Origin of the sequence: Bosea sp. OAE506 (assembly GCF_040546595.1) — a bacterium.
GTDB lineage: Bacteria > Pseudomonadota > Alphaproteobacteria > Rhizobiales > Beijerinckiaceae > Allobosea.
Genome location: NZ_JBEPOB010000001.1, coordinates 2,123,056 through 3,011,949, shown reverse-complemented (window position 1 = coordinate 3,011,949; position 888,894 = coordinate 2,123,056). Strand labels below are relative to the sequence as shown.

General features: G+C 68.1%; 849 protein-coding genes, 8 tRNA genes, 2 other RNA genes and 21 pseudogenes (2 of these 880 cut by a window edge). 386 read left to right on the top strand and 494 right to left on the bottom strand.

The features are described from left to right. The 3 genes from ABIE41_RS14715 to crcB form a co-directional block, all read right to left on the bottom strand. Positions 1 to 491, bottom strand: the 5' portion of a protein-coding gene (locus tag ABIE41_RS14715) for a hypothetical protein (protein WP_192641108.1). 4 nt of this gene lie to the left of the window's left edge; 491 of the gene's 495 nt are visible here — the first part of the coding sequence; the start codon lies at positions 489 to 491; its stop codon lies off the left edge, out of view. A gap of 153 nt (positions 492 to 644) precedes the next feature. Continuing rightward, a complete protein-coding gene (locus ABIE41_RS14710) occupies positions 645 to 2,039 on the bottom strand; it encodes an RluA family pseudouridine synthase (protein WP_192641107.1) in 1,395 nt (464 codons plus the stop codon). Beyond that, positions 2,036 to 2,419 carry a fluoride efflux transporter CrcB gene (gene crcB / locus ABIE41_RS14705; protein WP_192641106.1) on the bottom strand — a complete coding sequence of 128 codons (384 nt, stop codon included), beginning with the start codon at positions 2,417 to 2,419 and terminating at the stop codon, positions 2,036 to 2,038. Before crcB ends, ABIE41_RS14710 begins: the two co-directional genes overlap by 4 nt. A gap of 113 nt (positions 2,420 to 2,532) precedes the next feature. On the opposite strand from crcB, the gene ABIE41_RS14700 reads away from it, so the two are divergent. Next, positions 2,533 to 3,849 carry a hypothetical protein gene (locus tag ABIE41_RS14700; RefSeq protein ID WP_192641105.1) on the top strand — a complete coding sequence of 439 codons (1,317 nt, stop codon included), beginning with the start codon at positions 2,533 to 2,535 and terminating at the stop codon, positions 3,847 to 3,849. A gap of 210 nt (positions 3,850 to 4,059) precedes the next feature. On the opposite strand, the gene ABIE41_RS14695 is transcribed toward ABIE41_RS14700, so the two are convergent. From ABIE41_RS14695 to ABIE41_RS14515, 37 genes and pseudogenes are all read right to left on the bottom strand, one after another. Next, positions 4,060 to 4,242 (bottom strand): hypothetical protein, encoded by a 183-nt coding sequence (locus tag ABIE41_RS14695; protein ID WP_210320815.1) that lies wholly within the window; start codon positions 4,240 to 4,242, stop codon positions 4,060 to 4,062. Positions 4,243 to 4,342: 100 nt separating this feature from the next. Beyond that, the gene (locus ABIE41_RS14690) at positions 4,343 to 5,653 is read right to left on the bottom strand and encodes a replication-associated recombination protein A (RefSeq protein ID WP_192641104.1); all 1,311 of its coding nucleotides are present in this window, start codon (positions 5,651 to 5,653) and stop codon (positions 4,343 to 4,345) included. Next, complete coding sequence (locus tag ABIE41_RS14685; RefSeq protein ID WP_192641103.1) at positions 5,650 to 7,080, bottom strand: Do family serine endopeptidase; 1,431 nt, start codon at positions 7,078 to 7,080, stop codon at positions 5,650 to 5,652. Before ABIE41_RS14685 ends, ABIE41_RS14690 begins: the two co-directional genes overlap by 4 nt. Positions 7,081 to 7,176: 96 nt before the next feature. Next, the gene (locus ABIE41_RS14680) at positions 7,177 to 8,142 is read right to left on the bottom strand and encodes a tripartite tricarboxylate transporter substrate-binding protein (RefSeq protein ID WP_192641102.1); all 966 of its coding nucleotides are present in this window, start codon (positions 8,140 to 8,142) and stop codon (positions 7,177 to 7,179) included. A gap of 173 nt (positions 8,143 to 8,315) precedes the next feature. Continuing rightward, entirely contained in the window at positions 8,316 to 8,732 is a 417-nt protein-coding gene (rplQ, locus tag ABIE41_RS14675; RefSeq protein ID WP_069055524.1) for a 50S ribosomal protein L17, read from the bottom strand. Positions 8,733 to 8,846: 114 nt separating this feature from the next. Further along, positions 8,847 to 9,863 carry a DNA-directed RNA polymerase subunit alpha gene (locus ABIE41_RS14670; RefSeq protein ID WP_192641101.1) on the bottom strand — a complete coding sequence of 339 codons (1,017 nt, stop codon included), beginning with the start codon at positions 9,861 to 9,863 and terminating at the stop codon, positions 8,847 to 8,849. A gap of 88 nt (positions 9,864 to 9,951) precedes the next feature. Further along, positions 9,952 to 10,341, bottom strand: coding sequence for a 30S ribosomal protein S11 (rpsK, locus tag ABIE41_RS14665; protein ID WP_043237079.1), 390 nt, complete (start codon positions 10,339 to 10,341; stop codon positions 9,952 to 9,954). A 113-nt stretch (positions 10,342 to 10,454) separates the two neighbouring features. Further along, positions 10,455 to 10,823, bottom strand: a complete 369-nt coding sequence (rpsM, locus tag ABIE41_RS14660) for a 30S ribosomal protein S13 (protein WP_066722374.1) — start codon at positions 10,821 to 10,823, stop codon at positions 10,455 to 10,457. A gap of 245 nt (positions 10,824 to 11,068) precedes the next feature. After that, a complete protein-coding gene (locus tag ABIE41_RS14655) occupies positions 11,069 to 11,653 on the bottom strand; it encodes an adenylate kinase (protein ID WP_192641100.1) in 585 nt (194 codons plus the stop codon). Beyond that, positions 11,653 to 12,990: a preprotein translocase subunit SecY gene (gene secY, locus ABIE41_RS14650; protein ID WP_192641099.1), complete on the bottom strand. Its 1,338-nt coding sequence runs from the start codon at positions 12,988 to 12,990 to the stop codon at positions 11,653 to 11,655. The genes ABIE41_RS14655 and secY overlap by 1 nt, the downstream gene beginning before the upstream one ends. 121 nt (positions 12,991 to 13,111) lie before the next feature. Further along, entirely contained in the window at positions 13,112 to 13,588 is a 477-nt protein-coding gene (gene rplO, locus ABIE41_RS14645; RefSeq protein ID WP_192641098.1) for a 50S ribosomal protein L15, read from the bottom strand. Positions 13,589 to 13,601: 13 nt separating this feature from the next. Then, on the bottom strand, positions 13,602 to 13,799 hold the full coding sequence (gene rpmD / locus ABIE41_RS14640; protein ID WP_192641097.1) for a 50S ribosomal protein L30: 198 nt from the start codon (positions 13,797 to 13,799) through the stop codon (positions 13,602 to 13,604). Positions 13,800 to 13,809: 10 nt separating this feature from the next. Beyond that, positions 13,810 to 14,371 (bottom strand): annotated as a pseudogene (rpsE, locus tag ABIE41_RS14635) (30S ribosomal protein S5). 148 nt (positions 14,372 to 14,519) lie between these two features. Beyond that, on the bottom strand, positions 14,520 to 14,882 hold the full coding sequence (gene rplR, locus ABIE41_RS14630) for a 50S ribosomal protein L18 (protein WP_192641096.1): 363 nt from the start codon (positions 14,880 to 14,882) through the stop codon (positions 14,520 to 14,522). 5 nt (positions 14,883 to 14,887) lie between these two features. Then, the gene (gene rplF, locus ABIE41_RS14625) at positions 14,888 to 15,421 is read right to left on the bottom strand and encodes a 50S ribosomal protein L6 (RefSeq protein WP_192641095.1); all 534 of its coding nucleotides are present in this window, start codon (positions 15,419 to 15,421) and stop codon (positions 14,888 to 14,890) included. A gap of 33 nt (positions 15,422 to 15,454) precedes the next feature. After that, positions 15,455 to 15,853, bottom strand: coding sequence for a 30S ribosomal protein S8 (gene rpsH / locus ABIE41_RS14620; RefSeq protein ID WP_056714496.1), 399 nt, complete (start codon positions 15,851 to 15,853; stop codon positions 15,455 to 15,457). 12 nt (positions 15,854 to 15,865) lie between these two features. Next, positions 15,866 to 16,171, bottom strand: coding sequence for a 30S ribosomal protein S14 (gene rpsN / locus ABIE41_RS14615; RefSeq protein ID WP_192641094.1), 306 nt, complete (start codon positions 16,169 to 16,171; stop codon positions 15,866 to 15,868). Positions 16,172 to 16,207: 36 nt separating this feature from the next. Then, positions 16,208 to 16,774 (bottom strand): 50S ribosomal protein L5, encoded by a 567-nt coding sequence (rplE, locus tag ABIE41_RS14610; protein WP_056799015.1) that lies wholly within the window; start codon positions 16,772 to 16,774, stop codon positions 16,208 to 16,210. Further along, on the bottom strand, positions 16,767 to 17,084 hold the full coding sequence (gene rplX / locus ABIE41_RS14605) for a 50S ribosomal protein L24 (protein ID WP_043237098.1): 318 nt from the start codon (positions 17,082 to 17,084) through the stop codon (positions 16,767 to 16,769). The genes rplE and rplX overlap by 8 nt, the downstream gene beginning before the upstream one ends. Then, on the bottom strand, positions 17,084 to 17,452 hold the full coding sequence (gene rplN, locus ABIE41_RS14600) for a 50S ribosomal protein L14 (RefSeq protein ID WP_066480057.1): 369 nt from the start codon (positions 17,450 to 17,452) through the stop codon (positions 17,084 to 17,086). Before rplN ends, rplX begins: the two co-directional genes overlap by 1 nt. A gap of 208 nt (positions 17,453 to 17,660) precedes the next feature. Continuing rightward, positions 17,661 to 17,903, bottom strand: coding sequence for a 30S ribosomal protein S17 (gene rpsQ, locus ABIE41_RS14595; protein ID WP_066722393.1), 243 nt, complete (start codon positions 17,901 to 17,903; stop codon positions 17,661 to 17,663). Between the two features lie 11 nt (positions 17,904 to 17,914). Next, complete coding sequence (gene rpmC, locus ABIE41_RS14590) at positions 17,915 to 18,127, bottom strand: 50S ribosomal protein L29 (protein WP_066722395.1); 213 nt, start codon at positions 18,125 to 18,127, stop codon at positions 17,915 to 17,917. A 14-nt stretch (positions 18,128 to 18,141) separates the two neighbouring features. Beyond that, positions 18,142 to 18,555, bottom strand: a complete 414-nt coding sequence (gene rplP / locus ABIE41_RS14585) for a 50S ribosomal protein L16 (RefSeq protein ID WP_069055533.1) — start codon at positions 18,553 to 18,555, stop codon at positions 18,142 to 18,144. A gap of 18 nt (positions 18,556 to 18,573) precedes the next feature. Continuing rightward, positions 18,574 to 19,281, bottom strand: coding sequence for a 30S ribosomal protein S3 (rpsC, locus tag ABIE41_RS14580; RefSeq protein WP_067987309.1), 708 nt, complete (start codon positions 19,279 to 19,281; stop codon positions 18,574 to 18,576). 10 nt (positions 19,282 to 19,291) lie between these two features. After that, entirely contained in the window at positions 19,292 to 19,675 is a 384-nt protein-coding gene (gene rplV, locus ABIE41_RS14575; RefSeq protein ID WP_056798997.1) for a 50S ribosomal protein L22, read from the bottom strand. A 3-nt stretch (positions 19,676 to 19,678) separates the two neighbouring features. Further along, a complete protein-coding gene (rpsS, locus tag ABIE41_RS14570; RefSeq protein WP_054144265.1) occupies positions 19,679 to 19,957 on the bottom strand; it encodes a 30S ribosomal protein S19 in 279 nt (92 codons plus the stop codon). An 8-nt stretch (positions 19,958 to 19,965) separates the two neighbouring features. Then, entirely contained in the window at positions 19,966 to 20,808 is an 843-nt protein-coding gene (gene rplB, locus ABIE41_RS14565) for a 50S ribosomal protein L2 (RefSeq protein WP_192641093.1), read from the bottom strand. A 16-nt stretch (positions 20,809 to 20,824) separates the two neighbouring features. Continuing rightward, on the bottom strand, positions 20,825 to 21,136 hold the full coding sequence (locus tag ABIE41_RS14560) for a 50S ribosomal protein L23 (protein WP_066722409.1): 312 nt from the start codon (positions 21,134 to 21,136) through the stop codon (positions 20,825 to 20,827). Further along, positions 21,133 to 21,753 carry a 50S ribosomal protein L4 gene (gene rplD / locus ABIE41_RS14555; RefSeq protein WP_069055536.1) on the bottom strand — a complete coding sequence of 207 codons (621 nt, stop codon included), beginning with the start codon at positions 21,751 to 21,753 and terminating at the stop codon, positions 21,133 to 21,135. Before rplD ends, ABIE41_RS14560 begins: the two co-directional genes overlap by 4 nt. Further along, on the bottom strand, positions 21,753 to 22,478 hold the full coding sequence (gene rplC / locus ABIE41_RS14550) for a 50S ribosomal protein L3 (protein ID WP_069055537.1): 726 nt from the start codon (positions 22,476 to 22,478) through the stop codon (positions 21,753 to 21,755). The genes rplD and rplC overlap by 1 nt, the downstream gene beginning before the upstream one ends. Before the next feature lie 74 nt (positions 22,479 to 22,552). Then, positions 22,553 to 22,861 carry a 30S ribosomal protein S10 gene (gene rpsJ / locus ABIE41_RS14545; RefSeq protein WP_043237115.1) on the bottom strand — a complete coding sequence of 103 codons (309 nt, stop codon included), beginning with the start codon at positions 22,859 to 22,861 and terminating at the stop codon, positions 22,553 to 22,555. A gap of 67 nt (positions 22,862 to 22,928) precedes the next feature. Then, positions 22,929 to 24,120, bottom strand: a pseudogene (gene tuf / locus ABIE41_RS14540) (elongation factor Tu). A 53-nt stretch (positions 24,121 to 24,173) separates the two neighbouring features. Beyond that, the gene (gene fusA, locus ABIE41_RS14535) at positions 24,174 to 26,249 is read right to left on the bottom strand and encodes an elongation factor G (protein WP_192641092.1); all 2,076 of its coding nucleotides are present in this window, start codon (positions 26,247 to 26,249) and stop codon (positions 24,174 to 24,176) included. A 36-nt stretch (positions 26,250 to 26,285) separates the two neighbouring features. Next, on the bottom strand, positions 26,286 to 26,756 hold the full coding sequence (rpsG, locus tag ABIE41_RS14530) for a 30S ribosomal protein S7 (RefSeq protein WP_192641091.1): 471 nt from the start codon (positions 26,754 to 26,756) through the stop codon (positions 26,286 to 26,288). Positions 26,757 to 26,830: 74 nt separating this feature from the next. Continuing rightward, positions 26,831 to 27,202 carry a 30S ribosomal protein S12 gene (gene rpsL / locus ABIE41_RS14525; RefSeq protein WP_038358286.1) on the bottom strand — a complete coding sequence of 124 codons (372 nt, stop codon included), beginning with the start codon at positions 27,200 to 27,202 and terminating at the stop codon, positions 26,831 to 26,833. Between the two features lie 297 nt (positions 27,203 to 27,499). Continuing rightward, on the bottom strand, positions 27,500 to 28,396 hold the full coding sequence (locus ABIE41_RS14520) for an alpha/beta hydrolase (protein ID WP_192641090.1): 897 nt from the start codon (positions 28,394 to 28,396) through the stop codon (positions 27,500 to 27,502). A gap of 3 nt (positions 28,397 to 28,399) precedes the next feature. Then, positions 28,400 to 29,380 carry a Bug family tripartite tricarboxylate transporter substrate binding protein gene (locus tag ABIE41_RS14515; RefSeq protein WP_192641089.1) on the bottom strand — a complete coding sequence of 327 codons (981 nt, stop codon included), beginning with the start codon at positions 29,378 to 29,380 and terminating at the stop codon, positions 28,400 to 28,402. Positions 29,381 to 29,477: 97 nt separating this feature from the next. Here ABIE41_RS14515 and ABIE41_RS14510 point away from each other — a divergent pair, with 97 nt between their 5' ends. After that, the gene (locus ABIE41_RS14510) at positions 29,478 to 30,416 is read left to right on the top strand and encodes a LysR family transcriptional regulator (protein ID WP_192641088.1); all 939 of its coding nucleotides are present in this window, start codon (positions 29,478 to 29,480) and stop codon (positions 30,414 to 30,416) included. Between the two features lie 83 nt (positions 30,417 to 30,499). Here ABIE41_RS14510 and rpoC read toward each other — a convergent pair whose 3' ends face one another. From rpoC to pncB, 18 genes are all read right to left on the bottom strand, one after another. Continuing rightward, entirely contained in the window at positions 30,500 to 34,696 is a 4,197-nt protein-coding gene (gene rpoC / locus ABIE41_RS14505; RefSeq protein ID WP_192641087.1) for a DNA-directed RNA polymerase subunit beta', read from the bottom strand. A gap of 128 nt (positions 34,697 to 34,824) precedes the next feature. Then, complete coding sequence (gene rpoB / locus ABIE41_RS14500; protein ID WP_192641086.1) at positions 34,825 to 38,976, bottom strand: DNA-directed RNA polymerase subunit beta; 4,152 nt, start codon at positions 38,974 to 38,976, stop codon at positions 34,825 to 34,827. Between the two features lie 259 nt (positions 38,977 to 39,235). Then, positions 39,236 to 39,613, bottom strand: a complete 378-nt coding sequence (gene rplL / locus ABIE41_RS14495; RefSeq protein WP_192641085.1) for a 50S ribosomal protein L7/L12 — start codon at positions 39,611 to 39,613, stop codon at positions 39,236 to 39,238. 56 nt (positions 39,614 to 39,669) lie between these two features. Further along, positions 39,670 to 40,185 carry a 50S ribosomal protein L10 gene (gene rplJ / locus ABIE41_RS14490; protein ID WP_192642778.1) on the bottom strand — a complete coding sequence of 172 codons (516 nt, stop codon included), beginning with the start codon at positions 40,183 to 40,185 and terminating at the stop codon, positions 39,670 to 39,672. A 541-nt stretch (positions 40,186 to 40,726) separates the two neighbouring features. After that, on the bottom strand, positions 40,727 to 41,425 hold the full coding sequence (gene rplA, locus ABIE41_RS14485; RefSeq protein WP_192641084.1) for a 50S ribosomal protein L1: 699 nt from the start codon (positions 41,423 to 41,425) through the stop codon (positions 40,727 to 40,729). Positions 41,426 to 41,435: 10 nt separating this feature from the next. Further along, complete coding sequence (gene rplK, locus ABIE41_RS14480; RefSeq protein WP_192641083.1) at positions 41,436 to 41,867, bottom strand: 50S ribosomal protein L11; 432 nt, start codon at positions 41,865 to 41,867, stop codon at positions 41,436 to 41,438. Positions 41,868 to 42,021: 154 nt separating this feature from the next. Beyond that, on the bottom strand, positions 42,022 to 42,633 hold the full coding sequence (locus ABIE41_RS14475) for a cytochrome b (RefSeq protein ID WP_192641082.1): 612 nt from the start codon (positions 42,631 to 42,633) through the stop codon (positions 42,022 to 42,024). Next, positions 42,630 to 44,258, bottom strand: coding sequence for a methyl-accepting chemotaxis protein (locus ABIE41_RS14470; protein WP_192641081.1), 1,629 nt, complete (start codon positions 44,256 to 44,258; stop codon positions 42,630 to 42,632). Before ABIE41_RS14470 ends, ABIE41_RS14475 begins: the two co-directional genes overlap by 4 nt. Before the next feature lie 88 nt (positions 44,259 to 44,346). Continuing rightward, positions 44,347 to 44,880, bottom strand: a complete 534-nt coding sequence (gene nusG, locus ABIE41_RS14465) for a transcription termination/antitermination protein NusG (protein ID WP_192641080.1) — start codon at positions 44,878 to 44,880, stop codon at positions 44,347 to 44,349. Positions 44,881 to 44,894: 14 nt separating this feature from the next. Further along, complete coding sequence (gene secE / locus ABIE41_RS14460) at positions 44,895 to 45,089, bottom strand: preprotein translocase subunit SecE (protein ID WP_192641079.1); 195 nt, start codon at positions 45,087 to 45,089, stop codon at positions 44,895 to 44,897. 304 nt (positions 45,090 to 45,393) lie between these two features. Beyond that, positions 45,394 to 45,469, bottom strand: a tRNA-Trp gene (locus ABIE41_RS14455). 202 nt (positions 45,470 to 45,671) lie between these two features. Beyond that, a complete protein-coding gene (gene tuf / locus ABIE41_RS14450) occupies positions 45,672 to 46,862 on the bottom strand; it encodes an elongation factor Tu (RefSeq protein WP_069055549.1) in 1,191 nt (396 codons plus the stop codon). A 124-nt stretch (positions 46,863 to 46,986) separates the two neighbouring features. Then, positions 46,987 to 48,735, bottom strand: coding sequence for a TRAP transporter large permease (locus ABIE41_RS14445; RefSeq protein ID WP_192641078.1), 1,749 nt, complete (start codon positions 48,733 to 48,735; stop codon positions 46,987 to 46,989). Beyond that, on the bottom strand, positions 48,732 to 49,400 hold the full coding sequence (locus ABIE41_RS14440; RefSeq protein ID WP_192641077.1) for a TRAP transporter small permease subunit: 669 nt from the start codon (positions 49,398 to 49,400) through the stop codon (positions 48,732 to 48,734). Before ABIE41_RS14440 ends, ABIE41_RS14445 begins: the two co-directional genes overlap by 4 nt. A 67-nt stretch (positions 49,401 to 49,467) precedes the next feature. Beyond that, positions 49,468 to 50,604 (bottom strand): TRAP transporter substrate-binding protein, encoded by a 1,137-nt coding sequence (locus tag ABIE41_RS14435; RefSeq protein WP_192641076.1) that lies wholly within the window; start codon positions 50,602 to 50,604, stop codon positions 49,468 to 49,470. A gap of 332 nt (positions 50,605 to 50,936) precedes the next feature. Then, positions 50,937 to 51,167, bottom strand: coding sequence for a hypothetical protein (locus ABIE41_RS14430; RefSeq protein WP_192641075.1), 231 nt, complete (start codon positions 51,165 to 51,167; stop codon positions 50,937 to 50,939). Between the two features lie 648 nt (positions 51,168 to 51,815). Beyond that, positions 51,816 to 52,721, bottom strand: a complete 906-nt coding sequence (locus ABIE41_RS14425; protein ID WP_192641074.1) for a DUF1444 domain-containing protein — start codon at positions 52,719 to 52,721, stop codon at positions 51,816 to 51,818. Positions 52,722 to 52,801: 80 nt separating this feature from the next. Continuing rightward, positions 52,802 to 54,076, bottom strand: coding sequence for a nicotinate phosphoribosyltransferase (gene pncB / locus ABIE41_RS14420; protein WP_192641073.1), 1,275 nt, complete (start codon positions 54,074 to 54,076; stop codon positions 52,802 to 52,804). 222 nt (positions 54,077 to 54,298) lie between these two features. Here pncB and ABIE41_RS14415 point away from each other — a divergent pair, with 222 nt between their 5' ends. Further along, positions 54,299 to 55,636, top strand: coding sequence for a nucleotide sugar dehydrogenase (locus ABIE41_RS14415; protein ID WP_210320867.1), 1,338 nt, complete (start codon positions 54,299 to 54,301; stop codon positions 55,634 to 55,636). Positions 55,637 to 55,643: 7 nt separating this feature from the next. After that, positions 55,644 to 57,155 (top strand): glycerol-3-phosphate dehydrogenase, encoded by a 1,512-nt coding sequence (gene glpD / locus ABIE41_RS14410; protein ID WP_192641071.1) that lies wholly within the window; start codon positions 55,644 to 55,646, stop codon positions 57,153 to 57,155. Positions 57,156 to 57,252: 97 nt separating this feature from the next. Here the strand turns inward: glpD and ABIE41_RS14405 are convergent, their stop codons facing one another. From ABIE41_RS14405 to ABIE41_RS14350, 12 genes and pseudogenes are all read right to left on the bottom strand, one after another. Then, positions 57,253 to 57,459, bottom strand: coding sequence for a M23 family metallopeptidase (locus ABIE41_RS14405; RefSeq protein WP_354193461.1), 207 nt, complete (start codon positions 57,457 to 57,459; stop codon positions 57,253 to 57,255). 28 nt (positions 57,460 to 57,487) lie between these two features. Further along, a pseudogene (locus tag ABIE41_RS14400) lies at positions 57,488 to 57,589 on the bottom strand (hypothetical protein); the annotation flags it as partial. Between the two features lie 1,084 nt (positions 57,590 to 58,673). Next, complete coding sequence (gene tssH, locus ABIE41_RS14395) at positions 58,674 to 61,412, bottom strand: type VI secretion system ATPase TssH (protein WP_192641069.1); 2,739 nt, start codon at positions 61,410 to 61,412, stop codon at positions 58,674 to 58,676. 17 nt (positions 61,413 to 61,429) lie between these two features. Further along, positions 61,430 to 62,500: a type VI secretion system baseplate subunit TssG gene (gene tssG / locus ABIE41_RS14390; RefSeq protein WP_192641068.1), complete on the bottom strand. Its 1,071-nt coding sequence runs from the start codon at positions 62,498 to 62,500 to the stop codon at positions 61,430 to 61,432. Then, the gene (tssF, locus tag ABIE41_RS14385; protein WP_192641067.1) at positions 62,497 to 64,458 is read right to left on the bottom strand and encodes a type VI secretion system baseplate subunit TssF; all 1,962 of its coding nucleotides are present in this window, start codon (positions 64,456 to 64,458) and stop codon (positions 62,497 to 62,499) included. The genes tssG and tssF overlap by 4 nt, the downstream gene beginning before the upstream one ends. A 3-nt stretch (positions 64,459 to 64,461) precedes the next feature. Then, entirely contained in the window at positions 64,462 to 64,998 is a 537-nt protein-coding gene (locus tag ABIE41_RS14380; RefSeq protein WP_354192316.1) for a type VI secretion system baseplate subunit TssE, read from the bottom strand. Between the two features lie 148 nt (positions 64,999 to 65,146). Further along, the gene (locus ABIE41_RS14375) at positions 65,147 to 65,512 is read right to left on the bottom strand and encodes an Hcp family type VI secretion system effector (RefSeq protein WP_354192314.1); all 366 of its coding nucleotides are present in this window, start codon (positions 65,510 to 65,512) and stop codon (positions 65,147 to 65,149) included. Positions 65,513 to 65,534: 22 nt separating this feature from the next. Continuing rightward, a pseudogene (locus ABIE41_RS14370) lies at positions 65,535 to 65,630 on the bottom strand (type VI secretion system tube protein Hcp); the annotation flags it as partial. 159 nt (positions 65,631 to 65,789) lie between these two features. Further along, positions 65,790 to 67,292 carry a type VI secretion system contractile sheath large subunit gene (gene tssC / locus ABIE41_RS14365; RefSeq protein WP_192641065.1) on the bottom strand — a complete coding sequence of 501 codons (1,503 nt, stop codon included), beginning with the start codon at positions 67,290 to 67,292 and terminating at the stop codon, positions 65,790 to 65,792. Between the two features lie 11 nt (positions 67,293 to 67,303). Further along, the gene (gene tssB / locus ABIE41_RS14360) at positions 67,304 to 67,837 is read right to left on the bottom strand and encodes a type VI secretion system contractile sheath small subunit (protein WP_192641064.1); all 534 of its coding nucleotides are present in this window, start codon (positions 67,835 to 67,837) and stop codon (positions 67,304 to 67,306) included. A gap of 122 nt (positions 67,838 to 67,959) precedes the next feature. Beyond that, complete coding sequence (locus ABIE41_RS14355; RefSeq protein WP_192641063.1) at positions 67,960 to 69,396, bottom strand: type VI secretion system protein TssA; 1,437 nt, start codon at positions 69,394 to 69,396, stop codon at positions 67,960 to 67,962. 70 nt (positions 69,397 to 69,466) lie between these two features. Then, on the bottom strand, positions 69,467 to 70,024 hold the full coding sequence (locus ABIE41_RS14350) for an OmpA family protein (RefSeq protein ID WP_192641062.1): 558 nt from the start codon (positions 70,022 to 70,024) through the stop codon (positions 69,467 to 69,469). Positions 70,025 to 70,140: 116 nt separating this feature from the next. On the opposite strand from ABIE41_RS14350, the pseudogene ABIE41_RS14345 reads away from it, so the two are divergent. The 5 genes and pseudogenes from ABIE41_RS14345 to ABIE41_RS14325 form a co-directional block, all read left to right on the top strand. Next, a pseudogene (locus ABIE41_RS14345) lies at positions 70,141 to 71,397 on the top strand (type VI secretion system Vgr family protein); the annotation flags it as partial. 79 nt (positions 71,398 to 71,476) lie between these two features. After that, the gene (locus ABIE41_RS14340) at positions 71,477 to 71,995 is read left to right on the top strand and encodes a bacteriophage T4 gp5 trimerisation domain-containing protein (RefSeq protein ID WP_354193547.1); all 519 of its coding nucleotides are present in this window, start codon (positions 71,477 to 71,479) and stop codon (positions 71,993 to 71,995) included. Between the two features lie 6 nt (positions 71,996 to 72,001). Beyond that, positions 72,002 to 72,553, top strand: coding sequence for a DUF6931 family protein (locus ABIE41_RS14335; RefSeq protein WP_192641060.1), 552 nt, complete (start codon positions 72,002 to 72,004; stop codon positions 72,551 to 72,553). Positions 72,554 to 72,599: 46 nt separating this feature from the next. Beyond that, positions 72,600 to 73,973, top strand: a complete 1,374-nt coding sequence (gene tagH, locus ABIE41_RS14330; RefSeq protein ID WP_192641059.1) for a type VI secretion system-associated FHA domain protein TagH — start codon at positions 72,600 to 72,602, stop codon at positions 73,971 to 73,973. A gap of 101 nt (positions 73,974 to 74,074) precedes the next feature. Then, a complete protein-coding gene (locus ABIE41_RS14325) occupies positions 74,075 to 74,446 on the top strand; it encodes a hypothetical protein (RefSeq protein ID WP_192641058.1) in 372 nt (123 codons plus the stop codon). A 7-nt stretch (positions 74,447 to 74,453) separates the two neighbouring features. Here the strand turns inward: ABIE41_RS14325 and ABIE41_RS14320 are convergent, their stop codons facing one another. Both ABIE41_RS14320 and ABIE41_RS14315 read right to left on the bottom strand, forming a co-directional pair. Continuing rightward, a complete protein-coding gene (locus tag ABIE41_RS14320) occupies positions 74,454 to 74,813 on the bottom strand; it encodes a RidA family protein (protein WP_192641057.1) in 360 nt (119 codons plus the stop codon). Between the two features lie 73 nt (positions 74,814 to 74,886). Then, positions 74,887 to 75,387 carry a PAAR domain-containing protein gene (locus tag ABIE41_RS14315; RefSeq protein WP_192641056.1) on the bottom strand — a complete coding sequence of 167 codons (501 nt, stop codon included), beginning with the start codon at positions 75,385 to 75,387 and terminating at the stop codon, positions 74,887 to 74,889. 192 nt (positions 75,388 to 75,579) lie between these two features. On the opposite strand from ABIE41_RS14315, the gene tssK reads away from it, so the two are divergent. Genes tssK through ABIE41_RS14285 form a run of 6 tightly spaced genes read left to right on the top strand, consistent with a single transcriptional unit; the run spans position 75,580 to position 85,530 of the window. Continuing rightward, positions 75,580 to 76,917, top strand: coding sequence for a type VI secretion system baseplate subunit TssK (gene tssK, locus ABIE41_RS14310; protein WP_192641055.1), 1,338 nt, complete (start codon positions 75,580 to 75,582; stop codon positions 76,915 to 76,917). After that, the gene (tssL, locus tag ABIE41_RS14305) at positions 76,914 to 78,347 is read left to right on the top strand and encodes a type VI secretion system protein TssL, long form (RefSeq protein WP_192641054.1); all 1,434 of its coding nucleotides are present in this window, start codon (positions 76,914 to 76,916) and stop codon (positions 78,345 to 78,347) included. The genes tssK and tssL overlap by 4 nt, the downstream gene beginning before the upstream one ends. A gap of 14 nt (positions 78,348 to 78,361) precedes the next feature. After that, positions 78,362 to 81,976 carry a type VI secretion system membrane subunit TssM gene (tssM, locus tag ABIE41_RS14300; RefSeq protein WP_192641053.1) on the top strand — a complete coding sequence of 1,205 codons (3,615 nt, stop codon included), beginning with the start codon at positions 78,362 to 78,364 and terminating at the stop codon, positions 81,974 to 81,976. 4 nt (positions 81,977 to 81,980) lie between these two features. Next, positions 81,981 to 82,688: a type VI secretion system-associated protein TagF gene (gene tagF, locus ABIE41_RS14295; protein WP_192641052.1), complete on the top strand. Its 708-nt coding sequence runs from the start codon at positions 81,981 to 81,983 to the stop codon at positions 82,686 to 82,688. Next, positions 82,685 to 83,497 carry a PP2C family protein-serine/threonine phosphatase gene (locus tag ABIE41_RS14290; protein ID WP_192641051.1) on the top strand — a complete coding sequence of 271 codons (813 nt, stop codon included), beginning with the start codon at positions 82,685 to 82,687 and terminating at the stop codon, positions 83,495 to 83,497. Before tagF ends, ABIE41_RS14290 begins: the two co-directional genes overlap by 4 nt. After that, positions 83,494 to 85,530, top strand: a complete 2,037-nt coding sequence (locus ABIE41_RS14285) for a serine/threonine-protein kinase (protein WP_192641050.1) — start codon at positions 83,494 to 83,496, stop codon at positions 85,528 to 85,530. Before ABIE41_RS14290 ends, ABIE41_RS14285 begins: the two co-directional genes overlap by 4 nt. 30 nt (positions 85,531 to 85,560) lie before the next feature. Here the strand turns inward: ABIE41_RS14285 and ABIE41_RS14280 are convergent, their stop codons facing one another. The 6 genes and pseudogenes from ABIE41_RS14280 to ABIE41_RS14255 form a co-directional block, all read right to left on the bottom strand. Continuing rightward, positions 85,561 to 85,842 carry a hypothetical protein gene (locus ABIE41_RS14280; RefSeq protein WP_192641049.1) on the bottom strand — a complete coding sequence of 94 codons (282 nt, stop codon included), beginning with the start codon at positions 85,840 to 85,842 and terminating at the stop codon, positions 85,561 to 85,563. Positions 85,843 to 85,890: 48 nt separating this feature from the next. Then, entirely contained in the window at positions 85,891 to 87,510 is a 1,620-nt protein-coding gene (locus tag ABIE41_RS14275; RefSeq protein WP_354192304.1) for a transglycosylase SLT domain-containing protein, read from the bottom strand. Between the two features lie 122 nt (positions 87,511 to 87,632). Continuing rightward, positions 87,633 to 89,189 carry a methyltransferase domain-containing protein gene (locus tag ABIE41_RS14270; RefSeq protein WP_192641048.1) on the bottom strand — a complete coding sequence of 519 codons (1,557 nt, stop codon included), beginning with the start codon at positions 89,187 to 89,189 and terminating at the stop codon, positions 87,633 to 87,635. Between the two features lie 106 nt (positions 89,190 to 89,295). Then, positions 89,296 to 90,486, bottom strand: coding sequence for an OmpA family protein (locus tag ABIE41_RS14265; RefSeq protein WP_354192301.1), 1,191 nt, complete (start codon positions 90,484 to 90,486; stop codon positions 89,296 to 89,298). Between the two features lie 35 nt (positions 90,487 to 90,521). Further along, positions 90,522 to 91,463, bottom strand: a complete 942-nt coding sequence (locus ABIE41_RS14260; protein WP_354192299.1) for a caspase family protein — start codon at positions 91,461 to 91,463, stop codon at positions 90,522 to 90,524. Positions 91,464 to 91,518: 55 nt separating this feature from the next. After that, positions 91,519 to 92,016 (bottom strand): annotated as a pseudogene (locus ABIE41_RS14255) (caspase family protein); the annotation flags it as partial. A gap of 206 nt (positions 92,017 to 92,222) precedes the next feature. Here ABIE41_RS14255 and ABIE41_RS14250 point away from each other — a divergent pair. From ABIE41_RS14250 to ABIE41_RS14240, 3 genes are read left to right on the top strand one after another with little or no spacing between them, the layout of a single operon-like run. Beyond that, positions 92,223 to 93,491 (top strand): DUF4399 domain-containing protein, encoded by a 1,269-nt coding sequence (locus tag ABIE41_RS14250; protein ID WP_354192297.1) that lies wholly within the window; start codon positions 92,223 to 92,225, stop codon positions 93,489 to 93,491. Beyond that, on the top strand, positions 93,488 to 93,937 hold the full coding sequence (locus ABIE41_RS14245; RefSeq protein WP_192641046.1) for a DUF4399 domain-containing protein: 450 nt from the start codon (positions 93,488 to 93,490) through the stop codon (positions 93,935 to 93,937). The genes ABIE41_RS14250 and ABIE41_RS14245 overlap by 4 nt, the downstream gene beginning before the upstream one ends. Positions 93,938 to 93,985: 48 nt before the next feature. Then, positions 93,986 to 95,773 carry an SUMF1/EgtB/PvdO family nonheme iron enzyme gene (locus ABIE41_RS14240; RefSeq protein WP_192641045.1) on the top strand — a complete coding sequence of 596 codons (1,788 nt, stop codon included), beginning with the start codon at positions 93,986 to 93,988 and terminating at the stop codon, positions 95,771 to 95,773. Here ABIE41_RS14240 and ABIE41_RS14235 read toward each other — a convergent pair. From ABIE41_RS14235 to ABIE41_RS14215, 5 genes are all read right to left on the bottom strand, one after another. Next, on the bottom strand, positions 95,760 to 96,167 hold the full coding sequence (locus ABIE41_RS14235) for a hypothetical protein (RefSeq protein WP_192641044.1): 408 nt from the start codon (positions 96,165 to 96,167) through the stop codon (positions 95,760 to 95,762). The genes ABIE41_RS14240 and ABIE41_RS14235 overlap by 14 nt on opposite strands. Before the next feature lie 94 nt (positions 96,168 to 96,261). Continuing rightward, positions 96,262 to 96,335, bottom strand: a tRNA-Gly gene (locus tag ABIE41_RS14230). Between the two features lie 34 nt (positions 96,336 to 96,369). Beyond that, on the bottom strand, positions 96,370 to 98,763 hold the full coding sequence (locus ABIE41_RS14225; RefSeq protein WP_192641043.1) for a heavy metal translocating P-type ATPase: 2,394 nt from the start codon (positions 98,761 to 98,763) through the stop codon (positions 96,370 to 96,372). Positions 98,764 to 98,817: 54 nt separating this feature from the next. Further along, positions 98,818 to 101,361: a heavy metal translocating P-type ATPase gene (locus ABIE41_RS14220; protein ID WP_354192293.1), complete on the bottom strand. Its 2,544-nt coding sequence runs from the start codon at positions 101,359 to 101,361 to the stop codon at positions 98,818 to 98,820. 85 nt (positions 101,362 to 101,446) lie between these two features. After that, positions 101,447 to 102,274 carry a phosphogluconate dehydrogenase C-terminal domain-containing protein gene (locus tag ABIE41_RS14215; RefSeq protein ID WP_192641042.1) on the bottom strand — a complete coding sequence of 276 codons (828 nt, stop codon included), beginning with the start codon at positions 102,272 to 102,274 and terminating at the stop codon, positions 101,447 to 101,449. Positions 102,275 to 102,355: 81 nt separating this feature from the next. On the opposite strand from ABIE41_RS14215, the gene nanR reads away from it, so the two are divergent. Next, complete coding sequence (gene nanR / locus ABIE41_RS14210) at positions 102,356 to 103,108, top strand: transcriptional regulator NanR (RefSeq protein WP_192641041.1); 753 nt, start codon at positions 102,356 to 102,358, stop codon at positions 103,106 to 103,108. A 42-nt stretch (positions 103,109 to 103,150) separates the two neighbouring features. Here nanR and ABIE41_RS14205 read toward each other — a convergent pair whose 3' ends face one another. The 4 genes from ABIE41_RS14205 to ABIE41_RS14190 form a co-directional block, all read right to left on the bottom strand. Beyond that, a complete protein-coding gene (locus ABIE41_RS14205) occupies positions 103,151 to 104,188 on the bottom strand; it encodes an amino acid ABC transporter substrate-binding protein (protein ID WP_192641040.1) in 1,038 nt (345 codons plus the stop codon). Between the two features lie 39 nt (positions 104,189 to 104,227). Then, entirely contained in the window at positions 104,228 to 104,863 is a 636-nt protein-coding gene (locus tag ABIE41_RS14200) for a L,D-transpeptidase (protein ID WP_192641039.1), read from the bottom strand. Positions 104,864 to 104,879: 16 nt separating this feature from the next. Further along, a complete protein-coding gene (locus ABIE41_RS14195; protein WP_192641038.1) occupies positions 104,880 to 105,386 on the bottom strand; it encodes a hypothetical protein in 507 nt (168 codons plus the stop codon). Between the two features lie 236 nt (positions 105,387 to 105,622). Next, positions 105,623 to 105,707, bottom strand: a tRNA-Tyr gene (locus tag ABIE41_RS14190). A gap of 214 nt (positions 105,708 to 105,921) precedes the next feature. Between ABIE41_RS14190 and rlmB the strand changes: the two genes are divergently transcribed. Further along, positions 105,922 to 106,767, top strand: a complete 846-nt coding sequence (rlmB, locus tag ABIE41_RS14185; RefSeq protein ID WP_192641037.1) for a 23S rRNA (guanosine(2251)-2'-O)-methyltransferase RlmB — start codon at positions 105,922 to 105,924, stop codon at positions 106,765 to 106,767. Between the two features lie 12 nt (positions 106,768 to 106,779). Here rlmB and ABIE41_RS14180 read toward each other — a convergent pair whose 3' ends face one another. Continuing rightward, entirely contained in the window at positions 106,780 to 107,304 is a 525-nt protein-coding gene (locus ABIE41_RS14180; protein WP_192641036.1) for a hypothetical protein, read from the bottom strand. 346 nt (positions 107,305 to 107,650) lie between these two features. On the opposite strand from ABIE41_RS14180, the gene ABIE41_RS14175 reads away from it, so the two are divergent. The 6 genes from ABIE41_RS14175 (at position 107,651) to ABIE41_RS14150 (ending at position 112,631) form a co-directional block, all read left to right on the top strand. Next, positions 107,651 to 109,276 carry an MFS transporter gene (locus ABIE41_RS14175; protein ID WP_192641035.1) on the top strand — a complete coding sequence of 542 codons (1,626 nt, stop codon included), beginning with the start codon at positions 107,651 to 107,653 and terminating at the stop codon, positions 109,274 to 109,276. A 178-nt stretch (positions 109,277 to 109,454) separates the two neighbouring features. Beyond that, a tRNA-Thr gene (locus ABIE41_RS14170) sits at positions 109,455 to 109,529 on the top strand. 114 nt (positions 109,530 to 109,643) lie between these two features. Continuing rightward, entirely contained in the window at positions 109,644 to 110,093 is a 450-nt protein-coding gene (locus tag ABIE41_RS14165; protein WP_192641034.1) for a hypothetical protein, read from the top strand. Positions 110,094 to 110,223: 130 nt separating this feature from the next. Further along, the gene (locus tag ABIE41_RS14160) at positions 110,224 to 111,207 is read left to right on the top strand and encodes an MBL fold metallo-hydrolase (RefSeq protein ID WP_192641033.1); all 984 of its coding nucleotides are present in this window, start codon (positions 110,224 to 110,226) and stop codon (positions 111,205 to 111,207) included. A gap of 150 nt (positions 111,208 to 111,357) precedes the next feature. Beyond that, positions 111,358 to 112,131: an NAD kinase gene (locus tag ABIE41_RS14155; protein ID WP_192641032.1), complete on the top strand. Its 774-nt coding sequence runs from the start codon at positions 111,358 to 111,360 to the stop codon at positions 112,129 to 112,131. 83 nt (positions 112,132 to 112,214) lie between these two features. Continuing rightward, positions 112,215 to 112,631 carry a carboxymuconolactone decarboxylase family protein gene (locus tag ABIE41_RS14150; protein WP_192641031.1) on the top strand — a complete coding sequence of 139 codons (417 nt, stop codon included), beginning with the start codon at positions 112,215 to 112,217 and terminating at the stop codon, positions 112,629 to 112,631. A 7-nt stretch (positions 112,632 to 112,638) separates the two neighbouring features. Here ABIE41_RS14150 and ABIE41_RS14145 read toward each other — a convergent pair whose 3' ends face one another. Both ABIE41_RS14145 and ABIE41_RS14140 read right to left on the bottom strand, forming a co-directional pair. After that, the gene (locus ABIE41_RS14145; RefSeq protein WP_192641030.1) at positions 112,639 to 113,853 is read right to left on the bottom strand and encodes a DUF2336 domain-containing protein; all 1,215 of its coding nucleotides are present in this window, start codon (positions 113,851 to 113,853) and stop codon (positions 112,639 to 112,641) included. Further along, on the bottom strand, positions 113,850 to 114,929 hold the full coding sequence (locus tag ABIE41_RS14140) for a lytic transglycosylase domain-containing protein (RefSeq protein ID WP_192641029.1): 1,080 nt from the start codon (positions 114,927 to 114,929) through the stop codon (positions 113,850 to 113,852). The genes ABIE41_RS14145 and ABIE41_RS14140 overlap by 4 nt, the downstream gene beginning before the upstream one ends. Positions 114,930 to 115,123: 194 nt before the next feature. Between ABIE41_RS14140 and ABIE41_RS14135 the strand changes: the two genes are divergently transcribed. Genes ABIE41_RS14135 through ABIE41_RS14125 form a run of 3 tightly spaced genes read left to right on the top strand, consistent with a single transcriptional unit; the run spans position 115,124 to position 116,725 of the window. After that, positions 115,124 to 115,621, top strand: coding sequence for a MaoC family dehydratase (locus tag ABIE41_RS14135; protein WP_192641028.1), 498 nt, complete (start codon positions 115,124 to 115,126; stop codon positions 115,619 to 115,621). Next, positions 115,621 to 116,499 (top strand): HpcH/HpaI aldolase/citrate lyase family protein, encoded by an 879-nt coding sequence (locus ABIE41_RS14130; protein WP_192641027.1) that lies wholly within the window; start codon positions 115,621 to 115,623, stop codon positions 116,497 to 116,499. Before ABIE41_RS14135 ends, ABIE41_RS14130 begins: the two co-directional genes overlap by 1 nt. A gap of 19 nt (positions 116,500 to 116,518) precedes the next feature. Then, entirely contained in the window at positions 116,519 to 116,725 is a 207-nt protein-coding gene (locus ABIE41_RS14125; protein WP_192641026.1) for a heavy-metal-associated domain-containing protein, read from the top strand. Between the two features lie 43 nt (positions 116,726 to 116,768). On the opposite strand, the gene ABIE41_RS14120 is transcribed toward ABIE41_RS14125, so the two are convergent. Next, positions 116,769 to 117,374 (bottom strand): flavin reductase family protein, encoded by a 606-nt coding sequence (locus ABIE41_RS14120; RefSeq protein WP_192641025.1) that lies wholly within the window; start codon positions 117,372 to 117,374, stop codon positions 116,769 to 116,771. Positions 117,375 to 117,378: 4 nt separating this feature from the next. Further along, complete coding sequence (locus ABIE41_RS14115; RefSeq protein WP_192641024.1) at positions 117,379 to 117,948, bottom strand: nitroreductase family protein; 570 nt, start codon at positions 117,946 to 117,948, stop codon at positions 117,379 to 117,381. Positions 117,949 to 118,052: 104 nt separating this feature from the next. Between ABIE41_RS14115 and ABIE41_RS14110 the strand changes: the two genes are divergently transcribed. Then, entirely contained in the window at positions 118,053 to 119,027 is a 975-nt protein-coding gene (locus tag ABIE41_RS14110; RefSeq protein ID WP_192641023.1) for a hypothetical protein, read from the top strand. A 25-nt stretch (positions 119,028 to 119,052) separates the two neighbouring features. On the opposite strand, the gene ABIE41_RS14105 is transcribed toward ABIE41_RS14110, so the two are convergent. The 5 genes from ABIE41_RS14105 to thrS all read right to left on the bottom strand — a co-directional run bounded on the left by ABIE41_RS14105 (position 119,053) and on the right by thrS (position 125,294). Further along, positions 119,053 to 119,877 (bottom strand): SGNH/GDSL hydrolase family protein, encoded by an 825-nt coding sequence (locus ABIE41_RS14105; RefSeq protein ID WP_192641022.1) that lies wholly within the window; start codon positions 119,875 to 119,877, stop codon positions 119,053 to 119,055. Beyond that, entirely contained in the window at positions 119,802 to 121,007 is a 1,206-nt protein-coding gene (locus ABIE41_RS14100) for an OpgC family protein (RefSeq protein WP_192641021.1), read from the bottom strand. The genes ABIE41_RS14105 and ABIE41_RS14100 overlap by 76 nt, the downstream gene beginning before the upstream one ends. 191 nt (positions 121,008 to 121,198) lie before the next feature. Beyond that, positions 121,199 to 121,831, bottom strand: coding sequence for a GDYXXLXY domain-containing protein (locus tag ABIE41_RS14095; RefSeq protein WP_192641020.1), 633 nt, complete (start codon positions 121,829 to 121,831; stop codon positions 121,199 to 121,201). Further along, complete coding sequence (locus tag ABIE41_RS14090) at positions 121,828 to 123,117, bottom strand: DUF2157 domain-containing protein (protein ID WP_192641019.1); 1,290 nt, start codon at positions 123,115 to 123,117, stop codon at positions 121,828 to 121,830. The genes ABIE41_RS14095 and ABIE41_RS14090 overlap by 4 nt, the downstream gene beginning before the upstream one ends. A gap of 167 nt (positions 123,118 to 123,284) precedes the next feature. Beyond that, positions 123,285 to 125,294 (bottom strand): threonine--tRNA ligase, encoded by a 2,010-nt coding sequence (thrS, locus tag ABIE41_RS14085; RefSeq protein WP_192641018.1) that lies wholly within the window; start codon positions 125,292 to 125,294, stop codon positions 123,285 to 123,287. A gap of 313 nt (positions 125,295 to 125,607) precedes the next feature. Here thrS and ABIE41_RS14080 point away from each other — a divergent pair, with 313 nt between their 5' ends. Further along, complete coding sequence (locus ABIE41_RS14080; RefSeq protein ID WP_192641017.1) at positions 125,608 to 125,850, top strand: cysteine rich repeat-containing protein; 243 nt, start codon at positions 125,608 to 125,610, stop codon at positions 125,848 to 125,850. On the opposite strand, the gene yidD is transcribed toward ABIE41_RS14080, so the two are convergent. Next, positions 125,780 to 126,214, bottom strand: a complete 435-nt coding sequence (gene yidD, locus ABIE41_RS14075) for a membrane protein insertion efficiency factor YidD (protein ID WP_192642772.1) — start codon at positions 126,212 to 126,214, stop codon at positions 125,780 to 125,782. The two genes, ABIE41_RS14080 and yidD, sit on opposite strands and share 71 nt — an antisense overlap. Positions 126,215 to 126,248: 34 nt before the next feature. Here yidD and ABIE41_RS14070 point away from each other — a divergent pair, with 34 nt between their 5' ends. Next, complete coding sequence (locus ABIE41_RS14070) at positions 126,249 to 126,995, top strand: phosphatase PAP2 family protein (RefSeq protein WP_192641016.1); 747 nt, start codon at positions 126,249 to 126,251, stop codon at positions 126,993 to 126,995. Between the two features lie 16 nt (positions 126,996 to 127,011). On the opposite strand, the gene ABIE41_RS14065 is transcribed toward ABIE41_RS14070, so the two are convergent. After that, positions 127,012 to 127,461, bottom strand: a complete 450-nt coding sequence (locus ABIE41_RS14065; protein ID WP_192641015.1) for an iron-sulfur cluster assembly scaffold protein — start codon at positions 127,459 to 127,461, stop codon at positions 127,012 to 127,014. Between the two features lie 183 nt (positions 127,462 to 127,644). On the opposite strand from ABIE41_RS14065, the gene folE reads away from it, so the two are divergent. Further along, complete coding sequence (gene folE, locus ABIE41_RS14060; RefSeq protein ID WP_192641014.1) at positions 127,645 to 128,286, top strand: GTP cyclohydrolase I FolE; 642 nt, start codon at positions 127,645 to 127,647, stop codon at positions 128,284 to 128,286. Between the two features lie 42 nt (positions 128,287 to 128,328). Here the strand turns inward: folE and ABIE41_RS14055 are convergent, their stop codons facing one another. Then, positions 128,329 to 129,096 carry an SDR family NAD(P)-dependent oxidoreductase gene (locus tag ABIE41_RS14055; RefSeq protein WP_192641013.1) on the bottom strand — a complete coding sequence of 256 codons (768 nt, stop codon included), beginning with the start codon at positions 129,094 to 129,096 and terminating at the stop codon, positions 128,329 to 128,331. 107 nt (positions 129,097 to 129,203) lie between these two features. Here ABIE41_RS14055 and ABIE41_RS14050 point away from each other — a divergent pair, with 107 nt between their 5' ends. The 3 genes from ABIE41_RS14050 (at position 129,204) to ABIE41_RS14040 (ending at position 131,313) form a co-directional block, all read left to right on the top strand. Next, positions 129,204 to 129,728, top strand: a complete 525-nt coding sequence (locus tag ABIE41_RS14050; RefSeq protein WP_192641012.1) for a TetR/AcrR family transcriptional regulator — start codon at positions 129,204 to 129,206, stop codon at positions 129,726 to 129,728. Between the two features lie 65 nt (positions 129,729 to 129,793). Further along, the gene (gene hisI, locus ABIE41_RS14045; RefSeq protein ID WP_192641011.1) at positions 129,794 to 130,195 is read left to right on the top strand and encodes a phosphoribosyl-AMP cyclohydrolase; all 402 of its coding nucleotides are present in this window, start codon (positions 129,794 to 129,796) and stop codon (positions 130,193 to 130,195) included. Positions 130,196 to 130,335: 140 nt separating this feature from the next. Further along, complete coding sequence (locus ABIE41_RS14040; protein ID WP_354192278.1) at positions 130,336 to 131,313, top strand: patatin-like phospholipase family protein; 978 nt, start codon at positions 130,336 to 130,338, stop codon at positions 131,311 to 131,313. A gap of 15 nt (positions 131,314 to 131,328) precedes the next feature. On the opposite strand, the gene ABIE41_RS14035 is transcribed toward ABIE41_RS14040, so the two are convergent. Next, entirely contained in the window at positions 131,329 to 131,760 is a 432-nt protein-coding gene (locus ABIE41_RS14035; protein WP_192641009.1) for a CBS domain-containing protein, read from the bottom strand. 162 nt (positions 131,761 to 131,922) lie between these two features. Beyond that, positions 131,923 to 132,744 carry a rhomboid family intramembrane serine protease gene (locus ABIE41_RS14030; RefSeq protein WP_192641008.1) on the bottom strand — a complete coding sequence of 274 codons (822 nt, stop codon included), beginning with the start codon at positions 132,742 to 132,744 and terminating at the stop codon, positions 131,923 to 131,925. 407 nt (positions 132,745 to 133,151) lie between these two features. On the opposite strand from ABIE41_RS14030, the gene ABIE41_RS14025 reads away from it, so the two are divergent. The 4 genes from ABIE41_RS14025 (at position 133,152) to ABIE41_RS14010 (ending at position 135,995) form a co-directional block, all read left to right on the top strand. Continuing rightward, a complete protein-coding gene (locus ABIE41_RS14025; protein WP_192641007.1) occupies positions 133,152 to 133,724 on the top strand; it encodes a PAS domain-containing protein in 573 nt (190 codons plus the stop codon). Positions 133,725 to 133,785: 61 nt separating this feature from the next. Further along, positions 133,786 to 134,400 carry a PilZ domain-containing protein gene (locus tag ABIE41_RS14020; protein ID WP_192641006.1) on the top strand — a complete coding sequence of 205 codons (615 nt, stop codon included), beginning with the start codon at positions 133,786 to 133,788 and terminating at the stop codon, positions 134,398 to 134,400. A gap of 96 nt (positions 134,401 to 134,496) precedes the next feature. Beyond that, entirely contained in the window at positions 134,497 to 135,192 is a 696-nt protein-coding gene (locus ABIE41_RS14015) for an HAD hydrolase-like protein (RefSeq protein WP_192641005.1), read from the top strand. Between the two features lie 176 nt (positions 135,193 to 135,368). After that, positions 135,369 to 135,995 carry a transglutaminase-like cysteine peptidase gene (locus ABIE41_RS14010; protein ID WP_354192274.1) on the top strand — a complete coding sequence of 209 codons (627 nt, stop codon included), beginning with the start codon at positions 135,369 to 135,371 and terminating at the stop codon, positions 135,993 to 135,995. A 166-nt stretch (positions 135,996 to 136,161) separates the two neighbouring features. Here the strand turns inward: ABIE41_RS14010 and ABIE41_RS14005 are convergent, their stop codons facing one another. Together ABIE41_RS14005 and ABIE41_RS14000 are read right to left on the bottom strand one after the other, a co-directional pair. After that, a complete protein-coding gene (locus tag ABIE41_RS14005) occupies positions 136,162 to 136,692 on the bottom strand; it encodes a gamma carbonic anhydrase family protein (protein ID WP_192641003.1) in 531 nt (176 codons plus the stop codon). Between the two features lie 59 nt (positions 136,693 to 136,751). Further along, positions 136,752 to 137,078, bottom strand: a complete 327-nt coding sequence (locus ABIE41_RS14000) for a DUF6949 family protein (RefSeq protein ID WP_192641002.1) — start codon at positions 137,076 to 137,078, stop codon at positions 136,752 to 136,754. Between the two features lie 169 nt (positions 137,079 to 137,247). Here ABIE41_RS14000 and ABIE41_RS13995 point away from each other — a divergent pair, with 169 nt between their 5' ends. Beyond that, positions 137,248 to 138,003 (top strand): hypothetical protein, encoded by a 756-nt coding sequence (locus ABIE41_RS13995; RefSeq protein ID WP_192641001.1) that lies wholly within the window; start codon positions 137,248 to 137,250, stop codon positions 138,001 to 138,003. Between the two features lie 74 nt (positions 138,004 to 138,077). Here the strand turns inward: ABIE41_RS13995 and ABIE41_RS13990 are convergent, their stop codons facing one another. Next, positions 138,078 to 138,290: a DUF3126 family protein gene (locus tag ABIE41_RS13990; protein ID WP_054141925.1), complete on the bottom strand. Its 213-nt coding sequence runs from the start codon at positions 138,288 to 138,290 to the stop codon at positions 138,078 to 138,080. A 310-nt stretch (positions 138,291 to 138,600) separates the two neighbouring features. Between ABIE41_RS13990 and bchE the strand changes: the two genes are divergently transcribed. Both bchE and bchJ read left to right on the top strand, forming a co-directional pair. Then, positions 138,601 to 140,256: a magnesium-protoporphyrin IX monomethyl ester anaerobic oxidative cyclase gene (gene bchE, locus ABIE41_RS13985; RefSeq protein WP_192641000.1), complete on the top strand. Its 1,656-nt coding sequence runs from the start codon at positions 138,601 to 138,603 to the stop codon at positions 140,254 to 140,256. Then, a complete protein-coding gene (gene bchJ, locus ABIE41_RS13980; RefSeq protein WP_192640999.1) occupies positions 140,250 to 140,936 on the top strand; it encodes a bacteriochlorophyll 4-vinyl reductase in 687 nt (228 codons plus the stop codon). Before bchE ends, bchJ begins: the two co-directional genes overlap by 7 nt. Positions 140,937 to 141,173: 237 nt before the next feature. On the opposite strand, the gene ABIE41_RS13975 is transcribed toward bchJ, so the two are convergent. After that, positions 141,174 to 142,034, bottom strand: coding sequence for an AraC family transcriptional regulator (locus ABIE41_RS13975; RefSeq protein ID WP_192640998.1), 861 nt, complete (start codon positions 142,032 to 142,034; stop codon positions 141,174 to 141,176). A gap of 434 nt (positions 142,035 to 142,468) precedes the next feature. On the opposite strand from ABIE41_RS13975, the gene ABIE41_RS13970 reads away from it, so the two are divergent. The 3 genes from ABIE41_RS13970 (at position 142,469) to ABIE41_RS13960 (ending at position 147,306) form a co-directional block, all read left to right on the top strand. Further along, complete coding sequence (locus ABIE41_RS13970) at positions 142,469 to 144,313, top strand: methyl-accepting chemotaxis protein (RefSeq protein WP_192640997.1); 1,845 nt, start codon at positions 142,469 to 142,471, stop codon at positions 144,311 to 144,313. Positions 144,314 to 144,459: 146 nt separating this feature from the next. Further along, positions 144,460 to 144,747, top strand: coding sequence for a hypothetical protein (locus ABIE41_RS13965; protein ID WP_354192269.1), 288 nt, complete (start codon positions 144,460 to 144,462; stop codon positions 144,745 to 144,747). Positions 144,748 to 145,524: 777 nt separating this feature from the next. Continuing rightward, positions 145,525 to 147,306: a methyl-accepting chemotaxis protein gene (locus tag ABIE41_RS13960; protein ID WP_192640995.1), complete on the top strand. Its 1,782-nt coding sequence runs from the start codon at positions 145,525 to 145,527 to the stop codon at positions 147,304 to 147,306. Positions 147,307 to 147,482: 176 nt separating this feature from the next. Here the strand turns inward: ABIE41_RS13960 and ABIE41_RS13955 are convergent, their stop codons facing one another. Further along, positions 147,483 to 148,805, bottom strand: a complete 1,323-nt coding sequence (locus ABIE41_RS13955; protein WP_192640994.1) for a serine hydroxymethyltransferase — start codon at positions 148,803 to 148,805, stop codon at positions 147,483 to 147,485. Positions 148,806 to 148,934: 129 nt separating this feature from the next. Between ABIE41_RS13955 and ABIE41_RS13950 the strand changes: the two genes are divergently transcribed. After that, complete coding sequence (locus ABIE41_RS13950; RefSeq protein WP_192640993.1) at positions 148,935 to 149,825, top strand: LysR substrate-binding domain-containing protein; 891 nt, start codon at positions 148,935 to 148,937, stop codon at positions 149,823 to 149,825. A gap of 15 nt (positions 149,826 to 149,840) precedes the next feature. Here ABIE41_RS13950 and cysE read toward each other — a convergent pair whose 3' ends face one another. Together cysE and ABIE41_RS13940 are read right to left on the bottom strand one after the other, a co-directional pair. Then, positions 149,841 to 150,686, bottom strand: a complete 846-nt coding sequence (cysE, locus tag ABIE41_RS13945) for a serine O-acetyltransferase (protein WP_465247118.1) — start codon at positions 150,684 to 150,686, stop codon at positions 149,841 to 149,843. Between the two features lie 180 nt (positions 150,687 to 150,866). Then, positions 150,867 to 151,634, bottom strand: a complete 768-nt coding sequence (locus ABIE41_RS13940) for an alpha/beta fold hydrolase (RefSeq protein WP_192640991.1) — start codon at positions 151,632 to 151,634, stop codon at positions 150,867 to 150,869. Positions 151,635 to 151,730: 96 nt separating this feature from the next. Between ABIE41_RS13940 and ABIE41_RS13935 the strand changes: the two genes are divergently transcribed. The 4 genes from ABIE41_RS13935 to ABIE41_RS13920 all read left to right on the top strand — a co-directional run bounded on the left by ABIE41_RS13935 (position 151,731) and on the right by ABIE41_RS13920 (position 154,701). After that, positions 151,731 to 152,714 carry an acetyltransferase domain-containing protein gene (locus tag ABIE41_RS13935; protein WP_192640990.1) on the top strand — a complete coding sequence of 328 codons (984 nt, stop codon included), beginning with the start codon at positions 151,731 to 151,733 and terminating at the stop codon, positions 152,712 to 152,714. Between the two features lie 72 nt (positions 152,715 to 152,786). Next, entirely contained in the window at positions 152,787 to 153,041 is a 255-nt protein-coding gene (locus ABIE41_RS13930) for a zinc-finger domain-containing protein (protein ID WP_192640989.1), read from the top strand. 90 nt (positions 153,042 to 153,131) lie between these two features. Continuing rightward, positions 153,132 to 154,307: an FAD-dependent monooxygenase gene (locus ABIE41_RS13925; protein WP_354192264.1), complete on the top strand. Its 1,176-nt coding sequence runs from the start codon at positions 153,132 to 153,134 to the stop codon at positions 154,305 to 154,307. A 76-nt stretch (positions 154,308 to 154,383) separates the two neighbouring features. Next, a complete protein-coding gene (locus tag ABIE41_RS13920; RefSeq protein WP_192640988.1) occupies positions 154,384 to 154,701 on the top strand; it encodes a hypothetical protein in 318 nt (105 codons plus the stop codon). 4 nt (positions 154,702 to 154,705) lie between these two features. On the opposite strand, the gene chrA is transcribed toward ABIE41_RS13920, so the two are convergent. From chrA to ABIE41_RS13905, 3 genes are all read right to left on the bottom strand, one after another. Beyond that, positions 154,706 to 156,106, bottom strand: a complete 1,401-nt coding sequence (gene chrA, locus ABIE41_RS13915; RefSeq protein ID WP_192640987.1) for a chromate efflux transporter — start codon at positions 156,104 to 156,106, stop codon at positions 154,706 to 154,708. Beyond that, the gene (locus ABIE41_RS13910; RefSeq protein WP_192640986.1) at positions 156,103 to 156,936 is read right to left on the bottom strand and encodes a chromate resistance protein ChrB domain-containing protein; all 834 of its coding nucleotides are present in this window, start codon (positions 156,934 to 156,936) and stop codon (positions 156,103 to 156,105) included. The genes chrA and ABIE41_RS13910 overlap by 4 nt, the downstream gene beginning before the upstream one ends. Positions 156,937 to 157,068: 132 nt before the next feature. Beyond that, positions 157,069 to 158,331 carry a hemolysin family protein gene (locus tag ABIE41_RS13905; RefSeq protein ID WP_192642770.1) on the bottom strand — a complete coding sequence of 421 codons (1,263 nt, stop codon included), beginning with the start codon at positions 158,329 to 158,331 and terminating at the stop codon, positions 157,069 to 157,071. 131 nt (positions 158,332 to 158,462) lie between these two features. Here ABIE41_RS13905 and ABIE41_RS13900 point away from each other — a divergent pair, with 131 nt between their 5' ends. Then, on the top strand, positions 158,463 to 159,128 hold the full coding sequence (locus ABIE41_RS13900; RefSeq protein WP_192640985.1) for a DUF938 domain-containing protein: 666 nt from the start codon (positions 158,463 to 158,465) through the stop codon (positions 159,126 to 159,128). 9 nt (positions 159,129 to 159,137) lie between these two features. On the opposite strand, the gene ABIE41_RS13895 is transcribed toward ABIE41_RS13900, so the two are convergent. The 5 genes from ABIE41_RS13895 to ABIE41_RS13875 form a co-directional block, all read right to left on the bottom strand. After that, positions 159,138 to 160,358, bottom strand: coding sequence for an aminotransferase-like domain-containing protein (locus tag ABIE41_RS13895; RefSeq protein ID WP_192640984.1), 1,221 nt, complete (start codon positions 160,356 to 160,358; stop codon positions 159,138 to 159,140). Between the two features lie 75 nt (positions 160,359 to 160,433). Further along, positions 160,434 to 160,520 (bottom strand) — tRNA-Leu (locus tag ABIE41_RS13890). A gap of 65 nt (positions 160,521 to 160,585) precedes the next feature. Next, positions 160,586 to 161,248 carry a DUF1190 domain-containing protein gene (locus ABIE41_RS13885; RefSeq protein WP_192640983.1) on the bottom strand — a complete coding sequence of 221 codons (663 nt, stop codon included), beginning with the start codon at positions 161,246 to 161,248 and terminating at the stop codon, positions 160,586 to 160,588. A 28-nt stretch (positions 161,249 to 161,276) separates the two neighbouring features. Further along, positions 161,277 to 162,857: an AMP-binding protein gene (locus ABIE41_RS13880; protein ID WP_354192259.1), complete on the bottom strand. Its 1,581-nt coding sequence runs from the start codon at positions 162,855 to 162,857 to the stop codon at positions 161,277 to 161,279. A 99-nt stretch (positions 162,858 to 162,956) separates the two neighbouring features. Beyond that, the gene (locus tag ABIE41_RS13875) at positions 162,957 to 165,782 is read right to left on the bottom strand and encodes a phosphoenolpyruvate carboxylase (RefSeq protein WP_192640982.1); all 2,826 of its coding nucleotides are present in this window, start codon (positions 165,780 to 165,782) and stop codon (positions 162,957 to 162,959) included. A gap of 183 nt (positions 165,783 to 165,965) precedes the next feature. Here ABIE41_RS13875 and rutB point away from each other — a divergent pair, with 183 nt between their 5' ends. Then, positions 165,966 to 166,703, top strand: a complete 738-nt coding sequence (rutB, locus tag ABIE41_RS13870) for a pyrimidine utilization protein B (RefSeq protein WP_192640981.1) — start codon at positions 165,966 to 165,968, stop codon at positions 166,701 to 166,703. Positions 166,704 to 166,747: 44 nt separating this feature from the next. Beyond that, on the top strand, positions 166,748 to 167,950 hold the full coding sequence (locus tag ABIE41_RS13865; RefSeq protein WP_192640980.1) for a Zn-dependent hydrolase: 1,203 nt from the start codon (positions 166,748 to 166,750) through the stop codon (positions 167,948 to 167,950). A 66-nt stretch (positions 167,951 to 168,016) separates the two neighbouring features. Here the strand turns inward: ABIE41_RS13865 and ABIE41_RS13860 are convergent, their stop codons facing one another. After that, entirely contained in the window at positions 168,017 to 169,405 is a 1,389-nt protein-coding gene (locus ABIE41_RS13860) for an amidohydrolase (RefSeq protein ID WP_354192256.1), read from the bottom strand. 495 nt (positions 169,406 to 169,900) lie between these two features. On the opposite strand from ABIE41_RS13860, the gene ABIE41_RS13855 reads away from it, so the two are divergent. After that, positions 169,901 to 170,815: a DMT family transporter gene (locus ABIE41_RS13855; RefSeq protein WP_192640978.1), complete on the top strand. Its 915-nt coding sequence runs from the start codon at positions 169,901 to 169,903 to the stop codon at positions 170,813 to 170,815. A 10-nt stretch (positions 170,816 to 170,825) separates the two neighbouring features. On the opposite strand, the gene ABIE41_RS13850 is transcribed toward ABIE41_RS13855, so the two are convergent. The 3 genes from ABIE41_RS13850 to ABIE41_RS13840 all read right to left on the bottom strand — a co-directional run bounded on the left by ABIE41_RS13850 (position 170,826) and on the right by ABIE41_RS13840 (position 173,853). Continuing rightward, a complete protein-coding gene (locus tag ABIE41_RS13850; protein WP_192640977.1) occupies positions 170,826 to 171,320 on the bottom strand; it encodes a methyltransferase family protein in 495 nt (164 codons plus the stop codon). Between the two features lie 52 nt (positions 171,321 to 171,372). Next, positions 171,373 to 171,882, bottom strand: coding sequence for a xanthine phosphoribosyltransferase (gene gpt, locus ABIE41_RS13845; RefSeq protein WP_192640976.1), 510 nt, complete (start codon positions 171,880 to 171,882; stop codon positions 171,373 to 171,375). 117 nt (positions 171,883 to 171,999) lie between these two features. Beyond that, a complete protein-coding gene (locus ABIE41_RS13840; RefSeq protein ID WP_192640975.1) occupies positions 172,000 to 173,853 on the bottom strand; it encodes a methyl-accepting chemotaxis protein in 1,854 nt (617 codons plus the stop codon). A gap of 666 nt (positions 173,854 to 174,519) precedes the next feature. On the opposite strand from ABIE41_RS13840, the gene ABIE41_RS13835 reads away from it, so the two are divergent. Beyond that, positions 174,520 to 174,789, top strand: coding sequence for a hypothetical protein (locus tag ABIE41_RS13835; protein ID WP_192640974.1), 270 nt, complete (start codon positions 174,520 to 174,522; stop codon positions 174,787 to 174,789). A 23-nt stretch (positions 174,790 to 174,812) separates the two neighbouring features. Here the strand turns inward: ABIE41_RS13835 and ABIE41_RS13830 are convergent, their stop codons facing one another. Both ABIE41_RS13830 and ABIE41_RS13825 read right to left on the bottom strand, forming a co-directional pair. After that, a complete protein-coding gene (locus ABIE41_RS13830; protein WP_192640973.1) occupies positions 174,813 to 175,586 on the bottom strand; it encodes a competence/damage-inducible protein A in 774 nt (257 codons plus the stop codon). Between the two features lie 100 nt (positions 175,587 to 175,686). Further along, a complete protein-coding gene (locus ABIE41_RS13825; RefSeq protein ID WP_192640972.1) occupies positions 175,687 to 176,553 on the bottom strand; it encodes an FkbM family methyltransferase in 867 nt (288 codons plus the stop codon). Between the two features lie 163 nt (positions 176,554 to 176,716). Here ABIE41_RS13825 and map point away from each other — a divergent pair, with 163 nt between their 5' ends. Together map and radC are read left to right on the top strand one after the other, a co-directional pair. Then, complete coding sequence (gene map / locus ABIE41_RS13820) at positions 176,717 to 177,541, top strand: type I methionyl aminopeptidase (protein ID WP_192640971.1); 825 nt, start codon at positions 176,717 to 176,719, stop codon at positions 177,539 to 177,541. Then, complete coding sequence (gene radC, locus ABIE41_RS13815) at positions 177,538 to 178,278, top strand: RadC family protein (protein ID WP_192640970.1); 741 nt, start codon at positions 177,538 to 177,540, stop codon at positions 178,276 to 178,278. The genes map and radC overlap by 4 nt, the downstream gene beginning before the upstream one ends. 36 nt (positions 178,279 to 178,314) lie before the next feature. Here radC and ABIE41_RS13810 read toward each other — a convergent pair whose 3' ends face one another. Beyond that, on the bottom strand, positions 178,315 to 178,941 hold the full coding sequence (locus tag ABIE41_RS13810; RefSeq protein ID WP_192640969.1) for a hypothetical protein: 627 nt from the start codon (positions 178,939 to 178,941) through the stop codon (positions 178,315 to 178,317). A 74-nt stretch (positions 178,942 to 179,015) separates the two neighbouring features. Here ABIE41_RS13810 and ABIE41_RS13805 point away from each other — a divergent pair, with 74 nt between their 5' ends. The 5 genes from ABIE41_RS13805 (at position 179,016) to ABIE41_RS13785 (ending at position 185,522) form a co-directional block, all read left to right on the top strand. After that, entirely contained in the window at positions 179,016 to 180,431 is a 1,416-nt protein-coding gene (locus ABIE41_RS13805; protein WP_354192250.1) for a circularly permuted type 2 ATP-grasp protein, read from the top strand. A gap of 73 nt (positions 180,432 to 180,504) precedes the next feature. Next, positions 180,505 to 181,446, top strand: a complete 942-nt coding sequence (locus ABIE41_RS13800) for an alpha-E domain-containing protein (RefSeq protein WP_066721871.1) — start codon at positions 180,505 to 180,507, stop codon at positions 181,444 to 181,446. A gap of 86 nt (positions 181,447 to 181,532) precedes the next feature. After that, on the top strand, positions 181,533 to 182,360 hold the full coding sequence (locus ABIE41_RS13795) for a transglutaminase family protein (protein WP_192640968.1): 828 nt from the start codon (positions 181,533 to 181,535) through the stop codon (positions 182,358 to 182,360). 90 nt (positions 182,361 to 182,450) lie between these two features. Beyond that, positions 182,451 to 183,200: a proteasome-type protease gene (locus ABIE41_RS13790; protein ID WP_192640967.1), complete on the top strand. Its 750-nt coding sequence runs from the start codon at positions 182,451 to 182,453 to the stop codon at positions 183,198 to 183,200. A 102-nt stretch (positions 183,201 to 183,302) separates the two neighbouring features. Further along, complete coding sequence (locus tag ABIE41_RS13785; protein WP_192640966.1) at positions 183,303 to 185,522, top strand: putative bifunctional diguanylate cyclase/phosphodiesterase; 2,220 nt, start codon at positions 183,303 to 183,305, stop codon at positions 185,520 to 185,522. Positions 185,523 to 185,547: 25 nt separating this feature from the next. Here ABIE41_RS13785 and ABIE41_RS13780 read toward each other — a convergent pair whose 3' ends face one another. Both ABIE41_RS13780 and ABIE41_RS13775 read right to left on the bottom strand, forming a co-directional pair. Beyond that, complete coding sequence (locus ABIE41_RS13780) at positions 185,548 to 186,147, bottom strand: exopolysaccharide biosynthesis protein (protein ID WP_192640965.1); 600 nt, start codon at positions 186,145 to 186,147, stop codon at positions 185,548 to 185,550. A 79-nt stretch (positions 186,148 to 186,226) separates the two neighbouring features. Beyond that, a complete protein-coding gene (locus ABIE41_RS13775) occupies positions 186,227 to 186,496 on the bottom strand; it encodes an usg protein (RefSeq protein ID WP_192640964.1) in 270 nt (89 codons plus the stop codon). A 154-nt stretch (positions 186,497 to 186,650) separates the two neighbouring features. On the opposite strand from ABIE41_RS13775, the gene bcsS reads away from it, so the two are divergent. After that, complete coding sequence (gene bcsS, locus ABIE41_RS13770; RefSeq protein WP_192640963.1) at positions 186,651 to 187,409, top strand: cellulose biosynthesis protein BcsS; 759 nt, start codon at positions 186,651 to 186,653, stop codon at positions 187,407 to 187,409. Between the two features lie 12 nt (positions 187,410 to 187,421). Here the strand turns inward: bcsS and ABIE41_RS13765 are convergent, their stop codons facing one another. After that, on the bottom strand, positions 187,422 to 188,156 hold the full coding sequence (locus ABIE41_RS13765) for an SDR family NAD(P)-dependent oxidoreductase (RefSeq protein WP_192640962.1): 735 nt from the start codon (positions 188,154 to 188,156) through the stop codon (positions 187,422 to 187,424). 79 nt (positions 188,157 to 188,235) lie between these two features. Between ABIE41_RS13765 and ABIE41_RS13760 the strand changes: the two genes are divergently transcribed. Beyond that, positions 188,236 to 188,421: a DUF2256 domain-containing protein gene (locus ABIE41_RS13760; protein ID WP_192640961.1), complete on the top strand. Its 186-nt coding sequence runs from the start codon at positions 188,236 to 188,238 to the stop codon at positions 188,419 to 188,421. Between the two features lie 96 nt (positions 188,422 to 188,517). Here the strand turns inward: ABIE41_RS13760 and ABIE41_RS13755 are convergent, their stop codons facing one another. Genes ABIE41_RS13755 through ABIE41_RS13740 form a run of 4 tightly spaced genes read right to left on the bottom strand, consistent with a single transcriptional unit; the run spans position 188,518 to position 191,786 of the window. Beyond that, positions 188,518 to 190,125, bottom strand: coding sequence for an NTP transferase domain-containing protein (locus ABIE41_RS13755; RefSeq protein ID WP_192640960.1), 1,608 nt, complete (start codon positions 190,123 to 190,125; stop codon positions 188,518 to 188,520). Next, on the bottom strand, positions 190,122 to 190,814 hold the full coding sequence (locus tag ABIE41_RS13750; RefSeq protein ID WP_192640959.1) for an XdhC family protein: 693 nt from the start codon (positions 190,812 to 190,814) through the stop codon (positions 190,122 to 190,124). Before ABIE41_RS13750 ends, ABIE41_RS13755 begins: the two co-directional genes overlap by 4 nt. Positions 190,815 to 190,818: 4 nt before the next feature. Beyond that, positions 190,819 to 191,448, bottom strand: a complete 630-nt coding sequence (locus tag ABIE41_RS13745) for a LysE family translocator (RefSeq protein WP_192640958.1) — start codon at positions 191,446 to 191,448, stop codon at positions 190,819 to 190,821. After that, the gene (locus tag ABIE41_RS13740) at positions 191,448 to 191,786 is read right to left on the bottom strand and encodes an XdhC family protein (protein WP_192640957.1); all 339 of its coding nucleotides are present in this window, start codon (positions 191,784 to 191,786) and stop codon (positions 191,448 to 191,450) included. Before ABIE41_RS13740 ends, ABIE41_RS13745 begins: the two co-directional genes overlap by 1 nt. Positions 191,787 to 191,988: 202 nt before the next feature. On the opposite strand from ABIE41_RS13740, the gene ABIE41_RS13735 reads away from it, so the two are divergent. Continuing rightward, complete coding sequence (locus tag ABIE41_RS13735; protein ID WP_192640956.1) at positions 191,989 to 192,645, top strand: alpha/beta fold hydrolase; 657 nt, start codon at positions 191,989 to 191,991, stop codon at positions 192,643 to 192,645. Here ABIE41_RS13735 and ABIE41_RS13730 read toward each other — a convergent pair. From ABIE41_RS13730 to ABIE41_RS13720, 3 genes are all read right to left on the bottom strand, one after another. After that, complete coding sequence (locus ABIE41_RS13730; RefSeq protein ID WP_192640955.1) at positions 192,642 to 193,841, bottom strand: vWA domain-containing protein; 1,200 nt, start codon at positions 193,839 to 193,841, stop codon at positions 192,642 to 192,644. The genes ABIE41_RS13735 and ABIE41_RS13730 overlap by 4 nt on opposite strands. Positions 193,842 to 193,964: 123 nt before the next feature. Further along, the gene (locus ABIE41_RS13725) at positions 193,965 to 194,342 is read right to left on the bottom strand and encodes a nuclear transport factor 2 family protein (RefSeq protein WP_192640954.1); all 378 of its coding nucleotides are present in this window, start codon (positions 194,340 to 194,342) and stop codon (positions 193,965 to 193,967) included. 90 nt (positions 194,343 to 194,432) lie between these two features. Then, entirely contained in the window at positions 194,433 to 195,374 is a 942-nt protein-coding gene (locus ABIE41_RS13720; protein ID WP_192640953.1) for an AAA family ATPase, read from the bottom strand. A 95-nt stretch (positions 195,375 to 195,469) separates the two neighbouring features. On the opposite strand from ABIE41_RS13720, the gene ABIE41_RS13715 reads away from it, so the two are divergent. Further along, positions 195,470 to 195,823 (top strand): SnoaL-like domain-containing protein, encoded by a 354-nt coding sequence (locus ABIE41_RS13715; RefSeq protein WP_192640952.1) that lies wholly within the window; start codon positions 195,470 to 195,472, stop codon positions 195,821 to 195,823. 7 nt (positions 195,824 to 195,830) lie between these two features. Here the strand turns inward: ABIE41_RS13715 and ABIE41_RS13710 are convergent, their stop codons facing one another. From ABIE41_RS13710 to ABIE41_RS13700, 3 genes are all read right to left on the bottom strand, one after another. After that, positions 195,831 to 196,634: an FAD binding domain-containing protein gene (locus ABIE41_RS13710; RefSeq protein WP_192640951.1), complete on the bottom strand. Its 804-nt coding sequence runs from the start codon at positions 196,632 to 196,634 to the stop codon at positions 195,831 to 195,833. Positions 196,635 to 196,762: 128 nt separating this feature from the next. Continuing rightward, the gene (locus ABIE41_RS13705) at positions 196,763 to 199,126 is read right to left on the bottom strand and encodes a xanthine dehydrogenase family protein molybdopterin-binding subunit (RefSeq protein WP_192640950.1); all 2,364 of its coding nucleotides are present in this window, start codon (positions 199,124 to 199,126) and stop codon (positions 196,763 to 196,765) included. Positions 199,127 to 199,226: 100 nt separating this feature from the next. Next, positions 199,227 to 199,739 carry a (2Fe-2S)-binding protein gene (locus tag ABIE41_RS13700; protein WP_192640949.1) on the bottom strand — a complete coding sequence of 171 codons (513 nt, stop codon included), beginning with the start codon at positions 199,737 to 199,739 and terminating at the stop codon, positions 199,227 to 199,229. Between the two features lie 308 nt (positions 199,740 to 200,047). Between ABIE41_RS13700 and ABIE41_RS13695 the strand changes: the two genes are divergently transcribed. Further along, the gene (locus tag ABIE41_RS13695) at positions 200,048 to 201,406 is read left to right on the top strand and encodes a methyl-accepting chemotaxis protein (RefSeq protein WP_354192239.1); all 1,359 of its coding nucleotides are present in this window, start codon (positions 200,048 to 200,050) and stop codon (positions 201,404 to 201,406) included. A gap of 56 nt (positions 201,407 to 201,462) precedes the next feature. On the opposite strand, the pseudogene ABIE41_RS13690 reads toward ABIE41_RS13695, so the two are convergent. Further along, positions 201,463 to 201,888: pseudogene (locus tag ABIE41_RS13690) on the bottom strand (CoxG family protein); the annotation flags it as partial. A gap of 200 nt (positions 201,889 to 202,088) precedes the next feature. Here ABIE41_RS13690 and pcaB point away from each other — a divergent pair. The 5 genes from pcaB (at position 202,089) to pcaC (ending at position 206,509) form a co-directional block, all read left to right on the top strand. Next, positions 202,089 to 203,495: a 3-carboxy-cis,cis-muconate cycloisomerase gene (pcaB, locus tag ABIE41_RS13685; RefSeq protein WP_192640947.1), complete on the top strand. Its 1,407-nt coding sequence runs from the start codon at positions 202,089 to 202,091 to the stop codon at positions 203,493 to 203,495. Further along, positions 203,488 to 204,741 (top strand): aconitase X, encoded by a 1,254-nt coding sequence (locus ABIE41_RS13680; protein WP_192640946.1) that lies wholly within the window; start codon positions 203,488 to 203,490, stop codon positions 204,739 to 204,741. Before pcaB ends, ABIE41_RS13680 begins: the two co-directional genes overlap by 8 nt. Further along, positions 204,732 to 205,142: an aconitase X swivel domain-containing protein gene (locus tag ABIE41_RS13675; RefSeq protein ID WP_192640945.1), complete on the top strand. Its 411-nt coding sequence runs from the start codon at positions 204,732 to 204,734 to the stop codon at positions 205,140 to 205,142. The genes ABIE41_RS13680 and ABIE41_RS13675 overlap by 10 nt, the downstream gene beginning before the upstream one ends. 32 nt (positions 205,143 to 205,174) lie before the next feature. Beyond that, positions 205,175 to 205,954, top strand: a complete 780-nt coding sequence (gene pcaD, locus ABIE41_RS13670; protein ID WP_192640944.1) for a 3-oxoadipate enol-lactonase — start codon at positions 205,175 to 205,177, stop codon at positions 205,952 to 205,954. Between the two features lie 153 nt (positions 205,955 to 206,107). Beyond that, a complete protein-coding gene (gene pcaC, locus ABIE41_RS13665; protein ID WP_192640943.1) occupies positions 206,108 to 206,509 on the top strand; it encodes a 4-carboxymuconolactone decarboxylase in 402 nt (133 codons plus the stop codon). A gap of 23 nt (positions 206,510 to 206,532) precedes the next feature. Here pcaC and ABIE41_RS13660 read toward each other — a convergent pair whose 3' ends face one another. Together ABIE41_RS13660 and ABIE41_RS13655 are read right to left on the bottom strand one after the other, a co-directional pair. Then, positions 206,533 to 207,051 carry a flavin reductase family protein gene (locus ABIE41_RS13660; RefSeq protein WP_192640942.1) on the bottom strand — a complete coding sequence of 173 codons (519 nt, stop codon included), beginning with the start codon at positions 207,049 to 207,051 and terminating at the stop codon, positions 206,533 to 206,535. A gap of 149 nt (positions 207,052 to 207,200) precedes the next feature. Beyond that, positions 207,201 to 207,902, bottom strand: a complete 702-nt coding sequence (locus tag ABIE41_RS13655) for a GntR family transcriptional regulator (protein WP_192640941.1) — start codon at positions 207,900 to 207,902, stop codon at positions 207,201 to 207,203. Positions 207,903 to 208,141: 239 nt separating this feature from the next. On the opposite strand from ABIE41_RS13655, the gene ABIE41_RS13650 reads away from it, so the two are divergent. The 9 genes and pseudogenes from ABIE41_RS13650 to ABIE41_RS13610 all read left to right on the top strand — a co-directional run bounded on the left by ABIE41_RS13650 (position 208,142) and on the right by ABIE41_RS13610 (position 216,602). Further along, entirely contained in the window at positions 208,142 to 208,468 is a 327-nt protein-coding gene (locus ABIE41_RS13650; RefSeq protein ID WP_192640940.1) for a cupin domain-containing protein, read from the top strand. A 10-nt stretch (positions 208,469 to 208,478) separates the two neighbouring features. After that, positions 208,479 to 209,711 carry an NAD(P)/FAD-dependent oxidoreductase gene (locus ABIE41_RS13645; RefSeq protein ID WP_192640939.1) on the top strand — a complete coding sequence of 411 codons (1,233 nt, stop codon included), beginning with the start codon at positions 208,479 to 208,481 and terminating at the stop codon, positions 209,709 to 209,711. Between the two features lie 30 nt (positions 209,712 to 209,741). Then, positions 209,742 to 210,752, top strand: coding sequence for a 4-hydroxyproline epimerase (locus tag ABIE41_RS13640; protein ID WP_192640938.1), 1,011 nt, complete (start codon positions 209,742 to 209,744; stop codon positions 210,750 to 210,752). Between the two features lie 283 nt (positions 210,753 to 211,035). Further along, a complete protein-coding gene (locus ABIE41_RS13635; RefSeq protein WP_192640937.1) occupies positions 211,036 to 211,953 on the top strand; it encodes a branched-chain amino acid ABC transporter permease in 918 nt (305 codons plus the stop codon). 4 nt (positions 211,954 to 211,957) lie between these two features. Next, a pseudogene (livM, locus tag ABIE41_RS13630) lies at positions 211,958 to 213,350 on the top strand (high-affinity branched-chain amino acid ABC transporter permease LivM). After that, a pseudogene (locus tag ABIE41_RS13625) lies at positions 213,350 to 214,275 on the top strand (ABC transporter ATP-binding protein); the annotation flags it as partial. The pseudogenes livM and ABIE41_RS13625, both read left to right, overlap by 1 nt. Then, positions 214,267 to 214,980 carry an ABC transporter ATP-binding protein gene (locus tag ABIE41_RS13620; RefSeq protein WP_210320862.1) on the top strand — a complete coding sequence of 238 codons (714 nt, stop codon included), beginning with the start codon at positions 214,267 to 214,269 and terminating at the stop codon, positions 214,978 to 214,980. The pseudogene ABIE41_RS13625 and the gene ABIE41_RS13620, both read left to right, overlap by 9 nt. A 1-nt stretch (position 214,981) precedes the next feature. Next, positions 214,982 to 215,356 (top strand): DUF6867 family protein, encoded by a 375-nt coding sequence (locus tag ABIE41_RS13615; RefSeq protein WP_192640933.1) that lies wholly within the window; start codon positions 214,982 to 214,984, stop codon positions 215,354 to 215,356. A 130-nt stretch (positions 215,357 to 215,486) separates the two neighbouring features. Beyond that, positions 215,487 to 216,602, top strand: coding sequence for a branched-chain amino acid ABC transporter substrate-binding protein (locus ABIE41_RS13610; protein ID WP_192640932.1), 1,116 nt, complete (start codon positions 215,487 to 215,489; stop codon positions 216,600 to 216,602). Positions 216,603 to 216,805: 203 nt separating this feature from the next. Here ABIE41_RS13610 and ABIE41_RS13605 read toward each other — a convergent pair whose 3' ends face one another. From ABIE41_RS13605 to ABIE41_RS13580, 6 genes and pseudogenes are all read right to left on the bottom strand, one after another. Beyond that, a complete protein-coding gene (locus tag ABIE41_RS13605; protein WP_192640931.1) occupies positions 216,806 to 217,384 on the bottom strand; it encodes an RBBP9/YdeN family alpha/beta hydrolase in 579 nt (192 codons plus the stop codon). A gap of 7 nt (positions 217,385 to 217,391) precedes the next feature. Further along, the gene (locus ABIE41_RS13600; RefSeq protein ID WP_192640930.1) at positions 217,392 to 218,138 is read right to left on the bottom strand and encodes a metallophosphoesterase family protein; all 747 of its coding nucleotides are present in this window, start codon (positions 218,136 to 218,138) and stop codon (positions 217,392 to 217,394) included. A 6-nt stretch (positions 218,139 to 218,144) separates the two neighbouring features. Then, positions 218,145 to 219,452: an adenylosuccinate lyase gene (purB, locus tag ABIE41_RS13595; protein WP_192640929.1), complete on the bottom strand. Its 1,308-nt coding sequence runs from the start codon at positions 219,450 to 219,452 to the stop codon at positions 218,145 to 218,147. Between the two features lie 146 nt (positions 219,453 to 219,598). Further along, positions 219,599 to 220,283: pseudogene (rpe, locus tag ABIE41_RS13590) on the bottom strand (ribulose-phosphate 3-epimerase). Between the two features lie 75 nt (positions 220,284 to 220,358). Further along, positions 220,359 to 221,036: a glutathione S-transferase family protein gene (locus ABIE41_RS13585; protein WP_210320810.1), complete on the bottom strand. Its 678-nt coding sequence runs from the start codon at positions 221,034 to 221,036 to the stop codon at positions 220,359 to 220,361. Positions 221,037 to 221,080: 44 nt separating this feature from the next. Further along, on the bottom strand, positions 221,081 to 222,061 hold the full coding sequence (locus ABIE41_RS13580) for a hypothetical protein (protein WP_192640927.1): 981 nt from the start codon (positions 222,059 to 222,061) through the stop codon (positions 221,081 to 221,083). Between the two features lie 263 nt (positions 222,062 to 222,324). On the opposite strand from ABIE41_RS13580, the gene ABIE41_RS13575 reads away from it, so the two are divergent. Continuing rightward, complete coding sequence (locus ABIE41_RS13575) at positions 222,325 to 223,575, top strand: NAD(P)/FAD-dependent oxidoreductase (protein ID WP_192640926.1); 1,251 nt, start codon at positions 222,325 to 222,327, stop codon at positions 223,573 to 223,575. A 9-nt stretch (positions 223,576 to 223,584) separates the two neighbouring features. Here ABIE41_RS13575 and murI read toward each other — a convergent pair whose 3' ends face one another. Next, positions 223,585 to 224,454 (bottom strand): glutamate racemase, encoded by an 870-nt coding sequence (murI, locus tag ABIE41_RS13570; RefSeq protein WP_192640925.1) that lies wholly within the window; start codon positions 224,452 to 224,454, stop codon positions 223,585 to 223,587. A 145-nt stretch (positions 224,455 to 224,599) separates the two neighbouring features. Here murI and ABIE41_RS13565 point away from each other — a divergent pair, with 145 nt between their 5' ends. Continuing rightward, complete coding sequence (locus ABIE41_RS13565; protein ID WP_192640924.1) at positions 224,600 to 225,526, top strand: bifunctional helix-turn-helix transcriptional regulator/GNAT family N-acetyltransferase; 927 nt, start codon at positions 224,600 to 224,602, stop codon at positions 225,524 to 225,526. 7 nt (positions 225,527 to 225,533) lie between these two features. Here the strand turns inward: ABIE41_RS13565 and ABIE41_RS13560 are convergent, their stop codons facing one another. Then, positions 225,534 to 226,811 (bottom strand): flavin monoamine oxidase family protein, encoded by a 1,278-nt coding sequence (locus tag ABIE41_RS13560; protein ID WP_354192228.1) that lies wholly within the window; start codon positions 226,809 to 226,811, stop codon positions 225,534 to 225,536. 403 nt (positions 226,812 to 227,214) lie between these two features. Here ABIE41_RS13560 and ABIE41_RS13555 point away from each other — a divergent pair, with 403 nt between their 5' ends. Continuing rightward, the gene (locus ABIE41_RS13555) at positions 227,215 to 229,506 is read left to right on the top strand and encodes a TonB-dependent hemoglobin/transferrin/lactoferrin family receptor (RefSeq protein ID WP_192640922.1); all 2,292 of its coding nucleotides are present in this window, start codon (positions 227,215 to 227,217) and stop codon (positions 229,504 to 229,506) included. Between the two features lie 70 nt (positions 229,507 to 229,576). On the opposite strand, the gene ABIE41_RS13550 is transcribed toward ABIE41_RS13555, so the two are convergent. From ABIE41_RS13550 to ABIE41_RS13535, 4 genes are all read right to left on the bottom strand, one after another. Next, complete coding sequence (locus tag ABIE41_RS13550) at positions 229,577 to 232,333, bottom strand: S8 family serine peptidase (protein WP_192640921.1); 2,757 nt, start codon at positions 232,331 to 232,333, stop codon at positions 229,577 to 229,579. Between the two features lie 196 nt (positions 232,334 to 232,529). Next, the gene (locus tag ABIE41_RS13545; RefSeq protein ID WP_192640920.1) at positions 232,530 to 232,952 is read right to left on the bottom strand and encodes a DUF2267 domain-containing protein; all 423 of its coding nucleotides are present in this window, start codon (positions 232,950 to 232,952) and stop codon (positions 232,530 to 232,532) included. 27 nt (positions 232,953 to 232,979) lie between these two features. Next, on the bottom strand, positions 232,980 to 233,795 hold the full coding sequence (locus ABIE41_RS13540; protein ID WP_192640919.1) for an RNA methyltransferase: 816 nt from the start codon (positions 233,793 to 233,795) through the stop codon (positions 232,980 to 232,982). 85 nt (positions 233,796 to 233,880) lie between these two features. Then, positions 233,881 to 235,020: a dipeptidase gene (locus ABIE41_RS13535; RefSeq protein ID WP_192640918.1), complete on the bottom strand. Its 1,140-nt coding sequence runs from the start codon at positions 235,018 to 235,020 to the stop codon at positions 233,881 to 233,883. 293 nt (positions 235,021 to 235,313) lie between these two features. Between ABIE41_RS13535 and rpsD the strand changes: the two genes are divergently transcribed. Together rpsD and ABIE41_RS13525 are read left to right on the top strand one after the other, a co-directional pair. Further along, positions 235,314 to 235,931: a 30S ribosomal protein S4 gene (rpsD, locus tag ABIE41_RS13530; RefSeq protein ID WP_069055690.1), complete on the top strand. Its 618-nt coding sequence runs from the start codon at positions 235,314 to 235,316 to the stop codon at positions 235,929 to 235,931. Positions 235,932 to 236,683: 752 nt separating this feature from the next. Beyond that, on the top strand, positions 236,684 to 237,274 hold the full coding sequence (locus ABIE41_RS13525; protein ID WP_192640917.1) for an NnrU family protein: 591 nt from the start codon (positions 236,684 to 236,686) through the stop codon (positions 237,272 to 237,274). 28 nt (positions 237,275 to 237,302) lie between these two features. Here the strand turns inward: ABIE41_RS13525 and ABIE41_RS13520 are convergent, their stop codons facing one another. Continuing rightward, positions 237,303 to 237,902 carry a hypothetical protein gene (locus ABIE41_RS13520; RefSeq protein WP_192640916.1) on the bottom strand — a complete coding sequence of 200 codons (600 nt, stop codon included), beginning with the start codon at positions 237,900 to 237,902 and terminating at the stop codon, positions 237,303 to 237,305. Positions 237,903 to 237,976: 74 nt separating this feature from the next. Next, a complete protein-coding gene (locus tag ABIE41_RS13515) occupies positions 237,977 to 238,102 on the bottom strand; it encodes a hypothetical protein (RefSeq protein ID WP_354192222.1) in 126 nt (41 codons plus the stop codon). 236 nt (positions 238,103 to 238,338) lie between these two features. On the opposite strand from ABIE41_RS13515, the gene ABIE41_RS13510 reads away from it, so the two are divergent. Continuing rightward, positions 238,339 to 238,581 (top strand): hypothetical protein, encoded by a 243-nt coding sequence (locus tag ABIE41_RS13510; RefSeq protein WP_192640914.1) that lies wholly within the window; start codon positions 238,339 to 238,341, stop codon positions 238,579 to 238,581. A 69-nt stretch (positions 238,582 to 238,650) separates the two neighbouring features. Here the strand turns inward: ABIE41_RS13510 and ABIE41_RS13505 are convergent, their stop codons facing one another. Next, on the bottom strand, positions 238,651 to 239,328 hold the full coding sequence (locus ABIE41_RS13505; protein WP_192640913.1) for a Spy/CpxP family protein refolding chaperone: 678 nt from the start codon (positions 239,326 to 239,328) through the stop codon (positions 238,651 to 238,653). A 180-nt stretch (positions 239,329 to 239,508) separates the two neighbouring features. Here ABIE41_RS13505 and ABIE41_RS13500 point away from each other — a divergent pair, with 180 nt between their 5' ends. Then, positions 239,509 to 240,507, top strand: coding sequence for a P1 family peptidase (locus ABIE41_RS13500; protein WP_192640912.1), 999 nt, complete (start codon positions 239,509 to 239,511; stop codon positions 240,505 to 240,507). Positions 240,508 to 240,539: 32 nt separating this feature from the next. Continuing rightward, the gene (locus ABIE41_RS13495; protein WP_192640911.1) at positions 240,540 to 241,328 is read left to right on the top strand and encodes an ATP12 family chaperone protein; all 789 of its coding nucleotides are present in this window, start codon (positions 240,540 to 240,542) and stop codon (positions 241,326 to 241,328) included. Positions 241,329 to 241,355: 27 nt separating this feature from the next. On the opposite strand, the gene ABIE41_RS13490 is transcribed toward ABIE41_RS13495, so the two are convergent. Both ABIE41_RS13490 and ABIE41_RS13485 read right to left on the bottom strand, forming a co-directional pair. Then, complete coding sequence (locus tag ABIE41_RS13490; RefSeq protein ID WP_354192218.1) at positions 241,356 to 241,550, bottom strand: type II toxin-antitoxin system RelE/ParE family toxin; 195 nt, start codon at positions 241,548 to 241,550, stop codon at positions 241,356 to 241,358. A gap of 106 nt (positions 241,551 to 241,656) precedes the next feature. Further along, positions 241,657 to 241,914 (bottom strand): ribbon-helix-helix domain-containing protein, encoded by a 258-nt coding sequence (locus ABIE41_RS13485; protein WP_192640910.1) that lies wholly within the window; start codon positions 241,912 to 241,914, stop codon positions 241,657 to 241,659. A gap of 160 nt (positions 241,915 to 242,074) precedes the next feature. On the opposite strand from ABIE41_RS13485, the gene ABIE41_RS13480 reads away from it, so the two are divergent. The 6 genes from ABIE41_RS13480 (at position 242,075) to ABIE41_RS13455 (ending at position 248,331) form a co-directional block, all read left to right on the top strand. Continuing rightward, entirely contained in the window at positions 242,075 to 243,604 is a 1,530-nt protein-coding gene (locus tag ABIE41_RS13480; protein WP_192640909.1) for an acyl-CoA carboxylase subunit beta, read from the top strand. A gap of 27 nt (positions 243,605 to 243,631) precedes the next feature. After that, entirely contained in the window at positions 243,632 to 243,853 is a 222-nt protein-coding gene (locus tag ABIE41_RS13475; protein WP_192640908.1) for an HTH-like domain-containing protein, read from the top strand. A gap of 61 nt (positions 243,854 to 243,914) precedes the next feature. Next, entirely contained in the window at positions 243,915 to 245,288 is a 1,374-nt protein-coding gene (locus ABIE41_RS13470) for an MBOAT family O-acyltransferase (protein WP_192640907.1), read from the top strand. After that, positions 245,263 to 246,300, top strand: a complete 1,038-nt coding sequence (locus ABIE41_RS13465; RefSeq protein WP_192640906.1) for a hypothetical protein — start codon at positions 245,263 to 245,265, stop codon at positions 246,298 to 246,300. Before ABIE41_RS13470 ends, ABIE41_RS13465 begins: the two co-directional genes overlap by 26 nt. 196 nt (positions 246,301 to 246,496) lie before the next feature. After that, positions 246,497 to 246,919: an RNA polymerase-binding protein DksA gene (gene dksA, locus ABIE41_RS13460; protein ID WP_192640905.1), complete on the top strand. Its 423-nt coding sequence runs from the start codon at positions 246,497 to 246,499 to the stop codon at positions 246,917 to 246,919. A 176-nt stretch (positions 246,920 to 247,095) separates the two neighbouring features. Further along, positions 247,096 to 248,331, top strand: a complete 1,236-nt coding sequence (locus tag ABIE41_RS13455) for an alpha/beta hydrolase (RefSeq protein WP_354192213.1) — start codon at positions 247,096 to 247,098, stop codon at positions 248,329 to 248,331. A gap of 3 nt (positions 248,332 to 248,334) precedes the next feature. On the opposite strand, the gene ABIE41_RS13450 is transcribed toward ABIE41_RS13455, so the two are convergent. From ABIE41_RS13450 to flgF, 8 genes are all read right to left on the bottom strand, one after another. Then, on the bottom strand, positions 248,335 to 249,432 hold the full coding sequence (locus ABIE41_RS13450) for a catalase family protein (protein WP_192640903.1): 1,098 nt from the start codon (positions 249,430 to 249,432) through the stop codon (positions 248,335 to 248,337). A gap of 72 nt (positions 249,433 to 249,504) precedes the next feature. Then, positions 249,505 to 250,176, bottom strand: coding sequence for a L,D-transpeptidase (locus ABIE41_RS13445; protein ID WP_192640902.1), 672 nt, complete (start codon positions 250,174 to 250,176; stop codon positions 249,505 to 249,507). A 244-nt stretch (positions 250,177 to 250,420) separates the two neighbouring features. Continuing rightward, a complete protein-coding gene (locus ABIE41_RS13440; protein WP_192640901.1) occupies positions 250,421 to 250,744 on the bottom strand; it encodes a hypothetical protein in 324 nt (107 codons plus the stop codon). A gap of 159 nt (positions 250,745 to 250,903) precedes the next feature. Then, positions 250,904 to 251,611, bottom strand: a complete 708-nt coding sequence (locus ABIE41_RS13435; protein ID WP_192640900.1) for an alpha/beta hydrolase — start codon at positions 251,609 to 251,611, stop codon at positions 250,904 to 250,906. A 670-nt stretch (positions 251,612 to 252,281) separates the two neighbouring features. Beyond that, positions 252,282 to 253,052 (bottom strand): flagellar basal body L-ring protein FlgH, encoded by a 771-nt coding sequence (flgH, locus tag ABIE41_RS13430; RefSeq protein ID WP_192640899.1) that lies wholly within the window; start codon positions 253,050 to 253,052, stop codon positions 252,282 to 252,284. A gap of 26 nt (positions 253,053 to 253,078) precedes the next feature. Then, entirely contained in the window at positions 253,079 to 254,149 is a 1,071-nt protein-coding gene (flgA, locus tag ABIE41_RS13425; protein WP_192640898.1) for a flagellar basal body P-ring formation chaperone FlgA, read from the bottom strand. Between the two features lie 16 nt (positions 254,150 to 254,165). Beyond that, the gene (gene flgG, locus ABIE41_RS13420) at positions 254,166 to 254,957 is read right to left on the bottom strand and encodes a flagellar basal-body rod protein FlgG (protein ID WP_192640897.1); all 792 of its coding nucleotides are present in this window, start codon (positions 254,955 to 254,957) and stop codon (positions 254,166 to 254,168) included. 20 nt (positions 254,958 to 254,977) lie between these two features. Next, complete coding sequence (gene flgF, locus ABIE41_RS13415) at positions 254,978 to 255,721, bottom strand: flagellar basal-body rod protein FlgF (protein WP_192640896.1); 744 nt, start codon at positions 255,719 to 255,721, stop codon at positions 254,978 to 254,980. 287 nt (positions 255,722 to 256,008) lie between these two features. On the opposite strand from flgF, the gene fliL reads away from it, so the two are divergent. The 5 genes from fliL to ABIE41_RS13390 all read left to right on the top strand — a co-directional run bounded on the left by fliL (position 256,009) and on the right by ABIE41_RS13390 (position 262,588). After that, on the top strand, positions 256,009 to 256,530 hold the full coding sequence (fliL, locus tag ABIE41_RS13410) for a flagellar basal body-associated protein FliL (protein ID WP_192640895.1): 522 nt from the start codon (positions 256,009 to 256,011) through the stop codon (positions 256,528 to 256,530). Between the two features lie 60 nt (positions 256,531 to 256,590). Further along, on the top strand, positions 256,591 to 257,721 hold the full coding sequence (gene fliM, locus ABIE41_RS13405) for a flagellar motor switch protein FliM (RefSeq protein WP_192640894.1): 1,131 nt from the start codon (positions 256,591 to 256,593) through the stop codon (positions 257,719 to 257,721). A 14-nt stretch (positions 257,722 to 257,735) separates the two neighbouring features. Further along, complete coding sequence (locus ABIE41_RS13400; protein ID WP_192640893.1) at positions 257,736 to 258,197, top strand: DUF6468 domain-containing protein; 462 nt, start codon at positions 257,736 to 257,738, stop codon at positions 258,195 to 258,197. 390 nt (positions 258,198 to 258,587) lie between these two features. Beyond that, on the top strand, positions 258,588 to 259,010 hold the full coding sequence (locus ABIE41_RS13395; protein WP_354192206.1) for a MotE family protein: 423 nt from the start codon (positions 258,588 to 258,590) through the stop codon (positions 259,008 to 259,010). A gap of 110 nt (positions 259,011 to 259,120) precedes the next feature. After that, the gene (locus ABIE41_RS13390) at positions 259,121 to 262,588 is read left to right on the top strand and encodes a hypothetical protein (protein ID WP_192640892.1); all 3,468 of its coding nucleotides are present in this window, start codon (positions 259,121 to 259,123) and stop codon (positions 262,586 to 262,588) included. Positions 262,589 to 262,603: 15 nt separating this feature from the next. Here ABIE41_RS13390 and fliP read toward each other — a convergent pair whose 3' ends face one another. Together fliP and ABIE41_RS13380 are read right to left on the bottom strand one after the other, a co-directional pair. Continuing rightward, positions 262,604 to 263,383 (bottom strand): flagellar type III secretion system pore protein FliP, encoded by a 780-nt coding sequence (gene fliP, locus ABIE41_RS13385; RefSeq protein ID WP_192640891.1) that lies wholly within the window; start codon positions 263,381 to 263,383, stop codon positions 262,604 to 262,606. Positions 263,384 to 263,528: 145 nt separating this feature from the next. After that, positions 263,529 to 265,121, bottom strand: coding sequence for a flagellar biosynthetic protein FliO (locus ABIE41_RS13380; RefSeq protein WP_192640890.1), 1,593 nt, complete (start codon positions 265,119 to 265,121; stop codon positions 263,529 to 263,531). Between the two features lie 224 nt (positions 265,122 to 265,345). On the opposite strand from ABIE41_RS13380, the gene flgB reads away from it, so the two are divergent. The 7 genes from flgB (at position 265,346) to cckA (ending at position 271,331) form a co-directional block, all read left to right on the top strand. Next, the gene (gene flgB, locus ABIE41_RS13375) at positions 265,346 to 265,756 is read left to right on the top strand and encodes a flagellar basal body rod protein FlgB (RefSeq protein WP_192640889.1); all 411 of its coding nucleotides are present in this window, start codon (positions 265,346 to 265,348) and stop codon (positions 265,754 to 265,756) included. Between the two features lie 57 nt (positions 265,757 to 265,813). Continuing rightward, positions 265,814 to 266,224, top strand: a complete 411-nt coding sequence (flgC, locus tag ABIE41_RS13370; RefSeq protein WP_192640888.1) for a flagellar basal body rod protein FlgC — start codon at positions 265,814 to 265,816, stop codon at positions 266,222 to 266,224. Between the two features lie 14 nt (positions 266,225 to 266,238). Further along, positions 266,239 to 266,562 (top strand): flagellar hook-basal body complex protein FliE, encoded by a 324-nt coding sequence (gene fliE / locus ABIE41_RS13365; protein ID WP_192640887.1) that lies wholly within the window; start codon positions 266,239 to 266,241, stop codon positions 266,560 to 266,562. Between the two features lie 24 nt (positions 266,563 to 266,586). Next, complete coding sequence (fliQ, locus tag ABIE41_RS13360) at positions 266,587 to 266,853, top strand: flagellar biosynthesis protein FliQ (protein ID WP_192640886.1); 267 nt, start codon at positions 266,587 to 266,589, stop codon at positions 266,851 to 266,853. Positions 266,854 to 266,933: 80 nt separating this feature from the next. Beyond that, complete coding sequence (gene fliR, locus ABIE41_RS13355) at positions 266,934 to 267,692, top strand: flagellar biosynthetic protein FliR (RefSeq protein WP_192642764.1); 759 nt, start codon at positions 266,934 to 266,936, stop codon at positions 267,690 to 267,692. Positions 267,693 to 267,698: 6 nt separating this feature from the next. Continuing rightward, the gene (gene flhB, locus ABIE41_RS13350) at positions 267,699 to 268,766 is read left to right on the top strand and encodes a flagellar biosynthesis protein FlhB (protein WP_192640885.1); all 1,068 of its coding nucleotides are present in this window, start codon (positions 267,699 to 267,701) and stop codon (positions 268,764 to 268,766) included. A gap of 66 nt (positions 268,767 to 268,832) precedes the next feature. Then, entirely contained in the window at positions 268,833 to 271,331 is a 2,499-nt protein-coding gene (gene cckA, locus ABIE41_RS13345) for a cell cycle histidine kinase CckA (protein WP_192640884.1), read from the top strand. A gap of 3 nt (positions 271,332 to 271,334) precedes the next feature. Here the strand turns inward: cckA and ABIE41_RS13340 are convergent, their stop codons facing one another. Beyond that, a complete protein-coding gene (locus ABIE41_RS13340) occupies positions 271,335 to 272,363 on the bottom strand; it encodes a DmpA family aminopeptidase (protein ID WP_192640883.1) in 1,029 nt (342 codons plus the stop codon). Positions 272,364 to 272,560: 197 nt separating this feature from the next. Here ABIE41_RS13340 and recA point away from each other — a divergent pair, with 197 nt between their 5' ends. The 4 genes from recA (at position 272,561) to ABIE41_RS13320 (ending at position 278,373) form a co-directional block, all read left to right on the top strand. Further along, on the top strand, positions 272,561 to 273,646 hold the full coding sequence (recA, locus tag ABIE41_RS13335; RefSeq protein ID WP_326906457.1) for a recombinase RecA: 1,086 nt from the start codon (positions 272,561 to 272,563) through the stop codon (positions 273,644 to 273,646). 250 nt (positions 273,647 to 273,896) lie between these two features. Beyond that, a complete protein-coding gene (alaS, locus tag ABIE41_RS13330) occupies positions 273,897 to 276,539 on the top strand; it encodes an alanine--tRNA ligase (RefSeq protein ID WP_192640882.1) in 2,643 nt (880 codons plus the stop codon). Between the two features lie 8 nt (positions 276,540 to 276,547). Then, positions 276,548 to 277,714 (top strand): cyclic nucleotide-gated ion channel, encoded by a 1,167-nt coding sequence (locus tag ABIE41_RS13325; protein WP_354192198.1) that lies wholly within the window; start codon positions 276,548 to 276,550, stop codon positions 277,712 to 277,714. After that, entirely contained in the window at positions 277,711 to 278,373 is a 663-nt protein-coding gene (locus tag ABIE41_RS13320) for a hypothetical protein (protein ID WP_192640881.1), read from the top strand. The genes ABIE41_RS13325 and ABIE41_RS13320 overlap by 4 nt, the downstream gene beginning before the upstream one ends. Positions 278,374 to 279,037: 664 nt before the next feature. On the opposite strand, the gene ABIE41_RS13315 is transcribed toward ABIE41_RS13320, so the two are convergent. Next, the gene (locus ABIE41_RS13315) at positions 279,038 to 280,252 is read right to left on the bottom strand and encodes an NADP-dependent isocitrate dehydrogenase (RefSeq protein ID WP_192640880.1); all 1,215 of its coding nucleotides are present in this window, start codon (positions 280,250 to 280,252) and stop codon (positions 279,038 to 279,040) included. A gap of 342 nt (positions 280,253 to 280,594) precedes the next feature. Here ABIE41_RS13315 and ABIE41_RS13310 point away from each other — a divergent pair, with 342 nt between their 5' ends. The 3 genes from ABIE41_RS13310 (at position 280,595) to ABIE41_RS13300 (ending at position 282,795) form a co-directional block, all read left to right on the top strand. Next, positions 280,595 to 281,365 carry a hypothetical protein gene (locus ABIE41_RS13310; protein ID WP_192640879.1) on the top strand — a complete coding sequence of 257 codons (771 nt, stop codon included), beginning with the start codon at positions 280,595 to 280,597 and terminating at the stop codon, positions 281,363 to 281,365. Positions 281,366 to 281,419: 54 nt separating this feature from the next. After that, positions 281,420 to 282,151, top strand: a complete 732-nt coding sequence (locus tag ABIE41_RS13305; RefSeq protein WP_192640878.1) for an SDR family NAD(P)-dependent oxidoreductase — start codon at positions 281,420 to 281,422, stop codon at positions 282,149 to 282,151. 98 nt (positions 282,152 to 282,249) lie between these two features. Continuing rightward, a complete protein-coding gene (locus ABIE41_RS13300; RefSeq protein ID WP_192640877.1) occupies positions 282,250 to 282,795 on the top strand; it encodes a 2,4'-dihydroxyacetophenone dioxygenase family protein in 546 nt (181 codons plus the stop codon). Between the two features lie 111 nt (positions 282,796 to 282,906). Here the strand turns inward: ABIE41_RS13300 and ABIE41_RS13295 are convergent, their stop codons facing one another. Further along, on the bottom strand, positions 282,907 to 283,314 hold the full coding sequence (locus ABIE41_RS13295) for a flagellar assembly protein FliX (protein ID WP_192640876.1): 408 nt from the start codon (positions 283,312 to 283,314) through the stop codon (positions 282,907 to 282,909). Positions 283,315 to 283,540: 226 nt separating this feature from the next. Here ABIE41_RS13295 and ABIE41_RS13290 point away from each other — a divergent pair, with 226 nt between their 5' ends. The 8 genes from ABIE41_RS13290 to flaF all read left to right on the top strand — a co-directional run bounded on the left by ABIE41_RS13290 (position 283,541) and on the right by flaF (position 290,106). Beyond that, complete coding sequence (locus tag ABIE41_RS13290) at positions 283,541 to 284,674, top strand: flagellar basal body P-ring protein FlgI (RefSeq protein ID WP_192640875.1); 1,134 nt, start codon at positions 283,541 to 283,543, stop codon at positions 284,672 to 284,674. Continuing rightward, entirely contained in the window at positions 284,674 to 285,027 is a 354-nt protein-coding gene (locus ABIE41_RS13285; RefSeq protein WP_192640874.1) for a rod-binding protein, read from the top strand. The genes ABIE41_RS13290 and ABIE41_RS13285 overlap by 1 nt, the downstream gene beginning before the upstream one ends. 1 nt (position 285,028) lies before the next feature. Beyond that, positions 285,029 to 285,517, top strand: a complete 489-nt coding sequence (locus ABIE41_RS13280; protein WP_192640873.1) for a hypothetical protein — start codon at positions 285,029 to 285,031, stop codon at positions 285,515 to 285,517. A gap of 155 nt (positions 285,518 to 285,672) precedes the next feature. Beyond that, positions 285,673 to 286,161, top strand: coding sequence for a hypothetical protein (locus ABIE41_RS13275; protein ID WP_192640872.1), 489 nt, complete (start codon positions 285,673 to 285,675; stop codon positions 286,159 to 286,161). A gap of 270 nt (positions 286,162 to 286,431) precedes the next feature. After that, on the top strand, positions 286,432 to 287,769 hold the full coding sequence (locus ABIE41_RS13270) for a flagellin N-terminal helical domain-containing protein (RefSeq protein ID WP_192640871.1): 1,338 nt from the start codon (positions 286,432 to 286,434) through the stop codon (positions 287,767 to 287,769). A 189-nt stretch (positions 287,770 to 287,958) separates the two neighbouring features. Then, positions 287,959 to 289,305: a flagellin N-terminal helical domain-containing protein gene (locus ABIE41_RS13265; protein WP_192640870.1), complete on the top strand. Its 1,347-nt coding sequence runs from the start codon at positions 287,959 to 287,961 to the stop codon at positions 289,303 to 289,305. 53 nt (positions 289,306 to 289,358) lie between these two features. Continuing rightward, complete coding sequence (gene flbT / locus ABIE41_RS13260) at positions 289,359 to 289,751, top strand: flagellar biosynthesis repressor FlbT (protein WP_192640869.1); 393 nt, start codon at positions 289,359 to 289,361, stop codon at positions 289,749 to 289,751. Beyond that, positions 289,735 to 290,106 carry a flagellar biosynthesis regulator FlaF gene (gene flaF / locus ABIE41_RS13255; protein ID WP_192640868.1) on the top strand — a complete coding sequence of 124 codons (372 nt, stop codon included), beginning with the start codon at positions 289,735 to 289,737 and terminating at the stop codon, positions 290,104 to 290,106. Before flbT ends, flaF begins: the two co-directional genes overlap by 17 nt. An 87-nt stretch (positions 290,107 to 290,193) precedes the next feature. On the opposite strand, the gene ABIE41_RS13250 is transcribed toward flaF, so the two are convergent. The 7 genes and pseudogenes from ABIE41_RS13250 to ABIE41_RS13220 all read right to left on the bottom strand — a co-directional run bounded on the left by ABIE41_RS13250 (position 290,194) and on the right by ABIE41_RS13220 (position 298,953). Beyond that, entirely contained in the window at positions 290,194 to 291,711 is a 1,518-nt protein-coding gene (locus ABIE41_RS13250; RefSeq protein ID WP_192640867.1) for a flagellin, read from the bottom strand. A 7-nt stretch (positions 291,712 to 291,718) separates the two neighbouring features. Further along, entirely contained in the window at positions 291,719 to 293,587 is a 1,869-nt protein-coding gene (flgK, locus tag ABIE41_RS13245; RefSeq protein ID WP_192640866.1) for a flagellar hook-associated protein FlgK, read from the bottom strand. A 61-nt stretch (positions 293,588 to 293,648) separates the two neighbouring features. Beyond that, positions 293,649 to 295,052 (bottom strand): flagellar hook protein FlgE, encoded by a 1,404-nt coding sequence (locus tag ABIE41_RS13240; RefSeq protein ID WP_192640865.1) that lies wholly within the window; start codon positions 295,050 to 295,052, stop codon positions 293,649 to 293,651. 201 nt (positions 295,053 to 295,253) lie between these two features. Continuing rightward, on the bottom strand, positions 295,254 to 296,264 hold the full coding sequence (locus ABIE41_RS13235; protein ID WP_192640864.1) for a YcjF family protein: 1,011 nt from the start codon (positions 296,262 to 296,264) through the stop codon (positions 295,254 to 295,256). Beyond that, positions 296,261 to 297,665 (bottom strand): annotated as a pseudogene (locus ABIE41_RS13230) (YcjX family GTP-binding protein). Before ABIE41_RS13230 ends, ABIE41_RS13235 begins: the two are co-directional and overlap by 4 nt. Positions 297,666 to 297,720: 55 nt before the next feature. Continuing rightward, positions 297,721 to 298,236, bottom strand: coding sequence for a SixA phosphatase family protein (locus ABIE41_RS13225; RefSeq protein WP_354192190.1), 516 nt, complete (start codon positions 298,234 to 298,236; stop codon positions 297,721 to 297,723). Positions 298,237 to 298,257: 21 nt separating this feature from the next. Then, on the bottom strand, positions 298,258 to 298,953 hold the full coding sequence (locus tag ABIE41_RS13220) for a TetR/AcrR family transcriptional regulator (protein ID WP_192640863.1): 696 nt from the start codon (positions 298,951 to 298,953) through the stop codon (positions 298,258 to 298,260). A 100-nt stretch (positions 298,954 to 299,053) separates the two neighbouring features. Here ABIE41_RS13220 and ABIE41_RS13215 point away from each other — a divergent pair, with 100 nt between their 5' ends. Beyond that, entirely contained in the window at positions 299,054 to 300,319 is a 1,266-nt protein-coding gene (locus tag ABIE41_RS13215) for an ABA4-like family protein (RefSeq protein ID WP_192640862.1), read from the top strand. Between the two features lie 39 nt (positions 300,320 to 300,358). Here the strand turns inward: ABIE41_RS13215 and ABIE41_RS13210 are convergent, their stop codons facing one another. Beyond that, a complete protein-coding gene (locus ABIE41_RS13210) occupies positions 300,359 to 301,264 on the bottom strand; it encodes a cell wall hydrolase (protein ID WP_192640861.1) in 906 nt (301 codons plus the stop codon). Positions 301,265 to 301,413: 149 nt separating this feature from the next. Then, entirely contained in the window at positions 301,414 to 302,259 is an 846-nt protein-coding gene (locus ABIE41_RS13205; RefSeq protein WP_192640860.1) for an AAA family ATPase, read from the bottom strand. Positions 302,260 to 302,471: 212 nt separating this feature from the next. Between ABIE41_RS13205 and ABIE41_RS13200 the strand changes: the two genes are divergently transcribed. Then, positions 302,472 to 304,262 carry a cation:proton antiporter domain-containing protein gene (locus ABIE41_RS13200; protein WP_192640859.1) on the top strand — a complete coding sequence of 597 codons (1,791 nt, stop codon included), beginning with the start codon at positions 302,472 to 302,474 and terminating at the stop codon, positions 304,260 to 304,262. On the opposite strand, the gene ABIE41_RS13195 is transcribed toward ABIE41_RS13200, so the two are convergent. Both ABIE41_RS13195 and ABIE41_RS13190 read right to left on the bottom strand, forming a co-directional pair. Next, positions 304,201 to 305,280 carry a glycosyltransferase family 4 protein gene (locus ABIE41_RS13195; RefSeq protein WP_354192186.1) on the bottom strand — a complete coding sequence of 360 codons (1,080 nt, stop codon included), beginning with the start codon at positions 305,278 to 305,280 and terminating at the stop codon, positions 304,201 to 304,203. The two genes, ABIE41_RS13200 and ABIE41_RS13195, sit on opposite strands and share 62 nt — an antisense overlap. After that, positions 305,280 to 306,110: a UDP-2,3-diacylglucosamine diphosphatase gene (locus ABIE41_RS13190; protein ID WP_192640858.1), complete on the bottom strand. Its 831-nt coding sequence runs from the start codon at positions 306,108 to 306,110 to the stop codon at positions 305,280 to 305,282. The genes ABIE41_RS13195 and ABIE41_RS13190 overlap by 1 nt, the downstream gene beginning before the upstream one ends. Positions 306,111 to 306,234: 124 nt before the next feature. Between ABIE41_RS13190 and ABIE41_RS13185 the strand changes: the two genes are divergently transcribed. The 3 genes from ABIE41_RS13185 (at position 306,235) to ABIE41_RS13175 (ending at position 308,900) form a co-directional block, all read left to right on the top strand. Beyond that, positions 306,235 to 307,014, top strand: coding sequence for an SDR family oxidoreductase (locus ABIE41_RS13185; protein WP_192640857.1), 780 nt, complete (start codon positions 306,235 to 306,237; stop codon positions 307,012 to 307,014). A gap of 207 nt (positions 307,015 to 307,221) precedes the next feature. After that, the gene (locus ABIE41_RS13180) at positions 307,222 to 308,151 is read left to right on the top strand and encodes a DMT family transporter (RefSeq protein ID WP_192640856.1); all 930 of its coding nucleotides are present in this window, start codon (positions 307,222 to 307,224) and stop codon (positions 308,149 to 308,151) included. Between the two features lie 128 nt (positions 308,152 to 308,279). After that, positions 308,280 to 308,900: a helix-turn-helix domain-containing protein gene (locus ABIE41_RS13175; RefSeq protein ID WP_192640855.1), complete on the top strand. Its 621-nt coding sequence runs from the start codon at positions 308,280 to 308,282 to the stop codon at positions 308,898 to 308,900. A gap of 42 nt (positions 308,901 to 308,942) precedes the next feature. Here ABIE41_RS13175 and ABIE41_RS13170 read toward each other — a convergent pair whose 3' ends face one another. From ABIE41_RS13170 to lysM, 9 genes are all read right to left on the bottom strand, one after another. Then, complete coding sequence (locus ABIE41_RS13170; RefSeq protein WP_192640854.1) at positions 308,943 to 309,884, bottom strand: c-type cytochrome; 942 nt, start codon at positions 309,882 to 309,884, stop codon at positions 308,943 to 308,945. Positions 309,885 to 309,999: 115 nt separating this feature from the next. Next, positions 310,000 to 310,431: a c-type cytochrome gene (locus ABIE41_RS13165; protein WP_192640853.1), complete on the bottom strand. Its 432-nt coding sequence runs from the start codon at positions 310,429 to 310,431 to the stop codon at positions 310,000 to 310,002. 130 nt (positions 310,432 to 310,561) lie between these two features. Continuing rightward, positions 310,562 to 312,871, bottom strand: a complete 2,310-nt coding sequence (locus tag ABIE41_RS13160; RefSeq protein WP_192640852.1) for a xanthine dehydrogenase family protein molybdopterin-binding subunit — start codon at positions 312,869 to 312,871, stop codon at positions 310,562 to 310,564. 102 nt (positions 312,872 to 312,973) lie between these two features. Continuing rightward, positions 312,974 to 313,927, bottom strand: a complete 954-nt coding sequence (locus ABIE41_RS13155; protein ID WP_192640851.1) for a YiiG family protein — start codon at positions 313,925 to 313,927, stop codon at positions 312,974 to 312,976. 46 nt (positions 313,928 to 313,973) lie between these two features. Further along, positions 313,974 to 314,291 (bottom strand): rhodanese-like domain-containing protein, encoded by a 318-nt coding sequence (locus ABIE41_RS13150; protein WP_192640850.1) that lies wholly within the window; start codon positions 314,289 to 314,291, stop codon positions 313,974 to 313,976. An 18-nt stretch (positions 314,292 to 314,309) separates the two neighbouring features. Continuing rightward, a complete protein-coding gene (locus ABIE41_RS13145; protein WP_192640849.1) occupies positions 314,310 to 315,629 on the bottom strand; it encodes a TRAP transporter large permease in 1,320 nt (439 codons plus the stop codon). Next, positions 315,626 to 316,141: a TRAP transporter small permease gene (locus ABIE41_RS13140; protein WP_192640848.1), complete on the bottom strand. Its 516-nt coding sequence runs from the start codon at positions 316,139 to 316,141 to the stop codon at positions 315,626 to 315,628. The genes ABIE41_RS13145 and ABIE41_RS13140 overlap by 4 nt, the downstream gene beginning before the upstream one ends. Continuing rightward, positions 316,138 to 317,190 carry a TRAP transporter substrate-binding protein gene (locus ABIE41_RS13135; protein WP_192640847.1) on the bottom strand — a complete coding sequence of 351 codons (1,053 nt, stop codon included), beginning with the start codon at positions 317,188 to 317,190 and terminating at the stop codon, positions 316,138 to 316,140. The genes ABIE41_RS13140 and ABIE41_RS13135 overlap by 4 nt, the downstream gene beginning before the upstream one ends. Before the next feature lie 245 nt (positions 317,191 to 317,435). After that, on the bottom strand, positions 317,436 to 317,873 hold the full coding sequence (gene lysM, locus ABIE41_RS13130; RefSeq protein ID WP_192640846.1) for a peptidoglycan-binding protein LysM: 438 nt from the start codon (positions 317,871 to 317,873) through the stop codon (positions 317,436 to 317,438). 199 nt (positions 317,874 to 318,072) lie between these two features. Between lysM and ABIE41_RS13125 the strand changes: the two genes are divergently transcribed. Further along, the gene (locus tag ABIE41_RS13125; protein WP_192640845.1) at positions 318,073 to 318,501 is read left to right on the top strand and encodes a GlcG/HbpS family heme-binding protein; all 429 of its coding nucleotides are present in this window, start codon (positions 318,073 to 318,075) and stop codon (positions 318,499 to 318,501) included. 22 nt (positions 318,502 to 318,523) lie between these two features. Here ABIE41_RS13125 and ABIE41_RS13120 read toward each other — a convergent pair whose 3' ends face one another. Beyond that, the gene (locus tag ABIE41_RS13120) at positions 318,524 to 320,977 is read right to left on the bottom strand and encodes a YfhO family protein (protein WP_354192178.1); all 2,454 of its coding nucleotides are present in this window, start codon (positions 320,975 to 320,977) and stop codon (positions 318,524 to 318,526) included. A gap of 236 nt (positions 320,978 to 321,213) precedes the next feature. After that, complete coding sequence (locus ABIE41_RS13115) at positions 321,214 to 322,449, bottom strand: urate hydroxylase PuuD (RefSeq protein WP_192640844.1); 1,236 nt, start codon at positions 322,447 to 322,449, stop codon at positions 321,214 to 321,216. A 129-nt stretch (positions 322,450 to 322,578) separates the two neighbouring features. Between ABIE41_RS13115 and uraH the strand changes: the two genes are divergently transcribed. Both uraH and puuE read left to right on the top strand, forming a co-directional pair. Beyond that, positions 322,579 to 322,932, top strand: coding sequence for a hydroxyisourate hydrolase (uraH, locus tag ABIE41_RS13110; RefSeq protein WP_192640843.1), 354 nt, complete (start codon positions 322,579 to 322,581; stop codon positions 322,930 to 322,932). Positions 322,933 to 323,085: 153 nt separating this feature from the next. After that, positions 323,086 to 324,504 carry an allantoinase PuuE gene (puuE, locus tag ABIE41_RS13105; protein ID WP_192640842.1) on the top strand — a complete coding sequence of 473 codons (1,419 nt, stop codon included), beginning with the start codon at positions 323,086 to 323,088 and terminating at the stop codon, positions 324,502 to 324,504. 104 nt (positions 324,505 to 324,608) lie between these two features. On the opposite strand, the gene ABIE41_RS13100 is transcribed toward puuE, so the two are convergent. The 3 genes from ABIE41_RS13100 to ABIE41_RS13090 all read right to left on the bottom strand — a co-directional run bounded on the left by ABIE41_RS13100 (position 324,609) and on the right by ABIE41_RS13090 (position 328,248). Next, a complete protein-coding gene (locus tag ABIE41_RS13100) occupies positions 324,609 to 325,370 on the bottom strand; it encodes an SDR family NAD(P)-dependent oxidoreductase (protein WP_192640841.1) in 762 nt (253 codons plus the stop codon). 185 nt (positions 325,371 to 325,555) lie between these two features. Further along, entirely contained in the window at positions 325,556 to 327,025 is a 1,470-nt protein-coding gene (locus tag ABIE41_RS13095) for a UdgX family uracil-DNA binding protein (protein WP_192640840.1), read from the bottom strand. An 8-nt stretch (positions 327,026 to 327,033) separates the two neighbouring features. Further along, complete coding sequence (locus ABIE41_RS13090; RefSeq protein WP_192642757.1) at positions 327,034 to 328,248, bottom strand: putative DNA modification/repair radical SAM protein; 1,215 nt, start codon at positions 328,246 to 328,248, stop codon at positions 327,034 to 327,036. Between the two features lie 158 nt (positions 328,249 to 328,406). Here ABIE41_RS13090 and ABIE41_RS13085 point away from each other — a divergent pair, with 158 nt between their 5' ends. The 3 genes and pseudogenes from ABIE41_RS13085 (at position 328,407) to glgX (ABIE41_RS13075) (ending at position 333,172) form a co-directional block, all read left to right on the top strand. Continuing rightward, on the top strand, positions 328,407 to 328,586 hold the full coding sequence (locus tag ABIE41_RS13085; protein ID WP_192640839.1) for a hypothetical protein: 180 nt from the start codon (positions 328,407 to 328,409) through the stop codon (positions 328,584 to 328,586). 110 nt (positions 328,587 to 328,696) lie between these two features. After that, the gene (locus ABIE41_RS13080; protein WP_192640838.1) at positions 328,697 to 331,174 is read left to right on the top strand and encodes a glycogen/starch/alpha-glucan phosphorylase; all 2,478 of its coding nucleotides are present in this window, start codon (positions 328,697 to 328,699) and stop codon (positions 331,172 to 331,174) included. Between the two features lie 35 nt (positions 331,175 to 331,209). After that, positions 331,210 to 333,172: pseudogene (gene glgX, locus ABIE41_RS13075) on the top strand (glycogen debranching protein GlgX). 133 nt (positions 333,173 to 333,305) lie between these two features. On the opposite strand, the gene glgX (ABIE41_RS13065) reads toward glgX (ABIE41_RS13075), so the two are convergent. After that, complete coding sequence (gene glgX / locus ABIE41_RS13065) at positions 333,306 to 335,393, bottom strand: glycogen debranching protein GlgX (RefSeq protein WP_192640837.1); 2,088 nt, start codon at positions 335,391 to 335,393, stop codon at positions 333,306 to 333,308. A 220-nt stretch (positions 335,394 to 335,613) separates the two neighbouring features. Here glgX (ABIE41_RS13065) and glgA point away from each other — a divergent pair, with 220 nt between their 5' ends. Then, positions 335,614 to 337,137, top strand: a complete 1,524-nt coding sequence (glgA, locus tag ABIE41_RS13060) for a glycogen synthase GlgA (RefSeq protein WP_192640836.1) — start codon at positions 335,614 to 335,616, stop codon at positions 337,135 to 337,137. A 211-nt stretch (positions 337,138 to 337,348) separates the two neighbouring features. Here the strand turns inward: glgA and ABIE41_RS13055 are convergent, their stop codons facing one another. Then, entirely contained in the window at positions 337,349 to 337,648 is a 300-nt protein-coding gene (locus tag ABIE41_RS13055) for a DUF2934 domain-containing protein (RefSeq protein WP_192640835.1), read from the bottom strand. Between the two features lie 211 nt (positions 337,649 to 337,859). On the opposite strand from ABIE41_RS13055, the gene glgB reads away from it, so the two are divergent. Both glgB and malQ read left to right on the top strand, forming a co-directional pair. After that, positions 337,860 to 340,088: a 1,4-alpha-glucan branching protein GlgB gene (gene glgB / locus ABIE41_RS13050; protein ID WP_192640834.1), complete on the top strand. Its 2,229-nt coding sequence runs from the start codon at positions 337,860 to 337,862 to the stop codon at positions 340,086 to 340,088. Between the two features lie 56 nt (positions 340,089 to 340,144). Next, positions 340,145 to 342,208, top strand: coding sequence for a 4-alpha-glucanotransferase (malQ, locus tag ABIE41_RS13045; RefSeq protein WP_192640833.1), 2,064 nt, complete (start codon positions 340,145 to 340,147; stop codon positions 342,206 to 342,208). 12 nt (positions 342,209 to 342,220) lie between these two features. On the opposite strand, the gene ABIE41_RS13040 is transcribed toward malQ, so the two are convergent. Continuing rightward, positions 342,221 to 343,615 (bottom strand): SNF2-related protein, encoded by a 1,395-nt coding sequence (locus ABIE41_RS13040; RefSeq protein WP_354192167.1) that lies wholly within the window; start codon positions 343,613 to 343,615, stop codon positions 342,221 to 342,223. 146 nt (positions 343,616 to 343,761) lie between these two features. Here ABIE41_RS13040 and ABIE41_RS13035 point away from each other — a divergent pair, with 146 nt between their 5' ends. Next, positions 343,762 to 345,150, top strand: a complete 1,389-nt coding sequence (locus ABIE41_RS13035; protein ID WP_192640831.1) for a M20 family metallopeptidase — start codon at positions 343,762 to 343,764, stop codon at positions 345,148 to 345,150. A 4-nt stretch (positions 345,151 to 345,154) separates the two neighbouring features. On the opposite strand, the gene ABIE41_RS13030 is transcribed toward ABIE41_RS13035, so the two are convergent. From ABIE41_RS13030 to ABIE41_RS13000, 7 genes are all read right to left on the bottom strand, one after another. Further along, entirely contained in the window at positions 345,155 to 345,409 is a 255-nt protein-coding gene (locus tag ABIE41_RS13030; protein ID WP_192640830.1) for a hypothetical protein, read from the bottom strand. Between the two features lie 129 nt (positions 345,410 to 345,538). Further along, a complete protein-coding gene (locus ABIE41_RS13025) occupies positions 345,539 to 347,197 on the bottom strand; it encodes a TRAP transporter large permease (protein ID WP_192642755.1) in 1,659 nt (552 codons plus the stop codon). Positions 347,198 to 347,349: 152 nt separating this feature from the next. Then, positions 347,350 to 347,949: a TRAP transporter small permease subunit gene (locus ABIE41_RS13020; protein WP_192640829.1), complete on the bottom strand. Its 600-nt coding sequence runs from the start codon at positions 347,947 to 347,949 to the stop codon at positions 347,350 to 347,352. Positions 347,950 to 348,203: 254 nt separating this feature from the next. Beyond that, positions 348,204 to 348,279, bottom strand: a tRNA-Lys gene (locus tag ABIE41_RS13015). A 145-nt stretch (positions 348,280 to 348,424) separates the two neighbouring features. Then, complete coding sequence (locus ABIE41_RS13010) at positions 348,425 to 349,708, bottom strand: solute carrier family 23 protein (protein WP_192640828.1); 1,284 nt, start codon at positions 349,706 to 349,708, stop codon at positions 348,425 to 348,427. A 115-nt stretch (positions 349,709 to 349,823) separates the two neighbouring features. Continuing rightward, positions 349,824 to 351,224 (bottom strand): methyl-accepting chemotaxis protein, encoded by a 1,401-nt coding sequence (locus ABIE41_RS13005; RefSeq protein ID WP_354192163.1) that lies wholly within the window; start codon positions 351,222 to 351,224, stop codon positions 349,824 to 349,826. A gap of 55 nt (positions 351,225 to 351,279) precedes the next feature. Further along, positions 351,280 to 352,863 (bottom strand): 2-isopropylmalate synthase, encoded by a 1,584-nt coding sequence (locus ABIE41_RS13000; RefSeq protein WP_192640826.1) that lies wholly within the window; start codon positions 352,861 to 352,863, stop codon positions 351,280 to 351,282. Between the two features lie 390 nt (positions 352,864 to 353,253). Here ABIE41_RS13000 and ABIE41_RS12995 point away from each other — a divergent pair, with 390 nt between their 5' ends. Then, positions 353,254 to 353,895 (top strand): YoaK family protein, encoded by a 642-nt coding sequence (locus ABIE41_RS12995; protein ID WP_192640825.1) that lies wholly within the window; start codon positions 353,254 to 353,256, stop codon positions 353,893 to 353,895. A 229-nt stretch (positions 353,896 to 354,124) separates the two neighbouring features. Continuing rightward, positions 354,125 to 354,466, top strand: a complete 342-nt coding sequence (locus ABIE41_RS12990; RefSeq protein ID WP_192640824.1) for a hypothetical protein — start codon at positions 354,125 to 354,127, stop codon at positions 354,464 to 354,466. A 45-nt stretch (positions 354,467 to 354,511) separates the two neighbouring features. On the opposite strand, the gene ABIE41_RS12985 is transcribed toward ABIE41_RS12990, so the two are convergent. The 10 genes from ABIE41_RS12985 to ABIE41_RS12940 form a co-directional block, all read right to left on the bottom strand. After that, positions 354,512 to 356,614 carry a M3 family metallopeptidase gene (locus tag ABIE41_RS12985; RefSeq protein ID WP_192640823.1) on the bottom strand — a complete coding sequence of 701 codons (2,103 nt, stop codon included), beginning with the start codon at positions 356,612 to 356,614 and terminating at the stop codon, positions 354,512 to 354,514. 44 nt (positions 356,615 to 356,658) lie between these two features. After that, on the bottom strand, positions 356,659 to 357,411 hold the full coding sequence (locus tag ABIE41_RS12980; RefSeq protein WP_192640822.1) for an NUDIX hydrolase: 753 nt from the start codon (positions 357,409 to 357,411) through the stop codon (positions 356,659 to 356,661). Beyond that, positions 357,408 to 358,310 carry a PhzF family phenazine biosynthesis protein gene (locus ABIE41_RS12975; RefSeq protein ID WP_192640821.1) on the bottom strand — a complete coding sequence of 301 codons (903 nt, stop codon included), beginning with the start codon at positions 358,308 to 358,310 and terminating at the stop codon, positions 357,408 to 357,410. Before ABIE41_RS12975 ends, ABIE41_RS12980 begins: the two co-directional genes overlap by 4 nt. A gap of 5 nt (positions 358,311 to 358,315) precedes the next feature. Beyond that, positions 358,316 to 359,431, bottom strand: a complete 1,116-nt coding sequence (locus ABIE41_RS12970; RefSeq protein WP_192640820.1) for an endonuclease/exonuclease/phosphatase family protein — start codon at positions 359,429 to 359,431, stop codon at positions 358,316 to 358,318. Positions 359,432 to 359,591: 160 nt separating this feature from the next. After that, on the bottom strand, positions 359,592 to 360,440 hold the full coding sequence (gene pdxY / locus ABIE41_RS12965) for a pyridoxal kinase PdxY (RefSeq protein WP_192640819.1): 849 nt from the start codon (positions 360,438 to 360,440) through the stop codon (positions 359,592 to 359,594). Positions 360,441 to 360,532: 92 nt separating this feature from the next. Further along, entirely contained in the window at positions 360,533 to 360,940 is a 408-nt protein-coding gene (locus ABIE41_RS12960) for a nuclear transport factor 2 family protein (RefSeq protein ID WP_192640818.1), read from the bottom strand. A gap of 84 nt (positions 360,941 to 361,024) precedes the next feature. After that, positions 361,025 to 362,113 (bottom strand): sensor histidine kinase, encoded by a 1,089-nt coding sequence (locus ABIE41_RS12955; protein ID WP_354192158.1) that lies wholly within the window; start codon positions 362,111 to 362,113, stop codon positions 361,025 to 361,027. 154 nt (positions 362,114 to 362,267) lie between these two features. Then, positions 362,268 to 363,299: an ABC transporter substrate-binding protein gene (locus ABIE41_RS12950; protein WP_192640817.1), complete on the bottom strand. Its 1,032-nt coding sequence runs from the start codon at positions 363,297 to 363,299 to the stop codon at positions 362,268 to 362,270. Positions 363,300 to 363,477: 178 nt separating this feature from the next. Beyond that, positions 363,478 to 364,266: an ABC transporter permease gene (locus tag ABIE41_RS12945; protein WP_192640816.1), complete on the bottom strand. Its 789-nt coding sequence runs from the start codon at positions 364,264 to 364,266 to the stop codon at positions 363,478 to 363,480. Continuing rightward, positions 364,263 to 365,150 (bottom strand): ABC transporter ATP-binding protein, encoded by an 888-nt coding sequence (locus ABIE41_RS12940; protein ID WP_192640815.1) that lies wholly within the window; start codon positions 365,148 to 365,150, stop codon positions 364,263 to 364,265. The genes ABIE41_RS12945 and ABIE41_RS12940 overlap by 4 nt, the downstream gene beginning before the upstream one ends. A gap of 205 nt (positions 365,151 to 365,355) precedes the next feature. Between ABIE41_RS12940 and ABIE41_RS12935 the strand changes: the two genes are divergently transcribed. Then, entirely contained in the window at positions 365,356 to 365,898 is a 543-nt protein-coding gene (locus tag ABIE41_RS12935) for a DedA family protein (protein ID WP_210320805.1), read from the top strand. 174 nt (positions 365,899 to 366,072) lie between these two features. On the opposite strand, the gene ABIE41_RS12930 is transcribed toward ABIE41_RS12935, so the two are convergent. The 9 genes and pseudogenes from ABIE41_RS12930 to ABIE41_RS12890 all read right to left on the bottom strand — a co-directional run bounded on the left by ABIE41_RS12930 (position 366,073) and on the right by ABIE41_RS12890 (position 372,623). Further along, entirely contained in the window at positions 366,073 to 366,306 is a 234-nt protein-coding gene (locus ABIE41_RS12930; RefSeq protein ID WP_192642945.1) for a hypothetical protein, read from the bottom strand. Between the two features lie 24 nt (positions 366,307 to 366,330). Further along, positions 366,331 to 366,507, bottom strand: coding sequence for a hypothetical protein (locus ABIE41_RS12925; protein WP_192640814.1), 177 nt, complete (start codon positions 366,505 to 366,507; stop codon positions 366,331 to 366,333). A gap of 192 nt (positions 366,508 to 366,699) precedes the next feature. After that, positions 366,700 to 367,720: pseudogene (gene ilvC / locus ABIE41_RS12920) on the bottom strand (ketol-acid reductoisomerase). Between the two features lie 27 nt (positions 367,721 to 367,747). Beyond that, on the bottom strand, positions 367,748 to 368,416 hold the full coding sequence (locus ABIE41_RS12915) for a TetR/AcrR family transcriptional regulator C-terminal domain-containing protein (protein ID WP_192640812.1): 669 nt from the start codon (positions 368,414 to 368,416) through the stop codon (positions 367,748 to 367,750). A gap of 112 nt (positions 368,417 to 368,528) precedes the next feature. Beyond that, positions 368,529 to 368,744, bottom strand: coding sequence for a hypothetical protein (locus tag ABIE41_RS12910; RefSeq protein ID WP_192640811.1), 216 nt, complete (start codon positions 368,742 to 368,744; stop codon positions 368,529 to 368,531). A 39-nt stretch (positions 368,745 to 368,783) separates the two neighbouring features. Beyond that, a complete protein-coding gene (gene ilvN / locus ABIE41_RS12905; protein WP_192640810.1) occupies positions 368,784 to 369,323 on the bottom strand; it encodes an acetolactate synthase small subunit in 540 nt (179 codons plus the stop codon). Beyond that, positions 369,320 to 370,033 (bottom strand): glutathione S-transferase family protein, encoded by a 714-nt coding sequence (locus tag ABIE41_RS12900; RefSeq protein ID WP_192640809.1) that lies wholly within the window; start codon positions 370,031 to 370,033, stop codon positions 369,320 to 369,322. Before ABIE41_RS12900 ends, ilvN begins: the two co-directional genes overlap by 4 nt. Next, a complete protein-coding gene (locus ABIE41_RS12895; protein ID WP_192640808.1) occupies positions 370,030 to 370,737 on the bottom strand; it encodes an aspartate/glutamate racemase family protein in 708 nt (235 codons plus the stop codon). Before ABIE41_RS12895 ends, ABIE41_RS12900 begins: the two co-directional genes overlap by 4 nt. Positions 370,738 to 370,859: 122 nt before the next feature. Further along, the gene (locus ABIE41_RS12890) at positions 370,860 to 372,623 is read right to left on the bottom strand and encodes an acetolactate synthase 3 large subunit (protein WP_192640807.1); all 1,764 of its coding nucleotides are present in this window, start codon (positions 372,621 to 372,623) and stop codon (positions 370,860 to 370,862) included. A 304-nt stretch (positions 372,624 to 372,927) separates the two neighbouring features. Between ABIE41_RS12890 and ABIE41_RS12885 the strand changes: the two genes are divergently transcribed. Further along, positions 372,928 to 374,388 (top strand): GGDEF domain-containing protein, encoded by a 1,461-nt coding sequence (locus tag ABIE41_RS12885; protein ID WP_192640806.1) that lies wholly within the window; start codon positions 372,928 to 372,930, stop codon positions 374,386 to 374,388. On the opposite strand, the gene miaA is transcribed toward ABIE41_RS12885, so the two are convergent. Further along, positions 374,385 to 375,239: a tRNA (adenosine(37)-N6)-dimethylallyltransferase MiaA gene (gene miaA / locus ABIE41_RS12880; RefSeq protein WP_354193453.1), complete on the bottom strand. Its 855-nt coding sequence runs from the start codon at positions 375,237 to 375,239 to the stop codon at positions 374,385 to 374,387. The two genes, ABIE41_RS12885 and miaA, sit on opposite strands and share 4 nt — an antisense overlap. Before the next feature lie 92 nt (positions 375,240 to 375,331). On the opposite strand from miaA, the gene serB reads away from it, so the two are divergent. Continuing rightward, positions 375,332 to 376,216: a phosphoserine phosphatase SerB gene (gene serB / locus ABIE41_RS12875; protein WP_192640804.1), complete on the top strand. Its 885-nt coding sequence runs from the start codon at positions 375,332 to 375,334 to the stop codon at positions 376,214 to 376,216. Here serB and ABIE41_RS12870 read toward each other — a convergent pair. From ABIE41_RS12870 to ABIE41_RS12835, 8 genes are all read right to left on the bottom strand, one after another. Next, complete coding sequence (locus ABIE41_RS12870) at positions 376,213 to 376,554, bottom strand: DHCW motif cupin fold protein (RefSeq protein WP_192640803.1); 342 nt, start codon at positions 376,552 to 376,554, stop codon at positions 376,213 to 376,215. The genes serB and ABIE41_RS12870 overlap by 4 nt on opposite strands. A gap of 152 nt (positions 376,555 to 376,706) precedes the next feature. Further along, complete coding sequence (locus ABIE41_RS12865; protein WP_192640802.1) at positions 376,707 to 378,251, bottom strand: DegQ family serine endoprotease; 1,545 nt, start codon at positions 378,249 to 378,251, stop codon at positions 376,707 to 376,709. A gap of 133 nt (positions 378,252 to 378,384) precedes the next feature. After that, on the bottom strand, positions 378,385 to 378,570 hold the full coding sequence (locus tag ABIE41_RS12860; RefSeq protein ID WP_067989721.1) for a DUF2065 domain-containing protein: 186 nt from the start codon (positions 378,568 to 378,570) through the stop codon (positions 378,385 to 378,387). A gap of 17 nt (positions 378,571 to 378,587) precedes the next feature. After that, positions 378,588 to 379,505, bottom strand: a complete 918-nt coding sequence (gene hflC / locus ABIE41_RS12855) for a protease modulator HflC (RefSeq protein ID WP_192640801.1) — start codon at positions 379,503 to 379,505, stop codon at positions 378,588 to 378,590. Next, positions 379,502 to 380,674, bottom strand: a complete 1,173-nt coding sequence (gene hflK / locus ABIE41_RS12850) for an FtsH protease activity modulator HflK (protein WP_192640800.1) — start codon at positions 380,672 to 380,674, stop codon at positions 379,502 to 379,504. Before hflK ends, hflC begins: the two co-directional genes overlap by 4 nt. Positions 380,675 to 380,829: 155 nt before the next feature. Next, a complete protein-coding gene (locus ABIE41_RS12845) occupies positions 380,830 to 381,345 on the bottom strand; it encodes a dihydrofolate reductase (protein ID WP_192640799.1) in 516 nt (171 codons plus the stop codon). Positions 381,346 to 381,349: 4 nt separating this feature from the next. Continuing rightward, positions 381,350 to 381,832, bottom strand: coding sequence for a GNAT family N-acetyltransferase (locus ABIE41_RS12840; protein WP_192640798.1), 483 nt, complete (start codon positions 381,830 to 381,832; stop codon positions 381,350 to 381,352). Continuing rightward, the gene (locus ABIE41_RS12835; protein WP_192640797.1) at positions 381,829 to 382,623 is read right to left on the bottom strand and encodes a thymidylate synthase; all 795 of its coding nucleotides are present in this window, start codon (positions 382,621 to 382,623) and stop codon (positions 381,829 to 381,831) included. The genes ABIE41_RS12840 and ABIE41_RS12835 overlap by 4 nt, the downstream gene beginning before the upstream one ends. A 198-nt stretch (positions 382,624 to 382,821) precedes the next feature. Here ABIE41_RS12835 and ABIE41_RS12830 point away from each other — a divergent pair, with 198 nt between their 5' ends. The 7 genes and pseudogenes from ABIE41_RS12830 to ABIE41_RS12795 all read left to right on the top strand — a co-directional run bounded on the left by ABIE41_RS12830 (position 382,822) and on the right by ABIE41_RS12795 (position 386,621). Continuing rightward, positions 382,822 to 383,136: a PepSY domain-containing protein gene (locus ABIE41_RS12830; protein WP_192640796.1), complete on the top strand. Its 315-nt coding sequence runs from the start codon at positions 382,822 to 382,824 to the stop codon at positions 383,134 to 383,136. A 104-nt stretch (positions 383,137 to 383,240) separates the two neighbouring features. Then, complete coding sequence (locus tag ABIE41_RS12825) at positions 383,241 to 383,570, top strand: hypothetical protein (protein ID WP_192640795.1); 330 nt, start codon at positions 383,241 to 383,243, stop codon at positions 383,568 to 383,570. Between the two features lie 19 nt (positions 383,571 to 383,589). Further along, positions 383,590 to 384,001, top strand: a transfer-messenger RNA (tmRNA) gene (gene ssrA / locus ABIE41_RS12820). Positions 384,002 to 384,059: 58 nt separating this feature from the next. Next, a pseudogene (locus tag ABIE41_RS24265) lies at positions 384,060 to 384,703 on the top strand (ClpXP protease specificity-enhancing factor SspB). 84 nt (positions 384,704 to 384,787) lie between these two features. Beyond that, positions 384,788 to 386,182, top strand: coding sequence for a class II fumarate hydratase (gene fumC, locus ABIE41_RS12805; RefSeq protein WP_192640793.1), 1,395 nt, complete (start codon positions 384,788 to 384,790; stop codon positions 386,180 to 386,182). A 14-nt stretch (positions 386,183 to 386,196) separates the two neighbouring features. Beyond that, entirely contained in the window at positions 386,197 to 386,394 is a 198-nt protein-coding gene (locus tag ABIE41_RS12800) for a DUF4169 family protein (RefSeq protein ID WP_192640792.1), read from the top strand. After that, entirely contained in the window at positions 386,391 to 386,621 is a 231-nt protein-coding gene (locus ABIE41_RS12795) for a ribbon-helix-helix domain-containing protein (RefSeq protein ID WP_192640791.1), read from the top strand. The genes ABIE41_RS12800 and ABIE41_RS12795 overlap by 4 nt, the downstream gene beginning before the upstream one ends. 110 nt (positions 386,622 to 386,731) lie before the next feature. On the opposite strand, the gene ABIE41_RS12790 is transcribed toward ABIE41_RS12795, so the two are convergent. Further along, complete coding sequence (locus ABIE41_RS12790) at positions 386,732 to 390,328, bottom strand: AsmA family protein (RefSeq protein ID WP_192640790.1); 3,597 nt, start codon at positions 390,326 to 390,328, stop codon at positions 386,732 to 386,734. Between the two features lie 97 nt (positions 390,329 to 390,425). Beyond that, positions 390,426 to 391,865 carry an FAD-binding oxidoreductase gene (locus tag ABIE41_RS12785; protein ID WP_192640789.1) on the bottom strand — a complete coding sequence of 480 codons (1,440 nt, stop codon included), beginning with the start codon at positions 391,863 to 391,865 and terminating at the stop codon, positions 390,426 to 390,428. Between the two features lie 235 nt (positions 391,866 to 392,100). On the opposite strand from ABIE41_RS12785, the gene ABIE41_RS12780 reads away from it, so the two are divergent. After that, positions 392,101 to 392,664, top strand: a complete 564-nt coding sequence (locus ABIE41_RS12780; RefSeq protein ID WP_192640788.1) for a thioesterase family protein — start codon at positions 392,101 to 392,103, stop codon at positions 392,662 to 392,664. A 13-nt stretch (positions 392,665 to 392,677) separates the two neighbouring features. Here ABIE41_RS12780 and ABIE41_RS12775 read toward each other — a convergent pair whose 3' ends face one another. Beyond that, the gene (locus ABIE41_RS12775; RefSeq protein WP_192640787.1) at positions 392,678 to 393,472 is read right to left on the bottom strand and encodes an ion channel; all 795 of its coding nucleotides are present in this window, start codon (positions 393,470 to 393,472) and stop codon (positions 392,678 to 392,680) included. A gap of 113 nt (positions 393,473 to 393,585) precedes the next feature. On the opposite strand from ABIE41_RS12775, the gene ABIE41_RS12770 reads away from it, so the two are divergent. Next, entirely contained in the window at positions 393,586 to 393,867 is a 282-nt protein-coding gene (locus ABIE41_RS12770) for a DUF427 domain-containing protein (RefSeq protein ID WP_192640786.1), read from the top strand. A 5-nt stretch (positions 393,868 to 393,872) separates the two neighbouring features. Here the strand turns inward: ABIE41_RS12770 and ABIE41_RS12765 are convergent, their stop codons facing one another. The 4 genes from ABIE41_RS12765 to ABIE41_RS12750 form a co-directional block, all read right to left on the bottom strand. Beyond that, positions 393,873 to 394,499 carry a class I SAM-dependent methyltransferase gene (locus ABIE41_RS12765; RefSeq protein ID WP_192642752.1) on the bottom strand — a complete coding sequence of 209 codons (627 nt, stop codon included), beginning with the start codon at positions 394,497 to 394,499 and terminating at the stop codon, positions 393,873 to 393,875. A 35-nt stretch (positions 394,500 to 394,534) separates the two neighbouring features. Then, positions 394,535 to 395,818, bottom strand: coding sequence for a DUF3419 family protein (locus ABIE41_RS12760; RefSeq protein ID WP_192640785.1), 1,284 nt, complete (start codon positions 395,816 to 395,818; stop codon positions 394,535 to 394,537). A 64-nt stretch (positions 395,819 to 395,882) separates the two neighbouring features. Next, complete coding sequence (locus ABIE41_RS12755; protein ID WP_192640784.1) at positions 395,883 to 396,851, bottom strand: tripartite tricarboxylate transporter substrate-binding protein; 969 nt, start codon at positions 396,849 to 396,851, stop codon at positions 395,883 to 395,885. 64 nt (positions 396,852 to 396,915) lie between these two features. Then, positions 396,916 to 397,620: a GntR family transcriptional regulator gene (locus ABIE41_RS12750; RefSeq protein ID WP_192640783.1), complete on the bottom strand. Its 705-nt coding sequence runs from the start codon at positions 397,618 to 397,620 to the stop codon at positions 396,916 to 396,918. Positions 397,621 to 397,736: 116 nt separating this feature from the next. On the opposite strand from ABIE41_RS12750, the gene ABIE41_RS12745 reads away from it, so the two are divergent. Both ABIE41_RS12745 and msrB read left to right on the top strand, forming a co-directional pair. After that, positions 397,737 to 398,813 (top strand): tartrate dehydrogenase, encoded by a 1,077-nt coding sequence (locus ABIE41_RS12745; RefSeq protein ID WP_192640782.1) that lies wholly within the window; start codon positions 397,737 to 397,739, stop codon positions 398,811 to 398,813. 120 nt (positions 398,814 to 398,933) lie between these two features. After that, entirely contained in the window at positions 398,934 to 399,362 is a 429-nt protein-coding gene (gene msrB, locus ABIE41_RS12740) for a peptide-methionine (R)-S-oxide reductase MsrB (RefSeq protein WP_354193450.1), read from the top strand. 31 nt (positions 399,363 to 399,393) lie between these two features. On the opposite strand, the gene ABIE41_RS12735 is transcribed toward msrB, so the two are convergent. Continuing rightward, positions 399,394 to 399,750 (bottom strand): hypothetical protein, encoded by a 357-nt coding sequence (locus tag ABIE41_RS12735; protein ID WP_192640781.1) that lies wholly within the window; start codon positions 399,748 to 399,750, stop codon positions 399,394 to 399,396. 153 nt (positions 399,751 to 399,903) lie between these two features. Between ABIE41_RS12735 and ABIE41_RS12730 the strand changes: the two genes are divergently transcribed. From ABIE41_RS12730 to ABIE41_RS12715, 4 genes are all read left to right on the top strand, one after another. After that, on the top strand, positions 399,904 to 402,270 hold the full coding sequence (locus ABIE41_RS12730; RefSeq protein ID WP_210320804.1) for an ATP-dependent helicase: 2,367 nt from the start codon (positions 399,904 to 399,906) through the stop codon (positions 402,268 to 402,270). A 169-nt stretch (positions 402,271 to 402,439) separates the two neighbouring features. After that, positions 402,440 to 402,634: a type II toxin-antitoxin system HicA family toxin gene (locus ABIE41_RS12725; RefSeq protein WP_192640780.1), complete on the top strand. Its 195-nt coding sequence runs from the start codon at positions 402,440 to 402,442 to the stop codon at positions 402,632 to 402,634. A gap of 1 nt (position 402,635) precedes the next feature. Further along, the gene (locus ABIE41_RS12720) at positions 402,636 to 402,932 is read left to right on the top strand and encodes a type II toxin-antitoxin system HicB family antitoxin (RefSeq protein ID WP_192640779.1); all 297 of its coding nucleotides are present in this window, start codon (positions 402,636 to 402,638) and stop codon (positions 402,930 to 402,932) included. A 31-nt stretch (positions 402,933 to 402,963) separates the two neighbouring features. Next, positions 402,964 to 403,911: a 50S ribosomal protein L11 methyltransferase gene (locus tag ABIE41_RS12715; protein ID WP_192640778.1), complete on the top strand. Its 948-nt coding sequence runs from the start codon at positions 402,964 to 402,966 to the stop codon at positions 403,909 to 403,911. 167 nt (positions 403,912 to 404,078) lie between these two features. Here the strand turns inward: ABIE41_RS12715 and ABIE41_RS12710 are convergent, their stop codons facing one another. Together ABIE41_RS12710 and ABIE41_RS12705 are read right to left on the bottom strand one after the other, a co-directional pair. Further along, positions 404,079 to 404,207: a hypothetical protein gene (locus ABIE41_RS12710; protein WP_354192136.1), complete on the bottom strand. Its 129-nt coding sequence runs from the start codon at positions 404,205 to 404,207 to the stop codon at positions 404,079 to 404,081. Between the two features lie 82 nt (positions 404,208 to 404,289). Next, positions 404,290 to 404,532: a hypothetical protein gene (locus ABIE41_RS12705; protein ID WP_192640777.1), complete on the bottom strand. Its 243-nt coding sequence runs from the start codon at positions 404,530 to 404,532 to the stop codon at positions 404,290 to 404,292. Between the two features lie 302 nt (positions 404,533 to 404,834). Here ABIE41_RS12705 and ABIE41_RS12700 point away from each other — a divergent pair, with 302 nt between their 5' ends. Beyond that, positions 404,835 to 406,676, top strand: coding sequence for an aminopeptidase P family protein (locus tag ABIE41_RS12700; RefSeq protein WP_192640776.1), 1,842 nt, complete (start codon positions 404,835 to 404,837; stop codon positions 406,674 to 406,676). A 439-nt stretch (positions 406,677 to 407,115) separates the two neighbouring features. Further along, positions 407,116 to 407,421, top strand: coding sequence for a hypothetical protein (locus ABIE41_RS12695; RefSeq protein ID WP_192640775.1), 306 nt, complete (start codon positions 407,116 to 407,118; stop codon positions 407,419 to 407,421). 1 nt (position 407,422) lies between these two features. Here ABIE41_RS12695 and ABIE41_RS12690 read toward each other — a convergent pair whose 3' ends face one another. Genes ABIE41_RS12690 through ABIE41_RS12680 form a run of 3 tightly spaced genes read right to left on the bottom strand, consistent with a single transcriptional unit; the run spans position 407,423 to position 409,311 of the window. After that, positions 407,423 to 407,722: an AzlD family protein gene (locus ABIE41_RS12690; RefSeq protein WP_192640774.1), complete on the bottom strand. Its 300-nt coding sequence runs from the start codon at positions 407,720 to 407,722 to the stop codon at positions 407,423 to 407,425. Beyond that, a complete protein-coding gene (locus ABIE41_RS12685) occupies positions 407,719 to 408,435 on the bottom strand; it encodes an AzlC family ABC transporter permease (protein WP_192640773.1) in 717 nt (238 codons plus the stop codon). The genes ABIE41_RS12690 and ABIE41_RS12685 overlap by 4 nt, the downstream gene beginning before the upstream one ends. A 12-nt stretch (positions 408,436 to 408,447) precedes the next feature. Next, on the bottom strand, positions 408,448 to 409,311 hold the full coding sequence (locus tag ABIE41_RS12680; protein WP_192640772.1) for an AraC family transcriptional regulator: 864 nt from the start codon (positions 409,309 to 409,311) through the stop codon (positions 408,448 to 408,450). A gap of 144 nt (positions 409,312 to 409,455) precedes the next feature. On the opposite strand from ABIE41_RS12680, the gene ABIE41_RS12675 reads away from it, so the two are divergent. Further along, complete coding sequence (locus ABIE41_RS12675) at positions 409,456 to 409,731, top strand: hypothetical protein (RefSeq protein WP_192640771.1); 276 nt, start codon at positions 409,456 to 409,458, stop codon at positions 409,729 to 409,731. A 47-nt stretch (positions 409,732 to 409,778) separates the two neighbouring features. Here ABIE41_RS12675 and ligA read toward each other — a convergent pair whose 3' ends face one another. Beyond that, positions 409,779 to 411,932: an NAD-dependent DNA ligase LigA gene (gene ligA, locus ABIE41_RS12670; protein ID WP_192640770.1), complete on the bottom strand. Its 2,154-nt coding sequence runs from the start codon at positions 411,930 to 411,932 to the stop codon at positions 409,779 to 409,781. Between the two features lie 215 nt (positions 411,933 to 412,147). On the opposite strand from ligA, the gene ABIE41_RS12665 reads away from it, so the two are divergent. After that, positions 412,148 to 412,951 carry a DUF2189 domain-containing protein gene (locus ABIE41_RS12665; RefSeq protein ID WP_192640769.1) on the top strand — a complete coding sequence of 268 codons (804 nt, stop codon included), beginning with the start codon at positions 412,148 to 412,150 and terminating at the stop codon, positions 412,949 to 412,951. 228 nt (positions 412,952 to 413,179) lie between these two features. On the opposite strand, the gene ABIE41_RS12660 is transcribed toward ABIE41_RS12665, so the two are convergent. Then, positions 413,180 to 415,381 (bottom strand): DEAD/DEAH box helicase, encoded by a 2,202-nt coding sequence (locus tag ABIE41_RS12660; RefSeq protein ID WP_192640768.1) that lies wholly within the window; start codon positions 415,379 to 415,381, stop codon positions 413,180 to 413,182. Positions 415,382 to 415,742: 361 nt separating this feature from the next. Between ABIE41_RS12660 and ABIE41_RS12655 the strand changes: the two genes are divergently transcribed. Then, a complete protein-coding gene (locus tag ABIE41_RS12655) occupies positions 415,743 to 416,114 on the top strand; it encodes a hypothetical protein (protein WP_192640767.1) in 372 nt (123 codons plus the stop codon). Positions 416,115 to 416,202: 88 nt separating this feature from the next. Then, entirely contained in the window at positions 416,203 to 417,030 is an 828-nt protein-coding gene (gene aidB, locus ABIE41_RS12650; protein ID WP_192640766.1) for an AidB family quorum-quenching N-acyl homoserine lactonase, read from the top strand. A 9-nt stretch (positions 417,031 to 417,039) separates the two neighbouring features. Here aidB and recN read toward each other — a convergent pair whose 3' ends face one another. From recN to ABIE41_RS12550, 20 genes are all read right to left on the bottom strand, one after another. After that, positions 417,040 to 418,725, bottom strand: coding sequence for a DNA repair protein RecN (recN, locus tag ABIE41_RS12645; RefSeq protein ID WP_192640765.1), 1,686 nt, complete (start codon positions 418,723 to 418,725; stop codon positions 417,040 to 417,042). Positions 418,726 to 418,783: 58 nt separating this feature from the next. Beyond that, positions 418,784 to 419,701 carry an outer membrane protein assembly factor BamD gene (locus tag ABIE41_RS12640; protein WP_192642749.1) on the bottom strand — a complete coding sequence of 306 codons (918 nt, stop codon included), beginning with the start codon at positions 419,699 to 419,701 and terminating at the stop codon, positions 418,784 to 418,786. A 165-nt stretch (positions 419,702 to 419,866) separates the two neighbouring features. Next, on the bottom strand, positions 419,867 to 420,814 hold the full coding sequence (gene lpxC, locus ABIE41_RS12635) for a UDP-3-O-acyl-N-acetylglucosamine deacetylase (protein WP_192640764.1): 948 nt from the start codon (positions 420,812 to 420,814) through the stop codon (positions 419,867 to 419,869). Between the two features lie 310 nt (positions 420,815 to 421,124). Continuing rightward, complete coding sequence (ftsZ, locus tag ABIE41_RS12630) at positions 421,125 to 422,816, bottom strand: cell division protein FtsZ (protein WP_192640763.1); 1,692 nt, start codon at positions 422,814 to 422,816, stop codon at positions 421,125 to 421,127. A 97-nt stretch (positions 422,817 to 422,913) separates the two neighbouring features. Next, positions 422,914 to 424,284: a cell division protein FtsA gene (gene ftsA, locus ABIE41_RS12625; protein ID WP_354192124.1), complete on the bottom strand. Its 1,371-nt coding sequence runs from the start codon at positions 424,282 to 424,284 to the stop codon at positions 422,914 to 422,916. Further along, entirely contained in the window at positions 424,281 to 425,246 is a 966-nt protein-coding gene (locus ABIE41_RS12620; RefSeq protein WP_192640761.1) for a cell division protein FtsQ/DivIB, read from the bottom strand. Before ABIE41_RS12620 ends, ftsA begins: the two co-directional genes overlap by 4 nt. Positions 425,247 to 425,547: 301 nt before the next feature. After that, positions 425,548 to 426,471, bottom strand: coding sequence for a UDP-N-acetylmuramate dehydrogenase (gene murB, locus ABIE41_RS12615; RefSeq protein ID WP_192640760.1), 924 nt, complete (start codon positions 426,469 to 426,471; stop codon positions 425,548 to 425,550). Further along, positions 426,468 to 427,889: a UDP-N-acetylmuramate--L-alanine ligase gene (gene murC / locus ABIE41_RS12610; RefSeq protein WP_192640759.1), complete on the bottom strand. Its 1,422-nt coding sequence runs from the start codon at positions 427,887 to 427,889 to the stop codon at positions 426,468 to 426,470. Before murC ends, murB begins: the two co-directional genes overlap by 4 nt. A 24-nt stretch (positions 427,890 to 427,913) precedes the next feature. After that, complete coding sequence (gene murG, locus ABIE41_RS12605) at positions 427,914 to 429,008, bottom strand: undecaprenyldiphospho-muramoylpentapeptide beta-N-acetylglucosaminyltransferase (RefSeq protein ID WP_192640758.1); 1,095 nt, start codon at positions 429,006 to 429,008, stop codon at positions 427,914 to 427,916. Between the two features lie 10 nt (positions 429,009 to 429,018). Beyond that, on the bottom strand, positions 429,019 to 430,152 hold the full coding sequence (locus ABIE41_RS12600; protein ID WP_192640757.1) for an FtsW/RodA/SpoVE family cell cycle protein: 1,134 nt from the start codon (positions 430,150 to 430,152) through the stop codon (positions 429,019 to 429,021). Between the two features lie 108 nt (positions 430,153 to 430,260). Beyond that, positions 430,261 to 431,445, bottom strand: a complete 1,185-nt coding sequence (locus ABIE41_RS12595; protein WP_192640756.1) for a MalY/PatB family protein — start codon at positions 431,443 to 431,445, stop codon at positions 430,261 to 430,263. 131 nt (positions 431,446 to 431,576) lie between these two features. Then, positions 431,577 to 433,007, bottom strand: a complete 1,431-nt coding sequence (murD, locus tag ABIE41_RS12590) for a UDP-N-acetylmuramoyl-L-alanine--D-glutamate ligase (protein WP_192640755.1) — start codon at positions 433,005 to 433,007, stop codon at positions 431,577 to 431,579. Between the two features lies 1 nt (position 433,008). Then, the gene (gene mraY / locus ABIE41_RS12585; protein ID WP_192640754.1) at positions 433,009 to 434,091 is read right to left on the bottom strand and encodes a phospho-N-acetylmuramoyl-pentapeptide-transferase; all 1,083 of its coding nucleotides are present in this window, start codon (positions 434,089 to 434,091) and stop codon (positions 433,009 to 433,011) included. Positions 434,092 to 434,111: 20 nt separating this feature from the next. Beyond that, complete coding sequence (locus ABIE41_RS12580; RefSeq protein WP_192640753.1) at positions 434,112 to 435,536, bottom strand: UDP-N-acetylmuramoylalanyl-D-glutamyl-2,6-diaminopimelate--D-alanyl-D-alanine ligase; 1,425 nt, start codon at positions 435,534 to 435,536, stop codon at positions 434,112 to 434,114. Then, positions 435,533 to 436,987 (bottom strand): UDP-N-acetylmuramoyl-L-alanyl-D-glutamate--2,6-diaminopimelate ligase, encoded by a 1,455-nt coding sequence (locus tag ABIE41_RS12575; RefSeq protein WP_192640752.1) that lies wholly within the window; start codon positions 436,985 to 436,987, stop codon positions 435,533 to 435,535. The genes ABIE41_RS12580 and ABIE41_RS12575 overlap by 4 nt, the downstream gene beginning before the upstream one ends. Positions 436,988 to 437,025: 38 nt before the next feature. Further along, on the bottom strand, positions 437,026 to 438,786 hold the full coding sequence (locus tag ABIE41_RS12570) for a peptidoglycan D,D-transpeptidase FtsI family protein (protein WP_192640751.1): 1,761 nt from the start codon (positions 438,784 to 438,786) through the stop codon (positions 437,026 to 437,028). Further along, entirely contained in the window at positions 438,783 to 439,169 is a 387-nt protein-coding gene (gene ftsL / locus ABIE41_RS12565; RefSeq protein ID WP_192640750.1) for a cell division protein FtsL, read from the bottom strand. Before ftsL ends, ABIE41_RS12570 begins: the two co-directional genes overlap by 4 nt. Beyond that, positions 439,166 to 440,224, bottom strand: a complete 1,059-nt coding sequence (rsmH, locus tag ABIE41_RS12560) for a 16S rRNA (cytosine(1402)-N(4))-methyltransferase RsmH (protein ID WP_192640749.1) — start codon at positions 440,222 to 440,224, stop codon at positions 439,166 to 439,168. The genes ftsL and rsmH overlap by 4 nt, the downstream gene beginning before the upstream one ends. Continuing rightward, positions 440,224 to 440,697 carry a division/cell wall cluster transcriptional repressor MraZ gene (locus tag ABIE41_RS12555; protein WP_354192114.1) on the bottom strand — a complete coding sequence of 158 codons (474 nt, stop codon included), beginning with the start codon at positions 440,695 to 440,697 and terminating at the stop codon, positions 440,224 to 440,226. The genes rsmH and ABIE41_RS12555 overlap by 1 nt, the downstream gene beginning before the upstream one ends. Before the next feature lie 340 nt (positions 440,698 to 441,037). Next, positions 441,038 to 441,499, bottom strand: a complete 462-nt coding sequence (locus ABIE41_RS12550) for a MarR family winged helix-turn-helix transcriptional regulator (protein WP_192640747.1) — start codon at positions 441,497 to 441,499, stop codon at positions 441,038 to 441,040. Positions 441,500 to 441,703: 204 nt separating this feature from the next. Between ABIE41_RS12550 and ABIE41_RS12545 the strand changes: the two genes are divergently transcribed. Then, positions 441,704 to 442,126, top strand: coding sequence for an organic hydroperoxide resistance protein (locus ABIE41_RS12545; RefSeq protein ID WP_192640746.1), 423 nt, complete (start codon positions 441,704 to 441,706; stop codon positions 442,124 to 442,126). A 177-nt stretch (positions 442,127 to 442,303) separates the two neighbouring features. On the opposite strand, the gene rnpB is transcribed toward ABIE41_RS12545, so the two are convergent. Both rnpB and ABIE41_RS12535 read right to left on the bottom strand, forming a co-directional pair. After that, an RNA gene (gene rnpB / locus ABIE41_RS12540) (RNase P RNA component class A) lies at positions 442,304 to 442,694 on the bottom strand. 66 nt (positions 442,695 to 442,760) lie between these two features. Then, positions 442,761 to 443,381 (bottom strand): transglycosylase SLT domain-containing protein, encoded by a 621-nt coding sequence (locus ABIE41_RS12535; RefSeq protein WP_192640745.1) that lies wholly within the window; start codon positions 443,379 to 443,381, stop codon positions 442,761 to 442,763. A 352-nt stretch (positions 443,382 to 443,733) separates the two neighbouring features. On the opposite strand from ABIE41_RS12535, the pseudogene ABIE41_RS12530 reads away from it, so the two are divergent. From ABIE41_RS12530 to ABIE41_RS12505, 6 genes and pseudogenes are all read left to right on the top strand, one after another. Continuing rightward, positions 443,734 to 444,453: pseudogene (locus tag ABIE41_RS12530) on the top strand (TerB family tellurite resistance protein); the annotation flags it as partial. A 27-nt stretch (positions 444,454 to 444,480) separates the two neighbouring features. Next, positions 444,481 to 445,293: an N-acetylmuramoyl-L-alanine amidase gene (locus ABIE41_RS12525; protein WP_192640743.1), complete on the top strand. Its 813-nt coding sequence runs from the start codon at positions 444,481 to 444,483 to the stop codon at positions 445,291 to 445,293. 171 nt (positions 445,294 to 445,464) lie between these two features. Next, on the top strand, positions 445,465 to 447,117 hold the full coding sequence (locus ABIE41_RS12520; RefSeq protein ID WP_192640742.1) for an efflux RND transporter periplasmic adaptor subunit: 1,653 nt from the start codon (positions 445,465 to 445,467) through the stop codon (positions 447,115 to 447,117). 31 nt (positions 447,118 to 447,148) lie between these two features. Beyond that, the gene (locus ABIE41_RS12515) at positions 447,149 to 447,910 is read left to right on the top strand and encodes an ABC transporter ATP-binding protein (RefSeq protein WP_192640741.1); all 762 of its coding nucleotides are present in this window, start codon (positions 447,149 to 447,151) and stop codon (positions 447,908 to 447,910) included. Further along, positions 447,907 to 449,139 carry an ABC transporter permease gene (locus ABIE41_RS12510; RefSeq protein WP_192640740.1) on the top strand — a complete coding sequence of 411 codons (1,233 nt, stop codon included), beginning with the start codon at positions 447,907 to 447,909 and terminating at the stop codon, positions 449,137 to 449,139. Before ABIE41_RS12515 ends, ABIE41_RS12510 begins: the two co-directional genes overlap by 4 nt. Positions 449,140 to 449,236: 97 nt before the next feature. Next, positions 449,237 to 450,184, top strand: coding sequence for a GGDEF domain-containing protein (locus tag ABIE41_RS12505; protein ID WP_192640739.1), 948 nt, complete (start codon positions 449,237 to 449,239; stop codon positions 450,182 to 450,184). A gap of 16 nt (positions 450,185 to 450,200) precedes the next feature. Here the strand turns inward: ABIE41_RS12505 and ABIE41_RS12500 are convergent. From ABIE41_RS12500 to ABIE41_RS12465, 8 genes and pseudogenes are all read right to left on the bottom strand, one after another. Then, positions 450,201 to 450,987, bottom strand: a pseudogene (locus ABIE41_RS12500) (fumarylacetoacetate hydrolase family protein). Between the two features lie 181 nt (positions 450,988 to 451,168). Further along, positions 451,169 to 451,738, bottom strand: coding sequence for a flavodoxin family protein (locus ABIE41_RS12495; protein ID WP_192640737.1), 570 nt, complete (start codon positions 451,736 to 451,738; stop codon positions 451,169 to 451,171). A gap of 126 nt (positions 451,739 to 451,864) precedes the next feature. Next, the gene (locus tag ABIE41_RS12490; RefSeq protein ID WP_192640736.1) at positions 451,865 to 452,299 is read right to left on the bottom strand and encodes a GNAT family N-acetyltransferase; all 435 of its coding nucleotides are present in this window, start codon (positions 452,297 to 452,299) and stop codon (positions 451,865 to 451,867) included. Then, complete coding sequence (locus tag ABIE41_RS12485) at positions 452,299 to 452,598, bottom strand: alkylphosphonate utilization protein (RefSeq protein ID WP_192640735.1); 300 nt, start codon at positions 452,596 to 452,598, stop codon at positions 452,299 to 452,301. Before ABIE41_RS12485 ends, ABIE41_RS12490 begins: the two co-directional genes overlap by 1 nt. Positions 452,599 to 452,710: 112 nt before the next feature. Next, positions 452,711 to 456,467 (bottom strand): annotated as a pseudogene (gene metH, locus ABIE41_RS12480) (methionine synthase). A gap of 127 nt (positions 456,468 to 456,594) precedes the next feature. Continuing rightward, positions 456,595 to 457,506: a methylenetetrahydrofolate reductase [NAD(P)H] gene (gene metF, locus ABIE41_RS12475; protein ID WP_192640733.1), complete on the bottom strand. Its 912-nt coding sequence runs from the start codon at positions 457,504 to 457,506 to the stop codon at positions 456,595 to 456,597. Then, positions 457,506 to 458,546: a metalloregulator ArsR/SmtB family transcription factor gene (locus tag ABIE41_RS12470; protein WP_192640732.1), complete on the bottom strand. Its 1,041-nt coding sequence runs from the start codon at positions 458,544 to 458,546 to the stop codon at positions 457,506 to 457,508. Before ABIE41_RS12470 ends, metF begins: the two co-directional genes overlap by 1 nt. Positions 458,547 to 458,625: 79 nt before the next feature. Continuing rightward, positions 458,626 to 460,029 (bottom strand): aminotransferase-like domain-containing protein, encoded by a 1,404-nt coding sequence (locus tag ABIE41_RS12465; protein ID WP_210320802.1) that lies wholly within the window; start codon positions 460,027 to 460,029, stop codon positions 458,626 to 458,628. A gap of 115 nt (positions 460,030 to 460,144) precedes the next feature. Between ABIE41_RS12465 and ABIE41_RS12460 the strand changes: the two genes are divergently transcribed. Then, the gene (locus ABIE41_RS12460) at positions 460,145 to 461,008 is read left to right on the top strand and encodes a DMT family transporter (protein WP_192642748.1); all 864 of its coding nucleotides are present in this window, start codon (positions 460,145 to 460,147) and stop codon (positions 461,006 to 461,008) included. Here the strand turns inward: ABIE41_RS12460 and ABIE41_RS12455 are convergent. The 3 genes from ABIE41_RS12455 to ABIE41_RS12445 form a co-directional block, all read right to left on the bottom strand. Further along, entirely contained in the window at positions 461,005 to 461,607 is a 603-nt protein-coding gene (locus ABIE41_RS12455; RefSeq protein ID WP_192640731.1) for an MOSC domain-containing protein, read from the bottom strand. The genes ABIE41_RS12460 and ABIE41_RS12455 overlap by 4 nt on opposite strands. Before the next feature lie 48 nt (positions 461,608 to 461,655). Then, on the bottom strand, positions 461,656 to 461,859 hold the full coding sequence (locus ABIE41_RS12450) for a cold-shock protein (RefSeq protein WP_114827192.1): 204 nt from the start codon (positions 461,857 to 461,859) through the stop codon (positions 461,656 to 461,658). Between the two features lie 129 nt (positions 461,860 to 461,988). After that, positions 461,989 to 464,223 (bottom strand): glycoside hydrolase family 3 N-terminal domain-containing protein, encoded by a 2,235-nt coding sequence (locus ABIE41_RS12445; protein ID WP_192640730.1) that lies wholly within the window; start codon positions 464,221 to 464,223, stop codon positions 461,989 to 461,991. 178 nt (positions 464,224 to 464,401) lie between these two features. Here ABIE41_RS12445 and ABIE41_RS12440 point away from each other — a divergent pair, with 178 nt between their 5' ends. Both ABIE41_RS12440 and ABIE41_RS12435 read left to right on the top strand, forming a co-directional pair. Then, on the top strand, positions 464,402 to 465,031 hold the full coding sequence (locus ABIE41_RS12440) for a DUF6198 family protein (RefSeq protein WP_192640729.1): 630 nt from the start codon (positions 464,402 to 464,404) through the stop codon (positions 465,029 to 465,031). Positions 465,032 to 465,116: 85 nt separating this feature from the next. After that, complete coding sequence (locus tag ABIE41_RS12435) at positions 465,117 to 466,295, top strand: alpha-hydroxy acid oxidase (RefSeq protein ID WP_192640728.1); 1,179 nt, start codon at positions 465,117 to 465,119, stop codon at positions 466,293 to 466,295. Positions 466,296 to 466,311: 16 nt separating this feature from the next. Here the strand turns inward: ABIE41_RS12435 and ABIE41_RS12430 are convergent, their stop codons facing one another. From ABIE41_RS12430 to ABIE41_RS12420, 3 genes are read right to left on the bottom strand one after another with little or no spacing between them, the layout of a single operon-like run. Then, the gene (locus ABIE41_RS12430) at positions 466,312 to 467,268 is read right to left on the bottom strand and encodes a Bug family tripartite tricarboxylate transporter substrate binding protein (RefSeq protein WP_192640727.1); all 957 of its coding nucleotides are present in this window, start codon (positions 467,266 to 467,268) and stop codon (positions 466,312 to 466,314) included. A gap of 53 nt (positions 467,269 to 467,321) precedes the next feature. After that, entirely contained in the window at positions 467,322 to 467,633 is a 312-nt protein-coding gene (locus ABIE41_RS12425) for an AtuA-related protein (protein ID WP_192640726.1), read from the bottom strand. 1 nt (position 467,634) lies between these two features. Continuing rightward, entirely contained in the window at positions 467,635 to 468,975 is a 1,341-nt protein-coding gene (locus ABIE41_RS12420; protein ID WP_192640725.1) for an acyclic terpene utilization AtuA family protein, read from the bottom strand. Between the two features lie 108 nt (positions 468,976 to 469,083). Here ABIE41_RS12420 and ABIE41_RS12415 point away from each other — a divergent pair, with 108 nt between their 5' ends. Further along, positions 469,084 to 469,965, top strand: a complete 882-nt coding sequence (locus ABIE41_RS12415) for a LysR family transcriptional regulator (protein ID WP_354192100.1) — start codon at positions 469,084 to 469,086, stop codon at positions 469,963 to 469,965. Positions 469,966 to 470,087: 122 nt separating this feature from the next. On the opposite strand, the gene ABIE41_RS12410 is transcribed toward ABIE41_RS12415, so the two are convergent. Then, the gene (locus ABIE41_RS12410) at positions 470,088 to 471,095 is read right to left on the bottom strand and encodes an alpha/beta fold hydrolase (protein WP_465247117.1); all 1,008 of its coding nucleotides are present in this window, start codon (positions 471,093 to 471,095) and stop codon (positions 470,088 to 470,090) included. A gap of 158 nt (positions 471,096 to 471,253) precedes the next feature. Here ABIE41_RS12410 and ABIE41_RS12405 point away from each other — a divergent pair, with 158 nt between their 5' ends. Then, on the top strand, positions 471,254 to 471,703 hold the full coding sequence (locus ABIE41_RS12405; RefSeq protein ID WP_192640722.1) for a MarR family transcriptional regulator: 450 nt from the start codon (positions 471,254 to 471,256) through the stop codon (positions 471,701 to 471,703). 91 nt (positions 471,704 to 471,794) lie between these two features. Here ABIE41_RS12405 and ettA read toward each other — a convergent pair whose 3' ends face one another. Beyond that, complete coding sequence (gene ettA / locus ABIE41_RS12400; protein ID WP_069055888.1) at positions 471,795 to 473,447, bottom strand: energy-dependent translational throttle protein EttA; 1,653 nt, start codon at positions 473,445 to 473,447, stop codon at positions 471,795 to 471,797. A gap of 203 nt (positions 473,448 to 473,650) precedes the next feature. Here ettA and ABIE41_RS12395 point away from each other — a divergent pair, with 203 nt between their 5' ends. The 6 genes from ABIE41_RS12395 (at position 473,651) to ABIE41_RS12370 (ending at position 480,866) form a co-directional block, all read left to right on the top strand. Continuing rightward, complete coding sequence (locus ABIE41_RS12395; RefSeq protein ID WP_192640721.1) at positions 473,651 to 475,408, top strand: P-loop NTPase fold protein; 1,758 nt, start codon at positions 473,651 to 473,653, stop codon at positions 475,406 to 475,408. A gap of 77 nt (positions 475,409 to 475,485) precedes the next feature. Next, a protein-coding gene (locus ABIE41_RS12390; protein ID WP_354191872.1) for an IS3 family transposase occupies positions 475,486 to 476,585 on the top strand; the annotation gives its coding sequence in 2 pieces (ribosomal slippage) (positions 475,486 to 475,738 and positions 475,738 to 476,585; 1,101 coding nt in all). Beyond that, positions 476,582 to 478,144 (top strand): P-loop NTPase fold protein, encoded by a 1,563-nt coding sequence (locus tag ABIE41_RS12385; RefSeq protein WP_354192095.1) that lies wholly within the window; start codon positions 476,582 to 476,584, stop codon positions 478,142 to 478,144. The genes ABIE41_RS12390 and ABIE41_RS12385 overlap by 4 nt, the downstream gene beginning before the upstream one ends. A 383-nt stretch (positions 478,145 to 478,527) precedes the next feature. After that, positions 478,528 to 478,806: a hypothetical protein gene (locus tag ABIE41_RS12380; protein WP_354192093.1), complete on the top strand. Its 279-nt coding sequence runs from the start codon at positions 478,528 to 478,530 to the stop codon at positions 478,804 to 478,806. A 145-nt stretch (positions 478,807 to 478,951) separates the two neighbouring features. Then, a complete protein-coding gene (locus ABIE41_RS12375) occupies positions 478,952 to 479,917 on the top strand; it encodes a Bug family tripartite tricarboxylate transporter substrate binding protein (RefSeq protein WP_192644739.1) in 966 nt (321 codons plus the stop codon). 115 nt (positions 479,918 to 480,032) lie between these two features. After that, positions 480,033 to 480,866 (top strand): MBL fold metallo-hydrolase, encoded by an 834-nt coding sequence (locus tag ABIE41_RS12370; protein ID WP_192644738.1) that lies wholly within the window; start codon positions 480,033 to 480,035, stop codon positions 480,864 to 480,866. Between the two features lie 42 nt (positions 480,867 to 480,908). Here the strand turns inward: ABIE41_RS12370 and ABIE41_RS12365 are convergent, their stop codons facing one another. After that, on the bottom strand, positions 480,909 to 482,717 hold the full coding sequence (locus tag ABIE41_RS12365) for a monovalent cation:proton antiporter-2 (CPA2) family protein (protein WP_192644737.1): 1,809 nt from the start codon (positions 482,715 to 482,717) through the stop codon (positions 480,909 to 480,911). 92 nt (positions 482,718 to 482,809) lie between these two features. Further along, positions 482,810 to 483,823: an aldo/keto reductase gene (locus ABIE41_RS12360; RefSeq protein ID WP_192644736.1), complete on the bottom strand. Its 1,014-nt coding sequence runs from the start codon at positions 483,821 to 483,823 to the stop codon at positions 482,810 to 482,812. Positions 483,824 to 484,038: 215 nt separating this feature from the next. Here ABIE41_RS12360 and fliK point away from each other — a divergent pair, with 215 nt between their 5' ends. From fliK to ABIE41_RS12335, 5 genes are all read left to right on the top strand, one after another. After that, positions 484,039 to 485,628, top strand: coding sequence for a flagellar hook-length control protein FliK (gene fliK, locus ABIE41_RS12355; RefSeq protein WP_192644735.1), 1,590 nt, complete (start codon positions 484,039 to 484,041; stop codon positions 485,626 to 485,628). Beyond that, positions 485,625 to 485,918 (top strand): EscU/YscU/HrcU family type III secretion system export apparatus switch protein, encoded by a 294-nt coding sequence (locus ABIE41_RS12350; protein ID WP_192644734.1) that lies wholly within the window; start codon positions 485,625 to 485,627, stop codon positions 485,916 to 485,918. The genes fliK and ABIE41_RS12350 overlap by 4 nt, the downstream gene beginning before the upstream one ends. Next, positions 485,915 to 487,066 carry a GNAT family N-acetyltransferase gene (locus tag ABIE41_RS12345; RefSeq protein WP_192644733.1) on the top strand — a complete coding sequence of 384 codons (1,152 nt, stop codon included), beginning with the start codon at positions 485,915 to 485,917 and terminating at the stop codon, positions 487,064 to 487,066. Before ABIE41_RS12350 ends, ABIE41_RS12345 begins: the two co-directional genes overlap by 4 nt. A gap of 49 nt (positions 487,067 to 487,115) precedes the next feature. Then, a complete protein-coding gene (gene mog / locus ABIE41_RS12340) occupies positions 487,116 to 487,661 on the top strand; it encodes a molybdopterin adenylyltransferase (protein WP_192644732.1) in 546 nt (181 codons plus the stop codon). 155 nt (positions 487,662 to 487,816) lie between these two features. Next, a complete protein-coding gene (locus tag ABIE41_RS12335; protein WP_192644731.1) occupies positions 487,817 to 488,800 on the top strand; it encodes a Bug family tripartite tricarboxylate transporter substrate binding protein in 984 nt (327 codons plus the stop codon). Between the two features lie 6 nt (positions 488,801 to 488,806). Here ABIE41_RS12335 and ABIE41_RS12330 read toward each other — a convergent pair whose 3' ends face one another. The 14 genes from ABIE41_RS12330 to ABIE41_RS12265 all read right to left on the bottom strand — a co-directional run bounded on the left by ABIE41_RS12330 (position 488,807) and on the right by ABIE41_RS12265 (position 501,805). Continuing rightward, positions 488,807 to 489,448 carry a flavin reductase family protein gene (locus ABIE41_RS12330; RefSeq protein WP_192644730.1) on the bottom strand — a complete coding sequence of 214 codons (642 nt, stop codon included), beginning with the start codon at positions 489,446 to 489,448 and terminating at the stop codon, positions 488,807 to 488,809. 4 nt (positions 489,449 to 489,452) lie between these two features. Beyond that, positions 489,453 to 490,382, bottom strand: a complete 930-nt coding sequence (locus tag ABIE41_RS12325; RefSeq protein ID WP_192644729.1) for an N-carbamoyl-D-amino-acid hydrolase — start codon at positions 490,380 to 490,382, stop codon at positions 489,453 to 489,455. Between the two features lie 103 nt (positions 490,383 to 490,485). After that, a complete protein-coding gene (locus ABIE41_RS12320) occupies positions 490,486 to 491,055 on the bottom strand; it encodes a glutathione peroxidase (RefSeq protein ID WP_192644728.1) in 570 nt (189 codons plus the stop codon). 170 nt (positions 491,056 to 491,225) lie between these two features. Then, positions 491,226 to 491,615, bottom strand: a complete 390-nt coding sequence (locus ABIE41_RS12315) for a response regulator (protein ID WP_069055903.1) — start codon at positions 491,613 to 491,615, stop codon at positions 491,226 to 491,228. Between the two features lie 10 nt (positions 491,616 to 491,625). Further along, entirely contained in the window at positions 491,626 to 492,717 is a 1,092-nt protein-coding gene (gene cheB / locus ABIE41_RS12310; protein WP_192644727.1) for a chemotaxis-specific protein-glutamate methyltransferase CheB, read from the bottom strand. Continuing rightward, complete coding sequence (locus ABIE41_RS12305; protein ID WP_192644726.1) at positions 492,717 to 493,310, bottom strand: chemoreceptor glutamine deamidase CheD; 594 nt, start codon at positions 493,308 to 493,310, stop codon at positions 492,717 to 492,719. The genes cheB (ABIE41_RS12310) and ABIE41_RS12305 overlap by 1 nt, the downstream gene beginning before the upstream one ends. Continuing rightward, positions 493,307 to 494,134 carry a CheR family methyltransferase gene (locus ABIE41_RS12300; RefSeq protein ID WP_192644725.1) on the bottom strand — a complete coding sequence of 276 codons (828 nt, stop codon included), beginning with the start codon at positions 494,132 to 494,134 and terminating at the stop codon, positions 493,307 to 493,309. The genes ABIE41_RS12305 and ABIE41_RS12300 overlap by 4 nt, the downstream gene beginning before the upstream one ends. A gap of 40 nt (positions 494,135 to 494,174) precedes the next feature. Continuing rightward, on the bottom strand, positions 494,175 to 496,097 hold the full coding sequence (locus ABIE41_RS12295) for a methyl-accepting chemotaxis protein (protein ID WP_192644724.1): 1,923 nt from the start codon (positions 496,095 to 496,097) through the stop codon (positions 494,175 to 494,177). A gap of 71 nt (positions 496,098 to 496,168) precedes the next feature. Beyond that, on the bottom strand, positions 496,169 to 496,687 hold the full coding sequence (locus ABIE41_RS12290; protein WP_066722089.1) for a chemotaxis protein CheW: 519 nt from the start codon (positions 496,685 to 496,687) through the stop codon (positions 496,169 to 496,171). Continuing rightward, positions 496,684 to 498,993: a chemotaxis protein CheA gene (locus ABIE41_RS12285; protein ID WP_192644723.1), complete on the bottom strand. Its 2,310-nt coding sequence runs from the start codon at positions 498,991 to 498,993 to the stop codon at positions 496,684 to 496,686. The genes ABIE41_RS12290 and ABIE41_RS12285 overlap by 4 nt, the downstream gene beginning before the upstream one ends. A 9-nt stretch (positions 498,994 to 499,002) precedes the next feature. Beyond that, entirely contained in the window at positions 499,003 to 499,362 is a 360-nt protein-coding gene (locus tag ABIE41_RS12280) for a response regulator (protein ID WP_192644722.1), read from the bottom strand. Positions 499,363 to 499,367: 5 nt separating this feature from the next. Beyond that, positions 499,368 to 499,649, bottom strand: coding sequence for an STAS domain-containing protein (locus ABIE41_RS12275; protein ID WP_192644721.1), 282 nt, complete (start codon positions 499,647 to 499,649; stop codon positions 499,368 to 499,370). A gap of 164 nt (positions 499,650 to 499,813) precedes the next feature. Further along, positions 499,814 to 500,281 carry a response regulator gene (locus ABIE41_RS12270; RefSeq protein WP_192644720.1) on the bottom strand — a complete coding sequence of 156 codons (468 nt, stop codon included), beginning with the start codon at positions 500,279 to 500,281 and terminating at the stop codon, positions 499,814 to 499,816. 69 nt (positions 500,282 to 500,350) lie between these two features. Next, positions 500,351 to 501,805, bottom strand: coding sequence for a methyl-accepting chemotaxis protein (locus tag ABIE41_RS12265; protein WP_192644719.1), 1,455 nt, complete (start codon positions 501,803 to 501,805; stop codon positions 500,351 to 500,353). A gap of 250 nt (positions 501,806 to 502,055) precedes the next feature. Between ABIE41_RS12265 and ABIE41_RS12260 the strand changes: the two genes are divergently transcribed. Next, positions 502,056 to 502,802: a superoxide dismutase gene (locus ABIE41_RS12260; protein WP_192644718.1), complete on the top strand. Its 747-nt coding sequence runs from the start codon at positions 502,056 to 502,058 to the stop codon at positions 502,800 to 502,802. Positions 502,803 to 502,941: 139 nt separating this feature from the next. Continuing rightward, positions 502,942 to 503,934, top strand: a complete 993-nt coding sequence (gene mbfA / locus ABIE41_RS12255; RefSeq protein WP_192644717.1) for an iron exporter MbfA — start codon at positions 502,942 to 502,944, stop codon at positions 503,932 to 503,934. Between the two features lie 105 nt (positions 503,935 to 504,039). Here mbfA and ABIE41_RS12250 read toward each other — a convergent pair whose 3' ends face one another. The 4 genes from ABIE41_RS12250 to ABIE41_RS12235 are packed head-to-tail and all read right to left on the bottom strand — an operon-like array spanning position 504,040 to position 507,939. Further along, positions 504,040 to 505,434, bottom strand: coding sequence for an AtzE family amidohydrolase (locus ABIE41_RS12250; protein WP_192644716.1), 1,395 nt, complete (start codon positions 505,432 to 505,434; stop codon positions 504,040 to 504,042). Next, a complete protein-coding gene (locus tag ABIE41_RS12245) occupies positions 505,431 to 505,655 on the bottom strand; it encodes a DUF4089 domain-containing protein (RefSeq protein ID WP_192644715.1) in 225 nt (74 codons plus the stop codon). Before ABIE41_RS12245 ends, ABIE41_RS12250 begins: the two co-directional genes overlap by 4 nt. Then, positions 505,652 to 507,268 (bottom strand): regulator, encoded by a 1,617-nt coding sequence (locus ABIE41_RS12240; protein ID WP_192644714.1) that lies wholly within the window; start codon positions 507,266 to 507,268, stop codon positions 505,652 to 505,654. The genes ABIE41_RS12245 and ABIE41_RS12240 overlap by 4 nt, the downstream gene beginning before the upstream one ends. Before the next feature lie 32 nt (positions 507,269 to 507,300). Next, positions 507,301 to 507,939 carry a cysteine hydrolase family protein gene (locus ABIE41_RS12235; RefSeq protein WP_192644778.1) on the bottom strand — a complete coding sequence of 213 codons (639 nt, stop codon included), beginning with the start codon at positions 507,937 to 507,939 and terminating at the stop codon, positions 507,301 to 507,303. A 318-nt stretch (positions 507,940 to 508,257) separates the two neighbouring features. Here ABIE41_RS12235 and atzF point away from each other — a divergent pair, with 318 nt between their 5' ends. The 3 genes from atzF to ABIE41_RS12220 all read left to right on the top strand — a co-directional run bounded on the left by atzF (position 508,258) and on the right by ABIE41_RS12220 (position 510,801). After that, a complete protein-coding gene (gene atzF, locus ABIE41_RS12230) occupies positions 508,258 to 510,054 on the top strand; it encodes an allophanate hydrolase (RefSeq protein WP_192644713.1) in 1,797 nt (598 codons plus the stop codon). 70 nt (positions 510,055 to 510,124) lie between these two features. Further along, a complete protein-coding gene (locus ABIE41_RS12225) occupies positions 510,125 to 510,367 on the top strand; it encodes a type II toxin-antitoxin system Phd/YefM family antitoxin (RefSeq protein ID WP_192644712.1) in 243 nt (80 codons plus the stop codon). Then, positions 510,367 to 510,801: a PIN domain-containing protein gene (locus ABIE41_RS12220; protein ID WP_192644711.1), complete on the top strand. Its 435-nt coding sequence runs from the start codon at positions 510,367 to 510,369 to the stop codon at positions 510,799 to 510,801. Before ABIE41_RS12225 ends, ABIE41_RS12220 begins: the two co-directional genes overlap by 1 nt. A 9-nt stretch (positions 510,802 to 510,810) precedes the next feature. Here ABIE41_RS12220 and ABIE41_RS12215 read toward each other — a convergent pair whose 3' ends face one another. The 6 genes from ABIE41_RS12215 to ABIE41_RS12190 all read right to left on the bottom strand — a co-directional run bounded on the left by ABIE41_RS12215 (position 510,811) and on the right by ABIE41_RS12190 (position 517,594). Continuing rightward, entirely contained in the window at positions 510,811 to 511,497 is a 687-nt protein-coding gene (locus tag ABIE41_RS12215) for a GntR family transcriptional regulator (protein WP_192644710.1), read from the bottom strand. Positions 511,498 to 511,568: 71 nt separating this feature from the next. Continuing rightward, a complete protein-coding gene (gene hpxZ, locus ABIE41_RS12210; RefSeq protein WP_066722059.1) occupies positions 511,569 to 511,949 on the bottom strand; it encodes an oxalurate catabolism protein HpxZ in 381 nt (126 codons plus the stop codon). Between the two features lie 155 nt (positions 511,950 to 512,104). Beyond that, positions 512,105 to 513,808: a dipeptide ABC transporter ATP-binding protein gene (locus ABIE41_RS12205; protein ID WP_192644709.1), complete on the bottom strand. Its 1,704-nt coding sequence runs from the start codon at positions 513,806 to 513,808 to the stop codon at positions 512,105 to 512,107. A gap of 157 nt (positions 513,809 to 513,965) precedes the next feature. Next, on the bottom strand, positions 513,966 to 514,874 hold the full coding sequence (locus ABIE41_RS12200) for an ABC transporter permease (protein WP_465247089.1): 909 nt from the start codon (positions 514,872 to 514,874) through the stop codon (positions 513,966 to 513,968). A gap of 4 nt (positions 514,875 to 514,878) precedes the next feature. Beyond that, positions 514,879 to 515,892, bottom strand: coding sequence for an ABC transporter permease (locus ABIE41_RS12195; RefSeq protein ID WP_192644708.1), 1,014 nt, complete (start codon positions 515,890 to 515,892; stop codon positions 514,879 to 514,881). Positions 515,893 to 516,004: 112 nt separating this feature from the next. Continuing rightward, positions 516,005 to 517,594, bottom strand: coding sequence for an ABC transporter substrate-binding protein (locus ABIE41_RS12190; protein ID WP_192644707.1), 1,590 nt, complete (start codon positions 517,592 to 517,594; stop codon positions 516,005 to 516,007). Between the two features lie 324 nt (positions 517,595 to 517,918). On the opposite strand from ABIE41_RS12190, the gene ABIE41_RS12185 reads away from it, so the two are divergent. The 3 genes from ABIE41_RS12185 to ABIE41_RS12175 all read left to right on the top strand — a co-directional run bounded on the left by ABIE41_RS12185 (position 517,919) and on the right by ABIE41_RS12175 (position 522,955). Then, entirely contained in the window at positions 517,919 to 518,842 is a 924-nt protein-coding gene (locus ABIE41_RS12185) for a LysR family transcriptional regulator (protein WP_192644706.1), read from the top strand. Positions 518,843 to 518,918: 76 nt separating this feature from the next. Next, positions 518,919 to 520,970 carry a hydantoinase/oxoprolinase family protein gene (locus ABIE41_RS12180; RefSeq protein WP_192644705.1) on the top strand — a complete coding sequence of 684 codons (2,052 nt, stop codon included), beginning with the start codon at positions 518,919 to 518,921 and terminating at the stop codon, positions 520,968 to 520,970. A gap of 2 nt (positions 520,971 to 520,972) precedes the next feature. Next, positions 520,973 to 522,955, top strand: a complete 1,983-nt coding sequence (locus ABIE41_RS12175; RefSeq protein WP_192644704.1) for a hydantoinase B/oxoprolinase family protein — start codon at positions 520,973 to 520,975, stop codon at positions 522,953 to 522,955. A gap of 137 nt (positions 522,956 to 523,092) precedes the next feature. Here the strand turns inward: ABIE41_RS12175 and ABIE41_RS12170 are convergent, their stop codons facing one another. The 4 genes from ABIE41_RS12170 to ABIE41_RS12155 form a co-directional block, all read right to left on the bottom strand. Next, the gene (locus ABIE41_RS12170) at positions 523,093 to 523,806 is read right to left on the bottom strand and encodes an MOSC domain-containing protein (RefSeq protein ID WP_192644703.1); all 714 of its coding nucleotides are present in this window, start codon (positions 523,804 to 523,806) and stop codon (positions 523,093 to 523,095) included. Positions 523,807 to 523,817: 11 nt separating this feature from the next. After that, positions 523,818 to 524,642: an ABC transporter permease gene (locus tag ABIE41_RS12165; RefSeq protein WP_354193446.1), complete on the bottom strand. Its 825-nt coding sequence runs from the start codon at positions 524,640 to 524,642 to the stop codon at positions 523,818 to 523,820. 62 nt (positions 524,643 to 524,704) lie between these two features. Next, positions 524,705 to 525,661 (bottom strand): ABC transporter permease, encoded by a 957-nt coding sequence (locus tag ABIE41_RS12160; RefSeq protein ID WP_192644701.1) that lies wholly within the window; start codon positions 525,659 to 525,661, stop codon positions 524,705 to 524,707. Positions 525,662 to 525,712: 51 nt separating this feature from the next. Continuing rightward, positions 525,713 to 527,395, bottom strand: coding sequence for a peptide ABC transporter substrate-binding protein (locus ABIE41_RS12155; RefSeq protein WP_354192072.1), 1,683 nt, complete (start codon positions 527,393 to 527,395; stop codon positions 525,713 to 525,715). A 230-nt stretch (positions 527,396 to 527,625) separates the two neighbouring features. Here ABIE41_RS12155 and ABIE41_RS12150 point away from each other — a divergent pair, with 230 nt between their 5' ends. The 5 genes from ABIE41_RS12150 (at position 527,626) to ABIE41_RS12130 (ending at position 534,088) form a co-directional block, all read left to right on the top strand. Next, entirely contained in the window at positions 527,626 to 528,960 is a 1,335-nt protein-coding gene (locus tag ABIE41_RS12150; protein WP_192644700.1) for an NAD(P)/FAD-dependent oxidoreductase, read from the top strand. An 88-nt stretch (positions 528,961 to 529,048) separates the two neighbouring features. Next, entirely contained in the window at positions 529,049 to 530,392 is a 1,344-nt protein-coding gene (locus tag ABIE41_RS12145) for an amidase (RefSeq protein ID WP_192644699.1), read from the top strand. A 71-nt stretch (positions 530,393 to 530,463) separates the two neighbouring features. Next, positions 530,464 to 531,786: an NAD(P)/FAD-dependent oxidoreductase gene (locus ABIE41_RS12140; RefSeq protein ID WP_192644698.1), complete on the top strand. Its 1,323-nt coding sequence runs from the start codon at positions 530,464 to 530,466 to the stop codon at positions 531,784 to 531,786. A gap of 159 nt (positions 531,787 to 531,945) precedes the next feature. After that, positions 531,946 to 532,614 (top strand): haloacid dehalogenase type II, encoded by a 669-nt coding sequence (locus ABIE41_RS12135; protein ID WP_192644697.1) that lies wholly within the window; start codon positions 531,946 to 531,948, stop codon positions 532,612 to 532,614. A gap of 4 nt (positions 532,615 to 532,618) precedes the next feature. Then, positions 532,619 to 534,088: an aldehyde dehydrogenase family protein gene (locus ABIE41_RS12130; protein WP_192644696.1), complete on the top strand. Its 1,470-nt coding sequence runs from the start codon at positions 532,619 to 532,621 to the stop codon at positions 534,086 to 534,088. 156 nt (positions 534,089 to 534,244) lie between these two features. Here ABIE41_RS12130 and ABIE41_RS12125 read toward each other — a convergent pair whose 3' ends face one another. Continuing rightward, positions 534,245 to 535,522: an NAD(P)/FAD-dependent oxidoreductase gene (locus ABIE41_RS12125; RefSeq protein ID WP_192644695.1), complete on the bottom strand. Its 1,278-nt coding sequence runs from the start codon at positions 535,520 to 535,522 to the stop codon at positions 534,245 to 534,247. Between the two features lie 181 nt (positions 535,523 to 535,703). Here ABIE41_RS12125 and ABIE41_RS12120 point away from each other — a divergent pair, with 181 nt between their 5' ends. Beyond that, positions 535,704 to 536,579 (top strand): GNAT family N-acetyltransferase, encoded by an 876-nt coding sequence (locus tag ABIE41_RS12120; RefSeq protein WP_210321077.1) that lies wholly within the window; start codon positions 535,704 to 535,706, stop codon positions 536,577 to 536,579. A 22-nt stretch (positions 536,580 to 536,601) separates the two neighbouring features. On the opposite strand, the gene ABIE41_RS12115 is transcribed toward ABIE41_RS12120, so the two are convergent. The 17 genes from ABIE41_RS12115 to ABIE41_RS12035 form a co-directional block, all read right to left on the bottom strand. After that, positions 536,602 to 537,078, bottom strand: a complete 477-nt coding sequence (locus ABIE41_RS12115) for an Lrp/AsnC family transcriptional regulator (protein WP_210184465.1) — start codon at positions 537,076 to 537,078, stop codon at positions 536,602 to 536,604. Between the two features lie 118 nt (positions 537,079 to 537,196). Further along, positions 537,197 to 538,591, bottom strand: a complete 1,395-nt coding sequence (locus ABIE41_RS12110) for an aminotransferase class III-fold pyridoxal phosphate-dependent enzyme (protein ID WP_192644694.1) — start codon at positions 538,589 to 538,591, stop codon at positions 537,197 to 537,199. Positions 538,592 to 538,633: 42 nt separating this feature from the next. Then, positions 538,634 to 539,068 carry a helix-turn-helix transcriptional regulator gene (locus ABIE41_RS12105; protein ID WP_210321076.1) on the bottom strand — a complete coding sequence of 145 codons (435 nt, stop codon included), beginning with the start codon at positions 539,066 to 539,068 and terminating at the stop codon, positions 538,634 to 538,636. A gap of 164 nt (positions 539,069 to 539,232) precedes the next feature. After that, the gene (locus ABIE41_RS12100) at positions 539,233 to 540,159 is read right to left on the bottom strand and encodes a 2-hydroxyacid dehydrogenase (RefSeq protein ID WP_192644693.1); all 927 of its coding nucleotides are present in this window, start codon (positions 540,157 to 540,159) and stop codon (positions 539,233 to 539,235) included. Between the two features lie 10 nt (positions 540,160 to 540,169). Next, positions 540,170 to 541,030 (bottom strand): GNAT family N-acetyltransferase, encoded by an 861-nt coding sequence (locus ABIE41_RS12095; RefSeq protein WP_192644692.1) that lies wholly within the window; start codon positions 541,028 to 541,030, stop codon positions 540,170 to 540,172. Then, entirely contained in the window at positions 541,030 to 541,749 is a 720-nt protein-coding gene (locus ABIE41_RS12090; RefSeq protein ID WP_192644691.1) for a cupin domain-containing protein, read from the bottom strand. The genes ABIE41_RS12095 and ABIE41_RS12090 overlap by 1 nt, the downstream gene beginning before the upstream one ends. A 90-nt stretch (positions 541,750 to 541,839) precedes the next feature. Then, the gene (gene hemN, locus ABIE41_RS12085) at positions 541,840 to 543,189 is read right to left on the bottom strand and encodes an oxygen-independent coproporphyrinogen III oxidase (RefSeq protein WP_192644690.1); all 1,350 of its coding nucleotides are present in this window, start codon (positions 543,187 to 543,189) and stop codon (positions 541,840 to 541,842) included. Between the two features lie 104 nt (positions 543,190 to 543,293). After that, on the bottom strand, positions 543,294 to 544,049 hold the full coding sequence (locus tag ABIE41_RS12080; RefSeq protein ID WP_192644689.1) for an SDR family NAD(P)-dependent oxidoreductase: 756 nt from the start codon (positions 544,047 to 544,049) through the stop codon (positions 543,294 to 543,296). 58 nt (positions 544,050 to 544,107) lie between these two features. Further along, positions 544,108 to 544,183, bottom strand: a tRNA-Ile gene (locus tag ABIE41_RS12075). 126 nt (positions 544,184 to 544,309) lie between these two features. Beyond that, complete coding sequence (locus ABIE41_RS12070; protein ID WP_192644688.1) at positions 544,310 to 546,715, bottom strand: methyl-accepting chemotaxis protein; 2,406 nt, start codon at positions 546,713 to 546,715, stop codon at positions 544,310 to 544,312. Between the two features lie 430 nt (positions 546,716 to 547,145). Then, the gene (locus ABIE41_RS12065) at positions 547,146 to 549,551 is read right to left on the bottom strand and encodes a methyl-accepting chemotaxis protein (RefSeq protein WP_192644687.1); all 2,406 of its coding nucleotides are present in this window, start codon (positions 549,549 to 549,551) and stop codon (positions 547,146 to 547,148) included. Positions 549,552 to 549,585: 34 nt separating this feature from the next. After that, positions 549,586 to 550,752: an ABC transporter substrate-binding protein gene (locus ABIE41_RS12060; RefSeq protein ID WP_192644686.1), complete on the bottom strand. Its 1,167-nt coding sequence runs from the start codon at positions 550,750 to 550,752 to the stop codon at positions 549,586 to 549,588. Between the two features lie 321 nt (positions 550,753 to 551,073). Next, on the bottom strand, positions 551,074 to 551,490 hold the full coding sequence (locus ABIE41_RS12055; protein ID WP_066715847.1) for an acyl-CoA thioesterase: 417 nt from the start codon (positions 551,488 to 551,490) through the stop codon (positions 551,074 to 551,076). A 90-nt stretch (positions 551,491 to 551,580) separates the two neighbouring features. Continuing rightward, positions 551,581 to 552,606 (bottom strand): methionine synthase, encoded by a 1,026-nt coding sequence (locus tag ABIE41_RS12050; RefSeq protein ID WP_192644685.1) that lies wholly within the window; start codon positions 552,604 to 552,606, stop codon positions 551,581 to 551,583. 85 nt (positions 552,607 to 552,691) lie between these two features. Continuing rightward, positions 552,692 to 553,933, bottom strand: a complete 1,242-nt coding sequence (locus ABIE41_RS12045) for an MFS transporter (RefSeq protein WP_192644684.1) — start codon at positions 553,931 to 553,933, stop codon at positions 552,692 to 552,694. A gap of 194 nt (positions 553,934 to 554,127) precedes the next feature. Next, complete coding sequence (locus ABIE41_RS12040; RefSeq protein ID WP_192644683.1) at positions 554,128 to 554,688, bottom strand: type 1 glutamine amidotransferase domain-containing protein; 561 nt, start codon at positions 554,686 to 554,688, stop codon at positions 554,128 to 554,130. A gap of 97 nt (positions 554,689 to 554,785) precedes the next feature. Further along, positions 554,786 to 555,073, bottom strand: coding sequence for an HlyU family transcriptional regulator (locus ABIE41_RS12035; RefSeq protein ID WP_192644682.1), 288 nt, complete (start codon positions 555,071 to 555,073; stop codon positions 554,786 to 554,788). Between the two features lie 115 nt (positions 555,074 to 555,188). Between ABIE41_RS12035 and ABIE41_RS12030 the strand changes: the two genes are divergently transcribed. Then, a complete protein-coding gene (locus tag ABIE41_RS12030; protein WP_192644681.1) occupies positions 555,189 to 555,440 on the top strand; it encodes a DUF3072 domain-containing protein in 252 nt (83 codons plus the stop codon). Between the two features lie 7 nt (positions 555,441 to 555,447). Here the strand turns inward: ABIE41_RS12030 and ABIE41_RS12025 are convergent, their stop codons facing one another. After that, a complete protein-coding gene (locus ABIE41_RS12025; protein WP_192644680.1) occupies positions 555,448 to 555,870 on the bottom strand; it encodes a secondary thiamine-phosphate synthase enzyme YjbQ in 423 nt (140 codons plus the stop codon). Between the two features lie 5 nt (positions 555,871 to 555,875). Beyond that, the gene (locus tag ABIE41_RS12020) at positions 555,876 to 556,487 is read right to left on the bottom strand and encodes a LysE family translocator (RefSeq protein WP_192644679.1); all 612 of its coding nucleotides are present in this window, start codon (positions 556,485 to 556,487) and stop codon (positions 555,876 to 555,878) included. A 134-nt stretch (positions 556,488 to 556,621) separates the two neighbouring features. On the opposite strand from ABIE41_RS12020, the gene ABIE41_RS12015 reads away from it, so the two are divergent. Beyond that, complete coding sequence (locus ABIE41_RS12015; protein ID WP_192644678.1) at positions 556,622 to 556,966, top strand: ArsR/SmtB family transcription factor; 345 nt, start codon at positions 556,622 to 556,624, stop codon at positions 556,964 to 556,966. Then, positions 556,963 to 557,445 carry an SRPBCC family protein gene (locus tag ABIE41_RS12010; RefSeq protein ID WP_192644677.1) on the top strand — a complete coding sequence of 161 codons (483 nt, stop codon included), beginning with the start codon at positions 556,963 to 556,965 and terminating at the stop codon, positions 557,443 to 557,445. The genes ABIE41_RS12015 and ABIE41_RS12010 overlap by 4 nt, the downstream gene beginning before the upstream one ends. A 111-nt stretch (positions 557,446 to 557,556) precedes the next feature. On the opposite strand, the gene ABIE41_RS12005 is transcribed toward ABIE41_RS12010, so the two are convergent. From ABIE41_RS12005 to ABIE41_RS11980, 6 genes are all read right to left on the bottom strand, one after another. Further along, positions 557,557 to 557,832, bottom strand: a complete 276-nt coding sequence (locus ABIE41_RS12005; RefSeq protein WP_210321075.1) for a DUF2442 domain-containing protein — start codon at positions 557,830 to 557,832, stop codon at positions 557,557 to 557,559. Beyond that, on the bottom strand, positions 557,829 to 558,095 hold the full coding sequence (locus ABIE41_RS12000; RefSeq protein WP_192644676.1) for a DUF4160 domain-containing protein: 267 nt from the start codon (positions 558,093 to 558,095) through the stop codon (positions 557,829 to 557,831). The genes ABIE41_RS12005 and ABIE41_RS12000 overlap by 4 nt, the downstream gene beginning before the upstream one ends. A 47-nt stretch (positions 558,096 to 558,142) precedes the next feature. Continuing rightward, positions 558,143 to 560,170, bottom strand: coding sequence for an RNA polymerase sigma factor RpoD (rpoD, locus tag ABIE41_RS11995; protein ID WP_192644675.1), 2,028 nt, complete (start codon positions 560,168 to 560,170; stop codon positions 558,143 to 558,145). Between the two features lie 196 nt (positions 560,171 to 560,366). Next, the gene (gene dnaG / locus ABIE41_RS11990) at positions 560,367 to 562,271 is read right to left on the bottom strand and encodes a DNA primase (RefSeq protein WP_192644674.1); all 1,905 of its coding nucleotides are present in this window, start codon (positions 562,269 to 562,271) and stop codon (positions 560,367 to 560,369) included. Positions 562,272 to 562,357: 86 nt separating this feature from the next. Continuing rightward, complete coding sequence (locus ABIE41_RS11985; RefSeq protein WP_192644673.1) at positions 562,358 to 562,855, bottom strand: hypothetical protein; 498 nt, start codon at positions 562,853 to 562,855, stop codon at positions 562,358 to 562,360. Positions 562,856 to 562,916: 61 nt separating this feature from the next. Continuing rightward, positions 562,917 to 563,378, bottom strand: a complete 462-nt coding sequence (locus ABIE41_RS11980) for a GatB/YqeY domain-containing protein (RefSeq protein ID WP_192644672.1) — start codon at positions 563,376 to 563,378, stop codon at positions 562,917 to 562,919. A gap of 152 nt (positions 563,379 to 563,530) precedes the next feature. On the opposite strand from ABIE41_RS11980, the gene carA reads away from it, so the two are divergent. From carA to ABIE41_RS11960, 4 genes are all read left to right on the top strand, one after another. Continuing rightward, positions 563,531 to 564,739 carry a glutamine-hydrolyzing carbamoyl-phosphate synthase small subunit gene (gene carA, locus ABIE41_RS11975; RefSeq protein ID WP_192644671.1) on the top strand — a complete coding sequence of 403 codons (1,209 nt, stop codon included), beginning with the start codon at positions 563,531 to 563,533 and terminating at the stop codon, positions 564,737 to 564,739. Positions 564,740 to 564,982: 243 nt separating this feature from the next. Beyond that, the gene (locus ABIE41_RS11970) at positions 564,983 to 565,852 is read left to right on the top strand and encodes a prephenate dehydrogenase/arogenate dehydrogenase family protein (RefSeq protein WP_192644670.1); all 870 of its coding nucleotides are present in this window, start codon (positions 564,983 to 564,985) and stop codon (positions 565,850 to 565,852) included. After that, positions 565,849 to 567,471 carry an ABC-F family ATP-binding cassette domain-containing protein gene (locus tag ABIE41_RS11965; protein ID WP_192644669.1) on the top strand — a complete coding sequence of 541 codons (1,623 nt, stop codon included), beginning with the start codon at positions 565,849 to 565,851 and terminating at the stop codon, positions 567,469 to 567,471. Before ABIE41_RS11970 ends, ABIE41_RS11965 begins: the two co-directional genes overlap by 4 nt. A 79-nt stretch (positions 567,472 to 567,550) precedes the next feature. Beyond that, positions 567,551 to 567,979, top strand: coding sequence for a group III truncated hemoglobin (locus ABIE41_RS11960; RefSeq protein WP_069055960.1), 429 nt, complete (start codon positions 567,551 to 567,553; stop codon positions 567,977 to 567,979). A gap of 3 nt (positions 567,980 to 567,982) precedes the next feature. Here ABIE41_RS11960 and ABIE41_RS11955 read toward each other — a convergent pair whose 3' ends face one another. Further along, positions 567,983 to 568,918, bottom strand: coding sequence for a LysR substrate-binding domain-containing protein (locus tag ABIE41_RS11955; protein ID WP_192644668.1), 936 nt, complete (start codon positions 568,916 to 568,918; stop codon positions 567,983 to 567,985). A gap of 87 nt (positions 568,919 to 569,005) precedes the next feature. On the opposite strand from ABIE41_RS11955, the gene ABIE41_RS11950 reads away from it, so the two are divergent. Both ABIE41_RS11950 and ABIE41_RS11945 read left to right on the top strand, forming a co-directional pair. Beyond that, complete coding sequence (locus ABIE41_RS11950) at positions 569,006 to 569,905, top strand: DMT family transporter (protein ID WP_192644667.1); 900 nt, start codon at positions 569,006 to 569,008, stop codon at positions 569,903 to 569,905. A gap of 68 nt (positions 569,906 to 569,973) precedes the next feature. Then, positions 569,974 to 570,495 carry a GNAT family N-acetyltransferase gene (locus ABIE41_RS11945; RefSeq protein WP_192644666.1) on the top strand — a complete coding sequence of 174 codons (522 nt, stop codon included), beginning with the start codon at positions 569,974 to 569,976 and terminating at the stop codon, positions 570,493 to 570,495. A 177-nt stretch (positions 570,496 to 570,672) separates the two neighbouring features. On the opposite strand, the gene ABIE41_RS11940 is transcribed toward ABIE41_RS11945, so the two are convergent. After that, positions 570,673 to 571,926: a class I SAM-dependent methyltransferase gene (locus ABIE41_RS11940; RefSeq protein ID WP_192644665.1), complete on the bottom strand. Its 1,254-nt coding sequence runs from the start codon at positions 571,924 to 571,926 to the stop codon at positions 570,673 to 570,675. Between the two features lie 140 nt (positions 571,927 to 572,066). Here ABIE41_RS11940 and ABIE41_RS11935 point away from each other — a divergent pair, with 140 nt between their 5' ends. The 4 genes from ABIE41_RS11935 to ABIE41_RS11920 all read left to right on the top strand — a co-directional run bounded on the left by ABIE41_RS11935 (position 572,067) and on the right by ABIE41_RS11920 (position 574,188). Then, positions 572,067 to 572,330, top strand: a complete 264-nt coding sequence (locus ABIE41_RS11935; protein WP_192644664.1) for a PilZ domain-containing protein — start codon at positions 572,067 to 572,069, stop codon at positions 572,328 to 572,330. A 115-nt stretch (positions 572,331 to 572,445) separates the two neighbouring features. Next, complete coding sequence (locus ABIE41_RS11930) at positions 572,446 to 572,670, top strand: hypothetical protein (protein ID WP_192644663.1); 225 nt, start codon at positions 572,446 to 572,448, stop codon at positions 572,668 to 572,670. Between the two features lie 90 nt (positions 572,671 to 572,760). Then, on the top strand, positions 572,761 to 573,453 hold the full coding sequence (locus ABIE41_RS11925; protein ID WP_192644662.1) for a class I SAM-dependent methyltransferase: 693 nt from the start codon (positions 572,761 to 572,763) through the stop codon (positions 573,451 to 573,453). A 51-nt stretch (positions 573,454 to 573,504) separates the two neighbouring features. After that, positions 573,505 to 574,188: an aspartate/glutamate racemase family protein gene (locus ABIE41_RS11920; protein WP_210321074.1), complete on the top strand. Its 684-nt coding sequence runs from the start codon at positions 573,505 to 573,507 to the stop codon at positions 574,186 to 574,188. 12 nt (positions 574,189 to 574,200) lie between these two features. On the opposite strand, the gene ABIE41_RS11915 is transcribed toward ABIE41_RS11920, so the two are convergent. Then, the gene (locus ABIE41_RS11915; RefSeq protein ID WP_192644660.1) at positions 574,201 to 574,605 is read right to left on the bottom strand and encodes a GtrA family protein; all 405 of its coding nucleotides are present in this window, start codon (positions 574,603 to 574,605) and stop codon (positions 574,201 to 574,203) included. Between the two features lie 219 nt (positions 574,606 to 574,824). On the opposite strand from ABIE41_RS11915, the gene carB reads away from it, so the two are divergent. Then, on the top strand, positions 574,825 to 578,187 hold the full coding sequence (gene carB / locus ABIE41_RS11910; protein WP_192644659.1) for a carbamoyl-phosphate synthase large subunit: 3,363 nt from the start codon (positions 574,825 to 574,827) through the stop codon (positions 578,185 to 578,187). Positions 578,188 to 578,287: 100 nt separating this feature from the next. Continuing rightward, positions 578,288 to 578,764 (top strand): transcription elongation factor GreA, encoded by a 477-nt coding sequence (gene greA, locus ABIE41_RS11905; protein WP_192644658.1) that lies wholly within the window; start codon positions 578,288 to 578,290, stop codon positions 578,762 to 578,764. A gap of 97 nt (positions 578,765 to 578,861) precedes the next feature. Here greA and ABIE41_RS11900 read toward each other — a convergent pair whose 3' ends face one another. Further along, entirely contained in the window at positions 578,862 to 579,383 is a 522-nt protein-coding gene (locus ABIE41_RS11900; protein ID WP_354192048.1) for a GNAT family N-acetyltransferase, read from the bottom strand. Further along, on the bottom strand, positions 579,322 to 579,786 hold the full coding sequence (locus ABIE41_RS11895; protein ID WP_192644656.1) for an Lrp/AsnC family transcriptional regulator: 465 nt from the start codon (positions 579,784 to 579,786) through the stop codon (positions 579,322 to 579,324). Before ABIE41_RS11895 ends, ABIE41_RS11900 begins: the two co-directional genes overlap by 62 nt. Before the next feature lie 99 nt (positions 579,787 to 579,885). Here ABIE41_RS11895 and ABIE41_RS11890 point away from each other — a divergent pair, with 99 nt between their 5' ends. From ABIE41_RS11890 to ABIE41_RS11880, 3 genes are all read left to right on the top strand, one after another. Further along, positions 579,886 to 580,869 (top strand): mitochondrial fission ELM1 family protein, encoded by a 984-nt coding sequence (locus ABIE41_RS11890; RefSeq protein WP_192644655.1) that lies wholly within the window; start codon positions 579,886 to 579,888, stop codon positions 580,867 to 580,869. A 71-nt stretch (positions 580,870 to 580,940) separates the two neighbouring features. Beyond that, positions 580,941 to 581,906, top strand: a complete 966-nt coding sequence (gene trxB / locus ABIE41_RS11885; RefSeq protein ID WP_192644654.1) for a thioredoxin-disulfide reductase — start codon at positions 580,941 to 580,943, stop codon at positions 581,904 to 581,906. Between the two features lie 144 nt (positions 581,907 to 582,050). Continuing rightward, positions 582,051 to 582,941 (top strand): LysR family transcriptional regulator, encoded by an 891-nt coding sequence (locus ABIE41_RS11880; RefSeq protein WP_066715912.1) that lies wholly within the window; start codon positions 582,051 to 582,053, stop codon positions 582,939 to 582,941. Between the two features lie 459 nt (positions 582,942 to 583,400). Here ABIE41_RS11880 and ABIE41_RS11875 read toward each other — a convergent pair whose 3' ends face one another. The 7 genes from ABIE41_RS11875 to ABIE41_RS11845 form a co-directional block, all read right to left on the bottom strand. Then, positions 583,401 to 583,955: an NADPH-dependent FMN reductase gene (locus ABIE41_RS11875; RefSeq protein WP_192644653.1), complete on the bottom strand. Its 555-nt coding sequence runs from the start codon at positions 583,953 to 583,955 to the stop codon at positions 583,401 to 583,403. A gap of 67 nt (positions 583,956 to 584,022) precedes the next feature. Continuing rightward, on the bottom strand, positions 584,023 to 584,598 hold the full coding sequence (locus tag ABIE41_RS11870) for a methylated-DNA--[protein]-cysteine S-methyltransferase (RefSeq protein WP_192644652.1): 576 nt from the start codon (positions 584,596 to 584,598) through the stop codon (positions 584,023 to 584,025). Between the two features lie 88 nt (positions 584,599 to 584,686). Then, positions 584,687 to 585,643 carry a protein-methionine-sulfoxide reductase catalytic subunit MsrP gene (msrP, locus tag ABIE41_RS11865; protein ID WP_192644651.1) on the bottom strand — a complete coding sequence of 319 codons (957 nt, stop codon included), beginning with the start codon at positions 585,641 to 585,643 and terminating at the stop codon, positions 584,687 to 584,689. A 137-nt stretch (positions 585,644 to 585,780) separates the two neighbouring features. Continuing rightward, on the bottom strand, positions 585,781 to 586,890 hold the full coding sequence (gene leuB / locus ABIE41_RS11860) for a 3-isopropylmalate dehydrogenase (RefSeq protein ID WP_192644650.1): 1,110 nt from the start codon (positions 586,888 to 586,890) through the stop codon (positions 585,781 to 585,783). Positions 586,891 to 587,035: 145 nt separating this feature from the next. Further along, the gene (locus tag ABIE41_RS11855) at positions 587,036 to 588,625 is read right to left on the bottom strand and encodes an ABC transporter substrate-binding protein (protein ID WP_192644649.1); all 1,590 of its coding nucleotides are present in this window, start codon (positions 588,623 to 588,625) and stop codon (positions 587,036 to 587,038) included. 96 nt (positions 588,626 to 588,721) lie between these two features. Beyond that, entirely contained in the window at positions 588,722 to 589,117 is a 396-nt protein-coding gene (locus ABIE41_RS11850) for a RidA family protein (RefSeq protein ID WP_192644648.1), read from the bottom strand. A gap of 91 nt (positions 589,118 to 589,208) precedes the next feature. Continuing rightward, the gene (locus tag ABIE41_RS11845) at positions 589,209 to 590,393 is read right to left on the bottom strand and encodes a lytic murein transglycosylase (protein WP_192644647.1); all 1,185 of its coding nucleotides are present in this window, start codon (positions 590,391 to 590,393) and stop codon (positions 589,209 to 589,211) included. A gap of 127 nt (positions 590,394 to 590,520) precedes the next feature. Between ABIE41_RS11845 and ABIE41_RS11840 the strand changes: the two genes are divergently transcribed. From ABIE41_RS11840 to ABIE41_RS11830, 3 genes are all read left to right on the top strand, one after another. Beyond that, positions 590,521 to 590,781, top strand: coding sequence for a SemiSWEET family sugar transporter (locus tag ABIE41_RS11840; protein ID WP_192644646.1), 261 nt, complete (start codon positions 590,521 to 590,523; stop codon positions 590,779 to 590,781). A gap of 66 nt (positions 590,782 to 590,847) precedes the next feature. Next, positions 590,848 to 591,204: a DMT family protein gene (locus ABIE41_RS11835; RefSeq protein ID WP_192644645.1), complete on the top strand. Its 357-nt coding sequence runs from the start codon at positions 590,848 to 590,850 to the stop codon at positions 591,202 to 591,204. Between the two features lie 60 nt (positions 591,205 to 591,264). Then, positions 591,265 to 592,107, top strand: coding sequence for a class I SAM-dependent methyltransferase (locus ABIE41_RS11830; protein ID WP_354192041.1), 843 nt, complete (start codon positions 591,265 to 591,267; stop codon positions 592,105 to 592,107). On the opposite strand, the gene ABIE41_RS11825 is transcribed toward ABIE41_RS11830, so the two are convergent. From ABIE41_RS11825 to ABIE41_RS11800, 6 genes are all read right to left on the bottom strand, one after another. After that, complete coding sequence (locus tag ABIE41_RS11825; RefSeq protein ID WP_192644643.1) at positions 592,056 to 593,045, bottom strand: Gfo/Idh/MocA family protein; 990 nt, start codon at positions 593,043 to 593,045, stop codon at positions 592,056 to 592,058. The genes ABIE41_RS11830 and ABIE41_RS11825 overlap by 52 nt on opposite strands. Positions 593,046 to 593,169: 124 nt before the next feature. Beyond that, a complete protein-coding gene (locus ABIE41_RS11820; protein ID WP_192644642.1) occupies positions 593,170 to 594,294 on the bottom strand; it encodes a PQQ-dependent sugar dehydrogenase in 1,125 nt (374 codons plus the stop codon). Positions 594,295 to 594,373: 79 nt separating this feature from the next. Then, positions 594,374 to 595,357 (bottom strand): phosphatase PAP2 family protein, encoded by a 984-nt coding sequence (locus ABIE41_RS11815; RefSeq protein ID WP_354192039.1) that lies wholly within the window; start codon positions 595,355 to 595,357, stop codon positions 594,374 to 594,376. A gap of 100 nt (positions 595,358 to 595,457) precedes the next feature. Then, positions 595,458 to 596,057, bottom strand: a complete 600-nt coding sequence (locus ABIE41_RS11810; protein ID WP_192644640.1) for a histidine phosphatase family protein — start codon at positions 596,055 to 596,057, stop codon at positions 595,458 to 595,460. Positions 596,058 to 596,077: 20 nt separating this feature from the next. Beyond that, positions 596,078 to 597,052, bottom strand: coding sequence for a Bug family tripartite tricarboxylate transporter substrate binding protein (locus ABIE41_RS11805; protein ID WP_192644639.1), 975 nt, complete (start codon positions 597,050 to 597,052; stop codon positions 596,078 to 596,080). Between the two features lie 122 nt (positions 597,053 to 597,174). Next, entirely contained in the window at positions 597,175 to 597,669 is a 495-nt protein-coding gene (locus ABIE41_RS11800) for a YaiI/YqxD family protein (RefSeq protein ID WP_192644638.1), read from the bottom strand. 134 nt (positions 597,670 to 597,803) lie between these two features. Here ABIE41_RS11800 and ABIE41_RS11795 point away from each other — a divergent pair, with 134 nt between their 5' ends. Further along, on the top strand, positions 597,804 to 598,013 hold the full coding sequence (locus ABIE41_RS11795) for a hypothetical protein (RefSeq protein WP_192644637.1): 210 nt from the start codon (positions 597,804 to 597,806) through the stop codon (positions 598,011 to 598,013). Between the two features lie 8 nt (positions 598,014 to 598,021). Beyond that, positions 598,022 to 598,258 (top strand): hypothetical protein, encoded by a 237-nt coding sequence (locus ABIE41_RS11790; RefSeq protein WP_354192035.1) that lies wholly within the window; start codon positions 598,022 to 598,024, stop codon positions 598,256 to 598,258. A gap of 200 nt (positions 598,259 to 598,458) precedes the next feature. On the opposite strand, the gene ABIE41_RS11785 is transcribed toward ABIE41_RS11790, so the two are convergent. Further along, the gene (locus ABIE41_RS11785) at positions 598,459 to 598,638 is read right to left on the bottom strand and encodes a hypothetical protein (RefSeq protein ID WP_192644635.1); all 180 of its coding nucleotides are present in this window, start codon (positions 598,636 to 598,638) and stop codon (positions 598,459 to 598,461) included. Positions 598,639 to 598,720: 82 nt separating this feature from the next. Here ABIE41_RS11785 and ABIE41_RS11780 point away from each other — a divergent pair, with 82 nt between their 5' ends. Continuing rightward, entirely contained in the window at positions 598,721 to 598,852 is a 132-nt protein-coding gene (locus tag ABIE41_RS11780) for a hypothetical protein (RefSeq protein ID WP_257785730.1), read from the top strand. Further along, positions 598,849 to 599,076: a hypothetical protein gene (locus ABIE41_RS11775; RefSeq protein WP_192644634.1), complete on the top strand. Its 228-nt coding sequence runs from the start codon at positions 598,849 to 598,851 to the stop codon at positions 599,074 to 599,076. The genes ABIE41_RS11780 and ABIE41_RS11775 overlap by 4 nt, the downstream gene beginning before the upstream one ends. Positions 599,077 to 599,127: 51 nt before the next feature. Here the strand turns inward: ABIE41_RS11775 and ABIE41_RS11770 are convergent, their stop codons facing one another. Further along, entirely contained in the window at positions 599,128 to 599,940 is an 813-nt protein-coding gene (locus tag ABIE41_RS11770; protein WP_192644633.1) for a transglutaminase-like domain-containing protein, read from the bottom strand. A gap of 227 nt (positions 599,941 to 600,167) precedes the next feature. Here ABIE41_RS11770 and ABIE41_RS11765 point away from each other — a divergent pair, with 227 nt between their 5' ends. Together ABIE41_RS11765 and ABIE41_RS11760 are read left to right on the top strand one after the other, a co-directional pair. Beyond that, on the top strand, positions 600,168 to 601,370 hold the full coding sequence (locus ABIE41_RS11765) for a pyridoxal phosphate-dependent aminotransferase (protein ID WP_192644632.1): 1,203 nt from the start codon (positions 600,168 to 600,170) through the stop codon (positions 601,368 to 601,370). Between the two features lie 7 nt (positions 601,371 to 601,377). Beyond that, a complete protein-coding gene (locus tag ABIE41_RS11760) occupies positions 601,378 to 601,800 on the top strand; it encodes a rhodanese-like domain-containing protein (RefSeq protein WP_192644631.1) in 423 nt (140 codons plus the stop codon). A 44-nt stretch (positions 601,801 to 601,844) separates the two neighbouring features. Here the strand turns inward: ABIE41_RS11760 and trmD are convergent, their stop codons facing one another. The 6 genes from trmD to ffh form a co-directional block, all read right to left on the bottom strand. Next, positions 601,845 to 602,540, bottom strand: a complete 696-nt coding sequence (trmD, locus tag ABIE41_RS11755) for a tRNA (guanosine(37)-N1)-methyltransferase TrmD (protein WP_192644630.1) — start codon at positions 602,538 to 602,540, stop codon at positions 601,845 to 601,847. A gap of 165 nt (positions 602,541 to 602,705) precedes the next feature. After that, entirely contained in the window at positions 602,706 to 603,407 is a 702-nt protein-coding gene (locus ABIE41_RS11750) for an HAD family hydrolase (protein WP_192644629.1), read from the bottom strand. Further along, positions 603,397 to 603,924 (bottom strand): ribosome maturation factor RimM, encoded by a 528-nt coding sequence (gene rimM, locus ABIE41_RS11745; protein ID WP_192644628.1) that lies wholly within the window; start codon positions 603,922 to 603,924, stop codon positions 603,397 to 603,399. The genes ABIE41_RS11750 and rimM overlap by 11 nt, the downstream gene beginning before the upstream one ends. Positions 603,925 to 604,023: 99 nt before the next feature. Further along, positions 604,024 to 604,383, bottom strand: a complete 360-nt coding sequence (gene rpsP, locus ABIE41_RS11740) for a 30S ribosomal protein S16 (protein ID WP_069056000.1) — start codon at positions 604,381 to 604,383, stop codon at positions 604,024 to 604,026. Positions 604,384 to 604,429: 46 nt separating this feature from the next. After that, complete coding sequence (locus ABIE41_RS11735; RefSeq protein ID WP_192644627.1) at positions 604,430 to 604,693, bottom strand: hypothetical protein; 264 nt, start codon at positions 604,691 to 604,693, stop codon at positions 604,430 to 604,432. Continuing rightward, positions 604,690 to 606,276 (bottom strand): signal recognition particle protein, encoded by a 1,587-nt coding sequence (gene ffh / locus ABIE41_RS11730; RefSeq protein ID WP_192644626.1) that lies wholly within the window; start codon positions 606,274 to 606,276, stop codon positions 604,690 to 604,692. Before ffh ends, ABIE41_RS11735 begins: the two co-directional genes overlap by 4 nt. A gap of 288 nt (positions 606,277 to 606,564) precedes the next feature. Here ffh and ABIE41_RS11725 point away from each other — a divergent pair, with 288 nt between their 5' ends. The 4 genes from ABIE41_RS11725 (at position 606,565) to ABIE41_RS11710 (ending at position 609,534) form a co-directional block, all read left to right on the top strand. Continuing rightward, a complete protein-coding gene (locus ABIE41_RS11725; protein ID WP_192644625.1) occupies positions 606,565 to 607,128 on the top strand; it encodes a CAP domain-containing protein in 564 nt (187 codons plus the stop codon). A 61-nt stretch (positions 607,129 to 607,189) separates the two neighbouring features. Then, positions 607,190 to 607,816 (top strand): LysE family translocator, encoded by a 627-nt coding sequence (locus ABIE41_RS11720; protein ID WP_192644624.1) that lies wholly within the window; start codon positions 607,190 to 607,192, stop codon positions 607,814 to 607,816. Between the two features lie 13 nt (positions 607,817 to 607,829). After that, positions 607,830 to 608,429 carry a class I SAM-dependent methyltransferase gene (locus tag ABIE41_RS11715; protein ID WP_192644623.1) on the top strand — a complete coding sequence of 200 codons (600 nt, stop codon included), beginning with the start codon at positions 607,830 to 607,832 and terminating at the stop codon, positions 608,427 to 608,429. 46 nt (positions 608,430 to 608,475) lie between these two features. Beyond that, positions 608,476 to 609,534: an MBL fold metallo-hydrolase gene (locus tag ABIE41_RS11710; protein ID WP_192644622.1), complete on the top strand. Its 1,059-nt coding sequence runs from the start codon at positions 608,476 to 608,478 to the stop codon at positions 609,532 to 609,534. 28 nt (positions 609,535 to 609,562) lie between these two features. On the opposite strand, the gene ABIE41_RS11705 is transcribed toward ABIE41_RS11710, so the two are convergent. Continuing rightward, the gene (locus tag ABIE41_RS11705; RefSeq protein WP_192644621.1) at positions 609,563 to 610,474 is read right to left on the bottom strand and encodes a GyrI-like domain-containing protein; all 912 of its coding nucleotides are present in this window, start codon (positions 610,472 to 610,474) and stop codon (positions 609,563 to 609,565) included. 154 nt (positions 610,475 to 610,628) lie between these two features. On the opposite strand from ABIE41_RS11705, the gene dapF reads away from it, so the two are divergent. Together dapF and mtaB are read left to right on the top strand one after the other, a co-directional pair. Further along, positions 610,629 to 611,513: a diaminopimelate epimerase gene (gene dapF, locus ABIE41_RS11700; RefSeq protein WP_192644620.1), complete on the top strand. Its 885-nt coding sequence runs from the start codon at positions 610,629 to 610,631 to the stop codon at positions 611,511 to 611,513. Beyond that, on the top strand, positions 611,513 to 612,784 hold the full coding sequence (gene mtaB / locus ABIE41_RS11695; RefSeq protein WP_192644619.1) for a tRNA (N(6)-L-threonylcarbamoyladenosine(37)-C(2))-methylthiotransferase MtaB: 1,272 nt from the start codon (positions 611,513 to 611,515) through the stop codon (positions 612,782 to 612,784). The genes dapF and mtaB overlap by 1 nt, the downstream gene beginning before the upstream one ends. Positions 612,785 to 612,788: 4 nt before the next feature. On the opposite strand, the gene ABIE41_RS11690 is transcribed toward mtaB, so the two are convergent. The 4 genes from ABIE41_RS11690 to ABIE41_RS11675 form a co-directional block, all read right to left on the bottom strand. Continuing rightward, positions 612,789 to 613,901, bottom strand: a complete 1,113-nt coding sequence (locus ABIE41_RS11690; protein ID WP_192644618.1) for a sulfite oxidase — start codon at positions 613,899 to 613,901, stop codon at positions 612,789 to 612,791. Between the two features lie 121 nt (positions 613,902 to 614,022). Then, a complete protein-coding gene (locus tag ABIE41_RS11685) occupies positions 614,023 to 615,732 on the bottom strand; it encodes an AMP-binding protein (protein ID WP_192644617.1) in 1,710 nt (569 codons plus the stop codon). A 781-nt stretch (positions 615,733 to 616,513) separates the two neighbouring features. Continuing rightward, a complete protein-coding gene (locus ABIE41_RS11680) occupies positions 616,514 to 617,227 on the bottom strand; it encodes a formylglycine-generating enzyme family protein (RefSeq protein ID WP_192644616.1) in 714 nt (237 codons plus the stop codon). A 102-nt stretch (positions 617,228 to 617,329) separates the two neighbouring features. Then, positions 617,330 to 618,118, bottom strand: coding sequence for an SDR family NAD(P)-dependent oxidoreductase (locus ABIE41_RS11675; RefSeq protein WP_192644615.1), 789 nt, complete (start codon positions 618,116 to 618,118; stop codon positions 617,330 to 617,332). Positions 618,119 to 618,324: 206 nt separating this feature from the next. Here ABIE41_RS11675 and rplS point away from each other — a divergent pair, with 206 nt between their 5' ends. From rplS to leuD, 7 genes are all read left to right on the top strand, one after another. After that, positions 618,325 to 618,720, top strand: a complete 396-nt coding sequence (gene rplS / locus ABIE41_RS11670; RefSeq protein WP_192644614.1) for a 50S ribosomal protein L19 — start codon at positions 618,325 to 618,327, stop codon at positions 618,718 to 618,720. Positions 618,721 to 618,918: 198 nt separating this feature from the next. Further along, positions 618,919 to 619,095 (top strand): hypothetical protein, encoded by a 177-nt coding sequence (locus tag ABIE41_RS11665; protein ID WP_192644613.1) that lies wholly within the window; start codon positions 618,919 to 618,921, stop codon positions 619,093 to 619,095. Positions 619,096 to 619,202: 107 nt separating this feature from the next. After that, a complete protein-coding gene (gene leuC / locus ABIE41_RS11660) occupies positions 619,203 to 620,621 on the top strand; it encodes a 3-isopropylmalate dehydratase large subunit (protein WP_192644612.1) in 1,419 nt (472 codons plus the stop codon). A 25-nt stretch (positions 620,622 to 620,646) separates the two neighbouring features. After that, positions 620,647 to 620,892 (top strand): hypothetical protein, encoded by a 246-nt coding sequence (locus ABIE41_RS11655; RefSeq protein ID WP_192644611.1) that lies wholly within the window; start codon positions 620,647 to 620,649, stop codon positions 620,890 to 620,892. Then, entirely contained in the window at positions 620,892 to 621,347 is a 456-nt protein-coding gene (locus ABIE41_RS11650) for a metallopeptidase family protein (protein ID WP_192644610.1), read from the top strand. Before ABIE41_RS11655 ends, ABIE41_RS11650 begins: the two co-directional genes overlap by 1 nt. Positions 621,348 to 621,351: 4 nt before the next feature. Further along, positions 621,352 to 621,984: a LysE family translocator gene (locus ABIE41_RS11645; protein WP_192644609.1), complete on the top strand. Its 633-nt coding sequence runs from the start codon at positions 621,352 to 621,354 to the stop codon at positions 621,982 to 621,984. Positions 621,985 to 622,043: 59 nt separating this feature from the next. Continuing rightward, positions 622,044 to 622,646 carry a 3-isopropylmalate dehydratase small subunit gene (gene leuD / locus ABIE41_RS11640; RefSeq protein WP_192644608.1) on the top strand — a complete coding sequence of 201 codons (603 nt, stop codon included), beginning with the start codon at positions 622,044 to 622,046 and terminating at the stop codon, positions 622,644 to 622,646. A gap of 89 nt (positions 622,647 to 622,735) precedes the next feature. Here the strand turns inward: leuD and ABIE41_RS11635 are convergent, their stop codons facing one another. From ABIE41_RS11635 to ABIE41_RS11625, 3 genes are all read right to left on the bottom strand, one after another. Then, the gene (locus ABIE41_RS11635; RefSeq protein ID WP_354192020.1) at positions 622,736 to 623,983 is read right to left on the bottom strand and encodes a DUF1501 domain-containing protein; all 1,248 of its coding nucleotides are present in this window, start codon (positions 623,981 to 623,983) and stop codon (positions 622,736 to 622,738) included. Positions 623,984 to 623,988: 5 nt separating this feature from the next. Then, a complete protein-coding gene (locus ABIE41_RS11630) occupies positions 623,989 to 625,440 on the bottom strand; it encodes a DUF1800 domain-containing protein (protein ID WP_192644607.1) in 1,452 nt (483 codons plus the stop codon). A gap of 195 nt (positions 625,441 to 625,635) precedes the next feature. Then, complete coding sequence (locus ABIE41_RS11625; protein WP_192644606.1) at positions 625,636 to 626,430, bottom strand: DUF4394 domain-containing protein; 795 nt, start codon at positions 626,428 to 626,430, stop codon at positions 625,636 to 625,638. Between the two features lie 210 nt (positions 626,431 to 626,640). On the opposite strand from ABIE41_RS11625, the gene ABIE41_RS11620 reads away from it, so the two are divergent. Together ABIE41_RS11620 and ABIE41_RS11615 are read left to right on the top strand one after the other, a co-directional pair. Next, positions 626,641 to 627,186: a sigma-70 family RNA polymerase sigma factor gene (locus tag ABIE41_RS11620; RefSeq protein ID WP_354192017.1), complete on the top strand. Its 546-nt coding sequence runs from the start codon at positions 626,641 to 626,643 to the stop codon at positions 627,184 to 627,186. Beyond that, positions 627,183 to 627,920, top strand: coding sequence for an anti-sigma factor (locus tag ABIE41_RS11615; protein ID WP_192644604.1), 738 nt, complete (start codon positions 627,183 to 627,185; stop codon positions 627,918 to 627,920). The genes ABIE41_RS11620 and ABIE41_RS11615 overlap by 4 nt, the downstream gene beginning before the upstream one ends. A 148-nt stretch (positions 627,921 to 628,068) precedes the next feature. Here the strand turns inward: ABIE41_RS11615 and ABIE41_RS11610 are convergent, their stop codons facing one another. Further along, complete coding sequence (locus ABIE41_RS11610) at positions 628,069 to 629,160, bottom strand: ATP-dependent DNA helicase (RefSeq protein ID WP_192644603.1); 1,092 nt, start codon at positions 629,158 to 629,160, stop codon at positions 628,069 to 628,071. Between the two features lie 78 nt (positions 629,161 to 629,238). After that, entirely contained in the window at positions 629,239 to 630,915 is a 1,677-nt protein-coding gene (locus ABIE41_RS11605) for a methyl-accepting chemotaxis protein (protein WP_192644602.1), read from the bottom strand. Between the two features lie 202 nt (positions 630,916 to 631,117). Here ABIE41_RS11605 and ABIE41_RS11600 point away from each other — a divergent pair, with 202 nt between their 5' ends. Further along, positions 631,118 to 631,972: an alpha/beta fold hydrolase gene (locus ABIE41_RS11600; RefSeq protein ID WP_192644601.1), complete on the top strand. Its 855-nt coding sequence runs from the start codon at positions 631,118 to 631,120 to the stop codon at positions 631,970 to 631,972. 12 nt (positions 631,973 to 631,984) lie between these two features. Here ABIE41_RS11600 and ABIE41_RS11595 read toward each other — a convergent pair whose 3' ends face one another. Together ABIE41_RS11595 and ABIE41_RS11590 are read right to left on the bottom strand one after the other, a co-directional pair. Beyond that, on the bottom strand, positions 631,985 to 632,680 hold the full coding sequence (locus ABIE41_RS11595; RefSeq protein ID WP_192644600.1) for an SDR family oxidoreductase: 696 nt from the start codon (positions 632,678 to 632,680) through the stop codon (positions 631,985 to 631,987). 182 nt (positions 632,681 to 632,862) lie between these two features. Continuing rightward, positions 632,863 to 636,459: a hydantoinase B/oxoprolinase family protein gene (locus ABIE41_RS11590; protein WP_192644599.1), complete on the bottom strand. Its 3,597-nt coding sequence runs from the start codon at positions 636,457 to 636,459 to the stop codon at positions 632,863 to 632,865. Positions 636,460 to 636,673: 214 nt separating this feature from the next. Between ABIE41_RS11590 and ABIE41_RS11585 the strand changes: the two genes are divergently transcribed. The 4 genes and pseudogenes from ABIE41_RS11585 (at position 636,674) to ABIE41_RS11570 (ending at position 640,191) form a co-directional block, all read left to right on the top strand. Beyond that, positions 636,674 to 637,222 carry a TRAP transporter small permease gene (locus tag ABIE41_RS11585; RefSeq protein WP_354192012.1) on the top strand — a complete coding sequence of 183 codons (549 nt, stop codon included), beginning with the start codon at positions 636,674 to 636,676 and terminating at the stop codon, positions 637,220 to 637,222. Next, positions 637,222 to 638,526 (top strand): TRAP transporter large permease, encoded by a 1,305-nt coding sequence (locus tag ABIE41_RS11580; protein ID WP_192644598.1) that lies wholly within the window; start codon positions 637,222 to 637,224, stop codon positions 638,524 to 638,526. The genes ABIE41_RS11585 and ABIE41_RS11580 overlap by 1 nt, the downstream gene beginning before the upstream one ends. Before the next feature lie 46 nt (positions 638,527 to 638,572). Then, positions 638,573 to 639,563 (top strand): annotated as a pseudogene (locus ABIE41_RS11575) (TRAP transporter substrate-binding protein). A 97-nt stretch (positions 639,564 to 639,660) separates the two neighbouring features. Beyond that, on the top strand, positions 639,661 to 640,191 hold the full coding sequence (locus ABIE41_RS11570; protein ID WP_354192009.1) for a winged helix DNA-binding protein: 531 nt from the start codon (positions 639,661 to 639,663) through the stop codon (positions 640,189 to 640,191). Positions 640,192 to 640,207: 16 nt separating this feature from the next. On the opposite strand, the gene ABIE41_RS11565 is transcribed toward ABIE41_RS11570, so the two are convergent. The 3 genes from ABIE41_RS11565 to ABIE41_RS11555 are packed head-to-tail and all read right to left on the bottom strand — an operon-like array spanning position 640,208 to position 643,211. Further along, positions 640,208 to 641,257 carry a sensor histidine kinase gene (locus ABIE41_RS11565; RefSeq protein ID WP_192644595.1) on the bottom strand — a complete coding sequence of 350 codons (1,050 nt, stop codon included), beginning with the start codon at positions 641,255 to 641,257 and terminating at the stop codon, positions 640,208 to 640,210. 20 nt (positions 641,258 to 641,277) lie between these two features. Further along, the gene (locus ABIE41_RS11560; protein WP_354192007.1) at positions 641,278 to 641,721 is read right to left on the bottom strand and encodes a response regulator; all 444 of its coding nucleotides are present in this window, start codon (positions 641,719 to 641,721) and stop codon (positions 641,278 to 641,280) included. Next, entirely contained in the window at positions 641,718 to 643,211 is a 1,494-nt protein-coding gene (locus tag ABIE41_RS11555) for a sensor histidine kinase (protein ID WP_192644594.1), read from the bottom strand. Before ABIE41_RS11555 ends, ABIE41_RS11560 begins: the two co-directional genes overlap by 4 nt. A 258-nt stretch (positions 643,212 to 643,469) precedes the next feature. Here ABIE41_RS11555 and ABIE41_RS11550 point away from each other — a divergent pair, with 258 nt between their 5' ends. Genes ABIE41_RS11550 through ABIE41_RS11540 form a run of 3 tightly spaced genes read left to right on the top strand, consistent with a single transcriptional unit; the run spans position 643,470 to position 647,332 of the window. Then, positions 643,470 to 644,531 (top strand): HD domain-containing phosphohydrolase, encoded by a 1,062-nt coding sequence (locus ABIE41_RS11550; protein ID WP_192644593.1) that lies wholly within the window; start codon positions 643,470 to 643,472, stop codon positions 644,529 to 644,531. A gap of 28 nt (positions 644,532 to 644,559) precedes the next feature. After that, positions 644,560 to 645,063: a putative pterin-binding protein gene (locus tag ABIE41_RS11545; protein ID WP_192644592.1), complete on the top strand. Its 504-nt coding sequence runs from the start codon at positions 644,560 to 644,562 to the stop codon at positions 645,061 to 645,063. Positions 645,064 to 645,091: 28 nt separating this feature from the next. After that, entirely contained in the window at positions 645,092 to 647,332 is a 2,241-nt protein-coding gene (locus ABIE41_RS11540; protein WP_192644591.1) for an ATP-binding protein, read from the top strand. A 29-nt stretch (positions 647,333 to 647,361) separates the two neighbouring features. Here ABIE41_RS11540 and ABIE41_RS11535 read toward each other — a convergent pair whose 3' ends face one another. Together ABIE41_RS11535 and ABIE41_RS11530 are read right to left on the bottom strand one after the other, a co-directional pair. Then, a complete protein-coding gene (locus tag ABIE41_RS11535; RefSeq protein WP_192644590.1) occupies positions 647,362 to 647,931 on the bottom strand; it encodes an SRPBCC family protein in 570 nt (189 codons plus the stop codon). After that, positions 647,931 to 648,248 carry an ArsR/SmtB family transcription factor gene (locus ABIE41_RS11530; RefSeq protein WP_192644589.1) on the bottom strand — a complete coding sequence of 106 codons (318 nt, stop codon included), beginning with the start codon at positions 648,246 to 648,248 and terminating at the stop codon, positions 647,931 to 647,933. The genes ABIE41_RS11535 and ABIE41_RS11530 overlap by 1 nt, the downstream gene beginning before the upstream one ends. A 159-nt stretch (positions 648,249 to 648,407) precedes the next feature. Here ABIE41_RS11530 and ABIE41_RS11525 point away from each other — a divergent pair, with 159 nt between their 5' ends. Continuing rightward, the gene (locus tag ABIE41_RS11525) at positions 648,408 to 649,313 is read left to right on the top strand and encodes a DMT family transporter (RefSeq protein ID WP_192644588.1); all 906 of its coding nucleotides are present in this window, start codon (positions 648,408 to 648,410) and stop codon (positions 649,311 to 649,313) included. On the opposite strand, the gene ABIE41_RS11520 is transcribed toward ABIE41_RS11525, so the two are convergent. Then, complete coding sequence (locus tag ABIE41_RS11520; RefSeq protein WP_192644587.1) at positions 649,314 to 650,015, bottom strand: FadR/GntR family transcriptional regulator; 702 nt, start codon at positions 650,013 to 650,015, stop codon at positions 649,314 to 649,316. A 140-nt stretch (positions 650,016 to 650,155) separates the two neighbouring features. Between ABIE41_RS11520 and ABIE41_RS11515 the strand changes: the two genes are divergently transcribed. Both ABIE41_RS11515 and ABIE41_RS11510 read left to right on the top strand, forming a co-directional pair. Then, complete coding sequence (locus ABIE41_RS11515) at positions 650,156 to 651,289, top strand: iron-containing alcohol dehydrogenase (RefSeq protein WP_192644586.1); 1,134 nt, start codon at positions 650,156 to 650,158, stop codon at positions 651,287 to 651,289. Positions 651,290 to 651,387: 98 nt separating this feature from the next. Next, entirely contained in the window at positions 651,388 to 652,485 is a 1,098-nt protein-coding gene (locus ABIE41_RS11510; protein WP_354192001.1) for a TRAP transporter substrate-binding protein, read from the top strand. A gap of 57 nt (positions 652,486 to 652,542) precedes the next feature. Here ABIE41_RS11510 and ABIE41_RS11505 read toward each other — a convergent pair whose 3' ends face one another. After that, positions 652,543 to 653,178 (bottom strand): pyridoxamine 5'-phosphate oxidase family protein, encoded by a 636-nt coding sequence (locus ABIE41_RS11505; protein ID WP_192644585.1) that lies wholly within the window; start codon positions 653,176 to 653,178, stop codon positions 652,543 to 652,545. A gap of 207 nt (positions 653,179 to 653,385) precedes the next feature. Between ABIE41_RS11505 and ABIE41_RS11500 the strand changes: the two genes are divergently transcribed. From ABIE41_RS11500 to ABIE41_RS11485, 4 genes are read left to right on the top strand one after another with little or no spacing between them, the layout of a single operon-like run. Beyond that, complete coding sequence (locus ABIE41_RS11500) at positions 653,386 to 653,847, top strand: hypothetical protein (protein WP_192644584.1); 462 nt, start codon at positions 653,386 to 653,388, stop codon at positions 653,845 to 653,847. Between the two features lie 16 nt (positions 653,848 to 653,863). Further along, positions 653,864 to 654,532 carry a ribonuclease T2 family protein gene (locus ABIE41_RS11495; protein ID WP_192644583.1) on the top strand — a complete coding sequence of 223 codons (669 nt, stop codon included), beginning with the start codon at positions 653,864 to 653,866 and terminating at the stop codon, positions 654,530 to 654,532. A 31-nt stretch (positions 654,533 to 654,563) separates the two neighbouring features. Continuing rightward, a complete protein-coding gene (locus ABIE41_RS11490; RefSeq protein ID WP_192644582.1) occupies positions 654,564 to 655,415 on the top strand; it encodes a 23S rRNA (adenine(2030)-N(6))-methyltransferase RlmJ in 852 nt (283 codons plus the stop codon). A gap of 27 nt (positions 655,416 to 655,442) precedes the next feature. Continuing rightward, positions 655,443 to 656,048, top strand: coding sequence for a glutathione S-transferase family protein (locus ABIE41_RS11485; RefSeq protein WP_192644581.1), 606 nt, complete (start codon positions 655,443 to 655,445; stop codon positions 656,046 to 656,048). A gap of 147 nt (positions 656,049 to 656,195) precedes the next feature. Here the strand turns inward: ABIE41_RS11485 and ABIE41_RS11480 are convergent, their stop codons facing one another. Next, a complete protein-coding gene (locus ABIE41_RS11480) occupies positions 656,196 to 656,855 on the bottom strand; it encodes an outer membrane protein (RefSeq protein ID WP_192644580.1) in 660 nt (219 codons plus the stop codon). Positions 656,856 to 657,178: 323 nt separating this feature from the next. Between ABIE41_RS11480 and ABIE41_RS11475 the strand changes: the two genes are divergently transcribed. Together ABIE41_RS11475 and ABIE41_RS11470 are read left to right on the top strand one after the other, a co-directional pair. Next, entirely contained in the window at positions 657,179 to 658,039 is an 861-nt protein-coding gene (locus ABIE41_RS11475; protein WP_192644579.1) for a glycosyltransferase family 2 protein, read from the top strand. Continuing rightward, the gene (locus tag ABIE41_RS11470) at positions 658,032 to 658,778 is read left to right on the top strand and encodes an SDR family oxidoreductase (RefSeq protein WP_192644578.1); all 747 of its coding nucleotides are present in this window, start codon (positions 658,032 to 658,034) and stop codon (positions 658,776 to 658,778) included. Before ABIE41_RS11475 ends, ABIE41_RS11470 begins: the two co-directional genes overlap by 8 nt. Positions 658,779 to 658,787: 9 nt before the next feature. On the opposite strand, the gene ABIE41_RS11465 is transcribed toward ABIE41_RS11470, so the two are convergent. After that, complete coding sequence (locus ABIE41_RS11465) at positions 658,788 to 659,417, bottom strand: 2-hydroxychromene-2-carboxylate isomerase (protein ID WP_192644577.1); 630 nt, start codon at positions 659,415 to 659,417, stop codon at positions 658,788 to 658,790. A 127-nt stretch (positions 659,418 to 659,544) separates the two neighbouring features. On the opposite strand from ABIE41_RS11465, the pseudogene ABIE41_RS11460 reads away from it, so the two are divergent. Continuing rightward, positions 659,545 to 659,766, top strand: a pseudogene (locus tag ABIE41_RS11460) (type II toxin-antitoxin system ParD family antitoxin); the annotation flags it as partial. Between the two features lie 73 nt (positions 659,767 to 659,839). Further along, entirely contained in the window at positions 659,840 to 660,085 is a 246-nt protein-coding gene (locus ABIE41_RS11455) for a type II toxin-antitoxin system RelE/ParE family toxin (protein WP_192644768.1), read from the top strand. A 6-nt stretch (positions 660,086 to 660,091) separates the two neighbouring features. Here ABIE41_RS11455 and pgeF read toward each other — a convergent pair whose 3' ends face one another. From pgeF to ABIE41_RS11435, 4 genes are all read right to left on the bottom strand, one after another. Next, positions 660,092 to 660,856: a peptidoglycan editing factor PgeF gene (pgeF, locus tag ABIE41_RS11450; protein WP_192644767.1), complete on the bottom strand. Its 765-nt coding sequence runs from the start codon at positions 660,854 to 660,856 to the stop codon at positions 660,092 to 660,094. Between the two features lie 34 nt (positions 660,857 to 660,890). Beyond that, a complete protein-coding gene (locus ABIE41_RS11445; RefSeq protein WP_192644576.1) occupies positions 660,891 to 661,988 on the bottom strand; it encodes a class I SAM-dependent methyltransferase in 1,098 nt (365 codons plus the stop codon). After that, positions 661,985 to 662,824 carry a prolipoprotein diacylglyceryl transferase gene (gene lgt, locus ABIE41_RS11440; RefSeq protein ID WP_465247088.1) on the bottom strand — a complete coding sequence of 280 codons (840 nt, stop codon included), beginning with the start codon at positions 662,822 to 662,824 and terminating at the stop codon, positions 661,985 to 661,987. The genes ABIE41_RS11445 and lgt overlap by 4 nt, the downstream gene beginning before the upstream one ends. Before the next feature lie 87 nt (positions 662,825 to 662,911). After that, positions 662,912 to 663,928, bottom strand: coding sequence for an NADP-dependent oxidoreductase (locus ABIE41_RS11435; RefSeq protein ID WP_192644574.1), 1,017 nt, complete (start codon positions 663,926 to 663,928; stop codon positions 662,912 to 662,914). A 145-nt stretch (positions 663,929 to 664,073) separates the two neighbouring features. Here ABIE41_RS11435 and uvrC point away from each other — a divergent pair. The 5 genes and pseudogenes from uvrC to ABIE41_RS11410 all read left to right on the top strand — a co-directional run bounded on the left by uvrC (position 664,074) and on the right by ABIE41_RS11410 (position 668,717). Then, a pseudogene (gene uvrC / locus ABIE41_RS11430) lies at positions 664,074 to 666,216 on the top strand (excinuclease ABC subunit UvrC). Positions 666,217 to 666,283: 67 nt separating this feature from the next. Beyond that, on the top strand, positions 666,284 to 666,895 hold the full coding sequence (pgsA, locus tag ABIE41_RS11425; protein WP_192644572.1) for a CDP-diacylglycerol--glycerol-3-phosphate 3-phosphatidyltransferase: 612 nt from the start codon (positions 666,284 to 666,286) through the stop codon (positions 666,893 to 666,895). Beyond that, complete coding sequence (gene moaD / locus ABIE41_RS11420) at positions 666,892 to 667,191, top strand: molybdopterin converting factor subunit 1 (RefSeq protein ID WP_192644571.1); 300 nt, start codon at positions 666,892 to 666,894, stop codon at positions 667,189 to 667,191. Before pgsA ends, moaD begins: the two co-directional genes overlap by 4 nt. 7 nt (positions 667,192 to 667,198) lie before the next feature. Continuing rightward, a complete protein-coding gene (locus ABIE41_RS11415) occupies positions 667,199 to 667,654 on the top strand; it encodes a molybdenum cofactor biosynthesis protein MoaE (RefSeq protein ID WP_192644570.1) in 456 nt (151 codons plus the stop codon). Next, complete coding sequence (locus ABIE41_RS11410) at positions 667,626 to 668,717, top strand: DUF1176 domain-containing protein (protein ID WP_192644569.1); 1,092 nt, start codon at positions 667,626 to 667,628, stop codon at positions 668,715 to 668,717. The genes ABIE41_RS11415 and ABIE41_RS11410 overlap by 29 nt, the downstream gene beginning before the upstream one ends. Before the next feature lie 43 nt (positions 668,718 to 668,760). On the opposite strand, the gene ABIE41_RS11405 is transcribed toward ABIE41_RS11410, so the two are convergent. Next, positions 668,761 to 669,648, bottom strand: coding sequence for a branched-chain amino acid aminotransferase (locus ABIE41_RS11405; RefSeq protein WP_192644568.1), 888 nt, complete (start codon positions 669,646 to 669,648; stop codon positions 668,761 to 668,763). Between the two features lie 202 nt (positions 669,649 to 669,850). Here ABIE41_RS11405 and ABIE41_RS11400 point away from each other — a divergent pair, with 202 nt between their 5' ends. The 3 genes from ABIE41_RS11400 (at position 669,851) to ABIE41_RS11390 (ending at position 672,617) form a co-directional block, all read left to right on the top strand. Further along, positions 669,851 to 670,357 carry a MarR family winged helix-turn-helix transcriptional regulator gene (locus ABIE41_RS11400; RefSeq protein ID WP_192644567.1) on the top strand — a complete coding sequence of 169 codons (507 nt, stop codon included), beginning with the start codon at positions 669,851 to 669,853 and terminating at the stop codon, positions 670,355 to 670,357. A 77-nt stretch (positions 670,358 to 670,434) separates the two neighbouring features. Then, positions 670,435 to 671,163 (top strand): response regulator, encoded by a 729-nt coding sequence (locus ABIE41_RS11395; RefSeq protein ID WP_192644566.1) that lies wholly within the window; start codon positions 670,435 to 670,437, stop codon positions 671,161 to 671,163. Between the two features lie 32 nt (positions 671,164 to 671,195). Then, entirely contained in the window at positions 671,196 to 672,617 is a 1,422-nt protein-coding gene (locus ABIE41_RS11390) for an ATP-binding protein (RefSeq protein WP_192644766.1), read from the top strand. Here the strand turns inward: ABIE41_RS11390 and ABIE41_RS11385 are convergent. The 7 genes from ABIE41_RS11385 to ABIE41_RS11355 all read right to left on the bottom strand — a co-directional run bounded on the left by ABIE41_RS11385 (position 672,606) and on the right by ABIE41_RS11355 (position 679,219). Then, positions 672,606 to 673,820 (bottom strand): sensor histidine kinase, encoded by a 1,215-nt coding sequence (locus ABIE41_RS11385; protein WP_354191991.1) that lies wholly within the window; start codon positions 673,818 to 673,820, stop codon positions 672,606 to 672,608. The two genes, ABIE41_RS11390 and ABIE41_RS11385, sit on opposite strands and share 12 nt — an antisense overlap. A 78-nt stretch (positions 673,821 to 673,898) precedes the next feature. Next, complete coding sequence (locus ABIE41_RS11380) at positions 673,899 to 674,267, bottom strand: tRNA-binding protein (protein WP_192644565.1); 369 nt, start codon at positions 674,265 to 674,267, stop codon at positions 673,899 to 673,901. Next, positions 674,264 to 676,261: a methyl-accepting chemotaxis protein gene (locus ABIE41_RS11375; RefSeq protein WP_210321070.1), complete on the bottom strand. Its 1,998-nt coding sequence runs from the start codon at positions 676,259 to 676,261 to the stop codon at positions 674,264 to 674,266. Before ABIE41_RS11375 ends, ABIE41_RS11380 begins: the two co-directional genes overlap by 4 nt. A gap of 98 nt (positions 676,262 to 676,359) precedes the next feature. Further along, positions 676,360 to 677,109 carry a TetR/AcrR family transcriptional regulator gene (locus tag ABIE41_RS11370; RefSeq protein WP_192644564.1) on the bottom strand — a complete coding sequence of 250 codons (750 nt, stop codon included), beginning with the start codon at positions 677,107 to 677,109 and terminating at the stop codon, positions 676,360 to 676,362. 65 nt (positions 677,110 to 677,174) lie between these two features. Next, the gene (gene proC / locus ABIE41_RS11365; RefSeq protein ID WP_192644563.1) at positions 677,175 to 677,990 is read right to left on the bottom strand and encodes a pyrroline-5-carboxylate reductase; all 816 of its coding nucleotides are present in this window, start codon (positions 677,988 to 677,990) and stop codon (positions 677,175 to 677,177) included. Between the two features lie 157 nt (positions 677,991 to 678,147). Continuing rightward, on the bottom strand, positions 678,148 to 678,654 hold the full coding sequence (locus ABIE41_RS11360) for a type III secretion system chaperone family protein (protein ID WP_066724655.1): 507 nt from the start codon (positions 678,652 to 678,654) through the stop codon (positions 678,148 to 678,150). A gap of 307 nt (positions 678,655 to 678,961) precedes the next feature. Beyond that, complete coding sequence (locus ABIE41_RS11355) at positions 678,962 to 679,219, bottom strand: accessory factor UbiK family protein (RefSeq protein WP_192644562.1); 258 nt, start codon at positions 679,217 to 679,219, stop codon at positions 678,962 to 678,964. Between the two features lie 203 nt (positions 679,220 to 679,422). On the opposite strand from ABIE41_RS11355, the gene ABIE41_RS11350 reads away from it, so the two are divergent. The 7 genes from ABIE41_RS11350 (at position 679,423) to pth (ending at position 685,903) form a co-directional block, all read left to right on the top strand. Continuing rightward, a complete protein-coding gene (locus ABIE41_RS11350; RefSeq protein WP_192644561.1) occupies positions 679,423 to 680,001 on the top strand; it encodes a hypothetical protein in 579 nt (192 codons plus the stop codon). 173 nt (positions 680,002 to 680,174) lie between these two features. Next, on the top strand, positions 680,175 to 681,119 hold the full coding sequence (locus tag ABIE41_RS11345; RefSeq protein ID WP_066724645.1) for a ribose-phosphate pyrophosphokinase: 945 nt from the start codon (positions 680,175 to 680,177) through the stop codon (positions 681,117 to 681,119). Between the two features lie 19 nt (positions 681,120 to 681,138). Continuing rightward, positions 681,139 to 681,864 carry a 7-cyano-7-deazaguanine synthase QueC gene (gene queC, locus ABIE41_RS11340; protein WP_192644560.1) on the top strand — a complete coding sequence of 242 codons (726 nt, stop codon included), beginning with the start codon at positions 681,139 to 681,141 and terminating at the stop codon, positions 681,862 to 681,864. Next, a complete protein-coding gene (locus ABIE41_RS11335) occupies positions 681,854 to 682,417 on the top strand; it encodes a VUT family protein (protein ID WP_192644559.1) in 564 nt (187 codons plus the stop codon). The genes queC and ABIE41_RS11335 overlap by 11 nt, the downstream gene beginning before the upstream one ends. Positions 682,418 to 682,555: 138 nt before the next feature. Continuing rightward, positions 682,556 to 684,421 (top strand): putative bifunctional diguanylate cyclase/phosphodiesterase, encoded by a 1,866-nt coding sequence (locus tag ABIE41_RS11330; RefSeq protein ID WP_192644558.1) that lies wholly within the window; start codon positions 682,556 to 682,558, stop codon positions 684,419 to 684,421. A gap of 143 nt (positions 684,422 to 684,564) precedes the next feature. Continuing rightward, positions 684,565 to 685,188: a 50S ribosomal protein L25/general stress protein Ctc gene (locus ABIE41_RS11325; protein WP_192644557.1), complete on the top strand. Its 624-nt coding sequence runs from the start codon at positions 684,565 to 684,567 to the stop codon at positions 685,186 to 685,188. A 103-nt stretch (positions 685,189 to 685,291) separates the two neighbouring features. Further along, the gene (pth, locus tag ABIE41_RS11320; protein WP_192644556.1) at positions 685,292 to 685,903 is read left to right on the top strand and encodes an aminoacyl-tRNA hydrolase; all 612 of its coding nucleotides are present in this window, start codon (positions 685,292 to 685,294) and stop codon (positions 685,901 to 685,903) included. Here pth and ABIE41_RS11315 read toward each other — a convergent pair. Next, a complete protein-coding gene (locus ABIE41_RS11315; protein WP_192644555.1) occupies positions 685,900 to 686,334 on the bottom strand; it encodes a pyridoxamine 5'-phosphate oxidase family protein in 435 nt (144 codons plus the stop codon). The two genes, pth and ABIE41_RS11315, sit on opposite strands and share 4 nt — an antisense overlap. Positions 686,335 to 686,496: 162 nt before the next feature. Continuing rightward, a complete protein-coding gene (locus ABIE41_RS11310) occupies positions 686,497 to 687,093 on the bottom strand; it encodes a single stranded DNA-binding domain-containing protein (RefSeq protein ID WP_192644554.1) in 597 nt (198 codons plus the stop codon). 144 nt (positions 687,094 to 687,237) lie between these two features. On the opposite strand from ABIE41_RS11310, the gene ABIE41_RS11305 reads away from it, so the two are divergent. From ABIE41_RS11305 to ABIE41_RS11275, 7 genes are all read left to right on the top strand, one after another. After that, positions 687,238 to 687,468: a type II toxin-antitoxin system HicB family antitoxin gene (locus tag ABIE41_RS11305; protein ID WP_192644553.1), complete on the top strand. Its 231-nt coding sequence runs from the start codon at positions 687,238 to 687,240 to the stop codon at positions 687,466 to 687,468. Then, on the top strand, positions 687,458 to 687,904 hold the full coding sequence (locus ABIE41_RS11300; protein ID WP_192644552.1) for a PIN domain-containing protein: 447 nt from the start codon (positions 687,458 to 687,460) through the stop codon (positions 687,902 to 687,904). The genes ABIE41_RS11305 and ABIE41_RS11300 overlap by 11 nt, the downstream gene beginning before the upstream one ends. 9 nt (positions 687,905 to 687,913) lie before the next feature. Beyond that, on the top strand, positions 687,914 to 689,011 hold the full coding sequence (gene ychF / locus ABIE41_RS11295; protein ID WP_192644551.1) for a redox-regulated ATPase YchF: 1,098 nt from the start codon (positions 687,914 to 687,916) through the stop codon (positions 689,009 to 689,011). 16 nt (positions 689,012 to 689,027) lie between these two features. Next, positions 689,028 to 690,041 (top strand): MaoC family dehydratase, encoded by a 1,014-nt coding sequence (locus tag ABIE41_RS11290; RefSeq protein WP_192644550.1) that lies wholly within the window; start codon positions 689,028 to 689,030, stop codon positions 690,039 to 690,041. 132 nt (positions 690,042 to 690,173) lie between these two features. After that, positions 690,174 to 691,337 (top strand): alpha-hydroxy acid oxidase, encoded by a 1,164-nt coding sequence (locus ABIE41_RS11285; protein WP_192644549.1) that lies wholly within the window; start codon positions 690,174 to 690,176, stop codon positions 691,335 to 691,337. Continuing rightward, entirely contained in the window at positions 691,334 to 692,230 is an 897-nt protein-coding gene (locus ABIE41_RS11280) for a ketopantoate reductase family protein (RefSeq protein WP_192644548.1), read from the top strand. The genes ABIE41_RS11285 and ABIE41_RS11280 overlap by 4 nt, the downstream gene beginning before the upstream one ends. 126 nt (positions 692,231 to 692,356) lie before the next feature. Continuing rightward, positions 692,357 to 693,454, top strand: a complete 1,098-nt coding sequence (locus ABIE41_RS11275; protein ID WP_192644547.1) for a TRAP transporter substrate-binding protein — start codon at positions 692,357 to 692,359, stop codon at positions 693,452 to 693,454. Positions 693,455 to 693,506: 52 nt separating this feature from the next. On the opposite strand, the gene ggt (ABIE41_RS11270) is transcribed toward ABIE41_RS11275, so the two are convergent. Together ggt (ABIE41_RS11270) and ABIE41_RS11265 are read right to left on the bottom strand one after the other, a co-directional pair. Further along, the gene (gene ggt / locus ABIE41_RS11270; RefSeq protein WP_192644546.1) at positions 693,507 to 695,114 is read right to left on the bottom strand and encodes a gamma-glutamyltransferase; all 1,608 of its coding nucleotides are present in this window, start codon (positions 695,112 to 695,114) and stop codon (positions 693,507 to 693,509) included. Between the two features lie 177 nt (positions 695,115 to 695,291). After that, positions 695,292 to 696,521, bottom strand: coding sequence for a metal-dependent hydrolase family protein (locus ABIE41_RS11265; protein ID WP_192644545.1), 1,230 nt, complete (start codon positions 696,519 to 696,521; stop codon positions 695,292 to 695,294). Between the two features lie 209 nt (positions 696,522 to 696,730). On the opposite strand from ABIE41_RS11265, the gene ABIE41_RS11260 reads away from it, so the two are divergent. From ABIE41_RS11260 to ABIE41_RS11230, 7 genes are read left to right on the top strand one after another with little or no spacing between them, the layout of a single operon-like run. Further along, the gene (locus ABIE41_RS11260) at positions 696,731 to 697,567 is read left to right on the top strand and encodes an ABC transporter permease (RefSeq protein WP_192644544.1); all 837 of its coding nucleotides are present in this window, start codon (positions 696,731 to 696,733) and stop codon (positions 697,565 to 697,567) included. Positions 697,568 to 697,600: 33 nt separating this feature from the next. Continuing rightward, positions 697,601 to 698,698: an ABC transporter ATP-binding protein gene (locus tag ABIE41_RS11255; RefSeq protein ID WP_192644543.1), complete on the top strand. Its 1,098-nt coding sequence runs from the start codon at positions 697,601 to 697,603 to the stop codon at positions 698,696 to 698,698. 44 nt (positions 698,699 to 698,742) lie between these two features. Next, the gene (locus tag ABIE41_RS11250) at positions 698,743 to 699,786 is read left to right on the top strand and encodes an extracellular solute-binding protein (protein ID WP_192644542.1); all 1,044 of its coding nucleotides are present in this window, start codon (positions 698,743 to 698,745) and stop codon (positions 699,784 to 699,786) included. Position 699,787: 1 nt separating this feature from the next. Further along, on the top strand, positions 699,788 to 700,642 hold the full coding sequence (locus ABIE41_RS11245; RefSeq protein ID WP_192644541.1) for an ABC transporter permease: 855 nt from the start codon (positions 699,788 to 699,790) through the stop codon (positions 700,640 to 700,642). A 14-nt stretch (positions 700,643 to 700,656) separates the two neighbouring features. Further along, positions 700,657 to 701,370, top strand: coding sequence for a GntR family transcriptional regulator (locus ABIE41_RS11240; RefSeq protein ID WP_192644540.1), 714 nt, complete (start codon positions 700,657 to 700,659; stop codon positions 701,368 to 701,370). Between the two features lie 47 nt (positions 701,371 to 701,417). Then, positions 701,418 to 702,629 carry a M24 family metallopeptidase gene (locus tag ABIE41_RS11235; RefSeq protein WP_192644539.1) on the top strand — a complete coding sequence of 404 codons (1,212 nt, stop codon included), beginning with the start codon at positions 701,418 to 701,420 and terminating at the stop codon, positions 702,627 to 702,629. 51 nt (positions 702,630 to 702,680) lie between these two features. Beyond that, the gene (locus ABIE41_RS11230) at positions 702,681 to 703,616 is read left to right on the top strand and encodes a dihydrodipicolinate synthase family protein (protein ID WP_192644538.1); all 936 of its coding nucleotides are present in this window, start codon (positions 702,681 to 702,683) and stop codon (positions 703,614 to 703,616) included. 48 nt (positions 703,617 to 703,664) lie between these two features. Here ABIE41_RS11230 and ABIE41_RS11225 read toward each other — a convergent pair whose 3' ends face one another. From ABIE41_RS11225 to ABIE41_RS11185, 9 genes are all read right to left on the bottom strand, one after another. Further along, positions 703,665 to 704,966 (bottom strand): diguanylate cyclase, encoded by a 1,302-nt coding sequence (locus ABIE41_RS11225; protein ID WP_192644537.1) that lies wholly within the window; start codon positions 704,964 to 704,966, stop codon positions 703,665 to 703,667. Between the two features lie 59 nt (positions 704,967 to 705,025). Then, complete coding sequence (locus ABIE41_RS11220) at positions 705,026 to 705,670, bottom strand: class II aldolase/adducin family protein (RefSeq protein WP_192644536.1); 645 nt, start codon at positions 705,668 to 705,670, stop codon at positions 705,026 to 705,028. 13 nt (positions 705,671 to 705,683) lie between these two features. Further along, positions 705,684 to 706,793 carry an S-methyl-5-thioribose-1-phosphate isomerase gene (mtnA, locus tag ABIE41_RS11215; protein WP_192644535.1) on the bottom strand — a complete coding sequence of 370 codons (1,110 nt, stop codon included), beginning with the start codon at positions 706,791 to 706,793 and terminating at the stop codon, positions 705,684 to 705,686. Between the two features lie 7 nt (positions 706,794 to 706,800). Then, complete coding sequence (locus tag ABIE41_RS11210; protein WP_192644534.1) at positions 706,801 to 707,328, bottom strand: adenine phosphoribosyltransferase; 528 nt, start codon at positions 707,326 to 707,328, stop codon at positions 706,801 to 706,803. Between the two features lie 5 nt (positions 707,329 to 707,333). Beyond that, on the bottom strand, positions 707,334 to 708,212 hold the full coding sequence (locus tag ABIE41_RS11205; RefSeq protein ID WP_192644533.1) for an S-methyl-5'-thioadenosine phosphorylase: 879 nt from the start codon (positions 708,210 to 708,212) through the stop codon (positions 707,334 to 707,336). Between the two features lie 119 nt (positions 708,213 to 708,331). Next, the gene (locus ABIE41_RS11200) at positions 708,332 to 709,201 is read right to left on the bottom strand and encodes a cytochrome c1 (protein ID WP_354191971.1); all 870 of its coding nucleotides are present in this window, start codon (positions 709,199 to 709,201) and stop codon (positions 708,332 to 708,334) included. A gap of 8 nt (positions 709,202 to 709,209) precedes the next feature. Then, complete coding sequence (locus tag ABIE41_RS11195) at positions 709,210 to 710,493, bottom strand: cytochrome b (RefSeq protein ID WP_192644532.1); 1,284 nt, start codon at positions 710,491 to 710,493, stop codon at positions 709,210 to 709,212. Positions 710,494 to 710,546: 53 nt separating this feature from the next. Then, entirely contained in the window at positions 710,547 to 711,098 is a 552-nt protein-coding gene (petA, locus tag ABIE41_RS11190) for a ubiquinol-cytochrome c reductase iron-sulfur subunit (protein ID WP_354191968.1), read from the bottom strand. Between the two features lie 193 nt (positions 711,099 to 711,291). Beyond that, complete coding sequence (locus ABIE41_RS11185; RefSeq protein WP_354191966.1) at positions 711,292 to 713,157, bottom strand: ABC transporter ATP-binding protein; 1,866 nt, start codon at positions 713,155 to 713,157, stop codon at positions 711,292 to 711,294. 180 nt (positions 713,158 to 713,337) lie between these two features. On the opposite strand from ABIE41_RS11185, the gene ABIE41_RS11180 reads away from it, so the two are divergent. The 3 genes from ABIE41_RS11180 to ABIE41_RS11170 all read left to right on the top strand — a co-directional run bounded on the left by ABIE41_RS11180 (position 713,338) and on the right by ABIE41_RS11170 (position 715,884). After that, positions 713,338 to 713,880, top strand: a complete 543-nt coding sequence (locus ABIE41_RS11180) for a tRNA (cytidine(34)-2'-O)-methyltransferase (protein ID WP_192644531.1) — start codon at positions 713,338 to 713,340, stop codon at positions 713,878 to 713,880. 10 nt (positions 713,881 to 713,890) lie between these two features. Then, positions 713,891 to 714,826 carry an oxygen-dependent coproporphyrinogen oxidase gene (hemF, locus tag ABIE41_RS11175; protein ID WP_192644530.1) on the top strand — a complete coding sequence of 312 codons (936 nt, stop codon included), beginning with the start codon at positions 713,891 to 713,893 and terminating at the stop codon, positions 714,824 to 714,826. 101 nt (positions 714,827 to 714,927) lie between these two features. After that, positions 714,928 to 715,884 (top strand): hypothetical protein, encoded by a 957-nt coding sequence (locus tag ABIE41_RS11170; RefSeq protein ID WP_192644529.1) that lies wholly within the window; start codon positions 714,928 to 714,930, stop codon positions 715,882 to 715,884. Here the strand turns inward: ABIE41_RS11170 and ABIE41_RS11165 are convergent. Genes ABIE41_RS11165 through ABIE41_RS11150 form a run of 4 tightly spaced genes read right to left on the bottom strand, consistent with a single transcriptional unit; the run spans position 715,839 to position 718,606 of the window. Next, the gene (locus ABIE41_RS11165; protein WP_192644528.1) at positions 715,839 to 717,101 is read right to left on the bottom strand and encodes a CCA tRNA nucleotidyltransferase; all 1,263 of its coding nucleotides are present in this window, start codon (positions 717,099 to 717,101) and stop codon (positions 715,839 to 715,841) included. The two genes, ABIE41_RS11170 and ABIE41_RS11165, sit on opposite strands and share 46 nt — an antisense overlap. Beyond that, positions 717,098 to 717,355 carry a DUF6111 family protein gene (locus tag ABIE41_RS11160; protein WP_192644527.1) on the bottom strand — a complete coding sequence of 86 codons (258 nt, stop codon included), beginning with the start codon at positions 717,353 to 717,355 and terminating at the stop codon, positions 717,098 to 717,100. The genes ABIE41_RS11165 and ABIE41_RS11160 overlap by 4 nt, the downstream gene beginning before the upstream one ends. Before the next feature lie 22 nt (positions 717,356 to 717,377). Further along, the gene (locus ABIE41_RS11155) at positions 717,378 to 718,022 is read right to left on the bottom strand and encodes a CoA pyrophosphatase (RefSeq protein ID WP_192644526.1); all 645 of its coding nucleotides are present in this window, start codon (positions 718,020 to 718,022) and stop codon (positions 717,378 to 717,380) included. Next, complete coding sequence (locus tag ABIE41_RS11150; RefSeq protein ID WP_192644525.1) at positions 718,022 to 718,606, bottom strand: DUF1285 domain-containing protein; 585 nt, start codon at positions 718,604 to 718,606, stop codon at positions 718,022 to 718,024. The genes ABIE41_RS11155 and ABIE41_RS11150 overlap by 1 nt, the downstream gene beginning before the upstream one ends. A gap of 205 nt (positions 718,607 to 718,811) precedes the next feature. Here ABIE41_RS11150 and ABIE41_RS11145 point away from each other — a divergent pair, with 205 nt between their 5' ends. The 4 genes from ABIE41_RS11145 to ABIE41_RS11130 are packed head-to-tail and all read left to right on the top strand — an operon-like array spanning position 718,812 to position 725,758. After that, the gene (locus ABIE41_RS11145; RefSeq protein WP_192644760.1) at positions 718,812 to 719,837 is read left to right on the top strand and encodes an AAA family ATPase; all 1,026 of its coding nucleotides are present in this window, start codon (positions 718,812 to 718,814) and stop codon (positions 719,835 to 719,837) included. A gap of 13 nt (positions 719,838 to 719,850) precedes the next feature. Further along, complete coding sequence (locus tag ABIE41_RS11140) at positions 719,851 to 720,765, top strand: DUF58 domain-containing protein (protein WP_192644524.1); 915 nt, start codon at positions 719,851 to 719,853, stop codon at positions 720,763 to 720,765. A gap of 6 nt (positions 720,766 to 720,771) precedes the next feature. Further along, on the top strand, positions 720,772 to 723,603 hold the full coding sequence (locus tag ABIE41_RS11135; RefSeq protein ID WP_192644759.1) for a DUF4159 domain-containing protein: 2,832 nt from the start codon (positions 720,772 to 720,774) through the stop codon (positions 723,601 to 723,603). 55 nt (positions 723,604 to 723,658) lie between these two features. Then, entirely contained in the window at positions 723,659 to 725,758 is a 2,100-nt protein-coding gene (locus tag ABIE41_RS11130; protein WP_192644523.1) for a hypothetical protein, read from the top strand. Positions 725,759 to 725,863: 105 nt separating this feature from the next. On the opposite strand, the gene ABIE41_RS11125 is transcribed toward ABIE41_RS11130, so the two are convergent. Further along, positions 725,864 to 726,373: a GNAT family N-acetyltransferase gene (locus ABIE41_RS11125; protein ID WP_192644522.1), complete on the bottom strand. Its 510-nt coding sequence runs from the start codon at positions 726,371 to 726,373 to the stop codon at positions 725,864 to 725,866. A 174-nt stretch (positions 726,374 to 726,547) separates the two neighbouring features. Beyond that, positions 726,548 to 727,060 carry an NUDIX domain-containing protein gene (locus ABIE41_RS11120; RefSeq protein ID WP_465247087.1) on the bottom strand — a complete coding sequence of 171 codons (513 nt, stop codon included), beginning with the start codon at positions 727,058 to 727,060 and terminating at the stop codon, positions 726,548 to 726,550. A 330-nt stretch (positions 727,061 to 727,390) separates the two neighbouring features. Between ABIE41_RS11120 and ABIE41_RS11115 the strand changes: the two genes are divergently transcribed. Further along, positions 727,391 to 728,284 (top strand): metallophosphoesterase family protein, encoded by an 894-nt coding sequence (locus tag ABIE41_RS11115; protein ID WP_192644521.1) that lies wholly within the window; start codon positions 727,391 to 727,393, stop codon positions 728,282 to 728,284. Positions 728,285 to 728,433: 149 nt separating this feature from the next. Here the strand turns inward: ABIE41_RS11115 and ABIE41_RS11110 are convergent, their stop codons facing one another. Together ABIE41_RS11110 and ABIE41_RS11105 are read right to left on the bottom strand one after the other, a co-directional pair. Beyond that, entirely contained in the window at positions 728,434 to 729,180 is a 747-nt protein-coding gene (locus ABIE41_RS11110) for an SDR family oxidoreductase (RefSeq protein WP_192644520.1), read from the bottom strand. A 37-nt stretch (positions 729,181 to 729,217) separates the two neighbouring features. Continuing rightward, on the bottom strand, positions 729,218 to 731,035 hold the full coding sequence (locus tag ABIE41_RS11105) for an ABC-F family ATP-binding cassette domain-containing protein (RefSeq protein WP_192644519.1): 1,818 nt from the start codon (positions 731,033 to 731,035) through the stop codon (positions 729,218 to 729,220). Between the two features lie 136 nt (positions 731,036 to 731,171). Between ABIE41_RS11105 and ABIE41_RS11100 the strand changes: the two genes are divergently transcribed. Next, complete coding sequence (locus ABIE41_RS11100; RefSeq protein ID WP_192644518.1) at positions 731,172 to 731,510, top strand: hypothetical protein; 339 nt, start codon at positions 731,172 to 731,174, stop codon at positions 731,508 to 731,510. Positions 731,511 to 731,520: 10 nt separating this feature from the next. On the opposite strand, the gene ABIE41_RS11095 is transcribed toward ABIE41_RS11100, so the two are convergent. The 6 genes from ABIE41_RS11095 to mdoH form a co-directional block, all read right to left on the bottom strand. Continuing rightward, positions 731,521 to 732,570, bottom strand: coding sequence for an acyltransferase family protein (locus tag ABIE41_RS11095; protein ID WP_354191958.1), 1,050 nt, complete (start codon positions 732,568 to 732,570; stop codon positions 731,521 to 731,523). 46 nt (positions 732,571 to 732,616) lie between these two features. Further along, the gene (locus ABIE41_RS11090; RefSeq protein ID WP_192644517.1) at positions 732,617 to 733,615 is read right to left on the bottom strand and encodes a glucokinase; all 999 of its coding nucleotides are present in this window, start codon (positions 733,613 to 733,615) and stop codon (positions 732,617 to 732,619) included. Continuing rightward, on the bottom strand, positions 733,615 to 734,421 hold the full coding sequence (gene otnI / locus ABIE41_RS11085) for a 2-oxo-tetronate isomerase (protein ID WP_192644516.1): 807 nt from the start codon (positions 734,419 to 734,421) through the stop codon (positions 733,615 to 733,617). Before otnI ends, ABIE41_RS11090 begins: the two co-directional genes overlap by 1 nt. A 110-nt stretch (positions 734,422 to 734,531) precedes the next feature. Continuing rightward, positions 734,532 to 735,509: a hypothetical protein gene (locus ABIE41_RS11080; protein ID WP_192644515.1), complete on the bottom strand. Its 978-nt coding sequence runs from the start codon at positions 735,507 to 735,509 to the stop codon at positions 734,532 to 734,534. 12 nt (positions 735,510 to 735,521) lie between these two features. Then, positions 735,522 to 736,280, bottom strand: a complete 759-nt coding sequence (locus ABIE41_RS11075; RefSeq protein ID WP_192644514.1) for an FkbM family methyltransferase — start codon at positions 736,278 to 736,280, stop codon at positions 735,522 to 735,524. Continuing rightward, the gene (gene mdoH / locus ABIE41_RS11070) at positions 736,277 to 738,127 is read right to left on the bottom strand and encodes a glucans biosynthesis glucosyltransferase MdoH (protein ID WP_354191954.1); all 1,851 of its coding nucleotides are present in this window, start codon (positions 738,125 to 738,127) and stop codon (positions 736,277 to 736,279) included. Before mdoH ends, ABIE41_RS11075 begins: the two co-directional genes overlap by 4 nt. A gap of 51 nt (positions 738,128 to 738,178) precedes the next feature. On the opposite strand from mdoH, the gene ABIE41_RS11065 reads away from it, so the two are divergent. Genes ABIE41_RS11065 through ABIE41_RS11045 form a run of 5 tightly spaced genes read left to right on the top strand, consistent with a single transcriptional unit; the run spans position 738,179 to position 741,994 of the window. Further along, positions 738,179 to 739,213, top strand: coding sequence for a zinc-dependent alcohol dehydrogenase (locus ABIE41_RS11065; RefSeq protein ID WP_192644512.1), 1,035 nt, complete (start codon positions 738,179 to 738,181; stop codon positions 739,211 to 739,213). After that, positions 739,210 to 739,662: a bleomycin resistance protein gene (locus ABIE41_RS11060; protein WP_192644511.1), complete on the top strand. Its 453-nt coding sequence runs from the start codon at positions 739,210 to 739,212 to the stop codon at positions 739,660 to 739,662. Before ABIE41_RS11065 ends, ABIE41_RS11060 begins: the two co-directional genes overlap by 4 nt. A gap of 30 nt (positions 739,663 to 739,692) precedes the next feature. After that, positions 739,693 to 740,094, top strand: a complete 402-nt coding sequence (locus ABIE41_RS11055) for a 6-pyruvoyl trahydropterin synthase family protein (RefSeq protein ID WP_192644510.1) — start codon at positions 739,693 to 739,695, stop codon at positions 740,092 to 740,094. Beyond that, entirely contained in the window at positions 740,091 to 741,155 is a 1,065-nt protein-coding gene (locus tag ABIE41_RS11050; RefSeq protein ID WP_192644509.1) for a glycosyltransferase family 4 protein, read from the top strand. The genes ABIE41_RS11055 and ABIE41_RS11050 overlap by 4 nt, the downstream gene beginning before the upstream one ends. Continuing rightward, entirely contained in the window at positions 741,155 to 741,994 is an 840-nt protein-coding gene (locus ABIE41_RS11045) for a class I SAM-dependent methyltransferase (RefSeq protein ID WP_192644508.1), read from the top strand. Before ABIE41_RS11050 ends, ABIE41_RS11045 begins: the two co-directional genes overlap by 1 nt. 10 nt (positions 741,995 to 742,004) lie before the next feature. Here ABIE41_RS11045 and ABIE41_RS11040 read toward each other — a convergent pair whose 3' ends face one another. Continuing rightward, positions 742,005 to 742,577, bottom strand: a complete 573-nt coding sequence (locus tag ABIE41_RS11040; RefSeq protein WP_192644507.1) for a cytochrome b — start codon at positions 742,575 to 742,577, stop codon at positions 742,005 to 742,007. A 263-nt stretch (positions 742,578 to 742,840) separates the two neighbouring features. On the opposite strand from ABIE41_RS11040, the gene ribA reads away from it, so the two are divergent. After that, positions 742,841 to 743,968 (top strand): GTP cyclohydrolase II RibA, encoded by a 1,128-nt coding sequence (ribA, locus tag ABIE41_RS11035; protein ID WP_192644506.1) that lies wholly within the window; start codon positions 742,841 to 742,843, stop codon positions 743,966 to 743,968. 2,518 nt (positions 743,969 to 746,486) lie between these two features. Here the strand turns inward: ribA and ABIE41_RS11030 are convergent. The 4 genes from ABIE41_RS11030 to ABIE41_RS11015 all read right to left on the bottom strand — a co-directional run bounded on the left by ABIE41_RS11030 (position 746,487) and on the right by ABIE41_RS11015 (position 750,352). After that, positions 746,487 to 747,347: a TIGR01459 family HAD-type hydrolase gene (locus ABIE41_RS11030; protein WP_192644504.1), complete on the bottom strand. Its 861-nt coding sequence runs from the start codon at positions 747,345 to 747,347 to the stop codon at positions 746,487 to 746,489. Further along, positions 747,347 to 748,291 carry a sugar kinase gene (locus ABIE41_RS11025; protein WP_192644503.1) on the bottom strand — a complete coding sequence of 315 codons (945 nt, stop codon included), beginning with the start codon at positions 748,289 to 748,291 and terminating at the stop codon, positions 747,347 to 747,349. The genes ABIE41_RS11030 and ABIE41_RS11025 overlap by 1 nt, the downstream gene beginning before the upstream one ends. Before the next feature lie 101 nt (positions 748,292 to 748,392). Then, positions 748,393 to 749,646: a coiled-coil domain-containing protein gene (locus ABIE41_RS11020; RefSeq protein ID WP_192644502.1), complete on the bottom strand. Its 1,254-nt coding sequence runs from the start codon at positions 749,644 to 749,646 to the stop codon at positions 748,393 to 748,395. Between the two features lie 97 nt (positions 749,647 to 749,743). Next, positions 749,744 to 750,352, bottom strand: a complete 609-nt coding sequence (locus ABIE41_RS11015; RefSeq protein ID WP_192644501.1) for a DUF1134 domain-containing protein — start codon at positions 750,350 to 750,352, stop codon at positions 749,744 to 749,746. Positions 750,353 to 750,617: 265 nt separating this feature from the next. Between ABIE41_RS11015 and ABIE41_RS11010 the strand changes: the two genes are divergently transcribed. After that, positions 750,618 to 751,181 carry a YHS domain-containing (seleno)protein gene (locus tag ABIE41_RS11010; RefSeq protein ID WP_192644500.1) on the top strand — a complete coding sequence of 188 codons (564 nt, stop codon included), beginning with the start codon at positions 750,618 to 750,620 and terminating at the stop codon, positions 751,179 to 751,181. A gap of 16 nt (positions 751,182 to 751,197) precedes the next feature. Here ABIE41_RS11010 and ABIE41_RS11005 read toward each other — a convergent pair whose 3' ends face one another. After that, positions 751,198 to 752,031 (bottom strand): 3'(2'),5'-bisphosphate nucleotidase CysQ family protein, encoded by an 834-nt coding sequence (locus tag ABIE41_RS11005; RefSeq protein WP_354191947.1) that lies wholly within the window; start codon positions 752,029 to 752,031, stop codon positions 751,198 to 751,200. A 134-nt stretch (positions 752,032 to 752,165) separates the two neighbouring features. Here ABIE41_RS11005 and chpT point away from each other — a divergent pair, with 134 nt between their 5' ends. From chpT to ABIE41_RS10975, 6 genes are all read left to right on the top strand, one after another. Then, entirely contained in the window at positions 752,166 to 752,807 is a 642-nt protein-coding gene (chpT, locus tag ABIE41_RS11000; RefSeq protein WP_192644498.1) for a histidine phosphotransferase ChpT, read from the top strand. Positions 752,808 to 752,978: 171 nt separating this feature from the next. Beyond that, entirely contained in the window at positions 752,979 to 755,537 is a 2,559-nt protein-coding gene (locus ABIE41_RS10995) for a hybrid sensor histidine kinase/response regulator (RefSeq protein ID WP_354191944.1), read from the top strand. Between the two features lie 20 nt (positions 755,538 to 755,557). Beyond that, positions 755,558 to 756,061: a chemotaxis protein CheW gene (locus ABIE41_RS10990; RefSeq protein ID WP_192644756.1), complete on the top strand. Its 504-nt coding sequence runs from the start codon at positions 755,558 to 755,560 to the stop codon at positions 756,059 to 756,061. 30 nt (positions 756,062 to 756,091) lie between these two features. Beyond that, the gene (locus ABIE41_RS10985; protein WP_066613758.1) at positions 756,092 to 756,457 is read left to right on the top strand and encodes a response regulator; all 366 of its coding nucleotides are present in this window, start codon (positions 756,092 to 756,094) and stop codon (positions 756,455 to 756,457) included. 73 nt (positions 756,458 to 756,530) lie between these two features. Beyond that, complete coding sequence (gene cheB, locus ABIE41_RS10980; protein WP_192644496.1) at positions 756,531 to 757,646, top strand: chemotaxis-specific protein-glutamate methyltransferase CheB; 1,116 nt, start codon at positions 756,531 to 756,533, stop codon at positions 757,644 to 757,646. After that, positions 757,643 to 758,527, top strand: coding sequence for a CheR family methyltransferase (locus tag ABIE41_RS10975; protein ID WP_192644495.1), 885 nt, complete (start codon positions 757,643 to 757,645; stop codon positions 758,525 to 758,527). The genes cheB (ABIE41_RS10980) and ABIE41_RS10975 overlap by 4 nt, the downstream gene beginning before the upstream one ends. Before the next feature lie 169 nt (positions 758,528 to 758,696). On the opposite strand, the gene ctrA is transcribed toward ABIE41_RS10975, so the two are convergent. Together ctrA and ABIE41_RS10965 are read right to left on the bottom strand one after the other, a co-directional pair. Beyond that, positions 758,697 to 759,398, bottom strand: coding sequence for a response regulator transcription factor CtrA (gene ctrA, locus ABIE41_RS10970; protein WP_192644494.1), 702 nt, complete (start codon positions 759,396 to 759,398; stop codon positions 758,697 to 758,699). A 409-nt stretch (positions 759,399 to 759,807) separates the two neighbouring features. Next, a complete protein-coding gene (locus ABIE41_RS10965; RefSeq protein ID WP_192644493.1) occupies positions 759,808 to 760,029 on the bottom strand; it encodes a hypothetical protein in 222 nt (73 codons plus the stop codon). Between the two features lie 186 nt (positions 760,030 to 760,215). Between ABIE41_RS10965 and fliI the strand changes: the two genes are divergently transcribed. After that, positions 760,216 to 761,556: a flagellar protein export ATPase FliI gene (fliI, locus tag ABIE41_RS10960; protein WP_192644492.1), complete on the top strand. Its 1,341-nt coding sequence runs from the start codon at positions 760,216 to 760,218 to the stop codon at positions 761,554 to 761,556. On the opposite strand, the gene ABIE41_RS10955 is transcribed toward fliI, so the two are convergent. Next, positions 761,543 to 762,769 carry an MFS transporter gene (locus ABIE41_RS10955; protein ID WP_192644491.1) on the bottom strand — a complete coding sequence of 409 codons (1,227 nt, stop codon included), beginning with the start codon at positions 762,767 to 762,769 and terminating at the stop codon, positions 761,543 to 761,545. The two genes, fliI and ABIE41_RS10955, sit on opposite strands and share 14 nt — an antisense overlap. 244 nt (positions 762,770 to 763,013) lie before the next feature. Between ABIE41_RS10955 and fliJ the strand changes: the two genes are divergently transcribed. Next, positions 763,014 to 763,418, top strand: a complete 405-nt coding sequence (gene fliJ, locus ABIE41_RS10950; RefSeq protein ID WP_066720298.1) for a flagellar export protein FliJ — start codon at positions 763,014 to 763,016, stop codon at positions 763,416 to 763,418. 628 nt (positions 763,419 to 764,046) lie between these two features. On the opposite strand, the gene ABIE41_RS10945 is transcribed toward fliJ, so the two are convergent. Both ABIE41_RS10945 and ABIE41_RS10940 read right to left on the bottom strand, forming a co-directional pair. After that, complete coding sequence (locus tag ABIE41_RS10945; RefSeq protein WP_192644490.1) at positions 764,047 to 764,364, bottom strand: hypothetical protein; 318 nt, start codon at positions 764,362 to 764,364, stop codon at positions 764,047 to 764,049. 133 nt (positions 764,365 to 764,497) lie between these two features. Further along, the gene (locus tag ABIE41_RS10940) at positions 764,498 to 765,112 is read right to left on the bottom strand and encodes a GNAT family N-acetyltransferase (protein ID WP_192644489.1); all 615 of its coding nucleotides are present in this window, start codon (positions 765,110 to 765,112) and stop codon (positions 764,498 to 764,500) included. 95 nt (positions 765,113 to 765,207) lie between these two features. Here ABIE41_RS10940 and ABIE41_RS10935 point away from each other — a divergent pair, with 95 nt between their 5' ends. The 3 genes from ABIE41_RS10935 (at position 765,208) to ABIE41_RS10925 (ending at position 767,257) form a co-directional block, all read left to right on the top strand. Continuing rightward, the gene (locus tag ABIE41_RS10935) at positions 765,208 to 765,609 is read left to right on the top strand and encodes a hypothetical protein (RefSeq protein ID WP_192644488.1); all 402 of its coding nucleotides are present in this window, start codon (positions 765,208 to 765,210) and stop codon (positions 765,607 to 765,609) included. Positions 765,610 to 765,694: 85 nt separating this feature from the next. Further along, positions 765,695 to 766,087: a CopM family metallochaperone gene (gene copM, locus ABIE41_RS10930; protein ID WP_192644487.1), complete on the top strand. Its 393-nt coding sequence runs from the start codon at positions 765,695 to 765,697 to the stop codon at positions 766,085 to 766,087. A 132-nt stretch (positions 766,088 to 766,219) separates the two neighbouring features. Further along, positions 766,220 to 767,257 carry a lysylphosphatidylglycerol synthase transmembrane domain-containing protein gene (locus ABIE41_RS10925; protein ID WP_192644486.1) on the top strand — a complete coding sequence of 346 codons (1,038 nt, stop codon included), beginning with the start codon at positions 766,220 to 766,222 and terminating at the stop codon, positions 767,255 to 767,257. A 58-nt stretch (positions 767,258 to 767,315) separates the two neighbouring features. Here ABIE41_RS10925 and ABIE41_RS10920 read toward each other — a convergent pair whose 3' ends face one another. Further along, the gene (locus ABIE41_RS10920) at positions 767,316 to 768,197 is read right to left on the bottom strand and encodes a DMT family transporter (protein WP_192644485.1); all 882 of its coding nucleotides are present in this window, start codon (positions 768,195 to 768,197) and stop codon (positions 767,316 to 767,318) included. 88 nt (positions 768,198 to 768,285) lie between these two features. Then, entirely contained in the window at positions 768,286 to 770,409 is a 2,124-nt protein-coding gene (flhA, locus tag ABIE41_RS10915; protein WP_192644484.1) for a flagellar biosynthesis protein FlhA, read from the bottom strand. Positions 770,410 to 770,628: 219 nt separating this feature from the next. Between flhA and ABIE41_RS10910 the strand changes: the two genes are divergently transcribed. The 3 genes from ABIE41_RS10910 to ABIE41_RS10900 all read left to right on the top strand — a co-directional run bounded on the left by ABIE41_RS10910 (position 770,629) and on the right by ABIE41_RS10900 (position 772,968). Continuing rightward, positions 770,629 to 770,943, top strand: a complete 315-nt coding sequence (locus ABIE41_RS10910) for a hypothetical protein (protein ID WP_192644483.1) — start codon at positions 770,629 to 770,631, stop codon at positions 770,941 to 770,943. 94 nt (positions 770,944 to 771,037) lie between these two features. Then, the gene (locus ABIE41_RS10905; RefSeq protein ID WP_192644482.1) at positions 771,038 to 772,489 is read left to right on the top strand and encodes an MFS transporter; all 1,452 of its coding nucleotides are present in this window, start codon (positions 771,038 to 771,040) and stop codon (positions 772,487 to 772,489) included. A 149-nt stretch (positions 772,490 to 772,638) separates the two neighbouring features. Then, entirely contained in the window at positions 772,639 to 772,968 is a 330-nt protein-coding gene (locus ABIE41_RS10900) for a hypothetical protein (protein ID WP_192644481.1), read from the top strand. Positions 772,969 to 772,983: 15 nt separating this feature from the next. Here ABIE41_RS10900 and flbD read toward each other — a convergent pair whose 3' ends face one another. From flbD to ABIE41_RS10860, 8 genes are all read right to left on the bottom strand, one after another. After that, positions 772,984 to 774,348 (bottom strand): sigma-54-dependent transcriptional regulator FlbD, encoded by a 1,365-nt coding sequence (gene flbD / locus ABIE41_RS10895; RefSeq protein ID WP_192644480.1) that lies wholly within the window; start codon positions 774,346 to 774,348, stop codon positions 772,984 to 772,986. Between the two features lie 44 nt (positions 774,349 to 774,392). Further along, positions 774,393 to 774,743 (bottom strand): flagellar motor switch protein FliN, encoded by a 351-nt coding sequence (fliN, locus tag ABIE41_RS10890; protein ID WP_192644479.1) that lies wholly within the window; start codon positions 774,741 to 774,743, stop codon positions 774,393 to 774,395. A 9-nt stretch (positions 774,744 to 774,752) separates the two neighbouring features. Continuing rightward, positions 774,753 to 775,346 carry a FliH/SctL family protein gene (locus ABIE41_RS10885; protein WP_192644755.1) on the bottom strand — a complete coding sequence of 198 codons (594 nt, stop codon included), beginning with the start codon at positions 775,344 to 775,346 and terminating at the stop codon, positions 774,753 to 774,755. A 2-nt stretch (positions 775,347 to 775,348) separates the two neighbouring features. Next, a complete protein-coding gene (gene fliG / locus ABIE41_RS10880) occupies positions 775,349 to 776,338 on the bottom strand; it encodes a flagellar motor switch protein FliG (RefSeq protein WP_354193431.1) in 990 nt (329 codons plus the stop codon). A 110-nt stretch (positions 776,339 to 776,448) separates the two neighbouring features. Continuing rightward, entirely contained in the window at positions 776,449 to 778,119 is a 1,671-nt protein-coding gene (fliF, locus tag ABIE41_RS10875) for a flagellar basal-body MS-ring/collar protein FliF (protein ID WP_192644477.1), read from the bottom strand. Between the two features lie 239 nt (positions 778,120 to 778,358). Further along, complete coding sequence (gene sciP, locus ABIE41_RS10870) at positions 778,359 to 778,634, bottom strand: CtrA inhibitor SciP (RefSeq protein WP_038359348.1); 276 nt, start codon at positions 778,632 to 778,634, stop codon at positions 778,359 to 778,361. A gap of 105 nt (positions 778,635 to 778,739) precedes the next feature. Then, positions 778,740 to 779,417 carry a flagellar hook assembly protein FlgD gene (locus ABIE41_RS10865; protein WP_192644476.1) on the bottom strand — a complete coding sequence of 226 codons (678 nt, stop codon included), beginning with the start codon at positions 779,415 to 779,417 and terminating at the stop codon, positions 778,740 to 778,742. 16 nt (positions 779,418 to 779,433) lie between these two features. Next, complete coding sequence (locus tag ABIE41_RS10860) at positions 779,434 to 781,059, bottom strand: flagellar hook-length control protein FliK (protein WP_192644475.1); 1,626 nt, start codon at positions 781,057 to 781,059, stop codon at positions 779,434 to 779,436. Positions 781,060 to 781,296: 237 nt separating this feature from the next. On the opposite strand from ABIE41_RS10860, the gene mnmA reads away from it, so the two are divergent. The 3 genes from mnmA (at position 781,297) to ABIE41_RS10845 (ending at position 783,344) form a co-directional block, all read left to right on the top strand. Continuing rightward, on the top strand, positions 781,297 to 782,487 hold the full coding sequence (gene mnmA, locus ABIE41_RS10855) for a tRNA 2-thiouridine(34) synthase MnmA (RefSeq protein WP_192644474.1): 1,191 nt from the start codon (positions 781,297 to 781,299) through the stop codon (positions 782,485 to 782,487). A 47-nt stretch (positions 782,488 to 782,534) separates the two neighbouring features. Next, a complete protein-coding gene (locus ABIE41_RS10850) occupies positions 782,535 to 783,182 on the top strand; it encodes a class I SAM-dependent methyltransferase (protein WP_192644473.1) in 648 nt (215 codons plus the stop codon). Between the two features lie 85 nt (positions 783,183 to 783,267). After that, positions 783,268 to 783,344 (top strand) — tRNA-Met (locus tag ABIE41_RS10845). On the opposite strand, the gene ABIE41_RS10840 is transcribed toward ABIE41_RS10845, so the two are convergent. After that, positions 783,301 to 784,944, bottom strand: coding sequence for a recombinase family protein (locus ABIE41_RS10840; RefSeq protein WP_192644754.1), 1,644 nt, complete (start codon positions 784,942 to 784,944; stop codon positions 783,301 to 783,303). The genes ABIE41_RS10845 and ABIE41_RS10840 overlap by 44 nt on opposite strands. A 379-nt stretch (positions 784,945 to 785,323) precedes the next feature. Between ABIE41_RS10840 and ABIE41_RS10835 the strand changes: the two genes are divergently transcribed. The 7 genes from ABIE41_RS10835 to ABIE41_RS10805 all read left to right on the top strand — a co-directional run bounded on the left by ABIE41_RS10835 (position 785,324) and on the right by ABIE41_RS10805 (position 787,705). Further along, positions 785,324 to 785,557 carry a helix-turn-helix domain-containing protein gene (locus tag ABIE41_RS10835; protein ID WP_192644472.1) on the top strand — a complete coding sequence of 78 codons (234 nt, stop codon included), beginning with the start codon at positions 785,324 to 785,326 and terminating at the stop codon, positions 785,555 to 785,557. Further along, positions 785,554 to 785,775 (top strand): hypothetical protein, encoded by a 222-nt coding sequence (locus tag ABIE41_RS10830; protein ID WP_192644471.1) that lies wholly within the window; start codon positions 785,554 to 785,556, stop codon positions 785,773 to 785,775. Before ABIE41_RS10835 ends, ABIE41_RS10830 begins: the two co-directional genes overlap by 4 nt. Then, positions 785,772 to 786,068, top strand: coding sequence for a DUF6074 family protein (locus ABIE41_RS10825; RefSeq protein ID WP_354191929.1), 297 nt, complete (start codon positions 785,772 to 785,774; stop codon positions 786,066 to 786,068). The genes ABIE41_RS10830 and ABIE41_RS10825 overlap by 4 nt, the downstream gene beginning before the upstream one ends. After that, on the top strand, positions 786,065 to 786,568 hold the full coding sequence (locus ABIE41_RS10820; protein ID WP_354191927.1) for a helix-turn-helix domain-containing protein: 504 nt from the start codon (positions 786,065 to 786,067) through the stop codon (positions 786,566 to 786,568). Before ABIE41_RS10825 ends, ABIE41_RS10820 begins: the two co-directional genes overlap by 4 nt. A gap of 2 nt (positions 786,569 to 786,570) precedes the next feature. Then, complete coding sequence (locus tag ABIE41_RS10815) at positions 786,571 to 786,843, top strand: hypothetical protein (RefSeq protein ID WP_192644468.1); 273 nt, start codon at positions 786,571 to 786,573, stop codon at positions 786,841 to 786,843. A 141-nt stretch (positions 786,844 to 786,984) separates the two neighbouring features. Beyond that, entirely contained in the window at positions 786,985 to 787,176 is a 192-nt protein-coding gene (locus ABIE41_RS10810) for a hypothetical protein (protein ID WP_192644467.1), read from the top strand. Then, complete coding sequence (locus ABIE41_RS10805; RefSeq protein ID WP_192644466.1) at positions 787,169 to 787,705, top strand: GNAT family N-acetyltransferase; 537 nt, start codon at positions 787,169 to 787,171, stop codon at positions 787,703 to 787,705. Before ABIE41_RS10810 ends, ABIE41_RS10805 begins: the two co-directional genes overlap by 8 nt. A 403-nt stretch (positions 787,706 to 788,108) precedes the next feature. On the opposite strand, the gene ABIE41_RS10800 is transcribed toward ABIE41_RS10805, so the two are convergent. After that, positions 788,109 to 788,402 (bottom strand): hypothetical protein, encoded by a 294-nt coding sequence (locus ABIE41_RS10800; RefSeq protein WP_192644465.1) that lies wholly within the window; start codon positions 788,400 to 788,402, stop codon positions 788,109 to 788,111. Between the two features lie 726 nt (positions 788,403 to 789,128). Between ABIE41_RS10800 and ABIE41_RS10795 the strand changes: the two genes are divergently transcribed. Then, positions 789,129 to 789,980 carry a hypothetical protein gene (locus ABIE41_RS10795; protein WP_192644464.1) on the top strand — a complete coding sequence of 284 codons (852 nt, stop codon included), beginning with the start codon at positions 789,129 to 789,131 and terminating at the stop codon, positions 789,978 to 789,980. Positions 789,981 to 790,438: 458 nt separating this feature from the next. Here ABIE41_RS10795 and ABIE41_RS10790 read toward each other — a convergent pair whose 3' ends face one another. After that, the gene (locus ABIE41_RS10790; protein WP_192644463.1) at positions 790,439 to 790,852 is read right to left on the bottom strand and encodes a hypothetical protein; all 414 of its coding nucleotides are present in this window, start codon (positions 790,850 to 790,852) and stop codon (positions 790,439 to 790,441) included. Between ABIE41_RS10790 and ABIE41_RS10785 the strand changes: the two genes are divergently transcribed. Further along, positions 790,851 to 791,840, top strand: coding sequence for a hypothetical protein (locus ABIE41_RS10785; RefSeq protein ID WP_192644462.1), 990 nt, complete (start codon positions 790,851 to 790,853; stop codon positions 791,838 to 791,840). The two genes, ABIE41_RS10790 and ABIE41_RS10785, sit on opposite strands and share 2 nt — an antisense overlap. Further along, positions 791,837 to 792,124 (top strand): hypothetical protein, encoded by a 288-nt coding sequence (locus ABIE41_RS10780; RefSeq protein WP_192644461.1) that lies wholly within the window; start codon positions 791,837 to 791,839, stop codon positions 792,122 to 792,124. Before ABIE41_RS10785 ends, ABIE41_RS10780 begins: the two co-directional genes overlap by 4 nt. Positions 792,125 to 792,423: 299 nt before the next feature. Here ABIE41_RS10780 and ABIE41_RS10775 read toward each other — a convergent pair whose 3' ends face one another. From ABIE41_RS10775 to ABIE41_RS10765, 3 genes and pseudogenes are all read right to left on the bottom strand, one after another. Then, complete coding sequence (locus tag ABIE41_RS10775; protein WP_192644460.1) at positions 792,424 to 792,678, bottom strand: PilZ domain-containing protein; 255 nt, start codon at positions 792,676 to 792,678, stop codon at positions 792,424 to 792,426. Positions 792,679 to 792,802: 124 nt separating this feature from the next. Continuing rightward, a pseudogene (locus ABIE41_RS10770) lies at positions 792,803 to 792,913 on the bottom strand (SOS response-associated peptidase); the annotation flags it as partial. Between the two features lie 186 nt (positions 792,914 to 793,099). Further along, positions 793,100 to 793,438 carry a hypothetical protein gene (locus tag ABIE41_RS10765; RefSeq protein WP_210321068.1) on the bottom strand — a complete coding sequence of 113 codons (339 nt, stop codon included), beginning with the start codon at positions 793,436 to 793,438 and terminating at the stop codon, positions 793,100 to 793,102. 191 nt (positions 793,439 to 793,629) lie between these two features. Between ABIE41_RS10765 and ABIE41_RS10760 the strand changes: the two genes are divergently transcribed. Both ABIE41_RS10760 and ABIE41_RS10755 read left to right on the top strand, forming a co-directional pair. Continuing rightward, positions 793,630 to 794,367: a hypothetical protein gene (locus ABIE41_RS10760; RefSeq protein ID WP_192644459.1), complete on the top strand. Its 738-nt coding sequence runs from the start codon at positions 793,630 to 793,632 to the stop codon at positions 794,365 to 794,367. Positions 794,368 to 794,606: 239 nt separating this feature from the next. Then, positions 794,607 to 795,302 (top strand): hypothetical protein, encoded by a 696-nt coding sequence (locus ABIE41_RS10755; RefSeq protein WP_192644458.1) that lies wholly within the window; start codon positions 794,607 to 794,609, stop codon positions 795,300 to 795,302. Between the two features lie 46 nt (positions 795,303 to 795,348). Here the strand turns inward: ABIE41_RS10755 and ABIE41_RS10750 are convergent, their stop codons facing one another. The 4 genes from ABIE41_RS10750 to ABIE41_RS10735 form a co-directional block, all read right to left on the bottom strand. Then, entirely contained in the window at positions 795,349 to 796,080 is a 732-nt protein-coding gene (locus tag ABIE41_RS10750) for an SOS response-associated peptidase (RefSeq protein WP_192644457.1), read from the bottom strand. Positions 796,081 to 796,205: 125 nt separating this feature from the next. Continuing rightward, on the bottom strand, positions 796,206 to 796,580 hold the full coding sequence (locus tag ABIE41_RS10745) for a hypothetical protein (RefSeq protein WP_192644456.1): 375 nt from the start codon (positions 796,578 to 796,580) through the stop codon (positions 796,206 to 796,208). Beyond that, positions 796,577 to 796,804: a hypothetical protein gene (locus ABIE41_RS10740; RefSeq protein ID WP_192644455.1), complete on the bottom strand. Its 228-nt coding sequence runs from the start codon at positions 796,802 to 796,804 to the stop codon at positions 796,577 to 796,579. The genes ABIE41_RS10745 and ABIE41_RS10740 overlap by 4 nt, the downstream gene beginning before the upstream one ends. Further along, entirely contained in the window at positions 796,801 to 797,061 is a 261-nt protein-coding gene (locus ABIE41_RS10735; protein WP_192644454.1) for a hypothetical protein, read from the bottom strand. The genes ABIE41_RS10740 and ABIE41_RS10735 overlap by 4 nt, the downstream gene beginning before the upstream one ends. Positions 797,062 to 797,208: 147 nt before the next feature. Here ABIE41_RS10735 and ABIE41_RS10730 point away from each other — a divergent pair, with 147 nt between their 5' ends. The 8 genes from ABIE41_RS10730 to ABIE41_RS10695 all read left to right on the top strand — a co-directional run bounded on the left by ABIE41_RS10730 (position 797,209) and on the right by ABIE41_RS10695 (position 804,946). Then, positions 797,209 to 797,787 carry a hypothetical protein gene (locus ABIE41_RS10730; RefSeq protein WP_192644453.1) on the top strand — a complete coding sequence of 193 codons (579 nt, stop codon included), beginning with the start codon at positions 797,209 to 797,211 and terminating at the stop codon, positions 797,785 to 797,787. Beyond that, a complete protein-coding gene (locus tag ABIE41_RS10725; protein WP_192644452.1) occupies positions 797,784 to 799,097 on the top strand; it encodes an AlbA family DNA-binding domain-containing protein in 1,314 nt (437 codons plus the stop codon). The genes ABIE41_RS10730 and ABIE41_RS10725 overlap by 4 nt, the downstream gene beginning before the upstream one ends. Before the next feature lie 837 nt (positions 799,098 to 799,934). After that, positions 799,935 to 800,789, top strand: a complete 855-nt coding sequence (locus tag ABIE41_RS10720) for a hypothetical protein (protein WP_192644451.1) — start codon at positions 799,935 to 799,937, stop codon at positions 800,787 to 800,789. Then, entirely contained in the window at positions 800,770 to 801,105 is a 336-nt protein-coding gene (locus ABIE41_RS10715) for an STAS-like domain-containing protein (protein WP_192644450.1), read from the top strand. Before ABIE41_RS10720 ends, ABIE41_RS10715 begins: the two co-directional genes overlap by 20 nt. Positions 801,106 to 801,184: 79 nt before the next feature. Beyond that, complete coding sequence (locus ABIE41_RS10710) at positions 801,185 to 801,652, top strand: hypothetical protein (RefSeq protein ID WP_192644449.1); 468 nt, start codon at positions 801,185 to 801,187, stop codon at positions 801,650 to 801,652. A 267-nt stretch (positions 801,653 to 801,919) separates the two neighbouring features. Then, entirely contained in the window at positions 801,920 to 802,567 is a 648-nt protein-coding gene (locus ABIE41_RS10705) for an SOS response-associated peptidase (protein WP_192644448.1), read from the top strand. Between the two features lie 245 nt (positions 802,568 to 802,812). Further along, positions 802,813 to 803,757, top strand: a complete 945-nt coding sequence (locus ABIE41_RS10700; protein ID WP_192644447.1) for an omptin family outer membrane protease — start codon at positions 802,813 to 802,815, stop codon at positions 803,755 to 803,757. Positions 803,758 to 803,962: 205 nt separating this feature from the next. Further along, positions 803,963 to 804,946, top strand: coding sequence for a succinylglutamate desuccinylase/aspartoacylase family protein (locus tag ABIE41_RS10695; RefSeq protein WP_192644446.1), 984 nt, complete (start codon positions 803,963 to 803,965; stop codon positions 804,944 to 804,946). Positions 804,947 to 804,952: 6 nt separating this feature from the next. Here ABIE41_RS10695 and ABIE41_RS10690 read toward each other — a convergent pair whose 3' ends face one another. Beyond that, entirely contained in the window at positions 804,953 to 805,543 is a 591-nt protein-coding gene (locus tag ABIE41_RS10690; RefSeq protein WP_192644445.1) for a helix-turn-helix domain-containing protein, read from the bottom strand. A gap of 132 nt (positions 805,544 to 805,675) precedes the next feature. Here ABIE41_RS10690 and ABIE41_RS10685 point away from each other — a divergent pair, with 132 nt between their 5' ends. The 4 genes from ABIE41_RS10685 to ABIE41_RS10670 all read left to right on the top strand — a co-directional run bounded on the left by ABIE41_RS10685 (position 805,676) and on the right by ABIE41_RS10670 (position 809,349). Beyond that, positions 805,676 to 806,431, top strand: a complete 756-nt coding sequence (locus tag ABIE41_RS10685; protein ID WP_192644444.1) for an ABC transporter substrate-binding protein — start codon at positions 805,676 to 805,678, stop codon at positions 806,429 to 806,431. A gap of 183 nt (positions 806,432 to 806,614) precedes the next feature. Beyond that, complete coding sequence (locus tag ABIE41_RS10680) at positions 806,615 to 807,277, top strand: amino acid ABC transporter permease (protein WP_192644443.1); 663 nt, start codon at positions 806,615 to 806,617, stop codon at positions 807,275 to 807,277. Between the two features lie 26 nt (positions 807,278 to 807,303). Continuing rightward, positions 807,304 to 808,035: an amino acid ABC transporter ATP-binding protein gene (locus ABIE41_RS10675; protein WP_069057327.1), complete on the top strand. Its 732-nt coding sequence runs from the start codon at positions 807,304 to 807,306 to the stop codon at positions 808,033 to 808,035. Positions 808,036 to 808,047: 12 nt separating this feature from the next. Further along, positions 808,048 to 809,349, top strand: coding sequence for an NAD(P)/FAD-dependent oxidoreductase (locus tag ABIE41_RS10670; RefSeq protein WP_192644442.1), 1,302 nt, complete (start codon positions 808,048 to 808,050; stop codon positions 809,347 to 809,349). A gap of 39 nt (positions 809,350 to 809,388) precedes the next feature. Here ABIE41_RS10670 and ABIE41_RS10665 read toward each other — a convergent pair whose 3' ends face one another. After that, a complete protein-coding gene (locus ABIE41_RS10665; RefSeq protein WP_192644441.1) occupies positions 809,389 to 810,135 on the bottom strand; it encodes a glucose 1-dehydrogenase in 747 nt (248 codons plus the stop codon). 238 nt (positions 810,136 to 810,373) lie between these two features. On the opposite strand from ABIE41_RS10665, the gene ABIE41_RS10660 reads away from it, so the two are divergent. Continuing rightward, positions 810,374 to 811,498: a zinc-dependent alcohol dehydrogenase family protein gene (locus tag ABIE41_RS10660; RefSeq protein ID WP_192644440.1), complete on the top strand. Its 1,125-nt coding sequence runs from the start codon at positions 810,374 to 810,376 to the stop codon at positions 811,496 to 811,498. Positions 811,499 to 811,594: 96 nt separating this feature from the next. Here the strand turns inward: ABIE41_RS10660 and ABIE41_RS10655 are convergent, their stop codons facing one another. The 6 genes from ABIE41_RS10655 to ABIE41_RS10630 form a co-directional block, all read right to left on the bottom strand. Next, on the bottom strand, positions 811,595 to 813,028 hold the full coding sequence (locus tag ABIE41_RS10655; RefSeq protein WP_192644439.1) for an aldehyde dehydrogenase family protein: 1,434 nt from the start codon (positions 813,026 to 813,028) through the stop codon (positions 811,595 to 811,597). 172 nt (positions 813,029 to 813,200) lie between these two features. Continuing rightward, a complete protein-coding gene (locus ABIE41_RS10650; RefSeq protein ID WP_192644438.1) occupies positions 813,201 to 813,902 on the bottom strand; it encodes an ABC transporter ATP-binding protein in 702 nt (233 codons plus the stop codon). 2 nt (positions 813,903 to 813,904) lie between these two features. Further along, positions 813,905 to 814,654 (bottom strand): ABC transporter ATP-binding protein, encoded by a 750-nt coding sequence (locus ABIE41_RS10645; RefSeq protein ID WP_069056171.1) that lies wholly within the window; start codon positions 814,652 to 814,654, stop codon positions 813,905 to 813,907. Further along, positions 814,651 to 815,613 carry a branched-chain amino acid ABC transporter permease gene (locus ABIE41_RS10640; RefSeq protein WP_192644437.1) on the bottom strand — a complete coding sequence of 321 codons (963 nt, stop codon included), beginning with the start codon at positions 815,611 to 815,613 and terminating at the stop codon, positions 814,651 to 814,653. The genes ABIE41_RS10645 and ABIE41_RS10640 overlap by 4 nt, the downstream gene beginning before the upstream one ends. After that, a complete protein-coding gene (locus tag ABIE41_RS10635) occupies positions 815,613 to 816,518 on the bottom strand; it encodes a branched-chain amino acid ABC transporter permease (protein ID WP_069056173.1) in 906 nt (301 codons plus the stop codon). The genes ABIE41_RS10640 and ABIE41_RS10635 overlap by 1 nt, the downstream gene beginning before the upstream one ends. A 188-nt stretch (positions 816,519 to 816,706) precedes the next feature. Next, positions 816,707 to 818,011, bottom strand: a complete 1,305-nt coding sequence (locus ABIE41_RS10630) for an ABC transporter substrate-binding protein (protein WP_192644436.1) — start codon at positions 818,009 to 818,011, stop codon at positions 816,707 to 816,709. Positions 818,012 to 818,234: 223 nt separating this feature from the next. Between ABIE41_RS10630 and ABIE41_RS10625 the strand changes: the two genes are divergently transcribed. Genes ABIE41_RS10625 through ABIE41_RS10615 form a run of 3 tightly spaced genes read left to right on the top strand, consistent with a single transcriptional unit; the run spans position 818,235 to position 821,418 of the window. Continuing rightward, entirely contained in the window at positions 818,235 to 819,395 is a 1,161-nt protein-coding gene (locus ABIE41_RS10625; RefSeq protein WP_354191910.1) for a CaiB/BaiF CoA transferase family protein, read from the top strand. A gap of 11 nt (positions 819,396 to 819,406) precedes the next feature. Next, positions 819,407 to 820,564: an acyl-CoA dehydrogenase family protein gene (locus tag ABIE41_RS10620; RefSeq protein ID WP_192644435.1), complete on the top strand. Its 1,158-nt coding sequence runs from the start codon at positions 819,407 to 819,409 to the stop codon at positions 820,562 to 820,564. Positions 820,565 to 820,578: 14 nt separating this feature from the next. Then, complete coding sequence (locus ABIE41_RS10615) at positions 820,579 to 821,418, top strand: HTD2 family dehydratase (protein ID WP_192644434.1); 840 nt, start codon at positions 820,579 to 820,581, stop codon at positions 821,416 to 821,418. Between the two features lie 17 nt (positions 821,419 to 821,435). On the opposite strand, the gene ABIE41_RS10610 is transcribed toward ABIE41_RS10615, so the two are convergent. Beyond that, entirely contained in the window at positions 821,436 to 822,398 is a 963-nt protein-coding gene (locus ABIE41_RS10610; RefSeq protein WP_192644433.1) for a LysR family transcriptional regulator, read from the bottom strand. A 253-nt stretch (positions 822,399 to 822,651) separates the two neighbouring features. Between ABIE41_RS10610 and ABIE41_RS10605 the strand changes: the two genes are divergently transcribed. Further along, on the top strand, positions 822,652 to 823,653 hold the full coding sequence (locus ABIE41_RS10605) for an MBL fold metallo-hydrolase (protein WP_192644432.1): 1,002 nt from the start codon (positions 822,652 to 822,654) through the stop codon (positions 823,651 to 823,653). Positions 823,654 to 823,659: 6 nt separating this feature from the next. On the opposite strand, the gene ABIE41_RS10600 is transcribed toward ABIE41_RS10605, so the two are convergent. After that, positions 823,660 to 824,352: a GntR family transcriptional regulator gene (locus ABIE41_RS10600; protein WP_192644751.1), complete on the bottom strand. Its 693-nt coding sequence runs from the start codon at positions 824,350 to 824,352 to the stop codon at positions 823,660 to 823,662. A gap of 220 nt (positions 824,353 to 824,572) precedes the next feature. On the opposite strand from ABIE41_RS10600, the gene ABIE41_RS10595 reads away from it, so the two are divergent. The 15 genes from ABIE41_RS10595 to ABIE41_RS10525 all read left to right on the top strand — a co-directional run bounded on the left by ABIE41_RS10595 (position 824,573) and on the right by ABIE41_RS10525 (position 840,687). Beyond that, on the top strand, positions 824,573 to 826,105 hold the full coding sequence (locus tag ABIE41_RS10595) for an ABC transporter substrate-binding protein (protein WP_192644431.1): 1,533 nt from the start codon (positions 824,573 to 824,575) through the stop codon (positions 826,103 to 826,105). Further along, positions 826,102 to 827,058 carry an ABC transporter permease gene (locus ABIE41_RS10590; RefSeq protein ID WP_192644430.1) on the top strand — a complete coding sequence of 319 codons (957 nt, stop codon included), beginning with the start codon at positions 826,102 to 826,104 and terminating at the stop codon, positions 827,056 to 827,058. Before ABIE41_RS10595 ends, ABIE41_RS10590 begins: the two co-directional genes overlap by 4 nt. Beyond that, positions 827,055 to 827,876, top strand: coding sequence for an ABC transporter permease (locus tag ABIE41_RS10585; RefSeq protein WP_192644429.1), 822 nt, complete (start codon positions 827,055 to 827,057; stop codon positions 827,874 to 827,876). The genes ABIE41_RS10590 and ABIE41_RS10585 overlap by 4 nt, the downstream gene beginning before the upstream one ends. A 32-nt stretch (positions 827,877 to 827,908) precedes the next feature. Next, positions 827,909 to 828,736 carry a creatininase family protein gene (locus ABIE41_RS10580; RefSeq protein WP_305679408.1) on the top strand — a complete coding sequence of 276 codons (828 nt, stop codon included), beginning with the start codon at positions 827,909 to 827,911 and terminating at the stop codon, positions 828,734 to 828,736. 98 nt (positions 828,737 to 828,834) lie between these two features. Continuing rightward, positions 828,835 to 830,511: a gamma-glutamyltransferase gene (ggt, locus tag ABIE41_RS10575; RefSeq protein ID WP_192644428.1), complete on the top strand. Its 1,677-nt coding sequence runs from the start codon at positions 828,835 to 828,837 to the stop codon at positions 830,509 to 830,511. Between the two features lie 15 nt (positions 830,512 to 830,526). Then, positions 830,527 to 831,492 carry a 2-hydroxyacid dehydrogenase gene (locus ABIE41_RS10570; RefSeq protein WP_192644427.1) on the top strand — a complete coding sequence of 322 codons (966 nt, stop codon included), beginning with the start codon at positions 830,527 to 830,529 and terminating at the stop codon, positions 831,490 to 831,492. A 142-nt stretch (positions 831,493 to 831,634) separates the two neighbouring features. Beyond that, positions 831,635 to 833,302, top strand: a complete 1,668-nt coding sequence (gene ccoN / locus ABIE41_RS10565; RefSeq protein ID WP_192644426.1) for a cytochrome-c oxidase, cbb3-type subunit I — start codon at positions 831,635 to 831,637, stop codon at positions 833,300 to 833,302. Positions 833,303 to 833,313: 11 nt separating this feature from the next. Further along, positions 833,314 to 834,078 (top strand): cytochrome-c oxidase, cbb3-type subunit II, encoded by a 765-nt coding sequence (gene ccoO, locus ABIE41_RS10560; RefSeq protein WP_192644425.1) that lies wholly within the window; start codon positions 833,314 to 833,316, stop codon positions 834,076 to 834,078. Between the two features lie 11 nt (positions 834,079 to 834,089). Continuing rightward, positions 834,090 to 834,245, top strand: a complete 156-nt coding sequence (locus ABIE41_RS10555) for a cbb3-type cytochrome c oxidase subunit 3 (RefSeq protein WP_192644424.1) — start codon at positions 834,090 to 834,092, stop codon at positions 834,243 to 834,245. A gap of 3 nt (positions 834,246 to 834,248) precedes the next feature. Further along, complete coding sequence (ccoP, locus tag ABIE41_RS10550; protein ID WP_192644423.1) at positions 834,249 to 835,133, top strand: cytochrome-c oxidase, cbb3-type subunit III; 885 nt, start codon at positions 834,249 to 834,251, stop codon at positions 835,131 to 835,133. 2 nt (positions 835,134 to 835,135) lie between these two features. After that, positions 835,136 to 836,578 (top strand): cytochrome c oxidase accessory protein CcoG, encoded by a 1,443-nt coding sequence (gene ccoG / locus ABIE41_RS10545; protein WP_192644422.1) that lies wholly within the window; start codon positions 835,136 to 835,138, stop codon positions 836,576 to 836,578. A gap of 35 nt (positions 836,579 to 836,613) precedes the next feature. Beyond that, entirely contained in the window at positions 836,614 to 837,138 is a 525-nt protein-coding gene (locus tag ABIE41_RS10540) for a FixH family protein (RefSeq protein WP_192644421.1), read from the top strand. 4 nt (positions 837,139 to 837,142) lie between these two features. Beyond that, a complete protein-coding gene (locus ABIE41_RS10535) occupies positions 837,143 to 839,350 on the top strand; it encodes a heavy metal translocating P-type ATPase (RefSeq protein WP_192644420.1) in 2,208 nt (735 codons plus the stop codon). Next, on the top strand, positions 839,347 to 839,562 hold the full coding sequence (ccoS, locus tag ABIE41_RS10530) for a cbb3-type cytochrome oxidase assembly protein CcoS (protein ID WP_192644419.1): 216 nt from the start codon (positions 839,347 to 839,349) through the stop codon (positions 839,560 to 839,562). Before ABIE41_RS10535 ends, ccoS begins: the two co-directional genes overlap by 4 nt. Positions 839,563 to 839,658: 96 nt before the next feature. Next, a complete protein-coding gene (locus ABIE41_RS10525; protein WP_192644749.1) occupies positions 839,659 to 840,687 on the top strand; it encodes an NAD-dependent epimerase in 1,029 nt (342 codons plus the stop codon). Here the strand turns inward: ABIE41_RS10525 and ABIE41_RS10520 are convergent, their stop codons facing one another. From ABIE41_RS10520 to ABIE41_RS10505, 4 genes are all read right to left on the bottom strand, one after another. Continuing rightward, positions 840,688 to 842,241, bottom strand: a complete 1,554-nt coding sequence (locus ABIE41_RS10520; protein WP_192644418.1) for a methyl-accepting chemotaxis protein — start codon at positions 842,239 to 842,241, stop codon at positions 840,688 to 840,690. Positions 842,242 to 842,379: 138 nt separating this feature from the next. Further along, positions 842,380 to 843,471 (bottom strand): SMP-30/gluconolactonase/LRE family protein, encoded by a 1,092-nt coding sequence (locus ABIE41_RS10515; RefSeq protein ID WP_192644417.1) that lies wholly within the window; start codon positions 843,469 to 843,471, stop codon positions 842,380 to 842,382. 119 nt (positions 843,472 to 843,590) lie between these two features. Further along, positions 843,591 to 844,304, bottom strand: coding sequence for a ribonuclease activity regulator RraA (locus ABIE41_RS10510; RefSeq protein WP_192644416.1), 714 nt, complete (start codon positions 844,302 to 844,304; stop codon positions 843,591 to 843,593). Positions 844,305 to 844,465: 161 nt separating this feature from the next. Then, entirely contained in the window at positions 844,466 to 845,437 is a 972-nt protein-coding gene (locus tag ABIE41_RS10505) for a Bug family tripartite tricarboxylate transporter substrate binding protein (protein WP_192644415.1), read from the bottom strand. 222 nt (positions 845,438 to 845,659) lie between these two features. Between ABIE41_RS10505 and ABIE41_RS10500 the strand changes: the two genes are divergently transcribed. The 7 genes from ABIE41_RS10500 to ABIE41_RS10470 all read left to right on the top strand — a co-directional run bounded on the left by ABIE41_RS10500 (position 845,660) and on the right by ABIE41_RS10470 (position 852,462). Continuing rightward, positions 845,660 to 846,364, top strand: a complete 705-nt coding sequence (locus ABIE41_RS10500) for a GntR family transcriptional regulator (protein ID WP_210321064.1) — start codon at positions 845,660 to 845,662, stop codon at positions 846,362 to 846,364. Next, positions 846,354 to 847,271, top strand: a complete 918-nt coding sequence (locus tag ABIE41_RS10495; protein ID WP_192644414.1) for a dihydrodipicolinate synthase family protein — start codon at positions 846,354 to 846,356, stop codon at positions 847,269 to 847,271. Before ABIE41_RS10500 ends, ABIE41_RS10495 begins: the two co-directional genes overlap by 11 nt. Before the next feature lie 137 nt (positions 847,272 to 847,408). Next, positions 847,409 to 849,157, top strand: a complete 1,749-nt coding sequence (gene araD, locus ABIE41_RS10490; protein ID WP_192644413.1) for an L-arabinonate dehydratase — start codon at positions 847,409 to 847,411, stop codon at positions 849,155 to 849,157. Positions 849,158 to 849,219: 62 nt separating this feature from the next. Then, positions 849,220 to 849,543: a hypothetical protein gene (locus tag ABIE41_RS10485; RefSeq protein WP_354191895.1), complete on the top strand. Its 324-nt coding sequence runs from the start codon at positions 849,220 to 849,222 to the stop codon at positions 849,541 to 849,543. Continuing rightward, entirely contained in the window at positions 849,461 to 850,771 is a 1,311-nt protein-coding gene (locus ABIE41_RS10480) for an ABC transporter substrate-binding protein (protein WP_354191893.1), read from the top strand. Before ABIE41_RS10485 ends, ABIE41_RS10480 begins: the two co-directional genes overlap by 83 nt. 7 nt (positions 850,772 to 850,778) lie before the next feature. Next, complete coding sequence (locus tag ABIE41_RS10475; RefSeq protein ID WP_192644411.1) at positions 850,779 to 851,663, top strand: metallophosphoesterase family protein; 885 nt, start codon at positions 850,779 to 850,781, stop codon at positions 851,661 to 851,663. A 49-nt stretch (positions 851,664 to 851,712) separates the two neighbouring features. Then, positions 851,713 to 852,462, top strand: a complete 750-nt coding sequence (locus ABIE41_RS10470; RefSeq protein ID WP_192644410.1) for an FkbM family methyltransferase — start codon at positions 851,713 to 851,715, stop codon at positions 852,460 to 852,462. Positions 852,463 to 852,473: 11 nt separating this feature from the next. Here ABIE41_RS10470 and ABIE41_RS10465 read toward each other — a convergent pair whose 3' ends face one another. Beyond that, positions 852,474 to 853,868: a DUF2793 domain-containing protein gene (locus tag ABIE41_RS10465; protein ID WP_192644409.1), complete on the bottom strand. Its 1,395-nt coding sequence runs from the start codon at positions 853,866 to 853,868 to the stop codon at positions 852,474 to 852,476. Positions 853,869 to 853,982: 114 nt separating this feature from the next. Then, entirely contained in the window at positions 853,983 to 854,729 is a 747-nt protein-coding gene (locus ABIE41_RS10460) for an aspartate/glutamate racemase family protein (RefSeq protein WP_192644408.1), read from the bottom strand. Between the two features lie 293 nt (positions 854,730 to 855,022). Between ABIE41_RS10460 and ABIE41_RS10455 the strand changes: the two genes are divergently transcribed. Together ABIE41_RS10455 and ABIE41_RS10450 are read left to right on the top strand one after the other, a co-directional pair. Continuing rightward, positions 855,023 to 856,477, top strand: coding sequence for an undecaprenyl-phosphate glucose phosphotransferase (locus ABIE41_RS10455; RefSeq protein ID WP_192644407.1), 1,455 nt, complete (start codon positions 855,023 to 855,025; stop codon positions 856,475 to 856,477). 142 nt (positions 856,478 to 856,619) lie between these two features. Further along, positions 856,620 to 856,889, top strand: coding sequence for a type II toxin-antitoxin system Phd/YefM family antitoxin (locus ABIE41_RS10450; protein ID WP_192644406.1), 270 nt, complete (start codon positions 856,620 to 856,622; stop codon positions 856,887 to 856,889). Between the two features lie 140 nt (positions 856,890 to 857,029). Here ABIE41_RS10450 and ABIE41_RS10445 read toward each other — a convergent pair whose 3' ends face one another. From ABIE41_RS10445 to ABIE41_RS10360, 18 genes are all read right to left on the bottom strand, one after another. Beyond that, complete coding sequence (locus ABIE41_RS10445; protein WP_192644405.1) at positions 857,030 to 858,136, bottom strand: hypothetical protein; 1,107 nt, start codon at positions 858,134 to 858,136, stop codon at positions 857,030 to 857,032. 2 nt (positions 858,137 to 858,138) lie between these two features. Then, positions 858,139 to 858,474: a hypothetical protein gene (locus tag ABIE41_RS10440; RefSeq protein WP_192644404.1), complete on the bottom strand. Its 336-nt coding sequence runs from the start codon at positions 858,472 to 858,474 to the stop codon at positions 858,139 to 858,141. A gap of 83 nt (positions 858,475 to 858,557) precedes the next feature. After that, positions 858,558 to 859,904, bottom strand: a complete 1,347-nt coding sequence (locus tag ABIE41_RS10435) for a UDP-glucose dehydrogenase family protein (RefSeq protein ID WP_192644403.1) — start codon at positions 859,902 to 859,904, stop codon at positions 858,558 to 858,560. A gap of 207 nt (positions 859,905 to 860,111) precedes the next feature. After that, positions 860,112 to 860,390 carry a hypothetical protein gene (locus ABIE41_RS10430; RefSeq protein ID WP_192644402.1) on the bottom strand — a complete coding sequence of 93 codons (279 nt, stop codon included), beginning with the start codon at positions 860,388 to 860,390 and terminating at the stop codon, positions 860,112 to 860,114. A 93-nt stretch (positions 860,391 to 860,483) separates the two neighbouring features. After that, positions 860,484 to 861,383, bottom strand: coding sequence for a glucose-1-phosphate thymidylyltransferase RfbA (gene rfbA, locus ABIE41_RS10425; RefSeq protein ID WP_192644401.1), 900 nt, complete (start codon positions 861,381 to 861,383; stop codon positions 860,484 to 860,486). After that, complete coding sequence (rfbD, locus tag ABIE41_RS10420) at positions 861,380 to 862,285, bottom strand: dTDP-4-dehydrorhamnose reductase (RefSeq protein ID WP_192644400.1); 906 nt, start codon at positions 862,283 to 862,285, stop codon at positions 861,380 to 861,382. The genes rfbA and rfbD overlap by 4 nt, the downstream gene beginning before the upstream one ends. After that, positions 862,282 to 862,839: a dTDP-4-dehydrorhamnose 3,5-epimerase gene (gene rfbC / locus ABIE41_RS10415; protein WP_192644399.1), complete on the bottom strand. Its 558-nt coding sequence runs from the start codon at positions 862,837 to 862,839 to the stop codon at positions 862,282 to 862,284. The genes rfbD and rfbC overlap by 4 nt, the downstream gene beginning before the upstream one ends. 2 nt (positions 862,840 to 862,841) lie before the next feature. Continuing rightward, positions 862,842 to 863,939 (bottom strand): dTDP-glucose 4,6-dehydratase, encoded by a 1,098-nt coding sequence (rfbB, locus tag ABIE41_RS10410; protein ID WP_192644398.1) that lies wholly within the window; start codon positions 863,937 to 863,939, stop codon positions 862,842 to 862,844. A 69-nt stretch (positions 863,940 to 864,008) separates the two neighbouring features. Then, positions 864,009 to 864,791: an enoyl-CoA hydratase/isomerase family protein gene (locus ABIE41_RS10405; protein ID WP_192644397.1), complete on the bottom strand. Its 783-nt coding sequence runs from the start codon at positions 864,789 to 864,791 to the stop codon at positions 864,009 to 864,011. Positions 864,792 to 864,833: 42 nt separating this feature from the next. Then, positions 864,834 to 866,474 (bottom strand): ABC transporter ATP-binding protein, encoded by a 1,641-nt coding sequence (locus ABIE41_RS10400; protein ID WP_192644396.1) that lies wholly within the window; start codon positions 866,472 to 866,474, stop codon positions 864,834 to 864,836. Continuing rightward, positions 866,471 to 867,397, bottom strand: a complete 927-nt coding sequence (locus ABIE41_RS10395) for an ABC transporter permease (protein WP_192644395.1) — start codon at positions 867,395 to 867,397, stop codon at positions 866,471 to 866,473. The genes ABIE41_RS10400 and ABIE41_RS10395 overlap by 4 nt, the downstream gene beginning before the upstream one ends. Continuing rightward, entirely contained in the window at positions 867,394 to 868,335 is a 942-nt protein-coding gene (locus ABIE41_RS10390) for an ABC transporter permease (RefSeq protein ID WP_192644394.1), read from the bottom strand. Before ABIE41_RS10390 ends, ABIE41_RS10395 begins: the two co-directional genes overlap by 4 nt. A gap of 33 nt (positions 868,336 to 868,368) precedes the next feature. Continuing rightward, the gene (locus tag ABIE41_RS10385) at positions 868,369 to 869,934 is read right to left on the bottom strand and encodes an ABC transporter substrate-binding protein (protein WP_192644393.1); all 1,566 of its coding nucleotides are present in this window, start codon (positions 869,932 to 869,934) and stop codon (positions 868,369 to 868,371) included. A gap of 90 nt (positions 869,935 to 870,024) precedes the next feature. Then, the gene (locus ABIE41_RS10380; protein WP_192644392.1) at positions 870,025 to 871,161 is read right to left on the bottom strand and encodes a M20/M25/M40 family metallo-hydrolase; all 1,137 of its coding nucleotides are present in this window, start codon (positions 871,159 to 871,161) and stop codon (positions 870,025 to 870,027) included. 11 nt (positions 871,162 to 871,172) lie between these two features. Next, on the bottom strand, positions 871,173 to 872,333 hold the full coding sequence (locus ABIE41_RS10375; RefSeq protein WP_192644391.1) for a M20 aminoacylase family protein: 1,161 nt from the start codon (positions 872,331 to 872,333) through the stop codon (positions 871,173 to 871,175). Between the two features lie 30 nt (positions 872,334 to 872,363). After that, positions 872,364 to 873,863: a M81 family metallopeptidase gene (locus ABIE41_RS10370; protein ID WP_192644390.1), complete on the bottom strand. Its 1,500-nt coding sequence runs from the start codon at positions 873,861 to 873,863 to the stop codon at positions 872,364 to 872,366. A gap of 114 nt (positions 873,864 to 873,977) precedes the next feature. Further along, entirely contained in the window at positions 873,978 to 874,751 is a 774-nt protein-coding gene (locus tag ABIE41_RS10365; RefSeq protein WP_192644389.1) for a ferredoxin--NADP reductase, read from the bottom strand. A gap of 149 nt (positions 874,752 to 874,900) precedes the next feature. Next, positions 874,901 to 876,229 (bottom strand): NAD(P)/FAD-dependent oxidoreductase, encoded by a 1,329-nt coding sequence (locus ABIE41_RS10360; protein ID WP_192644388.1) that lies wholly within the window; start codon positions 876,227 to 876,229, stop codon positions 874,901 to 874,903. 317 nt (positions 876,230 to 876,546) lie between these two features. On the opposite strand from ABIE41_RS10360, the gene ABIE41_RS10355 reads away from it, so the two are divergent. The 6 genes from ABIE41_RS10355 (at position 876,547) to pepT (ending at position 883,816) form a co-directional block, all read left to right on the top strand. Then, positions 876,547 to 877,398, top strand: a complete 852-nt coding sequence (locus tag ABIE41_RS10355) for a VOC family protein (RefSeq protein WP_192644387.1) — start codon at positions 876,547 to 876,549, stop codon at positions 877,396 to 877,398. A 93-nt stretch (positions 877,399 to 877,491) separates the two neighbouring features. After that, complete coding sequence (locus ABIE41_RS10350; protein WP_192644386.1) at positions 877,492 to 879,099, top strand: ABC transporter substrate-binding protein; 1,608 nt, start codon at positions 877,492 to 877,494, stop codon at positions 879,097 to 879,099. Positions 879,100 to 879,128: 29 nt separating this feature from the next. Then, positions 879,129 to 880,106, top strand: a complete 978-nt coding sequence (locus ABIE41_RS10345) for an ABC transporter permease (protein WP_192644385.1) — start codon at positions 879,129 to 879,131, stop codon at positions 880,104 to 880,106. 4 nt (positions 880,107 to 880,110) lie between these two features. Then, the gene (locus ABIE41_RS10340; RefSeq protein ID WP_192644384.1) at positions 880,111 to 880,941 is read left to right on the top strand and encodes an ABC transporter permease; all 831 of its coding nucleotides are present in this window, start codon (positions 880,111 to 880,113) and stop codon (positions 880,939 to 880,941) included. After that, on the top strand, positions 880,938 to 882,560 hold the full coding sequence (locus ABIE41_RS10335) for an ABC transporter ATP-binding protein (RefSeq protein ID WP_192644383.1): 1,623 nt from the start codon (positions 880,938 to 880,940) through the stop codon (positions 882,558 to 882,560). The genes ABIE41_RS10340 and ABIE41_RS10335 overlap by 4 nt, the downstream gene beginning before the upstream one ends. 35 nt (positions 882,561 to 882,595) lie before the next feature. After that, positions 882,596 to 883,816, top strand: a complete 1,221-nt coding sequence (pepT, locus tag ABIE41_RS10330) for a peptidase T (protein WP_192644382.1) — start codon at positions 882,596 to 882,598, stop codon at positions 883,814 to 883,816. A 9-nt stretch (positions 883,817 to 883,825) separates the two neighbouring features. On the opposite strand, the gene ABIE41_RS10325 is transcribed toward pepT, so the two are convergent. Then, complete coding sequence (locus ABIE41_RS10325; protein ID WP_192644381.1) at positions 883,826 to 884,086, bottom strand: hypothetical protein; 261 nt, start codon at positions 884,084 to 884,086, stop codon at positions 883,826 to 883,828. A 183-nt stretch (positions 884,087 to 884,269) separates the two neighbouring features. Here ABIE41_RS10325 and ABIE41_RS10320 point away from each other — a divergent pair, with 183 nt between their 5' ends. The 3 genes from ABIE41_RS10320 to ABIE41_RS10310 form a co-directional block, all read left to right on the top strand. Continuing rightward, the gene (locus ABIE41_RS10320; protein ID WP_192644380.1) at positions 884,270 to 886,603 is read left to right on the top strand and encodes a putative bifunctional diguanylate cyclase/phosphodiesterase; all 2,334 of its coding nucleotides are present in this window, start codon (positions 884,270 to 884,272) and stop codon (positions 886,601 to 886,603) included. Positions 886,604 to 886,793: 190 nt separating this feature from the next. Further along, positions 886,794 to 887,489 carry an N-acyl amino acid synthase FeeM domain-containing protein gene (locus tag ABIE41_RS10315; RefSeq protein ID WP_192644379.1) on the top strand — a complete coding sequence of 232 codons (696 nt, stop codon included), beginning with the start codon at positions 886,794 to 886,796 and terminating at the stop codon, positions 887,487 to 887,489. Positions 887,490 to 887,690: 201 nt separating this feature from the next. Then, positions 887,691 to 888,894 carry the start of a hybrid sensor histidine kinase/response regulator gene (locus tag ABIE41_RS10310; protein ID WP_192644378.1) on the top strand. It continues 2,345 nt past the right edge of the window, so the window shows 1,204 of its 3,549 coding nt (coding positions 1–1,204); the start codon lies at positions 887,691 to 887,693; its stop codon lies beyond the right edge, outside the window.

Genomic DNA, 888,894 nt, shown 5'->3' with positions numbered 1-888,894 from the left:
GAGCGCGCCTCGCGCGCGCAGGCATCCACCGCCTTGCGCAGGTCGTCGCCGTCGAGCCCCTTGCCGCGCGCATCCTTGCGGCATTCGGCGCGCTGGGCGAGGTCCGGGCGCTTCTCGTTGAAGCAGGCGACGAGCGCGGCGGTGCGTGTCGAGCCGGTCAGCCCGCGCGTATCGACATCCGCCTTGCAGGCGGCCCGCGCCGCCACGGCCGTCGGCTTGCCGTCGCGGGTGACGCCGTCGCGGGCGTAAAGCTGCACGCCGGGAAACTTCGCCTGCAGGCAGTCGCGCATCGCCGCGCGCAGATCGTCGCCCGACAGCGCGACATGCTCCGCGAGACAGTCCTGCCGCGCCTTGGCGCGCTCGGCGCGCGGCACCGGCTCATCGGCGGGGGCGGCGGCGGCGCGCGCCGGCGCGGGGCCCGGGCTCTGCGCCAGGGCGGGAACGGAAGCAGTGAGAACGAGGCCAGCCAGCAGGAAAGCGCAACGGATCATCGGAGCACCAGCATCGGAGGGATGGGAACAAAAAGAAAACACAATTCCTTTTGTTCCGCAATCGTTCTCTTCCGTCATTCTCGGGCGAAGCGAAGCGCAGACCCGAAAATCTCCCGCAGGAGATGCTCGGGTCGAGCCCGAGCATGACGAAGCTCACTCGTCCGGCGCGTCCACGATCGGGTCGTAAGGCGCGTCGTCGAAGCCGAGCAGGTTCCAGGACTGGCGCATATGCGGCGGCAGCGGCGCGCTGACGTCGATCGTGCCCTTGCCGCGCGGATGCGGCACGACGATGCGCCGCGCCAGCAGATGCAGCTTGTTCTGGATGCCGCCGGGCAGCTCCCAGTTCTGGATGTTGAAGTATTTCGGATCGCCCACGATCGGGTGGCCGATATGGGCGGCGTGCGCGCGCAACTGGTGGGTGCGCCCCGTCACCGGCTTGAGCGAGAGCCAGCCGAGCTTCTGCGCGGCGGTCTCGACCACGGCGTAATAGGTCACGGCATGCATCGCGCCGTCCTCGCCATGCTTGGCCACCGCCATGCGCTGGTCGCCGTCATAGGCCTCCTCGCGGGCGAGATAGGTCGAGATCCGGCCCTGGCGTACGCGCGGTACGCCCGCCACAAGCGCCCAGTAGACCTTGCGGGCCGAGCGCGAACGGAAGGTCTTGGCCAGCGTCGCCGCCGCGAAGCGCGATTTGGCGATGACGAGGCAGCCCGCCGTGTCCTTGTCGAGCCGGTGGACCAGGCGCGGCTTCTGCCCGCTCTTGTCCGTCAGCACGTCGAGCATCTGGTCGACATGGCGCGTCGTGCCGGAGCCGCCCTGCACGGCCAGCCCCGCCGGCTTGTTGAGGACCATCACGTCCTCGTCCTCGTAGAGCGTGATCGAGCGCAGGAACTCGAGCGTGTCGCCATCGGCCTTGGCCGAGCGCGGCCGGCTCTCCTGCGGCTCGAGCTTGAGCGGCGGGATACGGACCGTCTGCCCCTCCTCCAGCCGGTCCTTGCTGTCGGCGCGCTTACCGTTCACCCGCAACTCGCCCTTCCGGACGATGCGCTGGATATGGCTGAAGGAGAGCTGCGGGAAGCGGCTCTCGAGAAAGCGATCGATCCGCATCTCGTTCTCGTCGGCGGTGACCACGAGCTGTTGCACGCCGGTGGCGAGCACCTGCGCCGTCTCCGCCTTCACCTCGGCGCGGGTCGGCGTGTCGCTCACCGGCGCGCGGCGGGTGGCGGCGGGCTTGCCCGCGGGCCGCGGGGCCGTCTGGGCAGCAGGCTGCCGCGGCCCGGCCGCGCGCGGCGCCGGATGATGCGGCTTGGGGTTGCGCGTCGGCGTGGTGTTGACCTCCGCCTCCTCGCGCTCGGGCCTGGCGCGGGCCGAGGCCTGTGCCGAGCGGCGGGCGTCATGGCTCGGGCGCTTGGCCTTAGCCCCCGGCCCGCGGGGCGCACCCGCGGCCGGCGGCCGGCCAACCCGCGCAGGTCCCGTGCCGGCGCCACGTCCGCCAAAGCCCTTGCCGCCCGTTCCCTTGCCGCCCGTTCCTTTGCCACCGGTTCTCATGACAGGCTCCGGACGAGTGCGAGGCCAGCGACCAGCGCCACCAGCGAGAGGATGACCGAGCCGAGCACATAGGCCGCCGCGAGGCCGGCCTCGCCACGCTCCCAGAGCAGCACGGCGTCGAGCGAGAAGGCCGAGAAGGTGGTGAAGCCGCCGAGGATGCCGGTCGTCAGAAACAGCCGCGCATGCTGCGACCAGCCGGCCTCCGTCTTGAAGGCGAGCCAGCCGGCGATCGCGCCCATCAGGGCCGAGCCGAGGATGTTGATCAGCATCGTCCCGCCGGGAAAGCCGGTGCCGAACCAGCGCGGCGAGACGAGATTGACGCCGTGCCGCAGCACGCCGCCCAGCCCGGCGCCGAGAAAAACCAGAAGAGTGGAGGTCATGGCTCTGCAATAGCCAGCGCATCGCGGCGGCACAAACGAAATCGGGGCCTTGCCCGGGCGCGGTCTGTCTGAGAGGTGTAGAGGCGAGACGACCGGCCGGGGGGCGAAGACGGGTGACGCGGAGACCAACCGCAGGGGCGATGGCGGCAGGCGGCGTGCTCTGCGCGCTGCTGCTGGCGCTCGTGCTTGTCCTCCTCGCCGAGGCCGCGGCCGCCGCGCCGTCCCGCCTCCCCGCCGGCAAGCCGCCAGCTTTTGCCCGCGCCTGCATCATCCGGCCGCCCGACATCGCCCCGCTCTTTCCGGCGCCGGCCGAGGCCGCCGCGGCACCATCCGACGCTGCCGATGATGGTGACGATGGTGACGATGACGACGATGACGAGGAGGAAACGGATGACGAGGACGACGTCCCCGGCCTGATCCTACCCGGCTCCGCCACCTGCCTCGCCATCACCGGCTCGGTGACGGCCGGGCTGCAATATGACAGCTATCGCATCCCACGTGCCGGCGCCTCGCAGCCGCGGCCCAGCTATTCCTGGCCGACCACATCCTCGCTGCGCTTCGAGACGGCGCTGGACCTGCCCTCGGGCCTGCGCGTCGGCTCCGCCTTCGAAATGTCGATGCGGCCCGGCGGCGGCGACCCCGACACCATCCTGGTGGAGGAGGCCGTCGTCACCGTGGGCACGATGACCTTCGGCCTGTCATCCTCGCGCTTCAGCTTCTGGACCGGCGAGGAATTCGCCTTCAGCGCCCGGCTGCCCGGCCGCAATGTCGGTGTCATCGCCTGGGAGCGCGACCTGACCGAGCGCTGGAACCTGGCACTGTCGCTGGAGGACCCGACGCTCGCGACGACCTCCTCGATCCCCGTCACGAACGGCCGCGTGCCCGACGGTGTCGCACGGCTGACCTACACGCAGGGCAGCCTGACGCTGCACATGGGCGGGGCGCTGCGCGACGTGGCAGGGTCGCCGCATCGGCTGGGGCGCGCCGGCATCCTCGGCGCCACCTACGAGCTGCCGATCCTCGGAAGCCCCGGCGAGATCACCGCCCAGATCGCGGGCGCGACCGACGCCGCCGCCTATATCGGCTCCTCGCTCGACGCCACGGTCGTCCGGCAGGTCATCACGCCCGGCGACTCCAGCCGCGGCTTTTCGAGCGTCCTCGCGGCACGGCGCGAATGGACGGACGAGCTCGCCAGCAACCTCTTCGTCAGCCGCTACCAGATCACCGTGCCGCTCACCAATGCCGGCAAGGGCAAGCTGCGCATCGACCGCGCCAGCGCCAATCTGGTCTGGACGCCGGTGGACGGCTTCAAGGCGGGGCTGGAAGGCTCGGTCGCCTGGACGAACGTCGCCTTCTCCAGCCGTGCCCTGCCGACAAGTCTCGGCGGCCGCCAGCTCTCGGCGCAGCTCTTCATCGAGCGCTCGTTCTGAGGGGAAAAATCCGGGCCTTGCAGTGTCCGGGCCTTGCCGTGCCAAGGAGGACGCGAGAGCGGTCTGAGTTCTCATCGGAACCAACACCGTCATCCCGAGCCTGCCCCGGGATCCATCGGAGGGCTCCGGAGCTCTACGATGGATCCAGGAGCAGCGCCGCTGCGCGGCTTGTCCGGGATGACGTCGCGTTTGGGCAGATGTCGATACGCTCTACCCCTTCGGCCCGCGCCGGATCAGCGGATGCACATACAGCTCGAAGGCAATGGTCAGCAGGATGAAGACGAGCCCGATCGCAAACGCCACGACCCAATAGGCGACATTGTCCTCCGACACGAACCAGCCCGCGATGAGCGAGGGGACGATCAGGAGCAGGCGGGCGATGAGCGAGATCATGAGCGAGGCACCGGCACGGCCCGGGGGTGGCCGCTGAAGGTCACTCTAGGGAGCACGGACCACGTCGCCCTTGCGGTCGATCAAAGCGCCGCGCCACCCCTCAGCCCTCCCCGCGCTCCAGCCGCAGCTTCGCCCAATACTCCAGCCTTTTCCGGATTTCGCGCTCGAAGCCGCGTTCGGGCGGGTCGTAGAAGAGCTGGCGGCCGAGCGCGTCGGGCCAGTAGTCCTGACCCGAGAAGGCGTCGGGCGCATCGTGGTCATAAGAATAGTCGGCGCCATAGCCTTCCTGCTTCATCAGCTTGGTCGGCGCGTTCAGGATCGTCTTGGGCGGCATCAGCGAGCCGCGCTCGGACGCAACCCGGCGGGCCGCCTTGTAGGCCTTGTAGGAGGCGTTCGATTTCGGCGCGGTGGCGAGGTAGATCACCGTGTTGGCGAGCGCCAGCTCCCCCTCCGGCGAGCCGAGCTGCTCATAAGTCTCGGTCGCAGCCCGCGCATGAACCAGCGCCTGCGGGTCGGCCAGACCGATATCCTCGACCGCCATGCGCACCAGCCGCCGCGCCAGGAAGCGCGGATCCTCGCCGGCATCGAGCATGCGGGCGAAATAGTAGAGCGCGGCGTCGGGGTCCGAGCCGCGGATCGTCTTGTGCAGGGCCGAGATCAGATTGTAGTGGCCGTCCTGCGCCTTGTCGTAGATCGGTGCGCGGCGCTGGATCACCTCGCTCAAACCCGCCTCGTCGAAGATCTCGCCCGGCTTGGCAGCGCGCCACAGCTCCTCGGCCAGTGTCAGGACCGCACGCCCGTCGCCATCGGCGAAACGCGCGAGCGCAAGCCTCGCCTCCGGCGTCAGCGGCAGCTCGCGGTTCTCCAGCAGTTCAGCCCGGCCGAGCAGGAAGAGTAGCGCGCCCTCGTCCAGCGACTTGAAGGTCAGCACCCGCGCCCGCGAGAGCAACGCGGCATTGAGCGCGAAGGACGGGTTCTCGGTGGTGGCGCCGACCAGCGTGATCGTGCCGTCCTCCATCACGGGGAGGAAGGCGTCGAGCTGGGCGCGGTTGAAACGATGGATCTCGTCGACGAAGAGCAGCGTGCCCTTGCCGCCGAGACGGTGCCCGCGGGCCGATTCGAAGACCTTCTTGAGATCGGCGATACCGGAGAAGATCGCACTGATCTGCTCGAAGCCGAGATCGACCTGCCCTGCCAGCAGCCGCGCCACCGTCGTCTTGCCGGTGCCGGGCGGGCCCCAGAAGATCAGACTGCCGAGCGAGCCGGATTGCACCAGCCGCGTCAGCGCGCCGTCCGGCCCGGTCAAATGGTCCTGGCCCGCGACCTCGCCCAGCGTCGTCGGCCGCATCCGGTCTGCGAGCGGGCGCGGGCCGGACTTGTCGAGGCCCGAGGCGGCGAAAAGGTCGCTCACCCCGGGAAGACCGAGGTCACGCTCTGGCCACCGCGCGAGATCGTCACCTCCCAGGCACGGCGCCGTTCCTTCAGCGCCGCCTCGACCTCGCGGGAACCCGTCATCGCTTCGCCGTTCAGGGCTTGGATGATGTCCCCCTTCTGGAAGCCGATGCGGGCGGCCGTGCTGCCCTCCTCGACCTCGCCGACCACGACGCCCTCGGTGCCCGCGTCGATCGCCAGTTCCTCGGCCAGCGCGGGCGACAGGTTCATCACGGTCAGCCCCGCCAGCGGCGAGCGGCCCGACAGCGTCACCGGCTCGCGCGGGCGCAGTTCGGGAGCAGGAACCAGCTTGACCGGCAGGACGACCCGCTTGCCGCTGCGCAGCACGGTCAGCGAAGCGACCCCGCCAAGCGGGCGCGTCGCGAAGCGGTAGCCGAAGGATTCGGGATCATCGACCGCGATGCCGTCGACCGCCAGGATGACGTCGGAGCGGCGCAGCCCCCCCTCCGCCGCCGGGCCCTTCTCGACCACGCCCGCAACAACCGAGCCGGCCGGCCGGTCGAGCCCGAGCCCGTCGGCGACATCCGGAGTCAGAGCCTGCAGCCGCGCCCCGAACCAGGGTCGCCGGACCGTCTTGGCGCCGGTCTTGGCGCTCTCGACGACGACACGCACCATCGCGGCCGGAATCGCGAAGCCGATGCCATGGCTGCCGCCAGAGCGGGAGAAGATCGCCGTGTTGATGCCGATCACCCGGCCCTGCATGTCGACCAGCGCGCCACCGGAATTGCCGGGGTTGATGGCGGCGTCGGTCTGGATGAAGGACTGCGCGTCGCCGACGCCGATCTGCGTGCGCGCGAGCGCCGAGACGATGCCCTGCGTCACGGTTTGCCCGACGCCGAAGGGGTTGCCGATCGCCAGCACGATGTCGCCGATCTCGACCTTGTCGGAATCGGCGAGCTCGATCGGCACCAGGTCCTTGGCGTTCTTGAGCTTGAGCACGGCGAGATCGGTGCGCGGATCGCGCAGCAGGATCGTCGCCTCGACCTCGCGCTTGTCGGCGAAGGCCACCTTGACCTCGCTCATGCCCTCGATGACGTGGTTGTTGGTGACCACGAGCCCGCTCGCATCGACCACCACGCCCGAGCCGAGCGAGCGCTGCACGCGCTCCTGCGGCACGCCGAAGCCCCGGTCGCCGAAGAAGCGCCGGAAGAAGGGGTCGTCCATGAAGGGGTTGCGCGGCTGCTTCTCGACCCGCGCGCCGTAGACGTTGACGACGGCACCGGCGCTCTTCTTCACCACCCCCGCAAAGGACAGCGAGATCTCCTGGCGCGACTCCGGCACCTGCCGCAGCGGCGTCTGCGCGACCGCGGGCAAAACCGCCACGGGCAGCGCCGTCAGCGCGGCCGCGAGCAGAATCCCGCGGGTGAAGGTGGCCTTGCGCTGCATCTGGCGTCTCCTCTGCGACGGCGCGACTCGCCGCGAGAGATAGGCCTGCGGCGGGGCGATTTCCAGCACGCCACGCCGGGGACCGCGCTGCTGGACCTATTTGTCCTGCAGCAGCACGCGATACTTCTCGATCTCGGCCGGCACGAGCTGCGCCACGAAGGCCGGGGTGATCTCCTCCTGGGAGGGCACGACCGAGGAGAGATCCCTGAAGCGCCCCTGGAGGTTCTGGCTCGCCAGAGCGGTTTTCAGCGCCGCGTTGAGCTTGGCCACGATCGCATCGGGCGTCTTCTTCGGCACGAAGATCGCGTTCCAGCCCTGCGCCTGGAAGGCGGGCAGACCGGCCTCGGCCGAGGTCGGGACGGCGGGCAGGCTCGCCAGCCGGTCCGGCGTCGCCACGACGAGCGCCTTCACCTTCTCGCCCTGGACTGCACCGGAGAGCGAGGTCGCGGCATCGCAGACACCGTCGATCTGGCCGCCCATCAGGTCGTTGAGCGCAGGCCCCGCGCCGCGATAGCTGACCAGGGCGACATCGACCCCGGCAGCCTTGATGAAGGTCCGGCAGATCAGATAGTTCGACGAGCCGACGCCGGCATGGCCGAGGCTGACCTTGCCGGGATTGGCCTTCGCATAGGCGACGAACTCGGTCAGCGTCTTCGCCGGGAAATCGAGCTTCAAGGCGATCATCGGCGAGGTCTTCGCCACGAGGCCGACAGGCGCGAAATCGGCGTTGGTGTATTTCAGGTCCGGATAGATCGAATAGGAGGCGGCATTGGTGCCGCTATTGCCGATGACGATGGTGTAGCCGTCGGGCTCGGCCTTGGCGGCCCGCGAGAGCGCCGTGGCCCCGCCTGCGCCACCCATGTTCTCCATGATGATGCGCTGGCCGAGGACACGCCCCATCTCGTCGCCGACGAGCCGTGCGATCACATCCGACGAGCCACCCGCCGCGAAGGGCACGATCATGGTGATCGCCTTGGCGGGGTAGTCCTGCGCCGTGGCCGATTGGGAGCCGAGAGCGAGCAGCGCCCCCACGAGCAAACCGGCGGTCGTCTTGGTCTTCATGATCACGTCCCCTCCCAACGGCGCGTCACGGCCGTTTCGATTGATTGGCCGCGAGCGTAATCCGCGGCGCACCAGTCGCCAAGGGAGCGCACGGGCGTGGTCCCCTCCGCCGCCTACGAAAAAGGGCGACCCGAAGGCCGCCCTTTTGAAATCGACTGGACCGAGGATAGGCCTCAGGCCGCCTCGTCGTCCGCCGTGAAGACCGGGCCGGAATCCTTGCCCTTGGCCTCGACATCGCGGTCGACGAACTCGATCACGGCGAGCGGGGCGTTGTCGCCGAAGCGGAAGCCCGCCTTCATGATGCGCAGATAGCCGCCGTTGCGCTCCTTGTAGCGCGGGCCGAGGACCGCGAAGAGCTTGCCGACCAGGGCGACGTCCTTGATCTGCGCGATCGCCTGGCGGCGGGCGTGCAGGTCGCCGCGCTTGGCGAGCGTTATCAGCTTCTCGACGACCGGACGCAGGTCCTTGGCCTTCGGCAGCGTGGTGGTGATCTGCTCGTGCTTGATCAGGGCCTGGGACATGTTGGCGAACATCGCCTTGCGGTGCTCGACCGAGCGGTTGAAACGACGACCGCGGAAACCGTGACGCATGGGTGGCTCCTTCGTGATTTACGGCCGCCGTGCCACGGTACGGCCGTTCTTTATGCTCCGGCGCTCATGCACCGGGCGGGGAAACGGCGCGGGAACGAGCCCGCGCCGGTGGGATCAGTAATGCTCCTCGAAGCGCTTCGCGAGCTCTTCGATGTTCTCCGGCGGCCAGCCGGTGACGTCCATGCCGAGGTGGAGGCCCATGGTGGCGAGCACTTCCTTGATCTCGTTCAGCGACTTGCGGCCGAAGTTCGGGGTGCGCAGCATCTCGCCCTCCGACTTCTGGATGAGGTCGCCGATATAGACGATGTTGTCGTTCTTCAGGCAGTTCGCCGAACGCACCGAAAGCTCGAGCTCGTCGACCTTCTTGAGCAGCGCCGGGTTGAAGGGCAGCTGCGGCGCGGTCGAGACGGCCTCTTCCTTGCGCGGCTCCTCAAAGGTGATGAAGACGGCGAGCTGGTCCTGCAGGATGCGGGCGGCGAGCGCCAGCGCGTCCTCGGGCGTCACCGAGCCGTTGGTCTCGATGTTCAGGGTCAGCATGTCGCGGTCGAGGTTCTGTCCCTCGCGGGTGTTCTCGACGCGGTAGGAGACCTTCTTCACCGGCGAGTACAGGCTGTCGACCGGGATCAGGCCGATCGGCGCATCCTCGGGACGGTTCTGCTCGGAGGGGACGTAGCCCTTGCCGGTGTTGACCGTGAACTCCATGCGGATCTCGGAGCCCTCGTCCAGCGTGCACAGCACGAGGTCGGGGTTCAGGATCGACACGTCGCCGACGGTGTTGATGTCGCCAGCCGTGACGGTGCCCGGGCCGGTCTTGCGCAGCGTCATGCGCTTGGGGCCTTCGCCCTGCATCTTGACCGCGATCGCCTTGATGTTGAGGACGATGTCGGTGACGTCCTCACGCACGCCGGGGATCGAGGAGAATTCGTGCAGCACGCCGTCGATCTGGACGGCGGTGACGGCCGCGCCCTGCAGCGAGGAGAGCAGCACGCGACGCAGCGCGTTGCCGAGCGTCATGCCGAAACCGCGCTCCAGCGGACGCGCGATGACGGTGGCCTGACGCTTCGGATCGTCGCCGACCTTGATTTCGAGCTTGTTGGGCTTTGACAGATCCTGCCAGTTCTTGCTGATCACGACCGCACTCCTGGTGCTTGAATTCAATGGCGGCGGCGGGCCGCCCCGGACAGGCGCCCGCCGGTGCGGGCGCCTCGAAGCACGAACGTCAGACGCGACGACGCTTGCGCGGACGGCAGCCGTTATGCGGGATCGGCGTCACGTCGCGGATCGAGGTCACGGTGAAGCCGGCAGCCTGCAGCGCGCGAAGGGCGGACTCACGACCCGAACCCGGACCGGTGACCTCGACCTCAAGAGTGCGCATGCCATGCTCGGCAGCCTTGCGGGCGGCGTCTTCGGCGGCGACCTGCGCGGCGTAGGGGGTCGACTTGCGCGAACCCTTGAAGCCCATCGTGCCGGCCGACGACCACGAGATCGTGTTGCCCTGCGCGTCGGTGATGGTGATCATGGTGTTGTTGAACGAGGCGTTCACATGGGCGACGCCGGAGACGATGTTCTTGCGTTCGCGGCGGCGAACGCGCTGGGCTTCCTTGGCCATAGTCTTTTCTCTTGTCCTTCAGGCGCGCCCGTGATGCCAGGCGCTGGGGATGCCGCCCGCCCCGAGGGGTCAGGCGGCGCAAAGCAGCGGGCCGGTTACCCGGCCCGCCGAAATCACTTCTTCTTGCCGGCGATCGGCTTCGCCTTGCCCTTGCGGGTGCGGGCGTTGGTGTGGGTGCGCTGGCCGCGGACCGGCAGCGAGCGGCGATGGCGCAGGCCGCGATAGCAGCCGAGATCCATCAGGCGCTTGATGTTCATCGAGACCTCGCGACGCAGGTCGCCCTCGACGAGGTAGTCGCGGTCGATGGTCTCGCGGATCTGGAGAACCTCGGCGTCGGTCAGCTGGTTGACGCGACGCTCGGCGACGATACCGACCTTGTCGCAGATCTCCTGGGCCTTGGCCGCGCCAATGCCGTGGATGTACTGCAGGCCGATGACGACGCGCTTGTTGGTCGGAATGTTGACGCCCGCGATACGAGCCATGATCATCTCTCCATGTCGGCCGGATCACGCCCGATGGCGGGCCGGCGGTTTAAAGATGCCCCGCGCCGGTGGAGGCCGGCCCCTGCGGAGCGTTGAACCCATTCCATGCGGGAATGCGACGTCGCCCCTTCTCGCGAAGGTAACGGCATCGCTGTCATGAAACCGGAAGTCGGGTCGTTAGTCGTTCGACCGCGCCGAGTCAACCCGGCGCAGCCAAGATTCATGCCAGTTAGGAGGCGCCGGGGTCAGTGACCGACCAAAGCCTTCTCGATTGCCGCCGTGACGTCGTCGACCGGCTGCATGCCGTCGATCTCGATCACCTGGCCGCGCTTCGCGTAATAGGGCGAGACGACGGCGGTATCGCGGTTATAGGCCTCGAGACGGGTCTTGAAGACCTCCGGGTCATCGTCCTTGCGGACCGGCTGACCGGCGGCCTTCGCCTCCTCGGCGCGCTTCACGATGCGATCGACGAGCTTGCTCTGGTCGACCTTGAGCTCCAGCACGGTGTCGAGTTCCAGATGCTTGGAGGCAAGCATGGCGTCGAGCGCCTCGGCCTGCGCCAGCGTGCGCGGGAAACCGTCGAGGATGAAGCCCTTCTTGCAGTCGGCCTCGTCGATCCGGTCAGCAACGATGCCGATGACGATCTCGTCCGACACCAGCCCGCCGGAATCCATGACCGCCTTGGCCTTGACGCCGACCGGGGTCTGCGCCGCAACCGCGGCGCGCAGCATGTCGCCGGTCGAAAGCTGCGGAATACCATGCTTCGCGACGATGCGCGCAGCCTGAGTGCCCTTCCCCGCCCCCGGCGGCCCCAGGAAGATCAGTCGCATCAGCGTTTCGCTCCTCGCAGCTTCGCCTTCTTGACCAGCCCCTCATACTGATGGGCCAGCAGGTGCCCGTGGACTTGCGCCACGGTATCCATGGTCGTCGTCACCACGATGAGCAGCGACGTGCCGCCCAGAAGGATGATCGGGATCTGGGCATAGGTGATCATGAACTCGGGGATAAGGCAGACGATAGTCAAATAGCCGGCACCGAGCACGGTGATGCGGGTCAGCACGCGGTCGATATGCTCGGCCGTGCGCTCGCCCGGGCGGATGCCGGGCATGAAGCCGCCATGCTTCTTCAGGTTGTCGGCCGTCTCCGTCGGATTGAAGACGATCGCCGTGTAGAAGAAGCAGAAGAAGATGATCAGGGCCGCGTAGAGGATCATGAACAGCGGCCGGCCATGGGCGAGATAGGTCGCGACCGTCGCCAGCGGACCGGTGCCGCCAGAGGCCTGAGAGAAGCTCGCGATCGTCGTCGGCAGCAGCAGCAGCGAGGACGCGAAGATCGGCGGAATCACGCCGGCCGTGTTGAGCTTCAGCGGCAGGAACGAGGTCTGGCCCTCATACATGCGGTTGCCGACCTGGCGCTTGGGATAGTTGATCAGCAGGCGGCGCTGGGCGCGCTCCATGAACACGCAGAAGGCGATGACGCATATCGCCATCACCAGGATCAGCAGCAGCAGCCCGGTCGAGATCGCGCCCTGGCGGCCAAGCTCGAGCGTCTGGGCGAGCTGGGAGGGGAACTCCGCGATGATCCCCGCGAAGATGATCATCGAGGTGCCGTTGCCGATGCCGCGGCTGGTGATCTGCTCACCGAGCCAGAGCAGGAACATCGTGCCGCCGACCAGCGTGATCGTCGTCGAGAGCAGGAAGAACGGACCCGGCTCCAGCACGAGGTTGCCCGAGCCCTGCAGACCGACACCGATGCCATAGGCCTGGAACACGGCCAGCACGAGCGTGAGATAGCGCGTGTACTGGTTGAGGATCTTGCGGCCCTGCTCGCCTTCCTTCTTCAGCGCCTCGAAGGTCGGGATCACGCTGGAGAGCAGCTGGATGATGATCGAGGCCGAGATGTACGGCATGATCGCCAGCGCGAAGATCGCGAGCCGGCCAACGGCGCCGCCGGAGAACATGTTGAACAGGCCGAGCACGCCGGTCTGCGTCTGCTTGAACAGGTCCGCGACCGCATCGGGGTTCATCCCCGGCAGCGGGATATAGGTGCCGATCCGGTAGATGATCAGCGCACCGAGCGTGAACCAGATCCGCTTCTTCAGCTCGTCCGCCTTGGCGAACGCCCCGAAGTTGAGGTTTGAAGCAAGCTGTTCAGCCGCCGATGCCATGCGTCCGGTCCTTGGTCTTCAGATCCATGGGCGCGCTGGGCTGCGCCCGGTCAAACAGTCGAACGGCGGCCAGGGCTTCTGGCCCGGCCGCCGTTCGCGAGTCGTCATGTAAGCGTTCGGCTCACGCCTGTGAAGCGGCAGCCAGGATCTTGACGCTGCCACCCGCCTTCTCGATCGCGGCGACGGCCGACTTCGACGCGCCGGCCACCTCGAAGGCAAGCTTCGTCTTCAGCTCGCCGACGCCGAGGATCTTCACGCCGTCCTTGGCCTGGTGCGTGATCACGCCCGCGGCGACCAGCGCCTCGATGGTGACCGCGCCCTTGGCGTCCAGCTTGCCGGCTTCCACCGCCTGCTGGATCCGGCCGAGATTGACCTCGTTCAGCTCCTTGGCGAACAGGTTGGTGAAGCCGCGCTTGGGCAGGCGACGATAAAGCGGCATCTGGCCGCCTTCGAAGCCCTTCACGGCGACGCCGGCGCGGGCCTTCTGACCCTTGACGCCACGGCCACCGGTCTTTCCCTTGCCCGAGCCGATGCCCCGGCCGACGCGGATGCGCGACTTGTGCGCGCCTTCGTTGTCACGGATCTCGTTGAGTTTCATCGAACGATCTCCCTCACTTCGCATCGACGACGCGCACGAGGTGCCTGACCTTGTCGATCATGCCCCGCACGGCCGGCGTGTCGACCAGGGTCGACTGACGGCGGATCTTGTTGAGGCCGAGACCGATCAGGGTCTGGCGCTGCGACGCCTCGCGGCGGATCGGGCTACCGATCTGCTCGATGACGACGGTCTTGCTGTCGGACTTTGCCATGGTCGCCCCCTCACGCTTCAGCGGCGGCGTCGGCACCCGCATCGCGGCGACGCGTCTGCAGGGCGGAAACCTTGAGGTTGCGGCGCGCGGCGACGCCACGCGGGCTGTCCTCGTTCTTCAGCGCATCGAAGGTCGCGCGGACGAGGTTGTACGGGTTTAGAGGAGCCGAGCGACTTCGACACCACGTCCTGCATGCCGACCGCCTCGAAGACGGCGCGCATCGGGCCGCCGGCGATGATGCCGGTACCGGCCGGGGCAGCGCGCAGCACGACCTTGCCGGCGCCGTGACGGCCCTGGACGTCGTGATGAAGCGTGCGACCCTCGCGCAGCGGGATGCGGACCAGGCCGCGCTTGGCGGCTTCCGTCGCCTTGCGGATGGCTTCCGGCACTTCGCGGGCCTTGCCGTGGCCGAAGCCGACGCGGCCCTTCTGGTCGCCGACGACGACGAGCGCGGCGAAGCCGAAGCGACGCCCGCCCTTCACCACCTTGGCGACGCGGTTGATGTGGACCAGACGGTCCACGAATTCCGAATCGCGCTCTTCGCGATCGCGGTCACGAGGCTCTCTCGCCATTGTCTTTCCTCTTACTTGCGCGGCGACGGCCACGGCCGTTCCGCTCGCTCGAGCGTCCCTTGTGGGACGACGTCTCTATGAAAGCCCGATCCCGGCCCCCTGCCCGCCGCCGAGAGGCGCCGCGGCAGGATGGCCGGGAGCGACGATATCAGAAGTTCAGGCCGGCCTCGCGGGCGGCATCGGCCAGCGCCTTGACGCGGCCGTGATACATGTAGGAGCCGCGGTCGAAGACCACGTCCTTCACGCCAGCCTTGACCGCACGCTCGGCGATGAGCTTGCCGATCGTGGCCGCAGCCTCGACATTCGCGCCCGACTTCAGGTCGGTGCGGATGTCCTTGTCCAGGCTCGAGGCCGAAGCGAGGGTGACCCCCTTCGTGTCGTCGATGACCTGGGCGTAGATCTGCTTGCCGGTGCGATGCACCGACAGGCGAGCGCGGCCATTGGCGACAGCCTTGATCGCGCGGCGGACGCGGGCCTTGCGGCGCGCAGTGTTCTCTGTCTGCTTGCTCATGGCCCTTACTTCTTCTTCCCTTCCTTGCGGAAGATGAATTCGCCGGCGTACTTCACGCCCTTGCCCTTATAGGGCTCGGGGCCGCGATAGTCGCGGATCTCGGCCGCAGTCTGGCCGACGACCTGCTTGTCGATGCCGGTGATGACGATTTCGGTCGGCTTCGGCGTGACGATCGCAACCCCTTCCGGGATCGGATAGTCGATGTCGTGGCTGTAGCCGAGCGACAGCTTGAGCACCTTGCCGGTGACGGCGGCCTTGTAGCCGACGCCGTTGATCTCGAGCTTCTTCTCAAAGCCGGAGGTCGTGCCGACCACGAGGTTGGCGATGCGGGCACGCGAGGTGCCCCAGAGCGAGCGCGCACGCTTGCTCTGCGAACGCGGCTGAACCGCGATCGCGCCATCCTCCATAGCGACCGAGACGTCGTCGGGCACGGTGAAGGAGAGTTCCCCCTTCGCGCCCTTGATCTTGACGAGCTGGCCGGCGACGTTGGCGGTGACGCCAGCGGGAACCGGAACAGGCTTCTTACCGATACGAGACATTGGATTTCTCCTGAAAACGAGCGGCGCGAAAGGTCAGAAGACCTTGCAAAGCACTTCGCCGCCCACGTTCTGCTCGCGGGCAAGATGATCGGGCATCACACCCTTCGGGGTCGAGATGATGGTCACGCCCAGGCCGTCGGCCACGCGCGGCATCGTCTCCACCGAAGAATAGACGCGGCGGCCGGGCTTCGACACACGCGAGATCGACCGGATGACCGGCTGTCCCTCGTGGTACTTCAGCTCGATATCGAACTCGGTCCGGCCATTGCCGAACTCGGTCTGGGTGTAGCCGCGGATGTAGCCCTCGGACTGAAGCACGTCGAGCACGCGGGCCCGCAGCTTCGAACCGGGCGTCGAAACGCGCGACTTGCGCCGCATCTGCGCATTGCGGATGCGGGTCAGCATATCTCCAAGCGGATCAATGATCGCCATGATGCGTCCTCCTCACCAGCTCGACTTGACGAGGCCGGGAACCAGCCCCTTGTTGCCGAGCTCGCGCAGCGCAACGCGCGACATCTTCAGCTTGCGGTAGAAGGCGCGCGGGCGACCCGTCACCTCGCAGCGGTTGCGAACCCGGTTCGGAGCCGAGTTGCGCGGCAGTTCGGCCAGCTTCAGGCGAGCGAGGAAACGCTCGTCCATGGACTGGCTGTCGTCATTGGCGATCTCAAGCAACCTGGCGCGGCGGCCGGCGAACTTCTTCACCAGCTCCTTGCGGCGGTTGTTGTTCTCGACGGAGCTCTTCTTAGCCATCGATCTCTCCTGGTTTCCGCGTATGAACGCTGGCGTTCACTGCCGGAACGGGAAGTTGAAGTGCTTGAGCAGGGCGCGAGCCTCGTCGTCCGACTTCGCAGTCGTGCAGACGATCACGTCCATACCCCAGACCTGGTCGACCTTGTCGTAGTTGATCTCGGGGAACACGATGTGCTCCTTGATCCCGAGCGCGAAATTGCCGCGCCCGTCGAAGGACTTCGGGTTGAGACCCCGGAAGTCGCGCACGCGCGGCAGGGCGATGGTGACGAGCCGGTCGACGAACTCGAACATCTTGGTCTTGCGCAGCGTGACCTTGCAGCCGACCGCCATGTTCTCGCGCAGCTTGAAGCCGGCGATGGCGAGACGGGACTTGGTGATGACCGGCTTCTGGCCGGCGATCAGGGCGAGGTCGCCGGCGGCGTTGTCGACCTTCTTGCGGTCGGCAGTCGCTTCGCCCACGCCCATGTTGATGACGACCTTCTCGATGGTCGGCACTTCCATGGCGTTCTTGTAGCCGAACTCGGCGATCATCGCCGGACGAACGACGTCCTCGTAATGCTTCTTCATACGCGGCGTGAGAGCCGCCTGCTGGTTCTCAGCCATCGATCAGATCCCCCGAGCGCTTGGCGAAACGGACCTTGCGGCCATCGTCCAGGACCTTGAAGCCGACGCGGGTCGGCTTGCCATCCTTGGGATCGGCCACGGCGAGGTTCGACAGGTCGATGGTGGCTTCCTTGGAGATGATGCCGCCCTCGGACTGAGCCGATGCCTTGGTGTGCTTCTTGACGAGGTTGACGCCACGCACGACGGCGCGGGCATCCTTCGGAAGCACCTGGAGGACTTCGCCGGCCTTGCCCTTGTCACGGCCAGCCAGCACGACGACCTTGTCGCCCTTCTTGATCTTCGCAGCCATCACAGCACCTCAGGCGCAAGCGAGATGATCTTCATGTGGTTCTTGGCGCGCAGCTCGCGCGGAACCGGTCCGAAGATGCGGGTGCCGACAGGCTCCTTCTGATTGTTGATCAGAACGGCCGCGTTGCGGTCGAAGCGGATCACCGAACCGTCGGGACGCTTGACGTCCTTGGCGGTGCGAACGACGACCGCCTTCATGACGTCGCCCTTCTTCACACGACCGCGCGGAATCGCTTCCTTGATCGAGACGACGATGATGTCGCCGATGCGGGCATAGCGCCGCTTCGACCCGCCGAGAACCTTGATGCACATCACGCGACGGGCGCCGGAATTATCCGCGACCTCGAGATTGGTCTGCACCTGGATCATGGCCTTGATCCTTCCAGTGTGTATCAGCGCGGTTTCCCGGGCGCACCAGCGCCCCCGGGACTACGACTGACGGGGGTCGATCGCCCCCTGGCCTCAAAACAAAGCATGATCCGCAAAAGTGGAGCCCACCTTTGCGGCGAAACATGCCCGACTACCTACTCCGCCGCCCCCGCTCCCCGGCGAACCGGGCAGCGACAGCCGCGTTGACCTACGCCTTGGGGGCGTTGTCGAGCACAACCCAGCTTTTCAGCTTGGAAATCGGCTTGGACTCCTCGATCCAGACCTGATCACCGACCTTGGCCACCTCCGCCTCATCATGGGCGTGATAGTTCTTGGTACGGCGAACCGTCTTCTTGAGGAGAGGGTGCGTATAGCGCCGCTCGACCTTGACCACAACAGTTTTGTTCTGCTTGTCGCTGACGACGACGCCCTGCAGCACGCGCTTCGGCATTGTCTGACTCCTCAGGCGCTCGCGGCCGCGGTCTTCGACCGCTGCAGCGTCTTGATGCGGGCGATGTCCTTGCGGACCTCGGTCACCCGGGCGGTGTTCTCGAGCTGGCCGGTGGCCTTCTGGAAGCGCAGGTTGAACTGCTCCTTCTTGAGCTTCAGGAGCTCGTCCTGGAGCAGGTCCACGCTCATGGCCTTCAGGTCGGACAGGCGTTGCGAAGCTTTCATCTCGTCCTCCCTTCTTACTCGGCGATGCGCTGGATGAAGCGCGTCTTGATCGGCAGCTTGGCGGCGCCGAGGCGCATGGCCTCGCGGGCCGTCTCTTCCGGCACGCCGTCGATCTCGAACATGATCCGGCCCGGCTTGACCTTGGCTGCCCAGAATTCAGGCGCGCCCTTGCCCTTGCCCATGCGGACTTCGGTCGGCTTCTTCGACACCGGAACGTCCGGGAAGATGCGGATCCAGACACGGCCGGCGCGCTTCATGGCGCGGGTGATCGCGCGGCGGGCCGCCTCGATCTGCCGAGCGGTCACCCGCTCCGGCTCCTGCGCCTTGAGGCCGAACTGGCCGAAGTTCAAATCCGTGCCGCCCTTGGCGACGCCGGAAATGCGCCCCTTGAACTGCTTGCGGAACTTGGTCTTCTTAGGTTGCAACATGGCTCTTCTCGATCAGCCTTATGCATGCTCGCGACGATGGCCACCGCCGGAACGGCCGCCCTCGTCTGCCATGCGCTTGTCCTGGGCCATCGGGTCGTGTTCGAGGATCTCGCCCTTGAAGATCCAGACCTTGATGCCGCACGTGCCGTAGGTGGTGAAGGCGGTGCCGACACCGTAATCCACATCGGCGCGCAGCGTGTGCAGCGGCACCCGCCCCTCGCGATACCACTCGAGGCGCGCGATCTCAGCGCCGCCGAGGCGGCCCGAGCAGTTGATGCGGATGCCCTCGGCGCCCAGGCGCATGGCCGACTGCACGGCGCGCTTCATGGCGCGACGGAAGGCGACGCGGCGCTCGAGCTGCTGCGCGATCGAATCGGCGACCAGCGTGGCGTCGATCTCGGGCTTGCGCACCTCGACGATGTTGATCGTCACATCGGCCTTGGTGAGCTTCATCACCGACTTGCGCAGCTTCTCGATGTCGGCGCCCTTCTTGCCGATCACCACGCCCGGACGAGCCGAGTGGATGGTGACGCGGCACTTCTTGTGCGGGCGCTCGATGATGATCTTGGAGACCGCGGCCTGCTTCAGCAGCTTCATGAGGGCGGCGCGGATGGCCATGTCCTCGTGCAGCAGCTTGCCGTACTCGCCCTTCTGCGCGAACCAGCGGGAATCCCAGGTCCGGTTGATGCCGAGGCGAAGCCCGATCGGATTGATTTTCTGACCCATCGTTCTCTCCTCAGGCCTTCGCAGCCTGGACTTCGCGCACCACGATCGTGATGTTGGCGAACGGCTTCAGGATGCGGGCGCCACGACCGCGGGCGCGGGCATGGAAGCGCTTCATCACGAGCGCCTTGCCGACGAAGGCCTGGGCCACGACGAGGTCGTCGACGTCGAGATCATGATTGTTCTCGGCGTTGGCGATCGCGCTCTGCAGGCACTTGCGCACGTCCAGCGAGATCCGCTTGCGCGAGAACTCGAGGTCGGCGAGCGCCGTCGAGACCTTCTTGCCCCGGATCAGCTGGGCGACGAGGTTGAGCTTCTGCGGCGAGACGCGAAGGTTGCGGGCGACCGCGACGGCTTCGTTCTCGGGCAGCGCACGGGGGGCGGATGCTTTACCCATGGCTTACTTCCTCTTCGCCTTCTTGTCGGCGGCATGGCCGTGGAAGGTGCGCGTCGGCGAGAACTCGCCGAACTTGTGGCCCACCATTTCCTCGGACACGTTCACCGGCACATGCTTGTGGCCGTTGTAGACGCCGAACGTCAGACCGACGAACTGCGGAAGGATCGTGGAGCGACGGCTCCAGATCTTGATGACCTCGGACCGGGCCGCCGAACGGGCGACCTCGGCCTTTTTCAGAAGGTATCCGTCGACAAACGGACCTTTCCAAAGCGAACGCGCCATGACGGACCTCAGTTCTTCTTCTTGCGGGCGTGACGGCTCGACACGATGAACGTATCGGTCCGCTTATTCGAGCGGGTCTTCTTGCCCTTGGTCGGCAGACCCCAGGGCGTGACCGGATGACGGCCACCCGAGGTGCGGCCTTCGCCGCCGCCATGGGGATGGTCGACCGGGTTCATCGAGACACCGCGGTTATGCGGGCGACGGCCGAGCCAGCGCGAGCGACCCGCCTTGCCGTCGTTCCGGTTCATGTGGTCGGGGTTCGAGACCGCGCCCACGGTGGCATAGCACAGGCCGCTGATCAGGCGCTGCTCGCCCGAGTTCAGGCGGACGATGACGTAGCCCTGGTCGCGACCGACGATCTGGGCGTAGTTGCCGGCCGAACGGGCCAGCTGACCACCCTTGCCGATCTTCAGCTCGACATTGTGGACGATCGTGCCGATCGGCAGCGAACCCATCGGGGCCGCATTGCCGGGCTTCACGTCCACCGACGGGCCGGAGACGACGCTGTCGCCGACGGCCAGGCGCTGCGGGGCCAGGATATAGGCCTGCTCGCCATCGCTGTACTTGATCAGCGCGATGAAGGCGCTGCGGTTGGGATCATACTCCAGGCGCTCGACGACGGCAGGAATGCCGTCCTTGCCGCGACGCTTGAAGTCGATCAAGCGGAGCGTCCGCTTGTGTCCACCGCCGCGGAAGCGGACGGTGATGCGGCCGAGATTGTTGCGGCCGCCGGAGGACGACTTGCCCTCCGTCAGCACCTTCAGCGGCTTGCCCTTGTAGAGCTCGCTGCGGTCGACGATCACGAGCTGGCGAAGGCTCGGCGTGACCGGCTTGAAATTCTTCAAAGCCATGGTGTGCGATCCTTCCTTACAGGCCCGTGGTCACGTCGATGGAGTGACCTTCCTCGAGGGTCACGACCGCCTTCTTGACGTCCGCGCGCTGGCCGAGCCGGCCGCGGAAGACCTTCATCTTGCCCTCGGTGACGAGCGTGTTGACGCTCTTCACCTTGACGTCGAACAGCTTCTCGATCGCCGCCTTGATCTGCGGCTTCGTGGCGGTCTTGGCGACCTTGAACACGACCTTGTTGTGCTCGGAGAGCATGGTCGCCTTCTCGGTGATCACCGGCCCACGGATCACGTCGTAGTGGCGCGGGTCCAGGTTCTTGGCGGACTGGCTCATGAGAAGCGCGCCTCCAGCGCATCGACAGCCGCGCGCGTCAGGACCAGCTTGTCGCGACGCAGGATGTCATAAACGTTGATGCCCTGGATCGGCAGGACGTCGACATTCGGGATCGAACGCGCGGCCAGGCCGAAATTCGTATCGATCTCGGCGCCGCCGATCACCAGCGCGCTGGAGAGCTCGAGCTTGCCGAAATGGCCCAGCAGCACCTTGGTCTTCGGCTCGGCCAGCTTGGCGTCGTCGAGGATGATGATGCCGCCGTCCTTGGCCTTCGCCGAGAGCGCATGACGCAGGGCGAGCGCACGGACCTTCTTGGGCAAATCATGGGCATGGTCGCGCACGATCGGACCGAAGGCCTTGCCGCCGCCGCGGAACTGCGGAGCCGAAGCCGCACCGTGACGGGCGCCACCGGTGCCCTTCTGCTTGTAGATCTTCTTGCGGGTGCGGTCGACTTCCGACCGGCCCTTCGACTTGTGCGTGCCGGCGCGGCGCTTGGCGAGCTGGTAGCGCACCATGCGCGCCAGGATGTCGGCGCGCGGCTCGAGGCCGAAGATCGCATCCGAGAGCTCGACCGAACCGGCCGAGCCACCTTCGAGGGTGGTGATATCGAGCTTCATCACGCGTTCTCCTCAACCGTCTCGGCTGCGGGAGCCGGCGCATCGCCGCCATTCAGCTTGAACTTGCCCGGGAGCGGAGCATCCTTGGGCAGAGCGCGCTTGATCGCGTCCCGCACATGAATCCAGCCGCCGGCATGGCCGGGAACGGCGCCCTCGACCAGGATCAGGCCACGCTCGACGTCCGTCTGGACGACGCGCAGGTTCTGCGTGGTCACGCGCTCAGCGCCGAGATGGCCGGGCATCTTCTTGTTCTTGAAGGTCTTGCCGGGGTCCTGACGACCGCCGGTCGAACCGATCGAGCGGTGCGAGACCGAGACGCCGTGGGTGGCGCGCAGACCACCGAAGTTCCAGCGCTTCATGCCGCCGGCAAAACCCTTGCCGAGCGTCGTGCCGCTGACATCGACGAACTGGCCGACGACGAAGTGGTCAGCCGTCAGCTCGGCGCCGACCGGGATGAGCGCATCGTCGCTGACGCGGAATTCGACGACCTTGCGCTTGGGCTCGACCTTGGCGACGGCGAAATGGCCGCGCTCCGCCTTCGAGACATTCTTGACCTTGGCCGTGCCCGTGCCGAGCTGGACGGCGACGTAGCCGTTCTTCTCGATCGTGCGGTGAGCGACGACCTGGCAGTTATCGAGCTTCAGCACGGTGACCGGGATATGTTCGCCGGCATCGGTGAAGATGCGGGTCATCCCGACTTTCTGTGCAATCACACCGGAACGCATCGGTGCATACCTTCCATTGGGGTCATACTCATCCAACCAAGATGTTGGAGGCAGAGGACCCGGCTAAAATCGGATCAGAGCTTGATTTCGACGTCGACGCCGGCGGCGAGATCGAGCTTCATGAGGGCGTCGACCGTCTGCGGGGTCGGGTCGACGATGTCGAGAACCCGCTTGTGGGTCCGCATTTCAAACTGCTCGCGCGACTTCTTGTCGATGTGCGGCGAGCGGTTGACCGTGAACTTCTCGATGAGCGTGGGCAGCGGGATGGGCCCGCGGACCTGGGCGCCCGTCCTCTTCGCGGTCGACACGATCTCGCGCGTCGAAGCGTCGAGAATGCGGTGATCGAACGCCTTGAGGCGGATCCGGATATTCTGACCGTTCATGGTCTTATCTTCCTCGTGACGTGAAAGGGCGAAGGCCCGGCAGGGCCCGCGCCCTCACGAAAACGCGTTACGCGATGATGCTGGCGACGACGCCGGCGCCGACGGTGCGGCCGCCTTCACGGATGGCGAAGCGCAGCTTCTCCTCCATCGCGATCGGCACGATCAGGTGGACTTCCATGGCGATGTTGTCGCCCGGCATCACCATCTCCGTGCCCTCGGGCAGGTGCACCACGCCGGTCACGTCCGTCGTGCGGAAGTAGAACTGCGGGCGGTAGTTGGTGAAGAACGGGGTGTGGCGGCCGCCCTCCTCCTTCGTCAGGATGTAGGCCTCGGCCTTGAACTTCGTATGCGGCTTCACCGAGCCCGGCTTGCACAGGATCTGGCCGCGCTCGACGTCCTCGCGCTTCGTGCCGCGCAGCAGCGCGCCGATGTTGTCGCCGGCCTGGCCCTGGTCGAGCAGCTTGCGGAACATCTCGACGCCGGTGACCGTCGTCTTGACCGTGTCCTTCAGGCCGACGATCTCGATTTCCTCGCCGACCTTGACGATGCCGCGCTCGACGCGACCCGTCACAACCGTGCCGCGACCCGAGATCGAGAACACGTCCTCGACCGGCATCAGGAACGGCAGGTCCAGCGGACGCGCCGGCTGCGGGATGTAGTCGTCGACCGTCTTCATCAGCGCGATGATCGCGTCATGGCCGATCGCCTTGTCGCCATTGTCCAGCGCAACCTTCGCCGAACCCTTGGTGATCGGGATGTCGTCGCCGGGGAAGTCGTACTTCGACAGAAGCTCGCGGATCTCCATCTCGACCAGCTCGAGCAGCTCGGCGTCGTCGACGAGATCGACCTTGTTCATGAACACGACCAGCGCGGGAACGCCGACCTGGCGCGCCAGCAGGATGTGCTCGCGGGTCTGCGGCATCGGGCCGTCGGCCGCCGACACGACCAGGATCGCGCCGTCCATCTGCGCGGCGCCCGTGATCATGTTCTTCACATAGTCGGCGTGGCCGGGGCAGTCGACGTGGGCGTAGTGACGCGCAGCCGTCTCGTACTCGACGTGAGCGGTCGAGATCGTGATGCCGCGGGCCTTCTCCTCCGGGAGCCTTGTCGATCTGGTCATAGGCCGTGAACGACGCGCCGCCCGACTCCGCAAGCACCTTCGTGATCGCAGCCGTCAGTGACGTCTTGCCATGGTCAACGTGACCAATCGTTCCAATGTTGCAGTGCGGCTTCGTGCGAGCGAATTTCTCTTTGGCCATCGTAGCCTCCGTCAGTCAAATCGTTGTTGCGTGAAAGCAGGTCGGGCTGGTGATCAGGCGTACTTGGCCTGGACCTCGGCGGCCACCGCCGACGGAACCTGCTCGTAGTGATCGAATTGCATCGTGTAGTTGGCACGGCCCTGGCTGAAGGACCGCAGCTGGTTGACGTAGCCGAACATGTTGGCCAGCGGCACCATCGCGTTGATGACGACCGCGTTGCCGCGCATGTCCTGGCCCTGGATCTGGCCACGACGCGAGTTCAGGTCGCCGATGACCGAACCGGTGTAGTCCTCCGGGGTCACGACCTCGACCTTCATGATCGGCTCGAGCAGCACGGAGCCGCCCTTCTGCAGACCTTCGCGAAGGCCGGCCCGCGAGGCGATTTCGAAGGCCAGAGCCGACGAGTCGACCTCGTGGAAGGCGCCGTCCACCAGCGAGACCTTGACGTCCACGACCGGGAAGCCGGCGAGCACGCCCGACGAGATGACCGAGTTCAGGCCCTTCTCGACGCCGGGGATGTATTCCTTCGGCACTGCACCGCCGATGATCTTCGACTCGAACTCGAAGCCCTTGCCGGTCTCGTTCGGCTCGACGACCAGCTTGACGCGGGCGAATTGGCCCGTACCGCCGGTCTGCTTCTTGTGGGTGTAGTCGATCTCGACGCGCTTCGTCAGCGTCTCGCGATAGGCCACCTGCGGCGCGCCGATATTGGCGTCCACCTTGTAGGTCCGGCGCAGGATGTCGACCTTGATGTCGAGATGCAGCTCGCCCATGCCCTTCAGGATGGTCTGGCCGCTCTCCTGATCGGTCGAGACGCGGAACGAGGGATCCTCGTTGGCGAGCTTCGACAGGGCGAGGCCCAGCTTCTCCTGGTCGGCCTTGGACTTCGGCTCGATCGCGATCGTGATGACCGGCTCGGGGAACTCCATGCGCTCGAGGATCACGGCCTGGGCCGGATCGCACAGCGTGTCGCCGGTGCGGACGTCCTTGAGGCCGGCCAGGGCGACAATGTCACCGGCAAAAGCCTCCTTGATGTCTTCGCGGTTGTTCGCGTGCATCAGAAGCATGCGACCGACACGCTCCTTCTTGTCGCGCGTCGAGTTGATCACGCCCTGGCCGGCGTCGACCTTGCCCGAATAGACGCGGCAGAAGGTGATGGTGCCGACGAAGGGGTCGTCCATGATCTTGAACGCGAGCATCGAAAACGGAGCTTCGTCCGTCGGCTCGCGGGTGACCGGCTCTTCGGTCTTGAAGTCGAGACCTTCGACCGCGCCACGATCGACCGGCGACGGCAGGAAGTCGACGACGGCGTCGAGCAGGGGCTGCACGCCCTTGTTCTTGAAGGCCGAGCCGCAGAGGACGGGGTGGAAGGCGCGGCGCTGGACGGCCGTGCGGACAAGCCGGCGCAGCGTCTCGGCGTCGGGCTCAGTGCCTTCGAGATAGGCTTCCATCGCGACGTCGTCCATCTCGACGGCGGCCTCGATGAGCTTCGAGCGGTACTCGGTCGCCTTGTCGAGGAGGTTGGCAGGGATCTCCTGCTCCTCGAAGGACGCGCCCAGCGCTTCGCCGTTCCAGACGATCGCCTTCATCTTGATCAGGTCGATGACGCCGGCGAAATCCGACTCCGAGCCGATCGGGATCTGCAGGCAAACGGGCTTGCCGGCGACGCGGTCGATGATGTCTTGAACGCAGCGATAGAAATCGGCGCCGATCTTGTCCATCTTGTTGACGAACACGATGCGCGGCACGTCGTACTTGTCGGCCTGGCGCCAGACGGTCTCGGTCTGGGGCTCGACGCCCTGGTTGCCGTCGAGCACGCAGACGGCGCCGTCGAGCACGCGCAGCGAACGCTCGACCTCGATGGTGAAGTCGACGTGGCCGGGGGTGTCGATGATGTTCAGGCGCATGTCGCGCCAGAAGCAGGTCGTCGCAGCGGAGGTGATCGTGATGCCACGCTCCTGCTCCTGCGTCATCCAGTCCATGGTCGCAGCGCCGTCATGGACTTCGCCGATCTTATGCGACTTGCCCGTGTAGAACAGGATGCGCTCGGTCGTCGTCGTCTTGCCCGCATCGATGTGGGCCATGATGCCGAAGTTGCGATAACGGTCGATGGGATGAGAGCGGGCCATGGAAATGCTTTCGTCTTACCGAGGGGTCGCCGACGCTTACCAGCGATAGTGCGAGAAGGCGCGGTTGGCTTCCGCCATCCGGTGCGTGTCTTCGCGCTTCTTGACCGCGTTGCCACGGTTGCTGGCCGCATCCATCAGCTCCGAAGAGAGACGCTCGACCATCGTCTTGTCGTTGCGGCCGCGGGCGGCCGTGATCAGCCAGCGGATCGCCAGCGCCTGACGGCGCTCGGTGCGAACCTCGACCGGAACCTGATAGGTGGCGCCGCCGACGCGACGCGAGCGAACCTCGATCGCCGGAGCGACGTTCTCGAGAGCGCTCTTGAAGACGGCGAGCGGATCGCTCTTCATCTTGCTCTCGATGATGTCGAAGGCACCGTAGACGATCCGCTCGGCGGTCGACTTCTTGCCCTCGTACATGACCGAGTTCATGAACTTGGTCACGATCACGTCGTGGAACTTCGGATCGGGAATGATCTCGCGCTTTTCGGCGCTATGGCGGCGGGACATCGTCTAGTCTCCGGTCAAATCTTCAACGCTGCGAACCGGCCTGGGCACCCTCGCCCCTGCCGGTCAGGCAGAAATTACTTCGGACGCTTGGCGCCGTACTTCGAACGACGCTGCTTGCGGTTCTTGACGCCCTGGGTGTCGAGAACGCCGCGCAGGATGTGGTAGCGCACGCCGGGAAGGTCCTTGACGCGGCCGCCACGGATCATGACCACGGAGTGCTCCTGGAGGTTGTGCCCCTCACCCGGAATGTAGCCGATCACTTCGAAGCCGTTGGTCAGGCGCACCTTGGCGACCTTGCGGAGCGCCGAGTTCGGCTTCTTCGGGGTCGTCGTATAGACGCGGGTGCACACGCCACGCTTCTGCGGGCAGGACTCCAGCGCCGGAGCGGTGTTGCGCGCCTTGACCGGCGAACGCGGCTTGCGAATGAGCTGGCTGATTGTCGGCATTCTGGCCTCTCGCTCCCACTGAGCGTTTGGAAATCGCTAAATCCGTGGCCCAGTCCGACTGTTGCCATGACACAAACGAAGCCGCGCCATCGGCTCCCGGCAAGGAGGCCTCAGGCGCGTTCGCCAGCAGAGGAACACGGATCTCTCCGCATTCATGCATCTTGCCATGTCGTCAATCGACGCTGGAATTCCGGTGGAGTTTCGGCCGCGAAATTCGCCAGCAACAAAGGCTAAGGCGACATACGTGTCCGACAACCACCGACAGTGGCGCGCTTATGACTCGGGGACAGATTCGCGTCAAGCCCGTTTCTCGCGAAACGCGCCATGAACCAGCCCTTCGAGCGCAGTTGACGCAGGGGTTCGGGCGTCGGCGAGTTCGAGCGCGACCTCGAAATGATTTAGCCCGGCGCATTCGAGCCTGGCAAGCCGGCCCCCGCTGTGTTCCACCGCCGCCGCAAACGCAACGCCCTGGCGCCGGAACTCGGGGCTTTCCCCCTCGCCCAGTCCGACGATCACGGGACACCGCAGGCGCGCGACATGCAGGAGCGGCGAGAGCTGCTCCTCCTCCTGCGCGTCGATGTCGATATAGAGGCGCCGCGAGCTGAGCATCACCGGCCCGAGATCGTAGCTGCCGCTCAGGCAGAAGCCGCCCTTCAGGACATCGGCCGGCAGGCCGAAGAGCTCCCAATCCGTGGTCAGGAGCACGGCAGCCAGATGGGCGCCCGACGAATGGCCGGAGATCGTGATGCGATCACGGTCGCCGCCATGGTCCGCCACATGGTTCCACACCCAGGCGACCGCCTCGCGCAGCTGCGCCACCATGTCGGGCAGCCGGACCTCGGGCAGGTTTGAGAATCCGGGGATCACGACGAGCGCTCCGCTTGCCACCAGTGGCGGGGCGACGAAGGAGACGTCCTCCTTGTCCAGCGCGCGCCAGGCGCCGCCATGAAGATGCAGGTGAACCGGCGCCCCGGAGCCGTCTGGCGGGAACAGATCCAGCCGCTGGGCGGGATGGGCCCCATAGGGAACATCGGCGTGATGCCGCAGGGCGGCGCGCGCCCGGGCGCTCTCCTCGCCGTAGCGGGCAATCACGGCCGCCGCATTGGGAGCCCAGACGCGCTGGTCGTAGCAGCGATCGAGCTCCTCCTGCGTGTAGTGGAGATAGACGGGCTTCGACACCGACTGCGCAGGCATGGATCAATCGATCTTGACGCCGAGGTCACCGATCAGCTTGGCCCAATGGGCTCGCTCGCTGTTCATCTTCTCGACGAAGGCGTCCCCGAACACGGGCTGGACTGCGACACCCAGCTCGCGCAGTCGCTGCACAAATCCGGGCTTGCCAAGGATCTGTGCGAGTTCGCGTTCGAGCCGGGCGCGGATCGGGGCTTCGAGCCCGGCCGGCGCGAAGAGTCCGATCCAGGCCGAGGCCACCACACCCTGGGCGCCCGCCTCCGCCATCGTCGGCACGGCCGGCAGGATCTCGGAGCGTGCCGGTGCCGCGATCGCCAGCGCCTTCACCGCGCCGGACTGGAGATGCACGAGAATGTCCGGCACCAGCGGGAACATCACCTGCAACTGCCCCGAGAGCAGGTCGGTGACGGCAGGCGCCTGGCCGCGATAAGGAACGTGGGTCATCGGCGCGCCCGTCTGGGCCTTGAACAGCTCCGCCGCGAGATGGGTCGGCGAGCCGATGCCGGACGATCCGAAGCTCAGCGCATCGGGACGGGCCTTCGCATAGGCCACCAGTTCGGCGACGGAGCCGACCGGGAGGTCCTTGTTGACGACGACGAGGTTGGGTGACTCCCAGACCAGCCCGATCGGCGTGAAGTCCTTGACCGGGTCGAAGCCGGACCGGCGATAGAGGCTGCCATTGATCGTCTGCGTGCCGTTCGTGCCGACGAACAGCGTGTACCCGTCCGGCGCGGAGCGCGCCGCGTCCGTGGCGGCCAGATTGCCACCGGCACCGAGCTTATTCTCGACCACGGTGCCCTGCCCCAGCGCATCGCGCAGCGCGTCGCCGATCAGGCGCGCCGAGACGTCTGCGCTGCCGCCAGCGGGAAACGGAACGACGATGCGGATGGGTCGGGCGGGCCAGGCTTGGGCCCAGGCGGCACGTCCCAGCACCGGCGCGAGGCCGGCGCTTGCGAGAAGGGCGAGGCACTCACGGCGGTTGGGCATCGGTTCGACCTCGCTCGAGGGACAGCAGAGCCGAGACTAGGGGCCGGCTCGGGCGCAGCGCTATTGCAAAACCGGTTCATACCCATAACCATTCGACATGACCCTCGAGCACCGCACGATGGCAGCCTTTCTCGCGGTTGCCCGCTTTCGCAGCATCGGCAAGGCGGCCGCTGCCGTCGGCATGTCGCAGCCTGCGCTCAGCCGAAAGATCGCGGCCCTCGAGAAGCGGCTGGGCGTTCCGCTCTTCATGCGTCACGCGGGCGGCGTGGAGCCGACGCTCTACGGACAGACCCTCCTGCCCCATGCCGAGGCGATCGCCGCGGAAGCGGGACGCGCCGTCGCGGAGATCGACGAGTTGCGCGGCGCCGGGCGGGGCCTCGCCAGCATCGGCGTCGTTCCCAGCGCGACCACGACGGTGGTCCCCTTCGCCGTCAACCGGGTGATCCGCCAGTCGCCGGGAGCCTTGATCCGCATTCGCGAGGGCACGGGCGAACAGCTGCGTGCTGCGCTCGGCCGCGGCGAGGTCGACATCGTCGTCTCCGGGCGGCTGGACGAGCCTGTCGAGGCCGGCCTGCTCGTCACCCCCTTCTACGAGGACCGGGTCGGCGTCGTCCTGTCCGCGACGCATCCGCTCCTCTCGGAGGGCCGCCCTCCGCCGATGGCCGCGGACCTGCTCGGCTATCCCTGGGCCATGGCGCCCAAAGGCAATGTGATCGCCTTCGGCTTTCGGGAGATGTTCCTGCGCCAGGGCCTCGAACCGCCACGGCCCAATGCCGAGACCAGCTCGGTCCACGTCCTCACCCGCCTCGTCGCCTCGACTGACTTCCTGACGGTCCTGCCCCATGACGTCGTCCAGCAGGAGATCCGCGCCGGGATACTCAGCTGCCTCGACGGCGAGGCCTTCGCCTGGCGTCGGAGCCTCGTGATCATCCGTCGCAGCAGCGGCGCCCTGCCCCCCGTCACGGCGCTGTTCCTCACGGAGCTGCGCAAGGCGTCGTCTCTGCGCAGCTTGCCGCCGCTCACGCCCGCACCATGAAAAAGGGCCGCCCCGAAGGGCGGCCCTGATGCTCATTTTGGCTCTTGCGGCGTTCCGCGGGAGCGATCCTGCGGCACCGTGGATCACTCCGCCGCAGGCAGAGCCGCTTCGACCGCCTTGGCGGCGGAAGCCGCGGCCTTGGCCGCCGCATCCGCCTTCTGGCCGACGATGAGATCGTCGCGACGCGTGGCCACCTGCTTGATGCGGGCAACCTGGGCGCCGGTGCCGGCCGGGATCAGCGAGCCGACGATGACGTTCTCCTTGAGGCCTTCCAGCGTGTCGTACTTGCCATTGACCGCCGCCTCGGTGAGGACGCGGGTGGTCTCCTGGAAGGACGCCGCCGAGATGAAGGAGCGGGTCTGCAGGCTCGCCTTGGTGATGCCGAGCAGCACGGGGACGCCGGATGCGGGCTTCTTGCCCTCCTCCGCCATCTTCGCGTTGATCTCCTGCAGCTCGATCCGGTCGACCTGGTCGCCGGTCAGGATGTCGGTGTCGCCGCCATCCGTGATCTCGACCTTCTGCAGCATCTGCCGGACGATGACCTCGATGTGCTTGTCGTTGATGCCCACGCCTTGGAGGCGATAGACCTCCTGGATCTCGTTCACCAGATAAGCCGCCAGCTCCTCGACGCCCTTGATCGCCAGGATGTCGTGCGGGGCCGGGTTGCCGTCGAGGATGTAGTCGCCCGTCTCCACGACGTCGCCGTCCTGAAGATGGATGTGCTTGCCCTTCGGGATCAGGTACTCGAGCACCTCGGTGCCGTCATGCGGGGTGAGCGTGACGCGCCGCTTGTTCTTGTAGTCCTTCCCGAAGCCGATCACGCCCGACTTCTCGGCGATGATCGCGGCATCCTTCGGACGCCGGGCCTCGAACAGCTCCGCCACCCGCGGCAGACCGCCGGTGATGTCGCGGGTCTTGGCCGAGTCGGTCGAGACACGCGCCAGCACGTCGCCGGCCTTGATCGAGGCGCCGGGCTCCATCGAGATGATGCCCTCCACCGGCAGGATGTAGCGGGCTTCGCCACCGCGGGCGAGCTTCGCCACCTTGCCGTCCGGCCCGTGCACGGTCAGCGCCGGGCGCAGATCCGAGGTCCGCGCCGAACCACGCCAGTCGATGACGACGCGCTTGGAGATGCCGGTCGCCTCGTCGGTCGTCTCGGTGATCGACATGCCGTCGACCAGATCCTCGTAACCGACGGTGCCGTCGACCTCGGCCAGGATCGGGCGGGAATAGGGATCCCACTCGATCAGGCGCTGGCCGCGCTTGACCTTGTCGCCCTCGTCGACCCGCAGCTTCGAGCCGAACTGGACGCGATGGACCGCCCGCTCCGCGCCGTCCGGCCCGACGATGACAATGGCGATGTTGCGCGCCATCGCGATCAGGTCGCCATCCGAGTTCCGCGCAACGTTGCGGTTGCGCATCTTGACCGTGCCTTCGAAGTTCGACTCGGTGAAGGACTGGTCGGCGATGGTGGCCGCGCCGCCGATGTGGAACGTGCGCATGGTGAGCTGGGTGCCCGGCTCGCCGATCGACTGCGCCGCGATGACACCGACGGCTTCGCCCATGTTGACCGGCGTACCGCGAGCGAGGTCGCGGCCATAGCAGGTCGCGCAGACGCCGTTCTTGGTCTCGCAGGTCAGCACCGAGCGGATCTTCACCTCCTGAATGCCGGCGGCGTTGATCTTCTCGATATGAGCCTCGTCGATCATCGTGCCCTTCGCGACAAGGACGTTGCCGTCGATATCCGTCACGTCCTCGGCCGCGGAGCGACCCAGGATACGGATGCCGAGCGAAGCGACGACCTGGCCCGCATCGATGATGGCGCGCATCTTGATGCCGTTATCCGAGCCGCAATCCGTCTCGGAGATGATGGCATCCTGCGCCACGTCGACCAGACGGCGGGTGAGGTAACCCGAATTCGCCGTCTTGAGCGCGGTGTCGGCCAGGCCCTTGCGGGCTCCGTGCGTCGAGTTGAAGTACTCGAGCACGTCCAGACCTTCCTTGAAGTTCGAGATGATCGGGCTCTCGATGATCTCGCCCGACGGCTTGGCCATCAGGCCGCGCATCGCCGCGAGCTGCTTCATCTGCGCCGGCGAACCGCGCGCTCCCGAGTGGCTCATCATGTAGATCGAGTTGATCGGCTTGTCGCGACCGTGCTCGTCCTTCTTCACGGTCGAGATGCGGGCCATCATCTCCTGGGCGAGCTTGTCGGAGCACTTCGCCCAGGCGTCGACGACCTTGTTGTACTTCTCGCCCTGCGTGATCAGGCCGTCCTGGTACTGCTGCTCGTAATCCTTGGCGAGCGCGCGGGTCGTGTCGACGATCTCCCACTTGTTCTCCGGCACGACCATGTCGTCCTTGCCGAAGGAGATGCCCGCCTTGAAGGCGTGGGTGAAGCCCAGCGACATGATGCGGTCGCAGAAGATCACCGACTCCTTCTGACCGCAGCCGCGGTAGACGGCGTCGATCATCCCCTGGATCTCCTTCTTGGTCATCAGCTTGTTGATGACGTCGAAGGTCATGGCCGCGTGCTTCGGCAGCGCGGTCGAGAGGATCACGCGGCCCGGCGTGGTGTCGTAGATCTTGGTGTAGGACTTGCCGTCGGCGCCGACGCCGGTCCAGCGGTATTTGATCTTCGAATGCAGCGTCACGACCTTCTCGTGCAGCGCATACTCGAGTTCGCCGAAGTCACCGAAGATCTTGCCCTGACCCGGCTCGCCGTCCGAGACGATCGAGAGGTAGTAGAGCCCGAGCACGATGTCCTGCGACGGCACGATGATCGGCAGGCCGTTCGCCGGGTGCAGGATGTTGTTGGTCGACATCATCAGGACGCGCGCTTCCAGCTGCGCTTCCAGCGACAGCGGGACGTGCACGGCCATCTGGTCGCCGTCGAAGTCGGCGTTGAACGCGGCGCAGACCAGCGGGTGCAGCTGGATCGCCTTGCCCTCGATCAGCGTCGGCTCGAAGGCCTGGATGCCGAGGCGGTGCAGCGTCGGCGCGCGGTTCAGCATCACCGGATGCTCGCGGATGACCTCGTCCAGGATATCCCAGACCTCCGGCTTCTCCTTCTCGACGAGCTTCTTGGCCTGCTTGACCGTGGTCGAGTAGCCCTTCGCGTCGAGGCGCGCATAGATGAACGGCTTGAACAGCTCGAGCGCCATCTTCTTCGGCAGGCCGCACTGGTGCAGCTTCAGCTCCGGACCGACGACGATGACCGAGCGGCCCGAATAGTCGACGCGCTTGCCGAGCAGGTTCTGGCGGAAGCGGCCCTGCTTGCCCTTCAGCATGTCGGCGAGCGACTTCAGCGGGCGCTTGTTGGCACCCGTGATGACGCGGCCGCGACGGCCGTTGTCGAACAGCGCATCGACCGACTCCTGCAGCATCCGCTTCTCGTTGCGGATGATGATGTCGGGCGCGCGCAGCTCGATCAGCCGCTTCAGGCGGTTGTTGCGGTTGATGACGCGGCGATAGAGGTCGTTCAGGTCCGAGGTCGCGAAGCGGCCGCCATCGAGCGGAACGAGCGGGCGCAGATCGGGCGGGATCACCGGGATGATGGTCATGACCATCCATTCCGGCTTGTTGCCCGACTGCTGGAACGCCTCGATGATCTTGAGGCGCTTCATCAGCTTCTTGGGCTTCAGCTCCGACGTCGTCGTCGCGATCTCATGCTTGAGATCGGCGTTGATCTGGTCGAGGTCGAGCGCGCGCAGCATCTCGCGGATGGCTTCCGCGCCGATCATGGCGGTGAAGGTGTCGGCGCCATACTCTTCCTGGCAGCGGACATACTCTTCTTCCGAGAGCAGCTGGCGGTCCTTGAGCGGGGTCAGGCCCGGCTCGATGACCACATACGACTCGAAATACAGGATGCGCTCGAGGTCCTTGAGCGGCATGTCCATGAGCAGGCCGATGCGCGAGGGCAGCGACTTCAGGAACCAGATATGCGCGACCGGGGCGGCCAGCTCGATATGGCCCATGCGCTCGCGCCGGACGCGCGCCAGCGTCACCTCGACGCCGCACTTCTCACAGATGACGCCCTTGAACTTCATGCGCTTGTACTTGCCGCACAGGCACTCGTAGTCCTTGATCGGCCCGAAGATGCGGGCGCAGAACAGGCCGTCACGCTCCGGCTTGAACGTCCGGTAGTTGATGGTCTCCGGCTTTTTGATCTCGCCATACGACCAGGACAGGATCTTCTCGGGCGACGCGATCGAAATCTTGATCGCGTCGAACGCCTGCTGCACCGGCTGCTGGCCGAAAAGGTTCATGACCTCTTGCTTCATCGCCCATCTCCTGCCGCCGGCGGGGGTGAAAACCGCCCTGCCCGGCCTTGATCATCATCCGCCTGCGGCGTGAGTGCCGCAGGCCTTGTTTCGTCTGGTCGGCGCGGCCCGGGGCCGCGCCCAGCGGCTCACTCGGCCGCTTCGGCCGGCGGCAACTCGCCCGGCTTCACCTTGTTGCTGACCAGCTCGACGTTGAGGCCGAGCGAGCGCATTTCCTTGACGAGAACGTTGAAGCTCTCGGGGATGCCCGCCTCGAAGTTGTCCTCGCCGCGCACGATCGACTCGTAGACCTTGGTGCGGCCCGCGACGTCGTCCGACTTCACGGTCAGCATCTCCTGCAGCGTGTAGGCGGCGCCATAGGCTTCGAGCGCCCAGACCTCCATCTCGCCGAAGCGCTGGCCACCGAACTGCGCCTTGCCGCCCAGCGGCTGCTGGGTAACGAGCGAGTACGGGCCGATCGAACGCGCGTGGATCTTGTCGTCGACCAGGTGGTGCAGCTTCAGCATGTAGATGTAGCCGACGGTGACCTTGCGGTCGAAGGGCTCGCCGGTGCGCCCGTCATAGAGCGTCGACTGACCCGAGGAATGCAGCCCCGCCTGCTCCAGAAGCCGCTCGATATCGGCCTCCTTGGCGCCGTTGAACACCGGTGTCGCGATCGGAACGCCGCGGCGCAGGTTCTGGCCCATCTCGACCAGCTCGTTCTCGTCCATCGAGGCGATGATCTCGTTGTCCTCGTAGACGGCGTCGAACGAAGCCCGCAGAGCCTTGATGTCGTGGCCCTTGCGGTAGGCGTCGAGCGCGGCGCCGATCTGCTTGCCGAGGCCCGCAGCCGCCCAGCCCAGATGGGTCTCCAGGATCTGCCCGACATTCATGCGCGAAGGCACGCCGAGCGGGTTGAGCACGATGTCGGCATGGGTGCCGTCCTCGAGGAACGGCATGTCCTCCACCGGCACGATGCGCGAGACCACGCCCTTGTTGCCGTGGCGGCCGGCCATCTTGTCGCCCGGCTGGATCTTGCGCTTCACCGCGACGAAGACCTTGACCATCTTCATCACGCCGGGCGGCAGCTCGTCGCCGCGCTGCAGCTTCTCGACCTTGTCGAGGAAGCGCTGCTCGAGGCGCTTCTTCGACTCGTCGTACTGCTTCCGCATCGCCTCGATTTCGGTCATCAGGGCGTCGTCGCCGGTGGCGAACAGCCACCACTGCGAACGCGGGAACTCGGACATGCCCTCGCGGGTGATGACCGTGTCCTTCTTGAAGCCCTTCGGGCCCGCGAGACCCGTCTTGCCGGTCAGGATGTCGGCCAGACGCGCAAAGGTGTTGCGGTCCAGGATCGCCTGCTCGTCGTCACGGTCCTTGGCGAGACGCTCGATCTCCTCGCGCTCGATCGCCTGGGCGCGCTCGTCCTTGTCGACGCCGTGGCGGTTGAACACGCGCACCTCGACGATCGTGCCCTGCACGCCCGGCGGCACCCGCAGCGAGGTGTCGCGAACGTCGGAGGCCTTCTCGCCGAAGATGGCGCGCAGCAGCTTCTCTTCCGGCGTCATCGGGCTTTCGCCCTTCGGCGTGATCTTGCCGACGAGGATGTCGCCCGCCGCCACTTCCGCGCCGATATAGACGATGCCGGCTTCGTCGAGATTCTTCAGCGCCTCTTCCGAGACGTTGGGAATGTCGCGCGTGATCTCCTCCGGCCCCAGCTTGGTGTCGCGGGCCATGACCTCGAACTCCTCGATATGGATCGAGGTGAAGACGTCGTCCGAGACGATCTTCTCCGAGAGCAGGATCGAGTCCTCGAAGTTGTAGCCGTTCCACGGCATGAACGCGACGAGCACGTTGCGGCCGAGCGCGAGCTCGCCGAACTCGGTCGACGGGCCGTCCGCGACGATGTCACCCTTCTTGATGACGTCGCCAACGCGCACCAGCGGCCGCTGCGTGATGCAGGTCGACTGGTTCGAGCGCTGGAACTTCTGCAGGCGGTAGATGTCGACGCCCGGCTTCGTCGGATCCATCTCATCCGAAGCGCGGATGACGATACGCGTCGCGTCGACCTGGTCGACGATGCCGGCGCGGCGGGCCGCGATCGCGGCACCCGAGTCACGGGCGACGACGGCTTCCATGCCGGTGCCGACGAAGGGCGCGTCGGCGCGAACCAGCGGCACCGCCTGGCGCTGCATGTTCGAGCCCATCAGCGCGCGGTTGGCGTCGTCGTTCTCGAGGAACGGGATCAGCGCCGCGGCGACCGAGACGAGCTGCTTGGGCGACACGTCCTGGAAGTCGACCTTGTCGACCGGCGTGACGATCACTTCACCGGCGCGGCGGCAGACGATCAGGTCGTCGGTCAGACGGCCTTCCTTGTCGACGGCGGCGTTGGCCTGGGCGACGTTGTACTTCGCCTCCTCCATGGCCGAGAGATAGATGATCTCGTCGGTCTGCTTGCCGTCGCGGATGCGGCGATAGGGGCTCTCGATGAAGCCGTACTTGTTCACCCGCGCGAAGGTGGCGAGCGAGTTGATCAGGCCGATATTCGGCCCTTCCGGCGTCTCGATCGGGCAGATGCGGCCGTAATGGGTCGGGTGCACGTCGCGCACCTCGAAGCCGGCGCGCTCGCGGGTCAGACCGCCCGGGCCAAGCGCCGAAAGACGACGCTTATGCGTGACTTCCGAGAGCGGGTTCGTCTGGTCCATGAACTGCGACAGCTGCGACGAGCCGAAGAACTCGCGCACGGCGGCGGCCGCAGGCTTCGCGTTGATCAGGTCCTGCGGCATCACCGTGTCGATGTCGACCGAGGACATACGCTCCTTGATGGCGCGCTCCATGCGCAGCAGACCCAGGCGGTACTGGTTCTCCATGAGCTCGCCGACCGAGCGCACACGGCGGTTGCCGAGATGGTCGATGTCGTCGATCTCGCCCTTGCCGTCGCGCAGGTCGACCAGCGCCTTGACGACCGCGAAGATGTCCTCCTTGCGGAGAATCCGGACGGTGTCCTCGGCGTCGAGGTCGAGGCGCATGTTCATCTTGACGCGGCCGACGGCCGAGAGGTCGTAGCGCTCCGAGTCGAAGAACAGCGACTGGAACATGTTCTCGGCGGTCTCGAGCGTCGGCGGCTCGCCGGGACGCATGACGCGGTAGATGTCGAACAGCGCCTCTTCGCGGCGCGAGTTCTTGTCCACGGCGAGCGTGTTGCGGATGTAGGGACCGACCGTGATGTGGTCGATGTCGAGAACGGTGATCTCGTCATAGCCCTTGGCGATCAGGTCGACGAGGTTGCCCTTCATCTCGCCGGTCTTGGCCTCGGCGGCCATGGTCAGCTCTTCGCCGGCCTCGGCATGCACTTCGCCGGTCTCGGGATCGACGATGTCCTCGGCGATGTACTGGCCGACGAGGTCCTCGTCGGTCGCGCGCAGGAACTTCAGGCCCTTCTCGGCGAGCTGGCGCGCGGTACGGGCGACGAGCTTCTTGCCGGCCTCGACCACGACCTCGCCAGTGTCGGCGTCGATCAGGTCGACGGTCGCCTTGAAGCCCTTCATGCGCTCGGCGTCGTAGGGAACGCGCCAGCCCTTGGCGTCACGGACATAGGTGATGTGGTTATAGAAGCGGCTGAGGATCTCCTCGCCGTCCATGCCGAGCGCAAACAGCAGCGACGTGACGGGGATCTTACGCTTCCGGTCGATGCGCGCGTAAACGATGTCCTTGGCGTCGAACTCGATGTCGAGCCAGGACCCACGGTAGGGGATGATGCGCGCGGCGAAGAGCAGCTTGCCCGAGGAGTGGGTCTTGCCCTTGTCGTGGTCGAAGAACACGCCCGGCGAACGATGCATCTGCGAGACGATGACGCGCTCGGTGCCGTTGACGATGAAGGTGCCGTTGTCGGTCATGAGCGGCATGTCGCCCATGTAGACATCCTGCTCCTTGATGTCCTTGACCGACTTTGCCTGGGTGTCGGGATCGATATCGAACACGATCAGGCGCAGCGTCACCTTCAGCGGCGCCGAGAAGGTCATGCCGCGCTGGCGGCACTCGTCGACGTCATACTTCGGCGGCTCGAAGGTGTACTTGACGAATTCGAGCAGCGAAGCGCCCGAGAAATCGCCGATCGGGAAGACCGACTTGAAGACGGACTGCAGGCCCTCGTCGCCACGGCCGCCCTTGGGCTCGTCGATCATCAGGAACTGGTCGTAGGACGCCTTCTGAACCTCGATGAGGTTCGGCATCTGCGCCACTTCCTTGAGTTTCCCGAAGAACTTGCGGACGCGCCTGCGGCCCTGGAGCGAATTGACCATCTTGTTCCTCGCAATCTCTACGGACGGCTCACCCGGCGGTCCGGGCAAAGGGCGGACGGGCCGCCGGGTGAGCCGTTCGGCGCATCATCGCGCCGCCAATTTCGTCATCGCGCAGCTTGCAACTTGGCGTTGAGGCCGGCGCTTCATTGATCGTTTCCGCATCGATCCGCGGAAACGACGCGACAGCCCCGGAGGCGGATGCCCGCCCCGGGACTGTCTGGTCTCGTCTAGGGTCGGACCGGCAAGATGCCGGCCCTGCTCACTTGAGCTCGACCTTGGCGCCGACGGCCTCGAGCTGCTTCTTGAGCTTCTCGGCCTCGTCCTTGCCGACCGACTCCTTGACAGGCTTCGGAGCGGCCTCGACCAGATCCTTGGCCTCCTTCAGGCCCAGGCCGGTGATGGCGCGGACTTCCTTGATGACCTCGATCTTCTTGTCGCCGGCCGAGGCCAGGACAACGGTGAACTCGGTCTGCTCTTCGGCGGCGGCGGCCGGAGCGGCACCGGCGGGGCCAGCGGCCACGGCGACGGCGGCGGCGGCGGAGACGCCCCACTTCTCTTCGAGCATCTTGGCGAGGTCGGCCGCCTCGAGGACGGTCAGCGAGGAGAGCTCGTCGACGAGCTTGGTCAGATCAGCCATTGTAGGCTCCTATATAGGTAAGAGGTTCGAACGATATCAGGGGTAACTGGCCTGGATCAGGCCGCATCCTTGTCGGCATATGCCTGGAACACGCGCGCCAGCTTGGCAGCCGGGGCGGTCGAGAGCTGGGCGATCTTCGTTGCCGGGGCCTGGATGAGGCCGAGCAGCTTGGCGCGCAGTTCGTCGAGCGAGGGCATCGTGGCCAGAGCCTTGACGCCATCGGGGTTCAGGGCGGTCTTGCCCATCGCGCCGCCGAGGATGACGAGCTTGTCATTGTCCTTGGCGAAAGCGGTGGCGACCTTCGGCGCCGCGACCGGATCGTTGGAATAAGCGATCAGGGTGGGACCCGTCAGCAGCTTGCTGATGGACGCGACGTCGGTGCCTTCAAGAGCGATCTTGGCCAGCCGGTTCTTTGCGACCTTCACGGTGGCGCCATTGGCCTTCATCTCGCGACGAAGCTTCTGGAACTGGGCCACCGTCAAACCCGCATAGTGGGCCACGACGACGACCGAAGTGTTCGCAAACACCTCGTTCAGCGTCGCGACGGCATCTGTCTTTGCCGCTTTATCCACTGGGCTCTCTCCGGTAGGCGGCAGGCCTGTAAGGGCTCGCCGCCGGTTGCACTGCCGCTCCTTCGAAGCCCCGGTTGACACCGGCGCTTTGGCGGAGCGACGCTCAGTGCCCTGTCCCCTCTCCGGCGCGAGGCCGTGATCGGGCGAGATGGTTCGAACCGTCTTCGGGGTCTTGCGACCCCCTTCGAGCTCTTGCACCGTCTATGCAGGCCTCTTGGCGAAATTATGCCCTCGGGCCGAGGCCCTCGATGCACCTGCAGTCTCAGACAGGACTGGACGATTCGGGTCCCGCGATTGCTCGCTGCACCCCAAACACCCATCTTTCGGCGGCGAACCGCCAAAAAACGCGAAACGGACCCCTGCGCGACGAGCACGCCGGAGCCCACATCACTTATGGAAACAGGCCGGCGTCATAGCGCCTTCGCCCGTCTCTGCCAAGTGGCATCCTGCGGATCTCCATGCGGAGCCTCCGCGGCCGGCCCCGTTCAGGGGGCCGGAACGCCGGGCCGGCACGAGGCCGGCCACGGCGCGAAATACGGCATCAGCCGCCCAGAACGGTGTTCGGCTCGATCTTGACGCCCGGACCCATCGTCGAGGAGATCGCGACGCGCTGGATATAGGTGCCCTTGGCGCCGGCCGGCTTGGCCTTGGCGACGGAGTCGGCGAAGGCCTTGATGTTCTCGGCCAGCTTCTCGGCCGTGAACGAGACCTTGCCGACGGCGGCATGCACGATGCCGGCCTTCTCGACGCGGAACTCGACCGAACCGCCCTTGGAGGCCGCGACCGCATTGGTCAGGTCCATGGTGACGGTACCGACCTTCGGGTTCGGCATCAGGCCGCGCGGGCCCAGCACCTTACCGAGACGGCCGACGAGCGGCATCATGTCCGGGGTCGCGATGCAGCGATCGAAGTCGATCGTGCCCTTCTGGACGATCTCGACCAGGTCCTCCGCGCCGACGATGTCGGCACCGGCCTTCTTGGCCTCCTCGGCCTTGGCGCCGCGGGCGAACACGGCGACGCGCAGAACGCGGCCCGAGCCGTTGGGCAGATTGCAGACGCCGCGGACCATCTGGTCGGCGTGACGCGGATCGACGCCGAGATTCATCGAGACCTCGACGGTCTCGTCGAACTTGGCGGTCGCCCGCTCCTTCACCAGGCCGACGGCCTCGGTGAGGGGATACAGCTTGGTGCGGTCGATGCCATCACGGCCCTTGACCACGCGCTTTCCGATATGTGCCATTTTCGCCCCCTCAGCCCACGACTTCCAGGCCCATCGACCGGGCGGAGCCCTTGATCATGGACGAGGCGGATTCGACCGAATCGCAGTTGAGATCGGCCATCTTCTTTTCGGCGATCTCGTTGATCTGGGCGATGGTGACCTTGCCAACATTGCCGCCGCGGCCCGGGGTCTTGGAACCCGAGGTCAGGCCGGCAGCCTTCTTCAGCCAGTACGAGACCGGCGGCTGCTTCATCTCGAAGGTGAAGGAGCGGTCCTGATACGCGGTGATGATCACCGGGATCGGCATGCCCTTCTCCATCTGCGCGGTCTTCGCATTGAAGGCCTTGCAGAATTCCATGATGTTGAGGCCGCGCTGACCCAGCGCCGGACCGATCGGCGGCGACGGATTGGCCGCGCCCGCCGGAACCTGAAGCTTCACGTAACCCGTGATCTTCTTTGCCATGATGGCTGCTCCTGCCGCCTGCCCCGATGCCGATCGGAACGACGACGTCCCGCCCGCGGATCAGATCCGCCCGGGGTCGGGATGTTGCAGAGCGTGGTGCGGCATGAACCTCCGGCTGGCGACCGGCATGCCTTCCACGCAAGTGAGGTGGGGCCTATGGCACAGAAGGCGGCGAAGGGGAAGCCCCGTTCATGCCTTCAGGCGCACCGCGCCTGGTTCGCGCGCCGGTACCACCGCGCTCGATATAGGCACCGAGCGCGATCCCGAGATGGATGGCGACGCAGCCCAGCAGCAGGAAGGCCAGGATGGCGTGGCTCCGAAACAGCCATGCCGCATGACCGGCCCCCTCCGGCCAGATCGCCGGCAGCGACCAGCCGGCATAGATCCCCAGCGCCCCGAAATCCGAAATGCCTGCCCAGCCCAGCAGCGGCACGCCCAGCAGGCCGAGATAAAGCAGACCATGGACCCAGTGGCTGCCGGCACTGCGGCTCCAGCGCCCCTGCCACTGGGCGATGGCGCGATAGCCGAGCCTGATCAGCACCAGCGCCAGCGCGCAGACGCCCGCCGTCTTGTGGAAGGTGTAGAGCGCGTCGGCAATCGCTCCCTCGCCGAACTGCTTCATCAGGACCCCGGTGATGAACATCATCAGGACCAGGATGGCCATCAGCCAGTGCAGCGCCCGTGAGATGGGCGGCAGGGGGCGCCGCGACGAGGCGGGAGGGGCAAGGCGCTGGTCCTGCCCGTCGATACCAGCGGTCATGGTCATGCGATGGCCTGTCGGGTTTGAGCGATGTAGCCGGCGACCGCTTCGCGCAGGGCTGCTGCCTGATGATCCAGATCGGCGGAGGCGAGCGTCACCGTCTCGCCCGTCTGCCGCCAGTTCTCGACCATCGCCGCCACCTGGCGCACCTGGTCGGCGGCGGAGCGGACATCCTCGGCCGTCTGCGCCGTGCTGGCGCGGATCTCCTGTGAACTGTGCTGCTGACGCATCGCAAGCCCCGCGATCGCCGCGGCGGCACGGTCGACCTCGGCCACCGACGCGACCAGAGACCCGACGCGCGTCGCCATTCCGTCGGCAGCCGAGCGGACCGCGGCAAGCCCCTGGCGGACTTCGTCCGTGGCGCTCGCCGTGCGGCAGGCCAGCTGCTTCACCTCGGTGGCCACGACGGCGAAGCCGCGGCCCGATTCGCCGGCATGGGCGGCCTCGATCGCCGCATTGAGCGCCAGCAGGTTCGTCTGGCCCGCGACGAGGCTGATGATGTCCATGACGCGGTCGATGCCCTGGACGGCCTCGGCGAGCGCGACGCTGTCGTCGGACGCGGCGGCCACGCTCGCTTTGGCAACCTCCACCACGCGCGACGTGGACTGCGCCTCCGAGGCCGTATGGGCCAGCAGCGACGATACCTCCGAGATCGAATGGGCGACGACATCGACATGGGACGAGGCGCGGGCGGACGACTGAGCCGCGGCGCCGGCATGCTCGTCGACGAAACGCGAGAGCCCGGCCAGATCGCCGGACGCATGCGACATCCGCGCGGCATGGGTCTCCAGGGCGACGGCGATCTCGGCGATGCGCGCCTGGAACGTCGCGGCCTGGGCCTGCAATTGCTCCTGACGCTGGACCTCGGCCGACAGCGAGGACAGCTTGACCTGCGATTCCTCCTGCTGGCTGCGCTCATGGCGCAGATGGGCCAGCAGCGCCCGGCCCAGCATTCCGACCTCGTCGCGGCGCAGCGCCACGCGCTGCAGCCAGATCCGTCCGTCCTCCCCTGGCGTCAGCACCCGGGCCATGCCCACGATCGGGCGCACCAGCCAGCGGTACTCGAACGAGACCGCCAGGATGCCCACGAACAGACCGAGGAGCGAGAGCAGGATCGCGTTCTGCCGGGCGTTGCCGAGATGATAGGCGAGGCGTCCGCTCGTGGCGGCAAGGCTGTCGGCGATGGCTTGGCTCAGCGCTTCCCGGGCGGCAGCGACCCGATCGATGGCCGGTTGCAGATGGCCATCGCCACCCGCCTGAAGACGCAGGAAGACCGCAACCGCCTCGGCGGCCTCTTCCGCCTTGCGCCCCGCCTCACCATTGACCGACGAGGCGATCTGCCGGGAGACGGCCAGCAATTCCTGGGTTGCGGCTGGGTCAGCGCCGCGACCGGCCGCGCCTGTCAGCAGGAAGCGCCGATAGGCCCCTTCGCTGCGCGCGATCTGGCCGGCGGCATCGGCATGCTGCGCGATCCCGCGCGAGAATCCGTCGAGACGCAGCGAGCCGATGACTTCGGAGGCGGCAAAAAGGCTGGCCAGAAGTCCAAGCAGGAGGCCCCACAAGGCGAGGCGCTGATCGACGGTGGCCTTGAAGCTCTTGGGAAACATGCGTCCATGCCAGATGATGGGCATGGACGCTGCGTCAATCAGATTTCAGGACAGTTAACGCGTCGTCACTTGAACGACGAGACTGGATTGTCGCAGCCCCAGCAGGGCGGCCTCAGAGCTTCTCGACCTGCCCGTATTCGAGCTCGACCGGCGTGGCGCGGCCGAAGATCGAGACGGCGACCTTGAGTCGGGCGCGACCATGGTCGACGTCCTCGACGACGCCGTTGAAGGAGGCGAAGGGGCCGTCGGCGACCTTCACCTGCTCGCCGATCTCGAAGACGATCGTGGGCTTCGGCCGCTCGACACCTTCCGCGACCTGGCCCTTGATCCGCATCGCCTCCGATTCCGGGATCGGCATCGGCTTGGCCTTGTCGGCCCCGAGGAAGCCGGTGACCTTCGGCGTGTTCTTGATGAGGTGGTAGACCTCGTCGGTCATCTCGCACTTCACCAGCACATAGCCGGGGAAGAACTTGCGCTCGGCCTCGACCTTGCGGCCGCGGCGAACCTCGACGACCTTCTCGGTCGGGACGAGCACCTCTTCGAACTTGTCGACCAGGTTGCGCTGCGCAGCCTGATCACGGATCGACTGCGCGACCTTGTTCTCGAAGTTCGAATAAGCGTGGACGATGTACCAGCGGGTGCTCACGTTCTTGATTCCGTTCAACGGGCGCCGAGGATGAAGCCGAGCGACCAGCGGATGATGGTGTCGGTGAAGAGGAAGAATAGCGACGACGCCACGACCATCAGCAGCACGAGGCCCGTGGTGATGAGCGTCTCGCGACGCGACGGCCAGGTCACCTTGGACGCTTCGTTGCGCACGTCCTGCAGGAAGCTGAAGGGGCTGCTCTTGGCCATGGGTCACCTCGGGTTCCGGACCGCCCGGCGGCCACTGCCGCAAGGCCGATTCGGCCGTCCTGAAACATTCGCGGCGCGGGGCTCAGGGAGCCGCGCGCCGTCGTGAGAAGGCTTCTACAACGCCCCGAGGCGTTCGCCAAGAGGTTTTGCCGGCTGGCTCGAGCCACGAGGCGCCGGACCAGCCGCGGCTGCGGCAGACGCGATTAAAGGCCTCAACCACAAGGGTCTTGGGGCGCATCGGAGAGGGTGAGGAAGACAGGAAAGCGCCTAGGCGCAGGGGCCATTTCCTCACGATGGGAGGGAATGGCAGGGGCGGTAGGGCTCGAACCTACGACAACCGGTTTTGGAGACCGGTACTCTACCAACTGAGCTACACCCCTGTAGTCGCGGTTCCTTTGCCCCAACCGGCTCGACTTTTCAAGTCGAAAATCAGCGCGCGCGGTCGGACTACAATAAAAAAGGGCGGCGTTTCCGCCGCCCCTTCAAAGCTTTGCAGCGATCGCTTGAATCAGGCGATGATGCTGGCGACGACGCCGGCGCCGCAGAAGTCTGCGGTTTCCGCGGACGTCGCCGTTGCTTCGATCACGCTATGATCGAAGCAACCACGCCTGCTCCAACCGTGCGGCCGCCTTCACGGATGGCGAAGCGCAGCTTCTCCTCCATCGCGATCGGCACGATCAGGTGGACTTCCATGGCGATGTTGTCGCCCGGCATCACCATCTCCGTGCCCTCGGGCAGGTGCACCACGCCGGTCACGTCCGTCGTGCGGAAGTAGAACTGCGGGCGGTAGTTGGTGAAGAACGGGGTGTGGCGGCCGCCCTCCTCCTTCGTCAGGATGTAGGCCTCGGCCTTGAACTTCGTATGCGGCTTCACCGAGCCCGGCTTGCACAGGATCTGGCCGCGCTCGACGTCCTCGCGCTTCGTGCCGCGCAGCAGCGCGCCGATGTTGTCGCCGGCCTGGCCCTGGTCGAGCAGCTTGCGGAACATCTCGACGCCGGTGACCGTCGTCTTGACCGTGTCCTTCAGGCCGACGATCTCGATTTCCTCGCCGACCTTGACGATGCCGCGCTCGACGCGACCCGTCACAACCGTGCCGCGACCCGAGATCGAGAACACGTCCTCGACCGGCATCAGGAACGGCAGGTCCAGCGGACGCGCCGGCTGCGGGATGTAGTCGTCGACCGTCTTCATCAGCGCGATGATCGCGTCATGGCCGATCGCCTTGTCGCCATTGTCCAGCGCAACCTTCGCCGAACCCTTGGTGATCGGGATGTCGTCGCCGGGGAAGTCGTACTTCGACAGAAGCTCGCGGATCTCCATCTCGACCAGCTCGAGCAGCTCGGCGTCGTCGACGAGATCGACCTTGTTCATGAACACGACCAGCGCGGGAACGCCGACCTGGCGCGCCAGCAGGATGTGCTCGCGGGTCTGCGGCATCGGGCCGTCGGCCGCCGACACGACCAGGATCGCGCCGTCCATCTGCGCGGCGCCCGTGATCATGTTCTTCACATAGTCGGCGTGGCCGGGGCAGTCGACGTGGGCGTAGTGACGCGCAGCCGTCTCGTACTCGACGTGAGCGGTCGAGATCGTGATGCCGCGGGCCTTCTCCTCGGGAGCCTTGTCGATCTGGTCATAGGCCGTGAACGACGCGCCGCCCGACTCCGCAAGCACCTTCGTGATCGCAGCCGTCAGTGACGTCTTGCCATGGTCAACGTGACCAATCGTTCCAATGTTGCAGTGCGGCTTCGTGCGAGCGAATTTCTCTTTGGCCATGACACCCTGTTTCCTGACACCGGCCCTGCGAGGCCTTCCGAAAGCGCGGTCGCATTAGGGGGTTTTGGCTGCGATTGCAAGGCGCCGGCGCCCCTGCCCGCCCCTTCCGGACGCGCCCGCCGGCTCAGCCGCCATAGAGATACTCGGGCAGCCACAGCGTCAGCCCCGGCCAGAGATACATCAGCACCATGCAGAGGATCACGATCAGCATGTAGGGCATCATGCCCGCGAAGATCTGGTTGATCGTGACATGCGACGGAGCGACGCCCTTAAGATAGAAGGCCGACATGGCGACCGGCGGCGAGAGGAACGCCGCCTGCAGGTTCACGAAGACCAGCACGCCCCAGAGGATCGGGTCGATGCCGAAATGCTTCAGCATCGGCAGGAAGATCGGCACGAAGATCACGATGATCTCCGTCCATTCCAGCGGCCAGCCGAGCACGAAGATGATCGCCTGGGACAGGATCATGAACTGCAGCGGCGACAGGTCGAGCGACAGGACCCAGCTCTCGAGCAGGGCCTGCCCGCCGAGCAGCGCGAACACCGCCGAGAAGATCGCCGAACCGACGAACAGCCAGCACACCATCGAGGTCGTCTTGGCGGTGAGGAACACCGCCTCCTTGATGCGCTTCCAGTTCAGGCTCCGGGCGTGGAACGCGAGCAGGAAGGCCCCGGCCGCCCCGACGGCGGCGGATTCGGTCGCCGTAGTGATGCCGAACAGGATCACCGCCAGCACCACTGCCGTCAGCAGGCCCAGCGGCAGCACGGCGTCGGTGAGCATGCGGATGACCTCGAGCCGCTCCGCCGTCATCCGCGCATAGTAGCGCGCCATCAGCACGGCAAAGCCGAAGGCGATGCCACCGAACCAGAGATAGAAGGCCGTCGGCGGTCCCTTGCTCCCCTCGCCCGCGTCATCGGGCACGAGATCGGGCGTGCCCAGTTGCTCGACCGCCGTCACCGCCTCGGCCGCACCGGCCTGCTGGTGGATGACGACGTACCACCAGACGACCGCGAGCGTCAGCGTGATCAGCGTGAGCGGCACCAGCGCATAGCCCCAGGCCTGCAGCAGCGCGCCGCGGGTGACGGGCTGTCCGTCGCGCAGGATCCCGCGCGCCCGCCTCGGCGACAGCAGGGCGCGGCTCAGCGCCGGGAACACCCGGCCGCGATGCGGCTCGGCGAGCGCCCGGGTCCAATCGGGGACCGGAACCTGCGTCTGCTCGGGCGGCAGCTTCGGCGCCACGCGCGGATTCAGCAGCGCCCAGCCGACGATGTAGATCAGGTAGAGGAAGGCGAGGAAGAAGCCCGGGAACATCGCAGCCGCATAGAGCTTCACGACCGACTGCCCGGCCACCGCAGCATAGACGATGATCATCACCGACGGCGGGATCAGGATGCCGAGCGTGCCGCCGGCTGTGATCACGCCGGAGGCGAGCCTGACGTCGTAGCCGGCCTTGAGCATCGGGTTGAAGGCGATGACGCCCATCAGCACCACGACCGCCCCGACCAGGCCGCTGGCGATGCCCCAAAAGGTGCAGACCAGCAGCGTCGCCACCGCCAGCGCCGCCGGCACGTTCCGGAAGGCGAGCTGGACGGCGTAGAACATCTTGTCGACCAGCGCGCCCCGCTCCATCACATAGCCCATCAGGACGAAGAGCGGGATCGAGATCAGGACGTCGTTGGTCATCGCGCCATAGGTGCGCTGGACCATCAGGTCGAAGATGCGGTTCGCGTACCACGCCTGCGTCGGGTCGTAGAAGGCGGCGTAGCCGAAGATCATCCCCAGCCCCATCAGGGTGAAGGCGGTCGGGAAGCCGAGGATGATGACGACGACGATGAGCCCGAGCATGCTCAGGCCGAGGGCGGGGTCGCTCATGGATGCCGGTCTCCGCCCAGCCCGCGCTGCCGGGCCGTCTCGTCGATGCTGTGTGTGCGTTCGATCGCGGCCTTCCGCGTCGCCTCGTCGATATGCTCGCTGGCGGCGAGTTGCTCCTCGACCACGTCGATCTCGGCGACGTCCTTGAGCCGCGCCGGCCAGACGCCAGTCTTCAGGCAGACGATGCAGCGGACGATCTCGGCCACGCCCTGGAGCAGGACGAGGGCGCCTGCGACCGGGATCACCGTCTTGAAGTGATAGACCGGCGGCCCGTCGGCGGTGACGTTGGAATGCTCGCCGATGCGCCAGGAATCGCCGGCATAGTCGTAGCCCGCATAGACCAGCGCGCAGATGCCCGGCAGGAAGAACAGGATGTAGAGCGCCAGATCGAGCCCCGCCTGGGTACGCGGCCTCATCGAGCTGTAGAGGAAATCGCCCCTGACATGGCCGTTCTGGGCGAGCGTATAGGCGCCGCAGAGCATGAACAGCGAGCCGTAGAGCATGTTGCTGGCGTCGAAGATCCAGGCCGTCGGCGCGTTCAGGATGTAACGCTTGAACACCTCGGCGCAGACCAGAAGCATCAGGCCGATGATCAGCCAGGCCGCCAGCTTGCCGAAGAAGGTGCTGACGCGGTCGCAGGCCAGAAGGACTTTCTCGACGCTCATTCAGGCCTCGCAGGCGTGCGCCATGGCTGGCACCGGAGGTGCTGGCCATGGCCGATGTCGGGGAGGCTCAGAGCTTGGCGGCGACGCCGTTGGGACCCCAGTAGTGGTCGAAGGCCATCTTGCGGCTGACCACCGTGTCCTGCTCCCAGCGCGTGGCGCGCTTGGCGAAGGCGAGCTGCGACTGCAGGATCTCGGCGAAGAGCGGGTTCTCGGCCGCCTTCTTCTTCGCGACCTCGTCATAGAGCTCGAGCTGGCGCTTCAGGATCGCGTCGGGCGTCTTGTAGAAGCGCACCTTGTCCTTGGACTGCAGCTCGACATAGTCCTGCGAGTAGCGGTCGATCGCCTTCCAGGACATCTCGGCCGAGCCGGCCTCGACGGCGTTGGTGATGATCGCCTTCATCTTGTCCGGCAGCGCGTCGAACTTGGTCTTGTTGAACATGATCTCGAACTGCTCGGCGTTCTGGTGATAGCTCTGCAGCATGCAGACCTTCGAGACGTCGGCGAATCCGAGGACACGGTCGGAACTGGCGTTGTTGAACTCGGCCGCGTCGAGCAGGCCGCGATCCATCGCCGAGACGATCTCGCCGCCGGGCAGCGCGTTCACCGCCAGGCCCATCGCCGTGAAGATGTCGATCGAGATACCGACGGTGCGGTATTTCAGCCCCTTCATGTCCTCGAGCTTGGTGACCGGCTTCTTGAACCAGCCGAGCGGCTGCGTCGGCATCGGTCCATAGGGGAAGGACTGCACATTGGCGCCGATCGAGGCGTAGAGCTTGGCCAGCAGTTCCTTGCCGCCACCGTATTTGTGCCAGGCGAGCAGCATGTTGGCGTCCATGGCATAGGCCGGGCCGGAGCCCCACAGGGCCAGCGCCGTCTGCTTGCCATAGTGGTAGACGAGCACGCCATGGCCGCCGTCGAGCGTGCCCTTCGACACCGCCTCCAGCAGGCCGAAGGCCGGCACGACCGCGCCGGCGGGCAGCACCTCGATCTTCAGCTCGCCGCCGGTCATGTCGTTGACCTTCTTGGCGAAATCGAGCGCGTATTCGTGGAAGATATCCTTCGACGGCCAGGTGCTCTGCCAGCGCATGGCGATCGGCCCGGCCTGCTGCGCGATCGCCGGCGCAGCGACCGTCGCGGCCGTGGCGACCAGCGACGTCTTCAGGAACTTACGACGCGATTCTCCCTTGGTCTTCGCAGACGTCATGTCTCTCTCCCCTGTTCAAGCGCCTCTTATTGCTTGAGGCGTCTTGATCGCAGCAGAGCAGGAACACTTGTGTGACGCAAGGGCCGTGACGTCGCTTGCGCTAGTCATCAGACGAACGAACTATAACGCTTTCGCGAGCGAATTGTTCTAGGCTAGCCCGATCGCAGGCCGCAGCCGATGGGCGTGGTCACACTCGGGGGTTTTGCAAGCAGATGCAAGGTTCCCCGCCCCATGGGCCGGACCGGGGCCGCCTCGGCCAAGCCGCAGGCCAGCGGCAATGGGCCGAACGGCCGCGCCGCCGACCGCCGTCACAGCCGGCACTGTCCGCCCGGTCACTCGCGAAGAAGCCACCCGGAGAAGCGCAACGAAGCGTCGTCGATCGCGTCTTGGGCCGGATCGACACGAAGCAGGTCTATAACGGCCAAAGCTGCGAGACCGACGACCAGGCCGATCGGAGTTGCCGGCACAACCGCCTGCGACGCAGCCAGAATTCCGACGAACTCCGGATTTTCGCTCAAAGGTCGGCTGGTGACGGCCTCGAGGACAACATTGCCATCGGCCAAGCAATTTGCCTGCCCTCCGCGAGCGTGAAGCGCTTACACCATGACTTTGAGCTTCACCGCCCGGCGTCCGGCCGGCTGGTCGACGAAGCGCTTCTTGAAGCTGTTGCGCACCACCTTCCGCCAGCGTGCCGCGCAGATGAGCCGCCACTGCCGGGCTCTGCATCAAGGCGGTGAACGTGGCGTCCCATTCCGCTTGCTCGGGAGTGATCGGCACGGAGGCCCCTGCCGGATCGCGACCACTTTGGCTGGGCCGCGTAACCACCGGCATCTTCAGTTGAGCGTAGCCAGGAGCCGCCTTCGGCCAGACGATCTTGTCCGGCTCGCCCAGCCGTTATGCCGGAAATTTGACCAGCACATCGGCAATCCTTGACTCCCGGACATCGGAGATCGATCGGCGCCGCTCCGGCACCACGCAGCCCGACAGGACGACTGCGATCGCAACCGCCAGACAGAAACGAAGCATATTGGAGCCCCCGGCATGCCCAAAGTCGGGGTTTGCGCGCTGGTTGCAGACAGGCCATCACGATTGGGGCCTGCAACTTGATGGGGCCCGGAGCCATTGGCGACGACCTCGCGCCCCGCCGATGTCCTGCTTCCGCGCCTCGACGCCTTGCCACCGCGGACCTCGGAAACCCCGCGCCTTAAGGCTCAAGGCATCACAGCGAAGCCCTTTGGGCCCAGCTTGTAGAGCTGCTTGCTGACGGGGAAGCCTCCGTCCGGCGCTTTCGTCAGTGCCCGCAGCGCGGCGATCACCTCGGCGTCATCGGCGTCTCCAAAGGCGAGGACGTCGCGTGAAGGCACGGCGATGGCGACATTGCGCGGCAAATCCGGAACGTCTTTCCAGGGGTTCTCCAGGAGCAGGATCGAGGCGTTGTAGTCTCCCTCACCGAAATGGAAGGAACGCAGCTTTCCGTAGTCATGGATCTCGAGCCGGTCGACGCGTCGGACCCAGTTGTCTATGGCCGCGCGCAGCACATCCTTATCGCTCATCCCGTAGAGTCCCCCCTCTCCGATTGAAACGAAGCGTGTGATTTTAGGAAGGTCCAGCGCCGCTGCGACGATGATGTCGCCCTCGAGAGGAACATGCAGCAATCGCGCGTTGGGCTCGCCCTTCTTGCGAACCATGGCGGTGAACTGGTCGACATAGGATCGATTCTTCAAGACAGGGATCAGCGCCTTGATGAACCGTGCACGCTCTGCCTCGGTCTTGACCGGCAGTTGCCCGGCGACCGCCTCGGTGACGCGTTGCGTGAGCTTGTCGAAAGCAGCCTGCCGAGTTTTGGCGTCCGGCAAGGCATTCAACTGCGCGCTCAGCGGAGCCAGCCCCATCCTGATATCGCGGCCGGCTGCGCTGAAAACCACGTCGCCCGCCTCCACGCGCGCGGCGCTGACACCCTGGCGCCCTCTCAGCATCCCCATGAGCAGCTCCGCCATCTCGGCTTCGCTCAGAGGCCGAGCCTGGTTCAGCCGGTCACGCCCGATCGATTCAGCGAATGAAACCGCCGCTCCAGCAAGGACGGTGGCAGCCGCCAGCAATACAATCAGTGAGCGCATCGTACCGAGCCCTCCCAACCCACGAGTAGCATCGCGCATTGAGAACATAACGGCAACAGAATTCATGGACATTAAGTCAATTAAATTCCGAACACGCGCCGATAGCGCGCCACCGCCTCCCCATCGCCCGAGACCTTCTCGGGATTGTCGGAGAGCTTCACCGCCGGGCGCCCGTTCGCCTTGGTGACCTTGCAGACCAGCGACATCGGGTCGAGCGCCCGCGAGCCGTCGGGCAGACAGCCGACGAGATCGTTGGTGAGGTCGGTGCCCCAGCCGAAGGCCATGCGCACCTTGCCATCGAAATGCCGGTAGACCCGCTCGATCGCGTCGACGTCGAGCCCGTCGGAGAAGACCAAGAGCTTCTCCTTCGGGTCGCGCCCCCTCGCCTGCCACCAGGCCATGATCGCTTCGCCCGCCTCGATCGGCGGCGCCGAATCCGGGCGAAAGCCGGTCCAGTCCGCGACCCAGTCGGGCGCGTGGCGCAGGAAGCCGGTGGTCCCGAAGGCGTCCGGCAGGGCGATCAGCAGGTTGCCGCCATAGACCTGGCGCCACTCGTCGAGCACGCGGTAGGGCGCGCGCAGCAGCTCCGCGTCGCTCTCGGCGAGCGCCGCCAGCACCATCGGCAGCTCATGCGCGTTGGTGCCGATCGCCTCGAGATCGCCGTCCATCGCCAGCAGGACGTTCGAGGTACCGCTGAACTTCGGCCCCAGCCCCTCCTTCAGCGCCTCGACGCACCAGCGCTGCCAGAGATGGCCATGGCGGCGCCGCGTGCCGAAATCGGAGAGCCGGAGGTTCGGCAGCGCCTGCAGCCGCTCGACCTTGTCCCACATCTTCGCCTTGGCGCGGGCATAGAGCACATCGAGCGCAAACCGCTTCTGCCCGACCATGACGCGCCGCGCCCGCAACTCGTTGATGATCGCCAGCGCCGGCACCTCCCACATCGTCGTGTGGGTCCACGGCCCCTCGAAATGCAGCTCGTACTGCCCGTCGACCTGGCGCAGCTCGTAGTCCGGCAGCTGGAAATCCGCGAGCCAGGCCAGGAACTCCGGCGAGAACATCTGCCTCTTGCCGTAGAACGAGTTGCCGGCGAGCCAGATCAGTTCCTTCTTGGTGAAGCGCACGGAGCGGGCATGGTCCAGCTGCGCGCGCAGCTCCGCCTCGTCGACGATGTCCGCGAGGCGGATGTGCTTCGAGCGGTTGATCAGCGAGAAGGTGACCTCCACCTGCGGATGGAAGGCACGGATCATCTGCAGCATCAGCAGCTTGTAGAAATCCGTGTCGAGCAGGCTGCGGATGATCGGATCGAGCCGCCAGCCATGGTTGTAGGTCCGCGTCGCGATATCGGTGACGGTCATGGCGGTTCGGGATCCGGTGGGTCGCCGCGACGGCGTGTGGGCGTCGGGCGCTTCGCGCGCATCTGAGCGCTGCGGCGGCTGCGGCGCAAGCCGGGCGTAACCGTCGCCGGGCGCTGGGTCGCGTTGACAGACAGGGTGATCTCGGCAAGGACCGCGGGCTGGCCGGCGCGCCGTTTCGAGCAGGCGCCGGCTCCGCACGAACCGGAGGCGAGAGTGCAGGATTTGGCTGATGTCGCGCAGGATTTCGTCGGGAAGGTCCGCGACCGCTCGGTGGCGATCGGCGTCATCGGGCTCGGCTATGTCGGCATCCCGCTGGCGCTGGCCGCCTTGCGCCAGGGCATCCGCGTCATCGGCTTCGACATCGACCAGGCCCGCGTCGACCAGATCAATGCCGGTCGCGAGACCATCAAGCACATCCCGATGGAGCTGATCGTCACCGGTCTCGCGGAAGGCCGCTTCGAGGCGACGACCGATTTCGACCGGCTCTCCGAGCCCGATGCGCTGCTGATCTGCGTACCCACGCCGCTCTCGCGCCAGCGCGAGCCCGATCTCTCCTATGTCGAGCAGACCACGCGGGCGATCGGCCGGCGCCTGCGTCCCGGCCAGCTCATCGTGCTGGAATCGACGACCTATCCGGGCACAACCGACGAACTGATGCGGCCGATCCTGGAAGAGGCCTCGGGCCTGAGCAGCGGCAAGGATTTCTTCCTCGCCTATTCGCCCGAGCGCGAGGACCCTGGCAACGCCCAGTTCGGCACCTCCGATATTCCGAAAGTCGTCGGCGGCGACGGCGCCTCGGCGCTCGCCATGGCCGATGCACTCTATGCCGCCCTCGTCGTCAGGACCGTGCCCGTCTCCTCGACCGGCACCGCCGAGGCGGTGAAGCTGACCGAAAACATCTTCCGCGCCGTCAACATCGCCCTCGTGAACGAGCTCAAGCAGGTCTATGCCGCCATGGGCATCGACATCTGGGAGGTGATCGACGCCGCCAAGACCAAGCCCTTCGGCTTCATGCCGTTCTATCCGGGCCCCGGCCTCGGCGGGCACTGCATCCCGATCGACCCCTTCTATTTGACCTGGAAGGCGCGCGAATTCGACATCGCCACGCGCTTCATCGAGCTCGCCGGCCAGATCAACACCGAGATGCCCTATCGCGTCGTCGATCGTCTGGCGGAACTGGTCGACCGCCAGCTCGGCCGCAGCTTCAGCGGCGCGCGCATCCTCGTGCTCGGCCTCGCCTACAAGAAGAATGTCGAGGACATGCGCGAGAGCCCGGCCCTCAAGCTGATCGAGCTGATCGAAGCCCGCGGCGCTCAGGCCGCCTATCACGACCCCCATATCCCGGCGATCCGCAAGAGCCGCAGGCACGGTGCGCTGGCCGCCCGCCCGAGCACGCCGCTGACGGCGCAGACGATCGCCGGCTTCGACGCGGTGCTGATCGCCACCGACCATGACGACGTCGACTACGCGCTGGTCGCCGCCCATGCAAAACTTGTCGTCGACACGCGCAACGCCTGCGCCCGCCACGGGTTGACGGGTGAGACCATCTTCAAGGCCTGAGACCGGAATGACGCAGACTGAAACCACCTACGACCTCGCTGTCATCGGCGGCGGCATCAATGGCTGCGGCATCGCCCGCGACGCAGCGGGGCGCGGCGCCTCCGTCGTCCTCTTCGAGAAGGACGATCTTGCCAGCGCGACCTCCTCGGCCTCGACCAAGCTGATCCATGGCGGTCTGCGCTATCTCGAGCATTACGAGTTCCGGCTCGTGCGCGAGGCGCTGATGGAGCGCGAGCGGCTCTGGGCCATCGCCCCGCACATCATCTGGCCGCTGCGCTTCGTGTTGCCGCACCACCAGGGGCTGCGCCCGGCCTGGCTGCTGCGGCTGGGCCTGTTCCTCTACGACCACATCGGCGGCCGCAAGAAACTGCCGGCGACGCGCACCCTCGACCTCTCGCGGGACACCGCCGGCCGGCCGCTCAAGGACAATGGCGCCACCGCCTTCGAATACTCCGATTGCTGGGTCGAGGATTCGCGCCTCGTCGTGCTCAACGCGATGGACGCCGCCGCGAAGGGCGCCGCGATCCACACCCGCAGCCGCGTCGTCTCGGCCGATCGCGAGGGCGGTGTCTGGCGCATCACCGCGGAGACCAACGGCACCCGCCACAGCGTGCTGGCGAAGGCGCTGGTCAATGCGGCCGGCCCCTGGGTCGGCGATGTGCTCGGCGGGGTCGTCCGCTCCAACACCAAGGCCGCCGTGCGCATGGTCCAGGGCAGCCATATCGTCGTGCCCCGGCTCTACGAGCACGACCGCTGCTACATCTTCCAGAATGCCGACGGCCGCATCATCTTCGCGATCCCCTATGAGCGTGACTTCACCCTGATCGGCACGACCGATCGCGATTATCGCGGCAATCCGTCGGATGCGAAGGCGACGCCCGAGGAGATCGACTATCTCTGCGCCGCGGCGAGCGAGTATTTCCGCGAGCCGGTGACCCCGGCCTCCGTGGTCTGGACCTATTCCGGCGTGCGCCCGCTCTATGACGACGGTGCCAGCAAGGCGCAGGAGGCGACGCGCGACTATGTCCTGACGCTCGACGCGCCGCAGGGCCAGGCGCCGCTGCTCTCGGTCTTCGGCGGCAAGATCACGACATATCGCCGCCTCGCCGAATCCGCGCTGGAGAAGCTCGGCCCCCATGCCGCCTGGGCGGCGCGCCCGACCTGGACGGTCACCGGCACGCTGCCGGGCGGCGATTTCCCGGTCGAGGGCTACGAGGCCCAGGTCGACGCGCTGGCCGCCGCCCATCCCTGGCTCGCCCGCGCGATCATCGCGCGGCTGGTGCGGGCCTATGGCACCAGGGCACGCGAGATCCTGCTAGGCGCGGCCCATGAGGCCGATCTCGGTCGCCATTTCGGTGCCGATCTCTACGAATGCGAGGTCCGCTACCTCATGCGCGCGGAATGGGCCAAGCAGGCCGCAGACGTGCTCTGGCGCCGCAGCAAGCTCGGCCTGCGCCTCTCGGCGGCCGAGCAGGAGGCGCTGGAGGCCTTCATGGCCGAGGCGGCGGCAAACGGCTGACGCCTCCCGTCATTGCGAGCGTAGCGAAGCAATCCAGGGGACGTCGAGTGCGCCCTTCTGGATTGCTTCGCTACGCTCGCAATGACGGACGCTCCAGCTACCGCACCCCCGGCGGCAGCGAAGGCTGCGACAGGCGGCTGCCGATTTCGATGAACTTCAGCGGGTTCGTCGCCTCGCCCACCAATCGCGTCTCGTAATGCAGATGCGGCCCTGTCGAGCGCCCGGTGGAGCCGAGCCGGCCGATGATCGCGCCCGGCGGCACGATCTGGTCCGGCTTCACGTCGAAGGCGCTGAGATGCGCCATAGCGGGTCGTGAGCCCGTTGCCGTGGTCGAGTTCGACCAGATTGCCGTAGCCGCCTGCGAGCTCGGCCCGCAGCACCTTGCCGGCGCCGGTGGCGCGGATCGGCGTGCCGGTCTCGCCGCGGAAATCCATGCCCGAATGCATCGCCGCCGCGCCGGTGAAGGGGTCGGTGCGCATGCCGAAATTGCTGGTCGTGCTGTCGTCGCCCTCGAGCGGGCGGCGCAGCGGCACGATCTGCGCCAGCTCGCGCCAGCGCCCGAAACTCGCCTGCGCCTCGCCGAGCTGCAGCACGCGATGCTCGAAGCTGCCGGCGCGCATGGTCACGGAGAGCGGGATCAGCGGCCCGCCCATCGCCTGCCGCACTGGCGGCAGCCGGACCTTGCCGACATCGAGCCCGAGATCGGCCAGCGCCGCCCTAACCTCCTGCACACGCCCCGCGAGGCGCAGACCCAGCGCCGAGACCTGCTGCCCCTGCGCCTGGTCGATCCGGTCGAGCGACTGCTGCAGCAGCGCCACGCGCTCGGGGAGCGGCATCGCTTCCTCGGCCCGCATCGCCGCGGCCGCCAGCCTTTTCTGCGGGGCGACGACCGCCGGGTTGATGCGCTCGAGGATATTGCCCTGGAACGGATCGGCAGCCGCGAGCCCACCGGGCCCGCCCGGCGCCTGGGCGCCGCTGTTGGGCAGCACGGGCGCGACCGCCTGGCCCGTCAACGTGCCCAGCAGGTTCTGCCTTGCCTCGAGCTCGATCTGCCGCGCGATCAGGTCGGCAAGCTGGTCGTCCGCTCCGCCCTCCCGCGGGGCCGCCCCCGGCGCCCGCTGCGTCGCGATCGAACTCACGAGCCGGCGCGTCAGCGCCCGCATCCGTTCGTCATAGCTCGCCTGGAGGACCTGCTGCTCCTGCTGCAACGCGGCCACGACCGCCTTCTCGCGATAGAGCAGCCAGGTCGCGACGCCGGCCCAGACGGTGCCGCAGAGCGCGAGCAGCAGAACCAGGATGCGACCGAGCCGCCCCACGCGCGAGGGTCTGCGGCGCCGGGGCGCCGAGCCATCCGACGCTTCGTGCAGCCGCTCGCCCCTGCCTTCGGAGCCCGGCCGGCTCTTCAGCCGCGCTGGTTGCAACATCCGCCGCCCTCTCCCTGCCGATGCTCTGCCACCAGGGACGATAGCGCACTTTCACGATCGCTCGCGACCGGGCCAGAGCCGGCGCGGAACCCGCTCACGACACGGCGTAGGCGAAGGCGCCGTTCTCGACCGAAACCTTCGCCTCCGTCAGCGGCTTCTTCTCGAGTTGGAGGCCGAGGATCGCGCGCGAGAGCGCCGGCAGCATCGAGTTGGTGACGATGTTGTCGATCATGCGCCCGCCGGAATCGGGGTCGTTGCACTGCGCCACGATGTGCGCGACCACCGCGTCGTCAAAGACGAAGGCGGCGCTGTGGTTCTCGGCGATGCGCTTGCCGATGCGGCCGAGCTGGAGCCGCACGATGCCGCCCAGCATATCCGGCGAGAGCGGGTAGTAGGGGATCGTCACCAGGCGCCCGATCAGGGCCGGCGGGAACACCTTGAGCAGTGCCGGCCGCAGCGCCACGGCGATCAACTCCGGGTCGGCGCGCTGCCCCGGGTCGGAGGCCATCGCCATGATCTCGTCGGTGCCGACATTCGAGGTCAGGATGATCAGCGTGTTCTTGAAGTCGATGCGCCGGCCGGTCCCGTCCTCCATCACGCCCTTGTCGAAGACCTGGAAGAACAGCTCGTGGACGTCCGGATGCGCCTTCTCGATCTCGTCGAGCAGGACGACCGAATAGGGTTTGCGCCGCACGGCCTCGGTCAGCCGCCCGCCCTCGCCATAGCCGACATAGCCGGGAGGCGCGCCCTTCAGCGTCGAGACGGTGTGCGCCTCCTGGAACTCGCTCATGTTGATGGTGATGACGTTCTGCTCGCCGCCATAGAGCTGCTCGGCCAGCGCCAGCGCCGTCTCGGTCTTGCCGACGCCCGACGGGCCGCAGAGCATGAACACGCCGATCGGCTTGTTGGGGTTGTCGAGCTTGGCGCGGTTGGTCTCGATGCGCCGCGCGATCATCGCCAGCCCGTGATCCTGACCGACGACACGCTTGTTCAGCGTCTCCGCCAGCTTCAGCACGGTCTCGATCTCGTCGGCGACCATCCGGCCGACGGGAATCCCGGTCCAGTCGGAGACGACCGAGGCGACCGACTGCTCGTCGACATGGGCGTAGATCATGCGCTGCGCCGGATCGATCTCCGCCAGCGCCGCGAATTTCGCCGCCAGCGCCTCGCGCGCCACGGCCGGGTCCGGCGTCTCGGCCGGGTCCGGCACGGTGGCGAGCGGTGCCTCGGCGCCGGCCTCCTCGGCCGCGACCTGCTGGGCGACGTCGGCCTTGGGATCGGCGGCGGCGGCAGCCGTCTCGGCGAGCTTCGCCCGCAGCGCCTTGATCTCCTCGACGATGGCGAGCTCGCTCGCCCAGGCGGCCTCCAGCGTGGCGAGCTTGCTCTGGCCTTCGGCGGTCTCAACCTCGATCTCGGCCAGGCGCTTGGCGGTGTCGCCGCCGAGATCCTGGTCGGCCGTCAGCGCCGCCTTCTCCTGCGCCAGCGCAGCGATGCCGACGCGCGCATCCTCGATCGCCGCGGGCGTCGCGGTCTGGCTGATCGCGACGCGGGCGCAGGCCGTGTCGAGCAGGCTCACCGCCTTGTCGGGCAATTGCCGCGCCGGGATGTAGCGATGCGACAGCGTCACCGCGGCGACGATCGCCGCATCCGAAATGCGCACCTTGTGGTGCTTCTCCATCGGGCCGATCAGCCCCCGCAGCATGGTGCAGCAGCGCGCCACGTCCGGCTCGTCGACATTGACCGGCTGGAAACGCCGGGTCAGCGCCGGGTCCTTCTCAAAATACTGCCGGTATTCCGACCATGTCGTCGCGGCGATGGTCCGCAGCGTGCCGCGCGCCAGCGCGGGCTTGAGCAGATTGGCGGCATCGCCCGTGCCGGCCGCCCCGCCGGCGCCGATCAGCGTATGCGCCTCGTCGATGAACAGGATCACTGGCGTCGGAGAGGACTGCACCTCGTCGATGACGGAGCGCAGCCTCTGCTCGAACTCGCCCTTCATCGAGGCGCCCGCCTGCATGAGGCCGATGTCGAGCGCGCAGACGCGCACGCCCTTAAGGGGCGGAGGTACATCGCCGGACGCGACGCGCTGGGCGAAACCCTCGGCGATCGCGGTTTTGCCGACGCCGGCCTCGCCGGTGAGGATCGGGTTGTTCTGGCGCCTGCGCATCAGCACGTCGATGACCTGGCGGATCTCGTCGTCGCGGCCGAGGATCGGGTCCATCGTCCCCGTGCGGGCCTTGGCCGTGAGGTCCTGCGAGAAGCGGTCGAGCGCGGTCGTCCCCTTTGCACCCTCGGCCTGTTCGGCGCCGGGCGTGCCCGCCGCGCGCAGGCCCGAGCCGTCCATCGGCCGCAGGTTCTCCTCCTCCGAGGCCTCCCAGATCTTGGCGTGGCCGGCGGCAAGCTCGTCGACCGGGATCTTGCCGAACTCCTTCGAGATGCCGGTCAGGGCGCGGCGCAGATCGTTCGACTTCAGGATCGCGACCAGCACATGGCCGGTGCGGATCTGCGTCTCGCCGAAGAACAGCGTCGCGTAGTGCCAGCCGCGGTCGAGCCCGTCGACGATGCTGTTCGCGACGCCGGGCATCTCCGTCTCGTTCTTGCGGAAGCCCTCGATGACGCCGCCGATATCGGCGGCGAGCTTGCCCATGTCGAGGCGATAATGCTGTGCCGTCAGGCCGATATCGGTGGCAGGCCGCAGCAGGATCTGCGCCAGCCAGTGCGCCAGCTCGACATTGCGGTTGCCCGCGCCCTTCGCCTGCCGCAGCGCCTGGATGAAGGCCTCGTAGCCGACCCGGTTGAGCTTGCCTGTGACGGCTTCGAGACTGATGTCGGCCATGATGGTCTCCTCGGGCGTCAGGATGTACGGGTATCGGGGTTTGAACGCGCCCGGCTGCGTTGCTCGCGCAGGCGCTCGGCCGGGTGGAAACGGGCGTCGCGGCGCAGCGTGCCGGGCGGGGCATCCCAGTTGGGCGCCATCCAGCTCGTCCAGCCGAGCTGGCCGAACCGGCCGAGCCGAGCGGGCTTGACCTCGCCGACAGGCAGGGCGAGCTCGACATCCCATTCGAGACCCTCACCGAGATGGAAGAAGACCGCGTCCGCCAGCTTCTCGCAGCGGTCGCCGCTCGGCAGGAAGCGCGAGAATTCATCCAGGCTGCGCGCGACGATGCAGACGCGGAACTTGTCCTCGACGCTGTAGACGCTGGCGCCGAGCAGCGCGTCGCCGCCCAGCGTGCAGTGCCGACTGCCGAGCCGCGTCCGGTCGGCCGGATCGAAGACGAGGCGCATGCCGACGAACTGCTCGATCTCGACCTCGGCCTTGAACAGCCCGGCCAAGAGCCCGCGCAGCCGCGAGGCCGACTTCGCCTGCGCCCCGATCAGCCCGGCATGAGCGAGCTTCTCGGCATCGGGCACGCTGTCGCGCTTGAAATAGGGCGCCGATCCCAGCCCGATTTGGCTGCCGACATAGGCCGCGAAACGGTCCCGTTCCGGCCGGTCGTGCTGCGCCACGGGCCGGGAATCCGCCCAGGCCCGGAAGAACAGCTGCAGGAAGCGGTGGTTGAAGATGTCGAGGAAGCGGGGAAAGGCGTCGTCGCGCGCGAGCTGCCAGTGGTAGCTCTCTTCCGTCGTCGCCAGCGGCAGCGCGCCCTGCGGCCCGAGCAGGCCGAGAAACTTGACGAAGAGGCGCAAGCGCCCCTGCCCGTCGCGATCGGCTTCTGCAATGGTCGAGGCCGCGAAATCGAGGAAGGCCTGTTCGCCCAGGGCGACATATTCGTCCCGCCGCGCCGGCACGTCGCCGATGCGCGGCCGCTCCGGGAAGCTGCGTTCCAGCCGTCTCAACACGGCGAAGAAGTCGAAGCGCCAGGGCTCCTCCTGGAGCCGCTCCGCATAGCTCGGCTCGCGCTGGAGGGGGAGGTCCTCGCTCACAGGATGCGCCTCGATCCGGCGCGGGGCGGCCAGCGCATCACCTCGCCGCGCTCGACCGTGCGGATCACCGTCTGGGTAAAGTGGTTCATCGCCGCATATTCGGCGAAGAACCGGTCGAGCACAGCGCCGAGCAGGAAGACGCCCGAACCCTCGAAAGCCTTCTCGTCGAGGACCACCGTGATCTCGAGCCCCCTCGCCGCCCCCGTCCCCGCGCGCTGCGGAAAGCGCCGCACGACGGGGCGGCTGTCGACGCTCTTGATGCCGCGAATGCGCCGCTCGGTGGCACTGTCGGCGAGGTCGGCGAAGAGCGAGAGCAATTCCCGCAGCGCCTCGCCGTTCTGGCCGGCGCCGCGCTGGACGAGGCCGAGATGGTTCAGGCTGAGCATATTGATCAGCCGCCAGGTGACCACGCCGGTGCTGGCCGTCTCCGAGCGCAGTCGCAATTGCGAGACGACCGGTTCGCGCGGCGGGGTCGGCCCCGAGAGGCAGGCAACGTCGAGCGCGACATTGTCGATCAGCCGGAAATCGGCCCCGCCCTCGCCGGTCGGCAGGTGCTCCGGGAGGTGCCGGTTCGAGCAGAGCGCGCGCAGGCTCAGCTCCGCCACCGAGACGCTGTCGGTGACGCCCGCCGGCTCGACCAGCGAGATGAACATGTCCGTGCCGGTGTAGTCCGAGGCCCGGCCGAGCCGGCGCTCGGCGACGGAGCGCCGCCGCGGCAGCCGGCGCTGGGTGTAGAGCAGGCCATGGGTCGGCGACGCCCCTTCCGGCGAGGAATAGAGCGGATGGACCGGCTGCTTCTCGCGCCCCCCGGCGTAATGCGCGTGAACCGAGAGAAGGCTGTGGGGCTCGTAGTCGAGCGGGCGGCTGCGATCGGGCACGACATGGAACTCGTGCTGGTTGGTCCGCACCGGCACGCGGTCCAGCGTCTTCTCGAAGAGGTTGATCGCGGGCGCCGCATACAGCGCGAACATCGGCTTCTGAACGGCCGCCGCCAGCCGCGTATTGACCTCGTCAAAGACGAAGATGACGTCGACCGTCTTCGCCGTTAGCTTCGGCATGATCCGCGCCAGCCCGGCGAGCCGGAAGCCGAGGAATTTGCGCGGGAACCAGAACATCTCGCGCAGCAGGTCGAAGCCGCGGAAAACGCGGGTATCGGCCGGCAAAAGCGCCTCGTCCTCGGCGAAGCCGAGCTGCTCCAGCGCGACCCCGTCGGCAGGCGTGATGACGGGATCGCCGAACGCGTCGAGATGGCGGAAGTAGATGCCGACGCAGTCGCCGAAGAGCTGCTCGTAGAGCGCCACCGCATCCGCCTCCGCTCCGAGCAGGTGGACGGTCAGCTCCTTGCAGCGGCAGCCGGCGAACCAGCTCGTCGGCGTCTTGAGCGCCTGCGCCGCCGTGGGCTCCTGCTCGGGATCGGCGCTCGTCCGGTGCGTCAGCGTCAGCCGCAGGCCCGACAGGACGCGGTGGTCGGTCGAAAGCCCGAGCGCCTGCAGCGGGCCCGGCGCGGGGATGTATTCGGCAGCCGCGACGTCGAAGGGCCAGAGCGCCACCTCCGTCCCCAGCCGGTAGCGACAGGCCACGCGGCGCTCGCGCTCGAGATAGGTGGCGTCGATATAGGAGCCGCGCGGGATCGTCAGCCCGTCGCGCAGGCCGGGGTCGGAAAAGGGCGGCCGGATGCCGGCGAGCACAGCCGACGGCGTCGGCGCCAGATAGTTCGGGACGAGCTGCTCGAGCAGGTTGTTGGTGAATTCCGGGAACTCGTGCTTGAGCTTGAGCTGCACCCGCGCCGCGAGGAAGGCTGCCCCCTCCAGCAGCCCCGCCACCATCGGGTCCATCCGGTCCCCGACGAGCCCACCCAGACGTTCGGCAATTCCCGGATACTCTTCCGCGAATTCCTTCGTGTGCTCCATGAAGAGGCGGAGCTCTTGGTTATAGGCGTCGAGGAACTCCTGATGCATCGCCTAGCGGCTCCTGATCGCCATCTTGCCGGTGTCGAGCTCGAGATCGGCCACGAATTCGACCGGCACGTTCAGCGGCTCGCAGTTGAGATCCGCCCGCACCAGGAACCGCACCTTCAGTTCCGCACGGTCGAGCGAATGGTCGCGCTCGACCTGGATCGAACCGCGGATCAGCCGGGGCTCGTAGCCGACCAGCGCCGCCGCCATGTCCTTGGCGATGAGATCGACCCGGTGCTCGTCGATGGAGCGGCTGGCCAGGTCCGGAAGGCCGTGATTGAGGATCGAGCGCCGGACATGCTCGTGCTGCGACAGGTCGACCGAGGAGGCGAGGTTGACCGTGTTCACCAGCGCGTCGAGATCGATGGCGATCTCGCGCCGCAGCTTGGGCTCGGTGATGGCGGCGCGCGGCGCCGCACGCCGGTTGGCGATGACGCGCTCGCCGCCGGCGTCGCGCAGGTCGAGCGCGACCATTGCGTCCTTCTCCTGATGCGCCTCGCGAAAGGCGAACATCAGGGGCGGGCGCAGCCGCTTCTTCGTCAATGTGCCGTTCGCCGGACCCCGCACTCGTCGTCGCTCCCGCTTCCCCGTCCCGATCGGCCCGGCAAGCACGATGGCCGTCGCGGCGCTCCCCCGCAACGGCCATCGTCCGGCCCGGAGCCGACGCCGCCGGAGCGGCGCCGGCGAAGGCTCACTTCTTGTTCTGCTTCAGGTCCCAGGTCATCGTGACCGGAGCGTCGAGCGAGCCGTCCTTCTTCTGCGGCTTGTACTCGTACTTGATCTTGGCGAAGTTCAGCGAGAACTGGTCGGTCGGGATCGTGGTGCCGCCCGCGGCGTCGCCGGACTGGTAGCTCGACACCAGCAGGTCCTCGAGGGTCAGGACGTAGTAGTCCTGCTGGTTCTCGCCCTGCTTGCGGACGTAGAGCACCGCCTTGGTGATGTGCTTGCCGGTGGCGCAGGACAGCGCCAGGTTCGCCGAGGCCTTGCCGACGGACGCGGTGAGAGTGGATGTCCTGGAAATTGGCCTTGCCGGCGCCGCCGCCCTGGCCGCTCGCATGGGTGCCGGCATTGCTGACGCCCCAGGAGAAGGAATCGACCTCGATCGTGTCCTTGTGCTTGGAGTCCTGGCTTTCGCCCTTGATGCCGTCGATCTCGAGAAGGAAGTCGCTAGCCATGATGATGATCTCCTCTGGTGTGAAGGGACTGAAAATTCGGTCGCAAAACCCGGATACTGGACGCAGTTCTCCTGTGCGCCCGGTCGCGAAGGACACGGGCGCCTGGAAGCTTCTGGACTGAGGTCACCTGCTGGTCAGGCGACGGTCACGTCTGGGCGGTCACGTCTTGGGAGCTGGCAGTCGTGAGACCAGGCTCAGGCCGATATCCATGCCCTCGAGCTGGAAATGCGGCCGGAGATAGAACTTGGCCGAGTAGTAGCCGGGGTTCTCCTCGTCCTCGAAGACGTCGATGCGCGCATCGGAGAGCGGGCGCCGCGCCTTCGTCTCTTCGCTGGAATTGACCGGATCGCCGTCGACATAGTCGGTGATCCACTCCTGCAGCCAGCGCCGCAGCGGTTCCTTTTCCTTGTAGGAACCGATCTTGTCGCGAACCATGCACTTCAGGTAGTGCGCGAAGCGCGAGACCGCGAACATGTAGGGCAGCCGCGCCGACAGATTGTCGGAAGCCGTCGCCGCGACGCCGTCGGGACCCGAGAAGCTCTTGGGCTTGTACAGCGACTGGGCGCCGATGAAGGCCGCCTTGTCGGTGTTCTTCCGATGGATCAGCGGGATCAGGCCGGACTTGGCCAGCTCCGCCTCGCGCCGGTCGCTGATCGCGATCTCGGTCGGGCACTTCAGGTCGACGCCGCCATCATCGGTCGGGAAGGTGTGGGTCGGCAGGTTCAGCACCTCGCCGCCCGACTGCACCCCGCGGATGCGCGTGCACCAGCCATATTCCTTGTAGGCGCGGTTGATGTTCACGGCCATCGCATAGGCCGCGTTCATCCAGGCGTATTTCTCGCCCTTGTGCCCGTCGGTGTCCTCCTCGAAGGCGAACTCCTCGACCGGCTCCGACTTGGCGCCGTAGGGAACCCGCGACAGCACCCGCGGCAGACACAGGCCGACATAGCGGGAGTCGGCCGCGTCGCGCAGACCCTTCCAGGCCGCGTAATCGGGCGTGTCGAAGACCTTGCCGAGATCGCGCGGGTTGGACAGTTCGGTCCAGGTGTCCATCCCCATCAGGGTCGGATCCGCACCGGCGAAGAAGGGCGCATGGGCCGCCGCCGCCACCTTGGAGAGATCGCGCAGCAGCTGCACGTCCGTCGGCACATGGCTGAAGTGGTAGTCGCCGACCAGGCAGCCGAAGGGCTGGCCGCCGAGCTGTCCGAACTCCTGCTCATAGACCTGCTTGAACAGCGGGCTCTGGTCCCAACGCGCGCCGGGATAGGTCTTCAGGTTCCGATACAGCTCGTTCTTCGAGACGTTCATCACCTTGATCTTGAGCTGCGCGTCGGTCTCCGAATTGAAGACCAGGTAGTTCAGCCCGCGCCAGGCGCTCTCGATCTTCTGGAACTCCGGCGCATGCAGCACCTCGTTCATCTGCTCGGTCAGCTTGGCGTCGAGCCGCGCGATCATCTCCTCGATCGTGTCGAGCACGTCGTTCTTGATCAGCGTCGAGTCCGCGAGCGCCTGGTTGACCAAGGTGGCGATGCCGGCCTCGACCTCGGTCGCGGCGCGCTCGGTCTTGGGCTTGAAGCTCTGCTTCAGGACCGAGGCGAATTCCTCGACGTCGCGGGTCTCGGTGACCGCGCCGGGCTGCTGGGATTGTGCTTCCGCTGCCATTGCCGCCTCGCTCACTTCGTCTCTTCGGCCGGGGTACCGTCGGAAGGCTTGTCACCAAGCCTGTCCTTCAGCGCCGCCATCAGCTGGGGGTCGGCCAGCAGCGCCTTGATCTGGTCGCTGGCGGCCATCTTGCCGTCCATGAAGCGCACCAGATTGGCGAGCTGCTCGCGCGCCTCCAGCAGCTTGGCCATCGCCGGGATCTGCCGGGCGACGGCGGCCGGGTTGAAATCGTCGAACTTCGAGAACTTCAGCGCGACCGAGAGCTTGTCGCCGCCATCGCCCAGCTTGTTGGGGACAGCGAAGGCAACACCCGGCTGGATGGCGCCCATGCGCTGGTCGAAATTGTCCATGTCGAAGTCGAGGAACTTGCGCTGCGAGATCTCCGGCTTCTCGACACCGGCGGCATTGCCCGAGAGATCGGCCATCACCCCCATGACGAAGGGAAGCTCGATCTTCTGCTCGGCGTTGTAGGGATCCTCATAGGTGATGTGGACCCGCGGCGGCCTGTTGCGGCGAATGAACTTCTGACCTGAATCTCCGGCCATGGTAGCAGCCCCTCTGCGAATGCGTCACGCCGACGTAACGTGACACCGTAACCGTTCTTGCCTTCTACCGATATAGTCGCGCCTGACCCGAAGTCGGTTCAAGTCCAATACCGGAAAATCTCCTAACCGTCGGCGTCGGGCATCAGCGTGACGTCGGGCAGGATGTCGCCCAGCAGCGCCAGGAAGTCCCGCTGCGCCAGCGCGCAGGCCTTGTCCATCAGCAGCGGCGTCGGGTGCGAGGGCTCGACCTGGCGATAGAAGGCGGCGACCGCCCTCATCCCCGCCACGGCCTCGGCCCGCGTCGAGACCTGGAGCGCCGGCGCGGCCTGAGGCGTCTCTCCCGCCTCTGGCGCATCGGGGTCGGACCCGCCAAATTCGCTGCCCTCCTCCGCCTCGCCGGCCTCCTCCGAAGCATCGTCATAGGTTTCATCCTCGGAGGCCGCGTAGGAGTCGTCGCCGTAGCCCTCCTCCGACGCCTGGTCCTCCGGCGCGCTCAGCCGCTCCAGCGGCAGGCGGAAGCGCGGCCGGTCGCCGATCTCCAGAACGGCCTGCCCGAAATGCTCGGGGAACATGATCTGAATGACCTCGATCAACGACTTGCCGATCAGTTGCTGCGCCTGGCCGATCAGGAGAACCGCCGGGCTGGAAGGCTCCATGCGGCGAAAGTAGCCGAGGCAGGCAGCCAGCGTATCCTTCACTTGAAGGATGTTGCCGCAACTGCCCGGCGCGACACTGGAACTGCCTGCCGGAGCGGCCTCGCCCGGCGCCGCCTGAAGCACCGGCATCGCCTGGTGGCCGGGCACGCGCCGCGCCACCGCGCCATCGAGGAAGGCGACGATCTGATCGACGAGCGCCGAGAGGCGCGGAAAGCTGAGCGAATGATCGGCCCCCACCCTCTCCAGCCAGATCGCGCGGATGCCGGCAAGAGCGTCCGCGATCGCGCGGATGCGCGCGAGCGTCGCGGTCAGCTCATCGATATCGGTGTCGCCGAGTGCCGCCTGGATCGCGCCGGCGTCGGGATGCTGCTCGCCCTCGACGAGCCTGGTCTCGCCGGTGGCGACGAGCTGGCTGCGGAAGGCGAAGGGCCCGATGCGCCGGCTCACGAAGAGCGGCGCGTGCTGGAGAGGCAGCACCACGGTCGGCAGCTCGTCCAGGCTCTGCAGCGCCACCTCGCGCATGATCTGGTCGCCGTCCTGCGCCCGCGGATGCACCGTCTCCCACTGCTCGGAGAGGAGCGTGGCGATGGTCGTTAGGCATGCGGCGAAACCCGGCACGTCCCGGTTGAGAATGGCGAGCTTGCCGGCCAGCACGAACAGCCTCAGGTCGCGCGAGCGCTCCAGCAGCTTGCCGAGATCGGAGAAGGCGGCCGGGAACTCGATACCGCTGCGGTCGAACGCGACCTGCCGGCCCTCGTCGTCGCGCCGGAAATACTGCGCCGGCAGCGCGACCTCGAGCCGCGCCGTGACGTTCATGAACTCGGGATCGTCCTCGAGATCCGGCCCGCAGGGATCGGCGTCGGAGATGGCGCTCGCATACGCCGCAAAATTCAAAGACGCCATCGCCCCCACCGGTTACGCATGCACAGGCCTCGCCGCCGGCAGCCTCCGCGGAGACGGCCGGCCGGCCTCGTCAATCGCTCTTCAGGCGGGTCTCGACCCGGCGGTTCTCGCCGGCGAAGCGGTCCGCCACCACCGGCTTGGTCTCGCCATAGCCGCGCGCCTCAAGCTTGGCGGTGTCGACGCCGCGCTCCTGCAGATAGCGCACCACCGCCTGGGCGCGGCGGGCGGAGAGATCGAGATTGTAGGAGGGCGAGCCGACCGCATCGGTATGGCCCTCGACGAGGAAGCGGCTGGTGCCGAGCTGCGGCGTCTTCAGGGCCTTGGCGAACTCGTCCAGATTGGCCCGGGCGTCCGGCTCCAGCACATCGGAATTGTACTTGAAGCGCACCACCAGGTCGAAGGCCGCGATCGCGGCCGGCTTCACCGCGTGCCCCGCCCGGCTGCAATCGGCTTCCGTGCCGATGCACAGCCCGCGGGTCGCGCTGACCGGCGGCGCTGCCATCGCCGGGCCGAAATGCTTGACGATGTCGTCCGCCTTGTAGGTCTGCGCCTGCGTCGCCGGCGTCGGTGCCATATAAAAACCGGCGGAAAGGATGGCGATGGCTGTAATCGCGGGCTGCTTGCGCATGGTCCCCCTCCCGTTTAGCTTCGCGCGGGCGGTAAAGGATTGAAGGCGCACACCATGACTCGCGCCATCCGCTACGTCAATAACAAAATAGCATCTAGAACCGCGAGGTTTCGTTGATGACCGCCGATCTGCGACAGTTGCAAAGAACTGCTTCGTTTACGACACCTTTGGGTCAAGACGTTTTTGCCTTGATGCAGTTCGAAGCCTCTGAAGGCTTGAGCGAACTCTTTACTTTTCAGATCGACGCCAGCAGTACGACTGAAAACGCCGACCTGCAGAGCATCATGAGTCAGAAGTGCTCCGTGACGATGACGCTCAAGAACGGCAGCCCGCGCGTCTTCAACGGCACGCTGGTCGACGCCCAGTGGACCGGTAAGGAAGAGGACCTGCACCACTACCGCTTCACCCTGCGGCCGTGGCTCTGGCTGCTGTCGCAGCGCTCCGACTGCCGCATCTTCAAGGAGCAGACGGCGGTCGACATCATCAAGGCGATCTTCGCCAAGGAGGAGAGCGCAAGCTTCGAGGACCGCACCAGCGACCGGCTCGAGCCGATCCCCTACTGCGTGCAGTATCGCGAGAGCGACCTGGACTTCGTGCTGCGGCTGATGGAGCAGTACGGCATCTATTTTTACTTCAAGCACAGCGACGGCGACCACAAGCTGGTGCTGTCCGATTCCCGCTCCTCGCACGACCCCGTCCAGGCCGCGGCCGAGCCGACGTTTAACGGGGCCGGCACCGCCTATCCGCTGATGCCGCCGACGAGCCGGATGCCGCGCCATATCGAGAACCTGACGCATTGGTCGACGATGCGCCGGCTGCGCACCGGCAAGGTCGTGCTCAGGGATTACGATTTCGAGCAGTCGGCTTCGGACCTGACGGCCCAGGCCGAGGCCGGCTTCGACAAGGCGAAGGCCTTCGAGGCCTATGACTACCCGCGCAGCTACATCAAGCGCGACGAGGGCGAGCATTTCGCCCGGGTCCGCGCCCAGGCGGAGCAGGCGCAGGACGACCGGCGCCACGCGGCGGGCGATGCGCCGAGCCTCCATCCGGGCGCGCTGATGACGCTCGCGGCCCATGAGACCACGTCGGAGAACATCGAATATCTGGTGGTCGGCTGCCGCCACAGCTTCGTCGGGCAGGCCTATCGCTCCGGCGCCGAGGCCGACTCGCCCTATAGCGGCGCCTACGAGTTCCAGAAGAGCGACCGCCGCTTCCGCGCGCCCCTGGTCACCCGGCGCCCGACCGTGTTCGGCCCGCACACCGCCAAGGTCGTGGGCGAGCGCAACCGCGGCGAGGAGGGCGACATCGACGTCGACGAGTTCGGCCGCATCCTGCTGCGCTTCCACTGGGACCGCGAGGAACGCTCGACCTCCTGCCGCACCCGCGTCGCGCAGATGTGGTCGGGCAAGAGCTGGGGCGGGCAAATCATCCCCCCGCATCGGCCAGGAGGTTGTGGTCGAGTTCCTCGAGGGCAATCCCGACCTGCCGCTCGTGACCGGCACTGTCGTCAACGACCAGCACAAGCCGCCCTACGGCCTGCCGGACAACAAGACCCAGTCCGGCCTGAAGTCGGAGTCGACGGACGGCGCCGGCTTCTCCGATTGCTACAACGAGATCAAGTTCGAGGACCGCAAGGGGGAGGAGATCTTCAGCATCCAGGCGGAAAAGGACTTCCAGGCCCTGATCAAGAACAAGGAGACCCGCGAGATCGGGCCCGATTACCGCGACGGAGGCTATTCCCGCGAGACCACCGTCAAGAGCGGCGACGACAAGCTCCATATCCAGCAGGGCAAGCTCGACATCGAGGCCATGACCGAGATCAATCTCAAGGTCGGCCAGAGCACGATCAAGATGCTGCCGGCCAGCATCGAGATCTCCTCGCCGACGATCACGATCAAGAGCGTCGCGAAGACCGAGGTGCTGAGCGACGCCATGGTGATCGTCAACGGCGCCCTCGTGAAGATCAACTGAGGGCCGATGTCGCGCCTGCGCTTCAGCACCGCCCGGGAGGTCTTCGAAACCTTCCCCTCAGTCGGCAAGGCCATCGCCACCAGGCCGGTGGCCGAGCATCCGCTCGCCTTTCTGCGGCGGCTGGCGCAGGGCCCAGCCCCGAGCGAGGCCATCGGCTTTGCGGCCTATCTCCTGCCGCGCCGCGAGGCCGTCTGGTGGGCGGCCCAGTCGCTGCGAGGGGTGCAGCCGGCCTCCGCCGCGGCGGATGAGGGGCTCGTCGCGGCTGAGGCGTGGGTCCGCGATCCGCGCGACGAGACCCGCCGCGCCGCGCTCGCCGTCGCCGATGCCGGCGATCCCGCCCACCCGGGCACCTGGGCCGCCTTCGCCGCCGGCTATTCGGGCGGCAGCATGGTGGAGGGCCATACGGTGCCCTGCCCGCCCGATCTCACCGCCAAGATGGCGCGGATCGCCGTGCTGATCGCGATCGGCCGCCTGAGCGGGCGCGAGCACCAGGCCGCATTGCGCAACTGCGTCGAAGCATGCATTCGATTGGCCGATGACGACGGCAAGACCTCTTGACGGCCAGACCCCTGCCTGAGCGCAGGCCGCGCCCGGATTCCCCGCCATGCCTCTGACGCTGACCATCGAGAACGAGACCGCCCTGCCCGATGGCGGGCCCCTCACCGTCTCCCTGAGCGGCGGCCGGGGCCTCGACATCGGCCGCGACCAGCATCTCGACTGGTGCCTGCCGGACCCGACCCGCGCGATCTCCGGCCGCCATTGCGAGGTCCGCTTCCGCGACGGCGCCTATTGGCTGCGCGACATCTCGACCAACGGCACCTATGTCAACGGCGGCACGCAGCGCGTCCAGTCGCCCTACCGCCTGCAGCATGGCGACCGGCTGGAGATCGGCCATTACGTCATCGCCGTCGCGATCGATGAGCCCGCCCAGGCCGAGCCGGCGCAGCACCAGCCGCAGGAAGCAGCACCTGAGTCCGGCTCGCTCTGGTCGGCGCAGGGCGAGGCGGCGCCGCCGATTCCGCGCCGCGATCTGCTGCCGCCCAACCGCCACCGTCCGGTCCATGACGGCTTCATCGACTGGGCCGCCGACATTCCCGCGCCGGCGCCCCCCCAGCCCGCGGTCGCGCCGCCCTCACCGCCCCCCGCCCCCGCAGGCGACGATTTCGCCTGGGCGCCCTACCAGCCGCCCGCCAGCGCGCCCGAGCCGCCGCCGGTGGCGATCCCGACGCCGCGCCGCCCCCTGACGGCCGATCTCCCGCCGGGCGATCCCTGGAGCGACGCACCCGTTCAGCCCACGCCGCCGATCGCCCCTTTGCCGCCGCTCGAGCCGCTCGCGGCGGCAGGCCAGCCCTTCGTGCCGCCGGCAGCCACGGCCATGCCCGCCGGCATGCCCCAGATCAGCGCGGCGGAGTTCGTCCAGCGCTTCGCCAAGGGCGCGGGCCTGTCGACGAACGACCTCGCCTGGCAGGACCCCGGCGCCTTTGCCGAGCAGCTCGGCGGGCTGATGCGGCTCGTCGCGGTCGAGCTCAAGCAGTTGCTGGCCGCCCGCGCCGAAAGCAAGCGCATCGCCCGCAGCGCCAACCAGACGATGATCCAGGCGCAGGACAACAACCCGCTGAAATTCTCGCCGACCGTGGACGACGCGCTGCAGCTGATCTTCGGCCGGCCCAAGAGCGGCTATCTCAGCGCGCAGAAGGCCTTCGACGAGAGCTTCCGCGACCTCAAGGCCCATCAGATCAAGACCTATTCCGCCATGCAGCACGCGCTGCGCATGCTCGTCGAGGATCTCGAACCGCAGGCCATCGCCGAGAGCACGGCGCAGGATCGCGGCCTCGATTCGCTGCTCGGCTCGCGCAAGGCCAAGATGTGGGATGCCTATGTCGCCCGCTGGGACGCCAAGACCGCGCCTTATGAGGACGGTCTGGTCGACGCCTTCATGCTTTATTTCGCCGAGTGCTACGACCGCGGCGGGAAATAACGCGCTTATCCCAAACCAATCTCTTGCCGGCGAACTTTGTCCGGTTGACGCCCGACTTCACCTCCCCGAGATCTCGATGCTGTATCCAAGGGGAGATCGTGATGCGCATTGCTGCTGCTGTTTGCGTTGGACTGTTCAGTGCATCTTGCGCGTCGAGTTCTTCGGATATCAGGGCGTCTTATGTTTCGCCGCTGCAGTATCAGTCCTACACTTGCAAGCAGTTGGGTGAGGAGGCTGAGCGCATTTCGACCCGCGCCATCGAAGCGGCGGGCACCCAGGATTCACGCCGCACCCAAGATGCCGTTGTTACGACAGTCGGCGTCGTCGTCTTCTGGCCCCTGCTCTTCGCCGTGAAGGGCGATGGCCAGAACGCAGCAGAACTCGGCCGCCTGAAGGGCGAGATGGAGACCATCGAAAAGGTCTCCATCCAGAAGAACTGCGGAATCGTCTTCAAGCGCGAGCCTGCAGCCTGAAGGGCGCTTAAGCTACCTTCTTAGCCGCCACCGCAGTGATCTCGATGTCGTGGCCAGGCGAGGCGAGCTTCGCCTCCACGGTGGCGCGGGCCGGCGCTGTGCCCTTCGGCACCCAGGCGTCCCAGACCGCGTTCATCTCGGCAATCTTCGAGATGTCGGTCAGGAAGATCTGGACGCTGAGGATGCGGCTCTTGTCGCTGCCGGCGGCCTCCAGAGTCTCCTCCAGCAGCGCCAGCACCTCGGTGGTCTGCTCGCCGAGCGGGCGGCCTTCGGTCTTTTCGGCGACATGGCCGGCAAGGAAGACGATGCCGTTGAAGATGGCGGCATCGCACCAGCGCTGCGTCACTCCGATGCGGTCGATGGTCATGGTCGGTATCCTGCGCTGAGATGGGGCGCGACGAGCCGCGCGCCGCCCCTCCTAGCCGAGGCGCGGCAGCCCGTCAGCCGCCGATGATCACCGTCGTCAGCCCCATCGTGATCTTGTTGGGCGGGCCCACCGCCTCGATGATCGTGTCGCCCACCCGGCAGGCCGAGAGATTGTTGATCAGCACGGTCTGCGAGCCGTCGACGACGACACCGGGCCCGTGCGGCGGCGCCGGCAGCAGGGTCAGGCAGTTGTGGATGTCGGCCCCGCCGGCGGCGCCGGTGATCATCGAGCCCATCGTGGTGGCGGCGGTCGCCTTCGCGGTCTCCTCGGCCAGCTTCGCGGCGGGCGCGCCGGGGGTCCCTGCGGCGGCGAGCGTCGCCGCCTCGGCGGTGGCGATGGCCGCATCCGAGACCTGGCGCGCCGCCTGGATCGCGGCGGCGGCCACGGCCGAGACGCCGCGCCAGGCCGGCAGGCCGCCGATCAGCACATTGGGGCTGCCCGGCCCGGGCTGGAGGACGCCCGGGAGGGGATGCAGCACGAGATCGAGGATACGGGCGGCGGGGCCGGTCGGCATCGGGGCTCCTCCTCGCCGGTCGATCGCGACCGGCTCTTGAGACGACTCTGCTGGACTGCCGGACATCGCGCAACCGCGCATCATTCAAGTCAATGACGGCAGCCCGTTGCTGACGCTCTAGCATTCGCTTGGTGACGCTTGTTGGCGACCCGTATAAGGTCCCCGACATGCCTTTGAGTGAGCGAGAGCCGGATGTCGTGGTACAGCAAGGTCGTCTGGTCGGAAGGGCTGTTTCTACGGCCTCATCACTTCCAGCAGAACGACCGGTATCTTGAGAACCTGCTGGAAAACCGCGTTCGGCACGTCACCCCTTACCCATGGGGCTTCTCGGTGCTGGAGATCGACCGCGACCTCGCCCAGCAGAGCCGGATCGGCCTGCGCCGCGCCGTCGGCGTAATGCCGGACGGCACGCCCTTCGCCCTGCCCGACAACAGCCCCCTGCCCGCCGCCATCGAGGTGCCGGAGAACGCCGCCGGCCAGATCGTCTGGCTGTCCCTGCCTCTGGCCTCGCCCAACACCCGCGAAGTCGAGGACGCGCAGACCGGCAGCGCCAGCCGCTACCTCCCCGCGACCGAGATGCTGATCGATTCAACCGCCTCGCTACGGATCGAGGAGGAGATCGACGTCGCCCATCCGCGCCTGACGCTGGAGCTGCGCAAGACGGCCAAGGCCGGCTATGTCGGGCTGGCGCTGGGCCGCATCCTCGAGGTGCGTGACCGCGCCATCCTCTTCGACGAAAAATTCGCCCCGCCCGTCCTCGTCTGCTGCGCTTATCCGGTGATCGAGGGCTGGCTCGACCGCGTCATCGGCTGGATCGACAACAAGCTCGAGGAACTCGCCCGCTACGCCGCCGATCCCACGGCCGGCGGCGGCCTCCAGAGCGCCGACTATTTCATGTTGCAGCTCCTGAACCGGCAGATCCCGCAGCTGCGGCACCTGCGCCAGTCGCGCTATGTCCACCCCGAGCGGCTGTTCGAGACCTTCCTGGGGCTGGCCGGCGAGCTCGCCACCTTCACCACCGCCGAGCGCCGCGCCCGCGATTATCCGGCCTATGACCATGACGATCTGGAGGCCTGCTTTACGCCGCTGGTCCGCGACATCCAGGATTTCCTCTCCGCCAATCTCGGCCGCCGCGCGATCCGGCTGGAGATCACCGAGCGCGCGCCCAACGCCTTCATGTCGACGATCCGCGACCGCAGCCTGGTGCGCAACGCGACGCTGGTTCTGGAGGTCGCGGCACGCCGCCCGCTGACCGAGATCCAGGCGCAGTTCCCGCAGCTCTTTAAGGTCGGCCCCAACACCAAGATGAACGAGATCGTCCATGCCCATCTGCCGGGCATCAGCCTCGTCCATCTGCCGACGCCGCCGCCGCAGATCCGGGCGCTGACCGACCACGTCTATTTCTATCTCGACCGGACCTCGCCGCTCTGGCCGGAGTTCTCGACCGCAAGCTCGATCGGGATGCATTTCTCCGGTGACTGGCCCGATCTGGAGCTCGAACTCTGGGCCGTGCTCGAGGGGCGGCGATGAGCGATCCCGGTTCGCCGTCCGATCCGTTCGGCCGCTCCGACCGGACCATCATCAGGCCCAACCCGGCCGGACGCCGCGCCCCCCTGCCCTCGCGCCCTGCTCAGCCAACACCGGCGGCGCCGACACCCTATGCCCCGCCCGCCGCCGCCTCGCCCGGTGTTCCCGGCGGCAGCGACGACTGGATCTCGGCCGTACAGCCCGCCCCACCGCGCCAGCCACCGCCGCCCGGTACTGCCGCCGGGCCGCTGCCGGGCCGCGACCAGCTCCTGACGCCCAACGCCAACCCGCTGCTGCGCGCCGCCGGCCCGCTGCTCCTGCTGCTCGGCCGGCTGCGCTCGCAGCTCAGCAGCGCTCCGCTCGCGCAGCTGCTCGGACAGGTCACAGAAACGATCGAGGCCTTCGAGCACGAGGTCCGCGCCGCTGGCGCCTCGGCCGAGCAGACGCGGACGGCCAAATACGTCCTCTGCGCGGCGGCCGACGACATCGTCCAGAACATCCCCGGCGAAGACCGGCATGTCTGGACGCAGTACAGCATGCTCTCGAAGTTCTTCGGCGAGCGTGTCGGCGGCGTGCGCTTCTTCGAGGAGCTCGACCGCGCCAAGGCCGACCCTTCCGTCAATTACGACCTGCTCGAACTGATGCATGCCTGCCTGGCGCTGGGCTTCCAGGGCATCCACCGCACCTCCGCCGGTGGCGCCGCCAATCTCCAGATGATCCAGCGCAACCTGTTCGAAACGCTGCGCCGGGTGAAGCAGCCCGACCCCGAACTCTCGCCGCGCTGGCGCGGCCAGGCCGTCGCCTCGCAGCTGGCGCGCTTCAAGGTCCCGGTCTGGTCGGTGGCGGCGCTCGCCGGCGTCGCCGTGCTCGGGCTCTATCTCGTCTTCCGCTTCCTGCTTGCGGGCAATGCGGAGGCGGCGGCCACCGCCATGCTCTCGGTTCATCCCAAGGGCGAGCTCGGCCTCGTCCGCAAGGTCTTCTCGGCGCCCCCGCCGCCGCTGCCGCCGCCCCCCGTGCCGCCCAAGGTCTGCGGCGCGGTGCAGCCGCCCATCGTCTGCCAGGTCACGCCTAACGTCATCATCGTCAGGCTCGTCGACATCACCCTGTTCGAACCCGGCCAGGCGGCGGTGCGCGATGAGTTCCGCCCCCTGATCGAGCGGATCGCGAGCGTGCTGGAAACCGAGGGCGGCGCGGTCAAGGTGCTCGGGCACACCGACAACGTGCCGATCCGCACCGCGCGCTTTGCCTCCAACCTGCAGCTGTCCCAGGCCCGCGCCAAGGCCGTCGGCGACTTGCTCCAGACAAAGCTGAGCAAGCCCGACCGCATCAGCGTCGAGGGCAAGGGGGCCGATGCCCCGATTGCCGACAATGCCAGCCGCGAGGGGCGCGCCAAGAACCGGCGGGTCGAGATCGTGATCCAGCGGCAGGGCTGAGGGAGGGCGAACCCATGAACCTCGCCACCTGGCTCAGGATCGCAGCCATCATCGTCGGGGCGCTGGCGCTCGGACTGCTCATCTGGTTCGGCACACCCTTCGTCGCCATCGGCGAGGCCAGGCCCTTCGATTCCATCTGGGTCCGGCTGCCGATCGTCGCGCTGATCGCGTTCGGCGCGCTCGCCTGGATCGCAATGATCGTCATCCGTCGGCGCCGCGCCACCGCCGCGCTGACCGAGGCGCTGGAACAGCAGCAGGAGGCGACCGGCGACGGCGCCGCGCTGTCGGCGTCGATGCGCGACGCGCTCGCGACGCTCCGCCGCGCGCGGGGCAAGGATGGTGGCGACTATCTCTACGACCTGCCCTGGTACGTGATCATCGGCCCACCCGGCGCCGGCAAGACCACCGCGCTGGTCAATTCGGGGCTGAAATTCCCCCTCGCCCGCGGCGGCGCGGCGCCGGCCGCGATCGCCGGCGTCGGCGGCACGCGCTACTGCGACTGGTGGTTTTCCGAGGAGGCCGTGCTGATCGACACGGCCGGCCGCTACACCACCCAGGACACCGACGCGAAGGCAGAGAAGGCGAGCTGGCTCTCCTTCCTCGATTTGCTCAAGACCCACCGCCCGCGCCAGCCGATCAACGGCGTGCTCGTCGCAATCAGCGTCGAGGATCTGCTGACGTCCTCGCCTGAGGAGATCGCCGCCCATGCCGACGCGATCCGCAACCGCCTGCTCGAGCTGAACGAGCGGCTGAAGGTCGATTTCCCGGTCTATGCGATCTTCACCAAATCCGACCTGATCGCGGGCTTCAACGAGTTCTTCGGCGCGCTCTCGGAGCCGCAGCGCCGCATGGTCTGGGGCCACACCTTCCAGACCGCCGACAAGACCCGCAACATGATCGGCGATGTCGCGCCCGAATACGACGCGCTGATCGCGCGGCTGAACGAGCGGCTGCCGGATCGCCTTCAGGACGAGGCCAACCCGACCGCGCGCGCCCAGATCTTCGGCTTCCCGAGCCAGATGGCGACGCTGAAGCGCTCGATCAACGACTTCCTCGGCCGCGTCTTCGAGCCGACGCGCTACCACGCCAACGCCACGCTGCGCGGCTTCTACTTCACCTCCGGGACGCAGGAGGGCACGCCGATCGACCAGCTGATCGGCGCGCTCTCGCGCAATTTCGGCAGCAGCCACGCCAGCGCAGGCGCCTATTCCGGCCGCGGCAAGAGCTATTTCCTCACCGACCTGCTCCAGAAGGTCGTCATCGGCGAGGCTGGCTGGGTCTCGACCGATCTCGGCGCCGCACGGCGCGCCACCCTGCTGCGGGCGGCCGGATTTGCCGCCGTGGCGCTGGTTTCGCTCGCCGCACTCGGCCTGTGGTGGACGAGCTTCTCGCGCAACAGCGACCTGATCACCGCGACCAATTACGGCCTCTCGGATTACCGCGCCAGCGCTGCCCCCGTGCTCCAGGAGACGACGATCTCCGAGCGCAATTTCAGCCGCGTGCTGCCCCTGCTGCACAAGCTGCGGCATCTGCCGGCGGGCTATGCCACCCGCGAGGAACCCACGCCGGTGGCCGCCACCTTCGGCCTGAGCCAGCGCGACCGGCTCCAGAACGCGGCCGAACTGACCTATCAGCAGGCGCTGGAGCGGATGCTGCGCTCGCGCATCATCTTCCGGCTGGAGGAGCAGCTCGAGGCCAACCAGACCAATCCCGGCTTCGTCTACGAGGCGCTCAAGGTCTACATGATGGTCGGCGGCCAGGCGAAGCTCGACCGCGACCTCGTCATCGCCTGGATGCGGCTGGACTGGGCCGAAAACCTCTTCCCCGGCGCCGCCAACGCCAAGGGCCGCGAGGCGCTGGAAGAGCATCTGGTCGCGATGCTCGATCTCGACGATGGCGAGGCCGAGCCGCTGGTCAAGCTCAACCAGTCCCTGATCGAGAACAGCCAGCGCACGCTGCGCCGCCTCAGCATCGCGGAACGCGCCTATGAGCTCTTGCGCACCCAGGCCCGCTCCCAGAGCCAGAAGGACTGGGTCGCCGCGCGTCGCGGCGGCTCCGACGTGCGCCTGGCTTTCGAAGGAGTGGGCGGCGAGGACCTCGACGCGGTCCGCGTGCCCTATTTCTACACCTATGACGGCTTCCAGAACGCCTTCGTCGACCGCCTCGGCGATATCGGCGACCGGATCGAGAAGGAGCGCTGGGTGCTCGGCGAGAATGTCGACCAGCAGGCGATCGTCTCGCAATACGCCACGCTCTTCCAGGACCTGCTGAAGCTCTACAGCCGCGATTTCGTCGCCTCCTGGCAGCGCACGCTCGCCCGGCTCAAGCTGCGTCCGCTCAACGCCGACAAGCCGCAATATGTGGCGCTCAGCGCGATGGCGGCGCCGACCTCGCCCTTCAAGCAGATCCTCGAATCCGTCCGCGACGAGACGCAGCTCACCAAGGAGCGCGCCTCGGTGAAGAAGGCGGCGGCGCAGGCGGCGACCGACGTGCTCGAAAAGCGCGCCAGCGAGGCGCTGAACCGGCTCGGCACCAACCTCCCGCTCAGTGCGCCCGGCGTCGAGCGCGTGCTCGGGGGCGGCGGCAACGAGGCGCTCGGCGCCGATATCGAGAGCCAGTTCAAGCCCTTCCATGTCCTGGTCGAGGGCGATCTCGGCCGCCGCCCGGTCGACCAGCTTTTGCAGGTCCTGTCCGAGATCAACCAGAACCTCGCCATGGCGGCGACCAACCCGGCCCAGTCGGCCGCGGCCAATGCCGCGCTGGTGCCGCTGATCGCGACGCTGCGCGCCAATTCCTCGCGCTATCCAGCTCCCTTCGGCGCCATGGTCGTTGCAGCCGTCAACGATTTCGAGGGCGATGCCACGGGCGCCACTGTCGCCCTGCTGCGCCAGGCGCTGGGCGACCAGGTCAGCCGCGTCTGCACGGAGATCCTGACCAACCGCTACCCCTTCGTGAAGGGCAGCACGCGCGATGTGCCGCTGGCCGATTTCGCCCGCCTGTTCGCGCCCGGCGGCATCATGGACAAGTTCTACAAGGAGCGGCTCGAACCCTATGTCGACAGCTCCAAGGCGCAGTGGAACTGGCGCGTCGACAGCCGCGTCGCCCGCTCGCTCTCGGCAACGACGCTGCGCGAATTCCAACGCGCGAGCGAGATCCGCGAGGCCTTCTTCCCGACCGGCGGCAACCTGCCCTCCTTCCAGATGATCGTGGTACCGACCGCCCTCTCCGCCGACGCTGCCAATGCCAAGCTCGAGATCAACGGCTTCACCGTGACGAGCCAGCAGGGCGTCAACACGCCCGCCCCGGTGATGTGGCCGGGCGCCGGCGTCGGCCGCACCGCGATCACGCTGACATTGGGCGGGGCAAGCGGCGGCGGCGTCTTCGGCGGCGGCTTCTTCTCCTCGGGGCCGAGCGCGCCGTCCGGCGAGGTCAAGCTCTTCGAGCGCGACGGCGTCTGGTCCTTCTTCCGCCTGCTCGACACCGGCTCGGTGCTGCGCCAGGGCGACAATATCGGGCTGACGCTGGCGGCGGGCGGGCGCCAGGTCGGCTACCAGTTCGGCGTCGGCTCGCTCAAGAATCCGCTGATCCTGCCCGCTTTGCGGGAGATCCGCTGCCCGTCGGGGATCTGAGGCGATGAGCTGCGGCCTGTTCGGGAAGCTGCCGGCCAAGCGCGACTTCATCGCGGTCAACGCCCCGGCTGGCTTCCTCAAGGTCTACGAGACCTGGCTTCAGGGCGGGCTGACCGCGAGCCGCCTCGCACTGGCTGGCGGCTGGCAGGAGGCCTTCCTCAACGCGCCGATCTGGCGTTTCTGGCTCGGCCAGGGCCTGTGCGGGCAGGCCGTCGCCGGGGCCTTCATGCCCTCCGTCGACGGCGTCGGCCGGTATTTCCCGCTCACCGTCTTCGCGCTGGCGCAGCCCGGCGGTGCGATCCCCCATCCCGAGCTCGACCCGCAGGACGCCTGGTATGCCGGGGTCGAGGACTTTCTGCTGCAGGCGCTCGATCCGGGAGCGAGCTTCGAGGCCGTCTCGGAACGTCTGGCGCAGCTGGCCGTCCCCAATGACGCGCTGCTGGCGCTGCCGCCTGAGGAGATGGTGCGCCTCCCGGACGGCACCATCGTCACGGCGCTGGATGCGGCCGGCTTCCCCGCCCGGCTCGCCGCGCTGCGTGTCGAGGACCATGCCCGCGCCTATGCCCATGCGACCTGCTTCTGGACCGTGGGCGGCGAGAATTTCGAGCCGCTCGCGCTCGTGGGGCACGGCCTGCCGGACCCTCACCTCTTCGCCGGGCTGCTGACCGGCCGTTTCGACACGTTCCTCGAACCGGGGCGGGCCGCATCATGAGCGATCTCGGGCAGAACGATCTCGGCCGGGCGGCGCTGCCCTTCGAGACCGGCGCCGTCAGCCATGTCGGGCGCGTGCGCAGCGCCAATGAGGACAATCTGGTCGTCCGGCCGGAGTTCGGGATCTGGGCGGTGGCCGACGGCATGGGCGGCCACGAGAACGGTGCGCTCGCCAGCGCCACCGTCGCGCACGCGATCGAAAGCATCGGCCCGACGCAGTCGGCGCCCGATCTGCTGGCGCGGCTGGAGGCCGGCGTGCTGCAGGCCAATGCCGATCTGCGCCGCCACATCGCCGAGGGCAATGGCGCCCCGATGGGCTCGACGCTGGCGGTACTGCTCGTCCATGAGCGCCATTTCGCCTGCGTCTGGTGCGGCGACAGCCGGATCTATCTCGTCCGTGCCGGTCAGATCCTACAATTGTCGCGCGATCACACCGAGGTCCAGGATCTCGTCGAGCGCGGCGTTCTCACCCCCGCCGAGGCGAAGCTCTCGCCGCGACGCCACGTCATCACGCGGGCAATCGGCGTCCACGACCAGCCGGAGCTCGACCTCGACAGCGGCGAGATCGAGGATGGTGACGTCTTCGTGCTCTGCTCGGACGGGCTGACCGAGCATGTCGCGGAGGACGAGATCCTGGCGACGGTCGAGGAGGCCGGCGCCCAGCAGGCCTGCAACGGCCTGCTGCAGCTCACGCTCCAGCGCGGCGCGCGCGACAATGTCACGGTGATCGTCATGCGCTATACCCGCAGGGAGAACCGGACGACGCGGTGGATGCCGAATATGCGCATGCAGGAAACCGACACGCCATGAGCGACTCCGAGCGCACCGTCTTCGCTCCCCGGGCCGGCGCCGTCTCCGTCGGGACGACGCTGAACGGCATCTACGAGGTCGAGCGGCTGATCGCGGTCGGCGGCATGGGTGAGGTCTACAAGGGCCGCGCCATCCAGACGGGCGATGCGGTGGCGATCAAGATGATCCGCCCGGAGCTCGCGCGCGACGAGGCCGCACTGGCCCTGTTCCGGCGCGAGGCCGCCGCCCTGCACAACCTCTATAACGAGGCCATCGTCCGCTATTACGTCTTCACCATCGATCCCGGCACGCAATCGCCCTATCTGGCGATGGAGTTCGTCGACGGGCAGCCGCTCTCGGAGCGGATCAAGGAAGCGCCGCTGAGCGTCGACGAGGTCGACCTCCTGCGCCGACGCATCGCGCCCGGGCTCCATGCCGCCCATCTGCTGGGCATCGTCCACCGCGACGTCTCGCCCGACAATATCATCCTGCCCGGCGGCAGCATCGCCCGCGCCAAGATCATCGATTTCGGCATCGCCCGCTCCAGCATCCTGGGCGAGGGCACGGTGATCGGCTCCGGCTTCGCCGGCAAATACAACTACGTCTCGCCCGAGCAGCTCGGGCTCTTTGGCGGCGATGTCACCGGCCGCTCCGACATGTACAGCTTCGCGCTCGTGCTGGCCGAGGCGCTGGCCGGCAAGCCGCTCGACATGGGCGGCAGCCAGGTCCAGATCCTCGACAAGCGCCGCCGCCTCCCCGACCTGTCAGCGATCGATGCGCGCATCCGCCCGCTGCTCGCGCGCATGCTGGCGCCCGATCCGGCCGACCGCTTCGCCGACATGTCCGAGGTCGCCTCCTGGCAGCCGCCGAGCACCCCCGCCAAGGCGGCAGGGGGCGGCGGCTCCTCCACGCGGCTCGTCGCCGGCATCGCTGCGCTCGCACTCCTCGCGGGCGGCGGCTTCTATGGCTGGACGCTGCTGAACGACAGGCCGAAGCCTGGCGGCGCCGCGCCGCCGGCCCTCACCGAGAACCGCAGCGACACGGCGGCCCAGCCCCCTTCCCCGACGCCGGGCCAGCCAAGGGTGCCGGATCTGGTCGAACCGCCCGCCGTGCCCACACCCACCGTGCCGGTGCCCGCCACGGTCACGACGCCGCTCGCGCCCGCACCCTCGCCAACGGCGCCGGCCGCGCCCGCAAACCCGCCGCCGGCCCTGAGTGAGCCAGCTGGCGGCGCCGCGACACAGCGGCCTCCCCAAGTGCCCCCGCAGCCCCCGGCGCCGCAGCCCAATCCCCAGGTCGCGATCGCGACGCCCACACCGCCCCCGGTCAGCCCGCCCGACCCGCGCCTGCCGCAGCCGACACCGGAACCCTCCCGTCCTCCGGCGGTGCAGGCTCCGCTGCCTGCCAGCCGTCCCGACCCGGCCCAGCCGCCGCGCTCGCCGCTGGACCGCATCCAGAACTACATCGCGACCTATAATGGCGGACCTTGCGTCTTCCTCTGGCCCACCGAACTCACGGCGACACGCGCGGTGCTCGAGGGCTTCGGCAACGCGACCGAGCCCTTCGTCGCCTTCGACAGCGCCTTCAAGGCGGCACAGGGCTTCGAGGCGCAGATCCATCTGCGGCCGATCACGGCGGCGCAATGCCCGATGGCGGATTTCCTGCGTGCGCTGGGCGACAACATCGATCGCACGCCGCGGCTGCAGATCAACGCCTTCAACATGAAGAGCGGCGATGTGCTGAGCGGCACCATCGACAATGACGGCGGCCGCAACGTCGCCGTCGTGCTGATCGGGGACGATGGCCTAGTCTACAATCTCGGCAGTTATCTGCGCCGCGACGGACGACGCGCAACCTTCAATCTCAAGCTGGAATCGGCCGGCGGCGGCCCGCGGCCCCAGACCGTCCTGACCTTCGTCAGCGCCGCGCCGCTGCCGGCCCTGTCGGGCCCCAACCCGACGCCCTCGACAGATTTCTTCGCCAGCCTGAAGCAGGATGTGGCACGCCAGGGCGCCCCGCTCGGGCTCGGCGTGCGCTACTTCCGGATCGACTGACCAGAGGAGCGGGCAGCGTCGGTCTGCTCGTTACTCCGCCTCGCGATAGAGCACGCCCCACTCCTCCTGCCAGAGGCCCTGCGGATCCTCGACCACGATCGGCGCCCGGATCTCGTTGGCGAGCCGGACCGCGGCGCGGAAGGCCTCAACCGGCGGCAGAGGATCGCTGAGGAAGTCATTGACAAGATGGCCGCCCGCCAGATCCGCCGGGCAAGCGATCCGCCCGCGGGTTTCCCCATCGCCCGCGCTGAGGCTGAGCGTGATCGCGTCCGGCTGCGGCTCGTCGACCTGCTCGAAACGGTTCGTCGCCATGTCCTGCTCTCCCTCTCCGGTTGTTGGCGGGACGGGCGTCCCGCCCCTCTACTTCTTTGCCCGCTCCACCGCCGCAGGAGCGCCCGGTCGCACGGCCTTGTAGCGGTCGAGCCTGAGCTTGATCATCTCGTTGAACTTGCGGTGAACCTCCGAGACCGACAGCGTCTTGGTCTCGCCGCCGGCATCCGCATAGAAGATCGGCCGGTTTGCCTGGGCGGGCCGCGGCAGCAACTCGGCCGCCTTGGCGTCCGGCGTTTCCTCCATTGTCTCGATGAAGGTCTGGGCGGCGTCCGGCCCGAGGAAATGGATCAGGTAAATCTCGCCGCCGGTGAGATGGCGCCCCATCGCTTTTTCCAGCCGCAGCGTGTCCCGCTTCAGCATTTCGCCCGCCAGCAGCGCCGAGAGATAGGGCTCGCGCCTGAGATCGAGGATGCGCTGGCGCTCGGCCGCATCCGCCACGAAGAACTGCCGGCCGTTGCGGCCGATCAGCTTCGCCTCCGCCGCCAGCCCGTGCCTGGCCCCGAACTCGCTGACGACGCCGAGCCAGGTTTGCTCGATGAACTGGTAGAGCCCAGTCGCGGAGGAGGTCTTGGCCTGCACCGAGGTCGAGAAGGACGATTCCTTGTCCGCCACCGCCATCAGCAGCGTCGGATCGGCACCCACGACCTTGCCGGCGCGCACGATGGTCTCGACCAGATGCCGCCGGATCCGGATCGGCCCGAAGGTCAGCAACTGCTCGGGGTCGCCGCCGCTCGTGATCGGCGCTTGCGGAATGCGCGACGGTGCCGCGCCCGCAGGCAACCCCGGCAGCTTGGGCGGCACCAGCAGGATGTTGGCCGGCGGCAGCGCGAGCGGCACGACCGGGATTTCCGGCGGCGCCGCCTGCTCGCGAATCTGCGCCAGGCTGGGATCGGCCTTGAGCGCGAACTCTGTTGCCTCGCGCGCCGCTTCCAGGTCGCTCTCGACCGAGGAGATGACGAGCGAGGGCAGCGCCGCCGTCTGCAGCGGGGGCGCGCTCAGGACCGCCACCATCTCCGGATCGGGCGGCGCCTCCTCCTGGCGCAGTTTCGCCAGGGCGACGGCGAGCACGGCCGCCACGAGGCAGGCAATGCCGGCCGCCAGCGCGATCAGCGGCATTGGCCCGGGTCGCCGGCGCGTCGGGGATGGCACAGAGGCGGGTGCGGGTGTCGCGGAGGTCGAACCTCCCGACGGCGCCTGCGTCCCGGCAGCACCGCCCGGTACCGCCGCAGGCTGTGCAACCTCCCCGGCCACGCGGCGGCGCAGCGGCTCGAACCAGTCCGGCGCCTTCCCGGTCAGGGCCGAAAGGTCCCCGATCAGCCGCTTGGCCGTCAGGGCGGGCACGCCGGCCTCGCGCTCGAGAACGCCGACGGCGCCCTTGGCGCCCTCCTCCGCCATCAACCGCAGCGCGAAGAACCAGAGCTGCAGCGGTGTGCGGCGGTTGTCGAGCACCGTGCCGGCACCGGGCTGGAGCATGTAGTTGCAATGCTCGCAGGCGAAGGCGCGCAGCTTCGGGCGCGGTGCAAAGCGGCTGGGCCGGCCACAGGCCGGGCAGGTCAGGACGCTGGCGCCATGGCGCGCGCGCATCAGCGCCTCGAGGCAGGCCTCTTCGGGATAGGCCGCCTGGAACTGCCTGAAGCGCTCACCCATCGGCCCTCATCCGGCCGGCCCCCCGGATCGTCCCGTGCAGCCCCCGGCCCCATCGGCCGCACCGCTGCCGCAGCGGCAGATTAGAGCCCGCCCGCCCTCACGACAATGGCGGGCCGCGCCGGTCACGCCTGCAGCAGGCCCAGCCGGGCGACATCCTTGAGATGGACCGCAATCTCCTCCTCCGTCGCCCGCCGCAGCAGGTTTCCGACATCGGCGCCGGAGCCGTGCGCCTCGTCGAGGAAGGCGTTGAGATCCGCCAGCAGACGGGCCTCGTCGCGGGTGCCGTCGAGGAGGCAGACGAATTTGCGCACGATGACGCCGTCGAGCGCGACCATGCGGTGGCGCAGATCGGTGACCTCGCGCGCCGTCGTCGCCTGCCAGCGCGCCAGCGGGCTGGCCAGCGGCCGCTCGGAGACCGTCGTCGTTAGCGGTGGCGCCTCCAACCGGACATCGAGCAGACCTGCCCGGAAGATCGCGAGCAGCGCGTCCTCCAGCCGTCCGATCTCCCCGGCCGGGTCAGACCCCGTTTCGGCCCCGACATCCGCGACCGCCAGCGCGACGAGCCGCTCGAAGGCGATGCTGGCCGGCCAGGCCTGCCCAAGGCGGCGCAGCACCGCCTTGCAGAGCGGCAGGTCGACCGAGAGCCGGATGCCCTCGTCGAACTCGAAGCGATCGACACCCGGCCGGGCATCCTCGCCTTCGCCCGGCTCGACCAGACGGGTGCTGGCGGCGAGGTGATAAGGCTGGAGCGAGCTGCGCCCGATCCCGCGCCTCAGCACGATATCCTGCCGGCAGAGCAGCGTTTCGCGGAAGGCGCGGCCGATCAGCAGGTCGAGCGTCTGCTCGCGATGCACGGCGTCCTCGACCGGAATGCCGGCCAGCATGGCCTGGGCAGGCCCCTTCGCCGCGCCGAACTGGTTGGGGAAGGAGGCCTCCGCCAGGAACTGCAGCCCGTGCCGCGCCGCTGCATCGAGCACCTCATGCAGTGCGAAGGCGCGCGCGCCGGGATTGAGATCGTCGTGATAGAGCACATTGTCGGGCGTGTCGGCGAGCTGGCGCAGCCGCTGCCGCAGGGACGCGCCATGAAACGTCTCGCCATCGCTGGCCTCCGCGAAGGCCGCAAGCGCAGCCCGCGCGACGCGCACGCGCTCCTCGGGCTCGTGCACGTCGCGCGTGGCATAGAGCATGACGTCGCGCGCGAGATCGCGCAGCCGGCAGCCCGGCAAGGCGTTGTAGCTGACATAGGCGATTCCCCGCGCCGTCAGCAGCCGGCCGAACACCGCCAGGATCGCCTCGCGCACGATGTCCGGCACCCAGGAATAGACACCGTGGACGAGGATGTAGTCGAAGGAGCCGAGCTCCTCGCCGACCTCCAGGATGTCGCGGTGGTGAAAGGCGATGTTGCCGAGCCCCAGCTCCGCCTGGGCGGTGCGCGCCCGGGCGATGGCGCTGCCGCTCAGATCCAGCCCGACGAAATCGCTCTGCGGATACTGCGCCGCCATCGGCAGCAGGTTGCCGCCACGCCCGCAGCCGAGTTCGAGCACCCGCATCCGGTGCGGTGACGCCGCTTCCAGCCCATGGAGATGCGCGATGGTCGCCAGCCGCGCCGGATGGGTCTGCGCAAAGGCGTGGCCGGGATAGGCGACGGCATCATAGGGATTGATGGCTGTCTCGGTCATTCTCGCCATCGGCCTCCCGCCTGCTCGTCCGCCGCATGGGAGCAGGGCCGGGCCAGCGGCGCCTCATCCATTCGAAGGAGGGGCGCCATGCCTGCGGACCGGCCGCTCAGCAGCCGATGACCTTGAACTCGACGCGTCGGTCGAGCGCGTCGCTGGCGTCGTCCTTGCCGGTGCCGACGAGATTGTCGCGGTAGCCCCGCCCGGTCGCGATCATCCGGCTGCGGCCGTCGGGCATGCCGGTCAGCAGCAGGTCCATGATGAACTGCGCGCGGGCGACCGAGAGCCGCTCGTTGAGATGCGGCGTGCCGGTGCGCGAGGTATGCCCAACGATCTCGAGACAGGCGTTCTTCTGCTTCACCCGGGTCGCGATCTGGCTCAGCCACATCGGATAGGGCTCGGTCGTCTGCGGATTGTCGATGAACTGGGTCGAGCCCGGCCGGAACAGCAGCCGAACGGAAAGCTGCTCGGTGCCGAGCCCGTAATCGACGAGATCGCCGAAGGCCTCGACCGCATCGTCGCGCCGGCCGAGCTTGGCATTGGCGAGATAGGTTCCGACGCGCACGCGATGCTGGTCGCCCCCCGGCAGCTTTCGCGCGGTCCGGTAGAAGGCCAGCGCCTCGCGGAAGCGCTGCGCCTCATACTCGGTGATGCCGTCCTGGATCAGCGCATTGGCGCCGAGACGGTCGATATAGGCCGGCTCGAGCCGCCCGCCGACCTGCGTGCCCTGGCAGGTCTTCACATAGGCTTCGGTCGCTTGGTCCTTGGCCCAGACCGGCGTGTCCCGGAAATAGGGCGTCGGCGTCACGTCGACGGCTTCGGGGGTCACCCGCGCAACGCCCTTGGACACCACGGTGCGGGACTTCAGATCGGCGAGGCTCAGGCAGATGCGGAAGACGTCCGGCGGAGCCTCGTTACCGGCCTGGCTGATCGCGGTGAAGGTGCCGACGAGCACCACCGGGTCGCGCGCCAGCACCTCCGGCGTGAAGGGTTGGACGACGAAGCGCGGATGAGAGGCCTGGACGATCTCGATCAGCCGCTGCTGCATCGCCCGGGTGGCGACCGATTGCGCGCCGGAAGCGGCGTCGATGAGCGGATCGATCACCAGCTCGATGCGGTCGCCCTGGATCGCCGCCTTGGAGAAGAGATCCGCCGCGGCGCGCTGCAGCGCCTCGGGGAACGGAACCGGCGTCGGCGGCGCAGGCTGGGCCGAGGCGGCGCCCGCGGCGCCGGCGAGGCAAATCGCCGCCAGGAGCGAGCGCAGCCACCGGGCTGCCGCTGCGCGCCGATCATTCGTCATGATATCACCTGCGGCGATGGGCCGGGATCGCGGGATCAGCGGCACAGCTGCAACTGCTCCTTGGCCTGCGGGGTCAGTTCGCCGAGCTGGGCCCGCAGCAGGATCTCACTGCAGGTCGCCGCGCTGGGCCGCCCCGCCGGTGCCCGAGCGGGCTGGGTCCGTGCGGTGTTGCCGGGTGCCACGACGGCACGCTCGGCCGCTGCACGCTCGCCAAGGGAGCGCTCGGCCGGCGCGGCCGACGGCAGGAGCGAGGGCGAGACCGGCTCGGCGGGCGCCGACATCGTCAGCGTGCCCATCCGCGCCGCCATGGCCTGCTCCAGCACCACCCGCTCGTCGGCCAGCCGGCGCTTCTCGGTTTCCAGCGAGGCGAGCTCGCGCTCGCGACGGGCTACCTCGTCGGAGAGGCGCTGCCGCTCGGCCTGCTCCTGGGGCGCGGGAATCGGAACCGGCCGGATCGTGCCCGCAACCGGCGTCGCGGGACGCGTACCGGGCGCCGAGGCGAGATCGGGGCCGCTCTCGCTCTGGCGGCGGGCCAGATCCGTCGCCGCCTGCTGGCGGACGCGCTCGGCCCGCTCGACGCGCTCGAGCAGGGCTCGCTCGCGCTCGGCGAATTCCCGGGCCAGCAGCTCGCGCTCCTTGGCCTCTCCCGCACGACGCTCGATCAGGTCGAGCCGCGTGCGCGCATCGATGGTGAAGAAGCTGGTCGGATAGCGGCCGATGAAGTCGTGATAGACGGCCGGGTCCTCGCTGGTGCGGATCCGGCTCCAGACGTCGCTATCGGTCTCCGAGCGGTTTAGGTAGAAATCGCCAAGCAGCGAGAGCGACAGTTCCGGTGTCTGGCGGCCGTTGGTGGCGTCGTAGACGCTCTTCTGCACACGCCGGAACAGCGTCGCGACCTCCAGCCCCGGCTGCTCGATCTCGCGCACCAGCGCCGCCGTGAACGGGCTGTTGCGGCCCGTGCCGTCGGCGGCGGACATCGTTCGCCTGGGTGGCATAAGCGATCACCATGCCCTGCGCGCGGGCGACGGGCGCCAGACCGGTGCCGACGGCGAAGCTGCGGGTGCCCTGGCGCCGGGCGAGCTGGGTGACGAAGGGATTGTTGCGGCAGGCGTCGAGCACCATGATCTTGACGCCCTTGGAGAAGTTCAGGGCCGTCAGGACGTCGTTGAGCCGGGTCGTCTCGTATTGCACGCCGATCTCATCCTCCACCCGCGCCTCGACCGGCACGAGGAAGTTCTCGCCGTTGAACTGCAGGCCGTGGCCGGCATAGTAGAACATCGCGGCGTCGGCATCCTGCGCCAGCCGCGCGAAGCGCGTCACCGCCTGGTCCATGCCGCGCTTGTCGAGATTGACGCCGTCGACGACCTCGAAACCGATCCGGCGCAGGGCTACCGCCATGTCTTGCGCATCGTTGACCGTGTTCGACAGGACAGGCGCATTGGCATAGCCGGAATTGCCGATGACCAGCGCGACGCGACGCTCCGCCGTGGCCGCCGCCGGATGCACCAGCAGCAGCCAAGCAAGGCCCATCAGCAGGGAGACTCTGGCGATCAGGTTCATGCGGCCCTTTCCCGGCGTCAATCTAGCCGAGATGCCGCCGGAAATCCAGACGCCCCGGCCGCGACGAGCCCTCTGGAACCCGGCCCAAACCGTTGAGGAAAAGGCTATTTGGCTTGCCGCAACCCCCCTGCGCTGTTAGCCTCCGCAGGCTTCGGGGGCGCAGGAGATCAGGGCTGGTGCACAGGGTTCGGCTCGGCATCCTGTCGGTGCTGCTGATGCTGGCGGCCGTCGCTGCCGCGTACGCCCCGTCCGCTCTCGCCCAGGAGGCGGCCCGGCCGCGGAGCAAGGCTCCGGCCGATGCGAGGCTCGGCTTCATCGGCATTGCGGAGGGCGCCCGCCTGCCGGGCAAGTTTCTCGTCCGTTTCGCGCTGTCGGGCATGGAGGTCGCCCCCGCCGGGCAGAAGCAGGCCAATGCCGGCCATCACCACATCCTGATCGACACCGAGCTGCCGCCGCTCGACCAGCCGATTCCGAGCGACTTCAACCATCTCCATCTCGGCAGCGGCCAGACCGAGATCGAGGTCGTGCTGCCGCCGGGGCGCCATACGCTGCAGCTGCTCTTCGCCGATCACGATCATGTGCCCCACGACCCACCGGTGATGTCGCCGCGCATCACCGTCGAGATCATTGAGGAGGCGGAGGAGAAGCCGCGCGTCGCAGCGCCCCAGGGAGCACGCGTGTTCTTCGTCGATCTGGTCGACGGCGCCACCATTCCCTCGCGCTCGATCATCCGCTTCGGCGCGGAGGGGGTCGTGCTGTCCCCGGCCGGCACCAAGCATCCCAATGGTGGCCATCACCACCTGCTGATCGACACCGAGCTGCCGCCACTGGACCACGAGATTCCGAGCGACTTCAACCATGTCCATTTCGGGCGCGGCCAGACCGAGGCGGAGATCACACTGCCGCCGGGCGAGCACACGCTGCAGCTGCTGATGGGCGACCACGATCACGTTCCGCATGATCCGCCGCTGATGTCCCCGCGCATCCGGGTGCGGGTCGTCGAGGGGGAGCAGGTGGCGACGGTGGCACGACCCGCGACGCGGGCCGACGGCAAGCCCGTCCTGACCCCTGCCCCGCCCGACGCCGCCGTCTATTTCATCTATCCGCGCGATGGCGACGTGATCTTCCCGAACACCACCGTCCGCTTCGGGCTGCGCAACATGGGCGTCGCTCCGGCCGGCGTCGCCAAACCAAATACGGGCCATCACCATCTCATCGTCAACGCGCCGACGCCGCCGCTCGACGAGGCGATCCCCGCCGATCTCAACCACATCCATCTCGGCGGCGGGCAGACCGAGCGACGCATCACCCTGCCCCGCGGCGAGCATACGCTGCAGCTGGTCTTCACCGACGAGAACCATGTGCCGCATGATCCGCCGATCGTATCCGAACGCATCCGGGTGACGGTTGCGCCCGGCGGCAGGCGCCCGGAGAAGCGGCGATGAACCCGTCACGCCTGATCCGGAGCCTCGCTGCCCTCCTCGCCGCTTCGGCCCTGCTCGCGGCGTCCCCGGCGCTCGCGCAGTCGGGCTCGGGCCGTCAGCCCGCGCCGAAGGGGGCGGAGGTCTATTTCCATTATCCGCTGGATGGGCTGCGCGTCCCCGAGCGCTTTACCGTCCGGATGGGGCTGAAGGAGATGGGCCTCGCGCCCGCCGGCACCGAATGGGCGAATACCGGCCATCACCATCTCTTGATCAACACCGAGCCCGGTCCGCCCGACCAGCCCATTCCGTCCGACTACAACAACATCCATCTCGGCAACGGCCAGAGCGAGGTGGTGGTGACCCTGCCCAAGGGGCGGCACACCTTGCAGCTGCTGCTGGGAGACCATAACCACGTGCCGCATGACCCGCCGGTGATGTCGCGCAAGATCACGATCCATGTCCGCTGAGTCGTGCCGGTGCGGTTGAAGGGCCTCGGGAGGGAAATGAGGAACAGCATGTCCTGGTGGCGCGGCCTGGCCCTGGCGATCGGCGCCCTGCTGCTGTCGGGCACCGCCGGCCTCGCCCAGTCCGGGGATGCGGGCGCCCGGCGCGTCGGCCTCGTCATCGGCAATGGGGGCTATGCGACGGCGCCTGTGGCCGGTGTGGCGGCCGATGCCCGCGCCGTGGCCGAGGCGCTCCGAGAGGGCGGCTTCGATGTTGTCACCGCCGAGGACGCCACCGGCGCCGCCTTGCAGGATGCCATCGCGGCTTTCTCCGCCAGGCTCGGGCGCGGCGCGCAGGCGGTCGTGTTCTATGCCGGCCATGCGGTCCAGCAGCGCGGCCGCAACTTCCTCGTCCCCGTCGATCCGCGCCTGCGTTCGGCCGCCGACATCGCCCGCGCGGCGGTCGATCTCGACCTGCTGCTCGATGCGCTGATCGTGGCCCGGCCCTCCAGCGCCTTGGTCGTCCTCGACGCCAGCCGCGAAAACCCCTGGCAGGCGGAGATCGCCGGCCCCGCCAAGGGCCTGCTCGCCATCGAGCGGATGGATGCGATCAGCGTGATGTTCACCACGGCGCCGGGCCGCACCGTCGCCGACCGCGGCAATCCGGCCGTGGACGAGTGGGTCAAGGCGATCCGCACGCCCGGCCTCGACATGCAGGCCGCCTTGGCCCGCACCCGAGACGCCGTGGCAAGACAGACCCGCCGCGCCCAGCAGATCTGGACCTCCTCCGAGCCGCCGGCCGGCCTCATCGTCACGCCGGTGGCTCGTCCGGCGCAGATCGCGCAGACCAACCGCGCCGTCATCCCGCTGCCGCCGCCGGAATCGCCCGCCGCGAGGCAGGACGCCTATGAGCTCGCCTTCTGGGAGTCGATCCGCTCCAGCGAGAACCCGGCCGAGTACCGCGCCTATCTCAACGCCTATCCGGATGGGCGCTTCGCTTCGCTCGCCCGCACCCGCGAACAGCAATTCGCGGCGCGCCAGAACGCCGCCGCCACGCCTCCCGCACCGACGCCCCAGCCGGCGCCACCGGTCGCCTCCCTGCGCGAGCCGCCGCGCGCGCCTGCCCCGCCGGCGGCCACACCCGCGGCCCGCACCGTGCGCGACTGCGACGACTGCCCGGAGCTCGTCGCGATCCGCCCCGGCAGCTTCGAGATGGGCGCCAACGAGCTCTACGAATTCGAGAAGCCGGTCCACACGGTGACGATCCGCGACGGCTTCCACATCGGCGTGCGCGAGGTCACCTTCGACGAATGGGATGCCTGCGTCGACCAGGGCGGCTGCAGCCACCGCCCGAACGACCGCGGGCTCGGCCGCGGCAAGCGCCCTGTGACGGACATCCACTGGAACGACGCCAACGCCTATCTCGCCTGGCTCTCGACCCGCACCGGCAAGCGCTACCGCCTGCCGAGCGAGGCGGAGTGGGAGTATGCCGCGCGCGGCGGCACGAGCACGACCTATCCCTGGGGGGCGACGCTGGTGAAGGAGCGCGCCAACTGCGTCGGCTGCAACGAGCCGACGCGTCGGCAGGCGGTCGAGACCGGCCAGTTCCCGCCCAACGGCTTCGGGCTCTTCGACATGGCCGGCAACGCCGCCGAATGGGTCGCCGATTGCTGGAGCGACAGCTACCGCACGACGCCACGCGACGGCAGCGCCTTCACAGCGCCGGGTTGCCGCGAGCGCGTGCTGCGCGGCGGCTCCTTCAACAACGATCCGCGCTATCTGCGCTCGGCCGCCCGCTTCAAATACGAGGCCGATGTGCGCTTCTTCACCAACGGCTTCCGGGTCGTCAGGGAGCCCTAGAGCCGGCCTCCCGGAACCACAGGCGCAGCGGAATGGCCTGCTCGCCGCCGCAGGCGACGAAGCTGTGGCGCTCCTGCGAGAGCGTGCCGGAGAAACGGCAGGAGGCGCCCGCCAGCGTCATCTCGGCGCTGTAGCGCTCGCCGCGCAGGGTCAGGCGGATCTGGCCGCTCTTCTCCGGCGTTTCGCCGGGCCCGCAGACCGCATTGTGCTTCATCAGCAGCGGGCCCGACAGGGAGGCGGCGCCCGAACGCCCCGCCCCCTCCTCGGAGAGCGTCGCGGTGACGTCCCATTCGCCGAGATAGCCGAACCGGCCGACGAGGTCGCGCGCCGGCGCCTCGACCCCGAAACCGATCAGGCACAGCACGGCCAGACAACCCCGGATCAAGCGCGTCACGCTCCTCTGCTCCGGATCGAAGCTAGCATGGCGACGCGATGCGGCAAGGCTTGCGCGAGCCAGCGGCGGGACTGGGCGGAGAATAGGAGAAACATGGAGCGGGTACCGGGAATCGAACCCGGGTATTCAGCTTGGAAGGCTGCTGCTCTACCATTGAGCTACACCCGCGCTGCCCTCGAAATTCCCCAGCGGCGGCCGGAAGTCAACCCGTTCCGAGCACGGGCCGCACCGTTTCCGGCGTCGCAGTGCGCGCCATCGCGGGCTCGCTGCGGAAATAGCCGAGCAGCCGCAGCGCGTTGAGCGTGACCAGCACGGTCCCGCCGGTATCGGCGAGGATCGCGACCCACAGCCCCGTCGCACCGATGACGGTGGTGACGAGGAACAGCGCCTTCAGGCCGAGCGCCAGCGCGATGTTCTGGCGGATATTGGCCATCGTCGCCCGCGCCAGCCCGATCAGCGCCGGCACGTCGCCGACGCGGTCATGCAGCAGCGCCGCATCGGCCGCCTCGATCGCGACACGCGTGCCCGAGCCCATGGCGATGCCGACCTGCGCGCTGGCGAGCGCCGGCGCATCGTTGATGCCGTCGCCGACCATGGCGACGCGGCCGCTACGGGCGAGCTCGGCCACGGCCTTCGCCTTGTCGGCGGGCAGCATCCCGGCCGTGACCGCGACGCCGAGCGCCGCGCCGACCGCTGCCGCCGCGCGCGGGTTGTCACCGGTCAGCATCAGCGGGCGGATGCCCATGGCATTGAGCCGGCCGATCGCCGCCGCCGCATCCGGCCGCGGCTCGTCGCGCAACGCGAGCAACCCGACCGCCCGCGCCGCGCTGACCACGACGACGACAGTCTTGCCCTCGCCTTCGAGCCGGTCGATCGCCGCAAGGGCCGCCTCCGGCAGGGTCGCCCAGGCGGCGGCATGGCGCGGCGCGCCGACGAAGACGGCCACCTCCCCGATCGTGCCCGCCATGCCCTTGCCCGGCACCGCCGCGACATCCTCCGCCGCGACGATAGCCACCGCCTCGGCTTCAGCCCGCGCGACGATGGCCGCCGCGAGCGGATGGCTGGAGCGCCGCTCGACCGCCGCCGCCAGCGCAAGAACCTGCGGCGCACCGCCCTCCAGCGCCACGACATCGGTGACGACGGGGCGGCCGATCGTCAGCGTGCCCGTCTTGTCGAAGGCGACGGTGTCGACGCCCGCCAGCGCCTCGATCACCGCGCCGCCCTTGATCAGGAGCCCGCGCCGCGCCGCCGTGGCCAGGCTGGAGGCGATCGCGGCGGGAACCGAGATCACCAGCGCGCAGGGGCAGCCGATCAGCAGCAAAGCGAGCCCGCGATAGATCCACTCGCCCCAGGCGCCGCCCGCGAGCAGCGGCGGCAGCACCGCCACCAGCAGCGACAGCCCGACGATGAAGGGCATGTAGATCCGCGAGAAGCGGTCGATGAAGCGCTCCGTCGGCGCCTTGGCGTCCTGCGCCTCGGCGACGAGCGCGACGATGCGCGCGATCATCGTGTCCTGCGCCGCCCGGCCGACACGGATCGTCAGCGCGGCCTCGTGATTGACGGTGCCGGCGAAGACCTCCGACCCGGGCTCCTTGGCCTTCGGCATCGATTCACCGGTGATGGGCGCCTCGTCGACGCTGGAGGTGCCCGTCAGCACGGAGCCGTCGGCCGGGATGCGGTCGCCCGGGCGCACCAGTACGCTCTGGCCGATGCGCAGGCTCTCGGCCGGGACCTCGCGGACGGTGCCGCCCTCCTCGAGCCAGGCGGTCTGCGGCACCAGCGCGGCGAGCGAGCGGATGCCGGAACGGGCCTTCTCGGCGGCCACGCCCTCCAGAACCTCGCCGACACAGAAGAGGAAGACGACGATGGCCGCCTCCTCCGCCGCACCGATGACGAGCGCGCCGGCCACCGCGATCGTCATCAGCATCTCGATGGTGAAGGGCGCACCGGCCCGCGCCGAGACAATGGCCCGGCGCGCCACCGGAGCCGCCGCAAGCAGGCCCGCGGCGATGAACAGCGGGTCGTGCCAGCCCGGCGCGAACACGCCGACCAGATAGGCCAGCGCGACCAGCGCGCCCGAGGCGATGGCGAGCCGGCCCTTGGCCTGGCGCCACCAGGTGGAAGGCGCCTCGCGCCGCAGCGACACAGCCTGCGTCGCCACGAGCCGGCTCGGCCTGTAGCCCAGCGTCGCGATGCGGCTCTCGATCGCGTCGGGCTGGGTCAGCCCCTCGTCGAGGCGCAGCGCCAGAGTCTCCTTGGTCACGGAGATTCGGATGTCCGAGACGCCCGGCAGGCGCTCCAGCGCCGTACGAATGGTCTGGGCGCAGTTGCCGCAATCCATGCCATGCACCTGCCAGAGCAGCGCGCCCGGCTCATCCGCCGGCAGTGCGTCGGCCGCTTGCGCCGCATGCGGATGACCATGGGCATGGTCGTGATCGTGATCATGGCCGCAGCCCGGGCCGTGGCTGTGCGGAGCGGTAGCGGCAGCAGGCGGGGCGTGATCATGTCCGCAGCAGCAGGCGGACCCGCAGGTCGCAGGCGCCGGAGAGACGGCTTCAGGAGCCTTCGTAGCGAGATCGGAAACGGGTCTGGACATGGGGCACCGGGCGTCGTGAATCGCGAACCGGCCAGACCCTACTTCCTGTAGCCACTAGAGGTTCAAGCGCTTTCTCGGCCCCGCTCCGGCTGCGGCCGCAGCCCGGCCATGCGCCGCAAGCGGCGGCCGGAAACCGCGCAGCCGCAGCGCATTGGCGACGACACTGACGCTGGAGAGCGCCATGGCGAGCCCCGCCACCATCGGCGACATCAGGATGCCGAAGGCCGGGTAGAGCACGCCAGCCGCAACCGGGATCAGCACCGCATTGTAGCCGAAAGCCCAGAACAGGTTCTCGGCGATGTTGCGCAGCGTCGCGCGCGACAGCGCCACCGCGTTCGCCACATTGCGCAGATCGCCCGACATCAGCACGACATCGGCGCTCTCGATCGCGATGTCCGTGCCGGTGCCGATGGCGAGCCCGACATCGGCCTTCGCCAGCGCCGGAGCGTCGTTGATGCCGTCGCCGACGAAGGCGACGCGGGCACCCCCTGCCTGCAGCCGCTCGATCACCGCGACCTTGCCGGCCGGCAGCACCTCCGCGACGACCTCGTCGACCGGCAGGCCGCGCGCGATCGCCTCGGCGGTGCGCCGGTTGTCGCCGGTGATCATCACGATCCGCAGGCCCTGCGCCCGCAGCGCCTCGAGCGCTTCGCGGCTGGTCTCCTTGACGGGGTCCGAGACGGCGAGGATGGCGGCAAGCCGCCCGTCGACTGCGGCATAGAGCGGCGACTTGCCTTCGCCTCCGAGCCGCGCCGCCGTCGCGGCAAAAGGCGAAAGGTCGATGCCCTCCCGCGCCAGCAGCCGGTCGGCCCCGACCAACAGCGCCCGTCCCTCGACGGTGGCCGTGACGCCATAACCGGGCTCGGCGGCGAAGGCGGCGGGCTCGGGCAGGATTTGGCCGCCCTGCCGGGCCGCCGCGACGATGGCCTGCGCGATCGGGTGCTCCGAGCGCGTCTCGACCGCCGTCACCAGCCGCAGAACCTCGTCGCGCGAGAAGCCCGCGGTGACCTCCACATCCGTCAGTTCGGGCTTGCCCCGCGTGATCGTGCCGGTCTTGTCGAGCGCGACGACCGTGACGTCGCGCAGGGCCTGCAGCGCCTCGCCGCGCCGGAACAGCACGCCCATCTGCGCCGCCTTGCCGGTGCCGACCATGATCGAGGTCGGCGTCGCCAGCCCCATCGCGCAGGGACAGGCGATGATCAGCACCGCGACCGCATTGACGATCGCCAGCGACAGCGCCGGGCTCGGCCCGAAGATCAGCCAGACCCCAAAGGTCAGCAGCGCGGCGGCCATGACGGCGGGCACGAACCACATCGTCACCTTGTCGACCAGCGCCTGGATCGGCAGCTTCGAGGCTTGGGCTGCCTCCATCGTCCGCACGATTCCCGCCAGAAGCGTGTCCGCGCCGATGCGCGTCGCGCGGAAGCGGAAGGCTCCGGTCCCGTTGACCGTGCCGCCGATCACCGTGGAACCGACCGCCTTCTCGACGGGGATCGGCTCGCCGGTCAGCATGGACTCGTCGACGAAGGAGGCCCCCTCCACCACCTCGCCATCGACCGGCAGCCGTTCGCCAGGCCGCACCAGCACGATGTCGCCGGGCCGCACCTGCGCGACGGCTAACTCCTGCTCGCGGCCCTCGCGCAGCACCAGAGCGGTCTTGGCCTGCAGCTTCAAAAGCCGGCGGATCGCATCGCCGGTCTGGCCCTTGGCCCGGGCCTCGGCATAGCGGCCGAACAGGATCAGCGTGACGATGACCGCGCCGGCCTCGAAATAGGTGTGGTCGAGCCCGGCCGGCAGCAGCGCGGGCGCGAAGGTCGAGACCACCGAATAGAGATAGGCCGTCGTCGTGCCCAACATGACGAGCGAGTTCATGTCGGGCGCGCCGCGCAGCAGTGCCGGCCCACCCTTGCGGTAGAATTGCAGCCCCGGCCCGAACTGCACCAGGCTCGCCAGGATGAAGGACAGGATGCGCAGATTGGCCGCACCGAAGCTCTCGGCCAGCGCGTGATGCAGCGTGTCGGAGAGATGCGAACCCATCTCGATCACGACGATCGGCAGCGTCGCCAGTGCGGCCAGGGTCAGGTCGCGGCGCAGGCCTGACAGCTCGGCGTCGCGCCGCGCGCTGTCGCGATCGGCCTGGGAAGCCGCCTCCCGCACGGGCTCGGCCGGATAGCCGGCCTTAGCCAGAGCCGCCGCGATGGCCGCCACCGTGCCCTCCCCGCCTATGTGGTGCGCATGGGCGCGGCCCGTGGCGAGGTTGACGCTGCCCTCCAGCACGCCCGGCACGGAAAGCAGCGCGCGCTCGACCCGCCCGACGCAGGAGGCGCAGCTCATCCCCTCGACAGAAAAATCGGTCTCGTCCTCCTGCGGCGTGTAGCCGGCCGCCCGGATCGCGGCCAGGACGGGCGCCACGCCGGCATCGGCGTCGAGCCCGACGCTCACCCGCTGCGTCGCCAGATTGACCGAAGCCCCGCGGACGCCCGGCACGGCCAGGATCGCCTTTTCGACCCGGCCGACGCAGGACGCGCAGCTCATCCCCTCGACGGGGATCGCGAGCGTCGTCGCGCCGTCCGGCTTGGGAAGATCGGTCAGGGTCATCGGCTCAGGCTCCGGCTGTCGCGTCAGAGCCGGAGATGGGGCTTCCCATCATGGGAAGGTCAAGGGGCAGACCGCGGATAATCCGTCAGGTGATGCGGCGCACGCTGGCGGCGATCTCCTCCGGCTCGAACAGCCGCTTCCAGTCCGGCTTCAGGATCGTGTCCTTGCCGAAGACGATCGCCTTGTTGCAGGCGTCCGAGAACACGCCCTGCACCTGCTCGAAGGTGACGGCGGCGAGGATGTTCATGTGTCCGAGCAGGAAGTCGCGCGCCGCCTCGCGCGGGACGCCGCGGGCGATCGCCTCCTCCATCGCCTCGCGCATCGCGTCGAGCAGGGTGGCGCAGACGGTTTCCGACAGGCCAGGCTCCAGGATCGCCATCTGCTCGACCGTGACGCGGTGCGAACGCATCACGGGCGCCCATATCGCCCGCGCGACCTCCTCGCCGAGCGCATAATGCTCTTCAGGCCCCTGCATCAGCGCGTTGACGATGTGCTGCTTGGCCGCGATGCCGCCGAAATGATCGGCCTTGGCGGCCGGGTCGGTCTCGTCGTTGAAGATCGGCGGGTGGCAGGGATGGGTGACGAAATAGGTGATGTCGGCTCGTTCCGGCAGATGGCCGGCATGGGGCGCGGCGGCGTCGAGGATCACCACGATCGTGCCCGAAGCCAGCTTCGGCAACAGCGTCGTCGCCACCGCGCCGACATGGGTGTCCGGAACGGCCAGCACGACCACCTCCGCCCCTGCGATCGCCTCCTCGGCCTCGAGGCAATCGAGCCCGAAGGCGGCGCGCACCCGCTCCTGCCCGGCCGGGCTGACCTCGACCGGCCGCATGGTGAAGCGCGAGGCGGCGAGATTGCGGCCCAGCCGCATGCCCATCTTGCCGCCCGCTCCGAACAGAGCCACCACCGTCATCGTCGATCTCCTCAACTGGTATGATGAGTTCGTCCCACAACAGTGCTTGGTGGTCAATCTGGTATGATGACATAATGAATCATGTCTCCCGCCTTTGACGAGCACCCCGTGACGACCGAGCCGATCCCCCGCCGCAAGCTGCATCAGGAGGTCCTCGACCGGCTGATGGCCCGCATCCGCTCGGGAGAGTTCGCACCGGGCGCGCAATTGCCCTCCGAGCGCGAGTTGATGGACGCCTATGGCGTCGGCCGCCCCTCGATCCGCGAGGCGCTGCAGCAGCTGGAGCGCGCCGGCATCATCGGGATCAGCCATGGCGAGCGCGCCCGCGTGCTGCTGCCGACCGCGCAGGGCATCGTCGGGCAGATGGCCGAGTCGGCGCACTATCTGCTGAGCGTCGATCCCGACGCGCTGAACCATCTCAAGGAGGCGCGCATCCTGCTGGAATCCGGCATCGCCCGGCTCGCGGCCCAACGCGCCGATGCCGCCGGCCTCGCTTTGCTGCGCCAGCGCCTCGACGAGCATCGCACAGCCGGACTCGACGACTTCCTCAGCCGCGACATCGCCTTTCATCGCCAGATCGCGGTGATGAGCGGCAACCCGGTCTTTCCCGCCGCGGTCGAGGCGATGCTGGGCTGGCTCGGTGCATCCTATGTCACGCTGGTGCGGGCACCGGGCGCCGAACGCCTGACGCTGGCGGAGCACCAGCGCATCCATGACGCGATCGCGGCGGGCGATGGCGACGCCGCGGCCCAGGCGATGACGGACCATCTGAGCCGGGCCAATGCGCTCTACCGCAGCCTCGCCCCGCCCGCCGCGGCGGACGATCGCCGCTGAGACGCAGCCCGGGCGAAGCCTCCGCCCTTCCAGCGCCCGGCGTCAGCGCAGCGGCGGCGCATAGAGCACGCCGCCCATGCTCCAGAGCTGGTTGAGCCCGCGCGGGATGGCGAGCTTGGAGCCGGTCCCGAGATTGCGCTCATAGATCTCGGCATAGTTGCCGCCCGCCCGCACGGCCTTGACCGCCCAGTCCGGATCGAGCCCCAGCGCCTTGCCGAACCCGCCCTCGGCACCGGTGAAGCGGCGCACATCGGGCTTCTGCGACGCCAGCGCGGCCGTCAGGGTGGTCGAGGAGATGCCCAGCTCCTCGGCGTTGATCAGGGCGAAATTCACCCATTTGACCACGGTGAACCAGGCGAAATCGTCGCTGCGCACGACCGGGCCAAGCGGCTCCTTGGAGATGACGTCCGGCAGCACGATCGCATCGCCCGGCTTGGCAAGCCTCAGCCGCTCGCCATAGAGCGCCGACTGGTCGCGGGTCAGGACGTCGCACTGCCCGGATTCGAAGGCCGCAAAGGCCTCGGCGGCGCCGGGGAAAAGCTTTTCCTCATAGGTCAGGGAATTCGCCCGGAAGAAATCGGCGAGGTTGGCCTGCGAGGTCGTGCCCGTCTCGACGCAGATCTTCGCCTTGTCGAGCGCCAGCGCCCCGTCCACGCGCAGCGCCCGCTTCGCCAGGAAGCCCTGCCCGTCATGATAGGTGATGCCGGCGAAGGCGAGGCCGAGTTCCGCCTCGCGTCCGAGCGTCCAGGTCGAGTTGCGCGAGAGCAGGTCGACCTTCGCCGCCTTGAGGGCGTCGAAGCGCTCGCTCGCCGAGAGCGGCGTGAAGCTGACCTTCTGCGGATCGCCCAGCACGGCGGCCGCCAGCGCCCGGCAGAAATCGACGTCGAAACCCGACCATGCCCCCTGCGCGTCCTTGGCGGAAAAGCCGTTCAGCCCCTCGCTGACGCCGCAATGGAGGACCCCGCGCTGCTTGACCGTCACCAGGGTTGCTGCAGCAGCCGGGAGGGAGAGCACGGCGGTCGATCCGACGGCGGCGAGGACGCCGAGAACCAGACGGCGAAGCGATGAGACCTGCGACATGACGTTCCCCCTGGCCTGTGGTCTCGGCGCGCCCGCGCGCTACAGCGTCGCTTGGTGACGGATGATCACCTTCGTCCCGAGCGGCACCCGCTCGTAGAGATCCGCAATGTCGCCATTGGCGAGGCGGAAGCAGCCGGAGGAAATCGCCTCGCCGATCGTCTCGGGCTGGTTGGTGCCGTGGATGCGGAACACCGTCGAGCCGAGATAGAGCGCGCGTGCGCCCATCGGGTTGCCGGGCCCGCCCGCCATGAAGCGCGGCAGATAGGGCTGGCGCTGCAGCATCTCCGGCGGCGGGCGCCAATCCGGCCATTCCGCCTTGCGGCTGACCTGCACCAGGCCCGACCACTGGAAGCCCTCGCGGCCAACGCCGATGCCGTAGCGCAGTGCCCGGCCATTGCCCTGCACGACATAGAGGAAGCGCTCGGCCGAATGGATGACGACGGTGCCGGGCGCCTCGTTCGAGCGGAACAGCACCATCTGGCGCGCGAAGGGCCCCTCCGTGATGCTGACCTCCTCGGTCGAGACCCGGCCCGGCTCGTCACCGATATCCATCGTCTGCTGGACGGCGGCAGGCGGGCGCGGCTGGGCGTGGCCCGGCTGCGACAGCGCGAACAAGGCCGCCAGTACCGCGGTGCTGTGCAGCAGGCGGAGCGAAAACGTGGTCGATAACGTCATGAGCCTCCTCCTCCCGTCAGCGGCAGCGCACATAGATGAAGGTGCCGTAGCGGCGATGGGCATCGGGATCGACGAAGCGCATCACCAGCATCGAGTCGGTCGCGGACAGGATCTCGCGGTCCTGGAGATCGCCGGGCGGCGCCTCGAAGCCGAGGAAGTTGCGCCCGCCGGGGCCGGCCTTGAGCCGCAGCTCGTAGAGCTTGGCGTCATCGGCGACATGCATCATGACGCCGTCGCCAGGCCCCTTGCTGATGACATAGGGCTGGTTGCAGGCCGCGTGAGCCTGCCCTTCGGTACGCTTGCGATCCTTCTCGTTGTGGAAGGACGCGATGCCCCATCTTCCGATCACGGTGTTCACGCTGATCGTGCTCGGCGCCGCGACCGAGGCGACGACCTGCGTCTGCGGCGCCCGTGGCTCGTCTACGCCCGACAGGCAGCCGCCGAGCACCGCGGAAAGCGCCAGGACGGCGCCGTTGGACGGGAGCGAAAGCCGCAGCCCGTTCTTGACGTTGCTGGTCACCATCCCCCGCTCCGCTCTGATCCCGGCTGTGTGCCGGCCCGGCCGTTAGGGAAATAGGACATGGTTTGCGCGCGAGGGCAATCGCCGCGGCCCCACCGCAGGAACGAGCCGTGCAAGGCGCAGCGCGCGCACCTTGCGGCGCCCACAAAGCTGGGGAAGCCGGGGCGTGCTCAATGATGGGAGTGGACTGAGGCCCAAGGCCCGGCAGCGAAGCCTAACGAGGGCGGCTTGAAGAAAGGTGGTGGGGGAAGCAGGACTCGAACCTGCGAAGGCATAGCCAGCGGATTTACAGTCCGCCCCCTTTGCCGCTCGGGACATTCCCCCGCCTGCGCCGCCAGCGGCTGGGCCGCAGGCGTCTCTCTCGTGTCACTTGCGTGACGGCGACAGGCGCGGCCGGACTTATGGTGACCGGGCCGCCCCCTGTCAACGCCAAAAAGCCACCTGCCGCACCGGCATGGTGAAGCGCCGGGCCATTTCCATGCTGGTCAAGCCGGGGATGTCATGTCAGGGCATGCGCCAGCACTGCAGGAGAACCCCCATGCCAGCACCGTTCCGCCCGAAATCGGATCGTGATCGGCCGGATCGCGACCGGCCGCGCCGCGAGGGCGGGCGCGGGGACGGCCCGCGCCAGACCAGCCCGCGCCGCGCCGACGGCACCCTGCACCACCGCCCGGGCGATATCGACGAGGCGGTTCTCTACGGGGTGCACCCGGTAATCGAGGCCCTGCGCAATCCCAAGCGTCGCCACCGCCGCCTGCTCGCCACCGAAAACGGTGTGAAGCGGCTGCAGGAGGAGATCGGCGACCTGCCGCTCGAACCCGAAATCGTGCGCCCCTCCGAGATCGACCGGCTGCTCACCCCCGATTCGGTGCATCAAGGGCTCTATCTGGTCTGCGACCCCCTGCCCTCGCTCGATCTCGACAGCCTGCCCCACGACGCGATCGTGCTGGCGCTCGACCAGATCACCGACCCGCACAATGTCGGCGCCATCTTGCGCTCGGCCGCAGCCTTCGGGGCCGCGGCGGTGATCGTCACCATCCGCCACTCGCCGGCCGCGACGGGCGTGCTCGCCAAGTCGGCCTCCGGCGCGCTGGAGCATGTGCCGCTCATCGCCGTGCGCAATCTCGGCGACGCGCTCGCCGAGCTCGGCAAGCGCGGCTTCCAGCGCATCGGCTTCGATTCGGATGGCGAGGTCGCCTTCGAGGATGTCGCCCTGACCCGACCGCTGGTCATGGTGATGGGCGCCGAGGGCAAGGGCCTGCGCCAGCGCTCGCGCGAACTCTGCGACCAGGTCGCGCGGCTGGAAGTGCCGGGCGCGATCACCAGCCTCAACGTCTCCAACGCCACCGCGATCGCGCTCTACGCCGCCAGCCGGCGGCGCTGAGCCGGACGGGCCTCAGCGACCTGGAACGACCAGGAGCAGCGCGCCGGTCTCGGCATGGGCGAAGCGGGCGCGCCGGCCCTGCCGCGGCTCGGGATCGCTGATCCTTATGACGCGCGTCGCCGGACGGTCGCGCCGGCCCTCGAGCCGGTAGAGCGTCGGCTCAGGCGTCGGCGAGCGCGCGATGCCCATCCGCACAGGCATATGCTCGAAGGAATTCCGATCGACCGGACGCGGGGCCTCGGTCGCATGGGAGGACGTTCCCCCGCTCGCGACGCTCCAGGGGCCGTAGCCGACCGGCGTCCAGACGCCCTGGCCGAATCCCCGGCTGCGATGCTCGCCGCGCCAGCGCCCGGCATCGGACCTGACCCAGCGGTCATGGCTCATGCGCTGGTGGATGGCGGCGCCGCGGTGATGGTGATGAGCGGCGCCCGCCCGCGCAGCATTGTGGGGCCCGACGCTCTGCGCCGCGGCCGGAACGGCCGGCAGCGACAGGCCGACCAGCATCAGGCCGAGACAGATGATCGTGGTGCGCGGCATGGCGCTCCTCCTTCTCCGCATCTCCAAAGCCTCCGCTACCGACTATAGGCGCTCACGGCGGGCTGGAAAGCGGATTCGCGCGCGCGACCCGCCTGAGACCATCGTCGTACGACCAATTATGCAAGACCAAGTGCTTGATTGCGCAGCCGGTTTCCCGCGCGCATTCCTGTGGCCGACGGTAGCGCGGAACCTCGGGTTTCGCCTCCGCCTTCGCCGCAATCACGTCGAACAAGGACGGTGGGCAAACGGGCAGCGCGGATCGTCCCGCTGCCGGGGTCATCGCAGGGGAGTACTCGCCATGAGCATGGCAGCAAACGCATCGGGGGCGAAGAGCGCGCCACGCCCCATGACGAGTGAAGAGAAGCGCGTCATTCTCGCATCCTCGCTCGGCACCGTCTTCGAATGGTACGACTTCTACCTTTACGGCTCGCTCGCCGTGATGATCGGCGCCCATTTCTTCTCGGCGTTCGATCCCAACACCCGCGCCATCTTCGCGCTGCTCGCCTTCGCCGCCGGCTTCCTGGTCCGCCCCTTCGGCGCGCTGTTCTTCGGTCGCCTGGGTGACCTGATCGGCCGCAAATACACCTTCCTCGTCACCATCGTGATCATGGGCGCCTCGACCTTCCTGGTCGGCCTGCTGCCCAGCTACAACACGATCGGCTGGATCGCCCCCGTCATCCTGATCGCGCTGCGCATGCTCCAGGGCCTGGCGCTCGGCGGCGAATACGGTGGCGCTGCGGTCTATGTCGCCGAGCACGCGCCGGTCGGCCGTCGTGGCTTCTACACCTCCTGGATCCAGACCACCGCAACGCTCGGCCTGCTGCTGTCGCTGCTCGTCATCCTGGTGATCCGCGTCAACATGGGCGAGGCCGAATTCGCTGCCTGGGGCTGGCGCATTCCGTTCCTGCTCTCGATCTTCCTGCTCGCCATCTCGGTCTGGATCCGCCTGCAGATGCAGGAATCCCCGGCCTTCAAGAAGATGAAGGAAGAGGGCACCGGCTCGAAGGCGCCGCTCACCGAGGCCTTCGGCCAGTGGAAGAACGCCCGCATCGCGCTGATCGCCCTGTTCGGTCTGACCATGGGCCAGGCGGTCGTCTGGTACACCGGCCAGTTCTACGCCCTGTTCTTCATCCAGAGCATCCTGAAGGTCGATCTCTACTCGGCGAACGTGCTGATCGCCTGGGCCCTGATCGTCGGCACCGGCGGCTTCATCTTCTTCGGCTCGCTGTCGGACCGGATCGGCCGCAAGCCCGTCATCCTGGCCGGCTGCCTGATCGCGGCGCTGACCTACTTCCCGCTGTTCGGCGCCCTGACCAAGGCCGCCAATCCGGGCCTCGCCGCAGCGCATGAGAACGTGAAGGTCCAGGTCGTCGCCGATCCGGCCACCTGCGGCTCGGTCTTCGACCCGGTCGGCATCCGCACCTTCACCGCGCCTTGCGACATCGCCCGCCGCACGCTGGCCACCCAGGCCATCGTCTACACCCAGGCTCCGGCTCCCGCCGGAACCCCGGCCAAGGTCACCGTCAACGGCAAGGATCTCGCCATCGACGCCACCTTCGCCGCCACGGTCGCCAAGGAAGCGGTCGCTGCCGGTTACCCGGCCCCGGGCGATGCCCGCATCGTCAAGACCGGCTTCTTCAGCGCCCTGTTCAGCGCGCAGTCGCTGACGGTCATCGGCATCCTGACCATCCTCATCATCTATGTGACGATGGTGTACGGCCCGGTCGCCGCGGCGCTGGTCGAGCTCTTCCCGACCCGCATCCGCTACACCGGCATGTCGCTGCCCTACCATATCGGCAACGGCTGGTTCGGCGGCCTGCTCCCGGCGACCTCCTTCGCCATGGTGGCCGGCACCGGCGACATCTACTACGGCCTCTGGTACCCGATCGTCTTTGCCCTCGCGACCTTCGTGATCGGCATGCTGCTGGTGCCCGAGACCAAGGATCGCGACATCACCACCCACGAGAACTGAGCGACGCTCGCCTCTCAACGACATCGGGCCCCGCCTCACCAGGCGGGGCCTTTTCTGTTGGGCTCTCGTTTGTCGGGGTCTGGTTTGTCGCGGTCTTGGCCGAAGGGCCCGCTTGCCCTCGCAAGGCCCGGCTGCTAACCGCTGGAACGTCGAGCCCGCCCGTCAGCGGGACGGCCGCGCCGGCGTAGCACAGCGGTAGTGCAGCGGTTTTGTAAACCGAAGGTCGGGAGTTCGATCCTCTCCGCCGGCACCATTCAACGGCTCCTGCCGCCCGACGACCTGCCGCCGTGGGCGCGTCCGGGGCCACCATGCGAGCGAGGGCCGGTTCGAGCCGGCCCGACGGGGTGAACGAGCGAACCGGACGGACATGCCTGCGACCACCGATTCCAGCCCGCATCGACCGGAAGACCTGCTCGCCCTCGCCGATCGCTGCGAGGCCGCGCGCAAGCCGGACCGGGGGCTCGACGCCGACATCTACGAGGCGCTCGGCTTCAACGTCCGCCGCAAGCCGAGCCATCTCGTCGGCCGGCGCACGCCGCCGGGCGGCATCTATCAGGAAGGCTCGCTCTGGAAGACGCTGGGCTCCGCCAGCGCCAATATCGACGTCGCCGTCGGCCTGCTGCGGCAGAAGGCGCCAGACTGGCGCTGGAGCCTGCAATCCCTCGCCGGCGAGGACAGCGCCACCTTCCAGGCCCTCGTCGCCGAGTGCCAGGCGAGCGGCACGATCGGAGCCCTGGCGATCTGCGCGGCGCTGCTGCGCGCCCTCGCCCGCGCTCGCAGCGCGACGCCTGCGACGACCGACCGCGACGCGGGCTGAGCGCGGCGCCTCCGCCTCACGAAAACTTGACCCCCGCCATGCCCCTGCGACAGCGCTCCGGCGTTGAACGCTGGGCGCCGCCCGCTAGGGTCCGACACCGGCTCCGCCCGAGCCGAGGGAGACAAGAACGATGACCGATCTCAATCTGTCGCGCCGCACCGTCATCGCCGGCGCTGGCGCCCTCGCCGCAGCCGCCTCATTCGACCTGCCTGGGCTTAGCCCGGCCCATGCCCAAGGAGTTCCCGTGAACCAGGCCCCCGGCTTCTACCGCTACAAGGTCGGCGACATCACGCTGACCGCCATCAATGACGGCTTCGCCCGCCGGCCTCTGGAAGGCTTCGTCCGCAATGCCGAGCTGGCCGACGTCAAGAAGGCGATGGAGCAGGCCTTCCTGCCGGCCGACGCGCTGAACATCTCCTTCACGACGCTCGCGATCCAGCAGGGCGGCAAGCTGACCCTGATCGACACCGGCAACGGCGATTCCGGCGCGCCGACCTCGGGCGCCTGGGCCGCCAACTTCAAGGCCGCCGGCTTCGACCCGAAGGATGTCTCGGCCGTCGTGTTCAGCCATTTCCACGGCGACCACATCAACGGATTCCGCCTCAAGGACGGCACCGCGATGTTCCCGAACGCCGAGGTGATGGTCCCGGCCGCCGAATGGGCGTTCTGGATGGACGATGCCAAGATGAACGCCGCCCCCGAGGCGATGAAGGGGGCCTTCGCCGGCGTCCGCCGCGTCTTCGGCCCCGTCGCCAAGGACGTGAAGCAGTTCGAGCCGGGCAAGGAAGTCGTCTCGGGCGTGACCGCCGTCGCCGCGCCGGGCCATACGCCGGGCCACACCACCTTCGCGGTCGCCTCGGGCGGCAAGTCGCTGATGGTGATGTCCGACACCACCAACCACCCTGCCCTGTTCGTGCGCAACCCCGACTGGTCGGCCGTGTTCGACATGGACGGCCCTCAGGCCGCCGCCACCCGGCGCAAGCTGCTCGACATGGTCGCGGCCGACAAGATGCAGGTCGCTTTCTACCATGCGCCCTTCCCCGCGACCGGTCACATCGCCAAGGCCGGCAACGGCTTCGAGATGGTGCCGGTGCAGTGGAGCACCGCGATCTGAGATCGCGCCCCGGCGTGAAACGCGAAAGGCCGGGGGAAACCCCGGCCTTTTTCGTGGCCGCGATTTCGGACCACCTCCGCTCGCGATCCAGACACCGCCTGTGCTAAGGCACCCCTGCGCCGCCACGGCGCACTGCCTTCAGGACCCGTGATGACCGAGCGCTTCCAGGCCATCTCCTTCGTCGCCAGCGACACGCCGGAGGCGCAGGCCGCGCTGACCAAGCTGACCGAGCGCTACGGCAATGCCGACCCGGCAACCGCGGACGTCATCGTCGCGCTGGGCGGCGACGGGCTGATGCTGCAGACGCTCCACCGCTTCATCGGCACGGGTACGCCGATCTACGGCATGAACCGCGGCTCCGTCGGCTTCCTGATGAACGAGTTTCGCGAGCGCGGCCTGCGCAAGCGCCTGACCGAAGCGCAGCGCAGCGTCGTCCACCCGCTCTCCATGAGCGCCGTCGACAAGGACGGCACCGAGGTCCGTGCCGAGGCGATCAACGAGGTCTCGCTGCTGCGCCGCTCCTACCAGGCGGCCAAGCTCAGGATCTCGATCGACGGCCAGGTGAGGCTCGACGAGCTCGTCGCCGACGGCGTCCTGCTGGCAACGCCCGCCGGCTCGACTGCCTATAACCTCTCGGCCAACGGTCCGATCCTGCCGCTCGATGCGCCCCTGCTGGCGCTGACGCCGATCTCGGCCTTCCGGCCCCGCCGTTGGCGCGGCGCGCTGCTGCCGGACCATGCCAAGGTCACGATCGAGGTGCTCGAAGCCGAGAAGCGGCCCGTCAGCGCCGTCGCCGACCATGTCCAGATCGACAATGTCCTGCGCGTCGCCATCGAGATCGACCGCACGGTCGATCTCGTCATGCTCCACGACCCCGGCCACAGCCTCGACGAGCGGATTTTGCGGGAGCAGTTCGGCTACTGAGGGTCGCCATCGCGCCAAGGCGATGGCCGCATCGCCGGAGCCCGGCTAGCCTGCGCGATCCGGCCCGAGCGAGGATCTGCCCCATGCACCGCGACGACATCACCGAAGCCGCCTCCGAAATCGGCAAGGGCAGCTTCATGGCGACCTTTGGCCGCGTGCCGGAGAATTTCACCCTACTGGCCGAGCACGCGCCGGCCGCCTTCGCGGGCTACGGGCTGATCCGCGCCGCAATCATGCGCGACCGAGACGAGGGCGGCGCGCTCGATCTCAAGACCAAAGAGCTGGTCTTCGCCCTGCTCGACACGCTGATCGGCCAGAAGAACAGCGCGAAGAACCATGCGACGGCCGCGATGAAGCTCGGCCTGACGCTGCCCGAACTGGCCGAGGGACTGGTCCAGGTCGTCATGGCCGGCGGCATCACCACCTGGAACGAAACCGGCGCCGACGTGATGCGCCACTGCGTCCAGCTCGAAGCGGAGCGGACGGCGAAAACGGGTTGAAGACGGCTCACGCCGCCTGCCGGATATCCCCGATCTCGAGCTCGACCAGCAGCGCCGGATCGGCCTCGACGAGATAGGCGAAGGCCGCATCGTCGGCGAGCGAATCCGCCATGGCCTTGGCCTCCTCGCGCGCTGCCTCCGCATCGAGGCGACGCAGCAGGCCCATCAGCGCATGGGCTTCGCTGCCCTCGAGCCGCTCGCAGGCGATCAGCACGTCGCGCAGCAGGCTCCGGTCGATCCCGCGTCCGGAGCCACCCTTGTCGAAACCGCGCGCATTGAGCGCGGCGATGGCGGCGGCGAAGGCCGGTTGCAGGGCGTCGGGCAGCCCGGCCTTGCGGCACAGCGCCTTCAGCCCGGCACCGCGACGATCGCGCAGCAGCGCGGCGACCCGGTTCGCGGGCAGATCCGAGAGGAGCACGAAGGCCGCTTCCGCCAGCGCCGGCTCGCCGGAAAGCAGCGAGCGAAGCATCAGCCCCGGCGTCAGCCGGCCATGGCTGCGCAGGACCTCGACGATGGCGGGCGCATCGCTGTCCTCGCCACCGGCGGCAAGCGCCACCGCGACGCGCTCGGTCGATTCGCGCGCGAGCCGGGCGCTGCGCTCCGGCGTCAGCCAGCCGCAGCCGGCCACGAAATCGGCCAGCGCGTCCGAGACCCTGGCGGCGATCGTCTGGCGCAGCCCGGCCGGCAGATCGGCCCGCGCAAGCAAGGCCTCGCGCAGCGCACCGCAATCGCCGGCACGCTCGACCATGCGCTCCAGAGAGAAGTCGGGAATGTCGGCGGTGCGGTTGCCGGCCAGCGTCACCAGCGCCTCCTCGCAGCCGACCTCGGCCAGCGCGGCGCAGACGCCGGCCGGCAGGTGGGGCCGCAACGCGATCGCCTTCTGGGCCAGTGCATCGCCGATCGCGGCCGCATCGACCAGATCGGCCTCGGTCAGCACCGGCGAATGCGCCAGCACGAGGGCTGCCACGTCGCTCTGGTCGGCGGTTAGGCCGAGAATGAGATTGCGCGGCGCCCGCGGCGAGGACGCCATCTCCTCGGCGATCGCCCGGCGCACGCGCGGCGACGGATCGTCGATCAGCGCAATCAGCGCGATCTCGGCCTCGGAGCGGTCCTCATCGGCCATGCCGGAGCGCAGATAGGCGCCCGCCAGCGCAGCCGCGCCGTTGGCGCGCTCCTCGGCATTGGCGGTGCGGGCCCAGAGCAGGAAGCGACGAACGATCATCGGCCGTTCCGCTGGATCATGAAGGCGGAGAGATCGAGCGGCGCCCGGCGGCTGCGTCCGGCGCTGCGCTCCTGCACCGCGCCCGTCGGCTGAGTCAGCTCCACAGGGCGTGAGGGCGGCAGCGGGGCCTGCACCGCCCGGGTCGAGGCGGCGGCGTTGGCGGCGGCGGCATCGGACGCGGTCGGCGCGACCGCCGTGGCGTCCGACTTGGTCTGCCGCGGGAAGAAGCGGTCGGCCGGGTCGAGCGAGGCTGTCCGCCCGGCATCCCCGCGCGGCGTCGACCAGAGATTGGCGACGGCCTGGGAGACCGGGGCACGCGAGCCTTCCGTCGAGAACAGGCCGATCAGACCCTTGGCCCGTCCGGGCGCCAGAGCGGCGGCGATCTCGGCCGGCTTGTCGCCGCCCTGCCCTGCGACGTTCTGCGTGACGGTCGCCGAGGCGGCGAGCTGCGTGTTGGCATGGCTGGCGGCCAGCACGCCATAGACCTCCTGGGCGCTGCGCGCGCGGCCGGTCTTGTCGAAGAAGATGCTGCGATTGGCGGCAGCCGCCTCGGGGAAATCCTTGGCGGCGGCGCGCGTCGGGTCGCTCGCCGCGGTCTTGATCAGGTCGGAAGCACCGCGCGCGCCGAGAACATGCGCCATATAGAGCTCGCCCGCCTGCGGCTGGCGGCCGAGCGCCCCCGCCAGCTGGTCGCGGTTCTTCTGGGTCAGCGCGCCCGCCATCACGGCGGCCACCTGCGGGTCCTTGCGCAGCTCGAGGATCTTCTCGCGAGCCGCCGGATCGGCGACGGTCAGCCGCCCGCCGGACTCGGTGATGGCGTCGGCATAGCTGGAAAGCCCCTGCTTCGGCCCCTCCTGCTTCACCATCGACAGCCAGGTCTGCTCGATGAACTGGAACAGGCCGGTCGCGCTCGAGGTCTTTGCCTTGGCGTCGGGCTCGAGCGAGGATTCGCGCTGGGCCGTCTTGAGCAGGTAATCGAACCCCGCCCCGGTCTTGGCCGCGCCGTCGCGAATGGCGCTCACCACCGGGTTTGCCGGCTGGGTCTCGCGCGACTGCGGGGTGGAGAACAGGAACATAGGGACTCTCGGGCGCACCCACCGGCGGCGGCCGCCGCAGGACTCTGCGGCGCGGTCTGGAGAGTGGCCCGGTTATGGTAAGCGAAGCGTTAATCGCGACGCATCGTCAGCTGGCAGCAGCGGGAGACGGGGGGCGCCTTTCGCCGGCGCGATGCGCTAGAGTGCGGAATCGCCTTGGGCATGGAGAGACAGGGATGCCAGAGCTGAAACGCCACAAGCGCGGCGGGATCTATTTCGAGGATTTCGAGGTCGGCGCCGTGATCGAGCACGGGCTGACGCGCACCGTCACGCAGATGGACAACATGCTGTTCTCCAACATGACGCTGAACCCGCAACCCCTTCACATCGATGCCCATTTCTGCGCGACCGAGACGGAATGGGGCCAGCCCCTGATGAACTCGCTGTTCACGCTCGGCCTGATGATCGGCATCTCCGTGAACGACACCACGGTGGGCACCACCATTGGCAATCTCGGCATGACCGACGTCACCTTCCCGGCCCCGCTCTTCGAGGGCGACACCATCAACGTCACAACCGAGATCGTGGCCAAGCGCGAATCGCGCTCGCGGCCGGATGCGGGCATCGTCGAGTTCCACCACCGCGCCTACAAGCAGGACGGCACGCTGGTGGCCCAGTGCCGTCGCCAGGCCTTCATGCGTCGCCATCCCGCCCCCATCGCCTTGGACGTCTGATGCGCTCGCTCCTCTTCGTTCCGGGCGACAGCCCGCGCAAGCAGCAGAAGGGCCTCACCAGCGGTGCGGATGCGCTGATTCTCGATCTCGAGGATTCCGTCGCGCTCGACGCCAAGCCGCAGGCCCGCGAGATCACCCGCGCCTTCCTTGCCGAGGCGCGCGCATTGCCGCGCTGTCCGCGGCTGATCGTCAGGGTCAACGCGCTGACCACCGGGCTGACCGAGGCCGATCTCGACGCCGTCATGCCGGGCGCGCCGGATGCAATCATGCTGCCGAAATCGGAAAGCGGCAGCGATGCCGGGCATCTCGCCGCGAAGATCGCGGTGCGCGAGGCAGAATGCGACCTGCCCGACGGCGGCACCCGGATCATCCCGATCGCGACCGAGACGGGAAAAGGCATCTTCGGCCTCGGCAGCTATGCCGGCGCCACTCACCGGCTCGAAGCCCTGACCTGGGGTGCCGAGGACCTGTCAGCCGATCTCGGCGCCGAGACCAACCGCCTGCCGGACGGCCACTACACCGATCCCTACCGGCTCGCCCGCTCGCTGACCCTGTTCGCGGCGGCCTCCGCCCAGGTCGATGCGATCGACACCGTCTTCACCGCCTTCCGCGACGCCGAGGGCTTCCGGGCCGAGTGCCTGGCGGCGCGGCGCGACGGGTTCACGGGCAAGATGGCGATCCACCCCGACCAGGTCGCGCCAATCAACGAGGTCTTCTCGCCCTCGCCGGAGGCTCTGGCCCGGGCCCAGGCGATCATCGCGCTGTTCGAGGCCAATCCGGGTCTCGGCGTGATCGGGCTGGATGGCGAAATGCTCGATCGTCCCCATCTGGTGAGGGCGCAGCGCCTCGTGGCGCGTGCTCGCAGATGGGATGAATGAACCGCTGGAGGCGATTCCAATGACTCGGGTTTTCGAGGTTTCGGGCATGCATTGCGGCGGCTGCCTGTCGCGCGTCCAGACGGCGGCGGAAAAGCTCGCCCCGGGCACGACCGTGACGCTTGAGCCGCCGCGGCTGACCCTGCCGCAGACTGCAACCCTCGACGCCGCCGCCATCAACGCGGCGCTGGCCCCGCTCGGCGACTACCGGGTGAAGCCGGCGGGCTGAGGAGGTTGCCGCCGAAGCGGCCAAGGCGACCGCTTCGCCGCCTTCAGCCGCCCGGCGGGCGCTGGATCGAGAACAGGTGGTCGACCTCGGCATAGTCGGCATAGCCGCAGCGCGCCACGGGGTGTGCGGCGGCCGTGTCGAAGCGCCCGTCGCAGATGAAGGCATCGTCCATGAAGATGCCGACGACCTGCCCCAGCACCATCCAGCGCTCGACGCTGCGGCCTTCGAGATCGACGAGTTGCTGCACCGAGAGCAGCTTGCATTCCAGCGCGGCCGGGCTGCCGGCCACGCGCGGCGGCTTGACGAAGTGCGAGGGCGCCATCTCCAGCCCGGCATGCCCGTATTCGCTGGTGCCGCGCGGCAGCGGCGCCGAGGTCAGGTTCATCGCGCCAACCAGCGACTTCGTCACCATCGAGCAGGTGAATTCAGCCGTCTCCTCGATGAAGGCGATCGCGTCCTTCTTGCCCTCCGAGGAGAACATCACGATGTGCGGCCGCGTCGAGACGGCGTTGAAATAGCTGTAGGGCGAGAGATTGACCTCGCCCTTCGCGCTCAACGCCGTGATCCAGCCGATCGGGCGTGGCGTCACGATCGCCTTGAACGGGTCGTGCGGCAGGCCGTGATCCTGCGCGGCGGGCGAATAGATCATGAGGTCAGGCTCCGTAATGGCTGACGATATCGGCCAGGACGGGCCGCTCGCGGTCGGCCGGCACGGAGCCGGCCGTGCCGAGATGGATGAAGCCGGCGATGCGCTCCTCGGCTGCGAGGCCGAAGGCGGTGAGCACGCTGCGGTCGAAGGAGAACCAGTTGGTCAGCCAGCAGCCGGCGAAACCCATCGCCTGAGCTGCGACCAGCATCGTCATGCAGACCGCGCCCGCCGTCAGCTCCTGCTCCCATTGCGGGATCTTCACATGCGGTGCGGCGCGGGACACCACCGCCACGATGACGGGCGCGTGCAGCAGGCGCTTGCGCTCGAAGGCGACCTGATCCTCGGCAGCCTCGGGATTGCGGTTGCGGAAGGCCTGCGCCACCACATCGGCCGCCGTCTCCCGGGCGGCGCCGGAGAAGACGATGAAGCGCCAGGGCACCAGTTTGCCGTGGTCCGGCACGCGCGAGGCGATGGTCAGCAATTCGTCGAGCTGGGCGCCGTCGGGGCCGGGCGCGGTCAGGAGCTGCGGCGGCACCGACCGCCGCAGCTTGAGCAGGGAGAGCGTATCGGTCATGAAGCATCCGGATGCGAGGAACCCGAACAGACCTAGTGTCTCGCCATGATCAGGACAAGCGAGCCTGCTGAGACATGAGCGCAAGGGGGCCGGGGGCTGTGATCATGTTTGAATGCGAACGGTTCGAGACAGCAAAGCGCCGGACGGGCCTCTGCGCCGCAGCGCTCCTGCTCGGCCTTCATGCCGGCCCGGCCTGGGCGCAGGTTCCCGCGCCCGTTCCCCCCACCCTGCCGCTGCCGGTTCCCGCCCCCGCCCCGGTCCAGCCGCCGACCATCGGCGGAGCCGTGGGTGCGACACCGGTCCAGCCCGGCCCGCCGCCTGCCACCCAGCAGGCGCCGCTGCGGCTCTCGGCCCAGTTCGCCGCCGGCGACCGCAAGCCGATCCGCTCCGGCCTGGTCTGGCGCATCCTGTCCGAGACCGCGGACGGCTCGCCGCCGCGCATCGTCGGCCGCTCGGCCGATGCCGAGCCGCTGTTCTCGCTGGAGCCCGGCACCTATCTGCTGCACGCCGCCTATGGCTTCGCCAGCGGCACCAAGCGCGTCACCCTGGGTCCGCAGGGGCTGCGCGAGCAGGTCGCCATCAGCGCCGGCGGCCTTTCGCTCGGCGGCTCGATCGGCGATGCACCGATCGCCCCCGCCCAGCTCGGCTTCCAGATCTTCGTGCCGCTGCAGGGCAATTCGGAAGGCCGCCTCGTCACTAATGCCCGCGGCGGCGAGCTCGTCCGGCTGCCCGAGGGCACCTATCACATCGTCTCGACCTATGGCGATTCCAACGCGATCCAGCGCGCCGATGTGAAGGTCGAATCCGGCAGGGTCACCGATGCCACGCTGCATCACCGTGCCGCCCGGGTGACGCTGAAGCTCGTCGCGGCGGCCGGTGGCGAGGCCTTCGCCGGCACCGCCTTCAGCGTGCTGACGCCAGGCGGCGACGTCATCCGCGAGGCGATCGGCGCCTTTCCGCAGGTCATCCTGGCTGAGGGCGATTACGTTCTGATCGCGCGTCAGGAAGGCCAGGTCTTCTCGCGGGACTTTAAGGTGGAATCCGGCCTCGACCGCGACATCGAGGTGCTGGCGCGCTGAGCCCTGGGGCCTTGGTGGGTCGGCGTCAGTTCGTCGCCTTGGGGACTGCGCCTGCCACAGCGGCCGCGACACCATCGGCGATGCGGATGGCGAGGCAGCGATAGCCGGCCTCGACCAGCTCCGTGCCGTTCATGCCGATCAGCTCCTGCTGGGTGAAGCGACGCGAGCTCGCCCACTCCCGCATCACGCCGTAGCGCGGGAAGACGGCGACGCCGAACTCCTCGGAGGTGCGCTTCAGCACGGCGCGGTAGTCGTCGTAATGGGGATAGCGCCCCTCGCGCGGCATCCAGGGCAGATCCATCATGACGAGGTCGATGCCCGCCGACTGGACCTTTCGGATGCCCTTCTTCAGGATTTTGGCGAGCTTCTCCTCGCCGATATGGTTCACCACGTCGTTGGCGACGGTCTGCCAGATGACGAGGCCCGGCGCCTGCTCGATGACGTCGGCCTCCATCCGCATCAGCATCTCATAGGCGGATTGCCCGCCGACGCCGCGATTGACCACACGAATCTCCGCCTGCGGCAGGCGGCGGCGCAGCTCTTCCTCCAGCACGGTCGGGTAGCTCTTGTCGGCACTGCTTGCCCCCGCCCCGGCAGTGGTGGAGGAGCCGATCGCGACGATGGTCAGCTTGCCGGTTTCGCGCAGTGCCTGGATGGCCTTGGGCAGGGCCGGACGGAACGCGTTTGCGGCGCCACCGTCACGGCAGCGCTGGTCCGCCGGGGGTGGTGGCGCGACTGGGCCGGCAGAAGCGGGCGCGAACGCCGCAGCGGCGTTCAGTGCGACTGCGGCGAAGCCCGTCGCGACGGCGCGGCGGAACGGCCGGCAGCAAGCGTGAGCGACTGATACCACGTCAGGAACATCCCCAACCCCACCAGGATCGTAACCCCGATGAGGCAAACGAGCAATTGCGGGCCCAGAGCGAAGCCGGTCTCGGCCATCACGATTTGACCGGCGATCGACAACACCGTCCCGGCGCAGAAGACATCGAGCGAATGCCGCCCGACGATCGCCAGCACGCGACCCGCCGCGAAGCGAAGCAGCCCGGCGCCGGCGGGCAGGAAGCGCATCGCCAGCCAGGCCAGCGCCAGCACGTGGAGCACGCGGCTAACGGCGAGATTGGTCTTGTCGGAGCCGAGCTGGACCGAGTCGAACCAGTCGTTCAGGGCCGCGATCCCGGTCGGATTGCCGGCCGCCGTCTTGGCGAAAAGCGCAAACAGCACATAGGCGAGCGCCAGCGCGTCAAGCCAGCGCAGCCGCGGCAGCTCGAGCCCGCCTTGCATGGCGCGGCCGATGACGATGCCGAGCGTGAACACGACCTGCCAGGCGAAGGGGTTGAAGAACCAGCCGGCGGCATGGACGTTCGGGAAGTTCAGCTCGAACCACAGCGCGCCCTGCCAGATGCAAAGCGAGACCAGAACCGCCCCGGCCGGGCTCAGCCGAACCGCGAGGTAAAGCAGCGGGAACAGGCCGAGCAGCACGATGTAGAGCGGCAGGATGTCGAGATAGGAAGGCTGGTAGCGCAGCGTCAGCACGTCGATCAGCGCCGCCAGCGTGTCGCTGAAGAAGGGCTGGATGTTGATCGCCTCGATATAGAGCGGGTTCTGCGTCCGCGTCACTGCCGCCGCCACCACGCCGCAGACGACGATGAAGGTCGCGAGATGCGCGATGTAGAGCGTCCACAGCCGCCCGCCGATCTTGAGCGCGCCGACTGTCAGCCCCTGCCGCTCGATCAGGCTGCCATAGGCCAGCGTGGCCGAGACGCCCGCCAGCAGCACGAAAGCATCCGCCCCGTCGGAGAAGCCGAAATTATGCGGCATCCACGCGGCGACCGCGTTTCCCGGCATGTGGTTGATGAAGATAATCAGCAGGGCGAGGCCGCGGATCACGTCGATCCGGGCGTCGCGGCCCTCGCCCGCGCCGACTCCGCCCGGGCCTTGGCCCAAGAGCAGGAATCGCGACATGGCGGACAGCTGCTGCACCACGATGATCCGGCGGATGGAACGGGGCGAACGCGAGGCCGGCGCATCGGGTTCCCCCGACATGAACAAGCGCACGGACTTCGTTCATGTGGCGTTCATAAAACGGACAGGGTTAAGGGTCACTAAACATCGCTTCACAAGCGCGTGTCGGGGCGTGACCGGCAGGTGTACGAGCAGCGGCCGAAAACGGCTCAGTAGGGCGGCTCGGCATAGACCAGCTTGCCGTCGATCAGCAGGCGCTTGATCGCGGCCGTCCCATCCGGCGCCACCGCGGCGACGACCTCGATCCGGGCCCGCGATGTGGTCTCGATGCGGCGACCCTGGCCCTGCGGCACGAAATAGCTCTCGAGCCCATAGGCGACGCGCAGGCGTCCCGCGCCAGTGGCACAGTCGGCCTGCCCGGCTTCGTTGGGCGCGCAGGCGCCGGTGGAGAGGACCCGCCCGGCGATCACCACCTCGCCCTCGCCGGCGGCTGGACGCGTCGCGGCAATCGCCTTCGCCTGGGCAAAGCCCTCGGCGTCGCGCACCAGCGTCACATAAACCGGATCGCCGCGCCGCAGCCCCTTCGCCTCGCCGGGGCCGGCCGCGACGGTGCTCATCGGATAGGCGAGCACGACATAATCGCCGCGGAACAGGTCGCGCGGATCGACCGGGACCGTCCGCAGCCGAACCTCCTGGCCACCACGCAGGATCGAGGCGCGGCTCTCGACGAGGGCCAGCAGCCCGCCGCAGAGAAGCAGCATCGCCGCCAGCATCCGACCGATCAGCGGGATCCGCGCCAGCAGCGCATCGGCGCTCGCCAGCTTCGCGACGGTCGGGGTCATGGCGCAGCCTCCCCCGCCGGTCGTGAAAACCGCGCGAAGAGCCGCCGCGCCCCGCTGGCGAGGCCGAGCAGCACTGCGCCCGCCACGAGGAAGAACAGCGACTGGTCGAGCAGCGTGCCGATCGTCTGCCAGAGCAGGATCAGGATCGCGAGACCGAGCAGGCCCGAGCCCGCCAGCGTCAGGCGCCGCACCCCGCCGGACACGCCCGCGATGACGAGCGCGACCGCCGACGCCAGCACGAGGCTCGCCACCACGACCTTGCCGGGCAGGCCGACGGCCAGCCCGCTCCAGAACACCAGCGGCACGACGAGGCCGAAGATCAGCGCCAGCGCCAGCGGCCAGGCGAAGCGCCGGTCGCGCGCAAGCCCGGCACAGGCAGCGATCGCAGCGAGCGCCGCGGCATAAGCCGCATAGTTCGCCCAGGAGGCACGCCCGGCGCGCGAACCATGCAGGTCGAGGATGCGGATCAGTTCGAAATCGAGCATCACCACGAAGCCGAGCAGCCCCCAGGGCAGGCAGCAGCCCAGCAGGGCGAGTCCGCCGCGGTCGAGCGCCATGGCACCGAGCGCGACGAAGGCGGCCGAGATCGCCAGACCATAGGCGAGCAGCCCGTAATCGAAGGCGCGGCCGAACCAGTCGCCCGGCACCATCACCAGCCAGAACGCCAGCGCGAGCACGGCGAGGTGATGGACGAGGCGGTTCTGCCGCCCCCAGGCGAGCAACAACGCCGGCAGATAAACGAGAAAGAAGGTGCCTTGCAGCGTGGCCTGGCTCTCCTGCCAGCGCCCACCGCTCCAGGCGCAGAGCGCGACAAAAGTCACCACCAGCGCGCCGTTTGAGCCCATCAGTAAGGCGACGGCGAGCCCGCCCAGCGCCACCATCAGCGCGCCGGCCGGCCAATCCGCCGGCAGATGGTACATCTGGCCGATCAGCGCGATGCCGGCGCCGAAGATCAGCACAGCGCAGGTCGCAGCCGCATCGCTCCCCGCGGCGGAGCCCCGACGCTCCAGCCCCGCGGCGATCCCGAGCGCCCCGAGGACGCCGGCCAGGATCATCGCGAGCTTCAGAAGACGCGGCATCGCCTCCCAGTTGGCGGCGACGAAGGCTGCGATGCTGGCTGCGATCAACAACCCGCCGAACAGGCCGAGCAGGGCCGGCAGGCGAAACCCGCCCTCGGCGGCGACGGACTGGCGGATGGCACCGGCAGAGTCTGCCGTCAGCAGCCCCTCACCAACCCAGCGTGTCAGGTCGGCCTCGAGCCGCTTGCGATAGGACCCCGTCAGCATGGCCGACAATCTGGCATGGGCGAGAGGCCGTTGGCGAGGGGGCGGATCCTATCCGCGTCATGCTCGGGCTCGCCCCGAGCATCTCGTGCAGGAGAGTCTCGTACCAGACCTTCTCCTGCAAGAGCTTCTCGGGTCGGCGCTACGCGCCGCCCGAGAATGACGAGAGGTCAGCCCGCCGCCTTCGCCGCGCGCGCCGCCTTGACTCGCTTCAGGTCCGGCGGCGTCGCTTCGTCGAGCATCGCCTCCAGCATGGCGTCGAGGCTCATCACCGTCTGCGCCTGGCTGCCGAGACGGCGCACGGTCACCGTCCGCTCCTCCGCCTCGCGCTTGCCGACGGCCAGGATCACCGGGACCTTGGCCAGCGAGTGCTCGCGCACCTTGTAGGAGATCTTCTCGTTGCGAAGGTCGGCGCGGGCCCGCAGGCCAGCCGAGAGGCAGGCCATCGTCACGTCCTCGGCATAGGCATCCGCCTCGGAGGTGATCGGGCAGACCAGGATCTGCTCGGGCGCGAGCCAGAGCGGGAAATGCCCGGCGAAGTTCTCGATCAGGATGCCGGTGAAGCGCTCCAGCGAGCCGCAGATCGCGCGGTGGACCATCACCGGCTGCTTCTTCTCGCCATCGGCGCCGATATAGAAGGCGCCAAAACGCTCGGGCAGGTTGAAATCGACCTGCGTCGTGCCGCACTGCCAGTCGCGGCCGATGGCGTCGCGCAGGACATATTCGAACTTAGGCCCGTAGAAGGCGCCCTCGCCCGGATTGATCTCGGTCTTGATCCGCCCGCCCGACTGCGCCGCGATCTCGATCAGGACGCGGTTCATCACATCCTCGGCATGGTCCCAGAGCGCGTCCGAGCCGACGCGCTTCTCGGGCCGCGTCGAGAGCTTGATGACGAGGTCGTCGGTGAAGCCGAAATCCTCGTAGACCGACAGGATCAGGTCGTTGATCTTCAGGCACTCGGCCGCGAGCTGGTCCTCGGTGCAGAAGATGTGCGCGTCGTCCTGGGTGAAGCCGCGCACGCGCATCAGCCCGTGCAGCGCGCCCGAGGGCTCGTAGCGATGCACGGCGCCGAATTCCGCCAGCCGGATCGGCAGATCGCGGTAGCTCTTCAGACCGTGCTTGAAGATCTGCACATGGCCGGGGCAGTTCATCGGCTTCAGCGCGAAGACCTTCTGGTCCTTCGTCGCATCGTTGGGGTTCTCGAAGGCCGAGGCCGACTTCACCGCGAACATGTTGTCCTGGTACCAGCCCCAGTGGCCCGACGTCTCCCAGAGCGACTTGTCGAGGATCTGCGGCGCGTTGACCTCCTCGTAGTCGGCGGCGAGCCGGCGACGCATATAGGTCAGGATCTCCTGGAACAGCCGCCAGCCCTTGGAGTGCCAGAAGACGACGCCCGGCCCCTCCTCCTGGAAGTGGAACAGATTCATCTCGCGGCCGAGCTTGCGGTGGTCGCGCTTCTCCGCCTCCTCGATCTGGTGCAGATGGGCGTCGAGTTGTTCCTGCTTGGCGAAGGCCGTGCCGTAGATGCGGGTCAGCATGGCGTTGTTGCTGTCGCCGCGCCAATAGGCGCCGGCCACCTTCATCAGCTTGAAGGCGGTGCCGACCTTGCCGACCGAGGTCATGTGCGGGCCGCGGCAGAGGTCGATCCACTCGCCCTGCGCATACATCTTCAGCGTCTGGTCTTCGGGGATCGCATCGACGAGCTCGACCTTGTAGGCCTCGCCCTTCGCCGCGAAGAACGCCTTGGCCTTGTCGCGGCTCCACTCGTCCTTGGTGAAGGGCGCGTCCCTGGCGATGATCTCGCGCATCTTCTTCTCGATGACCGGCAGGTCGTCGGGCGTGAAGGGCTCGTTGCGGGCGAAGTCGTAGAAGAAGCCGCCCTCGATCACCGGGCCGATCGTCACCTGCGTGCCGGGCCAGAGCGCCTGCACGGCTTCGGCGAGCACATGGGCGCAGTCGTGCCGGATCAGTTCGAGCGCACGTGGGTCCTCGCGCGTCAGGAACTCGATCTTCGAGTCCTTGCCGATCGGATCGGCGAGATCGACGACGACGCCGTCGATGGCCATGGCCACGGTGCGCTTGAGGAGAGAGGGAGAGATGCCGCCGGCAATCTCCTTTCCGGTGATGCCGGAGGGAAATTCGCGCTTCGCGCCATCGGGAAAGGTCAGGGAGATCGTCATCGATCGTCGCTCCTGCTCACTCGGGGATACGAACCCCGTAAGACAAGGCCGGATACGGGGGAGAGCTGGACCAGGGCTGGACCGGCGCGGCGCTATCCGTATCCGGGGAAGGACAGCACCGGGAATGCCCCGCCTATACGAGCGCGCCGCGGCAGGCAATCGGGAGGGCAGCTGAAAGCGCTGCCTCGGCAAGGCCTGTGGGCCGCAAGGCCGTACCTGTCCGTTTCGTCATGATCCGCTCACCGGCCGGCAAAGCGCGATCCGCACAATCGCCAAGGTTGCGCCACCGCTTCGCCACAGGAGAAATTCCGCCATGCCGCTCATCCGCACCGCCGTCTTCGCCGCCCTCGCCGGCCTCGTCCTCACCACCGCGGCAGCGCCGGTTCAGGCGCAGAACCGCGGCGCGATGCGCCAGGCCTGCGGGCCAGACGTCGCCCGCCTCTGCCCCGGCGTGAAGCCGGGCGGCGGGCGCATCGTCGCCTGCTTCAAGGAGAAGGCGGCCGAATTGTCGCCGGGCTGCCGGACGGCCCTGCAGCAGGCCCAGGCCCAGCGCTGACCGCGCCCTCGTCGTCCTCGGCCGGCGGCGCGTTCACCCCGCGCCACCGGCCATAGGACCAGGGCCGGTACCAGGCGGCATCGGATGGCAGCTCCTCGCAGACCAGGTCGATGCCGCTCGTCCCAAGCGGGGTGCAGCGGCAGATTCGGGCCACGCCGACCCAGCCCCCTCGCCAGAGCCCGAACCGCAGGATCGCCTCGTCCGTATAGGTGGAGCAGCTCGGCCAATGACGGCAATGCCGCCCGATCAGCATCGACAGGCTGAGCTGGTAGCCGCGGATCGCCCAGTGGGCGGCCTGCCGCGGCGCCCGCTTGACAGAGGCGGCCTGAGCGAAAAGACGTGACAATCCCTGCTGCGATGCCATTTCATCCCGCCCGTCGTTCCAGCCGAGATTCGCCATGCACCGCCCCGCTTCGCGCCCTGCCCTGTCCGGCCTGCGAGCCTCCGCGCTCGGCTTCGCCGCGGCCCTGTGCCTGGCGGCGGCGCCCGCCGACGCGCAGCAGCGCGCCAACCTGCTCTGGCTCGAACCCGGCAAGGTCGACCTCGCGACGCTGATCGGCCTGCCGCCGGCGATGAACTCGCCCGAGCAGAAGCGGGAGTTCGACGAGGTGCTGCAGATCGCGCTCGCCCGCACACCCGAGCGCGAAAAGGCAGCGATTGCCGACCAGTACCAGACGCTCGCCCGCTTCCTCGAGGGCGCCGGCATTCCCTTCGCCGGCAACGAGCACCGCGAGGTGCGCCTGCTCTATCGCGAGGCGCAGATCGAGCTCGGCATCGTGCTGCTCGGTGTCCGCCGCCTGACCAACCGCCAGCGCCCCTTCACGGTCTGGAACAAGGTCCGCGTCAAGCCGTGTCCGGGAGGCCGCCCCGAAGGCACCTCCTTCCCGGCCGGCCATGCGGCGACCGCCGCGCTCTATGCCGAGCTGCTGGGCACGGCGGCGCCGGAACTCGCCGGCAAGCTCGAAGAGCGGGTCAAGGATTATGGCGAGAGCCGCCTCGTCTGCGGCTTCCATTACCGCAGCGATCTCGCGGCGGGCGACAAGGCCGGCCGGGCCGTCGCCAAGGCGCTGCTCGCCGACCGCGCCTTCAGGGCCCGCTTCGACGAGACGCGCGCCGAGACGCGGCTGGCGCTCGGCGTGAAATAGGCGGAACTCCCCGCGCTCACGCGACGGCGGCGGCCTGCCGCCGCTGCTCGATCTGGCCGATCGCGTCGACGACGGCATCGAAGGTCAGCAGGGTCGAGGCGTGGCGCGCCTTGTAGTCGCGCACCGGCACCAGCACGGAGAGATCCGCCCATTTGCCCTCGGGCGGCTCGGCCTCTTCCTTGAGGATGGCACGGGCCTGCTCGCGCACGCGGCGAAGCTCGTCGGCGGTCGAGCCGACGACATGCCGCGCCATGATCGAGGACGAGGCCTGGCCCAGGGCGCAGGCCTTCACGTCATGCCCGAAGCCGGTGACCACATCGCCGTCCATGGTCACATCGACCGTCACGGTCGAGCCGCAGAGCCGCGAATGCGCCTTCGCGGTTGCATCGGGCGCGGGCAGCCGCTCAAGAAGCGGGATGTTCGCCGCCAGTTCGAGGATGCGCTTGTTGTAGACGTCGCTCAGCATGTCGTGATCTCCGCCGGGCTGGAGTGACCGGCGCCAAGCCTCAATATAGGGTGCAGTGGCGATCGGCGGGAGAGCACAGATGATCGCAGCGACCCGCGAAAAATTTCCTGACGCATCGCTCTTGCCACATGGTCCAGACGGACGCCGGCCACGTAAGAGCATCACCGTAACGGGAGGCGCCACATGAACCCGGTGGTTAAGTCCTTGTCAGTCGAACGGGCCCTGGGCCCCTCAGCCGACAAGTTTCTGATCAAGCAGCCGACGCAGGAGCAGGCGGAGGAGGCAGTGCGGACCCTTCTCCTCTGGGCGGGGGACGATCCCTCGCGCGAAGGGCTGCAGGACACGCCCCGGCGCGTCGCCAAGGCCTACAAGGAATTCTACAAGGGCTATGACGAGGATGCGGCCGAGATTCTCGACCGTGTCTTCGAGGAGGTCGAGGGCTATCGCGACATGGTCCTTGTCCGCGACATTCCCTTCTACTCCCATTGCGAGCACCACATGGTGCCCTTCGTGGGCAAGGCCCATATCGGCTATTATCCGGCCAAGGGCGTCGTGGGCCTCTCCAAGCTCGCCCGCGTCGTCGATGTCTATGCGCGCCGCTTGCAGACGCAGGAGACGATGACGGCGCAGATCGCCGACGTGATCGATCGCGTGCTGAAACCCCGGGGCGTCGCCGTCCTGATCGAGGCCGAGCATATGTGCATGTCGATGCGCGGCGTGCAGAAGCAGGGCTCCTCGACCATGACGACGCGCTACACCGGCCTGTTCAACGAGCCGGCCGAGCAGGTGCGCTTCTTCACCATGGTGAAGTCGCCGGGCCTCTGACGAGCGGGCGCGCGGCACCACCGCGCGCCTGCCGTTCCGCCCCTAGATGCGGCCAGCCATCACGCCGCCATCGACGTCGTGGATCGCCCCCGTCGTCCAGCCGGCCCGCTCCGACAGCAGAAACGCGATATGGGCCGCGACGTCGGTCGGTCGACCGACACGGCCAATCGGATGGAACGCGTCGAAGCCGCCGGTCAGCGTCGCCTCGATGGCGTCTGGCTCGATGAAGGCGCCGTAGATGGGCGTGACGACGACCGCCGGCGAGACGGCGTTCACACGGATGTTCAGGCCCGCGAGTTCCATCGCGAGATGCTGCGTCAGGGCATGGAGGCCCGCTTTCGCCATCGAATAGGCGGAGGACGGCGTCGCCTTGACGGCCTGTCGCGCCCACATCGAGCCGATGGTGACGATCGCCCCGCCTCCGTGCGTCGCCATATTCCGGGCGACCGCCTGCGTCACGAAATAGATCGCCCGGTTGAGCGCGTGGTAGCGGTCGAAATCCGCGGCGGTGTGCTCCAGAAACGGCTTCGGAAAGAAATAGCCGGCCGCGTTCACCAGCTGATCGATATGGCGTCCGTCGCCATCGATCCGGCGGATCAGCCCATCCACGGCAGCGGCCTCGTAAAGATCCACTGCGATCGTCTCGACGGCGCCACCACTGTCCTTCTCGATTTGCCGTTTCGCGATGGCCAGCTTGGCGGGATCTCGCCCGACGAGGGCGATGCTTCTGCCTTCGGAGGCGAGCAGCGCTGCCGTAGCGAAGCCCATTCCGGATGACCCACCGACAACCAGGCTCAACGAACGTCCCATGATAAACTCTCCTGATGAATCTATCTATCGATAGATAGACAATCAGAACCTAGGAAGTTGAGATCGCCAGCGTCAAGCCTTATCTATCAATCGATAGAGAGGCGGACATGGTTGAAGCACCAGCGCGCGAACAGATTCTGGACGCGGCCGAACAGCGGGCGCGGATGACCGGCTATCACGGCTTCAGCTTTCGCGACGTCGCGGAGGACGTCGGCATCAAGAGCTCGAGCGTCCATTACCATTTTCCCACCAAGGGCGACCTCTGCGAGGCCCTGGCACAACGCTATACCGTGCGGGCGGCCGACCGGCTGGGAGATCCCCGGAGCCTGCCGCCTGGCGAAGGGCTGGAGCGGGTCACGGCCCTGTTTCGTGATGCCTTGCTGGTCGAGGACCGGATGTGTCTCTGCGGGTTATTCGGTGCGCAGCGGGACGCGTTGCCCGCCCAGGTCGCCACGGCGGTGTCCGCATTTTTCCAGATGATCCTGGATTATCTCGATGCCTCGCCGAGGGCGTCACGAGGCAGCCATAACCCGGCGGCCTTGGTGGCCCGTCTCGAGGGAGCCCTCATTCTGGCGCGGACGCTGAACAGCCCGAGCGTGTTCGAGGACGCGCTCCGGGATACGTCCGCCTGAGCCATGTCGCCCCCTGCCAACCATCGCCTCCCGACAAACAGAAACTCCTGCCGAATGAGACACCGATGATTGATTTCCCGGTCCTCGAGACCAAATCGGCCCTCGAGGAGGGCACCACCTTCGCCCCGCGCTTCGATGCCAACGGGCTCGTCACCTGCGTCACCACGGATGCGGAGACGGGCGAATTGTTGATGGTCGCGCATATGAACGCCGACGCGCTGGCGCGCACCATCGAGACCGGCGAGGCCTGGTACTGGTCGCGCTCGCGCGGCGAACTCTGGCACAAGGGCGCGACCTCCGGCCAGATCCAGACCGTCGTCGAGATGCGGGTCGACTGCGACCAGGACGCACTCTGGCTCAAGGTCAAGGTTGCCGGCGATGGCGGCTGCTGCCACACCGGCCGCCGCTCCTGCTTCTACCGGGAGCAGCCGCTGCGCGACGCCGACGCACCCCTGCGCTTCGTCTGACGCCGCGCATCGCCCTTCGGGCGGGTGACGGTTTCCTCACGTCTGCCTGTCAGCTTCCACGGGCCGTCACGCGGCGGACACGAAGCGCTGGCAGGCCCTTTGCCTGCAGTGCGGGGATAGGGATGGCAGGGATCGGCTCGATGAACGACGCCAGCATGGCCAGCACGGCCGCGAACGGGCGGCCGAAGATCGGCCTCGCCCTCGGCGGCGGCGCCGCACGGGGCTGGGCTCATATCGGCGTCCTCGAAGTCCTGAGCGAAGCCGGCCTGAAGCCGGACGTCATCGCCGGGACCTCCATCGGTGCCGTCGTCGGCGGCTGCTTCGCGGCCGGCAAGCTCGCGGAGTTGGCGGACTTCGCCACCAGCCTGACCAAGCGGCGCGTCGTCGGCCTGATGGATTTTCACATCGGCGGCGCCGGGCTGATCGGCGGCGGGCGGCTGAAGCGGCTGCTGGAGCGCGATCTCGCCGGCCAGCGCATCGAGGGGCTGCCGACACGCTTCGTCGCGATCGCTACCGAACTCGGCACCGGCCACGAGATCTGGCTGACGCAGGGCCCGCTCGTCGATGCGCTGGGTGCGTCCTATGCGCTGCCGGGCGTGTTCGACCCCGTGAAGCTCGGCGGTCGCTGGCTGATGGACGGGGCGCTGGTCAATCCCGTCCCGGTGACGGCTGCGCGGGCGCTCGGCGCCGACATTGTGATCTGCGTCAACCTGAACAGCGATCTTGCCGGCCGCGGCACCATCATCCAGCAGCATGCGGCCGATCCCGATCCCGATCCCGAGCTCGTGCCGGAACTCGACGTCCGCCCGACCTCGCGCTGGCTGGGCGGCATCACCGGCGCGGCGCGGCGCGTGCGCGGCCTCGTCGGCCGGCAGGGCGAGGCGAGGCCCGGCCTCGCAGGCGTCATGATCGACGCCTTCAACATCACGCAGGACCGGATTTCGCGCTCGCGGCTGGCGGGCGATCCGCCCGATGTGATGATCGGGCCCAAGCTCGGCCGCACCGGCCTGTTCGACTTCCACCGCGCCCAGGAGACGATCGAGCTCGGCCGCCAGGCGACGCGCCGCTGTCTCGACGAGATCGAGACGGCGATCGCCGGCAGCCGGCTCTCGGCCTGAGCCCGCGGCGAGGCCCTACGCCATTGCGATGTAATCGCGCATCGCGCGGCTCTCGGCCTCGATCGCCGCGACACGGTGCTTGACCACGTCGCCGATCGAGACGAGGCCGACCACCCGGCTGTTCTCGACCACCGGAACATGCCGGAAGCGGCCCGAGGTCATGATCTCCATCAGCTCGTCGACGCTGGTCTGGGCGCGGCAGGTCACGACCTTGGCCGTCATCGCCCGCGACACCGGGCTGTCGAGCGCCGCCGCGCCGCTCTCGCCGAGCGCGCGGATGATGTCCCGCTCCGAGAGAATGCCGACTAGCGCCCCGTCGGCGCCCATCACCACCACCGCGCCGATGCGCTTCTCGCTCAGTGTCTTCACAGCCTCGCCCAGCGTGCGATGCGGCTGGACGGAGATGACCTCGCGTCCCTTGTCCCCCAGAAGCTGCTCGACATTCATGGCGTCGTCCTCCTTGCGGTGGCGCCGTTGTCCGGCGCGCGGATTCGTCCTGTTCCCGCCAGCCGGGCCGGACTCGACCGTCCGGCGAGACCGCGGGAACGCTGCGAAGACGACGAGTGTGGGCGAAGACCGGGGCGCAGGCAAGGCAGCCGCGCCCTGCCCTCAGCGGCGGACTGCGCCGCGGTCGAACAGGGGAAACAGCAGCAGGCCGACAAGGAATCCGCCGATATGCGCCTCCCAGGCGATGCTGGTCTCCTCGCCGAGGATCGGCACGAGCCCGGCGCCGAACAGGATGTTCGTGGCAAACCAGAAGACGATGAACAGCATCGCGCGCGAGTTGCGCCAGAGCTGGCCGATCGGCTCGGCAGGAATCGCCCGCACCACCGCATCGTCGGCGAGCGAACCGAAGCGCAAGCCCGGCGCGAAGACGAAGCGGATCGCCGCGGCCGTCGCGCCCGAGACCGCCGCCGAGGCGCCGACCAGCGGCAGCACGTCGAGCTCGCGGGCGAACCAGTGCAGCAGAGCGCCGCCGATGGTCGAAAGGCCCATCAGGCTGAGGAAGCGGCCGCTCCCGAGCCGGCGCGCCACGGGGCTGCCGAAGGCGGCGAGCCAGACGACATTGGTGAGCAGATGCACCCAGGAGCCGTGCAGCAGGCCATAGCTCAGCAGCGTCCACAGCCGCGGCCCGCCATCGGCCAGCAGCAGCCGCACAAGCTGCAGCCGGCTGGCGACATCCTGGCCGGTCGCTGAGCCTGCCACCGCCGAGACCATGTCCTCGAGCCGCTCCGGCGACAGCCACAATGTAAGACGCGCCGGCACGAAGGCGAGCCACGACAGGAGCAGATAGTCCTCATAATCCGGCAGCAGCGCGCGCAGGCCCTGGACGGCGGCCAACAGCACGGCAAGCCAGATGATGACGGCGGGGAGGTTGAGGATCGGCTCGCGCTGGGTCGGTGCGGGATGGCCGGGAACGGGATGGGACATGCGCTGCAACCCTTGCCGAAGCGGCCGTCTCTGGCAAGCGAGCGCGCGACCGGCGGACGGAAAAAAGGGGAGCGGCCTTTCGGCGCTCCCCTTCCCCCCGGCTGTGCGGGCGCGGGGCTTTCGCCCCCGCCACGGTCACGTCCCCCCGGCCCCTCCGGACGCCGCCCAAGCAGGCGACGAAACCTAAAATTTGATAATCATTTTAAGCGGTTATCCACAATCGAAAGGTCTTGTTAACCCTAATGCACCGTTCACCCGAACAGCGAGCGGCGGGCATGGCAAGACGGCATGACGCCTGCGTCCTTCGCCGACAGAAGGGCCGATTCGTCCCGCCACCTGACGGTTCTGCGCCATCGCGGGACGAAGGGACCGGGCATGGGGAAGAGGCCGCAGCACTGGGTACCGGAATGAAGAACACAAGCACCCGCCTCGTCTTCGAGTATTGGGACGCTCTCCGCGGAGAGCGCTCTGCACCCGAGCGTGGCGAAATCGAGCCCGGCGCCCTGCGCCACGCTCTCGCCGATACCTTCGTTCTGGAGAATGAACCCATCGGACCTGTCTTCAGGCTTGCGGGCACGCGGCTCTGCGCGCTCTTCGGGCACGAATTGAGGGGCCGCGCCTTCAGCGCCCTGTGGCCGGATGTCGGATCGCAGACCGAAATGCGCCGCCTCACCCAGACCGTGATGGACGAAAGCGCCGGTGCCGTCGCCGGCATGGCGGCCGAGACCGCGACCGGCGCACCGGTCTATCTCGAGCTGCTGCTGCTGCCGCTGCGCTATCGCGGCCGCACCCATGCCCGCATGCTGGGCGCCCTCTCCGCCTCGGCGACGCCGGAATGGCTCGGCCTCGACACCATCGAGTCGATGCGGATGATCTCGCTGCGCATGCTATGGCCGGGGATTTCGCTGAGACAGCCGCCCCAGGCGCCGGCGCGCGGACGGCCGCCGAAATTCATGGTTCTTCCCGGCGGACGCGCCTGAGATACAACCATGCGTTAACCAGCGCACCCGTAGGATCGGCCCGAAAGCAGGCTGACCTTTGATGTTGAGCGCCCTACAACCGCCCCGGACGGCTGCACGCACTGCCGAGCGCAGGCGCCATCATCGTATGAAAGTCGTGCTGTTGGGCCGCTACATGCTGCCCAACCGCATGGAATATCCCTGCCAATCGATCGACATCTCCCCCGGCGGCGTCCATCTCGCCGCACCGGCCCGGGCCAATCCGGGCGATCGCGTCATCGTCTATCTCGAACATCTCGGCCGCATCGAGGGCACCTGCGTGCGCACCACGATGGAAGGCTTCGCGATGACGATCACCGCGACCAGCCGCAAGCGCGAAAAATTCACCGCCCAGCTGACCTGGCTCGCCAATCGCGAGGAGCTCGGCCTGCCGGAGGATCGCCGCCACGAGCGCATCGTCCCGCGCAACCCGCGCGCTGTCCTGACCATGGAGGACGGGGCCGAACATGTCGTGCGGCTGATCGACATCTCGCTCTCGGGGACGGCCTTCACCACCGATCTCGACCTGCCGCTGAATACGCCGCTGCGCGTCGGCTCGACGCCCGCCAAGATCGTTCGCCGCTTCGACGGCGGCTATGCGGCGGAATTCCGCTTCCCGCTCTCCGCCGACCTGCTCGACGAGAATCTCGAGCTCTGACGGCCGTACGCCGCGCGCCCCGGCGCGCGGCTGCTTGCGCCGGCTAACCGCAGCCGCCATAGCCTTGCAGGGTCTGAAACGCTGCAGATCGCGGGCATGGCGTACAAGCTGATCATCTTCGACTTCGACGGCACGCTCGCCGACACCTTCCCGTGGTTCACCGCCGTGCTGAACGACGTGGCCCAGCGCTACCGCTTCCGGCGCATCGAAGCGCATGAGGTCGACAGCCTGCGCGGCTACAGCGCCCGCCAGCTGCTCGACCATCTCGGCATCAAGCCCTGGAAGCTGCCCTTCATCGCGCGGCATATGCGCCGCCTTGCCACCGATGACGGCGAGCCCGCCCCCATCTTCCCCCGCATCGAGCCGATGCTGCGGCAGCTCGGCGCGGCCGGCTTCGTCCTCGCCATCGTCAGCTCCAACACGGAGCGCAACATCCGCCGCGCGCTCGGCCCGGAGCTGGCGGGCCTCTTCAGCCATTTCGCCTGCGGCGCCGGCCTCTTCGGCAAGGCGGCGAAATTCCGCCAGATCGCCCGGCGCGCGGCGGTCGAGCACGACCGGTGCCTGTGCATCGGCGACGAGATCCGCGACGGCGAGGCTGCCCGCGAGGCCGGCATGGCCTTCGGCGCCGTCGGCTGGGGCTTCACCAGCTCCGCGGCTCTCGAGGCGCTGGCGCCGGAGTTCCTGTTCTCGGACATGGACGAGATCGTCCCCCGCCTGCGCGCCGGCACCCTCCCGGCCACGGAGGCAGCGGGACGGTTAACGCATTGTATCCAGGCGAGCCGCGATAATTAACGCGCCCTGAATCCTGCCGTCGAATTTGAACGAAGCTGTTTTTCCACTGATTGATACTGACTTGCGTCGGCGGATGTCTTCGCCCGATTAGCTACAATTGTTCGCTTTCATTTCAAGCCAAATCCATGAGCCGGCGGCATCGTCCACCCCAGGGACAGAAAGGGGACGACATGCCTATGACTAACCGCTACCTTCTGGGAACGGCCTTCGCGATCATCCTGGCGGCCGCCGCCACTTCGCCGGTCGAGGCGCAGCCGGCCGGCGCCATTCCGGTCGCCACGGCCCCGGCCGACGCATCGGGCGACGCCCGGGCGCCCTATGCCTGGAGCGATCTCTGCCGGCGCAGCCCCGCCGAATGCCGGGTCGACCAGCGCGAGCCGGAGCGCGTCGAGATGACGCCGAAGCTCTGGAAGACGATCCTGGCCGTCAACGGCAAGGTCAATCGCGAGATCGAGGCCGTCACCGATGAAGAGCATTGGGGCGTGGTCGATCGCTGGGACCTGCCCGAGGACGGCAAGGGCGACTGCGAGGATTTCGCGCTGCTGAAGCGCAAGCGCCTGGCCGAGGCCGGCGTGCCGCGCCGCGCCATGCCGATGACCGTCGTGATCGACGAGGAGAATGCCGGCCACGCCGTGCTGATGATCCGCACCGACCGGGGCGACTTCATCCTCGACAACAAGCGCAACGCCGTCCTGCCCTGGAGCCAGACCGGCTACGTCTACGTCAAGCGCGAGTCGCAGCTCCGCACGGGCTGGACCTCGCTCGGCGGCGCGCAGACCTCCACCGTCGCCTCGGTGCGCTGAGACCGTCGCGCCAGGACGGGCGCGATCTCTGAACACGGACCGGTTCGCCGGTCCAACTGGACGGCGAGACTTGGTCACGTCCCCACCCACCCGTCCCCAAGGCCGGGTTTCGCCAAGGGCCGGCTCCCTCCCCCGGGGGCCGGCCCGCCCTTTTTTGGTGCCGATCTCAGTCGAGCCGGACCAGCCCGGTGGCGAACTGTTTCCAGCGCGCGACATAGCCGCGGGCTGAGGCCGTGATGCCGGCGGCCGCCGCCTCGTCGAGCGTGCGGATCGCACGCGCCGGCGAACCGACGATCAGCGAATTATCCGGAAATTCCTTGCCCTCGGTCACCAGCGCATTGGCGCCGACCAGGCTGTTGCGGCCGATCTTGGCGCCGTTCAGCACCGTCGCCCCCATGCCGACCAGGCTGTTCTCGCCGATGATGCAACCATGCAGGATGGCGCGATGGCCGATCGTGCAGTGGGCGCCGACGACCAGCGGCGAGCCCATGTCGGTGTGCAGCACGCAGCCTTCCTGGATGTTGCTGCCGGCCCCGATCTCGATCCATTCATTGTCGCCGCGCAGCACGGCGCCGAACCAGATGCCGACATCGGCGGCAAGCCGGACGCGGCCGATCACATGGGCGTCGGGCGCCAGCCACCATTGGCCGTCGCCGGGGGTTTCGGGCGCTTGTCCGTCGAGGGCATAAAGAGGCATGGCCGGTTGTCCTTCCGCGCGTGGGCGGTCTCAGGAGTGGCCGCCAGCCACGGGCGCCGTCAAGTCGCGAGCGCGTTGAGCAGGTCGAGCACGAGCCGGCCGGAGAAGACGCTCCAGATCGCGGCGATCATCGCCGCCAGCATCATGAAGGGAACGGGCCTCCCCTCGATCCGCCGCCCGCGCACCGTGTTGCGCAGGATCAGGAAGGGCGCGCTGAAGACTACGACCGGCACGCTGGCGACCGCAACCAGCCCGCCGGCCTGCAGCAGGCGGAAATCGGCCCGCCGCGTCGTGAACAATTCGAAGGCAGAGGCGAGGAGCCCGGCGAAGGCGAAGCCGATGAACAGCGCCTTCAGGACTTCCAAAGCGGCGGGATCGATCGTCAAGGGGCCAGCTCCGGCAGTCGCGACCACCGGAACCTGCAACATGGTTGACGAAGTGTGAAGGAAAGCCTGAACGATTGGTTAACGCCCGCCACACCTCGCGCGGTACGCATGGTTTACGCGCCGTTAACGCCGCGATGCTTCACTGCGCGCAGATCCGCAAGGCGCAGCCGTGACCGCATACCATCCCCAGGACCCGGTTCATCATCCCGCCTCGGCCGCTGGCCTGACGGAAGCCCTGCGTGCCCGCCTGAAGCGCCCGCAGCCCCCGCCGCCGCGGGCCGACGCGGCTATCGTCAAGGCGGGGTTCGGCATCATGCTGGCGGCCGCACTGGCGACCGGCCTCGCCTTTCATCTGAGCCATGACCGCGACCCGGCCGAGCCCACGCTCCAGCCCGCCCGCATCGGCAGCGTCTCGCTGCTGGTGCCGCAGAACCTGACCGGCGCGGAACCCGACGACACCAGCCGTCTCGTCGGCATGGTCCGCCTCCGTCTGGACTGGCCGAGCCTCGGCCCGGCGCAGACGGGCCCGGGCACCGGTCAGAACCGCCAGCGGCTGCTGGTGACGCTGAGCCCGCCCGATAAGGTCAACGAGCCGCAGACGCAGCTCTCGGTCTATGCCCGCTTCCTGACTCCCACCGTCTGGTCGAATCCGGGCGGGCTGGTCGTGCGCGGCTTCCGCAAGGGCTCGCCCTATGAGGGCGACGAGCTCTATGTCTCGGTGCCGGACGGGCGTGGCTTCGCCGCCCGCTGCCCGGTCGACGGCGCCCGTTCCGGCGTCGCCGGGCCCGATCTCGACGAGCCCTGCCGCGTCACCTTCCGCCACCGCGGGATGGACGTGAACATCCGCTTCCCACGCGCCATCATCGCCGATTGGGAGCTGATGCTCGGCGGTGTCCGCCGCACCATCGACGGCCTGATCCGCTGAGCCACAAGCGGCAATAGGCCGCCGCTGCCGGAATCGCAGGCGGTCGCGTCAGACGGGCGCCTGCGCGAAACCCGTCAATCCTCGAGATCGACGTCGAGGATCGCCATCGTGAAGTTGAACGAACGGTCGCCGTCCTCGTCGTCGACATGGATGATGCCGATGAACTCGTCGGCGAGATAGACCTCGGCCGAATCGTTCTTCTTCATCCGCGCGCGCACGCTGATGCCGTGATTGTTGAAGGTGCGCCGCAGATAGCCCTCGAGCTTGGCGAGTTCGGTCTTGTCCATGGGACGGGTCCTTTCGAATTGGCCGGACGGATGCCATGGCCTGCCGGTGAGGGCAAGCCGCCAAGCTGCTCCGTCCCCGGTGGCGGAGCGGAACGGGTGGGCGCGAGGCGCCCTCTGCCGCAAGAAGAGGCAACGGAACCACCGCCCTCTCCCATCGCGACACGGTCGAACACAAGCCTCGGCTGCCCCTAGCGGCTGGTCATCGGGACGCTCGGCCCGGCAGAGAGCGACCTCAACGCGCTTTTGATATGCGTCAACTTTCTCCGACACCGAACGTGTCAGGCTGCCAGCGCATTCGTTGGAGGGGCAGATGCGCATCGTGCTGGTTCATCCGAACTATCATTCCGGCGGAGCTGAGATCGCCGGCAACTGGCCACCTGCCTGGGTGGCCTACCTGTCCGGGCATCTCCGGGACGCCGGCTTCGACGACATCACCTTCATCGATGCGATGACGAACGATCTCACCGATGACCAGTTGCGAGCCCGGCTGGCCGAGCTCCAGCCCGATGTGGTCGGCACGACCGCGATCACCCCGTCGATCTACAAGGCGGAGGAGGTGCTGAAGATCGCATCGGAGGTGGCCCCGCACGCCGTCCGCGTGCTCGGCGGCATCCACGCGACCTTCATGTACAAGCAGGTGCTCTCCGAGGCCCCCTGGGTCGACGTGATCGTACGCGGCGAGGGCGAGGAGATCTTCCGCGAGCTGATCCGGACGATCGCAGCGGGCCAGTGGCCGGCTGACCGCGCGCGCATCAAGGGCCTCGCATTCATGGATGGCGACCAGATCGTCGCGACACCGGCAGCACCGACGGTCAAGGATCTCGACGGGATCAATCCCGACTGGTCGCTGCTGGAATGGTCGAAATACATCTACGTGCCGCTCGGCGTACGCGTCGCCATCCCCAACATGGCCCGCGGCTGTCCGTTCACCTGCTCGTTCTGCTCGCAGTGGAAATTCTGGCGCGACTACCGTGTGCGCAATCCGGTCAAGATCGTCGATGAAATCGAGAAGCTGGTCAACGAACACCAAGTCGGCTTTTTCATCCTTGCCGACGAGGAACCGACGATCAACCGCAAGAAATTCATCCAGTTCTGCGAGGAACTCATCGCGCGCGGCCTGCCCGACAAGGTCAAATGGGGCATCAACACCCGCGTCACCGACATCTACCGCGACCGTGATCTCCTGTCCTTCTACCGCAAGGCAGGGCTCGTCCATGTCAGCCTCGGCACGGAAGCGGCTGCGCAGCTGAAGCTCGACCAGTTCAACAAGGAGACCAAGGTCGAGGAGAACAAGGAAGCGATACGCCTCTTGCGCGAAGCCGACATCTTCACGGAGGCGCAGTTCATCGTCGGCCTGGACAACGAGACGCCGCAGACGCTGGAAGAGACGTTCCAGATGGCTTGGGACTGGCAGCCCGACCTGGCCAACTGGGCCATGTACACGCCCTGGCCCTTCACGCCGCTGTTCCAGGAGCTCAAGGACAAGGTCGAGATCTTCGATTTCTCGAAATACAACTTCGTCACCCCGATCATGGCGCCCGAAGCGATGACGCGGGGCGAACTGCTGAACGGCGTGATGAAGAACTACCGCCGGTTCTATTCCCGCAAGGCCCTGTTCCACTATCCCTGGCGCGGGACGGGCTTCCGGCGGCGCTATCTGCTCGGCTGCCTGAAGGCGTTCCTGAAAGCCGGTTTCCAGCGCAAGTTCTATGATCTCGGCAAGGCCGGTTACTGGGGGCCGCAATCGAAGGAGAAGGTCAACTTCAACTTCGATCGCACACGCAAGATCGCCCCGGCCCAGATGGACGACTGGGAGGCGGCCGCCGACCGCGCTTCGCAGGCGCGCGCGCGGCGCGAAGCGCGACAGCCCCTGGTCGCCTGCGGCGGCAGCACCGCGCAGCTTGAGGAGCTGCCTATGCCTGACGCCACCGCCCGGCCGGCCGGCGCGGCCCAACACCCATGCTGAGCGCAGGCCTGACCTTCGCGTCGGCGGTCGATGCGCGGGCGGAAGCGGGGCTTGTCGGCCCCAACGCCGTCATCCAGCTGGCCGAGGCGTTGCGCGCCGCTCCCGATTCCGTCGGCGCGGCCGAGCATGTGTTCAGCGAGGCCGGGTTTCCCCGGTTCCTGCGATCGCCGCCCTCCGACATGATCGACGAGGCGATCCCCGCCCGCCTCTTCGCGGCGCTGTGGCGTGAACTGCCGCCGGCAAGGGCCGCTGCCATCGCCCATGATGCCGGCCGCCGGACCGGCACCTATGTGCTGGCTAACCGCATCCCATCAGCGGCGCGGTTGATCCTGCGGGCGCTGCCGCCACGCCTTTCCGCGCCGCTGCTGCTGAAGGCCATCCGCAAGCACGCCTGGACCTTCGCGGGTTCGGGCACCTGCCGCGTCGCCGCTGGCCGGCCCTGCGTCATCACCATCGAGCGCAACCCGCTCGCGATGCCGGGTGGCGCCTGGCATGTCGGTGTCTTCGAATGCCTGTTTCGAGCGCTGGTCAGCAGAAGGGCAGTGGTCCGCTACGCCGACGACACGATCGCCGGCTTGCCCATCTGCCGCTTCGAGATCGACATCCCGACGCTGAGCGCCTCGAACGATCGCGCGCGGGTCCCACCGCGCGACACGGCGCAGCCTCTGCCGAGGCCTTGATCACAGCCGAAATCCCTACCCTCGCTCGCAGGCAGGCATCATCAACGAGGGGCAGCGGAGCGCCGTGACCCACGTTGGATAACGGTCCGCATCCGGAGAGTCCGGATGCGGCGCGGCGGGCTTGAGCAACCTGTCGCACGCCCCCTGGCGCTCCACTGTCGGCGGATTGACGACTACAAGCCGCGCAGGGCCAGAAGACAAGCCATCCGCGAGCCCTTAGACGCCCGTTTTTGGGTATCAACCGCGGACGTCGCGGGGCAGGATCCCAAGGGTGGCCCGCAGCGCGCGCGACATCTGGGCGGCCGTCTCAAATCCGGCGGCCGCAGCAGCCTCGCCGGCTGAGTTGCCGGATTTCAGCGACTCGACGGCGATCTCGCACCGCAGGTCCAGCAGGGAGCGATACGGGGTCCGGCCCGTGGTCGAGCGAAAACAGCGGATGAAGTGGAATTTGCTCATGCCCAGCACCCCGGCCATCTCCTCCAGACGGATGTCCCGGACGATGTTCTCCCGAAGGTAATCGTCGAGCCGCCTGATCTCTGTCGGCTCCAGCTTGCGATCCGCGCGGGAAGGCGCTTCGCTGGTGGACTGGTGGCTGGCAAAGGTGGCGACCGCGACCTGCCCGAGGGATTCGACGAGAAGTTCCTTGAACGGCAAGGAGCCCTGCAGAACCTCCCTGAGCTGCGTGAACACGCGCAGCAACTCCGGCGACTGGAAATAGATCGCCGGCCGGCTCCAGCACGCCTCCGTCAGCAGCGGCGCCGGAACGGCCTCGGGCTCGATATAGAGGGCGGTAAATGCTTGGGGACGGCCCGTCGGCTTGCACCAGCCATCGACCGCGATTCCTGCGGGAAAAAAGGTCAGCGTCTGCCGGAGATCACGACCGCGCCTCGGCTTTTCGCCCTCGACGCGCATCAGGCCGTCGTGGAAGACCAGATCGTGGAACGCCACATAATGCCGGTCACTCTTGATCGAAAATTCGTAGTCGACCGGATTCCGCGTCTCGACATGCTCGACCATGCAATCGCTGGTTTCGGCATGTGACCGCAGGACCCTGGTGCGGCGCTTCAGCGTCAGATCGATGATTTTGGGTTGTGCCACGAGCCAGTATTGCCCAGTGCGCCCTGCGAATGAGAGGCCAATTGTGAGATCAGATTTTGGCCGCGACACCGCCGGTGTCAAGCGAAGATGACACATTTGGGCCCCAACTGGGTGGCCTGAAACAGCGATATATCAAGACGCGCTCGCCAAATAGCCGCGAAACCACGGTCGAGCCGCCGCCTGAGTCAGCCCGCGCAGCACGAATACTTTGGGACGGCGCGTTTAATTTCAAATACATTCATGTAATGCAGCTCTCAAATCGGCAACATGGGCGATATGACGCAAGCGCATTATGGTAGAAACACTCGCATTTACAGAAATTTAAATCTGAGATTCTAACGTTTCGAAAGGATCACAAAACTGCCCCCCCTCACTTCAGGCCTCATAACAAAAATTGCGGCGTCTTGGACTGACGCCCGCTGGGAGACAATGCGATGTCGATTCGCGATCTGATGAATATGGGCGCGCTTGCCGCAGAGGCAGCCGCCATCAGGCGCACCCAGGCGGTGATCGAATTCGATCCCACGGGGAAGATCGTGGGGGCGAACGACCTCTTCCTGCAGACGATCGGCTATGGACTGGCCGAGATCGAGGGTCAGCATCACGCGATGTTCGTCGAAGCCGGCGAGCGGGCCAGCCCGGAGTACCAGGCGTTTTGGCCACGGCTGGCGGCGGGCGAGGCGATCCAGGCGCAGTTCCTCCGCATCGGCAAGGGCGGCAGGCGCATCTGGCTGCAGGCTGTCTACACGCCGGTCATGGATCCGGGCGGCAAGGTGAAGAAGGTCGTGAAATTCGCCACCGACATCACGGCCCACAAGACCGACATCGCCGACATGGAGGGCCAGCTCGCCGCCCTGGACAAGGTCCAGGCCGTCATCGAGTTCGATCTCACCGGCAAGATCCTGCACGCCAACGCCAACTTCCTCGCCGTGACCGGATACACCCTCGGCGAGATCGTCGGGCAGCACCACCGCATCTTCGTGGCCGAGCAGGATCGCAGCGCCGCTGCCTACGGGCAGTTCTGGGAGAAGCTGCGCCGCGGCGAATACGACGAGGGTCGCTATCGCCGCATCGGCAAGGGCGGCAAGGTCGTCTGGATCCAGGCGAGCTACAACCCGATCCTCGACGCGATGGGTGCGCCCGTGAAGGTAGTGAAATTCGCCACCGACATCACGGCCAGCAAGGAAAACGAGGAGCAGATGGAGTTCGCCATCGCCGAGGTCGGCACGGTCGTCCAGGCGGCGAAGGACCGTGACCTGACGCGGCGGATCCCGCTCCTGAAGCTGAATGCCAAGAATGTCGAGCTCTGCGAGGGCGTGAACGAGCTCGTGGACACGCTGGCGAGCCTCGTCGGCCAGGTCGCCGTCGCGGCCCAGGGCATCGACACCGCCGCCAAGGAAATCTCGACGGGCGCCGACGATCTCTCGAAGCGGACCGAGGAACAGGCCTCCAGCCTCGAGGAGACGGCGGCGACCACCGAGGAACTGGCGGCCAGCGTCAAGGCCTCCGCCAACAACGCCCGCGCCGCGGCCAATCTCGCCTCCGAGGCGACCGCAGCCGCCCAGTCCGGCGGCGACATCGCCGGAGAAGCCGTGAGAGCGATGGCCCGCATCGAGGACGCCTCGCAGAAGATCCAGGCGATCACCCGCGTCATCGACGATATCGCCTTCCAGACCAACCTTCTGGCGCTGAACGCCGCTGTCGAGGCCGCGCGCGCCGGCGACGCCGGAAAGGGCTTCGCGGTCGTCGCGAGCGAGGTCCGCACCCTCGCCCAGCGATCCGGCGAGGCCGCCAAGGACATCTCGGCCCTGATCTCCTCCTCGAATACGGAGGTTGGCGAGGGGGTCAAGCTCGTGCGCAAGGCCGGCGAATCCCTGACCGTCATCCTCGACGCCTCGCGGAAGGTCGCCTCGACGATCGCGGATATCTCCTCGGCCGGCGGCGAACAGGCCAATGGCATCGACGAGATGAGCCAGACCGTGGCGCATCTTGACGAGATGACCCAGTCCAACGCGGCCCTGGCGGAAGAAAGCGCGGCCTCGGCCAATGCCCTGTCCGATCGCATCGCGCAGCTGAACGGCCTCGTCGCGGGCTACCGCACCGAGGCGGGCGGCTCCGTCGCGGCCGCGAGCGCGACCGGTCTGCAACGCCAGGTTCACGCCGCCTTCGCGAGGCCCCATGCGGCCCGGCCGGCAACGCCCCCCGCTGCGCGCCCGGCGCAAGCCCCGATGAAGAAGGCCGTCAACGCCCACGCCTCCTCCGGCTGGGACGAGTTCTGAGCGATGATCCCGGCTGCCCTCACCGCCTCACCGGCCCCTCCAGCGACGATGCTGCGAAGCCCGCTCCTGCCTGCCATCAGCGAAGGCCTGGCGGCGATGCCGCCGGCCGACCGCCTGGCCATGATGGTGCGTCTCATCTCGGCGCGATGATCGCGGGCCTGGCCCTGTGCGCCGCCAGGCATCCCCCTGGCCACCCCGTAAGCCTCTGTTCGCAGGACATCGTCCGGACCATCCCCGAATTGGGGACCCGGCCGGTTGATGGTTGCATCGAGCACCTCGTGCAAATGGCGGAAGAGATCGGAGCCAGCATCTGGCGGCTGATCGCCTTCCTGTCGGATCCGTCCCTGCGGTCCGATCTGTCGGAGCTGGTGTCTCCGCTTTGCAGTCCGGTGGGGCTGGTCCAGATCAACCCTGACCCGTTCGCCCGCGCCTGAGATCGCTCCAAAAGGCCCGTCACCGCCGCTGGAACCAGACGACGCCGCCGGCTCCTGGCGGCCTCCGGCCGCGTGAGACCGCCACCAGCGTCGGTCGCGGGGCTCGCGCGCCACCGGCTTGCCTTCCGGATGGCTGCCCCTCGGGGATGAGGTGGAGCGATTATGACGGCGAGGCAGTGGGCGGGGATTAGTTTGTGAGGGAGTGATGGGCGAATAGCAGTCGCTGGAATGCCTCCTGATATCGGACCTTCATCGCCCTCACGATCTCGGCGCCGAGAGAGCCCGCTACCTCGCGCAATCGCCATTCATCATCAGAATTTTACTGCCTCGGCCCTGACATTTGGGGCAGGTCGCCAAGATGCAGGCGCAACGAAGGTATCGCCCCTGTGTCGTGCGCCCTCGGGGGCATTCACTCGGCCCATTTGTTAACCCGACAGGGATAATCCCCAGTACTGCAACCTGGGGAAGCCGCTATGGGCGCTCGCGAATGGTTGCCTAGCCTATCGCTTCTGGCCATCTCAACAGCCGTGTTACCGCTGCTATCGCCGGATTTGCGCGACCAGCGCTCTGTCGCTGGCGTTTTTCCGCCCTGGTGGACGTCCCGAGACGTCATCGCTGCAGCCGGAACCGCCGGATCGATCGTTCGCCTCGGAACGCTTCCGTTCATTGTCGTTGTCCGGTCAGACAGCAGCGACGTTGCGGCCCGACTAACGGCCTCAGGCTCCCTTTTTAACTTCGATCCCCTTGGCATCTCCGGCTGTTTTACCAGGTAACCCAATGACCATGACGATCACATCTATCCGCCGGCTCGGCGCACAGCTCGTCATGGGAGCGATCTGGTTGATCGTGCCGATGGTATCGGTTGCGGCAATTGTCAGCGACAACAACGTCATTGGCCTGTCGGTTGCAGCGCTGCTGCTGGCGGCCTTCGCGACCGTTTGTTGGCGGCTAAAACCCGAAGCAGACGGTACTCGCATGACGCTCAGCGTCTGCTTGATGGTCGGTATTTCGCTGATCGTAGCCGGACTCGGCGGACACGCTTGGCAGACCGACATGCACATGGCCTACTTCGCCGCGCTCGCCATGCTGATCATCTTCTGTGACTGGCGAGCGATCGTCGCGGCCACGGCAGTGGTCGCTGTGCACCACGTGACGCTGTCCCTGTTCCTCCCGGCGGCCATTTTTTCCGGAAACACAAATCTCGGCCGCGTCGTCCTCCATGCCATCATCCTGGTCATCGAGGCTGCGACCTTGGCCTGGGCCGCGCAGACGATCGCGCGGACGCTTGCAGCTTCAGCCAGCGCGCTCGGCCAAGCGGAAGCGGCCGTGCAAGATGCGGCACGGGCCCAACGTGAAGCTGAAAGCGCACTGCAGCAGGCCGACGATGCGCGCGAGGCTCAGGCTCGCTCAGTTCGCCAGAGTGAAGCACTGCAGATCACGATTGATGGCGATCGTGACGCTGTCGTCTCCGGTCTTGCGAAGGGCCTGGAGGAACTCTCAATGGGCAATTTGACCCATCGGATCAGCGCGGCTTTCCCAGCGGACTACGAAAAGCTGCGTAGCGACTTCAACAACTCCATTTCACGACTCGACACCGCGGTGTCAGGCATTGCCGGTGCCGCCGGCGCTATCCGCAGCTTTGGCATCGAGATCAACAGCGGCGCTAACGATCTTTCCAAGCGCACCGAGGACCAGGCTTCGAGCCTGGAGGAGACGGCAGCGACCACTGAGCAACTCGCGGCTTCCGTCAAAGCCACAGCTCAAGCCTCGCGCCAAGCTTCGGCCGTCGCCCAAGAGGCGATGCAAACGGCGGAGAGCGGAGGCGCGATTGCCGGCCAGGCGATCGACGCGATGGCCCGGATCGAGACCGCATCGAGCAAGATCTCGGATATCATCCGCGTGATCGACGATATCGCTTTCCAGACCAACCTGTTGGCATTGAACGCGGCCGTGGAGGCTGCGCGTGCCGGCGATGCCGGCAAGGGTTTCGCCGTCGTCGCCTCCGAGGTGCGAACCCTGGCGCAGCGTTCGAGCGATGCCGCCAAGGACATTTCGGCCCTGATATCCTCTTCAAACGGTGAAGTCGGCGAGGGTGTGAAGCTTGTCCGGCAGGCCGGCGACCAGCTGAGCCAAATCCTGTCGGCCTCGCAACGGGTCGCAACGACCATCGCCGAGATCTCGGCGGCATCCGGCGAGCAGGCCAGCGGCATCGAAGAAATGAGCCAGGCCGTCGCCCATCTCGACGAGATGACGCAGCAGAACGCCGCGCTCGCCGAAGAGAGTGCCGCATCCGCCGGCTCGCTCTCCAACCGCATCGGCCAACTCAACGATCTTGTCGCCGCGTTCAGGACAGGACAGGAGAGAACTGTTTCGGCTCCCGCAGAGCCGGCCCGATTGCGCCAGCTCGCTGAGACGGCCTTCGCAAAGGCTCCGGGCCGCACACTGGCCCCGCGCCCGGCCTACCAGCCCGCCGAACGCAAACCGCAACCTGCGCGCCCCGCACTGGCCAAGAAGGTCGCCAACAGCCGTGCCGGTGACGCCGGCTGGGATGAATTCTGAGCGCGCCCCTGCTGCGCGCAGAAGATCAACTTCACGTTCGTCCCCATCACCGTGCGATCGACGGATGATGGAGCGGTCGCCAAAGTGATATCTGCTCCGACCGCCAGCCCTTTTGCCAGACGAGACGGGCCAAAAGGGCTGGCCACTCGCAGGACGAGACGCGCCAAAAACTCCCCTCACCGCATGAAATGCAGCTGCCGGAACTTGCCCCGGAACGCCGTGACATCCCGCGCAATCGCCTCCGCCGGCCGTGACCCGTTTAGCCCCTCGGCGATGTAGCCAGCGAGTTCGGGCATGTCGGCGGAGGCCATGCCGAAACGGACGATTTCGGGGGTGCCCAGCCGCAGGCCGTTGACGTCTCCCGCCACCTCCGGCAGCGGCAGGCCGATGCCGCAGCTCAGGATGTTGATGGCGCGCAGCTTCTGCGCCGCCGCCTGGCCGCCGCCATAGCTGTGCGCCTCGATCGCGAACTGGTGCGAGGTGGTGATGCCGCGCTCGCGCGCATAGACCGGGATCTGCCGCTCGCAGAGCGCCTCGGCCAGCGCCTTGGCGGTGGCGGCCATCATCTGCGCGTAGTCGCGGCCAAAAGCCTTCCAGTCGAGCAGCGTGATCGCCAGCGAGGCCGATTTCGCCGCGTCGAAATTCGCCGTCAGCCCGGGATAGGCGATGGCGTCGAGCCGCTTGGCGATGGCGGCGTCATTGGTGACGATCAGCCCCGAGGGCGGGCCGCCGAGGCTCTTATAGGTGCTCATCGTCATCAGATGGGCGCCCTCCTCCAGCGGCTGCTGCCAGGCGTGGCCAGCGATCATTCCCGACATATGCGCCGCGTCGAACAGCACGAGCGCGCCGATTTCGTCGGCGATCGCGCGGATTGCGCGGATCGGATGGGGGAAGAGGTTCAGGCTCGCGCCGATGGTGATCATCTTCGGCTTCAGCCGCAGCGCATCCGCCCGCAACTGCGCGACATCGACGGTGTAGTTGACCGGGTCGACCGGGGCCGGATGGGTCACGATGCCGTAGAGCCCGGCCGCGCCGGCGCCGTGATGCGTGACATGCCCGCCGATCGAGGGCGGCGGCGCGATGATGCAGTCGCCGGGCCTGGCCGCGACCATGAAGGCGTAGAGATTGGCGATGGCGCCCGAGGGCACGCGGATCTCGGCGTATTTCGCGCCGAAGACCTCGGCCGCGAGCTCGGCGGCGATGATCTCGATCTGCTCGATCGCCTCCAGCCCCATCTCGTATTTCTCGCCGGGATAGCCGAGCGAGGGCCGGGCGCCGAGGCCCGACGCCAGCGCCGCTTCGGCGCGTGGGTTCATGACATTGGTCGCGGGGTTGAGGTTGAAGCAGTCGCGCTCGTGGATGTTGCGGTTTTCCGTCGTCAGCGCCGAAAGCCTGGCCTCGATCGCGTCCAGCGGCTGGCCGCTGACGCCGCCGGCGATATCGAGCACGTAATCCTCGCTCGCGGCGGGAACCCAGTCGCGCCTGCCCAGTGCCGTCATCGCCATTCTCCCGCCCCGCCGGGGCCTGCCTGAAACCCAACGTCATAGGAGCGGTTTGCGCCGCCTGGCGCAAACGAGTATTCGTCGCGCGAAGGCGGAGAAAATCTCAGCCTCGCGCCGGACCCGTCCATGGCCGTCAAGCCGCCCCGCCCCCGCCTGCCCTCGCTCAAGGCGCTGCGCGCCTTTGAAGCGGCTGCGCGTCTGGAGAGCTTCACAGAGGCCGCCGCCGAACTCGGCGTCACGCCAGGCGCCGTCACCCAGCAGATCCGCCAGCTCGAGGCCGCTCTGGGGCTTTCGCTTTTCCGCCGGCTGCCGCAGGGCGTGGTGCCAACGGTCGCCGCCCGCGAGGTACTGCCCCGGCTGACGCGCGGCTTCGACATCCTCGCCCAGGCCGCCCAGAGCCTGCGCGAGAGCGAGAGCCAGCGCGCGCTCACCATCGCGGCGCTACCCTGCATCGCGCAGCTCTGGCTCTCGCCGCGCCTGCCCGCCCTGCAGCGCGCCTGGCCGGATCTGCAGGTCTCGATATCGGCGATGGAGGCGCCGCCCGATCCGCGCCGCGAGCCGCATGACCTGTCGATCTTCTACCGCGAGCCGGGTTCAGGCCCGCAGGTGCTGACGCTGCCCGGCGAGGACGCGATCCTGCCCGTCTGCGCGCCCTCTCTCGGAGAGCGCATCGGCACGACCGCCGATCTCGCCGGCCAGACGCTGCTGCACGATGCCGTCTGGCAGAGCGACTGGGCGCGCTGGCTCGCTCAAACGGGGGCACCGCGAAGCCTCGATGCGACGCGCGGCCCGCGCTTCTCGCTCTACAGCCTGGCGCTGGATGCGGCGCTGACGGGCTCGGGCGTGCTGATGGGCCGGTTGTCGCTGGTGGCGCCGCTGCTGGCGCAAGGCAGGCTGGTGGCGCCGCTCCAGCCGCCGCTGCCGCTCAGCGAGCGGCTGACGGTGGCGCCCGCGACGGCGGAGCGCCCGCATCCGCGCCAGGCCGAGATCGCCGCCTGGCTGGTCGCGCAGGGGTAGGCCGAGGCGGCCGATTCAGATGTCGGCGCCGCAATCGCCGCAGAGGATCTGGTCCATCGAGCGCGAGGGCTCGGCGCAGCCGGCCTCGCCGACGACCTTGGCGGGAACACCCGCCACCGTCTTGTTGCGCGGCACGCTCGCCAGCACGACCGAGCCCGCCGCGACACGCGAGCACTGGCCGACCTCGATATTGCCGAGGATCTTGGCGCCGGCGCCGAGCAGCACGCCCTTGCGGATCTTGGGATGGCGGTCGCCGCCCTGCTTGCCGGTGCCGCCCAGCGTGACGCTGTGCAGCATCGAGACGTCGTCCTCGATCACCGCCGTCTCGCCGACGACGAGCCCGGTGGCATGGTCGAGGAAGATGCCCTTGCCGATGCGCGCGGCGGGGTTGATGTCGGTCTGGAAGACCTCGGAGGCGCGGCTCTGGAGATAGAGCGCGAAATCGCGCCGGTCCTGCCGCCAGAGCCAATGCGCCAGCCGGTGGCACTGCAGCGCGTGGAAGCCCTTGAAGAACAGCACCGGCTCGAGCACGCGATAGCAGGCCGGGTCGCGGTCGAGCACGGCGACGACGTCGGCACGCATGCCGGGCCCCACCGTGGCGTCAGCGGCGAGCGCCTCGGCGAAGGCCTGCTCGATCAGGTCGGCCGGCACGGCGGGATGGCCGAGCCGCGCCGCGACGCGGTGGCTGACGGCAGCCTCGAAGCTCGGCTGGTTGAGCACGGAGGCGAGAATTAGGCTGCCCAGCGCCGGTTCGGCGGCGAGCGCGGCTTCCGCCTCGCGGCGCAGGCGCGACCAGACGGGGTCCAGCCGCTCGAGCCCGCTCGCGGGATCGCGGACTTCGGCGACGGAGCGTCCTGACATCATGATTGTTCTCCGCGAAAGTCGTTCGTCGGTGCTGATCCTAGCACCCGAGGCGGCATCGACGCCAAAGCTGTTTGCGAGCCGCACGCAGGACCGCATGTGGTGCGCCGGATTCACTTTGTCAAAATCGGCCGCCAACCCTTTGCCGGCAGTCGGCTTTCGAACCGGCTCACCGCGACCTCACAAACGCGACAGGAAGTCGAGCACCGCCTGCTTGTGGGTCTTGTCGCCGACGGCGAGATTGTGGTCGCGGCCCTGGATGTCGAAGGCCTCCGCACCCGGGATCAACCGTGCCAGCGCCGGACCGGAGCCCGCGACATCGTCCGTGGTGCCGACACTGACCAGCGTGGGAACCGCGATGCGGCCGACCTCGGCCTCGCTCAGCGTCTGGCGCGAGCCACGGATGCAGGCGGCGAGCGCCTTCAGATCACTCTTTGTCGCCTCGGCGAAAGCGCGGAACATCCGCTGCATCGGGTCGGTCAGGCCATCGAGCGAGGGCGCCTCCATCGCGTCAGCAATGCCCAGCGGCAGGCCGACGCCCTCGACGAGGTGGATGCCGAGCCCGCCGAGCAGGAGCGCGCTCAGCCGCTGCGGATGCGCCAGCGCCAGATGGGCGGAAATGCGCGCGCCCATCGAATAGCCCATCACCGCCGCGCGCGGGATGTCGAGATGGTCCATCAGCCGCCGCACATCCTCAGCCATGATCTGGGAGGAATAGGCGGCGGGCTCATAGAGCTTCTGGCTCTGGCCATGGCCGCGATTGTCGAGCGCGACGACGCGGTAGCCGGCATGGGTCAGCGTCTTCGTCCACTGCGTGTTGACCCAGTTGACCATGTGGCTCGAGCCGAAACCGTGGACCAGAACCACCGTGGCATGGCGCTCGACATCCCCCGTGGGCGCAAGATCGATATAGGCGAGGCTGACGCCGTCGGATGAAAAGCTCTGCATGGCGGTCCGTTACCGTCGCGGGACTGTCGCCCTCCCATGCCATCAACGCCCCACTTTGGGTAGCGGTCGCGCCGCAGCCTGCCTATGAAGGCCGGCATGAGCGCCGTTTCGCCCCAAGCTGCCGCCCCCTCGCCGCGCCTGCGGCTGGAGGTCGTCGATCTCGCCCGCGGCCTCGCGCTTCTGGCGATGTTCGTCTTCCACTTCGCCTATGATCTTTCCTTTTTAGGGCTGATCGAGACGCATATTCCGTCGGAGCCCGGCTGGCGCTGGTTCGCCCGGCTGATTGCGGGCTCTTTCCTGACGCTGGTCGGAATCAGTCTCGTCCTGGCGACCCGAAACGGGCTGAACCGGTCAGCCTTCCTGAAGCGTCTGGCGATGGTCGCGGGCGCGGCCGCGCTGGTGACCATTGCGACCTATGTCGCGATGCCCGGCAGCTTCATCTTCTTCGGCATTCTCCATCATGTCGCGCTCGGCAGCGTGCTGGCCTTGCCCTTCCTGCGCCTGCCGATCCTGGCGGTGGCCGGCGCGGCGATCATCGCCTTCGCCCTGCCCGTCCTCGTGGCCCATCCGCTGCTCGACCAGCCCGCCCTCGCCTGGCTCGGCTTCTCGCGTGCGCCGATCGCGACGGCGGATTTCGTGCCGGTCTTCCCCTGGTTCGGCTGCGTGCTTAGCGGGATCGTGCTGGCGCGGCTCGCTTTGCCGCGGCTCTCCGGCAGCCGCCTCGCCGCCTGGCGCCCCGCCTCGCTGCCGGCGCGGATCGTCGCCTGGGGCGGGCGTCACAGCCTGCTGGTCTATCTCGTCCACCAGCCGGTGTTCATCGGCGCGCTGATGCTCGCGCTTCAGCTGAACCCGGCGCAGCCGGTCTCGCCGGAGCGCGGCTTCATGCTGTCCTGCCAGCGCAGCTGCGGGACCGGACCGCTCGGCGCCGAGGCCTGCGAACGACTCTGCGCCTGCACGGTCGATTCGCTGAAACGCGAGAACCTCTGGCGCGAGACGCTCACCGACGCCCTCGACCAGAGCCAGCGCGAACGGGTTTCCGCCCTCGCCCAGGCCTGCCTGCGTCCGGCGACACCGCGCTGAGGCAATCGCGCACTGGCGCCGCGCCGCCCGGCGCGATAGTTTGCGCCGACGTCACGAAGCAAGAGCACGATCATGGCCGATCACGGCATTCCGCACTTCCACAACGACAAGGGCGTCGCCGCCATTCATGTCGGCGCGCGCGAGTTCATGTGCATCGGTGCGAAGCCGCCCTTCGACCACCCGCATGTCTATCTCGACATGGGCGCCGACCACGAGATCGTCTGCCCCTATTGCTCGACGCTCTACAAATTCGACGCGAGCCTGAAGGCCGGCACCTGCTCGCCGCCCGACTGCGCTCATCACGAGACCTCCCAGGCTGCGGCCTGAGATCAGGACGGCCCCCATCCGCCGGCCGCTGCCCTTCCGGGCGGGCCGCAAGGCCCGGCCGGGGCGCCCGTTCGTGAAAGCCTGCCGCCCGTGTCCGCTCCCCATTTCCTGATCGCCGGCGCCGGGATCGGCGGCCTGACCATGGCCCTGTCCCTGGCGCGGCGCGGCATCGCGGCAACCGTCGTCGAGAAGCGCACCAGCTTCGGCGAACTCGGAGCGGGGCTGCAGATCAGCCCCAATTCCGGCCATGTCCTCGACGGGCTCGACCTCGCCCTGCCGCTGAAGCGCGTCGCCGTGCGGTCGCAGGGCCTCGTCGTCCGGCGCTGGCGCGACGGCCGGGCGCTGCTGGAGGCGCCGACGCCGGAGGCCACGCAGCCGCCCTACCGGCTGCTCAAGCGCAGCGATCTCCACACCGTGCTGCTCGACGCCGCTCGCGCCATGCCCAACATCCGCCTCGTCGTCGGGCGCGGCCTCAAGGAGATCGCGCAGGCGGAAGGCGGCGTCTCGACGACGCTCACCAGCCAGAGCGGCCAGGCGGAAACGCTCCACGGCCTCGGCCTGATCGGCGCGGACGGGCTCTGGTCGCGGGTGCGGGACCTGACGGGCGACGCCTCGCCGCCCAGCTTTACCGGTTTCGAGGCCTGGCGCGCCCTCGCCCCGGCCACACCAGGCGGCACGGCGCGGGTCGAGCTGCATCTCGGCTCGGGATGTCATGCGGTGCATTACCCGGTCGCTGGCGGGCGCGAGACCAATCTCGTCGTGGTGCGGCGCGCCACAGAGGCCCGCGAGGGCTGGTCGCGCGAGGGCGATGCGCGGCAGGTCGCGGCGCAGGTCGCCGAAGCTTCGCGGCCGCTGCGCGATCTCGTCGCCGCGGCCTCGGGCTGGCAGGTCTGGTCGCTGTTCGACCGCAAGCCGGCCGCCATGGCGAAGGCGCGCATCGCGCTTCTGGGCGATGCCGCCCACCCCGTTCTGCCCTTCCTTGCCCAGGGAGCCTCTCTGGCGATCGAGGATGCCGCGGTTCTGGCGCGCCTTCTTGCCCGGGCTCTCGAAACGGAGGGCGCAGCCGGCGTGCCCGCCGCGATGGCGGCCTATGCGACGGCGCGCGCCGCGCGCGTCGCGCGCGTTCAGGAGGCCAGCCGCAGCAATGGCCGCAGCTTCCATCTCGGCTGGCCGCTCGGCATCGGCCGCGACATCGCGCTCGGACGCCTCGGCGCCGAGGGCATGCGCCGCCGCTATGCCTGGCTCTACGATTGGCGCGACGGCTGACGGGCCGCGCCGCGGTGATCTCGCCTTCGCCGCAATTCGTACCTAGCTTCGGGAAGCTGGAACGGATGAACCCACGATGATCCGCGTCAATCTCTATGAGCAGCTCGGCGGCCGCGCCGCCGCGATGCCGCGATGGGCGGCCTGGCTCGCCATGGCCGCGAGCCTGGTCATCGGTGTCGTGCTCTTCCTGCTCGCCGCCAGCCTCGCGCTTATCCTGCTGCCGGTCGCCGCCCTTGCCGGCGCCATTGCGATCTGGCGCCTGCGCAGCCGGTTGAAAGCAGCAGGCTTCGGCCAGCCCGGGCCGGTCCCGGGCGAGCCGCGCGGCTCTCAGCGCGGCGAGATCATCGACGCCGAATACCGGATCATCGAGCAGAACGAGCCGCCCCGCCGTTGAGCCGTCAGGCTGACAAGCGGGTCAGCAGCACGCCCGCGATCCCGCAGACGGCGAGCGTCGGGATCATCCCGAACTTGAAGCGCAGCATCGCGACCATGGCGCCCGCGCTCAGCAGCGCGGCACGCCAGTCCAGCGAGGCCAGCACCGGCCAGTCCGGCGACAACCCTAGGAACGAGACCGTCCGCACCTGCGCGAAGAGCACGTGCAGGCCGAACCAGAGCGCGAGGTTCATGATCACGCCGACCACGGCAGCCGTGATCGCGCCCAGCGCCGCCGACAGCGCCCTGTTACCGCGCAGCGCCTCGACATAGGGCCCCCCGAGGAAGATCCAGAAGAAGCAGGGCGCGAAGGTGACCCATAGCGTCAGCAGCGCGCCGAGAGCGCCCGCCAGCAGCGGCGGCAGGTCGCCCGCCCCGCGCATCCCCGCGAGGAAGCCGACGAATTGCAGCACCAGGATCAGGGGGCCCGGCGTCGTCTCGGCGAGGCCAAGCCCGTCGATCATCTCGCCCGGCTTCAGCCAGCCATAGGTCTCGACGGCGGCCTGGGCGACATAGGCCAGCACCGCATAGGCGCCGCCGAAGGTCACCACCGCCATGGTGCTGAAGAAGCGCCCGAGCTGCGTCCAGACACTGCCCTCACCCGTCCAGAGCCAGAGCAGCAGCACCGGCGCCAGCCAGAGCGGCAGCCAGATCGCCAGCGTCTTCAGCGCGCGGCCGGTCGAGGGACGGACATGGTCGAGTTGACCGCGCGCGAACAGCCCGTCGACGAGGCCGACGACCTCAGGGCCACCCTTGCCATGGCCGGCCTGCGCCGAGAACACCGAGGGGCTCAGCCGGTGGCCGACCCAGCCGACCAGCCCCGCGGCGAGGATGATCGCCGGAAACGGCACCCTGGCGAGGAAGATGGCGAGAAAGGCGGCGATCGCGAGCGCCACCATCGCCCGGTTCTTCAGGGCGCGGCGGCTGATCCGCAAACCCGCCTCGATCACCACCGCCAGCACGGCCGCCTTGATGCCGAAGAACAGCCCGTCGACGAGCGGAACCTCTCGATAGAGCACATAGAGGATGCTCAGGCCCAGCATCACCGCCGCGCCCGGCAGGATGAAGAGCAGCCCGGCGATCAGCCCGCCGAGCGTGCGGTGCATCAGCCAGCCGATATAGACGGCGAGCTGCTGCGCCTCGGGGCCCGGCAGCAGCATGCAGTAATTCAGCGCGTGCAGGAACCGCTCCTCGCCGATCCAGCGCCGGTCCTCGACCAGCTCCTTGTGCATCAGCGCGATCTGCCCGGCCGGCCCGCCGAAGGAGAGCAGCCCGATGCGGGCCCAGACGCGGGTTGCCTCAGCGAGCGTCGGCAGCGAGCCCGGGGCCGGGGCCGCGACGTTGGTGTCAGTGGAGAGGCTGGTCACAATGTCGGCCCTTGGGCAGCGCCGGCCGCGGAAGGCCAGTTATGAGTTTCGTGGCTGGCATCCCTGCACCACCGGTAGAACGCATCATAGAGCAGCATGCCGGCGTCCAGCTGGGCGAGGTCGTCCCTGAACATGCGCGAGAGGCCGAGCGATGCGGCCAGGAATCCCGCGGCCTCGGGGACGCTCTCCAGCGTGGCGGTATCGGCCGCACGGACGATCGCGGCGAGCCGGTCGAGCGCCGGGGTGGAAAGCCCGAACTCCTCGATCATGACGTCGAAGGTGCAGCGTTCGCCCCGGTGGCTCCAGAACACCCCCTCGATGTCGAAGGGCGTCGCCGCGAAGCGCTCGCCCATAGCGGCGACCTCCGAGGGCGACACGAACAGGAAGACCGACTGGCGGTCGATGAAGCGCCGGATCAGCCAGGGGCAGGCGATGCGGTCCACTTTCGGCCGCGTCCGCGTCACCCAAACGGTGCGGCCGGACGCATCGCGCGGTGGCAGCGCGTCTGGGCGCACCAGAACACCGTCCGCATCGCGCCAGGCCTCGAAGCCGCCCGTGAGGTTCTCGGCGGCGACGCCGAGGTGGCGCAGCCAGGCCGCGACGCCCTCGCTGAGCTTCAGGCCGCGCTGGCAGGACACCACCACGCGCTGCCCGGCATAGGCTTGGGCCCAGGCGCCGACATCGGTGTGGGAGCGGCTGTCCGACCCCGGCAGCCGGCGGGGATCGGCCGCGACATCGTCGGGAATCCGGACATCGATGATGACGGGTGCGTCGGGCAGCCCGACGAGCTTCGACAATTGGGCAGGGCTGATCGAGATGTTGGAAGACATGGGCGTCCATCCTGAAGCTGAGGATTATGGACGCGAGCCTTGGGCCGAAGCCTCACGGGGTCGTCGCGATGAACCCCTGACCAGACTTAGACCATGCGTCGCCGCCGGCCGTCAAACATCCTAAAGCCCGGATCAGTCGATCCGGCTGACGATGATCTTGTCGATCCGGCGCCCGTCGAGATCGACCACCTCGAAGCGCCAATGCCCCTTCTCGAAGACCTCGCCGACCACCGGCAGATGGTTGAGCTGCGCCAGCACGAAGCCGGCCACCGTCTGGAAATCGGCGTCGCGCGGGATCGAGATGCCGAGCTCGTGCGAGAACTCGTCGACCTGCATCCAGCCCGCGACCAGCCAGGAGCCGTCGGCGCGCGCCACCAGCGGCGGCTCGTCCTCTTCCTCCTCCTGGAAGGCGCCGATGATCGCCTCCAGCACGTCGCCCGGCGTGATGATGCCCTCGAAATGCCCGTATTCGTCGAAGACCAGCGCCATATGGACACGCGAGGCGCGGATCTCGCGCAGCACCAGCAGGGCCCCGGCCGTGTCCATCACAACAGGCGCCTCGCTCACCAGCCCGCGCAGATCATGCGTGCCGCCATCCGAGAGGAAGTCGATCAGCTCCTTGACCACGACGACGCCGATGATGGCATCCGCCTCGCCATCCTGCACAGGCAGGCGCGAACGGCGCGTGGCGCGCAGCTGCGCGCGGATCTCGTCGGCGCTGTCGGCGAGGTCGATCACCTCGACCTCGCGGCGCGGCGTCATCAGGGCGCGTGCCGAGCGGTCGGCAAGGCGCATCACGCCCGAGATCATCTCGCGCTCGTCGCGCTCCAGCACGCCGGCCGTCTCGGCCTCCGCGATGATGGTCCGGACCTCTTCCTCGGTGACCTTTTCCTCCGGCTCGCCCTTCTGGCCGAGCAGCGCCAGCACCCCCCTCCCCGAAATGTCGAGCAGGAAGACCAGCGGCGCGCCGACCTTGGAGAGCAGCAGCATCGCCGGCGCGACGCGCGACGCCACCCGCTCGGGATCGCGCAGCGCGATCTGCTTGGGAACGAGTTCGCCGATGATCAGCGAGAGATAGGTGATCGCCATGACGACGAGGCCGACGCCGAAACCGTCCGACACCACCTGCGAGAAGCCCTGCTCGAAGAGCCATTCCGACAGGCGGGCGCCGAGAGTCGCACCTGAAAACGCGCCCGAGAGCACGCCGACGAGGGTGATGCCGATCTGGACGGTCGAGAGGAAGCGGCCAGGATTGTCAGCCAGGCGCAGCGCGGTGGTGGCGCCTTTGCTGCCCTGATCGCTGAGAACCTTTAGGCGGGCGGGACGGGAGGAGACAACCGCGAGTTCGGACATGGCGAGCAGACCGTTGATGACGGTCAGGGCCACGACGATCAGAATTTCGGTTAACAAAACCAGTCCGTATCATGCAGGGCCGCAGCGATGGCGGCCTGCTTCTGTGCCCCTTATAGCGGATGTTGTGCCTCTGGCGATGGTGCAGGGCGATTTTTTTGCGAGAAGGACGCGTGATGACGCAGCAAAAGCCCGCTCCCTGGGACCCGGCGGACGCGCCCGCGGACGCGGACCGGCGCCTTCACGCCCCCGCCGCCGCGCGCAACCGGGACGCGATTCTCTCCGTCCTGCGTACGCTGCTGCCGCAGGCGGGAACCGTGCTTGAGATCGCCAGCGGCTCGGGCGAGCACGCCGTCCATTTCGCCCAGGCCCTGCCGGCGCTGCGCTTCCAGCCGAGCGACCCGGCGCCGGAGGCGCTCGACAGCATCGCCGCCTGGACGGCTCAATCAGGCGCGACCAACGTCCTGGCGCCGCTGCTCCTCGACGCCGCTGATCCCGCCTGGCCCGCGACCCTGCCGCCCGGCCCGGCGCCGGCCGCGATCCTCTGCATCAACATGATCCATATCGCGCCCTGGGCGGCGACCGAGGGCCTGTTGCGCGGTGCGGGCGCGCTGCTCCCGGCGGGCGCACAGCTGATCCTCTACGGTCCCTTCCGACGGCCCGGCCGCCCGCTCGAACCCGGCAACGCCGCCTTCGACGAGAGCCTGCGCGAGCGCGACCCGGCCTTCGGCCTGCGCGACCTCGGCGCGGTCACGGCTCTGGCCGTTGAGGCGGGTTTCGCCGAGCCCGAAGTGATCGAGATGCCCGCGAACAATCTCAGCGTGATTCTGAGACGGCTCTAGGCCTGCTCGTCAGCCGGGCCTCGCCTGCATGGTCATCAGCGCCTGCGCCAGGCGTCGGACGCCCTCGGCGAGTTTCGCCGGCTCGTTGAGGGTGAAGTTGATCCGGATGGCGCGGCGGTTCAGGCCCGACGCATCGAATACGCTGCTGGGCGCCACGCAAACGCCTGCGGCCATCGCATGCGGTAGCAGGAGATCGGTATCGAGCGAAGGGTCGCGTGCCGTCGCCCAGACGAACATCCCGCCGACCGGTACCTCCCAGTCGAACCAGCCGCCCAGATGCTCGACCATCGCCCCGCACAGGGCGTCCCGGCGCTCTCGATAGGTGGCGAGGATCCGCGGCTGAACGGTCTCGATCAACCCGACCTCGAGCGCCGCCAGTGCCACGCGCTGCGTCAGCCCGCTCGTGCAGAGGTCGGAGCCCTGCTTGGCCAGGGTCAGAGCCGCGATCATCTCCGGCGCAGCGATGATCCAGCCGATCCGCAATCCCGGTGCGATTTCCTTCGATAGGGTGCCCATATAGATCACCGGACCGTCATAGGGGCCGCTGGGGCGCGAGCGCGCCGACAATTCGAGCATGCGCGGCAGCGGCGCACCGTCATAATGCAACGTGCCGTAGGGATCATCCTCGACCAGCCAAGTCCCGGTCCGGTGAGCCGCATCCACCAGCGCCTGCCGGGCCTCGACCCCGACCAGCCGCCCGGTCGGATTGGAGAAATTCGGCACCGTATAGGCGAACTGCGCGCCGGCCAGCGCGGCGACGGCATCGAACCCGGCATCCTCGATCATGAGGTTGCGGAAGGTCGGCGCACGGGGACGCCAGGCGTCGAGCGCACCGAGATAGGTCGGAAACTGCCCGGCGATCAGACCGCCATCGTCGAGAAGCACCTTGCCGATGAGATCGAGGCCCTGCATCCCGCCCGATGTCACCAGGACATTGGCGCGCGTCAGCGGCAGCGCGTCCGATCCGAACCGGGCGGCCAGCGCATCGCGAAGCTCCGGCAGGCCTTCGACGGGGCCGTAACCCAGCACCTCCTGGGGATGGGCCGCAACGACGTCGCACGCGATCGCCGCGAGCTCGGCGACCGGATAGGTCTCCGCCGCAGGCAACCCGCCCGCCATGTTGATCAGGCCTGGAATGCGTCCTGCCGCGAGGAATGTCCGCGTGATGTCATTGGTCGTCGCGAGCCAGCGGGCGAAGGCGGGACGCGCAGCGATCGGCTGCGAACTCATGATCGGCGTCCGTCCCTCATCTTGAACCTCGAGACCAGCCCAGGCCGATGCGTCGGAACAATCACCAGGCCAAGCTGGTGCGGACGGCGGGGATCGAACCCGCATAGCCTTGCGGCTGAGAGATTTTAAGTCTCTTGCGTCTACCAGTTTCGCCACGTCCGCTTAGGTGGAGAGCGGTAGCTGCCGCAGGCGCGGCACGCAAGCGCCTCGGGTGGCGCGGCGGGTTCTCAGTGGCGCCGCGCCGGCTTGTACCACTCGACGCCGTCGGGATCGACATAAAGGCCTGGCGCGACGTCGGAGCCGATCGCCTTCTGCTGCATCGGCACCCGCACCGTGTCGTCGCGGTCGCCCCGCTTCACATAGGGCGCCCCGTTCGGCGGCGCGCCGTGGTCCTGCCCATGGCCGCGCGAAGCTGCGAGCCCGATCGTACCCTGGCGCCCGGCGACCTTGTCCTGCAGTTCGGTGACGGTGCGCCCGGCGAAGGGCGCGCGCCCAGCGCCCTCGATCACCGGCCAGGCCCGGCGCGCAGCGCCCTCCCCGGCCACCCGCACGCCGATGAAGCGCGGCACATAGGTGGCGCCGCCCTTGCCGAAGCTCTCCCAGCCGCCGGTCGCGATCATCTGCGCGCCGCAGCGCTTGTGGCTGCGCTCGCACAGCGCCCGCGAGGCGTAGCGCGGCGCCTTCTGCTCGAACTCAGCACGGGCGTTGCGATAGGCGAATTCGCATTGCTCCGCCGTCAGGATGCCGCCCGCGATGCATTCGTCGCGGCGCTCATAGACGGGGGCCCGCTCCTGTGCCGAGAGATCGGCCGGCGCCAGGAACAGCAGCGGGGCGAGCGAAGCGGCGCGCAGGGCGACGAGCAGCGGAGCGGCGGAACTGAGCAGAATCATGGGCCGCAGCAACAGCATGATTGTGGCTTTACAGAAGCGAGCGCCGCGACCGGGCGAGTTCGAGCGTGGCGCCATAGTCGATCTTGCCGTTGCCGAGCACGGGGATGGAGTTCGTCACCAGGATCGCACGCGGCACCCAAAGCTCCGGAAAGCCCTGCACCTTGGCCGTCTCCTGAAGCACGCTGCGCTCGGCATTCGGCTTTTCCGTGACGAGCACGAGCTGCTCGCCCTTGCGGGCATCGGGCAGCGCCACGACGACATGGTTGAAGTCCGGCCAGAGCCCGGCGACCATCGATTCGACCGCCGCCAGCGACACCATCTCGCCGCCCAGCTTGGCGAAGCGTTTGGCCCGGCCCTTGATCACCACGAAGCCATCGTCGAGCGTGACGATGTCGCCGGTGTCGTGCCAGCCGCCGTCTGGCGGCAGCAACGTGCCGGGCGCGTCGGCGCTGAGATAGCCCGCCATGATGTTGGGGCCGCGCACGCAGAGCTTGCCGCCCTCATGGATGCCCTCGACCGGCTCCAGCCGCGCCTCGATCCCCGGCAGCAGCCGCCCGACGCTGCCGTCGCGCATCGCCACCGGCGTATTGCAGGCCAGCACCGGCGAACATTCGGTGCAGCCATAGCCTTCGAGGATCGTGGTGCCATAGGGCCCCCACATCCGCCGCGTCTCGGGCTTCACCCGCTCCGCCCCGGCCACGACATAGCGCACGCTCTTGAGGTCGTCGGGGTCCGCAGCGCGGGCGTAACCCTGCAAAAACGTATCGGTGGCGAACAGGAAGGTGCAGCCGGTCTCCCCGATCAGCTTCGGCACCTGCTTGTAATGCAGCGGGCTCGGATAGAGCACGACCTTCATGCCCGAGAGCAGCGGCATCAGCATGCCGGCCGTCAGCCCGAAGGAGTGGAAGGCCGGCAGCGGGTTCATGACGATGTCGCGCTCGGACAGGAAGCCCGCGGCCAGCGCGAAGATCTGCCGCGCGTTGGAAACGAGATTGGCGTGACTCAGCACCACGCCCTTCGGCTTGCCCTCGGTGCCCGAGGTGAACAGGATCACCGCCGCCTCGTCGGGGCCGGCCGCGTGACCGCGATGCACCATACTGGGCGCAAGACTCGACAGCGCGCCCAGCGCCTTGTCGAGGCTGGTAATCTGTTTGCGGACATCTTCGAGATAGATGACCCGCCTGTTCTCACCGAGTGCCTCGAGCTCGTCCTCGAGCTTGGCCTGGTCGACGAAGCGCCGCGAGGTGACGATGGTTTTCAGCTCGGCGAGTTCGCCCGCCGCCCGCAGATTCTTGACGCCGGCGGTGAAGTTCAAAAGCGCCGGCACGCGGCCGAAGGCTGAGAGCCCAAACAGCGTCACTGCGAGCGCCTGCACATTCGGCAGCAGCACGCCGACATGCTCTTTCGGCTGTGTGAAGCCGGCGAGCTTGCGGCCGAGCACCAGCGCGCCCAGCACCAGGTTGCCATAACTCAGCGGCTTGCGCTCGGCATCCTCGACCGCGACGCGGCCCTTGCCATGGCGCGAGACGGCCTGCAGCAGGGCTGTGAACAGGGTGATCCTTGCACCCGCGGCGTCGAAGACGGGCAGGTTTCGTTCGGTGTCGGCCATGCTTGGCTCGGCTCCCGGCTGGCGTTTCCTCTTGCCTTTCTAACTAAGCCGATCCGCAGCCGTTGCAATGACGCGCTGCCAGCCGCCCCGCCGGCGCCATCAGCCGAAGGCGCCGATCTCATGCTGGATCGCGCCCGAAATCTCGCGCAGCAGTTCGAACAGCGCCTGCATCGGCGCGATCACGTCGCGATGCAGCGCCTCATAGGTGCCGGTTTCGCGTGGGCCCGGCGGCTCGCCGAAATCGAGCCCGATGGTCGGGTCGGGCCGCAGCGGGAAGATGTCCGCCAGCATCGCCAGGCAGGCGGGCACGTCGAGCCGCAGCAGCCGCTCGACCAGCACCTCGCGGGTGATGCCGGCATGGGGCCGGAAATCCGGGATATGGCTAGCGCGCAGCCAGATGCCGTGCATCGCCGCCAGCCGCAGCGCATGCAGCGCCACCAGCCGCGGCGGCATTTCGGGAACGTCGGGCGCAGCCGCCTTCAGCTTCAGCGCATCCGAGGAGAGCCGCCAGAAAAGGCTGCGCAGCGAAGGCGCGAGATCGAGCCGCGACAGCGCCTCGCCGACGGCGAGCAGCTCGTCTCGCCGGCCCTCGCGCACCGTGCGCCGCGCCCGGTCGAACCAGCTGCCGGGGTCGAGCGAGTCGAGATAGGCGCGCAGCACGTCGAGATCGCTCGCCGCCAACGCATGCTCCGCCAAGCGATAGGCCCGGTCGAAGCGGTCGGAACGCTCGCGCATCGCGTTGAACAGGTCGGGCGCGCGCGCCGCCGCCTGGCCGATGCCATGGACGCTGTTGGCGAGCCAGCCGAGCTGCTGCAGGATCGCGTTGTTGGGAATGGCGCGCAATTCGCGCGGATGGCGGATGCGCGTCGGCCCGCCGGCATCGCTCTGGCGCGCGGCGGGACGCGAGCCGGTCTTGTCGAGCAGCGAGGGGCCGAAGGTGCCGATCAGCGCGGCATAGCCGGGGTCGTCGACCAGCGTCGTCATCTCCTCGCGCACGGTCTGAAAGAACTCGCTGGCGAAATCGGGCTCGTCATAGATCGGGTCGGCGACGCCCTCGGCCACCGGCACCAGCACCGCCTCCGCGATGCGCCCGACGGTCGCCGCTGCCAGCTGCGGCGTGCCGAACATCAGATAGCCGTCGCTGCCCTGGAAGCTGGTCTCGCGCACGGTGCGCAGCCCGGCCTTGGCGAAAGCCGCGCGCGCCCAGGCGGGCTCGAGATAGGCCAGCCGGTCGGCTAGGCTGCCGGGATGGGCGCCGCGCCCGGCGGATTCGCCATGGGTGTCGAAGATGACAAGCTCGACCTCGGCGAGATCGTAGCGGCGCAACAGCTCGCAGATCCGGATGCGCAGCCGCTCGATCCAGAAGGTGGCTGCGACCTGCCCGATATAGCGGCCGGAATCGGAATAGCCGAACTGGACGCAGAAACGGCCATGGCGCTTGAGATAGGCGCGGAAATGCGGGCTGCGCAGCGCCTCGTCGATAATGCGCGGCCCCTGTTCCAGCGCATCCGCCGTCTCGAACAGCGGCGAGATCTCGACGCGGTCGGCGATGCCGAAGCGGCTGGCGAGCCAGAGCGCACACAGCAGCGTGTAGCCCGTCTCGGTCTCGGCGACGAGGAAGCGCACCGCCTTGGTGCCATCCACATGCTTCACGATCTGCGCGATCGTCATCAGCATCCGCGTCGCCGAGGCGCGCTCGGCCGCCAGAGCGCCGAAATCGACCGCAATCGGCGCGACCTTGGCCAGCAGCCCGTTCACCGCCGAGAGGAAGGCGCGCCGCTGCGCCGGCTGCGTCGGCTCCTCGTCGAGCGGGATCACGCCGCGCATGGCGTTGTGGAGCTGCGAGGCGTTGAGCCGGAAATGCGGCAGCGCGATCGAGACGCCATGGGCGACGCAGCCGGCCTTGACCAGGCAGAGCGCCATCGTCGTGTCGTCATCGGCAGACAGCGCGATAGCCTCATCGAGCGCCGCGATCAGGCGCGACGCCTCCGGCAGCGCCGCCTCGCGCTCGTTGACCAGCGCCAGCGCAAAAGCCTGCAGCGCCGGCAAGGCGGGCTGCGTCGTGATCGGCGGCGCCAGCGCCAGCTGCCGCTCCACCGCCGCCAGCGCCGTGCCGACAAGCTCGCGCACGGCCACCGTCGCCGGCACCACCGGCAGCTTTTCGAGGATGCGCGCGAACTGCCCCTGCTTCGATTCCAGCCGATAGCGCAGCGTGTCCCACCAGCCGATATCGGTGCGCCCGTCGGTGTCGCAGCCGACCCAGGAGGCAAGGATCACCGGGCACGGCGCCAGCCCGTGCCAGCCTTCGGGCGAGAGCGACCGCGCGCCGCGCAGCAGCGCGGCGTTCAGGTGGTCGATAGCGTCGCGGGCATGGCGCACGGCATAGCGCGCCTGCTCGAACTCGTCCTGCAGCGTGATCCGCCCGTCGGGCCGAAAGGACAGCGCCGCATCGTCGATCACCGCCTCGCCGCCCGCCTCCCCGCTGGCCTGCGCGGCGAGCGCATGGGCGAGCCTGCGGCTCATGCCGAAGGTCGGATGCGCCGTGAAGACGGCCGCAAAGCGCAACCGCTCGACGGAGTCGCGATATTGCGCCAGCGGATCGGCCGCGTCGGTCGCAGCCTCGACTAGCGTGCCGGCGAGCGTGGCAAACGCGGCCTCGCCGTCGCCCGCCAGCCCGACATAGGCCGCGAGCCGCCCCGCCCGCTGACGCAGCGCCTCACGCCCCAGCCGCCGCACCAGCCCGCAGGCCGCCTCGACATCGAGCTCGCCGCGGTCCATCCGCCGCGTCAGCCACAGCGTCACGCGCAGGACCGGGTTGCCGAACGGGTCCTCGCGCGCATCGCCCCGGGCCTGGGCGATCTCGGCCATCAGCCGCGCGGCCAGCGCCGCCTCGTCCCCGATCACGCTCTCGACCCCGTCATTCATCGCGCAGCCCTCCCGGAATCAGCCGAGGCAAGTTTCAGACCGGCAAGGTTCAGACCGGAAGGGTAGGACCGCGCAAGGCGGCACGGCATGGCTCTTGCTGGCGAAGCGAGCCCATCTTGCCGGCCGTGCCCAGCCTGCGATGATCGCCTGCGCCACCTTGCCCATGCCTGTCCGGAGAAGCCGATGCCCGCTCTGTCCGCCGCCGCAGCCGGCCTGCCCGAGCCTGACGCCGCCACGTCCATCGTCCTGCCCGCACGCCCCGAGCCGCTGCGCTTGGATCCGGGCCGCACCGCGCTGATCGTCGTCGACATGCAGAACGCCTATGCCTCGGCGGGCGGCTATATCGACCTCGCCGGCTTCGACATCACCGGCACGCCGGCCGTGATCCGACAGGTCGCGCTGGCGGCCGAGGCCGCCCGCAAGGCCGGCATCCCGGTGATCTTCCTGCAGAACGGGTGGGACGCGGAGTATCGCGAGGCCGGCGGGCCCGGCTCGCCCAACTGGCACAAGTCGAACGCGCTGAAGACGATGCGCCGCAAGCCGGAACTCAACGGCAAGCTGCTGGCCAAGGGCGGCTGGGACTATGCCATCGTCGATGCGCTGACACCGCAGCCGGGCGATCTCGTCGTGCCCAAGCCGCGCTACAGCGTCTTCTTCAACACCAACATCGACAGCCTTCTGCGGGCACGCGGCATCCGCAATCTCGTCTTCACCGGCATCGCCACCAATGTCTGCGTCGAATCCTCGCTGCGCGACGCCTTCCACCTCGAATATTTCGGCGTCGTGCTGGAAGACGCCACCCATGCGGCCGGGCCGGACTTTGCCCAGAAGGCTGCGATCTACAATATCGAGACCTTCTTTGGCTGGGTCTCGACCGTCGCCGATTTCGCCGGCGCAGTCGGGCAGCAGCCGCCCGCCTGAGCACCCGCCCCGCGCCGCCCCGCCTGCCCGAAAGCGAGCCCGCCATGCCTGCCGTCGACACCCAAGCCTTCCTGCGTGATCTCTACGAGCTGCGCGGCATCGGCACCTTCAAGTCCGGCGTCCACCGCCCGACCTATTCCCCGCAGGACATGGAAGCCCGCCGCTGGCTGATGGCCAAGCTGGCCGAATGCGGGCTGGAGGCCTCGATCGACGGCATCGGCAATGTCTATGGCCGCCATCCCGGCCCGGGCCCGCATCTGCTCGTCGGCAGCCACATCGAATCGCAGAACGAGGCCGGCTGGCTCGACGGCGCGCTCGGCGTCGTGGCCGGCATCGCGCTCGCTCGGGCCGGCCTGCCGGTCGATGTCTGCGCCTTCGCCGACGAGGAGGGTCATTTCAGCCTCAGCCTGCCCGGCAGCCGCTCGATGATCGGCGATCTCAGCGAGGAGGCGATCGACGGCGCCCGCAACCGCACCGACCGCACGCCGCTGCGCGAGGCCCTGCGCGCCGCCGGACTCGAAGGCCTGCCGCGCCGACAGCTCGAGATCGGCCGCTACAGGGGCTATTACGAGATGCATATCGAGCAGGGCACGCAGCTCGAGCAGGCGGCCTTGAGGATCGGCGTCGTCACCGGCATCGTCGCGATCTGGCAGTGGCGCATCGTCGTCGAGGGCCAGCAGGACCATGCCGGCGGCACCACCATGGCCGAACGCCGCGATGCGGGCCTGAGCGCGGTGAGGCTGCTCGCAGCCATCGACGCCGAGTTCCCGCGCCTCGTCGGCGAGCGCACGACCTGGACCACAGGCCGCTTCCGGCTCGAGCCCGACGCCCCCAACATTATTCCCGGCCGGGCCGAAATCCTGTTCCAGTTCCGCGACGTCTCGGTGGCGGTGCTGGAGCGGCTGGAGGCCGGGCTGAGGTCGCTGGTGCAGGAAGCCAACCGCCGCGAGCGCTGCAGGATCACGCTCTCCTCGGTTTCCAAGGCGGTGCCGGCGCTCTGCGACCCCGCCATGATGCAGGCCCTCTCAGACGCGGCCGAGGCCTTTGCGCCCGGCGCTTGGCAGACCATGCCGTCCGGCGCCGGCCATGACGCGCAGGTCATCGCCCGCAAGATGCCAGCCTCGATGCTGTTCGTGCCCTCGATCGGCGGCATTTCGCATCACTGGACCGAGGACACGAAGGACGAGGACCTCGCCTTGGGCATCCAGGTCCTGCACGGCGCGGCAGCGCGTTTTCTGGCGGGATAGCGCTCCGACCCACCGCGCGGTTGGCGTCGCGCTCGTCACCAGCAGCTCATCAGCCCGGGGCCCGGCTCACCCTTCCAGCGGCGTGGCCGTGTCGTCCCCCGTGGCCTTGTGCATGAAGGCCGGCAGGATCTCGGGCTTCTTGCCGGCCGAGAGGGGCGAAACATACGCCGTGTCGCCCTTTCGTTTCAGGAAATCCGCCTTCGCGGCCGCCAGCAAAGCGGGCATGGTCATCAGGTCATGACCGAAACCGGCGAGAATCTTGGCAGTGTCCAGAGACGCCTTGTCCCCGATCGACATGCCGCCACACGCCGTCACGGGCCATGTGTGCAGGCCGACGCCCAGGGGCAGCGAGGGCCAGCCGAACAGCACGGTCGGCACCACCCAGCTGATGTCGCCGACATCGGTTCCACCGCCGGTCGTGATCTCGCCCAGCACGGGCAGCACCTTCGTCGCCATGCCCTTTTCCGGAACGCCCATGGCGGCCTGGCACGTGCGGGCGAAAACCTGTTCCTCTTCAGTCCAGTCGAGCCCCACCGCCGTCATGTGGGCATGGATGCCGTTGATCAGCGTCGCATTGGGCAGGAGGTCCGACACACCGAAGAAGACGTCGAACTCAGCCTTGGTCTGCGTTGCCATGGCCGCACCATCGGCGATCTGCCGGGCCCATTCCGTCATGGCCGCCACGTTGGGGCGATCCTTGTCGCGGATCATGAGCCAGATCTTGGCAAAATCCGGCACGACGTTGGGCGCCACGCCGGCCGCCTCGTAGACATAGTGCAGGCGCGCCGTCGGCAGCACATGCTCGCGCATCAGGTTGATGGCATGGCCGAACAGCTCTGCCGCATCGACGGCCGAGCGACCCTCCCAGGGTGAATTGCCCGCATGAGCTGTCCGACCGCGGAACGTGATGCGGATGCCGTTGTTCGCAGCCGTCCGGACCGAGCCTGTCGCGGCGATCGGCGCCGGGTGCCAGGCCAGGGCCGCATCCACGTCCCCAAACAGACCGTCACGCACCATATAGACTTTGACGCCCTGCGATTCTTCGGCGGCGCAGCCATAGACACGGACCGTTCCCGGCGTTCCATCGGCCTTCATCATCCGCTTCAGCGCAAAAGCGGCGCCCGTGCAGCCCGCGCCGATCAGATTGTGGCCGCAGGCATGACCGACCTCGGCGCCGGTCGGGCCGAGCGTCTGGCGCGGTTCGGCTGCATTGCCCAGCCCGGGAAGCGCGTCGTACTCCGGCAGATAGGCGATCACCGGCCCGCCGGTCCCTTGCCTCCATTCCGCGATGAAGGCGGTCGGATAGCCTGAGGTGTTCCGGCTGGTGATGGTGAAACCTTCAGCCTCAAGTTCCCGGACATGGATCGCGCAGGACTTGACTTCCTGCCTTGACAGCTCCGGATTGGCCCAAACCTCGCGCGAGATCCGCAGGATGGCAGGCCTGACCTCCGTCACGGCCTTCGCCGCGGCAGAGGCCGAAGGAGGCGGCGCGGCACTGGCTGCTGCCGTCGTCGATCCCGAACCGGCCTGAGCCAGAACAACCGGGGTGGATGCGGCCAAGGCGCCAGCGCCGCCGGCCGCACCTGCGGCAAGGACCACGCGGCGGCTCGGTCCCGTCTGCGGGTCGTCGGGTCCAGGGATCATCGCGCCCTCGGACTGGTCTGTGTTGGCTCAGAGGTCAGCATCCGACATCCCCCCAACGGCGAGCCCGCCTAGCCAGCCACCTGGAAACACGGCGCCGCCGATGATTTTGACGCCGGGCTCTCGATCACTCTTTACCATGGGGAAGACCGATTGTCGCGGCCCGGCCATCGGTGGTGGGTCCCATCTCCGCTCGCCGCGCCGGGGGGCGTTGCGCCAACCCTCTTGCCCGGCATCCACCCCGCACACATAGGAGCCAGCGCCCTTCGGTGAACGCGCTTGCGGCCGCCCCTCCTGCGAAAGCCCCTCGTGACAGACCTCGCCTCTCCCGCCGCCGCCCTCGCGCGTCGCCGCCTCTGGCTCGGCATCGGCTGCGGCCTGCTGACCAGCCTGATCTGGGGCGTGCAGTCCGTGGTCTCGCGCCAGTCGGTGGCGGATGGGCTGAGCGCGGCCGACGTCACCATCCTGCGCTTCGTCGTGGCGTCGCTCATCCTTCTGCCACTCGCGCGGCGGCGGATGCGGCCCTTTCCGGTCGGCGCGCTCGGCTGGCGGCGGGCGCTGATCCTGACCGCGCTCGCGGGCGCACCCTATGCTCTCGTCCTCGTCGGCGGCGCGACCTTCGCCCCGGCGCTGCACGCCTCGGTGATCGTGCCCGGCCTGATCCCGGTGATGACGGTGGCGCTGGCCTTCCTCGTGCTGGGCGAGAGGCCGGGGCCGCTGCGGCTGCTCGGCCTCGCGCTGGTGCTGGCCGGCATCGGCGCCTTCGGCTGGCAGGCCTTCGGGGAATCGGGCGCCGGGGCCAATGCCTGGATCGGCGATCTCTTCTTCGTCACCAATGCGGTGATGTGGTCGGTCTTCGGGCTTCTGGCCCTGCGCTGGCGGACGGACGCGATCGACGTCACCATCGCGACCTGCCTGCTCTCGCTGCTGATCCTGCCGGTGTTCGCGGCTACCATGCCGATCCGGCTCGGCGAGGTCGCCTGGTCGGCGATCGCGCTGCAGGCGCTCTATCAGGGCGCGCTGGTCGGCGTCGGCGCGCTGTTTCTCTACACCAAGTCGGTCGAACTGCTGGGCGCCGGGCGCGCGACGCTGTTCTTGCCGCTCAACCCGGTCGTCACCGCGCTCGCCGCGATCCTGCTGCTCGGCGAATATCCCTCCCCCATCGAGGTCGCCGGCATAGTGCTGGTGATCGCCGGCATGAGCGTAGCGCTGCGGGCGCGATAAGGCAGACGCGTCAGCGCCGGCCGATCCAGCGGCGCACCCGGCCGCGATAGGCCAGCCAGGCCGGCCCGAACAGCGCCTCGAGATGGCGCTCCTCGCGCGCGATGGCGAGCTTCAGCACCAGGACCGCGGCGACGAGCCCGGTCACGATCAGCCAGAGATTACCGAAGCCGAGGCCGGCCCCGACCATCATCAGGGTGTTGCCGAAGTAGATCGGGTTGCGGCTGATCGCGAAGGGCCCGCTCTCGACCAGCGCGGTCGCGGCGCGATGCGGCAGGATGTTGGCCCGCGCCCTTGCCATCGTCGCCATCGCGGAGAGGTCGAAGCCGGCGCCGACCGCCAGCAGCATCCAGCCCAGGGGGCCGAGCCAGCCCGCAAGCGCGCCGTCAGCCGCGGGATACGGCAGCGGCAGCAGCCTCTGCAGCGCCATCGCCACCAGGATCGCCCCGCCATAGAGTAGGGGCGGCCAGGGAATGCGGTTGGGCCGGTCCGTCGCTGCGTCGATCATCGCGATCTCCTCGAGACGGTGGCGGCCGGCCCGCCCTCTGCCCTGGTGATCCTCAGCCCTTGTGATCCTTGGCGATGGGCTCGACATAAGCCAGCCCCATATCCCAGGGGAAATAGATCCAGGTGTCCTGGCTGACCTCGGTGACGAAGGTGTCGACGGTCGGCACGCCGGCGGGCTTGGCGTAGACCGTGGCGAAATGGGCGTTGGGCAGCATCTCGCGCACGACGCGGGCCGTCTTGCCGGTGTCGGTGAGGTCGTCGACGACGAGCACGCCCTTGCCCTTGCCGTCGCCGATCGCCTTGATCGAGGGGGCGACGTCCTTGAGGACCTTGAGCTCGGTCTGGTTCTTGTAGTCGTGATAGCTGGCGACGCAGACCGTCTCGATCAGGCGCAGGCCGAGTTCCCGGCAGATGATGGCCGCCGGCACCAGCCCGCCACGGGTGATGCAGACGATGGCCTCGAAGGGCCCCTTCTCCGCCAGCCGCCAGGCGAGCGCCCGCGCGTCGCGGTGGAACTGGTCCCAGGAGACAGGAAAGGCCTTGTTGGAGGTCGGCTCGGCCATGGGTCTGGGCTCCGGATGTGGCGGAAAGGCAGCGTTGCCCGACGGCAAAACCCTATCGCCGCGCCGCTGGCAAGAGGGATTGCCCGCGCAATCCCCCGAAAGCCGGCGACCCTCGCCTCAGAATTCCGACCAGCCCGACGCCGCACCGCCTCCGGCCGCACGTCGCGCGGGCGGATGTGCCCCGGCGGCGCGCCTTGGCGCGGGCGCAGCCGCGCGCGGCGCCACAGTCGCGCTGCGCTCGGGCGCAGCCTGCCATGAGCCGGCATCGGCACGCGACGAGAGCGCTGGTGCCGCGCTGGCGTCGAGCGTGAAGGTCGCCACCATGCTGGTCAGTTCCGTCGTGTCGCGCCGCAGATCCTGCGCGACCTTGGCGCTCTGGTCGGCCAGCATCGCGTTCTGCTGCGTCAGCTCGTCCATATGGGCGACGGTACGCGCCATCTCCTCGATGCCACTCGACTGCTCGCTGGTCGCGGCCGAAATCTCCTGGACCGTGTTGGCGACCTTGGACGCTGCGGTGACGATCTCGCCCAGCGTGGTGCCGGCATCCTTGACCAGCCCGACACCGGCCTGGATCTGCTGGGTCGAGTTGGCGATGAGTGCCTTCACGCCATTGGCGGATTCGCTGCAGCGGGCGGCCAGCGCCCGAACCTCGGATGCGACGACGGCAAAGCCGCGCCCGGCATCACCCGCCCTTGCCGCCTCGACGGCGGCGTTGAGCGCCAGCAGATTGGTCTGGAAGGCGATCTCGTCGATCATCGAGATGATCTCGGAGATGCCCGACGACGCCGCCTCGATCCGCCCCATGGCGCCGACGGCTTCGGTCACGATGGCGCCGCCGCGGGCCGCGACCTGGCTCGCCTCCTGTCCGAGCGCGACCGCCATGCGCGAATGACCGGCGCTGGTCTTGACCGAAGCGGCCAGTTCCTCGGTCGTGGCGGCGGTTTCCTGGAGGCTCGACGCATTGGCTTCGGTTCGCTCGGCCAACTGGCTGCTGTCGGACGAGATCCGCACGGATGCAGCGTCGATCCGGGCGGAGATGTCGCGCACCATGCCGACCACGCCCGCAAGCGTATCGAGCAGATCGTTGACACCGCCGCAGAGGACCGCGACCTCGCCGACCTTCCCCGCCAGGTTGACGCGGCCCGTCAGGTCCCGATTCTTCGCGCGGGCGATGACGTCGCCGGTCTCCCGCACGGCATCCTCGAGCTGCTGGCCCTTGTGGCTGGCGGTGATGTCGGTGGCGAACTTGACGACCTTGTAGGGGCGACCGCGCGCATCCAGGATCGGGTTGTAGCTCGCCTGGATCCAGACCTCGCGCCCGCCCTTGGCGATCCGGCGGTACTGCGCGGCGGCGTATTCGCCGCGCGCGAGCTGCTCCCAGAAGGTTTTGTAGCCCGGCGCCTCGCGCTCGACGGGGTCGACGAACATGCGATGATGCTGGCCGACGATCTCGGGCAGCTTGTAACCCACCACCGAGAGAAAGTTCTCGTTGGCCCTGAGAATCTTGCCGGTCAGGTCGAACTCGATGACCGCCTGCGCCTTGCTGATCGCCGCGTTCTGGCTTTCGAGGTCGGCCATGCGGTTCTTCTGCTCGGTGATGTCGAAGGCGTATTTGATGACGCCGACCGGCTGGCCGCCGGCCCCGAGAATCGGGTTGTAGCTCGCCCGCAGCCAGATTTCCCGACCGCCCTTGCCGATGCGCAGGAACTCGCCGCTGCGGAACTCGCCGCGCCCGAGATCGGCCCAGAGCTCGGTATAGGCGGGCGTTCCGGCCTCGCCCGGCGACATGAACATGCGGTGCTGGCGGCCCTGGATCTCGTCCAGGGAATAGCCGGTCGCACTCAGGAAGTTCGCGTTGGCGGCGAGAATCTTGCCGTTGAGGTCGAACTCGATCACCGCCTGCGAGCGATCGATGGCTGCAGCCTGCGCGGCAAGACGGCCGCCTGCGAGCACGTTCCTGAACAGTCCCATCCAACGTCCCCTGATAACGACCGCGTCCATGGCGCGCGGCATCGACCGACCCTCGAACCGGCGGGCGCGAGGAATGAGCATGCCGTAACGTCATATATCACGCAGGCCGCATACCGTTACGTAATAGGATTTGGTTGACGATTCGTTGACGCAGGCAAGAGAGCGTTTAACGAACGAAAACGTCAGATTAGCCCAGTAAAGGGCGCGCTTCACAACGATCAGGGAAGGCCGGTAGTCAGTTTGGGCATCGAACAGGACCAACGGAGTTCGGCGTCGCCAATCCGAACCTCCGCCGTGCCCCCGTCGTTACGCTCAGGCCCTGAGTGTCGCGATCATCGCTTTCACGGCGTCCATCGCGGTCGCCAGCGCAACGGGATCGCGCGTCGCGGCGGAATTGGTCCTGGGAGACAGGAAAGCCCTTGTTGGAGGTCGGCTCGGCCGTGGCGGGATTCCGGCGAAAACTGGCACTGCTTCCGCAAGGCCCTTCTGCGTACGATAGCTAAGCCTAGCGGGGTGTCATTCCCCAAAGAGGTTGTGACCGAGGCGTCCGCGTAACCCTGCAGGCTTGGCGTCGACCATAGGCCTGCCTTTCTCAGTAGAGTTCCATTCCGCAGCAGGACAATCTATCATTGCATCAGACTACCATGCCGCAATGCTAGGTCTCTCATGTGGCCGACTCGATTCTCCGGTTTTCGCCTTCAGGCAGGGCTGCTAGTCGGCGTCACTGGCGCATGGGGACTCGCGAAAGGCGTTGCGAACGGCGCACTGAATTGGGGAATTCTGGACCTCTATCTGAACGACGCTTCGACACTCGTCACTTTCGCAGACAAGCCGGCAGCCTTTCTCTTCATGTTAGGTTTTTATCTCTTGCTGCTGGTCCACGGAACGCTTGAAGTCGTCCGCATGGCGGCAGTTCTCTTCGACAAGATCAAGTGAGGCCATTTGCTGCCGGTCGCAGCTCAAACACTTCCATTGGCGAGCCGCGCCCGCTCGGCCGCGATCATCGCCTTCACGGCGTCCATCGCGGTCGCCAGCGCATCGGGATCGCGCGATCGCACCACGACATTGGTGTCCGGCCCGGTCTCTGAGAAGAACGGATAGGAGCCGATCGAGACACCCGGATGAGCCTTGGCGACCTGGGCCAGCGCCGTGCCGATATCGCCCTCGCGCAGGCCGGCGCGGACCGTGTCGGACAGGATCTTCACACCCGTCTGCAGCGTCGGCGCGACGACATCGAGCATCGCCTGCATGATCGAGGGCACGCCCGCCATCACATAGACATTGCCGATGTTGAAGCCCGGCGCCTTCGAGACCGAATTGGCGATGAGGTCGGCCCCGGCGGGAATCCGCGCCATCCGCAGCCGCGCCTCGTTGAGCTGGTCCGGCGGGAAGCGCTCGGCCAGCATCGCGATGGCGCGCGGATCGTGGTCGATCGAGACGCCGAAGGCCGCCGCCACCGAATCGGCGGTGATGTCGTCATGCGTCGGCCCGATGCCGCCCGTGGTGAAGACATAGGCGTAGCGGTGGCGCAGCGCGTTCAGCGCCGCGACGATCTCCTCCTGCACGTCCGGGACGACCCGGACCTCGCGCAGCTCGATGCCGATATTGGTCAGGTACTCGGCGATGTAGCCGATGTTCTTGTCCTTGGTCCGGCCGGAGAGGATCTCGTCGCCGATGACCAGGATCGCAGCCGTCACGCTGACCGGGGATGATGTCGTCTCGCTGGTGGTCATGCCCGGCTCCTGGCTGCGGCGCGAGGCGCACTCCGCCTCCTGGCGCCGCTACAGCTAGGGCTTTGCCGGCGCCGGCTCAAGCGGTGCCTTCGCCGCGCCCTCAGGCGCCGCCGGCCGGGGTGTGCGCGCGCTCGAACACCAGATTCAGCCGGGTCTGCGCCAGCAGCATGTAGCCGCTCTGCTGCAGCAGCGCGGCGAGGTCGATCTGCCAGCGCTGGCGCGAATCCTCGATGATGATCAGCCCCGGCCAGAGGCTCTGTGGCGCATCGCGCAGGAACGGCTCGAGGATCAGGTCCTCGGCGCCTTCGACATCGAGCTTGATCGCGTCGAGGCGGTCATAGCCCTCGTTCTGGACCAGCGCGAGCAGCGTCATCGCCGGCACGCGCACCGTGCTGCCGGTGCTGGAGCGCAGGATCCGCACGCTCGATTCGCCGCGATTGGTCGGGTCGAGGAAGAGCGTCAGCTCGCCCGGCTTGTCGGCCAGCGCGCAGGCCACCGCCTTGACCGTGCCGAACGGGTTCTGCGCGATGTTGAATGCCAGCCGCGCGAAGATCTCGGGCTGGGGCTCGACCGCGACGATGCGCGCGCTCGGCCCGGCCTTGGCCGCGACGAAGAGAGAATACGCCCCGATATTGGCGCCGATGTCGATGAAGCGGAAACCGTCGCGCAGCCGCGAGGCCAGGATGTCGCGCTCGACGGGGTCGAAATACTGCGGCGTGAACAGCACGCGCTTCTCGCAGACATTTCCGTCCGGATAGAGCCGCATCCGCGCGCCCAGCGACTCGATGTCGACGGGCTGCCCCGCGAGCGAGCGCAGGCCGAGCCGGCGCAGCGCATAGGCGACCTTGCGGCCGAGGAAGCTGTCCGAGGCGCAGCGCGTCCAGCCGATGAGGCGCGACAGTCCGCGCCGGGGGGCGAAGGCGCCGTACGGCTTGTCCTCCGCCTGCGATTGTTCGATGATGGCCATGCTGCGCGCCTGATACACCCGGGCGGGGCCCGGCGCCAGCCGGACGATGTCCGCCGGAAGCGGATCGGCCGACGGGTGCCGCCTCTGCGCCTTGCGCCGGCGCGCCGAGCCGATCAATAAGGCGATCGAGGAGCCGTATCGCCGCCATGACCTTCGCCAAGACATGACCTTCGACGAAACGCTGGGACGAACCCGCATGCGCGAGCCGGCCATCAAGATCCATGGCCCGGAAGCCTTCGCCGCCATGCACAAGGCCGGGCGGCTGACGGCCGCCGGGCTCGACATGCTCGGCGACTACGTCAAGCCCGGCGGCACCACCCAGCGCCTCGACGACCTCGCCTATCAGTTCGCCATGGACAACGGCGCCTTCCCGGCGACGCTGTTCTACCGCGGCTACACCAAGTCGATCTGCACCTCGATCAACCACGTCGTCTGCCACGGCATTCCCGACGACAAGCCGTTGCGCGAGGGCGACATCATGAACATCGACTACACGCTGATCGTCGATGGCTGGCATGGCGATTCCAGCCGGATGTATGGCGTCGGCGAAATCCCGCGCAAGGCCGAGCGGCTGATCGAGATCACCTATGAGAGCCTGCTGCGCGGCATCAAGGCCGTGCGCGCCGGCGGCACCACGGGCGATATCGGCTTCGCCATCCAGCGCTATGCGGAAGCCGAGCGCTGCTCGGTGGTGCGCGATTTCTGCGGCCACGGCGTCGGCCGCAATTTCCACGACGCGCCCAACATCCTGCATTACGGCTCGCCCGGCGAGGGGCCGGAACTGAAGCCGGGGATGATCTTCACGATCGAGCCGATGATCAATCTCGGCAAGGCGGGGGTGAAGGTGCTCTCGGACGGCTGGACGGCCGTGACGCGGGACCGTTCGCTCTCGGCCCAGTTCGAGCACACCATCGGCGTCACCGAGACCGGCTGCGAGATCTTCACGCTGTCGCCGTCGGGACGGGACAACCCGCTCGCGGCCCGATGAGCGCGGGGGCGGACGAGCGTTCGGCCCGCCCCGTGCGGTCCGCCTCGCCGGCGCCCTCCTCTGCCGCCCCGCATTACCACGGCCATCGCGAGCGCCTGCGCGGGCGCTTCCAGGAGGCCGGCGCCGAGGCGCTCGCCGATTACGAGCTGCTCGAACTGCTGCTCTTCCGCTCGATCCCGCAGCGCGACGTCAAGCCGCTCGCCAAGGCGCTGATCGCGCGCTTCGGCTCCTTCGCCGAGGTCCTCGGCGCCCCGGCGGCCCGGCTGACCGAGATCAAGGGCGTCGGCGAGGGCGTGGCGCTCGATCTCAAGATCGTCGAGGCGGCGCTGCAGCGGATGGCGAAGGGAGCCGTGACGCGGCGCACCGTCCTCTCGTCCTGGTCGGCGGTGCTCGACTACTGCCGCACGACGATGGCCTTTGCCGAGCGCGAGCAGTTCCGCCTGCTGTTCCTCGACAAGAAGAACGCCGTCATCGCCGACGAGGTGCAGCAGACCGGCACCGTCGATCATACCCCCGTCTATCCGCGGGAGGTGGTGCGGCGCGCGCTCGAACTCTCGGCCTCGGCGATCATCCTCGTCCACAACCACCCTTCGGGCGACCCCACCCCCTCCGGCGCCGATGTGAAGATGACCCGCGAACTCGTTGATATCGCAAAGCCCTTGGGGATCGCGATCCACGACCACGTCATCGTCGGCCGCGACGGCCATGCGAGCTTCCGCGGGCTGGGGCTGATCTAGGCCCCGCCTTCGCCGCCCTTCGGGCTGCGCTGGTCGTCAGGCGACGCGGGCCGAATAGCGATTGACCAGCGAACGCAGGCGCGGCGGAAAATCCGGGCGGCGGGTCAGGTTCAGGAGATTGCCGTAGACCGGCGCGTAGAACTCCACCACATATTGGTTGAGGTAGAAGATCATGCAGACCCCGAAACTCCCGTCGGCGTACTGATATCCGGGCCTGTCGTTGGGCATCCGATCGATACAGCCATCGCCGCGCGGCAAGGGCTGCATATCGTTCATCCACGTCTCGAACATCTTGATCCGCGCCTTCGTCTTCGGCCCGATGATGCCGTCGGTCGCGAGAAGCTGCCTGGCTCCCTCGCCGAACTGCCGGCGCTCGGCCGCAACCGACTCATGCGAGATCCAGAGGTTGAGATAGTATTGGACCAGCGTGACGTCGTCGCGATTATTGGCTCGGCCCGGGCCGACGCCCATCGTCACCGTGAAGAAGATCTGGTCGTCCGTGAAATCGAGAATCTTTGCCATGGTCTTGGTCCCTGCCCGCTCCCGAAATCCTGAGGGTCTGATGACGATAGGAGGCGGAGGCGAGAGGCGCTGTTCCCGCCGGGACAGGCCCGTTTGAGCGTCGCCGGCATTTGCGCAAGGATTAGGCAACAGGCGGCGCACCCCTGACCATCGGCCCCCCTTTCCGAACGCCTGCGAATGCGCATAGGCTGCTGAAAATGGGGAAAGAAGGCTGCATGGTCGCGTTCGACGAGATGACGGGGACGGAGGGCGATGTCCGGCAGGCCTATGCGGCGCTGGACCGCTGGCTGAAGGAAGCGCCGCCGGAGATGCTGGCGCTGCGGCGCAGCCAGGCCGAACTCTTCTTCCGCCGCATCGGCATCACCTTCGCCGTCTATGGCGACGAGGAATCGACTGAGCGCCTGATTCCCTTCGACATCATTCCCCGCGTGCTGACCAAGCCGGAATGGACCAAGCTCGAGGCGGGCCTGCGCCAGCGCGTTACCGCGCTCAACATGTTCCTGGCCGATGTCTACGGACCCAAGGAATGCATCAAGGCCGGCATCATCCCGGCCGATCTGGTCTATCGCAACGCCTGCTACCAGCTCGAGATGGTGGATTTCCAGGTGCCGCACGGCATCTATTGCCACATCGCCGGCATCGACATCGTCCGCGTCGACGCCGACACCTTCTACGTGCTGGAGGACAATGCGCGCACGCCGTCCGGCGTCTCCTACATGATGGAGAACCGCGAGGTGATGCTGCGGCTCTTCCCGGAGCTCTTCGCCACCCATCGCGTCGCGCCGGTCGACAACTATCCCGACCAGCTCCTGGCGACGCTGCGCTCGGTCGCGCCACGCTCCTCCTCGGCCGACCCCAATATCTGCCTGCTGACGCCGGGCCAGTACAATTCGGCCTTCTACGAGCACTCTTTCCTGGCCGACAAGCTCGGCGTCGAGCTGGTCGAGGGCTCGGACCTGCTGGTCAAGGACGACGTGGTCTACATGCGCACGACGCAGGGGCCCAAGCGCGTCGACGTGATCTACCGGCGCATCGACGACGAGTTCATCGACCCGCTCGTCTTCCGCAGCGACTCGGTGCTCGGCGTGCCCGGGCTGATCGGCGCCTACAAGGCCGGCAACGTCACGCTCGCCAATGCGGTCGGCACCGGCGTCGCCGACGACAAGGCGGTCTACAGCTACATGCCCGAGATCGTGAAGTTCTTCACCGGCGAGGAGCCGATCCTGAAGAACGTCCCGACCTTTCGCTGCCGCGAGCCCGAGGCCAACGCCTATGTGCTCGACAATCTCGAGAAGCTCGTCGTCAAGGAGGTCAACGGCTCGGGCGGCTACGGCATGCTGGTCGGCCCCCACGCCAACAAGGCGCAGCTCGAAACCTTCCGCCGCAAGCTCAAGGCCCAGCCGGAAGGCTTCATCGCCCAGCCGACGCTGGCGCTGTCCACCTGCCCGACCTTCGTCGCCTCGGGCGTGGCGCCTCGCCATGTCGACCTTCGGCCCTATGTGCTCTCGGGCGCCAACGGCATTTCCTGCGTGCCGGGCGGCCTGACGCGCGTCGCGCTCAAGGAGGGCTCCCTCGTCGTCAATTCCAGCCAGGGCGGCGGCACCAAGGATACCTGGGTTCTCGATGCCTGATCTCTCCAACGGCTCCCTGTTTCAGCGTTCACCGGACACATCTCGCCTCATCGCCAAAAGGCCCGATCTGACTATGCTCTCGCGCACCGCCGACAGCCTCTACTGGGTCTCCCGCTATGTGGAGCGGGCGGAGTATCTCGCCCGCATCCTCGACGCGACGATGCGCCTTTCCAACCTGCCCTCCTCCTATGGCGGCGCCGGCAGCGAATGGCAGAGCGCGGTCGCCACCGCCGGCTGCGACGAGGCCTTCGCCCAGGCCTATGGCGAGGCCAATGAGCGCAATGTCTGCGACTTCCTGACCTTCAGCCCGGACAACCCCTCCTCGATCCGCAACTGCCTCGCGCTCGCCCGCTCCAATGCCCGCGGGGTGCGCACCGCCCTGACCTCGGAGATGTGGGATGCGCTGAACGGCGCCTGGCTCGAGCTGCAGCGCTTCGAGAAGAAGCGCATGGACCGCGAGGAATTCGCCCGCTTCCTCGAATGGGTGAAGAACGTCTCGCTGGTCTTCGACGGCTCGGCCTACCGCACCATGCTGCGCGACGACGGCTACTGGTTCTCGCGGCTTGGCGTCTATGTCGAGCGAGCCGACAACACGGCGCGCATTCTCGACGTGAAATACCACGTGCTGCTGCCGGCCAACGAGCAGGTCGGCGGCTCGCTCGACTATTTCCAGTGGACCACGGTGCTGCGCGAGGTCTCGGCGCTGACGGCCTATCACTGGGTCTATCGCGAGGCGGTGAAGCCGCTGCTGATCGCCGATCTGCTGATCCTCAACCGGCGGATGCCGCGCTCGCTGGCCGCCTGCTACGAGAACATCTCGCGCTTCCTCGATCTGCTGGGCGATTCCTATGGACGCCAGGGCCCCGCCCAGCGGCAGGCGCGCAAGACCCTCGCCAATCTCTCGAGCACCAGCATCGACGACATCTTCCAGCACGGGCTGCACGAGTTCATCTCGGACTTCATCACCGAGAACAACCGGCTCGGCGGCACCATCTTCGAGCAGTATCTGCAATGAGCCGGCGCGGCGCTCGCCTCGGGCGGTCGCCGCGGCTAAGACAACCCCTTCAGAAGGCCTCCCGACGCGTCGGTTAGCGATTGTCCATGCGGATCAGGATTTCCCACTCGATCGGCTACGCCTATGCCGAGCCGGCGCGGCACATCACGCAGATCCTGCGGCTGACGCCGCGCGACCATGACGGCCAGCACGTCATGTCCTGGCGCATCGAGCCGACCATCGACGGCCGGCTGCGCATGACGCAGGACGCCTTCGGCAACGTCGTGCATACCTTCTCGGCCGACGGCCCGATCGCCGAGATGGCGATCCGCGTCGAGGGCCTGATCGAGACGGTCGATCTCGCGGGCATCGTGCGCGGCGTCGTCGAGCGCGTGCCGGTCGACGTCTTCCGTCGCGACACGCTGCTGACCACGCCCGATGCGGCGCTCTGCGAATTCGCCGAGGAGGCGACGCGTGACGTCGCCACGCCCCTGTCGCGCATGCACGCGCTGATGGAGGCCCTGCACGAGAAGACGCCCTGCATCGAGACCGGGCAGCGCACCGGCCTGGGCGCCGCGGCCGCCTTCGCCGCCGGCGAGGGCATCCCGCAGGACATCGCCCATATCTTCATGACCTGCGCGCGCCATCTCGACGTGCCCGCCCGCTATGTCTCCGGCTATGTCGCCCAGTCCGACGCCCTGCCCCATGCCAACGGTGCCCATTCCTGGGCGGAGGTCCATCTCCAGGACTATGGCTGGATCGGCTTCGACGCGGCCAATGGCCTGTGCCCGATCGACACCCATGTGCGCGTCGCCGCCGGGCTGGACTATGCCGACGCCGCCCCCGTGCGCGGTGCCCGCAAGGGCGGCGACGGCGAGGCCCTCGCCGTGCGCGTCAGCGCCCGCGACGCCGGCGGGCGGGCCGCGAACCAGTAAGCGCCGGCGCGAGCGCATGCCCCGCGGCTGGCCCCGGCGCGCGCGATATGCGACGACAGCGCCCGAGCCGTTTCACCCAGGACAAAACCCGTGACCTATTGCGCCGGAATCCTCGTGCAGGACGGTCTCGTCATGATCGCCGACACCCGCACCAATGCGGGGCTCGATGACATCTCGACCTTCCGCAAGCTGCATGTCTTCTCCTGGCCGGGCGACCGCACCTTCGGCCTGATGACGGCCGGCAATCTCTCGGTCACGCAATCGGTGGTCAGCCTGCTGCATGAGGGGCTGCCCAATCCCGAGACCGGCGAGAGCGACACGCTGCTGGGCGCGACCTCGATGTTCCGCGCGGCGCAACTCGTCGGCCGGGCCATCCGGCATGTGCGCGCCGAGGACGGACCCGCCCTGAAGGAGGCCGGCGTCAAGTTCGAGGTCACGATGTTGTTCGGCGGGCAGATCAAGGGGCAGCCGATGCGGCTGTTCATGATCTACGGCGCCGGCAACTTCATCGAGTGCGGCATCGACGCCCCCTTCCTCCAGATCGGCGAGCACAAATACGGCAAGCCGATCCTCGACCGCGCCATCACCTTCAAGACCCATCTCTACGACGCCCTCAAGGTCGGGCTGATCTCGATGGATTCGACGATGCGCTCCAATCTCGGCGTCGGCCTGCCGATCGACCTCATCGTCATGCGGCGCGACGCCGACGAGCCGGAGCTGACGCGCCGCATCGAGGCCGGCGAGCCCTATTTCCACGATCTGCGCGAGCGCTGGTCGGCGGCCCTGCGCGCGGCCCATACCGCAATCCCCCGGCCGCCCTACGAACCGCGCAAGGATTGACGCTCCGCGACCGAGATAGGTCGACGCTGCGCAACCGCGTCAACGGGATATCAAGACATACCTGCGATGGTCCGGGTCGATGTGGCCGGTCCAGGACCTCTGATGTCGTCGCCTTCCGTGGGGAAATTGACCAACGCCGATGCGTCCGCTCGGATGCTGAAGAGTTCGGTCGCGACGCTCGGCTGCGCCTTCGTGATGGTGATGGCCGCGGCCGTGGCTGTCGTGATGGCGATCACCGCGGACGCCAACCGGCTCGAGGCCGAGCGCCAGCGCGACCGCATCGACGCGGCGATCGAGAGCCAAATCCGCCTGCGCGAACTGCGTTTCCAGAGCCTGGCCGCGGCCGGCGACCTGCAGAATTCCTTCAACGGCGCCGATCCGCTGACGGCCCTCCAGACCACGCTGGGCCGCCTGGGCTCGCGGTTTCTCGAATTCGACGGCGCCTATGTCGTCTCCGCCTCCGGACGAGTCTTCGCCGGCATCGAGGGCGAAGGGATCTCTGGGCAGACCGGCTATGACGGGCTGAAGCATTTCAGCCCCTCCCTGCCCGGCGGCCCCGGCGGACCGCCGTTGAACCGCCTGCCGGACACGCGCGGTGGACCGAGCATGACCTCCTGGTCGATGACCCATGACGGCTTCGACACCATCAGCGTGATGACCATCGAGGTCCCGGCCCGTCCCGGCTCGCTGGCACAGCTCTTGGGGCCGCTCCAGATCGTCGGCTACCGGCGCGTGACCAGCACGATGCTGAACGACCTGTCGCAGCGCTATCGCGTCTCCGACATCCGGATCGCCCGGGACATGCCCGCCGACCCGCTGGCCCGGCGCGCCATTCCCGCTCCCGACGGCTCCGTCCGCGCCTGGCTGAGCTGGACCCCGGACCGTCCGGGCGACGCCATGCTCCGCCAGTTCGTCTGGGCGCTGGCCGGCGTCGGCGTGCTGTTCGGCGGCATCTTCGCCTTCGTGGTGCATCGCCTGCGCGCCGCCGCCCATCAGATCGCCATCCGCGAAAGCCAGATCCAGCGCCTCGCCGGTCAGGACGAGCTCTCGCTGCTGCCCAACCGCCGCACCTTCGATCTCCGGCTCGACCAGGAGCTCGCCCATCTCAGCCGGTCCGGCAAGGGCCTCGCCGTGATGCTGATCGACCTCGACCGCTTCAAGGCGGTCAACGACACCTATGGCCACACCGCCGGCGACGAGTTGATCCGGCAGGTCGCCCAGCGGCTGATGCGGCTGGTCCGCAGCGGCGACACCGTCGCCCGCATCGGCGGCGACGAGTTCGGCATCATCCAGACCCACGGCAATTTCCCGGCGGGCTGCGCGGCGCTCGGCGAACGCATCCTCGAGGCGCTGACCGAGCCCTTCATCATCATGGGCGTCGCGACCACCATCGGCTGCTCGATCGGCATCGCGCTCGCGCCGGACGCCACCGACCGCGAGGCCCTGCTGCGGCTCGCCGACACGGCCCTCTACCAGTCGAAAAACGGCGGGCGGAATCGCTACTCCTTCTTCGAAGCGCAGATGAACCGCACGCTCGCGCTCAAGCGGATGGTCGAGGAGGATCTGCGCCACGCCATCGAGAACGACGAGCTGGTTCTGCACTACCAGCCGCAGGTTTCGATCGACGGCGCGACCATCGTCGGCGTCGAGGCGCTGGTGCGCTGGAACCATCCCGAGCACGGCATGGTCCCTCCCGCCGAGTTCATCGGCATCGCCGAGGAGCGTGGCCTGATCGTGCCCCTGAGCGAATGGGTGCTGCGCCAGGCCTGCAAGGAAGCGAAGCGCTGGGACGGCATCCGCCTCGCGGTCAACGTCTCGCCGATCCAGTTCCGCCACAAGGATTTCGTCGCCAACGTCATTCGCGCGCTGGACGAGACCGGCTTCGACCCGGCCCGGCTGGAGCTGGAGCTGACGGAAGGCGTCGTCGTCGACGATGCCGACGCGGCCGAGGCGGCGATGATGGATCTGCGCGCCCATGGCGTCGGCCTGGCGCTGGACGATTTCGGCACCGGCTATTCGAGCCTGATCTATCTGCGGCGCTTCGCCTTCGACAAGATCAAGATTGACCGCTCCTTCCTGGAATACATGGAGACGACGGGCGAATCCGCCATTCTCGTCCACTCCATTGCCCATCTCGGCCGCGCGCTCGGCCTGCGCGTCTGCGCCGAAGGCGTCGAGACCGCCGAGCAGCATCGTTTCCTGCAGGCGATCGGCTGCCACGAGCTGCAGGGCTTCCTGTTCTCGAAGGGCGTCCCCGCCGCGGAGATCGACGCGCTGCTGGCGCAGGAGAAGCCTTTCGCCACCACGCTCGCGGCGGCCTGAGGCGCGAGGCCCCGAGCGGCCGCGGTCAGAAGAACAATCCGTGGATGCCGCTGAAGATGGCGTAGGCGAAGCCTGCGCTGAGCACGAGCCCGAGCGCCCCGAACACGGCGCCGAAGATGATCAGCAAGCCATCGCGCTCGACCAGGCCGAGCCCGACCAGGCAGACCGCAAAGCCCAGCGGGATCTGGCCGATGAAGGGCGCGGCGACGATAAGCCCCAGAGCCAGCACCAGGATCAGCAGACCCAGCACCGGAATCGCATAGGCGCTGCCGAGCACCGTCATGCGCGGGCGCGAGACCCGCTCCAGCCGCATCATCAACGGCACCGCCCGGTCGACGGCGCGCGTCAGCACCGGCTTGCCGATGCTGCGCGCGAGCAGGGTCGGTGGCAGCCAGGGCATCACCCGGCCGGTCAGCATCTGCAGCGCGACGAAGGCGAGCACCAGCCCGCAGACCAGCGGGATCGGCGGCGGCATGGGCAGGCAGTTCGGCAGGCCGAGCAGCACGACCAGCAGCGCATAGGCCCGGTCCTTGAGGGCGGCGACGATCGAGCCGACCGCGATGCGGTCCCCCGGTAGCGCCGCCAGCGCGAGCAGGATTCCGGAGGTGCGCAGGGGTGATGACAAGGGAGCGGGCCGGGCCGTGGCAGGACGAGCGGCCTAGCACGCGCCTCGCCCCCGCGCCAAGCCGCGCGGGCGCGCCCGGTCAATGCAGAGTCAGCACGCCTTGCACATTGACGATCTCCGCCGGACGGATGAGGCGCGCATGCGCGACCGTCACCGAATGCAGCGGCCCATCCAGCTCACGACTCCAGAACGCCAGGAAGTCGTGCAACACCGGGAAGCGCGGTGCGAGATCGTAGTTCTGCCAGATATAGCTCTGCAGGAGGTGCCGATGATCCGGCATCCGGTAGAGGATCGTTGCGGTCGTGAGGCCGTATCCCGCCAGTTGGCGCATGAAATCGGTATCGGTCATCTGCCGTCTCTCCACTTCGACAGCGGTGAAAGCTTAGCCGGGCCCGATGACGAGGCTGCGCCCACTTGGTAAACAAAAGCTTGCAACCCACGGTCGGCCCTGCTGCAATCACTGTCGGCGCGGGCTGGGTCAGCCCGTATCGGGGGTGGCGTGCGTGGCGTATGGGTGGAGGCTCGCCTGGGCGGTGCCGCTGGTCGCCGTATTGACGGCGGGTCCGGCCACCGGCGTTTTCGCCCAGGAAGCCGAGACCGAGGCCGAGGCGGAGGAGCGCGCCGCCCTGTCCACCGTGCTGTTCGGCTCGCTGGAGGCCGGGCCGGCCAAGACCTTCGTCTCGCTCGGGATGAAAAAGGCGCTGACCGGCGCCCTCGCCGGCAGCGGCTTCCGCGCACTGCTCAAGGTCGGCGGCGCGCAGGAGCAGGCGCAGCGGCAGCGCCCGCGCGGCCTCGCCTACAAGAGCGAGTCGCAGGCGCTGATCGGCTATGAATGGCGCATCGGCGACACGTTCCTGTCGCTCTATGCCGGCTCGGACCATGAGGGCGAGCAGCGGGAGCTGCGTAACGGCGTCCTCTACCGAAACCGCTATGGCGCCAGGCTCCAGGGCGACCTCTGGATGACGCCGATGCCGGGCACGATGCTTCACGCCAGCGCCTATGCCTCGACGCTCGATCGCAGGCTCTGGATCCGCGCCGCGCCCGGCTGGCTGCTGCCGCGGGGCTGGCTGTCGCAGGACGTTTATGCCGGGCCGGAGGTCGAGGCCTACCGCGCCGGCGACTACACCAAGCTGAGGCTCGGCCTCCATCTGACGGGCCTGCGCCTCTTCGGCGTCGTCTGGCGCCTGTCAGGTGGCTGGCAGCGCACCAGCGACCGCCCGTCCGAGGCCTATGCCACGCTGGGCGTCCACTGGCTGCGCTGAAGCGAGCCTGCCCTACCCCTTCGTCCGCAGGGTCGAGCGCCCGCCATCGACCCCGACGATCTGGCCAGTGATCCAGGACGCCTCGTCACTGGCGAGCAGAGCGGCGAGCGGCGCGATATCGGCCGGCTCGCCAAGGCGCTGCAGCGGGTGCAGATCCGCGATCGCCTTCGCCATCGCCTCGTTGCCGGTGAGCGCGGCGGCAAGCGGCGTGCGCGTCAGCGACGGCGCGATGCAGTTCACCCGGATGCGCGGCGCCAGTTCGGCCGCGAGCGCCAGCGTCAGCCCCTCGATCGCGCCCTTCGCCATCGCGACCGAGGCATGGGCCGCGAAGCCCTGGGCGACCGCCACCGTCGAGAACAGCACGATCCCGGCCGTCCCCTCGGCCTGCTTCAGATGCGGCAGCGCCGCCTGAATCGCTTTCACAGCACCGAGCGCGTTGACGCTGAAATCCTTGAGGAAATCGGCCTCGGTCAGCCGCGCGACCGGCTTCAGGTTGATGGTGCCGACGGCATAGACCAGCCCCTTCAGCGCGCCGCCGGCGGAGGCCTCCTGCGTCGCCCGCGCGAAGGTCCCGTCCTCGCCGACATCGCCTGCCGTGAACCCGCCGCCGAGCTCCCCGGCCAAGGCCTCGAGCCGGACGGCGTCGCGCCCGACCAGATGCACGCCGAGCCCCTTGGCCCGGACGGCGCGCGCCACGGCGGAGCCGATGCCGCCGCTGCCGCCATAGATCAGGATCGTGTCGCTCATGCCGCTGCTCCAGACGTCTCGTTGGAGCGTATACGTCGGCGCTGCCCCCACTGGACCAGCGCAACCGGAGTTCCCCAGCGTGCCAAAGCCGATCCGCAAGGGAGACCTGCCCCGGAAGCCCTGTCAGGGCTGTGGGCGCCCCTTTGCCTGGCGCAAGAAATGGGCGCGGGTCTGGGACGAGGTGAAATACTGCTCCGAGCGCTGCCGGCGGGAGCGAAAGCCGCCGGCAGGATCAGGCAGCGACGGCCGACGCGACGTCGATTAGGGCAGAGGCGCGTCCTGCGAACGGGACCGCGTGAGGCAGCCGTCGAGACTGTGGCCCCCGGCAGCGCTCTCCCCGGCAGCCACCGCCTGCGCGTCCTCAGGCCTCCACACGACCCATGGCCGCCAGCGCCTCGGGCGTATCGACGTCGAGCGCGATGGCGGGGTCGTCGAGCGGGACCTCGACGATGTGCTCGCCTGCCGCGTCGAGCAGGCGCCGCGCACCCTGGTCGCCGGTGAGCTGGGCCACCTCCGCAAACAGCGCACGCGCCAGCAGCACCGGGTTGCCGCGCTGGCCGAGCAGCGTCGGCACCACGGCCTTCGCCTCACCCTGTTCGGCGAAGACCTGCGCGAGGCGGTCGATCACCTGCGGGGTGACGTTGGGCATGTCGCCGAGCGAGACCACGACGCCCGCCGCCGCCTCCGGCAACGCGGCGAGACCGACGCGGACGGAGCTGGCGAGCCCGCTGGCGAAATCGGGATTGTGCACGACAATAACGTCGAGCCCGGCGAGCGCGGCCGCGACTTCCGCCTGCTGATGCCCGGTGACGACGATCACCGGGCTGGCGACCGAGGCGATTTGCGCCTCGACGGCATGGCGCAGCATCGGCTGGCCGCGCACCGGCTCCAGCAGCTTGTTGCGCTCACCCATCCGGGTCGAGCGCCCCGCCGCCAGCACCAGCCCGGCGACCGGCGCGGCCTCCAGTAGGGCCGGCGCCCGCGGCTGCGGCCGCGAGACGATCTCCATCAGCAATCCGCCGACGCCCATACGCTGGACGTCGGCGCGGCCGACGGGAATGCCGGCAAGGCAGCGCTGCAGCACCCAGTCGAAGCCGTTCTCCTTGGGCGAGCGCGCGCAACCGGGCGCGCCGATCACCGGCTTGCCGCCGATCTCGCCGATCAGCAGCAGGTTCCCGGGATCGACCGGCATGCCCAGATGCTCGATCCGCCCGCCCGCCGCCAGCAGAGCCTGCGGGATAACGTCGCGCCGGTCGGTGATCGCGGACGCCCCGAACACCACGACGAGGTCGGCGGTCTCAGCCTGCGCCGCGATCTCCTGCGCGAGCGGCGCCTCCTGATGCGGCACGCGTCGGTCACTGGCGATCGTCGCTTCCGCGGGTGCGAGCCTCTCGGTCATCACTCGCAGCGTCTTGTCGACGACAGAGGGCTTCAGCCCCGGCAGCAGCGTCGAGATCACCGCCACGCGCAGCGGCTTGTAGGGCGCGACCGCAAGTGGCTTCAGCCCCTCCAGCGCGGCCAGCGCCTGCTCGACCTGCACGGCGAGCAGGCCATAGGGAATGATCTTGACCGTGCCGACCATCTCGCCCGGAACGACGGCCTTCATCGGCGCCAGCGTGGCGACGGTGATCGCCTCGTCGATCCGGTTCAGCGCGTCGATTGCGGCCGCGTCGATGGTCAGCACGCCCGCAACTGCGGCGAAGAGATTGACGCGGCCCGTGAAGGCCGTCTCGGTGACGATGCCGCGCCCGGCCAGTGCGGTCGCCAGCCGCGTCGCGGCCTCGTTCTCGCCGATGTCGCCGGCTTCGAGCCGCACCGCGACGAGTTCGGCGAGCCCCGCCTCGGCGAGCCGGGAGACATCCTCGGCCGTCAGCGTCGCCCCCTTCTTCACAACGAGGCCCCCGGCGCGGACCGTGTGCGCGGCAATGCAGCCTTCCGCCTCGGAGACGGGAACGGGGCCGAACTTCATGCCGGCGTCCGGTGCGGGCCACGCAGCGTCGAGACGATCTCGCCGAGGATCGCGAGCGCGATCTCGGCCGGCGAGACGGCCCCGATGTCGAGCCCGATCGGCGCGTGGATGCGCTGCGTCGCGGCCGCGTCGAAACCTGCAGCCGCGAGGCGTTCGAGCCGGCGGCCATGCGTCTTCCGGCTGCCGAGCGCGCCGATATAGAAGCAGTCCGAGCGCAGCGCCGCCTCCAGCGCCGGGTCGTCGATCTTGGGGTCATGCGTCAGCGCGACGAAGGCCGTGTAGCCATCGAGGCCCAGGCTCGCCAAAGCCTCGTCGGGCCAGTCGGTCAGCAGCTGCACGCCGGGGAAGCGCTCCGGGGTGGCAAAGGCCGTGCGCGGGTCGACGATGACGAGGTCGAGATCGAGCAGCTGCGCCATCGGCGCCATCGCCTGCGAGATGTGGACCGCCCCGGTGACGATGACGCGCGGCGGCGGCGCCTGCACGGTCAGGAAGAACGCCTTCCCGTCCGCCTCGATCATGGCGCTCTTGGCCATGCGCAACTGCTTGTCCAGGGCCTCCGCAAGCGGATCGCCGGAGATGTCGGCAGCCTTGACCAGCCGCTGAGCCCCGCTGGCCACATCGGTGACCAGGATGGTCGCGCGCCGCGCCGCACGCTCGGCGTTCAGCGTCGAAAGGGTCGCCAGATCCATCGCCTCAGCCCTTGTCGGTCGCGAGTTTGAGGCCGAGCCCGATCATCAACGATCCGCCGATCCAGCGGCCCAGCGCGAAGCCGGCCTTGGTCTGCTTCATCCGCCGCATGACGGCGGAAGCGCCGAGAACGGTGACGAAATCGGCCGAGGAGAAGGCGAAATTGACGATGGTGCCGAGGATCAGGAACTGCGCCCAGACCGGCAGAGACCCCGCCGGATCGACGAATTGCGGCAGCAGCGCGATGAAGAACAGCGCGACCTTGGGGTTGAGCACCTCGACGATCAGGGAATCGATCAAGGCGCGCTTCACGGTCTTGGGCGGGACGACGGGTGTGTCGGCGGCCGCAAGCCGCGAGCGGATCATGCCGATGCCGAGCCAGACGAGATAGAAGGCGCCGGCCATCTTCACCGCGAAATAAAGCTCCGGCACATGCTTGAACACGGCCGAGAGACCGAAGGCGGCGGCGAAGACATGCAGGTAGCAGCCGAGATGGATACCGAGCATCGCCATGAAGCCCGCCTTGCGGCCATGCGAGATAGTCTGCGCCGCCGTGTAGAGCAGCGCCGGTCCCGGGAAATAGGCGACGAGGATCGTCAGCGTCGCGAAAGCCAGCAGCGTATCCCAGGAGGCCATCAGTTCACCGTCCCGGTCGAGATCCGCTCGACATAGACGCGGATGCGCCCGCCGCAGGAGAGCCCGACCTTCCAGGCTGTCTCGTCGGCGACGCCGAATTCGAGCGTGCGTGGCTGGCCCTGGGCGATCACCTCGACCGCCTCCTCGACGACCGCGCCCTCGACGCAGCCGCCCGAGACCGAGCCCTGAAAGTTCCCCTCCGCGTCGATGACGAGATGCGAGCCGACCGGCCGCGGCGCCGAGCCCCAGGTCTCGATCACGGTGGCGAGCGCGACGGAACGGCCATCGCGTGCCCAGTCCTCGGCGGTGGCGAGGATGTCGGTGTCGGTGCTGATCATGGTCCTCGATCCCCATTCGGACGCAGCGTCGAAAAAGCCGGGCCGCGACGCGTCTCATCCTAGCCGAAGAGGCCGCCGCAGGCGTGTCAACTTAAGCATGGCAGCCGCTGCTTGCGAGCCTTCGGCAACGCATGGCACGCGCACCGTCTCGACCACGCAACCCGATCCCGCTATCCCTCCGGCAAGGGGGCAGACACGCGAGATGGACGGCATTGTTTTCCTGCACGGGATTGCGCGCAGCGCCAGATCTCTGGCGGTTCTCGAAAAGGTGCTTCGCGCCGATGGCTATGCGACGCTCAACCTCGACTATCCGGCCCGCAGCCGCTGCATCGCCGACATCGTCGAGGCGCTGCAGGAACAGATCTCGCTCTTCTCGGACACCTGCTCCGACCGGCTCCATTTCGTCACCCATTCCATGGGCGGCCTTGTCGCCCGCGCCTTCATCGCCCGCCATCGCCCGGCGCGGCTCGGCCATGTCGTGATGCTGGCGCCGCCCAACGCGGGCAGCGAGATCGCCGATCTGCTCGGCGGCAACCTCCTCTATCGCGCCTTCTTCGGACCGGCCGGCGCGGAACTGGTGACGAAGCGCTCGGATTCGCTCTGCGAGGTCCTGGGCCGCGTCGATTACCCGCTCGGCGTCATCGCCGGCGACCGCTCGCTCGATCCGGTGGGGTGGCTCCTGCTGCCCGGCGCCAATGACGGGCGCGTCTCGGTGGAGAGGACACGCGTCGCCGGCATGGCCGATCACATCGTCATCCACGGCACTCATACGCTGATCATGAACAACCCCGAGGCGATCGCGCAGGTCCGGCATTTCCTGACGCATGGGCGCTTCGTGCACCCGGTCTCCGCCGGCTAGCCTGCTCGCCTGAGCCAGGCCCGCGGATCGCTCGCCCGCTGCATGTCCGGCGAGAGCGCCGCGCAGAGATCGGCCATGGCCGCGAGATTGTGGATCGGCCGGAAAGAATCGACATGCGGCAGCATCGCCCGGATGCCGCTGGCGCGCGCCTCGAACCCGTCGAAGCGCAGCAGCGGGTTAAGCCAGACCAGTTGCCGGCAGGAGCGGTGCAGCCGGTCCATCTCGAAGGGCAGCTCCCCGTCGAGATGGCGCTCTAGCCCGTCGGTGAAGAGCAGCACGATCGCCCCGCCCCCGAGCACCCGGCGCGACCAGACCTGGTTGAAGGCGTGCAGCGCCGTCGATATGCGCGTGCCGCCCTCCCAGTCCGGCGCGGCCCTGCCCGCCAGCGCCAGCGCCTCGTCGGGGTCGCGGGCGCGCAGCGAGCGGGTGATGTTGGTCAGCCGCGTGCCGAAGACGAAGGAATGCACGCGCCGGCGCTTCTCCGTCACGGCATGCAGGAAATGCAGGAAGATGCGGGAATACTCCGCCATCGAACCGGAAATGTCGACGAGCGCCACGATCGGCGGATGCACCTGGGCGCGCTCCCGGAAGGCGAGCTCGATGCTGCCGCCGCCCCCGCGCAGCGAGCGCCGAAAGGTCCGGCGCGGGTCGATCCGCGCACCCCGCGCGGCCGCCTCGAACCGCCGCGTCGCGACGAGATCGTCGGGCAGCCGCAGATCGGCGATCAGCTTCTTGGCACGGGCGATCTCGGCCGCGCTCATCTGGGCGAAGTCGCGCGATTTCAGCATCTCGCGGTCGGAGACCGTCAGCCGCGCCGTCAGCTCGGTCAGCTCGACCGGCGCCTCCTCCTCGCGCCTGGGCGGGGCGAAGGCCTCGGCCGCGCGCAGCGCGCCGGCCTCCTCCTTCTGCGGCGCCGAGTCGGCACCGGGCGAGACCGGCGACATCTGCGCCATGATCTTCTCGATCAGGTTGCGCCGCCGCCAGAACAGCCGGAAGGCCTGGTCGTAGACCGCGCTGTCCTCGTGCCGCTTCACGAAAATCGCGTGCAGCGCCCAGTAGACGTCCTCCCGCCCGCCCAGCGCGCTCTCGCCCAGGGCATCGACTGCCTCCACCACCGCGCCGGGCCCGACGCGCAGGCCGGCGATCCGCAGCGCGCGGGCGAAATAGGCGACGTTTTCGGGGAGCTTGCCGGTCATGGACTTGCAGCGCCCGTCATGCTCGGGCTTGTCCCGAGCATCCACGACTTCCCTGCCGCATGCCGCCACGTCGCAAGACGTGGATGGTCGGGACAAGCCCGACCATGACGGCGAGAGGCCCGATCACGTCCCCATCTCGGTCATGAACACCTTCTGGACGATCTGCCATTTGCTCTCGACCTTCAGGAAGGAGAGCAGATCGGTGAAATAGCGCGGCGGCATCTGGCATTTCACCTTCACCAGCGCCAGCGTCGGCCCGACGAGGTCGATGGTCAGGACATGGTCGCCGCGCACCATGCCGGCCGCCTTCGGCGAGGGCCGATGGCGCACGGCCTCGAGCCATTCGTCGCGCGGCACGATCTTGATCGTGCCGTCCTCCTGCGCCGTGGTCAGCGCCGAGGTCGGATGGAAGGCGTGCTCCAGCTTGGCGACGTCGCCCTCGTAGAGGCCGTTGAGATAGGTCCAGGTGACGGCCTCGATGGCCCTGAGATCGTTGTGCATGGTCGCTCCTCCGGCTGCCGTGTGGGACAATCTTGTCTAACCGCAGCGCCTTGCGCGGTCCTTGATGTGCCGCAGACCAACGCCAGGGCTTCAGCCACGGGCCTCGCTTTTCGCCTGGTCCAGCAGCTCCTTCACCTTCGAGCCCTGCATCGCCTGGATGTCGTCCTGATACTTGAGCAGGGCCCCCAGCGTATCCGACACCAGGGCCGGGTCGAGCGCGACCGCGTCGAGTTCGACCAGGGCGGTCGCCCAGTCCAGCGTTTCGGCGACGCCCGGCGCCTTGAACAGCTCCTCCTTGCGGATCGCCTGCACGAAACTGACGACCTGCTTGGCGAGCTTGGCCGGGGCGTGAGGCGCCCGCGCCTTGAGGATGGCGAGTTCGCGGGCGGCATCGGGATAGCCGACCCAGTGGTAGAGGCAGCGCCGCTTGAGCGCGTCATGGATCTCGCGCGTGCGGTTGGAGGTCAGGATCACGATCGGCGGTTCGGCCGCCTTCACCGTCCCGAGTTCGGGAATCGTCACCTGCGAATCCGCGAGCACCTCGAGCAGGAAAGCCTCGAAGGCCTCGTCGGTGCGGTCGAGCTCGTCGATCAGCAGGATCGGCGCGCCGCCCTCCTGAGGCTCGAGCGCCTGCAGCAGCGGCCGCTTGATCAGGTAGCGCTCCGAGAAGATGTCGCCTTCCAGGCTCTCTCGGTCAAGACTTGCGCGGTCGCCACTCGCGCCACCGGCTTCCGCGAGCCGGATCGCCATCATCTGCCCGGCATAGTTCCACTCATAGACGGCCGAGGCGAGGTCGAGCCCCTCATAGCATTGCAGCCGGATCAGCTTGCGCCCGAGCGCGGCCGAGAGAACCTTGGCGATCTCGGTCTTGCCGGTGCCGGCCTCGCCCTCGAGCAGCAGCGGCCGCTTCATCCGCAGCGCCAGGAACAGCACCGTCGCCAGCGCCCGGTCGGCGACATAGCCGCCGCCCTGCAGCAGCGCCAGGGTCTCGTCGATGGAGGTGGGGAGCGAAGCAGTCCGGCGATCGTTCATGTCAAATCCTGGCGCGCGTCTCTGTCATCCCCGCGCCGTGGCGGGCAGTCATCATGGCTCGACCCTATACCTCAAACCACACAGGGAGACGATCAATGACGAATGAGGAAGCCATCACCGCCTTCGCCGACCTGCTCAAGCGTGGCGAGCATCATGAGGCCGCCGAGCGTTTCAACGCCGCCGACATCGTCAGCCTGGAAGCCATGGACGGCCCTATGGCGCGGGTCGAGGGCCGCGCCGCCGTCAAGGCCAAGAGTGACTGGTGGTACTCCGCTCACGAGGTCCATGCAGCCGAGGCCTTCGGCCCCTATCGCAACGGCGACCAGTTCGTCATGCGCTTCGCCATCGACGTCACGGTCAAGGAGACCGGCCAGCGCGTCCAGATGGACGAGGCCGGTCTCTACACGGTGCGCGACGGACTGATCGTCGAGGAGCGCTTCTTCTACTGATCAGCCCTTACTTGCCCGTCGCCTGCGCGACCGCCTGCCGGGTCATGACACCGATCAGATGGGCGCGGTAGTCGGCATCGGCATGCATGTCGGCATTGATGCCCTCGGCGGAGGCCTTCAGCCCGTCGAGGGACTTCGGCGCGAAGCGGGCCTTGAGCGCCGCTTCCGCTTCGGGCCAGCGGAAAACGCCGCCCTCGCCCGCACCGGTCACCGCGACTCGGATCTCGCTGCCGCGCTTGGCGACGAAGACGCCGACCAGCGCATAGCGCGAGGCCGGGTTGCGGAACTTGGCGTAGCCCGCCTTGGAGACGACGGGGAACACCACCTTGGTGATGATCTCGCCCTCTTCCAGCGCCGTCTCGTAGAGGCCGGTGAAGAAGTCGTCGGCCTCGATCTTGCGCTTGTTGGTGACGATCGTCGCACCCAGCGCCAGGCAGGCGGCCGGATAGTCCGCGGCGGGATCGTTGTTGGCGACGGAGCCGCCGATCGTGCCGCGGTGGCGGACATGCGGGTCGCCGATATGCGAGGCGAGATAGGCAAGCCCCGGGATCGCCTCCTGCACGATCGACGAGGCCGCAACCTCGGCATGGGTCGACATCGCGCCGACATGGATGGTGCGGCCCTTGCGGACGATGCCCCTGAGATCGCCGCAGCCGCCGAGATCGACAAGCGCGGCGGGCGAGGCCAGGCGCTGCTTCATCGTCGGCAGCAGCGTGTGCCCGCCGGCCAGGATCTTGGCATCCTCCTTCTTGGCGAGCAGGCCGGCGGCCTGACGAGCCGAGCCGGGGCGGTGATAGGTGAAGGCGTACATGGTTGAATCTCCGCTCTTTTTCAGAACCGTCATGCTCGGGCTCGACCCGAGCATCTCGTCCAGGAAAGCGCTGTCGCGCCTCACCGGGGAAAGATGGCCGGGTCAAGCCCGGCCATGACGCGTTTCAATTACTCGGCTGCCATTCGCGTGATGCTCTTCTGCGCCGCGCGCCAGACGGCCTGCGGCGTCGCCGGCATGGCGATCTCCTCATGGCCGAGCGCGTCGGTGATGGCGTTGATGACGGCGGGCGGGGCGGCGATAGCGCCGGCCTCGCCACAGCCCTTGATGCCGAGCGGGTTGGACGGGCAGGCCGTCACCGTCATGCCGACCTCGAAGGAGGGCAGATCGTCGGCGCGCGGCATGCAGTAGTCCATGAAGCTCGCCGTCACGAGCTGGCCGTCGCTGTTGTATTTCGCGCCTTCCAGCAGCGCCTGGCCGACGCCCTGCGCGATGCCGCCATGGACCTGGCCCTCGACAATCATCGGGTTGATGACGTTGCCGAAATCATCCACCGCCGCCCAGCGCTCGATCTTCGTCACACCCGTCTGCGGGTCGATCTCGACCTCGCAGATATGGACGCCCGCCGGGAAGGTGAAATTGGTCGGGTCGTAGAACGCCCCCTCCTTCAGCCCGGGTTCGAGATCCTGCCCGTTGAACTTGTGGGCGATGTAGGCCTGCAGGGCGCAGGAGCCGAAATCGAGCTTGCGGTCGGTGCCCTTCACCGAGAAATGCCCGTCCGCGAAGTCGATATCGGCCTCGTCGGCCTCCAGCACGTAAGCGGCGACCTTCTTGCCCTTGGCGATGACCTTGTCGACCGCCTTGAAGATCGCGGACATGCCGACCGCACCCGAGCGGGAGCCATAGGTGCCCATGCCCATCTGCACCTTGTCGGTGTCGCCATGGATGATCGAGACGTTCTCGATGGGGATGCCGAGCTTGCCGGAGACGAGCTGGGCGAAGGTCGTCTCATGACCCTGGCCATGGCTGTGCGAACCGGTGAGCACTTCGACGGTACCGACCGGATTGACCCGGACCTCGGCCGATTCCCACAGGCCCACGCCGGCGCCGAGCGAGCCCACCGCTGCCGAGGGCGCGATGCCGCAGGCCTCGATGTAGGAGGAGAAGCCGATGCCGCGCAGCTTGCCGTTGCGGGCGGATTCGCGCTTGCGCTTGCCGAGCCCCTTGTAGTCGATGATCTCGAGGGCCTTGCGCATCGACGCGGCATAGTTGCCGGCGTCGTACATCATGATCACCGGCGTCTGGTGCGGGAACTTCTTGACGTAGTTTTGCATCCGGAACTTCGCCGGATCCTTGCCCAGTTCGCGGGCCGCGACTTCGACGAGCCGCTCGACCACGAAGGTCGCCTCCGGTCGCCCCGCGCCGCGATAGGCGTCCACCGGTGCGGTGTTGGTGTAGACGGCGTCGACCTCCGCGTAGATCGCCGGGATGTCGTAGGAGCCCGACAGCAGCGGCGCGTAGAGATAGGTCGGCACCGACGAGGAGAAGGTCGAGAGATAGGCGCCGAGATTGGCCGTCGTCTTGACCCGCAGCGCCGTGATCTTGCCGTCCGCGTCGGTGGCAAGCTCGGCATGAGTGACGTGGTCACGGCCATGTGCATCCGACAGGAAGGCCTCGGTGCGATCGGAGTTCCACTTCACCGGCCGGCCGACCTTCTTGGCCGCCCAGACGCAGACCGTCTCCTCGGCATAGATGAAGATCTTCGAGCCGAAGCCGCCGCCGACATCCGGCGCCACGACCCGCAGCTTGTTCTCCGGCGCGATGCCGATGAAGGCCGAGAGCACGAGCCGCGCCACATGCGGGTTCTGGCTCGTCGTGTAGAGGGTGAAGATGCCCTCGCCGTCGTCATAGTCGCCGACGGCCGCGCGCGGCTCCATCGGATTCGGCACCAGCCGGTTGTTGACGATGTCGAGCTTCGTGACGTGCTTGGCCGCCTTGAACGCGGCCTCCGTCTCGTCCTTGTTGCCGAGATGCCAGTTGAACACGGTGTTGTCGGGCGCTTCCGCATGGACGACCGTCTTCGCGCCGGCTGCGCTGGCGGTGTCGACCACTGCCGGCAGCACCTCGTAATCGACCAGGATCGCCTCGGAGGCGTCGCGCGCCTGGGCCAGCGTCTCGGCGACGATCACGCAGACATGGTCGCCGACATAGCGGACCTTGCCCTGGGCGAGCGCAGGATGGGCGCCGGCGCGCATCGGCGAGCCGTCCTTGTTGTGGATCATCCAGCCGCAGATCAGCCCGCCGACCTTGTCGGCGGCGAGATCGTCCCCGGTGAAGATGCCGAGCACGCCCGGCATTGCGGCCGCCGCCTTCGCGTCGATCGACTTGATCGTGGCATGGGCATGGGGCGAGCGCAGGAAATAGGCATGGGCCTGGCCTGGCCGGTTGATGTCGTCGGTGTAGCGGCCCTGGCCGGTGATGAAGCGGTGGTCTTCCTTGCGCCGCACCGAGGCGCCGATTCCGGTAGCCGTCATGGTGTTCTCCCTCCTCAGCGCGCCTCTGACGGGCACGTCTCGATCTCCGATGAAGGCCCGCGCGGGATGGCGCGAGCCCCGTCCTGTCATGCGCGATCCCTTACTCGGCGGCCTGGCGCGGCGGCTCCTTGCGCTCCATCCCCTGCCCGCCCATGGCCTCGGCACCGGCCGCGACGGCCTTGACGATGTTGTGGTAGCCCGTGCAGCGGCAGATGTTGCCGTCGAGATCCTCGCGGATCGTCTTCTCGTCGAGCTGATGGCCGCGGCGGTTCACGATATCGACCGCGGACATGATCATGCCCGGCGTGCAGAACCCGCACTGCAGGCCGTGATGCTCGCGGAAGGCCTCCTGCATCGGATGCAGCCCACCCTCGCTGGCCAGCCCCTCGATGGTCGTGATGCTGGCGCCCTCGAGCGAGACGGCCAGCACGGTGCAGGCCTTGGCAGCCTTGCCGTCGATATGGACGACGCAGGCGCCGCACTGGCTGGTGTCGCAGCCGACATGAGTGCCGGTCAGCCGCAGGTTCTCGCGCAGGAACTGCACCAGCAGCGTGCGCGGATCGATCGTCCCGGTGACCGGTTTCCCGTTCACCGTCATGGATACGCTCGCCATCCTCTTCCTCCTTCGCCCGGGTCTGACGCCCGGCTGGTGATATCACCCGTCGCTGTCGGCACGGCAGCCTTCGCGACGGCGAGGCTTTTCCTTGGAACAGCTATAATCCGAGTGTGGACCCGGGTTTTTGCGCGGTCAAGCCGGCCGTCCGAAGCGGCCTGCCCGGATTTCGGGCCAAATTGAACGGGTTTCGCAACTGACCCAGCGACAGGCGGCCCCCCCCACACCGCTTGGTGGCAAAGCGCAAGGATTACACGTTTTTTAATGGAGCCTGACTAAGGTTGCTCAAAACAAGAGGAAACGCAGCGGTGCCGTCCACGCCCCCGCTCTCCACGGCCGAGCAGATCCAGAGCCGCCTGCGCGCCATCGGCTATGGCAAGCCGGAACGGCTGCGCCTCCGGCACTATGCGTCGGCCGTCGCGCGCTTGACCGATTCCATCGTCGAGGAGGATTTCGACCGCGCTCTGGTCATCCGCCCTGATCTCGCGACCTCGCTCGGGCCCGTCGACAGGAACCTGCGCGAGGCCGAAAAACGCCATTTCCGGCTCGTCTTCGAGGGACGCTTCGACGCCGCCTATGTCGCCTCGGCTGAAGACCTCTGCCGGCTCGAGATCCGCGCCGGCATCGGCCCCAAGCCCCGTGTCTCGATCGGCATGGCGCTGCTGCAGCGGCTCGGCCGCATGCACTGGTACCGCCACATCATTCGGCGCGCCCAGTTTGCCCGGGACATGTTCGTGATCGAACGTGTCCTGGTCTTCGACGTCACCACCGCCATCACCATCGCCGCCGAGATCCGCGCCGGAGAGGCCAGCCTCCGGGCCGCGGCTCTCGACGAAACGGCCGAGACGCTGCGCAACCGCATGGGCGGGCTCGAGGCGAGCATCGGCGGCGCCGTCGAGCAGTTCGTCGCCACCGCCAGCGAAACCGGCCGGGCGACCGGCTTCATCAAGGGCGTCCTGGGGGATGTCGCCGGCGCCTCGATCCTGGTGCGCGAGAAATCGCTGCAGACGGCCGCCGCGACCGAGGAGATGTCGGCCAACATCGCCGAGATCGGCAAGCGCGCCCATACCAGCCTCGTCGTCGCCCACCGCGCCGTCGACGATGCCGGGCAGATGAACGCGGCCGTGGCCCGGCTCCGGGAGGTCACCGCGAATATCGGGACCGTGGTCGGCCTGATCGCCGACATCGCGGCGCAGACGAACCTGCTCGCCCTCAACGCCACCATCGAGGCAGCCCGCGCCGGGGAGGCCGGCCGCGGCTTCGCCGTCGTCGCGTCCGAGGTGAAGTCGCTCGCGACGCAGACGGCGAGCGCCACCAGCGACATCGCCGGACAGATCGCCGAACTGACCGCCAGCGCCGAGGCCTGCAGTGCCCATGCGCTGTCCATCGCCGACACGATCGGCAAGATCAGGCTCGATTCCGAGGCGATCTCGGAAGCGGTGTCCCAGCAGAGCGCGGTCACGGCGGCGATCGCCCAGGATGCCGCGGCCGTCGCCGAAAGCTCCGACACCGCCATCGAGCGGGCCAACGCCGTCAGCCGCAGCCTGGACGAAACCGCCCGCGCGCTGGAACGGGCCAATGCGGCGGCGGCGGATATCGCCATGCAGGTCGGCGCGGCGGAGGCCACCGTCGGCGCCGCGCTCGCCTCCTTGCGCAAGGTGTCCTGAGCGCAGGCGCCGTTGCCGGCGCGGGCGCTCAGCCCTCGCTGACCGCCTTGGCGACAATTGGCGAAGAACTCGTCGGCGAGCTTCTTCGAGACCGAATCGATCAGCCGCGAGCCGAGCTGCATTAGTTTGCCGCCGACCTGCGCCTCGACATCGTAGCGCAGCACGGTCTGGCCGCCTTCCGCGTCGCTCAGCGCGACCTTCGCCCCGCCCTTGGCGAAGCCGGCGATGCCGCCCTCGCCCTCGCCCTGGATGCGGTAGCCGTTGGGCGGATCGAGATCGACAAGCTCGACCTTGCCCTTGAAGCTCGCCTTCACCGGCCCGAGCTTGACCTTCACCACCGCCGAGAAATGCGTGTCGTCGTCCTTGTTGAGCTGCTCGCAGCCGGGGATGCAGGCCTTCAGCACCTCGGGGTCGTTGAGCTTGGCCCAGACCACATCCTTGCTGGCCGGCAGCGTCACCTCGCCATTCATCGTCATCGCCATGGCGGTCTTCTCCCAGATCGTGCCGCATTCCGCCGGCGGCTGTTGCAGCCGGGCATGCCCCAAGTCTACCGTGCCCCGGATCGACCCAAGGCTGGCGCGCCTATCCATGAGCGAAAAGCCCCGGCCGACACAAGGGCGACCTGTACGAGGGCATGACGCGTGACGACCGGACCCGAGCGCCGCCTGGCGCACGCCTCACCATGACCGGCAGCCCCTCGGGCCTCTTCGGCGAACTCTTTGTCGATGGCGAGATGGCTGCGGCGATGAGCGATCGGGCGCTCCTGCACGGCATGCTTGGTTTCGAGGCGATGCTCGCGAGCGCGCTGGAAGCCGAATCTATGGCGCCGCAGGGCACGGCCGATGTCATTGCCCGGCAGTGCGACCCGGACCTCTACGACATCGTCGAGATCGGGCGGGCGGCGACGCTGGCCGGCAATCCCGCGATCCCTTTGGTAAAGGCGCTAACCGCGCGCGTCGCCGCGGTCGCCCCCGAACAGGCCAAATGGGTTCATTTCGGCGCAACCAGCCAGGACGTGATCGATTCCGGCTATGTCCATGTCATCGGTTGCGGGCTGAAGCTTATCGATCTGCGGCTTGTCCGCTTGGCTAGTGCCATGCGTGTGCTGGCGGAGACGCACCGCACGACGCCCATGATCGGCCGCACCTTCCTGCAACAGGCGGTTCCGATCACATTCGGCGTCAAGACCGCGCTGTGGCTGGACCCGTTGCTGGAGAGCCGGCATGCCCTACACGACATCCTGGCCGCGCCAGTCGTCCAGTTGGCCGGAGCCGCCGGCACCCTTGCCGCGCTCGGCGACGAGGGCGACCGCGTTCAGGCGCGGTTCGTCGAGCTGACGCTCGGAGCAGGATCCTCGCTCATCCCCTGGCATGCGCAGCGCCACCGCATCGCCCGCCTCGCGGCCGAGCTGGGAATCCTCACTGGCAATCTCGGCAAGATTGCCCGCGATATCGGGCTGATGGCCCAGACCGAGATCGGCGAAGTCGCCGAGCCCGAGGCGCCGGGCAAGGGCGGCTCCTCCGCCATGCCGCACAAACGCAATCCGGTGCTCTGCACCCTGATCCTCGCAGCGGCCCAGCGCGCACCGAGCCTCGTCGCCACCATGCTGTCGGCGCTGCCGCATGAGCATGAGCGTGCGCTCGGCGGCTGGCATGCCGAGTGGCCGACGCTGCCCGAGCTCTTTAAGGTCGCAGGGTCCGCGCTGGCCCAGACGATCACCCTGATCGAGAGGCTTCAGGTCTTCCCGGAGCGCATGCGCGCCAACATCGACCTGACCCAGGGGCTCGTCATGTCGGAGCGGGTCTCGCTGGCGCTGGCTGCGGCGCTCGGCAAGGCGAAGGCGCATCACCTCCTGGAGGAGGCAAGCCGCGCCTGCATCGCGCAGAACCGGCATCTGCGCGAGGTGCTGGCCGCCATGCCCGCCGTCACCGAACATCTAACTGCAGAGGCTTTGGCGGATTTGTTCGACCCCACGACCTATCGCGGCGCGTCCGATGCCATTATCGACCGCGTTCTGGCGCGCGCCGCGCAGGCCCCCCTTCCCCGCGCGGCGGCACCGACGCGCGAGTACAGGATCATCGATGCTTGAGATGACCCCGGAGAAGCGCGCCATCGCTGGTGGCACGGACGGCGCCGCCATGGCGCTTCGCATCGTCGCGGAGGCCGCCCGGCTGATGGGCGCGCCGCGGCTCATCCCTGTGGCGTCGGCCCATATAGACGGCGCGCTCTACCATGGCGATTCCGGCACCCTGTTCGCCGAGCGACTGGTCGAAGGCGGCGCCCGCGTTGCCGTCCGCGCGACGCTGAATGTCGGCGCGCTGGCACCCGCCGGCTGCGCCGCGATCCGGCTGCCGCCGCATGAGCGCGACATGGCGGCCCGCATGATGCGCGCCTATGAGGCGATGGGCTGCGAGCCCTCCTGGACCTGCGCGCCCTACCAGGCCGGGCACCGCCCGGCCAAGGGCACGGACGTCGCCTGGGGCGAATCCAATGCGGTCGTCTTCTGCAATTCCGTGCTCGGCGCCCGCACCAACCGCTATGGCGATTTCCTCGACATCGCCTGCGCCATCGCCGGCGTCGCCCCCGATTACGGGCTCCACCGCGCGGAAAACCGCATCGCGACACTGCTGATCGACGCCAGCGGCCTGAGCCGGAGCTTGCGCGCCTCGGACGTGTTCTACCCCGTGCTCGGCACCCTGCTGGGCCGGGCGGCAGGCACTGCGGTGGCGGTCATCGACGGCCTGCAGGGCTGCACCACGGAAGACCGGCTCAAGGCGCTGGGCGCAGCCTCCGCCTCGGCCGGGGGCGTCGGGCTGTTCCATGTCGCGGGCGTGACGCCGGAAGCGCCGGACGCCGCGACGGCGCTGGGCGGCCTGCCGCCGCGCGAGACGCTCGTCCTGACGCCGGCCATCGTTCAGCAGGCGCTGGCGGGGCTCTCCACCGCGGGCCGGACCGAGCGCATCGACGCCGTCGCGGTCGGCTCGCCGCATCTGTCGCTGCCGGAGATCGACGAGATCGAGCACAGGCTCGCCGGCCGCCGGCTCGCCGCGCCCCTCTACGCCAACACCGGCCGCCATGTGCTGAAGCCGCTGGAGGCGCAGGGGCGCCGCGCCGCGCTGGAGCAGGCCGGGGTGGTCTTCGTCGTCGACACCTGCGTCGTGGTCACGCCGATCCTGCCCGATATCGAGGGGGCCGTGCTGATGACCAATTCCGGCAAATTCGCGCATTACGCGCCGGGCACCACCGGCTATGCGGTCACCTATGGTTCGCTCAGCGAATGCGTCGAGAGCGCGGTGGCCGGCCGCCTCGTCAGGGAGGAGCGGGCATGGGCCTGACCACGCAGATCCTGCTGCCGGGCCCGGCCACTGCCGGCCCCTGCCTCGCTCTGACCGCCCCGATCAGCTTCTGGGGCGGCGTCGATCCGCGCTCGGGCAGGATCATCGACCAGCGCCATCCCCAGTGCGGGCTCAGCGTTGCGGGCACGATCCTGGCCCTGCCGGGGACGATCGGCTCGTCTTCGGCCTCGGCCGTGCTGCTCGAACTGGTCCATGCCGGCAAGGCGCCCGCCGCGATCCTGATGGACGCGCCCGACGCCATCCTGCTGCTCGGGCTGGTCGTGGCGCGCGAGATGGGTTGGCCCACGCCGCCCGCCCTGCGCCTGGCCGCAGCCGATCAGGCGCCGCTGGCGGGCCGCAGCCTCGCCATTGCCGCCGACGGCACCATCTCCGTTCAGTAACCCCCGCTCACGAGACCAGGGACACCACGCCGATGCCGATCGAAACCCTAGCGGGCGAACCCTTCAACATCCGCTTCGACGGGCCGGCCGATGCCCCCGTGCTGATGCTGTCGAACTCGCTCGGCACCAATCTCTCGATGTGGGACCCGCAGATTCCCGAATGGTCGAAGCGCTTCCGCGTCCTGCGCTACGATTCGCGCGGGCACGGTCTCTCGGTCGCGACCGACAGGGCCTTTGCGATCGACACGCTCGGCAGGGACGCACTCGCCATTCTCGACCATTTCGGGATCGAGCGCGCGCATTGGTGCGGCGTCTCGAAGGGCGGCATGGTCGGGCAATGGCTCGCGACAAATGCCCGCGAGCGGATGGGCCGCCTCGTGCTCGCCAACACGGCCGCCCATATGGGCCCGCCCTCGCTCTGGGACGACCGGATCGCGATGGCGCGCAGCCAGGGCATGGACGCCCTGGTCCAGGGCGTGCTCGCACGCTGGTTCAGCCCGCGCTTCCGCGAGGCCGAGCCCGCAACCGTGACGCGGGTCGGCACGATGCTGACGACGACGCCGGCGATCGGCTACGCCACCTGCTGCGCCGCGATCCGCGACATGGACCAGCGCGAGTCGATCCGCAGCGTCACCAACCCGGTACTGGTGGTCATCGGCACGGTCGATCCCGCCACGCCGCCGGCCGCCGGCCACCTGATCGCGCAGGCCATCCCCGGCGCCCGGACGGTCGAACTCGACGCCGCGCATCTGTCGAATCTCGAGCAGCCTGAGGCCTTCACGAAGGCCGTTCTCGATTTTCTGAGCGAATGAACAACGCAAAGTGAGGTTAAAGCGCGCCGTCATCCCGGGCGACCGCAGGGAGACCCGGGATCCATTCCCGAACGCTTCAGGCATGGATCCCGGATCTCCGCTTCGCTGCGTCCGGGATGACGGCGTCTTCGAATCAACCTTTGGCAGGAGCACATGATGGCTGACGACAAGACCCGCTACGCCGAGGGCATGACCACCCGCCGCGCCGTGCTCGGCGGTCCTTATGTCGACAAGGCCAGTTCCGGCCTGACCGACTTCAACGGCGAATGGCAGGAGTTCATCACCCGCACCGCCTGGAACGACATCTGGAACCGGCCGGGCCTGCCCCGGCGCGAGCGGTCGATCATCGTGCTGGCGATCGCCGCCTCGCTCGGCGCCTGGGGCGAGTTCCGCATCCATGTCCGCGGCGCGCTCAACAATGGCCTGAGCCGCGACGACATCAAGGAGGTGCTGATGCAGACGGCGATCTATGCCGGCGTGCCGGCCGCCAACCACGCCTTCAAGGAAGCCGCGAGCGTCTTTGCCGAGATCGAGGCAGAGGCCGCGAAGAGCTGAGCCGTCTCGCCGTCAGGCGGGCCCTAAACCGCCTGAAACTGCCGCTGCCGATAGATCAGGCTGCTGCCGGGCGCCGCCACTGCGCCGCCGAGACCCAGCACCTCTCCGATCAGGATGCGGTGCGTCGCAACGTCGTGGATCGCGGTGAGCCGGCAGTCGAAGGCCGCCACGGCCTCGGACAGGACCGGCGCGCCGGTGGCGAGCGTCGTCCAGTTACGGGTGGCGAAGCGGGCCTCGCCCTCGATGCCGCGCCGGCTGGCGAAGATCTCCGCGAGTTCGAGCGCGTCGCCCGGCAGGGTGTTGATGCAGAACAGCCCGGCCGCCTCGATCACAGCCAGGGTCCGGCTCGGCCGCGCGATGCAGACCAGCACCGTCGGCGGCGAATCCGAGACGGAGGCGACAGCCGTGGCGGTCAGCCCCACCCGCCCGGCCGGACCGAGCGTGGTCACGACATGGACGGCACTCGCGACGCCGGCCATGGCGTCGCGAAAGGAGGCCGCCTCGGGCGCGACCCGCGGCTGGAGAGAAACTGTGTCGGTCATGGCGATCCGGGGGGCCGAAGCGGCGGGTTTCCCCGTGATGTAGGGGTTTGACCGGCAAAAAGCCAGTTTGCGCGGCGCCTGCGACGACAGGCCCCCTGCTTCAGGCCCCATTCGGCGACATATATCAATAGCCGCTGTTCCGGAGCGACTCAGTCCCGGTCGAGCGTCGCCAGCAGCCCGTTGCGCAGATGCAGCATCAGGGCATCGCTGGCAGCCATCGCGGCCGCAGGATCGGCCGTCGCCAGCGCCTGCGCGAAGGCGACATGGTGGCCAGCCGCCGGCACGAGATCGTCCTGCCGCTCGAAATGATACCAGGCCCGCCGGATCAGCGCCTGCAACGGCTCCACCGCCCGCGTTGCATAGGGGCTACGCGCCGCGGCCGCGACCGCCGCGTCGAGCTCCTTGTCGAGCCGCATATAGGCGGTGGCGTCGCCTTCCGCTGCGGCCTGGCGCATCGCGCGCGCCTTCTCGACGATGCTGATGCGCTCCCGCGGGCTGGCGCGGCGCGCGGCATCACCCGCGATCAGCCGTTCCAGCACCTCCCGCGCATCGAGCGCGGCCATGATGTCGATGGCGTTGATTCCAGCCACGACGACGCCCTTGCGCGGCAGCACTTCCACCAGCCCCTGCTGCGCAAGCCGGATCAGCGCCTCGCGTACCGGCGTGCGCCCGACACCCACCATGTCGATCAGTTGCGCCTCGGTGAGCGCCGCGCCCGGCCGCAGCGAGAGCGTCACGATCGCCTCCTCGAGCCGGCGATAGGCGGTCTCCGTCAGGCTGGGCGCTCCCTGCGACGGCAGCGGCGCCGGCTCGTCAGGGCCATCGCTCTCGAAAGCGGGCCGCAGGCTCATTGCGCCGCTCCCCGCGGACCGCCTCGGATTGACGCATCACAAGCCATTGATATATCAATCCTGCCTATCGCGTTCGGACGCCGGACAAGCAATCTGCAAGCGAAACGGGTTCCGGCGCAAGACGCTTCTGGCAGGACGGCCCGCCCTCCGGGGCACCTCGACCCGGCGACGCGGCTGTTGCAGAACAGGGTAGCGCGGGCCCGTCGGGGCCGAAGACGAGCGCCGCAGCGGAGAGTGGAATGGCCTTCACCTGCACGATTCCCGCCCGCCCGACCGTCCAGCAGGACGACGACACCCTGCGCATCACGCGCTGGGATTTCGAACCTGGCGCCGTCACCGGCTGGCACAGCCATGGCTGGCCCTATTTCGTCGTGATGCTCGTCGCCGGCACGCTGCGCATCCATGACGGCACCAAGACCACCGACGTCCCCCTCGCCGAAGGCCAGGCCTATATGCGCCCTGCCGGCATCCAGCATGACGTCATGAACGGCTCCGAACACCCGATCGCCTTCGTCGAGATCGAGGTGAAGCGGCCGGGCGCGCTGGCGGAGCTCTCCCTGCCATGAAGGTCCGGCCATGAAGACCGCCGTCGTCGGCGCCGGCATCGTCGGCTGCGCCATCGCCCATGCCCTGCTCGACGAGGGCCACGAGGTCCTGATCCTCGACAAGGAGGGGCCGGGCTTCGGTCCTTCGCGCGGCAATGCCGGCTGGATGGCCCATACCGACATCCTGCCGATCGCCAGCCCGAAGATCCTCAGGCAGGTGCCGAAATTCCTGCTCGACCCGCTCGGCCCGCTGGCAATCCGCCCGGCCTATTTCCCGAAACTCCTGCCCTGGTTGCTGCGCTTCGTGCTGGCAGCGCGGCCAGAGGCTTATGAGCGCTCGATCCAGGGCATCGGCGCCCTGCAGCAGCGCGCCCTGCCCGCCTGGATGGCGCGCGCCAAGCATGCCGGCCTCGAGAGCCATATCCACCGCAAGGGCGGGCTCTATGCCTTCACCGAGCGCGGGGCCTTCGAGGAGGCGCGCGGGATCGCGAAGCGTCAGGCGGAGTTCGGCATCACCGTCGAGATGATCGGCCCTGAGGAACTGCGTCAGTTCGAGCCGGCTCTGAAAGGCGGGTTCGTCGGCGCGGCCTTCCACCCCGACACCGCCCATATCAGCGACCCGCTGCAGCTCACGCTCGCGCTGTTCGAGGCGGCGCTCGCCCGCGGCGCGGTCTTCGAGAAGGCAGCCATCACCAATATCTCGACCGGCGAGCGCCCTGCCCTGATCGGCGCCGACGGCTTCCAGCGCGTCGTCGACCGCGCGGTCGTCGCGGCTGGCGCCTGGTCGAAGCCGCTGGCGGCGGCGCTCGGCGACAAGGTTCCGCTCGACACCGAGCGCGGCTACAATGTCAGCTTTCCCGGCGTGACCGGGCTGACCACGCGGCCTATCGGTTTCGAGGGCCACGGCTTTGTCATGACGCCGCTGGAGAGCGGCCTGCGCATTGGCGGAGCGGTCGAGTTCGGCGGGCTGGAAGCGGCCCCCAACCACGCTCGCACCAGGATCCTCTACGACAAGGCGAGCCAGTTCGTGGACGGGCTGCCGGCCTTCGAATCCGGCACGCTCTGGATGGGCTTCCGCCCCTCCATGCCCGACTCGCTGCCGGTCATCGGCAAGGCGAGCCGCAACCCCCATGTCGTCTACGCCTTCGGCCACGGCCATTACGGCATGACGCAGTCGACCGTGACGGCCGATCTCGTGGCGGCGCTGGTCGCGGGGCGCGGACCCGCCATCGACCTCGCCCCTTTCAGCCCGCAGCGCTTTTGAATCAATCCGCCAACCGACCGAGCCAAGCCGATGAGCACCCACACCTTTTTCTGCGTCGACGGCCACACCTGCGGCAATCCGGTGCGCATGGTCGCGGGCGGCGCCCCGCCGCTCAAGGGCGCCAACATGGTCGAGAAGCGGGCCCATTTCCTCGCGGAGTATGACTGGATCCGCACCGGGCTGATGTTCGAGCCGCGCGGCCACGACGTCATGTCAGGCTCGATCCTCTACCCCCCCACGCGCAACGATGCCGACATCGCCTTCCTCTTCATCGAGACCTCCGGCTGCCTGCCGATGTGCGGCCACGGCACCATCGGCACGGTGACGATGGCGCTGGAGCGCGGCCTCGTCACCCCGCGTGAGGAGGGCGTGTTGCGCATCGACACGCCCGCCGGGCTGGTAACGGCGCGCTACACCCGCAATGGCGACTATGTCGACAATGTCCGCATCACCAACATCGCCTCTTATCTCCACGCCACGGGCCTGACCGCGGAGATCGAGGAGCTCGGCGAGGTCACCGTCGACGTCGCCTATGGCGGCAATTTCTATGCGATCGTCGATCCGCAGGACGCGTTCCGCGACATCGCCGACATCAACCCCTCCGACATCCAGCGCTGGAGCCCGAAGCTACGCGCCGCGCTGAACGCCAAGTACGAGTTCATCCACCCTGAGAACCCGGCGATCAACGGGCTCTCCCACATCCTATGGACGGGCGCGCCCACCAAGCCGGAGGCCCATGCCCGCAACGCCGTGTTCTACGGCGACAAGGCGATCGACCGCTCGCCCTGCGGCACCGGCACCTCTTCGCGCATGGCGCAGTGGGCAGCGCAGGGGAAGCTCCAGGTCGGCGACGATTTCGTGCATGAGAGCATCATCGGCACGATGTTCCGCGGTCGGGTCGAAGCGACCGCCCAGGTCGGCCCCTTCGAGGGCATCATCCCCTCGATCGAGGGCTGGGCCCGGATGACCGGCTACAACACGATCTTCATCGACGACCGCGACCCGCTCGCCCATGGTTTCCTTGTGACCGATCGGCCCTGAACGCCGGTCCGTCACGCCCTCCCAGCAGGGGCCGGCGGCGGAGCGCCACCGCCGCACCCTGCCCCAAACACAATCATCTTGCGTGAAATCGGCGCGGCGCCGCAGACTGCACTGCCCATTTGTCGGGCAATTCGCCGCAGATTGCTTTTGACAGTTTTATGGCCGGGCGCGATTGTCCAAATGGCAAGGCGTTGGTAGCTCTGCATGGTGATCGCATCTCGCATGCGTCGGCGTCATGCCGGCTCAAGAGAACGGGAGCGGGTTCAAGGGGTCTGCGTCGTCCATGGAAGTGTTCCTGCAGCAGCTCATCAACGGGCTGACCCTGGGGTCGATCTACGGCCTCATCGCCATCGGCTACACGATGGTCTTCGGCATCATCGGCATGGTGAACTTCGCGCATGGCGACATCTTCATGCTGTCGGCCTTCATCGCGCTGATCTTCTTCATGCTGATCGCCTCCTGGTTCGGGGCGGGGCTGATCGTGGTCGCGCTGATCTTCGTGCTGGTGCTGGCGATGTTCTTCACCTCGCTGTGGAACTGGGCGATCGAGCGCGTCGCCTACCGGCCCCTTCGCGGCTCCTTCCGCCTTGCCCCGCTGATCTCGGCGATCGGCATGTCGATCTTCCTGATGAACTTCGTCCAGGTCGTGCAGGGCCCGCGCAACAAGTCGACGCCGCCCATGCTCAACAAGTCGATCACGCTGATCGAGAGCGCGACCTACTCGGTCCAGATTTCCTACAAGCAGATCGTCATCATCGTGACGACCGCGGTGCTGCTGGCCGCCTTCTGGTACATCGTGCAGAAGACGCCGCTCGGCCGGGCCCAGCGCGCCTGCGAGCAGGACCGCAAGATGGCCGCCCTGCTGGGCATCGACGTCGACCGCACGATCTCGATCACCTTCGTCATGGGCGCAGCGCTCGCAGCCGTCGCGGGCGTGATGTACCTCGTGCTTTACGGCGTCGTCAGCTTCAATGACGGCTTCATCCCCGGGGTGAAGGCCTTCACGGCAGCCGTGCTTGGCGGCATCGGCTCGTTGCCTGGCGCCGTCATCGGCGGCCTGCTGATCGGCCTGATCGAGGTGATGTGGTCGGCCTATTTCACCATCGACTACAAGGACGTCGCCGCCTTCTGCATCCTGGCGATCGTGCTGGTCTTCATGCCCTCGGGCCTGCTCGGCCGCCCCGAAGTCGAGAAGGTCTGAGCCCATGGCCGCACCCGCCACAAAAGCGACGGCTCCGGCCGCCCCGCAGCACGACTACGGCGCCGCCTTCAAGGAGGCCGGCTTCGCAGCGCTGGTCACCTTCGGCCTGTGCATCCCCATCATCGCCTGGGGCACGCGCCAGAACATGGACAATGTCCTGGTTCTGGACCCGCGCTGGGACGCGGTGGCCTGGGCGGTCGCCATCGTCTTCGTCGGCCGCTTCGTCGTCGCCCTGCGCCAGCAGACCAAGGCGAGCCGCCAGTCGCTGGTGCGCTTCCTGCCGAAGGGCACCTTCGCCTTCTTCCAGCGCCACTCGCGGCTGTTATCGCTCTTTGGCCTGGGCTTCCTCGTTACCTTCCCGATCATCGCGATCAATCTGGCGGGCTGGGGCGGCGCGCTGAAATGGATCGACAATTTCGGCATCCAGATCCTGATCTATGTGATGCTGGGGTGGGGGCTGAACATCGTCGTCGGCCTCGCCGGCCTGCTCGATCTCGGCTATGTCGCCATTCTATGCGGTGGGCGCCTATTCCTACGCGCTGCTGGCCAAGAATTTCGGCCTCTCCTTCTGGATCCTGCTGCCGCTGTCGGGCATCCTCGCGGCCTTCTGGGGCATGCTGCTCGGCTTCCCGGTCCTGCGCCTGCGCGGCGACTACCTGGCGATCGTGACGCTCGCCTTCGGCGAGATCATCCGCCTCGTCCTGATCAACTGGGTCGAGTTCTCCGGCGGCTATGCCGGAATTTCCGGCATCCCGCGCCCGACCTTCTTCGGCATTCCCTTCAACGCCAGCGACACCGGCTTCGCCGCCGTGTTCGGGCTCGAATTCTCGCCGCTCTACCGCACCATCTTCCTCTACTACCTGATCCTGGCGCTGGCCCTGCTGACCGCCTTCGTGACGCTGCGCCTGCGCCGCCTGCCGGTCGGGCGCGCCTGGGAGGCCCTGCGCGAGGACGAGATCGCCTGCCGCTCGCTCGGCATCAACACGACCTCGACCAAGCTCACCGCCTTCTCGATCGGCGCCATGTTCGGCGGCTTTGCTGGCGCCTTCTTCTCGGCGCGGCAGGGCTTCATCTCGCCGGAATCCTTCGTCTTCATGGAATCGGCGGTGATCCTGGCCATCGTCGTGCTCGGCGGCATGGGCTCGCTCTGGGGCTGCGCCATCGCCGCGATCGTGATGATCGGCGGCACCGAGCTGCTGCGCGAGCTGGACTGGCTGAAGGCGGTCTTCGGCAATGATTTCGACCCGACCAAATACCGCATGCTGATCTTCGGTCTCGCCATGGTCGTCATCATGATCTGGAAGCCGCGCGGCCTGATCTCGACCCGCGAACCCACCGCCTTCCTCAAGGAGAAGAAGTCGATCTCGGCAGACATGGTTCAGGAGGGGCACGGCTGATGACGACCGTTTCCTCCCAGGGCCGGCCGCTGCTTCAGGTCGAGCACGTCACGATGCGCTTCGGCGGCCTGACCGCCGTCAACGACCTCTCCTTCGAGGCGCGCAAGGGCGACATCACCGCGCTGATCGGCCCCAACGGCGCCGGCAAGACCACCGTCTTCAACTGCATCACCGGCTTCTACAAGCCGACCGAAGGAATGATGACGCTGACGCAGGACAGTGGCGCGAGCCATCTGCTCGAGCGCATGCCGGACTTCCAGATCAGCTGGAAGGCCAAGGTCGCCCGCACCTTCCAGAACATCCGGCTCTTCGGCGGCATGACCGTGCTGGAGAACCTGCTGGTCGCGCAGCACAACCCGCTGATGATCGCCTCCGGCTACACGTTCCTCGGGGTCCTCGGCATCGGCGGCTACAAGGCGCGCGAGAAGGAAGCGATCGACAAGGCCAAGTTCTGGCTCGAGAAGATCAACCTGATCGACCGCGCCGACGACCCGGCTGCCGACCTGCCCTATGGCGACCAGCGCCGCCTCGAGATCGCGCGCGCCATGTGCACCGACCCGGTCCTGCTCTGCCTCGACGAGCCGGCCGCCGGCCTCAACCCGCGCGAGAGCCATGACCTCAACACGCTGCTGCTCTCGATCCGCCAGGACCTCGGCACGGCGCTGCTGCTCATCGAGCACGACATGTCGGTGGTGATGGAGATTTCGGACCATGTCGTGGTGCTCGATTACGGCACCAAGATCGCGGACGGCACCCCGGCGGAGGTGCAGGCCGATCCGAAGGTGATCGCGGCCTATCTCGGCGTCGACGACGACGAGGTCGAGGCCGCCGAAGCGGAGGTCGGCATCGCGTGACCGAAACCCTCGTGCAGACCCAGACCGGCCCGCAGGCGGCCGCGCCGTCGCAGGGCCAGCCGCTGCTCAGCGTGCGCGGCGTCAAGACCTATTACGGCAAGATCATCGCCCTCAAGGGCGTCGACATGGACGTCCGCCAGGGCGAGATCGTCACGCTGATCGGCGCCAACGGCGCCGGCAAGTCGACGCTGATGATGACGATCTTCGGCAACCCGCAGGCCCGCGAGGGCACGATCACCTATGAAGGCCGCGACATCACCAGGATGCCGAGCCATCTGATCGCGCGGCTCGGCATCGCCCAGTCGCCGGAAGGCCGCCGCATCTTCCCGCGCATGACCGTCTTCGAGAACCTCCAGATGGGGGCGGCGCTGCGCGACCTCTCCCATTTCGACGAGGACCTCGAGAAGATCTGCACTCTCTTCCCGCGCATCCGCGAGCGCCTGCAGCAGCGTGGCGGCACGCTGTCGGGCGGGGAGCAGCAGATGGTGGCGATCGCGCGCGCCCTGATGGCCCGCCCTAAGCTGCTGCTGCTGGACGAGCCCTCGCTCGGCCTCGCCCCGCTGATCGTCAAGCAGATCTTCGAGGCGATCCGCGAGCTCAACCGCACCCAGGGGCTCACCGTCTTCCTGGTCGAGCAGAACGCCTTCCACGCGCTCAAGCTCGCCCATCGCGGCTATGTCATGGTCAACGGCGTCGTCACCATGAGCGGCACCGGTCAGGAGCTGCTGGCCAATCCGCAGGTTCGCGCCGCCTACCTCGAAGGCGGGAGGCACTGACATGCAGGGCATCCTCTACGAAGAACCGACGATCTGGCTCTTCCTGCTGGTCACGGTGGTGATGGGCGGCTGGCTCGCCTGGATGACGGGGCGCGCCATCGCCCTGACCTGGAAGCCCAATGCCCAGCTCGTCGTCTACATCCTCGTGCTCGGGCTGGTTGTGCGCTTCATCCACTTCGCCCTGTTCGAGGCGACGCTGCTGACGCTGCACTACTACCTGGTCGACACGATCATCCTGATGGGCTTCGGTTTCGCCGGCTGGCGCTACCACCGCGCCCGGCAGATGACGACGCAGTATCGCTGGCTCTTCGAGCGCACCGGCCCCTTCGGCTGGAAGCCCCGGCCCGGCGTTGAAATCAAAGACGAATTGGCCTGAGAAGGCAGCGAGCTTGACGCGTGACAGACCCTGGAAAACGCGCAACACTGCGTGCCACGGTGACATCCGCGCCGAGACGGGCGAGCAATGACCGCCCGTTCATGACGACAATGCAGGGGAGTCTCATCTCATGAAGAAACTGCTGTTGAGCAGCATCGCGCTCGGCGCGGTCCTCGCCTTCTCCGGCGTGGCCAACGCCCAGATCAAGCTCGGCGTCGCCGGCCCGATCACCGGCCCCAACGCCGCCTTCGGTGCGCAGCTGAAGAACGGGACGGAGCAGGCCGTCGAGGACATCAACGCCGCCGGCGGCGTCCTCGGCCAGAAGATCACCGTCTCGGTCGGCGACGACGTCTCCGATCCCAAGCAGGGCGTCTCGGTCGCCAACAAGTTCGTCGGCGACGGCGTCAAATGGGTGGTCGGCCACTTCAACTCCGGCGTCACCATGCCGGCGTCCGAAGTCTATGCCGAGAACGGCATCCTGATGATCTCGCCTTCGGCCACCAACCCGAAGATCACCGAGCGCGGCCTCTGGAACGTCTTCCGCACCTGCGGTCGCGACGACCAGCAGGGCGAGGTCGCCGCGGCCTACATCGCCAAGAACTTCAAGGACAAGAAGATCGCGGTCATCCACGACAAGACGACCTATGGCCAGGGCCTCGCCGACGAGACCCGCAAGGGCCTGACCAAGGCCGGCATCAAGGACGTGCTGTATGAGGGCGTGAACGCCGGCGAGAAGGATTTCTCGGCGCTCATCTCCAAGATCAAGTCGGTCGGTGCCGAGTTCGTCTACTGGGGCGGCCTGCACACCGAGGGCGGCCTGATCGTGCGCCAGATGCGCGACCAGGGCGTCAAGGCCGTGCTGATCTCCGGCGACGGCATCACCACCGACGAGTTCGCCACGATCGGCGGCCCCGGCGTCGAAGGCACGCTGATGACCTTCCCGCCGGATCCGCAGAAGCGCCCGGAGGCCGCCTCCATCGTCAAGAAGTTCGAGGCCAAGAACTTCAAGCCCGAGGCCTACACGCTCTACAGCTACGCCGCCGTCCAGATCATGGCGGAAGGCGCCAAGCGCGCGAACTCGGTCGATCCCAAGAAGATCTCCGAGGCGCTCCGTGGCGGCGCGGCCGTCAAGACCGTCATCGGCGACATCGCCTTCGACAAGAAGGGCGACATCACCCGCCCCGACTACACCATGTACACCTGGAAGAAGGGCGCCGACGGCAAGATCACCTACGTCGAGAATTGATCTCGACAGCTGATCGCCTCAGAGCGTGAAACGAGACCGCCCCGGTGAAAGCCGGGGCGGTTTTGTTTTGGGGGAGGACGTCATTCTCGGGCGAAGCGAAAGCGCAGACCCGAGAATCTCTGGAAGGTGACGCGCTTAAGCCGCGTCCGTTGAGAGAGGCTCGGGTCAAGCCCGAGCATGACGCACTGTCAACGCGGCCTGCCTCAGCCCTGAATCGGTTTCTGCGGAACCGCCGTCAAGCTCCTGAGAAAGCCCGCGAAACGCAGCAGGCCGTCGGGCCACGGGCCGTGCCCGGATTCGGTGTTGAGGTGCCCGCTCTCGCCGGCGTCGACGTACTCCGCGCCCCAGGCCTGCGCCAGTTCCTTCGCCTCTTCGGGCGTGCAGTAGGGATCGTTGCTGCTGGAGATCAGCACGCTGCGGAAGGGCAGCGTCTTGCGCCGGTGCGCGGCGAAGGCCGGTGTCATCCCCGGCAACTCGCGCTTGGCGCGCTCGGCCGCAGGCGCCACCAAAAAGGCGCCAGTCACCTCGCCGGCGTGCAGATGCTCGGCCGCATGCGCGATCGCGCTGACGCCGCAGGAATGCCCGACCAGGACGACCGGCCGCGCCGCCGCCCGCACCGCCGCCACGATGCGCTCCGCCCAGAGATGCGACGGCTTGTGCCAGTCCTCCTGCTCGACCACACGCGCGGTCGAGAGCTTGGCGACCCAGCGGCTCTGCCAGTGATCGGGACCGGAACCGGACCAGCCGGGAACGATGAGGATGTCGGTGTCGGAGGTTTTCATGGTTCGATCAGTGCGGCTTCAGGGCAAGACCAGTCGACAAGGCATGCGCCCAGTCGCCTCGTCCGCGCGCAAGGGCGAGGGCAGCGGCGCCGTGCCAGTCGTAGCGAAGCGCGACAGAGGTAAACCGCCAGCCCGCGCGGCCGCGCTTGGCGATGCCGTAGCGCGCATGCGGGCTCTCGGCCTGCATGACATGCGGCTCGGGTGCGATATCGTCATAGGCCGGCTGGCCGATGCTGCCGGGATTGAAGACGCACCTCCCATCGGGAAGCTCCATCACCCGCGCGATATGCGAATGCCCGCACAGGATGAGCCCGGCGTCGATGCCGGCGAGATCGGCCGCCACCTCGGTCGGGGGACGCATCTCGGAGCGCCCACCCCGGACCTGCTCCATCAGATAGGTGTTGTCGTCGCTCGGCGTCGCATGGAACAGCACCACATCCTCGGCCGCCCGCGTCGAGAACGGCAGCGAACGCAGCCAGTCGAAATGCTCCGGCGCCATCTCTTCGGCTGCCGCCCTGTCGGATGCGCCGAGCTGGTTGAACGGCCGCTCGATCAGGTAGCGGTCGTGATTGCCGCGAACCGTCAGCCAGTCCTTCGACATCAGCAGATCGGCCGTCTCGCGCGGCTTCAGCGGACCCGACAGACTGTCGCCGAGATTGACCACAAGGTCGGGCCGCGTCCGCTCCAGATCCTCGACGACCGCTTCGAGCGCGTCGAAATTGCCGTGGATATCCGCGAGGACCGCAATCCGCATCGGCGCTCAGACCTCCCCGAACACCCGGGCGAAGATCGTGTCGACATGCTTGAAGTGGTAGCCTTCGTCGAACATCGCCTCGAGCTCGGCGGCTGAAAGCCGGGCCGTGACCTCGGCATCCTTCTTGAGGTTGGTGAGGAAGTCCTCGCCGTGCTCCCAGGTCCGCATCGCATTGCGCTGGACCAGCGAATAGCTTTCCTCGCGGCTGGCACCGGCCTGCGTCAGGGCCAGCAGCACGCGCTGCGAATTGTGCAGGCCGCCGAGCTTGTCGAGGTTCTTGCGCATGTTCTGCGGATAGATCAGCAGCTTATCGATGACGCCGGTCAGTCGCGCCAGGGCGAAATCCAGCGTCACGGTGGCGTCGGGGCCGATCATGCGCTCGACCGAAGAATGCGAGATGTCGCGCTCATGCCAGAGCGCGACGTTCTCCAGCGCCGGCACGACCATGCCGCGCACCAGGCGGGCGAGGCCCGTCAGGTTCTCGGTCAGGACCGGGTTGCGCTTGTGCGGCATCGCCGAGGAGCCCTTCTGGCCGGCCGAGAAGAACTCTTCCGCCTCATAGACCTCGGTGCGCTGCAGATGCCGGATCTCGGTCGCCAGCCGCTCGACGCTTGAGGCGACGACACCCAGCGTGGCGAAATACATCGCATGCCGATCGCGCGGGATGACCTGCGTCGAGACGGGCTCGACGGACAGCCCCATCTGCTCGGCGACATAGGCTTCGACGCTCGGGTCGATATTGGCGAAGGTGCCGACCGCACCCGAAATCGCGCAGGTCGCGATCTCGGCGCGCGCCGCCACGAGCCGGGCGCGGCAGCGGTCGAACTCTGCATAGGCCTGGGCGAGCTTGAGCCCGAAGGTCACCGGCTCGGCATGGATGCCGTGCGAGCGGCCGATCGTCGGGGTAAATTTGTGCTCGAAGGCGCGCCGCTTGATCGCGGCCAGCAGCGCATCGACATCGGCAATGAGGATGTCCGTCGCCCGCGCCAGCTGCACTGACAGCGTCGTGTCGAGGATGTCCGACGAGGTCATGCCCTGGTGGACGAAGCGCGCCTCGGGGCCGACGATCTCGGCCAGATGCGTCAGGAAGGCGATGACGTCATGCTTGGTGACGCGCTCGATCTCGTCGATGCGGGCGACGTCGAACGTGGCGTCTTTCGCCTTGGCCCAGATCGTCGCGGCGGCCTCCTTCGGCACGACGCCGAGCTCGGCGAGCTTGTCGGTCGCATGCGCCTCGATCTCGAACCAGATCTTGAACCGGGTCTGCGGCTCCCAGATGGCAACCATCTCGGGGCGGGAATAGCGCGGGATCATCGTCTCGTCCTTGTCATCACACGAGCCCTCATCCTGAGGAGCGCTCCGCAGGAGTGCGTCTCGAAGGATGCTCCAGAAGACGCCCTCTGGAACATCCTTCGAGACGCCGCTTCGCGGCTCCTCAGGATGAGGGCTGAACTACAATCTCAAACCCAGTCCCCGCGCGCAGCCTCGGCCGCCCCACGGATCGCGGCGATATTGCCGGCATAGGCGGAAGGCCCGCCCTTGAACACGGCAGAACCGGCGACGAACACGTCGGCACCGGCCTTGGCCGCCAGCGGCGCGGTCTCGACCGTCGCCCCGCCGTCGATCTCCAGCGAAATCGGCCGCTCGCCGATCATCGCCCTCACCTGCGCGATCTTCGGCAGCACGGAATGGATGAAGCTCTGCCCACCGAAGCCGGGATTCACCGTCATCAGCAGGATCAGGTCGAGATCGTCCAGCAGCGGCTCGACCATGCAGGCCGGCGTACCGGGGTTGAGCACGATGCCGGCCTGCTTGCCCTGCGCCCCTGATCGCTTGCAGCGTCCGGTGCGGGTGCGGGCCGGCCTCGATATGGAAGGAGATCAGGTCGGGACCCGCCTTGGCGAAGGCCTCGATGTAGGGGTCGACCGGCGCGATCATCAGATGCACGTCGAAGAACTTGGTCGTGTGCGGGCGGATCGCCTTCAGCACGTCGGGCCCGAAGGTGATGTTGGGCACGAAATGCCCGTCCATCACGTCGCAATGGATCCAGTCGGCGCCGGCCGCATCGATCGCGCGCACCTCCTCGCCGAGCTTGGCGAAGTCGGCCGAGAGGATTGAGGGGGCGATGCGGATGGGGGCGCTCATGCCGCGCGGTTTAAAGCATGGACCCGGCGAAGGGAATTGCGGATTCGAAGCCCCGGCCCCGCGACGGCCGAAAGCTCAGCGCATGATGACGGGGACCGAGAGCCGCCGGTCGGCTTCGGCGATCTCGGCTGCGACCAGCGCGAAGGCCGGCCGCTCGCGCAGCCTTGAAAACCAGCCCGACAGGCCGGGATGTCCGGCGAAGGACGGCCCGCCCAGCCGCCGGCCGAAGAGCAGCCCCATGAACAGGGCGATGTCGGCGGCACACAGCATCGGCCCGAAGAATTCGCGCCCCGCCAGCCTCTCCTCCAGCCGGGCGTGATGGCCGGCGAGCGCCTCCTCCGCGATCAGCGCGTCGGCCTCACGCGCCGCCCGCCGGATCGGATCGGCGGCGATGGGCCCGGTGCGGTGCATCAGCGGCTTCAGCGCCTGCAGCAGGATCTCGTCGGCGAAGAGCTCGTTGAGCCGACAGCGGGCACGCTCGGCGGGAGCCTGCGGGTAGAGCGGGATCTCGGGATAGGCCTCGTCGAGATATTCGACGATCACCGTGGAATCGTAGAGCACGAGCCCGGCATCGTTCAGCACCGGCACCTGGCCCTTCGGATTGAGCGCCAGCACCTCCGGGTGCTTCGGAGCGTAGCCCGTCGTCTGGTTGAACGGCACCATCACCCGCTCGAAGGGCAGCCCTTTCTCGCGCAGCGCGATCTCGACCTTGCGGGAGAACAGGCTGAGCGGGCCGCTATAAAGGGTGATCATGGGGCAACTCCGATGGAACGGAGCGACCCTCGCAGGGTCCGCCGTCAGGCCCCGTCAGCAGCCGCCTCGCTGCGCCGGATCCGCCCCGCGAAGCCGCTCAGCAGCCAGGGCATCAGATAGATCGGGAACTGCGCCAGCGCGAAGAACAGGAAGGTCGAGGGCGGCACGCCGGCCCCGAGCGCCGCGACGATCATGCCCATATTCCGCTGGCCGGCGCCGTAGCCGACCATGAAGCGCTCCGACCGGCGCAGGAAGCGGAGGGCGAGATAACTGACGACCAGCCCGATGATCGAGACGGCGAAGGCGCAGGCGAGGAAACCGCTGACCCGCGAAGGGTTGTCGAAGGCGGCGTTCGTGACGCCATCCATCGCCGCAATGGCGAAGGTGAAGTACATCAGCACGCCGAAGCCATCGAGATTGGCCTTCATCGCCTTGATGCGCGCCATGCCGAGCGCCCATCGCAGGATCGCGGCCGCCGCCATGCCGCCGCCGACGAAGAAGACCAGCCGCAGCGTCAGCGCCCATCGGTCGAGCGGCACGGCGGCCCCCGCCAGCAGTTCCACCAGCATCGGCGCGACGACCGGGCTGGCGACCGTGGTGATGATGACGCCGGCGATGATCAGTGAAGGCTCGAACCCGTAGATCAGCGCCACGGCCGGCGAGGACATGATCGGGGGCGCCGCCGCCAGGATGGCGAGCCCCAGCAGCAGGCCGGGATCGATCGCGTCCCGCCCCACGATCAGGAACGCCCCGCCGATCACGACGACGGGCGCGGCCACCATCCACAGGCAGGTCAGGCTCAGCTTGCCCGGGCTGCGCAGCAGCCCGGCGATGATCGCCACATCGGCGCGCATGAAAACGATGGTGGTGAAGCAGAAGATCGTCACGGGCAGAAGCGGGCGCGCGGCCGCCGAAAATTGCGGCAGCGCCAGCCCCAGGAAGATCGAGAGAGCGAAGCCCTGCGTGCCGTAGCGCCCGAGCCAGGCGAGGCCGGCGGCCAGTGAAGCAGCGATGCGCGTGAGCATGGAGGCGGGAGACTCTGACGGCCGGCGGGAGCCCGACACTGGCCGATCGACGCGCACCCGTCACCCACGCCTGTAACAGCCCCCCTCTGCGTCCGCAGGAAATTGCGCGACGAAGGCCGTTTGCCGGCTTGCGGGGACGCAGCGGCAGCCGCTGGCGCAAATCTTGCGAAACTTGGCGCGCAACCACGCAAAATCCCACCACGCCGCTGACAAGCCGCGGCGAACGGCTATTTTTGCATGAGTTTGGCGGGCAGGAGCGGATCATGGCGACGGATACGATCGTTCTCGGGGCAGGCATCGTCGGCATCTCGGTGGCGCTGCACCTGCAGAAAGCGGGCCGCTCGGTCCTGCTCGTCGACAAGCGCGGCCCGGGCGAGGAAACCAGCTACGGCAATGCCGGGCTGATCCAGCGCGAGGGCGTCTACCCCTACGGCTTCCCGCATGATTTCGGCGCGCTGATCCGCTACGCGATGAACAACACCATCGACGCGCATTACCACTGGAGCGCCATCCCCAAGCTCGCGCCCTTCCTGTGGTCTTACTGGATGCATTCGCGCGCCTCCCAGCACGAGGCGATCGCGCATAAATACGCCACGCTGATCGAGCATTGCGTCAGCGAGCATGACGCGCTCGCGCAGGAAGCCGGCGCCACCGGGCTTTTGCGCCGGAAGGGCTGGATGAAAGTGTTCCGCACCGCCGCCCAGCAGGACGAGCGCCTGGCCGAGGCCGCGCGCTGGAACCGGGATTTTGGCCTCAACTACAGGCCACTCGACATGGCGACGTTGAAGGCCGAGGAGCCCCATCTCGACCATGACAGCCTGATTGGCGGCCTGCACTGGACCGACCCGGTCACCGTGATCGACCCGCTGGACCTGTCCAAGGCCTATGTCGCGCGCTTCGAGGAACTCGGCGGCAAGCTCGCGCTCGGCGATGCCGGCACGCTCGCGCAAGAGGGCGCGGAGTGGAGCGTCACGCTCGCCGATGGCACGACGGTCAAGGCCCGCGATGTCGTCGTCGCACTCGGCCCCTGGGCGGACGTGCTCTCCCGCAGGCTCGGCTACAATCTGCCGCTGGCGGTCAAGCGCGGCTACCACATGCACTACAAGGCGCAGGGCAATGCGGTGCTGAACCACCCGGTGCTCGACACCGAGCGCGGCTATTTCCTGGCGCCGATGCAGCAGGGAATCCGCCTGACCACCGGCGCCGAATTTGCCGACCGCGACGCACCGAAGACGCCGGTCCAGCTCGAGCGCGCCGAGCCGATCGCCCGCACCCTCTTCCCGCTCGGCGAGCGGATCGATCCCGAGCCCTGGCTCGGCCGCCGCCCCTGCACGCCAGACATGATGCCGATCATTGGCCCGGCACCGAAGCACAAGGGCCTATGGTTCTCCTTCGGCCACGCCCATCACGGGCTGACGCTGGCCGCCGTCACCGGCCGTATGATCGCGGAGATGGTCACGGGCCAGAAGGTCTTCGTCGATCCGACGCCGTTTGCGCCGGCGCGCTTCGCCTGAGGCTTGGCCTCAGCTGACGAGCGGCATCGGCTCGATCAGCACCTCGGCCAGCCCGCGGCCCGCCAGCGCGATACGCAGCGGGCCGGTCATGCCGGTGCCCGCGGTGAAGACAGCGACAGCGTCGTGCCCGCCCGCCCGTTCGGCTGCGGCATCGGCCCCGAGCAGTTGCAGCACGCGCCGCGCGATCGCCGGTGCCGGGTCGATCCATTCCACCGGCCAGGGCGCGACACGCCGCATCGGCTCCAGCAGCAGCGGATAATGCGTGCACGACAGCGTCACCACATCGGTGCGCCGCCCGTCCCGCTCGACGAAGCAGGGCGCGATCTCGGCGGCGATGGCGGCATCATCGACCCGCTCGCCCCTCAAGGCGGCCTCGGCCAGAGCGGCAAGCCCCGTCGCGCCGACCAGCGTGACGTCGCATCCTGCGGCATAGGTCGAGACCAGCCCGCGCGTGTAGTCGCGCGCCACGGTGCCGGGCGTCGCCAGCACCGAGATCAGCCCCGAGCGCGTCGCGGCGGCGGCTGGCTTGATCGCCGGCACGGTGCCGACGAAGGGAATGGCGAAGCGCGCCCGCAGCGCCGGCAGCACCAGCGTTGAGGCCGTATTGCAGGCGATCACCACGAGATCGGGATGGTGGAGGGCGACGAGCCGCTCCATCACGACCAGCACGCGGGCGACCAGCGCCCCCTCCTCCAGCCGGCCATAGGGAAAGCCGGCATCGTCAGCGGCATAGACGATATCGGCGCCGCGGCAGGCCTCTCCCACGCGCGCCAGCACGGTCAGCCCGCCCAGCCCGGAATCGAAGACGAGGATCGTCGGCACCGGCCGCGCCAGCACGGCGGGACGATGCGTGGTTCCGGCCAGAAGATCGACCTGCATGCGCGAGCGGCCCGGGAGCGTGACGAAGGCGCCGATTCCGCCAGAGCCCGGTTAAGGGACCGTCAAGAAAACGGAAACGGTCCCCATCCAATTTAGTTGACTCAGTCCATTATATCAGTCGAGATGAGTGGCGGAGGGTGCTGCTATGTCCGATCTCGAAAGCGCCGTCGCGGCGCTGCGCCGCTTCAACCGCTTCCACACCCGCCTCATTGGCGCCCTGAGTGGCAGCCTGCACGGCTCGGGCTTCACCCTGACCGAAGCCCGCGTGCTCTACGAACTCGCCCGGCGCGATGGCTGGCTTGCGGGCGATCTGGCGAAGGAGCTCGGGCTCGACCCCGCCTATCTCTCGCGCATCCTGAAGCGCTTCGCCGCGGAAGGCTGGCTGCTGCGCGAGCGCTCAGCCGCCGATGGGCGCGCCCTGTCATTGCGCCTGAGCGAGGCCGGGCACGCCGTCTTCCGCCCTCTCGACGAGGCCTCGCAAACGGAAGCCGCCGAGCGGCTGCGGACGCTCGACGAGACGCAGCGCGGCCGGCTGGTGACGGCGCTGACCGATGCCGAGACGCTGCTCTCGAACACTTCGGCGGTAAAGGCCGCTGCGGCCGTCATCCGCCCTCACCGCCCCGGCGATATCGGCTGGGTGATCGCCGCCCATGGCCGGATTTATGCCGAGGACTATGGCTGGGACATCGAATTCGAGGCCTTCGTCGCCGAGATCGCCGCCGGCTTCCTGCGTGCATTCCAACCCGGCCTGGAACAGGGGCTGATCGCCGAGCGTGACGGGCAGATCCTCGGCTCGGCCTTCGTGATGCGCGAGAGCGACGAGGTCGCGAAGCTGCGCATGGTCATCGTCGACCGGCCGGGACGCGGGCTCGGCCTCGGCAAAGCGCTGGTGCGCAGGGCGATCGACTTCGCGCGGGCGGCCGGCTACCGGCGCATGCAGCTCTGGACCAACGACATCCTGCACGCGGCCCGCGCGATCTATGTCGCCGAAGGTTTCCGGCTGATCGCGCAGGAGACGCACCACTCCTTCGGCCAGGACCTCGTCGGGCAGAACTGGGAACTGGTGCTGTAGCGGCGCCTCAGGCCTTGATCCGCGCCACGGCCGCGGCCGCCGCGCGGCCCGCCAGCGTCGCGCCGCCGACGGTCATGGCGCCGCCGCCGGCCGTGGCCTCGCCGGCGATGAAGAGGCGCCCGCCGATCGGCTCGGCCAGCTGCTCGCGCGCCGCCTCCCGGCCCGGCAGGCACACGGAATAGGAGCCGCGCGAGAACGGGTCGGTCCACCAGGCCGGGAAGGATATGCCCGTCACCGCCTTGCGGATATCGGAGCCGATCATGGTCGACAGCAGCGTCGTCAGATGGTCGCGCGCCGCCTCCGGGCCGGCGACAGACAACTCGCGCGCATGGTCGCCGCCGCAAAAGGCAACGATCAGGTCCTTGTCATCGGGAAACAGGTCGAAATTCATCAGCTGCTTCGGCGAGCCGGCTTCCAGGAAGCTGGTGCCCGGCGCGATGCCGAAGCGGTCGCCCTCGACCTTCAGTGCGATCTTGGTCAGCGCCCCCATGCCGATGCCGTCGAGCGCATCGCGCGTGCGGGCCGGCAGTTCCGGCGTGAAGCGGATCGCGCCGGCCTTGAGCACGCCGACTGGTACCGTAACGATGCAGGCCTGCGCCCGCAGGGTCCCTGCCGGCGTCGTCACGGTGACGCCCGGCCCGTCCCAGCGGATCTCGCTCACGGGCTGGTTCAGGCGGATGTCGAGTCCGGCGCCATGCCGCGCGACGAGGTTGCCATAGCCGGAGGGCACGAGCAGATCGTCGCCGGCCCAAAGGCGCTGATAGTCGCGCGCCGAAATCTTGTCCGATTCCTCGCCGATCGAGAGCAGCAGCCCCGACGATGCGATCGGCGCCAGATCGGGACCGAGATCGCCCAGCAGATCACGGATCGAGACGTCGCGCTTCGTCAGATCGACCGTCTCGAGCCGCCTGTCGATCTGCCCGAAGGCGCCGCGCCGCTTCTGACGGTCGGCATCGGCCATCGGCTGCCCGCCGGTGAAGACGCGAAATCCGCCGCCCCAGGATTCGTCGGAGGTCGCGACCCCGAGATCGCGGGCGATCTGGACCCAAGGGTTGCGCTCGGCCCAGTGGATGAACATCGCGCCTGCATCATAGGCCGGGCCGAGCGACGCGTCGGTGAAAGCACGTCCGCCGATCCGGCCCCGTCCCTCCAGCACGATCGCCCGGCGGCCGGCCGCCTTGAGCTGATGGGCGGCCGCGATGCCCGCCGCCCCCGCCCCGATGACGATCACATCGGCCTCGGCGGCATGGCCGGTGCCGGGTGGCAGCGCCAGCGACGCCGCCATGGCAGCAGATCCTGTCAACATCGTGCGGCGGTCGAGCATGGTTAGGGAGCGTTCCGATTCAGACGCTCATGTTGGGACCCTGCCGTTGCGTTGCAACAGGAAGATGTCGGCGCCGGCGTCCGGATCGTTCACGAGATCGGGAGCCTGCCGCACCGCCTGTCGCCGACCCACATCGCCTCTTTAGAACAATGTAAAACGAAGGTTTCATTGGAGCGATTGCACGAATGTGTCTTCGCGGCATCGGAGATTGTTCTTTGCATGGCCAATGATTGACAGTCTTCGACTCCATCAATATCCGAAGGCAGCCTTATCGAGCGTACAAGGCCTTGTTTATATTCATTTTAAACGTACGGCACGCGGCGGCCTTCCGGCTGGCCGCGTCGGCAAGGGTGGGTCAAAGGCGATGGAGATTTCTTCAGGCAGGCTGCGCGAGGGTGTCGCGCTCGGGACGCTGGCGGTGATGCTGCTGGCGACACCGGCTCTGGCGCAGCAGCAGACGCGCGATCGAACCTCTCCTGCCGCCCCGGCGGCGGAGGCGCCTGTGGTGCTCGACCAGATCACGGTCGAGGGCGCGGCGCCCGGCCAGGCCCTCGTCGCCGGCCCGACGACGACGCGCACCACGCGAGAACAGCTCGACCGACAGCAGGTCCAGAGCCTGAGTGAGCTCTCGACCCGCGTCGAGGCCGGCATCACCTTCAACCGTCAGAACAACAGCCTCAACATCCGCGGTCTCGACGGCGCGCGCGTGCTGACGACGGTGGACGGCATCCGCCAGCCCTTCCTGATCGACACCCGCCTGAACCGCGGAGGCACCACCGCCTTCGATTTCGACGCGCTCTCGACGCTCGACCTGCTGCGCGGCCCCAGCGGCGGCAGCACGATCGGCGCCGGCTCGCTCGGCGGCGCGCTCGCCGTGCGCACACTCGACCCCGAGGACATCATCCGCAACGGCCGCAGCTATGGCGCTCTCGCCAAGACCGGCTTTGACAGCACCGACCGCGCCGTCTTCGGCAGCGCGGCGGGCGCCGCACGCTTCAACAACACCTGGGCGCTGATCCAGGGCGGCTTCCGCAACGGCCACGAGACCGACAACCGCGGCAATGTGAAGACGATCGGCGCCGCCCGGACAGAGCCGAACCCGCGCGATTTCGACCAGTACAGCTTCCTCGCCAAGCTCTACCAGTATTCGAACGATCAGGCGCACCGCTTCGGCCTGACCGCCGAGACCTTCAAGCGCTCGGACCGGATCTCCAACCGCGACAATGCGGTCTCGCTGACCGGCAACTACCGTCCCGGCGCCTATCGCACCGGCGAGGACGTCCAGCGCGACCGCGTCTCGCTGAGCTATGACTACAAGCTGCCGGGCTCGTTCTTCGACGAGGCCCATGCGCTGGCCTATTGGCAGCGGCTGAAGCGCAACGACCTCACCAACGCTTATCGCTACACCAGCATCATGGGGCTCTACGCCCGCGACAACGAGAACGAAGAAAACGCCTACGGCTTCAACGGCCACGTCATCAAGAACTTCAACACCGGGATGCTGTCGCACAAGGTCACGGCCGGCACCGAGCTGCGCATGTCGAGCCTGGAGCAGTACAGCGCCGGCTCCGACGCCTGCCCGACGCGTCCGGCCACCGGCATCTACACGGGCGCCTTCACGACCTGCAACAACATCCCCACCAACCAAGCCGAGCAGCCCAAGGTCGACGGGCGCCTCGCCGGCTTCTACATCCAGGACGAGATCGGCCTGCTGGAGAACCGCCTGCGCATCACCCCCGGCCTGCGCTACGACTGGTATGAGGAGAAGCCGCAATACACGCCGGCCTATTCCAACAGCGCCTCGCGCCCGACCGGCCTGCCCGCCGCCTCGAGCGACTCGGCCTGGTCGCCGCGCATCCGGCTCGAATACGAGGTTTTGAAGAACACGCCCTGGCTCAAGGACGTCACCGTCTTCGCGCAATGGGCCAAGACCTTCCGCGCCCCGACCGCCAACGAACTCTATGGCCGCTTCGGCTCGCCGACGACCTATCTGCGCACCGGCAACCCGGATCTGCGCCCCGAGACCGGCAATGGCATCGATGTCGGCGTCCGCTTCGGCGACAAGGCCTTCGGCGGCTCGTTCACCTATTTCCACACCAACTACCGCAACTTCATCGAGCAGGTGCAGACCCAGGCGCCGGGCGTCGGCGGGCTCTACCCGCAGGGCGGCATCACCAGCTTCCGCAACATCACGCGGGCCGAGATCCAGGGCTTCGAGGCGAACATGCAATACGCCTTCGCCGAGAACTGGCTGGTGCGCGGCTCCTTCGCCTACACCCGCGGCAAGAACAAGGACGACAACACCTATCTGAACTCGATCCCGCCGATGCAGGGCATCGTCGCCATCGCCTATGGCACGGAGCGCTGGGGGGCCGAGGTCTCGACCAAGCTCGCCTCCGCCCGCAACGACGTCGCCGCCACTACCGGCGCGACCCAGGGCTTCAAGGCGCCGGGCTATGCGATCTTCAACGCCACCGCCTGGTGGAAGCCGCTGCCGCAGATCACAGACCTCGAGCTCCAGATCGGCGTCTACAACATCTTCGACCGCAAGTACTGGGACGCGGTCAACGTCCCCACCGGCGTCCTCGCCCAGGCCCGCGACTACTACACCGAGCCCGGCCGCACGGTGAAGGCGACGATGAAGTACCAGTTCTGACGAGCCTGCGTTTCGAGACCCGGGACACGTCGCCGGCCGGCCCTTCGGGGCCGGCCGTTGTCGTTTCGCCTCAGAGGAAAAAGAAGTCGAAGGACGAAAGTCTCGCGCTCGTCATAACGGTGATGGTGCCGCCGTCACTGGCGAAGTCGACGGACGAGTAGGAACCCGATGACGTGATGGTCAGCTTCGAATAATCGAGCCCATAGCCCACCAGCGAGATCCTGTCCTGGCCCTGGACGAAATCGGCGCAGACATCGGTGCCGTACAGGCCCTCGGCTTTCAGGAACTGGAAGATGTCCTTGCCGTTGCCGCCATACAGCGTGTCGTTACCCTCGCCGCCGATAAGCAGATCGTCGCCGCCATCCCCGTAAAGGGTGTCGTTACCTGCCTCCCCGCGCAGGACGTTCGCGCCGGCATCGCCGCGCAGGCTGTCGCCGAACCTCGAACCCTGCAGGTTCTCGAAGTTGGAGATCACGTCGCCGGCGGCATCGTTGCCCGTCATGACCCTGGTCGCGAGGTTGATCTGTATCGCTCCGCCGGAGTTGAGGTAGCTCAGGATATCGATGCCTTCGCCGCCATCCAGGATGTCGGCGCCGCCGCGCCCCTCGACGACGTCGTTGCCCTTGCCGCCCTGGATGAAGTTGAACGTGTCGTCGCCGCGCAGGACGTCGGCGAAGGCCGAACCGGTGACGTTCTCGATCGACTTCAGCGTATCGCCTTGGGCCTCGCCGCCGAGCTGGGTGGCGCGTTTCATGTCGACATCGACACCGACAATCGAGAAGGCGTAGGTCGCGGTGTCGATGCCCTCGCCGCCGTCCAGGATGTCGGCGCCGCCACGGCCCTCCAGCACGTCATTGCTCTTGCCGCCCTGGATGAAGTTGAACGTGTCGTCGCCGCGCAGGACGTCGGCGAAGGCCGAGCCGGTGACGTTCTCGATCGACCTGAAAGAATCGCCTTGTGCGTCGCCGCCGACCTGCGTGGCGCGCTTCATGTCGACGTCGACACCGACGGTCGAGGAGACGTAGGTGGCCGTGTCGATGCCTGTGCCGCCGTCCAGGATGTCGGCGCCGCCGCGCCCTTCGAGGACGTCGTTGCCGCGCATGCCCATCAGCTCGTTCGCCGAGGCGTTTCCGATCAGGGTGTCGTCGCCGTCACCAGTGACCGCGTTCTCGATCACGGTTCCCGAAGCGATCGTGAAGGCGGTCTTGCCAGCCCAGGTCGAGGCTTGGCCCGCATTCAGGTTGATCACCGTGTTGTCGACATTGGCCGAGGCGTTGATCCAGTCGATGCCGCCGTCCAGATCCTTCAGGGTGCCGCGCGCCGGGTCGAGCGCGAGCATTTTGAAGAACTCGTCATTGTAATGGTAGACGTCGTTGGCCGAGGGGGCGTCGCCATAGACGTCCAGCCTGTAGCTGGCGACCGAGCCGACCGCACCGGTCTTGGTGTCCGTGATCTTGATCGTCCAGGTCCCGTTCGACAGCTCTCCGCGCAGCGCATCGGTGCCGAAGGTCCAGCTGTTGTTGGCGACGGAATTCACGCCGGTGCCGGCATCCAGCACGATCGACCGCGTGCCCTCGGGCGAGATCAGTTCGATCCGCAGATCGTTGATGTTGGCGTGGGTCAGCGTCAGCGTGAGGTCCGCGTGCTCGATCTCGATCGCCTGGCTAACAACGGCAGTGAACTGGAGCGTCGCCTTGTCGGCAATCACCTTGTTGACCGTGCCAACGACAGAGGCCTTCGCCTCGTTGGCCGAAACCTCGGCGGCGCCGAACTTCGACCAGACCTCGGCATAGCGCACGGCCTCAAACCCGTCCGTCATGCCGTAGCCGACGTCGTTGGAGTAGTGCAGGCCGCCGCCATTGGCGTTGTCGGCCTTGTTGATCGTCCAGCCATACTCCATGCGACCGGAGATCCCGCCGGTCAGCGCCGCCGGAGTTGTGTGGTCGGCGGTGTAGGACAGGATGTCCTGCACGTCGCGCCAGCCGAGCGTGTTGTTGCTCGCATCCAGCATCAGCGAGACGATGCCGGTGACCATCGGGGCCGCGGCCGAGGTTCCGCCGAAGCTGGAGGTCGCATCGGTCGCGCTGTAGCCGCCGACCGTCCTGTCGGTCGTGGTGATCCCGGCACCGCCACCATTGGTCGGGCCCGAGACGAGCACGGAGGCGCCGCGGGTGGAATAGGCCGAGACATCGCCGTCCTGGCCGATCGCACCGACGGTGATCGTCTGGCGGGCGGCATTGTACTCGCTGGTGTTGGCGTCGCGGTTGTCGCTCAGGTTGTCGTTGCCCACCGCGTTGACGATGATCGTGCCCTTGCCGCCGCGGCCTGTATCCGCCGCGAACGCCAGGGCATCGATGAACTGCTTGCCGAACGAGCCGGCAACCGACGCATTATCGGAATACTTCGCGCTCCAGCCCCAGGAGTTGTTGGTGACGTCGAACTGCGACATCGCCCTGATCGAGGCGATGAAGTTGTAATTGGCGGTGCCGCTGAAGATATCGATGCTGGTGAGGCTGGCGCCATGGGCGATGCCCACCCCGCCCACGCCATTGTTCGCACCAGCGCCGATGATGCCGGCGACAGCGGTGCCGTGGACGCCGGAGCCCTTCGAGGGATCGGCCCTGACGCCGCCGAAGACGAGTTCCTTGCCCGCGTCGTAGGTGCCCTGAAGGTCCTTGACGCTTTTGTCGATCCCATCGTCGTAGATGCCGACCTTGACGCCGGTGCCATCGAACTCGGACCAGATCTTGTTCGGATCATTCCCCAGAAGCGTTTTGAGATGCCACTGCGCTACAAGCAGCGGATCTTTTCCCGTGACGCTCGCCATCGTGTCGCTACAGCTTTCATTGCGCTTGGCTCAGCTCGGCCGCGTGCCACCTCCTCGGGAACTCATTTCCAGGACTTTGCCGGGATCGCCGGTATTTTACGCGTCAGCGAACTCTTAGGGATGGAAGGTCGCGACTCGTCGGATCTGGTTAACCAATCTGCTGACGTTACGTCCGCATATTAACCAAAGGTCATCTTCAGTCGCACGACCAGAAGGCCCGCGCCTCTGGCGGCAGGGTCGCGAGGCAGCGCGCGAAGGCAGCGGCGTCGACATGGCCGCGCAGCACGCGCGCGACATCGGCAATCGCGCTGTCGGGCGAGAAATTGTGGTCGATGCGCAGGCGGCGGACCTCCTCGGTCATCGCGGCGTGGTCCCATTCCGTGACGCGCGGCTCCTGCGGGTCCCAGTCCATCACGAAGAGCGCGCGCAGCATCGCCGGCAGAACCTGCGCGAAGGCGATGGCCTGCGCCGTGTCGAGCCGCCGCCGGAAGGCCTGCAGAACGGCTTGCGTCGTCGTATAACTCTGGTTGCGCGTCGCCAGCCCGGTCTCTTCCGCGACCTCGCCGAGGAAACGGTCGAAATCCTGCGAGGCAAGGCGATATTCCATGGGGACAGGCATATTGGGTCTCCTGCGGGCGGGCCCTGTTCAGGCGCCCTCCCCCTCGACCGGCTTCGGCACCCGCAGCCTTCGCGGCCCCTCGGTCAGCGACTTGAACACGCCGCGCAACGTCCGCGCCTCCTGCTCGGTCATCGCCAGGCGATGCAGGATGTCGCGCAGATTGGCGGTCATGATCTGCTTCTTGCCGGGCGGGAAGAAGCCGCACTGGTCGAGCTCGGCCTCGACATAGTCGAACATCGACAAAACCGTCGCCCGGGTCGCCGGCGGCGAGAGATTGTTCTCGCGGAAGGGCGGCTCGCCATTGGTCGCCTTGAACCACTCATAGCCGACGAGCAGCACCGCCTGGGCGAGGTTGAGCGAGGCGAAGGCCGGATTGACCGGGAAGGTCAGGATCGCGTCGGCAAAGGAGATCTCCTCGTTCGTCAGCCCGATCCGCTCGCGCCCGAACAGGATGCCGACGCGCTCGGTGCCGGCGATGCGCTCGGCCAGCGGCGCCATCGCCTCCGCAGGCGTGACCACGCGCTTCATCTGGCCGCGCTCGCGCGCCGTCGTCGCCAGCACGAAGTTCAGATCGGCGATCGCCTCGGCCGCGGTCGGGAAGAGCCGGGCGTTCTCCAGGATATGCGTCGCGCCCGAAGCCGCCGAGGTCGCGCCTTTCTTCAGGCCGCCGCCGCTCGGCCAGCCGTCGCGCGGCGCCACCAGCCGCATCTCGGAGAGGCCGAAATTCGCCATCGCCCGCGCGCACATGCCGATATTCTCGGCCATCTGCGGCTCGACCAGGATGATGACCGGCGCCGGAGCCGTGGCAGGGGGGCGCGTGCGGTCGGTACCGGAACCGGTCATGCTCTGTCTCGTCGTCGCCTGCGGGGCGCAGGCCTTGACCGCGGCCATCGCGCCAAGCGGGCGCGCGGTCAAGCTCTGCCCGTCCTCAGCCCGCCGCCGCCTCGACCGCCCGCATCACCCGCAGCGTGTTGCCGCCGGCGAGCTTTTCGAGATCGCTTTCGGACCAGCCGCGCCGGATCAGCTCCGCCACCAGCGCCGGGAACACGCTCGTATCCTCCAGCCCGTCGGGGTTGATCCAGCCGAAGAAATCCGAACCGATGCCGACATGGTCGTGGCCGATGCGCTTGGCCAGATAGTCGAGATGGTCGCAATACTGCGGCAGCGTCGCCTTCGGCCGCGGGCCGGCCTTGGCGGCGATCTCGGCCTCGGCCTTGACGTGGTCGAGCCCCTCGGGGGTCTTGCCGTACTGGTCCTTGGCGGGCTTGTGCCAGTCGCGCGAGGCCTGGCTGATGAAGTCCGGCACGAAGGTCGCCATCACCACCCCGCCATTGCCGGCGACGCGGTCGAGCACGTCGTCGGGCACGTTGCGCGGATGGTCGCAGAGCGAGAACGCGTTGGAATGCGACCAGACGACGGGCGCCCGCGTCACGTCGAGCGTGTCATGCATCACCTTGGGCGAGACATGGGCGAGGTCGACGACCATGCCGAGTGTGTTCATCCGGCCGATCACCTGCTTGCCGAAGGCGCTGAGCCCGTTGTTGCGCGGCGCGTCGGTGGCGGAATCGCACCAGTCATGGCTGTCGTTGTGGCACAGCGTCATCAGGCGGATGCCGAGGTCGAAATAGGCGTCGAGCGCGTCGAGTTCGCCGTCGAGCGCCGTGCCGTTCTCGATCGTCATGAACAGCGCGATGCGCCCCTCCGCCTTGGCGGCCATCACGTCGGCGGCGCTGAGGCCCGGCCGGAAGACGTCGGCATGGCGCTTGAGGATGTCGCGCATCAGCGCGATCTGCGCGAGCGCAAAGCCCGCGGGCTTGGGGTGCTTGGGCGGGACATAGGCCGCGAAGAACTGCGCCGCGAGCTTGCCGGCCCGCATCCGCGGGATGTCGGTGTCGCCCTTCTCGTGGATTTTCGTCAGGTCGTAGAGGCCGACATCGCCCTTGGCCGTGCGGTCGAGCCGGATGACGTAAGGAAGGTCGTTATGCCCGTCGATCAGCGGCGCGCGGTCGAGCAGCGCGAGCGCGGCGGCATAGGCATTGTCCTGGACGGGCGGTGTGGCGAGGGCCATGGCGGTACCTTCAGTCGGAATCGAGCGGGCGAGATCGTGGCAGGTCGCAGGCCCCCGCGCGAGGCCGCCGCGCGCAGAGGCGCCATGTATCAGGACATCCGCCCGCCGCTGCGCGTTTGACAAATGCCGCCGTAGATGGTTCTAAGCCGGCGTCGCGCGGGCCCAAAAGGCCCGCGTGGCTTTTTCCGCACCCGTGATCCGCTTTCTTCGGAAGCCGGATCTGTCGCTCCCGCCCCATGCGGGAGAGCAGGAGGGCGCGGTCCTCAACTCGCGAACTCACGAGGACACGCGATATGTCGAAGCGCCATGAGGCGAAATACAAGATTGACCGCCGTCTCGGTCAGAACATCTGGGGCCGCCCGAAGTCCCCGGTCAACCGCCGCGAATACGGCCCCGGCCAGCACGGCCAGCGCCGCAAGGGCAAGCCGTCCGACTTCGGCACGCAGCTGCGCGCCAAGCAGAAGCTGAAGGGCTATTACGGCTCGATCTCCGAGAAGCAGTTCCGCCGCTACTACGCCGAGGCGATCCGCCTCAAGGGCGACTCGGGCGAGAACCTGATCGGCCTGCTCGAGCGTCGCCTGGACGCCGTGATCTACCGCGCCAAGTTCGTGCCGACGGTCTTCGCTGCCCGTCAGTTCGTCAACCACGGCCACATCACGGTCAACGGCAAGCGCGTCAACATCGCGTCCTACCAGGTCAAGCCGGGTGACGTGATCGCGGTCAAGGAGAGCTCGCGCCAACTCGCCATCGTGCTCGAGTCGGCCCAGCTCGCCGAGCGCGACGTGCCGGATTATCTCGACACCGACCACACCAAGTCGACCGCCACCTTCACCCGCACGCCGACGCTGACGGACGTGCCCTATGCGGTGCAGATGGAACCGAACCTGGTCATCGAGTTCTACTCGCGCTGATCGAACGGAAGCGGGCCGCAAGGCCCGTTTGCCGGAGAATTTGGGGGCATGGCGAGCGATCGCCGTCCCCTTTTTCGTTGTCAGGGCTCGTCGACCGCCCCGCGGGATCGCCCACCGCCATCGCCCCACCCTCCCCGTCATTTCGGACAAGCCGCGGAAGCGGCGAAGAACCGGAATCCATCATAGGGCGCCCCGCCCTCCGATGGATTCCGGGTCTTCGCTGCGCTCGCCCGGAATGACGCGGGAGGGAAGCGCATAGGTCCGGACAAGGTGGCGGTCGATCCTAAGACCCGTTCCTAGGCAGAAACGGTAATGCAAAAGGGCACCCCCTGTTTCCAGAGGATGCCCTTTCGCGTTCGATCAAAAGAACCAAAACAATCGCACCGTCAGGCGGATGCGGTAGGCTCTCAGTTCTCTAGACCGGCTGGCTTCGAAGTCGAGGACGAACAATGTCGCCTCCTACTCTAGTGCAAGGGCCTTTTGGTGAACCGCCTTCTTGCACAAGGCCAACAGTGGGGCTTTTTCCGTTTAGTGCCTATGAGGTTCCCCAGCTCGTTGCGGCTCTTTCCGTGCGGCTTCTGCCGCTGACGAGGATTTGGGAACGCATCCAAGCTTTTCAAGAGGCTCGCAGCTGCGCCAGTGGACCTTGCCATAAAGGGCCCCTTCCGCGATCACCCATTGCCCCCGCCCAGTTGCAGCACCCACCCCGCCAGTCCATGGTTGGAATTGCTCCAACCTGAGGCGTTCCCCGCATGCTCCTGCTGATTCTCGGCCTCGTCCTGTTCCTCGGCATGCACGCCGTCACGATGAAGCGCGATCTGCGCGCGCGGCTGATCGAGCGGTTCGGCGCGGGCGGCTACAAGGGGTTGTACTCGGCCGTTTCCATCATCGGCTTCGTGCTGCTGATCTATGGCTACGGGCTGCAGCGCGCGGCGGGCTACACGGTCGTCTGGGAGCCGCCGGTCTGGACGCGGCATCTGGCGCTCCTGCTCAACCTGCCGATCTTCATCCTGCTCGGCGTCGGCAAGCGGCCCTCCTGGCTGTTGTCACGCGTCAAGCATCCGATGCTGCTGGCCGTGAAGATCTGGGCCACCGCCCATCTCCTCGCCAATGGCGATCTCGGCAGCATGCTGCTGTTCGGCGGCTTCCTCGCCTGGGCGGTGATGGCGCGCATCTCGACCAAGCGCCGGCCCGAAGAGATCGCCCGCAGCGCCGCCATGGCGAATGTCGCCTTCGGCCGCCGCGACATCATCGCGATCGTCGCGGGGCTGGCGCTCTATGTCGTCTTCGCGTTCTGGCTCCACCCGCTGCTGATCGGCGTGCCCGTCATCACCCGCGGCTGAGGCGACAGGCCGCCGGGAGCGGGCGCGCTCACCAGCCCGCCAGCGCCCGCCCGGCCAGAACCATCGCAAACAGGCCGAGCAGCACCGCCGAAGCGCGCGGGATGGCGCGGCGCAGGCGCGAGCCCGCCGCTTTGGCCAGCCCGCGCCCGCCGAGGAACCAGGCCCCGCCCGCGAGCGGGATCATCAGCGCCATCGCCGCCAGATGGGTGGCGGCGACCGCGCCCTGCCCGCTCCAACCGGCCGGCATCAGCACCAGCGCGATGATCAGCGTCTTGGGGTTGAGCAGCGTGGTCGCCAGGATCTGCGCGGGCGCGACCGCGGCGCCGGCAGCCACCTCGCCGCGCGCCCGCCACATCCGCATCGCCGCCAAAGCGAGATAGAGCGCGGCCGCCGCCTGCAAGGCCGGGCGGATCGCCTCGATGCCGTCGCCGACGGCGCGCATCAGCGCCCCCAGCAGAAGCACGGCGGCGAGGTAACCCGTGAGTTCGGCAAGCAGCAGACGCGGCAGCAAGAAGCGGACCGTCCCGTCCCGGGGCTGCGTCGCGCCCGCGAGCGCGAGCAGCGTGTTGGTGGGGCCGGGCGTGGCCAGGAGCAAAGCGAGCCCGAGAAGGAAGGCGCTGGAGATCATGCCCCCGCTGCTAGCGGATCGCGCGGCCGGCAGCCTTGGCCTGGATCAAACGCGGCGCGGCGGCGCCGCGGCGCTCACAGATGCGAGCCGACCTCGTCGCGAAACCAGTAGCAGCCCAGCCCGAGGCAGCCGATCAGGATCGACAGCGCATAAGGGCCAAACAGGCTCGCAATGAAAACGAGGCCGATGAAGCCCCGCATTCCCCAGATCAACCATGGTGTCTTCATGGCCCAACCCTTGTTTCCAGATCCCTGCCAAAACGTAAACGGAAACACATGAATCGAAGTTGAATACATAAGGTAAATCTGCATTTTGGCTTTGTTCCCAGCGCGTTAGGAGATGGGGCGGATTTGCGGCGGCAAGCCTCGGAAATGCCGCTTGCCCCAGCCTCACGCTGGGTTAACCCTTGAGCTCCCAACCACGGGAATCAGCGACGATGACGAAGACCCTTCTGGCCGCTTTGGCCCTCACCTGCATCTCCACATTCGCCCAGGCCCAGAGCTGCACCGTCCAGGCCGGCGACAAGAAGCTCAACGGCGCCGCCAAGACCAGCTTCCTGACCAAGTGCGAGAAGGACGCCACGGCCGCCTGCGACAAGCAAGCTGCGGACAAGAAGCTCGCCGGCGCGGCCAAGACGAGCTTCACCAAGAAATGCGTCACCGACTCGGTCGGCACCTGACCATCCGCGCATGAAAAAGGGCGGCTCTCGCGAGCCGCCCTCCAGTCTCTGTGAAAAGGGACCGCAGCCTTAGCCGCGGCGCTCCCAGCGATCCTCGGGTCCGCGACGCGGCCCGCGATCCTCGTCGTCCTGGAAGCGGCCGCCGCGGCGGTCCTCCATGCGGTCGTGGCCACCGCCATGCATGCGCTCGTGCATCGCGCGCATCATGCCACGGCCCTCGGCCATCACCTCGCGCACGGCGCGGCGCGCCACCGTCTTCTGCTCGTCGCTGAGCGTGGTCCAGAGCGGGCGCACGGCGTCGGCCAGTTCCTTGGAGCGCGCGGCGCGCTCGCCGGCGCGGCCGGACATCATGTCGAGCCGCTCCATGATGTCGGCATGGCGGAAGGTCTCGCGCTGCTCGCGCATCGCGGCCCAGCCGGCGCGGCGCTCGTCGGAGCGCTTCTTGATCACGCCCTCGACCGTGTCGAACAGCGGCACCTGCTCCGGCTTGAGCTTCATGTCGGTGCGCAGCTTGGCGAGGCGCTCATTGAGCCTGGCCTGCATCCGCTCGGCACGCTGCTCGCGCCACTCGGTCCGGCGCTGCTCGCGGCCCTCATAGCGGTCGCTGCGATCGGGGCGCTCGCTGCGCTCGTGGCGGGGACCGTCGCGATCGCCGCCCGCGGGCGGAATCGGCGCGGGCTGCGCGACGGCGAAGCCGGCGGCCAGCGCGGCGATGGAGGAGGCTGCGATCAGGGCGAAGGGTTTCATCAGGATTCTCCCAGAGGGGTCGACGAAGACAGGGTCGCTTAGCGGGTCTCGAAGCCGGGTGGCGATGGTCTTACCCTGGGCTCCCGGCGATGACCTTGCGATGGCGCAAGCATGAAGAGATCGTAATGTAACGCCGCGCGCCTCGAGCCGTTCCCCCGCCGCCGCATCCGTGAGCCTCCCATGCGCAATCTCATCACCGATGTCCGCGGCCTGCTCGTCGGCCACGCCCATGATAGCGCGGCCGCCACGGGCGTCACCGTCGCCCTGTTCGAGCGCCCGACGGTCGCCTCCGTCGCCATCCTCGGCGGCGCGCCCGGCGTGCGCGAGACGGCCCTGCTCGAGCCGGAAATGACGGTCGAGCATGTCGATGCAATCGTGCTCTCGGGCGGCTCGGCCTGGGGGCTTGCGGCCGCCGACGGCGTGATGGCGCATCTGGCGAGCCAGGGCCGCGGCTTCCCCATCGGCCCCCTGCATGTGCCGATCGTCCCGCAGGCGATCCTGTTCGACCTGCTCAATGGCGGCGACAAGCCCTGGGCGAAGGGCGGGCTTGAAGCGCCCTATCGCCGTCTCGGCGCCCATGCCGCCGCAACCGCCGCTGCCGATTTTGCCCTGGGCACGGCCGGCGCCGGCTATGGCGCCACCACAGCCAATCTGAAGGGCGGTCTCGGCTCGGCCAGCGCCCGGGCCGCCACGGGGCAGATCGTCGGCGCGCTCGTCGCGGTCAATGCGGTCGGCACAGCGCAGATCGGCGACGGCCCGCATTTCTGGGCGGCGCCCTATGAACGCGACAGTGAGTTCGGCGGGCGCGGCTGGCCGGCCGGCATCTCAGCTGAAGATCTCGGCCTGCGCTTCAAGGGAGGCACGGGCCAGAACACCACCATCGCCATGGTCGCGACCGACGCCGTTCTGACCAAGGCGCAGTGCAAGCGTCTCGCGCTCGCCGCCCATGACGGGCTGGCCCGCGCCTTACGCCCCTCTCATGGCGCGCTCGACGGCGACATCGTCTTCGCCGCCGCGACCGGCCACAGCGGCGCCCCCTCGGACGCCTTCGCCCTGACCGAACTCTGCGCCACCGCAGCCGACGTGCTGGCCCGCGCCGTGGCGCGCGGCGTCCATGCCGCCACCGCCCTGCCCTTCGCCGGTGCGCTGCCGGCCTGGCGCGACCGTTTCGGAGGCTGACCGCGCGCCGCCGCCATGCTAGAGGCGCGCCCATGTCGACTGATGAATTCCTCGCCCGCTTCGGCGCTGCCGGCCAGCGCCAGCCCGATCCCGTCGCCGCAGCGCAGAAGGCGATGCGCAACGCCCTGCCGAGCCGCTTCTACGAGCACGCCGCTGTGCTGGAACGCGACGGGCTGTTCCATGTCGCGCTCGACGGCCGCACCGCCCGCACTCCGGCGCGCAACCCGCTCGCGGTGGCCTCCCGCCCCGTCGCCGAAGCGCTTGCCGCCGAATGGGACGCGCCGAGCGACAGGATCGATCCCGCCCGCATGCCGCTGACCCGGCTGGTCAATTCGGCGCTGGACGGAGTCGCCGACCAGCACGAGGCCGTGCGCGCCGAGATCGTCCGGTATGCCGGCTCCGACGCGCTCTGCTACCGCGCCGGCGAGCCGCAGGAGTTGGTCGCGCTGCAGGAGGCGATCTGGGAGCCGATCCGACACGCGGTCGAGGCAAAGATCGGCGCGCGCTTCATCCTCGCGCAGGGCATCGTCTTCGCAGAGCAGCCACCGACCACGCTCGAGGCGGTGGCCCGCCATGTCGCCGCCATCCCCGCCCCCGTCGCGCTGGCGGGCGCCCATAACGTCATGACGCTGACCGGCTCGACCCTGCTGATGCTGGCGCTCCACTTCGGCCTGCGCGACGCCGACGCGATCTGGGCCGCCGCCCATTGCGACGAGGACTACCAGATCGGCATCTGGGGCCAGGACGAGGAGGCCGCCGAGCGCCGCGCCATCCGGCGGAGGGAGTATGACGCGGCGGCGCTGCTGCTCCGGCACGGCTGACGAAGAGGTCCGTGCGCCGAGTAAGCCTCAGCCCTCCATCGGCGTCAGCTTGCTCAGGTCGCGAGCGCCATCGACGATACGCACGATCTGAACGCCATCTGCCGTCATGCGGTAGAGGACGAGCCAGCGCTCGGCGACGAGCGCCCGCGCCCCCTCCCCGATCTCGTCGCGGCTCGGGCCGGCCTCTGGAAACCGTTCGAGGATGCTGACGCGTTCGATCATGCGGTCCAGAAACGCCTCGGCAGCGCCGACGCTGTCACGCGCAATCCAGCCATATCGCCTGAAGATCGTCCTCGGCCTGCTGCGACCATGTGATCGCCCCCATGCGTTACGCCTTCTGCGACAAACGGCGATGCGCCTCCCGGCGAAAACGGTCCTTGTCGAAGGCGCCGATATTGGGGCTGGCGACGCCCTCGCGCCAGGCCTGCTGCAGCCAGGCCCGCTTCTCCGCTTCGGTCCGGTTCTGCCGGTCCAGGGACGCAAGCGCGTCGCGGACGACCTCGGTCGCCGAGGCATAGTCGCCGGTTTCGACGCGAGCCTCGATCATGCGAAAGAGGTCGTCGGGCAAGGACAGGGTCTGATTCATCGGCGCCCTCGCAACGCAATCGGTGAGATCCAGAAGACTATCATGGTCGAAGCGTCCGGCGAAGGCTGCCGCCTTGCACGACCAACGGGTGATGGACTCGCGCCTGCGGCCCGCTTAATCCGGAAGCGGCAAGACAGTTCGTCGGCTCCGGGGCGTCCTCATGAAAGACATTCTCGACCAGCTCGAAGCGCGCCGCGAAGGCGCGCGTCAGGGAGGCGGCGAGCGCCGCGTCGATGCCCAGCACAAGCGCGGCAAGCTCACCGCCCGCGAGCGCATCGAACTCCTGCTCGACAAGGACTCCTTCGAGGAGTTCGACATGTTCGTGCAGCATCGCTGCGTCGATTTCGGCATGGACAAGGCCGAGAAAATCCCCGGCGACGGCGTCGTCACCGGCTGGGGCACGGTCAACGGCCGCACCGTCTTCGTCTTCTCCAAGGACTTCACCGTCTTCGGCGGCTCGCTCTCCGAGACCCACGCCCAGAAGATCGTCAAGATCCAGGACATGGCGCTGAAGATGCGCGCCCCCATCGTCGGCCTGTTCGACGCCGGCGGCGCCCGCATCCAGGAGGGCGTGGCGGCGCTCGGAGGCTATGGCGAGGTCTTCAAGCGCAATGTCGCGGCCTCGGGCGTCATCCCGCAGATCTCGGTGATCATGGGCCCCTGCGCCGGCGGCGACGTCTACTCGCCCGCGATGACCGACTTCATCTTCATGGTCCGCGACACCTCCTACATGTTCGTCACCGGCCCCGACGTGGTGAAGACCGTCACCAACGAGACCGTCACATCGGAGGAGCTTGGCGGCGCCAAGGTCCACACCAGCAAATCCTCGGTTGCCGACGGCGCCTTCGAGAACGATGTCGAGGCGCTGCTGCAGATCCGCCGCCTGCTCGATTTCCTGCCCGCCAACAACACGGCGGGCGTGCCGGAATGGCCGAGCTTCGACGTGCCCGACCGCGTCGACATGAGCCTCGACACGCTGGTGCCGGACAATCCCAACAAGCCCTACGACATCAAGGAGCTGATCCTGAAGACGCTCGACGAGGGCGATTTCTTCGAGATCCAGGCGTCTTACGCCGCCAACATCGTCACCGGCTTCGGCCGCATCGAGGGCCGTACCGTCGGCGTCGTCGCCAACCAGCCGATGGTGCTGGCCGGCGTGCTCGACTCCGACGCCTCGCGCAAGGCCGCCCGCTTCGTGCGCTATTGCGACGCCTTCGAGATCCCGATCGTCACCTTCGTCGACGTGCCCGGCTTCCTCCCCGGCACGGCGCAGGAATATGGCGGTCTGATCAAGCACGGCGCGAAGCTGCTTTACGCCTACAGCGAATGCACCGTGCCGCTGGTCACCGTGATCACCCGAAAGGCCTTCGGCGGCGCTTATGACGTGATGGCCTCGAAGCATATCGGCGCCGACGTGAACTACGCCTGGCCGACCGCCCAGATCGCCGTGATGGGCGCCAAGGGCGCCGTGGAGATCATCTTCCGCGGCGGCGACGCCGAGACCATCGCGCGCCAGACCAAGGAATATGAGGACCGCTTCATGTCCCCCTTCGTCGCGGCCGAGCGCGGCTATGTCGACGAGGTCATCATGCCGCATTCGACGCGGCGGCGGATCGCGCGGGCGCTGGCCATGCTCAGGACCAAGAGCGTCGAGCGGCCCTGGCGGAAGCACGACAACATTCCGATGTGAGGGCGGTCCGGGCATAGGGAGCCAAAAATGACGATCGAACAGGCTGCCGCAATCTTGGCACGGATGTATGGCGGTGCCGGGCTCGACGAAAAAGTGGTTCAGATCCACCTCTTCGGCATCAAATATGCGGAAGATATCCAGCATATGTCCGCAAGAGAGATAGCGGAGCGGGCAGACATACCCAAATCATACGCTACCGAGATCAATAAAGGCAAAAGACTCGCTAGGTTTGTCCGAGCTTTGGCTTGAGCATGACTCAGGCTCGATAATCGGCTAAGGCGGCAGCCTCGCCGCGACCTTGCCAAGCCCGATGCTCTTCAACTCCTTCGCCTTCCTCCTCGCCTTCCTGCCGCTGGCGCTTGCCCTGCACTGGCTGGTCGAGCGCTTTGCACCAGTTGCGCGGCTGCCGCTGCTGCTGGTGCTGTCGTTGGCCTTCTACGCCTATTGGGACTGGCGCTTCCTGCCGCTGCTGATGGCCTCGATCCTGGTCAACTGGCTGGTCGCGGAGGGCTTCCAGAAGACCCGCTCCGGCGCGCTGATCACGGCCGCCATCGTCGCCAACCTGCTCGTGCTGGCGCTGTTCAAGTACTTCAACTTCTTCGGCGATCTCGCTGCGATGATTCCGGGTTTGCCGGCGCCGAAGCTCGACCTGGCGCTGCCGCTCGGCATCTCCTTCTTCACCTTTCACCACGTCATGTACCTGACGGATCTGCGCCGCGGCCAGGCGCCGCGCTACAATCTCGTCCGCTACGGGCTCTACATCGCCTTCTTCCCGCAGGTGCTGGCCGGGCCGCTGGTGCGCTGGCGCGAGATCATGCACCAGTTCGAGGAGCGGCCCTATCACCGGCCCGACGCCGCCGAGCGCTTCGGCCGCGGGCTGCTGCTGCTCACGGCCGGCCTCGCCAAGAAGGTGCTGATCGGCGATCCGCTGGCCGAATACGCCAACCCGGTCTTCGCCGCCGCGGCCGCGGGCAAGGTCGTCTCCGTGGTAGAGGCCTGGCAGGCGACGCTCGCCTTCTCCTTCCAGATCTATTTCGACTTCTCGGGCTATACCGACATGGCCCTGGGGCTCGCCTTGCTCTTCGGCATCGTGCTGCCGCAGAATTTTGAGACGCCCTATCGCTCGACCAGCATCCAGGATTTCTGGCGCCGCTGGCACATGACGTTGTCGCGCTTCCTGCGCGACTATCTCTACATCGCGCTCGGCGGCTCGCGGCATGGCCTGCCGCGGCAGGTCTGGGCGCTGTTTGCGACCATGGCGCTGGGCGGCCTCTGGCATGGCGCCGGCCTCACCTTCGTCGCCTGGGGTGCGGCGCACGGCCTCGCGCTGATCGTCGCCCTGCTCTGGCGTCGCGCCGGCTGGCCAATGCCGCCGCTCCTCGGCTGGCTCCTGACCTTCGTCTTCGTCGCGCTCTGCTGGGTGCTGTTCCGCGCCACGAGCTTCGAGGCGGCGATGGCGATCTACAAGGGGCTCTTCGGCCTCGCCCCGCTCGGCACCGGGTTCAAATGGCGCGCGCTGCTGCCGGCCGCGGCCTTCGCGATCATCGGGCCGACCGCCTGGGCGCTCGTCCACCGGCTTACGCCCTCGCGCTGGCTCGCCGTGGCGGCGGGCGTGCTGTTCGTCCTCATCCTCTTCAAGATCGGCGAAGACGCCAATTATGAGTTCATCTACTTCCAGTTCTGACGCAGCGCCCGCGCCCGCCGGCGCCGCGGCGGCGAGCGAGGCCCGCTGGGCCGGATTCGCGCGCGGCTTCGTCGTGACGGCCGTGGTTGCGCTGATCGGCACGCTCGCCCTGGCCTGGCTGATCGACCCCTACGACACCGGCAGCACGCCGCTGGCGCTGCGCGAGGGCGTGCGCCCGCAGGGGCCGCGGACGGCCGCCGCCAGCCGCGGTCGCGATCCCGCCTTCCAGGCCGCGATCTTCGGCAATTCGCATGTCCAGCTGCTTTCGCCTGAGCGGCTGCTGGCGCAGACGGGCATCCCCTTCGTCTCGCTGATGGCGCCGGCGTCGGGGCCGAAGGAAGGCCTCGTCCTGATGGACTGGTTCCTGCGCCACCGCCGCGAGGCGCCCCAGGCCGTGATCGTCGGCATCGACGACCTCTGGTGCACGGCCGACCCGGCCATGCCGAACGCCAAGCCCTTCCCGTTCTGGCTCTACAGCCGCGACCAGCGCGAATATCTCGTCGGCCTGCTGCGCTTCGACGTGCTGGAGGAGTTCCAGCGCCGCATCGTCTATCTCATGACCGGCCGCGGCGAGCGCGCCCGGCCCGACGGCTACTGGGACTACGAGCCCAATTACACCGGCATGGGCTACGATCGGGACCCCGGCAAGCGCGCGGAACTGGAAACCTACATGCCGATCGGCGGAAATGCCGATGGACCGTATCCGGCAGCAAAGGCCCTGGAAGCGATGATGGCGCAGGTGCCCGGCACGAGGCTGATCCTGCTGCGACCGCCGGTCTATCGCTCCGCCCTGCCCCGGCCGGGAAGCCCTTCGGAAAAGCTCGACGCCGGATGCCGCGCCGCCTTCGCCGAACTGGCAGCGCGCCGCCCCCTGACCGCCCTGATCGACTGGCGCCGCGACCGGCCCGAACTGTACGATCCGAATCAGTTCTTCGACCGCTCGCATTACCGCCAGCCGCTCGCCCGGCTGGTCGAGGCCGAGATCGCCGCGGCGCTGAAGGCGATGCGCTGATGCGCGCCCGATCGCCGGCGCAACCGGCGCAAACGCCTGTATCGCCGTGCAAAACACGGCCCCGTGAAGAAGCGCGCAGGCCCCTGCAATCCGATTGTGGGGGCCTCTCGGCACAGCTATAAGGGCGCCAAATCGGCGGCCCTCCCACGGCAAGGTCGGTGGGCGCCGTGGGGACGACAATCGAAAGAGTGCGCCTATGTCGAAGCAGATCATCCTGGACGCCGACTACAAGCCCAGCGACGACGAGCCGTTCATGAACGACCGGCAGCGCGAGTACTTCCGGGGCAAGCTGCTGGCCTGGAAGGACGAGATCCTGAAGGAAGCGCGCGAAACGCTGGTGACCCTGCAGAGCGAGAGCGAGAACCACCCCGACATCGCCGACAGGGCCTCCTCCGAAACCGACCGCGCGATCGAACTGCGCGCCCGCGACCGCCAGCGCAAGCTGATCGCCAAGATCGAAGCCGCCATCGCCCGCATCGACGACAACACCTACGGCTATTGCGAGGAGACCGGCGAGCCGATCTCGCTCAAGCGCCTCGAGGCCCGGCCGATCGCGACGCTCTCGCTGGAGGCGCAGGAGCGCCACGAGCGCAACGAGCGCGTCTTTCGCGACGACTGAGACGCCCTCCCTGCTGGACGATCGAGCCCCGCCCCTCCGGAGCGGGGCTTTTTTCATGCCAATCGCACGACGATGTCGCCGACCGGCTATCCTCGCCGCATCGGCCCGGTTTATGCTGCCCTTGGGGAAGCGGATCGACGCATCAAGGCGGGGATCGGGTGCGGGGGATGAGCGTCATGTTGCGTCGGATCGTGCGGCCATGCCTGGCCGGAGTGTTGGCACTGGGCCTCGCTGGCTGCGCCGGCGATGTTCGCGGTGTGCTCCTCCCCGTCGCCAAAGCGGCGCCGGATGCCAGCCGTGTCACGATGCTGGTGGCGACGACGCGTGCGGCCGATCCGGACGCGGGCCTTCTCTTCTCGGGCGAACGCGGCACGCCGACCTTCGCCGAAATCACCATATCGGTGCCCAATGAAGCGCGCCGGAAGGTCGGCGAAGTGCAGTGGCCGAAATCCCTGCCCGGCGATCCGGAGACGGATTTCGTCACGCTCAAGGTCGAGAAGCTCGACCAGAAGGGTGCCGTCAGCCGTTTCAACCAGGCCGTCAAGAAGGTCCCCAAGCGCCGCGTGATGGTCTTCATCCACGGCTTCAACAACCGCTTCGAGGACGCCGTCTACCGCTTCGCCCAGATCATCCACGATTCGAATGCCGAGGTCGTCCCGATCCTGTTCACCTGGCCCTCGCGCGGCTCGGTCTTCGCCTATGGCTATGACCGCGAGAGCGGCAACTATTCCCGCCGCGCGCTCGAAAATCTGTTCCAGGCGCTGGCGCGCGATCCCGCCGTCGGCGAGGTCTCGGTGCTCGCCCACTCCATGGGCAACTGGGTGACGCTGGAGGCGCTTCGCGAGATGTCGATCCGCAACGGCACGATCTCGCCCAAGATCGCCAATGTCATGCTCGCGGCGCCCGATGTCGATGTCGATGTCTTCCGCAGCCAGGTCGCCGACATGGAGGGCCGCCGCCCGAAATTCACTCTCTTCGTCTCGCAGGACGACCGGGCGCTGGCCGTCTCGCGCCGGGTCTGGGGCAGCACCGCCCGCCTCGGCGCGATCGATCCCGACGCAGAACCCTACCGCTCGCAGTTGGAGAAGGCCGGCATCACCGTGCTGAACCTGACCTCGCTGCGCTCCGGCGACCGGCTGAACCACGGCAAGTTCGCCGAGAGCCCCGAGGTGGTGAAGCTGATCGGCGCGCGCCTGATCGACGGCCAGCCGATCACCGACACCCGCATTGGTCTCGGCGAGAAGGTGATGCAGGTCACAGCCGGCACGGCCGCCGCCGTCGGCTCCGTGGCGGGTCTGGCGATCTCGGCGCCGGTGGCGATCGTCGACCCCCACACTCGCCGCAACTTCGCCGACAAGACGGATGCCGTCGGCCAGGCCCTGCGTGACGCGGGCTCCGGCGCAACCGACTGAGGCTCAGCCGGCAGACACCGTGCCGGCCCGGGGCTCGTGGATCGGGCAGCCATTCTGGCGCGCGCGAAGATCCTTCGACATCGCATAGGTGTCGCGGCGCGCGCGGTTGATGCCGCCCAGCGGCCGGTGCGCCGCCAGCGCGTGCCAGACCGAGAACGACATGCCGTCGTCGATCTGGGCCGAGCGCGCCTCGCTCCAGGATTCCTGCGGCTCGACCTCCACCCGCGCGACGGTGACGAAGGGGCTCTCCTGATCCGGCCAGACTACCGAGGCGTCCTCGATCGGCATGGTCTCGGCGTTCGTCCGCAACTGGACCCGGAACTCCCAGACCCCGCCCTGGGCGTGGAAATGGTCGATCAGGCTGTCGCGAATGCCGTTCGGCCGGCCACGCACGTCGAGCTCGGCATCCTCAAGCCGCTTCAGTTCATCCGAGGCTGGTGCCAGCGAAAACTTCGCGACATGCTCGCCATAGCGGAAGGGCGTCTGGCCGAAATAGGTCTCGCCGAGCGGGTTGGTCATCGGATGCCCGCCGACCGATTTCAGCGTCGCGCTCTCGCCGCCGACGCCCTCGATGACCTGCTCGATGCCGCGCGCGACCGTCGAGAAGGCCTTCTTCAGCCCGGGTACCCGGTCGGTGGTCTTGGCGAGCAGCGACAGGCTTTTCGCAAACGTGGCCGGATCCGGCGCCAGGAAGGCGGGACCGTTGACCATCACGAAATCCTGCGTCGGCGCCTCCTGCGGTGCGAGATGCTCGCCCTCGACGTCGATCACCTTCAGCGCCAGCCCGCGCGGCACCGAGACGGCGTCGTCGAGGATGTCGCCGGGATTGGTCGAGATCCGCAAGATCGCTTCATGGCGGCCGGGTTCGGCGAACAATCCCTGCGCATAGGGCGCCGGCAGCCCGTCCAGCACCGTGAAGGTGCCCACCAGCAGCGCATGGCTCTTGGCATGGACGGTGCGCAGGCCGTGCCCGCTATTCGCGAAGGTCGTCTCGCCGATCGAGCGCAGCGCCTCTTCGAGGTCGCGGATGGTCTCCGCTTCGTCCGGCGCGGGCTGCTCCAGCGCGGGGTCATAAGGAAGCGGCGTGACGGCGGGGTTCATGAGGCTCTCCGGAACGGCGGTTGTCTATCAACCGCCGTTCCGGACGCCTTGTTCCTTAGCCCTGGGCAGCGCTCAGGCCGGCAGCACGACGACCTTCGTCTTTACCGGCGTCTGGTCGTAGAGGTCGATCATGTCCTGCGTCAGCAGGCCGACGCAGCCGCTGGTGATGCCGGAGCCGATCGATTCCTCATCGAGCGAGGCATAGATCGTGTAGAGCGTGTAGCGGCCGTTCTGGTAGAGATGCAGCGTGCGCGCGCCCAGCGGATTGTCGAGGCCGCCCGGCATGCCGCGGGCATATTTCGCCGCTTCTGGCTGGCGCTTGATCATCTCCGGCGGTGGCGTCCAGGTCGCCCATTCGGACTTCCGCCCGACATAGGCATCGCCGCTCCAGCGGAAGCCGTCGCGGCCGACATTGGCGCCGTAGCGCGTGGCGTTACCGTCGCCCTCGATGCGGTAGACGTAATAGTTGCTCGGGTCGACGATGATCGTGCCCGGAGCTTCCTTGCTCTCGTAACGCACCGTGCGGCGCCAGTACTGCGGATCGACCTTGCTGGGATCGGTCGCCGGAATCGCGAATTTCTTGTCGTCGACGGGCCCGTAGAGCTTCTTCGCCTCGGCGAGGCTCATCCCGTCCTGCGTGACGCAGCCGCCGAGCCCGAGCGCGCCGAGGGCGGCCGTGCCCCCGAACAGGAACGCCCGGCGATCGAGAGCCGCTGCGGCGGCTTTTGCACCGTCGATGATCATGATGTCGGACGTCCCATACGCTGTTGAACCGGATGCGAGCGCGCGGGCGGACAAAGCCTCGCACCCCTCGCGGGGCGGAGACTGTCTCCAGATCGTTCGCTTGGCAAGCGGCAGGTCCAACACGCGCAGCGCAATCGCGGCCGCGACGGGCGGGTTCGGCTCGATTGACGCGCCGGGCTGGCCGTCTCCTGAACGCGAAACGGCCCCGCCTTTGGGGGCGGGGCCGCTCAGATCACGCAGACGCTTACGGCTTGGCGGGGACGCTCGTGGAACCGCCGCCGGCCGGGTTCGGCGCGGTGCCGGTCGGCGGCGTCGCGGGCATGGTGCCGGACGGCGCCATCGGCGGGTTGGAGGGCGCACCCACCACGCCGCCGCCGGCCGGATTGGCGGTCACGCCGGTCTGGCCCGTCGGGGCCACGGTGGTGGCATCGCCCGGCTTGGGCACGGGGGCGGAGGTCGTCGGGCGGTTGTTGGTCGGGGCGTTGACGGGCGGCTGCGTCGACTGGGCGATGGCAGCGACCGGGGCAAGCGCGAGCGCGCCGGCAAGCGTCAATGTCTTCAGGCTCATCGAGGTCTCTCCATTGTTGCGGGGTCACCGAACCAACGGCAGGCGTCACTGAGAGTTCCCCGAAATCGTCACGGCGCCCTGCCGAGGTTCCGCCCCGGGGGGCGTCGTCAGGGTGCAAGCCGCAGCTCATGGCCGATGGCGAACCCGTCAGCCGCTCACTCAGTTCGCTTGAAGGAACGCGACCACGTCGTCGAGAAGGGGCGCCTGCCACTGCAGAAGCCTGGACAGCGCAGTGGCTGTGCTGGCATGGCCCAGTCCCGGATAAATCTTCAGCGAAACGGATGGCGCGCCCGCCTGTTTGAGCGCCAGCGCCAGGCGCTCGCTGTTGCGCGGCAGGACCGTCGTGTCTCCGGAACCCGAGGCCAGAAAGATCGGCGGGGCATCGCGCCTTGCAAAGTTGATCGGCTGCGTCTGCGCGGGGTCGCGCGCGTTTCCAAACGCCGCTTTTGTGACCTCGATATCGAATGGGAAGAAGTCATACGGGCCGGAGAGGCCGACAGTGGATCGGATGTCGCCGATACCCATTCCGACGGCGTCGAGGTAACGCCGATCCAGCGTCAGCATCATCGCGTTATAGGCGCCCGCCGAATGTCCCATCAGATGGATTTGCCTTGGGGCGCCGCCAAAGCGGGCGATGTTGTCTCGCACGAAGCGCAGCGCCCGTGCGCCGTCCTCGATAAAGATCGGGAAGCGAACCTCCGGGACCAGGCGGTAATCCGCGATCACCGTGACGAAGCCGCGAGCCGCGAGCGCGTCCCCCACGAAGGAGTAGGTTTCTTTGGCGCCATTGGCCCAAGACCCGCCATAGATGAAGAAAACCACCGGCTTTGGCGCGTTGCCACCGCCAGAAGGCAGATAGATATCCATTCGCTGCCGAGGATGCGGACCATAAGCCACATCACGCGCGCCTTCGGTCAGGGCGCCGGGACGGAGGGCTGAGCAGGCTGGCAAGGCAAGCCCGGCGAGCAGCGGCAGGATCGTGCGTCGGGCTATCCGGATTGTCATGGTCGCCTGGGGTCGATGAAGGATCGCTAGCTATACGCTCCGTCTGCCAGCGCGGATTTAGGCGGGAAGCCCGTATCGCCAGCGCAACGAGAGCCTGTCAGCCGCCCGGCCCATTCCCACCCAGGCCATCATCCTTCGCTCCATGCCAAAAACCCCGCCTCGGGAGAGAGCGGGGTTTCTGGTTTGGCCGCTGGCCCAGAGTGCCGGGGAGCGTGGCGTGGCGGCCGGGTGCAAGCATGATCCCGAAAAGGGAGAACCGGTTTCCGGCCGGGATCATGCTTCGCTGGAGAGGCGGCTCGGGAGAGACCGCCTGCCGGCTGGCGCGGGGAAATGCGGGGAGCGTTCCGCGCCGGCCGGGATGGGGGGAAGCGTGTCGGTGAGGTCCTTCGTGAGGGGCTTGGGAGACCCGCCGTCATCCGGGGCGAGCCGCGAAGCGGCGCCGGCCTTGGTCCATCCTCGGGCGGCGTCCCGCCCTTCGATGGATCCCGGACGGCCTTCGGCCGCCCGGGATGACATCGTGTCCGGGTGAGGGTTAGAACGGCAGCAGGATGTCCATGACCTGCTGGCCATAGCGCGGCTGCTGGACGTCGGTGATCTGGCCGCGGCCGCCATAGGCGATGCGGGCCTGGGCGATCTTGGTCGACTCGATGGTGTTGTCGCTCTCAATGTCTTCGGGCCGGATCACGCCGGCGACGATCAGCTCGCGCACCTCGAAATTCACCCGGATCTCCTGCTTGCCCTCGATCACCAGATTGCCGTTGGGCAGGGTCTGGGTGACGACGGCGGCGACATTGGTCGCCAGCGTCTCGGAGCGGTTGACCGAGCCTGCGCCCTCGCTCGAGGCGGCGGAGTCGAGCTTCAGCAGCGAGCCGGCGCTGGCGCCGTCCGGCAGGAACTTGTCGAGCTTGTTCTCGAAGCCGAAGGCATTGTCGGCGCCGACATCCTCGCCGTTCTTGCGGCTGCGCTTGGTTGTGTTGTTGAGCTGCGCCTTGTCGGTGACCTTGACCTTGACGGTGACGAGATCGCCGACGAGCCGGGCGCGCTGGTCCTTGAAGAAGGCGCGCGAGCCGGTGCGCCAGAGCGAGTTCGGCGCATAGGAGGCGTGCTCCATCGCCGGCATCGGCATCTGCACGGGCTTGTAGCCCTTCGTCGCGGTCGGGTCCTCGATCGGCGAGAGCGCGGGCGCCGCGCCGACATTGGCGAGGCGGTCGACCGCGCCGCAGGCGCTCAGCGAGACGCCGAGCAGCATCAGGCCGGCGATGCGGGTGACAATGCGGGTAGTGGGGTTCGACAGGGTGATCATGACACTCATCCGATTTCCGGAACGCTTCACGGGGCGGCGGCGACGGTGCCGGCGCTCGAGGCCTGGACCGAGATCCGGCCCGGCCCGCTCACCGTGCCGTGCAGCACGCGCTTGGACTGGGGGTTGGTGACGCTGATGACGTCGCCCATCGCGCCGGCCTCGCTGGCCCGGCCGCGCATGGTGATCGTCAGCCCGCGGGATTCGTAGACGAGGGTCACGAGATCGCCCTTGGCGATGATCTCCTCGCGGCGCAGATCGCCGGCCCGCAGCGGCGCGCCGGCCATCAGGGCGCGGGTCGCGACCTTGTCGGTCGCGGCGCGCGGATCGCCGATCAGGTCGTTCGCCTGGCCGTCGCGCGGGCGGCGCTCGACCAGGACATCGGCCTTGCCGAGGGTCTCGCCGCGGGCGACGGCGCGCCGGGGCACCACGACCTCGACGGTCTCGACCAGCTGGCCGGCGACGCGCACCGGCTTCAGCCGCATCGCCATGCTGCCGGGCACCGAGATGCGCGCCTGCAGGCGGCGCGAGCGGGCGTCGTAGGTGAGATCGCTGACGACCGCGTCGCCGATCAGCTCGGGTTCGATCGCGACCGAGGGGGCGCCGCCGTCCAGCGTCAGCGCAAAGGCGCGCGCATCGACACCGTAGCGCTCCTGCAGGCCGGTCTTCACCGCCTCCTCGATGTCGGAGGCGAGCAGGCGGCGCGCTGCGCGGGTGACGACGACCTGCGCCGCGCCGCTGCCCTCGAGCTCGGAGGCGGAGGTGATGATGCCGGCGGCGCGCGCCGCCTCGACGATGCGGGCGACCTGGATCGTGCCGGTCTCGCCCAGCGCCGGCGCCCGGAAGGCCGGAATCGAGGCCGCGTCGGCCGACAGCCCCGCGATCAGGTCGCCGAAGGAGACGAGATCGCGCGACAGCATGAGTTCGGAGCGCAGCTGCAGCCGGCGCGGCTGGACTGGCACCGCCGTGGCCGGGGCCGGGGCGGACAGCGCGGCGACCGCGACGGAGGCGCGTGCGGAAGACGGCGCCTGCGCGGCGGCGGCCTGGGCGCCGAGCAGCAGGGCGGCGGCGAGCGAGAGGCGAAGCGTGGAGCGGGTCATGAGCATGCGCCTCCGGCTAGCCGCGGAACATCGAGGTCGTCGCCGACATCATCTGGTCGGCGGCAGTGATGACCTTGGAGTTCATCTCGTAGGCGCGCTGCGCCGCGATCAGCGAGGAGAGCTCGGTGACGGCCTGGACGTTGCCCTCTTCGAGATAGTTCTGCTGCAGCGTGCCGAAGCCCTCGCCGCCGCCGAAGCCGTCGATCGGCTGGCCCGAGGCCGCCGTCTCGATGAACAGGTTGTCGCCGATGGATTCGAGACCGACCTTGTTGACGAAGCGCACGAGCTGGATCTGGCCGACCTGCTGCGGCGCGGTCTGGCCCGGCAGCATCACCTCCACGCTGCCCTGCGCATTGATGCTCACGCTGGTGGCGTTGTTGGGGATCGTGATGCCCGGCTCGACCTGGTAGCCGTCGCGGGTGACCAGCTGACCCTGGGAATCGAGGTCGAAGGAGCCGTCGCGGCTGTAGGTCGTGCGGCCGTCGGGCATGCGGACGCGGAAGAAGCCCTCGCCGCGGATCGCGAGGTCGTACTGCTTCTCGGTCGAGGACAGGTTGCCCTGCGTCATCACCCGGCCGGTCGAGACCGTCTTGACGCCGGAGCCGACGAAGGTCCCGGCCGGCACCTGCGTGTTCTGGTCGGAGGTCGCCGAACCGGCGCGCCGGAAGTTCTCGTAGAGCAGGTCCTGGAAATGGACGCGCTGGCGCTTGTAGCCGGTGGTCCGGACGTTGGCGATGTTGTTGGAGATGACCTGGACGTTGAGTTCCTGGGCCATCATGCCGGTGGCGGCAGTCTGAAGGGCGCGCATGGCTCGTTTCCCGTCCCGGATCAGGCTTGCTGGTCGGCGAGGCGGGAAATCGCCTTGCTGCGCAGTTCGTCGGTCTTCGACATCATGTTGGCGACGCTCTGGTAGGCGCGCTGGACCTCCATCAGGCGGGTCATCTCCATCACCGCCTTGACGTTGGAGCCCTCGACGGCGCCGGGCTCGAGCCGCGCCTCGGGGCCGGCCGGCAGCGGCGCTGCGGCGGAGGCGAAGAGGTTCGTGCCCTCGCTGGTCAACGCGCGGGGGTTGGCGAAGCGCACCATGCGCAGCCGCCCCTTCTGGCCCTGGTCGCTGGAGACGGTACCGTCCGGCGCGATCCGCGGATTGCTCTCGGCCGTGCCGAAGCTGATCGGCCCGCCGTCGCCCATCACCGGCTGGCCGGACTGCGTCACGAGCTGGCCCTGGGCGTTGATGTCGAGCGAGCCGGCGCGGGTGTAGCGGTCGCCGCCAGGCGTCTGGACCACGAGGAAGACGTCGCCGCGCAGCGCCACGTCGAGCGGATTGCCCGTGCGCTCGACCGAGCCCTGCGACAGGTCGATCGGCGTGCCCTTGTCGATGACGTAGGAGAGCGGCTTGTCCGCCGGCTTGAAGCTGTCGGCGCTGGCCTTGGGCATGATGAATTCGTTGAAGCGGGCCGAGCGGGTCTTGAACCCGTTCGTGCTCACATTCGCCATGTTGTTGGCGATGACATCCAGCTCACGCGCCAGAGCCATCTGGCGCGACAGGCCGACGAGAAGCGCGTTCTCCACGGCATGGTCTCCCGATTCTGTCCCGCGGCCGCTTCGACGCTCCCCAGCGCAGCAACCACGCCGACACAGCCGCAAGCTGCGTGCCAGCATGGTTAAGATCACTATGTATATGAATTTATGTCGTTTTTACTGAAGACGCCCCTGATCGGGACCCTGCAGGAGCGGCCCGGCGGGCAAGATCGACCCGGCAGAAATTGCCCTCCTTAACGACGCGTTAACCGTGACTGTTCAGGGTGTCTCAACGGTCTGCCGCGGGTGGACCATCAGGCATTCCGGGGCATGCAGCGATGGCGAAGAAGCCCAAGACCGCCGAGGAAGGCGCCCCCGAGGAGGGCGCCGCCGACGGCGGCGGCAAGAGCAAGAAGAAGAAGCTGATCATCATCATCGCTGGCGTCGTGCTGCTGGCGGGCGCCGGCGGCGGCGGCTGGTTCTTCTTCATGAAGAAGCCCTCGGCCGAGCAGATCGCCGCGGCCGAGGCGGCCAAGAACGCCAAGAAGCCGGTCGCCTTCATCGAGATGAAGGACATGATGGTCGGCATCACCGGCACCCAGCAGCAGGAGCGCCAGCCTTTCATCAAGATCAAGGTCGTGCTCGAGACCGCCGACGCCAAGGTCTCCGACGACATCAAGCCGCTGCTGCCGCGCGTCGAGGACGCGTTCCAGGTCTTCCTGCGCGAGCTGCGCCCCTCCGACCTCGAGGGCTCGGCCGGCATGTACCGCCTCAAGGAAGAGCTGCTGCGCCGCGTCAACGTCACGGTGTTCCCGGCGAAGGTGGATGCGGTGCTGTTCAAGGAATTGCTGGTCCAGTGAACCGGCGCGCGAAGGCCGCTCGGCCCGCGCAGACAGACTGACGGAAGCGACGACAGCATCATGAGCACGAGCGACCGCGACAATCAGGGCGCCCCTCCGAAGGACGAGCCCCTCAGCCCGGAAGGGATGGCGGCCGAATGGGCCACCATGCCCGACATCGTCGAGGAAGAAGGCGAACAGGAAGGCGGTACGGACCGCCTGATGAGCCAAGAAGAAATCGACACGATGCTCGGTTTCTCGCTCGGCGACGACAAGAACGAGCGCAACGGCATCCAGGCGATCGTCGATTCCGGCTCGGTCTCCTATGAACGCCTGCCGATGCTCGAAATCATCTTCGAGCGTCTCGTGCGCCTGCTCTCGACCAGCCTGCGCAACTTCTTCACGGACAACGTCGAGGTCACGCTGGAGAGCATCCGCTCCGTGCGTTTCGGCGACTACATGAACTCGATCTCGCAGCCGGCGATGCTCTCGGTCTTCAAGGCCGAGGAATGGGACAATTTCGGTCTGGTCACGATCGAATCAGCCCTGATGTACTCGATCATGGACACGATGTTCGGCGGCAAGCGCGGCCAGCCCGCGCCGCGCGTCGACGGCCGCCCCTTCACCTCGATCGAGATCCGGCTGATCCGCCGCGTCATCTCGCTGATCCTGGGCGACGCCGAGGCCGCCTTCAAGCCGCTCTCGCCGGTCAACTTCACGATCGACCGCATCGAATCGAACCCGCGCTTCGTCTCGATCTCGCGCCCCGCCAACGCCGCGATCCGCGTCGAGCTGAAGTTCGACATGGAAGGCCGCGGCGGCGCCCTCCACATCATCCTGCCCTACGCCACCATCGAGCCGATCCGCGATCTGCTGCTCGAAAGCTTCATGGGTGAAAAGCTCGGGCGCGACCCGATCTGGGAGAACCACCTCGCGACCGAAGTCTGGCAGACCGAGGTGCCGGTCACCTGCGTCCTGCATGAGGCGCAGATGCCGCTGAAGCGGATGATGAACCTCGAAATCGGCGACACGCTGATGTTCGACGCCAAGCCTGATTCCTTCGTCTCCCTGCGCTGCGGCGACTTCGTCGTCAGCGACGGCCGCGTCGGCCGGGTGGACGACAAGATCGCGGTCCAGATCGTCACCCCGCTGCGGCGCTCCAAGACGACGATCGCAGCCTTCGACACCAACCAGCACAGCCAGGCGACCTGAGCAGAGGCAGACGCATGACGATTACCCTCATCGCCGATGCGCTGGTCGCCAGCCTGCTCGTCGCCACCATCATCACCTGCTACGTCCTCGCCAAGCGCATCGAACGCCTTAAGGCGGACGAGGCCGCCATGCGCCAAACCGTCGGCGCGCTGATCGCCGCCACCGACACCGCCGAGCGCGCCATCGCCGGGCTGAAGCTGACGCTGGGCGACTGCGACCGCACGCTGGCCGAGCGCCTGCAGACGGCCGAGCGCTACGCCGCCGATCTCGCCGCCCAGATCGAGGCCGGCCAGGTCGTGATGGACCGCATCGGCCAGATCGTCAGCGCCGCGACCATGGTCGGTGGGCCCCGGGCGGTCGAGGCCACCTCGCCCGCCCCCGCGCCCGAGCCGATCTCGCGCCTCGCAGGCGCCGCCCAGTCCGCCGCCGCCATCCGCGCGCGCGCCGCTAGGCGGCTGGAAGGCCACGCCGCGTGATCGAAAGGCCCCGCCTGCTCCCGGCCGTCATCCTCGGCGCCATGGCTCTCCTGGCGCTGAAGCTGCTTGCCTGGACGTCGGAGCCCTATCCCGGAATCATCCCGTCCAGCGCTCCGCTCCTGGCGTCGGCCCCCGCGACGGCGAAGAAGCCCGAGAAGGAGGCCGGCGCCCGGCCCCTGCTCGACCCCGAGACGACCGGATCCGTCGACAAGCCCGATTCCAAGAAGGGGCAGGACAAGGCCGAGGCCGAGGCCAAGGCGGAAAGCGGCGCGCGCGGCCAACCCGCTCAACAAGGCCGGCATCATCAACGGCACCGCTGCCCCCGTCTCCCCGGCCGAGCGCGCCCTGCTCGAACGCCTCGGCGAGCGCCGCGAGGAAATCGATGCGCGCATGCGCGAGCTCGAGATGCGCGAGCGTCTGCTCGACACCGCCGAGAAGAAGCTCGACAGCCGCGTCGGCGATCTCAAGGACCTCGAGACCAAGGCCGGCGGCGCCCCCGGCGCCAAGCCGCAGGGCGAGGAGGCCAAGGCGATCAAGAACCTCGTCATCATGTACGAGGCGATGAAGCCCAAGGATGCCGCCCGCGTCTTCGACCGTCTCGGCCTCGATGTGCTCGTGCCGGTCGTGCAGCAGATGAACCCGCGCAAGATGTCCGAGGTGCTGGCCGTGATGGCGCCGGACCGGGCCGAGAAGCTCACCGTTGCCCTCGCCAGCATGGCCCGCAATGCCGGCGCGGAACGCGTCGCGGTCGATCCCGCCGCGCTGCCGAGCACCGAGCTGCCGGCCATCGCCCCGGCCCCGCGTCGTCGCTGAGCGGAGCGCGGGCGCTTAACGCCCCATTATCCTTGACGCGCTAGCGTGCACCGATCGGGGTGGGCCGTGGGTCCGGCTCCGAGCGTGTCGTGTTGCGTGAGTGTCCGGCTTTGCGTCTTCCGCGTTCCCTCGCCTTCGGCATCGGCCTGACGGCCCTCGCCGCCGCCGCCGGCCTCGGCGCGCCGGCGCTGGCAGCCAGCGCGACGCTGCGTGGCGAGGTGGTACCGCCGGGTTTCGGGCGGATCGCCCTCACCTTCGACGAGCCGACGCAGACGCGCATCCGCGTCTCCAACGGGGTGCTCGTCGTCGCCTTCGGTTCGAGCGTCAAGGTCGATGTGGCGCGGATCGCGCGCGAGCTGCCGAGCTATGTCTCGGTCGCCCGCGTCGATCCCGACGGGCGCGGCCTGCGCCTCGCCCTGTCCCAGCCCTATCGCGCCAATCTGATCGAGGCCGGCGAACGCGCCTTCATCGATCTCCTGCCGGAGAACTGGAAGGGCGTGCTGCCCGGCCCGCCGCCGGAGGTGATCGCTGAAATGTCGGAGCGGCTCCGCCAGGCCGAGAGCCGCGCCCGCGAGGCCGCCCGCGCCGCCCAGGCCGCGCGCAAGCCGCTCGTCCTGCGCAGCGCCAGCCTCCCGACGCTGGACCGCTTGAACTTCGACGTGCCGCCCGAGACCAAGCTGACCTCCGAACTCAAGGACGGCCTGCTGACCCTCACCTTCGACCAGCCGCTCTCGGTCGACCCTGCCGCGATCCGCAACGCGCTGCCGGAGGGCGTCGCGCTTCGGGGCCAGGAATCGGGGCGGTCGACGACGACCGTCGCGCTGGCGGTGCCGAAGAGCTGGCAGATCCGCAGCTTCCGCGACGAGGACGGGCTGACGGTCGATCTGCTGAGGCCGCCCGGCGCCAACGCCCCTCCCGATCCCGTGGCTGCGCTGATCGCGGCCGCCACACCGGCCGCCGACGCACCTCCGGCGCCCGCTGCTCCGGCCCCGGCAGCACCCGGTCCCGCAGCACCCGCCGCCGACAAGCCGGCCGCCCCGCCGGCACCGGCGCCCCCGCAGGCTGCAGCCGCGCCCCCCGTCGATCCGGTGCCGCAGCCGGTGCGGATCGTCGCCACCGCCAACCGGCTCGACTTCCGCTTCCCGCGCCCGACCGGTGCGGCCGGCTTCGCCGAGGCCGGCCTCGTCACTCTCGTTTTCGACACCCGCGACACGCTCGACCCCTCCGAACTGAAGGGCCTGCTGCCACAGCTGATCGAGGATTCGACCGTGACCCGCGAGGGCCGCGTGGTGCTCGTGCGGCTGCGCCTCGCCGGCCAGCCGCTGACGCGCCTCTTCGACGACGGCAACACCTGGTCGCTGGGCTTCGGCGACCAGAGCGTGAAGGCGGCCGAGCCCCTCGCCCCCGCCCGTGGCGTTGACGATCAGGGCCAGACCATGGTCGCCGTACCGCTGCGCGGCCTCACCGGCGTGCACTGGCTCGAGCCCGGCCCCTCCGGCCTGCCGGTCGCGGTCGCCACCGCCACCGGCCCGGTTCAGGTCACCGCAAAGCCCTATCGCTTCGTCGAATTCAGCCTGTTGCCGACCGCCCACGGCATCGCGGTGATGCCCCGCTCCGACGACGTCGTCGTCCGGGCCGGCACGGAGCAGGTCCGCATCAGCCGCAGCGGCGGACTGACCGTGACGCTCGACGTCGGCCAGCAGGACAAGGCCGGCGAGGCCGAGACGGCGGCCGATCGCACCCCGCTGATCGATCCCCCGACCTGGAGCAAGCTCGTCGTCGACGGCGTGCGCGAGCAGGAGCGCGTGCTGCAGCGCGAGGTCGCCGGCGCCTCCCGCGCCCGCAAATCCGAGACGCGCCTGGCGCTGGCGCGCTTCTATGCCGCCAACGGGCTGATGACGGAAGCCAAGGGCCCGCTGATGGCGCTGATGGCCGACGACCCGACCATGCGCAACAACCGCCAGGCGCTCTTCCTGAAAGGGTTCATCGCGGCGCAGATGCACCGGCATCAGGAGGCAGCGGCCGCCTTCGACGCGCCCGCGATCAAGGACGATCTGGAGACCGGGCTCTGGCGCGCGCTGGTGGACCAGCGCCGCGGCCGGCACGGCCCTGCCCTGCTCGGCTTCCGCAAGGCCGATGCCATCCTCGACCGCTACCCGGCCGATCTTCAGGCGCCGCTGCGCATCGCCAAGGTCCGCTCCGCTCTGGCGCTGAACGACGTGACGATCGCCGAGCGCGAAATCCAGACGCTCTCCGCCATGCCGGCCGACATCGTCGATCAGGAACAGCTCGCCTTGCTGCGTGCGATGGTGGAGGACGCGGCGGGCCGGCCCGACAACGCGCTCGCCGGCTATCGCCCCCTGTTCGAGGCCCATAGCCGCCCGGTCGCGGCCGAGGCGCAGCTGCGTGCCGTCCGCCTCGTCCAGGCGGAGAAGCGCAACGACATCAATGCCGACGAGGCGCTGGCGCGGCTGGAGACCGTCTCCATCATCTGGCGCGGCGGCGAGCTGGAGATCGAGGCGCTGGGCGAGCTCGGCCGCATCTACGCCGACGGCCAGCGCTGGCGCGACGCCTTCATGGTCGCCCGCCGCGCCAGCGAGAGCTTCCCCGAACATCCGATCACGCGGCGCATGCAGGACGAGACGGCCCAGCGCTTCGCCGATCTCTTCGGCGGCCGCGGAATCGACGACCTGCCCCGGATCGACGCCCTGGCGCTGTTCTACGATTTCCGCGACTTCCTGCCGATCGGCCGCCGCGGCGACGAGATCACCCGCCTGCTCGCCGACCGGCTGGTCGCGCTCGATCTGCTCGATCAGGCCAGCGACATCCTGCGCCACCAGATCGAGCGTCGCCTGAGCGGCGCGGCCCGCTCCACCGTCGCGGCCCGGCTCGCCATGGTCGATCTGATGAACAACAAGCCGGCCGAGGCGCTGCGGGCGCTGAACGGCACCCGGCTCGTCGAGCTGCCGGCCGACGTCAAGCGCGCCCGCCTGCTGCTCGAGGCCAAGGCGCTCTCCGACCTCTCCCGCACCGACCAGGCGCTCGACCTGCTCGAGGTCGAGCGCGGCCCCGAGATCGACCGCCTGCGCGCCGACATCTACTGGACCGGGCGGCGCTGGCGCGAGGCGGGCGAGGCGCATGAGCGCATGCTCGACGAGGCCTGGCGCGGAGACGCCCCGCTCAGCGACAGCCAGCGCGGCGACGTGATGCGCGCCGCGATCTCCTATGTCATGGCCGATGAGGGGCTCTCGCTCGACCGGTTGCGGAGCAAGTTCGCCACCAAGATGGCGCAGAGCACGGATGCGCGCACCTTCGCCTTCGTCACCGGGGCGAACCGCTCGAAGGCAGCCGACATCCGCGAGATGGCCCGCGCTGCCGCCGCAGCCGGCGCCGATACGCTGTCCGACTTCATGCAGGCCTATCGCGAGCGCTACCCGGCCTATTCCGCCGCCGCCCGCCAGAAGAAGCCCGCAGCGCCTCCCGCAGCCGAGGCACCGCCGCCCCCGACGCCGCCGGCCACACCGGCGGCCGCGGCCGGCGCGAATGCTCCCGCCCCCGCCCCGCCGGGACGCAGCTGAGGCGGAGTCCGCCCCTCAGCCGCCGTAACTCTTCACCAGCGAGCCGGCGACCAGCCCCCAGCCGTCGACGAGCACGAAAAAGATCAGCTTGAACGGCAGCGCCACCGTCACCGGCGGCAGCATCATCATGCCCACCGACATCAGGATCGAGGCCACGACCAGGTCGATGATCAGGAAGGGCACGAACAGCAGGAAGCCGATCTCGAAGGCGCGCCGCAGCTCCGAGATCATGAAGGCCGGCACCAGCACATGGATCTGGACCTCCTGCGGCGTCGCGGGCGGTGGCTCGCGCGACATCTCCATGAACAGCGCCAGATCCTTCTCGCGGACATGGCGCAGCATGAAGGTCTTGAACGGCACCACGCCGCGATTATAGGCCTCCGCCGGCTGGATCTGCCCCGCCACCAGCGGCGCGACCGCGGTCGAATAGGCCTCGCGCAGGGTCGGCGCCATCACGAAGCCGGTCAGGAACACTGCCAGCCCGATGATCACGGCATTGGGCGGAGCAGTCTGCGTGCCCAGCGCCGAACGCAGCAGCGACAGCACCACGACGATCCGGGTGAAGGACGTCACCATGATCAGGATCGACGGCGCCAGCGACAGCACCGTGATGACCGCGATCAGCTGCAGCGCGCGCTCGGCGACGCCACCGCCCTGGCCGAGATCGAGCGAGAGCGTCTGCGCCAGCGCCGGCCCCGCAGGCACGGCCAGCAGCGCGGCCCACAGGGCGAGCCTGCCGGTCACGGCGCGCGGGCTCCGCACAAGGCGGCGCCATCTCGCAGAGAAGCAGATCATGGTCCCGCACACGGCCGTGGTTGCGCCCGAATCAACCTGTCGGACTGCGCCACGCTAGAGCCGGCTTCGCCGCGCCAGCAACGGGCGCGGCGGCGTCAGAGTGCCGCGCGCGCCCGAAAGCTGTTGATCGCGCCGCGCGGCACGGTCAGCCCTTGGCCTTCGGATCGCGGCCGAGCAGGCGTGCGAACTCCGCCTCGATCGCATCCACCGAGAACGGATCGATCGCCTTGGGGTCGGCCGCAGGCTCTTCGGGCTTGGCCTCGGCAGGCTTGTCCTCAGCAGATTTGGCCTCGGCAGACTTGGGCTCTGCAGGCTTGGCCTCATGGGCCTCGGGCTCGACCGGGCTCGGCCGATCGAAATTCGTCGTGACAGCGACGGACACGGGCTCGATTACGAACTCCGGGGACGAGGCCGCGGCGGCAGGCGCAGCCGGCTTGGCGACGGGGCCAGCGGGCTCGGCCGCGACCGGCGACGGGCGCGGCGGCTCCGGCTCGGAGACCGGCGGCGGATCCTGCCGCTTGGCGGCCGGCGGCGTCACCGGAGCGACCGGCATCGGCGGCGCGGCGGCAGGCGGCCGGGCGTCGGTGCGTTCGGGCTTAAGCCCCAGCGCCATTTCGAGCTCGGCTTCGACATCGATCGGCATGGCGCGGCTCGCCGCGGCGGGCGCGGGAGCCTGGACGGGGGGCTGCGCCGGCGCGGACGACGTCACCACCGGCTCAGGCTTCGGCGGCGGCGGGACGACCGGCTTGGCGGTGTCCGCCGGCTTGGCCGCCTCCACAGGCTTCGCCGTCTCCGGAGCCTTGGCGACCTCCGGAGCCTTGGCTACGTCAGGAGTCTTGGCAACCTCGGGGGCCTTGGCAGCCTCCGGCTCCTTGGAGGGTTCCGGGGGCTTCACGGCCGGAACGGGCTCGGCGGGAGCAAACGGGCTTCCTGACGCCTGGCCCTGCGCCGGGCGCACGGCCGAGAACGGACGCTTCAGCGCCTCGTCGAGCTGGCGGGCCATATCGTCAAGCTCCACCGCGCTCGCCGTCGGGGCGGGCGCATGGTCGCGGGCGAAGTTCGGCGGCTGCAAGGCGGGTGCGGATGCGGCCGTCGCCGGCGACGGCTCCCTGGACAGGGCTGCGCCCAGAACGGCTCCGCCCGCCGCGGCCGCAACAGCAGCCTCGACGGCGCTGGCACCCTGGCTCTGGCGCGGCGTCTGGCGGACGGGCATTTCGACGGCGGGAGCCGGAGAAGCAACCGGCGCGGCCGGGCTGGTGGCGCGGCGCAGTTCCTCGAGGCTGTCCTGGCGAAGCGCATCCTGCCTCGCGGTCTCGGGCCTGCTAGTCTCCTGACGCGGCAGGTCCTGACGCAGCAGCTCGGGCGGAACCAGCGTGTCGAAGGGCAGAGGCCGGTCGCTCGGCAGCGGCTCGGCCTGGGTCGGCAGCGCCGCCCGCGCGCCGCTGCGCACGATGTTGGTTTCGACCACGACGTCCGAGGCGCCGCCGATCATCACCAGATGCTCGACATTGTCGCGGCGGATCAGCACGAGCTGGCGCTGGCGATCGAGGTCGTGGATGTCGACCACGCCGAGCCTGGGCTGGCGTGTGCGCCCCCCGCCCTGCCCCTTGATCCGCAGCCGCCCGTCCTTGATCTGCCGCGCGAAGAGACCCAGCAGCACGAGCAGGACGAGGATGACGCCAAATGCGATGACCCACTTCTGCGCGGTCGGGAGATCGAAGCCAAACAAGCTCTGCAAGGTCTGCCTCATAAGCGACGGCGGGGCCGGGTCCCGGCTGCCGGAATCCACCCGATGTTGAACACGCTGGCTATAGCATAGCGCCCGCGCTTTCAGGAAACATGGTGAATGCGTGGTTAACCACATCTCCGAAAGCGGGCCCCTTTAACCGCTCGTTAACCATGGGCTGGGCAATATTTACCCAGCGGATCGGCGCGTCGCGCCGGCATCGGAGGGGCGAGATCATGGCGAATTCGGCCCTCGGTACGGGCGGCAACCTGATGCAGGCGCTGAAGACGCGCATGCATTTCCACCAGTCCCGCCAGAAGGTGCTGGCCGAGAACGTCGCCAATGCCGACAGCCCGGGCTTCCGTCCGATGGACGTCAAGGCGCCGGCGGTCCGGGCCGGCAATGGCGGCGTGGGCGATGTCTCGCTGGCGCGCACCAGCGCCGGGCATATGGGCATCGGCGGCCGCAGCGACGGCTTCGACAGCGCCCGCGCCCGCCGCTTCGAGACCACGCCCAGCGGCAATGCGGTCAATCTCGAGGACGAGATGATGAAGGTCGCGCAGAACCAGTCGGACTATCAGCTCGCTGCCTCGCTCTACAGCAAGGGTCTCGGGCTGATGAAGATCGCCATCGGCAAGGGGCGCTGAAGAGAGGCGCTGACGCCGCGCAGGCGGCGCCGCGACGGAGCAAGGGGAACAGGCGATATGGATCTTCTCAAGAGCATCGCGGTGGCGACGTCGGGGCTGCGCAGCCAGTCCGGCCGCATGCGCGTCATCGCCGAGAACATGGCCAATGCCGATTCGGGCCCGGAGCGCGCAGGCGCCGACCCCTATCGCCGCAAGATCCCGACCTTCCAGCGCCGCTTCGACCGCGATCTCGAGGCGCAGGTCGTCGATATGGGCCGCGTCCAGCGCGACCAGAGCGCCTTCCGGGTCAAGTACGAGCCCGGCAACCCGACAGCTGACGCGACCGGCAATGTCCGCATGCCCAACGTCAACTCGCTGGTCGAGACGATGGACATGCGCGAGGCCCAGCGCAGCTACGAGGCCAACCTCAACCTGATCTCGTCAACGCGCCGGATGATCCAGCGCACCATCGACATCCTGCGCGCCTGAAGGGACAGACCGTCATGGCCACGCCCAGCTTCGCCGCCGGCGCCTATGCCTCCATCCAGGGGATGGGCGCGGGCAACCTGCTCCGCAAGCCGCAGACCGCCTCCACCTCGGAGAGCGGCGGCACCGATTTCGCCTCGCTGATCGGCAAGGCGCTCGAATCCACCGCCGATGCCGGCCGCCGCTCGGACGCCCAAGCGGCCTCCGTCGCCGCCGGCCGCGCCGACGTCGTCGACGTCGTCACAGCGGTCGCCGAGAGCGAGGCGGCGATCGAGACGCTGGTCGCCGTGCGCGACCGTGTCATCGCGGCCTATGAAGAAATCATGCGGATGCCGGTCTGAACCCGGCCCATCAGGACGATATCCATGACTTCCGGAGCCATTCTCGACGTCGCCCGCGACGGCATCATGGTCTTTCTCAAGGCCGGCGGGCCCTTGATGATGGTGGCCCTCATCGTCGGCCTCGCCGTCTCGCTCGTGCAGGCGCTGACGCAGATCCAGGAGCAGACGCTGGTCTATGTGCCGAAGATCATCGCCGTCTTCGCCGCGATGATGCTGTTTCTGCCGTTCATGGGCGACGCGCTGGCGGGTTATATGGGGCGGGTCGCCGTCCGAATCGCCACGGGCGAATGAGCCTGCCGCTGCCGTGCCTCGCCCTCTCCGGCGGCCCGGCCCCGCGGCGCCCCGAATGGCGACGAGGGCCCGGCGGCACGATGCAGATCGCGATCCTGCCCGAGATCAGCGCCGTCTTCGTGCTCGTCTTCGCGCGGGTCGGGACGCTGGTGATGCTCATGCCCGGCATCGGCGAGCGCTTCATCTTCTCGCGTGCGCGGCTCTCGCTGGCCTTCTTCATCGCCCTGATGATGGTGCCCATGGCCCGCCCGCTCGTCCAGTTGCCGGCCGGCGCCTCCGGCGTCGTCACGCTCCTGCTCGGCGAGGTGCTGATCGGCCTCGTGATCGGCGTCTGCGCCCGCTTCGTCATGGCTTGCCTGCAGACCGCCGGCACCCTGGTCGCGCAGACCATGGGCCTGGGCTTCGCGATGACCGTTGATCCGACAGGCGGCACGCAGAACCCCTCGATCGGCAACCTGCTGACCATGCTCGGCATCACGCTGATCCTGACCAGCGACCTGCACCATGTCGCCATCGTAGCGATCCATGAGAGCTACCGGATCCTGCCGCCGGGCGGCAGCCCGGAACTCGGCGACGTCATGATGCTGGCGGTGCGCGCCGCCTCGCAGGGCTTTTCGCTGGCGGTGCAGATCTCGGCGCCCTTCATCGTCTTCGGCCTGCTGTTCAATCTCGGCCTCGGCGTGCTCGCCCGCATGATGCCGCAGCTCCAGGTCTTCTTCCTCGCGGTCCCGGCCTCGATCCTCGGTGGCATGCTCGTCCTCTTCGCCGTCGTCGGCGTGATGATGAGCGTCTTCCTGGGCGATCTCGGCGGATTCCTGCGCCAGTTCACGGGGAACTGAGCGCCGATGTCAGAGGATGCCGACAACGAGGACAGAACAGAGGACCCGACCCAGCGAAAACTGGATCAGGCCGCCGAGAAAGGCGACATTCCGAGATCGCAGGAGATCGGCACCTTCTTCGTGCTCTGCGGCTTCACCCTGGCGCTGTTGGTCGGCGCCGGCTGGGCCGCCCGCGACAGCGCGCTGGCGCTGCGCGCCTTCCTGATGAACGCCCATCAGGTGCCGTCCGATGGCGCCGCCTTCGCCCATGTCGCCAAGCAGGGCGTGATGACCGGCTTTGCCGCGCTCGGCCTGCCCTTCGCCTTCATCCTCGTCGCCGCGCTGGCTGGCGCGCTGGTCCAGCACAAGCCGCTCTGGACCTTCGACCCGCTGATGCCGAAGTTCGACCGGATCTCGCCTATGGCCGGCGCCAAGCGCATGTTCGGCAAGGAGGCCTGGGTCAACTTCGCCAAGGGCCTGGCCAAGACCGGGCTGGTCGGCGCCGTGCTCTGGATCACGCTCTGGAACGAGCATGACCGGCTCGAGGGCTTCGCCCAGATGAACGTCGCGGCGCTGCTGCCGGCGACGCTCGTCCTGGCGATCAAGCTGATGGCCGCGGCCCTCGCGCTCTTCGCCGTGGTCGCGCTCGGCGATTTCGTCTGGCAGCGCTTCTCCTGGTACCAGCGCCAGAAGATGACCAAGCAGGAGCTCAAGGACGAGTACAAGAACTCGGAGGGCAATCCCGAGGTCAAGGCGAAGCTGCGCCAGATCCGGGCCCAGCGTGTGCGCAAGCGCATGATGGCGCAGGTGCCCAAGGCCACCGTCATCATCACGAACCCGACGCACTACGCCGTCGCCCTGCAATACGAGCCCGGCATGGCCGCGCCGCTCTGCCTCGCCAAGGGCGTCGACGCGGTCGCGCTGAAGATCCGTGAGGTCGCCGGCGCGCATGACGTCCCGATCGTCGAGAACGTGCCGCTGGCCCGCGCGCTCTATGCCAGCGTCGACATCGACGACGAGATTCCTGTCGAACACTACCAGGCGGTGGCGGAAGTGATCGGATACGTCTTGCGCCTGAAGCGCCGCCGCGCCTAACTCGCCGGGAAGCCTCGACTGACGCCGCCAGCGCGGCCCCATGCCAACGGGACGGACCACACCGCAATGGGCGGCACCACGACAGCGATCGATCGTTCCGACAAGCCGGGCCATATCGGCGTCATCCTGCTGGTCGCGGGGCTGCTCGTCGGCTCGGCGATCGCGCTCGGCTTCATCGCCAATGAATGGGCGCAGCCGCTCATCCTCGGGCTGCTGGCACTGCTCTCGGTGGTCGGCGTCTTCGGCCTCTTCGCCTTCGCCATCGGGCTGGTGCAGTTCTCCGGCCGCGCCGCCCGCAACGACCTGACCAAGACGATCGTCGACCGCGCCGACGAGGGCGTCGTCGTCACCGAGGGCGAGACCGCGATCGTCTATGCCAACGAGGCCTATCTGGCCCTGGCCGGCGCCCGCGGCGCCAGCGACCTGCGCCCCGTCAACAGCCTCTTCACCGGCCGCGCCGAGGTCTCGGAGGCGATCTACCGCCTGGCCACCGCCGCCCGCGAGAACCGTAAGCTGGTCGAGGAGGTGCGCCTCGAACCCGCGCTCGGCGGGCGCGGTGCGGTCGGCTGGTATCGCATCAAGGTCTCGCCGCTGCGCCGTGACGGCCGGCCGGCGACGCTCTGGTCGGTTTCCGACGTCACGCCCGAGCGCGAGCGCCAGGAGAACGCCTTCCAGGAACTCCAGCACGCGATCGACTATCTCGACCACGCGCCGGCCGGCTTCGTCTCGATCGACGCCGATGGCGAGGTGTCCTATCTCAACGCCACCCTCTCTGGCTGGCTCGATTTCGACCTCGCCCGCTTCGGCTCAGGGGGCTTGCATCTCGACGACATCGCCACACCGGCCGCCGCGGCGCTCGTCCAGGCCATCCGCGGCCATGCCGGCGACGTGCGCGTCGAGGTGCTCGACGTCGATCTCAAGCGCCGCAACGGCGCGCCTCTGCCCGTGCGCCTGCACCATCAGGTCGCCTTCGGCAGCGACGGCCGCGCCGGCCCCTCGCGCACCCTCGTGCTCAACCGCGCCCCCGGCGAGGCCGGCACCGACGGCGGCAGCGAGGCCGAGATCCGCTTTGCCCGCTTCTTCCACTCGACGCCCATGGCGATCGCCACCGTCGACCGCAATGGCGCCATCCTGCGCGCCAATGCCGCCTTCGCCCGCCTCACCCCCGGCGGGCCGCAGCCGGCCACGATCCTGGACCTCGTCGCCGCCGGCGGCGGGCTCGACCGCGCCCTGACCGAGGCGATGGAGGGCCGCTCCGAGATCACCCCGCTCGACCTGACGCTGGCCGCCGACGAGACCCGCTCGGTCCGGCTCTATCTCTCGCCCGTGGCGGCAACGGAGGATGGCGACGGCGAGCGCGCCATCATCTACGCGCTGGAGACCACCGCCGAGCGCAAGCTCAAGGACAATATCGACCAGGCCCAGAAGATGCAGGCGGTCGGGCAGCTCGCCGGCGGCATCGCGCACGACTTCAACAACGTGCTGCAGGTCATCATCAACGCCTCGGAGTTCCTGCTGGCGAGCCACCGCCCGACGGACCCCTCCTTCCCCGACATCATGCAGATCAAGCAGAACGCCTACCGCGCCGCGGCGTTGGTGCGGCAGCTGCTCGCCTTCTCGCGCCGCCAGACGCTGCGCCCGCAGGTGCTGGAGCTCGGCGACGTGCTGTCGGACCTCTCGCTGATGCTGAAGCGCGTCGTTGCCGACAAGGTCACGCTCGACGTCCGCCAGGGCCGCGATCTCTGGCCGGTCAAGGCCGATCTCGGCCAGCTCGAGCAGGTGATCGTCAACCTCGCCGTCAACGCCCGCGACGCCATGGCCGGCGGCGGCAAGCTCACCGTGCGCACGCGCAATGTCGAGCGCGCCGACTGCGCCACCTTCGCCCATGCCGCCCTGCCGGCCGACGACTATGTCCTGCTCGAGGTCGAGGATTCCGGCACCGGCATCGCGCCCGAGCATCTCGACAAGATCTTCGAGCCCTTCTTCACCACCAAGGAGGTCGGCAAGGGCACGGGCCTGGGCCTCTCCATGGTCTATGGCATCGTCAAGCAGACCGGCGGCTTCGTCTTCTGCGACTCGGTCGTCGGCCGCGGCACGATCTTCCGCATCTTCCTGCCCCGCCATGTTCCCAGCGAAGAGGAGATCGCCGCCGAGGCCGCGGTCAAGGAGGCGCCCAAGAAGGTCGCCGCGGACCATACCGGCGCGGGCGTCATCCTGCTGGTCGAGGACGAGGACGCCGTGCGCGCGCTCAACGCCCGTATGCTGGTCTCGCGCGGCTACACCGTCCACGAGGCGGCCTCGGGCGTCGAGGCGCTCGACATCTTCCTGGCCCATGACGGCCAGATCGACCTCGTCGTCTCCGACGTGGTGATGCCAGAGATGGACGGCCCGACGCTGCTCGGCGAGCTGCGCCAGCGCAACCCCAACACCAAGGTCGTCTTCGTCTCCGGCTATGCCGAGGAAGCCTTCCGCAAGAATCTGCCCGAGGGCGAGGATTTCCAGTTCCTGCCCAAGCCCTTCACGATGAAGCAGCTCGTCGAGACGGTGAAGGCGGCGATGGGGTAGCGCTCAGCCGAGCGCGTCCACCAGCGACGGGCGCGCATGCCCGTCCCGCCCGGTGATCGCGGGCGCCGCCAGCATCGCGTTGAGAACCGCCTCCTGCGTCGCCTCGGCGGCGGCGCGGAACGGCAAGTCGATCCGGCTCTCGTTGAGCATCGCCATCGGCAGGATGTCGGCCGCCTCGTGATGGGCGATGCGTCCGGCGGTGCTGAAGGCGACCGCGATATCGCCGCTGCCATGGCCCCAGAACGCCCCCAGCCGCGCCAGGCCCGCGCCGCAGCGACGCGCCACCCGCGTCAGCTGCCGCGACTCGAGCGGCAGGTCGGTTGCTAGTACGATGATGACCGACCCGCGCTCCGGCGTGGGGCGCGTCTGCACAGGCGGCACGGGCCGGCGCCCGTCGGGCAGGACGAGATCGCCGGCCGCGCCGAAATTGGCCAGCACGAGAACGCCCAGGGTGAAGTCGCCGCCATCCAGCCGCATCAGGCGAGAGGCCGTGCCGATGCCGCCCTTGAAGCCGAATGCGCTCATCCCCGAGCCAGCGCCGACCGAGCCCTCGGCCACCGGCCCATCAGCGGCGGCATCGAGCGCGGCATGTGCATCGGCTTCCGTCAGGGCCCGCGCGCGGATATCCGACAGGAACCCGTCATTGCACTCCAGCACGAGCGGATTGACCGTGGCGGTCTCGCGCCCGATGTCGGGATTGGCAGCGAGCGCCCGGCTCACCAAAGCGTCGAAGCCGGTGCCGACCGCAAGGGTGTTGCCGAGCAGGATCGGCGTCTCGATCTGGCCGAGTTCGGCGAGCTGCACCAGCCCGGCGCTCTTGCCGAAGCCGTTGATGACGTCGCAGCCCGCCCGCAGCTTCTCGCGGAAGAGATCGCCCTCATGCGGGAGAATCGCCGTGAAGCCGGTGAGAACGTTCCCGTCGCGCAGGCTGCGATGGCCGACGCGCACGCCGGCGACGTCGGTGATCGCGTTGAGCGGCCCTGGCGGCAGCATCCCGCAGATCAGCCCGTAATCGCTTGCGCGCCTGCCCATGCCCTCACTCCTGCGTCTTCGGCCGGCCGCATGCGGCGGCCCGCGGAGGACAGGCATAACCCCTCCTGCCATCTCCTGTCAGTAGGCGCGGCATGAGAACGAAGAAAGAACTTGCGAACGAGAACAAACCATGACCATCTTGCGCCATCGGCGCGGATTGAGATGTCCCCGCGCCCCTGCCATAAGGAGCGCGAGTCGTGAGTCAGGCGAATCTGAAACTGGTGGAAGGGTCCTCGATGGACAAGGCCAAGGCGCTGGATGCGGCGCTCTCGCAGATCGAGCGCGCCTTCGGCAAGGGCTCGATCATGCGCCTGGGCAAGAACCAGCAGGCGATCGAGATCGAGACGATTTCGACCGGTTCGCTCGGCCTCGACATCGCGCTCGGCGTCGGCGGCCTGCCGCGCGGTCGCGTCATCGAGATCTACGGCCCTGAATCCTCCGGCAAGACCACGCTGGCGCTGCACACCATCGCAGAGGCCCAGAAGAAGGGCGGCGTCTGCGCCTTCGTCGACGCCGAGCACGCGCTCGACCCGGTCTATGCCCGCAAGCTCGGCGTCAATCTCGACGACCTGCTGATCTCCCAGCCCGACACCGGCGAGCAGGCGCTCGAGATCACCGACACGCTGGTCCGTTCCGGCGCGATCGACGTGCTCGTGGTCGACTCGGTCGCCGCGCTGACCCCGCGCGCCGAGATCGAGGGCGAGATGGGCGACGTCCAGCCGGGCCTGCAAGCCCGCCTGATGAGCCAGGCGCTGCGCAAGCTGACCGCTTCGATCTCGCGCTCGAACTGCATGGTCATCTTCATCAACCAGATCCGCATGAAGATCGGCGTGATGTACGGCTCCCCGGAGACGACGACCGGCGGCAACGCGCTGAAGTTCTACGCCTCCGTGCGCCTCGACATTCGCCGCGTCTCGACGCTGAAGGAGCGCGACGAGGCCACCGGCAACCAGGTCCGCGTCAAGGTCGTCAAGAACAAGGTCGCGCCGCCCTTCAAGCAGGTCGAGTTCGACATCATGTTCGGCGAGGGCATCTCCAAGGTCGGCGAGCTCGTCGATCTCGGCGTCAAGGCCGGCATGGTCGAGAAGTCCGGCGCCTGGTTCTCCTTCGACAGCCAGCGCCTCGGTCAGGGCCGCGAGAACGCCAAGACCTTCCTCAAGGCCAACCCCGAAATGGCCGCCAAGATCGAGGCCACGATCCGCCAGAATTCCGGGCTCGTCGCCGAGCGGATCCTCGACCAGGCGACCCCGACGGCGGATGATCTCGACGAGGGCGAGGCCTGAGCGGACACGCTGAACGTCATGCTCGGGCTTGACCCGAGCATCTCCTGCGAGAGATTCTCGGGTCTGCGCTTCGCGCCGCCCGAGAACGACGTCACATGAAACACGGGCGGCCCTTGGGCCGCCCGTTGTCGTTTGGGCACAACGCCTTGCGATCTGCACTCTCTCGACAGCGGCAAGCGGCCTCACTAGAACGCTTGAAACCGCCGGCCCGGCCCGGACGGCAGCCCGATAGCCAAGAGTTCGAACGACAATGAGCGGCGTCAACGAGATCCGGTCCACCTTCCTCGATTACTTCAAGAGCCAGGGCCATGAGGTGGTGCCGTCAAGCCCGCTCGTGCCGCGCAACGACCCGACGCTGATGTTCGCCAATTCGGGCATGGTGCAATTCAAGAACGTCTTCACCGGCCAGGAGAAGCGCCCTTACGTCCGCGCCACCACCGCGCAGAAATGCGTCCGCGCCGGCGGCAAGCACAACGACCTCGACAATGTCGGCTACACCGCCCGCCACCACACCTTCTTCGAGATGCTGGGGAATTTCTCCTTCGGCGACTATTTCAAGGAGCAGGCGATCGAACATGCCTGGACCCTGGTCACGCGCGAATACGGCCTGCCCAAGGAGAAGCTGACGGTCACGGTCTATTCCGAGGATGACGAGGCGCATGGCCTCTGGAAGAAGATCGCCGGCCTCACCGACTCGAAGATCATCCGCATCCCGACCTCGGACAATTTCTGGCGCATGGGCGACACCGGCCCCTGCGGCCCCTGCTCCGAGATCTTCTACGACCATGGCGACCACATCCCCGGCGGTCCGCCCGGCTCGCCCGACGAGGATGGCGACCGCTTCATCGAGATCTGGAACCTCGTCTTCATGCAATATGAGGAGGCGGCGGGCGGCGTTCGCACGAACCTGCCCCGCCCCTCGATCGACACCGGCATGGGCCTAGAGCGCATCGCCGCCGTGCTCCAGGGCACGCATGACAACTATTCGATCGACCTGTTCGCGGCGCTGATCTCCGCCATCGCCGACCTCACCAACATCCCCTCCGACGGGCCGATGAAGGCGAGCCACCGCGTCATCGCCGACCATCTGCGCTGCTCGGCTTTCCTGATCGCCGATGGCGTCCTGCCCTCCAACGAGGGCCGCGGCTATGTGCTGCGCCGGATCATGCGCCGCGGCATGCGCCATGCGCAGCTGCTCGGCGCCAGGGATCCGCTGCTGCACAAGCTCGTTCCTGTGCTGACCCGCGAGATGGGCCGCGCCTATCCCGAGCTGATGCGCGCCGAGGCCCTGATCTCCGAGACGCTGCAGCTCGAGGAAACCCGCTTTCGCACCACGCTGGCCCGCGGCCTCACCCTGCTCGACGATGCCGCGAAGGACCTGACCGAGGGCCAGAGCCTCAAGGGCGAGGTCGCCTTCACGCTCTACGACACCTATGGCTTCCCGCTCGACCTGACGCAGGATGCGCTGCGCGCCCGCGGCGTCACCGTCGATACGGATGGCTTCGATGCCGCCATGCAGCAGCAGAAGGCCAAGGCGCGCGCCGCCTGGGCCGGCACCGGCGAGGCCGCGACCGAGAAGCTCTGGTTCCCCTTGCGCGACAAGCTCGGCGCCACGGAATTCCTCGGCTACGACACCGAGACCGCCGAAGGCGTCGTCACCGCGCTGATCCGCGATAATGCCGAGGTCGAGAGCCTGAATGCCGGCGAGAGCGGGCTGATGATTGTCAACCAGACCCCGTTCTACGGCGAATCCGGCGGCCAGGTCGGCGATGCCGGCACGGTCCGCGGCGCGGGCTTCCTCGCCACCGTCGGCGACGTGCAGAAGAAGCTCGGCAATGTCTTCGCCCATGCGGTCACGGTCAAGGATGGCGTGCTGAAGCGCGGCTCTGCCGTCGAGCTGACCGTCGATCATGCCCGCCGCACCGCGATCCGCGCCAACCACTCCGCCACCCATCTGCTGCACGAGGCGCTGCGTCTCGTGCTCGGCGACCATGTCGCGCAGAAGGGTTCGCTGGTCTCGCCCGATCGCCTGCGCTTCGACTTCTCGCATCCCAAGCCGATTTCGGATGAGGAGCTGCGCGAGGTCGAGGAGATCGCCAACGCCATCGTGCTGAAGAACGAGCCGGTCTCGACCCGCTTGATGAGCGTCGACGAGGCCATCGCGTCCGGCGCCCGCGCTCTCTTCGGCGAGAAATATGGCGACGAGGTCCGCGTCGTCGCGATGGGCACCAACGCCACCGGCCGCGCCTATTCGGTCGAGCTCTGCGGCGGCACCCATGCCAGCCGCACCGGCGATATCGGCCTTGTCAGCATTGTCGGCGAGAGCGCGGTCGCGGCCGGCGTCCGCCGCCTCGAGGCGATGACCGGCAACGGCGCGCGCCTGCGGCTCAACACCGAGTCGCGCCTGCTCGATGGCCTCGCCAGCCTGCTCAAGGTGCCCGCGCATGAGGCCGGGCCGCGTCTGGCCGCGCTGATCGAGGAGCGCCGCAAGCTCGACCGCGAGCTCTCCGACGCCCGCAAGAAGCTCGCCATGGGCGGCGGCGGCGAGGCGCAGGATCCGGTCCAGGAGATCGCCGGCACCAAGCTCCTGGCTCGCGCCATCAGCGGCGTCGAGATGAAGGACCTGAAGAGCCTCGCCGACGAGGCCAAGACCCGCATCGGCTCGGGCGTCGTCGCCATCGTCGGCGTCGCTGAGGACGGCAAGGCCGGCGTCGTCGTCGGCGTCACGCCGGACCTGACCGAGCGCTTCGATGCGGTCGCGCTGGTGCGCGCGGCGTCGGAGGCGCTCGGCGGCAAGGGTGGCGGCGGACGCCGCGACATGGCACAGGCTGGCGGGCCGGACGGCGACAAGGCGCAGGCCGCGCTCGACGCCGTCGCAGCCGCGATGGCCTGACGTCCGCCATGGCCGCCGCCACCTCAGCGATGGGATGGCGGCGCCGGGTGCATCTCTGGCTCGACCATGGCGCGGGAGACGATCCCGTCGCCAACGCGATCCATCGCGGCCTCGTCCTGCTGATCTGCGCCAATGTCGCAGCGATCGTGCTGCATTCGCTTCCCGACATGGCGCAGCGCTTCGGCCCGGCGTTCCACGCGCTCGAAACCGTCTCGCTGGCGATCTTCGCGCTGGAATACGCCGCCCGCCTCTGGGTCGCGCCCGAGCATGCCCGCTACCGGGCGCTGACGCCTCTGAAGGCACGGCTGACCTATGCCGCCTCGCTGCCGGCGGTGGTCGATCTGCTGGCGACGCTGCCGCTCGCCTTCGCCGTGCTGGGCCTGGCCGATCTGCACTTCCTCCTGCTGCTGCGGCTGCTGCGCTTCTTCAAGCTCGGCCGCTATTCGCCCGGCATGGCCTCGCTCGCCGCCGCACTCCACGCCGAGCGCAAGGCGCTCTTCGCCTGCTTCGTCGTGCTGATGGGCGTGATGCTGATGACGGCGAGCGTGATGCATCTCGTCGAGCGCGAAGCGCAGCCCGACAAGTTCGGCACCATTCCCGATGCAATGTGGTGGGCGATCATCACGCTCACCACGGTGGGTTATGGCGATGTCTATCCGATCACCGCCGCGGGCAAGGCGGTCGCCGCCGTCACCGCGGTGCTCGGCCTCGTCATGCTGGCGCTGCCGGTCGGCATCGTCGCCACCGCCTTCGCGCAGGAAATCCATCGCCGCGAATTCGTCGTGACCTGGAGCATGATCGCGCGGGTGCCATTGTTTGGCCAACTCGATGCGGTGGAGATCGCGGAGGTGATGCAGTTCCTGCGCGCCCGCACGGTGCGCAACGGCGTCGTCGTCGCGCATGATGGCGAGCCGCTGCAGGCGCTCTATTTCGTCGCCAGCGGCGAGGTTGAGCTCGCTCTGCCGGAGGGAAAGACGACCTTGGACGAAGGCCATTTCTTCGGCGCACTGACGCTGGACGACGTCGCGATCACGAGCCACGCCTCGGGCGTCAACGCCGCGGTCGCGACCGCGCCGACCAAGCTGCTCGTGCTCGACCAGATCGACTTCCGCGCCCTGACCGCGCGCAGCCCGAAGCTCGCCGCCCATATCCGCAAGCTGGCGCGCGACGCATGAGGCTTCGCCGTCTCGTGCTGCTGGCAGCGGCCGCCCTGCCGCTGGCCGCGCTGTCGCCCATGGGCGCCCCGTCGCAAGCCGAGGCGCAGCAGCAGGCCCCCCGCAAGCCGCCACAGCCCGCAGGCCCTGCGCTGTCCGCCTCGCAGCGGCTGATGGCGGGCTCGCCACTGAACGTCCTGACCACGCGCGCGCCGGAGGGGGCGCGGCTGGCGATCGCGCGCCCGGCCGATCAGGCGGGAAGCGCCATCGTCGTGGTGCCGCTGCGCGGCCGCGCCTCGGCCAGCCTGCCGACGCCGGGCGAGTCCGGCGCCTATGAGCTGCGCCTGACGCGCGACCAGGACGGCGCCCCCGTCATCCTGCTGCGCCAGCCGCTCGTCACCACGCCGCCGGAGGCGACCTTGGCCGCGCCTGCACGCATCGGCCGCGGCCAGGCCCTGCCGGTGCGCGGCATCGGCCCCAATGGCGAGCGCGACCGCGTCGTTCTGGTCCCGGCCGGCGCCGCCCCCGACGCCGATGGACCGTCCTTCTTCCCGCAGGAAAACGTCGAGGCGACGCTGGACGGCCCCGACCAGCCCGGCGCCTACGAGCTGCGCTATGTGATGGACGCCCCCGTCAGCGGGCTGCGCGTGCTGGCGACGAGGGCGGTCAGCGTGGAGTGAGGGCGGGTGCAAGCTCCGGTCCTTGCGACTGAGCCAACTCCACGCTGTCATTCCGGAGCGTCGCGAAACGGGCATAACCTCCGCCCTTTATCCCCGCCGCCCCACCCGCCCCTATCCTCCCCGCGCTGCACCCGACCAAGGGGGCTGTCGCGAGGCATCGTGCGGCCGGGTGTGGTGGCGGGTTTCGGGAGGCGTCGCCGTTGCGGGCGGGGGCTCCCGGAGGTCGAGCGGCAGTAAGTCCCCTCGTCAGGGACTGATGGCCGGGACGCCCAAAACACCTGCGCGCGGAGCCGGGCGGCGCGAGATCGGCGCTGCATCGACACCTCGACATCGACACTCGTCATCGGCACGCGGCAAGGACGCGCCCCACCCGGCTCCGCGCATCCCCTCTGGGGGGCAATGATGCGAAACCCCGCGGCCTTCAGGCCGGTCGGGGCGTTTGGTGCGTGGCGCTTCCAGATTTTCTCCGAACCACCCCCGTCATCCTGGGCGGCCGCAGGCCGACCGGGATCCATCATAGGGCGCTGTACAGCTCCTAGGATGGATCCCGGCCTGCGCCGCTTCGCGGCTGGTCCAGGATGACGGCGTCGAGGAAACGGCCGCCCCAACAAAAAAGCCCGGCCGTCGTCGGCCGGGCTCGTTGCGTCACGAAAGGCTCGTCCGCTCAGGCGGCCATGGCCTTGCGCATGTTCTCGCTGACTTTCTCGAGGAAGCCGGTGGTCGAGAGCCACTTCTGCTCGGCGCCGACCAGCAGGGCGAGATCCTTGGTCATGTCGCCGGCCTCGACGGTGTCGACCGTGACCTTCTCGAGCAGCGTCGCGAACCTGGCGAGCTCGTCATTGCCGTCGAGCTTGGCGCGGTGGGCGAGACCACGGGTCCAGGCGAAGATCGAGGCGATCGAGTTGGTCGAGGTCTCCTTGCCCTTCTGGTGCTCGCGGTAGTGGCGCGTCACCGTGCCATGCGCCGCTTCGGCCTCGACGGTCTTGCCGTCCGGCGTCATCAGCACCGAGGTCATCAGGCCGAGCGAGCCGAAGCCCTGCGCCACCGTGTCGGACTGCACGTCGCCATCATAGTTCTTGCAGGCCCAGACATAGCCGCCCGACCACTTCATCGCCGAGGCGACCATGTCGTCGATCAGGCGGTGCTCATAGGTAATGCCGGCGGCGTCGAACTGCGCCTTGAACTCGGCCTGGTAGATCTCCTCGAAGATGTCCTTGAAGCGCCCGTCATAGGTCTTGAGGATGGTGTTCTTGGTCGAGAGATAGACCGGGTACTTGCGGATCAGGCCGTAGTTCAGCGAGGCCCGAGCGAAATCCTTGATCGACTCGTCGAGGTTGTACATCGCCATGGCGACGCCGGCGTCCGGGGCCTTGAAGACCTCCTTCTCGATCACCGCGCCGTCCTCGCCAACGAACTTGATCGACAGCGTGCCCTTGCCGGGGAACTTGAAGTCGGTGGCGCGGTACTGGTCGCCATAGGCATGGCGGCCGATCACGATCGGCTGGGTCCAGCCCGGCACGAGGCGCGGCACGTTCTTGCAGATGATCGGCTCGCGGAAGATCACGCCGCCGAGGATGTTGCGGATCGTGCCGTTGGGGCTCTTCCACATCGACTTGAGGTTGAATTCCTTCACGCGGCCCTCATCGGGCGTGATCGTCGCGCATTTCACGGCGACGCCGTGCTTCTTGGTCGCGTTGGCGGCGTCGATCGTCACCTGGTCGTCGGTGGCGTCGCGGTTCTCGACCGAGAGGTCGTAATAGTCGAGCTCGAGGTCGAGATAGGGGAAGATCAGCGTGTCCTTGATCTTCTGCCAGATGATGCGGGTCATCTCGTCGCCGTCCATGTCGACGACGGGGTTGGCGACCTTGATCTTGCTCATGTGAAACGACCCCTGCTGCTGGCCAGACGTGAAGCTTTCCAGACTGCGGCACGGGCGCCGCAGGCGGTTGGCCGCTTCCTAGAACATCGGCCCGCAAAGGGAAATGCGGTTTTCGGCTAAGCCGGCCCAAAAGCGCGCCAGCGCCTGGCCTCGCCCCTGCGGCAGGCGCGGCTTTCGTGCAACGCATCGGAGCCGACGGCGAACCGCCCCACCCCCGCCGCAAAATCGTCAGCATCCGCCCCGAGCCTCCCGCGCTCATTCACGCCGGCCCGGAAGACCGCCTCGCTCATGCCTTCGCTCTCGTCACAGCCTGCTCTCGCCTTGCCCCACCGCCCCCTTGCCTTGGCCGCGCTCCTGCTGCTGGCCGCCGCGCCCAGCGCCCGCGCCCAGACGCCGGCGGAAGAACCGGCGCAGATGCTGGACGCCGCCTTCGGCGAGGAGGCTGAAACGAGCCTCTTCGCACCGATCCCGCGCTGGGAGGCGGCGACACCAGAGCCCGAGCCGGACCGCCCCGGCTATCTCACGCCGGGAGCCGCCCGGCGCGGCGCGGCCGCCAACCCGCTCGCGAGGCCCGAAATCGCGGCCACGCCGATCCGCCGCGGGCTCACGCCGGCCGGCACCCCCCTGCCCGCCGCAACCGAGCGGGCGGTCGGCATGAAGCTCGGCGCCGACCAACTCTCGCTCTCGACCGAGATCGTCTCGGGCCAGGGTGGCTGGCAGCGCAGCGACACCCGGCTGGGCTGGAACGTGACACGCGGCTCCGGCAGCGAGGGCGACGTCGTCTGGCGCGCGGCGACCGGCGGCAGCCTGCCCGCGGCCGGCGCCGTCGAGCAAAACGGCGAGGCCGTGCTCGGCTACCGTTTGCGCCCGCACGACATCGTCACGCTGACGACCGAGATCGCGCTTGCCGGCAGCTACAGCTTCGCCGCGCAGAACGGCGTTGCCGGCAGCCTGACGCCGCGGGTGAAGCTCGCCGCGGATCTGACCCGGCCGCTCGCGACGCCCTGGCGCACCACGCTCGATCTCAGCCTCGGCCGGCAGGTGCCCATGGTCGGCCGTGACGTCCAGACCAACGGCACGGCCCTGCTGAAACTGGAGCTTCCGACGCCCTGAAACGCGGGACGCGCGCCCTTCCCGTCGAGCCGGCGCGCCGATAGTCTTCGGTCCATGACAACAGACGCTCCTTCCTCCACACTCCGCTTCGCGCTGGTCACCGGCGGCACCCGCGGCATCGGCCAGGGCGCAGCGCTGGCGCTGGCGCTGGCCGGCTACGAGGTGCTCGCTACGGGCTTGACCGACGAGGAGGTGGCGGGCGCCCCGCCCCACCCCGCAATCCGCCATGCGCGGCTCGATGTCACCAAGGACTCCGAGGTCGCGGCAACCGTCGCCGCCTGCCCGCGGCTCGACGCGCTGGTGAACTGCGCCGGCATGATCCAGCGCGGCGGCAAGGAATTCGAGATCGAGGCCTTCCGCTTCACGGTCGAGGTCAATCTCACCGGTACGATGCGGATGTGCCTGGCCGCGAAGGACAAGCTCGCCGGTAGCAAGGGCGCGATCGTCAACATCGCCTCGATGCTGACCTTCCACGGCTCGGCCTATGCGCCGGGCTACTCGGCGTCCAAGGGCGCGATCGGCCAGCTCACCAAATCGCTCGCTGCCGCATGGGCGGGCGACGGCATCCGCGTCAACGCCGTCGCGCCGGGCTGGATCGCGACCGAACTGACGAGGCCGCTGGTCGAGGACGCTGCCCGCTCGGCGCCGATCCTGGCGCGCACGCCGATGAACCGCTGGGGCCAGCCCGGCGATGTCGGTGGCGCCATCGCCTTCCTGCTTTCGGATGCGGCCGCCTTCATCACCGGCACGATCCTGCCGGTCGACGGCGGCTATCTGGCGGTCTGAACGACAGCAAGAAAACACAACCGGCACAGGACGATGCCGGGCACATCTGAATCAGTTCGACAACGACGGTTCAGCCAACATCGAACGGGAGAAACGCCATGAACAAGGTCAGCCCCATTCCGGTCGTCGCCAGCGAAGCCGAGCGCTGGACGCCCTACCGCCATCCGCAGCCGAAGGATTCCCCGCCCGAGCTGATCGTGCCCAACGTCATCCCGGAGGATGAGCGCGTCTGGGTGCCGGTCGACGACAATGTCTGGTTCCGACCCTTATGCCTCAGCGTGACCCGCGGTTACTGGATGAACCTGCTGCGCGTGCGCCGGGCCGGCGTGCTCTCGCGCCATCGCCACCCGCAGCCCGTCCATGGCTATGTGCTGAAGGGGAAGTGGCGCTACCTCGAGCATGACTGGGTCGCCACCGAAGGATCTTACGTCTACGAGGCGCCGGGCGAGACGCATACGCTGGTGGTCGATCCCGACACCGAGGAGATGATCACCATGTTCCAGGTCAATGGCGCGATGATCTATGTCGACCCGGACGGCAAATGCCTCGGCTATGACGACGTCTTCACGCGTCTCGACAAATGCCGCGCGCATTACGCGAGCAACGGGCTGGGCGCCGACTACGCGGACCAATTCATCCGTTAACGCGGCATCACGTCATTCTCGGGCGAAGCGAAGCGCAGACCCAAGAATCTCAGGCCAAGAGGGCTCAGGTTTCCGAGATGGTCGGGTCAAGCCCGACCATGACGCCCTCGCCTACCGCCCGAGCTTCGCCAGCTCCACGGCCGCGCGTAGTTCGATATGCGCCAGCACGTCGTCGAGGCGCGGATCGTCGGTCGCCTCGCGGCGCTGGGCGAGATTGGTCCGGATCTGCTCGAGCTCGGACAGGTTGACCCGGCCCGAGAGCAGCGCGGCCTTCAGGCGGTCGAGCCCGTCGAGAAGATCGTGCCCGCGCTTGGCCTGACGCTTCTTGCGCTCCTGCGGCTCCTCATAGGCCTGCACGGCCAGGAGCGTATCCAGCGGGCCGGACGCGGCGATGCCGGCGCTGCGGCTGCTCGCGGCGCTATCCTTGGTCGGCAGGGTGAAGGCGGCGCCGCCCGCGCGCCTCGCGGAGCCGGCCGGGCCGGCATTCGAGATGGGGGCGCGCTGGTCGATCCGTATCATGGTCGCCTCGCGAATTCAGTCATCGAACCCTCGCGCCGGCATGGTTAACAGGCGGTAAACCGCCCGGCAGAAACTGCCGCCCCGGCAGGATCGGCCGGCACCATCCGGCGGAACGGACTCTGCGCCCGATTCCCAAACAACTGATAAATCAGCACTTTCAATTTGGCGGCGTCTGGCACGCGGATCGCAGGAGGGTATCCGACCGTTTCCTCCAGCCGGTGAGACCATGCTCCGCACAGCCACCCTCAAATCCCTGGTGATGCCGCTCGCCGCGCTGGTCGCGCTCGGCTTCGCCATGGCCGCGGGCCCGGCGCAGGCGCTCTCCCGGATCAAGGACCTCGCCTCGGTCGAGGGCGTGCGCTCGAACCAGATCCTCGGCTATGGCATCGTTGTCGGCCTCAACGGCACCGGCGACACGCTCAACAACGCACCTTTCACCAAGCAGTCGCTGACGGCGATGCTGGAGCGGCTCGGCGTCAACACGCGCGGCGCCAACATGCGCACCGCCAACGTCGCCGCCGTGATGGTGACCGCCAACCTGCCGCCCTTCGCCACCCAGGGCACGCGCATCGACGTCACCGTCTCGGCGCTGGGCGATGCCAAGTCGCTGCAGGGCGGCACCCTGCTGGTGACGCCGCTGCTGGGCGCCGACGGCGAGGTCTATGCGGTGTCGCAGGGGCCCGTCGCCATCGCCGGCTTCTCGGCCGAGGGCGACGCCAGCAAGATCACCCGCGGCGTGCCGACCGTCGGCCGCATCGCCAATGGCGGCGTGGTCGAGCGCGAGATCGACTTCGCGCTGAACAAGCTCAAGACGCTGCGGCTGTCGCTGCGCAACCCCGACTTCACCACCGCGCGCCGCATGGCCGCCGCGATCAACGATTTCCTCGGGGGCGACGCAGCCGAGCCGACCGACCCCTCCACGGTCGTTCTGCAGATCCCGCCGCGCTTCCAGGGCAACATGATCCGCATGCTCACCGAGATCGAGCAGCTCAAGATCGAGCCGGATCAGCTCGCCCGCATCGTCATCGACGAGCGCTCCGGCATCATCGTCATGGGCCGCGACGTGCGCGTCTCCACCGTGGCGGTGGCGCAGGGCAACCTGACGGTGACCATCACCGAGCAGCCCCAGGTCAGCCAGCCCGGCCCTCTGGCCAATGGCGAGACGGTGGTGACGCCGCGCACCAATGTGAAAGTCGATACCGGCGGCGGCAACAAGCTCGCCCTCGTCCGCGAGAGCGTCACGCTGGCCGAACTCGTCGACGGACTGAACGCGCTCGGCATCGGCCCGCGCGACCTGATCTCCATTCTCCAGGCCATCAAGGCGTCCGGCGCCCTCCAGGCCGAAATCGAGGTGATGTGATGAGCCCCACCCTAGCCATGCCGGCCGCCAAGCTGGCCCTCAGCGCCGCGGGCAGCCTCGTCAACGGGCTGTCCAATGCACTCGACCCCGCCAAGGCGAAGGCCAAGAAGCAGGCGGACGACTTCGAGACCATGTTCCTCGAGCAGGTCACGCAGCAGCTCACCGCCGCGCCCTCGGGCAGCGAAGGCCCGCTCGGCGAGAACGGCATCGGCGGCGACGTCTACAAGTCGCAGCTCACCCAGGAATACGCCAAGCAGATCCAGAAGGCCGGCGGCATCGGCCTGTCGGACAGCATCCTGCGCGACCTCCTGCGCGTGCAGGAGCAGTCCGGCGCGGCTGCGACCGGAGCCTGAGATGACCATCGTCAGACGGGTCGTCGACGAACGGCCGCGCATCGCCACCGCGCCCGAGGCGCGGGCGCTGGTCGAAGGCGTTCTGGAGGCATTGTCGGCGCTGTCGCATCTCGTCGGCGAAGAGACGGAGCTCGTCCGGGCCGGGCGCCTGCCGGAGGCGCTGACGCGCGAGCCGCGCAAGACCGAGCTCGCCGGCCTCTATATGCGCGGCGTCGAGCAGGTGAAGCTCAATGCGGTCGCGCTCGCCCGCTTCGTTCCGGACCAGGTGCAGCGGCTGAAGGCGGCGCATCTCTCATTCCAGAGCCTGATCGAGATCAACCAGATCGTGCTGGCGACGGCCCGGGCGGTTTCGGAATCGATCGTCCGGGACCTTGCGGCCGATGCCAACCGGCCCAACAAGGCGGCCGGCTACGGCCCGACCGCGACCGTCGGCGCCGGCGCCTTCGCGCGCCCGAATGCCGGCCCGCTGGTGGTGTCGCGCCGGCTCTGAGGGCGGCTGCACCGAAATCCGTCAATATTTACCTAACTTCTTGACGCCGGATTCAAGTTTCTCTGCCAGCGTGGTCAGGTTCGGACAGGTCTGACCCGTCCGGATGGCTGGCAGCGGCCGACGCCGCTGCGCCGTGACTCCAGAAGGAGTGAGCCATGGATTTCGGCAATGCGCCCCGGACGGCGCCCGTAGGAGGCCTTCCCGTCGTCCCTCGCGCCGACGTCGTCGCGACACAGGGCAGCGTCTCGGTCGAGCTGCCGCCCGAGCAGACGGTCCAGTCCGCCCAGGCGGGCGAGGCCGTGAAGCTCGACCTGCGCGCGCAGGAACGCAGCGCCCGGGACCTCGACGCCCGCACCCGCGATCTCCAGACCCGCGCCAGCTTCGAGCGCCGCAGCGCCGAGGGCCAGAGGCAGGAACGCCAGGCCGAACAGGATCTCGACACAGCCGTCGACCGGCGCATCGTGATCGAACCGCGCACCCGCGCCATCGTCATGCAGGAGCGCGACCCCGAGACCGGCGAGACCATCTCGCAGCTCCCCGACGAGACGATGCTCAAGCTGCGGATCTATTCGCGCGAACTCGCCGACCGCGCCCGCGATGCGGAGGAGCAACCGGTGGCCCCGCAGGTCGAGCGCATCGCCTGAAGTCGCCAGGCCGCCTCCCCGCCCGCATCAGCAAATTCATCGGAGACCAAAACGCCCGCCTCGCGCGGGCGTTTTGCTGTTCAGCACTGCCTGCGGCAGCAGCTGTCCCGCGTTGCCCTATCGTTAACCATGATCGCAGCGCGCGCCGGACGCGCCGCATTCGACCGCCGAAATTTACCTCCTGTTACGAGCTCGGGACCGATGGTCCACCCGTCGCGGCCAGAATGATCGCGACTGCCAGAAGGCACCAAACCAGAAGGGTTTACTACAATGGCCACTGCCATCTCGAACGGCGTTCGTTCTTCGCTCGCCTCGCTCCAGACCATCACCAGCCAGGCCGCCGCCGTTCAGAACCGTCTTGCCACCGGCAAGAAGGTGAACACGGCTGTCGACAATCCGGTCAACTTCTTCACCGCCCAGTCGCTGAATGACCGCTCGAGCCAGCTCAAGGGCCTGCTCGACGGCATCTCCAACGGCATCCAGACGGTGCAGGCCGCCTCCAAGGGCATCGACGGCATCACCAAGCTGGTCGGTTCGCTCCAGTCCACCGTCAAGCAGGCGCAGGCCGACGCGGCTCAGAACCGCCCGACCGTCGTCGGCACGGGCACGACCCTGGCCACCGCCGGCGAAGCCGCGCTGACCAGCAAGAGCCTGAAGGACATCGCGCTCGACAAGCGTATCGGCAGCGCCGGTGACACCACCGTCGCGACGGCTACCGCCAGCGCCGCGGGTGACCTCGGCGTCGATATCACCGCCACCGACACGCTCAACATCCAGATCGTGACCAACCCGGCGGCTGCGACCTCGACGACCAACATCTCGATCGACCTGACCGCCAACACGAGCGTCCGCGACGTCGTCAACGCGATCAACACCTCGGGCGTCGCCACCGCCTTCGTCGACGAGAAGGGCCTGCTCAACGTCAAGGGCACCGGTTCGGAGCAGCTCGGCGTCGGTATCGGTGCGGGCGCCGATGCGGCCACCGCGATCACCGACTCCGCCACCGGCCTGCAGAACACGAAGTTCGGCCTCGCCGCCACCGACCGCACCACGGGTATCGCCTCCTCCGGCGTGACCTCGGCGACGCGTTCGAACCTGATCGAGCAGTACAACACGCTGCGCACGCAGATCGACTCGCTGGCCAAGGATGCGGGCTTCAACGGCGTCAACCTGCTGCAGGGCGACAAGGTCTCGATCGCCTTCAACGAAAAGGGCGGCAAGAACCAGACCAAGCTCGACATCCAGGGCACCAGCCTGACCGCCGACAACATCGGCATCCAGCAGGCCGGCAACGCCCAGGTCGCCGGGACGATCAACTTCCAGAACGACTCCGATCTGGAAAAGGCCACCACGGCCCTGACGAGCGCCCTCACCTCGCTGAAGTCGCTCTCCTCGACCTTCGGTGCCAACCTGTCGGTCGCCCAGACCCGTCAGGACTTCACCAAGGATCTGGCCGACGTCCTCTCGACCGGCGCCAGCAACCTGGTGAACGCCGACGCCAACGAGGAAGCCGCGAACCTGCTCTCGCTGCAGACCCGCCAGCAGCTGTCCCAGACGGCTCTGTCGCTCTCCTCGCAGTCCGACCAGGCCGTCCTGCGTCTGTTCTGATCCTTCGTCCGCAGAAAGCGGGCAGCCCACAGGATGTGGGCCGAAGACAAGAAGGCGGCGGAGCCCCGGCTCCGCCGCCTTTCTGCATTCGTGAACGCCATCGCCGCCGCATTAACGGTTTGTTATCCTTAACGGGGAATTATCGGCCATCACCGCATGAGCGCAGAATCGCGCTTCAGGGGACCGAAGATGGCGAACACGATTCTTTCCAGTGGCGTGCGCAACAACCTGCTCACGCTTCAGAAGACGACGAGCGAGCAGGCCGTCCTGCAGAACCGCCTCGCGACCGGTCGCAAGGTGAATTCCGCCATCGACAACCCGGTGAACTACTTCACCGCCCAGTCGCTCAACGACCGCGGCAGCCAGCTGACCGGCCTCCTCGATGGCATCTCGAACGGGATCCAGACGATCCAGGCCGCCTCCAAGGGCATCGACGGCATCACCAAGCTGGTGCAGTCGCTCCAGTCCACAGTGAAGCAGGCTCAGGCCGACGCGGCCCAGAACCGCCCGACCGTCCTCGGCACCGGCACCGCTCTGGCGAGCGCCGCCGAGACCCAGGCGACGAACAAGAGCCTGAAGGACATCGCCCTCGACAAGCGCGTCGGCAGTGCCGGCGACACCACGGTGGCCGCCGCGACTGCGGGTTCGGCCGGTGACCTCGGCATCGACGTCACCGCGACGCCGGCCCTGAACATCCAGATCACCACCGGCCCGGTCGGCGCGCCGACCTCGACCACCAATATCGGCGTGACGCTGACGGCCAACACCACGATCCGTGACGTCGTCAACGCCATCAACGCCTCGGGCGTCGCCACCGCTTTCGTCGACGAGAAGGGCCTGCTCAACGTCAAGGGCATGGGCTCGGAGACCCTCGGCGTCGGTATCGGCACGGGCGCCAACGCCGGCGCGGCCGTCACCGCTTCGTCGACCGGCGCGCAGAGCGCCGCCTTCGGCCTGAACGCCACCGACCGCACGACCGGTATCGCCTCCTCCGGCGTCACCTCGGCCGTCCGCTCCAACCTGATCCAGCAGTTCAACGACCTGCGCACGCAGATCGACCAGCTCGCCAAGGATTCCAGCTTCAACGGCATCAACCTGCTGGCCGGCGACCGGCTCTCGATCGCCTTCAACGAGAAGGCCGGCACCAACCAGACCAAGCTCGACATCCAGGGCACGACCCTGAGCTCGGACAATCTCGGCATCCCGCAGGCGATCAACACCCAGCTCGCCGGCTTCTTCAACTTCCAGAACGATCTCGACCTCGAAAAGGCCACGGGCTCGCTCTCGAACGCGCTAACCTCGCTGCGCTCGCTGGCCTCGACCTTCGGCTCGAACCTCTCGGTCGCGCAGACCCGGCAGGACTTCACCAAGGAGATGGTCAACACGCTGACCACCGGCGCCGACAACCTCGTCCTGGCCGATTCGAACGAGGAAGGCGCCAAGCTGCTCGCGCTCAACACCCGCCAGCAGCTCTCGCAGACGGCTCTGTCGCTCGCCTCGCAGGCCGACCAGAGCGTGCTGCGGCTGTTCAGCTAATCGTCGTCCGGGGGCGAAAGCCCCCTCCTCTCCAGCCAGAAGGCAGGCGCGTCATGGCCCTCAAGGTCGAACTCAAGCCCCGCGAGCGCATCATCATCGGCCAGGTGGTGATCCGCAACGACGAGCAGCGCACGCGCTTCTTCATCGAGGGCGATGCGCCGATCCTGCGCGAGAAGGACATCCTCACGCCCACCACCGCCGACAGCCCGGCCAAGAAGATTTATCTGGCGATCCAGCTCATGTATCTGGCCCAGGACCCCATGCATCAGCACGAGGTCTATTTCGAGCTGGTGCGCGATTTCGTCCAGGCCGCGCCGAGCTCTCTGCCGCATATTCACGAGATCAATAACCGCATCTTAAGCAGCGACCTCTACAAAGCTCTCAAGGCAGCCAAGAAGCTGATCGCTTACGAAGCGGAACTCATCGAGAATGCAACACGGGTTTAACGCTTACGCCTCCGCCTCCCGCGCCACGCAAGCGGTCGTTTCCCCCCGCGAACTCGAAGCCTCCCTGCTGATCAAGGCCGCCTCCCGGCTCCAGGCGATCGCCGACGACTGGTCGCTAGCCGACCGCGATCTCGACGAGGCGCTCAACTACAACCGCAAGCTCTGGACGCTGTTGGTCTCGGCCGTGATCGCCGAGGACAATCCCCTGCCGGTCGGCATCAAGACCAACATCCTCGGCCTCGCGAACTTCATCTTCAACCAGACCTTCACGGTCGCCGCGAACCCGACGCGCGAGGGCCTGCCCGTGCTCGTCAGCATCAACCGCGACATCGCGGCAGGCCTGCGCGGCCGCTGAGCCGCCCGCGAGCCCACTCCGGAATACAAAAAGGGGCGCCACCGAAACCCGGTGGCGCCCCTTTTCACGTTTGAAGAGCCGTCGGGCTCAGAGATAGTTGGTCAGCGTCAGCTTGGAGAGGATCGAGGTCGTCTCGTAGCTCGCCTGCAGCTGCGTCTGCAGCGCCAGGATCTGCACTGCGACCTCCTCCTTCGACACCGTCTCCACATCCGAGAGCGCGTTCGTCAGATAGTTCTTCGTGCTCTCGTGGCGCTCCTTGGCGCGCGCCAGCGCCGTCTGTGCCGAGCCGAGCTCGGTGATGATCTCGGCCGGCTTCTGGGCGCCGTTGCCGAAGGCCAGCCGGTCGCTGACGCGCGCCGTCATCGCCTCGTAGCGCGCCTGCGAATTGGCGTCGGTGGCCGGGAAGGTCTCGACCGCCATGACTGCGAACTGCGCCAGCCCGATCCGGAACGCCTCCTCATTGGCGCGCGCGCCGGTGCCGACGATCTGGCCCTTGTCGACCTGGACGGACGCCGTGCTGCGCGCCGGGTCGCTGCCGTCGTCGCCCTTGTACCAGATCACCGTATTGGCGGCCGTCCCGGCGGCAGGCGCGGCAGTGGCCGTGTCATAGGGCGGCCCCGGCACGCGCAGCGGCGGGCTGCTGGTGCTGCCGGCGAAGAAATTGCGCGCCGCGACCTGCGACGAGGAGGCCGAGAGCGTCGTCGCCGCCTCCTTGCCGATCGCAGCCGAGATCGAGGCGCGCAGATTGGCCGCCGTCGTGTTGACGTCGGTGCCGATCTCGAAGCTGTCTGCGGCGGAGCCGGTGGTGCCGGGAGCCCGCGCGGTCAGCACGATCTCCTCCTGCGTCCCGTCCGGCAGGTCGAGCTTGACCCGCAGCGTGTCGCCGACGGCCGGCAGGCTGGCCACCGTCACGGAGAGATCGGCCGGCGGCCCGGCGGTGAAGGTCGGAGCCAGCGCCGCGGAAGAACTGGAGGCGCCGGCGAGCTTGAAGCCGTAGCTGTGAACCGGCGTCGCATCGGCGATGGTGGCGGTCGCCCCTGCCCCGCCCGTCGTCAGGCGGCCGAGGCCCGTGGCACCGAGATCGGCCAGGCGGCGCTCGTCGATCATCTGGCGCAGACCGGCGCGCCCCGCCCCGTCGCCCTCGATCATCTCGGCATAGGTCGTCGTCGGCTGCACGTCGGAGGTCTTGCCCGAGAAGAGGTAGCGGCCGTTGACCTGCGTGTTGAGCAGGTCGAGCGTCTGCTTGAACTTCTCCTCGGCCAGCACCTGCGGCGCGGAGCGGCCGGTCGAGCTCGGGATATAGGTGTTGGAGCGCGTGTCGTTGACCGTCTCGCTGGTCAGCTTGGCGTAGTTCTCGACCGCCTGAGACGAGATCTTGAGGTTGACGTTGCCGCGCGTGATGCCTTCGAGCCAGGCGTCGAGCGTCGAAACCTTGCCGTTGAGATCGAGGCTGACGCGCCGGTCCATGCCGAGATCGCCATAGCTCTCCGCGCGCTGCTGGGTGGAAAGCTGGCGCTCGAGGTCGCTGAGCTCGTTGCGGGTCGAGACGAGGCGGTTCGGCGTCGCCGCACGATAGGCTCCGGAGCCATAGGCGGAAATGGTCATGGCGCGCTCACACTCTCATCAGCACGTCCATCATCTCCTTGACCGTGGAGATGATGCGGGCATTGGCGGCATAGGCGTTCTGAAGCTCGATCAGGGTCGACATTTCCTGGTCGATATTGACCTGGGCTGTCTCCTGGAAACGGCTCTGCACCGCGGCCAGCGCGACCTGCTGCCCCTCGTCCAGGCGCTTGGCGGTCTCGACCGCCTGACCCTGGGTCGAGACCACGCGCTGGACGAGGCCCGTCACCGTGGCGCTGGTGGTCGCGGTCGAGCCGTCGATGCCGAGCCGGTTGGTGACCGAGCGCTGGCTCTGCGTCAGCCGGTCCAGCATCAGCTTCGGGCGGGTCGTGTCGCCCTGGGCGGTGGTCGGCTCGTAGGCGACGAGCTTGGAGCGGTCCGCCACCAGCGCCTGGTTGAGCGTGATGCGCCCCGCAAAGCCCAGCGTCTGCGAACCGTTGTCATAGGAACCGGTGAAGGCGGCACCATTCGCGCCGCCATCCACGAAGAAGGGCAGTTCCGCGCTGCCGCCGACGAAGGACAGCGTCGTGGCGGTCGGGCGGGCGGTCAGCGCCTTGACGTCGCGCGTGCCGGCCGCGCCGTCGTCGACAATGCGTAGCACCGAGCCGGTATTGGAGACGGTGAAGCCGCCGCCGAGGGCAGTCTGCATCTGCGCGGCGACCGAGGCCGGACCGCCGGAGAAATCGATGCCGACGACGCGGTTGTTGGCGTCGCCGCTGGCGGAGGCCGGCAGCGGCAGCGACGCCGCCGAGTCGACGCGCACGAAGGTGAAGCGCTGCGTCGCGCCGCCCGGGGTCACCGCATAGTCGAGCGTCACCTTGTTGCCGGCCTGGAGACCGGTGAGATCGACGTCGAAGCCGGTGGCGGCGCCGGCGGTGACGGCCGTGCCCGCGATCTCGCGGTCCGACAGCGCGCTGGCGAGCTGCGCGGCGATCTCGTCGAGCTGGGCCTGGGCCTGCACCAGCGTCGTGTCGCGCATCTCGAGCAGCGCGGCGATCTCGCCAGAGCGGAAGGTGCGGTTGGCGATCGCGTCGAGCGAGCCGCCCGTTGCGTTCGACATGGTGATGGTGCCGACACCGCGCTGGGCCGGATTGCTGCTCCACTGGTCGTCGGGCGAGAGGCCGGAACGCGCATCGAAGCTGAACACCACCGCAGGGCGACCGTCGAAGATCTGCGTGCCGCCGCTGGTGACGACGCTGGTCGAGCCGCGCGCATCCTCGGACGTCTTGATGTCCATGTACTGGGACAGGTCGGACAGGATCAGGTCGCGCTGATCCTTGAGGTTGGCGAGTGCCGGGTCGTTCGGCGAGCCGACGATCCGCGCATTCACCGTCGTCAGCGCGTTGAGCAGGTCATTGACCTGGGAGACGCCGGCCGCGATGCCGCTCTCGGCCTGCGAACGCAGGCTCTGCACGCCCTCGGACAGGGTGTTCAGCCGGCTGGCGAGCTGCGTCGCCGAGTCCAGCACCGAGGTGCGCAGGCTGTAGGACGACGGGTCGTTCTGGAACGCCTGCAGCGAGGAGGTGAAGCCGTTGTAGATCGTGTCGAGCGCGGTCGAGCTGCCCGGCGCACCATAGAGCTTGTCGACGCCGGCGAGCATCTCGGCCCGCGTCGAGGTGTAGGCGGCGCCCGACGATTCCTGCCAAAGCTGATGCTGGACGATCTTGTCGAGCAACCGCTGGACCTGCGTGGTCTGGGTGCCGACGGTCTGGCCGCTCAGGCTGTCCGACGTCGTGACGACGCGACGGACGTAGCCGGCCGTGCCGGCATTGGCGACGTTCTGAGAAACGACGCCGATGCCGACCTGGGTGGCGTTCAGCCCCAGGATCGCGGTGTTGAGAGAGGTGCTCAGACCCATCGTCGGCTCCTGTCTTGCCGCGCGGTCCTCCTGGACCGCGCCTCATCCGTTCCGAAAACCGTCAGCGGATGATGCTGAAGACGTCGCGCAGCATCTCCTGCGCGGTGGTGATCACCTTGGTGTTGGCCGAATAGGCCTGCTGGGTGACGATCATCTTCGAGAATTCGTCGGCGATGTCGGTGTTCGACTGCTCGATATTGCCGCCGATGAGCTGCGAGGTGCCCAGACCGATGATCGGCGGGCCGGATTCGATGGTCTCCTCGAAGGCGCCGCCATCCAGCCGCTTCATCGCGTTGTCGGCGTTGAAGCGGGCGACGGAGAGCTGCGCCAGCGCGACCACCTGGCCGTTGCTGAAGGTACCGATCACCTGCCCGTCGGCCGAGACCGAGGTGCGGTCGAGCGTGCCGGCCGTGTAGCCGTCCTGCCGGATCGAGCGGGCGTCGATCTGGCCGCTGACGTCGCCGTTCTGGGTCAGGCCGTTGCCACCGGTGGTGACCTGGACGCCGGTGATCGTCGTGCCCGCGATGGTCATCGTCGGCAGGGTGATGTTGCCGCTCGCCGGCGCGGTAAGCTGCCCGGTCGGGCCGAAGGTGACGCTGGTGTTGGTGTTGCGATAGGCCGTCGCGCCACCGGTGGCAGCCGTGTTCTCGGCGACGAAGAGGTTCCAGGTGTCGACGGTCGCCGGCGGGCCGGCCGAGGCGTTGGTCGTCTTGGCCCAGCGCAGCTCCACGCTCGTCGCCTTGCCGAGCGAGTCGTAGACGGTGACCGAGCCGCCGGGGATCGACTGGTTCAGGAAGCTCGTGATCTCGCTGCCGATGACGACACCGGTGCCGCCCTGCGTGGTCGAGAGCGGGTTGCTGGTGAAGCCCGTCGGGCTCAGCAGTTCCGAACCGGCGACGGTGGGATTGGAATTGGCGTTGTTGGTGCCGGGCTTCGCGGGAATGTTCGCGCGATACTCGATCGAGGTCGTCGCCTTGGCCGGGAACTGCTCCTTGGTGATGCGCAGCACCTCGGGCTGGGTGCCGATGAGCTGGCCGGTGACCGTGTCGATCTTCAGGCCCTTCAGATAGTAGCCCGCACCGTTCACCAGATAGCCGTTGGCGTCGAAGTCGAAATCGCCGCGGCGCGTATAGAGGTTGCTGTTGGCGAACTGGGTGTTGCTGCCGAGCCCGCTCAGGCGCTGGTCGACAACGAAGAAGCCGTCGCCGTTGATCGCCGCGTTGGTGTCGATGCGGGTGGCGGTCAGGTCGCCCTGGATCGAGTTCGTCGCCTGGCTGTAGGCCGTCACCGAGCCGGAGATCTGCCGGTTCAAGGCCGAATCCGGCACCAGGTCGGAGAAGGTCGTGTCGACCCGCTTGAAGCCTGCGGTCCTGGAGTTGGCGATGTTGCCGGAGATGTTCTCGAGCGCATAGGACTGCGCCTGCATCCCCGAAACCGCTGTGGTCAACGCACTGAAGACGCCCATGTAACCCTCACCTCGACCGGCGCCCTCATCGGGCGGCCCTCAACTGTCGAGGCGATCATTGCACGCCATGTGCCACGGCATGACGCGTTTGATTTCAGGGACTTGGATGGTTTCCGGACTGTTTCGGACCGGTTTCCGCCGGGTCGTTTTGGCCGTCCCCGGCAGATTTTGCCGGGAACCCCGCGCACAGGCCCGCCGGTCTTAGGCGCCGGAATCCTTGCTGCCGCCCCAGGAGCCGAGATCGCCCGCAACGTCGCCCAAGGTCGGCGGCGCCGCCTCGACGAAGGGCAGCGGCCGGCACACCGCCAGCGCCGCCAGCCCGATGCGCGCGGTCAGCAGCCCATTCAGCACGCCCTCGCCCAGCTTCGCCGAGAGCCGCGCCGCCAGGCCCTGCCCCACCACCTGCTGGATCACGGCGTCGCCCGCCGCGATGCCACCGGTGACGACGAGATGGCCGAGCACCTGCCGGGCCAGCCGCAGCAGGCCGAGCGTGCCGGGCCGGCCGGCATAGATGCCGGCGATCGTCCGCAGCAGGCGCGCGCAGGCGACGAGCACGAAGACGATGTCGATCAGCGCGCGCGGGCTAACGGCGGTCACCAGCGAGACGCGCCGCGCCGCCTGGGCGATCTGCGCCTGCGCCAGCGCGTCGAGCGGCACCATCAGGCTGCGCTCGGCGACCGTCAGCACGTCGCGGGCCGCAAAGAGCTGCGGCAGGCTGTCGGCGAGCTGGGCGCGGCCCTTGGTCGTCTCCGCGCGTGTCCCGTAGAGCGCCGTCAACTCGGCCGCTACGGCCTTCGCCTCGTCGACGCTGCCATCCGCCAGAGCCGCGGTCGCCCGCAGCCTGAGCGCCTCGACCTTGCGCTCGCGCAGGATGTCGCGGATCACGCGCCCCAGTATGACCGCGAGCGCCAGCGCGGCCAGGGCGGCGCAGGCGAGAGCGGCGTAGCCCAGCACAGGGCTCTGGCTCATCAGCCAGGCGATGGTCTGCTCGGCCCAGACACCGAAGGCGAGCGCCAGGAAGCCCGACAGCCCGGCGACGAAGAGCCCGCCCCAGGACCAGCGCCGCTTCACAGGCGCCACGGCAGCCGGCTCGACGACATCGATCGGCTCGCTCTCTGGCAGGACCGCGACGTCGCCCCGGCCCACGGCGGGGTCGAGGCCTCCCTCCGGTCCAGCCGGATCGAGACGGATCGCGCGTGGCGCCTTGCTCATGCCAGCCGGTCTCCGATCAGGAACTCCAGGGCGCGGTCGAGCCGGATCTGCGGCGGCGGCCTCATGCGCCCGCCCGCATCGGGCGCGACCAAGGGCGGCCGGAAGCGCGGGGCCCGGATCTGCCAGCTCGCGGCGGGATCGAACACGGCCTCGGGCCGCTCCGGCAGTTCGCCCGGAAAGATCGCGGCCTCGCTCAGGCCGTCGAAGGCTTCGCCGGCGACGATCTCGCCCGCCTCCGGCACGCCGGCAATGGCGGGCAATTCCTCGCGGCCCTGCCGGATGCGGACCTCGCGCGTCGCCCGCACGGCAGCCAGCGCCATCGAATCGACCCGCGCGCCTGCGCCCTGGGCGCGCGCCGCGGCGCGGCCGACGAGATGGCTCATCACCGCCGCCAGCCGGTCATGGCTGCTGTGGTGGACATGGTCGGCCTTGGTCGCGGCGAAGAGCACCCGCTCGATGCGGGGCGCAAACAGGCTCGACAGCCAGGAATTGCGCCCGACCTGGAAAGCGGCGAGCGCCTGGCCGAGCGCGGTCTCGAGGTCGGCCAGGGCCGGCGCCCCGGCATCGAGCGCGGCGAGCACGTCAACAAGTACGATCTGCCGGTCGAGCCTCGCGAAATGGTCGCGGAAGAACGGTGCCACCACGACACGCTTATAGGCCTCGAACCGCTCCGCCATCAGCCCGGCGAGCGTGCCGGCCTGAGGCTCCGTATCGGCGCCGAGATCGAGCGGCGCGAAGGTCAGGGCCGGCGAGCCTTCGAGGTCGCCCGGCATCAGGAAGCGCCCCGGCGGCGTCACCGCCACAGCCTCGGGATCGGCCCGCAGCCGCGCCAGATAGGCCTTGAACAGATCGCTCGCGGCCTCGGCCGCCATCTCATCGGGCGCGCCCGCCGGATCGCGCCCCGGGAGATCGGCGAGCCAGGCCGCCGCCGCCTCGCGACGATGGGCCTTGCGCGCATCGCCCACCGCCTGGCGCGACCATGTTTTGTAGTCCTGCCCGATCAAGGCGAGATCGAGCAGCCACTCGCCGGGATAGTCGACGATGTCGAGCGTCAGCGTCGCCGGGCCCTTGAACCAGCCGGCGGCGCGCTCATAGTCGATCTCGACGCGCAACTCGGAGATCCGCCGCGTCGACTCCGGCCAGCGCCGTTCCGGCCCCGACAGCGAGGCCCGGTGGGCCTCATAGGGAAAGCGCGCGGATGTCCGGGTCGGGCTGCGGCACGAGGCGCACGCGGGCGATCCGCCCCTCGCCCGCCGCCTTCAGCACCGGCAGCGCGGCGCCCTCGATCAGGTTCTGGATCAGCGCCGTGGTGAAGACCGTCTTGCCCGAGCGGGATAGGCCGGTGACGCCGAGCCGCAGCCGCGGCCTGGCCATGCCGAGAAGGGAATCGCCGAAGGCCAGCGCCGCGTTGCGCGCCTCGTCGAGATAAGAGCGCTCGCTCACGACGGGGACAGGCTCACTCGTCCGGACCTTCGCCGAGCGAGGCCGGCGTCACGAAACGGTCGAGCCGCCCGCCCCGCGCCGCGACATCGCGCCAGTCCTCGACCGCGAAGTCGAGCACGGCGAGACCGCAGGTCGGGTATTTCTGGCTCATGCGGGCCGCCGCATAGCGGTCGCCATGGCCAGTCAGCAGCGTCGCCAGTTCCTCGAAGCCGGGGTTGTGGCCGATCAGGAGCAGGGTCTTCACCTGCGGCTCGGCTTCCTGGATGACCTCGAGCAGGCGCTGGGTCTTGGCCTCATAAATGCGCGGCTCGTGATGCACCGCCGGCTTCTCCGGCAGCATCGGCGCGACGAGTTGCCAGGTCTCCTGCGTCCGGCGCGCCGGCGAAACCAGCACGAGGTCCGGCAGCAGCAATTCCTCGGCGAGATAGCGCCCCATTACGGGCGCGGCCTCGCGCCCCCGCGTGGCGAGCGGCCGCTCGCGATCGGCCACGCCTTCGGGCCAGTTCGATTTCGCATGGCGGAGGAGCATCAGGCGTCGCATAGCGGCCATCTAACCATCGTGCCGCAGATTTGCGAGAGCCGCGTCGGGCACCAGCGCCTCGCCGAGCAGGCGCATCAGCCGCTGCGAGAACAGCTCGAGCAGGGCTTCGCCGCTATCCTCGCCGACCAGAAAATCGAACTGGCCGTCGATCAGCAACGTCGTGAAGCCGTGGGTCACCGACCAGACCAGCAGGATTTCGGCGAAATCCGGCGACGCCGCGGTCTCCGACGGCAGCGGCCCCGGCGGCGGCGCGGCCAAGCCGGCGCGGTGGGCGCGGGTCTCCGCAACCAGGATGCCGAAGGCCCGGGCCCCGGCGCGCTGCATCTCGGGATCTTCCTTGTCGAGCTCGCGGCGTCCGAACACGACGCGGAAACGGCCCGGCCGGGCGAGCGCGGTCTCAAGATACGCCCGGCAGATCGCCGCGAGCCGGCAACTGCCTGTAGCGCTCGCGCGCGCCGCGGCGGCGTCCATCGCATCGGAGAGATCGTCGAAGCCGAGAGTCGCGACCGCCGTCAGGAGTCCGGCGAGATTGCCGAAATGATGCGCCGGCGCCGCCGCCGAGACGCCCGCTCGCCGCGCGCATTCGCGCAGCGTGAAGCCGCCGACGCCCCGCTCGGCGAGCACGGCCTCGGCGGCGTCGATCATCGCCTGGCGCAGGTCACCATGGTGATAGCCGTCGCGCCCCGCTCCCCGCTTCTCTGCCATTCCGTCGGTCTCCTGCGGCCGCAGCCGCTCATCTTGACAGCATCAAGATAGCGCCTTACGCCAGAGGAACAACTTGACACTGTATAGATGAGGGATGGTGATGGGCCCGCTCGACCTCGACGCCGCCTTCTCCGCAGCCGGCGCTCTGGCGATGGCGGGCTGGGCGAGCCTGATCCTGCTGCCGCGCTGGCGCGGGCTTTCCGTCCGGCTGGCCGGCCTCGTCATCCCCGCGATCCTGTCGCTCGGCTATGCCGTCCTCATCCTCATGCATTGGCAGGGGGCCGTCGGCGGCTTCGGCTCACTCGATCAGGTCGCCGCGCTCTTCGGCTCCCGCCCCCTCCTGCTGGCCGGTTGGATCCACTACCTCGCCTTCGACCTGCTCGTCGGGAGTTGGATCCTGCGGCGCGCGCAGGAGCAGTCCATCGCGCATGGCCTGATCGTGCCGGTCCTGCTGCTGACCTTCCTCTTCGGCCCGCTCGGCTACCTGACCTATCTCTGGCTGGAGGCGAGCATCCAAAGCGGCCGCGACGACCGGATCGCGCGGCTGCAGGCGCGGCTGCCGGCCTGGCTGCGCGCGCTGGAGATCGAGCCGCGGCTGGCCGCCGCCGCCTTCGCCATGCTGGTCCTGGCGCTGCCGCTGGCGCTGGCCTGGGCGCTCGACCCGCGCCTGTTCCAGGGGGTCAGCACCTGGATCAAGCCGCTCAAATTCGCGCTCTCGGCGGCGCTGTTCCTGCTGACGATGGCGTTGTTCGTCCCGCTCGCCAGCGATCGCTTTCGTGCCAGCCTGGCCGGGCGCTACCTGATCTGGCCGGTGATCGTCCCGCTGATCGCCGAGGTGCTCTACATCGCCTGGCGGGCCTCGCGGGTGGAGGCCTCGCATTACAACACCGACAGCGCGCTCGGGGCCGCGCTCTACAGCCTGATGGCGGTGGGCGCGGTGATGTTCACGGCCGCGCCTGCCGTGCTGGCCTATGGGCTCGCCCGCCGCGACGCGTTGGCGATGCCCGCGGTGCTGCGCTGGTCGCTGGTCGGCGGACTGGCCCTGACGGCGGTCCTCGGAATCGTCAGCGGCTTTGCGATGGGTGGCAGCCCCAGCGGGCATTATGTCGGAGCCGTACCTGCGGTCCACGCCACGGTTCCGTTCCTCGGCTGGTCGCTCGAGGTGGGCGATCTGCGCCTGCCGCATTTCCTCGGCCTGCACGCGCTGCAGTTCGTCCCGCTCTTCGGGCTTTTGGTCTGGCGGCTGACGCGAGCGACGCGAACGGGCCTGCTCGCCGTCGCGGCCTTTGCGACGGCCTATGCGGCGGTGACGCTGACGGCGCTGGTCGCCGCGCTGGGCGGGCGACCCCTTCTGGGCTGGGCCTGATCCCGGCGCATGAGCCTGCGACGGCTCAGGCGCCGCCGGTCAGTCCTGCCTGAGGCTGCCGCGCAGGCCGCGGCTTTCCAGCATGAGCGAGGCGACGCGCAGATCGCGGGCCTCCGGGCTGGCGGACGCCGTCTTCCGGGCCAGGCCGAGATCCATCGGCCGGCCGGGCGGCAGCGGGGCGGTGACAAGCACATTCGCCGCCAGAGCGACGGGCGCGACTGCGGTCGGCGCCTGGGGCGCGAAGGCGAGCGGCGCGCTGGCGAAGGAGGTCGGCACCGAGGAGGCGCTGGTCTCGATCGGCGCGGAGGTGCCGGCGAGCTGGTAGCTCGGCTCCTCGATGCGGCGACGCTCGGGACGCTCGCCTTTCACATAGAAGGCATTGCCGCCGGCGACGGTGACGTAATGCATGTTCGGATAGGAGAAGCGCAGGCCCGCCATATGGAAGTGCTTGGCGTTCCCGACGGCCTCGTTGCGCTTGCCGGCCAGGATATCCTCGGCAACGGCCGCGACCTTCGGAAGGTCGCGCGGCGACATCGACCGCGTCAGTACGCCCGGCGCGAATTGCCGCGGGGCGCCGACGACACTGCAGATCGTCTCGGGGCTGCGCGCCGATTCGACCCGGTTCAGAACCACCGTGCCGACGCCGAGAAGGCCCGCATCGCTGGAGCGGTTCGATTCGAAATACATCGCGCGGACGAGGCATTCCTTCTCGCGCGGATCGGCCTTGGCCAGCTCGATCGCCTGCTTGCGCTTCTCATGGGGCGCCTTCGCAACAGGGGTCGGCTTCGTCGCGGCGGTCTCGACCGGCGAAAGGCTGCAGGCACCGAGCGCCGGAGCGGCCAGACCGATCAGCAGCGGGATCGCCTTGCGGCGATGGCGGTGGAGAGGGCCCACGGAACGGACAGCATCGGCGGCAGTCAGGTCGGCAGCAGTTTTGGCGCGCATCGAGCGGCGGCCTCCTGGTTTCGGGCGGCGGGCCACCGCAGACGGCGGCCCCTCGTCACCGGCAAGGAACGCCGGATGTCTTAACAGAAAGTTAATGTCGGGAGGAAGAGGCAATGGCGGGGCCGCCGCGGCGACGCCGAACGGCCTCGTCAGCGCCCCTCGCGCCGGGTCATGAACGCCAGCTTCTCGAAAAGCGAGACGTCCTGCTCGTTCTTCAAAAGCGCGCCGTGCAGCGGCGGGATCAGCTTGCGGGGATCACGCTCGCGCAGCATCTCCGGCGTCATCTCGTCGGCGACGAGCAGCTTGAGCCAGTCGAGCAGCTCCGAGGTCGAGGGCTTCTTCTTCAGGCCGGGCACCTCGCGCACCTCGAAGAACAGCTTCAGCGCCTCCTCCATCAGCCGCTTCTTGATGCCGGGGAAATGCACCTCGACGATAGCCTGCATCGTCTGCGCGTCGGGGAAGCGGATGTAGTGGAAGAAGCAGCGCCGCAGAAACGCGTCGGGTAGCTCCTTCTCGTTGTTGGAGGTGATGATGATCACGGGCCGCTGCTCTGCCCGCACCGTTTCACCGGTCTCGTAGACATGGAACTCCATGCGGTCGAGCTCGAGCAGAAGGTCGTTGGGAAATTCGATATCGGCCTTGTCGATCTCGTCGATTAGCAGCACCGGCCGCACCGGAGCGACGAAGGCCTCCCAGAGCTTGCCGCGCCGGATGTAGTTGGCGATGTCCGAGACGCGGGGGTCGCCGAGCTGGCTGTCGCGCAGGCGGCTGACTGCGTCGTATTCGTACAGGCCCTGCTGCGCCTTGGTCGTCGACTTGACGTGCCAGGTGATCAGCGGCGCGCCCAGCGCGGCCGCGATCTCCTCGGCCAGAACCGTCTTGCCGGTGCCGGGCTCGCCCTTGACCAGCAGCGGTCGCTGCAGCCGGATCGCGGCATTGACCGCCACCGTCAGGTCCTCGGTGGCGACATAGTTCTCGGTGCCGGTGAAACGCATGCGCGAGCCTTCTGAACGGGAGCGCCGGACGCTAGCCCGGAAGCGTCCGTCAGGGAACCGCCTCGCATCGGCCTCGGACAAGCCGGCGATGCTAAGCCCTCAGCCGGACAAGCGAATATCGCCGCGATGCTGCGCCGCAACGGTTGTGTCGGCGTGGTCGAAACCGCACAGTCCGCCTGCCCCTTCTGTCCCCGCGAATCGCAAGGCGCCCCTTGGCCGCGACCGTCGACCCTTCCGTCTACAAGGATGCTGCCGTGGTGCTCGCGACGGCGGGCGTCATCGTGCCCTTCGCCAAGAGCTTCAAGATCAACTCGGTCGTCGCCTTCATCGCCTGCGGCGCGCTCCTCGGTCCGTTCGGCCTGGGTGGGCTCGTCTCCTCGATCCCGCTGCTCAGCACCATCACCGTCTCTAGCCCCGAGGCCCTCGCCGGCCCCGCGGAACTCGGTGTCGCCTTCCTGCTGTTCGTGATCGGGCTCGAACTCTCCTTCGAGCGCCTCAAGACCATGCGCCGCCTGGTCTTCGGGCTCGGGCTCGGCCAGATCGTCCTGTCGGCGGCGGCGATCGGCGGCGTCGCCTACGCGCTGGGCCAACCGACGACGGCGGCGCTGATCATCGGCTTCGGCCTGGCCCTGTCCTCGACGGCGATGGTCGTCGAGCTCCTCTCGGCCAAGAAACGGATGACCTCCTCGGCCGGCCGCGCGAGCTTCGCCGTGCTGATCAGCCAGGACATCGCGGTCGTGCCCCTGCTCTTCCTGGTCAGCGTGCTCGGCGCGCAGGGCGGCGGCGGCTCCTTGCTCGCGGGCCTCGCCCAGGCCCTGCTGCAGGCCTTCGCCGCCATCGCCTTGATCGTGCTGGTCGGCGGGCGGGCGCTGCGGCCGCTGTTCCGCCTCGTCGCCTCGACCGATTCCTCCGAGAGCTTCATGGCGGCGACGCTGCTGATCGCGCTCGGAACCGGCATGATCGCCGCCGCGGCTGGTCTCTCCATGGGGCTGGGCGCCTTCATCGCCGGGCTCCTGCTGGCCGAGACCGAATACCGCCGCGCCATCGAGGTCACGATCGAGCCGTTCAAGTCGCTGCTGATCGGCGTTTTCTTCCTCACGGTCGGCATGGGCGTGAACCCGGCCGAGATCGCGGCCCATCCCTTTGCCATCCTCGGCATCGCGGTTGGCCTCTTCGCCGCGAAATCGCTGCTCGTCTTCGGCCTTGCCCGGATGCTGCGCCTGTCGAAGGCCACCGCGCTCGAAACCGCCATCATGATCGGGCCGGGCGGAGAGTTCGCCTTCGTCCTGCTCAATGGCGCGGTTGCCGCGAAGTTGCTGGATCAGGCGCCGGCGAGCCTGGTTCTCGCCAGTGTCTCCCTGACGATGATCGCCCTGCCGCTGCTCGCCCGCCTCGCGCGCAGCCTGGCCCGGACGCTGGCCGTGCCCGTGGCGTTGCCCGACGAGGCGAAGATCCTGCCGCCCGACGACCATTCGGCGCGCGCGCTCGTCGTCGGCGGGGGGCGCGTCGGCCAGCTCGTCGCCAGCATGCTGGAGGAGCACAAGCAGCCCTATATCGTGATCGACGCCGACCCGACGCTGATTTCAGCCCAGCGCCGCGCCGGCCGCCCGGCCTTCTACGGCGATGCGACGCGGCCCGATTTCCTGCGCCTCTGCGGCGTCATGGAAGCGACGACGCTCATCGTCACCATCGACAATCCCCGCGCGGTCGATGCGATCGTCCAGGCGGCGCGGCAGTTGCGGCCCGATCTCGTCATCGTCGCCCGCGCACGCGATTCCGACCATGCGCGCCATCTCTACCGGATCGGCGTCAACGATGCGGTGCCCGAGACGATCGAGGCCAGCCTGCAGCTTTCGGAAGCCGCACTGGTGGGGCTCGGCGTACCCATGGGTTTCGTGATCGCCTCGATCCACGAGCGGCGGGACGGCTTCCGCGCGCTGCTCAAGCCGTCAGATGGTGCCGCTCCCGGCCTTCCGCGGCACACACGCTCGCGAAGGCTGTAGCGTCCGGCGCTACATGGGGCCGCGCCACGCGCCGGATATGGCCGTAAAACTGCGCCGCGCTGGCCTGCCAGCTGTGGCGCCCCGCGAGGTCGAGGCAGGTCTCGCGCGGAATGCGCAGCGCCTGCAGCGCCGCCGCGCGCAGATCCTCATGCAGCACCGCCGCGCCGCTGCCGGCGAAGACGTCGCGCGGACCCTGGACCGGGAAGGCCGCGACCGGAAGCCCGCTCGCCGCCGCCTCCAGCAGCACGATGCCGAAGGTGTCGGTCAGGCTCGGAAAGACGAAGACGTCGGAGGAGGCGTAGATGGCGGCCAGTTCCTCCCCCTCCTGCGTGCCGAGGAACACCGCATCGGGATAGGCGCGCTGCAGGTCGGCCCGCGCCGGCCCGTCGCCAACCACGACCTTGCTGCCCGGCAGCCGCAGCGAAAGGAAGGCATCGAGGTTCTTCTCGACCGCGACGCGGCCGACGCTGAGGAAGATCGGGCGCGGCAGGTCGAGCACGCTCTGCGGCCGCGGATGGAACAGCGAGAGATCGACGCCGCGCCCCCAGCGCACGATGTTGCCGAAGCCGTGCTGGCGCAGCTCCGCCTCGACGGTCGCTGTCGAGACCATCACCGCAGCGGCCGGCCCATGGAAGCGCCGCAGGAAGCCGTAGCTCCAGCTTTCCGGGATCGGCCAGCGCGCCACGACATATTGCGGGAAGCGGGTGTGGTAGCTCGTCGTGAAGACCCGCTTCTGCGCGAGGCAGACGGCGCGGGCGAGCCAGCCGATCGGCCCCTCGGTCGCAATATGGACATGGTCGGGCGCGAAATCGGTGATGCGTTCGGCGATGGCGCGCTGCGTCGCCAGCGCGATCCGGATATCGGGATAGCTCGGCAGACCGATCTGGCGGAAGCCGTCCGGCGTCAGCATCTTCGTGGTGACGCCGAAATCCGGCCCCGCCTCCGCCATGCGCTCGAGCGAGCGCACCACGCCGTTGATCTGCGGACGCCAGGCATCCGTCGCGATCATCACCCGCATCAGGCGGCTTCCACCAGCGCCGGAACCGGAGCCGGCCGGGCCGGGACGACCACGGGAATCGCCGTCTGCCCCTTCAGGCGCCCCTGCGGCCAGCGGATCATCTCGAAGCGGCCGTCGTGATGCTCGATCACGGCCGTGCAGCTTTCGACCCAGTCGCCGGTATTGATGTAGGTGAGCCCTTCGATCTCGCGGAAGGCGGCATGGTGGATATGGCCGCAGACGACGCCGTCGGCCTGGTGCCGGCGCGCCTCGGCAGCAAGGCAGGTCTCGAACTCGCCGATATAGCTGATCGCGTTCTTGACCTTGTTCTTGGCCCAGGCCGAAAGCGACCAGTGCGGCAGGTTGAGCAGCCGCCGCACCTTGTTGACGACGGTGTTGGAGGCGAGCGCCAGCGTGTAGGCCCAGTCGCCCAGCAGCGCGAGCCATTTGGCGTTGCGCACGACGAGGTCGAACAGGTCGCCATGGATGACGAGCAGACGCTTGCCGTCCGCCGTCTCGTGGATGACCTCGTCGACGATGGTGATGCCGCCGAACTGGAGGCCGGTGAAATCGCGCAGGAAGTCGTCGTGATTGCCGGTGACATAGACCAGCTTCGAGCCCTTGCGGACCTTGCGCAGCAGCTTCTGGATGACGTCGTTGTGCGACTGCGGGAAGTACCAGCCGCTCTTCAGCCGCCAGCCGTCGATGATGTCGCCGACCAGATAGATCTGCGGGGCGTCGTAGGCGCGCAGGAATTCCAGCACCAGATCGGCCTGCGCCCCGCGCGTACCGAGATGCAGGTCCGAAATGAAGATGCTGCGAACCTGCTTCGCGTCGTCCTCGTCGCTCATGCCGTCGGGCCCGTCTCGTTGCGATGCGTCCGGCATGTGTCTGATTTGCGTTGCGCTTTGATGACGGGACCCGCGATCCGTGGTCTCACTGCCGCTCGATAAGAAAAGCCTCCGGAGGAATGCGATGGATCTGGGAATTTCCGGCCGCACGGCCATTGTCTGCGCCTCCAGCAAGGGGCTCGGCCGCGGCTGCGCACAGGCGCTCGCGGAAGCCGGCTGCACCGTCGTCATCAACGGACGCGACGGCACGACACTCGAGGAAACAGCCAGCCAGATCCGTGCCAGCACCGGCGCAACCGTGGTTCCCGTCGTCGCCGACGTCTCCACCCGCGCCGGGCAGGACGCCCTGCTCGCCGCCGCCCCCGAACCCGACATCCTGGTCAACAACAATGGCGGCCCTCCGCCGAAACCGTTTCGCGATGTGTCGCGGGAGGCGCTTCTGGAGGGCGTCGTCCAGAACATGGCGACCCCGCTGGAACTGGTGCAGCGGGTGGTGGACGGCATGATCGCCCGGCGCTTCGGGCGGATCGTCAACATCACCTCGGCGAGCGTGCTGACCCCGCTGACGGGGCTCGACGTCTCCTCGGCCGCCCGCGCCGGGCTGACCGCCTTCCTGTCGGGCGTGGCTCGCGAGGTCGCTCATGCCAATGTCACCATCAACAACATCCTGCCCGGCATGTTCGACACCGACCGGCTGAAAAGCGGGCTGACCAAGATGGCGGCGATGAAGGGCCTCAGCGTCGAGGAGATGGCGAAAGCGCGTCGCGCCGACGTGCCGGCCGGGCGCTTCGGGGAGGCCGACGAGTTCGGTCGGCTCTGCGCCTTCCTCGCCAGCGCCCATGCCGGCTACATCACCGGCCAGAACATCCTGATCGACGGCGGGGCGTTCCGGGGGAGCTTTTGAGAGCCGGCTCGATTCCCTCAGCCCTCACCCTGCGGAGCGCTCCTCATGGATCAGGGCTGGGGGCAATCGGGGCGGCGGGCTCTGGACCCCGCCCTCCCGCGAGCCGCCTAGCGGGGTTGCAGCCTCGGCGCTTTGAGGGCCGGACTGGACATGATCTAAGGAACGCGAAGCGGGGCGCCTCCCGCGCTCTCCCACCGCGCCGGTCCCTTGTCCCCGCTCCTCGGCATCAGCCTGAAACTGCTTTCGGCCCTGGCCTTCACGCTGATGTCGGCCGGCATCAAGCATATGTCGACGCGCTATCCGACCGGCGAGCTCGTCTTCTTCCGCTCCTTCTTCGCCCTGATTCCGCTGCTGATCTGGCTGGCCTGGCGCTCCGAGCTTCCGGGCGCGCTCAAGACCCGCAATCTGCGCGGCCATCTCAAGCGCGGCGTCATCGGCTCGACCGGCATGTTCTGCGGCTTCGCCGCGCTGCAGTTCCTGCCGCTCTCGGATGCGGTCGCGCTCGGCTATGCCGCGCCGCTCGGCGTCGTTGTCCTGGCCGCGCTGGTGCTGAAGGAGCGCGTGCGGATCTATCGCTGGAGCGCAGTGACCATCGGCTTCGTTGGCGTTCTCATCATGCTCTCGCCGCATCTCTCGGCAGGAACGCTGTCGCAGGGGCTGAAGGGAGGCCCGGCGCTCGGCGCGGCACTCGGCCTCGCCGGCGCCTTCTGCTCCGCCTTTGCCTCGATCGAGGTTAGGCTCCTGACCAAGACCGAACCCACCGGCGCCATCGTCTTCTACTTCATGCTGCTGACCAGCGCGCTCGGTCTGATCACGCTCGCCTTCGGCTGGCGCATGCCGGACCTGACCGAGGCCGCCATGCTGGTGGCGATCGGCATTCTCGGCGGCTTCGGACAGATCCTGCTCGTTCAGGCCTACCGCTTCGGCGACGCCTCGCTGATCGCGCCCTTCGAGTACTCGACGATGATCTGGGCCGTGCTGATCGGTTGGTTCGTCTTCGGCGAGTGGCCGGTTTCGACCATCCTGATCGGCGCGGCCATCGTGATCGCCTCGGGAATCTGCGTCATCCTGCGCGAGCAGCGCCTCGGCCTGCTCAAGCGCGAGCAGCGCGAAATCAGCTCGACCCGCCCGACCTGAGCCGCGCGCGCCTGTTCCGCGCCACTGCGGCGGCTTGCTCCGCGCAGCCGCAAGGGGCATTGTCCGCTCAGACAAACATTTTCGTTCGATCGTGCAAACGATCCGACAGGCGAGGCAGGCCGGTTCACATGGGTATCGAGACGAAAGAGCGTGGCGGACGCGAGTTCGATTCCGGAGCTCACGTCATCTCGGGGCAGCTCGGCAAGACGATCCAGCGCCTGCGCAAGGCCTACAACTTCTCGCTGTCGGAGCTCGCCGAACAGTCCGGCGTCGCCAAGTCGATCATCAGCCAGATCGAGCGCAACGAGACCAACCCGACGCTGGCGACGATCTGGCGGCTGTCGCAGGCGCTCGACATCTCGATCGAGCGCGTGCTCTCCAGCGGCGAGGAAGAGCCCTTCATCGACAAGACCGCCCGCGCCGACACGCCGATCCTGGTCTCCGAGGACGGCAAGCTGAAGCTCGCCATCGTCGGCTGGATCAAGACCGTCGAATGGCTGCAATGGTACGACGTGCAGTCCGAGCCCGGCGGCGAACTCGACTCCGAAGGCCATCAGCGCGGCTCGATCGAGTCGCTCTCCGTCACCTCAGGCGAGTTCGAGGTCGAGGTCGGCGACATCGTCCAGCGCGCCAAGGCCGGCGAGACGCTGCGCTATCGCTGCGACCGCCGCCACATCGTCCGCTGCGTCGGCAACGAGCCGGGCACCGCGATGATGGTCTGCATCCTCAAGGCCGCGGTGATGGAGTAGGCAGGCAGGGTCAGACCCGCCCGTTAGCGCCGCTCCCCCTCGTCACCCGCCCGTCTTCGCCGGTCGTGGCGGGCCCTGCACCGCCGGCAGGGACTTCAGATACTCCGCCATCGCCTGGCGATCGGCCTCGGGCAGTTGCGCCATGTTGCGCACCACCGCTGCCATCGTGCCGCCGACGCTGTCGAAATTCGGCGTGAAGCCGGTCTTCAGCAGTTCGGCGATCTCACCCTTCGACCATTTGCCGAGCGCCTCGGGCGTCTGGGTGATGTTGGGAACGAAGCCCTTCCCTTCCGGGTCCGGCCCGCCGGCGAAGCGCGTCGCGGCCACGATGGCGCCCAGCGCGTTGCGGTTGGAGTGGCATTCGGCGCAATGGCCCGGCCCGTTCACCAGATAAGCGCCGCGATTCCACTCCCCGCTCTTCGTCGGATCGGGCCGGAAGGCCGCGCGCTCGAAGAAGAGCAGCTTCCAGCCACCGACGACGCGCCGGATGTTGAAGGGGAACGGCAGCTCATGCGCCGGCGCCCGGCCCTCGACGGGATTCAACGTGCGGATATAGGCGAACAGATCCGCCAGCGCCTTCGGCGGCATCAGCCGGTAGGAGGTGTAGGGGAAGGCAGGGTAGTAGTGCTGGCCCTTCGGCGAGACGCCGGCCGCCATTGCGTCGACGAAATCCTGCACGCCCCAATTGCCGATGCCGTCCCGCGTATGGGGGGAGATGTTGGGCGCGTGGAAGGTCCCGAAGGGCGATTCCAGCGCCAGCCCGCCACCGAGCCTCAGCTTGTCGTCCTGGTTCGGCGTGGCGTGGCAGGAGGCGCAGCCGCCGGCCACGAACAGGATGCGCCCGTTCTCGAGGTCGGGCGCGCCCAGCGTGCCGATCTCGGGCGATGGCGAGACCACACGCGGATCGGTGAGCAGATAGAAGCCGCCCAATCCCACCGCCGCCAGCAGCAAGAGCGTGACCAGCAGACGGCGAAGGCGCAGCATCTCGATACTCCCCGGAAGACGGCAAATTCGCGCCGCAGCTGTGGCCGCGGCGCGTGCATGTCAGCACAACGTGACGGGAGCCGGAAAGCTCCCTCGGCCGCCTTAGCGGCCCGCGTCACTTCTTGATGCGATAGACCTCGTGGCAGCTGCCGCAATTCTTGGTCGCGTTGCCGAAGGCGGTGCGGAAGGCGGCCACGTCGGCCGCCGTGCCGATGGCCGCAGCGTCGGTCTCGAACTTGACGAAGGCGGCCTTGAAGCCGGCCTGGTCCTCCCAGATCTTCGGAGCGGCGGTGGTCTCGCCGCCGGTCTTCGAGCTGTCCGGATAGAGGCCCGGCATCTTCTTCGCCGAGTCGATATAGACCTTGGCGATGGCCTGCGCCTTCGCCGCCTCGAAGGGAGCCTCGCCCTTGGCGATCGCCGCGCCGTCGCGAGTGGCCGCACCGACGGCCTTCATCGCGTTGCGACGTTCGGTGATCGGGTCGGACTGGGCGAGGACGGCGGTGACGCCCAATCCCAGAACGGCGGCGACGGCGATGGTACGGATCATGGCGCTTCCCTAAGGCTTCGGTCGCCGGGAATGGCGCCGATTGGAACCATTCCAGAACAACCGATCCCGTCCTCGGCGCCAAGTGCCATTCGCGTGAGCAGTCTTGCGCTGACGCAAGGGCACCCTTGCGTCAGAGCCGATACCCGGCGTCCTTCAGCGCGTTGAACACCTTCAGCGGCGTCGCCGGCATGTCGATGGCCTTGATGCCCGCGGCGCGGTCCAGCGCATCGACCATCGCGTTCATCACCGCCGGGCAGGCGCCGATGGCACCCGCCTCGCCTGCCCCCTTCACGCCGAGCGCATTCGTGACGCAGCGGACATTGCGCGTCTCGAAATGGAAGTTCGGGATGTCGATGGCGCGCGGCAGCGCATAATCCATGAAGGTCGCGGTGAGCATCTGGCCCGAGGAGTCGAAGCGGATCTCCTCCATCAGCGCCTGGCCGATGCCCTGCGCCGCGCCGCCATGGACCTGGCCCTGAAGCATGATCGGGTTCAGCGTCATGCCGAAATCGTCGACGACGACATAGTTCACGATCTCGGTCGCGCCGGTCTGCGGGTCGATCTCCAGCTCGCAGACATGGGTGCCGTTTGGATAGGTCGCCTCCGGCGGCTGCCAGCTCTGGTGAACGCGCAGCTTCTCCGTCGTGGCGCCGGGCAACGCCGCGATCGCCGCAAGGTCGAGCGCCTTGTCGGTGCCGACGACGCGCACGGCCCCGTCGACGATCTCGAGGTCGCCGATGCCGGCCTCGAGCTTCTCGGAGGCGAGCTGCTTCAGGTTGTCGGAGAGGATCGCGGTCGCCTTGTCCAGCGCCGCGCCGCCAACGGGAATCGAGCGCGAACCGCCGGTGCCCGAGCCGGTCTCGACCTTGTCGGTATCGCCCTGGATGACCCGGATGCGGTCCATCGGGATGTCGAGATGCTGGGACACGAGCTGCGAATAGGCCGTCTCATGCCCCTGCCCGTTCGACTGCGTGCCGATCAGCACGGTGACCATGCCGTCCTTCTCGAGGATCACGGTCGAGCTCTCGGGGCCGCCGCCGCCGCAGGCCTCGATATAGCTGGCCATGCCGATGCCGCGGAGCTTGCCGGCCTTGGTGGCGGTCTTGAGGCGGGCCTTGAAGCCCTTCCAGTCCGCCACCTCCATGGCGCGGCGCATGTGCCCCTCGAACTCGCCCGAATCATAGACCGGCCCGGTCTGTGTCTTGTGCGGCATCTCGCTCGGCTTGACGAAGTTGAGCGCGCGCACGGCGTCCGGGGTCTTGCCCGTCTCGCGGGCGATGGCGTCGACCAGCCGCTCGATCAGATAGGCGGCCTCGGGGCGCCCCGCGCCGCGATAGGCATCGACCGCCATCGTATTGGTCAGCACGCCGCGGAAGCGCACATGCACGGCCGGAATGCTGTAGCAGCCCGGCGTCATCGTCGTGCCGACCCAGGGGATGAAGGGCCCGTACTGCGAGAGATAGGCGCCCATCTCGGCAGCGAGATCGACCTTGAGCGCGATGAACTTGCCGCGCTTGTCGAGCGCCATCGTCGCCGTGGCGAGATTGGCCCGGCCATGGGTGTCGGCGAGAAAATGCTCGGTGCGGTCGGCGACCCAGCGGACGGGGCGCTTCAGCATCTCCGCCGCGACCATAGTCAGCGGGTATTCGCGGTACATGAAGATCTTGGTGCCGAAGCCGCCGCCGACATCGGGCGTGACCACGCGGATGCGCGCGGGATCGACCTTCAGGATGCTCTTGGCGAGGATGTCGCGCGTGCCATGGCTGCCCTGGCTGCCGAGCGTCAGCGTCCAGCGCTTCGTCGCCTTGTCGTATTCGGCGATGCAGGCGCGGGTCTCCATGTAGTTGGAGGCCAGCCGGTTGTTGACGATGGTGACGGCGACCGTGCGGTCGGCCTTGGCGAAGGCGGCGTCGGTCTTCGCCTTGTCGCCCTGCTCGGCCTCGAAGGCGACATTGCCCGGCCGGTCGGGCCAGAGCTGCGGCGCCTTGGGCGAGAGCGCCTCCTCGATGCCGGTGACGGAGGGCAGCGTCGTCCACTCGATGTCGATCGCCTCGGCAGCGTCGCGGGCCTGGGCCAGCGTCTCGGCGACGATGAAGGCGACCGCCTCGCCGACATGGCGGACCGTGTCGGTCGGCAGCACCGGAACGGGCAGCGGCGTCACCGGCTCGCCCGAGATCGTCTTGATCAACCCCTTGCAGGGCAGGTCCCCAAGATGGGCGACATCCTCACCCGTCAGGATGAGCTTCACGCCCTTCATCCGGCGCGCCGTCTCCTTGTCGCGGATCCGGAAGGTGGCATGGGCATATTGCGAGCGCAGGACGAAGGCGTGCAGCGCGCCTTCGACGGCGGTGTCATCGGTGTAGCGGCCCGCGCCCGTGGTCAGGCGCTGGTCCTCGACGCGGCGAACCGGCTGTCCGAATCCGAATTTCATGGGGCGCATGGTCGAAAGTCCCTCAGATTGGTCGAATGAAACAGTGAAATAGAAACCGGCCGCCGTCAGCCCCGCCGGATCGCGCGCGGGGATGCATGCAGCGCATCGCGGTCACCGCGGCATCCGCACCGCGGTCTCCGACAGGCTGACCATCATGTTGTAGCTATTGACGATCCAGTTGGCGTCATTGGCGGCGCCGCGGCGGACATCGCCCTTGCCCTTGGCGAGCTTGTCGGAAAAATCGCGCAGCTTGCCGAGCCAGGACCCGGCCTGGCTGTCGATCATCAGCGACGTGCCGGGGTTCTTGTCCTTGAACGCGTCGAGCTCGCGGATCGCGGCCGCATAACCGGCGACGGTGGCATCGAAGGCCTTCAGATCGACGATCGGCTTCTCGTTGCTGGGCATCAGATCCATCACGGCCCGCGCATTGATCATGACGTTGCGGATCTGCCAGCGGGCGGAGCGCCCCTCGCGCTGCTCCACCGAGGCGAGTTCGCGCTGGTCGAGCCCCTTCTTGTAGTCGCGCATTAGCCCGTCCAGCCGGGCGCGCTCGGCCAGGAAGCCCTGCGCCGCCGGCACCATCAGCGCGTGCAGCTTCTGCCCCTCGGCGAGGTTGTCGTCGCGATAATCCTTGCGGTCGTAGTAGCGCTCGGCGCGGGTGACCAGCGGCGCCAGCTCCTGATAGGCCTTGATGTAGTTCGCGACCGAGGCATCGATCGCCGGCAGCTTCGGCTCACGCGTCAGCGCCTCCTCGGCCTTCCGGATCTCGCCGGTGACGTCGTAGAGGCTGTAGAGCCCGTAGCTGATATAGCGCTCCTTGCCGGTCGGCCCCTTCTTCAGATCGACCCAGCTGCCATAGCGCTCCCAGGACTGGATCGCCCGCAGCGTGCGGTTCATCAGCGCCGTATAGGCATTCGACTTCGCGATCGCAGCCTGAAGCTCGGCATCCTGGGCCGGGACCGTGCGGGCCGCCGGAGCTGCCGGCGCCTGCGCGACGGCGGCGCCGGGCGCGGCGGCGAGAAGGGCGGCACAGGCCGCGCCGCGGAGAACGTCTCGGATCGTCATGCGTCAGCTTTCGTCATGATCGGCGGGCCGGACGGAGCGCTGCGACTCATCCCTGCTCCACCGGCTCGCCCCGCATCGCCCAGTCCCGGAATCCCCCCAGATAATGGCTGTCGACGTCGAGCCCGGCCGACTGCGCGAATTCCAGCGCCCGCAGCGAGCGGACGCCGGCGGCGCAGGACAGCACCAGCCGCTTGCCCGGTTCGTTCGGCAGGTCGGCGGGGTCGAAGCGCGAGAGCGGCCGCGAGACCGAGCCCGGAATATGCCCGGCCGCGAATTCATGCGGCTCGCGGACATCGACGACGAGGATGGAGCCATCGGCGAGGCCGGCCTTGATGTCGTCGATGTCGAGATCGTTCACGGTCACGGGCAGGCTCCGGCGCGGTCACTCCAGCAGCTTCACCAGATAGAGTGTGAGCGCGGGAAATGCCACCACGATGCCCAACCGGACGACATCGGAAACGACGAAGGGCAGCACGCCGCGATAGATGCTGGTCACCGGCACGTCGCGCGCCAGCGAGGCGACGACGAAGACGTTGAGGCCGATCGGCGGGCAGGTCATGCCGATGCCGACCACGATCAGGACGAGGATGCCGAACCAGATCGCGACATCATCGGCCGGCATGCCAAAATCGAGCGCAGTGACGATAGGGAAGAACACCGGCAGCGTCAGAAGGATCATCGCCAGCTCGTCCATCACGCCGCCGAGCACGATGTAGAACAGCAGCAGGCCGACCAGCACCGTATAGGGCGCCCAGCCCGAGGCGGCGATCATCTCGGCCGCAGCCGTCGGCACCTGAGTCAGGGCGAGGAAGGCGTTGAAGATTTCCGCTCCCAGCAGAATCGCGAAGATCATCGCCGAGGTCTCGGCTGTCTGCAGGATCGCCTCCCGGATGCCCGAGAGCGACAGTGTGCCGCGCAACACACCGATCGCCAGCATCACGAAGGCGCCGACCGAAGCCCCCTCCGTCGGCGTGAAGACGCCGCCATAGATGCCGCCGACGACGACGAGCGCGACCAGCAGCGCCGGGATGATGCCGAGCAGCGGCCGGACGCGGTCGCGCCAGGCGACGCGCGCCTGCGCAGGGCCCCATTCCGGGTGGCGGCGCGTCATCAGCGCGATCGTGACGCAGTAGAAGGCCGCCGCCATCAGGCCGGGGACCAGCGCCGCCTTAAACAGCTTGGCGATGTTCTGCTCGGTCGAGATCGCATAGACGACGAGGATGACCGAGGGCGGGATGAGAATGCCCAGCGTGCCGCCCACCGCGATCACACCGCAGGAGAAGCCGGGGTCGTAGCGGTAGCGCCGCAGCTCCGGCAGCGCGGCGCGCGAAAAGGTCGCGGTCGTCGCCACGGCCGAGCCGCAGATCGCCCCGAAGCCGGTGCAGGCGCCGATCACCGCCATGCCCAGCCCCCCGCGCCGGTGGCCGACCACGGCGGAGGCCGCCTTGAACAGGTCGCCGGCCAGCCCCGAGCGCTCGGCGAAGGCGCCCATCAGAACGAAGAGCGGGATCACCGACAGCGTATAGTTGGCGAAGATCTGGTAGGGCGTCGTGCGGATGTAGTTCAGGAACGGGTCGAGCCCGTTGAGCTGGACGTAGCCGACGCCGCCGACCAGCATCATGGCGAGCCCGATCGGCAGCCGCAGCGCCATCAGCGCGAGCAGAACACCAAAACCGGTAATGGCGATGGAAAAGCCGCTCACGCAGCCGCCCCCAGCAGGCGGCGCGCGCTGACGACGGCGGAGACGGACACCAGCATCGCGAGAGCGGCACAGAAGCCGATCGGCAGATAGCTCGGCACGAGCAGCACCATGCTGGTCTCGCCCGTGCCGAAGGCCGCACGCGCCCCGACCGCAAGCCGCCACGCGATCAGCGCCATCACCAGCGCATAGACGATGTCCCAGCCCGCATCGATGCGACGCTGCCAGCGCTCCGGCAGCTTGAGGGTGAAGGTATCGACGAAGATGTTGCCGCGCCGCAGCTGGCACCAGGGCAGGAAGCAGAAGGCGGCGATGGCGGTCGCCATCTGCACCAGCTCGAAATCTCCCGGCACGCCGGCCGCGCCGACGAGGTCGGAGCGCAGCGTGACGCTGACCACCACGGTGACCGAGAGCGCGATCAGCAGCAGCCCCCCGAGCAGGGCGATGGCCCGCACCGCCCGCTCGAACATCGAGGCCGCAGCCTCCTCCCCCGCTCCCGCCATGGCGTCCGTCACGCCGCCTTTTCGTGCTTGGCGAGCGCGGCCCGCGCGCTGGCGAGCAGCTTCTCGCCGTCGAGACCCTTGTCCTTGGTCGACTTGATCCAGGCCTCGATGACCGGCTCGGTCGTCTTGCGCCAGCGTGCGGCTTCCGCCTCATCGATGACGGTGATGGTGTTGCCGCGCTTGCGCACCATCTCGGAGACGGTGATGGCCTGCTCGTCCCAGACCTTGCCCGCTATGCCGGCCGCAGCGGCGCCGGAATTGCGATCGATGATCGCTTTCAGGTCCGGAGCGAGCGCCTCGTACTTCGCCTTGTTCATCGCGAGGATGAAGGTCGCGACATAGAAAGTCGGCGAGCCCGGGATCTCAGTGTGGAACTTCACCAGCTCCTGCACCTTGACCGAGGGCACGACTTCCCAGGGGATGACGGCGCCGTCGATCACGCGCTGCGCCAGCGACTCCGGCACCTGCGGCACCGGCATGCCGATGGCATTGGCGCCGAGCGCCTTCAGCGCCTCGCCGGCCAGGCGCGTCGGGAAGCGCAGCTTGAGGCCCTTGAGGTCCTCCATCGTCTTGATCTGCTTGTTGGCGTGGATGAGCCCGTGATCATGCGTCCACAGGCAGATCGGGTGCACGTCCTTCAGCTCGGCGGCGAGGTTCTGCTGCGCGTATTCGGTCAGCGCCAGCGAGTTCACCAGCGCGCGCTTGTTGGCGACGAAGGGGAGCTCGAAGGCTTCCAGCCCGGTGAAGCGGCCCGGCGTGTAGCCCGGCAGCGTCCAGACGAGGTCGGCGACGCCGTCGCGCGCCTGGTCGAAGAGCTGCGGCGGCGTTCCGCCAAGCTGCATCGACGGGAAGATGTCGATCTTGATGCGGCCGTTGGACTCCGCCGCGACCTTGTCGGCCCAGGGCTTGAGGAAGCGGGCATGGCCGACCGCGACCGGCGGCAGGAAGTGGTGCATCTTCAGCGTCACCTCCTGCGCATTCACGCGGGTGGCACGCAGCACGAGCGGGGCGGCCACAGTAGCGCCAGCACCCGTCAGCAATTGGCGGCGATCGAACGTCATGACTTCCCTCCCGAGGATGTCGTCTGGTGTCGGGCGCCGCCCCCCTCCGGGGCATGCGCGCGGCAAGGTCTTTACGTTAGCACGACCGGCGGCGAGTCTGGGCTTGCAGCCCGCCCGCTTCTGGATCTGCCGAGATCGTTGCCGACGCAACCAAATCCGTCAAGGCCCCGTTTGGCCTGCGGGCGTGCTGCGCGCAAAAAACCGCGCCCCGGAGGGCGCGGTCGTGATCAGTCGGTGCGGCGCCGTCAGGCCTGCGCCGGAATCCGCAGCACCCAGCCGGGCTGGATCAGGTCGGGGTTCTTCACCGGCGGCGTGTTCGCCTTGACGATGTCGTTGTATTTGGCGCCCTGGCCCTTGCCGTAGTGCTCCTCGGCGATCTTCCAGAGCGTGTCGCCCTTCTTCACCGTGTAGAACACCGCCGCAGGCACCTCCTTGCTGACGATCAGCTCGGATTCGACGCTGGCGATGCCGGCCGTGTTGCCGAGCGCGAGGATGATCTTCTCGGCCTCCTCGGTGGTCATCGCCGTGCCCGAGACCTTGACCTTGTCGCCATCGATGCTGATCGCGACGTCGGAGGGCAGACCGTGCCCGGCGAGTTCCTTCTGCAGTACGTCCGGCGTCGCCGCCTTGGCCGAACCGAAGATCTTGGCTCCGGCATCCTTGATGAAGCTGAACAGGCCCATGTGTTTCCTCCGTCGTTGGGTCCCCATCAAGCCCAACTGCGATGGCATGTTCAAGGCACCAAGCCGTCGACAACCGATTTTCGCAACGCGCTGCCGTAGGGGGAGGCCAGATCATCCTGCCGCGACAATGGAAAAAGGGGGTTTCCCCGAGGCGGCGTCACTGTCACAAGCGCGGCGCGTTTCCCACAGGAGTAGACCGATGCTGACCCTCGCCCAGGCCCAGACGATCATGGCCACCGCCCTCGCCCATGCCCAGAGCGCCGGCTTCAAGCCCTTGACCATCGCCATCCTCGACGCGCGCGGCGCGCAGAAGCTCTTCGCGGCGCAGGACGGCACCAGCCTGAAGCGCGGCGAGATCGCGATCGGCAAGGCGCATGGCGCGGTCGCCATGGGCATCGGCTCGCGCGCCCTGCACAAGATGGCGCTGGACCGGCCCTATTTCGTCGAGGCGGCGACCCATGCCGTCGGCGGCTCGCTCGTGCCGGTGCCCGGCGGCGTGCTGATTCGCGATGCGGCCGGTGCGCTGCTCGGCGCGATCGGCGTCTCCGGCGATACCTCCGACAATGACGAGGCTGCGGCCTTGGCTGGCATCGCCGCCGCCGGCCTGGTGGGCGATACCGGCGCCTGAGGCGCCCTGGCCTCGGCGCGGCTCAGTGGGCCTGCGCCGAGGACATCATGTCACGGCTCGCCGGCGGCGGCGGCGCGCCGAGCCGCAGCGAATCGCGCACCTGCTGCGAAGGGCCGGCAAGCAGCGAGGGCAGCAGCGTCCCGCCCTCGGCGACCAGCGGCTCGTCCTTCAGCGGCGGCAGCGGCAGCAGGTCCTCGCCCTCCTCCACCGGAGCCGGGCTGACGCGCTCGCGCAGTTCGGCAAAGGCGCCCTCGATCGGCCGGAAGCTGAAGCGCACCTTGTGCGTCCCGGCCGGCACCTGCACGGCGCGAAACAGGACATTGGCCTTCAGGATCTCGGCCTCGGCGCCGTCGACCTGCGCGCGCCACCAGGGGTGATAGGTGTCGTTCAGCACGACGAAGCCGGCCGCCGCGCTGGTCACCTCGATCTCGACCTCGGTGTTCTCGTAGCGCAGCACCGTAACGTCGGCCCAGGTCTGGACCGGACCTTCCGGCATGGTGACCGGCGGCTCGGCCTCGAGCAGCACGGCCTGCAGCGGATCGACCTCCGGCCACTGGCCGCTCTGCTTCATCGCGTCGAAATCGGCCATTTCCCAGCCGCCGACGAACTGCACGCGCGGCAGCGCCCGCGGGTTCTCGTAGACATAGCCTTCCCGCGTGCGGGCGATCAGCTTGAGATCGCCGTCGCGCAGCGCGTGGTCGACCTGCTCGATCGGCAGCGGCGAGGCGATGTAGCGAAGACCCAGAAGATTGGCGAGGCGGCAGCGATAGGACGGGAAGAGCGGCGTGAACTTGCGCTCCGACGGCGAGGCGACGCCGTCGCGCGTGCCGACCGCATCGGAGAAATCGGCCAGCCGCAGCGGGTTGTAGCCGAGCGTGTGGTCGAGCCCGTGGACGAGGCTCGCATTGGGCCATTCGAAGCCGAGACCGAGGAGTTCGACCCGGTCGCGGCGCGGCGAGCCCGCCGGCTGCGACGTCAGCCGCTTCAGCAGCGCGATGGTCTCGTTGCCGGTCTCGGGGCGCAGCACGTCATAAAGCCGCGGCGGCAGCGCGGTCGATTCATTGGGGCCGTTATTGGCGCCGAGATCGGCCGCCATCACCCCGGCGACGACCAGCGTCGCCAGCACGGGGCCGAGCGTCGCCCGCGGCTGCCGCAGCATCAGGACCAGGCAGGCGGCCGCGAAAAACCAGGCCAGCGCGATGGCGACGGGACGCAGCGCATCGCGCAGATGCCCCTCGCCCTGCGAGACCCCCAGCGCAATACCGGCCACGACCAGCACCACGGCCGCGCCGATGGCGAGGTCGCGGCGGAAGGAGATCTCGGGCCCGGCCGTGACGATCCGGTGCAGCACATAGCCCGATAAAAGCGCGCCCAACGCGCCGACGAGGAAGGTCGCGTCAGCCGGACGACGGAACACCTTCACGCCCGGCAGATAGTCATAGGCAAGGTCGAAGACCGGCGTGTAGCGGCCGAGCGCAAACAGCACCATCAGCACGAAGAGCACGGTCAGCGGGCGCACCGCCCGGTCGAACAGCCAGCCGCGCGTCAGCCCCGGCGCGATCAGCAGCAGAAGCGGCAGCGCGCCGAAATAGACCTGCCCCATGTTCTGGGAGAGGTAGAGCTCCTTGGCCCAGTTCGGATTGTTGTAGGGCCCCCAGAACTCCACCGCGGGATCCTGCGCGCCGAAGAGATCGCCGAAGAAGGCGGTCAGCAGCGAGGCCGGGTGCAGCGAGCCGCGTCCGGCCTCGACGAGATCGATCGCCGGGCGCGTCGTCGCCTCGGCGAAGAGCCAGGTCCAGAGCAGCGGCAGCGCGATCGTCGCGCCGCCGACGATGCAGGCGAGCGCGATCGGCGCGAGGCTGCGGCGGATCGCAGCGAAACCGCCCGAGAGCCAGTGCCCGGCCACCATGCCGATCAGGATATAGGCGCCGAGCAGCGCGACCTGGTCGGGCTCCAGCACCATCAGCCCGGCGGCGAAGCCGGCGAAGGCACCAGCCAGCAGCGAGTTTCGCTGCAGCATGCGCGCCGTCAGCCAGAAGGAGATGGCGAAGAAGGCGAGGCTGGCGATCTGGCCGACATGCTGGACGCGCCACGCCGCCGAGGCGCCGAAGGCGAAGACCATCGCCGCCAGCACCGCCCCGGCGGGATGCCAGTTGCGGTCGCGGAAGAACATCATCAGGGCGAGCCCGCCCGCCAGCAGATGGGCGAGCACATAGGCATCGACGGCGCGGAAGCTCGGCGAGGGAACGAGCAGCGCCAGCAGGATGGCGGGAGAGAAGATCAGCGACTGCGGGTCTGCGACCTGCGGCGAGCCGCCGAAGACGTTATGCGTCCAGAACGGGGACTGGCCCGAATGGAGCGCCCGCGCGAGGAACTGGATTTGCGCCTGGAAATGGGCCTTGGCATCGAACGGGATGGTGACCGCGCCCGAAAGCCAGGGCCAGCACAGCAGCGCCCAGACACAGATGAAGGCCATGGCCGCCAACCCGTAGCCGGCGACCCTTCTCGAATGCGCGTTCAACGGACCCCCCGGTCCCATCTTCATGCCGGAGGCACCCGGATCGGGAACCACAGTCCAGCCTGTCAGTGGCCGGACCATGCCCGCAACGAGGTGAACTGAAACTGAATGAACTCACGCAGCCGTGATCACGATATTCCGTAGCGTAAGGGATTTGTTACCGGGATTGGCGACGTGGGCCGGCTCGGCGGCGATCACCGTGCCTGGGCCAGCCATTGCGCCAGCACGCGCCGCTCCTCCGGGGTCATGCCGGAGAGGTTGTTGGGCGGCATCGCATGGGTCATCACCGCCTGGACGCGGATGGCCCGCGCATGGGCCGCAATCGTCTCCGGCTCATGCAGGAGGACGCCCTTGGGCGGAATCTGGATGCCGGGCCATGTGGGCTCCGGCGCATGGCACATCGCGCAGCGCCCGGTGACGATGTTGGCGACCGCCTCCGGCGGAGGCTGCAGCCCGGCGAGCATCACAGGCTTTGTCGCCGGCAGAGGCGTGAGGCCGAGCCGCTCGCGCCCGCCGGGCGAGGACGCCATCGCCAACCAGAAGGCGAGCCAGAGCGCCACCAGCGCGACCGCCCAGGTCCACCAGGGCGAGCGCGAGTGGTCGGCATGACGGACATTGAAGAAGTGCCGGATCAGCGCCCCCGCCACGATGATCAGCGCCACCAGCACCGGGATCACCGCCGAATTGGCGTAGGTCACAGGGTAGTGGTTCGACAGCATCAGGAACAGCACCGGCAGGGTGATGTAATTGTTGTGCAGCGAGCGCTGCTTGGCCGCCTTGCCGTATTTCGGGTCCGGTTTCTCGCCGGCGGTCAGCGCCGCGATGACCTTCCGCTGGCCGGGCATGATGTTGAAGAAGACATTGGCGGTCATGATCGTCGCCATCAGCGCGCCGGTGTGGATCAGCGCGCCGCGCCCGGAGAACACCGAGGCGAACGCCCAGCTCGCCGCGACCACATAGGAAAAGCCGAGCACGCCGAGCACGACGTCGTTGCGTCCCAACGGCGAGCGGCAGAGCCAGTCGTAGAACAGCCAGCCGAAGACCAGCGCCGCGATGCCGAGGGCGCCGGCCGCAAGCGGCGAGAGCTGCATCACCGCCGGGTCGATCAGGTAGAGCTCGGACTGCGCATAATAGACCCAGACCAGCAGGAAAAAGCCCGAGATCCAGGTCCAGTAGGCCTGCCATTTGTGCCAGGTCAGCTCGGCCGGCATTACGGCGGGCGCGACCAGGTATTTCCGCATCTCGTAGAAGCCGCCGCCATGCACCTGCCACGCGCGCCCACCCTCGCCCGGCGGGATGTCGGCCGCGGGACGCAAGGACGCGTCGAGATGGATGAAGAAGAAGGACGAGCCGATCCAGGCGATCGCCGTGATCACATGCAGCCAGCGCAGCAGCATGCCGCCCCATTCCATCAGATAGGCGTCGAGCATCGCCGCGGTGGTCTCCTGATCTGGCGCGCAGGACGATGGACTTCGCCCGCGCCGAAGTTACGGTTGGCGCAAGGCAGCATGCAAGCGCGGCGCCGCACGAGCGGCGAAGGCGCAGCAGGAAGGACGGGCATGGCGGGACTAACGACACATATCCTCGACACGCATGGCGGTGTCCCCGCCGCGGGCGTGGCGATCACCCTGCGCCGGATCACCGACGGCCAGGCGCAAACGCTGGCGACCACCGTCACCAATGCCGACGGCCGGACCGACGCGCCGCTGCTGACGCCCGAGGCGACGCAGCCCGGCCTCTATGAGATCGACTTCGCGATCGGCCCCTATTTCCGCGGCCGCGGCGTCGCCCTGCCCGACCCCGCCTTCCTCGAGACCGTCACGGTGCGCTTCGGCATCGCCGACACCAGCCGGCACTGGCATGTGCCGCTCAACTGCTCGCCCTATGGCTACACGACCTATCGCGGGAGCTGAGCCCCGTCGTCATGCTCGGGCTTGACCGGAGCATCTCGGGCCAGAGCTTCTCGGGTCTCCGCTTCGCTCCGCCCGAGAATGACGGCCCGTAACTTGCTTATCGATCAACAGCTTACGACCCCGACCTGAATCACTTTGCGAGCGCCGTCCGCCATGACCGACACTGCCTATCCGCGCGATCTCGAAGGCTATGGCCGCACTCCGCCGAATCCGCGCTGGCCGGGAAAGGCCCGCATCGCCGTGCAGTTCGTGATCAATTACGAGGAGGGCGGCGAGAACAACATCCTGCATGGGGACGCGGCCTCCGAGGCCTTTCTCTCCGAAATCGTCGGCGCCGCGCCCTGGCCCGGCCAGCGCCACATGAACATGGAGTCGATCTACGAATACGGCTCGCGCGCCGGCTACTGGCGGCTCTGGCGGATGTTCACGGAGCGCAAGCTGCCGGTGACGGTCTTTGCCATCGCCAGCGCGCTGCAGCGCTATCCCGAGATCGCCGCCTCGATGCAGGAGGCCGGCTGGGAGATCGCCACCCATGGGCTGAAATGGATCGACTACCGCGATGTGCCCGCCGAGAAGGAGCGCGCCGACATCCTTGAGGCCATCGCCATCCAGCGCGAGATCACCGGCGAACGCCCCCTAGGCTTCTACCAGGGCCGTTCGTCGGAGCGCACGACGCCGCTGATGATGGAAGAAGGCGGCTTCCTCTACACCGCCGACAGCTATGCCGACGAGCTACCCTATTGGCTGAGCGGACCGAAGGGTCCGCAGCTCGCCGTGCCCTACACGCTCGACGCCAACGACATGCGCTTCGCCACGCCGCAGGGCTTCAACAGCGGCGACCAGTTCTTCGCCTATCTCCGGGACTCCTTCGACCTGCTCTATGCCGAGGGCGCGACCGCGCCGAAGATGATGTCGATCGGCCTGCATTGCCGCCTCGTCGGCAGGCCGGGCCGCGCTGCCGCGCTGGCGCGCTTCCTCGACCATGTGCAAGGCCATGCCGATGTCTGGGTCGCGACGCGGCTCGACATCGCCCGCCACTGGATCCGCCACCACCCGCCGGCCGCTGGCTACCGCCCCTCGGCCGTGCCCAAGGCGCTCTTCGTCGAGGTCTTCGGCCGGATCTGGGAGAATGCGCCCTGGATCGCCGAGGCCACCTTCGACGCCGGGATCACGCCCGCCCATGACGATGCCGCGACGCTGCATGCGGCGATGGTGAAGGTGATGCGCGCCGCCCCGCGCGACAAGCTGAAGGCGCTCCTGCTCGGCCATCCCGACCTCGCCGGCAAGCTCGCGGCGGCAGGCGAGATGACGGAAGAATCGATCGGCGAGCAGGCCTCCGCCGGGCTCGACCGCCTCGCGCCAAGCGAACGCGCCCGCTTCACGGAAGCCAATGACGCCTACAAGGCGCGCTTCGGCATCCCCTTCATCATGGCGGTGGCGGGCGCCAGCAAGGACGCGATCTTGGCCGCCTTCGAGACACGGCTGCTGAGCACGCCGGAGGTCGAGTTCGAGACCGCTTTGGGACAGGTCGAGCGGATCTCTCTGCTGCGGCTGAAGGAGATCATGCGCTGAAAGCCGTCATTCTCGGGCGGAGCGCAGCGCAGACCCGAGAATCTCCATCAGGATCATCTCCGGCCTGAGATGCTCGGGTCTTCGCCCGAGCATGACGCCTTTGATCACAACCCACTCACCAGATGCCCGCCATCGACGGCGACCACGGCTCCGGTCATGTGGCGTCCAGCCTCCGAGCAGAGCAGCAGCAGCGGCCCGTCGAGATCGGCAGGATCGCCGATGCGGCGGCTCGGGATGCGCTTGGTCAGCGCCTCGCCTGCTTCGCTGTCGAAGAAATCGCGGTTGATGTCGGTGACGATGTAGCCCGGCGCGAGCGCGTTGACCCGGATGCCGTGGCGCGCCCATTCCAGCGCCAGCCCCTTGGTCATCTGGATCAGGCCGGCCTTGGAGACCGCATAGGGCACGACGCGGGTCATCACCCGCTCGCCCAGGATCGAGGCGATGTTGACGATCGCCCCGCCCTGTTTTCCCTCGATCATGACCTGCGCGGCCGCCTGCGCCGCGAAGAAGCAGCCCTTCAGGTTGACGTCGAGCTGCGCGTCCCATTGCGCCTCGGTGACCGAGATCGCGGCTTCCGTCTCGCCGATTCCGGCATTGTTGACGAGCACGTCGAGCCCGCCGAGCAGCCGCGCCGCCTCCGACACACCCGCCTGAATCGAGGGCACCGAGGCGACGTCGAGCGAAAGCGGCATCACCTGGCCCGGCAGCGTGGCACAAGCCTGCGCCAGTTCCTCCAGCCGCTCGACCCGGCGCGCCGCCGCCACGACGTGGGCGCCCTGCCCGGCCAGACACCGCACGAAATGCGCGCCAAGCCCCGACGAGGCGCCGGTCACCAACACGCGCTTGCCCTTCAGATTCTCGCCCATGCGTTCCTCGTTTTATTGTCAGGAAGGGACACTGCAGCGGGCGGTGGGTCAATCGCAGTCCCTCGACCCGTTGTCGTCATTGCGAGGAACGCAGCGACGACGCAATCCAGGGGGACGTAGAGCGAGACCGTCTGGATCGCTTCGCTACGCTCGCGATGACGACCGGCCGCCAGATGATGGCCCGCCTAGGCCGCCCTCATCTCCGGCACCAGCAACCCGACGCGCTCCAGATCGGCGCGGAAGCGGGCCGTCTCACGCTCGCGCGCTTCCTCGTCCGGCAGACGGAGCAGATAGGAGGGGTGGACGGTCGCCAGCAGCGCCGTGCCGTCCTCCAGCGCGAGATCGCGCTCCCGCATCGAGGAAAGCGAGCCGCGATGGCCGGTCAGGGCGTGTAGCGCGGTCGCACCCAGCGCGACGACGAGCCGCGGCTTCACGAACTCCCGCTCGAGCCCGAGCCAGAAACGGCAGGCCGAAATCTCGCCGGCATTCGGCCGCTCATGGATGCGCCGCTTGCCACGCACGGTGAATTTGAAATGCTTCACCGCATTAGTGACATAGGCGCGGCTGCGGTCGAGCCCGGCCTCCCCCATCACCCGGTCGAAGACCTGCCCGGCCGGCCCGACGAAGGGTGTGCCCGCCAGATCCTCCTGATCACCCGGCTGCTCGCCGACGAACATCACCGGCGCGGTCAGCGGCCCCTCGCCAAACACCGTCTGCGTCGCGCTGTGGCAGAGATCACAGCGCGAGCAGGTCTTCGCCGCCAGGCGCGCATCCGCCCAGTTCTCTGGCAGCTCCGACGCCGGCACCAGTCCCTCGCGCTGGCGCTGGCTCTGCCGCAGATGCCGCTCCGGCGGCAGGGTCGGGGCCTTCAGCACCATCTCCTCCGCACGGCGGCCGGCCTGCGCGATCAACGGCGCGATCAGCTCGGCCTCAGGGAGGTTGCGCCAGTATTTCTCGGGCATCTCCGCCTTCATGGCTTTGATCTTCAGCCGCGCCGGATTGAAGATGTTGGCGTAGTAGGTCCGCCAATAGCCCTCCATCGCGTCGTCGTCGGGCGCGTCAGCGCGCGACGCTCCCTCCCCCAGATGCAGCGTCGTACCGTCCCAGTGGAGCGAGCGCAGCGGCGTTAGGATCGACCAGCGCATCGCCGCGAAGCGCTCGACAAAGAAGCGCGAGACGCGCTCGACGATGTGGTGCTCGGGCTCGAACCAGGCGACGAAAGCCTCCCCGCCATCGGGTCCGACGACCTCGCGGAAGCGGACGAAGGCGGTCATCTTGTGCAGGTCGCGGCGGACCGACTTCGCCATCGCCCGGGCGCGATGGACCTCGTCGTCGGTAATCACATGCAGCAAGGTCGGCTCGCGCTGGAGCCGCAGCAGCAGGCGGTAGAGCAGATCGAAGCGGCTGACGTCGCGATGGCACACGACCGCCTGCGCCAGCTCGACGAAATCGCGCGGCACGCGCAGCTCCGTCCCGTTCGCCGGCAGCGGCGGGGGCTCGGCCAACCCGGAAAACAGCCCGGACGCTTCCGCCCCGACCTGCCACTCGATCCGCGCCGGCGCCACCTCCGCCAGCGCCAGCGCGCGCGCCTGCCGCCGCCAGCCGTCGAAATCGGCCGGGTGGTCGAGACGCGCCAGGATGCCGGGCTGCGCCATGGCGGGCCTCACAGCAATGCGAGTTGCTGCGGCTTCGGCGCCAGATGCTGCTTCAGCCGCTCGCTGTCGAGAGAAGCGCCGGGCCGCCAGCCCTCCGCAACGATGAAATGGCGTAGCGTCGCCATGGAGCGCGCAAGCTTGCCGACATCCTCCAGCCTTAAGCGGCGGAAGCGGCGCGTCTCCAGGATGCGCGCGACGCTTTTCGTGCCCAGCCCCGGCACGCGCAAAAGCGTCTCGCGATCGGCGCGGTTGACGTCGACCGGAAAGCGCGCGCGATGCCGCAAAGCCCAGGCGAGCTTGGGATCGACGGTGAGGTCGAGCATCCCGTCCGCGCCGTCGTCGAGAATCTCGCCGACCTCGAAGCCGTAGAACCGCGTCAGCCAGTCGGCCTGGTAGAGCCGGTGCTCGCGCAGCAATGGCGGCTCCGACAGCGGCAGCTGGCGGCTGGCATCGGGGATCGGGCTGAAGGCGGAATAATAGACCCGCTTGAGGCCGAAGGAGCCATAGAGCTGCGCGCTGCGCTGCAGGATCGTCGCATCGCTCGTCCCGTCGGCGCCGACGATCATCTGCGTGCTCTGCCCCGCGGGCGAGAACACCGGCGCGCGCCGCGTCTTCGCCCGTTCGGCCTTGCTCTCCTCGATCCGCAGCCGCAGCCCGCCCATGGCGGCACTGATCTCGCGCGGACGCTTCTCGGGCGCGAAGCGCTCCAGTGAAACCTCGGTCGGCAGTTCGACATTGATCGAGACGCGGTCGGCATAGAGGCCGGCCTGCGCCACCAGATCGGCATTGGCGCTGGGGATCAGCTTGAGGTGGATGTAACCGCGGAAGCCATGGACCTCACGCAACGTCTGCGCCACCCGCACCAATTCCGCCATCGTGTAGTCGGGCGAGCGGATGATGCCCGAGGAGAGGAAGAGCCCCTCGATGTAGTTGCGCTTGTAGAAGCTCAGCGTGAGGTCGACGACCTCCTCCACCGTGAAGCGCGCGCGCCGGACATTGCTCGACGAGCGATTGATGCAGAAAATGCAATCATAGCTGCAGTAATTGGTCAGCAGGATCTTCAAAAGCGAGATGCAGCGGCCGTCCGGCGCATAGGAATGGCAGATGCCCGATCCCGTGGTCGAGCCGAGGCCGCCCTTCAGCGAATTGCGCTTGGTCGTGCTGCTGGAGGCGCAGGAGGCGTCGTATTTGGCCGCGTCGCTTAGGATCTCGAGCTTCTCCATCACCGACAGCTGTGCCACACCGCGCCCTTTCGTTCATTCTTTGTTCTAGGTAGCGCGGATGGCGTGCTCCCGCCAGAGACCTTTCGTCGCGGCAGCCTTCTCCGGAACAGGCGCAACTGCCGCGCGTTGGGGCGGCACGTCATTTCAAGGAGACACCGATGTTCCGGATCCTGCTTCTCGTCGCCGTTATCCTGATCGGCTACGACGCCATCGCCCATCAGGGCAGCCATACCCGCAGCGCTTGGGCGAGCGTCGTCGGCCTGACCGACTCCGCCGTGACCAGCGCCAAGCAGCTGGGTCAGGAGACCCGGGAGGAACCGGCTCCCCTTCGCCCGTGAGAGCAAGGTCGCCCTGATGCGCTGCGATGATGCGCTGCGGTAGTTTCGGCTGGACTTGGCGGTGCCTAGCTCCGAAAGTCATCATAGATTAACAGCCGGGATAACAGCGCTTGACCGAGACCGCCTCCACCGCCACCCGCCCTGCCGACGCCGCCGGGCGGGTCGAGGCCCTCAAGGCCGAGATTCTGCGGAAGCTCACCTACTCGCTGGGCAAGAACGCCTCCGTCGCCCAGCCGCATGACTGGCTGACCGCCGGCATCCTCGCAGCACGCGACCATGTCGTCGATGTCTGGCACCGCTCGACCCGCGAGAGCTACGAGACCGGCCGCAAGCGAGTCTATTATCTCTCGCTCGAGTTCCTGATTGGCCGCTCGCTCGGCGACGCCCTTAATAATCTCGGGCTCACCGGGCCGATGGCGCAGGCGATGCGCGAACTCGGTGTCGATCTCTCGGCGATCGAGTCGATCGAGCCCGATGCCGCTCTGGGCAATGGCGGCCTTGGCCGTCTCGCCGCCTGCTATCTCGAGGCGATGGCCTCGACCGGCGTACCGGCGCTCGGCTACGGCATCCGCTACGACCACGGCCTGTTCAAGCAGCGCATCGACGGCGGCAAGCAGATCGAGGTGCCCGAGGACTGGCTCTCCTTCCGCAACCCCTGGGAATTCGAGCGCCGCGAAGCCTCCTACAAGATCGGATTCGGCGGCTCGCTGACCGCCACGCAGAAGCCCGGCGAGGTCTTCTGGGAGCCGGAAGAGGCGGTCTTTGCCGTCGCTTACGACACACCGGTCGTCGGCTGGCGCGGCCGGGATGCGACGACGCTACGGCTCTGGCGCGCGCGCGCCCTGCACCCGCTGTCGCTCGATGCCTTCAACCAGGGCGACATCGTCGGCGCGGTCGCCGAGCGCAACCGCGCCGAGGCGATCTCGAAGGTGCTCTACCCCAATGATTCCACCCCCGCGGGGCAGGAGTTGCGGCTGCGGCAGGAGTTCTTCTTCACCTCCGCCTCGCTGCAGGATCTGGTGCGCCGGCACTACCGCCAGTTCGGCAAGCTCGACAACCTCGCCGACAAGGTCGCGATCCAGCTCAACGACACCCATCCGTCGCTGGCCGTCGCCGAGCTGATGCGCCTGCTCGTGGACGAGCACGGCCTGCCCTGGGAAGAGGCCTGGACGATCACCAACGCCACCATTTCCTACACCAACCACACCCTCCTGCCAGAGGCGCTGGAGACCTGGCCGGTGGCGCTGATGGAGCGGCTGCTGCCGCGCCACATGCAGATCATCTTCGCCATCAACGCCCGCTTCCTGGAGGAGGTCCGGCGCTCCAGCGGCGGCGAGAATATCGATCTCTCGACGATCTCGCTGATCGACGAGCATCACGGCCGGCGCGTGCGCATGGCCCATCTCGCCTTCGTCGGCTCGCACACCGTCAACGGTGTCTCGGCGCTGCATTCCAAGCTGATGGAACAGACGGTCTTCGCACCGCTGAACGCGATCTTCCCCGGCCGCATCACCAACGTCACCAACGGCATCACGCCGCGGCGCTGGCTCTTCGGCGCCAATCCCGGCCTGACGAAGCTGCTGCAGGAGGTCTGCGGCGAGGACATGACCGACCATATCGGCCAGATCCGTCGCCTCGCGGCGCATACCGGCGACGCCGCGCTGCACCAGCGCCTTGCCGCCATCCGGCGCGAGAACAAGCTCAAGCTCGCCAAGATCATCCGGCAGGACACCGGCGTGACGGTCGATCCCGACGCGATCTTCGACGTCCAGATCAAGCGCATCCACGAATACAAGCGCCAGCTGCTCAACATCCTCGAGACGATCGCGCTCTATGACGCGATCCGCTCCGAGCCCTATCGCGACTGGGCGCCGCGGGTGAAGATCTTCGCTGGCAAGGCCGCCTCGAACTACGGCACCGCCAAGGCGATCATCAACCTGATCAACGACGTCGCCGTCGTCGTGAACAACGACATCACCACCCGCGACCGGCTCAAGGTCGTCTTCCTGCCGAACTACAACGTCAGCGCCGCCGAGCTGATCATCCCGGCCGCCGACGTCTCGGAGCAGATCTCGACCGCCGGCATGGAGGCGTCGGGCACCGGCAACATGAAGTTCGCCCTCAATGGCGCGATCACTATCGGCACGCTGGACGGCGCCAATATCGAGATCGGCGAGCGCGTCGGCGCCGACAATATCGTCATCTTCGGCATGACGGCCGAGGAGGTCGAGGCCGCCAAGCGCAATCCCCGCCCGACGAGCGAGGTCATCGCCGCCACGCCCCATCTCGAAGGCGTGCTCGATGCGGTGGCGTCGGGCGCCTATTCGCCGCGCGAGCGCGACCGCTATCTCGGCCTCGTCGAGGGGCTGCGCGCCAATGACTGGTTCATGGTGCTCAACGATTTCGAGAGCTACCGCCAGGCCCAGCGCCGCATCGACTCGCTCTGGGCCGACCAGGGCAAGTGGTGGCGCATGTCGGTGACCAACACCGCCCATTGCGGCTGGTTCAGCGCCGACCGCGCCATCCGCGAATATGCCGAGCGGATCTGGCACGTGCCGACCTCGCCGGACGTCACGGCCGGAGGCTGAGGCGGGTGCCGAGGCCTGCGCTGGTCGCCTGCCCGCTGCCCGCCCGCCTCGGCGCGGTGGCCGGCGAGGCGGGCGTCACCTTCGCGGTCTTCTCCCGCCATGGCGAACGGATCGACCTCTGCCTCTTCGACGAGGCGGGCGAGGCCGAAATCGCACGCCTGCCCCTGCCCTGCCGCAGCGGCGACATTCATCACGGCCTGCTGCCAGGCGCCGGCCCCGGCCTGCGCTATGCGCTGCGGGCCGAGGGCCCCTGGCAGCCTCAGCGCGGCCACCGGTTCGACGCGACGAAGCTGCTCGTCGATCCCTATGCGACCCGGATCGACCGCGCGTTCCGCTGGGACCCGCGGTTGGCGCAGCGAGGCGTCGATACGGCCGATCTCGTGCCGCGCGGCATCGTCGGTGAAGCCCTCCCCCCGCTTGCGGTGGGGAGGGAGAAGACACCCGCCTTCATCTACGAACTCGCGGTGAAGTCCTTCACGATGCGCCACCCGGCCGTGCCGGACCGCATCCGCGGCACGCTGGAGGCGCTCTGCGAGCCAGCCATACTCGCCCATATCCGCGGCCTCGGCGTCAGCCATGTCGAACTCATGCCGGTCACGGCCTGGATGGACGAGCGCCATCTGCCGCCCCTCGGGCTGGCCAATGCGTGGGGCTACAACCCCGTCAATTTCGTCGCGCTCGACCCGAGGCTCGCACCGGGCGGTGAGCCCGATCTCGCCCATCTCTGCGCGACCTATGCCCAGGCCGGCATCGGCATCATCCTCGACATCGTCCTCAACCACACCCGCCGAGAGCGACGAATTCGGCGCCACGATCAGCCTGCGCGGGCTCGACAACGCTGTCTATTACCGCCACGCCAAGGAAGAACCCGGCAAACTGATCAACGACACCGGCTGCGGCAACACGCTGGCGCTGGACCGCGCGCCGGTCATCCGCATGGCGATGGACGCGCTGCGGCACTGGCGCGCCCTCGGCGTCGCCGGCTTCCGCTTCGATCTCGGCACGGTGATGGGCCGCTCGGATACTGGCTACTCGCAGGATGCCCCGCTCTTTGCCGCGATCCTGCAGGACCCCGACCTGTCGCAGGCGCGGCTGATCGCCGAACCCTGGGACATCGGCCCTGGCGGCTACCGCGTTGGCGAATTCCCCGCGCCCTTCGCCGAATGGAACGGCCGCTACAGGGACGATGTTCGCCGCTTCTGGAGGGGCGATGCCGGTTTAGCGGGAGCGCTGGCGACGCGGCTGGCCGGCTCAGCCGATCTCTATGCGCCGCGCCATCGTGGGCCGCCGGCCAGCGTCAACTTCATCGCCGCCCATGACGGCTTCACGCTGGCCGACCTCGTCGCCCATACCGTCAAGCACAACGAGGCCAATGGCGAGGGCAACCGCGACGGTGAGAACGAGAACCACAGCTGGAATGGTGGCATCGAAGGCGCGACCGGCGACCCTGCCGTGACCGCCGCGCGCAGACGCGACGTCCGCGCTTTGCTGGCGACACTGTTCCTGTCGCGCGGCGTACCCATGCTGACAGCCGGCGACGAACTCGGTCGCTCGCAACACGGGAACAACAACGCCTATTGTCAGGACAATGCGGCCTTCTGGCTCGACTGGGAGGGTGCGGATCGCGAGTTGGCCGCCTTCGTAGCCGGGATTGCAGCGTTGCTCGCTGAGCACCCGCTCTTGTCGGCCTCGACCTTCCTGACCGGAGCCGGAGAGCCTCCCGACGCCCGCTGGCTGACACCCGACGGGACGACGATCGCCGATGAGGAGTGGGGCCGGCTGGACGCGTTGTGCCTGATGCTGAACGGCGACGGGAACTCCCTGCTGATCGCCGTCAATCGCAGCCGGAGCGATGTCACGCTCGCCCTGCCCGATGGGCCTTCTCAGGGTTGGCAGCGATTGCTCTGCTCGGCGCCGGAGGGAGGCGAAGGCCTCTTGCCGGCCCGCAGCGTCAGCCTGTTCAGCAGGCAGAAAGGCCCAGAGCCCACCTCGCCGTGAGGTCGGTCAGGTCACCACAGCCAAGCGGAGATCAGGGGCCCCATTCCGAAGCATTGATCGCCGGGGCTCCGGAAGGAGCCCCGGCAACCAGCCCGGGGTGACGGCTTCGGCATGCGCCGAAGCCGTCGTGACGTTACATCAGCACGATCAGCGAGCGCGGCGACAGCGTCAGCTCGGCATCGGCCTTAAGGCCCTTGCGGCCCTCGTCGGACCCCGGCCCGGTGTCGGTGTCGAGCACCACCGACCACGACCCCTTCTTGATCCGCGGCGGAATCTTGAAGGGAACGTCGCCGTCGAAGGCATTGAAAAGAATCAGTGCTTCGTCGCCGCCCTGCTCGACGTCGGGCATGTGCATCAGCAGGCCGATCGCGCGCAGGCCCTCATCGTCCCAATGCTCTTCCTGCTGGTCGCCGCCGGCCGGGTTGACCCAGCGCAGCAGGCAACCGTCGCGGAAGGAGGCGCGCCGGAAGATCGGGTGGTCGGCACGCAGCTGCGTCACGCGCTGGACGAAGCGGGTCAGCGCATGGTCGCGCTCGGTCAGCTCCTCCCAGCGCATCCAGGCGATCTCGTTGTCCTGGCAGTAGACGTTGTTGTTGCCGCGGTTCGAATGGCCGTGCTCATCGCCGGCCAGCAGCATCGGCGTGCCATGGGAGAGCAGGAGCGTCGCCAGCAGGTTGCGCTTCTGGCGCTCGCGGGCGGCGAGAATGCCGTCGTCCTCGGTCGGTCCTTCGACCCCGAAATTGAAGGACAGGTTGTGGCCGTGGCCGTCCTTGTTGTCCTCGCCATTCGCCTCGTTGTGCTTCTCATTGTACGAGACGAGATCGGCGAGCGTGAAGCCGTCATGGGCGGTCAGGAAGTTGACGCCGGCCCAGGGGCGGCGCCCCCGCAGATCGTAGATGTCGCCCGAGCCGGTGACCCGCGCGGCGAGGTCGCGCACGATGCCGGGCTCGCCCACCCAGTAGGCGCGGGTGGTGTCACGGTACTTGTCGTTCCACTCGCCCCAGCCGGGCGGGAAACCGCCGACCTGATAGCCGCCCGGACCGATGTCCCAGGGCTCGCCGACGAGCTTGACCTTGCGCAGGACCGGGTCCTGGCCGATCGCATCGAAGAAGCCGCCACGCTGGTCGAAGCCATGCGGCTCACGCCCCAGAATGGTGCCGAGATCGAAGCGGAAGCCGTCGACCTCCATGACCTCGACCCAGTAGCGCAGGGAATCGAGGATCATCTGCAGCACGCGCGGGTGGCTGGTGTTGACCGTGTTCCCGGTGCCGGTGTCGTTGATGTAGAAGCGCGGCTCGTCCGGCATCGTCCGGTAATAGGCGAAGTTGTCGATGCCCTTGAAGGAGAGTGTCGGCCCCATCTCGTTGCCTTCGGCGGTGTGGTTGTAGACCACGTCGAGGATGACCTCGAGGCCGGCATCATGGAACTTGCGCACCATGTCGCGGAAGGATGAGAGGTGCGCCTTGCCCTCGTAGCGCTGCATCGGCGCGAAGAAGCCGATCGTGTTGTAACCCCAGTAGTTCGTCAGGTTCTTGGCGGCGAGGTGGTGGTCGTCGAGATAGGCGTGGACCGGCAGGAGCTCGACCGAGGTGACGCCGAGGCTCTTGATGTAGTCGACGATCGCCTTCTCGCCGAGCCCGTCGAAGGTGCCGCGAAGATCCTGCGGCACCGCCGGATGCATCTTGGTGAAGCCGCGCACATGGGTCTCGTAGAAGATCGTGCGGTCCCAGGGGATGTCGGGACGCGCCGGCGGGTTGGGGTCCGCCCGCCAGTCGCAGACCACGCATTTGGGCATGAAGGGCGCGCTGTCGAGCTCGCTGAAGCTCAGATCCTTCTCGCCCTCGGCATCGACGACATAGCCGTAATGGGCGTCGTTCCAGTCGACGGAGCCGGAATACTCCCTGGCGTAGGGGTCGAGCAGCAGCTTGTTCGCGTTGAAGCGATGCCCCTCCTCGGGTGCGAAGCGGCCATGGACCCGGTAGCCATAGCGCTGCCCCGGCTTCACCCCCGGCAGATAACCGTGCCAGACCTCGTTGGTGTATTCGGGCAGCGTGATCCGCGCCGTCTCGGTCTCGCCGCTCTCGTCGAAGAGGCAGAGTTCCACACGCTCGGCATGGGCTGAGAAGATCGCGAAATTGGTGCCCTCGCCGTCATGGACGGCTCCCAGATCGGTGCTGTCGCCTGCCTGGACGTCGAATTGCGTGGCCTTGCCGTCGGACATGGAATCCCCTGTACGGATCAGGCCGGACGGGTGTTGGCGGCATCATGCCGCTTCTCGCCCCGTCACATCCTCGTCGCGAGCCTGCCGCAGACCGACTAACGTGGCCTGGCCGCGCACGGTTCCGAACGCCGGCCCCGAAATTGCATGAAATTTTTGCAGTGCACCGGGAACATCGCACCGCCGAACGAGTTGGGGATCACAGCTGCCTGGGGAATGCGGAATGGCCGAGACGCTGAAGGAACCCGGGACCGAAGGTGGCCCCTCGACTTCGGGTCACGCGCTGAACTATGCGCAGGCGGTCAAGGATGGCGTTCCCGAACCGGGCGCCAAACTGCCCAGCACGACGCGGCTGCTCTTCGTCACCTCAGAGATGGGCGATTTCATCAAGGCCGGCGGCCTCGGCGAGGTCTCGACGGCTCTGCCCCGGCAGCTGCGCACCCTCTGCGACGTCCGCGTCCTGCTCCCCGGATTCCGCCAGGTCCGCTCCGCCAGCCCGGTGATGGATATCGTCCGTGAGATGCCGCGCACGGCCGGGCTGCCGCCCTGGTCGCTCGGCCGCTTCCGCACGGCCGACGGGCTGACGATCTACGCCGTGCTCTGCGACGAGCTCTATGACCGCGAGGGCTCGCCCTACGGCCCCTATTCCGGCGGCGACTTCCTCGACAACGACATCCGCTTCGCCCGCCTCTCGCTGGCGGCGGCCGAAATCGCAGCCGGCGAGGCCGACCCGAACTGGAAGCCCGACGTCGTCCATGTCAACGATTGGCCCTCGGCCCTGGCACCCGGCTACATGCGCTGGAAGGGCCTCGCCACGCCCTCGATTCTGACCATCCACAATCTCGCCTATCAGGGGCTCTACCAGCCCAGCCGCATGGCGGCGCTGGGCATTCCGGACCTCGCCTTCTCGGTCAACGGGGCCGAGTTTCACGGCAAGATTTCCTTCCTGAAGGGCGGCATCTTCTACAGCTCGCACGTCACCACGGTGAGCGAGACTTACGCGCGCGAGATCACGACCGCCGAGCATGGCTGCGGGCTGGACGGCCTGCTCCGTTTGCGCATGGATGAGGGGCGGCTGACCGGCATCGTCAACGGCATCGACGACAGCTGGGCTTCCCCCGCTGCCGAGGCGACACGCGGCATCCGCCAGTGGAAGCGCCGCAGCGCCGCCGACATCCGCAAGAGCTTCGAGCTGCCGCCCTCGCGCGGGCCGCTGTTCTCGATCATCTCGCGCCTCGTCCACCAAAAGGGGATCGACCTCTCGATCGAGGCCGCCGAGACCATCATCGGCAATGGCGGCCAGCTCGTGGTGACGGGCCGCGGAGAGCCGCGCCTCGAGGACGCCATCGAGCGCCTTGCCCGCCGGCATCCGCAGGCGGTGGCGGCGCGCATCGGTTTCGACGATGCCGAAGCGCGGCGGATCTTCGCCGCCAGCGACTTCCTGCTGATGCCCTCGCGGTTCGAGCCCTGCGGCCTGAGCCAGATGTATGCGCAGCGCTCCGGCGCCCTGCCCATCGCCTACCGCACCGGCGGGTTGGTGGACACGATCGAGGACGGGCGCTCCGGCTTCCTGTTTTCCTCGCTGACCGGCGCGGGCCTGGCTTCGGCCGTCACGCGGGCCTTCGACGCCTTTCGCTCCAAGGCGGCCTTCCTGCAGATGCGCCAGCACGCCATGGCCAAGCGCTTCGACTGGAGCCGCCCGACGGACCGCTACGCCGACGTCTATGCGCGGGCGCTGGCAAGCTGAAGGCCTCCGGGCGAACACTTCCAACCTTCCAATCGTCAACTGCTTTTGCGGCGGTCTATACCCGCGAAAGCTCTAAACGAATGAGCGCAACGGTCGATCGCGCCGGGTTGCTGTCAGGCACGTCATCACGTCTGCAACGGCTTGGCTGCCGACAAACGACAAAAGCCGGCGCGTCCGCAGACGGCCGGCTTGGAAGGGTCGTGGCGCAATCCTACTTCTTCGACGTGGCGGGCTTCGCCTTCGCCGGCGCGGTCTCGGTCGCCTTGGCAGGGGCTGCCTTGCCCTTGGCGGGCGCTGCGGACGGCGAAGGGCTCTTCGCCGGGCCCTTGGCCGGGCTTTTCGCGGTAGCCTTGGCTTTGGTCCCCGCATCCTTGGCGCTGGCATCCTTGCCCGTGCCTGCGGCGACCCGCTCCTCCGCCATCCGCCAGTGCTGGGCGTCGCGGCCCTGCGGTTTGCCTTCCGCCTCCCAGATGGCGTAGGCCACGTCGCGGACGGTCTGCTCCCGGCTCATTCGGCATCCTCCCTCTGAAATGCCAGCATTGCAGTGCGACAACCATGCCGGCTGCCGATGGTTCCCTGCCCCTTGGAGGGCGGCGGGAATCGCCGGAGAATGCAGGCGGTAGCGCGGAACGCGGGCGGGCTTCGCTGCGTTGCATCATCGACGATTCCCCGCCGCGGGTGGAGTCGCTTTTGCGATGGAGCCCGACCGGATGACGCGCCCGATGCCGCCCAGACTGCCCAGCCTTCCGGCGCGCGACATCGAACAGCTCAGAGAGGGGCGCCATCCCGATCCGTTCGCCATCCTCGGACGGCACCGTCTTGAAGAGGTCGATCTGGTTCGGGCCTTCCTGCCGGGTGCAAACTATGTCGAGTTGATCGTCGACGAGAACGGGCAACGCCGCGCGCTGCCGATGGTCGGACAGGGGGACGGCCTGTTCGAGGCGGCGTTGCCTCAGGGTGCTCCCTATCGCATTCGCACCGCCTGGCCGGGCGGCATCACCGAGACGGCAGACCCCTACAGCTTTGGCCTTCTGCTCTCCGAGGACGATCTCCATCTCGCCGCCGAGGGTCGCCATTTCGACCTGGCGACGCGGCTCGGTGCCAATCTGCGCGAGATCGACGGCGTCGCTGGCGTTCTCTTCGCCGTCTGGGCGCCGAATGCCGCCCATGTCGCGGTCGTGGGCGAGTTCAATGGCTGGAGCGCGACCCGCCACCCGATGCGCCGCCGCGCGGGCATCTGGGAGCTGTTTATTCCCGGCATCCAGGCCGGCGCGGTCTACAAATATGCGCTGGTGTCCGGCACGGGCGAGGCCCTGCCCTGGAAGGCGGACCCGCTGGCGCGCTGCACCGAGCTGCCGCCTCGCACCGGCTCCGTCGTCGCGCAAGCGCCGGCCTTCGCCTGGACCGATTCGGACTGGCTGGACGCCCGTGAGCGCGCCGACCCGTTGACGGCGCCGATGAGCATCTACGAAGTCCATGTCGGCTCTTGGCTTCGCACCGAATGGGGCCAGATGGGCTCCTGGGACGAGGCGAGCGACCGCCTGATCCCCTATCTTCAGCATATGGGCTTCAGCCATGTCGAGCTGATGCCGATCACCGAGCACCCCTTCGGCGGCTCCTGGGGCTACCAGCCTCTGGCGCTCTTCGCGCCGACCGCGCGGCTGGGCCCGCCCGAGGCCTTCGCCCGTTTCGTCGATCGCTGCCATGCCGCCGGCATCGGCGTGATCCTCGACTGGGTCCCGGCCCATTTTCCCTCCGACGAGCATGGGCTCGCCCGCTTCGACGGCACGGCGCTCTACGAACATGAGGACCCGCGCCAGGGCTTCCACATCGACTGGAACACGCTGATCTACAATGTCGGGCGCAGCGAGGTCCGTGGCTTCCTGATCGCCTCCGCCTTGTTCTGGATCGAGACCTTCCATCTCGATGGCCTGCGCGTCGATGCGGTCGCCTCGATGCTCTACCGCGATTACAGCCGCAAGCCGGGCGAATGGGTGCCCAACCATCTCGGCGGCCGCGAGAATCTAGAGGCGGTCGGCTTCTTCCAGGAACTCAACACGCTGGTCGGCGCGCGCGGGCGCGGCGCCGTCACCATCGCCGAGGAATCGACCGCCTGGCCGGGCGTGACGCGTCCGGTCCACCATGGCGGGCTCGGCTTTCACTTCAAATGGAACATGGGCTGGATGCACGACACGCTGCGCTATATCGCGCACGATCCCATCCATCGCAGCCATCACGGCGACGACGTCACTTTCGGCCTCGTTTACGCCTTCTCAGAGAACTTCGTGCTGCCGATCTCCCATGACGAGGTCGTGCATGGGAAGGGCTCGCTGATCTCGCGCATGCCCGGCGACGACTGGCAGCGCTTCGCCAATTTGCGGCTCTATCTCGCGATGATGTGGACCCATCCCGGCAAGAAGCTGCTCTTCATGGGCTGCGAGTTCGGTGCCGAAGACGAATGGTCCGTCGACGCCCCCTTCCCCTGGCCGCACCCTTTCGACGAGCGCCGTCAGGGCGCCTCGACGCTGGTGCGGGATCTCAACGCGCTCTATCGCGCGACACCGGCCCTGCATCGGCTCGACCACAGGCCCGAGGGCTTCGCCTGGATCGTCGCCGACGACAGTACCAACGCCGTATTTGCCTTCAGCCGCGCCAGCGGTCCCGGCGCTGCCGAGGTTTTGGCCGTCGCCAACATGACCCCGGTGCCCCGGCACGGCTATCGCATCGGCGTGCCCCAGGCCGGACTTTGGCGGGAGCGACTGAACAGCGATGCAAACATCTATGGCGGCTCCGGCCTCGGCAATGGCGGTGCAGTGGCGACTCAAGCCGTCGCAGACCATGGCAGTGCGCAGAGCCTGTCGCTGACGCTGCCGCCGCTCGGCCTGCTCGTCCTGGAACATGACCCACAGGCCACGCCAACCCTCATCCCCCCTCCGGGTGACGGATCATGAGCTGTCGCAGCCCTGCCGCCACCCTGACCTGAACGAACCTACAAGCGGAGCCCCGCATGAGCGACGACATTCTCCGCCAGCTTGCCGTCAAGGCCGGTATCGCGCCGCGCTGGACCGAGCAGAACGGAGCGGAGCGCGAGGTCTCGGCCCAGAGCCTGCGCTTCATCCTGCAGGCGCTCGGCCTGCCGGCCGGCACAGACGCCGATCTGCGGCAGTCGCTCGCCACCGTCGAGGCTGGGGCGAACCTGTCCGCCCAGTCCCGCTTCACCACGGCCCGTACCGGGCAGACCGTCGTGCTGCCGATCGCCGCCCAAGCGGGGAGCCCGGTGGAACTGACGCTCGATGGCGGCACCCGCCGCACCGTACGCTCCGAGGAAGGCTATGACGGCTCGCTGACTCTGCCGGCCTTCGACCGGCCCGGCTATCACACGGTCCATCGCGACGAGGGCGATTTCATCATCGCGACGGCCCCCGAACGCTGCATCACCTTCGCCGATCTGAACGGCGGACAAGCCGGCTTCGGTCTCGCCGCCCAGATCTATTCCCTGCGCTCGCCGGAGGATGGCGGAATTGGCAACTTCGCCGGTGTCGCGGCGCTGGGGAAAAGGGCTGCCGCGCGTGGGGCCGATGCGCTGGCGATCAGCCCGGTCCATGCGCTCTATGGCGCCTCGCCGGAGCATTTCAGCCCCTATTCACCCTCGACCCGCCTCTTCTACAACCCGCTCCACGCGGATCCCGCCGCCGTGCTGCCCGAGACGCTGCTCCGCGAGGTGATCGCGCGCGAGGGCCTGGGGGCGGAGATGGACCGGCTCGCGACGCTGCGCCAGATCGACTGGCTGGCCGCGACGGAACTGCGCCAGCGGCTGCTGCGCGCCTTGTTTGAGGCGTTGCGCGCCGCCGATGGCAGCGGCGGCCCGGCCCGAGCCGGGCTGGAGCGGGCGCTGGCGGAAGCTTCGCCGCTGCTGCGCTCCCACGCCGTCTTCGAGGTGCTGCACGCCGCCCAGCTGCGCCAGAACCGCAACGCCTGGAGCTGGCGCAGCTGGGATGCGCCCTTCCGCGATCCGGACGGGCCGGCGGTCGCGGCCTTTGCGGCCGAGCACGCAACCGAAGTCGACTACCAGATCTTCCTGCAATGGCTCACCGCCTCCTCCTATGGTGCCGCCCAGAGCGTCTGCCGTGAGGCCGGCATGAAGGTCGGCCTGATCGCCGATCTCGCCATCGGCATGGACGCGTCGGGCAGCCATGCCTGGAGCCGCCAGCATGAGGTGCTCGGAGGGCTCAGCGTCGGCGCCCCTCCCGACTACTATGCCGCCGAGGGGCAGAGCTGGGGCCTGACCACCTTCTCGCCCCGGGGGCTGGCGGCGAGCGGCTTTGCGCCCTTCATCGAGACCCTGCGGGCGAGCCTGCGCCATGTCGGCGGCATCCGCATCGACCATGTCATGGGGCTCAGCCGGCTCTGGCTGGTGCCGGAGGGCGCATCCGCGCTGGACGGCGCCTATGTCGCCTTCCCCTCCGAGACGCTGTTCCGGCTCGTCGCGCTCGAATCCTGGCGCCATGGCGCCATCGTCATCGGCGAGGATCTCGGCACCCTCCCCGACGGCTTCCGCGACGATCTGCGCCGGCAGGGTGTGGCGGGCTTGCGCGTGCTGCGCTTCGAGCGGACCGACCACTCCTATATCGCGCCCGAGCATTGGGACGCAGGCGCCGTCGCCCTGACGACGACACATGACCTCGTCCCCACCGCGGGCTGGTGGGCCGGGAGCGATCTGGAACCGGCAGAGGACGGCGTCGACCATGAGGGCATCCGCGCCTGGGACCGGGGCCTGCTCTGGGGCGCCTTCCAGGAGGCCGGCGTCGCCGAGGGCGACCGGCCCGCACCGGAGGACACCGACCCCGTCGTCGATGCCGCGATCCGTTTCGTCGCCCGCACACCCAGCACGCTGAAGCTGCTGCCGATCGAGGATGCGCTCGGCATCCGCACGCAGCCGAACGTGCCGGGTACCACGACCGAAAAGCCGAACTGGCGCCATAGGCTCGATGGCGATGCCGGCACGCTGCTGGACGACGACCGCGTGAAGCGCCGCCTCGCGGATCTCGGCCCGCCGCGCTCGGAGAGCTGAGGACCGCCGCCCTCAGGCGGCCCGGCTCTCGACGATGCCGGCGATCGCCTCGAGCATGCGGGTATCGTCGCCCGCCAGCCCTTCCATCGCCGCCATGCGCGCGATCACCGTGCCCGCCACCGCTTCCTCCACCGTATCCTCGGCATAGGCGTAGAAGATCGTCGCGTGCTGGCCGTCGCGGTGGCAGCGCCCCTCGATCTGCTGGAGCTGGATCGCGCTGTGGCGCATGTCGTGGATCACCAGCGAACGTTCGCGCTCGCCGCCCGGCATCTCCCCGCGATGCAGCGAGATCGACTCCGTGACGGTGAAGATCACGGCGTCGAGCTGCCCGGTCTGGAAGGACAGCCGTGTTTCTTCGTTCTGCAGGCCGCTGCGCTCGCCATTGATCTCGCCGACACGCCAGCCGCGCCCGCGCAGCGCATCGGCCAGCATCGCGCTGGTCTCAAGGAAGGCGACGGAGACCGCGACCTGCTCATCATTGCCGAGCAGGTCGTCGCAGAAATCTACCGTGCCGGGGATGCGCAGCAGGCTCGCCTTCTGGCGGAAGCGCAGATCGGCCGCCCAGCCCTGCGGCTTGCGGGTCGAGCCACCGGCCAAGCCGAGCTCCCGGCGGAACTCGCGCCAGGTCGCCTCGTAGAGCTTGCGCGCGGCTGCATCCAGCGCGACCGGGGCGAGCTCGCGCTGCACCTCCGGCCAGCCGGCGATCTCCTCCGGACGGCGCCGCAAGCCGATGGCCCGCGGGCCGCGATAGAGCAGACCGGCCATCCGCGCGCGGTCGGCCTCGTTGGGCGCCCAGCTCCAGTTCTTCCAGCGGCCCCTCGCCCTGCCCATTTTCAGCCGCTTCATCAGCTGGCGGAAACCATCGAGATCCGCGCTCGGCATGTCGGCCGCGCGCGCCAGCAGCGGCCCGAGATAGGAGAGTTCGTGCGGCGACTGGCCGGCGGTCGCGCTCATATAGATCGTGAAGGAGGCAGCGGCCGCCATCTGCCGGCAGACCAGCCCCTGCTGCGAGTTGGGGTTGCGGATGCGATGCGCCTCGTCGATCACGACCAGCGGCCAGATGCGTTTGGGCACGCCGAGCTTGGCCAGCTCGTTGTTCTTCGCCCGCACCGAGCGCTTCTTCGAATCCGGCGGCGGCGCCAGCAGCGACTTGGTCTTCTCGAAATTCATCAGCGTGACGCGCTTCGGCGGCAGGCCCGATAGCGCCATGGTGCGCCGCCATTGCGGGATTGCCCCCTTGGGGCAGATCACCAGGATCTCGTCCTCGGGCATGGCCGAGAGCGCGAGCCAGGCCGAGAGCGTCTTGCCGAGGCCCGTGAGGTCGCCGAGCAGGAAACCGGGCGCGCCCGACACACGCGCCGCGAGGATCGCCGCACAGGCGATACGCTGATGGTCATGGGGCACCATGGGCCGCTCTGCGTCCGTCATCGGGCGCACAGCCGTCGCGCGCCATCGCCGGTGGCCGATTCTTGCATGGGCATGGCAGTATCAACGCGTCGCGGCCCCGGCAACGGGACCGCCTCATCCAGCGGCCTTACAGACAGCGAGCTTCCATGACCCGCGCCCAAGCCATCGCGCATGCGCAAGACTATTTCGACACCGGCGCCTTCAAGAGCGACCTCGGCCGCCTCATCGCGATACCGACCGAAAGCCAGAATCCGGACCGGGCGCCGGTCCTCACGGAATATCTCGAGCGCGAGATGCGCCCGCTCTTCGAGGGGCTGGGGTTCGAGTGCCGGATCCTGCACCATCCCAAGGCCAAGGGCCCCTTCCTCTTCGCCCAGCGCATCGAGGATGAGAGCCTGCCGACGATCTTCGGCTACGGCCATGGCGACGTCATTCGCGGGCTCGACGCGCAGTGGAGCGAGGGCCTCTCGCCCTGGACGCTGACCGAGCGGGACGGCCGCTGGTACGGCCGCGGCGTCGTCGACAACAAGGGCCAGCATGTCGTCAACATCAATGCCTTGCGCGCCGTCCTTGAATCGCGCGGCAAGCTCGGCTTCAACGCCAAATACCTGATCGAGATGGGCGAGGAATCTGGTTCGCCTGGCCTGCGCGAGCTCTGTGCCGACGAGGCGCAGCTGTTCAAGGCGGACGTGCTGGTGGCCTCCGACGGGCCGCGGCTCAATGCCGAGCGCCCCACCGTCTTCCTCGGCGCGCGCGGCGTCATCACCTTCGATCTCTCGATCGTGGCCCGCGACGGCGGCCATCATTCCGGCAACTGGGGCGGCATTCTCTCCGACCCGGCGATCCAGCTCGCCCACGCCATCGCCTCGATCACCTCCCCGACCGGCCAGATCCGCATCCATGAATGGGTCCCGAAGGAGCTGCCGCACGCGGTGCGCGAGGCGGTGTCAGACTGCGTCGTCGACGGCGGCCCCGATGGCCCGACCATAGACCCCGGCTGGGGCGAGCCGGATCTGTCGCCGGCCGAGCAGGTCTTCGGCTGGTGCTCGTTCGACGTGCTGGCGATGAAGTCGGGCGTGCCGGAAACGCCGGTCAACGCCGTGCCGCCGAGCGCCTGGGCGCGCTGCGCCCTGCGCTTCGTCGTCGGCATCGATCCCACGGACGTCGTGCCGGCGCTGCGCCGCCATCTCGACCGTCACGGCTTCTCGATGGTCGAGATCGTCATGCCCGGCGCAGAGCGCTTCGGCGCGACGCGGCTGGACCCCGAGGACGACTGGGTGCGGTTCACCATTGCCTCGATCGCGCGCAGCACCAACAAGAAGCCTGCGCTGCTGCCCAATCTCGGCGGCTCGCTGCCCAACGACATCTTCGCCGAAATCCTCGGGCTGAAGACGATCTGGGTGCCCCATTCCTACCCCGGCTGCTCGCAGCATGCCCCCGACGAGCACCTGCCCGTCGAGATCGCGCGCGAGGCCCTGGGCCTGATGGCGGGCCTCTATTGGGACATCGGCTCCGGAGAGGCTCCGCCGGTCTGAACCCCTATTCCATCGGCTGCCGCGGCTCACGGTCGGGCGGCATATCGAAGGGCGTCGCCGGCGGCGCCTCGGGCGGCGCATCTGGCGGCAGCTCCTGAGGCGGTTCCGTCGGGATGCCCTGCGGCGCCTCGTCCGGCGGCATTTCGACCGGCGGCGCCGGTGGCACCTCGTTCGGGGTCAGCGGCGGCGCCTCGGGCGGCGGCGTCGGAATGGTGGGCGTGCTGCCCGGATCGGCCTGTGCCTGAATAAAATCGGTCATGCGTCGCTCCTTGCTTCGCGGGACCAACGCATCATCGCCGGCTAGGTTCGGCTGCCACCCGCGTAACCCAGAAATGAAAACGACGCCGGCTTGCGCCGGCGTCGCTTCAAACGGGTCGGGTCTGCGCCGCTACTTGAAGGAAGGCGGCGCGTTCAGATCGAGCCCTGGCAAGCCGCCCGGACCGCCCAGCCCCGGGATCTGGATCGAGTCGAACTGCTTGTCGATCGCCTTCTGGTCGAGCTGCACCGCCGATGCTTTGTAGTGCATCACCATCTGCGGGAAGGTCACCACCAGCGCCACCATGATGCACTGGATCACCACGAAGGGCACCGCCCCCCAGTAGATCTGGCCCGTGGTGACCGGCTCCATCATGTTGCCGGTGACCTTGTCGCGATAGCGGTCCTTCGGCGCCACCGACCTCAGGAAGAACAGCGCGAAGCCGAAGGGCGGATGCATGAACGAGGTCTGCATGTTCACGCCGAGGATGACGCCGAACCAGATCAGGTCGATGCCGAGCTTGTCGGCGGCCGGCCCGAGCAGCGGAACGATGATGAAGGCGAGCTCGAAGAAGTCGAGGAAGAACGCCAGCAGGAACACCATCACGTTGACGACGATCAGGAAGCCCGTCGCGCCGCCCGGCAGGCCGACCAGCAGATGCTCGACCCAGAGATGGCCGTTCACGCCGTAGAAGGTCAGCGAGAAGACGCGCGCACCGACCAGGATGAAGAGCACGAAGGCCGAAAGCTTGGCCGTCGATTCCGTCGCCTGCTTCAGCAGGTCGAAGGTCATGCGCTTCTTGCCATAGGCGAGCAGGATCGCGCCGGCCGCGCCCATGGCGCCACCTTCGGTCGGCGTCGCGACGCCAATGAAGATCGTGCCCAGCACCAGGAAGATCAGCGCCAGCGGCGGCACCATCACGAAGATCACCTGCTCGGCCATGCGCGAGAGCAGGTTCAGCCCGAGCAGCTTGTTGACGATGGCGATGACGAAGGCGATGCCGACGGCGATCGACATGGTCAGGATGACGAAGTCAGCGCCCGCCTGGACCTTCGTGAACATCTTCATGATCGCATAGGCGGCGCCGAAGGCGATGATCGTGATCACCAGCAGCGAGCGCCGACGGGTCTCGCCGTCCGCGTCGCGCAGCGTCTGCGCCTCCGGCGGCAGGCCCGGCGCGCGGTTCGGATAGACCATCGTCACGAGGAAGACGTAGCCGGCATACATCGCCGAAAGCACGAGGCCGGGGATGAAGGCGCCCTCATACATGTCGCCCACCGAGCGGCCGAGCTGGTCGGCGAGCACGATCAGGACGAGCGAGGGCGGGATGATCTGCGCCAGCGTGCCGGATGCCGCGATCACGCCCGAGGCGAGACGCCGGTCATAGCCGTAGCGCAGCATGATCGGCAGCGAGATCAGGCCCATCGAGATGACCGAGGCCGCCACGACGCCGGTCGTCGCCGCCAGCAGCGCGCCGACGAAGATGACCGCATAGGCGAGGCCGCCGCGCACGGGGCCGAAGAGCTGGCCAATCGTGTCGAGCAGGTCTTCGGCCATGCCCGAGCGCTCGAGGATGAGGCCCATGAAAGTGAAGAACGGGATCGCCAGCAGCACGTCGTTGTTCATCGTGCCGTAGATGCGCTCCGGCATGGCCTGCAGGAAGTTCTCCTGGAACAGGCCGAGCTCGATGCCGACGATCGCGAAGAGCAGGCCGTTGGCGGCCAGCGCGAAGGCCACCGGATAGCCCAGCAGCAGGAAGACGACGAGCGCGGCGAACATCACCGGCGCCATGTTGACGCGCAGGAAGTCGCCGAGGCCGGCAGCATGGGCGTCGCCGGTGTGGAGGCCGAGGAAGGCGACGAGCGACAGCGCCAGCAGCAGGCCGGCGGCGCGGGAGAAACGGGAGACGGTCATGGTGGAGATCCGGCGATCGTTCGGGTTGCTCACGAAGCCACCCCCTGCTGCTTGGCCTGTTCGAGCAGGCGATGAGCCTCGGCTTCCGCCGCCGCCGCATGCCCGCGCAGCGTCTCGTCGTCTTCGAGATGGCCGCGCATGATCGCGATCTGCTTGATGATTTCGGAGACGCCCTGGATCGCCAGCATGATGAAGCCGATGATGACGAGCCCCTTGGCCGGCCATTGCGGCAGGCCGCCGGCCGAGAGGGACTGCTCGTTGATGGCGTAGGAGCGGGTGAAGAACGGCCAGGAATGATAGATCATCAGAATGCAGAATGGCATCAGGAACAGGGTGTGGCCGATCAGGTCGATCCAGCGCTGCACGCTCTTGGGCAGCAGGCTGTTCACGATGTCGATGCGGATGTGCTCCTTCACCTTCAGCGTCCAGGCCGCGCACATCAGGAACACGGCGCCGAACAGCATCCACTGCAGCTCGAGCCAGGCATTCGACGAGACGTTGAAGACCTTGCGGATGATGGCGTTCACGGTCGCGACGATCACCGCGAGGAGGATCAGCCAGGCGATTTTCTTGCCGATCTGCTCGTTGATCGTGTCGATCACACGGCTGAGCTGGAGTAGTCCCTTCACATCGGTGCTCCCAATTCCCGTGCGGCGCCTTGTTCTGCAAGCAGGCCCCGTCCGCGTTTCGGTTATAGGAAGGCCATGCAGCGCACAAGCGCTCGGGACCCTTATCCAAAAGGCCGGGTGCCGGGATTTTTGGCAGGAGGCTGCGCAAGGCGCGATCGCCGCGGACCTACGCCGCGACAACGCGGCGCAGCACTGCGCGAGGCACGCCTTCAGGCCTGCCTGGATCTAGCGACGATGTCGGGAAGAAGGGTTCGTGGTGGGTGATGTAGGGCTCGAACCTACGACCCGCTGATTAAGAGTCAGCTGCTCTACCAACTGAGCTAATCACCCATACGCCACGAAGCGTAAGCCGTTCCGCGGGTTGGCCGCGTCAGGCAGGCCGGCGATGTAGCAAAGGCCCCCGCCCCTGTCCACCCACCTGCGACAGAAATATGTAAGACCCGCGGCGAAGCCGCCGCGGGCACTGCCGACGCGGTTAACGGGCGCCTGAGGCGGCCTTGCGGTTCAGCAGGTGGTAGAGCGCGATCGCGCCGAAGGTCGCGGTGCCGATGCCGCCGAGCTCGAAACCGAAGATCGGCAGCTTGAGGTCGCCGGCGCCGAGAATCAGCGCGGTCGCGACCGTCAGCAGGTTCTTCGGCTCCGAGAAGTCGACCTTGCTCTCGACCCAGATGCGGCCGGCCGTCGCCGCGATCAGGCCGAAGACCACGATGGCGAGCCCGCCCAGCACCGCCACGGGGATCGTGCCGATCACCGCGCCGAATTTCGGCGAGAAGCCCAGCGCCAGCGCGATCATGCCGGCAGCGACGAAGACGAGCGTCGAATAGACCCGCGTCACCGCCATCACGCCCATGTTCTCGGCATAGGTGGTCACGCCCGTGCCGCCGCCCGAGCCGGCAATCATGGTGGCGACGCCGTCGGCCATGAAGCCCCGCCCGATCAGGGGATCGAGATTGCGCCCGGTCATCACCGCGATGCCCTTGATGTGCCCGAGATTCTCCGCGACCAGAATGATCGCGACGGGCGCGATCAGTGCGATCGCCCGGCCGTCGAAGACCGGCGCGACGAAGCTCGGCAGGCCGAACCAGGGCGCCGCCGCCACGCGTGCGAAATCCACCGGCGGCGCGCCGAAGCTCGCGGCCGTTAGCGCATAGACGACATAGGCCAGAAGACCGCCGAGCAGGATCGGCAGGCGCTGGGCGAGCCCACGGCTGTAGACGGCGACGACGGCGACGGACACCACCGTGAACAGCGCGATCCACTTGGTGTAGGGGCTGGCCGAGATCATGTTCATCGCGACTGCGGTCAGGTTGAGACCGATCGCGGCGACGACCGCGCCGGTCACCACCGGCGGCAGCAGCTTCTCGATCCAGGCAGTGCCGACCGCCTGCACCACGAGGCCGATCGCGGCATAGAGCGCGCCGCAGGCGATGATGCCGCCCAGCGCGACCCCGATATTGGCGTTGGGGCCCGAGCCCGCATAGCCGGTCGCCGCGATCACGACGCCGATGAAGGCGAAGGAGGAGCCGAGATAGCTGGGCAATTGCCCGCGCGTGACGATGAAGAACAGCAGCGTCGCCACGCCCGAGAAGAAGATCGCGACATTGGGGTCGAACCCCATCAGGATCGGCGCCAGCGCGGTCGCGCCGAACATCGCCACGACATGCTGCAGCCCGGCAATGAAGGTCTGTCCCAGCGGCAGCCGCTCGTCGGGCATCACGGCGCCCGAGGTCTTCAGGGTCCAGTTCGGGAAATAGCCCATGGCGATCGTCTCCAGCTGACGCGGCGCGGCACCGCTTGGCTCGAAGCGATGACAGGCAAGGATCGCGCCCGCCAAGCCGGGCGCGACGGCGCATCCACAGGATTCGCAGAGGGCGTCAGCCGGCGAGGCGCTGCGCCACCGACGCGGCGAACTCGTTGACGCTGCGCGCCAGCTCGTCGGCGACATTGCCGACCGAGTCGGAGCGGGCGTTCATTTCCTCGACCGAGGAGCCGACCCGCTGAATGGCACTGAAGGTCTGGGCGACGAGATCCAGCGCGGTTTCGACCTCGCCGGCCGTGCCCTGGGCATCCTGCGCCATGCCCTCCGTGACGGCGAGCTGCTCGCCGAGCGAGCGCGCAATGGCGGAGGCGACGTCCGCCATGCCCGTCACCGATCCGTCGATCCGGGCGATCGAGCCGACACAGCGCTGGGTCGCCTCGCGGATGGCGTCGATGCGGGCCGCGATCGTGCCGGTGGCGCTCGTGGTCTGGGCCGAGAGGTTCTTGACCTCGCTGGCGACGACGGCAAAGCCGCGCCCGGCCTCGCCCGCCCGCGCGGCCTCGATGGTGGCGTTGAGAGCGAGCAGGTTGGTCTGCGCGGCGATGTCGGAGATCAGGTTCACGACCGAGCCGATCTCGCCGACGAGCCCGGCCAGGCTTTCGATCGTCTGCCGCGCCTCGCCGGCGGCCGTCACGGCCTGCTGCGCGATGTCTGCCCCCTCGCGCGTGCTGCGGTCGATCTCGCCGATCGACTGCCGGAGCTGCTCGGTGGCCACCACGGTCTGCAGGACGACCTCGCGCACGCGGCCGAGGCTCTCGCGGCTCTCGGTCATGCTCAGGCCCGCGCTGCGCGAGACCTGCGCACTGTTGGCCGCGACTTTGCTGAGCGTGCCCGACGCCTGGGTGGCGGCCTCCGACACCTCGCCGACCTGCTTGCGGAATCCCTCGGTCAGGGTCTCGATCTCAGCGCCACGCCAGACGGCCTGGGCCTCCTGCTTTTGGTAGACGACCTCCATCGTGCAGGCGAGGTCGACCGCCAGCAGCTCGACCACCCTCTGGCAGGCTTGCGCGGCAGCCCGTCCGGAGAAGCGGTTCCGCCGGCCGATCTCGGGAAAGGCCGCGCGCACCGCCGCCAGGATCATCACCGCGTGAGCACGCGCCCCGAACGGTGTGCTGGCCTCGGCCGTCACCGCCTCGCCCAGAGACCGCAGATAGGCATCATCGAAGGCCGCATCGAAGACGGCGGCGCCATGCCCGGCCAAGGCCCGCTCGAGAATGTCGCGATACCGCACGGCCGCATCGCTCATCCGCTCATGATGAATGAGGCGGTCGAAATGCAACGCGACGCCCGGCGCCAGCAGGGGTTTGACCACCGGGCCGAGGCTGCGCATCAGCCGCAGCGTCGACTCGTCGATTCCCATCACCGGGAAGCGCGACTGGGGCGACCCGGACCGCAACGCGGCTGTCGGATCCGGCAACGGGTCGTCGGTCGGGATCATGCCCCTGACGATAGGCAACTATGGTTAACGTATCGTCAGCGCCACGAGCCCGTGCAGCGGAGGCAGCGCGGCCTCAGCCCGCCGCCGCCTGGGCGTGCAGGCGCGAGCCCTTGGCCATCAGCTTGTTGAGCGCGACAAGATAGGCCTTGGCCGAGGAGACCAGCGTGTCGGGATCGGCACCGCGGCCGGTCACCGACGAGCCGTCATGGGTCAGCCGCACCGTGACCTCGGCCTGCGCGTCGGTGCCCTCCGTGACGGCATGGACGTCGTAGAGCTCCAGCGTCGCCTCATGGGGAACGATGGCCTTGATCGCGTTGAAGATCGCGTCGACCGGCCCGTTGCCCTCGACCTCCTCGGTGACGAAGCGGCCATCGACATCGAGCTTCATCGTCGCGCGCTGCGGCCCGCGCGTGCCGGCCATCACCGTCAGCGAGACCAGCTTCACCCGGTCATGGGCCGAGGCGAGGTTCTCATCGACCAGCGCCTCGATATCTTCGTCGTAGACATGCTTCTTGCGGTCGGCGAGCGCCTTGAAGCGGGTGAAGGCGTCCTCCATCTGGTTCTCGCCCAGATCGTAGCCCATGTCCTTCAGCTTCGAGCGGAAGGCGGCGCGGCCCGAATGCTTGCCCATCACCAGCGAGGTCTTGGTGACGCCGACCGAGGCCGGGGTCATGATCTCATAGGTGGTCTGGTTCTTCAGCATGCCGTCCTGGTGGATGCCGCTCTCATGGGCGAAGGCGTTCCGCCCGACGATCGCTTTGTTGTACTGCACCGGGAAGGCGCAGGCGCTGGAGACGGCCCGCGAGGTCTTCATCAGCAGCGTCGAGTCGATGCCGGTGTCGTAGGGCAGGACGTCGCCGCGCACACGCAGCGCCATTACCACCTCTTCCAGCGCGGCATTGCCGGCGCGCTCGCCGATGCCGTTGATCGTGCATTCGACCTGACGCGCCCCGCCCTCGATGCCGGCGATCGAGTTGGCGACCGCCAGCCCCAGATCATTGTGGCAATGCACCGAGAAGATCGCCTTGTCGGCATTGGGCACGCGCTCGCGCACCTGGCGGAACATGGCGCGGTATTCGTCCGGCGTGGCGTAGCCGACCGTGTCGGGCAGGTTGATCGTGGTCGCGCCGGCGCGGATCGCAGCCTCGGTCGCGCGGCAGAGATAATCGATCGGCGTGCGGGTGGCGTCCATCGCCGACCATTCGACGTCCTCGACCAGGTTGCGCGCCTGCGCGACGGTCTTCGTGATGATCTCCAGCACCTCCTCCTGCGACTTGCGCATCTGGTGCTCGAGATGGATCGGCGAGGTCGAGACGAAGGTGTGGATGCGCGGCTTGCCCGCATGGCGTACAGCCTCGCCGGCCCGCGCGATGTCGCCCGAAATGGCGCGTGCCAGCCCGGCGATGGTCGAGCGCTTGCTGCGCCGCGCGATCTCGGAGACCGCCTCGAAATCGCCCTCGGAGGCGATCGGGAAGCCGGCCTCGATGATGTCGACGCCCATCGCGTCCAGCATCTCGGCGACCTCGAGCTTCTCTTCGAAGGTCATGGTCGCGCCGGGGCACTGCTCGCCGTCACGCAGGGTGGTGTCGAAGATCAGCACGCGATCTTTTTGGGAAGCGGGCGTCGAAGAGCCGTTGCTGTTGGTCGAGTCGGTCATGGTCGTGGTCCTGAAAGAGCTGGCGCCGCTCTCGTCGGATGCAGGCGCCTCAGATCGGGAAGGTCGTTCTCGTCACTCCCCTGAGCGCCCAGGCATGCATGCCCGGCCGGCCCTCAGGGGCGGCTAAGGAGAAGAAGCAGACCGAGGCTGGAGACGGGACGCGCGCGCAGGCCAGCGATCCGCGCAGCGGCGCGGCCGGAAGGCGAAGCGGGGACGAACGTCTGGGACAAGCGGAATCCTCGAAGACCGTGGAACGATGTAGCCGAAAACGGGAGCCGCGCGCAAGCATATGTCGCAGGCAGCCGCAGGGTTGGGACCGCGGCGACGCTGCCCCTATCATCGGCGCCGGGCGCGCGGGCCGGCGAGTCGGCATGGCGGGGGATGCGGGCGATGATGACCTATAACCGCTGGGCGATCGGCCTTGCCTTCTGCCTGTCGGGGCTCGCCGGCTATATCGACACGATCGGCTTCATCAGCCTCGGCGGCTTCTTCGTCTCCTTCATGAGCGGCAACACCACGCGGCTGGGCATCGAGCTCGCCGGGCTGAAGGGCGGTGGCATCGCCACGGCCGCGCTGATCCTCGTCCTCTTCGTCCTCGGCGTGGTCTGCGGCTCGGTGGCCGGCCATTTCGGCGGCCGGCGGCGCAAATCGGCCGTGCTCTGGGTGGTGGCGCTGGCGCTTGTCGTCGCCGCGAGCCTCGACCAGATCGGGCTGAGCTTCGCAGGCGCCGCCATGCTGGCCTTCGCCATGGGCGCGGAGAACGGCGTCTTCCAGCGCGACGGCGAGGTCACCATCGCGCTGACCTATATGACAGGAACGCTGGTGAAGATGGGCCAGCGTATGGCGGGCGCCCTGCTCGGCGGACCGAAACTCGCCTGGGTCCGTCATTTCCTGCTCTGGATCGGCCTGCTGACCGGCTGCATCAACGGCGCCATCGCGCATTACCTCGTCGGCCAGGGCGCGGTCTGGCTGGCCGCGCTGGCGGCTGCGATCTTCGCAGTCGCCCTGCCCTTCCTGCCGCTGGACGACTGAGTACGCCGCAGGGCCTTAGCTCAGCCCTCATCCTGAGGAGCCGCGAACGCGGCGTCTCGAAGGATGCTCCAGATGTCTCAGGAGCCTCATGGACCATCCTTCGAGACGCGATCCTCCGGATAGCTCTCAGGATGAGGGCTGTGGGGACCGAAGGATGACGGAACAGCCACCGCTTTGCCCGCCCGCGGGAATCGGTCATCTTCGCGCCCATCTGATGCCGGAGCCCGCCATGCGCGCCTTTGCCCTGCCCCTCGTCGCCCTCGCCTTCGGCCTCGCCGCCTGCCAGACCGCCACGGTCTCGACGCCCCCGGCCCCGCCGCCCGAGCAGGCCGGGGCCGGCGTCACGCCCAACACCTTCCGCATGCCCACGGGCACGGGCTGCTCCGGCGAGGTCGAGCGTTTCCAGGCGGTGATGGACAACGATCTCGCCACCGGCCACACGACCAAGGGCGTTCACACGCGGGTTTCGGCCGAGATTTCGACGGCCCGCTCGACCTGCGCCGCCGGCAACGAGGGCGGCGCAATCAGCCAGATTCGGGCGACGAAGGCGCGGTTCGGCTATCCGGGGTGAGATGCACCGTCATGCTCGGGCTTGACCCGAGCATGACGCGCAGTACTACGCCGCCAGCCCGCGCTTCTGCAGCAGCGCATCCGGCGTCGGCAGCCGGCCGCGGAACAGCCGGTAGGCCTCCGCCGCGTCGCGCGTGTCACCGGCGGAATAGATGTAGCGCTTCAGCTTGCCGGCCAGTTCCGGCGCAAACACGTCGCCAGCCTCCAGGAAGGCGTTGAAGGCGTCGGCGTCCATCACCTCCGACCAGAGATAGCTGTAATAGCCCGCCGAATAGCCGTCGCCCGAGAAGACATGGGTGAAATGCGGCGTGCGGTGGCGCATCACCATGCCCTCGGGCATGCCGAGCCGCGAAAGCTCGGCCTTCTCGAAGGCCAGCGCGTCGATCTCGCCGGGCTCCTCCAGCGAATGGAAGGCGAGGTCGACCAGCGCGGATGAGGTGTACTCGACGGTGGCACAGCCCTGGTTGAAGGTCTGGGCGCGCTTGATCGTCTCGATCAGCGCCTCGGGAATCGGCTCAGCCGTGTCCGCATGCAGGCAATAGGTCTGCATCACCTCCTTGGTCAGGAACCAGTGCTCGTAGAGCTGCGAGGGCAGTTCGACGAAATCACGGGACACCGAAGTGCCGGCCAAAGATCCGTAGGTGACGTCCGAAAGCAGCCCGTGCAGCGCATGGCCGAATTCGTGGAACAGCGTGCGCGCATCGTCGATCGAGAGCAGTGCGGGCTTGCCCTCCGCCGGCTTGGCGAAGTTGCAGACATTGACGATGATCGGGCGGACCTCGCCGCCGAGCCGGCGCTGGCCGCGAAACGCGCTCATCCAGGCGCCCGAGCGCTTCGAGGCGCGGGCGAAATAGTCGCCGATGAACAGGCCGATATGCCGGCCGGTCGCGCTCTCCGTCACTTCCCAGATCCGGACATCGGGGTGATAACCCGCAAGATCGGTTCGCGCCGCGAAGGACAGGCCAAACAGCTTGCCGGCGACGTCGAAGGCAGCGGCGATGATCCGGTCGAGCTGGAGATAAGGCTTCAGCACCGCTTCATCGAGCGCATAGGTCTTCTGGCGCACCTTCTCGGCGTAATGGCGCCAGTCGGAGGGGCGGATCGGGCCGTTTTCACCCTCGGCCTGGGCCAGCGCGGCGAGATCGGCCGCCTCCTGGGCCGCGCGCGCCTTGGCCGGCTTCCAGACCAGTTCGAGCAGCTCGCGGACATTCTCCGGCGTCTTGGCCATGGTGTCGTCGAGCTTGAAATGCGCGAAGGTCGCATAGCCGAGGAGCTTGGCCTTCTCAGCACGCAGCTTGACCATTTCGGCCACGATCAGGCGGTTGTCGCTGTCATTGCCGTTCTCGCCGCGCTTGCCCCAAGCGGCGAAGGCCTCCTCGCGCAGGTCACGCCGCGTCGAGAAGGTCAGGAAGGGCTCGATCACCGAGCGCGACAGCGTGACCGCGTGTTGGCCGGGATGGCCGCGATCAGCCGCCGACCGCGCCATCGCAGCCAGCAGGAAAGGCGGCAGACCGGCAAGCCCCGCCTCGTCTTCGATCATCAGGGCATAGGAGGATTCGTCCTTCAGCACGTTCTGGCTGAACTGGGTGCCCAGGCCCGCCAGCCGCTCGTTGATCGCGGCCAGCCGCGCCTTGTCCTCCGCGCCGAGCTGCACGCCCGAGCGGATGAAGCCGCGATGAGTCCGCTCCAGCAATCGCATCTGTTCGGAATCGAGGCCCAGCGTCTCACGCTTGGCAAAGACCGCATCGACGCGGGCAAACAGCACGGGATCCATCATGATCGCCGACCAGTGCCGCGAGGTCAGCGGCGAGAGCGTGCGCTCGATCGCCTGAAGCGCCTCGTTCGTGTCGGCGCCCGTCAGATTGTAGAACACGCCACCGACGCGCGAGAGCGCACGCCCTGCACGCTCCAGCGCCTCGATGGTGTTGGCGAAATCGGGCGTCGCCGGATCGGCCACGATCGCCGCCATCTCGTCCTTGTGCTTGGCGAGCGCAGCCTCGAAGGCCGGCTGGACATGCTCGGGCCTGATCGCGGCGAAGGGCGGCAGGCCGAAGGGCGTGTCCCAGCGTGCGGCGAAGGGGTTGTCGGCCGGGAGCGGGAGCGCCTCGGGCACAGAGGCTTCGGACGAGACGGAGACGGGCGCGGTCATGGCATCGCTTTCGGCTGGCGGCGGCGGAGGGATCGAAAGGCCGATCAATCCTGCGCGAAGATATGGCTGAGATAGGGCTTCATGAAGAGCGCCATGCGGTGCCGGTCGCAATCGGCGGCGCTGCGCAGGATCACGATGTCGTCGAGTTCCTGCTCCTCGAGGTCGGCCATGCGCGACAGCATCAGCGCTCGCGCTTCCTCGGCCGGCAGGTCGATCGTCAGCGGCCGCATGAAGGCGACGCGGCCGGGTGAGAACACGGCATCCCAGCCCTCCCCGACCCGCACTTCGGTCTCGGCCAGCCCGGTCTCCTCGGCAAGCTCGCGCAGCACGCTGCCGGCGAGATCGACCGTGCCGTCGGCGCGGACATCGCTGCGGTCGGGCGTGCCGGCGGCGAAGTAAACCATACCGGCATTGGCCGTGTGGCCGCCCATGCGCCCGCACAGGAAGGCGCCATCCGCTGCCCGCAGCGCGCCCATGGCAAAGCCGTTGCGAAGCGCCGGGCCTGGATGGCCGGCGTCGCGCCACGCCATGAAGGCGGCATAGTCGGTCTCGAAATAGCGGGCCTCGAACACGCCACCGGTGATCGCCGCGCGGTGCTGCAGCAGGATGCGCCCGTTGAACATAGCGGGCTTGCCGGCACTGATCTCGGCCCAGTGCGCCGCGATCCTCGCCGCGTTCTCGCGGGCGAAGGCCCAGTCATAGGGCTCGATCCGGGCGTCGACCCCGCTCAGCCGCGCGATCTCCCCGTCCGCGAAACGGTCGATGTCGTTGGTCTCCACCCCGGCGGCGCCGGTCACAGCAGCACGCCCTCGCTGATGACGACGGCCGAACCGCCGATCCGCGCCGAGACCAGCGCGCCCTGCGCCACCGTCAGTTCCAGCGTGATCTGCGAGGGCCGCCCCATCTCGTAACCCTGCTCGATGACGAAGCGGTGCTCGCCATCGCCGGGCTTGTCGAAGGCCATGATCGCGCCGGCGAAAGCCGCCGTCGCGCCGCCCGTCGCCGGATCCTCGACGATGCCCGCCCCCGGCCAGAACATCCGGGCGTGGTAATGATGTCCCGTCGCCACCGTCTCTCGGCAATAGACGAAGGCGTTGGGGTGGGCGGCCGGCGTCATCACGGCGTTCCAGCGACCGAGATCGAGCGCGATCGCCCCGATCGCGGCGAGGTCGGCCACCGGCACCATGGTGAAGGGCACGCCGGCCGAGAAGACGGCCGGGCGGTGGCCGGGCAGGCCAATCCGGCCCGGTTCCAGCCCGAGGACAGCGGCGATATCGGCGGCGGCGGGCGCGGGCTCGCCCTCCTGCGGCAGGCGCGGCAACGTGAAGGTCGCCTGCCCCAAGCGCTCGCCGCTGACGGCGACCGCGCAGGGCACGCGGCCGATCTGCTCTTCCAGCACCAGAATGTCGGCGCCGCGCCCCTCGGCCCGGTCGCGCAGCGCCAGCAACACGGCGGTGCCGACGGTCGGATGCCCGGCGAAGGGCAGTTCGCGACCGGGCGTGAAGATGCGCAGCGCCGCGCGGTGCGCAGGCCCGGCCGGCGGCTGCACGAACACCGTCTCGGACAGGTTGAACTCGCGCGCGATCGCCTGCATCGCCGCCGTATCGAGCCCGTCCGAATCCAGCACCACCGCCAGCGGGTTGCCGGCATGGGGCGTGTCGGTGAAGACGTCGAGCGTGACGAAACGGCGGGCCATGACGGTCAGTCCTTTGGAATGGTCAGGTCGATGGTGAGCGGGCAGTGGTCGGAGGCCTTGGGCCTGTCCCAGCCGACGCGGGGATAGCGGTCCGCCGAGGTCGCCAGCCGCGCCATCGAGCGGTCGGGCTCGCGCGGATCGAGCGGCACACGATAGGGCAGCCCGCGCCGGATCATCTGCAGGGCCGGATGCGGATTGGCTGCCGCCAGCGCCGGCGAGAGCAGGATATGGTCGAGAGGCATATGCGTCTCGACGAGTTGCTCGCGCGCCTCGGACCAGTAGCGCCGGAAATGCGTCCAGCGCTCATGTGTCGGGATCGATTCCATCGGGTCGATGGCGAAACCGTCGAGCAGTGGCTCGATGCCGCTCTCCCCCTCGTCGACGACCTCGGCCAGCGGCCCCAGCCCAAAGCGGTAGGCGTTGAGATCGCCGAGCACGATCCAGTTCGCCTCGCGCCAGCCCTCGCCGAAGCGCTGCTTGATCAGGCCCTTCACGGCCCGGGCCTCGGCCCGGCGCACCGGCAGCGTCGCCTGCCGGCCATCGTCGCGGCCATTGTTCATCGATTTGAGGTGGCAGCCGAACAAGGCGAGGCTGCGGTCGCCGAAATCGAGCTCCACCTGCAGGCAGTCGCGCGCGAAGACCTTGCCGTCGGGTCCGATGCCGAGCGCGGCAAGATCGCGGTCATGGATGCCGGCCGCCGCGAAACTCAGATCCTTGTGCGAGCGCACGCTCACCTGCTGCGGCGCCAGCAGATCGCGCCGGGCGGCGAAGCCGATATCGATGTTGCGGCGGTCATTGCCGTCGAGCAGCGTGAAATGGCCGTAGCGATGGTCCGCGATGCGGTGGACGTAATTGGCGAAGAAGGCCTGCAGGCTGGCCAGCGAGTCGACCTCCTGCAGCATCCAGAGATCGGCCTTCGCCTCCGCCAAAGCGAGCGCCGTCATCTGGCGCTTGTCGTCCTCCAGCGCCACCGCCAGCGAACGCTCCACTGCATCGCGCTCGTCGATGCGCGGGAAATGGAACAGCGACATGGCGGGCGCCGTGTCGCTGCGCTCGCCCGAGGCGAAGCGCTGGCGCGTCAGCAGGTTCTCGACGTTGAAGGTGCCGACGCGCAGTTTCATGGCGTCACACTCTGACGGTCGGGCGAGGACCCACACCGTCATCCCGGATCAGCGGCGAAGCCGCGCCACTCCGGGATCCATCACAGAGTTCCGGAGCCCTCCGATGGATCCCGGGGCAAGCCCGGGATGACGCCAAGGTTCCGAGCAGGGTCGGCATGGTCTACAGCTTCTCGGGCACGAACTGGTGCGTCGGTGTGACGAACTCGTCCTGCGCCGCCACCGTCAGTATCTCGCGGGAACCCGCCTCCTTGGTGCGCTTGAGCAGGCCATAGATCGAGGCTGCGGCCTTGGCCAACGCGGCGGCGGCGGACTCCTCGCGCAGATAATGCACGAAGAACAGAGCTGCGATCGCATCGCCCGCCCCGTTGACGCTGACATCGAGCTTGGGCGTGCGCACGCGGAAGGCTCCCCTGGCGTCGGCCGCCATCAGGTCGATCGAGTCGGCGGGCGTCTCGTCGGTGACGAGCGAGGTGACGAGCACGACCTTCGGACCGGCATCGCGCAGCGCCTCGACCGCGCGATGCGCATCGGCAATCGTGCGGATCTCGATATCGGTGAGCAGTTCCAGCTCGAACTGGTTGGGCGTGACGATGTCGGCCGCCGGCACCGCCTGCTCGCGCATGAACTCGGGGATGCCCGGGCGCACGAAGACGCCGCGCCCGACATCGCCGATCACGGGGTCGCAGCAATAGACCGCCTTGGGATTGGAGGCGCGCACGCGCTCCACCGCCGATAGAATGGCATGGCCGATATCGGCCGAGCCCATATAGCCCGAGAGCACGCCGGTGCAGGACGGCAGCACGCCGCGCTCTGCGATGCCCTCCATCACCTCGTCGATCATGCCGCCGTCGAAGACACGGCCTTTCCAGGCGCCGTAGCCGGTATGGTTCGAGAACTGGACCGTATGAATCGGCCAGACCTCGACGCCCAGGCGCTGCATCGGGAAGACGGCGGAGGCGTTGCCGACATGGCCATAGGCGACATGCGACTGGATCGAGAGGATGTTCATGGGCGTCCCGGCGGTAGCGTGGGACAGAAGCTCTAGCCGTTCGCCCGGCCGGACGGCAAATCGAAAGCCGTCATGGCCGCCATCACCAAAGCTCAGGCCGCGCTCAGCCTCGCGACGCCGGCCGTGTCCGTGAACTGCGTGAGGCTGGCGATCTTGCCGTCCGCGATCGTGAAGATGTCGACGATCTCGAAATGGCCGCTGCGGCCGCTCGGCTTGCAGACGACATCGGCCTGCCAGTGCAGGATCGACCGCTCACCATCGACGGTAAGGCCCAGCTCCTCGACATTGCTGAAGACATAGGTCGCGATCAGCCCGGCCATCTGCTCGCGCACGGCATCGAGGCCGTCGGGCTGCATGAAGGTCTCGGCGACGCCGGGGCCGCCGACGAGCCGATAGCGGCATTGCGGGTGAAAGAAGCCCATCAGCGCGTCGAGATCGCCGCGGTGGCGCGCGGCATAGGCGTCGCGGATCAGGGCTTTGCTCGCGCTGTCGTCGGCCATGCCGCCTCTCCTTGCGTCAGGAGACGCAGTGTCGCGCCGGGAGCGTTTCGAGTCCAGTGCGGCGGTCCCTATCGCCGCGCTGGATCACGTTGACGTCGCCTCCTCACGCGGCAGGAGCTTGTCCATCGTCGTCGTCAGGCGGTAGCGGAAGCCATCGGGTGCGTAGTCAAGCTTCGCCTCCCCGCCGAACTTCTGCGCCGCGACGCGTTCGATCAGCCGCGAGCCGAAGCCGGCGCGGCTCGGAGCCGTCACCGGCGGTCCTCCGCTCTCGACCCAGTCGAGCCGGAAGGGCTCGTCGCTACCGCCAAGACCGGCCTGCCAGGTCAGCCTGACGCGGCCGCCTTCCACCGAGAGCGCGCCGTATTTGATCGCGTTCGTGATCAGCTCGTTGATCGCCAGCGCCAGGGTCAGGGCGTGGTCGGCGGCGAGTTCGATCGCGGGGCCGGAAACCTCCAGCCGGCCCTCGGCGACCCCATGCGGGGCAAGCGTACTGCGGATGACCTCGCCGATCGGCGCCCCGCTCCAGCTCGACTGGGTCAGGATCTCATGCGCTTGGCCGAGCGTGGCGATCCGCTCGCCGAAGGTCGCCTGCGCCTGCTGTAGAGACTGCGAGGAGCGGAAGGTCTGGCTGGCGACGGCGGAGACCATGGCCATCACGTTCTTCATGCGGTGCGCCAGCTCGGCGTTGAGGAGCCGTGCATCGCGCTCCGCCTTCACCTTCCCGGTCGTCTCGATGACGGTGTCGATGATGCCGACCACCGCCCCGCCCTCGTCGCGGACAGGGCTGTAGCAGAAGGTGAACCAGGTCTGCTCCGGCCGGCCGAAGCGCTCCAGCACCAGCGGCATGTCCTCGAAGAAGCTAGCCTCGCCGGCCAGCGCCTTTTCCGCGACGGGACCCAGCTCGCCCCAGACCTCGGGCCAGACCACGCGAAACGGACGCCCCAGCGGTTCCGGCTTGGTGCCGAGCATCGGCCGGTAGGCGTCGTTGTAGAGGCTGATCAGTTCCGGGCCCCAGAACAGGCATTTGGGGAAGCGCGAATTCACCATCATGCCGACGGTGACCTTCAGTGCGGCCGGCCAGTCGGCCAGTGGCCCCAGCGGCGTCGCTGCCCAGTCGTGGCTACGGATGGCGTCGCCCATGGCGCCGCCGCCGGTCAGAAAATCCTCAGTCACGCGCACGCTTCACGGTAGCCCCCATCCGTGGAACTCCATGGCGGATTTGTCGCGGCTGTAAATTCGCCGCGGCCCGCGGGAACGGGAATACCGTCCCCGGCGCCCGCTTTTGGGGCGGATTCGGCAAAAATGCCACATCCGCCCTCGCGGCCGTTCAGCTTCCTGCGGCGGCCTTCTTCGCGAAGGTGTCGATGAAGGTCGTCTTCAGATCGACGTTCGACGAGGCCAGTTCCGGGTCGAGCAACTTGAGCGCGTCGTACATGCTCTTCATCGCCTCGGGGCTGGAGACGCCGGTGCGCGAATAGCTCTCGAGCGAGTTCTTCACCGCCTGCAGATAGAGCGGCTTGTCACCGAGATGGTACTCGGCCGGGACCAGATCGGCGACGTCCTCGGGCTTGGCGGTCTCCAGCCATTTCAGCGCCTTGACGAAGGCGTTGGCGAGCTTCTGCGTCGTCACCGGGTTCTTGGTGGCGAAATCGCCCTTGAGATAGAGCACGGCCGCAGGATTCGAGCCGCCGAACAGCGCCTTGGTGCCGGCCTCGGTGCGGGTGTCGATGATGGAGACGACGTCGCCATCGGCCTCGAGCTTCGAGGTCACGGGGTCGAGATGCGAGATGATGTCGACCTGCTTCTGCTTCATCGCAGCAACGGCGCTGGCGCCAGCGCCGACGCCGATGATGGGCGCATCGGTCGCCTTCAGCCCGGCCTTGACCATGGCATATTGCGCGGTCAGCGCCGTGGAGGAGCCGGGCGCCGTCACGCCGATCTTCAGCCCCTTGAAGTCGGCGGCCGACTTGACCTTGTCGGCGAGGTCCTTGCGCACGGCGATGGTGATGCCGGGGAAGCGCCCGAGCTCGACGACCGCACGGATGTCCTGGCCCTTGGCCTGCATCCGGATGGTGTGCTCATAGGCGCCGGTGACGACATCGACCGAGCCGCCGACCAGCGCCTGCAGCGATTTGGCGCCGCCGCCGAAATCGTTGATCTCGACCTCGAGCCCCTGCTCCTTGAAGAAGCCCTTCTTCTCCGCGATCGTCAGCGGGAGATAATACAGAAGCTGCTTGCCGCCGACGCCGAGCGTCAGCTTGGGCTTCTCGGCATTCTGCGCGAAGGCCGCCAGGGGAGCGAAACCGAGCGCGGTGCCGAAAGCGAGCGCAGCCAGCGCCGCGCGGCGTGAGACGATCATGGGTGTTCCTCCGGTTGAACTGATGGGCGCCTCTCGCGAGCGCGTTGGGAGCAAGGATAGGCGGGATCGGGGCGAACGGGCAAGAACGGCGTCATTCTCGGGCGAAGCGAAGCGTAGACCCGAGAATCTCCGGAGAGAATCGCGCGGGTCTGCGCCCGACCATCACGCTGCTTCAGCCTCACACCGTCGTCGAACTCTGCCCCGGTCGCCAGACCAGCAGCCGCTTCTCGACCATCGTCACCACGGAATCGATCGCGATCACGAACATCGCCAGGATCAGCATGCCCGAGAACACGCCGGTCACGTCGAAAACGCTTTCCGCCTCGTGGATCTTGTAGCCGAGGCCGGCCGAGGAGCCGAGATATTCGCCGACCACGGCGCCCACCAACGCAAAGCCCACCGAGGTGTGCAAAGACGAGAACATCCAGGTCAGCGCCGAGGGCCAGTAGACGTGGCGGAAGAGCTGGCGCTCGTTCATGCCGAGCATGCGGGCATTCGCCAGCACCGTCGGCGAGACCTCGCGCACGCCCTGATAGACGTTGAAGAAGACGATGAAGAAGACGAGCGTGAAGCCGAGCGCGACCTTCGACCAGATGCCCAGCCCGAACCAGAGCGCGAAGATCGGCGCCAGCACGACGCGCGGCAGGGCGTTGGCCGCCTTGATATAGGGGTCGAACACCGCCGCCAGCAGCTCGTTGCGGGCGAAGGTGAAGCCGAACAGGATGCCCGCCGCAGAGCCGATGACGAAGGCCAGCACCGTCTCGGTCAGGGTGATGCCGAGATGCCAGTAGATCTCGCCGCCGGTGAGCTGGGTCCAGGTCCGCGACAGCACGGCGCCGGGCGTCGAGAAGAAGAACTGCGTCGTCTTGACATCGCCGAACAGGCTGGTCGTGGTGACGAGGTGCCAGATCGCCAGGAAGACGACCATCACCAGCGCCTGCAGGATGAGGAGCTTCGCGCGTTTCATGCTCCGGCTCCCCCAACCAGTTCCTTGCCCTCGCCCATCGCATAGGCCTTCTGCACCTCGACGCGCAGCGACGCCCAGATGTCGCGATGGATCTCGTGAAAGGCCTTTTCCAGCCTGATCTCGGCGATGTCGCGCGGGCGCGGCAGCGGCACGCGGTAATCGGCGACGATGCCGGCGGCGGGGCCGGCCGACATCACCACGACGCGGTCGGACAGCGCGATCGCCTCCTCCAGGTCATGGGTGACGAAGATCAGCGCCTTGCGGTCGCGCGACCAGAGATCGAGCAGGAGATTGCCCATGATCTGCCGCGTCTGCGCATCGAGCGGCCCGAAAGGCTCGTCCATCAGCAGGATTTCGGGATCGCGGATCAGCATCTGGGCCAGCGCCACGCGCTTGCGCTGCCCGCCCGAGAGCATGTGCGGGTAGCGGTCGACGAAGGCGCGCAAGCCCACCCGCGCCAGCCAGTCCCGCGCGCGCCGGTCGGCCTCGGCGTCGGAGACGCCCATCGGCTCGAGCGCGACCTTGACGTTGTCGAGCGCGGTCTTCCACGGCATCAGCGCATCGGCCTGGAAGAGATAGCCGGCCCGGCGGTTCAGCCCCGAGAGCGGCTGGCCGAAGATGGTGACGGTGCCGGCCGACGGTGTCAGCAGCCCGGCCGCCGCATTGAGAAGCGTCGACTTCCCGCAGCCGGTGGGGCCGACGACCGAGACGAACTCGCCCGCCGCCACCGACAGGTCGATGCCGGTGACCGCCTGGTAGCGGTTGCCGCCTTCGAGATGGAAGGTGATGTCGAGGCGGCCGAGCGCGACGGCGGAGGGCGCACCGGCTTGCGGCGACGGCACGGCAGATCCCGCATCCGCATGCGGGGCGTTGGGTAGCTCCATACAGTCCGTTTCCTCGTCGACATCGGGCGCGTCGGCGGCGCCGGCCGAAGCTCTCTGGCTCGTTGACGGGAAGATTAGGCGATCGGCCGCCGAAGGCCAACCCGCCGCATGGCTGCGGTCCTGCGGGCTACTGCGCGGTCACGGTTGCATCGTCGTCGCCGGACGGCGATAAGCGCCAGCCCCCACTCGCGCGTTCGGATCAGGAATGGCTCAGCTCGAACTCTGGATGCAGACGCTCGTCGAGTTCATGCGCGCCAACCAGGAATGGGCGATCCCGATCGTCTTCCTGATCGCGTTTTGCGAATGCGTCGCGATCCTGTCCTGGCTGGTGCCGGCGACGGTGTTCTTCACCGCTTTCGGTGCGGTGGCGGGAGCATCCGGGCTCGACCTCGCCCCATTGGCGCTCGCCGCCTCGGTGGGAGCCGGCTGCGGGTTCTGGATTTCCTATTGGGCCGGTCTCGTGCTCGGCCCCCGTGTCGGCGACTATTGGCCGTTTCGCGGCAATCCGCAGATGCTGCAGCGCGGCCATGCCTTCTTCGAGAAATGGGGCGTCGCCAGCATCCTGATCGGCCATTTCTTCGGACCGCTGCGCGCCGTCGTCGCAATCGTCGCCGGCATCGTGAAGATGCCGTTCTGGCCCTTCCAGATCGCCAACTGGCTGGCCTCGATGGCCTGGGGCTTCAGCCTGATCTATGGCGGCGGAACGCTGGCCGAGATGGCCAAGCAGGGCACGCTCTTCGTCCGCTGAGCGCCGCTCAGGCGAGCCCGAACACGATCGCCAGGAGAAGCGCCATCGAGCCGGCCAATCCAAGGCCGGCCGCGACGGGACTTTGCATCAATCGGGACATCGTCATAGCAACCTCCCTCTCTCATCTGACCGTAACAAAGCGGGGCCGAGCATCTGGCCCTCGATAGAGCCGGATCAGGCCACCATCTCCACGACGAACCAGGCGACGACGGCAAGAACGAGGCCGCCGATCAGCACCATCAGGACCGGCACGCCCTTGAAGCCCTGTCGCGCTTCGACCGGTGTCTCGACAGCCGGACTGGCATTGCTGTGATCGTCGGCCCGCATCGGCGCCACGGGCTGGCCACCGGGCTTGGAATCGCTCTGCGCCTCGGCGCGCTGTTCGACGTTATTGTTGGGATGGGTCATGGCAACTCTCCTCGGCCCTGCGGCTCAGCCCGGGATCAGGGCGATGAAGGTGTTGAACAGCACCGCGAGAAAGAGTCCGCCGAGAAGCGCGCTCAGCAGCGGCCAATCCTCGCCGCGCTCGGCTTCGGCGACCCGGGCCCGGCTGTCCTGCCTGCTGTCCGTCCGTGTCCGCTGCTCGGCTGTCTCGTGATGGCCCATCATCGCCCGCTCCCGCCTGTTCGTTCGCAGGAGAGAACGCGCCGTTAACCTCTCGGTTCCTGCCCGCCCCCGGGGCTGCCGCTCACGCCCATGAAAAAGGCGGGCGCATCGCTGCGCCCGCCCGAGGAAAAGCCCTTCGATCAGAGACTTGGCGGGCGATCTTGAATCGCCGCGCCAGCCGCCGGAAGCGGCGGCTCAGTTCTTGGTCTTGTCGACCAGCGCCTTGGCCTTGATCCAGGGCATCATGTCGCGAAGCTTGGCGCCGACCTCCTCGATCGGATGGGCGGCGTAGCGGGCGCGGGTCGCCTTGAACGAGGTCTGGTTGACCTTGTTCTCCAGCATCCAGTCGCGGGTGAACTTGCCCGACTGGATGTCGGTGAGCACGCGCTTCATCTCCGCCTTGGTCTCGGGCGTGATGATGCGCGGACCGGTGACGTACTCGCCATACTCGGCCGGTGTTCGAGATCGAGTAGTTCATGTTCGCAATGCCGCCCTCGTAGATCAGGTCGACGATCAGCTTCACCTCGTGGAGGCACTCGAAATAGGCCATCTCGGGAGCGTAGCCCGCTTCCGTCAGCGTCTCGTAGCCGGCCTTGATCAGCTCGACGAGGCCGCCGCAGAGCACGACCTGCTCGCCGAAGAGGTCCGTCTCGCACTCTTCCTTGAAGGTGGTCTCGATAATGCCGGCGCGACCGCCGCCATTGGCCGAGGCATAAGACAGGCCGAGGTCATGGGCATTGCCGGTGGCGTCCTGGTGGATCGCGATCAGGGTCGGCACGCCGCCGCCGCGCTGATACTCGGAGCGCACGGTGTGGCCGGGGCCCTTGGGGGCAACCATCAGCACGTCCAGGTCCTTGCGCGGCTCGATCAGGTTGAAATGCACGTTGAGGCCATGGGCGAACAGCAGCGCAGCGCCCTGCTTCATGTTGCCATGCAGCTCGTCGCGATAGATGTCGCCCTGCAGTTCGTCGGGGGTCAGCATCATCATGATGTCGGCGACCTTGGCGGCCTCGGTCGGGGTCATCACGGCAAAGCCGGCCTCTTCGGCCTTCTTGCGCGTGGCCGAGCCGGCCTTCAGCGCGATGATGATGTCCTTCACGCCGGAATCGCGCAGGTTCAGCGCATGGGCATGGCCCTGGGAGCCGTAGCCGACGATGCAGACCTTCTTGCCCTTGATCAGGTTGATGTCGGCATCACGATCGTAATAGACGCGCATGGGAGTGTCCTTCCTTGGGTTGGTTTTTCAGGAGCGGGTGGTTTCATCGGACCCCTGCGACGGAACCCGTCCGCCGTAGAGGGTGAGGAACTGGTCGGTGGCGCGGGCGGCGTCGCGCTCGATCTCGTTGCGCGAGAGCGTCAGCGTGTCGCCCAGCAGCAGCCTGATCTGCACGTCGCGGCCGACGAGGCCGAAGAAGGTGCGGAAGGCCGTCTCGGAATCGGCGAAGGCCAGCAATCCCGCCTCGCGCCCGGCTTCCAGCACCGGCCGAAGCCGCTCGCCGATCGCGAAGCGGCCATTCGCCAGCACGATGCCGCCGAGATTGCTCTTGCGCGAGGCCGCATGGCCGATTGCCAGCCGGTTCAGCGCAATCGATGTCGGGCTCGAGATCACCGTGAGCCAGGTCGCGGCAAACCCTTTAAGGCTGTCGCGCAGCGTCGCGATGTCGAGGGTAGGCCGGTCATAGCGCCCGGCGCGAACCCGCGCTGCCTGCCAGCGCACGGTGGCCGCCAGCAATCCATCGCGGTCGCCGAACCATTTATAGAGCGTCTCCTTCGAGCAGCTCGCCCGGCGCGCCACGGCCGTCATGGTGAGCTGGTCCCCCTCCTCCACCATCAGCGACAGCACGGCGTCGAGCACGGCCTGCTGCCGGGCCGTGGGCTCGTCCGTCTCTGTCATTGGAGGCGTCGTCGTCATGCGCTCTGGAAGCCGAGGAAGCAGCGTACCGTACGTTACGGTTCGGCTCTCTATCGCAGCACGCCACCCGGTGCAAGCGGCTTTGCCATGGCTGGGCGTCGCGCCTTTCGGCCTAGCCGCCGCCCGCCTGCTGGCTGGCGAGCCGTTGCAGGAAGATCGCCGCCGCGGTCAGCACGAAGCCGGCCCACCACAGCGGCGAGCGCAGGCTTGCGCCGCCGCTGCCCGGGGGCAGTGCGGGCGTCTTGCCGGTCACCCGCATCAGGATGGGCCAGAGGAAGCAGCCGAGGCCGGCGATTTCGAGGCCGAGGGCAATCTGTTCGAGGGTCATGATCCCGATAATCCGGCGCCCACCAGGTCCGGAAGCATTCTACATCGCCTCGGGGCCGCGGCTCATCGCAGCGATGCCGGTGCGCGAGACCTCGGTCAGACCCACCGCCGTCATCAGCTTGATGAAGCGCTCGATCTCTTCGGTCGTGCCGGTCAGCTCGAAGACGAAGGAGGTCAGCGAGGCGTCCAGCGTGCGCGCGCCGAAGGCCGCGGCCAGGCGCATCGCCTCGACGCGATGCTCGCCCTTGCCGACGACCTTGACCAGGGCGAGTTCGCGCTCCAGCGCCTCGCCCTGCAGCGTCAGGTCGACGACGCGATGGACGGGCACCAGCCGGTCGAGATGCGCCTTGATCTGGTCGATCACGGCCGCGGTCCCGGAGGTCACGACGGTGATGCGCGAGAGATGCTTCTCGTGCTCGGTCTCGGAGACGGTCAGGCTCTCGATGTTGTAGCCGCGGCCGGAGAACAGGCCGGCGATGCGCGCCAGCACGCCCGGCTCGTTGTCGACGATCACGGCCAGGGTGTGCCGGGCGATCGGCTGGGCGACGGGGGCGTTGGGATAATGCGACGACGTGTTCATGAGGAGGCTCGAGTTGCGGTCAGATGAGGGCGGAAATCGGTGAGGACGGGCTCGTCGACCTCGTCTTCGGAGACGATCCAGGGCTCGGCCAGGGCGGCATCCCGCCAGGCCTGGTAGCCCCGGCTCTCGGTCACGGCCGCGACATAGGCGGCGCAGACGGGATCGAGCGGGATCGAATAGCCGACGAACCGCGCCACCACCGGCGCGAACATCGCATCCGCAGCGCTGAAGGCGCCAAACAGGAAGGGGCCCTCGGCGCCGAAGCGCTCGCGCGCCTGTCGCCAGATCGCCGTGATCCGGGCGACATCGGCGGCCACCTTCGGGCCGCGGTCGCGCGCCGGATGCACCCAGGCCAGGTTCATCGGGCAGGCGCCGCGCAGGGCCGAAAAGCCGGCATGCATCTCGCTGGAAACCGAGCGCGCCATCGCCCGCGCCGCGGGATCGCGCGGCCAGATCGGCAGGTCCGGCCGCTTCTCGGCGACATATTCCAGGATCGCCAGCGATTCCCAGATCTGGACCGCGCCGTCGATCAGCACAGGCACCTTCCCTGCGGGCGAGTACTGCGCGATGACCTGCTTCCAGGCGGGGTCGTCGAAGGTCGGGCCGAAGGGGACCACGACCTCCTCGAACGGCATGCCGAACTGCGTGAGCAGCAGCCAGGGTCGCAGCGACCAGGACGAGTAGTTCCTGTTGGCGATGATGAGCTTCATGCCGCCTGGCTCTCCGCAGCGAGGGCAAAATCAAGCGCGGCCTCGACATGGAGCGCCGTCGTGTCGAACACCGGCAGGTCGACATCGCCCTGCGCGATCAAGAGCCCGATCTCGGTACAGCCGAGGATCACGCCGTCGGCACCCTGTGCCGCCGCCTCGGCGATGATCGCGAGATAGCGCGCCTTCGAAGCCGGCTCGATGCGCCCGCGGCAGAGCTCCTCATAGATGACGCGATGGACCTCGGCCCGTTGCGCCTCGCCGGGCACCATCGCCTCGATCCCGAAGGCGGCGAGCCGTCCCAGATAGAAGCGCTGCTCCATCGTGAAGCGCGTCGCCAGCAGCAGCGGCCGGCGGACGCCCCGACGCTTCACCGCCTTGGCGGTGACGTCGGCCAGATGCAGGAAGGGGACACGCGTCGCGGCGGTAATGCGGTCGGCCACCTTGTGCATGGTGTTGGTGCAGAGCAGGAGGCACCCCGCCCCGGCCCGCTCCAGCCGCAGCGCGCTCGCCGCCAGCAGGGCGCCCGCGCCGTCCCAGTCGCCCTGCGCCTGCATCTCGGCCACCGGCGCAAAGTCGAGCGAATGCAGCAGGATGTCGGCCGAATGCAGCCCGCCCTGCCGCGCCCGCACGCCCTCGTTCAGCAGCCGATAGTAGACCGCGGTCGATTCCCAGCTCATCCCGCCGATCAGGCCGATGGTCGCCATGGTGTCCCTCCCCGCCACGCCAGCCTCGTCATTCTCGGGCTTGACCCGAGAATCTCGCGCAGGATGGAACAACCCATCCGGCCTGAGATGCTCGGGTCATGCCCGAGCATGACGGTGCGGTCTCACACCAGCTGCTTGCCCTTGGCGTCGATGATCTCGCCGGTATCGCCTTCGAAATCGGGCAGGATCATCTCGTTATGGGCCTTGCCCGACGGGATCATCGGGAAGCAGTTCTCCTGCTTGGCGACGAGGCAGTCGAAGATGACCGGCTTCGGCGTCTCGATCATTTCCATGATCGCATCGTCGAGCGAAGCCGGATCCGAGCAGCGGATGCCGTGGCCGCCATAGGCCTCGGCCAGCTTCACGAAATCGGGGAGCGATTCCGAATAGCTCTCGGAATAGCGGCCGCCATGCAGCAGCTCCTGCCACTGGCGCACCATGCCCATGTACTCGTTGTTCAGGATGAAGATCTTGACCGGCAGGCGATACTGCACCGCCGTCGACATCTCCTGCATGTTCATCAGGATCGAGGCCTCGCCGGCGATGTCGATGACGAGCGCCTTGGGATGCTTCATCTGGACGCCGATGGCGGCCGGCAGGCCGTAGCCCATCGTACCGAGCCCGCCCGACGTCATCCAGCGGTTGGGCTCCTCGAAGCGGTAATACTGCGCCGCCCACATCTGGTGCTGGCCGACCTCGGTCGTGATGTAGGTGTCACGGTTCTTGGTCAGCTCGTAGAGCCGCTCGATCGCATATTGCGGCTTGATGACCGATCCGGACTGCTTGTAGGCGAGGCTCTGACGAGCCCGCCAGCCATCGATCTGCGTCCACCAGGCGGTCAGCGCGGTCTTGTCGATCTGGGGCGAAGTCTCGCGCCAGACGCGGACCATGTCCTCGAGCACATGGGCGCAGTCGCCGACGATGCCGATGTCGACCTTGACCGTCTTGTTGATCGAGGACGGGTCGATGTCGACGTGGATCTTCCGCGAGCGCGGCGAGAATCCGTCGAGCCGCCCGGTGATCCGGTCGTCGAAGCGCGCACCGATGTTGATCATGACGTCGCAGTCATGCATCGCGAGGTTCGCCTCGTAGGTGCCGTGCATGCCCAGCATGCCCAACCACTGCTTGTCGGCCGCCGGAAAGGCGCCGAGGCCCATCAGGGTCGAGGTCACCGGGAAACCGGTCAGCCGAACGAGTTCGCGCAGCAGCGCGGAGGCATGCGGGCCGGCATTGATGACGCCGCCGCCGGTGTAGAACACCGGCTTCTTGGCGCTCGCCATCAGCGCGACCGCAGCCTTGATCTTGTTCAGGTCGCCCTTGACGGTCGGCCGGTAGGTCTTGTGCTGGTTGTCGCGCGGGCGGCTGTAGAGCCCGCTCGCGAACTGGATGTCCTTGGGGATGTCGATGACGACGGGGCCGGGGCGCCCGTTCGCCGCGACAAAGAACGCCTCGTGCAGGATGCGCGGCAGATCGGCGATGCTCTTCACCAGGTAGTTGTGCTTGGTGCAGGAGCGCGTGATGCCGACCGTGTCGCATTCCTGGAACGCGTCCGACCCGATCAGATGCGTCGGCACCTGGCCGGTGATGACGACGAGCGGGATCGAATCCAGCAGCGCGTCGGTCAGCCCGGTGACCGCATTGGTCGCGCCGGGGCCCGAGGTGACGAGCACGCAGCCGACCTTACCGGCCGTCGAGCGGGCATAGCCCTCGGCCGCATGGACGGCCCCCTGCTCGTGCCGGACGAGGACGTGCTTGACCTTGTCCTGCTGGAACAGCGCGTCATAGATCGGCAGCACGGCGCCGCCGGGATAGCCGAACAGATGTTCGACGCCCTGGTCCTGAAGCGCGCGGACGACCATTTCGGCACCGGTCATCATCTCGCTCATAACGGTCTCCTGCGGCAGCTCGGGGAAGGATGGGAAGGTCGAAAACGGGCAATAAAAAAGGCCCTCGAGGGGCCTGGACGTGCGCTGGCGTCGGGGATGACGCGGCTCCCTGCGGAACCGGCCCCTACCAGCGCACCCCTACGATAATAAGCTTGCGCATCGCGCTTCGACCCTTTTCAGATGTTGCGGGACGCTAGCGGAGCACGGCTGCCGGGTCAAGCGGCCCTTCTGCGTCCGAAAGTCCACATCGCAACGTTTTGGCAAGCGCCGCGGCTTACTCTTCGAGCGTTTCACGGGCCGCCTTATGCATCACGACGTCAACCCGCGCAGCATCCTGACCCGCGCCCACGCGCCGGAAGTCCCGGTGCTGATGCAGCATTTCGAGCGGCTGGCCTGCGGAAGCGCCGGCGCACCGCATGAGACCCTGAAGGCACTCGCCGAACACGCAGCGGCCGACGACCTCATGCTGCTCTCGCCGACAGCGACCGGCGACTATCGCTACGACGCCTGCGGCCGCACCCTGCCCCGAACAACCGGACGGGACCGCACCGGCGGATACGTCTCCAATCTGCAGAGCGACGTCGCGGCCTTCACGATCGACTGCTACGACCGGGCGCTGGCGGAAGGCATCGCCATCTACACAATCCACCGCACGGTGCGGACCGCCCGTGTGGGGATTTTCGAACGCCTGATCCTTCCCACCACCGACGCGGAAGGCGGCCGCCACCTCATCGTCTTCTGCCGCCAGATGAGCTTCCGCGAAGAATTCCTGATGCTCCTGATGGAGACGTCCCCCTTCGGGATCGTGGCGGTCGAGGCGGTTCGCGGCCCGGAATCGCAACTGGCCGGGCTCAGCGTGCTCTCCGCGAACCAGCGGGCGACGACGCTCTGCGGCAGCGAAGCCGCCATGGTGCTCGGCTGCGATCTGCGCGAGGCCCTTCCCTTTCTGGCCGAGGATGAGAGCTGGACCCGCCTGCTTCAGGCGGTCGAGCGTCTCCAGCCCGACCAGTTCGAGGTGGCGTTCGTCGCCGGCGGCCGGCAGATCTGGCTCCAGGTCTCGCTGGCTCTGCTCGGTGATGGACTGGTGGTCACGCTGTCGGACATCTCGAACCTGATGCTCGCCAATCAGTCGCTCCGGCAACGGGCCGCTACGCTGGCGCTGGAGGTCGGCATCGAACGCGCCACGAGGCAGGCCCTTTCCGAGGAGATCGGCCTGCGCGAAGAGCGTGAGAAGGAACTGCGCCGGCTGGCCGAGACCGACCCGCTCACCGCGCTGCTCAACCGCCGCTCCTTCACCGAGCACGCCCAGACGATGATGCGGGACGGCGTTGCCGAGGGCGCACCGGCCTCGCTGCTCATCATCGATCTCGACCACTTCAAGCGCATCAACGACACCCATGGCCATCCTGCGGGCGACGCGGTCATCCGCGCTTTCGCCGATCTTTTGCTGGGCGTCTTCGGCAGCCGGAACGCCCTCGTCGGACGCTTTGGCGGCGAAGAATTCGCGATCCTGATGCGCGGAGGTCCGGATGAGGCCGTGGCGGCGGCTGTTCTGGTGCAGCAGGCGTTGGCGGGGAGGACGCTGCCAGTCTCGGAGACGCTGGGGCTCGCGGTCACCGCCAGCTGCGGCATCGCCTCACGGCAGGATGGCGAGACGCTGGCGGGGCTGACCAGCCGCGCGGACCAGGCGCTCTATCGCGCCAAGAGCGAGGGTCGTAACCGCATCGCGGTCGCCGGTTCGGACAGCCTGGCGGCCGCGGCCTAACTGGCGAGCCGCGCCCGCGCGACGCCCAGCGCCTCCTGCGGCGCGACAGCCTCCCAACCTGCCATCTGATGGCGGAACCAGGTCACCTGCCGCTTGGCATAGGCACGCGTATCCGCCTGCCCGCGTCGGATCGCTTCCTCCAGCGAGATCGTGCCATCGAGAGAGGCGATCAGCCCCGGCACGCCATGGGCCCGCATCACCGGCAGGAGCGGATCGAGGCCGCGTGCCTTCAGCCTTTCGACCTCGTCGAGCGCGCCCCGCGCGATCATCGCCTCAAAACGCCGGTCGATCGCCGCCCGCACCGCCTCCCGCTCGGGACTGACGAAAAGGCGGAGGGTCTCGACGCCCGATAGCGGCCCGGGCTCGCGCTCACCCTGAAAGCTCGCAAGCGAGCGCCCTGTCGCCAGATGCACCTCGATTGCCCGCATGATCCGCATCCGGTCAGAGGCGCGCAGCCGTCCCGCCATCTCCGGATCGCGCGCGGCGAGCTCCGCATGCAGCGCCTCGGTCGCGACGCCCTCGGCGCGTTCGCGGAAGGTCGCGCGCACCGCTTCCGGCACCGGAGGCATGGCCGAGAATCCCTCCGTCAAGGCCTTGAAGTAGAGCCCTGTTCCGCCGACGAGGATCGGCAGTTGCCCGCTCTGGCGCAGCTCCTCCAGCAGCGCCGCGACATCCGACGCATAGCGCATGGCCGAATAATTCACCGCCCCGTCGACATGACCGTAGAGCCGATGCGGGCCGCTCGCTTCCTCCTCGAGAGTAGGCCTCGCCGTCAGCACCCGCAGATCGCGATAGACCTGCATCGAATCCGCATTGACGACCACGCCGCCAAAGTCACGCGCCAGCGCCATCGCCAGGGCCGACTTGCCGCTCGCGGTCGGACCTGCGATGAGCACGGCCCTGATCCCTTCCGCTGCCCTCGTCACCCGATCCGGCCCTTCACATGCTCGTCGCGACACTGGTTTCCGCCCATGGACAGGCCCTGATCGACGAGGCGCTGCTGAAGCGGCTCGCCGCCCTGCCCGGGGCGCTGCGCACGCAGCGCCTCGACGGCGAGATCGCGGCCGACCTCTTCGCGGAAGCGGACGACGCGCGCAAGCTCGAAGCCGATCTGCGACCGCTCCTCGACGGGGCGCCGGTCGACATCCTCGTCCAGCCGGCCGCAACGCGCCGCAAGGAGCTGTTCCTCGCCGACATGGACTCGACCATGATCGGCCAGGAATGCATCGACGAACTAGCGGCCTATGTCGGGCTGAAGGAGAAGGTCTCCGGCATCACCGAGCGCGCCATGCGTGGCGAGATCGCTTTCGAGCCGGCGCTGCGCGAGCGCGTCGCGCTGCTGAAGGGCGTCCCGCTCTCGGTCGTGGCTGAAATCATCCGCGAGCGCATCACGCTGACGCCGGGCGGGCGCGAACTTGTCATGACCATGCGCGGCCAGGGCGGCTACACGGCGTTGGTCTCAGGCGGCTTTACCGTCTTCACCGGGCCCATCGGCACGACCATCGGCTTCGACGAGCATCGCTCGAACACCCTGCTGGCGCAGGACGGCGTGCTGATCGGCGAGGTCGCCGATCCCATCCTCGGCAAGCAGGCCAAGCTCGACGCGCTGCTGGAACTGCGCGCGCGCTTTGGTCTTTCGCCCAAGCAGACGCTTGCCGTCGGCGACGGTGCCAACGATCTCGCCATGCTGGGTGAAGCCGGACTCGGCGTCGCGTTCCGCGCCAAACCGGCGGTGGCGGCTGCCGCCCATGCGCGACTCGACCATGCGGACCTGACCGCGCTGCTCTACGCGCAGGGCTATACGGGCGCCGAGATCGTTCGGGCCTAATCCACGATGAACAGCTTGGCGCCCGTCACCGTGCGGGAGCGATGCGCCTCGGCGCCGTCGGCGACCTGATAAGTCATTCCGGCCTTGAGCGGCATGACGCGGCCATCCTCCAGCGTCGTTTCCATCTCGCCGTCCAGGCACAGGATGATGTGGCCCTTCGAGCACCAGTGGTCGGCCTCGTAGCCGGGGCTGTACTCGACCATCCGCACCCGGATGCGGTTCTCAGCCGGCCCGAAGAACTGCACCCGCCAGGTCGCCTCGCCAACATCCCCTGCATGGCGCTCGGTCGGGACCGTCGACCAGTCGGTGGTGACGAAGGGGATGTCGGTGAGTTTCATCGTGGGCGCTCCGGGGCAGTCGCAACACCCTGCCATCACGGAGAGCCCGGCACCAATGCCGATCGCTGATCCCCGCCATCACGCCGGCGCGGCCCAATGAAAAAGGGCAGCCTTTCGGCCGCCCTCGATCGCATCACGACGGAAGAAATCGCTCAGTTCATCGCCACGGCGACGAAGCGGACCTCGCCCTGGGCGTTGGAGACCAGCAGAAGGGCCGACTTCTTGCCCTCCTTCTTCAGCACGTCGAGGCGCTTGGTCACGTCCGCCGGCGAATTGACCGGCTCCTGACCGATCTCGACAATCAGCTCGCCGACCTGGACGCGCTTGTCGGCGGCGTTCGAGTTCGGATCGACCTTGGTGACGATGACGCCCTTGACGCCGTCCTTGATCGAGTAGCGCTTGCGCAGCTCCTCGGTCTGCGGGGAGAACTCAAGGCCGAGCGCGGTGGTGACGGCGGGCTTGGCCGGCTCGGCGGGGGTGCGGGCCGAGGCGGGCTGCACCTTCTCGCCATCCTCGAGACGGCCGAGCTTGACCGTCTTCACCTCTTCCTTGCCCTTGCGCATGATCGTGACGGGCACGTCCTTGCCGACGGGGGTGGCGGCGACGATCCGCGGCAGGTCGCGCGAATCCTTGACCTCCTTGCCGTCGAACTTGGTGATGACGTCACCGACGTCGAGGCCGGCCGGCTTGCCGGGGCCCTTCTCGTCGACACCGGCCACGAGTGCGCCGCGCGCCGTTCCCAGGCCGAGCGCCTCGGCCGTGGCGTCATCGACGCTCTGGATGCGAACACCCAGCCAGCCGCGGCGGGTCTCGCCGAACTCCTTGAGCTGGTCGACGATCGAGGTCGCCAGCGAGGACGGTACGGCAAAACCGATGCCGACCGAGCCGCCGGTGGGCGACAGGATGGCGGTGTTGATGCCGATGACCTCGCCCGCCATGTTGAACAGCGGACCGCCCGAATTGCCCTTGTTGATGGCGGCGTCGGTCTGGATATAGGTATCGTAGGGGCCCTGCTGGATGTCGCGGTTTCGCGCCGAGACGATGCCCGACGAGACCGAGCCGCCAAGCCCGAACGGGTTGCCGATGGCCATCACGGGGTCGCCGATCCGCATCTTGTCGGAATCGCCGAACTTCACCGCCGGCAGAGGCTTGTCGTGCTTCACGCGCAGGACGGCGAGGTCGACCTTGGCGTCCTTGCCGACGACCTCGGCCTTGAGCCGCAGGCCGCTGTTAAAGATCACGGTGATCTCGTTGGCGTCACCGATGACGTGGTTGTTGGTCACCACGAGGCCCGATGAATCGATCACGAAGCCCGACCCGGCCGACTGTGAGCGGCGCTGCTGCGGCGCCTGACCCTGCCCCTGGCCCTGACCCTGCTGGCCCTGACCACGGCGGTTGAAGAACTCCTCGAACAGATCGCCGAAGGGCGTATCCGGACCGAGCTGAGGGATTTGCGGCAGGGTGCGGCCGCGCGTGTCGCTGGTCGTCACCGCCGCGATGTTGACCACCGCCGGCATGACGCGCTCGGCGAGATCGGCCAGCGAAATCTGGCCCTGCAGCACGGGCGAAGCCGCCGTCTGCGCCGGCGCCAGGATCGGAGAGGCCAGGAGCGAAAGGCAGGCCACGCCGGCGGCGAACACGATGCGCCGGGAGCGCGGCGCGAAAGCTCCGGAAGCAGAGACGGGATGAGTTGCCATCAGTGTCCTCGTGCAGAAGATCCGGCCGAGTCGCCCGGCGCGGAAAGCGTATCCCCAATTGAACCGCGAAATGCGGCGGAAGGTCGACACACGATCATGCGACCATTGCCGCATGCCGTCGGCCGACACCGCCTCAGCCGCGCACGAACCAGACGATCGCCACGCCCAGCACCGCCGAGGCGAGCCCGATCATCCGCATGACGTCGACGGGCGTCTCGGAGGCGCTCCGCAGCGCCTCCTTGGCGAGGTTGGGCACCGCTGCGAACAGGATGCCCTCGATCGCGAAGACGAGCCCCAGCGCCGCGACGAAATCCCACATGCGCGGCGCAGGTCCCGTCAGGGGCGGGCCGGAGCCGGCACCGCGGGAGCGGCGTCGGGCCGGGGCGCGTTCGGTCCGTTGAAGAACCGGAAGAACGGCGAGTCCGGCGAGAGCACCATCCGTGTATCGCCCGCCTTGATGCTGGCTTCATAGGCCTGCATCGAGCGATAGAAGGTGAAGAACTCCTCGTCCTGGCCGAAGGCCTCGGCGAAGACGCGGTTACGCTCGCCTTCGCCCTGACCGCGGATCTCGTCCGAACGCCGCTGGGCTTCCGCCACGATGACGGTCGAGTCCCTGTCCGCACGGGCCCGGATCTCCTGGGCCTGCTGGGCACCGAGCGCGCGCGCTTCAGCCGCCTCGCGCTGACGCTCCGTCTGCATCCGCTGGAACACGGCGGCGGAGTTGGCGGCCGGCAGGTCGACACGGCGCAGCCGGACGTCGACGACCGTCATGCCGAAGCGCGCCGCCTCGCGGTTCACATCGTCGCGGATGCGGTTCATCAGCCGCGCCCGGTCGTTGCGGACCATCGAGGTGAAGGACGCCTCCGCCAGCACCGAGCGCACATTGCCGTTCACGATCGAGGCGAGCTGCGAGTTGGCGCGCGGGATGTTGTTGACCGCCTGGTAGAAGCGCAGCGGATCCGAGATGCGGTAGCGCGTGAAGGCATCGACCACGAGACGCTTCTGGTCCGAGGCGATGATTTCCTGCGCCGGCAGGTCGAGATCGAGGATGCGGTTGTCCAGCAGGGTGACCTGCTCGAACGGCGCCGGCAACTTGAAGTAGAGGCCGGGCGCGGTGACGACGCTGCGGACCGCGCCGAAGCGCAGCACGAGGGCCGACTGGGTCTGCTGGACCACGAAGGTCATCGCGTAGAAGACGACGGCCGCGATGCCGAGGACGACGAGCAGGCCGATACGGATGATGGCGCCGTTCATCGGATGGCTCCCGTCTGCGGAGCGCCCGGAGCGGGGCGCCTCTGCTGCAACTGGTCGAGCGGCAGATAGGGCACGACGCCCTGGCCGTTCCCCCTGCTGTCGAGAATGATCTTGTCGGTGCCGCCGAGCACGCGCTCCATCGTCTCGAGGAAGAGACGCTCGCGCGTCACGGCCGGCGCCTTCTTGTACTGCTCGTAGACCGCGTTGAAGCGGCTGGCCTGACCGAGCGCCTCCGCCACCGTCTGCTCCTTGAAGGCTTCCGCCGACTGGACGAGCTGGGCCGCGCGACCGCGCGATTCCGGCACGACCCGGTTGGCGTAGGTCTCGGCCTCGTTGCGCAGGCGCTCCTGGTCGGCGCGCGCGGCCTGGACGTCGCGGAACGCGTCGATGACCTGCTGCGGCGGATCGACCTTCTGCAGCTGCACGAGGCGGATCTGGACGCCGGCATTGTAGCCGTTCAGCGTCTCCTGCATGAGCTGGCGCACTTCCGTCTCGATCGCGGCGCGGTCGGTCGTCAGCACGGGCTGGATGTTGCGCCGGCCGATGATCTCGCGCATCGCGCTCTCGGCGACGGCCTTCACGGTACCCGGCGGGTCCTGGATGTTGAAAACGTAGTTCTCGGGCGCGGCCGGGTCGATCTGCCACTGCACGATCACGTCGATGTCGACGATGTTCTCGTCGCCGGTGAGCATCAGGCTCTCTTCGATCACATCGGACTGGCGCGAAGCGCGCACGGATTCGACGGTTCGGAAGCCGACCTCGGTGGTGACGACATTGGTCACCTGCGGCTTGATCACGCTGCCGATCGGGTAGGGCCAGTTGTAGTTCAGGCCTTCGCCGGTCTTGCCGATAAACTTGCCGAAGCGAAGGTTCAGGCCGACCTCGTTGGGACGCACGATGTACCAGCCGGTCAGCAGCCAGACCACGATCAGGGCGAGAACGCCGAAAATCAGGCCGCGGCTGCCGAGATTACCGCCCGGCATCATGTTGCGAAGGCGGTCCTGGCTACGGCGCAGGATGTCCTCCAGATCGGGCGGGCCGCTATTGCCGCCTCCGGAGCCACCGCCCCAAGGGCCGCCGCCACCGCCACCGCCGCCGCCGCTTCCCCCGCGCTGGCCCCAGGGTCCGCCCCCGTTATTGCCACCGCCGCTCTGGTTGCTCCAAGGCATACTCGCGCCGTTCCCTTTCTCCGCGAACCTGCCCTCGCCATAGGCGAAACGCGGTCGCTTGTCAGCGCTCCCCAGCCGGAGCGGTCTGCGCTGACTTGGGCATGGGCCATGGATTCGTCAACGACGCAAGGTCTTCATCGTGAACGCAAACCGTCTCAACCGCGGCGGCGAAAGGTCGCGAAGGCAAAGGAATGCTCGTCATCGGCACTGGCCGGATGGCTTTCCGGCGCCTGCGCAACGAAGGCCGAGCGCTCCCAGTCGGGAAACAGCGCATCGCCCTCCGGCCTGGCATGGACAAAGGTCAGCTCCAGCCGGTCGGCCAGCGGCAGGACCTGCCGATAGACATCCGCCCCGCCTGCCACCGTGACGCTGTCGGCCCCCATCTCCGCCCCCACCTGCTGCGCCAGGCTCAGCGCTGCGTCGAGATCCGCAGCCGTGCGGACGCCAGCGGGGCGGAAGCCGGGGTCCCGGGTCAGCACGATCGTTTCGCGTCCCGGCAGGGGCTTGCCGATGGAGAGGAAGGTCTTGCGCCCCATCAGCACGGGGCGGCCCAGCGTCAGGCTGCGGAACCGGCGCAGATCGGTCTTCAGCCGCCAGATCAGGCGGTTGTCGTCGCCGATGACGCCGTTGTCGGCCACGGCTGCGACGAGCACGATGGGAAGATCGGCCATCGCCTCAGCCCTGCCCCGCCAGCCGCGCCAGCGCCTCGCCGTCGAGGCGCTTCACGGTCCATTCGTCCTGCGCCTTCGCGCCGAGCGACCGGTAGAACACGCGCGAGGGCTCGTTCCAGTTCAGCACCCACCAGGCGAGCCGCGGCAGCCCCTCGGCGAGGCAGCGCTTCGCCAGACCTGCCATCAGCGCCTTGCCGATGCCGTGGCCGCGAAACTGCGGATGGACAAAGAGATCCTCGAGCCAGATGCCGTGGCGGCCCGAGAAGGTCGAATAGGTATAGAACCAGACCGAAAAGCCCGCCGGCTCGCCGTTCCACTCCGCGATGTCGCAGAAGGCCTTGGGGTTCTCGCCGAAGAGCGCGGTCGCGATCTCGGCCTCCGTCGCGACGACCTCATGCGCCAGCCGCTCATATTCGGCGAGGGCCCTGATGAAATCGAGCACGAGACCGGCCTCGTCGGGCCGGGCGGGACGGATCGAGAGTGTCATATCGCGATCGGCGCCTTGATCGCCGGGTGCGGGTCGTAGCCCTCGATCGTCACGTCGGCGAAGTTGAAATCCTCCAGGCGGGTGACGGCCGGATTGAGGGTCAGCTTCGGCAGCGGCCTGAACTCCCGGCCGAGCTGCAGCTTCGCCTGGTCGAGGTGGTTCACATAGAGATGCGTGTCGCCGAAGGAATGGACGAACGCCCCGACGCCCAGCCCGGTCACCTGTGCCACCATATGCGTCAGCAGCGCATAGCTCGCGATGTTGAAGGGCACGCCGAGGAAGACGTCGGCTGAGCGCTGGTAAAGCTGGCAGGAGAGCTTGCCCTCGGCGACGAAGAACTGGAACAGGCAGTGGCAGGGCGCCAGCGCCATTTTCGGGATGTCGGCCGGGTTCCAGGCCGAGACGATCAGCCGGCGCGAATCCGGATTGCGCCGGATCTCATTCACCAGCCAGGCGATCTGGTCGATCGTCTGGGCATCCGGCGCCGCCCAGGAGCGCCACTGCCGGCCATAGACCGGGCCGAGATCGCCCTTCTCGTCGGCCCACTCGTCCCAGATGGTGACGCCGTTCTCCTGCAGATAGCGGACATTGGTGTCGCCGCGAAGGAACCAGATCAGCTCATGGATGATCGACTTCAGATGCAGCTTCTTGGTGGTGACGAGCGGGAAGCCCTCGCTCAGATCGAAGCGCATCTGGTGGCCGAAGACCGCGATCGTGCCAGTGCCCGTGCGGTCGTCCTTGCGGACGCCCTCGTCCAGAACGCGTCGGAGCAGGTCGTGATACTGGTGCATGCGCGAATCTCGTTTGAAGCGCGCCACCATAGACGCAGCTGCTTCGTTTCGCGCGGTGGCGCGCCCGCTGTTCCCCGGATTTCTTCGCCACCCGCCGCCCGCGCCGCGAGCCTCCTGGACCGTCGCAGGCGGAACCCGAACGCAGCGCGAGGGGTTGCCTCACGGTCCCCACCCGATGAATCGAACAGGAGAACCCGCATGACCCTGCGACCCCGGACACGCGCCATCCTGCTGGCGGCGGCCTTCGCCCTGCCCCTCCCCGCTTTGGCCCAGGTCCCGGCCCAGACCCCTGCGAGCCCCGCAGCGCCGGCCATCTCAATGGACGAGGCCCGCCGGATCGCCGCCGAGAACGGGGTCGTGCGGATCGAGGAGATCAGCCTCGACGACGGCAAATGGGAGATCGAGGGTCGCGACGCCGCGGGCGCCGAAATCGAGATCGACCTGCGCGCAACGGACGGCACCGTCATCAAGATGGAACGCGATCGCCCGGCCTCGGCCGGCGTCAAGCCCTGACACGCCTCACGCAATCGCGAGCGGATGTGACCGGCGGCGGGCGGGACGTTCCCGCCCGCCGCCCCCATATGCCGACCTCGCGAATGACAGGAAGACGACAAGATATGATCAAAGTGATGGGGCTCGCAGCCGCCGCCCTGGCGGTATCGGGCCTGACGGCGGTGATGACCTGCAGCCCGGCGGATGCCCAGCGGCCCGCGGCGGCCCCTGCTGCGATGCAGACCGCGTCGATCCACGCGCCGGCCTACCGGGTCACGGAAAAAGCTGCCCGGCGCATTGCCTGGCGCTCGGGCGTCGATCATATCGAGGATCTCGTGCTGGTCGACGAGCGCTGGGAGGTCGCGGGCCGAGACCGCAGCGGCAACGAAGTCGCCGTCGATATCCACGCCCATGACGGGCGGATTCTGCGCCACCTGCCCCCGCCCGGAAATTAAGCCGGCACGAGGGCCATCGGCTCTTTCCCCGGCGCGATGCAGCCCCTATATTGGGCGTGCCGTTCGCAAGACCGGCTATGGCGATAAACGAGCGTCGGAATAAGCTTTTCGGACCCGGGGGCGGTACCCGGCGCCTCCACCACAGCCCTGCGGCGCGAGCCATGGGGCGGCCTGCGGGATCTTGGACCGCGGGCTTGCCAGGCCACCGAGTGGCAGGGTTGCGGCGGGGGCGAAATAGGATCGACGAGAGTGTAAAGGCCGTTCTTTTGCCCGGTATGGTTCCGCCGTTATAGGGCTAACGCATAGTTGCCAACGACAACAATGCTCGGGTCGCTGTCGCCGCGTAAGCGGTGCTGGTTCCCAAACCTAAGTCCTTCCGTTTAGCGACGTAAGGCGGGGCCCGGAGGCGCCTGGCAACAGAAGCCTCCACTTTTTTGTCAGGCTGCCTGGTGGCTGCCGCGGGATGCTTGAAGCGGAAACCACGACACGATGTCCAAGGACGTTCTTCGCTATGATCTGATGGTGCAGGACGCGTTGAAGGGTGTCGTGCGCAAGATCCTGACCGAGGCCGGACGGGACGGGCTGCCGGGCGACCACCATTTTTACATCACCTTCCGGACCACGGCGCCGGGCGTGCGCGTGTCGCAGCGCCTGCGCGACAAGCATCCCGAAGAGATGACGATCGTCCTCCAGCACCAGTTCTGGGATCTCAGCGTCGGCGAGCATGCCTTCGAGGTCGGCCTGTCCTTCTCGAGCGTGCCGGAGCGTCTGCTCGTCCCCTTCGACGCCATCACCACCTTCTTCGATCCCTCGGTCCAGTTCGGCCTGAAGTTCGAGACGCAGGAAGGTGCCGAGCCTGCCGTAGTGCCGGAATCCGCCTCGGCCCCCCGCGCCCCCGCGGTGCGGGCTCCGAGCCGAGCGAGGCGCCTCCCGCCCCCCTCGCCTTGCCCGTCAAGGCGACGCCGGCGGGCGTTCCGGCGATCAAGCCGCGCGAACCCGCAACGGCTGCCGGCAAGGGCGCCAAGGCGGCCAAGCCGGCGCCCGAAGACGCCAAGACCGAGGAGACGCCGGAGGCCGCCGAGAGCGGTGGCGCTCAGGTCGTCAGCCTCGATTCCTTCCGCAAGAAGACCTGACCGGCCGGCAAACGGCCGCGATCCCGCATTGGGCTCGCCCCGCCGGCGCATCGCGCCGGGGCAGCCCCTTCAAGGCAGGCCGCCATGTCCGATATCCGCACCGAAACCGACTCCTTCGGCCCCATCGCCGTGCCCGCCGACCGCTACTGGGGCGCGCAGACCCAGCGGTCGCTGGAGAATTTCCGCATCGGCGGGGAGCGCGAGCGCATGCCGCTGCCGCTCGTCCACGCGCTCGTGCTGGTCAAGAAGGCGGCGGCGCATGTGAACGCCCGCCTTGGCCTGATCGACCAGCGCGTCGCCGGCGCCATTGGACAGGCCGCCGACGAGGCGCTCGCGGGCCAGTTCGACGGGCATTTCCCGCTGGTGATCTGGCAGACTGGCTCGGGAACCCAGTCGAACATGAACGTCAACGAGGTTCTCGCCAACCGGGCCAATGAGCTGCTCGGCGCCGGCCTCGGCGCCAAATCCCCGGTCCACCCCAACGACCACGTCAATCGCGGCCAGTCCTCCAACGACAGCTTCCCGACCGCGATGCACATCGCCGCTGCGCTGGAGATCTCGCGCTCGCTGCTGCCGGCGCTGCGCGACCTCGAGCGGGCGCTCGGCGCCAAGGCCAAGGCCTTCGAGACGCTGGTCAAGATCGGCCGCACCCATCTCCAGGACGCGACGCCCGTCACGCTCGGCCAGGAATTCTCGGGCTATGCGATGCAGCTTCACCTCGGCATCGGCCGGATCGAGGCCTCGCTGGGCGGGCTGCATGCCCTCGCCCAGGGCGGCACGGCAGTCGGCACCGGGCTGAACACCCATCCCGATTTTGCTGCCCTCTTCGCCCGCGAGGTCGAGTCGCTGACCGGCGTGCCCTTCCGCAGCGCCGACAACAAGTTCGAGGCGCTGGCGAGCCATGGCGCGCTCGCCGCCGCCCATGGCGCGCTCGCGGCTCTGGCGGCCGATCTGTTCAAGATCGCCAACGACATCCGCCTGATGGGCTCGGGCCCACGCTCTGGGCTCGGCGAGATTTCCCTGCCCGAAAACGAGCCCGGCTCCTCGATCATGCCCGGCAAGGTCAACCCGACCCAGGCCGAGGCGCTGACCATGGTCGCGGCGCAGGTCATGGGCAACCAGACCACGATCGGCTTCGCCGCCAGCCAGGGCCATTTCGAGCTCAACGTCTTCAAGCCCGTGATCGGAGCCGCCTTCCTGCAGTCGGTCCGGCTGCTGACCGACGCGGTCGACAGCTTCCGCAGCCATTGCGTCGAGGGGATCGTCGCCAATGAGGGCCAGCTGCGCGACCTGCTCTCGCGGTCGCTGATGCTGGTTACGGCGCTGGCCCCCGCGATCGGCTACGACATGGCGGCTGGCATCGCCAAGGCGGCCCATCACAACGGCACCACGCTGCGCGACGAGGCCCTGCGCGCCGGCGTCGATGCCGATCTCTTCGACGCCACCGTCAGGCCCGAGCGCATGCTCGGCCCGGCCTGAGCGAGCGCCCCGCCATGGCCGAGATCGTCAATCTGCGCCGGGCCCGTAAGCAGCGCGCGCGGCAGGAGGCGGAACAGCAGGCGCAGCAAAACCGCATCGCCTTCGGGCGGACCAAGGCGGAGCGAAGCCTCACCGAGGCCGAGCGCGACAAGGCCGCCCGGACGCTGGACGGGCACCGCCTCGCCCCGCCGGACGACGAGCCGACGCCGTGAGCGCCGAGCGGAAACGGTCGCTCACCATCGCCGGCCATCGCACCAGCGTCTCGCTGGAAGAGCCCTTCTGGGATGCGCTGAAGGAGATCGCCGCCGCCGAGGGGCGAACCGTCGCGGCGCTGATCGCAGCCATCGATGATGACCGCGACGCGGTCAATCTCTCTTCGGCGCTTCGCCTGCATGTGCTGGCGCACTACCGCGAGCGCGCGGCACGGACGCCGGTTTGACGGGGATCGGCGCATCACACGCGGCGCCGATAGTCCCCGAATGTCAGGACCTTACGGCCATCACCGGAATCGGATCCGCAACCACCTGAATCAGGATGCGAGGATGCAGCTCAGTTCGGCTGCGCCCCACGAGACAGCGGGCGTGGCACGGGCTGGATGTCGAGCGGCGGCGCCAAGGGCGGCGCCGGCTGCAGCACCGCATCGGGATAGTTCGCGCGCGGCGAGCCGGGCAGAATGAGCGGCCCGGGCTGCTGGGCCGGTGCGGTGTCGCGCTCGGCCGCCCGCTCGGTAGCCGCCCTCGCCCGCTCGGCTCGCTCCTCCGCCTCGATGCGGCGCCGCATCTCCTGCTCCATGCGCGCCTGCTCGGCCCGGCGCGTCTCCTCCGCCCGCCGCTCCTCGATCAGCCGGCGCGCCTCCTCGACACGGCGTTCCTCCTCGGCCCGCTTCTCCTCGGCAAGACGCCGCTCCTCCTCCGCCTTCAGGAATTCGGCGAGCTTGCGGGCGTTCTCGCGCATCTCGCGCTCTGCGCGCAGGCGCCGCGCCTGGGTGGCGCGCTCGCGGGCATCCGCCTCGAAGGCCTCGACCCGCTCGATCTCGCGCGCCAGCGCGCGGGCGGCGACGACGTTCGACAGCGCGTTGACGTCCGTCTCGCGACGCGGCGCCGTCAGCGGCCCGCGCCAGGCCACGCCGATCTGCGGCGCATCCGCCGGCCAGCCCTTCGGCAGCGCGCCGAGCGGCCGCAGACCGAGGCGGAGATCCAGGGTCAGCGCGCGCAGATCGACGATGCCGCTGGCCTCCGCCCGCAGGCCGTTCCGCTCGAAAGCCAGCGGCTGCAGCCGGATCAACCCGCCCGCAAGGGTGAAGGGTACGGTGACGCCGCCCAGCGCCCAGGCATCGCGGTCGAGCGCCTCCGTGAGCCGCTGCTGCAGCCGCGACGCGTCACTTTCGGACGCGTCCTCGCCCGTCGCGGCGATCACACGGGCATAGGCCGCGGGGTCGAACCGGCTGAGGCGCGCCTCGGTGAAGGTCAGGGTCCCGGCTCCGCCCAGCCCCGCCACCAGCCGCGCCGGACTCTCGCCTGACCCGCCGGCCTCGATCTGCCCCGAGACGCGCCCGCCCAGCGAGCCGCCGGTCAGGGGGGCGAGATCGATCGCCTCCAGCGAGAGCCGGCCCGAGAGCAGCGCCAATCCACCTTCGCGCCGCGCCGCGAGGCGCCCGCCGACGCGCCCGCCGCCGAAGCTCGCGCTTCCCTCCTCGAGCCGCAGGCCCTCCGGGTCGGAGCGCAAGGTGAAGCGAGCATCGCGCAGGGTCACGCCGTCGGCGGCCACCACCGTGCCGGCCTCGATCGCCAGCTGGAACTCGGGCAGCGCGGCGGCCGGGCCGAACCGCGCCGTCGCCCAGCTCTGCGGCGCGGACGGGCCTGCTCCCAGGGCCGCGCCGAGCAGGGCGCGCAGATCGACCGCCGGCAAGGCCAGGCGGCCGCTGACGCCGCCGCCCTCGCGAGCCAGGGCCAGACTGCCTTTCGCCGTGGCCGCGCCGAGATTGAACACGACCTCGTCGAGCGTGACCGCCTCTGGACTCGTGCCGAGGCGTCCATGGAGATCGACCAGCCCATCGGGCAGGAGACGCGCCGCGCCGTCCGGCAGGATCTGGCCGATGCCGTCGGCCTGTACCGCGAGGCGCGCCGGCGCGGCGCCATCGCTCTCGACCACGATCGACAGGCCGGGCCCGGCCAGCGTGCCCGACAGCCGCCCCGCCTCCTGCGTCAGAACAAGTTCGCCGGGGCCGCTCTGGCGCGGCGACGGAACACCGAGTGCCTGGAAAGCCTGGCGCCGGTCGGCGAGGTCGAACCGGAGCCTTGCCCCCGTCCAGGTCCCGCCGGAGTCGAGCCGGCCGGTCAAGGTGAGCCGCCCCGCTTGCGCCGCGCCATCGAGCACCAGCCCGGTTTCACCGCTCGGAGCCCTCGTCAGGCGGAAGGCGGTGTCGAGCCGGGCCAGCCCGTCGGCCGCCCGGCCCAGCGCCTGTCGCGCCGGTTCGGGCAGCAGCGGCCCCGCCAGGGCCGCGACCGCCTCGAAACGCGGCGCGCGGATGCGGCCGGAAATCTCGCCGCCCTCGGCGAGCAAGGCGCCGGAACCGGAGACGGTGACGCCGCCAAAGCCGTCGATGGCGAGGCGACTTAAACGCCAGTCGCGCCCCTGACGCCGCAGCTCGAGCTGGGCCGAGCCGGGCGGCACGTTGCGGAAACGGGCCTGCGTCAGGCTGAGATCCAGCGCGAGATCGCGCGCGCCGAACAGGCCCGCGACGCTCTGGCCGGGCGGCAGCGTGGTTAGGTCGAAGCCGTGCAGCACCGCCCTGGCGGACAGCCGCTCCGCCGTCACATCGCCCGAGAGATCGAGCCTCACGCCGGAAGAGCCGGTCAGCATCAGCCGCTGCAGGCCGAGCCGCCCGCCATCCCAGGCGCCGATCGCCTCGGCGTCGATCTGGCCCAGCCCCGCGACGAGATCGGCCAGAGCGGGGTCGAGCCCCGCCCGCGCCAGCACCAGCCCGATGCGGCGGGAATCGCCGGCCTTCAGATTGAGGCGGCCCGCGATGCCCTGCGCATCGGCGCCACCACTGGCGCCCAGCAGCGCGCCCGCGACGCGCACCGACGCCGTGGCCTCCGACAGGCCCTGCGGATCGAGCTTTCCGCGCAGGCCGAAGGCGGAAAAATCCTCACCGCGCCAGATCAGCTGGTCGAGATCGAGCGACAGATCGATCTGTCCCGGCAGGCCCTGCAGCGCACGCTCGAAGCCCGGTCGGGCGGCGAGCGCCTCGGCCAGCGCATCGGCATCGAGCCTGCGTGCGCGCAGCGCCAGGACGCCGCCGCCTGTGCCAGGCATGAACTGGCCCTCGCCCTCCAGCCGCGCCGCGCCCCCCGCGATGTCGAGCACGAGCCCTGCGAGATCGAGCTGGCGGCTGCCGCCGCTGACCTTGCCGGAGAGCGCCAGCGCGCCGCCGGGCGAGAGCGTGAAGGCGCCCTCCAGACCCGGCGCGTTCCCGCCCGCCGGCATCGTCACGCTGCCGTCGAAGCCGAGCAGGATGTCCTGGCCGGTGACGAAGGCCTTGGTCCGGAGTTTGCCGTCCGGCTCGAGCGCGCCGGTGGTGATGCGCAGCGAGGCGCCGGCCGCCTCGCCCTCGACGCGCCAGGGGCCCGCGAGCGTCACGGCCGACACCTCGGCCGCGATCGGGCCGATCGTCACCGGCTCGCGGCCGGCCTCCTGCCAGATCAGCACCGAGCGGCCGATCGAGAGACGGTCGAGGCTGGTCTGCGTCGGCAGGCCGGCGCCGCCGCGCGCCGGCAGGCGCAGCGCGCCGGCCTCGTCAAAGGCTAGCGAGACGGTCGCGCCCTCAGCCCGGGCATCCGCGATGCGGAATTCGCCGCGAGCCAGCGAGGCGAGCGCGAGCTCGACCGTCAGCGTCTCGACCGAGGCGCGGCTTGTGTCGGCCGCCGCGCCGCCGAAGCGCACATCCTGCAGCGTCAGCCGCGGCGAGGGCAGAAGCCGCAGGCCGATGCCGCCGCCGATGCGGGTTTCGACGCCCAGCGTCTCGGCTAGGCGCGCCTCGAAATGCGGGCGATAGCCGCGCCAGTCGACGAAGCCCGGCCCGATCAGGGCCGCCAGCAGCGCCAGCACCAGCAGGCCGGCCAGGACAGTCAGGGTCTCACGCAAAGCGCGGCACGGTCCTCGTCGTGGAAAGTACCCCCATCATGCAGGCAAGTCGCGGCGAGATCACGACATTTTCGCCCGTCCGGGCGGCCTTGGCCGCTCAGAGCACCACGATCTTGCCCGGGTTCAGGATGTTGCGGGGATCGAGCGCACGCTTCAGCGTCCGCATCACCGCGAGAGCCGGCGCGCCATGCTCGGATTCGAGGTATTTGATCTTCTTCTGGCCGACGCCGTGCTCACCCGTGCAGGTGCCGCCCATGGCCAGCGCCCGCTTCACTAACCGGTCGAGGAAGCCCTGGACGCGCGCGACCTCGTCGGGGTCCGACAGGTCGAGCAGCGGCTGGGTGTGGAAGTTGCCGTCGCCGACATGCCCGGCGATGGGCGCGATCAGCCCTGTCGCCTCGATGTCGCGCTTGGTTTCCTCGACGCAGTCCGCGAGCTGCGAGATCGGCACGCAGACATCGGTCGCCAGCGTCTCGGCGCCCGGCCGAAGCGCGCGGCCGGCCCAGTAGCCGTTATGGCGGGCTTCCCACAGCCGCGTCCGATCCTCGGCCTTGGTCGCCCAGTCGAAGGGGCCGCCGCCATATTCGGTCGCGATTTCGCCGAAGCGCTCCGACTGCTCCTTCACCCAAGCCTCGGTGCCGTGGAATTCGACGAAGAGCATCGGCGTTTCCGGCAGGCCGAGCTTGGAATGCAGGTTGAAGCCCTTGATCATGACCTCGTCGAGCAGCTCGATGCGCGCCACCGGGATGCCGGTCTGGATCGTCATGATGGCCGTGTCGCAGGCCGCCTTGATCGAGGGGAACGGGCAGACGCCCGCCGCGATTGCCTCCGGAATGCCGTGCAGCTTCAGCGTGACCTCGGTGATGATGCCGAGCGTGCCCTCCGAGCCGACCAGCAGGCGCGTCAGGTCGTAGCCGGCGGAGGTCTTGCGGGCGCGTGTCGAGGTCTTGATGATCGAGCCGTCCGCCATCACCGCGGTCAGCGCCAGCACATTGTCCTTCATCGTGCCGTAGCGCACCGCATTGGTGCCCGAGGCCCGCGTCGCCGCCATGCCGCCGAGCGAGGCGTCGGCGCCGGGGTCGATCGGGAACATCAGCCCCATGTCGCGCAGATGCTCGTTCAGCTCCTTGCGGGTGACGCCGGCCTCGACGACGCAGTCGAGATCATCCGCATTGACGGCGACGATCCGCTTCATCTGGCTCAGATCGACGCAGACGCCGCCATAGGGCGCGTTCACATGGCCTTCCAGCGAGGTGCCGGTGCCGAAGGCGATGACAGGAACGTCGTGCTGGGCGCACAGCATCACGATCTGGGAGACCTCCTGCGTATCGTGCGGGTACACCACCGCGTCCGGCGGCTGGTTGGGGATCCAGGTCAGCGTGTGGCCATGCTGCTGCCGCACCGCGAGGCTCGTGATCAGCCTGTTGCCGAAGGACGCCGCCAGCGCCTGCGTGACGGCTGCGATGGCGGCCGGGGACGGCGGCAGAGCCGCGGCGGATGCAGGGAGCTCATGCGAGGCGGCGGCGGGCAAATTCATTGTCAACATCCGGATCTGGAGTTTAAACTCGAAACAAGTCGCATCGCCGCGGGTTGCGATGTCGGCTCTCCGCGACAGCCTCCACCGAAAGCCGGTGGCTCGGCTGACGCAGTAGGATAGACCGGTTCGGCCTGCAACGGACCGGTTCCGCGTTGCGATCACGGTGCGGCCACCATGCGCCCGCCGTGGGACGAAGACCATCATCGCCCTGGGCTGGGGAGGAAGGGAGGCGGCCATGAAACATGACATCCGCGCCCCGGCACTGTTTTTCGCGCCCTTCGTCTCCTCGGCGATGCGTGTCGAGCCGCAATGGATCGACTATAACGGCCATCTCAACATGGCCTATTACCATGTGCTGTTCGACCGTGCGGTAGACGAGGTGTTCTCTCTCGTCGGGCTGAACCAGGACTATGTCGACGCCCGCCATGCCTCGACCTTCGCCGCCGAGTGCCATATTCTCTACAAGCGCGAGCTGACCGAGAGCGATCAGGTCCGCGTCACCGCCCAGCTCATCGCCTTCGACGACAAGCGCCTGCACTACTATCTCGAGATGCGGCACGCGACCGAGGGATGGCTGGCCGCCACGAGCGAGAACCTCTCGCTGCATGTCGATCTGTCGAGCCGCAAGGTCTGCCCCTTCCCCGCTGACATCCTCGCCAATATCGCGCTGATGAAGGCCGCCCACAGCATGATGCCGCTGCCGGCGACGATCGGGCGCATCATCGGCATGCCCCAGCGCAGCGCGATCAGCGTCGAGGACAAGGTCGTTCCCGAGCGCGAGCCCGAGACGCGACACTGAGCCGCAACAGGCGTCAGTCCGGATCAGGAATGCAGAGGATCTGGCCGCAGGCCTTGCAGTGCACCGCATCCGGCTCGTGGCGCTGCAGCCCGCAGCGCGGGCAGGGATAGGTCACCTTGGCCGGCCGGAAGATCGCCTGTGCCAGTCGCACGAACAGCGAAATCCCGACGATCATGACCACGATCGAGGTCAGCTTGCCCGCGATGCCAGGCAGGGTGATGTCGCCGAAGCCTGTCGTCGTCATCGTCGTCACGGTGAAGTAGAGCGCGTCGACATAGCCTTCGAGCCCCGCCCGGTCGGCGAAGAAGAAGCTGTAGATGAAGCCCGTGACCACGAAGAGGAAGGTCGCGAGGTTGATGACGGCGCGCCCCGCATCCTCCCAGCCGCCGAAGCGGGTGGCGCGCAGCCGCTCCCAGAGCCAGCCGCGCTGGGTCAGCGACCAGAGCCGCAGGATGCGCAGGAAGCCGAAATTATCGACCGCCGACGGCACGAGCAGCGTCGCCAGGATGAAGAGGTCGAGCAGCATGGTCGGCTGGCGCAGCAGGCGCAGGGCGCTCGACGCCGCCAGCAGGCGTGCCCCGATCTCGACTGCGAGGATCGCCGCGATCGAATAATCGATCCACAAGAAGGCCGGCCGGTCGCGGATCAGCGGCGTCGCGATGAAGAAGGCGATGATGACGACGTCGATGATCGCCGCGGCCATCTGGAAGCGCAGCGCTGCACGCGAACGCCCGTGGAAGAGCTGCCGCAGCCGGTCGCGCGCCGAAATGTCGGCCTCGCGCGCTTCGCCGGTCGTGTCGCCACTCATCGTCCCGGCGCTATCACGCGTCCGTCAGGGCGTCCAGCGCAGGCGTGATTGGCGCAAGGCCAGGCTTCCCGCTATTTTGCCGGCAAGGACAAAAACCGACGGGAGCGAACGCCATGGTCAAAGCGGTCTGGAACGATGCGGTCATCGCCGAATCCGACGACACCATCGTGATCGAGGGCAACCATTATTTCCCCGATTTCTCGATCCGACCGGACTTCTTCAAGCCGAGCCAGACGACCAGTGTCTGCGGCTGGAAGGGCACGGCCAACTACCACTCGATCGTGGTGGGCGGGCAGGAGAACCGGGACGCCGCCTGGTACTACGCCGACCCCAAGCCCGCTGCTGCCGAGATCCGCGGCCGGATCGCCTTCTGGAAGGGCGTCCAGGTCGGCTGAATGCCTCAGCCGGCCCGCCGGAGCACCGCGAGCGCAGCATAGCCGCGATGAAGCGAGCGCGCCTGCAGCGTCGCGCCGGCGCGCGTGGCGCAACCGGCCAGCACAGCGGCCAAATCCCGCCGCGGCGTGACGTGGAACAGCGCGAGCCAGCGGTTGAGCAGGGTGCGGAACGCGCCCGGCAGGGCGTGCTGGTCGCCGAAATCGACGATGTGCAGCTCCCCGCCCGGCGCGAGACGCCTCAGCGCCTCCTCGACCACCCCTTGCCAAGGCGGGATCATCGAGAGCGCGTAGGAGATCACGATCCGGTCGAAGCCGGCACGCCCGAACAGCGCCAGCGGATCGAAATCCGTGGCATCGGCCTGGGCGAGCCCGATCCGGTCCGTGAGGCCGGCCCGCGCGACCGAGCGCCGCGCCGTCTCCAGCATCGCGGAGGAGACATCCAGCCCGAAGCAGGCCCGTCCGGGATAGGCCTGCGCGATCCGGATCAGGTTGCGGCCGGTGCCGCAGCCGATCTCCAGCACGCTGCCGCGTTCCGGGGGCGCGAGCTCGTCGATCAGCCGGTCGCGCCCCAGCAGGTAGAACTTACGGCTGGCGTCGTAGATGTGCCGCTGATGGCGATAGATCGCGTCCATCAGCCCGGCCGCGTCGCCGGCGGGCGCCAGCGTGCTCACGCGACGGCCTCCGGCCTCACATAGAGGTGGAAGCCGCCATAGATCGCCGAGCGATCGCGAGCACAGAGCGCGCGACTCGTCGCCTCCTCATAGCGCCATTGCTCGAGGATCTCGGCCGGCACACGTCCCGGCAGCAGGCGCTCATCGGCGGCGGTGCGGAAGATGACCCGCGCCCCGGGCCGGGCCGTGCGGGTGATCTGGGCCCAGAGCGCCGTCAGTTCAGCATCGTTCATCCAGTCCTGCGCATCGAGCAGCACATAGGCGTCGCAGCTCTCGGCCGCCTGCGCCTCGAGGAAGCCGGTGATCGCGCTCTGGTGATAGGAGACGCGGCTCGCCCGCGCCCTGACGCGCTCGAAATGCGTGCGCTGCAGATAGGGCGGCAGCGCCGCGTCATCAGCGGGTTCGTAGCCGCGCCCGAAGGCCTGGCGGGCGAAGTAGTTGGTCTTCAGGTCGAAGCCGCAGGCCAGCCGCTCCAGCCGGTCGCGCAGTGCGCCCCGGATGCCGTCGGCCCCGTCGGCAGCGAGCGCCTTGTACTGGGCCGGCGGAATGCCGAGCCCGTAGAGCGAGGCGGGCTGGCGTATCAGCCAGCGCACGAAGGGCTTGTCGAAGACCGGCGCCAGGTGCCGCTCAAACAGGACGCGCTGCTCGGCGAGATCGCGCGCCTCCAGCATCCTGCGCGGGTCGCAGCCCAGCGCCCTCCCGAGCAGATGCCCCGCTCCGATGAAGCGGCCGAGCAGCCCGAAGCGATAGACGTTGCGGGCGAACATGCCGATGCGGCGGCGCCCGTCGAGCCCCCGCCCCTCCCAATAGGCGCGGGAGGTCGCGTCGAGATGCGGGGCGATTTCGCGGTCGTAGAGGGCGACGTTGTCCCGCGACTGCGCCTGGCCGAAGAAGCGCAGGAACGTATCGTGCCGCGTCATCCGAGCCAGCGCCGCCAGCTTGAGCTTGCCCAGCGCGATATGGGCGCCGTTCAGGTCGATCGCGCTGATCTTCGCCGGGTCGCCCGTCAGGTAAGACAGAACGTTGCAGGAGCCCGACGCGATCGCGACGACATGATCGTCGGCCTTCAGCGCCAGCGCCTCCATGTCGACGACCGGGTCCTCCCAGATCTGGGGATAGACCAGTCCGGAGAAGGCCAGCGTGAACATCCGCTCGAGCAGGCCCGCCTTCGACAGCGCCTTGCTGCGATGAACCGCCGTGGTGAGCCCCTTGCTGGTCGTGCGCCGCACCGCACGCACCGTCCGCGTCGCCTGATCCGTCACGGGGCCCTCGCTCGCCATCCCTCGATGGCGAGCCGACTAGTGGAGTCGCATGACGCTTGGGTGACGCGACCGGGTCGTCAGATCACTGCGCCGTGACGCCGGCCGCCTTGATCACCGGCGTCCATTTGTCGACCTCGGCGCGAACATGGGCGCCGAGCGCCGCCGAGCTCTGGCCGGCATCGTCGGGGATGATGCAGCCGAGTTCCAGCAGCCGCGTCCGCACGCCGGCATCCGCGAGCGCCGCACGCCCGGCGGCATTGAGCCGGTCGACGATCTCCTTCGGCGTATCCTTGGGGGCGAAGATCGCGTTCCAGCCCACCGCCTGGAACTCGGGCAGACCGCCCTCGGCGCTGGTCGGCACGTCCTTGGCGACGTCGAGGCGGTTGGGCGTCGCCACGACATAGGTCTTCAGCTGGGTGAGCTGCGGCACGATGCCGACCGTCTGGTCGCAGACATAGTCGAGCTGCTTGGCGAGCAGTGCGTTCATCGCCGGGCCGGAGCCGCGGAACGGCACCTGTTGCACCGGCGCCTTGATCAGATGGTGGAAGAACACGCAGGTCAGATGCGAGGTCGAGCCGATGCCGCCATGGCCGTAATTGTATTTGGACGGATTGGCCTTCAGCAGCGCGACGAACTCCTGCAGCGTGTTGGCCGGGAAGTCCTTGTGGGCCGAGATGAGCATCGGCGTGCCGGCCGTGTTGATGACGGGCGCGAAATCGGTACGCGGGTCATAGGCGAGGTTCGGATACAGCCCGACCGAGGCCGAATGGGTGCCGAGATTGCCCATCATGATCGTGTAGCCGTCCGGTGTCGCGCGGGCGACGCGCAGCGAGCCGGTGGTGCCGCCGGCACCAGCGACGTTCTCGACCACGATCGACTGGCCGAGCGTGCGGCCCATATGGTCGGAGACGATCCGCGCGATGACGTCGGTCGGCCCGCCCGCGGCGAAGGGCACGATCATCGTGATCGACCGTGTCGGATAAGTCTGCGCGGCCGCGGGGGCGGCGGCCATGGCGAAAGCGGCCCCGAGGGCCAGGATCAGGCGACGCATTGTTTCCTCCGTGGGTTGATGCCGCGTTGGCCGCGGTCTGGGATGGTTGGAACGGGCCGACGGCTCACATGTGCCGCAGGCCCACGCTCTCGATGAGGGGCAGCAACTCGTCGCGGGCCCGGATGCGGTGCCGCCGCGCAGCCTCATGCGCGGCATCCGGCAGACCTCGGCGGATCGCGTCGCTGGTGTCGCGATGCTCGGCCTCGGAGGCGGGAAGCCGCGGCCGCAGCCGGAGCGTCAGCATGCGGGCGCGGTGCGACTGGTCGTTGACCGTCTGGATGATCCGCGCGAAGCGGCCATTGCCGCAGCGCTCGACCAGAAGGCGGTGAAACGTCTCGTCGGCATGCCCCCAGGCGGCGAGGTCGCCGGCGGCGAGAGCCTGCCCCATCTCGCTGGTGGCGCGGTCGAGATCCTCGGCCAGCGCGAGGCGTGGTGCGTCCGGCAGCCGCGCCGCAAGCTCGGCGGCGCCGGCCTCGATCGCGATCAGCACCTCGTAAATCTCGGCGATGTCATGGGGAGCGAGCGCGCAGATCAGGATGCCGCGCTTGGGCAGAATGCGGACGAGCCCCTCCTCCTGCAGGCGCAGCGACGCCTCATGCACGGGCGTACGGCTCATGCCGAGCCGCAGGGCCAGTTCGCCGGCCGAAGCCTGGTAGCCGGGCGGAAACACGCTCTCGCGGATCGCATGCTTCAGCGCGCCATAGGCGGCGTCGACAAGGCTTGCGCCCCGTTCCCCCACTGGCTCGACCGGCTTGCCGCGCAGCACCATCCCGTACCTCCGAGAGCGACACTAGCATCTTCCATGGAAGCTGCAATGCAATGTTGACTCGCAGCGACTTCGCTCGCAAAGACGGTGCGGACGACAGGTTCGAGGAGAGACGCGTCATGAAGACCCATCGCATCGCCGCCATCCCGGGAGACGGCATCGGCGTCGAGGTCATTGCGGCCGGCATCGAGGTGCTGGAAGCCTTGGCGCGCCGCGATGGCTCGTTCGGCTTCGCCTTCGACCATTTCGACTGGGGCTCGGACTACTACAAGCGCACCGGGCTGATGATGCCGGCCGATGGGCGCGAGCAGATCAAGGACCATGACGCGATCTTCTTCGGCGCGGTCGGAGCGCCCGACGTGCCCGACCACGTCACCCTCTGGGGCCTGCGCCTGGCGATCTGCCAGCCCTTCGACCAATACGCCAATGTCCGCCCGACGCGGGTGCTGCCCGGCATCACCTCGCCGCTGCGCCACGTCTCGGGCCCGGAGCTCGACTGGGTGATCGTGCGCGAGAACTCGGAAGGCGAATATGCCGGCGTCGGCGGCCGCGTCCACAAGGGCTTCCCCGAGGAGGTCGCGACTGACGTCTCGATGATGACGCGCCACGGCGTCGCCCGCATCATCCGCTACGCCTTCAGGCTGGCGCAGGCGCGGCCGCGCAAGCTGCTCACCGTCGTCACCAAGTCGAACGCCCAGCGCCATGCCATGGTGATGTGGGACGAGATCGCCGCTGAGGTCGCCACAGAGTTCCCGGACGTGACCTGGGACAAGATGCTGGTCGACGCCATGACCATGCGCATGGTGATCAAGCCCGGCAGCCTCGACACCATCGTCGCGACCAATCTTCATGCCGACATCCTGTCGGACCTCGCCGCCGCGCTCGCCGGCTCGCTCGGCATCGCGCCGACCGCCAATCTCAACCCCGAGCGCGCCTTCCCCTCGATGTTCGAGCCGATCCATGGCTCGGCCTTCGACATCGCGGGCAAGGGCATCGCCAACCCGGTCGGCACCTTCTGGACGGCGACGATGATGCTCGACCATCTCGGCGAGGCCGGGGCTTCGGCCCGTCTGATGCGGGCGATCGAGCGGGTGACGGCCGACCCGGCCTTCCACACGCCCGATCTCGGCGGCAAGGCGACGACGCGGGAGGTCACGGACGCGGTCATCGCCGCGATCGCCGGCGACAACGCCTGAGCGTCAACGGCATCGTGACCCTCCTGCGCGCCCGGCACTGCTGACAACCGCCCGCCCGCCCCCCATATCCTGCGAACGATGAACTCGGAACGCGCGAAAGGGAGAGCGGGAATGGGACTGATGAGCATGTTCGGCGGCAGCCAGGCGCCCCAGGAGCACTACCCCTATGAGCTCAGCGACGCCGAGTGGCGGGCGAAGCTGACGCCTGAGCAGTACAATGTGCTGCGCGGCCACGGCACCGAGCGCCCCGGCTCCTGCGCCCTCAACTACGAGAAGCGCCCCGGCACCTTCTCCTGCGCCGGCTGCGACCAGCCGCTCTTCCGCAACCTCACCAAATTCGAGAGCGGGACGGGCTGGCCGAGCTTCAACGAGCCGCTGGAAGGCGCCGTCGGCACCACCGAAGACCGCAAGTTCGGCATGATCCGCACCGAGGTTCACTGCGCCAATTGCGGCGGCCATCTCGGCCATGTCTTCCCGGACGGCCCGCCGCCGACGGGCTTGCGCTACTGCATCAACGGCGTCGCGATGAATTTCGACCCCGCCGCCTGACGACCCTCCGGGGCGCGGCCATTGCCGCGCCCTATTTCGGGATCTCGACCCAGTAGACCGCCCGGTTGGCCGGCGTGCCCGCGTGAAGGCAGACCACCCGCGCGCGGCGCTTGCCCCCGGCATCCTCGACAGCGGCGAAGGCGATGTATTCGGTCGCGACGTGTTGGCCGCCGATCTTTTTGTCGAACCGGTTGTCGATCAGGCTGTCGCCACGCTCGATCCGCACCGCTTTCAGCGTGCCGCCATCGCGCTTCGACTCGGCCAGGGCGAACCGCTCGCAATCGGCCAGCGGGTCGGGAGCCGGGCGTGTCTGGGCACCGGCAGCCAGCGGCGCGGCGAGCAGGACGAGGGCGACGAGGCGCAGCAAGGTTGTCAGGGAACGGCTCATGGGATCCTCGTCTGGGCTGGTCCCGACGATGCCCCAGACGCGCCCTATCGCCAAGCCACGGCGCAACGGCTGAAAGTCGCGCCCCGAGGGCGCAATCACGACCACCTGCCCCTATATTGACCGTGAACGAATCACGCACGAGCAGCGCCGATCTTGTCAGACCACAGCATCACCTCCGCCCCCCTGCCCCGCCCCGGCGGCCTCGCTGCGCGCGCGCAGGCCGCGCCCGCGGCCGGCTATCTCGCCGGGCTGAACCCGGAGCAGCGCCAGGCGGTCGAGGCCACCGACGGTCCCGTGTTGGTGCTGGCCGGCGCCGGCACCGGCAAGACCCGCGTGCTGACCACCCGCATCGCCCATCTGATCGCGACCAACCGTGCCTTCCCCTCGCAGATCCTCTCGGTGACCTTCACCAACAAGGCCGCGCGCGAGATGAAGGAGCGCATCGGCCATCTCGTCGGGGCCGTCGCCGAGGGCATGCCGTGGCTGGGCACCTTCCACTCGATCTCCGCCAAGATCCTGCGCCGCCATGCCGAGCTGCTCGATCTGCGCAGCGACTTCACCATCCTCGACACCGACGACCAGATCCGCCTGATGAAGCAGGTGATCCAGGCCGAAGGCATCGACGAGAAGCGCTGGCCGGCGCGTATGCTCTCCGGCTTCATCGATTCCTGGAAGAATCGCGGGCTCGCGCCCAAGGACGTCGCACCCGGCGAGGCCGCCGTCTTCGGCAATGGCAAGGGCGGCAAGCTCTATGCCGCCTATCAGGACCGGCTGAAGACGCTGAATGCCGTCGATTTCGGCGATCTGCTGCTGCACTGTCTGACGCTGTTTCGCGAGCACGCCGATGTGCTCAGCCTCTATCACGAGCGCTTCCGCTACATCCTCGTCGACGAGTATCAGGACACCAACACGGCGCAGTATCTCTGGCTGCGGCTGCTGGCCCAGGGGCGGCGCAACATCGCCTGCGTCGGTGACGACGACCAGTCGATCTATGGCTGGCGCGGCGCCGAGGTCGACAACATCCTGCGCTTCGAGCACGATTTTCCGGGCGCGACCGTGATCCGGCTGGAGCGCAACTACCGCTCGACCGGCCACATCCTCGCCACTGCCTCGAAGCTGATCGCCCGCAACGAGACGCGTCTCGGCAAGACGTTGCGCACCGAGGACGAACTCGGCGAGAAGGTCACCGTCACCGGCGCCTGGGACAGCCAGGAAGAGGCGCGGCTGATCACCGACGAGATCGAGGCGATGCAACTGAAAGGCGACAACCTCGCCGAGATCGCCGTGCTGGTCCGCATCTCCGCCCAGATGCGCGAGCTGGAGGAGCGCTTCGTCCAGACCGGCGTGCCCTATCGCGTCATCGGCGGCCCGCGCTTCTACGAGCGTGCCGAAATCCGCGACGCCATGGCCTATCTGCGCTGCGTCGTCTCGCCCACCGACGATCTCGCCTTCGAGCGCATCGTCAACCAGCCCAAGCGCGGCCTGGGCGACGCGACCATCCAGATCCTGCACAACCACGCCCGCGCCACCGGCTTCTCGCTGCTGCAATCGGCCCGCGCCATCGTCGAGAGCGACGAGCTCAAGCCCAAGGCCCGCACGAGCCTGCGCGAACTGGTCGAGGCCTTCGGCCGCTGGTCGCAGCGCGCCGAGCACATGCCCCAGGGCGAGCTTGCCGAACTCGTGCTGGAGGAGAGCGGCTACACCGAGATGTGGCAGAAGGACCGCTCGGCCGATGCCGCCGGGCGGCTCGAAAACCTGAAGGAGCTGGTGCGCTCGCTCGACGAGTTCCCTGATCTGCCGGCCTTTCTCGAACACGTCTCGCTGGTGATGGACGCCGACAATGGCGACGTCACCGAGCGCGTCTCGATCATGACGCTGCACGGCGCCAAGGGTCTGGAGTTCGACACCGTCTTCCTGCCCGGCTGGGAGGAAGGGCTGTTCCCCAACCAACGCGCGCTGGACGAGAGTGGCCGCGCCGGGCTGGAGGAGGAGCGCCGCCTCGCCCATGTCGGGCTGACGCGGGCCCGCAAGCGGCTGAAGCTCTATTTCGCCTCGAACCGCCGCATCCACGGCCTGTGGCAGTCGAGCCTGCCCTCGCGCTTCATCGACGAACTGCCCGAGGAGCATGTCGAGGTCGTCCAGGCGGCGTCGAACTACTCGCAGGGCGGCTATGGCGCCTCGCGCTTCGACCGGATGGAGAGCTTCGGCTCCTCCTACAACACGCCGGGCTGGCAGCGGGCCCAGGAGAACAAGGCCAGGGGAAGCGGCTTCTCCGAAAACGGCGCCAATTTCGGCCAGAGCGGCTTCGGCAACACCCGTCAGCGCGGCGCGCTTCTCATCGAGGGCGAACTTACCGCCAAATCCTCGGGCTCCTCGGCCTATGACGAAGGCGCCCGCGTCTTTCACGTCAAATTCGGCCCCGGCTCGGTGGCCTCCGTCGATGGCAACAAGCTGACGGTCGATTTCGACAAGGCCGGGCGGAAGATGGTGCTGGATAGTTTCGTGCAGAAGGCGGGGTGAGACGCGGCTGCTTCGTCAGTCCCTCTCATTGCCCAACTAAGCAGGATTTTATTTGTTAATGATGTCAATTACTTAAGTAGATTTCTGTGGACTAATACATCGGCTTTCGCGACGATTTTCTGTGTTGCCTGTAGGCTATTCGGTGCTTCTCCATCCAATTGAGGCACCAATGCTCTATAACAGCGCCGAAATCATTCGCCGTCTCGAGCGCGAGGGTTGGGAGTGTGTGCGCATAACCGGCTCACACCACGTCTTCAAAAAGTCCGGCGTCCGTGACATCATCACGGTGCCGCATCCGAAGAAGAATTTCGGTCCCGGCCTGGTGTTGAAGATCTACAAGCTGGCAGGCTGGCCCCGCGACTGACATGACCCACTACGTCGCCATCATCGAGGACGCGGGCCCCGATTTCGCCGTCGGCGTCTGGTTCCCGGACCTGCCAGGCTGCATCTCCGCCGGAGACACGCTCGATGAGGCGCTGGCCAACGCGCCCGAGGCCGTCGCGCTCTGGTTCGAGGATATCGAGGAATACGGTCGCAGCGTGCCGCGTGCCCGCACTCCGAGCGAGCTTAAGGCCGATCCCGAGATCGCGGCTGAGATGGCGAAATATGTGATCGCCCTGATCCCGGCTCCGGACGTGGCGCTGCAACCCGCAGCGGAATGACAAGCCGGCATCACCCTGCTATCCCGCGCCCATGCGTGAAGGTCTTCTGCCATCGACGGTCGCGACCGTCCTCGAACTCTCGACCAGCGGCGAGAAGGCGCGCGCGCTGACCGAGCTGCTCGGCGAGGTCTTCGACCCAACCGAAACCGCGATCTCGGCCTTCGAGATCGAGACCGGCGTCACCACATTGTCGCTCAACGCGCCGTGGAAGGTCGAGATCTACTTCGCGGTGCATCCCGACGAGGAGGCCGTGCGCGACATGCTGCGGCCGATCGTCGGCGATAGCATCGACTCCACGCCGTTCGAGACGGTCAACCAGCAGGACTGGGTCGCCGCCAGCCTGGACGGGCTGAAACCCGTCCGCGCCGGCCGCGTCCTCGTCCATGGCGACCATGACCGCGATGCGGTCCGCATCAACGATGTCGGCATCGAGATCCCCGCGGCGTTGGCCTTCGGCACGGGCCATCACGGCACCACCGCCGGCTGCCTGATCGCGCTCGATGCCGAACTGAAACGCCGCCGCCCGCGACATGCGATCGATGTGGGCACCGGCACGGGCATCCTGGCGCTCGCGCTCGCCAAGCAGACGAAGCGCAAGGTCGTCGCCGGCGACATCGACGCCATCGCGGTGGAGGTCGCCGCGCACAACGCCCGCGTCAACCACGCGCCGCATGCGCTCGATCTCTATGTCGCGCCGGGGTTGCGCCACGCCAAGGCGGATCGGCCGGGCCATTTCGACCTGGTCTTCGCGAACATCCTCGCCGGGCCGCTCAAGAAGCTCGCCCCCTCGATCGCCCGCGTGATGTCGGATGACGGCACGGTGATCCTGTCGGGCCTGCTCGAAATGGATGTCGCCGGCGTCGTCTCGACCTACCGGCACCAGGGGCTTTATCTCGCCCGCCGGTCGCTGCGCGAGGGCTGGGCCACGCTGGTCATGAAAAAAGGCGGCGCAGCCCCGAGGCCACGCCACCTTCGATAGTCAGTCGACCGCACAGACCTGATTGCAGGTCACGGGCTGCCGATCCTTCGCCAGGCTGAGCCGAATGGCGCGGCGTTCGAGAACCGGAGCGGAGCGGACATATCGTCCGTGAGCACCGGAAGCGCAGAACGTCGCGTCAGGCGGCCAGCATCGCGAAGGATCGCGGATCAGAAGCCGATATGGCCGTACTTGGCTTCCGCTTCCGCCTGCATGGAGCGGGCGTCGTGCCAGACGGCGGATGCGAACTTCGCGCTGTCGAGGATGGTCTCGTAAACATGCTTGATGATGGCGATCATGGTTCCAGTCCTTGGAAGGCGCCGGATCAGCGGCGCTTAAAGAGAGAGGCCCCGGCGCGTCATGCGCCGGACGGGGCAAGGCTCACCGGTTGAAGGGCAGCGTCTCGTCGGTCGACAGCGTGGTGGTCGGGATGCCGCCGAGCAGCAGGCCGCTTTCGTTGATGCGGAAGCTGTGGGCGCGCAGCTCGCGGAGGGCGGAGCGGCGGCGGCTCTCGATCAGCGCGGCGTACAGGCGCGGCCAGAAGCCCGAACCTTCCGCGGCCTTCGCGGTCTTCTTGACCTCGGTGGCGGGCAGGACGGCGGTATCGTTCAGCACATAAGTCATGGGGATCCATCTCCTCAATCGAAACGAAGGACAGTCCCGGTCGCTTCCTCGTTCTCTTATGCGACCAAAGTGGTACGTCTTCGCACTTGCGAAAAGGGGACTTCGCAGATGCGAGATATGCACCCAACGCATGCGATCGGCAGGATTTCGTTAACGAGTGACGAATTCGCATAGCTAAGTGGCAAACGCCTGCTTTTGCGGCGGCGTTTCGAGGAGGCGCCATGCGAGGGCATCCGCCATTTCGACTCGCCATCGCCGCCAGCAGCCGCGACGATGGCGCAAAGCTCAACCGGATCCACCCGATGCCCGAATCGCCTGCCGCCGTCCCCGCCTGCCTCTTCCAGACCTTCTCCGAGCCGACCGACCCCTCCCAGGTCGCGCCGCGCATCGCCGCGCTGCGGCAGGAACTCGCAAGGCAGGGCTTGGCGGGGTTCATCGTGCCGCGTGCCGACGAGCACCAGGGCGAGTATGTCCCGGCCCATATGGCCCGCCTCGCCTGGCTGACCGGCTTCACGGGCTCCGCCGGCAACGCGATCATCCTCGCCGACAGGGCGGCGCTGATCGTCGACGGCCGCTACACCATCCAGTCCTACGAGCAGACCGACACCGCCATCGTCACGCCGACGCGGATGGAAGAAACGTCGCTCGACCGCTGGATCGAGCAGAACCTGCCGGCAGGTGGGCGGCTCGGTTACGATCCCTGGCTGCACACGGTCGACGGCGTCGCGAAGCTGGAGAAGGCGGCTGCATCAGCCGGCGGCACGCTTGTCGCGGTGACGCACAACCCGGTCGATGCGATCTGGCACGACAGGCCGACGCCCCCCGCCGCACCCGTCAAAGCCCATCGCGGCGACTTCGCCGGGGAGAACGCGGCCGGCAAGATCGCCCGCATCCAGGAGGCGCTGACGAAGGCGAAGGTCGATGCGCTCGTCGTCTCGGACCCGCATGCGCTGGCCTGGACCTTCAACATCCGCGGCGGCGATGTCGAGCACACGCCCCTGCCGCTGGGCTACGCCATCGTCCCGCGCGAGGGCCGCCCCACCGTCTTCCTGGCGCCGGAGAAGATCACCAACGAAGCCGGAGACGCGATCGGCGCGGTCGGCGAGATCGCGCCGCCGGCCGCTCTGGCGACACAGCTCGCGGCGCTGGGCGCTACCGGGGCGAAGGTCAGGCTCGACGGGACGACAGCGGCCTCGGCACTCGCCACGCTGATCCGCGACGCCGGCGGCACGCCCGATGCGGGCACGGACCCGATCGCGCTGATGAAGGCCCGCAAGAACGAGGCGGAGCTCGCCGGCGCCCGCGCCGCCCACCTCCGCGACGGCGCCGCGATGGTCCGCTTCCTCGCCTGGATCGCGCGCGAGGCGCCCAAGGGCGGTCTGACCGAGATCGACGCAGTCGCGGCGCTCGAGGCCGAGCGGCTGAAGACCGGCCTGCTCAAGGACGTCTCCTTCACCACCATCGCCGGCGCCGGCCCCAACGCAGCCCTGCCGCATTACCGCGTGACGGAGGCGAGCAACCGGGCCATCGAGCCCGGCATCCTGCTGGTCGATTCCGGCGGGCAATACGAGGACGGCACCACCGACATCACCCGGACCATGGCGATCGGCGAGCCCTGCGCCGAAATGCGCGACCGCTACACCCGCGTGCTGAAGGGCCATATCGCGATCTCGCGCGCGCTCTTCGTCAAGGGCACCTCGGGCGCGCAGCTCGATGCGCTGGCGCGGCTGCCGCTCTGGCAGGCGGGGTTCGATTTCGACCACGGCACCGGCCATGGCGTCGGCAGCTATCTCTCGGTGCATGAGGGGCCGCAGCGGATCTCCAAGCTCGGCACGACGCCGCTGGAGCCCGGCATGATCCTCTCCAACGAGCCCGGCTATTACAAGGAAGGCCATTACGGCATCCGCATCGAGAACCTGATCGTCGTCGAGGAGCGCGCCATCCCGGGCGGCGAGCGCACCATCTACGGCTTCGAGACCATCACCTGGTGCCCCTATGAGCGCGCGCTGATCGAGCGCGCCTTGCTGGACGCTGGCGAGATCGCCTGGATCGACGCCTATCACGCGCAAGTCTGGAGCCGGCTCGCGGGGCTGGTCGAGGGCGAGGCAAAGGGGTGGCTGGAAGAGGCCTGCCTGCCGCTATGAGAGAATATCGATATTGACACAACCTTAGGTAGCATTATCGTCCCTGCCATTCTCGAGCGGGGGCGACCATGACCAGGCATTTTCTATCGATTGCATGCGGACTGCTGGCGGCCGGCTGCGCGACATCGCCGCAACCGGATCTCGCAGGAGGGACAGGCGGGCGCGAGCTTCGGCCCGCTCGCGCCGGCGTCAATGTCGGCTCTCTCTATTTCGCCCGCGAGACGGCGACCGAGGACCGGTCCCGCCCGGTCAACCTCGAGCGTCTCTGCGAGGTCAATCTGGCGCGCTATGCCGTGTTGCCGGTCGATGCCAGGCAGTCCGACCTCGATCTGAGCTTCAGCTCGAGGCCAGCGGCGCCGTCAGCGGCATCAAGAACATCTTCGTCAATGCCGGCCTCAGCGGCAATTTCAGCGACCATTTCGAATACAAGCTGACCAATGTGATCGATCGCAGCATCAGCTATCAGGAGGCTGAGACGCTCTTCGCCGACCGGGCCTTCAAGCGCGACTGCAGCCACTGGCGCCGGAACATCTCGCGCGAGAACTGGGCCCGCTACCAGATCCTCTCGATCAAGACCGGCGACATCGTCCTGCGGCAGAAGACTGACAGCGGCGTCTCCGCCGATATCAAGGCCAAGATCGCCGTCGCGGAGCCGCAGCTCAAAGCCGCCCTGTCGCGCAGCTACAACCTGGCCGTGAGTGGACAGGGCATGGTCATCGCCGTCACCCCGATCATCCGCGAGTGAGTCAGGCCAGCGCCCGCAACCCCACCACCGCGGCGACGCCGACTGCCACGACGCCGAGCAGCGGCAGGCGTGTCGCCGCGACCGCGGCCAGCAGTGCGGCCGCCGTCTCCGGCCAGCCGGTGGCGAGCGCGCTCGGCGCGATGACGGCGACGAGCACCGCGGGCGGAATCGCATCGAAAGCCGCCTGGGCGCGCGGCGACAGTTTTAACCGGCCCGCGAGCGCGAGCCCCGCCAGGCGGGTCGCATAGGTCGCGATCGCCATGCCCAGGATGGCGAGCAGGTTGTGCGGGTCGAGCGTCATGGGCGGACCTCCGGCGCAGGCTCGGCGTCCACGCCCGAGCCGGCCGCGAGCCAGGCGGCGGCGAGTCCGCAGAGCGCGCCCGCCGGCACATGCCAGGGCGGCCCGATCAGCCGGTAGGTCAGCGCCGAGGCCAGACCCGCGGCGGCGACCGTCCAGAACGTCACCCGCCCTTTCCAGAAGGCCGCGACCAGCGCGATGAACAGGGCCGTGAAGGCGAAATCGGCCCCGAATCGGCGCGGATCGCCCAGCGCTGCGCCGACAACCGTGCCTAGCGTCGAAGTCGCGACCCAGCAGGTCACAAAGGGCACGACCATCCCGAACCAGTAGGCCGGCGTCAGAGCGTGGGTGCGCGCCCGCTTCTCGGCGAGCGCCCAGTTTTCGTCGGCCATGAAATAGAGCCCGAGCGCTGTCTGCCCGCGCGAGAAGCCCGCGAGCTTCGGCACCAGCGAGGCGCTCATCAGCACATGCCGCGCATTGATCAGCAGCGTCGAGAACACGATCGCGCCGATCGGCGCCGGTGTCGCCCAGAGCTCGACCGCGGCGAATTGCGCGCCTCCCGCGAAGACGAGCACGCTCATCGCCATCGTCTCCAGCGGAGACAGGCCCTTGCCGGCGGCGAGCGCGCCGAGCAGCAGCCCGATCGGCACCGCCGCCAGCATGGCCGGCCAGATGTCGCTGAAGCCCCGCCGGGCATCGTCGCGCAGGGTGGACATCGCGATGGGCCTTCAGGAGAGATGGGCGGCGCGGAAGACGCCCGGCGTCACGCCGAGCCTGGCCTTGAAGGCGCGGGTGAGATGCGCCTGGTCGCTGAAACCCGTGGCGGCGGCGACTGCGCCGGGCGCCTCCCCGCGACGCAGGCGGTCGCGCGCGCGCCGTACCCGCACATCGACCAGGAAGGCATGCGGCGTCAGCCCGGTCTCAGCCCGGAAGGCGCGGATCAGATGATGCCGCGGCAGGCCGACCGCGGCGCCGATTTCGGCGAGCGAGAGGTCCTCGTCATACCTGGCCTCGATCAGCGCCCGCGCGCGATCAACCGGGCCGGGCTCGCGCCCGATCGGGCGGGGACCGAGATCGGCATGGCGCACCAGCATCGCCGCATAGGCCCGCAGCAGCGCCTCCTCGCCCGCGAGCGCATCCGCGCCCTCCTCCAGCAGGCGATGGGCGGCGGCGAACAGCGCAGCCCCTTCCGGATCGTGCACGACAGGCTCTCGGAAGAAGGGCGTGCCAACGCTCTCGCGCCCGGTCAGCGAAGCCGCCAGCTCCTGCATCAGCTCGAGGCCGGGATAGCTCATCCGGTAGCGATAGCCGCCCTCGCTCGGCGCCCCGTCATGGACATCGAGCGGCTGGTTCATCACGAGATCGCCGGGCCCGGCATAGAGCTTCCGCCCGCGCGCATGCCAGACCTCGCAACCGCTCAGGATCGTCCCGATCGCAAAGGTGTCATGGGCGTGGGGCGCATAGGCATGGGTGCGAAAGGTCGCCGCCAGGAACTCCAGCCCGTCGAAACGGCGGGCGGCGAAGAGATGCGCCCGCTCTCCCGCCTTCAGCGGCGTCTCGGCCAGCGCCTGTTCCTGCGTGATCAGATCCATGGCGCGAGGTTAAACCCGATCGGGCCGGGGCCGTCTTGAAGAAAAGTGATCGGGTGCATCAGCCCGCCGGGGGAACAGGACCACAGGCGCAGACGTTCCGAGACGAGGGGCCACGAGCCTCTTCCGACACTGAAAGAATCTGCCATGACCATTCGTCCGACCGCCCTCTTCTTCGCTGCCGCCCTTCTGGCCATCCCCGCTGTCGCCAGCGCCCAGGGCGTGCCCCGTGGCGCACAGACCGGCGCCCGCGTCGGCAATGAGGCGGCCGGCCCCGTCGGTGGTGCGGTCGGTGGAGTTGTCGGCAGCGTCGCGGGCGGCGTGGCCGGTGGCGTCAAGGGCGTCCTCGGCGTGCCGCAGAAGACCGCGGTGCGCACCAAGCACCAGCGCCGCCATTACAACCGCCATCGCACCAACCGCTGAGCCTGGGCTTAGCGATGACCAGCCGCCGGTTTCGACCGGCGGCTTTTTCATGCGCCGACCAGGTCGAACCAGCCGGCTTCGTCGATCACCTCGACGCCATGCTTCTGCGCATCCTTCAGCTTCGAGCCCGCGCCCGGCCCCGCCACCAGCAGATCGGTCTTTGAGGAGACCGAGCCCGCGACCTTCGCGCCGAGACGTTCCGCCATCGCCTTGGCCTCGTCGCGGGTCATGCGCTCGAGCGCGCCGGTGAAGACCACAATCTTGCCGGCGACCGGACTGGCGGACGCCACCGCCTCCAGCGGCTGCGGCGTCACCTGTTCCAGCAGGCGGTCGAGCAGTTGCTCGTTATGCGGTTCGCCGAAGAAGTCCGTCAGCGCCTCGACCACGGTGGGCCCGACGCCATCGATCGCGTCGAGTTCCTGCCGCTCGGGCGAGGTCGGGTCGGCCGCCGCCAGCCCGGCCGCCCGCAGCGCCTCGAAGGAGCCGTAATGGCGCGCCAACAGGCGGGCATTGGTTTCGCCGATATGGCGGATGCCGAGCCCGAACATGAAACGATTGAGCGGGGGCGTCCGGCGCTCCTCGATCGCGGCGAAGAGCTTCGCCACGCTCTGCGCGCCGAAGCCTTCCTTGTCCTTCAGCTTCTTGAGATTGGCGGCGTCGCGCGCCGCGAGCGTGAAGATGTCGGCCGGCTCCTTCACCGGCAGGTCGGGATCGTCGTGGAAGAACTCGATCTGCTTGTCGCCGAGCCCGTCAATGTCGAGCGCGTCGCGCGCGACGAAATGCTTCAGCCGCTCGACCGCCTGGGCCGGGCAGATCAGCCCGCCGGTACAGCGGCGCACGGCGTCTTCCTTGCCGGAGCGTGGATTGATCTCCCGCGTCGCATGGCTGCCGCAGGCGGGGCACAGCGTCGGGAAGGCGTAAGGCTTCGCGTCCGCCGGCCGCTTCGACAGATCGACCGCCGCCACCCGCGGGATCACGTCGCCGGCGCGCTTCACCGTCACCGTGTCGCCGACGCGGATGTCCGGCGGCTCGCCGTCGCGGATGCGGTCGCCCTTCGAGTCGTAGCCGCGGATGTAATCCTCATTGTGCAGCGTCGCATTGGTGACGACGACGCCGCCGACCGTCACCGGGCGCAGACGCGCCACCGGCGAGAGCGCACCAGTGCGCCCGACCTGGATCTCGATCGCCTCCAGCACCGTCGTCGCGAGTTCCGCCGGGAATTTATGCGCGATCGCCCAGCGCGGCGCCCGCGAGACGAAGCCGAGTCGCGCCTGAAGCGCGAGATCGTCGACCTTGTAGACGACGCCGTCGATGTCGTAGCCGAGCGTCGCGCGCTGGCTCTCGATCAGTCGGTAATGCGCAATCAGCGCCTCGACGCTCTCGCAGCGCTTCATCAGCGGATTGGTGCGGAAGCCCCAGCGTCCGAACGCCTCCACCACGCCCGACTGTGTCGGCGCAGGCAGCTCCGGCATCTCGCCCCAGGCGTATGCGAAGAAGCGCAGCGGCCGCGAGGCAGTGATCGTCGCGTCGAGCTGGCGCAGCGAGCCCGCCGCGGCGTTGCGCGGATTGGCGAATTCGGGAAGCCCCTTCTCGCGCTGGCGCTCGTTGATCCCCGCGAAATCGGCATGGCCCAGATAAACCTCGCCGCGCACTTCGGCGACGGCGGGCACATCAGTTCCCGCCAATGTCTGCGGGATCTCGGCGATGGTGCGGGCGTTGACCGTGACGTCTTCGCCCTCCTCGCCGTCGCCGCGCGTCGCGGCATGGACGAGCGCGCCCTTCTCATAGCGCAGCGAGAGCGACAGCCCGTCGATCTTGGGCTCGGCGGTGAAGGCGATCGGCTCCTCGTCCTTGCGCCCGAGGAAGCGGTGCACGCGCTGGACGAATTCCGCCACCGCCTCGTCGGTGAAGGCGTTGTCAAGCGAGAGCATCGGCACGCGGTGGCGGATCTTGGCGAATTTGCCCGACGCCTTGGCGCCGACCTTGGCGCTGACGGAGGCCGCCTTCAACGCCGGAAATGCCTCCTCGATCGCCACCAGCCGGCGCCGCAGCGCGTCATAGGCCGCGTCGTCCATCTCCGGCGCGTCGTTCTGGTGATAGGCGATGTCGGCCGCCTCGACCGCCTCGGCCAGCCGCTTGTGCTCGGCCCGGGCCTGGCGGGAGGTGAGTTCGGTGACGGGGATGGGTTCAGGCTCGCTCATGGCCCCTCATTAGGCGAGAATCCCGCGTCGTGGGAAGTCAGCAGCGCCGGCTCTCACCTCATCCCGCATTCGTGTTCCCGCCCCCTGCGACAGCACGTCAGTTTTGGGCTATCCTGCCTCAGCTGGGAATTGGAAGCTCGACGCCTATCGGCCGTTGACCCAAGGATCGCGTCAAGGGCTGCAAGGCGAACCGGGCCGCAACCGGGAGACACGCCATGGCCAATCTCGACGTCCATCTGCACAGCGTTCCACGCGGGGAAACGCCTGCCCTGCCGCGCGTCAACACCATCACCACCCGAGATCTGCGCGAGGCGCTGAGGCTGGGCTGGGAGGATTTCAAGGCACAGCCGAGCCATCTCGCTTTCGTCGCGCTGATGTACCCCGTCATCGGCGTGCTGCTGGCGCAGGCGACGGTGAGCTTCAACATCTTCCCGCTGCTCTTCCCGCTGCTCGGCGGCTTTGCGCTGCTCGGGCCCTTCGCGGCGATCGCGCTGTACGAGATCAGCCGGCGGCGCGAGCGCCATCTCGATTCGAGCTGGGAGCACGCCTTTGCCCTGCTGCGCTCGCCAGCGATCGGCCAGATCCTGCTGTTGGGCGCGATGCTGACCGGGCTCTTCCTCGCCTGGCTGGCCTGTGCCTGGTTCATCTACCAGGGTCTGCTCGGCCTGCCGGCGGACGTCTCGACGCTGGACTTCCTGCGCGCCGTCTTCACCACCTTCGACGGCTGGACGATGATCGTGGTGGGCAACGCCGTCGGGCTGCTCTTCGCGATCGTCGCCTTCTCGATCTCGGTGGTGTCCTTCCCGCACCTCATCGACCGGCGGGTGGACGTCGCCACGGCGGTGCGAACCTCGATCGCCGCCGTCGAGCGCAATCCGCGCGTCATGATGATCTGGGGGCTGATGGTGACCGGCCTGCTCGTGCTCGCCTGCCTGCCATTGCTCGTCGGCCTGATCGTGGCCATGCCCGTGCTCGGCCATGCGAGCTGGCATCTCTACCGCAAGGTCGTCGACGGCTGAGCCCGGAGGGCCACCGCTGTCGGGCGGGAACTTTCGCGCAAAAGCGCGGTTTCCTGCCCATCATCGACAGAGCGGCGGGACGAGCCTCCCGCTGCGACAACGGGGGCTTCTGCCATGCACAGCATCGTCTACATCATCGGCCTGATCGTCGTGGTTCTGGCCATCCTGTCCTTCCTCGGCCTGCGCTGAGGAAGGCGGACAGCGCCCGACAATCGGGCTTGCCGTGCCTCAGCGCGGCTTCTTGCCCTTGAAGGGCGCCTTGCCGGCGAAAGACTTGCCGGCACCCGACTTGCCGGCGCCGAAAGGCTTCGGCGCATAGGGCTTCTTCTCGCCATAGGGCTTGTCGCCGGCCGGCTTGTCGAAGCCAGGCTTGTCGAAGCGCGGCTTCGGGCCTGAGCGGAACGACACATTGGGGTCCGACAGCGCCTCGCGGTCGCTGCGCACGGGGTCATAGGCCTTGGCGGCGCCGAAGGGCTTCGACTTGCCCTCATAGGCCTTCTTCTTGCCCTCATAGGGCTTCTTCTCGCCGCCCTCATAAGGCTTGGCGTCGGCCCTGGCCTCGTAGGGCTTGGGCTCATACGCCTTCTTGGCGTAGGGCTTCTTGTCCCCGCCCTCATAGGGCTTCTTCTCGTACGGCTTCTTTTCGTAGGGCTTCTTTTCGTAAGCCCGGGCCGGACGCGCATCGCCTTCGGGCTTGGCGTAGGGCGCGGGCGCATGGCTCCCCTTCTCGGCGAACGGCTTGGCCGGGCGCCGCTCCTCCTCGCCGGTCACCGGCTCGATCGCGATCTTGTCGCGGTCGACGGCCTTGGCCAGTTCGTAGAAGCGCTCGGCGACATCGGCATCGATCTCGACCTTGGTCTCCTTGTCGAAGATACGGATCGCGCCGACCTCGTCGCGGGTGATCTTGCCGCGGCGGCACAGCATCGGCAGCAGCTGGCGCGGATCGGCGCCGTCCTTGCGGCCGACGCTGAGGCGGAACCAGACGGTGTCGCCACGCGGACCGGCCTTGCGCGGACCATCCGCGCGCGGGCTGCCCTCGCGGTGCTCGCCGAAGCGCGCGCCTTCGCGGGGCGCGTAATCCTCACGCGCCCGGGCAGGGCGACGCTCGTCACGCGCATAGTTCGGGTCGCCGACCTCCTCGGAGGCCGGCAGGCGCGCACGGTAGATCCGCACCAGCGCGGCCGCGATCTCGTTGGCCGTGCGGCCGGCCAGCAGCGCCTCGACCATCGCGGCATCGACCTCGCCCGGCTCGCCGGTCAGGATCAGGTCGCTCAGAAGCCGCTCCTGGTCGAGCGCGCGGATCTCGTCCTGCGTTGGCGGGCCGGCCCAGACGGCCTCGACCTTGGCCTCGGCCAGCAGCATCTCGGCCTTGCGGCGGCGTGACGGCGGCACCAGCAGCACGCTGGTGCCCTTCTTGCCGGCGCGGCCGGTGCGGCCGGAGCGATGCTGCATCACCTCCGGGTCGTTGGGCAGCTCGGCATGGATCACCAGCGTCAGGCCCGGCAGGTCGATGCCGCGGGCGGCGACGTCGGTCGCGACGCAGACGCGCGCGCGGCCGTCTCGCAGCGCCTGCAGCGCCGAATTGCGCTCGCTCTGCGAGAGCTCGCCCGAAAGCGCCACGGCCGAGAAGCCGCGTTCCAGCAGGATCGCCTCGAGATGGCGCACCGCGTTGCGGGTGTTGCAGAACACCAGCGAGCAGGGCGAATCGTGGAAGCGCAGAAGGTTGACCACCGCGAGCTCGGCTTCCTTCGGGTAGCAGCGGATCGCGCGATAATCGATGTCGGCATGGCCGCCGGGCGTGCCCGCGACCTCGATGCGCAGCGCATCGTTCTGGTAGCTCTTGGCGAGCTGGATGATCGCCTTGGGCAGCGTCGCCGAGAACAGCAGGCTCTGGCGCTCGGCCGGCGTGGTCTTGAGGATAAATTCGAGATCGTCGCGGAAGCCGAGATCGAGCATCTCGTCGGCCTCGTCGAGAACGACGGCCTTGAGCGCCGAGACGTCGAGACGGTGGCGCTCGATATGGTCGCGCAGGCGGCCCGGCGTGCCGACGACGACATGGGCGCCCTCGTCGAGCAGGGCGGCCTCGCGGCGCGGGTCCATGCCGCCGACGCAGGCGATGATGCGGGCATTGGCGTGCTTGTAGAGCCAGGCGAGCTCACGCTGGACCTGCAGCGCCAGTTCGCGCGTCGGCGCGATGATCAGCGCGAGCGGCTGGCCGGCGCGGCCGAAGGCCTCCGCCTCGCCGAGCAGGGTCGCGCCGATGGCGAGGCCATAGGCGACGGTCTTGCCGGAGCCGGTCTGCGACGAGACGAGCAGGTCGCGGCCAGCGGCGGCCTCCTCCAGCACGGCGCTCTGCACCGGCGTGGGTTCGGAATAGTTGCGTTCGGCGAGCGCGCGCGCGAGCGGCGCACTCGAGGTCAGGAAGGACATGGGACAGAGGGCCTAGGGTTACGGCGCGGAATCGGAATGACGGCGCAGGATGTCGGCGACGGGCGCAAGGCGCAGCCATCGATTGCGGGGCTCATAGCGCAAAAGCCGACGAAAAGAAACCGGGGCGGCAATCGCAGCGTGAAAGGGGTACACCCTGCGATCTGATCGGGCCGTCATTCCGGACGAGCCGCGCCCGCGCCGCCGCACCGGAATCCATCCCCGAGCGCAGCATCCCAGGATGGATTTCGCTTCTTAGCTTCGCTCGCCCGGAATGACGGAGCGGGAGTGGTGGGCCCTTGTGCCCTTGACGACTCAGGCCCGCCGCGCGATTCCGCCGCCCCTTGCGAGGAGAGCGATGCGGATGCGGTGGATAATCGTGGCGGGGATGCTGGCGGCGAGCGCACAGGCCCATGCCCAGGACGGCGCGCAGATGATGACGCTGGCCGCGGTCAAGCAGCGCCGCGCCGAGCTCGCAGGCCTGTTCGTCCGCATCGAGAACGTCACCGTCTCCGGCTTCACCATGGCCCGCGGCGGCCTCGCCAGCGACGCCAGCGGCAGCGTGCGCCTCGACGATGCCGGCATGCCACAGGACACGATCACCTATCTCGAACGCCATTGTGCAAAGCCCGGAGCTGCCGCCGCGGCCGGCTGCCGCGGCGCACTCGAATTTACAGTGCAGCCGGCGCATGGCGCCTTCACCATCAGCGACGCGCAGTTCATCCCGCAGAACTGAGGCACATGGCGACCGCCCGGCCTCCCGCCTTGCCAAGGCGCGACGCCCTGCGCTGTGATCGGCATCCCGCGGAACAGGGACGGCTTTCATGGATCGGCAGACACGGCGCTTTGGTCTCTACGATGTCTCGATCCTGCATGACGGCTTCTACGAGGCCCCCATCGACGTGCTGACGCATGCCACCGGCCCGGCCGCGCGCGACGGCGCCATCGCGGCATGGGGCCGGCCGACACTGCGCATCGTCGTCAACTGCTTCCTCCTGCGCGGGCCGGGCGGCATCACCCTCGTCGATGCGGGGACAGGCACGTCCTGGGGCGAGGCCTATGGCCATGCCCGCACCGCCCTAGAGGCGCTCGGTATCACGCGTGACAGCGTCGACCGCGTTCTGATCACCCATCTCCATGGCGACCACGCGCTCGGCCTGTTCGATGGCGAGGCGCCCTACTTCCCCAATGCGCGCATCCTCGTGCCGGCCACGGAGCTCAGCTTCTTCACCGACGCGGACAAGCGCCTGAGCACACCGGAAAACCGTCGCGGCGGCTTCGCCATCGCCGAGACGCTCCTGCGCCTCTACCCCGAGCGCGTCGACGCCGTCACCGGCTCCGGTGACATCCTCAAGGGCGTGACCCTGATCCCGCTGCCGGGCCATACCCACGGCCAGAGCGGCTATCTGATCGAGAATAGCGGGCGCGAATTGCTGCTCTGGGGCGATGCGGTCCATCTGGAGACGCTGCAGGCGGCCGATCCCGATGTCGGGCTCGTGTTCGATTTCGATGGCGCGGTCGCGGTCGCGACACGTCGCGAAATCCTCGGGCGCGCGAGCGACCATGGCTGGATCGTCTCCGGCGGTCACGTCGATGGATTCAAGACCGTGAGGCGTGTCGGCGACGTCTTCGAACTGGTGCCGGCGGCCTGAACGGCGGACTTATCCCCGCACGCCCGCCGCCTCCAGCAGCCGCCCGGCGGCTGCCCTCGCCTCTTCGGTGATGCTGGCGCCTGCCAGCATGCGGGCGATCTCCTCGCGCCGTGCCTCGTCTTCCAGCCCCGTCACGCGCGTCACCGTGCGTGAGGCGGCGTCGCCGGCCAGCGCCGATTTGGCGATCAGGAAATGCTGGGCCGCCTTGGCGGCGACCTGCGGGGCATGGGTCACCGAGATCACCTGGACCTTGCCGGCGAGCCGCGCCAGCCGCTCGCCGATGGCGTCCGCGACCGCGCCGCCGACCCCGGTGTCGATCTCATCGAAGACCAGCGTCGGCGCCGAGCCGCGCTCGGCCAGCACGACCTTCAGCGCCAGCATGAAGCGCGAGAGCTCGCCGCCGGACGCCACCTTCATCATCGGGCCGGGCCGTGTGCCCGGATTGGTCTCGACCCAGAACTCGACACGGTCGAAGCCCTCGGGACCGCGCGCCGTCTCGTCGCTGTCGATCCGGGTGATGAAGCGGGCGCGCTCCAGCTTGAGCGGCGGCAGTTCGGCCTTGACCGCGGCGTCGAGCTTCGCCGCCGCCTTCTGGCGGGCGGCGGAGAGCTTGCCCGCAAGCCCGACATAGGCCGCCTCGGCGCGGACGAGGTCCTCTTCCAATCGGCCGAGCGAGATTTCGCTGTCGTCGAGAGCGGCCAGATCGGCCGTCATGCTCTGCGCCAGCGGCACCAGCCCCTCGACCGGCACATCGTATTTGCGCGCGGCGCCACGCAGAGCGAAGAGCCGCTCCTCGACACGCTCCTGCTCGCGCGGATCATATTCGGCCGCACGCATTCCCGCGGCGAGCGTCTCGCCCGCCTCCTCGAGCGCGACGAGCGCGGTGTTGAGCGCAGCAAGCGAGGGGTCAATCAGCGCCGGCGCCTGGCCGGCCCGGCGTTCCAGCCGGCGCAGGACGGCCGAGAGCGCGGCGATCGGCGAGCCCTGCCCGGCCACCGCCTCATGGGCATCGATCAGGTCGCGGGCGACCTTCTCGGCCTGCATCATACCCTGGCGCTGGGCGGCGAGAGCCTCCTCCTCGCCGGGCTGCGGCGCGAGCTTGCCGAGTTCGGCGACCGCATGGCGCAGGAAATCCGCCTCCTTGCGCGCCGCCTCGACCCGCATGCGCTGCGCCTGCAGGGCCTGGCGCGCGCGCTTGAGCGTGTCGCTGGCGGCAATGACCGAATCGGACTGCGCTTCCAGCCCGGCGAAGCCATCCAGGATGACGCGATGCTGCGCCGGGTCGGTCAGCGCCCGGTCGTCATGCTGGCCGTGGATCTCGACGATGGCCGCGCCGATCATCCTGAGAATCTGGACGCTGACGGGCTGGTCGTTGACGAAGGCGCGCGTGCGCCCGTCCGCATACTGCACGCGGCGCAGGATCAGGTCGCCGTCGGTGTCGATCTCCTGGGCCTGGGCCAGCCGGCGCGCCGCATGGTCGCCCGGCAGGTCGAAGACGGCGCTGACCTGGCCCTGCGTCTCGCCATGGCGCACGAGCCCGCCATCGCCGCGGCCGCCGAGCGCCAGCGCGAACCCGTCGAGGAGGATGGATTTGCCGGCGCCGGTCTCGCCGGTCAGCACGCTGAGCCCGTCCCGAAACGTGAGGTCGAGACGGTCGATCAGGACGATGTCGCGAATCGACAGTTGGACCAGCATGGCGGTCAGCGCAGGCTCAGGAGGCGGGGCATGCGCGGGCGACCCTCATGCGGGGCGGTCAGAGGCGGCCGCCGAACCCGACGACACCCACCACCGCACGCTGGAAGCCCTGGAAGGCACGGCTGATATAGGAGCCGCGATCCTCGCGCGGCTGAAGGCCGCCGCTTTCCAGCAGGACATAGGCATCCTTGTACCAGGGGCTGTCCGGGAAGTTGTGGCCCAGCACCGCGGCGGCCGTCTGCGCCTCGTTGGTGATGCCCAGCGCCATATAGGCTTCCGTGAGACGCATCAGCGCCTCCTCGACATGCCGGGTGGTCTGGTACTTGATGATGACCTCGCGGAAGCGGTTCACCGCGCCGGTGTAGTTGCGCTGCTCGAGATAGAAGCGCCCGACATTCATCTCCTTGCCGGCGAGCTGGTCGCGCGCCACCAGGAGCTTCTCCTTGGCGTCGAGCACATATTCCGACTTCGGATATTTCTGGATCAGCTGCTCGAAGGCGGCGATGGCCAGCTGGGTCCGCTCCTGGTCGCGCGTCGCGTCCGGGATCTGGTTGTAATAGGACATCGCCATCAGATACTGCGCATAGGCTGCATCCGGGCTCGCCGGGTTCTGCGCGATGAAGCGCTTGGAGGCGGTGATCGTCTCCTCCCACTTCGACGCCTGGTAGTTCGTGTAGGCGGCGAGAATCAGCCCCTTGCGCGCATAGGGGGAGAACGGCGCCTCCTTGTCGATCTGGTCGAACTTCTTCGACGCGCCTTCGCTGTCGCCATTCTGCAGCCGCGCGAGGCCCTCATTGTAGAGCCTGTCGGCCGGGACGACCTCCTTGACCTCGGGCTTGTAAACCTCGGGCCGGTCGAAGGGATTGAGCGAGGAAACCGTGTCGCAGCCGCCCAGCAGCATGGCGGCGCCCAGCGCCAGGGCCGTGCCCCGCGCCATCGATCCGGTGCGCTTGGATGTCGGGTTGTTCAGCCGCATGACGCTCACGTCGTCCGTCCTCATGTCTTCGTCCCCGCTCGTTGGGGATGCATGCCTTACCTCAGACGCCGAAGACGCGCCACTGCCGAAAGCGAAGGCCCGCGGCAACGGCGACGTCTATTCGACAGAAAACCGGCGACAGGAAGGCGCGGTGGCGCGTGACGCTCAGTGCACGTCCGGCGCGAAGGCGGCGGGAGCAGCCGCGGCCATCTGGACCGCACGCGGAGCCGCATAGACCGGCTCGGCCTCGACGATCGCGTAATTGGCGCGGTCGGCGAACAGCGCCTCCAGGATGCGGACATTCATCCGGTGGCCGCCGCAATAGGAGCGGAACTCGCCGATGATCGGGTAGCCGGCGAGCGCGAGGTCGCCGATCGCGTCGAGAACCTTGTGGCGGACGAACTCGTCGCCATAGCGCAGGCCCTCGGGGTTGATCACCTTGTCGTCACCCACGGCGACGGTGTTGTCGAGCGAGGCGCCCAGCGCGAAGCCGGCCTTCCAGAGCTGCTCGACATCGCGCATGAACCCGAAGGTCCGGGCGCGGGAGATTTCCTCGGCATAGGCGGAGGCTTCGAGATCGAAGACCTTGCGCTGGCGGCCGATGACGCTGGTGTCGAAGTCGATCTCGACATCGAGGCGGAAGCCGGTCTTGGCCGGCAGCAGCTCGGCGAAGGCCCGGCCATGCTGGACGCGAACCGGCTGGAGGATGCGCAGATAGCGGCGCGCCGCGGAGAGGCCGACGAGGCCGGTGGCCTCGATGGCGGCGACGAACTCGGCGGCGCTGCCGTCCATGATCGGCATCTCGGGCCCGTCGATCTCGACCAGCACGTTGTCGAGGCCGAGACCGGCGCAGGCCGACATCAGATGCTCGATGGTCGCCACCGAAGCGGAGGCGCCGTCACCGATGACGGTGCACAGCTCGGTCGCGCTGACCTTGGTGTGCTTGGCGTGGATGAGCTGCGAGGGCGCGTCCTCGAGGCCCTGGCGCAGGAAGACGATTCCCGAGTTCGCGCTGGAGGGCTTGAGGCAGATCGTTGCGGGAGCTCCGGAATGGACGCCGATGCCGGTCAAGGTCACGGGGGCCCGCAGGGTCGTCTGCCGATCGAAGCTCATTCCGGTATCCAATCCTGATCGCGAACGACGCCGTCTCATCGGGTTTGCGTCCCGTGGGGGCAGTTCGTCAGCGATGCGTCCTGAGGCCGGGAAGGGGCAAAACCCGTCTCCCGTCTGTCGTGGTGCAGCCGCAACATAAGCTTTCGGAGCATGCTCACAAAATCACGCTTTCTTTCGCTCTGTTACAGGTTTCTGCGCCGCCCGGATGATCTCTATCGAACTGGAATGATTGAGGTTTTCGACAAGGCAAATCCCGGCGCGCCGATGGCGCGCCGGGACGATGTTACAGTGGCTCGGAAGCCCGCTACGCTCAGTTGGCCTGGCGGCGCAGGAAGGCCGGGATCTCGAGATGATCCTCCTCGCTGGTCCGATTCGGCGCAGCGCGGCCATGCGGATCGAGCTGGCCCTGAGCCGGGCGGGCGGCCGGGGCCGCCGGACGGCGCATGTATTCGGCATGCGCCGCGCTCGGCGCCTGCGGGATGGCAGGAGCCTGCGGAGCCTGGCGCACCGGCATCGGCGCCGGCTCGACCGCCTCCTCCTCCTTGCGGCCGAAGCCGACGGAGGCGAGGCGCTGCATCAGGGACATCCGCTTCTGGTCGGCGGCGCTGGGCGGCAGCGGGGCGGCCTGAGCGCCGCGCTGAGCGTTGATCTGGTTCTGCGCCGGAATCGGCAGGTCCTCGACGCGCGGCATGCGGGTCGGACGGACGACCGAACGCTCGGGCATCGGCGGGATGAAGCTCTCCTCCAGCATCGGAGCGGGCTCCGGCTGGCGCATCGGCTCGGGCGCAGCGGCGGCCATAACGGGGCGCGGCTGGATCGGGGCGATGCGGATGTCCTCGGGCAGACCGGCGCGCGGATCGGCCTCGATCGCATGCGTCATGCGCATCTCCATCGGGGGCTCGACCGGAGCCGGCGCGGGAGCCGGAGCCGCCTGGCGGGCCGGAGCGGCGGTGCGCAGGCGGGCCTCGGCCTTAAGGCGCTCGGCGACCTGGGCGATGCGGGCCTCGGTCTCGTCGATCTCGGCCTGCGAGGTCACGGGCTTGTCGATGCCCGTGGCGACGACCGACACGCGGACGATGCCTTCCAGCGCCTCGTCGAAGGTCGCGCCGACGATGATGTTGGCCTCGGAATCGACCTCCTCGCGGATGCGGGTTGCGGCTTCGTCGACCTCGTAGAGCTTCATGTCGCGCCCGCCGGTGATCGAGATCAGCAGGCCGCGCGCGCCCTTCATCGAGACGTCGTCGAGCAGCGGGTTGTTGATCGCGGCCTGGGCGGCGTTCAGCGCGCGCTTCTCGCCCTGCGCCTCGCCGGTGCCCATCATCGCCTTGCCCATGCCGCGCATCACGGCGCGCACGTCGGCGAAGTCGAGGTTGATGAGACCCGGACGGACCATCAGGTCGGTGATGCAGGCGACGCCGGAGTAGAGCACCTGGTCGGCCATGCCGAAGGCATCGGCGAAGCCGGTGGTCTCGTTGGCGACGCGGAACAGGTTCTGGTTCGGGATGACGATCAGCGTGTCGACCGCCTCGTTCAGCTCGCTGATGCCGGCCTCGGCCATGCGCATGCGGCGATGGCCCTCGAACTGGAACGGCTTGGTGACGACGCCGACGGTCAGGATGCCCATGTCGCGGGCGACGCGGGCAATCGCAGGAGCCGCACCCGTGCCGGTGCCGCCGCCCATGCCGGCGGTGATGAAGACCATATGGGCGCCGGCGAGATGATCGCGGATCTCGTCGATCACCTCCTCAGCGGCCGCGCGGCCGACCTCGGGCTGGGAGCCGGCGCCGAGACCCTCGGTCACCTGCAGGCCCATCTGGATGATGCGCGAGGCGCGCGACAGGGCCAGAGCCTGGGCATCCGTGTTGGCGACCACGAAGTCGACGCCGTCGAGACCGGCCTCGATCATGTTGTTGACCGCGTTGCCCCCGGCGCCACCGACGCCGAACACGGTGATCCGGGGCTTGAGTTCCCGGATGTCCGGGGCTTGCAGATTCATCGCCATGGTTGCCTCTTTTGATCCCTTGTCCGGCGCCTGGCGGGAGCCGTCCCGATTGCTACATTCGACGCCGTGGCTTCCCCGCAGGCGGGCTCGCCGGTACTCACACTGTGTTCGAACGGGTGGCCGCGTCGCGGCGCCCGATCAGAAACCTCTCCTTCAGCCACCGACCGACACGGGAGAAATACCCGTCCGTTCCGGTGGCGAAATACGCCTGCCCCGCGCGGGGCTCGAAATGCTCGACATGGGCCACCTGCGGATAGACCAGCAGGCCGACCGAGGCCGCGAAGGCCGGGCCCTTGCCGGCTTCGGGCAATCCCTTGATGCCGAGCGGGCGGCCGGTGCGGACCTGCCCGCCGAGAATGCGGCGCGCCACTTCGGGCAGGCCGGTCAGCTGGCAGGCGCCGCCCGTCAGCACGACGCGTCGCCCGGCCTGGGCCGAGAAGCCGGCCTGGGTCAGCCTGTCGCGCACCAGTTCGAGGATCTCCTCGACACGCGGCTTGATGATCCGCACCAGCTGCGATTTCGGCAGATGGTTGGGCGCGTCGCGCTCGTCGTCGTCGACCTGCGGCACGGAGATCATGTCGCGCTCGTCCGAGGCGCTGGAAATGCAGGAGCCGTGCAGCGTCTTGAGGCGCTCGGCGGCCGCGACGCGGGTCGAGAGACCGCGCGCCACGTCCATGGTGATGTGGTTGCCGCCGACCGCAATCGCGTCGGCATGCATCAGATGCCCGCCCGAGAACACGCCGAGGCTGGTGGTGCCGCCGCCCATGTCGACCACGACGACGCCCATCTCGGCCTCGTCGTCGACCAGGACCGAGAGGCCAGACGCATAGGGGGTCGCGACCACCGCCTCGACCTCGAGATGGCAGCGCTCGACGGCCAGCATGACGTTGCGCGCAGCCGAGGCCTCGCTGGCAACGACATGCATGTCGACCGAGAGCTTGCTGCCGATCAGCCCGCGGGGATCCAGCACGCCGGGCACGCCGTCCATCGCATAGCCGGTCGGCAGGGCGTGGAGCACAGCCTTGCCCGGCCGCAGCGCATGGGTGGCGGCATGGGCGAGCACGCGCTTGACGTCGGAGTCGCCGACCGAACCGGCGCGCAGATCGACGCTGGCCGCGTAATGCTGCGAGGCCAGGCGCCCGCCCGTCAGGTTGACGATGACCGACTGGACCTCGACCTTGGCCATGCGCTCGGCGGCGTCGACCGCGGCGCGGATGGCCTTCTCGGCGCTTTCGAGATCGATGATCGCGCCGCCCTTGAGGCCGAGCGAGCGCTGGTGGCCGATGCCGATGATGCGCGCGACATGGGTGCGACCGCGCAGCCGCTCATTGGCCTCGGCCGGGTTCAACTCGGCGATCAGGCAGACGACCTTGCTCGTGCCGATGTCGAGAATCGACAGCGTCGCGCTCTTGCGCGACGAGAGCGGACGCATCCGCGGCGTCAGGCCCTGGGAGGTGACGTGGTTCATGCCTCGCCTCCCTTCTTCTTGGTCTTGCTCTTGAGCTGCTCGGCGCGGGCGGCGGCGCCCTCTTCCGTCAGCCGCATCACGACGCGGTCGGGCTGGCGCAGATCGATCGCCAGCAGATCCTTGTCGAAGATCCGGTAATCGGCCTGCAGAGCGGCGAGCCGCTTCACCGCGGCCCCGGGATCGACCTCGGGCAAACGCACGTCCATGCCGTTCTCGAGCTTCAGGTTCCAGCGCCGGCCGGCGACCAGCGTCGCCGCCCTGATCTGCGGGGCGAGCGGCCCGGCCTGACCGCGCAGGGCGAGATATTCGCGCGCCCGGTTGTTGGCCTCTGGGCCGACGACCAGCGGCAGATGCGCGAAACGGCCGTCATCCATCTTGTCGATCACGGTCCCGTCGGCGGCGATGACGAAGAGCTCGCCCTTGACCTGCCAGAGCGCGAAGGGCTCGCGCTCCACCAGCGTGATCGCGACCTCGCCCGGATAGAGCTTGCGAATGGTCGCCTCGCGGATCAGCGGGGCGGCCTCCAGGCGGCGGCGCGCCTGGTCTGCGTCGAAGAAGGCGAGCGAGGTCTTGGAATCGATTCCCGCCGCGACCAGAACCTCGACCTCGGACAGCTCGGCGATGCCCGAGATCGTCACACGGTCGATGCCGAAGCCGACGAGGCGGGCCAGCATGTGATGCGGCTCACCGTAATTCGCACGCAGGGTCTCGACATGGCCGCCGAGCACGGTGCCGGCGCCGAGGCTGAGGCTTAGGAAGCTGAGGGCGAGCCACGTCCCCAGCCGACGCGGCAGGCGCTGCGCCAGCGGCACGGCGACCGCGCTGCGGCGCGAACGGCGCAGCCAGCGTCCGGTCCGCTCGCCGACGAGCAGCTGCGGCCCGGGGGCCGGCACCGGAAGGCGCCCAGCCGCGAGGGCGGCTGCCGACTTCACCGATCGAGGGAGGCGTCCTCCACCATCCATGTGACGCGTTCACCGAAGTTGAGCCCGCATGGGCAGCCAGGGCGGGCACTGAGCCGATTCGGTCTCGTCGGGCCGTCCTGAGCCTCTTCGCAGGGGTGAAACACGCTGTTTCGAGGCCCCGGCGGATAGCGGTTCTGCAGACGTCCCGGCACCCGATTGCTTGATGCGCCGTTAACGCTCACTCTTCGATCTGCTGGTAAATTTTTGGTAAAGTTCGTGCGCGGGAGATGGGGATCGCGTGCGGAATCTTCGCGGGGGCGGCGACCGGCGCGGTGACGCGCAGCGGCGGCCGGAGCGGCCCTCAGGCCACTCCGATCCGCTTGATCTCCCAGTGCAGCTCGTAGCCGGAATGCTCTTTCACCCGGCGCCGCACCTCTTCCCCCAGCCCCTCGACATCGGCGGCCGTCGCCCCGCCGGTGTTGATCAGGAAGTTGCAGTGCATCTCCGAAACCTGGGCTCCGCCGCGCCGCAGGCCCCGGCAGCCGGCCGCGTCGATCAGCTGCCAGGCCTTGCCACCGGGCGGATTCTTGAAGGTCGAGCCGCCGGTACGCTCCCGGATCGGCTGCGCGGCCTCGCGCGCGGCGGTGACGCGGTCCATCTCGGCCTGGATCTCGGCCTTGTCGCCCGGCCGCCCCTGGAAAAGCGCTGAGGTGAAGATGATGTCCTGGGTATCGGCACCGCTGCTGCGATAGGAAAAGCCCATCTCGGCATGGGAGAGCGTCACGATCGCGCCGGCGCGCGTCACGCCGCGGGCCTCGATCAGCACGTCGGTGGTTTCGCCGCCATGCGCGCCGGCATTCATCCGCAACGCGCCACCGATGCAGCCAGGGATGCCGCGGTAGAAGGCCAGCCCGTCGAGCGCCGCATCCGCCGCCGCCCGCGCGAGCTTGACGTCGGGCACGGCCGTGCCGGCCCGCAGCCGGTCGCCCGGTTCGATCGTGATCTCGCCGAAGGCCTTGCCGCCGAGCCGGATCACCAGCCCGGGAATGCCGCCGTCGCGGACGATCAGGTTCGAGCCGAGCCCGACCACCGTCAGCGGAATCTCCTGCGGCAGGCCCGCCAGGAGATGAGCGAGATCGGCCTCGTCGGCCGGCGTGAACAGCACCTGGGCCGGTCCGCCGACCCGGAACCAGGTCAGCGGCGCCATCTCGGCATTCGCGAGCAGGCGCCCGCGCAGATCGGGGGCCGCGGCGCGGATGGCCGGCGTGATGTCCGCGAAGCTCATGCGGCGGGCTTCGGCGGCGACAGCGCCGCCAGTTCGCCCGGCAGCGCATAGGCCCATTGGGTGATGTTGCCGGCGCCGAGCAGCACGACGTAATCGCCCGGGCCGGCCAGTTCGGCGACCATCCCCGCGAGCTTGTCGGAGCCGTCCAGCGGCAGCGCATGGCGATGTCCGCGCGCCTTGATGCCGGACACCAGCGAATCCCGGTCGGCGCCCGCGATCGGCGCTTCGCCCGCCGCATAGGTGTCGGCCACGATCACCGTGTCGGCGTCGTTGAAGCAGGCGGCGAAATCGTCGAACAGGCTGGCCAGGCGCGTGTAGCGATGCGGCTGCACGATGGCGATGACCTTGCCCTTGGTCGAGGCCCGCGCCGCCTTGAGCACGGCGGCGATCTCGACCGGATGATGGCCGTAATCGTCGAAGATCAGCGCGCCGTTCCACTCCCCCGTCTTGGTGAAGCGGCGCTTGACCCCGCCGAAGCCGGCGAGCGCGGCGCGGATGCGCTCGACGGGGATGCCGAGATCATAGGCCACCGCGATCGCCGCGGTCGCATTGAGCGCGTTGTGATGGCCCGGCATCGGCATGATCAGGTCGCGGACGACCTCGTCGCGGCCGCGCTTGCGGTCACGGATCAAGAGCGTGAACTTTGCCTGCCCGCCCGAGAGGTCGATGTCGATCAGCCGGAAATCGGCCTGCGGGTTCTCGCCATAGGTGACGACGCGGCGATCCTCGATCTGCCCGACGAGGCCCTGCACGGTGGGATGGTCGATGCACATCACCGCGAAGCCGTAGAAGGGCAGGTTCTCGACGAAGGAGCGGAAGGCGGCCTTGATCGCGTCGAAGGTGCCGAAATGGTCGAGATGCTCGGGATCGATATTGGTGACGATGGCAACGTCGGCGGGCAGCTTCAGGAAGGTGCCGTCCGATTCGTCGGCCTCGACCACCATCCAGTCGCTCTCGCCCATGCGGGCATTGGTGCCGTAGGCGTTGATGATGCCGCCATTGATGACGGTCGGGTCGAGCCCGCCCTTCTCGAGCAGCGTCGCCACCAGCGAGGTCGTCGTCGTCTTGCCATGCGTGCCGGCGATCGCGATGCAGCTCTTCAGCCGCATCAGCTCGGCCAGCATCTCGGCGCGGCGCACCACCGGAAGCCGCTTCTCGCGCGCTGCGACGAGCTCGGGATTGTCGCGCTTGATCGCGGTCGAGACCACGACGACCTCGGCCTCGCCGAGATTCTCCGCCTTGTGCCCGACGAAGGTGGTGATGCCCTTTTCGGCGAGGCGCTTGACGTTGGCGCCGTCCGAGGCGTCGGAGCCCTGAACCTTGTAGCCGAGATTGTGCAGCACCTCGGCGATGCCGGACATGCCGATGCCGCCGATCCCGACGAAATGAATGGGGCCGAGCTTCGGCGGCAGTTTCATGGCGTGGTGATCCCTGATGAGGTCTTAGAAGCCGGCGACGTCGGTCACCAGGCGGGCGAGCCGCTCTGCGGCGTCGGGAATGCCGGCGCTCTTCGCGCTCTCGGCCATCACCGTCAAGTGCGACGGCTGGCCAAGCAGGCCGGAGAGTTCGTCGGCGAGCCGGCGCGGCGTGAAATCGGGCTGCAGGATGCGCAGCGCCCCGCCCGCCTGGGCGAGCAAGGCGGCGTTGGCGGCCTGGTCCTGGTCGAGTGCGCCGGGCAGCGGCACGAGGATCGCTGGCCGCCCGATCACCGTCAGTTCCGCCACCGTCGACGCACCCGAGCGCCCGACGACGAGGTGGGCCTGCGCCATCCGGGCCGGCAGATCCTTGAAGAAGGGCGCGACGTCGCAGCGGACGCCGAGCTCGCCATAGATGCCGGCGACCCGCTCGTGATCCTCGCTGCGCGCCTGCTGGGTGATGAACAGCCGCGCCCGCTCCGCCGGCGTCAGAAGCTGGATCGCGGGCGGCACGATGTCTGCCATGACCCGTGCCCCCTGGCTGCCGCCGAAGACGAGCAGGTTGAAGGCACCCTCCCCCGGCCAGCCATAGGGCGAGACAGCGGCAATCACGGCCGGGCGCACCGGGTTGCCGACATGGCGGCATTTGGCCTGCGCCCCGGGAGACAGGCCGCCGACCTCGGAAAACCCGGTACCGATCGCGTCGACCCAGCGCGAAAGAAAGCGGTTGGCCCGGCCGACCACGGCGTTCTGCTCGTGGATCAGCGTCTTGACCCCGGCGAGCGCCGCGCCCAGCACCGGCGGCACCGTCGGATAGCCGCCGAAGCCGACGAGGATCGCAGGACGCGTCTCGCGCACCGCCCGGCGGGCCAGATGCACGCCCCTGGCGATGTCGAGCGCGCCGCGCAGCTTGCCACTGATCGAGCGGCCGGACGGCGTCGCCGACGGCACGGGAATGACGGCATCGGCCGGGAAGTCGCCGGCGAACCCCGCGCCGCGCGGGTCGGTCATCAGCACGACCCGCACGCCTTGCGCCCGCAGCACATGGCTCAGCGCCTCGGCGGGGAAGAGATGGCCGCCGGTGCCCCCGGCAGCCAGCATCACGAGCTTGCCCTGTGCCATCAGCCCGGCCTCAGCGCCTGTAGGAGCCGAAATCGACGGCGCGTGGCCGCTTGCGCGTCAGGGCCAGCAGGAACCCGGTCCCGATCGCCAGCGAGATCAGCGACGAGCCGCCATAGGAGATGAAGGGCAGCGTCATGCCCTTGGCCGGCATCATGTGCAGGTTGACCATCATGTTGATCGCAGCCTGGATGCCGAAGAGCAGAGCAAGCCCCGTCACGGCGAGGCGGATGAAGGGGTCCTCGGCCTTCTGCGCCACGAACAGCGCCCGCAGCACGATCAGCGCAAACAGCATCACCAGCAGGATGCAGACGACGATGCCGAACTCCTCCGCTGTCACGGCGAAGATGAAGTCGGTATGCGCGTCGGGCAGGATGCGCTTGACCGTTCCCTCGCCCGGCCCCTTACCGAGCCAGCCACCCTGGGCGAAGCTCTCCAGCGCGGTGTCGATCTGGAAGGTGTCGCCCGAGCCCTTGTCCATGAAGCGCTCGATGCGGGCGCGCACATGCGGCACGAGCTGGTAGGCGATCAGGATGCCCACCGCGCCGGCGCCGCCGAGGCCCAGCACCCAGAACCAGTGCAGCCCGGCGACGAAGAACAGCCCGGCCCAGACCAGGGTGACGAGCATGGTCTGTCCGAAATCGGGCTGGAGCACGAGCGGCGCGATCGTCGCCGGCAGCAGCAGGAAGGCGATCCAGGTGCCCGGCAGGTCGGGACGCCGCGTGCCCTCGGCGAAGGCCCAGGCGGCCAGCACGACGAAGGCGGGCTTGAGGAATTCGGAGGGCTGGACCGAGCCGATCGGCCCCAATGTCAGCCAGCGCCGCGCACCCTTGACCTCGACGCCGAGATAGAGCGTCGCCACCACCATCGCGAGCGAGACGGTGAAGAGCAGCAGCGCCAGGCGCCGGACCTGGCGCGGCGTCAGGAAGGAGACGCCGACGAAAATCGTCAGCGCCACCGTGAGATAGGCCGCCTGGCGGTTGACGAAATGGAAGGTGGAGAGGCCCAGCCGCTCGGCGACGGGCGGCCCGCCGGCCATCAGCAGCACGACGCCCGAGACCATGAGCGCGACGAGCGCGCTCAGGATGACGCGGTCGATCGACCACCACCAGCGGCCGCTGAGAGAAGGTTCGGCGCGCGAGACCATGACGGGGCTCCAGAGCAGGCGTGGAGCGGCACAAGGCTCCGCTCCCAATCCGAATCACTCTGTCAACAAAGGGTTAACGGAATGATTCCGAAGCCCCGCATGCCAGCGCTATTGCAGGTCGCCGAAGGCCCGCTGCAAACGCTCCACCGCCTCGGCCACCGAGGCCCGCGGCGTCGCGAGGTTGAAGCGCAGGAAAGATGCGCCGCCCTTGCCGAAGCTCGGCCCGTGATTGGCGGCGATCCGCGCCTGCTTCTCGACGCGGGCCGTGAATTCGGGGGTTGCCATGCCGGTGCCGGCGAAGTCGATCCAGGCGAGATAGGTCGCCTCGAGCGGCAGCGCCCGCACGCCGGGGATGGCGCTCACACCCTCCTCGAAGAGCCGGCGGTTGCCATCGAGATAGGCCACCAGCGCATCGACCCACTCCGCCCCCTCGGGGCTGTAGGCTGCCGTCGCCATCATCATGCCGAACGAATTCGGCGAAACGCCAGCGGCGTTGATCGCAGCCGCCAGCGGCGCCCGCAGCGCCTTGTCCGGGACGATGATGTTGCCGACATGGCAGCCGGCGATGTTGAAGGTCTTGGTGGTGGCGGTCATCATCACCAGCCGATCCATGATCTCCGGCGCGGCCAGCGCCATCACCTGATGCTTGTGGCCGGGCATGACGAGATCGTGGTGGATCTCGTCGGAGACCAGGATCAGGTCGTGGCGGACGCAGAAATCCGCGATCGCGCGCAGCTCCTCTCGCGTCCAGACCCGGCCGCCCGGATTGTGGGGCGAGCACAGCATCAGCATGCGCTCCTTGCCGGTCATCATCGCGTCCCAGCCGGCGATGTCGAGGACATAGCGGTCGTTCTCGATGGCGAGCGGGCATTCGACGACCTGCCGGCCCGCCGCGGAGATGACGCGGGCGAAGGCGTGATAGACCGGCGTCATTAGCACGACGCCGTCACCGGGCTTCGTATAGGCGGCGACGCAGAGCGCCGTGCCGTTGACGAGCCCGTTCACGGTGAAGATCGAGGCCAGCTCGACCTCCCAGCCATGACGCGTCTGCATCCACCAGCGGATCGAGTCGTGATTGGCCTTGGTGTCGCCGAAATAGCCGTAGAGCCCGTGCGAGGCCATGCCCTCGAGCGCCCCCTGGACGCAGGACGGCGGCCGGAAATCCATGTCGGCGACCCACATGGCGATGCCGTCTGACGCGGGCACGCCGTAGATCGGCTCCATCATGTCCCATTTGGAGGAATGGGTGCCGCGGCGGTCGATCCGCTCGTCAAAATTCGGGGCGCTGCTCATTGTCTGTCCTCGTTCGCTCGGCGGGTCCGGCGCGCCGGGCTCGCTCAGCAGCCATGTCGCGTTGCGGGCCTCGAGGCCAGTCCCGCTGCGGATGGCCGTCATGCCGCAGCGGTAAAGCCGGCGTCCCGATCCTAGACGTTTCCCGGAGGCTGGAAGCCCGGCAGCGCCTTCACCAGCGCCCGGAACGCATCGCCGCGTACCTCGAAATTCGGGAACTGGTCGAAGGAGGCACAGGCCGGCGAGAGCAGCACGGCGATGTCGCCGCGGCCCGGATGGGCCAGCGCATCGCGCGCAGCGTTCGCCAGCGCGACATCGAGCGTGCCGCTGCGCTCGTAAGCGACGCGCCTGTCGTCGTCGAAGGTCGCGGCGAAAAGATCGCTCGCCGCGCCGATCAGATAGGCCCGGGCGATGTTGGGGAAGTAGCGGCGCAGGGATTCGATGCCGCCCTCCTTCGCCTTGCCACCGAGGATCCAGAAGATGTCGCGGAAGGAGGTCAGCGCCTTCTCGGTCGAATCTGCATTGGTCGCCTTGGAATCGTTGATGAAGACGACCCGGCCGATCCGGCCGATCTCCTCCATGCGATGCGCCAGACCGGGATAGCTGGCCAAGCCCGCCGCGATCTGCTCGGCCGTGAGCCCCAGCGCGAAGCAGGCGGCGAACGCAGCCGCTGCGTTCTGCGCGTTGTGCGAGCCCCGCAGCGAGCCGATGCCGGCGAGATTGGCGACGATGCGGGGCTTGCCGTCGAGCACCTGGACGATCCGCGTCTCCAGCGTGCCGGCATTGGCGGTCACGCCGGCGAAGACGCCGTCGTCGAGCGGCTGCTCGCCGCTGATCTTGACCAGCTTGCGGCCGGACGCCGCGCGCCGCCGCGCCATCTGCTTGGACGGCTCGTCGTCGACGCCGATGACGGCGACGTCCGCGGCGGAGACCAGACGCTCCTTTATCGCCCCATACGCCTCGAAGGTGCCGTGCCGGTCGAGATGATCCGGCGTCAGGTTCATCTGGATGCCGACGCTCGGCGCCAGCGAAGGCGCAAGGTCGATCTGGTAGCTCGAACACTCGATGACATGGACGCGGCTCGCCGAAGGCGGCTCCAGCGCCAGCACGGCCGTGCCGATATTGCCGCCCATCTGCACGTCGCGGCCAGCCTGGCGCAGCACATGCGCGACCAGCGCCGTGGTCGTCGACTTTCCGTTGGTGCCGGTGATGCAGACGACAGGGGCAGCCGGCTCCGTCGCCATGCGCTGCCGGAAGAACAGCTCGACATCGCCGATGATCTCGACACCAGCCGCCTTCGCCTTGGCGACCGTCCAGTGCGGGACGGGATGGGTCAGCGGCACGCCGGGCGCGAGGATGAAGCTGTCGAAGGCCGACCAGTCCGCCGTCGCCAGATCGACCACGGCGATCCCCTCGCCCGCCGCGCGGTCGCGGCTGGCGGGATTGTCGTCGAAGGCCTCGACCTGGGCCCCTCCGGCGATCAGCGCCCGCGCCGTGGCGAGCCCGGAACCACCGAGGCCGAACAGCGCGACGCGCCGGCCCGCGAAACAGGTGACCGGCGTCATCTCAGCGCAGCTTCAGTGTCGACAGGCCGATCAGGGCCAGCACCACGGAGATGATCCAAAAGCGGATCACCACCTGCGGCTCGGTCCAGCCCAGCTTCTCGAAATGGTGGTGGATCGGCGCCATCAGGAAGACGCGCTTGCCGGTGCGCTTGTAAACGAAGACCTGGATGATGACGGAGAGCGCCTCGATCACGAAGAGGCCGCCGACGATCGCCAGCACGATCTCATGCTTGGTGGCCACCGCCACCACGCCGAGCAGGCCCCCGAGGCCAAGCGAGCCGGTGTCGCCCATGAAGATCTGGGCCGGCGGCGCATTGAACCAGAGGAAGCCGATGCCCGCGCCGATCATCGCGCCGCAGATCACGGCGAGTTCGCCGGCGCCGGGCACATGGTGGATCTGCAGGTAGTTGGCGAAGATCGCGTTGCCGGCGAGATAGGAGATGAAGCCGAAGGTCGCCGCCGCGATCATCACCGGCACGATCGCCAGCCCGTCGAGCCCGTCGGTCAGGTTCACCGCATTGCCGGCGCCGACCACGACGAAGGCCGTGACGAGCGGGAAAAAGATTCCGAGCGGGATGATGAGTTCCTTGAGGAAGGGCATCGCGAAGCCAGATGCGATCGCCGGCGGCCCGAGCTGCATCACGCCCCAGCACGCGAAGAGCGCGATCGCCATCTCGAGGGCGAGCCGCGCCTTGCCCGAAAAGCCCTTATGCGACTGCTTCGTCACCTTGAGATAGTCGTCGTAGAAGCCGATGGCGCCGTAGCTCACCGTCACGCCGAGCACGATCCAGACATAGGGGTTGCGCAGATTGCCCCAGAGCAGCGTTGCCACCAGCAGGCCGCCCAGGATCATCAGCCCGCCCATGGTCGGCGTGCCGCGCTTGGCGAGATGCGTCTGCGGCCCGTCGGTGCGGATCGGCTGGCCCTTGCCCTGCTTGATCCGCAGCCACGAGATCGCGGCGGGTCCGAAGAAGAAGACCACGAGGAGCGCCGTCGCCGTGGCGCCGCCGGCCCGGAAGGTGATGTACCGGAACACGTTGAGGACGGGGAATGTCCCGGAGAAGTCGGCGAGCCAGACGAGCATCGTTGTTTCGGTCTCTTGTTCTAGTCTTCGGCCGACAGGGTGGGGAAGCGGGTCGTCAGCGCCTTGACGATCGGCCCCATGCGCGAACCGAGCGAACCCTTGACCATCACCACGTCGCCGGCCCGCACGGCATCGAGCACGAGCGGCTCGAGCCCGCTCGCCTGCGCGGCATAAGCCCCCCGCAGGGTCGAAGGCAAGCTGTCATAGAGCCCGCGCATCAGCGGACCGCAGGCGAAGACGCTGTCGATGCCGTTGGCGGTGATCGCCGGGCCGAGCCCCTTGTGGAGGTCAGGACCGGTCGGCCCCAGCTCCAGCATGTCGCCGAGCACGGCGATGCGCCGGCCGCGCCCCGCGACCGGAATGCGCCCGAGATTCTCGATCGCCGCCTTCACCGAGGCCGGATTGCCGTTGTAGCTCTCGTCGATCAGCGTGAAGGCACCTCCGGGGGCCTCCAGCCGCTGCTGGGCCCCGCGCCCGGCGGGCGGGCGCAGATCGCCCAGCGCCAGCGCCGCCAGCGCGATGTCGGCCCCGACGGCCTTCACCGCCGCCAGAACCGCGAGGGAATTCAGCACGATATGCTTGCCGGGGCTGCCGAGCCGGTAGGTGATCGGCTGCCCCATCACCACCGCATCGACCGTCGAGACGTCCGAGCGCAGCGCGCAGGAGACGAGCCGGACATCGGCATCCGCGCTTTCGCCGAAGCGGATGACCTCGCCGGCCGGGCCGGCCCGGGCGATGCGCTCCAGCAGATCAGCCTGCGGGATGTCGGCGTTTAGGATCGCGGTGCCCCCGGGCTCCAGCTCCCAGAACACCCCTGCCTTCTCCTCGGCGATCCCCTCCAGCGAGGCGAAGGCTTCGAGATGAACGGGTTGGATCGTCGTGATGATCGAGACCTGCGGGCGCACCAGTCGCGCCAGCGGCAGGATCTCGCCGGGATGGTTCATGCCAATCTCGTACACGGCATAGGCGACGTCCCGGGGCGTCCGGCACAGGGTCAGCGGCACGCCCCAGTGATTGTTGTAGGAGGCGACGGGCGCATGCGTCTTGCCCTGGCGCGACAGGATGAGCCGCAGCGCCTCCTTGGTGCCGGTCTTGCCGACCGAGCCCGTGACGGCGAGCACGCCGGCCTTCAGCTCCGCGCGGCGGACGCTGCCGGCCCGCTCCATCGCCTTCAGCACGTCGGGCACGATGGCGAGCGCCCCCTTGCCGGCGAACTGGGCTGCATGTGCCTCGTCCACCACGACGAGCGCAGCGCCCTTCTCCAGGGCGGTTGCCACGAAATCATGCCCGTTGCGCGCCTCGCCGGTGATGGCGAAGAAAGCGTCGCCCGGCTCCAGCGTGCGGGTGTCGATCGAGATGCCGGAGATGGCTGCCGGCACAGGGCCTTCGGCCCGCGCGCCCAGCGCCGCGACCAGTTCGTCTCCGCTCCAGAGAGGGGCGCTCATCCTGCGATCTCCGCGATAGCCGTCCGCACCACGTCCTGGTCGGAAAAGGGAAAGGTCCGGTCGCCGATGATCTGGCCGGTTTCATGGCCCTTTCCGGCCACCACCAGAACATCGCCGGGCGCGAGCATGGCGACGCCGGCGCGGATCGCCTCCGCCCGGTCGCCGATCTCGCGCAGCTTCGGCGAGGCCGCCATCACCTGCGCGCGGATCGCGGCCGGGTCCTCGCTGCGCGGATTGTCGTCGGTGACGATGGCGATGTCGGCCTTCTCGGCGGCGATGGCGCCCATCACCGGGCGCTTGCCGGTGTCGCGGTCGCCGCCGCAGCCGAAGACGCAGATCAGGCGCCCGGTCGCATAGCCTCGCAGGGTCGAGAGCACAGCTGCCAGCGCATCGGGCTTGTGGGCGTAATCCACGACCACCAGACCGCCCTTCGGCTCGCCGACGCGCTCCAGCCGCCCCGCCACGCCGGTCAGCCCCGCGATCGCCTGCAGCGCGCGCTCGGTGTCGTCGCCGGTCGCAATGGCGAGCGCGGCGGCTACCAGCGCGTTGCCGGCCATGAAGTCGCCGACCAGCGGCAGCGTCACCCGATGCTCGCGTCCATCGACCGACACGGTGAGCTTTTGCGAGAAGCCGTCGCGGGCGCTCGCCACCAGCCGGATCGTCTCGCCCTTGCGGCCGATGCCGACGAGCCGGTGCCCGGCGGCCAGGGCCGCATCCGCGGCTTCCTGCGCAAAAGGCTCGTCGCGGTTGATCACGACCGGGGCGCCCTTCGGCAAGAGCGACCAGAGCCGCAGCTTGGCGGCGAGGTAGTCGGCCACCGTCGGGTGATAGTCGAGATGGTCGCGCCCCAGATTCAGAAAGGCGCCCGCCGCCAGCCTGACGCCGTCGAGCCGGTGCTGGTCGAGCCCGTGCGAGGAGGCTTCCATGGCGAGATGGGTCACGCCCTCCCCGGCCAGCCGGTCGAGCGAGGCGTGCAGCGAGAGCGGGTCCGGCGTCGTCAGCGAGCCGTAATCGGCGCCCTTGGCGGTGACGATGCCGATGGTGCCGAGGCTCGCCGCCTCGTGACCCAGCGACTGGAAGATCTGCCGGGTGAAATCGGCAACCGAGGATTTGCCGCTGGTGCCGGTGATCGCCACGATCGTGCCCGGCTGGCGGGGATGGACCTGCGCGGCGGCCAGCGAGAGCGCCAGGCGCGGCTCGGCGACCTCGGCGAAGGCGACGGCCGGATCGAGCCCATCCGGGCGTGGCCCGCCCGAGACCACCGCGACGGCGCCTTTGCCGACGGCGTCCTGAATAAAACGCGCGCCGTCCGCCTTGGCGCCGGCGAGCGCGACGAAGACCTCGCCCGGCCGCACCTTGCGGCTGTCGAAGGCGACGCCCGCGACCTCGCGCGAGGCATCCGCAGGGAAGGCTCCCGGAAACAGGCGGCCGAGGCTGAAGGCTTCTGTCATGATCGCTCGCTAGCGTGGAGCCCGGCCTGCGGCAAGCGTCAGCGCGTGCCCCAGGCCCCCAGCCGCGCCATCAGCGGGAAGGGCGCGGTCGGCGGCTCGAAGCGCGGCGGCAGGCCGAGGATCGGCGCCGTGCGTTCGATCACCTTGCCGGTGGTGATGCCGGCGTTCCAGGCGGCGGTCGAATAGCCGCCGCTCTCGGCATAGCCCTTCGGCTCGTCATAGATGGCGAGGAAGAGGTAGCGCGGCTTGTCGGAAGGCGCGATCGCCGTGAAGGTCGTGAAGTTGCGGTTCTTGGCGTAGCGGCCATTGATGACCTTCTCGGCCGTGCCGGTCTTGCCGCCGACGAAATAGCCCGCGATGTCGGCCTTGCGGGCCGAGCCCTTCTCGCCATTGAGGCGCATGATGAAGCGCATCGCCTCGGAGGTCTCGGGCTTGATCACCCGCACGCCGCTGCGCTTGGCCTCCTCCTCCGACCGCTTCAGGAAGGTCGGGGTGATCAGGGTGCCGCCATTGACCAGCGCACCGACCGCCGCCATCGCCTGAAGCGGCGCGACGGCGAGGCCGTGGCCGAAGGCAATGGTGGCCGTGTTGATCTCGCCCCATCGCTGCGGGACGATCGGTGCCGCGCTTTCGGGCAGCTCGGTCGTCATCCGGTCGAGCTGCATCATCTTGCGCAGGAAGGCCTTGTGCCCCTCGACGCCGACGGCCAGCGCCATCTTGATCGAGCCCATGTTCGACGAGTGCAGGAAGACCTCGGGCACGGTCAGCGTCCGGCCCGTGCCGTGATACTCCTTGATGACCTGCCGGCCGAACCGCATCATGCCGCCGGCGGTCGAATAGCTCGAATTGATGTTGGCCTTGCCGGAATCCAGCGCCATCGCGATGGTCAGCGCCTTGAAGGTCGAGCCCATCTCGTAGACGCCGACATTCATCCGGTTGATCCGGTCCTTCTCTAGCGCATCGACCGGATTCCCGGGATCGAAATCGGGCAGCGACACCAGCGCGATCATCTCGCCGGTGTTCACATCCATGATCGCGCCGGCCGCGGCGATTGCCTTGTACTTTTCCAGGCCCTTCGAAAGCTCGTCGCGTAGCGCGTGCTGGACGCGCAGGTCGATCGACAGCGTCATGGGCTTGAGATCGGAGGCCTGCGTGGCGAGGCCGGCGCCGTTCAGATCCTGCAGCCCATGCGAGTCGATGTATTTCTCGATGCCGGCGATGCCGACATTGTCGACATTGGCGAAGCCCAGCACATGGGCGGCGGCCGTGCCGTTGGGATAGACGCGCTTGTTCTCGGGCACGAAGCCGACGCCGGGGATGCCGAGGCGGTGCACTTCGGCCTGCTGGCGCGGCGTGATCTCGCGCTTGACCCAAACGAAGCCCTTCTTGGTGGCGAGCTTGTCGCGCAGGTCCTTGGCGTCGAGATCGGGCAGGACGGCGGTCAGCAGCTCAGTCGCCTCGTCCTTGTCGAGGATCTTCCGCGGCTCGGCGAAGACCGAGACCGTGCGGATGTCGGTCGCCAGCACGTCGCCATTGCGGTCGACGATGTCGGGTCGTGCCGCCGAGATCGCGGTCGAGGTGGCGCGGCGCAGGCCGACCTGCTCGTTGCCAACGGTCGCCAGCATCACGAGCCGGCCGGTGATCGCCAGGAACAGCGCCGAGAAGCCGAGGATGACCAGGCCGACGCGCGGCTGGCTCTTCTCGCCGCTCATCCGGAAGACGTCACGGAGGGCGCCGAAACGGCGCGGCGGGGTGGCCTCCGGCGCGTGTTCGACGGTGTGGGTCGGAGTCTCGCTCATGGACGGCCTCCCGGCGTGGTCGCGCTCGGCTTGCGGTCGCGTGGCGTCTCCGTCGGCACGCCGAGGCCGAGATCTTCGAGCTTGCGGCCGATGGCGTCGACCTTCGGGCCGCGATTGGGGACGTCCGACATGCGCACGACCTGCGTCACCGAGAAGGGCTGCAGGTCGAGATGGCGGTCGGCCAGCGCCTGCAGGCGGTCCGGGCGGTTGAGATACTGCCACTCGGCCTTGAGCACGGCGATGGCATCGCGCTCGCGCTGCGCCTTCATCCGGATCTTCTGGAGTTGCTCGGCCTCCAGCGTGGTCTCGTACTTGATCGTGTAGGCGTAGAAGGCCGAGGAGACGAGCGCGCCGATGGCGACGAGATGGAGCAGCTTGATCATGCGCGGGGCCTCCGGCGGGGCTGCGGCTCGGGCAGGCCGGCGAGCGCGACGAGATCGGGATCGGCCGGGCGCGGCGGCGCCTCGTTGCGGGCGGCGGCACGCAGCTTGGCCGAGCGGGCGCGCGGATTGAGCCGCATCTCGGCCTCCGACGGCGCGACCGGCCCGCGGCTGACGAGGGTGAAGGTCGGCTGCGCCGCCATCACCACCGGCGCGTGGCGGGAGCCTGCCGGGGCGCGCCCGGAGCGCTCGGCCAGGAACTGCTTGACGATGCGATCTTCCAGCGAGTGGAAGGTGACGACGACCAGCCGTCCTTCCGGCGCCAGAACCTCTTCCGCCGCATGCAGCGCACGCACGAGCTCGCCGAGTTCGTCATTGACTGCGATGCGCAGCGCCTGGAACACCCGCGTCGCGGCATGTGGCCCGCCCGGCTCCGCCCAGACGATGCTGGCGACGAGGTCGGCGAGCTGTTTCGTCGTCTCGATGGGCGCTTTGCGCCGCGCCTCGATGATCGCGCGGGCGACGGCGCGGGACCGACGCTCCTCGCCGTAGTGATAGAAGATGTCGGCGAGAACGCCCTCCTCCGCCTCGTTGACGAGGTCGGCGGCGCTGCGGCCGTCGCGGCCCATGCGCATGTCGAGCGGCCCGTCGAAGCGGAACGAGAAGCCCCGCTCCGCCTGGTCGATCTGCATGGAGGAAACGCCGATATCGAGCACGATGCCGTCGAGCGGCACGCGGTCGAAGCGCTGCGCCTCCTCGGCGAGTTCGCTGAAGCGGGCCTGCGCCAGCGTCAGCCGCCCGGCCATCTCGGACACCAGCCCTGCGCCGCCGGTGATGGCGGTCGGGTCGCGGTCGAGTGCCAGCAGGCTCGCATCGGGCGCAGCCTCGAGGATCGCGCGGGCATAGCCGCCGGCCCCGAAGGTGCCGTCGAGATAGCGCCCGCCCGGCTTCGGCGCGAGCGCGCTCAAAACCTCGGCGAGCAGCACGGGGATATGGGGCGCGGCCCCGTCCACCTCGGCGGCGGACTGGCCCGCTCGGCTCTTGATGCGGCCCGACATTAACCCGCCGATCCGCTGGCTGGCGGCGGCACGCTCAGCGCGCGCTTGACGTCGCGCAGCTTCGCCTTCGCCGCATCGAGATGCGCCTGGAACCGCGCCGGTTCCCAGATCTGGAATTTGTGGCCATGCCCGACGAAGGTCACGATGTCGGTGATCCCGGTATGGGCGCGCAGCGCCTCGCTCAGCATGATGCGCCCCTCCGGATCGACCCTCAGCACCTCCGAGGTGCCGTTGAGCGCCGTCGACAGCGATTCCCACTCCTCCGAGAAGGGCGAGAAGCGCGCCAGAATGTCGTCGATCGTCTTGCGCAAGGCGTGACCACCGGCATCGAAGGCCGCCAGATCGAGCGCCGGATGGACGTAGAGCCCCTCGTAGCCGTCCTTGGCCAGCACGGCGCGGAAGCTCGACGGGATCGAGACGCGGCCCTTGGCATCCAGCCGGTTGGTGAAATTCGAGACGAAGCGGTCCGTCAACGCCGCCTCCCGGCCTGCTCCCCGGCTGGCCGCTCGCCCGCGAAAGCTGCGGGGCGGTAGCCTCCCGTCGAAGCAGGCAAGGCGCCGCGATTGACCAGTTTCCGCGCGGCACACGGACCCTGATCTGTTGGCTGCCTGCCGGCTTCGACGGGATGATTTGGGATAGCATGGGCCTGCATGGGCGTCAACGGAATCGCGCCCGCGCAGACGCCGCTGCATGGGCTGTTCGTCATCACAGCCCGTTAAGGTTAAGTATCCGTAACCACGCGCGATTCCGTGCCTGCGACGGCTGGCGCGGCCGCTGCAGTCCCTGAAAACACCCCCAAAAATTATCCTGGGATCAGTCCGGGTCGCTCGCGGCGAGCAGGGTTGCACGCAGCACGGCGAGATCCATAAGCAGCCGCCCATCCGGCGGAAGGGCCGCGCCGATCGCCTGGCCCATGGCCTCGGGCACGCAGGCCCCCTTCTCGCGCAACCCCTCCCCCGCCTCCGTGAGATAGAGCAACACCTGGCGCTCGTCGCTGCGGTCGCGCTCGCGCCGGATCAGCCCGGCCGCCTCCAGCCGCTTGAGCAGCGGCGTCAGCGTTCCGGAATCGAGCGACAGCCGCTCGCCCAGCGCCTTCACGGTGAGCCCGTCACCTTCCCACAGCACCAGCATGACCAGATATTGCGGATAGGTGAGCCCGGTTTCCGCCAGCACCGAGCGATACATCCGCGTGAAGGCCTGGCCCGTCCGGTAGACGGCGAAGCAGAGCTGCTCTTCCAGCCTCGGAGTGGCCCGACCGGGAACCTTTTTCGACATGATCGCTTCCCTATCCGCCCCTCGCGCCCGATCCGGGCTCGTGCCGCAGCGAAGAACCAGCATCCGCCAGCTCAAACAACTCGGCGTGAGCTGATCCGGTTCAATCGTTGACAATTCAATTGTGCACGATATAAATCGACCCCGCAAGATCATCCGGTCGTGGACGGGGATGGCCCCGGCGGCCTACCAACGAAGGAGTTCGCCATGAAGGTTCTTTACACCGCTCACGGTTCCGCCACCGGCGGCCGCGAAGGCAAGGCCGCGACCGACAGCGGCAACGTCACCGTCGTCCTCAACACCCCGAAGGAGCTCGGCGGCGGCGGCGGCGAGGGCACCAATCCCGAGCAGCTTTTCTCGATGGGCTATTCGGCCTGCTTCCTCGGCGCGCTAAAATTCGTTGCCGGCAAGGAGAAGGTGAAAATTCCCGACGATGCGAAGGTCAGCGCCGATGTCGGCATCGGCCCGCGCGATGACGGCGCCGGCTTCGGCCTGGCCGTGACGCTCACCGTCTCGGTGCCGGGCGTCGACAAGGCCGTGGTCGAGGACCTCGTCCAGAAGGCCCATGTCGTGTGCCCCTACTCGCACGCGACCAAGGGCAACATCGAGGTCGACCTCAAGGTGGCGTGACGCCGACGGGGCCTGTTTTCAAGGCCTTGGGATGCCCGAGACCGGTCGAAGATTCGCTCCGGTGAGGCAGCTGGCGTGGCTTTCGAGAACCGGAGCGGAGCGGACGTCGGTCCGTGAGCACCGGAAGCGCAGAAAGCCGCGTCAGATGCCTGCCGGAGTAGAATATCCGGCGGTTGAGGTGCCAGTCGGCCTGTAAGCCGGGTTTTGGATGGCCGGGAGATCGCTCCCCCGGCGTGACGGCCATTCCTCTGGGACGCGCATTGCTGCGCGCCTCGAGCAACCAACCCGGACGACAAGGCCCGGAAAAGGCCCCTTCCCGCTTGCGCGAGAAGCATCGTCCCTATTCGGTTTTGCTCCCGGTGGGGCTTGCCATGCCGTCCCCGTTGCCGGGTCCGCGGTGCGCTCTTACCGCACCTTTTCACCCTTACCGCGCGCCGAAGCGCGAGGCGGTTCGATCTCTGTGGCGCTTTCCCTGGGGTCGCCCCCGCCGGACGTTATCCGGCACCGTTTTTCCGTGGAGCCCGGACTTTCCTCCCTTGCGAACAAGAGCGGCCGTCCGGCCGACTGGCGGGAGGGCTAGTGCGCGCTCCCAGGGCCTGCGTCAAGGCGATGCGGCGCGAAGGCGCGGCACGCGTCAGTTGCTGGCGGTGATCGTCCGCACCTTGGCGCAGTAAGTGCGGTTGGCGCCGCTCATGCGCGTGGCCATGTGGCCGCTCTGATATTTCATGATGGTGCGGCAGGTGTCGCCGCCGGCCGCGCGGTAGGCCAGCGCGAGATATTTCATCGCGTAGCGGGCATTTGTCTCGGCATCGAGCAGGCCACCGGCACCGCCGGAATAGCCCATGCCCCGCGCCGTCTGATGACGGATCTGCATCAGGCCATAATTGCCGGCATGGGCGACACGCGGATTGTAGCGGCTCTCGACCCGCACGATCGCATCCGCCAGCGAGAACGGCACGCCATTGGCGGCGGCATGGCGCGCGACCAGCGCCTTCAGCCCCTCGGACCCGGCCGGCGCGGCCAGCGCAGCGCGCACCGGCTTGGCCTTCTTTTCGTCGGCGCTCTCCGAACGCGCGGTGTCCGTCTCCGGCTTGGCTTCGCCCGTCGCTTCCGCCGCCTTCTCCCGCTGGATCTCGGCTTCCCGGACGATGAACGCACGGGCGTCCGTCTCGTCATTGACCTGGGCCTGGGCCGGCTGAAGCGATGCGAGGCAAATCGCGACGACGGCTAGAGCGCCGCTGGAGGTATACCGCATGATCGACTGAACCTTTGCTGCCGCCTATTGGCTGGAAGGCGCAGTCCAGTGATCAGTAAATGTGACGAGAATCTGTTCCACGATTCGCAAAAACGCTCGATTTACCCCCTTCCGGAGCCGATTTACGGAGTCTTACTGACAAGTATTGATCATGTAAAAGCCCCACCTCGACACTTCGGGGTCGCGAGCCGGCTGTGTATTGGCGCGGGCCCGGCACTTTCTGCCCGATTTTCGCCATAATTACGGTTTGCGACCGGATAATGCGGCGAGTCGGGCTCATGCCGGGGCTGTCGGCGCAGTCGCGTTCTGGTTATGGTCGCGCCGTCACCACTGCGCCGGAGTCGCCTGCACCATGGTTTCGTCTTTCTGGGGGGCGCTCGGCGGCGGCGGCCTCGGCCTCGTGCTCGGCGGCCCGCTCGGTGCGCTGCTCGGGGCGCTCGCAGGGCATATGCTGGTCGACCGCGAGGGCGCACCCTTCGGTGCAGCGCCCCGCGAACTCGTCTTCACCACCGGCCTCGTCGCGCTGGCCGCCAAGATGGCCCGCTCGGATGGCGTGGTGACGCGCGACGAGGTCGCCGCCTTCCAGCGGATCGTCACCGTCCCCCCCGAGCAGCAGGCGCGCATCGAGATGCTGTTCGATCTCGCCAAGCAGACCAGCGCCGGTTTTGAGGCCTATGCCGGGCAGATCGCCGAGAGTTTCCGCGACGAGCCGGCCCTGCTCGAGGACGTGCTCGACGGGCTCTTCCTGATTGCCGCAGCCGATGGTGCGATCCACCAGGACGAGCATGCCTATCTGCGCGACGTGGCGACGATCTTCGGCATCGACGATGCCGATTTCGCCCGCATCGAGGCCCGCCATGTCCGCCGCGCCGACGATCCCTATCTCGTGCTGGGCGCCTCGCGCGAGATGTCGGACGACGAGATCAAGCGGCATTACCGCCAGCTTGTCGCCCAGAACCATCCCGATCGCGAGATCGCCCGTGGCCTGCCCGAAGAAGCGGTTGCCATCGCCACCAGGCGCCTGGCTGCGATCAACGCCGCCTGGGACCGGATCGAGCGCGAGCGCGGCCTTCGGGCCAGGACTGACGAGCACGCCCGCATGAGCCGCGACGCCACTCCCGACAGCCGCTTCGCCACGAAGGTTTTCCCCTCGCCCAACCACGGCGAACGCAAGGGCGGCACCGCTGCACAGGAGGGCAGCCCGGCTGAGGGCGCGCCGCGCCGGCCGGACATGCTGATCCTGCACTACACCGGCATGCCGAATGCCGGCGAAGCCCTGCAATGGCTCTGCAATCCGGTCTCGCAGGTCTCCTCGCACTACTTCGTCTTCGAGAACGGCCACACGCTCCAGCTCGTGCCGGAAGCGCGCCGCGCCTGGCATGCCGGGGCCTCGCATTGGGCCGGCGAGACGGACATCAACTCCTGCTCGATCGGCATCGAGATCGCCAATCCCGGCCATCCCGGCGGCCTGCCCGATTTCCAGCAAGAGCAGATCGCGGCGACGCTGAACCTCTGCCGCGACATCTGCGAGCGCTGGGCCATCCCGCGTGAGCGCGTGCTCGCCCATTCCGACATCGCCCCGGGCCGCAAGATTGACCCTGGCGAGAAATTTCCCTGGCGACACTTCGCTGAAGGCGGTGTCGGCCTCTGGACCGAACCGGCCCCGATCCGCAGCGGCCGCTTCTTCGCCAAGGGCGATGGCGGCCAGCCGGTCGAAGCGCTGCAGGCGATGTTCGCGATGTTCGGCTACGGCGTGACGGTCGATGGTGTTTATGACGAGAAGCTGGAAGCGATCGTCGCCGCCTTCCAGCGCCACTGGCGCCCCGAAAAGGTCGATGGCGTCGCCGACGCCTCGACGATCACGACGCTGCGGGATCTGATCGCCGCAACGCAGGGCTCGCGGATCGCGTAATCCAACGCGTGCTGACGCCGAAACAACCGGAAACCGACCTCTCCGCAACATTGCGGTAAGTTAACTCGCGGTTCGCACGCCATTCTGGCATGGTGCAGGGGCTGGAACGCCGGCCCTGCCGGCGCGACGATGGGGACCAATTTGCGCAAGTGGTTGATCGGATCGGGTGTCGTGGCCGTGCTCGCGGCCGGCGGCTACTGGGCTTGGCGGCCGGCGGGCGGCCCCTCGGCCGACACCGCCTATCGCACCGCTCCCGTCGACCGCGGCCAGATCACAGCCGCCGTGCGTGCCACCGGCACGCTCACACCGATGACGACCGTGCTGGTCGGCTCGCAGCTTTCGGGCCAGATCGTCGAGATCCTCGCCGACTACAATTCGCAGGTGAAGGCCGGCCAGGTCGTCGCACGCCTCAACAGCGACCAGATAAGGACGCGCCGCGACGCCGCCCAGGCCGACGTCGCGCAGGCCCGTGCCGACCTTCTCGTCAAGCGTGCCCAGCTCGACCGCGCGCGCTCGACACGGCTGAAGGCCAATTCGACCGTCAAGGATCTCGAGGCCCAGCGCGACCGCGTCGCGGCGCAGCTCGCCGATGCGAAGCGCACCTCCGCGCGCCAGACCGAGCTCTTCAGCCGTGGTGCCGGCTCGCAGCAGACCCTCGACACCGCCCGCACCCAGCTCGAGATGCAGACCGCGACCCTGGCCTCGAGCGAAGCGCAGATCGCCTCGGCAAAAGCCGAGCTCAACGGCCTCGATGCCGACATTCTCCTCGCCGAGGGCCAGGTCGCGTCCGGCGAGGCGCTGATCGCCCAGCGCGAGGCCAAGCTGAAGGACATCCTGATCGACCTCGAGCGCACCGACATCCGCTCGCCCGTCGACGGCGTGGTCGTGCAGCGCCAGGTCGATCTCGGCCAGACCGTCGCCGCCTCGCTCTCGACCCCGACGCTGTTCCAGATCGCGCAGGACCTGCGCACCATCGACATCTACGCCAATGTCGACGAGGCCGATGTTGGCCGCCTGAAGTCCGGCCAGCCGACGACCTTCACCGTCAACGCCTATCCCAACCGCACTTTCGAGGGGCGCGTCGAGATGGTGCGCCTCGGCGCGCAGACCATCCAGAACGTCGTCACCTATACCGGCGTGATCCGAGTCGAGAACCGGGACATGGCTCTCTTGCCGGGGATGACCGCCAATCTTCAGGTCGTCACCGAGGATCGGCGCGACGTGCTGCGCGTCGCCAATGCGGCCCTGCGCTTCCGCCCGGCGGGAGCTGCCGGGGCGGGCCCAGCCCCGGCCTCCGGCGCGGCGATCGCGGCGGTGCCCGAAGCCGGCCGCGGCGGCGGTCCCGGCCAGGCGGCCGCCTTCCGCGAGCGGATCGAGACCGAACTGCAGCCGACGCCCGAGCAGAAACAGGCCATCGCCACGATCATGCAGGAGCGCCGCGCCGGCTTCCGCGAGGCCATGGCCGGTTTGACCGAGGAGGAGCGCCGCGCCGTCTTCCGCAAGGCGCGCACCGACATGATCGCCAAGGTCGCTGCCGTGCTCGACCCTGAGCGCCGGGCGAAGTTCGAGGCGATGATGCAGGAGGGCCGCAGCGCCCCGCAGCAGGGCTCGCCCGGTCGCGTCTATGTGCTCGGCGAGGACGGCCGCCCGCGCGCCGTGCCGGTCATGCTCGGCCCGACCGACGGCGCCTACACCGAGGTGCTCTCCGGAGAGCTCGGCGAGGGCCAGGCGGTCATCGTCGGCGGCGGCCCACGCCCCACCGCCACGACACCTGCCACCCCCGCCGGCCCGCCAATGCGCGGCGGCCCGCCGCGGCTGTTCTGATGGGCGCGCCCTCCATCGAAGCGGCGCGGCCATGCCGCTGATCGAAGCGCGCGAGCTTTCCCGCGTCTATGACCTCGATTCCGGCCGCGTCACCGCGCTCGACCGCGTCTCTCTCAATATCGAGGCGGGTGATCTCGTCGCCGTGATGGGGCCATCAGGCTCGGGCAAATCCACCTTCATGAACCTGATCGGCTGCCTCGACAGGCCGACCGGCGGGCATTACCGGCTCGACGGCGTCGCGGTCGAGACGCTCGGCAGCGATGGCCTGGCGGAACTGCGCAACCGCAAGCTCGGCTTCGTCTTCCAGCAGTTCAACCTGCTGCCGCGGGTGGACGCCTGCGCCAATGTCGAGCTGCCGATGGTCTATGCCGGGGCCGACCGCAAGACGCGGCGCCAGCGCGCGCTCGCCGCGCTCGGTCGCGTCGGCTTGGCCGAGCGCGCCCATCACCGCCCGATGCAGCTCTCGGGCGGGCAGCAGCAGCGCGTCGCCATCGCCCGCGCGCTCGTCAACGAGCCGCGCCTGCTGCTGGCCGACGAGCCCACCGGCGCACTCGACAGCCGCACCGCGCTGGAGATTCTCGCGCTTTTCCAGGACCTGAACCGCGAGGGCGTCACAGTCGTCCTCGTCACCCATGACGCCGAGGTCGCGCGGCATGCCCGCCGCGTCATCCGCTTCCGCGACGGTCGCCTGCTGAGCGACAAGCGGCAGGAGGCGGCCGATGCGCGCGCCGCGCTGGCGGCTCTCGATTCACATGCCGCCGCGCCGGAACCCTTGCCGGAGGCCGTCCCGTGAGCATTCTCGAGGCCATCCGCTCCGCCCTGTCGGCCATCGGCGCCAATGCGCTGCGCTCGGCCCTGACGATGCTCGGCATCATCATCGGCGTCGCCGCCGTGATCGCGATGGTCGCGATCGGCTCGGGCGCGCGCGAGCGCGTAACCTCTCAGATCAAGTCGCTCGGCGCCAATCTCGCCATCGTCCAGTCCGGCAACGTCACGCAGGGCGGCGCGAGGCTGGGCGCCGGCGCCTCCTCGACGCTGACCGACGAGGATGCGACCGCCATCACCAAGGAGGTCGACGGCGTGGTCGCGGCTGCCCCGGTCATCGTCACCCGCGCCCAGGCCGTCTTCGCCGGCGCCAACTGGTCGACCCAGATCACCGCGACCGATCTCGACTTCTTCGCCGCCCGCGAATGGGAGGTCGGCGAAGGCCGCCTGTTCGAACCGGAGGAACTGCGCCGCGGCGAGATCGTCGCCATCATCGGGCAGACGGTGGCGCGCAATCTCTTCGGCGAGCAGAACCCGCTCGAACAGCAGTTCCGTATCCGCAACGTGCCGTTCAAGGTCATCGGCGTGATGGCGCCCAAGGGCCAGTCGGCGCTGGGCCAGGACCAGGACGACGTCATCTTTGTGCCGCTCGACACCGGCCGGCGCCGCATCGTCGGCCGCAACTACGCCCGCGACCGCTCGGTCCAGACGATCATGGTTAAATTCGCCAGCGAGGATGCGATCGCGCCCGGCATCGAACAGACCAGCGCGCTGCTGCGCCAGCGCCACCGGCTGATGGCGGATCAGGAGGACGACTTCATCGTCCGCAACCTCACCGAGATCGCCAACACCGCAACCCAGGCCGCCAACACGCTCTCCTGGCTGCTGGCGGCGGTGGCCGGCGTCTCGCTGCTCGTCGGTGGCATCGGCATCATGAACATCATGCTGGTCTCGGTCACCGAGCGGACGCGCGAGATCGGCCTGCGGCTCGCGGTCGGGGCCCGCCAGCGCGACGTGCTGGCCCAGTTCCTGATCGAGGCGACGACGCTCGCCACCATCGGCGGGGCGGTTGGCATCGCGCTCGGGATCGGTTCGGCGCTCACGATTGCGCGAATAGCCGGCTGGCCCTCCGTCGTCTCGATCGAGACGATCCTGATCGCCGTCGGCGTCTCCGGCATGATCGGCGTGTTCTTCGGCTTTTACCCGGCCCGCCAGGCCGCGAGGCTCGATCCGATCGAGGCGCTGCGCCGCGAGTGACGCCCGAATTTCGTCGGGACTTGAAAGGGGCGTTAACCCGTCACCCTTATTGTCGGATGCGAGTTGACTGCCTCCCCTTGCGGGGATTTTCCCGACGATGCTCGACACGACCCTCGCCAAGCCTGCCCACGCACCCGCGAGCCTCTTTCCTGAGGCCCTGTTGGGACCGGGCGGAGCATGGTCCTGCGACCTCGCCACCGAGATCGTGTCCTGGACCGACGGTGTCTACGATCTTTTCGGCATCCGGCGCGGACAGACGCTGCATCGCTCCATGGCGCTCGACATCTATCAGAGCCAGAGCCGCAGCGAGATGGAGCGGCAGCGCGCCGCATCGATCCGCAGCGGCAAGGGCTTCGTCCTGGACTGCCAGCTCCGTTCCGACGGCCGCAGCCGCTGGATGCGCCTGCGCCTGGGCGTCAGCTACGATCAGGGCCGCCCGATCCGGATCTTCGGCTCGAAGCAGGACGTCACGGCCGAAAAGAAGATGTGGGACGGACTGGTCACGGTCACCACGAACGATCCGCTCACCGGCCTGACGAGCCGCCGCGCCTTCGAGGAGGCGACGCGCGAACTCAGCCGCCATGCCGAAGGCCCCCATGGCTTCGCACTGGCCGTGGTTGCGATCGACGATGTCGAGGGGCTGCGCGAGCGCCATGACCATGCCGGCGCGCTGGACTGCCTGCGCTGCCTTGGCGAGCGTCTCGCCCGTCTGTTTCCCGATGCGATCCTGGTCGCGCGGATCGGTGGGGCCGAATTCGCCCTGCTCCTGCGCGTCGGCAGTGCCAAGGCGATGGAAGCCACGCTCGACAACGCGCACCGGCTATTGGCGCGCCCCGTCCCGCACGGCAGCGGCGCGATAGAGCTGCGGCTCTCGGTCGGGGCCGCGCTGCTCAAGCCATCGCATCGCGGCGAGCCGAAACGGCTCTTCGCCGAGGCCGACTCCGGGCTCTATGTGGCGCGCGCAGCCGGCGGCAACTGCGTGCGTGTCTTCGACGGCATGATCGCGCGTCCGCCCACCACTGGGGCGGCCTTGCGCGCCGGCTGACCGGCGCGCAGCCGGATCAGACGATCCGGATCGACAGGTCGGGCAGATTGTCGATCTTGCACAGGATGACGTCGCCCTTCACCACCGGGCCGACATTCTCCGGCGTGCCGGAATAGATGATGTCGCCGGCCTTGAGCTCGAACGCCTCGGAGAGCTTGGCGATCTGCTCCGCCACCGACCAGATCATGTGCGTCAGGTTGGAGTTCTGCTTCACCGTGCCGTTCACCGCCAGCGAGATCGCGCCCTTGGTGAAATGCTCGACCGTGCCGACCGGGTGGGATCGGCCCGATCGGCGCCGAGCGATCGAAGCTCTTGCCGATCTCCCAGGGCTTCTTCTCGTCGCCGAGCGCCCGCTGCAGGTCGCGCCGCGTCATGTCGAGGCCCAGCGCATAGCCGAAGACATGGTCGAGCGCCTTGTCCATCGGGATGTTGCGGCCGCCCGATTTGAGCGCCGCGACGAGTTCGACCTCGTAATGATAGTTCTTCGTCAGCGACGGATAGGGGTGGTCGGCCACCTCGCCCGGCCGCACGAACTGGATCGCGTCGGTCGGCTTCTGGAAGAAGAAGGGCGGCTCGCGCGTCGGGTCGGAGCCCATCTCGCGGGCATGGGCGGCGTAGTTGCGGCCGATGCAGTAGATCCGCCGGACCGGGAAAACCTCCTGCGATCCGACGATCGGCACTGTCGTCTGCGGCACGTCGAAGGGCGTCTTCACCGTCGCGACGGGCTGCGCCTGCGCGCTCGAGGCGATCAGCCCGGCGGCCGCTCCGCCGGAGCCCAGAATCGTGCGTCGGGTGATTGTCATGGCGTTTGCTCCCGGGGTTGGCCGGCCTTCTGTCGAGGCCGTCTCCGGTCAAGCCGCCGGTCGGACACCTGCGGCACCGGTCTGGGAGCCAATGAACATCCGCCGGCCCGCCGACGCAAGGCCGCCCTCCCGAAGGAAGGGCGGCCCCGGCCACGGCACAGGTGGGTGGGTGGCGGAAGGATCAGCCCTTCACGCTCTTGACGACGTCTGCGACATTGGCGCCGAAGGCTTCCGCCGTCTTCAGGTCGCCCGGGATCATCTCGTCGACGCTCGCATCGGACGGCGAGGTCACGAGCAGGCCCTGATAGCCGCCGAGATTATTGAGGTCGTCGCGGGTGCTCGACTTGGCGTTGGACGGGTGCATGCCCGTGCCGGTCCAGAGCATCTTGTGCTGGGCGGCGAGCAGAGCGAGATAGGCGATGGTCGAGCCCTTGTCGCCGTTCAGCGTCGCGGAATTGGTGAAACCGGCCGCGATCTTGCCCTTCCAGTCCATCGTGTACCAGGGCTTGCTGGAGGCATCGGCGAACTTTTTGAACTGCCAGGAGACGCTGCCCATATAGGTCGGCGAGCCGAAGACGATGCCGTCCGCCGCCTTGAGCGTGGCCCAGGCGGCCTCCGGCAAGTTGCCGTCGGCATCGATGGCCAGCAGATCGACGGTCGCGCCCGTGCCGCGTGCGCCCTTGGCGACATGCTCGGCGACCTTGGCCGTATGGCCGTAGCCGGAATGGAAGACGATGGCGATCTGGGTCATGCGGTGCCTCCTAAGGAACGGTCGCTAGAGTGCCCCCAAGATGTTGCGGCGCGGCGACGTCCGCAACGGCCAAACGATTGCCGCCGCGCAGGCTCGGGATGGCGCCGGCGCAATGCCGGCCACGGTTCAACCGAGCGGCTTGACGAAGACGACGTTGTCGTCGAGCGAGCGGCCGGTCTCGCGCCAGCCATGCCGGCGGTAGAAGCGCTCCGCCCTGGTGCCCGCGCCAGTGGTGAGATGGGCCTGGACGATACCGGCCGCCATCAGATCCACGAGTGCCGCGTCCAGCAGAGCCCGGCCATGGCCTTTGCCCTCATGCGCCGGATCGACGAACAGCGCCCAGATTAGCCCCGTCTGAGGATTGGCGCAGGTGAAGCCGGCGATCTCGCCATCGCCTTCCGACACCAGGAAGATCGCCTGGTCGCGATACCAGGCGATCTCGGCGTCGGTGACCCGCGAGGGGTCTGACAGCACGTTCTCGCGCACGCCCATGCGGATCGCATGGATGCGCGGCTGGTCGGCCAGTGTCGCCTTGCGGATCACGGGCGAGGCTGCGGTCATCAGCGCTTGCGGACGAACTCGGTGCGCAGCACGAGGCCGCGGATCGTCTCGTGCCGGCAGTCGATCTCTTCGGGATCGTCGGTGAGGCGGATCGAGCGGATGACCGTGCCCTGCTTCAGGGTCTGGCCGGCGCCCTTGACCTTGAGATCCTTGATCAGGACGACAGAATCGCCGTCGGCGAGCGTGTTGCCGGCCGCATCGCGCACGACGACGCTATCCGGTGAGGCCGCCGCAGCCATCTCGGAGGCAGGGCGCCACTCACCCGTCACCTCGTCATAGACGTAGTCGTCGTCAGCCATGTCAGGTCCGTTCCGTATCCAAGGTCGGGCCAGCCGGCCCCTGCGGGGCTATACGCCGCCCCGCCCCCATTCAACAAGAGCGGCCTGTAAAACCCGCGACGCCAGGGAGCCCTTACTCAGCAGCCTCGAGCCGGTAGCTCGCGGGCTCGTAGTTGAGGATCGGGGCCAGCCAGCGCTCGACGTCGTGGATCGGCATGCCCTTGCGGGCGGCGTAATCCTCGACCTGGTCGCGCTCGACCTTGGCGACGCCGAAGTAGTAGGCGTCGGGGTGGGCGAGATAGAGCCCCGAGACGGAGGAGCCGGGCCACATCGCGAAGCTCTCGGTCAACTTCACGCCGACGCGGGATTCCGCCTTGAGCAGCTCGGAACAACGTCGCCTTCTCGGTGTGGTCGGGCTGGGCGGGGTAACCCGGCGCCGGCCGGATGCCGCGATACTCCTCGCGGATCAGATCCTCGTTGGCGAGGCTCTCATCGGGCGCGTAGCCCCAGTAGTCCCGGCGCACGAGCTGGTGCATGCGCTCGGCGAAGGCCTCGGCGAAGCGGTCGGCCAGCGCCTTGACCATGATCGAACGATAATCGTCGTTGTCGCGGGCGAACTTCTCGGAGATGCGCTCCTCCTCCGCACCGGCCGTCACCACGAACGCGCCGATATAATCGGGACGGTCGATGCCTTCCGGCGCGACGAAATCCGCGATGCACATGTTCGGCTTGCCGTCGCGTTTGGAGAGCTGCTGGCGCAGGCCATGCAGCGTCGCCAGCCGCTCCGCCCGGCTCTCGCCGGTATAGAGCGCGATGTCGTCCCCCACCGCATTGGCCGGCCAGAAGCCGATCACCGCCTTCGGGTTGAACCAGCGCTCGTCGACGACGCGCTTCAGCATCGCCTGGGCATCGTCCCACAGCGCGCGGGCCGCCGGGCCCTGTTTCTCGTCCTCGAGAATGGCCGGGAAGCGCCCCTTCATCTCCCAGGTCTGGAAGAACGGGGTCCAGTCGATCAGCGGCACGAGATCGGCGAGATCATAGGTGCGGAAGGTCCGCGTCCCCAGGAAGCTCGGCTTGGGCGGCTGATAGGCGCTCCAGTCGGCCTTGAAGGCGTTGGCGCGGGCCTTGGCCAGCGGCAGGCGCTGCTTGTCGGCCTCCGACCGGCGATGCGCCGCCGAGACCTTGGCGTATTCGGTGCGGATACCTTCAACATAGGCGGGCTTCTGGTCCTGCGAGAGCAGGCTCGACACCACGCCGACGGCGCGCGAGGCGTCGGTGACATAGACCGCCTGGCCCTTCTCATAGGCCGGATGGATCTTCACCGCCGTATGGACTCGGCTCGTCGTCGCCCCGCCGATCAGCAGCGGAATGTCGAAGCCCTCGCGCTCCATCTCGGAAGCGACCGTCACCATCTCGTCGAGCGAGGGCGTGATCAGCCCCGACAGCCCGATGATGTCGACCTTCTCCTTGCGCGCGACGTCGAGGATCTTCTGCGTCGGCACCATCACGCCGAGGTCGATGACCTCGTAATTGTTGCACTGGAGCACGACGCCGACGATGTTCTTGCCGATGTCGTGGACATCGCCCTTCACCGTCGCCATCAGCACCTTGCCGGCCGCCGAACGCTGCGAACCGCCGTTGAGGCGCTTCTCCTCCTCCATATAGGGCATCAGATAGGCGACCGCCTGCTTCATCACACGGGCGGACTTCACCACCTGCGGCAGGAACATCTTGCCCGCGCCGAAGAGGTCGCCGACGACGTTCATGCCGGCCATCAGCGGCCCTTCGATCACATGTAGCGGCTTGTCCGCCTGCTGGCGCGCCTCCTCGACATCGACGTCGATGAAGGCGGTGATACCGTTGACCAGCGCGTATTCCAGCCGCTTCTCGACCGGGTTCTCGCGCCAGGCCATGTCCTTGCCGGAGAAGGACACCGAGCCGTCGCCCTTGAAGCGCGGTGCCGCGTCGAGCAGCCGCTCGGTCGCGTCCTTGCGGCGGTTGAGGACGACATCCTCGCAGAGCTCGCGCAGCTCCGGGTCGAGATCGTCATAGGAGCCGAGCTGGCCCGCATTGACGATGCCCATATCCATGCCGACCTTGATGGCGTGGTAGAGGAAGACCGAGTGCATCGCCTCGCGGACCTTCTCGTTGCCGCGGAACGAGAAGGACAGGTTCGAGACGCCGCCCGAGATGTGGGCGTGCGGCAGGGTCTCGCGGATCGTCTTGGTCGCCTCGATGAAGTCGTTGCCGTAGTTGTCGTGCTCCTCGATGCCCGTCGCCACGGCGAAGACGTTGGGGTCGAAGATGATGTCCTCGGGCGGGAAGCCGATCTGCTCGGTCAGGAGCTTGTAGGCGCGCGTGCAGATCTCGATCTTGCGGGCGTAGGTATCGGCCTGGCCGGTCTCGTCGAAGGCCATCACCACCACGGCCGCGCCATAGTTGCGGCAGATGCGGGCCTGCTCGAGGAAGGCCTCCTCGCCCTCCTTCATCGAAATCGAGTTGACGATGGGCTTGCCCTGGATCGTCTTCAGGCCGGCCTCGATGATCGGGAACTTGGAGGAATCGACCATGATCGGGACGCGGCTGATGTCCGGCTCCGAGGCGATCAGGTTCAGGAACTCGGTCATCGCCTTCTCGGAATCGAGCAGGCCCTCGTCCATGTTGACGTCGATCACCTGCGCGCCATTGGCGACCTGGTCGCGCGCCACGTCGAGCGCAGCGGCATAGTCGCCACTGGTGATCAGCTTCCGGAACTTGGCCGAACCGGTGACGTTGGTGCGCTCGCCGACATTGACGAACGGAATCGTCTCGTCGAGCGTAAAGGGCTCCAGACCCGCCAGCCGCAGATAGCGCTTGATCTCCGGCACCTGGCGCGGCGCCTTGCCGGCCACCGCCTGCGCGATCGCCGCGATATGCCCCGGCGTCGTGCCGCAGCAGCCGCCGACGACATTGACGAGGCCGGCATCGGCGAACTCGGCGAGCATCGCGGCCGTCGCCTCGGGGCTCTCGTCATACATGCCGAATTCGTTGGGTAGGCCGGCATTCGGATAGGCGCAGACCAGCGTATCCGCGACGCGCGAAAGGTCCTTGATATGGGCGCGCATCTCGCGCGCGCCGAGCGCGCAGTTCAGCCCGATCGTCAGCGGCGCGGCATGGCGCACCGCGTTCCAGAAGGCTTCCGTCGTCTGCCCCGACAATGTCCGGCCCGACAGGTCGGTGATCGTGCCGGAGATCATCACCGGCAGGCGGATGCCGCGCTCGCGATAGACGTTCTCGATCGCGACGATGGCCGCCTTGGCGTTGAGCGTGTCGAAGATCGTCTCGACGAGGATGATCTCGGACCCGCCATCGATCAGCCCGCGCACCTGCTCGGCATAGGATTCGCGCACCTGGTCGAAGGTCACCGCGCGGAAGCCGGGATTGTTGACGTCCGGCGAGATCGACAGGGTGCGGTTGGTCGGGCCGATCGCGCCGGCGACGTAGCGACGACGACCGTCCGCCTTCTGCGCGATGGCCGCCGCCTCGCGTGCCAGCCGCGCCGACACCACGTTCAGCTCATAGGCCAGCGCCTCCATGCCGTAATCGGCCTGGGCGATCTGGGTCGAGGAGAAGGTGTTGGTCTCGACGATGTCGGCACCCGCCGTGAAATAGGCGAGGTGGATGTCGCGGATCGCATCCGGCTGGGTCAGCACCAGCAGGTCGTTGTTGCCCTTGAGATCGTGGTTCCAGCCCTTGAAGCGCTCGCCGCGGAAATCGGCCTCGGAGAACTTCTGGTTCTGGATCTGCGTCCCCATGGCCCCGTCGAGCACCAGGATGCGCTCGGACGCGGATTGGCGCAGCGCGCGCTCGATCTTGGCGCCGTCAACGGGGGTGGGCGTGAACTCGGACATGGTGCGCTTTCGTCTCAGTTCTTGCTGGCGCCGGCGGCGCCCTTGCCGTCATTGCGAGGAGCAAGGCGGCGAAGCATCAGGTAGCCAGAGAGGCCTGTGTTGCGTCGCTAACCTCGCAGTGACGCGTTCACTCCGCCGCGACCGCCTGCGCCTCGCCACGCTCCGGCTTGACCCCGGCGAGATGGCAGATCGCATAGACCAGATCGGCTTTATTCATCGTATAGAAGTGCAGGTCGCCGACGCCGCGATCGATCAGATCCAGCACCTGTTCGGCGCAGACGGCCGCCGCCACGAGGCGGCGCGTCGCCGCGTCCTCCTCCAGCCCCTCGAAGCGGTCGGCCAGCCATTGCGGCACGCTCGCTCCCGTCTTGCGGGCGAAATTCGCGGTCTGCTTGAAATTCTGGACGGGCACGATGCCGGGCAGGATCGGGATGTCGATCCCGGCGGCGCGGACCTTGTCGAGATAGCGGAAATAGACGTCGTTATCGAAGAAGAACTGGGTGATCGCGCGCGTCGCCCCGGCGTCGACCTTCTTCTTCAGCGCGTCGATATCGGCCTCCAGCGAGGCCGCCTCGGGATGCTTCTCCGGATAGGCCGAGACCGTGACCTCGAAGTCGCCGATGCGCTTCAGGCCCGCCACCAGATCCGAAGTCTGGTGATACCCGTCCGGATGCGGCTCGTAGACCGTGCCGAGCCCGCCTGCCGGATCGCCGCGCAGCGCTACGACATGGCGCACGCCGGCATCCCAATAGCCGCGAATGACCTCGTCGACCTCGTCGCGGGAGGCGGAGACGCAGGTGAGATGGGCCGCCGGCTTCAGCGCGGTCTCCTCGACCATGCGCTTGACGGTGGCATGGGTGCGCTCGCGCGTCGAGCCGCCGGCACCATAGGTCACCGAGACGAAGGACGGCGCCAGCGGCTCCAGCCGGCGCACGCTCTCCCAGAGCGAAACCTCCATCTCCGGTGTCTTGGGCGGGAAGAATTCGAAGGAGATTTTCGGGCGGCGCGAGCCGTGCCGGCTGGGTCGAAAAGCGTTCATCAGGCCACCTCGAGATTGGTGCGTCGCGGCATCGGATCGGACTGGACACGCCGGTCGCAACCCCGCCAGAGCATGACCGGCAACTGGCCGGAGCCACCGCCGGCAAGCGTGATTTCATCGGAAAGATCGCAGGCGAGCCCGCTCTCGGCGAACCAGCCGGCGATCTGCGCCCGCGAGAAGCCGAGGCGGCGATGCGCATGCTCGGTCCGCAGGAACTCCATCTCGTGCGGGGCGAAATCGACGACGATCAGCCGTCCGCCGGGCGCGAGCATCGCCGCCGCCTCGCGCACGGCGCGGCCGGGATCGTCGAGGAAGTGCAGAACCTGATGGATCACCACGAGGTCGAAGCTGCCGCGCGGAAAAGGCAGCGCATAGATGTCGCCCTGGCGCAGCTCGACGCGGGCCAGACCGGCGGCCTCGAGATTGGCGCGGGCCACCGCCAGCATGGCGTGGTTGGCGTCGACGCCGACCGCGCGGCCGAATTTCGGCGCGATGCGCTGGAGCATCCGGCCCGTGCCGGTACCGAGATCGAGCAGGCTGCCCGGCGTGCCCTTCCCCACCGCGGCCTCGACGGCGGCCTCGACCGCCTCGTCGGGCACATGCAGCGAGCGCAGCCGGTCCCAGTCGCGCGCGACGCTGGCGAAATAGGCCTGCGCAACCTCGGCACGCGTGCCCCGCACGGCGGCGAGCCGCTCGCGATCAGCGATCAGGACCGGGTCGGTTCGGTCGAGCCAGGCGGCCAGCGAGGCGGCGAAGGCCCCGCCCGCCCCGGTCTCGTCCAGGCGGAAAAAGGCCCAGGCGCCTTCGCGCGAGCGACGGACCAGCCCGGCCTCGGCCAGGAGCTTGAGATGGCGCGAGATGCGCGGCTGCGATTGGCCGAGGATGTCCGTCAGGTCCGAAACCGACAACTCCCCCTCCGACAGCAGCGCCAGGATGCGCAGCCGCGTCTCCTCGCCCGCCGCACGGAGAGCGGCCAGCAGAACGTCGGACGGCAGGGTGGTCGGTAGGCGCAAGACAGGCTCCACATCAGCCAAAAACATATAAAGATATGTTTATGTCACTTCCACAGAGCGCGCAACTGCATTTTGGCTGGCCTCCCTCCTGAGCCGCCAGAGGACGTCAGCGTGATCGCATCATCGTCCCCAGCGCCGCGAACAGCCGCGGATCGCCGGACTGGGCGACGTTGAACCGCATGAAACGGCTGGCGCTCTGCGACAAGCTGTAGACGTTCCCCGGCGCCAGCACGATGTCCTGCGCCAGCAACCGCTGCGCGATGACCGCGGAATCCAGCCCCTCCGGCAGGCGGCACCACAGGAACATGCCGCCGCGCGGCTCGATCCAGGGCTCGATGCCGATCGCGCTCAATCGGGCGGCCGTCTCGCCCATCGTCCGCGCCAGCCTCGTGCGCAGCCCGTCCATGTGCCGGCGATAGCCGCCATCTTTCAGCACCCCCAGGACCAGCTCGGCCGCCATCCGCCCGGTGCCGAAGGAGGACGCGATCTTCAGGTCGATCAGCCCCTCGATCCAGTCCCGTCGGGCGGCGATGTAGCCGCAGCGCACCGAGGCCGAGAGCGACTTCGAGAAGCTTCCGATCTGGACGACGCGCTCCAGCCCGTCGAAGGCCGCGAGTCTCGGTGCCGGCTCCAGCTCGAAATCGGCGAAGATATCGTCCTCGACGATGGTCAGCCCGAACGGCTCGGACAGTTTGAGAAGCCGATGCGCAACGACCGGCGAGAGGCTCGCCCCGGTCGGATTGTGCAGGCCCGAATTGGTGACGTAGAGGCGCGGCCGGTGCTCGGCCAGCACCTGCTCGAAGGCGGCGAGATCGGGACCGCTGGGCCCGAAAGGGACACCGACGATCCGCACGCGATGCGCCCGCAGCAGGGCATGGAAGTTGAAGTAGCAGGGGTCGTCGACGAGTACCGTGTCACCGGGCTCCACGAGCAGGCTGCAGACGAGATCCAGCGCCTGGGTGCCGGATTCGGTGAGCAGGATCTGGTCCGGCGCGGCTTCGATGCCATGCCCCGCCAGCCGGCGCGACAGCCACTGCCGCAGCGGTGCAAGGCCGAGCGGGGTTCCGTAGTCAGCAAGCGTCTCGTCGGATGCGCGCGAGAGCGCGCGCAGCGCCCGGCGCAGGCTTTCCTGCGGCAGCCACTCTGCCGGCAGCCAGCCGCATCCCGGCTTCAGAACCGTGTCGCCGGCGTCCAGCGTCTGTCGCGACACCCAGAAGGGATCGACCGCGCGCTCCAGCCGCGGCCCGAGATCGGCCGGCGAGAAGGGCAGCGCCGGGCCGGAGACGAAGAAGCCGGAGCCGCGACGCGCCTCGATCGCCCCCTCGGCGGCCAGCCGGTCATAGGCCTCGACCACGGTCGACTTGGAGACCGCCATCGTCTCGGCGAAGGCCCGGATCGAGGGCAGCCGTGCGCCGGGCGCCAGCCTGCGGCCGGCAATGCGCTCGCGAATGGCACTCATCACCGTGCCGACACGCGTGCCGGAGGCCACTGCATCTGCTGCTGGAGCCATGGAACTGTTCCCACCTGTCACCGGTACAGTTTGCCCGAATTGTCCGACCCTGTCTCTGGCAGATAGGGGCCGTCCCCGGCGATGACCGCTCGATGGACGAAGCGGAAACAGCATGATCGACGACAGGACGAGCGGCCTAATGAATGGGCTGCTGGGGGTGATCATCTTCGCGGGATCGCTGCCGGCGACGCGGGTGGCGGTGGCGGATTTCGACCCGGTCTTCCTGACGCTCGCCCGCGCTGCCATCGCAGGCCTTCTCGGGCTCGCGCTCCTGCTCCTCTTTCGCGAGAAGCGCCCATCGCGCACCGATCTGCTGCCGCTGCTGATCGTCTCGCTCTGCGTCGTCATCGGCTTCCCGCTGCTGACGGCGCTGGCGCTCCGCCACGTCACGGCGGCACATTCGATCGTCTTCATCGGCCTGCTGCCGCTCGCGACCGCACTCTTCGGCGTGCTGCGCGGCGGTGAGCGGCCCCGTCCGGCCTTCTGGCTGCTGTCGGGCCTCGGCAGCGCGCTGGTCGTCGGCTTCGCCCTGACACAAGGCTTCGCTGCCGCGCCGACCGGAGACCTGCTGATGCTCGCGGCCATCGTCGTCTGCGGCTGGGGCTATGCCGAGGGCGCGACGCTGTCGCGGCGGCTCGGCGGCTGGCAGGTCATCTCCTGGGCACTGCTGCTGGCGCTCCCCGTGACGGCGAGCGCCGCGTTGGTGCTGCGCCCCGACAGCCTCTTGGCAACGGGCCTGCCCGCCTGGCTCGGCCTCGCTTATGTCTCGCTCTTCAGCATGCTGATCGGCTTCGTCTTCTGGTATCGCGGGCTCGCCCAGGGCGGCATCGCGGCGGTCGGGCAGTTGCAGCTGCTGCAGCCCTTCTTCGGCCTCGCGCTGGCGGGGCTGCTGCTGGGCGAGACGGTGACCTGGCCGATGCTGATGGCGTCGGCGGCCGTCGCGGCCTGCGTCGCCGGGGCCCGGCGCTTGGCTCGCTAGCTGGCGGTGACGGGCGGGATCAGCACCACCGCGTCGCCCGGCGTGATCGGGCCGGGCAGATCAACGCTCAGCACCAGCCCGCGCAGGCTCGCAGCCGCCTTCACGAAGCGGAACAGCAGTTCCGGGCGCCCGCTCGCCGCCGCGACCGCCGCACCCGCACGCCGACAGGGGAGGTTGTAGGCTTCCACATGCAGGATCGCGCTGCCGTCGAAGCGGCCCGCCCCACCCCAGCCGCCACCGATGGCGAGCCGGCTGCCCGGCGCGATGCGGGAGAAGCCCGGCACGCCCTCGATCAGGAGGTTCCCGCCGAGCCAGTCGGGCGGCAGCGCAGGGAGATCGAGCGCCGCGGCGATCACGGCCAGTTCGTCAGGGCACAGCGCCGAGAGCTGGCGGTCGTTGCGGAGTGGTAAGCCCCGCGGGAGCCAGGCTTCGCGCGGGCCCGATCGCCGTGTCGGACCAGCATGGAGATCGCCGACGATGCCGGCGTGATCGAGGGTCAGCGTCGCGGCTTCCGCCGTGACAAAAGGGTGCCGTGACGGGGATTGTCCCGACGCGACGAGAACACTGGCGACGCGGCCGATGACGGGCGTGTTTTTCACATCGGCGGCATGCTGTCCGCCGACGACGCTGTCAACCGCGGCCGCGGGTCACAGCAGTTGCAGCGAGCCCGCCGCCGTCTTGCCCCGTTCGGTTTTCAGTTCGAACGAGACTTTCTGCCCCTCGGTCAGCGTCATCATGCCCGCTTCCTTAACGGCAGTGATGTGCACGAACACATCCTTGCCGCCATCAGCAGGCTGAATGAAGCCGAAGCCCTTTTCTGTATTGAACCACTTGACGGTCCCGGTCGCCATCGCCGCATCCCTTGAAGCCTAAGCGTCGTTGCGGCGGCCGGTTGCTCTGGCCGACAGCCACAGCAGCAAGGATTGTCCGAAATGTCTTGGTTGTCGAGAGCAAAGCGCAGCCGTTTAAACCGTCTCCGATCAAGACTTGGTCAACGTCACCTGCGTCATCAGCGAGGTTTGCGACGATCCGCCTAGATATATCTCGATGAGACCGGGCTCGACGACGTAGCGGCCGGCCTCGTCATGTGCGCCGAGATGCCGCGCCTCGAGCCTGAACCGCACCGTCCGAGTCTCGCCCAGGCGCAGCATCGGCTTGTCGAAGCCCTTCAGTTCGCGCACGGGGCGCGAGCGGCTCGCGACCGGCTGGCGGATATAGAGCTGCACAACCTCCTGCCCCTCGCGGGTGCCGGTGTTAGTGACGTCGACCGACACCTCGACGCTGCCGTCGAGCCCCATGGACGGCCGCGACACGCGGGCATTCGCATAGGTGAAGGCCGTGTAGGAGAGGCCGTGGCCGAACGGGTAGAGCGGCTCGTTCGCCTCGTCCATGAAGATCGATTCATAGCGCTGGCGGATCTTCTGCGGCCGCCCCGTCGGCAGGTGGTCGTAATAGACCGGGATCTGCCCGACAGAGCGCGGGAAGCTCATCGGCACGCGGCCTGAGGGATTGACCTTGCCGCTCAGGATGTCGGCGATGGCGGTGCGCCCTTCCGTGCCGCCATGGAAGGTCTGCAGGATCGCGGCGACATGGGCATCGGCCCAGGTCAGGACGAGCGGGCGCCCGGTCGCCAGCACCAGCACGACCGGCTTGCCGGTGGCCACCAGCGCCTCGAGCAAGGGCTGCTGAACGCCCGGCAAGTCGAGCTTCGTGCGCGAGGCCCCCTCCCCCATGAACTCGCAATCCTCGCCGAGCATCGCGACGACGAGGTCGCTCGCAGCGGCGGCGCGGATGGCGGCCTCCTTGTCGGCGAACTCCGTTCCGCAGGCCTTGGTGAAGGCCGGTTCATAGGTGACGGCGACATCAGCCGGGAGGCGCTCCTTCAGGGCCTCGGGCAGGCCCTGGACGGTGCGGCGGCCGAGCCCGGCAGGGTCGGTCCAGACCCGCTCGTCCTCGGGGCGCGCCATCGCGCCGATGACGGCGACGGATTTGACCGAAGAGCCGATCGGCAGGACGCCACCGCCATTCTTGAGCAGCATCGCGCCTTCCCGCGCCGCCTGCAGCGCCACCTGGCGCGCGCCTTCCGTCTGCATCAGCGCCGGCGCGGCAGCGGGATCGACATCGGGCTTCTCGAACAGGCCAAGATGGAACTTGACCCGCAGCACCCGCCGCACCGCCTCGTCCAACGCCTTTAACGGCACGCGACCGGCCTTCACCTCGGCGGCGAGGTGCTTGTGGTAGACGTCGCCCATCATGTCCATGTCGATGCCGGCGAGCAGCGCCTTGCGCGCGGCTTCGGCATCGTCCTTGGCGATGCCGTGCAGGCGCAACTCGGTGATCGAGCCGAAATCCGAGGTCACGAAGCCCCGGAAGCCCCATTGCCCGCGCAATAGGTCCGTCAGCATCCCGCGATGGGCGGTCGAGGGCATGCCGTTGAGCGCGTTGAAGGCCGCCATCGCGGTCATCGACCCGGCATCGAACGACGCCTTGAAGGGCGGCAGATGCAGGTCGTGGAGCTGGCTCGTCGGGATCCAGGTCGAGTTGTAGTCGCGCCCCGCCTCGCCCGCACCATAGCCGACGAAATGCTTCACGGAGGTCGCGACACCGCCGCGCTGGTAGCCGCGCGTCCGCGCCGCCGCGACGACGGACGCCAGATGCACGTCCTCGCCCGCGCCCTCGAGAACGCGACCCCAGCGTGGATCGCGCGACATGTCGACCATCGGCGCGAAGGTCCAGTTGATGCCGGCAGCCGATGCCTCGCGCCCGGTCCAGTAGGCTGCCTGCTCAATCAGCGCCGGATTCCAGCTCGAAGCCTGGCCGAGCGGCAGCGGGAAATAGGTCGAGAAGCCATGGACCGCGTCGAGCCCGATGATCAGCGGGATCTTGAGGCGGCTCTCGCGCACCGCCTTCTGCACCGCCAGCACCTCCGCCGGCACGACGAAGTTCATCACCGCGCCCATGCGCCCGGCCTTGATCTGGCTGATGTCGAAGCCGTCGCCGCGCCCCGACAGATGCAGCTGTCCGACCTTTTCCTCCAGCGTCATCTTTGCCAGCAGCGCGTCGATGCGCCGCTCGATCGCCCTGGACTCCGCACCGGTCTTCCAGGCGACGGGCGTCGCCGGTGGGACGGCTGCCGTCTGCGCGGGAGCAACGGTCAGGGATGCCGGCAGGAGCAGGCCGAGGACGAGGAGCGTGGCGGCGAGCCGCGGGATCATGAAGCGCATCTTTCGACAGGAGACCGGGCCGGACGGACAGCGAGACAGGTGACGGGCGTCGAACGCCGCCCTACAGGAATGCCCGGACCGGCTCAACCATCCCGGCCCGCCACGCCGCTGGCTCGCCCGTTGCATCGCAGGCTCCGGCTGAACGCGCCCTGAATCGGAACATCCCGCCATGCCACAGACCACCGCCCCCCTCGCCTCGTCGACGGAGCGGCACCGGCTCTATGAAGACGCGCTGGCGATCCTGCTGGGGACGCTGATGGTCTCGATCGGCATCGCGCTCTTCGCCAAGGCGACGATCATGACCGGCGGCGCGGCGGGGCTCGCCCTGCTGCTGCAATATGCGACCGGGCTCAATTTCGGCCTGCTCTTCTCGGCGGTCAACCTGCCCTTCTACTGGCTCGCCTTCCGCCGCATGGGCCTGCCCTTCACCCTGCGCACCTTCGTCGCCGTGGGCATCGTCTCGCTGCTGGTCCAGGCGACGCCGCTCTGGCTCGACATCGCCAGCGTCCAGCCGCTCTATGCGGCGCTGGCCGGCGGCAGCATCATGGGGCTCGGACTGCTCGCGCTAGCCCGCCACCGCACCGCCATCGGCGGCGTCAACATCCTCGCGCTTTATCTGCAGGAGAAGCGCGGCTGGCGCGCCGGCTGGGTCCAGCTTTCCATCGACGCCGGCATCTTCCTGGCGGCAGCCTTTGTCCTCCCGCCCGACCGGCTGGCGATCTCGCTGATCGGCACGCTCGTCCTCAATGCGGTGCTCGGCATGAACCACAAGCCGGGCCGCTATATGGGCGTGTCCTGACCGCGGCGGATCGCCGGTCTTGCGCCCCGCGGCGGCGCATGCGAGTCACCGCCGCGGGTGACCCAAAGCGACGAGGCTCGACACCATGGCCCAGCCCCTGACCATCGAAGACCTGCGCCTGCTGGCGAAGCGCCGTGTCCCGCGCATGTTCTACGATTACGCCGATTCCGGCGCCTGGACCGAAGGCACCTACCGCGCCAACGAGACCGATTTCGCCAAGGTCAAGCTGCGCCAGCGCGTCGCGGTCGACATGACCAACCGCACGCTGGAATCGACCATGATCGGCGAGAAGGTCACGATGCCCGTCGCGCTCGCCCCCACCGGCATGACCGGGATGCAGCATCCCGATGGCGAGATCCTGGCCGCCAAGGCCGCCGCCAAGGCGGGCGTGCCCTTCACCCTCTCGACCATGAGCATCTGCTCGATCGAGGACATCGCCAACCATGTCGGCAACCCGTTCTGGTTCCAGCTCTATGTGATGAAGGACCGCGATTTCAGCGCGCGGCTGATCGAGCGGGCCCGGCGCGCCGGCGTCTCGGCGCTCGTCCTGACGCTCGACCTGCAGATCCTCGGCCAGCGCCACAAGGACATCCGCAACGGCCTCTCCGCTCCGCCCAAGCCGACGCTCGCCAACCTGATCAACCTCGCGACCAAGCCGCGCTGGTGTCTGAAAATGCTCGACACTCCGCGGCGCAGCTTCGGCAACATCGTCGGCCATGTCTCGGGCGTCGCCGACATGTCCTCCCTCTCCTCCTGGACCGCCGACCAGTTCGACCCGAAGCTCGATTGGGACGACGTCAAGCGGATCAAGGACCAGTGGGGCGGCAAGCTCATCATCAAGGGCATCCTTGACCCAGAGGATGCCGAACTCGCCGCGCAGAGCGGCGCCGACGCGCTGATCGTCTCCAACCATGGCGGCCGGCAGCTCGACGGCGCCCTCTCCTCGATCGAGGCCCTGCCCACCATCGTCGACCAGGTCGGCAACCGCATCGAGGTGCTCTTCGACGGCGGCATCCGCTCGGGCCAGGACGTGATCAAGGCACTGGCGCTCGGCGCGCACGGCACCTTCATCGGCCGCGCCTTCCTCTACGGGCTCGGCGCGATGGGCGAGGCCGGCGTTACCCGCTGCCTCGAGATCATCCGCAAGGAGCTCGACGTCACCATGGCGCTCTGCGGCCTGCGCGACATCAAGGCGGTGGACGAGAAGATCCTCGTCGGCGGCCGCGAGGGCGCGATGCAGCGGCTGGCGACGGCGGCGGTCTGATCCGCCGCCCCACGCCTCACTCGGGCTGGATGCCGGCCTTCTTGACGATGTCGGCCCATTTCGCGATCTCGGCGACGACGAAGGCCTTCAGCGCATCGGGCGCGCTGCCCTCGGGCTCGATGCCCGCCGCCAGGAGGCGCTCCTGCGTTGGCTTGTCGGCCAGCGCCGCCGCGATCGCGTTGTGCAGCGCCTCGACTGTGGGCCTCGGGGTCTTGGCCGGCGCAAAGGCGGCAAACCACGCCGCGAGATCATAGCCGGCCACGCCGGCCTCGACCATCGTCGGCAGATCGGGCGCGAGCGTACTGCGATTGGCCGTCGAAACCGCCAGCCCGTTGACCTTGCCGGCGCGAACCTGCGGCATCGTCGTGGAGATGTCGGCGAAGACGATGTTGATCTGCCCGCCGAGCAGATCCGTGATCGCCTGCGGATTGCTGCGATAGGGCACATAGGTCAGGTCGATGCCCGCTAGCGACTTCAGCATCTCGCCGGCGATGCGCGACGAGCTCGACCCGGCACCGAAGGTCAGCTTTCCGGGATTGGCCTTGGCGTAAGCCACCAGTTCGGCGACGGTCTTGGCCGGAACGGAGGGGTGGGTCGTCAGCGCCAGGGTGATCGTCCCGATCTTGCCGATCGCCTCGAAACTGCCGACCGCATCATAGGGCACCGATTTCAGCAGGCTCTGATTGGCGCCGTGGGTCGTGTTGGTGGTGATCAGGACAGTGTGCCCGTCCGGCTCGGCGCGGGCCACGTTCTGGGCGGCGATGACGCCGCTCGCGCCGGCGAGGTTCTCGACCACCACCGGCTTGCCCAGGGTCTTGGAAACATGGTCCCCGAGGATGCGTGCAACGGCATCGGTCGCGCTGCCCGCGGCAAAGGGCACGACGAATTTGATGCTGCGGCTCGGGAAGTCCTGCGCGGCGGCCGGCAGCGCCAGCGTAAGTCCCGCGACCAGTGCGGCAATGATCGTTTTCATGGCTTTTCCTCCTTGTGCTGTTTTTCTTGGATCGGGTGTCTCTGCGCCGTAGGTCACGGGCCTGGCTCGATCTCGAGATCGAGCAGCGCCGAGCTCAGGCTCTTGCCGTGGGTGTCGAGGCACAGCGATCGCGTCACGCCGCCGCCCAGCGCCTGGCGCATCACGAAATTCAGCGCGCCGAGGCTCTCGACCTCGTAGCGAATCACCTCACCCGCCACGAGCGAGCCGAAATGCGCCTTGACGCGCGCTGCCGTGACCTCGCGCAGCAGCAACGGGTAATCGGCGGGATCATGCGCGATCAGCGAGAGGTTCGAGACGTCGCCCTTGTCGCCGGAGCGCGAATGGGCAATGGCGCGCAGCTTCATCTCACGCCTCCAGCCAGGTGATCATCGGACGCACGCTCGTCCGCGGGATCGTCACGGAGCGGATGCCGAGCACCTCCCGCACCTGCCGGCTGACGCCGCCGCCCCCGGCGGGCCCGTTGGTGTAAAGCGCCTCGACCTCGGCGCCGATCAGCGCGGCGGTGGCAGCATCGGTCGTGCGGGCGGCAACGCGCAGGCGCACCTCATAGGGCTCGCGGCCGCCGGCATCCGACAGCGCCTCGCCATGCAGCGCATCGAGGCCGATGAGGTCACAGCGCAGGTCCTGCGGTGCGATGCCCGTTCGCGACAGCCGCTCCCGCAGGATCTCGCGGGCCAGGGCCGCGCGGCCCACCGCACCGGACCCGGCATAGGAGATCTGCCCCTCGCCGATGAAGCCCTCCATCAGGCCGAGCGAGACCTTGAGCCCGTCGGGCCGGGGACGACCGGTCGCGCCGCTGACGGCGACCCGGTCAGGCCCGATTGGCTCGACACGGACGCGCGAGAAATCGGCTGTCACGTCGGGCGTCAGATAGCGCGCGGGATCATGCACCTCGTAGAGGATCTGCTCCTTGCAGGTGGCGGGCGAAACGACGCCACCGCTGCCGGCGACCTTGGTCACCACCAGAGAGCCGTCTTCGCTGAACTCGCCGATCGGAAAACCCAGCCTCGCCAGTCCAGGAACGTCCTTGAAGCCGGGATCCGCGAAATAGCCCCCCGTGACCTGTCCGGCGCATTCGAGCAAATGGCCCGCCAGCGTCGCCTGGCCGAGCCTGCTCCAGTCATCGGCGGCCCAGCCGAAGGCGTGCAGGATCGGTCCGACATAGAGCGAGGGATCGGCGGCGCGTCCGGTGATGACGATGTCGGCTCCGCCCGCCAGCGCCTCGGCGATCGGCTCGGCCCCCAGATAGGCGTTCGCCGAAACCAGAATGTCGCCGAGATCGGCAATGCGTTGCCCGGTTTCCTCGATCACGCAGTCGCCATCGAGGGCCGCCAGCACGTCGTCGCCCGTGATGGCGGCGATGACGAGCGGACCAAGCCCCTTCTCGCGCGCGACCCGCCGCGCCTCCGCGGCGGCCGCCAGCGGATTTGCCGCGCCCATATTGGTAACGATGCGTGTCCCGGCGGCCCGGCAGGCCGGCAGCACCGCAGCGAACCGGGCTGCGAGAAGCGGATCGAAGCCGCTGTCGGGGTCCCGGCGGCGGGCCTGCTGAGCCAGCGCGATGGTTCGCTCGGCGAGGCACTCGAAAACGAGATAATCGAGCGCGCCCTGTTCGGCGAGTTCGACCGCGGGCTCGATCCTGTCGCCCGAGAAACCCGCTCCCGCTCCCAGCCGAACCTGCCGCACAATCCTGCTCCCTGATGCGACAGAAGGGACCATGCGCCGTCCGATAGGACAATTGAATTGATCGGATCGCAGTGATTAATTTGAGCTATGAATATCGATATTCGCCAGATGCGGGCTTTTCTGGCCGTCGCCGCGACGGGAAGCTTCACCCGCGCGGCCGACCAGATCGCCCTCTCCCAGCCGGCTCTGACGGTCCAGATCCGCAACCTCGAGCAGGCGCTCGCGCTTCGCGTCTTCGACCGCAACACCCGCAGCGTCGCTCTGACGCGAGCGGGGCGGGAGCTGCTGCCGGTCCTGGACCGTCTCGTCCGAGAGCTCGACAGCGTGGTCAGCGAAAGCCGGGCCCAGGCCAGCCTCGGTCGCGGCGTCGTCAGGCTGGCCGTCCTGCCGTCGATCGCCTCGGGCATCCTGCCGGAGGTCATCGCCCGCTTCCGCCGGACCCATCCTGACATCCTCTTCGTCATCCGGGACGCCATCGCCGCCACCGTCAACGCGGCGACGCGATCCGAGGAGGTCGATCTCGGCATCACGGGCGGGAGCCTGGACCTGCGGGACCTCGAAGCGCTGTTGACGACCACCGATCGCATGCACGCCGTCTTCCCCTGCGGCCATGCGCTGGATCGTGAGGGGGAAATGTCGCTGGCGGAGCTTGCCGCCCATCCGCTGATCCTGATGGACGGCGCCACCAGCGTGCGGCAGGTCGTGGACCAGGCTTTTGCGGCGGCCGGATTGCGCATCGAGGTCGCCGCCGAGGCGACCTATATGAGCACGGCCGCGGCCATGGCGCGCGCCGGCCTCGGCGTGGCGATCCTGCCCGGCTCGGCCATGGAGGTTCGGGCCGTCGCCGAGCTGCGGTCCCGGCGGATCGGCTCGCCTGCCTTCACCCGGCGGATCACCGTGATCCGACGCGCCGGTCGCACCCTTCCGCCGGCCAGCGCGCTGTTCCTGCAGGAATTGCAACAAGCCCTGGCACCACCGCTGGAGGCGTAGAGCCCGCCGCTTGCGTCGGAACCCGCGCGGCGATGTCGGGGGCTTTGTGCGCGAGGCTACCAACGTGGAAACGGCTGCGGGGGCACACTGCGCCCCCGCCTCCATCCTTGCGTCTGGATTGCTCAGGCCTTGAGGAAGGCGAGCATGTCCTGGTTCAGCCGGTCCTTGTGGGTCTCGGAGAGGCCGTGCGGGGCGCCCTCATAGACCTTCAGGGTCGCGTTCGGCAGCAGCCGCTTGACGGCCCGCGCAGTGGTCTCGATCGGGACGATCTGGTCGTCGTCGCCATGGACGATCAGCGTCGGCCGGTCGACCTTCTTCAGATCCGCGACGAAGTCGGTCTCCGAGAACGCCTTGATCGAGTCGAAGGTGTTCTTGAAGCCGGCCTGCATGCCCTGCGCATACCAGGCCTCGATCGCGCCCTGGCTCGCCTTGGCGCCGGGGCGGTTGTAGCCGAAGAACGGGCCCGATGCGATGTCACGGAAGAGCTGACCACGGTCGGCGAGGAAGCCCTTGCGGATGCCGTCGAAGACCTCCAGCGGCACGCCGTCGGGGTTTGAGGGCTTGCGCAGCATGATCGGCGTCACCGCGGCGATGAAGCCGACCCTGGCGACACGACCCGTGCCGTGGCGGCCGACATAGCGCGCCACCTCACCGCCGCCGGTCGAGAAGCCGAAGGCCGAAATGTTCCTGAGGTCGAGCGCCTCGATCACCTCCGCCAGATCGTCGGCATAGTGATCCATGTCGTTGCCGTCCCAGACCTGGCTGGAGCGGCCATGGCCGCGCCGGTCATGGCTGATGACCCGGAAGCCGTTATTGGCGAGGAAGAAGGCCTGGTTCTCCCAGCTGTCGGAGGAGAGCGGCCAGCCATGGCTCAGCGTCACCATCGGACCATCCTTGGGACCCCAGTCCTTGAAATAGAGCCGGACGCCTTCGCGGGTCACGACATAATCGCCATCAACGACCGGCTTGGCCCGGCGCGCGGGCGCCTTCTTCGCCGCCGTCGACTGGGCGGCGGCTTCGCCGGCGGGCAGGGACGCGGCGGTCGCGGTCGCGGCGGCGAGTGCGAGGCCGCTCAGCAGGTCACGGCGGGCGGGGTTGTGGGCGGCGGTTTCATTGGCGTTCGACATGATCTCGTCTCCTTCTGGTTCGCGTGGCCCGGCGGAGAACCGTCGGCCGATCTTCAATCGCTATCGATTAGATCGTGAACGATTTAATAAGGACGAGCCTCGCCGCTGTCAATCCCTTGCGATTGGATCGCGCACGATTATTTTAAGCCCGTACCGAGGAGATGCCGATGACCGCCCCAGCCCCGCCATCCGATCCGAAGCTCGACGACTTCCTGTGCTTCGCGCTCTATTCCGCCAGCCACGCCTTCAACCGGCTCTACAAGCCCCTGCTCGACGAACTCGGCCTGACCTATCCGCAGTATCTGGTGATGGTGACGCTCTGGGAGCGTGACGACCGCACCGTCGGCGAGATCGGCGAACGGCTCTTCCTCGAATCCAACACGCTGACGCCGCTGCTGAAGCGCATGGAGGCGGCAGGGCTGGTCTCGCGCAGCCGCGATCCGGCCGACGAGCGCCAGGTCCGCCTGAGGCTGACGGCAGGCGGCAAGGCCCTGCTCGACAAGGCTCGCAGCGTGCCTCCCTGCGTTCAGGAAGCCACGGGGCTGACGGCGGAAGAGGCCCGCAGCCTTACCGACCGGATCGGCGCGCTGCGGACGGCGCTGTCGCGCTAGGCGCTCGGCTTTGGCAGCGCTGGCGCTGCCCAGAAATAGAAAAAGCCCCGCGGCACACTCGGTGCCGCGGGGCTTTTTGTTTACGAGCGCCTCAGCGCGAGAACTTCTTGTACTGGATGCGCTTGGGGATCGTGGAGTCGATGCCCAGCCGTCGCTTCTTGTCTTCCTCGTAATCGGCAAAGTTGCCCTCGAACCACTCGACATGGCTGTCGCCCTCGAAGGCGAGGATATGGGTCGCGATGCGGTCGAGGAACCAGCGATCGTGGCTGATGATCACGGCGCAGCCGGCGTAATCCTCCAGCGCCTCCTCCAGCGCCCGCAGCGTATCGACATCGAGGTCGTTGGTCGGCTCGTCGAGCAGCAGGACGTTGGAGCCGGCCTTCAGCATCTTCGCGAGATGGACGCGGTTGCGCTCGCCGCCCGAGAGCGAACCGACCTTCTTCTGCTGGTCGCCGCCCTTGAAGTTGAAGGTCGAGCAATAGGCGCGCGAATTGATCTCGCGCTTGCCGAGATAGAGGATGTCGTTGCCGCCCGAGATCTCCTCCCAGACGTTCTTCTTGTCGTCGAGCGAGTCGCGGCTCTGGTCGACATAGCCGAGCGTGACGCTCTCGCCGATCTTGATCGTGCCAGCATCGGGCTTGTCCTGCCCGGTGATCATGCGGAACAGCGTCGTTTTGCCGGCGCCGTTGGGGCCGATCACGCCGACGATGCCGCCCGGCGGCAGCTTGAAGGTCAGCCCGTCGATCAGCAGCTTGTCCTGGAAGCCCTTCGAGATGTTCTCGAAATCGACGACGTTGTTGCCCAGCCGCTCGGCGATCGGGATGATGATCTGCGCGGTGTCGGGGCCCTTGTTGTTGGCCTTCTGGACGAGTTCGTCATAGCGCTGGATACGCGCCTTGCTCTTGGCCTGGCGGGCCTTGGGCGAGGCCGAGATCCACTCCTGCTCGCGCTCCAGCGTCTTCTGGCGGGAGACGTCCTCGCGGTTCTCCTGGGCGAGGCGCTTCTGCTTCTGCACCGACCAGGCCGAGTAGTTGCCCTCATAGGGGATGCCCTGGCCGCGATCGAGCTCGAGGATCCAGCTGGTGACGTTGTCGAGGAAGTAGCGATCGTGGGTCACGATCAGGATCGCGCCAGGATAGGTGCGCAGATGGCCTTCGAGCCAGGCGGTGGTCTCGGCGTCCAAATGGTTGGTCGGCTCGTCGAGCAGCAGCAGCTCCGGCTGCTCCAGCAGGAGCTTGCAGAGCGCGACGCGGCGGCGCTCGCCGCCCGAGAGCTTGGCCACCTCCCAGTCGTCGGGCGGGCAGCGCAGCGCGTCCATCGCCTGGTCGACCTTGGAATCGAGATCCCACAGCCCCTTGGCCTCGATCTCGTCCTGCAGGGCCGTCATCTCGTCGGCGGTCTCGTCGGAATAGTTCATGGCGAGCTCGTTGTAGCGGTCGAGCACGGCCTTCTGCGGCGCGACGCCGAGCATGACGTTGTCGCGGACGTTCAGCGTCTCGTCGAGCTTGGGCTCCTGCGGCAGGTAGCCGACGCGCGCGCCCTCGGCGACCCAGGCCTCGCCGGTCCACTCCTTGTCGAACCCGGCCATGATCTTGAGCAGCGTCGACTTGCCCGCGCCGTTGACGCCGAGCACGCCGATCTTGGCGTCCGGATAGAAGGACAGGTGGATGTCCTTGAGAACCTGCTTGCCGCCCGGATAGGTCTTCGACAGGCCGCGCATATGGTAGATGAACTGGCGGGACATGGGCGTGCGGGCTCCGCTGCGGGCGTGGACTTCAGGCTTTCGGGAATCTGGCCGCTAGATAGGCGACGGGGCCTGCGAAGGCAACGGGCGGCAAAAATCGACGACCGCAACCTATGCTTGCATAAATCGAAACCGCTTATCAGAATGGGAACCGCGGGGACCGTGACCGTCCTCTGATCGCCGCCATTGTCCAGGAGTGCGCGATGGGTTCCACGGATCGGGCGAAGGCATTGCGGCGCGGGCCGGCCACCAAAGGCGCGGATCCCGGCACGTCGTCGGCACACGAGCCACCCTCGCCAACATCATCGAGCACCCTTTCGTCCTTTGCCCTGCCCTATCGGTCCGACCGGACCCCGCCACCCGAGACCGGAACGAGCCACTCGTCGCCTCGGGACGTGCCGCCCTCGTCCGGCCCGCGCGAACGCGCCCGACGCGCCCCTGAGCGCGCTTCGGACGATCCGCCTGCGCGCGAGCCATCCAGCCCGGCGCCCGGCTCGAAGACCGCCTCGACGCTCTCTCTCACCGAAGCGATGCGCCTCGCCCGTTCCGACGCCGCGCGCACCATCCTGCGTGCGGCGGGCGATCGGGCCATCCGCCGGGATGGCGAAGAGGCGGCCACCATCGGCGTGATGCTGATCCTGCAGGCAGCTGTCGCCGTCGGCGTGACGCAGCCGCGGGGGACGTGGTCGACACCACGCTGGCTGGTCGACCTGGCGGAAGCCCAGGGTATTTCTGCGGAAAAGATCGCCTCCTATGGCACCATCACGACGCTCGCCTCGCCCCGTCGCGGCATCATGCTGCGTCGGGCCGCTTCGCTCGCCGTCCAGATGGCTGTGGCGCTGGCGAAAGCGACGGTCGGCCGGTCGCGCTTCGATGCACGCCACCTGATCGTAGCCGTGCTCGATTCTCCGGATCGGGCCGTTGCGCAACAGATGCGCAAGGATGCTCTGGCGGTCGGCCTCGATCTGTCGGCCCTGCGCAGAAGCCTGATCGAGCGCATTCTCGAAACGCCAGAGGCCGGGGAGAATGTTGGGGTCTGGCTGCGGTTCCTGAGGGGGGCGGACAGCGCCTGGGCCGCGCTCGGCGCTCCCGCGCGCCAGGGGCCGCAATCCGGCGCCTTTCCCGGTTTCGATGCCGATCGCGCATCGACAACCGACGACGACCCGCTCGGCATCGGGCCCGACGTATCCGCCTTCGCGCGCCTGATCTGCGTGGAGGAGACGACGACACCCCTCTCGATTGGACTCTTCGGAGAATGGGGCTCCGGCAAATCGAGCTTCATGGAGCGGCTGCAGCGCGAAATCGGCAGCCTGACCCAGAGGGAGCGTGAGGGACGAATCAAACGGGCGAGTGAACAGCCCGCTGCCGAGCTGGAGCCACAAACAGGCACGCATTTCGTCGAGAACGTCGTCCAGATTCGCTTCAACGCCTGGCACTATGCCGACGCCAATCTCTGGGCCAGCCTGACGGCCGAGTTCTTCGACCAGCTGCGCGCCGGTGGCTCCGAGCGGCAGGGCCGCCATCTCCACGCGCGCCTCGTGGAGCGCGTCAACGCTCACGTCCACAATCTGGCCAGCACCCTGACGGCCACGCGCGAAGCCCTGAACGAAAGCGAGCGCACGCTGATCCGGGCGCAGAAGGCGCGCGACAAAGCCGTCGCGGCCGTGCCGACCGAACAGCGTGACGCTCTCTCGCAGACGCTGATCGATGCGATCGGAACCGCCTATGAGAAGCACAAATCCGATCTGGTCGAACTCGGCCGGCGCGCCTATCAGGACGACCCCTCGAAAGGCATCCGGGATTTCGTCTCCGTCGCCAGGGACGTTCAGACGATCGGAGGCCAGCTGAAGACGGTCGCGGCGATCGTCATGGCGCGAGGCTGGCGTGTTGCCCTCCTGGTCCTCGCACTGGCCCTCGTTGTGGCCGCGGTGACGGGCCTCGTGCCGACGGACAAGGCCTGACGTGCTCCCCGAAAACCCGGCCAGTCTGAACTGGAATTTTCCATTTATGATCCCGCGATCGGGACGAGGAGAGTTCCATGAAGGCATCGAAGTTCACCGAGGCGCAGATCGCGTTCGTTTTGAAGCAGGCTGAGGGTGGCGTGCCGATCGCGGAGGTCTGTCGGAAGGCCGGCATTTCGGACGCGACGTTCTATAACTGGCGCAAGAAGTACGCCGGGCTGATGCCGTCGGAGATGAAGCGGCTGCGGCAGCTTGAGGAAGAAAACGCGAAGCTGAAGCGGATCGTGGCGGACCTGTCGCTTGACAAGGCCATGCTGCAGGATGTGCTCTCAAAAAAGCTCCGAGGCCTGCACGCAAACGCGAGCTCGTGGACAAGCTGCGAGGTGAGTGGAAGGTCTCGACGCGGCGCGCCTGCTCGGCACTGCGGATCGACCGCTCGCTCTACGTCTACAAGTCGAAGCGGGGCGCGCAGGCCGAGCTGACGCATCGGATCAAAGAGATCTGCGAGACGCGTGTGCGATATGGCTATCGCCGCGTGCATATCCTGCTGCAGCGGGATGGCTGGGCGGTGAACCCGAAGCGGATCTATCGCCTTTACAAGGAGTTGGGCCTGCAATTGCGCAACAAGGTGCCCAGGCGCCGGGTCAAGGCGAAGCTGCGCGAGGACCGTCAACCGGCGACGCAGACGAACGAGACCTGGGCGATGGATTTTGTCCACGACCAGCTCGCGACGGGCCGCAAGATCAGGGTCCTGACCGTGGTCGACATCTTCTCCCGGTTCTCGCCGGCCGTAGATCCGCGCTTCAGTTATCGCGGCGAGGACGTCGTCGTGACGCTTGAGCGGATCTGCGGCGGCATGGGCTACCCCCGGAGCATCCGCGTCGACCAGGGCTCGGAGTTCGTCAGCCGCGACCTCGATCTCTGGGCCTATCAGAAGGGCGTCGTGCTCGACTTCTCGAGGCCGGGCAAACCGACTGACAACAGCTTCATCGAGTCCTTCAACGGCAAGTTCCGGGCCGAGTGCCTGAACACGCACTGGTTCATGAGCCTTGACGACGCCCGGGCAAAAATGGAGGCTTGGCGTAGAGACTACAACGAGGTCCGGCCACACAGCGCCATCGGCAACAAGCCGCCGATATCGCTGATGAACGGCTCTCCGGCGCCCCCGCCGGCATGAGCCCTAACCCCGGACGATTCCAGCTCGCGCTGGCCCAAAATCGGGGAGCACGTCAGACCGAAGCGACGACTTTTCTCTCCCGGATGGGTTTCTGGGGCTGGTTCGGCGCCGTCGCCTCGGCGTCGGGTGCGATCCTGCCGGCCATCCGCATCGTCGCCGGGATCGTGAGGAGCACCGCCGATTTCGCCGGGAAGCTCGACACCCTGACGAAGGACAGATTGAAGGATGTGCTTGCGCGGGAAACCGAGCTGAAAGAGGCGGCCGCCGAAGCCAAGGCCCGACGCGATGCCATGGAGCGCGCGCAGCAGGCGCTCACCCGCTACGTCGATGCCGATGGCGCAGCCAGCCCGCCGCGCCTCCTGCACTACATCATCGAGGACGATCCCGAGACCAAGGCCGTGGGCGCGCAGATCGGCCTGATCAGCCGGGCGAGACGTCTGTTCCAGTCAGTCGAGGAGGTGGTCAAGGAAGAGCGCCGCAAGCGCAAGGCCGGGGAGGCGAACGATGGCGCCGTTCCCGATCGCATCGTGCTCTACATCGACGATCTCGACCGCTGCACGCATGAGCAGGTCTACGACGTGCTGCAGGCGATCCATCTGTTGCTCGCCTTCCAGCTCTTCGTCGTCATCGTCGGGGTCGATGTCCGGTGGGTCGAGGAGGCGGTGGCCCGCCAGTTCGTCGTGCCTGTCGAGAATCTTCCCGACAGCGCCACGCCGGAGGATCGGGACAAGGCACGGCAGAGCGCTGAAGTCGCCCGCCGCAAACGGGCGATCGACTATCTCGAAAAGATCTTCCAATTGCCGTTCTGGCTCCGCCCCCTCGCGACGGAGGGCGAGCATGCGAGCTACGCGACCTATGTCCGCGGCTTGCTGGACGCCAACCGCGAAGAGCCCCACGTCTCGATGCGACGAGATGACGAGGAAACGGACGAGGCTCGCGGGGATGAGACCCACGACGACCGACGGGCCGAAGCGGCCCGTGCTCCCGGTCGGGACAGGCAGGGCCCGAGCGCCGAGGTCGACGCCGAGGCGCTGGATCTGGCGCTCGCGACCGTCAAGCTGACCCAGGCCGAGATCGACTTCCTCGCCAGCCCCGAGATCGGCGCGCTGGCCGCCAAGAGCCCGCGCGCGGTCAAGCGGATGATCAATGTCTACCGGATCGTGCGTGCGCGCCTGGACGGGGCCGAGCTGGCGGCGTTCCTCGGCACCGGCGACCCGCCGCCGGACTGGCCGATCGCGGCATTCCTCGCCGCGGTGGAATGTGGGCAACCGGTGGAGGTGGCGGATGATCTCTATCTCGGCCTCAAGGGCGTCGAACCCCATCGAACCCTCGCCGAGATTGCGGACAATGACGCCGAGCCCTTTGCCCCCCTCGACGATGAAGGGTTCGCCGACCATCGGCCTTACGAAGCGCTGGAACGGGTGAGGCGGTCATGCCACGCCCTTTGGGCCATCAGCGCAGGGATCAGCGAGATGCGCGGCGGTAGGACGGCAACCTGCGGCGACATGCTCGCGATGGCCCGGATTGTCCGCCGTTATTCCTTCAATCGCTATCACTGACTCTCGATCTGGAGCGGACCGCACCGTGTCCGGAGCGGCCGCGATTGCGCCGTCGCGCCTCCGCTGGATAATGCCGCCTCTGACATGCGGGCGAGGCTGATCGGATATGACGCGAAACCCGGGCGACGCCCCCATCGAGCTGCGCCTCGCCAACGGCGCCCAGCTCTTCAACACGCTCGATCCCTTCCCCTTCAGCGAGGGCGACATCTCGGCCGATGCCGAGCGCTACATCGTCGAATGGGCACAGGAGCTGCCGAAGGACGCTCCCATCGCCATCACCATCCACCTGCCGGCGCCGGAGGCTGCGAGCCCGCCCCGGCCCCGATCTCGCGACCGCACTGACGGGCTGGTTTGCAGCCAAGGCCCGGTCCGAGGGACACGCCTTGCGCGAGCATTTCCGCGACGGGCGGCGCGCCTTCCTGATCGGCTTTGTCGGGCTGGCCCTTTGCCTCGGCATAAGCTTCGCACTGACCAAGGTCTTCGATGGGCCCTTCGCCCGCATCGTGCAGGAGAGCCTCGTCATCATCGGCTGGGTGGTGATCTGGCGCCCGGCCGAGATGTTCCTCTACGACTGGCTGCCGCTGCTGCGGCGAAAGCGGCTCTACAGGCGCCTGGCGGAGGCGCGGGTCTCCGTGAAGACGGCGCCGCCCCGCAGCGCTTGAACGAACCCGGGGAGCGACCGTAAGGCAGGTCACGCCTGAACACCGAACACTGTATGCAGCATATCTTGAAGGGCCGCCGGAATGCGGTCTAATCTCTCTGCAGGACCAGCCGGACCAATCCGGCGGCCATCCCTGGGGAGGGACCATGAAGATCATCGTCAAGGCTGCGCTTGGCGCGGCCGCCTTGCTGTTGACCGCCGGCCCGTCCTGGGCCTTCCCGGATCGTCCCGTCCAGCTGATCGTGCCCTGGGCCGCTGGCGGCGGCATGGATGCGGTCATGCGCATCTTCGGTGCCGGGCTGGAGGCCGAACTGAAGCAGCCGGTCAACATCGTCAACCGCACGGGCGGCGGCGGCATCACCGGCCATAGCGCCCTCGCAACCGCCACGGCGGATGGCTACACCATCGGCGGCATCAGCCCCGAGATCGCCTTCTTCAAGACGCTCGGCATGGGCGATCTGACGGTCGACAGCGTCGATTCCTTCTCGCGCGTCTCGCTGATCCCGGCCGGCGTCACCGTCAAGGCCGACAGCCCGATCAAGACCATCGCCGACTATCTCAAGGCGGTGAAGGAAGCGCCAAAGGGTTCCTTCATGGCCTCGGGAACCGGCGTCGGCGGCTCCTGGCACATCGCCTCGGGTGGGTTGCTGAAAGCTGCCGGCATGACGCCGGACATGGTGAAATGGGTGCCCAGCAATGGCGGCGCGCCTGCGCTGAACGACCTCGTGGCTGGCGGCATCAGCGTCTTCACCGGCTCGCCGATCGAGGCCAAGGCGATGCTGGAGGCCGGTCGCGTGCGCACCATCCTGCTGATGACCGAGGAGCGGCACCCCAACTTCCCGGACGTGCCGAGCGCCAAGGAGGCGGGTCTCGACTGGACCTACCAGAACTGGTTCGCGCTGGCCGCGCCCAAGGGCGTTCCGGCCGACCGCCGCAAGATCCTGTTCGAGGCCGCCGAGCGCACGATGCAGCGGCCCGAGGTGCGCAAGGCCATGGCCGATCGCGGCATCACCCCGGTCTGGGACAAGCCCGGCGAATTCTCGGCCTATGTGAAGACCTTCACCGAGCGCGCCAACACCATCCTGCGCGAACTCGGCCTCGCCAAGGAGTGATCCGCGGCGGGCGGGCGGAGCCGCGTTTCACAAACGCGACAACGCCCGCCCTTCGGCTTTCCCTCGGCCCGCGGCATGCATCAGACTGCAGGAACGCGAAGGGAGGAGGAGACGAATGCGACGGCCCACTCTGTCGGATATGGCCCTGCGCCTCGGCGTGATCGCCTGGCTCGCCCTGTGGATCGCTCCCCAGCCGGCCAGGGCCCAGTCGGACGAGCCCGGCTGCCGGCCGGACATGGCCTCGCTGCGGCTGCCGGTCCATCGCGCCAATCTGACGCTCGCCAATCTCGGCAAGGACGAGGCCCGCATCACCTTCGTCGGCCACGCCACCTTCCTGATCGAGACCCCGGCCGGCGTGAAGATCGCGACCGACTACAACGACTATGTTCGGCCGCAGGTGACGCCCGACGTCGCCACGATGAACAAGGCCCATTCCACGCATTACTCGCGAAACCCCGACCCTGGCATCAAGCAGCTGTTGCCGGGCTGGGACCCGACCGGCCGCGGCGCCGCCAAGCACGACGTGACCGTGTCCGATCTGCGCGTGCGTAACGTGGCCACCAACATCCGCTCCTATTCGGGCTCGACCGATTTCGACGGCAATTCGATCTTCGTCTTCGAGATCGGCGAGCTCTGCATCGCCCATCTCGGCCATCTGCATCATCCGCTTGAGCCCGGCCATCTGCGCGCGCTCGGCCGCGTCGACGTCGTGCTGTTCCCGGTCGACGGCAGCTATACGCTCGACCAGGAGGGCATGCTCGAGGTGCTGAAATCGCTGCAGGCGCGGGTGATGATCCCGATGCACTTCTTCGGCGGCGGCACGCTCAGCCGCTTCCTCGCCCGTTCGCAGGACAACTGGCCGATCGAGCGGCGCGAGCAGCCGGTCCTGACCGTCAGCAAGGCCGGGCTTCCCGCGCGGCCCACCATGATCGTCTTGCCCGGGAACTGAGCGCGGACGTTCCCGCAGGCGCGAGACCGCAGGCGCCAAAGATCACATGGCGCCGAGATCGTCGGGCACGTTGCCGTGGATCTTGCCGGGGGTCTTCGGCTTGGTCAGCGGCGTCGGCACCGGCGCATTGCCACGGATCAGGCTGACGCCGGCATGGATGTCGCTGGCAACCTGGAGATCGAGGCGCTCCGCATCGCGGCGGCGGACATCCTCGGCGATCTCGGCCGCCTCCTGCTCGGACACGCCCATGCCCAGCAGCACCGCCGTGCCGAAGGCCATGGCGGATTCGAAGGTCTCGCGGATCTGGTACTCGACCCCCGCGCGGATCAGGTCCATCGCATGGCCGCGGTCATAGGCGCGCACGAACAGCTTGGCGTGCGGGAACGCCTCCTGCGCGACGGCGACGATGCGGTTGCTGGTTTCCCGATTGTCGACGCAGACGAGGATGACCTCGGCCCGCTCGGCGCCGGAGGCATGCAGGATCTCGGGGCGCGTGCCGTCGCCGTAATGCACCTTGAAGCCGAAGCCGGCCGCCGCCTGGATCAGCTCGACATCGACCTCGATGATCGAGACGCTGAAGCCGCGTGCGAGCAAGGCCTGCGAGGCAACCTGGCCGAAGCGGCCGAAACCGATGATCAGCGCACGGCCGTTCAACCCCTCCGCGAGGTCGACCCCATCGAGCGAGGTCTCTTCCGGTGGCAGGAAGCGGTCGAGCGCGATGACCAGCAGCGGCGTCAGCGCCATCGACAGGATCACCGTCGCGCTCACCACGGCATTGGTCTGGGCGTTGAAGATGCTGGCCGAGGCCGCCGCTGCGTAGAGCACGAAGGCGAATTCGCCGCCCTGCGAGAACAGCGCGACCCGGGTCACCGCCTCCCGCGTCCGCGAGCCCGAGACCTTGGCGACGATGAAGATGCCAAGCGCCTTGACGCTCATGAAGGCGATCACGGCAAAACCGATCAGCACCCAGTTGCGGGCGATCACGCCGAGGTCGAGCGACATGCCCACCGCGAGGAAGAACAGCCCGAGCAGAATGCCGCGGAACGGCTCGATATCGGCCTCGAGCTGGTGCCGGAAGCTCGATTCCGACAGCAGCACACCGGCGAGGAAGGCGCCCATCGCCATCGAGAGCCCGCTCAGCTGCATCGTCAGCGCCGAGCCGAGCACGACCAGCAGCGCGGCGGCCGTCATCACCTCCCGCGCATGGGCCAGCGCCAGCAAACGGAACATCGGGTTGAGCAGGTAGCGGCCGGCGACGACGAGCCCCGCCACGGCCGCCGCCGCGATGCCGACCGAGAGCCAGCCGCTGCCCTGCGACGCCGAGGCCGGCGCGAGCAACGCCACCACCGCCAGCAGCGGCACGATCGCGAGATCCTCCAGCAGCAGGATCGAGACTGCCTGCTGCCCCTGTGGCGTCGAGGTCTCGCCGCGCTCGTTCAGCATCTGCATGACGACGGCGGTGGAGGACAGGACGAAGCCCATGCCGGCGATGAAGGCCGCCGGCAGCGGCAGCCCATAGGTATAGCCGACGCCGGTCAAAAGCGTGCCGCAGAGCGCGACCTGCGCCACGCCGAGGCCAAAGATCTCGCGCCGCAGGTTCCACAGCCGCGAGGGCTGCATCTCCAGGCCGATGATGAAGAGGAACATCACCACGCCGAGTTCTGCGACGTGCAGCACGGATTCGGGGTTCGGGAACAGGCCGACGCCATAGGGGCCGATCGCGAGGCCGGCGGTGAAATAGCCCAGCACCGAGCCGAGCCCGAGCCTCCGGAACAGCGGCACGGCAACCACGCCGGCGCCGAGCAGGCTCACGACCTTGATGAGATCGCCGGTCAGACCCTCCGCCGCCATCTACCCGCCCTCCCAGAACGACGCCGTCCGCCCGGCGCAACCGGGCTCAGTTAGGTGCGCTGCAGCGACAAGGCAAATGCCGGGCCGCCTGCTCACGCAGCCGTGCGCGTCGGCCGCCCCTCGATCGGATAGGCGGGATCGCTGTAACCCGGCGTCGAGGGATGGCCCGCCGGCACCAGACCGTCGATCAGCGCCTCGTCCTCGGGCGTGAAAGTAATGTCGAGCGCCGCCAGATAGGCCTGCCACTGCTCGAGCGTGCGGGGGCCGGCGATGGCGGCCGTGAGGAAGCGGTTGTTCAGCACCCAGCCGACGGCGAACTGGATCGAGGTCATGCCGCGCGCCTCGGCATGCTGCTTGATCGTCTGCGCGATCACGAGGCTCTCCTCGCGCCATTCCGTCTGCAGGATGCGCTTGTCGCCGCGGGCGGCGCGCGTGCCCTGCTGCGGCGCCTCGCCGGGCGCGTATTTCCCCGTCAGCACGCCCCGCGCCAACGGCGAATAGGAGGCGACGCCGAGCCCGTAAAAGCCGCAGGCCGGCAGGTGTTCGACCTCCGGCATCCGGTTCATCGCGTTGTAATAGGGCTGGCTGACGACCGGCCGGTCGATCCCGAGTTCGTCGCAGAGGCGGCAGATCTCGGCGACCCGCCAGGAGCGGTAGTTCGACACGCCGAAATGCCGGATCTTGCCCTGCTGCACGAGATCGCCGATCGCCCGGACGGTCTCGTCGAGCGGCGTCGCGTGGTCTTCCTTGTGCAGGTAGTAGATGTCGATGAAATCGGTGCCGAGCCGGCGCAGGCTGTCGTCGCAGGCCTGGATCACCCATTTGCGCGAGAGACCGGCACGGTTGGGGCCGGCGCCCATCGGGTTGGCGACCTTGGTTGCCAGTACCCAGTCATGCCGGTGCGCCGCGATGGCGCGCCCCGTGATCTCCTCCGAGCGCCCATCGCTATAGGCGTCGGCCGTGTCGATGAAGTTGATGCCGGCCTCGCGGGCATGATCGACGATGGCGCGCGAGCCGACCTCGTCGGTGGCGCCGCCGAACATCATCGTGCCCAGGCAGATCGGCGAAACCTTCAGGCCGGACCGGCCGAGCTGGCGGTATTCCATCGAAAGCGCTCCCTTGCATCGCCGCTTCACCGACGGGCGGCTCAGCTCGCGGCCAGCCTGCCCCAGCCTCGCCCGTCACGCCAGCACCCTGCGTGCAGCCGCCCCCTGCGAGACACGCGCCTGCAGTTGGGCCGGCGGCCGGAGCGACCGGTCAAGTGCAAGGAAATGCTTAACCTTTCGTGCCACGCTCCCCCTCGACCCGATGGCTGGAGCCGATGAACCTCGCCACCCTCGCCCAGAGCCAGTCGCTGGCCACGCTGCTGCAGGCGCTCGCGCCCGCCTCCGGCCTCGTCGCGGGCCGGACGGTGGAAGCACGCCTGATCGCGCTGGCGGGCGACGGCACGGCGACGGCGCAACTCGGCCAGGAGACCTTCTCGCTCGTCCTCTCCGGCCCGGTCGCCAGACAGGCCACGCTGCAACCCGGAGCGACGCTCGTCCTGAAGCTCGACGCGGGTCCGGCGAGCAGCGGCGCCCCTGCTGCCCTCCAGGCGACACTGGTCGAGGTCCGCCCGCCCCCCGCAGCGGGGCCGCAAGCCGCGCCTGCGCCCCTCCCGACCGCCCGCGGCGAGGCACCGGCGGGAACCACGCCCTCCCCAACCGCTCCCTCGCCCGCCCTCCAGCCGGCGGCGACCGCAACACAAGCCGCGCCAGGCGTGGCGGTGCCAGCGCCTGCCAGCGGCCGCACCACGACACCAGCGGCGCCATCACCGGGCGGCCAGGCTCCGATCACGGCGCAGGGTCTGTCCCCTCGACCCACTCTCCCGGGGCCAGCCGCGTCATCGCCCCTCGCCGACCCGCCGGCCGTCGCGCCGGCGATGTCGCCCCGCGCGCAGGCCGGCCCGCTGCTCGGCCCGGCGCTGGCGCGGCAGGACAGTCTGGCGCCGCTGCTCGCCAATATGCGCGCCCTGTCGGAGGGCACGGTCTCCCTCGCCTTGCCCCGCCCGCTGCTGAGCCTTATCGACCGCGTGCTTGCCCAGGCGCTGCCCATCGACCGCCGCCCCGTGACGGCCCAGACGCTGAAGGCCGCGACGCAAGGCTCCGGCCTGTTCCTCGAGGCGAGGCAGGCGCAAGGCCGCCCCTCACCGGCCCAAGGCGACCTCAAGGCCGGTCTCCAGACCTTGCGCGACAGCCTGACGCCACTGGTCGAGGCGCTGTCGCCGCCCGAGGCCGCGCGCCCTGCCGCGACGGGCAGGGCCATGGCGGCCGATCTTCTGCCCCTGCCGACGACGGATGGCGCCACCAAGCCGCCGCCGCCGCGCCGCGACGGCCCCCTCGTGCCCCAGCCCGTCGCCGAGGCCAGCCTCGCATCCGGCGACCAGCCGCTCACGGTCGTCCGCACCCTGCTGGAGCAGACCGAGTCGGCGCTGGACCGCATCACGCTCTCCCAGTACGCCTCGCTGCCGGCGGAAGGCCCGCGCGCGGAGGCAGCGCAGACGCAGCGCTGGATGACCGAACTGCCGCTCGCGCTCCAGCAGGGCGCAACCATGCTGCCGCTTCAGATCGAGAAGGAACCGCCGCGCCGGGAAGCCGAGACGGGCGCGGGCCCGCTCTGGCGCGTTCGCTTTGCGCTCGACGTCGAGCCGCTCGGGCCGCTCCAGGGCGTCGTCACCCTGCAGGGCCGCAGCGTCGGCATCACGCTCTGGGCCGAGCGCGAGGACACCAGCCGCGTGCTGCGCGGGGCCGCGCCGGGTTTGGAGGCTGCACTCGCCGAGGCCCGCTTCGAGAACCGCGCCATCGACATCCACACCGGCCAGCCGCGCGTCGCCCAGCCCACCGCCGGCCAGTTCCTGGACCGCCTGTCATGACCACGCCTCCGCGCCCGCGCATCGCCGTCGCGCTCGAATATGATGGGCAGAGCGCGCCGCGCGTCACCGCCAAGGGCCGCGGCGAGCTGGCCGAGCGCATCGTCGAGACCGGGCGCGAGCATGGCGTCGCAGTCGAGGAGAATGCGGTGCTGGCCCAGGCGCTCTCGGCGGTCGAACTCGACGACCAGATCCCCGAGGAGCTCTACCGCGCCACGGCGCAGGTCATCGCCTTCGTGCTTTCTCTGCGCGGCGAGCTCGGCCGGCACCGGCGCGAGGGCGGCACGATTTGACCTCCGGAATCGTCGTCAGGCGCATCAAGGCGGCCGACTACCCCGCCTATGCCGCGGCCTTCGCTGCGCTCGCCACCCGCTCGCGGGAGCCGAACCCGCATATGTCGCCAGCAGCAGTGGCGGCGGCCCGCATCCTGCTGCCGGAAGACCGCATCGTCATCCTTGCCGCCTGGCTGAGCGAGGCGCTGGGCTCCGAGCGGCTGACCGGGCTCTGGGCGCTGCGCCGGCAGCGCGACTGGCGCACCGGCTTTGTGCCGGCCCTCACCGCCCCTCTGCTGCCGCTCTACGAGGTGTCCTCCCTGCCGGTTCTGGACGCCGACCATGGCGAGGACGCTATGCAGGCGATGCTGCGCCATCTCCTGGCTGCGAGTGATCTTCCCCCCACCCTGGCATTGCCGCTGCTGCCGCTGGAAGGCCCCGGCTTCGCGGCGCTGCAGGAAGCCTGCCGCGCCACCGGCAGCCGCCTCTCCACCAGCGAGCGCTGGCAGCGGCCGATGATGCTGCCGCAGCCCGGCGACGATGCCGAGCGCTATCTGCGCCGCTCTCTGGGCCAGAGTTACAAGAAACGGATGCAGCAGTTCCGCGCGGTCGGCCGCCATGGCGAGCTGACCTTCCGCAGGCTGCGGGGCGCCGCAGCGCGCGAGGCGTTGCCGCAGTTCCTGGCTTTGGAGGCCTCGGGCTGGAAAGGCGCCGCCGGCACGGCGATCGCCCGGCTGCCGCAGGCGCAGGCCTATTTCGACAGCCTCGCCACGCAATTTGCCGCCAGCGACGCCCTCCAGCTCGACATGCTGCTGCTCGACGGCAACCCTCTGGCGATGGGCCTTCTGATCGAGAGCGCCGGCACCCGGCATTTCCTCAAAATCGCCTATGACGAGGCGCAGGCGCGCCATTCCCCGGGCCGGGCCTTGACCATCGCCATGCTGCAGGCGGATTTCGCCGGCACGCCGCCCGCCATCTTCGACAGCGGCGCGGGCGACGGGGTCGATGCCGGGACCTATGTCTGGGGCGAGCGACGGGCGATGGGCAATGCCGTGATCCGTCTCGGTCAGTCGGCGCCGGGGCTGCCGGAAGCGGCCGCCCGCCTGCGTCAGGACCTGCGGGGTCTGCGCGCCCGTCTGCACCGGGTGCGGGCGAAAACGGTGGCGTGAGACGCCGCGATCGGCCACATCTGCGCCCGACCAGAGCGGAGGGCAGGACATGGACGGCGGCATCAGGATCGGCATCGTCACGGTTTCGGACCGCGCCTCGGCCGGCATCTACGAGGACGAGGGCGGCCCCGCCATCAAGGCCTATTTCGAGACGGCACTGACCTCGCCCTGGACGCCCGTCGCCCGCGTCATCCCTGACGACCGCGCCTTGATCGCGAAGACACTGATCGAGTTGGCCGACACGGACGGCTGCTGCCTGATCGTGACCACCGGTGGGACGGGACCAGCGCCGCGCGACGTCACGCCCGAGGCCACGGAGGACGTCGTCGAGAAGCCGATGCCGGGCTTCGGCGAGCTGATGCGGCAGGTCAGCCTCGCCAAGGTGCCGACCGCGATCCTCTCCCGCCAGACCGCCGGCATCCGGGGCCGCTGCCTGATCGTCAACCTGCCGGGCCGCCCGCGTGCCATCGCCGAATGCCTCGACGCGGTGATGCCGGCGATCCCCTACTGCATCGACCTGATCGAGGGCCCCTATCTGGAGACCGACCCGGCGGTGATCGTCGCCTTCCGTCCCGGCCAGAAGCCAAAGGCCTGAACGCCACCGCCCCGCCAGAGCCGTGCCTGCGCGCAGGGCCTGCATGCAGGGACGAGGGTGCAAAGCACGTCGCGATCCGCCATCATCCGTCGAGAGCGCCGCTCACGGTGCCGATGACACGCCGGCCGAACAGAGCCGGCTTCGGGAGGATGACGATGAAACGCCGCGACATGCTCGCCGGCCTCGCCGCGACGTCGGCCGGGGCCCTTCTGACCAGGCCATCGCGCGCCCAGGCGCCCTGGCCCTCACGCCCGATCAACATGGTCGTGCCCTTTCCGCCGGGCGGGCAGGCCGATCTCGCCGCGCGGCCGATTGCGCAGGCGCTGGAGAAGCTGCTGAAGACCGCCGTCGTGGTCGACAATCGCGGTGGGGCCGGCGGCGCGCTCGGCAACGCAGCCGTCGCCCGGGCCGAGCCGGATGGCTACACGCTGCTGATGACGCTCTCCTCGCTGGCGGTGCTGCCGGAATCGTCGCGCCTCTTTGCCCGTGCGCCGTCCTACGAGGTCTCTCAGCTCGCCCCCGTGGCCCGCGTGCTGGCGGACCCGACGCTGCTCGCGGTGCCCGCCGCTTCGCCCTGGAAGACGCTGAAGGACTTCGCCGAGGACGCGAAGGCGCGGCCCGGCGCGATTCCCTATGGCTCGTCGGGCTCCTACGGCACGCTGCATGTCGCGATGGAGATGTTCGCGGCGTCCGCGGGCCTCAAGCTGTTGCACGTGCCCTATCGCGGCGCCGGCCCCGCCTTGACGGATCTGCTCTCCGGCCAGATCCAGGCTCTGGCCTCGGCGCCGGGCGTCCTGAAGCCGCATGTCGACTCCGGCGCGCTGCGCGTGCTCGCGAACTGGGGCGCGGCCCGTGTGCCGAGCTTCCCCGACCTGCCGACCTTCAAGGAACTCGGCTATGCCGACGTCGAGTTCTATATCTGGGCCGGGCTGTTCACGCCGCGCAACCTGCCAGAGCCCGTCGCGACCCGCATCCGCGAGGCGATGCGCACCGCCATGGCGGATCCGGAGGTGCTGCAGATCTTCGAGAAAGCCGGCAGCCCGCCAGCCTATCAGGACACGCCGGATTTCGCGCGGTTCGTCGAGGCCGACAGTGCCCGCCTGATTGAGGCGACGCGCAGGATCGGCAAGGTCGAGTAGCCGTCCTCAGCCCCCGCGCTGTGCCAGCCACTCGGCATAGGTGCCGCGCGTCAGGTCGAAGCGGTCGTTCTGGCGCGCATAGCCGTCGCCGAACATCCGCCCGACCGGCTTGTAGTCATCGAGGCTGACGCGCAGCGTCGCGGGATCGACGAGGCCCTCGCGGGCATGGATGCGCACGACCTCGCCGATCAGCATCTCGCGCGTTGGCGAGAACACCAGCGACATGGTCTTGCGGCATTCAAGCGCGAAGGGCGCTTCGGCGATATGCGGCACGCCGACCGAGACGCCGGGCTTGAGCGACAGGCCCGCCGCGTCGATCTCGCTGACCTCGGGCGGGAAATCGACCGCGCAGATGTTCATCGCCTCGGCCATCCCCTCATCGACCAAGTTGACGACGAACTCGCCGGCCCCGGCGATGTTGCGCGTCGTGTCCTTGGGGTTGTTGCCGGGGCGGTGCTGCAGGCCGAGCACGATCAGGGCTGGGTCCTCGGAGAAGACGTTGAAGAAGCTGAAGGGCGCGGCGTTGACCACACCGTCCGGCGACAGACTGGTCACGAGCGCGATCGGGCGCGGGGTCACGCTGGCGCAGAGCAGCTTGTAGCGGTCACGCGGGGCGAGGTCGGAAATGGCGACGGTGAAGGCGCTCATCGGTTCACTCCGGCTCGACCACGCCGACTTGGCCGGTGATCGGCCCGTAATGCTCGATCCGCCGGTGCATCTTGAAATCGAAGATCGTCTGCTTGCCGAAGCGGGTGTCATCGAGATCGCAGGCGTGGACGATGAGGCCGTCGGCCTCGCCCTCTAGCTCGGCGACGATCTCGCCATCGGGGTTCACGATCAGTGTGCCGCCCATCAGATGGTGGCCGTCCTCGCTGCCGGCCTTGGCGACCGCGACGACCCAGCAGGAGTTCTGGTAGGCGCCCGCCTGCACCGACAGGCGATGGTGGAACAGGCGCTGCGCCATGCCCTCCTTCGCCTTGTGCCCGTTGACGGAGGGGGTGTTGAAGCCGAGCACGATCATCTCGACGCCCTGCAACCCCATCACGCGATAGGTCTCGGGCCAGCGACGGTCATTGCAGATGCACATGCCCATCAGCCCGCCCATCGTCCGCCAGACCGGGAAGCCGAGATCGCCGGGCTCGAAATAGCGCTTTTCGAGATGCTGATGCGCCCGCGTTGTGTCGTACTCGACATGCCCCGGCAGGTGGATCTTGCGGTACTTGCCGACGATGGCGCCGCTCTTGTCGACCAGGATCGAGCTGTTGAAGTGCTGCCCCTCCGGCGTCAGTTCGGCATAGCCGAAGCTCATGCCCATGCCGTGCGCGCGGGCCCGGTCGAACAGCGGCTGCACCGCAGGATTGGGCATGGCCGCCTCGAACCAGGCATCCGCCTCGGCACGATCCTCATGATACCAGCGCGGGAAGAAGGTCGTCAGCGCGAGTTCGGGATAGACGATGAGGTCCGCGCCCTTCGCCTTGGCCTCATCCATCAGCGCGAGCATGCGCGCGACGACCTGCTCGCGCGTCTCGGCCTTCTGGATCGGCCCGAGCTGGGCGGCGGCGACGGTCACGATGCGGGACATGGGAAACCTCGGCGGCAGGCGGGGGCGACGACGCGGCTTAGCGAAATCGGTGCCAGCCGCCTATCCCACGCCCATGTCCGCAGCGCTCGCCCCGCCTGCGCCGTCAGCCTGCCTGGAGTTCCTGGCCGATCGCCCGCACCAGCTGCGGCCCGATCGGATCGGTGATCGAGGAGTACCCGCCGAGCAACTCGCCGGAGCGGCCGACGAGGTATTTGTGGAAGTTCCAGCGCGGCGTCTCGGTCGGACGCTGCGCCGCCGCCCAGCGATAGAAGGGATGCGCCTCGGGGCCCTTCACTGCGGTTTTCTCGGCGAAGGCGTAGGTCGCGCCATGAGCCTGCCGCGCGGCCTCGGCAATGGCAGCGCCCTCCAGAGGCTCCTGCCCGCCGAAATCATTGCTCGGCACAGCGATCAGCATCAGGCCGCGCGAGCGGTAGCGCTGCCAGAGTTGCTCCAGCGAGGCGAACTGCCCCGCGAAGCCGCAATTCGTCGCGGTGTTGACGATGAGAACCGGCCGGCCGCGATAATCGGCCAGCGACATCCGGCCGCCGCCGGCCTTGGCAAAACTCAGGGACGAGGCGGAGGACACGGCCTGGGCCGCCGCGCCACCTGCTGCAGCGGGCAGGGCGCAAGCCCCGGCCAGCCATCCCAGAACCTCTCGACGCCGCAAGGTCATGACATGATCCCTCCTGGCTGGCGGGCGGCCTCGACCACCCGGCATTGCAGATCATGCCCTATACGACGCCGACTCCAAAACGGATGTGCCCCGCGGCCTCTCGGCCCGGAGCACATGCCATCGCGAATCGACTGGCTTCAGATGCGGCCGGGCGAACCGGCCCATCCCGATCAGGAGCTGAGCGCCAGCACCTTTTTCACGCGCACCTCGAGGTCGCGCAGCTCATAGGGCTTTACGACATAATGGTCCGCGCCGTTCGACGTCGCCTCGTCCATCTTGTCGACGGAGCGTTCCGACGTCGCCATGATGATCTTGATCTGGTTCAGCTCGGGCACGGAACGGATGGCGCGCAGCAGGTCGATGCCGCTCATGCCGTCCATGTTCCAGTCGAGAAGCAGCAGATCATAGCGCTTCGTCTGCATCTTCATCAGCGCTTCGCGCGCGTTCTCGGCCTCGTCGATGTCCTGAAACTCGATCTGCTTCAGGAAATACGTCGCGAGGCCGCGCATGCTCTTCTGGTCGTCGACCACGAGGATCCTGTACTCGCTTCTCGCCTTCATCACGATCTCCTTACGCGGACCGCAGATGCGACCGCTCGCCGAGCAGGTTGCTGACGGCAGCACCGATCTGGTCGAGCGCCACAACCCGGTCGGCGGCACCGATCTCGAATGCCGCTTTCGGCATCCCGTTTACCACACAGGTTTCCCCACTTTGGATTAACGTCTCCGCGCCCGATTTTCGCATGGCTAACAAACCATCAGCGCCGTCGCGGCCCATGCCCGTCAGCAGGATGCCGATCGCATGCTGGCCGATGCTGCGCGCGACCGAGTGGAACATCACATCCACGGAGGGCGAATGCCCGCTCACCAGCGGCCCTTCGCGCAGCACGCAGACGAACTCGCCGCGGCGCTCCTCGATTTCGAGATGGCGCGGCCCGCCGGGCGCGACCACGGCCATGCCGGGCTTGAGCTTGTCGCCGTCGCTCGCCTCGCGGACATCGAGCCCGGTGGCGGTGGCGAGCCGGGCGGCGAACTTCGCCGTATAGCCCGGTGGCATGTGCTGGACGACCGCGATCGGCAGGCGCAGATGCGCCAGATCGCGCATCACAACCTGTACCGCCGGCACGCCGCCGGTCGAGGCGCCGATGGCGATGAAGGAGGCCTTGCCGCCGACCCGGGCCGGCTCGCGCGTGGCGGCCACCCGGACGGGCGCGCTCTCGCGCCGCGAAGCGAACATGCGGCGGCTCGCCGAGGCACGCTGGAGTGCCCCCACCAGATGCTTCATGAAGCCTTCGAGCGTATGCGTCGTGCCGTCGGGCTTCTCGATGAAGTCGATCGCGCCCAGTTCGAGCGCCTGGATCGTGTTGTCCGCGCCGGGCCCACCGAAGGCGGAGACGATCAGCACGGGCAGCGGGTCCTGCTTGAGGACGCGCGCCAGCAGCTTGAGGCCGTGGCGGCCGGGCAGCTCCAGATCGAGCGTCACCACGTCCGGGCGCAGCTCCTGGATCTTGTCCCAGCCTTCCTCGGCGCTGCCGGCAACGCCGATCACCTTGAAGCCGGGCGCCCCGTCGATGATCTGCGTCATCAGCTTCTGCATCAGGACGGAATCGTCCACGACGAGAACCTTGACCGGGCTGGCGGCTGAAGCGGTACCGATCGACATCACCAGACCTCCACTTCACCCGCCACGGGCTGCGTCTTGAGCCGGTTGAGATACGCGACTTCCTGCTGATGCTCGGGATCGCGCGCCGTCGACTGGACGTGCTGGACCCAGGCCCGGCCCGTCGAGGGCTGGTAGTGGATGCGCCGCGAGCGCGTTCCGCCGACATCCTTCGAGACGACCGGGATGCCCTCGCGGTGGAGGAACTCGGTGACGAAGGCGATGTTGCCGTCACCGATCGCCAGCATCGTCGCCCCGGACAGAACGCGGGCGCCGCCGAAGACCTTCGCCTCCAGATTGCCGCGTCGCGCGCCGCGCTTCAACAGCCCGTTGATCAGGACCTCCATCGCCGTGTCGCCATAGCGCTCGCCGGCGCTGGCGTCGGAGGCGCCGTTGTTCTTCGGCAGCAGGAAATGGTTGAGCCCGCCGACGCCCGCCTGCGGATCGCGCATGCAGACGGACACGCAGGAACCCAGCACCGTCGCCACGATCTCGTCCTTGGCGGCGGTAATCTCATGTTCGCCCGGCGCGACCGTGATGATGGTCGCCTCGAAGCGGGGATCGAAATAGCGGCGGGAGGAACGCGCGACGCTCATGGCAGTCTCTCATAGATCGTGCGGCCGATCAGCCGGAGTTGGGGGTGGGGCTGGGGCAGCGATTCGGAGTGGCCGAGATAGAGAAACCCGCCCGGCGCGAGCAGCGTGACGAAGCGGTCCAGGATGGAGGCCTTGGTCTGCGTATCGAAATAGATGAAGACGTTGCGGCAGAAGATCACGTCGAAGGGGCCGCTCATCGGCCAGCGCTCGATCAGGTTGAGCCGCTTGAAGGCGATCATCCGGCGCAGATCATCGCTGATGCGCGCCTCGCCGCGGCCGGAATTCTCCAGCTTGAGCAGCGGCTTCACATCCGAGGGCAGCCGGTCGAACTGGTCCGGCGAATAGATCGCGGCCTCCGCCTTGGCCAGGATGTCGGTGTCGATATCGGTCGCCAGGATCTTGAAGTCGACGTCGCTGCGGTTGCCGAGCACGTCGCGCGACACGGCGGCTATGCTGTAGGGCTCCTCGCCGGAGGACGCCGCCGAGCACCAGATCCGGATGCGGCCCCGACGCCCGCTGCGCTCCTGCACCAGCCGCGGCAGCACATCCTTGCGCAGATGGTCGAAATGGTGCCGCTCGCGGAAGAACGAGGTGTGGTTCGTGGTGACCGCGTTGATCAGCTCGGGGATCTCGTCGGCCGCCTGCGGCGTCTTGAGATAGGCGCAGTATTCCGCGACCGAGTGCAGGCCGAGCGCCTTGACCCGACGCGCCAGGCGGCCGCGCGTCATTGCCTCCTTGTGCTCGCGGATGACGATCCCGGCATGCTCGTAGACGAGCTTGGAGATGAAGCCCATGTCGTCGCGCGTCAGCGTGACGTCGGTCATTTGCGGTTGGGCCAACGCGGTACTCGATCTCGACATGGAACTAGAACTCCGCCCAATCATCGGCGCGTCCGCCGCCGGCGACACGCCGGCGTGGCTCCTGCCAGGTTTTCGTTGCCGGCTCCTGCCGACGCGTCTCATTGGTCTTCAGCGCGGGCCGCACCGGCGCGGCCGGCCTCGCCGCGCGCGGCGGCTCGACCGGTGTGCGAGGGGCAGCAGCCACGGGCAGCGCCGCCGCCGCGCTCTCCGCACGGAAGAAGGAGACCAGCCGCCGCAGCGTCGCGATCTCGCTCATCAGTTCCGTGGCGGAGCTGGCGCTCTGCTCGGCCAGCGCCGAATTCTGCTGTGTCGTCTCGTCCATCTGCGCGACGGCGCGGTTCATTTCCTCGATGCCATGCGCCTGCTCGGCCGCAGCCTGCGAGATCTCGACGATGGTGGTGGAGACCTTGCCGGTTGCCGTGACGATCCGCTCCAGCGCCTCGCCGGTCGAGCGGACGAAGCGCACGCCCTCCCCGACCTGCTCGTTGGAGCTGACGATCAGCCCCTTGATGTCCTTGGCCGCCTGGCCGGAGCGCTGCGCCAGCGCACGCACCTCCGACGCCACGACGGCGAAACCGCGCCCGGCATCGCCGGCCCGCGCGGCCTCGACCGCGGCGTTCAGCGCCAGGAGATTGGTCTGGAAGGCAATGTCGTCGATCACCGAGACGATCTCGGAGATCCGTTCCGAGGAGCTCTCGATCCGCTCGATCGCCCCCACCGCCCGGGACACCACGTCCTTGCCGTCCTGCGCGACGCCCATCGCCTCGTTGGCGAGATCGGTCGCCTGGCGCGAACGTCCGGCGCTGTGCTTCACCGAGGCGGCGAGCTGCTCGGTCGTGGCGGCGGTTTCCTCGAGATTGGCCGCGGTCTGCTCGGTCCGCTCGGCGAGATCGCCGGCGCCGCTGTCGATCTCGGCGGCGGCGCGCGCGACATGGCCCGCGGTGCCCTGGATGGTCGCAACCGTTTCCTCGAGATGCGCCAGAGCGGCATTGAGGTCGGATTTCAGCTCGTCGAGCCGGCCGCGATAGCTTCCCCGCATGCGGCGCGTCAGATCGCCTTCCGCCAGCCCGCCGACGACCGCGGCGAACTCGCCGACGGCGCTTTCGACGACGGCATTGATCTGGTTCATCCCCTCGGCAATGCGCTGCAGGGCGTCCGATTTGCCCGCAACCGGCACGCGGCGCGAGAAATCGCCCTCGACCGCGGCGGCCACCATGTCGGCGACCTCGGCGGCGGCTGCGAGCTCGTCGGTCGTTTCGACCCATTCCACCGCGGTGCCGAGGCGGCGCCCGTCGGCGTGGCTCACCGGGGTCAGCGCAAGCGAAACCGTCCGGCGCCCGAGCGCGAAGCGGATGGGCTGCTGCGACGCGGTCTGGACACCGGCGCGCGCCTGCACGCTCTCCATCACCCGCCCGAGCATGTCCTTGGCCGAGCAGCCCGGAAACGCGATGCGGAAATCTTCCTGGGCCTCGCCGAAGAAGCGCAGCAGTGCGGCATTCACATAGACGACGCGGCCTTCGCCGTCGCAGACCATCATGCTGGTACGGCAGCCGTCGAGCGCGGCGCGCAGACGTGCCGATTCATCGCCGGCGTCCTGCATCGTCTTCAGACCGCGGGCGAGATCGCCGATCGCATCGGTCCGGTCGAGATGAGGAGCCGTGACGCTCTCGCCGGCGGCGGCACGCAAGACGGCCTCGCGCAAGCTCCGGAGCGGATGCTGGATGCGGCGGGAAGCGACCCAGGTCGAGGCACCGACGGCACAGAGCCCCGCCGCGCCGAGCCCGAGCAGGGAAACTGCGTCCAGATGCCCGAGGGCGGCCTGATAGCCGAGGCCCCCGGCCGCTCCGCCAGCCACGAGGGCGGCGGCAGCGACGAGGAGCGGGGTCTCGAAACCCGTTCGTGTGGATGGACCGAGGGCGCTGCCCATTGATGATGTCGTTTCTTGTTCGGCCCGCGCTTCCTGCAACGCCACTCCTCGGGCCAGTCTTTGCGAGAGGTTCAGCTGGCTCGGGCGACCTTCGCCACCTGCTGACCCTCGGCGCCGCCGTCGCGGATCACGGCCGCGAGGTCGAGCAGCGCCACGATGTCGGTGTCGAGCAGCACCAGCCCTTCGATGAGGCCGTGCTCGTCGCGCTCCAGATCCGGCGCCGGACGAACCGCGCTGACCGGCACGTCGACGATGTCGGACACCGAATCGACCAGGAGGCCGGCGACCTTGTCCTCGACATCGACGACGACGATCACATGGGTCGCGGTGGCGTTCGTGGTGCCGAGCCCGATCGAGGTGCGCAGGTCATAGACCGCGAGGATCACGCCGCGCAGGTTGAGCACACCGCGCACATGCGGGGCGGCATGCGGCAGCGGGGTCGTCGCCTGCCAGCCCTTGATCTCGCGGACCATGCCGACATCGATCCCAAAGGTGCGATCGCCGACCTTGAAGGTCACGATCCGGCGCGCCGCGGATTCCGGCTGCGCCGACGAGAAGTGCTTTTCGCCGAGTTGCAGGGTCATGGTCATCCAGCCAGTTTCAGTTCGGTTGCGGGGCTGCGCTCGCCGGATGCGGCGAGACGGAGCATGGAGTCGACGTCGAGAATGAGGGCGACGAGGCCGTCGCCGAGGATGGTCGCGGCCGAGGCGCCGTGGACCGTGCCGTAATTGCCTTCGAGGCTCTTCACGACGACCTGCTGCTGGCCGACGATCTCGTCGACGGCGATGCCGACATTGTCGCCGCGCTCGGTCTCGGCGATGATGATGATGTTCTCGTTGCGGGTACCCGACGAGCCCATCACAGCGCCGAGGCGGTGCAGCGGGGTGATCTCGCCGCGCCAGCGCAGCACTTCCTGGCCGAAGGTCAGGTGCTCGATCGGGGTCGAGGCGAGATGCTGCGTCTCGATCACGCTCGCGATCGGGATCACGTAGCGGTCGGAGCCGCAGCGGATGACCATGCCCTCGAGCACGGCCAGCGTCAGCGGCAGGGCGAGGGTGAACTTGCAGCCCCGGCCCGGCTCGGAATCGACGCTGATGCGGCCGCCGAGCGATTCCACGTTCCGGCGCACCACGTCCATGCCGACGCCACGGCCCGAGACGTCGCTGATGACCTCGGCGGTCGAGAGACCGGCCGCGAAGATCAGCTGGTCGATCTCCTCCGGCGTCAGCTTCTCGTCGGCGCCGACCAGGCCGCGCGAGCGCGCCTTGGCGAGCAGCTTGTCGCGGCCGATGCCGCGCCCGTCATCCGTGACGGAGATGACAATGCGCCCGGCGCGATGCTCGGCGATCAGCTTGATCGTGCCTTCTGGGCTCTTGCCGGCGGCGATGCGGTCTTCCGGCGTCTCGAGCCCGTGATCCATCGAATTGCGGATCATGTGGGTCAGCGGATCGGCGAGTTCCTCGATGATCGTCTTGTCGACCTCGGTGTTCTCGCCCTCGAGAACGAGGCGCACTTCCTTGCCGAGCGTCTGGGCCAGTTCGCGCACCAGGCGCGGCATGCGCTGGAACACGGCCTTCACCGGCTGGGCGCGGACCGCCATGACGTGGTCCTGAAGCTCGCGCGTCTGGCGCGAGAGGGTCAGGATGCCTTCGGCGGTCTTGGCATAGACGTCGTAGGGCAGCGAGCGCACGCATTCGACAAGCATCGACTGCGTGATGACGATTTCGCCGACGAGGTTCATCAGCTTGTCGATGCGGTCGAGATCGACGCGCACGCTGACCGCCTGGCGCTGGCGCGCGGCAGCAGCATCGTTGGCAGGCGCACGGGGGGCGGCCTTGGCCGCGGCCGGGGCTTCGGCGGCCGGGGCGGCGGGCTTGGCCGCAGGCGCGGGCGCCGCCGGCTGGATGTCGGGCTGCGCAACGGCAGCCGTCGCGGGGCCGAGCTTGGCGAGGATGGCCGAGAGATCGGCCGCGACAGAGCCGGAAACCTCGCCGCTGGCGGCAGCAGCCGGAGCCGCCTCGGCCACCGGCGCCGGAGCGTCGTCATTGGCCGGCGCGTCGGAGAGGATCTCGATCTGGAATTCTTCCGTCGCGAGCGTGAAGTCGAACCGGCTGCAGATTTCCTCGACGGACAGCTCGGTGCGCATCGTCACGACGAAGCGCATGAAGCAGTCGGAGACGTCGATCGTCTCCAGTGACGGCACATGGCTGAGATCGCAGGCGATCGAGACGATGTCGTCGGCCGGCAGCGAGGCGAAAACGACGCGGGGCTCGATCACGCGGCGGAACAGGTCGGCCTCGGGCGAGATGCGCAGCACGACGTCGCGGCCGGGCTTCTTCGGAGCGGCGGCTGGCGCATCGTCCCAGCCCGTATCGGCGGGCGCAGCGGTCTTGGCCGCGACCATGGCGAGCAGGTTGCCGAGCGCGGCGACGCCGGGCGGATCGTCGCTCGACGCGGGCGGCGCCGCGGGAGCGGCCGCTGCCGGGGCCGGAGCGGCGGCCTTGGGAGCCTCGCCGGGTGCCTTGCCGACCTGCTCGAGCGCCTCGAGCAGATCCGGACGCGGCCGGGCCGGCTCATCGTTGCGAGCGGCGGAGACGAGATCCGCGACGGCATCCGAGCAACGCAGGAAGAGGGTAAAAGGAGCGTCCTCGATGGCGACACGGCCCGACCTCAGATGGTCGAGCGAAGCCTCGAAGACATGCGCGAAGGCGACCAGCTCGGTGCAGCCGAAGGCGCCGGCACCACCCTTGATCGAGTGGATCGCGCGGAAGGCGGCGTTGACATCCTCGGGGTCCGTCGAGCCTTCGTCCAGCGCCTGCAGGCGCGATTCGAGCGCCCCCAGGAGCTCTTCGCACTCCTGGAAGAATGTCTGCTTGAGTTCGGCCAACGGATCCATGAACAGGCCTCAGTTCTGATAGCGGGCGACGAGGCCGAGCAGGGTGTTGGGCTCGAACGGCTTGACCATCCAGGCGCTGGCGCCGGCGCGCCGGCCCTCGGCCTTGATCTCCGCGCCGTTCTCCGTGGTCAGAACGATGATCGGCGTGTTCTGGCCGGCGGGACGAGCGCGGCAGGCGCGGGTGAACTCGATCCCGTCCATGAGCGGCATGTTGAGATCGGTGATCACCAGGTCCGGCTTGAACTGGTCGAACTTCACCAGCCCGTCCTCGCCGTTCTCCGCCTCGGCCACTTCATGGCCGGCATTGCGCAGAGTCAGGCTGAGCAGACTGAGCAGGGTCTTTGTGTCGTCGATGGCGAGAATGCGCATTCAAATCACTCCAGAACGAGAGCGCTGTGAGCGGGATCGAAACCGATCGCCCGCAGGGATTCGCGGCACTCCGCGGAGGCTGCCCTCAGCGACACCGACAGTCCCCGCGCCTTCGCGCTGGTGGCGGCCGAATGCAGCAGCTGGATCCACAGGCTGGGCAGAGGCCCGGCCTCGGCACATTCCACGGCGATGCTTTCCTTCTGCTCCATTGCGACGAGCAGCTGGTTTCGGAAGGTGGCCGCTTCGGAGCGGCCGAGGAAGGCGGGGAGCGATACGGTGATGACCATGTGACACGACCCAGGATTGCGCCAATCAGCATCGGGGCAGACTGGTAAAAATTTCCCTAACCAGACGACGTAGCGTCAACTTTTTGGGCAAGGCGGTGTCCGGAAAGCACGCTGGGGCCTCCGGCGCCCTCCCCGCGGCCGCTCGCTGCACACGGCGAAAGGCGTCAGAACATGCTGTTGCTGATGGCGCGCGGAACCAGCGAGATGCTGCCATTCGCCTCACGGTACTTGCGCGGGATGTTGATGATTCCCGACAGGTGCAGCCACAGATTGTTGGGCGAGATCGGCTTGGTGATGATCTCGTGCGCGCCGAGCTTTGCCGCCTGCACGACGGAGCGGCGGTCGGGCTTCTCCATCATCACCAGCACCGGCGCCTTGGCGAAGGGCGAGGTCTTGAACGAGCGGATGGCGGCCAGGCACTTCGTGCTGCCGTTGTCCGGCATGTCCCAGTCCAGGATGACGATGTTGGGCTGCTTCTGGATGAACATCGTCGCGGCGGAGGGCAGATCCGATGCCTCGAAGATGCGGTGCAGCTGCGCCTGATACAGCATCGTCCGCACGATGCGGCGATAATGCGGGCTCGGATCGATCAGGAGCACCGACAGATTGGGAAAGGACGGCGCGATATGCATGACGCGGGGCCCGACAACTCACTCTACAACGACTGACACAACAAAACCGGTCGGACGAAAGGTCTCTCGCTACACGTTCAGGCCGAAGCGGAACCCGCCCCAGTGCCGCCCCTTGACCATGATCGGCGCCGAGAGGTCTTCCATCACCAGGAACTGGCCGCCGCCCATGTCGCGACGATACGTCTGCAGCAGGAACGGCTTGCGGTTGCGGGCCGCCGCCAGGCCGGTCCGGTCGTTGAAGATGCGCCGGTTGCGGCAGTTGGCGTTGTTCCAGACCGGGTCCTGGCCCTGCGGATGCGCGTATTTCAGGTTATGCGTCGGCAGGAAGCCGTTGCGGTCCACCGCCGCGCAGAAGACGATGCGGCGGTTAGAGGCGAGCAGCGGCTCCTGGATCGGCGGCAGCACCCTGTCGCAGAGCTTGATGAAGCGGGTCAGATGCTGGACCGGGTCGCTGCCCGGGATTGGCTGATAGGCCTCGTCGAAAAGATCTGCAGGCGTGACCTCGCCGCGATCGAGCGCCTCCTCGAACAGCCGGCCGATCCGCTCGGCGGTCTCCATGGCCGTCGCGATGAGCGCCGACTGCGCCGTGCGCACGCCCGACGCCGCGATGACGCCGAGAATGCCCTCGCTGATCGAGACCAGCGCCTCGGCCCGCTGCGAGGCCTTCTCCAGGTTCTCGCTCGAATGGTCGACGCCCTCGACGAGACTCTTCAGGTCCTCGCTCACCTTCGCGAAGGCGACGGCGTTGTCGCGCGTCGGGTTGGAGATCGCGTCGATGTCGCCGATCAGCTCGACGACGGAGCGGCTGAAGCTGTCGAGCTCGCCGACTTGGAGCGCGATCGAGCGGCTCTCCTGGCTCGCCCGCTGCGCCGTCTGCGCGTTCTCCTCGCTTTTGGTGGCCAGCGTATCGACCGACTTCACCAGCGCCTCGAGCTGCTTGGAGCTGAGCGCGGTGGCATCGCGCGTCTGCTCGGCGAGATGCTTCACCGCCGCAGCGATGACAGCGAATCCGCGTCCGGCGGCGCCGCTGCGGGCGGCCTCGACGCCCGCATTGATCGACAGCAGCTGGATCTCGCGGGTGATGGCCTGGATCGCGTCGCTGGAGGCGCGCACCTTGTGCGCGTCGGCCACCGCCTGCGACAGCGCCTGCGAGATCGACTGCGCGCCTTGCGACAAGGCCTCGATGTCGGACTGGGCCGAATTAAGCCCCTGCCGCACCGCGCCGGTGACGCGCTCGAGCCCATGGCGGACGGAGGAGGCGGTGCTCTGCGCGCCTTCGGCGGCCTGCTCGATCGCGCGGTTGGCGCGCGACACCTGCTCCACCGCGGTCACGACACGGTGGAGACCCTGGGTCTGGCCGTCGAGCTGGCGCGTGACGTCGCTGATGCGCCCCGAAATATCCGTGATCTCGACGCCGAGCTTCGCGAACCGCTCGGAGATGTCCCGGACCGCTCGCTCCGCGGCGGCCTCGGTCGGCAAGTCCTCATTGGCCGGCTCGGGGGCAGTTCGCGCAAGCGCATGCATGGTGGGCGGGTCCTTTGCGGGCCTCGGCAATCCATCCTGACCCTAGCGAAACGCGGTAAACCGAGGGTTAATGCAACTTCTGGGCGTGCCGGGGCTGTATCGGGACCGCGCACCCCGTCGTCAGGCGCGCCCGCAGGCATTTCCGGAACCGCAGCGCCCAAGAATCCGTATATGCTCTGCATCCGCGAACGCGGCTCCGGCATACCGTTGGGGCAAGTCCGATGCCGAAACCGCTCATGGAGGATCTCGCATGACCACCACCTATTCCGTTTCCCGCCGCTCGCTGCTCGGGGTCGGTGCTGCCGCCCTCGCCATGGCCGCCGCCCCGCGCGTCTGGGCCCAGGCCGCCGCCCCCGCCGCCCCGGCCGGCCCGTTCTCGCTGCCCAAGCGCGCCTATGAGGCTGCCGCCCTGGAGCCGCATATCGACGCGATGACGATGGACATCCACTACAGCCGCCACCACGCGGCCTTCGTCACGGCGCTCAACAACGCCGCCAAGGACCATGGCGTCCTCGCCTCCAAGCCGATCAACGAACTCCTCGGCGACATCGGCGCCCTGCCGGAGGCCGTGCGCGTGCCGATCCGCAACGCCGGCGGCGGCCACGCCAACCACAGCATGTTCTGGGAGATCATGGGGCCCGGCGCCGGTGGCGCGCCGACCGGCGATGTCGCGGCCGCGATCACCAAGGACCTCGGCGGCTTCGACAAGTTCAAGGCCGATTTCGAGGCGGCGGGTCTGCGCGTCTTCGGCTCGGGCTGGGTCTTCGTCACGGTCGACAAGGCCGGCAAGCTCGCTCTGCTGGCCAAGCCGAACCAGGACAGCCCGCTGATGGACAAGCAGATGGTCCTGCTCGGCAACGACGTCTGGGAGCACGCCTATTACCTGAAGTACCAGAACCGCCGCGCCGACTACCTCAAGGGCTGGTGGAACGTGGTCAACTGGGCGAAGGTCAACGAGCGTTACGCCGCCGCCAAGGCCGGCAAGCTCGCCGTCTGAGCCTGATCCTCAGGACGCCCCCTGCGATGCCCGGCGCCTGCGCCGGGCATTTCACTTTCGGGCCTCGGACGGGCACGGAAGCCCTTGCGGGATGGGACACTGCGGCTTAGATTAGAATTATTCTAATCAGGATGATGCCATGCTCTCCCGCTTCTCCCTGCCGGGCTTCGGCGGCAAGCGCCGCTTCGACGATCTTTCGGAGCGCGAGATCCTTGCCCTCGCCATCGCCTCCGAGGAGGAAGACGGGCGCATCTACCAGACCTATGCCCAGTCCCTGCGGGCGAGCTACCCCGCCTCGGCCGCCGTGTTCGACGGCATGGCGCAGGAAGAGGACGGCCACCGCCAGCGCCTGCTCGACCTCTACCGCAAGCGCTTCGGCGAGGTGGTGCTGCCGATCCGGCGCGAGCATGTCGCGGATTTCTACAGCCGCAAGCCGGTCTGGCTGGTCGAGAACCTAGGTCTCGACCGCATCCGCGCGGAAGCCGAGGACATGGAACGCCAGGCGCGGGACTTCTATGTCGCCGCGGCCGGCCGCTCGACCGATGTCGAGACCCGCGGCCTGCTCGGCACCCTCGCCGCGGCGGAAGCGGGCCACCAGACCAAGGCTCAGGCGCTGACCGAAGCCCATCTCGGTGGTGAAGCCCGCTCGGAGGAGGATCTCGCCGCCAAGCGCCAGTTCGTCCTGACCTGGGTGCAGCCGGGCCTGGCCGGCCTGATGGACGGCTCGGTCTCGACGCTCGCCCCGATCTTCGCCACCGCCTTCGCGACCCAGGATCCGCACACCACCTTCCTGATCGGCCTCTCGGCCTCGGTCGGTGCCGGCATCTCGATGGGCTTCACCGAAGCCGCCCATGACGACGGGAAGCTCTCGGGCCGCGGCGCCCCCTGGAAGCGCGGCCTGGCCTCGGGCGTGATGACAGCACTCGGCGGGCTCGGCCACGCCTTGCCCTACCTGATCCCGCATTTCTGGACGGCGACGACCGTCGCGCTGATGGTGGTGTTCGTCGAGCTCTGGGCGATCGTCTGGATCCAGAACCGCTATATGGAGACGCCCTTCCTGCGCGCCGCCTTCCAGATCGTGCTGGGCGGCGGGCTGGTTCTGGCGGCGGGCATCCTGATCGGCGGGTCGTAGCGGCACGTCATGCTCGGGCTTGCCGCGAGCATCTCTCGCAAAAGGATACGCTTCTTTCGGAAAGAGTTTCTCGGGTCCGCGCCAGCGCGGCCCGAGAATGACGACCTAGCCCAGCACAGGCGCCCGCGCCTCGCACACCCCGTCCCGCTGCAGCATGAAGGCCGCCCGAAGGCAGAGATCCTCGCGCCAGGGCGCAGCGATAATCTGCACGCCGATCGGCAGGCCGGCCCCGAAGACCGGCACCGCCGCGACCGGCAGGCCGATCGCCGAGATCGGCTGGGTAAACAGCCCGAGATTGGGCCGCAGCGGCACGGTTTCCCCGCGCAGCTCCAGCGTCTTCTGTCCGACGAGCGGCGCGGGACAGGGCGTGGCCGGCGCGATGATCAGGTCGACATCGGCGAAGACGCGCATCATTTCATCATGAAACCAGCGCCTCGCCCGCTGCGCCTGGACATACCAGGCCGCCGGCAGCATCGCCCCGGCCAGAAAGCGGTCGCGGGTCTCGGGGTCGAAATCATCGGCGCGCTTCCGCAGCCGGTCGAGATGGAAGGTCGCGCTCTCGCTGTTGGTGATCAGGAAGGCGGCAGCGCGGGCGATCGCCGCGCCCTCGAGCGCGACATGCTGCGTCGCGCCCAGCGCCTGCGCCACCCGCGCCACGGCCGCCGCCGCCTCCGGCATGCCCTCGGTCGCGAAATGCCCGCCCGCCACCGCGATCCGCAACTCACCGACGCCCGCCTGAAGAGACGGCAGCACCGGTTCGACCGGCCGCTGCGCGCAGGCCGGATCATGCGCATCCGGCCCCTGCAGCGCGTCATAGGCAGTCGCGAGATCGGTGACGTCGCGCGCGAAGGGGCCGAGATGATCGAGCGAGTCGCAGAAGGGGAAGCTGCGCGTGCGCGGCAGCCGGCCATAGGTCGGCTTCAGGCCGAAGACGCCGCAGAGCGAACTCGGCACGCGGATCGAGCCATTGGTGTCGGATCCCAGCGAGAGTGGGCTGAAACCCGCCGCCGTCGCCGCCCCCGAGCCGGAGGAAGAGCCGCCGGCCATGCGGGCCGGGTCATGCGGGTTGCGGCAGGGCCCGTCATGGGCGTTCTCGCCGGTGAAGTCATAGGCGTATTCGCCCATGTTCAGCCCGCCGAGCAGCACGGCGCCCGCCGCGGTCAGCCGCTCGACCAGCACCGCGTCGCGCGCGGCCGGCTTTCGCTCGCGATTGATCTTCGAGCCCGCCCGCGTCGGCAGCCCCGCAATGTCGAACAGGTTCTTGGCCGCGAAGGGCACGCCCGCCAACGGCCCGAGCGGCGCGCCCGCTGCGCGGGCGGCATCGATCGCGCTTGCCTGCGCCAGCGCCCGCTCGGCGGTGACGTCGGTAAAGGCATTGATGGCGGAATCGAGCGCCGCGATGCGGGCGAGGAAGGCTTCGGTGACGGCCCGAGCCGTTACCTCCCCCTCCCGGACCTGCGAAGCGATGCGGTGGGCCGGCGTGAAGACGTCGAGGGTCACGCGGTTGACTCCGGAAACCCTGGCCGGAACACCGGGGCCAGTTCGAGCGAGGCCTCGTCGATCGGCGCGGCGAAGACGATCTCGGCCATGCCATGGGCGATGGTCAGGAACTGCAGCACCACCGGCCGCTGCGCATCCGTGATCGTCAGCCCCAGCACCGGCGCCATCGCATCGCAATGACGTGCGGCGTCGAAAGCCGTCTTCACATCGGCACCGCTCATTCCGCCGGCTCCAGATTGGCACGAGGTTCCGTGGTCATCGTCTTGGCTCCGCTTTCCGCCGCGAGGCTCTTGCCGCAATACCAAAGGAAGCCCGCCACCATCGCATAGGCCAGGCTGATCGAGGGCGTGACGCCCAGCCCCTTGCCGATGCCGATCGCCTCGCCATGCATCAGCCCGAAATAGGTCAGCACCGCCCCCGCCGCTGCAAAGGCCGCGGCCTGCGCGAACTGCTTCTCGATGACGAAGACGGCGATCGCGCCGAGCACAAGCCCCGACAGGATCGCCCCGCCGCCCATCAGTTCGAGCCCGTGATAGAGCACGCCCATATTGGCCATCTTGTCGATGCCGACTGCCGCCGCATTCGTGCCCGCAGCGCCCAGCGCCCCGTCGATCTGGACCTTGGCCCAGGCCGCCAGATGCGGCGTCACCGCCAGCACGATCGCCGGGGCATGGCTGGTCGGCGTGGTCTGGAAGGCCTGCGCACCGATCAGCATGCCGATATAGAGCAGGATCGGCGAGATCGCGACGATCGGGATCAGCGCCAGCAGCAGCGCGACGATGCCGAACCAGCAGAGCACGATCACGATCAGCCCGGTGGCGGCCGAATAGCCGATGCGCCCGCCCATCGCCTTCCAACCGGGATGGCCGATATAGACGGCGTTGATGAAGGGGTTGCCCATCAGGCAGCCGATCAGTGAGACGACGCCGTCGGCGGTCAGCACCCGCGTCGTCGGGTAGTGGTCACCGGCCGCCTCCGCGCTCTCTACATTATCCATCGCCTCCACGAGATCGTAGATGCCGAAGGGGATGGCCGTGACGAGGATGATCCCGAGATAGGTGAAGCCCGAGAAGACATGGTCGAAGGCCGGCACCGGCAGCGAGAATCCGAAATTCGAGAACGCAGCGCCGAGCTTGGCCAGCGAGAGCCCGCCGACATCGAGCCCGACCAGCGACGAACCCCAGGCGATCACGAGGCCGAAGGCGATGGCGACGAGCCCGGCCGGGATGCCGCGCGGATAACGGATGCCGCCGAACCAGCTCACCAGGATGATCGCCAGGCACACCAGCCCGATAGCCGGCGTCAGGAAGATCTCCAGCGCCGGCCGCATCGAGATGAAGGCGATCGAGACGCCCGCCAGCGTGCCCAGCAGCGCTGCGCGCGGCGTGATCCTGCGGATGTAGGGCGCGATGAAGCCACCGATCATCAGGATGAAGCTCTGGAAGAACACCCAGACGAGGCCCGCCTCCCAGCCCTTGACCGGATCGCCGGTCATCGTCGCAATCGGCAGCATGATGACGAAGGTGACGACGAACATGTGGGGGACGCTGATGCCCGAAGGCAGCGCGCAGACGTCGTCGCGGCCGGTCTCCTTGGCGAGCTTCCAGGCGAGATAAGCATAGTAGCCGGTCGACAGCGCCATCATCAGCCCGAGCGCCGGCAGGATGCGCCCGTAGATCAGCTCGGTGGGCATCTTCAGCACGAATTGCAGGAGCCCGGTCAGCACCAGCAGATTGACCAGGATGTTGGTGCCGAAGCCGAACAGGGCGTTCCAGTCGCCCGGTGTCCAGAGCTTCGGTGAGGTCGTCGTCGCGCTTGCCGTCGTCGTCGCCATGTCCCCCTCCTGTCCCGGCTTCCCAGCCCCGATCAGGCCGCCTGCTCCCGCCCGGAGAGCGCGGCCAGCACCTCCGTCGTCGTCGAAACCCAGCCGAAGATTCCGCCCTGGGCCGCAATCATGCGCAGGCCGACCTCGTGGAACTCCGGGAAATAGGAGGCGCAGGCATCGCCCAGCACGAGGCAGCGATAGCCGCGGTCGTTCGCCTCGCGCACCGTGGTGTGGACGCAGACCTCGGTGGTGACGCCCGTCACCATCAGCGTCTCGATGCCGCGATTGCGCAGCATCAGCTCAAGATCTGTCTGGTAGAAGGCGCCCTTGCCCGGCTTGTCGATCACCGGCTCGCCGGGCAGCGGCGCCAGCGCCGGAATGATCTCGTGCCCCGCCTCGCCGCGGATCAGGATGCGCCCCATCGGCCCGCAGGCACCGATGCGCTTGTCGGCCGGGCCGCGCAGGACCTTGGCCGGCGGCGCGTCGGCGAGATCGGGCCGGTGGCCCTCTCGGGTGTGGATGACCAGCAGCCCCTCCGCCCGCGCCGCCGCCAGGATCGCCCGGCAGGGCTCGACCGCCGCCATCAGCCGCGAGACGTCGTTGCCGAGCGCAGCGCCGAAGCCGCCGGGCTCGAGGAAGTCCCGCTGCATGTCGATGATGATCAGCGCCGTGCGCGCCATGTCGACGCCAAGCGGGAAGGGCCGGGCAGGAATTTCGATGCGGCTCACGGTGCGGCGCCCCCGATCGCGGATCAGCGGAACGGGCTTTGCAAGGCCCGTGCCTGACAGCGAGTCAGCGCCAGGGGCAGAATCAGATCATGAGAAGCGCAGCCGAACCCATTGCCGGAACGGGGAAATCCCGGCGATCCGAAATCTGAGCCGAAACGACCTCGGCCCGCCGCATTCGACAGGGCGGCGGCCGGTCGTTTTCGTTGCATAATCCTTGCATGCAACTCCTTGAGTTTTGCCTAATCGATAGGCGCCGCGAAAGAGAGCCCCGTGACGACCCTGACCAGCCTGCTCGCCGCCCATCTCGATGGCAGTGCCACCATCCCGCAGACCATCGCCGCCTGCTATGCCCGCCACCACGCCCATGGCGACGCGGCGATCTTCATCACGCTGCGGCCGCAAGCCGAGGTGCTGGCGGAGGCTGAGGCCCTGCAGGCGGAGGGACCGCGCGGCCGTGCGCTCTGGGGCGTACCCGTCGCCATCAAGGACAACATCGACGTCGCCGGCCTGCCCACCACGGCAGCCTGCCCTGCCTTCGGTTATGAGCCGGAACGCGACGCAACCGTCGTCGCGCGGCTGCGCGCGGCCGGCGCGATCGTCATCGGCAAGACCAATCTCGACCAGTTCGCCACCGGCCTGAACGGCTCCCGCTCGCCCTATGGGGTGCCGCGCAATGCCCTGCGCGCAGACCTCGTCCCCGGCGGCTCCAGCTCCGGCTCGGCGAGCGCGGTCGCAGCCGGCATCGTGCCCGTGGCGCTGGGCACCGACACGGCCGGCTCAGGCCGCGTGCCCGCCGGGCTGCAGAACCTCGTCGGCCTCAAGCCCAGCCTCGGCCTCGTCTCGACGGCAGGCGTCGTGGCGGCCTGCCGCACGCTGGACTGCGTCTCCGTCTTTGCCCTGACCGTCGAGGATGCCTGGGCCGTGCTGTCGGTTGCAGCAGGCCACGACGCAGGCGATCCCTGGTCCCGCGCCCTGCCGCTGGGCCGGCCAGGCGCCGTGCCGCCAAAGCTGCGGATCGCCGTGCCCCGGCCGGAAGATCTCGATGTCGCGAGCGATGCTGCGGCGGCCGCGAGCTTCGCCGCTGCGGTCGAGCGCGCCAAAACCCTCGGCGCCGAGATCGTTCCGCTCGATATGGCTCCGTTCTACGAGACCGCGCGCTTGCTCTATGAGGGCCCCTGGGTCGCCGAGCGCTATCTGACGATCCGCGACCTCCTGGCGAAGGACCCCGAGGCGATCCTGCCCGTGATCCGGCAGGTCGTCGCGGGGCGGCCCCTGCCCGACGCGGCCGACACCTTCGCCGCGCGCTACCGCGTCGCCGAACTCGCGCTGGTCGCCAAAGCGGCGATGAAGGGCATCGACGCACTGATGGTGCCGACAGCGCCGCGCCCGGTGACACTGGCCGAGATGGCCGCCGACCCCATCGGCGCCAATTCGCTGCTCGGGCGCTATACCAATTTCGTCAACCTGCTCGATCTCTGCGCGCTGGCCATCCCCGCCAGCCTAGCGGCGGACGGCACGGCGGCGGGCGTGACGCTGATCGCCCCGGCCGGGCATGATGCCGTGCTCGCCGGCATCGGGCAGGCGCTCCACGCCGCCGCCGGGCTGCCGCTGGGCGCGACCGGCGGGCCTCATCCCGCCGTGACACCCGCGCCGGTTCGGGCCGCTTCCGACGCCATCGAGATCGCCGTCGTCGGCGCGCATCTCTCCGGCATGCCGCTGAACCGCGAACTGACGGACCGGGGCGGCAGCTTCCTGCGCGCCACCACCACCACCGCGGACTATCGCCTCTTCGCCCTGCCGGGCGGTCCGCCGGCGCGGCCAGGGCTGATCCGCGTCGGGACCGGCGGCGCCGCCATCGCGCTCGAGGTCTGGTCGCTGCCGCCGGAGGGCTTCGGCCGCTTCGTCGCCGGCATCCCCTCCCCGCTCGGCATCGGCACGATGGCGCTCGCCGACGGCACGAGCGTCAAGGGCTTCCTCTGCGAAACCATCGCGACCGAAGGCGCGCGCGACGTGACGGAATTCGGCGGCTGGCGCGCCTTCGTGGCCGCGCAGGCAAAGACGGGGTGACGCAGGGACGGGACTTCGCCGAACAGCGCGCACGTGATAAGGTCACTTGTAGTCACCGTGCGAGGTCGCGATGAAGGAAGTCCAGTTGCGGGAGGCGAAGGCTTCCCTCTCCGCTCTCGTCGACCGCGCCGTCGCCGGCGAGCCCGCGCTCATCACCCGGCATGGCCGCAAGGAGGCGGTCGTTTTATCTTTCGCCGAGTACCAGCGGCTCGCCAACGTACCGAGCTTTGAGGAGTTGCTGGCCGCCTATCCGGGCGAGCCTGGCGATATTCCCGATCGGGATCGGGCTCCGCCACGCGAATTCGAATTCTGATGTACTTGCTCGACACCGACATGCTTTCGGCGTCGGCTCCGACCAAGGCCCAGCAACACGACGCGTGGCTAGAATGGCAGGCTCGGGCCAAGGGACGGCTTTTTCTGTCCGTAATCACGATCGCTGAGGTCGAGGGCGGCATCTGCGCATGCTTGCGTCGTGGCGCGACCGCCAAAGCACTCCGACTGCGGCAATGGATCGATATGATGGCGCATCTCTACAACGGACGCATCCTGCCGTTCGATCTCAATGTCGCCCATGCCGCGGGGCCGTTGCTCGATCGGGCTCGCGCTCACGGCACGGGTTTCGCCGACGTCGCCATCGCCGCGACGGCGGCGGCACACGGTCTGATCGTCTTGACTGGCAACGAGAGGCACTTCCGCCCCCTCGAGGTCGCCTGCATCAATCCCTTAAGGGAACTGCCGCCGCTGTGAGCCGCCCCCTTACCGCGTCTCCGCATAGCTCCTGAACGCATCCCTGACGATGCCGATATGGGCGCGCATCGCCTCCTGCGCGCCCGGCTGGTCGCCGCGCAGGATCGCCTGCACGATCAGGTCGTGCTCACGATAGGAGCCACCCAGGCGGCCGGTGGCGCGGAACTGCGCCCGGCGGAAGGGCGCGACGCGGGTGCGCGTCATCAGCGTCAAATCGGCCAGATAGCCATTATGCGAGCCGGCATAGATCGCGGCGTGAAAGGCCTCGTTCTTCGCATGATAGCTCGCCGGATCGCCCTCATGGACGAGCAACCGCAGCGCCTCGTGCAGGGCTTCCAGCGCCCGCCGCTCGGGCACGGTCATGTTGCGCGCGGCGAGCCCGGCGCAGAGCGCCTCCAGCTCCGCCATCGCCTCGAACATGTCGTTGAGCTGGCGGGGCGTCGGCAGCGCCACCACCGCGCCGCGATGCGGCCTGACGCTGACCAGCCCCGAGGCCGACAACTGGCGGATCGCCTCGCGCACCGGGGTGCGCGACACGCCGAAGCGCGTCGCGATTTCCTGTTCGTCCAGCGGCGTCCCGGGCTCGAGCTGGCCGGAGACGATCGCATCGGAGAGTTGCAGCCGCAGCGCCTCGGTGCGCGTCACCGGCGCCGTGGCGGGCCTTGCGGTTCGGACGGGGGCGGAACCTGGCTGCATGACCCTGTCGCCGTCGGGAGAAGGAAGGGCAGGATGAGCAAGGGGGGTGCGCGGTCTCCCGCAGCCGCCGCTCACTCGGCGATGGCGCTCACATGGGCGGCGACGACGCGCCAGCCCTCGGGGAATTTGACCCAGGTCTGGCTCTGGCGGCCGATCTTGCCCGCCATGCTTTCGCGCCGGAACAGCGTATTGGCCGTGGCGAAGGCGTCGCCATAGGTGGTGATGACGGTGCGCTCGATCGTGCGCTTCAGCCCGGCGGACGGGCGCGCCGCGCGGAACGCCGCAATCTCGCCGAAGCCGTAGAGATTTTCGCCGATGCCGTAGCGGATCGTCTCGGGCGCATCCTTGAAGCAGGCATCCAGCACCGCGACGTCGTTCTCGTTCAGCGCCTTCTCATAGACCATGAAGGCGGCCTCGACTTCGGCGACGACAGCGGGATCGTTGAGGATCATGGGGAGGTCTCCAATCATTGTCGCATCGTCTTGCTCAGCCCTCATCCTGAGGAGCGCCGCAGGCGCGTCTCGAAGGATGCTCCAGAGAGCGACCGCTGGAGCATCCTTCGAGACGCCGCTTCGCGGCTCCTCAGGATGAGGGCTATGAGGACCATTTACGCCGGCGGATGGGGAATCGCCGTCAGCAGTTCCTTGGTATAGTCCGCCTTCGGGTCGCCGAGCACCTCTTCGGCCGTGCCCTGCTCGACGATGGCGCCCGTCTTCATCACGATCACCCGGTCGCAGAGCAGCCGCACAACGTTGAGATCATGCGAGACGAAGAGATAGCTCATCCCGAGCCGCTCCTTCAGCTCCTGCAGCAGATTGAGCACCACCGCCTGGACGGAGACGTCGAGCGCAGCCGTCGGCTCGTCGAGGATGACGAGATCGGGGTCGAGCGCGATGGCGCGGGCGATGCCGACACGCGCCTTCTGCCCGCCCGAGAGCTGGTGCGGGAAGCGGTCGATCAGCTCGACCGGCAGCCCGACCAGCCGCGCCAGCTCCTCGCAACGCGCCCGCAGCGCGTCGCGCCCCGAAATCCCGCCCATCCGCAGGATCGGATCGGCGATGGCGCGCTCCGCCGTGAAGCGCGGATTGAGGCTGTCGGTCGGGTCCTGGAACACCATCTGGATGCGCCGGCGATGCGCGGACGCCGCGAACTGCTTGGCGGGAATCGCGCCGATATCCGTGCCGTCGAACAGGATCGAGCCGCTGGTCTTATCGATCAGCCTTGTGATCATCATCGACGTCGTCGATTTCCCGCAGCCGGACTCGCCGACGAGCCCGAGCGTCTCGCCCTTGGCCACGCTGAAGCTGATGCCGTCAACGGCGCGGAACGGGGCTTTCGGTTCCTCCGCCTTGCCCATCAGCTTCGCGAAGAGCGAGCCGCTCTGCGGCCGCGGATACTCCTTCACGAGGTTCTCGACCCGCATCAGCGGAGCGGCCTCCGACGCTGGCACGGCCTTGGGAGCGGACGGCTGTGCGGCCGGCCCCTTCTGCGCCTCCGGCAGCAGGTCGCGCAGGCTCATGCCGATGCGCGGCGTCGCCTGCATCAGCTTGCGGGTATAGGCGTGCTGCGGATTGCGGAAGATCTCGCTGGCCTTCGCCGTCTCGACGACGTTGCCCTTCTCCATCACCACGACCTTGTCGCAATAGGCCGCCGCCAGCCCGAGATCATGGGTGATCAGGATGGTCGACATGCCGCGTTCGCGCGTCAGCTCGACGATCAGGTCCATCACCGCCTTCTGGGTGGTGACGTCGAGCCCGGTGGTCGGCTCGTCGGCGATCAGGAGCTGCGGCTGGCATGCAAGCGCCAGCGCGATCACGACGCGCTGGCACATGCCGCCCGACAGCTCGAACGGATAGGCGTCGTAGCGCTCCTCCGGCCGCGCGATCCTGACCTTGGCCAGCGCCTCGATCGCCTTCTCCCGCGCCGTCGCCCGCGTCGCCTGGACATGTTCGAGCAGCACGTCCTCGATCTGCTTGCCGACCTTGCGGATCGGGTTCAGCGCCGCGCGCGGGTTCTGGAAGATCATCGAGATCTCGCGCCCGCGGATGTCGCGCATCTGCGCTTCGCTGGCAGCCACGAGGTCGATGCCCGAAAACGAGATCGAGCCCTCCGCGACCCTGCCGGCCCGGTCGAGAATCCGCACCACGGCATAGGAGGTCACCGACTTGCCGGAGCCGGATTCGCCGACGATGGCCACCGTCTCGCCCTTGGCGACACTGACATCGATCGCCTTGACCGCCTGCACCGTGCCCCGGCGCGTGGCGAACTCGACGGTGAGGTTCTTGATGTCGAGAAGCGGGGGCGAGGTCATCGAACGCCTCCCCCGTCATTCCGTGGCTCGCGCAGCGAGAACCCGGAACCCACGACCGGGTGAGAACTGGCGATCAGGCAGGCCGCGCCCCTGGCCGTGGGTTCCGGGTTCGCGGCTTTGCCGCGCCCCGGAATGACAGCGGTGGTTCCGCTCATCCTCAATTCCTCCGCTGCGGATCGACGAGGTCGCGCACGCCGTCGCCGAGCAGGTTGAAGCAGAACACAGCGGTCATCAGCGCCAGCCCCGGGAAGAAGGCGATCCACCATTCGCCCGAGACGATGAAGCTTGCCCCCTCCGCGACCATGATCCCCCATTCCGGGGTGGGCGGGCGCACGCCGAGCCCGATGAAGGAGAGCCCCGCCGCGTTAAGGATGGCGTAGCCCATGGTCAGCGACATCTGCACCGCCATGATCGGCATGATGTTGGGCACGATCTGCGTCAGAAGCAGGCGCCAGTCGGAATTGCCCGAAAGCCGCGCCGCCTGCACGAAGCCGGCCTCGCGGCGGACATTCGCCTCGGCCCGGGCGACGCGGGCATAGAGCGGGAAGTTGATGATCGCGGTGGCGATGACGATGTTGGTGACGCTGTTGCCGAGCGCAGCCACGATGCCCATCGCCAGCACGAAGAGCGGGAAGGCCATGATCGTGTCGGCGAGGCGCCCGACGACCTTGTCGACCCAGCCGCCATAGAAGCCGGCCATGACGCCGGCCAGCCCGCCCATCGCGAAGACGAGCGCGACCGAGCAGACCGCGATGGCGAAATCGAGCCGCGTCGCCACGATCACCCGGCTGAAGATGTCGCGCCCGAGCTGGTCGGTGCCGAACCAGTGCCGCGCGCTCGGCGCCTGAAGCGCCGAATTGGTGTTGCTGGCGAGCGGATCATAGGGGACGAGCGAAGGCCCGAGGATCGCTGCCAGCAGGATCAGCGCGAAGAGCCCGAAGGCCAGCCCCGTCACCGGGTTCTCGGAGACGATGTGGCGGGCATGGGCCAGCAGGCTGGTCGAGGGCGGAGCCTCGAAGCGCAGCGCGGGCGCGGCCGTTGGGTCGATCTTGGTCATGTCGTTCATGCCCTCAGCCCTCCAGCCGGACGCGGGGATCGATGACGCCGTAGAGCACGTCGATCATCAGGTTCAGCGCGACGTAGAGGATCGCCATCGTCAGCACGAAGCCCTGGATCGGGGCATAGTCGGAGGCGATCAGCGCCTCGACCGCATAGGATCCGACGCCCGGCCAGGCGAAGACCTTCTCGACCAGCACATTGGCGCCGAGCAAGAAGGAGAACACCATGCCCAGCGTGGTGACGACCGGCAGCATCGCGTTGCGGAAGGCATAGGTGCCGATGACCTTGCGGCTTGAGAGCCCGCTGGCGCGCGCGGTCCGCACGAAATCGGCCCCGAGCACAGCGAGCATCGAGGCGCGCGTCATCCGCGTGATCGGCGCGAGCGAGAAGATCGCCAGCGTGATCGCCGGCAACGCGATCTGCGCGAGCGCGGCGCGGAAGGTCTCGCCGTCCCGCGCGAGCAGCGAATCCACGAGGTAGAGCCCGGTGATGCGGGCGGGCTCCGAGGCGAAGACGTCGAGCCGCCCCAGCGGCGCCGGCGCCCAGCCGAGGATGAAGTAGAACACATAGACGAGCAGCAGCCCGGTGAAGAACACCGGCAGCGAAACGCCCGCCGTCGCCACGATGCGGCAGAGATGGTCGATCCAGGAGCCCTGCCGGACGGCCGCGAGCACGCCGAGCGGCAGCGCCACCGCCATGGCAAGCAGCAAGCCCGCCAGTGTCAGTTCGGCCGACGCCGGCAGCCGGGCCGCGAGATCGGCCGTCACCGGCTGGCCGGTCGTCAGCGACATGCCGAGATCGCCCTTCACCAGGGCGGTGACATAGGAGACGAACTGCACCGGCAGGGGCTGGTCGAGCCCGAGCTTGCTGCGGATCTCGATGATCGCCTCCGGCGAGGCGGCCGGGCCGGCGAAGTACGCCGCCGTATCGCCCGGCAGCACCCGTGTCAGCAGGAAGGTGACGATGATGACGCCGATCACCGAAGGGATCGTCGTCATCAGGCGCTGGCCGATCAGGCGAAGCATGGTTGAGTTCCCTTATCCAACCGCGTCGTCATTCTCGGGCGGAGCAAAGCGGAGACCCGAGAATCTCCGGGGAGAGATGCTCGGGTCGAGCCCGAGCATGACGTTCCTTGGCTCACACGCCCTTGGTCAGGTAGCGGAAGTCCGGCTCGCGGCAGGGCTGGAATTGATAGCCACCGATCGACTTCTGCAGCGCGACGTCATGGGTCGGCTGGTTGATCGGCACCATCGGCACCTCCTGGTTCACCAGCTTGATGAAGTCGATGACATTGGCGTCGTAGGAGGCCTTGTCGGGCGCGAAGCGGGCGGCGTCGACGAGCTTGTCCAGCGCCGGGTTCTGGTAGGCGGCGATGTTGAAGATCGAGTTGTTGCCGTGCATCGTCCAGAACAGGTAGTAATCGGGATAGTCGAGCCAGCCCGCGAAGCGGTTGAGCACCATCGGATTGGTCTTCTTGGCGATTTCGGTGCGGAAATTGGCGCCCGGAACCTTGTTGATCTCGACCGTGATCCCGATCTGCGACAGCGATTCCTTGATCAGAACCGCCATCGGCTCGGCCACCGTCGCGTTGCCGGCGTCGAAATACAGCGTTGTCGAGAACGGCCCGCCGGCCGCATCGACCAGCGCCTTCGCCTTGGCGACGTCGGTGGTGTAGGGGAAGGGCTGCGGCCAGGCGACCTTCGGGGTCGTGCCGCCGGCCATCGAGACGCCGCGGCCGAACAGCGCCGCCTGCATGATCTTCTCGTAAGGCATCACCCAGGCGACGGCCTGGCGCAGGCGCACATCCTTGAACGGCCCGACCTGCGTGTTGAGGTAGCAGCCCCAGACACCGTTGGGGATCGGCACGCCGACGACGTTGATCTTGCCGCCGTCAAGCAGGTCCTTGAAGTCCTTCGGCGGCAGCCCGTAGGACACGTCTGCATCCCCGCGCTCGATCAGCGCGCGGCGCGTCGAGGGCGAGGCGATGTCGCGTGCGATGATGCGGCGCAGCTGCGGCAGCTTTCCGCAGGCCCAGGCGTCGTTGCGAACATAGATCGTCTCGACGCCCGGCTTCCAGCTCTCGACCTTGAAGGCGCCGGAACCGGCGATGTTGTTCTTCAGGTACTCCTTCGCCCATTGATCACCGCCGCTGTTGGCGATGGCGAGCTCGGAGTCGAAGACGAAGGAAATGGTGACCGCCAGATTGGGCAGCGTCATCTTGTCCTTGCGCAGGAAGTCGATGCGGAAGGTCTTGTCATCGACGGCGACGAATTGCTCGGGCTTCTCAAGCGAGCCGGCGTTCATCTGCGTGGTGGCGAAGCCGCCGATCGAGACGGCGCGATCCATCGACCACTTCACATCCTTGGCGGTGACCGCGCGACCCGAATGGAACTTGGCGTCGCGCAGCTTGAAGGTCGCGCTCATGCCGTCGGAGGCGACCTGGTAGCTCTCGGCCAGTTCGCCCTCGAGTTCGCCCATCGCGATGGTGTTGCCGCCACCGCCGGGGATCGGAACCGGCTTGAAACGCAGCAGGCGATCATAGCAGTTCAGCGAGACGCCGTTGACCGGCTGCGACGCGCCGATGCCCTGCATGTCCAGGCTGTTGGGCCCGTATTCCTGCACGAGCAGCAGCGTCTCGTTGCGGCTTGGCGCCTGGGCCTGGGCACTGCCCCTGGCCACGAAGGGAGCGGCGAGGCCTGCGGCAAGGGCGGTGCGGCGCGTGATCATCGGGGTCTGTCCTCGGTTGGCAGGCGGGTGAAGGAACGGAACATGCCGTTTTGCTAGCAGGGAGCGTGCCAATTCGGACGGCCTGCGATTTCAGGGACTTCGAGCCGATCGCCGCTTCAGCCCGACCTGACCCGCGCCCCATTGTATGCACGGCGGCAGATCGTGCTGAATTTATAGGCAAAGCGCACACCGCCTCCCGATAGGGCTTAACGGTTCGTTCAGAAGTCGGGTCAGGGCCTAGAGCCCCGCGTACCGCCCCCTTGCGCCGCGGCGAATCCACCTGTGGAGTTGCCACGCCCGCGACACCGGGCAGGAGTGAAGCGGATGCGTGCCCGTCAGATCGAAGTCTTCCGGATGGTGATGCGCTGCGGAACGCTCACCAGCGCCGCAGAGGCGCTGAACGTCTCGCAGCCGGCCCTCAGCCAGATCCTGCTCCACACCGAGGACGAGCTCGGCTTCAAGCTGTTCCAGCGCGTCAAGGGCCGCCTGATCCCGACACCGGAGGCCGAGGACCTCTACCCCGAGGTCGAGCGCCTGTTCGGCGACCTCGAGGCCCTGCGCCACCGCGCCCGCGACCTGCGCCACGGCAAGGCTGGCATCGTCCGGCTCGCCGCCTCGGCGCCCCCCTCTCTTTCGGTCGTGCCGGAGGCGCTGCGCCATTTCCGCAGCGCCCACCCCGCCCTGCGGGTGCTGTCCTATGTCGTGCCGGCCGAGATCATCATGCGCATGCTCGACGACGGCCAGGCCGGGCTCGGCATCGCCATGACCGACGAACCGATGGCGGGGATCGACACCGAGATCATCGGGCGGACGCGGATGGTCTGCGTCCTGCCCGCCGGCCATGCGCTGGCGGAGAAGACGTCGATCGCCGCCGCCGATCTGGAAGACCAGACTCTGATCTCCTACCGCGCCACCTCCCTGCAGGGGCGCTTGCTGCGCGAGACGTTCGGCCGCGAGGGGCTGGTTTTCCAGCCGGAAATGGAGATCGACGTCTCGATCATCGGACTTGCCTTCGTCCAGCAGGGGCTCGGGGTGGCGGTGGTGGACGGTCTCCTGCCCTGGCACAGCTTTCCCGGCCTCGTGACCCGGCCCTTCCTGCCGGAGGTCTCGCTGCCGCTGTGCCTGCTGACCAGCGCGCGCCGGCCGCTCTCGCGAAGCCATGATCTGCTGCGCGCCCATCTGCGCACCGCCTGCCGCGATCTCGGCCTCGTGGCGGCGTCCAGCCCCGATCATAAGCCCGCCTTATGAAGCCGGGTGGCCTTGCTCTTGGACGGCGAGACGTGCGCGACCCGAGATGGCGGCGTACTCCATGGACAGGCGGATCATGAGCTGGCGTATCGGCGTCGACATCGGCGGCACCTTCATCGACTTCTGTGCCCTCGAGACCGGCACTGACCGCGTCGAGACCATCAAGGTCCTGACCACGCCCGACGAGCCGGGGAAGGAACTGCTCGACGGGTTGCACCTGCTGCAGGGGCGCCATGGCATCGCCCCCGGAGAGGTCGTCTCCTTCGTCCACGGCACCACGGTCGGCATCAACACCATCATCCAGCGCAAGGGCAGCCGGCTCGCGCTAATCACGACGGCGGGCTTCGAGGACGTCATCGAGCTCGCCCGCCTGCGCATGCCCGAGATGTACTCGCTGTTCTGCGCCAGGCCCGAGCAGCTGATCCCGCGTGACCGCATCCACGGTGTCCGCCAGCGCCAGCTCGCCAGCGGCGAGATCGCCGAGCCGCTCGACACCGACGGTCTCGCTGCGGCGGTCACCGCGATCCGCGCCAAGGGCGTCGACGGCGTCATCGTCTCCTTCCTCCATGCCTATCGCAACGGCGCCCATGAGGCGCAGGCGAAGGCGCTGATCGCGGAGCTGGCGCCCGAACTCTTCGTCTTCACCACCAGCGAGGTCTGGCCGGTGATCCGCGAATATGAGCGCACGACGACGGCAATCCTGAACGGCTATGTCCATCCCCGCGTCGCAGGCTACCTGACCGCGCTGGAGGCGGCGCTCGCCTCGCGCGGCGTGCCGGCAGCCCCCATGCTGACCAAGTCGAACGGCGGCATCATGAACGCCCCGACGGGCAAGCGCGCCTGCGTCAACATGCTGCTCTCGGGCACGGCGTCGGGAGTCATCGGCGCAGCCTGGCTGGCCGAGCAGGCCGGCGTCGGCAACGTGCTGACGCTCGACATCGGCGGCACCAGCGCCGACCTCGCGCTCATCATCGATGGTCAGCCGCAATTCGGCACCGGCGAGGTCGTCGGTGACTTCCCGCTCTTCCTCCCGAGCGTCTCCGTGACCTCGATCGGCAGCGGCGGCGGCTCGATCGCCTGGGCGGATGACTTCGGCGTGCTCAAGGTCGGCCCCGAGAGCGCCGGCTCGACGCCCGGCCCCGCCTGCTATGGCCGCGGCGGCACGCGCGCCACCGTCACCGACGCGATGGCGGCCAGCGGCTTCCTCGGCCACACCCCCCTCGCCTACGACCAAATCGGCATGGACCGCGCCCGGGCCGACGCGGTGATCGGGGACTTGGCGGGGCGCCTCGACCAGACGCCCCAGGCCACCGCCGAGGCGGTCATCGCGGTTGCGGTCTCCGAAATGTTCGTCGAGGTCAACAAGCTCGTCGCGCGCTATGGCGTCGATCTGCGCGACTTCACGCTGATGCCCTTCGGCGGCGCCGGCCCGATGCTGGGCTGCTTCCTGGCGCGCGAACTCGGCATCCCCCGCGTGCTGGTGCCGCACCGGCCGGGCGTCGTCAGCGCGCTCGGCGGGCTCATCGCCGATGTGAAGGGCGACTTCATCCAGACCGTCTTCGCCGCCGCCGTGCCGGATGCGCTGCCGCTGCTGCGCGAGGCGCTGGCGAGGCTGAAGGCGGACGGGCTGGCCTGGATCCGGCAGGATCAGGGCTTCGACGGGAGGGTGGTCGAAGCCTTGAGCGCCGACATGCGCTATCACGGCCAGTCCTTCGAGATCGAGGTGCCGCTGGATGAAACCTGGCTGCGCGACGGTGACCTCGCCGCCATGACGGCCGCCTTCCACACCCAGCATCTCGCCATCTACGATTTCAACGACGTCGGTGCCGAGGCGCAGATCGTCAATCTGCGCCTCGTCGTCAGCGGCGCGACGCCGCGTCCCCGGCCCGCCCCGGCGGCGGACCAGCCGGCGGCGTTGGCGACGCCGGCGTGCCGGATCGAGGTCTGGCTCGACGGCGCCACCCGCGAGGTCGATCTCCATCACCGCGATGCCCTGCGCAACGGCCACCGCTTTTCGGGGCCGGCGGTCGTCGCCCAGCAGGACACGACGATCTGCATCCCCGAAGGCTTCGACGCCGAGGTCGATGCCCGCCTCAACCTCCACCTCATCCTGCGCAGCGAGGCCTGATCATGGTCGACAAGATCACCTTGCAGGTTCTGGCGAACCACTGCCGGGCGGCGGCCGAGAACATGGCCTACACGCTCTACCGGACGGCCCATTCGACCTTCGTCAAGGAGACCGAGGACTTCACCGTGATGATGATGGACAGGACCGGCCGCGTCGTCGCCGTGCCAATGGATCTGGGCGCGACCTGGTATCCCGGCATGAACTACAACCGGGCGATCGACCTCGTCGACGAATACCGGCCCGGCGACATCGCCTTCACCAACGACCCCTATAGCGGCTACCTCGCCACCCATGCGCCGGACACGCATCTGTGGAAGCCGATCTTCCACGAGGGCGAGATCGTCTGCTTCGTCGGCGGCCATGTCCACAACACCGACATGGGCGGCGCGGTGCCGGCCTCGCTCTCCCGCTCGCTGACGGAGATCCACCAGGAGGGCATCCGCTTTCCGCCGATGACGCTGATGCGCGACGGCGCCTTCGACGAGACCATCCTGCGGATCATGACGATGAACGTCCGCAAGCCCGCGCTCAACATGGGCGACCTGAAGGCGCTCGCTGGCGCGCTCAACACCGGCGAGCGCAAGATCCTGGCGATGGTCAGGAAGTTCGGCGCCAAGGGCTTCATGGACGGCCTCGACGGGCTGATGGACTATGCCGAGCATCAGGCCCGCGACATCCTGCGCGCGATGCCCGACGGCGAATACGTCTTCGCCGACTATGCCGACGAGGACGGCGTCGACGGCAATCCCTGCCGCCTGAAGTTGACGCTGACCATCAAGGGCGACGAGGCGATCCTCGACTTCACCGGCTCGGACCCGCAGCTCGGCTCCTCGCTCAACGTGCCCACCGGCTCGGACCCGCGCCATACCCTGCTGCTCGTCGGCGTCTACTATGTCCTCTACACGCTGAACCCGCAGATCTTGCTCAACTCCGGCCTGACCCGGCCCTTCACCTGCATCGCGCCCGAGGGCACGGTGCTGAACCCGACCTTCCCGGCGGCCGTCGGCATGCGCAGCCTGACCTGCGCAAGGCTGCGCAGCCTGGTCTTCGGCGCCTTCAGCCTCGCGGTGCCCGAGCGCATGCCCGCCGCGCCGGCGGGCTCGAGTTCGATCGTCAATGTCATGACCACTGACGAGCGCACGCATCGCAGTGTCATCGCAGCGATCAACCCGGTCGTCGGCGGCGGCGGCGGCATGCCCCATCGCGACGGCACCAACGGCTCGGGCGCGGATGCCGCCTATCTCAAGAACACGCCGATCGAGATCACCGAGACCGAGGTGCCGATCCAGTTCACGCGGTACGGCCTGCTGCCGGATTCGGGCGGCCCGGGCCGCTGGCGCGGCGGGCTCGCCACCGTGATGGAGTTCAAGGTCTTCGCGCCGAACTCGCGCATCACCGTGCGCAACCGCGACCGCTCGATCTTCCGCCCCTGGGGCACGCTCGGCGGGCTTAGCGCCGAGACCTCGAACTTCATCATCAACCCTGGCGCGGCCGGCGAGCGCATCCTCGGCAACACCGACATCGCCATCGCCGAGCCGGGCGACGTCATCCACATCCATTCGCCGGGCGGCGGCGGGCGCGGTTCGCCGCTGGATCGCGAGCCGGAGCGGGTGCGGCTCGATGTCGAGCGCGGCTATGTCGGCGTGGCAGCGGCAAAGGCGCGCTACGGCGTTGTGATCAGGGAGGGCACCGTCGATGCCGAGGCGACGGCGGCCCTGCGCGCGACCCTACGCAAGGATGTCCACACGAGCCATTTCCATTTCGGCCCGGAGCGCGACGCCTTCGAGCGCCTCTGGACAGCGCGCAACTACGACGCCCTGACGCGGCTGCTGGCGGCCCTGCCGGTCCATTGGCGCTTTTTCGTCAAGACCAAGCTCTTCTCCGCGATGCGCGACTCCAAGAATGGCGGAGACGTCGCCGCAGCCTTCACCGCCGTGCGGCGCGACTATCCGCAGGTGCCGGCGGTCCTGCAGGCGGCAGAATGAGGGACGCCCCGCCTGAGCGTCACGGTCATCCCGGCCGAAGCGTAGCGAAGAGCCGGGATCCATTCCGGAGCGTTGCCGGATAGGTTCAGGGATGGGTCCCGGGTCTCCCTCCAGTCGCCCGGGACGCGACGCGCTGGCTAGGAAATCCCGACAAGGTCTCCCACGCGCATCTCGCCGGGCACCATCACGTCGCAATAGATCCCGAAATTGCGCTCGTAGCGCCGCACCACGGTCCGCAACAGCTCGACATCGAGCGGCAACCCCTCCTGTTCGAGGGTGATGAAGCCGCAGCGCCCGCAGGGCTCGCGCCCCTTCAGCACGACGTCCCCGATGCGGATCTCGCGACCGAGCCAGCCCCGCTCGGGCATCGGGTCCACGTCGTCCGGCCAGTCGACGACGAGACTGGGGCGGAAGCGGCGTTCGTCGATGACACTGTCGGGATGCTCGCGCTGAAGGCTGCGCATCGCCGCGGTGGTGACGATGTGCAGCGGCGCATGCTCGTAGCGCGGCCGGAAGCCCTCGCCGCGAACGGGATCGAAGCGCTTCAGCAGCGGCCGGAACCCGAAGATCGCCGACAGCGCCTCAATGGTCGCGGGGTCTTCAGGGGCCGCCCAGCTCTCGCCATCGGCAGAGATCGCGACACCCTCGCCGGTGTAGCGCGCATGGCCGCGCGGCACCTGGATGAAGTGCTTCTCGCGGCCCGGCGAGGCGATCCGCCCCGTCTGTGCGTCGAGCACACCCCAGATGCGATCGCCGGCGATGCCCGACGGGCCGATCGGCGCCCGCTCCAGCCGCTCCCCGCCCATCGAACTGACCGGATAGCGCCAGAGCGCCGTAACCGGTCCCGTCACGGCAATCCCCGTCACGGCAAGTCCATGCGCGGGTCGAGCGCATCGCGCAGGCCGTCGCCGACGAAGTTGAAGCTCGTCACCGCCAGCGTGATCGTGGCGCCGGGGATGATGGCGAGCCAGGGCGCGCTCGTCAGGTAGCTCTGCGCGTTCTCCAGCATGTTGCCCCAGCTCGGCGTCGGCGGCTGGATGCCGTAGCCGAGGAACGAGATGTAGCTTTCGGCCAGGATCGCATGGGCGACGTTGAGCGTGGCCGCAACCACGATCGGCGCGATCGCATTGGGCAGCAGTTCGCGCATCATGATGCGCAGATTGCTCGAGCCCATGGCCACCGCGGCCTGCGCGAATTCCCGGGTCCGCAGCGAGCGGATCTGGGCTTCCACGACGCGCGCCACCTCCATCCAGGAGGTCATCGCGATCAGGATCACGATCGACGGGACCGAAGGCGAGATCAGCGCCGAGATCGCCAGCAGCAGGAAGATCGAGGGGAAGCACAGCATCGCATCGACGAAGCGCATCAGCGCCGCGCCGATCACGCCTTCATAAAAGCCCGCGGCGACGCCCACCGCGATGCCGATGCCCATCGCCAGCACCATCGCGCAGAACCCGACGGCCAGCGAGATCCGGCCCGCCATCAGCAGCCGGGCGAGAATGTCGCGCCCGAGCGGGTCGGTGCCGAGGATGTGGGGCCCCGAGAAGGGCGGCGCGAAACGCTGCCGGATGTCGATGAAGGTGTCGCTGTAGGGCAGCAGCATCGGCCCGAAGACGCAGGCGAGCGTCATCAGGATGATCGTCACGGCACCGAACACCGCCAGCTTGTGGCGCCGGAAGCGGCGCATGCCGCGGCCGTTCCAGAAGCCCTCCGCGCGGGCGGGAAGAGCGTCGATAGTCGGATCGAGGCTCATCGGCCGCTCCTGGCGATGCGGGGATCGGCGACGCCGTAGAGCAGGTCGGCGAGCAGGCTGCCGAGCAGGACCATCACGGCCGTGAACATCAGGATGCCCATCACGACGGGGTAGTCGCGATAGCTGATCGAATCGAGGAAGAGGCGCCCCATCCCCGGCCAGGTGAACACCGTCTCGGTGACGAGCGCGCCCGAGAGCAGCGAGGGCACATGCAGGCCGGTGATGGTGATCATCGGCAGCAGCGCGTTGCGCAGTACATGCGTCATCAGGATGCGCCGCTCCGGCACGCCCTTGGCGCGGGCGGTGCGGACGAAATCCTGGTTGATCACGTCCAGCATCGAGGAGCGCATGTAGCGGCTCCAGACCGCGGTCGAGACCAGCGCCAGCACGATGCAGGGCCCGATCAGATGGTGCAGCCGATTCAGGAAGGAGCCGTCGCCGATGGTGAAGCGGTTGCCCGAAGGCAGCCAGCCGAGACCGACCGAGAAGACATAGATCACCACGAGCCCGAACCAGAAGGTCGGGATCGAGAGCGCGATCATGGTGCCGATCGTCGCGATGCCGTCGAAGAGCGAATAGCGCTTCACCGCGCCGATGATGCCGATCCACGCGCCGATCACCATGGCGAGCAGCGTCGAGGTTAGCATCAGCTCCAGCGTCGGCCCGAGATGGCCGGCGATGATGTGCAGGACGGGCTGCTGGTCGCGATAGGAGAGGCCCCAGTCGCCCTTCAGCATCCGCCAGAGCCACTCGGCATATTGCACCGGCATCGGCCGGTTCAGGCCGAGTTGCTCGATGATGCGGTCGAGATCCTCCTGGTTCATCTCGCCGCCGGCCGCGAATTGCGACAGCGGCCCGCCCGGGGCCAGATGCAGGATCGCGAAGCCGATCATCGAGACGATGAGCAGCAGCAGGATGGCCTGCATCAGTCTCTGCAGAAGAAAGCCGCTCATGGCGCGCTCGGCTTCGCGGTGCGTGGTACCGGGCGGGTGCGCGTCATGGCCTCAGCGCGCCCAGTACCAGCTGCCCATGTTCCAGGTGTTCTGGCGGGCGTTGACGTTGGGCTCGAAGCCGATCAGGCCTTCCTTGTAGCCCTCGACCGGAGCGTACTGGTAGATCGGCAGGATCGGCAGCTCCTCGCGGACGAGTTCCTGCAGCTTGAAATAGATCGCCTTGCGCTTCGCCTGGTCGAAGGTGGTCTGGCCCTCCTTCATCAGCGCGTCGGCCTCGGCATTCTGCCACTGCATCTGGTTGGCGCCGTTGCCGGACTTGGCGGGGATCGCATCCGAGCCGAAGCGATGAGCCGGATCCGGGTCGATTACGGTCCGGAACGCCGTGCCGACGACGAGCGAGTCGAACTTGGAGCGGGTGTAGAAATCGCCCCAGATCACCGCCGCCGGCATGTTGTTGATCGTCATCTTGACGCCGATCTGCGCCCAGTCCTGCATCATCAGCTGCTGGGTCTGCTCGCGCAGCGCCGCGCCCGTCGTGGTCGACACGGCGAAGGTCAGCGGCACGCCGTCCTTCATCCGGGTGCCCGAACCGGAGCGCTTCCAGCCGGCATCGTCGAGGATCTTGTTGGCCAGCGCGAGGTCGTAGGTCTGCTTCGGCAGGCCCGGATTATAGGCCCAGGAATCCTGCGGCGCGAAGGATTCGGTCGGGATGTGCAGGCCGTAATAGATGATGTCGATGATCGCCTGCTTGTTGATCGAGGCGTAGAGCGCCTTGCGCACCGCCTTGTCCTTCAGCACCGGGTGCTCGAGGTTCGGCATCAGGATCTCGAGCGAGGCGCTCGGCACCTTGACGACCTTCCGGCCCGGCAGCTTGACCGCCTCGGCATAGAAATTCGCCGGGATGCCGGTGCCGATGATGAGGTCGACCTGGCCCGTGCGGAACTGCGCGTAGAGCGCGGTCTGGTCGGGCACGTATTTGAGGACGGCGCGCTCCAGATAGGGGCCCTTGCCGTGGAACTTCTCGTTGGCGACGAGCTGGATGTTGTCGCCGGGCGTGCGCGTGCCCCATTTGAACGGGCCGGTGCCGACGGGAGCGGCGTTATAGGGGGCCGTGTTCGGGTCCGCCGCCTTCTCGAGCAGGTGCTTGGGCACGATATAGGTGTTGGAGAGCAGCGCCAGATAGGGCGCATAAGCCTTCTCCATCCGCCAGGAGATCTCCAGCGGCCCGGTGACCTTGATGTCCCTGACGAAAGCATGGCCGACGCGCGTGCGGCTCTTGAAGCCCGGCGCGACGATCAGTTCGAGCGTGTATTTGACGTCTTCGGCGGTGAAGGGCGTGCCGTCATGCCAGGTCACGCCTTCGCGCAGCTTCACCTTCCAGGCCAGGCCGCCATCGGAGATGCCGCCATTCGTCTCGCTGGGGATCTCGACCGCGAGGTCGGGGATCAGGTTGCCCTTGGGATCGGCCACCCAGAGCGTGTTGAAGATCTGCATCCAGACGGTCTCGTCGACCTCGATGCCCGGCATCAGCGGGTTGAAGGCGGTCGGCTCCTGCGACAGGCCGACGACGACCTGGCCGGTGGGCTTGGACGGCGGGGGCGGGGCGGCCTTGGTCTGGGCGCGGGCGCTGCCCAGGCCCGAGGCGGCGAGAAGGCCGCCGGCGCCGAGCGCGAGCAGGTCGCGCCGGTGGATGGCAGGCATGGGCAGGATGTGGCCGTCGGCGATCTTGGTCATGGTGAACCCCTCGTTATGAGTGACGCGCCTGCTTCTGTGGCAGGTCATCACGGCGGCGGCTTGCCCGCCTTCCCTTCAGGCTAGTGCGGCGGCCACGACATCCAACGCCGATCGTCTGCGGCAGGTGCACAGATTATGCCGTTTGCCGGCACGCCTTTGGCATAGGCTTCTGTCGGGATGCGGTGCTATCGAGGCCCGTTTCCGGTTTCTGCCGAAGGATCGCCGCTGCCATGTCGCCCCCGGTCACCCGCATCCACAGCGACGAGACGCTGCCTCCTTCCGCCGACGTCGTGGTCATCGGCGGCGGCGTCGCCGGCATCACCGCCGCCTATAATCTCGCGAAGAAGGGCCACTCCGTCGCCGTGGTCGAGAAGGGCTATGTTGCGGGCGAGCAGTCGAGCCGGAACTGGGGCTGGTGCCGCCAGCAGAACCGGGACCTGCGAGAGCTCCCCCTCGCCCAGCGCGCGCTCGAAATGTGGAAGGGCATGAACGAGGAGCTCGGCGCCGAGACCGGCTTCCGTCACACCGGCCTCGTCTATGTCACGACCAAACGGTCCGATCTCGATGCCTGGTCGGGCTGGATCGACAAAGCGCGCGAGATGCAGATGCACAGCCGCGTGCTCTCCGCCGCCGAGGCGAAGGAGATGTCGCCGGGCTCGACCGAGAACTGGATCGGCGGCGTGCATTCCCCCAGTGACGGAAAGGCCGAGCCGTCGCTGGCCGTGCCGGCCTTCGCGCAGGCCGCGCGCAAGCTCGGCGTCACCATCCACCAGGATTGCGCGGCGCGGGGCCTCGAAACCTCGGCCGGCAAGGTTTCGGCCGTCGTCACCGAGAAGGGCACGATCAAGACCAGCAGCGTGCTCGTCGCCGGCGGCGTCTGGACCTCGATGTTCTGCCGCCATCACGGCATCGACATGCCGATGGCGGGCGTCCAGTCGACCTCCTTCTTCACCGCGCCGATCTCCGGCCCCGACATCACGACGGGCGGCATCTCGACGCCGGACGTCACCTTCCGGCGCCGGCTCGACGGCGGCTACACCATCGGCATCAGCGGGCGCGGCCTGCTGCGGCTGAGCCCGCAGGGCATGATGTACGCCAAGCCCTTCTGGCGGACCTTCAAGAAGCGCCACAAGCTCCTGACGATCACGGCGGACAAGAGCTTCTTCGCCGGCCCCGAGGCGCTGATGCGCTGGAGCAACGACAGCGTCTCCCCCTTCGAGCGGATGCGCACTTTCGATCCGCCGCCGCAGGAGAAGCTGATCAGCTTTGCGCTCAAGCGCATCGCCGAGATCTATCCGCAGCTCGCCGATTTGAAGATCGTGCAGAAATATGGCGGGCTGATCGACTTCACGCCCGACTGGGTGCCGGTGATCTCCCCGATCGACAAGCTGCCCGGCCTCTACGTCTCGGCCGGCTACAGCGGCCATGGCTTCGGCGTCGGCCCGTCCGCGGGCAAGCTCGCCGCCGACCTCATCGCCGGCGACGCCCCGATCGTCGATCCCCACCCCTACCGCTACAGCCGCCTCGTCGACGGCTCCGATCTCGGCGAACCCGGGCTGATGTGAGCGGGGCGGCGACGACCGTCGGCGCGGCATGGATTTCGCTCGCGCGCAGCGATAAGCCGGACGCCTGACTGCATCAGGAGAGACGATCATGCTGCGGACCGTGCAAGGCTGCGCCGATGCCCTCGCGAGCGGCGCCATCACGGCGCGCGCCCTGGTCGAGGAGTCTCTGGCGGCGATCGCCGATCCTTCGGGTGAAGGCGCCCGTGCCTTTGTCGCCGTTGCGGCAGACGCAGCGCGTGCCTGCGCCGATGCCCATGACGCCCTGCGCAAGGCAGGGCGCGCGCCATCGCCCTATGCCGGCATCCCCTTCGCGGTGAAGGATCTGTTCGATGTCGCAGGCGAGGTCACGACGGCAGGCTCGCGCGCGCTTGCCGACGCTCCCCCGGCACAAACCCATGCCCCGACGATCGCGCGCATGCTGGCGGCGGGCTTCATTCCCGTCGGCCGCACCAACATGACCGAATTCGCCTATTCCGGCATCGGCGCCAACCCGCATTACGGCACGCCGCTCAGCCCCTGGGACCGCGCCTCTGCCCGCATCCCCGGCGGTTCCTCCTCCGGCTCGGCGGTGGCCGTAGCGGACGGCATGGCGGTCGTCGCGCTCGGCAGCGACACCGGTGGCTCCTGCCGCATCCCCGCCGCGCTCTGCGGCATCGTCGGCTACAAGCCGACCGCCCGCCGCGTGCCGCTCGACGGTGTCGTGCCCCTCTCGGGCAGCCTCGATTCGCTCGGGCCGCTCGGCGCCAGCGTATCCTGCTGCGCGATCGTCGATGCGATCCTCGCCGGAGAGGTCCCGGCCCTGCCTACGCCCCGCCCGCTCGCGGGCCTGCGCCTGGCGATTCCCCGCGAGATCATGCGCGACGGCATGGACGCAGCCGTCGCCGCCGCCTTCGAGCGGGCGGTCGCGACGCTGGCGGCGCAGGGCGCCCGGATCACGGAGGTCCCGTTCTCGCCGCTTCTCGACATCGCACCCGCGATGAGCCGCGGCGGCTTCACCGGCCCGGAATCCTATAACTGGCATCGCGATCTGCTGGCCGCAAAGGGCGATCTCTACGATCAGCGCGTGCGCAGCCGTATCGAGGCCGGTGCGATGATGACGGCCGCCGATTACGTTGCCCTGACCGCGGCACGCCGTCGCATCGTCGCGGCGATGGACGCGCTGACAGCACCCTTCGACGCGCTGCTGATGCCGACCTGCCCGATCGTCCCCCCGCGGATCGCAGAACTGGCCGAGGATGCCGAATACTACCGCCTGAACGCGCTTCTGCTGCGCAATCCGAGCCTCGGCAACTTCCTCGACCGCTGCGCCATCAGCCTGCCCTGCAACCGCCCCGGCGAGGCTCCCGTCGGCCTGATGCTGATGGGCGAGACCGGTGGCGACGCGTCGCTTTTTGCGGTCGCAGCCAGTGTCGAGGTGGCTTTGGCCGCCTGATGCGAAAATGATCCAAGGCAGGCGCGCGGAACGCCGCTAGAGGTCCGGCCAGGATCTGCCGGAGAGACGCCATGAGCCCCACGATCAAGCCTATTGCCAGCGACGCCGCCCTGCCCGCGCAGGCCGATGTCGTGATCATCGGCGGCGGCATCGTCGGTGCGGCCGCGGCCTATTTCCTGGCCAGGCGCGGCCGCTCGGTGGCGCTCGTCGAGAAGGGCGTCGTCGGCGGCGAGCAATCCAGCCGCAACTGGGGCTGGTGCCGGCAGCAGAACCGCGATGCCCGCGAATTGCCGCTGGCCATGCGCTCCATGGAGCTGTGGGACAGCTTCGCCAGCGAGATCGGCGAGGATCCGGGCTTCCGCCGCTGCGGGCTGGTCTATGCCAGCAACGATCCCGCGCAGATCGCGCAATGGGAGCGCTGGCGGGAGACGGCCAAGGAGTTCGGCGTCGAAACGCGGATGCTGACGGGGCCGGAAGCCTCCGCCATGACGGCGGGCACGGGACGCAACTGGCTCGGCGGCGTGCATTCCACCACAGACGGCAAGGCCGAACCGGCCCTGGCTGCGCCGGTTCTGGCTCTGGGCGCCCGCAAGCATGGCGCGACGATCCACCAGGGCTGCGCCGCGCGCGGGCTCGACGTGACCAACGGCACCGTCACCGGCGTCGTGACCGAGAAGGGCACGATCCGCACCCAGTCGGTCATCCTGGCCGGCGGCGCCTGGGCCTCGGGCTTCTGCCGCCATCACGGCGTCGTCTTCCCGCAGGCGAGCGTCCGCGTCACCAGCCTGCGGACCGAAGTTGCACCCGCCTGGCTGGAAGCCTTCTACACCCCGGAGATCGCCCTGACGCGCCGGCTCGACGGCAGCTACACCATCGCGATCAGCGGGAAGGGCACGCTCGAGCTGACCCCGCAGGGCATCCGCTTCGCCCGCCAATTCATGCCGATGTTCGTCAAGCGTCTGAAGGCGGTGGAGTTCGGCATCGGCTCCTCCTTCTTCAGCGGGCCGGAGGCGCTGGGCAGCTGGACGCTGGACCAGGAGACGCCCTTCGAGCGCATCCGCACCCTCGACCCGGCTCCCAGCCGCAAGGCCATCACGACACTGCTGGAGCGCGCCCATGCCTTGGTTCCGGCTCTGCGCAGCGTCGCGGTGCGGGAAAGCTGGGGTGCTTACATCGACTCGACGCCCGATGCCGTGCCGGTGATCTCGCCGACCGTAGGTTTGAAAGGCCTCGTCCTGGCCGCCGGCCTCAGCGGCCACGGCTTCGGGCTGGGCCCCGGCGCGGGCCATCTCGCCGCCGACCTCGCCACCGGCGACACCCCGATCGTCGACCCCCGCCCCTTCCGCCATGCCCGCCTCCTCGACGGGTCGCAGGGCGAGGTCGGCGAGTTCTGAGGCGCCACCGGCGGCGTGGCAATCCATGCTGCCGATGCCGGAGTGATCGGCAGAATCTTGGGCGGCCCGCCCGCAAATCCGCGCCCGACCCTGCCACCTGCCGCTAGTCTCGGCTCATCGGCGGCGATGTCCGCCCCTTCGACAGAGCGAGCGCGGACCATGACCACCTGGCGGCCGAAATTCATCACCTTCGACTGCTACGGCACCCTGATCTATTTCGAGATGGGTCCCGCGGCACGCCGGGTCTACGGGGCGCGCCTGTCGCCTGCGCAGATGGACGCCTTCGTCGAGGACTTCAGCAGCTATCGCCTCGACGAGGTGCTGGGCCCCTGGAAGCCCTATCAGGACGTCGTGCGCAACGCCGTCGCGCGCACCTGCAAGCTCCACGGCTTCGCCTATGACCCGGCCGATGCGCAAAAAATCATCGACGAGATCCCGGGCTGGGGTCCCCATCCCGACGTGCCGGCCGGCCTCGCCAAGGTCGCCAAGGAAATCCCCCTTGTCATCCTCTCGAACTCGATGACGGACCTGATCCCGCATTCGGTCGCCCGGCTCGGCGCGCCCTTCCATGCCGCCTACACGGCGCAGGAGGCCCAGGCCTACAAGCCCCGCATGCAGGCTTTCGAATACATGTTCGACCAGCTCGGCTGCGGGCCGCAGGACGTGATGCACTGCTCGTCCAGCTTCCGCTACGACCTGATGACGGCCCATGACATGAAGATCCGCCAGCGCGTCTTCGTCAATCGCGGCCATGAGCCGCCCAATCCCTATTACGGCTACAACGAAATCAAGGACATCGGCGGCCTGCCCGGCCTCGTCGGGCTCTGAGTCGATGACCGATTTCGCGCCGGATTCGGTCGCCTTTTCGACCGGCCACTATATCGGCGGCGAGGTCGTCCAGGCGGGCGAGCGGATCGCCGTCGCCCGGCCCTCGGACGGCGCGACTTACGCCGATCTGCCGATTGCCGGCGCCGACATCGTCGACCGCGCCGTGACCAATGCGACGAAGGCGGTCGCGGCCAGCGGCTGGGCGACGCAGCCGCCGCGCGAACGCGCCCGCGTCCTGCGCCGCTGGGCCGACCTGATCGAGGAGCGCGCGGTCGAACTCGGACGGCTCGAGGCTGTCGGCTCGACCCGGCCGATCGCGCAGGCCGTCACGGGGGACGTCGCCAGCGTCGCCGAGGGCATCCGCTTCTTCTCGGAATGGGCCGACAAGCTCGGCGGCGAGGTCGCTGCCACCCGCCAGGACCATCTCGGGCTGATCGTCTCGGAGCCCTATGGCGTCGTCGGCGCGATCACGCCCTGGAACTTCCCGCTCAGCATGGCCTCCTGGAAGGTCGGCCCGGCGCTCGCGGCGGGCAACGCCATCGTGCTAAAGCCCTCGGAGCTGACGCCGTTTTCGACCGTGCGGCTGGCGGAACTCGCCGTCGAAGCCGGCATCCCCGCCGGCATCTTCAATGTCGTCCAAGGCAACGGTATCGTCACCGGCGATGCGCTGTCGCGCCATCCCGGCCTTGCCAAGCTCTCCTTCACCGGCTCGACGCGAACCGGCATCGCCGTAATGAAGGCGGCCGCCGAAAGCGGCATCAAGCCGGTGACACTCGAACTCGGCGGCAAGAGCCCGCAGCTCGTATTCGCCGATGCCGATCTGGACAAGGCTGCCGCCTGCATCGCGGGCTCCCTGCTCGCCAATGCCGGCCAAGCCTGCGTCGCCGGCTCGCGGCTGATCGTCCAGCGTTCCGTGACGGCCGAACTGGTGGCGCGGCTGCAGGCGCGGCTCGCCACGGTCACGCCCGGCCCGACCTGGAAGGCCGCGACGGGCTACGCGCCGATCATCTCGGAGACGCAGGCCAGGCGCATCGATGACATTCTCGAACGCAGCCGCCTGCAGGGTGCGGAATGCCTGCTCGGCGGGGCGCGCATCGAGGGGTTTGGCGGCGCCTTCTACCAGCCGACCCTGCTCGCCGGCGTGACGGCGCAGACGGCGGCCGTGCGCGAGGAGATCTTCGGCCCGGTGCTGACGATCCAGCCCTTCGACGACGAGGCGGAGGGGCTGAGCCTCGCCGACCACCCCGAATACGGGCTCGCGGCCGGCGTCTACACCGCCGATCTCGGCCGCGGCCTGCGCGCGATGCGGGCGCTCAAGGCCGGCACCGTCTGGATCAACCGCTACAGCCGCACGCTCGATTTCATCCTGCCGACGGGCGGCTACAAGAGCTCCGGCATCGGCAAGGACCTCGGCCGCCAGGCGGTGGAGGCCAATCTGCGCCACAAGACGGTGCTAATCGACATCGGCGGGTGAGCCACCGTTCAAGCTTCTGCGGACCTCATCCTGAGGAGCCGCGCAGCGGCGTCTCGAAGGATGGTCCAGAGGGTCCGCAAGCCTCCTGAAACATCCTTCGAGACGCGGGCTTTCGCCCGCTCCTCAGGATGAGGGCTGAGAGTCGGCAGGATCGCCTCAGTGCCGCCAGTCCTGATATTTGTAATACATCCCGACGAAGGGCAGGAACCAAGGCGGGCCGAAATGGCCGGGAACCACCGGCCAGTCGAGCCCGGCAAGCGGGTTGGCCGCCGCATCGCCGCCCATCACCCGGGCCATGATCTTCCCCATATGCACCGACATCTGCGTGCCGTGGCCGCTATAGCCGGTGGCGTAGAACACGCCATCGCGCTCGCCGGCGCGCGGCAGCCGGTCGGCGGTCATGTCGACGAGGCCGCCCCAGCAATAATCGATCCGCGTCTGCGCGAGCTGCGGGAACAGCTCCAGCATCCGCGCCTTCAGGATACCACCGCTCTTGGCGTCCGATGCCGGGCTCGACAGGGCGAACCGGGCTCGCCCACCGAAGATCAGGCGGTTGTCGGGCGTCAGGCGGAAGTAGTTGCCGATGTTCATCGTCGTCGTCGCCGTGCGGCGCGTCGGCATGATCGAGGCCGCGAGATTGTCCGAGAGCGGCTCGGTCGCGATGATGAAGCTGCCGACGGGCACGATCCGGCGGCGCAACCAGGCGAAAGGCCCCTGGCGCGAGGCGCCGGTCGCGAGCAGCACCTGCTTGGCTTCGATCGTTCCGCGCGTCGTCACGACGCGGTGCGCCTGCCCAGCGATGCGCTGCAGCCCCGTCACCGCGGCGCCTTCATGGATATGGGCACCGGCGCGTGCCGCGGCCTCCGCCAGACCGACGCCGAAGCGGCCCATATGCATATGGGCACTGCGCGGCAAGACGAGCCCGCCATGGAAACCCGAGGATCCGATCTCGCGCTGCACGTCGCCTGGCGCCACCACCTCGAGATCGGGCTCCACCGTGGCCTTGAGCAGCTCGGCGGTCTTCTGCAGCTTGGCAAAATGCCCCGGCTTGGCCGCGAGCTTGATCTTGCCGGTGCGGATGAAGTCGCAGTCGATCGCCTCCTCCTTGACGAGAGACTCGACCGTATCGACGCCATCGTCGAAGACGCGGTAAAGCGCGCTCGCCCGCTCGATGCCGATCTGCGCCGCCAGCCCTGCAAGGTCATGCGCCAGGCCGTTGTTGCAATGGCCGCCATTGCGACCCGACGCCTCGCCGACGACGCGCCCGGCTTCCAGCACGGCGACGCGCGCACCGGCCTTCGCGAGGCTGCGGGCCGCCGACAGCCCGGTGAAGCCACCGCCGATCACCGCGACGTCGACCTGCCCCTCGACGGGTTCCGTCGAACCGGACGTGAAGCGCGGCGCGGAGGCCAGCCAATAGGGTTCGAGCTTCATCGTGAATCGGCCTCGATCGGGAGCAGGGCCCGGCCAGCGCTCGCGCGCAGGCGCGAGGCAGCCGCGCCGGGCGGGGAACACGCAGCTTGCACGACCCTAACCTGCTGTATTGTATGAATTATGCTATTCCCGAGCAGCCTCCGCGGCCCTATGATCGGTGACTTCCCGTGAGGCACAGGCCTTGGCTTACAAAACGGCAAAGCGCCGGCTTGGCTACGAGATCGCCATCAGGCCGATGGCGGAATCCGATCTCGACCAGCTGCATCAACTCTCGATCGGCGTCGGCTGGCCGCATCGCCCCGAGGATTGGCGGCTCGTCATCGGGCTCGGCCACGGCATCGTCGCCTGCGACGCGATCGGCCGGGCGCTCGGCTCGGCGATGTGGTGGCCCTTCGGCGAGAGCTTCGCGACGGTGGGCATGGTTATCACCTCGCCGCGACTGCAGGCGCAGGGCGCCGGCCGCGAACTGATGGACATGATTTTCGCGCAGTCGGGTACGCGCGATTTGCGCCTCAACTCCACCAAGGCCGGCTACAGGCTCTACCGCTCGCTCGGATTCGAGCCGATCGGCCGAGTCTTCCAGCATCAGGGCAAGACGCTGCCGGCCCCTGCCCCGTTCGCCGCCCCGCCCGGCCTGCGCCCGGTCGTCCCGGCCGATCTCGACGCGCTCGCCGCCCTCGACGCGAGCGCTTATGGCGCCGATCGCCGCACCGCACTCGCTGCCCTGCTCTCGACCTCGGTGGGCACGCTGCTGGAGCGTGACGGCGCGGTCGTCGGCTTTGCGCTATGCCGCCCCTTCGGCCGGGGCCATGTCGTCGGGCCCATCGTGGCTGAGGATGACGAGATGGCGATCGCTCTGCTCACGCCGCATGTCGAGGCCCATCAGGGCGAATTCCTGCGCGTCGATACCGCGCAGGAACAGGGCGCCTTCGGCGCTTTCCTCGAATCCTGCGGCCTGACGATCTTCGACACGGTCACCCCGATGATCCGCGGCCGCAGCCACGGCCCCACCGGTCCTGCGCGCATCTTCGGGCTGGTCAACCAGGCGCTCGGATAAGCCCAGCAGGGACCCGCATTGCTCAAACGTCGAACAACACCGGCAGCGGGTAACCCGGCTTCTGGATCGGCGACTTGATCACGACGTAGCTGAAATACTTGGAGATGCCGATGTTGCGGTCGAGCAGGGTCTCGATCAGCGACTGGTAATGCGTCAGCCCGCGCGTGACGAACTTGACGAGATAGTCGTAGCCGCCGCTCACCATGTGGCACTCCACCACTTCGTCGACCCGGCGCAGGGCCGTCTCGAAGCGGATGAAATACTCCTTGGTATGGTCGGCCAGAGTCACCTCGGTGAAGACGGTGATCGTCTCGCCGAGCTTCTGCAGGTTGATCGTCGCGCCATAGCCGGAGATGAACCCCGCCTGCTCCAGCCGCTTGACGCGCAGCAGGCAGGGACTCGGCGAAAGGCCGACCGCATCGGCCAGATTGACGTTGGTGATCCGGCTGTTGTTCTGCAGCTCGATCAGGATCTTCATGTCGATGCGGTCGAGCCGCACACCCGGTGTCACGACGAAAGCCTCACCCCAACCCCGGCGCGCAGCCCCTCACGGAGACGCCGCCGTCGCGTCAACCTAGACCGTCGGCGCCTCCGGGCAAAGCAAGGATCGCGCCGCCTCAGGCCGCCTTAGCGGGCGCCATGGCCGCCTGCACCTCGGGCAGATCGAGCATGTCGTCGAGCGTCTGGCGCAGGCGCGAGACGATCAGGTCGATCTCGCTCTCGCTGCAGCAGAGCGGTGGCGCAAGCCCGATGATGTCGTCGGCGAAGGCGCGGAAGATCACGCCATTGGCATAGCCGCGGGCGAAGAGATGGTCGGCCAGCTTGATGCTGCGCGGCAGCTTGTCCTTGCTCGCCTTGTCGGCGACGAGTTCGATGCCGGCGAGCAGGCCGCGCGCCCGCACCTCGCCGACCAGCGGATGATCGGCCAGGGTGGCGAGCTTCTTCTCGAAATAGGCGCCGACGCGCTGGCCATTGGCGAGGATGCCGCCCTCGTCATAGAGCCGGAGCACTTCGAGCGCGACGGCCGCCGAGACCGGATGGCCGGAATAGGTCTGGCCATGACCGATGGGGCCGCCCTCAGGCGCATTGTCCTTGATGCCGCGGTAGATTTTCTCGCCGATCGCCAGCGCGCCCAGCGGCGCGTAGCCCGAGGTCAGCCCCTTGGCCATCGTCATCAGATCGGGCACGACGCCCTCCCCCTCGCAGGCGAACATCGGCCCCGTCCGGCCGAAGCCGGTGATGACCTCGTCGGCGAGGAACAGGATATCGAGTTCGGCAGCCGTGTCGCGCATCGCCTTGAGCCAGCCCTTCGGCGGCACGATGACGCCACCCGAGCCGACCACCGGCTCGCAGAAGAAGGCGGCGACATTCTCAGCACCCAGCTCCGCGACCTTGGCCCGCAGCGAGGCGACGCTGGCCACGATCACCGAGGCGTCGTCGGAGCCGGTCGGATTGCGATAGGCGTAAGGCGCGGCGACATAGTGCCGGACATGCGCCGGGAAATCGAAATTCGCATGGAAGGCCGGCAGCGCGGTGACGCCGGCCCCGGTCGAGCTCGAGCCGTGATAGCCGCGCTCCAGCGAAAGGATCGCCTTCTTCGTCGGCCGGCCGGTGACGTTGTAGTAGAACTGGATCAGCCGCAGCGCCCCGTCGATGGCATCCGAGCCGCCGAGCGAGAAATAGATGTGGTTGAGGTCTCCGGGCAGGAGTTCGGCGAGCTTGGCGGCCAGCCGGATCGCGGGTTCGCTGCCGAACGAGAAATAGCCTGTGGCATAGGGCAGCTCGCGCATCTGCGCAGCGGCGGCCTCGACGATGCTCTCATGCCCGTAGCCGACATTGACGCACCACAGCCCGGCGAAGCCGTCGATCAGCTCATGCCCTTCCGAATCCGTGATGAAGGCGCCCTTGGCCGACTTCATGATGGTGACGCCGCGCTTCTCATGCCCGGCCCAGTTGGCGACCGGGTGGACCCAATGGAGGCGGTCGAGCGCTTCGAGCGAATTGACGGACATGGCGGGCTCCTGCGGCGCAGATCGGTGGTGGCTTCGTGAAGTTCAGGCGGCGCTCTGGAGCGAGGCTTCGGCCCCGGCTCGCCGGCGCGGCATGCCGCCCATCTCGCGCAGATAGCGCCCGGGCGTGATGCCGCAGATATTCTTGAAATGGCGCGAGAAATGGCTCTGGTCGAAGAACCCGGCCTCGGACGCCGCCTGCGCCATCGGCACGCCGTCGCGCAGCAGCCGCTTCGCATAGCCGATCCGGCGATGGCAGATGTAGCGGTGCGGCGTCAGCCCGACCTGGCGGCGGAACACCGTCACGAAGCGGCAGACGCTCAGGCCCGCCAGCGCCGCGAGGTCCTCGAGATAGATCGCATCGGTGAAATGGCGTTCGATATGACCGAGCGCGCGCCGGATCCCGTGGCTGGCGGGCAGCGCGGACATCGTCATCCCGCTCTCGTGCAGGGCGGGCTCGACCGGGGCTGGCTCGTGCATGGACCTCTTCGACCTCCGCGGATGGATCAACCATCCTGCGAAGAGGTTAGAACGGCCTTGTGAGGCTTCGGCACGGCCTTCGGCGCCGCTCGCGACACGACCTGCCCATTTCGCCGCCCCGCGCAGCAGATCGTGCTTTGCCTTTGGGAAGGCGGCTGAAGGCCTCAGTAGCCGCGCTGTCGGTCGACCGCCCCCAGGAGCGGTTCGCCTGCCTTGTGGCGGCGCAGGTTTTCCAGCACGAGGTCCACGGCGGTCTCCGGCTGGGTCATGCTGGCGATATGCGGAGTCAGCAGCACGCGCGGATGGCTCCAGAGCCGGTGGCCGGGTGTCAGCGGCTCGGGCGTGCAGACGTCGAGCACCGCGGCCGAGATCTGGCCGCTGTCGAGCGCCGACAGCAGCGCCTCCTGGTCGAGATGCCCGCCCCGGCCGACATTGACCAGCCGCGCGCCCTTCGGCAGTTGCGCGAAGAGCGCGGCGCCGAGCATGCCGCGCGTCTCCTCCGTCAGCGGCAGCAGGCAGACGAGGATATCGGTCCGGCCCAGGAAATCCGGCAGGCTCTCCGTGCCCGCAAAACAGGTCACGCCCTCGATGTCGCGGCCGGAGCGGCTCCACCCCGCGACCTGGAAGCCGAGCGTGCGCAGCATCCGGCAGCAGGCCTCGCCGAGCATGCCGAGCCCGAGCACCCCGACCCGCCGGGTCGAAGCGGGGCGCACGCGAATCTGCTGCCAGATCTCGGCGCGCTGCTGGCCGACATAATCGATCAGGTCGCGATGCAGGCTGAGCACGGCCATCGAGACGTATTCGACCATGCCGTCGACGATGCCGGTCTCGATCATGCGCGCCACCGGCAGGTCCGGCGGCAGCTTCGACAGATCGAGATGATCGACGCCGGCCCCCGAGGACATCAGCAGTTCGAGATTGGGAAAGCGCTCGGCGAGATCGTCCGGCGGCATCCAGGCGACGAAATAGCGGATCTCCGTGGGGTCGCCGATATCGGGCCAGATCCGGAAGGAGAGCTCCGGCGCCTTCTCCGCGAGGATCTTCGCCCATTCGGCGCCGCGGACCGGATCCGACTTGTAGAGCAGTGCCATCGTCTTCCCTTCAGCCCAGCGCCTGGCTGGCGAGCGTGTAGCGGCGGAGCGAGCCCGTCGGCGTCGGCAATGTGCCGCGAACCATGCTGTTGACGCGATCGACCGGCTTGAGACCGGCCCCGGTCAGCAGATCGACGAGCGGCGAACCGTCCTCGATATCCACCCGCACGAACTGCCCCTGCCGCGCCTGCAAACCATGCGCCAGCAACGCCTGCGCATCCGCAAGATCCGCAGCCACCACGGGCCCGATCACGAGGCCGCGCCCAAAGCGGCGCATCATGCTGAAGCCCGCAGCCTCGCCGCCGCGCATCAGCACCGTGCCCTCGCCTTCACTCAAAACCGCGCGCAGCAGCGGCCCGCGCGGCAGGCCGGTGGCCGCTTCGTCGAGCTTGTCCAGCACCGGCAGATCGGCCAGCGTAGCCGGGCGCAGCGTCGTGCCCTCGGCGAGCACCGGGCCCGCGATGGCGCCGGCCTGGCCCTGATACTGGCGGATGGCGCCACAGAGGACGAAGCCGAGCTTCTCGTAGAGCGGCTGGCCGGCAACGGTGGCGTTCAGCAGCAGCGAACGCCCCTCGGTCTGCGAGAGAAGGGCCTGCATCAGCCGCCGGCCGAGCCCGGCCCCCTGATGCTCCGGCGAGACGATGATCATGCCCAGCGTCGCGTGATACGCGCCATAGGGCCACCAGAGCGCGGTCGCCACGACCTCTTCGCCCAGCGTCGCGACCACGCCATGGCCGAGTCCGATCGCCATCTCCCAGTCTTCGGCGCGGTGCGGCCAGCCGACCGCGCGGGCGAGACCGGCGCAGGACGCGGCGTCGGCCGGCGCGATGTCGCGCAGCATGGCCGCGTCCCGGATCAGCGTGTCGCCCATCAGCCGACGTTCTCCTGAACGACGTAGTACTTCGCGACATGGACGCGGCTGGTCCAGGCGCAGGGCGCGCCCTGCGGCACGAAGACGGTCTCGCCCGTCGCCACGGTGACGACGGTGCCGTCGCCCATGGTGAGATCGACCGAACCCTCGATGATGTGCATCAGCTCGGACAGGCGATGCGGACGCGAAATCCGGGCATAGGGCGTCGAATCCCACAGGCCTGAGCGCAGCTGTACGGCCTCGTCGGTGAAGACATTGTGGCTGCGGCATTGCGGCGACGGGCCGAGCAGGACCTCCGGGGCCGGCGGCGTCGAGGGCGACAGCGCCAGATCACGGGCGATCAGCGTGGCACCCGGCATCGCGCTGGTGCCTGCCGTCTGCGCATAGAAGCTGAAAAAGGTGCCCGGCGCCGCCTCGATCCGAAGCTTTGTGCCGCGCCCGATCACCACCGCCGTATGAGGCCCAACGGTAAGCGCAGGCCCGCCATCGACCGACAGCGTCAGTGCGCCGGCAAGCACCACGAGCGTCTCCGTATGCGGAAAGGCGGCGATCTCGACGGCGCCGGCGAAGGCGCCTCGACCGGCAGCCGCGGCTTCCGACCGCCAGGTCATCTCGCGGCCCGCGGCGAAGGGGTCGGCCGGGCCGAGCCCCTGACCCGAGGTGGTGGCGGGCGGCGCGGACGTTGCGCGGTGGAGCATCACGAGGGCGGGAGTCGTCATGGGCGGGGCGGTCCGTCGCTGTCGTTTCGGAGCGTCCAGCCGCTAAGGCAATCCGGGCTCGCGGGATTGCACTATCTTTTCGATCCTGCCTTACACGGCGCGGCTGTAGCGCCGCGCCGGCTGGTCGATATGCGCGTCGAAGGCCGAGGCGACCTTGCGCACCATGAGTCGCGCCCGCTCCTGCATCCGGATTTGCGCGCCCTCTCGCTGCACCATCCCGTCCTGAACCAGCGGCGCAAGCCGAGCGAGCGACGGCGCCAGCTCCTCCGGATCGGCGCCATGGCGCGCGCAAACCGCCTCGACATCGACCGAAAGGTCGCACATCAGCCGCTCGATCAGATCCGCCCGCAGCCGGTCGTCGTCGCTGAGCCGGTAGCCACGCACCGTTGCCAGCCCGCCCTCGCGGATACGCTCGGCATAGCGGCCGGTGACGACCTCGTTCTGGACATAGCCCTGCGGCAGCCGCCCGATCGCGGAAGCGCCGAACCCGATCAGCGCCTCGCAGCCATCGGTGGTGTAGCCCTGGAAGTTGCGCCGCAGCCGCCCGCTGCCGAGCGCCTGCGCCATCTCGTCCTGCGGCCGCGCGAAATGATCGAGCCCGATGCGGACATAGCCGGCATCGACGAGGCGCTGGGCCATCGCCTCCGCCTGCTCGTGCCGCGCCCCGCCATCGGGTAGATCCGCCAGCGCGATCCGCTGCTGGTGCTTCTTGAAGTCCGGCACATGGGCATAGCCGAAGATCGAGAACCGGTCGGGCTCCATCTCGAGGCATTGCTCGACCGTCTCGACGCAGGAGGCCGTGCTCTGCCGCGGCAGCCCGTAGATCAGATCGAGATTGACCCCGGCGATGCCGGCCTCGCGCAGCTGCGCGATCACGGCCGCCGTCTGCCTGACGCCCTGGACGCGGTTGATCGCGCGCTGGACCTCCGGATCGAAGCTCTGCACGCCGAGGCTGGCGCGGTTGACCCCGGCCTCGCGCAGGGCTTCGACCATCGCCGGTGAGAGATGGCGCGGGTCGATCTCGACGGCGATCTCGGCTTCAGCGTGCAGCGCAAAGCGCTGGCGCAGCAGCACGACGAGCTCGACGAAATCGTCGGGAGCCAGTATCGTCGGCGTGCCGCCGCCGAAATGGACATGGCGCACATCGAGCGGCGTCGTCAGACGCGCCGCGACCGCCTCGATCTCCTGACGCAGGATGCCCAGATAGGCGCCGACCGGCGGGTCGCGCAGCGCCACCGTGGTGTGGCAGCCGCAATACCAGCACATCGACCGGCAGAAGGGGATGTGCAGATAGAGCGAGCCCTTGGTGTCCGGCGAAAGCGCCCCAAGCCAGTCGCCATAGCAATCGCCGTCGACATCAGCCGCAAAATGCGGCGCCGTCGGATAGCTCGTGTAACGCGGCAGGCGCTCGTCGAGATAGGTCGTTCCAGGCGCTTGCACGGCCGCTTCCCCCTGCACCGGTTCGACCGGCTCGGCGGAAAATCATAGGCAAGCTGCCGCGCCCGTCTTTGCGCTAGAGCAAGTCGCGGCGCCCCGTCTGCGGCTCAGACCAGCCCGCCATCGACATGCAGCGTCTGGCCCGTGATGTAGGAGGCTTCCGTGGAGGCGAGGAACGCTATCGCGGCGGCGACCTCTTCCGGTAATCCGCGCCGCCCCATCGGGATGATCGCTTCCATCCGCGCAATCGCCTCGGCCGCAAGCTTGCTGCCCTTGCCCTCGTCCTTGCGGATCAGCCCGGGCGCGACCGCGTTCACCGTGATGCCGTCCGGCGCCAGCTCATGCGCCATGAGCCGGACCGTCGTCTCAAGCGCGGCGCGGCTGGCTGCGGTGGCGGCGAAGGGCTGCATGTCGGTGCGCAGCGCATGGGCGGTGAAGGACGACGTCGCGACGATGCGCCCGCTGCCGCTTGCCTTGAGCAGGGGCCGCGCCAGTCGGGCCAGCCGCAGGAGGGCCACGACGGAATCCTCGACGGCACCGCGCAGCTCCGCCTCCGCCAGATCCATGATGGCACCCTTGCGGGCATGCCCAGCCACGGCCGCAATCGCATCGAGGCGGCCGAAGCGCTCAGCGGCCAGCGCCACCGCGCGCTCCGCAGTCGCAGCCTCGGCGATGTCGCCCAGCAGGGTGACGACGACGGCACCCGCCTCCCCCGCAGCGGCCGCGACCGCCGCCAGCCCGGCCTCGTTCGAGCCCGTATGCAGCACGAGCCCGACGCCGGGCCCCGCCAGCCTCAGCGCCGTCGCCCGGCCGATACCGCTGGCAGCACCGGTGACGAGATGGACGCGCTCGGGAGACACCATCGGCAGAAGGAACCCTTGCTGCGGTCGGAGACCGGATTCGCGGTTCGGATGGACAATGTGGTGGGCCGGGCCGGACTCGAACCGGCACCGGCGCTGTTATGAGCAGCGAGCTCTAACCATTGAGCTACCGGCCCATATCCCGCGTAGCATCGCGGCCGAGCCGGCCGCAAGCGTCATGCGAAGCGGTCTACAGAAAGGCGAAGGCCCCGCCATCGGGTGATGACGGGGCCTTCGCATGTCGTGCCGTTTGGCGGGGCCGATCAGGCGGCCTGAGCCATCGCATGGGCCTTGTCGGAGCCATGCCCCTCGCGGAAGCGGAAGCGGGCGATATGTTCGCTCAAAGCGCGGGTCTGTTCGTCGGTCAGCGCCAGCGCGGCGTTGGTCTCCTCGACCAGCGCGGCGTTCTGATGCGCCATGGAGCCGATGCCGTCGATCTCGGTGTTGATCGCCGAGACATCGCTGGCCTGGTTCTTCGCCGTCTGCGAGATGCCGTTCATCAGCCCGGTCAGGTCGTTCACCGAGGAGACGATCGCCTCGAACATCTGGGCGGTCTCCTCGACCAGCCCGACACCGACCTTGACGTCGCCATGCGCCGCCTCGACCAGCTTCTTGACGTCGTTGGAGGCATCGGCCGAGCGCTTGGCCAGGCTGCGGACCTCGGTCGCCACGACCGCGAAGCCCCGCCCGCTGTCGCCGGCGCGGGCCGCCTCGACGGCCGCGTTCAGCGCCAGCAGATTGGTCTGGAAGGCGATCTCGTCGATCATCGCGATGACCTCGGAGATCTTGTCCGAGGAGGTGCGGATGCGCTGCATCGCCTCGAGCGCGGATGCCACGACCTTCTCGCCCTGCTGGGCCTGGCTCTCGGCCCCCTCGGCCATGCCGGTCGCCTGGGCCGCCTCGCTCGCCGTCTTCTTGACCGTCCCGGCGAAGGCGCCGAGCTGGTTGGTCGCCATCGAGACGGCGTTGCTCTCCTCGCTGGTGCGCTCGGCCAGATCGGTGACGCCATCGAGGATCTCGGTCGTGGCGCTGCGCACCGCCGCCACCGTCTCCGACAGCTTGGCGAGCGTGCTCTCGAACTCCTCGGCCAGCGCATTGGTGCCGTTCTTCAGCTCGGCGAAGGCGCCCTGATACATCCCCTCGATGCGGGTCGAGAGATGGCCGGCGGAGAGTTCGGCGAGGACGTCGCAGGTCTCGGAGAGACCGCCCTGCACCGTCTCGAGCAGTTCGTTGACGGAACCCGCCAGCGCGTTCAGCTCGGCATCGGCGAAGTTCGCCTGGACGCGGCGGCTGAAATCGCCGGCAGCGGCGGCAGCCACGACCTCGCCGAAGGCCGCACCCAGCTCCGCCATCATCTCGCGGCGCTGCTCCTGCGCCCGCGCCTGATCGGCGATCTTGGCGACCTCCGCCTCGCGCAGCGCAACCGCATTGTCGCGGAAGAGCAGCACGCTCTTCGAGATGTCGGAGATCTCGTCATTGCCCTTCGTGTCGACCACCGTCTCCAGAGCCCCGTCGGCGATGGCCCGCGTCGCGGCCCAGAGCCGGTTCAGGCGGCCGATAATCGCCGGGCGGACGTAGAAGAGCGAGAGCGACAGCGCGATCAGCAGCGAGCCGATGCCGATGGCACCCAGCCAGCGCTCGCTGTCATGGATCAGCGCGGCGCTCGACTGGCTGGCCGCCACGGCCTGGCCGCGCGCACTCTCGACCAGCTTCTCGACCTGCCCGCGCAGGGTGACGGCGGCGCTGTCGACCGTCTTCAGCGTGGTGGCGATCTCGCCCAGCGTGGTCAGATCGCGCTCGCGCATCTCGACGATGCCGTTGCGGCCCTCGCCCATGGCGATCACGGCCTCGACGACCTGGCCGCGGAACGGGTTGGAAGACGCCGCCTCGGCGGCCTGAAGCTCCATGCGGATGCGCATGGCAGTGGCTTTGAACCGCTCGCGGGCGATGGCGAGCCGCGTCTTGTCGGGGATCTGCGCGGTCTCGCGCAGCATGCCCATGAGCTCGTTGACCTGCGCCTCGAGCTTGCGGGCGAAGTCGAAGACCGGGAAGTCGCGGTCGTTCAGGGTCTTCATCGCGGCGTCGAGCTGCTCGCCCGACAGACCCTTGATGCTCTCGATGCCCATGGTGACGTTGAAGCGGGCTTCGTCCGCCTCGGACCCGACGACGCCGCCGAAGACACGGCCCGCCTTGCCGAGATTGTCGAGCAGGCCGTTCATCGCCGCCGCGTTGCGCATGCGCGCGCCAGTGAGGTCGTTGATCTCGTTGATCGTGCGCGACAGCTCGTCGACCGCCTGCTGGGTCGCCTTCATGTCGAGGCCGCTGAGGGAAGCGATCCGACGGATCAGGTCGAACTGGCGGGCCTCGATCCGGTCGAGCTCGTTGGTCAGGGCCGCGCGCTGCTGGACGTTCTCGACATCCATGAAGCGCGGCGCCAGCGCCGTCGACTGGGTCGCGGCCTGCGAAAGCTCGAGGGCGAGTTCGACCAGCGGCATCTTCTGGCCGGCGAGTTCCTGAACCGTCGTCCCGACACGGCCGAAGGAGAGCCAGGCAACGGCGGAGGCCACCAGCGTCAGGGCCGTCATCAGTCCCAGCGCCGCATAGATCCGCGCGGCGATGCCGATGCGCGCCTTCTGGCGCTGTCGGGCTGGCTTGCTGGCCTTCGTCATCGGTCGCTCTCCGGTAGGCAACGCGACAATCTGGATGACGAAGCTGGCGCGGGGCCTGCGGCCGCCCTGCCCGGGCGCGCCGATGGACAATATGCCCCGATCGCCCCCCTAGGCGATGACCGGTGCCCCCCGAACCGCTCCGCACCCCGAACTGTCGTTGGGCGGGATCCTGTTCATGCGGAGAATTGGCCAGCCGCGCTTAAAGAACGTTTAAACTTGGATTCTTTTGAATCACTTCGGCAGATGCCGGATTCAGCTTCCGTTAGGACATGTATCCCGCATTTTTGTTCTTGAAGGCAGCATCGGCCCGCGGTGATGACGCCTTTCATCTGACAGTCGGCTCAGGCGGGGTGCCGCCCCACGATGGCGAAGGCCCCGCCGTCTGCGGGATGGCGGGACCTTCGGGTGTCGGTAGCCGCGGCGTTGCGGCTCAGGCCGCTTCGGCGATGGCGTGTCCCTTGCCGCCGCCATGCCCCTCGCGGAAGCGGAAGCGGGCGATATGTTCGCTCAGCGCGCGGGTCTGCTCGTCGGTCAGCGCCAGCGCGGCGTTGGTCTCCTCGACCAGCGCGGCATTCTGATGCGCCATCGAGCCGATGCCGTCGATCTCGGTGTTGATCGCCGAGACGTCGCTGGCCTGGTTCTTCGCCGTCTGCGAGATGCCGTTCATCAGCCCGGTCAGGTCGTTGACCGAAGAGACGATGGCCTCGAACATCTGCGCCGTCTCCTCGACGAGCCCGACGCCGACCTTGACGTCGCCATGCGCCGCCTCGACCAGCTTCTTGACGTCGTTGGAGGCGTCGGCCGAGCGCTTGGCGAGGCTGCGGACCTCGGTCGCCACGACCGCGAAGCCACGGCCGCTGTCGCCGGCCCGGGCCGCCTCGACGGCCGCGTTCAGCGCCAGCAGATTGGTCTGGAAGGCGATCTCGTCGATCATCGCGATAACCTCGGAGATCTTGTCCGAGGAGGTGCGGATGCGCTGCATCGCTTCGAGCGCCGACGCAACGACCTTCTCGCCCTGCTGGGCCTGGCTCTCGGCGCCCTCGGCCATGCCGGTCGCCTGCGCCGCCTCGCTCGCCGTCTTCTTGACTGTCCCGGCGAAGGCGCCGAGCTGGTTGGTCGCCATCGAGACGGCGTTGCTCTCCTCGCTCGTGCGCTCGGCCAGATCGGTGACGCCATCGAGGATCTCGGTCGTGGCGCTGCGGACGGCCGCCACCGTCTCCGAGAGCTTGGCGAGCGTGCTCTCGAACTCCTCGGCCAGCGCATTGGTGCCGTTCTTCAGCTCGGCGAAGGCGCCCTGATACATCCCCTCGATGCGGGTCGAGAGATGGCCGGCGGAGAGTTCGGCGAGGACGTCGCAGGTCTCGGAGAGACCGCCCTGCACCGTCTCGAGCAGTTCGTTGACGGAACCCGCCAGCGCGTTCAGCTCGGCATCGGCGAAGTTCGCCTGGACGCGGCGGCTGAAATCGCCGGCAGCGGCGGCAGCCACGACCTCGCCGAAGGCCGCACCCAGCTCCGCCATCATCTCGCGGCGCTGCTCCTGCGCCCGCGCCTGATCGGCGATCTTGGCGACCTCCGCCTCGCGCAGCGCCACCGCATTGTCGCGGAACAGCAGAACGCTCTTCGAGATGTCGGAGATCTCGTCATTGCCCTTGGTGTCGACGACCGTCTCCAGAGCACCATCCGCAATCGCCCGCGTCGCCGCCCACAGACGGTTCAGCCGGCCGATGATCGCAGGACGGACGTAGAGGAGAGCCAGCACGAGCGCGATCAGCAGCGAGCCGATGCCGATGCCGCCGAGCCAAATCTTGCTCTGTTCGATCAGGCTCGACGTCGAGGCATTCGCGGCGACGGCGCCGGACCGGGCCGATGTGACGAGCTTATCGATTTCCGCGCGCATGGTCGCCGCGGCCTGATCGATATCGAGGACGCGGGCATTGATCGCGTCCTGCGTTTCGATGTCCCGCTGGCGCAGCGCGACCACCCCGCGCGGCCCTTCGCCGATAGCAATGACCGAGTCGATCACGCGGTTTCGGGCCTCGTTCGGCTTGATCTTGTCGGCGGCGGCCATGTCCTTCTCGATCCGCAGCACGACGGCGTTGAGGCGTTCGCGCGCAAGGCCCAGCAGCGACTGGTCCGCGATCTGGCCGACCTCGCGCAGAAGCCCGATCAACTCGTTGACCTGGGCCTCGAGCTTGCGGGTGAGATCGAAGGCGGGAAACTCCACCTCGTTGACGGCTTTCAGGGCCTCGTCGAGCTTCGCGCCGTCCAGTCCCTTGACGCTCTCGATGCCGAGCACGACGTTGAACTGGCGCTCATCCGCCTCCCCGCCGACGACCTTGACGAAGTCCTCGCGCGCCGTGTTCAGCTGCTCCAGGGCCGCCGCCATCTGCGCGGAGTTGCGCAGCCTCGTGCCGGTCAGGTCGTTGATGTCGTTGATCCGCAGCGAGAGATCGTCGACCGCCTTCTGAACCGGTTTCATGTCGACACCGCCGATCTTGCCCACGGCGCGGATCAGTTCGAACTGCTTGGCCTCGATCGCATCCAATTCGGTGGTCAGGCGGGCCCGCTGCTGCACGGTCTGGACGTTCAGGAAACGCGGCGCCAGTGCAGTCGACTGGGTACCCACCTGGGAGAGTTCGAGCACGAGTTCCACGGTGGGCATCTTGGTCTCGACCATTTCGCCGACCGTCAGGTTGATCCGATCATAGGACAGCCAGGCCACCGCGGAGGCGACGAGCGTCAACGTGGTCAATGCGCCGAGCGCGGCATAGATGCGCGCGGCGATACCGATGCGCAGCGGAGCGCGCGCGCGCGCCGGCTTCTTGGCGTTCGTCATGTCACTCTCCGGAATGCGACTCGGCGGATGGGACTCAGGCGGACAGAGAGCTGACCGACTTGAAGCTGCCATCCGATCCGATGACGGTCAGATAGACGTCATCGGAGCCGCGGTTGTCATTGGGGCCGAACGTCATCTTGAAGCCCCCGAAATCGTAGGAACCATTGGTCAGCGCCGCCATGAATGCGGTCCGGGTCGGGTCCTTGCCGGCCTTTTCCAGCGCGGCGAGCACGGTGCGCCCGACGAGATAACCCTCCAGCGAGACGAAGCCCGGCTTCTTGTCCTTGGCGTCGCTGGCTGCGAGCGCCGCCTGATAGGCCTTGACCACGGGGATCGAAGCGTCCGTCGGCAACGGTACGACCTGGGTGACATAGACGCCCGCCCCCGCTTCGCCGAGTTCGGCCGCCAATGCATCGGATCCGACGAAGGAGATGTTCATGAAGACCGGCGCGAACTTCACCTGCTTGCACAGCTTGATGAACTCGGCGCAGGGCTTGTAGGGGCCGACCATCACCACGGCTTCCGGATTGGCCTTGCGGATCTCGAGCAGGGCGGACCGGACCGCGACCGTGTTGCGCTCGAAGGTGCCTTCGGCGACCAGGCTCATCTTGCGCGCATCCATCGCCTTCTTGACGCCGGCGAGCCCGGCCCGGCCGAAGGCGTCGTCCTGATAGAAGATCGCGATCTTGGAGAAGCCCTTGTCCTTGACGAGGCGCTCGACCCAGACCTCGGTCTCCTGGAAATAGGAGGCGCGCACATTGACGACATGCGGCAGATAGGGATCGCGCAGGCCCTCGGCGCCGGTGAACGCTCCGATGAAAGGCAGGCCCGCTTCCTTCGCGATCGGGTGGGCGGCCATCGACGTCGGCGTGCCGACGGGGCCGACCAGCGCAAAGACGTCCTTGGCGATCAGCGCCTTGGTCGCCTCGATCGACTTGCCGGGCTCATACCCATCGTCTTGCGTCAGAAGTTCGATCTTGCGGCCGGCGACGCCGCCCTTGGCATTGGCTTCGGCGAAGGCGACGGTCAGGCCATCGCGCATGCCCAGGCCCAGCGCACTGGCGGGGCCTTCGAAGACGGCCGCCTGGCCGAGGATGATCTTGTCGGCCATGACGCCGGGATCGGCGAAAGAGCGAGCGGGCAGCAGGGAGGCAGTGGAGGCGCAGGCAAGACCAGTCAGGACGTCACGACGAGTGGTCATGAAACGGTTTCCCCCAAATGTTTCTCTTCCGTTGTCAGTCGGGTTAGGCCAGCCGACCGGAAGGATGAGGGGGACGCACCTAACGAAGGGTTAAGTGACTGGATTCTTCTGAGTCAGTCGTGTTTCTGACGATTAAGCGCTCGTTAGCTTTTTGGTATTTTCGGCTCGGCGCCTCGGAACCACGTCCGCGCCGGGACCATTACCACTCAAAGGCATCCAGACCTTACGTTACGCCGGATTGAATGCTGGGTCTCGCATGGCTTGCCAGCCATCCACGCGGCGCGACGAGGCTCTGCGTTTCGGACTGACCGACGAAGCGCCCTAGGGCGTTTCGACGGATCGAGGCACCGGGCGCGGCCGCCCCTCCTCGTCGATCGCAACGAAGGTGAAGGTCGCGTCCGTGACCTTCTCATGGATCATGGTGCGGAAGCGCCGGGCCCAGGCCTCGACATGGATCTTCATCGAGGTCCGACCGACGGACTCGACCTCGGTATAGACGCTGAGCACGTCCCCCACCTTCACGGGCCGGATGAAGGTCATCGCATCCACCGCGATGGTGACGACACGCCCCTGCGCCCGGTCGACGCCGGCGATGCCGCCGGCGGCGTCCATGCGCGACATCACCCAGCCGCCGAAGATGTCGCCATTCGCGTTGGTGTCGGCCGGCATCGCATTGATGCGCACCGTCAGGTTGCCGCGCGGCGCCTCGTCCTGCGCCACGCCCGCTTCTTTCGTCATGCGCTCACCCCCGTCGAATCCCCGGCCATTGGAGCACGCACTACCGCGCCTGCGCCAGATGGATCGGAGCGTCGACGGGGCCGCCCCGCTTCAGGCCGCGCCGAGTTCCTTGCGCACCAGCGCCGCACCGGCCGACAGCGCCGCGAGCTTGCCATAGGCGACCTCGGTGGTCATCGGCGCCATGCCGCAATTGGTGCAGGGGAAGAGCTTCTCGGGCGCGACGAAGGCCAGCGCCGCGCGGATGGTCGCGGCGACCTCCTCGGGCGTCTCGATGGTGTTGGAGGCGACGTCGATCGCACCCGCCAGCACGTCCTTGCCCTCGAGCAGCTTGATCAGGTCGAGCGGCACCTTGGAGTTGCGGCACTCCAGCGAGACCTGTTGGATCGAGCTCTTGGCGATCGCCGGGAAGGTCTGCTCGTAATGGCGCCACTCTTCGCCGAGCGTCGCCTTCCAGTCGATATTGGCCTTGATGCCGTAGCCGTAGCAGATGTGGACGGCGGTGGTGGCGGTCAGCCCCTGCGCGGCGCGCTCGAGGCAGGCGATGCCCCAGTCCGGAACCTCCTTCATGTAGACGTTGAAGGCCGGCTCGTCGAACTGGATCACGTCGACGCCCAGCGCCTGCAGCTCATGCGCCTCTTCGTTCAGCACGGCGGCAAACGCCATGGCGAGGTCCTCGCGGCGGCCATAGTGCTCGTCGGCGATGGTATCGACGATCGTCATCGGCCCCGGCAGCGTGAACTTCAGTTTGCGGGTCGTGTGCGCGCGGGCGGCCTGCGCCTCCATGCTGTGCACCGGCCCCTTGCGGCGGATCGCGCCGGTGACCGTCGGCACCTCCGCCTCGTAGCGGTTGTTGCGGATGCCCATGATCGTCTTCTTGTCGAAGTCGATGCCGTCGAGATTGGCCAGGAAGCCATGGACGAAATGCACCCGCGCCTGCTCGCCATCGCCGACGATGTCGATGCCGGCATCCTCCTGCAGCTTCACCGCCAGGATCGTCGCGTCGCGCCGGCCCTCCTGCAGCGCCACCCCTTCCAGCTTCCACGGCGCCCAGAGTCGCTCGGACTCGGCGAGCCAGCTCGGCTTGGGCAGGCTGCCGGCGATGGTGGTGCGAAGCATGGACGTATCCTCTGGGGTTATGGTTGCGCGGACATCGGATGCGGGAGGCATCCGCGTCAAGCGTGACGGGGATGGACAGCCTGCGTCAGACGGCCGCCGCCGACGCAGGCCCGATCGGCCGACGCCGCGCTCGCATCATCAGCCAGCACACCACCGCGAGGTTGACGAGGTTCCAGGCGAGGCCGTTGAGAAAGGCGGCGCGGTAGGAGGCGAAGGCGTCGAAGATCGCGCCCGAGACATAGCCGCCGAAGGCCATGCCCAGGATGGTCGAGGACATGACCAGGCCGATCCGCACGCCGGCCTCCCGCGCAGGCAGATACTCGCGGATGATCACCGCATACATCGGCACGATGCCGCCCTGGAACAGGCCGAAGATGCCGGTGACGATGAAGAGCGAGGTCAGCCCGTCGAACCAGAGATAAAGGAAGAGCGCGAGCCCCTGCATCAGCGAGCCGATCGCCAGCGTCGCCGTGCCGCCGATGCGGTCGGCGACGAAGCCGGAGCCGATGCGGCTGATGATGCCGAGCGCCAGCATCAGCGAGAGCATCTCGGCGCCACGGGCGACGCCGTAACCGAGATCGCTGCAATAGGCGACGAGGTGGACCTGCGGCATCGCCATGGCGACGCAGCAGGAGAAGCCCGCGATCGCGAGCAGCCACTGCAGCTGGCTGGCCGAGAGGCCGAGATCGCCGCGCGCGCTGGTGCTCGCCGCCTCCTGCGCCGCGATGGTCGCGGCGGAGGGCCGGCGGCGGAAGAACGGTGCCAGCGGCAGCATGATCGCCATGACCGCGAGCCCGATGCCGATATGGGTCGCGCGCCAGCCATGGCTGGCGACGCCCCAGGTGATCACCTGCGGCCAGATCACCCCCGCCAGATAGCTGCCCGAGGCTCCGAAGACTACGGCGAGCCCGCGATGCTTGCGGAACCAATGCGAGAGATCCGCGATCAGCGGCGAGAAGCCGGCCCCGCCACCGACGCCAATCAGGAAGAGATGGACGAGCGCGAACTGCCAGAGCGACTGCGCCATCCCGGCGAGGATATAGCCGCTGCCGAGCAGCAGGGCGCCGCCCACGATCGGCACGATGATGCCATAACGGTCGGCGATGCGGCCCATGGCGATGTTGCCGAAGCCGAAGCCCAGCATCACGCAGGTATAGGGAAGGGAGGCCCCGGCGCGCAGCGTGCCGAATTCGGTCTGCACCGAAGGCAGAACCACGACGACGGACCAGGTGCCGACACAGGCTGCGGTGCCGACCAGAAGCGACACGGCCAGCCGCAGCCAGGCATAGGAGGAATCGGGCGCGTAGCGGGATTCGTCGGTGGACATGTTTCCTCGGCGCGCCTGCTCGCAGGGCAGACGTTCTTCACCGAGGAGTAGGCAGTCCGCCGCGCGGCGGCAAGCTCGCGCAGATCGGACCCGGTCGGCGCTCAAGGCGGAGCCGTGCCGCGACTCCGCCCTGAACGGGGCCCGGGACGAGAGCCCGGGCCGGATCGCTGGCCACCCGGAGGCGGCCTGCGAAATCAGGCGGCGCGGCGCTCGTGGCGGCCTTCGTTGATCTCCTCGATGATCTTGGCGACGAAGGCCGGCAGATCGTCGGGCTTGCGCGAGGTGACGACGCCCTTGTCGGTCACGACCTCGCTGTCTTCCCACAGCGCGCCGGCATTGATCATGTCCTGCTTCATCGTGTTGTACGACGTCAGGCGGCGGCCCTTGGCGATGCCGGTGTCGATCAGCAGCCAGGGAGCATGGCAGACGGCGGCAACAACCTTGCCCTGCTCGAAGAAGCGTTTGATCAGCGTCAGCGCCTCGGGCGTGCCGCGCAGCGTGTCGGGGTTCATCTGCCCGCCGGGCAGGACGATGGCGTCATACGCATCGGCGCTGACTTCCGCGAGGGTCTTGTCGACCTTCACGGCCCGGCCCCAGTCCTTCTGGTCCCAGCCGGTGATCTCGCCGGCCTCGGGCGCGACGATGTGCACGGTCGCGCCGGCTTCCTTCAGCTTGGCATGCGGGACGTCGAGCTCCGACTGCTCGAAGCCGTTGGTGGCGAGGATGAGGATGGTCTTGCCTGACAGGTCGCTCATGGGGCGCCCTCCTTGTTCGGGTTGAGGATGATGCCTCGACAACCCGCGCCAGGCGCGTCCGTTCCTGCGGTCTTGCGTCGCTCCCCCGCCGAGGACCCTAGCGGAAGACGCTCTCGCCCGCCTGATCGACCAGCTGCTGGCCCTTGATCAGGGTAAAATCGACGGCCTCGTCCTTGCCGGGGAAACGGTCGGCCCGGACGAAGCGATGGCTCTTCAGCTCCCCCTCGACCGTCTTCTCGACGACGCCGCACAGCTGCCACTGGCCACCCTCCTGATAGGGCGTGGCATGGATGGTGAAACCGTTGTGCTCGATGGTCTTGAGCGGGCCCGTCGGCTTGGCCTCGGCCGCCTGGCCGCCGCCGAAGAGCTTCTTGAGAAACGACATGGCCTGTCTCCTGATCCATCGGGCGCCGCGCCCCTTCTCCCAGATTGCGGCGCGATGGGGAACCCGTCGGCGCGCGGCTCGTTGTCAGTGAACAAAATAGGAACGGAGACGCATCATGACGAGCCACACCGACGAACACGCCAGCCCGCTGGACGACAACCCCAAGCGCGACCCGAACCCGCCGGACAACACGCAGAAGGATCCCGCCGACTGGGTGTCAGGCGACGACCCGATGACGGGCGCGCAGACATCCTATCTCAAGACCCTGTCCGAGCAGACGCAGCGGCCCGAAGACTTCGCCGAGGATCTGAGCAAGGCCGAAGCGTCGAAACGGATCGATGCGCTGAAGGCGGATCTGGCGGGATGAGGACGCCTCAGGCCAGATGCAGCACGACCTCGCGGCGATGCGGCCGGGCGCGGTGCTCGAAAAGGTAGATACCCTGCCAGGTGCCGAGCGCGAGCCGCCCGCCCATCACCGGGATCGAGAGCGAGACGGGCGTCAGCGCCGCCTTGATATGGGCGGGCATGTCATCGGGCCCCTCCGCCCGATGGACGAGATAATCCATTGCCGGATCGTCGGCGGAGGGCACGAGCCGGCGGAAGAAGGCCTCGAGATCGACGCGCACATCCGGGTCGGCATTCTCCTGAATCAGCAGCGAGCAGGAGGTATGGCGCACGAAGAGCGTCAGCAGCCCGGTCTCGATTCCGGCCCCGGCGACGAAGGCGGCCACCTCGCGCGTGAACTCGTAGAGCCCCGGACCGCGCGTGGCGATCGCCAGCAGCGTCTGCACCGCCATGGCGCTCAGCGCTCGGTCACGGCGAGCTTGGCGCCCAGCGCGACGAAGGCCGCCGCGAAGCCCCGCCGCAGCCAGGCCATCACCGCCGGCCGCGTCACCACCTTGTCGCGCATCGCCGCCGCGAACAGGCCGTAGAGCGCGAAGACCACGAAGGTCATCGCCATGAACACGCCCGACAGTTCGAGCATGCGCGCCAGCGGCGCCGCCTCGCCGGCCGAGATGAACTGCGGCAGGAAGGCGACGAAGAAGATCGAGAGCTTGGGGTTGAGGACATTGATCGCGACGCCGTCGCGCAGAACCCGCCAGGCCGAGCGCGGATCGGCCTTCGTCTCGACGCTGAGCGCGCCATGCTCCTGCAGCGTCTGCCAGGCCATGAACAAGAGATAGGCGACGCCGGCATATTTCACGACCGCGAAGGCGAGCGCGCTCGCATGCAGCAGCGCCGCCAGCCCCAGCATCGCCGCCAAGAGATGCGGCACGATGCCGAGCGTGCAGGCAAAGGCCGCGAGCAGGCTCGCCCGCGAGCCCCGGGTGAGCCCCGCCGCGATGGTGTAGATCGCGCCCGTGCCCGGCGAGGCGACGACGATCAGCGAGGTCAGCAGGAATTCGGGCGACATGGCGGCAGCCTCCACGGAGCAGCGGCCAGCAAGCCGCAAGCCACCGCCGGGATCAAGCCCGTCTCCCCGCAATCCGCGTCAGACCACAAAACTTAGGTATTGACCTAAGTATTTTTCTCCGCTTGGATCGCCCCATGTCCGCGACGCTCCCCACCCTCGACGACACCTTCCGTGCCCTGGCCGATCCGACCCGGCGCGCGGTGGTGCAGGCGTTGGGGCGAGGGCCGGCCTCGGTCAGCGAACTCGCCCGGCCCTTCGAGATGGCGCTTCCGAGCTTCCTCCAGCACCTCAAGGTGCTGGAGGAGAGCGGGCTCGTCACCACGGCCAAATCCGGGCGCGTCCGCACCTGCTCCCTGCGCCGGGAACCTCTCGCCGCCGCCGAAACCTGGCTGGAGGCCCAGCGCAGCCTCTGGACGCAGCGCCTCGACCAGCTCGACGCCTTCGTCCTGCACCTGAACAACGACGAGGAACGCCCATGACGACCCTGCCCGCCGCCACCTTCGACCCGGCGCTCGATCTCGAACTCAAGCGCGAGGTCGCGGTGCCGCCGCAACTGGTCTGGCGCGCCTGGACCGAGCCGGCCCTGCTGAAGCAGTGGTTCACGCCCATCCCCTGGCGCACCACCGACTGCGAGATCGACCTGCGCCCGGGCGGCAAATTCCGCACCGTGATGGAGGGTCCCAACGGCGAAAAGAACGACAGCACCGGCTGCTTTCTCGCCGTGATTCCCCGGACGCTGCTGGTCTTCACCGACGCGCTCGGCCCCGGCTACCGCCCGCTGGGCTCCGGCTTCATGACCGCCTCGGTCGCCATCGAGCCGACCGCGACCGGAACGCTCTACACGGCCCGCGCCCTGCACAAGGACGAAGCCGCGAAGAAGCAGCACGAGGAAATGGGCTTCCAGCAGGGCTGGGGCACGGCACTCGATCAGCTGGTGGCGCTGATGAAGGGGATGTGAGGGACGGGCCGCCGTGCGGCGGGCGCTCGCTCCCCTCAGGTAACCGATCGTCGCCGGGCGTCCCGCTCGCCCGGCAGCAACGTTATCCTGGCTCGGAAACGCTTCGCTCGTTCAGGCCGCCCGAGGCGGCTGAAGCGATCCGGCCGCCAGCATCTCGTCATGCAGGGCTATGGCATCGAGATCGAAGCCGTTAGGCCAGGTCGGTACGCCGCATTGGACGAACAACCGGCAGAAGAGCGCCGGATCGCGAAGGGGCTCCACCATCGGCCCACCTTCGGCGAGAACGTCGTTCAGATCGCGAACGCCCTCCCGGCCGTTTGAGAACTTCACCCAAAAACGGGGAAAATCGAGCGCCTTGACCTCAATGATTTTGATCAGCTCGATCATTCGACATCGGCTCCCGGCACGGCCTCGAACGGCTGCCGCAATCTCCCACGCTCCCAATTCGACAGCAACTCACTCCGATGCCGTCGAACCCAGCCCCGCAGCAGCCGCAAGGCAGCGGGTGGCATAGCGCCGGCAATGAGGTCACCATTCTCGATTGCTATCAAGGCCTCATGGCCTTGGTAGAAGGCGTGGATGTGGGGAGGCGGATGATCCCGCCAGTACATCTGCACGACGAAGCCGAAAAACACCGAAATCGTCGGCACAGCGCTCCTCGCAAAAAAGGCGGGCCTCACGGCCCGCCTCGTCAGTCTCAATTATCCAGGAAGCTCCTGAGCTTCCGGCTCCGGCTCGGATGCTTCAGCTTCCGGAGCGCCTTCGCCTCGATCTGGCGGATGCGCTCGCGGGTGACGCTGAACTGCTGGCCGACCTCTTCGAGCGTGTGGTCGGTGTTCATGCCGATGCCGAAGCGCATGCGCAGCACGCGCTCCTCGCGCGGAGTGAGCGAGGCGAGCACGCGCGTGGTGGTCTCGCGCAGGTTCGACTGGATCGCCGCATCGATCGGCAGGATCGCGTTCTTGTCCTCGATGAAGTCGCCGAGATGGCTGTCTTCCTCGTCGCCGATCGGCGTTTCGAGCGAGATCGGCTCCTTGGCGATCTTGAGGACCTTGCGCACCTTCTCCAGCGGCATGGCGAGCTTCTCGGCCAGCTCCTCAGGGGTCGGCTCGCGGCCGATCTCGTGCAGCATCTGGCGCGAGGTCCGCACGATCTTGTTGATCGTCTCGATCATGTGGACGGGGATGCGGATCGTGCGGGCCTGGTCGGCGATCGAACGGGTGATCGCCTGGCGGATCCACCAGGTCGCATAGGTCGAGAACTTGTAGCCGCGGCGGTACTCGAACTTGTCGACCGCCTTCATCAGGCCGATGTTGCCTTCCTGGATCAGATCGAGGAACTGCAGGCCGCGATTGGTGTATTTCTTGGCGATCGAGATCACGAGGCGCAAGTTTGCCTCGATCATCTCCTTCTTCGCCTGACGCGCCTCGCGCTCGCCCTTCTGGACCATCAGCACGATCTTGCGGAACTCCTGGATCTCCAGGCCGGTCTCGCTCGCCAGCGTATGGATCTCGTCGCGCAGGCTCTTGATGCGCTCGAGCTCGGCTGCGACGAATTCCTTCCAGCCGCGCGAGCCCAGCTTGGAGACGCGCAGGATCCACTTGGGATCGAGCTCGCCGCCGACATGCTGCTTGAGGAAGTCTTCGCGGCCAACGCCATAGCTCTCCGCCAGGCGCAGCAGGCGCGTCTCATGCGAGATCAGGCGCTTGTTGATGTCGTAGAGCTGCTCGACCAGCGCCTCGATGCGGTTGTTGTTCAGCGAGAGCGACTTCACCGCGGTGATGATGTCGTCCTTGAGCTTCTTGTATTTGCGGTCCTGCGACGGCGAGAGCTTGGTGTTCTCCAGCCGGTTGGCGATGTCCTGGTCCTGAAGGCGGCGCAGCTTCTTGTAGTTGTCGGCGATCGAATCGAACGTCTCGAGCACACGCGGCTTGAGCTCGGCCTCCATGGCCGAGAGCGACACGTTGTTCTCCATGTCGTCTTCGTCGAGATCGGGCGGCAGGTCGCCTTCGGGCGCCTCGCCCTCGGCGGCCGGCGCGGCCTCGGCCTCGCCGCCTTCGCCCGCGATCTGCGTCGGGTTCTTGCCGTCAGGGCCGGCATAGGTCGCTTCGAGGTCGATGATGTCGCGCAGCAGAACCTTGGCTTCGTTCAGCTCGTCGCGCCAGATGATGATCGCCTGGAAGGTCAGCGGGCTCTCGCAGAGCCCCGCGATCATCGCCTCGCGACCGGCCTCGATGCGCTTGGCGATCGCGATCTCGCCCTCGCGGGAGAGCAGCTCGACCGAGCCCATCTCGCGCAGATACATCCGCACCGGATCGTCGGTGCGCTCGGTCGGCTCCAGATTGCGCTTGGTTTCGACCGGCAGGGCCGAGCGCGAGGCATCGACCAGATCGCCGCCCTCGACCTCTTCCTCATCGGCGCCATTGGTGCCGGTGCGTGCCGCGGCGCGCTCCTCGCCAGAGGCTTCGGGATCTTCGTTGTCGACGACGTTGATGCCCTGCTCGCTGAGCTGGCCCAGCACATCCTCGATCTGCTCGGAGGTGAACTCCTCCGACGGCAGAACCTCGTTCAGTTCGTCATAAGTGACATAGCCGCGCTTCTTCGCGAGCTTGATCATGCGCCTGACGGCCTGATCCGTCAGATCGAGCAACGGACCGTCGGAGGTCGGGGGGGCTTCCGGCGTGGCCTGATCGGCCTTGTCCCGTTCGCTCACTTTCGTCGCCATCAATAGCGCTCCGCACTCTCTGGCCGCCACGGCTCGGAAGAAGCCATATGCGGACGCATAAAGGGGCGGCGCAGCCGCAGGTCCGGCGCGCTCACCCCAACCAAATCACGCAGGCCAGATGGCACCGCCCATCCTTGATGAACCGTAAACCACGCTCGGCCGACACGCGGATCGACGGACGACCCTCGCGCCCCGCTCAGTCTTCGGACATCGCCTCGGTCCCCTCGATGCTTTCGAGGCGAGCCTTGACGTCCTTGATCCAGGCGAAATTGGCTTCGGTCGCTTCGTCAGCCAATGCGCGCTCGGCTGCCTTCAACTCGCTATGTAGCGTCCGCGCGCGATGATGCAAGACGATAGCCTGACGAATCGAGTCGAAAACCGATTCCGGATCAGCGGCTTGCGCCAGTTTCAGGCGCTCCGCGGGGCCCGTCACCGCCATCAGCTGCGCCTGGGCCTCCTGCACGCGGGGCTGCTCCAGCCGGGCCGCCAGCGCCGCCTCGTCGAGAACGCCTTCCATCGTGGCGTCGAGCAGCGCCTGGCGGAAGCGCTCGGCCGCCGCGCCCTCCAGCGCCAGATCGGCAATTTCGTCGGCACAGCGCAGGATCAGCGCCGGATGGCTCGCCAGCGCCAGCAGGATGAAGGCTTCGCGCGTATCCTCGCCGCGGCCCCGCGCCATGATCTTGGTGCGCGTCAGCTGGCTGGATGCCTTGAGAGGCCCGCTCGCCCAGGGCGAGGGCTGCGGGAATCCGCCGCGCCCGCGTCCGCCAGCGGCCTGGCCCCGCCCGCGCGGATAACTTCCGCCCTCGCGTCGCTCGGCCCGCGCCGGAGCCGCGCTGGCGAAGAGCTGCGCCAGTCGCTCGTCCATCTCGCGGCGATAATGCTTGCGCGTCGTCTCGTCGCGGATCTGCCCGAGCGGCTCCTTCAGCCGCCGCTCGAAGGCGGCGCGGCGTTCGGGAGTGTCGAGAGGGCCCGCCTCCAGTTCGCGCGTCCACAGCATGTCGACCAGCGGCCGCGCCGCGCCCAGAACCTCGGCGATCGCGGCCTTGCCGCCGGAGCGGGCAAGATCGTCGGGGTCCTGCCCCTCGGGGAGCAGCGCGAAGGACAGCGATTTGCCGGGCTCCAGCAGGGGCAGCGCGATGTCGATGGCGCGGCTCGCCGCCTTCCGGCCGGCCTTGTCGCCGTCGAGGCAGATCACCGGCTCGTCCGCCATGCGCCAGAGCAGCGTGAGCTGGTCCTCGGTCAGGGCCGTGCCGAGCGGGGCGACGGTCTGCGGGAAGCCGGCGAGCGCCATCGCGATGACGTCGACATAGCCCTCGACGACGATCGCCTGCCCCGTGTCATGGGCGGCCTTGCGGGCATTGTGGTGGTTGAACAGCAGCGAGCCCTTGTGGAAGAGCGGCGTCTCCGGCGAGTTCAGGTATTTCGCCGAGACCTCGGCGCTCATCGCGCGCCCGCCGAAGGCGACGGGACGCCCGCGCGAATCATGGATCGGGAACATGATGCGGTCGCGGAAGCGGTCGTAGGGCACGGCGATCTCCTCGCCATGCACGAGCAGTCCCGCCTCCATCATCAGCTCGGCGGACACGCCCTTCCCCGCGAGATGATCGCGCAGCGCGAACCTGTCCGCCGGACCGTAGCCGAGGCGGAAACGCGTGCGCGCCTCCCCGTCGAGACCGCGCGAGGCGAGATAGCGCCGCGCCTGACCGCCGCGATCGCCCATCAGCTCGGCCTCGAAGAAGCGCGCCGCCAGTTCCACGACCTCGTGCAGGCCCTTGCGCCGCTCCTCCTGGACCTGCGCTTCCTGCGTGATCTTCGGCAGCGTCACGCCGGCTTCGGCCGCGAGCTTCTCGACGGCCTCGGGGAAGGACAGGCCTTCCGTTTCCATCACGAATTTGAAGATGTCGCCGTTCTTGCCCGACGAGAAATCGAAGAACGAGGCCTTCTGGTCGTTGACGAAGAAGGACGGCGTCTTCTCGGCGTTGAAGGGCGACAGCCCCTTCCATTCGCGCCCCGCCTTGGCGAGGCGCACGCGCTTGCCCACCACCGCCGAGACCGGCAGCCGCGCCTTGATCTCTTCCAGAATGGAGGGCGGGAACTTCATCGCGTCCTATGTGGACCCTGCCGCAGCACAAGCCAAGAACAGATCGTGATCCCGGCTCGCTTGCGCCGGCTATCCACAAGCCGCCTCTAGCGGCAGCGCAGCGGATCCTCCCCCAGCGCCGCCGCGGCACCGGCCGTCGGCAGCGCCCTGGCCTCGACACCCGCGCGTAGCGAAAGTGTACCGGCCCGTCGCAGCTCCTGCACGACCGGCCTCATCGCGTCCACGCCGAAGCGGCGATCCGGCTCCCATGTGAGCTCGACCATGTTGCCGGCGCTTTGGGCCGTGACAGGGATGCGCGTTGCCTTGCCGTCGATCAGGATCTCGAGCGAACGGAGCCCGTCCGCCGCATCGCGGCGAGGCAGGCTCGCCATGAGATAGGGGCCGGCCTTGATCGCGGCATTGGCCTTCGCGGCAGCCGCGTCGCCGCAATAGAAGGTCAGGCGGACGCCGCCGCTGGAGACACCGGCATAGGACGTCCCCATCTGGTAGCCGCTGCCCCAACCGGTTTGCTCAGGCTGCGCCTGCACGGCGCCGCCGCAGAGCAGCAGCAGGGCCGCGGCGAGACAGGTTCGTGATGACGGCATCGGATGTCTCCTCTGCCGCGAGTCTGACCCGCCGATGTGGCAGAAACGCGCCGGCCCGGCCTCAGCCTGCCAGCGCGGCCTTCACCAGCCCGCTCGCCTTGCCGAAATCCATCTGGCCGGCGAACTTCGCGCGAAGAATCGCGATGACCTTGCCCATGTCCTTGACCGAGGCTGCGCCGCTCTCGGTGACTGCGGCCGCGATGGCGGCCTGCACCTCGTCGTCGGACATCTGCTTGGGCATGTAGCCTGCGATCACCTCGACCTCCGCCTTCTCGCCGGCGGCGAGCTCGGGGCGGCCATTGGCGTCGTAGATCGCGATCGATTCCTGGCGCTGCTTGATCATCTTCTGCAGCAGGGCGAGCAGTTCGTCGGGCGTGGTCTCGCCCTTGCCGAGGCCGCGCGCCTCGATGTCCTTGTCCTTCAGCGCCGAGGTGATCATCCGGATCGTCGAGACCTTGCCCTTGTCCCCGGCCTTCATCGCTTCCTTGAGATCGGCCGTGAAGCGCTCGCGCAGGCTGGTCATGCGGGTATTCCTCGTTGTTCAGCGGGCTCTGCGCCCGCGTCGATTGACGGCATGGGAGCGCGTCTTTAAGGCTCGCGCTCCAGACGACGGCCAGCGAGACCGCTGCCGCCCATGCATTGCCGCGCCCTCGCGGCCTGGACCGAGACATAGACATGACCGCACACGAAGGAAACCCCGCCACGGGCGGCTGGAGCGAACCGCGCGCGACCGCCTTGCTGGTCCTCGCCGACGGCACGATGCTGGAGGGCTTCGGCCTCGGCGCCACCGGCGAGGCGCCCGGCGAGGTCTGCTTCAACACGGCGATGACGGGCTATCAGGAGATCCTGACCGACCCGTCCTATGCCGGCCAGATCGTCACCTTCACTTTCCCCCATATCGGCAATGTCGGCGTCAACGACGACGACACCGAGACCGTCAACGCCGCTGCCGCCTCCGGCGTGCGCGGCGTCGTGCTCCACGCCACCATCACCGAGCCCTCGAACTGGCGCGCCAGCCGCCATTTCGACGCCTGGCTCAAGGCGCGCAACATCGTCGGCATCTGCGGCGTCGACACCCGCGCGCTGACCGCCCTGATCCGCGACAACGGCATGCCGAACGCGATCCTGGCCCACTCGCCCGACGGCGTCTTCGACATTCCGCGCCTGCAGAAACTGGCAGCCGAACTGCCGGATATGGCCGGCCTCGACCTCGTGCCGATGGTCACCTCGGCCCAGCGCTACGAATGGGACGAAACACCCTGGCAGTGGCCGGCCGGCTACGGCAAGCGCGACGGCGCCGCCCACAAGGTCGTCGCGATCGATTACGGCGTGAAGCGCAACATCCTGCGACTGCTCTCCAAGGCCGGCTGCGACGTGACCGTCGTGCCTTCGACCGCCTCGGCGGAGGAGATCCTGGCGCTGCAGCCGGACGGCATCTTCCTCTCCAACGGCCCGGGCGACCCGGCCGCGACGGGCGAATACGCCGTCCCCGTCATCAGGGAACTGCTGGAGAAGAAGGTCCCGACCTTCGGCATCTGCCTCGGCCACCAGATGCTGGCGCTCGCCGTCGGCGGCCAGACGATGAAGATGAAGCAAGGCCATCACGGCGCCAACCACCCGGTGCAGGACAAGACGACCGGCAAGGTCGAGATCGTCTCGATGAACCACGGCTTCGCGGTCGATCCCGCCTCGCTGCCCGCGCACGCAGTCGAGACCCATGTCTCGCTCTTCGACGGCTCCAACAGCGGCTTTGCCCTCACCGACCGTCCGGCCTTCAGCGTCCAGCACCACCCGGAAGCCTCGCCCGGCCCGCAGGACAGCCACTACCTGTTCAAGCGCTTCGTCGAGATGATGGACGCCGAGAAGGCGAAGACGGCGGCCTGAGACGGCCGTCGTTGCTCTCCTGAACCTGCGCCATCAACCCGGACCGGCACTCCGCCGCGTCCGGGTTGACAGCCCCGACAGCCTGCGCTTGAAGCGGCTCATGACCCCAGCGACCTGCCTCGCCCGGACCTATTACGCCCCGTCCTCATAAGGCGGGTCGCATTCTTATGCTTCAACCGCCGCGCTGGCGGTTGAACTCAGGCAGTCACCCGGCATCGCGGCCCCCCTCCAGGGAACCCAACGATGCCACGCCAGCGCAAATCCTTCTCCTCTCTCGGCCTGCTCGGCTTCGGCGCCTTCGGGCAGCTGATGGCGCGCCATCTCCAGCCGCATCTTCGCCTCGTCGTCTGCGATCCCTCACGGCCGCCGCAGCCCGACCCGGCGGGCAAGGGGCTCGTGCCGGGCGACGTCGCGGCCGTGGCGGCCTGCGACATCGTCGTGCTCGCCGTCCCGGTCGACGCGATGGCGCAGGCGATCGCGAGCCTGCGCCCGCATCTGCGCGCCGGCACCATCGTGCTCGATGTCGGCTCGGTGAAGATCGAGCCCGCCCGCCTGCTGCTGGAGGGACTGCCGGAGCATGTCGAGATCATCGGCACGCATCCGCTCTTCGGCCCGCAGAGCGCGCGCGACGGGCTGGCCGGTTTGAAGATCGCGCTCTGCCCGATCCGCGGCCGCAGCACCGGGCGCATCGCCGCCTTCCTGCGCCGGATCTTTGCCCTCGACGTGATCCTGACCACGCCGGACGCACATGACCGCGACATGGCGCTGGTCCAGGGCCTGACCCATCTCGTCGCCAAGATCCTCGTCCGTATGGAGCCCGTGCCGCGCCGGATGACCACCCGCAGCTTCGAACTGCTGATGCAGGCGACCGAGATGGTGCGCCACGACACGCCCGGCGTCTTCCTGGCGATCGAGCGGGCCAATCCGCATGCGCGCGCCGTGCGGGAGCGATTTTTCGCCCATGCGCAGGCACTGACCCACGCGCTGGAGCGACACGATCACCCCGCGCCGGCCCTCGCCTGCAGCGAGGAACCGGAACCCGGCTCTTCCGCACCGGGCCGTCCTGCCCTATTGCAGCGCAATATCATCCCTGAGCGTCACGCGAAAACATGATCCGTCTCGAAAACATCGGTAAGCAGAACGGCCAGCAGATCGTCTTCATCGAGGCCTCCGCCTCGCTCTTGAAGGGCGAGAAGGTCGGCCTCGTCGGCCCCAACGGCGCCGGCAAGACCACCCTGTTCCGGATGATCACCGGCCAGGAGCAGCCCGACGAGGGCATGGTCCAGGTCGATCGCGGCATCACCATCGGCTATTTCAGCCAGGATGTCGGCGAGATGCAGGGCATGAGCGCGGTCGCCGCCGTGATGGAGGGCGCCGGACCCGTCAGCGCCGTGGCGGCGGAGCTGCGCGAGCTCGAGACGGCGATGGGCGACCCCGACCGTGCCGACGAGATGGACGAGATCATCGCCCGCTATGGCGAGGTGCAGGGCCGTTTCGAGGAGCTCGACGGCTATGCGCTCGACGGCCGCGCCCGCGAGGTTCTCGACGGCCTCGGCTTCAGCCAGGAGATGATGGAGGGCGATGTCGGCGCGCTCTCGGGCGGCTGGAAGATGCGCGTCGCGCTCGCCCGCATCCTCTTGATGCGCCCCGACGCGATGCTGCTCGACGAGCCCTCCAACCATCTCGACCTCGAGAGCCTGATCTGGCTGGAATCCTTCCTCAAGGGCTATGAGGGCGCGCTGCTGATGACCTCGCACGACCGCGAGTTCATGAACCGCATCGTCGGCAAGATCGTCGAGATCGATGCCGGCGCGCTGACGTCCTATTCCGGCGATTACGAATTCTACCAGCAGCAGCGCGCGCTCGCCGAGAAGCAGCAGCAGGCCCAGTTCGAGCGTCAGCAGGCCATGCTCGCCAAGGAGGTCGCCTTCATCGAGCGCTTCAAGGCGCGCGCCTCCCACGCCGCCCAGGTCCAGAGCCGCGTCAAGAAGCTCGATAAGATCGAGAAGGTCGAGCCGCCCAAGCGCCGCCAGACCGTCTCCTTCGATTTCCCGCCCGCCCCGCGCTCGGGCGAGGACGTCGTCACGCTCAAGGGCGTCGACAAGCGCTATGGCAGCCGCACCATCTACGAGGCGCTCGACTTCCAGATCCGCCGCAGGGAGCGCTGGTGCGTGATGGGGGTCAACGGCGCCGGCAAGTCGACGTTGCTGAAGCTGGTCACCGGCTCGACCGAGCCCGATTCCGGCAGCGTCGCGCTCGGCGGCTCGATCAAGCTCGGCTATTTCGCCCAGCACGCCATGGAGGTGCTGGACGGCGACCGCACCATCTTCCAGTCGCTGGAGGACCGCTTCCCCCAGGCCGGCCAGGGTTCGCTGCGCGCGCTCGCCGGCTGCTTCGGCTTCTCGGGCGACGATGTCGAAAAGCGTTGCCGCGTGCTCTCCGGCGGCGAGAAGGCCCGCCTCGTCATGGCGCTGATGCTCTACGACCCGCCGAATTTCCTCGTCCTCGACGAGCCCACCAACCATCTGGACATCGCCACCAAGGAAATGCTGATCAATGCGCTGGCGCAGTACGAGGGCACGATGCTGTTCGTCAGCCACGACCGGCATTTCCTCGCCGCGCTCTCCAACCGCACGCTGGAACTGACGCCCGACGGCGTCCATGCCTATGGCGGCGGCTACACCGAATACGTCGCCCGCACCGGCCAGGAAGCGCCGGGCCTGCGGAGCTAGCGGCGACGCGATCCAGATCAAGGGGCGGGCCGGCCCGACGCGATAGACACCCGGCCTGACGATCAGCCGCGAGCCCCCCATGACCGACAATCCCCTCACCCGGCCCGGCGCCGCCCACCCCGCCATCACCGAGGCGATGATCGCGACACTGGTCGCGCGCTTCTACGCAAAGGCCCGCGAAGACGCGGTGATCGGCCCGATCTTCATGGGCGCCGTCGCGGACTGGGACGAGCACATCGCCAACATCGCCGATTTCTGGAGCTCGGTGATGCTGCGCACCGGGCGCTATCACGGCCGGCCGATGCGCCCGCATCTGATCCTGCCGCTGGAGCCGCAGCATTTCGACCGCTGGCTCAGCCTGTTCGAGGAGACGGCGGCGGAAATCTGCGGTGAGCCGGACGTCGCCAATGAGTTCATCATCCGCGCCCGCCGCATCGCCGACAGCTTCGAGATGGGCCGCGCCTCGGTCACAGGCGAAATCGCCCGCCCGCGCCACAGCCGGGGCTGAGCCTCAGCCCAACCGCGCCTGCACGTCGAGGAAACCGTCGATTTCGTCTCCGGCGAGCGCGGCTTCCGCTGCAATACGGCGCGCCAGCGTCGCGGCGGCCGGGCGCGGCGCTCCCGTCGGCCGATCGAGCCAGTAGGAGACAGGGTTGAGCACTGTCCGCGCATCCACCGGCAGCAGCCGCCCTCCGGCGAGCTGCTCCTGCGCCAGGGGCGGGCGGGCCAGCGCGATGCCGAGGCCATGGGCGGCGGCGTCGAGCACGATGTTGTAGTCGTCGAAGCGGCGGTCCTGCGGCCTCGGCCGGTAGTCCAGGCCGCAGGCCGCAAACCAGGCGCGCCAGCCGGCCGCGTCGGAGTCATGGATCAGCGGATGCGCCAGCAGGCGCTGCGCGTCCTCGCCGGTCGCGATCGAAGCGGCGAGCCCAGACGAGGCGATCGGGAAGCACCACTCCTCGAACAGCTTGAGAGAGATCCGGCCGGGAGCCCCGCCGCGGCCGCAGCGGATGCCGAGATCGACCCCCTCCTCCTCGAAATCGATCCGGCGATGCTCCGCCTGCAGCACGATGCGTAGACCCGGCGCCGGCCCTTCCAGTGCCGCCAGCCGCGGCATCAGCCAGAGCGAACAGATCGAGGGCGGCGCACTCAGCCTGACCACGGCCGCGCCGCGCTGTTCGCGCCAGCGGTCCGACGTGTCGGCGATCAGCGCGAAGGCTTCCTGCGTGCGCGTCAGCAGATGCTGCCCTTCGGGGGTCAGCGCGACGCCGCGCGCCTGGCGCAGGAACACCCGCAGGCCCAGCCAGTGCTCCAGCCGGGCGACCTGCCGGCTGACCGCGCCATGGGTCAGGTTCAGCGCCAGCGCGGCGGCCGAGAAGCTGCCGGTGCGGGCGGCCGCCTCGAAAGCCCGCAGGGATTCGAGCGGCGGCAGGGTCGAGCTGTGATCCATGCTCACAGCTCATGTGCGATTTGGTGGTTTGTCAATCATCGGCCGCGGGTCTCTATGGAGAAGGTCGCACGCCAGCCGGAGACCCCGATGCCGACCACCAGCCACCCGCTGCCCCGTGATGGCGGCGTTCGCCTCGACGGGGTCCTGCTCTTCACGGTGCCCTTCACCATTCTCGCCTGGGCCTCGTCCTTCCCCGCGATCAGGGCCGGGCTGGCGGGCTTCGGCCCGGCCGAGATGGCCGCGCTGCGCTTTGGCCTGGCCGGCGCCGCGGCGGCGCTCTTCCTTGCGGTGCGACGCGCGCCCCTGCCCGCCAGAGGCGACCTCTGGCGCTTCGGCTGCGGCGGCGTCTTCTTCATCGCGGCCTATGCCGTGCTGCTCAACATCGGACAGCAGGTCGTGCCGGCGGGGCCGGCGAGCTTCATCATCAACACCAATCCGATCATGACGGCGCTGCTGGCCATGCTGCTGCTGGGCGAGCGCTTCAGCCGGCTGGCCTGGACGGGCACCGCCCTCTCCTTCGCCGGCATCGGGCTGATCGCGCTCGGCAAGGGCCTTAATGTCGAGATCGGGCTGTCGGTGCTGCTGATCCTCGGCGCCGCGCTCTGCAACGCCGTCACCACCGTCGTCCAGAAGCCGCTCTTTGCACGCTACGAGCCGCTTTCGGTCGCGGCCTGGAACCAGGCGATCGGCGGCCTCGTCCTGCTGCCCTTCCTGCCGGGAGCGATCGCGCAGGCGGCCACCGCCCCTGCCGTCTCGTTCTGGTCGGTGGTCTACCTGGCGGTCGTCCCGAGCCTGATCGGCTACGCCACCTGGGCCGTGACGCTGTCGCGACTGCCGGCCGGCCGTGCCGCCAACTTCCAGTACTGCGTTCCGCCGATGGCGACGCTGATCGGCTTCCTCTGGCTCGGCGAGGTTCCAACGCCACTCGCCCTGATCGGCGGTCTGATGGCGCTGGGCGGTGTGGTGGTCGTCAACCTGAAGCGCTGAGGAAGGATCCTCCGCACGGAGGCATGCTGGCTTGCCCGGCACACACGGGCATGATGGTCTGGCGCACCATGACCGCGCGCCTCGCCATCCGCCCCCTCACCGCAGCCGACGCCGCCGCCTATCGCGCCCTGCGCCTCCAGGCCCTTCGCGATCATCCGGAGGCTTTCGGTGCGAGCTATGAGGATGAGGTGGCGCGCAGCCTCGAGATGACGGCGAAGCGCCTCGATGGCGGCCCGCTGAACTGCGTCTTCGGCGCCTTTGCCGGAGACGATCTCGTTGGCACCGCCGGCTTCATCGTGCCGGACCGCTCCGCGAAATCCCGCCACAAGGGTCTGCTCGTCGGGGTTCATGTCGCGCCGGCCCATCGCGGCCATGGCCTTGGCCGTGCGCTGGTCACGGCCGTCATCGACCATGCGCGGGCCCATGTCGTGCTGCTGCAGGCCGCCGTGGGCGTCGCCAATGCGTCGGCGCTGCGGCTCTATGAGAGCCTCGGCTTCCGGCATTACGGGCGGGAGGACAAGGCACTGCGGGTCGACGGCGTCTTCGTCGACGAGGCGCTGATCGTGCTGGATTTTGCGGCCGACGCCTGAGCTGTGTTGCCACCTGCTCGGGGTAGGTCTCAGCCCTCATCCTGAGGAGCCATTCCTTGAGGAATGGCGTCTCGAAGGATGCTCCAGGAGGCTCCGGAACCATCTGGAGCATCCTTCGAGACGCGCTCCTGCGGAGCGCTCCTCAGGATGAGGGCCCAGACGATGGCCCCAAAGAGCCTAAAACCCCCGCGCCGCCAGCGCCTTCTCGTCGTCCTGGATATAGTCCCGGATCACCGGCACGGCGCTCTTGTGCGGGCCGAGCAGGAGCTGGAAGACCATGTCGCCGCCGATGTCGAAGGAGATCGAGCAGGCGCAGAGATAGAACTCCCACATTCGCGCGAAGCGCTCGCCCATCATCGCGACCACCTGCGGCCGCTGCGCCATGAAGCGCTCGCGCCACGCTTCAAGCGTCCAGTGGTAGTGCCGCCGCCAGAACTCGCAGTCGGAATGCCAGAGCCCGGTCTGCTCCACCGCCGCGAACACCTCCGACAGCGCCGGCGCATAGCCGCCGGGGAAGATATACTTGTCGAAGAACGGACCGGTGAAGCCCGGCGGGCCGACGCGGCCGATGCAATGGACCAGCGCGATCCCGTCCGGTGTCAGCAGGTCGCGGATCTTTTCGAAGTATTCGAGATAATGCGCGACGCCGACATGCTCCATCATGCCGACGGAGACGACGCGGTCGAAGCTGCCCGTCAGCTCGCGATAGTCCTTGTTGACGAAGGTCACGGCGTCGCCGACCCCCGCGGCATCCGCGCGCTTCTGGGCGGCCGCCATCTGGTCGGGCGAGACGTTGAGGCCCGTCACCTTCGCGCCGCAGGCCTTCGCCAGGTAGATCGCCAGTTCCCCCCAGCCCGAGCCGATATCGAGGACCGTCATCCCCGGCTCGATCTTCAGCTTGGCGGCGATGTGGCGCAGCTTTGCCCGCTGCGCGTTTTCCAATCCGACCTCCGGCGAGTGCCAGTAGGCGCAGGAATAGGTCATCGTCTCGTCGAGCCAGAGCCGGTAGAAATCGGTCGGGATGTCGTAGTGGTGCTTGACCTTCTTGCCGGCGACGCCGAGCGGGTTGTGCATCCGGAACCGCCGGATCTTGAAGCGCACCGAGCGGATCAGCTTCTGGATCGGGTGCTTGCGCAGCTCCTTCCGCTGCAACCAGAACAGCGTCAGCAGGTCGTGGATCGTGCCTTCCTCGAAGTCGATCCGCCCATCCATATAGCCTTCGGCCAGAGCGAGCTCCGGATTGAGGAAGAGCTCGCGCTCGATCCGGTCGTCATGGAAGCGCACCGTCACCGCAGGCGCCGTCTTGACCACCCCGGCGAAGCGGATCTCGCCCGGTCCCGGGCCGAAGACATGGTTTCGTCCATCCGGCGTGATCACCGTCAGGCGCCCCATCCTGACGAAATTCTTCAGCAAACGCGGTAGCAACAACATTCGCAGCCCTCACCCCGCCGCGATTTAGAGCATGTCGAAGCATTCGGCGAAACCTCCGGCAACAACACAGCAACGTCAGCCCCGCTCCATCCTGACGCTGCACGATGCTGCCGCCGAGAGCAGGGAGCGGATGGGACGGGATGGACAAGCGGTTTTCGAAGCGCTGGCGCTCGCATCTGCGGATGGCGAAGCTGTTCGACCGCTCGCAGCGCTTTCTCGTCGAATGCCGCATTCTCGACCTCTCGGCGACGGGCGCAAGGCTGAAACCGCAGAGCGACCGCCCGCTGCCGCTCGAACTGCATCTGCGGGACGAGGTGATGGAGGTCTCGAAGCGCGCCACCATCGTCTGGATTCAGCGCGGCGAGATCGGCATCCGCTTCGCGGCCGATGCCGACGCCATGTGAGCCCAGCGGCATGAGCAATTCCACGCTGCAAATGCAGGATCGGGACGGCTCGGGGAACCTGAGACGGCCATGCGCGTTCCACGGCTCGACGACGCCTCTGCCGCGTGACGGGACCATGATGGACGACGACCGCATCAACCGCATCGCACGCGCGCTTTGCCGCTCGGCCCGGATCGACCCCGATGGCCTGCTGTCGGGCGAAGGCGCCGATCCGGAACTCCTGCGCCACGATGTCCGCGGCCAGGTCAACGGCCGCGATGTCCCCGCCTGGACGATGTTCCGGGGCGCCGCCCTCACCTTTATCCAGGCCCATGAGGAGCGCGTCGTCGCGCCGCTCTGACGCGCTCCTGCGCTTGCTAAGCCGGTCGCCGGCGGCATAGTGCTCGCCACCCGCGCGGCGCCGGCCGCGCATCCTGCGGAACGGCGAAGCATGTCCTGGCGCGATTTCTGGAACGGCGAACACGCGATCTATGTCTCGCCCCGCCACAAGGCCCTGCACTACCGCCAGATCGCGACCGACCTGATCGGCCATATCCCGGCGCCCGACGCCGTCGTGCTCGACCATGGCTGCGGCGAGGCGCTCGACGCCGGCCGCGTCGCCGGCCATTGCGCCAAGCTCTTTCTCTGCGAGGCCGCACCCAGCGTGCGCGACAAGCTGCGCGCCATGCTGGGCGGCAAGGCGAATGTCGCGGTGGTCTCGCCCGAGGAGGTCGAGGCGCTGCCCGACCAGACGCTGGATCTCGTCGTCGCCAATTCGCTGATCCAGTATCTCTCGCGCGATGAACTCGTCGCCCTGCTCGCCACCTGGCGCGGCAAGCTCAAGCCGGGCGGCAAACTCGTCGTCGCCGACATCATCCCGCCCGATGTCAGCCCGCTGACCGATGCCTCGCAGCTGCTCGCCTTCGCCTGGCGCGGCGGGTTCCTCACGGCGGCACTCGCCGGCCTCGTCCGAACCGCCTTCTCGGACTACCGCAAGCTGCGGGCGCAATACGGCCTCTCGACCTATCGCATCGACGACATCACCGGCCTGATCGCGGCGGCAGGCTTCGCGGAGGTGTCGCCCGCGAAGAACTTCGGCCACAACCCGCACCGGCTGACGCTGGTGGGGCGCAAGGCGGGGTAATGGCTCTGCGCCATCGCCTCAGCCAGGAGGAAACGGCCCGTGCATATCGGCTTGATCGGCGGCATCGGCGTGGCGGCGACGGTCGTCTACTACCAGCGCCTTGTGGCGGCGGCTGCGGCACGCGGCGTCTCGAAGCTCGAGCTCACCATCGTTCACGGTGAGATCCAGGAGCTGATCCGCAACAATCTCGCTGATCGGAAGGCCGAGCAGGCCGAGGCCTTCCTTCCCCTGGTGGAACGTCTGAAACACGCGGGGTGCGATTGCGTTGCCCTGTCTTCGCTCGGTGCGCATTTCTGCCTCGATGAACTGGCGGCGCTCTCGCCGTTGCCGATCGTGTCGGCTGTCGCACCGCTCGATGCGTTCTTCGTCGCCAAGGGCATCGAGCAGATCGGGCTTCTGGGAACGCGGGTGGTGATGCGGACGCGGCTTTACGGCCAGCTCGTCGACACCAGGGCGATCACGCTGGACGACGAGATCGACCTCCTCGGCCAGACCTACCAGGACATGGCCGTCGCCGGGACCTGCTCGCCGGCGCAACGTGCGTTGTTCCTCGATGCCGGGCGACGCATGATCGCGGCGGGCGCCGACGCGATCGTTCTGGCGGGAACCGACCTCAATTTGGCGTTCGACGGTCAGAACCCGGGCTATCCTGTCATCGACGCCCTCGACGTCCATGTCGCTCTGCTCGCCGATCTGGCGGCCGGCCGCCGATCCCTGGGCGACATTGCGTCCTGACGCCCGAGACCGTCACCCCGCCCGATCGGCGAACGAGAAGAACTTGTGCCCCAGGAACGAGAACACCATCACGAAGCCCGTGGTGACGAACTGCATGGGCAGATAGGGCAGCCCGAGCCGTGCCACGAACAGGTGCATCAGCACCCAGGTCAAGCCGAACCCGCCGACGGCGATCAGCCCAAAGCGCCAGGTCGCCTGGGCATGGCTGCGGGTGGCCTCGAAGGTCATCCACCGGTTGAGCGCATAGGACACGAAGGCGCCGACCACGAACCCCGCCAAGGTCGCCGGCACGGGATCGACATGGGCGAGTTCGACCAGGCCGACCAGCACGCCGTAATGCGCGACGGCCGTCAGGCCGCCCGCAAGGACATAGGCGAGGAGCTGGCGGGTCTGGCGGGGGTAGCGGCGTAGCGGCATGGCGCCTCCTTACAGGCTTTGCCCCAACGAAGCCTGAACGGTCGCCCGCCCGTCGTGGCCTGTGTGCGGACAGGCTGCTCGCGCGCTTTCCGCTTCCCTGAGCCGCTCCTCCCCTCTATAGCGAGCGCCTAGCATTCATCTCAGGCGCTCGCACCGGCCCGCTCTCGTGATCGGACGGCAGCGAGTGCGCGCGCCTGCCCCAAGACGAAGTCGAGCCCCATGCCCAAGCGCACAGACATCAAGACCATTCTGATCATCGGCGCCGGCCCCATCATCATCGGCCAGGCCTGCGAGTTCGACTATTCCGGCACCCAGGCCGTCAAGACGCTGAAGGCCGAGGGCTACCGCATCGTCCTCGTCAATTCGAACCCGGCCACGATCATGACCGATCCCGAGCTGGCGGATGCGACCTATGTCGAGCCGATCACGCCTGAGATCGTCGCCAAGATCATCGAGAAGGAGCGCCACGTGCTGCCGGGCGGCTTTGCCCTGCTGCCGACCATGGGCGGCCAGACCGCGCTGAACTGCGCGCTCTCGCTCAACCAGAAGAGCCTTACCGACGAGAACGGCAACAAGATCAGCGTGCTCGAGAAGTTCGACGTCGAGATGATCGGCGCCACCGCCGAGGCGATCGACAAGGCCGAGGACCGCGAGCTGTTCCGCGAGGCGATGACCAAGATCGGTCTTTCCACGCCGCGCTCCCACCACGTCAAGAATCTCGGCCAGGCCCTCACCGCGCTCGACGACATCGGCCTGCCGGCCATCATCCGCCCCTCCTTCACCATGGGCGGCACCGGCGGCGGCATCGCCTACAACAAGGGCGAGTTCATCGAGATCTGCGAGCGCGGCTTCGACGCCTCCCCGACCAGCGAAATCCTCATCGAGGAGAGCGTGCTCGGCTGGAAGGAGTACGAGATGGAGGTCGTTCGCGACAAGAACGACAACTGCATCATCGTCTGCTCGATCGAGAACCTCGACCCGATGGGCGTCCACACCGGCGATTCGATCACGGTGGCTCCCGCGCTGACGCTGACCGACAAGGAATACCAGATCATGCGCGACGCCTCGCTGGCGGTGCTGCGCGAGATCGGCGTCGAGACCGGCGGTTCGAACGTGCAGTTTGCGGTCGATCCCGAGACCGGCCGCATGATCGTTATCGAGATGAACCCGCGCGTCTCGCGCTCCTCGGCGCTCGCCTCTAAGGCGACCGGCTTCCCGATCGCCAAGGTCGCCGCGCGTCTGGCCGTCGGCTACACGCTCGACGAGATCGAGAACGACATCACCGGCGGCGCGACCCCGGCTTCCTTCGAGCCGACGATCGACTATGTCGTCACCAAGATTCCGCGCTTCGCCTTCGAGAAATTCCCCGGCGCCGAGCCGACGCTGACCACCGCGATGAAGTCGGTCGGCGAGTCCATGGCGATCGGCCGCACCTTCCAGGAATCGCTGCAGAAGGCGCTGCGCTCGCTGGAAACCGGCCTCGACGGCCTCGATGAGATCGAGGTCGAGGGCATGGGCAAGGGCGACGACAAGAACGCGATCAAGGCCGCGCTCTCGACGCCGACGCCCGACCGCATCCTCCAGGTCGCGCAGGCGATGCGTTTCGGCTTCACCGATGCGCAGATCCATGAGAGCTGCAAGATCGATCCCTGGTTCCTCGAGCAGATGCGCGGCATCGTCAACACCGAAGAGAAGATCCGCCAGTTCGGCCTGCCGCAGACGCCGGGCGCTTTCCGGCAGGTCAAGGCGATGGGCTTCTCCGACAAGCGCCTCGCCGCCGTCGCCGGCAAGACGGAAGCGGAGGTCCGCGCACTGCGCCGTTCGCTCGATGTCCGCCCGGTCTACAAGCGCATCGACACCTGCGCCGCCGAATTCGCCTCGCCCACCGCCTATATGTATTCGACCTACGCCATGCCCTTCATGGGCAAGGCCGACGACGAGGCCAAGCCGACGGACCGGAAGAAGGTCGTCATCCTCGGCGGCGGCCCCAACCGCATCGGCCAGGGCATCGAGTTCGACTATTGCTGCTGCCATGCTTGTTATGCGCTCAAGGATGCCGGCTACGAGACCATCATGGTCAACTGCAACCCGGAGACGGTCTCGACCGACTACGACACCTCGGACCGGCTCTATTTCGAGCCACTGACCGCCGAGGACGTGCTCGAGATCCTCGAGACCGAGAAGCAGAACGGCACGCTGCACGGCGTCATCGTCCAGTTCGGCGGCCAGACCCCGCTGAAGCTCGCCAACGCGCTCGAAGAAGCCGGCATCCCGATTCTCGGCACCTCGCCCGACGCGATCGACCTCGCCGAGGACCGCGATCGCTTCAAGCGCCTGCTCGACAAGCTCCAGCTCAAGCAGCCCAAGAACGGCATCGCCTATTCGGTCGAGCAGGCCCGCATGATCGTGGCCGAGCTCGGCCTGCCCTTCGTCGTGCGGCCGTCCTATGTGCTAGGCGGCCGCGCCATGGCGATCATCCGCGACGAGGCGATGTTCGAGGATTACCTGCTCGGCACCCTGCCCTCGCTGATCCCCTCCGAGGTCAAGGCCAAGTACCCCAACGACAAGACCGGCCAGATCAACACCGTGCTGGGCAAGAACCCGTTGTTGTTCGACCGCTATCTGTCGGACGCCATCGAGGTCGATGTCGACTGCCTCGCCGACGGCAAGGAAGCCTTCATCGCCGGCATCATGGAGCATATCGAGGAGGCCGGTATCCACTCCGGCGATTCGGCCTGCTCGCTGCCGCCCCGCTCGCTTTCGCCTGAGACCATCGCCGAGCTGGAGCGCCAGACCCGCGCCATGGCGCTGGCGCTAGATGTCGGCGGGCTGATGAACGTCCAGTACGCGATCAAGGACGGCGAGATCTATGTGCTCGAGGTCAACCCGCGCGCCTCGCGCACGGTGCCCTTCGTCGCCAAGGTCGTCGGCATCCCGGTCGCCAAGATCGCCGCGCGCATCATGGCCGGCGAGAGCCTTTCGAGCTTCGGCCTGAAGGCGCAGACGCTCGGCCATGTCGGCGTCAAGGAGGCGGTGTTCCCCTTCGCCCGCTTCCCGGGCGTGGACGTGCTGCTCGGGCCGGAAATGCGCTCGACCGGCGAGGTTATCGGCCTCGACCGCTCCTTCGACATCGCCTTCGCCAAGAGCCAGCTCGGCGCCGGTTCCAAGGTGCCGGTCAAGGGCACGGTCTTCGTCTCGGTGCGCGACGAGGACAAGCCGCGCATCGTCGAGAGCGTCCGCATGCTGGCCGATCTCGGCTTCCGCGTGCTGGCGACCGGCGGCACCCTGCGCCTGCTTCAGGAAGAGGGCATCCCGGCGGCCAAGATCAACAAGGTGCTGGAAGGCCGGCCGCACGTCGTCGACGCGATCAAGAACGGCGAAATCCAGCTCGTCTTCAACACCACGGACGGCCCGCAGGCGCTGGCGGATTCCCGTTCGCTCCGCCGAACGGCCCTCTTGCACAAGGTGCCCTATTATACCACCTTGGCCGGAGCGATCGCAGCAGCCGAAGGCATCAAGGCCTACTGCAGCGGCGATCTCGAAGTCAGGTCGCTGCAATCCTACTTCGTGAACGCTGCCTGAGGGCGGAGCGCCGACGAAGTTTTACAAACGACAGGAAGCGGGGCGCAGGCGGCCGGGATGCCGCCGGCGAGGACCCGCTTTCGGATGATGGGACGAGACGATGGAAAAGGTTCCGATGACCCCCGGCGGCTTCGCCGCCCTGGAGGCCGAACTCAAGGATCGCCAGCAGGTTCAGCGCCAGCGCATCATCGCAGCGATCTCGGAGGCCCGCGCCCATGGCGATCTCTCGGAGAACGCCGAATATCATGCCGCCAAGGAGTCGCAGGCCCTCAATGAAGGCCGCATCCAGGAGCTCGAATCGCTGATCGGCCGGGCCGACATCATCGACGTCTCGAAGCTCGCCGGCAGCGACACGATCAAGTTCGGCGCCACCGTCAAGCTGATCGACGACGATACCGAGGAAGAGAAGAGCTACCAGATTGTCGGCGAGCCCGAATCGGATGTGAAGTCCGGCAAGGTCTCGATCGGCTCGCCGATCGCGCGCGCGTTGATCGGCAAGAAGGTCGGCGATTCCGTGCAGGTCAACACACCCGGCGGCGGCAAGTCCTACGAAGTCGTCAGCGTCGTCTTCCGCTGAGGGAAATCGGGCAGCTCCCTCGGACCGCCTTTGTGCCGTTCGAGGGGCCGCGTCCCGCTACCCTGATGACCGGATCCTGCGCGCCCGGGCTCTCGCCCTAGCCTGTCGGCTCGGCCGGCCGCCTGATCTGGAAGGCCGTCTTGCCGCGTTCGAAGCCGCAGGACTCGTAGAAGCTGAGAACGGCGGGGTCGCTTCGCCCGGTCATCAGCATGACTTTGTAGCAGCCCTGGCTGAACGCATGGCCGGTCGCGGCTCGAACGACCGCCTTGCCGAAGCCGCGACAGCGTACGGCCGCATCGCTGACCACATTTTCGATCAGTGCGAACGGACGCTGGCCCCGGGTCAGGTTCGGAACCACAATCAGCACGCAGGTCGCGACCACGGCGCCGGCATCGTCCGCGACATGGACGCTCATCATGTCGCTGCCGAGGATCCGCCGCCATGTGGTATCGGCCGCCGCCGCATCCGGCAGGAGGTCGCCCGGGCTGAGCTGTGCATAGAGCGACAGGATCGCAGGCAGATCGGCGAGCGTGGCCAGGCGAGCGCTGACCATCGTCTCACCCGAACGGAACGATCGGCTCGTCCTTGACCCGGTCCAGCGCCAGCGCGGTACGGACATTGCGGACATTGGGCAGCGCCGTCAGCTCGCCGACGAAGTCCTGGAAGGCCTTCAGGTCAGGCGCCACGCATTTCAGCATGAAGTCGATGTCGCCGGAGAGCTTCCAGCACTCGCGCACCGCAGCCCAGCCCCGGATCCTCGCCTGGAAGACCTCGAGATCGGCCTCCGCCTGGCTCGCCAGATGCACGAAGGCGAAGCAGACCACCTCCAGCCCGAGCTTGCGCTCGTCGAGCTGCGCGCGGTAGCCGGTGATCAGCCCCGCCTCCTCGAGCGCCCGTACGCGCCTGAGACAGGGCGGCGGCGAGATGCCGACGCGGCTGGCCAGCTCGACATTGGTCATCCGCCCGTCACCCTGCAATTCGCGCAGGATCGCCAGGTCGATATCGTCGAGTTTGGAGCGCACGAGGGGTCCCGGAAGAAGGTTGCGCTGGTGTAGACGCAGCGTCTTGGCGATACAAGGCGCGTGCCGCAACGAGCCGCACCACCCGCGCGAGGAGCCGACGTGACCGCCGAACCCATCCCGACCGTCTGGGTCCTGACCGACGGCAAGGCCGGCGACGAGGTGCAGTGCCGCGGCGTTGCCGAGCGGCTGGGCGTCGTCCCCGAGATCCGCAGGGTGGCGCCGCGCAAGCCCTTCGCCTGGCTGTTGCCGCGCGGTCCCATCGACCCGCGCGAGGCCCCAGACCGGCCCGGCAGCCCGCTCCGCCCGCCCTTCCCCGACATCGTCATCGCCTCGGGCCGACGCGCGATCGCCTATGTCCGGGCGGTGAAGAAAGCCTCCAACGGCGCCACCTTCACGGTCATCCTCAAGGACCCGCGCACCGGCGCAGGCTCGGCCGATTTCCTCTGGGTCGCCGAGCATGACCGCCTGCGCGGCGAGAATGTGCTGGTCACTACGACGTCCCCGCATGGACTGGCACCGGAACGGCTGGAAGCCGCCCGGCTGGCTCCGCCCGCCCCCATTGCCGCCCTGCCCTCACCGCGCGCGGCCGTGCTCGTTGGCGGCGACAGCCGCCACCACCGCTTCAAGCCGGAGGACATCGCCGCCTTCGCCGCCGGACTCGATGCGCTCGCGCGCTCGGGCGTCGCGCTGATGGGCTCGCGCTCGCGCCGGACGACGCCGGCGCTCGACACCGCCGTCGCCGCCGTCTTCGCCCGCCATGGCGGCTGGTGGTGGGATGGCAGCGGCGAGAACCCTTACGTGGCGCTGCTCGCCCATGCCGACGCCATCGTCACCACGGCGGATTCGACCAACATGATCGGCGAGGCGACCGCGACGGGCGCGCCGATCCTGGTCTTCGAGCCGCATGGCGGACATGGCAAGCTGGCGAAGTTCCTGGAGGCGCTGAAGCGCCAGGGCATGGTCCATCATTTCGAGGGTCGGCTGGTGGGCGAGCGCTACGCGCCGGTCGATTCCACCCAAGCCATCGCGGAGGCCGTGCGCGAACGCTGGCTTATGCACAGGCAGCAGCTCGGCCTCGCCTGATCTTGAAGGCGTGGCCGCTTGCATCGCGGTTGCGGGCGCGTATGTCGGAGGGTGAGGAAGAGGAACCCATCATGGCCCACACCCACGCCCGCGTGATGATCGTCGGCTCAGGCCCGGCCGGCTATACCGCCGCGATCTACGCCGCCCGCGCCCTGCTGGAGCCCGTGCTGATCTCGGGGATGCAGGCCGGCGGCCAGCTGATGATCACGACCGATGTCGAGAATTATCCCGGCTTCGCCGACGTCATCCAGGGCCCCTGGCTGATGGAGCAGATGCGCGCCCAGGCCGAGCATATGGGCACGCGCATGGTCTCCGATCACATCGCCCGCGTCGACCTTTCCCAGCGCCCCTTCCGCCTCTGGGGCGACGGCGGCGAAACCTACTCCTGCGATGCGCTGATCATCTCCACCGGTGCCCAGGCGAAATGGCTTGGCCTGCCCTCCGAGCAGGCCTTCCAGGGCTTCGGCGTCTCGGCCTGCGCGACCTGCGACGGCTTCTTCTTCCGCAACAAGGAGGTCGTGGTCGTCGGCGGCGGCAACACCGCCGTGGAGGAGGCGCTCTATCTCGCCAACCTCGCCAGCAAGGTGACGCTGGTTCACCGCCGTGACTCGCTGCGCGCCGAGAAGGTGATGCAGGATCGGCTGTTCAAGCATCCCAAGGTCGAGGTGGTCTGGGACAGCGAGATCGCCGAGATCTGCGGCGGCACGCAGCCGCCAAACGTCACCCATGTCGCGCTGCGCAACCTGAAGACCGGCGCCGCCTCGGAGCTGAAGGCGGACGGCGTCTTCATCGCCATCGGCCACAAGCCGGCGACCGAGCTCTTCGTCGGCCAGCTCGCGATGAACGAGACCGGCTATCTCGACGTCGAGCCCGGCACGAGCCGCACCAATATCGACGGCGTCTTTGCTGCCGGCGACGTCACCGACGAGCATTATCGCCAGGCCGTCACAGCCGCCGGCATGGGCTGCATGGCGGCCCTCGATGCCGAACGCTGGTTGCAGGCGGTGGAACTTCAGCACCGCGAGGCGGCGGAATAGAACGATCTCCTCGAACACATCACTGAATTTGATCACTTTTGTAACCAAATTCAGTGTGAAAAGCGCGCTGTACCGCAACGCAGGCATTGACGTTCAAGGATTTTAGCCCCCAACATGCGTCAAACGCATAACGGGGGAACCGCGGTGGATTGGGACCGCATCAGGATTTTTTATACCGTCGCCGAGTCCGGCAGCTTCACCAAGGCAGGGGATGTTCTCGGGCTCAGCCAATCGGCCGTCAGCCGCCAGATCGGCGCGCTGGAGCGGGAATTGCGCGCGCCGCTGTTCCACCGGCATACCCGTGGCCTGATCCTGACGGAGCAGGGCGAGCTGCTGTGGCGTGCCGCCCGCGAGATGACGCAGCGGCTCGAGCGCACGCGCTCGCAGCTCTCGGAGACGCGCGAGCACCCGTCCGGTGAGCTCAAGGTCACCGCGACGCGCGGTCTTGGCGGGCATTGGCTTACGCCGCGTTTGGCCGAGTTCATGGACCTCTACCCCGACATCAAGGTCGATCTGATCCTCACCGATGAGGAGCTCGACCTGTCGATGCGCGAGGCCGACATCGCCATTCGCCTGCGCCAGCCGCAGCAGCCCGACCTGATCCAGCGCAAGCTCTTCACCGTCCATTTCCACGTCTATGGCTCGCCGGCTTATGTGAAGCGCTTCGGCGAACCCAAGACCCATGAGGACCTCGACAACCACCGGATCCTCTCCTTCGGCGGAACCTCGCCCTCCTATCTGACGGCGGTGCACTGGCTCGGCTCTCTCGGCCGCGACCAGCGCAACCCCCGCCCGATCCATCTCACCGTCAACAACATCACGGCGATGAAGCGCGCGGTCGATTCCGGCGCCGGCATCGCTGTGCTGCCGGATTACCTGATCGAGACGGGCTCGCCGCTGGTGCAGCTGATGCGCGAAACAGAGATGCCGCAGCTCGAGAGCTATCTGGTCTATCCGGAAGAAATGAAGTCGGTCGCCCGCGTCCAAGTCTTCCGCGACTTCCTGATCCAGAAGGCGCAGCGCTGGACCTACTGAGCGAGCGGCTTCGCTGTCGATTCGTCCGGGCCGACTCCGCTGAACCGCGGGGTCGGCTCTTTTGTTGCCGGGATCCGGCCCACGCCATGGCGCATTTTCGTGCTGCGTCGCAAAAAGTCTGGGCTGGGGATTTGCTGCAGCGCGACCTCGCGACTGCGTTGCGCGCATATTTATCAATGATTTAGACTTAAATTGCGTCATCTGAACGCGCTTCATGCAACTGGCGCATGGCGGACCCAACCCATGCTGCATTGCGAAAAGGCAGGTGCCGATCGATATAGCACTCACGGTTGTTCGGAACGGGCTCTGCTATCTCCTCCCGGCATCGAGTTCGTTTCAGCCGTTCCCCTCTGAGATGTTTGGCGTTTGAGCCGGATGTTTCAAACTTTAAAGGCCGGCTCCCTCGCGGGACGCCGGCCCTTTTTTTGGCTGGAGAGCCGGTCGCGGCAGGCAGCGGCCTCAGGCGGCGAGCTTCCCGACCAGGCCGGCGAACTTGTCCATGAAGCCCTGCAGGAAGCCGCGCGTGGCCTCCACGGTGACGGTGCCGGCCTCGTCGACCAGCCCGTCCTTCCAGGTGATGAACATCTGGCCGCCCATCACCAGTGCGCCCTGATTGCCGAGAATATCGCGCAGATGCTGCTGGGCGCAGGCCGTCCCGACGCCGCCCGGGCTGGTGCCGATGATGGCGGCGGGCTTGCCGCCCCAGACGCCCTTTCCAGAGGGGCGCGAGGCCCAGTCGATCGCGTTCTTCAGCACGGCGGGGATCGATCGATTGTGCTCCGGTGTCACCACCAGCACGGCATCGGCCTCCGCGATCGCCGCCTTCAGCCGTGTCGCGCTCTCCGGCCAGGCGTCCGCCTCGAGATCCTGATTGTACATCGGCAGGTCGTCGATGGACGCGAAGCTCGCGGTGAACGCGCCCTCGCCCAGCTTCGCCAGCGCCTGCGCCAGCTTGCGGTTGATCGACGCCTTGCGATTGCTGCCGACGATGACGGCGAGCTTGAACGAAGCCATGAAACGAAACCTCACGAAGAAAGGGAGATGGCGGAAAGGGGTGAAACGTCTCGGCGGCTCGTCCGGTTCACGCGCCGGGACGGCGCGGCCGCGCCACCAGCGGCAGCGCCTCGAACAGGCCGGGTGAAGGGTCCGTGCGCGCCCGCTCAATCGTCAGAAGGCGCAGCTTGGTATCGACCCCGCCATCGGCCGAGAAGCCGCCGGTGCGCCCTCCAGCCGCGAGCACACGGTGGCAGGGCACGATGATCGGCACCGGATTGCGGCCGAGCGCGACGCCGACCGCGCGCGCCGCACCGGGATCGCCGAGGCGCCTGGCCACGTCACCATAGGTCAGAGTCTCGCCGGGCGGGATCGACAGCGCGACCTCATAGACCCGGCGCTCGAAGGGGCTCGCAGCGTCGAGTGTGATCGGGAGATGGCTGAGATCCCGCGGCTCGCCGGCAAGAAGCGCCCGGATGTCGGCAATCGCCGCCGCGACGACCTCCGGCGCTGGCGCCTCTTCGGCACCGGGGAAACGCCGCAGCAGGCGCCGGCGCGCGCTCTCGGGATCGGATTCGGGCAGTTGCGCGCCGATGATTGCCCCATCCTGCCAGATCAGCGCGCAGGGGCCGATGGCGGTATCGAACAGGCAGAAGAGCGGCATTCCGTCTGTCTCGGGCGGCGACCGGCGCCGGGCGTCGATTGTCCCCATGCGCCACCGCCGCGGTCAAGCGGCGGCGGGGCTCCAGCCCTCACATGAACAGCTTTTCGCCCTCGAGCCCCTTGTAGAGCCCCGCGACCTGCTCGCCATAGCCGTTGTAGAGCAACGTCGGGCGACGGTCGCGCGAGCCCAGCAGCTGCTCGCTCGCCTGGCTCCAGCGCGGATGCGGCACCTCGGGGTTCACATTCGCCCAGAAGCCGTATTCGGAGGATTGCAGCCCCTCCCAGAAGGTTTTCGGGCGCTCGGCGACGAAGCTGATCTTGGTGATCGATTTCACCGACTTGAACCCGTACTTCCACGGCACGATCAACCGCACCGGCGCGCCATGCTGGCTCGGGATCGGCTTGCCGTAGATGCCCGTCACGAGCAGCGGCAATTCGTTCGCTGCCTCGGCCAGGGTCAGCCCCTCGGTATAGGGCCAGGGATACCAGCGCTGCGACTGGCCCGGAGCCATGCGCGGATTCAGGAAGGTCTCGAAGCGGATGTATTTCGCTGAAGAGAGCGGCTTGGCATAGTCGACGAAGGCCTTGAGCGGGATGCCCGTCCACGGAACCGCCATCGACCAGCTCTCGACGCAGCGGAAGCGGTAGAGCCGCTCTTCCAGCGGCAGCTTGCGCACAAGGTCGTCGAAGCCGATCTCGAAGGGCTTCTCGACCATCCCGTCGATCGCGATCGTCCAGGGCCGGCTCACCAGCCTCTTCGAGGAGGCGACGATGTCCTTGGACGTGCCGAACTCGTAGAAATTGTTGTAGCTCGACGCCAGATCCTCGTCGGTCACGGCCCGATCGAGCGTGTAGGCGGCGTTGCGCTTGGCGGGATAGAGATCGAGCGTCGGATCGGCGCCCTGGGCCGCAGCCGCACCGGGAAGCGCGGCGCCAGCGATCAGCCCGGCCCCGCCGGCCATGAAGGAGCGGCGGTTGAAGAACACCGATTCCGGCGTCGCCTCGCTCTCGGGAATGGACCAGCTCGGACGGTTCTTGATCAGCATCGGACGGGCATCGCTCCGTTTCGGATGCCGCCACTCTAGCGCATGGCCGGACGCCGCGCGCAATTCACGAGGGGGAGAGGTAGTGCGCCGGCCTGTGATGGTCGGGTCAAGCCCGACCATCACGACGCTCGCCTCTCTCAGCCGCGCGCCTCCAGCGCCTTGACGATGGCCTGGCCCATCTCGCCGGTCGAGACGGCGTTGGCGCCGGGTGCGGCAATGTCCTTGGTGCGAGTGCCGGAGCCGAGCACGTCGGCGATCGCGCCTTCCAGCCGGTCGGCCGCCTCGATCGCGCCGAAGGAGTAGCGCAGAGCCATCGCGAAGGAGCCGATCATCGCGATCGGGTTGGCGAGCCCCTTGCCGGCGATGTCCGGCGCCGAGCCGTGGACCGGCTCGTAGAGCGCCTTGCGCTTGCCCGTCGCCGAATCCTCGGCGCCGAGCGAGGCGGAAGGAAGCATGCCCAGCGAGCCGGTCAGCATCGCCGCCACGTCGGAGAGGATGTCGCCGAAGAGGTTGTCGGTGACGATGACGTCATACTGCTTGGGCCAGCGCACCAGCTGCATGGCGCAGTTGTCGGCCAGCACATGCTCGAGCTCGACATCGGCGTAGTCCTTGGCGTGCAGCGCGGTCACCGTCTGCTTCCAGAGCACGCCGGTCTTCATGACGTTGTGCTTCTCGGCCGAGGAGACCTTGTTGCGGCGCGTGCGCGCCAGCTCGAAGGCGACGCGGCAGATCCGGTCGATCTCGGGCGTGGTGTAGAGCTGCGTGTCGATGCCGCGCTTGGAGCCGTCCTCGAGCGTCACGATCTCCTTCGGCTCGCCGAAATACACGCCACCGGTGAGCTCGCGCACGATCAGGATGTCGAGCCCCTCGACGACCTCGGGCTTGAGCGAGGAGGCCGAGGCCAGCGCCGGATAGCAGATCGCCGGCCGCAGATTGGCGAACAGGCCGAGATCCTTGCGCAGGCGCAAAAGCCCGGCCTCGGGACGGTGCTGATAGGGCACGTCAGCCCATTTCGGCCCGCCGACGGCGCCGAAGAGCACGGCGTCCGCCTGCTGGGCGAGCTTCATGTCGCCTTCCGAGATCGCCTGCTTGTGCGCGTCATAGGCCGCACCGCCGACGAGACCCTTCTCGATCTCGAAGGAGGCGAGCCCCTGCTTGCCGAACCAGGAGACGATCTGCTCGACCTGGCCCATCACCTCGGGGCCGATCCCGTCGCCGGGAAGCATCAGGAGCTTGTGGGTCGCCATGGTCGTCGCCTCGCGCTGGTTTCTTGTCTGCGGATGATGCCGGGCTGATTACGGGGACGGGCCGGCGCAGGCAAGCGCGGGATCGGACGCCGATGCGCGCCCGATCCGCCCTGGTGTCATGACGGATGGCTCCGCCGCGCCCCGCTCAGACCTTCTTCTCCATGTTCCAGAAGAACTGCACCGGCGAGAGCACCATGCCGGTCAGGCTCTTGCGATAGGCCATCGGCTGCTGGACGAGGCCGGCCGGGACATAGGGCACGAATTCGAAGGCGCGCCGCTCCAGCGAGGCCGCGATCTCCTTCTGCTTGCCGAGATCCGGCTCGGCGATCCACTGGTCACGCAGGGCCTCGATCTGCGGATCATCGGGCCAGCCGAACCAGGCGGAGCCGCCATTGGCGCGGATCAGCGGGTGCAGCGCCGGGTTCAGCGTATCGGCGCAGGACCACAGCGTATGGAAGCAGGACCAGCCGCCCTGCTCCGGCAGGCCGCGATTGGCGCGCCGGCCGATGAAGCTCGCCCAGTCGGTCGCAACGAGTTCGGAATTGATGCCGAGCTTCTTGAACAGATCCTCGGTCACCATGCACTGCTGATAGGCGATCGGTTGGTCGGCCGGGGCCAGCAGGACGACCTTCTCGCCCTTGTAGCCGGCCTCCTTGAGCATGGCCTTGGCCTTCTCGAGATTGCCCTGCATCGCCTCGGCCCCGCCGGCGCCGGTGGACATCGGCGCGCCCGGCGTCAGGAAGGTCTTGGCCTCCTTGTAATAGGCGGCATCGCCGACGACGGCCTCCATATAGTCGGTCTGGTTGACCGCCATCATCACCGCGCGCCGGATGGCCGGATTGTTGAACGGCGGCTGCATCTGGTTGAAGCGCATCAGCAGGAACAGGCCCAGCGGCACGTTCTCGATGGTGATGTCCTTGTTGGCCTTGAGAACCGGCAGGAGATCGACCGGCGGCTGCTCGTACCAGTCGACTTCGCCCTTGGTCAGCGCGCCGACTGCCGCGCCGGGCTCCGTGAGCGCCACCCATTCGATGCGGTTGATCTTGGCGACCTTGCCGCCAGCGGCCCAGGACGGCGCCTCCTCGCGCGGCTTGTAGGCGGCGAAGCGCTCATAGATCGCGTTCTGGCCGGGCACCCACTGCTTGTCCATGAAGCGCCAGGGCCCGGAGCCGATCGGCTCGGCGATGTTCTTCAGGTGGTCGGTCAGTGCCACCCGCTCTGGCATGATGAAAGGCACGTTCGACGAGAGCTTGCCGAGCGCGGCGGTCATCATCGGGAACGGCTTCTTCAGCGCGATCGAGAAAGTCCGCTGATCGACCACCTGGTAGCCCTCGACGAAGGTCGCGAAGGTCTGGCCGAAGGCATCGCGCTTCGACCAGCGGGCGATCGAGGCGATGCAGTCCTTCGAGGTGACCGGCTGGTCGTCGTGGAAGACGAGGCCGTCGCGCAGGCGGAAGGTCCATTTCAAACCGTCCGGCGCCGTCTCCCAGGCCTCGACCATCTGCGGCTTGATGCCGAACTGGGCATCCGTCGCGAACAGCGTATCATATATCAGATAGCCATGATTGCGGATCACATAGCTCGTCGCGGTGATCGGATCGAGCGAGGGCAGCGGCGTCGAGGGGATGAAGCGCAGCGCGGCAGCGGCGCTCTGCGAGAAGGCCGTCTTGGACACAAAGGCGGAGGCGGCGAGCGCGCCGGCTCCTTTGAGGGCTGTGCGGCGATCGATCGACATGGGGGTTCCTGCTCTCTCGTTGCAAGGGGCGGCCGGTCCGCCTGCATCGAAGCAAGAGATATACCAGATGTCCAGTGGCCTCCCGAAAGCCCCCCCTCAGGCGGTGGCGGCGCGCAGCCTCGCCGTGACCTCGATCTCGACCTTCATCTCCGGCTTCAGCAGCCCCGTCACGACATAGATGCCGGCTGCCGGCCGCACCTCGCGGAAGACCTCGCCGCAGACGGTCAGCACCGACTCGCAATAGGCCCGGTCGGTGACGAAATACTGCGCCCGCACCACGCCGGCGAGCGAGGAGCCGGCCTCCTCCAGCACCGCCTCCAGCGTCCGGAAGATATTGCGTGCCTGCTCGGCCGCATCCTCCGGCAGGGTCATGGTGACGTAGTCGTAGCCGGTGGTGCCGGAGACGAAGACGAGATCGCCGTCGATCACCGCCCGCGAATAGCCGAAGGCGGTCTCGAAGGGCGAGCCGGTCGAAATCAGGCGGCGGGTCATGGGAATTCCGTCATTCTTGGGCGAAGCGAAGCGCAGACCCGAGAATCCCGTGCAGGAGATGCTCGGGTCAAGCCCGAGCATGACTCCGAGGCTAGACCCGACCGCTCTTCAGCGCGCGCAGGACCTTCTCGCCGGGCCGCCCGGTCTGGGGCAGGCCGAGCCTGGCCTCGACCTCCTTGATCGCGGCTCGAGTCAGCGAGCCGACGGCTCCGTCCGGCTCGCCGACATTGTAGCCGCGCGCGATCAGGAGCCGCTGCAACTCGCGCCGCTGCTCGCGCGAGAGCGGCAGGTCGTCGGTCGGCCACTCGCCCTGCACGCCCGGGCGCCCGCGCAGCCGGTCGGAGAGGAGCGAAATCGCGAGCGCATAGGAATCCGCACCATTGTAGCTGTAGGCCGCGTCGTAGTTCTTGAAGACGAGGAAAGCCGGGCCGTTGCGCCCCGCCGGCATCAAGAGCCCGGCATTGCCGGTGCCGTTGAGCGGCGAACCGTCGAACTTGACGATGCCCCGCGCCGCCCAGGACGAGACAGGCTGCTTGGGATTGCGCCCGCTCGGGCCGGAATAGCCGTCCGGCACGCGCACCTCATAACCCCAGGTCGCGCCGGTGACCCAACCCGCCTTGTCCATGAAGTTGGCAGTGGAATGCAGCGCATCGGGGATCGAGTCGACGAGGTCGCGCCGCCCGTCGCCGTCGCCGTCGACGGCGAGCCGCAGATAGGTCGTCGGGATGAACTGGGTGTGGCCGAAGGCGCCGGCCCATGAGCCGAACAGCCGCTCGGGGCGGACGTCACCACGCTGGATGATCTGCAGCGTCGCGAACAGCTCGCCCTTGAAGAAGGCGTTGCGGCGCGGCGCCAGGCAGGCGCCGGTGGAGAGCGCCTGCACCAGCGGCCATCGGCCCTTGGCCTTGCCGAAATCGCTCTCCACGCCCCAGACGGCGGCGATGGTGTGACGGTCGACACCGAAGCGCTGTTCGGCCGCCGCGAGCACCGAGGCGTGCTGGCGCATCATGGCGCGGCCTTCCGCGACCTTCTCGTCGTCGACGAGCGTGCCGAGATAATCCCAGATCGGGGTCTTGAACTCCGGCTGGTTGTTCATCGCCTCGATGATCTTCATGTCCGGCTCGACACCGGCCATGGCGCGGTCGAACGTGGCCCCCGAGACACCCTTTGCCGCAGCATCGCTGCGCAGGCCGGACAGGCAGGACTGGAAGCTGCCCTGCGCCGAGACGGCCGAGGCGGCGAGCAGAAGGGGCAGGGCCAGGATCGTTGCGCGCATGGTCTCCACCGAATCGCAGGAATGACGCGAAACTAGGGCGTGGCGGTTAAGAGAGGTTAACCATCGTGCCGGCAGCGCACGGCGGCGAATCCCGCTATGAGAGCGCGAGCCCCCGCCGGAACCCGCCATGTCGCCCGCCTCCATCGAAATCCTCGGCTTCGCCGCCGCCGCGCTCACCAGCCTGTGCTGGCTGCCTCAGGCCTGGCGCACCATCCGCACCCGCGACACAAAGGCGATCTCGCTGTGGACGCAGTCGCTCTTCGCGGCCGGGACGGCGCTCTGGCTGACCTACGGGCTGCATATCGGTTCCTGGCCGGTCGTCTTCGCCAATGCGCTGACGCTCTGCCTCGTGCTGCTCATCCTCTCGATGAAGCTGCGCTTCGGCTGAGCGGACAGCCGGCAGGAACAGACCGGATCGCCGGGCGTTCCCGGCCACGCCACGGGAACAACCTTCATGCCCTCCATTACCGCCGCCCATGTCCTGCCGGTCGCCATGCTGGTCGGCTCCAACGTCTTCATGACCTTCGCCTGGTATGGCCATCTCAGCTACAAGAGCACAGCACTCTGGCTGGCCATCCTCGCAAGCTGGATGATCGCGCTGCCGGAATACATGCTGGCGGTGCCGGCCAACCGCATCGGCTCGGCCGTCTATTCGACCGCCGAACTCAAGACGATGCAGGAGGTCATCACCCTGACCGTCTTCGCTGGCTTCTCGGTGTTCTGGCTCAAGGAGAGCCTGACCTGGAACCACGCCATCGGCTTCGCGCTGATCGCGGCCGGCGCCTTCTTCATCTTCAACGCCAAGGCCTGACCGGGCTCTGCCGGCCCGATGCCGCGTGACAGCGTCATGCCGCATCGTCACAGTGGGACCATGAATAAGCCAGCGAATCCCGCCCTCCCCACCCCAGGCCATGACGCGGTCGAGGCCTATCTCGCCTCGGGCTACGACCAGGTGGTCGGCATGTCATCGCGCTTCGCCGCGGCGATCTGTGCGCGGCTGCTGCGGCTGCAGACGGAGGAAGGCCTGCGCGGCCCGATCGCAGAAATCGGCGCCTTCGAGGGCCGCTTCTTCATTGCGCTCGCCCACGCGCTCGAGCAGGACGAAATCGCCCTGGCGCTCGATATCTTCTCCTGGCCGGACCCCGGCGTGGAGCAGCGTTTCGAGGCCAATTGCGCCCGCCACGGCATCGCGGCCGAGCGCCGCCGCACGATCAAGGGCGATGCCGGCGCGATGGCGCCCGCAGACCTCCTCGCCAAAGCTGGCGGCGTGCCCCTACGCTTCATCCATATCGACGGCGAGCATTCCCGCGCCGCGCTCGGCCGGGACCTCGCTCTGGCCACCGCCTGCCTCGCCGAGGGCGGGCTGATCGTCCTCGACGACATGCTCCACCCTGGCTACCCGACGCTGATGGTCGCGGTGCAGGCCTATCTCGAGGCCAATCCCGACATCGTCCCGCTCTGCGTCATCGACCGCGAGACCATCGTCGGCGCGACCAAGTTCGTGCTCTGTCAGCGCGCCTGGTTCGAGCGCTACCAGTCCCGCCTGCTGGAGATCTTCAGGGGACTTCATCTGGCCGCTGGGCGCCGATTTCGAGCCGCATTGGTGCCTGGTGCTGTCGCAGGACACGCGTCTGGCGGAGATCGTCTGAGGCCAGGCTTTGATTACCCCGCGGCCCTCGCGCCATCGGCGAGAATGGCCTCGACGATCTCCTGAACGTTCAGGGCTTCAGTCAGCGTCGCGAGGTGGTGCGCTTCCCCGCGCGTCAGCCTGACCACACCCTCGATCTGGCGCCTGAGCGCGATCGGCCGCGCCTCCACCTGCGACAGCGCATCGGCCGCACGCTCCCATGTCCCATCGGGCCGGCGGCGTTCGGCAAAGGACCAGTCGCAAAGCCGCACCGCGCCCCGGTCGCCTTCCAGCATCCAGATGTTGTGGTCGTCCTTCGGCGTCGTCCCGACGCTGCCCCTGAGTGCGACCGGAATCTCGCCGGCCATCAGCGTCGCCTCGATCGAACGCTCCGACTGTCCGGGCTCGGGAAAGGCCGCGCTCGCGGTCAGACCGTGCAGCGGACCGAACAACCTGCGGCTCAGGAAGAGGAAATGCGACACCACCTCTCGGGTGAAGCCGCCCTGTTGCCGCCCGTCCAGCCAGGCGGCGGCCTCGGCCTGCCACGACCGGGGCCAGGTCGCGAAGGCGACCTCGATCGTGATGCGCGAGGCGGTGCCGACGGCGCCCTGCGCGATCCAGTCCATCAAGGTCGCAACGGCCAGCGAAGAGGCGAAGGGAAAATTGACGGCCCCTCTATTTCCCGCCTCTGCCACGAAGGCGCGAGCGTCCTCGACATCGACCGCCAGCGGCTTCTCGCAGAAGACGCTCTTGCCAGCTGCCAGAGCGGCGCGCGCGTGGTCGAGATGGAACGCCGGTGGCGAGGCGATGTAAACGCAGTCGCTGGCGGCGATGATGGCCGCCGGATCGGCGAGGCGCGGCACCTGCGGGAATGTCGTGGCCATGCGCGCCATGGCCGAAGGCGCCGGGTCCCAGACGCCGCTGACCGTCACCAGCGCAGGCGACTGGTCGAGAATGGCGCCGAGCAGCCGCTCGCCCATGATTCCCGCGCCGATGATCCCGATCGAAAGAGTGCCGCTGTGCATCGCCTGATCTTCCCGAACCTTGAGCCGGGAAGCGCGGTAGCAGGAATCATCACCGCAGACGAGCGCTCGCGGCAATCCACTGCCACCCCGGAAAGCCGGTCTCGCCGCTTTCCGGTGCCGCCGACTAGCGCGCCGGGCGCACCCGCAGCAGTTTGCCGTCGGGCGCGTCGCTCAGGAGGTAGATGAACCCATCCGGACCCTGGCGCACGTCGCGGATGCGTTCGCCGAGGCCCTCGAGCAGCCGCTCCTGCCCCGTCACGGCCTCGCCTTGAGTCGAGAGCCTGACCAGCATCTGCCCGGCGAGCGCGCCGACGAAGAGCGAATTCTTCCAGGCCGGCCACACCGCGCCGGTGTAGAACGCTGCGCCCGAGGGGGCGATCGAGGGGTCCCAGTAGAACAGCGGCGGCTCCATGCCGGCCTTGCTCGTGCCCTCGCCGATCTTGGCGCCGGAATAGTCGATGCCGAAGGTGACGACCGGCCAGCCATAATTCCGGCCGGCCTTGGGCGTGTTGACCTCGTCACCGCCGCGCGCACCGTGCTCGGCCGTCCAGAGCTGGCCGGTCTCGGGATGCAGCGCCGCGCCCTGGACATTGCGATGGCCGATCGACCAGATCTCCGGCTGCCAGCCCTCGATCCTGGGATTGTCGGCCGGCGCCCCGCCCTCGGGAGCGATCCGCATGATCTTGCCGATATGGTTGGCCGGATTCTGCGCCTGGTCGCGCTGGCCGTAGCGGTCACCGACCGTGACGAAGAGCACCCCCGCCCGGTCGAACACAAGCCGCGAGCCGAAATGCATGTTGCTGGCGATCGTCGGCATCTGCTGGAAGATCACCTTCGTGCCTTCGAGCGCCGTGCCGCGCTCGTTGAGGCGGGCGCGGGCGACGCTGGTGCCGCTGCCACCCGCCCGCGGCTCGGCGAAGGAGAGGTAGATCGTCCGGTTCTGCGCAAAGCCGGGGTCGAGGACGACGTCGAGCAGCCCGCCCTGCCCCCGCCCGGCGACATTGGGCACGCCAGCGATCGGCGACGACAGCTTGCCATCCGTCCCCACCAGCCGCAGCCGCCCCGGCCGCTCGGTGACCAGCATCCGTCCATCCGGCAGGAAGGCGAGCCCCCAGGGATGCTCGAGCCCGCCCGCCACCGTCTCGACGACGAGGTCGCCCGCGCTCGACGGATAGCGCTGCTGAGCCAGCGCCGATCCCGTCAGCATCACCATGACGACGACCGTCAGGGCCGAGGTGGATATCCGCATCGCCGGGCTCCCGCTGGTTGAGATCACAGACAACGAGATAGGCACGTCAACGCGCCTCGCAACCTTGAACTCCAGCGGATCAGGACTTGGCGAGGATTTTGGGCGCCTCGGCGAAGGCTGTCGCGGAGCGGCCAGCCGACTGCGGAACAACGATGCGGCGCGCGGCGACATAGGCCGCAGAGGCGATGACGAGCCCCGCCAGAACGTCGACGAAGTAGTGACCGCCATCGATCGGCGTCGCGGCGATCATCGCAAGGTTCAGCCCGATGAAGGGCCAGCGCAGCCAGCGATGCGCGCAGGCGCCCAGGAGCATGAGAAGCCCGAGCGCGGCATGATAGGAGGGAAAGGTGATGATCCCCTCAGCCCGGCCGAGATCGAGCGTGAAGGGCGCGCCGGCCCGCAAGGCCTGCATGTCGGCGACATGCACGAAAGAGGCTGCCGGCGAGAGATTGGGATAGTCGGCCGGCCCGAGGCCGAGATGGACGAACATCGCCATGGCGGGAACGAAGCCCGAGATCACGATCGTCACCACGCCGGAGATCATCATCGCCAGAACCATGATGCGCGCCGCCTCGCCACGGCCCGTGAAGCTGAGCACCATGATCAGGAGCAGGACCTGCGGGATGAAGCTGGCATAGGCGAACGAGAACAGAGCACCGAGCCACGGCCTTGCATCCACGGCCTTGAGATAAGCCAGCCAATCCAGCCCGAGCGATCGGTCGGCGGCCTGGAAGGCCGCATCCTGCAGGGGAAAGCCGAGTGTCGCCATCAGATAGGAAAGCAAGGCGCCCACGGCCATGAAGGCGATCGTCTGGCCCGCCGTCTCGAGCGCGTCGGCCAGCCTGACCTCGCCACGACGCGTCCGGTAGAACCACGCCCCCAGCGCCAGGGCCCCGGCCGCGCTCAGCGGCCCCAGCAGCGACAAGGGCAAAACCGACACGGACGAAAAGCCCAGCCAGGCGAGATCGATCAGCAGTACGAACAGGACGATGGACCAGGCGACGCGCCTGCCGCGTGCCGCGCCTAACTCATCTGCCGACCCGATCATGGCGATGCCCCGCATTCTCACGGCATCTGCCTTAGCGTGGAGGCGTTTCCTTGAGGTCAACGCGATTGGTTAAAGAGCCGCAGACCGGCATCCGGTCAGGCCCTTAACGGCCCGCTCACGGCGGCGGCAGCCGGCCCACCGTCGCGATCGCGCCGGTCGCGTCCCGCTTCAGCACCACCATCTCGCCCGACGCCGGAAAGACGCCGGTCAGCGCGGTGATGTTGACCTGGTGCGTCACCATCACAACCAGCCCGGCCTCGGCGGGCAGTGTCGCCAGGCGCCGCCGCAGCGCGGCGGTGGCGGCGTCGCGCTCGCCGGGGCGGCCGAAGAAGGAGTTTAGCGCCGTCGGCTCGTCCTCGACCGGGCCGAGCGCCATCAGTTCAGCCGTCTCGCGCGTCCGGCACCACTGGCTGCTGAGCACCAGCGCCACGGGGATGGCGCGGCGCCGGAACTCATCGCCGAGCCGCCTTGCCTGGTCGCGCCCGCGCTCGCCGAGATTGCGCTGGGTTGCGCAGTCGCCGAGCCGGAATCCGGCCGGATCGCCGGTTCCCGGCGCATCGGCATGGCGCATCAGCACGACATGGCCCGACCGGGCGAGCAGCGCCCAGACCCGCTCGCGGTCGGCCTCGATGGCAAGGACCGCGCCGGGCCAGCCCAGCGACAGCAGCAGAAGCAGACCGAGGACGAACCGCTGACCAAACCCTGCTGCGGCCATGCCGGCTCCTTCGCGTCAGGCTATTCCGGCTTCACCCCGGCCGCCTTGATGATGTTTTCCCAAGTCGCGATTTCCTGCAGGTGATAGGGCCGGAAGGCGGCGGGGTCACGTAACCTCATCGTGAAGCCGAGCTTGAGGATCTGCTCGGACACGGCCGGCTTGGCGAGCGAGGTCAGGATCGCCTTCGACAGCGCCTCCTGTACCGCCACAGGCGTTGCGGCGGGCGCGAAGAAGGCGGCCCAGGAATCGGCGTCGGCATTGCTGACACCCTGCTCGCGCAACGTCGGGATATCCTTGGCCCGCGGATTGCGCTCCGGGCTCGCCAGCGCAAGCGCGCGCAGCGTGCCGGCATTGATCTGCTCCAGCACGCTCGGCAGCGTCGAATTGGCGATGTCGATGCGCCCGCCGATGATCTCCTGCACGAGCGGCGCCGCTCCCCGGAAGGGCACATGCGTCATCTTGATGCCGGTGCGCGCCATGAACAGCTCCATGGCGAGATGCGAGCCAGATCCGACGCCGGTCGAGCCATAGTTCAGCTTGTCGGGATCGGCCTTGGCGAGCGCAACGAGCTCCTTGATGTCCTTGGCCGGCAGGTCCTTGCGCACGACGAAGGCATGCTCGAAGGCGCCGACGCCGGCGAGCGGCGCGAAATCCTTGACCGCGTCGTAGCCCGGCTCCTTCAGCAGGAACATGTTGTTGCCATGCGTCTGGTTGTTGCCGAAGACGATGGTGTAGCCGTCGGCGGCCCCATGGGCGACCGCACGCGTGCCGACCGCGCCCGAGGCGCCGGCCCGGTTGTCGACGATGACGCTCTGGCCGAGCGAGGTCGTCAGGTCCTGCGCCACGAAGCGCGCGATGGCGTCCGTCGGCCCACCCGCCGGATAGGGCACGACGATGGTGATGCCCTTGGCCGGGAAGCTCTGCGCCCGGACGACGGACGGAGCGAGGACGGCGCCAGCCATCAGGCCGAGCGTGGAACGGCGGGTCAGCGACATGAACTTCCTCCCGGAGCGGCCCGATTGCGACAGGCTTGGCCGCAGCATTAGAGCATTCCCCTGCGGAGGGGAACGGGCGAAGTCGGGCAAAGCCGCCACGAATTCAACGGCCTAGTCGCAGCTCAGCCGGCCGTGAAGCCGGCCCGCTTCAACCGCTGGATGGCGAGGTCGAGCGCCTGCAGGAAGGCCGAGCGGTCGCGTGCCGAGAACGGCTTCGGCCCGCCGGTGGCGGTGCCCATCGCGCGCAGATCCTCCATCATGTCGCGCGTCGCCAGCGCCATGCCGATCGAGGCTTCGGTGAAGGGCTTGCCGGTCGGCCCGATGACCTCGGCGCCAGCCTTGATGCAGCGATCGGCCAAGGGGATGTCCGAGGTGATGACGATCGCGCCGCGATAAACGCGCTCGGCGATCCAGTCATCGGCCGCATCGAACCCGCCCGAGACGACGATGCGCTCGATCCAGGGCTCGCGCGGCAGCATCATGAAGCTGTTGGCCACGACGAAGACATGCAGCCGATGCCGACTGGCGACCTTGAAGATCTCGTCCTTCACCGGGCAGGCGTCGGCGTCGACATAGATCGCGATCGGCGCGGGCGCCGTGGGGGCAGCGGGTTCCATCGCCGGAGCCATGACAGGCCCGCCCACCGGCGGCAACCCTTCCGGTTTACGGGCGCTTTATGCCTGCGCACCCTCTTCCGCATCGCGCGCTTACGCCGGCGGGACCTAGACCATTCGCCTCTCAGGAGGTGACCATGACCATCCCGTTCCCCACTTCGCATACCCGCCGGCAGCAGCGCATCCGCGCGGTCTATGGCGCGCTCGCGACGCCGCGCCGCGCCGCTTCGCCACAACGCGCCGGTATCGCGCGCCGCTTCTTGCTGGCCGAATGGGCGGCGCTCGCCCTCTTCGCCGGGATGGCCGCCGGCATCATTGCCCTGCGCGCCTGGGCCGCGGTGAGTTGAGGAGCGTGATGATGGGCCAGTCCCGTTCCATCCAGCCGTCGCCAGCAGACGCCAGCCATCTCTTCCTCGTCGGCCGCTCGCAGGCTGGCTTCTGGGTCGCCCGCGATCTCGAGGGCGTCTCGGAAGGCGTCTTTCGCGACAAGAAGGACGCCATGCGCTTCGCGCTCTTCGAGGGCGGCCATGCCAATGCGGTGATGCTCTCGCCCCATCCGGTCGAGCCGAACTTCGGCCGGGGCATCCGCTGAGCGGAGATGCCGCGGCCGAAAAAGACGCCCGCCGGCTGGCGCGCGACCTCGCCGAAATCCACAGCGTCGCAGCCGGCGCCCTGATCGACCAGTTCCGCGAGGTCGGCATCGCGGATCCGGCCGACATCGCAAGGCGGTTGAACCGGCGCGGCTTTCCCTGCCTTGGCCGTGCCCGCTGGACGGCCGCAGCGGTACGGGCACTAGAGCGCCGCCGCGCCCGCGACGCCGCAGAATGACGCGGCCGCCAGAAACAGCGTGCGCCCGCCGCCGGTCTGGCCTAGAGTCGGTATCTGCTTCGACATGACGAGCCCCGGCCTCTGCCGGGCCGGCCGCGGCAGGCGAAAGCCGCCCTCATGATCGACCCAAGCGTCAGCGTCCATCGCGATCCAGGCCAGGCCTGATTCGAGCCCGAGATCCACCGGGGGCGCGATCCCGCACCCTCAGACCCAAGGGAGACCGACCATGGCAAAAGGCGAACAGCGCGGAAACCGCGAAGCCAAGAAGCCGAAGAAGGACAAGCCCAAGGCAGAGGCGGCGGCGCCCGCGACCTTCGCGGCAGCCGTTGCGCGCGCCGCGGGACCGAAGAAGAAATGATCCGCTTCAGGACAATCGACCCGGCCGAGCAGGCCAGGGCGGACGAAAAGGCGGCCGCGGCGAAGCCTGCGGCCGTCGCCCCTGCGCAGCCCGAACCGGCCGGAGACGGGCAGGGCCCGGACGAGGCGGCCACCGACGCCTCGGCCCCCAAGGCCAAGGGCCTCGCCCGCAAGACACCGCTGCGGGCCAAGAAGCCGGACACCTCCGGGCTGTTCCGCGACTGAGATCGCGGCCGACCGAGACGGCGCTCCCCGAGCGGGCGCGCCGCCGATGGCTCATGCCTCGATCACCTCGTCGGTCCAGACCTTGAAACCCGTCAGCGTGTTCGGCCCGAAGGTCGTGGCAATGGCGACATCCGCGGCATCGCGTCCGCGTGCGATCAGCACGCGCCCGATGCGCGGGACATTGTTGCGCGGATCGAACATCTGCCAGCCGCCCTCGAGATAAGCCTCGAAGGACGCCGCGAAATCGCCCGGCGGCCAGGGCGGCGGCGTGCCGATATCGCCGAGATAGCAGGTGCAGTAGCGCGCCGGGATGTTCATCGCCCGGCAGAACGCAATCGCCAGATGGGCATAGTCGCGGCAGACGCCGCGCCCTTCCGCATAGGCGTCCGAAGCCGAGCGCGTCACGCTCGCGTCGTTGTAGTTGAAGGCGATGCGCTGGTTGACGAAGTCGCAGATCGCCTGGACCCGCGGCGCGCCGGGCGTGGTATGCCCGAACAGCTGCCAGGCGAGATCGAGCAACCGGTCGGAATCGCAAAAGCGGCTCGCCAGCAGGAAGACGATCGCCTCCTCGGGCAGATGCTCGACGGGAACCTGCCCCGCACTGCGATTCTGGGCCTCCGGCAGGCCGCTATCGGCGATGATTGCGTCGGCCGTGATCCGCATAGGGCCCTGCGGCGCCACCAGTCGCGTGCACCAGTTGCCGAAGCCGTCGCGATAGGCGCTGACCGGCACTGAGGGAGTGATGCGCATATGGTCGGGCGTTTCGAGATCCGAGAACCGGCTGAAATGCACGTTCAGCATCAGGATCAGCGGGGTCGGCTGGGGAAAATCGTAGTCGAGCTCGTATCCGATCCTGAGTTTCACGGAGCTGCTTTCCGCGCGCCGCTGGCGCGCCGGTCACGATGGGCCCCCCGGCCTGCCCTCCCAGCATGCACCTTTCGAGCCGTCGCCGATATGGGTTAGCGTCGGCTCCAATTCGCGTCGCTGCTGGCATCGATCAAGCAGTCTCGCTTGCGATGGACGGCCATGAGTCCTAAACCACGCGCGCGCCCGCCGCGGCGTGCCCTCGTCCGAGATCCGGAGAACCTCCCATGGCCTTCCTTGCCGACGCCCTGAAGCGCGTGAAGCCGTCTGCGACCATCACCATCACGCAGAAGGCGCGCGACCTGAAAGCGCAGGGCAAGGACGTGATCTCGCTCTCAGTCGGCGAGCCCGATTTCGACACGCCCGACAACATCAAGGAGGCGGCCATCGCCGCCATCCGTCGCGGCGAGACCAAGTACACCCCCGTCTCCGGCATCCCGCAGCTGCGCGAGGCCGTGGCACGCAAGTTCAAGCGCGAGAACGGGCTCGACTACAAGCCGAGCCAGACGATCGTCTCCACCGGTGGCAAGCATGTCATCTACAACGCCCTGCTCGCCACGCTGAACCCGGGCGACGAGGTCATCTGCGTCTCGCCCTACTGGGTTTCCTATCCCGAGATGGTCGCGCTCTGCGGTGGTACGGCGACCTTCGCCGAGACCAAGATCGAGAATGAGTTCAAGCTCCAGCCGGAAGAGCTCGAGCGCGCGATCACGCCCAAGACCAAGTGGGTCATCCTGAACTCGCCGTCGAACCCGTCGGGCGCCGCCTATAGCCGCGCCGAGATGAAGAAGCTCACCGATGTCCTGATGCGCCACCCCCATGTCTGGGTGCTCACCGACGACATGTACGAGCACCTCGTCTATGGCGAGTTTGAATTCGTCACCCCGGCGCAGGTCGAGCCCGGCCTCTACGAGCGCACGCTGACGATGAACGGCGTCTCGAAGTCCTACGCGATGACCGGCTGGCGCATCGGCTACGCGGCCGGCCCGCAGCATCTGATGAACGCCATGGACCTCGTCCAGGGCCAGCAGACCTCGGGCACGTCGGCGATCTCGCAATGGGCGGCCGTCGAGGCGCTGGACGGCACGCAGGACCACCTGCCCGTCTTCAAGAAGGCCTTCGAGCGCCGTCGCGACCTCGTCGTCTCCATGCTGAACCAGACCCGCGGCCTGGTCTGCCCGAAGCCGGAAGGCGCCTTCTACGTCTATCCCGACTGCTCGGCCCTGATCGGCAAGACCATGCCCAACGGCAAGGTCATCGAGACCGACGAGGATCTGGTCATGGGCATCCTCGAGGCGGAAGCCGTCGCCGCGGTGCACGGCTCCTCCTTTGGCCTGGGCCCGAACTTCCGCATCTCCTACGCCACCTCGGACGAGAAGCTGGAAGAGGCCTGCCGCCGCATCCAGCGCTTCTGCGCCGAGCTGCGCTGATCGGCGCATGAGCCTGCGCGGCCTGCCGCGACGGTCCTTTCTGGCCGGGAGCCTCGTGCTCCCGGCTTCTCTCGTTTGGGCGCAGGCGCCGCAATCCCTGACGGCCCGCGAAGCCTACGAGGCCGCCCGCGCCGGCACCCTCCTCCTCATCGACATCCGGCCGCCCGCCGAATGGCGCGACACTGGTCTGCCGCAGGGCGCGATCGGGCTCGACGTGGAGACGCCCGCCTTCGAGGTCCGGCTGGCCGGCCTGCGACTGGACCATCGCGGCAAACGCATCGCCCTGATCGACCGCAGCGGCGCGCTTGCGGCCTCGACGCGCGAAAAGCTCGCCGGTCGCGGCTTCCGCGACATCCTGGTGGTCCGCAGCGGCATGCTCGGCGCAGGCGGCTGGCTGGCCGAGAAACTGCCGGTGACGGCTTATCCCTGAGGCGTCTTCATGCTGGGGCTTGACCCGAGCATGACGGGCGCTGCTCAGCCGCCGCTCCGGTCCTTCAGCAGATCCGGCCGCCTCTCCGCCGTGATGCGCTCCGCCTCGGCCCGTCGCCACTTCGCGATGCGGGCGTGGTCGCCCGAGAGCAGCGCATCGGGCAGGCCCCGGCCCTCCCACTCGCGCGGGCGGGTGTAGTGCGGATATTCGAGCAGTCCGTTCTCGAAGCTCTCGTCCTCGCCCGAGAGTTCCTTGCCCATCACGCCGGGGATCAGCCGCACGCAGGCGTCGAGCAAGACCAGCGCCGCCATCTCGCCGCCCGAGAGGATGTAGTCGCCGATCGAGACCTCGGTCAGCCCGCGCCCCTCGATCACGCGCTCGTCGACGCCCTCGAAGCGCCCGCAGACAATGACGACACCCTCGCCGGCCACCCACTCGCGCACCTGGCGCTGCGCCAGCGGCCGCCCGCGCGGCGACATCAGCAGCCGCGGGCGCGTATCACCGGCGGGAACGGCGGCGTCGATCGCCGCGCCCAGCACATCGCAGCGCAGCACCATCCCCGCCCCGCCGCCGGCCGGGTTGTCGTCGACATTGCGGTGCCGGCCGATGCCATGGTCACGAATCTGGTGCGTCTCGAGCGACCACAGCCCACGCCGCAGCGCTTCGCCGGCGAGCGATACGCCGAGCGGCCCGGGAAACATCTCCGGATAGAGGGTAAGGACGGAGGCGCGGAACGGCATGGGTGGACCTTACCGGACTAGAACTGGAGACGCGCCGTCATCCCGGGCGGAGCGCAGCGCAGACCCGGGATCCATGCCTGAACCGTTCCGGAATGGATCCCGGATCGGCGCGGCTCACGCCGCTTGTCCGGGATGACGGCGCAGAACATTGAAACGAGTTGGACTCTAACCGAAGCGCAGCGCCGGCAGCCGGTCCAGCGCGTTGAAGTCCGTCGCGGAGGCGACGACGTTGTCATAGGCCGCGAAGCCCTCCGCGCCGAGCATGGTCAGCATGGCGACGGCGCGCATGCCGGCCCGCCGCGCCGCCTCGACGCCGTTGGGGGCGTCCTCGAAGACGAGGCAGGTCTCCGGCGCCACGCCCATGCGGCGCGCCGCCTCGACGAACATGTCCGGATGCGGCTTGCCGCGGAAGCCCTGCGAGGGCGAGATCACGGTCGCGAATTCGGAGCGCAGGCCCAGCGTATCGAGCACCAGCGCAATGTTCTCCGGCGGTGCGGCGGAGGCCACCGCCATCGGCACGCCGAAGCTGTGGGCGCGGGCCATCAGCGGCAGCAGCCCCGGCAGCGGCGCGACATGAGGCCGGTAGGTCTCGCGGTAGAGCGCCTCCTTGGCCTCGCCCAGCCGCGCGATCTCCTCGGCGGCGACGCCCGGAAAGTAGGGGCCGACGATCTCGCCGACCGCCATCCCGGCCGTGGTCCGGAAGAAGGCCGGCCGGTCGAAGGGCAGGCCGTGCTCGCGGTGCCAGCTCTCCCAGGCGTCGTCATGGAAGCGCATGTTGTCGACGATGGTGCCGTCCATGTCGAAGATCAGCGCGCCGGCCGGCTGGTCCCAGGCCTTGGCGCTGGCGCGGTTCGGCTCAGTCGTCATCGTCGGCCTCGAACAGTCCCTCGGGCGGAACCGCCTCGATCCGCCGGGCGGCGATGTCGATGCGCGGCGCGAACGCCTTGGTGAAGGGCATCAGCACCGAGCGCCCGTCCGGCAGCAGAATGTCGAGCAGATCGCCCGCGCCGTAATTGGCGACGGTGGTCACCGTGCCCAGCACCGCGCCGTCGGGGCCAACGACCGCGCAGCCGATCAGATCGGCCTGCAGGAATTCGTCCTCGTCCTCGGGCGCCGGGATCTTGTCGCGGGACACGAAGAGGTTGACGCCGTTGAGGCTCTCGGCCGCCTCGCGGCTGGTGATGCCCTTGAGGCGGGCAACCACGACCTCCTTGGCCGGGCGGATCTCGGCGATCTCGAAGCGCCGGCCCTTTTCGTCGGTCAGCGGGCCATATTCGGCGATGGCCAGCGGATCGCCGGTGAAGGCCTTGATCCGGACCTCGCCCTTGATGCCATGCGCGGCGCCGATGACGCCGAGCAGGATGAGCTTGTCGTCAGCGGCCATGCACCGTCATGCTCGGGCTTGACCCGAGCATCTCCTGCCAGAGGGTCTCGGGCCGAAGCAAAGCTTCGCCCGAGAACGACGCGGTGGCCGCAACCAGCATCACGCCTCGGCTTCGGCCGGAGCGGCGGACTTGGCGGCCTTCTTCTCGGCGCGCTCCTTGGCCTTCTCGCCGGGAACGCCCTTGGCCGGGTTGCTGCGGACCGGACGCTTGGCGAGGCCGGCGGCGTCCAGGAAGCGCAGCACGCGGTCGGTCGGCTGGGCGCCCTTGGCGAGCCACTCCTTGGCCTTCTCGACGTCGAGCACGACGCGCTCCGGCGAATCCTTCGCCTTCATCGGATCATAGGAGCCGATCTTCTCGATGAAGCGGCCATCGCGCGGCGAGCGGGCATCGGCGACGACGATGCGGTAGTACGGGCGCTTCTTGGCGCCGCCACGGGTCAGGCGGATCTTGAGGGACATTCGCGTCTTTCCTTGGGTTTTGAACGTTTGGGCGTTGCGGTGGAAATCAGGGCTTGTTGTCGTCGACCAGCTGGTCGATCGCGGCCCAGGGATCGTCCTTCATGCCCGTCGAGGTGAAGATCTCGAGATCGATCGAGCCGTCTTCCAGCACGTCGATCTCCCAGTATTCACCCGGCGCATGCACGAGGAAGGAAAAGGCGTCGTCGCGATAGGACGACGTCTCATAGGACAGGTTGGCGTCGTCGAGACGCGCCTTGACCTGCTTGAACACGTCGAACATGCCGACGCGCATTTCGGTGGGCTTGGTCACTTCTTCTTGCCTCCGAAGGGGTTGGAGCCCCCCAGCCCCGGAAGCCCGCTGCCAAGACCGGGCAGCTTCGGCATCATCCCCGCCGGCGGCGTCACGCCCTTGGGCAGGCCCGGAAAGCCGCCCGGAGGCAGGCCCGGCATGCCCCCGCCCGCACCGAGCTGCTTCTGCAGTTCGGCGAGCTGCGCCGGATCCATTTTCGACGGGTCGGGCATTCCGGCCGGCAGGCCGCCCATGCCGCCGCCGAGGCCGAACATCTGGCCGAGCTTGCCGAGCATGCCGCCCTTCTGCTTGCTCATCGCCTTCATCATGTCGGCCATGCCGCGATGCATCTTGAGCAGCTTGTTGATCGCCTCGGGGCTCGTGCCCGAGCCGGCGGCGATGCGCTTCTTGCGGCTGTTCTTGAGCAGGTCGGGGTTCTTGCGCTCGGCCGCCGTCATCGAATCGATGATCGCGATCTGGCGCCGGATCATCTTGTCGTTGACGCCCGAATTGGCGAGCTGGCCCTGCATCTGCTTCATGCCGGGCAGCATGCCCATCACGCCGCCGAGACCGCCCATCTTCTCCATCTGCTGGAGCTGCATGCGCATGTCGGCGAGGTCGAAATTGCCCTTGGCGAGGCGCTGCGCCAGCGCCTGGGCCTTGTCGGCATCGACCGTCTCGGCCGCGCGCTCGACCAGGCTGACGATGTCGCCCATGCCAAGGATGCGGTTGGCGACGCGCGAGGGGTGGAAATCCTCCAGCGCATCGATCTTCTCGCCGGTGCCGACGAGCTTGATCGGCTTGCCGGTGACGGCGCGCATCGAGAGCGCCGCGCCACCGCGGGAATCGCCGTCCATGCGGGTCAGCACGATGCCGGTCAGGCCGACGCGGGCATCGAAGGCGCGCGCCGTGTTGACGGCGTCCTGGCCGGTCAGCGCGTCGGCGACGAGCAGCACCTCATGCGGATTGGTCGCCGCCTTCACCTCGGCGACCTCGGCCATCAGCGTGTCGTCAAGCGTGACGCGGCCGGCGGTGTCGAGCATCACCACGTCGTAGCCGCCCAGACGAGCGGCCTCGATCGCACGGCGCGCGATCTGCACGGCGGACTGGCCGGCGACGATCGGCAGCGTCTCGACGCCGACCTGCTTGCCGAGGATGGCAAGCTGCTCCATCGCGGCCGGGCGGCGCGTGTCGAGCGAGGCCATCAGCACGCGCTTCTTGGCGCGGTCAGTCAGGCGCTTGGCGATCTTGGCGGTCGAGGTCGTCTTGCCCGAGCCCTGCAGACCGACCATCAGGATCGGCACCGGCGGCACTGCGTCGAAGGTGATGCCCTCGCCGTCGCCGCCGAGCATGTCGATCAGAGCGTCGTTGACGATCTTGATGACCTGCTGGCCGGGCGTGACCGACTTCAGCACCTCGGCGCCGACGGCCCGCTCGCGGACCTTGTCGGTGAAGCTGCGCACAACCTCGAGCGCGACGTCGGCCTCGAGCAGCGCCTTGCGCACCTCGCGCAGCGCGGCGTTGACGTCCTCCTCGGTCAGCGAACCCCTGCGGGTCAGCCCCGAGAGGATGCCGGATAACCTGTCGCTGAGCGTGCCGAACATGCGGACCTGCTTGCTTGCCTTCAGGGACCGACCGCGCGAAGCCCCATCGCCAAACGGTTTCGCGCCCGAGGGCGCGGACGCGCTGTCGGGCGTTGACCTCCGGGCTCATATAGCCGCGAGGCGGCCCGGTCGGCGGATGCGGTCTCGACGATGTCGGCGAAACGGATGACGCGGTTAAAGCGGCAGATCGGGGCAAAAGTCAAGGTTGGCGGGGCCGCCGCAGCAATCTCGCCATGATGGCCCGTTAGCGCCGCAGGCTCCCAAGCGATGCCGGACCCATCCTCGCCCATGCGCCCTCTCCTTGCCGCTGCCGCCCTCGCCCTCCTCGCCGCCGGCTGCGCCGGCGAACCGCGCCGCGAGACGCCGCTCGATCCGCGCGCCACGGCCCGCCTAGCGGCGGTCACCCTCGATCCAGCCGAAGCCAGCCGCATCTTCAACGCTTATCGCGCCAGCCAGGGCCTCGGGCCTGTGAGGCTCGATCCCGCCCTGAGCGCCATGGCCCAGCGCCAGGCCGATGCCATGGCGCGCGCCAATACGCTCTCGCACGACGCCGCCGGCAATTTCGCCTCGCGCGTCCATGCCGCCGGCCTCGACGCCGCCCGCGCGGCGGAAAATCTCGGAGGCGGCTATTATTCGACGGAAGAAGCCTTCGCCGGCTGGCGCGCCTCGTCAGGCCATGACGCCAATCTGCGGATGAAGGAAGCCACCCGCTTCGGCATCGCGCTCGCCAAGGACCCGCAGACGCAATACCGCGCCTGGTGGGCGCTGGTCGTGGCGGGCGAACCGGAGAAGCGCGTCGAGATGTCCGCCGGGCCCGTCGGATGGTTCGGCTCGAACCGGCCGCCGCGCTGAGCCTCTTTACAAGCCGGCCATCCTGGGGATGGCTCGCCCGACGCCATCGGGAAACAGCGTCATGACCTTCGAAACCTGGGCCGCCTTCGCCGCCGCCACCGCCGTCCTGCTGGTCATTCCCGGCCCGACGATCCTGCTCGTCGTTTCCTATGCACTCGGCCAGGGCTGGCGCACGGCGCTACCCACAGCAGCCGGCGTCGCGCTCGGCGACTTCACGGCGATGACGCTCTCCATGCTCGGCGTCGGCGCGCTGCTGGCGACTTCGGCCACCGTCTTCACCGCGCTGAAATGGGCGGGCGCGGCCTATCTCGTCTGGCTCGGCATCAAGCTCTTCCGCGCCGGCGGCACGCTCGACGCCAAGCCGCGCGAGGATGCGGTGTCCTCTCTCAAGATGCTCGGCCATGCCTGGTTGGTCACGGCGCTGAACCCCAAGAGCATCACCTTCTTCGTCGCCTTCCTGCCGCAGTTCCTCGACCCCAAGGCCGATTTCTGGACGCAGATGCTGATCTTCGAGGCGACCTTCGTGACGCTGGCCGCCGCCAACGCCTTCGGCTACGCGCTCATCGCTTCCCGCGCCCGCGCGGTCGTCAGCAGCCCGCGCGCAATCCGCGCCATCAACCGGACCGGCGGGACGCTACTGATCGGCGCCGGCATCGCGACCCTCGCGATGCGGACCGGCACGCGCTGAAGGCGAAACGAACATGACAGCCCGCGACACCGCCACGCTCGATTTCTATGCCGCCGAGGCCCAGGCCTATGCGGGGCGCTCCCGCGAAGCTGAGCATGCCCGCATCGCCGCCTTCGCCGCGGCGCTGCCGCCCGGCGCCCGCGTGCTGGAACTGGGCTGTGGCGGCGGCCATGACAGCGTCGCGCTTCTCGATCGCGGCCTCGACCTCTTCGCCACCGACGGTTCGCCGGAACTCGCCGAGCAGGCGAGCCGTCGTCTCGGCCGGCCGGTCGAGGTGCTGCTCTTCGAGGACATCGATGCGATCGAGGCGTTCGACGGCGTCTGGGCCAATGCCTGCCTGCTGCACGTCCCCCGCACGGCGCTGCCCGCGATTCTCGCGCGCATTCACCGGGCGCTGAAACCTGGCGGGCTGTTCTACGCCAGCTTCAAGGCGGGCACCGCCGAGGGGCGGGACCGGTTCGGCCGCTACTTCAACTATCCCTCGCCGGACTGGCTGCGGTCCGCCTACGGGCCCGCGGGCTGGCAGAGCCTCGTCATCGGCGAGGAGACCGGCGGCGGCTATGACGGCGAGCCGACAGCCTGGCTTCATGTGATGGCGGTCAAGCGACCGTGAACGGTGCCGGCTTGACCCGCGGCGGCGCGAACCCACTTTCTGCGGCATGAACCGCCGCAAGCTCCTCACCCTCCTCGGGATCCCCGCCCTGCTCGGCACCGGCAGCGCCGCATGGGCTTCGATCTCGCGCTCGCGAAACCCCTATTATCAGGGCCCCGTGACCGAGAATTTCAACGGCGTCGTCTTCACCGACGGCCGGCCCGTGACCAAGGGGCTCGCCGATGTGCTGAAATGGCAGACCTCCAAACGCGACCGCGAGGCCTTTCCCGAGACTTACCCCGCCCCGCCGCAGGACAAGCCGCCCGCCCGCGTCGACGGCGTCCGCATCGTCCATCTCGGACATGCTTCTTTCCTCTACCAGATCGGCGGCCTCAACCTGCTGATCGACCCGGTCTATTCACTGCGCGCCAGCCCGCTCTCTTTCATCGGCCCGCGGCGCGTCAACGATCCGGGTGTCGCTTTCGACGACCTGCCGCGCATCGACGCCGTCCTGATCACGCACAACCATTACGACCATCTCGACATCGAGACGCTGGCGCGGCTGCATGAACGCGATCAGCCGCGCATGATCATGCCGCTCGGCAACGACACCATCGTCAGGGCCCGCATTCCGGAAGCCCGCGCCGAAGCGCATGACTGGTCCGCCCGCCTGCCCCTGTCCGACGGCGTGAGCGTCACGCTGACACCGAGCTACCACTGGTCGGCGCGCGGCGCCTTCGACCGGCGCATGGCGCTGTGGTGCTCCTTCGTGCTGGAGGGCGGCGGAACCCGCATCTTCCACATCGGCGACACCGGCTATCACGACGGCTCGCTCTATCGCCGCCTCGGCGCCGAACTCGGCCCCTTCAGCCTCGCCGTGCTGCCGATCGGCGCCTATGAGCCGCGCTGGTTCATGCGCGACAACCACATGAACCCGGAGGAAGCGGTGCAGGTCATGCTGGCGCTGCGGGCCGAGGCGGCGCTCGGCCACCATTGGGGCACGTTCCAGCTGACCGACGAGGGCATCGAGCGTCCGCCGGCCGCGCTCGCCGCGGCGCTCTCGGCCGCCGGCCTGCCCGAGGAGCGCTTCCGCGCAATGCGGCCGGGGCTGAGCTGGCAGGCCTGAGCTTGCAGGCCTGAACGGGAGCGCTCGATCAGCGCGGCTGGACGTAGACGTTGATCTCGAGATTGGGGTCGGCCGGATCGGTAAGGTCCCCGACATACTCCTCGAGGAACGCGTCCTTCACGGTGATGCTCTTGGCCTCGAGATAGGCGGTGATCGTCTCATAGGTCGAGTCGATGTCGTCATAGGGCGCGACATGGACGAAGCGCAGCGAGGGCCCGGCCGGCGTCAGCCCCGGGCGCACGCCATTGCCGAAGGTGGCGTTGCGCTCGCCCTCGGGCGCGGGACCGACGGGCAGCATCGCCTCGTAGCGGAAGCCGTTGTCGTCGGTTTCCAGAAACAGCGTTAGCGGCCGTCCGGCGACCGGCAGGCGCGCGCGCTCGGCTTCCTGGCGCAGCACGCGGAAGCTCTCCGCCAGCCGCTTGAAGCCCTCGTCCCAGCTCGCCGCGCCGGAGAGCTTGAGCACGGGCTTGGCGACCAGCAGCACCTCGTCGACATCGCTCTGGTCGCCGCGCTTGCCGGCGAGCGTCGCATTGGGATCGAGCACGCCGGTCTGCTGCTGCAGGGTCGGCGGCTGGACGGGCTGGACCGGACCGGGCGCGGGCAGCGTCGGCGGCGGCTGGACGGGCTGAGGCTCCAGCGGAACCTGCGGCGTCGGGGCCGGCTGGACGGGCTCGGGCGTCACCGGACGCTGAGGCGCCGGCGCAGGCTGGACCGGCTGCGGGCCGGGAACGGGCTCGGGCACGGCGGTCGGCGGCGTCGGTGCGGGAGCGGGCTGAGCCTGTGCGGGCACGGGCTGGGCCGGAACAGCCGCGCCCGGCGGCGGCGCCAGCGGCGCCGATTCGACGGCGCTGGGCGGCGCCACCCGCGTCTGCGCCGCGGCGATGCCGCCGACGCTCAGGAGGGCGGCGAACGCCCCGACAGCGATCCGGAAATGCTGCATCGTCAACGTCCTGCCACGGAACACGGCGCCAAATTCGATTCGCGCTCTTGCAGCGCAATATGGAACATCCACTTAAGACAGGAAATCATCGCAAGGGTGGCTTTTTCACGTCGCCTCCCTCATAGACCCTGCAAGTCATGGGATATGTGACGGAATGAACGCCCTCGCCCATCGCCGGTTCCTGAAGATGAACGGTCTCGGCAACGAGATCACCGTGCTCGACCTGCGCGGGACGAAGCTGCGCGTCAGCGAGCACGACGCGCGCGCCATCGCGGCCGAGCCGCGCGCGCATTTCGACCAGCTCATGGTCCTCCACGATCCGCTGACTCCCGGCACCGACGCCTTCGTCCGGATCTACAACACCGACGGCTCCGAGGCTGGCGCCTGCGGCAACGGCACGCGCTGCGTCGCCTGGGCGATGCTGGCCGATCCTGCGATGGGCGATGCCGTGAAGACGGCGCTGACCCTTCAGACCAAGGCCGGCCTCCTGCCGGCCCGGCGCGATAGCGACCTCGTCTTCACCGTCGACATGGGCACGCCCCGGCTGGACTGGGAGGACATCCCGCTGGCCGAGCCCTTCCACGACACCGCGCATTTCGAGCTTCAGATCGGCCCGATCGACGATCCGATCCTGCACACGCCCTGCGCCGTCAACATGGGCAACCCCCACGCCGTCTTCTTCGTCGACGACCCCTATCGCTTCAATCTCGAGCAGATCGGCCCGCTTCTCGAAAACCACCCGATCTTCCCTGATCGCGCCAATATCGAGCTCGCCGCCGTCACCGCGCCTGACCATATCGTGCTGCGCGTCTGGGAGCGCGGCGCCGGCATCACCCGCGCCTGCGGCTCGGGCGCCTGCGCGGCTCTCGTCGCGGCGGTGCGCCGCGAACTCAGCGCGCGGAAGGCCGTGGTCAGCCTGCCGGGCGGCGACCTCACCATCGAATGGCGCGAGAGCGACGGCCATGTGCTGATGACCGGCCCCGTCGAATTCGAATGGGAGGGCACGCTCGCCCCCGAGCTGTTCGAGACCGCCGCCTGATGACCCTTGAGGTCGTCACCTTCGGCTGCCGCCTCAACATCGTCGAGGGCGAGGCTCTCCGGCGTCAGGCTGAGGCCGCGGGCCTCACCGATCTCGCCGTCGTCAACACCTGCGCCGTCACCTCCGAGGCCACCCGGCAGGCTCGGCAGGCGATCCGCAAACTGCACCGGGAGCAGCCCGGCCGGCCGGTCGTCGTCACAGGCTGCGCCGCGCAGATCGAGCCGCAGCGTTTCGCGCAGATGCCGGAAGCCGCCCGCGTCATCGGCAATGCCGAGAAGCTGGAGCCGGCGACCTGGTCGGCGCTTGCCCGCTCGAACAGCCTCGGCGCCGCCGAGACCGATCCGCGCGACAAGATCGCCGTCGGCGACATCATGGCCCGCACGCGACTCGCGCCGGTCGAAAGCGGCCGCGCCGCCCGGCAGACGCGCAGCTTCGTCCAGGTCCAGAACGGCTGCGACCATCGCTGCACCTTCTGCGTCATCCCCTTCGGCCGCGGCAATTCGCGCTCGCTCGCGCCCGACGCCGTCGTGGCGCAGTGCCGCGCGCTGCTGGAGGGCGGCGCGCGCGAGATCGTCCTCACCGGCGTCGACCTGACGAGCTATGGCCGCGACCTCGACCAGACCCCGCTGCTCGGGCGGCTGGTGCGCCTGATCCTACGCGAGCTGCCCGATCTGCCGCGCCTGCGCCTGTCCTCGATCGACGCCGTGGAGGCCGACGACGACCTGCGCGAGGCGCTCGCCACCGAGCACCGGCTGATGCCGCATCTGCATCTTTCGCTTCAGGCCGGCGACGACCTGATCCTGAAGCGCATGAAGCGCCGCCATGGCCGCGACGATGCCATCCGCTTCTGCGCGGAAATCCGCTCCTTACGGCCCGACATCGCCTTCGGCGCCGATCTGATCGCCGGCTTCCCGACCGAGGACGAGGCGATGTTTGCCCGCTCGCTCGACCTCATCGGCGAATGCAGACTGAGCTATGTCCACGTCTTTCCCTATTCCGCCCGCCCCGGCACGCCGGCCGCGCGGATGCCGCAGCTGCCCGGCCCGGTCGTCGCGGAGCGCGCGTCGCGGCTGCGCGAGGCCGCGGGCGCAGCCCATGCCGCCCATCTCGCCACCCGCCTCGGCCGTCCGCTGACGGTGCTGACCGAGCGCGGCAACACTGGCCGCGCCCCGGATTTCACGCTGGTGCGCTTCCGGCGTGATGTGGTTGCAGGCGAACTGCTGACGTCGACCGCAGACAGCGCCGACGCGCGCGCCCTGATCGCAGCCTGAGAGCTCAGCCCTCGCGCGCCGTCCCGGCGACGCGATGGACCTGATTGTTGCAGTAGCCGCGCGGATTCCAGACGATCTCGAGGGGCTGGACCTGTCCCTGCGCGTCGCGAGCCTGGGCGAGCACGGACATCGCACCCGGCCGCTCGACGACGAGATCTGCACTGAAGCGCCGCCAGGCGAAGGGCCCCTCGCTGTCCTCCAGCTCTGCATCCTGCCAGCTCACGCCGCCATCGCCGGAGACGCGAACCCCGGCGAGCGGGATCGCGCCACTCCAGCCGAAGCCCGCGACCGTCAGGGTCTCGCCGCAAGTCGCGGTGAAGCCCGCGAGCGGCGCGGTGATCAGCGATTTCACCGGCATGTCGGTGATCACGGCGAAGCGGCTCGGATCGAGCGGCTCGCCGGGTGCGACCGGCACAGTGGGCAGGCGGTAATTCGTCCCGCCCATCTTCTCGCCGTCATGCTCGCAGGCGCGCAGCTCGATCCGGTCCAGCCATTTCTGCCAGGCCGAGCCTGGAAAGCCCGGCGCCACGATCCGCAGCGGCCCGCCATGCAGACGCGGCAGCGGCTCGCCGTTCATCGCGAAGGCGATCAGCGTCTCCGGTGCCATTGCCTTGGCGATGGGCAGCCCGCGGGACAGGGCCGGCCGCGACGGATCGGTGATCAGCCGGTCGGGCGCATAATGCCCGGTGTAGACGGCGCCGGGCCGCAGGCCGGCTTCCGCCAGCACATCCGCGAGCCGCACCCCGGTCCAGCGTGCGCAGCCGACGGCGCCGAGCCGCCAGGGCAGACCGTCCGTCGCCGGAGAAAACTGCGAGCGGCCATTGCCGGCGCATTCGAGCACGGCCGTCAGCGTCACCGTCTCGAAGCGCTCGCGCAGCGCGTCCAGCGTCCAGCGCGCGGGCCGCTCCACCTCGCCGTCGATCGTCAGTGTCCAGTCGCGATCCGGTAGCAGGGCCGGCACGTCGCCATTGTTGCGGACGAAGAAGGCATCCGCCGGCGTGATCGCGTCAGAGAGCAGCGCGATCGGCGGCTCGGCGTTCAGCGCGTCGTCGTCATGGACATGCAGCCCGGGCTTGAGGCGGCGCAGCAGGGGCAGTTCGGTCAAGGCACGGGGCAAGCAGCCGCTCTCCGGTTCGGCAGGAACGTCGCGACGCAACGGATCACCCGCCGCTTCGTTCCGCCAGCATAGACCGGCGGCCGGGCCGAGGCGACGCCCCGGCCGGCGCACCCGCCAAGCCTCAGGGCTTGCTCGCGACCTCTTCGCGCAGCGCCCGCCGCAGCACCTTGCCGACATTGGTCTTCGGCAGGGCCTCCCGGAAGAAAATCTGCTTGGGCACCTTGTAGCCGGTCAGGCTCTCCTTGCAGAAGGCGCGCAGCTCGTCGGCCGTCAAAGCCGGATCGCGGCGCACGACGAAGGCCGTGACGGCCTCACCGGAATGCTCGTCCGGCAGGCCGACGACCGCGGATTCGAGCACGCCGGGATGGGTGGCGATCACGTCCTCGACCTCGTTGGGATAAACATTGAAGCCCGAGACCAGGACCATGTCCTTCATCCGGTCGACGATGCGGACCTGCCCGTCCGGCTGCATCACGCCGATGTCGCCGCTGCGGAAATAGCCGTCCTGCGACATCACCTTGGCGGTCTCGTCAGGGCGATTCCAGTAGCCGACCATCACCTGCGGCCCACGAATGCAGATCTCGCCGGATTCGCCGATCGGCAGGTCGTGCCCCTCGGCGTCGCGGATGGCGATCTCGGTCGAGGACAGGGGGAACCCGACCGTGCCGGTGAATTCGGAAATGTCCGGGCGGTTGATCGAAGCGACCGGCGAGGTTTCCGAGAGGCCGTAGCCCTCGATGATCGGGCGTCCGGTGACGGACTTCCAGTGCTTGGCCACCGCGGCCTGGGTCGCCATGCCCCCCGACACCGCGAAGCGCAGTTCGTCGAAATTCACCTGGGCGAATTCAGGATGGTTGGCCAGCGCGTTGTAGAGTGTGTTGACGCCGGAGATCAGCGTGAAGCGGCTCGCCTTCAGCGTCTTCACGAAGCCGGCAATGTCGCGCGGATTGGCGATCAGCAGCCCCTTGGCGCCGATGCGCAGCATGAACAGGCAGCAGCAGGTCAGCGCGAAGATGTGATAGAGCGGTAGCGCCGTCACCATGACGTGCTGGTAGTCGCTTCGCCCCAGCGGTGGCTCCAGCGCCCAGCCGAGCCACAGGCCGCATTGCTCGACATTGGAAGCGACGTTGCGGTGCGACAGCGTCGCGCCCTTGGCGACGCCCGTCGTCCCGCCGGTGTATTGCAGGAAAGCGACATCGTCGGGCGTCACCGTCACCGGCGCCATCGCGTCGGACCCGGCGAGAATCGTCGCGAGCGGCACGAAGCCCGGCAGGTTGAAGGGTTTCACGACCTTCTTGACGCGCCGGGCGACGAAATTGACGATATGACCCTTGAAGCCCATCAGATCGCCCGCGGTCGCGACGACGACGCGCTCGATCTTGAGCTGCGGCTTCGCCTCCTCGACCACATGGGCGAAGTTCTCGATCACGACGAGCACCCGCGCGCCGGAATCGTTGAGCTGCTGGGCGAGCTCGCGCGCCGTGTAGAGCGGGTTGACGTTGACGACGGTGTAGCCGCCGAGCAGCGCGCCGAAGATCGTCGCCGGATAGGCCAGGATGTTCGGCATCATCAGCGCGATGCGGTCGCCCTTGCGATAGCCCTGCGCCTGCAACCAGGCGACGAAGGCCCGCGCGGCCCGGCCGGTTTCGGCGAAGCTGATCGCCTTGCCGAAGCTCTCGAAGGCCGGGCGCGTCGGAAAGGTCTGGCAGGCGCGGCCGATCAGATCCGCCAGCGTACCGGGATCGCCGATCTCGGGCGGCACGGCGGCAGGATAATGGGCGAGCCACGGCCGCGGATCGGGCTTCGCCTGGGTGGCGGCAGTCGCGTTCATCGTCGTCCTCCCCGTCGCCCGGCTTTCACCCGCGCAGCGGGCAGCCGATGCCGTTTTTCAAGCCCTTACACTGCGGAACAGCGCGGGCGGGCGCAAGGCCCGGACCAATGCTTATCCGCAGAAAGGTTCATATGTAAACTGATTTGAGACCTGCCGGCGCCTCGCACGTCATGCTCGGGCTCGACCCGAGCATCTCGGGACGAGAGAGGCTCCTCGCCCTTATCGGCCTGAGATTCTCGGGTCTTAGCTTCGCTTTGCCCGAGAATGACGCACACAGCCGAAATCCCCGCCCGCGCTGACGCGCGGCGGATGTCATGAGGGGCAGCGGAGCGCCGCGAAGCGCGTAGGTAGTCAGCCGCATCCATTGAGCCAGGATGCGGCGCGGATGGATTGAGCCACCATCCGCACGCCCCGTGGCGCTCCGCTTGTCGGCGATTTATGTCTCCGGGCCGCGCTTATCGGGTCGAAAGCCAGCCTCCGCCGCGAGCCCTAGACGCCAGTTCCCCTCATCGGGTTGTCGCGCCGTCAGGCATGGGACGAAGGCGTGATGCCAGCGACCGTTCCAGCGAGCTCCTCGCACAGGGGCCGTAGTACCCCCAGGGCGGTGCCCCGAAGCCTCCCGAGTCTGGCGTGCAAAGCCAGCCGCAGGCGCCGCGCCCATCCCCACCATGGCTTGCCTTCCGGATGGCTGCCCCTCGGGGATGAGGTGCGGCATCCTAGGGTGAGAAGGAAGCAGCGGGGATTATTTTTTTCGTGGGACCCGCGGGGAACCCCTCTCCCCTCACCCGTAAACGCAGCGGAACCCGATATAGACCGCTGTGAAATCCGCCTCCTTCCATTGCGGGGCCTCGCTGCGGGTCTGGGCCGGGCCGTACCACCAGGAACCGCCGGCGGTGAGCGCCTCGCTGCCGCGACGATCGGCCAGCCATTCCCAGAGATTGCCGCCCATGTCGTAGAGGCCGTTGACGCCGCGCCGCGTCGCCCCCGTGGGAGCGTGCCGCTCCCAGACATCGCCAGCGGCGGGGTCGGTGCCGGCGAGGTTCATGCCTGAGGGCTGGTCGCCGACGGGAAAGGGATAGGTTCGGCCGCGCTCATAGCTGTCGCTCGGGGCGGCGCGACGCTCGGTGAAGGCGGCCTCGCGCCATTCGGGGAGCGTCGGCAGCCGCCCGCCCTTGGCCGCGCAATAGTCGCGCGCCTCGAACCAGGTCAGATGCGCCGCCGGATCCGTCGGCTGCGCCGGGGCGCCGGAAGGGCTGCGATAACTCCAGCCCGGCCGGCGCTGCCAGCCGCCGACATATTCATGCCCGCCGCCCTCGCGCTCGGCCGCCGTCTGCAGGCCGCGCGCGGCGGCATGACGCGCGAAGGCCTCGACCGTGACCTCGGTCGCGTCGATCGCGAAGCCGCCGATCGCCACCGCGCCGTCGGGCGGCGCCGCCTGCGCCGCGCTTGCCAGCGCCAGCCCGATCAGCCCTGCCCATCGCCAGCGTCGCGTCATCCCGCATCCCCTCCTGTCGCGGAGCGCGATGATGCAAGCGGGCGCGTACTCCGCAAGCCGCGCATCGCCGCACCCACACGGATGCGAAGGAGTGCTGGACGCTCAGCGGTTGCGGCGCTCGCCGCGGAGCGTGGCGAGCCCGATTCCAACCGCGTCGAACCCGCCATCCACCGCCAGCGTCTGGCCGGTGACATAGCTCGCCTGGTCGCTGCACAGGAAGAAGATCGAAGCCGCCAGCTCCTCCTCGAGCCCGTAGCGGGCGAGCGGAATCGCGTCGCGATAATCGGCGCGGATCTCGGCCGAGTGCACCGCCTTGGCCATCGCCGTGTCGACCGGGCCGGGCGCGACCGCGTTGACCCGGATGCCGAGCGAGGCGAGCTCGGCCGCCTGCTGCTTGGTGAGATGGGCGAGCGCCGCCTTCGACGTGCCGTAGGCAACGCGCAGCGTCGAGGCGCGCAGCCCCGAGATCGAGGTGATGTTGACGATCGCGCCGCCGCCGGTCTCGGCCATCAGCGGGGCGGCGAGCTGCGTCATCAGGAAGGGGCCGGTGAGGTTGACCGCCATGACGCGGTTCCACTCGGCGAGCGTCGTCTCCAGCAGCGGCTTGAACACGGCCGTGCCGGCATTGTTGACCAGCGCGTCGAGCCGCCCGAAGCGGGCGGTCAGCGCCGCGAAGGCCGCCTCCACCGCATCGGGATCGGAGACGTCGCAGGGCAGCGCCAGCGTCTCTTCCGGCCGGCCGAGCGCGGCGGCGGCCTGCGCCAGCAGATCGCCCTCGATGTCGAGCAGCGCGACTGCCCAGCCCTCCTCCAGAAAGCGCTTCGCAGTGGCGAGGCCGATGCCGCGCGCGGCGCCGGTGACGAGGGCGACTTTGCTGGTGTTCTGAGGCATGGTGTTCCGACCCTTGGGCTGTCCTTGTCGTTGCGCCAGCCTTTGCACGCGGGCACCGCGGCGACCAAGCCCGCGGGCGCATCGCGTCTGGCGCCGACACCGGCTCGACAAGCCGCGCCTTCTCCTGTATGGCCCGCGCACTCAACTGAAAACAGCGTGCCGAACGCCCGCGCAGCCAAGCGCGACAACGGCAATTGGAGAGACCCGTGAACATCATCGAACAGCTCGACCAGGAACAGGTCGCCAAGCTCAGCGAAGGCCGCGAGATCCCGCACTTCCAGCCCGGCGACACCGTGCAGGTCAACGTGAAGGTCAAGGAAGGCGAGCGCAGCCGCGTCCAGGCCTATGAGGGCGTCTGCATCGCTCGCAACGGCGGTGGCCTGAACCAGAGCTTCACCGTCCGCAAGATTTCCTATGGTGAGGGCGTCGAGCGCGTCTTCCCGCTGTTTTCGCCGAACCTCGATTCGATCAAGGTCGTCCGCAAGGGCAAGGTGCGTCGCGCCAAGCTCTATTACCTGCGCGATCGCCGCGGCAAGTCGGCCCGCATCGCCGAGCGCGTCGAGGCCCGCCCCGCCAAGGGCGCCAAGGCAGACGCCAAGTAAGATCACGCCAAGTCCAATTTCGCGTCAGCGATACGACATCGAACGCGGTCCCTCGGGGCCGCGTTTTTCGTTTGCGGCGGGCCGTTCCCTTGGCGGGCGCAGCGGCTCGACCCCGCCCCGCGCCGGCAGCGCCATGCTCGGCCTGGCATGTGCCCGCCTCGCATTGCCGGCCCAGTCTGGAACTGTTAGAACCGCGCCATGACGAAGCGCCCCGCGAGCGAGCATGGCCGGCTTTGCGTGGTTCGCCGCGAGGCGAACCTGCGCCGCATGCCCACGACGCAAGGGTTCGCGGCGCTGCACGACCATGCCCGCCTGCCCTGGCGCTTCTTCGGCCGCTTCACCGCCTCGATCGCCGCGGGCCTTACCCGCGCCTGAGACCCGCGCCGCGCGCGGGCGACAGGCGAATGCGTCGTGCAGGCCGGTTCGCAGAGCCGGCCCTTTCCAGTTTCCCACCGCAGTTCCCGACCCGAGGCTCGAGCGCCATGACCGCGACTTCCGCTCCCCGCACGCTCTACGACAAGATCTTCGACGACCACATCGTCGACCGGCAGGAGGATGGCACCTGCCTGCTCTATATCGACCGCCACCTCGTCCATGAGGTCACCAGCCCGCAGGCCTTCGAGGGGCTGCGCATGACCGGCCGCAAGGTCCGCTCGCCGGAGAAGACGCTGGCCGTCGTCGACCACAACATCCCCACCACCGATCGCTCGAAGGGCATCGCGGAGGAGGAGAGCCGCATCCAGGTCGAGGCGCTCGCCAGGAACGCCAAGGATTTCGGCGTCGAGTACTTCAACGAGCGCGACATCCGCCAGGGCATCGTCCACATCGTCGGCCCCGAGCAGGGCTTCACCCTGCCCGGCACCACCATCGTCTGCGGCGACAGCCACACCTCGACGCATGGCGCCTTCGGAGCCCTCGCCCATGGCATCGGCACCTCTGAGGTCGAGCATGTGCTGGCGACCCAGACGCTGATCCAGAAGAAGGCGAAGAACATGCTCGTCCAGGTGGACGGCACGGTCGCCAAGGGCGTCACCGCCAAGGACATCACGCTCGCCATCATCGGCGAGATCGGCACGGCCGGCGGCACCGGCTCGGTCATCGAATATGCCGGCGAGGCCATCCGCGCGCTCTCGATGGAAGGCCGCATGACGGTCTGCAACATGTCGATCGAGGGCGGTGCCCGCGCCGGCATGGTCGCCCCCGACGAGAAGGCCTATGCCTATCTGAAGGGCCGGCCCAAGGCGCCGCAGGGTGCCGCCTGGGACGAGGCCCTGCGCTACTGGGAGACGCTCTACACCGACGAGGGCGCCCATTTCGACCGGATCGTCAGGCTCGACGCCAACAACCTGCCGCCGATCGTCTCCTGGGGCACAAGCCCCGAGGACGTCGTCTCGGTCGCGGGCGCCGTGCCCGACCCCGCGCTGATCGAGGACGAAACCAAGCGTTCTTCCAAGCAGCGCGCGCTCGACTATATGGGCCTCACCCCCGGCACGAAGATGACCGAGATCCCGCTCGACGTGATCTGGATCGGCTCCTGCACCAATGGCCGCATCGAGGATCTGCGCGCGGTCGCCAAGATCGTCGAGGGCAAGAAGATCGCCGGCTCGCTCGACTACGCGATGATCGTGCCGGGTTCGGGGCTCGTGAAGCAGCAGGCCGAATCGGAGGGGCTGGACAAGATCTTCCTCGCCGCCGGCTTCGAATGGCGCGAGCCGGGCTGCTCGATGTGCCTGGGCATGAACCCCGACCAGCTCAAGCCGGGCCAGCGCGCCGCCTCGACCTCGAACCGCAATTTCGAGGGCCGCCAGGGCTTCAAGGGCCGCACCCATCTCGTCTCGCCGCAGATGGCGGCGGCCGCCGCGCTGGTCGGCCGCTTCGTCGATGTGAGGCAGCTCGGCTGATCGGGTATCGCGGGGAGAAAGCGCCATGTCGAACGACCCCCGCGAATCCGCCCGCGCCGCCGAGGCGCAAGCCGCGCTCGACCGCGTCAAGCGCGACAGCGAAAGCCTGCTCGGCTCCTCCATGGGCCGGGCGGCGGATCATTTCGGCGCGAAGGATGCCCCCGAAGGCGACAGGATCGAGCTCTGGGGCCGGCGCATCGGGCGTTCGCTCTCGCTCCTCGGCGTCGTCGTGCTCGCCTGGTGGCTCGGCCATCAGCTGAAGGTCTGGTGATGGGTAGCGTCCCCGACACGCGTGCCGCGGCCGAGGCTGCGCCGGACATCGACTGGGACGGCGCCCGCGCGCCTTCGATCGAGGCCTTCGAGGTCATGGCTCAGGCTGCCTTCGATCGGCTGCCCGACGAGTTTCGCGCACTCTGCAGCGACGTGATCTTCAACGTCACCGAGTTTCCCGAGGACGACGTCTGCAAGGAACTCGAGGCGGAAAGCCCCTTCGACATCCTCGGGCTCTTCACCGGCATTGGCCTGCCGCAGCAGGGCTATGGCCCGCAGACCGGCCAGCTGCCCAACACGATCCATCTCTACCGCCGGCCGATCCTCGACTACCGGGCCGAGCATGACGAGAGCCTGGGCCACATCGTCACCCATGTGCTGGTCCACGAGATCGGCCACCATTTCGGCTTCTCGGACGAGGATCTCGAAGCCATCGAACAGGCGGCGGATCGATAAGACGATGCTCGACGAACTGATCCGCCATCTGCCCCATCTCGCGCTGGTTTATTCAGCCTTCATCGTGGCGGTCGCGAGCCCCGGCCCGAGCAACCTCGTCGTGATGGCCACCGCGATGGAACGCGGCCGCCGCGCCGGCATGGTGCTGGGGCTTGGCGTCACCGCCGGCTCGCTGACCTGGGGCATTCTCGCCGCCATCGGCGTCACCGGGCTGATCGTGGCGCATCCCGAAGCGCTCTACGCCGTCAAGATCGTCGGCGGGCTCTATCTGCTGTTTCTGGCCTGGCGCTCGGCGCGCTCGGCGATGCGGGTCGAGATGCCGCCGCCGAAGGCCGCCGTCTCCGGTCGCCGCGCCTTCCTGCGCGGCTATCTCATGCATCTGACCAACCCGAAGGCGATCCTGAGCTGGACGGCGATCATCGCGCTCGGTCTGCGGCCGGACACGCCGCAGGTGGTGCTCTATGCCATCATCACCGGCTGCATGCTGATCTCCCTGGCGATCAACCAGTTCTACGCGGTCCTGTTCTCGACCAGCTCGATGATCGCCGGCTATCGCCGCGTCCGCCGCAAGGCCGAGGCCTGCATCGCCGCCTTCTTCGCCTTCGCCAGCTTCAAGCTGCTCACGTCGTCGCTGTGAAGCCTGTTGTCGCCCGCGCCACCCTATCCTAGCTACGAAGTCCGATCGGAGTTCTCGCCATGCAGCCCTTCACCACCCTGACCTCGACCCCCGCGCCGCTGAAGGTGATCAATGTCGACACCGACATGATCATCCCCAAGCAGTATCTGAAGACGATCAAGCGCACGGGCCTGGGCACCGCGCTGTTCTCGGAGATGCGCTACAAGGAGGACGGCTCGGAGAACCCCGACTTCGTGCTGAACCAGCCGGCCTATCGCAAGTCGGAGATTCTGGTCGCCGGCGACAATTTCGGCTGCGGCTCCTCGCGTGAGCACGCCCCCTGGGCTCTGCTCGACTTCGGCATCCGCTGCGTGATTTCCACGTCCTTCGCCGACATTTTCTACAACAACTGCTTCAAGAACGGCATCCTGCCGATCGTGGTCAGCCCTGAGGACCTCGAGAAGCTGTTCGACGACGCCGATCGCGGCTCCAACGCGACGCTGACGGTCGATCTCGAGAAGCAGCAGATCACCGGCCCCGATGGCGGCACGGTCAGCTTCGACATCGACCCGTTCCGCAAGCACTGCCTGATGAACGGCCTCGACGATATCGGCCTGACCATGGAGAAGGCGCCGAAGATCGAGGCCTTCGAGGAGAAGCTGAAGGCACGCGCCTGGGCTTGAGGCGCTTCGTCATTCTCGGGCGCGGCGACGCCGCGACCCGAGAATCTCGTGCAGGGGATGCTCGGATCTTTGCCCGAGCCTGACGGGCCCTACCCCACCAGCCCCGCCATCGGCACAATGCCTCCGCTGCCGGGAAACACCTTCTCCGCCAGCACCGGCCCGGAAATCCCGAACAGATCCGCCACCACGCCCTTCGCGACACCGCGGATGTCGGTCGTTGGCTTGAGGTCGCGCTTCTCGTGGAGCTGCTCCAGCTTCAGGCCCGGCCAGTCGACGATCATCCGCCCGCCCTTGACCGCGCCGCCGACGAGGAAGGCGACCGTGCCGGTGCCGTGATCGGTGCCAACCGTTCCGTTGACCTTCGCGGTGCGGCCGAACTCCGTCACCACCATCACGACCGTGTCCTTCCAGACCGGCTTCAGGCCCTGCTCGAAGGTCGCCAGCGCGCCGTCGAGCCCGCCCAGCAGCTGCGCCAGCCGGCCCTTGGCGCCGCCCTCATTGGCATGCGTATCCCAGCCCTCGAAAGCCAGCGCGGCGATGCGCGGCCCGTCATCGGCGCCGACCAGCGCCGCAGCCCCCTCGGCGATGCGCTTCATGCCCTCAGTGCCGTCGGGCCCTCCGCCGCCCCTCGCCTCGCCGCTCATGCCCTGGCGCCGGGCGATCTCCTCGGTCAGCTTCGCCTGGGCGAGCGCACGGGCGAGCCCCGGATCACGCTGCCCGTAGAGATCCTCCAGCCGCTGGATCAGATCGGAGCCAGCGCGCGCCATGCGCGGCGGCGCCCAGCCCAGCACCGGCGCCTCGCCGCGCACCACCAGCGGCGGCACCACGCCGACGCCGAGCACGCCCTTGCGCGAGATGCCCTCCCCGGCCGGCAGATGGGCGATCAGCCGGTTGAGCCAGCCGCTGTCGGTCTTGCCCGGGCCGCCCTGCCCGCTCTCCAGCACATCCTGCCCGTCGAAATGCGAGCGCTCGCGATAGCCGGTAGCGGCCGCATGGATGACCGAGACCTGACCCGCGCCGTAGAGCCGCGCCAGATTTGGCATGGCGGGGTGCAGATAGAAGAATCCGTCGAGCGGCAGGGCCGCGTCAGGACCCTCCTTCGTCAACGCGATGCCCTCGCGCAGACCCGCATAATCGGGGTCGCCGAGCGGCGGCACGGCCGAGAGCCCGTCGAGCGCGCCGCGCAGCACCACCAGCAGGAAGCGCGGATCGCGGGCACCGGCCGCCGCATAGGCGAATTTCGGCACGAAGGACCAGGCGAACAGCGCTCCCGCCGCACCCAGCACAGCGCGCCGGGACGGCGTCATCCGCTCGCAATCGTCGTCGTCATCGCGCATCGGACTCACCTCCGCTGGAATTCGGGCGACAGCAGCAGCAGCGCCAGAGCCTGCGGCTTGCTGTCGGCGCGCGCCACCGCCTGACGCGTCTCGGCCGAGAGCAGCGGCCCGAGGATGTCGTCCGTCAGGGCGCGGGGATCGGGCACGCTGCCGGCGGCCTGCCGTCCCCACCCGGCTGCCACATCGATGCGCGTCTTGATGCCCTCCGGTGAGGCCCAGGCCTCGTTGCTGTCGGGATAGCCATTGGGGCCCGATGGCTGCCAGAAGGGCTGGCCCATCGCATTCAGCGGACCAACGATCGGACCGAACTCGGCCTTGCGTCCGAGAGCGCGGAACGCCGCCAGCAGGAACTCCTGCGGCGAGCGGATCTTGGTCGGCTCGGCACCCCAGGCCGCATCCGACTCGACCAGCGCCCGCGACACCGCGGCGAGATCGCCTTCGGTCTTCCTGAACACGGCCGAGAGGTCGCGCACCAGCGCCGGCGGCGGCTCGTCCGCGACGAAATGCCGGACGAGCTTGATCGCGATGAAATCGGCGGTGGCGGGATGTCGCGCGAGATCGGTCAGCGCCGCCAGCCCCTTCTCCTTGCCGGGCTGGCCATAGGGCTTGCCCAGGAGTTCTGGAGCGCCCGGCTCATGCAGCCCCGCATTGAAGGCAAAGGACCCGGGAAAGCCCAGCACCGCCTCGCGGCCGACCACCGTCCAGCCGGTGATGATCCGTGCGAGATTGGTGACGTCGACCTGGGCATAGCCACCGGAGACCCCGAGCGTGTGCAGTTCGAGGATCTCGCGGGCGAGGTTCTCGTTGAGGCCGCGCCCACGACGCTTGCCGGCCGCCGAGGCAGGGCCAATCGAGAGCCGGTTGTCGAGGAAATCGAGCATGGCCGGGTGGCTCTCGGCCGCGACCAGCATATCCGCGAAGCGGCCGAACACATGCGGACGGATCGCCTCGCGCTCATAGGCGCCGGCCATGATCCGCGTCATGTTGCTTTTGGTGGCACCGATGCAGAAATGGTTCGACCAGAACTGGACGAGCCGCTCCCCGAAGCCGGTCTCGGCCTCGAGCGCTAGGCGCACCCGCGCCACCACCTCGTCACGATAGGTCCGGTAGGGCAGCGCCGGCTCGTTGGCGGGCTTCGTTGGCGCCATCGCGCTCTGGCCGGCCTGACTTTGACTGTTAGGAGCGGCTGGCGCAGCGGCCGCGACCTGCTGGCCGGCGGGAGGGCGCGCCTCCCGCGCCGCCCGCTCGGCATCCTCGAAGGCATAGAGCGCCGCCCCGATCTCGGCCGCTCCCGAATAGGGCAGCCCCGTCGGTTGCGGCAGGGTGCGCCGCTCGACCTCCGCCAGCACGCGTTCGCGCGCCGTGCCGCGAATCCCGGCATCCTGGCCGAGGCCGAAGCCCAGCCCGAACCTCTGCAGCCCCACGCTCTCGCTGCGCAACACGCTCGGGCTCGCCATGCGTCGCCTCCGGTCGGGTCTCTCTGGCGGCCGAAACTAGACCCTCAATCGTGGCGAAAAGCGGAAGGCGGCCGGGAAAATGCGAGGCTTCACCGGCAAGTCCGTGCGCGGGCGCCCGAAACAGGACGACATGCTGAAAAAAAGAGCCGCCGCCCCGGTCGGGGCGGCGGCCTTGTCAGGCAGGGATGCGCGTCTTCACATCGCAGGCAGCGCGGCCACGTCGCGAACGGTGCCGCTCAGCCCGGCAATCTTGCCGACCATCATGGCCTTGCCGGTAGCGAGATCGACCTTGTGCAGGGCGCCGTCGGCGACCAGCCAGCCGGTGTTGCTGCCATCCGCCGCGGTCTCGATGTCGAAGGCGACCGCCTTCGGCATCGCGCCGAGCTTGCCGACCGCGCCGAGCACGCCGTCATTCGGCGGCGCCTGCTTCAGCAGCGCGCCGATCTTGCCGTCGATGTCGTAGAGCGCCGTCTCCTTGGTGCCCTTGACCGAGTTGGTGTAGGCGCCGGCGACGACCATCGGCGTCTCGCCCTTGTGCATGTCGGTCTCGGCGAATTTCAGCTTGCCATCGACGGTGGTCTTGCCGTCCTCGACATTGACGCGGATATTGGTGCCGTCGGAGCCGATCACGCGCAGGCGGTCGGCGGCCGGGTTGAAGTCGACGGTCGCCATCGCGCCCGCCGCCAGCACCGTGTCCATCTTCGACTTCATCGTCGCCTTTCCCGCGGCGTCCACGGTGTAGATCGTGCCGTCCGTGGACAGCGCATAGAGCATGCCGTCGGCGGGGCGCACATCGATGCCGGCGATCTTGCCGACGATGCCGGAGACCTTCATCGACTTGCCGGCCTTCTGCTTGGCGGTGTCGATCATGGTCAGGGTGTCGTCGCCGGTGAGCGCGGCGAGCATGGCGGCCTGGGCGGAGAGCGAGGCGGCGAGCGACGCGCCGAGAAGGGTCGAGGCGGTCAGCGCGAGGCGCAGGGTCCTGGTCATGTCATTGTCCTCCGGGTTCTGTTGCGGTACCGCTCGGGACTTGCGGCCCGTGGCACTCGCAGCGGCTATCGCCGACGCAGCCCGGCGGATGCAGGCTGAAAAATAAAGCCAAGCCGCGCATCCCGGATGGAACCGGCGGCGTATCCCACAGTTGGGCGTCGGGCGCCGTGCCGCGATCGCCCGGGTTTGGAGACAGTGGGGGAGTTCGCGTTGACGCAGAAGGCGGGCGAAATCGAAGCGGCGCTGCTGGCTTGCGCCGCAGGAGATAAATCCGCGCTCCGGCGCATCTACGATGCCGAGTCGCCGCGTATGATCGGTGTCGCCCAGCGTCTGCTGAAGCGTCGCGCCCTGGCCGAAGAGGCTGTGCAGGATGCCTTCGTCCTGATCTGGCGGCATGCCGCGCGCTTCGATCCGCAGCGCGGCGCCGGCCTGACCTGGATCTACGCCATCCTGCGCAACCGCTCGCTGTCGATCCTGCGCGACGAGAAGCGGACGGAGACGAGCGACGCCCCCGTCGGGGAAGAGACGGCGAGTGAAGAGGACGATCCGGAAACCGTGATGTCGAAGCTGTCCGACGCCAAGGCACTGCATGCCTGCCTGGAGACACTGCCGCAGCAGCGGCGCGGCCTCGTGCTGCTCGCCTTCGTCCAGGGCCTGACCCATGGCGAGATCGCCGGCAAGCTGAGCCTTCCCGTCGGCACCGTGAAATCCTGGATCAGGCGCTCGCTGATCGCGCTGAAGGAGTGCCTCGGATGAGCCCCTCCCCCGAAGCCTCCCAGGAGCGCGACGCGCTCGCCGGCGAATATGTGCTGGGCCTTGTCGAGGGCGCCGACCGCGAACGTCTCGAACAGCGCATCGAGCGCGAACCGGCCCTGGCCGCGAGCGTCGAAAGCTGGCGCGGCCACCTCGCCGCCATCGACGCCACGGCCCGGCCGATCCCGCCCTCGCCCGGACTCTGGGCCCGCATCGAAGCCGAGATCGCGGCCATCCTCCCTGCCGCCGAGCGCGGCCGCGCCAAGGCGGCCAAGGCGGGCGGCACGCTGGCGGACTGGTGGAACAGCCTGTTCGTCTGGCGCGGCGCGGCGTTTGCCGGCGCGCTTGCGGCGCTCCTGCTCGCCATCGGCCTCAACGGTGCACTTGACCGGGCCAAGCGCCAGCCCGTGCTGGTCGCCGTGCTGCTGACCGAGGCCAGTGTCGCCGCCGCGGTGGTCAACACCTTCGCCGACGGCCGCGTCGAGATGGTGCCGCTGCAGAACATCGCCGTGCCCGAAGGCAAGGCGCTGGAGATCTGGACGCTGTGGGATCGGGCCGTCGGACCGCGCTCGGTCGGCCTGATCGACCGCGCCCGCACCACGCCGCTGCGGCTCGACCAGCTGCCGCTGGGCAAGGACCAGCTCTTTGAGATCACGATCGAGCCCGCAACCGGCTCGCCGACGGGCAGGCCGACCGGGCCGATCGTCGCGAAGGGGACGACATCGCAGGCGTTGTGAGAGTTGGCGTGGGAAATCGCCGTCATTCCGGACAAGCCGCAAAGCGGCGCGGATCCGGAATCCATCATAAAGCTCGGTAGGTAGCGCCTTTTGATGGATTGCGGGTCTCCGCGGCGCTACGCCCGGGACGACGGCGCGCGAACTCCGTTCAAACCACCACGGTGATCGTCTCGGCCGCCCGCGTCAGCCCGGTATAGAGCCACCGCGCCCGGTGCTCGCGGAAAGCGAAACTCTCGTCGAACAGCACGATGTCGTTCCACTGCGAGCCCTGCGCCTTGTGGACGGTGAGCGCGTAGCCGAAGGTGAATTCGTCGGTGTGCTTGCGCAGCTCCCACGGAATCTCCTCCTCCGTCCCATCGAAGAAGTTCGGCAGCACCGAGACCTTGACCGGCTTGGCGTTGGGGTCGTCCTCCGGCGTCACCCGCATGGTGACGAGCCCCTTCTTCGAAGTCTTCAGCTCCTGCACGATCCAGGAGCCGCCATTGAGTAGGCCCTTGCTCTTGTCGTTGCGCAGGCAGACCAGCTTCTCCCCCGCGACCGGCACGGTCTCGGTGCGGCCCATGATCTGCCGCATGCGGGCATTGTAGTTGCGCCGCGTCTTGTTCATGCCGACGAGGACCTGGTCGGCGCTCATCACCAGCTGCGGATCGACCTCGCTGCGCCGGATCACGCGGCTCTTCCCGTAATCGCCGACATCCAGACGCCCGCCCTCTCGGATCGTCATCGACATCCGCACGATCGGGTTGTCCGCCGCCTGGCGGTGGACCTCGGTGAGCATGATGTCGGGCTCGACTTCGGTGAAGAAGCCGCCGCCCTTGACCGGGGGAAGCTGGGCCGGGTCACCCAGAACCAGCACCGGCGTGCCGAAGGACAGCAGGTCGCGGCCGAGATCCTCGTCCACCATCGAGCATTCGTCGATGATGATCAGCTTGGCCTTCGCCGCCGTGCTTTCACGGTTGAGCACGAAGGTCGGGCTCTCCTCGTCGACCCCGCGCGAGCGGTAGATCAGCGAATGGATCGTCTGCGCGCCGACGCAGCCCTTGTTGCGCAGCACGAGCGCGGCCTTGCCGGTGAAGGCGGCGAAGGCGACGTCGCCGTCGACAGCCTCGGCGATGTGGCGCGCCAGCGTGGTCTTGCCCGTGCCGGCATAGCCGAACAGGCGGAAAAGCTGCGGCTCGCCGGCCTGCAGCCAGCGCGCGACCGCGCTCAGGGCGGCATCCTGTTGCGGGGACCAGCTCATGCGGCGATGCGGCAAAGGAAAATCATGCCGCAGATGGGGACGAGTCGCGCCGCGATGGCAAGCGCGAAGGCGAAGGCCTCAGGCTGCGCGCAGGCGGCGGACGAAATCGAGCGCCTCGCGCTGCAGGCTGCCGATGCGCTCGTCCAGCGCGCGTGCGCTCGCCGCGCCCATATCGGCCTGGCCGACACTCTGGGCGTTGGCGATGGCGATCTCCGACATCGCCCCAGCCGCAGTTTCGGTGACCTGGGAGATGCGCGAGACGGTGTCGCCAAGCGAGTTCAGCAGCTCGGCATGCGAACCCACCATGGTCGAGATCTCGGCGCTGGCCTGCTCGACCGCGCCGACGCTGGACGCGATCGCCGAGACCGCACCGGCGGCGTGAGACAGCGCCTCGTTGACATGCGAGATGCGCGTCACGATCTGCCCCGTCGCACTCGCCGTCTGGGCAGAGAGCGCCTTGACCTCGCTGGCGACGACGGCAAAGCCGCGGCCATGCGGCCCGGCGCGCGCGGCCTCGATCGTCGCATTGAGGGCGAGCAGATTGGTCTGCCGTGCGATTGCCTCGATGAGGCCGACCACCTCGCGGATCTGTGTGGCGTTGTCGGTCAGCCGCTCCACCAGCGCGGTCGTGCCGACGGCCTCGTCCGTCGCCGCCGTCGCCATCTCCGAGACGCGCCGGACCTCGTCGTTGATCTGCCCGATCACCTGCTCGAGCCGCCAGGCCGCCTCGCTGCTGCGCTGCGCGTCCGCGCCTGCTCCCCCCACCGAGGAGGCCGCGGTCTCGGCGCTGCGCGACACCTGATGCACCCGGACGGCCGAATCCTCGAGCACCGTGTGCAGGCTTTCGCTGGCCCCTGCGATCTCGGAAAGCAGCGTACCGAGCCGCCGCTCGAACTCGTCGGCGATGCGGTGCAGCTCCTGCGTTCGCTGCTGGCGGTTGCGCTGGGCGAGATCGGCCTCGGCCTCGCGCGTCACCAGCGTCGCGCGCACCTCGCTCAGGCTGCGCACGATGCGGGCGAGCTGGCCGATCTCGTCGGACCGTTCCAGATGCGGCACCTCCGCCGGCGCGCTCGACGCGCTCACCCGCGCGATCGTCGCCATCAGATCGTGCAGCGGGCGCACGAGATGCAGGCGCAGGAGCAGGAAGGTGCTTAGACCGCCGGCCAGCGGCAGGAGCAGCGCCAGGGCGATGGTGCGCCAGCGCACTGCCGTGGCATGCGCGACAGAGCGAAGACGCGCATCACTGGCGCGCCGCCCGAGTTCGTCGCGCAGGGACGTCGTGGTCACAATGATCTGCCGGACGTTCTCGCGCGCGTCCTCGGCATCGGCCTCCAGCAGGGCTGCCTTGGCCGAGACTCTCCGGCCGATCTCGACGATGCCACGCTGGAAGGCGATGAAAGTCCGGATCCGCGGATCGAGCGTCGGATTGGCCTCGCGCATCGGCGCCGGCAGCGAGGACGCCAGGCTGGCCCGGGCCGCATCGACCAGTTCCACCGCGCCCTCGAGCTGGTCGAGCGCCGCCTCGATCTGCCGCGCCTCCGTATCGGCGCCGAGCCGGCTGAGCAGCGAGGCATAGGTGACGCGGTTCGCCAGAAGGGCGGCGGCATTGGCGCGATCGAGCGCCTCGATCGCCTCGGCATCGATGCCGCGGACCTCGTCCAGCCCGCGGATCGCACTGACGAGGCCGGCCGCTGCTGTGAGGCTGAGCAGTGCGAAGAGCAGGATGATCTTGCCCGTCAGTCCCAGTCTCAGCATCGTCAGGCCGCCATCGTCACGCTCGCGCGAGCTTTCGCAGATGCGAGAGAACGACAGGTTAACGACGGCGAGGAATACGCATCGATTTCAAGCCATTAGCCGGATAATGGCGTAATGGCAGGGCCGCAACGCCAAGCTTCCGGCAGACATTGAGCCCGGCCACACTGCGGCTAGGATGCAGCAGTCCGACGGAGCCTGTTCCATGCATGTGACGGTCAACGGCGTTCGCCTATACGTCGATGTCGAAGGCGCCGGCCTCGTCCCCGATGGGACACGGATGCGAGCGAAGCCAACACTCGTGCTGGTCCATGGCGGCCCCGGCGCCGACCACAGCCTCTACAAACCGGCCTTTTCCGCGCTCAGCGACATCTGCCAGATCGTCTATTACGACCATCGCGGCTGCGGCCGCAGCGAGGACGGGCCCCGCGAATGCTGGACGCTGGCGCAGTGGGGCGACGATCTGAAGGAGCTCTGCGACACGCTGGGCATCGAGAAACCGATCGTGCTGGGAACCTCCTTCGGCGGCTTCGTCGCTCAGGCCTATGCGACGCGCCATCCCGGCCATGCCGGCAAGCTGATCCTCGTCACCACCGCAGCCAAGGTCGATTTCGAGCAGATTTATGCAGCGTTCGAGCGCATCGGGGGTGTGCAGGCGGAGGAGACGGCGCGGGCCTACTGGTCTGCGCCGTCGCCGGCGACCCGGGCGCCCTATCTCGAGATCTGCCTGCCGCTTTACAACGCCAGACCACCAATCGGCCCGGCTGACTGGAAGCAGCGGGTCATCATGCGCAACGAGACGGGCGTCCATTTCAACGGGCCCGCCAACGAGCAGGGCCGGATGGATTTTCGCGAGGCCCTCGCTGGCGTCGACTGCCCCGTCCTCGTCATGGGCGGCGAGGACGATCCGATCATGCCGATCGCGTTCAGCGAGACAATCGCACAGAGCCTCCCGCCAGACCGCGTTCGATTCCAGCGGTTCCCCCGCTGCAGCCATGCCATCATGCCCGACGATCCGGAGGCGGCGCTGGCCGCCATCCGGGGCTTTATCCTGGCTTGAGCCAGCGGCGCCTCACCAGGGAATCGTCTCGCCCTGCCAGGTCCGGAAGCTGTTGGTCTCAGCCATCCCCGACGCGTCGATCGTGGCGATGAGCCCGGCTGCGCTCTCCGACGGCGCGATGTCGGCCCCGCCACCGCCCATGTCGGTGCGCACCCAGCCGGGATGGAACAGGAGTTGCGCAATGCCGCGCTCGCGCACCGCATTGCCGAACACCACCATCGTCATGTTCACCGCCGCCTTCGACGAGCGATAGGCCAGCGAACCCGAGGGGTTCAGCCCGATCGAGCCCATGCGGCTGGTGATGGTGGCGATCTTGCGGCCGCTTCCGGCCTCGATGTTCGGCAGGAGGCACTGCGCCACGCGCAACGGCCCATAGACATTGACCTCGAAGACCTCGCGCCAGACGTCGAAATCCATCGCGAGCGCGCTGTCGGCGCCACGCGGGCCATGGATGCCGGCATTGTTGACGAGGACGTCGATCGGCCGGCCGTCGAGCGCCGTCTTGGCCGCAGCGACGCTCTCGTCCGAGGTCACGTCGAGCTCCTGCGGCACCAGCGCGGCGGGATTGGCGGCCGACAATTCGGCGAGCGCCCCGCCCCAGGGATTGCGCGCCGCTGCGACGACATGGTCGCCCCGCCGCAGCAGTTCCATCGTCAGCGCAAGCCCGATGCCGCGATTGGCACCGGTGATCATCCAGGTCTGGGACATAGGGTGGCTCCGTACTCTCGGTCAGACCTTAGCCGGTGGCGACAACCTTTCCAGAGCGGCGAAAGCGTGGCCGTCATGCTCGGGCTTGACCCGAGCATCTCGTGACGCGCTCGCCGAGCCCGCGTTCGGCAAGAGATTCTCGGGTCTGCGCTTCGCTCCGCCCGAGAATGACGCGCCTCTTCTTACCCCTTCGGCTTGCCGTAGCCCCCTGCTGTCGGCGTGATCACCGTCACCGCTTCGCTGGCCTGGAGCAGCGTCTGGTCGCAGGGCTTCAGTTCCTCGACCACGCCCGAGAGACGCCGCACACTCGTCTTGCCGAGCTGCCCCGGTTCGCCGCCCTTGACGCCGAAGGGACGGACCTTGCGGTGCGAGGCCAGGATCGCGCAGTCCATCGTCTTGCGGAACCGGATCGTGCGGCTGGTGCCGTCGCCGGCGTTCCATTCGCCACGCCCGCCCGAGCCGGCGCGGATGTGGAAATCCTCCAGCACGACGGGAAAGCGCGTCTCCAGGATCTCCGGGTCGGTCAGGCGCGAATTGGTCATGTGGACATGCACGCCCGACGTGCCGTGGAAGCCCGGCCCGGCCGGGGAGCCCGAGCAGATCGTCTCGTAGTACTGGTATTCGTCATTGCCGAAGGTGAGGTTGTTCATCGTCCCTTGAGAGGACGACATCGCCTCCAGCGCCCCGAACAGCGTGTTCGTGACGGCCTGGGAGACCTCGACATTGCCCGCCACGACCGCGGCCGGATAGCGCGGCGAGAGCATCGAACCCTCGGGGATGACGATCTTGATCGGCCTAAGACACCCGGCATTCATCGGGATCGCGTCGTCGACCATGACCCGGAAGACATAGAGCACGGCAGCCCGCGTCACCGGCGCCGGCGCATTGAAATTGTCGGGCCGCTGCGGCGACGTGCCGGTGAAGTCGACGGTGGCCTCGCGCTTCTCACGGTCGATGCTGATCCTGACCTTGATCACGCAGCCCTGATCCATCGGATAGGTGAACTCGGCATCGTGCAGCTTGGTCAGCAGACGCGCGACACTCTCGGCCGCGTTGTCCTGGACATGGCCCATATAGGCCTGCACCACGTCGAGCCCGAAGGAGGCGATCATCTTCTTCAGCTCGGCGACGCCCTTGGCGTTGGCGGCGATCTGCGCCTTCAGGTCGTTGACGTTCTGCACGACGTTGCGCACCGGATAGCGCGCGCCGGTCAGGATCGCGACCAGCTCGTCCTCGCAGAAGCGGCCCTGATCGACGATCTTGAAGTTGTCGATATAGACGCCTTCCTCCTCGATCACGGTGGCCAGCGGCGACATCGAGCCCGGCGCGGTGCCGCCGACATCGGCATGGTGGCCGCGGCTGGCGACCCAGAACAAGATGGCCTTTTCTGCCTCGTCGAAGACCGGGGTGCAGACCGTGATGTCGGGCAGATGCGTGCCGCCATTATAGGGCGCGTTCAGGCAGTAGACGTCGCCCGGCTTGATGACCGGGTTGTTCTTGATGACGGTCTCGACCGACTTGTCCATCGAGCCCAGATGCACCGGCATGTGGGGGGCATTCGCCACCAGCGCCGCGCTCTGGTCGAAGACCGCGCAGGAGAAGTCGAGCCGCTCCTTGATGTTCACCGAATAGGCGGTGTTCTGCAGCGTCACGCCCATCTGCTCAGCGATCGACATGAACAGGTTGTTGAAGATCTCGAGCATCACCGGATCGGCCTTCGTGCCGATCGCGGCGTTCTGGACGAGCGCCTTGGAGCGCACCAGCACGAGATGGTCCTTGGCCGTGAGCCTGGCGCTCCAGCCCTCCTCGACCACGACGGTCTGGTTCGGCTCGATGATGATGGCCGGTCCCGAGACACCCTGGCCGGGCTGTATCGCCTCGCGCCGGACGATCCGCGCCTCGTGCCACTGCCCCTTCGAGAAGACGCGCGTCGTCTCGGCCACAGCGGGCTCGCCCGCGGTTTCCGCTGCGGAGGCCTCCTCGAACTTGGCGCCGCCGCCGATCGCCTCGACCTCGACCGCCTCGATCACCAGCGCCTTGGCTTCGTCCATGAAGCCGAAGCGGGCCTTGTGGGCCGCCTGGAACGCCACCTTCATCGCGTCGGGCGTGCCGGCCGCAACGGCAATCGCGGTATCGGTGCCGGCATAGCGGACATGGGCGCGGGTCAGGATCGCGATGTCGCCATCCGGCACGCCCTGGCCTGACACCTCGGCCCGGGTCTCGGACGCGAGCCCGGCCGCGGCGGCCTCGACCGCCACCTGGGCGCCGCCATCGAGGGCTACGTCGAGTGCGGCCGTCCGCGTCGCGCGGATCTCGGCGAGCCCCATGCCATAGGCCGAGAGCAGGCCGGAGAACGGGTGCAGCAGCACGGTCTTGATGCCCAACGCATCGGCCACGAGACAGGCATGCTGCCCGCCGGCACCGCCGAAGGAGTTCAGCGCGTAGCGCGTGATGTCGTAGCCGCGCTGGACCGAGATCTTCTTGATCGCCTCGGCCATATTGGCGACCGCGATCTGGATGAAGCCGTCGGCAACCTGCTCGGGGCTGCGGCCGTCACCGACTTCCGCCGCGAGCGCCGCGAACTTCGCCTTCACCGCCTCGACATCGAGCGGCTGGTCGCGCTTCTCGCCGAAGATCGGCGGGAAGTAATCCGGGATCAGCTTGCCGACCATGACGTTGGCGTCGGTGACCGCGAGCGGCCCGCCGCGGCGATAGGCGGCCGGCCCCGGATTGGCGCCGGCGGAATCGGGCCCGACGCGGAAGCGGGCGCCGTCATAATGCAGGATCGAGCCGCCACCGGCCGCAACCGTATGAATCAGCATCATCGGCGCGCGCATGCGCACGCCGGCCACTTCCGTCTCGAAGGCGCGCTCATACTCGCCGTCAAAATGGGCGACATCGGTCGATGTCCCGCCCATGTCGAAGCCGATGACCTTGTCGAAGCCGGCGGAGCGGCCGGTCTCGGCCAGCCCGACGACGCCACCGGCGGGGCCGGACAGGATCGCATCCTTGCCCTGGAACAGCTCGGCGGCAGTGAGCCCGCCCGAGGACATCATGAACATCAGCCGCGCGCCGGTGCGGGCGATGTCGAGCTCTTCCGACACCTGCGCGACATAGCGGCTCAGGATCGGCGAGAGATAGGCGTCGACCACAGTGGTGTCGCCACGCCCGACCAGCTTGATCAGCGGTGAGACCTCATGGCTGACCGAGACCTGCGGAAAACCGATTTCGCGCGCGATCCTGGCCGCAACCTGCTCATGGGCCGGATAGCGATAGGCGTGCATGAAGGCGATCGCCACCGCGCGGAAGCCGGCATCGAACTGCGCCTGCAGCGCGGTGCGGATCGCCGCCTCGTCGGGCGCCTGCTCGACCACGCCGTCGGCCAGCACGCGTTCTGCGATCTCGACCACCGCCTCGTAGAGCTGCTCGGGCTTGATGATTTCCTTGGCGAAGATGTCCGGCCGCGCCTGGTAGCCGATGCGCAGCGCGTCGCGGAAACCCTTGGTCGTGACCAGGAGCGTCCGGTCGCCCTTGCGCTCGAGCAGGGCGTTGGTCGCCACCGTCGTGCCCATGCGGACCTCGCCGACCAGCCCGGCCGGGATCGGCTCGCCCGTCTTCAGGCCGAGATGGTCGCGGATTCCCTGCACCGCCGCGTCGCGATAGGCGCCCGGATTCTCGGAGAGCAGCTTCCTGGCGTGAAGTTTGCCTGAAGGATCGCGGCCAATCACATCCGTGAAGGTGCCGCCCCGATCGATCCAGAAATCCCAGCGCGGCGCCATCTCAAACCCTCCCATCGGGCGACGCGGAACCGTCGCTGACGTTTCATCGATAATTTGTCGATGTGTTGTTGACAAGCCGGATTCGACGGCTACGATCTCGATTGTGACCGGAACATGGCGAGGGGCCGGGCGGTCGCGAGGTGGAGGATGCTATGACGGGAACTCTCCTGGCAATCGCGGGCTTGTGCCCGCCCGTCGGTCGGGGGATGCCCCGATGATGCGCCGCGCGCTGGACGGCCTCTATCTCGTCGCGGGCTACCTTGCCGGCGCCTTCCTCGTCGTCGTCTTCGGCCTGATGATGCTGCTCTCGGTGGGACGCGAGATCAACTTCAACATCCCCTCCGGCGACGATTTCGCCGGTTGGGCCTTGGTCGCGATGTCGTTCCTCGGCCTCGCCCACACCTTCAAGCGTGGCGAAATGATCCGCGTCGGCCTGCTGATCGAGCGCCTGCACGGCCCCAAGCGGCGGGCCGCGGAGCTGTTCTCGCTGGGGGTTGCGGCGCTGTTCATCGGCTATTTCACCTTCCAGGCGGGCAAGCTCGCCCATGATTCCTGGCAGTATTTCGACATGTCGACTGGTGTCGTTGCGGTCCCGCTCTGGATCCCGCAACTCGGCCTCGTCATCGGACTCGCCATTCTGCTCATCGCCATCCTGGACGAGTTCGTCATCGTCGCCCGCGGTGGACGTCCGACCTATGAGCCGGAGCCGCCGAAGACCGCCGAAGAACTGATCGAGCGCATCGCCCAAGGGGGAGGCGTCTGATGTCCCTGCCAATTCTCTCGCTGATCCTGCTCGGATTCCTCGTCCTCATTCTCGGCAGCGGCGTCTGGATCTCTGTCGGCCTCGGCCTCGTTGGCCTGCTCGCCATGGTGCTGGTGACCGACATCCCGATCGGACAGGTGCTGGCGACGACGGTCTGGAGCAGCGCCAGCTCCTGGACACTGGCCGCCTTGCCGCTCTTCATCTGGATGGGCGAAATCCTGTTCCGCACGCGACTGTCGGAGCAGATGTTCCAGGGCCTTTCGCCCTGGCTGCAATGGCTGCCCGGCCGGCTGATCCACACCAACATCATCGGCTGCGGCATCTTCGCCGCCGTCTCGGGCTCCTCGGCCGCCACGGTGGCGACGATCGGCAAAATCTCGCTGCCGGAGCTGCGCAAGCGCGGCTACAACGAGAAGCTCAGCCTTGGCACGCTTGCGGGTTCCGGCACGCTCGGGCTGCTGATCCCGCCCTCGATCCCGATGGTGGTCTACGCCGTCACCGCCAACGTCTCGGTGCTGCAGGTCTTCCTCGGCGGCTTCCTGCCCGGCCTGCTCGTGATGGCGCTCTACATGGGCTACGTCATCATCTGGTCGCTGCTGAATCCGGACCAGACGCCCCCGCGCGACCCGGCCATGCCTTTTCTTGCGAAGCTGAAGCAGTCGGCCAAGCTGGCGCCCTGCCTGCTGCTGATCGCGGCGGTGTTCCTTGCGCTGGTGCTCGGGTTCGCCACGGCGACGGAATGTGCAGCCTGGGGCGTCAGTGGGGCGCTGTTCCTGGCCTGGTGGAGCGGAACCCTGACCTGGACGACGCTCTATGAGAGCATCATGAGCGCGACGCGCCTGACCTGCATGATCATGCTGATCCTCGCGGGCGCAGCCTTCTGCACGGCGGCCATGGCCTATACCGGCATTCCCGCCGCGCTGGCCGAATGGGTCAAGGGCCAGGCGCTCTCGCCCCATATGCTCGTGCTGGCGCTGACCGTCATGTACATCATCCTGGGCTGCCTGATCGATGGCATCTCGATGATCGTGCTGACGGCCGTGATCGTGCTGCCCATGGTCAAGGAGGCCGGCTTCGACCTCGTCTGGTTCGGTGTCTACCTGATCATCCACGTCGAGATGGCGCAGATCACGCCGCCGGTGGGCTTCAACCTCTTCGTGCTGCAGAACATGAGCGGCAAGGACACCTGGACGGTTGCGAAGGCGGCGTTTCCGTTCTTCATTCTGCTCAACGTCGCCGTCTTCATCATCACGACCTTCCCACAGATCGTCCTCTATCTGCCCAAACTTGCCTTCCCGGACTGACCCGTCTCGACCAGCCAACCAATCAACAAAAGAGGGAAATGACGTCATGACCAACCGCAGGATCTTCACGGCCGCCGCCTTCGCCTTCGGCGTCAGCGCGCTCGCCTTCGCGGCGCCCGCCGCGGCGCAGACCAAGTGGAACCTCCCGGCCGCCTATCCGTCGGACAACCCCCACAGCGAGAATCTGGTCCTCTTCGGCAAGGATGTCGAAGCCGCGACCGGCGGCAAACTCGCGATCACCATCCATCCCGGCGCCTCGTTGTTCAAGGCGCCCGAGATCAAGCGCGCCGTCCAGAGCGGCCAGGCCCAGATGGGCGAGGTCCTGATCTCGATCCACGAGAACGAGGACCCGATCTTCGGCATCGACGTCGTGCCCTTCCTGGCGACCTCCTTCCCGGAGGCCAAGAAGCTCTACGCCGCCTCCAAGCGCCGCCGTGGAAAAGAAGCTCGACAGCCAGGGCATCAAGCTGCTGTTCATGGTCCCCTGGGCGCCGCAGGGCGTCTACACCAAGAAGGACATCAACACGATCGACGACATGAAGGGGCTCAAGTGGCGCTCCTACAATGTCGGCACGGCGCGCCTGGGCGAGTTGCTCGGCATGCAGTCGGTGACCATCCAGGCGGCCGAACTGCCGCAGGCGCTGGCGACCGGCGTCGTCAACTCCTTCATGTCCTCGGGCGGCACCGGCTATGACTCGAAGGTCTGGGAGTCGCTGACCCACTTCTACGACACCCAGGCCTGGATCCCGAAGAACGCCACCTTCGTCAACAAGGCCGCCTTCAACGGCCTCGACAAGGCGACGCAGGACGCCATCCTCAAGGCATCCGCCACCGCCGAGGAACGCGGCTGGAAGATGTGGCAGGAGAAGTCCGGCTGGTATCTCGACCAGCTCAAGGCCAAGGGCATGAAGGTTCAGGCCCCGAGCGCCGAGCTCGCCGCCGGCTTCAAGAAGGCCGGCGACACCCTGACCTCCGACTGGCTGAAGAAGGCCGGCGCCGACGGCCAGGCCATCGTCGACGCCTACAAGAAGATGTGACGAGCCGCGTCAGGGTCGGGCTTGCCCCGACCCTCTCCCGCAGGAGTCTCCCGGGCCGGCGCTCTGGCGCCGCCCGGGAATGACGGGCGCCTCAGCCATGACAGAAACATCGCCCCCATCCGACGAACTCGGACCCATCGTCTCCTCCGGCCATCTGGCCGCGGGGGCGATGCCGGCCTTGTCGGAATTCGAATTCGCCATGAGCATGACGGTGCACGCCTTCCATCGCTGGATGGTGCGCGCCATGGCGGCGGCCGGAACGCCGGACCTGTCTCCGCTCGACGTGCTGGTGCTGCACAACGTCAATCACCGCGGCAAGGCCAAGCGCCTCGCCGATATCTGCCTCGTCCTCAACATCGAGGACACGCATCTGGTGAACTACGCGCTGAAGAAGCTGGAGCGGCTGAAGCTGCTCAAGGCCGGCCGCAAGGGCAAAGAAAAGACGGTGGCGGTGACGCTCGCCGGCGAGGAGGCCTGCCGCCGCTACGCCCAGATCCGCGAGCAGCTTCTCGTCAAGTCGGTGCTCTCGACCGGGCTCGACCCCAAGCGCCTCTCCGAGATCGCCGCCGCCATGCGATCGCTCTCGGGCCAGTACGACCAGGCCGCCCGCGCCGCCGCGAGCCTCTGAAACGGCACCGCCGGCCTCAGTCCGCCGGCTCTTCCTCGACGATCCGGATCGTCACGCGCGTGCCCCGCGGCTGCTGCGCATAGGCGATCGTGGTGCCCAGGCTGCGCGCCATCGCGCCGACGATCTTGCCGCCCAGTCCGGTGCCGGTCGCCGGCCCCTGCCCCGACCAGCCGACGCCGTCATCCGCGACGACGAGCACCGTCGCGCCGTCCGGATCGCGCGCAAGCGAGACGCGGATCTCGCCCGTTCCCTCCGGATAGGCGTATTTGATCGCGTTCGTGACGAGCTCGGTCACGATCATGCCGATCGACACCGCCTTGTCGGTCTTCATCTGGATCGGCACCGCAGCAAAGCGGACGTCAGGCGTGCGCCCGGCGGCGGACATGGAATGCCCGAGCTCGCGCACCAGCGTGTCCAGATAGGCGGCGAGATCGACGGTGCGGACATCGTCGGAGGTGTAGAGGCTGCGGTGGAGATTGCCGATGGCGGTGATGCGCGCCTGCGTCTCGGCCAGCGCCGCCCTTGCCCCGGCATCCTGCACCGAGGAGGCCTGCATCCGCACGAGCGACGACACCAGAGCGAGGCTGTTGGCGACGCGGTGGTTGACCTCCGCCAGCAGCACGATGGCGCGGTCGCGCGCGGCGCGGACCTCGCGCTCGGCCTCCTCCTTGGCGCGCATCAGCCGCGCCCGCTCGACCGACTGTTCCAGCGCCGCAGTCAGCAGCACCTCGAAATCCTCGCCGATCGTCTTGACGACATAGTCGACCGCGCCGGCCTTCAGCGCCTGAACCGCGATGGCGAGCTCCGAGGAGGCGGTGACATAGACCACCGGCGGAGCGCCTTCGCTTCCGGCGAGCCGCGCCAGCACCTCCAGCCCCGAACTCGTCCCGAGGTCGTGGTCGAGGATCACCGCGTCGATGCCGCCCTGCGCGATCCGCGCCAGCCCCGCCTCGGCATCGCCGACATGCTCGACCGCATAGCCCTTGCGCGCGAGGATGCGTTGCACGAGCCGCCCCAGCGCCACGTCATCGTCGATATACAGAACCGTCAGGGGTCGATGGGGCATCGCCGGAGCGCGTGCGGGCGTCACGGGGTCTCGGGCACTTGCATGACCGAGAAGAACAGACCGAGCTGGCGGATCGCATTGGCGAAGCCGTCATAGTTCACCGGCTTGGTGATGTAGACATTGGCGCCGAGGTCGTAGCAGCGCTGGATCTCGCGGCTGTCGTCGGTCGTCGTAAGCACGACCACGGGCGAGCGCTTGGTATGCGGGTTCGCCTTGACCTTCTCGAGGATGTCGACGCCGCCCATGTCGGGCAGGTTGAGGTCGAGCAGGATCAGGAGCTGGCGCCCCGAGCTGACCGTGCCCGACCCGTCGGGCCCGAACAGATAGGCCAGCGCCTCCGTGCCGTTGGTGAAGGGGATGATTTCGTTGTTGACCCCGGCGCGCCGGATGTTCTTCTCGATCAACCGGGCATGGCCCTCGTCATCCTCGATCATCACGATCGAAACGGGTTTCGCATGGGTCATGGCTGGTGGCTCCGTTTCACGCTCCGCAGATCGGCCGGCAGCAGGACCGTGAAGGTCGTTCCCACGCCGAATTCCGACCGGACGGTGATGTCTCCGCCGAGGTTGCGCACGAGCGTGCGCACATGCGCAAGCCCGATCCCCTCGCCCGGCGTATTTTGTGTTCCCGAGCGGCGAAACAGCTCGAAGATCCGCTCATGGTCACCGGAAGCGATGCCGCGGCCATTGTCCTCGATCTCGATCGCGACCCAGCCCGGCCGCGGGCTCAGCGTCCGCGCGACGATCTGCAGGGCCCGGTCCGGCGCGCGGTACTTGATCGCATTGTCGAGCAGGTTGCCGATGATCTGGTCGAGCGAGAAGCGGTCGCTGACGATGCGGTCGACCTGCGCCTCGATCGCGATGCCGCCGCCGGTTTCGCTGGCCTGGTGGTGAACGGAGGCCGCCGCCGCCTCCAGCAGCGCATCGAGCATCACCCGCTCGGGCTTCAGCGCCCGGCTGCCCTCGCGCGAGATCTTCAGGATGGCGTTGATCAGCCCGTCCATCTTGCGCGTCGAGGAGCGGATGAAGTCGAGCGCCTCCGGCGCGTCGGTCTTCAGCGCGATCTCGGCGTCCGGCTTCAGAGCAGCGGCCTTCTCGGCATCGGCGTCGAGATAGGCGCCGAGCGGCTTGAAGGTCTCCTCCAACTCGCTGGTGAAACCCATGATGTTGACCAGCGGCGCCCGCAGGTCGTGCGTGACGATATAGGCGAAGCGCTGGATTTCCTGGTTGGCCTTGACCAACGCGTCGGTGCGCTCGCGCACGCGCTCCTCCAGCCCGGCGTTCAGCCCCTCCAGTTCGCGTCGTGCCGCGACGATCTCGTTGGTGTAGCCCAGGATGGTCCAGGCTGCCGCAGCGGCGAGCCCGAGAATGAAAACGGCGCCGACGATCGTGACCCAACGCAGGCGCGAGGCTGCGGTTTCCTGCGCCGCGATGGCGGAGAGCAGCCGCGCCTCGGAGCGGACCAGGATGCTGGCGAAGGCGGCGCGCGCCTCGTCCATCAGGGCCTTGCCGCGCCCATCCCCGACGACGGAGAGCGCGCGCGCGATATCCCCGCCTTGCGCCAGGGCGACGGTCTCGGCGAGCTCCGCCATCTTCGCATCCAGGGCCTTGCGGAGGCGCGCGGCATAGGGCGCCATGTCGACCTCGTCGGCCACCGCATCGGCGAGCCGCCGGAAGCGCTCCTCGAAGCGGGCTACCGCCTCCGTATAGGGGGCGAGATAGGTCTGGTCGCGCGTCAGCAGAAAGCCGCGCTGACCCGTTTCGGCATCCTGGACGAGCGACATCAGGTCGGCAGACGCGCTGCGAACCTCGCGGGCGTCGACGACCTGCCCGAAGGACCGCTCCGAGGCCAGCGTCAGCCACAGCGTGCCCGCGACGATGGCGATCAGCGCGAAGAGGCCCGCCGCCATCAGCAGGAGGTTCGTGCGGCGGAAGAAGGCCTGGGAAATGGGCATGGAGAATCCGGAGGAGGGTCGTTTCCGATGCCGTGTCGGGCCCGCCATCGCAAGGTGAAATGACAGTTTGGCGGCCCCGCCGGCGATATTTCGGCGGATCATCGCATTTTACGGGATCGGATTGAGCTTATTTTAATGCCCCTACCCTAACGGCAAGAGGAGTGGACTGCCGGACGGCTGCAAGGGCGTCGCAATGCGGAAACCGAGCAGGCCGTCCCGGGACACCGTCGGCAATGTCCGCAGGTGAAGGCCAACAGAATGAAGATCCTGATCGTCGACGACAACCGCAGTTATCTGATGGTGCTGCGGGGCGTCGTGAACAACATCGGCGACCATCACATCACGGTCTTCTCCAACCCGCTCGAGGCACTGGAGGCGGCAGCCAGCATCGAGTTCGACCTCGTGCTCGTGGACTATCTGATGCCGGAGATGGACGGCGTCTCCTTCATCCGCGCACTGCGGCAGATGCCGAACCATCGCGACCAGCCCATCGTCATGGTCACCACCACCGAGCAGCGCGAGACCCGCATGGCTGCGCTGGACGCGGGCGCGACCGACTTCCTGCGCAAGCCGATCGAGCCGGTCGAGCTGCGCGTGCGGGTCCAGAACCTGCTGGCCCTGCGCGAGGCGCAGACGGTGATGCGCGACAAGGCGGCCTGGCTCGCCAAGGAGGTCCGGCAGGCAACGCAGGATCTCGTCGAGAGCCAGCGCGACATGGCGCGGCGGCTCTCGCGCGCCATCGACTGCCGCGACGGCCATACCGGCGACCATGTCGCGCGCATGGCCGCGCTGTGCCGCATCATCGCCGAAGGGCTCGGCCTCGACCGCGATCAGTGCGAGACCATCCATGCCGCCGCGCCGATGCACGATGTCGGCAAGATCGGCATCCCCGATTTCATCCTGCAGAAACCAGGCCGCCTCACCGATGAGGAGATGGCGGTGATGCGCACGCATGTCTCGATCGGCGAAGCCATTCTCGCCGATGGCCGCTCGGCCCTGATGCGCTGCGCCGAGCGGATCGCCAGCACCCATCACGAGCGCTGGGACGGCAAGGGCTATCCGCGCGGGCTTGCCGGCCACGACATTCCCATCGAGGGTCGCATCGCCGCGGTGGCGGATGTGTTCGAGGCGCTCTGCGCCAACCGGATCTACCGCCCCGGTCGCCCGCCGGAAGACGCCCGCCAGTTCATCCTCGCGGGCTCCGGCCGCCATTTCGATCCTGCCTGCGTCGCAGCCTTCGAGGCCCGCTGGACCGAGATCCTCGCCTTGATCAACGCCACGTCCGACCCTCTGACACACCCGATTGCCCTCGCGAGCTGAACCGCGAACACCGGCAGGAGTACCCACCATGCTGATCCGCCTCGCCCTCCTCTGCCTCGCCTGGCTCGGCACCGCCGGCTTTGTTGGCGCGGCCGAAATCGCCACCCCCAAGGGCCCGGTCATCCTCACCGTGTCCGGCAAGATCGCCCATCGCAATGGTCCCGACGGCGCCCGCTACGATGCCGCGATGCTGGACGCGCTGCCCAAGCGCACCACGACCGCGAATACGCCCTGGTACCCGCAGAAGACCCAGTTCGACGGGCCACTGGGCGCGGCGCTGCTCGACCAGGTGGGCGCCAGCGGCACCGTCCTGAAGGTCACCGCGCTGAACGATTATGCGGTCGAGATCCCGGTCGCGGATTTTCGCAAATGGCCGGTCATCCTCGCCACCACCATCAACGGCAAGCCGATCTCGGTGCGCGAAAAGGGGCCGATCTTCGTGATCTATCCCTTCGATGAGGAGCCCTCGCTCTACAACGAGCTCTATTTCGGCCGCTCCGCCTGGCAGGTGAAGTCCATCGAGGTCCGCTGAGGCGCGGGCCGCGGCGAGGCGCCGACGCATGGGGCAGCCCAGCAACTCGAACCGGCTGAACAATCTCGGGATCCTGGTTCTCGTCGGGCTCAGCGTCCTGCTGGGCAGCGTCGTCATGACGACGTTCTCCGCCCTCGGAACGCGCCACCGGGCGACGGATGAAAGCGTCCGCGAGGATGCAGTCTGGGCGGCCTATCAGCTCGACCGGGAGGCCAAGAAACTCGCCTTCGCTGTGCATGAACTGACGGAGGAGCCCAGCACGGCGCTGCTCGCGGATGTGACGCTGCGCTACGACATCCTGTACAGCCGCACGACACTGCTCACCAACGACCACTTCAGGACCAAATTCGGCCGAGAGACCGAAATTTTGATGCTCGCGCAGGATGCGCGGCAGCAGATCCTGCAATTGGCAGCATCGGTCGATGCGTTGGCGCGCGAGAGCGAGACCGAGGCGTCGGTCCAAGCCTCCGCCCTGCAAGGCCCGCTCACTGCGCTGGTGCAGGTCACCGAGCGCCTGCTGAACGCCACCAACCTGGCGCAGTCCAGGATGCGGGTTCAGGATCGCGCCGACACGACGGCGGCCTATCACCAGCTCGCCAGCGCGATGACGGCGCTGATCGTCTCGCTCGCGATGATCGTGGTCTATCTCGGCGTCCAGCTTTACCACATCCGCATCGCCCGCCGCCGCTTCGAGCGGCTCAGCATCGAGAACGCCGATGCCGCCAAGCGTGCCGAGGCCGGTGCCCGTGCCAAGTCGATCTTCCTGGCGACGATGAGCCACGAGATTCGCACCCCGCTCAACGGCATCATCGGCATGGTCGATGTGATGCGGGGCACGCAGATGAGCGGAAGCCAGCGCCAGAAGCTCTCGGTGATCGGCGAATGCAGCGACACGCTGCTGGCCCTGATCGACGACATCCTCGACTTCTCGAAGCTGGAATCGGGCGCGGTCGATTTCGAGGCGCTGCCCTTCGAACTGGGCGATGTCTTCGCCACGGTCGCGAATGTGATGGGAGCCCGCGCGCGCGACAAGGACATCACCCTGCATGTCGAGCATCCGCCGGCGCGGGTGACGGCGGATGCGACGCGGCTGCGGCAGATCCTGTTCAACCTGGTCGGAAACGCCGTCAAGTTCACCGACCGCGGCGGCGTCCGCGTCGTCGGTCGCCTCGATGGCCCCTGGCTGCGCGTCGAGGTCGAGGACACCGGCATCGGCATCCCGCCCGAGGCCCGCGACCGGCTGTTCCAGGATTTCAGCCAGCTCGACATCACCATCAACCGCCGCTTCGGCGGGACAGGACTCGGCCTCGCCATCTGCCGCCGGCTGATCGGCGCGATGGGCGGCGACATCGGCGTCGACCCCCGAGAGGGCGGCGGCACGCGCTTCTGGTTCACCCTGCCTGTGGGCCCGGTCGCGCCCTCGCGCGCCGCGCCGGTCACTCCGACGGAGCCGGTCGCCGACAGGATGTTCAAGGGGCGGGTCCTCGTGGCAGAGGACAACGCGATCAACTTCACGGTGGCGCGCGAACTGCTCCAGCGCTTCGGCGTCGAGGTCGACCACGCGCCGGACGGCCGCATCGCCACCCACCTCGTCCAGTCCGCACCTTACGACCTGGTGCTGATGGACATGCAGATGCCGGTGATGAGCGGGCTCGAGGCAACGCAGGCGATCCGCGGCGAGGGGTTCGCCGACCTGCCCATCGTCGGGCTGACGGCCAATGCCTTCGCCAGCGACCGCGAGGCCTGTCTGGCCGCGGGCATGAGCGACTTCGTCGCCAAGCCGATCAACCGCGCCAAGATAGCGGCGATCCTGACGCGCTGGATGCCGGATCAGCGGCCGATCGAGGACATGCCGCCACAGGCCGCCCCAGGCACCTCGTTCGGCGAGGGCAAGGCGCCGGCGCCGGTCGACCGGGCCGTCCGCGACGAGCTGAGGCGGGAAATCGGTAGCGATCTGCTCGACGAGCTGACGCGGCAGTTCTGGCCGGATGCGACGAGCGCGATCGCGGATGCCGCGAAGGCGCTGCTGTCGTGCGACAGCGACACGGCGATCCGCGAGCTCCACACCCTCAAGGGGCTGGCGGGAACGCTCGGCTTCATCGCCGTGGAGGCCTCGGCGAGAACGGCCGAGGCTGCCGTCCGCACCCGCGAGGCTGCCGATCTGTCCGACCTTCAGGCGACCCTGCTGCGCACCGTGCTGGCGCTCGAGGCCGTCGAACCCACGGCAGCCCTCCCCGTCGAGGCCGAGGCGGTACGCCGCTCGGCCTGATCGGCAAGGCGGACCTCGCGCTGGAGGCGCTACAGCGCCGCGTCGCGCTGCATCTGCGTGTATTCCGCCATCAGCGGCTCATGCGCCGACCAGAAGGGCCGCGGCACCTGCCCGAGAAGCTGGTCTTCGAGCAGGCCGAGATGCAGGTGCCAGCCGCTGGACACCATCGCCATGCGGGACTTCGTCGCCAGCCGGCGATGGATCAGCACCAGGCGAACCTCGTCGCCCACCGACGTCAGCTCGATCTCGACGTCGGAATCGGGATCGCCCATCCCGACCCAGTTGAAGGCCAGTCGGTACGGCGGTTCGTAGACCGTGACCGTGCCGCTCATCAGCGCTCCCTCGTCGTTCATCTTGCGGGCGCTCTCGGGCGGCGCCTCGTCGGTGATGCGCGAATGCTTGAAGAAGAGGTCGATCCGGCCACCGGAGCGGGGTTCGGTTTCCCCGCCGCAGAACCAGGTCGCGCGCTTCCCATCCTCGACCAGATAGGACCAGACCCGCTCGACCGGCCCCGGCAGCATCCGCTCGAACCGCACCGCCCCACTCTCGAGAACCTCGCCATAGGTCTTGTCGTTCGCCTGCTGTGCCTGCGTCTGCATCACGCCTCCTCGCCCGGATCGGGCTTTCGTAGCGCGGCCTCGAGAGCCGCCAGCCTGTCGGGCCAGAAGGCGCGCACGCGCCGGACCCATTGATCGAAGCCGTCGATGCCGTCCGGATCGAGCGCATAGATGCGCCGCTGGCCTGCGACCGTGACCCGGACCAGCCCAGCCTCACGTAGCGCCTTGAGATGCTGCGAGATCGCCGGTGCCGACAGCGTGAACCGCTCCCCGATCTCCCCGGCCGAAAGTTCGCCCTCCGACAGCATCTCGACGATGCGGCGGCGGGTTGGGTCGGCGAGAGCGGTGAAGGCGTCCATGGCTCATTGATTCCGTCTTTGCTTAATTAAGTCAATACTAAAATTTAATGCGGCGCTTTGCGTCTGCCTCGGCTGCGAAGCGGGCGCTTGCCCGCGGCGACGCACTCCGTCAAAGCGATGCTCCTGAAACCGATCCTCCGACACGGCGAACCGCTCCGCATGCCCACCCGCAACGCCACCCTCGCCGGCATCGGCATGATGCTGCTGGGCATCCTGATGTTCTCCCTGAACGACGTGATGGGGAAATGGCTGGTCGCGACCTACACGGTGGGGCAGGTGCTGGTGCTGCGCAGCGCCGTGGCGCTCGCAGTGCTCACGCCCTTCGTCTTCCGCCAGGGCCTGATGCGCACGCTCCGCCCGGAGCGGCCCGGCCTGCAGGTCCTGCGCGTTGCGCTGGGATCGGGCGAGGTCGCGCTGTTCTACCTTGCCGTCTCCTATCTGCCGCTGGCCGACACGATGACGCTCTGGCTCGCCGCGCCGGTCTGGTCGGCCCTGCTGGCCGTGCTGCTGCTCGGCGAACGCGTCGATGCCGGGCGCTGGATCGCCATCGCGGCGGGCTTCGCCGGCGTTGCCATCGCGCTGAACCCGACGGGGGCGAGCCTGTCGATGCCGGCACTGCTGGCCCTGCTCGGCAGCGTCCTCTTCGCAGGCATGATGATCGCCGGCCGCTATCTGCGCGGCACGCCGGACGTCACCCTCGTCGCCTGGCAGACGCTGGGCGCCCTGATGATGGGCCTCGTGCTGCTGCCCTTCGGCTGGGTCACGCCAAACTGGACGGACGCCGCGCTGCTGGGACTACTCGGCATCGTCGCGATGGTCGCCCATCTCTGCGTCACGCGTTCGCTCAAGCTGGCGGAAGCCTCCGTCGTCGTGCCCTACCAGTACACGCTGATCGTCTGGGCGCTGGTCTTCGGCTGGCTCGTCTTCGGCGACTGGCCGACCCCGGCCATGCTCGCAGGCTCGGCGCTGATCGTGGCCGCCGGTCTCGCCCTCATCCTGCTCGAGCGCCGCGCGACGACGCGCGCGGTCGTCGGCGACCCCGACACCCGCTCGGCCGCGCCCTGATCAGCTCGCGATGAAAGGCACCTTCATCCGGTCGGAGGACTGGACGATGTGGTGCCGCATCGCGACCGCCGCGGTCTCGCCGTCGCGGCGGCCGAGCGCGCGCAGGATCGCGCCATGCTCGACGAAGGCCTCCTGCAGCCGGGCCGGCTCCTGCACCGGCGGCCGCTGGCTGCGAGTAATGATCGGCCTGTAGAGCCCGAGGATGTCGCGGATCGCCCGGTTCCCCGCGATTTCCGCGATCGCCATGTGCAGGGCGAAGTCGGCCTCCATCGCATCGAGGAAGCGGGACTGCTCGATGGCCGTCCGCATCGCCTCGTTGAGATCCGCGAGACGGCCGATATCGTCCTGCGAGGCGTGCCGCGCCGCGAGCTGGACGGTCGAGGCCTCCAGTGCGAAGCGAAGCTGGTAGATCTCCACCTCCGAGAAGCGCTGCTCGAAGGTCCAGCCCGTAACATCGGCCTCCGGCCGATCGAAGCCCTCCGCGACGAAAGCGCCCCGGGCCGGCTCGATCCGGATCAGCCCCATGCCTTCGAGTTGCAGCACTGCCTCGCGCACGGTCGGGCGGCTTGCCCCCAGGCGCTGGGCCAGCTCGCGCTGCGGCGGCACCCGGTCTCCCGGTTTGAGCCCGGTTTCGGTCATCAGGCGCCGGATCTGCTGCACCAACTGTGTGGTGACCGGCCGCCTGTCCTTCTCGACCTGCATGGGCCTCATCCCTCCCCCGCCTGCCCTAACTGTTGACGGCTCTGGCCGCTCGCTGTCAATTCGTGGCCATACCGGTAAGACCACGATACCGCGGGCGGATGGTTCCGTGGAATGGTCGTCGGCAGCAGGCGAGGAACATCATGGCCCTGATCACCTATCTGACCACCGTCAAATTCGGCTATGGCGAGATCGACGGCATCGCGGCCGATCTGGCCGGCCTCGGCGTCGCAAAGCCGCTGATCATCGCCGACAAGGGCATCGTCGCGGCCGGGCTCGTCGCCAGGGTGCAGGCGATCGCACCGGTTCTGGCCGGCGCTCCGGTCTTCGACGGCACGCCGACCAACCCGACGGAAGGAGCGGTCGAGGCCGCGCTCGTGCTCTATCGCCAGCATGGTTGCGACGGGCTCGTCGCCATCGGCGGCGGCTCGCCGATCGACCTCGCCAAGGGCGTGGCGCTGCTGGCGACCCATGACGGCTCGCTGGAAACCTATGCCGCGATCCTCGGCGGCATCCCGAAGGTGACGGCAGCCGTCGCACCCGTGATCGCGGTCCCGACGACCTCGGGCACCGGAAGCGAGGTCGGCCGCGCGGCGCTGATCACCCTGAAGGACGGCCGCAAGCTCGGTTTCATCTCGCCTCACCTGATCCCGCGCCTGGCGATCTGCGACCCCGAGCTGACGCTGGGCCTGCCGGCCTGGCTCACCGCCGCCACCGGCATGGACGCCGTGACGCACTGCATCGAGACCTATCTCAGCCCGCGTGAGAACCCGCCGGCGGAGGCGATCGCGCTGGACGGGCTCAAGCGCGCCGTCGGCTTCATCGAGCGTGCGGTCAAGGATGGCACGGACCGTGAGGCCCGCAAGGAAATGATGATGGCAGCCCTCCAGGGCGGCCTGACCTTCCAGAAGGGACTGGGCGCCGTCCACGCGCTCTCCCACCCGCTCGGCGGGCTGAAGGAGGTCTCGCTGCATCACGGCACGCTCAACGCCGTGCTGCTGCCGGCCGTGCTGCGCTTCAACGCGCCGGAATCGGAGGCGAAATACGCCGAGATCCGCAAGGTGCTCGGCCTCGCGCCGGAGACAGACCTCGCCGACTGGATCGCAGGCCTCGTCGCCCGCCTCGGCATGCCCAGCAGCCTCTCGGCCATGGGCCTGCCCCGCGGCGTCATTCCCGCCGTGGCCGAGGCCGCGACCAAGGACCATTCCAGCGCCACCAACCCGCGCGCCGCCACTGCCGCCGACTACGCAGCAATGCTGGAGGCGTCATTCGGCTGAACCGACAGCCGCGACACCACGGCGCGCCGGCCAGTCGGCCGGCGCGTTCACGCCGAAGGCCCACGCCGAACAATCGGGCCGAGCAGGGAGAAACGACGATGACGAACAGACGCGAGATGCTGACGACCGGGCTGGCCGGAGCCGCCCTCGCCGCCGGGGGCACAGCCGCCTCGGCCCAGGCGCCCCAGGCCACCGCGATCAACTGGCGGATGACCTCGAGCTATCCCAAGGCGCTCGACGCGGTCTTCGGCGCCGGTGACATTTTCCTCAAGGCGGTGTCCGACATGTCGGGCGGGCGCATCCAGCTCCAGCATTTCGCTTCGGGCGAGCTTGTTCCCGGCCTCCAGGCGCTCGACGCCGTCCAGAACGGCACGGTCGAGTGCTGCGACACCGCCTCCTTCTACTATGTCGGCAAGGACCCGTCCTTCGCCTTCGGTGCGGCCGTGCCCTTCGGCCTCAACACGCGCCAGCAGAACGCCTGGTTCTTCCAGGGCGGCGGGCTGGCGCTCTTCAACGAACTGCTGGCGCAGTACGACGTCATTGGCCTGCCGATCGGCAACACCAATGCCCAGATGGCCGGCTGGTTTCGCAAGGAGATCAAGACGGTCGACGACCTCAAGGGCCTGAAGATGCGCATCGGCGGCCTCGCCGGCCAGGTCATCGCCAAGCTCGGCGCCGTGCCCCAGCAGATCGCCGCCGGCGACATCTACCCGGCCCTCGAGCGCGGCACGATCGACGCTGCCGAATGGGTCGGCCCCTATGACGACGAGCGGCTCGGCTTCAGCCGCGTGGCGCCTTATTACTACTATCCCGGCTGGTGGGAGGGCGCCTCGGCGATCCTGCTGATGATCAACCGCTCGAAGTGGAACGAGCTCAGCGCGACCGACAAGGCCATTTTCGTCGCCGCCGCCCACCAGGCGAACTCGCTGACCATCGCGAAATATGACGACGTCAACCCGGCCGCGATCAAGCGGCTGATCGCCTCGGGAACGCAGCTGCGCGCCTTCTCGCCGGAGATCATGGACGCCTGCGCCAAAGCCGCGGCCGAGCTCTACGAGGAGATCGGCGCCAAAAATCCGATGTTCAAGAAGCTGCACGACCACATGATGGCCTATCGCAACGAGCAGCTTCTTTGGCAGCAGATCGCCGAGTTCAACTACGACGCCTACCAGATCCGCTCGCGCAGCCGCCGCTGACGGGCATGCCCTTCGCCTCTCCGGGTCGCATGACGGCCCGGAGAGGACGCATCCTGTTCAGTACAGCCGCGTCCGGTAGGCCTCTTCGAGATTGGCCTCCGCCTCCGCGACCTCAATCGCCTTCGTCTGGTCCGCCATGATACGGCCGAGCGAGGGGAAGCGGCTGCGCTCGACCCGGCTCGCCGGCTCCCAGAGCTTCGAACGGATCAGCGCCTTGCCGCAATGGAAGAAGGCCTCCTCGACCGCGACCAGGAGGCCGAGCGTCGGCGTCCGTTCCTGCACGGTAGCGGGTTCGAGCAAGCCGGGATCGCGGGTCAGCGTCGCGCGGCCATTGACGCGCAGCGTCTCGGCGATGCCCGGCACCATGAAGATCAGCCCGACACCGGGCGAGGCCAGCACATTGCCGAAGCTGTCGACGCGGTTGTTGCCGCGCCGGTCGGGAATGAACAGCGTGTGCTCGTCGACCACCTCGACGAAGCCCGGCGCGTCCCCGCGCGGGCTGGCATCCGCCCGCCCTTCCCCGTCCGAGGTCGCCAGCACGAGAAAGGGCGAAAGCGCGATGAAGTCGCGGCAATACCCGTCGAGCCGGTCCAGCACCTTGCGCGCGGCCAGCGGATTGACCGGTCCCATATGCGCCCGCAATTCGGCGGGCTCGGCAATCGTCGCCTCGGCCCGGTCGCTCTCCGTCGTCATCGCATCCTCCTGCACCGTCTCGCCGCCACTCTCCCCGATCCGCCGCGCGCAGGCCAGCGCCAACGCCGCGCGATGGCCATTCCTCACCGGATCGAAAAGCCACAGCCGGCGGCTCGATGCCCCGCCGCTGCGCCGCCGCCTTGACCCCGCAAACGGCCGCCGCCATCGTGCGCCATCGATTTTCGCACCGCCACGAGGCTGACTTCCATGCGCCGCGCCCTGCTGCGAACCGCTTTCGCTTCTCTCGCCGTGCTGACGGCCGCCGCATCGGCCGACGCCTCCGGCCGCCGCATCGTCCACCCGGCCGACCGGGCCGAGAATCGCACGGTCCCGCTGACCGGGGCGCTCCCGGCCTGCGACGATCCCGCGGTGCTGGGCGAGATCACGAGCTGGTTCAACACGCGCGAAAGCCGCTTCTGGGGCCCGCTCCAGGCGGTGGCCTATGACCGGATCCGGCCGATCGGCTACCGGCCTCTGGGCGACGACCTGATTCCGCGCCGCTTCTGCACCGGCCGCATCGCCCTGAACGACGGCTCCCTCCACCGTGTCGATTATTCGGTGCGCGAGAATCTGGGCCTCTTCGGCTGGACCTGGAACGTCAACTGGTGCGTCAGCGGGCTCGACCGCCACCGCAGCTACGCGCCCGACTGCAAGATGGCGCGTCCCTGAGGCGGAGCTGCGGCCGATGCGCCTTCCGCGATTCGCCCTTGCCCTGACGCTTCTCATCGGGCTGGCCGGGGTTTCCGAGGCCCAGCCCCGCAACCAGCGCGGCGGCGAGCCCGGCGCCTTCGACTTCTATGTCCTTGCCCTTTCCTGGTCGCCGGGTTTTTGCGAGCTCGAGGGCGGCCGCGACCGCAACCGCGAGCAATGTGGGGACGGCGCCGGCCTCGGCTTCGTGGTGCATGGCCTTTGGCCGCAGCACGACCAGGGCTTTCCCAGCGAATGCGGCCCCGCCGGCCGCACCCCCTCGCGAATCGCGCTCGACCAAGCGAAGGGGCTGTTTCCGAGCGAGGGGCTCGCACGGCACCAGTGGCGCAAGCACGGCACCTGCTCGGGTTCGAGCCCGAGCGACTATTTTGCCGATACGCGCCGCGCCCGCGAGAAAATCGTCATTCCGCCGGCGCTCGCCCGTCCCGAGCGCGAGCAGAACTGGACGGCGATCGATCTGGAGCGGGCCTTCGTTGCCGCCAACCCTGGCTTGCGCACCGACATGATGTCGGTCGCCTGCCAGCGCGGCGTTCTGCAGGAGGTCCGCATCTGCCTCAGCAAGGACCTGCGCAATTTCCAGACCTGCCAGGAGGTCGACCGCTCGGGCTGCCGCACGCGCGAGATCACCGTGCCGGCGCCGCGCTGACAGCGGCCGCAAAGCCGCGTAAGAGCGCGGCATGAATTACCGCCACGGCTTCCACGCCGGAAACTTCGCCGACGTCCTCAAGCATGTCGTGCTGATGCGCGTCCTGACGCATCTAAACGCCAAGGACACGCCCTATCGCGTCGTCGACACCCATGCCGGCGCCGGCCGCTACGACCTCGCCTCCGAGGAAGCGCTGCGGACGCATGAATGGAAGGACGGAGTCGCCCGGCTCGACCAGGCCCCGCTCGCCGCCCCCGTCGAGGCGCTGCTTAAGCCCTGGCGCGATGCCGTTGCCGGCGCTCGCGCGCTCTATGGGCCGAGCGCCTATCCCGGCTCTCCCTGGCTCTGCCGGCAGTCGATGCGTCCCGGCGACCGGCTGATCGCGGCCGAACTTCATCCGCAGACCTACAAGAAGCTCGTCGCGGCGATCGGCCGGGACGAGCGCTGCCGGGCGCTCGCCATCGACGGCTGGAACGCGCTGCGCGGCAATGTCCCGCCCAAGGAGCGGCGCGGCCTCGTGCTCATCGACCCGCCCTTCGAGGAGAAGGACGAGTTCGAGACGCTGGCAGCGGAGGTGATCGCCGCCCACCGCAAATGGCCGACCGGGATTTATGCGCTCTGGTATCCGATCAAGGACCGCCGCGCCGTCGAGACCCTCGTGGGGGCGATTCTGGGGGCGGATATCGGCCGGCTGCTGCGGCTGGAGATCGATGTCGACCGTCCGGAGGCGGCGGGTGGGCTCGGCGCCACCGGCATGATGCTGGTGAACCCGCCCTGGAAGCTGGCCGAGGAGGCGCGCCTCCTGCTTCCGGCCCTGACCGAGCGCCTCGCCCAGGGACCCAAGCCGCGCTATCTATGCGAGCCGATCCGTCCGGACGGCTGACACGCCCGCAGTCCCGAGGCTTTCCCGATGCTCGTTCTCCGCTCCTCCCCCGCCTCCCCCTTCGGCCGCAAGGTCAAGATGGCCGCCGCCGAACTCGGCCTGAGCGACCGCATCGAGATCGTCGTCGCCGATACCAATGACCCCTCCGAGCCGCTGCGTCAGCAGAACCCGCTCGGCAAGATCCCGACGCTGGTGCTGGAGGACGGCATGACGCTGTTCGATTCGCGCGTCATCGTCGATTATCTCGACCATCTCGCCGGTGGCGGCCGCCTGATTCCGGCCGGCGAGGCGCGCTTCGCCCAGCTGCGCCTGCAGGCTCTGGCCGACGGTCTGTGCGACGCGGCCCTTCTCCAGGTCTACGAGACGCGCTTCCGCCCGGAGGAAGGCCGCAACGCCGCCTGGGTCGCCAACCAGGCCGGCAAGGTCTCACGGGCATTGGCCGCGCTGGAAGCCGCCCCGCCGGCCTATCCCGACCGGCCGCGGATCGGCGAGATCGCGCTCGCCTGCGCGCTCGGCTATCTCGACCTGCGCTTTGCCGGCAACTGGCGGGCCGACCATCCTCGCTTGGTCGCCTGGCTCGACGCTTTCGCCGCCAAGGTCCCGTCCTTCGAGGCGACCCGCTTCAAGGGCTGACCCCCGGCCAGCCGGCCGGTCTCCCGACAGGGCCCGGCCGGCGCTGGCCGACGGCGCTCCAATGCCAGCCCCGGCAATGTTCGGAAACAACAAAAAACCCGGTGGCCGAAGCCACCGGGTTCTTTTTTCCCCGCGAGGGGAGGCAGACTAGAACTTGTAGTTCAGGCCGGCGCGGACGACGGAGAAGTCGGTGCCGACCTTCACGCCCGAGTTGAACACGGTCTTCTCGCCGAGGTCGACGTAGAGGTACTCGACCTTGGCAGTCCAGTTGTTGGTGAAGGCGTACTCGAGACCGCCGCCGACGGCGTAGCCACCGGTGTGGGTCTTGTCGGTCGAGCCGATGCCGCCGATCGTGGTCTTCACGTTGCCGTAAGCCCAACCACCGGTGACGTAGGGCATGAACCGGTCGAAGGCGACGCCGACGCGGCCACGAACCGTGCCGAAGTACTCGGTGCGGACGCGGTCACCGAAGAAGCTCGAACCCGAGTTCAGGTCGGCGCCCTGGATGTCGGCCTCGACGCCCACGACGAACTGGCCCATCTGGTAGTTGTAGCCGACCTGGCCACCGCCGACGAAGCCGTCGAGGTCGCCGATGTTGACCGTGCGGTTACCGAACACCGTACCGGCGTTCACGTTGCCGAAGCCGTAGCCGGCGTTGCCACCGATGTAGAAGCCGGTCCAGGTGAAGACGGGGGCGTAGACCGGAGCGACGACCGGGCCCTTGCGGGACGGCAGGTCGGCGGCGGAGGCAGCGCCGGCAGCGACGAGGCCGAGGGCCGCAACGCTCGAAAGCAGAAACTTCTTCATTTGGAACTCCTGATGGTCGTCGTTTTGCCGGCGGGGCCGGCGGTTGATATCGATGAGCTGGTTATAAGACATGCCGACGATTTTGTCTGTTGCAGCGACACCACATCTGCCTCACAGACCGCGGCAAAAATGCGGCACGATTGGGATGACTGCGGCGAAACCGTAAAGACGCGTTAAGCACTGTTAAAGCATAGATAATGGTGAACCGAATACTAACGCTCTTGTGAAACGTCACATCGGCCCGCACTCATAACCGCCCACCTCCCCCAAGGTTCCCATTCTCGCCACAATTTTTAGAGGTCGCTTGCGGGGCCTCCCGCCCCATGCTTAAGCCACTGGCGCTTCAGGCAAACGATGGACACAGGGTGCCGCAGCTTTCGATCTTCATCATCGCCCGTGACGAGGCGGACCGCATCGGCCGGACCATCGAGGCGGTGCGCGGCCTGAGCGACGACATCGTGCTCGTCGATTCGGGCTCAACCGACGGCACGCAGGCGGTCGCGGAACGGCTCGGGGCGCGCGTCCTGTTCAATCCATGGCCCGGCTACGGCCAGCAGAAGCGCTTCGCGGAAGAACAGTGCCGGCATGACTGGCTGTTGAACATCGATGCCGACGAGGTCGTCCCGTCCGATCTCGCCGCCGAGATCGCCGTCCTCTTCGCCGGGACGGGGCCGGCGGCCGACGCCTACGAGATTCGCATCGCCGAGATTTTTCCGGGCGAGCCGGCCCCGCATCGATTCGCCTATGCGCTCGCCCCGGTCCGGCTCTACCGGAAGGACAAGGGCCGCTACTCGCCCTCGCCCGTTCATGACCGGGTCGATCTCGTGCCCGGAGCCCGGGTCGCCCGGCTGAAGGGCACGGTGCATCATTACTCCGTGCGCTCGCTGGGCGAGCAGATGAGCAAGCTCAACAGCTACAGCGACGCCCAGGCCGATGATCTCGACCGGCGCCGCCAGTCGCTCTCGGTGTTCCGGCTCGCCGTCGAATTCCCCGCCAATTTCATCAAGGCCTATATCGGCCGGCGCCATGCCCTGCGCGGCGTCTATGGCTTCATGACCGCGATGAACTACGCCTTCTACCGCTATCTGCGCGTGGCGAAGCACTGGGAGCGGCGGCTGCAGCGCCGCTCGGCGGACACATCCGGGCAGGCAAGGTCGCAGACAGGAGAGCGGATCGATGGGTGAAGTCGCGCTCGTGACCGGCGGCGCCCGCCGCATCGGCCGCGCCATCGTCGAGCACCTGGCCGCGAACGGCTACGCCGTCGCGATCCACTGCGGCAGCGCGCGGGATGAGGCCGATGCGCTGGCCGCGCGAATCAGGGCAAATGGCGGCCGGGCAGCGGTGCTGGTCGCGGATCTCGCCGATCCCGAGGCGGTGGCGGCCCTGATGCCGGCGGCGGAGGCCGCGCTCGGTCCCGTCACGCTGCTCGTCAACAACGCCTCCAGCTTTCTCGTCGACGAGGTCACCGCCATCGACGTGCCAACCTGGAACCGCCAGTTTTCGATCAATCTGCGCGCGCCCTCGGTTCTCGCCGGAGCTCTCGCCAACCGGCTGCCGGAAGGGCGCGCCGGCGCCATCGTCAACATCATCGACCAGCGCGTCTGGAAGCTGACGCCGCAATACTACTCCTACACCCTGACCAAGGCCGCGCTTCTGACGGCGACCAAGACGATGGCGCAGGCGCTGGCTCCGCGCATCCGCGTCAACGCCGTCGGCCCGGGCCCGACCCTGCCCAATCCCCATGACGGCCCCGAGGCGATGGAGCAGGAGGCGGCCGGAACGCTTTTGCGCCGCAAGATCGATGCGAGCGAGATCGCGGAGGCGGTGCATTACCTCGCCCGCGCCCGTTCGGTGACCGGCCAGATGATCGCGGTCGACGCCGGCCAGCATCTCGGCTGGCGGACGCCCGACATCGTCGACTGACGCCAGCGATCAGGCGGCGGGGTCCGGCCGATAGGGCGCACGGCCGCTGGCCAGCGCGCTGTCGAGCAGCTCGAGCCGGTCCTGCCCCCAGAACACCTCGCCGTCGAGCACATAGCTCGGCGCGCCGAAAACGCCGGCCGCGATCGCCGCTGTGATGGTGCCTTCATAGGTCCCGATCACGGCCTCACTGTCGGCCGCGAGCGCCAACGCCTGCGCATCGAAACCGCAGGAACGGGCCACCCTGGCCACCGCCTCGGGCTGCGTCATGTCGTCGTTGCGGGACCAGACACCGGCCATGATCTCGCCCATGAACAGGCCGGGATCCCCGCCCGCTGCGACGATCGCGATCAGGAAACGGTCGGCGAGCGAAGGGTCGAAGGGAAAATGCTTGGGCTGCAGCACGAGCTTCACGCCACGCCGCTCGCGCCAGCGCTGCAGATCCATCAACCGGTAGCTCTGGCGCACCGGATGGCGCTTCGGCAGCGGCAACCCGCCCGTCTCGTCGAACACCGCCCGCAGCGGCACGGGCCGATAGACGATCCGGCAGCCATGCCGCGCCGCTATGTCGAGGAAGGTCGCATGGCCGAGATAGGTCCAGGGCGAATGCAGTGAGAAATAATAGTCGATGGTGCGGGGCATGGTCAGCTTCCGGCGATGCGGGGACGGGCACGATAGCGGCCCGGCCAATCCGGGAAAGGCGCGGCCACGCATGACAGGGTGGGCGAGCAGCGCTATACTAAAATCTGGTAACGTCTCGGGTCAGGCTATGGGCAAGAACACCTCGATCAGCCTAACCGACCATTTCGTCAGCTTCATCGAAGCGGAAGTCGAGAAGGGTCGCTATGGCTCCGCCAGCGAAGTGGTGCGGGCTGGATTGCGCCTGCTTGAAGATCAGGAGGCCCGGATCGCCGCATTGCGCGCCGCGCTCGACGAGGGCGAAGCCAGTGGCGAAGCGGAGGCATTCGATGTCGATGCCTTCCTGACCGAGGAGTTTCCCGACATCGCGCCCGCGAAATGGAACACTCTTTCTCAGGCCGGCAGCGAAGTCCGACCTTCGGCGGATCAGCCGGCAATCGAGAGAACGCTGGGGTGCCGGACAGGCCTTCAGCTATGTTTCAGGCCTCACCGCTTCACTGTCCCGCCTCACTCAAATGCCCGAACTGGGAGTGGGGCGTTCAGATCTGGGCTCGGGCTACCGGAGCCTTGGCGTCGGCGCCCACGCCATCTTCTGTCGGGTCGAGCACGACCGCATTGAAGTCATTCGCATCCTGCGTCAGCGGATGGATACGGGCACCCATCTGTCCTGACTATCGTCAAACCAGCGCAATCGCCGAGATCAGCCGCCCGTAATCCGGCTCGCCGCGATGGGTCGTCCGGCGATAGCTGAAGAAGCGCTCCTCGTCGCCATAGGTGCACAGCGACAGATCGAGGAAGCGGCCGATTCCAGCCTCCTGCGCCCTCAGCCCGATGAAGGCCGGCAGGTCGAACATCGCGTGGGCGGCCCGCTCGGAGGCCGTGAAGAAGCGGGCATAGGTCGCGTTCTCGGATTTGAAACGCTCGACGAATTCGGGCCCGACCTCATAGGCAGCGGCACTGATCGTCGGCCCGAGCACCGCGACGATGCGCTCGCGGCGCGCGCCGAGCTTTTCCATCGCCGTCACGGTCGAGGCGACGACGCCCCCGAAGGCGCCCTTCCAGCCCGAATGGGCCGCGCCGACGACGCGCGCCTCGCTGTCGGCGAACAGGATCGGCCCACAATCCGCGCTGGAGACACCGAGCGCCGCGCCCGAAGCCGCCGTCACCATCGCGTCAGCCTTGGGACGCTCGGCCGGCCAGGGCCCGGTCACGACCTCCACATCGGCCGAATGCACCTGATAGAGGCTGACCAGATGCGTCGGATCGACCGCCAGATGCGCCGCCATCCGCCTGCGATTCTCGGCGATCGCCGTGGAATCATCAGAAGAACCCAGGCCGCCATTGAGCGAGGCGTAGATTCCGGTCGAGACGCCACCCTGCCGCGTGAAGAAGGCGTGGCGGATGCCGGGTTCGGCGGCGAGATCGGGGGAGGTGATGAACATCGTATCGTCCGGTTTCAGCGCAATGCCGCTCATGTCAGCCCTGCTCTGGCAGGCGATGAAGGTCAAATCCGGGCAAGGGCAGCAAGCCCGGATGCGAAATAGCCAGAACCTTGAACAGATCGCCCATGCCGGTGCCCCCTCGCTCCGTCAGCCGGTCGAAGGCCGCGCCGATCGACGCCGCTTGCTCCGGCGTCGCATTGGCCGACAGGGCTTGCGCCCGCTCGGCGAGGCCCAGCGCCAGCAGGAAATCCGCCTGCCGGACGGGGCCGTGGATCGCGGCGCCCGCCCGCAGCCCTGCCTGCGCCATCCGGGCAAAATCGACATGCACGGTCAGATCCGCCTCGCCAGGCTCCTCCAGCGGATCGACGAAAGCGTGCCGGCGCATCGCCTGCAGCGTGTCGCCGAAGCCTGATTGCAGCGAGCCATAGTCGATGAAGAGCGCCCCGCCGCCTTCCCGGGCCACGTGTGATGCGACGCCCGACACCAGCGACAGGGCCGCCAGCGGCTGCTCCAGGATCGCGCCGGGCGGCGCCGTCGCGGGCCCCGCCCCGTCGGAAGCCATCACGGCCAGTCCGAAGGCGAGGCGCCCCTCCCCGTCCAGCCCGACCATCCGCTCGCACCAGCCCTGCTGCGTCATCACGAACTGGTCGAGCGGCAGCGCATCGAGCAATTCGTTGGCGACGATGATCGCCGGCCCCTCCAGCGCTGTCTCGAGCCGCTCGTGCCAGACCGGCTCCGCCTTGCCGGAAAGCGTCGCGGCCTGAATTTCGCGCAGCACGGGGCTAGTCTCGACCAGATGAACCACCGCCGCCTCCCGGAAGCCCGGCAGGACTCGCGTCGCGCGCAACATGTCGGCCATCAGCGTGCCACGCCCCGGGCCGATCTCGATCAGGGCGAACCGACGGGGCGCGCCCATCGCCTGCCAGAGATGGGCGGCCCAGAGCCCGATCATCTCGCCGAACATCTGGCTGATCTCGGGCGCGGTGGTGAAGTCGCCCTGCGCTCCGAAGGGGTCGCGCGTCATGTAGTAGCCATGCCTGGGATGGCCGAGGCACAGCGCCATGAAGCGCGAGATGGGAAGCGGGCCCTCTTCCGCGATCAGGCGGACAAGTTCCGTCTTCAGCGTGGTCACGCAGCGCCTCGCCGGGCGCGCAGCACGAGAACCAGCCCCGCCGCGAACAGCGGCAGCGAGAGCAGCATGCCCATGGTGATTCCGCCCGAGAGCGCATCGACCGAGGTCCCAAACAGGAAGCCGAGCTGCGGGTCGGGCTCGCGGAAGAATTCGCAGACGATGCGCGCAACCGCATAGCCCATGCCGAAGACGCCGGCGACGAGGCCTGGCCGCTTCAGCCCGCCGGCCCGCACCAGCAGCGCCAGCAGGATGAAGAGCAGGAGCCCCTCGGAGAAGGCCTCGTAGAGCTGGCTCGGATGGCGTGGCAGCGGCCCGCCGCCGGGGAACACCATCGCCCAGGCCACGCCCGGCGCCGGCCGGCCCCAGAGCTCGGCATTGATGAAATTGGCGATGCGCCCGAGGAACAGCCCGATCGGCACGACAGCGGCGGCGATGTCGAACACCGCCAGCGCCGGATAGCCGCGCCGCCGCGCGAACAGCCACAGCCCCAGCGTCGCGCCGATCAGCCCGCCATGGAAGGACATGCCCCCCTGCCAGATTGCCAGGATGTCCTGCGGCCGGGCGAGATAACGCGCCAGATCGTAGAACAGCACGAAGCCCAGCCGCCCGCCGAGCACGACGCCGAGCGCCACGAACACCAGCATGTCGTCGAGCTCGTCGGCCTTCGGCCGTGCCCGCCCCGCCCAGAGTGGCTCGGACGAAACCAGCCGGCGCGCATACCACCAGCCGCCGAGCAGCCCGACGACATAGGCCAGACCATACCATTTGACCGAGAGCGGCCCGAGTTGCAGCGCGACCGGGTCGATCACCGGGAAGGCGATAGCGAAAGTGGGCATGGACGGCATCCGGTGGCGGGCAGCAGGTGATGGCTGCCCGCTTGCGATGCGGTCAAGCGAAAACACCCCCAGCCGCTGCCCTTCCGCTCACAGCTTGACGATCAGCTTCCCGAAATTGCCGCCCTCGAGCAGCCCGATGAAGGCCTCGGGCGCCCGTTCCAGCCCCTCGACAATGTCTTCCTTGTATTTGACCGCGCCGCTGGCGATCCAGGCTGCCATCTCGCGCTCGAAATCCGGGCGCTGGGCGATGAATTCGCGCTGGATGAAGCCGCGGATCAGCAGGCTCTTCGAAAGAACCTGCCGCATCAGCACGGGCAGCCGGTCGGGCCCCTCGAAATCCCCGGTGGCGTTGTACTGCGCGACCAGCCCGCAGACCGGGATGCGCGCGAACGTGTTGAGCAGCGGGAAGACCGCGTCCCAGACCTTGCCGCCGACATTCTCGAAATAGACGTCGATGCCATCGGGGCAAGCCGCCGCGAGCTGCGCCGCGAAATCCGGCGCGCGATGGTCGATCACGGCGTCGAATCCGAAGGTGTCGCGCACAAAAGCGCATTTCTCCGGCCCGCCCGCGATGCCGACGGCGCGTGCACCCTTGATCCGCGCGATCTGGCCGACGGCCGAACCGACCGGGCCGCTGGCGGCGGCCACGACGACCGTCTCGCCCTTCTTCAGCTGGCCGATGGTGAGAAGTCCCGCATAGGCGGTGAAGCCCGGCATGCCCAACACACCGAGCGCCGTGGTGACGGGCGCGGCAGCCGGATCGAGCTTGCGCAGTTGATCGCCCTTCGCCAGCGCATGGCTCTGCCAGCCGGAGTGGGACAGCACGATATCGCCCGCCGCAAAGCCGGGATGCCGGCTCTCCAGCACCTCGGCGACCGTCCCGCCCTCCATGACGGCGCCGATCTCGGTCGGCGCAGCATAGCTCTTCGCGGCGCTCATCCGCCCGCGCATGTACGGATCGAGCGAGAGATAGAGAATCTTCAGCAGCACCTCGCCCTCGGAAGGCGTCGGGATCGGCGCCCGCTCCACCCGGAAATTGGCCGCCGCAGGGCGCCCTTCGGGCCGCGAGGCGAGCACGATCTGCAGATGATCAGATGAGGACATGAGGCGCTTTCGATCTCGTTTCGGTCATCCGCAGATGGCGACGCAGGCTGGACCGATCAAGCGAAGCCCATGGGACCGGCCGCCTTGAACACCGGAGCGCGACTGCTGACATGACGAAACGCCTCGCGCATCCTACATGCGAGCGATGAATCGCGAACCGACCCAGCACCCGCCCGAAGAGGACCTGCCGGACACCGGGGCTGGCCCGGAGCCCGAAGCCGAGGAGGCCCTGCCGACGCCGCCACTCGATCTCGGCGAGACCGCGCCGGGCGCGCTGAAGCACGGCATCGAGGTCATCGCCGGCTTCGCCAAGCATCTGCCCAACAAGCCCGGCGTCTACCGGATGTTCGATACCGCCGGCGAGGTTCTCTATGTCGGCAAGGCCAAGAACCTGAAGAACCGGGTGACGGCCTATGCGCGCGGCATGGCCCACACCAATGCGGTCGCCCGGATGATCGCCGAGACGGCGAACATGGAATTCGTCACCACGGGGACGGAAACCGAGGCGCTGCTGCTCGAATCCAACCTGATCAAGCAGCTGCGGCCGCGCTACAATGTGCTGCTGCGCGACGACAAGAGCTTCCCCTACATCCTGCTGAGCGGCGACCACGAGGCGCCGCAGATCGCGAAGCACAGGGGCTCGCGCCAGCGCAAGGGCGACTATTTCGGCCCCTTCGCCTCGGTCTGGGCGGTAGAGCGGACGATCGACGCGCTGCAGAAGGCCTTCCTGCTGCGCTCCTGCACCGATTCCTTCTACGAGAACCGCACCCGGCCCTGCCTGCTCTTCCAGATCAAGCGCTGCGCCGGCCCCTGCACGGGCGAGATTGCGATCCCCGACTATCAGGCGCTGGCAGGCCAGGCACGCGACTTCCTCTCGGGCCGTTCGTCCAACGTCAAGCAGCTGCTCTCGACACGGATGCAGGAGGCGGCCGAAGAGCTCGAATTCGAGAAGGCAGCGCGCTATCGCGACCGGCTTGCGGCGCTCTCGGCCGTGCAGGCCGGGCAGGACATCAACACGCAAGGCGGTCGAGGAGGCGGATGTCTTCGCCATCGACGAGCAGGCCGGGCAGTTCTGCGTCGAGATCTTCTTCTTCCGCAACAAGCAGAACTGGGGCAACCGCGCCATCTTCCCGCGCGCCGACCGCAGCCTGACGCCGGCGGAGGTGCTGGCCTCGGTCGTCACCCAGTTCTACGACGACAAGCCGCCGCCGCGGCTCGTGCTGCTCTCGCATGAACTGGCCGAGATCGAGCTGATCGGCCAGGCGCTGTCCGCCCGCGCCGGTCGCAAGGTCGAGGTCGCCAATCCCAAACGCGGCGAGCGCGTCGATCTCATCGAGATGGCGCGAAAGAACGCCCGCGAGGCGCTCTCGCGCAAGCTCGCCGACAATGCCGGCCAGACCTCACTGCTGGCCGCGCTCGGCGCAGCCTTCGGGCTGGCCAGGCCGCCGCGCCGCGTCGAGGTCTACGACAACTCCCACATCATGGGCACGAACGCCGTCGGCGGCATGGTCGTGGCGGGCCGGGACGGCTTCATGAAGAGCCACTACCGCACCTTCAACATCTCGACAGACACGATCGCCGGCGACGATTTCGGCATGATGCGCGAGGTGCTGCAGCGGCGCTTCGCGCGGCTGGCGAAGGAAGCGGGCATTTCTCTGCCCTCCACCCCTCATCCTGAGGAGGCCGAACCAGCGGCCGTCTCGAAGGTTGCTCCAGCGGACGACGGAGCCTCGACCAGCATCCTTCGAGACGCGCCTGACGGCGCTCCTCAGGATGAGGGCTCGGGTGGGATCGATCGATCCGCGGCACCCGCCGACCCCGACGACGATAGCTTTCCCTCACGCCCCGACCTGGTCATCGTCGACGGTGGCAAAGGCCAGTTCGCCGCGGCGCAGAAGATCATGGCCGAGCTCGGCGCGCAGGACATTCCGCTCGTCGCGATCGCCAAGGGCGAGGATCGCAACGCCATGCGGGAGACCTTCCATATGGCGGGCCGCGAGCCCTTCAAGCTGCAGCCGCGCGATCCGGCGCTCTACTTCATCCAGCGTCTGCGCGACGAGGCCCACCGCTTCGCCATCGGCACGCATCGGGCGCGGCGCAAGAAAGACACGATGAAGAACCCGCTCGACGAGATTCCCGGCATCGGCCCGTCGCGGAAACGGGCGCTGCTGCTCCATTTCGGAACGGTCAAGGCGATCAAGCGCGCCAAGCTCGACGACCTGATGCGGACGCCTGGCGTGAACGCCGCCACGGCCAAGGCGGTGCATGATTATTTTCACGATGGCTGACGATCACTGGCATTGTCGCCGCATTGCGTGTTGACGCTGTGACGGGGCGGCTGCTTTGGTGATTTCCGTGACGATTCTTCCAGACGCCATCAGGCGGCGCGGGCCGTGGTCCCTGCCGAACCTGCTCACCTACGGCCGGATCCTGGCGATCCCGGCGCTGGTGGGGCTGCTTTTTTGGCCAAAGGACGACTGGGTGCGCTGGATCGCGCTCGCCGTCTATGTCGCCGCCGCCGTCACCGACTATCTCGACGGCTGGATCGCGCGGGCCTGGAGCCAGCAATCCGCCATCGGCCGCATGCTCGATCCGATCGCCGACAAGCTGCTCGTCTGCGCGCTGCTCCTGATGCTCGTCCACACCGAGACGATCAAGGGCTGGGCCGTCTGGGCGGCGATCGTTATCCTCTGCCGTGAGATCCTGGTCTCGGGACTGCGCGAGTTCCTCGCCGATCTGAAGGTCAGCGTCCCCGTCAGCAAGGTCGCCAAGTGGAAGACGACGGCGCAACTGCTCGCGCTCGGCTTTCTCGTCGCGGGACCGGCGGGCGACACCGTCCTGCCCTACAACACGCAGATCGGCATCGTGATGCTCTGGATCGCCGCAGCGCTGACGATCTACACCGGCTGGGACTATTTCAACGCCGGCATCCGCCACATGGTCGACGAGGACGCGCGCGGCTCATGACGCAGTCTTCCGCCACCAAGGCCCCCGCCGCGCAGGCGCGGACGGTCCGGCTCGTCTATTTCGCCTGGGTGCGCGAGCGCGTCGGCCAGGCCGAGGAGCAGGTCGTCCTGCCGGACGACGTCGCCACGGTGCTCGACCTCGTGCGCTGGCTGAAGGCTCGCGACGAGGGCTATGCGGCAGCCTTTGCCGACGAGACGCTGGTGCGCGCCGCCGTCAACCAGACCCATGTCAAGCCGGGCGCGAGCCTGGACGGGGCCCGCGAGATCGCCTTCTTCCCGCCGATGACGGGGGGCTGAGCCTCCCATGACGCCGACCATCCGCATCCAGCGGGAGGATTTCGACCTCGCGGCCGAGATCGCCGCACTCTCGGACGGTCGACGCGACATCGGCGCCGTCGTCAGCTTCACCGGCCTCTGCCGCGACGAGGGCGGCACGCTCGCAGCGCTCGAGCTCGAGCATTATCCCGGCATGGCCGAGGCCGAGATCGCCCGCGTCGCCGAGCGGGCAGCCGCACGCTGGCCGCTGATGGGCCTGCTCGCGATCCACCGCTATGGCCGCGTCGCACCCGGCGAGCAGATCGTGCTGGTGATCGCCACGTCCGCCCATCGCCGCGCGGCCTTCGAGGCGGCGGATTTCATGATGGATTATCTCAAGACCCGCGCCCCCTTCTGGAAGCGCGAGCATCTCGCCGACGGCACGACCGGCGGCTGGGTCGAGGCGAAGGAAGAAGATGACGATGCCGCGCGGCGCTGGGAGTAAGGGTGCGCTGGCAGCGCTCGGGCTGATGTGCGCCCTGGCGACCCCAGCCCAGGCGCAGATCGGCCCGATCAAGACCTTCCGCGACTGGATCGCGGGCTGCGACAACACGAAATCCTGCACGGCGCTGTCGCTGCCCGGCGGGACCGAGGACGACATCGCCTTCCTGCGGCTCGACCGCCCGGCCGGCCCCGATGGCGCCCCGACGCTGGCGCTCAAGCTGCGGGCGCAGAAGCTGAAACCGAGCTTCACCGTCGCGCTGGCCCTGGATGGTGCGCCCTTCCCGCCCGCCGGGCGGCCGCTTCAGGCGACCAGCATCGACGGCGAGGTCGCCGAGATCGCGATCCCACCCGCGGAGGCCGAGGCCCTGATCGCGGCGGCGCGCAAGGCGACGATCCTGACGGCCACGATGGACACTGAGAGCTTCAGGGTCTCCCTCGCGGGCTCGGTCGCGGCCATGCTCTGGATCGACGAGCAGCAGGGCCGGCTCAACACGCCCACCGCCCTGATCCGCAAGGGCACGACCGGCACCGCACCGGCCGCCCCGCCCCTGCCGGTCATGGCCAGCCGACCCGCCTCCGGCAAGGGCCTCGCCAAGGCCGAGGCGTCGGCGCTGGTCAAGGCGATGCGGGCCGAGATCAAGCGGCGCGCGCCCGACAGCTGCGAGGACATGCCGGACGGCTTCACCGACACCGACGAAGCCTGGGCTCTGGACACCACGCTGCGCCTGGTCGCCATCGCCTGCTCGCGCGGTGCCTACAATATCTCGAGCCAGTTCTGGCTGGTCGGCGGGCGCGACGTCGCCAAGGCGAGACCGGCCCCTTTCGAGGGGGCCTCGGGCAAGGCGGCCAGCGAACTGGTCAATGCCGATTTCGACGCGAAGACGGGCCAGATCAGCTTCTACGCCAAGGCCCGCGGCCTCGGCGATTGCGGCAGTTCGGGCTCCTATGGTTGGGACGGCAAGCGCTTCGCCGTCCTCCAATGGAGCGAGATGAGCGAGTGCCGCCTTATCCCTGGCGACGACTGGATCACGCTGTTTCGCAGCAAGGACCGCGCTGCCAATTAGCGGCCGTCATGCACCGGTCGAGCCCGGGCAAAACGGCCTGTGCTCACGCCGCCTTCGATTTCGGCCGCACGGCGTCGGAGTAATCCTCCATGATCACCTTGCCCATATTGCCGGTGAGGAAGGAGTAGGGGCCGATCTCGGAGACCAGCGTCACCTCGGCCGCCGAGCCGGTGATGAAGCACTCGCTGAAGCCCTCCAGCTCCTCCGGCCGGATGCGGCGCTCGACCACCTCGAAACCGCGCTGGCGGCAGAGATCGATCACCGACTGACGGGTGATGCCGTTCAGGAAGCGGTCGGCCAGCGGGGTGTGAATCACGCCGTCCTTGATGAAGAAGATGTTGGCGCCGGTGCATTCAGCAACATTGCCTTCCCAGTCCAGCATCATTGCATCCGCATAACCGGCGCGCTCCGCCTTATGCTTCGACAGCGAGCAGATCATGTAGAGCCCCGCCGCCTTGGCATGAACAGGCGCGCAGGCCGGGTCCGGCCGGCGATAGGCGGCGACATCGAGGCGCACGCCCTTCAGCTTCTGCGCCATGTCGAACATGCTCGGCCACTCCCAGACCGCGATCGCGGTGTGGATGGTGTTGTTGATGCCGGAGACCGCCATCATCTCCGAGCCGCGCCAGGCGACCGGGCGGAGATAGGCGTCCTTCAGCCCGTTCTCCTTGAGGCAGAGTTCCTTGGCGGCGTCGAGCTCGGCGACCGACCAGGGGATCGTGAAATCCATGATCTCGGCCGACTTGTGAAAGCGCTGCGAGTGCTCGGTGCCCTTGTAGATCACGCCGTCATAGGCGCGCTCGCCCTCGAACACGCAGGAACCGTAATGCAGCCCATGGGTCAGTACGTGGATCTTCGCGTCCTTCCACGGCACGAGCTTGCCGTCGAACCAGATGACTCCGTCGCGCTGGTCGAAAGGAATGACTGACATGGGGTGCTCCTCTTGGCACGTCCGGTCCGGTTGATCCGCTGGCACCCCGAGCACCATCACCATGGCGGGCCGGGGCGAAGACCGGAATGATACTGCGCTGCAACATCGTCTTGCGACATATTCCGTCGTCTGGCGCGCTTGACCGGTAATCTTCCGTCTGAGATATGTCAACATCACTGACGTAATTCGCAGGACGGATTCGATGCCGCAGACGCAGGCCCGGTCCACGGCCGCCGCCGCTCCCGCACCGGATGCGACGGTCCCCTACGACCTGATCGAGCTGCTCTTCTTCGCCTATCGCGACTTCGTCGGCGGTCCCGACCTGATCCTCGCCGAATACGGCTTCGGCCGCGCGCATCACCGCGTGCTGCATTTCGTCCTGCGCCGGCCGGGCCTGACCATCGCCGAACTGCTCGACATCCTGAAGATCACCAAGCAGAGCCTCAACCGCGTCCTAAAGGAGCTGGTCGAGACCGGCTTCGTCGAGCAGCGCACCGGCGTGCAGGACAAGCGCCAGCGTCATCTCCACGCCACGGCTGCGGGGCAGGATCTAGCCTTGCGGCTCGTCAGGCTGCAGGCCCAGCGCATCCAGGCGGCGCTCGCCGATCTCGCCCCGGAGGCGGCCGAGACCGTCGCGCTCTACCTCGCGGGGTTGATCGATCCCGCCGAACGCCACAAGGTGCAGGGCTTCCTCGCCGCGCCGCGGTGACGCCCACGGCTTAAGCCCAAGGCGCGTCGCGGCAGCGTCCAGCACCAAGGCGCAAGAGAAAACAAGGCGGACACGACATGGCCGCACAGCCGGCGCGAAAGCCCCTGCCCGACGAGGCGCCCCACATCCTCGTGGTCGACGACGATCGCCGCCTGCGCGACCTGCTGGCGCGTTTCCTCGGCGACAACGGCTACCGCGTCACCACCGCGGCCAATGCCGCCGACGCCGACCAGCGCCTGGCGCGCCTGGTCTTCGACGCCATCGTCCTCGACATCATGATGCCCGGCGAGAACGGCTTCGACTTCGCCCGACGCTTCCGCGCCGACTCGGCCGTGCCGATCCTGATGCTGACGGCCCGCGCCGACGGCAAGGACCGGATCAACGGGCTGGAGATCGGCGTCGACGACTATCTCGCCAAGCCCTTCGAGCCGCGCGAACTGCTGCTGCGCCTCGGCAACATCCTCAAGCGCACCATCGTCGTCGAAACCGCCCAGTCCGGCCCGCGGCCCGATTTCGTCCGCTTCGGCCCCTTTCTCTATGGGCTGTCGCGCGGCGAGCTGCGCAAGGGCGAGGAGCCGGTCCGCCTGACCGAGCGCGAGCGCGAGATCCTGACCGCGCTGGCCGAACGCGCCGGCGAGGTCGTGCCCCGCGAGGAGCTGGCGGCCCAGGGCACCGCTGCGAACGACCGCACCGTCGACGTCCAGATGAACCGGCTGCGCCGCAAGATCGAGCGCGACCCGGCCGATCCGCTCTATCTCCAGACCGTGCGCGGCGTCGGCTATCGGCTCGTGACCGACCGGACGTGACGCCCGTCCCGCCCGGCACGCGTCGCAGGGGCATGGCGCAGGCGATCGGCCAGGCCCTGTCGCGGGCTTCCGCCCTCGGCGCGCGCTGGCGCAGCCGCGCCAACGACCGGCTGAAGCCCTGGCTCAAGATTGCCGGCCGGCCGCTGCACGTCATCGCGCGCTACATGCCCAAGGGGCTCTATCCGCGCGCGCTCGTCATCGTCATCGCGCCGGTCGTGCTGCTGCAGTCGGTCATCGCCTATGTCTTCATGGAGCGGCACTGGCAGACCGTGACCCAGCGCCTGTCCTCGGCGGTCTCGGCCGACATCGCCGCGATGATCGACGTCTATGAGAGCTATCCGCAGGACGCCGACGCCAGCGTGCTGGCGCGCATCGCCGCCAGCCGGCTCGGCATGGACATCGACATCATCCCGGATTCCGACCTGCCGCCGCCGGGACCCCGCCCCTTCTTCTCGCTGCTCGACAGCGCGCTCTCGGCCGAGCTCGCCCAGCAGGTCGCCCGCCCCTTCTGGCTCGACACGGTCGGCCGCTCGAGCCTGATCGAGATCCGCATCAAGCTCGACAAGGACGTGATGCGCATCCTGACGCGGCGGAACTCGGCCTACGCCAGCAACAGCCACATCTTCCTGCTCTGGATGCTCGGCACCTCGCTGATCCTGCTGACCATCGCGGTGCTGTTCCTGCGCAACCAGATCCGGCCGATCCTCAAGCTCGCCGATGCGGCCGAGGCCTTCGGCAAGGGCCGCGACGCCGAGTTCCGCCCGCGCGGCGCCCGCGAGGTCCGTCGCGCCGGCAACGCCTTCATCGAGATGAAACGCCGCGTCGAGCGAGCGGTCGGCGAGCGCACGACCATGCTCAACGGCGTCAGCCACGATCTGCGCACCATCCTGACCCGCTTCAAGCTGTCGCTCGCCCTGCTCGAGCGCTCCTCCGAGATCGAGGCGCTGGAGAAGGATGTCGACGAGATGGCCCGCATGCTGGAGGATTATCTCGCATTCGCCCGCGGCGATGCCGGCGAGACGGCCGTCGAGACCGACATCCGCGGCCTGCTGGAGGAGCTGAAATCGGATGCCGAGCGCCAGGGCCACCAGACCGAACTGACCGTGGTCGGCGACCCGCTGGTCGTGGTCAGGCCCGACGCCTTCCGCCGCCTGATGACCAACCTTGTCTCCAATGCCGCCCGCTATGGCGATCGCATCGCCATCCGCGCCACCCATGACGCGCGCTACCTGATCGTGATGATCGACGATGACGGCCCCGGCATCCCCGCGGATCAGCGCGAGGACGTCTTCCGCCCCTTCTTCCGCCTCGACGAGGCCCGCAACGTCGATTCGGGCGGCACGGGACTGGGCCTCGCCATCGCCCGCGACATCGCCCGAGCCCATGGCGGCGACATCATGCTGGCGGATTCGCCGCTGGGCGGCCTGCGGGCGACGGTGCGGCTACCCGTCTGAGCCGTCCTGATCCGGCTTCTGCCGCGGAAACACCAGCGAGAAGCGGCAGCCGCGCGGCAGGTTCTCGGCCCGCAGGTCGCCCTGCAGCTGGCGGGCGAGGCTGGTGATGACCCGGATGCCGAAGCTCTTGCGGGCTGCATTGAGGTCGAATTCCGGCGGCAGGCCGCGGCCATCGTCCTCGACGCTGAGGCTGAGCTCCTGCTCGCTCGCCGAGAGACGCACCGCGACGGTGCCGGGACCGCCGGGCTCGAAGGCGTATTTCACCGCATTGGTAACGAGCTCATTGACCATCAACCCGACGGGGATGGCGAAATCGGCGTCGATGACCACGTCGTCGGCCTCGCAGCCGATCGTCACGCCCTCGACGGAGCCGCCGAGCGACTTGCACAGCTCGCGCAGGAACTCGCCGATATTGACCTCGCCGATCCGCTCGCCCTGCCAGAGATGGTTGTGGACATGCGCGATGGTCAGAACCCGGTTTTCCGCATCCTGCAGCAGCGCCTTGGCGGCCGGGTCGGCGACGTTGCTGGCGTTGATGCGCAGCAGGCCGCTGACCACGCCGAGGCTGTTCTTGATGCGGTGGCTCATCTCCCGCATCAGCATGGCCTGGCGCTCGACCGCCTTCTGCAGCTTCCCATCCGAGCGGTTGCGCTCGATCGCCGCGCCGAGGATCCGGGCACAGCCATAGAGGAAGGTGACGTCATCCTCGTCGAAATCGCCCGGATCGGGGCTATCGACCTCCAGCACGCCGAAGGGGCCGTCATTCTTGCCGCCGAGATCGATCAGCACGTTGACGGCCCGCCGGATGCCATAGGCCGCCAGCAGCGTCGGCGTGCGGAAGCGCGTCTCGCTCGTCAGGTGATTGGAGAGGACGGGCTGGCCGGTCTGGAAGGCGAAGCCCGCCGGTGATTCGAGATCGGCGCCCAGCGTCGCCTGCCCGATCTCCTCCGGCCGCCAGCCGACGCCCGCCCGCATCAGCAGGACGCGCCGATCATGCAGGAACTCGAGCGCCTTGCAGTACGGCGCGTCGAGGCCTTCCGCGCAGAGTTCGGTGGCACGCTGCAACAGCGCCGGCAGATCGGATTCGCGCAGGGCCATCCGGCCGAATTCGGCAAGGAGCCTCTGCTGCTTCAGGCGATAGGCGAGTTCGTCCCGGCGAACCGGCTCATCCGGCACGCCCGCCGGGGTCTCCTTGATCTGCAATCCCTGCGCCTCCGCTCACCTTGGCGCGGCGCATATGGGTGACGGGCGGACGATTGTCCAGCGCGCCGCCTGCAGCCTTCAATACATCCGCCCGCCCTTCGGCACCTCGTGGCCCGGCCCGATCAGCACGACCTCTCCCTGCTCGTCGGGCACGCCGAGCGTCAGCACCTCGGACATGAACTTGCCGATCTGTCGCGGCGGGAAATTCACCACCGCCAGCACCTGCCGGCCGGGCAGATCCTCGCAGGTGTAATGCCTGGTGATCTGCGCCGAGGACTTCTTCAGCCCGATCGTGCCGCCGAAATCGATGGTTAGCTTGATTGCCGGCTTGCGCGCCTCCGGATAGGGGGCGGCCTCGACGATCGTGCCGACACGGATGTCGACCTTGAGGAAATCGTCGAAGCCGATCGTCGCGGCCGGGGCGGCGGTGTCGGAGGGACCGCTCAAAACTCGGCCCAACCCTTGTCATGCGCGCTCATCTCGGGCTTGCGCGCTGCGCCGCCGCCGCCGGCCGCAGCAACGGGCCGGGCGACAGGCCGGGTGGCCGGGGGCGCGGTCTTGCGCGGCGCAGGCGCAGCGGCCGCCTGCATCGTGCGCGCCATCGCCTTCAGCCCGGCGACGTCGCCGCCGAGCTGGAAGCGGGCGACCAGCGCGGCCAAGCGGTCGGCCTCCTGCGAGAGCGAATGCGCGGCGGCGGTCGACTGCTCGGCCATGGCGGCGTTCTGCTGGGTCGACTGATCCATCTCGCCGACCGCGGTGTTGACCTCCTGCAGGCCCGAGGCCTGCTCCTGCGCGGCGCTGGCGATCTCGGAGACGAGGCCCGTGGCGCGCGTGATCTCCTGCGCCATGCGCTGCAGCGCGCTGCCGGTCTGCCCGACGAGAGCGACACCCTTCTCGACCTCGCTGTTGGAGGCGGCGATCAGTTCCTTGATCTCCTTGGCGGCTTCGGCCGAGCGCTGCGCCAGCGCCCGCACCTCGGACGCCACCACCGCGAAGCCCTTGCCGGCATCGCCGGCGCGGGCCGCCTCGACGCTGGCGTTCAGAGCCAGCAGATTGGTCTGGAAGGCGATCTCGTCGATCACGCCGACGATCTGCGAAATCTCCTCGGCCGACTTCTCGATGCCACCCATCGCCACCACGGCGTCGCGGACGATGGCGGTCGACTGCTCGGCCTCCGCCTTGACCTGAGTCGTCGCCTGGTTGGCCTGGCGCGCGCTTTCGGCGGTCTGCCGCACCGTGGCGGTGAGCTCGTCCAGAGCGGTGGCCGTTTCCTCGACGGAGGCCGCCTGCTGCTCGGTGCGCCCGGCGAGATCGTCCGCTGCCTGGCTGATCTCGATCGAGCCGGCCTTCATGCTCTCAGTATTGGTCGCGATCTGCCGCATCGTCTCCTGCAGCTTGCCGATCGCGGCGTTGAAGTCGTCGCGCAGCTTGGCGTAGTCGGATCCGAAATTCTCGTTGATGCGATAGGTCAGGTCGCCCTCGGCCAGATGCTCCAGGCCGGTGCCGAGCGCTGCGACGACGCCTTCCTGCGTCCGCGAAATCTCGGCCCGCTCGGCCTCGCTGCGGCGGCGCTGGCCGTCGGCGGCATCGCGATGGGCGGCGGCCTCCTGCTCGACGCGCGCCTTGTCGGCCTGCATGGCATCCTTCGCGACGGCGGCGTCGCGGAAAACCACGAGCGCACGAGCCATCGTGCCGATCTCGTCGGGCCGGTCCTGATGGGCGATGGCGGTCTGGAGATTGCCCGCGGCGAGCGCGTTCATCGTGCCCGACAGCGAGGTCAGCATGCCGTTGGCGCGACGGCTCAGGAAGACCACCAGCCCGAACAGGATGAGGCCCAGCGGCACGAGCACCTTCGCGACGTCGCCGATCATCCGCACGAAAGCGCCGTCGACGTCATGGACATGAAGGCCGGTGCCGATCAGCCACTGCCATTTCGGCACGGACATGACATAGGAAATCTTGAGGGACGCTTCCTTGTCGCCCGGCTTGGTCCAGTCGTAATCGATGTAGCCGGCGCCCTTGTCCCGGGCCAGCTTGATCATGTCCTGGATGAAGAAGCGCCCCCTGGCGTCCTTCATCGGCGACATGTCGGTGGTCTCGATCTTCTTGTTGGCATGCGAAACGCTGATGCCGTTGAAGCCGATCACGAAGTAGTAGTTGCCGCCGTCGAAGCGCGCGCCAGCCAGTGCGTCGACGGCCATCTTCTTGGCCTCGGCCTCGGAGATCTCGCCCTTCTCGGCCCGAGCAAGGAAGCTGTTGACCGTCGAGGTGGCCGCCTCGACGGCGTTCCTAACCTCGGCGCGTTTGAGCTCCATCATGTCGTCGCGCGCCATGTAGAGCGCGAGTCCGGCGCTCCCGATGGACATCAGCACGGCGAGACCTGCGATCAGCGCGAAGGAACGGCTGATCGACAGGGTGGCGAACTTCTTCGTCAGCGACATGTACCAACCCCTGCGAAACGAGATTCGCAAGAGTCGCAAAGAATGGCTAATACACGCTTAACGATAAGGAAGAGGAAAGGCAGTTCCTTAACCTTGTGTCAGATCGCTGGCGCGAAATCCTCGCCCTCGCGCCGCAGGCTCTCGTCCGAGCGCTCGCGCCGCCGGACGGTCGGGCGGCGCCCCGAGCAGAGCGCCCGGGCGAGCCCGCGCAGCGGCGCGGTCAGGCGATGGACATCCTCGACACGGGCCATGACCCGACCGGCCGTCTTCAGCTCGCGGTCGAGCCGCGCCATCGTCCGGGAGAGTTCAGGCTCGTCATCCTGAAGCCAGACCTCGGTGACGCGCGCCATCAGCAGCACGGCGCCCTGCACGCGCACGGGCCCGAGCCCGTCCTCGGTGGCGATGCCGGCCGAGGCCAGCATGTAGCGCCAGGAGTTGACGGCGCCGCGGTTGAGCGCAGCCATGGTCAGCGGGTCGCGCCGGATCACCGGAGCGATGCGCCGCAGGCCGGCCTTGTAAGGCGCCAGCGCATCGAGCCGGCGCATCACGAGGTCGAAGAGCCGCTCGCGCACCGGCTCGCCGGCGAGGTCGTCGGAGACGTCAGCCAGCACCGCATCGTCGACGATTCGGGTCAGGCCGCCGAGCATCGCGAGCTTGGAGGGGAACAGGCCCCGTAGCTTCGCCAGCGTCAGCCCGGCCTCGGTGGCGATGTCGCCCAGTTCGATCTCGTCCCAGGGCCGCGTGGCGGCCAGGCGCATCAGCGCCTCGACGGCCTGCCGGCGCGGATCGGCGGGCGCAGCAGCGGAAGCTCCGGTGACGGATTCGGAAGAGAGGGGATCGGAAGCCATGGCGGTTCTCCTTCGGCGGTCCTGACGGACAACCTAGGATGCGATCGCGGCGCCTGAAAGGCCGATCAGCCCGAAAGCTCCTCGGCGCGACGTTTGGCGGCAGCCACCGTCTCGACGATCAGCGGTTCCAGCGGGCCCATCAGCACGGACAGCCCGGCCGCGGTCGTCCCGGCCGGCGAGGTCACGTTCTGGCGCAGCGTCGCCGGCGACAGCGGCGACTGGTGCAGCAGTTCGCCCGCCCCCTCGATCGTCGCGCGCGCCAGGCGCTCGGCGATGTCGGCGGGCAGGCCGGCGGCCTTGCCGGCCGCGGCGAGGCACTCGACCAGATGGAAGACATAGGCCGGCCCCGAGCCCGAGACCGCCGTCACCGCATCGATCAGCCCCTCATCCTCGAGCCATTCGACCGTGCCGATGCTGCGCAGCAGGGCATCGGCCATGGCGCGCTGCGCGCCGGTCACGCCCCGCCCGGCCGCGGCGCCGGTGGCTCCGCGCTGGACCGAGGCCGGCAGGTTCGGCATCGCCCGGATCATGGCAGTGGCGTTGGGCAACCGCGCGGCGAGATCGCCCAGCGTCTTGCCCGCCAGGATCGAGATCAGCAGCGTCTGCGGCCGGATCAGCGCCTGGACGGCGGGCGCCGCCGTGTCGAGCATCTGCGGCTTCGTCGCCAGCACCAATACCTCGACAAAGGTCAGTGACGCCGCATCGGGGTTGAGCGCCATGCCCTTCTCGGTGGCGAGCGCGACCATCTCGTCGGGCGGATGGGGATCGATCAGGCTGATGCCGGCGGGCTTCATGCCGATCCGCAGCCAGCCCTCCAGCATCGCACCGCCCATCTTGCCGGCGCCGATCAGAACGAGGGACTTCGGCAGCGGGCTGGACATGGCGGATTCTCGAAGCTCTCGGGGATGGGCGTCATTCCCGGGCTGACCCGAGACTCTCATGACCAGAAGTCGCCGGTTGGAGAGGGTCGGGTCAAGCCCGACCGTGACGTGCTGTGAGCCAGCCCGGGTCGAGTCGGGGCCTGACGAGGCGAGAAACTCAGGCCTCGCCGACGGTCTCCAGCAGCGAACCCTCGAGCCCCTCCTTCGCGGTCTTTCCGGCCCAGACCACGAACTGGAAGGCCTGAAAATAGCGCTCGCAGGCGTCGATCGCCGCCTTGATCAGCGCCGCCGCCTGCTCGTCGGTGGGTTCGGCCCCGCCCGAGAGCAGCAGGGCGTGGCGGTACATCACCACGTTCTCCGAGCTCCAGAGGTCGAAATGACCGACCCAGAGCTGCTCATTGACCAGGCTGACAAGCTGCAGAACCTCGCCGCGACGCCGCTCGGGAACCTTGAGATCGAAGGCGCAGGCGACATGGATGGCCTCGACCTCCTCCAGCCAGGTGATGGCGAGATGGTAGTCGGACCAGGCGCCGGAGACGGCGACCGAGAGCTCGTCGTCGCTGTCGCGGTCGAAGCTCCAGTTGTTGAGGGCGGCGAGGCGCTCGATCAGATCGAGCGGGTTGGACGGCCGATCCAGTTCTGCGTCCAGTTCGAGATCCATCATGTCCTTGGGTCCAACTGCCGGCCGCCACGGGGGCGGGCCGGCGCGTTCGAGAACGGGAACACGGCGACAGGAAAGCTGAAGGACGCAACCCACAGGCGCAGCGCCGGCCGGAAACCGGGTGCCACGCTCCGCCCGGCCCGACCTAAGCGGTTGGACCGACGAATCAATTTCTTCACCGACGTTAGCGCAGGGCGTGTGACACGCCCAACACCGGCCGACGCTCTGCGGATTCGGGGGGCGGCTCAATCCCTGCCCGCCCCTGTCCACAGCACATGGCTGTGGACGCCGGCCGGCGCAGAGGGTTCGCTTAGGGCTTGGGCTGGGCCGCGGCCTCGAGCGCGGCCAGACGCGCGGCGAGCCGGTCGTTCTCCTCGCGGGCGAGCAACGCCATCTCGCGCACCGCCTCGAACTCCTCGCGCGTGACCACGTCGAGGTCGCGCAGCAGGCGCTCGATCTGCGTCTTCACCACGGTCTCGACCTCGCGGCGCACGCCCTGCGCGGCGCCGGCGGCGTCGGTGGCGAGGCGGGCGATGTCGTCGAGGATGCGGCTGCTGGTGGTGACCATGGGGCTCTCCCGTCGGGGCCGTCACGGACCCTCTCGCCGGTATATGGGGGAGGATGCGCCGGGCTGCAATCACGTCGCCGGCCCGGCTCCCCACCGGTTTGGCAGGCGATCTGGACCTCGGCGGCGCATCGGCCTAGAAAGGCGGCGCAGGGAAAGCCGTGAACACCAACCCGTCAGCGATCCAGAACAAGCGGGAGGCGTCGATGATCGTTCGTTTGAGCACCCCCGTTGTCGGGGTGGCCCTCGCGCTTGCGCTGGGCGGATGCCAGGAAACCACCACGGCCGCGCGCCCCCGTGTCGATGCGCCGGGCGTGCCCGTCTCGGTCCAGAGCATTTCCGGTGCGCCCGATGCCGTGACGACCCGCTTCGCCGGGCTGCTCGGCGAGGCCGCAGCCGAGCGGCGCATGGAAATCGTGCCCGGCGACAAGCCCGCCCGCTTCCGCGTCCGCGGCTATCTCACCGCCCAGCCGACCGAGGACGGCCAGACCGCGCTCGCCTTCGTCTGGGACGTCTATGACGAGACCAAGAAGCGCGCCCAGCGCGTCCAGGGCGAGAGCCTCGGCCGGCGCGGCGGCGGATCCGATCCCTGGTCCGCCATCGACCAGACGGTTGTCGCCAAGGCCGCGGCCGAATCGATGGACGCGATTGCGAGCTTCCTGGTGACGACCCCGGCGGTGGAGACGGTCCTTCCGGCGGACAAGGCCAGGACCACGGCCTCGCGAGCGGCTGAATCGCAGCCGGCGCGAACCGCCGCGACCACGAGCGGCGGCCGCAAGCTGTAGCCTCCAAGCGGGATCGTACGGAATTCGTGCGAGGCCCTGCCGGTTTGGCAACCATTGCACAGCGCTTTCGCAGTGCAGCGGTCGACTCACCGTCACACCGCTGTTAAGAGCGCTGCGATCAGCGCCGGCTCGCCTGCCGGCCGTCCAGCCCAGTTCCAACGGTGCGCCACGGCATGCCCTCCTCCTTCAAAGTCGTCGCCGGCAATTCCAACCGGCCGCTTGCTGAAGCGATCTGCGCCCATCTCGGCATTCCGCTCGCGAAGGCGTCCGTCCGGCGCTTTGCCGACATGGAAGTCTTCGTCGAGATTCAGGAGAATGTGCGCGGGCAGGATGTCTTCGTCATCCAGTCCACCTCCTTCCCGACCAACGACCATCTGATGGAGCTGCTGATCATCACCGATGCGCTGCGCCGCTCCTCGGCGCGCCGCATCACGGCGGTGATCCCTTATTTCGGCTATGCGCGGCAGGATCGCCGCGCCTCGGGCCGCACGCCGATCTCGGCCAAGCTGGTCGCCAACCTCATCACCCATGCCGGCGTCGACCGCGTGCTGACGCTCGATCTCCATGCCGGGCAGATCCAGGGCTTCTTCGACATCCCGACCGACAACCTCTTCGGCGCGCCGCTGATGTCGCGCGATATCAAGGACCGGCTCGACTACAAGAACGCCATGGTCGTCTCGCCCGACGTCGGCGGCGTGGTGCGGGCCCGTGCGCTGGCCAAGCGCATCGACGCGCCGCTGGCCATTGTCGACAAGCGCCGCGACCGACCCGGCGAATCCGAGGTCATGAACATCATCGGCTCCGTCGAGGGTCGCTCCTGCATCCTGCTCGACGACATCGTCGATTCGGGCGGCACGCTGGTGAATGCGGCCGAGGCCCTGCTCGAACAGGGCGCCCGCGAGGTCTATGCCTACATCACCCATGGCGTGCTCTCGGGCGGCGCGGTCGCCCGCATCGCAAATTCGAAGCTGAAGGAGCTCGTCATCACCGACTCCATCATGCCGACCGAGGCGGTGAAGGTGGCACGCAACATCCGCGTCATCTCGATCGCCCAGCTGATGGGCGAGGCGATCGAGCGCACGGCGCAGGAAACCAGCGTCTCCAGCCTGTTCGACTGATGCCGGGACGGCGCGCGTCATGATCTCCCGCGCCCTGGTCCTGTTCTCGGGGGGACAGGATTCCACCGTCGCCCTCGCCTGGGCCCTGGACCGTTTCGAGGCTGTCGAGACCATCGGCTTCGATTATGGCCAGCGCCACCGCGTCGAGCTCGACTGCCGCGCGACGATCCGGGACGCGCTGCCCGCACTCTCGCCCCTCTATGCGGAGCGCCTCGGTGCCGACCACATGGTCGATCTCGCGGCGCTCGGCGCGATCTCCGAGACGGCGCTGACCCGCGATACCGAAATCGCCTTCGCCGAGACGGGCCTGCCGACCACCTTCGTGCCCGGTCGCAACCTGATCTTCCTGACCTTCGCGGCAGCGCTGGCCTATCGCCGTGGCGCCAAGCACATCGTCCTCGGTGTCTGCGAGACCGACTATTCAGGCTATCCCGACTGCCGCGACGACACGATCAAGGCGATGCAGGTCGCGCTCGGCCTCGGCCTCGACCGCAGGCTGGTGCTGCACACGCCGCTGATGTGGCGCGACAAGGCCCAGACCTTCGCGCTGGCCCGTGCGCTCGGCGGCGAAGCGCTGCTCGATCTGGTGGTCGAGCAGAGCCATAGCTGCTATCTCGGCGACCGTTCGACCCGGCATTCCTGGGGCTATGGCTGCGGCAGCTGCCCCGCCTGCGAGCTGCGGGCGAAAGGCTATGCCGCCTATCTGATCTCTCCCGACGACAGCGGACCTTCCCATGACTCTTGACCGTCAGCGCCGGATCGAAGGGCTCGTCGCCCTCGTCCTCTTCGCCCTGACCATCCCGGCCGCGAACTGGCTGATCGGCAATGCCGGCACCGTCTGCGTGCCCAATGGCCCCTGCCTCGTCCCGGTCTGGCCCGGCATCAAGGCCCCCAGCGGCGTGCTGATGATCGGGCTCGCCCTCGTGCTGCGCGACATCGTCCAGCGCCGTCTGGGCACGGCCGCCGGCCTCGGCGCCATCGCCGTCGGCGCCGCGATCTCCGGCTTCCTGGCCCCGTCGGCGATCGTCGTCGCCTCGGTCGCCGCTTTCCTCCTGTCCGAGCTCGCCGACTTCGCGGTCTACACGCCGCTGCAGAAGCGCCGCTTCGTCACGGCCGTCATCGCCTCCGGCCTCGTTGGGCTCGTGGTCGACAGCGTCGTCTTCCTGCAGCTCGCCTTCGGCAGCCTCGATTTCCTCAGCGGCCAGATCATCGGCAAGGCCTGGATGGTGCTGCTGGCGCTGCCGCTGATGCATCTGCTGCGCCGTCGCGACGAGAAGCTCGGGCTGGCACCGGCCTGAAGCTTGCGGACGGACAGTCGCGACTAGGACAGTTTGTCCACACCCGATCCCGCGCTTCCAGACAATTTGAGTGAAGGGGGAAACGGCGGTTTCACGCGACGCTGACATAGCTGCCCCATCGTCAAGTTGAGGCACGCGATGCGCGAAGACGGAGCTGCCGGACGCCTGCAAGCCCTGCAGAACGACATCCTGGAGACGATCGCCCGGGGTGAGCCCCTCGCCGCGGTGATGGAGAACCTGTGCCTGCGCGCAGAGGCGATCGCACCCGGCACGATCTGCTCGGTCATGACGCTGGACGAACAGCGGCGGCTCATCGCACTCGCCGCCCCCTCGCTGCCGGCCACCTATCGGCAGGCCGTCACCGGCATCCCGATCGGGCCGCGCGTCGGCTCCTGCGGAACGGCGATCTTTCGCGGCGAGCCCGTCTGCGTCACCGACATCGCCACCGATCCGCTCTGGCAGGGCTTCGAATCGCTCGTGCTGCCGCTGGGCCTGCGCGCCTGCTGGTCGAGCCCGATCACGGCGCGTGACGGGCGCGTGGTCGGCAGCTTCGCCTTCTACTACGACCGGCCCCGCGGGCCCGACGATGTCGAACGCCGCATCGTCGCGACCTGCGTGCATCTCTGCGCGATCGCGATCGAGCAGGAGGAGGTGCGCTCGCGCAACCACCGCCTCGCCTATTTCGACACGCTGACGGGTCTGCCGAACCGCGCCAGCTTCAACGACGCGATCAATCGGATGATCGCGACCGAGCCGCCCGATTTCGGGCTGATGCTGATCGACATCGACCACCTCAAGATCACCAACGACACGATGGGCCATGCCGCAGGCGATGCGCTGATCGCGGCGGTGGGCGCGCGCATCCGCTCCGTCGTGGGCGAGGCGATGGCCTGCCGCATCGGCGGCGACGAATTCGCCGTGCTGCTGCAGCGTGGCACAAGGGCGGTCGAGATGCGCGCGGTCGCCTGTGGGATCCTCGCCGCGATGGCCGCCCCGCTCGATCATGACGGGCACGGCATCGTGCCCAGCGTCACCATCGGCGCCGCGCTCGCGGGAGAGGATGGCCGGGACTGCGTGACCCTGCGCCAGAACGCCGATTTTGCGCTCTATCACGCCAAGGAAACCCGCCGCGGCGGCTATGTCCGCTTCAAGGACGGCCTGCGCACCTCTATGACGCAGCGCCTGCAGACCCGCCGCGACGTCGACCTCGCCCTCACCGAGGGCCGCATCGTCGCCTATTACCAGCCGGTGATCCGGCTCGACACCGATGAGATCGTCGGCGTCGAGGCGCTGGCGCGGATGCGGCTGCCGGACGGGCGCATCGCCTCGGCGGGCGAGTTCCGCGATGCGATGGACGACCCCAAGGTTGCTCATCGCGTCACCGGGCAGATGCTCGCCGCCGTGGCCACCGACATGGCGGCCTGGCAGCAGGCGGGCGTGCCGTTCCAGCATGTCGGCCTGAACGTCACCTCCGCCGATTTCGAGAAGGGCGATCTCGTCCAGCGCATCGTCCGGGCGATGGAGCGCACCGGCGCCTCGCCGCGGCAGCTCGTCGTCGAGATCACCGAGCGCGTCTTCATGGGCGGACGCAAGGATGGCGTCGCACGCACCATCGAGGCACTGCGCGAACGCGGCATCGGCGTGGCGCTCGACGATTTCGGCACCGGCTTTGCCTCGCTGACCCATCTGCTCGATTTCCCGATCGACATCATCAAGATCGACCGCTCCTTCATCGCGGCGGCGCAGAACAGCACGAAGAGCAGCGTCATCGTCGAGGCGATGGTCGGCATCGCCCACAGGCTCGGCATGCGCATCATCACCGAGGGCATCGAGACGCAGGCGCAGGCGGAATGGCTGCAATCGATGGGCTGCCGCCTCGGCCAGGGCTTCCTCTACGCGCAGGCCCTGCCGGCCAACTTCACGGCGGAACTCCTCCAGCGCTTTGGGCCGCGTCCGGACCGGGCGGCGCGGCCGCTGCGCGGCATCACCGCCTCCGCCGCCTGAACCGCCGCCGCGGGCTTGAGATCGCGGCGCTTTTCGCTTATGAGCCTGCCAGCGCCCGACTGACACCCTTGGAGGCACGGGCGCCGAACCGCAAAGAGGCCGCCTGCTGGCGGCCTTGTCTTTTCAAGCAAGGATTCAAAACCATGACCGCCGTGAAGCAAATCGAGGCTTCGGCGCGCGCACAGGTCGGCAAGGGGGCCGCCCGTGCAGTTCGTCGTCAAGGCCAGACACCCGCCGTCATCTATGGTGGTGGCGCCGCTCCCGAAGCCATCGCGCTCGACGCCAACAAGACCCGCCTCCTGATCTATGGCGGCCACTTCCTGACCACGCTGTTCGAAATCAGCGTCGACGGCAAGAAGCAGCGCGTGATCCCGCGCGACTACCAGCTCGACCCGGTCAAGGACTTCCCGATCCATGTCGACTTCCTGCGCGTCGCCGCGGGCCAGACGGTGACGGTCGAGGTTCCGATCCATGTCGTCGGCCAGGATGCCAGCCCCGGCGTGAAGAACGGCGGCCTGGTGCAGATCGTCGAGCACTCGCTCGAGATCACCGTCGAGCCCGAGAACATCCCGGAGGCCTTCGAGGTCTCGGTGGCCGGTCTCGAGATCGGCGACGCCCTCGAGGCCAGCGTGATCAAGCTGCCGAAGGGCGCCAAGCTCACGGTCGGCTCGGACGCCACCATCGTCACCATCGTTCCGCCGATGGCCGAAGAGGCTGACGAGGCTGCAGAGGCCGAGGCTCCGGCCGCCGAGGCCAAGAAGGCCTGATCATGAAGGCCTGATCCGGCTTTCGAGCCGGCTTCTCGCCACCAGCGACGACACGAACGGCCGGGGCTTCCCGGCCGTTTTGCCGTGAGGGACGACCATCGTCATGCTGATCTTCGCAGGGCTGGGCAATCCCGGCACGCGCTATGCCCGCAACCGGCACAATATCGGCTTCATGGCGGTGGAGGCGATCGCGCGCACGCACCGCGCCTCGCCCTGGCGCGGCCGCTTCCAGGCCGAGGCCTGCGAGGCGACGATCGGGACCGAGAAGGTCGTCCTGCTCAAGCCCCAGACCTACATGAACGAATCCGGCCGCGCGATCGGCGAGGCCGCGCGCTTCTTCAAGGTCGCGCCCGCCGACGTCGTCGTCTTCCATGACGAGCTCGACCTCGCCCCGGCCAAGCTGCGCGTGAAGCTCGGCGGCGGCAATGCCGGCCATAACGGCCTGCGCTCGACCACGGCCGCAATCGGGAACGAGTACCGCCGCGTCCGCATGGGCATCGGCCACCCCGGGCTGAAGGAACTCGTCCACGCCTATGTGCTGAACGATTTCGGCAAGGCCGAGGGGGACTGGGTGGAGGACCTCTGCACCGCCTGCGCCGACAACGCCGGGCTTCTGGCGAAGCATGACGATGCCGGCTTCCAGAACAAGGTGCACCTCTTCATGGAGGCGCGTGGCCACGGCGCGGTGAAGCGCCTCGGCGAGAAGCCCGACTAGACTTTGACCTCGCCCTGATCTTCGCCATCCCAGTAGTGAACATGGTCGGCGTGCACCTGCACCATCACCATGCCGGGCGTCTCGATGCCCTCCGGGAACCAGCGCGACAGGTCGTCGATCCAGTGTTCGGCAAACTTGGCCTTGTCGCGAATGAGGCTCGCCTGACCGCCGATGCTAATGAAGATGCCGGGCGCTCCAAGCAGGCTCTTCGCACCGGTCAGGGTCAGCCCGACCTGCGGATCGCGCCCGATATCGTCGATGAAGCGTGAGTGGTCGTAGGCGAAGAACCAGGAATCGCCGTCATAGTCGACATCGCCGTTATTGCTCATCGGTCGGCTGGATAGCTGCCCGTCCGCGGACTTCGTCGACAGCATGCAGAAGTCGATGTCGCGCATCTGCTTCGATAGGTCTTTCAGATCGAGATTCGGCACAGGGCTGCTCCGCTGCCAAGCAATTCGCGGGAGGCGATCGCTTCTCAGCCAGTGAACAGTGCATCACGGATCTTGTTCCGGTCGTTCAGGTGCCGACCAACGGCCGAGAGCGCGGGGCTCGGCCGCCCTTCTCCGAGGCCGAGGCGGACCTGTCTCCCCGTCTCAGTACGGCAGCTGCGCACCGGGCTTGGCGAGCGTCACGCGGCTGGCGCTGAAGCTGCCATCCGCCTGCTTCGTCGCCGTCATCGCCACCTGCGCGCCGGCCTTCAACTCCGAGACCTCGGCAGGTGCGGCCATGATGATGTTCGCATCGGCTGGAATGGTGACCTTCTGCTCACCGCCCGGATAGCTCAGCACGATCCCGGCACCGTCCACGCGCGACACGGTCTCCGCGACAGTGGCGTTGGTCATGGTTGAATCCGGCAACACGCCCCAGGGACGGTGCCCCTCGCCCGTGCCGCGCATCGCCTCGGGGAAAATGAAGACCTGCACGGCCAGCAGCGAGCCGTCGGGTTGCGGCCGCGCACCGACGCCGACGAAGCCGCCCTTCTTGATGTCGGCCGTCGTCGCCTTGACCACGCCGCCGACCGAATAGCCGGGCGCCAGCGCGACCTTCGCCGCGGCGCCATCGACGGTCTTGATCGTGAGCGTGCTGCCCTCGGCGGTCTCGACCTCGCCGCGAATACGCGTCGTCGGCGACTGGGCGGAGGCTGCGACGGTGAGGCCGAGGATGAGGCAAGCGGTGGTGAAAAGGCGCATGGGAGTGGTCCGTTACAGAGAGAGGCCGCAGCCATTCCTGCGCCTCGGAGAAATAGGCGACCACGCACGTTCGCGTGAACGCAACCGCCCAGCCCATTTGACACGAAAACACGGAAACACGATATCTGCGCCAGAGGTGATGCGATGAAGAATGTCACGATCACGATGCCCGAGCAGACACTGAGGAAGGTTCGCATCGCGGCTGCGAGCTCTGGCAAAAGCGTATCGAGATATCTGACCGAACTCGCCGAGGAGCGTGTCGGTCGCCCCGGCGACAAGCGCGCGGCATTGGCGGCCTTCTTGTCTGGCCCCCTGCTCGACCTGACGGATGAGAACGGCAACGCTCCGACCCGCGATCAGCTTTATGACCGATAGGGTCTTCGTCGATACGAACGTGCTGATCTACGCGCGCGACCTGAAGGCCAATAGCAAGCGGATCGCAGCCCTGGCGTGGCTGGAAGCCTTGGCGGACAACCAGAGCTTGACGGTTAACCTGCAGGTACTCAACGAGCTGGCGCGGTGGATGCTCAAGAATGTTCCTCATCGCCCGCTCAACGCGATCCGGCACGAGGTCGACTCGATGAAGGCCTATGGCGATGCCGCCGTGACCGTCCAGGATACTGCTCTGGCTTGGGATGTTCGCAACGCCCTCGGCTACCAGTGGTTCGACTGTCTGCTCATGGCAGCTGCGAGCAATGCGGGCTGTCGCTATTTCCTCAGTGAGGATATGAGCGACCGGGCGAATTTCCGCGGGCTGACCATCATCAATCCGTTCCGCTGCACGCCAGCGGATCTTTTCTTGGAGAACTGAAAGACCACCATGGGTTTCAAATGCGGTATCGTCGGCCTGCCGAATGTCGGCAAGTCGACCCTCTTCAACGCGCTGACGCAGACGGCGGCCGCCCAGGCGGCGAACTACCCGTTCTGCACGATCGAGCCCAATGTCGGCGACGTCGCGGTGCCTGATCCCCGGCTGGAGAAGCTCGCCGCCATCGCGGGCTCCAAGGAGATCATCCCGACGCGGCTGACCTTCGTCGACATCGCCGGCCTCGTCCGCGGCGCCTCCAAGGGCGAAGGCCTCGGCAACCAGTTCCTCGCCAATATCCGCGAATGCGACGCCATCGCCCATGTCGTGCGCTGCTTCGAGGATGGCGACATCACCCATGTCGAGGGCAAGGTCGCGCCGATCAACGATATCGAGATCATCGAGACCGAGCTGATGCTCGCAGACCTCGAAAGCCTCGAGAAGCGCGTCCTGCCGCTGGAGAAGAAGGCCAAGACCGGCGACAAGGATGCCAAGGAACTCGCCGAACTGATGAACCGCTGCCTCGTGCTGCTGCGCGACGGCAAGCCGGCCCGTCTGGTTCAGGTCGCAGCCGACGAGCGCAAGATGTTCGAGACGCTCGGCCTGCTCTCCTCCAAGCCCGTGCTCTATGTCTGCAATGTCGAGGAGGCGAGCGCCGACAAGGGCAACGCCTTCTCCGAGGCCGTGAAGGCCCGCGCCGCTGAAGAGAATGCGGTCGCCGTCGTCGTCTCCGCCAAGATCGAGAGCGAGATCGCGGTGCTGCCGGCTGACGACCAGAAGGACTATCTCGAGGCCGTCGGCCTGGAGGAGCCCGGCCTCAACCGCGTCATCCGCGCCGGCTACGCCCTGCTCCACCTCGTCACCTATTTCACGGTCGGCCCCAAGGAGGCCCGCGCCTGGACGATCGAGAAGGGCACCAAGGGCCCCGCCGCCGCCGGCGTGATCCACAGCGACTTCGAGAAGGGCTATATCCGCGCCGAGACGATCGCCTATGACGATTACATCGCCCACAAGGGCGAGAGCGGCGCGCGCGAGGCCGGCAAGTTCCGGCTGGAAGGCAAGGAATACGTCGTCGCCGATGGCGACGTGCTGCATTTCCGCTTCGCCAACTGAGCGGGCGCCGGCGGCGATGCTCTATTTCGAGGACTTCATCGTCGGCGAGACGGTGCCGACAGGCAGCCTTGCCGTCTCGGAAGACGACATCGTCGCCTTCGCCTCGCGCTTCGATGCGCAGGATTTCCACATCGATGCCGAGAAGGCGAAGGCGAGCTTCGTCGGCACGCTGATCGCCTCGGGCTGGCACAGCTGCTCGCTGCTGATGCGGCTGATGGCGCAGAGCTTCCTGCTCAACTCCTCAGGGATGGGCGCGCCCGGCATCGAGGAGGTGAAATGGCTGCGCCCGGTCCAGCCGGGCGACGTGCTGCACGGCCGCCGTACCGTCACCGAGATCAAGCCCTCGCGCTCGCGCCCGGAGATGGGCCTCGTGCGCTTCAAGCTCGAACTGCTGAACCAGCGCGACGAGCCGGTGCTGGAGCAGGCCAACTGGATCATGTTCGGCCGCCGCGGCGTCGCCGCCCTGCAGCCGGCGGGCGACTGGCTCGCCCATCCGCCGCTCTACGTCCCGCCCCCCTCGCCCGCCCCGATCGAGCCTCCGGCCGAGCCGACGCCGGCAGCGCGCTTCTTCGAGGACATCGCGATCGGCGACCGCTTCGAGCTCGGCAGCACCGTCTTCACGGCTGACGAGATCGTCGCCTTCGCCCGCGCCTTCGATCCGCAGCCCTTTCACATGGACGAGGCGGCGGCGGCAGCCTCCTCCTTCGGCCGGCTCGCCGCCTCGGGCTGGCACACGGCCTCCGTCTGGATGGCGACCATGGTCACCCATCGCCGCCGCCAGCTTGCCGCTTTTGGGGAGGGCCGCGCGCCGCGGCTGGGGCCCTCGCCCGGCTTTAAGAACCTGCGCTGGACGCGGCCGGTCTTCGCCGGAGACCGCATCACCTACCATTCCGAGGTCACCGACAAGCGCGCCAGCACCTCGCGCCCGCAATGGGGCCTGTTCTTCCACCACAACACCGGCGTGAACCAGAACGGCGAGGAGGTCTTCTGCTTCGACGGCTGCGTCTTCGTCGAGCGCAAGCCAGTCTGAAGCCGCCGTCCTGCTTTCCCCGACGAACCCCATCGCGGCCGTGACGCTTCTGTGAGCCCGGCGCAGCCTGTAGGGAGGGTGCGCGAGGTGGCCGCAGAGCCGCCCGCGAGACATCTCCGGGAGGAGCGCATCATGGCGGCAGCCCGCATCTTCAGCACGGCCCAGATGGCGGCGCGCGCCCGCAAGCGCCTGCCGCGGGCGGTCTACGACTTCATCGAGGGCGGCGCCGGCGCCGAACAGGCGGTCACCCGCAACCGGGCGCGCTTCAGCGAGATCGCCCTGATGCCGCAGGCCCTGCGCGACTGCGCCGCCGCGCACACACAGGTCACGCTCTTCGGCCGCCGCTATGCCGCGCCCTTCGGCGTCGCGCCCATGGGCTTCGCCGATCTCGTATGCCCCGGCACGGACCGCGCTCTCGCCGCGGCGGCCAGGGCACAGAACATCCCCTATGTCCTGTCCACCGCAGCCACGACCTCGATCGAGACCATCGCCGGCATCGCCCAGGACAATCTCTGGTTCCAGCTCTATCCGGGCGCCGACGAGACCATCGCCGCCGGCCTGATGCAGCGGGCGCTCAAGGCCGGCGTGACGACGCTCGTCGTCACCATCGACATCCCTGTGCCCGCACGGCGCGTGCGCGACCTCACCAACGGCCTCGCCATTCCGCTGAAGCCCTCGCTCGCCACCATTCTGGACGTTGCGCGCCATCCCGGCTGGCTCTGGCGGGCCGCGCGCGGCGAGCGGCCGGGCATGGCGAACTTCGTCGAGAACAAGGGGTCGCTGAGCGGCCTCGCCCATGCCGAATTCGTCGCCCGCCAGCTCTCCTGCCCCGGCCTCGACTGGGCTCGCATCGAAGCGATCCGAAAGGCCTGGCCGCATCATCTCGTCATCAAGGGCATCCTCAACCCGCAGGATGCGCTGATGGCCGAGCGCATCGGCGCCGACGGGATCGTCGTCTCCAACCATGGCGGGCGCCAGCTCGATTCCGCCCCGTCCTCGATCGAGGTGCTGCCGCGCATCCGCGAGGCCTGCGGCGACCGGCTTGCTCTGATTCTCGACAGCGGCGTGCGCTCGGGTGACGACATCGCCCGCAGCCTCGCCTCGGGTGCGGATTTCGTCCTGCTGGGCCGACCCTTCCTGTTTGCCGTCGCTGCGCTCGGGCTGTCCGAAGGCCCAAGGGCGATCATCGAGATTCTGCGGGCGGAACTCCTCAACACGCAGATCCATCTCGGCTGCGCCGATCCGACCGAACTCGGCAGCGACCATCTCTGGCCCAGGCAGGGAGCCAACCGATGACCATCGCGATCATGGGGGCCGGCGGCGTCGGCTGCTATTACGGGGCGATGCTGGCGCGTGCCGGCCATGGCGTGACGCTGATTGCCCGGCCCTCGCATGTCCAAGCGATCGAGCGGCACGGCCTCGTCTTCGAGGCGCGGGGGACGATGGAGACGCTTCTAGTCACGGCCACGACCGAACCCACCGGCGTCGCGGGCGCCGCGATCGTCCTGTTCTGCGTGAAGTCGGGCGATACCGAAGAGGCGGGCCGCGCGATGGCGCCGCATCTCGCCGCGAATGCGACGATCCTCAGCCTGCAGAACGGCGTCGACAATGCGCAGCGCCTGCAGGAGGTGCTCGGCCGCCCGGTGATCCCGGCCGCGGTCTATGTCGCCGTCGAGATGCCTGGCCCCGGCCATGTCCGCCATCACGGGCGCGGCGAACTCATCATCGGCCCCGGCGCAACCAGCGCCGCCATCGCCGAGAGCTTCGGCCAGGCCGGCATCCCCACCGAGGTCTCGGACAACGTCATCGGCGCGCTCTGGACCAAGCTGGTCGTCAACTGCGCCTACAACGCCCTCTCCGCCATTCCGCAACTGCCCTATGGCCGAATGATCGCCGTCGCGGGCGTGCGAGACAGCATGGCGGACATCGTCGCCGAATGCCGCGCGGTGGCGCAGGCCGCCGGTATCGCCATCGGCCCCGAGATCCTCGACACCGTCCTGGCGCTCGCCCCGGCCATGCCGGCGCAGTCCTCCTCGACAGCGCAGGACCTCGCCCGCGGCAAGCGCACCGAGATCGACCATCTCAACGGCTATGTCGTGCGGACCGGCGAGCGTCTCGGCGTCCCCACGCCCGCCAACCGCCTGCTGACGGTCATGGTCAAGCTGATGGAAGACAGCGCCCGCATCTGAGGCGGGACGTCGCGCATGGCCGGACGGTCATGCGCCCGCATTCGTTGTCGCCTGCGCTCGCGCCATGCCAAGCTGCCCTTACGCCAGATACGGCGCCATAAGAAACGACGGCAGGAAACGACACCCATGAAGCGCAGATTGTTCTTGAAGGGCGCCGGCCTCGGCGCTGCGGCCGGAATCGCGTCTCCGGCGATCGCCCAGAGCACGCCGACCGTGACCTGGCGCCTGGCATCGAGCTACCCGAAGTCGCTGGAGACGCTCTACGGCGCCTGCACGCATCTGTCGGAAGCAGTCTCCGCCGTCACCGACGGCAAGTTCAAGATTCAGGTCTTCGCGGCGGGCGAGATCGTGCCCGCTCTCCAGGTGGCCGACGCCGTGACCAACGGCACCGTCGAGATGGGCCATTCCGGCTCCTATTTCTACATCGGCAAGGACACCGCCTTCGCCTTCGGCACGGTCATTCCCTGGGGCCCCAACAGCCGCCAGATGCAGGCCTGGCTGTTCCATGCTGGCGGGCTCGAGCTGCTCAACGAGTTCTACGCGAAGTTCAACATCTACAACCTGCCGGCCGGCAACACCGGCGCGCAGATGGGCGGCTGGTTCCGCAAGGAGATCAAGTCGGCGGCCGATCTCCAGGGCCTGAAGATGCGCATCGGCGGTCTCGGCGGAAACGTGCTGCAGAAGATGGGCGTGGTGCCGCAGCAGCTCGGCGCCGGCGACATCTATCCGGCGCTGGAGCGCGGCGTTCTCGACGCGGTCGAGTTCGTCGGCCCCTATGACGACGAGAAGCTCGGCTTCGCCCGCGTCGCGCCCTATTACTACTATCCCGGCTTCTGGGACGGCTGCGCGGAACTGAGCTTCTTCATCAATCTGGAGAAGTGGAACAGCCTGCCCCCGACCTATCAGCGGGTGCTCAAGACCTGCGCGATGGCCTCCGGCCACGACATGCAGGCGAAATACGACGCCCTCAACCCGCCGGCCCTGAAGCGGCTGATCGCCGGCGGCGCGCAGCTGCGCCCGCTGCCCAACGACATCCTGCGGGCGAGCTACAAGCACACCAAGGATCTCTACGCCGAGATGTCGGCCGCCAACCCGGCCTTCAAGAAGATCTACGACCACCTCTGGGCCTTCCAGCAGGACAGCACGCGCTACTGGCAGATCTCTGACCTCTCCTTCGACCTGATGTCGGCGACGGCGCTGCAGCAGCGCTGGCAGGACGGCTGATCGCGGCTACGTTCCGGAGGCGTCCCCAGCGGGCGCCTCCGACCAGCCCGTTTCAGACCGCGATCGCCATGCCGTCCCGCTGCGGGTCGGCACCGCCCGACCAGCCGGCGCCTTCCGCCTTCACCCCATGCGGCGCGCCGAAGGCAAAGGACTGATAGGAGCGCGCGACCGCGTAGCCCATCGCCTGCAGCTCGTCGGTGACACCGCGCTGCACGCGGTTGGAGACGTCGATCGTGTCGCTCAGGCAGACGATGCGCGGCGCCGCCACCGCATCGGCCATGCTCATCCCGAAATCGACGACATTGCTCAGCGCCTGCGCGATGGCAGGCACGATGAAGGTGCCGCCCGGCGCCCCCATCGCGATCACCGGCCGCTCGCCCTCGAACACGATCGTCGGCGCCATGGCGCTGCCGCGCGCCTTGCCGGGCGCGATCGAGGCGGCGCGGCCCGGCCGCGGATCAAAGCCGCTCATCGTGCCGTTGTACATGAAGCCTAGCCCCGGCGTGATCGCGCCAGAGGGCTGGCCGAGCGTATGCGTGATCGTGACCGCATTACCCTCCTCGTCCATCACGCAGCAGACGGTGGTGTCGGGCGGGTCCTTGGCCAGTTCCGAGCGCGGCACGCGGGCCTTCTCGCCCGCCCGGATGCGGGCTGCGAGCCCGGCGGCATAGGCCGGCGAGAGCAGCCGGTCGAGCGGCACGTCGACGAAGTCTGGGTCGCCCATATGAGCGTCCTTGTCGATCGTCATCCACTTCATCGCCTCGGCGAGGATGCGGATATGCTCAGGCCCGTTATGCGGCAGGCTCGCGAGATCGAACCCCTCCAGTATCTGCAGCAGCTCGATCAGCGAGGCGCCGCCCGCCGCCGGCGGATTGCCCGAGATGCGAAGGCCGCGATAGGCGCCCCAGATCGGCGCCTTCTCCCGCACGCGATAAGCCGCCAGATCCTCCAGCGTAATCAGCCCGCCGCTGGCCGCCATGTCGGCGGCGATCTCCCGCGCGATCTCGCCCGTGTAGAAGGCCTGCGCGCCGCCGGCCGCGATCCGCTCCAGCGTCCGCGCCAGATCGGGATTGGCGACGACGTCGCCAGGGCGCTTCAGGCTGCCATCGGGATGGAAATAGATCGCCCGGCCGGTCTCGCTCAGCCGCAGCTTGTCTTCCGTGTTGACCTGCCCGGTCGCGCGCTGGTCGATCGCCCAGTAGTAATGGACGTAAGGGCGCACCACGAAGCCCTCGCGCGCCTGGCGGATGGCCGGCGCGACCACCTCAGGCAGCTCCATCGTCCCGAAGCGCGAGAGCGCCTCGCAATAGCCCGCGACATTGCCCGGCGCGCCGGCCGCAAGATGACCGAGCTCGTTGGTATGGTCGCTCATCAGGAAGACGAAGCCGTCGCGCGTCTGCCCGACGAAGCGGTCGGCCCACATCTCGGCGGTCGCCGACAGCGGCGCCCGCGCCAGGAACTCCAGCACGGTGTGGATGCCGCGCCTGGGCATGCAGATCTGCATCGCCCCGAAGCCGCCGATCCCGCACATCTGCGGATCGACGACGCCCTGGCTGAAGGCGCAGGCGATGGCGGCATCGACAGCATTGCCGCCACGCCTGAGGATATCGGCACCCACCTCGGCGGCCTCAGGCTGGGCCGCCACGATCATTCCGCGCATGGGGTGTCCTTTCAGCGATTCAAACTGTGTTGGACCCAAGCCCTCATCCTGAGGAGCCGCGCAGCGGCGTCTCGAAGGATGCTCCAGGAGGCTATCAAAACTGTCTGGAGCATCCTTCGAGACGCGCTCGTGCCGAGCGCTCCTCAGGATGAGGGCTGAGGGTGAGCAGCAGCCGCCTCAGTTCAGCTCGTTCTTGAAGAACTGCCCGCCGCGCATGATCGCCCGCAATGCGCGGCCGTCGTTCTGGAAGAGCTGCGGATCGGACAGCGGGTCGCCGTCCACCACGAGCAGGTCGGCATAAGCGCCCGGCACCAGCGCGCCGATCTCGCCCTCCATCCGGCAGAGCTTCGCGGCTGTGGTGGTCGCCGACTGCATCACCTCCTGCATCGGCAGAACGCGCGAGCGCAGCTCGAATTCCATCGTCTGGTATTTCTGGAGCTGGCCGAGCAGATCCGAGCCGTAGCCCATCGGCAGCCCCGCCTCACGCATGATCGAGAGCGATTCCATGCCGCCCTTGCGCACGGTCTCGATCTTGGCCGCCGATTCCGGCCGCAGCCCGAAGTTCGATCCCTCTAGCGCCAGCCCCTCATAGGCGGCGAGCGTCGGCACCGCGAAGGCCCCGGCCGCAGCCGCCTTCCGCGCCGTCTCCGCCTGGATCAGATTGCAATGCTCGAGCGAATGCACGCCGCATTCGACCGCCCGCGCGATCGCCTTGTCGGTGTAGAGATGGGCGGCGACATAGGTGCCGGCATTCTCCGCCTCCTCGACCGCGGCGCGGATCTCGTCCTTCGAGAAGCCGAGCGCATGGATGGGATCGTTGGGCGAGGCGACGCCGCCATTGGCCATGATCTTGACGAAGGTCGCCCCGGCCCGGAGCTGCTCGCGAGCGGCGAGGCGGACGGCGTCGACGCCGTCGCAGAGCTGGCCTACCTGCCCCAGTCGCCCCGTATAGAGCGGGCGCGTCTCGGAGCGGTCGCGCGGGTCGGAATGGCCGCCGGTCTGGCTCAGCGCCTTGCCGCAGATGATCAGCCGCGGCCCGGCGATTAGCCCCTCCTCGATCGCCAAAACGAGCCCGAGATCGGCTCCGCCGAGATCGCGCACCGTGGTGAAGCCGCGCATCAGCATGGCGTTCATCACCCTTCCCGCCCGCAGCGCCACCAGCGAGGACGGCGTCATCGCATTGGCGACGCCGTTCACCACCGCCGAGACGACATGGACATGCATGTCGATCAGGCCCGGCATCAGGGTGCGCCCGCGCAGATCGATCCGCGTCGCGCTCGCCGCCGTGATCGGCCGGTCCGAGACTTCGCGGATGCGGTCGCCCTCGACCAGAACCTCGACGCCGTCGAGCAACCGGTCCTTCTCCGGATCGAGGAAGCGACCGCCGGTGAACAGGGTCAGACTCATCGGGCATCTCCGGGCGGATTGGGCGGCAAGGCGGCGCGCGGGCCGCCCTGCCTGGCAGGCTGGAGCGCAAGGTTCCACAGAAGCCAACCCCAGGCAATTGCATATTGGCGATTTTATCCAATTGACAGATGATGCCCTTCCCGGTCTGCTAAAGAGGCTTTCATGAGAGAGGATCCCGCTTGTCCGCACCGCCGGAAACAGCCGCTGCCATGCCCAGGGGCGCCATACCGGGCAGCCCCGGGACGGTCGCGGCCCTGACGGCGGTGACGCGGCTGCTGGTGATCGTCGGCATCGCGCTGATGCTGATCCCGCTGCTGATGACGGCCTATATGAGCCTCTTCGCCGATGGCGTGGTGACCTTCCCGCCCAGCGGCTACACGCTCTCCTGGTATGGCCGCCTCGCCGAATTCCCGAAATTCGGCCAGTCGCTCTCAACCAGCCTGCGGGTGGCCGCCATGGCGACGCTCTGCAGCCTGCTGATCGGCGTGCCCGCCAGCATCGCGCTCGTCCGCTACAGCTTCCCCGGCCGCAGCATTCTCAACGTCCTGCTGCTCTCGCCCTTGACGGTGCCGGGCGTCGTCATCGGGCTCGGCCTCTATGTCCTGATGGTCGACATCGAGATCCGCACCCAGTTCCCGCTGATCGGCTCGGACTGGGTCCTGATCCTCGCCCATCTGCTGATCACGACACCCTGGGTGGTCCGGCTCTGCGTCGCCAATCTCGTCCAACTCGACCGCTCGATCGAGGAGGCCGCCGCCAATCTCGGCGCCTCGCCCGGCCGCGTGCTCTGGAGCGTCACCTTGCCCATGATGCGCCAGGGCATCATCGCCGCCGCGCTCTTCGCCTTCATCGTCTCCTTCGAGAACATCGAGATGACGCTGTTCCTGATCAGCCCCGGCATGATCACCTTCCCGATCTCGGTGCTGCAGTATCTCGAATACCGCTTCGATCCCCTCGTCGCCTCGGTCGTCGTCGTGCAGACGGCGGTGATCGCGGCGCTGCTGCTGGCGATCGACCGCTACGTCAAGCTGAGCAAGGTCGTCTGATGAGTCAGGTCCTTCTATGAGCCAGGTCCTTCCATGAGCAACGCCTCCCATCTCCGCATCGAGGGTCTGACCAAGCTCTACGGCGCCACGGCCGCCGTCGAGGACGTCAATCTCGACGTGGCCCAGGGCGAGATGCTGGTCCTGCTCGGCCCCTCCGGCTGCGGCAAGACGACGACGCTGCGCCTCGTCGCCGGCTTCGTCGCCGCCACGCGCGGGCGCATCCTGGTCGAGGGCAAGGACTACGCTGCCCTGCCGCCCTATCAGCGCGAGATGGGCATGGTCTTCCAGAGCTATGCGCTCTTTCCCCATCTGACGGTCGCGCAGAACGTCACCTTCGGCCTGCGCATGCGCAAATTGCCCAAGGCCGAGATCGACACCCGGCTCGAGCAGACCCTCGACATGGTCAAGCTGACGACAATGGCCGACCGCTACCCCCGCCAGCTCTCGGGCGGCCAGCAGCAGCGCGTGGCGCTGGCGCGCGCGCTCGCCATCCGCCCCAAGGTGCTGCTGCTCGACGAGCCGCTTTCCAATCTCGACGCCAATCTGCGCCAGTCCGTTGCCCGCGAAATCCGCCAGCTCCAACGCCAGGCGGGCCTGACGGCGCTGATGGTGACTCATGACCAGGACGAGGCCATGACCATGGCCGACCGGCTGGTGCTGATGAACGAGGGCAGGGTCCAGCAGGTCGGCACGCAGGAGGAGCTCTACGAGCAGCCGCTCAACCCCTTCGTCGCCCGCTTCATCGGCCACAGCAATCTCGTCGCCGGCGATCTGGTCGAGGCCGATACGTTCCGTTTGCCCGGCGGCGCGGTGATGAAGCTCGCCCGCCGCTACACCCAGCGCGGCCCGCACACACTGGCGCTGCGGCCCGAGCGCGTGCGCCTGCACGGCGAGGGAGACGTCGCCCCCCTGCGCGCGAATGCGACGGTCGACGACGCGACCTATGTCGGCGGCCATGTCGATTATCTCCTCGCCTTCGAGGGCGGCGCGAGCCTCGCTTTGCACGAGCCCACAGGCGCGACCGGCGGCACGCGCCGTGCCCGGGGCGAGCGCGTTGCCCTCACCTGGGACGCCCAGAACGAGCGCCTTTTCGATCCCAACGGCGCGATCGTGACTGCCGCCGACGCCTGAACCGCGACGACCGAACGACGACCAGAAACGAGGGAGCCACCACGATGACGGACCTGTTCACCCCCAATCGACGCCGTATCCTGACGCTCGCCGCCGGCGCGGCCGCCACGCCGATCTTCGCCCCCGCCGTGCTGCGCGCGCAGGAGCCCGGCCGCTGCGTGCTCAGCACCTGGGGCGGCGACTACGCCAAGCTCCTGACCCAGAACATCGAGGAGCCGCTGCTCAAGCCTAAGGGCATCGAGGTCGTCCAGGACGCCGGCACCGAGCCGACCCGCGTCGCCAAGTCGATCGCCCAGCGCCGCCTGCCGCGCGGCAGCGTCGACGTCATCTGCGTGCAGGCGCCCGCCGCCTACGACCTCGAGGATTCCGGCATGCTAGAGCCCCTCGACGAGGGCAAGATTCCCAACCTGAAATTCGTCCAGCCGGCTTTCGCCACGCCCTATTCGATCCCGCACATCTACAGCCCGCAGGTGATCGCCTACAGCCCCGAGCGGGTGAAGACGCCGCCGAAGACCTTCGACGAAATGGCGGCCTATGGCGGCAAGGTCGGCATCCTCGACAACAGCTATATCTGGGTGGCGATGGCGGCCGCGCTCAAGCAGCAGGGCGACCCCGGCAAGATCGCCGAGGTCAAGGGCACGCTCGAAAAGCTGATCAAGGCCGGCGCCAAGGCCTACACCTCGACCGAGGCCTTCGCCCCCGCGATCAAGTCGGGCGAAATCGATGTCGGCCTGGTCTGGCATGCCCGCGTGCTGTTCTGGACCAAGGGCGGCGTCGAGATGAAGTCGTCCTTCCCGGCCGAGGGCTGCCTGACCTATGTCTCCAGCATGTGCGTGCTGAAGAACGCGCCCAACAAGGCGGCCGCCTTCGCCTATATCAACGCCGCGCTCGACCCGCGCGCCCAGCGCGGCTTCGCCGACAGCATGGGCTACCACCCGACCATCACCAACGCGGCGCTGGAAGGCGAGGTCGCCACGCGTCTCGCCTTGCCCGACGGGGCCAAGCTCATGCCGGCGCCCTACCCCCAGCTCAGTGCTGTCCGCGACGACATGAACGACTGGTGGCGTCGCCTGCTGGATCGGCGCTGAGATGAGTGCGCGCCGGCCCGAGGGGCTCACCGCTTCGCTGCTCATCGGGCCGGCGACCATGGTCGTCATGCTGTCGCTCGTGCTGCCGCTGGCGCTGCTCGCCCGCTACAGCCTGAACAAATACGACCGCCGCACCTTCATGATCGAGGCCTTCACGCCGGAGAACTACCTCCGCTTCGTGACCGACCCGTTCTACACCGGCGTGCTCTGGACGACCTTCAGCATCGCCATCGTCACGACCCTGCTCTGCCTGATCTTGGGCTTCCCGATCGCCTACAAGCTCGCCCGCTCGCAGAGCCGCTGGAAGTCGATCGGCGTGCTGCTGATCATCCTGCCGCTCTTCATCGGCTCGACGGTGCGCGCGCTCGGCTGGATGGGCGTGCTCGGTCGCGGCGGCATCGTCGATGCGCTCTACGGCGCGCTCGGCGGTTCCGGCATTTCGCTGCTCTACACCTCGTTTGCCGTGGGCATCGGCATCCTCTCGATCAACCTGCCCTACATGATCCTGACGCTGCAGAGCGTGATCGAGGGCATCGATGCGCGTCTGGAGGAAGCGGCCGACAGCCTCGGCGCCGATCCGACGCGACGGTTCTGGCATGTCGTGCTGCCGCTGGCTCTGCCCGGCATCGGCACCGGCGGCATCCTCGTCTTCATCCTGGCGATGAACGCCTATGCCACGCCCTTCCTGCTCGGCGGCGCCCGCTTCCAGATGATGGCGCCGATGCTGTATCGGGAGTTCGCCGTGAACAACAACTGGCCCTTCGCAGCGGCGATCGCCTTCATCCTGATGCTGACGACGCTGTCGCTGACGGCGGTGTCCGGGCTTTTGGTCCAGCGCCGCTACAAGGCCCAGTGAAACCGGAATTCCGCATGGTCGCTATCCTCGCCCCCCTCTCGCAAAGGCCGCTGCCCCGCCAGACCGTCACCGGAGCGACGGTCGCCGAGCTGCGCCGCCGCATCCTGTCGGGTGCCGTCGCCGCCGGCGAAGCGCTGCGGCAGGACGCGCTGGCGCGCGAGTTCGGCATCAGCCGCATCCCGCTGCGCGAGGCCTTCCACCAGCTTGCGGCGGAGGGGCTGGTGACGCTTCATCCGCATCGCGGCGCGGTGGTGACGGCACTCTCGGCCGCCGACATCGCCGAGCTCTTCGACCTGCGCGCCATGCTGGAACCGGACCTGATCCGCCGCGCCGTGCCCCGGCTGAACGCCGCCGATTTCGAGCGCGCCGAGACCATCCTGGCCGAGTATGCCGCGGCCATCGGCCGGAGCGACCTCGAGGCCTATGGCGAGCTCAACCGCGAATATCACCTCTCGCTCTACCGGGCCTCGGGCCGTGGCCAGACGCTCGAACTCGTCCGGGTGCTGCTCGCAAACACCGACCGCTACACCCGCGTCCAGCTTTCCATGTCGGAGGGCGCCACCGCCCGCGCCAAGCGCGAGCACGCCGCGCTGCTCGATCTCTGCCGGGCCGGCGATGCTGACGGAGCCGCGCGCCTGACGCATGACCACGTCATGGCCGTGCGTGAAGACCTGCTCCACCTGCTGCAGACCGAAGAACCCGCCCTGACCCATGCCCCCGCGGCCTGAACTGCACCTTTCCAGCTTTCAAGACTGACCAACGAGGACGCAAGACGATGACCATCGGAGTGGGCGGATCGAGCTTCGAGGCGGAACTCGCCAAACTGAAGCCGATGACCGACGGCATCGAGCCGATCGCGGTCAAGGAGTTCAAGGAGCGCATCGCCAAGGCGCAGAAGCTGCTGCGCGAGCAGGGCCTGCAGGCGCTCTATCTGGATACCTCGACGAGCCTGGCCTATTTCACCGGCATCCAGCTCAATCTCACCGAGCGGCTGCATGGCGCGGTGATTCCCGTCGAGGGCGAGATCGCCTATCTCAGCCCCACCTTCGAGGAGCCGAAGACGCGCGAATACATGAAATTCGGCGACGATGTCCGCTGCTGGGAAGAACACGAGGACCCGACCGAGCTCGTCGTCGAGACCATCCGCAGCATGGGCTATGAGAGCGGCCAGGTCGCTCTCGACCCGCACACGCCTTTCTACATCGTCGATGGGCTGCGCAAGGCCGGCAACCGCTTCACCTTCACGCAGGGCAGCTCGATCACCGCCGCCTGCCGCCAGCTGAAATCGGCCGCCGAGATTGCCCTGATCCAGCGCGCCATGGACATCACCATGGAGGTCCACCGCGCCGCCGCCCGTGCGCTGCAGGTCGGCGTCACCACCGCGCAGACCAAGGATTTCCTCGACCGCGCCCATCGCAAACTCGGCATGAGCTGGACCAGCGGCGCCGCCCAGTTCGGCGAGGCGACCGCCTACCCCCATGGCGTGCCCCATGAGCAGACCCTCGTCGACGGCGACATGGTGCTGATCGACATGGGCACCAAGGTCGGAGGCTACCGCTCGGACATCACCCGCACCTATGTCTTCGGCGAGCCGACAGAACGCCAGCGCGAGATCTGGAACCTGGAGAAGAAGGCCCAGCTCGCCGGCTTCGCCGCAGCCCAGCTCGGCGCGCCCTGCGAGAACGTCGATTTCGGCGCGCGCGGCGTCATCGAGGCGGCCGGCTACGGCCCCGGCTACAAGGTCCCCGGCCTGCCCCACCGCACTGGCCACGGGCTCGGCCTCGACGTCCATGAGGAGTCCTTCATGGTCAAGGGCAACAAGACCCCGCTCCAGGTCGGCATGTGCTTCTCGATCGAGCCGATGATGTGCATCTACGGCGAGTTCGGCGTCCGCCTCGAGGACATCGCCTACATGACGCAGGACGGCGCGCGCTGGTTCACCCAGCCCGCCCACACCGTCGACGACCCCTTCGCCTACGAAGCCTGAACCAAGCCGCCACCCAAGACCCTCGACAAGAACAACCAAAGGAAGAAGCAGATGGCTTCGAACATCTTCTCCGGGACGATCCCGGCCCTCATGACGCCCTGCAAGGCCGACCGCACGCCTGATTTCGACGCCCTCGTCCGCAAGGGGCAGGAGCTGATCGCCGCCGGCATGTCGGCCGTCGTCTATTGCGGCTCGATGGGTGACTGGCCGCTCCTGACGGACGAGCAGCGCATGGAAGGCACCGCCCGGCTGACGAAGGCGGGCATTCCCGTGATCGTCGGCACCGGCGCGCAGAACACGCAGCGCGCCGCAGCGCTCGCCGCTCACGCCAAACAGGTCGGCGCCAAGGGCCTGATGGTGATCCCGCGCGTGCTCTCGCGCGGCCCCTCGGCGACCGCCCAGGCCGCGCATTTCGGCGCCATCCTGGAGGCCGCCGACGGTCTGCCGGCGGTGATCTACAACAGCCCCTATTACGGCTTCGAGACCCGTGCCGAGCTGTTCTTCAAGCTGCGCGAGAGCTACCCCAACCTGATCGGCTTCAAGGAGTTCGGCGGCGCCAAGAGCCTGACCTACGCAGCCGAGAACATCACCGGCCAGTCGGAGGACATCACCTTGATGGTCGGCGTCGACACGCAGGTCTTCCACGGCTTCGTCAATTGCGGCGCCAGCGGCGCGATCACCGGCATCGGCAACGTGCTGCCCGAGCCGGTGCTGCGCCTCGTTGCGCTCTGCGAGAAGGCCGCCACGGGCGACGTCGCGGCGCGGGCCAAGGCGCTCGAACTGGATGGCGCGCTTGCCGTGCTGTCGAGCTTCGACGAGGGGCCGGACCTCGTGCTGTTCTACAAGTACCTGATGGTGCTCGAGGGCAGCCCCGAATACGAGCTGCACTTCAACGCCTCCGACAGCCTGACCGAAGGCCAGAAGCACTACGCGCGCACCCAGCTCGCGCTCTTCAACACGTGGTACGCGGCCTGGAAGAAGGCCTGACGCGATCCGGCGAGGCCATCCGGCACCGTCCGCGCCCGGGCGGTGCCGTCAAGCCATCCGGCGCGTGACCGGCAATGGTTGCGACTCGATCCGGTCGCGACCATTGCGCTTGGCCGCGTAGAGCGCCTCGTCGGCGCAGCCATAGAGCATGTCCTCGTCGATCGGCCCCTCGGCGGAGCAGAGCCCGATCGAGACCGTCGCGTGGTCGAGGTCGGGGTGTAGGCTTCGCCAGGGCGCGCGGGCCAGCGCCACGCGGATCGCGAGCCCGACCCGGTGAGCATCCGCCGGCGAGGCCCCGCCAAGAACCACCCCGAACTCCTCGCCGCCGATCCGCGAGACGAGCCGCCGGTGGCCGCTCGCCTGCTCGGCCACGATCGACCCGATCATCTTCAGACAGGCATCGCCGACGAGGTGGCCGAAGCGGTCGTTGATCGCCTTGAAATGATCGACGTCGATCGCCAGCAGCGACAGCGGCCGGGCGATCCGGGCCTCTGCTGCCAGGAACGTCATGAAGGCGCGCCGGTTGGCGAGGCCCGTCAGCGCGTCGGTGCCCGCGAGCTTGGCCAGCTCTTCGTTGGCCCGTTGCAGCGCCGCCTGTGCCTCGACGAGCTCGATATGCTGGCGCTTGGCGGCCGTGATGTCGGCGTGGGTGAAGAAGCCGATGCCGCCGATGCTGTGCCGGGCGATGACCCTCAGCCAGCGCTGGCCGGGCAACTCGATCTCGAAGGGCGCCCCGTCATAGCGCAGGCCATTGCGAATGGCGGCGCGCCAGGCGCCGGCCGGTGACCCCTCGCGCCAGCACCAGGCGATGATGTCGTCGAGCGTGCAGCCGACGACCGGCCGGTCTCCGGGCAGGCCATAGAGCTGCCTGAAGGCATCGTTGGCGGCGACGATCCGATCATCCGCATCGAGAATGGTCGCTCCGTCGGGAATGAAGGGCAGCGCCTCGAACACGGGCAGCACGAGCTCGGGAACGGCCTCTGCCCGATGTTCGGCATCCAGCCGCTGCCACAGCCGCACACGTCCGCCATCGGGAGCGCGAAGCGACGAGGCCCGCAGCCGGCGACCATGGTGGATGAACTCGAAGGGCTGCGTCTGGTTGTCGTGGCGCGCAACGCCTTCGGCGATATAGCGCTCGACCTCGGGCATCTCCTCCGGAGACAGGCGGCAGCGATAGAAACGAACGAGATTGTCCGCGTAGGGCTCGCCGACATAGATCTCGCCGTCATCCTCCGGGAAGAACTGCAGGAAGGTGTTGTTCCAGCTGACGGCATCCAGCCGCGCGTCGTACTCGCAGGCGGCAATGCCGAGCATATCCAGGGAGGCATGCAGGTACGGCGATAGGATCATGCCCTTTCATGCCGCACGGGCCTTAACAAGCAGTAAGATACCCCGGAATGGCCCCGGCCTCAGCCGACCTTGCCGTAGCCCGCGAACTTGGCGCTCACCCGCGCCATCTCCGCCTCGTCGAGAATGACGGGCTCCAGCCCGGCAGCGAGGATATCGAGATACTGCCCGGCCAGATTTTCGACCTCGGCCACGATCTGGTGGGCCCCGGCGAGCGAGGCGCCGAGCGCGATGACGCCGTGATTGGCGAGCAGCACCGCCTTGCGGCCCTCCAGCGCCCGCACCGCATTCTCCGCCAGTTCGGGCGTACCGAAGGTCGCGTAGTCGGCGCAGCGGATGTCGGCGCCACCGCAAAGCGCGATCATGTAGTGAAACGCCGGAATGCCTCTGCGCGTGCAGGACAGCGCAGTGGCACGCGGCGAATGCGTGTGCACGATCGCCTGCGCCTCCGGCCGCGCCCGATAGATCGCGGCATGGAAGGGCCATTCCGAGGACGGCTTGCGCGCGCCCGAGAGAACCATGCCGTCGAGCGACAATTCGATCAGATCCTCCGGGGTCGTCTGGGCATAGGGCAGGCCCGACGGCGTGATCAGGAAACCGCCTTCGGTCCGGGCCGAGACATTGCCCGATTTCGACGGGCAGAAACCTGCATGGTCGATGGCCTGCGCGACGGCGACGATGCCGGCGCCGAGTTCGTTTCTGCTCATGATCTCGTCCTGCTCACGCCGGGGGCCGTCCGGCCCGTTCCGGAAACAGCCGTGCCAGCCCCTCCGCGCTCGCCTCGCAGACGCCGCGCTCGGTGATGAGCCCGGTCACGAGCCGGGCCGGGGTAACGTCGAAGGCGGGGTTGGCGGCGTTGCTGCCGGGCGCGACGACGCGGATCGAGCGCACCTCGCCATCCTCCCCCAGCCCGGTGAGATGCGTCACCTCCCGCGCCGCGCGTTCCTCGATCGGGATCTCGCGCAAACCGTCCGACAGGCTCCAGTCGATGGTCGGCGACGGCAGCGCGACATAGAACGGCACGCCGTTGTCATGCGCCGCCAGCGCCTTGAGATACGTCCCGATCTTGTTGGCGACATCGCCGCTGGCCGTCGTCCGGTCGGTGCCGACGATGACCATATCCACCTGTCCGTGCTGCATCAGATGCCCGCCGGCATTATCCGCGATCACCGTATGCGGCACGCCGTGGCCGCCGAGTTCGTAGGCGGTCAGCGCCGCGCCCTGGTTGCGCGGCCGCGTCTCGTCCACCCAGACATGGACGGGCATGCCGGCATCATGGGCCAGATAGATCGGCGCCAGTGCCGTGCCCCAGTCGACGGTCGCCAGCCAGCCGGCGTTGCAATGGGTCAGGATGTTGAGCGTCGCGCCTTCCGCCTTTTCGGCCGCGATGGAGCGGAGCACGCCGAGCCCGTGCTCGCCAATGGCGCGGCAAAGCGCGACGTCCTCATCGCAGAGCGCGGCGGCCTCGGCATAGGCGGCCTCGGCCCGCTCCGGCCCCGACAGCGGCGAGAGCCGCGCGCGCATCCGCGCCAGCGCCCAGTGCAGATTGACGGCGGTCGGCCGCGTCGCACCGAGCAGGGCGAGTGCCGCTTCCAGCGCCGCGTCGGAGGCGTCCGCGCGCATCGCCAGCGCCACGCCATAGGCGGCCGTCGCCCCGATCAGCGGCGCGCCCCGCACCACCATTGCGCGAATAGCCTCCGCTGCCGCCTCTTGCGAGGACAGGGTCACGGTCTCGAAGCGGAAGGGCAGCCGCGTCTGGTCGATGACGCAGACACGCCAGCCATCCGGCGCGAGCCAGATCGTGCGGTAGGGCTGGCCGTTGATCTTCATGCGGCCGTCAATGCCCGCCGAAAGCGACGAGCGTGCGAACGGGCACGCCGAGCCGGCGGACCCGGTCGGCGCCGCCGAGATCGGGCAGGTCGACGATGAAGCAGGCGGCGACGACCTCAGCCCCCAGCTGCGACAGCAGGTTGACCGCACCTTCCGCCGTCCCGCCGGTTGCGATCAGGTCGTCGACCAGCAGCACGCGCTCGCCCGGCGACACCGCATCCTTGTGGACCTCGATCTCGTCGGTGCCGTATTCCAGCTCATAGGTGACGCTGACGGTCTCGTGCGGCAGCTTGCCCTTCTTGCGCACCGGCACGAAGCCGGCCGAGAGCTGGTGGGCCACCGCCCCGCCCAGGATGAAGCCGCGGGCCTCGATGCCGGCGATCTTGGCGATCTTCAGCCCGGCGAAGGGCTGCACCAACTCGTCGACCGCGCGGCGGAAGGCGCGGGCGTCCCCCAGCAACGTGGTGATGTCGCGGAACACGATGCCCGGCTTGGGATAATCCGGAATGGCGCGGATGCTGTCGGCAAGGTTCATCGCAGTCAGTCCGCTTTCAGGAGGCGACCCGCCACGGCGTCGAGCTTGGCGAGCAGGGCGGGATCGCGCATTTCGGGCGCGGTGATGAGGGCATTGTCGAGCGCGTTGTGCGAGCCGGCGGGACAGGGCACGCGCTCCGGCGGGAAATCGGCCGCCAGCCGCGCCACCAGCCGCTTCGCCTTGTCGGCATTCTCGTGCAGCACCTTGACCACGGCGGCGACATCGACCGGCCCATGCTCCTCGTGCCAGCAGTCATAGTCGGTGACCATCGCGACCGTCGCATAGGTGATCTCGGCCTCGCGGGCGAGCTTGGCCTCGGGCATCGCCGTCATGCCGATCAGGTCGTAGCCCAGCGTCTTGTAGGTCATGGATTCCGCGTAGGTGGAGAATTGCGGCCCTTCCATCGTCACCAGCGTGCCGCCGCGCACGAAGGGCAGGCCCTCCGCCGTAGCGGCTTCCGCGATCAGCCCCTGCAGCGCCGGCCCGACCGGGTGGGCGACGGAGACATGGGCGGCGCAGCCCCTTCCGAAGAAGGAGGAGGCCCGGCCGCTGGTGCGGTCGACGAACTGGTCGACCAGCACGAACAGCCCCGGATAGAGCTCGGCCTTGTAGGAACCGCAGGCGGATAGCGACACGAGATCGGTCACACCGGCCCGCTTCATCACATCGATATTGGCGCGGTAGTTGATCTCCGAGGGCGGGATCGCGTGGCCGCGGCCATGGCGGGGGAGAAAGACGATCTTCGTCTTGCCTATCCGGCCGATCCGCAGCACGTCGGACGGCTCGCCCCAGGGGCTTTCGATGCGCTCCTCGCGCAGGTCGCTCAGCCCCGGCAGGTCGTAGATGCCCGACCCGCCGATGATCCCCAATACCGCTTCGCTCATCTCGCTATCCCTGATGCCGGGGCGGGACTGTGCCGCGCGGGCGCCGGTGCATCAAGCGGCGCCTCGCCACCAACGAAAAAAGGCCCCGTCGCCGGGGCCTTCTGCGAAAGCGGGAAGGATCAGTGGGCGGGCGTGCCGTCGGGCATGCGCGACCAGACCTTCTTCTTCGTGTAGTAGAGCAGCCCGCCGAAGATGAGCAGGAACAGCATCACCTGCATGCCCGTGCGCTTGCGCGCCTCGAGATGCGGCTCGGCCGCCCACATCAGGAAGGCCGTGACGTCCTTGGCGTACTGCTTGGCGGTCTCCGGAACCTGCGGCTGGCCGTCGGCGCCCTTCGGGAACTCGACCTGGCCGTCATTGAGCGGGTTCGGCATCGCGATCAGATGGCCGGGCATATAGGTGTTGTAGTACTGGCCCGGCAGAAGCGTCACGCCCTCGGGCGGCGGGTCCTTGTACCCCGTCAGCAGCGCGGCGATGTAGTCCGGCCCCTGCTCCTGGTACTGGGTGAAGATGTCGAAGACGAAGCGGGGGAAGCCGCGCTCATAGGTGCGCGCCTTTGCGATCACCGAGAGGTCGAGCGGGTAGGCGCCACCGTTGGCGGCCCGCGCCGCCTGCTCGTTCGGGAAGGGCGACGGGAAGGCGTCGGCCGGGCGGCCGGGCCGCTCGAACATCTCGCCCGTCTCATTGGGGCCGTCCTTGACCTGGTAGGTCGCGGCCAGCGCCGTAACCTGGCCGGCAGAGAACTCCGGGCCGCCGGGTTGCGCGAGGTTGCGGAACTTCAGCAGCGAGGCCGCGTGGCAGTTGGCACAGACCTCCTTGAAGACCTTGTAGCCGCGCTGCAGCTGCGCCCGGTCGAACTTGCCGAAGGGCCCCGAGAACGACCAGCTCAGCGCCGGCGGCTCGACGCGCTCGCCGGCGGCCTGCGCCGTCAGCGGCAGGGCGGCGAGCATGAGGCCGAAAGCGGCCGAACGAACCAACATCTTGCTCATGATTCGTCTCAGCCCTTGGCGTTGGGTTCGGCGGCGACCGCGGTGCCCATGCGCGCACCCGATCCACCCTGCAGCGTGCCGAGCACGGAGTCGGCGATGGAGTTCGGCAGCGCCTTGGGCCGCTCGAACAGGCCGACGACGAAGAGCGCCACGAAGTAGCCGAAATACAGCACGGTGAAGACCTGCGAGGCGATGACGTAACCGCCCTCCGCCGGCATCGCGCCGAGATAGCCGAGGCCGATGCAAACCACGGCGAAGGCCCAGAAGAGCTGGCGGGCGATCGGACGGTAGCTCATCGACTTGACCTTGGAGCTGTCGATCCAGGGCAGGAAGGCGAGCACCACGATGGCCGCGCCCATGGCGATGACGCCGCCGAGCTTGTCCGGCACCGCGCGCAGGATCGCGTAGAACGGCAGGAAGTACCATTCGGGGACGATGTGCGCCGGCGTCACGGCCGGATTGGCCGGGATGTAGTTGTCGGCATGGCCGAGGAAGTTCGGCTGGTAGAAGACGAAATAGGAGAACACGAAGATGAAGCACACCATCGCGAACAGGTCCTTGACCGTCGCATAGGGCGTGAACGGCACGGTGTCCTTGGCGACGTTCTTCACCTCGACGCCGGTCGGGTTGTTCTGGCCGACGTGATGCAGCGCCCAGACGTGGAGGATGACCACGCCGAAGATCATGAAGGGCAGCAGGTAGTGCAGCGAGAAGAACCGGTTCAGCGTCGGGTTGTCGACCGAGTAGCCGCCCCACAGGAAGGTCACGATCGTCTCGCCGATCACCGGCAGCGCCGAGAACAGGTTGGTGATGACGGTCGCGCCCCAGAAGGACATCTGACCCCAGGGCAGCACATAGCCCATGAAGGCGGTGGCCATCATCAGCAGCAGGATGATGACGCCGAGGATCCAGAGCACCTCGCGCGGGGCCTTGTAGGAGCCGTAATAGAGGCCGCGGAAGATGTGGATGTAGACCGCCAGGAAGAACATCGAGGCGCCGTTGGAGTGCAGGTAGCGCAGCAGCCAACCATAGTTCACGTCGCGCATGATGTGCTCGACGGAGTTGAACGCCAGCGTCGCCTGCGGCGTGTAGTGCATCACCAGGATGACGCCGGTGACGATCTGGGCCACCAGCATGAACATCAGGATGCCGCCGAAGGTCCAGAAATAGTTCAGGTTACGCGGCACCGGATAGGACACCGCGGAATCGTGCGCGAGGCGGATGATCGGCAGACGCGCATCGAGCCAGCGCTCGAAACCTGTCTTCGGGACGTAGGAGCTGTGACCACTCATGCGGATTGCCTCGGGGCTGTCTCGTACAGGCGGGATCGGGGCGAGCGGGACGCTCAGCCGATCCGGATCTTGGTGTCGGCGCTGAAGGCGTAGGGCGGGATCGGCAGGTTGAGCGGCGCCGGCCCCTTGCGGATGCGACCCGACGAATCGTAGTGCGAACCGTGGCAGGGGCAGAACCAGCCGTCGAAATCGCCCTTCGGGTCGCCGGGCGAATTGCCGAGCGGCACGCAGCCGAGATGGGTGCAGTTGCCGTACACCACCAGGAATTCCTCGTGGCCCTGCTTGACGCGGGCCTGGTCGGGCTGCGGATCGGGCAGCGAGGCGACGTTGACCGCGCGGGCCTCGTCGATCTCCTTCTTGGTGCGGTGGCGCACGAAGATGAGCTTGCCGCGCCAGAACAGCTTGATCGCCTGGCCTTCCGCGATGGGGGCGAGATCGAGATCGATCGGCGCACCCGCAGCCACCGTCTGCGCGTCGGGCGCGAGCTGGCTGACGAGAGGAACGACGACGGCGCCGAGCCCGACGGCGCCGACGGCGCCTGTGGCCAGCATCAGGAAGTCGCGACGGGTGGATTCGGTCGGTTTCGTATCGGTCGCGTTCGCCACGATCCAATCCTCTAAAACGTCGATCGAGTTTTGGAAGAACTCGAAATTGCAACCCAGCGCCGTGTTTAGGCGCGCGTTGTCACGGCCGCAATGCGGCGGCGCGTCACTGCCGCGCTCTTTGGCATGCAGATTGGACGAAGTCTACTGTTGGCGGGCATGCGGCGGTGCATGACGCCCGCCCGCTGGCGAGGGCTCAGGCGGGCAGCGTTTCGGCGTCCGCCGCGGCCAGGAACCCGCCCGACTGGCGCGACCAAAGCCGCGCATAGAGCCCGGGCCTCGCGACCAGTTCAGCATGGGTCCCGACATCGACGACCCGGCCGCGATCGAGCACGATCAGCCGGTCGAGCGCCGCGATGGTCGACAGCCGGTGCGCGATGGCGATGACCGTCTTGCCCTGCATCAGTGAGGTGAGTTGCTCCTGAATCGCCGCCTCGACCTCCGAATCCAGCGCCGAGGTCGCCTCGTCGAGAATCAGGATCGGCGCGTCCTTCAGCAGGACCCGTGCGATCGCGATGCGCTGTCGCTGGCCGCCGGAAAGCTTCACGCCGCGCTCGCCGACGCGCGAATCGAAGCCGCGCCGCCCGTCCTGGTCGCTGAGGCCCTCGACGAATTCATGTGCCGAGGCCTGGCGCGCCGCCTGCGCGATCTCATCGGCCGTCGAGCCGATGCGCCCATAGGCGATGTTGTCGCCGATCGAGCGGTGCAGCAGCGAATTGTCCTGCGTCACCATGCCAATCTGCGCGCGCAAGGAGTCCTGCGTGACATGGGCGATGTCCTGCCCGTCGATCAGGATGCGCCCGCCCTCGAGAGGGTAGAGCCGCAGCAGCAGGTTGACGAGCGTCGACTTGCCCGCGCCCGAAGGCCCGACCAGTCCGATCTTCTCGCCCGGCCTGATCTCGATATCGAGACCTTCGAACAGCCCGCCGCCCTTGCCGTAGTTGAACCGCACGCCTTCGAAGCGGATCGCGCCATGGTCGACGGCCAGCGGCGCCGCGTCGGGCGCATCCGTCAGATCGTGCGGCTTGGCGATCGTCTCCATGCTCTCCTGCACCGCGCCGATATTCTCGAACACGCCGCGCACGAGATGGATCAGCCAACTCGACATCTGGACGAGGCGCAGCACGAGGCCGATCGACGCCGCGACCGCACCCGGCGTCATCGCACCCTGGCTCCAGAGCCAGAGGCAGAGCCAGGCCGTGACCACGACCAGCAGGCTGTTCATCGTCTGCAGGATGACGCTGACGCCGGTGATCAGCCGCGACAGGTTGAGGAAGGCGGTGTTCCAGCGCGACAGCGACTCGCGCACGGCCGAGCGCTCGGCATCGGCCCGGGCGAAGAGCTTCACCGTCAGGATGTTGGTGTAGGCGTCGACGATGCGGCCCGTCGTCGAGGAGCGGCCCAGCGAATTGGCCTCGGAGCGGCTTTTCGCGCGCGGCACGAAATAGACCAGCAGCGCGACATAGGCCGCGAGCCAGACCAGCACCGGCAGCGCGAGCCACAGCGAGGTCGCCCCGAAGAAGCCGATCGCGACCGAGGCGAAGATCAGCGCATACCAGAGATCGTCGATGACCTCGATCGTGGCGCCGCGGATCGACTGCCCGGCCTGGATCACGCGCGAGGAGAGACGCCCCGCGAAGTCGTTCTGGAAATAACCGAGTGCATGGCCGAGCGTGTAGACATGGTTGCGCCAGCGGATCTGGTTGGTGATCTGCGGGACCACGACCTGATCGACGATCGCGTGATTGGCGAAATAGACCAGCGGCCGCACCACCACGAGCAGGAACGCGGCGCCCCCCAGCAGCCAGCCATGGTCGCGGAAAATCGTTTCGGGTGACTGCGTCGCCAGCAGGTCGACGAACCAGCCGACCATCAGATACATCGCCGCCTCGATGCCGCTGAAGCCGAGCCCCGTCAGCATGACCAGGAACAGCCAGCCCTTCGCACCCTTGATGTGATGCCACATGAAGGGCCAGACGCCGCGGGGCGGTGTCTCGCTTTCGTCGAAGGGGGCGAAGACGTCGATCCGGCTCTCGAGCCAGCGGAACAGCGGAGTGAACATGTCCGCCCTCCTCTGGACCGGCATGGCGACGAAATCGGGGCGGGCATCGGCGGCGCGGCCGGCCCAGGCAGCCCGCCGATATGGCGTGCAGCCACGCGAATTGCCAGTCTCGCCTGCGCATGCCCGCCGCGTGCCCCGTCCTTGACGCACCGGCCGCCTTCACCCCATGACAGCATCAGGATGACGGCGACCGACGAAACAGCATCTCCGACGGGTCGGGCGCCGCTGCGCCTGGCGCTCTACCAGCCCGACATTCCCCAGAACACCGGCACGATGATCCGCATGGCCGCCTGCCTCGGCCTGGCCGTCGACATCGTCGAACCCGCCGCCTTCGACGTCTCCGACCGGCATTTCCGCCGTTCGGGCATGGACTATCTCGAGCGCGCGGCCGTCACGCGCCACGCCTCCTTCACCGCCTTCGACCGCTGGCGCCGCGAGGCGGGGCACCGCCTGATCCTGGCCGAGACCGATGGGCCGACCCGCTATCTCGACCTCGCCTTCGCACCCGGCGACATCGTGATGCTCGGCCGGGAATCGGCCGGCGTCGCGGCCGAGGTCTATGCCGCCGCCGATGCGGTGGTGCATGTGCCCATGCTCGCGGGCCTGCGTTCCCTCAACGTCGCGATTGCAGGCGCCCTGGTTCTGGGCGAAGCCTTGCGGCAGATCGGTGGCTTCGCGGCGCCGGTGCAGGCCGAAGACCACCAAGAACGACATCAAGGGTGAGGAGACGGGGATGACTGACCACAAGGCCGCCGCCGCGGCGCCGAGCGACCCCGCCGCGCTGGAGAGGGCCGAGGCGATGAAGCCCCGCGCGAAGGCCTGGTTCGAGACGCTGCGGGACCGCATCTGCGCCTCCTTCGAGGCGATCGAGGACGAGGCGACCGGCCCCTTCCCGCCCGAGGCGGACGCCCCCGGCCGCTTCGTCCGCACGCCTTGGCAGCGCAACAACCATGACGGCGCGCCCGGCGGCGGCGGCGTCATGTCGATGATGAGCGGGCGCGTCTTCGAGAAGGTCGGCGTCCATGTCTCGACCGTCTACGGCACCTTCCAGCCAGAATTCGCCGGGCAGATCCCCGGCGCGGCGGAGGATCCGCGCTTCCACGCCACGGGCATCTCGCTGATCGCCCATCCCTGGAACCCGCACGCGCCGACCGTGCACATGAACACGCGCTTCGTCGTCACCACGAAGCCCTGGTTCGGCGGCGGCGCCGACCTCACCCCCGTGCTGGTCGCGAGGCGCAACCAGGACGATCCCGACGCCATCGCCTTCCACGCCGCGATGCGCGACCCCTGCGAGCGCCATGCGCCGATCGCCGACTATCCGCGCTTCAAGGCCTGGTGCGACGAGTATTTCCACCTGAAGCATCGCGACGAACCACGCGGCATTGGCGGCATTTTCTACGACTATGTCTGGTCGGGCGATCCGGACGGCGACCTCTCCTTCACCCAGGCCGTGGGCGAGGCCTTCCTCAACGCCTATCCGCCGATCCTGCGCGCCAACATGGGCAAGCCCTGGAGCGCCGGCGAGCGCGAGGAGCAGCAGGTCCGCCGCGGGCGCTATGTCGAGTTCAACCTGCTCTACGACCGCGGCACGATCTTTGGCCTGCGCACCGGCGGCAATGTCGACACGATCCTCTCCTCCATGCCGCCGACGGTGCGCTGGCCCTGAGCCGGCGGCGCCATCGCCTGCCGGCTCCGCCATATGGATGACGCTCGGACAGCGCCGAGCGGCCAGCCTGCGCTCTCCAGTCGCAGCGGGAGTCGGCGGCCATGGCGCGCATCGCTCTGTTATCGCCCAGAGAATATGTCGACCTGCTGCACGCGCTGCCGGTCCCGGGCTATACGGGCTACCCCGAGGGGCTGGTCGCGGTCACCTCCTACATGTCGGCCAATCCGCAGTTCGGCGGCGGCAAGGGCGGCAATGCCAAGGCCGGTCGGCTCAACGGGCTGCTGCAGTCGCTGACCAAGGGAAAGCCTGAATCCTATCTCACCGGCCAGCCGGGCTATGGGCGCGTGTTCAGCGGCCAGGGCCTGCCGATGGACATCGCCATCGTCATGTCGCTGGTGAACGCCAACCGCGACGTGCTCGCCAAGGACCCGACCTTCAAGGACTATTTCAAGGTCGGCGATTTCCTGCAGGCGATGGCCGATGACGGCGTCTTCGGCATCGACTGCATCGGCTTCGTCGGGACCTACCTGGTCCAGTCCGGCCTCGAGCCGAAATATGTCGGCCGCCGTCCGCTCGATTTCGCCGGGCTGTTCAAGCCGGTCAAATCCCTCGACCAGGTCCGGCCCAACAGCGTCGTAATGCTGACCAACGGCCTGCATATCCAGATGATCGACGCGGTGCGGCCCGCCAATGGCGGCCTTATGGTCGATCTCTGCCAGAGCACGAAGGGCGGGCCGCAGGTCAATGTCGGCGTGTCGCTGACCCAGCCGCATTCGGGTGGCAGCTACCTGCCGGTCGACGAATTCCGCAAGGCGAATGCGAACAAGACCTACCAGGCGGACTGGGAGGCGGACAATCGGGCGAGGCAGGCAGCCGGTGGCAAGGCGCGCGACTATGAGAGCTTCCTGCGCGAGAAGATGACGGCGAAGGGGCGCCACTTCGGCTATCTCGGCGGCGCCATCTTCCAGCTCGGCGGCAATGGCGCGCCCGGCAACATCGTCTCCGGCTCGGTCTATGTCGGCGTCGTCGACGGCGGCATCTCGATCCGCACACCCTGAGCGATGGCGTCCTCCAGGAGGCGCAACTGCGCCTGCGCGTCATCGGGAGCTCCGGCCTCGACCCAGGCGTGCCGCGCGGCCTCGAGAACCCGGCCGATCGCCGGCCCCGCCGGGATGCCGCGCGCGATCACGTCCCGCCCCGTCGGCTGGAAGGGCGGGGTGCGGCCCAGTGCGGCGATCATCGCCTGCGTTCGCTCGACGGACTCCGCACCACGCCCCGCCAGCAGCACGAGTCCGGCGGCCACCGCGTCCTGACCGACCCGATGGGCGAGATGGCGCAGCTGCGCCAGCGTCGCCGGCGAACCCCGGCCCGAGAGCCCCTCGAGCGCTAGGACAATGCGCTCGATCCGGTCGAACTCGTCATTCGACAGGCGAAGCTCCTCGCGCAGGCGCAACGCATCCTCGCGCACGCCGACGGCGAGCGCCGCCAGCCGGAAGGCGGGAAAAACGCCCTCGCCGCCGCCCTCGGTTACGGCCTCGAAGCGCGCCAGATGCGGCACGCGGCCGATCATCGGCATCAGAAGTCCGGCCTCGGCCATGGTGCGCAGGACCGGCGCGGCGCCCGCCGCGACCAGCAGTTTCATCAGCTCGGCCCGCACACGCTCGCGTGACAGCCCCGTCAGCCCTCCCCGCCCCGCGATGCAGGCGCGGACGCCGTCGGCATCCGGCGGGCCGGCCCCGTAGCGCGCATGAAAGCGGAAGAAGCGCAGGATCCGCAGATAATCCTCGCGGATCCGGGTTGCCGCATCGCCGATGAAGCGGATGCGCCGCGCGGCGAGATCGGGCAGCCCGCCGCAGGGGTCATGGACAACTCCGGCCCGGTCGAGCGACAGCGCATTGACCGTGAAGTCCCGCCGCCGTGCATCGGCGACAAAATCGCGCCCAAAGCGGACCGTCGCGCGCCGGCCGTCTGTCTCGACATCCTCGCGCAGCGTCGTGACCTCGCAGGCGACGCCGTCAGCGACGAGGGTCACCGTGCCGTGCTCGATCCCCGTCGGCACGGCCTTGAATCCGGCCAGCCGGCCGCGCCGCATCGTCTCCTCGGGCAGCGCGGTCGTCGCGAGATCGACATCGCCGATCGGCTCGCCGAGCAGGGCATCGCGCACGGCGCCCCCGACGATGCGCGTTTCCTCGCCCTCGCCGTTGAGCGCCTCCAGCAACCGGGAGAGCGAGGGCCGCGCCAGCAGCGCGGCGATCCGCCCCTCGGGGGAGGTCATTTGAAGCGGCCGGGTACCAATTGCCCGTTCTCCATATGCGGCGGCTCATAGGCGCCGGTGCTGCGCGGCGCCGTCCAGCCGCCATAGGCGACGAGCGCGATCGCCAGCGCCAGCCCGACCACCGCCAGCCAGAACACATGCCGGCTCCAGTGCTCCACATCGAGCGGGTTGCGCCGCTTGACGACGAGATAGCCGGCGAAGACGCAGAAGGGCAGGACGAAGAGAAGCACCTCTTCGATGATCGAACGCAGCATGGCCTTGATCGTCCAGTCCTGTTCAGCCTGAGAGCCGCTCGTAGAGATTGCGGATCATCCCGGCAGTGGCGCCCCAGATATAGCGATCGCCGAACGGCATCGCATAGTAGGTGCGGTAGAGCCCCTTCCATTCACGGCCTTCGCGGCGGTGATTGGCCGGGTCGAGCAGGAAGGACAGCGGCGTCTCGAAGGCCTCGTCCACCTCATGGGCGTTCAGCGTCAGCGAGAAGGGCGGCTCGACCAGCCCCACCACGGGCACGATCCGGTAGCCCGTTCCGGTCAGATAGGCATCGAGGAAGCCCAACGTCCGCACCCGCTCGCGCGGCAGGCCGATTTCCTCCTCCGCTTCGCGCAGCGCCGTCACGACCGGAGAGCCATCGACCGCGTCCACACGCCCGCCGGGAAAGGCGACCTGCGCCGAATGGCTGCGCAGCGTCGCGGCACGCTGGGTCAAAATCACGGTCGGCCCCTGGGGCCGCGGCACGATTCCGATCAGCACCGCCGCGGGAACCGCCGCCATCTCGTCGGGCGGCGGCACCGGATGCGGCTGGTGATCGTGGTCGCCGCGCGGCCGCGCGATCACGTCCCCCGGCTGCGGCGGATCCGGCCGCAGCCGGCGCTGCGCGAGTTCCGCGAATTGCTCGGCCGTGAGATCAAGCGCCTGCATCACAACCCGTCGATCTCGCTTGCCGGCACGGCCGGATGGAAGAGCCCGCCCGCGGCCACCCCGAACTGCGCCACGCCCTCGATCTCGCGCACCTCGCCCAGCGCCAGCAGATCATAGGTCAACGCCCGCGTCAGCCGCGCCCAGAGGTTGCGCCGGACATGGACATAGGGTTTGAGCCCATCCCCTGTTGCCTCGCGCTCAAAACGAATCGGATGGTCAGGCCCGACCTGGACGAGGTCGTCCACCTGCGTGCGGAAGCCGATGGTTCGCGCATCACCATCCCCCTCGACCGCCATCTCGACCGCCTGGAAGGGCGCGTCCTCGACCGTGATTCCGAGCTTTTCGACCGGGGTCACGAGAACGTAATCCTCCCCATCCCGGCGCAGGACGGAGGAGAACAGCTTGACCAGGGCCGGCCGGCCGATCGGCGTGCCCTGATAAAACCAGGTGCCGTCGGCCGCGATCCTGATGTCGATAGCGCCGCAGAAATCGGGGTTCCAGCGCTCGACAGGCGGAATCCCGCGGGCCTTGCCGCCCTGCAGCGCCGCCATCAGCCGCTCCATCGCCCCGCGCGTCTCGCTCATCGAAACCCCTGCCGGTGCCGCCTGCGGCATAGTGGTTGCATCGTCGTCCCTGCCTTGAACTCCACATAATCGTGAAGCCGAGTTCTGTGCACCGCGTCATTCCGCCCTTGAGCCGGCATGGCGCCCCGTCCACACTCAACGGCTCTGGCCGTTGCAAGGTTGCGGGACGCCGGAAGGCGCGGAACCGAGGGTGAAGGAGATCGACATGGTGGCGCAAGTCCGTGCGGCGGAAGCCAACCCCCCCGTCAGCCTCGATACCGGCATCGTCGAGGCGGCGGAAGCCGCGCTCGGCGCCATCGGCGCGGCCCGCGCCGAGATCGGCCGGGTCATCTTCGGCCAGCAGAAGGTCGTCGATCTCTCTCTGATCACGCTGCTCGCGGGCGGCCACGGCCTGCTGGTCGGCGTGCCCGGCCTCGCCAAGACCAAGCTGGTCGAGGCGATGGGCACCGTGCTCGGAATGAGCGCGCGGCGCGTCCAGTTCACCCCCGACCTGATGCCCTCCGACATCCTCGGCTCCGAGGTTCTCGACGAGAGCGCCGACGGCAAGCGCCATTTCCGCTTCATCAAGGGTCCGGTCTTCGCCCAGCTCCTGATGGCCGACGAGATCAACCGCGCCTCACCGCGCACCCAGTCGGCCCTGCTGCAGGCGATGCAGGAGCACCACGTCACCGTCGGCGGCGAGCGTTACGATCTGCCGGCCCCCTTCCATGTGCTGGCAACGCAGAACCCGATCGAGCAGGAAGGCACCTATCCCCTGCCCGAGGCGCAGCTCGACCGCTTCCTGCTCGAGATCGATGTCGCCTATCCCGACCGAGAGGCCGAGCGCCGCATCCTGCTCGAGACCACCGGTGCCTCCGAGCACAAGCCGGCCCAGGCGATGACGGCGGAGACGCTGATGTCGACGCAGCGGCTCGTGCGCCGCCTGCCCGTCGGCGATGGGGTCGTCGACGCGATCCTCGATCTTGTGCGCTCCGCCCGCCCCGGCGAGGGCAGCGATTCCGCGATCACCGACAAGCTCGCCTGGGGTCCCGGCCCGCGTGCCAGCCAGTCGCTGACGCTGGCCTGCCGCGCCCGCGCGCTGGTCGAAGGGCGTCTCGCGCCCTCGATCGACGATGTGATCGCGCTTGCCGTCCCGGTTCTGAAGCACCGCGTCGCGCTGACCTTCGCCGCCCGCGCCGATGGCGAGACGGTGGAAGGCATCATCGGCAAGCTCGTCGAGCGATTGGGATAGGGGGCGAACACGGATGCTGCGCACGCGCGTTCTTGGATCGGCCGAACGCCAGCCCGCGAGGCCGGTCGTCACCGCCTCGCTCGATCTGGCGGCGCGCCTGCCCCGGCTGATCCTCGAGGCGCGGCGCGTTTCCGCCAGCCTGCACGGCATCCACGGACGCCGCCGGGCGGGCCCGGGCGAGACCTTCTGGCAGTACCGCCCGCTCGTCACCGGCGAATCCTCGTCGCGCATCGACTGGCGCCGCTCGGCCCGTGATGGCCACCTCTTCGTCCGCGAACGCGAATGGGAAGCCTCGCATGCGATCTGGCTCTGGATCGACCGTTCCGCCTCGATGGGCTTCGCCTCCTCGCTGGCTCTGGCCTCGAAGGTCGATCGCGCCCTGATCGCTGGATTTGCGCTGGCCGAGACGCTGGTCGATGGCGGCGAGCGTGTCGGCCATCTTGGGCTGACCCGGGCGCTGGCCTCGCGCCGCATCGTCGAGACGCTGGCCCAGGCGATCCTGGCCGATGCCAAGGGGGCCGATCTCGATCTGCCGCCCGACGGGCCGCTGCCGCGCCTGGCCGATGCGATCATCATCACGGACGGGCTGTCGCCGGCCGATTCGCTCGCCCGCCGCATCGCCACCCTCGCCTCCTCCGGAGCCCGCGGCCATGTCCTGCTGATCGCGGACCCGATCGAGGAAACATTCCCTTTCACCGGCCAGGCCGAGCTCTTCGATCTCGAGGATGGGCTCTCGCTGCGCGTCGGCGATGCCGGCTCCTGGGGCGCGGAATATCGCCAGCGACTGGAATCGCACCGCGACGCGATCCGGGAAGCCTGCCGCAAGGCGGGCTGGACGCTGACGCTCCACCGCACCGACCGACCGGCGAGCGAAGGCGTGCTGCGGATCGCGAGCCTCGTCGCGGCGTCGCGCGGAAGCGGGAGATAGCCGGTGCTGAACGCGCTCCCCCTCGCCTTCTCCGCCCCGCTCGCACTGGCCGCGCTCGCGCTACTGCCGGCGCTCTGGCTGATCCTGCGGGTCACACCGCCGCGACCGCGCCGGATCGACTTTCCGCCGCTCAAGATCATGGCCGATCTCGTCGCCAAGCGCGAAATGCCCGCCCATACGCCCTGGTGGCTGCTGGCGCTGCGCATGCTGGTGGCGGCATTGGCGATTCTCGCGGTGGCCGGCCCGGTCTGGAACCCGCCGCGCGATGCGGCCCCTCTGCGCGGCCCGATGCTGCTCATGATCGACAACGGCTTCGGCGCCGCCGTGGACTGGCCGGAGCGCCTGCTGGTCGCCGAATCCCGCGTCGCCGCCGCCGCGCGCGAAGGCCGCCCGGTCGCCCTGCTGGGCCTGGCCGAAAATCCCGCCGAAATCACACTGTCGGAGCCACGCGCCGCGCTGGACCGGCTGCGCGCCTTTGCTTTGCAGCCGCATGCCCCGGACCGCGGCGCGCATCTGCCACGGATCGAGGCCTTCCTGCGCACCGCCCCGGACGCCGAGATCGTCTGGGTGACGGATGGCCTTTCCATCACCGATGACGGCGCCTTCCTCGCCAGGCTGAGACAGGAGGCCGGCTCCGGGCGCGTCTCGATCCATGCAGGCCCCATCGATCAGCTCGCCCTCACCGCGCCCGAGAACCTCGCCGGGGCGCTGGCCGTGAAGGTGCTGCGTCCCACCACCAGTGCCGCCGCCAGCGGCCTTGTGCGCGCGCTCGATCTCAAGGGCCTGCCGCTCGGCGATGCGCCTTTCATCTTTAACGGCTCGGACCTGCAGACGACGGCCCGCCTGACCCTGCCGATCGAGGTCCGCAATGCCGTCTCGCGGCTCGAGATCGTCGGCGAGCGCAGTGCCGGCGCGGTCGCGCTGCTCGACGACCGGTCCAAGCGCCGCCGCGTCGGCATCGTCTCCGGCGCGACCACCGACACGGCGCAGCCTCTGCTGTCGCCGACCTATTACGTCTCGCGCGCCCTCCAGCCCTTCGCCGAGATCCGCGAGCCGCGGCCGGGCTCGACCGACCCCGTCGGCGAATTGCTGGCGCAGAACCTCTCGGTGCTGGTGCTGGCCGATATCGGCGCGCTCGATCCCGACACGGCCGGCAAGATCAACGCCTTCATCCAGCGCGGCGGCGTGCTGCTGCGCTTCGCCGGCGCACGCCTCGCCGCGGCCTCCGACGAGCTGACGCCGGTGCGCCTGCGCCGTGGCGGCCGCACGCTCGGTGGCGGTCTCTCCTGGGAAACCCCGCGCAAGCTCGCCGCCTTCACCCGCGAGAGCCCCTTCTTCGGCGTGCCGGTCAATGACGATGTCCGCGTCAGCCGGCAGATCCTGGCGGAGCCGGAGGCCGATCTCTCCCGCAAGACCTGGGCGGCGCTGGAAGACGGCACGCCCGTCGTCACCGGCGAGCGCCGCGGCGACGGCATGATCGCGATGATGCACGTCACCGCCGACACGACCTGGTCGAACCTGCCGCTGTCGGGACTCTTCGTCGAAATGCTCAGGAAGATCGTCGGTCTCGCCGGCACCGGCCCGGCCGAGCCCCAGGGAGAGGATGCCCGCGTGGAGACGCTTTCGCCGACCCGCGTGCTCGACGGCACGGGCAGCTTCCGCAGCCCGCCCGCCACGGCCCAGCCGGTGGCACGTAGCTTCACCGGCCGCGCCACGCTCGCCCACCCGCCCGGCATCTATGGCCCCGCAGACGGCTCGCTCGCGGTCAACGCGCTCAACCCGGCGGACACGCTGCGCGCGATCGACCTCGCCGCGCTGGGCGCGCCGATCCTGCCGGTCGACAAGCCGGTCGCGCTCGACATCCGCCCGCAGCTTCTGGTGCTGGCCCTGTTGCTGCTGGTCGCCGACACGCTGGCGACGCTCTGGCTCGGCGGCCGGCTGAACTTCGCCCGCCGGGCCCGCCGCGCCGCACCCGCCGCCATCCTCATGGCGCTGGCGCTCGGCGGCGGCTCGCTGCTGCCGGACGAAGCCCGCGCCCAGGCGCCCGCCTCCCCCGCGGCGACGCCGGTGCCGGACCAGCGCCCGCCGATCCCGCGCGAGCTCTTCGCCGCCGGTGCGGTCACCCGCCTGGCCTATGTCGTCACCGGCGACCGCGCGGTCGACGAGATGTCGAAGGCCGGGCTCGCCGGGCTCAACGTCGTGCTCGGCGCGCGCACTGCGCTCGAACCGGGCGAGGCCGTTGGCGTCAACGCCGACCGCGACGAACTCGCCTTCTTCCCGGTCCTGTACTGGCCGATCGTCTCCGGCCGGCCGATCCCGTCCTCGGAGACGCTGCGCAAGCTCGAGGCCTATATGAAGGGCGGCGGGCTGGTGATCTTCGACACCCGCGACGCGATGAGCGCCCGGCCCGGCGGCGGCACGACGCCGGAGGGCGACCAGCTCCGGCGCATGCTGCAGACGCTCGACATTCCCGAGCTCGAGCCGCTGCCGCGCGACCACGTCCTGACCAAGACCTTCTACATCCTCGACGGCTTCGTCGGGCGCTACGACAGCGGCACGACCTGGGTCGAGATCCTGCCGCCCGCCGGCGCGGACGGCCGCCGTCCGGCGCGGGCCGGCGACAATGTCTCGCCGATCGTCATCACCTCCAACGACCTCGCCTCGGCCTGGGCCGTCAACCGTCGCGGCGAACCCATGGTGCCGCTCTCCGGCTCCGATCCGCGCCAGCGCGAAATGGCGCTGCGGGCCGGCGTCAACCTCGTGATGTACGCCCTCACCGGCAACTACAAGGCCGACCAGGTCCATGTCCCGGCCCTGCTCGAAAGGCTGGGCCAGTGAGGCACGCTCGAATGATGCAATGGCTGCGGGGGCGTAGCGACAGGACCTTGATCTGATGTGGAGCCTCTCCTTCGCGCCGCTCGTCCCGCTGCCGCTGCTGATCGGCCTTGCCGTTCTGGCGGCGCTGGCGGCGGGCGCAGCGATCGTGCTCGCCGGGAAGAGCGCCATCCTGCGCGCGCTCGCGCTCGTCGTGCTAACGCTGACGCTGGCCGACCCGTCCCTCGTCTTCGAGGATCGCGAGCCGGTGAAGGATGTCGTCTCCGTCGTCGTGGACCGCTCCGGCTCCAACCGCCTGAGCGACCGCTCGACCCAGACCCAGGCCGCCCAGGCCGAGATCGAGCGCCAGCTGCGCGGCATCGGCAATGTCGAGTCGCGCATCGTCGAGGTCCGCGATGCGCAGGGCTCGGGCGACGGCACCCGCCTGTTCGAGGCGCTGGCCGCCAGCGTGGCCGACGTGCCGTCCGAGCGTGTCGCGGGCGCGATCGTCATCACCGACGGCCTCGCCCACGACACGCCGCCGACGGCGGAGGCGCTGGGCCTGCGCGCGCCGCTGCATGTCCTGACCACGGGCCGCGAGCGCGAGATCGACCGCCGCATCGTGCTGGTGGATTCGCCCCGCTTCGGCATCGTCGGCAAGGACCAAACGGTGCGGCTGCGCGTGCTCGAGAAGGGCGGCCCCGGCCGCGCCGCCCTGACCGTGCGGCGCGACGGCGAGATCGTCGCCCGCCGCGAGGTCACGGTCGGCCAGACCGTCTCGCTGCCGGTCCGCATCGACCGTGGCGGCCCCAATGTGATCGAGATCGAGGCAGCCCCCCTCGACAACGAGCTGACGCTCGCCAACAACCGCGCCGTCATCACCATCGAGGGCGTGCGCGACAAGCTGCGCGTGCTTCTGGTCTCAGGCGAGCCGCATCCCGGCGAGCGCACCTGGCGCAACCTGCTCAAGGCCGACGCCAATATCGACCTCGTCCATTTCACCATCCTGCGCCCGCCGGAGAAGCAGGACGGCACGCCGATCAACGAGCTCTCGCTGATCGCCTTCCCGACGCGCGAGCTGTTCCAGGTTAAGATCAAGGAATTCGACCTGATCATCTTCGACCGCTACGCCAACCAGTCGATCCTGCCGCTGGTCTATTTCGACAACATCGTCCGCTATGTCCGCGAGGGCGGCGCGCTGCTGATCGCGGCCGGGCCCGAATATGCCGGCGCCCAGTCGCTGGCGCGGACGCCGCTTGGCCAGATCCTGCCGGCGACACCGGACGGCTCGGTGATCGACGAGGCCTATCGCGCCCGCGTCAGCGAGCCCGGCAAGCGTCATCCCGTAACTCGCGACCTGCCGGGCTCCGAGGTCGAGCCGCCGCAATGGGGCGAGTGGCTGCGCATGGTCGGCGCCCGTGCGCGCACCGGCTCGCCGGTGATGACCGGCCCGGGCGAGCGGCCGCTGCTGATGCTGGCGCGCGAGCAGAAGGGCCGCGTCGCGCTCTTCCTGTCGGACCATGCCTGGCTCTGGGCCCGCGGCTTCCGCGATGGCGGCCCGCATCTCGACCTGCTGCGCCGCCTCGGTCACTGGCTGATGAAGGAGCCCGATCTCGAGGAGGAGGCGCTGCGCGCCGTCTCACGCAGCGGCTATATCGAGGTCGAGCGCCAGACGCTGGGCGACAATCCGGCACCGGTCGTCGTCACAGGCCCGGACGGCCAGTCCCGCTCCGTCCCGCTCGAGCCGGGCCGCCCTGGCCTGTTCACGGCCCGGATCCCCACCGGCGAGTTCGGCCTGCACCGGATTGCCGGCGACAATCTCACCGCTTTCGCCAGCGTCGGGCCCGAGAACCCGCGCGAGCTGATGGAGGTCGTCAGCGACCCCGCCCAGCTGCGCACCCTGGCCGAAGCGACCGGCGGGTCGTCGCGCCGCATCGGGCAGGAGGCCAGCTCTGACGTAATCGTGCCGCGGATCGTGCCCGTGCGCTCGGGCAGCCAGTTTGCGGGCTCGGACTGGATCGGCCTGCGCATCAGCGATTCCGGCATCGTGCGCGGCGTGCAGATCTCGCCGCTCTTCGTCGGGCTGCTGGGACTGGCCCTGCTCTTCGGCGCCCTCGTCGCAGGTTGGCTCGGCGAAAGCGGGCGCCGCTTCAACCGCAAGCCCGATGCAGCGGCCTGAAGATCTGGCGCGTCATGGTCGGGCTTGACCCGACCATCTCGGAAACCAGAATTTCCGTGTCATGAGATTCTCGGGTCAAGCCCGAGAATGACGATGTGGCAAGCCTTATGCGCCTGGCTTGATCGCCGTGACCGCGCCGCGCCGTTGCGCCAGCACGCCCTCGACCAGCTCCAGCGCCAGGAACCGCGCCGGATCGGCCGGGCCGGGCAGCACGAGCTGGCCCGGCGGGATGACCTTGAAGCCGAAGCGGGCGTAATAGGGCGCGTCCCCCACCAGCAGGATGAGGTCGTGCCCGTCGATGCGCGCGGCCTCGATCGAGCGGTTCATCAAAGCCGCCCCGATGCCCCTTCCCTCGAAGGCCGGATCGACCGTCAATGGCCCCAGCATCAGCGCGCCATGGCCGCCGGCCATCACCGGCGTCACCCGGATCGAGCCGACCAGAAAAGTGCCGACATGCGCGGCGAAGGTGAGCGCCGGATCGGGCGGTACGCCCTCGCGCAGGCGGAATGCGGTGCGCGCGAAACGCCCGGGCCCGAATGCCCGTTCATGCAGCCGCTCGATGGCGGCGGCATCGACGGGAAGTTCGTGGCGAAGGGTCAGGGGAAGCGAAGTCATGACGGCGGCGAACCTGCGGACGGCAGAGGCTGGGCATGTGAGGGCGGGGTCCGCGCACGGCGCGGCCCTGCCCGAAGCGCGTTCAGCGCGCCGGTCGTCGCAGGAGGGAGATCGGAAGCCCGTTGGTCATGGTGGCGGCGCTGTAGCAGAGCACCGGGCGGTCGTCTATCGAGATCACCACTCCGCCGCCACTACGCGACCGCCCGCGATCTCATCCAGCCGTCGGCGAGTTGCGGGCGTCAGGCCCTGCGGCAGAGCCGCGAGCGCAAACCAGCCGGCCTCCGCGATCTCCATGTCGGGCCGCTTGTCCCCATCGACCGCGAAATTCCGCACCACATAAAGTGCGACATGGTCGCGCCCTGAGATCCTGCGGTTGAAATAGAGGCCGAACAGCGCTGCCGGGCCGGTCAGGCTGATGCAGGCCTCCTCGCGCAACTCCTTCACCAAGGCATCCACCATCGTCTCGCCGACCTCGACCCCGCCGCCGGGAAGATGCCAGCCGGGGGTATAAGTATGCCGGACCAGGAAGACCTCGCCCCGGTCATTGAGAACCGCCGCACGCACGCCCAGCGTCATGCCGCGCTTGAGCCGGAAATAGAGATGAAGCAGACGGGTCTGCAATCGCTGGAGCCCGGTGAGGCGGGCCTCAGGCTCACGCGCCCCATTGTCCTGTGATGCTCCGCTCACGCATGGACTCCGATCGTTACCGAATTGTATATGCAAATGACGCATGGCGGACCCCCGCCCGGCGTTCCCCAACGTCACAAACGCGCCGCAAACCAGGCCGATATCGCGGCCTCATTGCTGGGGAATACCGACATGCTTCTCTCTTTCATCATCGCCCGCTTCCGCGCCAAGCCCGCCTTCGTCTGGCAGCCCGCGCTGACGCTGACCGATTCGCGCATCGTCTCCGAACTGACCGGCGCCGCCAACTGAGCCGTTCGCGCCGTCCGTGTCTGCAGAAGCCTGCGGCACGGGTGGCTTGACGATCGCTTGGCCGCAAGGCTAGCGCAGAGCGTGTTCAAGCTCGCGCACCTGTCCGATCCGCATCTCGGCCCGCTCGCGGGCTTTTCGCTGCATCAGCTCATCGGCAAGCGCGCCACCGGCTATGTCAACTGGCGCCGCAAGCGCCGGCACGCCCACGACATGGACATTCTGGCGCTGATCGTCGCGGATATCCGCGCGCAGATGCCCGACCATGTCGCCTGCACCGGCGACGTCTCCCATATCGGCTTGCCCAACGAGTTCAAGACGGCGGTCACCTTCCTGGACGAGTTCGGGCCGCGCGAGACCGTCAGCTTCGTGCCCGGCAACCACGACGCCTATACCCGGTCCTCGCTCAAGGCGCTCGCCTACCATCTCGGCGAATGGGTCACGGGCGACGACGGCAGCGTCGGCTATCCCTGGTATCGCCGCCGCGGCCCCGTCGCGCTGATCGGGCTCAACACCGGTGTGCCCACCCTGCCCCTGATGGCGACCGGGAAGGTCGGCCGCGACCAGATCGCCAAGGCCGAGATCCTGCTCGACCGCGCCCGGGACGAGGGGCTGATCCGCGTCGTGCTGATCCATCACCCGCCCTATGTCGGCGGCGCGCGCCGCTCGCGCGAACTGGTCGATGCCGCCGCCTTCGAGGCGATGCTGGCGCGCAAAGGCGCCGACCTCGTCATCCACGGCCATAACCACCGCTTCTCGCTGGCCTGGCGCCCGGGCGTCGGCCGCGACGTGCCGATCGTCGGCGTGCCCTCGGCCTCGATCGGCCCGCGTGGCCATGGCGAAATGGCGAGCTGGCACCTGTTCCGGATCGAAGGCGATGGGCGCGACCCGCATATCGCCTTCGAGCAGCGCGGTTTCGAGCTCGACGGCACGGTCATGCGCCGCCAGGAGATCGCGCTTCACACCAAGCCGGTTTAGGCGCCGTCGTGCTCGGCCTTGTGCCGAGCATCCACGCCTTGAACACGCCCTCGACCAGCGAAGACGTGGATGGTCGGGACAAGCCCGACCATGACGGTAAAGCGCAGAACGCCGCGTCAGGCCGCCACGCTGGCGGATTGGCAGCGCGCTCAGATGCAGCGCCCGCCATCGACGGCGAGCACCGTCCCCGTCACCATCTCCGCATCATCCGAGCAGAGATAGAGTGCGGCATTGGCCATGTCCTGCGGGGTCGAGAGCCGGCCCCAGGGAATCGAGGCGCGGAACTGCGCGCGCTTCTCGGGCGTGTCCTCGCCCATGAAGGTCGCCAGCAACGGCGTCTCGCCGGCCACCGGCGCGATCGCATTGACGCGGATCCGGTCCGGCGCCAGCTCCACCGCCATCGACTTCGACAGCAGGTTCACCGCACCCTTCGAGCCATTGTACCAGGTCAGGCCGGGACGCGGCCGAACGCCCGCGGTCGAGCCGACATTGAGGATCACGCCGCCGCCATGCTCGCGGAAATGCGGCACGGTCGCCTTCGCCATCAGGTAGATCGACTTGACGTTCACGGCGAAGACGCGGTCGAACTCTTCCTCCGTCACCTCGATCATCGGCATATTGCGATGCGTCGTCCCGGCATTGTTGACGACGATGTCGAGCCGCCCGAGCTTGGCGATGACACGCGCGACGGCCTTGTCGACGCTCTTGGCCTTGGCGACGTCGCAGGCCACCGCGAAGGCCCTGCGGCCGATCGCCTGAGCGGCTTCCTTAGCCTTGTCGCCGTTGAGGTCGAGCAGCGCCACCCGCGCGCCCTCGCGCACGAAGGTCTCGGCGATGCCGAAGCCGAACCCCTGCGCCGCGCCGGTCACCAGCGCCGTCTTGCCCTTCAGTCTCATCGTCTTTCCCCTGCCAGCAGGCCGCGTGTCGCGGCCCTTACGCGCCGATCTCCTCGCGGAGCATCTCCAGTTCCAGCCAGCGCTCCTCGAGCCCAGCGATCTCGCGGGTCACCTCTTCGAGACGCGTCGTCGCCTTGGCGAAGAGCTTCGGGTCGCGCGTGTAGAGATCGCCGGCGAGCGCCTGGTTCAGCTTGGTGGTCTCGGCCTGAAGCACCGCGATCTTTTTTGGAAGCGTCTCCAGCGCATGCTTCTCGTTGAAGGAGAGCTTGCGCTTCGATGTCGGGGCGGCTGGCGCGCTCGGCGCGGCCACGACCGGCTCCGCCGCAGTGACACCCGCCTTTGAGGCGACCCTAACCTTCGCGCCGACGCCGCGCCCGCGCTGGGCCAGCATGTCGGTGTAGCCGCCGGCGAACTCGGTCCAGACGCCGTCGCCATCGCAGATCAGCGTCGCCGACACGACGCGGTCGATGAAGTCGCGGTCATGGCTGACCAGCAGCACGGTGCCCTTGTAGTCGGCCAGGAGCTCCTGCAGCAGATCGAGCGTCTCGAGGTCGAGATCGTTGGTCGGCTCGTCCAGCACCAGCATGTTGGAGGGCTTCGCCAGCGCGCGCGCCAGCATCAGCCGGCCGCGCTCGCCGCCCGACAGCGCGCCCACCGGCGTGCGCCGCTGCAGCGGCTGGAACAGGAAGTCCTTCATATAGGCGATGACATGGCGCGGCGTGTCGCCGACCATGACCTGGTCCGAGCCGCCACCGGTCAGCGCATCGCCCAGCGGCGTCGCCGGATCGAGGCTTTCGCGTCGCTGGTCGAGCGTCACCATCTCAAGCGAGACGCCGAGCTTCACCGTGCCGGAATCGGGCGCGAGCTGCCCCGTGAGCAGGTTGATCAGCGTCGTCTTGCCGGCGCCGTTGGGGCCGACGATGCCGATCCGGTCGCCGCGCGCGACGCGCAGCGACAGATCCTTGATCACGACATTCGAGCCATAGGCCTTCGAGACGTTCACCGCCTCGATCACCAGCTTGCCCGAGGTCTGCGCTTCGCTGGCCTCCAGCTTGACGCTGCCGACGGCGAAGCGGGCGGTGCGGCGCTGCTCGCGCAGGCCATGGAGCTCGCCCAGCCGGCGCTGGTTGCGGGTGCGCCGGGCGCTGACGCCGTAGCGCAGCCAGTCCTCCTCGCGCGCGATCTTGCGGTCGAGCTTGTGGCGGTCGAGCTCTTCCTGCGCCAGCACCTCGTCGCGCCAGGCCTCGAACTCGCCGAAGCCCCGGTCCATGCGCCGAGTCAGGCCGCGATCGAGCCAGATCGTCGCGCGGGAGAGATTGGTCAGGAAGCGACGGTCATGGCTGATCAGCACCATCGCCGAGCGCAGCGATTTCAGCTCCTGCTCGAGCCATTCGATCACCGGCAGGTCGAGATGGTTGGTCGGTTCGTCGAGCAGCAGGATGTCGGGCTCCGGCGCCAGCACGCGCGCCAGCGCGGCACGACGCGACTCGCCGCCCGACATGGTGGCGGGGTCTTCCTCGCCGGTAAGGCCGAGCTCGTCGATCAGATACTGCGCGCGATAGGCGTCGTCGCCCGGCCCAAGTCCCGCCTCAACATAGGCCAGCGAGGTCTTGTAGCCCGTAAAATCGGGCTCCTGCGGCAGATAGCGCACGGTGCAGCCGGGCTGGACGAAGCGCTCCGCCTTGTCGGGGTCGACCAGGCCGGCCGCGATCTTCAGCAGGGTCGACTTGCCCGAGCCGTTGCGCCCGACGAGGCAGACGCGCTCGCCGGCCGAGACCGCGATCTCGGCCGCCTCCAGCAGCGGCTGTCCGCCGAAGGTGAGCGCGACGTCGCGCAGATGCAGCAAGGGGGCCATGGCGTGTCCGTATGGGAGATGGAAGGCGGGATAGACCGGCGGACCACCGATGTCACGCCCGCAGGCCCTGGCATGGTGCTTGCCACACCCTGCGCGGTCGCTAACCTTGCAGCGCCAGATAGCGAAGAGAGCCCCGATGCCCCGCCAAAACCCGATCGGAATCGGCCACAATGGCGGTCCGCCGCTGCAGGACCGAAAGCGCCGCTCCAGCAGCGGCTCGGGCCCGATCGGCCGCTTCTTCGACTGGCGCTTTGCCCACCGCAAGGCGTGGAAGAAGCCGCGCGACATCGCGTTGCGCCGCGAGGACAACGCCGAAGCGCTTGGCCTGACCTATGAGGAGTATTCGCTGGAGATCATGGAGCGCGGCTATCACCCCCAGCCCGAGCATGTCGCAGGGATCAAGGCGAAACGGGCGGAGCGGCGCCGCGCCGGAGGCGTCGTCGGCCAGTCGCTGAAAGGCCGCCGCCTCGACTGAAGGCCTTGCCTCAGGCGCCCGTCCAGCGCCGCAGCGCGCGCGTGACCGGGGCCTCGAAGAGACGGTGCACCAGCAGCGCCGCGATCACCGCGCTGGCCAGGGCGGCCGCGACGAAGAGCCAAGGCTCGAGCAGCCCGAGCCGCGCGAAGACCTCGCGCAGGCCGCGAATCGCGAAGGGGTGGACGAGATAGAGCGCATAGGAGGCGTCGCCCACCCGCACCAGCGCCGTAGCGAGCGCCGAGGGCGCGGCTGGCTCTCGCGAGCCCGTCACCGCCGCCAGCACAAGGAGCGCGGCCGCCGAACCATGCAGGGCCAGATCGCGCCACGGCCCCGCCGGCAGCGGCGCATGCGGGCTCCACAGCAGGAGACCGACGGCGATGGCCACCAGCGCGACGCGCGGTCCGGCTCCCAGCTTCAGCCCGCGCCCGCGCAGCAGAGCGATCCCCATGCCGGCCGCAAATTCGAGCACGATTGGCTGGCCCCAGAAGCCGAAGGGCAGCGGCAGCGGCCCCATCACGGCGCTTGAACCGACGAGGATCGCCAGCGCGAGCGTCACCACAGGCACGACGAAAGCCCGCGGCAAGGCGAGCGCAGCTGCAAACAGGGCGTAGAACAGCATTTCGTAGTTCAGGGTCCAGCCGAGCGAATAGACCGGCTGCACCAGCCCGCCCGGCGAGGCGACCGGCCAGAACAGGTAGGAGGCCGCGATCTGCGTGAGACTTGGCGCCGCAGAGTTGAGCGCCGCAGGCAGCGCCAGGCCGATCAGCAGGAAGAGCGTCGTCGCCGCCCAGTAGAGCGGCACGATCCGCACCAGCCGCCGCTTCAGGAACAGGCCGGGCGCACCGGGGCGGTCGAACAGCGACGCCGAGGCGTGCACCATGATGAAGCCGGAGACGACGAAGAAGATGTCGACGCCCGCCATCCAGGGCAGCAGATCGCTCGGCGCGAAGGACCGCCCCCCAAGCCGGGCCAAGGCCGCCGCATCCGGCTGGACATGATGCACCGCCACCATGAAGGCGGCGAGCGCGCGGAGCATCTGGATGGGGAGGATGGCGGACAAGGCGGGCGGTCACACAGGGAGAGGCCCGCCGGGCGGCATGCCGTCCTCAGCCAAACCACAAGCGCGCGGGATCGTCGAGGCCGAAGCGCTCGGGCGCGGCTGCGATGGCAGCCATGCCGCGCTCGGCGGCATCCGGCGCCGTCACCACATGCAGCGCGAAGCGTGCGGCCAGGTCCTCCATCGGCGGCTTGGCCGCGAAGACGGTCCCAAGGGCGCTCTTCGCCGCCAGCGGCAGCAGGCGCGGCACGATCCCGCCGGAGAGATAGACGCCGCCCGTCGCCTTGAAGGCGAGCGCGAGGTCGCCGGCGACGCGGGCGAGCAGCCGCCAGAAGCAGATCACCGCCATCAGCGCGGCCGGTTCGCCGTCCAACGCCAGGGTGGTGACGTCCGCGGCGCTGACATCGGGCTCAACGAGGCCCGATCCGTCGGCGACGGCGCGGTGGAAGCGCACCAGCCCGTCCCCGCTGAGCAGCGCTTCCACGGTGACTCGCGGCAGCCCCGCGGCCAGCGCCGGCCAGATCTTGTCTTCGGTCGGGTCTTCCGGACCGACGCCGATATGCCCAGCCTCGGTCGGCACCAGCACGCTGCGGCCGGCCCGGGTCACGAGCGCGGCTGCGCCAAAGCCCGTTCCCGGCCCCAGCACGAGCCGCGTGCCGCCTGCTTCCGGATCGCCGGCCACCAGCGTGGTCACGTCGCCTTCACCCAGCACGGCGAGCGAAGCGGCCTGCGCCTCGAAGTCATTGACGAGCAGCCCCTGCTCCAGCCCCAGCGCTCGGCCGAGCGCGGGGCCGTCGAAGGTCCAGTTCGCGTTGGTCAGCCTGGCGCTACGCCCTTCGAGCGGTCCGGCCACCGCCAGAATCGCGGAGCGCGGGCGCTGCGCCAGCGTCGTCAGCACCTCCTCCAGCGCGGCTTCGGGTGTCGCCTGGCTGCCGGTGGGGATGCGGGCCAGATGGGTCGGCACGGCGCCCGGCTGCTCGACCAGCGAGAGGCGGCAATTGGTGCCCCCGATATCGGCGACCAGCAGAGGCCAGGCGAAGGGCGGCATCAGACCGCGTCCAGCGGGTCGGGCCGCGGATCATGCCGGCGATAGGGGGCAAACCAGCCGAGCCCTTCGAGCGTCCCGGCGCGCGGCCGGTACTCGCAGCCGACGAAACCGTCATAGCCGAGTTCGTCCAGCAGCCCGAAGAGCTGCGGATAATCGGGCCCCTGGTCGTCGGGCTCGTGGCGGCCATGGGCGCTGGCGATCTGGACATGCCCGACGAGCGGGAACATGGCCTTGAGCCGGCCGGCGACATCGCCGTGGATCAACTCACAATGGTACATGTCGAACTGCAGCCTGACGTTCGGCCGCCCGGACTCGCGCACATAGGCCGCGGCCCGGTCGAAGTCGTTCAGGAAATAGCCCGGCATGTCCTTGCCATTGATCGGCTCGAGCAGCAGTTCGATCCCGTGCGGGGCCAGCGCATCGGCGGCATGGGCGAGCGAGGCGCGATAGGTCGCCTGCGCCGTCGCGTCGTCAGGATCGGCCAAGCCCGCCATCATGTGCAGGCGCTTCACGCCGGTCTCGTGGGCATAGGCCAGCGCCGTCTCGACGCCGGCGCGAAACTCGGCCTCCCGGCCGGCTAGCGCCGCGATGCCGCGCTCGCCCTTGGCGAAATCGCCCGGCGGCAGGTTGAACAGCGCCTGCTGCAATGCCCCGCCCGTCAGCGCGAGTCCGACCTGCTCGGCCGGGTGCTCATAGGGGAACAGGAACTCGACCGCCTCGAAGCCGGCATCCGCCGCCGCCTTGAAGCGATCGAGGAAGGCCCACTCGTTGAACATCATCGACAGATTGGCGGCGAAGCGAGGCATGGCGGTCCCGGAGGCTGTTGATCTCGCGCGAAGCTAGCGTGCCGCGCCGCCCGCGTCATGCGGCAACGCGGCATTGGCGCGATGCGTTCCGCCCGGCGCCTCCGCCCCGGTTACTTCTTCTCGGCGCGGACCGGCGGGTTCGGGTCCTTGGAGAAATTGCGGAACACCATGTCGGGCGAGGAGGTGTTGTGGCGCGAATGGGTCGTGCGGCCCATCCAGACATCGGTCGCCTTGCCGGTGGTGAACGGCATCAGCGGCTCCTCGCGCCAGCCCTTGGCGCCGGGCTCGCGGATGGCGATGCGGGCGACGTCGTTGTTGAACTCGGTGACATACATCGAGCGCAGCGCGACGAAAGCCTTGCCGGCACCGACCGGCCGGTCGAGCACGGCGTCGAGCACCATCCGGTTCTCGTCGACATTGTCGAGCTTCAGCGTGCCGGAGGACCCGTCCTTGAAGCTCATCTTGAACGACACCGTCTTCGGGTCGAACTCGATCTCGCGGATGTTGACGACCGGGCGTGCGCCGTCCTGCTCGATCGGCCCGAACAGGAAGGACGAGCCATAGGCGGTGGCGGCCAGCGGCGCGGGCGGCATCGGCCGGGCGCGCCAGTAGCCGTCCTGCGGATAGACCACGAGCAATTCGTGCGAGCGGTCCTTGCCGAGCTTCCAGAGCTGGACGAGATGCAGCCCCTTCTCGACGCGGTCGCCGACCTTGAAGGTCGTGTCGGATGGGCGCCAGAACGTCGGGAAGGTGTAACCGACGAGCCAGTACTCGATGCTCTCGTAAAAAGTCACGCGCCGCGGCGGCGTCACGGCGGCGAAGACGGGGTCGCCCGTCATGTCGCAGGCGGTCCAGTCCGCATCCCAATTGTCGCGCATCAGCCCGGCGATATAGGCCGGATGCGCAGCCTCGATCTGGAAGCGGCGCACCTCGGGCGAGATCGCCTTGATGGTGACGTTGTCCTTCTCGGCGCAGAGCACCGGCTCCGACTCGTTCTTGACCTCGACAGCGACATCGCTGGCCGCGAAGGCGGGCACAGCCGAAAGGGCCAGAGCGAAAAGGGCGAGGCGGAGGCGGTTGGCGCGCATCGTGGTCGGGTCTCAGTTCTGAAGGAGGGCGTAGACATCGCCCGAATTGGCGGAATGCGGAAGGTCGCGCAGATAGTCGCGCATGGCCGGTGCGGTCACCGGCGCCGCGAACTCCAGGCGCTGGCTCTCGCCCAGCGAGACCGTGAATGCGTAGGGCCCGAGCGCCTCGAGCCGGGCGAGGCAGGCCTCTGCAACGTCGCGCTGGATGGTCGTGAACTCGAAGGAGATCACCGGCACGCGCCGGGACAGGCCCGCGAGCACATGCGCCTCGAAGCCCTCGACGTCGATCTTCAGCAGCGCCGGCAGTCCATGGCGCGCAATCAACGCGTCGAGTGTCGTGGAGGGCACCTCGATCTCGCGGTCCCAGACCTGCTCCTGCCAGCCTTCCGCCCCGCTCGCCGCGCCGACGAACGCGTCGGACGCCGTCGAGACGGTGGGGTTGGCGCTGTTGATCCGCAGCCGCACGACGCCCTCGGCATCGCCGCAGGCGGCCTCGACCAGCGTGACCTGCGGGTCGCGGCCATGGATCAGCCGCAGCGCGCGCGCCGGCCCCGGCTGCGGCTCGAGCGCAACCACCCGCGCGCCCAATCTGCGGAAGCAGGAGATGCGGTCTCCGACATGGGCCCCGATATCGAAGGCGAGCTCGCCGGGCTTGAGGAAACGGCCATAGAGCGCGTCCATGTCGCCATGGCGGGACTTGTCACCGTGATAGACGCGCAGCGACCGTCCGATGGCCCTGGCCGTGCCGGGTGCGTGGAGCAGGGGGCTCATGAACGGGTCTCCGCGCGGATCGCCTGCAGCACCGGCGGCGGATCGAAATCCTCGGGGATGCCGCAGAGCCCCTGCCGCGCGAACCAGGCGCCGAGCGAGGGCAGCGCCGTCGCCATCGCGAAGGGGATCGCCAGCAGATAGCCGGCCGTCAGCGGCAGCGACCAGATCAGCAGGCTCGGCGACAGCACCGCCAGCGTGCCGAACAGGTAGAGCGCAAAGAGCAGATGCGGCCACAGCCCGGAAAAGGCCGTCGCCAGCGAGAGCGCATGGGCGTCGCGCGCCTGCCCGCCCCAGCCGATGCGCGAGCGTCCGAAGAGCAGCCCGATCATGAACAGTGTCGTGCGGAAGCTCAACACCGCGCCCTGCAGGAAGGCGAAGACCAGCTCGATCGCAGCCGAGGCGACGAAGCGCAGACGCCCGCCATAGGCGCCAGCACCGCCCCGCGACAGCAGGATGTCAGCGAAGCCCGCGAGCTTGGGCGAGAGATACATCGCCAGGAAGAGCAGGTAGAGCCCTGCCGCCAGCCCGGCGGGATAATCGGCGATCCCGCGATCCTCGATCGCCTTGAGCGGCAGCAGCGCGATCATCAGCGTCCAGGCAGGCAGGCCGAGAAACATCAGGATCGCCCAGAACAGCTGGAAGCGGCTCATCGGCAGCAGGCCGGGAATATCCATCAGCTTGAGGTACTGCAGATTGCCGAGGCACCAGCGCAGGTCGCGCTTGGCAAAGTCGAGCATGGTCGGCGGATTTTCCTCCCAGCTGCCGCCCTCGACCGGCAGCACACGCACCTCGTAGCCAGCGCGGCGCATCAGCGTCGCCTCGACCTGGTCGTGGCTCATCACGGCGCCGCCCAGCGGCGCGCGACCCGGCAGGACGGGCAGATGGCAGCCATCGCGGAAGGGCGCGATACGGACCATCGCGTTATGGCCCCAGAACGGGCCGCAATCGCCGATCCACCAGGCGGACCCCATGGTGTAGGGCCGCATGCCCTGGCGCATGCCGAACTGGAACACCCGCGCGAAGGCGGACTGGCTCGGCATGCCCACGACGAGGCTCTGGAGGATGCCGAGCTTCGGATAGGCCTGCATCATCCGCGTCAGCTTCACGATCGCCTCGCCGGACATCACGCTGTCGGCATCGAGCGGCAGCATGAGTTCGTAGTCGGCACCCCAGCGCTCGCAGAAATCGCGGACATTGCCGGCCTTGAAGCCGGCATTGTCGCTGCGGCGACGATAGATGATGCGGCAGTCCTCGCCTGCCTCGGCCTGCCAGGCGGCGGCCAGCCTTTCCTCGGCGGCGGCAACCTCGGGATCATTGGTGTCGGACAGCACGAAATAGTCGTACCAGCCGCCCTCGCCCGTGGCGTTGAGGCTCTTCTTGACCACATGCAGCCGGGCGAAGGCCCGGGCCGGGTCCTCATTGCGAAGCGTCATCAGGATCGCGGTGCGGACCGCGATCGGCGTCGGCAGATCACCGGCGGCCGCAAAAGGAGCGACCCGCTCGAGCCCGTCCTTCACGCCATGCAGCAGCCAGAAGCCGAGCACCGCGTTCCAGAAGCCCAGCACCGTCCAGGGTGCGCCGAAGAGAAAGGCGACGAGGATGGCGCTGTCGGCCACCGTCCAGCCGCCGGCACCGAGGACCTGCGCCAGCCCGTAGAGCAGCGCCGCCAGCGTCGCCAGATTGAGGCCGAGCACCAGCCAGCGCCGGCGCGACAGCACCGCCCTGTCCTGCAGCCCGGCGGGGGTGGACCCCGCCGCGGGCAGCGGCGCCGGTGCGATGGTGAGGCCTTGCGCCGCCGGCTGGAACGTGGTCGGAGCGGGGCGCTCGTTCATGGCTGTCTCTGTCATGCGATCGATCGAGGCGAGGCGGGTGGGGCAGAGCGGACGGGGAGGCAGGACATGGCGCCGAACGACAAGGCCGGGGAGCTAAAGCCGGCATTTCCGTCCAGTGCAAGCGCCCAGGCGACGGCTCTCTGGTATGTCGCGCCGCGTGAATGCGCCCTGAACGCGGAGACGCTGCCGCCGCTTGCCGCAGGCGACTGCCTCGTCCGCACGCTCTGGAGCGGCGTCAGCCGCGGAACCGAGCGACTGGTCTGCGAGGGACGCGTGCCCGAAGGCGAATATGGCCGCATGCGTGCCCCCTTCCAGACGGGCGATTTCCCCTTCCCCGTGAAATATGGCTACTGCGCCGTGGGCGTGGTGGAAGCGGGCCGTGCCGACAGGCTGGGCCAGACGGTCTTCTGCCTGCATCCGCATCAGGACCGCTTCATCGCACCTGCCGACCGGCTGACCCCGGTGCCCGACGCGGTGCCGGCTCGCCGCGCGATCCTCGCCGCCAATATGGAGACCGCGCTCAACGCTCATTGGGACGCCGGCTCCGGCCCGGCCGACCGCATCGTCGTGGTCGGCGGCGGCGTGCTCGGCCTGCTCGTGGCCTGGCTGGCCGCGCGCCTGCCCGGCGCGGAGGTGACATTGGTCGATGTCGCACCGGCCCGCGCCGAACTGGCGAAGAGGCTCGGCTTCGGCTTCGCCCTGCCGGCCGATGCACCGACCGGGGCCGATCTCGTCTTCCATGCCAGCGCCTCGCCCGCCGGCCTCGCCACCGCCGTTGCATCGGCGGGCTACGAGGCCCGCATCGTCGAGCTGAGCTGGTATGGCGAGGGCACGGTGCCGGCCCCGCTCGGCGGCGCCTTCCACGCCGGCCGGCTGCAGCTCGTCTCGACGCAGGTCGGCGGCATCTCCCCTTCGCGTCGGCCGCGCTGGGATTATGCCCGCCGCGCTGCCGCCGCCCTGGCGCTGCTCGCCGATGAGCGTCTCGACGCGCTGATCAGCGAGGACATCCCGTTCCGCGAGGCGCCGGCCCGCCTGCCCCCGGTCCTGGATCCCTCCTGGCATGGTCTGACGGCCGCCATCTGCTATGAAGCGGCCACATGACACCGCCTCGGACCCATCCCCGCCCGGCACTGGTGCCGGAGCTCTCCATCACGGCCTTGCCCGTAAGCCTCGCCTTCTGGTGCGACCTGCTGGGCTTCCGTGTGCTCTACGACCGCCCCGAACAAGGCTTTGCCGCGATCGAGCGCGACGGCGTCGAATTCATGCTGGAAGAATACGAGACCGGACCGACCGAGCGCAGCTGGGACACGGGTCCGCGCGAGAAGCCCTATGGCCGCGGCATCAATTTCGAGATGACCGTCAGCGAGATCGCGCCTCTGCTCGAGCGGCTGGAGCGCGCAGCCTGGCCGCTCTTCTTCGGACCGGAGGAGCGCTGGTACCGGATCGGTGCGTCAGAGGAGACCGGAGTCCGGCAGTTTCTCGTACAGGACCCCGATGGCTATCTGCTGCGTTTGTCCCAGTCGCTCGGCCGGCGACCCCTCCAAGCCTGACGGCGACCCCACTCCAACCGAGGAACTGATATGTTTTCCGTCGAAGTCCGCGACCGCATCATGATCGGCCATTCGCTGCCCGATCCCTTCTTCGGCCCCGCCCAGAACATGCATGGCGCGACCTTCGTGGTCGACGTCGCCTTCTTCCGGAAAACGCTGACGAAGCAGAACGTCGTGGTCGATATCGGCGCGGCGCTCGACGTGCTGAACAAGACGCTGAAGCCGCTGAACTACCAGAATCTCGACACGCTGCCGCAGTTTTCCGGCGTGCTGACGACCACCGAATTCCTCTGCAAATACATCTTCGACGCGATGGCCGGGGCGGCGCGCTCCGGTGCGCTCGGACAGGACGGGGCCGGGCTCTCCCGCATCCGCGTCACCCTGCACGAGACCGACCTCGCCCGCGCCACCTATGAGGGCGCGCTCGCGTGAGCACCATCGCCTTCGCCATTCCCGGCGATATCGGCCTGCCGACGGGCGGCTACGCCTATGACCGGCGGCTGCTGGCGGAATGGCGCGACATGGGCGTCACGGCAGAGCACATCGCCCTGCCGGGCTCCTTCCCCTTTCCCACCGCGGACGATCTTCACGAAACCGGTCGGGCCCTCCTGCAGCGGCCCTATGGCGACACGCTGCTGATCGACGGGCTCGCCTATGGCGCCTTTCCGGAAGGCATCGCAGCCGGCTTGGCGGATCGGGTCGTCGCGCTGGTCCATCATCCCCTCGCGCTCGAAACCGGGCTGGCCTCCGATATGGCCCAGCGCCTGCGCGAGCGCGAGACGGCGGCCCTGCGCTATGCGCGGGCCGTGGTGGCGACGAGCCCGGCGACGAAGCGGCTGCTGGTCTCCGATTTCGGTGTCCCCGAGGCGCGCATCGCCGTCGCGCTGCCCGGCGTCGATCCGGCGCCCCGCGCCGCAGGCTCCGCCAACGGCGAGCCGCTGAGCCTTCTGGCCGTGGGCTCGGTCGTGCCGCGCAAGGGCTACCCCGTCCTCGTCGAAGCCCTCGCCGGGCTGCGCGACCGCGACTGGCGGCTGACCCTCGTCGGCGCGACGGACCGGGCACCGGAGACGACGCGCGACCTCGTCGCCGCGATCGAGGCCGCGGATCTGGGCGGGCGGATCGATCTCCTCGGCGCCATCCCCGACGCCGCGCTGGCGGACGCCTATGCCCGCGCCGATCTCTTCGTCATGCCCTCGCTCTTCGAGGGCTACGGGATGGTGCTGACCGAGGCGCTGGCCCGCGGCCTGCCGATCGTCTGCACCACGGGCGGCGCGGCGGCCGAGACGGCGCCCGACGCGGCGGCGCTGAAAGTCGCACCCGGCGACGCCGCCGCCCTTGCCAAGGCCCTTGCAACCCTGATTGATGCGCCGGCACTGCGCCGGTCGATGGCCGATGCGGCCTGGGCCGCTGCCGCGGCCCTGCCGCGCTGGCGCGAGGCGGCGACCGTCGTCGCCGAAACATGTCTGCCCGGTTTCGGGCGAAAGGGGGGCTGATGGGGGGCTTTTCTCCAGAATGGCTAGCGCTGCGCGAGCCGGCCGACCATGCGGCCCGCAACCCGCAGGTGCTCGCCGCCGTCGGCGCGCATTTCGCCGCCAAGGGCTCGGTCACCGTGGTCGACCTCGGCTGCGGCGCAGGCTCGAACCTGCGCGGCACCTATGCGGCACTGCCGCTGCGCCAGCACTGGACCCTGGTCGATCTCGACGAGCGGCTGCTCGCCGCGACGCGGCAGACGCTCGCCGGCTGGGCGGACGAGGCGCGCGAGCAGGGCGAGGAACTGGTCCTGCAGAAGGGCGACCATCTCATGACGGTCGACACGCGGCAGGCCGACCTCAACAAGGACCTGGAATGGGTGCTGGGCTGGCAGCCCGACCTCGTCACCGCCGCCGCCCTCTTCGATTTGACGTCCCGGCGCTGGCTGGAGCGCTTCGTCGCCGGCCTGACCAGCCTGCGCCTGCCGCTCTACACCGTGCTGACCTATGATGGACGCGAGACCTGGCAGCCGCCCCATCCGGCCGATGCGCGCATGCTCGCGGCCTTCAAGCATCACCAGCATGGCGACAAGGGTTTCGGCCCTGCGGCCGGGCCGGAGGCGACCGACGTCCTGGCAGAAGCGTTCCGGAAGTCAGGCTTCGCCGTCTCGATCGGCGACAGCGCCTGGCGAATCGACGAGACCCGGCGCGAGCTCGCGCAGGTGCTGGCCAAGGGCATCGCCGACGCCGTGCTTGAAACCGGCCATGTCGATCCGGCGACCGTCGCCGACTGGCTCGCCGCCAAGGCGCAGAACCCCTCCGCGCTGGTCGGCCATCACGATCTCTGGGCGCGGCCGGTCTGACCGCTTAGGCCTATTTCAGGCCGGGCAGCATCCGCCGCAGCACGCCGTCGCGGCGGATGAAGTGGTGATAGAGCGCCGCACCGATATGCGCGCAGGCGAGAAACGCCATCGCGATCGCGAGCTTGCCATGGACATCGAGCACGGTTTCCGCGCGCGTCTGGTTCGGGGCCACCAGGGCCGGCAGGTCGAACAGGCCGAAGATGGTGAGTGACGGATAGAGCGACACGCCGAGCCAGCCCAGCAGCGGGACCACGAGCAGCAGCCCGTAGAGCAGCCAATGCACCAGATGCGAGCCTGCCTTCTGCCACCAGGTCAGCGTCGGCTCATCGGGCGGGGCGCCCTTGAGCAGGCGGTAGGCCAGCCGGCCGGCGACGAGCCACAACACCAGGAAGCCGAACAGCTTGTGAGCGCTGTACATCGCGTTGGTCGTGGCGTCCCAAATGTTCAACGTGTCGCCGCGATAGGTCATCGCCAGCCCGGCGGGTACCATCAGGACGACCGCCGCGGCGGTCACCCAGTGCATGTGACGCGCCGCAGCCCCGTAGATGCGGGGCTTCTGCCCGTGATCGGTCTGCGCCATCATCACCTCCGCCCGGTCCCGACATTCATCAGGTGTTCAAGCTGGGCATCCTATACCGCTGCGTCGACTGCGCCAGCGGCTCGTGGCAGTGCATCCCAAGGGAGGCAGGGTTGCGATGGAACTGCCTTCGCGTCAGGCGCGTTTGATGGAAAACTGTGCAGCGATGATCTATATCGCCTGTGCGCCCGTAGAAGCCTTACCTCCCGCCGGACACAGCCTTGCCTGGGCCCGGATTCCTGAGCCAGCCCCATCTGACGGACAATCCGATGCTTCAGTCGCGTACGCTGTTCGGACGCCCGCTCGAGACGAGCCTCGTGGCGGTGGACCGGGCCATTTCCGAATTCCGCGCCGGGCGCCCGGTGCTGCTGCGCGCCGGCGAGTCGCGCCTTCTCGCGCTGTCCGCCGAACTGGCGGATGCCGATCTGGTCGCCCGGCTCGATGAGCTCGCCGGCGGCAAGGCCTATCTCGCCCTCACCCCGGCCCGGCTGCGGCGCCTCGGCGCGAAGAACCGCACCGAGACCGGCATCCTGGCCATGCCGACGCTGGATCTCGCCCGCATCGAGATGCTGGCGCTGAAGATCGATGGCAAGGTCGACGCACCCGTCGCGCCGGCTTCGGCGCTGGACGATAGCGCGCTCGAACTCTCCCGCCTGTCGCTCGTGCTGCCTGCGACCATCATCGTTCCCGTGACGGCCGAGCAGATCGCGGGCGAGCCGCTGGTCGAGGTCGAGAGCGAGGCCGTCAACGGCTACCGCGCCGCCCAGGCGGCGACGCTGACCATCGTCGGCCGCGCGCCGGTGCCGCTCGAAGGCGCGCCGGACACCGAATTCGTGGTCTTCCGCGGCGGCGAGGGTCTGCGCGACCAGGTCGCGATCCTCGTCGGCAATCCCGATCTGTCGGGCCCCGTGCCGGTGCGGCTGCACTCCGCCTGCCTGACAGGAGATCTGTTCGGCTCGCTGAAATGCGATTGCGGCGACCAGCTGCGCGAGACGGTGCAGTGGATGGCCGAGAACGAGGGCGGAATCCTGCTCTATCTCGACCAGGAGGGCCGCGGAAACGGCATCTCCAACAAGATGCGCGCCTACAAGCTGCAGAGCCAGGGCTGGGACACCTATGACGCCGACGAGGTTCTCGGCTTCGATCTCGACCAGCGCCATTTCGACTTCGCCGCGACGATGCTGAAGCAGCTCGGCGTGACCCGGGTCACCGCGCTCACCAACAACCCGCTCAAGGTCGGCGCGATCAAGGCGGCGGGCCTGGAGGTCGATGCGACGCAGCGCGTGCTGGGCCGGCCCAATGTCCACAATGTCCGCTACCTCGCGTCGAAGCGCGATCGCGCCGGCCATTTCATCGACATGGACGCGCTGATGGCGCGAGCCGCGCCGAAGGATTGAGCCGGCCGGCGAGGCTGCCGCCTTGCCGCGGGGACTTGAACCGCCGGGCGAGTTCGGGCACCGCAGCCCGATGCCCCTGAACGATGCTTCCGATCCTGCAATGACGCCGTCACGCTGGCCGCTCGCCACCGTGGCGGCGATCGTCGTTCTGGCCTGGGTCGCCCTGTCCTGGCCGTGGTTGTCGGGCGTCGTCACCATCCCCTGGGACGCCAAGGCGCATTTCCAGCCGCAGCTCCAGTTTCTCGCCGAAGCTTGGCACAGCGGCCGCTCGCCGTTCTGGACGCCTTACGTCTTCGCCGGCTCGCCGCAGATCGCCGATCCGCAATCCCTGATCTTCTCGCCGCCCTTCGCGCTGATCGCGGCGCTCGAGCCTGTGCCTGGCTTCAGGCTCGGCGACGGGGCGGTTCTCGGCACGCTGCTGGCGGGCGCGCTCGCCTTCGTCTTGATCTTCCGCGACCGCGACTGGCACCCGGCGGGCGCGGTCGTCGCGGCGCTTGCCTTCGCCTTCGGGGCGGCGGCCGCCTGGCGCATCCAGCATATCGGTCAGGTGCTGAGCCTCGGCTATTTCGCGATCACGCTCGCGCTGATCGCGCGGGCGCTGGAGCGCGGTTCGATCGCCTACGGATTTGCCGCCGGCCTCGTCGCCGGCTTCATGGTGCTCGGCCGCGACCAGGTCGCGCTGCTCGGCGCCTATGTGCTGGCTGGCCTCGTGCTGGCCGCCATCGCCATGGCGCCCCGGCCCTTGCAGGCGCTGAAGACCAGCCTGTTGCCCTTGATGGCAGGCGCGCTCGGAGCCGTGCTGGTCGCAACGGTGCCAATCCTGCTCACCGCCATCCTGGCAGAAGGGTCGAACCGCCCGACGATCGACCTCGTCGGCGCCGGAAAGGGCTCGCTGCATCCGGCCGCCCTGCTGACAGGGCTCTTCGCCAATCTCTATGGCGCGGCCGGGCCGCTGGAGAATTTCTGGGGCGCACCGAGCCCAGCCTTCGAGGCGCGCTTTGGCCCGCAGGACCTCTATCTCGCCCGCAATATGAGCCAGCTCTATCTCGGGCTGCTGCCGATAGGTCTGATCCTGACGCTGGGCCTCGTCCGCGGCGCACTGCTGCGCCGAGAGATCGTCGCGCTGAGCGTCGCGTCCCTGCTCGTTCTGATCTACGCGCTGGGCCGCTTCACGCCGGGTTTTGCCCTGCTCTTCGAAGTGCCGGGCGCCTCCTTCTATCGCCGCCCCGCCGACGCGCTGTTCATCCTCGGTGCGCTGCTGGCCCTGCTTGGCGGCTATCTCACTCATCTGGTCATGACCGGGACGGCTCCACGCGCGCGGCCCTGGCAGCGTGCCGTCGAGGTCGCGATCTTCGCCGGTGCGCTCGGCGTGGCGCTGTGGCTCGCCTGGACGGTGGGGAAACTCTCGGTCGCGGCCGTGCCGATCGTCACCGCACTGCTCTGCGGCGTGCTCGCGCTGGGCGCGCTTGTGGCCGCACGCGGCCTGGCCCTGCGCGGGGCCGCCGTCGCGGCTGCCGTGGTGCTCGCCGCGATGCTGACCGTGGATCTCTCGGTCAACAACGGCCCGAGCGAATCCACCGCCCTGCCCTCGCGGGACTACGATGTGCTGCGGGCCGACAGCGCCAACGAGACCATTGCGCTGCTCAAGCGCGAGACCGCTCGCACCGCCGGCCCGGACCGGCGCGACCGCATCGAGCTCGCCGGCATCGGCTTCCACTGGCCCAATGCCAGCCTCGTCCACCGGCTCGACAACACGCTCGGCTACAACCCGCTGCGGCTCGGGATCTACAGCAAGGCGACCGGCGCGGGCGACCATGTCGCCCTGCCTGACCAGCGCACCTTCTCGCCGCTGATGCCGGGCTACCGCTCGCTGCTGGCCGATATGCTGGGCCTGCGCTTCATCGCCACCGGCGTGCCCGTCGAGCAGATCGACAAGGCCCTGAAGCCCGGCGACCTGACCCTGATCGCCCGCACGCCCGACGCCTATGTCTACGAGAACCCGCGCGCGCTGCCCCGGGTGCTCTTGGTGACGAAAGCCGAGACCGCCGACTTCGACGCGATCCTCGCCACCGGCCAGTGGCCCTCAGGCTTCGACCCGCGCCGGACCGTGCTGCTCGACCGCGCGCTCCCGCCCCTGCCGCGCGACCCGCTGGCGACCGGCCGGCCCGCAGGCACGGCGGCACCGGCGGGGGCCAACCCACCCGGCCAGAGCCCGGCCGGCAGCGTCCGCATCGCCGATTACGGCACCACCGAGGTGACGCTTCGGGTCGAGGCGCCGCAGGGCGGCTATGTCGTGCTCAACGACGTCTGGCACCCCTGGTGGCAGGTCGAGATCGACGGCGCCCCCGCCGAAATCCTGCGCGCCAACGTCCTGTTCCGGGCCGTCGCCGTCCCGCCGGGCCGCTCGACGGTGCGCTTCGTGTTCAGGCCGTTCCGGGGGCTGTTCCAGGATGTCGGGAAGCGGCTGCAGGCGGGACGGTCACCAGGGCTAGAACGTCACTCTCGGCCGAGCCACGACTTAAGCCAGCGCCGCCATCGCGGCGACCGGTTTCACCGGGCTCCCCGCCAGCACGGCCTCGAGCCCCGCCGGATCGAGGACCCCATCCCGCATCGTCTCGTCGCGGTGGATGCCGCCGGCGATGAACAGGCTGTCGAAACCCATCAGCCGGGCGCCGGCGAGATCGGTACGGACCGCGTCGCCGATCACCAGCACCTTCGCCGGATCGACCGGATGGCCACCGCGCGCCGAGCGGGCCGCCTCCAGAGCCAGGTCATAGGCCGGGCGATAGGGCTTGCCGGCATAGGCGACGCGGCCGCCCAATTCCTCGTAGATCAGCGCGAGCGAACCGGCGCAGGGCAGCAGATCATGCCCGACATGGACGACGAGATCGGGATTGCCGCAGATGAAGGGCAGCCCCCGCGCCGCGAAGCGCTCCAGCAGCGGGCGATACTGCTCGGGCTGCTCGGTGCGATAGTCGTTGAGCTCGGTGGCGACGACCAGATCAGCCTCGTCTTCCGTGACCAGCTCGACATCGGCCTGGTCGAAGACGGCGCGGTCGCTTTGCCAGCCGATATGGAAGATCTTGCGGTGGTGGCTCTCGGCGATGAGAGAGCGCGTGACGTCGCCAGACGTGATCAACCGGTCCCAGGAGCCCCGCGGCACGCGCTTCTTGTCGAGGAGGTCGGCCACCTGCTCGGAGGGGCTCGGCGCATTCGAGAGCAGCACCACCGCCCCGCCCTGCTCGCGGAAATGCATCAGTGCCGCGCAGGCCGGCGGCAGCGCCCAGACGCCGTCATGCACCACGCCCCAGACATCGCTGATCAGCACGTCGTAGCGGGCGAGCAGCGCGCCCGCCTCATCGAGAACCGGAACGGCCATCACTTCGCTTTCTTCGCCTCGAGAGCCATCCGCGCCTCGACATCGGCGCGGCGCGGCAGGGGAGCCACCGCACTGAACCCCTGGGTGGACAGGGCCGCGGCGACATTGGCGTAGGCTCCGGCCGCAAAAGCGTCGCCGGTGCGGATGTATTCAGCCAGGAAGGCCCCATCATAGCAGTCGCCGGCGCCGGTGGCGTCGATTGCGTCCACCTTGATCGGCACCAGCCGCTCGCGCCGCTCCGGCGTCGCGACCAGAGAGCCCTCATGGCCGAGGGTCAGCGCGACGATCTTCGCGCCCAGCCGCAGATAGAAATCGGCGATGGCGTCGGCATCGCTCAGGCCGGTGAGCTGTGTGGCATCGTCATAGCCCGGCAGCACGATGTCGGCCATGCCGCAGGCGGCGTTGATGATCGCCTTGGCGCGCGTCAGCGGCCAGAGCTTGAGGCGCAGATTGGTGTCGTAGGCGGTGGTGACACCGGCCTCGCGCGCAAGCGCGAAGGCTTCGAACACGGCGTCGCATGCGGAGGCCGAGATCGCCTGGCTGATGCCGGACGCCTGCACGATCCGCGCCGAAGCGATCAGATCCCGCGGCACGTCGCGCGGCCCCATCAGGCTCGCGGCCGAGCCGGCGCGCAGATAGGAGAAGACATGGCCGGACGGGCCGTGATCGACGAAATAGAGCCCCGTCGGCGCGCTTTGATGCGTCGTGACATGGGAATCGTCGACGCCTTCGCGGCGCCAGAGCTCGCGGATCGAGCGGCCCGCCATGTCGTCGCCGAGCGCACCCAGATAGGCCGTCTTTGCACCCTGGCGCGCGGCGGCGATGGCGCAGTTCGAGGTGTCGCCGCCATGTCCGAACTGGAAGGCGCCGCTTGCGGCGCGGGTGGCGTTGAACTCGCCCAGCGGCTCGCCGATGCAGAGGAGGTCGAAGCGGGTTTGGGTCACGGGGCGAAGACCATCTCGTTGGACGCTGGGCGACCGCAGCGCGGGCGCGCCTTCCTAGAGCATGATCGCGGCAGGGGGAACGGCGTTTGCGTGGGAAAGCGCTACTCGGCGGCCTCCTGCTGCGGCGGCAGGTTCATCAGCCGCTCCGCGACGGCCATGATCTCGCGCCGCAGGGCCGCATGCGCTTCAGGATCGGAATGTGTGCCACCGGCCTTGCGGGCCTCAGCGGACTCGCGCTGGAGCCGGGCGCGCTCGGCCCGCGACTGCTCCAGCATGCCCTGCAGCGTCTGCAGTTCGGCATGGACCGTCTCCAGCCGCCCGTCGCGCTCGGCGATGTCACGCTTCAGGGCGGCGATATCAGCGGCGTCGCGCCCGGTCTTCGCCTCCTGCCCTGCCTTCATCCGAGCCATCTCCTGCTCCAGCGCCTGCTTGGCCTCGCGCTCCGTCGCGTGGGTCGCGACCTCCTGTGCCAGCCGGCTTTCGAGGCTCGCCGCCTCGGCACCTGCCGCCACGGCGCGCGCATCGGCCGCCGCGAGCCCCGCTTCCGCCTGCTCCACACGCGCGGCCAGCGCGTCGGCCCTCAGCCGCTCGCCGTCGCGATCCTCCGTCATCGCCGCCAGCATCGTCTGGCCCGCGGCATGGTCCCGCTCCTTGGCTGCCAGGCGGCCAGCGAGATCGGACGCCTTCCCTTCCAGAACCAGGATCTTCGTCCGGTCCTCGACCTGCGCCACACGAATCTGGTCGTAGTCCTGCCGCAGCCTGGCGAGTTCGCCCTCACGCTCGGCCAGCAGGGCCAGGGTGCGCACCAGGGTCTCTCGTTCGCCAGCAAGCTCCGCATCACGGGCCGCGAGGTCGGCGCTGGTCCCGGTCAGCGAGCCGCGGGTCTCGGCGAGATCGCGTTCGAGGCTGGCGAGATCGGCGATGCGCTGCTGGAGGGTCGCGCTTGTCTCGGCCAGCGCGGCGCTCTCCGCGGCGAGCGCCGCCTGCGTTCGCGCGAGGTCGCCCCGGGTCGTCTCCAGATCGGTTTCGAGGCCGGCGATGGAGCCGTCGCGCTCACGCACGACGCCTTCGAGTTCGCCGATCTTCATGTCGCGCCGGCCGAGATCCTGCATCGCGGCCGCCTTGGCCGCGAAGGCGCGCTCGCTCTCCTGCTCGACGGTGCGGGCCCGCAGCGCCAGCTCGGCGCGCAGATGGTCGCGGTCGGCCGCGATCTCGGCGAGCGACAGCGGAAACGCCGCTTCCGCCCGCTTGCGGGCCAGACGATCGGCCCGGCGGTTCAGCGCCGGCACGATCGACAGGGCGATCAGGCTGGCGCAGAGGAAGCCAAGCGCGACGAGCATGGCAGCTTCGATCAAGACGAGCGGCTCCACATCCGGGGATCGTCAGACTAAGGCAATGCGCCTCAAACGGGAAATCCGTTTTCTTCGCGCGTCCTGCGCCCGCGCCGGCGGCTCAGAACGGGTTCCAGGTCGCCTGGGGCGTGAACTTCAGATAGCCGAGATTGACGCCGAGCCGCCAGCCGACGCCGGTGCGGATCGGCACCACCGTGACTCCCTCGGCCGCCAGCGCGGTGAAGCCGAAGCCGCCGATGAAATAGGCCGAGCCGTCGACGCCGACGAAGCGCTGATACAGTGCCTCCACCGCCGGCAGCCCGTAGACCAGCATCATGGTGCGGGCCCCTTCGCCACCGAAGTCGAAACCGACCGAGGGGCCCTGCCAGAACACCTTGCGGTCGCCGGCATTGCGGGTGAACAGCGTGCCCTCGCCATAGCGCAGCCCTCCGACGAAGGCGCCTGAGGCTTCCTGGCCGAGCACATAGCCGTTCGGCTCGCCCCAGCGCCGAACCGCCTCCTCGACTGCGAGCGCCAGCCCGCGCGAGACATTGCCAAAGAACTGGTGGCCGGAGGTCACGAGCTCGTTCTGGGAAAAGGAGCGGCTCTGCCCGTAGGATTGCTGCGCTAGCGCGGGCCCGGCGAGCGGCCCCAGCGGAACGGCCGGCGCGAGGCCGGCACCGGCGAGGGCGAGACCTCCCTTGATCAGGCTGCGGCGAGAGGTGGTCATGGGGTGCGATCTCCGGGTGTCGGCCGCGTCACCCGGTCGATGGGCGGGGCCTTGGTCACGGGTCTCCGGCCGCTCGAACGGCCGTGGGGTACGGGGCTTGCCATGCCGGGCGCCGTCAACGGAAAAACAACCGTCGCGCACGATCCGGCGCAATCCGAACCAATTCTGTAACCACTCTGATACCCCCCAAAGCGTATCCAACCCGTGAAGACGCCAGCCAGGGGGCACGTCCACCGGCAGCGACGGAGGTCAGGATTTGCCGGTGATGAAGGCTGGAACAAGGCGGGGCTGCGGCGCCGCGTCGGAGAACCTCGCACTGCGGACGCGCCCGGCGCGCCCGGTGGCGGCGATCGCCCTGCTCGTGCTGATGGCGCTGGCGGTACCGGCCACGGCCGGCTCCGTCCGGTTGCCCGCGGGCCTGCCGGATCTGCCCTCCCTGAACGAAGGCGTGCAGCGCGACATCCAGTCGGGCCTTGCTTTGCGCGGCTATGACCCGATCGCCTATCGCCTCGAAGGGCAGGCGGTGGCCGGGGACCCGGCCTATGAGATCGTCCAAGACGGTGTCGTCTGGCGCTTCGTCTCGGCGGCCAACCGCGATGCCTTCCGTGACGCGCCTGCGATCTACACGCCCGCCTTCTCGGGCTATGACGCTTCGGCGGTGGCGGAGGGTCGCGCCGTCGAAATCGACCCGCGCGAGTTCGCGATCGTCGGCTCGAGGCTGTTCTTCTTCCGCACCGCGGAGAACCGCCAGCGCTTCCTCGCCGATCCGCAGTTGCAGCACCGCGCCGACGGCCTCTGGAGCAGCGTGGCGCAGAGCGTCGCCCGCTGAACCGCTCGCGCTGCGCTCAGATGGCGGCCAGGGCCCGCCGCGCCAGCTCCTCGCTGGACGCCGCGACGAAGGGTGGATTGCAGAAGCCACGCGCGAGGCAGCCGTAGCGCGGCAGGCTGCCGTCGAGGCTCAGCACGATCCCGCCCGCCGCGGTCAGGATCGCATCCCCCGCCGCGATGTCCCATTCCATCGTCTGTCCGCCGCGCACATGCAGATCGGCCTCGCCCGAGGCGAGCATCCCGAACTTCACGGCTGACGACATCGGCAGCGTCGCGGTCGAGCCGAGCGCGCTCGCAACCCCGTCGCTCATCGCGTCGCCATGGAAGCGGCTGACCAGCGTGGTCGGCCCGGAGGGCGGCAGTGGCCGCACCGCGATGGGATATGCCGGTCCCAGCACCTCGCCCGCGGCGGAGACGGCCTGCTCGAAAGCGCCCTGCCCCGCATACCAGACACGGCCGCCGGCCGGCGCCGCGATCGCACCAGCCACCGGCCGATCGCCCCGCACCAGAGCGATCGCGACGCAGTAGCTGTCGCCGCCCGCGAGAAATTCACGCGTGCCGTCGAGCGGATCGAGCAGGATGAACAGCGCGGCCGGGGCGACCTCCGAAGCACTTTCCTCGCTGATCACCGGAATGCCGGGCAGGAGCCTTGCCAGCGCCTTCTTGGCCGTGTGGTCGGCGGCCATGTCGGCCGAGCAGACGGGCGAGCCGTCCGCCTTGATGGTGACGTCGCGGGCAGCCCGCATCGACAGCAGCACCGCGCCGCTGAGCCGCGCCGCCTCGGCGAGCCGGCGCGCGATCTCGTCGAGATCGGCGAGGCGCGGATCGTCGGAGGGTGGGGTCGGCGTCACCGGCGCGGCCTTCCGGCCTGGCGGGTCTGGATACCGGGGCTTAACCACATGAAAACCAAGATACCACCATATCTCATCGAACGGTGAGCCGTTTGCCCGCTGCGCCCGGCAGCAATGACCCCAGGACATGTCCCATGACCGCCATCTCGCTCGAGCCGCTCGATCTGGCCGCGCTCCTCTGCAGCCGCGTCTGCCATGACGTGATCAGCCCGGTGGGAGCCATTGTCAACGCTCTGGAGGTGCTCGAGGAAGACGACCCGTCGATGCGCGACTTCGCGCTCGAATTGATCAAGAAGAGCGCTCGTAACGCGTCCTCGCGCCTGCAGTTCGCCCGCCTCGCCTTCGGGGCCGCCGGTTCCGCCGGTGCCATGATCGACCTCGGCGACGCCGGCAACGTCGCCAACGGCTTCCTCAACGATGAGAAGCTCTCGCTCGACTGGGAGGCGCCGCGGGCGCTGCTGCCCAAGAACCAGGTCAAGCTCCTGCTCAACCTGCTGATCATCGCCACCTCGGCGGTGCCGCGCGGCGGCAAGCTGGTCTCGCGCGCCACGGTGGAAGGCGAGCAGGGCAGCTTCACCATCACCGCCAGCGGTTCGCATGCCCGCATCCCGGCCCATGTCGAGGAACTGATCGCCGGGCGTTCCGAGACGGGCACGATCGACGCCCATGCGGTCCAGCCGCTCTATACCGGCATGGTCGCCAAGGCCGCCGGCATGGCGATCAGCTTCGCCATCGAGGGCGACACGGTGACCATCACCGCGACCAAGGCGGAATAAAGCGAAACAGCGCGCGGTTTCCAGCCAATCTCAACCGATCATCAACCCTTCTGATGCTTAGCTGTTGGCGTGTGTTGTCGCGTTGAGTGGTGGTCCCCTGCATGGACGACTTGCTGCAAGAGTTCCTGACCGAGACGGGCGAGAAATCTCGACACCGTCGATCGGGAGCTCGTGCGCTTCGAGCAGGAGCCCAATAACCGCGACATCCTCGCCAATATCTTCCGCCTGGTTCACACGGTGAAGGGCACCTGCGGCTTCATCGGCCTGCCGCGGCTCGAGGCCCTGACCCATGCCGCGGAAACGCTGATCGGGCAGTTCCGCGACGGCGCCAATGTCAGCGCGATCGCGGTCACGGCCGTCCTGGAGACGATCGACCGGGTCAAGGACATCCTTTCCGAACTCGCCGAAAAGGGCGAGGAGCCGGCCGGATCCGACGAAAACCTGATACGGGAACTCGGCCTCCTGGCCGATCATGCCCGCAGCCAGCTGCAACAGGCCAAGCCGATTGCAGCCGGGACCGACCCCGTCGCCGCTTACCTTGCGCGCCATGCGCCTCCGGAGCCCTCCCCGCCGACGGAAGACGGGCTCGACCTCGTCTTCCGCGCCGCGCCCGGACCACAGCGCGGCCGCGACGGCCGCATCGAGACCGCCTCCCTCCCCGCGACGGCCGAAGAGGCCGCGACGCGCGACCTGCGCCCCGTCGGCCCGGCGACGCTGCGGGTCAATGTCGACACCATCGAGCACCTGATGACGATGGTCTCCGAACTGGTGCTAACGCGCAACCAGCTGCTGGAGATCGCCCGCAAGCAGGATGACAACGGCCTGAAGGGGCCGCTCCAGCGTCTCTCGCTGATCACCGCCGAGCTGCAGGACGGCGTGATGAAGACGCGCATGCAGCCGATCGGCAATGCCTGGTCGAAGCTGCCGCGCATCGTCCGCGACCTCGGCGCCGAGTTGGGCAAGCGCATCGAGCTGATTACCGAAGGCGCCGATACCGAACTCGACCGGCAGATCCTCGACCTCATCAAGGATCCGCTGATCCATATGGTGCGCAACTGCGCCGACCATGCCATCGAGCAGCCGGCCGAGCGGCGCGCACTCGGCAAGCCCGATTACGGCACCATCCGCCTCGCCGCCTATCACGAGGGCGGCTCCGTCACGATCGCCATCGCCGATGACGGCCGCGGCCTCGACATCGACCGCATCCGTCGCAAGGCGATCCGCCAGGGGTTGGCGACCGAGGCCGAAATCGAGCGCATGAGCGATGCGCAGATCAGCCGCTTCATCTTCTATCCGGGCTTCTCCACCGCCGACAGCATTACCGCCATCTCGGGCCGTGGCGTCGGCATGGATGTGGTCAAGGTCAATGTCGACGCCATCGGCGGGCTCATCGACATCGTCACCAAGCCCGGCCAGGGCACGACGATCACGATCAAGATCCCGCTGACGCTGGCGATCGTCGCTGCGCTGATCGTCGTCGCGGGCGACCAGCGTTTCGCCATTCCCCAGATCGTCGTGCGCGAACTCGTTCGCGTGAAGCCGGGTGCGGATCACCGCATCGAGGACATCAACGGCGCCCCGATCCTGCGACTGCGCGGGCGGCTGCTGCCGGTCATCGCGCTCTCGGCCCTGATGGGGACCGCCGAGCCCAGCTTCGAGGACGGCTTCATCGTCGTCACCCAGATCGGCGAACGCCAGTTCGGGATCCTGGTCGACGGCGTGTTCCACACTGAGGAAATCGTCGTCAAACCGATGTCGAGCAAGCTGCGGCACATCCCGCTCTTCTCCGGCAACACCATTCTCGGCGACGGCGCCGTGGTGCTGATCGTCGATCCCAACGGCGTCGCGGGTCTCGTCGGCGGCACCGGCGCGGGCGAAGCCTTCCATGTCGAGGCACCGTCGAACGCGGTTCCGGTCGTCGAAAAGACGACCATGCTCGTCTTCCGCACGGGCGAGGACGGACTGCGCGCCTTACCGCTCTCGCTGGTCACCCGGCTCGAGGAGGTCGACGCCCGCCTGTTCGAGCATGGCAGCGGCCGCACGCTCCTGCATTACCGCAACCGCCTGATCCCCGTGGTCCCGGTCGCGGAGACGCGCCTGCGCCAGGAAGGGCTGCAGCCCCTCGTGATCATCTCCGACGGCGACATGACTGTCGCGCTCGCTGTCGACGCGATCGTCGATATCGTCGACGAGGTCCTCGATATCGAGATGGCCGCCGTCCAGGACCGCGGCATCGTCGGTTCCGCGATGATCCGCGGCCGCGCGACAGACATCGTCGACCTCGCCCACTACCTGCCGATGCACGAGCGCGGCTGGCGTCAGCAAGGCGCCGGCGCGGGCGAGCGCGCCGCCGGCGCGAATGTTCTGCTGGTCGAGCCCTCGCGCTTCCTGCGTGACATGCTGACGCCCGTCCTCAAGGCGTCCGGCCATCGCGTCGTCTTCGCCTCCGACTTCGAGGCCGCCCGCCAGCAGCTCGCGCTGGAGTCGATCGCGACCGTGCTGATCGATATCGACGGCGACATCGACGGCGCCTTCGGCTTCGCCACCGCGCTCCGGAATTCGCCCGACGGCGACCGCCTGCGCCTGATCGGTCTGACGACGCTGGTCACGCCCGATCTCCACATGCAGGCGGGGCAGGTGCGGCTCGACGAGGTCATCGCGAAGTTCGACCGTCGCGCGCTGCTCGGCGAGCTGGCCGACCGGCGGCCGGGTCTGAAGGAGGCGGCATGATCTCCGGCCAGAACGAGACTATGGAGCGGGGCGACCATAACGCACCGGTGGAGCCGTCGCTGACGGCGTTCGACTCCCTCGATTACGTCACTGTCCGGATCGGCGACCAGCTGCTCGGCCTGCCGATCGGCCGCGTCCACGACGTCTTCATCACCAACCGCATCACGCTGGTGCCGCGCGCGCCCTCCGAGATCGTCGGCCTGCTCAATCTGCGCGGGCGGATCGTCACTGCGATCTGCCTGCGTCGCCGGCTCGGGCGCCCGGTCACCTTCAGGCAAGATCGCGAGGGCAAACAGGAACTCGTCGCGGTCGGCATCGACCATGAGGGCGAGGCCTATGCCCTCATCGTCGACGCCGTGGGTGAGGTGATGCGCTTGGACCAATCGACCTTCGAACCCGTCCCCGTCCATCTCGACCGGGCCTGGACCGCTCTGGCCACCGGCGTGCACCGGCTCGACGACCGCCTTCTCGTCGTTCTCGACGTCGACGCCATCCTCGCAATCGAGCTGGACGCGGCGGCCTGATCCGCCGCCGCTCCGATCTGGAGACCAACCATGAAGTATTGTCTCGTCGTCGACGACTCCGCGGTGATCCGCAAGGTTGCCCGGCGAATCCTCGAAGGCCTCCAGTTCCGCATCGCGGAAGCCGAGGACGGCGCCCGCGCCATCGACGCCTGCAAGGGCGAGATGCCCGATGCCGTGCTGCTCGACTGGAACATGCCGATCATGGACGGCTACGATTTCCTGCGCACGCTGCGCCAGATGCCGGGCGGGCGTCGCCCCAAGGTCGTCTTCTGCACGACGGAGAACGACATCGCCCATATCGCACGGGCGATGCACGCCGGGGCTGACGAATACATCATGAAGCCCTTCGACAAGGAGATCGTCGCCTCCAAATTCCACCAGGTCGGGCTGCTTTGACCGACCTGCGCTCGCCTCTGGACGAGACGGCCGCCCCGACCCAGGGTGACGCGGCGCATCCGGAGGCCGGCGCATGAACAGGCTCTCCTCGGCCGGCAATCCGCCGCCCGGCCGCCACAAGACAGTGGTGATCGCCGATGATTCGGTGGTGGTGCGCGGCCTCTTCGCGCGCTGGCTCGGCGAGAGCGGGCAGTTCCATCTCGTCGCCGTCGCCGGCGACGGCGAGACCGCCGTGGCCCATGCCGGACGCTTCAAGCCCGACGTCATGGTGCTCGATCTCGACATGCCGGGCGTGGACGGTGCCACCGCCCTGCCGCAGATCCTGAAGGAAAGCCCCCATACCGGCGTGCTGCTGGCTACGACGCTGACCGAGCGCAACACGCGCATCGCCCTGGAATGCATGACCAAGGGCGCGATGGACGTGGTCTCGAAGCCCGACAGCCGCAGCGGCCTGACCCTCTCCCTCGATTTCCGCAGCGAGTTCCTGCTGAAGCTCGGCAATGTCGCGCAGGCGCGGGCCCGCCCCGGCCCCCTGCCCTACGAGTTCGACGTCGAATTCACGCCCCCCAGCACGACGAGCCTGCGCCAGTTCGTCTCCGTCGTGCCGCGCTATCTCGTGATCGGCGCCTCGACCGGCGGCCCGCGCGCCGTGGCTCGGGTGCTCTTCGACATCGGCGATGCGCTGCATGACCTGACGACGCTCGTGGTCCAGCACATGCCGCCCGTCTTCACCGCCTCCTTTGCGGAGCAGATCGCGAGCTATATCGGGATCCCCGCCCGCGAGCCCTTCGACGGCGAACGCCTCGTGCGCGGCACGATCTACATCGCGCCGGGCGGCCGCCATCTCGGCATCGACCGGAGGCTGGGGCACATCACCGCGAGCATCGGCGACGGTCCGCCGGTCCGCTTCTGTCGGCCTGCCGTGGACGTGCTCTTCAACGACGCCGCGCGCCATCTCGGCTCCGCCGCACTGGGCCTCGTGCTGACCGGCATGGGCTCGGACGGAACGGAGGGCGCCGGCGCGCTGCGCCGGGCGGGCGCCGCCGTCATCGCGCAGGACGAGCAGAGCAGCACGATCTGGGGCATGCCCGGCTCGGTGGTGCGGGCCCAGCAGGCCTCGACGGTGATCCCGCTCGACGACATCGGCCCGGCCATCCGCAGCCTCGTCCGGACGGGGCAGCCGTCATGACGGAATCCGATTTCGCCTTCCTGCGGCAGCTGCTGCTGCAGCGCTCGGGCCTCGCGCTGAGCCCGGACAAGCGCTACCTCGCGGAGAGCCGCCTTGGGATCCTGTGCCGCCGGCGCGGGATCGCCGATCTCGCGGCGCTGGTCCAGTCGCTGCGCTTCGGCACCGACCCGGCCCTCGAACATGCGGTCGTTGAGGCGATGACGACCAACGAGACGCTGTTCTTCCGCGATCACACGCCCTTCGAGCTGTTCCGGGACGTGATCCTGCCCGAGCGCCTCCAGACGAACGCCGCCAGCCGGTCGCTGCGCATCTGGTGCGCCGCGGTCTCGACCGGCCAGGAAGCCTATTCGATCGCCATGATCCTGGACGAGATGGCGCCGCGTCTGGCAGGCTGGAAAATCCAGATCGTCGGCACGGACATCTCCGGCGAGGTGCTGGAGCGGGCCCGCAAGGGCATCTACAGCCAGTTCGAGATTCAGCGCGGCCTGCCGATCCAGATGCTGCTGAAGCATTTCCATCAGGAGGGCGACAAATGGCGCATCTCCGAGCGGCTGCGCGACATGGTCGAGCTGCGGCAGCACAATCTGCTGGAATCGAGCAGCCATCTCGGCCAGTTCGACGTCATCTTCTGCCGCAACGTGCTGATCTATTTCGACGTGCCGACCAAGGCGAAGGTCCTGGATGGCATGGCGCCGCGCCTCGTGCCGCAGGGTGCGATGCTGCTCGGCGCGGCCGAGACGGTGATCGGCATCTCGACGCTGATCGTGCCCGACCGCCAGCATCGCGGCATCTATCGCAGCCAGGGCTCGATCCACGCCCAGCCCGCCGGCCTCGGCCTGCCGCTAGAGCCTGTCCGCGCCACGGCCGGCCTGCGCTACTGAGCCGGCCGCCGCTCGGCCTGCACGACCCGCATCCATGCTCCAGACAAACAAAAACCCCGCCTTCCGGCGGGGTCCCCGTCAACCTGTCGTGTACATCCGACGATCAGGTTGCGATCAACATGCGCGATGTTCGTGACCGCCATATGACGGCCCGCAGCTCGGCAACCGGTCAGGCCGGAATACGTTCCTCGGCCTCGGTCGGCTCGCGTAGCACATAGCCGCGGCCCCAGACCGTTTCGATGTAGTTCTTGCCGTCCGACGCATTGGCGAGCTTCTTGCGCAGCTTGCAGATGAAGACGTCGATGATCTTGAGCTCGGGCTCGTCCATGCCGCCATAAAGGTGGTTCAGGAACATTTCCTTGGTCAGGGTCGTGCCCTTGCGGAGCGAGAGCAGCTCCAGCATCTGGTATTCCTTGCCCGTCAGATGGACGCGGGCCGCATCGACCTCGACGGTCTTGGTGTCGAGATTGACGACGAGGTCACCCGTGGTGATGACCGACTGGGCGTGGCCCTTCGAGCGGCGCACGATGGCGTGGATGCGGGCGACCAGCTCGTCCTTGTGGAAGGGCTTGGTCAGGTAGTCGTCGGCGCCGAAGCCCAGACCCTTCACCTTGTCCTCGATGCCGGCAAGGCCGGAGAGGATCAGGATCGGCGTCTTCACCTTCGCGACCCGGAGCGAGCGCAGAACCTCGTAGCCGGACATGTCGGGCAGGTTCAGGTCGAGCAGGATGATGTCGTAATCGTAGAGCTTGCCGAGATCGACGCCCTCTTCGCCGAGATCCGTCGTGTAGACGTTGAAGCTCTCGGATTTGAGCATGAGCTCGATCGACTGGGCGGTCGCGCTATCGTCCTCGATGAGCAGAACCCGCATGTCCACGTCCCCAATTTCGCCCGCAGGCAAGCTGACCGCTCTTCTCGTCCGAACCCCCACGGCTCAGGACGACGACGTACTTGCCCGTTGAAACGCCACGCGACACGCTACGAGGAAATGGTTAACAAACCGTGATTCCCGTGCGCAAGCGCTTCCTTGGGGAAAGCCGGCGATCCTTGTCGAGGTGAGTCGAATTTGACACGGATCGTGACGCTGTTCGCCCGCGAAAGACGCTTTCGCGGAGACCATGCCGCGCTTCGGGCCGGAAAGGCTCCCTCGGCACGACGCAGTCTCGATACACAGTGTTAATCGGCCGGCTTAATGAAGGGTAAACGCGCCCGGTCGCTTGCAAGGTTTCGCACAGCCCTGGCGCGGTTTCGTGGCAGGCGAGGACGGCGCGACACGGCCCTCAGGAGCGGCTCTGGTAATAAAGTCCCGTCAGGTAGCCGGAGCCGAGCGCCAGCAGATGGCCGGCGAAGACGAAGAAGCTGAAGATGTCGACCGCGCCCAGCAGCACCCAGGACGCAAACAGCAGCAGGATCGCGAGCAGCAGCATGACCGCGCGCTGCAGGCCATCGGGGAAGAGCCCGGCGCAGGCTCCCAGAGTGAACAAGGCGAGCGCGAGGATCATCGGCCGGTCCGGTGTGAGATCCGTCCGGCCTAGGAGCGGGTGCCTTTCCGCGTGGTTGTGTTTCCACAGGCAATCCGATTCAAATTGGCCGCATCCGGCTGGCCCCTGCCGCTGCGCCGGGGGCGGCGTCGGCGGACGCAGCCCGACGGTTGCCGCCCTGCCGCCGAGAGGTTAACCGGGACGAGCATGAACAGCCCCGCCAACGGCCAGGATCGACTCTCGGGCCTCGCCGCCACGATCGCGGGGCTCGACCCCGTCATTGTCTATGGCCGCGTCAACGCCGTGCGCGGGCTGCTGGTCGAGGTTGCGGGGCCGATCGGCGCGATGAGCCTCGGCGGGCGCGTCGGCATCGAGATCGCGCCCGGCAGCCGCGTGCCCTGCGAGGTCATCGGCTTCTCGGGCGACCGGGCGTTGGTCATGCCCTTCGGCGGGCTCGACGGTGTGCGCCGCGGCTGCCCCGTCTATATCGACAAGGCGGCGCCGGGCCTCAAACCCACGCCCGCCTGGCTCGGTCGCGTCGTTGATGCGCTCGGCCGCCCCGTCGATGGCGGCCCGCCTCTGCCGCAGGGCGAGGACCTCTATACCTTTCGCAACGACCCGCCCCCGGCGCATTCCCGCCGCCGCGTCGGTCGCCCGCTCGATCTCGGCGTGCGCGCACTCAATGCCTTCCTGACCTGCTGCCTCGGCCAGCGCATGGGCATCTTCGCCGGATCCGGCGTCGGCAAATCGGTGCTGCTGTCGATGCTGGCGCGCTATGCCCGCGCCGACGTCAACGTCATCGGCCTCGTCGGCGAGCGCGGCCGCGAGGTGCAGGAGTTCCTGCAGGACGATCTCGGCCCCGAGGGTCTGGCGCGGTCCGTCGTCGTCGTCGCGACCTCCGACGAGCCCGCTCTGATGCGCAAGCAGGCCGCGCTGACGACACTGACCATCTCGGAGTATTTCCGCGACCAGGGCCGGCAGGTCATGTGCCTGATGGATTCCGTGACCCGCTTCGCCATGGCGATGCGCGAGATCGGCCTGGCCGCCGGCGAGCCGCCGACCACCAAGGGCTATACGCCGACCGTCTTCGCCGAATTGCCGCGCCTGCTCGAGCGCGCCGGCCCCGGCATCGGCGACGGCGCCATCACCGGCCTCTTCACCGTCCTCGTCGACGGCGGCGACCATGACGAGCCGGTCGCCGACGCGGTGCGCGGCATTCTCGACGGGCATATCGTGATGGAGCGCTCGATCGCCGAGCGCGGCCGCTTCCCCGCGATCAACGTGCTGAAATCCGTTTCGCGCACCATGCCCCGCTCCTGCGACCCGGCCTTCTACCCGGTCGTGCAGAAGGCGCGCGCCACGCTCGCGACCTATGCCGACATGGAGGAGCTGATCCGGCTCGGAGCCTATCGCCAGGGCGCCTCGCCCGAGGTCGACGAGGCGATCCGGCTCAACCCGGCGCTGGAGGGCTTCCTGAAGCAGGCCAAGGACGACGCGACACCCTTGGGCGAATGCTATGCCCGGCTCGCCACCATCATGAACGGCTGAGGCCGCGCTCGCGCCCGAGCAGACGCAGCAGCGCCAGCATTGCTAGAACGGCCAGCCCCTGGATCGCGGCGGCGGCGACCAGCGCCTGGTCGCGCCCGAGATGCTCGATCATCGCGGCGAAGAGCAGCGGCGCCGCTGCGAAGGCGAGGTTCTGCGGCACCGTCAATCGGCCCATCAGCGTGCCATAGGCCTGGCGGCCGAACAGCGCGAGCGGCAGCGTCGCCCGCGCCACCGAGATCACGCCCATGGCGGCACTGAAGCAGAGCACGAAGCCGCTCGCGGCGAGCGGCGTGCCCGGCAGCACCACCAGCATCAGGCAGGCGAGCGGGCCGAGCACCAGCCCGGCCAGCGCCGTCCGCTCCACCGGCAGCCGGTCGCCGAGCGTCGCATCGACGAGCCGCGCCAGCAGCGTCGCCGGCCCGCTCAGCGCCGCGATGGCGACGGCCTCCGCCGCACCGATCCCCGCATTCTGCAGCAGGTCGATCAGATGCAGCGGCAGGCCCCAGGAGACCAGCCCGCTCGCGGAGAAGATCGCCGCGACCAGCCAGAACGCCGTACGGCGATCGACCGGCGCGACACGCGCCTCGTCCGGGCGCGGTGCACCGGCGGCAGACACAGGAACGTCGGCTGCGCCCTGGCGGTAGCGGGGCACGGCGGCATAGATCGGCAGCACGATCACAATCTGCATCGCCGCGAAGATCAGCCAGGTCGTCCGCCAGCCGAAACCGGCCGAGAGGGCGGCGGTGAGCGGCCAGAACACCGTCGAGGACAGGCCTGTCGCCAGCATCATCAGGCCGATCACCCGCCGCGCCTGCGGCCCGACCAGATGCGCGATCGTGACGCCGCCGACATTGGCGAGCGAGAAGGCATGCCCGATGCCGATCACGACCCAGCTCGCCAGATAGCTGATCGGCCCCTGCGCGAGGCTGAGCAGCACGAGGCCGAGCGCGCAGAACAGCGCGCCCAGGCACATCGCGCCGCGCGTGCCGGATCGGTCGAGATGGCGGCCGACGGCCGGCGCCAGCGCCGCCCCGGTCAGGAGGAGCAGCGTGATGCCGCCGAAGACGGTGGTGACGTCCAGGGAGAGGTCGCGCTGGATGTCGCGCGACACGACCGAGAGCGCATAGAAGGTGGAGCCCCAGCCGACGATGCGGGTGACGACGAGGCCGCAGATCAGCAGGCCGTGCTCGGGAAGGCGCGGAAAGGCTGGCAAGGCGGGCAATCCCGGAGGCAGGCGGCGGGGCGCGGGAGCGGCCCGGACACCCCGCTACTACCCGCTGCCGCCGTCATGCGTCAGCAGCAGCCGCGCGCGCTGCCCATGCAGCGAATGCGAGGCTTTCCGGTAAGGAACGATCAACCTCCTTGCGCCATTGTGCTTTTTGTCTCGCGGCAGGAGTTCCGGGCGAGCGCCGAGGGGTCGGCGCGCGCCCCATGCGTGATCAGGAGTTGGAAACGACATGAAGTCGCGAGACACGTTACTGCGTCTCAAGCGCTTCCAGGTGGACGAGAAACGTCGCCGGGTAAGCCAGATCGAGATGATGATCGCAGATTTCCACCGCATGGCGAGCGATCTGGATCGCGAGATCCAGAGCGAGGAAGCCCGGGCCGGAATCTCCGACCCCGCCCATTTCGCCTACCCGACCTATGCCAAGGCGGCGCTGGGCCGCCGCGACAATCTCCGCCAGTCCGCCGACAATTTGAAGGGCCAGCTCGAGGAGGCCAAGGCCGAACTCCAGGAGGCCTTCGAGGACATGAAGAAGGTCGAGATCCTCGACGACCGCGAGAAGGCGACCGAGCGCGCCGCCGAAGCCGCCCGCGACCAGGCGATGATGGACTCGATCGGTTTGCGCCCAAGGGCGTGAGCCGCGGTTGAAGTCGTGAGGTTCAAAGGCCCGCCGGGGTTCCGGCGGGCTTTTTTGTTGCGCGCAGGGAGTAGCGCGCGTCCCGAAACCAAGGTCTGCATCGGGTCGGAAGCAGCCACTAGCTCCAGTTCTGTTCGGGCGCACTCGCGACTGGACCCGACGCGAACGTTGATGCAGCGAGCTTAGCTTCTCAGCCCCGCCAGCGGCGAATAAGCCAATCCATCGAGCGCCCAGCGCACCAAGCCGCTGCCGACATGGCCAAGTATGCTGGTATGAGCAGGATTGCGAAGGCGAGGCCCTGTCCGGTTTGAGACGACCACGCGAATACGGCTGAAACGACAAGGGACAAGCCCAAGTAGCACGAGGCAATGAGAAGCGCCGATCTGAACGATGCCTCCGCTAATCCTAAGAAAAACGGGAAGCCGACGATAAAAAGAGCGAAGCCAATAAGAGCCATCGTGCGGCCCGTGTCGACAACGTCAGGAGCAATCACGGCTGACCGCCAGCGTTCATTTCGATACTGGGCTTCTTGGTTCAACTGAGCTGAACATTTAGTTGCGATTTGCCAACTCCGGGCCTTCTGCAATGGGTCGTAAGCAGACACTAGTCAGGCGCTGGAGTGTTTCAGTCACGCTGCGCGCGTTCGACGCTTTAGTTCATCGATGATGTCTTTGATCTCGCAATCCAAGACGTAGAGATCCCCTAGCGAGCGACCGTTGAAAGAGCGGCCGAAAGGGCGTCCCATCGCTCGGTAAAAGATGGGGGCGTGCAAAGGGCCTCTGCCGAAGGGCATTGCCAAGCCGATCTTGTACACCCATCGGCTTACCCAATCGCCAGTCTGCGGTTCAAGCCATTCACGATAGGCCAGACATGTCTCAAGCTGCGAGGCAAGTTCTTCATCGCCGAGCTTTGCGAGGTCGCCGCGAAGATTGATGCCAAATCTCAAGTGGCACTCCGGTGTCCGGCCAAGGGCGTCATGCGATTATCTAGCTATCATTACACAGCTCATGAAAGCTTATCGTATCTCATGTCAGCCGAGGGTCGAAAGCTGGCCCATCGCCATCTCCCAGCTTCGCCCCCTACCCGATCACCGGATGATGCGGCACGCAGTCCCGGCGCATCTGCCCCTTGAGCCGCGGGTCGTCATCGACCTCCACCCCCCGTTTGAACACGGAAAACCCCGAGCGCTGGTAGAATTCCGGCGCGGAGGGGTGGTCGAGCGTGCAGGTGTGGACCCAGAAGCGGGCGATCGGCTTCGCCCAGGCCAGCGCCAGCGCCCGGTTCATCAGCCAGCGACCGGCGCCCTGGCCCAGCACGGCCTCGTCGAGCCCGAAGAAGGCGAGCTCCGCCTCGCCGGCCACGCGGAAATCCAGTTCGAGCAGGCCCTGATCGGTGCCCTCGCGGCGAACCATGTAGGTCTCGACATTCGCGTCGGCGAGGATGGCCGCCACCTCGGCGCGGGGCTTGACCAGCCGGCTGAACCACATCCAGCGCTCGCCCAGCCGCCGATACATCGCGAGATAGCGATCGAGCTCGTCCGCGCCGAGCCGCTCCAGCGCAAACCCCTCCAGACCCGGCGGATCGGGCCGCTCGGGCGGCCTCGCGAACATCTCCAGCGAGGTGACGATGGCGGCGATCTTGCCGGGCGGCAGGTCGGTGGTGCCGGTGAGGCTGATGGTCAGGGTCTGGGTCATGTCGGCCTGGGCGGTGGAACGGGGACCGGCGCCCGGCCGGATTCGGCTGGCGCCCTGCCGCGATCATGACATGATCGGGGCGGAGACATCACCTCATGGCGAAGCGGCATCAGCGGGCAGGGACAGGCGGGCGCGGCCTCGCGCTGGCGCGGCTCGCTGTCGCACTCGCGATCATGCTGCTCGCCGTGCTGCCCCATGCGACGCTGGCTGCAAGCCATGCCACCCCGGGCGCCGGCCACACCCAGCCACACCCAGCCGCCGCGGGGCCGACGCCCTGCCATGGGGAGGCCGGCCATCACCACACGACGCCGGCAGCGCCCAAGCACGCCATGCCCTCCTGCTGCATTCTCGGCTGCGGCCTACTGGGTGAGGCCCCTGCCCTGCCCGTCACCAGCGACCCGGTCGGCTGGCACAGCCTAACCCCCGTGGCGGTAACGGCGAAGCCTGAGCGGACGCCGGAGCCGGCGGAGCGCCCGCCGCGGCGCAGCCCGGCCTGAACCCTTCCGCCCTTTTTCGTTTCGAGGGATTAGCACGCCCGGCCTTCGTGCCGCCGCGGCCTCCCGTCTTCATCGAGGACCACCCATGACAGGTTCCGTTCCCACCCGCCTCGCCCTCGGCCTCGTCGCCGCGCTTGCACTCGGCGGCACAGCGCTCGCCCAACAGCATCAGGGCCACGGCTCCCATGCCGGCCACGGCAAACCCGCCGCGAAGGCGGCCGACAGCGCCGCCACCACCGCCTACAAGGCCGCCAACGCGAAGATGCACAAGGACATGGACATCGCCTTCACCGGCGATGCCGACGCCGATTTCGTGCGTGGCATGATCCCGCATCACCAGGGCGCGATCGACATGGCCAGGGTCATGCTCGCCCATGGCAAGGACCCGGCGCTGAAGAAGCTCGCGACCGGCATCATCGCCGATCAGGAAAAGGAGATCGCGATGATGCGCGACTGGCTCAAGGCCAACGGCAAATAGCGATCCACGACACGGCAGGCGGCGGCGACGCCGCTTGCCCTTACCCTGGCCCGCTGGCACACAGGCGCAAGGCGCGCTCGTCGCTGCGCCGCTTTCGCCGACCTCCCACGCCCCTCGCAGCCAGCGGGTCTCATGAAGCGCTATCTGGATTACCTCTGGCCGATCATCGGGCTCGTCGCGGTCGTCTGGTCCGTCGACCTTCTCTGGGACAAGCTCAAGGCCGAGGCCGGGACGGACGAGGCGATCAACGCATTGCTCGCCCAGGGCAGCTTCTGGGACAATCTACGCATCGTCGCGAGCCGCATCGGCCAGAAGATCGCGGTGATCCCCACCGATGCCTTCTTCCACGCCGCGCTCGCCACCCTCGTCGCCTATGCGGCGCTCGCCTGGTACGACCGCATCGCCCTGCTCCATCTCGGCAAGGAGAAGGGCATCTCCTGGCTCTATATTTCGGTCTGCTCCTTCGTCACCTACGCGCTGTCGCACAATATCGGCGCCTCGGTGTTTTCCGGCGGCATGGTGCGGTTCCGGGCCTATACGGCCAAGGGGTTGAGCGCCGGCGAGGTCGCGGTGCTGGTCGCGCTGTGCTCCTTCACCTTCGCCTTCGGGACGATCCTGCTCATGGGCCTCGTCCTGCTCTATGAGCCCGAGATCCTGCGCCCGCTCGGCCGGCTCTCGCCCTGGTTCGCAATCGGCGACAATGGCGCCAGGCTGATCGGCGTCGCCATGCTCGGCTTCGTCGCGCTCTACACCATCGGCTCCTGGCTCAAGTTCAGGCCGTTCAAGCTGGGCAAGCTCGAGATCATCTATCCGCGCCTGCCGATCGTCTTCCGGCAATATCTCGCCGCGCCGCTCGAACTCGCAGGCGCGGCCGGCATCATCTATTTCGCGCTGCCCGAGCAGGGCAATCCGGGCTTCATGATCGTGCTTGGCGCCTTCCTGCTCTCCTTCTCGGCCGGGCTGCTCAGCCAGGTGCCCGGCGGGGTCGGCGTGATGGAGGCGGTGTTCCTGGCGGTAATGCCAGGTATGCCGGCGCCGGCCGTCTTCGCAGCGCTGCTGATCTGGCGCATGTTCTACCTGATCATCCCGCTGGTCGTGTCCCTGCCGGTGGTGCTGGCCTTTGAGCGCGCCCAGCTCAAGCGCAACACGCGCATCGCCCCGCCGCCATAGCACCGCCCCCAAAGGCGGGAACCGGTTTTCGGAGCAAGCCGGTGCGCGAGGATGCCGGTCAGCGCCTGAGCGCGATCGCGGCAGCCGCGAACATCAGCGCCGCGCCGATCGCCTCGCTGCGGCCGAAGGGCTCGTTGAGCAGCAGCACGCCGGCGATCACCGCGATCACCGGGCTGACGAAGGCGTAGAGCCCGGCCCCGAAGGCGCCCCAGTCGCGCAGCAGCCGGATGAAGATCGTGAAACCGATCAGCGAGCCGGCCCCGACCAGGAAGGCGAGCGCCGGCGCCACCGGCCAGGCCAGCAATCCCGCGAGTTGGGCCGTGCCGACGGGCTCCAGCACCAGCGTCACCACGATCAGCCCGGCCGCGCCGATCGCCGTCTGCCAGCTCGCCAGCGTCAGCGTCGGCATCGTCCCCGCGATCGGCCGGCTCAGCACCGCGCCGATGCAGTAGCACAGCGTCCCGAAGGCGACCGAGGCCAGCCCCCAGGCTTCGAGCGCATCGCGCGCCGCCACCCCGCTTGCGAGGCGCTGGCCGAAGAGGAAGCCCAGCCCCGCCGTTCCCAGCGCGATCGCCAGGATCCGCCGTCCGGTGATCGCCTCCCCCTCGATCAGCCGCACCGCGATCAGCGTCCAGATCGGGATCGTCGCCATGTTGACGATGGCGGACAGGCCGGAGGGCGCATGGGCCGCGCCCCAGAACAGGAAGGCGTAATTGGCAGTGTTGACCAAGAGCGCCGTGCCGATCAGCCGCGGCCAGGCGGCGCGCGGCACCTTGCCCGCATCCCGCCCGGCCCAGAGCAGCAGCAGCCCCCCGGCGATGACGAAGCGCGCTGCGGCGAGCAGCAGCGGCGAGGTGTGCGCGGAGGCGATCCTGACCGGCAGGAAGGTCAGTCCCCAGACGAGGCAGAGCAGGGCAAAGAGGGCGGCGTTGCGCGACATGCCCAGCCGTCTTAGGCGAGGCGGGGCGGCCTCACCATTGCACTGCCGGCATCGGCGCCCCGTGGAAACGGGCGGCGCCGGTGCCCGCTCAGACGGTGCCGACCGTCTTCAGCCGCACGCGGGGATGAATCTCGGCCTGGGAGAGCACCGGCGTCTCCCTGCGGAAGCGCTCGATGATCTGGCGCACGAAGGGCCGCGCCATGCCGGAGGTGACCAGCGCCGGCATCTCGCCCATGCGCGCCGCATCTTCGAACTTGTCGCGCACCTGATGGACGAATTCCTGCAGCCGCGAGGGCTGCATGGCGAGATGGCGATCCTCGCCCTGGCCGATGATCGATTCGGCGAAGACGCTTTCCCAGGCCGGCGAGAGCGTGATGATCGGAAGCAGGCCCTGTCCGTTCGAGAATTGCGCGCAGATCTGGCGGGACAGGCGCATGCGGACATGCTCGGCGATGTCGCGCGGGTTCTTCATCCCGCCTGCGGCCTCGGCGATGCCCTCGATGATCGTCGCGAGATCGCGGATCGAGATGCGCTCGGAGAGCAGGAGCTGCAGCACGCGCTGGATGCCCGTGGTCGAGATCTGGCTCGGCACGATCTCCTTGACCAGATCGGAATGGTCCTTGGGCAGCTCGCGCAGCAGCTTCTGAACCTCGGCATGCGAGAGCAGCTCCGGCATGTGCGACTTCAGCACCTCGGTCAGATGCGTCGAGATCACCGTCGCGGCATCGACCACGGTGTAGCCGCGCAGCTGCGCCTCGTCCTGCAGCGCGCCGTCGATCCAGGTCGCGGGCAGGCCGAAGGTCGGCTCCAGCACATTGTGGCCGGGCAGGTTCACGCTGCCGCCCATCGGGTCCATGGCCATGTACTGGCCGGCATAGACGATGCCGTGCCCGGCATCGATCTCCTTGATCTTGATGTAGTAGTGGTTCGCCTCGAGCTGGACGTTGTCGACGATCCGCACCGCCGGCATAACGAAGCCCAGCTCGGCCGCGAGCTGGCGGCGCAGCGCCCGCACCTGGTCCGTCAGCCGGTCCTGCCCGCCCGCCGAGTTCACCAGCGGCAGCAGCCCATAGCCGATCTCGATCTTCAGCTCGTCGAGCTTGAGCAGGTCGTTGAGGGTCTCTTCCTTCGGCGTCCCGTCCGCCTGCAGCGGCGAGGCCGCCTGGGCTGCGTCCGCGACCTCGGTTTCCCGGGCCTTGGCCAGCTGCCCGAAATGGCGCGCGAGCCAGGCCGAGCCGAGCGCCAGCGTCAGGAAGGGCAGCATCGGGATGCCGGGCAGGATCGCAATCAGCAGCATCACCGCCGCCGACATGCCGAGCGCCTTCGGATAGCCCGAGAGCTGCTTGCCGAGCGCCTTGTCGGCGGCGCCGCGCACGCCCGATTTGGAGACGAGCAGGCCCGCCGCGGTCGAGACGATCAGGGCGGGGATCTGGCTGACGAGGCCGTCGCCGACCGTCAGCTGGGTGTAGTTGTGGGCGGCCGCGCCGAAGGTCATGCCCTGCTGCGCGACGCCGATGATGATGCCGCCGAGCACGTTGATGAAGGTGATCAGCAGGCCGGCGATGGCGTCGCCGCGCACGAACTTGGACGCACCGTCCATCGAGCCGAAGAAATTCGCCTCGTCCTCGAGCGCCTTGCGGCGGACCTTGGCGACCTCCTGGTCGATCAGGCCGGCCGAGAGATCGGCGTCGATCGCCATCTGCTTGCCGGGCATGGCGTCGAGCGCGAAGCGGGCCGCGACTTCCGCGATGCGGCCCGAGCCCTTCGTGATGACGACGAAATTGACGATGATCAGGATGGTGAAGACGATCACCCCGATCACGAAATTGCCGCCCATCACGAAATTGGCGAAGGCCTCGATGACATGGCCGGCGGCCGAGGTGCCCTCATGGCCATGCGCCAGGATCAGGCGCGTCGAGGCGAGGTTCAACGCCAGCCGGAACATGGTGACGATCAGCAGCACGGTCGGGAAGGCCGAGAACTCCAGCGGCTCCTCGATGAAGAGCGCGGTCATCAGCACGAGCACCGACAGGATGATCGAGAGCGCCAGCAGCATGTCGAGCAGGATGCTCGGCAGCGGGAAGATGAGCACCACGAGGATGCCCATGACGCCGATCGCGAGGAACAGGTCCGGGCGATTGAGGAGCTTCCCCAGCCCCCCGCGGCTCATGTCGAAGCCGCCGCCCGTTCCTGGTGCCGTTACATCGGTCATCGACCAGCCCGCTCCCCGCGCGAAACCCGCGCGCACTCGGCAATTCTTGCCGGGCATAGGGTGAACGAGTGGTTAAGACGGTCGAAATAGTCGGGCACGGAACCCTTTCCTGAACGGACCGTTATCGTATGGCCGCGGTGCGGCCCCATTCGGCCCGCCCCATCGGGTTGGGGTGGTTGACCTGGTTTTATCAAAAACCACAGCTACTGGAGAACGACCTTGGATAGACGTTCATTCGTGATGAGCCTGTTCGGCGGCCTTGCCGCCGCCAGCGTCGGCGGTATCGCCTTCGCGCAGGCCGCAGAGACGGAGATGCCGGTCAAGGCCGGGGAGCTGGACGCCGCGACGAAGGCGGCCCTCGACAAGACCGATGCCGATTTCAACCAGGTCGTGGTGCGCGAGCGCGTCGTTCGTCGCCGCGGGCCCTATCGCCGCCCGATCGTGCGCGAGCGCGTCATCGTGCGCCGCCGTCCGCGCCCCTATTATGGCCGCCGTCGCGGTCCGGTGGTCCGGCGCCGCATCATCGTGCGCTGAGCGCGACAATCGAGGGGCGGCGGCGCAAGCCGCCGCCCTTTTTCGTGGCGCCCCGTCGATCCGGGACGCAGGGCGAGCCTGGAGGTCCTTTCACATGGCAGAGCCCGTCCCCAGTGCAGGGCCGGCGCCCGGCGTGATCGCCACGGCGATCCCCGCCCGGCTCGACCGGCTTCCATGGTCGCCCTTCCATACGCTGGTGGTGGTCGCGCTCGGCGTGACCTGGATCCTCGACGGCTTGGAGGTGACGCTGGCGGGCTCGGTCTCCGGCGCGCTGAAGGACAGCCCGGTTCTGCGCTTCAGCAATGCCGAGGTCGGCATGGCCGGGGCGGCCTATCTCGCCGGCGCCGTCATCGGCGCTCTCTTCTTCGGCTGGCTGACGGACCGGCTCGGCCGCAAGAAGCTCTTCACCCTGACGCTGCTGGTCTATCTGGCGGCGACGGCGGCCACCGCCTTCTCCTGGAATTTCTGGAGCTTCATCGTCTTCCGCTTCTTCACCGGCATGGGCATTGGCGGGGAATACACGGCCATCAACTCGACCATCCAGGAGCTCGTCCCGGCGCGGGTGCGAGGTTGGGTCGATCTCGTCATCAACGGCTCCTTCTGGATCGGCGCAGCGCTCGGCGCCGTAGGGGCCATCGTCCTGCTCGATCCGGCGGTCATCGACCCCGAAATCGGCTGGCGCCTGGCCTTCTTCATCGGCGCAGCCCTGGGCCTGATCATCCTCGTTCTGCGGCAGTGGATCCCGGAGAGTCCGCGCTGGCTGATCGGCCATGGCCGCACGCAGGAGGCGGAGGCCATCGTCGCGGCGATCGAGGCTCGCGCCGGCGTCACCTATGACCCCGGCGAACGCCTGCCTCTCACCCATCTGAGGCCGCGTGCGGTGACGCCGCTTCGAGAGGTCTTCCACGTCCTCTTCGTCGTCCATCGCCCGCGCGCGCTGGTCGGGCTGTCGCTGATGGTCGCGCAGGCCTTCTTCTACAACGCCATCTTCTTCACCTATGCGCTGATCCTCACGGACTTCTACAAAGTCCCCTCCCAGTCCATCGGCTGGTTCATCCTGCCCTTCGCGGCCGGCAACTTCCTGGGTCCGCTGATCCTCGGGCGCCTGTTCGACACGGTCGGCCGCCGGACAATGATCGCCGCGACCTACGCCCTGTCGGGCCTGCTGCTGACGGGCACGGGCTATCTGTTCTGGCGGGACGTCCTGACTGCGCAGCAGCTCACCCTGTGCTGGAGCGTGGTCTTCTTCTTCGCCTCCGCCGCGGCGAGCTCGGCCTATCTGACCGTCAGCGAGACCTTCCCGGTCGAGATGCGCGCGTTGGCGATCGCGGCCTTCTATGCGGTGGGAACCGGTGTCGGCGGCGTCGCCGGACCCTGGCTCTTCGGGGCGCTGATCGACACCGGCTCGCGCGGCAGCGTCTTCGCCGGCTACCTGCTGGGCGCCGCATTGATGCTGGCGGCGGCGGTCATCGCGGCCCGTTTTGCGATCCCCGCGGAACGACGCCCGCTCGAAAGCATCGCCCGCCCGCTCAACGCAGCCGATTGACGCTACGCCTGCAGCCGGCCCGTCGCCGCGGGTTCAGCGCAATTGATACCGAACGGAACAAAGCATCATCCGAATGCATTATCCCAAACCGTCCTTTTGCCCCTAGGATGCCGGCGACGGTGCAACGACAACATCCATCGGAGGATCTCGTGGACAGACGTTCATTCATCATGTCTCTGATCGGCGGCATGGCGGCAGCCAGCCTGGGCGGCATGGCCGTTGCCGAGGCGGCCCAGCCCCAGCCGGCGCCGACCCCGGCTCCCGTGCCGGCGCGCGATGACGAGGCCGTCACGGCCGAGGTCAAGGACGGGCTCGACAAGGCCGAGGCCGACTACAGCCAGTACTATTATTATCGTCGCCGGCCGCGCTATTACGCCCGCCCGCGGGCCTATTACCGGCCGCGCTACTATGCCCGGCCCCGCTACTATGCCCGTCCGCGGTACTATGCGCGTCCGCGCTACTACCGCCGCCGTTGGTGACGCGGCTGCGAAGGGTCAGAGCGCGCTGACGCGCGCCTGACCCGGCTCCGCCACGGTGATCCCGGCGGAGGTGTATTCGCTCAGCTTGTTGCGCAGCGTGCGGATCGAGATTCCCAGGATCTTGGCCGCATGGGTGCGGTTCCCCAGGCAATGGTCGAGCGTGTCGAGGATCAGTTCGCGCTCGACATCGGCCACCGTATGGCCGACCAGCGAGCGTGTCATGGCCTCGGCGGTCTGAGCGGCACGGGCGGCGCTGTCGCGTCCAGAGGCGGGGCCAAGCGTCTCGCCCTCGGGGGTCATCACCGCTTCGGTGCCGATTTCGTTGCCGCGCGCCAGCAGCACGGCGCGGTGGATCGTGTTCTCCAGTTCCCGGACGTTGCCGCGCCAGGCGTTGGTCAGCAGCAGCTTGCGCGCATCCGGCGCGATCGGCCGCAGCGGCATGCCGTTCAGCTCGGCATATTTGCGGGCGAAGTGATCGGCCAGGGCCAGAATGTCGCCCGGCCGCTCGCGCAGCGCCGGCAGCCGCAGATGCACGACGTTGAGGCGGTAGAACAGGTCCTCCCGGAACGAGCCTTCCCGCACCGCGTCACCGAGATTGCGGTTCGAGGTGGCGATGATGCGCAAATCCACCTTCACCGGCGTCGTGCCGCCGACGCGATCGATCATCCGCTCCTGTAGCGCGCGCAGCAGCTTGGCCTGCAGGCGGACATCCATCTCCGAGATTTCGTCCAGCAGCAGTGTGCCGCCATTGGCCTCCTCGAACTTGCCGATGCGGCGCGCGATGGCGCCGGTGAAGGCGCCCTTCTCATGGCCGAACAGCTCGGATTCCAGCAGATTATCGGGGATCGCGGCACAGTTGACCGCGACGAAGGGCTTGTCCTTGCGCAGCGACTTCTGATGCAGATGCCGTGCGATCACCTCCTTGCCGGTGCCGCTTTCGCCGGTCACCAGCACGGGCGCGTCCGAGCGCGCGATCTGGCCGACGAGCTGGACCACCCGCTCCATCGCCGGGTCCTTCCAGATCAGGCTGGACTGGTCGGCCGCGACGGCCTCCAGAACGGCCGCGATCAGCTCCGGATCGGGCGGAAGGGGCACGTATTCGCGCGCGCCGGCCTGGATCGCCGCCACCGCGGCCCGGGCATCCGTCGAGGTGCCGCAGGCGACGATCGGGGTGCGGATGCGCTCGGCCTCGAGCGCCGCCACGAACTGCGCCACCGGCAGCGTGACCTCGACCATCAGCAGGTCGGCGCCCTTGGAGCGCAGCACGGCCAGCGTCTGCTCCAGGCTTTCGGTATGGGTGACGTTGGCGCCATGCGCGATCGCGATCTTGGCGGCCGCGATGAGCTGTCCCTTGAGACCGCCGGCAATGATGAGACGCATGGCTGAGGCCCTCCTGCGTAAAGACGTGACGGGTCGGCCGGGACTTACCGGTCGGCCTTGATGATTTCGGTCATGGTGACGCCGAGCCGGTCCTCCACGACGACGACCTCCCCGCGCGCCACGAGGCGCTCGTTGACGAAGATGTCGATTGCCTCGCCGACACGCCGGTCGAGCTCCAGCACGGCGCCGGGCACGATCTGCAGCAGGTCGCCGATCGCGATCTTCGACGAGCCGAGCACGGCGGAGACGTTCACCGGCACGTCGAAGACCTGTTCGAGGTCTTCCGCCGTCTTGACCGGCACCGGCCCCGACCGCGCGACCGAGCTGTCGTTGTGGTCGAAGGAGAGATCTGCCGGATTGAGAGGCGGCAGCTTGAGATCGTTGTCCGTGCTCATCGCGCGTCCTTACTCCACAGGGGGCCGAAAGCCGGGAAACGCTGTCGCAACGGCCTGGTCGACCAGTTGTCCCAGCCGCTCCCGCTCGATCACGAAGCCGCCCTCGGCCCATTCGATGCGCCCGTCCCCGGGCGCGATGTCGGGCTCGCCCAGCACCACCAGGCGCCCGGCGAAGCCGGTCTCCTGCGCGAGGCGCTTGACCAGCGCCTCGGCTGATTCCACGGCGCCCTCGTTCACCCGCATCACCAGATGCGGCGCGAGCCGCGCATGTGCGAGGCACTCGCGCAGCGCCTGCTCCAGGCCCGCGAGCGGCCGCTCGCCCAGTGCCGCGCCCGCCAGCGCCCGCGCCGCGACGATGGCGACATAGGCTGCGCGCGCCTCGACCTCGGCCGCATGGGTCGCTTCCTGTGCGACCAGACGCTCGGCGGCCCGCGCCAGCTGGGCGACCAGCGCGTTGAGCTGGCCTTCCGCCTCGCGCCGCCCCTGCTCGGCGCCGGCAGCGAAACCCTCGGCACGTGCTGCCGCGATGTCGGCTTCGCCTGCCGCCCTGCGGCCACCTTCGCGGAAATCCGTCCCGAAGGTGAACTTGGTCGCGCTGCCCATCGTCAATAGACCAGCTCGTCTTCGGCATTGCCCTTGGACAGGATGATCTCGCCCTTGTCGGCGAGGTCCTTGGTCAGCGCGACGAGCTTCTGCTGCGCCTCGTCGACCTCCTTGAGCCGCAGCGGCCCGAGGCTCTGAATGTCGTCCTGCATGTTCTTGACGGCGCGCTGCGACATGGCGCTGAAGAAGAAGACGCGCATCGCCTCACTGGCCCCCTTGAGCGCCCGGGTCAGCGTGTCCTTGTCGACCTGGCGCATCAAGGTCTGCAGGCCCGCCGGATCGAGCTTGCCGAGATCCTCGAAGGTGAACATCAGCGCCCGGATGCGCGCCGCCGAATCCTGGTTGGAGACGTCGAGCGCGGAGAGGAAGCGCATCTCGGTCTGGCGGTCGAAGCCGTTGAAGATCTCGGCCATCATCTCGTGCGGGTCGCGCCGCCGCGTCTGGGTCAGCGTCGCGACGAACTCGGTGCGCAGCGTGTTCTCGATATGGTCGAGCGCTTCCTTCTGCACCGATTCGAGCCGCAGCATTCGCCCGACCACCTCGATCGAGAGATCGTTCGGCAGGTTGCGCAGCACATTGGCGGCATGGTCCGGCCGGATCTTGGAGAGGATCACCGCGATCGTCTGCGGGTATTCGTTCTTCAGGAAGTTGGCGAGCACCACGGCGTCGATGTTGCCGAGCTTCTGCCACATGTTGCGGCCGGCGGGGCCGCGGATCTCTTCCATGATCATGGCGACCTGGTCGGTCGGCAGGATCTTCTCGAGCAGCGAGATCGTACGGTCGAAGGAGCCGGTCACGGCGCCGGCGCTGGACAGCTTGCCGACGAAATCCAGCATCAGCCGCTCGACATCGTCGGAATCGACCGTGCCGAGCTCCGCCATCGCGCGGGTGATGATGCGGATTTCCTCGTCGTCGAACTCCGACCAGATTTTCCGGCCATGCTCTTCGCCGAGCACGAGCAGGATGACCGCGGCCCGCTGCGGGCCGGTCATCTCGTCAACGTTGGTGACGCCGATACCGCCGCCTTCGATCGAGCCGATATCTCGGCCTTCAGGGGCGCGCGCTGCGAGGGAACGTGCTTCGGCCATGGCTCAGTGACCCGTCATGCCGCGGCTTTTTCGTGGATCCAGGTGCGCAGCACCGCGACGCTGTCCGCCGGGTTCTGCGCGACCATCTGGCCGATCCTCTCGACCGACTGCGCCTTGAGCTGGCCCTTGATCTGGGCGACTGCGAGCATGCGCTCGGACGGCATATCGACGCTGAGCGGATCGACGCCGTCGGCGCCCGGCAGCGCACGCGGTGCGGACGGATCGCCGGTCGTGTCGGCCGGCACCATCGCGACGCCGTTGCGCATGAACATCGGGATCGCGCGCGCCACGCCGGGGTCCGGCGCCAGAACCTGCTTGAGCAGCGGCCGCACCACCACCATCAGCACGATCAGCGTCAGCAGGGCGATCACGCCAATCTCGGCGAAGCGGGTAATGTCCTCCTTGGTGACGGAGAGCAGCTGCTGCATCAGGCTCTGCTCGACCAGGTCGGTCGCTGCCGGCGGCGCCTCGGCGAAGCGCAGATTGACGACCTCGAGCTTGTCGCCGCGGGTCTCGTCGAAGCCGGCGGCGGTCCGCACCAGCTGGCCGATGCGCTCCAGATCCTCGTTGCTGCGCGGCTGGTAGGTCACCTCGCCATTGGCGCCGCGGGTATAGGTGCCGTCGACCAGCACGGCGACCGATAGCCGCTTGACCCGGCCACCCTCGAGGACTTCCGTGCGCGTCGTCTTGGAGATCTCGTAATTGACGACCTCCTCGTTCTTCTGGGAGTTGTCGCGCGGCGTGTTGCCGCCCTGCCCTGCCTGGGCGCCGGGCAATTCGTTGCCGACCGAAACCGCGCCGCCGCCCTCGGAGGTCGTCGAGGCCTCGGTCCGGTTCTGGCTGGAACGGACGACGCGGCTCTCGGGATCGAAGGTCTCGGACCGGCTCTCGATCCGGTTGACGTCGAGCGAGGCCGAAACCTGCACCCGGGCGCGGCCATGGCCGACGATGCTGGCAACGATGTCCTCGATCTGCAGCTTGAGCCGGCGCTCGATGCCGACCTGGCGCTCCTCGATGCCGAGCCCGGCGCCGTTGTCCGACTGGGCGCCGTCAGCCAGCAGACGGCCGCGCTCGTCGACGATCGAGACCCGCTCGGGCTTCAGCCCGTCCACGGCCGAGGAGACGAGATGGCGGATGGCGCGGACCTGCGCCGCATCGAGCTCGCCCGCCAGCTTGAGCGCGATCGAGGCGCGCGGCGGCTCGCGATCGCGCTCGAACAGGCGCTTTTCCGGAATGACGAGATGCACGCGCGCGGCCTGGACCCGGCTGATCGAGCGGATCGTCCGCGACAGCTCGCCCTCGAGGGCGCGCATGTGGTTGATGTTCTGGACGAAGCTCGTCGAGGAAAAGGCATCGCCCTTGTCGAAGATCTCGTAGCCGACGCCGCCGCCGGCCGGGATGCCCTTGCTGGCGAGATCGAGCCGCAGCCGCGGCACGACGGTCTTGTCCACCAGGATGGTCTGGCCGTCGCCGCGCAGCTCGTACTTCACGCCGCGCGCATCGAGATCCTTGAGGATGGAGCTGACGTCCTGCGAGGACAGGTCGGAGAACAGCACGCCCATGGCGGGCTGGGACATCCGCAGCATGACGAAAGCGAAGAACCCGACGAGCGCCAGCGTGACCGCCAGCATCGCCGCCAGGCGCGGGGCCCCGAAACGCGAGAACTGTTCGACGATGCCGCTCACGCCGCTATCCGTTTCACAAAGTCGTCCTGCCCGCTTCCGGTCGCGGGTCACTAGGCAAGTTTTTCCCGGTGCGTGGTTAGCGTCTGGTTAATTTTTGCCGGCGGGGCGTTAAGATTGTCCCAGGCCGGGCCAGAAGGCGGTGGGCAAAGCCCTGCGCGGGCCCTGATGACCGGCCCGAAAACGAAAAAGGCGCCGGTCCGGGGACCGACGCCTGGTGGCATCCTGCAGCAGGGCTGCGATCATTGGCGGTAATGCTGGATCCGGGTGGTCCGCAGACCGGCCAGGCCGTGCTGGTCGATCGACATCTGCCAGCTCAGGAACTCGTCCACCGTCAGCGTGTAGCGCTGGCAGGCTTCCTCGAGGCTGAGAAGGCCGCCGCGCACGGCGGCGACGACCTCGGCCTTGCGCCGGATCACCCAGCGGCGGGTATTCATCGGCGGAAGGTCGGCGATCGTCAGCGGACTTCCGTCCGGTCCGATCACGTATTTCACCCGCGGTCGCAAAGGCTCGGTCATGGTACACTCACACAACTCAACAGAGCTACTTGTGCCGAGCATAGGGCTACCGCTTTAAGATTTGCCTAAGGCGAAACCCACGGCTTTCGCCATTGCTGATTCGCCTCACTGCGTCCGCACCACGCTCTTCACCTTGTCGATCGGCACGCTGATCGCACCGATCTTCAGCGTCGGGATCGATCCGGTGAAGTCGACGCCGTCGACGACACCGCTGATCTTGGTCGTGGCCGTCATCACGGCGCCCGCCGTATCCTTGGCGTCGATCGTGACCGTGTATTCGCCGTCCGCCGCCGTCTGCGCGGTCGAGGTCTTGCCGTCCCAGGTGAATTTCTGGTCGCCGGCGACGAGGGTCTTGGTCTGCGTCTGCACGACGCTGCCCTTCGAATCCTTGATCGTGATGGTCGCGACGCCGCCGCGCGGCACGTTGACCTGCCACTCGGCCTTGCCCTTCTCCAGCCGCGTCGTCGCCCCGTCGGAGGTGATCGTCGCGCCAATGAAGCCGACCGCGCTCGTCGCCGTGCCGGCCGAGTTGAGGCTGAGCAGCGAGCTCAGCGTCTCATTGGTCTTGAGCTGCTGCTCGACGCCCGCGAATTGAACCAGCTGCTGCGTGAACTGGTTGGTGTCGAGCGGATCGAGCGGCGACTGGTTCTTGAGCTGCGTCGTCAGCAGGGTCAGGAACTGGTCGAAGTTCTGCGCGATCGCGGCGCCGCCCGAGACGGTGCTGGAGCTGCCCGTGGTGCTCGTGGTGTTCGAGGTCGAGCTCGTGGTGCTGGAGACGGCCATGGCGCTCCTCCCTGGTTCAGACGCTCATGTCCACGCCACCCAGCCGCACGAAGCGGCGCTGTGGCGCGGAGAGCGGGGTGACGGCGATATCGTCGCCGGTCTCGGCGCCGGCGGAGGGTCCGCGCGAGCGCTGTGGCGTGTCGTCCTGCTGCCGCTGCTGGCGGAAGCCGGACTGGTCGGAGGGGTCGCGCAGGCTGATGTCGACGCCGCTGTCGGAGGGCTTGAGCCCCGCCTGTTCGAAGGCACGCTCCAGCGTCCGCGCATCGCGCTGCAGCAGATGCAGCGTCTCGACGCGGTCCACGACCATCTTGGCGCTGACCTCGCCCGTGTCGGAGATCGACAGCGTGACGTCGACGCGGCCGAGTTCGCCGGGGTCGAGCCGGATGTCGAACTGCCGCGCACCCGACAGGGCCTTGAGGCCGATCTCGATCGGCAGCACATGCAGCGGCGTCGGCGGGCTATCGTTGCTCGCGTGGCCGGGCTGAGCGGGCGTCTGGGCCAGGATCGGATCCGGCGTCGAGAGCAGGCGCAGCGGATCGGGCCGGGCCGAACCCTGGGCGGTGAGCGAGGACAGGTCGATGGCGCTCAGCGCCTGGTCGAGCCGCTCGAGCGGCTTGAACTCGGCCGTCGCCACGGCGGTTGAGGCCACCGCGGCATCCGGCTTGGCCACGCCCTCGGCATTGGCCGGCAGACCGGCCGGGAGGGCTTCCGCCTTCGGGGCATGCGCCTGCGCCGCCTCGGCCGCCAGCGTCACGGCTGCGGCAAAGGCATCGGTGCCGGGCTGCGGGGCGGGAGCGCCCGCAACCTCCGGACCGGAGGCCTGTCCAGACACGGGCTGCGGATTGGCACCCGGAGTTGCGGGCATGCGGGCGGCGATCGCGGCGGCGGCCTGTGCGGCCGCGGCCGTCCCGCCCTTGCCGGCGAGCACGTCCCCATCCTGAGGCGGCGCGGACGCGGCGGGCCCCGGCGTCGTGGCCGGAGCGGGAACGGCGAGGGGCTGCACCGGGACGGTCGGGACCGGTGCGGTGGTCACGAGGTCGGGCAGCGCGACGAGAAGGGCGCCCTCACCCTTGGACTCCTCGGCCGGGCTCGCCGCTTCATCCGTCTCGGCGGTCGCTTCGGTCTTGCCGGCCTGAGGCGCGGGGATGGCGCCGGCAGCCACGGCCGCGCCGGGCAAGGTCGCGGGGGCTTGGGCAGGCGTCTCGCCCTGGGCCGCCTGGGCGATGGTGACGAGCGCCGCGACGTCGAGATCGGGCTTCGCGGCCGATGCGGGCTTCGGCGCCACGGCCGGCGCGGTGGTGGGTTTCTGCGGCTCGGTCTGCCCGGCCTTGGCCGCCTTGTCGGCAGTGGCTTCGCCGGAGGTGTCCGCCTGGCCGGATTCCTCCGCCTTGGCGGACTTCGCCTCGTCGCTTTGCGCCTTGCGCTCCTCAGTGGCCCTGGAGGGCTCCCGCCCGTCCCGCACCGGCGCATCGGCCTCTGCGCTCGCCTCGCGGCGCTCGCGGGAGGCGGCCGGCGCCTCGCGGACCGGCTCGTCCTGCGGCAGGACGAAGCTTTCCCGTTCGCTCGGCTCGCGCTCGGCCGCACGGCGGCGCGGACCGGCATCGGCAGGCGCAGAGGCAATCGACAATGGCTGAATCGACATTCGGTTCGTCCGCAACACGGGCCAGCAAGCCCCTGCGACCTTCCAGCAAGCCGCGAGCCAGAAACGATCCCAGCGATTCCAAGAGGTTAGCGAGCAGCAGCAGCGGCTTTCGCGGCAAGAACCGCCGGATGGTGCCCGACGGCCGGCAGGTTTTGCCCATCGCGGCTGGCCGCGCCGCGCCAAAGCCGGTATAGAGCCGCCTCCATTTCCCTTGACCGACGGACTGCTCCGCTTCCCATGACCGCGCCCCGCAACTCCCTCGACATCGCCAAGCCGCCCGCGGCCACGCGCGTCGTGGCGGCGATGTCGGGCGGCGTCGATTCCTCGGTCGTGGCGGCGCTGCTCAAGCGCGAGGGCTATGACGTCGTCGGCGTGACGCTGCAGCTCTATGATCATGGCGCAGCCGTCCACCGCGCCGGGGCCTGCTGCGCCGGGCAGGACATCCATGACGCGCGCCGCGTCGCCGAGCAGATCGGCATTCCCCATTACGTCCTCGATTACGAGAACCGCTTCCGCGATGCGGTGATCGAGCGCTTCGCCGAGAGCTATCTCGCCGGCGAGACGCCGATCCCCTGCGTCGAGTGCAACCGCACGGTGAAGTTCCAGGACCTGCTCGGCCTCGCCCGCGAACTCGGAGCCGATGCGCTGGCGACCGGGCACTACGTGGTCGGCCGTGAGCTCGCCAATGGCCACCGGGGCCTGTTCCGCGCGGCCGATGCCAGCCGCGACCAGAGCTATTTTCTCTATGCCACGACGCAGGAGCAGCTCGACCTGCTGCGCTTCCCGCTCGGCAGCATCGACAAGGCGCAGACCCGCGCGCTGGCCGCCGAACTCGGCCTCGGCCTCGGCATCGCCGACAAGCCCGACAGCCAGGACATCTGCTTCGTCCCCAATGGCCGCTATGCCGATGTTATCGAACGGCTAAAGCCGGGTGCGGCGCGCCCGGGCGAGATCGTCCATCTCGACGGCCGGGTGCTCGGCCGCCACGAGGGCGTGCTGCGCTTCACCGTCGGCCAGCGCAAGGGCCTGGGCCTGAGCACGCCGGAGCCGCTCTATGTCCTGCGGCTCGACGCCGACGAGGCCCGCGTCATCGTCGGCCCGCGCGAGGCGCTCAACGTCCGCGAGGTCCGGCTGCGCGATCTCAACTGGCTCGGCGAAATGCCGCTCGACTCCCTGCCGCCGGAAGGCCTCGACGTCGCCGTGCGTGTCCGCTCGACGCGCCCCCCGCGCGAGGCGCGGCTGCTGCGTGACGAGACCGGGCTGAAGGTCGAGCTCGCCACCGACGAGGAGGGCGTCTCGCCCGGCCAGGCCTGCGTCATCTATGCCGATGCCGGCCCGGGCGCCCGCGTGCTCGGCGGCGGCACCATCATCCGCCCCGAATTGCGGATGCCGCAGGCGAGGCCTACCGCCGACCTCGCCCTCTCCTGACGCCGGCCACCCGGCTCCTTCCGTCCATCCTGCTCGCGAGCCGCTCCATGCCGGTGCCAGACCATCTCGAAAGCCAGAAGCGCGTCTACGCCGTCTGGGCGCGCATCTATGACCGGATCTACCAGAACCTTCTGGCCGGGCCGCAGCGCGAGGCCGTGGCCGCCGCCTGCGCCTGCGGGCCCGACATCCTCGAGATCGGCGTCGGCACGGGCCTGACCCTGCCCTATTTCACCGCCGGATCGCGCGTCGTCGGCGCCGATCTCTCGCTCGACATGCTCAAGGTCGCCAACCGCAAGGTCGCCAGCCAGGGCCTCTCGCATGTCCGCGGGCTGATGGTGATGGACGCCTGCCGGCTCGGCTTCGCCGACGAGGCCTTCGACGCCGTCACCGCGCAATTCGTCATCACCCTCGTGCCCGATCCCGAGCAGGCGCTGACCGAGATGGATCGCGTGCTGAAGCCCGGCGGCGAGATCGTGATCTCCAGCCGCCTCGTCGACGATGGCGGGCCCTTCGCGGCGCTCTGGTCGGCGCTCGCGCCGCTCGCCCGCGCCGTCGGCTGGAGCTCGGACTTCAAGGTCAGCCGCCTGACCGGCTGGGCCGCGCGCACCGGGCGCTACGAGACCACCCATGTCGGTTCCGGCTATTTCAAGGTGGTGCGGCTGCGCAAGCTCGCCTCCGCCGTCGGCAAAGTCTGACACGGCGAGGCTTGACGAGCCCCGGCTCGCCCCCCTATATCGCGGCCTCCGACGGACGGCAGCCTTTGGGCGGGCCGGTCATTGGGGCGGGGTAGCTCAGCTGGTTAGAGCAGCGGAATCATAATCCGCGTGTCGGGGGTTCAAGTCCCTCTCCCGCTACCACTCGTACCCCCACATCGGGGGCGCGTTCTCCGGTCAGGGCCGAGATAGGCCCGACCACATCAACAGAATATCCCCCATCGGCGGTATCCCGGACGACGATCCGGCTGATCGTGGCGCGGAACGCATCGACGAGCGCCGCCTCTGTCGCGACATTGGCGAGGCTACCGGCGGCCTTGAGGCGGGCCGCGAGGGTATCGATGTTGCGCCGATAGGCTGCGATCGCACCGGGATGCAGCTCGACCACGGGAACCTGCGCCGCCGCGAGGGCAAGGTCGCGCTCCGCGTCGGCCTGCTGCCTGCGCAGCTCTCCGATCTTCTCCTCGACACTCTCGATCGACGTGACGCCGCGCGCGTAGAGGTCGATGAGCCTATCGATCTGCCCCTTTGCGTCGGCGAGCCTGCGCTCCGCCTTGGTCCTGTTGCGCGTCGCGTCGCCGATCTGGGCTCGCCGCTCCTCGCGATAGACCTTCAGGTACTCCTCGATCAGGACAGGGTTTTCGAGCTGGGCTTGCATCCCTTCGATCACGGCGCGTTCGATCCGGTCGAGGTGGTAGCGCCGGCCATTGGAGCAGCGGCCGCTCTCCGTGTTGGAGCTGCACCGGAGCCTGTCTCGGCCGGCTGACTTGTCGTGGATCACAAGCGGGCCGCCGCAGCAGCCGCAGCGGGTGAGGCCGGAGAGCAGCCGCTTCGGCCGCCGCATCATCGCGCCCTGCGACGATGCCGCCTTGCGGTCCTTCTTGCGCGCCTGCGCGGCTGCGAAGAGGTCCGCCGGAACGATCCGGAGGTGCTCGGCCTCGGCGTGCTGCCACTCGGCCTCTGGGTTAATGCGAGAGATCCGGCGGCCCGTGTCGGGGTCGCGGACCATGGTCACGCGGTTCCAGATCAGGCGGCCGTCATACAGCGCATTGAGCAGGATCCCGTTCCCGCGCTCCGCATTGCCGTTGATGGTTGAGGCGTTCCAGTTCGTGCCGCGGGGCGCTGGGGCGCCCTCCTGATTGAGCCGAGCCGCAATGTCGCGCGGGACCGATCCGCCGACGAAGTCCTCGAAGATGCGGCGGACCACGGCCGCCTCCTCCTCGACGATCTCCAGCTCGCCGGGCCGGCCCGCGATCGGCCGGTAGCCAAAGGCCCGTCCGCCCGCGCTTCGGCCGTCACGCACGACGCCTGCCATTCCTCGGCGTGTCTTGTGCTTCAAGTCGGTCAGAAAGATGGAGCCCATCAAGGACCGGAGCCCGACCTGAACCGCATCGGCGACGCCGTCGTGAACGGCTTCGAGGCTGATCCGGTTGTGGGTGAGCCGCTTGAAGACGCCTGCGAGATCCTCTTGATCGCGGGAGACGCGATCGAGCGCCTCGACGATCACGACGTCGAACCGGCCTGCCTTGGCGTCGGCTAGAAGGTCTAGGATGCCCTCGCGGCCGACCATTGACGCGCTGGTCTTCGCGCGATCGGAATACTCGGCTACGACGACTAAGCCGCGAGCGCTTGCATAATCTCGGCACAGCGCGATTTGATCTTCCACGGACCGATCGCTCTGTTGGTCAGTCGAGTATCGCGCGTAGATTGCAGTGCGGTTTCCAACTCGAAGATCGCGAACCATGCAGGAATCCTTTCGCTTTGTGCTGCTGGGACGAAGGCATGTGCGTCCCGTGCGGCGTCGGCGCGCGAGAGGGCTCGAACGAAGTCGATCAGCGGTTGAGGTGGGGTCGCTCTCGCCATGGCTCCTGCCCTCGTCGATTTGGAAAAACACTGCCGTCTGAGGCGCTTAGGCAACTAGGCCGGACGGCCACGCGCACTGTCAACACTTGATTACCGCCGCGACGCACGTTAAATCTGCAACACCGGCGACAACCGGTTGGATGGACAAATTGCCTCGGCGACGCGCTTGCGCGACGGGCACCATCTGACCGTTCGCCGCCGCGCTCGGTCTCTATCGTCAGGCCGAGCATGACGCTCGGCCTTCATGAAGGACCGAGACGTTGGAACCGAATGATCTCCTTAGGGCGCTGAGGCGCCCAAACTACCGCGTCTCCGAGATCGCTGCACTTCTCGATCTCAACGCGGCTAGCGTCTACCGGATGTTGGAACGCGGCGACCTTCGCAGTGCTCGCGTCTGCGGATCCCTCCGCGTGAACAGATCGGCGCTCGCCGAGTACATCACCGCCAAGCGTCTCGAAGTCGATCCTACGGTCCTCGACGGTGGCTCGCGATGAGCGCGCTCCTCAAGATCCACAGCGACATCGCCGAAGCTCGGGAACGGCTCGACACGCTAACCGAGGCCGCCGAGCTGGCGCTCGACCGCGGCCGCCGGGGACCAACCCCCGCCGAGATCGAGCGTGCGAGGTATCTGCTCGCGCATTTCGAGCGGCAGCTTGAACTAGCCGGCGGCGCGGCCGCGTCCGTACCCCTTACACACAGGAGCACCCGATGATGAGACAGCCGAAGACGCTCCACCTCCCCGCCGACCTGCCCAGCGCGAAAATGATCGCCTTTCCGCTCGCTGCGCGACGGTGTGATATCGAGCACCTTGCCAGCCGGGTCCTCGCCGTCAATCTGACGCGCGGTGAGTTGGAAATCATCCACGCCTTGAAGCGCATCCAAGAGCGTATGCTGAAACAGGGCTTCAGCATCGAACAGGTCAGGGAGCAGCTCGGGGCATTCGAGGGGCGCGTGCGGGCGGAGTTGTGGCGTCACGATCTTTGCGATCGGGATGGCTCGGCATGAGCGCATCACTTCAAAAAGTCGGCCGCGCGATCAGCCCGTCATTTGCGGATCGAGTGATTGACGATCCTGCCCCGGTCGATCGGCTTTGGACACGGCAAGAAGTTGGGGAGCTTAAGCTGGTCATCGCCGGCCTGCGGATCACGCCATTGGAGCGGCTGATCGGTCTCGTGATCATCGACCACTACAATTTTCAATCCGGTCGATGTCATCCATCAATCGCGCGCATCGCTGCCAAGGTCCGCACCAAAGAGGAGAACGTTCGGCAAGCGATCAGACTTTTGGTCGCAGCAGGCTGCATCTCCCGAATTTCGTCGAGCAGTTCAGGCTCGTTTCTTCTGCACCCCGAGGACGCCAAAGTCGGCAATCTCGGTCCCAGCACACCCCCCTCCAAAAAAGGGGGGGGTCGAGCAAGAACGCTACCCCCCCTGAAAAAGGAGGTAACCCTCCCCGAAACGGGGGGTCTAACCCCCCCCAAAAAAGGGGGGCTAACCATGATTTAACCATGGGGAAGAATGTCCCTAAGGACATTCTTCCAACCGGCGAGCTTCAAAAAACAGATGCGCGGGAACACGCGCTTGAGGCGCGTGCCCCGCTCCGGCCGGATCTCGAAAGCACAGGCTGGCGAACACAATCAGACGATGACCTCGCTGCCGAGCTGGCCGAGTTCGCAGAGTGCTTCGACCCCACCGACGAATACGACTTCGACGATGACGAGCATGAGGCCTTACCGGAGGAGCCTGCGTATCTTCAGGAGTGGCGCGCGGCTTCGCCTTGATGACGCTACGCGGGTCTCGCCCCGAGGCGAGCCCGCGACAAAGCAATGCGACTTTGCGTTCCTCACATAGCTTGCAACAAATTCCTCAACCGGTGTGGACCATCATTGCTATCGGAACTATGTTTCGGCTGCGAGGGACAGATGGCACACTCACCAAAATCTACGTCAGGCAAAATCGGCCGGAACGCCGCGACAGGTCGCTTTGTGATCGTCAAGGAGCAGAATGCCTCATGGAAGGCGTTCGGAAAGATTTATGAGAAGCGGAAAGATGTCCCGTCGAAGCTCGGCGAGCTGTTCCGCGTCCACAACCAGCACCAATCGAAGCGTGGCTGACGAAGCCGCGCTCGATTTATCGAAGTTCAAGATTGAGCCGATCCGAGCCAAGCCGGGTCGGCTCACTCAATTTTGCGGCTACCCAGAAATCGATCATTGGATCGAACGCGAAGCCTATAATCAGCACTGCAAGGGTTTCAGACGGGTCTATTGCGCCTATGAGGAAGGCTCAGAACAGCTAGTCGCGCTCTACTCGCTGCTGATGGAAGTGGTCACGGTTCGCCGGCCGAAGCCAATCGCCGGGGTTCGCCTCACCGACCCGTTCCCTGCCCTCGGTATCGGCTACCTTGCCGTCAGCACTTCGATCCAGCGCAAGGGCCTGGGCTCACTTATGCTCGCTGACGCACTGACGCGCGCCGTCGCGCTTGCCGATGTGGTCGCGTTTCCTGCCGTCAAGCTGCGTGCAGCAGAGCCATGGCTGGTCGAGTATTACGGTCAGCGATCGTTCCTCCAATACGACAGCACGGATGAGCAGCGGATGCTCGTGCCGACCCGCACGCTCATCGAAGCCGCCCGCGACGCAGTCTGACTGGTCCCATCACTCAACTTCCTCGACCTATGACCCCTCGCCTCCCCGGCCCTCCCCGCTCGACGCGGCGCGAGCCACACAGAAGGCCGTGTAGGACCGCGCGCCTTGACCCCGAGCCGGGAGCCGCAGCGCCCCCGCGCCCGTGCACAGCCTCCTGTGTGGCAGGGCGGGGTGATCGGCAGGCAAGGGGTCCATGCAAAAAAGGTACTCCCGAAGGGGGGAGGGGGGCGCGGGTCTCGCGGCCCCAAGTTTTGAGCGTAACACCGTTTTTTTCGTCTTGACTTTGCTTTTCCGAACAGCCGGTTGGAAAACCGCTTGAAAAGCCCTGTTCCGCACCTCCTATTCGGAAATCAACCAAGGATTTCCAACCGCCCCTCGTGGAATTTTGACCAGCCGCGCGCCCTCAGAAAGGGTAGATCTCGACCGGTGCCGGCTGTTGAAGAAGGGCAGATCCGAAGGCCCGGAGCGCCGCCTCACGGTCAACCTTGATCATCGCGATCGCCAGTCGCTCAAAGCTTTCTCCCGTGATTTCGAGCCGGACTTGCGTAATCCCGCCGCCTTTGGAAGGCATCGAAAAATCGAGGCGAATATGACCTGGATGATCCTCGAATGGACCGGGCGCGCTTAGTCCGACCCGGGATGGATCTGTCGACCAAGTCAATGCTGTTAAACCTGATCTTTTCGCCGTGATCGTCATACGGTGCGCCTTTCCTAATCAGAGTTGCCCTCTGCATGCGCTACGCTCGATTGATAATGCAAACACCGTGATCGCCCCGCCTGTGACGGCTCGACCTATTGGATCGCGGACGGCTTCCACCGTCACGCCGCAGCCCTCACGGCTGCGATCGGGGAGATCGACGTCGCGGTTCAGCCCGTCGGGCTCCGGGACGCGATCCTCTTCGCTGTCGGCGCCAATGCGACGCACGGGCTCCGGCGTACCAACGCGGACAAGCGGCGGGCCGTGACACGGCTGCTCGACGATCCCGAGTGGGCGACGTGGTCCGACCGAGAGATCGCGCGGCGGTGCTCGGTAGACCACAAGACGGTCTCTGCCTTGCGGCCTCGCCTATCTGGGGAAGTTCCCCAGATGCAGCCTCGCTTCGTCGAGCGCGGCGGCAAGACCTTCGAGCAAAACACCGCCCAGATCGGCCGGGCGCCGACCGGACATTCAGCCGAGCCCGTCGCTGGGTCCGGAGCCGGCCGTAAGCGGAAAGTCTGCGAAGTCGCCTCCGCCCTAGGCAGGAGAGCCTCAATCCGGCAGTGCTTCTTCCTTTGAGCCGGCTGTAGAGCGCGTCGTGAACGGAGCGGCTGCCAAAGCCGCAAGAAGCACCAGGGGGACCACGTGTCAGAAAGTCTACGCAGACGGGCAGGTTTCAAGAAGCACCTTCACACCATTTGGCCCGGACGGAAGGTTGAACCAAGCTTGCAGATCGTAGTAGCAGGGGGTGACACCACCCCGCATTGGCTGGCGGAGGCCTCGGCGATGGTGCCGGAATGGCGAGCGGATGTCCGCGACGTCTACATGCGTTGGGCCATCACCATCAACGCGATGCACGTGGCCCGAAATCGCTACGCCGCGGCGCCAGAGCTTGCCTTGGAGACGAAATCGCTACGTTCGGACCGCTCAGGAAAGACTGAGGTTCGTGTGCTCGACACATGGACCGCCCTCGACACGGCGCGGAACTACGAGCTCGCGACGCCCTTGCTGGCGGCCTATGGTTTTGCTGACCTCTACGGGCTCTTCGAGGAGATCGTCTTCGAGTTCTATCTCATTTTTTGGAACGATAATCCTGAGCGGCTACTGCGGGGAGAGGAATTTCGAGAGCTGAGGCGCGCCTATAAGAAGCGTAACGCTGGCCCAGCGGCGGCTGAGCAGTGGGAGGGGGCGTGGGCCGATCGGCTTTCGAAGTGGAGGCGCAAACGTGGATACGACGGTCTCCATACCGTATTCGCGAGCCTGTATCGCGACGGCGGCCTCAAGCGCCCGAGCGACTACAAACTGACCGATGTCAGCGACTGGTGCAAAACGATCCAGGCGGTAGGAGAGCTTCGCAACCTCATCACGCACGGAGTGGGCGAAGTGAGTTCGGAACTCGCCGAGTATTCAGCGAGCGTGCCGTCAAACGTCTTCTCATTCAAACAGGCCGAACCGCTCCAAGTCACTCTGGGGCACCTGATGTTTCTGGAATGCTTCTTGGACCAGATGCTCAACGCAATAGGCGGATCGCTGTTAGAGCGGGCCTATGGTCCCGTCCTCAGTTTGGCGATTGAGTGACCGCAGCGGATCGGAAGCCGCCTGATTGGGCTCAGCCAATATCTGAGCCGGGATCATTCGCCCCAGCCGATCCGCTGTCAGATCAAAACCGATAGTGATCAGACAGCACATCGATCATATTGAAGGCTAACGCAACAATTACAAAAATTGGTAACGATTGAGAACAAAGCAACAGAATGATGCGAATGCGATGAAATCGGATCGAGAGCCGATTTTTTAATTCGGTTTTTGTGACGCATCCCTGACAAGTGGATCGCCGGTTTACCACGGCACGCGGGACGCTAGCGCTGGCGGCGGAACCATCTGCCGCCAGCGACCACCGAGGGGACATCCTTTGCTTGTAGATCTCAATCGGAAGACTGGACGGAACTCCTTTTGCTCATCGAGGACCAACAAGCCTACAGGATCGAGCCGCGCCACGGCCGAAACCCCGAGGGCGTCCTGTGCAAGCCGCTAACTCAGCTCACCCAGCGCAAGGCGCTACCCCCTCGCGACGTAATCGAATTTACGCGGGCCCTGAGAAGATCCGCGCGGCCTACCTTGCCGGTCAGGGAAAAAATGCGACCGAGATCGCCGAGGTTCTCGGCGGCACAACGCCGCGCCGCGTTCGCGACATGCTCCGCGACGCAGGTGTTGAAATGGTGCGGCCGTTCGGCCGACCGAAGGCCGTTCGGATAGACTGCACGAACACGGATGTGCGTCGGCTCGAAGAGGCCGCGGCCGAGCGAGAGGCCGCGCCCGGAGACTTTGCGCTCCACCTTCTTCGGCTCCTCCTGAGCGAGCCTATCCTGCTGAAAAACCTTCTCGACGAGAGCGACACATGACGTCCCCTCGTCCTTCACTCTTTCCCGGAAACCTACGGAACCGACCATGCTCGCCACCATCCGAAAAATGCTGACCTCTGCGCCCCATGCGCCGCCGTCCGCCGCCACGATCGCCGCCGCTATCGACCATCTCGACGTGAAGATGGTGGAGGCGCGCGCCGCCCTCGCTGCCGCCGATGATCGGCGTGCCGATGCGGTTCTCCTCGGCGACGCCGCTGCAGCGGATGTCCGCCAGACCATCACGGCTCTCGCCGAAAACCTCACTGACCTGACCGCCGCTCGGGACCGCCTTGTGGAGCGCCTGGCCTCCGCCCGCGCCGCCGAGGCAGAGGTCGAGCGGCAGGCCCGCTACGACGCGGCTAAGGCCGCAGCGGAGGCCGCATCAAAGGCGCTGCGGTCGAAATACACCCCCGCAATCGCGACCTTGCGGAGCCTACTCCGGCAGCTTGAGACCGCGCAGGCACTGGCCGAAGCCGCGAACGCCGACCTGCCGGAGGGCGCTGCTCCGATCGGAGACCCGGAGATCGCGGTGCGCGGAATTCCTTGGCAGCACGCCGAAGTCATCAGCGAAACCAAGGTCGAGCGGTGGGTGCAGTCCGGCGGCGACCCGCGCTTCCCGGTCTCGATCGAGGACGAAGCCAAACTTAAGGTCACCGGCACCGACCGCGCCGTCATGATGGTGCAGCGCCCGATCGGCGGCGGATCGGTCGAGCATACCTCAATCCCCTACGAGCGCGTGAAGTTGATCGAGATCGTCAAGCGCCCCGGCGTAGGAGGGCAGGTCGCCCCCCAGATGCGAGACCTGCATCTCCCCGGCCTCCGGCTGTCGGACGGAACCTATTCTCCACCCGGATATTTCGCCGGACACGCCGCGATCATCGCTCTCCTCGACGAGGCCGAGCGCCCCGTTTCGGCGGCAGCGGCGGCGGTCAACGCGCCCGAGCCCGTGACGGAATATCGCGCCGTCCCGATCGAGGCGAGCGCTACGCGCGACAGGTTCGAACTGAGCCTGCCGGCAACGGCAGAGGCGGCGTGATGGGGGCGCTGTTTATCGCGGTCTCATTGCCAGAGACTGTTCTGGTCGTGGATCGCGAGACCTTAGGCGGCACCGTGCTGGTCCGCCGGCCTTCGCGTGGCGAGCTTGCCGACCTCAAACGGGCTGCCGCAGCCGATGACGAGGCCGCGGTTCTGACCCGGTCCTATGGCCTTGCCGGGCTCGAAATCCGGCAAGTCGAGATCCTCGGCCCAAGGGCTCGCGCCGTTCTGGACGATGCGATCGCCGAGCGCATCGCCGAGGCCCGCGCCGCCAGCGTAAACTAACCCCGCCCGCCCGGCTCGCCGGGCTTTACTTTTTGGATGGCAGCGATGGCTATCCGTGAGCCTTCGAAGCGCTTTCACGGACACCAACTTCGCATAGCCTTTGACGGCGGCGGCGCCAAAGCGCCGCGCCAGTTCATTGGGGACAGCGGCGATCGGCGCCTTGCATTAACGCAGAGATCGGCGAAGGTAAGCCATGGCGAAGACTCCCCATCTGTTATACGCGCAGCCATGGCATTCGATATTGGTGGCGATGTCGTCTCTACTGCACGCCCATGTTGCCGCTAATCGGATGACCGTCGCTACGTTTTGAACCGTACGCCGATCGAGGTGGCGTCGGACCAGACGACATCAGCTTCCCGCTCGCCACCGAGCGCGGTCGAGCTGACCCTGATCTTGTCGTTCACCGCAAATGGCTTCGAGACCCGCAGCCGCGCGCCGCCGGCCGACAGGTCGATCAGCATGCTCGCATACGCGCGTGCCGAGCCCGCTGCGATGATGTGAGCGGGCTCGACCATCCGAACGCGGCGAAACTGGCGTTTCGTTTCGAGATCCATCGGCGACGGATAGCACTCCCTCCCCCAAGGAAGGCTGCATCCGGAACATCAAATGCGACGGGTTACATCGATCGGAAACCGCCGCCAGCCTCGCTAGAGCGGCGCGTCGGCGCCGTCCTTCTTCACCGCGAGCGACCTCGACGAGGGCGCCATCGGGCAGCGGGCGTTGTAATGCCCTCGCTTGCTCCCACGGCGCCGTCAGCCACGTCTCTAGCTCCTCCGGCTCGGTCAAGATCCCGGCATCCTCATCATCTTGATCAGCCTGCCATGGTTCACGGGCGCCGTATGGCTGGCCCTATGGATGTGGTGGTGGCTCACAGGCTCAGAAATGACGGTTATAGGCTCTGATCTGGACTGAAACAGAAAACCCCGCCGTGGGCGCGGCGGGGCGGGATTAACGGGCGGGTCAAGATCTGAGCGATCAATCGGTACGAATGCCTTCGTTCAGCATGTAGACGTTCTTCAGCTTGCAGAAGTCAGCACGGTGCTCGGTCGGATCGTAGTCCTTCCACTGTACGCGGAAACGCACGGTGCACGAGCCTGCATTGCTCTTCCAATCCATGTTGGCTGTGCTGCCTGCAGGGATCGGCGCCTGCAGCCAGTTCGTGCTCCAGCCGCCGTCCATAAACGTTTGGAAGCCCGTAATGGTCCAGCCTTGCGAACGATTGTGAAGCTTAAAGGGGTAGTCGCTCTGAGCATGCGCGCTCGTGACCACCTGCGCTGCGAGGACCGCAGCCGCTATAACGAGAGTTCGAAACATGAAAAGCTCCATTCTCGCCGATATTGGCGACGCCGGCTGACGTAGAGATACGCATGGCCCTTGTCGAGGCTGAATTCGGATCGACGTTAGCGCCCGGCTGACGGTAATCATGCCGCCGCAGCGTCACGCTCGACCATCAACTGCGCCACCCTGAGCCGGTCAAGCTCGCCGCCAGTTCTGTCGCTGATCCTTTGAAGAAGGTTACTCCTGTAGCGGGGGCGATCACCGCTGGAAGCGTCGCGGCGGCGGCCGCTCCGGAAGGGGTCGCAGCGGATGTCGCGAGCATCACCAACGACTACAAGCCGGCCGAGCCGGGCGTGACACGCGACAACGCCAAGCCGGGGCAGGAGCACAACTTCGGTCTTCGTCGTCGGAAGGCGGCAACCAAGGCCGCGCGTCAGCGGATCCTTGAGACACGCCGCGAGGTCGCGGCTCTCGACGGAGCGGGGCTGGACGCGGGCACGGAAGCGGGGCGCAACATCCCCGATGCCATTGCCGGCGGGATCCGCGTCAACTCGGGAACGGTCGAGGCTGCGGGCCAGACCCTCATGTCTCGGATCACGGCCCTGTTCGGGGCGGGCGTCGATGTCCCGGTCCGGATGAACCCCAACGACGCGGCGCCGACCTCCCTGGCGGTGCCTCCCGCAAACCCGCTGAGCAGCGTTCGGGGCGGCAACGTCACCGTTCACGTCCAGACCGGCAGCGGCGATCCGAACGAGATCGCCCGGCAGGTCAGCAAGCAGGTTGCTCAGAGCTCGCGCGAGGCCCTCCGGGGAGCAAGCTGTCGGCGCTTGAGCGGGACAACCCGCGGTCGGAGTGGGTTCGGCTGCGGGAGGCGGCTACCTCTCATTTGGCTCAAGATGGGCCGATTGAATGGTCCAGACTATCGGACTTCAAAGGCCACCGCTCCCAAAGCGGCGTCCGTCTAGCTTCCGGCGACCTCGGCGTCCCCGGCCAAGCCTAGTGCGTTCTCTCAGGGTTGCTGCCCTCCCGCCCGAAACGAAGGTGCGCGCCCGTCGAGCGGGGTCTCGCCCCATCATTCACCACCCTCCCCCGCGCGATGGTAAAGTCGCTGCTTGCTTACCAGAGCCGCCGGCTATCTCTGAAGTACCTTCATCAGGCGTAAACCGAGGCCTGATAGAGCTTTCCTACAGGCCGGGAGGTAACAGTGGCGATCTGCAAGCATTGTTTCATAGAAGCCGGGTACTTCAACGATATACATCCAGAATGCCAAGAGCGGCTCGACGCTATGAGCGAAGGGCTAGCTAGCGTTACAGCAGCTCTCATGGCCGGTCGCATACCCCGGGTCGCATTCCCCGATCTCTCGCTTGTATTGCAAGATAACGAACGGCCGATTTGGTTTTACAACAACGTTCAGGAGATAGAGCAGGCTCAACGTCGCCGATTTGTCGCAGGATCGCGCGGCGTCTCGATAAGAATGATGAAAGGCGTCTCCTTCCGACTGGGCGCAACGGAAGGAACATCGGTTAGAGAAAGTTACAAAAAATCAGTAGACGTTGGCAATATTATTCTAACTACAAAGAATTTATACTATATTGGCGACGTAGACACCGATATTATCGATCTCGAAGGTGTCGTTCAGTTCGATGACAATCATGACATATTCCGGATCGATGATCGCAAGCATCGCTTCAACTTCAAGATGAAGTATGTTCATGACGCGATGTCGCTGAAGCGGCTCGTCCGTCTCGTGATCGATCTCCCAGTAGATGCCCCTTTGGGAGCACCCGAGGTCAAAGATCCTAACCGTCAGACGCCGCTGGCGCCGCCTTCAGCATTTCCAGCACCGACGCCCTCGCCAATGCAGCGGGTTTTCGGTAAGCGAAAAGCGGTGCCGCTTTGACTATCGCTATTACCAGCGACTAGCCTCGCAGGACTGCAGAATGTTGCTAGAGCGTCGCCTCGGCACCATCCTTTTTCACGCCGCGGGCGACCTCGACGAGAGCGCCATCGGGCAGCGGGCGTTGAAGCGCTATTGCCTGCTCCCATGGCGCCGTCAGCCACGTCTCGACCTCCTCCGGCTCGGTCAGGATCACGGGCATCGCCTTGGGATGGATCGCCCCGACCTCGCGGTTCGGCTCTGTCGTCAGGAAGGCGAACAGGTCGGTGGTCTCCATGCCGATCCTAATCTTGCGGACGCCGGTCCATTGCGACGTCCAGATCCCGGCGAAGAACGCCAGCGGGCGCTCCGGCGCCAGCGCGAACCAAACGTCCTGTTTCGAGCCGTGGTCGAATTCAGAGAACGACGTCAGCGGCACGACGCATCGATTGGCGACGCCGAGCCACGGCTTCCAGTGCGCACTCGCCGTGTTGCGAACGTTTGTGGTGCCGCCATCAGGCTCCAATCGCAGCAGCGCGTCGAAATCGACATCCTTGCCTTTCGCGCGGAGCTTGTTGGCCCGCTTGGTTGCGGCGTCCAGAATGGCCTTCTTCGATGACGGCATGCCCCACCGCACCATGGCGAGTTCGCGCACGCCATCGGGCGCGTTGCGGACGATTGGCGCGGGGTAGTCGGGGAAGATGCCCGGCAGCGGCGGCAGATTGCCCGTCGTGTTGCGCATTGCACGCGTCAGAGCCACGATCGCGGCCTGCCCTTTTGTAAGGCTGTAGAGATTGCACATCCGTCCACTCCCGTCAGAAGGGTCGCCACCCGCGAAACCATGAAGAGACGGCAATCATGAAGGCGAGCATCAGGATTGCGACGGTCAGCAGGCTTGTCCGGTCCGGTGGAGGATCCTCGTCGCTCTCATTCATCCTCGCCCCCCACCCGTCGCCGGGCAGGCGCCGGCTCGGCCGGAAGCATGTCGGCCTTGCCACCCTCGATCAAGGTCAGGCCCGACATCGTGGGGGGCAGATCGGGCGGCCGGCCCGATCCCACGTCGGGAAGGTAGGCACCGCAGCGGTGACCGTATTTCTGCGGCTTACGCAGCTCCGTGTGCGGGTTCCAGGGGCACCCGCCCATGAAGCCGTGCAGCACCGAGCGCACAGGTACGCGATGGCCGTATCGGGCGGCCAGCGCCGCGAGACGGACGTCGGCGTTTCGCGGGCAGACGTGGCAGCGCAAACGAACGACGACCCATGGATATCGGACCAGCGGCGTGCCGGCATCGGGCGGCTTCATATCGCATCGGCAGCCTGAGCGCGGCGAGCCCCGGAAGAGAACCGCCCCTTGACGTCCCGCGACGACGCGGCATCGCCGTCCAAAGCCATCACGGCAAGATCGGGCAACAGATTGCGGATCGCCTCTCGCGGATCGCCGTCGACCTCATGCAACGCGGCGTCGATCTGTTTGTAGGTGATGACGAGTGGGTCGATAGCCGGCGCAGACGCGCGCTGCGCGCTCACGACGCCGAGCCCATCAGATCGGAAAGATTGGTCGGGATCGAGCCGAAGGTTGCGATGACGACGGCAGGCTCGAATTCGCCTGACATAGGGTCGCCGCAGCGGGAGAACGCAATTGCGCCAGCATGATGGATGGCAAGGCCAGCAGCCCTGCTCTTAGCCTGCCATGCGTTCAGCGCCTCAACGGGCTCGCCGGGCAAAAGATCGCCTTCCTCGCCCATCATAATAGGCAAGGCGACGTAGTAGGTTATCGCGGGCATTGGCCCCTCCGATGAGAACGAAGTAAGAACATCACGACCCTCACAACGCTGTCAACGGCGCGCCAAGATTGTGCAAAAGCGATGCTACACCCATTGCGTGACAGGCGAGATCGGAGAGACTGCTGCAACACCTAATCCGGAGCCATCATGATCATCTTCGAACCGTGGGTCGGGTCGCGATACCGCGACCAGCCCGTCCGCCTACTGCTTCTCGGCGAGAGCCACTACGGCGGCGACGAGACGCGTGATCCTGAACCGGGCTCGACGAACCGCGTCGTCGCTGAATGGAAATCCGGCGGATGGGCGGTTCGGTATCTCACGACCGCCGCCCGACTGATCACCGGAAAAGAGCGCTGGCAGATCGACAAGGCAGCCGACCTCGAAGGCATCGCGTTCTACAACTTCGTTCAGGTCAACGTCGGCGACCTACGAAATCGCCCAACGTGGGCTCAGTTCCAAGCCTCGGCACCTGCGTTCAAGATGGTCCTTCGACAGATCGACCCGACCCATGTTCTCGCGACGGGCAAAGGTCTGTGGGACGCCATGCCCAACTTTGATCTCGGCCCGGGGCAGGACGTCGATCTTGCCGGTGCAAAGCGGCATATCGGCCGATATGAGACGCCTTCGGGGTCAGCGCTCGCCACTATGATCCCCCATCTCAGCCGGGGCTTTTCTTCTCCGATTTGGCACGGGCCGGTGAAAGCATTTCTTGAGATGAAGCCGTGACCGAGATCAGGACCAAACCGCTCGACGCCATCACATGGGACGACATTGTTGCGCTCGCGGCCAGTGGCGTCGCAGAAGACGCCATGTTCGAATTCAAGGGGCTCTTGCCGGAGAAGAACGGCAAGGATCATCCTTGGTATGGTGGGCGCGATCTAATCACTGACTCTACGCGCGATGAACTCGCTGCCGAAGTAGTCGCACTGGCGAACGCTTATGGGGGCCGACTGATCATCGGCATTGCGGAGACGCAGGATCGGCCACGCAAGGCGGCCTCTTTGGCGCCATTGCCCCGCTGCGAAAGGTTCGCTGAGCAATTCGAGCAAGCGCTCCGCTCGATCGTCGATCCTCCAATCGGCGGCTTTCAGATCAAGACGATCCTCGATCCCGAGACAGAAAACACAGGGGCGGTAATCATCGCCGTGCCTGCCTCTGATCTTGCGCCTCACGGGATTGGACGCCCGCCGGCAGCATACGTACGGCGCGGAACATCCTGCGAAGCCATGACAATGCGCGATCTCCAATCGGTGTTTTGGGACGCTAGAACCCGCCAGCAAAGGGTTCGCGAGATAAGGGCCGAGCACTCTCAGGAAATGGCCAGTTGGCCTGAGCGCAAGCTGAGTTTAGGTCTCATCGACAGCAATGGGTCGGCCGTTCACCCACAGACGCGAGGCTTATTTTTGAGAGTATCCGCGATACCTCAACAAGCATTCTCGATCTCTCCATTTCCATTTGACCACTTGCGCCAGTCGCTTCGACCAAGCCTGTCGAGGATCGCGCCGAATGCCAGCGCTCCATTCGGGGACGGCTCCTTCGGAAGCGGCTGGACCCGCACCGCGCATGGCGCTTGGTATACAGCGCGGGGACCCGGCCGCTGGGCAGTCCGCGACGATGGAACTCTATCGCTGATTGGCTTTAAGCCGGGAATGCCCGGTGCCAATCCGGACGCCCCTGTCAATTTCCACCATCCGGGCTGGTATGCGGCACTCTGCGGTCAAATGATGATTGCGGCAGACCGCTTACGACGAGACGCGGGAAGACCCGATGTTCCAATTGAACTGGATGTTGAATTCATAGCGGACGGTGAGGTGACCGGCGGAAACACCAGCGCTTACGCGTGGGGGGGTGACACGTCGGGGAAAATGCTGCCGAAAATCGAGATTGGCCCAATCCTTCTCACCTCGCGGGCATCCTTCGATGAAAGTTATAGGCGCCTCGAAAGTGAAGTTTGGCATGCGTTTGGCCTGACAGAGTTCGCTTCCTCCACAATCAATTTCGAGGCGGCTTTCGCTGGGTATCGCCCTGCTTCTTGACCAAATTGCCGTAGGCAGCCGCCGCCAAGGCCGTTATCGACGGCTTGGTCGCTCAGATCGACGAGAACTCGGAGCGCCGCGAGATCAGCGGGATCGAGGAGGCCAAGCTTATCGCTCGGAGGGTTGAGATGATGGACGCGCGGAAGCGGGTTGCGGAGGCGGACCATGCAAATTCGCGCCAAGTTGGCGCGAATTCAAAGACGCCGACTAATCCTAAAGGGTCGGGCTGGAAGGCCGGCGGGATCAAGCAGACCGCCGGCGACCTCGGCCTACCTGAGCAGCGCATCCGCCACTCTCCCGCGATAGCGGGCTTCGGGCCGGAGACAAAGGCCCGCGCCGCGCACAGGCTTAGGGACATGAGCGATCCACAGCGAATAATCGATCCCCTGTAGGATGTTGCATCCGACCGCTGATACGATGACCGACCACACCCTACTCGACGCTTCGGATGCCCTCCGACGACAGCCTCTTGGTGCCGAATTGAAGAAAACCAGAGGCGGGAGAATTAAATGGAATACTCGTCACGCTAAATTAAGCCTTAAGCGCAAGCTGCTTCATAAAATAAATCGTAAATTGAGAAACATACTTGGGTCTGATTTCTGGCGCGATCATGAAGGTCGATAGGTCACAGTATACAGCAACGGAAAGACTTCACGCTCTCGCCTAATTGGCAAACCGAGAGCCGCGCCGACGGTTCTTTCTTTAGCCAAGAATTATTTAGAAACCACGCGTTTCCTGAGGGCTCTTCGAGAGGGCTTGTTTCAGTCTTACCGCGTATCTTCGACCAGAAGAGGGAGACGAGCAAAAAGGAGCCTCGGCGACCGGCCCCCGTCCACTATGCGCAGCTTCTGGGACTTTGCAACAATCAAGGAAATCAGTCCCGCAGTTGCTCTAATAATTGCTAGCGAATACCATCGCTTTAGCCGCGGACGAAGTTGGGTTCCGAGAGCGGTTAACATCGAAAGTTGGGATCCCGACGTAAGAGCGGTGCTTGATGCAGTCGGTTTTTTGAGCCTTGCAGGCACTGAGCCAACATCCTCAGAAATACTCAATATCGACCATCTTTCGATATTGAAGATGCGCGCTGGCAATCAAGCATCGGGGGAGAAAGTTAGCGAACTTCTTGAAGAACTCGGCGTTGCGGCGATGCTGAATGACGCGCCTCTGTATGAGGCGATTATCGAGGCCCTAACGAACACACGACACCACGCCTATCCTGAGACCCATGATTTTGAACCACCCCATGTGCCGGGCTGGTGGATGACCGGATACGTCAACCGGGAAACACGCGAGTTCAGCGTAATTGTGTACGATCAGGGCGTCTCGATCCCCGCCACGTTGCCGCTTTGGAAGCGTTTCGGTGAGCTATCGGCGTTTTGGAGAAAAGCGTTCCGGACCGATCCCGATTTCGAGGACATGGCCAGCGACGGCACCGCGATCCGGGCTGCCATGACAGTCGGCAAAAGCCGCACAAACTTGGCAACTCGCGGCAAAGGCCTCCACGCAATTGAGGATGCAGTTAACCGCTGCGACAACGGAGAGCTTGCAATTTACAGCCGCTGTGGCGAGTATCGAAAAACGTCTGGTAGGCCTAGCCGTCACTTCAACCGGAACGAAGCGGTTGGGGGGACGTTGGTCGTCTGGCGAATGAGTTTTTCGGCGGATCAGCTAGATGATGATCAAAATCGCTAGCGACTTTAGTCCCTATCCGGGCGGCCGTTATCGGACAGACGGCGCTTGGAATGGGCAAGCTTTTCGCGAAGAAAAGCTTGTTCCCGCGTTGCAGCGAGCAGATGTTGTCACCGTCGATTTGGATGATGTCCGAGGTCTTCCTCCTTCATTTCTTGAGGAGGCATTTGGTGGCTTACTGCGAGACGGCTTCAAACTGCCGGATCTTGAGAAGCGGCTAAAAATCGAAGCAAGAAGCCGCCAGTTTGCTCGTTATCCAGCGATGATTTGGCAAATGATGCAGCAAGCATCTGGTAACGTCTCGGCGCGTGCCGTTTGAGCCTGTCCAACTTATAGCCGGCGCGCTTGTAGGTTTTGGAACCACAGGCGCACTGCGCTTATGGCAATACCGACGCGATATGTGGCTCTCGCGGACGAATGAGTTATCGGCAGCGGTTCAACAATTTTCAGATGAAGCAGCCAGCTATTGGGCCGAGGTTGGCCGCAAGGGTGCTCACGAACGGGCTAACATCAAACTTCAGGAAGCGCGGCTGTTGGGAATGAACACCGTCATCGACGGTATGTGGCCGACGATTGGCGACCGCCTAGACGAGCCTGAGGCACACAAAATTGAAGAGCTTCTCAACGAAATGACCGTGATGGCTCTTGGCGGGGAGTTTGGCTCCGAAACGAAAGAGCCGCGGCCGAGCCTTCCAGAACAGATTATTCGGTTAGGCGCTTCGATACGGGTGATGGTTCAAGAGGAAGTCGCCAACGCCCTGACGCTTCGGGGGTGGTGGCGATTTGTTTGGCAACGCGCGGATCGTATTCAGACTGCCGCAGAGCGCGGCGATGTGGCGATAGCTCGAAAGAGAAGTCGGGTCTGACTTTCTGAGTTGCAAGCCCGTATTGAGGCCGTGCGCCCCGTCGGCTTCGTGCCATGCGGGGCGCTTTTTTGCGTTCTGGGCTTTATCGCTAGGCCGCGAAGGACCCGAAAAGAACGGCGTTCTCACCGTGGGGGTTTTGCGCGAAACGCTCTCCCGCTACCAACGGATCTTGGCGATCCACGTCGTCAGAGTTCAGACCTCCGATCACATTCATACGGCGCCCCTGATCGCCCGCATCGGGCGTGAGGCCGGGCAGAGGGTCGAGGGATGTGCAACCTCTACAGCCACACCCGCAACGTCGAGGCGATGCGCCGGCTGTTCGCCGGTTTCGACGTCGCCGCGCAAATCGTGCCGCAGCCCGGCATCTTCCCCGACTATGCCGCGCCGGTCATCCGCAACGAGGGCGGGACGCCGACGCTGGCGCTGACGCGCTGGGGCCTGCCCTCGCCGGTCTTCGCGCTCGAAGGCAAGAAGACCGACCCCGGCGTCACCAATGTGCGCAACACCAAAAGCCCGCACTGGCGCCGCTGGCTCGGCATCCAGAACCGCTGCCTCGTGCCCTTCACATCCTTCAGCGAGTTCAACAAGGCCGAGGGCGGCGACATCTGGTTCGCCTTCGGCGAGGACCGCCCGACGGCGTTCTTCGCCGGCATCTGGACGCCGCAATGGACCAGCGTGCGCAAGCTGAAGGAGGGGCCGGTCTCGTCCGATCTCTACGCCTTCCTCACCACTGATCCCAATGCCGAGGTGCAGGCGATCCACCCCAAGGCCATGCCGGTCATCCTGACGACGCCCGAGGCCTGCGAGACCTGGATGACCGCGCCGTGGGAATACGCCAGCGCGCTCCAGCGTCCCCTCCCGGACGGCGCCCTCCGGATCGTCGCGCGCGGGGTGAAGCAGGACGGGAGCAAATAGGAGAGTTCCAGCACGGCGCAGGAGTCATGAGACGCTTGGGACATCTTGAAACGCGTCGAGCGAAAAGAGTGAAATACTGACTGGCCGGCGCCCAAACAAGCTCATCCGCAGTGACAGCAGACCGAATTGCCGCCGCGCGAAGACGTCAGATCGACGCTCCAAGTATGGTTAATCGTTTATTGAGACAAATTGCGTCCAATCGCCCTCGAACCGGGAGATGGATGATGGTGAGTCGAAGTGGATGGTTGACGACGCTCGCCGGGCTCGCCCTCCTGTCAGGACCGACGCTGGCACAAGGCTTCGATCCGGGCACATCGACGGGCCCTGCAAGCGAGCAAATGTTCAGCTTCACGCCGTCCATCGGGCATCTGCGGAGTGTTTCAACAGAAAACGTCTATGATCCTTTGAGCCGGAGCAAGATCAGCCAGCTCGATTGGAAGAGTCAGGCGATGACGCTGGGCGGTCGGGCAGCCGTGCGCCCGTTCGACGGGGTCGTGCTCCGTGGCAGCCTCTGGGCAGCCGTGGCGTCGCAAGCCGACATGCGCGACCGGGATTGGCTCTTCGGCTACGAGGGCGACGATTCCTGGAGCCACCAGTCGCTGCACCCCGACACCCGCGTTCCGAAGGCATGGCAAGCCGATGTGAGCGTAGCCTATCGGGTGATCGACGGCGGGGATTTCGCAATCTCCGCCCTGGCCGGTTTCCGCCACTATGACATCAAGTACCGGGCTTATGGCGGCAGTTATGTCTACTCGCAGAATGGGTTTCGCGACGCGGTCGGAAGCTTCGATCCGAGCCGGTTGGGCATCTCCTATCGGCAACAATGGGATACGCCCTATCTTGGGCTTGGAACCACTTATCGAGGCGAGACACTGTCACTATCGGCCGAAGTCTATGGGAGCCCCGCCAGCTTCGGCCGTGACCGGGATTATCACGCGTTACGCTACACGCTCTTCACGGAGAAGTTCGCGCCCTCTGCCATGATCGGCGCCAATCTCGCGGTCGAGTACCCTCTCACAACCGCCTTCTCGATCGTCGGCCGCGTCGATTACACCAAATACTTCGAAGCCAAGGGCGGCACTCGGATCTACGACGCCGCCAGCGGCCAGTTTGCGCGTATCCCGAAGCCGGGCGCAGGTGCGGATGCCGAGGCGTTGAACGTCTCACTTGGGGTCAGGGGAAAGATCTGACGCACACGTTGGAATTGGCCCCGCTCGCGAGCAGCTGGACTGAAATGAATAGGCAGGCCGCTGTGGGGCGCGGTATGCGACCTTCTCACGCGACCTCTGAATCGTTTGGCAGCCTCCCTCTTCTGCGGAGCGACGCACCTGGCGAGTGAGGCTGCCCTGATACAGCGGCGCTCCGGCGCCAGCCTCGCAACCGCCGGATACACCGATGACAGCCGCCGCCGACACCACCTGGACCGTTCCCGCCGCCGACGCCGCGCCGCTGGAGAGCATCCGCTTCCATGGCCTGCAGGCCGGGCCGAAGCTGCTCGTGCTCGGCGCCGTGCATGGCAATGAAAGCTGCGGCCCGAAGGCGATCGCGCGCATCGTCGAGGATTGCCGGGCCGGCCGGCTGCTGATCGCGCGCGGCGAGGTTACCTTCGTGCCCGTGACCAACCCCAAGGCCTATCGCCAGAACACCCGCGAGGGAGACCGCAACCTCAACCGCGACCTGCGCGAGCGGCTGCAGCCGGTCGACAACGAGGACCGCATCGGCCGAAGGCTCTGCGCCCTGCTGCGCGAGCACGAGGTGCTGCTCGACGTCCATTCCTTCCGTGGCGAGGGCGAGCCCTTCGTCTTCTTCGGCCCGGAGGACAACACCGGCCCGCTCGAACCCTTCCGGCACGGCGCGGCGGAACTCGCGCTCGCCGCCTGCCTCGGCGTGCCCGTCGCGATCCATGGCTGGCTCGACAACTACGTCCAGATCATCGCCGCGCGCGAGCGGCTGAACCTGCCGCCGCTGTCGGTCACCGAGGGTTTTGGCACGACCGAGTTCATGCGCTTTGCCGGCGGCTATGGCGTGACGCTGGAATGCGGGCAGCATGACGATCCGGCTTCCGTCGAGATCGGTTATGCCGCCATCCGCAACACGCTCGCCCATCTCGGCCTGATCGACACGCCCGCCCCGGCGCCGGCGCTCGCCTGCGTGATCCAGATGACCGAGGTGGTGATCTGCGAGGCGGAGGGCGACCGGGTGGCGGAGGGCTGGAAGACCGGCGACCGCGTCCCGGCAGGCGCCCTGCTGGCGAAGCGTGCCAATGGAACCGCCGTGACCGCGCCGAGCGACGGCTTCGTCATCTTTCCGAGCGCCACGGCCAAGCCCGGCGAGCCGATCTGCCATTTCGGCGTGGCGAGCCCGCGCCGGCCGCTCTGAGCGCCTTCAGAGACAGTTCACCCAGAGAACCCGTGTCTCGCCCGAAGCCGCATTGGCGAAGCGGTGCGGCCGCGAGGACAGGAAGCGGAAGCTGTCGCCCTCCTGCAGTGTCCAGCTTTCGTGCTCGACGCTGAGGTTCATCGCGCCGCTCATCACCAGCCCGGCTTCCTCGCCGCCATGGGTGTAGAGTTCGTCGCCCGTGCTGGCGCCCGGCTCCATCTCGACCAGATAGAGGCTGAGCTTGGCGCCCTCGCTATGCGGCGTCAGCAGCTGCTTGCGGATGCCGGAGCGCCAGAGCTGCAGCTCGCTGCGCCCGCCTGCGCGCACGATCGTCGCGGTCTGCGGCCCCGCCCCCTCGCCGCCCTTGGGAAAGAGATCGCCGATTCCCACCCCCAGCGCATCCGCCATGCTGGCGAGCGCCCGCAGGGTCGGCGAGGACTTGCCGCGCTCGATCTGGCTGAGGAATCCGATCGAGAGATTGGTCCGGCCCGACAGATCGACCAGCGAGAGGCGGCGCTCGCGGCGCAGGCGGCGCAGGCCGGCCCCGATCTCAGAATCGACTTCCGGCCGGGACGGCGTGGCGGCAGGGCTGCTCATGAAGGCTCCATTCGTCGCCGCTATTTCATGCACGTGAAATCGCTTGCCGACAAGTTTGTCCTATGCTCGTATCTTCACGCAGATGAAAATTACCGCGCAACTCAGCCACATGCGCAACCGGGGGATTTTGCGATGGAACGTCGGACCTTTCTGTCGATGCTGGCAGGCAGCGCGCTCGCGGCCGGGCTCACTCCGGCGCAGGCGCAGGCGGTGCTGAAGGTCGGTTCGACGCCGACCGGCAGCCCCTTCACCTTCCTCGACACCAAGACCAACACCATCGAAGGCGTGATGGTCGACCTGATCAAGGCGATCGCCGCCGTCTCCGACTTCAAGGTCGAGGTCGAGGGCATGCAGTTCTCGACGCTGATCCCGTCCCTGACCGGCAGCAAGGTCGATATCGTCGCCGCCGCGATGTACATCACCCCGGTCCGCAAGGAGGTTATCGACTTCTCCGATCCGATCTACACCTATGGCGAGGGCCTGATCGTGCCGGCCACCGACACGAAGGACTACGTCACCCTCGAAGACCTCAAGGGCAAGACGATCGGCGTGCAGATCGGCACGGCCTATGTCGACAAGCTGCAGACCTCGGGCCTGTTCTCGGAGGTCAAGCTCTACAAGACGCTGCCGGACATCCTCGCCGATGTGAACGCCGCCCGCGTTCAGGCCGCCGTCTTCGACCTGCCGATCATCGCCTACAACCTCTCGCAGGGGCAGTTCCCCAAGGTCCGGATCGTCAAGTCCTACAAGCCCGTGATCTCCGGCTCGGTCGGCATCGGCGTGCGCAAGACCGATGGCGAACTGCTGAAGAAGATCAATGCCGGCCTCGCCAAGCTCAAGGCCGACGGCACGGTCGACAAGATCCTGGCCAAGTGGGGCCTCGTGTAATTCGGTAGCAAAAGCCACCCTTAAAGCCGTCATCCCGGACAAGCCGCGAAGCGGCGCCGATCCGGGATCCATGCCGGAACGGTTCCGGAATGGATCCCGGGTCTTCGCTTCGCTTCGCCCGAGATGACGTGCCGTCGTTGGCGGACTGCCGCGACATCCTTTCGAACCACCGCCAAGAACCGCATGCAAACATTCCTGCGCGACGCCACCCAGTTCCTGCCGCTGCTGCTGCAGGGCATCAAGTTCACGCTGATCGTGGCGCTGGGCTCGCTGGCGCTCTCGACCGTGCTCGGCCTGGTCTGGGCGCTGATGCGCGTCTCCGGCATCGGCTGGCTGGCGACAACCGCCAAGATCGTCGTCAACACGCTGCGCGGCATCCCGATCCTGGTGCAGCTCTTCTACATCTACTTCGTGCTGCCCGAGTTCGGCATCGCGCTCTCGGCGCTTCAGGCGGCGATCATCGGGCTCGGCATCGCCTATTCGGCCTATCAGTCCGAGAACTTCCGCGCCGGCATCGAGGCGATCGACCACGGTCAGATCGAGGCCGCCCAGTCGATCGGCATGGGCTGGGGCCTGACCATGCGCCGGGTGATCCTGCCGCAGGCGGTCCGCCTCGTGCTGCCGCCCTATGGCAACATCATGGTGATGATGCTGAAGGATTCCTCGCAGGCCTCGACCATCACGGTGGCCGAACTGACGCTGCAGGGCACGCTGATCGCCTCCTCGACCTTCAAGAACATGACCGTCTACACGCTGGTCGCCCTGCTCTATCTGGCGATGTGCCTGCCGCTGATGGCGCTGGTGAGCTGGCTCGAACGCCGCTTCGGCAAGGGGACGCGGCGATGACCAGGCATGCGGTTGCGGGCGCGCCGATGATCGAGATCACCGGCGTCACCAAGAGCTTCGGCTCGTTTCCGGTGCTCAAGGGCATCACGGCGAGCGTCGCCAGGGGCGAGGTCGTCTGCCTGATCGGACCGTCCGGCTCCGGCAAGTCGACGATCCTGCGCTGCATCAACGGGCTCGAATCCTATGATGGCGGCGCGATCACGATCGACGGCGAGCGCGTCGAGCGCGACAAGCCCTCGATCGTCGGCATCCGCACGGCGATGGCGATGGTGTTCCAGCGCTTCAACCTGTTCCCCCACCGCACGGCGCTGGAGAACGTCGTCGAGGGGCCGATTTTCGTGAAGAAGGAGCCGGTAGCCCAGGCGATGGCACGCGGGCGCGAGCTGCTCGATCGTGTCGGGCTGGGCAACAAGATGGACGCCTATCCCGGCCAGCTCTCGGGCGGTCAGATGCAGCGCGTCGCCATCGCGCGCGCGCTGTGCATGCAGCCCAAGGCGATCCTGTTCGACGAACCAACCTCGGCGCTCGACCCCGAACTCGTCGGCGAGGTCCTGCAGGTGATGAAGAGCCTGGCCGAAGAGGGCATGACCATGCTCGTCGTCACCCATGAGATGGGCTTCGCCCGCGAGGTCGCCGACCGCGTGCTCTTCCTCGACGGCGGCGTCATCGTCGAGCAGGGCCCCTCGCGCGAGGTGCTGAGCGCGCCGACCCATCCGCGCACACAGGATTTCCTGCGCCGCGTGCTGCGTCCGATCTGAGGAGCAAGCCCCGTGGCCGAACCCTTCCCGCTCGCCCCCTCGCTCTGGTTTGCCACCGCGCCGGCCGCCGCGCCGACACCGCCGCTGGCGCAGGACGTCAGCGCCGATGCCTGCGTGATCGGCGCCGGCTTTGCCGGGCTGTCGACGGCGCTGCATCTGGCGGAGGCCGGCGTCTCGGTCGTGGTGCTCGAGGCCCATGAGCCCGGCTGGGGCGGATCCGGCCGCAATGGCGGGCAGGTCATCCCCGGCATCAAATATGATCCGAGCGAAATCCTCGCCAAATTCGGCCCCGTCGCGGGCGAAGCCCTGATCGGCTTCGTCGGCTCGACCGCCGATCTCGTCTTCGACCTGATCGCGAAACACGGCATGGATGTGCCGCACCGGCGCGCCGGCTGGATTCAGGGCGCGCATACGCCGGCCATGGTCGAGACGGTCAAGCGCCGGTCCGCCGAGTGGCAAGCACGCGGCGTCGACGCGCAGTTCCTCGACAAGGACGCCGCTGGCAGCCTGCTCGGCACGGATCGCTATCTCGCCGGATGGGTCGACCGGCGTGCCGGCGGCGTGCAGCCGCTGGCCTATGCGCGCGGGCTGGCGAAGGCAGCCCTAGCAGCCGGCGCCACCATCCACGGCCAGAGCAAGGTCGTAGCGCTCACGCGCAGTGGCGCGACCTGGACCGTGCGGACGACCCAGGGCGCGACGGTGACGGCGCCGCGCGTCGTTGTCGCGACCAACGGCTACACCGGCGACCTGATACCCAAGCTGCGCCAGACCGTGATCCGGCCGAACTCCTTCATCGTCGCCACGCAACCGCTGTCCGACAATGTCGCGGGCACGATCCTGCCCGAGGGCCAGGTCGTCTCGGACACCCGCCAGTTGCTGCTCTATTTCCGCAAGGACCATCAGAACCGGCTGCTGATGGGCGGCCGCGGCCCCTTCCGTGAGCCGAAGGATGCGTCCGACTGGGCCCATCTCGAGCGCGTCGTCGGCAAGATGTATCCGCAGGTGAAGGGCGTGCCCTTCGACTTCCGCTGGTGCGGCCGGGTGGCGCTGACGCGCGATTTCCTGCCGCATCTGCACGAGCCCGAGCCCGGCCTGCTCGTCGATATCGGCTGCATGGGCCGCGGCGTCGGGCTGCAGAGCGCCATGGGCAAGGCGATGGCGGCCTACATCGCAACCGGCGACAAGGGCCGCCTGCCCTTCCCGGTCGTGCCGATCACGCCGCTGCCGCTGCACGCGCTGAACGAACTCTACGTCTCGGCGATCATCGCCTGGTACCGCCTCACCGATGGCGGCATGAAGGACAAGGCGGCCTGAGCGCCGGCGGCGGGCCTTCCCGCCGCCGGCGCGGATCTCTCAGACGCAGCGCCCGCCATCGACCGCCAGAACGCTGCCGGTCACCATCTCGGATTCGTCTGAGCACAGGAACAGCGCCGCATTGGCGATGTCCTGCGGCGTCGAGAACCGGCCCCAGGGAATCGTCGCGGTGAAGGCCTTGCGCTTCTCCGGCGTGTCCTCGCCCATGAAGGTCGCCAGCAGCGGCGTCTCGCCGGCCACCGGCGCGATCGCATTGACGCGGATCCGGTCCGGCGCCAGCTCCACCGCCATCGACTTCGACAGCAGGTTCGCCGCGCCCTTGGAGCCATTGTACCAGGTCAGGCCAGGACGCGGCCGGACGCCGGCGGTGGAGCCAATGTTCAGGATCACGCCGCCGCCATGCTCACGGAAATGCGGCACGGTCGCCTTCGCCATCAGGTAGATCGACTTCACATTGACGGCGAAGACCCGATCGAACTCCTCCTCGGTGACGTCGAGCATGGGCTGGTTGCGATGGCTGATGCCGGCATTGTTGACGACGATGTCGAGCCGTCCAACCTTGGCGATGACGCGCGCCACCGCCTTCTCGACGCTCTTGCCCTTGCCCACATCGCAGGTCACGGCGAAGGCCCGGCGGCCGATCGCCTGCGCGGCCTCCTTGGCCTTGTCGCCATTCAGATCGAGCAGCGCCACCCGCGCGCCCTCGCGCACGAAGGTCTCGGCGATGCCGAACCCGAACCCTTGCGCCGCGCCGGTGATCAGCGCCGTCTTGCCCTTCAGTCTCATGATCTGTCCTCGGTCGTCCTGGGAATGCCATGTTTTTGGGAGCGCCATCTTTGGCCGGGCCCGATGCCCGCGGCCAATGCGATTTGGCGATCCCGCTCAGACGGAAATGCTATGGCCGCACGCCCGCGCGCCTGCATGCTCCCGGCTTATGCCGGGGATCGCGAAACGATCTTTGACAGGCCCCGCCATTTGCGGCCCGATGGCGGCAACGACACAAGCCTGCCGAGGAACCGCCTTCATGAAGATCCGCGCCGCCGTGCTGAACGCCAGCCCCGTCTCCGCTCCTTACGCGCAGAGCCGGCCGCTCTCGATCGAGGAGGTCGAGCTCACCCCGCCGGGGCCGGGCGAAGTGCTGGTGCGGGTCCGCGCCGCCGGTCTCTGCCATTCCGACCTCTCGGTGATCGACGGCAACCGGCCGCGCCCCGTGCCGATGGTGCTCGGCCATGAGGCGGCGGGCGAGGTCGTCGAGCCCGGCCCCGGCGTCCAGGATCTGAAGAAGGGCGACCGTGTCATCATGGTCTTCGTGCCCTCCTGCGGGCATTGCTCGCCCTGCAGCGAGGGCCGCCCGGCACTTTGCGAGCCTGGCAATGCCGCCAATGGCATCGGCGAGCTGATCGGCGGCGGTCGCCGGCTCTCGGCCCATGGCAAGCCGGTGCATCACCATGTCGGCGTCTCCGCATTCGCCGAATACGCGGTGATCTCGCGCCATTCGCTGGTCAAGCTCGAGGCCGACATTCCCCATGAGATCGCGGCGCTCTTCGGCTGCGCCGTGCTGACCGGCGTCGGCGCTGCCGTGAACACGGCCAAGGTCAGGGCCGGTGAAACGGTCGCCGTCGTCGGCCTCGGCGGCGTCGGCCTGAGTGCGCTGATGGGCGCGGCCGCGTGCGGCGCTTCGCGCGTCATCGCGGTCGACCTCTCGGAGGAGAAGCTCGCCATCGCGCGGGATCTCGGCGCGACCGACACCTTCAACGCGGGTGACCCCGGTGTCATCGAGGCGATCCGCGCCGCGACCAAGGGCGGCGTTGATCACGGGCTGGAGATGGCGGGCTCGGTCAAGGCACTCGACCTCGCCTACCAGATCACGCGGCGCGGCGGCACGACCACGACGGCGGGCCTCGCCAACCCCGCCCATACCCTGTCGCTGGCTCCCGTGCGTCTCGTCGGCGAGGAGCGGACGCTGAAGGGCTCCTATGTCGGCTCCTGCATCCCGGTGCGCGACATCCCTCGCTTCGTCGATCTCTATTTGCGCGGCAAGCTGCCGGTCGACAAGCTGATGACCAGCCAGAGCGGGCTCGACGGCATCAACGAGGGCTTCGATGCATTGAACGAAGGCCGCACGATCCGGCACGTCATCATGATGTGAGAAAGAGCGTCATTCTCGGGCGGAGCGAAGCTCCGACCCGAGAATCTCTGGCAAGAGATGCTCGGGTCGGGCCCGAGCATGACGCGCCCTGCCCCCTCACCCGTGCTTGTGCACGATCGTCTTGGTCACAGCGAACTCCTCCAGCGCAGCAAAACCCTTCTCGCGGCCATGGCCGGATTTGCCGGTGCCGCCGAAGGGCAGCTCGATGCCGCCGCCGGCGCCATAGCCGTTGATGAAGACCTGGCCGGCGCGGACCTTCTTGGCGACGCGCTGCTGGCGCCCGCCATCCTTGGTCCAGACCGCTGCGACGAGCCCATATTCGGTGGAGTTGGCGAGCTTGATCGCATCCGCCTCGTCGCTGAAGGGGAAGGCGGCGAGCACCGGCCCGAACACCTCCTCCTGCTCGAGCCGGTTGCCGCGCGGCACCTTCCCGAACAGCGTCGGCGTCACATAGAAGCCGCCATTGGGCACGCCCTGCGCGATCTGGCCCTCGGCGATGACCGGGATGCCGGCCTCGCGCGCCTGGTCGACGAAGCTCTGCACGCGCCCGCGCTGCCTGGCGTTGATCACCGGGCCGCAATCGAGATCCATCTCAGGCGTACCGGCGCGCAGCTTGGTGAACTCCTTGGCCACCGCGCCCATGAAGTCGTCATAGACGCGCTCCTGCACCAGCACGCGCGAGCCGGCCGAGCACGTCTGCCCGGTGTTCTGGACGATTGCCTTGCAGACGATCGGGACCGCCGCGTCGAAATCGGCATCGTCGAAGACGATCTGGGGCGACTTGCCGCCGAGTTCGAGCGTGCAGGGGATCAGATGCTCGGCGCAGGCGTGCTGCACCATCTTGCCGACCTCCGGCGAGCCGGTGAAGGACATGAAGTCGACGCCGTGATGGGCCGAGAGCGCCGCGCCCGCCTCGTGCCCGCGGCCGGTGACGATGTTGATCGCGCCATCGGGGAAGCCGACCTCGGAGGCCAGAACCGCCAGCCGCAGCGCCGTCTGGCAGGCCTCCTCGGCCGGCTTCAGCACCACGGCGTTGCCCATGGCGAGCGCCGCGGTCAGCGACCGCCCGAACATCTGCGCCGGGTAGTTCCAGGGCAGGATATGGCCGGTGACGCCATGGGGCTCATGGATGACGTTGACGCTGTAGCCGTTGAGGAAGGGCACGATATGCCCGTGCACCTTGTCGGCCGCGCCGCCGTAGAACTCGAAATAGCGGGCGGTCGCCTCGATATCGGCCCGGGCCTGCGCCATCGGCTTGCCCGTGTCCTGCGCTTCGGTGCGGGCGAGCTCGTCGAAATTGTCGAGCACCTTGAGGCCGAGCTTGGCGATCAGCCGGCCGCGCTCGGCCGCCGTCAGCTTGCCCCAGGCGCCTTCATAGGCCGCGCGTGCCGCCTTCACGGCGTCGTCGATATCCTCGGCCGTGCCGCAGGCGATGCGGGTAAACTCCTCGCCGGTCGCCGGCGCCAGCACGGCCATGGTCTCGCCGCTGCGGCCCGCCACATGGCGGCCGTTGATGAAGTGCTGGGTCATGGGGTTTCTCCTAACTCGACAACGAGTGCTTGATCTCAAATTCGCATCGCCATCCTGGGCTTCGTGCAGCGAAGTCCGGGACCCATCGTAGAGCGCTGGAGCCCTCCGATGGATCCCGGAGCTGCGCCACTTGCGCGGCTTGTCCAGGATGACGGTGTGTTCCGTCCGCTAACTAATGCAGCCCCGCCGCTTCGAGCGAACTCGCCGCCAGGCCGCCGGCCACCTCCGTGACCTCGCCGCGCTCGATCGCATAGGCGCGCTCGGCGAAGCTGCGCAGCAGACTGGGGTTGGATTCAGTGATGAGCAACGCGATCTCGGGATGGCTGTCGCGCAGCGCGCGCAGGGCGGTTGCGTAACGCTGCGCCAGCACCGGCGCGAGGCCCTGGAAGGGTTCGTCGAGCAGGATGACGCGCTGCCCCACCATCAGCGCCCGGGCTAGCGCCGCCATCTTGCCCTGACCGCCCGAAAGCCCGGCCGCCGCGCGATGGCGCAGATCGGCCAGTTCCGGCAGCACCTGGTAGATACCCTCCAGCCGCCTCGCGATCTCGGCGCCCGGCACCTTCATCACCTCGGCCGGCAGACGGATGTTCTCCTCGATCGAGAAGCTCGAAAACAGCCGCCGATCCTCCGGCGCATAGCCAATCCCGAGCCGCGGCCGCTCATGCGGTGGAATCGTCAGGATCGGCCGGCCGTCGAAGGCGATCGTCCCCTCCGTCACCGTCATGAAGCCCATGATGGCGCGCAGCAGGCTGGTCTTGCCGGCGCCATTGCGCCCGATCAGCGCCACGGCTGCACCCTCGTCCAGCGCGAAATCGACCTTGCGCAGCACCTGCACGCCCTCGATGACGGCCGACAGTCCCCTGATCTCCAGCATGGCTAGACTCCCACCCCGATCACGGTTTCGCGGACCTCGGGATGATTAAGAATCTCGTCGGGCGTGCCTTCCAGTGCGATGCGCCCGCCCGACCAGACCGCGACGCGGCTGGCGTAGCGCGCGACCACGTCCATGTCGTGCTCGACGAAGATCGCGGTCGTGGCGCGGGCGTCGAGCGCGCGCGTCAGCGTGTCCATCACCTGGAACTTCTCGGAGCTGGAGACGCCCGAGGTCGGCTCGTCCATGAAGATCAGCTTCGGATCGAGCGCCAGCGCCACCGCGATGTCGATCAGCTTGCGCATGCCTTCGGGCAGTTCCCGCACCAAGCGCTCGGCAGTGTCGCGCAGGCCGACGCTGTCGAGCAGCGCGACCATTTCCTCGCGCTTGGGGTGGCGGTCGAGCCGCAGGAAGGGCGACCATGTGCCCTCGCGTGCGCTCAGCGCCAGCAGCAGGTTCTCCATCACCGTGTTGTCGGTGAAGAGCTGCGGGATCTGGAAGGAACGGCCGATGCCGCGTCGCGTGATCGTGCGCGGCGACAGGCCCGTCACATCCTGCCCCGCAAAGATCACGCGGCCCGATTGCGGCTTCAGATAGCCGGTGCAGAGGTTGATGAAGGTGGTTTTGCCGGCGCCGTTGGGGCCGATGATGGCGATGCGCTCATTCGCCCGCACGCTCAGCGAGGCGCCGTTGGCCGCCAGCACGCCGCCGAAGCGCAACTCGAGATCGCGCGCCTCGAGGATGATCTCGCTCATCGGCCGCCCTCCCCGCCGGCGCCGGATACGGCCGCGCGCTTGCGGCCTGCGATCAGCCCGTAGAGTCCGCTCGGCGCGAAGAAGATGATGACGAGCAGCATCACGCCCAGCACCGCATGCCACGTCTCGGGCGCATGGACGGCGGCATAGCCGCGGATGATCTGGAACATCAGCGCGCCCAGGAAGGGCCCCGCCACGCCGCCGACGCCGCCCAGGATCGCGATGAAGACGAACTCGCCCGAGCGCACCCAATAGGCCAGCTCCGGCGTGACATGGCCCGAGACCAGCGCGATGATCGCGCCGCCTAGTCCCGCCAGCAGCCCCGAGAGCAGATAGGCGCCGTAGAGCACCTTGCGGCTGGAGACGCCGAGATATTCCAGCCGCGTCTCGTTGGACTTGATCGCCTCCAGCGCCTTGCCGCCGGGCGAGACGAGATAGCGTGCGACACCGAGCGCCGCGACCACCGCCAGCGCCAGGGTGATGTAGAACATCCAGAACTCGAAGGTCTCGCGATCGAGCGTCATGCCCGCCAGCGTCGGCCGCGGCACGCGCTTGCCGTCGGCGCCGCCGGTCACCGAGAACAGCTTCTCGAGCAGCGAGAAGAACACCATCGAGATGGCCAAGTTCAGCATGCCGAAGAAGATCGCGCGGTAGCGCACGATAAAGAGCCCGACGATCGCCGCGACGAGCCCCGAGGCCGCGGTGGCGATCGGCACCAGCAGCAAAACCTCGTGGCCGACCTTCGCCGCCGCCATGAAGGCGACGACATAGGCCGAGAAGGCGAAGAACAGCCCGTGGCCGAACGAGACCTGCCCCGCCCGCAGCAGGACGAGGATGCCGAGCGCCGCCAGCCCCTCGCACAGCGCGACGGTGAGGATGACCGTCGCCCAGGGCGAGATCAGCGGAAACACGATGAGCGCGATCAGCAGGGCCGCGCCGATGAGATACTGGCGCGCCATCAGACTTTCCTCGTCTGCAGCGTGGTGAACAGGCCTTCCGGCTTGATCAGCAGCACCGCGACCATGATCAGATAGGGGATCAGCACGTCGAATTCCGGCGCGAAATAGACCGCCGCCGAGCGCCCCAGCCCGATCATCAGGGCGGCCACCGCCGCGCCCTCGATCCGCCCCAGCCCGGCCGTGGCCGCCACCGCGAAGGACAGCACGATCATGCCCGAGCCGATGCCCGGCGTCAGCGAGGTCGTCGCCGAGGAGAGCGCCCCGCCCAGCGCCGCCAGCGACGCCCCGATCATGAAGGTGAAGAGATAGATCCGCGTCGCGTTGATGCCCATCGCCATCGCCGCCTCGCGGTCCTGCGTCACCGCGACGATCGCGCGCCCGAAGGCGGTGCGGCGCAGGAACAGCCGCAGGCCGACCAGCACGGCCAGCGCCACCAGCGGGATCAGAATGAGCTGGTACCGCGTGTAGAAGATGCCGAAGACCTCGACCGTGCCGAGCCAGTTCATCGGCGCATTGGCGAAGAGCGGCTGCGTGCCGAAGACGACCTTCTGCGCATCCTCCAGGATCATGAAGACGGCGAAGGTGACCAGCAGCTGCAGCACCTCTTCCTTGCCGTAGATGCGCCGCAGCAGCAGCGCCTCGACCAGCCCGCCGACGACGACGCCGACGAGGATGGCCGAGATCAGGAACAGCGGGAAGGCGAGCCAGGTCGGCAGGCCCATCCCGGCCGCCGCCAGCACGGCGCTCGCCGCGACATAGGCGCCGATCGCGTAGAACGAGCCATGCGCGACGTTGAGCACGCCGAGCACGCCGAAGATCAGCGACAGCCCGACCGCCACCAGGAACAGCAGCGAGCCATAGGCGAGGCCGTCGAGCGCGGCGAGGAAGAGCATTTCAGGAGGCATAGGAGCTCGTTCGTCAGAGGTGATGCGACCGGCTGCCGCCATTTTTAATGAAGCGCGGCGTCTTGGGGCCTGCGTCATGGTCGGGCTTGACCCGACCATCTCGTAAACCAGCGATCTGGTTCTGAGATTCTCGGGTCAAGCCCGAGAATGGCGCTTGACGAGGGCCCCTGCAGCGAGGCGGCTTGCCCCTACTTCGAATAGTCGAAGGTCTCGATCGACTTGTCGTTGACCAGATCCGGCTTGACCTTGGCGAACCAGTCGAGCGACTTCTCGCCGACCGGCGTGGTCACCAGCTTGCCGGGATAGAGCGCCATCTTGTCGTAGACGGCGAAGGGGTACTCCGGCACGCGCTTGGTGGTGCCGAGCATCTGGTCCTCGAGGCCCTGATGGTCTGAACGGATGGTGATCGTCCCGGTCAGCGACTTGAACTCCAGCCCCTCGAAGGCGGCGATGACCTGCTCCTTGCTCGGCCACTTGCCGCCATTGGCGGCGGAGGCCTTCTCATAGGCCTTCACCAGCCCGGTCACGGCCTGGTTCATGTGGAAGGTCGGGTAGATCGGATACACGCCGGTCTTGTCCTTGTACTTCTTCACGAAGGACTGCATTTCGGCGGCGTTCTTGTACTTCGGATGCAGGAAATAGTGGTCGCCGCGCGAGCCGACGATCACGCCTTCCGGCAGCACGTTGCCGAGTCGCTCCAGCGAGCTTTCGGCGAGCGGCAGCACGAAGGTGGACTGCTTCAGCAGGCCGCGCGCGGCCGCCTGCTGGACGAAGGTGTCGAGGTCGCCGCCCCAGGAGGTCGAGATCACCACGTCGGGCCGTAGCGCCGAGAGGCGCGTGATCTCGGTCGAGAAGTCGGGCGCGCCGAATTTCGGGAAGAGCTCGGCGACGACCTTGACGTCGGGCTTCAGGGCCTTGAGCCCGGCCTGCAGCAGCGCCCAGGATTCACGACCCCAAGCATAGTCCTGGTTGACGACCGCGATCGTCTTGAAGTCGGGCTTCACCTTCATCAGGTAGAGCAGCGTCGCCATCATCTCGGCGCCGGCATGGCCCTGGGTGCGGACCGAATACTTCCACTTGCCCTCTTCGAAGATGGTCTGCGTGCCGCAATCCCACATCACGTTGACGACCTTGAGGTCCTCGGCGACGGGGGCGAGCGCGTTGCAGGAGCCCGACGAGATCGCGCCGAACATCACCTGCGCGCCCTGGTCCTGCACGACGCGGCGATATTCCGAAATCAGCTGGTTGGTGCCGGCGCCCTCGTCGACATAAACCGGCTTCACCGGCACGCCGAGGATGCCGCCCTTGGCGTTCACCTCCTCGAAGAACAGATCCGCGGCATTGCGGCCGGGCACGCCGAAGACCGAGGCCGGCCCCGACAGGAAGGTCGCGATGCCGACGACCAGTTCCTTCGGCTTCTCCTGCGCCTGCACGGGCAGCGCCATCAGCGCTCCCAGGGCGAATGCGGCTACGGCTGATCTCTTGGTGCCCATGGTGACCTCTCCCTGAATCGTTTCTGGAGCGCGCTCTTGGGTGGCACGCTGCCTGGAGCCGAGAGGGGTGCATGGGCGATCCGGCAGGACAAGTAGGATAAAACGATGAGGGCCATAGGGATTATCTATGGAGATCGCGGCACAGCGAGCATTTCGCTATGCCCCTCATCGCAAAACCCTATTTGACTTAGGTTCGGCTTCGACGGCCCGTCTGGGAGGGTGGATGGGACGGCGGCTCGCCGGGACGATGATGAACGCCCTCGATGGAATTCTGGTGGTGGCGCTGGAGCAGGCGGTGGCCGTGCCGACCGCGACCTGCAAGCTCGCCGATGCGGGTGCGCGCGTCATCAAGCTGGAGCGCGCGGAGGGCGACTTCGCCCGCGGCTATGACGACTATGCGAAGGGCCTGTCCTCCTATTTCGTCTGGCTCAACCGCGGCAAGGAGTCCTGCCGCGTCAACCTCAAGCAGGCCGACGATCGCGCCATGGTCGAGGCCATGCTCGCGCAGGCCGATGTCTTCATCCAGAACCTCGCACCGGGCGCCACCGGAAGGCTCGCCCTGGGCGCGGCCGAGCTGCGCGCGCGCTATCCCCGGCTGATCACCTGCGACGTCTCCGGCTATGCGCCGGGCACGCCGCACCACACCCGCAAGGCCTACGACCTGCTGGTCCAGGCCGAATCCGGCCTTGCCGCCATCACCGGCACGCAGGCCTCGGGGCCGTCGCGCATCGGCGTCTCGATCGCCGACATCGCCACCGGCCAGGCGGCCTATGCCGCGATCCTGGAAGCGCTGCTGCGGCGCACGAAGACCGGCGAGGGGTCCGCGATCCAGCTCTCGCTGTTCGATACGCTCGGCGACCTGATGAACGTGCCCTATCTGACGCGGCGCTATGGCGGCATCGAGCCGCCGCGGCTGGGGCTCGCCCATCCCTCGATTGCTCCCTATGGCGTCTTCTCGACCGCCGACGGCGATGTGCTGATCTCGATCCAGAGCGAGCGAGAATGGCAGATCCTCGCCCGCGAGGTTCTCGGCAGCGCGGCGCTCGCCGAGGACGCGCGCTTCGCCACCAATGTCCTGCGCGTGCGGCAGCGCGAAACGGTGGATCGCGAGGTTCAGGCCCTGCTGGCCACGCGGCCCTTCGCCGAGGTCACCGCCGCGCTCGATCGCTACGCCATCGCCTATGGCACCGTCTCCAGCGTCGGCGACCTGATCACCCACCCCGCCGCGACCGCCCTGGCCACGCCGACGCCGTCCGGCCCCGTCGAGGTCCTCGCCCCGCCCGCGATCGTCGACGGGCAGCGCGTGACGATGCGCCCCGTGCCGGCGCTCGGCCAGCATGATGAGGCGCTGCGGGCCGAATTCGGCCGCTTTCCGGGCCCTTGAAGACAGCAACCATGCAGCACCCATCCGACCATGCCGAGATCCGCGACGCCGTCGCCCGCCTCTGCGCCGGCTTCCCTGGCGAGTACTGGCGCAAGCTCGACCGCGAGATGGCCTATCCGACCGAGTTCGTCACGGCGCTCACCGAAAGCGGCTTTCTCTCGGCGCTGATCCCGGAGGCCTATGGCGGCGCCGGCCTGACGCTGTCGGCGGCGAGCGTCATCATGGAGGAGATCCAGCGCCAGGGCTGCAATGGCGGCGCCTGCCATGCCCAGATGTATGTGATGGGCACCGTTCTCCGGCATGGCTCGGAGGCGCAGAAGCAGGCCTGGCTGCCACGCGTCGCCTCGGGCGAACTGCGCCTGCAGGCCTTCGGCGTCACCGAGCCGACCAGCGGCACCGACACGACGGCACTGCGCACGACCGCACGGCGCGAGGGCGACCACTACGTCGTCAACGGCCAGAAGATCTGGACGAGCCGCGCCGCGCAGTCGGACCTGATGTTGCTGTTGGCGCGCACCACCCCGCGCGACCAAGTCGCCAAGCGCACCGACGGGCTCTCGGTCTTCCTGCTCGACATGCGCGAGGCACTGAAAAGCGGGCTCACCATCCGGCCGATCCGGACGATGATGAACCACGCGACCACCGAGGTCTTCTTCGACAATGTCCGCATCCCCGCTGACAACCTCGTCGGCGAGGAGGGCAAGGGCTTCCGCTACATCCTCTCCGGCATGAACGCGGAGCGCATCCTGATCGCGGCCGAATGCGTCGGTGACGCCAAATGGTTCATCGAGAAGGCCTCGGCCTATGCCAAGGAGCGCCAGGTCTTTGGCCGCCCGATCGGCCAGAACCAGGGCATCCAGTTCCCGATCGCGCGGGCCTACGCCAATATGCGCGCTGCCGAGCTGATGGTGCGCGAGGCGGTGCGGCTCTACGAGGCCGGCGAGAACGCTGGTGCAGAAGCCAACATGGCGAAGATGCTGGCGGCGGACGCGTCCTTCGAGGCAGCCAATGCCTGTATCCAGACCCATGGCGGCTTCGGCTTCGCCGAGGAATACGATATCGAGCGCAAGTTCAGGGAGACACGGCTCTACCAGGTGGCGCCGATCTCGACCAATCTGATCCTGTCCTATCTCGCGGAGCATGTGCTGGGCATGCCGCGGTCGTACTGAAAGCGTTCGTACCGATGGACATCGACCATCTCCGCGGCTGGATCGGCCGCATGGAGGAAGCCTCGGACCTCGTTACGCCGCGCCTGGTCGAGAGCTATGCGGCCACCTTCGCGCCCCATCTCGCGCCGGTCCCGCAAGGCGACGCGCCGCTGGCGTTGCACTGGTGCCTGGCGCCGCCGATCGCGCCGATGAGAGCGCTCGGGCCTGATGGCCATCCGGCCAAGGGCGATTTCCTGCCGCCCGTTCCGCTGCCGCGACGGATGTGGGCTGGCGGGCGTCTCGAGGCGCTGGCACCGCTCCGTGAAGGCGATCTCGTCACGCGCCGCTCGACCATCGGCGACGTCACTGCCAAGGAGGGGCGCACCGGCGCGCTCTGCTTCGTCGCCGTCCATCACGAGGTCTCGACCCCGCGCGGGCTCGCCCTGCGCGAGCGCCACGACATCGTCTACCGCGAGGCCTCGAGCCTGCCAGCCGCAGCGCCCGCCGCCAACGCCGCGCCGGAGCCGGCCGATCTCGTCTGGGAGGTCGAGGCCAGCCCAACCCTGCTCTTCCGCTACTCGGCGCTGACCTTCAACGGCCATCGCATCCATTACGACCAGCCCTATGCGACCGCCGAGGAAAGCTATACCGGCCTCGTCGTCCACGGGCCGATCCAGGCGACGCTGATGCTCAACATCGCCGCGACCTTGGCGGGGATGACGACGCTGGCGCTGGATTATCGCGGCCTGAGCCCGCTGATCGCCGGTGGCCGCTTTTTCGTCAAAGCCCGGCGCAACGCAGACGGCACGATCAGGACCTGGACCGAAGGCGCCGATGGGCGCCTGCGAATGGAAGGCTCGGCGCGTCCGCTTTAGGCAGCGCGCAGCGGGTCTCACGCGTACAGCGTCGGCGGCCCGCCATCCTGGCCCAGCGTCGCCGTCCAGGTTTCGTCGGTGACGAGGCCGCGCAGGATCTCCCAGGACAATTGGCCGATCGCGCGCGCCGCCGCCGGCATCGGCCGCTCGGTCGAATAGGCGAGGTAGACCTTGCGGTAGAGCGTCGGGCGCTCCAGCGGCCAGGTCCGGAACAGCCCGGCCTTCTCCTGCGCCGCGACCGCCATGCGCGGCAGGATGCTGTAGCCGAAGCCCTGCTCCACCAGCCGCTTGATCTGGCTGTAGGATTCGATCTCGATCGCCGGCTGGATGGTCGTCCCGGCCGAGGCCGCCGCCTCGTCGATCTGGTCGCGCAGACCATGCCCGATGCCGGGCAGGATCAGGTCCAGCGCCGCCGCATCGGCCATGGCCACCGCCTTCCCGGGCGCAGCCGGCGCTCCCGCCGTCCCCGCCGCCGAGAACAGGCAGAGTTCCTCGGTGAGGACATGGTGGATGCCGAGCCCCTTGGGGTCGGAGGTCGAGTAGATCATCGCGAGATCGACATCGCCGCGCCGCAGCCAGTCCAGCACGAAGCCGCTCATCGCCTCGGCGATGCGGATGCGGATGGCCGGGTAGCGCTCGCGCGCCGCCTGGATCAGCGGCACACTGAACTGCTCGCTCACCGTGCCCGGCAGGCCGATGCGGACCTCGCCGCCCGGCAACTCGGCCTCGCCGCGCACCGCCTCGCGCAGCGCCCCGAACTCGGCCAGGATGATATGGGCGCGGGCCAGCAGGCGCTCGCCGGCCTCTGTCGGCAGCACGCCGCGCGTGCCGCGATGCAGCAGCGCCACGCCGAGCTCATCTTCCATATGGCGCAGATGCTGGCTCAGCGCCGGCTGCGCCACGCGCAGCTTGGTGGCCGCCTTCGAGAAGGAGCCCTGCTCGACGATGGCTGCGAAATAGCGGAGCTGCCGTAAATCCATCGCCGTTCCGGTCTCCCCCAGGCCTGCGGCGAGCCGCACGCCTGCATAACGGCGCCGGGCGCCCGTGACCAGCGACGCACCACGCTTCCGCCAGCTTTGCGTTATGGCCGCTAGAGCGAACCCGTATTGGTCCGGCCGCCGAGGCAGGTGCATCGTCCTGCCCGGAGCCGAAGGAGAGGCGAACGCCCCCTCGTGCAAACCCAAGAGCACAGGCCGCAAAGCCGGCCCCCCACTGCCATCAGGAGGACATGCCATGTCGAACGACCCGTTCCGTCTGCCGTCGGCGAGCCGCCGCGGCTTCCTGGGCGCAGCCGCCGCACTTGCCGCAACAGGCGGTAGCCTCCCGCTGATCGGCCCGGCGGCCGCCAAGGCGCCGCTGTCGAAGACGCAACCGGCCTATTTCTACCGCTTCATGCTGGGCACGGCGGAGGTCACCGTCGTCTCCGACGGTCCGCTGCCGCTCGGCGACCCCGGCACGAGCTTCCTCGGCGTGCCCAAGGAGAACGTCTACGGCATGCTCGAGAGCAGCTTCCTGCCCAAGGACAACGTCGTCCTCGAGCAGAACATCCCGATCGTGAACTTCGGCGACCGGCTCGTCATGTTCGACACCGGCATGGGCTTCTCGAAGCTGTTCGGGCCAACGACGGGCCGTCTGGCCAAGAGCATGGAAGAGGCCGGCATCAAGCCCGGCGACATCGACGACATCGTCTGCAGCCACGCCCATATCGACCATATCGGCGGCATCTGCAGCGCGGACGGCAAGCCGCTCTTCCCCAATGCCCGCATCCATATCAGCCAGATCGATTTCGATTTCTGGACCGACGAGAGCAAGCTCGGCTCACCGCTCAAGGCCTTCATCGAGCATGCCCGCGCCAATCTGCTGCCGGTGCGGGACCGGATCGTCTTCTTCAAGGACCAGCAGGAATTCCTGCCGGGCGTGCAGGCGATGGCAGCCCCGGGCCACACCGCCGGCCACCACATCTTCAAGGTCGCCTCTGCGGGCAAGTCCTTCGTCTTCCTCGGCGACCTGACGCATCACGCCGTTCTACTGACCGAAAACCCGCGCCTGGAGTTCGCCTATGACAGCGACCCCAAGCAGGCGGTGCAATCGCGCGTCCGCCTGTTGACGATGCTAGCGCAGGAGAAGACGCCGGTGATGTCCTACCACTTCGCCTGGCCGGGCTTCGGCAATCTCGCCAAGGCGGGCGAGGGCTTCCGCTACTACCCGGCGCCGATGCAGCTCATCCCCGTCTGAGACTGATCAGCCGTCCACGTCGCTCGCGCCTGGCGGGTCATAACCCGGCAGGCGCGACACCACCCCGGTCACCGGCCGCAGATGCTCGTCGAGAACGGCGCGCGCCCGCCCCTCGTCGAAGGCCCGCAGCGCCGCGATGAAGTCGCGATGCTCGACCCGGATGCGCTCGATTCGCCCCGGATCCACCGCAAGCGCCCGCATCGCGACGCGCTGCTGCCGCGCCCCCAGCGACTGGTAGAGCTCCGAGAGAACCTCGTTGCCCAGCGCCTGCACCATCCCGAAATGGAATTCGCGGTTGAGCTCGACACGGGCGAAATGGTCGCTGCCGGCGATCGCGTCGAGCCGGTCGAGCACCGCCTCCATCGTCTCGGGCAGCACGATCTTCTCCCGGCAGATGCGGGCGACCGCATAGCCCTCGATCATGCGGCGGGTCTCGTAGAGATCGGCGAGTTCCTGCGCCGTGACCTGCCGCACCAGCGCGCCGCGGCGCGGCAGCAGGTCTATGAAGCGCTCCGCCTCGAGCCGGTGGAACGCCTCGCGGACGGGCGTCCGCGACACGCCCATCACGGACGAGATCGCCTCCTCCTCGACGAAGGAGCCTCCGGCGTAGACGCCGCGCAGGATCTGCTCGCGGATATGGGCATAGACCCGCTCGCGGGCCGGCCGGCTTTCCGCATCCTGCGCCTGGGGCGGCGTCATCACGTTCAAGGTCGAGCGTCCTCATCGGGCATGTCGATGCGGCAACTCTAGGCGCTTCGGCGCCAGACATCAAAAATCCGCCATGTATACACGACGCATGACCCCCATGCGCAACCGGACTGGCGTTGTCGGCCCGATGGCGCTCTTCTTGCCAGACGAGGGCTGCCGGACAGACGCGACGACGCGCCCGGTGACGACGACCACAGCGAGGAGAAAGCCGATGACGATCTCACGCCGCACGGTGCTGGCTGCCGGACTGGCCGCACCCTTCGCGAGCCTGCCGCTGCTCTCCCGCCCGGCCAGCGCCCAGCGCGCCGCCGGCATCCTGCGCTACGGCCTGTCGGCCTTCCCGCCCAATCTCCAGCCCTGGGTCTCGACCGGCGCCTCGGCCGGCACGGTCAAGATGCTGATCCACCGCAGCCTCGTCTCCTACGGCCCCAAGGGCGAGTTGCGCGGCGAACTCGCGACCTCCTGGTCGCTCGATGGCGACGGCGCCTGGGTCTTCAAGCTCCGGCCCGGCTGCGTCTTCCACAATGGCGATCCGGTCACCGCCGAGGACGTGAAGTGGTCGATCGAGCAGATCGCCGGCGAGAAATCGACCGCCTATATGCGCAGCCAGTTCCAGAGCGTGGAGCGCATCGAGATCCCCGATCCCGGCACGATCCGCCTCGTCACCAAGACGCCGCAGGCGACGCTGCCGAGCTGGTTTGGCAACTACAACACCTTCATCCTCTCGCGGAAATCGACGCCCACCGAGTTTATCGGCGCCGGCCCCTTCCGGCTGGTCGGTCAGGAGCGCGGCTCCTCGGTCGAGATCGCCGCCTTCGACAAATTCTACAAGCCCGGCATCCCCAAGCTGAGGGGCATCAAATTCGTCGTCTATGCCGACGAGAATTTGCGCTTCGCCGCCCTCCAGTCGGGCGATGTCGACATGATAGAATACGTCCCCTGGCAGTCGATGGCGGCGGTCGAAGCCGATCCGCGCCTCAAGCTCGACAGCCAGGAAGGGCCGTTCATGGACGTGCTCTTCAACGGCTCCAAGCCGCCCTTCAACGATCCGCGCGTGCGCCGCGCCGTCGCTCACGCCGTGCGGCGGGAGGACATCGTCAAGGTCGCCTTCTTCGGCCGCGGCAAGCCGCTCGAGGGGCTGCCGATCGCCGAGGGCACGCCCTGGTGGGACAAGGACCTCGCCCATGGCTGGAACTACGACCCTGCCCGCGCCAAGGCGCTGCTGACGGAAGCGGGCTTCGGCAACGGCTTCCAGACGACCCTGCTCGCCACCGCCCAGTTCGGCATGCACAAGGACACCGCCGAGATCGTCCAGCAGCACCTCGCCGCAGTCGGCATCCAGTGCGAACTGCAGCTGCCCGACTGGTCGACCCGCGTCGCCCGCGGCTCGAAGGGCCAGTACGACATGGCGATCCACGGCGTCTCCTCGGACAACAACGATCCCGACGGGCTGACGGTCGTTCTCGACACGACGCTCTCGCCCAGCCATGGCCGCTCCTTCCGCGTCGACGCGCCGCGCACCATCGCCGCCCTCGCCAAGGGCCGCGCTGAGTTCGACCAGGCCAAGCGTGTCGAGATCTACAAGGAGATGCAGCGGGCCGCGCTCGAGGAGGTGCCGCTCGTCGGCCTCGCCTGGCGCAGCCAAGGCTACGGCATGGACAAGGGCGTGATGGGCTTCACCAACCTGCCCGGCGCCCTCTCCAATTCCTCCGGAAACATGCTCGAAGAGACCTATTTCGGATGAGCGTGACCTGGCTCGCGCGCAAGCTGACGGTGGTCGCAGGCCTCGCCTGGCTCGTCGCGACGATCGTCTTCCTGGCGCTGCACATGGTGCCCGGCGACCCCGCCGAGCTCCTGCTCTCGACCGGCGGCGTCTCGCCGGACCCGGCCTCCGTCGCAGAGCTGCGCGAGAAGCTCGGCCTCGAGCGCCCGCTCTTCGTGCAATACGCCGCCTTCATCAGTGGGCTGCTGCGCGGCGATCTCGGCACCTCGCTCATCGACGACTACCCGGTGATCAGCGAGATCGCGCTGCGGCTGCCGCGCACGCTCGAACTGATCGCCGCCGGCAGCGTCATCGCCATCCTCGTCGGCGTCCCGGCGGGTGTCTTCGCCGCGCTCGACCGCGGCGGAGCCTTCGACCGCGCCGCCTCCGCCGTCACCGCGCTGCTGCTGGCCGTGCCGGTCTTCGTGCTGGGCACGCTGCTCGTGCTGCTCTTCGCGCAGACGCTGCGGATCATGCCGGCCGGCGGCTTCGTGCCCTTCGCGCAGGACCCGGTGCAGCATCTGAAGCTGCTGATCCTCCCCGCCATCGCCATCGCCAAGGGGCTGGCCGCCGTCCTGTTCCGGATGACGCGTGCGGCGATGCTGGACGCGCTCGCCAACGACTATGTCCGCACCGCCCGCGCCAAGGGCCTCTCGCCGACCCGCGTCATCGTCGTCCATGTCCTGCGCAACGCGCTGAACCCGGTCGTTACCGTGCTCGGCCTGCAGATGGGCACACTGCTCGGCGGCACGGTGCTGGTCGAATACGTCTTCAACTGGCCGGGCATGTCGACGCCGCTGCTGCGCGCGGTCGAGGGCCGCGACTACCCCATGGTGGTCGGCATCGTGCTGACGATCTCGGTGCTGTTCCTGCTGCTCAACCTCGTGGTCGAGCTCGTCCACGCCCTGCTCGACCCCCGGGTAGCGCATTCATGAGCGGCAACCGGCATTTCAAGCGCCTCTGGCTGCCCGGCGGCTTTGTCGCCCTGATCGCGCTGGCGGCGCTCTGCGCGCCGCTCTTCCCCCTGCCCGACCCGATCCGCCAGGACGTCGCCAACCGGCTCGCCGGCCCCATGGCGGGCTCCTGGCTGGGCCGCGACGAGTTCGGGCGGGACGTGCTGGCGCGCCTGCTCTGGGGCGCGCGCACCAGCCTGGGCGTGGCCTTCGCCTCCGCCTTGACGGCCGGCGCCATCGGCGTGCTGCTGGGGCTGATCGGCGGCTGGGGCAAGGGCGCCGCCGCCTTCCTTTCCGTGCGCAGCATGGACGTGGTGCTGTGCTTCCCGCCGGTGCTGCTCGCCCTGCTGGTGGTGACGCTGCTCGGCCCGGGCGCCGCGACGCTGATCCTCGTGCTCTCGGTGCTCTATCTGCCGGGTTTCGCCCGCGTCACCCATGCCGAGGTCCGAGCCGTGAAAGGCCGGGACTTCGTCGAGGCGACGCGCGCGCTCGGCGCCCGGCCCGCCTATCTGCTGCTGCGCACCGTCCTGCCCAACATCGCCGGGCCGATCCTGGTCCAGCTTTCGCTGGCGGTCGCCGCCGCCGTCGTTCTGGAGAGCGGGCTCTCCTTCCTCGGTCTCGGCGTCGTCCCGCCCGCCCCCTCCTGGGGGCTGATGATCCGCGGCGCGCGCGCCACCATGGAGCAGGCCCCGCTGCTGCTGGTCTGGCCCTGCGCGGCGCTGACGCTCACCATCCTCGCCATGAACCTGCTCTGCGACGGCCTGCGCGACGCGCTCGACCCGCGCACCGCCGGCCGCTGAACCCTCTCCGAAACCTGCAAGGACACCGTCCCATGGCTGCCAAAACCGACCCCCTCGTCCATATGGGCACGATCACCGGGGGCGAGGCCCGCGAGATCCTGAAGGACAACCCCATCATCCTGCTCCCCATGGGCAGCCATGAGGACCAGGGCCCGCACGCCCCGATGGGCGACTATCTGCTGGCCGAGAAGATCGCCGAGCTCGCCGCCATCCGCGCCAGCAAGGCCGGGACGCGCACGCTGGTGGCGCCCGTCCTGCCCTTCGGCGGCGCCGACTGGTTCGGCTCGATGACCGGCGGTATCGCCATCTCGCAGGCGACGCTGACCACCGTCATCGCCGAGATGGTGGATTCGCTGCACCGCAACGGCCTCACCCGGATCATCGTCATCAACGGCCATGGCGGCAATGTCGGGCCGATCTCGGAGGTCGCCCGCGAACTCTATCTGCGCGAGCAGATCGTCCTGCCGAGCCTTTATCTCTGGCGCATCGGCTACGGCCTGCTGCCGGGCATCCTCGGCGGAGCCGACAAGGCCGCCGCCGTCGCCGGCCACGGCGCCGACCCGCTGACCTCGATCGGCCTTCACCTCTTCCCCGAGCTGATCCGCAAGGACCTGATCCCCGACGCCAAGCCGCTGAAGCGCGACCCCATCCTCGATCTGCCCTTCACCGGGCTGGGGCTTGCGAGCTTCGAGGGCCATGAGGTCGCGATGCCCAACGAATATGACGAGACCTACAATCTCGGCGTCGCCAAGGGCGATCCGCGCCTCTGCTCGGCCGAGACCGGCGCCGCGCTGACCGAGAAGCTGACCGACATCTGCGCCCGCTTCATCGCGCATTTCGCCAGCAAGGTCGAAGCCTGATCCTGACGCCGCCGCGGCATGCCGCGGCGGCCCTCCCCAGCCTCGTCGGAACGGGCGATGGTGTCGCAGCCCAACCTCCCTCCAGAAGCACACCTGCCATGACCCCCACCGCCCGCGCCCCCCGCGTCACCCCCTTCACCTGCGACAAGAAGCCGGCGACGGGCTCGCGCGGCATGGTCGTCACCAACCATCCGCTCGCCTCGGCCGCGGGTTCCCAGATGCTGCTGGCGGGGGGCAACGCGGTCGATGCGGCGGTGGCCGCACTTTTCGCGCTGACCGTGGTCGAGCCAATGATGGTCGGCATCCTCGGCGGCGGGCTCGCCCATATCCGCATGGCCGATGGCCGCCATGTCGTGCTGGACGGGCTCTCGACCGCGCCGCGGCGCGCCACGCCCGACATGTATGACTGCCTATCCGACGAGATCGACAAACAGCGCGACGTGCGCGACCGCGAGAACGTCGTCGGTCCCAAGGCCGTCGCGGTGCCCGGCGCGCTGGCCGGTTGGTGCGAGGCGCTCGCCCGCTTCGGCACGCTGCCCCTGGCCGACGTCCTGCAGCCGGCCATCGCGCTTGCCGGGCGCGGCTTCACGGTCACGCCCTATCTCTCCAGCTGCATTGCCGACAATGTCGCCGATCTCTCACGCGATCCTGGCCTCTCGGCCCTGTTCCTGCGCGATGGTCAGGCCCTGCCAGCGGGCACGCGGCTGGTCCAGAGCGATTACGCCAAAAGCCTGCGCCTGATCGCCGAGACCGGCCCCGCCGCGCTCTATGGCGGCCCGCTCGGCAAGGCGCTGACCGATTTCATGGCGGCGAATAGTGGCTTGATCGGCCCGGACGATCTGGCCGGCTACCGCGTCGAGACGCGCGAACCCATTCGCGGGAGCTATCGCGGCCATGAGATCCTGGGGCCGCCGCCGCCGGCTTCCTCGGGCGTCCATATCGCGCAGATGCTGAACATCCTCGAGGGCTACGACATCGGCGCGCTCGGCTTCGGTTCGCCCGACGCGATCCATCTCCTGGCCGAGGCGCTGAAGATCGCCTTCGCCGACCGCGCCGTGGCCACAGCGGACCCCGCTTTCGTCAAGGTCCCGGTCGCCCGGCTGATCGACAAGGCCTATGCTGACGAACGCCGCGCGCTCATCGCCATGGACGAGGCCAAGACTTGGTCTGCGGGTCTGGCGCCGGGCGAATCCAACGACACCACCCATGTCACCGTCGCCGATTCCGACGGCAACGTCGTCACCGCGACACAGACCATCAACGGCCTGTTCGGCGCCTGCACCCAGATCCCCGGCACGGGGATGCTGGCCAACAACTACATGTTCAATTTCGACCCGCATCCCGGCCGCGCGCTCTCGATCGAGCCCGGCAAGCGCGTCTTCACCTCGATGGCGCCGATGATCGTGCTGAAGGACGGCAGGCTCGCCTTCGCGCTCGGCCTGCCCGGCGCGCTGCGCATCTTCCCCTCGGCGTTGCAGGCGATCGTCAATCTGATCGACCACGGCATGAGCCTGCAGGAAGCCGTCGAGGCGCCGCGCATCTGGACAGAAGGCGGGGCGCTCGAGCTGGAAGAGGCCTTTCCCGAAAGCGTCGCGGACGCGTTGCGCGCGCGCGGCCACCGCATCGTCCGGATGCCGCGAATCGCCGGCGGCATGAACGCCATCCGCTTCGGTGACGACGGCACGCTCACCGGCGCCGCCTGCTGGCGCGCCGACGGCACCCCGGTCGCGATCTCGGGCGGCCTCGCCCGCGCCGGCGCCCGCTTCACGATCTGACAACGGAACGAGACGATGACCGAGACCATCTGCCTCCTCGACATGACCACGCCGGCGCGTGCCGAGAAGCTGCGAGCCTTGCTGCCGCCGGGCTTCGTGCTGACCCATGGCACCGCCCGGGGCGACGAGCACATGAAGGAGATCATCGCAGAGGCCGACTACGCCATCTCCGGACAGGTGGCCGTCTCCGGCGACGTCCTGCGCGCAGGCAAGAGGCTGAAGCTGCTGCATAAATGGGGCGTCGGCTACGACAATATCGACATCGCCACCGCCAGGGAACTCGGCATCAAGGTCGCCCGGACCACGGGCAGCAATGCGCTCCCCGTTGCCGAATTCGCGCTCGGGCTGATGATCTCGGCTCTGCGCTATATCGGCTACGGCCATGCCGAGCTGAAGAAGGGGCATTGGAGCACCGGCAGCCTTCCGGGTGAGACCTTCATGCTGTCGGGCAAGACGGTCGGCCTCATCGGCTTCGGCGCGATCGGCCAGAACGTCGCGAAGCTGCTCCGGGGCTTCGGCTGCACCATCCTCTACAGCAAGCGCCAGCCGCTGGACGCGGCCGAAGAGGCGGCTCTGGGCGTGCGCTATGCCACGATGGCAGAGATCCTGGCGCAGGCGGACATCGTCTCGCTGCATTGCCCGCTGACGCCGGAGACCACCAACCTGATCGGTCGCGAGGCCTTCGCGAAGATGAAGAAAACCGCCGTGCTCATCAACGTCGCGCGCGGCGGCGTCGTCAACGAGGCCGAATTGGTCGTCGCCCTACGCAACCGGGTGATCGCGGGCGCCGCGATGGATGTCTACGCCATCGAGCCACTGCCGGCCGACAGCGACCTGCTGACGCTCGACAATCTCGTGGTCACGCCGCATCTGGCCGCCATGGCCGCGGACAATTTCGCCCCCACCGTGTCGCGGATGTTCGCCAACATCGCCCATGTCTCGCGCAGCGAGCCGGTGCCGCCGAAAGACCTCGTCGTCTGAGCAAGGACCTCTTCATCTAAGACTGCGACACGCCGTCCACCGGCTAGCTTGATATCGATCAAAGCTAGCCGGCACCGCCCCCTCTAAGCCTCGTCCATGACAGCGTGCGCGAACAGCGCCGCAGGGTGAGCAGGGGCTGGGCATGGCGACGACGGGCAATCCGATCCGACAGGCGACGATGGGCGAGATGGTGGGCATGGCGCTCGCCGCAGTGACCTTCCTGGGTCTTCTGCTGATCGCCGCGAAGACCGATCATGGCCCCTACGCCTTCCATGCCGCCGTCGGCATGGCCGCGGCGCTCGGCAGCATCTTCCTGATCGGCAACCGCTGCTTCAAGCCGGGCACCGGTCCGGCGCCGCAGGAGATCGACGGCCGGCCCAACTACAACATGGACCCGGTCAAGTTCGCGACGCTGGCCTCGCTGTTCTGGGGCATCGCCGGCTTCACCGTCGGCCTGATCATCGCGCTCCAGCTCGCCTTCCCAGTGCTGAATTTCGATCTGCCCTGGACGAATTTCGGCCGGCTGCGCCCGCTCCACACCTCGGCGGTGATCTTCGCCTTCGGCGGCAACGTGCTGATCGCGACCTCCTTCTACGTCGTCCAGCGCACCTCGCGCGCCCGGCTCGCCGGGGATCTGTCGCCCTGGTTCGTGGTGCTCGGCTACAACCTCTTCATCGTCATCGCCGGCACGGGCTACCTGCTCGGCATCACCCAGGGTAAGGAATACGCCGAGCCGGAATGGTATGCCGATCTCTGGCTGACCATCGTCTGGGTCGTCTATCTGCTGGTCTTCCTGCTGACGCTGGCGAAGCGCAAGGAACCCCACATCTACGTGGCGAACTGGTTCTACCTCGCCTTCATCGTCACGATCGCCGTCCTGCATCTCGGCAACAATCTGGCGCTGCCGGTCTCGATCCTCTCGCCCAAGTCCTACATCGTCTGGTCGGGCGTGCAGGATGCGATGTTCCAGTGGTGGTACGGCCATAACGCGGTCGGCTTCTTCCTCACCGCCGGCTTCCTCGCGATCATGTATTACTTCGTGCCCAAGCGCGCGAACCGGCCGGTCTACAGCTACCGCCTCTCGATCATCCACTTCTGGGCGCTGATCTTCATCTATATCTGGGCCGGCCCCCACCACCTGCACTACACCGCTTTGCCCGACTGGGCGCAGACCTTGGGCATGACCTTCTCGATCATGCTCTGGATGCCCTCCTGGGGCGGCATGATCAACGGAATCATGACCCTCTCGGGCGCCTGGGACAAGCTGCGCACCGACCCGGTGCTGCGCCTGATGGTCGTCTCGCTGGCCTTCTACGGCATGTCGACCTTCGAGGGCCCGCTGATGTCGATCAAGGCGGTCAACTCGCTGTCGCACTACACCGACTGGACCATCGGCCACGTCCATTCCGGCGCGCTGGGCTGGGTCGCCTACATCTCCTTCGGCGCGATCTACTGCCTCGTTCCCTGGCTCTGGAACCGCAAGGAGCTCTACTCGCTCAAGCTGGTGAACTGGCACTTCTGGGTCTCGACGCTCGGCATCGTCCTCTACATCTCGGCGATGTGGGTCTCCGGCATCCTGCAGGGCCTGATGTGGCGCGCCTACACCTCGCTCGGCTTCCTCGAATACTCCTTCATCGAGACGGTCGCGGCGATGCACCCCTTCTACGTCATCCGGGCGCTGGGCGGCGCACTCTTCCTGACCGGCGCGCTGATCATGGTCTTCAACGTCTGGATGACCATCCGCAGCGGCGAGCCGGAGAGCGCCCAGGACAACGCCCCGCTTCAGCCCGCCCTCGTGCCGGCCGAGTAAGGACTGCTTCCATGACGAGCATCGAACACAACGCCCCGCGCAAGTCGCTCTGGTCCAAGCACAAGATCTTCGAGACCAACTCCATCATCCTGATCATCGGCGTGCTGCTGGTGATCTCGGTCGGTGGCTTGGTCGAGATCGCGCCGCTCTTCTACCTGAAGAACACGATCGAGAAGGTCGAGGGCATGCGCCCCTACACCCCGCTCGAGCTGGCCGGCCGCGCCATCTATGTCCGCGAGGGCTGCTACAACTGCCACAGCCAGATGATCCGCCCGCTGCGCGACGAGATCGAGCGCTACGGCCACTACTCGCTGGCGGCGGAGAGCATGTACGACAAGCCCTTCCAGTGGGGCTCGAAGCGCACGGGGCCGGACCTCGCCCGCGTCGGTGGCAAGTATTCCGACGAGTGGCAGCGCGCCCATCTCGCCGATCCGCGCTCGCTGGTGCCGCAGTCGATCATGCCCGGCTACCCCTTCCTGACCAGGAACGAGCTGAAGTTCGACGACATCGCCGATGAGCTGCGCGCCAATCGCGGCGGCGGCGTGCCCTACACCGACGAGATGATCGCCCAGGCCGCCACCGATCTGCGTGCCCAGGCCACGCCGGAGCACCCCAAGGCCGGCGAGCTCGAGGCGCGCTACCCCAAGGTCCAGGCCCGCGATTTCGACGGCGATCCGGCCCGTATCACCGAGGCCGACGCGCTGATCGCCTATCTCCAGGTGCTCGGCACGCTCGTCGACTTCAAGCTCTACGACAACAAAGCCAACATCCGCTGAGCGAGGGGACCATGGACACGACCTATCAGTGGCTCGCGCGCTTCGCGCAGTCCGCCGGCCTCCTCTACTTCGTCGGCATCTTTCTCTCCGTCTGCGTCTACGCCTTCTGGCCGGCCAACCGGGCCCGGTTCGAGGAGGCCGCCCGCACCCCGTTGCAGGACGACTGAACCATGGCTCAGCATCAGGACCATCACGAGGTGGACGCCCATACCGGCGTGTCCACGACCGGCCATGAGTGGGACGGGATCCGCGAACTCAACACGCCGCTGCCGCGCTGGTGGCTCGGCATCTTCTACGCCACCATCGTCTGGTCGGTGGGCTACTGGGTCGTCTACCCGGCCTGGCCGCTGATCACTGGCGCGACAAAGGGCGTCATCGGCTATGCCTCGCGCATCGAGATCGCCAAGGATCTCGCTCTGCTGCAGCAGCATCGCGCCACCCAGTCCAGCGGCCTGGCGGAAGCCTCGCTGGAGCAGATCAAGGCCGACCCGTCGCTGTTCCGCATCGCCATGGCCCAGGGCAAGGCCGCCTTCGGCGACAACTGCGCCGCCTGCCACGGCGTCGGCGGGGGCGGCTCGAAGGGCTATCCCAACCTGAACGACGACGACTGGCTGTGGGGCGGCACGCTGGCCGAGATCCACCAGACGCTCCAGAACGGCGTCCGCGTTGCCGGCAATGCCGACAGCCGCATCAGCCAGATGCCCGCTTTCGGAAAGGATGGCGTGCTGAAGCCCGCCGAGATCCGCGCCGTCGCCAACCATGTCCGCGAACTCGCCGGCCTGCCGACCGAGCAGGGCGCCGACCTGGTCAAGGGCCGCGAGCTCTTCGCCACGAACTGCGCCGCCTGCCATGGCGACGCCGGCAAGGGCAACAAGGAGCTCGGGGCGCCGAACCTCAGCGACGCGATCTCGCTCTACGGCATGGACATGGCCTCGCTGACCGAGACCATCACCAACAGCCGCGCCGGCGTGATGCCGGCCTGGGGCCAGCGCCTCGACCCGACCACGGTCAAGGCCCTGACGATCTATGTCCATTCGCTGGGAGGGGGCCAGTAGCCATGGCCCTTCAGGAGACCGATCTCGGGGATCTGCCGCTCTTCGCACCGACGAAGAAGGTCTATCCGCAAAGCGTGTCCGGCCCCTATCGGCGTGCCAAGTGGCTGATCCTCGGGCTCTGCCTCGGCGTCTACTACCTGCTTCCCTTCCTGCGCTGGGAGCGCGGCCCGAACCTGCCAAATCAGGCGGTTCTGGCCGACCTCGCCAATGCCCGCTTCTATTTCTTCTTCATCGAGATCTGGCCGCAGGAGGTCTACTACTTCACCGGCCTGCTGATCATGGCCGCCTTCGTGCTGTTCCTGATGAACGCCGTCGCCGGCCGCGTCTGGTGTGGCTATCTCTGCCCCCAGACGGTCTGGACCGACCTGTTCCTCGCGGTCGAGCGGTTTTTCGAGGGTGACCGGCGCGAGCGGATCAAGCTCGACGAGGGGCCGTGGACCGTCAGCAAGGCCTGGCGGAAGTCGGCCAAGCATTTCGTCTGGCTGATGATCGCCTGGTGGACCGGCGGCGCCTGGGTGCTCTATTTCGCCGACGCGCCCACGCTGGTGCGCGATCTCGCGACCTTCCAGGCCTCGACGACGGCCTATGCCTTCATCGCGATCCTGACCTTCACGACCTATGCGCTCGCCGGCATCATGCGCGAGCAGGTCTGCAACTACATGTGCCCCTGGCCGCGCATCCAGGCGGCCCTGACCGACGACGAGGCCCTAAACGTCACCTATCGCTACGACCGCGGCGATCCGCGCGTCTCGGTGAAACAGGCCGAGCGTCTGCGCAAGGAGGGCCAGCCCGCGGGCGATTGCGTCGACTGCCGCCAATGCGTCGCCGTCTGTCCCACCGGCATCGACATCCGCGACGGCGCCCAGCTCGACTGCATCCAGTGCGGGCTGTGCATCGACGCCTGCGACAACGTGATGGAGAAGATCAGCCGCCCCAAGGGCCTGATCGGCTACGACACCGACGACAACGTCAAGCGGCGCATCGCCGGCGAGACCCCCGTCTACAACCCGCTGCGCCTGCGCACGATGATCTATGCCGCGCTGATCCTCGTGGTCGGCGGCGCCATGGTCTGGCAGCTTGCGACCCGCCGCACCGTCGAGCTCTCGGTGCTGCACGACCGCTCGCCGCTCTTCGTGCGGCTGAGCGACGGTTCGATCCGCAACGCGTACACGATTCGGATCCTCAACAAGCGGCCCGACGAACGCCCCGTCGCGCTGACGGTGCACGGCCTGCCGGGCATCCGGATCGAGGCGGTCGGCGTTGCCGCCACGGCGGATCTGCGCCCCGTTGTCTCCGTCGCACCGGATTCCTCGCGCGAGGTGCGCGTGCTGGTGACGCTGCCGCCGGATGTGCATCCCGACAAGACCCAGACGATCACCTTCACCGCCGCCGATCTCTTCGCCGGCGAGATGGTGACCGCCACCGACCATTTCATCGCGCCCTGAGGGGGCACGCCATGTCCTGCTGTGGAGCCTTCATCATGCCCGTGGACCTGATCGCGCCGGCCCCGCCGCGCAACGACCGCCCCTTCCGCCTGAGCGGCCGGATGGTGGCGGCGACGCTGGTCGGCTTCTTCGTCGTTGTCGCCGGCGTCAACGGCCTGATGATGACGGTCGCGATCAGCACCATGCCCGGCGTGGACGTGAAGAGCGCCTATGAGACCAGCCAGCGCTACAACGGCGAGATCGCACGGATGCAGGAGCAGGCCGCGCGCGGCTGGACGGCCGAGGCACGCCTTCGTCGCAGCGGAACCGACGCCGTCGTGAACCTGTCGCTGCGCGACCGTGCGGGCGCGCCCGTCACGGGGCTGTCAGTAGCCGCGCGCCTCGAGCACCCCGCCACGCGCCGCGAGGACCGGGAAGCCGCGCTCGCCGAGGCTGCGCCCGGAACCTACCGCGCCGACATGGCCGCGATCCATGCCGGCGGCTGGACGCTCGCCATCATCGCGCGGCGCGGCGACGAGACGGTCTTCGTCACCCGCAGTCGCATTGTGCTGGAGGACTGACCCCGTGGCGACGCAGCAGGATCTCTCCGTCTTCGTACGCCATGGCGAGGGCGGGGTCGCGGGCATGGAGCTCGCCGTCGAGGGCATCCGCTGCGCGGGCTGCATGCACGCCATCGAGAACGGCCTCGGCAAGGACGCCGCGATCCTGAAGGCGCGCGTCAACCTCGCGCTGAAGCGCGTCACCGTGGAGTGGACTGAGGGCACGCTGCGTCCGGAAGCCGTGATCGAGCGGCTCGGCGCGCTCGGCTTCAAGGCCTATCCCTTCCTGCCCTCGGCCGAGCGCGACAGCGTCACGCTCGAGGAGCGGCGGCTGCTGCGCTACCTCGCCGTGGCGGGCTTTGCCGCCATGAACATCATGCTGCTCTCGGTCTCGGTGTGGTCGGGAGCCAATGGCGACATCAGCCCGGTCACGCGCGACTTCTTCCACTGGCTTTCGGCCCTGATCGCCCTGCCGACGGCGGCCTATGCCGGGCGCCCCTTCTTCGAGAGCGCGCTGCGGGCCCTGCGCGCCGGCGCGGTCAACATGGACGTGCCGATCACGCTCGGCATCGTGCTGGCGCTCGGCATGTCCGTCGTCGAGACTGCCAACCATTCCGACCACGCCTATTTCGACGGCGCGGTGATGCTGATCTTCTTCCTGCTGATCGGCCGCTATCTCGACCAGATGATGCGGCGGCGCACCCGCGACCTCGCGGGTAATCTCGCCGCGCTCAAGGCCGAGACCGCGACCCGCCTGATGGCGGACGGCACCACCGTAACCCTGCCCATCGCGGCGATCGTGCCGGGCGACCTTGTGCTGGTGCAGCCGGGCGAGCGCGTCTGCGTCGACGGCATCGTCGAGACCGGGCATTCCGAGATCGACCGCAGCCTCGTCACTGGCGAGACCGATCCGGCGCCGATCCAAGCCGGCGCGCAGGTCCATGCCGGCACGATGAACCTCACGGGCGCGCTCGGAGTCCGCGTCGTCGCCGCCGGTGCCGGCACGCTGCTCGACGAGATCGAGCGCCTGATGAGCCAGGCGGTGGAGAGCCGCTCGCGCTATGTCCGCCTCTCGGACCGGGCCGCCCGCCTCTACGCCCCCTTGGTCCACGCCACGGCGCTCGCGACCCTCGTCGGCTGGATCGCTTTCGGCCTCGCCTGGCAGGAAGCCCTGATCATCGCGATCACGGTGCTAATCATCACCTGCCCCTGCGCGCTCGGCCTCGCCATCCCCGCCGTTCAGGTCGTGACGGCCTCGGCCCTGTTCCGCCGCCAGGTCATGCTCAAGGAGGGCGACGCGCTGGAACGGCTGGCAGAGGCCGACCTCGTCGTCTTCGACAAGACGGGAACGCTCACCCTGCCCGAGCCCGACCTGCTCAATGCCGACGAGATCGCCGCCGACAGCCTCGCCGCCGCCGCTGCGCTCGCCGCAGCCAGCCGGCATCCGCTCGCCCAGGCGATCAGCCGCGCGGCCGGCAGCCGCGCCCCGCTCGCCGAGACGCAGGAGCATCGCGGCCTCGGCCTCTCGGCCCTGGTCGACGGCGTCGAGATGCGGCTCGGCAGCCCGGCCTTCTGCGGGGCGGAAGCCCTGGCCGAACGCGTCGCAGCCGACCTGCCGACCGCCTCGCTGATCGCCTGGCGGCATGGCGACCGGGAGGCCGTCTTCGCCGTCGGCCAGAAGCTGCGCCCCGAGGCACGCGCCTGCGTCGAGTCTCTCCGTCGCCTCGGCCTCGAGCCGATCATCCTCTCCGGCGACCGCGAAAGCGCCGTCGCCGCCGTAGCGCGTGATCTCGGCATCTCCCAGTGGCAGTCGGGACTGCGCCCCGACGAGAAGCTGCACGTCCTCGACGATCTGGCGAAGACCGGCCGCAAGGTGCTGATGGTCGGCGACGGGCTCAACGATGCCCCCGCCCTCGCCAAGGCCCATGTCTCGATGTCGCCGATCAGCGCGACCCATCTCGCCCAGGCGGCCGCCGACATCGTCTTCCTCGGCGACAGCCTGGCACCGGTCGCTGCCACCATCGCCATCGCCCGCAAGGCGCGCACGCTGATGATGGAGAACCTCTGGTTCGCCGTTCTCTACAACGCCATCGCCGTCCCGGTGGCGATCGCAGGGTTCGCGACGCCGCTCGTCGCCGCCGCCGCCATGTCCGGCTCCTCGCTCGTCGTCACGCTCAACGCCCTTCGCGCGGCGCGGCAGCCGGCGGCGCCCATCACCAAGGCCGCATCATGAACATCCTCGTCATCCTGTTCCCACTGGCGCTCGGGCTGGGCCTCGCCGGGCTCGCCGCCTTCTTCTGGTGCATGCGCAACGGCCAGTATGCCGATCTCGAGGGCTCGGGCTGGCGCGTGCTCCAGGACGACGATCTCGGCCTGGACCCCGTCGAGGATCTGCTGGACGAGGACGCGCCGACGGCGCGCGGCGGCACGCGCAAGCCCGCCTGATTGACAGGCCGGCCGATCTGAAACATTGGGTTCGGTCAGGCGGGAGCCGTGATCGCGACCCTCCCGCTCTTTCCCCGACAGGGCGGAACGGGCACGATGACCACGGTTTCACCCCGGCGCGTCCTGTTGACCGGCGCGGCTGGCTTCGTCGGCTTCCATGTCACGCAGGCCCTGCTCGCCCGCGGCGTCGAGGTCCTCGGCATCGACAATCTGACGCCCTACTACGACCCCGCTCTCAAGCAGGCGCGGCTCGACCGCCTGCTGCCGCGCGAGGGCTTTTCGTTCCAGCCGCTCGACATCGCCGACTATGACGGGATGCTCGCGGCTTTCGCCGCCTTCCGCCCCGAGGCGGTGATCCATCTCGCGGCCCAGGCCGGCGTGCGCTACTCGCTCGACAATCCCCGCGCCTATGCCCACTCCAATCTCGACGGGTTCCTCTCGGTGCTCGAGGCCTGCCGGCGCCACCCGGTCGCGCATCTCGTCTATGCCTCGTCGAGCTCCGTCTATGGCGCCAATGCCAAGGTGCCCTTCAGCGAGCATGACGGCGCCGACCATCCGGTCTCGCTCTACGCCGCGACCAAGCGCGCCAACGAGCTGATGGCGCACAGCTATGCCCAGCTCTATGGAATTCCCGCCACGGGCCTGCGCTTCTTCACCGTCTACGGCCCCTGGGGCCGACCGGACATGGCCTATTTCAAGTTCACCAAGGCGATCCTCGAAGGCCGGCCGATCGAGGTTTATGCCGAGGCCGAGATGAGCCGCGACTTCACCTATGTCGACGACATCAGCGAGGCGATCGTCCGCCTGGCCGCGCTGCCGCCGAAACCCGGCGACGCGGGTGCTGCTCATGACCCCGCCACGGCTGCAGCGCCCTGGCGCATCTACAACATCGGCAACCACACGCCCGTCCGGCTCGACCGCTTCATCGCGGTGATCGAGGCCGCCTGCGGCAAGGCCGCGATCAAGCGGCATCTGCCGATGCAGCCCGGCGATGTGCGGGCGACCTATGCCGATGTCTCGGACCTGATGGCGCGGGTCGATTTCCGTCCCGACACGCCGATCGAGACCGGCATCGCCCGCTTCGTCGCCTGGTATCGCGACTTCTACGGCGTCCGCGAAAGCTGATCAGCCGCCGACGACCTGGCGCGAGAAGCGCGACACGGAATCGTCCAGGCGCCGCGCGGAGCCATCGACTCCGGCCGCCGCCTCGGAGACCTGACGGCCATTGTCCATGGTCAGCGCCGCATCGGCCGCGACCAGATCGATCGCGCTCGCGGCGCGCTGCGTTTCCCGGACCGCCCGCCCCAGCAGATCGACCATGGTACGGATCGCCTCGGCCTGCTGATCGACCGCGAGCACGATCCCGCCGGTCGCGCCGACGATCGCCTCCGTGGAGACGCTGATGTTCATCACGGCGGCGAGCGAGCGCTCGGTCGCCGTCCTCACCTCCTCGATCCGGTCCGAGATCTCCTTCGTCGCCGCCTCGGTGCGCTCGGCCAGCCCCTTCACCTCGGTCGCGACCACGGCGAAGCCGCGTCCGGCGATGCCGGCGCGGGCCGCCTCGATGGTGGCGTTCAGCGCGAGCAGATTGGTTTGGGCGGCGATCTCACGGATCAGGTCCGAGACTTCGCCGATATCCCGCACGGAGCGGGTCAGCTGCTCCTTGATCGCGATCGACGCCGCCACATCCGCCGCCGCCGTCCGCACGAGCTGCGTCGTCCGGTCCGCTTCGGTGCGGATCAGCGCGATGGTGTCGGTCAGCTGATGCGAGCAGGCTTCGACGGAGGCGATGTCGTCGCTGGCCTCGCCAACCTGCGTCAGCAGCCCGCCGAGCTTGTCCTGCGAGCGCTGCGAGATCGCCACCAGCTGCTCGGCCGCCCCGTTCATATGGTCGACCGACTGGAAGACCGGCTGGAGGATCGCGCCGATCTCGTGGCGGAACGCATCGGCCTGATGCTCCACCTCCTCGCGCCGCGCCTCCTCGACCCGCGCCCGCGCCTGCGCCTCGACGCCCAGCGCCTGGGCGCTGCCGATGGCGCGCACCCTGTCCAGGAAGAGCTGCGCCATGCTGCGCAGCGAGACCAGCATCACCGAACCGTAGATCCACTGGAAGGTCAGGTTCTCGACGGCATGGTCGAGCGGCGACAGGGCGATGTGGAGAACGCGCGCCCCGAGGATCAGCCCGGCGAAGAGCAGCGCCGCCGCGGGCATGCTGGCCATGGTGAAGGTGCCGGCGCAGACGAGCCCCGCCAGCAGCGTCGCCGTCAGCACCTCCATCTCGGGAACGACGGTCGGGTTGAACACCGCGGCCATCACCAGCCAGGGCGCGGCCATCAGGGCGGAGTCGATCAGGATGCGGTCGTTGAACTTGGCGGACGGACAGTCATCGCGATTCCGCTCGCGGATCCGTGTGATCCGCAGAATGCCGAGCACGCCGATGGCGACGACGGAGCCGCTCCAGAACAACGGAAACCAGAGCCAGCCATGGAGCATGGCCGTGATGGCGACGAGCACCGCCGAAAGCAGGTTGGAAAGCAGGATCGCCGGCAGGATGCGGGCGAACTGCTCCCCCTGCGCACGGCGAAGCGACGCCGCCTCGGCCTCGTCCAGCGGGACGATGCACAGCCGGCGATTGACCCAGTCATGGTAGCGTGCCGGCCATGTCGCTTTCGCTGTCATCGCCGGCAGGCCTGTTTCGTCGCGTTCACGCTCGCCTCCAGCGCTCATCGGGAAGGCGAGATTAGTCAAGACATCTCAAGCCGCGGTTAACGGTGACGCTGCGTCAATCGCTTAGGTTGTGCCGGGCTCCCAGATCCCTCAGACCGCGCCATGCGCCTCGACATAGAGGGCGTAGAGCGAATGGCTGCTCGCCATGTAGAGGCGATTGCCCTTGGGGCCGCCGAAGCAGAGATTGGCGCAACGCTCCGGCAGTCGAATGAAGGCCAGCGGCTTTCCGGCCGGGCTGAACACCATGACCCCGTCGAGATCCTCTGGCTTGCCGCGCAGGCCGAAGACCTTGCGTCCACCCGTCTCGACTGGCTCGGCATTGAGGGCGCCGTTGCTGCCATAGCCGCACCAGAGATTGCCGTCGCGATCGACCCTGAACCCGTCGAGCGCGCCGAAATCGGCGGCGTCGACGACCTTCGTCTTGTTCGAGGCCTTGCCCTGTGCGTCGATGTCGAAGCTCCAGATGCTGCGGTTCGGCGTGCCCCGCCATTCCACGACATAGAGCTTCTTCTCGTCGGGCGAGAAGGCGAGCCCATTGGGGTTGAGCAGGTCGGTCACGACCGCAATCAGCTTCCCGTCCGTGCCGATGCGGTAGACGTTGGTCGTCGCCTGCTCGGACTTGGCGCGCGAGCCCTCCCACTCCCCGTTGATGCCGAAGAGCGGATCGGTGAACCAGATCGTGTCGTCGGACTTCACGACGACATCGTTGGGCGCGTTCAGGCGCTTGCCCTCGAAGCGGTCGGCCAGGACGGTGATCTTGCCGTTCTTCTCGGTGCGGGTGACGCGGCGCGTGATCGAGTGTTCGCAGGTGACGAGCCGCCCCTGACGGTCGCGCGCATTGCCGTTGGCGAAATTGGCGTTCTCGCGGAAGACGGTGAAGCTGTTCTTCACCTCGTCATACTTCATGATCCGGTTGTTGGGGATGTCGCTGACCAGGACATAGCGCCCTTCCGGGAAATACACCGGCCCCTCGGCCCAGCGCATGCCGCTGGCGACCTGCTCGATCGTGCTCGAATAGATCCGGTACTTGCCGAAGCTCGGATCGAGGATCTCGACCGACGGATCGGGATAACGCTGGTTCGGCTTGAACGGAAAGGCCTGTCCGAGCGCCGGCCCCGCCAGCGCGGAACCGGCAGCGGCGAGGCCGCCCGCGAGCCATTGACGACGCGACGTTTCAACCATGATGTCCCCCCAGATTTTATGGTGATTGTGGTCGTGGCGGGACGCGCCGCCTCGGCAGCGTCCCGATTCAGCCCGCGTCACGGCCGGCTTCGCCGTCATTCAGGTCTGGATCAGGTCGGTCAGGACCAGCCGGGCCGCCACGCCGCGAACTCGGCCTTGGTCTGTTCGTTGGCCGGATAGAGCCCGAAGATGCCTTGCCCGCCGCGGACCCGCTCGGCGACGAAGTCCTCATAGGCAGTCTGCTCGTAGACCTCGGGCGCGATCTCGTTGGCGAGATGGGCGGGGATGACGCAGACGCCCTCGCCGTCGCCGACGATGATGTCGCCCGGATAGACCGCGACATCGCCGCAGGCGATCGGCGCGTTGATGTCGAGTGCGTGGTGGCGGATCAGGTTGGTCGGCGCGCTCGGGCGGTTGTGATAGGCCGGGATCGCCATGGCTGCGATCTCGGGCGAGTCCCGGAAGCCGCCATCGGTGACGATGCCGGCGACGCCGCGCTGCATCAGCCGCGACACCAGGATGCCGCCGGCGGAGGCCGCGCGCGGGTCCTTGCGTGAGTCGATCACCATGACATGGCCAGGCGGGCAGTCCTCGACCGCGCGGCGCTGCGGATGCTGCGTCCCCTCGAAGGTGCCGAGATGATCGAGATCCTCCCGCGCCGGGATGTAGCGCAGCGTGAACGCCTCGCCGACCATGCTCTCGCCCTTCTGGCTCAGCGGCCGCACGTCCTGGATGAAGACATTGCGGAAGCCGCGCTTGAACAGCGCCGTCGTCAGGGTCGCGGTCGAGACGCGCTTGAGCTTCTTGCGGTTTTCGTCGGTGAGGGTGGTCATGATGTTGGCTAAGGCTCCAGCGAAGGGTCGAGCATGTCGTCAGCGTGAGACGAATGGCGTGGCGGTCGAGAACCGGAGCGGAGCGGACATCGGTCCGTGAGCACCGGAAGCGCAGACCGCCGCGTCAGGCGGTCGCGCTGGCGGGATGATCGGCCCTTCGATCACTCGATCCGGACATTCGCCTTCTGCGCCACATCAGCCCAGCGCTTGGTCTCGGCGGCGATATGGGCGGTGAACTGCTCCTGGCTCGACCCCACCGGATCGACGCCGAGCTTCTTCATCTGGTCGATGACGCCGGGCTCGCGCATGATCGCCTGAACTTCAGTCGAAAGCTTGGCGACGATCTCCTTCGGCACACCGGACGGCGCGAAGAAGCCGTGCCAGGACGCCGCGGCATAACCCGGAATGAACTCGGCCAGCGCCGGCATGTCCTTGGCGACGGCGAGGCGCTCGGGCGTGGCCGTGGCGAGCGCCCGGATCTTGCCGGCTTCGACATGCGGCCAGGCGATGGTGATGTTGTCGAAGGTGATCTGGATCTGGCCCGAGAGCAGGTCCTGCGTCACCTGCCCGCTCGAGCGATAGGGCACATGCACCATGTCGGTGCCGGTCGAGACCTTGAAGAGCTCGGCCGCCATATGGGTCGAGGTGCCCGCCCCCGAGGAGCCGAAGGAATACTTGTTGGGGTTCTTCTTCAGCAGGTCGATCAGCTCTGGCACCGTCTTCACCGGCAGATCGACATTGACCATCAGGATGTTGGGCACGCTCGCCACCTGCGAGATCGGCGCGAAATCCTTGATGTGGTCGAAGGGCATCTTCGCATAGACGGCCGGATTGATCGCATGGGTCGAGACCGTGCCCATGGTCAGGGTGTAGCCGTCGGGAGCAGCCCGGGCGACCGCCGCCACGCCGGTGTTGCCGCCGGCGCCGGGCCGGTTCTCAACGATGAACTTGCCGTTGAGCCGGGCGCCGAGCCGCTCGGCCAAGACGCGTCCGAGCAGGTCTGTCGTGCCGCCGGCCGCGAAGGGCACCACGATCGTCACCACCTTGTTGCCGGGATAGTCGCTCTGCGCCAGCGCGGCCGGAGCGGCCAGCAGGCAAGCGGCGGCCAGCGCCGCCCTGCGTGTCATCGTCATCTGTAGTCCTCCCATGACTGTCGCTGTGCCGGCACATCGGCGCCGGCGCGGTCCGTTGTCGGATCCTTGCCCCATCCGATAGCACAGGATTCCAGATTTGAAATCTGAAATTTCAGACTTGTCGCCGCTTGTCCTTTGTGGTGAGTGATGCGGTGATGGAGCATCGGCTTCGCGGGCCGCATGGCGGATTCGCGAGGGCCGGCGCCCGCCCCCGGACAGACAATGCCCCAGACGCTGACCATCGAACCCGTCGCCCCTCACCTGCTGCGCTCCCTGCGCGAGCATGTGCATGAGCGGCTGCGCCGGGCGATCGTGGCGGGGCGCTTTCGCAATGGCGAACGCCTGAACGAACGCCATCTGGCCGAGATGCTCGGCGTCAGCACGACGCCGGTGAAGGATGCCATCCGAAAGCTGGAGAGCGAGGGACTGGTGCGCACCGAGGCGCGCCGCGGCGTCTTCGTTGAGTTCTCGCCCCGCCAAGCGCTCGAGATGGCGCTGGGGCGCGCCGCGCTCGAAAGCGTCATGACGCATATTGCCGCCAACCGTCTCAGCGAGGCCGACCTGTCGGAGATCGCGCGGCTGATCGAGGAGATGGCGCATGCGACGCAGCACAGCGCGCTGGAGGACCTCGTCACCCTGAACGAGGCCTATCACGGCGCAATCCACCGAATCTCGGGCTGCGGCTATCTCGAACGCCGGCTCGACGGGCAGCGCATGTACGACCATGCCCAGCGCATCGCCCTGCTCTCGGAGCCGTCCGAGCGCGGCCAGGGCTTCGAGGAACATCGCTCCATCTACGAGGCACTGCGAGCGCGCGATCCCGCGCTCGCCGAAGAAAGAATGCGCCGCCACATCGTCCGCTCGGCGAAAGCCCATGTGCGGCAGGTGTTCGGCGCCGATGCGGAAGGGTTGGACTATGACGAGTGATAAAATCCGCGGTGCGTTGCGCGGCATTTCGGGCGTGCATGTCACCGCCTGGGGCGCGGATGGCGAGGCCGACTGGGCGGTGACGGGGAAGATTGTTGCGCGCATCGCCGCCGCGGGCATCCACAATATCGTCTCGGCCGGCAACACCGGCGAATTCTACCCGATGACGACGGACGAGGTCGTGCGCAGCCATGCGGTGGCCGCCGAGGCGGCCGCCGGCAAGGCGCTGGTCACCGCCGGAATTGGCAGGTCCCTGCGCGAGGCGGTCGCGACCGGGAAGCTCGCAGCCAAGGCCGGCTGCGACGCGGTGATGGTGCATCACCCGCTCGACCCCTTCGCCGCGCCGCAATCCCAGGCGGACTACATCCTCGCCATCGCCGAGGCGCTGACGCTACCGCTGGTGGCCTATATCCGCTCGGATGCGATCGGCGTGAAGGATCTGGTACGCGTGGCGACCCACCCGAATGTCGCCGGCGTCAAATTCGCCTCGACCAATATGATGCTGCTGTCCGAATGCGTGCGGGCCACGCAAGGCACATCCGCGAACTGGATCTGCGGCCTCGCCGAGGGCTGGGCGGCGCCCTTCTATGCACTGGGCGCCCGCGGCTTCACCTCCGGCCTGATCAATGTCGCCCCTGAACGCTCGCTCGCCGTCTGGCACGCACTAGAAAAGGGCGACTACGCCGCCGCGCGGGTCGAGGTCGACGCCATCGCCGGTTTCGAGACGCTGCGCACGAAATACGGCAACGGCGCCAACGTCACCGTCGTCAAGGAAGCGCTCGGCCTGCTCGGCACCGCCGTCGGCCCCGTCCGCCTGCCCGGCCTGCCGGAGCTCAACGCCGAGGAGAAGGCGCAACTGCGCGCCATCGTCTCCGGCTGGGGCGCCCAGCGCGCGGCTGCGGAGTGAGATCCGTCATTCTCGGGCGCAGCGAAGCGTAGACCCGAGAATCTCAGGACGCGATCGCATTGGTTTTCGCGATGGTCGGGTCAAGCCCGACCATGACGCCCGGTGCTCAACACAAGAAACCATCCGAGGAAACGCCTATGTCGTCCCATCCCCGCAAGGATCCTGCCCGCAAGACGCCCGACACGCTGCGCAGCAAGCGCTGGTTCGGCGCCAGCGATCTGCGCTCCTTCGGTCACCGCTCGCGGGCGCTGCAGATGGGGTTCGCCCATGACGAGTTCATGGGGAAGCCGGTCATCGGCATCATCAACACCTGGTCGGAGATCAACCCCTGCCACACCCATCTGCGCGACCGCGCGGATGCGGTGAAGCGGGCGGTCTGGGCGGCGGGAGGCTTTCCGGTCGAGATCCCCGTGATGTCGGTCTCGGAGCAGTACCAGAAGCCGACCACCATGCTCTATCGCAACTTCCTGGCGATGGAGACGGAGGAATCGATCCGCTCCCACCCGCTGGATGGCGCGGTGCTGCTCGGTGGCTGCGACAAGTCCACGCCGGCCCTGATCATGGGCGCCTGCAGCGCCGGGCTGCCCTTCATCTATGTCCCGGCGGGGCCGATGCTGCGCGGCAACTGGGCCGGCAAGGTGCTGGGCTCGGGCGCGGACGTCTGGAAATACTGGGCCGAGAAGGAAGCCGGCAACATCACTGACGACCAGTGGAAAGACATGGAAAGCGGCATCGCCCGTTCGCATGGCACCTGCATGGTGATGGGCACGGCCGCCACCATGATGAGCCATGCCGAGGTGCTCGGCCTGACCCTGCCGGGCGCCTCCGCCATCCCCGCCGCCGACGCCGCCCATCCCCGCATGGCCGCAGCATCAGGCAAGCGCATCGTCGAGATGGTCTGGGAGGATCTGACGCCGGACCGCATCCTCACCCGCAAGAGCTTCGAGAATGCGCTGACCGTCCACATGGCGGTGGCGGGCTCGACCAACGCCATCATCCACCTGATCGCCATGGCCGGGCGCGCCGGCGTGTCGCTGACGCCGGACGATTTCGACGCCGTCTCGCGTACCGTGCCGGTGATCGCCAATCTGCGCCCGTCCGGCGAATTCCTGATGGAGGATTTCTTCTATGCCGGCGGGCTGCCTGCCCTGCTGAAGCAGCTCGAGAGCAAACTCCACACCGACGCGATGACGGTCACCGGCAAGCCGATCTCGGAGACCATCGCGCTCGCCACCGTCTATGACGACAACGTCATCCGCCCGCTCGACAACGCGGTGACGACCGCCAACGGCCTCGCGGTGCTCAAGGGCAACATCGCCCCCGATGGCTGCGTCATCAAGCCCTCCGCCGCCGAGCCGCGCCTGCTGAAGCATTCCGGCCCGGTGCTGGTCTTCGAGGACTACAACGCGATGATGAAGGCCGTGAACGACGAGAGCCTCGACGTCACCGCCGACCACATCATGGTGCTGAAGAACTGCGGCCCGGTCGGTGGTCCCGGCATGCCGGAATGGGGCATGATGCCGATCCCGAAGAAGCTGCTGAAGCAAGGCGTGCGCGACATGCTGCGCATCTCGGACGCCCGCATGTCGGGCACCAGCTACGGCGCCTGCGTGCTGCATGTCGCGCCCGAAGCCTATATCCGCGGGCCGCTCGCCGCCGTGCAGACCGGCGACGTCATCAGCGTCGATGTCGAGGCGCGCAGCATCTCGGTCGCCCTGACCGACGCGGAAATCGCCGCCCGTCTCGCCGCCTGGACCCCACCGGACCGCGACTATCCGCGCGGCTACGGCAAGATGTCGGCCGCCCATATCCGCCAGGCAGACAAGGGCTGCGACTTCGACTACCTCGAGGGCACGGCGAAAATCCCCGAGCCGGAGATTCACTGAAAGCCGTCATCAGCCTGTCAACGCCGCTGACCAGTTTGCCGCTCCCGTGAGGAGGGGAAGCCATGGTCACGCGTCGTCATCTGCTCGCCGGCGGCATTGCCGCGCCGGCTTTGTTGCCCCGCCTGGTGCGGGCACAGAGCGATACGCGGCCGATCCTGCGCGTCGCGGTGCAGGCCCTGCCGCCGACGCTGGAGCCGCTCGAGTCGATCTCGAATGTCGGCTTGCGGGTCACGTACAACGTCTTCGACACGCTCTGGCGCCGCGACTTCCTGGCTGAGGCAGCCGAAGGCGCGGCAGCAGCTCGTGCCGCATCTCGCCACCTCGCTGCGCCAGCGCGACCCGCTGACCTGGGAGGTCAAGCTCCGACAGGGCGTGCGGATGCATGACGAGACCGTGCTGAGCGCCGACGACGTGCTCTCCACCTTCTCGCCGGAGCGCATGTACGGGGCTCAGGTTCAACATCATGAGGGACGCGTCAATTTCGGCCATCTCGCTTCGGTCGAGGCGGAATCGCGCGACACCATTCTGTTGCGCACCAAGACGCCCGACGTGGTGATGCCGCAGCGCCTGGCCGCCTATGGCGGCTGGATCCATTCAGCCAAAGCCTATGCCGAGCAGGGCATCGCCGGCCTCCGTCAAAAGCCGATCGGCAGCGGACCTTACCGCGTCGCATCGTTCCAGCGCGACCAGCGCGCCGTTCTCGAAAGCCATGACGACTACTGGATGGGGCAACCCAAGGCCCGGCAGATCGTCTTCACCGTCGTCCCCGACGCATCGAGCCGGCTGGCCGGGCTCCAGGCCGGCGACTTCGATCTGGTCACCAATCTGCTGCCCGAGCAGGCGCAGACGCTCTCAGGTAACAGGACCTTCGAGGCCGTCGATATGCCCTTGGAATTCGCCCACATCCTCTATTACGACACGCGCAATCCGGTCCTGCGGGATGCGCGTGTTCGTCAGGCCCTGAACTACGCCGTCGATTACGACACGCTCGGCCAGTCGCTTTGGGGGGCTGGCTTCCAGCGCATGGCGGCGCTCCAGACGCCCTCCTTCGGCCCGCTCTACGACAGCGAGCGTCGCGGCTTCACCCACGACCCCGAGCGGGCGCGCCAACTGCTGCGCCAGGCGGGGTACAAGGGGGAGGAGATCGTGATCCGGATCACGCCGGGCTACTATCTCCAGATGCTGCTGGCCGTGCAGGTCATCCAGCAGATGTGGGAAGCCGTCGGCGTCAAGAGCCGGCTTGAGACGATCGAGAACCTGGCGCAGCTGGTCAACCCGGGCGCCGATGTCCGGCCGACCTCGATCGCCTTCCGCTTTCCCGACCCGCTCGGCGGCGGGCTGATGGTGCACCTGTCGAAGGACTATTTCCTGCAAAAGTCGGGTTTCTGGCAGCCGACGACCTTCAACGCCATCAGCGATCAACTGCGCCTCGCGACCGACCCGGCCGAGCGCAGGCGTCTTTGGTTGCGTCTCATGGACGAATACGAGGCGGAAGCTCCGGCGCTGATTCTCTACCCGGTGCGCGAATACTTCGCCAAGCGCCGAAGCGTGAAATGGACGCATTACCCGCTCTATTACATGGACTTCCGCTCCTTCAACCTCGACTTCGCCTGAGGCCGGCATGACCCGCATCATCATCCTGTCCGACCCCCATCTCTCGCCGACGCATGGCTTCTTCTGGGAGAAATGGCTTCTGGTGCGCGATGCCGCCGCGCGGATCGAGGCCACCTGCACCATCGTCAACGGCGATCTCTGCATCGACGGCCCCGACAGCGACGCCGAGATGGAATTCGCGGCAGAGGCCCTTTGCGCGTTGCCGGGGACGGTGTTGCCGCTACCCGGCAATCACGATGTTGGCGACGAGCCCCCGGGCCAGGACGTCAGGCAGTTGATCGACGAGTCCCGCCTCGCCCGCTGGGATCGCTTCATCGGCCCCGACCGCTGGCGCCATGACCTCGATGGCTGGACCCTGCTCGGCGTCAACGCCCAGCTCTTCGGTTCGGGCCTGGCCCGCGAGACCGGGCAGAACGACTGGCTCGACGCGGCGCTCGCCGACAGCCGCGGCCAGCGCATCGCGCTCATCCTGCACAAGCCGCTGTTCATCGAGCATGCGAATGAGGCCGATCCCACCATCGGCTCGATGGGCCTCGCGCCCCGGCGCGACCTGATGCGACGCCTGGCGGGCGCCGATACGCGATTGATCGTCAGCGGCCATCTCCACACCCATCGCGACCGCGTCGTCGGGGGCATCCGCCATCTCTGGGTGCCCTCCTGTGCCTTCGCCGGCAGCCATGGCTATCCGGATGATCCGGCCTGCGGCTTCCTGACGCTCGATCTCGATGGCGACATCGTGACGACCGCGGCGATCCGCCCGCAGGGGCTGGTCTCGCATGAACTGGCCGCCATCAAGCAGCACGGCCGCTACAAGTTCCTGCGCGAGATGCCGCACAGCCCGCCGGACCTCGCAGCCTCGACGCGGCTGGCCTTCGCGCAGGCGAGCGGCTAGCCTCGAGCCCGCAAGCGAGGGCAAGACCGCCAGCGCGACGGAACGATCCATGACCCATTCGCCGGCTGTCTCGCCCTCCCTCTCCTGGCAGGACGCCTTCGAGACGCCGACGAACTCGCAGATCGAGCAGGAGCGCTGGGTGCTGGCGATGTGCGGCGGCCGCCGGGGTGGGCGCTTCGCCGAGATCGGCGCCTTCGACGGCGTCCTGCACAGCAACACCTGCTTCCTCGAAGCCGATCATGGCTGGGGCGGCGTGCTGGTCGAGCCCAACCCGATCCTTTTCGCCAGGCTCACTGCCAGCCGCAAGGCCGCCTGCCTGGAGCGGGCCGTCCATCGCGAGGGTGGGCAGTTCCTGTCCTTTGTTCCCTCGCAGGAGATCGGCACGCTGGCCGAATACGCCGAATCCGACGGCTATGCCGAGCACAGGCGCCAGGCGATCAGCGAGAACGGGCTGATCACCGTCGAGACCGTAACCTTCGACCAGATGGACGAAGCCGACGGGCAGGTGGGCTCGGGCTTCGACTATGTCTCGCTCGACACGGAAGGCTCGGAGCTCGACATCCTCAGGACGATCGACCTCTCCCGCCATGCCATCGCCCTCTTCACCATCGAGCACAATTTCGTCGAACCGCGCCGCGAGACGATGCGGACGCTGCTGGCGGAGGCCGGCTATCAGCGGCTGAATGTCGGCTTCGACGACTGGTACTGGCATGAGGGCCATCTGCGCGCGCGCAATGGCGGGATGCTGCCCGACATCGCCGCCATCAACGCGCATGTGAAGAGCATCTATCTCGACTGAATCGGGCCCGTTCACAGCTCGGCGTCGAAGGCGATGCTGCCGAACGCAGCCTGCACGCGGCCAACGGCCGAGGCCGTCACTGAAACACGCGCCTCGCGACGGGACAGCACCGTGAGCGCCGGACTTCCACCCGCGACATTCACCATGCCCGAGACGGCGAAACTGGCGCTGGGCGTCGCCCGCATCCGGGCCGGCAGCATCGGGGTGTGGCCCACCGCTCCGCCCGCGGCCTGATAGGCGTCGACCGACAGCGAGCTCTCGAACCGCCAGAAATAGCGGGCACAGAGCAGCTCTTCGAGCGTCGCCGGCCGCGGGACCCAGGCGCTGGCGCGGCGACCGAACTCCAGCTTGATCCGGCGCAGCGTCACGGCAGGCCCCACCGGCGCCAGCCGGACCGGGAGCGCGCCGGTGTCGCCGACGGCCGGCGTCAGGGTCACGCTGCGCCGGCCCGTCCCCGCGGTGATCGAACCCGAGACGCTGCCGACGGTCACCGCGAGCGCCCCACCCGACAGCCCCTCGACCGACAGCGTCAGCGGAAGGCCGGCGAAGGACGAGAGCCCCCACAGCGCCGGCTCGACCGGCTGCACCAGTGCCCCGGCACTGAGGGTGAGGTCGTAGCCCGCCACGGAAATCGTCGCCCCGACCGAGCCAGCCTTCCAGCGGTCGAAGCCATAGATGCCCGCCGCCAATGCGCCGCCGGCGAAGCCGCGCTGGTTGATCTGGAGATCGCCATTGAGCAGGAGATTGCCGGCGCTCGCCCACAGCGTCGCCGGCAGCGAGACCTCGCCCGTCGACCGCTCGACGGTGAGCGCCTCGGTCCAGGCCGCGCCGTCGCCGCTGACCTTCAGATGCAAATCGTCGTCGCCGGCAAGGCCGATCTCGGCGCGGCCGGAATAGCCGTCCTGAAACAGCAGGCTCGCCGTCTCGCCGGCGGCCGCCTTGTTGAGCTTGAGCTGATGGCCGGCGCCGTCATGGTTGAACAGGCTCGCCGGCGCCTGCACCACGAAGCGGGTCGTCATGTCGGCGGTGCCGTTCACGCCCCAGAGGCTGGCGCCGAGGCTGCTTAGCGGGCTGTCGCGGCGCCATTCGCTGCCGGTCCAGAGGTTATGCTCGGCCTCGTCGGCGACCCAGGCCTGCCAGCCCGGCCGTGGCATCAGGAAGATCCAGCCGCCATCCTCGAACAGCGCAATCTGGTCGGTGCGGCCGGCGAAGGCGCCCGTCGCGCCGGGCGGGATGATGAAGGCCGAGAGCTCGCTCGGCACCGCCGGCGGCGTGCCTGCAGAGCGGCTATCGACGGTGAGATGCACCAGCGCGTCGAGCCGCGTCAGGGCGTCGTTATGGGTGACGTGCTTCTGTGCCTGGCCTGCGGCGAGCAGGGGCAGGGAAAGCCGCGGCGTTGCGGTCATGGGGCCTCGCGGGGTCGGGCGCCGCCTCGGCGCCGGGGGATGCGAAGCCCAGCATCGCCTCCCGCGCAGGCACCGGGGATAAACCCCCTCGCCTATCCCCGCGTCACTGGCCTGTCAGAACACACGCGGCCTCAGGCCCGCATGGAACCAGGTGATCATCGAATAGATGTCGTAGACCGGCCGCCCGGTCGCCGCCTGCACGGCCGCGGCATAGGGCGGCATGTTCGTGCATTCGAGCACGATCGCGCCCACCTCCGGATGCCGCGCCACCAGATCGAGCGCCGCATCGACGACGTCCTGCCGCGCCAGATCGACATCCATGTCGTCCTTCTCGGCCTTGATCAGCACGCGGAAGAACTCGCGGCCGCCCTCCGTCCCGGTGACCGGCGTGTCGAGCGGCACGCCCACCTTCTCCAGATGAGCGGGCGTCAGGCTGCCGGCCGACACCGTCACGACGCCGACCCGTTGGCCCGGCGGCAGCGTCGCCTGCACCCAGGGCACCTGCATCAGCGAGGAGGTCGCGACCGGCACGCCCACAGCCGCCGCGAGCTCGCGCTGGAACAGGGAGAGGAAGCCGCAATTGGTGGTGATCGCTTCCGCCCCCAGCCGCACGATATCCTGCGCGGCGGCGATGAAGTCCGGCAGCAGGCCGGCAGCCCCCTTGAGCACGACCTTGTCGGGGCTCGCCCCGCCCACCACGCGGTAGAGCACCGGGAAAGGCCAGGTCCCGCCATTGCCCATGTCGCCGAGGATACGCGGGAAGCGCGCCTCCAGCATCAGAATGCCGAGCGGCGCGCCATAGATGGCCTTGCCGCCGCGCGCGATGCGCTGCCCCTGCGATGGAACGGCGGCGTTGGTCATGGGCTTTGTCCTGCGATGCGTCTCCACCAGACCTAGCCCGGGGAAGCCAGCCCGCCAAGCCGGAACGCGCCACCGTTCCGGAATGGCACAGCCCTACCCGCCGCCCGCTGGCCAGGCCAGAGCCATCGAGGCGAAAAGGCCGATTTATCAGGGATTTGATCCCATCCCGACCGGATCTGAACCAGTCTCCGCCGGTACGCCGATTGCGACCCTCGCACCCCGACAGCGCCGAATGCGCAGCCTGTGCCGGAGCGGCACAGCGCGCCCAGGTGCATCGCGGAGTGAGCGCGCCCATGAGCGTCAACGACATCGCACCGGCAGCCTTTGCGGCGCGCGACGCCCGCGCCCACATGCTGCGTCACTGGCTCTGGCTGATCACGGCGGCGGCCGATGCGGTGGTGATCCTGGTGATGGTCGGCCTCGTCTCGCTGGCCTATCACCTGCCGGTCTATGGCGATGCCCGCGCCGACAAGGCCACGCTCGAACTCGCCCTCATGCTCGCCGCCATCTTCGTCTTCGTGAACGCCACGCGCGGCCGCTACCAGCTTGCCAACTACCTCTCGACCAAGGGGCAGATCGCATCGGCCTTCTCGCTCTGGAACGTCACGATGGTCGCCTTCATCGCCATCCTGTTCCTGGCCAAGATCGCCGACCACTATTCCCGCGGTGTCGTGCTGGCGAGCTATCTGGTGGGCATCCCCGTCATTGCTCTGGCGCGCTCGGCCATGGTCCGGACGATATCGATCGGCAGCAAGACCGGGCGCATCACCAGCGAACGCGTCTTCCTCATCGGTCGCGAGCCGGACGTGATGTCCTTCGTCTCGCGCCACCAGCCCTGGAATGTCGGCTACGCGATCATCGATGTCGCCTTCCTGCGCAGCAACGATGCCCGCCGGATCAACGACCCCGCGGCTGCGCTCGCCGCCGATCTCGCCAGCGCGGTCGCGACCTGCCGGACCAAGCGCCCCGACTCGGTCTTCATCGCGCTGCCCTGGTCGGACCAGGAGACGATCGACGCCTGCATCGCCGCCTTCATGACGCTGCCCGTCGCGATCCATCTCACACCGGAAAAGATCATGGATCGCTTCGAGCGGCCCCACATCGTGCGCACCGGCAGCCTGACGAGCCTGCGCCTGACCCGGCCGCCGCTCTCCCTGGCGGAGATCGCGCTGAAGCGCGCCTTCGACTTCGTCGCCGCCTTCGCCATCCTGGTCCTGTCGGCCCCGCTGCTGCTTCTGGTGGCCCTGGCGATCCGCCTCGATTCGCCGGGCCCCGTGCTGTTCCGGCAGCGACGCTACGGCTTCAATCAGGAGGCCTTCCGGATCTTCAAGTTCCGCACGATGACGACGACCGACGACGGCCACGTCATCGTCCAGGCCCGGCGCGACGACCCGCGTGTCACCCGCGTCGGGCGGCTGCTGCGCCGCACCAATCTCGACGAGCTGCCGCAGTTGCTCAACGTGCTCGCTGGGCAGATGTCGCTGGTCGGGCCGCGCCCCCATGCGCTGGCGCATGACGAGGCCTTCGAGCGCAAGATCGCGCTCTATGCCCGGCGTCACAACGTCCGCCCGGGGATCACCGGCTGGGCACAGGTGAACGGGTTGCGCGGCGAAACCGATACCGACGAGAAGATGGCGCGTCGCATCGCCTATGATCACTGGTATGTCGACAACTGGTCGTTCTGGCTCGACCTCGCGATCCTGCTGCGCACCGTCTTCAGCCCGAAGGCCTTCCAGAACGCGCGGTAAACGCAGCGGCTGGGCGTCGACACCTCAGTTGCTAAGGTTGACTGGCAACAATATCGTAAAGAGCGCTATTTCAGCGGCCGGTTGGGTGCACGCCGGAGCTTACACGGTGTTGTCGGTTGCCGAACAGCTTTGGGAGCTTACAATGGCAGAAGCGACGGCTGCCGAACTCATCAAGAATTTCAGCCGCTACATGGACATAGCACAGCGCGAACCTATAGCCGTGAAGAGCCATGGCCGAGTTAGCACCTATTTGGTGTCGGCGACTGCTTACGAGGAACTGCAGCGCTACAGGCAGATTGGGCAACAGAGTTTTGCTACCAAAGATTTGCCATTCGATCTGATCAGTTTGATCGCACAATGCCGGATGGCGCCCGAGCATGATTGTCACAATGCCCTGCTGAACCCCGCATGAGGCGCGGCATTGCCGCAATGCCAAGCACGAAGCGGTCATTTCATCAGTCTTCATAAAATTCGATTTCAGCCTCCGTGCAGCCGCCGTGACTAGATAAAAATTGTTATAAAATAACATAATATTTACGAGAAATTAATCTATCAGTATAAAATAATTTCTTGAATCTTACCCTCTGAAAGCCGGGTCGGCGCGATACCCAAATATTCATACCAGCCATCACCATAAGCTGTTGCAGTGTTAGCCGCGTCCCGCCCGAGATAGACGCTGCCGCGGCTCGACGGCGGAGAACCCGTGTCGGTGACGACCGCGACGCCGTTGCGGGCCACGGAGCGACCGGTTCCGTCGAAGGCGCAGGCGGCGGCGTAGCTGCTCATGCGCAGATCGGCCCCCGCCGCTGTGGCAAGTTGCGCCGAGCCGTCCATCAGCACGGACAAGCGGTTCGACTGGGCGCGCAGCAACGAGGAGGTTCCGTTGACGCCGACAATGCGGGCTGCATTCCGCTCCAGCCTCTGGCCGCGCACCGCGAGCGTCGCGGCGCTGCGTTGAAGCAGCGCCTCCAGCACGGGCGAGAGTTCGGCCGTCTCCGCCGCCCGGCTCACCGCCGCGCCGACTGTCGCGATGTAGGGCGAGGCGAAGCTGTTGGCCTCGAGCTGGGCGAGGCGGACATCGCCGCTCATCGTCAGCGTCAGCGTGCCGGCCGCCGGAGTGAAGACGAGTGAGACGCGGCTCGCGGCGCCCGCCCCCGCCAGCGGCCCGGCGCTCGACGCGCCGGACAGCGCGATGCTGCCCGTGCCGGTGAAGGAGAGCGCATAGCTCTGCGCCGTCACCGCTAGGCTCTGGCTGGCCGGAGCGGCGCTGTTCAGCAGCAGATTGGCGGAGGCGCCGTTGAGCGCGAGCTGCCGGCGCCCGTTCGTCCAGTCGAAGCGCGGCTGGTCGGCGGCGAGATCGGCCCGCATCACGCCTTGCGCGTCGAGATAGGAGCGCGCCGGGCCCGAGCTGCAGGTGAAGGCGATCAGCTCAGCGAAGCTCGCCGCCCGCTTGACGCGCAGCGCCGCCGCGCTCGCCCCGGCAATGCCGGCGAGCGGCACGGTGGTGATGGCGTAGCGGTCGGCCGAAAAATCGGCGATGGCCGCGAAGTCGGCATAGGCCGGCGCCTCGAACCAGGCGCGCTTGCCCGCGGGCGTCAGGCGCGCCAGATCGAGCGGGTCGCGCCGGCGGCGCGTCAGGGTAACGGGCTGTGCGACCATGGTCAGCCCCAGTATTCGAGCGAGCCCTTGCAGGCGGTCGCCGCCCGCAGGCACAGATGCGTCGCCGCCGCCGGCAGCCGCCTGACCCCGGGATTGAGGGCGCTGCCGCTGCCGTCGGTCACCGTCGCCGCGGGCAGGGTCAGCGCGGTGTCGACGAGCCCCGCCTTGACCCGGACATCGCCGTCGAAGGAGAGCGAGACGAAGCGCGCCCCGGCGGGAATGGCCACGCGCAGCAGCGTGTCGGCGGCGAGCACGATGTCATAGATGGTGTCGGAGAATTGCGGCGCCTGGGCCAGGCGCCCCGAATTCAGCGGATACTCCTCATGGAAGGCAAGCATGATTGATCCCCTCGCTGGATGGAGGGGAAGTCTAGGCATGCCCCGAGGTGCCGGGGATAAGTCTCAGGCAAACCGTATAGGAGTTAGGCTGCGTTATATTTCTTCCTTGCCTCGGGCGCGAGGACACCACGCCCGACATCGACATAGGTAAAACCCTTGGCGCGGACCTGTTCGGCCCGGTAGACATTGCGTAGATCGATGAGGACCGGCGCCGCCATGGTAGCCTTGAGCCGCTGGAAATCGAGCGCGCGGAAGATGTTCCACTCGGTGACGATCACCGCCGCATGCGCACCCTCGACGCATTCATAGGCGTCGTTGCAGTAGACGACGCCGCCCGGCAGCATGCCCTTGGCCTGCTCCATGCCCTCCGGATCGAAGGCGCGGATGGTCGCGCCGCCATCCTGCAGCGCGGTGACGATCGACAGCGAAGGCGCGTCGCGCATGTCGTCGGTGTTCGGCTTGAAGGTCAGACCCAGCACGGCGATGGTCTTGCCGCGCACCGAGCCGCCGCAGGCCGCGACGACCTTCTTCGCCATCGCCCGCTTGCGCAGATCGTTGACGGAGGCGACAGCCTCGACGATGCGCGAGGGCGTTCCGTAATCCTGCGCCGTCTTGATCAGCGCCAGCGTGTCCTTCGGGAAGCAGGAGCCGCCATAGCCCGGCCCGGCATGCAGGAACTTGCTCCCGATGCGGTTGTCGAGGCCCATGCCGCGCGCCACGTCCTGCACATTGGCGCCGACCTGCTCGCACAGATCCGCCATTTCGTTGATGAAGGTGATCTTCGTCGCGAGGAAGGCGTTGGCGGCGTATTTGGTCAGCTCGGCCGTGCGGCGGCTGGTGTTCAGGATCGGCGCGCTGTTGAGGTAGAGCGGCCGGTAGACATCGGCCATCAGCGTCTGGGCGCGCGGGTCGTCCGTGCCGATGACGATGCGGTCCGGGCGCTTGAAGTCGTCGATCGCCGCGCCCTCGCGCAGGAATTCGGGATTCGAGACGACGGCGAAATCGGCATCCGGGCGCAGCTCGCGGATGATCCGCTCGACCTCGTCGCCGGTCCCGACCGGCACCGTCGATTTCGTCACGATGACGGTGTAGCCGTCGAGCGCATGGGCGATCTCGCGCGCCGCGGCATAGACATAGGATAGGTCGGCAAAGCCGTCGCCACGCCGCGAGGGGGTGCCGACCGCGATGAAGACCGAATCCGCCTGGGCGACCGGCCCGGCCAGATCGGTCGTGAAGGACAGGCGCCCGGCCTCGGCATTGCTGCGCACGAGTTCCGACAGGCCGGGCTCGAAGATCGGGATCTCGCCCTGCTTCAGCGCCGCGATCTTACTCTCCATCTTGTCGACGCAGACGACCTCATGGCCGAAATCCGCGAAGCAGGCGCCGGACACCAGCCCGACATAACCTGACCCGACCATCACGATCTTCATCGGACACTCCCCAAAACCGTCCCAAACCAATCCCGTAGCGCGCTTACCATGCGGAGACGGGTCGCCCAAGTCCTTCGCGGATCCGGGCGCTCAGCCGATAGACCCGGCCGACTTCAACGATATGACCGCCCCTCGCTCCGCAGGTGCCATCCCTTGGCGCCGTCTGGGCCGCTCGTCGCGCTGCGGAGATCGACAGCTTCCCCAGCCCTATGAAACCAGGGGCCGCCACGCGCCGCCCGAGGGAGCCGCGAGAGCCACGCCCATTGGCATCGGATCCACGCAGATCCAGCCCGATCGGGCGGACCCGCCCGTTTCCCGCTCGAGCGCGCGACCGACGAAGGATTTGTAGCCGAGCCAGGATCCGATAACCCGGGAACAGCCACCGCAGGTGACCGGTGCATCGTCCGCGATCACGGGCGGCGCCACGACCGACACCGCACCGCAGACGCAGGAATCGAAGGCCTGTATCGTCTTGATGTCGGCCACCGGAACCTCCCGCCACTCTCTTGCGGTCCGTTTTGCAAGAACGAGGCCAGCCTGTTCTGGCCTGTTTCGGCACAGGACTGGCTTCGCCTTACGTCAGAACTCGGTCTGCTCGCCCGGAGCCGCGGCGATTTCGGCGGCCATCCGCAGCAGATATTGCCCGTAGTCGCTTTTCGACAATCGGGAGCCAAGGGTCTCGAGCTGGGCTGTGTCGATCCAGCCCTGGCGGCAGGCGATTTCCTCGGGGCAGGCGATCCGCAGATCCTGGCGGCTTTCCAGCGTGCGGACGAACTCGCTCGCCTGCAGCAGGCTGTCGGGCGTGCCGGTGTCGAGCCAGGCGAAACCGCGCCCCATGCGCTCCACGGCGAGTTCGCCTCGCGCCAGATAGGCGCGGTTGACGTCGGTGATCTCGAGTTCGCCCCGTGGCGAGGGGGCGAGCGAGGCAGCGATCTCGACGACCTGCGCGTCGTAGAAATAGAGACCCGTCACCGCCCAGTTGGAGCGGGGGGCCTTGGGCTTCTCTTCGATCGAGAGGGCCTTGCCCGCGGCGTCGAAGCTGACGACGCCGTAACGTTCGGGATCGCGCACCTGATAGGCGAAGACGGTGGCCCCGCCCTGGCGCTGGCGCGCCGCGCGCATCATCGCCGTCAGCGCGTGACCGTAGAAGAGATTGTCGCCGAGGATCAGCGCCGAAGGCTCGCCGGCGACGAAATCGGCCCCGATCAGATAGGCCTGCGCCAGCCCGCCGGGATGGGGCTGCTCGGCATAGCTCAGCCTCAGCCCCCATTCCGAGCCGTCGCCGAGCAGGCGCTGGAAATGCGGCAGGTCGAAGGGGGTGGAGATGATCAGGATGTCCCGGATATCCGCCAGCATCAGCGTGGTCAGCGGGTAGTAGATCATCGGCTTGTCGTAGACAGGCAGAAGCTGCTTCGACATCGCGAGCGTCATCGGGTGGAGCCGCGTGCCGGATCCGCCGGCGAGAATGATGCCCTTCATGGCTTCTGTTCCAATGCTTCCTGCTGCAGCAGCCGCGCGACGCAGGCGGCGAGCGAACCGCGCCAGGGCGGCAGCCGCACACCATGCGCGGCGGCGAGCTTCGTCCCGTCGAGGCGGGAATTGGCCGGCCGTCGCGCCGGCGTCGGATAATCGCTGGTGACGATGCGCCGGACCGCGACGGGCCGGCGCCCGAGCGCGGCCGCCTCCGCGAAAATCGCCTCCGCGAAGGACGCCCAGTCGGCCTCGCCCTGCGCGGCCATGTGGAAGACGCCGCGCAGAACCGGCTCGGCAGGCGCGCCGGCGAGGTTTCGCGCCACGGACAAAACCGCGTCCGCAATGTCGAGGGCCGAGCTCGGGCAGCCGATCTGGTCGCAGACGACCGACACCTCGTCGCGGCTCTCGCCCAGCCGCAGCATGGTGCGAACGAAGTTCCGGCCGTAGGGCGCATAGACCCATGCGGTACGAAGGATGGCGTGATCGGGCGTCGCCGCCGCCACGGCCTGCTCGCCGGCCAGCTTGCTGCGGCCATAGGCCGACACCGGACCGGTCGCGTCGTCCTCGCGATAAGGCTGCGGCGAGCTGCCGTCGAAGACATAATCGGTCGAGATCTGGATCACGGGCACGCCAAGCGTCCTCGCCGCGGCGGCGACCGCGCCCGCACCGGCGGCGTTGACCGCGAAGGCCTGCGCCTCCTCGCTCTCGGCGAGATCGACCGCCGTATGGGCGGCGGCGTTGACGACGATGTCCGGCCGTGCCGCCGCCAGCGCCGGCGCGATCGTCTGCGGGCGTTCGAGATCGAGTTCCGGCCGCCCAAGGGCGATCAGCGTCACGCCCGCGGCCGGCGCGCGCTCGGCCAGCGCCCGCGCGACTTGGCCCTCGCGTCCGGTGACGACGACCCTCACGCGAAATACCGCGGCAGCTCGGCCAGGCGCGGGTGCCGGCGGTCCTTGTCGGAGAGGATCAGGCGCTCTGCCGGCAGGCCCCAATCGATGCCGAGCGCGGGATCGTCGAAGGCGAGGCCGTGGTCATGCTCCGGCGCATAGGGCGCGCTGACCTTGTAGATCACCTCAGTGTCGGGCTCGAGCGTGACGAAGCCATGGGCGAAGCCGGCGGGCACCAGCATCTGCCGCCAGTTCGCCGCCGACAGCTCGACCGCCACAAACTTGCCGAAATCCGGCGAGGAGACGCGGATATCGACCGCGATGTCGAGGATGCGCCCGCGCGGCACACGGATCAGCTTGTCCTGCGCGAAGGGCGGCGCCTGGAAATGCAGGCCGCGCAGTGTGCCTACCGCCGCCGAGAGTGAATGATTGTCCTGCACGAAATCGAGCGTGATCCCGGCCTCGGCGAAGGCCTGGCGGCTATAGGTCTCCGAAAAGAAACCGCGATGGTCGCCGAACCGCTTGGATTCGATGATCCTGACCGCCGGCAGCGCCGTCGACTCGACGTGCAGCATCGTCAGCGGCCCCCATCGGCCGCCGGGACCGCACCGGTGCCGAGACGCTCGCCGCGATAGACCCCGGAGCGGATGTCGTTCCACCAGTCGGCATGGGCGAGATACCATTCCACGGTGCGGCGCAGACCGCTGGCGAAGCTCTGCCTCGGCGCCCAGCCGAGCTCGCGGCGGATCTTGCCGGCGTCGATCGCATAGCGCGCATCATGGCCGGGCCGGTCTGCGACATGGGTGATCAGCCGCGCATGCGGCCCGGCGGGATCGGGCCGCATCTCGTCGAGCAGCGCGCAGATCGCACCGACGACCTCCCGGTTCGACATCTCGGCCGATCCGCCGATCGCATAGGTCTCGCCCGGCCGGCCCTGCTGCGCCACCAGCAGCAGCGCCTCGGCATGGTCCTCGACATAGAGCCAGTCGCGCACATTGCGGCCATCGCCATAGATCGGCAGCGGCTTGCCCTCGACCGCGTTGATGATCATCAGCGGAATCAGCTTTTCCGGGAAATGATAGGGCCCGTAATTGTTCGAGCAGTTGGTGACGAGCGTCGGCAGCCCATAGGTGTGGTGCCAGGCCCGCACCAGATGGTCGGAAGCCGCCTTGGAGGCAGAATAGGGCGAGGTCGGCGCATAGGCCGTCGCCTCGTCGAACAACCCATCGGGCCCGAGCGAGCCGAAGACCTCGTCGGTCGAGATGTGGTGGAAGCGAAAGGCCTCGCGCCGCACGCCATCGAGCCCGCGCCAGTGCCGCAGCGCCTCCTGCAGCAGCACGAAGGAACCGACGATATTGGTGTCGATGAAGGCGCCCGGCCCGTCGATCGAGCGGTCGACATGACTTTCGGCGGCGAGATGCAGCACGATATCGGGGTCGAAATCAGCGAAGATCGCCCGCATCCGCTCGCCGTCGGCGATATCCGCCTTCTCGAAGCGATAGCGCGGATCGGAAGAGACCGGCGCCAGCGACGCCAGATTGCCGGCATAGGTCAGCTTGTCGACGACGCAGACGGTCGCGTCCGTCTCGGCGATCAGCCTGCGCACCACGGCCGAGCCGATGAAGCCCGCGCCACCCGTTACCAGAAACCTCGAACTCGTCGGCAAGGCCGCCATCGCTCCCGTTCAATAGGCGCATCTAGGCGATAGAAGGCCGAAGCGTAAACCCGCCGCCGGCCTGTCGCCTCAGCGACCCTGCCAGAGCGCAGGCCGCTTGCCGAGGAAAGCCTCCATGCCCTCGCGGAAATCGGCGCTGTCGTAGCACATCACCACCAGGTCGTCGCCGCCATCGGCGGGCACCGTGGCCGCGGTCAGCCGGCGCAGCGCCTCCTTCGTGGCCCGCATGGTCAGCGGCGCATGCCCGGCGATGGTCGTCGCCAGTTCGCGGGCCCGGCTCATCAGCGCCGCGTGATCGGCGACGATCTCGCTGTAGAGGCCGACGCGGTGCCCCTCCTCCGCCTCGATCAGCCGCGCGGTGAAGACGATGTCCTTGACCCGGGCCGGCCCCAGGAGCGCCGCGAGTCGGGCGTAGTTCGCCATCGACAGGCAGTTGCCCAGCGTGCGCGCGATCGGAAAGCCGAAGCGGGCCGTCGGCGTGGCGATGCGGATGTCGCAGGCGCAGGCAATGCTGGCGCCGCCGCCGGTCACCGCCCCCGCGATCGCCGCGATCATCGGCACCGGGCAGCACTCGATGGCGGTGATGACCCGCTCGATCTTCTCCTCGTAATCCAGCGCATCCTGCGCCGAGGCGAAGCTGCGGAACTGCGCGATGTCGGTTCCGGCGGCGAAGGCGCGGTCGCCGGCGCCGGTGACGACCAGCACCTTCGGCGCGCCATGCGCGGCCGGGTCGCTGCAGATGGCCGCCAGCCGCTCATACATCGCGAAGGTCAGCGCGTTGCGGGCCTGGGGGCGGTTGAGCGTGATCGTGCCGATCCCGTTGTCCACCACGTAGAGGATTTCGTCGTCCATGCGCCCGCTTCCGTCGACCCCCGAGGGAGCGGGACTATCCGGTCAGGCATCGACCGCGTCAACGGTGGCGGTGCCCGTGGCGAAATCGCGACCTGGCGCGGCCTCGATCAGGGCACGTGTATAGGCATGCGCCGGCGCAGCGAAGACCTGCGAGGTCGCGCCCTGCTCGACGACAACCCCCTTTTCCATCACAACGATGCGGTCGCAGATCTGGGCGGCCACCCGCAGATCATGGGTGATGAACAGGATCGCCAGGTTGAAGCGCGCCTGCACATCGGCCAGCAGCGCCAGCACCTGCTTCTGCACGGAGACGTCGAGCGCCGAGACCGCCTCGTCTGCGATCAGGATCTCCGGCTCCATCGCCAGAGCCCGGGCGATCGCGATGCGCTGGCGCTGCCCGCCCGAGAACTGGTGCGGATAGCGCTCCAGCGCATTGGGCTGCAGGCCGACCAGTGCCATCAGGTCGCGCGCCCGCTGCAGCGCCTCCGTCTCGCCGAGGCCGAAATTCATCGGCCCCTCGATGATCGAGGCCCCGACCGTCCGGCGCGGATTGAGCGAGCGAAATGGGTCCTGGAAGACCACCTGGATCTTGCGGCGATAGGGCCTCAGCCGCCGCTCGGGCAGCTGCGCGATGTCGATGTCCGGCACCAGGATGGAGCCGACGCTGGGTGGCATCAGCCGCGCGATGCAGCGCGCGACCGTGGTCTTGCCCGAGCCCGACTCCCCGACGATGCCGACCGTCTCGCCCCGCCGCACGCGGATCGCAACGTCCTTCGCCGCGTGGACGACCCGCTCCTTCCGGAACAGCGCCTTGGAACTGTAGGTCTTGCCGAGCCCGGCCGTTTCCAGCGCGAGCGGCCCGAGCACCGGCTGGCGCTGCGCGGGCTTCAGGCTGGGAACCGCAGCGATCAGCATCTGAGTGTAGGGATGCTGCGGGCGCGTCAGGACATCGGCCGCGGCGCCCTGCTCGACGACGCGGCCCTTCTCCATCACCACGACCCGGTCGGCGATTTCCGCGACGACCCCGAAATCATGGGTGATGAACAGGACGCCCGTGCCGCGACGGCTCTGCATGTCCTTGATCAGCTTCAGGATCTGCGCCTGCGTGGTGACGTCGAGCGCGGTTGTCGGCTCGTCGGCGATCAGCAGCGCGGGATCGAGGATCAGCGCGGCGGCGATCATCACGCGCTGGCGCTGCCCACCCGAGATCTGGTGCGGATAGGAGGCGTGCATCCGCTCCGGCTCGGGCAGGCGCATCGCCTCCAGCATGGCGAGAACCTGCGCGCGCCGCTCAGCCGGGCCGAGATCGGTGTGGATGCGCAGCACCTCCTCGATCTGGTCGCCGATCGTCAGCACCGGGTTCAGCGCCGTCATCGGCTCCTGGAAGATCATCGCCATGCGGTCGCCGCGCAGCGCCCGCAGCCGCTGCGGCGACGCCGTCAGCAGATCCTCGCCCTCCAGCCTGATGGCCCCCGCCACGGGCTTCAGCGCCTTGGCGAGCAGCCCCATCACCGAGAAGGCGGTGACGGACTTGCCCGAGCCCGACTCGCCGACGACGCAGACGATCTCGCCCGCGCCAACGCTGAGCGAGACATTGTCGACAGCCAGCGCCCGGTCGCCGCCACCGGGCAAGGCGATGTTCAGCCCGGCGATCTCCAGGACGGGTGTCTGTGCATCGCTCATCGGCCGGTCATCTTCGGGTCGAGGGTGTCGCGCAGCCCGTCGCCCAGCATGTTGACGGCCAGCACGGTGATACCGAGGAAGATGCCGGGATAGAGGATGTTGTGCGGGAAGACGCGGAAGAGGTTGCGCCCCTCCGCCATGATGTTGCCCCAGGTCGGGATCTCCGGCGGGATGCCGATGCCGAGGAAGGACAGGATCGCCTCCACCAGGATCGCCGACGCTGCGATGAAGGTGCCCTGCACGATCAGCGGCGCGATAGTGTTGGGCAGGATATGGCGGACCATCAGCTTGGGCAGCCGCGTGCCGGCCATGATCGCGGCCTCGACATAGGGTTCCTCGCGCACCGACAGCACGATCGAGCGGACCACCCGCACGACACGGGGGATTTCGGGCACGATGATCGCGGCGATCACCGAAGTCAGGCCGCTGCGGAACAACGACACGACGGCGATAGCCAGCAGGATGCCGGGGATCGCCATCAGCCCGTCCATGAAGCGCATGATGATGCCGTCGAGCGGCCGGACATAGCCGGCCACCAGCCCGATCACGAGGCCGATGGCGATCGCGATCGAGGCGACGGAGACGGCGATCAGCAGCGACACGCGGGCGCCGTAGACGACGCGGCTATAGACGTCGCGGCCCAGCGAATCCGTGCCCATACGGTGCTTGAAGACCGTCGTCGTGCCGTCGTCGGCGCGGATCGTCCGCTCGAAGCCCGGCACGCGGTTGCGCGTGCTGGGATTGATCGCGGTCGGATCCATCGTGCCGAGCATGGGCGCGAGCAGCCCCAGCAGCGCCATCAGCAACAGCACCCCGGCCCCGATCACGACCACGGGGTTGTGCAGCAGGCGCCTCAGCACCGTCCGCGCCGGCGCAACCGGCTCGGAGGCGGCGGGCGCCAGGAGTGTCGGCTCGGCGCTCAATAGCGGATCCTCGGGTCGAACAGGCTGTAGGCGAGGTCGATCAGCAGGTTGATGCCGACATAGACGCCCGAGAACAGCAGGATGACGGCCTGGATGGTCGGGTAGTCGCGCGCCAGCACCGCATCGACCGTGAGCCGGCCGAGGCCGGGGATCGCATAGACGCTCTCGGTGACCACGACCCCCCCGATCAGCAGCGCGATGCCGATGCCGACGACGGTGACGATCGGCACCGCCGCGTTCTTGAGCGCATGGCGGAACAGGATCTTGCGCTCAACCTGCCCCTTGGCGCGCGCGGTGCGGATGTAATCCTCGTTCAGAACCTCGAGCACGCTCGCCCGCGTCATCCGCGCGATCAGCGCGATGTAGATCACCGAGAGCGTCACGGCCGGCAGCACCAGACGCTGCAGGAAGCCGCCGAACCCGCTCGAGATCGGCTGGTAGCCCTGGACCGGAAACCAGCCCAGCGTGATCGCGAAGACATAGATCAGCGCGTAGCCGATGACGAAGACCGGGACCGAGAAGCCCAGCACCGAGAACCCCATCACGATCCGGTCGATCCAGGAGCCGTGCTTGTAGGCCGCCAGCACGCCGAGCGGGATCGCGACGCAGATCGCGATCAGCATGGTCGCGAAGGCGAGCGACAGGGTCGGCTCGATCCGTCCCGCGATGAGCTCGCCGATCGGCTTCTTGAAGAAGAAGCTTTCCCCGAGCTCACCCCGCATCAGGTTGCCCGCCCAGATCGCGAACTGCGTCGGGATCGGCTTGTCGAGCCCGAGCCGGTTGCGGATCAAGGCGATCTGCTCGGTCGTCGCATTGTCGCCGGCGATCACCGCGGCCGGGTCGCCCGGCGTCAGGCGCAGCATGAGGAAGACCAGGACGGCGACGATCACCAGCACGGGGATCGTCGCCAGCAGGCGCCGCAGGATGTAGCCAAGCATCAGGGCCGGGTCCGCGCGATCAGCCTCGTCCCCTCACTTCTTCTCGACATTCCAGAACACCGGCGCCGGCGCGGTCAGGATGCCGGTGAGGCTTTTCCGGGCCGCGATCGGCACATTGTACTGGCCGAGATGGACATGGGTGACGACCTCGCGCCAGCGCATCTGCACCGCCTCGGCGATCGCCTTCTGCTTGGCCGGATCGGGCTCGCGCGCGAAATCGTCGCGCAGCTTCTCCATCTGCTCGTCGCAGGGCCAGCCGAACGCGGCCTTGTCGCAGCTCGCATTGAAGAAACCGGCCATCACCGGGTTGAGGATGTCAGCCGAGACCCAGGAGGTCTGCATCAGGTTCCAGCCGCCCTTGTCGACGGGGTCCTTGCGCACGCGGCGCGACACCACCGTCTGCCAGTCGGAGGACTGCATATCGACCTTGAAGCCGCCCTTTTCGAGCAGTTGCTTGGCGACGGGCCCGAGATTGGTCAGGGACTGCAGGTCGGTCGAGTGGAGCAGCACGATCGGCTTGCCGTCATAGCCGGCTTCCTTGAGCAGCTCCTGCGACTTCTTGAAGTTGGATTCGAGCAGCCCCTCCATGCCCTTCTCGGAGGCGAGCGGCGTCTTGCACACGAACATCGCCTTGCAGGCGTCGTAGTATTCGGGATTGCCGACGGTCGCCTCGAGGAAGTCCTTCTGGTTGAGCGCATAGGTCACGGCCTGCCGGACCTTCGGATTGTCGAAGGGCGGCTGCGTGTGGTTGAAGCGCATCGTGTACTGCAAGCCGAGCGGATTGTAGTTCCACAGCTTGATGTTCTTGTCGCTGGCGACCAGCGGGATCAGGTCGAAGGCCGGCTGCTCGATCATGTCGATCTCGCCCGCCAGCAGCGCGTTCACCGCCTGCTGCTGGTCGGTGACCGCCAGCCATTCGATCCGCTCGATCTTCGCAACCTTGCCACCGGCCAAGCCCGAGGCCGGCTCGGCGCGCGGCTTGTAGTCCTTGAACTTCGTGTAGACGATCTTGTCGCCCGGCTTCCATTCGTCGAGCTTCAGCACGAAGGGGCCCGACCCGATGAACTCCGAGATCTGCGTGTTGGGGTCGGTCTTCGCGACGCGCTCGGGCATCATGAAGGGCACGTTCGACGATGGCTTGCCGAGCCCGAAGATCAGCAGGCCAGTCGGCGATTTCAGCTTCACCGTGAAGCTCTTGGCGTCATCGGCGGTGATCGTCTCGACGAATGTCATCAGCTTCTGGCCGACGGGGTCCTTGGCCGACCAGCGCTTGATCGAGGCGATGCAGTCTTCGGAGGTGACGGGCTTGCCGTCATGCCAGAGCAGCCCGTCGCGCAGCTTGAAGGTATAGGTCAGCTTGTCCGGCGACTCGGTGAAGGTCTCCACCATCTGCGGCTTGATCGCGCCGGCCTCGTCCATCGAGAACAGCGTGTCGTAGATCATGTAGCCGTGATTGCGGACGATATAGGCCGTCGTCCAGATCGGATCGACGATCTTCACGTCGGAATGCATCACGACCTTGAGGGTCTGCGCCTGCCCCAGCGAGGCGCCCGCCACGACGGCACATGCAGCCACCAAAGTCTTCAAACGCCAGGCCATGGTGCTCTTCCTCCCTGTCTGATGCGCTTGCGGCGCGCCGCCGTCATGCAGGCGCTGTGCCACAGCGCCGTGCATGCTCGCCCGGCTTCCTCACGCGGTCAATCGCGCCAGCAGCCCGGCCATCAACCGCGTCCGCTGCAGCAGGCTTTCCAGCTCGATATGCTCCTCGAGCGTGTGGTAGCCGGCGCCGAGCAGGCCGAGCCCATCCAGCGAGGGCAGCCCGGCGGCTCCGGTGAAATTGGCGTCCGAACCGCCACCGGCCGAGCTGTGCTCGAGGTTCCAGCCCAGCTCTGCGGCGACCTCGCGGGCAAGGCCGAACAGCTTCAGCGTGGCCTCGTCCGGCTCCCAGACCGGGCGGGTGACGCCGCGCGTCACGGTGAAGCGCGTGCTGTCGGCGTTCTGCACGGTGAGCGCCAGCATCCGCTCGACCCCGCGGTCGAGATCGGCCTGCCGCTTCGCCATGCTGAGCGCCTCGGCACAACAGGTTGTCGGCACACAGTTGACCCACTGCCCGCCCTGGATGACGCCGACGCTGAAGGTGCAGTCGTCATCCGTCATCGCCTCGATCGCGAGCAGTTGCTGCGCCATCATGCTGATCGCGGAGCGGCCGTTCTTGAGCTGCGAGCCGGCATGGCTCGGCCGCCCCTCGGCGAGCAGGTTGAAGCGCGCGATCGCATAGCGTCCCGTGACGACGCCGTTGCCCGGCCGCCCCGGCTCGGGAACCAGGATGAAGCGGTGCCGGCGAGCCTGCTCGAGGATCAGCTCGCGCGTGCCGGGGCTGCCGATCTCCTCGTCGCTGGTGAAGAGCACGCTGACCGGCAGAGGCGTCTCGATCCCCGCCTTGGCCAGCGCGATGATCGCCTGCAGCCCGGCATAGGCGCCGCCCTTCATGTCGAGGATGCCCGGCCCGTAGCAGCGCCAGCCATCGCGCCGGAAGGGCAGCGTCTTCAGCGTGCCGACCGGATGCACCGTGTCGAGATGCGACATCATCAGGATGCCCGGCTCGCCCTGCCGCGGATGCGGAAAGTCGCCGCGCACGCAGTCGCCGAGCCCGGGCGGACCGGGAAAGCGCGTGACGCTCGCCCCCGCCGCCGCGAGTTCGCTCGCCGCGAAGTCCATCATCCGGTTGACGGCCGCGACGTCGAAGGTCGGGCTCTCGCATTCGATCCAGGGCCGAAGGCCCGCGAGCAGGGTGTCGAGATCGAGCGGCAGATCGGCGGGGTTCATGCGGGGCGCCTTCAGGCTTTGCTGCGCGTTTCGACAAGGCGCGCCAGCAGGCTCGCCCCGATCGGTAGGATGCCGTCATCGAGCACGAAGGCGGGATTGTGGACCGGCACGCTGCCGGCATGGCCGACCCAGGCATAGGCGCCCGGCACCACGCGCAGCATGTCGGCGAAATCCTCGCTGCCCATCACCGGCTTCGGCTCGGTCAGGACATTGCCCGCCCCGACGATCTCGGTGGCGACCGCTGCTGTGGCGACCGCCTGCTCGGGATGGTTCACCAGCACGTCGAAGATGCCGCGGATGTCGATGTCGATCTGCACGCCGAAGGTCAGCGCCATGCCGGCGCAGATCTCGCGCATGCGCTCGCGGATCAGCTTGGCGATCTCGGGCGAGAAGGTCCGCACCGTGCCGGCCAGCGCGGCCTCCTCCGGGATCACGTTATAGGCCGAGCCGGCATGGATCTGCGTGATCGAGAGCACGGCGGCCTCGCGCGGATCGGCATTGCGGCTGACGATCGTCTGCAGCGCCGCCGCGAGCGAGATCGCGACGATGACCGGGTCGCGCCCGACATGGGGCATGGCGCCATGGCTGCCCTTGCCGGTGATCTTGATGTCGAAGAAATCCGCTCCCGCCATTGCCGGGCCGGGAAACACCGCGATCTGACCGGGCTCGAGATTGGGCGCGTTGTGGATGCCGTAGATCTCGTCGCAGGGAAAGCGCTCGAACAAATTGTCCGCGAGCATGGCGCGCGCCCCGCCGAGCCCCTCCTCCGCCGGCTGGAACACGAAGATCGCCGTGCCCGCAAAACCGCGATTCTCGGCGAGATAGCGCGCCGCCCCCAGCAGCATCGTGGTGTGGCCGTCATGGCCGCAGGCATGCATCCGGCCGGGGATGGTCGAGCGCCATGGCAGGTTGGTGATCTCGTCCATCGGCAGCGCGTCCATATCGGCGCGCAGGCCGATGCGCCGGCCCGGCCCGCCCGTGCCTTCGAGGACACCGACCACGCCGGTGCCGCCAATGCCGCGATGCACCTCGATGCCCCAGGCTTCCAGCTTCGCCGCGACGATGCCGGAGGTTCGGACCTCCTCGAAGCCGATCTCGGGATGGGCGTGGAGATCGCGGCGGATGGCGACGAGTTCGTCCGTGAAGGCCTCGATCGCGGTCAGGGCAGGCATGGCAAGCAACTCCGGGAGGGTTGGGGGCGATCAGCCGAAGACGGGGCCGAGCGGCGCGGTACGAAGGCCCGGGCGCAGATGCTTCCAGGGCAGCACGGAGGGATCGACCGGCATCGGGCCGGGCGCGGCACAGACCAGAATCGAATGCGCGATCGGCTCGAAATCGGCCCGGAAATGCACGGAGCTCTTGTTGACGAGGATCGCCTGCTCGGTCGGCTCGATGCCGACCTGCCGATACATCGCCTGGTCGGCCATCTGCGCCTTGCGCGAGGCGACGACGATGCGGACCCCGCCGATCCGCAGCGCGGCGCAGGGGCCGAGATTCATCCGCGATCCCCCGAAGAACGGGCCCGGCGCCACGAAGCGCCCATCCGACAACTGCTCGACGATGAACTCGCCCTCCAGCGGCACATCGCCGGCAATGCCGGACTTGGCGCCGAGCGCCGCCTTGATCGTCGCCCCGACGCCTGCAGCATGGGCCTGCGCCGCCACCTCGGGATCGACGATCAGCCCGATCGCCGCCCGCTGCGCGCCATTGCGGACGAGCGCGCGCGCCATGCCCATCGTATCGGAATCCCCGCCGGCACCGGGATTGTCCTGCGTGTCGGAGATGACGATCGGCTTCGTCGCCCCCACCGACAACGAAATAGCTTCCAGAACGCCCGCATCGGGCTCGAAGACCTTGCCGTTGAACGCCGCTTCGCTCGCCATGACGCGCGCAGCAACAGCATCGGCCGCGCGGTCGGCGTCTCCTTGCGTCGCGCCATAGGCGACGACGGTCGGCCCGCAATCGGCGAAATCGGCGGCCGGAAAGCCCGGCAGAAAGGACAGCGTCGGCACGCTCTCATCCTCGAGCGCGGCGAGTTCGGCATAGATCGTCGCGCACGGCTCCATCGCGGTGGCCTGCCAGGCGATCGGGATCAGATAGGGAATCTGGCGGAAGGCCTTCGCGTCGCGCCTGGCCGTTCCGATCAGCCTTGAAAGATAGGTCGTCGCGCGGCTGCCCGTCAGCGCCATGTCGACATGGGGATAGGTCCGGTAGGCAACGAGTGCATCGGCGCTGTCGACCATCAGCTGCGTGACATTGCCGTGCAGGTCGAGGCTAGCAACCAGCGGCACATCGGGGCCGATCGCGGCCCGCACCCGCCGCAGCGTCTCGCCCTCCCCGTCGGGAAAGCCTTCCGCCACCATGGCGCCGTGCAGATCGAGATAGACCCCGTCGAGCGGCAGGGCCGCCGTGATGCACTGGACCAGTTCGCTCAGCAGCGTCTCGAAGGCCTCCGCCGTGACATGGGCGGAGGGGCTGGCGGCGCACCACAGCGTCGGCACCATCTCCCAGCCGAGCCCGCGCGCCGTCTCGACGAAGCCCGACGCGCCGACATTGACGTTGCGCACCGCCTCGAACACGGCCTCGCCCCGCGCCAGGGACGGCCAGCCGCCACCCTGGACGAAGGCGTCGAGGCCTGCCTTGCTCGGCGCGAAGGTATTGGTCTCGTGCAGGAATCCGCCGAAGGCGATGCGAGGCGACATGAACGGCAGGCTCCGGTCCGACAGCGAACCGGCGCAGGTCATCACGCCAGCGGACCGGCTTCAAGGCCGAAAACGCGACGGCTGCCTCTCAAAGAGGCAGCGCAGCCGCCGCCGTCACTTCTCGACGAAGGCGCGCTCCACCACATAGGTCGCAGGCGTGGAGCTCGAGCCCTCGACGAAGCCGCGTCCCTCGAGCTGGAGCTTCATGTCGGCCAGCATCGCCGGGCTGCCGCAGAGCATGACGCGGTCGCTCTCGGCATCGGCGAAGGGCAGGCCGAGCGAGGCAAACCAGTCCGGCGAGGCAAACAGCTCGGTCACGCGCCCGCGGTTGCGATATTCTTCGCGGGTCACGGTCGGGTGGTAGATCAGCTGGGTGGCGACCATCTCGCCGATCAGCTCGTCGGCCGGCAGCTCCTCGCGGATGAAGGTCTCGTACGCCAGCTCCGACACCAGCCGCACGCCATGAACAAGGACGACCTTCTCGAAACGCTCATAGGTCGCGGGGTCGCGGATCAGGCTCATGAAGGGCGCCAACCCCGTGCCGGTGGAGAGGAAATACAGGTTGCGGCCGGGCACCAGATTGTCGTGCAGCAGTGTGCCAGTGGCCTTGCGGCCGATCAGAACCTCGTCGCCAGGCACGATTGTCTGCAGCCGCGAGGTCAGCGGGCCGTTCGGCACCTTGATGCTGAGGAATTCGAGCTCCTCGTCATAGGGCGCGCAGGCCATGCTGTAGGCGCGCAGCAGCGGGCGCCCCTCGACCATCAGGCCGATCATCGCGAACTGGCCGGCCTCGAAGCGGAAGGCGGGATTGCGGGTGGTGCGGAAGCTGAACAGCGTGTCGTTCCAGTGGTGAACCGACAGAACCTTCTCGACATACTGGTTGCTCATGCTCGCGTCTTCCGTCAGCCCATGTCACGCGCCCTACCCGGGCGCCCGTTCGTTCCGATGAGGCGTGGCCTCTCTCCTCGAAGCCGGCGCGCAACGCAAGCGCCAGCCCTGATTTCTGCGGTTTGCAAAAGCCCGGCCGATGCAGCCGCTCAGATTTCCTTGGCATCCAGCGCGCGGTAAAGCGGCAGGGCCAGCGGCGCGATGCGACGGATGACGTCGCGCATCGGCTGGGCCTTCGGCTCAGAGAGCGGCAGGCCGAGCGTTTCGACCGGTACGCCTTGCGTCGCCCGCGCGAGTTCCCGGCCCAGCGAAACCGACAGCGCCACCGCTCGGCCATTGCAGCCGACCCAGCCGAAGGCGTCCGGCCCGAGCCGGTGGATGCGCGGATAGCCCGGCACCTGGGGTTTCAGCACGTCGTCCGGCGTCATCCCGATATAGCCGGACCAGACATAGTCGAAGGAGACTTCGCCCAGCTGCGGCCACAGGCGCATCAGCCGCTCCGCCACCGGCTTGCGCAGATTGTCGCCGCCGGCCCCGGGGAACACCGCTGCACCGCCCGTAACCAGCCGGTTGCGCGCGTCCCAGCGCGCGAAATAGAGCTCGCGATGCGTGTCCGACATCGCCTGCCGGTCGGGAATGATGGTCTTGGCGATGTTGTCGCTGATCGGCTTGGTCGCCATCTGCCAGGACAACACGGGGACCACCTCGGCGGCGATCCCGGGGGCAAGCCCGCTCTCGAATTCGTCCGTATAGGCATTGGTCGCCAGCACCAGCGCCCGGGCCGTCACCGAGCCCCGCGCGGTCTTCACCAGCCAGCGGTCGCCCTGCCGTGTCATGCTGGCGACAGGCGAGCGTGCATAGATGACGGCGCCCAGCTTGAGCGCGACCTGTGACAGCCCGCGCGCCAGCGCGAGCGGGTTGATATGGCCGCCGGTGCGGTTCCAGAAGCCGCCGAACCAAGCCTCCGAGCCGGTCATCCGCGCGGTCGCGGCCCGGTCGAGCAGCTCGACCGGCGCGTCGATCGTCGACCATTCGCGCACCCGCTGCTCCGCCAGCCTGAAGCGGCCGGGCGAATGCACCGGCTGGACCCAGCCCGCCTGCTCGGCCTCGGCGGCAATGTCGTATTTGCGGACCGTGTCGAAGAGATATTGCGCGCTGTCGCGCAGCACCGCGTTGAAGCGCTCGCCGGCCTCGCCATGGCGCGCCACCATGGCGGAAGGGTCGTGCCCTGCCAGCGTCGGGATGACCTGGCCATTGTTGCGGCCAGACGCCCCCCAACCCGGCTCGGCCGCCTCGACCACCGTAACGTCGACGCCGGCCTCGCGCAGATGGATCGCCGTCGACAGGCCGGTGAAGCCGGCGCCGATCACCACAACATCCGCCTGCACCTCGCCCTCCAGCGCGGGCAGGACCGGGCCGGCCGGGGCGGTCGCGGCCCAGAGCGAGGGCGGCCAGGTGACGGGGGCAGAGGCGGACATGGGCTTAGCTTCCCGAGGCGGCGACAGGGGCGCCGAGATGGCGGCGGGAGCCATCCTTGCCACCTCACGGCACGGACGCAAGGGGCGCCTTCTCGCGCCGAGAACAAGTGGAGTTGGATTTTCTCCTGAAGCGTAGTCTAGCGAATACGTTGTTCTAAAATCATCGATATATCATTCTGAGCTTGGAATATTCATCCACGTCTCGCTATGTTTGCAGCGCAGCAGGGGGCTGTCGGGACGGAGCGACGAGGCGATTGCGCCCCGGCCGCGCTTCAACTGAACTCTCATCCCTGTCGGCCTTCGACCAAGGGTTCCCCATGTCGCTCCAGCACATCCTCGGCCTCGACCATGTCGTGGTCACCGTCCGCGATCTCGACGCCGCTGCCGCGCAGTGGCGCGCGCTCGGCTTCACCGTCTCGCCGCGCGGCACGCATTCGCCGATCCTCGGCACCGGCAACTACACGATCATGTTCGGCGAAGATTACGTCGAACTGCTCGGCATTCTCACCGAGACCGAGCAGAACAAGCCGACGCGTGACTATCTCGCCAAGCGCGAGGGCCTGGAGCGCGCCGCCTTCACCACGGATGACGCCGCCGCCGGCGCCGAGGAGCTGAAGAGCCGCGGCATCGAGGCGCTCGGCCCGATCCATTTCGGCCGACCGGTCGAACTGCCGGGCGGCGGCACGGGCGAGGCGCGCTTCAACGTCATCCGCTGGCCGCTCGGCGAGCAGCCGGGGGGCCTGCGCATCTTCGCCTGCCAGCACCTCACCCGCGAGACGGTCTGGATCCCCGAGTTGTTGGAGCACGCCAACGGCGCACAGCGGATCATCCGTCTCGAAGTGCTAACTGCAGATCCCGCAGCGGCCGCCGCCCATCTCGGCCGTCTGATCGACGAGCCCGCCCGCGCCGAGGGCGATGCCTGGCTGGTGCCGAGCGGCGGCAAGCGGGCCGACATCCTGTTCTACGACGCCGCCGCCTTCGCCAAGCGCTACCCGCAGGCCGTCCGTGACGGCGCCGCCCCGGAAGGCGCTGTGGCGCTCGTCGTCGCAACGACCGACATCGCCGCGGCGCAGGCCAGCCTCGGCGGGACCGCCACGGCCCATGACGGCGCCCTCAGCGTCGCGGCGAGCGCCGCCAACGGCATCGTCGTCACCTTCCGCCCGCAGTGACCCGCCTGCGCGGTCGGGAGCGGGACCGTTGACGCCCGCTCCACCCGCGCCCATCGTTTCCCTTACGTGAGCTCAGGCACCGAGGACCTTCCCATGGACATGACCCGCCGCGCCGCGCTTCTGACCAGCGCCGCCATCGCCTCCAGCGTCGCCTTCCCGATGCGCTCGCTGTTCGCGCAGGAGACGCCGCGCAAGGGCGGAGTCTTCACCGTCCATTACGGCGCCGAGCAGCGCCAGCTGAACCCGAGCCTCCAGGCCTCGACCGGCGTCTACATCATCGGCGGCAAGATCCAGGAACAGCTGGTCGATCTGGACGCCACGGGCAAACCCGTCGGCGTGCTGGCGACGAGCTGGGAAGCCGCGCCCGACGGCAAGACCATCACCTTCAAGCTGCGCGACGGCGTGAAGTGGCATGACGGGCGCCCCTTCACCTCGGCGGACGTGCAGTTCACCGCAATGGAGATGTGGAAGAAGATCCTCAACTACGGCACGACGCTGCAGCTCTTCCTCACCGCCGTCGACACGCCCGATCCGCTGACTGCGGTCTTCCGTTACGAGCGGCCGATGCCGCTGAACCTGCTGCTGCGCGCTCTTCCCGATCTCGGCTACATCTCGCCGCGCCACATCTATGAGGGCAAGGGCGACATCCGCCAGAACCCGGCCAATCTCGCGCCGATCGGCACCGGCCCGTTCAAGTTCGTCACCTATGAGCGCGGCCAGCACGTCATCGCCGACCGCAACACCGACTACTGGCGCCCCAACGCGCCCCATCTCGACCGCATCGTCTGGCGCGTCGTCACCGACCGCGCCGCCGCGGCCGCCCAGATGGAAGCCGGCCAGATCCATTACAGCCCGTTCTCGGGCCTGACGATCTCGGACGCCGCCCGTCTCGGCAAGGACCCGCGCTTCATCGTCTCGACCAAGGGTAACGAGGGCAACGCCCGCACCAACACGATCGAGTTCAACTTCCGCCGCAAGGAGCTGGCGGATATCCGCGTCCGCCGCGCCATCGCCCATGCGCTCGACATCCCCTTCTTCATCGAGAACTTCCTCGGCGACTTCGCCAAGCGCGGCACGGGCCCGGTCCCCTCGGTCTCGACGGATTTCTATCCCGCCGACAACGGCCCGCAGTACCCCTTCGACAAGAAGCGTGCCGGTGCCCTGCTCGACGAGGCCGGCTTCAAGGCGGGCGCAGGCGGCACCCGCTTCTCGCTGCGCCTGCTGCCGGCTCCCTGGGGCGAGGACATCACGCTGTTTGCCACCTTCATCCAGCAGTCGCTGGCCGATGTCGGCATCAAGGTCGAGGTCGTCAGGACCGATGGCGGCGGCTTCCTGAAGCAGGTCTATGACGACCACGCCTTCGATCTCGCCACCGGCTGGCACCAGTACCGCAACGACCCGGCCGTCTCGACCACGGTCTGGTATCGCTCGGGGCAGCCCAAGGGTGCGCCCTGGACCAACCAGTGGGGCTGGACCGACGAGACCATCGACAAGATCATCGACGACGCGGCGACTGAGGTCGACGTCGCCAAGCGCAAGGCGCTCTATGGGGAGTTCGTCCGCCGCGCCAACACCGAACTGCCGATCTGGACGCCGATCGAGCAGATCTTCCTGACCGCGATCAGCGCCAAGGCGCGCAACCACTCAAACACCCCGCGCTGGGGCTCGAGCTCCTGGCACGATCTGTGGTTGGCGGAGTGACCGCCCTCGATCGCTGAAGTGCAGATCTGATGCGCATCCTGACCCTCGCGGGGCGGCGTCTCGCCGCCTCGATCCCGACGCTGCTGTTGATCCTGATCGGGGTCTTCGTCCTGCTGCAATTCGCGCCGGGCGACACGGTCGATGCGCTGATGGCGCAGATGGGCGGTGGCGACGCCGAGACCGCCAAGCAGCTGCGCCAGTATTACGGGCTCGACGTCTCGGCCTGGGCGCAGCTCGGCAACTATCTCTGGCGGCTGGTGCGGCTCGATCTCGGCTTCTCGGCGATCTACGGCAAGCCGGTCGCGACCGTCATCGGCGAGCGCCTGCCGGCCACGATCCTGCTGATGACCGCCTCGCTCTCGCTCGCCTTCTTCTTCGGCCTGATCTTCGGCGTCATCGCCGCGCGCGGCGTCAACCGCTGGCCCGACACCCTGATCTCGACGCTCGGCCTCGTCTTCTACGCCATGCCGACCTTCTGGTTCGGGCTGATGGCGATCGTCGTCTTCTCGATCTACCTGCAATGGCTGCCGGCCGGCGGCTTCGAGGACATCACGGTCGCCCGCACCGGCTTTGCGCGCACGCTCGACATCACCAGCCATCTCGTCCTGCCGACGCTGACGCTCGCGCTGTTCTACATGGCGATCTATCTGCGCATCATGCGCGGCTCGATGCTGGAGGTGTTGACGCTCGATTTCGTCCGCACCGCCCGCGCCAAGGGCATGGACGAGACCCGCGTCGTCGTCCGGCACGTCCTGCGCAACGCGCTCCTGCCGATGGTGACGCTGATCGGCCTGCAGGCCGGCACGATGCTCGGCGGCTCGGTCGTGGTCGAGAGCGTCTTCTCCCTGCCGGGGCTCGGCCGCCTCGCCTATGAATCGGTGATCCAGCGCGATCTCAACACGCTGCTCGGCATCGTCTTCGTCTCGGCACTGCTCGTCATCACCGTCAACTTCATCGTCGACCTGCTCTACGCTCGGCTCGACCCGCGCATCTCGACGGGGAGCTGACACGATGTCCCTCCTGAAGCTCTATTTCCGCAGCCCGCCGGCGGTGATCGGCCTCCTGCTCCTGATCCTCGTGCTGGCGATGGCTGTCAGCGCCGACTGGCTCTATCCGCGCGATCCCCTCGCACTCGCCGGGCGGCCGCTGATCTGGCCGTTCGCCAATCCCCGCTTCCTGCTCGGCACCGACAATTCCGGCCGCGACATCGCCGCCCAGATCTTTCACGGCGCCCGCATCTCGCTGCTGATCGGGCTGGTCGCGACGCTGATCTCGGTGGTGATCGGCATCACCATCGGCGCCGTCGCCGGCTATTACGGCGACTGGGTCGACACCATCCTGATGCGTGTCACCGAGGCCTTCCAGACCCTGCCGAACTTCATCCTGCTGCTGGTCCTGGTCGCTGTCTTCGGCTCGACCATCACGACGGTCACGGTCGCGATCGGCATCGTTTCCTGGCCCGCCTCGGCGCGGCTGACGCGGGCCGAGTTCCTGTCCCTGCGCAACCGCGAATTCGTCCAGGCCGGCCGCACGCTCGGCCTGCGCGACGTGAAGCTGATCTTCGGCGAGATCCTGCCCAATGCCCTGCCCCCCGTCATCGTCTATGCCAGCGTCGTCATGGCGATCGCGATCCTGCTCGAAAGCGCGCTCGCTTTCCTCAAGCTGTCGGACCCCAATGTCGCCTCCTGGGGCAATCTGATCGGCGCCGGCCGCGACGTGCTGCGGGTGCAATGGTACGTCTCCGCCATTCCCGGCGTCGCCATCCTCGTCACCGTGCTCGCCGTCTCTCTCGTCGGGCAGGGCCTGAACGATGCGCTGAACCCGAGGCTGAAGGGCCGATGAGCGCGATCCTTACCCTCGACGCCGTCAGCGTCAGCCTGCCCAAAAACGCCGACCGCCCCCATGCGATGAGCGAGGTCTCGCTGTCGCTCTCTGCCAACGAGATCCTCTGCGTCGTCGGCGAATCCGGCTCCGGCAAGTCGATGACGGCCAATGCCGTGATGCGGCTCCTGCCACCCGGCGTCGCCATCGATGGCGGGCGCATCCTGTTCGAAGGGCGCGATCTCGCGGGCCTCACCGAGCCGCAGATGCGCAAGGTCCGCGGCGCCGGGATCGCGATGATCTTCCAGGAGCCGATGACGGCGCTCAACCCGCTGCGCACCATCGGCGACCAGATCGGCGAGATGTTCCAGCTCCACACCGATCTCGGCAAGACGCAGATCCGGGACAAGGTCCAGGCCCTGCTCGAAGAGGTGCGGATTCCCGACCCCCTCGCGGCCGCAAAAGCCTATCCGCACGAGCTCTCCGGCGGGCAGCGCCAGCGCGCCATGATCGCGATGGCACTGGCGCTCGATCCGAGGGTGCTGATCGCCGACGAGCCGACGACGGCGCTCGACGTCACCACCCAGGCCCAGATCCTCGAACTGATCCGCGACCTGCAGAAGCGCAAGGGCACCGCCGTCCTGTTCATCACCCATGATTTCGGCGTCGTTGCCGAGATCGCCGACCGCGTCGCGGTGATGAGCCAGGGCCGCGTCGTCGAGCAGGGCACGGCCGAAGCCGTGCTCGGCAACCCGCAGCACCCCTATACGAAGCAGCTCATTGCTGCCGTCCCGCCGCTGAAGGCCCCGCCCCCGCGCGAGCTCGCCACGGAGGCCATCCTCGCGGTCGAGCACGTCTCAAAGACCTATCGCACCGGCGGCTTCCTCGGCCGGGGCCAGCGCGTTACCCATGCCGTCCGCGACGTCTCGCTGGTCCTGCCCAAGGGCGCGACGCTCGGCATCGTCGGCGAATCCGGCTCGGGAAAGTCGACGCTGGCGCGCTGCCTGGTGCGCCTGATCGATCCCGACAGCGGCGCCATCCGCATCGGCGGCACCGACATCGCCAGCCTCTCGAAATCCGAACTGCGCGCCGAGACGCGCCATATCCAGATGGTCTTCCAGGACCCCTTCGCCTCGCTCAACCCGCGCCGCAAGGCGGGCGATGCCGTCGCCCAGGGGCTGATCGTCCACGGCACGCCCCGCGCCGAGGCGATGGCGCGCGCCCGCGAGCTCTTCGCGCTGGTCGGGCTCGATCCATCCGCCATCGACCGCTACCCGCATGAATTTTCCGGCGGCCAGCGCCAGCGCATCGGCCTGGCGCGCGCGCTCGCCCTGGAGCCGCGCGTGCTGGTCGCCGACGAGCCGGTCTCGGCGCTCGACGTCTCCGTCCAGGCGCAGGTGCTGAAGCTGTTGGCCGATCTGCGCGCCCGTCTCGGCCTCTCGATTGTCTTCATCACCCATGACCTTCGCGTCGCGGCTCAGGTCTGCGATCTCGTGGCGGTGATGAAGAATGGCGAGGTCGTTGAGGCGGGCCCGATCGGGCAGGTGTTCGGCGAGCCGCAGCACGCCTATACCAAGGCACTGCTCGCCGCGATTCCCGGCCGCGAATTTGGCCTGCGCGAGCCCGCACCCGCCCTCTGACCGGCGTGGGCGCGGCCCTGGCCACCGGAGATGCCATGACCATCCGCGCGGAACTGACCGAGCGCTTCCTGCGCTACGTCGCCATCGAGAGCCAGAGCGACGCCGCGGCGACGACGCTGCCCAGCACGCCAGGCCAGCAGCGCCTGGCCGATCTGCTGGCGCAGGAGCTGTGCGGTCTCGGCCTGTCCGACGTCGTCGTCGACGATCACGCCACCGTTACGGCGATCAAGCGTGGCAACCGGCCTGGCGCGCCGCGGATCGGCTTCATCGCCCATATCGACACGGTCGATTCAGGCCTGTCTCCCGTGATCCGCCCGCAGATCCTGCGCTTCGAGGGCGAGGATCTCCGCCTGAACCGCGAGCAGGACATCTGGCTGCGCGTTGCCGACCATCCCGAGATCGCGCGCTGGCGCGGCGCCGACATCCTGTTCAGCGATGGCACGAGCGTGCTCGGCGCCGACAACAAGGCGGCCGTCGCGATCATCATGACGCTGCTGGCGCGGCTCGGCCCCACGGACAGCCATGGCGACATCGCGGTCGCCTTCGTGCCGGACGAGGAGATCGGCCTGCGCGGCGCCAAGGCGCTCGATCTCGCCCGCTTCCCCTGCGACTTCGCCTATACGATCGACAGCTGCGAGGTCGGCGAGGTCGTCATCGAGAATTTCAACGCCGCGGCGGGAGAGATCGTCTTCACCGGCGTCCCCGCCCATCCGATGTCGGCCAAGGGCGTGATGGTCAACCCGCTGCTGATGGCGCACGACTTCATCGCCGCCTTCGACCGCGCCGAGACGCCCGAGCACACGGCAGGCCGCGAGGGCTATGTCTGGTTCATCGAGATGACCGCCAATGCTGGCCAGGCCCATCTCAAGCTCGCCATCCGCGATTTCGACCGCCAGAGCTTCGCACAGCGCAAGCGGCGTGTGGCGGAGGTGGCGGAGACGATCGCGGGTCGCTACCCGACGGGGCGGGTCTCCTGCAGCATCACGGACACCTATGGCAACATCTCCGACAGCCTCGGCGACGACCGGCGGCCGGTCGATCGTCTGCTGGCGGCGATGAAAAGCCAAGGCGTCGAGCCGAAGCTGATCCCGATGCGCGGCGGCACCGATGGCGCGGCGCTCTCGGCTCGCGGGTTGCCGACGCCGAATTTCTTCACCGGCGCCTACAACTTCCATTCGCGCTTCGAATTCCTGCCGATCCCCGCCTTCGAGACCGCCTTCGCGGTCGCGCGGGCGGTCGTCGTCGAGGCCGGCTGAGGCGGCGCCTCAGCTCAGGCGGCGGCCCGGCATCGTGTCCATGCTCGCCGTGTCCTCCGCCCCATCCTCGGCGAAACCGGGCAGGTAAGCGTCGCAGGACGGGGCCAATATCCGCCTGTCGGCCAAGCGGCGCAGCAGCGCGCCCTTCAGCAGGCAGGCGCCGCCGCCCGCCATGCCGGAGCTCTCGGCGAGATCGAGAAGGCAGGAGGTGCAGGGCGCCTCGGGGAAGCGCGCCGCCTTGCGGCCGACGAGGCGCGGTGAGGGGAGCATCGGGGACGATCCGGCGATTTCGGGCGAAGCCGGTATCGATTGTGGCGCCACGGTCTCTCCAACCGGTTAACCGGGCTGTCAAATTGACGCAACGTCAGCAATCTGCAGCCGGCGTCGCCTTGCACAACGGCATTTTAACCGCCCGCCGCGATGCTCACCCGGTTGCGGCCCCAGGGACCCCCCATGCCCTCTCGATCCTCCCATCGCGTCATCGATCAGGGATTGCGCGACGAGGTTTACATCTCGCTGGTCCGCTCGCTCTATGCCGATCCGCGCACCTTGATCGTCGGTTCCAGCGGCTCCGTCATCGCCGCCTTCGTCACGGCTGCCATCACGGAGCACGTCGCCTTCTATGGCTGCGCCGTCGTCATGCTGCTGATGACCCTGGTCAGGGCCGTCGACGCCGCGCAGTTCAGGGCCGCATCCCGGACCATTCGCCGACCCAGCCAGGCCGCACGCTGGGAGCTGCGCTACACCGCCTTCTCGTCGATCTATGTCTTCGTGCTGGGGCTCTGGTCCTTCCTCGCCTTCGCGCTGCATGCCAGCGCGCCCGTCCAGCTCCTCGCCTTCTCGATGACGCTGGCCAACATGATCGGCGTGGCCGGCCGCAATTACGGCAGCCGCATGCTGGTGATGACGCAGCTGAGCTGCGCCGGCATTCCGTTGCTGGCGGGGCTCACTCTGGCCGGCAACAGCCATTATGCCGTCGTTGCCTGCGTGCTCGCGCCTTTCCTGTTCAGCTTCAAGTCGATCGCCGACAAGCTGCGCGCAACGCTGACGACGGCCGTCATCTCCGCCAAGCACGAGCGCCTGCTGGCGGCCCGCCTCGAGACGGCGCTCGACAACATGGCTCACGGCCTGTGCATGTTCGACCAGGCCGGCATGCTTTCGCTGGTCAACCGGCGCCTGCCGGGCATCGTCGGCCTCCCGGTCGGCCTGGCGGAGCCCGGCCGTGGCATCGGGCGCCTTCTGGTGCGTGCGCAGCGGGCCGGCCTCATCGGCCGCACGCAGTTGCGCAGCCTCGTCCTCGCGGCCCGGCTGGCGCTGCGCGACCACAGCGAGGCCCGCCTCACCACCAGCCTCGTGAACGGGCGCATCCTCGAGCTCACCTTCCGCACCTCCGACGTCACGGGCACGGTCGTGGTGATCGAGGACATCACCGAGCAGCGGCAGCAGGAGGACATGATCCGCCAGCTCGCCCATTACGATCCGCTCACCGGCCTGCCCAATCGCAGCCTGCTGCGGGCGCATCTCCAGAGCCTGATCGCCGAGGCGGGGAAGAGCTTCGCCATCCTGTTCATCGACCTCGACCACTTCAAGAAGGTCAACGACACTCTCGGACACCCTTGCGGCGATGCGCTGCTGGTCGAGGTCTCGCGCCGGCTCACCGCCCTGCTGCCCTCCGCCTCGCTCATCGCCCGCCTCGGCGGCGACGAGTTCGTGGTCATCATGCCCGACATGATCGACCGCGAGGCGCTGGAGAAGATCACCGCCCGCGTCAGCGCGAGCCTGCTGCAGCCCTACGAGATCGAGGGCAACGCCATCGTCAGCAGCGCCAGCATCGGCATCGCGATCAGCCCCGATGACGGGCGCGACCCCGACATCGTCATCCGCAACGCCGATCTCGCGCTCTACGCCGCCAAATCGGGCGGGCGCGGCTGCGCGCGCTTCTACGACAGCAGCATGATCGAGGTCGCCCGCGCGCGCCGCATCGTCGAGATCGACCTACGCGAGGCCCTCGCCCAGGACCAGTTCGAGCTGTTCTACCAGCCGATCGTGGCGATGAAATCTGGCCGGATCACGAGCTGCGAGGCGCTTCTGCGCTGGCGTCACCCCGAGCGCGGCATCGTCTCGCCCGGCGAGTTCATCGGGATCGCCGAGGAGGTCGGGCTGATCGCGCAGATCGGCCGCGTCGTGCTCGACAAGGCCTGCCGCGAGGCGATGCACTGGCCGCGCAGCGTCTCGGTCGCGGTCAACATCTCGGCCATTCATTTCCGCGGCGATGCGGTGGTGGAGGATGTCGCGGCGGCTCTGGGGCGCACGGGGCTCTACCCCTCGCGCCTCGTCGTCGAGCTGACCGAATCGGCCCTGATGCAGGACGACGCACTGGCTCTCTCGACGCTGAACCGGCTGCGCGAGCTCGGCGTGCGGATCGCGCTCGACGATTTCGGCACCGGCTATTCGAGCCTGAGCTATCTCCAGACCTTTCCGCTCCACAAGATCAAGATCGATCGCTCCTTCGTCTCCGGAGGTCGTGAGACCCAGAAGGACCAGACCCTGCTCGTCGGCATCGCCCGCCTCTGCAAGGAACTCGGTCTCACGGTCGTCGCGGAAGGCGTGGAGACGGTGGGCCAGCTCGACACCCTCGCCCGCATGGGGGCGATCGACGAGGTCCAGGGCTATCTCCTCGCCCGGCCCCAGCCCACGGCGCAGGTGCGCGACCTGATCGCCGCCTTCGCCCAGCGCTCGCTCACCGCCAGCGTGGAGCGTCTGCCGGTGCGCCGCAGCGCCGGCTGAGGCACAGCCGGCCCGCCACCGTCACATACCGGTCGCACAGCCCACAAAACGCCCGCAAGCGACGTTGCGGCAGGCTCAAACTTGTGCAGACGGCCGCTTGACGACTCTCGCGCGCGCCGATGATGGTTAAATCCAGTTAACCATCATCGGTCGCGTCATGGTCGAAACCGCCGCTCTCCCGGGCTCCTCCTTGGCCGACCGCGTCCTGCGGTCGCTGGAGCGCATCGAATACCGCCTCGCGACCTCGGCGGACGACCGCGACCGCGTCTTCAACCTGCGCTACCGCGCCTATCTCCGCGAAGGCGCGATCGCGCAAAGCGACGATGAGCGCTTCACCGATCCAGTCGACGACCATCCGAACTGCCTGATCTTCGGCGTCTATGCCGATGGCGATCTCGCGGGGGCCATCCGCCTCGGCATCACCGTGCCGGGCCTGCCGCAAATCCCGACCGCGCAGGTGTTTCCCGATGCGGTCCTGCCTCTGATCGAGGCCGGTCATGTTCTCGTCGACCCGACCCGCTTCGTCGCCGATCCGCTCTGGTCGCGGGCCCTGCCGGAACTCGCCTATCTGACGCTGCGCCTGCCCTGGCTCGCCATGGAGCATTTCGGCGCGGACATCATGCTCGCGGCCGTCCGGCCCGAGCATTATCCGTTCTACCGCCGGCTCTGGGGCAATACCGTCGTCGCCCCGGCCACGCTCTATCCAGGCCTTTCGAAGCCGGTCATGCTCTCCCAGCTCGACTACGCCAGCGCAGCGCCCCGGGTCGAACGGCTGTACCCGTTCTTTCGCGCCCGGGAGGACGAGCGCGCTGCCATCTTCGGCACCAGCGCGATGCCCTGGCTTCCGCTCGGCGCCCCTGCGATGGCCGGCCCGCTCCGGGCCTGAGAGGCGGGGACCGGGGCCGCCTAACGGATGAAGCGGTATTTGGTTCCATGCGTCGGGGCATGAAACCTCTGCCGTCGCTTGCAAAAAACGAATTCCCTCCCGTTCCGGCAATGCTCTAGAAGTCTCGTGCCCGACATCGCCTCCGCGGTGGGGCTCGCACCGGATTCCGCCCGGCGCGATGGCCCTGAATGGCGGATCCGCATGCCCGACGCCGACCCTGCCCCGGTTCTCCAGTTCCTCAAGGGCGACAGCGAGCTCGCCGGGCTGATCGCCCGGTTCGACTGGTCCGCGACCACGCTCGGTGCCATCGAGACCTGGCCCGCCACCGTCCGCTCGGTCGTCGGCATGATCCTGCATTCGCCGCTGCCGATGGTGACGCTCTGGGGCGAGCCCGGCATCATGATCTATAACGACGCCTATTCCGGCTTCGCCGGCGCGCGCCACCCGCAGCTGCTGGGCTCCGAGGTCCGCAAGGGCTGGCCCGAGGTCGCCGATTTCAACGACCATGTCGTCAGCACTGTTTTCCGGCAGGGCCGCACGCTCTCCTACAAGGACCAGGAACTGACCCTGAACCGCGGCGCAGGCCCGGCACAGGTCTGGATGAATCTCGACTATTCTCCGATCCTCGGCGACGACGGCGTCCCGCTCGGTGTCATCGCGATCGTCGTCGAGACGACGGAGAAGGTCACGGCGGACCGGCAGCTGCGCAACGAGCGTCTGCGGCTGCAGCAGATGTACGAGCAGGCGCCCTCCTTCATGGCGATGCTGGAAGGGCCCGAGCACCGCTTCACCCTCGTCAACGAAGCCTATCAGGATCTGATCGGCCGTCGCGACGTGATGGGCAGGACGGTTGCCGAAGCCCTCCCCGACGCCGCCGAGCAGGGCTATGTCCGCATCCTCGACGACGTCTTCGCCAGCGGCGTGGCCTATCGCGCCTCGGGCGCGCGCTTCCAGGCGCGCCATCCGGATGGCGGGCCGTCCTATACGCGCTTCGTCGATTTCGTCTTCCAGCCCATCGCCGACGCTTCGGGCACGGTCACCGGCATCTTCGTCGACGGCATCGATGTTTCGGACCGCATCGTCGCGCAGGAAGCGATCCGCGCCAGCGAGACGCAGTTCCGCACCTTCGCCCAGGCGATGCCGAACCATGTCTGGACAGCGCCTGCCGACGGCCGGCTCGACTGGTTCAACGAGCGCGTGACCGAATACAGCGGCCGCGAACCCCAGGAACTGCTGGGCGAGGCCTGGATCGCCATCGTCCATCCCGACGATCGCGATGCCGCGGTCAAGCTGTGGCAGGAAGCGCTGACCTCCGGCGACCGCTACGAGACCGAGTTCCGCATCCGCAGCGCGGCCGGCGAATTCCGCTGGCACCTCGTCCGCGCTGTGCCGATCCGCACCGGCG

What these genes read in the sequence shown, in the direction of transcription:
- ABIE41_RS10335 (WP_192644383.1), top strand. Translation starts at nt 880,938, where the DNA reads ATGAGCGCGATCCTTACCCTCGACGCCGTCAGCGTCAGCCTGCCCAAA.
- ABIE41_RS12975 (WP_192640821.1), bottom strand. Translation starts at nt 358,310, where the DNA reads ATGGCCCGCCGTTTCGTCACGCTCGACGTCTTCACCGACACGCCCCAT.
- ABIE41_RS14155 (WP_192641032.1), top strand. Translation starts at nt 111,358, where the DNA reads ATGACCGAGCGCTTCCAGGCCATCTCCTTCGTCGCCAGCGACACGCCG.
- flhA (WP_192644484.1), bottom strand. Translation starts at nt 770,409, where the DNA reads ATGACCGATGTAACGGCACCAGGAACGGGCGGCGGCTTCGACATGAGC.
- ABIE41_RS13490 (WP_354192218.1), bottom strand. Translation starts at nt 241,550, where the DNA reads ATGATCGAACGCGTCAGCATCCTCGAACGGTTTCCAGAGGCCGGCCCG.
- ABIE41_RS10585 (WP_192644429.1), top strand. Translation starts at nt 827,055, where the DNA reads ATGAGCGGCAACCGGCATTTCAAGCGCCTCTGGCTGCCCGGCGGCTTT.
- mnmA (WP_192644474.1), top strand. Translation starts at nt 781,297, where the DNA reads ATGACCGCGCCCCGCAACTCCCTCGACATCGCCAAGCCGCCCGCGGCC.
- ABIE41_RS13035 (WP_192640831.1), top strand. Translation starts at nt 343,762, where the DNA reads ATGACCCGCGCCCAAGCCATCGCGCATGCGCAAGACTATTTCGACACC.
- flgA (WP_192640898.1), bottom strand. Translation starts at nt 254,149, where the DNA reads ATGACCCGCTCCACGCTTCGCCTCTCGCTCGCCGCCGCCCTGCTGCTC.
- ABIE41_RS13435 (WP_192640900.1), bottom strand. Translation starts at nt 251,611, where the DNA reads ATGGATATCTATCTGCCTTCTGGCGGTGGCAACGCGCCAAAGCCGGTG.
- ABIE41_RS12915 (WP_192640812.1), bottom strand. Translation starts at nt 368,416, where the DNA reads ATGACGACGACGCCTCCAATGACAGAGACGGACGAGCCCACGGCCCGG.
- ABIE41_RS11600 (WP_192644601.1), top strand. Translation starts at nt 631,118, where the DNA reads ATGCATGTGACGGTCAACGGCGTTCGCCTATACGTCGATGTCGAAGGC.
- ABIE41_RS12570 (WP_192640751.1), bottom strand. Translation starts at nt 438,786, where the DNA reads ATGAGCGAGACTCCGACCCACACCGTCGAACACGCGCCGGAGGCCACC.
- ABIE41_RS12375 (WP_192644739.1), top strand. Translation starts at nt 478,952, where the DNA reads ATGAAGATCATCGTCAAGGCTGCGCTTGGCGCGGCCGCCTTGCTGTTG.
- ABIE41_RS12165 (WP_354193446.1), bottom strand. Translation starts at nt 524,642, where the DNA reads ATGCGCCGCTTCCGGCGCCACAAGCTGGCGGTGTTCGGTGCCGTGACG.
- ABIE41_RS11595 (WP_192644600.1), bottom strand. Translation starts at nt 632,680, where the DNA reads ATGTCCCAGACCTGGATGATCACCGGTGCCAATCGCGGCATCGGGCTT.
- ABIE41_RS13935 (WP_192640990.1), top strand. Translation starts at nt 151,731, where the DNA reads ATGAGCGCCGTTTCGCCCCAAGCTGCCGCCCCCTCGCCGCGCCTGCGG.
- ABIE41_RS10935 (WP_192644488.1), top strand. Translation starts at nt 765,208, where the DNA reads ATGGCGAAGCGGCATCAGCGGGCAGGGACAGGCGGGCGCGGCCTCGCG.
- tssC (WP_192641065.1), bottom strand. Translation starts at nt 67,292, where the DNA reads ATGGCAGCGGAAGCACAATCCCAGCAGCCCGGCGCGGTCACCGAGACC.
- ABIE41_RS11040 (WP_192644507.1), bottom strand. Translation starts at nt 742,577, where the DNA reads ATGATGGCGCAGACCGATCACGGGCAGAAGCCCCGCATCTACGGGGCT.
- ABIE41_RS12365 (WP_192644737.1), bottom strand. Translation starts at nt 482,717, where the DNA reads ATGGCGGCGGAGGGTCTGACCGGCGATCTCATCAAGGTCGTGAGCCTG.
- ABIE41_RS12095 (WP_192644692.1), bottom strand. Translation starts at nt 541,030, where the DNA reads ATGGGCGACACGCTGATCCGGGACGCGGCCATGCTGCGCGACATCGCG.
- ABIE41_RS13085 (WP_192640839.1), top strand. Translation starts at nt 328,407, where the DNA reads ATGTTCCGGATCCTGCTTCTCGTCGCCGTTATCCTGATCGGCTACGAC.
- ABIE41_RS12495 (WP_192640737.1), bottom strand. Translation starts at nt 451,738, where the DNA reads ATGACCCAGATCGCCATCGTCTTCCATTCCGGCTACGGCCATACGGCC.
- ABIE41_RS13025 (WP_192642755.1), bottom strand. Translation starts at nt 347,197, where the DNA reads ATGGCGCCGGTGATGTTCGCCGCGCTCGTCGTCTTCCTGCTGCTGGGC.
- ABIE41_RS11395 (WP_192644566.1), top strand. Translation starts at nt 670,435, where the DNA reads ATGGCCGCACAGCCGGCGCGAAAGCCCCTGCCCGACGAGGCGCCCCAC.
- ABIE41_RS12825 (WP_192640795.1), top strand. Translation starts at nt 383,241, where the DNA reads ATGATCAAAGTGATGGGGCTCGCAGCCGCCGCCCTGGCGGTATCGGGC.
- ABIE41_RS11265 (WP_192644545.1), bottom strand. Translation starts at nt 696,521, where the DNA reads ATGAGTCTGACCCTGTTCACCGGCGGTCGCTTCCTCGATCCGGAGAAG.
- dapF (WP_192644620.1), top strand. Translation starts at nt 610,629, where the DNA reads ATGAACGCCCTCGCCCATCGCCGGTTCCTGAAGATGAACGGTCTCGGC.
- ABIE41_RS13940 (WP_192640991.1), bottom strand. Translation starts at nt 151,634, where the DNA reads ATGCAGAGCTTTTCATCCGACGGCGTCAGCCTCGCCTATATCGATCTT.
- greA (WP_192644658.1), top strand. Translation starts at nt 578,288, where the DNA reads ATGGAAAAGGTTCCGATGACCCCCGGCGGCTTCGCCGCCCTGGAGGCC.
- ABIE41_RS12735 (WP_192640781.1), bottom strand. Translation starts at nt 399,750, where the DNA reads ATGAGCCGTTCCCTGACAACCTTGCTGCGCCTCGTCGCCCTCGTCCTG.
- ABIE41_RS13965 (WP_354192269.1), top strand. Translation starts at nt 144,460, where the DNA reads ATGATCGCGGGCCTGGCCCTGTGCGCCGCCAGGCATCCCCCTGGCCAC.
- rsmH (WP_192640749.1), bottom strand. Translation starts at nt 440,224, where the DNA reads ATGTCGGGCCGCATCAAGAGCCGAGCGGGCCAGTCCGCCGCCGAGGTG.
- ABIE41_RS10850 (WP_192644473.1), top strand. Translation starts at nt 782,535, where the DNA reads ATGCCGGTGCCAGACCATCTCGAAAGCCAGAAGCGCGTCTACGCCGTC.
- rplB (WP_192641093.1), bottom strand. Translation starts at nt 20,808, where the DNA reads ATGGCTTTGAAGAATTTCAAGCCGGTCACGCCGAGCCTTCGCCAGCTC.
- ABIE41_RS10450 (WP_192644406.1), top strand. Translation starts at nt 856,620, where the DNA reads ATGGCAGAAGCGACGGCTGCCGAACTCATCAAGAATTTCAGCCGCTAC.
- ABIE41_RS13470 (WP_192640907.1), top strand. Translation starts at nt 243,915, where the DNA reads ATGCTCTTCAACTCCTTCGCCTTCCTCCTCGCCTTCCTGCCGCTGGCG.
- ABIE41_RS11185 (WP_354191966.1), bottom strand. Translation starts at nt 713,157, where the DNA reads ATGTTCACTCCGCTGTTCCGCTGGCTCGAGAGCCGGATCGACGTCTTC.
- ABIE41_RS10345 (WP_192644385.1), top strand. Translation starts at nt 879,129, where the DNA reads ATGCGCATCCTGACCCTCGCGGGGCGGCGTCTCGCCGCCTCGATCCCG.
- ABIE41_RS11100 (WP_192644518.1), top strand. Translation starts at nt 731,172, where the DNA reads ATGCCCCGCCAAAACCCGATCGGAATCGGCCACAATGGCGGTCCGCCG.
- ABIE41_RS10825 (WP_354191929.1), top strand. Translation starts at nt 785,772, where the DNA reads ATGATGAGACAGCCGAAGACGCTCCACCTCCCCGCCGACCTGCCCAGC.
- ABIE41_RS12865 (WP_192640802.1), bottom strand. Translation starts at nt 378,251, where the DNA reads ATGGCAACTCATCCCGTCTCTGCTTCCGGAGCTTTCGCGCCGCGCTCC.
- ABIE41_RS14240 (WP_192641045.1), top strand. Translation starts at nt 93,986, where the DNA reads ATGTCCTGGTGGCGCGGCCTGGCCCTGGCGATCGGCGCCCTGCTGCTG.
- ABIE41_RS10820 (WP_354191927.1), top strand. Translation starts at nt 786,065, where the DNA reads ATGAGCGCATCACTTCAAAAAGTCGGCCGCGCGATCAGCCCGTCATTT.
- ABIE41_RS11360 (WP_066724655.1), bottom strand. Translation starts at nt 678,654, where the DNA reads ATGATGGATCTCGAACTGGACGCAGAACTGGATCGGCCGTCCAACCCG.
- ABIE41_RS13095 (WP_192640840.1), bottom strand. Translation starts at nt 327,025, where the DNA reads ATGGCGCAGCCCGGCATCCTGGCGCGTCTCGACCACCCGGCCGATTTC.
- rplK (WP_192641083.1), bottom strand. Translation starts at nt 41,867, where the DNA reads ATGGCAAAGAAGATCACGGGTTACGTGAAGCTTCAGGTTCCGGCGGGC.
- ABIE41_RS12370 (WP_192644738.1), top strand. Translation starts at nt 480,033, where the DNA reads ATGCGACGGCCCACTCTGTCGGATATGGCCCTGCGCCTCGGCGTGATC.
- ABIE41_RS12830 (WP_192640796.1), top strand. Translation starts at nt 382,822, where the DNA reads ATGACCCTGCGACCCCGGACACGCGCCATCCTGCTGGCGGCGGCCTTC.
- ABIE41_RS10965 (WP_192644493.1), bottom strand. Translation starts at nt 760,029, where the DNA reads ATGATCCTCGCGCTCGCCTTGTTCACTCTGGGAGCCTGCGCCGGGCTC.
- ABIE41_RS13305 (WP_192640878.1), top strand. Translation starts at nt 281,420, where the DNA reads ATGACAACAGACGCTCCTTCCTCCACACTCCGCTTCGCGCTGGTCACC.
- ABIE41_RS11155 (WP_192644526.1), bottom strand. Translation starts at nt 718,022, where the DNA reads ATGCAGGCGCTTGATCTCACGGCCGAGCAATTCGCGGAACTCGCGCAG.
- ABIE41_RS12680 (WP_192640772.1), bottom strand. Translation starts at nt 409,311, where the DNA reads ATGGATCTGATCACGCAGGAACAGGCGCTGGCCGAGACGCCGCTGAAG.
- ABIE41_RS14405 (WP_354193461.1), bottom strand. Translation starts at nt 57,459, where the DNA reads ATGGCGCATCTCAGCGCCTTCGACGTGAAGCCGGACCAGATCGTGCCG.
- ABIE41_RS13500 (WP_192640912.1), top strand. Translation starts at nt 239,509, where the DNA reads ATGCGCAATCTCATCACCGATGTCCGCGGCCTGCTCGTCGGCCACGCC.
- rpsD (WP_069055690.1), top strand. Translation starts at nt 235,314, where the DNA reads ATGTCGAAGCGCCATGAGGCGAAATACAAGATTGACCGCCGTCTCGGT.
- ABIE41_RS11170 (WP_192644529.1), top strand. Translation starts at nt 714,928, where the DNA reads ATGGCGCGCATCGCTCTGTTATCGCCCAGAGAATATGTCGACCTGCTG.
- ABIE41_RS12515 (WP_192640741.1), top strand. Translation starts at nt 447,149, where the DNA reads ATGCCGCTGATCGAAGCGCGCGAGCTTTCCCGCGTCTATGACCTCGAT.
- ABIE41_RS12940 (WP_192640815.1), bottom strand. Translation starts at nt 365,150, where the DNA reads ATGGAGCTACCCAACGCCCCGCATGCGGATGCGGGATCTGCCGTGCCG.
- ABIE41_RS11665 (WP_192644613.1), top strand. Translation starts at nt 618,919, where the DNA reads ATGACGAAGCGCCCCGCGAGCGAGCATGGCCGGCTTTGCGTGGTTCGC.
- rplQ (WP_069055524.1), bottom strand. Translation starts at nt 8,732, where the DNA reads ATGCGTCACGGTTTCCGCGGTCGTCGTTTCAACCGCTCGGTCGAGCAC.
- ABIE41_RS12490 (WP_192640736.1), bottom strand. Translation starts at nt 452,299, where the DNA reads ATGACCGCAGCCTCGCCCGTGATCCGCAAGGCGACACTGGCCGACCAG.
- moaD (WP_192644571.1), top strand. Translation starts at nt 666,892, where the DNA reads ATGACGCAGTCTTCCGCCACCAAGGCCCCCGCCGCGCAGGCGCGGACG.
- ABIE41_RS11200 (WP_354191971.1), bottom strand. Translation starts at nt 709,201, where the DNA reads ATGAGCAAGATGTTGGTTCGTTCGGCCGCTTTCGGCCTCATGCTCGCC.
- ABIE41_RS11555 (WP_192644594.1), bottom strand. Translation starts at nt 643,211, where the DNA reads ATGCCCATTTCCCAGGCCTTCTTCCGCCGCACGAACCTCCTGCTGATG.
- ABIE41_RS11820 (WP_192644642.1), bottom strand. Translation starts at nt 594,294, where the DNA reads ATGCGGATATCCACCTCGGCCCTGACGGTCGTCGTCATGGTGATGCTG.
- ABIE41_RS13715 (WP_192640952.1), top strand. Translation starts at nt 195,470, where the DNA reads ATGACGAATGAGGAAGCCATCACCGCCTTCGCCGACCTGCTCAAGCGT.
- lgt (WP_465247088.1), bottom strand. Translation starts at nt 662,824, where the DNA reads ATGCCCACTTTCGCTATCGCCTTCCCGGTGATCGACCCGGTCGCGCTG.
- ABIE41_RS12960 (WP_192640818.1), bottom strand. Translation starts at nt 360,940, where the DNA reads ATGGCCGACGACAGCGCGAGCAAAGCCCTGATCCGCGACGCCTATGCC.
- ABIE41_RS11255 (WP_192644543.1), top strand. Translation starts at nt 697,601, where the DNA reads ATGAGCAACGCCTCCCATCTCCGCATCGAGGGTCTGACCAAGCTCTAC.
- tssF (WP_192641067.1), bottom strand. Translation starts at nt 64,458, where the DNA reads ATGCATCAGGAGTTCCTCGACGCCTATAACCAAGAGCTCCGCCTCTTC.
- ABIE41_RS11970 (WP_192644670.1), top strand. Translation starts at nt 564,983, where the DNA reads ATGCCACGCCAGCGCAAATCCTTCTCCTCTCTCGGCCTGCTCGGCTTC.
- pcaB (WP_192640947.1), top strand. Translation starts at nt 202,089, where the DNA reads ATGACCGGCAGCCCCTCGGGCCTCTTCGGCGAACTCTTTGTCGATGGC.
- ychF (WP_192644551.1), top strand. Translation starts at nt 687,914, where the DNA reads ATGGGTTTCAAATGCGGTATCGTCGGCCTGCCGAATGTCGGCAAGTCG.
- ABIE41_RS10625 (WP_354191910.1), top strand. Translation starts at nt 818,235, where the DNA reads ATGGGACGGCGGCTCGCCGGGACGATGATGAACGCCCTCGATGGAATT.
- ABIE41_RS10525 (WP_192644749.1), top strand. Translation starts at nt 839,659, where the DNA reads ATGACCACGGTTTCACCCCGGCGCGTCCTGTTGACCGGCGCGGCTGGC.
- ABIE41_RS12235 (WP_192644778.1), bottom strand. Translation starts at nt 507,939, where the DNA reads ATGGCGCGCACGGCGCTGATCATCATCGACATGCAGCGGGACTTCCTC.
- ABIE41_RS12770 (WP_192640786.1), top strand. Translation starts at nt 393,586, where the DNA reads ATGGTCAAAGCGGTCTGGAACGATGCGGTCATCGCCGAATCCGACGAC.
- ABIE41_RS13000 (WP_192640826.1), bottom strand. Translation starts at nt 352,863, where the DNA reads ATGACCGACTCGACCAACAGCAACGGCTCTTCGACGCCCGCTTCCCAA.
- ctrA (WP_192644494.1), bottom strand. Translation starts at nt 759,398, where the DNA reads ATGCGGGTTCTGCTCATCGAGGACGATAGCGCGACCGCCCAGTCGATC.
- ABIE41_RS10730 (WP_192644453.1), top strand. Translation starts at nt 797,209, where the DNA reads ATGATCATCTTCGAACCGTGGGTCGGGTCGCGATACCGCGACCAGCCC.
- ABIE41_RS11410 (WP_192644569.1), top strand. Translation starts at nt 667,626, where the DNA reads ATGACGATGCCGCGCGGCGCTGGGAGTAAGGGTGCGCTGGCAGCGCTC.
- ilvN (WP_192640810.1), bottom strand. Translation starts at nt 369,323, where the DNA reads ATGAACACGTCGTCGCATTATCCCAACGCCCCCGTCGCCCAGCCGATC.
- ABIE41_RS14120 (WP_192641025.1), bottom strand. Translation starts at nt 117,374, where the DNA reads ATGATCTATTCGCCCGCCGCGCAGGATCACGGCCTGCCGCACGACCCG.
- ABIE41_RS14215 (WP_192641042.1), bottom strand. Translation starts at nt 102,274, where the DNA reads ATGACGGTGGTGGCTCTGTTCGGAGCGGGCGGCAAGATGGGCATGCGG.
- radC (WP_192640970.1), top strand. Translation starts at nt 177,538, where the DNA reads ATGAGCGCGGGGGCGGACGAGCGTTCGGCCCGCCCCGTGCGGTCCGCC.
- ABIE41_RS13650 (WP_192640940.1), top strand. Translation starts at nt 208,142, where the DNA reads ATGGCCTTCACCTGCACGATTCCCGCCCGCCCGACCGTCCAGCAGGAC.
- ABIE41_RS13795 (WP_192640968.1), top strand. Translation starts at nt 181,533, where the DNA reads ATGCGGATCAGGATTTCCCACTCGATCGGCTACGCCTATGCCGAGCCG.
- ABIE41_RS14125 (WP_192641026.1), top strand. Translation starts at nt 116,519, where the DNA reads ATGACTCGGGTTTTCGAGGTTTCGGGCATGCATTGCGGCGGCTGCCTG.
- rpsN (WP_192641094.1), bottom strand. Translation starts at nt 16,171, where the DNA reads ATGGCTAAGAAGAGCTCCGTCGAGAACAACAACCGCCGCAAGGAGCTG.
- ABIE41_RS12995 (WP_192640825.1), top strand. Translation starts at nt 353,254, where the DNA reads ATGATGACCTATAACCGCTGGGCGATCGGCCTTGCCTTCTGCCTGTCG.
- ABIE41_RS14350 (WP_192641062.1), bottom strand. Translation starts at nt 70,024, where the DNA reads ATGCGCAAGCAGCCCGCGATTACAGCCATCGCCATCCTTTCCGCCGGT.
- ABIE41_RS11300 (WP_192644552.1), top strand. Translation starts at nt 687,458, where the DNA reads ATGACCGATAGGGTCTTCGTCGATACGAACGTGCTGATCTACGCGCGC.
- ABIE41_RS11240 (WP_192644540.1), top strand. Translation starts at nt 700,657, where the DNA reads ATGGTCGCTATCCTCGCCCCCCTCTCGCAAAGGCCGCTGCCCCGCCAG.
- ABIE41_RS12055 (WP_066715847.1), bottom strand. Translation starts at nt 551,490, where the DNA reads ATGACGAAAGAAGCGGGCGTGGCGCAGGACGAGGCGCCGCGCGGCAAC.
- ABIE41_RS11540 (WP_192644591.1), top strand. Translation starts at nt 645,092, where the DNA reads ATGGGGCAGCCCAGCAACTCGAACCGGCTGAACAATCTCGGGATCCTG.
- ABIE41_RS10500 (WP_210321064.1), top strand. Translation starts at nt 845,660, where the DNA reads ATGCCCCAGACGCTGACCATCGAACCCGTCGCCCCTCACCTGCTGCGC.
- ABIE41_RS11125 (WP_192644522.1), bottom strand. Translation starts at nt 726,373, where the DNA reads ATGACTTCGCTTCCCCTGACCCTTCGCCACGAACTTCCCGTCGATGCC.
- ABIE41_RS13240 (WP_192640865.1), bottom strand. Translation starts at nt 295,052, where the DNA reads ATGGGCGTCTTCAGTGCGTTGACCACAGCGGTTTCGGGGATGCAGGCG.
- ABIE41_RS13205 (WP_192640860.1), bottom strand. Translation starts at nt 302,259, where the DNA reads ATGCGTTTCACCGGCACCGAGAACTATGTCGCCACCGAGGACCTGACG.
- mbfA (WP_192644717.1), top strand. Translation starts at nt 502,942, where the DNA reads ATGCTCTCCCGCTTCTCCCTGCCGGGCTTCGGCGGCAAGCGCCGCTTC.
- ABIE41_RS10390 (WP_192644394.1), bottom strand. Translation starts at nt 868,335, where the DNA reads ATGCTTGGCTACATCCTGCGGCGCCTGCTGGCGACGATCCCCGTGCTG.
- ABIE41_RS11520 (WP_192644587.1), bottom strand. Translation starts at nt 650,015, where the DNA reads ATGCAGGTCGAGAAGGACAGGCGGCCGGTCACCACACAGTTGGTGCAG.
- ABIE41_RS14180 (WP_192641036.1), bottom strand. Translation starts at nt 107,304, where the DNA reads ATGCCGCGCACCACGATCATCTGTCTCGGCCTGATGCTGGTCGGCCTG.
- ABIE41_RS11290 (WP_192644550.1), top strand. Translation starts at nt 689,028, where the DNA reads ATGCTCTATTTCGAGGACTTCATCGTCGGCGAGACGGTGCCGACAGGC.
- ABIE41_RS11790 (WP_354192035.1), top strand. Translation starts at nt 598,022, where the DNA reads ATGATGGGCCAGTCCCGTTCCATCCAGCCGTCGCCAGCAGACGCCAGC.
- ABIE41_RS13930 (WP_192640989.1), top strand. Translation starts at nt 152,787, where the DNA reads ATGGCCGATCACGGCATTCCGCACTTCCACAACGACAAGGGCGTCGCC.
- ABIE41_RS14695 (WP_210320815.1), bottom strand. Translation starts at nt 4,242, where the DNA reads ATGATCTCGCTCATCGCCCGCCTGCTCCTGATCGTCCCCTCGCTCATC.
- ABIE41_RS12395 (WP_192640721.1), top strand. Translation starts at nt 473,651, where the DNA reads ATGGGTTCCACGGATCGGGCGAAGGCATTGCGGCGCGGGCCGGCCACC.
- ribA (WP_192644506.1), top strand. Translation starts at nt 742,841, where the DNA reads ATGCTTCAGTCGCGTACGCTGTTCGGACGCCCGCTCGAGACGAGCCTC.
- ABIE41_RS13655 (WP_192640941.1), bottom strand. Translation starts at nt 207,902, where the DNA reads ATGAGCCTGCGGCCCGCTTTCGAGAGCGATGGCCCTGACGAGCCGGCG.
- ccoG (WP_192644422.1), top strand. Translation starts at nt 835,136, where the DNA reads ATGGCCCTTCAGGAGACCGATCTCGGGGATCTGCCGCTCTTCGCACCG.
- tagF (WP_192641052.1), top strand. Translation starts at nt 81,981, where the DNA reads ATGAGCTGCGGCCTGTTCGGGAAGCTGCCGGCCAAGCGCGACTTCATC.
- ABIE41_RS13030 (WP_192640830.1), bottom strand. Translation starts at nt 345,409, where the DNA reads ATGACCGATTTTATTCAGGCACAGGCCGATCCGGGCAGCACGCCCACC.
- ABIE41_RS12315 (WP_069055903.1), bottom strand. Translation starts at nt 491,615, where the DNA reads ATGAAGGCGAGAAGCGAGTACAGGATCCTCGTGGTCGACGACCAGAAG.
- ABIE41_RS13895 (WP_192640984.1), bottom strand. Translation starts at nt 160,358, where the DNA reads ATGAGTTCGCAGCCGATCGCTGCGCGTCCCGCCTTCGCCCGCTGGCTC.
- ABIE41_RS10620 (WP_192644435.1), top strand. Translation starts at nt 819,407, where the DNA reads ATGCAGCACCCATCCGACCATGCCGAGATCCGCGACGCCGTCGCCCGC.
- ABIE41_RS11545 (WP_192644592.1), top strand. Translation starts at nt 644,560, where the DNA reads ATGCTGATCCGCCTCGCCCTCCTCTGCCTCGCCTGGCTCGGCACCGCC.
- ABIE41_RS13480 (WP_192640909.1), top strand. Translation starts at nt 242,075, where the DNA reads ATGAAAGACATTCTCGACCAGCTCGAAGCGCGCCGCGAAGGCGCGCGT.
- ABIE41_RS10920 (WP_192644485.1), bottom strand. Translation starts at nt 768,197, where the DNA reads ATGTCGCGCAACGCCGCCCTCTTTGCCCTGCTCTGCCTCGTCTGGGGA.
- ABIE41_RS12035 (WP_192644682.1), bottom strand. Translation starts at nt 555,073, where the DNA reads ATGTCGTTTCTCAAGAAGCTCTTCGGCGGCGGCCAGGCGGCCGAGGCC.
- ABIE41_RS14035 (WP_192641009.1), bottom strand. Translation starts at nt 131,760, where the DNA reads ATGAATGTCGAGCAGCTTCTGGGGGACAAGGGACGCGAGGTCATCTCC.
- ABIE41_RS11655 (WP_192644611.1), top strand. Translation starts at nt 620,647, where the DNA reads ATGTCGAACGACCCCCGCGAATCCGCCCGCGCCGCCGAGGCGCAAGCC.
- ABIE41_RS13395 (WP_354192206.1), top strand. Translation starts at nt 258,588, where the DNA reads ATGCGCGAGCTCGAGATGCGCGAGCGTCTGCTCGACACCGCCGAGAAG.
- ABIE41_RS12845 (WP_192640799.1), bottom strand. Translation starts at nt 381,345, where the DNA reads ATGGCCGATCTTCCCATCGTGCTCGTCGCAGCCGTGGCCGACAACGGC.
- ABIE41_RS12025 (WP_192644680.1), bottom strand. Translation starts at nt 555,870, where the DNA reads ATGGCGGTGCAGACGCTGCTGGCGATCGCCACGCGCGGTCCGGGGCTC.
- ABIE41_RS11615 (WP_192644604.1), top strand. Translation starts at nt 627,183, where the DNA reads ATGAGCCCCTCCCCCGAAGCCTCCCAGGAGCGCGACGCGCTCGCCGGC.
- ABIE41_RS11610 (WP_192644603.1), bottom strand. Translation starts at nt 629,160, where the DNA reads ATGAGCTGGTCCCCGCAACAGGATGCCGCCCTGAGCGCGGTCGCGCGC.
- ABIE41_RS14025 (WP_192641007.1), top strand. Translation starts at nt 133,152, where the DNA reads ATGAAGAACACAAGCACCCGCCTCGTCTTCGAGTATTGGGACGCTCTC.
- ABIE41_RS11260 (WP_192644544.1), top strand. Translation starts at nt 696,731, where the DNA reads ATGCCCAGGGGCGCCATACCGGGCAGCCCCGGGACGGTCGCGGCCCTG.
- ABIE41_RS13465 (WP_192640906.1), top strand. Translation starts at nt 245,263, where the DNA reads ATGAGTTCATCTACTTCCAGTTCTGACGCAGCGCCCGCGCCCGCCGGC.
- ABIE41_RS12720 (WP_192640779.1), top strand. Translation starts at nt 402,636, where the DNA reads ATGACCCACTACGTCGCCATCATCGAGGACGCGGGCCCCGATTTCGCC.
- ABIE41_RS14560 (WP_066722409.1), bottom strand. Translation starts at nt 21,136, where the DNA reads ATGAGCCAGTCCGCCAAGAACCTGGACCCGCGCCACTACGACGTGATC.
- ABIE41_RS12280 (WP_192644722.1), bottom strand. Translation starts at nt 499,362, where the DNA reads ATGCGCATTCTCGCCATCGACGACACAAAGACCCTGCTCAGTCTGCTC.
- ABIE41_RS11375 (WP_210321070.1), bottom strand. Translation starts at nt 676,261, where the DNA reads ATGTCGCTGACGAAGAAGTTCGCCACCCTGTCGATCAGCCGTTCCTTC.
- ABIE41_RS11480 (WP_192644580.1), bottom strand. Translation starts at nt 656,855, where the DNA reads ATGAAGAAGTTTCTGCTTTCGAGCGTTGCGGCCCTCGGCCTCGTCGCT.
- ABIE41_RS12090 (WP_192644691.1), bottom strand. Translation starts at nt 541,749, where the DNA reads ATGACGACTCCCGCCCTCGTGATGCTCCACCGCGCAACGTCCGCGCCG.
- ABIE41_RS12445 (WP_192640730.1), bottom strand. Translation starts at nt 464,223, where the DNA reads ATGATCCCGCGGCTCGCCGCCACGCTCCTCGTCCTCGGCCTGCTCCTG.
- purB (WP_192640929.1), bottom strand. Translation starts at nt 219,452, where the DNA reads ATGATCCCGCGCTATTCCCGCCCCGAGATGGTTGCCATCTGGGAGCCG.
- ABIE41_RS12050 (WP_192644685.1), bottom strand. Translation starts at nt 552,606, where the DNA reads ATGCTTCGCACCACCATCGCCGGCAGCCTGCCCAAGCCGAGCTGGCTC.
- ABIE41_RS11275 (WP_192644547.1), top strand. Translation starts at nt 692,357, where the DNA reads ATGAAGCGCAGATTGTTCTTGAAGGGCGCCGGCCTCGGCGCTGCGGCC.
- ABIE41_RS10630 (WP_192644436.1), bottom strand. Translation starts at nt 818,011, where the DNA reads ATGGGCACCAAGAGATCAGCCGTAGCCGCATTCGCCCTGGGAGCGCTG.
- ABIE41_RS14150 (WP_192641031.1), top strand. Translation starts at nt 112,215, where the DNA reads ATGCACCGCGACGACATCACCGAAGCCGCCTCCGAAATCGGCAAGGGC.
- pcaC (WP_192640943.1), top strand. Translation starts at nt 206,108, where the DNA reads ATGATGGCTGACGACAAGACCCGCTACGCCGAGGGCATGACCACCCGC.
- ABIE41_RS14265 (WP_354192301.1), bottom strand. Translation starts at nt 90,486, where the DNA reads ATGACGAATGATCGGCGCGCAGCGGCAGCCCGGTGGCTGCGCTCGCTC.
- carB (WP_192644659.1), top strand. Translation starts at nt 574,825, where the DNA reads ATGCCCAAGCGCACAGACATCAAGACCATTCTGATCATCGGCGCCGGC.
- pcaD (WP_192640944.1), top strand. Translation starts at nt 205,175, where the DNA reads ATGCCGATCGAAACCCTAGCGGGCGAACCCTTCAACATCCGCTTCGAC.
- ABIE41_RS11985 (WP_192644673.1), bottom strand. Translation starts at nt 562,855, where the DNA reads ATGCCGTCATCACGAACCTGTCTCGCCGCGGCCCTGCTGCTGCTCTGC.
- ABIE41_RS12780 (WP_192640788.1), top strand. Translation starts at nt 392,101, where the DNA reads ATGAAACATGACATCCGCGCCCCGGCACTGTTTTTCGCGCCCTTCGTC.
- ABIE41_RS11940 (WP_192644665.1), bottom strand. Translation starts at nt 571,926, where the DNA reads ATGTTGTTGCTACCGCGTTTGCTGAAGAATTTCGTCAGGATGGGGCGC.
- ABIE41_RS14145 (WP_192641030.1), bottom strand. Translation starts at nt 113,853, where the DNA reads ATGATCGTTCGTCGCTTCCTGCTCTGGGCCCGCACCGCCAATGCCGAG.
- ABIE41_RS10925 (WP_192644486.1), top strand. Translation starts at nt 766,220, where the DNA reads ATGAAGCGCTATCTGGATTACCTCTGGCCGATCATCGGGCTCGTCGCG.
- ABIE41_RS14680 (WP_192641102.1), bottom strand. Translation starts at nt 8,142, where the DNA reads ATGAAGACCAAGACGACCGCCGGTTTGCTCGTGGGGGCGCTGCTCGCT.
- ABIE41_RS11285 (WP_192644549.1), top strand. Translation starts at nt 690,174, where the DNA reads ATGGCGGCAGCCCGCATCTTCAGCACGGCCCAGATGGCGGCGCGCGCC.
- ABIE41_RS12020 (WP_192644679.1), bottom strand. Translation starts at nt 556,487, where the DNA reads ATGTCGCCCGAATTCCTGCTGACCTCGCTGATCGTCGTCGCCTCGCCG.
- ABIE41_RS13615 (WP_192640933.1), top strand. Translation starts at nt 214,982, where the DNA reads ATGCAGGGCATCCTCTACGAAGAACCGACGATCTGGCTCTTCCTGCTG.
- ABIE41_RS13250 (WP_192640867.1), bottom strand. Translation starts at nt 291,711, where the DNA reads ATGACCATTTCCGCCTATGGCTCCGGAGCCTATCGTGCGGCGACGCCG.
- ABIE41_RS11830 (WP_354192041.1), top strand. Translation starts at nt 591,265, where the DNA reads ATGAATAAGCCAGCGAATCCCGCCCTCCCCACCCCAGGCCATGACGCG.
- ABIE41_RS11325 (WP_192644557.1), top strand. Translation starts at nt 684,565, where the DNA reads ATGACCGCCGTGAAGCAAATCGAGGCTTCGGCGCGCGCACAGGTCGGC.
- ABIE41_RS12885 (WP_192640806.1), top strand. Translation starts at nt 372,928, where the DNA reads ATGCATCACGACGTCAACCCGCGCAGCATCCTGACCCGCGCCCACGCG.
- ABIE41_RS12745 (WP_192640782.1), top strand. Translation starts at nt 397,737, where the DNA reads ATGAAGACCCATCGCATCGCCGCCATCCCGGGAGACGGCATCGGCGTC.
- ABIE41_RS14220 (WP_354192293.1), bottom strand. Translation starts at nt 101,361, where the DNA reads ATGACCCTGACCGATCTTCCCAAGCCGGACGGCGCGACGACGCTCGCG.
- ABIE41_RS10800 (WP_192644465.1), bottom strand. Translation starts at nt 788,402, where the DNA reads ATGACGATCACGGCGAAAAGATCAGGTTTAACAGCATTGACTTGGTCG.
- ABIE41_RS11725 (WP_192644625.1), top strand. Translation starts at nt 606,565, where the DNA reads ATGCGCCCTCTCCTTGCCGCTGCCGCCCTCGCCCTCCTCGCCGCCGGC.
- ABIE41_RS12450 (WP_114827192.1), bottom strand. Translation starts at nt 461,859, where the DNA reads ATGGCGACCGGGACCGTCAAGTGGTTCAATACAGAAAAGGGCTTCGGC.
- ABIE41_RS13440 (WP_192640901.1), bottom strand. Translation starts at nt 250,744, where the DNA reads ATGAGCCTGAAGACATTGACGCTTGCCGGCGCGCTCGCGCTTGCCCCG.
- ABIE41_RS13125 (WP_192640845.1), top strand. Translation starts at nt 318,073, where the DNA reads ATGCTGACCCTCGCCCAGGCCCAGACGATCATGGCCACCGCCCTCGCC.
- sciP (WP_038359348.1), bottom strand. Translation starts at nt 778,634, where the DNA reads ATGACCGAGCCTTTGCGACCGCGGGTGAAATACGTGATCGGACCGGAC.
- ABIE41_RS11835 (WP_192644645.1), top strand. Translation starts at nt 590,848, where the DNA reads ATGCCCTCCATTACCGCCGCCCATGTCCTGCCGGTCGCCATGCTGGTC.
- mtnA (WP_192644535.1), bottom strand. Translation starts at nt 706,793, where the DNA reads ATGAAGATCAACGGCCAGCCCTACCGCACGATCTGGCTCGCGCCGGAT.
- ABIE41_RS12240 (WP_192644714.1), bottom strand. Translation starts at nt 507,268, where the DNA reads ATGGCGACGACGACGGCAAGCGCGACGACGACCTCACCGAAGCTCTGG.
- ABIE41_RS13325 (WP_354192198.1), top strand. Translation starts at nt 276,548, where the DNA reads ATGGCCGCCGCCACCTCAGCGATGGGATGGCGGCGCCGGGTGCATCTC.
- ABIE41_RS14225 (WP_192641043.1), bottom strand. Translation starts at nt 98,763, where the DNA reads ATGTCCAGACCCGTTTCCGATCTCGCTACGAAGGCTCCTGAAGCCGTC.
- ABIE41_RS12640 (WP_192642749.1), bottom strand. Translation starts at nt 419,701, where the DNA reads ATGCGGCTGAACAACCCGACATCCAAGCGCACCGGATCGATGGCGCGG.
- ABIE41_RS13970 (WP_192640997.1), top strand. Translation starts at nt 142,469, where the DNA reads ATGTCGATTCGCGATCTGATGAATATGGGCGCGCTTGCCGCAGAGGCA.
- ABIE41_RS11030 (WP_192644504.1), bottom strand. Translation starts at nt 747,347, where the DNA reads ATGGCCGTTCCGGTTCTCGATGAGGCGGGCGCGCTGCTCGCCCGCTAC.
- ABIE41_RS13740 (WP_192640957.1), bottom strand. Translation starts at nt 191,786, where the DNA reads ATGATCAGCACCGACACCGACATCCTCGCCACCGCCGAGGACTGGGCA.
- ABIE41_RS10570 (WP_192644427.1), top strand. Translation starts at nt 830,527, where the DNA reads ATGACCGAGACCATCTGCCTCCTCGACATGACCACGCCGGCGCGTGCC.
- ABIE41_RS12100 (WP_192644693.1), bottom strand. Translation starts at nt 540,159, where the DNA reads ATGGCACTGCTCTACAAGTCGGATCCGGTCCGCGGCGCCGAATGGGCG.
- ABIE41_RS10610 (WP_192644433.1), bottom strand. Translation starts at nt 822,398, where the DNA reads ATGGATTTACGGCAGCTCCGCTATTTCGCAGCCATCGTCGAGCAGGGC.
- ABIE41_RS10645 (WP_069056171.1), bottom strand. Translation starts at nt 814,654, where the DNA reads ATGAGCGAGATCATCCTCGAGGCGCGCGATCTCGAGTTGCGCTTCGGC.
- ABIE41_RS10975 (WP_192644495.1), top strand. Translation starts at nt 757,643, where the DNA reads ATGACGGAATCCGATTTCGCCTTCCTGCGGCAGCTGCTGCTGCAGCGC.
- rpsH (WP_056714496.1), bottom strand. Translation starts at nt 15,853, where the DNA reads ATGGCGATCATTGATCCGCTTGGAGATATGCTGACCCGCATCCGCAAT.
- ABIE41_RS11785 (WP_192644635.1), bottom strand. Translation starts at nt 598,638, where the DNA reads ATGGACGCTGACGCTTGGGTCGATCATGAGGGCGGCTTTCGCCTGCCG.
- ABIE41_RS12110 (WP_192644694.1), bottom strand. Translation starts at nt 538,591, where the DNA reads ATGTCCGTCAATTCGCTCGAAGCGCTCGACCGCCTCCATTGGGTCCAC.
- ABIE41_RS12690 (WP_192640774.1), bottom strand. Translation starts at nt 407,722, where the DNA reads ATGACGCTCGACCCGCACAACCTGCTCGCCATCCTGGGCATGGCGATC.
- ABIE41_RS11525 (WP_192644588.1), top strand. Translation starts at nt 648,408, where the DNA reads ATGCCCACCCGCAACGCCACCCTCGCCGGCATCGGCATGATGCTGCTG.
- ABIE41_RS10745 (WP_192644456.1), bottom strand. Translation starts at nt 796,580, where the DNA reads ATGAAGCCGCCCGATGCCGGCACGCCGCTGGTCCGATATCCATGGGTC.
- ABIE41_RS11560 (WP_354192007.1), bottom strand. Translation starts at nt 641,721, where the DNA reads ATGACCCATGCGAAACCCGTTTCGATCGTGATGATCGAGGATGACGAG.
- rplE (WP_056799015.1), bottom strand. Translation starts at nt 16,774, where the DNA reads ATGGCTGAGAACCAGCAGGCGGCTCTCACGCCGCGTATGAAGAAGCAT.
- ABIE41_RS10350 (WP_192644386.1), top strand. Translation starts at nt 877,492, where the DNA reads ATGGACATGACCCGCCGCGCCGCGCTTCTGACCAGCGCCGCCATCGCC.
- ABIE41_RS13835 (WP_192640974.1), top strand. Translation starts at nt 174,520, where the DNA reads ATGTGGCCGACTCGATTCTCCGGTTTTCGCCTTCAGGCAGGGCTGCTA.
- ABIE41_RS13090 (WP_192642757.1), bottom strand. Translation starts at nt 328,248, where the DNA reads ATGGAGAAGCTCGAGATCCTAAGCGACGCGGCCAAATACGACGCCTCC.
- rpoB (WP_192641086.1), bottom strand. Translation starts at nt 38,976, where the DNA reads ATGGTCAATTCGCTCCAGGGCCGCAGGCGCGTCCGCAAGTTCTTCGGG.
- tssH (WP_192641069.1), bottom strand. Translation starts at nt 61,412, where the DNA reads ATGGCCGACATCAGTCTCGAAGCCGTCACAGGCAAGCTCAACCGGGTC.
- murI (WP_192640925.1), bottom strand. Translation starts at nt 224,454, where the DNA reads ATGCAGGTCGATCTTCTGGCCGGAACCACGCATCGTCCCGCCGTGCTG.
- ABIE41_RS13635 (WP_192640937.1), top strand. Translation starts at nt 211,036, where the DNA reads ATGGAAGTGTTCCTGCAGCAGCTCATCAACGGGCTGACCCTGGGGTCG.
- ABIE41_RS10905 (WP_192644482.1), top strand. Translation starts at nt 771,038, where the DNA reads ATGGCAGAGCCCGTCCCCAGTGCAGGGCCGGCGCCCGGCGTGATCGCC.
- ABIE41_RS10860 (WP_192644475.1), bottom strand. Translation starts at nt 781,059, where the DNA reads ATGTCGATTCAGCCATTGTCGATTGCCTCTGCGCCTGCCGATGCCGGT.
- ABIE41_RS13535 (WP_192640918.1), bottom strand. Translation starts at nt 235,020, where the DNA reads ATGGCCCTCGCCACACCGCCCGTCCAGGACAATGCCTATGCCGCCGCG.
- ABIE41_RS10705 (WP_192644448.1), top strand. Translation starts at nt 801,920, where the DNA reads ATGTGCAACCTCTACAGCCACACCCGCAACGTCGAGGCGATGCGCCGG.
- ABIE41_RS12160 (WP_192644701.1), bottom strand. Translation starts at nt 525,661, where the DNA reads ATGAGCGGCTTTCTTCTGCAGAGACTGATGCAGGCCATCCTGCTGCTG.
- tagH (WP_192641059.1), top strand. Translation starts at nt 72,600, where the DNA reads ATGCCTCTGACGCTGACCATCGAGAACGAGACCGCCCTGCCCGATGGC.
- metF (WP_192640733.1), bottom strand. Translation starts at nt 457,506, where the DNA reads ATGAACGCTTTTCGACCCAGCCGGCACGGCTCGCGCCGCCCGAAAATC.
- ABIE41_RS10765 (WP_210321068.1), bottom strand. Translation starts at nt 793,438, where the DNA reads ATGTTTCGAACTCTCGTTATAGCGGCTGCGGTCCTCGCAGCGCAGGTG.
- trmD (WP_192644630.1), bottom strand. Translation starts at nt 602,540, where the DNA reads ATGCCGTTCCGCGCCTCCGTCCTTACCCTCTATCCGGAGATGTTTCCC.
- secY (WP_192641099.1), bottom strand. Translation starts at nt 12,990, where the DNA reads ATGGCATCGGCGGCTGAACAGCTTGCTTCAAACCTCAACTTCGGGGCG.
- rfbC (WP_192644399.1), bottom strand. Translation starts at nt 862,839, where the DNA reads ATGCTGCACGTCGAGTCGACGGCGCTGCCGGCGGTCAGGATCATCGAA.
- ABIE41_RS11810 (WP_192644640.1), bottom strand. Translation starts at nt 596,057, where the DNA reads ATGGCCGCAGCAGGGTTTGGTCAGCGGTTCGTCCTCGGTCTGCTTCTG.
- ABIE41_RS10320 (WP_192644380.1), top strand. Translation starts at nt 884,270, where the DNA reads ATGCCCTCTCGATCCTCCCATCGCGTCATCGATCAGGGATTGCGCGAC.
- ABIE41_RS10735 (WP_192644454.1), bottom strand. Translation starts at nt 797,061, where the DNA reads ATGCCCGCGATAACCTACTACGTCGCCTTGCCTATTATGATGGGCGAG.
- msrP (WP_192644651.1), bottom strand. Translation starts at nt 585,643, where the DNA reads ATGCTGATCAAGAACCGTCCGAGCTGGTCCATTCCCGAGAGCGAGGCG.
- ABIE41_RS11230 (WP_192644538.1), top strand. Translation starts at nt 702,681, where the DNA reads ATGGCTTCGAACATCTTCTCCGGGACGATCCCGGCCCTCATGACGCCC.
- ABIE41_RS14320 (WP_192641057.1), bottom strand. Translation starts at nt 74,813, where the DNA reads ATGACCATCGACCGCATCGGAGTGACGCAGCGCTGGTGCGATGCCGCC.
- ABIE41_RS14285 (WP_192641050.1), top strand. Translation starts at nt 83,494, where the DNA reads ATGAGCGACTCCGAGCGCACCGTCTTCGCTCCCCGGGCCGGCGCCGTC.
- ABIE41_RS12150 (WP_192644700.1), top strand. Translation starts at nt 527,626, where the DNA reads ATGTCGCCCCCGGTCACCCGCATCCACAGCGACGAGACGCTGCCTCCT.
- ABIE41_RS12175 (WP_192644704.1), top strand. Translation starts at nt 520,973, where the DNA reads ATGGTCGACAAGATCACCTTGCAGGTTCTGGCGAACCACTGCCGGGCG.
- rpoC (WP_192641087.1), bottom strand. Translation starts at nt 34,696, where the DNA reads ATGAAGCAAGAGGTCATGAACCTTTTCGGCCAGCAGCCGGTGCAGCAG.
- ftsA (WP_354192124.1), bottom strand. Translation starts at nt 424,284, where the DNA reads ATGAACCACGTCACCTCCCAGGGCCTGACGCCGCGGATGCGTCCGCTC.
- ABIE41_RS10695 (WP_192644446.1), top strand. Translation starts at nt 803,963, where the DNA reads ATGACAGCCGCCGCCGACACCACCTGGACCGTTCCCGCCGCCGACGCC.
- ABIE41_RS12040 (WP_192644683.1), bottom strand. Translation starts at nt 554,688, where the DNA reads ATGAGCGACCTGTCAGGCAAGACCATCCTCATCCTCGCCACCAACGGC.
- ABIE41_RS12870 (WP_192640803.1), bottom strand. Translation starts at nt 376,554, where the DNA reads ATGAAACTCACCGACATCCCCTTCGTCACCACCGACTGGTCGACGGTC.
- ABIE41_RS12295 (WP_192644724.1), bottom strand. Translation starts at nt 496,097, where the DNA reads ATGGGCAGCGCCCTCGGTCCATCCACACGAACGGGTTTCGAGACCCCG.
- ABIE41_RS10885 (WP_192644755.1), bottom strand. Translation starts at nt 775,346, where the DNA reads ATGGGCAGCGCGACCAAGTTCACCTTCGGGACGGATTTCCGCGAAGGT.
- hemF (WP_192644530.1), top strand. Translation starts at nt 713,891, where the DNA reads ATGACTGACCACAAGGCCGCCGCCGCGGCGCCGAGCGACCCCGCCGCG.
- ettA (WP_069055888.1), bottom strand. Translation starts at nt 473,447, where the DNA reads ATGTCCCGCCAGTTCATCTACCATATGCGCGGCCTGTCGAAGACCTAT.
- mog (WP_192644732.1), top strand. Translation starts at nt 487,116, where the DNA reads ATGGACGGCGGCATCAGGATCGGCATCGTCACGGTTTCGGACCGCGCC.
- ABIE41_RS11855 (WP_192644649.1), bottom strand. Translation starts at nt 588,625, where the DNA reads ATGTCGATCGATCGCCGCACAGCCCTCAAAGGAGCCGGCGCGCTCGCC.
- flbT (WP_192640869.1), top strand. Translation starts at nt 289,359, where the DNA reads ATGGCCCTCAAGGTCGAACTCAAGCCCCGCGAGCGCATCATCATCGGC.
- secE (WP_192641079.1), bottom strand. Translation starts at nt 45,089, where the DNA reads ATGGCCAAGAGCAGCCCCTTCAGCTTCCTGCAGGACGTGCGCAACGAA.
- ABIE41_RS12080 (WP_192644689.1), bottom strand. Translation starts at nt 544,049, where the DNA reads ATGGTGTCTCCCGAGCGCGTCCATCTCGTCACCGGTGCTGCCAGCGGT.
- hflK (WP_192640800.1), bottom strand. Translation starts at nt 380,674, where the DNA reads ATGCCTTGGAGCAACCAGAGCGGCGGTGGCAATAACGGGGGCGGACCC.
- flhB (WP_192640885.1), top strand. Translation starts at nt 267,699, where the DNA reads ATGTCAGAGGATGCCGACAACGAGGACAGAACAGAGGACCCGACCCAG.
- ABIE41_RS13765 (WP_192640962.1), bottom strand. Translation starts at nt 188,156, where the DNA reads ATGAGCGACACGATCCTGATCTATGGCGGCAGCGGCGGCATCGGCTCC.
- ABIE41_RS10370 (WP_192644390.1), bottom strand. Translation starts at nt 873,863, where the DNA reads ATGTCGCCTCGCATCGCCTTCGGCGGATTCCTGCACGAGACCAATACC.
- ABIE41_RS10815 (WP_192644468.1), top strand. Translation starts at nt 786,571, where the DNA reads ATGGGGAAGAATGTCCCTAAGGACATTCTTCCAACCGGCGAGCTTCAA.
- ABIE41_RS13235 (WP_192640864.1), bottom strand. Translation starts at nt 296,264, where the DNA reads ATGAGCAAGGCGCCACGCGCGATCCGTCTCGATCCGGCTGGACCGGAG.
- rutB (WP_192640981.1), top strand. Translation starts at nt 165,966, where the DNA reads ATGCCCGCTCTGTCCGCCGCCGCAGCCGGCCTGCCCGAGCCTGACGCC.
- flgC (WP_192640888.1), top strand. Translation starts at nt 265,814, where the DNA reads ATGGATCTTCTCAAGAGCATCGCGGTGGCGACGTCGGGGCTGCGCAGC.
- ABIE41_RS13675 (WP_192640945.1), top strand. Translation starts at nt 204,732, where the DNA reads ATGGGCCTGACCACGCAGATCCTGCTGCCGGGCCCGGCCACTGCCGGC.
- ABIE41_RS10865 (WP_192644476.1), bottom strand. Translation starts at nt 779,417, where the DNA reads ATGGCCGTCTCCAGCACCACGAGCTCGACCTCGAACACCACGAGCACC.
- lpxC (WP_192640764.1), bottom strand. Translation starts at nt 420,814, where the DNA reads ATGAGCTTCGATCGGCAGACGACCCTGCGGGCCCCCGTGACCTTGACC.
- ABIE41_RS11355 (WP_192644562.1), bottom strand. Translation starts at nt 679,219, where the DNA reads ATGGTCACCACCAGCAGCCGCATCCTCGACGACATCGCCCGCCTCGCC.
- ABIE41_RS14710 (WP_192641107.1), bottom strand. Translation starts at nt 2,039, where the DNA reads ATGAGAACCGGTGGCAAAGGAACGGGCGGCAAGGGAACGGGCGGCAAG.
- ABIE41_RS12285 (WP_192644723.1), bottom strand. Translation starts at nt 498,993, where the DNA reads ATGGATCCGTTGGCCGAACTCAAGCAGACATTCTTCCAGGAGTGCGAA.
- ABIE41_RS11475 (WP_192644579.1), top strand. Translation starts at nt 657,179, where the DNA reads ATGCTTAAGCCACTGGCGCTTCAGGCAAACGATGGACACAGGGTGCCG.
- ABIE41_RS11090 (WP_192644517.1), bottom strand. Translation starts at nt 733,615, where the DNA reads ATGCCGCCCTTCGCCTGGCCTCTGCTGGTCGCCGATATCGGGGGCACC.
- ABIE41_RS10375 (WP_192644391.1), bottom strand. Translation starts at nt 872,333, where the DNA reads ATGCCTGCCCTGACCGCGATCGAGGCCTTCACGGACGAACTCGTCGCC.
- rlmB (WP_192641037.1), top strand. Translation starts at nt 105,922, where the DNA reads ATGCCAGCACCGTTCCGCCCGAAATCGGATCGTGATCGGCCGGATCGC.
- ABIE41_RS13285 (WP_192640874.1), top strand. Translation starts at nt 284,674, where the DNA reads ATGAGCCCCACCCTAGCCATGCCGGCCGCCAAGCTGGCCCTCAGCGCC.
- ABIE41_RS12265 (WP_192644719.1), bottom strand. Translation starts at nt 501,805, where the DNA reads ATGCATGCGCTTGCGCGAACTGCCCCCGAGCCGGCCAATGAGGACTTG.
- ggt (WP_192644546.1), bottom strand. Translation starts at nt 695,114, where the DNA reads ATGCGCGGAATGATCGTGGCGGCCCAGCCTGAGGCCGCCGAGGTGGGT.
- ABIE41_RS10710 (WP_192644449.1), top strand. Translation starts at nt 801,185, where the DNA reads ATGTGGCTCTCGCGGACGAATGAGTTATCGGCAGCGGTTCAACAATTT.
- ABIE41_RS11495 (WP_192644583.1), top strand. Translation starts at nt 653,864, where the DNA reads ATGCGCCTTCCGCGATTCGCCCTTGCCCTGACGCTTCTCATCGGGCTG.
- ABIE41_RS14050 (WP_192641012.1), top strand. Translation starts at nt 129,204, where the DNA reads ATGGTTGAAGCACCAGCGCGCGAACAGATTCTGGACGCGGCCGAACAG.
- flaF (WP_192640868.1), top strand. Translation starts at nt 289,735, where the DNA reads ATGCAACACGGGTTTAACGCTTACGCCTCCGCCTCCCGCGCCACGCAA.
- ABIE41_RS13515 (WP_354192222.1), bottom strand. Translation starts at nt 238,102, where the DNA reads ATGCGGGGCTTCATCGGCCTCGTTTTCATTGCGAGCCTGTTTGGCCCT.
- ABIE41_RS12985 (WP_192640823.1), bottom strand. Translation starts at nt 356,614, where the DNA reads ATGACCGCGCCCGTCTCCGTCTCGTCCGAAGCCTCTGTGCCCGAGGCG.
- ABIE41_RS13210 (WP_192640861.1), bottom strand. Translation starts at nt 301,264, where the DNA reads ATGCGCGCCAAAACTGCTGCCGACCTGACTGCCGCCGATGCTGTCCGT.
- ABIE41_RS14435 (WP_192641076.1), bottom strand. Translation starts at nt 50,604, where the DNA reads ATGACGTCTGCGAAGACCAAGGGAGAATCGCGTCGTAAGTTCCTGAAG.
- ABIE41_RS13010 (WP_192640828.1), bottom strand. Translation starts at nt 349,708, where the DNA reads ATGGGCTATTTCCCGAACTGGACCCTGAAGACCTCGGGCGCCGTGATG.
- hflC (WP_192640801.1), bottom strand. Translation starts at nt 379,505, where the DNA reads ATGAACGGCGCCATCATCCGTATCGGCCTGCTCGTCGTCCTCGGCATC.
- ABIE41_RS11400 (WP_192644567.1), top strand. Translation starts at nt 669,851, where the DNA reads ATGCCGCAGACGCAGGCCCGGTCCACGGCCGCCGCCGCTCCCGCACCG.
- ABIE41_RS13745 (WP_192640958.1), bottom strand. Translation starts at nt 191,448, where the DNA reads ATGGCCTCCTGGGATACGCTGCTGGCTTTCGCGACGCTGACGATCCTC.
- ABIE41_RS12305 (WP_192644726.1), bottom strand. Translation starts at nt 493,310, where the DNA reads ATGAGCGTCGCGCGTTCCTCCCGCCGCTATTTCGATCCCCGCTTCGAG.
- ABIE41_RS11235 (WP_192644539.1), top strand. Translation starts at nt 701,418, where the DNA reads ATGACCATCGGAGTGGGCGGATCGAGCTTCGAGGCGGAACTCGCCAAA.
- ABIE41_RS12270 (WP_192644720.1), bottom strand. Translation starts at nt 500,281, where the DNA reads ATGCATATCGCGCCGTCCTTTCCCAATCTGTCGGTGCTCCTGATCGAT.
- ABIE41_RS11715 (WP_192644623.1), top strand. Translation starts at nt 607,830, where the DNA reads ATGACAGCCCGCGACACCGCCACGCTCGATTTCTATGCCGCCGAGGCC.
- ABIE41_RS13605 (WP_192640931.1), bottom strand. Translation starts at nt 217,384, where the DNA reads ATGAAAACCTCCGACACCGACATCCTCATCGTTCCCGGCTGGTCCGGT.
- ABIE41_RS10985 (WP_066613758.1), top strand. Translation starts at nt 756,092, where the DNA reads ATGAAGTATTGTCTCGTCGTCGACGACTCCGCGGTGATCCGCAAGGTT.
- flgB (WP_192640889.1), top strand. Translation starts at nt 265,346, where the DNA reads ATGGCGAATTCGGCCCTCGGTACGGGCGGCAACCTGATGCAGGCGCTG.
- ABIE41_RS12325 (WP_192644729.1), bottom strand. Translation starts at nt 490,382, where the DNA reads ATGTCCCGCATCGTGACCGTCGCCGCCGCCCAGCTCGGGCCGATCCAG.
- ABIE41_RS13540 (WP_192640919.1), bottom strand. Translation starts at nt 233,795, where the DNA reads ATGACCGGTTCCGGTACCGACCGCACGCGCCCCCCTGCCACGGCTCCG.
- ABIE41_RS12675 (WP_192640771.1), top strand. Translation starts at nt 409,456, where the DNA reads ATGACCATTCGTCCGACCGCCCTCTTCTTCGCTGCCGCCCTTCTGGCC.
- ABIE41_RS10660 (WP_192644440.1), top strand. Translation starts at nt 810,374, where the DNA reads ATGAAGATCCGCGCCGCCGTGCTGAACGCCAGCCCCGTCTCCGCTCCT.
- ABIE41_RS11390 (WP_192644766.1), top strand. Translation starts at nt 671,196, where the DNA reads ATGGCGCAGGCGATCGGCCAGGCCCTGTCGCGGGCTTCCGCCCTCGGC.
- mdoH (WP_354191954.1), bottom strand. Translation starts at nt 738,127, where the DNA reads ATGACAGAGACAGCCATGAACGAGCGCCCCGCTCCGACCACGTTCCAG.
- ABIE41_RS13545 (WP_192640920.1), bottom strand. Translation starts at nt 232,952, where the DNA reads ATGCCTGTCCCCATGGAATATCGCCTTGCCTCGCAGGATTTCGACCGT.
- nanR (WP_192641041.1), top strand. Translation starts at nt 102,356, where the DNA reads ATGTCTCCCGCCTTTGACGAGCACCCCGTGACGACCGAGCCGATCCCC.
- ABIE41_RS12860 (WP_067989721.1), bottom strand. Translation starts at nt 378,570, where the DNA reads ATGTGGGATTTCGTCGCGGCGCTGGGGCTCGTCTTCGCGATCGAGGGC.
- ABIE41_RS14165 (WP_192641034.1), top strand. Translation starts at nt 109,644, where the DNA reads ATGCCTGCGACCACCGATTCCAGCCCGCATCGACCGGAAGACCTGCTC.
- ABIE41_RS13565 (WP_192640924.1), top strand. Translation starts at nt 224,600, where the DNA reads ATGTCCGATCTCGAAAGCGCCGTCGCGGCGCTGCGCCGCTTCAACCGC.
- ABIE41_RS13720 (WP_192640953.1), bottom strand. Translation starts at nt 195,374, where the DNA reads ATGAACGATCGCCGGACTGCTTCGCTCCCCACCTCCATCGACGAGACC.
- rplP (WP_069055533.1), bottom strand. Translation starts at nt 18,555, where the DNA reads ATGTTGCAACCTAAGAAGACCAAGTTCCGCAAGCAGTTCAAGGGGCGC.
- fliJ (WP_066720298.1), top strand. Translation starts at nt 763,014, where the DNA reads ATGAAGTCGCGAGACACGTTACTGCGTCTCAAGCGCTTCCAGGTGGAC.
- ABIE41_RS11955 (WP_192644668.1), bottom strand. Translation starts at nt 568,918, where the DNA reads ATGGATCACAGCTCGACCCTGCCGCCGCTCGAATCCCTGCGGGCTTTC.
- ABIE41_RS12415 (WP_354192100.1), top strand. Translation starts at nt 469,084, where the DNA reads ATGCGGGCTTTTCTGGCCGTCGCCGCGACGGGAAGCTTCACCCGCGCG.
- recN (WP_192640765.1), bottom strand. Translation starts at nt 418,725, where the DNA reads ATGCTGGTCCAACTGTCGATTCGCGACATCGTCCTGATCGACCGTCTC.
- ABIE41_RS12835 (WP_192640797.1), bottom strand. Translation starts at nt 382,623, where the DNA reads ATGCACCAGTATCACGACCTGCTCCGACGCGTTCTGGACGAGGGCGTC.
- ABIE41_RS13160 (WP_192640852.1), bottom strand. Translation starts at nt 312,871, where the DNA reads ATGCGCCCCATGAAATTCGGATTCGGACAGCCGGTTCGCCGCGTCGAG.
- ABIE41_RS12440 (WP_192640729.1), top strand. Translation starts at nt 464,402, where the DNA reads ATGCCACAGACCACCGCCCCCCTCGCCTCGTCGACGGAGCGGCACCGG.
- ABIE41_RS14055 (WP_192641013.1), bottom strand. Translation starts at nt 129,096, where the DNA reads ATGGGACGTTCGTTGAGCCTGGTTGTCGGTGGGTCATCCGGAATGGGC.
- ABIE41_RS11720 (WP_192644624.1), top strand. Translation starts at nt 607,190, where the DNA reads ATGACCTTCGAAACCTGGGCCGCCTTCGCCGCCGCCACCGCCGTCCTG.
- ABIE41_RS11080 (WP_192644515.1), bottom strand. Translation starts at nt 735,509, where the DNA reads ATGCGCGCCAACCGCCTCCGCCTCGCCCTTTTCGCTCTGGCCCTTTCG.
- ABIE41_RS12130 (WP_192644696.1), top strand. Translation starts at nt 532,619, where the DNA reads ATGACCGATTTCGCGCCGGATTCGGTCGCCTTTTCGACCGGCCACTAT.
- ABIE41_RS12195 (WP_192644708.1), bottom strand. Translation starts at nt 515,892, where the DNA reads ATGCTTCGCCTGATCGGCCAGCGCCTGATGACGACGATCCCTTCGGTG.
- ABIE41_RS12105 (WP_210321076.1), bottom strand. Translation starts at nt 539,068, where the DNA reads ATGCACGAGCCAGCCCCGGTCGAGCCCGCCCTGCACGAGAGCGGGATG.
- fliP (WP_192640891.1), bottom strand. Translation starts at nt 263,383, where the DNA reads ATGATCTGCTTCTCTGCGAGATGGCGCCGCCTTGTGCGGAGCCCGCGC.
- ABIE41_RS11980 (WP_192644672.1), bottom strand. Translation starts at nt 563,378, where the DNA reads ATGACCAGCCTGCGCGAGCGCTTCACGGCCGATCTCAAGGAAGCGATG.
- ABIE41_RS14200 (WP_192641039.1), bottom strand. Translation starts at nt 104,863, where the DNA reads ATGACGTTATCGACCACGTTTTCGCTCCGCCTGCTGCACAGCACCGCG.
- ABIE41_RS12725 (WP_192640780.1), top strand. Translation starts at nt 402,440, where the DNA reads ATGCTCTATAACAGCGCCGAAATCATTCGCCGTCTCGAGCGCGAGGGT.
- ABIE41_RS13805 (WP_354192250.1), top strand. Translation starts at nt 179,016, where the DNA reads ATGGTCGCGTTCGACGAGATGACGGGGACGGAGGGCGATGTCCGGCAG.
- ABIE41_RS11500 (WP_192644584.1), top strand. Translation starts at nt 653,386, where the DNA reads ATGCGCCGCGCCCTGCTGCGAACCGCTTTCGCTTCTCTCGCCGTGCTG.
- cysE (WP_465247118.1), bottom strand. Translation starts at nt 150,686, where the DNA reads ATGTCAGGACGCTCCGTCGCCGAAGTCCGCGATCCCGCGAGCGGGCTC.
- ABIE41_RS13710 (WP_192640951.1), bottom strand. Translation starts at nt 196,634, where the DNA reads ATGTACGCCTTCACCTATCACCGCCCCGGCTCGGCTCGTCAGGCCGCC.
- ABIE41_RS13220 (WP_192640863.1), bottom strand. Translation starts at nt 298,953, where the DNA reads ATGGCAGAGAAGCGGGGAGCGGGGCGCGACGGCTATCACCATGGTGAC.
- rimM (WP_192644628.1), bottom strand. Translation starts at nt 603,924, where the DNA reads ATGGCCGCTGACGACAAGCTCATCCTGCTCGGCGTCATCGGCGCCGCG.
- rplD (WP_069055536.1), bottom strand. Translation starts at nt 21,753, where the DNA reads ATGAAGCTCGATATCACCACCCTCGAAGGTGGCTCGGCCGGTTCGGTC.
- ABIE41_RS12535 (WP_192640745.1), bottom strand. Translation starts at nt 443,381, where the DNA reads ATGCGGTATACCTCCAGCGGCGCTCTAGCCGTCGTCGCGATTTGCCTC.
- pncB (WP_192641073.1), bottom strand. Translation starts at nt 54,076, where the DNA reads ATGACCGTCACCGATATCGCGACGCGGACCTACAACCATGGCTGGCGG.
- ABIE41_RS11875 (WP_192644653.1), bottom strand. Translation starts at nt 583,955, where the DNA reads ATGGCTTCGTTCAAGCTCGCCGTCATCGTCGGCAGCAATCGCAAGGCG.
- ABIE41_RS13265 (WP_192640870.1), top strand. Translation starts at nt 287,959, where the DNA reads ATGGCGAACACGATTCTTTCCAGTGGCGTGCGCAACAACCTGCTCACG.
- yidD (WP_192642772.1), bottom strand. Translation starts at nt 126,214, where the DNA reads ATGGCATCGCAGCAGGGATTGTCACGTCTTTTCGCTCAGGCCGCCTCT.
- ABIE41_RS10605 (WP_192644432.1), top strand. Translation starts at nt 822,652, where the DNA reads ATGTCGAACGACCCGTTCCGTCTGCCGTCGGCGAGCCGCCGCGGCTTC.
- ABIE41_RS14020 (WP_192641006.1), top strand. Translation starts at nt 133,786, where the DNA reads ATGTTGAGCGCCCTACAACCGCCCCGGACGGCTGCACGCACTGCCGAG.
- ABIE41_RS11710 (WP_192644622.1), top strand. Translation starts at nt 608,476, where the DNA reads ATGAACCGCCGCAAGCTCCTCACCCTCCTCGGGATCCCCGCCCTGCTC.
- ABIE41_RS10555 (WP_192644424.1), top strand. Translation starts at nt 834,090, where the DNA reads ATGGACACGACCTATCAGTGGCTCGCGCGCTTCGCGCAGTCCGCCGGC.
- ABIE41_RS13585 (WP_210320810.1), bottom strand. Translation starts at nt 221,036, where the DNA reads ATGATCACCCTTTATAGCGGCCCGCTCAGCCTGTTCTCCCGCAAGGTC.
- ABIE41_RS12220 (WP_192644711.1), top strand. Translation starts at nt 510,367, where the DNA reads ATGTACTTGCTCGACACCGACATGCTTTCGGCGTCGGCTCCGACCAAG.
- ABIE41_RS13600 (WP_192640930.1), bottom strand. Translation starts at nt 218,138, where the DNA reads ATGCGGATTGCGGTCCTCGCGGATATCCACGGCAATTTCGACGCGCTC.
- ABIE41_RS13830 (WP_192640973.1), bottom strand. Translation starts at nt 175,586, where the DNA reads ATGACCACCAGCGAGACGACATCATCCCCGGTCAGCGTGACGGCTGCG.
- chpT (WP_192644498.1), top strand. Translation starts at nt 752,166, where the DNA reads ATGACCGCCATCTCGCTCGAGCCGCTCGATCTGGCCGCGCTCCTCTGC.
- ABIE41_RS12065 (WP_192644687.1), bottom strand. Translation starts at nt 549,551, where the DNA reads ATGACGAACGCCAAGAAGCCGGCGCGCGCGCGCGCTCCGCTGCGCATC.
- ABIE41_RS11765 (WP_192644632.1), top strand. Translation starts at nt 600,168, where the DNA reads ATGGCCTTCCTTGCCGACGCCCTGAAGCGCGTGAAGCCGTCTGCGACC.
- ABIE41_RS12775 (WP_192640787.1), bottom strand. Translation starts at nt 393,472, where the DNA reads ATGAGTGGCGACACGACCGGCGAAGCGCGCGAGGCCGACATTTCGGCG.
- ABIE41_RS10495 (WP_192644414.1), top strand. Translation starts at nt 846,354, where the DNA reads ATGACGAGTGATAAAATCCGCGGTGCGTTGCGCGGCATTTCGGGCGTG.
- ABIE41_RS13450 (WP_192640903.1), bottom strand. Translation starts at nt 249,432, where the DNA reads ATGAACCCCGCCGTCACGCCGCTTCCTTATGACCCCGCGCTGGAGCAG.
- ABIE41_RS14685 (WP_192641103.1), bottom strand. Translation starts at nt 7,080, where the DNA reads ATGCAGCGCAAGGCCACCTTCACCCGCGGGATTCTGCTCGCGGCCGCG.
- hisI (WP_192641011.1), top strand. Translation starts at nt 129,794, where the DNA reads ATGATTGATTTCCCGGTCCTCGAGACCAAATCGGCCCTCGAGGAGGGC.
- ABIE41_RS12470 (WP_192640732.1), bottom strand. Translation starts at nt 458,546, where the DNA reads ATGTTTTTGGCTGATGTGGAGCCTGTCTTGCGCCTACCGACCACCCTG.
- ABIE41_RS12545 (WP_192640746.1), top strand. Translation starts at nt 441,704, where the DNA reads ATGAAGGTTCTTTACACCGCTCACGGTTCCGCCACCGGCGGCCGCGAA.
- ABIE41_RS13580 (WP_192640927.1), bottom strand. Translation starts at nt 222,061, where the DNA reads ATGCTCACGCGCATCGCTGCTTCACTGGCCGCCGGCCTCGCCTGGCTC.
- otnI (WP_192644516.1), bottom strand. Translation starts at nt 734,421, where the DNA reads ATGCCTCGCTTCGCCGCCAATCTGTCGATGATGTTCAACGAGTGGGCC.
- ABIE41_RS13550 (WP_192640921.1), bottom strand. Translation starts at nt 232,333, where the DNA reads ATGGCGAGCGTCACGGGAAAAGATCCGCTGCTTGTAGCGCAGTGGCAT.
- murC (WP_192640759.1), bottom strand. Translation starts at nt 427,889, where the DNA reads ATGAAACTGCCGCCGAAGCTCGGCCCCATTCATTTCGTCGGGATCGGC.
- dnaG (WP_192644674.1), bottom strand. Translation starts at nt 562,271, where the DNA reads ATGAAGTTCCCGCCCTCCATTCTGGAAGAGATCAAGGCGCGGCTGCCG.
- ABIE41_RS11435 (WP_192644574.1), bottom strand. Translation starts at nt 663,928, where the DNA reads ATGTCCTCATCTGATCATCTGCAGATCGTGCTCGCCTCGCGGCCCGAA.
- ABIE41_RS11150 (WP_192644525.1), bottom strand. Translation starts at nt 718,606, where the DNA reads ATGAGCGAGACGCGCGGGGCGATGGAGCGGCTGATGGCGGCGCTGCAG.
- ABIE41_RS10790 (WP_192644463.1), bottom strand. Translation starts at nt 790,852, where the DNA reads ATGGTCGGTTCCGTAGGTTTCCGGGAAAGAGTGAAGGACGAGGGGACG.
- ABIE41_RS11465 (WP_192644577.1), bottom strand. Translation starts at nt 659,417, where the DNA reads ATGCCCCGCACCATCGACTATTATTTCTCACTGCATTCGCCCTGGACC.
- rplA (WP_192641084.1), bottom strand. Translation starts at nt 41,425, where the DNA reads ATGGCACATATCGGAAAGCGCGTGGTCAAGGGCCGTGATGGCATCGAC.
- ABIE41_RS12485 (WP_192640735.1), bottom strand. Translation starts at nt 452,598, where the DNA reads ATGGCTGACGACGACTACGTCTATGACGAGGTGACGGGTGAGTGGCGC.
- ABIE41_RS10520 (WP_192644418.1), bottom strand. Translation starts at nt 842,241, where the DNA reads ATGACAGCGAAAGCGACATGGCCGGCACGCTACCATGACTGGGTCAAT.
- ABIE41_RS13850 (WP_192640977.1), bottom strand. Translation starts at nt 171,320, where the DNA reads ATGATCGACGCAGCGACGGACCGGCCCAACCGCATTCCCTGGCCGCCC.
- ABIE41_RS12525 (WP_192640743.1), top strand. Translation starts at nt 444,481, where the DNA reads ATGAGCCGCGACGCCACTCCCGACAGCCGCTTCGCCACGAAGGTTTTC.
- ABIE41_RS11775 (WP_192644634.1), top strand. Translation starts at nt 598,849, where the DNA reads ATGATCCGCTTCAGGACAATCGACCCGGCCGAGCAGGCCAGGGCGGAC.
- ABIE41_RS14205 (WP_192641040.1), bottom strand. Translation starts at nt 104,188, where the DNA reads ATGTCGCAGGTCTCATCGCTTCGCCGTCTGGTTCTCGGCGTCCTCGCC.
- ccoO (WP_192644425.1), top strand. Translation starts at nt 833,314, where the DNA reads ATGACGAGCATCGAACACAACGCCCCGCGCAAGTCGCTCTGGTCCAAG.
- ABIE41_RS10515 (WP_192644417.1), bottom strand. Translation starts at nt 843,471, where the DNA reads ATGGTTGAAACGTCGCGTCGTCAATGGCTCGCGGGCGGCCTCGCCGCT.
- ABIE41_RS13950 (WP_192640993.1), top strand. Translation starts at nt 148,935, where the DNA reads ATGGCCGTCAAGCCGCCCCGCCCCCGCCTGCCCTCGCTCAAGGCGCTG.
- flbD (WP_192644480.1), bottom strand. Translation starts at nt 774,348, where the DNA reads ATGCGTCTCATCATTGCCGGCGGTCTCAAGGGACAGCTCATCGCGGCC.
- ABIE41_RS14090 (WP_192641019.1), bottom strand. Translation starts at nt 123,117, where the DNA reads ATGCTGACGGGGTCCTATCGCAAGCGGCTCGAGGCCGACCTGACACGC.
- ABIE41_RS14440 (WP_192641077.1), bottom strand. Translation starts at nt 49,400, where the DNA reads ATGAGCGTCGAGAAAGTCCTTCTGGCCTGCGACCGCGTCAGCACCTTC.
- ABIE41_RS14110 (WP_192641023.1), top strand. Translation starts at nt 118,053, where the DNA reads ATGTTTGAATGCGAACGGTTCGAGACAGCAAAGCGCCGGACGGGCCTC.
- ABIE41_RS13920 (WP_192640988.1), top strand. Translation starts at nt 154,384, where the DNA reads ATGATCCGCGTCAATCTCTATGAGCAGCTCGGCGGCCGCGCCGCCGCG.
- ABIE41_RS13040 (WP_354192167.1), bottom strand. Translation starts at nt 343,615, where the DNA reads ATGGTGCCCCATGACCATCAGCGTATCGCCTGTGCGGCGATCCTCGCG.
- ABIE41_RS14065 (WP_192641015.1), bottom strand. Translation starts at nt 127,461, where the DNA reads ATGCTGAGCGACGTCTACAACAAGCGCATCCTCGAACTGGCGGCGAAC.
- ABIE41_RS11565 (WP_192644595.1), bottom strand. Translation starts at nt 641,257, where the DNA reads ATGCCCCATCGACCCCTGACGGTTCTGTATATCGACGATGACGTGGCG.
- rfbA (WP_192644401.1), bottom strand. Translation starts at nt 861,383, where the DNA reads ATGAAGGGCATCATTCTCGCCGGCGGATCCGGCACGCGGCTCCACCCG.
- ABIE41_RS12200 (WP_465247089.1), bottom strand. Translation starts at nt 514,874, where the DNA reads ATGAACGACATGACCAAGATCGACCCAACGGCCGCGCCCGCGCTGCGC.
- ABIE41_RS11535 (WP_192644590.1), bottom strand. Translation starts at nt 647,931, where the DNA reads ATGCAGACGCAGGCACAGCAGGCGAACGACAAGACCTATGGCGAGGTT.
- tssL (WP_192641054.1), top strand. Translation starts at nt 76,914, where the DNA reads ATGAGCGATCCCGGTTCGCCGTCCGATCCGTTCGGCCGCTCCGACCGG.
- ABIE41_RS12260 (WP_192644718.1), top strand. Translation starts at nt 502,056, where the DNA reads ATGACCACCACCTATTCCGTTTCCCGCCGCTCGCTGCTCGGGGTCGGT.
- mtaB (WP_192644619.1), top strand. Translation starts at nt 611,513, where the DNA reads ATGACCCTTGAGGTCGTCACCTTCGGCTGCCGCCTCAACATCGTCGAG.
- fliM (WP_192640894.1), top strand. Translation starts at nt 256,591, where the DNA reads ATGAGCACGAGCGACCGCGACAATCAGGGCGCCCCTCCGAAGGACGAG.
- ABIE41_RS10685 (WP_192644444.1), top strand. Translation starts at nt 805,676, where the DNA reads ATGGAACGTCGGACCTTTCTGTCGATGCTGGCAGGCAGCGCGCTCGCG.
- ABIE41_RS13155 (WP_192640851.1), bottom strand. Translation starts at nt 313,927, where the DNA reads ATGACGATCCGAGACGTTCTCCGCGGCGCGGCCTGTGCCGCCCTTCTC.
- ABIE41_RS13785 (WP_192640966.1), top strand. Translation starts at nt 183,303, where the DNA reads ATGTCGTCGCCTTCCGTGGGGAAATTGACCAACGCCGATGCGTCCGCT.
- ABIE41_RS13955 (WP_192640994.1), bottom strand. Translation starts at nt 148,805, where the DNA reads ATGACGGCACTGGGCAGGCGCGACTGGGTTCCCGCCGCGAGCGAGGAT.
- ABIE41_RS10940 (WP_192644489.1), bottom strand. Translation starts at nt 765,112, where the DNA reads ATGACCCAGACCCTGACCATCAGCCTCACCGGCACCACCGACCTGCCG.
- tssB (WP_192641064.1), bottom strand. Translation starts at nt 67,837, where the DNA reads ATGGCCGGAGATTCAGGTCAGAAGTTCATTCGCCGCAACAGGCCGCCG.
- ABIE41_RS12600 (WP_192640757.1), bottom strand. Translation starts at nt 430,152, where the DNA reads ATGGTCTCGCGCGCCGAACCTTCTCTCAGCGGCCGCTGGTGGTGGTCG.
- ABIE41_RS12655 (WP_192640767.1), top strand. Translation starts at nt 415,743, where the DNA reads ATGCGGTGGATAATCGTGGCGGGGATGCTGGCGGCGAGCGCACAGGCC.
- ABIE41_RS11950 (WP_192644667.1), top strand. Translation starts at nt 569,006, where the DNA reads ATGCCGACCACCAGCCACCCGCTGCCCCGTGATGGCGGCGTTCGCCTC.
- ABIE41_RS13165 (WP_192640853.1), bottom strand. Translation starts at nt 310,431, where the DNA reads ATGATCCGTACCATCGCCGTCGCCGCCGTTCTGGGATTGGGCGTCACC.
- ABIE41_RS13660 (WP_192640942.1), bottom strand. Translation starts at nt 207,051, where the DNA reads ATGACCGACACAGTTTCTCTCCAGCCGCGGGTCGCGCCCGAGGCGGCC.
- ABIE41_RS14275 (WP_354192304.1), bottom strand. Translation starts at nt 87,510, where the DNA reads ATGGGTGAGCGCTTCAGGCAGTTCCAGGCGGCCTATCCCGAAGAGGCC.
- ABIE41_RS11305 (WP_192644553.1), top strand. Translation starts at nt 687,238, where the DNA reads ATGAAGAATGTCACGATCACGATGCCCGAGCAGACACTGAGGAAGGTT.
- ABIE41_RS12030 (WP_192644681.1), top strand. Translation starts at nt 555,189, where the DNA reads ATGACGAGCCACACCGACGAACACGCCAGCCCGCTGGACGACAACCCC.
- ABIE41_RS10505 (WP_192644415.1), bottom strand. Translation starts at nt 845,437, where the DNA reads ATGACGATGACACGCAGGGCGGCGCTGGCCGCCGCTTGCCTGCTGGCC.
- murB (WP_192640760.1), bottom strand. Translation starts at nt 426,471, where the DNA reads ATGAGCTTCGCGGACATCACGCCGGCCATCCGCGCCGCGGCCCCCGAT.
- ABIE41_RS10715 (WP_192644450.1), top strand. Translation starts at nt 800,770, where the DNA reads ATGATGATCAAAATCGCTAGCGACTTTAGTCCCTATCCGGGCGGCCGT.
- ABIE41_RS14030 (WP_192641008.1), bottom strand. Translation starts at nt 132,744, where the DNA reads ATGTCCCATCCCGTTCCCGGCCATCCCGCACCGACCCAGCGCGAGCCG.
- ABIE41_RS10465 (WP_192644409.1), bottom strand. Translation starts at nt 853,868, where the DNA reads ATGACCGCAACGCCGCGGCTTTCCCTGCCCCTGCTCGCCGCAGGCCAG.
- fliQ (WP_192640886.1), top strand. Translation starts at nt 266,587, where the DNA reads ATGACTTCCGGAGCCATTCTCGACGTCGCCCGCGACGGCATCATGGTC.
- ABIE41_RS11960 (WP_069055960.1), top strand. Translation starts at nt 567,551, where the DNA reads ATGACCGACAATCCCCTCACCCGGCCCGGCGCCGCCCACCCCGCCATC.
- ABIE41_RS13170 (WP_192640854.1), bottom strand. Translation starts at nt 309,884, where the DNA reads ATGCTGCGCCTTCGCCGTCTGCTGGTCACGCTCTTGCTGCTGGCGGCG.
- ABIE41_RS11110 (WP_192644520.1), bottom strand. Translation starts at nt 729,180, where the DNA reads ATGAGACTGAAGGGCAAGACGGCGCTGGTGACCGGCGCGGCGCAGGGG.
- ABIE41_RS10990 (WP_192644756.1), top strand. Translation starts at nt 755,558, where the DNA reads ATGGAGCGGGGCGACCATAACGCACCGGTGGAGCCGTCGCTGACGGCG.
- ABIE41_RS12015 (WP_192644678.1), top strand. Translation starts at nt 556,622, where the DNA reads ATGTCCGCGACGCTCCCCACCCTCGACGACACCTTCCGTGCCCTGGCC.
- ABIE41_RS11160 (WP_192644527.1), bottom strand. Translation starts at nt 717,355, where the DNA reads ATGCTGCGTTCGATCATCGAAGAGGTGCTTCTCTTCGTCCTGCCCTTC.
- ABIE41_RS11915 (WP_192644660.1), bottom strand. Translation starts at nt 574,605, where the DNA reads ATGCCGCTACGCCGCTACCCCCGCCAGACCCGCCAGCTCCTCGCCTAT.
- hpxZ (WP_066722059.1), bottom strand. Translation starts at nt 511,949, where the DNA reads ATGATCCTCAACGATCCCGCTGTCGTCGCCGAAGTCGAGGCCGCCTTC.
- murD (WP_192640755.1), bottom strand. Translation starts at nt 433,007, where the DNA reads ATGACGCCGGTCACCTGTTTCGCGGGCCGGCGCGTCGCGCTGTTCGGC.
- ABIE41_RS10600 (WP_192644751.1), bottom strand. Translation starts at nt 824,352, where the DNA reads ATGACGCCGCCCCAGGCGCAGGATGCGGAAAGCCGGCCGGCCCGCGAG.
- ABIE41_RS13755 (WP_192640960.1), bottom strand. Translation starts at nt 190,125, where the DNA reads ATGAAGTTCGGCCCCGTTCCCGTCTCCGAGGCGGAAGGCTGCATTGCC.
- ABIE41_RS11935 (WP_192644664.1), top strand. Translation starts at nt 572,067, where the DNA reads ATGGACAAGCGGTTTTCGAAGCGCTGGCGCTCGCATCTGCGGATGGCG.
- gpt (WP_192640976.1), bottom strand. Translation starts at nt 171,882, where the DNA reads ATGGCCGAGCCGACCTCCAACAAGGCCTTTCCTGTCTCCTGGGACCAG.
- ABIE41_RS12715 (WP_192640778.1), top strand. Translation starts at nt 402,964, where the DNA reads ATGCGTGAAGGTCTTCTGCCATCGACGGTCGCGACCGTCCTCGAACTC.
- rpsJ (WP_043237115.1), bottom strand. Translation starts at nt 22,861, where the DNA reads ATGAACGGTCAGAATATCCGGATCCGCCTCAAGGCGTTCGATCACCGC.
- tssK (WP_192641055.1), top strand. Translation starts at nt 75,580, where the DNA reads ATGTCGTGGTACAGCAAGGTCGTCTGGTCGGAAGGGCTGTTTCTACGG.
- ABIE41_RS11590 (WP_192644599.1), bottom strand. Translation starts at nt 636,459, where the DNA reads ATGGCGCCGCGCTGGGATTTCTGGATCGATCGGGGCGGCACCTTCACG.
- ABIE41_RS10840 (WP_192644754.1), bottom strand. Translation starts at nt 784,944, where the DNA reads ATGGTTCGCGATCTTCGAGTTGGAAACCGCACTGCAATCTACGCGCGA.
- ftsL (WP_192640750.1), bottom strand. Translation starts at nt 439,169, where the DNA reads ATGATCAAGCTGCTCCATCTCGTCGCCATCGGCGCGCTCGTCTCCTCG.
- ABIE41_RS13840 (WP_192640975.1), bottom strand. Translation starts at nt 173,853, where the DNA reads ATGGGACTGTTCAGGAACGTGCTCGCAGGCGGCCGTCTTGCCGCGCAG.
- ABIE41_RS12360 (WP_192644736.1), bottom strand. Translation starts at nt 483,823, where the DNA reads ATGGAATACCGCCAGCTCGGCCGGTCCGGCCTGAAGGTTTCGCCGATC.
- ABIE41_RS11825 (WP_192644643.1), bottom strand. Translation starts at nt 593,045, where the DNA reads ATGCACAGCGGCACTCTTTCGATCGGGATCATCGGCGCGGGAATCATG.
- ABIE41_RS10655 (WP_192644439.1), bottom strand. Translation starts at nt 813,028, where the DNA reads ATGACCCAGCACTTCATCAACGGCCGCCATGTGGCGGGCCGCAGCGGC.
- ABIE41_RS12950 (WP_192640817.1), bottom strand. Translation starts at nt 363,299, where the DNA reads ATGATCGTCTCACGCCGCGCGGCGCTGGCTGCGCTCGCTTTCGGCACC.
- ABIE41_RS14655 (WP_192641100.1), bottom strand. Translation starts at nt 11,653, where the DNA reads ATGCGACTGATCTTCCTGGGGCCGCCGGGGGCGGGGAAGGGCACTCAG.
- ABIE41_RS14520 (WP_192641090.1), bottom strand. Translation starts at nt 28,396, where the DNA reads ATGCCTGCGCAGTCGGTGTCGAAGCCCGTCTATCTCCACTACACGCAG.
- ABIE41_RS10750 (WP_192644457.1), bottom strand. Translation starts at nt 796,080, where the DNA reads ATGTGCAATCTCTACAGCCTTACAAAAGGGCAGGCCGCGATCGTGGCT.
- ABIE41_RS11925 (WP_192644662.1), top strand. Translation starts at nt 572,761, where the DNA reads ATGTCCTGGCGCGATTTCTGGAACGGCGAACACGCGATCTATGTCTCG.
- ABIE41_RS10435 (WP_192644403.1), bottom strand. Translation starts at nt 859,904, where the DNA reads ATGAAGATCGTGATGGTCGGGTCAGGTTATGTCGGGCTGGTGTCCGGC.
- ABIE41_RS11145 (WP_192644760.1), top strand. Translation starts at nt 718,812, where the DNA reads ATGGTGGCGCAAGTCCGTGCGGCGGAAGCCAACCCCCCCGTCAGCCTC.
- ABIE41_RS11280 (WP_192644548.1), top strand. Translation starts at nt 691,334, where the DNA reads ATGACCATCGCGATCATGGGGGCCGGCGGCGTCGGCTGCTATTACGGG.
- glgX (WP_192640837.1), bottom strand. Translation starts at nt 335,393, where the DNA reads ATGTCCGACGGCAAGGCCACGCAATTCGACGTCCAGGCAGGCGACAGC.
- ABIE41_RS10640 (WP_192644437.1), bottom strand. Translation starts at nt 815,613, where the DNA reads ATGGCGCGCCAGTATCTCATCGGCGCGGCCCTGCTGATCGCGCTCATC.
- ABIE41_RS13560 (WP_354192228.1), bottom strand. Translation starts at nt 226,811, where the DNA reads ATGGCGGCGTCGCTGGCGCTGCCACCCGGCACCGGCCATGCCGCCGAG.
- queC (WP_192644560.1), top strand. Translation starts at nt 681,139, where the DNA reads ATGATCTCCCGCGCCCTGGTCCTGTTCTCGGGGGGACAGGATTCCACC.
- ABIE41_RS12320 (WP_192644728.1), bottom strand. Translation starts at nt 491,055, where the DNA reads ATGACCTTGCGGCGTCGAGAGGTTCTGGGATGGCTGGCCGGGGCTTGC.
- ABIE41_RS13315 (WP_192640880.1), bottom strand. Translation starts at nt 280,252, where the DNA reads ATGAGCAAGATCAAGGTCGCCAACCCCGTCGTCGACATGGACGGCGAC.
- puuE (WP_192640842.1), top strand. Translation starts at nt 323,086, where the DNA reads ATGACCGACACTGCCTATCCGCGCGATCTCGAAGGCTATGGCCGCACT.
- ccoN (WP_192644426.1), top strand. Translation starts at nt 831,635, where the DNA reads ATGGCGACGACGGGCAATCCGATCCGACAGGCGACGATGGGCGAGATG.
- ABIE41_RS11650 (WP_192644610.1), top strand. Translation starts at nt 620,892, where the DNA reads ATGGGTAGCGTCCCCGACACGCGTGCCGCGGCCGAGGCTGCGCCGGAC.
- ABIE41_RS13115 (WP_192640844.1), bottom strand. Translation starts at nt 322,449, where the DNA reads ATGCTCGACGCCTATCTGATGGAATGGGGCGGCATGCTGCTGCGCTGG.
- ABIE41_RS13290 (WP_192640875.1), top strand. Translation starts at nt 283,541, where the DNA reads ATGCTCCGCACAGCCACCCTCAAATCCCTGGTGATGCCGCTCGCCGCG.
- mraY (WP_192640754.1), bottom strand. Translation starts at nt 434,091, where the DNA reads ATGCTCGTCTGGCTCGCCGACTTCTCCGGGACATTCCCCGTCCTCAAC.
- ABIE41_RS11250 (WP_192644542.1), top strand. Translation starts at nt 698,743, where the DNA reads ATGACGGACCTGTTCACCCCCAATCGACGCCGTATCCTGACGCTCGCC.
- ABIE41_RS12045 (WP_192644684.1), bottom strand. Translation starts at nt 553,933, where the DNA reads ATGTCCACCGACGAATCCCGCTACGCGCCCGATTCCTCCTATGCCTGG.
- ABIE41_RS12430 (WP_192640727.1), bottom strand. Translation starts at nt 467,268, where the DNA reads ATGAAAACGATCATTGCCGCACTGGTCGCGGGACTTACGCTGGCGCTG.
- rfbB (WP_192644398.1), bottom strand. Translation starts at nt 863,939, where the DNA reads ATGGCGGCCTTGCCGACGAGTTCGAGGTTTCTGGTAACGGGTGGCGCG.
- ABIE41_RS11055 (WP_192644510.1), top strand. Translation starts at nt 739,693, where the DNA reads ATGTTTTCCGTCGAAGTCCGCGACCGCATCATGATCGGCCATTCGCTG.
- ABIE41_RS12895 (WP_192640808.1), bottom strand. Translation starts at nt 370,737, where the DNA reads ATGGCGACCATCGGCCTGATCGGCGGGATGAGCTGGGAATCGACCGCG.
- ABIE41_RS12275 (WP_192644721.1), bottom strand. Translation starts at nt 499,649, where the DNA reads ATGGTCATCACCGTATCGCTCCCCGCCTTCCTCGGCCGCTCCGAAGCG.
- ABIE41_RS11180 (WP_192644531.1), top strand. Translation starts at nt 713,338, where the DNA reads ATGACGGCGACCGACGAAACAGCATCTCCGACGGGTCGGGCGCCGCTG.
- tssM (WP_192641053.1), top strand. Translation starts at nt 78,362, where the DNA reads ATGAACCTCGCCACCTGGCTCAGGATCGCAGCCATCATCGTCGGGGCG.
- ABIE41_RS11795 (WP_192644637.1), top strand. Translation starts at nt 597,804, where the DNA reads ATGACCATCCCGTTCCCCACTTCGCATACCCGCCGGCAGCAGCGCATC.
- ABIE41_RS11195 (WP_192644532.1), bottom strand. Translation starts at nt 710,493, where the DNA reads ATGAGTGGTCACAGCTCCTACGTCCCGAAGACAGGTTTCGAGCGCTGG.
- ABIE41_RS13735 (WP_192640956.1), top strand. Translation starts at nt 191,989, where the DNA reads ATGGACGGCATTGTTTTCCTGCACGGGATTGCGCGCAGCGCCAGATCT.
- ABIE41_RS14175 (WP_192641035.1), top strand. Translation starts at nt 107,651, where the DNA reads ATGACGAGTGAAGAGAAGCGCGTCATTCTCGCATCCTCGCTCGGCACC.
- ABIE41_RS14115 (WP_192641024.1), bottom strand. Translation starts at nt 117,948, where the DNA reads ATGACCGATACGCTCTCCCTGCTCAAGCTGCGGCGGTCGGTGCCGCCG.
- ligA (WP_192640770.1), bottom strand. Translation starts at nt 411,932, where the DNA reads ATGAGCGAGCCTGAACCCATCCCCGTCACCGAACTCACCTCCCGCCAG.
- ABIE41_RS13485 (WP_192640910.1), bottom strand. Translation starts at nt 241,914, where the DNA reads ATGAATCAGACCCTGTCCTTGCCCGACGACCTCTTTCGCATGATCGAG.
- ABIE41_RS10775 (WP_192644460.1), bottom strand. Translation starts at nt 792,678, where the DNA reads ATGGATCTCGAAACGAAACGCCAGTTTCGCCGCGTTCGGATGGTCGAG.
- ABIE41_RS10440 (WP_192644404.1), bottom strand. Translation starts at nt 858,474, where the DNA reads ATGCTTGCCTTCCATGAGGAGTATCCGCTGAATTCGGGGCGCCTGGCC.
- ABIE41_RS11335 (WP_192644559.1), top strand. Translation starts at nt 681,854, where the DNA reads ATGACTCTTGACCGTCAGCGCCGGATCGAAGGGCTCGTCGCCCTCGTC.
- ABIE41_RS13295 (WP_192640876.1), bottom strand. Translation starts at nt 283,314, where the DNA reads ATGATACGGATCGACCAGCGCGCCCCCATCTCGAATGCCGGCCCGGCC.
- ABIE41_RS13525 (WP_192640917.1), top strand. Translation starts at nt 236,684, where the DNA reads ATGCTCCTGCTGATTCTCGGCCTCGTCCTGTTCCTCGGCATGCACGCC.
- ggt (WP_192644428.1), top strand. Translation starts at nt 828,835, where the DNA reads ATGACCCCCACCGCCCGCGCCCCCCGCGTCACCCCCTTCACCTGCGAC.
- ABIE41_RS11870 (WP_192644652.1), bottom strand. Translation starts at nt 584,598, where the DNA reads ATGCCGCTCTTCTGCCTGTTCGATACCGCCATCGGCCCCTGCGCGCTG.
- ABIE41_RS12710 (WP_354192136.1), bottom strand. Translation starts at nt 404,207, where the DNA reads ATGATCGCCATCATCAAGCATGTTTACGAGACCATCCTCGACAGCGCG.
- ABIE41_RS13555 (WP_192640922.1), top strand. Translation starts at nt 227,215, where the DNA reads ATGGAGATTTCTTCAGGCAGGCTGCGCGAGGGTGTCGCGCTCGGGACG.
- ABIE41_RS12245 (WP_192644715.1), bottom strand. Translation starts at nt 505,655, where the DNA reads ATGAGCGGTGCCGATGTGAAGACGGCTTTCGACGCCGCACGTCATTGC.
- murG (WP_192640758.1), bottom strand. Translation starts at nt 429,008, where the DNA reads ATGGCACAGGGCAAGCTCGTGATGCTGGCTGCCGGGGGCACCGGCGGC.
- ABIE41_RS13750 (WP_192640959.1), bottom strand. Translation starts at nt 190,814, where the DNA reads ATGGATCTGGCGACCCTTTCGACGCTGAACGCCGAGCGTGCGGCGCGG.
- ABIE41_RS13055 (WP_192640835.1), bottom strand. Translation starts at nt 337,648, where the DNA reads ATGAGCCGGGAGCAGACCGTCCGCGACGTGGCCTACGCCATCTGGGAG.
- ABIE41_RS13880 (WP_354192259.1), bottom strand. Translation starts at nt 162,857, where the DNA reads ATGGCCGACACCGAACGAAACCTGCCCGTCTTCGACGCCGCGGGTGCA.
- ABIE41_RS12620 (WP_192640761.1), bottom strand. Translation starts at nt 425,246, where the DNA reads ATGGATGGTGGAGGACGCCTCCCTCGATCGGTGAAGTCGGCAGCCGCC.
- ABIE41_RS13475 (WP_192640908.1), top strand. Translation starts at nt 243,632, where the DNA reads ATGACGATCGAACAGGCTGCCGCAATCTTGGCACGGATGTATGGCGGT.
- ABIE41_RS12010 (WP_192644677.1), top strand. Translation starts at nt 556,963, where the DNA reads ATGACGACCCTGCCCGCCGCCACCTTCGACCCGGCGCTCGATCTCGAA.
- ABIE41_RS12990 (WP_192640824.1), top strand. Translation starts at nt 354,125, where the DNA reads ATGCGCGCCTTTGCCCTGCCCCTCGTCGCCCTCGCCTTCGGCCTCGCC.
- ABIE41_RS14280 (WP_192641049.1), bottom strand. Translation starts at nt 85,842, where the DNA reads ATGGCGACGAACCGTTTCGAGCAGGTCGACGAGCCGCAGCCGGACGCG.
- cheB (WP_192644496.1), top strand. Translation starts at nt 756,531, where the DNA reads ATGAACAGGCTCTCCTCGGCCGGCAATCCGCCGCCCGGCCGCCACAAG.
- rpsK (WP_043237079.1), bottom strand. Translation starts at nt 10,341, where the DNA reads ATGGCCAAGGAAGCCCAGCGCGTTCGCCGCCGCGAACGCAAGAACATC.
- ABIE41_RS13575 (WP_192640926.1), top strand. Translation starts at nt 222,325, where the DNA reads ATGGCGACGGATACGATCGTTCTCGGGGCAGGCATCGTCGGCATCTCG.
- ABIE41_RS11510 (WP_354192001.1), top strand. Translation starts at nt 651,388, where the DNA reads ATGACGAACAGACGCGAGATGCTGACGACCGGGCTGGCCGGAGCCGCC.
- ABIE41_RS11805 (WP_192644639.1), bottom strand. Translation starts at nt 597,052, where the DNA reads ATGTCGCTGACCCGCCGTTCCACGCTCGGCCTGATGGCTGGCGCCGTC.
- ABIE41_RS11220 (WP_192644536.1), bottom strand. Translation starts at nt 705,670, where the DNA reads ATGAGCAGAAACGAACTCGGCGCCGGCATCGTCGCCGTCGCGCAGGCC.
- ABIE41_RS11930 (WP_192644663.1), top strand. Translation starts at nt 572,446, where the DNA reads ATGATGGACGACGACCGCATCAACCGCATCGCACGCGCGCTTTGCCGC.
- ABIE41_RS13445 (WP_192640902.1), bottom strand. Translation starts at nt 250,176, where the DNA reads ATGATCATCGACGGTGCAAAAGCCGCCGCAGCGGCTCTCGATCGCCGG.
- ABIE41_RS14355 (WP_192641063.1), bottom strand. Translation starts at nt 69,396, where the DNA reads ATGGCGTCTTTGAATTTTGCGGCGTATGCGAGCGCCATCTCCGACGCC.
- ABIE41_RS13270 (WP_192640871.1), top strand. Translation starts at nt 286,432, where the DNA reads ATGGCCACTGCCATCTCGAACGGCGTTCGTTCTTCGCTCGCCTCGCTC.
- ABIE41_RS13495 (WP_192640911.1), top strand. Translation starts at nt 240,540, where the DNA reads ATGTCGACTGATGAATTCCTCGCCCGCTTCGGCGCTGCCGGCCAGCGC.
- ABIE41_RS10340 (WP_192644384.1), top strand. Translation starts at nt 880,111, where the DNA reads ATGTCCCTCCTGAAGCTCTATTTCCGCAGCCCGCCGGCGGTGATCGGC.
- ABIE41_RS14335 (WP_192641060.1), top strand. Translation starts at nt 72,002, where the DNA reads ATGTCGCGCCTGCGCTTCAGCACCGCCCGGGAGGTCTTCGAAACCTTC.
- trxB (WP_192644654.1), top strand. Translation starts at nt 580,941, where the DNA reads ATGGCCCACACCCACGCCCGCGTGATGATCGTCGGCTCAGGCCCGGCC.
- ABIE41_RS11060 (WP_192644511.1), top strand. Translation starts at nt 739,210, where the DNA reads ATGACACCGCCTCGGACCCATCCCCGCCCGGCACTGGTGCCGGAGCTC.
- ABIE41_RS13960 (WP_192640995.1), top strand. Translation starts at nt 145,525, where the DNA reads ATGACCATGACGATCACATCTATCCGCCGGCTCGGCGCACAGCTCGTC.
- ABIE41_RS11605 (WP_192644602.1), bottom strand. Translation starts at nt 630,915, where the DNA reads ATGCTGAGACTGGGACTGACGGGCAAGATCATCCTGCTCTTCGCACTG.
- ABIE41_RS14515 (WP_192641089.1), bottom strand. Translation starts at nt 29,380, where the DNA reads ATGCCCAACCGCCGTGAGTGCCTCGCCCTTCTCGCAAGCGCCGGCCTC.
- serB (WP_192640804.1), top strand. Translation starts at nt 375,332, where the DNA reads ATGCTCGTCGCGACACTGGTTTCCGCCCATGGACAGGCCCTGATCGAC.
- ABIE41_RS12350 (WP_192644734.1), top strand. Translation starts at nt 485,625, where the DNA reads ATGACCACGCCTCCGCGCCCGCGCATCGCCGTCGCGCTCGAATATGAT.
- ABIE41_RS10510 (WP_192644416.1), bottom strand. Translation starts at nt 844,304, where the DNA reads ATGACCACCCTCACCGACGAAAACCGCAAGAAGCTCAAGCGCGTCTCG.
- ABIE41_RS13510 (WP_192640914.1), top strand. Translation starts at nt 238,339, where the DNA reads ATGACGAAGACCCTTCTGGCCGCTTTGGCCCTCACCTGCATCTCCACA.
- ABIE41_RS12140 (WP_192644698.1), top strand. Translation starts at nt 530,464, where the DNA reads ATGAGCCCCACGATCAAGCCTATTGCCAGCGACGCCGCCCTGCCCGCG.
- flgK (WP_192640866.1), bottom strand. Translation starts at nt 293,587, where the DNA reads ATGGGTCTGAGCACCTCTCTCAACACCGCGATCCTGGGGCTGAACGCC.
- rpmD (WP_192641097.1), bottom strand. Translation starts at nt 13,799, where the DNA reads ATGGCAAAGTCCGACAGCAAGACCGTCGTCATCGAGCAGATCGGTAGC.
- ABIE41_RS12145 (WP_192644699.1), top strand. Translation starts at nt 529,049, where the DNA reads ATGCTGCGGACCGTGCAAGGCTGCGCCGATGCCCTCGCGAGCGGCGCC.
- ABIE41_RS12070 (WP_192644688.1), bottom strand. Translation starts at nt 546,715, where the DNA reads ATGACGAAGGCCAGCAAGCCAGCCCGACAGCGCCAGAAGGCGCGCATC.
- ABIE41_RS11490 (WP_192644582.1), top strand. Translation starts at nt 654,564, where the DNA reads ATGAATTACCGCCACGGCTTCCACGCCGGAAACTTCGCCGACGTCCTC.
- ABIE41_RS11165 (WP_192644528.1), bottom strand. Translation starts at nt 717,101, where the DNA reads ATGACCTCCCCCGAGGGGCGGATCGCCGCGCTGCTGGCGCGGCCCTCG.
- ABIE41_RS12925 (WP_192640814.1), bottom strand. Translation starts at nt 366,507, where the DNA reads ATGATGGGCCATCACGAGACAGCCGAGCAGCGGACACGGACGGACAGC.
- rpsS (WP_054144265.1), bottom strand. Translation starts at nt 19,957, where the DNA reads ATGGCGCGTTCGCTTTGGAAAGGTCCGTTTGTCGACGGATACCTTCTG.
- ABIE41_RS14475 (WP_192641082.1), bottom strand. Translation starts at nt 42,633, where the DNA reads ATGACCATGACCGCTGGTATCGACGGGCAGGACCAGCGCCTTGCCCCT.
- ABIE41_RS11075 (WP_192644514.1), bottom strand. Translation starts at nt 736,280, where the DNA reads ATGAGCCCCCTGCTCCACGCACCCGGCACGGCCAGGGCCATCGGACGG.
- ABIE41_RS12840 (WP_192640798.1), bottom strand. Translation starts at nt 381,832, where the DNA reads ATGACACTCTCGATCCGTCCCGCCCGGCCCGACGAGGCCGGTCTCGTG.
- ABIE41_RS11015 (WP_192644501.1), bottom strand. Translation starts at nt 750,352, where the DNA reads ATGACCACCTCTCGCCGCAGCCTGATCAAGGGAGGTCTCGCCCTCGCC.
- ABIE41_RS12155 (WP_354192072.1), bottom strand. Translation starts at nt 527,395, where the DNA reads ATGACCAAGATCGCCGACGGCCACATCCTGCCCATGCCTGCCATCCAC.
- ABIE41_RS12580 (WP_192640753.1), bottom strand. Translation starts at nt 435,536, where the DNA reads ATGAGCGCCCCTCTCTGGAGCGGAGACGAACTGGTCGCGGCGCTGGGC.
- proC (WP_192644563.1), bottom strand. Translation starts at nt 677,990, where the DNA reads ATGTCCAGCCCGCTGCCGAAGTCCCTCGTTCTGATCGGCGCCGGCAAG.
- ABIE41_RS11530 (WP_192644589.1), bottom strand. Translation starts at nt 648,248, where the DNA reads ATGGACGCCTTCACCGCTCTCGCCGACCCAACCCGCCGCCGCATCGTC.
- ABIE41_RS11815 (WP_354192039.1), bottom strand. Translation starts at nt 595,357, where the DNA reads ATGCGGGGCATCGCCATGATCGGGTCGGCAGATGAGTTAGGCGCGGCA.
- pepT (WP_192644382.1), top strand. Translation starts at nt 882,596, where the DNA reads ATGACCATCCGCGCGGAACTGACCGAGCGCTTCCTGCGCTACGTCGCC.
- ABIE41_RS14375 (WP_354192314.1), bottom strand. Translation starts at nt 65,512, where the DNA reads ATGCGAGCGGCCAGGGCGGCGGCGCCGGCAAGGCCAATTTCCAGGACA.
- ABIE41_RS11485 (WP_192644581.1), top strand. Translation starts at nt 655,443, where the DNA reads ATGCTCGTTCTCCGCTCCTCCCCCGCCTCCCCCTTCGGCCGCAAGGTC.
- ABIE41_RS14130 (WP_192641027.1), top strand. Translation starts at nt 115,621, where the DNA reads ATGCGCTCGCTCCTCTTCGTTCCGGGCGACAGCCCGCGCAAGCAGCAG.
- ABIE41_RS11470 (WP_192644578.1), top strand. Translation starts at nt 658,032, where the DNA reads ATGGGTGAAGTCGCGCTCGTGACCGGCGGCGCCCGCCGCATCGGCCGC.
- ABIE41_RS13705 (WP_192640950.1), bottom strand. Translation starts at nt 199,126, where the DNA reads ATGACGGCTACCGGAATCGGCGCCTCGGTGCGGCGCAAGGAAGACCAC.
- ABIE41_RS10830 (WP_192644471.1), top strand. Translation starts at nt 785,554, where the DNA reads ATGAGCGCGCTCCTCAAGATCCACAGCGACATCGCCGAAGCTCGGGAA.
- ABIE41_RS12060 (WP_192644686.1), bottom strand. Translation starts at nt 550,752, where the DNA reads ATGACCACTCGTCGTGACGTCCTGACTGGTCTTGCCTGCGCCTCCACT.
- ABIE41_RS10665 (WP_192644441.1), bottom strand. Translation starts at nt 810,135, where the DNA reads ATGAGACTGAAGGGCAAGACGGCGCTGATCACCGGCGCGGCGCAAGGG.
- ABIE41_RS12435 (WP_192640728.1), top strand. Translation starts at nt 465,117, where the DNA reads ATGGCCCAGCCCCTGACCATCGAAGACCTGCGCCTGCTGGCGAAGCGC.
- ABIE41_RS10355 (WP_192644387.1), top strand. Translation starts at nt 876,547, where the DNA reads ATGTCGCTCCAGCACATCCTCGGCCTCGACCATGTCGTGGTCACCGTC.
- cheB (WP_192644727.1), bottom strand. Translation starts at nt 492,717, where the DNA reads ATGTCGATCGGTACCGCTTCAGCCGCCAGCCCGGTCAAGGTTCTCGTC.
- aidB (WP_192640766.1), top strand. Translation starts at nt 416,203, where the DNA reads ATGGATCGGCAGACACGGCGCTTTGGTCTCTACGATGTCTCGATCCTG.
- leuB (WP_192644650.1), bottom strand. Translation starts at nt 586,890, where the DNA reads ATGGCGACCCACAAGCTCCTGATGCTTCCCGGCGACGGGATCGGCCCC.
- ABIE41_RS14425 (WP_192641074.1), bottom strand. Translation starts at nt 52,721, where the DNA reads ATGCGCTCACTGATTGTATTGCTGGCGGCTGCCACCGTCCTTGCTGGA.
- rplV (WP_056798997.1), bottom strand. Translation starts at nt 19,675, where the DNA reads ATGGGTAAAGCATCCGCCCCCCGTGCGCTGCCCGAGAACGAAGCCGTC.
- ABIE41_RS12935 (WP_210320805.1), top strand. Translation starts at nt 365,356, where the DNA reads ATGGCTCAGCTCGAACTCTGGATGCAGACGCTCGTCGAGTTCATGCGC.
- ABIE41_RS12665 (WP_192640769.1), top strand. Translation starts at nt 412,148, where the DNA reads ATGGCCAATCTCGACGTCCATCTGCACAGCGTTCCACGCGGGGAAACG.
- fliI (WP_192644492.1), top strand. Translation starts at nt 760,216, where the DNA reads ATGAACAGCCCCGCCAACGGCCAGGATCGACTCTCGGGCCTCGCCGCC.
- ABIE41_RS12465 (WP_210320802.1), bottom strand. Translation starts at nt 460,029, where the DNA reads ATGGCTCCAGCAGCAGATGCAGTGGCCTCCGGCACGCGTGTCGGCACG.
- ABIE41_RS10595 (WP_192644431.1), top strand. Translation starts at nt 824,573, where the DNA reads ATGACGATCTCACGCCGCACGGTGCTGGCTGCCGGACTGGCCGCACCC.
- ABIE41_RS14040 (WP_354192278.1), top strand. Translation starts at nt 130,336, where the DNA reads ATGAACGACGCCAGCATGGCCAGCACGGCCGCGAACGGGCGGCCGAAG.
- ABIE41_RS11760 (WP_192644631.1), top strand. Translation starts at nt 601,378, where the DNA reads ATGAGCCTGCGCGGCCTGCCGCGACGGTCCTTTCTGGCCGGGAGCCTC.
- miaA (WP_354193453.1), bottom strand. Translation starts at nt 375,239, where the DNA reads ATGGCGCTGGCGCGTGACTTTGGCGGCGTGGTCGTCAATGCGGATTCG.
- ABIE41_RS11515 (WP_192644586.1), top strand. Translation starts at nt 650,156, where the DNA reads ATGGCCCTGATCACCTATCTGACCACCGTCAAATTCGGCTATGGCGAG.
- lysM (WP_192640846.1), bottom strand. Translation starts at nt 317,873, where the DNA reads ATGGGCCTGTTCAGCTTCATCAAGGATGCCGGAGCCAAGATCTTCGGT.
- ABIE41_RS13910 (WP_192640986.1), bottom strand. Translation starts at nt 156,936, where the DNA reads ATGTCTTCCAACATCTCGATCAGCCCTGCCCAATTGTCGAAGCTCGTC.
- ABIE41_RS13135 (WP_192640847.1), bottom strand. Translation starts at nt 317,190, where the DNA reads ATGACGTTCGATCGCCGCCAATTGCTGACGGGTGCTGGCGCTACTGTG.
- ABIE41_RS11845 (WP_192644647.1), bottom strand. Translation starts at nt 590,393, where the DNA reads ATGCGCGCAACGATCCTGGCCCTGCCCCTTCTGCTCGCCGCCTCGGCC.
- ABIE41_RS10360 (WP_192644388.1), bottom strand. Translation starts at nt 876,229, where the DNA reads ATGTCCGCCTCTGCCCCCGTCACCTGGCCGCCCTCGCTCTGGGCCGCG.
- ABIE41_RS11505 (WP_192644585.1), bottom strand. Translation starts at nt 653,178, where the DNA reads ATGACGACGGAGAGCGACCGGGCCGAGGCGACGATTGCCGAGCCCGCC.
- ABIE41_RS12755 (WP_192640784.1), bottom strand. Translation starts at nt 396,851, where the DNA reads ATGCGTCGCCTGATCCTGGCCCTCGGGGCCGCTTTCGCCATGGCCGCC.
- ABIE41_RS11585 (WP_354192012.1), top strand. Translation starts at nt 636,674, where the DNA reads ATGATGCGCCGCGCGCTGGACGGCCTCTATCTCGTCGCGGGCTACCTT.
- tuf (WP_069055549.1), bottom strand. Translation starts at nt 46,862, where the DNA reads ATGGCCAAAGAGAAATTCGCTCGCACGAAGCCGCACTGCAACATTGGA.
- ABIE41_RS12910 (WP_192640811.1), bottom strand. Translation starts at nt 368,744, where the DNA reads ATGACCCTCGAACAGATTGCCCTCGGCCTCGAAATCGCCGGCCTCGGC.
- ABIE41_RS14160 (WP_192641033.1), top strand. Translation starts at nt 110,224, where the DNA reads ATGACCGATCTCAATCTGTCGCGCCGCACCGTCATCGCCGGCGCTGGC.
- ABIE41_RS10325 (WP_192644381.1), bottom strand. Translation starts at nt 884,086, where the DNA reads ATGCTCCCCTCACCGCGCCTCGTCGGCCGCAAGGCGGCGCGCTTCCCC.
- ABIE41_RS14510 (WP_192641088.1), top strand. Translation starts at nt 29,478, where the DNA reads ATGACCCTCGAGCACCGCACGATGGCAGCCTTTCTCGCGGTTGCCCGC.
- ABIE41_RS11680 (WP_192644616.1), bottom strand. Translation starts at nt 617,227, where the DNA reads ATGACGCGACGCTGGCGATGGGCAGGGCTGATCGGGCTGGCGCTGGCA.
- ABIE41_RS14260 (WP_354192299.1), bottom strand. Translation starts at nt 91,463, where the DNA reads ATGTCCGCCGCCGACGGCACGGGCCGCAACAGCCCGTTCACGGCGGCG.
- ABIE41_RS11550 (WP_192644593.1), top strand. Translation starts at nt 643,470, where the DNA reads ATGAAGATCCTGATCGTCGACGACAACCGCAGTTATCTGATGGTGCTG.
- ABIE41_RS13175 (WP_192640855.1), top strand. Translation starts at nt 308,280, where the DNA reads ATGGGTATCGAGACGAAAGAGCGTGGCGGACGCGAGTTCGATTCCGGA.
- ABIE41_RS12125 (WP_192644695.1), bottom strand. Translation starts at nt 535,522, where the DNA reads ATGAAGCTCGAACCCTATTGGCTGGCCTCCGCGCCGCGCTTCACGTCC.
- ABIE41_RS11580 (WP_192644598.1), top strand. Translation starts at nt 637,222, where the DNA reads ATGTCCCTGCCAATTCTCTCGCTGATCCTGCTCGGATTCCTCGTCCTC.
- map (WP_192640971.1), top strand. Translation starts at nt 176,717, where the DNA reads ATGACCTTCGACGAAACGCTGGGACGAACCCGCATGCGCGAGCCGGCC.
- ABIE41_RS13340 (WP_192640883.1), bottom strand. Translation starts at nt 272,363, where the DNA reads ATGGGCAGGCGCGCAAGCGATTACGGGCTGATCTGCGGGATGCTGCCG.
- thrS (WP_192641018.1), bottom strand. Translation starts at nt 125,294, where the DNA reads ATGACGATCTCCCTGACCTTTCCCGATGGCGCGAAGCGCGAATTTCCC.
- ABIE41_RS12550 (WP_192640747.1), bottom strand. Translation starts at nt 441,499, where the DNA reads ATGTCGAAAAAGGTTCCCGGTCGGGCCACTCCGAGGCTGGAAGAGCAG.
- uraH (WP_192640843.1), top strand. Translation starts at nt 322,579, where the DNA reads ATGGCGGGACTAACGACACATATCCTCGACACGCATGGCGGTGTCCCC.
- crcB (WP_192641106.1), bottom strand. Translation starts at nt 2,419, where the DNA reads ATGACCTCCACTCTTCTGGTTTTTCTCGGCGCCGGGCTGGGCGGCGTG.
- ABIE41_RS12300 (WP_192644725.1), bottom strand. Translation starts at nt 494,134, where the DNA reads ATGACCGACGTCACGCTGACGCGCGACGACATGGGCTTCATCTCCAAG.
- ABIE41_RS14015 (WP_192641005.1), top strand. Translation starts at nt 134,497, where the DNA reads ATGGCGTACAAGCTGATCATCTTCGACTTCGACGGCACGCTCGCCGAC.
- ABIE41_RS11065 (WP_192644512.1), top strand. Translation starts at nt 738,179, where the DNA reads ATGGCGCCGAACGACAAGGCCGGGGAGCTAAAGCCGGCATTTCCGTCC.
- ABIE41_RS13320 (WP_192640881.1), top strand. Translation starts at nt 277,711, where the DNA reads ATGAGGCTTCGCCGTCTCGTGCTGCTGGCAGCGGCCGCCCTGCCGCTG.
- ABIE41_RS11330 (WP_192644558.1), top strand. Translation starts at nt 682,556, where the DNA reads ATGCGCGAAGACGGAGCTGCCGGACGCCTGCAAGCCCTGCAGAACGAC.
- ABIE41_RS12385 (WP_354192095.1), top strand. Translation starts at nt 476,582, where the DNA reads ATGAGCCCTAACCCCGGACGATTCCAGCTCGCGCTGGCCCAAAATCGG.
- ABIE41_RS12005 (WP_210321075.1), bottom strand. Translation starts at nt 557,832, where the DNA reads ATGATCGAGCTGATCAAAATCATTGAGGTCAAGGCGCTCGATTTTCCC.
- rpsQ (WP_066722393.1), bottom strand. Translation starts at nt 17,903, where the DNA reads ATGCCGAAGCGCGTGCTGCAGGGCGTCGTCGTCAGCGACAAGCAGAAC.
- ABIE41_RS14140 (WP_192641029.1), bottom strand. Translation starts at nt 114,929, where the DNA reads ATGTTCCTGTTCTCCACCCCGCAGTCGCGCGAGACCCAGCCGGCAAAC.
- fusA (WP_192641092.1), bottom strand. Translation starts at nt 26,249, where the DNA reads ATGGCCCGCTCTCATCCCATCGACCGTTATCGCAACTTCGGCATCATG.
- ABIE41_RS12330 (WP_192644730.1), bottom strand. Translation starts at nt 489,448, where the DNA reads ATGAGCGCCTTCACCGTCGCCATTTCCGACCTCGCCCCGCGTGACCGC.
- ABIE41_RS13505 (WP_192640913.1), bottom strand. Translation starts at nt 239,328, where the DNA reads ATGAAACCCTTCGCCCTGATCGCAGCCTCCTCCATCGCCGCGCTGGCC.
- ccoS (WP_192644419.1), top strand. Translation starts at nt 839,347, where the DNA reads ATGAACATCCTCGTCATCCTGTTCCCACTGGCGCTCGGGCTGGGCCTC.
- ABIE41_RS11900 (WP_354192048.1), bottom strand. Translation starts at nt 579,383, where the DNA reads ATGTCCGTACCGCGCTGGCGCTGGACCGGGTCAAGGACGAGCCGATCG.
- rplX (WP_043237098.1), bottom strand. Translation starts at nt 17,084, where the DNA reads ATGGCTGCGAAGATCAAGAAGGGCGACAAGGTCGTCGTGCTGGCTGGC.
- ABIE41_RS11945 (WP_192644666.1), top strand. Translation starts at nt 569,974, where the DNA reads ATGACCGCGCGCCTCGCCATCCGCCCCCTCACCGCAGCCGACGCCGCC.
- ABIE41_RS13645 (WP_192640939.1), top strand. Translation starts at nt 208,479, where the DNA reads ATGAAGACCGCCGTCGTCGGCGCCGGCATCGTCGGCTGCGCCATCGCC.
- ABIE41_RS11310 (WP_192644554.1), bottom strand. Translation starts at nt 687,093, where the DNA reads ATGCGCCTTTTCACCACCGCTTGCCTCATCCTCGGCCTCACCGTCGCA.
- ABIE41_RS11685 (WP_192644617.1), bottom strand. Translation starts at nt 615,732, where the DNA reads ATGAACGCGACTGCCGCCACCCAGGCGAAGCCCGATCCGCGGCCGTGG.
- ABIE41_RS12215 (WP_192644710.1), bottom strand. Translation starts at nt 511,497, where the DNA reads ATGCAGCCAGGTTCCGCCCCCGTCCGAACCGCAAGGCCCGCCACGGCG.
- ABIE41_RS12505 (WP_192640739.1), top strand. Translation starts at nt 449,237, where the DNA reads ATGCTCGACACGACCCTCGCCAAGCCTGCCCACGCACCCGCGAGCCTC.
- msrB (WP_354193450.1), top strand. Translation starts at nt 398,934, where the DNA reads ATGAGCATGTTCGGCGGCAGCCAGGCGCCCCAGGAGCACTACCCCTAT.
- ABIE41_RS11415 (WP_192644570.1), top strand. Translation starts at nt 667,199, where the DNA reads ATGACGCCGACCATCCGCATCCAGCGGGAGGATTTCGACCTCGCGGCC.
- glgA (WP_192640836.1), top strand. Translation starts at nt 335,614, where the DNA reads ATGGCCGAGACGCTGAAGGAACCCGGGACCGAAGGTGGCCCCTCGACT.
- folE (WP_192641014.1), top strand. Translation starts at nt 127,645, where the DNA reads ATGAACCCGGTGGTTAAGTCCTTGTCAGTCGAACGGGCCCTGGGCCCC.
- ABIE41_RS13455 (WP_354192213.1), top strand. Translation starts at nt 247,096, where the DNA reads ATGTTGCGTCGGATCGTGCGGCCATGCCTGGCCGGAGTGTTGGCACTG.
- ABIE41_RS10540 (WP_192644421.1), top strand. Translation starts at nt 836,614, where the DNA reads ATGCCCGTGGACCTGATCGCGCCGGCCCCGCCGCGCAACGACCGCCCC.
- ABIE41_RS11140 (WP_192644524.1), top strand. Translation starts at nt 719,851, where the DNA reads ATGCTGCGCACGCGCGTTCTTGGATCGGCCGAACGCCAGCCCGCGAGG.
- ABIE41_RS12335 (WP_192644731.1), top strand. Translation starts at nt 487,817, where the DNA reads ATGAAACGCCGCGACATGCTCGCCGGCCTCGCCGCGACGTCGGCCGGG.
- ABIE41_RS13215 (WP_192640862.1), top strand. Translation starts at nt 299,054, where the DNA reads ATGGGCCCGCTCGACCTCGACGCCGCCTTCTCCGCAGCCGGCGCTCTG.
- ABIE41_RS12705 (WP_192640777.1), bottom strand. Translation starts at nt 404,532, where the DNA reads ATGACTTATGTGCTGAACGATACCGCCGTCCTGCCCGCCACCGAGGTC.
- ABIE41_RS10455 (WP_192644407.1), top strand. Translation starts at nt 855,023, where the DNA reads ATGAGCGTCAACGACATCGCACCGGCAGCCTTTGCGGCGCGCGACGCC.
- ABIE41_RS11105 (WP_192644519.1), bottom strand. Translation starts at nt 731,035, where the DNA reads ATGGCCCCCTTGCTGCATCTGCGCGACGTCGCGCTCACCTTCGGCGGA.
- ABIE41_RS14005 (WP_192641003.1), bottom strand. Translation starts at nt 136,692, where the DNA reads ATGCCTCTTTATGCCCTCGACGGACAAGCGCCCGAAACCCCCGGCGAC.
- rplF (WP_192641095.1), bottom strand. Translation starts at nt 15,421, where the DNA reads ATGTCTCGTATCGGTAAGAAGCCTGTTCCGGTTCCCGCTGGCGTCACC.
- ABIE41_RS10785 (WP_192644462.1), top strand. Translation starts at nt 790,851, where the DNA reads ATGCTCGCCACCATCCGAAAAATGCTGACCTCTGCGCCCCATGCGCCG.
- ABIE41_RS13100 (WP_192640841.1), bottom strand. Translation starts at nt 325,370, where the DNA reads ATGGGCGAGAATCTGAAGGGCAAGCGCGTGTTGGTGACCGGCGCCTCG.
- ABIE41_RS10650 (WP_192644438.1), bottom strand. Translation starts at nt 813,902, where the DNA reads ATGCTGGAGATCAGGGGACTGTCGGCCGTCATCGAGGGCGTGCAGGTG.
- ABIE41_RS11675 (WP_192644615.1), bottom strand. Translation starts at nt 618,118, where the DNA reads ATGCCTCAGAACACCAGCAAAGTCGCCCTCGTCACCGGCGCCGCGCGC.
- pgeF (WP_192644767.1), bottom strand. Translation starts at nt 660,856, where the DNA reads ATGTTCATCACCTCCCCCGATCTCGCCGCCGAACCCGGCATCCGCCAC.
- dksA (WP_192640905.1), top strand. Translation starts at nt 246,497, where the DNA reads ATGTCGAAGCAGATCATCCTGGACGCCGACTACAAGCCCAGCGACGAC.
- ABIE41_RS13885 (WP_192640983.1), bottom strand. Translation starts at nt 161,248, where the DNA reads ATGATTCTGCTCAGTTCCGCCGCTCCGCTGCTCGTCGCCCTGCGCGCC.
- ABIE41_RS11705 (WP_192644621.1), bottom strand. Translation starts at nt 610,474, where the DNA reads ATGCAGCATTTCCGGATCGCTGTCGGGGCGTTCGCCGCCCTCCTGAGC.
- ABIE41_RS14470 (WP_192641081.1), bottom strand. Translation starts at nt 44,258, where the DNA reads ATGCCCATCATCTGGCATGGACGCATGTTTCCCAAGAGCTTCAAGGCC.
- ABIE41_RS13120 (WP_354192178.1), bottom strand. Translation starts at nt 320,977, where the DNA reads ATGGCCTTCATCTGTGTCTGGGCGCTGCTGTGCTGGCCCTGGCTTTCG.
- ABIE41_RS12945 (WP_192640816.1), bottom strand. Translation starts at nt 364,266, where the DNA reads ATGAAACGCGCGAAGCTCCTCATCCTGCAGGCGCTGGTGATGGTCGTC.
- ABIE41_RS10580 (WP_305679408.1), top strand. Translation starts at nt 827,909, where the DNA reads ATGGCTGCCAAAACCGACCCCCTCGTCCATATGGGCACGATCACCGGG.
- ABIE41_RS12190 (WP_192644707.1), bottom strand. Translation starts at nt 517,594, where the DNA reads ATGATCACGCGCCGCACCGCCCTTGCCGCAGGCCTCGCCGCTCCCTTC.
- ABIE41_RS12930 (WP_192642945.1), bottom strand. Translation starts at nt 366,306, where the DNA reads ATGACCCATCCCAACAATAACGTCGAACAGCGCGCCGAGGCGCAGAGC.
- ABIE41_RS12900 (WP_192640809.1), bottom strand. Translation starts at nt 370,033, where the DNA reads ATGAAGCTCATCATCGCCAACAGGAACTACTCGTCCTGGTCGCTGCGA.
- ABIE41_RS12765 (WP_192642752.1), bottom strand. Translation starts at nt 394,499, where the DNA reads ATGGACGCGATCTATCGCCATCAGCGGCACATCTACGACGCCAGCCGT.
- fumC (WP_192640793.1), top strand. Translation starts at nt 384,788, where the DNA reads ATGTCCGATATCCGCACCGAAACCGACTCCTTCGGCCCCATCGCCGTG.
- ABIE41_RS12185 (WP_192644706.1), top strand. Translation starts at nt 517,919, where the DNA reads ATGCGTGCCCGTCAGATCGAAGTCTTCCGGATGGTGATGCGCTGCGGA.
- rpoD (WP_192644675.1), bottom strand. Translation starts at nt 560,170, where the DNA reads ATGGCGACGAAAGTGAGCGAACGGGACAAGGCCGATCAGGCCACGCCG.
- ABIE41_RS13700 (WP_192640949.1), bottom strand. Translation starts at nt 199,739, where the DNA reads ATGGCGAGCGTATCCATGACGGTGAACGGGAAACCGGTCACCGGGACG.
- rplR (WP_192641096.1), bottom strand. Translation starts at nt 14,882, where the DNA reads ATGAGCAAGCAGACAGAGAACACTGCGCGCCGCAAGGCCCGCGTCCGC.
- ABIE41_RS13865 (WP_192640980.1), top strand. Translation starts at nt 166,748, where the DNA reads ATGCCTGCCGTCGACACCCAAGCCTTCCTGCGTGATCTCTACGAGCTG.
- rpmC (WP_066722395.1), bottom strand. Translation starts at nt 18,127, where the DNA reads ATGAAAGCTTCGCAACGCCTGTCCGACCTGAAGGCCATGAGCGTGGAC.
- ABIE41_RS13875 (WP_192640982.1), bottom strand. Translation starts at nt 165,782, where the DNA reads ATGAATGACGGGGTCGAGAGCGTGATCGGGGACGAGGCGGCGCTGGCC.
- ABIE41_RS13730 (WP_192640955.1), bottom strand. Translation starts at nt 193,841, where the DNA reads ATGACCGGCAAGCTCCCCGAAAACGTCGCCTATTTCGCCCGCGCGCTG.
- ABIE41_RS12785 (WP_192640789.1), bottom strand. Translation starts at nt 391,865, where the DNA reads ATGAATTTGCCCGCCGCCGCCTCGCATGAGCTCCCTGCATCCGCCGCG.
- ABIE41_RS11800 (WP_192644638.1), bottom strand. Translation starts at nt 597,669, where the DNA reads ATGGAACCCGCTGCCCCCACGGCGCCCGCGCCGATCGCGATCTATGTC.
- ABIE41_RS10470 (WP_192644410.1), top strand. Translation starts at nt 851,713, where the DNA reads ATGACCCATTCGCCGGCTGTCTCGCCCTCCCTCTCCTGGCAGGACGCC.
- flgG (WP_192640897.1), bottom strand. Translation starts at nt 254,957, where the DNA reads ATGCGCGCCCTTCAGACTGCCGCCACCGGCATGATGGCCCAGGAACTC.
- ABIE41_RS12575 (WP_192640752.1), bottom strand. Translation starts at nt 436,987, where the DNA reads ATGACAGAAGCCTTCAGCCTCGGCCGCCTGTTTCCGGGAGCCTTCCCT.
- ABIE41_RS11370 (WP_192644564.1), bottom strand. Translation starts at nt 677,109, where the DNA reads ATGGCTTCCGATCCCCTCTCTTCCGAATCCGTCACCGGAGCTTCCGCT.
- ABIE41_RS10400 (WP_192644396.1), bottom strand. Translation starts at nt 866,474, where the DNA reads ATGAGCGATGCACAGACACCCGTCCTGGAGATCGCCGGGCTGAACATC.
- ABIE41_RS10680 (WP_192644443.1), top strand. Translation starts at nt 806,615, where the DNA reads ATGCAAACATTCCTGCGCGACGCCACCCAGTTCCTGCCGCTGCTGCTG.
- ABIE41_RS10590 (WP_192644430.1), top strand. Translation starts at nt 826,102, where the DNA reads ATGAGCGTGACCTGGCTCGCGCGCAAGCTGACGGTGGTCGCAGGCCTC.
- ABIE41_RS10445 (WP_192644405.1), bottom strand. Translation starts at nt 858,136, where the DNA reads ATGGTCGCACAGCCCGTTACCCTGACGCGCCGCCGGCGCGACCCGCTC.
- ABIE41_RS14195 (WP_192641038.1), bottom strand. Translation starts at nt 105,386, where the DNA reads ATGGTGACCAGCAACGTCAAGAACGGGCTGCGGCTTTCGCTCCCGTCC.
- ffh (WP_192644626.1), bottom strand. Translation starts at nt 606,276, where the DNA reads ATGTTCGGCACGCTCAGCGACAGGTTATCCGGCATCCTCTCGGGGCTG.
- rpsC (WP_067987309.1), bottom strand. Translation starts at nt 19,281, where the DNA reads ATGGGTCAGAAAATCAATCCGATCGGGCTTCGCCTCGGCATCAACCGG.
- ABIE41_RS10385 (WP_192644393.1), bottom strand. Translation starts at nt 869,934, where the DNA reads ATGGCCTGGCGTTTGAAGACTTTGGTGGCTGCATGTGCCGTCGTGGCG.
- rpsM (WP_066722374.1), bottom strand. Translation starts at nt 10,823, where the DNA reads ATGGCTCGTATCGCGGGCGTCAACATTCCGACCAACAAGCGCGTCGTC.
- ABIE41_RS10475 (WP_192644411.1), top strand. Translation starts at nt 850,779, where the DNA reads ATGACCCGCATCATCATCCTGTCCGACCCCCATCTCTCGCCGACGCAT.
- ABIE41_RS11405 (WP_192644568.1), bottom strand. Translation starts at nt 669,648, where the DNA reads ATGTCAGTCATTCCTTTCGACCAGCGCGACGGAGTCATCTGGTTCGAC.
- ABIE41_RS12425 (WP_192640726.1), bottom strand. Translation starts at nt 467,633, where the DNA reads ATGAAGCTGCGCGCCATTGCCCATTCGCGCTCCGGCGACAAGGGCGAC.
- ABIE41_RS14290 (WP_192641051.1), top strand. Translation starts at nt 82,685, where the DNA reads ATGAGCGATCTCGGGCAGAACGATCTCGGCCGGGCGGCGCTGCCCTTC.
- ccoP (WP_192644423.1), top strand. Translation starts at nt 834,249, where the DNA reads ATGGCTCAGCATCAGGACCATCACGAGGTGGACGCCCATACCGGCGTG.
- ABIE41_RS12205 (WP_192644709.1), bottom strand. Translation starts at nt 513,808, where the DNA reads ATGACCTCGCCCCCGCTTCTCGACATCAAGAACCTCACCGTCGAGTTC.
- fliG (WP_354193431.1), bottom strand. Translation starts at nt 776,338, where the DNA reads ATGACCGGCCCGCAGCGGGCCGCGGTCATCCTGCTCGTGCTCGGCGAA.
- ABIE41_RS11635 (WP_354192020.1), bottom strand. Translation starts at nt 623,983, where the DNA reads ATGCGCGATGACGACGACGATTGCGAGCGGATGACGCCGTCCCGGCGC.
- ABIE41_RS11850 (WP_192644648.1), bottom strand. Translation starts at nt 589,117, where the DNA reads ATGACCCGCCGCCTGATTTCGACCGGCTCGCCCTTCGAGACCGCCTTC.
- ABIE41_RS13900 (WP_192640985.1), top strand. Translation starts at nt 158,463, where the DNA reads ATGACGCAGCAAAAGCCCGCTCCCTGGGACCCGGCGGACGCGCCCGCG.
- ABIE41_RS12660 (WP_192640768.1), bottom strand. Translation starts at nt 415,381, where the DNA reads ATGTCCTTCCTGACCTCGAGTGCGCCGCTCGCGCGCGCGCTCGCCGAA.
- ABIE41_RS11630 (WP_192644607.1), bottom strand. Translation starts at nt 625,440, where the DNA reads ATGGCGAGCCCGAGCGTGTTGCGCAGCGAGAGCGTGGGGCTGCAGAGG.
- ABIE41_RS13225 (WP_354192190.1), bottom strand. Translation starts at nt 298,236, where the DNA reads ATGCTCCTCCGCCATGCGAAATCGAACTGGCCCGAAGGCGTGGCCGAT.
- ABIE41_RS13990 (WP_054141925.1), bottom strand. Translation starts at nt 138,290, where the DNA reads ATGGACAAGACCGAACTCGCCAAGCTCGAGGGCTATCTGCGGCGCACC.
- ABIE41_RS10615 (WP_192644434.1), top strand. Translation starts at nt 820,579, where the DNA reads ATGGACATCGACCATCTCCGCGGCTGGATCGGCCGCATGGAGGAAGCC.
- bchJ (WP_192640999.1), top strand. Translation starts at nt 140,250, where the DNA reads ATGCTGAGCGCAGGCCTGACCTTCGCGTCGGCGGTCGATGCGCGGGCG.
- ABIE41_RS10690 (WP_192644445.1), bottom strand. Translation starts at nt 805,543, where the DNA reads ATGAGCAGCCCTGCCGCCACGCCGTCCCGGCCGGAAGTCGATTCTGAG.
- bchE (WP_192641000.1), top strand. Translation starts at nt 138,601, where the DNA reads ATGCGCATCGTGCTGGTTCATCCGAACTATCATTCCGGCGGAGCTGAG.
- flgH (WP_192640899.1), bottom strand. Translation starts at nt 253,052, where the DNA reads ATGATCACCCTGTCGAACCCCACTACCCGCATTGTCACCCGCATCGCC.
- ABIE41_RS14315 (WP_192641056.1), bottom strand. Translation starts at nt 75,387, where the DNA reads ATGCCGACCGGCCCCGCCGCCCGTATCCTCGATCTCGTGCTGCATCCC.
- ABIE41_RS13610 (WP_192640932.1), top strand. Translation starts at nt 215,487, where the DNA reads ATGAAGAAACTGCTGTTGAGCAGCATCGCGCTCGGCGCGGTCCTCGCC.
- ABIE41_RS10405 (WP_192644397.1), bottom strand. Translation starts at nt 864,791, where the DNA reads ATGGACGACGAAATCCTCTACGTGGTGGACAACGGGATCGGCACGATC.
- ABIE41_RS11350 (WP_192644561.1), top strand. Translation starts at nt 679,423, where the DNA reads ATGATCGTTCGTTTGAGCACCCCCGTTGTCGGGGTGGCCCTCGCGCTT.
- ABIE41_RS11205 (WP_192644533.1), bottom strand. Translation starts at nt 708,212, where the DNA reads ATGAGCGAAGCGGTATTGGGGATCATCGGCGGGTCGGGCATCTACGAC.
- ABIE41_RS12700 (WP_192640776.1), top strand. Translation starts at nt 404,835, where the DNA reads ATGCCCGAATCGCCTGCCGCCGTCCCCGCCTGCCTCTTCCAGACCTTC.
- carA (WP_192644671.1), top strand. Translation starts at nt 563,531, where the DNA reads ATGACCGCACACGAAGGAAACCCCGCCACGGGCGGCTGGAGCGAACCG.
- fliE (WP_192640887.1), top strand. Translation starts at nt 266,239, where the DNA reads ATGGCCACGCCCAGCTTCGCCGCCGGCGCCTATGCCTCCATCCAGGGG.
- malQ (WP_192640833.1), top strand. Translation starts at nt 340,145, where the DNA reads ATGAGCGACGACATTCTCCGCCAGCTTGCCGTCAAGGCCGGTATCGCG.
- ABIE41_RS13640 (WP_192640938.1), top strand. Translation starts at nt 209,742, where the DNA reads ATGAGCACCCACACCTTTTTCTGCGTCGACGGCCACACCTGCGGCAAT.
- fliL (WP_192640895.1), top strand. Translation starts at nt 256,009, where the DNA reads ATGGCGAAGAAGCCCAAGACCGCCGAGGAAGGCGCCCCCGAGGAGGGC.
- ABIE41_RS14080 (WP_192641017.1), top strand. Translation starts at nt 125,608, where the DNA reads ATGCCGCTCATCCGCACCGCCGTCTTCGCCGCCCTCGCCGGCCTCGTC.
- ABIE41_RS13800 (WP_066721871.1), top strand. Translation starts at nt 180,505, where the DNA reads ATGCTCTCGCGCACCGCCGACAGCCTCTACTGGGTCTCCCGCTATGTG.
- ABIE41_RS11750 (WP_192644629.1), bottom strand. Translation starts at nt 603,407, where the DNA reads ATGACGACTGAGCCGAACCGCGCCAGCGCCAAGGCCTGGGACCAGCCG.
- ABIE41_RS14325 (WP_192641058.1), top strand. Translation starts at nt 74,075, where the DNA reads ATGCGCATTGCTGCTGCTGTTTGCGTTGGACTGTTCAGTGCATCTTGC.
- rpsL (WP_038358286.1), bottom strand. Translation starts at nt 27,202, where the DNA reads ATGCCGACAATCAGCCAGCTCATTCGCAAGCCGCGTTCGCCGGTCAAG.
- fliK (WP_192644735.1), top strand. Translation starts at nt 484,039, where the DNA reads ATGAACCTCGCCACCCTCGCCCAGAGCCAGTCGCTGGCCACGCTGCTG.
- ABIE41_RS12970 (WP_192640820.1), bottom strand. Translation starts at nt 359,431, where the DNA reads ATGAAACTGCGCGTCGGCACCTTCAACGTCGAGAACCTGCTGACGCGC.
- rplL (WP_192641085.1), bottom strand. Translation starts at nt 39,613, where the DNA reads ATGGCTGATCTGACCAAGCTCGTCGACGAGCTCTCCTCGCTGACCGTC.
- ABIE41_RS11210 (WP_192644534.1), bottom strand. Translation starts at nt 707,328, where the DNA reads ATGAACCTTGCCGACAGCATCCGCGCCATTCCGGATTATCCCAAGCCG.
- ABIE41_RS13775 (WP_192640964.1), bottom strand. Translation starts at nt 186,496, where the DNA reads ATGACCGATACCGATTTCATGCGCCAACTGGCGGGATACGGCCTCACG.
- ABIE41_RS11045 (WP_192644508.1), top strand. Translation starts at nt 741,155, where the DNA reads ATGGGGGGCTTTTCTCCAGAATGGCTAGCGCTGCGCGAGCCGGCCGAC.
- rplC (WP_069055537.1), bottom strand. Translation starts at nt 22,478, where the DNA reads ATGCGTTCCGGTGTGATTGCACAGAAAGTCGGGATGACCCGCATCTTC.
- ABIE41_RS13680 (WP_192640946.1), top strand. Translation starts at nt 203,488, where the DNA reads ATGCTTGAGATGACCCCGGAGAAGCGCGCCATCGCTGGTGGCACGGAC.
- ABIE41_RS12750 (WP_192640783.1), bottom strand. Translation starts at nt 397,620, where the DNA reads ATGGTGCTGCGCGGCAAGCCGGTCGAGCCAGTGGGGGAACGGGGCGCA.
- ABIE41_RS10380 (WP_192644392.1), bottom strand. Translation starts at nt 871,161, where the DNA reads ATGAACCCCGCCGATCTGCCGCTCGATCTCGACACCCTGCTCGCGGGC.
- ABIE41_RS13195 (WP_354192186.1), bottom strand. Translation starts at nt 305,280, where the DNA reads ATGCGGGTGATGATCGCGACGGATGCCTGGCGTCCGCAGATCAACGGC.
- araD (WP_192644413.1), top strand. Translation starts at nt 847,409, where the DNA reads ATGTCGTCCCATCCCCGCAAGGATCCTGCCCGCAAGACGCCCGACACG.
- glpD (WP_192641071.1), top strand. Translation starts at nt 55,644, where the DNA reads ATGACGCAGACTGAAACCACCTACGACCTCGCTGTCATCGGCGGCGGC.
- ABIE41_RS14270 (WP_192641048.1), bottom strand. Translation starts at nt 89,189, where the DNA reads ATGACCGAGACAGCCATCAATCCCTATGATGCCGTCGCCTATCCCGGC.
- ABIE41_RS10635 (WP_069056173.1), bottom strand. Translation starts at nt 816,518, where the DNA reads ATGCCTCCTGAAATGCTCTTCCTCGCCGCGCTCGACGGCCTCGCCTAT.
- ABIE41_RS13275 (WP_192640872.1), top strand. Translation starts at nt 285,673, where the DNA reads ATGGATTTCGGCAATGCGCCCCGGACGGCGCCCGTAGGAGGCCTTCCC.
- ftsZ (WP_192640763.1), bottom strand. Translation starts at nt 422,816, where the DNA reads ATGGCGATGAATCTGCAAGCCCCGGACATCCGGGAACTCAAGCCCCGG.
- ABIE41_RS10810 (WP_192644467.1), top strand. Translation starts at nt 786,985, where the DNA reads ATGGCACACTCACCAAAATCTACGTCAGGCAAAATCGGCCGGAACGCC.
- ABIE41_RS10675 (WP_069057327.1), top strand. Translation starts at nt 807,304, where the DNA reads ATGATCGAGATCACCGGCGTCACCAAGAGCTTCGGCTCGTTTCCGGTG.
- ABIE41_RS13400 (WP_192640893.1), top strand. Translation starts at nt 257,736, where the DNA reads ATGACGATTACCCTCATCGCCGATGCGCTGGTCGCCAGCCTGCTCGTC.
- ABIE41_RS10365 (WP_192644389.1), bottom strand. Translation starts at nt 874,751, where the DNA reads ATGAGCAACCAGTATGTCGAGAAGGTTCTGTCGGTTCACCACTGGAAC.
- ABIE41_RS14445 (WP_192641078.1), bottom strand. Translation starts at nt 48,735, where the DNA reads ATGAGCGACCCCGCCCTCGGCCTGAGCATGCTCGGGCTCATCGTCGTC.
- ABIE41_RS11345 (WP_066724645.1), top strand. Translation starts at nt 680,175, where the DNA reads ATGCCCTCCTCCTTCAAAGTCGTCGCCGGCAATTCCAACCGGCCGCTT.
- leuC (WP_192644612.1), top strand. Translation starts at nt 619,203, where the DNA reads ATGACCGCGACTTCCGCTCCCCGCACGCTCTACGACAAGATCTTCGAC.
- pdxY (WP_192640819.1), bottom strand. Translation starts at nt 360,440, where the DNA reads ATGAACATCCTCTCGATCCAGTCGCATGTCGCCTATGGCCATGTCGGC.
- ABIE41_RS12180 (WP_192644705.1), top strand. Translation starts at nt 518,919, where the DNA reads ATGAGCTGGCGTATCGGCGTCGACATCGGCGGCACCTTCATCGACTTC.
- ABIE41_RS13190 (WP_192640858.1), bottom strand. Translation starts at nt 306,110, where the DNA reads ATGAGCGACGAGGACGACGCGAAGCAGGTTCGCAGCATCTTCATTTCG.
- ABIE41_RS12225 (WP_192644712.1), top strand. Translation starts at nt 510,125, where the DNA reads ATGAAGGAAGTCCAGTTGCGGGAGGCGAAGGCTTCCCTCTCCGCTCTC.
- ABIE41_RS11645 (WP_192644609.1), top strand. Translation starts at nt 621,352, where the DNA reads ATGCTCGACGAACTGATCCGCCATCTGCCCCATCTCGCGCTGGTTTAT.
- ABIE41_RS12595 (WP_192640756.1), bottom strand. Translation starts at nt 431,445, where the DNA reads ATGAGCAGCGCCCCGAATTTTGACGAGCGGATCGACCGCCGCGGCACC.
- ABIE41_RS13300 (WP_192640877.1), top strand. Translation starts at nt 282,250, where the DNA reads ATGAACAAGGTCAGCCCCATTCCGGTCGTCGCCAGCGAAGCCGAGCGC.
- ABIE41_RS13185 (WP_192640857.1), top strand. Translation starts at nt 306,235, where the DNA reads ATGGATCTGGGAATTTCCGGCCGCACGGCCATTGTCTGCGCCTCCAGC.
- leuD (WP_192644608.1), top strand. Translation starts at nt 622,044, where the DNA reads ATGCAGCCCTTCACCACCCTGACCTCGACCCCCGCGCCGCTGAAGGTG.
- rpsG (WP_192641091.1), bottom strand. Translation starts at nt 26,756, where the DNA reads ATGTCCCGCCGCCATAGCGCCGAAAAGCGCGAGATCATTCCCGATCCG.
- ABIE41_RS13280 (WP_192640873.1), top strand. Translation starts at nt 285,029, where the DNA reads ATGACCATCGTCAGACGGGTCGTCGACGAACGGCCGCGCATCGCCACC.
- alaS (WP_192640882.1), top strand. Translation starts at nt 273,897, where the DNA reads ATGAGCGGCGTCAACGAGATCCGGTCCACCTTCCTCGATTACTTCAAG.
- pth (WP_192644556.1), top strand. Translation starts at nt 685,292, where the DNA reads ATGCTGATCTTCGCAGGGCTGGGCAATCCCGGCACGCGCTATGCCCGC.
- rplO (WP_192641098.1), bottom strand. Translation starts at nt 13,588, where the DNA reads ATGAAACTCAACGAGATCCGTGACAACGAAGGCGCGCACAAGTCGCGC.
- ABIE41_RS11010 (WP_192644500.1), top strand. Translation starts at nt 750,618, where the DNA reads ATGAAGGCTGGAACAAGGCGGGGCTGCGGCGCCGCGTCGGAGAACCTC.
- ABIE41_RS12800 (WP_192640792.1), top strand. Translation starts at nt 386,197, where the DNA reads ATGGCCGAGATCGTCAATCTGCGCCGGGCCCGTAAGCAGCGCGCGCGG.
- ABIE41_RS14095 (WP_192641020.1), bottom strand. Translation starts at nt 121,831, where the DNA reads ATGACCCCGACCGTCGCGAAGCTGGCGAGCGCCGATGCGCTGCTGGCG.
- rpsP (WP_069056000.1), bottom strand. Translation starts at nt 604,383, where the DNA reads ATGTCCCTCAAGATCCGCCTGACCCGTGGCGGCGCCAAGAAGCGCCCG.
- ABIE41_RS14070 (WP_192641016.1), top strand. Translation starts at nt 126,249, where the DNA reads ATGCACCGCCCCGCTTCGCGCCCTGCCCTGTCCGGCCTGCGAGCCTCC.
- ABIE41_RS11780 (WP_257785730.1), top strand. Translation starts at nt 598,721, where the DNA reads ATGGCAAAAGGCGAACAGCGCGGAAACCGCGAAGCCAAGAAGCCGAAG.
- ABIE41_RS10460 (WP_192644408.1), bottom strand. Translation starts at nt 854,729, where the DNA reads ATGACCAACGCCGCCGTTCCATCGCAGGGGCAGCGCATCGCGCGCGGC.
- ABIE41_RS11965 (WP_192644669.1), top strand. Translation starts at nt 565,849, where the DNA reads ATGATCCGTCTCGAAAACATCGGTAAGCAGAACGGCCAGCAGATCGTC.
- ABIE41_RS14010 (WP_354192274.1), top strand. Translation starts at nt 135,369, where the DNA reads ATGACTAACCGCTACCTTCTGGGAACGGCCTTCGCGATCATCCTGGCG.
- ABIE41_RS13725 (WP_192640954.1), bottom strand. Translation starts at nt 194,342, where the DNA reads ATGCACAACGATCTCAGGGCCATCGAGGCCGTCACCTGGACCTATCTC.
- ABIE41_RS11570 (WP_354192009.1), top strand. Translation starts at nt 639,661, where the DNA reads ATGACAGAAACATCGCCCCCATCCGACGAACTCGGACCCATCGTCTCC.
- rplN (WP_066480057.1), bottom strand. Translation starts at nt 17,452, where the DNA reads ATGATCCAGGTGCAGACCAATCTCGAGGTCGCGGATAATTCCGGCGCC.
- ABIE41_RS14245 (WP_192641046.1), top strand. Translation starts at nt 93,488, where the DNA reads ATGAACCCGTCACGCCTGATCCGGAGCCTCGCTGCCCTCCTCGCCGCT.
- ABIE41_RS12760 (WP_192640785.1), bottom strand. Translation starts at nt 395,818, where the DNA reads ATGGCGAGCGAGGGCCCCGTGACGGATCAGGCGACGCGGACGGTGCGT.
- glgB (WP_192640834.1), top strand. Translation starts at nt 337,860, where the DNA reads ATGCCGCCCAGACTGCCCAGCCTTCCGGCGCGCGACATCGAACAGCTC.
- ABIE41_RS12290 (WP_066722089.1), bottom strand. Translation starts at nt 496,687, where the DNA reads ATGACCATGACCCTGCAACTCGGCGAAAAGCACTTCTCGTCGGCGCAG.
- ABIE41_RS11225 (WP_192644537.1), bottom strand. Translation starts at nt 704,966, where the DNA reads ATGATCCTATCGCCGTACCTGCATGCCTCCCTGGATATGCTCGGCATT.
- fliN (WP_192644479.1), bottom strand. Translation starts at nt 774,743, where the DNA reads ATGAGCACGGACAACGATCTCAAGCTGCCGCCTCTCAATCCGGCAGAT.
- ABIE41_RS12405 (WP_192640722.1), top strand. Translation starts at nt 471,254, where the DNA reads ATGCCGATGACCGCCCCAGCCCCGCCATCCGATCCGAAGCTCGACGAC.
- ABIE41_RS12135 (WP_192644697.1), top strand. Translation starts at nt 531,946, where the DNA reads ATGACCACCTGGCGGCCGAAATTCATCACCTTCGACTGCTACGGCACC.
- ABIE41_RS11130 (WP_192644523.1), top strand. Translation starts at nt 723,659, where the DNA reads ATGTGGAGCCTCTCCTTCGCGCCGCTCGTCCCGCTGCCGCTGCTGATC.
- ABIE41_RS11625 (WP_192644606.1), bottom strand. Translation starts at nt 626,430, where the DNA reads ATGACCAGGACCCTGCGCCTCGCGCTGACCGCCTCGACCCTTCTCGGC.
- ABIE41_RS12685 (WP_192640773.1), bottom strand. Translation starts at nt 408,435, where the DNA reads ATGTCCACCCTGCGCGACGATGCCCGGCGGGGCTTCAGCGACATCTGG.
- ABIE41_RS11245 (WP_192644541.1), top strand. Translation starts at nt 699,788, where the DNA reads ATGAGTGCGCGCCGGCCCGAGGGGCTCACCGCTTCGCTGCTCATCGGG.
- ABIE41_RS11840 (WP_192644646.1), top strand. Translation starts at nt 590,521, where the DNA reads ATGTCGCCCGCCTCCATCGAAATCCTCGGCTTCGCCGCCGCCGCGCTC.
- fliR (WP_192642764.1), top strand. Translation starts at nt 266,934, where the DNA reads ATGCAGATCGCGATCCTGCCCGAGATCAGCGCCGTCTTCGTGCTCGTC.
- ABIE41_RS13520 (WP_192640916.1), bottom strand. Translation starts at nt 237,902, where the DNA reads ATGATCTCCAGCGCCTTCCTTCTCGGGCTCGCTTTGCTCCTGGCCACG.
- ABIE41_RS14135 (WP_192641028.1), top strand. Translation starts at nt 115,124, where the DNA reads ATGCCAGAGCTGAAACGCCACAAGCGCGGCGGGATCTATTTCGAGGAT.
- ABIE41_RS13825 (WP_192640972.1), bottom strand. Translation starts at nt 176,553, where the DNA reads ATGGCCATCATCGAACAATCGCAGGCGGAGGACAAGCCGTACGGCGCC.
- copM (WP_192644487.1), top strand. Translation starts at nt 765,695, where the DNA reads ATGACAGGTTCCGTTCCCACCCGCCTCGCCCTCGGCCTCGTCGCCGCG.
- ABIE41_RS10720 (WP_192644451.1), top strand. Translation starts at nt 799,935, where the DNA reads ATGCGCAGCTTCTGGGACTTTGCAACAATCAAGGAAATCAGTCCCGCA.
- cckA (WP_192640884.1), top strand. Translation starts at nt 268,833, where the DNA reads ATGGGCGGCACCACGACAGCGATCGATCGTTCCGACAAGCCGGGCCAT.
- ABIE41_RS10485 (WP_354191895.1), top strand. Translation starts at nt 849,220, where the DNA reads ATGGTCACGCGTCGTCATCTGCTCGCCGGCGGCATTGCCGCGCCGGCT.
- ABIE41_RS12890 (WP_192640807.1), bottom strand. Translation starts at nt 372,623, where the DNA reads ATGAGCGAGATGATGACCGGTGCCGAAATGGTCGTCCGCGCGCTTCAG.